The 922,746-nt window shown below is 40.3% G+C and carries 949 protein-coding genes, 17 tRNA genes, 2 other RNA genes, 4 pseudogenes, 8 riboswitches and 9 other annotated features (1 of these 989 running past the window's edge); of the genes and pseudogenes, 238 read left to right on the top strand and 734 right to left on the bottom strand.

Translation table 11 applies throughout. From position 1 onward, the window contains the following. Both ACXADT_RS13750 and ACXADT_RS13745 read left to right on the top strand, forming a co-directional pair. Window positions 1-820: the 3' portion of an aminopeptidase gene (locus ACXADT_RS13750; protein ID WP_474811846.1), read on the top strand. The gene continues 296 nt to the left of window position 1, outside the view; the window shows 820 of its 1,116 coding nt (coding positions 297-1,116); its start codon lies beyond the left edge, outside the window; its stop codon occupies window positions 818-820. A gap of 108 nt (window positions 821-928) precedes the next feature. Further along, window positions 929-1,135: a hypothetical protein gene (locus ACXADT_RS13745; protein WP_224882559.1), complete on the top strand. Its 207-nt coding sequence runs from the start codon at window positions 929-931 to the stop codon at window positions 1,133-1,135. A gap of 89 nt (window positions 1,136-1,224) precedes the next feature. On the opposite strand, the gene ACXADT_RS13740 is transcribed toward ACXADT_RS13745, so the two are convergent. After that, window positions 1,225-1,914 (bottom strand): Crp/Fnr family transcriptional regulator, encoded by a 690-nt coding sequence (locus ACXADT_RS13740; protein WP_270182120.1) that lies wholly within the window; start codon window positions 1,912-1,914, stop codon window positions 1,225-1,227. A 109-nt stretch (window positions 1,915-2,023) separates the two neighbouring features. Here ACXADT_RS13740 and ACXADT_RS13735 point away from each other — a divergent pair, with 109 nt between their 5' ends. From ACXADT_RS13735 to ACXADT_RS13725, 3 genes are all read left to right on the top strand, one after another. Further along, window positions 2,024-2,266 carry a glutaredoxin family protein gene (locus tag ACXADT_RS13735; RefSeq protein ID WP_270182366.1) on the top strand — a complete coding sequence of 81 codons (243 nt, stop codon included), beginning with the start codon at window positions 2,024-2,026 and terminating at the stop codon, window positions 2,264-2,266. A gap of 43 nt (window positions 2,267-2,309) precedes the next feature. Then, entirely contained in the window at window positions 2,310-2,924 is a 615-nt protein-coding gene (locus tag ACXADT_RS13730; protein ID WP_474831625.1) for an SGNH/GDSL hydrolase family protein, read from the top strand. Between the two features lie 82 nt (window positions 2,925-3,006). Next, window positions 3,007-3,321, top strand: a complete 315-nt coding sequence (locus ACXADT_RS13725; protein ID WP_474811842.1) for a thioredoxin family protein — start codon at window positions 3,007-3,009, stop codon at window positions 3,319-3,321. Between the two features lie 35 nt (window positions 3,322-3,356). Here the strand turns inward: ACXADT_RS13725 and ACXADT_RS13720 are convergent, their stop codons facing one another. Continuing rightward, window positions 3,357-3,587, bottom strand: coding sequence for a hypothetical protein (locus ACXADT_RS13720; RefSeq protein ID WP_270182123.1), 231 nt, complete (start codon window positions 3,585-3,587; stop codon window positions 3,357-3,359). A gap of 209 nt (window positions 3,588-3,796) precedes the next feature. Then, window positions 3,797-3,887: riboswitch (cyclic di-GMP riboswitch) on the top strand. Window positions 3,888-3,913: 26 nt separating this feature from the next. On the opposite strand from ACXADT_RS13720, the gene ACXADT_RS13715 reads away from it, so the two are divergent. From ACXADT_RS13715 to ACXADT_RS13700, 4 genes are all read left to right on the top strand, one after another. After that, window positions 3,914-4,075, top strand: a complete 162-nt coding sequence (locus ACXADT_RS13715; protein WP_270182124.1) for an anti-repressor SinI family protein — start codon at window positions 3,914-3,916, stop codon at window positions 4,073-4,075. A gap of 381 nt (window positions 4,076-4,456) precedes the next feature. Further along, entirely contained in the window at window positions 4,457-5,839 is a 1,383-nt protein-coding gene (locus ACXADT_RS13710) for a glycine--tRNA ligase (RefSeq protein WP_270182125.1), read from the top strand. 58 nt (window positions 5,840-5,897) lie between these two features. Then, a complete protein-coding gene (locus ACXADT_RS13705) occupies window positions 5,898-6,464 on the top strand; it encodes an HAD-IA family hydrolase (protein ID WP_474831624.1) in 567 nt (188 codons plus the stop codon). A 32-nt stretch (window positions 6,465-6,496) separates the two neighbouring features. Continuing rightward, window positions 6,497-7,891 (top strand): MFS transporter, encoded by a 1,395-nt coding sequence (locus tag ACXADT_RS13700; RefSeq protein WP_474831622.1) that lies wholly within the window; start codon window positions 6,497-6,499, stop codon window positions 7,889-7,891. 455 nt (window positions 7,892-8,346) lie between these two features. On the opposite strand, the gene gltC is transcribed toward ACXADT_RS13700, so the two are convergent. Beyond that, window positions 8,347-9,252, bottom strand: coding sequence for a glutamate biosynthesis transcriptional regulator GltC (gene gltC / locus ACXADT_RS13695; RefSeq protein ID WP_270182128.1), 906 nt, complete (start codon window positions 9,250-9,252; stop codon window positions 8,347-8,349). 176 nt (window positions 9,253-9,428) lie between these two features. On the opposite strand from gltC, the gene gltB reads away from it, so the two are divergent. Further along, window positions 9,429-14,021 (top strand): glutamate synthase large subunit, encoded by a 4,593-nt coding sequence (gene gltB, locus ACXADT_RS13690; RefSeq protein WP_270182129.1) that lies wholly within the window; start codon window positions 9,429-9,431, stop codon window positions 14,019-14,021. Between the two features lie 12 nt (window positions 14,022-14,033). Beyond that, window positions 14,034-15,518 carry a glutamate synthase subunit beta gene (locus tag ACXADT_RS13685; protein WP_270182130.1) on the top strand — a complete coding sequence of 495 codons (1,485 nt, stop codon included), beginning with the start codon at window positions 14,034-14,036 and terminating at the stop codon, window positions 15,516-15,518. Window positions 15,519-15,561: 43 nt separating this feature from the next. Here the strand turns inward: ACXADT_RS13685 and ACXADT_RS13680 are convergent, their stop codons facing one another. Continuing rightward, a complete protein-coding gene (locus ACXADT_RS13680) occupies window positions 15,562-15,651 on the bottom strand; it encodes a putative holin-like toxin (protein ID WP_270182131.1) in 90 nt (29 codons plus the stop codon). A 191-nt stretch (window positions 15,652-15,842) separates the two neighbouring features. On the opposite strand from ACXADT_RS13680, the gene ACXADT_RS13675 reads away from it, so the two are divergent. From ACXADT_RS13675 to mug, 4 genes are all read left to right on the top strand, one after another. Then, window positions 15,843-16,790, top strand: coding sequence for a ring-cleaving dioxygenase (locus tag ACXADT_RS13675; protein WP_474831620.1), 948 nt, complete (start codon window positions 15,843-15,845; stop codon window positions 16,788-16,790). After that, entirely contained in the window at window positions 16,787-17,386 is a 600-nt protein-coding gene (locus ACXADT_RS13670) for an alpha/beta hydrolase (protein WP_270182133.1), read from the top strand. The genes ACXADT_RS13675 and ACXADT_RS13670 overlap by 4 nt, the downstream gene beginning before the upstream one ends. A 110-nt stretch (window positions 17,387-17,496) precedes the next feature. Next, window positions 17,497-18,264 carry a class I SAM-dependent methyltransferase gene (locus ACXADT_RS13665; RefSeq protein WP_270182134.1) on the top strand — a complete coding sequence of 256 codons (768 nt, stop codon included), beginning with the start codon at window positions 17,497-17,499 and terminating at the stop codon, window positions 18,262-18,264. A gap of 10 nt (window positions 18,265-18,274) precedes the next feature. Then, a complete protein-coding gene (gene mug / locus ACXADT_RS13660; protein ID WP_270182135.1) occupies window positions 18,275-18,763 on the top strand; it encodes a G/U mismatch-specific DNA glycosylase in 489 nt (162 codons plus the stop codon). A 29-nt stretch (window positions 18,764-18,792) separates the two neighbouring features. Here the strand turns inward: mug and ACXADT_RS13655 are convergent, their stop codons facing one another. Continuing rightward, on the bottom strand, window positions 18,793-20,670 hold the full coding sequence (locus ACXADT_RS13655) for a vWA domain-containing protein (RefSeq protein ID WP_474831619.1): 1,878 nt from the start codon (window positions 20,668-20,670) through the stop codon (window positions 18,793-18,795). Further along, complete coding sequence (locus ACXADT_RS13650) at window positions 20,671-21,576, bottom strand: ATP-binding protein (RefSeq protein WP_270182137.1); 906 nt, start codon at window positions 21,574-21,576, stop codon at window positions 20,671-20,673. A gap of 179 nt (window positions 21,577-21,755) precedes the next feature. On the opposite strand from ACXADT_RS13650, the gene ACXADT_RS13645 reads away from it, so the two are divergent. The 3 genes from ACXADT_RS13645 (at window position 21,756) to ACXADT_RS13635 (ending at window position 24,478) form a co-directional block, all read left to right on the top strand. After that, on the top strand, window positions 21,756-22,100 hold the full coding sequence (locus ACXADT_RS13645; RefSeq protein WP_474831616.1) for a YojF family protein: 345 nt from the start codon (window positions 21,756-21,758) through the stop codon (window positions 22,098-22,100). A gap of 13 nt (window positions 22,101-22,113) precedes the next feature. Next, window positions 22,114-22,776 carry a bacillithiol biosynthesis deacetylase BshB2 gene (gene bshB2 / locus ACXADT_RS13640; RefSeq protein ID WP_270182139.1) on the top strand — a complete coding sequence of 221 codons (663 nt, stop codon included), beginning with the start codon at window positions 22,114-22,116 and terminating at the stop codon, window positions 22,774-22,776. A gap of 82 nt (window positions 22,777-22,858) precedes the next feature. After that, window positions 22,859-24,478, top strand: coding sequence for an ABC-F family ATP-binding cassette domain-containing protein (locus tag ACXADT_RS13635; RefSeq protein ID WP_270182140.1), 1,620 nt, complete (start codon window positions 22,859-22,861; stop codon window positions 24,476-24,478). 35 nt (window positions 24,479-24,513) lie between these two features. On the opposite strand, the gene ACXADT_RS13630 is transcribed toward ACXADT_RS13635, so the two are convergent. Further along, window positions 24,514-25,872, bottom strand: a complete 1,359-nt coding sequence (locus ACXADT_RS13630; RefSeq protein WP_474831614.1) for an MATE family efflux transporter — start codon at window positions 25,870-25,872, stop codon at window positions 24,514-24,516. Between the two features lie 121 nt (window positions 25,873-25,993). Here ACXADT_RS13630 and ACXADT_RS13625 point away from each other — a divergent pair, with 121 nt between their 5' ends. From ACXADT_RS13625 to dacB, 27 genes are all read left to right on the top strand, one after another. Continuing rightward, window positions 25,994-26,398 (top strand): thiol-disulfide oxidoreductase DCC family protein, encoded by a 405-nt coding sequence (locus ACXADT_RS13625; RefSeq protein WP_270182142.1) that lies wholly within the window; start codon window positions 25,994-25,996, stop codon window positions 26,396-26,398. Between the two features lie 159 nt (window positions 26,399-26,557). Continuing rightward, window positions 26,558-27,448, top strand: coding sequence for a nitrilase-related carbon-nitrogen hydrolase (locus ACXADT_RS13620; protein ID WP_270182143.1), 891 nt, complete (start codon window positions 26,558-26,560; stop codon window positions 27,446-27,448). A gap of 65 nt (window positions 27,449-27,513) precedes the next feature. Beyond that, window positions 27,514-28,875, top strand: coding sequence for an NAD(P)-dependent oxidoreductase (locus tag ACXADT_RS13615; protein ID WP_474831612.1), 1,362 nt, complete (start codon window positions 27,514-27,516; stop codon window positions 28,873-28,875). A 14-nt stretch (window positions 28,876-28,889) separates the two neighbouring features. Further along, window positions 28,890-30,170 (top strand): NAD-dependent dihydropyrimidine dehydrogenase subunit PreA, encoded by a 1,281-nt coding sequence (preA, locus tag ACXADT_RS13610; protein WP_474831610.1) that lies wholly within the window; start codon window positions 28,890-28,892, stop codon window positions 30,168-30,170. A 12-nt stretch (window positions 30,171-30,182) separates the two neighbouring features. Continuing rightward, entirely contained in the window at window positions 30,183-31,601 is a 1,419-nt protein-coding gene (hydA, locus tag ACXADT_RS13605) for a dihydropyrimidinase (protein WP_474831609.1), read from the top strand. Between the two features lie 23 nt (window positions 31,602-31,624). Next, entirely contained in the window at window positions 31,625-33,097 is a 1,473-nt protein-coding gene (locus ACXADT_RS13600; RefSeq protein WP_270182147.1) for an NCS1 family transporter, read from the top strand. A gap of 13 nt (window positions 33,098-33,110) precedes the next feature. Further along, on the top strand, window positions 33,111-33,338 hold the full coding sequence (locus tag ACXADT_RS13595; RefSeq protein WP_270182148.1) for a hypothetical protein: 228 nt from the start codon (window positions 33,111-33,113) through the stop codon (window positions 33,336-33,338). A gap of 12 nt (window positions 33,339-33,350) precedes the next feature. Further along, a complete protein-coding gene (locus tag ACXADT_RS13590) occupies window positions 33,351-33,593 on the top strand; it encodes a hypothetical protein (protein ID WP_270182149.1) in 243 nt (80 codons plus the stop codon). A 170-nt stretch (window positions 33,594-33,763) separates the two neighbouring features. Beyond that, window positions 33,764-35,353 (top strand): PucR family transcriptional regulator, encoded by a 1,590-nt coding sequence (locus tag ACXADT_RS13585; protein WP_474831607.1) that lies wholly within the window; start codon window positions 33,764-33,766, stop codon window positions 35,351-35,353. Between the two features lie 108 nt (window positions 35,354-35,461). Then, window positions 35,462-36,928 (top strand): CoA-acylating methylmalonate-semialdehyde dehydrogenase, encoded by a 1,467-nt coding sequence (locus ACXADT_RS13580; RefSeq protein WP_474831605.1) that lies wholly within the window; start codon window positions 35,462-35,464, stop codon window positions 36,926-36,928. Window positions 36,929-36,944: 16 nt separating this feature from the next. After that, on the top strand, window positions 36,945-38,282 hold the full coding sequence (locus ACXADT_RS13575) for an aminotransferase (protein WP_474831604.1): 1,338 nt from the start codon (window positions 36,945-36,947) through the stop codon (window positions 38,280-38,282). Between the two features lie 370 nt (window positions 38,283-38,652). Next, the gene (locus ACXADT_RS13570) at window positions 38,653-41,508 is read left to right on the top strand and encodes a 2-oxoglutarate dehydrogenase E1 component (protein ID WP_442865195.1); all 2,856 of its coding nucleotides are present in this window, start codon (window positions 38,653-38,655) and stop codon (window positions 41,506-41,508) included. Next, a complete protein-coding gene (gene odhB, locus ACXADT_RS13565) occupies window positions 41,505-42,818 on the top strand; it encodes a 2-oxoglutarate dehydrogenase complex dihydrolipoyllysine-residue succinyltransferase (protein ID WP_270182153.1) in 1,314 nt (437 codons plus the stop codon). Before ACXADT_RS13570 ends, odhB begins: the two co-directional genes overlap by 4 nt. A gap of 74 nt (window positions 42,819-42,892) precedes the next feature. Continuing rightward, the gene (locus ACXADT_RS13560; protein ID WP_474831602.1) at window positions 42,893-43,744 is read left to right on the top strand and encodes a GNAT family N-acetyltransferase; all 852 of its coding nucleotides are present in this window, start codon (window positions 42,893-42,895) and stop codon (window positions 43,742-43,744) included. A gap of 44 nt (window positions 43,745-43,788) precedes the next feature. Continuing rightward, window positions 43,789-43,995 carry a DUF6501 family protein gene (locus tag ACXADT_RS13555; RefSeq protein ID WP_270182155.1) on the top strand — a complete coding sequence of 69 codons (207 nt, stop codon included), beginning with the start codon at window positions 43,789-43,791 and terminating at the stop codon, window positions 43,993-43,995. Between the two features lie 178 nt (window positions 43,996-44,173). Then, entirely contained in the window at window positions 44,174-45,241 is a 1,068-nt protein-coding gene (locus tag ACXADT_RS13550; protein WP_474831600.1) for a nitric oxide synthase oxygenase, read from the top strand. A gap of 17 nt (window positions 45,242-45,258) precedes the next feature. Further along, window positions 45,259-45,552: an antibiotic biosynthesis monooxygenase family protein gene (locus ACXADT_RS13545; protein ID WP_270182156.1), complete on the top strand. Its 294-nt coding sequence runs from the start codon at window positions 45,259-45,261 to the stop codon at window positions 45,550-45,552. A gap of 105 nt (window positions 45,553-45,657) precedes the next feature. After that, window positions 45,658-46,071, top strand: a complete 414-nt coding sequence (locus ACXADT_RS13540; RefSeq protein ID WP_474831598.1) for a DUF4395 domain-containing protein — start codon at window positions 45,658-45,660, stop codon at window positions 46,069-46,071. 98 nt (window positions 46,072-46,169) lie between these two features. Next, the gene (locus tag ACXADT_RS13535) at window positions 46,170-47,480 is read left to right on the top strand and encodes a lysine N(6)-hydroxylase/L-ornithine N(5)-oxygenase family protein (protein ID WP_270182158.1); all 1,311 of its coding nucleotides are present in this window, start codon (window positions 46,170-46,172) and stop codon (window positions 47,478-47,480) included. 75 nt (window positions 47,481-47,555) lie between these two features. Continuing rightward, a complete protein-coding gene (locus ACXADT_RS13530; RefSeq protein ID WP_474831596.1) occupies window positions 47,556-48,176 on the top strand; it encodes a methanogen output domain 1-containing protein in 621 nt (206 codons plus the stop codon). A gap of 76 nt (window positions 48,177-48,252) precedes the next feature. Next, the gene (locus ACXADT_RS13525) at window positions 48,253-48,444 is read left to right on the top strand and encodes a hypothetical protein (RefSeq protein ID WP_474831595.1); all 192 of its coding nucleotides are present in this window, start codon (window positions 48,253-48,255) and stop codon (window positions 48,442-48,444) included. Window positions 48,445-48,535: 91 nt separating this feature from the next. Continuing rightward, entirely contained in the window at window positions 48,536-48,670 is a 135-nt protein-coding gene (locus ACXADT_RS13520) for a hypothetical protein (protein WP_270182161.1), read from the top strand. Window positions 48,671-48,788: 118 nt separating this feature from the next. Continuing rightward, window positions 48,789-49,424, top strand: a complete 636-nt coding sequence (locus ACXADT_RS13515; RefSeq protein ID WP_270182162.1) for a sterol desaturase family protein — start codon at window positions 48,789-48,791, stop codon at window positions 49,422-49,424. 87 nt (window positions 49,425-49,511) lie between these two features. Next, a complete protein-coding gene (locus tag ACXADT_RS13510) occupies window positions 49,512-50,054 on the top strand; it encodes a hypothetical protein (protein ID WP_474831593.1) in 543 nt (180 codons plus the stop codon). A gap of 90 nt (window positions 50,055-50,144) precedes the next feature. Continuing rightward, window positions 50,145-51,320, top strand: a complete 1,176-nt coding sequence (locus tag ACXADT_RS13505) for an acyl-CoA dehydrogenase family protein (RefSeq protein ID WP_474831592.1) — start codon at window positions 50,145-50,147, stop codon at window positions 51,318-51,320. 159 nt (window positions 51,321-51,479) lie between these two features. Further along, on the top strand, window positions 51,480-51,620 hold the full coding sequence (locus ACXADT_RS13500) for a hypothetical protein (RefSeq protein WP_270182165.1): 141 nt from the start codon (window positions 51,480-51,482) through the stop codon (window positions 51,618-51,620). 137 nt (window positions 51,621-51,757) lie between these two features. Beyond that, complete coding sequence (gene dacB / locus ACXADT_RS13495; RefSeq protein ID WP_474831590.1) at window positions 51,758-53,239, top strand: D-alanyl-D-alanine carboxypeptidase/D-alanyl-D-alanine endopeptidase; 1,482 nt, start codon at window positions 51,758-51,760, stop codon at window positions 53,237-53,239. A 49-nt stretch (window positions 53,240-53,288) separates the two neighbouring features. Here the strand turns inward: dacB and ACXADT_RS13490 are convergent, their stop codons facing one another. Further along, on the bottom strand, window positions 53,289-54,320 hold the full coding sequence (locus tag ACXADT_RS13490; RefSeq protein WP_474831588.1) for a YeiH family protein: 1,032 nt from the start codon (window positions 54,318-54,320) through the stop codon (window positions 53,289-53,291). 106 nt (window positions 54,321-54,426) lie between these two features. Between ACXADT_RS13490 and ACXADT_RS13485 the strand changes: the two genes are divergently transcribed. From ACXADT_RS13485 to kynA, 6 genes are all read left to right on the top strand, one after another. After that, window positions 54,427-55,296, top strand: coding sequence for a LysR substrate-binding domain-containing protein (locus ACXADT_RS13485; protein ID WP_474831586.1), 870 nt, complete (start codon window positions 54,427-54,429; stop codon window positions 55,294-55,296). 73 nt (window positions 55,297-55,369) lie between these two features. After that, window positions 55,370-57,601, top strand: coding sequence for an AAA domain-containing protein (locus ACXADT_RS13480; protein ID WP_474831584.1), 2,232 nt, complete (start codon window positions 55,370-55,372; stop codon window positions 57,599-57,601). A 91-nt stretch (window positions 57,602-57,692) separates the two neighbouring features. After that, window positions 57,693-58,880: an MFS transporter gene (locus tag ACXADT_RS13475; protein ID WP_474831583.1), complete on the top strand. Its 1,188-nt coding sequence runs from the start codon at window positions 57,693-57,695 to the stop codon at window positions 58,878-58,880. Window positions 58,881-59,018: 138 nt separating this feature from the next. Then, window positions 59,019-60,407, top strand: a complete 1,389-nt coding sequence (locus tag ACXADT_RS13470; RefSeq protein ID WP_474831581.1) for a bifunctional metallophosphatase/5'-nucleotidase — start codon at window positions 59,019-59,021, stop codon at window positions 60,405-60,407. Between the two features lie 123 nt (window positions 60,408-60,530). Continuing rightward, window positions 60,531-60,905, top strand: a complete 375-nt coding sequence (locus ACXADT_RS13465; protein ID WP_270182172.1) for a nuclear transport factor 2 family protein — start codon at window positions 60,531-60,533, stop codon at window positions 60,903-60,905. Window positions 60,906-61,034: 129 nt separating this feature from the next. Further along, a complete protein-coding gene (kynA, locus tag ACXADT_RS13460; RefSeq protein ID WP_270182173.1) occupies window positions 61,035-61,874 on the top strand; it encodes a tryptophan 2,3-dioxygenase in 840 nt (279 codons plus the stop codon). Window positions 61,875-61,970: 96 nt separating this feature from the next. Here kynA and ACXADT_RS13455 read toward each other — a convergent pair whose 3' ends face one another. Beyond that, the gene (locus ACXADT_RS13455) at window positions 61,971-62,621 is read right to left on the bottom strand and encodes an MtnX-like HAD-IB family phosphatase (RefSeq protein WP_474831579.1); all 651 of its coding nucleotides are present in this window, start codon (window positions 62,619-62,621) and stop codon (window positions 61,971-61,973) included. Between the two features lie 169 nt (window positions 62,622-62,790). Between ACXADT_RS13455 and ilvA the strand changes: the two genes are divergently transcribed. The 13 genes from ilvA (at window position 62,791) to ACXADT_RS13390 (ending at window position 79,982) form a co-directional block, all read left to right on the top strand. Next, the gene (gene ilvA / locus ACXADT_RS13450; RefSeq protein ID WP_474831577.1) at window positions 62,791-64,047 is read left to right on the top strand and encodes a threonine ammonia-lyase IlvA; all 1,257 of its coding nucleotides are present in this window, start codon (window positions 62,791-62,793) and stop codon (window positions 64,045-64,047) included. A 170-nt stretch (window positions 64,048-64,217) separates the two neighbouring features. Beyond that, window positions 64,218-66,143, top strand: coding sequence for an ATP-dependent DNA helicase (locus ACXADT_RS13445; protein WP_474831576.1), 1,926 nt, complete (start codon window positions 64,218-64,220; stop codon window positions 66,141-66,143). 63 nt (window positions 66,144-66,206) lie between these two features. Continuing rightward, on the top strand, window positions 66,207-67,157 hold the full coding sequence (locus tag ACXADT_RS13440; protein ID WP_474831574.1) for a phosphotransferase family protein: 951 nt from the start codon (window positions 66,207-66,209) through the stop codon (window positions 67,155-67,157). Window positions 67,158-67,245: 88 nt separating this feature from the next. Then, complete coding sequence (locus tag ACXADT_RS13435) at window positions 67,246-68,205, top strand: MBL fold metallo-hydrolase (RefSeq protein WP_474834545.1); 960 nt, start codon at window positions 67,246-67,248, stop codon at window positions 68,203-68,205. A gap of 94 nt (window positions 68,206-68,299) precedes the next feature. After that, complete coding sequence (locus ACXADT_RS13430) at window positions 68,300-69,613, top strand: TrkH family potassium uptake protein (RefSeq protein WP_474831572.1); 1,314 nt, start codon at window positions 68,300-68,302, stop codon at window positions 69,611-69,613. Between the two features lie 16 nt (window positions 69,614-69,629). Continuing rightward, window positions 69,630-70,289 (top strand): potassium channel family protein, encoded by a 660-nt coding sequence (locus ACXADT_RS13425; RefSeq protein ID WP_270182180.1) that lies wholly within the window; start codon window positions 69,630-69,632, stop codon window positions 70,287-70,289. A 226-nt stretch (window positions 70,290-70,515) separates the two neighbouring features. After that, window positions 70,516-73,269 carry a phosphoenolpyruvate carboxylase gene (gene ppc / locus ACXADT_RS13420; protein ID WP_474831571.1) on the top strand — a complete coding sequence of 918 codons (2,754 nt, stop codon included), beginning with the start codon at window positions 70,516-70,518 and terminating at the stop codon, window positions 73,267-73,269. Window positions 73,270-73,403: 134 nt separating this feature from the next. Then, on the top strand, window positions 73,404-74,216 hold the full coding sequence (locus ACXADT_RS13415; RefSeq protein ID WP_270182182.1) for a CAP domain-containing protein: 813 nt from the start codon (window positions 73,404-73,406) through the stop codon (window positions 74,214-74,216). A 149-nt stretch (window positions 74,217-74,365) separates the two neighbouring features. Next, a complete protein-coding gene (locus tag ACXADT_RS13410; RefSeq protein ID WP_474831569.1) occupies window positions 74,366-75,736 on the top strand; it encodes an FAD-binding oxidoreductase in 1,371 nt (456 codons plus the stop codon). Window positions 75,737-75,832: 96 nt separating this feature from the next. Then, window positions 75,833-76,684, top strand: a complete 852-nt coding sequence (locus ACXADT_RS13405) for a 3-hydroxyacyl-CoA dehydrogenase family protein (RefSeq protein ID WP_442865202.1) — start codon at window positions 75,833-75,835, stop codon at window positions 76,682-76,684. A gap of 29 nt (window positions 76,685-76,713) precedes the next feature. Further along, window positions 76,714-77,901, top strand: coding sequence for a thiolase family protein (locus ACXADT_RS13400; RefSeq protein WP_474831568.1), 1,188 nt, complete (start codon window positions 76,714-76,716; stop codon window positions 77,899-77,901). Window positions 77,902-77,980: 79 nt separating this feature from the next. Beyond that, window positions 77,981-78,451, top strand: a complete 471-nt coding sequence (locus ACXADT_RS13395) for a GNAT family N-acetyltransferase (protein WP_474831566.1) — start codon at window positions 77,981-77,983, stop codon at window positions 78,449-78,451. A gap of 49 nt (window positions 78,452-78,500) precedes the next feature. Continuing rightward, the gene (locus ACXADT_RS13390) at window positions 78,501-79,982 is read left to right on the top strand and encodes a flavin monoamine oxidase family protein (RefSeq protein ID WP_474831565.1); all 1,482 of its coding nucleotides are present in this window, start codon (window positions 78,501-78,503) and stop codon (window positions 79,980-79,982) included. 23 nt (window positions 79,983-80,005) lie between these two features. Here ACXADT_RS13390 and ACXADT_RS13385 read toward each other — a convergent pair whose 3' ends face one another. After that, window positions 80,006-80,458 carry an SRPBCC family protein gene (locus ACXADT_RS13385; RefSeq protein ID WP_474831564.1) on the bottom strand — a complete coding sequence of 151 codons (453 nt, stop codon included), beginning with the start codon at window positions 80,456-80,458 and terminating at the stop codon, window positions 80,006-80,008. Between the two features lie 142 nt (window positions 80,459-80,600). Here ACXADT_RS13385 and ACXADT_RS13380 point away from each other — a divergent pair, with 142 nt between their 5' ends. The 3 genes and pseudogenes from ACXADT_RS13380 (at window position 80,601) to ACXADT_RS13370 (ending at window position 81,874) form a co-directional block, all read left to right on the top strand. Continuing rightward, complete coding sequence (locus tag ACXADT_RS13380; protein ID WP_270182188.1) at window positions 80,601-80,795, top strand: hypothetical protein; 195 nt, start codon at window positions 80,601-80,603, stop codon at window positions 80,793-80,795. A gap of 21 nt (window positions 80,796-80,816) precedes the next feature. Further along, a pseudogene (locus ACXADT_RS13375) lies at window positions 80,817-81,065 on the top strand (OsmC family protein); the annotation flags it as partial. A 98-nt stretch (window positions 81,066-81,163) separates the two neighbouring features. Further along, window positions 81,164-81,874 carry a FadR/GntR family transcriptional regulator gene (locus tag ACXADT_RS13370; RefSeq protein ID WP_474831562.1) on the top strand — a complete coding sequence of 237 codons (711 nt, stop codon included), beginning with the start codon at window positions 81,164-81,166 and terminating at the stop codon, window positions 81,872-81,874. Window positions 81,875-82,023: 149 nt separating this feature from the next. On the opposite strand, the gene ACXADT_RS13365 is transcribed toward ACXADT_RS13370, so the two are convergent. Next, entirely contained in the window at window positions 82,024-82,896 is an 873-nt protein-coding gene (locus ACXADT_RS13365; protein ID WP_474831561.1) for a LysR family transcriptional regulator, read from the bottom strand. A 164-nt stretch (window positions 82,897-83,060) separates the two neighbouring features. Between ACXADT_RS13365 and ACXADT_RS13360 the strand changes: the two genes are divergently transcribed. The 10 genes from ACXADT_RS13360 (at window position 83,061) to ACXADT_RS13315 (ending at window position 94,502) form a co-directional block, all read left to right on the top strand. Continuing rightward, the gene (locus tag ACXADT_RS13360; RefSeq protein ID WP_474831560.1) at window positions 83,061-85,235 is read left to right on the top strand and encodes a malate synthase G; all 2,175 of its coding nucleotides are present in this window, start codon (window positions 83,061-83,063) and stop codon (window positions 85,233-85,235) included. A 98-nt stretch (window positions 85,236-85,333) separates the two neighbouring features. Continuing rightward, window positions 85,334-86,620, top strand: coding sequence for an FAD-binding oxidoreductase (locus ACXADT_RS13355; protein ID WP_474831558.1), 1,287 nt, complete (start codon window positions 85,334-85,336; stop codon window positions 86,618-86,620). Between the two features lies 1 nt (window position 86,621). Next, the gene (locus ACXADT_RS13350) at window positions 86,622-88,001 is read left to right on the top strand and encodes a (Fe-S)-binding protein (protein WP_474831557.1); all 1,380 of its coding nucleotides are present in this window, start codon (window positions 86,622-86,624) and stop codon (window positions 87,999-88,001) included. Between the two features lie 9 nt (window positions 88,002-88,010). Further along, window positions 88,011-89,471, top strand: a complete 1,461-nt coding sequence (locus ACXADT_RS13345; protein WP_474834543.1) for an FAD-linked oxidase C-terminal domain-containing protein — start codon at window positions 88,011-88,013, stop codon at window positions 89,469-89,471. A 20-nt stretch (window positions 89,472-89,491) separates the two neighbouring features. Next, window positions 89,492-90,268, top strand: coding sequence for a fumarylacetoacetate hydrolase family protein (locus tag ACXADT_RS13340; protein WP_474831555.1), 777 nt, complete (start codon window positions 89,492-89,494; stop codon window positions 90,266-90,268). 87 nt (window positions 90,269-90,355) lie between these two features. Continuing rightward, the gene (locus tag ACXADT_RS13335) at window positions 90,356-92,143 is read left to right on the top strand and encodes an L-lactate permease (RefSeq protein ID WP_474831553.1); all 1,788 of its coding nucleotides are present in this window, start codon (window positions 90,356-90,358) and stop codon (window positions 92,141-92,143) included. Between the two features lie 109 nt (window positions 92,144-92,252). After that, window positions 92,253-92,507, top strand: a complete 255-nt coding sequence (locus tag ACXADT_RS13330) for a hypothetical protein (protein WP_474831552.1) — start codon at window positions 92,253-92,255, stop codon at window positions 92,505-92,507. Between the two features lie 87 nt (window positions 92,508-92,594). Beyond that, window positions 92,595-92,828, top strand: coding sequence for a hypothetical protein (locus ACXADT_RS13325; RefSeq protein WP_270182197.1), 234 nt, complete (start codon window positions 92,595-92,597; stop codon window positions 92,826-92,828). A gap of 118 nt (window positions 92,829-92,946) precedes the next feature. Further along, window positions 92,947-94,014: a dual-specificity RNA methyltransferase RlmN gene (rlmN, locus tag ACXADT_RS13320; RefSeq protein ID WP_270182198.1), complete on the top strand. Its 1,068-nt coding sequence runs from the start codon at window positions 92,947-92,949 to the stop codon at window positions 94,012-94,014. A gap of 110 nt (window positions 94,015-94,124) precedes the next feature. Further along, complete coding sequence (locus ACXADT_RS13315; protein WP_474831551.1) at window positions 94,125-94,502, top strand: hypothetical protein; 378 nt, start codon at window positions 94,125-94,127, stop codon at window positions 94,500-94,502. Here ACXADT_RS13315 and ACXADT_RS13310 read toward each other — a convergent pair. The 4 genes from ACXADT_RS13310 to ACXADT_RS13295 are packed head-to-tail and all read right to left on the bottom strand — an operon-like array spanning window position 94,499 to window position 98,554. Further along, entirely contained in the window at window positions 94,499-95,581 is a 1,083-nt protein-coding gene (locus tag ACXADT_RS13310; protein ID WP_270182200.1) for a GerAB/ArcD/ProY family transporter, read from the bottom strand. The two genes, ACXADT_RS13315 and ACXADT_RS13310, sit on opposite strands and share 4 nt — an antisense overlap. Window positions 95,582-95,596: 15 nt before the next feature. After that, complete coding sequence (locus tag ACXADT_RS13305; protein ID WP_474811726.1) at window positions 95,597-95,833, bottom strand: hypothetical protein; 237 nt, start codon at window positions 95,831-95,833, stop codon at window positions 95,597-95,599. Between the two features lie 11 nt (window positions 95,834-95,844). Then, entirely contained in the window at window positions 95,845-97,005 is a 1,161-nt protein-coding gene (locus tag ACXADT_RS13300) for a Ger(x)C family spore germination protein (protein ID WP_474831549.1), read from the bottom strand. 1 nt (window position 97,006) lies between these two features. Continuing rightward, window positions 97,007-98,554, bottom strand: a complete 1,548-nt coding sequence (locus ACXADT_RS13295) for a spore germination protein (RefSeq protein WP_474831547.1) — start codon at window positions 98,552-98,554, stop codon at window positions 97,007-97,009. 153 nt (window positions 98,555-98,707) lie between these two features. Here ACXADT_RS13295 and ACXADT_RS13290 point away from each other — a divergent pair, with 153 nt between their 5' ends. From ACXADT_RS13290 to ACXADT_RS13280, 3 genes are read left to right on the top strand one after another with little or no spacing between them, the layout of a single operon-like run. Further along, the gene (locus tag ACXADT_RS13290) at window positions 98,708-100,177 is read left to right on the top strand and encodes a spore germination protein (protein WP_474831546.1); all 1,470 of its coding nucleotides are present in this window, start codon (window positions 98,708-98,710) and stop codon (window positions 100,175-100,177) included. 20 nt (window positions 100,178-100,197) lie between these two features. After that, window positions 100,198-101,301: a GerAB/ArcD/ProY family transporter gene (locus ACXADT_RS13285; protein ID WP_474831544.1), complete on the top strand. Its 1,104-nt coding sequence runs from the start codon at window positions 100,198-100,200 to the stop codon at window positions 101,299-101,301. Beyond that, on the top strand, window positions 101,298-102,404 hold the full coding sequence (locus tag ACXADT_RS13280; RefSeq protein ID WP_270182206.1) for a Ger(x)C family spore germination protein: 1,107 nt from the start codon (window positions 101,298-101,300) through the stop codon (window positions 102,402-102,404). Before ACXADT_RS13285 ends, ACXADT_RS13280 begins: the two co-directional genes overlap by 4 nt. A gap of 28 nt (window positions 102,405-102,432) precedes the next feature. On the opposite strand, the gene ACXADT_RS13275 is transcribed toward ACXADT_RS13280, so the two are convergent. Continuing rightward, the gene (locus tag ACXADT_RS13275; protein WP_474831542.1) at window positions 102,433-104,601 is read right to left on the bottom strand and encodes a GDYXXLXY domain-containing protein; all 2,169 of its coding nucleotides are present in this window, start codon (window positions 104,599-104,601) and stop codon (window positions 102,433-102,435) included. A gap of 382 nt (window positions 104,602-104,983) precedes the next feature. Between ACXADT_RS13275 and ACXADT_RS13270 the strand changes: the two genes are divergently transcribed. The 16 genes from ACXADT_RS13270 (at window position 104,984) to ACXADT_RS13195 (ending at window position 124,485) form a co-directional block, all read left to right on the top strand. Next, window positions 104,984-106,336: a diaminobutyrate--2-oxoglutarate transaminase gene (locus ACXADT_RS13270; protein WP_474831540.1), complete on the top strand. Its 1,353-nt coding sequence runs from the start codon at window positions 104,984-104,986 to the stop codon at window positions 106,334-106,336. After that, complete coding sequence (locus ACXADT_RS13265; protein ID WP_474831539.1) at window positions 106,333-107,820, top strand: pyridoxal phosphate-dependent decarboxylase family protein; 1,488 nt, start codon at window positions 106,333-106,335, stop codon at window positions 107,818-107,820. Before ACXADT_RS13270 ends, ACXADT_RS13265 begins: the two co-directional genes overlap by 4 nt. Window positions 107,821-107,852: 32 nt before the next feature. Continuing rightward, window positions 107,853-109,568, top strand: coding sequence for an IucA/IucC family protein (locus tag ACXADT_RS13260; RefSeq protein WP_474834541.1), 1,716 nt, complete (start codon window positions 107,853-107,855; stop codon window positions 109,566-109,568). Then, the gene (locus ACXADT_RS13255; protein WP_474831537.1) at window positions 109,558-110,103 is read left to right on the top strand and encodes a GNAT family N-acetyltransferase; all 546 of its coding nucleotides are present in this window, start codon (window positions 109,558-109,560) and stop codon (window positions 110,101-110,103) included. The genes ACXADT_RS13260 and ACXADT_RS13255 overlap by 11 nt, the downstream gene beginning before the upstream one ends. After that, window positions 110,096-111,409 carry a lysine N(6)-hydroxylase/L-ornithine N(5)-oxygenase family protein gene (locus tag ACXADT_RS13250; RefSeq protein WP_474831536.1) on the top strand — a complete coding sequence of 438 codons (1,314 nt, stop codon included), beginning with the start codon at window positions 110,096-110,098 and terminating at the stop codon, window positions 111,407-111,409. Before ACXADT_RS13255 ends, ACXADT_RS13250 begins: the two co-directional genes overlap by 8 nt. Window positions 111,410-111,424: 15 nt before the next feature. Then, window positions 111,425-113,233: an IucA/IucC family protein gene (locus ACXADT_RS13245; protein ID WP_474831534.1), complete on the top strand. Its 1,809-nt coding sequence runs from the start codon at window positions 111,425-111,427 to the stop codon at window positions 113,231-113,233. Between the two features lie 40 nt (window positions 113,234-113,273). Further along, on the top strand, window positions 113,274-113,921 hold the full coding sequence (locus tag ACXADT_RS13240; protein WP_474831533.1) for a GNAT family N-acetyltransferase: 648 nt from the start codon (window positions 113,274-113,276) through the stop codon (window positions 113,919-113,921). Continuing rightward, the gene (locus ACXADT_RS13235; RefSeq protein ID WP_474831531.1) at window positions 113,908-114,882 is read left to right on the top strand and encodes an alpha/beta hydrolase; all 975 of its coding nucleotides are present in this window, start codon (window positions 113,908-113,910) and stop codon (window positions 114,880-114,882) included. The genes ACXADT_RS13240 and ACXADT_RS13235 overlap by 14 nt, the downstream gene beginning before the upstream one ends. Before the next feature lie 167 nt (window positions 114,883-115,049). After that, entirely contained in the window at window positions 115,050-116,258 is a 1,209-nt protein-coding gene (locus ACXADT_RS13230; protein ID WP_474831530.1) for an acyl-CoA dehydrogenase family protein, read from the top strand. A gap of 17 nt (window positions 116,259-116,275) precedes the next feature. Next, window positions 116,276-117,049, top strand: coding sequence for an SDR family oxidoreductase (locus tag ACXADT_RS13225; RefSeq protein ID WP_474831529.1), 774 nt, complete (start codon window positions 116,276-116,278; stop codon window positions 117,047-117,049). 91 nt (window positions 117,050-117,140) lie between these two features. Next, on the top strand, window positions 117,141-117,710 hold the full coding sequence (locus ACXADT_RS13220; RefSeq protein WP_474831527.1) for a TetR/AcrR family transcriptional regulator: 570 nt from the start codon (window positions 117,141-117,143) through the stop codon (window positions 117,708-117,710). 29 nt (window positions 117,711-117,739) lie between these two features. Next, window positions 117,740-118,624, top strand: coding sequence for a 3-hydroxyacyl-CoA dehydrogenase family protein (locus ACXADT_RS13215; RefSeq protein ID WP_474831526.1), 885 nt, complete (start codon window positions 117,740-117,742; stop codon window positions 118,622-118,624). A 25-nt stretch (window positions 118,625-118,649) separates the two neighbouring features. Next, a complete protein-coding gene (locus tag ACXADT_RS13210) occupies window positions 118,650-119,714 on the top strand; it encodes a phosphotransferase family protein (RefSeq protein ID WP_474831524.1) in 1,065 nt (354 codons plus the stop codon). 28 nt (window positions 119,715-119,742) lie between these two features. Further along, window positions 119,743-121,476, top strand: coding sequence for an acyl-CoA dehydrogenase family protein (locus ACXADT_RS13205; RefSeq protein ID WP_474831523.1), 1,734 nt, complete (start codon window positions 119,743-119,745; stop codon window positions 121,474-121,476). Window positions 121,477-121,581: 105 nt separating this feature from the next. Next, window positions 121,582-122,373, top strand: a complete 792-nt coding sequence (locus ACXADT_RS13200) for an enoyl-CoA hydratase/isomerase family protein (RefSeq protein ID WP_474831521.1) — start codon at window positions 121,582-121,584, stop codon at window positions 122,371-122,373. 354 nt (window positions 122,374-122,727) lie between these two features. Beyond that, complete coding sequence (locus tag ACXADT_RS13195) at window positions 122,728-124,485, top strand: extracellular catalytic domain type 1 short-chain-length polyhydroxyalkanoate depolymerase (protein ID WP_474831520.1); 1,758 nt, start codon at window positions 122,728-122,730, stop codon at window positions 124,483-124,485. Window positions 124,486-124,812: 327 nt separating this feature from the next. Here the strand turns inward: ACXADT_RS13195 and ACXADT_RS13190 are convergent, their stop codons facing one another. Together ACXADT_RS13190 and ACXADT_RS13185 are read right to left on the bottom strand one after the other, a co-directional pair. Then, entirely contained in the window at window positions 124,813-125,304 is a 492-nt protein-coding gene (locus ACXADT_RS13190) for a hypothetical protein (protein WP_270182224.1), read from the bottom strand. Between the two features lie 189 nt (window positions 125,305-125,493). After that, on the bottom strand, window positions 125,494-126,663 hold the full coding sequence (locus ACXADT_RS13185) for a MalY/PatB family protein (protein ID WP_474831518.1): 1,170 nt from the start codon (window positions 126,661-126,663) through the stop codon (window positions 125,494-125,496). A 162-nt stretch (window positions 126,664-126,825) separates the two neighbouring features. Here ACXADT_RS13185 and ACXADT_RS13180 point away from each other — a divergent pair, with 162 nt between their 5' ends. After that, window positions 126,826-127,404, top strand: coding sequence for a hypothetical protein (locus ACXADT_RS13180; RefSeq protein WP_474831517.1), 579 nt, complete (start codon window positions 126,826-126,828; stop codon window positions 127,402-127,404). Window positions 127,405-127,439: 35 nt separating this feature from the next. On the opposite strand, the gene ACXADT_RS13175 is transcribed toward ACXADT_RS13180, so the two are convergent. The 5 genes from ACXADT_RS13175 to ACXADT_RS13155 form a co-directional block, all read right to left on the bottom strand. Further along, entirely contained in the window at window positions 127,440-128,099 is a 660-nt protein-coding gene (locus ACXADT_RS13175; protein ID WP_474811678.1) for a TVP38/TMEM64 family protein, read from the bottom strand. A gap of 99 nt (window positions 128,100-128,198) precedes the next feature. Then, window positions 128,199-128,696: a metal-dependent hydrolase gene (locus ACXADT_RS13170; protein WP_474831516.1), complete on the bottom strand. Its 498-nt coding sequence runs from the start codon at window positions 128,694-128,696 to the stop codon at window positions 128,199-128,201. Between the two features lie 146 nt (window positions 128,697-128,842). Continuing rightward, window positions 128,843-131,269 carry a DNA topoisomerase IV subunit A gene (gene parC / locus ACXADT_RS13165; RefSeq protein WP_474831514.1) on the bottom strand — a complete coding sequence of 809 codons (2,427 nt, stop codon included), beginning with the start codon at window positions 131,267-131,269 and terminating at the stop codon, window positions 128,843-128,845. Window positions 131,270-131,271: 2 nt separating this feature from the next. Then, entirely contained in the window at window positions 131,272-133,245 is a 1,974-nt protein-coding gene (gene parE, locus ACXADT_RS13160) for a DNA topoisomerase IV subunit B (RefSeq protein ID WP_270182230.1), read from the bottom strand. A 222-nt stretch (window positions 133,246-133,467) separates the two neighbouring features. Further along, window positions 133,468-133,821: a hypothetical protein gene (locus ACXADT_RS13155; protein WP_270182231.1), complete on the bottom strand. Its 354-nt coding sequence runs from the start codon at window positions 133,819-133,821 to the stop codon at window positions 133,468-133,470. Window positions 133,822-134,095: 274 nt separating this feature from the next. Here ACXADT_RS13155 and ACXADT_RS13150 point away from each other — a divergent pair, with 274 nt between their 5' ends. Beyond that, on the top strand, window positions 134,096-134,674 hold the full coding sequence (locus ACXADT_RS13150; RefSeq protein ID WP_474834539.1) for a biotin transporter BioY: 579 nt from the start codon (window positions 134,096-134,098) through the stop codon (window positions 134,672-134,674). 53 nt (window positions 134,675-134,727) lie between these two features. On the opposite strand, the gene ACXADT_RS13145 is transcribed toward ACXADT_RS13150, so the two are convergent. The 6 genes from ACXADT_RS13145 to ACXADT_RS13120 form a co-directional block, all read right to left on the bottom strand. Then, a complete protein-coding gene (locus tag ACXADT_RS13145; protein ID WP_474831513.1) occupies window positions 134,728-135,180 on the bottom strand; it encodes an SRPBCC family protein in 453 nt (150 codons plus the stop codon). Continuing rightward, a complete protein-coding gene (locus ACXADT_RS13140) occupies window positions 135,177-135,521 on the bottom strand; it encodes a MerR family transcriptional regulator (protein WP_474831511.1) in 345 nt (114 codons plus the stop codon). The genes ACXADT_RS13145 and ACXADT_RS13140 overlap by 4 nt, the downstream gene beginning before the upstream one ends. 226 nt (window positions 135,522-135,747) lie before the next feature. Further along, a complete protein-coding gene (locus ACXADT_RS13135; protein ID WP_270182234.1) occupies window positions 135,748-136,923 on the bottom strand; it encodes an MFS transporter in 1,176 nt (391 codons plus the stop codon). Between the two features lie 170 nt (window positions 136,924-137,093). Further along, on the bottom strand, window positions 137,094-138,083 hold the full coding sequence (locus ACXADT_RS13130; protein ID WP_270182235.1) for a sodium:calcium antiporter: 990 nt from the start codon (window positions 138,081-138,083) through the stop codon (window positions 137,094-137,096). A gap of 132 nt (window positions 138,084-138,215) precedes the next feature. Next, window positions 138,216-140,513, bottom strand: coding sequence for an ATP-dependent DNA helicase (locus ACXADT_RS13125; protein WP_474831509.1), 2,298 nt, complete (start codon window positions 140,511-140,513; stop codon window positions 138,216-138,218). 91 nt (window positions 140,514-140,604) lie between these two features. Then, window positions 140,605-141,843 carry an aminopeptidase gene (locus ACXADT_RS13120; protein ID WP_474831507.1) on the bottom strand — a complete coding sequence of 413 codons (1,239 nt, stop codon included), beginning with the start codon at window positions 141,841-141,843 and terminating at the stop codon, window positions 140,605-140,607. 86 nt (window positions 141,844-141,929) lie between these two features. Between ACXADT_RS13120 and ACXADT_RS13115 the strand changes: the two genes are divergently transcribed. Then, on the top strand, window positions 141,930-142,577 hold the full coding sequence (locus ACXADT_RS13115) for an SIMPL domain-containing protein (protein WP_270182238.1): 648 nt from the start codon (window positions 141,930-141,932) through the stop codon (window positions 142,575-142,577). Between the two features lie 26 nt (window positions 142,578-142,603). Here the strand turns inward: ACXADT_RS13115 and ACXADT_RS13110 are convergent, their stop codons facing one another. The 3 genes from ACXADT_RS13110 to ACXADT_RS13100 all read right to left on the bottom strand — a co-directional run bounded on the left by ACXADT_RS13110 (window position 142,604) and on the right by ACXADT_RS13100 (window position 144,348). After that, the gene (locus ACXADT_RS13110; RefSeq protein ID WP_270182239.1) at window positions 142,604-143,017 is read right to left on the bottom strand and encodes a CoA-binding protein; all 414 of its coding nucleotides are present in this window, start codon (window positions 143,015-143,017) and stop codon (window positions 142,604-142,606) included. 68 nt (window positions 143,018-143,085) lie between these two features. Beyond that, window positions 143,086-143,961: an alpha/beta fold hydrolase gene (locus ACXADT_RS13105; protein ID WP_474831505.1), complete on the bottom strand. Its 876-nt coding sequence runs from the start codon at window positions 143,959-143,961 to the stop codon at window positions 143,086-143,088. A gap of 42 nt (window positions 143,962-144,003) precedes the next feature. Continuing rightward, window positions 144,004-144,348, bottom strand: a complete 345-nt coding sequence (locus ACXADT_RS13100) for a carboxymuconolactone decarboxylase family protein (RefSeq protein ID WP_270182241.1) — start codon at window positions 144,346-144,348, stop codon at window positions 144,004-144,006. Between the two features lie 244 nt (window positions 144,349-144,592). Here ACXADT_RS13100 and ACXADT_RS13095 point away from each other — a divergent pair, with 244 nt between their 5' ends. Together ACXADT_RS13095 and cspD are read left to right on the top strand one after the other, a co-directional pair. Beyond that, a complete protein-coding gene (locus ACXADT_RS13095) occupies window positions 144,593-145,804 on the top strand; it encodes an MFS transporter (RefSeq protein ID WP_474831503.1) in 1,212 nt (403 codons plus the stop codon). Window positions 145,805-146,017: 213 nt separating this feature from the next. Continuing rightward, the gene (gene cspD / locus ACXADT_RS13090; RefSeq protein WP_270182243.1) at window positions 146,018-146,218 is read left to right on the top strand and encodes a cold-shock protein CspD; all 201 of its coding nucleotides are present in this window, start codon (window positions 146,018-146,020) and stop codon (window positions 146,216-146,218) included. A gap of 48 nt (window positions 146,219-146,266) precedes the next feature. On the opposite strand, the gene ACXADT_RS13085 is transcribed toward cspD, so the two are convergent. Together ACXADT_RS13085 and ACXADT_RS13080 are read right to left on the bottom strand one after the other, a co-directional pair. Next, entirely contained in the window at window positions 146,267-147,286 is a 1,020-nt protein-coding gene (locus tag ACXADT_RS13085; RefSeq protein ID WP_474831501.1) for a GNAT family N-acetyltransferase, read from the bottom strand. Further along, a complete protein-coding gene (locus ACXADT_RS13080; protein ID WP_474831500.1) occupies window positions 147,279-147,689 on the bottom strand; it encodes a hypothetical protein in 411 nt (136 codons plus the stop codon). The genes ACXADT_RS13085 and ACXADT_RS13080 overlap by 8 nt, the downstream gene beginning before the upstream one ends. Window positions 147,690-148,429: 740 nt before the next feature. On the opposite strand from ACXADT_RS13080, the gene ACXADT_RS13075 reads away from it, so the two are divergent. Further along, complete coding sequence (locus ACXADT_RS13075) at window positions 148,430-149,800, top strand: YjiH family protein (protein WP_474831499.1); 1,371 nt, start codon at window positions 148,430-148,432, stop codon at window positions 149,798-149,800. A 135-nt stretch (window positions 149,801-149,935) separates the two neighbouring features. On the opposite strand, the gene ACXADT_RS13070 is transcribed toward ACXADT_RS13075, so the two are convergent. From ACXADT_RS13070 to ACXADT_RS13055, 4 genes are all read right to left on the bottom strand, one after another. After that, a complete protein-coding gene (locus ACXADT_RS13070; protein WP_474831497.1) occupies window positions 149,936-150,874 on the bottom strand; it encodes an NADP-dependent oxidoreductase in 939 nt (312 codons plus the stop codon). 16 nt (window positions 150,875-150,890) lie between these two features. Next, window positions 150,891-151,784, bottom strand: a complete 894-nt coding sequence (locus tag ACXADT_RS13065) for a hypothetical protein (RefSeq protein WP_474831496.1) — start codon at window positions 151,782-151,784, stop codon at window positions 150,891-150,893. Between the two features lie 118 nt (window positions 151,785-151,902). Continuing rightward, window positions 151,903-152,307 carry an acyl-CoA thioesterase gene (locus ACXADT_RS13060; protein WP_270182249.1) on the bottom strand — a complete coding sequence of 135 codons (405 nt, stop codon included), beginning with the start codon at window positions 152,305-152,307 and terminating at the stop codon, window positions 151,903-151,905. 18 nt (window positions 152,308-152,325) lie between these two features. Further along, window positions 152,326-153,102 carry an enoyl-CoA hydratase gene (locus ACXADT_RS13055; protein WP_474831494.1) on the bottom strand — a complete coding sequence of 259 codons (777 nt, stop codon included), beginning with the start codon at window positions 153,100-153,102 and terminating at the stop codon, window positions 152,326-152,328. 160 nt (window positions 153,103-153,262) lie between these two features. Here ACXADT_RS13055 and ACXADT_RS13050 point away from each other — a divergent pair, with 160 nt between their 5' ends. Next, window positions 153,263-153,709 carry a hypothetical protein gene (locus tag ACXADT_RS13050; RefSeq protein WP_270182251.1) on the top strand — a complete coding sequence of 149 codons (447 nt, stop codon included), beginning with the start codon at window positions 153,263-153,265 and terminating at the stop codon, window positions 153,707-153,709. An 84-nt stretch (window positions 153,710-153,793) separates the two neighbouring features. On the opposite strand, the gene ACXADT_RS13045 is transcribed toward ACXADT_RS13050, so the two are convergent. Then, window positions 153,794-154,783: a Gfo/Idh/MocA family protein gene (locus ACXADT_RS13045; protein ID WP_270182252.1), complete on the bottom strand. Its 990-nt coding sequence runs from the start codon at window positions 154,781-154,783 to the stop codon at window positions 153,794-153,796. Window positions 154,784-154,984: 201 nt separating this feature from the next. Beyond that, complete coding sequence (locus tag ACXADT_RS13040; protein ID WP_474831492.1) at window positions 154,985-156,502, bottom strand: carboxypeptidase M32; 1,518 nt, start codon at window positions 156,500-156,502, stop codon at window positions 154,985-154,987. A gap of 173 nt (window positions 156,503-156,675) precedes the next feature. On the opposite strand from ACXADT_RS13040, the gene yppF reads away from it, so the two are divergent. Further along, a complete protein-coding gene (gene yppF / locus ACXADT_RS13035) occupies window positions 156,676-156,882 on the top strand; it encodes a YppF family protein (protein ID WP_474831491.1) in 207 nt (68 codons plus the stop codon). A gap of 260 nt (window positions 156,883-157,142) precedes the next feature. Here the strand turns inward: yppF and ACXADT_RS13030 are convergent, their stop codons facing one another. Together ACXADT_RS13030 and ACXADT_RS13025 are read right to left on the bottom strand one after the other, a co-directional pair. Then, window positions 157,143-157,412 (bottom strand): hypothetical protein, encoded by a 270-nt coding sequence (locus ACXADT_RS13030; RefSeq protein ID WP_270182255.1) that lies wholly within the window; start codon window positions 157,410-157,412, stop codon window positions 157,143-157,145. Between the two features lie 67 nt (window positions 157,413-157,479). Beyond that, window positions 157,480-157,764 carry a hypothetical protein gene (locus ACXADT_RS13025; protein ID WP_270182256.1) on the bottom strand — a complete coding sequence of 95 codons (285 nt, stop codon included), beginning with the start codon at window positions 157,762-157,764 and terminating at the stop codon, window positions 157,480-157,482. Window positions 157,765-157,879: 115 nt separating this feature from the next. Here ACXADT_RS13025 and ACXADT_RS13020 point away from each other — a divergent pair, with 115 nt between their 5' ends. After that, window positions 157,880-158,119 carry a hypothetical protein gene (locus ACXADT_RS13020; RefSeq protein ID WP_474831490.1) on the top strand — a complete coding sequence of 80 codons (240 nt, stop codon included), beginning with the start codon at window positions 157,880-157,882 and terminating at the stop codon, window positions 158,117-158,119. A gap of 34 nt (window positions 158,120-158,153) precedes the next feature. Here ACXADT_RS13020 and ACXADT_RS13015 read toward each other — a convergent pair whose 3' ends face one another. The 11 genes from ACXADT_RS13015 to ACXADT_RS12965 form a co-directional block, all read right to left on the bottom strand. Continuing rightward, entirely contained in the window at window positions 158,154-159,293 is a 1,140-nt protein-coding gene (locus ACXADT_RS13015) for a THUMP domain-containing class I SAM-dependent RNA methyltransferase (protein ID WP_270182257.1), read from the bottom strand. A gap of 130 nt (window positions 159,294-159,423) precedes the next feature. After that, window positions 159,424-159,816: RNase P RNA component class B (gene rnpB, locus ACXADT_RS13010), an RNA gene on the bottom strand. A 155-nt stretch (window positions 159,817-159,971) separates the two neighbouring features. Beyond that, window positions 159,972-160,295 carry a cell division regulator GpsB gene (gene gpsB, locus ACXADT_RS13005; protein ID WP_270182372.1) on the bottom strand — a complete coding sequence of 108 codons (324 nt, stop codon included), beginning with the start codon at window positions 160,293-160,295 and terminating at the stop codon, window positions 159,972-159,974. Between the two features lie 76 nt (window positions 160,296-160,371). Continuing rightward, complete coding sequence (locus ACXADT_RS13000) at window positions 160,372-160,947, bottom strand: SLOG family protein (protein ID WP_270182258.1); 576 nt, start codon at window positions 160,945-160,947, stop codon at window positions 160,372-160,374. 52 nt (window positions 160,948-160,999) lie between these two features. Next, window positions 161,000-161,536 carry a CotD family spore coat protein gene (locus ACXADT_RS12995; RefSeq protein ID WP_270182259.1) on the bottom strand — a complete coding sequence of 179 codons (537 nt, stop codon included), beginning with the start codon at window positions 161,534-161,536 and terminating at the stop codon, window positions 161,000-161,002. A 395-nt stretch (window positions 161,537-161,931) separates the two neighbouring features. After that, complete coding sequence (locus tag ACXADT_RS12990) at window positions 161,932-162,654, bottom strand: 3'-5' exonuclease (RefSeq protein WP_474831488.1); 723 nt, start codon at window positions 162,652-162,654, stop codon at window positions 161,932-161,934. 2 nt (window positions 162,655-162,656) lie between these two features. Then, on the bottom strand, window positions 162,657-164,561 hold the full coding sequence (locus ACXADT_RS12985) for a DUF294 nucleotidyltransferase-like domain-containing protein (RefSeq protein WP_474831486.1): 1,905 nt from the start codon (window positions 164,559-164,561) through the stop codon (window positions 162,657-162,659). Between the two features lie 9 nt (window positions 164,562-164,570). Beyond that, window positions 164,571-165,818, bottom strand: coding sequence for a ribonuclease H-like domain-containing protein (locus ACXADT_RS12980; protein ID WP_474811630.1), 1,248 nt, complete (start codon window positions 165,816-165,818; stop codon window positions 164,571-164,573). A 70-nt stretch (window positions 165,819-165,888) separates the two neighbouring features. Continuing rightward, window positions 165,889-168,150: a DEAD/DEAH box helicase gene (locus ACXADT_RS12975; protein WP_474831484.1), complete on the bottom strand. Its 2,262-nt coding sequence runs from the start codon at window positions 168,148-168,150 to the stop codon at window positions 165,889-165,891. 132 nt (window positions 168,151-168,282) lie between these two features. After that, window positions 168,283-169,008 (bottom strand): nucleotidyltransferase domain-containing protein, encoded by a 726-nt coding sequence (locus ACXADT_RS12970; protein WP_474831483.1) that lies wholly within the window; start codon window positions 169,006-169,008, stop codon window positions 168,283-168,285. Window positions 169,009-169,059: 51 nt separating this feature from the next. Beyond that, window positions 169,060-171,120: a thioredoxin domain-containing protein gene (locus ACXADT_RS12965; RefSeq protein WP_474831481.1), complete on the bottom strand. Its 2,061-nt coding sequence runs from the start codon at window positions 171,118-171,120 to the stop codon at window positions 169,060-169,062. Between the two features lie 141 nt (window positions 171,121-171,261). On the opposite strand from ACXADT_RS12965, the gene ACXADT_RS12960 reads away from it, so the two are divergent. Next, complete coding sequence (locus ACXADT_RS12960; protein ID WP_270182266.1) at window positions 171,262-171,519, top strand: hypothetical protein; 258 nt, start codon at window positions 171,262-171,264, stop codon at window positions 171,517-171,519. Between the two features lie 31 nt (window positions 171,520-171,550). Here ACXADT_RS12960 and ACXADT_RS12955 read toward each other — a convergent pair whose 3' ends face one another. From ACXADT_RS12955 to ACXADT_RS12935, 5 genes are all read right to left on the bottom strand, one after another. After that, on the bottom strand, window positions 171,551-172,102 hold the full coding sequence (locus tag ACXADT_RS12955) for a hypothetical protein (protein WP_270182267.1): 552 nt from the start codon (window positions 172,100-172,102) through the stop codon (window positions 171,551-171,553). 135 nt (window positions 172,103-172,237) lie between these two features. Continuing rightward, complete coding sequence (locus ACXADT_RS12950) at window positions 172,238-172,729, bottom strand: hypothetical protein (RefSeq protein ID WP_474831480.1); 492 nt, start codon at window positions 172,727-172,729, stop codon at window positions 172,238-172,240. A gap of 32 nt (window positions 172,730-172,761) precedes the next feature. Beyond that, window positions 172,762-173,574 (bottom strand): MerR family transcriptional regulator, encoded by an 813-nt coding sequence (locus ACXADT_RS12945; protein ID WP_474831478.1) that lies wholly within the window; start codon window positions 173,572-173,574, stop codon window positions 172,762-172,764. Between the two features lie 236 nt (window positions 173,575-173,810). Next, window positions 173,811-174,866, bottom strand: a complete 1,056-nt coding sequence (locus tag ACXADT_RS12940; protein WP_474831477.1) for a PQQ-dependent sugar dehydrogenase — start codon at window positions 174,864-174,866, stop codon at window positions 173,811-173,813. A 56-nt stretch (window positions 174,867-174,922) separates the two neighbouring features. Beyond that, window positions 174,923-176,044, bottom strand: coding sequence for an NAD(P)/FAD-dependent oxidoreductase (locus ACXADT_RS12935; RefSeq protein WP_474831475.1), 1,122 nt, complete (start codon window positions 176,042-176,044; stop codon window positions 174,923-174,925). Between the two features lie 143 nt (window positions 176,045-176,187). Between ACXADT_RS12935 and mce (ACXADT_RS12930) the strand changes: the two genes are divergently transcribed. Continuing rightward, window positions 176,188-176,607 (top strand): methylmalonyl-CoA epimerase, encoded by a 420-nt coding sequence (gene mce / locus ACXADT_RS12930; RefSeq protein ID WP_474831473.1) that lies wholly within the window; start codon window positions 176,188-176,190, stop codon window positions 176,605-176,607. Between the two features lie 141 nt (window positions 176,608-176,748). Here the strand turns inward: mce (ACXADT_RS12930) and ACXADT_RS12925 are convergent, their stop codons facing one another. The 5 genes from ACXADT_RS12925 to ACXADT_RS12905 all read right to left on the bottom strand — a co-directional run bounded on the left by ACXADT_RS12925 (window position 176,749) and on the right by ACXADT_RS12905 (window position 182,906). Further along, the gene (locus ACXADT_RS12925; protein WP_474831472.1) at window positions 176,749-177,963 is read right to left on the bottom strand and encodes a DUF4910 domain-containing protein; all 1,215 of its coding nucleotides are present in this window, start codon (window positions 177,961-177,963) and stop codon (window positions 176,749-176,751) included. A gap of 46 nt (window positions 177,964-178,009) precedes the next feature. Further along, a complete protein-coding gene (locus tag ACXADT_RS12920) occupies window positions 178,010-178,450 on the bottom strand; it encodes a WapI family immunity protein (RefSeq protein WP_270182274.1) in 441 nt (146 codons plus the stop codon). Between the two features lie 144 nt (window positions 178,451-178,594). Further along, window positions 178,595-179,512: a DUF6843 domain-containing protein gene (locus tag ACXADT_RS12915; RefSeq protein WP_474831470.1), complete on the bottom strand. Its 918-nt coding sequence runs from the start codon at window positions 179,510-179,512 to the stop codon at window positions 178,595-178,597. A 1,098-nt stretch (window positions 179,513-180,610) separates the two neighbouring features. Beyond that, the gene (locus ACXADT_RS12910) at window positions 180,611-181,843 is read right to left on the bottom strand and encodes an MFS transporter (protein WP_474831468.1); all 1,233 of its coding nucleotides are present in this window, start codon (window positions 181,841-181,843) and stop codon (window positions 180,611-180,613) included. Between the two features lie 13 nt (window positions 181,844-181,856). Then, on the bottom strand, window positions 181,857-182,906 hold the full coding sequence (locus tag ACXADT_RS12905) for an ArsR/SmtB family transcription factor (protein ID WP_474831466.1): 1,050 nt from the start codon (window positions 182,904-182,906) through the stop codon (window positions 181,857-181,859). 516 nt (window positions 182,907-183,422) lie between these two features. On the opposite strand from ACXADT_RS12905, the gene ACXADT_RS12900 reads away from it, so the two are divergent. Together ACXADT_RS12900 and ACXADT_RS12895 are read left to right on the top strand one after the other, a co-directional pair. Continuing rightward, window positions 183,423-184,571 (top strand): S8 family peptidase, encoded by a 1,149-nt coding sequence (locus ACXADT_RS12900; protein ID WP_474831465.1) that lies wholly within the window; start codon window positions 183,423-183,425, stop codon window positions 184,569-184,571. Between the two features lie 541 nt (window positions 184,572-185,112). Further along, window positions 185,113-186,252, top strand: coding sequence for a S8 family peptidase (locus tag ACXADT_RS12895; protein WP_270182280.1), 1,140 nt, complete (start codon window positions 185,113-185,115; stop codon window positions 186,250-186,252). Window positions 186,253-186,278: 26 nt separating this feature from the next. On the opposite strand, the gene ACXADT_RS12890 is transcribed toward ACXADT_RS12895, so the two are convergent. From ACXADT_RS12890 to ACXADT_RS12870, 5 genes are all read right to left on the bottom strand, one after another. Further along, window positions 186,279-186,815: a GrpB family protein gene (locus tag ACXADT_RS12890; RefSeq protein WP_474831463.1), complete on the bottom strand. Its 537-nt coding sequence runs from the start codon at window positions 186,813-186,815 to the stop codon at window positions 186,279-186,281. Between the two features lie 90 nt (window positions 186,816-186,905). Beyond that, a complete protein-coding gene (locus ACXADT_RS12885; protein WP_474831461.1) occupies window positions 186,906-187,370 on the bottom strand; it encodes a GNAT family N-acetyltransferase in 465 nt (154 codons plus the stop codon). 161 nt (window positions 187,371-187,531) lie between these two features. Next, window positions 187,532-188,401, bottom strand: coding sequence for an SDR family oxidoreductase (locus ACXADT_RS12880; protein ID WP_474831460.1), 870 nt, complete (start codon window positions 188,399-188,401; stop codon window positions 187,532-187,534). 71 nt (window positions 188,402-188,472) lie between these two features. Continuing rightward, window positions 188,473-188,964 (bottom strand): P-loop nucleotide/nucleoside kinase family protein, encoded by a 492-nt coding sequence (locus ACXADT_RS12875; protein WP_474831458.1) that lies wholly within the window; start codon window positions 188,962-188,964, stop codon window positions 188,473-188,475. Between the two features lie 44 nt (window positions 188,965-189,008). Then, the gene (locus tag ACXADT_RS12870) at window positions 189,009-189,440 is read right to left on the bottom strand and encodes an NUDIX hydrolase (protein ID WP_474831457.1); all 432 of its coding nucleotides are present in this window, start codon (window positions 189,438-189,440) and stop codon (window positions 189,009-189,011) included. An 85-nt stretch (window positions 189,441-189,525) separates the two neighbouring features. On the opposite strand from ACXADT_RS12870, the gene ACXADT_RS12865 reads away from it, so the two are divergent. Further along, complete coding sequence (locus ACXADT_RS12865; RefSeq protein ID WP_474831456.1) at window positions 189,526-190,359, top strand: DUF2935 domain-containing protein; 834 nt, start codon at window positions 189,526-189,528, stop codon at window positions 190,357-190,359. A 90-nt stretch (window positions 190,360-190,449) separates the two neighbouring features. Here the strand turns inward: ACXADT_RS12865 and ACXADT_RS12860 are convergent, their stop codons facing one another. From ACXADT_RS12860 to ACXADT_RS12810, 11 genes are all read right to left on the bottom strand, one after another. After that, the gene (locus ACXADT_RS12860; RefSeq protein ID WP_474834537.1) at window positions 190,450-190,770 is read right to left on the bottom strand and encodes a lysostaphin resistance A-like protein; all 321 of its coding nucleotides are present in this window, start codon (window positions 190,768-190,770) and stop codon (window positions 190,450-190,452) included. Window positions 190,771-191,395: 625 nt separating this feature from the next. Beyond that, complete coding sequence (locus ACXADT_RS12855) at window positions 191,396-192,418, bottom strand: serine hydrolase domain-containing protein (protein ID WP_474831455.1); 1,023 nt, start codon at window positions 192,416-192,418, stop codon at window positions 191,396-191,398. Between the two features lie 206 nt (window positions 192,419-192,624). Further along, the gene (locus ACXADT_RS12850; protein WP_474831453.1) at window positions 192,625-193,953 is read right to left on the bottom strand and encodes a 2-hydroxycarboxylate transporter family protein; all 1,329 of its coding nucleotides are present in this window, start codon (window positions 193,951-193,953) and stop codon (window positions 192,625-192,627) included. A 207-nt stretch (window positions 193,954-194,160) separates the two neighbouring features. Continuing rightward, a complete protein-coding gene (locus tag ACXADT_RS12845; protein WP_270182289.1) occupies window positions 194,161-194,871 on the bottom strand; it encodes a response regulator in 711 nt (236 codons plus the stop codon). Further along, complete coding sequence (gene dcuS / locus ACXADT_RS12840; RefSeq protein WP_474831451.1) at window positions 194,868-196,472, bottom strand: DcuS/MalK family sensor histidine kinase; 1,605 nt, start codon at window positions 196,470-196,472, stop codon at window positions 194,868-194,870. The genes ACXADT_RS12845 and dcuS overlap by 4 nt, the downstream gene beginning before the upstream one ends. Before the next feature lie 627 nt (window positions 196,473-197,099). Continuing rightward, window positions 197,100-197,771: a 5'-methylthioadenosine/S-adenosylhomocysteine nucleosidase family protein gene (locus ACXADT_RS12835; RefSeq protein ID WP_474831450.1), complete on the bottom strand. Its 672-nt coding sequence runs from the start codon at window positions 197,769-197,771 to the stop codon at window positions 197,100-197,102. A gap of 90 nt (window positions 197,772-197,861) precedes the next feature. Beyond that, window positions 197,862-198,518, bottom strand: coding sequence for a Type 1 glutamine amidotransferase-like domain-containing protein (locus ACXADT_RS12830; RefSeq protein ID WP_474831449.1), 657 nt, complete (start codon window positions 198,516-198,518; stop codon window positions 197,862-197,864). 106 nt (window positions 198,519-198,624) lie between these two features. Beyond that, entirely contained in the window at window positions 198,625-199,278 is a 654-nt protein-coding gene (locus tag ACXADT_RS12825; RefSeq protein ID WP_474831447.1) for a YdeI/OmpD-associated family protein, read from the bottom strand. Between the two features lie 28 nt (window positions 199,279-199,306). After that, complete coding sequence (locus ACXADT_RS12820) at window positions 199,307-199,681, bottom strand: VOC family protein (RefSeq protein ID WP_474831446.1); 375 nt, start codon at window positions 199,679-199,681, stop codon at window positions 199,307-199,309. A gap of 62 nt (window positions 199,682-199,743) precedes the next feature. Next, complete coding sequence (locus ACXADT_RS12815) at window positions 199,744-200,130, bottom strand: VOC family protein (protein WP_270182294.1); 387 nt, start codon at window positions 200,128-200,130, stop codon at window positions 199,744-199,746. Between the two features lie 151 nt (window positions 200,131-200,281). Beyond that, the gene (locus tag ACXADT_RS12810; protein WP_474831444.1) at window positions 200,282-200,488 is read right to left on the bottom strand and encodes a hypothetical protein; all 207 of its coding nucleotides are present in this window, start codon (window positions 200,486-200,488) and stop codon (window positions 200,282-200,284) included. A 301-nt stretch (window positions 200,489-200,789) separates the two neighbouring features. Between ACXADT_RS12810 and ltaE the strand changes: the two genes are divergently transcribed. Next, the gene (gene ltaE / locus ACXADT_RS12805; protein ID WP_474831443.1) at window positions 200,790-201,815 is read left to right on the top strand and encodes a low-specificity L-threonine aldolase; all 1,026 of its coding nucleotides are present in this window, start codon (window positions 200,790-200,792) and stop codon (window positions 201,813-201,815) included. 107 nt (window positions 201,816-201,922) lie between these two features. On the opposite strand, the gene ACXADT_RS12800 is transcribed toward ltaE, so the two are convergent. From ACXADT_RS12800 to ACXADT_RS12755, 10 genes are all read right to left on the bottom strand, one after another. After that, window positions 201,923-202,375, bottom strand: a complete 453-nt coding sequence (locus ACXADT_RS12800; protein ID WP_474831441.1) for a hypothetical protein — start codon at window positions 202,373-202,375, stop codon at window positions 201,923-201,925. 239 nt (window positions 202,376-202,614) lie between these two features. After that, complete coding sequence (locus ACXADT_RS12795) at window positions 202,615-203,376, bottom strand: class I SAM-dependent methyltransferase (protein WP_474831439.1); 762 nt, start codon at window positions 203,374-203,376, stop codon at window positions 202,615-202,617. Between the two features lie 85 nt (window positions 203,377-203,461). After that, a complete protein-coding gene (locus ACXADT_RS12790) occupies window positions 203,462-204,169 on the bottom strand; it encodes a DUF5694 domain-containing protein (RefSeq protein ID WP_474831438.1) in 708 nt (235 codons plus the stop codon). Window positions 204,170-204,313: 144 nt separating this feature from the next. Further along, window positions 204,314-204,769, bottom strand: coding sequence for a GNAT family N-acetyltransferase (locus tag ACXADT_RS12785; protein ID WP_270182300.1), 456 nt, complete (start codon window positions 204,767-204,769; stop codon window positions 204,314-204,316). A 391-nt stretch (window positions 204,770-205,160) separates the two neighbouring features. Beyond that, window positions 205,161-206,240, bottom strand: a complete 1,080-nt coding sequence (locus ACXADT_RS12780; RefSeq protein ID WP_474831437.1) for a polysaccharide deacetylase family protein — start codon at window positions 206,238-206,240, stop codon at window positions 205,161-205,163. Window positions 206,241-206,615: 375 nt separating this feature from the next. After that, entirely contained in the window at window positions 206,616-207,884 is a 1,269-nt protein-coding gene (locus ACXADT_RS12775; protein WP_474831435.1) for an L-lactate MFS transporter, read from the bottom strand. A gap of 568 nt (window positions 207,885-208,452) precedes the next feature. Continuing rightward, a complete protein-coding gene (locus tag ACXADT_RS12770; RefSeq protein WP_474831433.1) occupies window positions 208,453-208,923 on the bottom strand; it encodes a GNAT family N-acetyltransferase in 471 nt (156 codons plus the stop codon). A 207-nt stretch (window positions 208,924-209,130) separates the two neighbouring features. Further along, on the bottom strand, window positions 209,131-209,742 hold the full coding sequence (locus ACXADT_RS12765) for an FMN-binding negative transcriptional regulator (protein WP_474831432.1): 612 nt from the start codon (window positions 209,740-209,742) through the stop codon (window positions 209,131-209,133). 18 nt (window positions 209,743-209,760) lie between these two features. Beyond that, complete coding sequence (paiA, locus tag ACXADT_RS12760; RefSeq protein WP_474831430.1) at window positions 209,761-210,282, bottom strand: spermidine/spermine N(1)-acetyltransferase; 522 nt, start codon at window positions 210,280-210,282, stop codon at window positions 209,761-209,763. A 25-nt stretch (window positions 210,283-210,307) separates the two neighbouring features. Beyond that, entirely contained in the window at window positions 210,308-210,760 is a 453-nt protein-coding gene (locus ACXADT_RS12755; protein WP_474831429.1) for a MarR family winged helix-turn-helix transcriptional regulator, read from the bottom strand. A gap of 113 nt (window positions 210,761-210,873) precedes the next feature. Between ACXADT_RS12755 and ACXADT_RS12750 the strand changes: the two genes are divergently transcribed. Continuing rightward, window positions 210,874-211,467 carry a YczE/YyaS/YitT family protein gene (locus ACXADT_RS12750; protein WP_474831428.1) on the top strand — a complete coding sequence of 198 codons (594 nt, stop codon included), beginning with the start codon at window positions 210,874-210,876 and terminating at the stop codon, window positions 211,465-211,467. 206 nt (window positions 211,468-211,673) lie between these two features. On the opposite strand, the gene ACXADT_RS12745 is transcribed toward ACXADT_RS12750, so the two are convergent. The 5 genes from ACXADT_RS12745 to ACXADT_RS12725 form a co-directional block, all read right to left on the bottom strand. Next, entirely contained in the window at window positions 211,674-213,461 is a 1,788-nt protein-coding gene (locus ACXADT_RS12745; RefSeq protein WP_474831427.1) for a M3 family oligoendopeptidase, read from the bottom strand. A gap of 60 nt (window positions 213,462-213,521) precedes the next feature. After that, window positions 213,522-214,040, bottom strand: coding sequence for a phosphotransferase family protein (locus ACXADT_RS12740; protein ID WP_474831425.1), 519 nt, complete (start codon window positions 214,038-214,040; stop codon window positions 213,522-213,524). Further along, window positions 214,022-214,456, bottom strand: coding sequence for a hypothetical protein (locus ACXADT_RS12735; RefSeq protein ID WP_474831424.1), 435 nt, complete (start codon window positions 214,454-214,456; stop codon window positions 214,022-214,024). The genes ACXADT_RS12740 and ACXADT_RS12735 overlap by 19 nt, the downstream gene beginning before the upstream one ends. A gap of 56 nt (window positions 214,457-214,512) precedes the next feature. Beyond that, window positions 214,513-215,247, bottom strand: coding sequence for an alpha/beta fold hydrolase (locus ACXADT_RS12730; protein ID WP_474831423.1), 735 nt, complete (start codon window positions 215,245-215,247; stop codon window positions 214,513-214,515). Window positions 215,248-215,313: 66 nt separating this feature from the next. Next, the gene (locus ACXADT_RS12725) at window positions 215,314-215,853 is read right to left on the bottom strand and encodes a GNAT family N-acetyltransferase (RefSeq protein ID WP_474831421.1); all 540 of its coding nucleotides are present in this window, start codon (window positions 215,851-215,853) and stop codon (window positions 215,314-215,316) included. Between the two features lie 638 nt (window positions 215,854-216,491). Here ACXADT_RS12725 and ACXADT_RS12720 point away from each other — a divergent pair. Next, window positions 216,492-218,186, top strand: coding sequence for a choice-of-anchor I family protein (locus tag ACXADT_RS12720; protein WP_474831419.1), 1,695 nt, complete (start codon window positions 216,492-216,494; stop codon window positions 218,184-218,186). A gap of 153 nt (window positions 218,187-218,339) precedes the next feature. Here ACXADT_RS12720 and ACXADT_RS12715 read toward each other — a convergent pair whose 3' ends face one another. The 36 genes and pseudogenes from ACXADT_RS12715 to ACXADT_RS12540 all read right to left on the bottom strand — a co-directional run bounded on the left by ACXADT_RS12715 (window position 218,340) and on the right by ACXADT_RS12540 (window position 245,960). Continuing rightward, window positions 218,340-218,576, bottom strand: a complete 237-nt coding sequence (locus ACXADT_RS12715) for a hypothetical protein (protein ID WP_474831418.1) — start codon at window positions 218,574-218,576, stop codon at window positions 218,340-218,342. Between the two features lie 169 nt (window positions 218,577-218,745). Next, a complete protein-coding gene (locus ACXADT_RS12710; RefSeq protein ID WP_474831417.1) occupies window positions 218,746-219,267 on the bottom strand; it encodes a hypothetical protein in 522 nt (173 codons plus the stop codon). A gap of 91 nt (window positions 219,268-219,358) precedes the next feature. Next, window positions 219,359-219,832: a hypothetical protein gene (locus ACXADT_RS12705; RefSeq protein WP_474831415.1), complete on the bottom strand. Its 474-nt coding sequence runs from the start codon at window positions 219,830-219,832 to the stop codon at window positions 219,359-219,361. Between the two features lie 152 nt (window positions 219,833-219,984). Continuing rightward, window positions 219,985-220,443, bottom strand: a complete 459-nt coding sequence (locus tag ACXADT_RS12700; protein WP_474831413.1) for a hypothetical protein — start codon at window positions 220,441-220,443, stop codon at window positions 219,985-219,987. A 189-nt stretch (window positions 220,444-220,632) separates the two neighbouring features. Further along, window positions 220,633-221,292: an HAD family hydrolase gene (locus ACXADT_RS12695; protein ID WP_474831411.1), complete on the bottom strand. Its 660-nt coding sequence runs from the start codon at window positions 221,290-221,292 to the stop codon at window positions 220,633-220,635. 147 nt (window positions 221,293-221,439) lie between these two features. Beyond that, window positions 221,440-221,958, bottom strand: coding sequence for a hypothetical protein (locus ACXADT_RS12690; RefSeq protein WP_474831410.1), 519 nt, complete (start codon window positions 221,956-221,958; stop codon window positions 221,440-221,442). A 659-nt stretch (window positions 221,959-222,617) separates the two neighbouring features. Next, window positions 222,618-223,013, bottom strand: coding sequence for a hypothetical protein (locus tag ACXADT_RS12685; RefSeq protein ID WP_474831409.1), 396 nt, complete (start codon window positions 223,011-223,013; stop codon window positions 222,618-222,620). A gap of 169 nt (window positions 223,014-223,182) precedes the next feature. Next, entirely contained in the window at window positions 223,183-223,503 is a 321-nt protein-coding gene (locus tag ACXADT_RS12680; RefSeq protein WP_474831408.1) for a hypothetical protein, read from the bottom strand. Between the two features lie 69 nt (window positions 223,504-223,572). Then, window positions 223,573-223,857 (bottom strand): annotated as a pseudogene (locus tag ACXADT_RS12675) (NUDIX hydrolase); the annotation flags it as partial. 1,296 nt (window positions 223,858-225,153) lie between these two features. Next, window positions 225,154-226,674 (bottom strand): AbgT family transporter, encoded by a 1,521-nt coding sequence (locus tag ACXADT_RS12670; protein WP_474831406.1) that lies wholly within the window; start codon window positions 226,672-226,674, stop codon window positions 225,154-225,156. A gap of 745 nt (window positions 226,675-227,419) precedes the next feature. After that, window positions 227,420-227,569 carry a hypothetical protein gene (locus ACXADT_RS12665; protein WP_474831405.1) on the bottom strand — a complete coding sequence of 50 codons (150 nt, stop codon included), beginning with the start codon at window positions 227,567-227,569 and terminating at the stop codon, window positions 227,420-227,422. Between the two features lie 151 nt (window positions 227,570-227,720). Next, window positions 227,721-228,653, bottom strand: a complete 933-nt coding sequence (locus ACXADT_RS12660) for a zinc-binding dehydrogenase (protein WP_474831403.1) — start codon at window positions 228,651-228,653, stop codon at window positions 227,721-227,723. Between the two features lie 647 nt (window positions 228,654-229,300). Continuing rightward, on the bottom strand, window positions 229,301-230,185 hold the full coding sequence (locus tag ACXADT_RS12655) for an aminoglycoside 6-adenylyltransferase (protein ID WP_474831402.1): 885 nt from the start codon (window positions 230,183-230,185) through the stop codon (window positions 229,301-229,303). A gap of 279 nt (window positions 230,186-230,464) precedes the next feature. Continuing rightward, a pseudogene (locus tag ACXADT_RS12650) lies at window positions 230,465-230,762 on the bottom strand (DUF2750 domain-containing protein). 188 nt (window positions 230,763-230,950) lie between these two features. Next, entirely contained in the window at window positions 230,951-231,223 is a 273-nt protein-coding gene (locus ACXADT_RS12645) for a hypothetical protein (RefSeq protein ID WP_474831400.1), read from the bottom strand. Window positions 231,224-231,857: 634 nt separating this feature from the next. Continuing rightward, window positions 231,858-232,031, bottom strand: coding sequence for a hypothetical protein (locus ACXADT_RS12640; protein WP_474831398.1), 174 nt, complete (start codon window positions 232,029-232,031; stop codon window positions 231,858-231,860). A gap of 22 nt (window positions 232,032-232,053) precedes the next feature. Beyond that, window positions 232,054-232,230: a hypothetical protein gene (locus ACXADT_RS12635; RefSeq protein ID WP_474831397.1), complete on the bottom strand. Its 177-nt coding sequence runs from the start codon at window positions 232,228-232,230 to the stop codon at window positions 232,054-232,056. 65 nt (window positions 232,231-232,295) lie between these two features. Continuing rightward, window positions 232,296-232,460, bottom strand: a complete 165-nt coding sequence (locus ACXADT_RS12630) for a hypothetical protein (protein WP_474831395.1) — start codon at window positions 232,458-232,460, stop codon at window positions 232,296-232,298. 485 nt (window positions 232,461-232,945) lie between these two features. Then, window positions 232,946-233,707: a serine hydrolase gene (locus ACXADT_RS12625; protein ID WP_474834535.1), complete on the bottom strand. Its 762-nt coding sequence runs from the start codon at window positions 233,705-233,707 to the stop codon at window positions 232,946-232,948. 131 nt (window positions 233,708-233,838) lie between these two features. Continuing rightward, window positions 233,839-234,477, bottom strand: a complete 639-nt coding sequence (locus tag ACXADT_RS12620; RefSeq protein WP_474831394.1) for a class I SAM-dependent methyltransferase — start codon at window positions 234,475-234,477, stop codon at window positions 233,839-233,841. Window positions 234,478-234,574: 97 nt separating this feature from the next. After that, window positions 234,575-235,102, bottom strand: coding sequence for a GNAT family N-acetyltransferase (locus ACXADT_RS12615; RefSeq protein ID WP_474831392.1), 528 nt, complete (start codon window positions 235,100-235,102; stop codon window positions 234,575-234,577). A 71-nt stretch (window positions 235,103-235,173) separates the two neighbouring features. After that, window positions 235,174-235,593: a GNAT family N-acetyltransferase gene (locus ACXADT_RS12610; protein ID WP_474831390.1), complete on the bottom strand. Its 420-nt coding sequence runs from the start codon at window positions 235,591-235,593 to the stop codon at window positions 235,174-235,176. Between the two features lie 103 nt (window positions 235,594-235,696). Further along, window positions 235,697-236,260 (bottom strand): GNAT family N-acetyltransferase, encoded by a 564-nt coding sequence (locus ACXADT_RS12605; protein WP_474834533.1) that lies wholly within the window; start codon window positions 236,258-236,260, stop codon window positions 235,697-235,699. A gap of 190 nt (window positions 236,261-236,450) precedes the next feature. Continuing rightward, on the bottom strand, window positions 236,451-236,885 hold the full coding sequence (locus tag ACXADT_RS12600) for a YhfM domain-containing protein (protein WP_474831389.1): 435 nt from the start codon (window positions 236,883-236,885) through the stop codon (window positions 236,451-236,453). A gap of 50 nt (window positions 236,886-236,935) precedes the next feature. Beyond that, on the bottom strand, window positions 236,936-237,685 hold the full coding sequence (locus tag ACXADT_RS12595) for a VanZ family protein (protein ID WP_474831387.1): 750 nt from the start codon (window positions 237,683-237,685) through the stop codon (window positions 236,936-236,938). A gap of 5 nt (window positions 237,686-237,690) precedes the next feature. After that, window positions 237,691-238,698: a phosphotransferase gene (locus ACXADT_RS12590; protein ID WP_474831385.1), complete on the bottom strand. Its 1,008-nt coding sequence runs from the start codon at window positions 238,696-238,698 to the stop codon at window positions 237,691-237,693. A 563-nt stretch (window positions 238,699-239,261) separates the two neighbouring features. Further along, a complete protein-coding gene (locus ACXADT_RS12585; protein WP_474831384.1) occupies window positions 239,262-239,831 on the bottom strand; it encodes a non-canonical purine NTP pyrophosphatase in 570 nt (189 codons plus the stop codon). 65 nt (window positions 239,832-239,896) lie between these two features. Beyond that, the gene (locus ACXADT_RS12580; protein ID WP_474831382.1) at window positions 239,897-240,643 is read right to left on the bottom strand and encodes a creatininase family protein; all 747 of its coding nucleotides are present in this window, start codon (window positions 240,641-240,643) and stop codon (window positions 239,897-239,899) included. A gap of 127 nt (window positions 240,644-240,770) precedes the next feature. Then, a complete protein-coding gene (locus ACXADT_RS12575; RefSeq protein ID WP_474834531.1) occupies window positions 240,771-241,532 on the bottom strand; it encodes a serine hydrolase in 762 nt (253 codons plus the stop codon). Window positions 241,533-241,679: 147 nt separating this feature from the next. Beyond that, window positions 241,680-241,901, bottom strand: coding sequence for a hypothetical protein (locus ACXADT_RS12570; RefSeq protein WP_474831381.1), 222 nt, complete (start codon window positions 241,899-241,901; stop codon window positions 241,680-241,682). A gap of 67 nt (window positions 241,902-241,968) precedes the next feature. Beyond that, window positions 241,969-242,445, bottom strand: coding sequence for an HIT family protein (locus ACXADT_RS12565; RefSeq protein WP_474831379.1), 477 nt, complete (start codon window positions 242,443-242,445; stop codon window positions 241,969-241,971). A gap of 89 nt (window positions 242,446-242,534) precedes the next feature. After that, window positions 242,535-242,753: a hypothetical protein gene (locus ACXADT_RS12560; protein WP_474831377.1), complete on the bottom strand. Its 219-nt coding sequence runs from the start codon at window positions 242,751-242,753 to the stop codon at window positions 242,535-242,537. Window positions 242,754-242,889: 136 nt separating this feature from the next. Beyond that, entirely contained in the window at window positions 242,890-243,306 is a 417-nt protein-coding gene (locus ACXADT_RS12555) for an NUDIX hydrolase (protein WP_474831376.1), read from the bottom strand. A 126-nt stretch (window positions 243,307-243,432) separates the two neighbouring features. Continuing rightward, window positions 243,433-244,002 carry a GNAT family N-acetyltransferase gene (locus tag ACXADT_RS12550; RefSeq protein WP_474831374.1) on the bottom strand — a complete coding sequence of 190 codons (570 nt, stop codon included), beginning with the start codon at window positions 244,000-244,002 and terminating at the stop codon, window positions 243,433-243,435. Window positions 244,003-244,192: 190 nt separating this feature from the next. Next, window positions 244,193-244,951, bottom strand: a complete 759-nt coding sequence (locus ACXADT_RS12545) for a class I SAM-dependent methyltransferase (protein ID WP_474831373.1) — start codon at window positions 244,949-244,951, stop codon at window positions 244,193-244,195. 115 nt (window positions 244,952-245,066) lie between these two features. Continuing rightward, window positions 245,067-245,960 carry a LysR family transcriptional regulator gene (locus ACXADT_RS12540; RefSeq protein WP_474835848.1) on the bottom strand — a complete coding sequence of 298 codons (894 nt, stop codon included), beginning with the start codon at window positions 245,958-245,960 and terminating at the stop codon, window positions 245,067-245,069. 116 nt (window positions 245,961-246,076) lie between these two features. Here ACXADT_RS12540 and ACXADT_RS12535 point away from each other — a divergent pair, with 116 nt between their 5' ends. Next, window positions 246,077-246,970: a DMT family transporter gene (locus tag ACXADT_RS12535; RefSeq protein WP_474835846.1), complete on the top strand. Its 894-nt coding sequence runs from the start codon at window positions 246,077-246,079 to the stop codon at window positions 246,968-246,970. Window positions 246,971-247,066: 96 nt separating this feature from the next. Here ACXADT_RS12535 and ACXADT_RS12530 read toward each other — a convergent pair whose 3' ends face one another. Beyond that, window positions 247,067-247,417: a hypothetical protein gene (locus ACXADT_RS12530; RefSeq protein WP_270182336.1), complete on the bottom strand. Its 351-nt coding sequence runs from the start codon at window positions 247,415-247,417 to the stop codon at window positions 247,067-247,069. A gap of 704 nt (window positions 247,418-248,121) precedes the next feature. After that, window positions 248,122-248,550: a DUF4362 domain-containing protein gene (locus tag ACXADT_RS12525; RefSeq protein WP_474835498.1), complete on the bottom strand. Its 429-nt coding sequence runs from the start codon at window positions 248,548-248,550 to the stop codon at window positions 248,122-248,124. Between the two features lie 218 nt (window positions 248,551-248,768). Between ACXADT_RS12525 and ACXADT_RS12520 the strand changes: the two genes are divergently transcribed. Continuing rightward, complete coding sequence (locus ACXADT_RS12520) at window positions 248,769-249,572, top strand: DUF6597 domain-containing transcriptional factor (RefSeq protein WP_474835500.1); 804 nt, start codon at window positions 248,769-248,771, stop codon at window positions 249,570-249,572. Between the two features lie 72 nt (window positions 249,573-249,644). Next, complete coding sequence (locus ACXADT_RS12515) at window positions 249,645-250,013, top strand: VOC family protein (protein WP_474835502.1); 369 nt, start codon at window positions 249,645-249,647, stop codon at window positions 250,011-250,013. A gap of 49 nt (window positions 250,014-250,062) precedes the next feature. Here ACXADT_RS12515 and ACXADT_RS12510 read toward each other — a convergent pair whose 3' ends face one another. From ACXADT_RS12510 to ACXADT_RS12485, 6 genes are all read right to left on the bottom strand, one after another. After that, window positions 250,063-250,773, bottom strand: coding sequence for a DUF975 family protein (locus ACXADT_RS12510; protein WP_474835504.1), 711 nt, complete (start codon window positions 250,771-250,773; stop codon window positions 250,063-250,065). A 147-nt stretch (window positions 250,774-250,920) separates the two neighbouring features. After that, window positions 250,921-251,388 carry a GNAT family N-acetyltransferase gene (locus tag ACXADT_RS12505; RefSeq protein ID WP_474835844.1) on the bottom strand — a complete coding sequence of 156 codons (468 nt, stop codon included), beginning with the start codon at window positions 251,386-251,388 and terminating at the stop codon, window positions 250,921-250,923. Window positions 251,389-251,480: 92 nt separating this feature from the next. Next, window positions 251,481-252,041, bottom strand: a complete 561-nt coding sequence (locus ACXADT_RS12500) for a hypothetical protein (protein ID WP_474835484.1) — start codon at window positions 252,039-252,041, stop codon at window positions 251,481-251,483. 160 nt (window positions 252,042-252,201) lie between these two features. Beyond that, window positions 252,202-252,633 carry a hypothetical protein gene (locus ACXADT_RS12495; protein ID WP_474835486.1) on the bottom strand — a complete coding sequence of 144 codons (432 nt, stop codon included), beginning with the start codon at window positions 252,631-252,633 and terminating at the stop codon, window positions 252,202-252,204. A 217-nt stretch (window positions 252,634-252,850) separates the two neighbouring features. Next, complete coding sequence (locus ACXADT_RS12490; RefSeq protein WP_474835488.1) at window positions 252,851-253,255, bottom strand: hypothetical protein; 405 nt, start codon at window positions 253,253-253,255, stop codon at window positions 252,851-252,853. Window positions 253,256-253,387: 132 nt separating this feature from the next. Next, entirely contained in the window at window positions 253,388-254,596 is a 1,209-nt protein-coding gene (locus tag ACXADT_RS12485) for a translocation protein TolB (protein ID WP_474835490.1), read from the bottom strand. A gap of 240 nt (window positions 254,597-254,836) precedes the next feature. Between ACXADT_RS12485 and ACXADT_RS12480 the strand changes: the two genes are divergently transcribed. Continuing rightward, entirely contained in the window at window positions 254,837-255,331 is a 495-nt protein-coding gene (locus tag ACXADT_RS12480; protein ID WP_474835492.1) for a hypothetical protein, read from the top strand. Window positions 255,332-255,468: 137 nt separating this feature from the next. Here the strand turns inward: ACXADT_RS12480 and ACXADT_RS12475 are convergent, their stop codons facing one another. The 3 genes from ACXADT_RS12475 to ACXADT_RS12465 all read right to left on the bottom strand — a co-directional run bounded on the left by ACXADT_RS12475 (window position 255,469) and on the right by ACXADT_RS12465 (window position 256,924). Beyond that, on the bottom strand, window positions 255,469-255,645 hold the full coding sequence (locus ACXADT_RS12475; protein WP_474835494.1) for a hypothetical protein: 177 nt from the start codon (window positions 255,643-255,645) through the stop codon (window positions 255,469-255,471). A gap of 89 nt (window positions 255,646-255,734) precedes the next feature. Next, window positions 255,735-255,926 (bottom strand): hypothetical protein, encoded by a 192-nt coding sequence (locus ACXADT_RS12470; protein WP_474835496.1) that lies wholly within the window; start codon window positions 255,924-255,926, stop codon window positions 255,735-255,737. A 104-nt stretch (window positions 255,927-256,030) separates the two neighbouring features. Next, window positions 256,031-256,924: a LysR family transcriptional regulator gene (locus ACXADT_RS12465; protein ID WP_474835842.1), complete on the bottom strand. Its 894-nt coding sequence runs from the start codon at window positions 256,922-256,924 to the stop codon at window positions 256,031-256,033. 116 nt (window positions 256,925-257,040) lie between these two features. On the opposite strand from ACXADT_RS12465, the gene ACXADT_RS12460 reads away from it, so the two are divergent. Further along, a complete protein-coding gene (locus ACXADT_RS12460; RefSeq protein WP_474835840.1) occupies window positions 257,041-257,934 on the top strand; it encodes a DMT family transporter in 894 nt (297 codons plus the stop codon). A gap of 159 nt (window positions 257,935-258,093) precedes the next feature. Here the strand turns inward: ACXADT_RS12460 and ACXADT_RS12455 are convergent, their stop codons facing one another. From ACXADT_RS12455 to ACXADT_RS12440, 4 genes are all read right to left on the bottom strand, one after another. Then, the gene (locus tag ACXADT_RS12455; RefSeq protein ID WP_474835385.1) at window positions 258,094-258,495 is read right to left on the bottom strand and encodes a hypothetical protein; all 402 of its coding nucleotides are present in this window, start codon (window positions 258,493-258,495) and stop codon (window positions 258,094-258,096) included. 155 nt (window positions 258,496-258,650) lie between these two features. After that, window positions 258,651-259,142, bottom strand: coding sequence for a hypothetical protein (locus tag ACXADT_RS12450; protein WP_474835383.1), 492 nt, complete (start codon window positions 259,140-259,142; stop codon window positions 258,651-258,653). Between the two features lie 90 nt (window positions 259,143-259,232). Beyond that, complete coding sequence (locus tag ACXADT_RS12445; protein ID WP_474835381.1) at window positions 259,233-259,772, bottom strand: GNAT family N-acetyltransferase; 540 nt, start codon at window positions 259,770-259,772, stop codon at window positions 259,233-259,235. 239 nt (window positions 259,773-260,011) lie between these two features. Then, the gene (locus tag ACXADT_RS12440) at window positions 260,012-260,863 is read right to left on the bottom strand and encodes a bacteriochlorophyll 4-vinyl reductase (protein WP_474835379.1); all 852 of its coding nucleotides are present in this window, start codon (window positions 260,861-260,863) and stop codon (window positions 260,012-260,014) included. A 279-nt stretch (window positions 260,864-261,142) separates the two neighbouring features. On the opposite strand from ACXADT_RS12440, the gene ACXADT_RS12435 reads away from it, so the two are divergent. Further along, window positions 261,143-262,108 carry an SIR2 family protein gene (locus tag ACXADT_RS12435; protein WP_474835377.1) on the top strand — a complete coding sequence of 322 codons (966 nt, stop codon included), beginning with the start codon at window positions 261,143-261,145 and terminating at the stop codon, window positions 262,106-262,108. 37 nt (window positions 262,109-262,145) lie between these two features. On the opposite strand, the gene ACXADT_RS12430 is transcribed toward ACXADT_RS12435, so the two are convergent. The 4 genes from ACXADT_RS12430 to ACXADT_RS12415 all read right to left on the bottom strand — a co-directional run bounded on the left by ACXADT_RS12430 (window position 262,146) and on the right by ACXADT_RS12415 (window position 266,488). Next, window positions 262,146-262,352 carry a hypothetical protein gene (locus tag ACXADT_RS12430; RefSeq protein ID WP_474835375.1) on the bottom strand — a complete coding sequence of 69 codons (207 nt, stop codon included), beginning with the start codon at window positions 262,350-262,352 and terminating at the stop codon, window positions 262,146-262,148. Window positions 262,353-262,744: 392 nt separating this feature from the next. Beyond that, on the bottom strand, window positions 262,745-263,794 hold the full coding sequence (locus ACXADT_RS12425; RefSeq protein ID WP_474835373.1) for a hypothetical protein: 1,050 nt from the start codon (window positions 263,792-263,794) through the stop codon (window positions 262,745-262,747). A 500-nt stretch (window positions 263,795-264,294) separates the two neighbouring features. Next, window positions 264,295-264,897 (bottom strand): trimeric intracellular cation channel family protein, encoded by a 603-nt coding sequence (locus ACXADT_RS12420; RefSeq protein WP_474835371.1) that lies wholly within the window; start codon window positions 264,895-264,897, stop codon window positions 264,295-264,297. A gap of 103 nt (window positions 264,898-265,000) precedes the next feature. After that, window positions 265,001-266,488 (bottom strand): UDP-N-acetylmuramoyl-L-alanyl-D-glutamate--2,6-diaminopimelate ligase, encoded by a 1,488-nt coding sequence (locus ACXADT_RS12415; RefSeq protein ID WP_474835369.1) that lies wholly within the window; start codon window positions 266,486-266,488, stop codon window positions 265,001-265,003. Between the two features lie 221 nt (window positions 266,489-266,709). Here ACXADT_RS12415 and ACXADT_RS12410 point away from each other — a divergent pair, with 221 nt between their 5' ends. Further along, the gene (locus ACXADT_RS12410) at window positions 266,710-267,777 is read left to right on the top strand and encodes a DUF3900 domain-containing protein (protein WP_270182356.1); all 1,068 of its coding nucleotides are present in this window, start codon (window positions 266,710-266,712) and stop codon (window positions 267,775-267,777) included. A gap of 45 nt (window positions 267,778-267,822) precedes the next feature. Here ACXADT_RS12410 and ACXADT_RS12405 read toward each other — a convergent pair whose 3' ends face one another. The 10 genes from ACXADT_RS12405 to ACXADT_RS12360 all read right to left on the bottom strand — a co-directional run bounded on the left by ACXADT_RS12405 (window position 267,823) and on the right by ACXADT_RS12360 (window position 270,607). Further along, window positions 267,823-268,563 carry an SDR family oxidoreductase gene (locus ACXADT_RS12405; RefSeq protein WP_474814776.1) on the bottom strand — a complete coding sequence of 247 codons (741 nt, stop codon included), beginning with the start codon at window positions 268,561-268,563 and terminating at the stop codon, window positions 267,823-267,825. 126 nt (window positions 268,564-268,689) lie between these two features. After that, window positions 268,690-269,535: a bifunctional 5,10-methylenetetrahydrofolate dehydrogenase/5,10-methenyltetrahydrofolate cyclohydrolase gene (locus ACXADT_RS12400; RefSeq protein WP_474835367.1), complete on the bottom strand. Its 846-nt coding sequence runs from the start codon at window positions 269,533-269,535 to the stop codon at window positions 268,690-268,692. 39 nt (window positions 269,536-269,574) lie between these two features. Next, window positions 269,575-269,657, bottom strand: a riboswitch (ZMP/ZTP riboswitch). Window positions 269,658-269,838: 181 nt separating this feature from the next. Continuing rightward, a tRNA-Arg gene (locus ACXADT_RS12395) sits at window positions 269,839-269,912 on the bottom strand. A gap of 83 nt (window positions 269,913-269,995) precedes the next feature. Continuing rightward, window positions 269,996-270,069, bottom strand: a tRNA-Gly gene (locus ACXADT_RS12390). A 4-nt stretch (window positions 270,070-270,073) separates the two neighbouring features. Continuing rightward, window positions 270,074-270,148 (bottom strand) — tRNA-Gln (locus ACXADT_RS12385). Between the two features lie 3 nt (window positions 270,149-270,151). Then, a tRNA-Tyr gene (locus ACXADT_RS12380) sits at window positions 270,152-270,236 on the bottom strand. A gap of 14 nt (window positions 270,237-270,250) precedes the next feature. Continuing rightward, window positions 270,251-270,327: transfer RNA gene (locus tag ACXADT_RS12375), tRNA-Met, on the bottom strand. A gap of 11 nt (window positions 270,328-270,338) precedes the next feature. Further along, window positions 270,339-270,415: transfer RNA gene (locus tag ACXADT_RS12370), tRNA-Pro, on the bottom strand. 22 nt (window positions 270,416-270,437) lie between these two features. Then, window positions 270,438-270,514 (bottom strand) — tRNA-Arg (locus ACXADT_RS12365). Between the two features lie 8 nt (window positions 270,515-270,522). Continuing rightward, window positions 270,523-270,607: transfer RNA gene (locus ACXADT_RS12360), tRNA-Leu, on the bottom strand. Between the two features lie 143 nt (window positions 270,608-270,750). On the opposite strand from ACXADT_RS12360, the gene kynU reads away from it, so the two are divergent. From kynU to ACXADT_RS12325, 7 genes are all read left to right on the top strand, one after another. Continuing rightward, the gene (kynU, locus tag ACXADT_RS12355; protein ID WP_474835365.1) at window positions 270,751-272,052 is read left to right on the top strand and encodes a kynureninase; all 1,302 of its coding nucleotides are present in this window, start codon (window positions 270,751-270,753) and stop codon (window positions 272,050-272,052) included. Window positions 272,053-272,115: 63 nt separating this feature from the next. Continuing rightward, window positions 272,116-272,301 (top strand): hypothetical protein, encoded by a 186-nt coding sequence (locus tag ACXADT_RS12350; RefSeq protein WP_270179001.1) that lies wholly within the window; start codon window positions 272,116-272,118, stop codon window positions 272,299-272,301. Window positions 272,302-272,314: 13 nt separating this feature from the next. Then, window positions 272,315-272,572 (top strand): spore coat protein, encoded by a 258-nt coding sequence (locus ACXADT_RS12345; RefSeq protein WP_270179002.1) that lies wholly within the window; start codon window positions 272,315-272,317, stop codon window positions 272,570-272,572. Window positions 272,573-272,682: 110 nt separating this feature from the next. After that, window positions 272,683-274,062, top strand: a complete 1,380-nt coding sequence (locus tag ACXADT_RS12340) for an alanine/glycine:cation symporter family protein (RefSeq protein WP_474835363.1) — start codon at window positions 272,683-272,685, stop codon at window positions 274,060-274,062. A gap of 106 nt (window positions 274,063-274,168) precedes the next feature. Continuing rightward, the gene (locus ACXADT_RS12335; RefSeq protein ID WP_270179004.1) at window positions 274,169-274,327 is read left to right on the top strand and encodes a YjcZ family sporulation protein; all 159 of its coding nucleotides are present in this window, start codon (window positions 274,169-274,171) and stop codon (window positions 274,325-274,327) included. 455 nt (window positions 274,328-274,782) lie between these two features. Beyond that, on the top strand, window positions 274,783-275,325 hold the full coding sequence (locus ACXADT_RS12330; protein WP_474835361.1) for a 5' nucleotidase, NT5C type: 543 nt from the start codon (window positions 274,783-274,785) through the stop codon (window positions 275,323-275,325). A gap of 10 nt (window positions 275,326-275,335) precedes the next feature. Then, window positions 275,336-276,250 (top strand): NAD(P)/FAD-dependent oxidoreductase, encoded by a 915-nt coding sequence (locus ACXADT_RS12325; protein WP_474835359.1) that lies wholly within the window; start codon window positions 275,336-275,338, stop codon window positions 276,248-276,250. A 48-nt stretch (window positions 276,251-276,298) separates the two neighbouring features. Here the strand turns inward: ACXADT_RS12325 and ACXADT_RS12320 are convergent, their stop codons facing one another. Both ACXADT_RS12320 and ACXADT_RS12315 read right to left on the bottom strand, forming a co-directional pair. Next, window positions 276,299-277,501: a D-alanyl-D-alanine carboxypeptidase family protein gene (locus ACXADT_RS12320; RefSeq protein ID WP_474835357.1), complete on the bottom strand. Its 1,203-nt coding sequence runs from the start codon at window positions 277,499-277,501 to the stop codon at window positions 276,299-276,301. Between the two features lie 162 nt (window positions 277,502-277,663). Then, on the bottom strand, window positions 277,664-277,828 hold the full coding sequence (locus tag ACXADT_RS12315; protein ID WP_270179008.1) for a hypothetical protein: 165 nt from the start codon (window positions 277,826-277,828) through the stop codon (window positions 277,664-277,666). Window positions 277,829-278,000: 172 nt separating this feature from the next. Here ACXADT_RS12315 and ACXADT_RS12310 point away from each other — a divergent pair, with 172 nt between their 5' ends. Further along, on the top strand, window positions 278,001-278,204 hold the full coding sequence (locus ACXADT_RS12310; RefSeq protein WP_270179009.1) for an alpha/beta-type small acid-soluble spore protein: 204 nt from the start codon (window positions 278,001-278,003) through the stop codon (window positions 278,202-278,204). Window positions 278,205-278,253: 49 nt separating this feature from the next. Here ACXADT_RS12310 and ACXADT_RS12305 read toward each other — a convergent pair whose 3' ends face one another. From ACXADT_RS12305 to ACXADT_RS12285, 5 genes are all read right to left on the bottom strand, one after another. Further along, window positions 278,254-278,757, bottom strand: coding sequence for a hypothetical protein (locus ACXADT_RS12305; protein WP_474835355.1), 504 nt, complete (start codon window positions 278,755-278,757; stop codon window positions 278,254-278,256). A 54-nt stretch (window positions 278,758-278,811) separates the two neighbouring features. Then, window positions 278,812-279,060, bottom strand: coding sequence for a DNA alkylation repair protein (locus tag ACXADT_RS12300; RefSeq protein ID WP_270179011.1), 249 nt, complete (start codon window positions 279,058-279,060; stop codon window positions 278,812-278,814). A 91-nt stretch (window positions 279,061-279,151) separates the two neighbouring features. Further along, window positions 279,152-279,511, bottom strand: a complete 360-nt coding sequence (locus ACXADT_RS12295) for a YppE family protein (protein WP_474811461.1) — start codon at window positions 279,509-279,511, stop codon at window positions 279,152-279,154. Window positions 279,512-279,622: 111 nt separating this feature from the next. Then, a complete protein-coding gene (locus ACXADT_RS12290; protein WP_474811459.1) occupies window positions 279,623-280,129 on the bottom strand; it encodes a MerR family transcriptional regulator in 507 nt (168 codons plus the stop codon). Window positions 280,130-280,463: 334 nt separating this feature from the next. Beyond that, window positions 280,464-281,426, bottom strand: coding sequence for a DUF2515 family protein (locus ACXADT_RS12285; RefSeq protein ID WP_474835353.1), 963 nt, complete (start codon window positions 281,424-281,426; stop codon window positions 280,464-280,466). Between the two features lie 94 nt (window positions 281,427-281,520). On the opposite strand from ACXADT_RS12285, the gene recU reads away from it, so the two are divergent. Together recU and ACXADT_RS12275 are read left to right on the top strand one after the other, a co-directional pair. Beyond that, entirely contained in the window at window positions 281,521-282,129 is a 609-nt protein-coding gene (gene recU, locus ACXADT_RS12280; protein WP_474811456.1) for a Holliday junction resolvase RecU, read from the top strand. 75 nt (window positions 282,130-282,204) lie between these two features. Next, window positions 282,205-284,892: a PBP1A family penicillin-binding protein gene (locus tag ACXADT_RS12275; RefSeq protein ID WP_474835351.1), complete on the top strand. Its 2,688-nt coding sequence runs from the start codon at window positions 282,205-282,207 to the stop codon at window positions 284,890-284,892. A 19-nt stretch (window positions 284,893-284,911) separates the two neighbouring features. On the opposite strand, the gene ACXADT_RS12270 is transcribed toward ACXADT_RS12275, so the two are convergent. The 19 genes from ACXADT_RS12270 to ACXADT_RS12180 form a co-directional block, all read right to left on the bottom strand. Beyond that, on the bottom strand, window positions 284,912-285,418 hold the full coding sequence (locus ACXADT_RS12270; RefSeq protein WP_474835349.1) for a YpoC family protein: 507 nt from the start codon (window positions 285,416-285,418) through the stop codon (window positions 284,912-284,914). Continuing rightward, window positions 285,408-286,070, bottom strand: a complete 663-nt coding sequence (gene nth / locus ACXADT_RS12265) for an endonuclease III (protein ID WP_474835347.1) — start codon at window positions 286,068-286,070, stop codon at window positions 285,408-285,410. Before nth ends, ACXADT_RS12270 begins: the two co-directional genes overlap by 11 nt. 64 nt (window positions 286,071-286,134) lie before the next feature. Next, the gene (locus ACXADT_RS12260) at window positions 286,135-286,848 is read right to left on the bottom strand and encodes a DnaD domain-containing protein (RefSeq protein ID WP_474835345.1); all 714 of its coding nucleotides are present in this window, start codon (window positions 286,846-286,848) and stop codon (window positions 286,135-286,137) included. Between the two features lie 156 nt (window positions 286,849-287,004). Continuing rightward, window positions 287,005-288,297, bottom strand: coding sequence for an asparagine--tRNA ligase (asnS, locus tag ACXADT_RS12255; RefSeq protein WP_270179020.1), 1,293 nt, complete (start codon window positions 288,295-288,297; stop codon window positions 287,005-287,007). A gap of 114 nt (window positions 288,298-288,411) precedes the next feature. Further along, window positions 288,412-289,605: a pyridoxal phosphate-dependent aminotransferase gene (locus ACXADT_RS12250; RefSeq protein ID WP_474835343.1), complete on the bottom strand. Its 1,194-nt coding sequence runs from the start codon at window positions 289,603-289,605 to the stop codon at window positions 288,412-288,414. A gap of 24 nt (window positions 289,606-289,629) precedes the next feature. Then, on the bottom strand, window positions 289,630-290,115 hold the full coding sequence (locus ACXADT_RS12245) for a cell wall elongation regulator TseB-like domain-containing protein (protein WP_270179022.1): 486 nt from the start codon (window positions 290,113-290,115) through the stop codon (window positions 289,630-289,632). A gap of 13 nt (window positions 290,116-290,128) precedes the next feature. Beyond that, a complete protein-coding gene (locus ACXADT_RS12240) occupies window positions 290,129-290,299 on the bottom strand; it encodes a YpmA family protein (protein ID WP_224877917.1) in 171 nt (56 codons plus the stop codon). Window positions 290,300-290,529: 230 nt separating this feature from the next. Further along, window positions 290,530-291,363, bottom strand: coding sequence for a ComEC/Rec2 family competence protein (locus ACXADT_RS12235; RefSeq protein WP_474811444.1), 834 nt, complete (start codon window positions 291,361-291,363; stop codon window positions 290,530-290,532). Between the two features lie 40 nt (window positions 291,364-291,403). Then, complete coding sequence (gene dinG, locus ACXADT_RS12230) at window positions 291,404-294,199, bottom strand: ATP-dependent DNA helicase DinG (RefSeq protein WP_474835341.1); 2,796 nt, start codon at window positions 294,197-294,199, stop codon at window positions 291,404-291,406. Between the two features lie 121 nt (window positions 294,200-294,320). Beyond that, window positions 294,321-294,704, bottom strand: a complete 384-nt coding sequence (panD, locus tag ACXADT_RS12225) for an aspartate 1-decarboxylase (RefSeq protein ID WP_474835339.1) — start codon at window positions 294,702-294,704, stop codon at window positions 294,321-294,323. A gap of 5 nt (window positions 294,705-294,709) precedes the next feature. Continuing rightward, on the bottom strand, window positions 294,710-295,573 hold the full coding sequence (panC, locus tag ACXADT_RS12220) for a pantoate--beta-alanine ligase (protein ID WP_474835337.1): 864 nt from the start codon (window positions 295,571-295,573) through the stop codon (window positions 294,710-294,712). Continuing rightward, on the bottom strand, window positions 295,570-296,409 hold the full coding sequence (gene panB / locus ACXADT_RS12215) for a 3-methyl-2-oxobutanoate hydroxymethyltransferase (protein WP_474835335.1): 840 nt from the start codon (window positions 296,407-296,409) through the stop codon (window positions 295,570-295,572). The genes panC and panB overlap by 4 nt, the downstream gene beginning before the upstream one ends. 283 nt (window positions 296,410-296,692) lie before the next feature. Beyond that, entirely contained in the window at window positions 296,693-297,670 is a 978-nt protein-coding gene (locus ACXADT_RS12210; protein WP_270179028.1) for a biotin--[acetyl-CoA-carboxylase] ligase, read from the bottom strand. Then, window positions 297,655-298,842 carry a CCA tRNA nucleotidyltransferase gene (locus ACXADT_RS12205; protein WP_474835333.1) on the bottom strand — a complete coding sequence of 396 codons (1,188 nt, stop codon included), beginning with the start codon at window positions 298,840-298,842 and terminating at the stop codon, window positions 297,655-297,657. Before ACXADT_RS12205 ends, ACXADT_RS12210 begins: the two co-directional genes overlap by 16 nt. Continuing rightward, window positions 298,839-299,975, bottom strand: coding sequence for an N-acetyl-alpha-D-glucosaminyl L-malate synthase BshA (gene bshA / locus ACXADT_RS12200; RefSeq protein WP_270179030.1), 1,137 nt, complete (start codon window positions 299,973-299,975; stop codon window positions 298,839-298,841). The genes ACXADT_RS12205 and bshA overlap by 4 nt, the downstream gene beginning before the upstream one ends. Window positions 299,976-299,985: 10 nt before the next feature. Beyond that, window positions 299,986-300,693 carry a bacillithiol biosynthesis deacetylase BshB1 gene (gene bshB1, locus ACXADT_RS12195; RefSeq protein WP_474835331.1) on the bottom strand — a complete coding sequence of 236 codons (708 nt, stop codon included), beginning with the start codon at window positions 300,691-300,693 and terminating at the stop codon, window positions 299,986-299,988. Then, complete coding sequence (mgsA, locus tag ACXADT_RS12190) at window positions 300,671-301,084, bottom strand: methylglyoxal synthase (protein WP_474835329.1); 414 nt, start codon at window positions 301,082-301,084, stop codon at window positions 300,671-300,673. Before mgsA ends, bshB1 begins: the two co-directional genes overlap by 23 nt. 11 nt (window positions 301,085-301,095) lie before the next feature. Then, a complete protein-coding gene (gene dapB, locus ACXADT_RS12185; RefSeq protein WP_270179033.1) occupies window positions 301,096-301,896 on the bottom strand; it encodes a 4-hydroxy-tetrahydrodipicolinate reductase in 801 nt (266 codons plus the stop codon). A gap of 1 nt (window position 301,897) precedes the next feature. After that, window positions 301,898-302,260, bottom strand: a complete 363-nt coding sequence (locus ACXADT_RS12180; RefSeq protein WP_474835327.1) for a nucleotide pyrophosphohydrolase — start codon at window positions 302,258-302,260, stop codon at window positions 301,898-301,900. A gap of 152 nt (window positions 302,261-302,412) precedes the next feature. Between ACXADT_RS12180 and ACXADT_RS12175 the strand changes: the two genes are divergently transcribed. Continuing rightward, complete coding sequence (locus ACXADT_RS12175) at window positions 302,413-303,282, top strand: YitT family protein (RefSeq protein WP_474835325.1); 870 nt, start codon at window positions 302,413-302,415, stop codon at window positions 303,280-303,282. A 236-nt stretch (window positions 303,283-303,518) separates the two neighbouring features. Here the strand turns inward: ACXADT_RS12175 and ACXADT_RS12170 are convergent, their stop codons facing one another. The 23 genes from ACXADT_RS12170 to aroC all read right to left on the bottom strand — a co-directional run bounded on the left by ACXADT_RS12170 (window position 303,519) and on the right by aroC (window position 324,705). Further along, window positions 303,519-304,196, bottom strand: a complete 678-nt coding sequence (locus ACXADT_RS12170; protein WP_270179036.1) for a zinc metallopeptidase — start codon at window positions 304,194-304,196, stop codon at window positions 303,519-303,521. A gap of 96 nt (window positions 304,197-304,292) precedes the next feature. Then, window positions 304,293-305,066: a sporulation protein YpjB gene (locus ACXADT_RS12165; protein ID WP_474835323.1), complete on the bottom strand. Its 774-nt coding sequence runs from the start codon at window positions 305,064-305,066 to the stop codon at window positions 304,293-304,295. A gap of 62 nt (window positions 305,067-305,128) precedes the next feature. Beyond that, window positions 305,129-305,725, bottom strand: coding sequence for a lipoprotein heptaprenylglyceryl N-acetyltransferase LhaT (lhaT, locus tag ACXADT_RS12160; RefSeq protein ID WP_442865064.1), 597 nt, complete (start codon window positions 305,723-305,725; stop codon window positions 305,129-305,131). A gap of 59 nt (window positions 305,726-305,784) precedes the next feature. Beyond that, complete coding sequence (locus ACXADT_RS12155; RefSeq protein ID WP_270179038.1) at window positions 305,785-306,552, bottom strand: menaquinol-cytochrome c reductase cytochrome b/c subunit; 768 nt, start codon at window positions 306,550-306,552, stop codon at window positions 305,785-305,787. Window positions 306,553-306,609: 57 nt separating this feature from the next. Then, window positions 306,610-307,281, bottom strand: a complete 672-nt coding sequence (qcrB, locus tag ACXADT_RS12150) for a menaquinol-cytochrome c reductase cytochrome b subunit (protein ID WP_194221909.1) — start codon at window positions 307,279-307,281, stop codon at window positions 306,610-306,612. Between the two features lie 12 nt (window positions 307,282-307,293). Beyond that, window positions 307,294-307,791, bottom strand: coding sequence for a Rieske (2Fe-2S) protein (locus ACXADT_RS12145; RefSeq protein WP_270179039.1), 498 nt, complete (start codon window positions 307,789-307,791; stop codon window positions 307,294-307,296). Window positions 307,792-307,922: 131 nt separating this feature from the next. Continuing rightward, on the bottom strand, window positions 307,923-308,393 hold the full coding sequence (locus tag ACXADT_RS12140) for a YpiF family protein (RefSeq protein ID WP_270179040.1): 471 nt from the start codon (window positions 308,391-308,393) through the stop codon (window positions 307,923-307,925). After that, a complete protein-coding gene (locus tag ACXADT_RS12135; RefSeq protein ID WP_474835321.1) occupies window positions 308,390-309,214 on the bottom strand; it encodes a GNAT family N-acetyltransferase in 825 nt (274 codons plus the stop codon). The genes ACXADT_RS12140 and ACXADT_RS12135 overlap by 4 nt, the downstream gene beginning before the upstream one ends. 71 nt (window positions 309,215-309,285) lie before the next feature. Beyond that, window positions 309,286-309,822 carry a ReoY family proteolytic degradation factor gene (locus ACXADT_RS12130; protein ID WP_270179042.1) on the bottom strand — a complete coding sequence of 179 codons (537 nt, stop codon included), beginning with the start codon at window positions 309,820-309,822 and terminating at the stop codon, window positions 309,286-309,288. A gap of 71 nt (window positions 309,823-309,893) precedes the next feature. After that, window positions 309,894-311,168: a tetratricopeptide repeat protein gene (locus ACXADT_RS12125; protein ID WP_474811421.1), complete on the bottom strand. Its 1,275-nt coding sequence runs from the start codon at window positions 311,166-311,168 to the stop codon at window positions 309,894-309,896. Then, the gene (locus tag ACXADT_RS12120; RefSeq protein WP_474835319.1) at window positions 311,108-312,100 is read right to left on the bottom strand and encodes a hypothetical protein; all 993 of its coding nucleotides are present in this window, start codon (window positions 312,098-312,100) and stop codon (window positions 311,108-311,110) included. The genes ACXADT_RS12125 and ACXADT_RS12120 overlap by 61 nt, the downstream gene beginning before the upstream one ends. Window positions 312,101-312,358: 258 nt before the next feature. Continuing rightward, a complete protein-coding gene (aroA, locus tag ACXADT_RS12115; protein ID WP_474835317.1) occupies window positions 312,359-313,645 on the bottom strand; it encodes a 3-phosphoshikimate 1-carboxyvinyltransferase in 1,287 nt (428 codons plus the stop codon). 20 nt (window positions 313,646-313,665) lie between these two features. Next, on the bottom strand, window positions 313,666-314,769 hold the full coding sequence (locus tag ACXADT_RS12110; protein ID WP_270179046.1) for a prephenate dehydrogenase: 1,104 nt from the start codon (window positions 314,767-314,769) through the stop codon (window positions 313,666-313,668). Next, on the bottom strand, window positions 314,766-315,869 hold the full coding sequence (hisC, locus tag ACXADT_RS12105) for a histidinol-phosphate transaminase (RefSeq protein WP_474835315.1): 1,104 nt from the start codon (window positions 315,867-315,869) through the stop codon (window positions 314,766-314,768). Before hisC ends, ACXADT_RS12110 begins: the two co-directional genes overlap by 4 nt. A 9-nt stretch (window positions 315,870-315,878) precedes the next feature. After that, window positions 315,879-316,706, bottom strand: a complete 828-nt coding sequence (gene trpA / locus ACXADT_RS12100) for a tryptophan synthase subunit alpha (RefSeq protein WP_270179048.1) — start codon at window positions 316,704-316,706, stop codon at window positions 315,879-315,881. Then, the gene (trpB, locus tag ACXADT_RS12095; protein WP_474811414.1) at window positions 316,699-317,886 is read right to left on the bottom strand and encodes a tryptophan synthase subunit beta; all 1,188 of its coding nucleotides are present in this window, start codon (window positions 317,884-317,886) and stop codon (window positions 316,699-316,701) included. The genes trpA and trpB overlap by 8 nt, the downstream gene beginning before the upstream one ends. A 2-nt stretch (window positions 317,887-317,888) precedes the next feature. Then, window positions 317,889-318,521, bottom strand: a complete 633-nt coding sequence (locus ACXADT_RS12090) for a phosphoribosylanthranilate isomerase (protein ID WP_474835313.1) — start codon at window positions 318,519-318,521, stop codon at window positions 317,889-317,891. Further along, a complete protein-coding gene (gene trpC / locus ACXADT_RS12085) occupies window positions 318,511-319,278 on the bottom strand; it encodes an indole-3-glycerol phosphate synthase TrpC (protein WP_474835311.1) in 768 nt (255 codons plus the stop codon). The genes ACXADT_RS12090 and trpC overlap by 11 nt, the downstream gene beginning before the upstream one ends. Continuing rightward, the gene (trpD, locus tag ACXADT_RS12080) at window positions 319,271-320,293 is read right to left on the bottom strand and encodes an anthranilate phosphoribosyltransferase (RefSeq protein WP_474835309.1); all 1,023 of its coding nucleotides are present in this window, start codon (window positions 320,291-320,293) and stop codon (window positions 319,271-319,273) included. The genes trpC and trpD overlap by 8 nt, the downstream gene beginning before the upstream one ends. Further along, window positions 320,286-321,722, bottom strand: coding sequence for an anthranilate synthase component I (gene trpE, locus ACXADT_RS12075; protein ID WP_270179053.1), 1,437 nt, complete (start codon window positions 321,720-321,722; stop codon window positions 320,286-320,288). The genes trpD and trpE overlap by 8 nt, the downstream gene beginning before the upstream one ends. A 364-nt stretch (window positions 321,723-322,086) precedes the next feature. Continuing rightward, a complete protein-coding gene (aroH, locus tag ACXADT_RS12070) occupies window positions 322,087-322,449 on the bottom strand; it encodes a chorismate mutase (RefSeq protein WP_474835307.1) in 363 nt (120 codons plus the stop codon). Window positions 322,450-322,452: 3 nt separating this feature from the next. Beyond that, window positions 322,453-323,529 (bottom strand): 3-dehydroquinate synthase, encoded by a 1,077-nt coding sequence (aroB, locus tag ACXADT_RS12065; RefSeq protein ID WP_474835305.1) that lies wholly within the window; start codon window positions 323,527-323,529, stop codon window positions 322,453-322,455. Window positions 323,530-323,532: 3 nt separating this feature from the next. Then, window positions 323,533-324,705, bottom strand: a complete 1,173-nt coding sequence (aroC, locus tag ACXADT_RS12060) for a chorismate synthase (RefSeq protein WP_270179056.1) — start codon at window positions 324,703-324,705, stop codon at window positions 323,533-323,535. A gap of 287 nt (window positions 324,706-324,992) precedes the next feature. On the opposite strand from aroC, the gene ACXADT_RS12055 reads away from it, so the two are divergent. Further along, entirely contained in the window at window positions 324,993-326,408 is a 1,416-nt protein-coding gene (locus tag ACXADT_RS12055; RefSeq protein ID WP_474835303.1) for an amidase, read from the top strand. Window positions 326,409-326,474: 66 nt separating this feature from the next. Here the strand turns inward: ACXADT_RS12055 and ndk are convergent, their stop codons facing one another. From ndk to ACXADT_RS11970, 17 genes are all read right to left on the bottom strand, one after another. After that, a complete protein-coding gene (ndk, locus tag ACXADT_RS12050; protein WP_474835301.1) occupies window positions 326,475-326,918 on the bottom strand; it encodes a nucleoside-diphosphate kinase in 444 nt (147 codons plus the stop codon). A 99-nt stretch (window positions 326,919-327,017) separates the two neighbouring features. After that, complete coding sequence (gene hepT / locus ACXADT_RS12045) at window positions 327,018-327,989, bottom strand: heptaprenyl diphosphate synthase component II (protein ID WP_270179059.1); 972 nt, start codon at window positions 327,987-327,989, stop codon at window positions 327,018-327,020. Window positions 327,990-328,021: 32 nt separating this feature from the next. Next, the gene (locus tag ACXADT_RS12040) at window positions 328,022-328,741 is read right to left on the bottom strand and encodes a demethylmenaquinone methyltransferase (protein ID WP_270179060.1); all 720 of its coding nucleotides are present in this window, start codon (window positions 328,739-328,741) and stop codon (window positions 328,022-328,024) included. A gap of 4 nt (window positions 328,742-328,745) precedes the next feature. Continuing rightward, the gene (locus ACXADT_RS12035; RefSeq protein WP_270179061.1) at window positions 328,746-329,573 is read right to left on the bottom strand and encodes a heptaprenyl diphosphate synthase component 1; all 828 of its coding nucleotides are present in this window, start codon (window positions 329,571-329,573) and stop codon (window positions 328,746-328,748) included. A 126-nt stretch (window positions 329,574-329,699) separates the two neighbouring features. Then, window positions 329,700-329,921 (bottom strand): trp RNA-binding attenuation protein MtrB, encoded by a 222-nt coding sequence (mtrB, locus tag ACXADT_RS12030; protein ID WP_224877989.1) that lies wholly within the window; start codon window positions 329,919-329,921, stop codon window positions 329,700-329,702. A 21-nt stretch (window positions 329,922-329,942) separates the two neighbouring features. Beyond that, complete coding sequence (folE, locus tag ACXADT_RS12025) at window positions 329,943-330,509, bottom strand: GTP cyclohydrolase I FolE (RefSeq protein ID WP_474811392.1); 567 nt, start codon at window positions 330,507-330,509, stop codon at window positions 329,943-329,945. A 118-nt stretch (window positions 330,510-330,627) separates the two neighbouring features. Continuing rightward, window positions 330,628-330,900 (bottom strand): HU family DNA-binding protein, encoded by a 273-nt coding sequence (locus ACXADT_RS12020; RefSeq protein ID WP_224877993.1) that lies wholly within the window; start codon window positions 330,898-330,900, stop codon window positions 330,628-330,630. 297 nt (window positions 330,901-331,197) lie between these two features. Then, window positions 331,198-332,676, bottom strand: a complete 1,479-nt coding sequence (spoIVA, locus tag ACXADT_RS12015) for a stage IV sporulation protein A (RefSeq protein ID WP_270179063.1) — start codon at window positions 332,674-332,676, stop codon at window positions 331,198-331,200. 220 nt (window positions 332,677-332,896) lie between these two features. Next, entirely contained in the window at window positions 332,897-333,616 is a 720-nt protein-coding gene (locus ACXADT_RS12010; protein WP_270179064.1) for a hypothetical protein, read from the bottom strand. Between the two features lie 37 nt (window positions 333,617-333,653). Next, window positions 333,654-333,851 (bottom strand): DUF2768 domain-containing protein, encoded by a 198-nt coding sequence (locus ACXADT_RS12005; RefSeq protein ID WP_270179065.1) that lies wholly within the window; start codon window positions 333,849-333,851, stop codon window positions 333,654-333,656. Window positions 333,852-334,105: 254 nt separating this feature from the next. Next, the gene (locus tag ACXADT_RS12000) at window positions 334,106-334,357 is read right to left on the bottom strand and encodes a stage VI sporulation protein F (RefSeq protein ID WP_270179066.1); all 252 of its coding nucleotides are present in this window, start codon (window positions 334,355-334,357) and stop codon (window positions 334,106-334,108) included. A gap of 85 nt (window positions 334,358-334,442) precedes the next feature. Further along, a complete protein-coding gene (locus ACXADT_RS11995; protein WP_474835298.1) occupies window positions 334,443-335,495 on the bottom strand; it encodes an NAD(P)H-dependent glycerol-3-phosphate dehydrogenase in 1,053 nt (350 codons plus the stop codon). 13 nt (window positions 335,496-335,508) lie between these two features. Next, entirely contained in the window at window positions 335,509-336,108 is a 600-nt protein-coding gene (gene plsY, locus ACXADT_RS11990; RefSeq protein WP_270179068.1) for a glycerol-3-phosphate 1-O-acyltransferase PlsY, read from the bottom strand. A gap of 32 nt (window positions 336,109-336,140) precedes the next feature. After that, complete coding sequence (der, locus tag ACXADT_RS11985; protein WP_270179069.1) at window positions 336,141-337,454, bottom strand: ribosome biogenesis GTPase Der; 1,314 nt, start codon at window positions 337,452-337,454, stop codon at window positions 336,141-336,143. A gap of 173 nt (window positions 337,455-337,627) precedes the next feature. Next, a complete protein-coding gene (locus ACXADT_RS11980; protein ID WP_270179070.1) occupies window positions 337,628-337,813 on the bottom strand; it encodes a capping complex subunit for YIEGIA in 186 nt (61 codons plus the stop codon). Beyond that, window positions 337,810-338,700: a YIEGIA family protein gene (locus tag ACXADT_RS11975; protein WP_270179071.1), complete on the bottom strand. Its 891-nt coding sequence runs from the start codon at window positions 338,698-338,700 to the stop codon at window positions 337,810-337,812. The genes ACXADT_RS11980 and ACXADT_RS11975 overlap by 4 nt, the downstream gene beginning before the upstream one ends. Further along, complete coding sequence (locus tag ACXADT_RS11970) at window positions 338,697-339,299, bottom strand: YphA family membrane protein (RefSeq protein ID WP_474835296.1); 603 nt, start codon at window positions 339,297-339,299, stop codon at window positions 338,697-338,699. Before ACXADT_RS11970 ends, ACXADT_RS11975 begins: the two co-directional genes overlap by 4 nt. Window positions 339,300-339,418: 119 nt before the next feature. Here ACXADT_RS11970 and ACXADT_RS11965 point away from each other — a divergent pair, with 119 nt between their 5' ends. Continuing rightward, window positions 339,419-339,556, top strand: coding sequence for a YpzI family protein (locus ACXADT_RS11965; protein WP_270179073.1), 138 nt, complete (start codon window positions 339,419-339,421; stop codon window positions 339,554-339,556). A gap of 48 nt (window positions 339,557-339,604) precedes the next feature. On the opposite strand, the gene rpsA is transcribed toward ACXADT_RS11965, so the two are convergent. The 7 genes from rpsA to prsW form a co-directional block, all read right to left on the bottom strand. After that, window positions 339,605-340,720 (bottom strand): 30S ribosomal protein S1, encoded by a 1,116-nt coding sequence (rpsA, locus tag ACXADT_RS11960; protein WP_474835838.1) that lies wholly within the window; start codon window positions 340,718-340,720, stop codon window positions 339,605-339,607. Between the two features lie 188 nt (window positions 340,721-340,908). Then, a complete protein-coding gene (locus tag ACXADT_RS11955) occupies window positions 340,909-341,490 on the bottom strand; it encodes a lysophospholipid acyltransferase family protein (RefSeq protein WP_270179075.1) in 582 nt (193 codons plus the stop codon). Window positions 341,491-341,494: 4 nt separating this feature from the next. Beyond that, a complete protein-coding gene (gene cmk / locus ACXADT_RS11950; RefSeq protein WP_270179076.1) occupies window positions 341,495-342,166 on the bottom strand; it encodes a (d)CMP kinase in 672 nt (223 codons plus the stop codon). Window positions 342,167-342,299: 133 nt separating this feature from the next. Next, the gene (locus ACXADT_RS11945; RefSeq protein ID WP_270179077.1) at window positions 342,300-342,467 is read right to left on the bottom strand and encodes a DUF5359 family protein; all 168 of its coding nucleotides are present in this window, start codon (window positions 342,465-342,467) and stop codon (window positions 342,300-342,302) included. Between the two features lie 12 nt (window positions 342,468-342,479). Then, window positions 342,480-343,829: a germination protein YpeB gene (gene ypeB / locus ACXADT_RS11940; protein ID WP_474835294.1), complete on the bottom strand. Its 1,350-nt coding sequence runs from the start codon at window positions 343,827-343,829 to the stop codon at window positions 342,480-342,482. A gap of 16 nt (window positions 343,830-343,845) precedes the next feature. Further along, window positions 343,846-344,634, bottom strand: a complete 789-nt coding sequence (sleB, locus tag ACXADT_RS11935; RefSeq protein WP_270180572.1) for a spore cortex-lytic enzyme — start codon at window positions 344,632-344,634, stop codon at window positions 343,846-343,848. A 123-nt stretch (window positions 344,635-344,757) separates the two neighbouring features. Further along, window positions 344,758-345,444, bottom strand: coding sequence for a glutamic-type intramembrane protease PrsW (prsW, locus tag ACXADT_RS11930; protein WP_270179079.1), 687 nt, complete (start codon window positions 345,442-345,444; stop codon window positions 344,758-344,760). Window positions 345,445-345,568: 124 nt separating this feature from the next. On the opposite strand from prsW, the gene ACXADT_RS11925 reads away from it, so the two are divergent. Continuing rightward, window positions 345,569-346,540: an asparaginase gene (locus ACXADT_RS11925; RefSeq protein WP_474835292.1), complete on the top strand. Its 972-nt coding sequence runs from the start codon at window positions 345,569-345,571 to the stop codon at window positions 346,538-346,540. Window positions 346,541-347,247: 707 nt separating this feature from the next. Here ACXADT_RS11925 and ACXADT_RS11920 read toward each other — a convergent pair. The 3 genes from ACXADT_RS11920 to ACXADT_RS11910 form a co-directional block, all read right to left on the bottom strand. Then, window positions 347,248-348,240: a YpdA family putative bacillithiol disulfide reductase gene (locus ACXADT_RS11920; RefSeq protein ID WP_270179081.1), complete on the bottom strand. Its 993-nt coding sequence runs from the start codon at window positions 348,238-348,240 to the stop codon at window positions 347,248-347,250. Between the two features lie 117 nt (window positions 348,241-348,357). Then, window positions 348,358-349,638, bottom strand: a complete 1,281-nt coding sequence (locus ACXADT_RS11915; RefSeq protein ID WP_270179082.1) for a Glu/Leu/Phe/Val family dehydrogenase — start codon at window positions 349,636-349,638, stop codon at window positions 348,358-348,360. Window positions 349,639-349,932: 294 nt separating this feature from the next. Then, on the bottom strand, window positions 349,933-350,847 hold the full coding sequence (locus tag ACXADT_RS11910) for a D-alanine--D-alanine ligase (protein ID WP_270179083.1): 915 nt from the start codon (window positions 350,845-350,847) through the stop codon (window positions 349,933-349,935). 201 nt (window positions 350,848-351,048) lie between these two features. Here ACXADT_RS11910 and ACXADT_RS11905 point away from each other — a divergent pair, with 201 nt between their 5' ends. After that, window positions 351,049-351,762 carry a PIG-L deacetylase family protein gene (locus tag ACXADT_RS11905; RefSeq protein ID WP_474811371.1) on the top strand — a complete coding sequence of 238 codons (714 nt, stop codon included), beginning with the start codon at window positions 351,049-351,051 and terminating at the stop codon, window positions 351,760-351,762. A 45-nt stretch (window positions 351,763-351,807) separates the two neighbouring features. On the opposite strand, the gene ACXADT_RS11900 is transcribed toward ACXADT_RS11905, so the two are convergent. From ACXADT_RS11900 to ACXADT_RS11880, 5 genes are all read right to left on the bottom strand, one after another. After that, a complete protein-coding gene (locus tag ACXADT_RS11900; RefSeq protein ID WP_270179085.1) occupies window positions 351,808-352,398 on the bottom strand; it encodes a genetic competence negative regulator in 591 nt (196 codons plus the stop codon). A gap of 138 nt (window positions 352,399-352,536) precedes the next feature. Beyond that, window positions 352,537-353,448, bottom strand: coding sequence for a MerR family transcriptional regulator (locus tag ACXADT_RS11895; RefSeq protein WP_474835461.1), 912 nt, complete (start codon window positions 353,446-353,448; stop codon window positions 352,537-352,539). 77 nt (window positions 353,449-353,525) lie between these two features. Beyond that, the gene (locus tag ACXADT_RS11890; protein WP_474835459.1) at window positions 353,526-354,284 is read right to left on the bottom strand and encodes a metallophosphoesterase; all 759 of its coding nucleotides are present in this window, start codon (window positions 354,282-354,284) and stop codon (window positions 353,526-353,528) included. Continuing rightward, on the bottom strand, window positions 354,281-354,673 hold the full coding sequence (locus tag ACXADT_RS11885) for a hypothetical protein (protein WP_474811364.1): 393 nt from the start codon (window positions 354,671-354,673) through the stop codon (window positions 354,281-354,283). The genes ACXADT_RS11890 and ACXADT_RS11885 overlap by 4 nt, the downstream gene beginning before the upstream one ends. A 57-nt stretch (window positions 354,674-354,730) precedes the next feature. Next, window positions 354,731-355,366 (bottom strand): CBS domain-containing protein, encoded by a 636-nt coding sequence (locus tag ACXADT_RS11880; RefSeq protein ID WP_474835457.1) that lies wholly within the window; start codon window positions 355,364-355,366, stop codon window positions 354,731-354,733. A gap of 213 nt (window positions 355,367-355,579) precedes the next feature. Between ACXADT_RS11880 and ACXADT_RS11875 the strand changes: the two genes are divergently transcribed. Next, a complete protein-coding gene (locus ACXADT_RS11875; protein ID WP_270179090.1) occupies window positions 355,580-355,795 on the top strand; it encodes a hypothetical protein in 216 nt (71 codons plus the stop codon). 3 nt (window positions 355,796-355,798) lie between these two features. On the opposite strand, the gene ACXADT_RS11870 is transcribed toward ACXADT_RS11875, so the two are convergent. The 5 genes from ACXADT_RS11870 to ACXADT_RS11850 all read right to left on the bottom strand — a co-directional run bounded on the left by ACXADT_RS11870 (window position 355,799) and on the right by ACXADT_RS11850 (window position 359,673). Continuing rightward, complete coding sequence (locus ACXADT_RS11870; protein WP_474835455.1) at window positions 355,799-356,248, bottom strand: DUF2663 family protein; 450 nt, start codon at window positions 356,246-356,248, stop codon at window positions 355,799-355,801. Between the two features lie 81 nt (window positions 356,249-356,329). Beyond that, window positions 356,330-356,509, bottom strand: a complete 180-nt coding sequence (locus tag ACXADT_RS11865) for a hypothetical protein (RefSeq protein ID WP_270179092.1) — start codon at window positions 356,507-356,509, stop codon at window positions 356,330-356,332. A 23-nt stretch (window positions 356,510-356,532) separates the two neighbouring features. Continuing rightward, window positions 356,533-357,111, bottom strand: coding sequence for a CPBP family intramembrane glutamic endopeptidase (locus ACXADT_RS11860; protein ID WP_270179093.1), 579 nt, complete (start codon window positions 357,109-357,111; stop codon window positions 356,533-356,535). Then, window positions 357,101-358,621 carry a RecQ family ATP-dependent DNA helicase gene (locus ACXADT_RS11855; RefSeq protein WP_474835453.1) on the bottom strand — a complete coding sequence of 507 codons (1,521 nt, stop codon included), beginning with the start codon at window positions 358,619-358,621 and terminating at the stop codon, window positions 357,101-357,103. The genes ACXADT_RS11860 and ACXADT_RS11855 overlap by 11 nt, the downstream gene beginning before the upstream one ends. After that, window positions 358,621-359,673, bottom strand: a complete 1,053-nt coding sequence (locus tag ACXADT_RS11850; protein WP_474835450.1) for a YpbB family protein — start codon at window positions 359,671-359,673, stop codon at window positions 358,621-358,623. The genes ACXADT_RS11855 and ACXADT_RS11850 overlap by 1 nt, the downstream gene beginning before the upstream one ends. 212 nt (window positions 359,674-359,885) lie before the next feature. On the opposite strand from ACXADT_RS11850, the gene ACXADT_RS11845 reads away from it, so the two are divergent. After that, a complete protein-coding gene (locus ACXADT_RS11845) occupies window positions 359,886-360,134 on the top strand; it encodes a ferredoxin (RefSeq protein WP_270179096.1) in 249 nt (82 codons plus the stop codon). Window positions 360,135-360,284: 150 nt separating this feature from the next. After that, on the top strand, window positions 360,285-361,865 hold the full coding sequence (gene serA, locus ACXADT_RS11840) for a phosphoglycerate dehydrogenase (RefSeq protein ID WP_474835448.1): 1,581 nt from the start codon (window positions 360,285-360,287) through the stop codon (window positions 361,863-361,865). A 77-nt stretch (window positions 361,866-361,942) separates the two neighbouring features. Here serA and ACXADT_RS11835 read toward each other — a convergent pair whose 3' ends face one another. The 17 genes from ACXADT_RS11835 to ACXADT_RS11755 form a co-directional block, all read right to left on the bottom strand. After that, window positions 361,943-362,752: a histidinol-phosphatase gene (locus ACXADT_RS11835; protein WP_474835446.1), complete on the bottom strand. Its 810-nt coding sequence runs from the start codon at window positions 362,750-362,752 to the stop codon at window positions 361,943-361,945. 130 nt (window positions 362,753-362,882) lie between these two features. After that, complete coding sequence (locus ACXADT_RS11830) at window positions 362,883-363,239, bottom strand: hypothetical protein (RefSeq protein WP_474835444.1); 357 nt, start codon at window positions 363,237-363,239, stop codon at window positions 362,883-362,885. A 132-nt stretch (window positions 363,240-363,371) separates the two neighbouring features. Further along, window positions 363,372-365,141, bottom strand: coding sequence for an ATP-binding protein (locus ACXADT_RS11825; RefSeq protein ID WP_474835442.1), 1,770 nt, complete (start codon window positions 365,139-365,141; stop codon window positions 363,372-363,374). Beyond that, window positions 365,141-365,857 carry a response regulator gene (locus tag ACXADT_RS11820; RefSeq protein WP_270179101.1) on the bottom strand — a complete coding sequence of 239 codons (717 nt, stop codon included), beginning with the start codon at window positions 365,855-365,857 and terminating at the stop codon, window positions 365,141-365,143. Before ACXADT_RS11820 ends, ACXADT_RS11825 begins: the two co-directional genes overlap by 1 nt. A 182-nt stretch (window positions 365,858-366,039) precedes the next feature. Then, the gene (gene ccsB, locus ACXADT_RS11815) at window positions 366,040-367,239 is read right to left on the bottom strand and encodes a c-type cytochrome biogenesis protein CcsB (RefSeq protein ID WP_270179102.1); all 1,200 of its coding nucleotides are present in this window, start codon (window positions 367,237-367,239) and stop codon (window positions 366,040-366,042) included. Window positions 367,240-367,269: 30 nt separating this feature from the next. Further along, a complete protein-coding gene (resB, locus tag ACXADT_RS11810; protein ID WP_270179103.1) occupies window positions 367,270-368,892 on the bottom strand; it encodes a cytochrome c biogenesis protein ResB in 1,623 nt (540 codons plus the stop codon). A 12-nt stretch (window positions 368,893-368,904) separates the two neighbouring features. Next, the gene (resA, locus tag ACXADT_RS11805) at window positions 368,905-369,432 is read right to left on the bottom strand and encodes a thiol-disulfide oxidoreductase ResA (protein WP_270179104.1); all 528 of its coding nucleotides are present in this window, start codon (window positions 369,430-369,432) and stop codon (window positions 368,905-368,907) included. A gap of 69 nt (window positions 369,433-369,501) precedes the next feature. Next, on the bottom strand, window positions 369,502-370,236 hold the full coding sequence (locus ACXADT_RS11800; RefSeq protein WP_270179105.1) for a pseudouridine synthase: 735 nt from the start codon (window positions 370,234-370,236) through the stop codon (window positions 369,502-369,504). A gap of 571 nt (window positions 370,237-370,807) precedes the next feature. Then, window positions 370,808-371,326 carry a spore maturation protein gene (locus tag ACXADT_RS11795; RefSeq protein ID WP_270180573.1) on the bottom strand — a complete coding sequence of 173 codons (519 nt, stop codon included), beginning with the start codon at window positions 371,324-371,326 and terminating at the stop codon, window positions 370,808-370,810. A 12-nt stretch (window positions 371,327-371,338) separates the two neighbouring features. Further along, window positions 371,339-371,911, bottom strand: a complete 573-nt coding sequence (locus ACXADT_RS11790) for a nucleoside recognition domain-containing protein (RefSeq protein WP_270179106.1) — start codon at window positions 371,909-371,911, stop codon at window positions 371,339-371,341. Further along, a complete protein-coding gene (locus ACXADT_RS11785) occupies window positions 371,904-373,064 on the bottom strand; it encodes a D-alanyl-D-alanine carboxypeptidase family protein (RefSeq protein WP_474835439.1) in 1,161 nt (386 codons plus the stop codon). Before ACXADT_RS11785 ends, ACXADT_RS11790 begins: the two co-directional genes overlap by 8 nt. A gap of 65 nt (window positions 373,065-373,129) precedes the next feature. Next, window positions 373,130-373,666 (bottom strand): isoprenylcysteine carboxyl methyltransferase family protein, encoded by a 537-nt coding sequence (locus ACXADT_RS11780; RefSeq protein ID WP_474835437.1) that lies wholly within the window; start codon window positions 373,664-373,666, stop codon window positions 373,130-373,132. Next, a complete protein-coding gene (locus ACXADT_RS11775) occupies window positions 373,663-374,754 on the bottom strand; it encodes a type III polyketide synthase (RefSeq protein ID WP_474835435.1) in 1,092 nt (363 codons plus the stop codon). The genes ACXADT_RS11780 and ACXADT_RS11775 overlap by 4 nt, the downstream gene beginning before the upstream one ends. 113 nt (window positions 374,755-374,867) lie before the next feature. Beyond that, window positions 374,868-375,203 carry a hypothetical protein gene (locus tag ACXADT_RS11770; protein ID WP_474835433.1) on the bottom strand — a complete coding sequence of 112 codons (336 nt, stop codon included), beginning with the start codon at window positions 375,201-375,203 and terminating at the stop codon, window positions 374,868-374,870. 24 nt (window positions 375,204-375,227) lie between these two features. Continuing rightward, the gene (scpB, locus tag ACXADT_RS11765) at window positions 375,228-375,806 is read right to left on the bottom strand and encodes an SMC-Scp complex subunit ScpB (RefSeq protein WP_270179110.1); all 579 of its coding nucleotides are present in this window, start codon (window positions 375,804-375,806) and stop codon (window positions 375,228-375,230) included. Beyond that, complete coding sequence (locus ACXADT_RS11760) at window positions 375,806-376,552, bottom strand: segregation/condensation protein A (RefSeq protein ID WP_474811337.1); 747 nt, start codon at window positions 376,550-376,552, stop codon at window positions 375,806-375,808. Before ACXADT_RS11760 ends, scpB begins: the two co-directional genes overlap by 1 nt. 107 nt (window positions 376,553-376,659) lie before the next feature. Beyond that, window positions 376,660-376,812, bottom strand: coding sequence for a hypothetical protein (locus ACXADT_RS11755; protein ID WP_270179112.1), 153 nt, complete (start codon window positions 376,810-376,812; stop codon window positions 376,660-376,662). Between the two features lie 132 nt (window positions 376,813-376,944). On the opposite strand from ACXADT_RS11755, the gene ACXADT_RS11750 reads away from it, so the two are divergent. After that, the gene (locus ACXADT_RS11750; RefSeq protein WP_270179113.1) at window positions 376,945-377,472 is read left to right on the top strand and encodes a DUF309 domain-containing protein; all 528 of its coding nucleotides are present in this window, start codon (window positions 376,945-376,947) and stop codon (window positions 377,470-377,472) included. A gap of 328 nt (window positions 377,473-377,800) precedes the next feature. Here ACXADT_RS11750 and ACXADT_RS11745 read toward each other — a convergent pair whose 3' ends face one another. From ACXADT_RS11745 to ACXADT_RS11615, 27 genes are all read right to left on the bottom strand, one after another. Next, a complete protein-coding gene (locus ACXADT_RS11745) occupies window positions 377,801-378,172 on the bottom strand; it encodes a GNAT family N-acetyltransferase (protein ID WP_270180575.1) in 372 nt (123 codons plus the stop codon). Window positions 378,173-378,397: 225 nt separating this feature from the next. Continuing rightward, window positions 378,398-378,868 carry a 6,7-dimethyl-8-ribityllumazine synthase gene (gene ribH / locus ACXADT_RS11740; protein WP_270180576.1) on the bottom strand — a complete coding sequence of 157 codons (471 nt, stop codon included), beginning with the start codon at window positions 378,866-378,868 and terminating at the stop codon, window positions 378,398-378,400. Between the two features lie 34 nt (window positions 378,869-378,902). Next, a complete protein-coding gene (locus ACXADT_RS11735; protein WP_270179114.1) occupies window positions 378,903-380,096 on the bottom strand; it encodes a bifunctional 3,4-dihydroxy-2-butanone-4-phosphate synthase/GTP cyclohydrolase II in 1,194 nt (397 codons plus the stop codon). A gap of 21 nt (window positions 380,097-380,117) precedes the next feature. Next, on the bottom strand, window positions 380,118-380,768 hold the full coding sequence (gene ribE, locus ACXADT_RS11730; RefSeq protein ID WP_474835430.1) for a riboflavin synthase: 651 nt from the start codon (window positions 380,766-380,768) through the stop codon (window positions 380,118-380,120). Then, window positions 380,749-381,849, bottom strand: coding sequence for a bifunctional diaminohydroxyphosphoribosylaminopyrimidine deaminase/5-amino-6-(5-phosphoribosylamino)uracil reductase RibD (gene ribD, locus ACXADT_RS11725; RefSeq protein WP_474835428.1), 1,101 nt, complete (start codon window positions 381,847-381,849; stop codon window positions 380,749-380,751). Before ribD ends, ribE begins: the two co-directional genes overlap by 20 nt. Before the next feature lie 131 nt (window positions 381,850-381,980). Beyond that, a riboswitch (FMN riboswitch) is annotated at window positions 381,981-382,137 on the bottom strand. A gap of 73 nt (window positions 382,138-382,210) precedes the next feature. Next, window positions 382,211-382,645, bottom strand: coding sequence for a peptidylprolyl isomerase (locus ACXADT_RS11720; protein ID WP_270179117.1), 435 nt, complete (start codon window positions 382,643-382,645; stop codon window positions 382,211-382,213). 91 nt (window positions 382,646-382,736) lie between these two features. Further along, window positions 382,737-384,059 carry a diaminopimelate decarboxylase gene (gene lysA / locus ACXADT_RS11715; protein WP_474835426.1) on the bottom strand — a complete coding sequence of 441 codons (1,323 nt, stop codon included), beginning with the start codon at window positions 384,057-384,059 and terminating at the stop codon, window positions 382,737-382,739. Between the two features lie 104 nt (window positions 384,060-384,163). Beyond that, a riboswitch (Lysine riboswitch) is annotated at window positions 384,164-384,347 on the bottom strand. Between the two features lie 46 nt (window positions 384,348-384,393). Continuing rightward, a complete protein-coding gene (locus ACXADT_RS11710; RefSeq protein WP_474811325.1) occupies window positions 384,394-385,887 on the bottom strand; it encodes a spore germination protein in 1,494 nt (497 codons plus the stop codon). Further along, complete coding sequence (gene spoVAEA, locus ACXADT_RS11705) at window positions 385,865-386,449, bottom strand: stage V sporulation protein SpoVABEA (RefSeq protein WP_474835424.1); 585 nt, start codon at window positions 386,447-386,449, stop codon at window positions 385,865-385,867. The genes ACXADT_RS11710 and spoVAEA overlap by 23 nt, the downstream gene beginning before the upstream one ends. 4 nt (window positions 386,450-386,453) lie before the next feature. After that, window positions 386,454-386,804, bottom strand: a complete 351-nt coding sequence (gene spoVAE / locus ACXADT_RS11700) for a stage V sporulation protein AE (protein ID WP_270179121.1) — start codon at window positions 386,802-386,804, stop codon at window positions 386,454-386,456. Further along, complete coding sequence (gene spoVAD, locus ACXADT_RS11695) at window positions 386,804-387,817, bottom strand: stage V sporulation protein AD (protein ID WP_270179122.1); 1,014 nt, start codon at window positions 387,815-387,817, stop codon at window positions 386,804-386,806. Before spoVAD ends, spoVAE begins: the two co-directional genes overlap by 1 nt. A 16-nt stretch (window positions 387,818-387,833) precedes the next feature. Continuing rightward, the gene (spoVAC, locus tag ACXADT_RS11690; protein ID WP_270179123.1) at window positions 387,834-388,286 is read right to left on the bottom strand and encodes a stage V sporulation protein AC; all 453 of its coding nucleotides are present in this window, start codon (window positions 388,284-388,286) and stop codon (window positions 387,834-387,836) included. Beyond that, window positions 388,287-388,715, bottom strand: a complete 429-nt coding sequence (locus ACXADT_RS11685; RefSeq protein WP_270180577.1) for a stage V sporulation protein AB — start codon at window positions 388,713-388,715, stop codon at window positions 388,287-388,289. It lies immediately after the preceding gene. Then, window positions 388,715-389,314 carry a stage V sporulation protein AA gene (locus ACXADT_RS11680; RefSeq protein WP_270180578.1) on the bottom strand — a complete coding sequence of 200 codons (600 nt, stop codon included), beginning with the start codon at window positions 389,312-389,314 and terminating at the stop codon, window positions 388,715-388,717. The genes ACXADT_RS11685 and ACXADT_RS11680 overlap by 1 nt, the downstream gene beginning before the upstream one ends. A gap of 166 nt (window positions 389,315-389,480) precedes the next feature. Further along, complete coding sequence (gene sigF / locus ACXADT_RS11675; protein ID WP_270179124.1) at window positions 389,481-390,236, bottom strand: RNA polymerase sporulation sigma factor SigF; 756 nt, start codon at window positions 390,234-390,236, stop codon at window positions 389,481-389,483. Between the two features lie 12 nt (window positions 390,237-390,248). Continuing rightward, window positions 390,249-390,689 carry an anti-sigma F factor gene (gene spoIIAB, locus ACXADT_RS11670; protein WP_270179125.1) on the bottom strand — a complete coding sequence of 147 codons (441 nt, stop codon included), beginning with the start codon at window positions 390,687-390,689 and terminating at the stop codon, window positions 390,249-390,251. Next, entirely contained in the window at window positions 390,689-391,039 is a 351-nt protein-coding gene (spoIIAA, locus tag ACXADT_RS11665; RefSeq protein ID WP_270179126.1) for an anti-sigma F factor antagonist, read from the bottom strand. The genes spoIIAB and spoIIAA overlap by 1 nt, the downstream gene beginning before the upstream one ends. Before the next feature lie 101 nt (window positions 391,040-391,140). Next, a complete protein-coding gene (locus ACXADT_RS11660) occupies window positions 391,141-392,316 on the bottom strand; it encodes a D-alanyl-D-alanine carboxypeptidase family protein (RefSeq protein WP_474835420.1) in 1,176 nt (391 codons plus the stop codon). 131 nt (window positions 392,317-392,447) lie between these two features. Then, complete coding sequence (locus ACXADT_RS11655; RefSeq protein WP_474835418.1) at window positions 392,448-393,749, bottom strand: pyrimidine-nucleoside phosphorylase; 1,302 nt, start codon at window positions 393,747-393,749, stop codon at window positions 392,448-392,450. Window positions 393,750-393,766: 17 nt separating this feature from the next. After that, entirely contained in the window at window positions 393,767-394,594 is an 828-nt protein-coding gene (locus tag ACXADT_RS11650) for a purine-nucleoside phosphorylase (RefSeq protein WP_270179129.1), read from the bottom strand. A 21-nt stretch (window positions 394,595-394,615) separates the two neighbouring features. Next, window positions 394,616-395,794 (bottom strand): phosphopentomutase, encoded by a 1,179-nt coding sequence (gene deoB, locus ACXADT_RS11645; RefSeq protein ID WP_270179130.1) that lies wholly within the window; start codon window positions 395,792-395,794, stop codon window positions 394,616-394,618. A 139-nt stretch (window positions 395,795-395,933) separates the two neighbouring features. Continuing rightward, window positions 395,934-396,824 (bottom strand): site-specific tyrosine recombinase XerD, encoded by an 891-nt coding sequence (gene xerD / locus ACXADT_RS11640; protein WP_474811306.1) that lies wholly within the window; start codon window positions 396,822-396,824, stop codon window positions 395,934-395,936. 14 nt (window positions 396,825-396,838) lie between these two features. Continuing rightward, on the bottom strand, window positions 396,839-397,066 hold the full coding sequence (locus tag ACXADT_RS11635; protein WP_270180579.1) for a YqzK family protein: 228 nt from the start codon (window positions 397,064-397,066) through the stop codon (window positions 396,839-396,841). A 97-nt stretch (window positions 397,067-397,163) separates the two neighbouring features. Beyond that, window positions 397,164-397,646, bottom strand: a complete 483-nt coding sequence (fur, locus tag ACXADT_RS11630; RefSeq protein ID WP_270179132.1) for a ferric iron uptake transcriptional regulator — start codon at window positions 397,644-397,646, stop codon at window positions 397,164-397,166. Between the two features lie 111 nt (window positions 397,647-397,757). Next, window positions 397,758-398,399, bottom strand: a complete 642-nt coding sequence (gene spoIIM, locus ACXADT_RS11625; protein WP_474835415.1) for a stage II sporulation protein M — start codon at window positions 398,397-398,399, stop codon at window positions 397,758-397,760. A gap of 74 nt (window positions 398,400-398,473) precedes the next feature. Beyond that, entirely contained in the window at window positions 398,474-399,634 is a 1,161-nt protein-coding gene (locus tag ACXADT_RS11620) for an endonuclease Q family protein (RefSeq protein ID WP_474835413.1), read from the bottom strand. Between the two features lie 9 nt (window positions 399,635-399,643). Beyond that, window positions 399,644-400,183: an NUDIX hydrolase gene (locus ACXADT_RS11615; protein WP_270179135.1), complete on the bottom strand. Its 540-nt coding sequence runs from the start codon at window positions 400,181-400,183 to the stop codon at window positions 399,644-399,646. Window positions 400,184-400,298: 115 nt separating this feature from the next. Here ACXADT_RS11615 and mciZ point away from each other — a divergent pair, with 115 nt between their 5' ends. Next, window positions 400,299-400,457, top strand: coding sequence for a Z-ring formation inhibitor MciZ (mciZ, locus tag ACXADT_RS11610; RefSeq protein WP_270179136.1), 159 nt, complete (start codon window positions 400,299-400,301; stop codon window positions 400,455-400,457). Window positions 400,458-400,529: 72 nt separating this feature from the next. On the opposite strand, the gene ACXADT_RS11605 is transcribed toward mciZ, so the two are convergent. Next, complete coding sequence (locus ACXADT_RS11605; RefSeq protein ID WP_474835411.1) at window positions 400,530-401,072, bottom strand: cysteine hydrolase family protein; 543 nt, start codon at window positions 401,070-401,072, stop codon at window positions 400,530-400,532. Between the two features lie 129 nt (window positions 401,073-401,201). Here ACXADT_RS11605 and ACXADT_RS11600 point away from each other — a divergent pair, with 129 nt between their 5' ends. Beyond that, window positions 401,202-402,113, top strand: coding sequence for an aldo/keto reductase (locus ACXADT_RS11600; RefSeq protein ID WP_270179138.1), 912 nt, complete (start codon window positions 401,202-401,204; stop codon window positions 402,111-402,113). Window positions 402,114-402,149: 36 nt separating this feature from the next. On the opposite strand, the gene ACXADT_RS11595 is transcribed toward ACXADT_RS11600, so the two are convergent. From ACXADT_RS11595 to ACXADT_RS11585, 3 genes are read right to left on the bottom strand one after another with little or no spacing between them, the layout of a single operon-like run. Further along, window positions 402,150-402,818 carry a CoA transferase subunit B gene (locus ACXADT_RS11595; protein WP_270179139.1) on the bottom strand — a complete coding sequence of 223 codons (669 nt, stop codon included), beginning with the start codon at window positions 402,816-402,818 and terminating at the stop codon, window positions 402,150-402,152. A gap of 11 nt (window positions 402,819-402,829) precedes the next feature. Further along, the gene (locus ACXADT_RS11590; protein WP_270179140.1) at window positions 402,830-403,516 is read right to left on the bottom strand and encodes a CoA transferase subunit A; all 687 of its coding nucleotides are present in this window, start codon (window positions 403,514-403,516) and stop codon (window positions 402,830-402,832) included. Between the two features lie 22 nt (window positions 403,517-403,538). Further along, on the bottom strand, window positions 403,539-404,723 hold the full coding sequence (locus tag ACXADT_RS11585) for an acetyl-CoA C-acetyltransferase (protein ID WP_474835408.1): 1,185 nt from the start codon (window positions 404,721-404,723) through the stop codon (window positions 403,539-403,541). 157 nt (window positions 404,724-404,880) lie between these two features. Here ACXADT_RS11585 and ACXADT_RS11580 point away from each other — a divergent pair, with 157 nt between their 5' ends. Next, window positions 404,881-405,798, top strand: a complete 918-nt coding sequence (locus ACXADT_RS11580) for a hydroxymethylglutaryl-CoA lyase (protein WP_474835465.1) — start codon at window positions 404,881-404,883, stop codon at window positions 405,796-405,798. A gap of 49 nt (window positions 405,799-405,847) precedes the next feature. On the opposite strand, the gene ACXADT_RS11575 is transcribed toward ACXADT_RS11580, so the two are convergent. The 14 genes from ACXADT_RS11575 to ACXADT_RS11510 all read right to left on the bottom strand — a co-directional run bounded on the left by ACXADT_RS11575 (window position 405,848) and on the right by ACXADT_RS11510 (window position 417,915). Next, window positions 405,848-406,009 (bottom strand): hypothetical protein, encoded by a 162-nt coding sequence (locus tag ACXADT_RS11575; RefSeq protein ID WP_270179143.1) that lies wholly within the window; start codon window positions 406,007-406,009, stop codon window positions 405,848-405,850. Window positions 406,010-406,026: 17 nt separating this feature from the next. Then, window positions 406,027-406,344: an iron-sulfur cluster biosynthesis family protein gene (locus ACXADT_RS11570; RefSeq protein ID WP_474835406.1), complete on the bottom strand. Its 318-nt coding sequence runs from the start codon at window positions 406,342-406,344 to the stop codon at window positions 406,027-406,029. 219 nt (window positions 406,345-406,563) lie between these two features. Further along, window positions 406,564-407,643: an FAD-dependent oxidoreductase gene (locus ACXADT_RS11565; protein WP_474835404.1), complete on the bottom strand. Its 1,080-nt coding sequence runs from the start codon at window positions 407,641-407,643 to the stop codon at window positions 406,564-406,566. Between the two features lie 18 nt (window positions 407,644-407,661). Then, complete coding sequence (locus tag ACXADT_RS11560) at window positions 407,662-409,098, bottom strand: dihydrolipoyl dehydrogenase family protein (RefSeq protein ID WP_474835402.1); 1,437 nt, start codon at window positions 409,096-409,098, stop codon at window positions 407,662-407,664. A 4-nt stretch (window positions 409,099-409,102) separates the two neighbouring features. Then, on the bottom strand, window positions 409,103-409,684 hold the full coding sequence (locus ACXADT_RS11555; protein WP_270179147.1) for a CDP-alcohol phosphatidyltransferase family protein: 582 nt from the start codon (window positions 409,682-409,684) through the stop codon (window positions 409,103-409,105). 17 nt (window positions 409,685-409,701) lie between these two features. Next, window positions 409,702-410,355: a TVP38/TMEM64 family protein gene (locus tag ACXADT_RS11550; RefSeq protein ID WP_474835400.1), complete on the bottom strand. Its 654-nt coding sequence runs from the start codon at window positions 410,353-410,355 to the stop codon at window positions 409,702-409,704. Further along, window positions 410,352-411,341: an ABC transporter ATP-binding protein gene (locus ACXADT_RS11545; RefSeq protein WP_474835398.1), complete on the bottom strand. Its 990-nt coding sequence runs from the start codon at window positions 411,339-411,341 to the stop codon at window positions 410,352-410,354. The genes ACXADT_RS11550 and ACXADT_RS11545 overlap by 4 nt, the downstream gene beginning before the upstream one ends. A 16-nt stretch (window positions 411,342-411,357) precedes the next feature. Further along, window positions 411,358-412,179, bottom strand: coding sequence for an ABC transporter permease (locus ACXADT_RS11540; protein WP_270179150.1), 822 nt, complete (start codon window positions 412,177-412,179; stop codon window positions 411,358-411,360). Then, window positions 412,176-413,039, bottom strand: a complete 864-nt coding sequence (locus ACXADT_RS11535; RefSeq protein WP_474811283.1) for an ABC transporter permease — start codon at window positions 413,037-413,039, stop codon at window positions 412,176-412,178. Before ACXADT_RS11535 ends, ACXADT_RS11540 begins: the two co-directional genes overlap by 4 nt. Continuing rightward, window positions 413,029-414,267, bottom strand: coding sequence for an ABC transporter substrate-binding protein (locus tag ACXADT_RS11530; RefSeq protein ID WP_474835395.1), 1,239 nt, complete (start codon window positions 414,265-414,267; stop codon window positions 413,029-413,031). The genes ACXADT_RS11535 and ACXADT_RS11530 overlap by 11 nt, the downstream gene beginning before the upstream one ends. A gap of 196 nt (window positions 414,268-414,463) precedes the next feature. Further along, window positions 414,464-415,810, bottom strand: coding sequence for a copper amine oxidase (locus ACXADT_RS11525; RefSeq protein ID WP_270180580.1), 1,347 nt, complete (start codon window positions 415,808-415,810; stop codon window positions 414,464-414,466). A gap of 250 nt (window positions 415,811-416,060) precedes the next feature. Further along, window positions 416,061-416,492, bottom strand: coding sequence for a GNAT family N-acetyltransferase (locus ACXADT_RS11520; RefSeq protein ID WP_270179153.1), 432 nt, complete (start codon window positions 416,490-416,492; stop codon window positions 416,061-416,063). Window positions 416,493-416,579: 87 nt separating this feature from the next. Continuing rightward, a complete protein-coding gene (locus ACXADT_RS11515) occupies window positions 416,580-417,143 on the bottom strand; it encodes a GNAT family N-acetyltransferase (protein ID WP_474811278.1) in 564 nt (187 codons plus the stop codon). Between the two features lie 58 nt (window positions 417,144-417,201). Further along, window positions 417,202-417,915, bottom strand: coding sequence for a class I SAM-dependent methyltransferase (locus ACXADT_RS11510; RefSeq protein ID WP_474835463.1), 714 nt, complete (start codon window positions 417,913-417,915; stop codon window positions 417,202-417,204). A 156-nt stretch (window positions 417,916-418,071) separates the two neighbouring features. Here ACXADT_RS11510 and ACXADT_RS11505 point away from each other — a divergent pair, with 156 nt between their 5' ends. The 5 genes from ACXADT_RS11505 (at window position 418,072) to ACXADT_RS11485 (ending at window position 422,375) form a co-directional block, all read left to right on the top strand. Continuing rightward, the gene (locus ACXADT_RS11505; RefSeq protein ID WP_474835393.1) at window positions 418,072-418,695 is read left to right on the top strand and encodes a LysE family translocator; all 624 of its coding nucleotides are present in this window, start codon (window positions 418,072-418,074) and stop codon (window positions 418,693-418,695) included. 155 nt (window positions 418,696-418,850) lie between these two features. Further along, complete coding sequence (gene coxB / locus ACXADT_RS11500) at window positions 418,851-419,555, top strand: cytochrome c oxidase subunit II (protein WP_270179156.1); 705 nt, start codon at window positions 418,851-418,853, stop codon at window positions 419,553-419,555. Further along, a complete protein-coding gene (gene ctaD / locus ACXADT_RS11495; protein WP_474835391.1) occupies window positions 419,555-421,504 on the top strand; it encodes a cytochrome c oxidase subunit I in 1,950 nt (649 codons plus the stop codon). Before coxB ends, ctaD begins: the two co-directional genes overlap by 1 nt. Then, complete coding sequence (locus tag ACXADT_RS11490) at window positions 421,504-422,097, top strand: cytochrome c oxidase subunit 3 (protein ID WP_270179158.1); 594 nt, start codon at window positions 421,504-421,506, stop codon at window positions 422,095-422,097. Before ctaD ends, ACXADT_RS11490 begins: the two co-directional genes overlap by 1 nt. A gap of 5 nt (window positions 422,098-422,102) precedes the next feature. Then, a complete protein-coding gene (locus ACXADT_RS11485; protein WP_474811271.1) occupies window positions 422,103-422,375 on the top strand; it encodes a cytochrome C oxidase subunit IV family protein in 273 nt (90 codons plus the stop codon). 31 nt (window positions 422,376-422,406) lie between these two features. Here ACXADT_RS11485 and ACXADT_RS11480 read toward each other — a convergent pair whose 3' ends face one another. The 4 genes from ACXADT_RS11480 to ACXADT_RS11465 form a co-directional block, all read right to left on the bottom strand. After that, entirely contained in the window at window positions 422,407-424,569 is a 2,163-nt protein-coding gene (locus ACXADT_RS11480) for an FUSC family protein (RefSeq protein ID WP_474835389.1), read from the bottom strand. A 133-nt stretch (window positions 424,570-424,702) separates the two neighbouring features. Further along, window positions 424,703-426,235: a glycine betaine uptake BCCT transporter gene (locus tag ACXADT_RS11475; protein WP_474811267.1), complete on the bottom strand. Its 1,533-nt coding sequence runs from the start codon at window positions 426,233-426,235 to the stop codon at window positions 424,703-424,705. A gap of 224 nt (window positions 426,236-426,459) precedes the next feature. Further along, on the bottom strand, window positions 426,460-427,197 hold the full coding sequence (locus ACXADT_RS11470) for an anti-sigma factor (RefSeq protein WP_474835387.1): 738 nt from the start codon (window positions 427,195-427,197) through the stop codon (window positions 426,460-426,462). Then, window positions 427,181-427,753 carry an RNA polymerase sigma factor gene (locus ACXADT_RS11465; RefSeq protein ID WP_270179163.1) on the bottom strand — a complete coding sequence of 191 codons (573 nt, stop codon included), beginning with the start codon at window positions 427,751-427,753 and terminating at the stop codon, window positions 427,181-427,183. The genes ACXADT_RS11470 and ACXADT_RS11465 overlap by 17 nt, the downstream gene beginning before the upstream one ends. Before the next feature lie 330 nt (window positions 427,754-428,083). Between ACXADT_RS11465 and fabL the strand changes: the two genes are divergently transcribed. Beyond that, window positions 428,084-428,839, top strand: coding sequence for an enoyl-[acyl-carrier-protein] reductase FabL (fabL, locus tag ACXADT_RS11460; RefSeq protein WP_474811263.1), 756 nt, complete (start codon window positions 428,084-428,086; stop codon window positions 428,837-428,839). Window positions 428,840-429,229: 390 nt separating this feature from the next. Here fabL and ACXADT_RS11455 read toward each other — a convergent pair whose 3' ends face one another. Then, on the bottom strand, window positions 429,230-430,144 hold the full coding sequence (locus ACXADT_RS11455) for a phosphatidate cytidylyltransferase (RefSeq protein ID WP_474835480.1): 915 nt from the start codon (window positions 430,142-430,144) through the stop codon (window positions 429,230-429,232). A gap of 52 nt (window positions 430,145-430,196) precedes the next feature. Between ACXADT_RS11455 and ACXADT_RS11450 the strand changes: the two genes are divergently transcribed. Further along, window positions 430,197-430,751 (top strand): hypothetical protein, encoded by a 555-nt coding sequence (locus tag ACXADT_RS11450; protein ID WP_474835468.1) that lies wholly within the window; start codon window positions 430,197-430,199, stop codon window positions 430,749-430,751. Between the two features lie 74 nt (window positions 430,752-430,825). Here ACXADT_RS11450 and ACXADT_RS11445 read toward each other — a convergent pair whose 3' ends face one another. From ACXADT_RS11445 to ACXADT_RS11435, 3 genes are all read right to left on the bottom strand, one after another. Then, window positions 430,826-431,755, bottom strand: coding sequence for a manganese-dependent inorganic pyrophosphatase (locus ACXADT_RS11445; protein WP_474811260.1), 930 nt, complete (start codon window positions 431,753-431,755; stop codon window positions 430,826-430,828). Window positions 431,756-431,975: 220 nt separating this feature from the next. Further along, a complete protein-coding gene (locus tag ACXADT_RS11440; RefSeq protein ID WP_474835470.1) occupies window positions 431,976-432,620 on the bottom strand; it encodes an SDR family oxidoreductase in 645 nt (214 codons plus the stop codon). Window positions 432,621-432,679: 59 nt separating this feature from the next. Beyond that, window positions 432,680-433,855, bottom strand: a complete 1,176-nt coding sequence (locus ACXADT_RS11435; RefSeq protein ID WP_270179168.1) for an MFS transporter — start codon at window positions 433,853-433,855, stop codon at window positions 432,680-432,682. A 135-nt stretch (window positions 433,856-433,990) separates the two neighbouring features. On the opposite strand from ACXADT_RS11435, the gene ACXADT_RS11430 reads away from it, so the two are divergent. Beyond that, entirely contained in the window at window positions 433,991-434,749 is a 759-nt protein-coding gene (locus ACXADT_RS11430; RefSeq protein WP_270179169.1) for a TrmB family transcriptional regulator, read from the top strand. 54 nt (window positions 434,750-434,803) lie between these two features. On the opposite strand, the gene ACXADT_RS11425 is transcribed toward ACXADT_RS11430, so the two are convergent. Further along, window positions 434,804-435,088 carry an AbrB/MazE/SpoVT family DNA-binding domain-containing protein gene (locus tag ACXADT_RS11425; protein WP_270179170.1) on the bottom strand — a complete coding sequence of 95 codons (285 nt, stop codon included), beginning with the start codon at window positions 435,086-435,088 and terminating at the stop codon, window positions 434,804-434,806. Window positions 435,089-435,336: 248 nt separating this feature from the next. After that, window positions 435,337-436,050 (bottom strand): nucleotidyltransferase domain-containing protein, encoded by a 714-nt coding sequence (locus ACXADT_RS11420; protein ID WP_474835472.1) that lies wholly within the window; start codon window positions 436,048-436,050, stop codon window positions 435,337-435,339. A 171-nt stretch (window positions 436,051-436,221) separates the two neighbouring features. Here ACXADT_RS11420 and ACXADT_RS11415 point away from each other — a divergent pair, with 171 nt between their 5' ends. Then, complete coding sequence (locus ACXADT_RS11415; protein WP_270179172.1) at window positions 436,222-436,683, top strand: hypothetical protein; 462 nt, start codon at window positions 436,222-436,224, stop codon at window positions 436,681-436,683. A gap of 450 nt (window positions 436,684-437,133) precedes the next feature. Further along, complete coding sequence (locus tag ACXADT_RS11410; protein WP_270179174.1) at window positions 437,134-437,811, top strand: hypothetical protein; 678 nt, start codon at window positions 437,134-437,136, stop codon at window positions 437,809-437,811. 40 nt (window positions 437,812-437,851) lie between these two features. Here ACXADT_RS11410 and ACXADT_RS11405 read toward each other — a convergent pair whose 3' ends face one another. From ACXADT_RS11405 to ACXADT_RS11390, 4 genes are all read right to left on the bottom strand, one after another. Next, complete coding sequence (locus tag ACXADT_RS11405) at window positions 437,852-439,156, bottom strand: Na+/H+ antiporter NhaC family protein (protein ID WP_270179175.1); 1,305 nt, start codon at window positions 439,154-439,156, stop codon at window positions 437,852-437,854. Window positions 439,157-439,224: 68 nt separating this feature from the next. Beyond that, window positions 439,225-439,329: riboswitch (SAM riboswitch) on the bottom strand. 81 nt (window positions 439,330-439,410) lie between these two features. Next, window positions 439,411-440,250: an alpha/beta fold hydrolase gene (locus tag ACXADT_RS11400; protein ID WP_270179176.1), complete on the bottom strand. Its 840-nt coding sequence runs from the start codon at window positions 440,248-440,250 to the stop codon at window positions 439,411-439,413. Window positions 440,251-440,339: 89 nt separating this feature from the next. After that, window positions 440,340-440,672, bottom strand: coding sequence for a YolD-like family protein (locus tag ACXADT_RS11395; protein WP_270179177.1), 333 nt, complete (start codon window positions 440,670-440,672; stop codon window positions 440,340-440,342). Window positions 440,673-440,687: 15 nt separating this feature from the next. After that, the gene (locus ACXADT_RS11390) at window positions 440,688-441,899 is read right to left on the bottom strand and encodes a Y-family DNA polymerase (protein ID WP_474835482.1); all 1,212 of its coding nucleotides are present in this window, start codon (window positions 441,897-441,899) and stop codon (window positions 440,688-440,690) included. Between the two features lie 385 nt (window positions 441,900-442,284). Here ACXADT_RS11390 and ACXADT_RS11385 point away from each other — a divergent pair, with 385 nt between their 5' ends. Next, entirely contained in the window at window positions 442,285-443,925 is a 1,641-nt protein-coding gene (locus ACXADT_RS11385) for a M4 family metallopeptidase (protein ID WP_474835474.1), read from the top strand. Window positions 443,926-444,025: 100 nt separating this feature from the next. Beyond that, a complete protein-coding gene (locus ACXADT_RS11380; RefSeq protein WP_474835476.1) occupies window positions 444,026-444,829 on the top strand; it encodes an SDR family NAD(P)-dependent oxidoreductase in 804 nt (267 codons plus the stop codon). Window positions 444,830-444,942: 113 nt separating this feature from the next. On the opposite strand, the gene ACXADT_RS11375 is transcribed toward ACXADT_RS11380, so the two are convergent. From ACXADT_RS11375 to ACXADT_RS11365, 3 genes are all read right to left on the bottom strand, one after another. After that, window positions 444,943-446,517 carry an IS1182 family transposase gene (locus ACXADT_RS11375; RefSeq protein WP_474835836.1) on the bottom strand — a complete coding sequence of 525 codons (1,575 nt, stop codon included), beginning with the start codon at window positions 446,515-446,517 and terminating at the stop codon, window positions 444,943-444,945. Between the two features lie 168 nt (window positions 446,518-446,685). After that, window positions 446,686-447,477, bottom strand: a complete 792-nt coding sequence (locus ACXADT_RS11370; RefSeq protein WP_474811247.1) for an SDR family NAD(P)-dependent oxidoreductase — start codon at window positions 447,475-447,477, stop codon at window positions 446,686-446,688. A 16-nt stretch (window positions 447,478-447,493) separates the two neighbouring features. Continuing rightward, window positions 447,494-448,462 (bottom strand): MBL fold metallo-hydrolase, encoded by a 969-nt coding sequence (locus tag ACXADT_RS11365; RefSeq protein ID WP_474835147.1) that lies wholly within the window; start codon window positions 448,460-448,462, stop codon window positions 447,494-447,496. 146 nt (window positions 448,463-448,608) lie between these two features. Next, window positions 448,609-448,819 (top strand) — a binding site (T-box leader). A gap of 48 nt (window positions 448,820-448,867) precedes the next feature. Between ACXADT_RS11365 and proC (ACXADT_RS11360) the strand changes: the two genes are divergently transcribed. Further along, on the top strand, window positions 448,868-449,704 hold the full coding sequence (gene proC, locus ACXADT_RS11360) for a pyrroline-5-carboxylate reductase (protein ID WP_474811243.1): 837 nt from the start codon (window positions 448,868-448,870) through the stop codon (window positions 449,702-449,704). 14 nt (window positions 449,705-449,718) lie between these two features. Here the strand turns inward: proC (ACXADT_RS11360) and ACXADT_RS11355 are convergent, their stop codons facing one another. After that, window positions 449,719-449,982: an HPr family phosphocarrier protein gene (locus tag ACXADT_RS11355; protein WP_474835149.1), complete on the bottom strand. Its 264-nt coding sequence runs from the start codon at window positions 449,980-449,982 to the stop codon at window positions 449,719-449,721. 265 nt (window positions 449,983-450,247) lie between these two features. Here ACXADT_RS11355 and ACXADT_RS11350 point away from each other — a divergent pair, with 265 nt between their 5' ends. Further along, complete coding sequence (locus ACXADT_RS11350) at window positions 450,248-450,556, top strand: MerR family transcriptional regulator (RefSeq protein WP_270179183.1); 309 nt, start codon at window positions 450,248-450,250, stop codon at window positions 450,554-450,556. A gap of 107 nt (window positions 450,557-450,663) precedes the next feature. Then, complete coding sequence (locus ACXADT_RS11345) at window positions 450,664-451,050, top strand: DUF302 domain-containing protein (protein ID WP_270179184.1); 387 nt, start codon at window positions 450,664-450,666, stop codon at window positions 451,048-451,050. Between the two features lie 29 nt (window positions 451,051-451,079). Here ACXADT_RS11345 and ACXADT_RS11340 read toward each other — a convergent pair whose 3' ends face one another. Then, complete coding sequence (locus ACXADT_RS11340) at window positions 451,080-451,406, bottom strand: MGMT family protein (protein WP_474835151.1); 327 nt, start codon at window positions 451,404-451,406, stop codon at window positions 451,080-451,082. A 146-nt stretch (window positions 451,407-451,552) separates the two neighbouring features. Here ACXADT_RS11340 and ACXADT_RS11335 point away from each other — a divergent pair, with 146 nt between their 5' ends. After that, window positions 451,553-453,214, top strand: a complete 1,662-nt coding sequence (locus ACXADT_RS11335; protein ID WP_270179186.1) for a BCCT family transporter — start codon at window positions 451,553-451,555, stop codon at window positions 453,212-453,214. Between the two features lie 81 nt (window positions 453,215-453,295). Then, window positions 453,296-453,503: a binding site (T-box leader), on the top strand. A gap of 62 nt (window positions 453,504-453,565) precedes the next feature. Continuing rightward, complete coding sequence (locus ACXADT_RS11330; protein WP_270179187.1) at window positions 453,566-454,909, top strand: sodium-dependent transporter; 1,344 nt, start codon at window positions 453,566-453,568, stop codon at window positions 454,907-454,909. A 39-nt stretch (window positions 454,910-454,948) separates the two neighbouring features. Here ACXADT_RS11330 and ACXADT_RS11325 read toward each other — a convergent pair whose 3' ends face one another. From ACXADT_RS11325 to ACXADT_RS11310, 4 genes are all read right to left on the bottom strand, one after another. After that, window positions 454,949-456,979: a peptidoglycan D,D-transpeptidase FtsI family protein gene (locus ACXADT_RS11325; protein WP_474835153.1), complete on the bottom strand. Its 2,031-nt coding sequence runs from the start codon at window positions 456,977-456,979 to the stop codon at window positions 454,949-454,951. 155 nt (window positions 456,980-457,134) lie between these two features. Beyond that, entirely contained in the window at window positions 457,135-458,580 is a 1,446-nt protein-coding gene (cls, locus tag ACXADT_RS11320) for a cardiolipin synthase (protein ID WP_474811235.1), read from the bottom strand. 196 nt (window positions 458,581-458,776) lie between these two features. Further along, on the bottom strand, window positions 458,777-458,983 hold the full coding sequence (locus ACXADT_RS11315) for a heavy-metal-associated domain-containing protein (RefSeq protein ID WP_270179190.1): 207 nt from the start codon (window positions 458,981-458,983) through the stop codon (window positions 458,777-458,779). Window positions 458,984-459,068: 85 nt separating this feature from the next. Beyond that, a complete protein-coding gene (locus ACXADT_RS11310; protein WP_474835155.1) occupies window positions 459,069-460,685 on the bottom strand; it encodes a M20/M25/M40 family metallo-hydrolase in 1,617 nt (538 codons plus the stop codon). 153 nt (window positions 460,686-460,838) lie between these two features. Between ACXADT_RS11310 and ACXADT_RS11305 the strand changes: the two genes are divergently transcribed. Both ACXADT_RS11305 and namA read left to right on the top strand, forming a co-directional pair. After that, the gene (locus ACXADT_RS11305) at window positions 460,839-461,624 is read left to right on the top strand and encodes a glycerophosphodiester phosphodiesterase (RefSeq protein ID WP_474835157.1); all 786 of its coding nucleotides are present in this window, start codon (window positions 460,839-460,841) and stop codon (window positions 461,622-461,624) included. 67 nt (window positions 461,625-461,691) lie between these two features. Beyond that, a complete protein-coding gene (gene namA, locus ACXADT_RS11300; RefSeq protein WP_474835159.1) occupies window positions 461,692-462,711 on the top strand; it encodes an NADPH dehydrogenase NamA in 1,020 nt (339 codons plus the stop codon). Between the two features lie 86 nt (window positions 462,712-462,797). On the opposite strand, the gene rnz is transcribed toward namA, so the two are convergent. Continuing rightward, window positions 462,798-463,718 (bottom strand): ribonuclease Z, encoded by a 921-nt coding sequence (gene rnz / locus ACXADT_RS11295; protein ID WP_474835161.1) that lies wholly within the window; start codon window positions 463,716-463,718, stop codon window positions 462,798-462,800. Window positions 463,719-463,807: 89 nt separating this feature from the next. Between rnz and ACXADT_RS11290 the strand changes: the two genes are divergently transcribed. Then, the gene (locus ACXADT_RS11290; RefSeq protein ID WP_474835163.1) at window positions 463,808-464,407 is read left to right on the top strand and encodes a lysostaphin resistance A-like protein; all 600 of its coding nucleotides are present in this window, start codon (window positions 463,808-463,810) and stop codon (window positions 464,405-464,407) included. On the opposite strand, the gene ACXADT_RS11285 is transcribed toward ACXADT_RS11290, so the two are convergent. The 9 genes from ACXADT_RS11285 to ACXADT_RS11245 form a co-directional block, all read right to left on the bottom strand. Next, window positions 464,357-465,595, bottom strand: a complete 1,239-nt coding sequence (locus ACXADT_RS11285) for a DUF4129 domain-containing protein (protein WP_474835165.1) — start codon at window positions 465,593-465,595, stop codon at window positions 464,357-464,359. The two genes, ACXADT_RS11290 and ACXADT_RS11285, sit on opposite strands and share 51 nt — an antisense overlap. Beyond that, the gene (locus ACXADT_RS11280; RefSeq protein ID WP_474835167.1) at window positions 465,592-466,785 is read right to left on the bottom strand and encodes a DUF58 domain-containing protein; all 1,194 of its coding nucleotides are present in this window, start codon (window positions 466,783-466,785) and stop codon (window positions 465,592-465,594) included. Before ACXADT_RS11280 ends, ACXADT_RS11285 begins: the two co-directional genes overlap by 4 nt. Window positions 466,786-466,802: 17 nt before the next feature. Continuing rightward, window positions 466,803-467,759 carry an AAA family ATPase gene (locus tag ACXADT_RS11275; RefSeq protein ID WP_474811220.1) on the bottom strand — a complete coding sequence of 319 codons (957 nt, stop codon included), beginning with the start codon at window positions 467,757-467,759 and terminating at the stop codon, window positions 466,803-466,805. A gap of 19 nt (window positions 467,760-467,778) precedes the next feature. Then, entirely contained in the window at window positions 467,779-469,056 is a 1,278-nt protein-coding gene (locus ACXADT_RS11270; protein ID WP_474835169.1) for a DNA polymerase IV, read from the bottom strand. Between the two features lie 96 nt (window positions 469,057-469,152). Beyond that, entirely contained in the window at window positions 469,153-469,641 is a 489-nt protein-coding gene (locus ACXADT_RS11265) for a MarR family winged helix-turn-helix transcriptional regulator (protein WP_474811216.1), read from the bottom strand. A gap of 141 nt (window positions 469,642-469,782) precedes the next feature. Then, window positions 469,783-470,901, bottom strand: a complete 1,119-nt coding sequence (locus tag ACXADT_RS11260; RefSeq protein WP_474835171.1) for a M20/M25/M40 family metallo-hydrolase — start codon at window positions 470,899-470,901, stop codon at window positions 469,783-469,785. A gap of 25 nt (window positions 470,902-470,926) precedes the next feature. After that, the gene (locus ACXADT_RS11255; protein ID WP_474835173.1) at window positions 470,927-472,474 is read right to left on the bottom strand and encodes an acyl-CoA carboxylase subunit beta; all 1,548 of its coding nucleotides are present in this window, start codon (window positions 472,472-472,474) and stop codon (window positions 470,927-470,929) included. Further along, entirely contained in the window at window positions 472,474-473,310 is an 837-nt protein-coding gene (gene mce / locus ACXADT_RS11250) for a methylmalonyl-CoA epimerase (RefSeq protein ID WP_270179200.1), read from the bottom strand. The genes ACXADT_RS11255 and mce (ACXADT_RS11250) overlap by 1 nt, the downstream gene beginning before the upstream one ends. A 17-nt stretch (window positions 473,311-473,327) precedes the next feature. Next, window positions 473,328-474,986, bottom strand: coding sequence for an acyl-CoA mutase large subunit family protein (locus ACXADT_RS11245; RefSeq protein WP_270179201.1), 1,659 nt, complete (start codon window positions 474,984-474,986; stop codon window positions 473,328-473,330). 201 nt (window positions 474,987-475,187) lie between these two features. On the opposite strand from ACXADT_RS11245, the gene prli42 reads away from it, so the two are divergent. Then, window positions 475,188-475,280, top strand: coding sequence for a stressosome-associated protein Prli42 (prli42, locus tag ACXADT_RS11240; protein WP_270179202.1), 93 nt, complete (start codon window positions 475,188-475,190; stop codon window positions 475,278-475,280). 26 nt (window positions 475,281-475,306) lie between these two features. Here the strand turns inward: prli42 and ACXADT_RS11235 are convergent, their stop codons facing one another. From ACXADT_RS11235 to ACXADT_RS11185, 11 genes are all read right to left on the bottom strand, one after another. Beyond that, window positions 475,307-475,840 carry a L,D-transpeptidase gene (locus tag ACXADT_RS11235; RefSeq protein WP_474835176.1) on the bottom strand — a complete coding sequence of 178 codons (534 nt, stop codon included), beginning with the start codon at window positions 475,838-475,840 and terminating at the stop codon, window positions 475,307-475,309. 45 nt (window positions 475,841-475,885) lie between these two features. Beyond that, a complete protein-coding gene (locus ACXADT_RS11230) occupies window positions 475,886-476,854 on the bottom strand; it encodes an aromatic acid exporter family protein (protein WP_474811207.1) in 969 nt (322 codons plus the stop codon). Between the two features lie 122 nt (window positions 476,855-476,976). Next, window positions 476,977-477,405, bottom strand: coding sequence for a BrxA/BrxB family bacilliredoxin (locus ACXADT_RS11225; protein WP_270179204.1), 429 nt, complete (start codon window positions 477,403-477,405; stop codon window positions 476,977-476,979). 127 nt (window positions 477,406-477,532) lie between these two features. Beyond that, window positions 477,533-478,834, bottom strand: a complete 1,302-nt coding sequence (locus tag ACXADT_RS11220; protein WP_270179205.1) for a dihydrolipoamide acetyltransferase family protein — start codon at window positions 478,832-478,834, stop codon at window positions 477,533-477,535. Window positions 478,835-478,860: 26 nt separating this feature from the next. After that, the gene (locus ACXADT_RS11215) at window positions 478,861-479,844 is read right to left on the bottom strand and encodes an alpha-ketoacid dehydrogenase subunit beta (RefSeq protein WP_270179206.1); all 984 of its coding nucleotides are present in this window, start codon (window positions 479,842-479,844) and stop codon (window positions 478,861-478,863) included. A 12-nt stretch (window positions 479,845-479,856) separates the two neighbouring features. Next, the gene (locus ACXADT_RS11210; protein WP_270179207.1) at window positions 479,857-480,858 is read right to left on the bottom strand and encodes a thiamine pyrophosphate-dependent dehydrogenase E1 component subunit alpha; all 1,002 of its coding nucleotides are present in this window, start codon (window positions 480,856-480,858) and stop codon (window positions 479,857-479,859) included. Between the two features lie 27 nt (window positions 480,859-480,885). Further along, window positions 480,886-482,307, bottom strand: a complete 1,422-nt coding sequence (gene lpdA, locus ACXADT_RS11205) for a dihydrolipoyl dehydrogenase (RefSeq protein WP_270179208.1) — start codon at window positions 482,305-482,307, stop codon at window positions 480,886-480,888. 24 nt (window positions 482,308-482,331) lie between these two features. Then, window positions 482,332-483,441 carry a butyrate kinase gene (gene buk, locus ACXADT_RS11200; protein WP_270179209.1) on the bottom strand — a complete coding sequence of 370 codons (1,110 nt, stop codon included), beginning with the start codon at window positions 483,439-483,441 and terminating at the stop codon, window positions 482,332-482,334. A gap of 13 nt (window positions 483,442-483,454) precedes the next feature. Next, window positions 483,455-484,552 (bottom strand): branched-chain amino acid dehydrogenase, encoded by a 1,098-nt coding sequence (bcd, locus tag ACXADT_RS11195; RefSeq protein WP_270179210.1) that lies wholly within the window; start codon window positions 484,550-484,552, stop codon window positions 483,455-483,457. A 24-nt stretch (window positions 484,553-484,576) separates the two neighbouring features. Beyond that, window positions 484,577-485,476: a phosphate butyryltransferase gene (gene yqiS / locus ACXADT_RS11190; RefSeq protein ID WP_270179211.1), complete on the bottom strand. Its 900-nt coding sequence runs from the start codon at window positions 485,474-485,476 to the stop codon at window positions 484,577-484,579. Between the two features lie 135 nt (window positions 485,477-485,611). Further along, on the bottom strand, window positions 485,612-487,663 hold the full coding sequence (locus tag ACXADT_RS11185; RefSeq protein ID WP_270179212.1) for a sigma 54-interacting transcriptional regulator: 2,052 nt from the start codon (window positions 487,661-487,663) through the stop codon (window positions 485,612-485,614). 186 nt (window positions 487,664-487,849) lie between these two features. Here ACXADT_RS11185 and ACXADT_RS11180 point away from each other — a divergent pair, with 186 nt between their 5' ends. Continuing rightward, the gene (locus ACXADT_RS11180) at window positions 487,850-488,104 is read left to right on the top strand and encodes a DUF2627 domain-containing protein (protein WP_270179213.1); all 255 of its coding nucleotides are present in this window, start codon (window positions 487,850-487,852) and stop codon (window positions 488,102-488,104) included. Between the two features lie 23 nt (window positions 488,105-488,127). Here ACXADT_RS11180 and spo0A read toward each other — a convergent pair whose 3' ends face one another. From spo0A to ACXADT_RS11035, 29 genes are all read right to left on the bottom strand, one after another. Further along, entirely contained in the window at window positions 488,128-488,928 is an 801-nt protein-coding gene (gene spo0A, locus ACXADT_RS11175; protein ID WP_270179214.1) for a sporulation transcription factor Spo0A, read from the bottom strand. Between the two features lie 241 nt (window positions 488,929-489,169). Further along, window positions 489,170-490,465, bottom strand: coding sequence for a SpoIVB peptidase (gene spoIVB, locus ACXADT_RS11170; protein ID WP_270179215.1), 1,296 nt, complete (start codon window positions 490,463-490,465; stop codon window positions 489,170-489,172). Between the two features lie 124 nt (window positions 490,466-490,589). Then, window positions 490,590-492,278 carry a DNA repair protein RecN gene (gene recN / locus ACXADT_RS11165; protein ID WP_474835179.1) on the bottom strand — a complete coding sequence of 563 codons (1,689 nt, stop codon included), beginning with the start codon at window positions 492,276-492,278 and terminating at the stop codon, window positions 490,590-490,592. 27 nt (window positions 492,279-492,305) lie between these two features. Next, window positions 492,306-492,755 carry a transcriptional regulator AhrC/ArgR gene (ahrC, locus tag ACXADT_RS11160; RefSeq protein WP_270179217.1) on the bottom strand — a complete coding sequence of 150 codons (450 nt, stop codon included), beginning with the start codon at window positions 492,753-492,755 and terminating at the stop codon, window positions 492,306-492,308. A 151-nt stretch (window positions 492,756-492,906) separates the two neighbouring features. Beyond that, a complete protein-coding gene (locus tag ACXADT_RS11155; protein WP_474835181.1) occupies window positions 492,907-493,713 on the bottom strand; it encodes a TlyA family RNA methyltransferase in 807 nt (268 codons plus the stop codon). Between the two features lie 6 nt (window positions 493,714-493,719). Further along, a complete protein-coding gene (gene dxs / locus ACXADT_RS11150; RefSeq protein ID WP_270179219.1) occupies window positions 493,720-495,612 on the bottom strand; it encodes a 1-deoxy-D-xylulose-5-phosphate synthase in 1,893 nt (630 codons plus the stop codon). A 29-nt stretch (window positions 495,613-495,641) separates the two neighbouring features. Further along, entirely contained in the window at window positions 495,642-496,241 is a 600-nt protein-coding gene (locus ACXADT_RS11145; protein WP_270179220.1) for a CNNM metal transporter family protein, read from the bottom strand. A 756-nt stretch (window positions 496,242-496,997) separates the two neighbouring features. Next, complete coding sequence (locus ACXADT_RS11140) at window positions 496,998-497,879, bottom strand: polyprenyl synthetase family protein (RefSeq protein ID WP_474835183.1); 882 nt, start codon at window positions 497,877-497,879, stop codon at window positions 496,998-497,000. Then, window positions 497,876-498,124: an exodeoxyribonuclease VII small subunit gene (locus tag ACXADT_RS11135; protein WP_442865072.1), complete on the bottom strand. Its 249-nt coding sequence runs from the start codon at window positions 498,122-498,124 to the stop codon at window positions 497,876-497,878. The genes ACXADT_RS11140 and ACXADT_RS11135 overlap by 4 nt, the downstream gene beginning before the upstream one ends. Then, window positions 498,111-499,469, bottom strand: a complete 1,359-nt coding sequence (gene xseA, locus ACXADT_RS11130; RefSeq protein ID WP_270179223.1) for an exodeoxyribonuclease VII large subunit — start codon at window positions 499,467-499,469, stop codon at window positions 498,111-498,113. Before xseA ends, ACXADT_RS11135 begins: the two co-directional genes overlap by 14 nt. A gap of 28 nt (window positions 499,470-499,497) precedes the next feature. After that, window positions 499,498-499,884 carry a transcription antitermination factor NusB gene (nusB, locus tag ACXADT_RS11125; RefSeq protein WP_270179224.1) on the bottom strand — a complete coding sequence of 129 codons (387 nt, stop codon included), beginning with the start codon at window positions 499,882-499,884 and terminating at the stop codon, window positions 499,498-499,500. Between the two features lie 130 nt (window positions 499,885-500,014). Then, the gene (locus ACXADT_RS11120) at window positions 500,015-500,410 is read right to left on the bottom strand and encodes an Asp23/Gls24 family envelope stress response protein (RefSeq protein WP_270179225.1); all 396 of its coding nucleotides are present in this window, start codon (window positions 500,408-500,410) and stop codon (window positions 500,015-500,017) included. Between the two features lie 11 nt (window positions 500,411-500,421). Beyond that, a complete protein-coding gene (gene accC / locus ACXADT_RS11115) occupies window positions 500,422-501,789 on the bottom strand; it encodes an acetyl-CoA carboxylase biotin carboxylase subunit (RefSeq protein ID WP_270179226.1) in 1,368 nt (455 codons plus the stop codon). Between the two features lie 12 nt (window positions 501,790-501,801). Further along, entirely contained in the window at window positions 501,802-502,290 is a 489-nt protein-coding gene (gene accB / locus ACXADT_RS11110; RefSeq protein ID WP_270179227.1) for an acetyl-CoA carboxylase biotin carboxyl carrier protein, read from the bottom strand. 328 nt (window positions 502,291-502,618) lie between these two features. Continuing rightward, entirely contained in the window at window positions 502,619-503,170 is a 552-nt protein-coding gene (locus tag ACXADT_RS11105) for a SpoIIIAH-like family protein (protein WP_270179228.1), read from the bottom strand. Between the two features lies 1 nt (window position 503,171). Beyond that, a complete protein-coding gene (gene spoIIIAG, locus ACXADT_RS11100) occupies window positions 503,172-503,807 on the bottom strand; it encodes a stage III sporulation protein AG (protein WP_270179229.1) in 636 nt (211 codons plus the stop codon). 5 nt (window positions 503,808-503,812) lie between these two features. Then, complete coding sequence (gene spoIIIAF, locus ACXADT_RS11095; RefSeq protein WP_270179230.1) at window positions 503,813-504,412, bottom strand: stage III sporulation protein AF; 600 nt, start codon at window positions 504,410-504,412, stop codon at window positions 503,813-503,815. Window positions 504,413-504,423: 11 nt separating this feature from the next. Further along, window positions 504,424-505,608: a stage III sporulation protein AE gene (spoIIIAE, locus tag ACXADT_RS11090; RefSeq protein ID WP_270179231.1), complete on the bottom strand. Its 1,185-nt coding sequence runs from the start codon at window positions 505,606-505,608 to the stop codon at window positions 504,424-504,426. Between the two features lie 19 nt (window positions 505,609-505,627). Next, on the bottom strand, window positions 505,628-506,017 hold the full coding sequence (spoIIIAD, locus tag ACXADT_RS11085) for a stage III sporulation protein AD (protein ID WP_270180586.1): 390 nt from the start codon (window positions 506,015-506,017) through the stop codon (window positions 505,628-505,630). A gap of 12 nt (window positions 506,018-506,029) precedes the next feature. Then, window positions 506,030-506,236, bottom strand: a complete 207-nt coding sequence (gene spoIIIAC / locus ACXADT_RS11080; protein ID WP_224878330.1) for a stage III sporulation protein AC — start codon at window positions 506,234-506,236, stop codon at window positions 506,030-506,032. A gap of 19 nt (window positions 506,237-506,255) precedes the next feature. Continuing rightward, on the bottom strand, window positions 506,256-506,768 hold the full coding sequence (gene spoIIIAB / locus ACXADT_RS11075; protein WP_270179232.1) for a stage III sporulation protein SpoIIIAB: 513 nt from the start codon (window positions 506,766-506,768) through the stop codon (window positions 506,256-506,258). Between the two features lies 1 nt (window position 506,769). Further along, a complete protein-coding gene (spoIIIAA, locus tag ACXADT_RS11070; protein WP_270179233.1) occupies window positions 506,770-507,705 on the bottom strand; it encodes a stage III sporulation protein AA in 936 nt (311 codons plus the stop codon). A gap of 151 nt (window positions 507,706-507,856) precedes the next feature. After that, window positions 507,857-508,519, bottom strand: a complete 663-nt coding sequence (locus ACXADT_RS11065; RefSeq protein WP_474835186.1) for a TetR/AcrR family transcriptional regulator — start codon at window positions 508,517-508,519, stop codon at window positions 507,857-507,859. 12 nt (window positions 508,520-508,531) lie between these two features. Further along, window positions 508,532-509,551, bottom strand: a complete 1,020-nt coding sequence (locus tag ACXADT_RS11060; protein WP_474835188.1) for an ABC transporter permease — start codon at window positions 509,549-509,551, stop codon at window positions 508,532-508,534. A gap of 5 nt (window positions 509,552-509,556) precedes the next feature. Beyond that, the gene (locus ACXADT_RS11055; RefSeq protein ID WP_474835190.1) at window positions 509,557-510,270 is read right to left on the bottom strand and encodes an ABC transporter ATP-binding protein; all 714 of its coding nucleotides are present in this window, start codon (window positions 510,268-510,270) and stop codon (window positions 509,557-509,559) included. A gap of 115 nt (window positions 510,271-510,385) precedes the next feature. Next, on the bottom strand, window positions 510,386-510,943 hold the full coding sequence (gene efp / locus ACXADT_RS11050; protein ID WP_270179237.1) for an elongation factor P: 558 nt from the start codon (window positions 510,941-510,943) through the stop codon (window positions 510,386-510,388). A gap of 21 nt (window positions 510,944-510,964) precedes the next feature. After that, window positions 510,965-512,032 (bottom strand): M24 family metallopeptidase, encoded by a 1,068-nt coding sequence (locus ACXADT_RS11045; protein ID WP_474835192.1) that lies wholly within the window; start codon window positions 512,030-512,032, stop codon window positions 510,965-510,967. A gap of 22 nt (window positions 512,033-512,054) precedes the next feature. Then, the gene (gene aroQ / locus ACXADT_RS11040; protein ID WP_474835194.1) at window positions 512,055-512,474 is read right to left on the bottom strand and encodes a type II 3-dehydroquinate dehydratase; all 420 of its coding nucleotides are present in this window, start codon (window positions 512,472-512,474) and stop codon (window positions 512,055-512,057) included. A gap of 102 nt (window positions 512,475-512,576) precedes the next feature. Further along, complete coding sequence (locus ACXADT_RS11035) at window positions 512,577-513,098, bottom strand: YqhR family membrane protein (protein ID WP_270179240.1); 522 nt, start codon at window positions 513,096-513,098, stop codon at window positions 512,577-512,579. A 222-nt stretch (window positions 513,099-513,320) separates the two neighbouring features. Between ACXADT_RS11035 and ACXADT_RS11030 the strand changes: the two genes are divergently transcribed. Both ACXADT_RS11030 and ACXADT_RS11025 read left to right on the top strand, forming a co-directional pair. Next, the gene (locus tag ACXADT_RS11030) at window positions 513,321-514,268 is read left to right on the top strand and encodes a DUF1385 domain-containing protein (RefSeq protein ID WP_270179241.1); all 948 of its coding nucleotides are present in this window, start codon (window positions 513,321-513,323) and stop codon (window positions 514,266-514,268) included. Window positions 514,269-514,290: 22 nt separating this feature from the next. Further along, window positions 514,291-514,680, top strand: coding sequence for an SA1362 family protein (locus tag ACXADT_RS11025; protein ID WP_270179242.1), 390 nt, complete (start codon window positions 514,291-514,293; stop codon window positions 514,678-514,680). Between the two features lie 44 nt (window positions 514,681-514,724). Here ACXADT_RS11025 and ACXADT_RS11020 read toward each other — a convergent pair whose 3' ends face one another. From ACXADT_RS11020 to ACXADT_RS11005, 4 genes are all read right to left on the bottom strand, one after another. Continuing rightward, the gene (locus ACXADT_RS11020) at window positions 514,725-515,633 is read right to left on the bottom strand and encodes a patatin-like phospholipase family protein (protein ID WP_270179243.1); all 909 of its coding nucleotides are present in this window, start codon (window positions 515,631-515,633) and stop codon (window positions 514,725-514,727) included. A 75-nt stretch (window positions 515,634-515,708) separates the two neighbouring features. Beyond that, window positions 515,709-516,149: a transcriptional regulator MntR gene (mntR, locus tag ACXADT_RS11015; protein ID WP_270179244.1), complete on the bottom strand. Its 441-nt coding sequence runs from the start codon at window positions 516,147-516,149 to the stop codon at window positions 515,709-515,711. A gap of 186 nt (window positions 516,150-516,335) precedes the next feature. Continuing rightward, entirely contained in the window at window positions 516,336-518,834 is a 2,499-nt protein-coding gene (locus tag ACXADT_RS11010) for a vitamin B12-dependent ribonucleotide reductase (protein WP_442865118.1), read from the bottom strand. Window positions 518,835-519,277: 443 nt separating this feature from the next. After that, a complete protein-coding gene (locus ACXADT_RS11005) occupies window positions 519,278-520,108 on the bottom strand; it encodes a lipoate--protein ligase family protein (RefSeq protein ID WP_474835197.1) in 831 nt (276 codons plus the stop codon). A gap of 171 nt (window positions 520,109-520,279) precedes the next feature. Between ACXADT_RS11005 and ACXADT_RS11000 the strand changes: the two genes are divergently transcribed. Next, the gene (locus ACXADT_RS11000) at window positions 520,280-520,654 is read left to right on the top strand and encodes a rhodanese-like domain-containing protein (protein WP_270179247.1); all 375 of its coding nucleotides are present in this window, start codon (window positions 520,280-520,282) and stop codon (window positions 520,652-520,654) included. Window positions 520,655-520,685: 31 nt separating this feature from the next. On the opposite strand, the gene gcvPB is transcribed toward ACXADT_RS11000, so the two are convergent. Genes gcvPB through gcvT form a run of 3 tightly spaced genes read right to left on the bottom strand, consistent with a single transcriptional unit; the run spans window position 520,686 to window position 524,616 of the window. Next, a complete protein-coding gene (gene gcvPB, locus ACXADT_RS10995) occupies window positions 520,686-522,149 on the bottom strand; it encodes an aminomethyl-transferring glycine dehydrogenase subunit GcvPB (RefSeq protein WP_474811173.1) in 1,464 nt (487 codons plus the stop codon). Then, window positions 522,146-523,489, bottom strand: a complete 1,344-nt coding sequence (gene gcvPA / locus ACXADT_RS10990) for an aminomethyl-transferring glycine dehydrogenase subunit GcvPA (RefSeq protein ID WP_474835199.1) — start codon at window positions 523,487-523,489, stop codon at window positions 522,146-522,148. The genes gcvPB and gcvPA overlap by 4 nt, the downstream gene beginning before the upstream one ends. A 26-nt stretch (window positions 523,490-523,515) precedes the next feature. Beyond that, a complete protein-coding gene (gene gcvT, locus ACXADT_RS10985; protein ID WP_474835201.1) occupies window positions 523,516-524,616 on the bottom strand; it encodes a glycine cleavage system aminomethyltransferase GcvT in 1,101 nt (366 codons plus the stop codon). Window positions 524,617-524,815: 199 nt separating this feature from the next. Beyond that, window positions 524,816-524,905: riboswitch (glycine riboswitch) on the bottom strand. Between the two features lie 209 nt (window positions 524,906-525,114). Between gcvT and ACXADT_RS10980 the strand changes: the two genes are divergently transcribed. Beyond that, window positions 525,115-526,785 carry a DEAD/DEAH box helicase gene (locus ACXADT_RS10980; protein WP_270179250.1) on the top strand — a complete coding sequence of 557 codons (1,671 nt, stop codon included), beginning with the start codon at window positions 525,115-525,117 and terminating at the stop codon, window positions 526,783-526,785. Then, the gene (locus ACXADT_RS10975; RefSeq protein WP_474811170.1) at window positions 526,763-527,539 is read left to right on the top strand and encodes a YqhG family protein; all 777 of its coding nucleotides are present in this window, start codon (window positions 526,763-526,765) and stop codon (window positions 527,537-527,539) included. Before ACXADT_RS10980 ends, ACXADT_RS10975 begins: the two co-directional genes overlap by 23 nt. A 29-nt stretch (window positions 527,540-527,568) precedes the next feature. Here ACXADT_RS10975 and ACXADT_RS10970 read toward each other — a convergent pair whose 3' ends face one another. The 9 genes from ACXADT_RS10970 to ACXADT_RS10930 all read right to left on the bottom strand — a co-directional run bounded on the left by ACXADT_RS10970 (window position 527,569) and on the right by ACXADT_RS10930 (window position 533,179). Continuing rightward, window positions 527,569-527,748: a YqzE family protein gene (locus ACXADT_RS10970; RefSeq protein ID WP_474811168.1), complete on the bottom strand. Its 180-nt coding sequence runs from the start codon at window positions 527,746-527,748 to the stop codon at window positions 527,569-527,571. A gap of 55 nt (window positions 527,749-527,803) precedes the next feature. Then, complete coding sequence (locus ACXADT_RS10965) at window positions 527,804-528,301, bottom strand: shikimate kinase (protein WP_270179253.1); 498 nt, start codon at window positions 528,299-528,301, stop codon at window positions 527,804-527,806. Beyond that, window positions 528,298-528,660 (bottom strand): competence type IV pilus minor pilin ComGG, encoded by a 363-nt coding sequence (gene comGG, locus ACXADT_RS10960; protein ID WP_474811164.1) that lies wholly within the window; start codon window positions 528,658-528,660, stop codon window positions 528,298-528,300. Before comGG ends, ACXADT_RS10965 begins: the two co-directional genes overlap by 4 nt. Before the next feature lie 13 nt (window positions 528,661-528,673). Beyond that, window positions 528,674-529,099 carry a competence type IV pilus minor pilin ComGF gene (gene comGF, locus ACXADT_RS10955; protein WP_474835203.1) on the bottom strand — a complete coding sequence of 142 codons (426 nt, stop codon included), beginning with the start codon at window positions 529,097-529,099 and terminating at the stop codon, window positions 528,674-528,676. A 284-nt stretch (window positions 529,100-529,383) separates the two neighbouring features. Beyond that, complete coding sequence (gene comGD / locus ACXADT_RS10950) at window positions 529,384-529,836, bottom strand: competence type IV pilus minor pilin ComGD (RefSeq protein ID WP_270179256.1); 453 nt, start codon at window positions 529,834-529,836, stop codon at window positions 529,384-529,386. Beyond that, a complete protein-coding gene (gene comGC / locus ACXADT_RS10945; protein ID WP_474814758.1) occupies window positions 529,820-530,143 on the bottom strand; it encodes a competence type IV pilus major pilin ComGC in 324 nt (107 codons plus the stop codon). Before comGC ends, comGD begins: the two co-directional genes overlap by 17 nt. Window positions 530,144-530,160: 17 nt before the next feature. Further along, window positions 530,161-531,189, bottom strand: a complete 1,029-nt coding sequence (gene comGB / locus ACXADT_RS10940) for a competence type IV pilus assembly protein ComGB (protein WP_474835205.1) — start codon at window positions 531,187-531,189, stop codon at window positions 530,161-530,163. After that, on the bottom strand, window positions 531,164-532,297 hold the full coding sequence (comGA, locus tag ACXADT_RS10935; RefSeq protein ID WP_474835207.1) for a competence type IV pilus ATPase ComGA: 1,134 nt from the start codon (window positions 532,295-532,297) through the stop codon (window positions 531,164-531,166). Before comGA ends, comGB begins: the two co-directional genes overlap by 26 nt. 42 nt (window positions 532,298-532,339) lie before the next feature. Further along, entirely contained in the window at window positions 532,340-533,179 is an 840-nt protein-coding gene (locus tag ACXADT_RS10930) for an alpha/beta fold hydrolase (RefSeq protein WP_474811148.1), read from the bottom strand. A gap of 264 nt (window positions 533,180-533,443) precedes the next feature. On the opposite strand from ACXADT_RS10930, the gene ACXADT_RS10925 reads away from it, so the two are divergent. Next, window positions 533,444-533,518, top strand: a tRNA-Gln gene (locus tag ACXADT_RS10925). Window positions 533,519-533,521: 3 nt separating this feature from the next. On the opposite strand, the gene ACXADT_RS10920 is transcribed toward ACXADT_RS10925, so the two are convergent. Further along, window positions 533,522-533,905: a Spx/MgsR family RNA polymerase-binding regulatory protein gene (locus ACXADT_RS10920; protein WP_270179260.1), complete on the bottom strand. Its 384-nt coding sequence runs from the start codon at window positions 533,903-533,905 to the stop codon at window positions 533,522-533,524. A gap of 247 nt (window positions 533,906-534,152) precedes the next feature. Between ACXADT_RS10920 and ACXADT_RS10915 the strand changes: the two genes are divergently transcribed. Continuing rightward, the gene (locus tag ACXADT_RS10915) at window positions 534,153-534,398 is read left to right on the top strand and encodes a DUF2626 family protein (RefSeq protein ID WP_270179261.1); all 246 of its coding nucleotides are present in this window, start codon (window positions 534,153-534,155) and stop codon (window positions 534,396-534,398) included. 47 nt (window positions 534,399-534,445) lie between these two features. Here the strand turns inward: ACXADT_RS10915 and ACXADT_RS10910 are convergent, their stop codons facing one another. Next, window positions 534,446-535,519, bottom strand: coding sequence for an SAM-dependent methyltransferase (locus ACXADT_RS10910; protein ID WP_474811145.1), 1,074 nt, complete (start codon window positions 535,517-535,519; stop codon window positions 534,446-534,448). Window positions 535,520-535,522: 3 nt separating this feature from the next. Continuing rightward, window positions 535,523-536,164, bottom strand: a complete 642-nt coding sequence (locus tag ACXADT_RS10905) for an MBL fold metallo-hydrolase (RefSeq protein WP_474811143.1) — start codon at window positions 536,162-536,164, stop codon at window positions 535,523-535,525. A gap of 76 nt (window positions 536,165-536,240) precedes the next feature. Between ACXADT_RS10905 and ACXADT_RS10900 the strand changes: the two genes are divergently transcribed. Together ACXADT_RS10900 and ACXADT_RS10895 are read left to right on the top strand one after the other, a co-directional pair. Beyond that, a complete protein-coding gene (locus ACXADT_RS10900; RefSeq protein WP_474811141.1) occupies window positions 536,241-536,717 on the top strand; it encodes a hypothetical protein in 477 nt (158 codons plus the stop codon). A 151-nt stretch (window positions 536,718-536,868) separates the two neighbouring features. Then, window positions 536,869-537,054, top strand: coding sequence for a DUF2759 domain-containing protein (locus ACXADT_RS10895; RefSeq protein WP_224878389.1), 186 nt, complete (start codon window positions 536,869-536,871; stop codon window positions 537,052-537,054). Window positions 537,055-537,080: 26 nt separating this feature from the next. On the opposite strand, the gene ACXADT_RS10890 is transcribed toward ACXADT_RS10895, so the two are convergent. The 15 genes from ACXADT_RS10890 to ACXADT_RS10820 all read right to left on the bottom strand — a co-directional run bounded on the left by ACXADT_RS10890 (window position 537,081) and on the right by ACXADT_RS10820 (window position 550,876). Beyond that, the gene (locus ACXADT_RS10890; RefSeq protein WP_474811139.1) at window positions 537,081-537,386 is read right to left on the bottom strand and encodes an MTH1187 family thiamine-binding protein; all 306 of its coding nucleotides are present in this window, start codon (window positions 537,384-537,386) and stop codon (window positions 537,081-537,083) included. Between the two features lies 1 nt (window position 537,387). Continuing rightward, window positions 537,388-538,158, bottom strand: coding sequence for an ABC transporter permease (locus ACXADT_RS10885; protein WP_270179266.1), 771 nt, complete (start codon window positions 538,156-538,158; stop codon window positions 537,388-537,390). A 3-nt stretch (window positions 538,159-538,161) separates the two neighbouring features. After that, window positions 538,162-538,857 (bottom strand): ABC transporter ATP-binding protein, encoded by a 696-nt coding sequence (locus ACXADT_RS10880; protein WP_474811137.1) that lies wholly within the window; start codon window positions 538,855-538,857, stop codon window positions 538,162-538,164. A 93-nt stretch (window positions 538,858-538,950) separates the two neighbouring features. Continuing rightward, window positions 538,951-539,766 (bottom strand): bifunctional hydroxymethylpyrimidine kinase/phosphomethylpyrimidine kinase, encoded by an 816-nt coding sequence (gene thiD / locus ACXADT_RS10875; protein WP_474811135.1) that lies wholly within the window; start codon window positions 539,764-539,766, stop codon window positions 538,951-538,953. A 16-nt stretch (window positions 539,767-539,782) separates the two neighbouring features. Beyond that, the gene (gene thiO, locus ACXADT_RS10870) at window positions 539,783-540,883 is read right to left on the bottom strand and encodes a glycine oxidase ThiO (protein ID WP_474835209.1); all 1,101 of its coding nucleotides are present in this window, start codon (window positions 540,881-540,883) and stop codon (window positions 539,783-539,785) included. A gap of 14 nt (window positions 540,884-540,897) precedes the next feature. Continuing rightward, window positions 540,898-541,677: a thiazole synthase gene (locus tag ACXADT_RS10865; RefSeq protein WP_474835211.1), complete on the bottom strand. Its 780-nt coding sequence runs from the start codon at window positions 541,675-541,677 to the stop codon at window positions 540,898-540,900. Then, window positions 541,674-541,871 carry a sulfur carrier protein ThiS gene (thiS, locus tag ACXADT_RS10860; protein ID WP_270179271.1) on the bottom strand — a complete coding sequence of 66 codons (198 nt, stop codon included), beginning with the start codon at window positions 541,869-541,871 and terminating at the stop codon, window positions 541,674-541,676. Before thiS ends, ACXADT_RS10865 begins: the two co-directional genes overlap by 4 nt. Beyond that, complete coding sequence (thiE, locus tag ACXADT_RS10855; protein ID WP_270179272.1) at window positions 541,855-542,505, bottom strand: thiamine phosphate synthase; 651 nt, start codon at window positions 542,503-542,505, stop codon at window positions 541,855-541,857. The genes thiS and thiE overlap by 17 nt, the downstream gene beginning before the upstream one ends. A 73-nt stretch (window positions 542,506-542,578) precedes the next feature. Beyond that, a riboswitch (TPP riboswitch) is annotated at window positions 542,579-542,695 on the bottom strand. Window positions 542,696-542,745: 50 nt separating this feature from the next. Then, window positions 542,746-543,933, bottom strand: a complete 1,188-nt coding sequence (locus tag ACXADT_RS10850; protein ID WP_270179273.1) for a M14 family metallopeptidase — start codon at window positions 543,931-543,933, stop codon at window positions 542,746-542,748. 111 nt (window positions 543,934-544,044) lie between these two features. Beyond that, window positions 544,045-545,928: an LTA synthase family protein gene (locus tag ACXADT_RS10845; protein WP_474835213.1), complete on the bottom strand. Its 1,884-nt coding sequence runs from the start codon at window positions 545,926-545,928 to the stop codon at window positions 544,045-544,047. A 288-nt stretch (window positions 545,929-546,216) separates the two neighbouring features. Then, on the bottom strand, window positions 546,217-547,182 hold the full coding sequence (locus ACXADT_RS10840; protein WP_474835215.1) for an ROK family glucokinase: 966 nt from the start codon (window positions 547,180-547,182) through the stop codon (window positions 546,217-546,219). A gap of 28 nt (window positions 547,183-547,210) precedes the next feature. Next, the gene (gene nfsA, locus ACXADT_RS10835; RefSeq protein ID WP_474835217.1) at window positions 547,211-547,960 is read right to left on the bottom strand and encodes an oxygen-insensitive NADPH nitroreductase; all 750 of its coding nucleotides are present in this window, start codon (window positions 547,958-547,960) and stop codon (window positions 547,211-547,213) included. After that, window positions 547,944-548,159 (bottom strand): YqgQ family protein, encoded by a 216-nt coding sequence (locus tag ACXADT_RS10830; RefSeq protein WP_270179276.1) that lies wholly within the window; start codon window positions 548,157-548,159, stop codon window positions 547,944-547,946. The genes nfsA and ACXADT_RS10830 overlap by 17 nt, the downstream gene beginning before the upstream one ends. Window positions 548,160-548,253: 94 nt before the next feature. Then, a complete protein-coding gene (locus ACXADT_RS10825) occupies window positions 548,254-549,717 on the bottom strand; it encodes a spore germination protein (RefSeq protein WP_270179277.1) in 1,464 nt (487 codons plus the stop codon). A 106-nt stretch (window positions 549,718-549,823) separates the two neighbouring features. Beyond that, a complete protein-coding gene (locus tag ACXADT_RS10820; protein ID WP_474811126.1) occupies window positions 549,824-550,876 on the bottom strand; it encodes a M42 family metallopeptidase in 1,053 nt (350 codons plus the stop codon). A gap of 108 nt (window positions 550,877-550,984) precedes the next feature. Between ACXADT_RS10820 and ACXADT_RS10815 the strand changes: the two genes are divergently transcribed. After that, complete coding sequence (locus ACXADT_RS10815) at window positions 550,985-551,887, top strand: hypothetical protein (protein ID WP_474835219.1); 903 nt, start codon at window positions 550,985-550,987, stop codon at window positions 551,885-551,887. A gap of 1 nt (window position 551,888) precedes the next feature. On the opposite strand, the gene ACXADT_RS10810 is transcribed toward ACXADT_RS10815, so the two are convergent. From ACXADT_RS10810 to ACXADT_RS10735, 16 genes are all read right to left on the bottom strand, one after another. Continuing rightward, the gene (locus tag ACXADT_RS10810) at window positions 551,889-552,596 is read right to left on the bottom strand and encodes an HAD family hydrolase (protein WP_270179280.1); all 708 of its coding nucleotides are present in this window, start codon (window positions 552,594-552,596) and stop codon (window positions 551,889-551,891) included. A gap of 40 nt (window positions 552,597-552,636) precedes the next feature. After that, on the bottom strand, window positions 552,637-552,810 hold the full coding sequence (locus ACXADT_RS10805; protein WP_270179281.1) for a hypothetical protein: 174 nt from the start codon (window positions 552,808-552,810) through the stop codon (window positions 552,637-552,639). Between the two features lie 56 nt (window positions 552,811-552,866). Further along, window positions 552,867-554,252 carry a Na+/H+ antiporter NhaC gene (gene nhaC, locus ACXADT_RS10800; protein WP_270179282.1) on the bottom strand — a complete coding sequence of 462 codons (1,386 nt, stop codon included), beginning with the start codon at window positions 554,250-554,252 and terminating at the stop codon, window positions 552,867-552,869. An 84-nt stretch (window positions 554,253-554,336) separates the two neighbouring features. After that, window positions 554,337-554,540 (bottom strand) — a binding site (T-box leader). A gap of 101 nt (window positions 554,541-554,641) precedes the next feature. Beyond that, window positions 554,642-555,661, bottom strand: coding sequence for a ThiF family adenylyltransferase (locus ACXADT_RS10795; RefSeq protein ID WP_474835221.1), 1,020 nt, complete (start codon window positions 555,659-555,661; stop codon window positions 554,642-554,644). After that, window positions 555,658-556,254, bottom strand: a complete 597-nt coding sequence (locus ACXADT_RS10790; RefSeq protein WP_474835223.1) for a molybdenum cofactor guanylyltransferase — start codon at window positions 556,252-556,254, stop codon at window positions 555,658-555,660. Before ACXADT_RS10790 ends, ACXADT_RS10795 begins: the two co-directional genes overlap by 4 nt. Next, window positions 556,251-557,021: a DUF92 domain-containing protein gene (locus tag ACXADT_RS10785; protein ID WP_474835867.1), complete on the bottom strand. Its 771-nt coding sequence runs from the start codon at window positions 557,019-557,021 to the stop codon at window positions 556,251-556,253. Before ACXADT_RS10785 ends, ACXADT_RS10790 begins: the two co-directional genes overlap by 4 nt. Then, the gene (locus tag ACXADT_RS10780; RefSeq protein WP_474835227.1) at window positions 557,021-557,587 is read right to left on the bottom strand and encodes a 5-formyltetrahydrofolate cyclo-ligase; all 567 of its coding nucleotides are present in this window, start codon (window positions 557,585-557,587) and stop codon (window positions 557,021-557,023) included. The genes ACXADT_RS10785 and ACXADT_RS10780 overlap by 1 nt, the downstream gene beginning before the upstream one ends. An 81-nt stretch (window positions 557,588-557,668) precedes the next feature. Continuing rightward, window positions 557,669-557,818: a 50S ribosomal protein L33 gene (gene rpmG / locus ACXADT_RS10775; protein ID WP_136947542.1), complete on the bottom strand. Its 150-nt coding sequence runs from the start codon at window positions 557,816-557,818 to the stop codon at window positions 557,669-557,671. 76 nt (window positions 557,819-557,894) lie between these two features. Next, entirely contained in the window at window positions 557,895-559,877 is a 1,983-nt protein-coding gene (locus ACXADT_RS10770) for a glycoside hydrolase family 15 protein (protein ID WP_474835229.1), read from the bottom strand. Window positions 559,878-559,994: 117 nt separating this feature from the next. After that, window positions 559,995-560,654, bottom strand: coding sequence for a phosphate signaling complex protein PhoU (gene phoU / locus ACXADT_RS10765; protein ID WP_270179286.1), 660 nt, complete (start codon window positions 560,652-560,654; stop codon window positions 559,995-559,997). Window positions 560,655-560,675: 21 nt separating this feature from the next. Continuing rightward, window positions 560,676-561,491 carry a phosphate ABC transporter ATP-binding protein PstB gene (gene pstB / locus ACXADT_RS10760; RefSeq protein WP_442865119.1) on the bottom strand — a complete coding sequence of 272 codons (816 nt, stop codon included), beginning with the start codon at window positions 561,489-561,491 and terminating at the stop codon, window positions 560,676-560,678. A gap of 54 nt (window positions 561,492-561,545) precedes the next feature. Then, a complete protein-coding gene (gene pstA / locus ACXADT_RS10755) occupies window positions 561,546-562,424 on the bottom strand; it encodes a phosphate ABC transporter permease PstA (protein ID WP_270179287.1) in 879 nt (292 codons plus the stop codon). Further along, on the bottom strand, window positions 562,424-563,335 hold the full coding sequence (pstC, locus tag ACXADT_RS10750; RefSeq protein ID WP_474814753.1) for a phosphate ABC transporter permease subunit PstC: 912 nt from the start codon (window positions 563,333-563,335) through the stop codon (window positions 562,424-562,426). The genes pstA and pstC overlap by 1 nt, the downstream gene beginning before the upstream one ends. A gap of 102 nt (window positions 563,336-563,437) precedes the next feature. Then, a complete protein-coding gene (locus ACXADT_RS10745) occupies window positions 563,438-564,406 on the bottom strand; it encodes a PstS family phosphate ABC transporter substrate-binding protein (protein ID WP_474811110.1) in 969 nt (322 codons plus the stop codon). 261 nt (window positions 564,407-564,667) lie between these two features. Next, on the bottom strand, window positions 564,668-566,698 hold the full coding sequence (locus tag ACXADT_RS10740; RefSeq protein ID WP_474811108.1) for a peptidoglycan D,D-transpeptidase FtsI family protein: 2,031 nt from the start codon (window positions 566,696-566,698) through the stop codon (window positions 564,668-564,670). Between the two features lie 108 nt (window positions 566,699-566,806). Next, on the bottom strand, window positions 566,807-568,054 hold the full coding sequence (locus tag ACXADT_RS10735) for an MFS transporter (protein ID WP_474811106.1): 1,248 nt from the start codon (window positions 568,052-568,054) through the stop codon (window positions 566,807-566,809). 100 nt (window positions 568,055-568,154) lie between these two features. Here ACXADT_RS10735 and ACXADT_RS10730 point away from each other — a divergent pair, with 100 nt between their 5' ends. Beyond that, on the top strand, window positions 568,155-568,433 hold the full coding sequence (locus tag ACXADT_RS10730; RefSeq protein WP_474811104.1) for a hypothetical protein: 279 nt from the start codon (window positions 568,155-568,157) through the stop codon (window positions 568,431-568,433). A 34-nt stretch (window positions 568,434-568,467) separates the two neighbouring features. On the opposite strand, the gene ACXADT_RS10725 is transcribed toward ACXADT_RS10730, so the two are convergent. From ACXADT_RS10725 to ACXADT_RS10680, 10 genes are all read right to left on the bottom strand, one after another. Continuing rightward, a complete protein-coding gene (locus ACXADT_RS10725) occupies window positions 568,468-569,079 on the bottom strand; it encodes a superoxide dismutase (RefSeq protein WP_270179293.1) in 612 nt (203 codons plus the stop codon). Between the two features lie 209 nt (window positions 569,080-569,288). Next, window positions 569,289-569,364, bottom strand: a tRNA-Phe gene (locus tag ACXADT_RS10720). Between the two features lie 130 nt (window positions 569,365-569,494). Next, window positions 569,495-569,571 (bottom strand) — tRNA-Met (locus ACXADT_RS10715). 51 nt (window positions 569,572-569,622) lie between these two features. After that, window positions 569,623-569,715: transfer RNA gene (locus ACXADT_RS10710), tRNA-Ser, on the bottom strand. A gap of 5 nt (window positions 569,716-569,720) precedes the next feature. Beyond that, window positions 569,721-569,797: transfer RNA gene (locus tag ACXADT_RS10705), tRNA-Ile, on the bottom strand. A gap of 8 nt (window positions 569,798-569,805) precedes the next feature. Beyond that, window positions 569,806-569,881 (bottom strand) — tRNA-His (locus ACXADT_RS10700). 18 nt (window positions 569,882-569,899) lie between these two features. Continuing rightward, window positions 569,900-569,976 (bottom strand) — tRNA-Met (locus ACXADT_RS10695). A 3-nt stretch (window positions 569,977-569,979) separates the two neighbouring features. Then, window positions 569,980-570,054: transfer RNA gene (locus tag ACXADT_RS10690), tRNA-Asn, on the bottom strand. A gap of 133 nt (window positions 570,055-570,187) precedes the next feature. Further along, on the bottom strand, window positions 570,188-570,670 hold the full coding sequence (locus ACXADT_RS10685; RefSeq protein ID WP_474835231.1) for a DUF456 domain-containing protein: 483 nt from the start codon (window positions 570,668-570,670) through the stop codon (window positions 570,188-570,190). A 68-nt stretch (window positions 570,671-570,738) separates the two neighbouring features. After that, window positions 570,739-572,367 carry a Na/Pi cotransporter family protein gene (locus ACXADT_RS10680; RefSeq protein WP_270180593.1) on the bottom strand — a complete coding sequence of 543 codons (1,629 nt, stop codon included), beginning with the start codon at window positions 572,365-572,367 and terminating at the stop codon, window positions 570,739-570,741. A 222-nt stretch (window positions 572,368-572,589) separates the two neighbouring features. Here ACXADT_RS10680 and ACXADT_RS10675 point away from each other — a divergent pair, with 222 nt between their 5' ends. Then, entirely contained in the window at window positions 572,590-573,363 is a 774-nt protein-coding gene (locus tag ACXADT_RS10675) for a DUF1189 domain-containing protein (protein ID WP_474835233.1), read from the top strand. 45 nt (window positions 573,364-573,408) lie between these two features. On the opposite strand, the gene ACXADT_RS10670 is transcribed toward ACXADT_RS10675, so the two are convergent. Further along, a complete protein-coding gene (locus ACXADT_RS10670; RefSeq protein ID WP_474811101.1) occupies window positions 573,409-574,062 on the bottom strand; it encodes an NfeD family protein in 654 nt (217 codons plus the stop codon). Window positions 574,063-574,130: 68 nt separating this feature from the next. Continuing rightward, complete coding sequence (locus tag ACXADT_RS10665; protein WP_474811099.1) at window positions 574,131-575,006, bottom strand: DUF1002 domain-containing protein; 876 nt, start codon at window positions 575,004-575,006, stop codon at window positions 574,131-574,133. 165 nt (window positions 575,007-575,171) lie between these two features. Between ACXADT_RS10665 and ACXADT_RS10660 the strand changes: the two genes are divergently transcribed. Further along, the gene (locus ACXADT_RS10660) at window positions 575,172-575,501 is read left to right on the top strand and encodes a LysM peptidoglycan-binding domain-containing protein (RefSeq protein WP_474835235.1); all 330 of its coding nucleotides are present in this window, start codon (window positions 575,172-575,174) and stop codon (window positions 575,499-575,501) included. 140 nt (window positions 575,502-575,641) lie between these two features. Further along, window positions 575,642-576,760: a flavodoxin-dependent (E)-4-hydroxy-3-methylbut-2-enyl-diphosphate synthase gene (gene ispG, locus ACXADT_RS10655; protein ID WP_474835237.1), complete on the top strand. Its 1,119-nt coding sequence runs from the start codon at window positions 575,642-575,644 to the stop codon at window positions 576,758-576,760. Between the two features lie 45 nt (window positions 576,761-576,805). Here ispG and ACXADT_RS10650 read toward each other — a convergent pair whose 3' ends face one another. Then, window positions 576,806-577,213: a hypothetical protein gene (locus ACXADT_RS10650; RefSeq protein ID WP_270179300.1), complete on the bottom strand. Its 408-nt coding sequence runs from the start codon at window positions 577,211-577,213 to the stop codon at window positions 576,806-576,808. Window positions 577,214-577,371: 158 nt separating this feature from the next. Between ACXADT_RS10650 and ACXADT_RS10645 the strand changes: the two genes are divergently transcribed. Then, a complete protein-coding gene (locus ACXADT_RS10645) occupies window positions 577,372-577,944 on the top strand; it encodes a 5' nucleotidase, NT5C type (protein ID WP_474835240.1) in 573 nt (190 codons plus the stop codon). Between the two features lie 22 nt (window positions 577,945-577,966). Here the strand turns inward: ACXADT_RS10645 and ACXADT_RS10640 are convergent, their stop codons facing one another. The 5 genes from ACXADT_RS10640 to ACXADT_RS10620 all read right to left on the bottom strand — a co-directional run bounded on the left by ACXADT_RS10640 (window position 577,967) and on the right by ACXADT_RS10620 (window position 582,008). Next, window positions 577,967-578,377, bottom strand: a complete 411-nt coding sequence (locus tag ACXADT_RS10640; RefSeq protein ID WP_474835242.1) for a Fur family transcriptional regulator — start codon at window positions 578,375-578,377, stop codon at window positions 577,967-577,969. A gap of 17 nt (window positions 578,378-578,394) precedes the next feature. Continuing rightward, complete coding sequence (locus ACXADT_RS10635; RefSeq protein ID WP_474835244.1) at window positions 578,395-579,234, bottom strand: metal ABC transporter permease; 840 nt, start codon at window positions 579,232-579,234, stop codon at window positions 578,395-578,397. Continuing rightward, window positions 579,235-580,008: a metal ABC transporter ATP-binding protein gene (locus ACXADT_RS10630; RefSeq protein ID WP_270179304.1), complete on the bottom strand. Its 774-nt coding sequence runs from the start codon at window positions 580,006-580,008 to the stop codon at window positions 579,235-579,237. A 255-nt stretch (window positions 580,009-580,263) separates the two neighbouring features. Next, on the bottom strand, window positions 580,264-580,824 hold the full coding sequence (locus tag ACXADT_RS10625) for a transglycosylase SLT domain-containing protein (RefSeq protein WP_474835247.1): 561 nt from the start codon (window positions 580,822-580,824) through the stop codon (window positions 580,264-580,266). 317 nt (window positions 580,825-581,141) lie between these two features. Next, a complete protein-coding gene (locus ACXADT_RS10620) occupies window positions 581,142-582,008 on the bottom strand; it encodes a YitT family protein (protein WP_270179306.1) in 867 nt (288 codons plus the stop codon). A gap of 148 nt (window positions 582,009-582,156) precedes the next feature. On the opposite strand from ACXADT_RS10620, the gene ACXADT_RS10615 reads away from it, so the two are divergent. Next, complete coding sequence (locus ACXADT_RS10615) at window positions 582,157-582,417, top strand: DUF2624 family protein (protein WP_270179307.1); 261 nt, start codon at window positions 582,157-582,159, stop codon at window positions 582,415-582,417. Between the two features lie 34 nt (window positions 582,418-582,451). Here ACXADT_RS10615 and ACXADT_RS10610 read toward each other — a convergent pair whose 3' ends face one another. Continuing rightward, window positions 582,452-583,345, bottom strand: a complete 894-nt coding sequence (locus tag ACXADT_RS10610) for a deoxyribonuclease IV (protein WP_270179308.1) — start codon at window positions 583,343-583,345, stop codon at window positions 582,452-582,454. A 99-nt stretch (window positions 583,346-583,444) separates the two neighbouring features. After that, a complete protein-coding gene (locus ACXADT_RS10605) occupies window positions 583,445-584,722 on the bottom strand; it encodes a DEAD/DEAH box helicase (RefSeq protein ID WP_474835249.1) in 1,278 nt (425 codons plus the stop codon). Window positions 584,723-584,921: 199 nt separating this feature from the next. On the opposite strand from ACXADT_RS10605, the gene vrrA reads away from it, so the two are divergent. Beyond that, a complete protein-coding gene (vrrA, locus tag ACXADT_RS10600; protein ID WP_474835251.1) occupies window positions 584,922-585,518 on the top strand; it encodes a VrrA/YqfQ family protein in 597 nt (198 codons plus the stop codon). An 89-nt stretch (window positions 585,519-585,607) separates the two neighbouring features. Next, a complete protein-coding gene (locus ACXADT_RS10595) occupies window positions 585,608-586,552 on the top strand; it encodes a 4-hydroxy-3-methylbut-2-enyl diphosphate reductase (RefSeq protein WP_270179311.1) in 945 nt (314 codons plus the stop codon). A 34-nt stretch (window positions 586,553-586,586) separates the two neighbouring features. Here ACXADT_RS10595 and ACXADT_RS10590 read toward each other — a convergent pair whose 3' ends face one another. From ACXADT_RS10590 to rpsU, 25 genes are all read right to left on the bottom strand, one after another. Then, entirely contained in the window at window positions 586,587-587,708 is a 1,122-nt protein-coding gene (locus tag ACXADT_RS10590) for a Nif3-like dinuclear metal center hexameric protein (protein WP_474811074.1), read from the bottom strand. Next, a complete protein-coding gene (locus ACXADT_RS10585; RefSeq protein WP_474811072.1) occupies window positions 587,705-588,415 on the bottom strand; it encodes a tRNA (adenine(22)-N(1))-methyltransferase in 711 nt (236 codons plus the stop codon). Before ACXADT_RS10585 ends, ACXADT_RS10590 begins: the two co-directional genes overlap by 4 nt. 131 nt (window positions 588,416-588,546) lie before the next feature. Then, window positions 588,547-588,906: a cytochrome c550 gene (gene cccA, locus ACXADT_RS10580; RefSeq protein ID WP_270179314.1), complete on the bottom strand. Its 360-nt coding sequence runs from the start codon at window positions 588,904-588,906 to the stop codon at window positions 588,547-588,549. Between the two features lie 215 nt (window positions 588,907-589,121). After that, window positions 589,122-590,771, bottom strand: a complete 1,650-nt coding sequence (locus ACXADT_RS10575) for an AMP-binding protein (protein ID WP_474835253.1) — start codon at window positions 590,769-590,771, stop codon at window positions 589,122-589,124. Between the two features lie 43 nt (window positions 590,772-590,814). Continuing rightward, a complete protein-coding gene (locus ACXADT_RS10570; RefSeq protein ID WP_270179316.1) occupies window positions 590,815-591,954 on the bottom strand; it encodes an acyl-CoA dehydrogenase family protein in 1,140 nt (379 codons plus the stop codon). 303 nt (window positions 591,955-592,257) lie between these two features. Next, entirely contained in the window at window positions 592,258-593,373 is a 1,116-nt protein-coding gene (gene rpoD / locus ACXADT_RS10565; RefSeq protein ID WP_270179317.1) for an RNA polymerase sigma factor RpoD, read from the bottom strand. A 47-nt stretch (window positions 593,374-593,420) separates the two neighbouring features. Continuing rightward, on the bottom strand, window positions 593,421-595,241 hold the full coding sequence (gene dnaG, locus ACXADT_RS10560; RefSeq protein ID WP_474811068.1) for a DNA primase: 1,821 nt from the start codon (window positions 595,239-595,241) through the stop codon (window positions 593,421-593,423). Between the two features lie 20 nt (window positions 595,242-595,261). Beyond that, entirely contained in the window at window positions 595,262-595,753 is a 492-nt protein-coding gene (locus ACXADT_RS10555) for a YaiI/YqxD family protein (RefSeq protein ID WP_270179319.1), read from the bottom strand. A 236-nt stretch (window positions 595,754-595,989) separates the two neighbouring features. Then, window positions 595,990-596,814, bottom strand: a complete 825-nt coding sequence (locus ACXADT_RS10550) for a pyruvate, water dikinase regulatory protein (RefSeq protein ID WP_270179320.1) — start codon at window positions 596,812-596,814, stop codon at window positions 595,990-595,992. Between the two features lie 14 nt (window positions 596,815-596,828). Then, window positions 596,829-597,470, bottom strand: coding sequence for a transcriptional regulator CcpN (gene ccpN, locus ACXADT_RS10545; protein ID WP_270179321.1), 642 nt, complete (start codon window positions 597,468-597,470; stop codon window positions 596,829-596,831). Window positions 597,471-597,610: 140 nt separating this feature from the next. Next, complete coding sequence (gene recO, locus ACXADT_RS10540) at window positions 597,611-598,360, bottom strand: DNA repair protein RecO (protein ID WP_270179322.1); 750 nt, start codon at window positions 598,358-598,360, stop codon at window positions 597,611-597,613. A gap of 36 nt (window positions 598,361-598,396) precedes the next feature. After that, complete coding sequence (locus ACXADT_RS10535; RefSeq protein WP_474811065.1) at window positions 598,397-598,543, bottom strand: YqzL family protein; 147 nt, start codon at window positions 598,541-598,543, stop codon at window positions 598,397-598,399. 101 nt (window positions 598,544-598,644) lie between these two features. After that, entirely contained in the window at window positions 598,645-599,553 is a 909-nt protein-coding gene (era, locus tag ACXADT_RS10530; RefSeq protein ID WP_270179324.1) for a GTPase Era, read from the bottom strand. Beyond that, window positions 599,546-599,944: a cytidine deaminase gene (locus ACXADT_RS10525; RefSeq protein ID WP_474811062.1), complete on the bottom strand. Its 399-nt coding sequence runs from the start codon at window positions 599,942-599,944 to the stop codon at window positions 599,546-599,548. The genes era and ACXADT_RS10525 overlap by 8 nt, the downstream gene beginning before the upstream one ends. 14 nt (window positions 599,945-599,958) lie before the next feature. Then, complete coding sequence (locus tag ACXADT_RS10520) at window positions 599,959-600,309, bottom strand: diacylglycerol kinase family protein (protein WP_270179326.1); 351 nt, start codon at window positions 600,307-600,309, stop codon at window positions 599,959-599,961. A gap of 28 nt (window positions 600,310-600,337) precedes the next feature. Further along, window positions 600,338-600,802 (bottom strand): rRNA maturation RNase YbeY, encoded by a 465-nt coding sequence (gene ybeY, locus ACXADT_RS10515; RefSeq protein WP_474835256.1) that lies wholly within the window; start codon window positions 600,800-600,802, stop codon window positions 600,338-600,340. Next, window positions 600,799-602,925: an HD family phosphohydrolase gene (locus tag ACXADT_RS10510; protein WP_474835258.1), complete on the bottom strand. Its 2,127-nt coding sequence runs from the start codon at window positions 602,923-602,925 to the stop codon at window positions 600,799-600,801. Before ACXADT_RS10510 ends, ybeY begins: the two co-directional genes overlap by 4 nt. Window positions 602,926-603,091: 166 nt before the next feature. Next, window positions 603,092-604,054: a PhoH family protein gene (locus tag ACXADT_RS10505; protein WP_474835260.1), complete on the bottom strand. Its 963-nt coding sequence runs from the start codon at window positions 604,052-604,054 to the stop codon at window positions 603,092-603,094. A 6-nt stretch (window positions 604,055-604,060) separates the two neighbouring features. After that, window positions 604,061-605,248 carry a sporulation protein YqfD gene (gene yqfD / locus ACXADT_RS10500; RefSeq protein ID WP_474835262.1) on the bottom strand — a complete coding sequence of 396 codons (1,188 nt, stop codon included), beginning with the start codon at window positions 605,246-605,248 and terminating at the stop codon, window positions 604,061-604,063. Window positions 605,249-605,286: 38 nt separating this feature from the next. Next, window positions 605,287-605,580 (bottom strand): sporulation protein YqfC, encoded by a 294-nt coding sequence (yqfC, locus tag ACXADT_RS10495; RefSeq protein WP_270179330.1) that lies wholly within the window; start codon window positions 605,578-605,580, stop codon window positions 605,287-605,289. Window positions 605,581-605,722: 142 nt separating this feature from the next. After that, complete coding sequence (locus ACXADT_RS10490; protein ID WP_270179331.1) at window positions 605,723-606,163, bottom strand: hypothetical protein; 441 nt, start codon at window positions 606,161-606,163, stop codon at window positions 605,723-605,725. Between the two features lie 27 nt (window positions 606,164-606,190). Next, the gene (gene floA, locus ACXADT_RS10485) at window positions 606,191-607,180 is read right to left on the bottom strand and encodes a flotillin-like protein FloA (protein WP_270179332.1); all 990 of its coding nucleotides are present in this window, start codon (window positions 607,178-607,180) and stop codon (window positions 606,191-606,193) included. Between the two features lie 24 nt (window positions 607,181-607,204). Then, window positions 607,205-608,512, bottom strand: coding sequence for an NfeD family protein (locus ACXADT_RS10480; RefSeq protein WP_474835264.1), 1,308 nt, complete (start codon window positions 608,510-608,512; stop codon window positions 607,205-607,207). 201 nt (window positions 608,513-608,713) lie between these two features. Further along, on the bottom strand, window positions 608,714-609,157 hold the full coding sequence (locus ACXADT_RS10475; RefSeq protein ID WP_270179334.1) for a GatB/YqeY domain-containing protein: 444 nt from the start codon (window positions 609,155-609,157) through the stop codon (window positions 608,714-608,716). 17 nt (window positions 609,158-609,174) lie between these two features. After that, complete coding sequence (rpsU, locus tag ACXADT_RS10470) at window positions 609,175-609,351, bottom strand: 30S ribosomal protein S21 (RefSeq protein ID WP_224593651.1); 177 nt, start codon at window positions 609,349-609,351, stop codon at window positions 609,175-609,177. A gap of 191 nt (window positions 609,352-609,542) precedes the next feature. Between rpsU and ACXADT_RS10465 the strand changes: the two genes are divergently transcribed. Next, window positions 609,543-610,475, top strand: coding sequence for a Na/Pi symporter (locus tag ACXADT_RS10465; RefSeq protein ID WP_474835266.1), 933 nt, complete (start codon window positions 609,543-609,545; stop codon window positions 610,473-610,475). A gap of 36 nt (window positions 610,476-610,511) precedes the next feature. Here ACXADT_RS10465 and deoC read toward each other — a convergent pair whose 3' ends face one another. From deoC to gpr, 12 genes are all read right to left on the bottom strand, one after another. Continuing rightward, complete coding sequence (deoC, locus tag ACXADT_RS10460; RefSeq protein ID WP_270179336.1) at window positions 610,512-611,183, bottom strand: deoxyribose-phosphate aldolase; 672 nt, start codon at window positions 611,181-611,183, stop codon at window positions 610,512-610,514. A 61-nt stretch (window positions 611,184-611,244) separates the two neighbouring features. Continuing rightward, the gene (gene mtaB / locus ACXADT_RS10455) at window positions 611,245-612,600 is read right to left on the bottom strand and encodes a tRNA (N(6)-L-threonylcarbamoyladenosine(37)-C(2))-methylthiotransferase MtaB (RefSeq protein WP_474811048.1); all 1,356 of its coding nucleotides are present in this window, start codon (window positions 612,598-612,600) and stop codon (window positions 611,245-611,247) included. A gap of 4 nt (window positions 612,601-612,604) precedes the next feature. Then, window positions 612,605-613,357: a 16S rRNA (uracil(1498)-N(3))-methyltransferase gene (locus tag ACXADT_RS10450; protein WP_474835268.1), complete on the bottom strand. Its 753-nt coding sequence runs from the start codon at window positions 613,355-613,357 to the stop codon at window positions 612,605-612,607. Between the two features lie 8 nt (window positions 613,358-613,365). Beyond that, window positions 613,366-614,310, bottom strand: coding sequence for a 50S ribosomal protein L11 methyltransferase (prmA, locus tag ACXADT_RS10445; protein WP_270179339.1), 945 nt, complete (start codon window positions 614,308-614,310; stop codon window positions 613,366-613,368). Between the two features lie 94 nt (window positions 614,311-614,404). After that, window positions 614,405-615,514 carry a molecular chaperone DnaJ gene (dnaJ, locus tag ACXADT_RS10440; protein ID WP_474811044.1) on the bottom strand — a complete coding sequence of 370 codons (1,110 nt, stop codon included), beginning with the start codon at window positions 615,512-615,514 and terminating at the stop codon, window positions 614,405-614,407. 213 nt (window positions 615,515-615,727) lie between these two features. Next, window positions 615,728-617,566 (bottom strand): molecular chaperone DnaK, encoded by a 1,839-nt coding sequence (gene dnaK / locus ACXADT_RS10435; protein ID WP_474835270.1) that lies wholly within the window; start codon window positions 617,564-617,566, stop codon window positions 615,728-615,730. Between the two features lie 30 nt (window positions 617,567-617,596). Continuing rightward, window positions 617,597-618,202, bottom strand: coding sequence for a nucleotide exchange factor GrpE (grpE, locus tag ACXADT_RS10430; protein ID WP_270180595.1), 606 nt, complete (start codon window positions 618,200-618,202; stop codon window positions 617,597-617,599). 49 nt (window positions 618,203-618,251) lie between these two features. After that, window positions 618,252-619,292, bottom strand: coding sequence for a heat-inducible transcriptional repressor HrcA (hrcA, locus tag ACXADT_RS10425; RefSeq protein WP_270179342.1), 1,041 nt, complete (start codon window positions 619,290-619,292; stop codon window positions 618,252-618,254). Window positions 619,293-619,460: 168 nt separating this feature from the next. Next, a complete protein-coding gene (gene hemW / locus ACXADT_RS10420) occupies window positions 619,461-620,603 on the bottom strand; it encodes a radical SAM family heme chaperone HemW (RefSeq protein ID WP_270179343.1) in 1,143 nt (380 codons plus the stop codon). A 103-nt stretch (window positions 620,604-620,706) separates the two neighbouring features. Next, window positions 620,707-622,539, bottom strand: a complete 1,833-nt coding sequence (gene lepA, locus ACXADT_RS10415; RefSeq protein ID WP_270179344.1) for a translation elongation factor 4 — start codon at window positions 622,537-622,539, stop codon at window positions 620,707-620,709. A gap of 123 nt (window positions 622,540-622,662) precedes the next feature. Next, entirely contained in the window at window positions 622,663-623,010 is a 348-nt protein-coding gene (locus tag ACXADT_RS10410; protein ID WP_270179345.1) for a DUF3679 domain-containing protein, read from the bottom strand. A 70-nt stretch (window positions 623,011-623,080) separates the two neighbouring features. After that, entirely contained in the window at window positions 623,081-624,214 is a 1,134-nt protein-coding gene (gene gpr, locus ACXADT_RS10405) for a GPR endopeptidase (protein ID WP_270179346.1), read from the bottom strand. Window positions 624,215-624,350: 136 nt separating this feature from the next. On the opposite strand from gpr, the gene rpsT reads away from it, so the two are divergent. After that, a complete protein-coding gene (gene rpsT / locus ACXADT_RS10400) occupies window positions 624,351-624,617 on the top strand; it encodes a 30S ribosomal protein S20 (protein ID WP_270179347.1) in 267 nt (88 codons plus the stop codon). Between the two features lie 46 nt (window positions 624,618-624,663). Here rpsT and holA read toward each other — a convergent pair whose 3' ends face one another. Continuing rightward, window positions 624,664-625,686, bottom strand: a complete 1,023-nt coding sequence (gene holA / locus ACXADT_RS10395) for a DNA polymerase III subunit delta (RefSeq protein WP_270179348.1) — start codon at window positions 625,684-625,686, stop codon at window positions 624,664-624,666. A gap of 403 nt (window positions 625,687-626,089) precedes the next feature. Here holA and ACXADT_RS10390 point away from each other — a divergent pair, with 403 nt between their 5' ends. Beyond that, window positions 626,090-626,221, top strand: coding sequence for a YqzM family protein (locus ACXADT_RS10390; protein WP_224878506.1), 132 nt, complete (start codon window positions 626,090-626,092; stop codon window positions 626,219-626,221). Between the two features lie 20 nt (window positions 626,222-626,241). On the opposite strand, the gene ACXADT_RS10385 is transcribed toward ACXADT_RS10390, so the two are convergent. The 3 genes from ACXADT_RS10385 to ACXADT_RS10375 form a co-directional block, all read right to left on the bottom strand. Continuing rightward, entirely contained in the window at window positions 626,242-628,494 is a 2,253-nt protein-coding gene (locus tag ACXADT_RS10385) for a DNA internalization-related competence protein ComEC/Rec2 (RefSeq protein WP_270179349.1), read from the bottom strand. Between the two features lie 32 nt (window positions 628,495-628,526). Then, on the bottom strand, window positions 628,527-629,093 hold the full coding sequence (locus ACXADT_RS10380; RefSeq protein WP_270179350.1) for a ComE operon protein 2: 567 nt from the start codon (window positions 629,091-629,093) through the stop codon (window positions 628,527-628,529). A gap of 68 nt (window positions 629,094-629,161) precedes the next feature. Beyond that, complete coding sequence (locus ACXADT_RS10375; protein WP_270180596.1) at window positions 629,162-629,749, bottom strand: helix-hairpin-helix domain-containing protein; 588 nt, start codon at window positions 629,747-629,749, stop codon at window positions 629,162-629,164. 108 nt (window positions 629,750-629,857) lie between these two features. Here ACXADT_RS10375 and comER point away from each other — a divergent pair, with 108 nt between their 5' ends. Beyond that, window positions 629,858-630,694 (top strand): late competence protein ComER, encoded by an 837-nt coding sequence (gene comER, locus ACXADT_RS10370; RefSeq protein ID WP_270179351.1) that lies wholly within the window; start codon window positions 629,858-629,860, stop codon window positions 630,692-630,694. Between the two features lie 77 nt (window positions 630,695-630,771). On the opposite strand, the gene ACXADT_RS10365 is transcribed toward comER, so the two are convergent. From ACXADT_RS10365 to ACXADT_RS10330, 8 genes are read right to left on the bottom strand one after another with little or no spacing between them, the layout of a single operon-like run. After that, window positions 630,772-631,506 (bottom strand): class I SAM-dependent DNA methyltransferase, encoded by a 735-nt coding sequence (locus tag ACXADT_RS10365; protein WP_270179352.1) that lies wholly within the window; start codon window positions 631,504-631,506, stop codon window positions 630,772-630,774. Continuing rightward, on the bottom strand, window positions 631,507-631,860 hold the full coding sequence (gene rsfS / locus ACXADT_RS10360; protein WP_270179353.1) for a ribosome silencing factor: 354 nt from the start codon (window positions 631,858-631,860) through the stop codon (window positions 631,507-631,509). Then, a complete protein-coding gene (gene yqeK, locus ACXADT_RS10355) occupies window positions 631,847-632,434 on the bottom strand; it encodes a bis(5'-nucleosyl)-tetraphosphatase (symmetrical) YqeK (protein WP_474835289.1) in 588 nt (195 codons plus the stop codon). Before yqeK ends, rsfS begins: the two co-directional genes overlap by 14 nt. Continuing rightward, window positions 632,427-632,993 carry a nicotinate-nucleotide adenylyltransferase gene (locus ACXADT_RS10350; protein ID WP_270179354.1) on the bottom strand — a complete coding sequence of 189 codons (567 nt, stop codon included), beginning with the start codon at window positions 632,991-632,993 and terminating at the stop codon, window positions 632,427-632,429. The genes yqeK and ACXADT_RS10350 overlap by 8 nt, the downstream gene beginning before the upstream one ends. 14 nt (window positions 632,994-633,007) lie before the next feature. Further along, window positions 633,008-633,298 (bottom strand): ribosome assembly RNA-binding protein YhbY, encoded by a 291-nt coding sequence (yhbY, locus tag ACXADT_RS10345; RefSeq protein WP_474835273.1) that lies wholly within the window; start codon window positions 633,296-633,298, stop codon window positions 633,008-633,010. Continuing rightward, on the bottom strand, window positions 633,298-634,137 hold the full coding sequence (gene aroE / locus ACXADT_RS10340) for a shikimate dehydrogenase (RefSeq protein WP_474835275.1): 840 nt from the start codon (window positions 634,135-634,137) through the stop codon (window positions 633,298-633,300). The genes yhbY and aroE overlap by 1 nt, the downstream gene beginning before the upstream one ends. Window positions 634,138-634,147: 10 nt before the next feature. Then, entirely contained in the window at window positions 634,148-635,257 is a 1,110-nt protein-coding gene (yqeH, locus tag ACXADT_RS10335; protein WP_270179357.1) for a ribosome biogenesis GTPase YqeH, read from the bottom strand. A 2-nt stretch (window positions 635,258-635,259) separates the two neighbouring features. Further along, window positions 635,260-635,775 carry a YqeG family HAD IIIA-type phosphatase gene (locus tag ACXADT_RS10330; RefSeq protein WP_442865077.1) on the bottom strand — a complete coding sequence of 172 codons (516 nt, stop codon included), beginning with the start codon at window positions 635,773-635,775 and terminating at the stop codon, window positions 635,260-635,262. Window positions 635,776-636,123: 348 nt separating this feature from the next. Here ACXADT_RS10330 and sda point away from each other — a divergent pair, with 348 nt between their 5' ends. Beyond that, window positions 636,124-636,267 (top strand): sporulation histidine kinase inhibitor Sda, encoded by a 144-nt coding sequence (gene sda / locus ACXADT_RS10325; protein WP_270179359.1) that lies wholly within the window; start codon window positions 636,124-636,126, stop codon window positions 636,265-636,267. A gap of 39 nt (window positions 636,268-636,306) precedes the next feature. On the opposite strand, the gene ACXADT_RS10320 is transcribed toward sda, so the two are convergent. Then, window positions 636,307-636,759 carry a hypothetical protein gene (locus ACXADT_RS10320; protein ID WP_474835278.1) on the bottom strand — a complete coding sequence of 151 codons (453 nt, stop codon included), beginning with the start codon at window positions 636,757-636,759 and terminating at the stop codon, window positions 636,307-636,309. Between the two features lie 177 nt (window positions 636,760-636,936). Here ACXADT_RS10320 and ACXADT_RS10315 point away from each other — a divergent pair, with 177 nt between their 5' ends. Genes ACXADT_RS10315 through mnhG form a run of 6 tightly spaced genes read left to right on the top strand, consistent with a single transcriptional unit; the run spans window position 636,937 to window position 642,188 of the window. Next, on the top strand, window positions 636,937-639,279 hold the full coding sequence (locus ACXADT_RS10315) for a Na+/H+ antiporter subunit A (protein ID WP_474811025.1): 2,343 nt from the start codon (window positions 636,937-636,939) through the stop codon (window positions 639,277-639,279). After that, window positions 639,279-639,617: a Na(+)/H(+) antiporter subunit C gene (locus ACXADT_RS10310; RefSeq protein ID WP_474835280.1), complete on the top strand. Its 339-nt coding sequence runs from the start codon at window positions 639,279-639,281 to the stop codon at window positions 639,615-639,617. The genes ACXADT_RS10315 and ACXADT_RS10310 overlap by 1 nt, the downstream gene beginning before the upstream one ends. Further along, entirely contained in the window at window positions 639,610-641,088 is a 1,479-nt protein-coding gene (locus ACXADT_RS10305) for a Na+/H+ antiporter subunit D (protein WP_270179363.1), read from the top strand. The genes ACXADT_RS10310 and ACXADT_RS10305 overlap by 8 nt, the downstream gene beginning before the upstream one ends. Window positions 641,089-641,093: 5 nt before the next feature. Next, the gene (locus tag ACXADT_RS10300) at window positions 641,094-641,570 is read left to right on the top strand and encodes a Na+/H+ antiporter subunit E (protein ID WP_270179364.1); all 477 of its coding nucleotides are present in this window, start codon (window positions 641,094-641,096) and stop codon (window positions 641,568-641,570) included. Next, window positions 641,567-641,857, top strand: coding sequence for a Na(+)/H(+) antiporter subunit F1 (locus tag ACXADT_RS10295; protein WP_270179365.1), 291 nt, complete (start codon window positions 641,567-641,569; stop codon window positions 641,855-641,857). The genes ACXADT_RS10300 and ACXADT_RS10295 overlap by 4 nt, the downstream gene beginning before the upstream one ends. Further along, a complete protein-coding gene (gene mnhG / locus ACXADT_RS10290; RefSeq protein ID WP_270179366.1) occupies window positions 641,838-642,188 on the top strand; it encodes a monovalent cation/H(+) antiporter subunit G in 351 nt (116 codons plus the stop codon). The genes ACXADT_RS10295 and mnhG overlap by 20 nt, the downstream gene beginning before the upstream one ends. 50 nt (window positions 642,189-642,238) lie before the next feature. On the opposite strand, the gene ACXADT_RS10285 is transcribed toward mnhG, so the two are convergent. Continuing rightward, complete coding sequence (locus ACXADT_RS10285; RefSeq protein WP_270179367.1) at window positions 642,239-642,415, bottom strand: YjcZ family sporulation protein; 177 nt, start codon at window positions 642,413-642,415, stop codon at window positions 642,239-642,241. A 182-nt stretch (window positions 642,416-642,597) separates the two neighbouring features. On the opposite strand from ACXADT_RS10285, the gene yfkAB reads away from it, so the two are divergent. Both yfkAB and ACXADT_RS10275 read left to right on the top strand, forming a co-directional pair. Then, window positions 642,598-643,707 carry a radical SAM/CxCxxxxC motif protein YfkAB gene (yfkAB, locus tag ACXADT_RS10280; protein WP_474835283.1) on the top strand — a complete coding sequence of 370 codons (1,110 nt, stop codon included), beginning with the start codon at window positions 642,598-642,600 and terminating at the stop codon, window positions 643,705-643,707. Window positions 643,708-643,821: 114 nt separating this feature from the next. Then, complete coding sequence (locus tag ACXADT_RS10275) at window positions 643,822-644,568, top strand: GDSL-type esterase/lipase family protein (protein ID WP_474835285.1); 747 nt, start codon at window positions 643,822-643,824, stop codon at window positions 644,566-644,568. Between the two features lie 40 nt (window positions 644,569-644,608). Here the strand turns inward: ACXADT_RS10275 and ACXADT_RS10270 are convergent, their stop codons facing one another. The 9 genes from ACXADT_RS10270 to ACXADT_RS10230 all read right to left on the bottom strand — a co-directional run bounded on the left by ACXADT_RS10270 (window position 644,609) and on the right by ACXADT_RS10230 (window position 648,779). Further along, window positions 644,609-644,854 (bottom strand): WYL domain-containing protein, encoded by a 246-nt coding sequence (locus ACXADT_RS10270; RefSeq protein ID WP_474811020.1) that lies wholly within the window; start codon window positions 644,852-644,854, stop codon window positions 644,609-644,611. Between the two features lie 111 nt (window positions 644,855-644,965). Continuing rightward, window positions 644,966-645,679, bottom strand: coding sequence for an RNA polymerase sporulation sigma factor SigK (gene sigK, locus ACXADT_RS10265; protein ID WP_270179371.1), 714 nt, complete (start codon window positions 645,677-645,679; stop codon window positions 644,966-644,968). A gap of 124 nt (window positions 645,680-645,803) precedes the next feature. Further along, on the bottom strand, window positions 645,804-645,959 hold the full coding sequence (locus ACXADT_RS10260) for a hypothetical protein (RefSeq protein WP_270179372.1): 156 nt from the start codon (window positions 645,957-645,959) through the stop codon (window positions 645,804-645,806). A gap of 93 nt (window positions 645,960-646,052) precedes the next feature. Continuing rightward, window positions 646,053-646,499, bottom strand: a complete 447-nt coding sequence (locus ACXADT_RS10255; protein ID WP_474834529.1) for a hypothetical protein — start codon at window positions 646,497-646,499, stop codon at window positions 646,053-646,055. A gap of 94 nt (window positions 646,500-646,593) precedes the next feature. Beyond that, complete coding sequence (locus tag ACXADT_RS10250; RefSeq protein ID WP_474834527.1) at window positions 646,594-647,034, bottom strand: hypothetical protein; 441 nt, start codon at window positions 647,032-647,034, stop codon at window positions 646,594-646,596. Window positions 647,035-647,207: 173 nt separating this feature from the next. Beyond that, entirely contained in the window at window positions 647,208-648,059 is an 852-nt protein-coding gene (gene nadE / locus ACXADT_RS10245; RefSeq protein ID WP_270179375.1) for an ammonia-dependent NAD(+) synthetase, read from the bottom strand. A 158-nt stretch (window positions 648,060-648,217) separates the two neighbouring features. Then, window positions 648,218-648,349 (bottom strand): YrzI family small protein, encoded by a 132-nt coding sequence (locus ACXADT_RS10240; RefSeq protein ID WP_474811014.1) that lies wholly within the window; start codon window positions 648,347-648,349, stop codon window positions 648,218-648,220. A 108-nt stretch (window positions 648,350-648,457) separates the two neighbouring features. Beyond that, window positions 648,458-648,604: a hypothetical protein gene (locus ACXADT_RS10235; RefSeq protein ID WP_270179377.1), complete on the bottom strand. Its 147-nt coding sequence runs from the start codon at window positions 648,602-648,604 to the stop codon at window positions 648,458-648,460. Between the two features lie 28 nt (window positions 648,605-648,632). Continuing rightward, window positions 648,633-648,779 carry a hypothetical protein gene (locus tag ACXADT_RS10230; protein WP_474834524.1) on the bottom strand — a complete coding sequence of 49 codons (147 nt, stop codon included), beginning with the start codon at window positions 648,777-648,779 and terminating at the stop codon, window positions 648,633-648,635. Window positions 648,780-649,263: 484 nt separating this feature from the next. Between ACXADT_RS10230 and ACXADT_RS10225 the strand changes: the two genes are divergently transcribed. Together ACXADT_RS10225 and ACXADT_RS10220 are read left to right on the top strand one after the other, a co-directional pair. After that, entirely contained in the window at window positions 649,264-650,805 is a 1,542-nt protein-coding gene (locus ACXADT_RS10225) for a hypothetical protein (protein WP_270179379.1), read from the top strand. Beyond that, a complete protein-coding gene (locus tag ACXADT_RS10220; protein ID WP_270179380.1) occupies window positions 650,802-651,491 on the top strand; it encodes an OmpA/MotB family protein in 690 nt (229 codons plus the stop codon). The genes ACXADT_RS10225 and ACXADT_RS10220 overlap by 4 nt, the downstream gene beginning before the upstream one ends. 61 nt (window positions 651,492-651,552) lie before the next feature. On the opposite strand, the gene ACXADT_RS10215 is transcribed toward ACXADT_RS10220, so the two are convergent. The 6 genes from ACXADT_RS10215 to ACXADT_RS10190 form a co-directional block, all read right to left on the bottom strand. Next, a complete protein-coding gene (locus ACXADT_RS10215) occupies window positions 651,553-651,777 on the bottom strand; it encodes a YrhC family protein (protein WP_270179381.1) in 225 nt (74 codons plus the stop codon). A 107-nt stretch (window positions 651,778-651,884) separates the two neighbouring features. Continuing rightward, on the bottom strand, window positions 651,885-653,018 hold the full coding sequence (locus ACXADT_RS10210) for a bifunctional cystathionine gamma-lyase/homocysteine desulfhydrase (protein ID WP_270179382.1): 1,134 nt from the start codon (window positions 653,016-653,018) through the stop codon (window positions 651,885-651,887). Between the two features lie 2 nt (window positions 653,019-653,020). Beyond that, window positions 653,021-653,944, bottom strand: a complete 924-nt coding sequence (locus ACXADT_RS10205) for a PLP-dependent cysteine synthase family protein (RefSeq protein ID WP_474834522.1) — start codon at window positions 653,942-653,944, stop codon at window positions 653,021-653,023. 12 nt (window positions 653,945-653,956) lie between these two features. Next, complete coding sequence (locus ACXADT_RS10200; protein ID WP_474811009.1) at window positions 653,957-654,424, bottom strand: S-ribosylhomocysteine lyase; 468 nt, start codon at window positions 654,422-654,424, stop codon at window positions 653,957-653,959. Beyond that, window positions 654,417-655,121 carry a 5'-methylthioadenosine/S-adenosylhomocysteine nucleosidase gene (gene mtnN / locus ACXADT_RS10195; RefSeq protein ID WP_474811007.1) on the bottom strand — a complete coding sequence of 235 codons (705 nt, stop codon included), beginning with the start codon at window positions 655,119-655,121 and terminating at the stop codon, window positions 654,417-654,419. The genes ACXADT_RS10200 and mtnN overlap by 8 nt, the downstream gene beginning before the upstream one ends. 19 nt (window positions 655,122-655,140) lie before the next feature. After that, window positions 655,141-655,779, bottom strand: a complete 639-nt coding sequence (locus tag ACXADT_RS10190) for a class I SAM-dependent DNA methyltransferase (protein ID WP_270179386.1) — start codon at window positions 655,777-655,779, stop codon at window positions 655,141-655,143. A gap of 170 nt (window positions 655,780-655,949) precedes the next feature. Here ACXADT_RS10190 and ACXADT_RS10185 point away from each other — a divergent pair, with 170 nt between their 5' ends. Beyond that, the gene (locus tag ACXADT_RS10185) at window positions 655,950-656,156 is read left to right on the top strand and encodes a YrzA family protein (protein ID WP_270179387.1); all 207 of its coding nucleotides are present in this window, start codon (window positions 655,950-655,952) and stop codon (window positions 656,154-656,156) included. Window positions 656,157-656,203: 47 nt separating this feature from the next. Here ACXADT_RS10185 and ACXADT_RS10180 read toward each other — a convergent pair whose 3' ends face one another. The 18 genes from ACXADT_RS10180 to ACXADT_RS10095 form a co-directional block, all read right to left on the bottom strand. Next, window positions 656,204-656,860, bottom strand: coding sequence for a YrrS family protein (locus ACXADT_RS10180; protein ID WP_474834519.1), 657 nt, complete (start codon window positions 656,858-656,860; stop codon window positions 656,204-656,206). A gap of 95 nt (window positions 656,861-656,955) precedes the next feature. Further along, window positions 656,956-658,671 carry a peptidoglycan D,D-transpeptidase FtsI family protein gene (locus ACXADT_RS10175; protein WP_474834517.1) on the bottom strand — a complete coding sequence of 572 codons (1,716 nt, stop codon included), beginning with the start codon at window positions 658,669-658,671 and terminating at the stop codon, window positions 656,956-656,958. A 116-nt stretch (window positions 658,672-658,787) separates the two neighbouring features. Next, window positions 658,788-659,264, bottom strand: coding sequence for a transcription elongation factor GreA (gene greA / locus ACXADT_RS10170; RefSeq protein ID WP_270179390.1), 477 nt, complete (start codon window positions 659,262-659,264; stop codon window positions 658,788-658,790). A gap of 84 nt (window positions 659,265-659,348) precedes the next feature. Next, entirely contained in the window at window positions 659,349-659,984 is a 636-nt protein-coding gene (gene udk / locus ACXADT_RS10165) for a uridine kinase (protein ID WP_224878548.1), read from the bottom strand. 61 nt (window positions 659,985-660,045) lie between these two features. Further along, on the bottom strand, window positions 660,046-660,687 hold the full coding sequence (locus tag ACXADT_RS10160) for an O-methyltransferase (RefSeq protein WP_270179391.1): 642 nt from the start codon (window positions 660,685-660,687) through the stop codon (window positions 660,046-660,048). A gap of 82 nt (window positions 660,688-660,769) precedes the next feature. Next, window positions 660,770-661,927, bottom strand: coding sequence for an endolytic transglycosylase MltG (gene mltG, locus ACXADT_RS10155; protein ID WP_474834515.1), 1,158 nt, complete (start codon window positions 661,925-661,927; stop codon window positions 660,770-660,772). Window positions 661,928-662,116: 189 nt separating this feature from the next. Continuing rightward, entirely contained in the window at window positions 662,117-662,401 is a 285-nt protein-coding gene (locus ACXADT_RS10150; RefSeq protein WP_270179393.1) for a DUF1292 domain-containing protein, read from the bottom strand. A gap of 12 nt (window positions 662,402-662,413) precedes the next feature. Then, window positions 662,414-662,833, bottom strand: coding sequence for a Holliday junction resolvase RuvX (gene ruvX / locus ACXADT_RS10145; RefSeq protein WP_270179394.1), 420 nt, complete (start codon window positions 662,831-662,833; stop codon window positions 662,414-662,416). Between the two features lie 9 nt (window positions 662,834-662,842). Further along, entirely contained in the window at window positions 662,843-663,106 is a 264-nt protein-coding gene (locus tag ACXADT_RS10140; protein ID WP_270179395.1) for an IreB family regulatory phosphoprotein, read from the bottom strand. A gap of 77 nt (window positions 663,107-663,183) precedes the next feature. Beyond that, window positions 663,184-665,817, bottom strand: coding sequence for an alanine--tRNA ligase (gene alaS, locus ACXADT_RS10135; protein WP_474834513.1), 2,634 nt, complete (start codon window positions 665,815-665,817; stop codon window positions 663,184-663,186). A gap of 359 nt (window positions 665,818-666,176) precedes the next feature. Continuing rightward, window positions 666,177-667,241, bottom strand: a complete 1,065-nt coding sequence (locus ACXADT_RS10130; RefSeq protein ID WP_474834511.1) for an AI-2E family transporter — start codon at window positions 667,239-667,241, stop codon at window positions 666,177-666,179. A gap of 22 nt (window positions 667,242-667,263) precedes the next feature. Beyond that, window positions 667,264-667,452, bottom strand: coding sequence for a hypothetical protein (locus ACXADT_RS10125; protein WP_270179397.1), 189 nt, complete (start codon window positions 667,450-667,452; stop codon window positions 667,264-667,266). Window positions 667,453-667,581: 129 nt separating this feature from the next. After that, window positions 667,582-669,855 carry an SF1B family DNA helicase RecD2 gene (gene recD2, locus ACXADT_RS10120; protein WP_474834509.1) on the bottom strand — a complete coding sequence of 758 codons (2,274 nt, stop codon included), beginning with the start codon at window positions 669,853-669,855 and terminating at the stop codon, window positions 667,582-667,584. A 26-nt stretch (window positions 669,856-669,881) separates the two neighbouring features. Continuing rightward, on the bottom strand, window positions 669,882-670,550 hold the full coding sequence (locus tag ACXADT_RS10115) for a tetratricopeptide repeat protein (protein WP_270179399.1): 669 nt from the start codon (window positions 670,548-670,550) through the stop codon (window positions 669,882-669,884). 105 nt (window positions 670,551-670,655) lie between these two features. Continuing rightward, entirely contained in the window at window positions 670,656-671,771 is a 1,116-nt protein-coding gene (gene mnmA, locus ACXADT_RS10110) for a tRNA 2-thiouridine(34) synthase MnmA (protein WP_474834507.1), read from the bottom strand. A 46-nt stretch (window positions 671,772-671,817) separates the two neighbouring features. Next, on the bottom strand, window positions 671,818-672,960 hold the full coding sequence (locus tag ACXADT_RS10105; protein ID WP_474834505.1) for a cysteine desulfurase family protein: 1,143 nt from the start codon (window positions 672,958-672,960) through the stop codon (window positions 671,818-671,820). A 43-nt stretch (window positions 672,961-673,003) separates the two neighbouring features. Next, window positions 673,004-673,423 (bottom strand): cysteine metabolism transcriptional regulator CymR, encoded by a 420-nt coding sequence (gene cymR / locus ACXADT_RS10100; protein ID WP_270179402.1) that lies wholly within the window; start codon window positions 673,421-673,423, stop codon window positions 673,004-673,006. Beyond that, complete coding sequence (locus tag ACXADT_RS10095; RefSeq protein WP_270179403.1) at window positions 673,356-674,063, bottom strand: YczE/YyaS/YitT family protein; 708 nt, start codon at window positions 674,061-674,063, stop codon at window positions 673,356-673,358. The genes cymR and ACXADT_RS10095 overlap by 68 nt, the downstream gene beginning before the upstream one ends. A gap of 142 nt (window positions 674,064-674,205) precedes the next feature. On the opposite strand from ACXADT_RS10095, the gene ACXADT_RS10090 reads away from it, so the two are divergent. Continuing rightward, the gene (locus tag ACXADT_RS10090; protein ID WP_270179404.1) at window positions 674,206-675,549 is read left to right on the top strand and encodes an AAA family ATPase; all 1,344 of its coding nucleotides are present in this window, start codon (window positions 674,206-674,208) and stop codon (window positions 675,547-675,549) included. A 153-nt stretch (window positions 675,550-675,702) separates the two neighbouring features. Next, window positions 675,703-676,383 carry an RsfA family transcriptional regulator gene (locus tag ACXADT_RS10085; RefSeq protein WP_474834502.1) on the top strand — a complete coding sequence of 227 codons (681 nt, stop codon included), beginning with the start codon at window positions 675,703-675,705 and terminating at the stop codon, window positions 676,381-676,383. 61 nt (window positions 676,384-676,444) lie between these two features. Here ACXADT_RS10085 and ssrS read toward each other — a convergent pair. From ssrS to ACXADT_RS10065, 4 genes are all read right to left on the bottom strand, one after another. Next, a non-coding RNA gene (ssrS, locus tag ACXADT_RS10080) (6S RNA) lies at window positions 676,445-676,628 on the bottom strand. Window positions 676,629-676,706: 78 nt separating this feature from the next. Then, window positions 676,707-678,494, bottom strand: coding sequence for an aspartate--tRNA ligase (gene aspS / locus ACXADT_RS10075; RefSeq protein WP_270179406.1), 1,788 nt, complete (start codon window positions 678,492-678,494; stop codon window positions 676,707-676,709). Further along, window positions 678,491-679,777: a histidine--tRNA ligase gene (gene hisS, locus ACXADT_RS10070; protein WP_474834500.1), complete on the bottom strand. Its 1,287-nt coding sequence runs from the start codon at window positions 679,775-679,777 to the stop codon at window positions 678,491-678,493. The genes aspS and hisS overlap by 4 nt, the downstream gene beginning before the upstream one ends. 71 nt (window positions 679,778-679,848) lie before the next feature. Further along, window positions 679,849-680,071, bottom strand: a binding site (T-box leader). A 120-nt stretch (window positions 680,072-680,191) separates the two neighbouring features. Then, the gene (locus ACXADT_RS10065; protein ID WP_474834498.1) at window positions 680,192-680,365 is read right to left on the bottom strand and encodes an RNA polymerase subunit sigma-70; all 174 of its coding nucleotides are present in this window, start codon (window positions 680,363-680,365) and stop codon (window positions 680,192-680,194) included. Window positions 680,366-680,508: 143 nt separating this feature from the next. Between ACXADT_RS10065 and ACXADT_RS10060 the strand changes: the two genes are divergently transcribed. After that, on the top strand, window positions 680,509-681,945 hold the full coding sequence (locus ACXADT_RS10060) for an N-acetylmuramoyl-L-alanine amidase (protein WP_474834496.1): 1,437 nt from the start codon (window positions 680,509-680,511) through the stop codon (window positions 681,943-681,945). A gap of 38 nt (window positions 681,946-681,983) precedes the next feature. Here ACXADT_RS10060 and dtd read toward each other — a convergent pair whose 3' ends face one another. The 9 genes and pseudogenes from dtd to ACXADT_RS10015 form a co-directional block, all read right to left on the bottom strand. Then, window positions 681,984-682,427 carry a D-aminoacyl-tRNA deacylase gene (gene dtd, locus ACXADT_RS10055; protein ID WP_270179410.1) on the bottom strand — a complete coding sequence of 148 codons (444 nt, stop codon included), beginning with the start codon at window positions 682,425-682,427 and terminating at the stop codon, window positions 681,984-681,986. 20 nt (window positions 682,428-682,447) lie between these two features. Next, on the bottom strand, window positions 682,448-684,628 hold the full coding sequence (locus tag ACXADT_RS10050; protein ID WP_270179411.1) for a RelA/SpoT family protein: 2,181 nt from the start codon (window positions 684,626-684,628) through the stop codon (window positions 682,448-682,450). Between the two features lie 168 nt (window positions 684,629-684,796). Then, a complete protein-coding gene (locus ACXADT_RS10045; protein ID WP_270179412.1) occupies window positions 684,797-685,309 on the bottom strand; it encodes an adenine phosphoribosyltransferase in 513 nt (170 codons plus the stop codon). After that, entirely contained in the window at window positions 685,310-687,661 is a 2,352-nt protein-coding gene (gene recJ / locus ACXADT_RS10040) for a single-stranded-DNA-specific exonuclease RecJ (protein ID WP_474834493.1), read from the bottom strand. A 547-nt stretch (window positions 687,662-688,208) separates the two neighbouring features. Further along, on the bottom strand, window positions 688,209-688,553 hold the full coding sequence (locus ACXADT_RS10035; protein ID WP_474834491.1) for a LapA family protein: 345 nt from the start codon (window positions 688,551-688,553) through the stop codon (window positions 688,209-688,211). A gap of 39 nt (window positions 688,554-688,592) precedes the next feature. Continuing rightward, window positions 688,593-689,495 (bottom strand): cation diffusion facilitator family transporter, encoded by a 903-nt coding sequence (locus tag ACXADT_RS10030; protein WP_270179415.1) that lies wholly within the window; start codon window positions 689,493-689,495, stop codon window positions 688,593-688,595. Between the two features lie 100 nt (window positions 689,496-689,595). Continuing rightward, window positions 689,596-691,810 (bottom strand): annotated as a pseudogene (gene secDF, locus ACXADT_RS10025) (protein translocase subunit SecDF). A gap of 104 nt (window positions 691,811-691,914) precedes the next feature. Further along, window positions 691,915-692,181: a post-transcriptional regulator gene (locus tag ACXADT_RS10020; RefSeq protein ID WP_270179418.1), complete on the bottom strand. Its 267-nt coding sequence runs from the start codon at window positions 692,179-692,181 to the stop codon at window positions 691,915-691,917. A gap of 19 nt (window positions 692,182-692,200) precedes the next feature. After that, on the bottom strand, window positions 692,201-692,686 hold the full coding sequence (locus tag ACXADT_RS10015; protein ID WP_270179419.1) for a COG2426 family protein: 486 nt from the start codon (window positions 692,684-692,686) through the stop codon (window positions 692,201-692,203). Window positions 692,687-692,807: 121 nt separating this feature from the next. Between ACXADT_RS10015 and spoVB the strand changes: the two genes are divergently transcribed. After that, window positions 692,808-694,361: a stage V sporulation protein B gene (spoVB, locus tag ACXADT_RS10010; protein ID WP_474834489.1), complete on the top strand. Its 1,554-nt coding sequence runs from the start codon at window positions 692,808-692,810 to the stop codon at window positions 694,359-694,361. Window positions 694,362-694,418: 57 nt separating this feature from the next. On the opposite strand, the gene ACXADT_RS10005 is transcribed toward spoVB, so the two are convergent. Both ACXADT_RS10005 and ACXADT_RS10000 read right to left on the bottom strand, forming a co-directional pair. After that, the gene (locus ACXADT_RS10005; protein ID WP_270180599.1) at window positions 694,419-695,090 is read right to left on the bottom strand and encodes a DUF421 domain-containing protein; all 672 of its coding nucleotides are present in this window, start codon (window positions 695,088-695,090) and stop codon (window positions 694,419-694,421) included. A 93-nt stretch (window positions 695,091-695,183) separates the two neighbouring features. Beyond that, the gene (locus ACXADT_RS10000) at window positions 695,184-696,467 is read right to left on the bottom strand and encodes an ArsB/NhaD family transporter (RefSeq protein WP_474834487.1); all 1,284 of its coding nucleotides are present in this window, start codon (window positions 696,465-696,467) and stop codon (window positions 695,184-695,186) included. 135 nt (window positions 696,468-696,602) lie between these two features. Here ACXADT_RS10000 and ACXADT_RS09995 point away from each other — a divergent pair, with 135 nt between their 5' ends. Further along, complete coding sequence (locus ACXADT_RS09995; RefSeq protein ID WP_270179422.1) at window positions 696,603-696,989, top strand: TIGR04086 family membrane protein; 387 nt, start codon at window positions 696,603-696,605, stop codon at window positions 696,987-696,989. A gap of 42 nt (window positions 696,990-697,031) precedes the next feature. Here ACXADT_RS09995 and yajC read toward each other — a convergent pair whose 3' ends face one another. From yajC to safA, 11 genes are all read right to left on the bottom strand, one after another. Beyond that, window positions 697,032-697,295 carry a preprotein translocase subunit YajC gene (gene yajC / locus ACXADT_RS09990; RefSeq protein WP_270179423.1) on the bottom strand — a complete coding sequence of 88 codons (264 nt, stop codon included), beginning with the start codon at window positions 697,293-697,295 and terminating at the stop codon, window positions 697,032-697,034. 39 nt (window positions 697,296-697,334) lie between these two features. Further along, entirely contained in the window at window positions 697,335-698,477 is a 1,143-nt protein-coding gene (tgt, locus tag ACXADT_RS09985; protein ID WP_270179424.1) for a tRNA guanosine(34) transglycosylase Tgt, read from the bottom strand. Further along, window positions 698,474-699,520 carry a tRNA preQ1(34) S-adenosylmethionine ribosyltransferase-isomerase QueA gene (queA, locus tag ACXADT_RS09980; protein ID WP_270179425.1) on the bottom strand — a complete coding sequence of 349 codons (1,047 nt, stop codon included), beginning with the start codon at window positions 699,518-699,520 and terminating at the stop codon, window positions 698,474-698,476. Before queA ends, tgt begins: the two co-directional genes overlap by 4 nt. A gap of 64 nt (window positions 699,521-699,584) precedes the next feature. Next, complete coding sequence (locus tag ACXADT_RS09975; protein ID WP_474834484.1) at window positions 699,585-699,782, bottom strand: DUF2905 domain-containing protein; 198 nt, start codon at window positions 699,780-699,782, stop codon at window positions 699,585-699,587. Between the two features lies 1 nt (window position 699,783). Further along, on the bottom strand, window positions 699,784-700,782 hold the full coding sequence (gene ruvB, locus ACXADT_RS09970) for a Holliday junction branch migration DNA helicase RuvB (RefSeq protein ID WP_270179427.1): 999 nt from the start codon (window positions 700,780-700,782) through the stop codon (window positions 699,784-699,786). Window positions 700,783-700,794: 12 nt separating this feature from the next. Then, the gene (ruvA, locus tag ACXADT_RS09965) at window positions 700,795-701,397 is read right to left on the bottom strand and encodes a Holliday junction branch migration protein RuvA (RefSeq protein WP_270179428.1); all 603 of its coding nucleotides are present in this window, start codon (window positions 701,395-701,397) and stop codon (window positions 700,795-700,797) included. A gap of 468 nt (window positions 701,398-701,865) precedes the next feature. Further along, window positions 701,866-702,408, bottom strand: coding sequence for a BofC C-terminal domain-containing protein (locus ACXADT_RS09960; RefSeq protein ID WP_270179429.1), 543 nt, complete (start codon window positions 702,406-702,408; stop codon window positions 701,866-701,868). Window positions 702,409-702,500: 92 nt separating this feature from the next. Further along, complete coding sequence (locus ACXADT_RS09955) at window positions 702,501-703,250, bottom strand: YebC/PmpR family DNA-binding transcriptional regulator (protein ID WP_270179430.1); 750 nt, start codon at window positions 703,248-703,250, stop codon at window positions 702,501-702,503. Between the two features lie 113 nt (window positions 703,251-703,363). Beyond that, a complete protein-coding gene (locus tag ACXADT_RS09950; protein WP_270179431.1) occupies window positions 703,364-703,990 on the bottom strand; it encodes a YhcN/YlaJ family sporulation lipoprotein in 627 nt (208 codons plus the stop codon). Window positions 703,991-704,066: 76 nt separating this feature from the next. Further along, a complete protein-coding gene (locus tag ACXADT_RS09945; RefSeq protein WP_474834480.1) occupies window positions 704,067-704,765 on the bottom strand; it encodes a hypothetical protein in 699 nt (232 codons plus the stop codon). Between the two features lie 181 nt (window positions 704,766-704,946). Further along, the gene (safA, locus tag ACXADT_RS09940) at window positions 704,947-706,743 is read right to left on the bottom strand and encodes a SafA/ExsA family spore coat assembly protein (protein WP_474834478.1); all 1,797 of its coding nucleotides are present in this window, start codon (window positions 706,741-706,743) and stop codon (window positions 704,947-704,949) included. A gap of 262 nt (window positions 706,744-707,005) precedes the next feature. Here safA and ACXADT_RS09935 point away from each other — a divergent pair, with 262 nt between their 5' ends. Beyond that, window positions 707,006-707,545 carry a transcription repressor NadR gene (locus ACXADT_RS09935; RefSeq protein WP_270179434.1) on the top strand — a complete coding sequence of 180 codons (540 nt, stop codon included), beginning with the start codon at window positions 707,006-707,008 and terminating at the stop codon, window positions 707,543-707,545. A gap of 200 nt (window positions 707,546-707,745) precedes the next feature. Then, complete coding sequence (locus tag ACXADT_RS09930) at window positions 707,746-708,261, top strand: CBO0543 family protein (RefSeq protein WP_270179435.1); 516 nt, start codon at window positions 707,746-707,748, stop codon at window positions 708,259-708,261. Between the two features lie 3 nt (window positions 708,262-708,264). Here ACXADT_RS09930 and ACXADT_RS09925 read toward each other — a convergent pair whose 3' ends face one another. Next, complete coding sequence (locus ACXADT_RS09925) at window positions 708,265-709,497, bottom strand: threonine synthase (RefSeq protein ID WP_474834476.1); 1,233 nt, start codon at window positions 709,495-709,497, stop codon at window positions 708,265-708,267. A 336-nt stretch (window positions 709,498-709,833) separates the two neighbouring features. Between ACXADT_RS09925 and ACXADT_RS09920 the strand changes: the two genes are divergently transcribed. Together ACXADT_RS09920 and ppdK are read left to right on the top strand one after the other, a co-directional pair. Then, window positions 709,834-710,652, top strand: coding sequence for a pyruvate, water dikinase regulatory protein (locus ACXADT_RS09920; RefSeq protein WP_474834474.1), 819 nt, complete (start codon window positions 709,834-709,836; stop codon window positions 710,650-710,652). Then, window positions 710,652-713,318: a pyruvate, phosphate dikinase gene (gene ppdK, locus ACXADT_RS09915; RefSeq protein ID WP_474810942.1), complete on the top strand. Its 2,667-nt coding sequence runs from the start codon at window positions 710,652-710,654 to the stop codon at window positions 713,316-713,318. The genes ACXADT_RS09920 and ppdK overlap by 1 nt, the downstream gene beginning before the upstream one ends. A 73-nt stretch (window positions 713,319-713,391) precedes the next feature. Here ppdK and pheA read toward each other — a convergent pair whose 3' ends face one another. From pheA to ACXADT_RS09770, 29 genes are all read right to left on the bottom strand, one after another. Further along, window positions 713,392-714,255: a prephenate dehydratase gene (gene pheA, locus ACXADT_RS09910; protein WP_474810940.1), complete on the bottom strand. Its 864-nt coding sequence runs from the start codon at window positions 714,253-714,255 to the stop codon at window positions 713,392-713,394. A 9-nt stretch (window positions 714,256-714,264) separates the two neighbouring features. Continuing rightward, entirely contained in the window at window positions 714,265-714,714 is a 450-nt protein-coding gene (locus ACXADT_RS09905; RefSeq protein ID WP_270179440.1) for an ACT domain-containing protein, read from the bottom strand. A 76-nt stretch (window positions 714,715-714,790) separates the two neighbouring features. After that, the gene (gene obgE / locus ACXADT_RS09900) at window positions 714,791-716,074 is read right to left on the bottom strand and encodes a GTPase ObgE (RefSeq protein ID WP_270179441.1); all 1,284 of its coding nucleotides are present in this window, start codon (window positions 716,072-716,074) and stop codon (window positions 714,791-714,793) included. A 9-nt stretch (window positions 716,075-716,083) separates the two neighbouring features. Continuing rightward, entirely contained in the window at window positions 716,084-716,617 is a 534-nt protein-coding gene (locus ACXADT_RS09895; protein ID WP_270179442.1) for a Spo0B C-terminal domain-containing protein, read from the bottom strand. Window positions 716,618-716,797: 180 nt separating this feature from the next. Then, window positions 716,798-717,088 (bottom strand): 50S ribosomal protein L27, encoded by a 291-nt coding sequence (gene rpmA / locus ACXADT_RS09890; protein WP_224878597.1) that lies wholly within the window; start codon window positions 717,086-717,088, stop codon window positions 716,798-716,800. A 13-nt stretch (window positions 717,089-717,101) separates the two neighbouring features. Beyond that, the gene (locus ACXADT_RS09885; RefSeq protein WP_270179443.1) at window positions 717,102-717,434 is read right to left on the bottom strand and encodes a ribosomal-processing cysteine protease Prp; all 333 of its coding nucleotides are present in this window, start codon (window positions 717,432-717,434) and stop codon (window positions 717,102-717,104) included. An 11-nt stretch (window positions 717,435-717,445) separates the two neighbouring features. Beyond that, window positions 717,446-717,754 (bottom strand): 50S ribosomal protein L21, encoded by a 309-nt coding sequence (gene rplU, locus ACXADT_RS09880; RefSeq protein WP_224878599.1) that lies wholly within the window; start codon window positions 717,752-717,754, stop codon window positions 717,446-717,448. 12 nt (window positions 717,755-717,766) lie between these two features. Next, window positions 717,767-717,842: a sequence feature (ribosomal protein L21 leader region), on the bottom strand. 73 nt (window positions 717,843-717,915) lie between these two features. Further along, window positions 717,916-719,064 (bottom strand): ribonuclease E/G, encoded by a 1,149-nt coding sequence (locus ACXADT_RS09875; protein ID WP_474834472.1) that lies wholly within the window; start codon window positions 719,062-719,064, stop codon window positions 717,916-717,918. A gap of 33 nt (window positions 719,065-719,097) precedes the next feature. After that, entirely contained in the window at window positions 719,098-719,925 is an 828-nt protein-coding gene (locus ACXADT_RS09870; protein ID WP_474810933.1) for a M50 family metallopeptidase, read from the bottom strand. Beyond that, a complete protein-coding gene (locus ACXADT_RS09865; RefSeq protein WP_270179446.1) occupies window positions 719,925-720,659 on the bottom strand; it encodes a M23 family metallopeptidase in 735 nt (244 codons plus the stop codon). Before ACXADT_RS09865 ends, ACXADT_RS09870 begins: the two co-directional genes overlap by 1 nt. 113 nt (window positions 720,660-720,772) lie before the next feature. Then, window positions 720,773-721,573: a septum site-determining protein MinD gene (gene minD, locus ACXADT_RS09860; protein ID WP_270179447.1), complete on the bottom strand. Its 801-nt coding sequence runs from the start codon at window positions 721,571-721,573 to the stop codon at window positions 720,773-720,775. Between the two features lie 19 nt (window positions 721,574-721,592). Further along, entirely contained in the window at window positions 721,593-722,267 is a 675-nt protein-coding gene (minC, locus tag ACXADT_RS09855; protein WP_474814750.1) for a septum site-determining protein MinC, read from the bottom strand. A 65-nt stretch (window positions 722,268-722,332) separates the two neighbouring features. Continuing rightward, window positions 722,333-722,854, bottom strand: a complete 522-nt coding sequence (gene mreD / locus ACXADT_RS09850; protein WP_474834469.1) for a rod shape-determining protein MreD — start codon at window positions 722,852-722,854, stop codon at window positions 722,333-722,335. Further along, window positions 722,851-723,729 (bottom strand): rod shape-determining protein MreC, encoded by an 879-nt coding sequence (gene mreC, locus ACXADT_RS09845; protein ID WP_474834467.1) that lies wholly within the window; start codon window positions 723,727-723,729, stop codon window positions 722,851-722,853. The genes mreD and mreC overlap by 4 nt, the downstream gene beginning before the upstream one ends. Window positions 723,730-723,748: 19 nt before the next feature. Then, window positions 723,749-724,789 carry a rod shape-determining protein gene (locus ACXADT_RS09840; RefSeq protein WP_270179450.1) on the bottom strand — a complete coding sequence of 347 codons (1,041 nt, stop codon included), beginning with the start codon at window positions 724,787-724,789 and terminating at the stop codon, window positions 723,749-723,751. A gap of 101 nt (window positions 724,790-724,890) precedes the next feature. Continuing rightward, window positions 724,891-725,580 carry a RadC family protein gene (gene radC, locus ACXADT_RS09835; protein ID WP_270179451.1) on the bottom strand — a complete coding sequence of 230 codons (690 nt, stop codon included), beginning with the start codon at window positions 725,578-725,580 and terminating at the stop codon, window positions 724,891-724,893. 22 nt (window positions 725,581-725,602) lie between these two features. Continuing rightward, window positions 725,603-726,193: a Maf family protein gene (locus tag ACXADT_RS09830; RefSeq protein WP_474834465.1), complete on the bottom strand. Its 591-nt coding sequence runs from the start codon at window positions 726,191-726,193 to the stop codon at window positions 725,603-725,605. Between the two features lie 229 nt (window positions 726,194-726,422). After that, complete coding sequence (locus tag ACXADT_RS09825; protein WP_474834463.1) at window positions 726,423-727,421, bottom strand: hypothetical protein; 999 nt, start codon at window positions 727,419-727,421, stop codon at window positions 726,423-726,425. Between the two features lie 121 nt (window positions 727,422-727,542). Next, window positions 727,543-728,295 carry a hypothetical protein gene (locus ACXADT_RS09820; protein ID WP_474834461.1) on the bottom strand — a complete coding sequence of 251 codons (753 nt, stop codon included), beginning with the start codon at window positions 728,293-728,295 and terminating at the stop codon, window positions 727,543-727,545. Then, the gene (locus tag ACXADT_RS09815; protein WP_270179455.1) at window positions 728,288-728,872 is read right to left on the bottom strand and encodes a hypothetical protein; all 585 of its coding nucleotides are present in this window, start codon (window positions 728,870-728,872) and stop codon (window positions 728,288-728,290) included. The genes ACXADT_RS09820 and ACXADT_RS09815 overlap by 8 nt, the downstream gene beginning before the upstream one ends. Continuing rightward, window positions 728,856-729,863: a type IV pilus biogenesis protein PilM gene (pilM, locus tag ACXADT_RS09810; RefSeq protein ID WP_474834458.1), complete on the bottom strand. Its 1,008-nt coding sequence runs from the start codon at window positions 729,861-729,863 to the stop codon at window positions 728,856-728,858. Before pilM ends, ACXADT_RS09815 begins: the two co-directional genes overlap by 17 nt. Before the next feature lie 18 nt (window positions 729,864-729,881). Then, window positions 729,882-730,634: a prepilin peptidase gene (locus tag ACXADT_RS09805; protein ID WP_474834456.1), complete on the bottom strand. Its 753-nt coding sequence runs from the start codon at window positions 730,632-730,634 to the stop codon at window positions 729,882-729,884. 106 nt (window positions 730,635-730,740) lie between these two features. Next, window positions 730,741-731,193 carry a prepilin-type N-terminal cleavage/methylation domain-containing protein gene (locus ACXADT_RS09800; RefSeq protein ID WP_270179458.1) on the bottom strand — a complete coding sequence of 151 codons (453 nt, stop codon included), beginning with the start codon at window positions 731,191-731,193 and terminating at the stop codon, window positions 730,741-730,743. 69 nt (window positions 731,194-731,262) lie between these two features. Continuing rightward, a complete protein-coding gene (locus ACXADT_RS09795; RefSeq protein ID WP_474834454.1) occupies window positions 731,263-732,471 on the bottom strand; it encodes a type II secretion system F family protein in 1,209 nt (402 codons plus the stop codon). Window positions 732,472-732,476: 5 nt separating this feature from the next. Further along, window positions 732,477-733,511 carry a type IV pilus twitching motility protein PilT gene (locus ACXADT_RS09790; protein ID WP_474834452.1) on the bottom strand — a complete coding sequence of 345 codons (1,035 nt, stop codon included), beginning with the start codon at window positions 733,509-733,511 and terminating at the stop codon, window positions 732,477-732,479. A gap of 8 nt (window positions 733,512-733,519) precedes the next feature. Beyond that, a complete protein-coding gene (locus ACXADT_RS09785; protein WP_474834450.1) occupies window positions 733,520-735,178 on the bottom strand; it encodes a GspE/PulE family protein in 1,659 nt (552 codons plus the stop codon). Next, window positions 735,178-736,557, bottom strand: a complete 1,380-nt coding sequence (locus ACXADT_RS09780) for a VanW family protein (protein WP_474834448.1) — start codon at window positions 736,555-736,557, stop codon at window positions 735,178-735,180. Before ACXADT_RS09780 ends, ACXADT_RS09785 begins: the two co-directional genes overlap by 1 nt. Window positions 736,558-736,570: 13 nt before the next feature. Further along, on the bottom strand, window positions 736,571-737,344 hold the full coding sequence (locus ACXADT_RS09775; protein WP_270179463.1) for a PRC-barrel domain-containing protein: 774 nt from the start codon (window positions 737,342-737,344) through the stop codon (window positions 736,571-736,573). 19 nt (window positions 737,345-737,363) lie between these two features. Further along, window positions 737,364-738,686 (bottom strand): hypothetical protein, encoded by a 1,323-nt coding sequence (locus ACXADT_RS09770; protein WP_474834446.1) that lies wholly within the window; start codon window positions 738,684-738,686, stop codon window positions 737,364-737,366. 142 nt (window positions 738,687-738,828) lie between these two features. Here ACXADT_RS09770 and ACXADT_RS09765 point away from each other — a divergent pair, with 142 nt between their 5' ends. The 3 genes from ACXADT_RS09765 to ACXADT_RS09755 are packed head-to-tail and all read left to right on the top strand — an operon-like array spanning window position 738,829 to window position 741,503. Then, window positions 738,829-739,278: a type IV pilus modification PilV family protein gene (locus ACXADT_RS09765; protein ID WP_474834444.1), complete on the top strand. Its 450-nt coding sequence runs from the start codon at window positions 738,829-738,831 to the stop codon at window positions 739,276-739,278. After that, window positions 739,253-739,741: a prepilin-type N-terminal cleavage/methylation domain-containing protein gene (locus ACXADT_RS09760; RefSeq protein WP_270179466.1), complete on the top strand. Its 489-nt coding sequence runs from the start codon at window positions 739,253-739,255 to the stop codon at window positions 739,739-739,741. Before ACXADT_RS09765 ends, ACXADT_RS09760 begins: the two co-directional genes overlap by 26 nt. Next, window positions 739,731-741,503 (top strand): hypothetical protein, encoded by a 1,773-nt coding sequence (locus ACXADT_RS09755; RefSeq protein WP_474834442.1) that lies wholly within the window; start codon window positions 739,731-739,733, stop codon window positions 741,501-741,503. Before ACXADT_RS09760 ends, ACXADT_RS09755 begins: the two co-directional genes overlap by 11 nt. 47 nt (window positions 741,504-741,550) lie before the next feature. Here the strand turns inward: ACXADT_RS09755 and ACXADT_RS09750 are convergent, their stop codons facing one another. From ACXADT_RS09750 to ACXADT_RS09740, 3 genes are all read right to left on the bottom strand, one after another. Continuing rightward, the gene (locus ACXADT_RS09750) at window positions 741,551-743,263 is read right to left on the bottom strand and encodes a GGDEF domain-containing protein (RefSeq protein WP_270179468.1); all 1,713 of its coding nucleotides are present in this window, start codon (window positions 743,261-743,263) and stop codon (window positions 741,551-741,553) included. Between the two features lie 108 nt (window positions 743,264-743,371). Next, window positions 743,372-744,673: a bifunctional folylpolyglutamate synthase/dihydrofolate synthase gene (locus tag ACXADT_RS09745; protein ID WP_474834440.1), complete on the bottom strand. Its 1,302-nt coding sequence runs from the start codon at window positions 744,671-744,673 to the stop codon at window positions 743,372-743,374. Window positions 744,674-744,733: 60 nt separating this feature from the next. Beyond that, complete coding sequence (locus ACXADT_RS09740) at window positions 744,734-747,376, bottom strand: valine--tRNA ligase (protein WP_270179470.1); 2,643 nt, start codon at window positions 747,374-747,376, stop codon at window positions 744,734-744,736. Window positions 747,377-747,439: 63 nt separating this feature from the next. Continuing rightward, window positions 747,440-747,665: a binding site (T-box leader), on the bottom strand. Window positions 747,666-747,823: 158 nt separating this feature from the next. On the opposite strand from ACXADT_RS09740, the gene ACXADT_RS09735 reads away from it, so the two are divergent. Next, the gene (locus tag ACXADT_RS09735) at window positions 747,824-748,024 is read left to right on the top strand and encodes a hypothetical protein (RefSeq protein WP_270179471.1); all 201 of its coding nucleotides are present in this window, start codon (window positions 747,824-747,826) and stop codon (window positions 748,022-748,024) included. On the opposite strand, the gene ACXADT_RS09730 is transcribed toward ACXADT_RS09735, so the two are convergent. From ACXADT_RS09730 to hemA, 9 genes are all read right to left on the bottom strand, one after another. Continuing rightward, window positions 748,021-748,995 carry a hypothetical protein gene (locus ACXADT_RS09730; protein ID WP_474834437.1) on the bottom strand — a complete coding sequence of 325 codons (975 nt, stop codon included), beginning with the start codon at window positions 748,993-748,995 and terminating at the stop codon, window positions 748,021-748,023. The genes ACXADT_RS09735 and ACXADT_RS09730 overlap by 4 nt on opposite strands. Then, window positions 748,988-749,842: a hypothetical protein gene (locus ACXADT_RS09725; protein WP_474834435.1), complete on the bottom strand. Its 855-nt coding sequence runs from the start codon at window positions 749,840-749,842 to the stop codon at window positions 748,988-748,990. The genes ACXADT_RS09730 and ACXADT_RS09725 overlap by 8 nt, the downstream gene beginning before the upstream one ends. Window positions 749,843-749,866: 24 nt before the next feature. Next, complete coding sequence (gene spoVID, locus ACXADT_RS09720) at window positions 749,867-750,913, bottom strand: stage VI sporulation protein D (RefSeq protein WP_474834433.1); 1,047 nt, start codon at window positions 750,911-750,913, stop codon at window positions 749,867-749,869. Window positions 750,914-751,055: 142 nt separating this feature from the next. Then, complete coding sequence (hemL, locus tag ACXADT_RS09715; protein WP_474834431.1) at window positions 751,056-752,342, bottom strand: glutamate-1-semialdehyde 2,1-aminomutase; 1,287 nt, start codon at window positions 752,340-752,342, stop codon at window positions 751,056-751,058. 21 nt (window positions 752,343-752,363) lie between these two features. Further along, window positions 752,364-753,341, bottom strand: a complete 978-nt coding sequence (hemB, locus tag ACXADT_RS09710; protein WP_270179476.1) for a porphobilinogen synthase — start codon at window positions 753,339-753,341, stop codon at window positions 752,364-752,366. Beyond that, window positions 753,331-754,098 (bottom strand): uroporphyrinogen-III synthase, encoded by a 768-nt coding sequence (locus tag ACXADT_RS09705; protein WP_474834429.1) that lies wholly within the window; start codon window positions 754,096-754,098, stop codon window positions 753,331-753,333. Before ACXADT_RS09705 ends, hemB begins: the two co-directional genes overlap by 11 nt. Further along, window positions 754,095-755,024 (bottom strand): hydroxymethylbilane synthase, encoded by a 930-nt coding sequence (hemC, locus tag ACXADT_RS09700; RefSeq protein ID WP_474834427.1) that lies wholly within the window; start codon window positions 755,022-755,024, stop codon window positions 754,095-754,097. Before hemC ends, ACXADT_RS09705 begins: the two co-directional genes overlap by 4 nt. 33 nt (window positions 755,025-755,057) lie before the next feature. Continuing rightward, window positions 755,058-755,885: a cytochrome c biogenesis protein gene (locus ACXADT_RS09695; protein ID WP_270179479.1), complete on the bottom strand. Its 828-nt coding sequence runs from the start codon at window positions 755,883-755,885 to the stop codon at window positions 755,058-755,060. A 17-nt stretch (window positions 755,886-755,902) separates the two neighbouring features. Then, on the bottom strand, window positions 755,903-757,276 hold the full coding sequence (gene hemA / locus ACXADT_RS09690; protein WP_270179480.1) for a glutamyl-tRNA reductase: 1,374 nt from the start codon (window positions 757,274-757,276) through the stop codon (window positions 755,903-755,905). 238 nt (window positions 757,277-757,514) lie between these two features. On the opposite strand from hemA, the gene ACXADT_RS09685 reads away from it, so the two are divergent. After that, on the top strand, window positions 757,515-757,991 hold the full coding sequence (locus ACXADT_RS09685; protein ID WP_270179481.1) for a LiaI-LiaF-like domain-containing protein: 477 nt from the start codon (window positions 757,515-757,517) through the stop codon (window positions 757,989-757,991). 41 nt (window positions 757,992-758,032) lie between these two features. Here ACXADT_RS09685 and ACXADT_RS09680 read toward each other — a convergent pair whose 3' ends face one another. The 24 genes from ACXADT_RS09680 to ACXADT_RS09565 all read right to left on the bottom strand — a co-directional run bounded on the left by ACXADT_RS09680 (window position 758,033) and on the right by ACXADT_RS09565 (window position 783,921). After that, a complete protein-coding gene (locus tag ACXADT_RS09680; protein ID WP_270179482.1) occupies window positions 758,033-758,773 on the bottom strand; it encodes an amino acid ABC transporter ATP-binding protein in 741 nt (246 codons plus the stop codon). 18 nt (window positions 758,774-758,791) lie between these two features. After that, window positions 758,792-759,451 carry an amino acid ABC transporter permease gene (locus tag ACXADT_RS09675; RefSeq protein WP_270179483.1) on the bottom strand — a complete coding sequence of 220 codons (660 nt, stop codon included), beginning with the start codon at window positions 759,449-759,451 and terminating at the stop codon, window positions 758,792-758,794. 76 nt (window positions 759,452-759,527) lie between these two features. After that, on the bottom strand, window positions 759,528-760,355 hold the full coding sequence (locus ACXADT_RS09670; RefSeq protein WP_474810900.1) for a transporter substrate-binding domain-containing protein: 828 nt from the start codon (window positions 760,353-760,355) through the stop codon (window positions 759,528-759,530). Window positions 760,356-760,937: 582 nt separating this feature from the next. Continuing rightward, entirely contained in the window at window positions 760,938-761,519 is a 582-nt protein-coding gene (yihA, locus tag ACXADT_RS09665) for a ribosome biogenesis GTP-binding protein YihA/YsxC (protein WP_474834425.1), read from the bottom strand. Next, complete coding sequence (lon, locus tag ACXADT_RS09660) at window positions 761,516-763,837, bottom strand: endopeptidase La (protein WP_474810898.1); 2,322 nt, start codon at window positions 763,835-763,837, stop codon at window positions 761,516-761,518. The genes yihA and lon overlap by 4 nt, the downstream gene beginning before the upstream one ends. 163 nt (window positions 763,838-764,000) lie before the next feature. Beyond that, window positions 764,001-765,668, bottom strand: a complete 1,668-nt coding sequence (gene lonB / locus ACXADT_RS09655; protein ID WP_474810897.1) for an ATP-dependent protease LonB — start codon at window positions 765,666-765,668, stop codon at window positions 764,001-764,003. Between the two features lie 125 nt (window positions 765,669-765,793). Then, window positions 765,794-767,068 carry an ATP-dependent protease ATP-binding subunit ClpX gene (gene clpX, locus ACXADT_RS09650; RefSeq protein ID WP_270179488.1) on the bottom strand — a complete coding sequence of 425 codons (1,275 nt, stop codon included), beginning with the start codon at window positions 767,066-767,068 and terminating at the stop codon, window positions 765,794-765,796. Between the two features lie 318 nt (window positions 767,069-767,386). Further along, a complete protein-coding gene (gene tig, locus ACXADT_RS09645; protein ID WP_270179489.1) occupies window positions 767,387-768,679 on the bottom strand; it encodes a trigger factor in 1,293 nt (430 codons plus the stop codon). A gap of 262 nt (window positions 768,680-768,941) precedes the next feature. Next, window positions 768,942-769,970, bottom strand: coding sequence for a tetratricopeptide repeat protein (locus ACXADT_RS09640; RefSeq protein WP_270179490.1), 1,029 nt, complete (start codon window positions 769,968-769,970; stop codon window positions 768,942-768,944). 252 nt (window positions 769,971-770,222) lie between these two features. Continuing rightward, a tRNA-Arg gene (locus ACXADT_RS09635) sits at window positions 770,223-770,299 on the bottom strand. Between the two features lie 157 nt (window positions 770,300-770,456). Beyond that, window positions 770,457-770,975, bottom strand: coding sequence for a metallophosphoesterase (locus ACXADT_RS09630; RefSeq protein ID WP_474834423.1), 519 nt, complete (start codon window positions 770,973-770,975; stop codon window positions 770,457-770,459). A 16-nt stretch (window positions 770,976-770,991) separates the two neighbouring features. After that, on the bottom strand, window positions 770,992-771,585 hold the full coding sequence (locus ACXADT_RS09625) for an XTP/dITP diphosphatase (protein ID WP_474834684.1): 594 nt from the start codon (window positions 771,583-771,585) through the stop codon (window positions 770,992-770,994). Beyond that, window positions 771,578-772,336 (bottom strand): ribonuclease PH, encoded by a 759-nt coding sequence (gene rph / locus ACXADT_RS09620; protein ID WP_270179492.1) that lies wholly within the window; start codon window positions 772,334-772,336, stop codon window positions 771,578-771,580. The genes ACXADT_RS09625 and rph overlap by 8 nt, the downstream gene beginning before the upstream one ends. 104 nt (window positions 772,337-772,440) lie before the next feature. Then, a complete protein-coding gene (locus ACXADT_RS09615) occupies window positions 772,441-773,514 on the bottom strand; it encodes a GerMN domain-containing protein (protein ID WP_474834421.1) in 1,074 nt (357 codons plus the stop codon). 110 nt (window positions 773,515-773,624) lie between these two features. Next, a complete protein-coding gene (racE, locus tag ACXADT_RS09610) occupies window positions 773,625-774,428 on the bottom strand; it encodes a glutamate racemase (RefSeq protein WP_474834419.1) in 804 nt (267 codons plus the stop codon). A 29-nt stretch (window positions 774,429-774,457) separates the two neighbouring features. Beyond that, window positions 774,458-774,907 (bottom strand): MarR family winged helix-turn-helix transcriptional regulator, encoded by a 450-nt coding sequence (locus tag ACXADT_RS09605; RefSeq protein WP_270179495.1) that lies wholly within the window; start codon window positions 774,905-774,907, stop codon window positions 774,458-774,460. A gap of 125 nt (window positions 774,908-775,032) precedes the next feature. Beyond that, entirely contained in the window at window positions 775,033-776,760 is a 1,728-nt protein-coding gene (gene ptsP, locus ACXADT_RS09600) for a phosphoenolpyruvate--protein phosphotransferase (protein ID WP_474834417.1), read from the bottom strand. Next, window positions 776,760-777,026 (bottom strand): phosphocarrier protein HPr, encoded by a 267-nt coding sequence (locus tag ACXADT_RS09595; protein WP_270179497.1) that lies wholly within the window; start codon window positions 777,024-777,026, stop codon window positions 776,760-776,762. Before ACXADT_RS09595 ends, ptsP begins: the two co-directional genes overlap by 1 nt. Before the next feature lie 30 nt (window positions 777,027-777,056). After that, the gene (ptsG, locus tag ACXADT_RS09590) at window positions 777,057-779,087 is read right to left on the bottom strand and encodes a glucose-specific PTS transporter subunit IIBC (protein WP_270179498.1); all 2,031 of its coding nucleotides are present in this window, start codon (window positions 779,085-779,087) and stop codon (window positions 777,057-777,059) included. A 168-nt stretch (window positions 779,088-779,255) separates the two neighbouring features. Then, window positions 779,256-780,095: a glucose PTS transporter transcription antiterminator GlcT gene (glcT, locus tag ACXADT_RS09585; protein WP_270179499.1), complete on the bottom strand. Its 840-nt coding sequence runs from the start codon at window positions 780,093-780,095 to the stop codon at window positions 779,256-779,258. A 155-nt stretch (window positions 780,096-780,250) separates the two neighbouring features. After that, on the bottom strand, window positions 780,251-780,478 hold the full coding sequence (locus tag ACXADT_RS09580; protein WP_369810531.1) for a helix-turn-helix domain-containing protein: 228 nt from the start codon (window positions 780,476-780,478) through the stop codon (window positions 780,251-780,253). Between the two features lie 228 nt (window positions 780,479-780,706). Continuing rightward, the gene (sdhB, locus tag ACXADT_RS09575; protein ID WP_474834415.1) at window positions 780,707-781,465 is read right to left on the bottom strand and encodes a succinate dehydrogenase iron-sulfur subunit; all 759 of its coding nucleotides are present in this window, start codon (window positions 781,463-781,465) and stop codon (window positions 780,707-780,709) included. After that, on the bottom strand, window positions 781,465-783,228 hold the full coding sequence (gene sdhA, locus ACXADT_RS09570) for a succinate dehydrogenase flavoprotein subunit (protein WP_270179501.1): 1,764 nt from the start codon (window positions 783,226-783,228) through the stop codon (window positions 781,465-781,467). Before sdhA ends, sdhB begins: the two co-directional genes overlap by 1 nt. 84 nt (window positions 783,229-783,312) lie before the next feature. Then, a complete protein-coding gene (locus tag ACXADT_RS09565; protein ID WP_270179502.1) occupies window positions 783,313-783,921 on the bottom strand; it encodes a succinate dehydrogenase cytochrome b558 subunit in 609 nt (202 codons plus the stop codon). A gap of 280 nt (window positions 783,922-784,201) precedes the next feature. On the opposite strand from ACXADT_RS09565, the gene ACXADT_RS09560 reads away from it, so the two are divergent. Next, window positions 784,202-784,648, top strand: a complete 447-nt coding sequence (locus ACXADT_RS09560) for a YslB family protein (protein ID WP_270179503.1) — start codon at window positions 784,202-784,204, stop codon at window positions 784,646-784,648. A 37-nt stretch (window positions 784,649-784,685) separates the two neighbouring features. Here ACXADT_RS09560 and ACXADT_RS09555 read toward each other — a convergent pair whose 3' ends face one another. From ACXADT_RS09555 to zapA, 21 genes are all read right to left on the bottom strand, one after another. Then, window positions 784,686-785,921: an aspartate kinase gene (locus ACXADT_RS09555; protein WP_474834413.1), complete on the bottom strand. Its 1,236-nt coding sequence runs from the start codon at window positions 785,919-785,921 to the stop codon at window positions 784,686-784,688. A 141-nt stretch (window positions 785,922-786,062) separates the two neighbouring features. Next, window positions 786,063-786,250, bottom strand: a riboswitch (Lysine riboswitch). Between the two features lie 79 nt (window positions 786,251-786,329). Next, the gene (uvrC, locus tag ACXADT_RS09550) at window positions 786,330-788,051 is read right to left on the bottom strand and encodes an excinuclease ABC subunit UvrC (RefSeq protein ID WP_474834682.1); all 1,722 of its coding nucleotides are present in this window, start codon (window positions 788,049-788,051) and stop codon (window positions 786,330-786,332) included. A 120-nt stretch (window positions 788,052-788,171) separates the two neighbouring features. Next, a complete protein-coding gene (locus tag ACXADT_RS09545; protein ID WP_474834411.1) occupies window positions 788,172-789,668 on the bottom strand; it encodes a hypothetical protein in 1,497 nt (498 codons plus the stop codon). An 85-nt stretch (window positions 789,669-789,753) separates the two neighbouring features. Beyond that, entirely contained in the window at window positions 789,754-790,692 is a 939-nt protein-coding gene (locus ACXADT_RS09540; protein WP_270179507.1) for an FTR1 family iron permease, read from the bottom strand. Between the two features lie 24 nt (window positions 790,693-790,716). After that, entirely contained in the window at window positions 790,717-791,481 is a 765-nt protein-coding gene (locus ACXADT_RS09535; RefSeq protein ID WP_270179508.1) for a hypothetical protein, read from the bottom strand. Window positions 791,482-791,548: 67 nt separating this feature from the next. Beyond that, window positions 791,549-792,319 carry a glycosyltransferase family 2 protein gene (locus ACXADT_RS09530; RefSeq protein WP_474834409.1) on the bottom strand — a complete coding sequence of 257 codons (771 nt, stop codon included), beginning with the start codon at window positions 792,317-792,319 and terminating at the stop codon, window positions 791,549-791,551. Next, window positions 792,319-793,782, bottom strand: coding sequence for an alkaline phosphatase family protein (locus ACXADT_RS09525; RefSeq protein ID WP_474834407.1), 1,464 nt, complete (start codon window positions 793,780-793,782; stop codon window positions 792,319-792,321). The genes ACXADT_RS09530 and ACXADT_RS09525 overlap by 1 nt, the downstream gene beginning before the upstream one ends. Next, window positions 793,779-794,723, bottom strand: coding sequence for a lysylphosphatidylglycerol synthase transmembrane domain-containing protein (locus tag ACXADT_RS09520; RefSeq protein WP_474834405.1), 945 nt, complete (start codon window positions 794,721-794,723; stop codon window positions 793,779-793,781). The genes ACXADT_RS09525 and ACXADT_RS09520 overlap by 4 nt, the downstream gene beginning before the upstream one ends. Continuing rightward, complete coding sequence (locus tag ACXADT_RS09515; RefSeq protein WP_474834403.1) at window positions 794,699-795,646, bottom strand: NAD-dependent epimerase/dehydratase family protein; 948 nt, start codon at window positions 795,644-795,646, stop codon at window positions 794,699-794,701. Before ACXADT_RS09515 ends, ACXADT_RS09520 begins: the two co-directional genes overlap by 25 nt. Window positions 795,647-795,752: 106 nt before the next feature. Next, window positions 795,753-796,964 carry a hypothetical protein gene (locus ACXADT_RS09510; protein ID WP_270179513.1) on the bottom strand — a complete coding sequence of 404 codons (1,212 nt, stop codon included), beginning with the start codon at window positions 796,962-796,964 and terminating at the stop codon, window positions 795,753-795,755. A 142-nt stretch (window positions 796,965-797,106) separates the two neighbouring features. Then, window positions 797,107-797,418, bottom strand: coding sequence for a thioredoxin (gene trxA / locus ACXADT_RS09505; protein ID WP_270179514.1), 312 nt, complete (start codon window positions 797,416-797,418; stop codon window positions 797,107-797,109). 215 nt (window positions 797,419-797,633) lie between these two features. Next, window positions 797,634-798,611 (bottom strand): electron transfer flavoprotein subunit alpha/FixB family protein, encoded by a 978-nt coding sequence (locus ACXADT_RS09500; protein ID WP_270179515.1) that lies wholly within the window; start codon window positions 798,609-798,611, stop codon window positions 797,634-797,636. Window positions 798,612-798,623: 12 nt separating this feature from the next. Next, window positions 798,624-799,394 (bottom strand): electron transfer flavoprotein subunit beta/FixA family protein, encoded by a 771-nt coding sequence (locus ACXADT_RS09495; protein ID WP_474834401.1) that lies wholly within the window; start codon window positions 799,392-799,394, stop codon window positions 798,624-798,626. A gap of 30 nt (window positions 799,395-799,424) precedes the next feature. Next, window positions 799,425-800,198 carry an enoyl-CoA hydratase gene (locus tag ACXADT_RS09490; protein WP_474834399.1) on the bottom strand — a complete coding sequence of 258 codons (774 nt, stop codon included), beginning with the start codon at window positions 800,196-800,198 and terminating at the stop codon, window positions 799,425-799,427. Between the two features lie 46 nt (window positions 800,199-800,244). After that, entirely contained in the window at window positions 800,245-800,838 is a 594-nt protein-coding gene (locus ACXADT_RS09485; protein WP_270179518.1) for a TetR/AcrR family transcriptional regulator, read from the bottom strand. A gap of 242 nt (window positions 800,839-801,080) precedes the next feature. After that, a complete protein-coding gene (locus ACXADT_RS09480; protein ID WP_474834397.1) occupies window positions 801,081-802,772 on the bottom strand; it encodes a long-chain-fatty-acid--CoA ligase in 1,692 nt (563 codons plus the stop codon). A gap of 620 nt (window positions 802,773-803,392) precedes the next feature. Then, the gene (locus tag ACXADT_RS09475) at window positions 803,393-803,800 is read right to left on the bottom strand and encodes a DUF350 domain-containing protein (RefSeq protein ID WP_270179520.1); all 408 of its coding nucleotides are present in this window, start codon (window positions 803,798-803,800) and stop codon (window positions 803,393-803,395) included. A gap of 17 nt (window positions 803,801-803,817) precedes the next feature. Next, entirely contained in the window at window positions 803,818-806,163 is a 2,346-nt protein-coding gene (locus ACXADT_RS09470) for an endonuclease MutS2 (protein ID WP_474834395.1), read from the bottom strand. Window positions 806,164-806,191: 28 nt separating this feature from the next. Continuing rightward, window positions 806,192-807,907, bottom strand: a complete 1,716-nt coding sequence (gene polX / locus ACXADT_RS09465) for a DNA polymerase/3'-5' exonuclease PolX (RefSeq protein ID WP_474834393.1) — start codon at window positions 807,905-807,907, stop codon at window positions 806,192-806,194. Window positions 807,908-807,996: 89 nt separating this feature from the next. Beyond that, window positions 807,997-808,539: a CvpA family protein gene (locus tag ACXADT_RS09460; RefSeq protein WP_270179523.1), complete on the bottom strand. Its 543-nt coding sequence runs from the start codon at window positions 808,537-808,539 to the stop codon at window positions 807,997-807,999. A gap of 6 nt (window positions 808,540-808,545) precedes the next feature. Then, the gene (gene zapA / locus ACXADT_RS09455) at window positions 808,546-808,806 is read right to left on the bottom strand and encodes a cell division protein ZapA (protein ID WP_270179524.1); all 261 of its coding nucleotides are present in this window, start codon (window positions 808,804-808,806) and stop codon (window positions 808,546-808,548) included. Window positions 808,807-808,950: 144 nt separating this feature from the next. Between zapA and rnhC the strand changes: the two genes are divergently transcribed. Both rnhC and ACXADT_RS09445 read left to right on the top strand, forming a co-directional pair. After that, window positions 808,951-809,898 carry a ribonuclease HIII gene (gene rnhC / locus ACXADT_RS09450; RefSeq protein WP_474834391.1) on the top strand — a complete coding sequence of 316 codons (948 nt, stop codon included), beginning with the start codon at window positions 808,951-808,953 and terminating at the stop codon, window positions 809,896-809,898. A gap of 125 nt (window positions 809,899-810,023) precedes the next feature. Then, window positions 810,024-810,395: a cytochrome-c oxidase gene (locus tag ACXADT_RS09445; RefSeq protein ID WP_474810881.1), complete on the top strand. Its 372-nt coding sequence runs from the start codon at window positions 810,024-810,026 to the stop codon at window positions 810,393-810,395. Window positions 810,396-810,457: 62 nt separating this feature from the next. Here ACXADT_RS09445 and pheT read toward each other — a convergent pair whose 3' ends face one another. The 3 genes from pheT to ACXADT_RS09430 all read right to left on the bottom strand — a co-directional run bounded on the left by pheT (window position 810,458) and on the right by ACXADT_RS09430 (window position 815,051). Continuing rightward, window positions 810,458-812,869 (bottom strand): phenylalanine--tRNA ligase subunit beta, encoded by a 2,412-nt coding sequence (gene pheT / locus ACXADT_RS09440; RefSeq protein ID WP_474834389.1) that lies wholly within the window; start codon window positions 812,867-812,869, stop codon window positions 810,458-810,460. An 18-nt stretch (window positions 812,870-812,887) separates the two neighbouring features. Continuing rightward, window positions 812,888-813,922, bottom strand: a complete 1,035-nt coding sequence (gene pheS, locus ACXADT_RS09435) for a phenylalanine--tRNA ligase subunit alpha (protein WP_270179528.1) — start codon at window positions 813,920-813,922, stop codon at window positions 812,888-812,890. A gap of 107 nt (window positions 813,923-814,029) precedes the next feature. Further along, window positions 814,030-814,247, bottom strand: a binding site (T-box leader). A 54-nt stretch (window positions 814,248-814,301) separates the two neighbouring features. Next, window positions 814,302-815,051: a TrmH family RNA methyltransferase gene (locus ACXADT_RS09430; protein ID WP_474834387.1), complete on the bottom strand. Its 750-nt coding sequence runs from the start codon at window positions 815,049-815,051 to the stop codon at window positions 814,302-814,304. Window positions 815,052-815,191: 140 nt separating this feature from the next. On the opposite strand from ACXADT_RS09430, the gene sspI reads away from it, so the two are divergent. Next, complete coding sequence (gene sspI / locus ACXADT_RS09425; protein ID WP_270179530.1) at window positions 815,192-815,398, top strand: small acid-soluble spore protein SspI; 207 nt, start codon at window positions 815,192-815,194, stop codon at window positions 815,396-815,398. 398 nt (window positions 815,399-815,796) lie between these two features. On the opposite strand, the gene ACXADT_RS09420 is transcribed toward sspI, so the two are convergent. Next, on the bottom strand, window positions 815,797-816,882 hold the full coding sequence (locus ACXADT_RS09420) for a M42 family metallopeptidase (protein ID WP_474834385.1): 1,086 nt from the start codon (window positions 816,880-816,882) through the stop codon (window positions 815,797-815,799). Between the two features lie 82 nt (window positions 816,883-816,964). Beyond that, window positions 816,965-817,459 (bottom strand): dUTP diphosphatase, encoded by a 495-nt coding sequence (locus ACXADT_RS09415; protein ID WP_474834383.1) that lies wholly within the window; start codon window positions 817,457-817,459, stop codon window positions 816,965-816,967. A gap of 92 nt (window positions 817,460-817,551) precedes the next feature. On the opposite strand from ACXADT_RS09415, the gene ACXADT_RS09410 reads away from it, so the two are divergent. Continuing rightward, window positions 817,552-817,947 carry a sigma-w pathway protein ysdB gene (locus tag ACXADT_RS09410; RefSeq protein WP_270179533.1) on the top strand — a complete coding sequence of 132 codons (396 nt, stop codon included), beginning with the start codon at window positions 817,552-817,554 and terminating at the stop codon, window positions 817,945-817,947. Between the two features lie 37 nt (window positions 817,948-817,984). Here the strand turns inward: ACXADT_RS09410 and ACXADT_RS09405 are convergent, their stop codons facing one another. After that, on the bottom strand, window positions 817,985-818,557 hold the full coding sequence (locus tag ACXADT_RS09405; protein WP_270179534.1) for a TVP38/TMEM64 family protein: 573 nt from the start codon (window positions 818,555-818,557) through the stop codon (window positions 817,985-817,987). Window positions 818,558-818,700: 143 nt separating this feature from the next. Here ACXADT_RS09405 and ACXADT_RS09400 point away from each other — a divergent pair, with 143 nt between their 5' ends. Both ACXADT_RS09400 and ACXADT_RS09395 read left to right on the top strand, forming a co-directional pair. Then, on the top strand, window positions 818,701-820,023 hold the full coding sequence (locus ACXADT_RS09400; RefSeq protein WP_474834380.1) for a cytochrome ubiquinol oxidase subunit I: 1,323 nt from the start codon (window positions 818,701-818,703) through the stop codon (window positions 820,021-820,023). Between the two features lie 16 nt (window positions 820,024-820,039). Beyond that, complete coding sequence (locus ACXADT_RS09395; RefSeq protein WP_270180602.1) at window positions 820,040-821,077, top strand: cytochrome d ubiquinol oxidase subunit II; 1,038 nt, start codon at window positions 820,040-820,042, stop codon at window positions 821,075-821,077. Between the two features lie 18 nt (window positions 821,078-821,095). On the opposite strand, the gene ACXADT_RS09390 is transcribed toward ACXADT_RS09395, so the two are convergent. The 22 genes from ACXADT_RS09390 to citZ all read right to left on the bottom strand — a co-directional run bounded on the left by ACXADT_RS09390 (window position 821,096) and on the right by citZ (window position 843,274). Then, window positions 821,096-821,365: a DUF1294 domain-containing protein gene (locus tag ACXADT_RS09390; RefSeq protein ID WP_270179536.1), complete on the bottom strand. Its 270-nt coding sequence runs from the start codon at window positions 821,363-821,365 to the stop codon at window positions 821,096-821,098. A gap of 57 nt (window positions 821,366-821,422) precedes the next feature. Further along, window positions 821,423-821,779 carry a 50S ribosomal protein L20 gene (gene rplT, locus ACXADT_RS09385; protein ID WP_270179537.1) on the bottom strand — a complete coding sequence of 119 codons (357 nt, stop codon included), beginning with the start codon at window positions 821,777-821,779 and terminating at the stop codon, window positions 821,423-821,425. Window positions 821,780-821,821: 42 nt separating this feature from the next. Further along, complete coding sequence (gene rpmI, locus ACXADT_RS09380; RefSeq protein WP_224878695.1) at window positions 821,822-822,022, bottom strand: 50S ribosomal protein L35; 201 nt, start codon at window positions 822,020-822,022, stop codon at window positions 821,822-821,824. A 22-nt stretch (window positions 822,023-822,044) separates the two neighbouring features. Next, the gene (infC, locus tag ACXADT_RS09375; RefSeq protein WP_270179538.1) at window positions 822,045-822,548 is read right to left on the bottom strand and encodes a translation initiation factor IF-3; all 504 of its coding nucleotides are present in this window, start codon (window positions 822,546-822,548) and stop codon (window positions 822,045-822,047) included. 88 nt (window positions 822,549-822,636) lie between these two features. Then, window positions 822,637-822,761: a sequence feature (ribosomal protein L20 leader region), on the bottom strand. A 588-nt stretch (window positions 822,762-823,349) separates the two neighbouring features. Continuing rightward, window positions 823,350-825,287 carry a threonine--tRNA ligase gene (gene thrS / locus ACXADT_RS09370; protein ID WP_474834378.1) on the bottom strand — a complete coding sequence of 646 codons (1,938 nt, stop codon included), beginning with the start codon at window positions 825,285-825,287 and terminating at the stop codon, window positions 823,350-823,352. Window positions 825,288-825,602: 315 nt separating this feature from the next. Beyond that, complete coding sequence (ytxC, locus tag ACXADT_RS09365) at window positions 825,603-826,436, bottom strand: sporulation protein YtxC (protein WP_474834376.1); 834 nt, start codon at window positions 826,434-826,436, stop codon at window positions 825,603-825,605. Between the two features lie 125 nt (window positions 826,437-826,561). Continuing rightward, the gene (dnaI, locus tag ACXADT_RS09360; RefSeq protein WP_270179541.1) at window positions 826,562-827,491 is read right to left on the bottom strand and encodes a primosomal protein DnaI; all 930 of its coding nucleotides are present in this window, start codon (window positions 827,489-827,491) and stop codon (window positions 826,562-826,564) included. Window positions 827,492-827,519: 28 nt separating this feature from the next. Further along, window positions 827,520-828,869: a replication initiation and membrane attachment family protein gene (locus ACXADT_RS09355; RefSeq protein WP_474834374.1), complete on the bottom strand. Its 1,350-nt coding sequence runs from the start codon at window positions 828,867-828,869 to the stop codon at window positions 827,520-827,522. A 108-nt stretch (window positions 828,870-828,977) separates the two neighbouring features. After that, window positions 828,978-829,436, bottom strand: coding sequence for a transcriptional regulator NrdR (gene nrdR / locus ACXADT_RS09350; RefSeq protein ID WP_270179543.1), 459 nt, complete (start codon window positions 829,434-829,436; stop codon window positions 828,978-828,980). Between the two features lie 74 nt (window positions 829,437-829,510). Continuing rightward, window positions 829,511-829,897 (bottom strand): cytosolic protein, encoded by a 387-nt coding sequence (locus ACXADT_RS09345; protein WP_474834372.1) that lies wholly within the window; start codon window positions 829,895-829,897, stop codon window positions 829,511-829,513. A gap of 118 nt (window positions 829,898-830,015) precedes the next feature. Next, window positions 830,016-830,405, bottom strand: a complete 390-nt coding sequence (gene speD / locus ACXADT_RS09340) for an adenosylmethionine decarboxylase (RefSeq protein WP_270179545.1) — start codon at window positions 830,403-830,405, stop codon at window positions 830,016-830,018. A 274-nt stretch (window positions 830,406-830,679) separates the two neighbouring features. After that, complete coding sequence (locus ACXADT_RS09335) at window positions 830,680-831,708, bottom strand: glyceraldehyde-3-phosphate dehydrogenase (RefSeq protein WP_270179546.1); 1,029 nt, start codon at window positions 831,706-831,708, stop codon at window positions 830,680-830,682. A 196-nt stretch (window positions 831,709-831,904) separates the two neighbouring features. Beyond that, a complete protein-coding gene (gene coaE / locus ACXADT_RS09330) occupies window positions 831,905-832,498 on the bottom strand; it encodes a dephospho-CoA kinase (RefSeq protein ID WP_474834370.1) in 594 nt (197 codons plus the stop codon). A gap of 13 nt (window positions 832,499-832,511) precedes the next feature. Next, window positions 832,512-833,144 (bottom strand): sporulation membrane protein YtaF, encoded by a 633-nt coding sequence (gene ytaF / locus ACXADT_RS09325; protein ID WP_270179548.1) that lies wholly within the window; start codon window positions 833,142-833,144, stop codon window positions 832,512-832,514. 65 nt (window positions 833,145-833,209) lie between these two features. Next, the gene (gene mutM / locus ACXADT_RS09320) at window positions 833,210-834,040 is read right to left on the bottom strand and encodes a DNA-formamidopyrimidine glycosylase (protein ID WP_270179549.1); all 831 of its coding nucleotides are present in this window, start codon (window positions 834,038-834,040) and stop codon (window positions 833,210-833,212) included. Between the two features lie 23 nt (window positions 834,041-834,063). After that, entirely contained in the window at window positions 834,064-836,691 is a 2,628-nt protein-coding gene (polA, locus tag ACXADT_RS09315; protein WP_474834368.1) for a DNA polymerase I, read from the bottom strand. A gap of 249 nt (window positions 836,692-836,940) precedes the next feature. Then, on the bottom strand, window positions 836,941-838,359 hold the full coding sequence (pnpS, locus tag ACXADT_RS09310; RefSeq protein WP_270179551.1) for a two-component system histidine kinase PnpS: 1,419 nt from the start codon (window positions 838,357-838,359) through the stop codon (window positions 836,941-836,943). Next, the gene (locus ACXADT_RS09305) at window positions 838,359-839,069 is read right to left on the bottom strand and encodes a response regulator transcription factor (RefSeq protein ID WP_270179552.1); all 711 of its coding nucleotides are present in this window, start codon (window positions 839,067-839,069) and stop codon (window positions 838,359-838,361) included. The genes pnpS and ACXADT_RS09305 overlap by 1 nt, the downstream gene beginning before the upstream one ends. A 215-nt stretch (window positions 839,070-839,284) precedes the next feature. Beyond that, window positions 839,285-839,764, bottom strand: a complete 480-nt coding sequence (locus tag ACXADT_RS09300) for a MaoC family dehydratase (RefSeq protein ID WP_474810868.1) — start codon at window positions 839,762-839,764, stop codon at window positions 839,285-839,287. Between the two features lie 74 nt (window positions 839,765-839,838). Then, entirely contained in the window at window positions 839,839-840,777 is a 939-nt protein-coding gene (gene mdh / locus ACXADT_RS09295) for a malate dehydrogenase (RefSeq protein ID WP_270179554.1), read from the bottom strand. Window positions 840,778-840,820: 43 nt separating this feature from the next. Next, entirely contained in the window at window positions 840,821-842,092 is a 1,272-nt protein-coding gene (icd, locus tag ACXADT_RS09290) for an NADP-dependent isocitrate dehydrogenase (protein WP_270179555.1), read from the bottom strand. Between the two features lie 66 nt (window positions 842,093-842,158). Next, on the bottom strand, window positions 842,159-843,274 hold the full coding sequence (gene citZ / locus ACXADT_RS09285; protein ID WP_474810867.1) for a citrate synthase: 1,116 nt from the start codon (window positions 843,272-843,274) through the stop codon (window positions 842,159-842,161). Window positions 843,275-843,734: 460 nt separating this feature from the next. Here citZ and ytvI point away from each other — a divergent pair, with 460 nt between their 5' ends. Then, window positions 843,735-844,859, top strand: a complete 1,125-nt coding sequence (ytvI, locus tag ACXADT_RS09280) for a sporulation integral membrane protein YtvI (protein ID WP_270179557.1) — start codon at window positions 843,735-843,737, stop codon at window positions 844,857-844,859. 57 nt (window positions 844,860-844,916) lie between these two features. On the opposite strand, the gene ACXADT_RS09275 is transcribed toward ytvI, so the two are convergent. From ACXADT_RS09275 to ACXADT_RS09240, 8 genes are all read right to left on the bottom strand, one after another. Continuing rightward, on the bottom strand, window positions 844,917-845,309 hold the full coding sequence (locus ACXADT_RS09275; RefSeq protein WP_270179558.1) for an FxsA family protein: 393 nt from the start codon (window positions 845,307-845,309) through the stop codon (window positions 844,917-844,919). Between the two features lie 157 nt (window positions 845,310-845,466). Continuing rightward, a complete protein-coding gene (pyk, locus tag ACXADT_RS09270; RefSeq protein WP_474834366.1) occupies window positions 845,467-847,221 on the bottom strand; it encodes a pyruvate kinase in 1,755 nt (584 codons plus the stop codon). 114 nt (window positions 847,222-847,335) lie between these two features. Then, window positions 847,336-848,295 (bottom strand): 6-phosphofructokinase, encoded by a 960-nt coding sequence (gene pfkA / locus ACXADT_RS09265; RefSeq protein ID WP_270179560.1) that lies wholly within the window; start codon window positions 848,293-848,295, stop codon window positions 847,336-847,338. A 115-nt stretch (window positions 848,296-848,410) separates the two neighbouring features. Continuing rightward, on the bottom strand, window positions 848,411-849,388 hold the full coding sequence (gene accA / locus ACXADT_RS09260) for an acetyl-CoA carboxylase carboxyl transferase subunit alpha (RefSeq protein ID WP_270179561.1): 978 nt from the start codon (window positions 849,386-849,388) through the stop codon (window positions 848,411-848,413). Further along, a complete protein-coding gene (accD, locus tag ACXADT_RS09255) occupies window positions 849,378-850,244 on the bottom strand; it encodes an acetyl-CoA carboxylase, carboxyltransferase subunit beta (protein WP_270179562.1) in 867 nt (288 codons plus the stop codon). The genes accA and accD overlap by 11 nt, the downstream gene beginning before the upstream one ends. Continuing rightward, window positions 850,238-850,918, bottom strand: coding sequence for a FadR/GntR family transcriptional regulator (locus tag ACXADT_RS09250; RefSeq protein ID WP_270179563.1), 681 nt, complete (start codon window positions 850,916-850,918; stop codon window positions 850,238-850,240). Before ACXADT_RS09250 ends, accD begins: the two co-directional genes overlap by 7 nt. A 77-nt stretch (window positions 850,919-850,995) precedes the next feature. Next, the gene (gene ystJ, locus ACXADT_RS09245; RefSeq protein WP_474814745.1) at window positions 850,996-852,234 is read right to left on the bottom strand and encodes an NADP-dependent malic enzyme; all 1,239 of its coding nucleotides are present in this window, start codon (window positions 852,232-852,234) and stop codon (window positions 850,996-850,998) included. A 129-nt stretch (window positions 852,235-852,363) separates the two neighbouring features. Continuing rightward, window positions 852,364-855,732, bottom strand: a complete 3,369-nt coding sequence (locus tag ACXADT_RS09240) for a DNA polymerase III subunit alpha (protein WP_474834364.1) — start codon at window positions 855,730-855,732, stop codon at window positions 852,364-852,366. Window positions 855,733-855,926: 194 nt separating this feature from the next. Here ACXADT_RS09240 and ACXADT_RS09235 point away from each other — a divergent pair, with 194 nt between their 5' ends. From ACXADT_RS09235 to ACXADT_RS09225, 3 genes are all read left to right on the top strand, one after another. Then, a complete protein-coding gene (locus ACXADT_RS09235) occupies window positions 855,927-856,259 on the top strand; it encodes a YtrH family sporulation protein (protein ID WP_224878724.1) in 333 nt (110 codons plus the stop codon). Continuing rightward, window positions 856,259-856,765 carry a sporulation membrane protein YtrI gene (ytrI, locus tag ACXADT_RS09230; protein ID WP_474834362.1) on the top strand — a complete coding sequence of 169 codons (507 nt, stop codon included), beginning with the start codon at window positions 856,259-856,261 and terminating at the stop codon, window positions 856,763-856,765. Before ACXADT_RS09235 ends, ytrI begins: the two co-directional genes overlap by 1 nt. A 99-nt stretch (window positions 856,766-856,864) precedes the next feature. After that, on the top strand, window positions 856,865-857,050 hold the full coding sequence (locus ACXADT_RS09225; protein WP_270179567.1) for a YtzJ family protein: 186 nt from the start codon (window positions 856,865-856,867) through the stop codon (window positions 857,048-857,050). A gap of 55 nt (window positions 857,051-857,105) precedes the next feature. On the opposite strand, the gene ACXADT_RS09220 is transcribed toward ACXADT_RS09225, so the two are convergent. Further along, the gene (locus ACXADT_RS09220; protein ID WP_270179568.1) at window positions 857,106-858,044 is read right to left on the bottom strand and encodes a DHH family phosphoesterase; all 939 of its coding nucleotides are present in this window, start codon (window positions 858,042-858,044) and stop codon (window positions 857,106-857,108) included. A gap of 110 nt (window positions 858,045-858,154) precedes the next feature. On the opposite strand from ACXADT_RS09220, the gene ACXADT_RS09215 reads away from it, so the two are divergent. Continuing rightward, window positions 858,155-858,457 carry a YtpI family protein gene (locus ACXADT_RS09215; RefSeq protein ID WP_474834360.1) on the top strand — a complete coding sequence of 101 codons (303 nt, stop codon included), beginning with the start codon at window positions 858,155-858,157 and terminating at the stop codon, window positions 858,455-858,457. A gap of 38 nt (window positions 858,458-858,495) precedes the next feature. Here ACXADT_RS09215 and ACXADT_RS09210 read toward each other — a convergent pair whose 3' ends face one another. The 13 genes from ACXADT_RS09210 to ACXADT_RS09150 form a co-directional block, all read right to left on the bottom strand. After that, a complete protein-coding gene (locus ACXADT_RS09210) occupies window positions 858,496-859,806 on the bottom strand; it encodes a DRTGG domain-containing protein (protein WP_270179570.1) in 1,311 nt (436 codons plus the stop codon). 107 nt (window positions 859,807-859,913) lie between these two features. Beyond that, the gene (locus ACXADT_RS09205) at window positions 859,914-860,159 is read right to left on the bottom strand and encodes a hypothetical protein (protein ID WP_474834358.1); all 246 of its coding nucleotides are present in this window, start codon (window positions 860,157-860,159) and stop codon (window positions 859,914-859,916) included. 109 nt (window positions 860,160-860,268) lie between these two features. Further along, on the bottom strand, window positions 860,269-860,949 hold the full coding sequence (locus ACXADT_RS09200; RefSeq protein ID WP_474834356.1) for a metal-dependent hydrolase: 681 nt from the start codon (window positions 860,947-860,949) through the stop codon (window positions 860,269-860,271). A gap of 68 nt (window positions 860,950-861,017) precedes the next feature. Next, window positions 861,018-862,562: a polyamine aminopropyltransferase gene (locus ACXADT_RS09195; RefSeq protein WP_270179573.1), complete on the bottom strand. Its 1,545-nt coding sequence runs from the start codon at window positions 862,560-862,562 to the stop codon at window positions 861,018-861,020. Window positions 862,563-862,588: 26 nt separating this feature from the next. Continuing rightward, entirely contained in the window at window positions 862,589-862,984 is a 396-nt protein-coding gene (locus ACXADT_RS09190; RefSeq protein ID WP_270179574.1) for a DUF350 domain-containing protein, read from the bottom strand. A 19-nt stretch (window positions 862,985-863,003) separates the two neighbouring features. Continuing rightward, window positions 863,004-863,576, bottom strand: a complete 573-nt coding sequence (locus tag ACXADT_RS09185; RefSeq protein WP_270179575.1) for a DUF4247 domain-containing protein — start codon at window positions 863,574-863,576, stop codon at window positions 863,004-863,006. Between the two features lie 26 nt (window positions 863,577-863,602). After that, a complete protein-coding gene (locus ACXADT_RS09180) occupies window positions 863,603-864,274 on the bottom strand; it encodes a PspA/IM30 family protein (RefSeq protein ID WP_270179576.1) in 672 nt (223 codons plus the stop codon). Window positions 864,275-864,287: 13 nt separating this feature from the next. Further along, a complete protein-coding gene (locus ACXADT_RS09175) occupies window positions 864,288-864,800 on the bottom strand; it encodes a DUF4178 domain-containing protein (RefSeq protein ID WP_270179577.1) in 513 nt (170 codons plus the stop codon). Between the two features lie 51 nt (window positions 864,801-864,851). Then, window positions 864,852-865,322 carry a DUF3939 domain-containing protein gene (locus ACXADT_RS09170; RefSeq protein WP_474834353.1) on the bottom strand — a complete coding sequence of 157 codons (471 nt, stop codon included), beginning with the start codon at window positions 865,320-865,322 and terminating at the stop codon, window positions 864,852-864,854. Between the two features lie 81 nt (window positions 865,323-865,403). Further along, entirely contained in the window at window positions 865,404-866,525 is a 1,122-nt protein-coding gene (gene ald, locus ACXADT_RS09165; protein WP_270179579.1) for an alanine dehydrogenase, read from the bottom strand. A 130-nt stretch (window positions 866,526-866,655) separates the two neighbouring features. Next, on the bottom strand, window positions 866,656-866,997 hold the full coding sequence (crcB, locus tag ACXADT_RS09160; RefSeq protein ID WP_270179580.1) for a fluoride efflux transporter CrcB: 342 nt from the start codon (window positions 866,995-866,997) through the stop codon (window positions 866,656-866,658). 1 nt (window position 866,998) lies between these two features. Beyond that, window positions 866,999-867,364 carry a fluoride efflux transporter CrcB gene (crcB, locus tag ACXADT_RS09155; protein WP_270179581.1) on the bottom strand — a complete coding sequence of 122 codons (366 nt, stop codon included), beginning with the start codon at window positions 867,362-867,364 and terminating at the stop codon, window positions 866,999-867,001. Window positions 867,365-867,419: 55 nt separating this feature from the next. Then, complete coding sequence (locus ACXADT_RS09150; RefSeq protein ID WP_270179582.1) at window positions 867,420-867,791, bottom strand: hypothetical protein; 372 nt, start codon at window positions 867,789-867,791, stop codon at window positions 867,420-867,422. A gap of 116 nt (window positions 867,792-867,907) precedes the next feature. On the opposite strand from ACXADT_RS09150, the gene ACXADT_RS09145 reads away from it, so the two are divergent. Then, the gene (locus ACXADT_RS09145) at window positions 867,908-869,251 is read left to right on the top strand and encodes a purine-cytosine permease family protein (RefSeq protein WP_474834351.1); all 1,344 of its coding nucleotides are present in this window, start codon (window positions 867,908-867,910) and stop codon (window positions 869,249-869,251) included. Window positions 869,252-869,271: 20 nt separating this feature from the next. On the opposite strand, the gene ACXADT_RS09140 is transcribed toward ACXADT_RS09145, so the two are convergent. After that, window positions 869,272-869,439, bottom strand: a complete 168-nt coding sequence (locus ACXADT_RS09140; RefSeq protein WP_474834350.1) for a hypothetical protein — start codon at window positions 869,437-869,439, stop codon at window positions 869,272-869,274. Window positions 869,440-869,542: 103 nt separating this feature from the next. Between ACXADT_RS09140 and ACXADT_RS09135 the strand changes: the two genes are divergently transcribed. Further along, window positions 869,543-869,845 carry a hypothetical protein gene (locus tag ACXADT_RS09135; RefSeq protein ID WP_474834348.1) on the top strand — a complete coding sequence of 101 codons (303 nt, stop codon included), beginning with the start codon at window positions 869,543-869,545 and terminating at the stop codon, window positions 869,843-869,845. A gap of 64 nt (window positions 869,846-869,909) precedes the next feature. Here ACXADT_RS09135 and ACXADT_RS09130 read toward each other — a convergent pair whose 3' ends face one another. From ACXADT_RS09130 to sppA, 9 genes are all read right to left on the bottom strand, one after another. Next, window positions 869,910-870,416, bottom strand: a complete 507-nt coding sequence (locus tag ACXADT_RS09130; protein WP_270179586.1) for a MogA/MoaB family molybdenum cofactor biosynthesis protein — start codon at window positions 870,414-870,416, stop codon at window positions 869,910-869,912. A 1-nt stretch (window position 870,417) separates the two neighbouring features. After that, complete coding sequence (locus ACXADT_RS09125) at window positions 870,418-871,266, bottom strand: EcsC family protein (protein ID WP_474834346.1); 849 nt, start codon at window positions 871,264-871,266, stop codon at window positions 870,418-870,420. 110 nt (window positions 871,267-871,376) lie between these two features. Then, window positions 871,377-872,564, bottom strand: a complete 1,188-nt coding sequence (locus tag ACXADT_RS09120; protein WP_270179588.1) for an acetate kinase — start codon at window positions 872,562-872,564, stop codon at window positions 871,377-871,379. Between the two features lie 173 nt (window positions 872,565-872,737). Continuing rightward, window positions 872,738-873,730 carry a class I SAM-dependent methyltransferase gene (locus ACXADT_RS09115; protein WP_474834344.1) on the bottom strand — a complete coding sequence of 331 codons (993 nt, stop codon included), beginning with the start codon at window positions 873,728-873,730 and terminating at the stop codon, window positions 872,738-872,740. A gap of 134 nt (window positions 873,731-873,864) precedes the next feature. Further along, window positions 873,865-874,362, bottom strand: a complete 498-nt coding sequence (tpx, locus tag ACXADT_RS09110) for a thiol peroxidase (protein ID WP_270179590.1) — start codon at window positions 874,360-874,362, stop codon at window positions 873,865-873,867. A gap of 124 nt (window positions 874,363-874,486) precedes the next feature. After that, window positions 874,487-875,020, bottom strand: coding sequence for a GerW family sporulation protein (gene ytfJ / locus ACXADT_RS09105; protein WP_270179591.1), 534 nt, complete (start codon window positions 875,018-875,020; stop codon window positions 874,487-874,489). Between the two features lie 25 nt (window positions 875,021-875,045). Continuing rightward, window positions 875,046-875,651: a DUF2953 domain-containing protein gene (locus ACXADT_RS09100; RefSeq protein ID WP_270179592.1), complete on the bottom strand. Its 606-nt coding sequence runs from the start codon at window positions 875,649-875,651 to the stop codon at window positions 875,046-875,048. 84 nt (window positions 875,652-875,735) lie between these two features. Next, complete coding sequence (locus ACXADT_RS09095) at window positions 875,736-876,209, bottom strand: RDD family protein (protein WP_474810854.1); 474 nt, start codon at window positions 876,207-876,209, stop codon at window positions 875,736-875,738. Window positions 876,210-876,223: 14 nt separating this feature from the next. Next, window positions 876,224-877,219, bottom strand: a complete 996-nt coding sequence (gene sppA / locus ACXADT_RS09090; RefSeq protein ID WP_270179594.1) for a signal peptide peptidase SppA — start codon at window positions 877,217-877,219, stop codon at window positions 876,224-876,226. A gap of 230 nt (window positions 877,220-877,449) precedes the next feature. Between sppA and ACXADT_RS09085 the strand changes: the two genes are divergently transcribed. After that, complete coding sequence (locus ACXADT_RS09085; protein WP_270179595.1) at window positions 877,450-878,247, top strand: NAD kinase; 798 nt, start codon at window positions 877,450-877,452, stop codon at window positions 878,245-878,247. 726 nt (window positions 878,248-878,973) lie between these two features. Here the strand turns inward: ACXADT_RS09085 and ACXADT_RS09080 are convergent. Next, window positions 878,974-880,569: an amidohydrolase gene (locus ACXADT_RS09080; RefSeq protein ID WP_474834342.1), complete on the bottom strand. Its 1,596-nt coding sequence runs from the start codon at window positions 880,567-880,569 to the stop codon at window positions 878,974-878,976. Between the two features lie 168 nt (window positions 880,570-880,737). Here ACXADT_RS09080 and ACXADT_RS09075 point away from each other — a divergent pair, with 168 nt between their 5' ends. Then, window positions 880,738-881,811, top strand: a complete 1,074-nt coding sequence (locus ACXADT_RS09075) for an undecaprenyldiphospho-muramoylpentapeptide beta-N-acetylglucosaminyltransferase (RefSeq protein WP_474814743.1) — start codon at window positions 880,738-880,740, stop codon at window positions 881,809-881,811. 45 nt (window positions 881,812-881,856) lie between these two features. Here ACXADT_RS09075 and mbcS read toward each other — a convergent pair whose 3' ends face one another. From mbcS to ACXADT_RS09055, 4 genes are all read right to left on the bottom strand, one after another. After that, on the bottom strand, window positions 881,857-883,437 hold the full coding sequence (gene mbcS, locus ACXADT_RS09070) for an acyl-CoA synthetase MbcS (RefSeq protein WP_474834680.1): 1,581 nt from the start codon (window positions 883,435-883,437) through the stop codon (window positions 881,857-881,859). A 142-nt stretch (window positions 883,438-883,579) separates the two neighbouring features. Further along, window positions 883,580-883,768, bottom strand: a complete 189-nt coding sequence (locus ACXADT_RS09065) for an alpha/beta-type small acid-soluble spore protein (protein ID WP_442865086.1) — start codon at window positions 883,766-883,768, stop codon at window positions 883,580-883,582. An 88-nt stretch (window positions 883,769-883,856) separates the two neighbouring features. Further along, window positions 883,857-885,053 carry a tRNA uracil 4-sulfurtransferase ThiI gene (gene thiI, locus ACXADT_RS09060; RefSeq protein WP_474834340.1) on the bottom strand — a complete coding sequence of 399 codons (1,197 nt, stop codon included), beginning with the start codon at window positions 885,051-885,053 and terminating at the stop codon, window positions 883,857-883,859. A gap of 7 nt (window positions 885,054-885,060) precedes the next feature. After that, window positions 885,061-886,197, bottom strand: coding sequence for a cysteine desulfurase family protein (locus ACXADT_RS09055; protein WP_474834338.1), 1,137 nt, complete (start codon window positions 886,195-886,197; stop codon window positions 885,061-885,063). A 282-nt stretch (window positions 886,198-886,479) separates the two neighbouring features. Between ACXADT_RS09055 and brnQ the strand changes: the two genes are divergently transcribed. Beyond that, entirely contained in the window at window positions 886,480-887,802 is a 1,323-nt protein-coding gene (gene brnQ, locus ACXADT_RS09050; protein ID WP_474810849.1) for a branched-chain amino acid transport system II carrier protein, read from the top strand. 53 nt (window positions 887,803-887,855) lie between these two features. On the opposite strand, the gene ezrA is transcribed toward brnQ, so the two are convergent. Continuing rightward, complete coding sequence (ezrA, locus tag ACXADT_RS09045) at window positions 887,856-889,553, bottom strand: septation ring formation regulator EzrA (RefSeq protein WP_474810848.1); 1,698 nt, start codon at window positions 889,551-889,553, stop codon at window positions 887,856-887,858. 213 nt (window positions 889,554-889,766) lie between these two features. On the opposite strand from ezrA, the gene hisJ reads away from it, so the two are divergent. Next, a complete protein-coding gene (hisJ, locus tag ACXADT_RS09040) occupies window positions 889,767-890,594 on the top strand; it encodes a histidinol-phosphatase HisJ (protein WP_270179601.1) in 828 nt (275 codons plus the stop codon). Here hisJ and refZ read toward each other — a convergent pair. After that, window positions 890,581-891,234, bottom strand: coding sequence for a forespore capture DNA-binding protein RefZ (gene refZ, locus ACXADT_RS09035; RefSeq protein WP_270179602.1), 654 nt, complete (start codon window positions 891,232-891,234; stop codon window positions 890,581-890,583). The two genes, hisJ and refZ, sit on opposite strands and share 14 nt — an antisense overlap. Before the next feature lie 149 nt (window positions 891,235-891,383). On the opposite strand from refZ, the gene ACXADT_RS09030 reads away from it, so the two are divergent. Continuing rightward, window positions 891,384-891,869: a GAF domain-containing protein gene (locus ACXADT_RS09030; RefSeq protein WP_270179603.1), complete on the top strand. Its 486-nt coding sequence runs from the start codon at window positions 891,384-891,386 to the stop codon at window positions 891,867-891,869. A 55-nt stretch (window positions 891,870-891,924) separates the two neighbouring features. On the opposite strand, the gene megL is transcribed toward ACXADT_RS09030, so the two are convergent. Then, complete coding sequence (gene megL / locus ACXADT_RS09025; protein ID WP_270179604.1) at window positions 891,925-893,103, bottom strand: methionine gamma-lyase; 1,179 nt, start codon at window positions 893,101-893,103, stop codon at window positions 891,925-891,927. Between the two features lie 343 nt (window positions 893,104-893,446). On the opposite strand from megL, the gene rpsD reads away from it, so the two are divergent. Continuing rightward, on the top strand, window positions 893,447-894,049 hold the full coding sequence (rpsD, locus tag ACXADT_RS09020; RefSeq protein ID WP_377888149.1) for a 30S ribosomal protein S4: 603 nt from the start codon (window positions 893,447-893,449) through the stop codon (window positions 894,047-894,049). Between the two features lie 103 nt (window positions 894,050-894,152). Here rpsD and tyrS read toward each other — a convergent pair whose 3' ends face one another. Next, window positions 894,153-895,424, bottom strand: coding sequence for a tyrosine--tRNA ligase (gene tyrS / locus ACXADT_RS09015; RefSeq protein WP_474834335.1), 1,272 nt, complete (start codon window positions 895,422-895,424; stop codon window positions 894,153-894,155). A 50-nt stretch (window positions 895,425-895,474) separates the two neighbouring features. Beyond that, window positions 895,475-895,700 (bottom strand) — a binding site (T-box leader). A gap of 135 nt (window positions 895,701-895,835) precedes the next feature. On the opposite strand from tyrS, the gene ACXADT_RS09010 reads away from it, so the two are divergent. Further along, the gene (locus ACXADT_RS09010) at window positions 895,836-898,961 is read left to right on the top strand and encodes a transglycosylase domain-containing protein (protein ID WP_474834333.1); all 3,126 of its coding nucleotides are present in this window, start codon (window positions 895,836-895,838) and stop codon (window positions 898,959-898,961) included. Window positions 898,962-899,000: 39 nt separating this feature from the next. Here the strand turns inward: ACXADT_RS09010 and acsA are convergent, their stop codons facing one another. Next, window positions 899,001-900,710 (bottom strand): acetate--CoA ligase, encoded by a 1,710-nt coding sequence (gene acsA / locus ACXADT_RS09005; RefSeq protein ID WP_474834678.1) that lies wholly within the window; start codon window positions 900,708-900,710, stop codon window positions 899,001-899,003. 175 nt (window positions 900,711-900,885) lie between these two features. Here acsA and ACXADT_RS09000 point away from each other — a divergent pair, with 175 nt between their 5' ends. From ACXADT_RS09000 to ACXADT_RS08990, 3 genes are read left to right on the top strand one after another with little or no spacing between them, the layout of a single operon-like run. Then, window positions 900,886-901,518 carry a GNAT family N-acetyltransferase gene (locus ACXADT_RS09000; RefSeq protein WP_270179607.1) on the top strand — a complete coding sequence of 211 codons (633 nt, stop codon included), beginning with the start codon at window positions 900,886-900,888 and terminating at the stop codon, window positions 901,516-901,518. Between the two features lie 21 nt (window positions 901,519-901,539). Continuing rightward, window positions 901,540-902,187, top strand: a complete 648-nt coding sequence (locus tag ACXADT_RS08995; protein WP_270179608.1) for an acetoin utilization AcuB family protein — start codon at window positions 901,540-901,542, stop codon at window positions 902,185-902,187. After that, window positions 902,184-903,332 carry an acetoin utilization protein AcuC gene (locus ACXADT_RS08990; RefSeq protein ID WP_474834331.1) on the top strand — a complete coding sequence of 383 codons (1,149 nt, stop codon included), beginning with the start codon at window positions 902,184-902,186 and terminating at the stop codon, window positions 903,330-903,332. Before ACXADT_RS08995 ends, ACXADT_RS08990 begins: the two co-directional genes overlap by 4 nt. Before the next feature lie 41 nt (window positions 903,333-903,373). Here ACXADT_RS08990 and ccpA read toward each other — a convergent pair whose 3' ends face one another. The 12 genes from ccpA to ACXADT_RS08930 all read right to left on the bottom strand — a co-directional run bounded on the left by ccpA (window position 903,374) and on the right by ACXADT_RS08930 (window position 916,322). Then, entirely contained in the window at window positions 903,374-904,375 is a 1,002-nt protein-coding gene (gene ccpA, locus ACXADT_RS08985) for a catabolite control protein A (protein WP_270179610.1), read from the bottom strand. Between the two features lie 296 nt (window positions 904,376-904,671). Further along, the gene (locus tag ACXADT_RS08980) at window positions 904,672-905,769 is read right to left on the bottom strand and encodes a bifunctional 3-deoxy-7-phosphoheptulonate synthase/chorismate mutase (RefSeq protein WP_270179611.1); all 1,098 of its coding nucleotides are present in this window, start codon (window positions 905,767-905,769) and stop codon (window positions 904,672-904,674) included. Window positions 905,770-905,918: 149 nt separating this feature from the next. After that, window positions 905,919-906,248, bottom strand: a complete 330-nt coding sequence (gene ytxJ / locus ACXADT_RS08975; protein ID WP_270179612.1) for a bacillithiol system redox-active protein YtxJ — start codon at window positions 906,246-906,248, stop codon at window positions 905,919-905,921. Between the two features lie 90 nt (window positions 906,249-906,338). Then, window positions 906,339-906,779 carry a YtxH domain-containing protein gene (locus ACXADT_RS08970; protein WP_270179613.1) on the bottom strand — a complete coding sequence of 147 codons (441 nt, stop codon included), beginning with the start codon at window positions 906,777-906,779 and terminating at the stop codon, window positions 906,339-906,341. A gap of 12 nt (window positions 906,780-906,791) precedes the next feature. Then, a complete protein-coding gene (locus tag ACXADT_RS08965; protein ID WP_224878775.1) occupies window positions 906,792-907,235 on the bottom strand; it encodes a DUF948 domain-containing protein in 444 nt (147 codons plus the stop codon). A gap of 240 nt (window positions 907,236-907,475) precedes the next feature. Continuing rightward, a complete protein-coding gene (gene murC, locus ACXADT_RS08960; RefSeq protein ID WP_270179614.1) occupies window positions 907,476-908,780 on the bottom strand; it encodes a UDP-N-acetylmuramate--L-alanine ligase in 1,305 nt (434 codons plus the stop codon). Window positions 908,781-908,949: 169 nt separating this feature from the next. Next, entirely contained in the window at window positions 908,950-910,047 is a 1,098-nt protein-coding gene (locus tag ACXADT_RS08955) for a nicotinate phosphoribosyltransferase (protein ID WP_270179615.1), read from the bottom strand. Between the two features lie 148 nt (window positions 910,048-910,195). Next, window positions 910,196-913,024, bottom strand: a complete 2,829-nt coding sequence (locus ACXADT_RS08950) for a DNA translocase FtsK (RefSeq protein WP_474834329.1) — start codon at window positions 913,022-913,024, stop codon at window positions 910,196-910,198. Between the two features lie 188 nt (window positions 913,025-913,212). Continuing rightward, a complete protein-coding gene (ytpR, locus tag ACXADT_RS08945) occupies window positions 913,213-913,821 on the bottom strand; it encodes a YtpR family tRNA-binding protein (RefSeq protein WP_270179617.1) in 609 nt (202 codons plus the stop codon). A gap of 21 nt (window positions 913,822-913,842) precedes the next feature. Beyond that, window positions 913,843-914,643 carry a DUF1444 domain-containing protein gene (locus tag ACXADT_RS08940; protein ID WP_474810841.1) on the bottom strand — a complete coding sequence of 267 codons (801 nt, stop codon included), beginning with the start codon at window positions 914,641-914,643 and terminating at the stop codon, window positions 913,843-913,845. A 333-nt stretch (window positions 914,644-914,976) separates the two neighbouring features. Next, window positions 914,977-915,291, bottom strand: coding sequence for a thioredoxin family protein (locus tag ACXADT_RS08935; protein WP_474834327.1), 315 nt, complete (start codon window positions 915,289-915,291; stop codon window positions 914,977-914,979). Between the two features lie 17 nt (window positions 915,292-915,308). Further along, window positions 915,309-916,322 (bottom strand): PTS sugar transporter subunit IIC, encoded by a 1,014-nt coding sequence (locus ACXADT_RS08930; RefSeq protein WP_474834325.1) that lies wholly within the window; start codon window positions 916,320-916,322, stop codon window positions 915,309-915,311. Between the two features lie 155 nt (window positions 916,323-916,477). Here ACXADT_RS08930 and ACXADT_RS08925 point away from each other — a divergent pair, with 155 nt between their 5' ends. Further along, window positions 916,478-916,924 carry a YtoQ family protein gene (locus ACXADT_RS08925; RefSeq protein ID WP_270179621.1) on the top strand — a complete coding sequence of 149 codons (447 nt, stop codon included), beginning with the start codon at window positions 916,478-916,480 and terminating at the stop codon, window positions 916,922-916,924. On the opposite strand, the gene ACXADT_RS08920 is transcribed toward ACXADT_RS08925, so the two are convergent. Continuing rightward, window positions 916,921-917,424, bottom strand: coding sequence for a DUF84 family protein (locus ACXADT_RS08920; protein ID WP_474834323.1), 504 nt, complete (start codon window positions 917,422-917,424; stop codon window positions 916,921-916,923). The genes ACXADT_RS08925 and ACXADT_RS08920 overlap by 4 nt on opposite strands. A gap of 59 nt (window positions 917,425-917,483) precedes the next feature. Then, entirely contained in the window at window positions 917,484-918,557 is a 1,074-nt protein-coding gene (locus ACXADT_RS08915; protein ID WP_474834321.1) for a M42 family metallopeptidase, read from the bottom strand. A gap of 173 nt (window positions 918,558-918,730) precedes the next feature. On the opposite strand from ACXADT_RS08915, the gene ACXADT_RS08910 reads away from it, so the two are divergent. Next, complete coding sequence (locus ACXADT_RS08910; RefSeq protein ID WP_270180607.1) at window positions 918,731-919,039, top strand: PepSY domain-containing protein; 309 nt, start codon at window positions 918,731-918,733, stop codon at window positions 919,037-919,039. A gap of 106 nt (window positions 919,040-919,145) precedes the next feature. On the opposite strand, the gene ACXADT_RS08905 is transcribed toward ACXADT_RS08910, so the two are convergent. The 3 genes from ACXADT_RS08905 to proC (ACXADT_RS08895) form a co-directional block, all read right to left on the bottom strand. Beyond that, window positions 919,146-920,720, bottom strand: coding sequence for an IS1182 family transposase (locus tag ACXADT_RS08905; protein ID WP_474834319.1), 1,575 nt, complete (start codon window positions 920,718-920,720; stop codon window positions 919,146-919,148). A 182-nt stretch (window positions 920,721-920,902) separates the two neighbouring features. Next, window positions 920,903-921,442: a hypothetical protein gene (locus tag ACXADT_RS08900; protein WP_474810838.1), complete on the bottom strand. Its 540-nt coding sequence runs from the start codon at window positions 921,440-921,442 to the stop codon at window positions 920,903-920,905. Window positions 921,443-921,597: 155 nt separating this feature from the next. Beyond that, a complete protein-coding gene (gene proC, locus ACXADT_RS08895; RefSeq protein ID WP_270179625.1) occupies window positions 921,598-922,452 on the bottom strand; it encodes a pyrroline-5-carboxylate reductase in 855 nt (284 codons plus the stop codon). Window positions 922,453-922,746: the final 294 nt, after the last annotated feature.

Below are 922,746 nucleotides of genomic sequence, written 5' to 3'. Positions count from 1 at the left end.
CATCAATGAGTTTGCTGATGTACCTGAAGCAAAAATGGCATTGTTTAATCAGGTATATAAAACAAAGGTTCATAGTAATCAACGAGTCAAACATACGAAGTGGGTCGTAATGAGATATCCTAACCCATCTATGGCTCAGCTCTCTAGTATGAGTACAGAAGCATTTGAAGATTATTATTTTAATGTTTGTACGATGGATTACGCGAAGATGAATGAAGCGATGGATGCACTTGTGGACCGAATGAATCGTGCAGATTCTGTAAGAATCGTTTCACCTGATACGAATTTAAGCTTTTCCATCAAAGATATACCAGCAATTAAATGTGCAGGGCAACTGAATATCCCTGATGGAGAAGTATTTACCGCCCCTGTCGTGGATAGTGTTAATGGCGTGATCACGTACAATACACCATCTCCATACAATGGGTTCGTTTTCGAAAATGTTCAGCTAACGTTTGAAAATGGAAAGATTATCGATGCGACAGCGAACGATACAGAACGATTGAACAGCATACTCGATACTGATGAAGGTGCTAGGTATATCGGTGAATTCGCAATCGGAGTTAACCCGTATATTCGCGAGCCGATGAAAGATATCTTGTTCGATGAAAAGATCGACGGATCGTTCCACTTTACTCCAGGGCAATCTTATGACGAAGCACCAAACGGAAATGATTCAGCAGTTCACTGGGACATGGTGCTGATTCAAAGACCTGAATATGGTGGAGGAGAAATTTGGTTTGATGATGAATTGATAAGAAAAGATGGTAAGTTTGTACCAGACTATCTCAATGGATTAAATCCTGAAAATTTAAAGTAAGATAAGGAAGCGCATCTACGGATGCGCTTTTTTACGTACAAATGACCAATCACATTCCTGGTAGTTTGAATATAAATAAACAAATCTACTTAAGAGGAAGTGCCTTTAATGGAAATACATTGTGATGGATGTACAAAGGAGATGAGAGACTGGGAGACCATTCATATGGTGAAATTCGATAAGTGGTATGTTGGTCATTTTAACTGCTTATTGAATTTGAAAAAGAAACTTAATTTAAACAGACCGATTAAATGGGATAAATTAGAAGGAACAAAAGATAATCAAAAAGGAACGGATGGAAAAACGCAATCATAATGATTCGATTTGTATTTTATAGAGTATCATTATGACTAAAAAAGCTGTCGAGGATTCCTCGGCAGCTTAAGTTTGTAGATTTCTGATCTTTACTCTCCATTTTCACTTAAATAATTGTTAGCTTTTTCAGCATGTATGGCGAAAGTTAACGGGTTCTTCTTTATGTATCCAGCTTTTTTCAAGTCTCCTATTGTGGCACTGACAGTTTCTCTAGTAGAACCGATCATCGTAGCCATGTCGTAATGTGTAAGCTTGATCTCGATCGTTTGCCATTCGTTCTTACGCTTTCCAAATTTCTCACTAAGTTTTAATAGTAAAGACAACACCCGATATTTTACACTTCTGAGTGCAATGTTTTCACTCATTTCATAAATTTCTTTTAAGCGTGAAGACAGTATTTCAATGAATTTTATGGCGAGCTTGGGGTTTTCTGAGAGCAAAGTTTCAAATTGTTCTTTTCCGATAATACATAAATAAACGTCTGTCATCGCTTCAACATAAACAGAATCATCACTTAGTGAGAAACTAGAGGTTTCTCCAAAAATGTTGCCATCTCCAAGAATATCGACCGTTAATTGTTTTCCGCTATCATTGGAGCGATACAAACGTACATTTCCTTGTTTCAATAAAAATAACGCTTTCATCGGCTTTGTAGGTCCTACGATGATGGTTCCTTTTTTAACTGGCTTCATATCGCTAACACGATCGATCTGTACTAAATCATTCATTTCCATTTCATCAAATAAGTTTATCTGGGAAAGCATCGTCAATTTATCCATAAGATCACCTTCAGTTCTTAAATCAAGTCATTTTCACGAGTAAGATAGCTTACATTATCATAAATCGTATACCGTTATACTCTAATTGTTAGGAGGGTACTTGTCTAACATGGAACATATTCGATTATACACGATAACAAGTTGCATTGAATGTGAGAAAACAAAAAGACTCCTTAAGCAGTCAGGTATTTCCTTTGATGAAGTGAATGTCCTTGAACAGCCAGAAAGACAAGAAGATCTCTATCAATTGGCCGGAGAATTCCTTGTACCGCTGCTTGTCTATAACAATAAAGTCTGCTCTGAGTTCACTTTAATACAGAATCACTCGAATGTTGAGATGAACTTTTTATAGGTGCGATGAATATAGTAAATCATCTTTGGAAAGAGGTGATGGTTTGTCGCATCTTCTTTATTCGGCTATTGGAGATTCTATTACATTAGGTACAGGCACAATCCTTTTTTCACCGACTTTTCCAGATTACTATCGTTCGGCTATCTTTGATAAGTTAGAAGAAAATGTTCTCCTAACAAAATATGCAAGAAATGGAGCAACTACTCGCGACGTTAGAGACTGGCTAGAGCAATCGTTACCGATCGAACATGCCAATGTTATTACGATTACGGCCGGTGGAAATGATTTGATCGATGCAGCTGAAGAGTTTGCTATAAATAAGGAAGAAGCTGTTTTCCAGAAAGCGCTCGAAGAATGCTGTACAAACATGAATTGGATTGTAAGCCACCTATCGATGACAGTAAAGAAGCCTGCTATGATTCGAATCGTTAATTTGTATAATCCTTATCCTCATCTTTCATTCGCAAAAGATTGGGTCAATCGATTTAATCAAAATCTAGTAACATGTACAAAGAATAATGATGTAAAAGTGGCAGATGCTTATCGTTTGTTTGAGGGCAATGAAGAACGGCTTTTGTCCTTTGATGGCATACACCCTAATGAATGTGGCCACATGGTTATTTCTGGAGCACTCGTTAACACTGGTATCTCTTTATAGAAAACTGTAATCACAATTACAGACAAATGATCTTATTGTAAGTTATACTAGCCTATAGTAACGAGTAAAGGAGAAGATTTACATGCAACAAATCGAATCAAAACAATCTTATGATAATCTAATCAATGATTCTAAAGTGACGATATTAAAATACGAAGCGAATTGGTGCCCGGACTGTAAACGCCTTGACTTATTTATCGACGATATCATCAAAGAACATAGCGATAAACAATGGGCACAAATTGATATTGAGCAATTCCCTGAAATAACAGAGGAAAATGAAGTGATGGGTATTCCAAGTCTCCTCGTTTATAAAGATGGAAAAAAAGTTGGGCATCTTCATAGTGCCAACACAAAGAATCCAGATCAAGTAAAAGATTACTTATCTGACTTTTAATAAACAGCCTGTCGAGGCAATCTCGACGGGCTGTTTTAATTTTTTGTCAAGATATACTCGACCGTTCCGTCCTGTAATGAATGTACATGTGATATGACATAACCGATGCTGAGGTATGTCGATAATGCTTCACTGCAAAGATGACTTACAGGTTCTGTAGGTGCATGGAGACTAGGATAAAATCCTACAACTTTGTTTAAGGGAGTACACCTTAGTAAAACGACGTGAGTGCCTTGCCATGCGGTTCCAATCTGATTTCGTTCCATTCGATTCCCTCCCTGATCAAGCTTTAGCAAGATCATACATGATTAGTTTATGATGCAGAAGATAAAGTGTTAGAATCGATACAAAATATATTGAATTATTGCTAAAATATAGTATAATTGTATAAACTATTAAACTTTCTCATTTTTTAGTCCCTTTTACTATTGATTTAGCACTGCCGTTACATTGTAGTGCGTGTCTGTTCTAACTCTCCAGAAAAAGGCAAACCATTCTAAAGAATGGGACGCAAAGACACAGGTCTAATGTTGAGAACATTCAACGATGACGGCTGGTCCTCCTGGAAATATCAAAGGAGGAGAGGGTGGCCATGATTAAAACCAGGCCAGAACAAGCACTTGATCAAGAGTGGGTAATGCTGATGAAAGTTGCACGAGAAATCGGGTTGAAAAAAGATGAAATCCGAGCATTTCTCGACCGCAAAAAAGATCCAACACCTGTGCGTATACAAAAACGGAGGGCTATCGATTGATAGCTCTTTTTTTAGAAGTAAAGAATCTGATGTGTGTAAACAGTTAGGCAAGTGGGTAGTCTATGAATACTGAGTAGATTGCGCTTGACTTTAAGTGAAACTTTTTTGTATCATATGTGATATCAATTACATATATAAGCTAACAACTGTGAAGGACAGATAGTAGCTAGGTAACCCTTTTTATAGAGATTCGGGGACGGTGGAAGCCCGAAAAAGGTCTAGTGAAACGGCGGTCTGGAGTTGATACCGTAAAGTGGATGTGTTCTTTCACATCAACTGGGGTGGAACCGCGGGTGCATACGCTCTCGTCCCCGGACAAATTTTTGTCCGAGGACGGGAGCTTTTTATGTTGTTAGACAATGATAAAAAGGAGAGATTTAGATGAGTATTTCGATGGAACAAATCGTTGCCATTTCAAAGCACAGAGGATTTATTTTCGCTGGTTCCGATATTTACGGAGGTTTAGCGAACACTTGGGATTACGGTCCATTAGGTGTAGAACTTAAGAACAACATCAAAGCAGCGTGGTGGAAGAAGTTCGTACAGGAGTCTCCTCACAATAGCGGACTGGATGCGGCAATCTTGATGAACCCTAAAACTTGGGTTGCATCTGGTCACCTAGGAAATTTCAACGACCCATTGATTGATTGTAAGAGCTGTAAAACACGTCATCGTGCAGATAAGCTGATTGAAGATGCACTTTCTGAAGAAGGCAACGAAATGATTGCTGACGGATTATCGTTTGAAGAGATGGAGCGGTTGATTGAAAATCATAACATTAAGTGCCCAGAGTGTGACAGTCAAGACTTTACAGAGATTCGTCAATTTGACCTCATGTTTAAAACACAGCAAGGGGTAACGACTTCAAGTACAAGCGACATTTATCTTCGCCCTGAAACAGCACAAGGTATTTTCGTGAACTTTAAAAACGTGCAGCGTTCGATGAGAAAGAAAGTGCCATTCGGAATTGCACAAGTCGGAAAAAGCTTTAGAAATGAGATTACACCTGGTAACTTTACATTCCGTACGCGTGAATTTGAGCAAATGGAGTTAGAATTCTTCTGTAAACCTGGAGATGAACTAGAATGGCACCAGTATTGGAAAGATTTCTGTAAGAACTGGCTATTGAATCTTGGCGTTGATCAAGATAATATCCGCCTTCGTGAGCACGCTGAAGATGAGCTCTCTCATTATAGTAATGCAACTACAGATATCGAGTACAAATTCCCATTCGGTTGGGGTGAACTATGGGGAGTTGCTTCAAGAACAGATTATGATTTGAAAAAGCACATGGAACATTCGAACGAAGACTTTACGTACCACGATCAGCAAACAGGCGAGCGCTATGTTCCTTATTGCATCGAACCATCATTAGGGGCAGACCGCGTTACACTAGCATTCTTAATCGAAGCGTACGAAGAGCAAGAATTAGAAGATGGCACGTCTCGTAGTGTCATGCATTTTCATCCTGCTTTAGCACCGTTTAAAGCAGCAGTATTGCCACTTTCAAAGAAATTATCGGATGAAGCTAGGGAAGTTCACGCTGAACTTGCGAAGTATTTCATGGTGGATTACGATGAAGCTGGATCGATCGGTAAACGTTACCGCAGACACGATGAAGTAGGTACACCATTTGCGATTACGTTCGATTTTGATTCCCTTGAAGATAAGCAAGTAACTGTACGAGACCGAGATACAATGGAACAACAAAGAATGCCAATCTCTGAACTAAAGAACTTTTTAGAGGAAAAAACTCAGTTTTAATGAAAGAGCCGCTCGATCGAGCGGCTTTTCTTTAGGATTAACGTAAAGGAGTGAAGTCGTGAAGATTTTATGGGATTTTGATGGCACGTTATTCGATACGTATCCAGCTTTTGTTAGTATTATGAAACGGTTTGTTCCTGAACATGTTTCAAATGAAGAGATATTGAAAGAGTTAAAAGTTTCATTTCGGCATGCAACAAATGTATTTGGATTAACAATGGAACAAGTTGAAGAATTCAGAGTGTTAGATAACGCCCTTTCTCCTGATAAGAAGCCTCCTTTTGAAGGTGTTACGGAAATTCTGAACAAATCAGACCTTAATGTCATCATGACTCACAAACCAAGGGAAGAAGTCATCACCATTCTTCAGCATTTTAATATGGAGCATCTTTTTGCCGATCTTGTAGCAGGCGATGATGGATATCCAAGAAAACCAGACGCAGCTTCTTATCGTTATTTACATAACAAGCATGAAATAGATTTAGCAGTGGGTGACCGTTTATTAGATATCATTCCAGCGAAAGAAGTTGGGATGAAAACATGTTTATTTCAAAATACTGCAGATGGAGCAGACTTTTATGTAGAAGATTACAAACAACTCAAGCAATTATTGTGGTCTAAGTAGACCAAATATTGTTCTCAAGGGAGTGGACCATGATGGGTAAGCAACAACGTTTTCTCCTTCTAACATTCCTCCTAGGAGTATTCTTAGGCGCATTAGACTCAGGTGTGATTTCCCCTGCTTTAACCACATTGGTTAAAGAACTCGATATCGATTTGAAATTTACTGTATGGGTCGTTACGATCTACACCCTTGTTTACGCAGTCAGTATGCCGATTATCGGTAAACTGGCAGATCTTTATGGTAGGAAGCGAATATTCCTTGTTGGGATATTCCTGTTAGCTCTCGGTTCTCTTATTGCAGGTATAAGTGGGTCACTTCTACAGCTTTTAACAGGAAGAGCGATTCAAGCAGCAGGAGCTGGAGGTATTATTCCTATTGCAAACGCTGTTATCGGGAGTAGTTTTCCTAAAGAGAAGAGAGGAATGGCGCTTGGATTGATAGGAGCCATGTTCGGAATCGCTTCTATTCTCGGACCTGCTGTAGGAGGATTTTTAGTGGCTCACGTAAGCTGGCGATGGATTTTCTTCATGAATATCCCCATTGCTTTCATCATCTTTCTTATGGCATTAAAGCTGCCGTTAGAAGAACAAAAGGGGTACCGTTCGAGGCTTGATTGGAAAGGAGCTCTTTTCCTATCCGTCATTATTGTTTCGTTATTACTCGGATTGACAAATTTGGATACGAATAACCTTATCGGATCTTTTACAACGTTAACAGTATGGCCGTTATTACTCTTTAGTATTGTTTTAGTTTATCCTTTCTTAACGATAGAAGCTTCGCATAGTGATCCAATCATCAACATTTCATATTTCCGTAATCGAAATATTGTCTTAGCGTTGTTAATCTCAACGATTACCGGAATAGGGATCATAAGCATGATCTTTATCCCTTCTTTTTCAGAGCTGCTTTTGGGGCTTTCAACCGGAAGAGGGGGGTATGTCATGGTTATCCTAGCTCTTGCTTCTGGATTCGCTGCACCGATCGGAGGTGTTTTACTCGATAAATGGGGAGCGAAACAAGTTGTGCTCACTGGCTTTAGTTTGAGTTTAATAGGGGCACTCATTTTTAGTTTCCTAGCAAACGGATGGCTAATGCTTATCATAGGTATGATTTTTTCTGGGGTCGGCATAGGATTTACAATGGGTACTCCTCTTAACTACATTATGTTTGAGCTCACGTCAGAGAAAGAAGCAGGTGCAAGTCAATCTCTCGTTAGTTTGTTCCGTTCGATCGGAACATCGCTTGGTCCAGTGATATTAGCAGGGTTCATTGCAGTTTCAGCAAGTGATAAAACGATTGTTTCCATAGAAAAAAGTATAGTACTAGCCGGGTATGAGAGAATGTACCTAGCAAGCGTAGTAATATTTCTGCTTGGAATGATACTAGCGTTTTTCTTAACGTTACCGTCTAAGACTAGAGAGTATTAAAATCAATATAAAGGTGTTGTAAGATAAAAATCTGTAATTTGATTGCTAATAGATAAAAAGGGATGAGACCTCAAGTCTCATCCTTTTAGTGTAGAGAAAGCCTCGGTATTGTGATAAGAATAGACGATCATCTCCGTTTCAATTGTAGGTGAAGGATAAATGGAAGATAAGAATCCCCATATTCGTCTGTTAAACCATTGGTCGGGATATTCGTAGTGAATTAAATCTCATCAAGTAAGAGAGACGATCGCGGACTCCAGCGGTCGTACGGGCGGCCGAGACCGGGGTGTGGGTTTCACCTCGGGCTTGGACGTTCGTCCGCTGAAAGCGTGCAATCGACTACGGCATAGGGAGCACACCGATTATTGTCATAGGTTTCTCGATTACCAAAGGATGAGACTACATGGTCTCATCCTTTTTCTATTTGATGGTGCAATATGTATCCGATGTCCTATTTATTGGCCAAAGCGGTTAAGAACTTCATAAAAATGGGTAAGAAATTCAAAAAACTTCCTTTCGGATGGAGCGAGATCTCTTCCGACTGGAATAATTACCCCAACTGTTCTCGTTACATTGGGCTCGGATAGTTCAATCTTGACCGTTTCCGGGGGTAATTGTTCAGAAAGCGTGATTTCAGGCAGCAAGCTCACTCCGAGACCTGCCGCAACAAGGCCTTTAATCGTATCGATGTCTTCCCCTTCAAACGCGATACGTGGTTTAAAGCCCACTTGCTGACATGCTGAAGTAACGAGATGATGTAACGCATATCCAGAACGAAACAGTACAAAAGGATCGTTCTTCAGTTGGCCGAGCCTGACCATTGGATTGTCAGCTAACGGATGATTAAACGGAAGGAGGGCGAGAAGCTTCTCTGTAAAGAATATATGACCTTCTACATCTGTACGATCTTTCGGGACAGGAGAGACGAAAGCTAGATCGATTTCGCCTTTACTGACTGCCTCAGTTAATTCTTGTAAGGAACCTTGACGAAGTTGAAACCCAACGCTTGGATGCTCATTCCTAAATGCAGAAATTACAGTGGGGAGGGTTTTTGCTGCAAGACTGTTTGGAAATCCCACACGAATGGTTCCAGTTTCGGGGTTTAAATATTCATGAACAGCTTGTGTCGCTCTTTCAATTTCTGCAATAGCAGTCTCAGCATGATCTTTAAAAATGTGTCCTACTTGCGTCAACTTTACGTTTCTTCCTTCACGAAAGAACAGCTGAACACCAAGTTCTGATTCTAGGTTTGAAATCTGTCTACTTACAGCTGACTGTGCAACATGAAGTGAGGTAGCAGCTTCTGTTACATGTTCTCGTCTAGCCACTTCCATAAAGTAATATAGCTGCCGTAACTCCATATTATGCAACCCTTTCTTTAATTCATATCATTATTAGATTGATTATATCTAAATTATATATTGAAAGCATGAGTCCATGCAACGTACAATAAATGTAGAATATTTAAACAATTAAGACGTTATGGCGGTAAAGAGATAAACCATGGCGATTTGTGATAAGAGCGAGGAGTGGGATTATGGTTAGAAGTAACTTTCCGGAAAAGCAAGGATTGTACGATCCGATTCATGAACATGACGCATGTGGTATCGGACTCATTGCAGATATGAATAATGAGCCGGCGCACAGCATCATCGAAAAAGGAATTTATATGCTACGCCAGCTAGATCACCGCGGAGGGCAGGGAAGCGATCCTGACACGGGTGACGGTGCAGGTATCATGCTAGGAATTCCTCATGAATTTTTTGCAAGTGAAACGGATTTTGATTTACCGGAAAAAGGCGCTTACGGTGTAGGCATGATGTTCTTGCCAGTAGATAATCATCTTCGCCAACGAGCTATAAAGATTCTTGAGAATGAGATAAAAGATGCAGGCCAAGAGTTAATGGGTTGGAGAGAAGTTCCAATCGATGAATCAACGATTGGTGAAGCAGCACGGATTGCTCAACCAGTCATCAGACAGGTATTTATTAAAAAAGGTAATATTTCTGAAGAAGCGTTCGAACGAAAGCTTTATGTCATTCGCAAAAAAGCAGAAAAAGAAATTTCACGTGATCCACAGTTAGCGAAAACGAAATATTATGCGGCTAGTTTTTCAAAAGATACAATCGTTTATAAAGGAATGTTAACACCAGAACAGCTTGATCAGTTTTATCTCGACTTGAAAAATCCGAATTTTACATCTTCTTTTTCTATGGTGCATTCACGTTTTAGTACAAATACGTTTCCTAGCTGGGATCGTGCGCATCCAAACCGCTATTTGATTCACAACGGTGAAATAAATACGCTTCGAGGTAATGTAAATTGGATGAGAGCGCGTGAAGGCGCATTGAAATCAAATGTGTTCGGAGACGACATGAAAGAGATCGCACCGATTATTCGTCAAAATGGAAGTGACTCTTCCTCACTTGATAACTGCTTGGAGTTTTTAACTTTATCAGGAAGATCACTTCCACACGCAGCGATGATGATGATTCCTGAGCCTTGGGATAAAGACACGACGATGCAAGATCCGAAGAAGGCATTTTATGAATACCATAGTTGTTTGATGGAACCATGGGATGGTCCTACAGCAATTGCGTTCACGAATGGTCGTCAGATTGGAGCGATGCTGGATCGAAACGGATTACGTCCTGCTCGATATGTCGTTACTGATGATAATACGTTCATTCTTTCGTCAGAAGTTGGCGTCATCGAAATAGACGAAGAAAAAATCATTGAGAAAGGCCGCCTAAGCCCAGGAAAAATGCTGATGGTGGATTTTGAACAAAAGAGATTAGTCTACGATGAGGAAATCAAAGAAGAAATCGCAACTGAATACCCGTACCGTGATTGGCTGACTAATAATTTGATGAGTCTCACTTCTGAGGAAGTTGATCTAGAGTTAAGGAACGAAAAAGAACTTGTTCAGATACAACGAGCATTTGGATTCACGTATGAAGAATTAACGAAGAATATTGCACCGATGGTTACGGAAAAGAAAGATCCGATCGGTTCGATGGGGAATGACGTTCCACTTGCAGTGTTGTCGGATCGTCCACAGCTATTATTTAACTATTTCAAGCAACTGTTTGCACAAGTAACAAATCCACCGATCGATTCTATTCGTGAGGAATCCGTCACGTCAACGATGACGCTATTAGGACCAGAAGGGAACTTACTTGATACAGATAAAGAAAGCTGCAGAAGAATTCGCCTCGAAACACCAATTCTGACAAAGGGTAAATTTGATGCAGTCCAGAACCTTCATGATGATAGTATGCAGGCTGAAACACTTAACTTATTGTTTGATCCATCACGTGGAGAAACGGAAATGGAGCATGCACTTTTAGCACTTTTTAAAAAGGCTGATCGTGCGATACAAAATGGAAAGAGCATTCTCGTCTTATCTGATAGTGGCGTAGGTCAAGATATGACGGCAATCCCTTCGTTATTGGCAATAAGTGGGCTACACCATCACTTGATCAAGAAAGAAACTAGAACAAAAGTGAGTATTATTATCGAAACAGGCGAAGCAAGGGATGTTCACCAATTCGCTATGTTGATCGGTTATGGTGCTGATGCGATTTATCCTTATCTAGCATACGAATCCATCGCTCATATGCTGAGTGACGGCACGATTCAAGGATTCTCATTTAAAGATGCGATCGATAACTATATTGATGCTGCCACGTCAGGAATCGTTAAAGTGATGTCTAAAATGGGTATATCCACGATTCAAAGCTATAGAGGTGCTCAAATCTTCGAAGCGATCGGAATTAGTAATGAAGTCATCGACCGCTACTTTGCTGGCACAGCATCTCAAATCGATGGGATCCCGATCGATGTTATTGCTAAGGAAACTTTACTAAGACATCATTTCGCATATCACGACTCAGAGTATGAGGATGTGACGCTTGAAACAGGAAGTGACATGCAGTGGAGAAGGGGAGGAGAGCACCATTCTTTCAATCCAAAAACGATTCACACCCTTCAACATGCAGCAAGAAGCAATAATTATGAGCTCTACAAAACGTTCTCGTCGATGGCACATGAAGAAAACTTAACATATTTAAGGCAAGCTTTTGATTTTCAATCGAATGGCTCTGTTCCGATCGAGGAAGTTGAAAGTGTTGAATCGATCACTAGACGTTTCAAAACGGGCGCGATGAGCTATGGTGCACTTAGCGAAGAAGCACATGAAGCGCTTGCGATCGCGATGAACCGTATCGGAGGGAAAAGTAATAGTGGTGAGGGTGGAGAACATCCATCCCGTTTCAAAGCAGATGAAAATGGTGATCTTCGTAGAAGTGCGATCAAACAGGTTGCTTCTGGTCGATTCGGCGTTTCTAGTCACTATTTAACAAATGCGGATGAAATTCAAATCAAGATGGCACAAGGTGCTAAACCTGGTGAAGGTGGTCAACTACCAGGTAAGAAGGTATATCCATGGATCGCTGAAGTACGTGGATCGACTCCGGGTGTAGGATTGATCTCTCCACCTCCTCACCATGACATCTATTCGATTGAAGACTTAGCACAGTTAATTCATGATTTGAAGAATGCAAACCCTTCAGCTCGCATCAGTGTAAAACTCGTTGCGAAAGCGGGCGTTGGTACGATTGCCGCTGGAGTTGCTAAAGGATTGGCAGATTGCATTCTTATAAGTGGCTATGAAGGTGGTTCCGGTGCTTCTCCTCGAACAAGTATTAGGCACGCAGGATTACCATGGGAATTAGGATTAGCTGAAACACACCAAACGCTAGTGCTGAATGACCTACGTGATCGCGTCGTTTTAGAAGCAGACGGTAAGATGATGACTGGTCGAGACGTTGTCATGGCGGCGCTACTTGGCGCGGAAGAGTTCGGTTTTTCTACTGCACCTCTCGTTGTTCTTGGTTGTATTTTAATGAGAGCGTGTCACCTCGACACCTGTCCTGTAGGAGTCGCTACACAAAACCCAGAATTACGTAAGAAATTCATGGGAAGCCCTGATCATGTCGTTAACTATTTAACATTCATAGCTGAAGAAGTTCGTGAGATTATGGCTGAACTTGGATTCAGATCAATAGAAGAAATGATTGGAAAGACGAATGTACTCGAAGTGAGTCGTCGAACAAAGGAACACTGGAAAGCAGGCTTTTTAAACCTAGAACCATTGCTATATCGCCCTCACATGTCTGATGAAGTTGGTACGTTCCATCAACGAAACCAAGATCATAACCTTGATGCAGCACTCGACCGTACTTCTATTATTCCAGCTTGTTTAGGAGCGATTGAAGAGAAGAAGTCCTTCGAAGGAACGTTCAGTATACACAATACGAATCGCGTAGCGGGAGCAATGCTTGGTCATGAAATCACAAAACGCTATGGTGAAGAGGGGTTACCTGAAGAAACGATTAAGTTGAATTTCAATGGATCAGCTGGTCAAAGCTTTGGAGCTTTTGTTCCAAATGGCGTAACGATGAGACTCGAAGGAGACGCGAACGACTACGTTGGTAAAGGACTATCAGGTGGTAAACTGATCATCCATCCTTCAAAGCTCTCTACATTTGAACGAGATCAAAATACAATTATCGGAAACGTTGCCTTTTATGGTGCAACATCTGGTGAAGCATATATCAGTGGTCTTGCCGGCGAACGATTCTGTGTACGAAATAGTGGCGTGAAAGCTGTTGTTGAGGGCATTGGCGACAACGGTTGTGAATACATGACCGGCGGCCGTGTCGTAGTACTCGGATCAACTGGTAAGAACTTTGCAGCTGGAATGTCAGGTGGAGTCGCGTATGTACTGAGTGACAACAAAGACGCATTTCTCGAAAATGTTAATCCTGAATTAGTGCATATGGAATCCTTAACGAATTATGAAGAGATTCTTGAAGTGAAAAAGCTAGTACAGGAACATGCCTATAATACTGATAGTCCAAAAGCAATTCGGATCTTACAGAACTGGAATGAATTCGTAGGTCAATTTGTTAAAGTGATTCCGAAAGAATTTAAGAAGATTACAGCTTCACTAGAAGAGTTAAAAGAACAAGGATACAAAGATGATGATGCAGCACTGGAAGTGTTCCAGCAGGCTAAGAACGGTAATGTGAAGCCGACAAAAGTAAGCGATCTGGAACCGGTATAAGGAGGTATTTGTTTGGGTAAACCAACAGGATTCATAGACTATCCGAGAGAAAAGATTAGTGAACGAGATCCATTGACTAGATTGAAAGACTGGGGAGAGTACCAGCTACCTCAATCTGAAGAAAAACTGAAAGAACAGGGTGCTCGCTGCATGGACTGCGGCACTCCGTTCTGCCACTCTGGTATCGAATTAAACGGCAATGCCTCTGGATGCCCGCTCTATAACCTTATCCCAGAGTGGAACCACCTTGTTTACGAAGGAAAGTGGAAAGAGGCGCTTGATCGTCTTTTAAAAACGAATAACTTTCCTGAGTTTACAGGTAGAGTGTGTCCCGCTCCTTGTGAAGGTGCCTGTGTAGCAGCTATCCCTAGTGATGCAGTTGCGATCAAAAGTATTGAAAAAGAAATCATCGATCGTGGGTTCAAGGAAGGGTGGATGGTTCCGAAACCACCTAAGAAGAGAACAGGGAAGAAAATTGCAGTAGTTGGATCAGGACCAGCTGGTTTAGCAGCTGCAGACCAATTGAACAAAGCAGGACACTCAGTAACCATTTATGAACGTGATGATCGTATCGGTGGTTTGCTAATGTATGGAATTCCAAATATGAAACTAGACAAAGAATTAGTCGAACGTAGAGTGAAGCTCCTCGCTGAAGAAGGCGTGCGTTTTGTTACAAATACTGAAATCGGTGAAGATATTTCTCGAGAAGAGCTTAAGAAACAGCATGATGCTGTCATTCTATGTACAGGCGCTCAAAAACATCGCGATTTGCCAATACAAGGACGAAAGCTTGGTGGCATTCACTATGCGATGGATTACTTAAAGAAAAATACAAAGAGCTTACTAGACTCAAAGCTAGAAGATAAGCAGTACGTTTCAGCTGAAGATAAGCATGTCATCGTAATCGGTGGGGGAGATACTGGTGCAGACTGTGTTGCGACTTCTTTACGACACGGCTGTAAGAGTGTCCACCAATTCGGTAAGCACCCTCAGCTTACTGCTGATCGAATGATCGATAATCCATGGCCTGAATTTCCTAAGATTTTCACGCTTGACTATGCGTACGAGGAAGCTGCAGCAAACCACGGGGATGATCCTAGACAATATTCGATCATGACGAAGAAATTTGTTGGAGATGAAAATGGTAATGTAAAAGAACTTCATACCGTTACGATTGAAAAACACGTCGATAAGCGCGGTAACGTGTTTATGAAAGAGTTACCTGGTACTGAAAAAGTATGGCCAGTCGACCTTGTGTTGATCGCAATCGGATTTACTGGACCCGAAGAAGGGGTGCTTGAACATTTCGAGATCGAACAGGACGATAGAAAACTCGCAAAAGCTGAGTTTGACGATTATCGAACAAATATCGATGGCGTCTTTGCAGCCGGGGATGTTCGAAGAGGACAAAGCTTGATCGTTTGGGCGATCAATGAAGGCCGAGGAGCCGCTAGAGAAGTCGATCGCTACCTTATGAATAAAACAGTGTTACCGTAACAGTTTGAAAACCACTCCTTGTTAGGAGTGGTTTTCTGTTTTCTTAGGACGATCGATCTTTAGAGTGAACGATGGCGAGTACCAGGGCCGAAAAACTGATCATGATGGTTAAAGCCTCATATATACTTAGCATAACATCACTCCTTTACATCTAGCATGGTGTAATAGAGGGTTGTCCTATACACGGAATCCAAAACATTTGACAGTAGTGATAAAGTTTAATACACTTAAGTCGAATATCTCGAATTAAAGATAATTTGAAGATTAATTGATTCAAATAAAGGGAATCATTGCAACCATAACTAGTAAAGGAGAATGTTTACTATGAAGCATACAACTGGAATACATCATATAACGGCTATTGTAGGAAACCCTCAAGAAAATGTTGATTTCTATAGCGGCGTATTAGGTTTACGTTTAGTTAAAAAAACTGTAAACTTCGATGATCCTGGTACTTATCACTTGTATTTTGGTAATGAGGAAGGAGCACCTGGCACGATCATGACATTCTTCCCGTGGTCAAATGCGCACCAAGGCAGGATAGGGTCCGGGCAAGTAGGTGTTACGAGTTTTGTCATTCCAGAAGGAAGCTTAGCTTTCTGGAAACAGCGATTAGATAAATTTAATGTCACAAACAGTGAACGAATTAGATTTGGTGAGCGTGTATTAGAGTTTGATGATCCACATGGGTTACATCTTGAACTCGTTGAACGAGAAGAAGGTGAACGGAACACATGGAGCTTTGGAGGTGTCGATTCTTCACATGCAATAAAAGGATTTGGAGGTGCCACACTTCTTTCAGGTCACCCTGAAGCTACAAATAAGGTATTGGAAGAAGTACTCGGGTTTAAACGAGTGGCTGAAGAAGGAGACTTTGTTAGATTTAAATCGAGCGGCACGATAGGAAACACCGTAGATGTAAAGAAAACAAGGCTCCAAGCAGGGTCACTCGGTTCTGGTACAGTTCATCATATTGCTTGGCGAGCAAATGATTTTGAAGATCATGAATCTTGGAGAACACATATCGAAGAGAAAGGATACAAACCTACGCCTGTAATCGATCGACAATATTTCAATGCGATTTACTTTAGAGAGGAAGGCGGCATACTATTTGAAATCGCTACTGACCCTCCAGGTTTTGCAAGAGATGAAGACCCAACAGAAATGGGGAAAAACCTTCTCTTGCCTCCATGGTTAGAAGAGAAAAGGACGCAGATTGAACGTGTATTAGAACCAGCTGAAGCTAGAGTACTGGAAGGTGATGAAGTATGAAACACATCTTTAAACAAGGTGACTCAACGAAGCCAACACTGCTGCTCCTACATGGAACAGGTGGTACAGAAGAAGATCTTGTACCACTCGCAAACCTCATAGCACCAGAGAACTCCTATTTAAGTGTAAGAGGAAACGTGTCTGAGAACGGGATGCCAAGGTTTTTCAAAAGACTAGCTGAAGGCGTTTTTGACGAAAAAGACTTAGTAGAGCGTACAAAAGAATTAAACGATTTTATTACCGATGCTTCAAAGAAATACGGTTTTGATCGAGATAACGTGATCGCGATCGGATATTCAAACGGAGCGAATATTGCCGGAAGCTTACTACTTCATGATAGCAATTCTCTAAGAGCAGCGATCTTACATCACCCTATGGTTCCGATTCGTGGTTTGACATCCGATTTAACCAATACACCGATCTTTATCGGTGCAGGAGAAAATGATCCAATTTGTTCATCAGAAGAAACGGTCGAATTGAAGAACATTCTTACAGAGGCAGGAGCAGACGTAACCGTTCACTGGGAGAGAATGGGCCACCAGCTGACAAAACAAGAGGTCGAGGAAGCGGCTCGATGGTATAATTCTAAATTCTAAAAAAAGCAGTCTGCCGACTGCTTTTTTTAACTAACTACTTTTACCTCTTTTTGTCCTCTTCTATTTAGACATTTTATTGTATGATAGTTAGATAGAAAAGAGGTTAGAACATGATCTATACTACAGCAGGAAGACCTACCTCTTCCTCCATAGAAGAAGCAAAACGATTAGCACATACTTATAATGGTCATTACATAAATAGAAGAAAACGTTCCGTAAACGAACTTTTAAACGAGACTCAACAACCAATCCTCGTAGTTGGAAATAACAAGTTAGTTTTATATGTAGATAGCAGAGAGCCGATCTTCTTTCACCCAAACTCCGCTATGTTCCGCTGCAAGTCCCTTATGAAAGGAAATAGCGATCCATTTGTTGAAGCTTGTGGATTAAGAGAAGGAATGAGCTTACTGGACTGCACAGCAGGACTAGCTTCAGATAGTATCGTAGGGAGCTTAGCAACGGGCTCGAGTGGCATGGTAGATGCATGCGAGGGTTCATTACTTGGAATTTTACTCCAAGAAGGGTTGAAGAAGTGGAAGACGGGTAACGAACAAATAGACGCGGCGATGAGCAGAGTATCGATAACGTTAAAAAGATATGAAGAAGTATTGCCTACCATTCCAGATAACGCCTATGACGTGGTTTACTTTGACCCTATGTTTGAAGAGACGATCCTTCAGTCTGACGGTGTACAAGGCATTCGAAACGTAGCGATATACGATGATTTAACGATTGAGATGGTAAAAGAAGCGAAACGCGTAGCAAGGAAAAGGATCGTACTTAAAGATTTCTGGAAAAGCGACCGATTCGATCAACTAGGGTTTGACCAGCAAATCCGAAAAACTTCAAAGTTTCATTACGGAATTATAGAACTATAGGAGGGGTGCTATGCTTCCCGATCACCTTGATATGAACTTACAAATCATTTTCATAGGTTTTAACCCTGGGCTTAAATCAGAAGAAGTAGGGCATCATTATGCAAACCCTACGAATCGGTTTTACTCAGTATTATACCGTTCAGGATTAACAGACCGGCAGCTAAAGCCAGAAGAAGACGGTCGATTGCTTCGATACGGATATGGTTTGACAAACATTGTTGATCGGCCGACAAGAGGTGTTAAAGAATTAACGACTGAGGACTACAACCGAGGCAGAAAACAGCTCCTCAAAAAAATTAAGCTGTATCGACCAAGAATAAATTGTTTCGTTGGCAAAGGTGTATACCAAAAGTTTTCAGGAATTAAAAAAGTGAGTTGGGGGTTTCAACAGCATAATCAGGTTGAAGGCACAAGAGATTTCGTCGCTCCTTCAACAAGTGGTCTCGTCAGGATGAGTCTTGAAGAACTCGTTGATATTTATAAGCAGCTAAAGAAATAACGCGTCCAAATCGGACGCGTTTTTGATAACTATACAAATCGTAATAACAAGCGTTTTAACAGTGGTGTGAGGTAAGCAGGAATATCTTGAGCAGAAGGAATGACAAGGCTTTGCGTTCCATAGATGTTCTTCATCGTGTTTTTTTCTTTCTCCTGTGGTTCACCATTTGAAAGAAAGACACCGATCACTTCAATCCCTTGCTTCCTAGTGTTGTTAACTGCTTCATGCGTGTCGATAATTCCATTTTCACTATAATCATAAGCAGAAGGCTCGCCATCTGTGAAGACGATGAGAATCTTATGCTTTTCATGACGGCTCTGTAGTTCCTGAGCGGCTTTACGAATCGCATAGCCATCACGATTATCTTCCTCTGGTTCGAGCTGCATAATAGCAGGACCTACATTAGGAAGAGTAGAGCGGTTGTAGTCGATCACGTTAAAAAGAGTGTTCGGCTGCTGTTCATCATCTGCTTCAAACGCATCTTCATAAAATCCCGTAATCGAGTGTTTGATATCAAGCCCCTTCAGCGTCTCGTGAAACAGCGTGATGCCAAGCCGTGTTTCTTCCATTTTGTCATACATAGAAGCAGAACAATCGACTAGGAGAGAGAAAGTCACATCAAGCTTCGTGCTAGGTGCATTCTTCTTATAGAATAATCTTGGGTTCTTATCTGTGACTAGTCTAAGGAGTTTTCTGTTCAATCGCCCAAAGTGTAGATCACTTCGTGGAGCGATCTGTTTCTGTTCGATCGTTTTTTGAATAGCACTTCTTAGTGATTTCTCAGCATACTGGATTTCACCTTTAGCAGTACGATACGCTGCCTTTTCATCTTCAGTAGGTTTTTCTGATTCTCGTTGTTTTTCTTTGACGAATTTGTTTGCTTCTCCAAGCGGTGCTTCTTTTGAAGATGAGGCGGTATTATTGTTTTTCAAAATCTCTTCCTCATCAAACTGACTTCCTTCAGACTGTTTAGAAGCACCTTGTACACTAACAAAGGCTTGATCTCCAGACTCTTCTTTACGCTCACCTTCACCGATGAGATCTGATTTCGCACCTTCTTCTAGATCGAACTGAAGAAAATTAGAACCTTCTTGCTCTTGTTCTTCATGCCAAGTATTCAACTCTTCATCATGAGACTCTTTGTCTTCATTATCGCTCGTTTCTAGTGTGTCCTCATTTTTGAGCTCTGGAGCTTGCTCTTCCGTGACAATTTCAGGTTTAGAAGACTTTCCATACATCGTGAGGTACTCGGTTGTCATATCCTTCAAATCTCCGCTCAATTCATCAGAAAACAGTTCAGCGAGTTTAGCCACATCCGCAGTACTCCCTGCTTTGTTTATTTCAGTAATCATATGCCTGATATAAGGTTTATAAGGCGATAAGTGGTCGTTCAATGCGACTGGTTTGCCGATTGCTTGAAGGTAGATTGCACAGAAAAGCGCATCAAGATGCTGCTGCTGTCGAACGTGGACTTCCATTCTTCCTCTAAATCGCTTCTGAAATAAACGTTTTCTCGTTTCAAAAGCGTAAGCCGTTCCAGGTCTTCTATTAATACAAATCGCTTCTAGACGTATATCTTCTAGAAGAGAAAACAATTGCTTACGAAATAGCGGATATGATCGATTGTGTAGGTTGAAAAGATACTTGTCGACTTCCACATAATCGGTATTGTGTACATTACCGAGTGAGCGTAAGTATACATCGCTCTTCATTCCATCAAACTGCGAACCATCAAAAATATCGTTCCAGTAATGGCTCACTGTCACTAAGCTTTCTTCAGGCCTATAGTAAGAATGAAAGGCAAATTGCACATCAATTTCGCTGTTACTCAAGGTTTCTGCTAGGTCAGATAGTGAAAGATGCAGAAAAGGATCCGTCTGATTCTCAGCAAAATTTAAAAACTTCATTTATATTGTCTCCTGATAGCGACCAAAAATCGTTTCTGCAATGTTTTCAACTGCTGCTTTTTCCCGTTCATCCTCAAGTTTATCTGTAATCGCCCGTTTGATGGCTCTTCTTGGTTCCATGTAAGTCGTAAGATCACAAGCATCTAGTAAAGAACGGGTAGAAGCTGCTTCTTCTGAAATCTGACCATCGATTACTTTCGATTGAAGATCAGAAGATAGCGTAACGAAGTGATCGAGTAGGGTTGATTCAGAAAGTAACGATTGATCTTGTAGCATCTCTTTAAGGGCTTTACCTTCTAAGTATGGAACCTCGATGACGATGAAACGGTTTTTCAAAGCTTCATTTAGTGGTGCGGTTCCGATGTAACCTTCGTTGATCGCAGCGATAACGCCAAAGTTTTCTTTTGCTCTAACCGTTTCTCCTGTGAAAGGATTCAATACCATTCGTCTATAATCGAGTACTCCGTTCAGAATCGGTAGTGTTTCCGCTTTAGCTGTATTTATTTCATCGATATAGAGTAGCTGTCCTTTCTTCATCGCGTTTTCAACAGGTCCAGGCACAAACGTAATATGAGCATTGTTCTGATCGTCATAAGACAATGTCTTATATCCTAGGAGTGCTTCAGCATCTAAATCAACTGAACAGTTGATCGAATACATCGGTTGGTTGAACATGTAGCTGATGAGCTCTGCGAGTTTTGTTTTACCAGCACCAGTCGGACCTTTTAATAGAACATTTTTTCCTAGAATCAATGCTGTTACTGCGTCCTTTACGATTGATGAGTCAGGGGCTGTATAGCCTTTTGAACCTATTAAATAGGAGTCGGTATCGCTCGCTTCTTTTTGTCGTTTTTCAATTCTTTCTTTTATTTCATTCGGGATGTTATATTCTTCATTGATATTCATTGCTGTTCCCTCCGCATAAATCAATTTCGCATACATTCAACAGTTAACTATAACGGAATAAAACCTATCTTGTCTAATAACACCTTTTTGCAAACTGTCGATTGTGTATCGTTTTACCGTAAAGAAGAGATGAGCTATACTAGTTTTAGTTAATCTGCCTTAAAAAAGGAGCAAATGTCATGAAGGCAATACAAATAGAACATGTACAAGAACTACTTGAAAAATTTGAGAATCAACAAGTATATCTGCACCTTGAAACGACGAGTGGTGCCTATGCAGCACAAAATAAAGAAAAACTATCTGTCGGTGCATATATAAGGAACGGTTCTGTTCGATTTACAAACGTTAAGATCGCAGGAGCAGGTCCTTACAGAATCGGTTTTAAATTAGATGAAGGATGGATGTATGCTGAAGGGTTAACAGACTATCAACTCGATAATAAAGGAAGACTTCTGATGGCTGGTCACGATGATAGCGGACGATTAGCTATTGCTGTTCAACTCAGCCATACACCGTTCGAATAAGGGGGGAGAAAAAATGGAAAAGCAAGTATTAGTGATATTTCCTCATCCAGATGATGAAGCATTTGGGACAGCCGGGGTTATGACGAAATTTGTTCAAGATGGTGTACCTGTAACCTATGCATGTGCCACACTTGGAGAAATGGGTAGGAACATGGGGAATCCATTTTTCGCAACAAGAGAAACGCTTCCCGAAGTAAGAAAGGAAGAGCTTCTAAATGCTTGTAAAGCGATGGGTGTGAAAGACCTTCGTATGCTTGGTTTTAGAGACAAGACGCTAGAATTTGAAGATCCAGAACTTCTTGTCTCGTCGATAGGAAGGTTGATCGACGAACTACAACCTTCATTAATCATCACATTTTACCCAGGGCATGGCATCCATCCGGATCACGATGCATGCGGGCATGCTGTTGTGGAGGCTGTCAAACGTATACCACATGAAAAGCGACCAACGATTTATGGTTTACCCATCACTCCTGAAAGAGAAGAGGTACTAGGGAAACCCGATCGCGTATTCGATGTAACTGATGTTATGGAAACGAAAATAAAAACCATCGAAGCACACAGATCGCAAACGGAAGCGATGGTACCGAGGCTTAAGGATGGCACGCTCGATCTCAATTCTGAGATGTTAAAGTTCATTAAGCAAGAATCGTTCTGGATCTATCCGATCACATAATCTGTTGAGGTTCATATCTATTCGAGCTCGAACATGTTATAATACCCTGTATATTAATTATAGATGGAGGAATACGACCTAAATGATTAACGTTACTGATGTTAGCTTACGGTATGGTGATCGTAAGCTTTTTGAAGATGTAAATATTAAATTCACTCCGGGCAACTGCTATGGTTTGATCGGAGCGAACGGTGCTGGTAAATCAACTTTCCTTAAAATTCTTTCCGGTGAAGTTGAACCTCAAACTGGAGACGTAAGTATGGGGAAAGACGAGCGTCTTGCAGTCTTAAAGCAGAACCACTTTGAGTACGAAGAGTATGAAGTGCTTGATGCGGTTATTATGGGTCATGCTCGTTTATATGAAGTCATGAAGGAAAAAAATGAGATCTATATGAAAGAAGATTTCTCTGATGAAGATGGCATGAAAGCTGCTGAGCTTGAAGGAGAATTTGCTGAACTTAACGGTTGGGAAGCAGAATCTGACGCAGCAGTATTGCTAACTGGACTTGGAATTTCAGAAGACCTTCACCATAAGAAGCTCGCAGACTTACCTGGTTCTGAAAAGGTAAAAGTTTTGCTTGCTCAAGCGCTGTTCGGTTCTCCTGACATCCTTTTACTTGATGAGCCGACGAACAACCTTGATCTTAAAGCGATTCAGTGGCTTGAAGAGTTCTTGATCAACTTTGAAAACACGGTTATCGTCGTTTCCCACGACCGTCACTTCTTAAACAAAGTTTGTACGCATATGGCAGACCTTGACTTCGGTAAAATCCAGATTTACGTAGGTAACTATGATTTCTGGTATGAGTCTAGTCAGCTTGCTCGTAAGATGAAAGAGGACCAAAACAAGAAGAAGGAAGAAAAGATTAAAGAACTTCAAGCCTTCGTTGCAAGGTTTAGTGCGAACGCTTCTAAATCAAAGCAAGCAACATCTCGTAAGAAGTTGCTTGATAAGATCACGCTTGATGACATTAAACCTTCTTCTCGTAAGTATCCTTACGTCGCGTTTACACCAAACCGTGAGATCGGAAACGACCTTCTTGTTGTAGACGGGTTAACGAAGACGATCGACGGTGTGAAAGTACTAGATAATGTTAGCTTCCGTCTTAACAAGGATGACAAAGTGGCACTTGTTGGTAGAAACGAGATTGCGAACACAGTACTAATGAAGATTTTGATGGGTGAAATGGAAGCAGATAGCGGTACGTATAAGTGGGGAATCACGACGTCTCAAGCATACTTCCCGAAAGATAATTCCGATTACTTTGAAGGACAGGATCTGAACCTTGTAGAATGGTTGAGACAGTATTCTCCTGAAGATCAAACAGAGAGTTTCCTTCGTGGTTTCTTAGGAAGAATGCTATTCTCAGGTGAGGAAGTTCACAAGAAGGCAAGCGTCCTTTCCGGAGGAGAGAAGGTACGTTGTATGCTTTCTAAAATGATGCTTAGTGGTTCAAACGTCCTTCTACTTGACGATCCGACGAACCACCTTGATCTAGAATCGATCACGGCACTGAACAATGGTCTCATCAACTTTAAAGGCTCTCTTATCTTTACGAGTCATGACCATCAGTTCGTCCAAACGATTGCGAACAGAGTAATCGAAATTACTCCAAATGGTGTCATCGATAAAGAATCAACTTACGATGAATACCTAGAAGATGAAGCGTTACAAGCTAAAGCTGAGAAAATGTATAATTAAAACAGAAATGCGTCCCGAATTCGGGACGCATTTTTTTATGTGTATGCCTTTTGGGACATTCTATTTTGTAAGAAGCGTAATCGTAAAAACAATGTGATCGCAGCAACAAGGAGGCCCGAGCTTAATCCGATCCAATACCCATAAGGTCCGAATGAAGTGAATTTAGCCAGAACATACCCTGAAGGAAGTCCGACGATCCAGTATGAGATGAGGCTCATGAGAAGCGTGATGTTCACGTCTTTGTAACCGCGTAATGCCCCCTGTATAGGAGCAGCAATCGCATCTGAAAGTTGGAAGAATACAGCATAGATCAGGAACACCTTGATCAATTCGAAAACTTCCCTGTCACTCGTATACCAACCCGCTATGGCATCATTGAAGAAAAAGAGTATGAACGCTGATAACAATGCCATCCCAACAGCAAATCCAATACCTAGATACCCATACACTTTAGCATCACGAAACCGTTTTCCGCCAACTTCAAAACCAACAGCGATGGTTAATGCCATCGAAATACTTAATGGAATCATATATAAAAGCGAAGCAAAGTTGATAGCAGCCTGGTGAGCTGCTATCGTCTCTGTAGAGTATGCACTCATCAATAACGTAACTGCTGCAAAAATACTAACTTCAAAGAAGATTGAAAACCCTATTGGAACTCCTATTTTCAGTTGTTCGATCCAAGTGGATAGTGATACACCATACCAGCGTTTAAACAAGTCGAACGTTCGAAATGGGCGTACTTTTAAGATAAAGAATAAGCTGATTATTAAAATGAACCAATAGGTGATCGCAGAAGCATACCCTGCACCGATCCCACCGAGTTTTGGAAAGCCAAACTTACCGAAAATCAATACATAATTGAAGAATATGTTGATAGGAAGTGACAAGAGTGTAATGATCATCGTTGTTCTTGTTTGACCGAGTGCATCGATAAAACTTCTTAGGACTGAATAAATAAAAAGGGGAAGAATCCCGAAAGATAAACCAATTAGATACCCTTTCGCAACATATTGCACGTGGTCATTTAAGTCCATTAGCGATAGAAGAGGATTTAGAGCAATTCCTCCACCTATTAAGATGAGTACTGATAAGGCGATCGATAAATAGATCCCTTGTAAGACTGAAAATGAGACGCGATCTTCTTGATTTGCTCCTATATAGTGAGAAACGATAGGGGTAATAGCAAGCAAAATCCCACTCAATCCAGTGAATACAGGCACCCATAAACTTGATCCGATCGCTACACCAGCGAGATCACCGGCACCAGCTCTACCACTCATAAGTGTGTCGAAAAAATTCATCGAGTATAGTCCGAGTTGTGTGATGAGGATTGGATATAACACGGTTACTAATAATTTTAGTTTGTCTCTGAGTGATTGAGTAGGGTACATATGAGAACATCCTAACTGTATAGTTTCGTTACCAGAAAAATTATAGCATATCTATAGAGAAGAACTAGAAAGAAATGGTATGATAAGAATGTGAAGTATTGAACATGTAAGGAGGGTTTTGATGACTGATCGTAATAATCCCATCATCTTATTCGATGGTGTATGTAATCTATGTAATGGACTCGTTCAGTTTATGTTGAAGCATGACAAGCAAAGTGTTTTCAAATTCGCATCGCTTCAATCAGAAGTTGCTGCCGAATTGTTGAAGAATGCTGATGTAGAAGAGATACCAGATAGTATCATCGTCATTGCTGATGGACGCGTTTATTATAAATCTAGAGCTGTTCTCTACATATGTAAAAGACTAGGGGGCGTTTTTAACTTCATTAGAATCATTCGTATTCTTCCTGTCTTCATTAGAGATAAAATGTACGATGTGATCGCGAAAAAAAGATATGCATTGTTCGGTAAAAGAGATTCATGCATGCTTCCAAGTAAGAAATACAATGACAGGTTTATAGGTTAGGCTCACATCATGTGAGTCTTTTTTTTTACGACACTTTGAACGTTTTTTGAAGAAACGATTTTACATTATGTATAGTGCTTCATCTACAACAATCTTCTACACTTTTTATAGAAAGAAAATTCAGTCAATTACAAGGACGGTCAAAGGAGGATCGTACATATGTCTGATTCAGTAAAAATAGGCTTAATTCAGGCTAAAAACGATGTTGATGGAAATGAAGAAGTAGAAAAGCATAAAGAGGTAGCGATAGAAAAACACTTAAAGTTGGTGCAGGAAGCAAGTGAACGTGGCGCACAGATCGTCTGTTTACAGGAGATCTTCTATGGACCTTACTTTTGTGCTGAACAAAACAAAAAGTGGTATGACGCTGCAGAAGAAATTCCAGATGGACCGACTACGAAGCGATTTCAGGCTGTTGCACGAGATCTAGGAATCGTTATTGTTCTTCCTATTTATGAACGAGAGGGCATTTCAACCTACTACAATACAGCAGCAGTAATTGATGCAGATGGTTCATATCTCGGTAAATATCGTAAACAGCACATACCTCAGGTAGCGGTTGGTGATAACGGACACGGTTTTTGGGAGAAGTACTATTTTAAACCAGGAAACCTTGGTTATCCCGTATTTGATACCGCATTTGGGAAAGTAGGGGTTTATATTTGTTATGACAGGCACTTTCCTGAAGGCGCACGACTGCTAGGATTGAATGGTGCTGAGATCGTATTCAATCCTTCTGCTACAGTTGCAGGATTATCGGAGTATTTGTGGAAGCTCGAGCAGCCTGCACATGCTGTTGCAAACGGCTATTACCTCGGAGCAATCAATCGGGTAGGTATGGAAGGACCATGGAACATGGGGGAGTTCTATGGTCAATCGTACCTCGTTGATCCTAGGGGGAACTTTGTTGCGACAGGATCACGTGATCAAGACGAAGTCATCATCGGAGTAGTGGATAAGAAGTTGATTCGTGAAGTTCGTGATTTATGGCAGTTTTACCGTGATCGAAGACCGGAAACCTATAATGAAATGACGTCATTGTTACCGTAATAATGAGCAGCAGGTGTAGGCATGAAATACACCTGCTTTTTATTTTAATGAAGGGGGACACGTTCATGAGTACTGTTGAATCGCCTTTACCTGACAAGTTTACAGCTAATTTCAAAGAAGTTGAGTTGCCACTCTCTAATCAAGAGGCATTAAATGAAGCAAACAGGTGTCTTTATTGCTATGATGCTCCCTGTATAAACGCTTGTCCAACAGGAATCGATATTCCATCGTTTATTAAGAAAATCGCATCAGGTAACATGAAGGGTTCTGCTACAACAATTATGACAGCGAACCCTGTAGGAGCTAGTTGTTCGAGGGTCTGTCCTACTGAAGAGCTTTGTGAAGGGGCTTGTGTATTAAATCACTCTACGAAACCGATCTTGATAGGTAATTTACAGCGGTATGCGACAGACTGGGCAATTAAAAACGATCAAGTGTTATTTAAGAAAGGGGAACCTAACGGCAAAAAAGTAGGTATTGTAGGAGGTGGCCCCGGCGGCCTATCTGCTGCGAGAGAGCTAGCATTACTTGGTTATGATGTAACTGTTTATGAAGCGGAAAAAGAAGCTGGTGGTTTAGACACATTCGGAATCGTTTCTTTCAGGCTTCCTAAGAAGATCTCTCTATGGGAAGTAGAGCAGGTCGAACAGCTCGGCGTCACGATAAACACAGGAGTTAGAGTAGGGAAAGATATCGAATTTGATGAACTTCTTAAAACAAATGAAAGAGTTATTCTTGCGATCGGTATGGGGAATGTACCGAATCTTAACGTACCTGGTGAAACATTTAATGGAGTTCATGATGCGATCGAACTTGTGAGAAGTACAAAGTCTTCTCCATTTCCCACTCATCTAGAAGGCAAGAAGGTCGTCGTGATCGGTGCAGGTAATACCGCGATCGATGGTGCAACATGCTCTGTACGGCTTGGTGCAGAAAATGTGAAGATCATCTACAGACGTACAGAGAAAGAGATGACTGCATACGACTTTGAATATGAGTTTGCAAAACAAGACGGCGTAGAATTTCGTTGGCTAACACAGCCGATCGAAATAGTAGGTGACGCTGATGGTAACGTTAAAGGGTTAAAATGCGTCAAGATGCAGTTAGGCGAGGCATCAAGTGACGGTAGGAAAAGACCAGAGCCAGTGCCAGATTCTGAGTTTATCATCGAATGTGATGCTGTGGTTAAAGCGATTGGACAAAAGCGTCACACTGATTTTATTGAAAAGTTAGGCTTAGCTCATCATGATGGTGTCATTTTGATCAATAAAGATTCCATGCAAACGTCAAATTCACGGGTTTACGCTTGCGGTGACGTGATTTTCGGCAAGGGACAAGGAGAAGCGATGGTCGTATCAGCTGCTCAGCAAGGAAAAACAGCTGCGTACCATGTACACGAAAGTTTAAAAGAAATGTATTCCGCGTAGAAAGGAGAATGTATATGGCAGATTTAAGAACAAACCTTGCTGGAATAACATCACCAAATCCGTTTTGGTTAGCTTCAGCTCCACCCACAAATTCAGGATATCAAGTGCAGCGTGCATTTGAGGCAGGATGGGGAGGAGCCGTATGGAAAACGCTCGGTGACCCTATTCTAAACGTTTCATCAAGATATGCAGCAGTTTCCTTTAATGGTCAGAGAGTAGCTGGGTTTAATAACATCGAACTGATTACGGACCGGCCTCTTGAAGTGAATTTAAAAGAAATCTATGAAACGAAAAAACGCTTCCCTGAACATGCTGTAGTCGCATCGTTAATGGTAGAACCGAAACAGGAAGCATGGCATGAAATCGTAAAGAAAGTTGAAGCTGTAGGAGTAGACGGTCTAGAGTTAAACTTTGGATGTCCTCATGGTATGGCTGAACGTGGCATGGGCTCAGCATCAGGTCAAGTTCCAGACCTTGTAGAAAAGCAAACGGCCTGGGCGAAAGAAGCCGCAGGAACACCGGTTATCGTTAAGTTAACGCCGAACATAACAGATATCACTGCAACTGCAGAAGCAGCGGTAAGAGGTGGAGCAGACGCCGTAAGTATGATAAACACGATCAATAGTTTAGCAGGAGTTGATATCGATACATGGCTTCCGATTCCCAATGTAAGTGGGAAAGGAGCTCACGGTGGATATTGTGGACCTGCTGTTAAGCCGATCGCTTTAAATATGGTAAGTGAGTGTGCGAGAAGCAGCCGTATCAACGTGCCAATCTCTGGGATGGGTGGCGTTTCTAACTGGCAGAACGCCGTAGAATTTATGTTGATGGGAGCAAGTAACGTACAAATTTGCACGGCCGCTATGCATCACGGCTTTCGTATTATCGAAGACCTTGTTGAAGGATTATCAAACTACCTCGATGATAGAGGAATCTTATCGATTCAAGACATTATTGGAAAGTCAGTACCCACCTATTCAGATTGGGGAAATCTTGATCTAAATTATAATGTGGTAGCTCGGATCAATAATGATGTGTGTATCAATTGTAATAAGTGTCATATTGCTTGTGAGGATACTTCTCATCAATGCATCGATCGATTACAGGATGAGGGTGGAAACCCTATCCTCCGTGTAAGAGAAGAAGATTGTGTTGGGTGTAATCTATGTTCGATCGTTTGTCCAGTGGATGGTGCGATCGATATGATCGAAGTCCCCCATGAACTACCTGTGATGACATGGAACGATCGGCAGTCGCTTTTAGGTGCGTTAAAAGACAGTAAAATTACAAAGTAAAGGGGATTTATCATGAACAAAATAATTCGAAATGGCACGATCGTTACTGCAAGTGAAACCTACCAGGCGGATCTACTCATCAAAGACGGTAAAATTGCGATGATAGGCAGCTCATTGAATGAGGATGGAGCAGAGGAAATCGATGCCAAAGGTTGCTACGTATTTCCTGGTGGGATAGACCCTCATACACACCTCGAAATGCCGTTTGGCGGAACTGTTACAAAAGATGACTTTGAAACAGGAACGATCGCAGCAGCTTTTGGTGGGACAACCTCTATTATCGATTTCTGTTTGACTGAAAAAGGTAAACCGTTAGCAGACGCCGTAAAAACATGGCATGCCAAATCAAAAGATAAATCTGTGATCGATTATAGCTTCCATTTGATGATCAGTGAGATCAATGATTCAGTACTGAAGGAACTGCCTGAAATTATAAAAAATGAAGGCATTACATCTTTTAAAGTCTTCATGGCCTATAAAAATGTGTTTCAATCAGACGATGAAACCCTCTATCGAACGCTTCTAGCTGCTAAAGAGCTTGGAGCTCTAGTTATGGTGCACGCTGAAAACGGTGACGTCATCGAATATTTAACGAAAGATGCCCTTTCTAAAGGCAAGACTGAACCGATCTACCATGCACTTACAAGACCTCCTGAAGTCGAAGGGGAAGCCACCGGTCGTGCGGCACAACTAACAGGACTCGCAAACTCTCAGCTATATGTGGTTCACGTGAGCTGTAAAGAAGCCGCTGACAAAATCGCAGAAGCAAGAAAGAAAGGCTATGATATCTATGGTGAAACATGTCCACAATATTTAGTTCTTGATCAATCATATCTAGAGAAACCTAATTTTGAAGGTGCGAAGTATGTATGGAGTCCGCCACTTAGAGAAAAGTGGAATCAAGACGCGTTATGGAATGCGTTAAGAATAGGTGAACTTCAGACGATTGGATCCGACCAATGCTCATTTGATTTTAGGGGACAAAAAGATTTAGGTCGAGATGACTTTACAAAAATCCCGAATGGCGGACCGATGATCGAGGATCGATTTAGTATCTTATTCTCTGAAGGTGTTGTAAAAGGACGAATCTCTTTAAATCATTTCGTTGATGTTACGTCTACACGGTCTGCTAAGCTCTTTGGACTATTTCCAAATAAGGGTTCGATTGCCGTAGGAGCAGATGCAGATATCGTAATATTCGATCCTGAAATAAAGCGAACGTTATCAGCATCAACACACCATATGGCGGTTGATTATAATGCTTTCGAAGGAATGGAAGTAACGGGCGAGCCTATTTCTGTTCTTGTAAGAGGAGATTATGTCATCAAGAATAAACAATTCGTAGGCACACCGGGATCTGGACACTATATAAAGCGTGCAAAGTACGGACAGTTTAGCCAAAAGACAGACAAAACCATCACAATACAATAAGCAGTGTTAAAGGAGATAGCTGAATGAAAAAAGATGTAAGCTATTTGAAATCACCTGACTTATTGCCAATTGCTCATAAGGATAAGAAAATCGGAACGACTGGTTTTGCGATGATGTGGGTCGGTATGGCAGTGGTGTTAGCAGCGTTTGCGATCGGCGGGGCTGGTGTACAATCACTTTCCCTTACGTGGGTTGTGATCGCAACATTGATCGGTTCCGTTGCGATCGGGTTATTTATTACGATAATCGGAGATATCGGCATCGAACACGGTCTGTCATTTCCAGTATACATGAGAGCACCGTTTGGCACCCTTGGCACACATATCCCTTCGATTGTAAGGGGACTAGCTGCTTCGTTCTGGTTCGGAATCAACACGTATTTTGGTTCAACTGCCATGAATGCCATCTTAAATGTTTTGTTCGGTTTTGATAACTGGTTCGTATGTTTCCTTCTATTTGCGACAGTTCAATTAGTGAATACATCTCTTGGCATTAAAGCTGTCGAAAGGTTCGCAGATCTTGCTGCTCCAGTAATCATCCTTATTTCTGTTTGGATGTATATCTCACTCTCTGATCAAGCTCTTGCACAAGGTAGAGAAGTTTGGAGCTGGATTGAGAGTCCCGTAACCGGAGGAGCAGCTGTCTCAGCATTTTTAGTCGTGATCTTTAGCAACATGGGGTTTTGGGCGACGATTTCAGCAGATATTCCTTCTATCTCTCGATTTATTAAAGCTCCTCAGTTTGAAAGGAGCTGGCTTAAACGGAATAAAGGAACGTTGATCGGGAGTGTAATCGCATTGCCTCTAACACAAACGTTCATGGTAATCATCGGAGGAGTTTCTTATATAGCCGTTTCAAACTATGACCCAGTCGTTGCATTGCAAGAAGCTGCCACGGGACTTATCTTAGGCATCTTACTATTGATGATCGTATTAGCACAATGGTCGACAAATGTATCTGCTAACCTTGTGCCAGCAGCTACGATTTTCTCAAACGTAGGAGGACCAAAAGTTCCTTTTTGGGCAGGTGTATTCATCGCTGGTATCGTAGGGTCCGTCGTACAGCCGTGGAGCTTGTTCAATATTCTTATACCGATCTTACTTGTAGTCGGCGGTATTTTATCAGCGATTATCGGCATTTTGTATTGTGACTATTACGTATTGAGAAAAAGAAGGGTGAATGTGCCAGACCTTTATGAAGATCATGGACAATTCCGCTACGCTTATGGGGTTAATCTCGCTGGTTTGATCGCCTGGATTATTGGAGGAGTAGCAGCGTACTATCTATCTACTTATTCTTTCTTAGTTGGTTTTCTTGTTGGTGCTATCTCTTACTATCTACTTGCAAAGTTTTGGTGGTTTAAGAAGTACTCTCAAGCAGAGATCCTTGAGCCTAGTGACGAGAAATACTTAGGGATAACCGTAGGAAGAGATTGGATCATTGATACTGAGACCGAAAAGGAGTCAGTGAAAGAGGTCGGTAGTTCAATCGAATAAAGGAGGAAGTGCAATGAGTGAACATGAGGCGTATATAATCGAACGTGAAAAGATCGACTACTTTATTGATAGAGGCTATAAGATCAGCGGTGTGTTAGAAAATTTGGAAGGCGCATTTATAGAATTTAGCATGAATACAGATAATAAAGAAGACTCTAAAGAGACTCTCCAAATCAAAACTGCTAATGGGAGAAAGTACTTTTCTGCACTTTTATTAAAGCAAATTCAATCTGTATCCTAAAGGAGGATGGGGATGGAATACAATCTGTATTCTAAGGACAGCGCTTATCCTTGTGAAGTTACAATCGACGATGAGAATGGTCGCTATATGATTCGGAAAGCTGACACGAGTGGAGAAGTGTTTAATTCTGTTGAAGACTTAACAACCTGGATTAGAGGAAATTGGAAAGAGGAAGATTTCAGAAGTAGAAAACAATATCATTACTTACTAGAGGTTTTGGAGGAAATGGAGTCTCGTGCAGATACCGGACAATAGTCCGGTATTTTTGTTTCTCATATAAAAATTTCAATTACCGTACTATTTTGAATATTTTGAAGGAATTCAAAACAAAGAAGTATAACTATATTTAATAGACTAAAAAGATAAAAGCGTATCTCCTAACAATACCTTTCTCATTAGACGATTGAATGACAGGGGGAGAAAGAATGCTTCGGATGACGAGCTTAACGGTACAGGAAGTCCTTGAACGAGAACAATTTCAAAATGCAACCGTGATTGCTGGACGTGAAGGATTGAACCGTAGAATAAAATGGGTGCATGTTATGGAAGTAACATCAGTTAGACAATTGCTTAATGGGGACGAACTGATTTTATCAACAGGATTCGTATGGAAAGATAACCTCGATGTTTTTCTATCGATTGTCAAGCAGTTGATCCAGAGCAATGCTGCAGGGCTCTGTATAGAAATCGGTACATATATGGACTCAATCCCTGAAGAGATTATACAGCTTGCAGATGAATCCAAGTTCCCCATCATCATCTTCAATCAGGAAGTAAGGTTTGTCGATATTACCCAAGATTTACACTCTCTCCTTATCGCGCATCATTATCAATTGATTTCGGATCTTGAACAGTTTTCACAAGAATTGAATAGTTTACTGCTCCAGCCTCAATGTCTTCAAAACATTCTAGCACATCTTTCTAATAAAACAGGTATGCAAGTGATCTACCAACCAAAAGATGGTCAAGCACAATTTGTACCCGACGTGTCTAACGAAAAAAAAGAAACCTTTCTTCATTTCATTACATTGCAGCCTACGGGTAAGGGCCTCGTACTTCAAAACGTCCAGGCGATGGATTATTTATTTGCTAAGTTAATCCTAGTTCCAGCTCCGCATACTTCTGTATCGGATTACGACATGCTCTTATTAGATCGAAGCGCAACTGCCATCGCTCAATTTTTACTTCGCGAATTATATATCGAAGAGAAAAAGCGCGTCAAGGAAACAGAATGGTTATATGATTGGCTAGAAGGCAAACACACAGAAGAGAGAATCTTATCTTACCTAGTAGATATCGATGCAACATTGATTCCAAAAGGGCTATTAGTGTGCACATGCCGTTTTGTTAATAAGAAAAACGAGACATCGTCGCAGATCACTTACTTCATGCTTCTCGTTAGATCGCTCTTTGAGCAAGAAGGCTTTTTCGTTCTTTCATTAACCACAAGAAATAAACTAGTCATTATATTACTAAATCGACGTGAAGAATCGGATGTCATTCAAAGACTAAGGACTGCTTTCGATCGATTGATGGCAAACGATACACTGAAAAATCGGACAGTTCCTGAGATTGACCGGATTAGTATCGGGAAACATGTACGGTTATTGAAAGAAATGCACAAGAGTTATGAATCGTCATTAGAAGCTTTGACGATCAATGATAAGCTCTGTAACAAAAGTTCTAAAGTCATCTATCATCAAGACTTCCACATTTATCGTATGATTTTCCAGCTTACAAAAAACAAAGAATTGCAGGAATTTATGTTCGACTATTTATCTCCAGTGATTCATTATGATGAAAAGAATAATAGTAACCTACTAAATACACTTAAAGTATATATGTGTTGCAATGGTTCTAAAAAGGAAACGGCTGAACAACTCTATGTTGTAAGACAAACGCTTTATCATCGCCTTGAAAAACTTGAAGAATTATTAGGCAAAGATTTTATGAGTTCTCCGAAACGACAAGCGATCGAGTTTTCTCTTCACGCATATGATTACCTGCAGACATAAAGCACCGTGTAAAACAACTACAGAAACCATGTTACGTTTTGTCTAATGACCCTTTAATCACTAATAACCTACAATAATTGTAGGAGTTAGACTAAAGGAGGGCATTTCATGGCAGTTATTAAAAACGATACGGTAGTTTTGAAGAATTTCGTGAACGGTGAATGGGTCAGTGCAAGGAGTATCGATACACTAGATGTTGAAAACCCTGCAACTGAAGAGAGATTAGCTTGTGTACCTCTTTCATCCAAGGAAGATGTAAGTCTTGCTGTTCGTTCTGCTAAAGAGGCATTTAAAACTTGGAGAAATGTTCCTGTCCCGAAGCGTGCTAGGGTGCTGTTCACCTTTCATTCATTGCTAGTTCACCACCATGAAGAACTAGCAGAACTTGTGGTGAAAGAGAACGGTAAGAGTTATAAAGAGGCTTATGGGGAAGTGCAGCGAGGGATCGAATGCGTAGAATTTGCTGCAGGAGCTCCTACCCTTATGATGGGTGATAACCTTTCTACAATCGCTGAAGATATCGACTCTGAGATGTATCGGTATCCAGTGGGCGTCGTTGGAGGTATCACACCGTTTAACTTCCCTATGATGGTTCCACTTTGGATGTTCCCACTTGCGATCGCTTGTGGTAACACATTCGTATTGAAGCCTTCTGAACGCACTCCCATCTTAGCAAACCGACTTGCTGAACTTTTAACAGAAGCAGGACTTCCAAAAGGAGTCTTCAATATCGTTCACGGTGCCCATGATGTGGTGAACGGGATGCTCACAGATGAAGATGTGAAAGCGATTTCTTTCGTTGGATCACAGCCAGTTGCAAAATATGTGTATGAAAAAGCCGCTTTGAATGGTAAGCGAGTTCAAGCACTTTCTGGCGCGAAAAACCATCACATCATCATGCCTGATGCTGACATTGAAAAAGCCGTACAACAAGTCTTAAGCTCTACGTTCGGAAGTGCTGGCCAGCGATGTATGGCATGTAGTGCCGTTGTAGTCGTTGGAGATGGGGAAAAGTTTAAAACATCTTTAAAACTAAAAGCAGATGAGTTGAAGTTAGGAAATGGATTAGATGAAGATGTTTTACTTACACCAGTGATTCGTAAATCACATCGAGAGAAGGTTTTAGGATATATTCAAAAAGGATTGCAAGAAGGTGCTAGCTTAATTCGTGATGGAAGAAAAGAAATGGAAGAACAAGAGAACGGGAATTTTCTCGGTCCAACTATTTTTGATGAGGTAACGCCAGATATGACGATTGCAAAAGAGGAGATTTTTGCACCCGTTTTAAGTTTACTGCATGCTGATACGTTATCAGATGCACTAGGCATTATCGAAAAATCAAGATATGGGAATGGAGCAACGATCTATACAAAAGACGCTGCTGCCGTTCGTAAATTTCGTGAAGAAGCAGATGCAGGAATGCTTGGAGTAAATGTCGGTGTACCAGCACCGATGGCATTCTTTCCGTTTTCAGGTTGGAAGGATTCATTCTACGGTGACTTACATGCAAATGGGAAAGATGGCGTAAATTTCTATACGCGGCGTAAAATGATTACGACCCGTTTTGACTATTAGTAAGGGGGAGTGGAGAATGCATACAGCACACGAAAACCTTGCAGGTAAAGACGAAAAGTACGTTTGGCATGCCATGCGACCATTTGATCCAAAATCGACGATGGTGATCGAAAAAGCGAATGGTGCCTGGGTTACAGACTATGAGGGGAATAAGTATTTAGATGGCATGGCTGGACTATGGTGTGTAAATGTAGGATACGGAAGACAGGAGCTTGCTGAGGCTGCATATACTCAGCTAAAAGAACTTTCTTATTATCCACTCACGCATACACACTCACCAGCAGTTCGACTTGCTGAAAAGCTAAACAACATGCTTGGTGGAGGATATGTGATCTTTTTCTCTAATAGTGGTTCTGAAGCGAATGAGACGGCCTTTAAGATTGCGAGGCAGTACCACGAGCAAAAAGGAGACACTCATCGACACAAGTTCGTTTCTAGGTACAGAGCATATCACGGAAATACGATGGGCGCATTAGCCGCTACCGGCCAGGCACAAAGAAAATATAAGTATGAACCGTTAGGACAGGGATTTCTTCACGTACAACCGCCAGATTCATATCGAGATGTGGTGAATGAGGAACATACTCTCCCATCCGTTACAGCGGTCGACAACATGATGACCTGGGAACTGAGTGAAACGATCGCAGGGATGATCATGGAACCGATCATTACTGGTGGAGGTATCTTAATACCACAAGATCATTACATGAAACAAGTTAAAGAAGTGTGTGAAAAGCACGGTGCACTTCTCATCTGTGACGAAGTAATCTGTGGTTTCGGTAGAACTGGTAAACCATTTGGATTTATGAATTATGGAGTTAAACCAGATATCGTAACGATGGCAAAGGGACTGACTAGCGGCTATCTACCTCTATCAGCTACAGCGGTTAAAGAAGAGATCTATGAGGAATTTAAACGGAATAATCAATATGATCACTTCCGACACATCAACACGTTTGGAGGAAACCCAGCATCTTGTGCCGTCGCTTTAAAGAATCTAGAGATTATGGAGAAGGAAAAGTTGTTCGATCGATCTAAGGACCTAGGAGAAAAGCTAAGGACCGAGCTTCAAAGCAGGTTATCGAACCATCCATATGTAGGGGATGTTAGAGGTTTAGGATTGCTTGTAGGAATTGAACTCGTTGAAGATCGTCACACGAAGAAACCACTAGACGTCGCATCTCTCAACAAAGTGATCGGATACTGTAAGTCCCGTCACGTGTTGATCGGTAAAAATGGAGACACTGTTGCTGGCTATAATAACGTCCTTACCATGTCGCCACCCCTATCGATTGAAGAAGACGACCTCAACCTTCTTATTCAAACAATTGTGGAGGGGATACATCAGCTTTAAAGTGCGCCAAATCGGCGTACTTTTTATTTTTGCAAACAATACCAGTTTATTATCGATATATGTATTCACTATGGGAATACTTTATGGTAATTTAGTATTGCGCTGTGTAAATATTCGAAAAATATTTCCTCTTATACCATCATTTTTGAAATTTTTTTCGAAAAGTTGGTTAAGTGCTTTGTGACTATATATACACTGTGCTAAACTATCCATGTAAGCGTTTTTTTACAAATGAGGTTTTTAAACTTGTAAAAGAGTGAAAAGGACTAATAATGAAACCGCAGAACTTTTTATCGAGCGGTAATATGGGAGCTAATACAATTTATCATACAAACGTATTAGAACATTCCCAGTAGGGAGGTAGCGAGCTTTGAATACCAAACAGTCCAGAATGGAACATCCTTGGCAGGAATTCTATGGACCAAACCTTGGCTATGCCATTGAACTATATGAGAAATTTCAGGAAGACCCCGAATCAGTAGATCCTGATCTACGTGAAAAATTTGAACAGTGGGGGCCGCCACCAAGTTCTAATGACGCTGTTGAATCAAACGTTCAACCCGGAAATCTTAAGAAAGTCATTGCAGCGGTCAAGCTAGCTGATGACATTCGTACATATGGTCATTTAGCTGCAGCTATCAACCCACTTAAAGAAGAAAAATCGAATCATGATTTTATGAATCCTGAAAAGTATGATCTTACAAAAGAAGACTTGAAAGCGATTCCTGCAGAAGTGATCTGGAACAATGCCCCTTCTGATATCAATGATGGGTATGAAGCGATTCAGCGTTTGCAGGATCTCTATACAAGATCTCTATCTTATGAGTTCAGTCATGTTCACAACAGTGAAGAACGTAACTGGCTCGATCAGATGGTAGAGGGTGGATCAGTAACTAGTTCTTTAGACAAAGAAAAACAAGAGGCACTTCTAAGAAGGCTGACAGAGGTTGAGGGGTTCGAAAAATTCCTTCATAAAACGTTTGTAGGGCAAAAACGTTTCTCGATCGAAGGCGTTGATTCGATGGTGCCGATGCTTGATGAAGTCATTCGAGATGGTGCAAGCGACGGTGCTCGAAATGTCATGATCGGAATGGCACACAGAGGTCGTTTAAATGTTCTTGCACATGTTTTGAATAAACCTTATGAAAAGATCTTCTCTGAGTTTCATCATGCACCGAATAAGGAGCTTGTTCCATCAGAAGGTTCAATGGGAATCAACTACGGTTGGACAGGCGATGTGAAGTACCATATGGGTGCTGATCGTAAGTTTGAAGGTTCTGAAACTGCAGAAGCCACGATCACCTTAGCAAATAATCCAAGTCACTTGGAGTTCGTAGATCCAGTCGTTGAGGGCTATGCAAGAGCGGCACAGGAAACAAGGGACCAAAAAGGTGAACCGATCCAGGATATAAGAAAGTCATTTGCGATCCTTATTCATGGGGATGCTGCTTTTCCTGGTGAAGGTGTTGTAGCGGAAACGTTAAACCTTAGCCAACTACGTGGTTACCATACAGGTGGTACGATCCACATCATCGCTAACAACCAGCTTGGCTTCACGACTGAGAGCACTGATTCACGGTCAACGAGATATGCGAGTGACCTAGCAAAAGGATATGAAATACCGATTGTTCACGTTAACGCAGATGATCCTGAAGCATGCTTATCAGCAATGAACCTTGCTTATCAGTATAGAATGAAGTTCAATAAAGATTTTCTTATCGATCTAATTGGCTACAGAAGATTCGGACATAACGAAATGGACGATCCTGCTGTAACGCAGCCACATCTTTACGAGAAAATCAAAAACCATCCTACAGTGCGAGCACGTTATGCTAGCTACCTAGAAGAGCAAGGAATTCTTGAATCTGGATACGGTGAAAAGCTAGATGAAGAAGTATTGAATGAGCTTTCAGAGGATTATAACAAAGTGGCTAAGGATAATGAAGATGGTGGAGATGTTCAGGAAATACAGCCACCGAAAGAAATCGTTAAAGGAATACCTTCGATCGATACATCCGTGCCGCTAGATACATTAAAAGAAATTAATAACAATCTACTTACACGTCCGGATAATTTCAACGTTTACCCTAAACTTGAAAGAATTCTTAAGCGTAGATTAGATATGTTAGAAGAAGGCGGAAAAGTTGATTGGGCATTAGGTGAGACGCTTTCATTCGCTACTATTTTGAGCGAAGGTACACCTATCCGTATAACAGGGCAAGATTCACAGCGAGGAACCTTCGCGCAGCGTCATCTTGTTTTACACGACAAGGAAACAGGAGAAACGTTCTGTCCGTTACACGAATTACCAGAGGCTAAAGCTTCCTTTGCTATTCATAACAGTCCTTTATCTGAAGCTTCCGTTGTCGGTTTCGAATATGGATACAATGTATTCGCACCAGAATCCCTCGTGATTTGGGAAGCTCAGTACGGTGACTTTGCGAATGCTGCACAGGTCATCTTTGATCAGTTTGTATCCGCAGGAAGAGCGAAATGGGGTCAAAAATCTGGAATGGTACTCTTGCTTCCACACGGTTATGAAGGACAGGGTCCTGAGCACTCCAGCGGAAGAGTTGAGCGTTTCTTAACACTTGCTGCTGAGAACAACTGGACAGTTGCGAACTTGACGAGCGCAGCGCAATACTTCCATATTTTAAGAAGACAAGCGGCTATACTTGGAGAGCAAGAGGTTAGACCACTCGTTATCATGACTCCAAAGAGCTTACTGCGTAATCAACGTACTTCTTCACCAGGTTTTGAGTTCAGCCAAGGACAATTCTTAAGTGTGATTGAACAACAAGGACTCGGTGAAAAGAAAGATAAAGTTGAGCGTATCGTTCTTTCAACTGGTAAAGTCGCTGTAGATCTAGCAGCAGAAATCGAATCTTCAGATAAAGACATGGACTGGCTACATGTTCTACGTGTAGAGCAGCTGTACCCATTCCCTGAAGAAGAAATTAAGAAGATTTTCGAACGCTATTCTAACGTAAAAGAAATCGTTTGGTTACAAGAAGAACCAAAAAATATGGGATCATGGAATTACATTTCTCCACGAATTCGTGAAATTGCTCCTGAGGGAGTTTCGATCGATTATATCGGTCGTCCTGATCGATCTAGTCCAGCAGGTGGAGAGCCTAATATCCATAAGAGAGACCAAGAACGTATCATTCAAGAAGTCTTAGAGCCATCTAAAACAGTATCCCACCAAGGAGGTAAATCGTCGTGATCGAAGTTAAAGTACCTGAACTAGCAGAATCTATTACAGAAGGCACAATCTCCGAATGGTTAATTAAAGTAGGCGACAAAGTTGAAAAAGGTGATAACCTTGTTGAACTTGAAACTGATAAAGTAAATATCGAAGTAAGCGCTGAAAACAACGGAGTAATCAAGGAATTATTGAAAGAGCCTGGTGACAACGTAGAAGTTGGAGAAATCATTGCTTACCTTGGTGACGCAAGCGAGGAAGACTCTTCCTCTGAACAACCTTCTTCTGACAATAAAGAAGAGAAGGCTGAAGCGAAAAAACAGCAAAACGAAACGCCTGAAGAATCTAAGTCTGACGAGGAAGCTTCTGCACACGCTGCACCTGAAGCTTCAGAAGAAAAGTCAGGTAACGGACGTACAGTAGCATCTCCTTCTGCAAGAAAGCTTGCTCGTGAACTAGGTGTCGATCTAGATAAAGTTCAAACTCAAGATCCTTACGGCCGCGTTCGTCCAGACGATGTAAAAGCTCATGCTGACTCTAGTAAGAAAGAAAAAGAAGCTCCAAAGCAAGAGAAAAAGCAAGAGAAGCAACCTGAAAAAGCTGCGCAGGCTAAGGACGAATTTAACGGTAAACCAGTAGAAAGAGTGAAGATGTCTCGTCGTCGTCAAACGATTGCAAAACGCTTAGTAGAGGTGCAACACACTGCTGCTATGTTAACAACGTTTAATGAAGTAGACATGACTGCGATCATGGACTTGCGTAAGCGTCGTAAAGACAAATTCCTAGAAGATAATGATGTAAAACTTGGATTTATGTCCTTCTTTACAAAAGCGGTAGTTGGGGCATTGAAGAAATATCCTCGTCTAAACGCAGAAATTCAGGACAAAGAAATGGTTCTTAAGAAATTCTACGACATCGGTATTGCAGTAGGATCTGAGGAAGGACTAGTCGTTCCTGTTGTGCGTGACGCAGACAAACTATCATTTGCAGGAATCGAGAGCGAGATTAGTGAGCTAGCTAAGAAAGCTCGCGATAACAAGCTTTCACTAGATCAACTTCAAGGCGGATCCTTTACAATAACAAATGGCGGTATATTTGGTTCTATGCTTTCCACGCCAATTCTAAACGCTCCGCAAGTTGGAATTCTTGGAATGCATAAAATCCAGTGGCGCCCTGTAGCGATTGACCAAGATCGAATGGAAAATCGTCCTATGATGTATATTGCGCTTTCTTACGATCATCGAATTGTAGATGGTAGTGAAGCCGTTAGCTTCCTAGCGAAGATTAAAGATCTTCTTGAAGATCCAGAACAATTGCTTTTAGAAGGGTAATAATCGAGAACCTGAATCATAATGATTCAGGTTCTCTTTTAATAATAGTTGATTTGTAACCAGGGGGAATTTAAGTGGAATTACGTACATTTACTGATCCAAGTGAGTATCTAGGTTATGTCCAGGATTTTCTTGAGCAAAACGAAGCATTACATAGTCTCCCTTTAGGGCTTCTGGTTAGACTTGTAAAAAATCAAAAAAATGGTGAAGAACTAGAGAAGGTTCTCCTCGGTACAATAGAAGAGGCAGGGCGTATTACACTTTGCTTTATTCAAACACCGCCTCATAATCTTATACTTGCAGGTGAACAAGTATCACACGAAACATTAGATTTTGCAGTTAAAAAACTTCATCAAGATTATTTGTTTCCAGGTGTTCTAGGTGAGAAAACAATTGTAGAATATTTTTCAAAGAGGTACTGCGAGCTTACGAGCTGTAAGCGGAATCTAAAAATGAACCAGCGTATCTATCGATTAGATACCGTCATTCCTCCTAAACGTGTAGGTGGAAAATTAAGAAAAATCAGAAATGAGGATTTTACTCTGTTGAAAGAATGGGTTTATCTTTTTTCATGTGCGATGGGTGAACCATTCTCTGACGAAGATAGTCATGAAAGAGCGCAACAATTTATCGATGAAAAATCAGCCGTACTCTGGGAGGTTGATGGAGAAGTGGTTTCGATGGCAAATGAATCTAGACCGACCATGAGAGGAACAACGGTTAACTTTGTTTTTACACCTCCTGAGCATGAACGGAAAGGGTATGCCTCTGCATGCGTAGCAGCTTTTAGCCAATATTTATTAGATAAAGGGAACCGTTATTGCTGTCTATATACAGATCTTTCAAACCCAACTTCTAATTCGATCTATATGAAGATGGGATATAAACCTGTAGGAGATTCGATCGTGTATTCGTTTGAGGATTGAATCTAACTTGTAGTAGAATAAGAAATGGAAAGGGAGTGAACGTTATGATTCATGAAAATTGGAAAGATGGCCCAACTCTAAGAGAAGTAAAATGCGTGCACACTGACGCAAAAAAATACATGGTGAACCGTGTGTTGACTGAAGGGAAAACCTACGAAGTTAAAAATGAAACTGAAGAATTCTTATTTGTAGTTGATAACACAGGTAAGGTCGGAGGTTTCTACAAGGAGTACTTCGAGGAAGTAAAATAATGTAAACGTCCAGGTCACGATGACCTGGACGTTTCTGTTGTAGATCCATACCTTTTCCTCTCGTGAAACGTATTTATTATAGGATCAACGAACATTGTGGTATGATACTCTTGGACTCTTACATAAGAGCAATTAAACAGGCGATAAGACCGTCTCTAGCTGCAGGAGGGACATGAACGTGAACAATGCTACATTGCTAGAAGAAGCTTACTCTTTTTTAGAGCAAGCATATTACGAATTAAATCATACACCTGAACGTTTAAAAGAACGCAAACAAGAGGTTAAAGACCAAATTGAAAAAACAGGTGTGTATGAGCATACATTTGAAGAGTTACAGCACGGAGCAAAGATGGCATGGCGTAATAGTAATAAATGTATCGGAAGGCTGTTTTGGAATACTCTAACCGTAATTGACAAGCGCTCTGCAACAACAGTTGAAGAGATAGCGGACGCTTTACTCCATCATATTCACTCAGCTACAAACAATGGAAGAATTCGACCAACAATTACGATTTTCCAGCCTGGAAGAATTAGAATATGGAATCACCAACTCATTCGCTATGCTGGTTATGAGTTAGAAAACGGGACGATCGGTGATCCTGATTCGATAGAAATAACTAAGCAAGCTCTTAAACTCGGATGGAGAGGAAAGGGTACGCCACATGATGTGTTACCAATTATTTTCCAACTAGATGATAAGGAGCCTACCGTCATTACCATACCACCTGAAATCGTTCTTCAAGTGGAGCTTAGACACCCGGAAATTGATATCTCTTCCTTACATGCTCGTTGGTATGCGGTACCGATCATATCTGACATGAAGCTTGAAATTGGCGGTATCGATTACGTTGCAGCTCCATTTAATGGGTGGTATATGGGAACAGAGATCGGTGCACGAAACTTAGCGGACGAAACGCGCTACAATTTAATTCCAGAAATGGCTGAGATCATGAATTTAGACACTTCTTCAAATGCCTCGTTATGGAAAGATAGGGCCTTGATCGAGCTTAACAGAGCTGTATTATACTCATTTCAAGAAGATAACGTTAGTATCGTAGACCATCATACAGCTGCTCGACAGTTTCATAAGTTTGAGACAAATGAAGCGCGAGCTGAGCGGAAAGTAACAGGAAATTGGACGTGGTTAATTCCACCGATTTCTCCAGCAACAACTCATATTTTCCATAAACCGTATAAGAATACGATTGTATCTCCAAATTATTTTTATCAAGAAAAACCTTATTAAAGAAAGTGGGAACGTTCGTGGTCATTGAAAAAGCAGCTTTTATCGTAAATGAAGGAATGGAGAAAGACTTTGAAGAAACATTCATGAAGGCAGTTCAGTACATATCAGCTTCTCCAGGTTTTATAAGCCATCAATTAACAAAGTCTATCGAAACTGAAAGCAAATACGTAATTTTTGTGGAGTGGGACTCTCTCGCTGCCCACACCGAAGGCTTTATGAAGTCAGATCGGTTCAATGAGTTTGTATCGTTGATGGATCCTTTCTTAAAAAATGTTGAGATGGAGCATCTAGTTCCGATAACCACCGATTAATTTACCCGCTTAATGCGGGTTTTTTTATGGGCAAATAACTATACAATTCTTGAGCAAACGTTTAAAATAAAAGAAGTATATTCCTATAAGAAAGGTTGGATTTAAATGTCTGGTATTCCACGCCCTTTAGTTCGAATTAATCAATGGTTTATCTTTTTATTTGCTACTGCATTCATTTTCACACTTCACTATATATTTTTAGTCATCCCATTATTGATTGGTATTTCGAGTTTGTTGTTTGGTTTCAATCCGATCATGTCCGTTGGTAAATTGTTTATAGGTAAACCTCCTTATATTTTAGAAGACAAAGATCAACAAGCGTTCAACCAAAAAATCGCTGTTAGTTTACTCACAATAGCATTACTCGCTGTTCTTTCAAGCGTCAACTGGTTAGCCATCACTGCTTCTATCATGGTAGCCCTCGCCTCATTTATTGCGATCCTCGGATTTTGCATTGGATGCTTCGTACGTTTTCAGTGGAAAAAATATCAATATAAAAGAACGCAACATTCTATGTAAGACAGTCTAAGAGGGCTGTCTTTTTTTGTTTGAAAAATAAATCAGGCACATTTCTGCTATACTTATTCTTAGAGAGAAGATAGAAAGGATAGGATTATATGAGAGAGAAAGTATATGATGTCATCGGTATCGGAATTGGACCATTTAATCTAGGACTTGCTGCTTTATTAGACCCTATCAAGGAGATCGATTCACTGTTTTTTGAACAAAAAGAAGAATTTGATTGGCATCCTGGGATGCTTATTGAAGGGACGCGGCTACAAGTTCCATTTATGGCGGATCTTGTAACGATGGCTGACCCTACAAATGAATTTAGCTATTTAAATTATCTAAAACACCAAAACAGATTATACAACTTTTACTTCCTTCAAAGGCTTGAAATGCCTAGAAATGAATACAATCATTACTGTCAATGGGCGTCTGAACGATTGAAGAGCTGTCAGTTCAGTAGTAAAGTTACCTCGGTAACGCCTTTAGGAACGCCGATCGACCGCTATGAAGTTGAAATCGAAAATACGAAAACTGGAGAGACACATTCATACCTTACGAAAAACCTGATATTAGGTGTAGGAACGATTCCTTCTTTACCTAAATCACTACGAGGAATGTCTGAAGAAGATGTCTTCCATTCTTCAACGTATCTACAACATGAAGATCGTTGCAAGAAAGCGAAAAGTATAACGGTTATTGGTTCAGGGCAAAGTGCTGCTGAAATTTTCAGGGAGCTTTTGAAAGAGAGAACAGAACATGGATATTCGATCAATTGGATAACGAGGTCAAAAGGGTTTTTCCCGATGGAAGAAACAAAGTTAAGTCTTGAACATTTCTCACCTGAGTATATCGATTACTTTTATGAACTGCCTCAGGAACAAAAAGATGAGATCTTCAGTAACCAACAGCTTCTGTATAAGGGAATAAGTCCTCATACGATTACAGATATCTATAATCTTTTATATGAACAAACTGTTGGCGGTAAAGAAATGGATGTGACCTTAATGCCATTGACTGAAGTGAATGGCATATCTGAAAAGGAAGCGAAAAGTGGATATGAACTGAAATGTCGACAATGGGAAAAGGGCGAGTCATTTCTCATTGAAAGCGAAGTGGTTGTCGCTGCAACAGGATACCGTCCGTTCGTACCGAACTGCATTAGCGGATTGAGTAACTTGATTCAGTGGGATGACTTAGGAAGATACAATGTCTCAAAGGATTACAAGTTGATGTTAAACGAGGATACCACTGGAGAAATATTTGTGCATAGCGGCATGCAACATACTCATGGTGTTGGTTCTACGAATCTGGGCCTTTCAGTTAACCGAAATAAAATTATAATAAATCAAATTGCAGGTAAAGAAATCTATCCACCTTTAGAAGATAATATCTTTCAAAAATTTGAACTTAACAGTTAATTTTCTAAAAATTCTATTATTTTTGTCGGTTATGCATTATGATGAAAGAAACAGCATAAAGGACAGGTGGTGAGTATGACTGTTAACCAGTCTCTGTCAGCAAAAAAATTTCTCTGTAAGCTGATTACTCAGTATGCTCATATCCATCATCGAACAATTGGGTCTAAAGCTCAAGAATACATCAAACAGTTAGGTATCCGCACAGGAGAGTGGTTTGAATCTTACTATCAAATACATGATTGGACTCCTGATCACTATGCGGACGTCATCGTAGATATTAAAAATTCCATCGGAGGAGAATTTTATATCTCGGAAGTTACACCTCACTATGTCATTGTTAAAGCACATTCGTGCCCTTTTGGTGAGTTTGTAAAGGACGCCCCACACCTTTGTACGATGACGTCAAGCGTATTTGGTGGTATAGCAGCTAGACACTTTGACTACGGCGAAGTTAGTTTAAGGAAAAGAATTGCGCTCGGCGACGCAGGCTGTGAAGTGTTAATCGCTTTTGTACCTGGAATTGAAGAAGGAGAAAAGTACGAGCAGGTAAAGAAAATCCCTGACGACGGTGAACCGTTCACCTGGAAAGAAGATACGATCACCTTGTTGAATGAAGAGTTAAAGCAAAGTGACGAAATGGTTCTAACACTCCTAAAAGAACTTGAAGATCTCAAAGATCAAGTAGACGGATCTTGAAGACATGCACATAGCCTGTCTTTTTTTGAATGAAAAAATAACGTTATCTCCATACTACTATTAAAGGGGTGGGACGATGGAAAAGAATGCAAGAGGGTACGTACAGGATACATGCAGAGATTTAAAAGCAGCCGAAGCGAGTTTACAACAAGCATTACAAACTGTTGAAAAAGAGCATAACAAGCAACGAATTGAAGAATCTTTAAGTCAGTTGCAGGCTGTACAAACCTACTGTAGTGAAACAGAAAGCAAGCTTGAAGAGCATTAATAAATTTCCTATAAGAAATTTCCAAATTTAAGTTTTAACCGTCGATAAATCGGAAATTGGTGTGTAATGTTATTTTAAGGAGGATTCACCTATGAGCCTTTTATTTGGGAAAGGTATGGCAGCATTTGAACAGGACGCGAAGACGGAGAAGGAAAGGGTAAAAACTTCACCAGCCGCTCACCAAAATCGCAAGTCAAAGCTTAAACAAAAACCTACGAAAATTTAACCATCCTTTTTGGGTGGTTTTTTTTGAAGGTTTTTAATCATGAATCGAGAATAACCCTAATAAATATTATTTCACTATGTCGTATGTTTCATCAAAAAATAGGGGAAGAGGAATTCTATTGAAAAAAACAGGATTTCAAAAGTTTATTAGGATAAAGGATATTATGCTCATATTGGCGTTACTTTCCATATGCCTAATCTACCTATTCGTTAATGGACGATCACATTTCATTGCCCTTTCATTTATTGCTGGGTTGATTCTCTTTATCTTTAATGAATATATCACCCACAGATTTCTTTTTCATTTGAAGCCACCAAAAAACCTCTTTGCACTTAAACTATTAAAAAGACTGCATTATGACCATCACAAAGATCCCAACGACCTACATTTAATGTTTTTACCAGTATGGTATAGTATCCCTCAAATGCTTGTTATTTCTTTCGTATACTACCTTTTATTTCCTTCTATCGTGAATACGATTGCGTTTGCTTCAGGCTTGATGACGATGCTTCTCGTGTATGAGTGGAAACACTTTGTTGCACATCAGCCTCTTACTCCTAAAACCAAATTTGGAAAGTGGTTGAAACAAACTCATTTGTTACATCACTATAAAAATGAAAATTATTGGTATGGTGTCTCTAATCCGTTTATCGATATGCTTTTTGGTACACATAAGGATGGTAAAGAAGTCGATAAGAGTCAAACTGTACGTGATCTGGTTGGAGAAAATACAAATGAAGAAGTCAAGTTTTAAAGAAGACAGCCTTATTGAAAAGGCTGTTTTTTTAATTGCAACTTTTCTAACGTGCATTCGTCTATAAGGGTAGAGGGGGAATATTTGATGAGAGTGATCTTAGTTGGAATCACGATGGCACTTTTGATTACAGCTTTTTTTACAGGAGCCTGGTATACCATGATCAGAGATCCTGAAGCAGCTAGTAAAGTTGTTGAAGAAGAGCCGATTGTAAAAGAAGAAAAAATATATGAAGACGGCGAAAGCTTTGTTGAAGAAGATATGGATGATAATAAATTACTAACGTTACAAGTAACAAGGCTACAAGAGCCACCTGAAGATGCTGAATTGAATGAACTTCCTGCAAACAAAGAGTATGCCTTTTTTGAACTGTTCGTAGAAAATTTCGAAGAATATGGAAAGGCTTTTAAAGGCTACTATACTAAATTGAAAGTACAAGGTGAACAAGTAGAGCCTGTGGACTTTGTTGTTGTTGATAAGAAAGGGTGGAATAAGTTCAGGCTGGAATCTGAAGGGCACGTTAAAATGATTCTGATCTATGCTATTGAAAAAGATGTAAAAGAGATGGATCTCATCGTATCTCCTGAATTTTATTATAAAAATCTTGTGTATCGCTTTCAGAACAAGTAAGGCTTTCTATTTCCGATCAATTTACTAGAGATTATGTTCTTCGTTGTTGTATGATGATGGGAAGAACGGATTGGAAAGGAAGGCAGTGACATGCATTTATATGACCCATATGTAAAAAACCAGCGTCAACGAAACCTGTTAGAACTCGCAGACGATCTAGCTGATACGTTTTCGGAAAATGCGAATGATATAGACGAAGAAGGTCGCTTTCCTTTTGAGAATTTTAAGGCCATGAAAGAAAAAGGATATACTTCTCTTACCGTCCCGGAAAAGTTCGGGGGAAAAGGGATCGATCTATATGAGTTTGTCATGTTACAAGAAAGAATTGCATCAGGAGATGCTTCCACCGCTTTATCGGTCGGTTGGCATCTTGGTATCATGCTCGAGATGGTTGATGACCAAGAATGGTCTGACGAGTTGTTTGAACGTATGGCTAATTTGGTGGTCAATGAACAAGCGTTGTTGAATAGAGCGGCTACAGAGCCTGCGAGCGGTAGTCCTACACGAGGGGGAATGCCCGAAACGAAAGCCATCGAACATGAAAACGGATGGACCATTAGTGGAAGAAAAAGCTTCACTTCGATGGCACCAGCTCTTGATTACGCTCTAGTATCCGCTGAGATCAATGATTCCGGGAATAAAGGTTTCTTTCTAGTAAACATGAAGTCAAACGGAATTACCATTGAAGAAAAATGGAATACCATGTCGATGAGAGGGACAAGAAGCGATGATCTTGTGTTAACAAACGTTCAATTACCTAACGATGCACTCATCGAAGATTCGCTAAACTCTAAGGGAATGAAGCTACCAAAAGCGTGGTTACTCCATATACCCGCATGCTATCTAGGGGTTGCAATCGCTGCAAGAAATTATGCGGTGAAATTCGCGACTGTTTACAGTCCTAACAGCTTACCTGGTCCAATAAAAGATGTCGCTGAAGTACAACGTAAAATAGGGGAAATGGAGTTAGAACTCTTAAGAGCGAGAGAGATGATGTATAGTATAGCTTTTAGATGGGTGACTGAGCCAGAAAAGCGAAAGAACATGGGTGAAGAGCTTGCAGCAGTTAAACATGTCGCAACAAACGGAGCGGCTAATGTTGTGGATCTTGCAATGAGAATCGTAGGAGCTAGAGGTTTATTTAATGATAACCCGATGCAACGTTATTATCGCGATGTTCGGGCAGGGCTTCACAATCCACCGATGGATGATGCCGTCATTTCCCTACTAGCAAAGAAAGCATTGGAAGATCCCCAGGAGCCTTAATGGTTCCTGGCTTTTTTATTGATAAATAGTCAAACTTCACCAGCGGTATAGTACTTTAGACAAGGTTTTAGGTAAAAAGATATATTTTTGACTTATAAAGAGGAAAAAAACATTCGGTTGACGAAATACTATACAAATAATCGAAAAGGAGATGAGAAAATGCGTGAAAGAAGGACCGTATCGCTGAGCGGAAGCTTGCTTTTTCCTGACGGCTGGGGACTTCAGATGCAAGAAGAGTATAAGAAAGAAGAAAAAGTGTCACGAATGAAACCAGAACAGGAGCTGAAACATACTAAATGATAACGTTCATTCTAACTATATATAATTTGTAATGGAGTCATGCGACGTGAATATAATCGCTATGACTCCATTTTTTATTTTCCATCATAAGAAGGTAATCTGAAAATTAACAAAGAATATAGGGGAGAGATCAATTATTGAAATTTTCGATTAAGGTGGGCGTTGGCATCATGCTTAGTGCAATACTGTTACTCTCTAATCTATCATTCGGCAAAGGAAATCAATCTGAAGCAGAAAAGGAACAAGATTTATCAACAAGCCTCAATACGATTCTTTCAAGTGAAGGGCTCAAAGGATCGATTGCAGGCATAAGCGTGCGATCAGCGAATTCAGGAGAATTACTTTTCGATCATCATGGAGACACGAGGCTAACTCCTGCTTCGAACATGAAATTGATTACAGCAGCAGCATCGCTAGAAACACTTGGTCATGATTATCAATTTTCGACAGAAATCGCTACGAATGGAACGATAAAAGGGAATACGTTAAAGGGTGACCTTTTTCTTATCGGAAAGGGAGACCCAACATTACTACTAGAAGATTATCAACATTTTGCGAGAACGATAAGAGAAAAGGGAATTAAGAGTATCGAAGGAAACCTTATTGGAGACGAATCCTGGTATGATTCCATAAAGCTTTCTGAAGATATGATTTGGACGGATGAAAGTGAGTATTATGGTTCACAAGTTTCTGCGTTAACCTTATCTCCGAATACCGATTATGACGCAGGTACGATTATTATAGAAGTTTATCCGGGTAGTAAGGAAGGGGAGCGAGCTATAGTACGTACTTCTCCTGATACCGATTACGTATTGGTTCAAAATACGGCAACGACAACTAGCCAAGATGTAGAAACGGATTTAACGATAAACCGTAAACATGGCACGAATATTATTACCATCGAAGGTGTCATTTCACTGAACGACTCATTAGAAAAAAGTTGGATCTCTGTTTCAAACCCTGCAGCCTATGCACTTCACTTGTTTGAACGATCGCTAAAGGATGTTGGTATAGGGATTGAGGGAGACATAAGCGTCAGGAAGGCGCCTAAAGAAATGAATGGTTTGATCGAAAAAAAATCGATGCCCCTTCATGAATTACTCATTCCTTTTATGAAACTAAGCAACAATGGGCATGGGGAGATTTTAGTCAAAGAGATGGGTAAGTTAACGAAACACGAGGGAAGTTGGGAAGCAGGACTAGAGGTTGTGAATGAATACCTCACTGAAGAAGGTCTAAACCCCGAAGAGATGTTACTTCGTGATGGATCAGGAATATCTCACGTTACGTTGGTGCAGCCGAATCAGCTTAGTCTATTACTCTACAAGCTACAGGCTAAGGAATGGTTTGACTATTATTTAAAGTCATTACCGATCGCTGGAGCGAATGGCAGATTAGTTGGTGGAACGCTGAGAAACCGTATGAATGACACAGCAGCTGAAAACATCGTAATCGCTAAAACAGGTACATTACAAGGTGTATCTTCTTTATCGGGTTATGTGATGAAGAATGAGCCGCTTGTTTTCTCAATCATCATCAATCAATTTTTAGATGAAGACAAAATTGAAGATATCGAAAATCAAATTGCAATTGCGCTCGCAGAGTATGATTTCCAGTAAACAAGAAGAGGCATCGTCTATGACGTTGCCTCTTTTCAATATGGTCGAATTAATAAATGACCTTTACAAGTACATATGTGAGTGTTGATAAACTAGTCGACACGATCAAAAGGACGAAGACCGGTCTTAATGCTTTTGTTTTTAAATCTTTCAAGCTTACATTTAACCCCAGACCAACCATCGCAGCTGTTAGACACCAGGTTGTTACCGTGTTTACCATCTGCATGGCATCTTCAGTAAATGGAACGACTGGACCTAATACATACGTACCCACGAGGCTCATCACCACAAACCCAACTAAAAACCATGGAAAAGGAATCGTACTTGACTCTCCCTTATCTCGTTTTCTACTGATCAAATAGATAAGGATCAAGCAGACGGGGACCAGTAAGAATACACGGCCCAACTTTGCGAGAAGTGCCATCGCTAAAGCTTCTTCTCCAGCAGGGGCAGCGGCAAGAGCAACATGCGCTACCTCATGAAGAGAAATACCTGCCCATACACCATATTCACTCGGGCTAAACGAAAGTAAAGGACGAATCACTGTATATCCCACCGAGAAGATCGTTCCGAACAAAGCGATGATTCCTACACCAATTGCGGTATCTTCATCCTTTGATCGGAATATCGGTGCAACAGCTGCAATCGCAGCTGCTCCACATATACCAGTTCCAGCAGCGAGCAATGTTGTTATCGAACGATCCGCTTTCAATAGCTTTGATAGCCAGTGGCTTGCTATAAATGAAAACAGAATAACTCCTACTCCCATCAAGATGATCGATAAGCCATCATGTACAATAAAACCCACGTTAAGTTTGATGCCATAAAGAACGATGGCAAATCGCAGAATCTTTTTTGATGAAAACGTTATGCCTTCACGAACTAGTTCTGGATAGCCTGCTACTTGTCGATAAACAATGGCGATAAATATTGCAGATGCAAGCTGACCGGTTAGTTGGAACCCTGGTAATTTTGCTAGAAAATACCCTAGCGTCGCAATAACAAAAGTAAATAGTATTCCGGCAAACCAGCGTGTTCTATGTGACAGCTGTGCCTCATGTTTCATTGTATTTATGTTCATAACCGCACTCTCCATTCCTCTTCCATTTTATAACGTCATTTGTTATAAGTGAAATAAATAATTATAATGATGTATATAAGTTATTACTTATAATGGGGGTATAAAAATGGATCAGCAATTAAAAGTGTTTGTTTCGGTCGTAGAGAACAAAAATTTCTCTAAAGCTGCAAACGATTTACATATGACGCAACCTGCAGTTAGTCAATACATAAAGAATCTTGAACAGAAGCTTGGCACGAGGCTACTTGAACGGGATAATCGAACGATGTCGTTAAACAGAGCTGGTGAAATCGTCTATCATCATGCGAAGGAATTATTGAACGTATATTCTAAAATGACTGATCTAATCGATGAACTTACGAATCAAACAAGTGGGAAAATCAGTATCGGAGCGAGTTATACGTACGGGGAATATGTACTTCCTCACGTGTTAGCACATATTCATCAAAAATACCCTTTAATATCTCCAACCGTAACGATTGGAAATTCGAAAGAGATAGGAGATTTAGTTTACTCACATCAGTTGGATGTAGGCATTATTGAGGGAGATCATCCGTTAAAAGAACTCTCGGTAACAAATTTTACGGAAGATGAAATGGTCATCGTCTCTGAGCCAAATCATTCCCTAGTAACAGGGGAATTAAACACCTTATCATCAGAAACATGGATTGTGCGTGAAAGTGGATCTGGTACAAGAGAAGCGACTGAAAACATGTGGCATCAGTTAGATCTATCTCCTTCAAACAAAATGGAATTCGGAAGTACTCAGCTAATAAAGGAGTCTGTTGAAGCAGGCATCGGCATAAGCTTTCTTTCGAGATGGGCGATACGAAAAGAACTAAAACTTGGGACATTAGCGGTGGTGGAACTGCCAGGTTTTCTATATAAACGAATGTTCTCAATCGTCATGAGATCACCATTCCAAACAAAAGCGCTAGAAGTTTTTCTCCAACGTGTAAAAAATCACACGAACTAGTGGTAGAGAGAATGAACAGTCCGTGATATAGTGTTAAAGGCCATTAAGGCTTTTGAAAAGGAAGAGATGTAAGATGAAACAGATACTTGAAGAATGGCAGAAAGCACTGCAATCAGAGATACTCTATTTAAAGAAATTTGGAAGTAAACCACACCGGATCATTAATGGGCAACTGTTATCGAGTAATAATGGAGAATACAGATATTATTTTGAGACGACTAGTAGCGTTCAAATACCAACGGGTTCTAAAGTTCGGTTAGAAATAAAAGATATTAAAAGAGAAGGACGGATCTTGTCTTCAGAAGGCAGTAACGTGATCGTAAAACTAGAGGGCGGCTTTGGAACCGTCATTAAAGAAGCAAGGTTGTTCCACGACCCTTGGGAGTTGTTAGAGGAATTGATCCTAAGGTTGGATGAAATCAAAGAGAGTAAAGTAAGAACAGAACGAGTGAAGAGGTTAATGAACCCTTCTAAAACTACTAAACACCCAGAGAACAAAATAAAGAACAGCCTACACGAGCTGATTTTACGCTCCAAATACAATCCTGTGACGTATGTGTGGGGACCACCTGGTACAGGAAAAACGCATAAATTAGCCAGAACCGCAGCTAACCATTATTTTAAAGGGGCAAGGGTTCTTATTCTGTCACATAGTAATCAAGCTGTAGATGTTCTTATGAAAGAAACGGTTCAGTTCACAGATACTAAGGACAAGTTTGAAGAAGGCAAAATTATGAGGTATGGATCGCAACGAAATATCAGCTCTCATCTTCCCATATTTACGGACCAACTCTTACTGGAGAAACACCCTGGTTTAGCAGGAGAAAAAGAACGACTAGTTGAAGAGCGTAAGAACTTAAAGCAGGATTTATCGAAATCTTTCAGTCGACGTGATTCAGAGGAGTTAGTAAGGCTCGAATCAAAACTCGCAAACGTACTCGAAAAGATACGTGTAAAAGAAGCAAAATTTGTAAAAGAGGCAGCAGTTGTTGGTACAACACTTTCGAGAGCTGCCATTGATGAAACGATCTATAGGAAACGCTTTGACCTAGTGATTGTTGATGAGGCAAGCATGGCTTATGTGCCACAGGCGGCATTTGCCGCTTCTCTTGGTAAAAAAGTAATTATTTGCGGTGATTTTAAACAACTTCCCCCAATTGCTTCAGGAAGAAGTTCTTTGATAACAAAGTGGTTACGTGAAGACATCTTTTATTGTTCAGGAATTGTTAGAGGCGTCGATGAATCTAGCATCCACCCAAACTTATTCCTGTTGAATGAACAACGACGAACCCATCCAGCGATATCATCCTTTACAAATCATCACATCTACCATTCCCTTGTAAAGGACCATCCCTCCACACGTTCGTCGAGAGCAGAGATTGCTAGGAAGCACCCTTTTAAAGACCAACCCTCTGTTCTACTCGATACAAGCAATACAGGTCAGTTTTGTTTTATTGGTCATTCATCGAAATCAAGAATGAACATTTGGCAGCTATTGTTATCGTTTCAAGCAATCTATGAAGCAATCAAAGACGGAATGACATCGATCGGTTACGTCACCCCATACAGAGCTCAGGCAAATTTAATGAACTTTTTAATAGAAGATTTATTAGAAGTAGATAACCTAGATTTGTTAGCAGCAACTGTGCATCGTTTTCAAGGAAGCGAAAAAGATATGATGGTATTCGATACGGTTGACGGTGAACCTGAAGATCGAGCTGGTATGTTAATTACAGGTGCGAATAGTGAAAGGCTCATAAATGTTGCGATGACGAGAACAAAAGGTAAGTTTATTCACGTCTCAAATGTTGATTTTATTCAAAAGAAGCTATCGTCAACAAAAACACTTCGAAAACTTGTTTTTCACCAAATCGATCGAGGAGAATTAGTGAGTCCATCTCAGATTGGTAGTTGGATCAAACATCCACACCCTAAATTAACGTGGTTCCACGCGATTAAAACAGAGCAATTATTTAAAGAAATGAAATCAGCAGGTGAAGTTCACATCTCCATTCCGTATGGTACGAAACTAAACGAAGAGTGGAAACGAGTAATCAACCAACTAGAAGATAACGTCACAATCATCTCAACTTCAAAGATAGAAGGAGTAGAAGACAAAGAGTACATAAATTGTACTGTGTCCTTCCCGTTTGTGGTAATCGACCGTGAAAGAATGTGGATCGGTACGCCTTTTGAAGGGATGAGAAGAACGCTCCCACCAGCCGTAGCGGTTAAGTTAGAATCTCCAAAAGTCATACGAGAGTTTCTTAATCAAGTTTTGTTAAGTGATAGCTCACGCTCATAGAGCTACACTTTTTTTATGAGCATATTTCGGGAGTCGAAGCTTTTAATGAGGTATGATGTAGCCAAGAATGAATTGAGAAAGAAGGAATTTGATGAGTCGGCCGCACGCAGAAGAGAAGATATGGACAAAAGACTTTATCTTTATATGTTTTTCTAATTTCTTTATTTTTGCTGGTTTTCAAATGACCCTACCAACACTTCCTCTTTTTGTAAATGATCTAGGAGGAAGTGATCAGCTTATAGGACTCGTAGTCGGTGTCTTTACACTCTCTGCACTTCTCATAAGGCCATGGAGTGGTCATATGTTAGAGTCTTTAGGGAGAAGATTTGTTTACTTAATCGGTCTTTTTGTTTTTGTCGTTTCTGTTGGTTCCTATGCTTTCACTGGAAGTCTAGCCATACTGTTTTTGATGCGTATCGTCCAAGGATTAGGCTGGGGAATGTCTACTACAGCAGTTGGAACAATCGCTACAGATTTAATCCCACCTAAGCGAAGAGGAGAAGGAATGGGGTATTTTGGACTTGCAGGTAACTTAGCGATGGCATTTGGTCCTGCTCTCGGACTTTTTCTTATCCCTTTTATAGACTTTTCTGGTTTGTTTATGATAGCAGCATGCGGTGGATTAACTGCATTTCTCATTGCTGCAATCATCCACTACAAGCCTAGAGAAAAAACACTCGTTAAGAGGAAAAAGTGGGATCTCTTTGAAAAAACAGCTCTTATGCCTTCGATTCTCTTGTTTTTCATAACAATGGTATTCGGTGGAATCGCTACGTTCTTACCATTGTATACAACAAGCTTAAACATAGAAGGCATCGAACTGTATTTTGTTGTATTTGCCTTTTCACTAATGATCGTCAGAACATTCGCTGGAAAAATATATGATCGTAAAGGACATAAAGCGGTATTCCTTCCTGGGACAATGCTGGTTTTTATTGCAATGATTGATTTGACCTTGTTAAGTAATGAGTTTATGCTCTTACTTGCAGCAGTATTGTTTGGAACAGGTTTTGGCACGGTGTTACCAGCTCTTCAAGCATGGGCTGTTCAAGAAGCTCCATTAAATAGAAAAGGGATGGCAAACGCTACGTTCTTTTCATTTTTTGACCTAGGTGTTGGTTTAGGAGCAATATTATTCGGCTTAATCGCTTCTACGTTTAGTTATTCAGATATTTACTTAGCATCTGCTACGTCTGTTGCAATTGCGATGGTTATTTATGTGGTATACGTGAAGCGCCAAGCATCACATCATCAACATGAAGCAGTACAGATGAAATAAAACCTCGCATTTTATGCGGGGTTTTTTCTTTATCCTATAATAAGAAAATTGTAAGTAAGAGCAGGACTTTATCCGTTAGTTAAGAATACGTACTATTGGAAGAAAATAAGTGTTTTTTACATACTATTGGAGGCATTCATGAAGGTAAACATTATACACACAAACGATGTACATAGCCATTTTGAAAATTTCGTTAAAGCGGCTTCATTGATTCGACATTACATGGATGAAAACACCATATTACTGGATGGTGGAGACTTTGCTGATTTTAAAAGTATAGAACTACAGGGAACAAGAGGTTTAGCAGCGGTCAAGCTACTCGAAAGTGTAGGATATTCCGCTATCACGATCGGTAATAATGAATTGTTCAACGGAATCGAAACACTTGAACATATGGCAACAAACAGTTCTCTCCCTTTTATTAGCTGCAATTTACGTAAAGTCACCGGAGAACCGATCCAAGGTGTTAGAAGTAGCGTAATTATACAACATAATGAGATTAACATTTTAATAACGGGTGCTTCCCCTGATCTTCAAGAATTTAATGAACTGATGGGTTTTACAATTTCAGACTTCAAGCAGGCGATTAAAGATGAGATGAACAAACATCAGGGAAAGTATGATCTATGCATCGTTTTAAATCATGTTGGAACTGAAGCGGATATTGAACTCGCTGAAGCCATCGATGGGATCGACCTTATTCTATCCGCTCATGATCACGTTTTATATGACCAGGCAAGAGTTGTGAATGGTACGATTATTAATTCAGCAGGTAACTATGGTGAATATATTGGGATTGTAGAATTAGAAATAGCTGAAGAAGGCATCGAACTATTAGCTTCTTCAACAATCTCTACCTCCAAAGCACAACAAGATGAAGAAATCGTACGTATTTTAGAAAGTAGTAAAGAAGAGGCTGTTAAGAATTTAAGCACACCTCTGTACACAGTGGAAAAGCCGCTCTGGCATGATATCTTGGAAGAGAACCCACTATCTAATTTGATTGCGGATGGATTAAGAGATCGATTTAAATGTGAGATCGGTTTAATCAACAGCGGAATAGCGAATGCAGGAATCATTCAATTTGTTTCTGAGAAGAAGTTGATTGAAATCTGTCCATCTCCTTTAAACCCTACTTATTTCGAAATACAGGGGAAGTATTTGAAAGAAGCTTTTGAGCATTCTCTCGACAGTTCCGTTTGTATGGCTGACGGAAGGGGACCAGGATTCAGAGGTAAATATGTTGGAAGGTTGCATGTTTCCGGGGCAGAAATCCAATATGATGGTACAGAGGTCAATTCGATTACAATTAACGGAGAGCCAATAGACGAAGAAAGATGGTATAGCATAGCTTCATCCGATTACTTATTGAGAGGATCAGGTTATCCCGCATTAGCTAATAACCGGAATTTCACGTATCAACCCGATGAGATAAAAGACGTGATTAGAGAATACGCAAAGAAAAATGACTTTGTTGTACAAGCATACGATACACGGTGGAAAGACGTTAGTAACGTTTTATCATAATAAAGGGGGAGGGATAACCTCCCTTTAAAATTAATGCATTATTCTAAAATTTCAATTACCGTATTGATAATAAAATATAAAGTTACAAGTTATTTAAAAACCCATAAGGTGGTTGAAAAATCAATGAAAACAGAGAAAAAAATAGAAGTTTTAATTACTGAACTTGAGAATAAATTGTTACTGCCACAAATCAGAAAGTCCAAGAAAGCCTTAGACAAACTGATCGCAGATGAATTTGAAGAGTTTGGTAGTTCTGGAGTAAGATTGAGTAAGGCTGATATTCTAAAAGGGTTAGTAGAAGAGCAACCATCGGAATTAATTATGACGCACTCAAACGTAGTGAAATTATCAGATGACGTTATCCTGATTACGTACACATTGACAAGAAAAGAGAGTGAATCTAGAAGCCTAAGAAGCTCAATTTGGAAACAGAGCAGGGGAGCATGGCAATTATTTTTTCATCAAGGAACAAAAGCTAAGGGCATCAGTGAAACCTGATGCTTTTTCATTTTCTTTGGTAAATCCGGATTCACATTAAAGGGTAGAATGATATAATTTTGCAAGAGGGCTGCATCTAAACTTGCTTACAATTGAATACGCTTTCAAATTCAGTCAGGAGGTTATTACTTGGATAAAAAACACATTGATCCTACAGAGTCTTCGGTCCACACTGATTTCACAGAAAACATGACCTACGGTGAGTATTTAAGCCTTGATAAAATACTCTCCGGTCAAAATCGTCTTTCGGATCACCATGATGAGATGTTGTTCATCGTGATACATCAGGTGAGCGAACTGTGGATGAAGCTGATTTTGCATGAGTTAAAAGGGGCTATCAAAGCCATAGAAACTGACGAACTATCTACAGCTTTTAAAATGCTTGCTAGAGTGTCAAAAACCCAAACACAGATCATACAAGCGTGGGATGTGTTGTCTACACTCACTCCATCAGAATATATGGAATTTCGAGATTCATTAGGGCAAGCATCGGGTTTTCAATCCTACCAGTATCGGATGATCGAATTTGCACTTGGGTACAAAACACCTCACGTTCTGAAAATTTATGAAAAAGATCAATCGCTCCACAAAAAATTAAAGGAAGCATTCAGTGAAAGAAGCATTTATGATGCTGCTATTCGAGCACTTGATCGTGCAGGAATTACGATCGACAAAGAAGTGCTTGAGAGAGACGTAACAAACACATACGAAGGCAATGAATCTGTCAAAAACGCGTGGCTCACTGTTTATAAGAATACTGATCAATATTGGGATCTCTACGAACTTGCTGAAAAACTAGTAGATATTGAAGATTGGCTGCAACAATGGCGGTTTAGACATATGAAAACTGTTGAAAGAATAATAGGGTTTAAAAAAGGAACCGGAGGCTCTTCGGGAGTTGGATACTTAAAAAAAGTTCTCGATCACCGATTTTTTCCAGAACTGTGGGATATCCGTACAGAGATTTAATATAATTTTATTATGTTAACTAAACAAGGTAGAAGAAAGACTGTCGGAAACATTTCCGACAGTCTTTTTATACATTTCAGAAGGGTGAAGCGACGTTCATTTTAATACACTTCTGCTTTTCAGCTCATCTTCAATGTCGATGAATGAATCCACAGGAATGTATGCAACATTAAAATCTTTCAGGATGTCTTGAAGAACATCTTTAGCAAACGTTAAGTCTGCTTCCTTAGCACCATGTGAATCAGGCTCACTATCACCAGCAAAATACACGACTTCATAGCGTTCTTTCAATTCTTTAATCACGAGTGATTTATCGATGCCATATCTTTTTGAGAAGTGTCGATGAGTGGAATCGATTGAAAGGTGGACATTATTATCCTTAAAGTAGCCCGTGTTTGAGAAGACCTCAACATCACTTATCCCATAGTGACGAAGCAAGTGATTGATGTAGTAATCCGTTCCTGCGCTTAGGATAAAGAAGTCACCACCATTTTGCTGAACGGCCTTAATAAAGTCTGGGACATGAGGATCGATCGGCAGCGCTTTGATGTCCTCGATAATCTGTGCTTCTTCTTTGTTTATTGATTTGAAGACTTTGCTAAGAAATTCAATATCTCGTAACTTCTCAGATTTCCACTCTTTATATAGTGCTCTTCCTTCAGGAAAATAGTTTTCTATTATGAACCAGTAAAAATCTTTTTTTGAAATGGTACCATCAAAATCTGATACAAACGCCCATTTAGCCATTCTCGTTCCCTCCCTAACGTACCTCAGTTTCTCTTGAACGAATTGTAGCACGACATGAGGATGAAAAGAAATAAAACTCTTTTATTCAATAACGTAAAACTGTGCTAAACTATGTTAAAATGATTTCTAAAAAGTTAGATTATTCTTATTAAATAAAGGGAGAGCGAGAATGAGTAAAACAATTAGCAAAGTACAAGTAGAAGATATCATTATCGCAAATCAGGTGTTGAAGGACGTAGCAGAAAGAACACCACTTCAACGCAATGAAATCCTATCAGAGCGTTATCAATGCAACATATACTTAAAAAGGGAAGACCTACAAAACGTTAGGTCATTTAAGATTCGAGGTGCTTATAACCGCATTCATGGACTAAGCAACGAGGAAAAAGCACGCGGTATCGTATGCGCGAGTGCAGGAAACCATGCTCAAGGAGTGGCGTATTCATGTAAAACACTTGGCATTCAAGGGCATATTTTTATGCCGGCTACGACTCCTAGACAAAAGGTATCACAAGTTGAACTATTCGGTGGCTCTTCAGTTGAGGTCATCCTAACTGGAGATACGTTCGATGATTCGTTCACAACAGCGATTGATTTCTGCAATCATGAAGAGAAGACCTTCATCCATCCATTCGATGATTATCATACGATTGCAGGTCAAGGAACAGTTGGACTTGAAATCATGAACGATCTTGACCATGTTGATGTTGTGATGGCTCCTATCGGTGGAGGAGGACTTGCATCTGGTGTCGGCTCATTCGTAAAGAGTATTAACCCAGAGACGAAAGTGATCGGTGTTGAACCAGAAGGAGCTCCTGGAATGAAGAGTTCCATCGATCGTAATGAAATGGTTCCTCTTGAATACATCAACAAATTCGTCGATGGTGCTGCAGTGAAACAAGTAGGGAAACTGACACTTGAGATTTGCAAACAGCTTTTAGATGACGTCATCCTTGTACCAGAGGGGAAAATATGCACGACCATCCTTGAGTTGTACAATCAAAATGCGATTGTCGCTGAGCCAGCTGGAGCACTCTCGATCGCTGCTTTGGAGTTTTATAAAGATCAAATTAAAGGTAAGAATGTTGTTTGTATCATTAGCGGAGGGAATAATGATATCAATCGTATGCAAGAAATCCAGGAACGCTCATTGATCTATGAAGGATTAAAGCATTATTTTATTGTTCATTTCCCTCAGCGTGCTGGAGCTCTAAAAGAATTCATGGCGGATGTACTCGGACCTACCGATGATATCACACGTTTTGAATACACAAAGAAAAATAATAGAGATAAAGGTCCCGTTCTAGTCGGTATCGAATTGAACAAAGTGGAAGATTATCACCCTTTAATTGAACGAATGGAGATGAGCGGTTTCTCTTATATTGAGATCAATAAAGATCAGGATTTGTTTAACCTTTTGATTTAAAACGCCTAGTCAGGCGTTTTTTTCTGGTAACAATCGTTTCGATTCTTATCTACCAGAAAATTACGGCATACCAACGAGAGTTAATCACCACTTTTCCTAGGATATCTGTTATGATAAGGGTTGGTTTTCTTGAAAAAGAGGACGTACCAATCTAGAAGAGGAGACCGTACATGACTCAACCATTACCATTTGAAATAACAAAAGAAGATTCATTTTATGATGTGCTTGGAGACTACATTGGTGATGTCTTTTATGACATTCTTCCCGAGCACGGTTATGAGCTCCGAGATGAACAAATCTTTATGGCCTTTCAAATCGAACAGGCTTTTAAGAATAAAAGCGTTGTATTTGCTGAAGCTGGAGTAGGAACCGGGAAGACATTCGTCTACCTGCTTTATGCCATCTGTTATGCGAGATACTCGAGAAAGCCAGCGATCATTTCCTGTGCAGATGAAACGCTGATCGAACAGCTTGTTAAAAAAGGTGGAGACATCGAAAAGCTTGAGAAGGCACTTGGGTTAACTGTAGATGTGCGACTAGCAAAAGCAAGAGAACAATATGTATGTGTGAAAAAACTAGACTATCTTTCCCATCGCACAGATGACGAAGATATCTTAAGTGTTCATGACGAAATCCCTGAATTTGTCTATGAACCAGCTGCTTCTATGCAATCCTTTTATCGATACGGTGATCGAAAGGAATACCCTTGGGTTCCTAATGAAAAATGGGAAAAAATCGCATGGGATCCACTGCAGCAATGTTCTACTTGTGATTGGCGTCACCGCTGTGGGCAAACGCTGAACCGTAAGCATTATCGTCAAGCAAGCGATCTTATCATTTGCTCACATGACTTTTATATGGAACATATTTGGACGAAAGAATCACGTAAAAGAGAAGGACAGCTACCTCTTTTACCTGAAGCAAGTACTGTTGTATTTGACGAAGGCCATTTACTTGAGTTTTCGGCACAAAAAGGGCTAACTTATCGTTTTCATTCTGAAACACTCTCGAATGTCCTTACAGGATATATGGATCAGGACGTCAGAGAAGAATCACTCACGCTTGTAGAGGATATCCTTGAACTTCACGATGAGTGGTTCGCACAGTTAAGTCAAAACGCGAAATCCGTTGAAGGGTCCGTACGAAAAGATGTTTCAAGAACTGATTCGATCGTTTCGATAGCTGAGACCATCGTTCATAAAGTAGATGCACTACTAGAACAACTTGTATTCGATTCAGAGCTATATGTGATGGATGATTATCATGTAAAGATCATGGAAGAATATCTAGAGTTCTTCGCTTATGGGTTAAGAACCTTCCTTAAAGATGGTGAGGGAATTCATTGGCTAGAAGAAACAACTACTGATACGAGCCTCGTCATCATGCCAAGACTCGTTGAAGATATATTAAGAAAAGAAGTTTTCTCTCAGAAAATTCCATTCATTTTCTCTTCAGCAACGTTATCACAAGCAGGGGATTTTTCTTATATCTCTAACAGTTTAGGGATTGAAAAACACGCTTCATTTTCTGTGAACTCACCGTTTGACTACGAAGAGCAGATGGAGTTAAAAGGGAATATTGAAGGTGATGAAGAAGAAAAGTGGAGCGATATCGGAGATTCACTTACGAAGAATAATGGTCATTCATTGATCCTATTCTCATCATCAGAAGAAATGAACCGTTTTAAAACATGGGCAGGCAGGAAAGACTGGTCATTTAAAATGATTTACGAAGGCGATCGTGAAATAAGTGAAACGGTTAAAGAATTTCAAGATGATCCTTCTGCAGTATTGTGTTCGTATCACCTATGGGAAGGTTTAGATGTCCCCGGTGAGTCACTCTCACACGTCATCATTTCATCTCTTCCAATGCCACCGAACGACCCTGTTTTCCAAGCAAAGCGCAAGCATGCGGGGAATCCTGAAGGGGATGTGGACCTACCTTACATGCTTCTTAGACTCCGCCAGGGCGTGGGGCGATTGATTCGAACGAGTCAAGATAAGGGGTCAGTAAGTATTTGGATGAAAGAAAACGAGAGAACAAGCTATGAAAAAAACATCCAGGATGTTCTGCCATTACCAATAAGTTGGAATTAATCAAAGAGCTCTTTCTAAAAACGAAAGAGCTCTTTTTTTAGAAACAACAGTAGGAGGTGCTAGATGAAAACGAACTGGGAACGGAATAAGCCGATCATCGAACCAGACGAAAAGACTTTTTCTGCTATCGTAGAAAGCTATCGACCTGAATCATCCATCACGAACATTCACTTATTAAAAGGTGGATTGAGCCACTCCAATTACAAACTGGATTTCCAAGATGGATCATCTCTTGTTGCCAGGTTCACTACGAACAAGAAAACACTCACCCTTGAACAGAATCTTAATCAAATTCTACCTAAAGAAGTCAGAACCCCTAAATTCCTACACCTCTCTCATCGACCAGAATTTAGTGTTGCGCTCGTTGAATGGAAGGAAGGTAAATTATTAAGAGATCGGTTAACTTCTTCACCTAACGAAATGTATGCGATCGGTTATTCCGTTGGTGAACAACTCGCTTCGTTACGAAAGCTATCGTTTGATTCACAAGGCTTCTTAGATGCAAATGTAACAGTAAAAGAACCATTCCGTCTTACTCCAAAGTCCTTTATTGGAATAATTGAATCGTTTGTTCAAAACGGACCGATGACCTCAAGAATCTCACGGTCTTTAACGCACCGAATCCTTGCATATGCAAAAAAACATGCTGCACTTTTCTTAGAAGACGAAAGTGAAGCTAGGCTCGTTCACGGTGACTTTAACGGACTTAACCTCTTGATTGAAGGAACTGAAGTGAGTGCTGTATTAGACTGGGAATTCGCTTTTTCGGGGAGCATTTATTTAGATATTGGTAACATGATTCGCTACGATCACTTTCCGAATATGGAGTCGTTTGAAGAGGGGCTCCTAACTGGTTTAAAGAACAACAGTATTGTATTATCGCCCAACTGGAGGCAATTAGCGAAGCTAGCTGATCTCGTAGCATTGTGTAGTCTTCTCGATAGTCCATTTGGCGGGAAGAACAGGTTTAAGGACATTACTCGATTGATTGAAAATACACTGCAACCATACTAGCAATTCCCTAGATTTAGAGGAGTTTGTGGCCGTCTTGGAGAAGCCTTTCATGGTAAAAAGAAAAAGTTTGGATGAAAGGAAGATCAAAATGACCCAACCTGAAAAAATTGGTGAAGATTTATACCTTGTCGATCTAAATGATCTAAACCTAGAAAAAAGAACTGGTAGCTATATCCTAGCAGAAGAAGAAATCACGATTATTGAAACGAGTGCAAGTCCATCGATTCCTCATTTACTAAACGGTCTTGAAGAACGGAGCATCGACTTAAAGAAAGTACGTAACATCATCGTGACACATATTCATCTTGACCACGCTGGAGGGACTGGACTCTTCCTTGAAAAATGTCCTAATGCTAGAGTGATCGTCCATCAAAAAGGCTACCGACACCTTGAGAATCCTTCACGCTTAATTCAAGGAGCAAAAGCTGTATACGGTGAGAAATTTGATGAACTTTTTGATCCGATCATTCCGATTCCATCCGATCGTTTACTCACGATGGAAGATGGAGAAAAGTTGTCGGTTGGAGAGGATCGAGTTCTTACATTCATCGATACTCCTGGCCATGCGAAGCATCACTTTTCAATCCATGACTCTAAAACAAACGGTGTTTTTGTAGGTGATACGATAGGGGTTTATTATCCTCTATCAGATGTTGAGCTTTACCTACCATCAACATCTCCTAATCAGTTCAACCCCCATGATATGCTTGATTCGCTTGAGAAGATCATGGCTTTCAACCCTGATGCGATTTATTTTGGACACTACGGGAAATCGGATGCACCTGAACACGTAACCGAACAATTAACGTATTGGTTACCTGAATTCATTCGTTCAGCTGAAACAATCGTAAATGATGTTAACGAGGGTGCACCTGAATATGTTAGTAAACTGATTGCGGATGACTTATTTACAAAAGTGCAAACAACACTCAGTAATCAAGGAATCGCAAACGACCATCACATCTATCGCTACATAGAGCTAGACTTATCTGTATGTGCTATGGGATTATACGACTATATAATAAAACAGCAAGCAAAAACTCCTTAATAATAAGGAGTTTTTTCATGGCCTGTTTTTAATGTATGATATAGTGTATATGCTGTAAATAAATGTGAAGACACCCACTAGTTGGAGAGATGTTATGTATAAAAACAAATCAACCATTCAATCTTTTCGTTATATATTCATGATGTACGTGGGGACTATTTTACTGTTTAGCCTATTCTATGTCCTACCTTTTGCAAATGTCGGAGGCCTGCCATTTGTTGATGCTTTGTTTGTATCAACCAGTGCCCTTAGTGTGACTGGATTATCGGTTATCGATGTTTCTACAAAGCTAACGAGGATTGGTCAAGCAATCCTCATCATTGAAATGCAGCTTGGTGGAGTAGGAATACTCGTCCTAATCAGTTACCTATTCATGATGATGGGTAAGAAGCTTACCATGTCGAGTATGCTTCTCCTTTCAAAAGATCAGAATCAATCCAAACTAAAAACAATTAAATCGTTAAGTATATCAGTCCTTGTGATCGCGCTTATCGTGGAAGCAATAGGATTTGCATTAATGTTCAATGGAATACGAGACGAATTTGCTTCTTTGAAAGAAGCGATCTTCGTAACGGTATTTCACAGTGTCGCGAGCTTTACAAACGCTGGATTCGACCTCTTTGGCGATAGCCTTATGTCATTTCAAGAAAGTCGTTTGTTTTTATTAACGACCATGGTGATGATTTTCATCGGAAGTCTTGGGTTTCCCACGATCGTAGAATACATAAATCCGTTTCGCCGTAAAAGGAGTTTATTCTCACGAATCAACATACGGCTCCATACGTCATTATTTCTTTTAGCAGCAGTAATTTATTATACACTTGAACATAATGGAGCGTTCCATCACCTTTCGTTTACAGATAAATTGTTCAATGTGTTCTTTCTATCTGCAACAACTCGGAACGGTGGATTAACGACGATCGACATATCTACACTTCACATCACGACAGTCCTAATTCTTATGATTCTTATGTTCATTGGTGGCGCTTCGTCTAGTACAGGTGGAGGCTTACGCTTAACAACTTTCTCCGTTTTAATGGCTAAGATGGTATCTGTTGCAAAATCTCAAGAACATACAACACTAATGAAAAAGACGATTTCCCAAGACTCGATCAATAAAGCTTTTCTAATCTTTGTAAGCTTTGTATTTCTGTTTGGGTTATCGACTGTTGCACTTTCACTTTTCGAATTGCAGGAAATTGAATTGATCGCTTTTGAAGTACTCTCAGCCCTAACGAACACTGGACTGTCGATGGGGATTACAGGAGAACTAGCAACCTTCTCTAAGCTCCTGTTATGCATTTTGATGATCATCGGAAGAATAGGTATTTTTAGCTTTATTTATATTGTTTTTAAAATTGAAAAATCAAAAACTCGATACTTAAAAGAAGACCTAGCAGTGGGATAAGAAGGGGTTTGATCATGTGAGAAAACAATTTCTAGTATTAGGTGCAGGAAGATTCGCAAAGGGAATCATACAAGAACTGTATGAACAAAAATGCGATGTGATCGTTTGTGACAAAGACGAAGGTCCTCTCGAGGATGTTGAAAAATACGCCACCCATTCGATCGTAGGGGATCTTCGAGAGAATGGTGTGATGGACGATTTGAATGTCGACCAATTCGATGCAGTATTCGTTGCGATCGGGACAGATTCATACTCTGCCATTCTTATTACGAACAGGCTAAGAGAACGTAATGCAAAGGAAATTATCGTAAAGGCTACAAGTAAAGAAATCGGAGAAATCCTATCAAATTTAGGTGCAGATCGAGTGATTTATCCAGAGGAAGAAGCTGGAATGAAAGTAGCAAGACAGATTACGATGCCTAATGTGATCGAATACATCGAAATCACAAAAAACGTTTCAGCAGTCGAATTAAAAGTACCTGAAGAACTCGTCGGAAAAACACTTCTAGAATTAGACTTCTCAAGAAAGTATGATCTTAACGTTTCTCTGATCTTGAGGGATGATTCACCGATTCTAAGTCGGTATGCAGAAGTCGCATTTCAAAGTAATGATGTGATTCTTATCGTAGGGGAAAACAAAAAGATCGAGCAGTTCAGGAAAAAGTTCCACTTATAAAAAGTCGTTTAGAAACCCGCAAATATTGCGGGTTTTTCAATGGTTTCAGAGAAAAATTTAAAAATAATGTATCCGCTTCCATCCCTTTCTCACTAGTTACTATAGGGAATTCATCTATCTACAAACGCTTTCTTATTACGTGACAAAAATAAAATTTCTTGTATATAATAGAAATATTGAAATAATTTTAATTTTCGAATTTAAAATCAAGAAAGGATGGTCGCAGATGGCAAAACTCGATACAGCAACAACATCACAACAAAACCACCACGTTGCACTAAGGCGTGACATCAATATGTTAGGTAACTTACTCGGTGACGTTTTAGTGCAGCATGGCGGACCTGAACTTCTAGAAAAAGTGGAGTCGATTCGTGAAAAGACGAAGTCGATCAGACAAGATGCAACGGATGAAATGACGAAGGAGTTAGAAGAGACGATACAAAACCTACAATCTCCATTACGGAAACAGGTTATTCGTGCTTTTGCATTATATTTTCATCTTGTAAACATTGCTGAACAAAATCACAGAATTAGAAGAAGAAGAGATTATCAAATGCTTGAAGAAGACCAATCACAGCCTGGCTCTATTCCACATGCAATATCAACGCTTAAACAAAACAATGTGCCTGGAGAGTTGATTGAAGAAACACTCAAATCCCTTTCATTGGAATTGATTCTGACAGCTCACCCAACTGAGTCGACTCGTAGATCAGTGCTTGAAATTCATAAGCGAATCGCTAATGCTCTTCGAGAAATGGACAGCCCATTACTAACTTCTAGAGAGAAAAAGAGTATCAAGGACTCAATCTATAACGAAATTACAACACTTTGGCAAACAGACGAGCTCCGTCATAAGAAACCTACCGTTATGGATGAAGTGAATTTAGGGTTATTTTATTTTGAAGAGACGTTGTTTGATGTGCTTCCAGAAATCCATGAGGAACTTGATGAATGCTTAAAAGAACATTATCCAGAAGTCTCATGGAACATCCCAAACATCCTCAACTTTGGTTCGTGGATTGGTGGAGACCGAGATGGCAATCCATTTGTTACGCCTGAAGTAACTTGGAAGACGCTAGAAAAACAGCGTGAAGTCGTTATTTCTAAATATAAGCAATCCGTAAAAGAGCTCATGAAAAAATTAAGCCAGTCTTCTAATCGCGTTCCGATTTGCGGTGAACTTATCGCATCGATTGAACAGGATGAAGAGACGCTTCCACATGTTAAACGGTGGGGAGTGCCACATGAATCTTACCGTGTGAAGCTATCTTATGTTCTTGAGAAACTAAATAAGATCGGTACAAATATGGGATACCAAGATGCGGATGAGTTCATTGATGATTTAAGGCTAATCGAAAATAGCCTTCGTCAACATTATCCAGAAGGCTTCCATTTTGATGACCTTCACAAGCTTATCCGCCAGGTTACACTTTTCCGCTTCCACTTAGCAACACTAGATATTCGAAACCACAGTGGGAAACACGAAGGTGCGATCCATGAATTATTGCAGCGCGTCAAACTTTCTGATGATTATTCCTCATTATCCGAAAGTGAAAAGGTTAATCTACTTACAGAAGTCCTAGAAGATCCTCGACCGGTATTGTCGACATACGAAGATTATACGAGCGAGACTCAAGAAATTCTCGATATCTTCACGATGATCAAGAAAGCACACAATGAGTTTGGGAACGAGTCGATCTCAGTTTACTTAATCAGTATGACCCAAACAGCAAGTGATCTTCTAGAGGTTTTAGTACTTGCAAAAGAGGCAGGGATCTACCGCTTGCACTCCGATGGAAGTATCGAAAGTAATCTTAACGTAGCACCTCTCCTTGAGACGATCGATGATTTAAAAGCTGGTGGGAATACGATGAAAGTGCTCTTTGACCTAGACGTCTATCAAAAGCACCTTAACCAACTTGGGAACCGTCAAGAAATCATGCTAGGCTATTCTGACGGCAGTAAAGATGGCGGAACCCTTACTGCAAACTGGAAGCTTTACCAAGCCCAGCAAGAGATTAGCCAGATTGCACAAGAACGAAACCTTAAGCTTAAATTTTTCCACGGTAGAGGCGGAGCACTTGGACGTGGCGGCGGACCATTGAGAAGAAGTTTACTTTCTCAGCCACCAGAAACGTATAAAGCAGGTGTGAAAATCACTGAACAAGGAGAGGTACTATCTTCTCGCTACCTTCTCTACGATATTGCGTACAGAAGCCTTGAACAAGCAACTACTACATTACTTTCAGCAGCTGTAACGGGGATAGAAAAAGATCCAGATCAAAAAAAATGGCAGGAAGCGATGGAAAAGATGTCAGAGCTTTCACTTGAGAAGTATCAGTCTCTTGTGTTCAGAGATGAAGGATTTTTAACTTACTTCACAAACGGGACGCCTTTACCTGAATTAGGTGCACTAAACATCGGTTCTCGTCCGATGAGTAGAAAAGGTACGAATAGCTTTGATGATCTCCGTGCTATTCCATGGGTGTTTGCTTGGACACAAAGTCGCCAGCTTATGCCGGCGTGGTACGCATCTGGAACTGGACTCAATCAGTACGCATCGACTTCAGAAGGCTTGAACGAACTTAAGCAGATGTATGAAAAATGGCCGTTTTTTGCTTCATTAATCGATAACTTGCAGATGGGGCTAATGAAAGCAGATTTACCAACTGCTGAAAAGTATATGGCGTTGATTAAAGACGAAAATGTAGCAGCACGCATTTTCAACATGATCGTAGAAGAATATCATCTGACGAAAAATGTGATCCTTACGATTACAGGTCAAGAAGAACTATTGGATGGAACACCGAACATTAAAGATTCCATCCGCCTAAGAAATCCTTACGTAGATCCATTAAGCTCACTTCAAGTAGAGTTAATTTCAAAATACAGAGCCGACAATAGCTCTGATGATGAATTGTTAAAAGAAATTTTACTCACTATTAATGGAATAGCTGCCGGATTACGTAATACTGGCTGATAACACAAAGCCTCTCTGCAACAAATGCAGAGAGGCTTATTTTCATGGATGAATTCACGGTTTTTACCACAAATACTTTGCCCTTTTGATGAAAAACTAAGGATGTAAGAAAAATTACACAAGGAGGGCAAAGCATGTACAAAAAATTAATGCCGTTATTACTTCCCGGGTTAATCCTACTCGGAGCATGTAACGCAAACGGTGATAACGATAAAAACGAAGCAATGAATATGAATACAACAGCTCCAACCGAAGGCATTCAGCGAATCAATTCGGGTCAGATTACAATCGATCCGAACTCTTACAGCACCGAAACACCTAGTAGCAAATTCCCACATGGAGAAATTGTGAAAAAAGGGCAGTTTGAGTTCAAAGAAGCGATTCCTGGTATTGATCCTAGAGAGTACCTACCTGAAGGATTCCCTGAGCAGTATGGAATAGGTGGGGGAGATGAGCAGGCAAAGCAACGTGCTAGAGATGGTCAAAACAACAACGACAACAACCAGGGACAGAATAATCAGCAACCTGCTCAAGGGAATGACGAAAAGCAAGCAGAACCATCTGGAGAAATCAGCAAAGAAGTACAGCAAGTAATCGATCTAACGAACAAAGAGAGAAGAAAGCAAGGACTTTCTGATCTAAAAGCATTCACGAAATTAAGTGATGTAGCTCAAGAAAAATCACGAGATATGCAGAAGAACAATTACTTCTCACACACAAGTCCAACGTATGGATCACCATTTGATATGATGAGAGATTTTGGTGTTGACTTTAAGACTGCAGGTGAGAACATCGCCCAAGGACAACAAACACCAGAAGCTGTTGTAGATGCCTGGATGAAAAGTGAAGGGCACCGCAAGAACATCATGAACGGTAATTTCACCCATATTGGTGTCGGACTCGCTCAAGATGGTCATTACTGGACGCAAATGTTCATCGGAAAATAATGTGAATCGCCAGGTACATAATATGTACCTGGTTTTTTATATGTCGTGCACGACCATTGTCCTTTGACGACTTTTGGTTCATAATAAGAGTGACGATATTTGTCAGAATAATTATAATTTTACACAAAAGATTGGAAGGTGTATTCATCTTGAATAATATCCTTGAGATCCTCTCAGCTCTACTTGAACCAGACCAAATCAGTACGAACGAAACGATCATCGATCAACATAGTAGGGATGAGTCATATCATACTCCTCATAATCCAGATGTCGTCGTGTTTCCAAAGAATGCAGATGACATTCGTAACGTCATATCTGCAGCAAATAAACATGGAATACCAATCGTACCGTTCGGTCTTGGATCAAGCCTTGAAGGACATGTGATTCCTTACCAAGGCGGAATTTCGATCGATTTTCAACTTATGAACAAAATTATCGAAGTCCGTCCCGATGATTTTTTAGTTCGCGTACAGCCTGGTGTAACACGTTCACAATTGAATAAAGAACTTAAAAAATACGGCCTATTTTTCACCGTAGACCCAGGTGCAGATGCGACGATCGGTGGGATGGCTTCTACAAATGCAAGTGGCACAACATCCGTTCGCTACGGTGTGATGAGAGATGTCGTGCGAGATATGGAAGTAGTGCTTGCTGATGGACGCATCATACATACAGGGAGCTTAACTGCTAAATCATCCTCAGGTTATCACCTCAACAGTCTTTTTGTAGGATCGGAAGGTACACTTGGTACTTTTTCAGAACTTACATTAAAAGTTTACGGGATACCAGAAACAATTCTAGCTGGACGTATCGTTTTTCCAGAAATAGAAAATGCGGTATCGACTGTCACGAACATTCTTCATGCTGGCATACCTGTAGCGAGGATGGAACTTGTTGATGCGAGATCGATTCAACAAGTAAACAAAACAAATGAAACGGATTATTTAGAAAAACCTACCGTCTTTATTGAGTTTCACGGTAACGAAGCAGGGTTAAAACAAGACGTTGCATTTGCTGAAAGCATTGCGGAAGATAATAACTGCGATGAATTTATTTTTGAACATGATTCAAAAAAACGAGCTCAACTATGGGAAGCCCGTCATAACCTTGCCTATTCATTTAGCCATGCCTCTCCTGGTAAGAAAATGATGGTTACCGACGTTTGCGTTCCGATATCTGAATTAGCAGGCGCGATTATTGATGCAAGAAAAGCGATAGAAGCGTACGGGTTAGACGGCGCATTGCTTGGCCATGTTGGGGATGGTAATTATCATGCGATCGTCATGTTAGACCCTAATGACCCGACAGAACTCGATAAAGCAACTAAACTAAATCAGCACCTCGTGCACTATGCACTCGAAAAAGGCGGGACATGCACTGGAGAACACGGTGTTGGTACAGGGAAAATGAAATACCAGCAGATGGAACATGGCCCAGCATTCGAAGTGATGCGAGGAATAAAACATTCACTCGATCCAAATGGAATCATGAACCCTGGAAAGATCTTTGAGATCGACTAACAGGTAAGTTTATGGAAAAGGAAAAGTAATTTTCACTAGAGAATAGCATGTCCTTAATACAGATTGAAAGCGTTATCAAACGAGAGGTGGTTCTTAATGACGATTAAGAAAGTAGCAGTGATCGGATCAGGGACGATGGGACGAGGCATTGCGTATTCCGTAGCTATATCAGGCTTATCCGTTGTTCTTCAAGATATAAACGAATCCTCATTAGAAAAGGCCAAAGCTTACCATGAAAAAGAGTTTGAACGTGCAGTTGCGAAAGAAATCCTAACGAGGGAAGAAGCAGATTCGTCCTTGGGTTCGATCGAGTACACGACTGAGTTGAATGCAGCAGTGAACGATCGAGATCTTGTGATCGAAGCTGTGTTAGAGATTATGGAATTAAAGACGAGCATCTTTAAACAGCTTGATGAAATGACACCTGATCATACAATTCTTGCAACAAATACATCAACGATGTCACCAACAGAAATTGCTGCACAAACTAGCCGTCCAGAGAAATGCATTGCCCTTCACTTTTTTAACCCTGTCCCTAGAATGAAGCTAATTGAAGTTATTTGCGGACTTGAGACGTCAGATGACACGATCCAAAAAGCAATTGCATTTGGAGAATCGATTGGAAAAGAGTGTGTAAAGATCAATGAATTTCCAGGTTTTGCTGTAAGTCGAATGAACTGTTTGATAGGAAATGAAGCGATGAATATGGTGATGGAAGGTGTGGCGTCCCCTGAAGACATCGATAAGGCGATGAAGTTAGGGTTAAACCATCCCATGGGACCGCTTGAACTTGCAGATTTAGTTGGACTAGATACAAGACTCCGTAACATGCAGTATCTATACGAAACGCTTGGGGAGAAATATAGACCTTGCCCGATATTGACGAAGTACGTTAAAGCAGGGCATCTTGGCAAGAAGAGCGGAAAAGGGTTCTATACATATTCATAGCGAAGCTGAGAACATAGGGGGGAAGCAAGATGAAAGAACGGATCGTAATCGTTGAAGCAGTACGTACGCCAGTAGGAAGATATGGAGGAGCATTGAAGAGCATTAATTCTGGAGAGCTTGCCGCGATCGCTATAAAAGAATCGGTTAAGCGGGCAGGAATCTCACCAGAATCCGTTGATGAAGTCATCTTAGGAGAAGTAAGACAGACGACAGAATCGTCAAACGTAGCGAGGGTAGCAGGATTACGCGCTGGTATCTCAGAAACGGCGCCAGGCTTTACGATTAATAGACTTTGTGCATCTGGAATGCAGGCAGTTGCATCTGCTGTACAACAAGTACAATCTGGCCAAGCAGAAGTCGTCGTTGCAGGCGGGACCGAAAGCTTAAGTAATGCTCCCATCTATTTACGTAACAGTCGATTCGGAGGTGATAGGACACAATTGGTGGATTCCAACACAGAAGCTGGACAGCAGCCAATCGAACTTTTCGGTTCAAACCTTGGAATGGGGATAACTGCCGAAAATGTTGCTGATCGGTATGATATTTCAAGAGAAGATCAGGACCGCTTTGCAGCTGAAAGCCAAAGGAGAGCAGCTGTTGCTATTGAAAAAGGAACCTTCAATGAAGAAATCACGCCGGTAGAGATTAAATCGAAACGAGATTCTTATTTATTTGATACAGATGAACACCCGAGACCTGGCACAACATTTGAAAAGCTTTCAAAACTGAATCCCGTTTTTAAAGAGAATGGGACCGTAACAGCCGGGAATGCATGTGGAAGAAATGATGGTGCAGTAGCCATGCTTATCATGAGCGAAGAAAAAGCAAAAGCATTGAACGTAGAACCCCTCGCTCGTGTTGTGGATTGGACTACTTCAGGAGTGTCCCCAGAGATCATGGGAGTTGGTCCAGTGCCTGCTGTAAAAAAGTTACTAGAGAAAACGAATATGTCCCTTCAAGAAATCGGCTTGATCGAACTTAACGAAGCCTTCGCCGCGCAGGCACTCGCTGTTATAAGAGAACTAAACCTTGACGTTAGTAAAGTAAATGTTAATGGAGGTGCCATCGCGCTCGGGCACCCGCTCGGAGCTACAGGCGCTAGAATATTAACGTCATTGATGTATGAAATGAAGAGAAGAAATGAACGTTATGGAATCGCAACGCTGTGCGTAGGTGGAGGTCAGGGCATGGCCATGCTCGTTGAAAACATGAGGTGACCCTTGAAAGACAGTGCACTTTTGCACTGTCTTTCAAATTTCAACGCATGGTTAGCAAGTAGTAATAGGAGGGATTCATATGATGATTAGAAAGTTCCATGATGAAGATATCCAACCCATCATCGATTTATTTTATGATACTGTCCATTCGATTAACTCTCGAGATTATTCGTATGAACAAATAGATGCTTGGGCTAATCCTCACGAAAGAGAACAAAGAAAGATTGAATGGCTAAAATCGCTTCGTGATCATGATACATACGTCGCTCTCGAGGATGGTATTATTATTGGATTTTCTGATTTAACAGGAGAGGGAGTTTTAGACCTTCTTTATGTTCATAAAGATTATCAGCGTCAAGGTGTCGCTACCGCGCTTGTTAACAAGCTCTTAACAAAAGCGAAACAGCTCGGTTTACAACAAATGACTACTGAAGCAAGCATCACCGCGAAACCATTCTTTGAACGTCAAGGGTTTCAGGAAGTGAAAAAGCAGCAGGTCAAAAAGAATGGAGTCACTATGGTCAACTATAAGATGGTGTTGCAAGTATAAACATATAAATTCCTTCCTCTACATAGGGTGATAAAAAAGGAGGGAAACGATGAGTCAACCGATTGATCACTCACTGAGTTATCCAGATGATATGCTTACAATCATACGAAATGGTCTACCTAAACCAGATCGAACTTTGAATGTTATGATTATCGGTGCAGGAATGTCTGGGCTTGTATCAGCATCCCTTCTAAAAAGTGCGGGGCATAACGTAACGATTCTTGAAGGAAACACGCGTATTGGTGGAAGAATCTATACGATGAGAGAGCCTTTTACTGATGGTAAATACCTTGATGTCGGTGCTATGAGGATTCCTGTTACCCATAAATTAACATATGAATATATCTCACGTTTAAACCTACCAATAAATAAATTTATTAACAGCTCACCGAAAGATATCCTATATGCCAATGGCATTCAGGTAAGTAGGGAAGAGTATGAACGAAACCCAGATATCCTTAACTTCCCAGTAAGACCAGAAGAAAAGGGAAAAACAGCTGTCGAATTATTTTTAAGTGCGGTACAACCCTTTTATACGCTATATGAGAAGGGGGATCAAAGCCAAAAAGATTTCTTAAGAAGAAAGTTCGATCGCTATTCCATGGAAAATTTTTTGAGATACAACCCCATCGGACCATCTCTCTCACCAAATGCCGTTCGTATGATCAAGGTGTTATTAGGAATCGAGGGGTTCTCAGAACTATCCTTCGTTGATATTTTAACGGATATCGTTAATACAGTGTTTAATGCGGAGTTAGAATTTAATGAGATAACTGGCGGAAATGACCGCTTGCCAAAGTCCTTTCTTAAAGATCTAGAAGAAAACATTCTCTATAGCGAAAAAGTACACAGGTTGGTACAAAGACCGAGGAATATCGTGGTTCAAAGTAGGAATCAACAAACAGGAGAAATCAACACGTTTAAAAGTGATGTTGTCATCATGACCGTCCCATTTTCTGTGTTTCAATTTATTGAAGTGTACCCTTATCATTCGTTTTCTTTTGAAAAGTGGAAAGCAATTCGAGAGCTTCATTACGTGGCGTCTATGAAGATCGGCATTCAATTTAAAAAGAATTTTTGGGAGGAGGAAGGACTTGGCGGTGCGAACCTGATATCGGATTTTCCAAACCGGTATACATATACACCTAGTCGAACCGTCGATGAGTCAACTAGCGGGGTGTTACTCGCCAGTTATAGCTGGGAAGATAATGCAATGTTATGGAATAGTTTATCGCTAGAACAACAAATCACTCAGTCGCTTGAAGATCTTGCGAAGGTTCATGGAAAGCGGGTATTTGATGATTATTTGAATGGGGCTTCATTTAGTTGGAGTCAAAATGAATTTTCTGGTGGATGCTTCACTCTTTATAAGCCAAACCAGATAACAGAATTTGAAAAGGTTATCACTCAACCTGAAGGTCGAGTGCACTTTGCTGGCGAACATACTTCGTCATTCCATGGCTGGATCGAAGGGGCAATAGAGTCAGGTGTCAGAGCTGCTTTTGAAGTGAACAGTCGAAAAGATATATGAAAAAGCCAGACTTCATCTGGCTTCTATTCTCGATTTTCAGATACACGCTTCACTCTATCTAAAAATTCGTTAACCACTTTATCACTGGAAAAGAGCACGAACGGTTTGATGTACCATTTCAACGGTTTATTAAAGCCCGTATATCGAAGCTTCGTCGTATCCTCAGAAAGCTTAAATAGCTCATATGTTCCTTGAATATCAAACATTTCACCAAGATTAAAGGCGATCGTTAGCTTTTTCTCTTCTTCTTTACTCATATACTCTAGCGTATGTACATCATATTCCATCACACGTTTTCCTTCACGATACTTCTGCCTGGCTATACTCCCAACGCCCTCATCAGTCACTTTAACTGGTGTATTTTCCACTACATTAGGCATGATTTTCTGCATATTTTCTAATGAACCATCTAAATACCCCCACACTACCTCTATGGGTGCATGTATTTCGATCGATTGATCCCACGTTTTAGGCATTTATTATTCCCCCTTTTGATACTTTATTCTATCATTTTCTCGTTATCCCTTCTCTTAATATCGGCAGAAGGATTCAATACATTGTTTAACGAAATAGTTGCAGTGGAAAATGATTAATAACGAAGAATATAGGAGGGATTGTTTGAGTAAACCGATCGAAATATCGAATATACGAATCGAACAAGACAAAGGGAAGAAGCGACGCGCTTACATCGCAGATTTCCAAGAACCGATCGAATTTGGTGTTCACGGAGGCGTCAAAGATTTTTACGGTGTTTCTGTTGAAGAAGAACACCCATCCACACTAGACCATATCGTTGCTGCAGCTGGTGGCTGACTAACCGGTACCCTATCAGGTGCGCTGGAAGCGCGCCAAATACCAACTTATCCTAATAAACTGTCTGGACAATTTGAAGGGCTTATCGAAGCACCAGACGGCGTCTTAAAGATTACAAAAATCAAGTGTACGTATAACCTTGTGATTCCAGAAGGGAAGAGAGATGCTGCCGAGCGAGCGTTAGCAGTGTTTGAACGAGGTTGTCCTGTCGCCCAAACCCTAAAAGGGTGTGTGGAGTTTGAACACAAGTGGGAGATAACAGAGGAATAACGCACCCAAACCGATGAGAGAAAACTCATCGGTTTTCTATATGCCTTTAGGAAATCTGTTAAAATGAACAGTAAGATGAAAGGGAAGAGGTGTAAAATATGGCTTATGAACAAATCAGACGTCGAAAAATATATGAAGAAATTGCCGATCAACTATTAGATAGAATTAAAAGCGGAGAGCTGTCTCCAGGGGAAAAGCTAGATTCTGTCCATTTGTTAGCAGAACAATTTAATGTGGGGAGATCAGCTGTTAGAGAGGCATTAAGCGCACTTCGAGCGATGGGGCTGATCGAAATGAAGCAAGGAGAAGGTACGTACGTAAAACAATTTGACCCTTCAAGTATCAGCCAATCCCTGTCGGTCAATGGGATGTTAATGAAGAAAGAAGATATCGTTGAGTTATTAGAAGTTAGAAAAGTGATTGAGACTGGATGTGCAGCAAGTGCTGCTGCAAAACGGACTGATCAGGATTTAATGAATATGCAAGAAGCACTAAACGAAATGGAAAAAGCAGCGTTAAATCATGAACTTGGTGAGCAGGCTGACTTGAAATTTCACATGGCAATCACTTCAGCATCTCACAATAACATACTTTTAGAGCTAATGAATCATGTCTCTCAGTTAATGTATGATTCGATTCGAGAAACGAGGAAAATATCCTTTTATTCTGAGACCACCATGTTAGAAAAACTGTTTGATGAGCATCACCGCATTTTCTTGGCGATCAAAAGCCAAAATGCTTCGGAAGCTCAACATGCGATGCTTGATCACTTGAACACCGTAGAAAGTGTTCTCCTTAAATATGCCTAAGACGTAATACCTTTTTTTCAGAAAATTTTAAAAATAAGGTTGAGTTATGCAAAACATCTCCTTATAATGGGTAATAGAAACCAGGTCATCTGATGACCTGATAACAATTCAGATCCGCTCTATTAAAGCGGATCTGAACGGTTGCTCGCTTAGCACCTAGCAAGTTTAATAAATTCTCTTACTGCGAAGGATAAGTACTTATCTTTCTTCCAAATCAGTCCGAGTTCAAGGTTTACTTCAGAGTCAACAATACGAAGGGCGGTGATAGAAGGGTTCTGGATGTTGAGGGCAATCTTATCGGGTAGCAAAGCGATGCCAAGCTTTGCTTCAACCATCTCGATCATGAAATCTTTTTGGGAGCTTTGGCAAACGATATTAGGATAAAAACCTCGCTTTTCAAAAGCTTCAACGATTCGATCATAGAGTGTGAAATCATCCCGATACATGATAAATGGTTCCTTTTCTAAATCTGCAATCGTCACATTGTCCATTCCGTTAAAGGGATGATCAGTGGGTACAATTAACATTAACGGATCTTTTATCACAGGAAGGGTCTCAAACTTTTCTTTTTGAAGAGGTAGATTACAAACCATCCCTACATCTAAAGAACCATCTTCGACACCTTGTTTAATTCGTTTCGATCCAACCTCTGTTAATAGAATCGTGACGCTCGGACAAGTTTCCTTAAATCGACTAACCAGACTAGAGAAGAAAGCAGCTCCAATGATAGGTGGAATTCCAATCTTAATCTGGCCTTTCTTAATCGCAGTGAGATCTGATAGCTCTGCTGTCATCGCATCAAAGGCAAGAAGGACTTTTTTCGCATTTACCAGTACAGCTTCACCAGCATCCGTTAATTCTAACTGCTTCGATCTATAAAAAAGCGGCACACCAAGCTCATCTTCAATCTGCTTAATCGATTTACTAATTGAAGGTTGTGATACGTGCAGCGAGGCCGCTGCCTTTGTAAAGCTTAGCTGTTTCGCAACTTCTGTAAAGTGTTCAAGGTGACGAATTTCCATCGAATCACTCCTGTGATATGAGAATTATAGAGGGTGCGTTATAACTAGAAAGAATAGTCCATATTCCAAATATGTATTATATCATCGTTCGTTTCTATTATAAGATATTACATAACGATAAGACAGTTCTATTGAACTGCTAAACCATTGGAGGAGAATAGCGTATGAAAGATTATGTTCAAGAAGAATATCTACAGGTTGCGAATGAACTCTATGAATTTATTAATTCAGACGTACTTCCTGAAAGCGGTGTTTCAAAAGAACAATTCTGGACCGGCTTAGGAGAGATCATCCAAGATCTTGCTCCAAAAAACAAGGCGCTTCTTAAAACGCGTGACGAGATTCAAGAGCGTTTAGATAGCTGGCATCAAACGAACAAAACCTATGATCTTGATACGTACAAATCATATTTAAAAGAGCTAAACTATCTAGAAGAGGAAGTAAATGATTTTCAAATCACAACTCAAAATGTTGATGACGAGATCGCTAGGCAAGCTGGGCCTCAGTTAGTCGTACCTGTAAATAACGGAAGGTACGCGATCAATGCAGCCAATGCTCGATGGGGAAGCCTTTATGATGCATTATACGGAACTGATGTGATTAGTGAAGAAAATGGTGCTGAACGTAAAGGAGCATACAATCCTCGCCGAGGCGAAAAAGTGATTGATTATGCGAAGGATGTTCTTGATAGAACTGTTCCATTAGAAGGCAGTAGTCACCGTGACGTGACGAGCTATTATGTAGCGAACGGTCAATTGAAGGCTCGTTTGAATGAGAAAAATGAAAGCGTTTTATCTAATTCCGATCAATTCGTAGGTTACCAGGGGGATGAACCGAACCCTACTACCATTCTACTTCAGAACAACGGCATTCACCTTGAGATCCAAATTGATCGCGAGCATCCGATTGGCTCTAGCGATCAAGCTGGTGTGAAAGACGTATTTGTAGAATCCGCTCTTACAACAATCATGGACTTTGAAGACTCTGTCGCAGCTGTAGATGCAGAAGACAAGGTTGTTGTATACAAGAACTATCTTGGATTAATTAAAGGCGATATCGTTGCTTCCTTTAAGAAAGGAACGAAAGAAGTTTCGAGAACGTTGAATGCTGACAGAGATTATGTAAGTCCAGATGGAAAACAGTTCTCCTTACCAGGCCGCTCCCTCATGTTTGCACGAAATGTAGGTCACCTTATGACGACCAGTGCAGTACTTGATAAAGATGGGAATGAAATCCCTGAAGGTATATTAGATACGGTTATTACCGGTCTGATCGCAAAACATGATGTGTTACGTAATGGCAAATACCAAAATTCTAAAAAAGGCTCGATCTATATTGTAAAACCAAAAATGCACGGTTCAAAAGAAGTAGCTTTTGCTAATGAACTGTTTAACAGAACGGAAGATGTTCTAGGATTAGAACGCAATACGATGAAAATTGGAGTGATGGATGAAGAGCGTAGAACGACATTAAACCTTCGCAACTGTATAAAAGAGGTTAGTGAGCGTATCGTCTTTATCAATACAGGGTTCCTAGATCGAACTGGGGATGAAATCCACACATCGATGGAAGCAGGTCCAGTGATCCGCAAACAAGATATGAAGAATTCTGTATGGCTACAAAGCTACGAAAAGTCTAACGTTCAGCAAGGACTAAAAACAGGATTCACGGGTGTAGCGCAGATTGGTAAAGGAATGTGGGCAATGCCTGATATGATGGCAGATATGCTAGCGCAAAAAGGAGGTCAACTGAAGGCTGGGGCAAATACAGCCTGGGTTCCATCTCCTACTGCAGCAACCTTGCATGCTCTTCATTATCATGAAGTAAACGTACCAACTGTCCAAACGGAACTAGCAAAAAGCACTTCGAATTATCAAGATGATATTCTTCAAATTCCTGTTACAGAAGCAAATTGGACTGAAAAAGAAATCCAAGAAGAGCTTGATAACAATTCACAAGGTATTTTAGGTTACGTTGTACGCTGGGTAGAGCATGGCGTTGGTTGCTCAAAAGTACCAGACATTCACAATATCGACTTGATGGAAGATCGTGCAACACTACGAATTTCTAGCCAGCACATGGCCAACTGGTTACACCAGGGTGTATGTACGGAAGAACAGGTTATGGAAACGATGAAACGAATGGCTAAAGTAGTGGACCAACAAAATGCAGACGATCCAGAATATCGACCGATGGCTAGCGATTACGAGAACTCTATTGCATTCCAAGCTGCATGTGACCTTGTATTTAAGGGAATCGATCAGCCTAACGGGTATACCGAACCAATCTTGCACAAAAGAAGACAAGAAGCGAAAGCAAAGATTCGTGTAAATAACTAAAAAGTCTGTGCAAAAGCGGCTAACGTAGCTGCTTTTGCAACTTTTTTACCCATAGATTTCAGAATACTCTTTCAATGATACGATAGGAGGAATTAAGTTTGGACAAGCCTTTGCTTGATCGAAAGCTGCTTTCGATCGAGGAGTCTGCCGTTACTTTCAATAACTGGAGCAAGAACGTTCGATCTCCATCAACGGAAGTAGAAGTGGTTGAAATCATTCGTTCTGCTTATGAAAAGGGTCAACACGTTAGCCTCGTTAGCGGTGGAACAAAACTTGGATATGGAGGAGTGAAGTCAGAGTATGATCTTACTCTTTCCCTTAAAGACTTGAAAGGAATTGTCGAACATACGGTGGGTGACATGACCGTCACAGTAAAACCCGGAACGACGATGAAGGAGCTTCAAGATTATTTACAAAACCATAACCAAATGGTCGCTCTTGATCCTTCATGGCCTGAACAAGCAACGATCGGAGGAATTGTTGCCTCTAATGACAGTGGTCCTAAGCGTTTGAAGTATGGATCAGCACGAGATCACGTTATAGGGATGAGGGTCGTTTATCCAGATGGTAAAGTGATTCGAACCGGAGGAAAAGTTGTAAAAAACGTGGCAGGATACGATATGAATAAGCTGCTCGTTGGTTCAATGGGCACTCTTGGCATCATTACTGAAATCACGCTTAAGCTTAGACCGGTTCCAAAGAGTGAAAACCTTATCCGTTTATCCGTTCGAGAGGAAGCATTGGATGAATTAAAGGGCTATACAAAGCAGATACAAGATTCGATGTTAGAACCAGTATCACTTGAACTTGTTACTCCCTCTTTATCTCAGAGATTATTTCATGATGAAGGGTATTCTCTATTAATTGCTTTTGAAGATGTAGAGAAATCTGTGGATTTTCAAACAAATTGGGTTGAACAACATAAGCCTGCGGGCGTCAACTACACGACCATTTCAAATGTTAAGGAGTTCTGGAATGCCTTTTCAGAAATTCATCCGAACTCCCTCACTGACAGTAAAGCAACGCAAGCTTTATTAAAGGTAGGTACAAAAAACTTGGACGTATTCTCAATTCTCTCTGAGTGTGCTCGTATTCACCATGAAGGAAAGGTGACCATTGAAGCTCATGGAGGAGCAGGTCACGGACTAAGTACAGTTTTCCTAGAAGGTGATGACGCAGCTATTGTCAACACGATTAATCACCTTCAACACTATGCACACACTCTTAAAGGATATGGAGTAGTTAAGCATCTACCGTTCTCCTTAAGACAAAGCGTGAATGTATGGGGAGACGAACCTAGTTACTTTAAGATATTTGAAGGAATTAAACATAAACATGATCCGAAGAACATATTGAACGAAAAGCGGTACATAGGAGGGATATAGAGTGACTGTAACAGAAAAGGAATTGTCGAATGAATCTCCGCCATGTGCCACGAATAAGTTAAGCAACTACCTATGGGAAGATCACCCTGATGAAAACAAATGGGCAGATTGTGTCCATTGTGGCATGTGTCTCGAATCATGTCCCACTTATCTAGAAACAGGACAGGAACAGCATTCCCCACGTGGTCGAGTTCATCTCATCAAGTCTGTGGCAGAAGGAAAGCTTGAAGTGAATGAGCAATTTATGGACCCTGTCTTTCAATGCTTAGACTGCCGCGCCTGCACAACTGCTTGCCCAGCAGATGTAGATGTAGGCGGATTGATTGAAGAAGCTCGTGGACAAGTGAGACAAGCGATGCCACTAACCGGAATGAAAGGGGCCATTAGTACCTTTTTCTTAAAAGGCTTGTTTCCACATCCGAACAGATTGCAAGCGGCCGGCGGTTTATTAAAGTTTTACCAAAAAAGCGGCCTTCAAAAAGCAGTCCGTTCTACTGGAGCCCTTCGCGTAATGCCAAAGCACTTAGCAGAAATGGAAGCGATTATGCCGGAGATCACAACTTCCGTTCGTAAAAAATATAAAGACGTAGAGGTTATCCCTGCGAAAGGGACACCAAAGGCACAGGTTGCGATGCTAAAAGGCTGCATCATGGATGTGATGTTTGGTGACATCAATCAGTCTACAATCAACGTTCTGACTCACAATGGAAACGATGTTGAACTACCTAAAAACCAGACGTGCTGCGGTGCTCTTCACGTGCATGCAGGTGATCGGGAAACAGGTAAAAAGCTTGCGAAGCAAAACATCGAAGCATTTGAAAAATCCGATAAGGTCGTAGTTAACGCAGCAGGTTGCGGCTGTGCACTTAAAGAGTACCCAGAACTACTGAGAAACGAACCTGAATGGAAAGAAAGAGCCGAGGCGTTTTCTGAGAAAGTAGAAGATATTTCTAAGTATCTCTATGATACAGGTTATGAAAAGCCAACAAGCTCTATTAACAAGCGAATTACGTATCATGATGCTTGTCACTTGGCCCACGGGCAAGGTGTTCGACATGAACCAAGGCAACTACTGAAGGATATTCCAGGCGTTACCTTTATCGAACAGCCCAATGCAGATACGTGCTGCGGAAGTGCTGGGATTTATAACATCACAAACCCTGAAATGGCCACTGCCGTCCTTGAACGAAAGATGGAAAACGTGCCGGACGATGTAGATATGATTTCTATGGGAAATCCAGGCTGTATGCTTCAAATGGCAATGGGTGTACAGAAATATGGTCGTAGTGGTGAAATCGTGCACACTGTTCAACTTCTTGACTGGGCATATCAAAAAGATCAAAAAAAGCAGCCACAAACAACGGATGCAAGAAAGGAGTGAAACAGCTTGTTGTTTAAGAAGAAGAAAAAAGACATCGAGGATGAGCACCTGAAGAACCTTGCTAAAATCGTCGGGCAAAAATCAATTCTGCACCATAAAGAAGACTTGCTATCATACGATTGCGACGGCTTTACGATTCATAAATCACTACCGAAAGCAGTCATTTTTCCAAAAAATACAGAAGAAGTAGCTGCAGCAGTTACATACTGTTCAACACATAACATTCCGTTTTTAGCACGTGGAGCCGGTACAGGACTGAGCGGTGGTGCCATTCCCTTACATGAAGAGGTCGTTATTAGCTTAGTAAAAATGAAGAACTTACTAAGTGTCGATTACGAGAACAGACAAGCTGTCGTTCAACCTGGATACGTAAATTTGAAACTAACAAACTCCATCTCTGCAAAAGGATATTATTATGCACCCGATCCTTCGAGTCAATACGTATGCACGATCGGTGGTAATGTAGCTGAAAATGCTGGTGGCGCACACTGCCTTAAATACGGCGTGACAACGAATCACATTCTGGGACTAGAACTCGTTCTCCCAAATGGTGAAATTGTAGAGATTAGCGAAAACGGTGTTCCTGATATGCCAGGTTATGATCTACTTGGAATCTTAACAGGGTCAGAAGGTACGTTAGGAATCGTTACGAAAATCACAGTTCGCATTTTGAAAAATCCAGAAGGTAAGAAAACAGTGCTAGCCTATTTCGATCGTGTGGAAGACGGAAGCCATGCGGTATCGGATATTATTTCGGCTGGGATTGTGCCTGCCGCACTTGAAATGATGGACCATACAGCGATTGAAGGCGTAGAAGCCGGGGCATTTCCAGTGGGACACCCAAAAGGTATCGAAGCTCTGCTATTAATTGAAGTTGACGGTATTATAGAAGGAATCGATGAACAAATCGACCAGATCTTATCTGTTTGTCGCAACCACAATGTACGCGATGTGAAAGTAGCGAGAGACGAAGAAGAACGCGGGCGTTGGTGGGCGAATCGGAAAACTGGATTTGGTGCGATGGGAGCGATTTCTCCTGACTACTTAGTGCAGGATGGCGTGATTCCTCGAAGTACGTTACCGAAAGTCCTGAACAACATTAAGGAAATCAGCAATGAATATAACCTTAGAATTGCAAACATCTTTCATGCTGGAGATGGTAACCTTCACCCATTAATTCTATTTGATTCTAGAATTGAGGGCGAAACCGAGAAAGCACTAAAAGCAGGGACCGCGTGCTTAAAAGCATGTGCTGATGTTGGAGGATCTATTACAGGTGAACATGGTGTTGGAATAGAAAAAAAGGAAGAAATGCGATTTATTTTTACAGATGATGAACTCGAAGCCCAAATAGCGATTCGTGAAGTATTTAATCCAAATGATTTATTAAATAAAGGGAAGTTGTTCCCAACACCGAGTCGCTGTATGGATATCAAGAAAGTAATCAAAGAAACTGCCGCAGCACAATAATTTGATGAAGGAGTGTTACGATGAAATTTGCTAGATTTTCGTATCAAAACAAAACGTCGTTTGGAGTTGTAGAAAGAAATACCCTTAAAGTGATTGATGGTAACCCATTTTCTGATTGGAATTATTCGGGCGAACAAGTTCCACTAGATCATGCTGAACTGCTTTCTCCAGTTACCCCTCAAAAGGTCATCGGAATAGGAGCGAACTATGTAGAAAAGAAAGAAGCTCTTCCTGAAGAACTTCCTGAAATACCAGTCTTTTTCTTAAAGCCTACTTCTTCAATCATTGGACCTGAAGCACCAGTCTCCATACCAGAAGGGCTAGATGAAGTTAAGTTCGAATCAGAGCTTGCTGTCGTTATTGGAAAAGAAGCGAAAAATATAGAAAAAGAAGATGTTCTTGACCACATTTTTGGATATACAATCGGTAATGATGTTACTGCACCACAATTCTTCCATTCAGACGGCCATTGGACGCTTGGTAAAGCTTTTGACACCTTTACACCACTTGGTCCAGTGATTGAAACCGACCTTGATCCGTCAAAAGTGTTTGTTAAAGCTGAAGTAAATGGAGAGCAGAAACAAAACAGTCCAACTGAATGCATGATCGTACCATTAAAAGAAATGATATCGTATCTTTCTAAAGTCATGACCTTACATACGGGTGATGTCATTTTAACAGGTAGCCCACTAGGTGCACATTTTGTAAAACACGGAGATGTCGTCAAGTGTACGATCAATGAAATTGGAGACTTAACCAATAGCATCGCAAGCTCTAAGGTCGAAATTCCCCAGTAAAGCCCCAGCAAGTTAGTGAAGCGATAACATCTGAGAATAATCATTCTAACATTGGATTACCATTCATTTAGAAATGGAGGAAAAAGAATGAGTACAGGCTTACTAGCCATTCTCTCGCTACTACCTATTGCGGCGGTGGGAATCTTTCTTGTTGGTCTGCGGTGGCCTGCAAGTAAAGCGATGCCAGTCTCTTACATTGTCGCGGTTGTTCTTGCGTTATTTGTTTGGAAGGTACCAGGGGCTACTGTTGCGGGTGCATCAGTCAATGGATTAGTTGTTGCTGCTACACTTCTCTATATTATTTTTGGAGCAATACTTCTATTAAACACACTACAAGAAAGTGGTGGAATCAAAACAATCCGTGAAGGGTTTATCGGCATTTCACCAGATAGACGTGTCCAGGTCATTATTATTGCTTGGCTTTTCGGTTCCTTCATCGAAGGATCAGCAGGGTTCGGTACACCTGCTGCAGTTGCGGTTCCACTCTTAGTTGGACTTGGTTTTCCTGCAATGGCTGCTGTTGTTGCAGGCATGATTATTCAGAGTACACCCGTATCGTTTGGAGCAGTCGGTACTCCAATCCTGGTTGGTGTCCAAACAGGATTAGCAGCTGATGCGAGCATTGCCGATAACTTTCTTGCGTTAGTAACGATGGTCGGTGGACGTGTCGCGATCTTGCATGCGATTATAGGGACGCTCGTCCCGCTCTTCGTAGTTGCTCTAATGACACGATTTTTTGGGAAAAACAAATCGTTTAGCGAAGGAATAAAGATTTGGAAGTTTGCGCTCTTTGCAGCGTTTGCTATGACTATTCCTTATGTAATCGTAGCGAACCTTCTAGGTCCAGAGTTCCCATCTATGATTGGAGGGCTCGTTGGACTAGCAATCGTTGTCACCGCAGCTAAAAAAGGCTTTTTAATGCCTAGTAAAGAGGAATGCTGGGATTTCGATAAGAAAGAAAACTGGGATCCGAGCTGGACAGGTAGTATCGAAATCAAAGATATCGCTCATAAAAGCGGCAGCATGTCGATGGTAAGGGCATGGACCCCGTATATTCTTGTAGGGTTACTCTTAGTTCTCACAAGATTGAAAACGCTTCCGTTTCTCGAATGGGTAAAATCATGGAATGTTAGTTTCTCCAATCTATTTGGGACGGAAATTTCGTCAAGTTTTCAACCGCTTTATTTGCCTGGAACGATCTTTATCGTGGTATCCCTGATTACATTCTTCATCCATCAAATGAACTTGAATTCTTATAAACGTGCATGGGCACATTCTGGTAAAACTATGATCGCTGCATCGACGGCTCTTGTTTTTACTGTTCCAATGGTCCAGGTATTTTTGAATTCAGGAGGAGGCGCATCTGGTTTTGAAAAAATGCCGATCGTCCTTGCGGATGGCGTCGCATCCTTAACAGGTGACTTCTGGCCGCTTTTCTCCTCCTTCATAGGAGGGCTCGGAGCATTTATCGCTGGAAGTAATACAGTTAGTAATATGATGTTCTCACTATTCCAATACGATGTAGGTTCGAAAATCGGAGTAGATCCTTCTTGGATCGTATCTCTGCAAGCTGTTGGTGGTGCTGCAGGTAATATGATCTGTGTTCATAACGTTGTTGCAGCTTCTGCAGTAGTAGGGCTAGTTGGAAAAGAAGGGGATGTCATTCGTAAAACACTCATCCCATTCATTTACTATGCGACACTTGCAGGCGCACTTGGCTATTCAATCGTTTGGACGGCAGAGAAAGGGATCTTTAACCTCGGTACGATTATTGTAACCGTCATTGCAGCAGGAGCATTTTACATTATTGCTTCAAATCGATCTCGCACGTCAACACTAGAAATCAACTCACCTCCATATAAGTCTGCAAAATAAGGGAAAGCACCTGTTTCGACAGGTGCTTTTATTATTATTTTTGCAAAATTCGTTTAAACGAACGAACGTTCGTCAATACTTGTGCTATAAACACGAGGAGGGGAATGACATGAACGAACGATTCAGGATTATGTTTTCATATCGAATGAGAAGTGTCGGCTTCTTATGCCTGCATTGTTTCGATACGATTGAAAAACAAATCGTCACGGTACCGATCTATAGTAGTTATGATGGAATCGACTCAGGACATGAGTCATTTACGAAACTACCAGAAGATCTTCAAGCCACATTAATTTCTGAAAAAGACAAAATAAATAGCGGCTATTACGCGATACGCACTTGGGATGTTGAAAACTTAGGATGAATCGAGACAGCTGGTTAGCAGCTGTTTTTTTAATAGTGTAAACTATACTCAGATATCATGAAATTTTTAACGAAGGGGAGGACGAACATGATGTTAAACAAAGTTGATTATTACTTGTATAAGGTTGATGTGACACAACCAACAGGTGCAGAAGTTTCCTACTTTTGGGAGATTAGCGTAGCGGAATTTGATGATAAAATTTATGCTTATGCAAAAGCGGATGAATTCGGCAGAAAAATTCGATGGCATGAAGTTGATGAAACCGACAAAGAAAGTGCTCTAGCAGCGATAAAAGAAAGATGCAAATCACAAAGTAAATAAGTTATCAGGACGAACGACTCTTTATTAAGGTTTGGAAACTCGTCTTAACCCATTGCTTGTTGGGCATACTTCTAGTAGTATAGGAATGAATGGCTAAGAATTGAAAAGAGGGTTACAAATGAAACAATCTATATACGGACTGACTTTTGATCAGTTAACTGATTGGCTGATGGAACATGGTCATAAGAAATTCCGTGCTTCACAAGTGTGGGATTGGTTATATAAAAAGCGCGTAAAAGACTTTTCTGAAATGAACAACGTAAATAAAGAGTGTATCCAACTACTGAAAGAAAACTTTGTTATCCAAACGTTAGAGCAAGAAATAAAACAGGAATCTTCTGATGGTACGATTAAGTTCTTGTTTAAATTGCAAGATGGGAACGTTATTGAAACAGTACTCATGAGATTCCATTATGGCTTGTCAGTATGTGTAACAACTCAGGTAGGCTGTAATATCGGCTGTTCATTCTGTGCGAGTGGACTACTAAAGAAAAGTCGTGATCTAACAAGTGGCGAAATCGTTGAGCAAATCATGAACGTACAACACGCGTTAGATGATAAAGGACAAGACGAACGTGTTAGTCATATCGTTATAATGGGTATCGGAGAGCCTTTCGATAACTATCAAAACATGATGGACTTCCTTCACGTCGTTAACTCTCAAAAAGGACTTTCGATCGGTGCGAGACATATTACGGTTTCTACTAGTGGACTTGCTGATCAGATTTATGATTTCGCAAATGAGGACTTGCAAGTTAACCTTGCGATCTCTCTTCATGCTCCAAACGATGAGTTGCGTACAAGAATCATGAAGATCAATAAAGCTTATCCACTAAGTAAACTAATGCCAGCGATCGATTATTACCTTGAGAAAACCAACCGACGCATAACGTTTGAGTATATTATGCTACGAGATGTGAATGACCATAAGGAAGAAGCCGTGCAGCTCGCTCAGCTGTTGAAAGATAAGCGCAAACTTTCCTATGTGAACTTGATCCCTTATAATCCAGTCGATGATCATTCTTATCAGCGTAGTGAAAAAGAATCGATCCTTGGATTCTACGATACACTTAAGAAGCACGGCATCAACTGTGTAATCCGTCATGAGAACGGAACAGATATCGATGCTGCATGTGGTCAGCTAAGAAGTAAACAAGTGAAAAAGTTAGAAAAAACCGGGAAGTAAGTTTAAGCACACCTTTTGATAGGTGTGCTTTTTTGTGATGTGAAACTGCTTTTTTCACAGTTCTCCTTAGGATGAATACCCTGTATAAAACGAATGATGAGGGGAAGCAAGTGAAAGGGTTAATCATGACAGGAGTGCTCATCGTAGCACTTGTTTTTACAGGAATGATCAAACAGCATCACATCAACACGCCACCATATGTCAGTGACCATGATGATATTGGAGTAATGTCAGGCTATCATCATATTCATGTCGTTATGGATGATGGTCAATTTAACAGGTTAGATGTATACAACAAAGAGAAAGAACGAACAGCAAGCTATTCTTCAGAAGACATAGATGATCTTTTCCCAGCTGGCGAGTTCATTGAAATTGTTGAGGAAAAAGAAAGAGTATATGCGCGATATATAACAAGTGACAGAGATGCTATGAAAAAATTAGTTGTCGGCGCAAGAGGCAAGCTTCAATTCGCTCACAAACGAAACTAACGTTTGATGAGAGCTCGCGCAGCCACAATCAATAAAGGTAGAAAACCAAGAGAAAAAGCAAGAATCGTTTCCATGATCAAACCGCTTTCTCCAAGTTCAATTTCGTTGTTGAAGCTCGTAGTGGAAAAGAGATACACGAGCAGCCCCAACGGAAAGACGAATGCCCGTTTATTCGATAAGTCGAATAGCTGTGTTACGATCTCAACGATGATAAATAGCATTAAGGTTATTTTCATATAAGACCCAATGATGAGTGCGATTCCGAAAACCGATTCCACACGTTGAATGATTTCTCCTATTTCAATAATTCTTGCAAGCTGGAAGATCGGAAATTTTTCATAGGTAACCATTGGACCGAAAACCATAATCGATGCAATGATGGTTACAGCTAGTATGATGCCATTAAGGAGAAGACCTCCGTACATCCAGCGCTTAAAAGGCTTATCATCCCTCTTAAGATAAGGAAGGATCATGGCAAAATACATGATGTCTATGTAAGGAAATCCGATACCTACATATGCCGCGTGAAAAACAGGTTTCCACCCTATTGAGAGGACCGGATTAAGAAATTCTGGGTGATACTGAGTAACATTAAGTACTAAAATAGAAAAGATGATGAAAAAAAGAAAGTAGAGAATGCCATGGAACATCCGAGCCATGACTTCGATCCCTTGTCGAACGGTTAAGGAAGCTACCATAATGATTAAGAAATGAAAGATGTATAAAGGAGTTTCCTTCATCATTGAAGTGGTTAAAAATTGTCCCATTCCATACGTGATGTTAGCTGTAAAAAGAATAACAATCAATGCAAGAGAAATACCAAACAAGTAAGCGACCGGCTTCCACATCAAGACTTTCGTATATTGAATATACGATAAGGTTGGGTACTTTTCGTACATGTAAAGGACAACAACCATCACGAGTGCTCCAAATCCATTGGCGAGTAGAATAGAGATCCATGCTCCGTTTTCTGCAATCCCAATGAAAGGGCCCTGAATGTTGATGATGGTAGACCCTGTGATAAAAGCCTGAAACAATAGTACCATTTGTAGTTTATCGATCGTTTCTACTTGTTTCATTCATTCACGCCCTTTCTAGGAAGTAAAGTAGGTGAAAATCATGCGAGCAGGACGTTCAAACGGAATGTCTAATAGATCGTCTAAATTAAACATGGCTTTTCCACTTATAAAGATGAAGCTTAAGTAGCCTGAAATACCAACTAGACCCATATAGAAGAGAAAATCTTTTCGACTTTTTTTATCTCGATCAAGAAACCATGTATAAGCTAGCAGTAGATAGACAATGATGGTCACGATTATTCTTTCGTTCATACGACACGTCCTCACTCAAAGAATGCTCTCCCAACGTCTGACCCTGAATTACCGATATCCATTTCGACATTTACATTAAATGTAGCCTCGCTATAAATCTCAGGCCACTCAGCTTTTATCGCTTTCCACCTCTTTGGATGAGTACGATAAATTTCATTTCCTATCCCAACTAAATCAACCTTTTCTTTTTGCAATTTGGTAAGGGTTGATTCAACAGCTTTTTTTACAACACCCGCTACCTTTTTGTTATATTTGTTGATTTTTTCAGTTGTATCGATATTTGTACACTTCAACTCACCAATATCACCAAACATGTCCATGTCGACAGTGACATCTACGGAATTATCTTTTTTTAATGTCGGTTTGATCGCCGTTTCTACATGACTAATTTCAATAGACTCGTTTAAATTTGTTTTTGAACCCTCGCAAGGAACTTCGATAATACCCGACTCTGTTTCATTCATTAACTTAAGTAAAGACTCTGTTTTGCTCGCAGATAGATTTCCTTTTAACTTGCCATCTTGAAGGTAAGAAATGCCTGATACGATGGGTTCACCAGTTGATGCAAATTTATAATAAGGAAGCTTTGCAATCCCTGTTTCACTCTTAAGCTCTCTACCAAAGACTAGCAAGTTCATATCGACTGTTTTGCCGTTATACATATAAGACGAGTATTCAAGTTCCTTTAATTGCTGACTGATCGTATTCTCAATAAAAGGTTTATCCTCTAAATAATCTTTCGCTTTTCCTTCCATTATCGCAATACTGATCAGTAATCGCGGTTCGTGATCGCGGTAGAAAAACTCTAATATTTCACCAACATTCCGCTCTTTTGCTAATTCTTCACTAATCAATATGATTCTTGTATGACTCCACTGCGCCTTACGACCAAGGTGAGTCGCAATATCTCGAATCGCTTCGAACACGCTATCTCCAGTCGTCTCAATATTAAAAAAAGCTTTATCTCCACCGCCAGCTGCACTACCAATCTTAGGGGACGGCTTAATGAACTGTGTTGTAAGGTCGATTTTATTTTCTTCATCTTCAGCCAAATCAATCGCTACTGCTTGAACAAATCCAAATTCTGGTAACTCTTCATGATCCCAACACCCTGTTAATAGAAGGGAGGTTGTTACAAAACAAACGAGCACGATTACTTTCTTTCTTATCATCTCAGCCTCCTCCTTTATCGTTTGCTTCAGGGAGGACTTGACTTTGCCTATGTCTTCTTAATTGTTTAGAAAGAGGAGAACGGAAAATGAAGTCATAGAGTATCCCATTTCGTATCGGTCCTAGTGGTGCAAAGTACGGCTGACCTAGCGAGCGTAAACTGATCAGATGAAGGTAAATGAGTAGAAAACCAACCATTAGACCAAACCCTCCAAGGATTGCTGCTCCTATCATAAGAGGAACTCTTAAGATACGGGAAGAAGTTCCAAATTCATATTGAGGAATCGAGAATGAAGCGATCCCTGTTAAAGCGACAACTACAACCATCATAGGAGATGCAATACCCGCATTGATAGAGGCATCACCAATAACGAGCGCTCCTACAATACTTACTGCAGAACCGATTGGACGTGGAAGCCGCAAACTAGCTTCTTGTAAAAGTTCAAAGAAGAACAGCATGATAAGTGCTTCAACTAGAGCGGGAAAGGGCATGCCTTCTCGCGTATCTAGTATCGCAAGTAGTAACACAGATGGAATTAATTCAGTATGAAAAGTGGAGAGGGCGATATAGATACTCGGTAAACACAAGCTTATGATATACCCTGTAATCCTAAGCATTCTGATTAAGGAAGAAAACAATGTTCGCTGATAATAATCGGAAGGAGATTGAAAAAACTCTACGAATAATCCTGGACAAATGAGTATTGTCGGAGTTCCATCGACCAGCGCAATGATTTTACCTCCCAAAAGAGCAGAGACTGCAACGTCTGGCCGCTCCGTTGTTTTAAACTGTGGAAATGGAGAATACGTGGAATCCTCTAATAACTCAGCAAAATAAGACGTCTCCAGTATTTCTTCGTCTTTAAGTTCGTCGAAACGTTTTTCGAACTCTTTTAACGTATCTTCAGGGACCGTTCCATCCAGGAAGGCATATGCAACCTTTGACCTCGTTTTTTCACCTTTTTTCTGGATTTTTATTTTTAACTTATCTGATTTTAATCGAGAACGAATCAATCCTAAGTTCTTCGTTAAGTTTTCGATCGTGCCTTCTCGTGGGCCGATTACCGACACTTCGTTCTGTGGCTCACCAACAGAGCGTTTTTCCACTGCAAATGCTTCATATGCTAATGCCTTGTTCCAACCTTCGAAGAGCACAACGATATACCCGTCCAATACCTTCTCACTTACTTGTTGAACCTTATCGATCACCTTAACTGCTCGAGATGAAACACCTCGTTCAATAAAAAACTCCTTTACATCCTTTAACTCAACCTCCGTGGCATTACCAACTTCATGTGGAATAAGATCTTGCATGACTTCTTTCAGAAGATTCGCTTTTTCATTTTGAACGATGGTTTCACAAAGTAGCACCAGCGCTTTTTCATTGAAATAACTACTATACTGGTACGTGTTATAGGTAATATCTTCACAATCCTTAAAAATTTCTTTGATGGACGTCTCATTTTCATCTAGATTTCTTGATAATGGGGACTCGGATGAAGACTGATTTTGTTGTTCACCCTTCGAACGTCTTTGCCGTCTCACTTTCATCGTAAAAACTCCTCTACGACTCTTTGTAAGATAGTTTCTCAAAAAAACTTACTAATATTCATACTATGAACGATGACAACGGAAAGGCGATGTGAATAGAGGAATGGTGGGATGTACATAGTAAAAATGCGCAAGATTTGTGAGGTGACGAGAATGAGAAGAAAAAGGAGAAAAATTAAAGAACCAACGAAACAACTTTCTTTATCAAAAGAGGAAGTGATTTCGTCATACCTTGCTGAAAACAAGGAGTTTCTGATTCATTCACCGAGCCTGCCAGGACTATCGATTAGGGAAATTACGATTTTTGATGGACGGAGTGCACTTCTAACGTACATTGATCATCTATCCGACACAGCTTACATAAGCCAAAATGTGCTCAGTCCATTGTTTGGTGATCATTCACCTCAAAAATCTGTAAAAGATGTTATTCCCGTCCCAAACTTGAAAACAGTGCGTAAATGGACTGATATTATAACGAATCTACTGCACGGCTGTTGTATTCTCTTCATTGAAGGTGAGAACGACGCATTGCATATCAATGCTCAGAGTTTACAAAAGAGAAAGCCTGACGAGCCAGCAAATGAGCGAACGATCCGAGGGTCGCACATTGGTTTTGTGGAACCATTAGAAGATAACATTGCTATGCTTAGACAATTTTTAACAAGTGATCAATTAAGGATCAAATACACGTATGTGGGAAGTGAAAACAAGACCAAGATCGGCATTTTATACCTGGAAAACCTTGCAAACCCTGAAGTTCTCGAAGAATTAATGGATCGAATCGAAAAGGTAAACTATAAAACGATATTAGATTCCGGTGAATTAGAGCAGATGATCGAGGATAATCCTTATTCAATTTTTCCTCAGTCCCTTTCCTCTGAGAGACCAGATAGTGTAGCAGCTGATTTATTACAAGGAAGATATGCAATCATCGTCGATCGATCTCCGAGTGTCATCGTAGCACCGATTAATTTCAACTCATTTTTTCAAAGTATCGATGATTATAGTTCGAGGTGGATCTCATCTTCATTTATTAGGATCCTACGGTTTGTCAGTTTTGTCATCGCAATCTTTTTGCCTTCGATTTATATCGCGATTATTTCATTTCATTATGAAATTCTACCTCTTGAGCTGCTCTTGTCCATTGGACAATCAAGAAGAGAGGTACCCTTTCCACCTATAATCGAAGCATTTCTGATGGAATTTATCCTTGAGATGTTACGAGAGGCTGGGTTACGACTGCCAAAGTCAATCGGGCAAACGGTTGGTATCGTTGGAGGTATTATCATTGGACAATCCGCGGTTGAAGCAGGGATCGTGAGCAACATCATGGTTATCGTCGTTGCAATGACTGCGATCGCATCTTTCGTTATGCCTAACCCTGAAATGGCATTCGGCATACGGTTCATTCGCTTTCCAATGATGCTTGTTGCATCATTCTTTGGAATGGTTGGAATCGTCATTGGTTTTATGACGATCGTGATGCACTTAGTCAGTCTCGAATCTGTCGGTACACCATATGGCGTTCCATATGGACCACTAAAGTGGAAAGACTTAAAAGATTCAATCATCCGTTTTCCACTATGGACAATTAATAAAGTGAGAGTATCACGTCGCAATTAGATGCACATTAAACGGAGTTGGTGAGCGTGCCAAATTTTAAAAATAATACGTTAACCTTGACCCAGTTCTCCTTACTAATATACGGGACTCAATCTGGGATTGGGATTTTATCATTGCCTAGAGACTTAGCCGAAATTGGTGACACAAGCAGTTGGATCGCGCTATTTCTTGGGTATGCGTTAAGTGTGGTTGCGTCGATCATCATCATTCAAGTTATGAAAAAATATCCTGAAGATACGATCATACAGCTATTTAGACGTTTCTTTGGTAAATGGCTAGGTTCTGTGTTCTCAATTTGTTGGATCGCCTATACAGCATTAGGGATGTTTCTCATTACAGCTACTTCCGTCTTCATCATCAATACATGGGTGCTGCCAAAAACCGCTCCTTATCTCATTCTATTGATCATTACGATCCCTAGCTTTTATTTAGCTAGAAATGGGTTAAGGATTATTTCTCGCTTTAGTGTTCTCGTATTCTTTTTCACGTCTTGGATGGCCTTTTTATTTATGAGCCCAATGTTTACTGGTGATTTACTAAATTTATTACCGATCATAAAAGATGGGTTCATGCCAATTATAAAGTCCGTGCCTAGTATTACATTTTCGTTTTTAGGGTTAGAGCTGTTATTTATCTTTTATCCATTTTTAGAAGATAAAACGAAAGCGATAAAAGGAGTATTAATTGCCAACGGTATAACATTATTGAGTTATTTGGTCGTGACGTTCAGTTCTTTCATCTTCTATGGACCATATGAAGTACTTGAATATGTTTGGCCAACGCTAAACTTAGTAAAGCCGATCGAGTTTCCATTTCTAGAACGTTTCGAGATTATCTTTTTATCATTTTATTTACTAATATTGGCTACTACTGGGATTCCATATTATTTTGCTTCCTCATTTAGTATCGCACAGCTCTTAGGACGTAAAGATCATCAGATCATTCTGTTTCTCACACTTCCACTGCTTTATATTTGCTTCTATTTCTTCACGAACTCATTAACAAATTTAGATAAACTCGGAGGCATTTTTAATAAAATCGGCCTTGGCATCGCATTCTTCATGCCGCTATTGTTAGTGGTGTATGGATGGTTATTTCGAAAGGTCAGGAGGCATAAACCGTGAAGTATAGAAAATACATAACGATCGTTGTATTAGTACCACTCATTTTGTTAGTTGGATGCCGATCTGATCAACTTTCACTAGAGAGAACCTCGATTGCATTAGTCGTGGGAATTGATAAAAGTGATGAAGAAGGGGACATGGAGATCTATCAAACGAGTCCAGTATTCAGTAGAGAAGCGAAAGATACCGTAGCAACTCTTGAGACAATCGCCCATTCTCTTAGGCAAGCTAGAGATAACTTAGACTCTCAAAGTGCAGGGACTGTCGTTGGAGGAAAACTCCAAGTATTGTTGTTAGGAAAAGAGCTGATGACAGATCAACCAATATTCGACGAGTTAGATGTCTTTTATCGTGATCCAAAAAATTCACCCAATGCAAGGATTGCTTTGGTAGATGGATCTGTTAAAGAAATTATGAATTTTAAACCTAGTGATAAGCCACGTATAGCCGTTTACTTATCAGACTTAATCGACACCACCCACTTGAGAGAAAACGCCGTACTAACAACGTTACAAGAATATCACTATGCAAATTTCGAAAAAGGCATAACGCCTGCTGTAACGGAAATTAAATTGTTAGGTGAAGAAATTCAGGTACAAGGCACAGCTTTATTAGACAATAATGGCAAATACATCTTTTCAATCGGGCATTTAGATAGTTCGATCCTTCAAATGTTAAAAAAAGATGTACAGGAACCAATACCGATTTCTTTCGTTGTAGAAGATCCTAATAAAGTTTTGAGTGTAGGGGTTACGCGTATCAAAAGTAATATTGATGTAGCCTATAAAAATGATCAGCTCACGTTTGACGTGAAATTTAAATTAAAGGTAGCTATCACAGAAAACACATCTACAATCGATCTCGAAAAGGATCAGAAAAAGATAAAACGAATCATAGAAGAAGAAATCGACAAAAAAACAATTGCTCTTGTGAAAAAAGTACAAGAAGAGAAAATCGAACCGTTTGGGTTAGGGAAATATGTGCGAGCCTTCGAATACGATAAATGGAAAACATTCGAGGATAAGTGGCCTGAAGAATTTTCTGAAGCTGATTTCAATGTAAAAACAACCGTTGAGATCATTGAACATGGAGTCGTACAATGAAAAAAGCGCCGATACGGCGCTTTTTTGTTTATTTACCCAGCTCCGTCAGAATCGCATTTCCGTTAGAGCCAACCTTTACGATTGCATATTCCATCTCTTCGTATTTTGCTCCTGTCCCTTCTTGTATAAAAAAGCTTTCGATTCCATAGTGAACAGAGCCGTTTCCATTTAACACGCCATTGATGATCACATCAGAACTAGATGGTGTATACGCGTCGTTCCAGTTCCCTTCGACTCCATAGATCCCTGAATACTCGTGATATCCTTCATCATTCTTCTCCAAAACAACTGTTATTTTTTTCTGCCTATCGATTTTTACATTGTTTAAAGTAGAAATCTCATAGTTAAGATGGACATAATCACCCTGAAGCATCGACCTTGGATCGATTGGGGCTAACTTAAGCTTCATTTCAGTACCATTCCGTACGATCATTTCATTTTGAAACCCTTGATAAAAGATGAATGCTGTCATGACGATCACGATGAGAAGAAGGGGTTTCCATTTCGTCTTAACGAATGAAGGAGAGACTTTAACCTCCCGTTTATCCTTTTTCGATAAGTACCACGTAACCCCAAACATGATGAACGAAGCGATCAATAGGGTGATCGATTTATGAAAAAGTGCCCATGCAAAGTCATAATATTTGTAGACTAGAAACGCAAATAGAAAGGTGATCCCTACCCAATAGGAAAAAAGATGACGATTCGTTCTATAGAAAATCATCGTAAACACGATGACAAGAAACAAGCAGTTGTAAAACCAATATTCCCATTCGTCTTTATTCATAAATGTAAGTGCAAACAACAGGGATATCGTATAAACAATTGTATTAGAGCGAAGCCAATTTCTTTTAATGAGAAAAAAGAGACCTATATTGATTAGTGCCATCAACAGGAAATAATGATCGATTTCAATGCGATCGAATAATCCACGATTCTCACTAAATACAAAGAGGGAGAGAAGGAGAGACGCATTCAATAATAAATAGAGATACAGGTCAATCCATCGATGATTGAATACTTTTATGAAAAGCATAATAGCACCTATTGTGACGATTGTGTAATAAGGGACTTGTGTACCATCACTACTAAATACATAAGTGAAATAGTGAATCATTGAACTTCCAAACATGATGGTGATTCCAGCCAAAAGGAGGACGTGAGAAAGGAGTGGGACGCCTTTTTTAACCAACATCGATGGAAGTATGAGTAGTCCGACCGAAGCTAGAAACACAGTGAGAAAGGAAGATGTCCAAAGTGCTAGTAACCCAGTAAAGGAACTGATCAGCATAAGAGTACAGAAGACCGTAACAATAACAGATAAAGAGGACTTCATTCGTTGTTTCCACGGATCAGACACTTTGCTAGAAAGTTCTAAGCGGTTTAAATAGATGAGCGTGAACACGATGATCACAATAATTAAGGCAAGAAATATGAAGTATACTCCGATGCCAATCACATCATATACGACAGACACGCCTTTAAAGAATAGAAACAAAGAAAGACCTAATCCACTTACAATGAACCACACTCGATTTTCAGTTTTTTTCCATAAGTACAAACTAACGAGCATATACCCAATGTACATCCAGGCAGTGACTCCAGTGTGAAAACCGGATCCAAAGCTCTGAGTTAAAAATATGACATGCATGATCCCAAAACTTCCATATTCAATCCATCTCGAAGTTAGATAGGATGAACGTGAAAAAAAGAACCACATATGGCAAAACAGGAGGAACAGCAGCAGAAAAAAGAACTCCTGACCGTCTGTCCAACCAGGGTCATAAGAAGTAGGGAAGATGTAAAAGAAATAGATCGCAACTGATAACAGAAAACTCAGCACAAACAGCGGTTGATACCTCGTCAAAAACGAGAAGGCAATGACAGGAATGAACCAAACGAGATAGAGCATGTAAGAGTCAGCGTGTGAATTGTATGTTTGACCGATCACTGCCACACTCACCCCGAACGCAATTGCTCCCGCTAGCCATATCCACTCTTCTAAGAACGAATATGCAGTTTGAAAATTCGATAAAACAAACGAAAGGATAAAGAAAAACAACATAAGGATACCTGCTAGAAGAACTTTTTCCGTTCGCTCAAATAGCTGCCAGTTAGAAGCGAAGAAATAGATGATACTACTGATCAGTAACGATAGTCCGACAAGATAGCCTGTTGGGATTAATTTAGAATGCATGATAACCCACCTTTCATGTCGTCTTCAGCTTCTATAATGATATGTCCTGAACTTCATAAACTTGTTGAGCTGATCCATAAATAAATTATTACAGATTATTCGTTAAAAACCCTTCTTTCACAACAAAAGAAAAGAGCTTACCCACCATAATGATTCCTTCAATCTTCACCGTTTTATGGATAAACTTCCGTCAACAACTGAACATACACTATCAATTTGTAAATAATAGCAAGAATTCAGGTTATATGTACCCATGGGGAACTAAATAAAGATAATTGATAATAGTTCTCAAGTACTGTTGACTATGATAATCATTATCATTTATGCTTAGTGCTGTAGAAGTTATTGAAAATGATTATCAATTGAAAAAGGAGTTTTGATTATGATTACCAAGGAAAAAACCACCAACAATACACTGTTACAACAACAGGAGAATCGAGAGTCTAACGCGAGATCTTATCCGAGACGTATTCCTATCGCAATTGATCATGCAGAAGGTATCTTTGTAACAGACATGGATGGGAAGCGCTATTTGGATTGCCTGGCAGGTGCAGGTACACTCGCGCTTGGACATAATCATCCTGTTTCAGTTGAAGCGATGAAACAGGTTATAAACGATAAACGACCTTTACATACATTAGATATTACAACTCCAGTAAAAGAAGACTTTGTAAGCGAAGTATTCTCAAGCTTACCTGAAAATATGGCTGACAATGCCAAGATTCAATTCTGTGGACCTACTGGTGGAGATGGAATTGAAGCCGCTCTCAAACTAGTAAAAACCGCTACTGGTAGAAGCACGATCTTAACATTCCAGGGAGGGTATCACGGCTCCACACACGGAACGATGTCGATCAGCGGGAACCTTGCACCGAAAGAACGCGTTCCTGGTCTTATGCCGGATACGCATTTTCTACCTTATCCTTACGCATACCGTTGCCCTTATGGTGTAGGTGAAGAAGGACATAAACTTTCAAGCACCTATATTGAAAATCTTTTAGATGACCCAGAAAGCGGCATTCTTCCTCCTGCAGCAATGATTCTAGAAGTTGTACAGGGTGAAGGTGGATCTGTACCAGCTCCGATCGAATGGCTGCAAGAAATGCGCCGGATTACAAAAGAACGAGGCATTCCGTTGATCATTGACGAGATTCAAACAGGGATCGGTCGAACTGGTAAACTGTTTGCATTTGAACATGCGGGCATTACACCTGATGTAGTCGTTCTATCAAAAGCGATTGGTGGAAGTCTCCCTCTTTCAGTCGTGATTTATGATAAAGAACTCGATAAGTGGAACCCTGGCGCACATATTGGAACGTTCCGTGGAAATCAAATGGCGATGGCAGCTGGAACAGCTTCTCTTAAATACATTAAAGAAAACCGTCTTCATGAGCATGCGAATAGAATGGGTGAAAAATTCCTTTCCGCACTATCTACTTTCAAAGAAGACGTTCCAGAAATCGGAGATGTAAGAGGAAGAGGGTTAATGCTTGGCGTTGAAATGGTCGACCCATCCAAACCAGCAACAAAAACTGGCGGCCTACCTGCCAATCCAGCTTTGGCAAGTCTCGTTCAGCGAGAATGCTTCAATAGAGGATTAATCTTAGAAGTTGGCGGACGCCACGGCAGCGTCATCCGTATTCTTCCTCCGCTTATTATCACGGAAGAACAAGTAGAGGAAGTTATTACAATCCTACAAGATGCCGTTCAATCTGCAGTAGGAAAACTAGGATGAATACTCTTTTAGGAACGCATCCGTTTGATACGGCGATAGTAAATAAGGGACCTGGTGCAAAAGAACTTCAGCACCAGGTTCAACAAGCGACGGAAACACTGATTCATTCCCTGCAACAAGCTGAACGTCCTTATCAAGGAAAGTCGCCTGAAGATGTAAAGAAAGAAATTCGGGAGCTCATTTCTTTCCATGGTAATCATTCATTTTCAGACATCGTAAATGACCTACATAAAACCGTACTCTCTAACAGTTTGTTTGTCTCTCATGAGAAAAGCATTGCTCACTTACACTGCCCACCGGTCATCCCAGCCGTTGTGGGTGAGCTCATTATCGGAGCGATGAATCAATCGTTAGACTCTTGGGACCAAAGTCCTTCTGCTACGTTCATGGATCAAGAAATGATTCATTGGCTAACGAGTCAATTCGGGTACGACGAAGGTTCCGATGGTGTTTTTACAAGTGGTGGTACCCAGTCCAACTATATGTCGTTGCTCTTAGCACGAGACAACTATTGCAATAAGAAATGGAATCATGATGTAAAACGAGATGGTTTACCACAACAATTCAATCGCATGAGAATTCTTTGTTCGGAGAGTGCTCATTTTACAGTGAAAAAATCAGCAGGGCAGCTAGGCCTTGGTGAAAATGCAGTCATATCGGTCAGAACCGATGAGTCCCACCGCATGTGTACGGATTATCTCCGTTCGTTGATCGAAGAGATGAAGATGCAAGGGTTGTTTCCGTTCCTCATCGTAGGAACGTGTGGAACGACCGATTTTGGAAGCATCGATCCGTTAGAAGACCTTGCTGCCATTGCAACAGAAGAGAAGATGTGGCTTCACGTTGACGCAGCGTTTGGTGGTGCTCTTATTCTTTCGGATACTTACCAATGGAAACTTAATGGGATTGAACAAGCCGATTCGATTACCGTTGATTTTCACAAACAGTTTTACCAACCTATCTCATGCGGGGCTTTTCTATTAAAGAATGGCGAACACTTCAATCTCATGAATCATGTAGCAGATTACCTTAATCCAGAAGAAGATGATGAAGAAGGAATAATGAATCTTGTTGCAAAATCCACCCAAACAACGAGGCGCTTTGACTCATTAAAGCTGTATCTTTCTCTCAAAACAATCGGGTTGGACCTCTTTGCAGACATGATCGATTCTACATTCGAGCTCGCAATAGATGTAGCAGACTATCTTCGTGAGCAAGAGGACTTCGAGCTCCTAAATACGGAACCTGAATTAAACACGGTTGTATTCCGGTATGTGAGGGGAGAAGAAAAAAAGCTTAATCCGCTCAACCGAAAAATACAACAGGAACTTTATCATTCGTATGCAGCGATTGCTAAAACGACGATTGATGAAAAACAATATTTGAAATTCACGATGCTAAACCCGAGGACGACACTTCCTGATGTTGTAGAAATACTAAATCGCATTCGAGTTCTTGGTGAGAATTGGAGGAAACACGTTTGAAGCACGCAAAAGATTTCGCTGAACGCGCAACAATGCAGAGTTTTTTAAATTGCTATCTAAGAGAAACGTCGCATTTCTATAAAGTGGACGAGTTTTATGACGCATTGAGCACATACGATCATGTCATCTCGTGCCCACTTTCAAGTCAAGGGATCGAGCTTTTAATCCCAATTAACTACTGGTCTTTGACAGGAAGGCATTTGTTCCATTTTCCGATGTATTACAAAGTCGCAGATAGTCCGTTACTACCGCTTGATTATGTGACGTTAACGAGTCTGATCATAAAAGAAATTCTTCTCGATCAAAACAAATCTGGCTCAGAAGATGAACTTGTTATGCGCGTATTGTTAAGCAAGCAGTCCATCGAATCAACGTTAAACCAGCGCTATGAGGAACGAGAAGAATTAAGTGAAGAAGAATTTGAATTTATTGAGACGGAACAATCGTTGTTACTTGGTCATCTCTTACATCCTACGCCGAAAAGTAAACAGGGGCTAAGCGAGCGAGACAATGAAACCTACTCGCCTGAATGGAAAGGAAGCTTTCAACTTCATTACTTTAGCGCTCATCCGTCAATCGTCATAGAGGATTCTGCTCTAGATCGTGGCGCAAGTGAATTGATTAAAGAGGAACTTAGCGCTGATCAAGAATGGTTGGAGCAATTTGACCACCTGGTATTGATTCCAGTTCACCCGCTACAAGCGATGAAGCTACTCGAACAAGAAGATGTCCAAAACCTTCTGTTACGTGGAGACCTTCAGTATATCGGTCCTGCTGGAAAACCATTTTCCGCAACATCTTCGTTCCGGACGGTGTACAACAAAGATTCCGAGTTTATGTACAAGTTTTCAGTACCGGTTAAGATCACAAACTCTCTTCGCATCAATCAACAAAAAGAGCTAGATCGTGGTGTCGAAGTGTCTCGTTTGCTCTCGACTGCGTTTGGAAAAGAATTAAACACTCATTTTCCCTCCTTCGATATTATGCAAGACCCGGCCTACATCAACATTGAGGGTGTAAAAGGGTTCGAGACAGTCATAAGAGAGAATCCTTTCAAAGAAGTGAGTAGGCAGGCAACATGCATCGCTGCACTATGCCAAGATAACGCTTTTGGCGAAAAATCAAGACTTTCTACTATCATTCATGGGATTGCGCGTAGGGAAAAGCGCTCACTCGATTCTGTGAGCAGTGATTGGTTTAAGAAGTATCTTGATCTTTCACTTGAACCGATGCTTTGGCTCCATCATGAGTATGGACTGTCTCTAGAAGCACACCAGCAAAACTCTGTCGTAGTGTTAGAAGATGGCTATCCGAAGCATTTCTACTATCGCGATAATCAAGGGTACTATTTCAGTGAGTCAAAGGCACATGCGTTAAAAGCCCATCTTCCTTCATTAAATGACCGAAGTGATACGATTTGTTCAGATGAAGTAGCAGTAGAGCGCTTCACATACTATCTCTTTTTCAACCACCTTTTCGGCCTGATCAACGGCTTCGGAAGTAGTGGATTAATTCGAGAAACTGACTTAATCGATATGGTTCGTTCAAGACTAGCAAACAATGAACACAGTGATTCTTCACCATTAATCAAGAGTTTACTTAACGACCCTGTCATTTCATGCAAAGCGAATCTACTCACTCGTTTATATGACATGGACGAACTAGTTGGTTCACTTGCAACGCAATCTGTTTACACGATGGTCCAGAACCCTATCGCAAAGGAAGTAAAGGTAGCTCATGAAAACTAATTCATTAGAAAAGATCTCCTTTCAACGGGTGGCGTTTGATCGAGATGTGGAATTACTCCATAAATGGATGAATGAGGACCATGTTCATCCATTTTGGAATCTGAACGTCTCATTCGAATCCTACAAAGACCATCTCAAAAAAGCGCTAGCCGACTCCCACCATTCTCTTTATCTAGGGTTGTACGGAGGAAAACCGATCAGCTATTGGGAGACTTATTGGGTTAAAGGAGATGTAACAGAAGGGACCTATGAAAACGAACCATTCGACCAAGGCGTTCACCTCCTTATAGGTGAAAAAGATCACCTTGGGAGAGGACTTGCTCTTCCACTTCTCCGTGAAATGGTTAAGAAGCAATTTAAAGAAAAACAAACAAAACGGGTCATCGCTGAGCCTGATATTCGAAACAAAAAAATGATCCATGTATTTAAACAATGTGGGTTTGAACCTGCTTATCCAATCAACCTTCCAGACAAAACTGGACTATTGATGTTTTGTGAGCGGGAACGATTTGAAAGGATGTGGGGAAATGCCTAATGAGTTTTACGATGTCGTAGGAGTCGGGATCGGGCCATTCAACTTAGGACTAGCTGCGTTAGCGGAACCGCTTGATCTTGAGGTCGCGCTATTCGATCAGAAAGAATCGTTCGATTGGCATCCCGGTATGATGATCGATGGTACAACACTGCAAGTTCCGTTCTTTGCTGATCTCGTTACGATGGCTGACGTCAGAAGCAAGTACAGTTTCTTGCATTACCTTGAACAACATAACAGAATGTACCATTTTTATTTCTTAGAAAAATTTCATATTCCAAGAAAAGAATACAACCATTACTGCAAATGGGTGAGTGAAGAGCTTTCATCGTGCCATTTCGGGCATCGCGTCCAATCGGTAGAACCCATTAACCTGTCACACGAAGAGACGTGTTATGAGGTCATTGTTCAACACGTCCAAACTTCCGAAACAAAAGTAGTGTATGCAAAGAACGTGGTACTTGGCATCGGCTCTGTCCCTAGCATACCCGAACCGTTTCAACATGCACTTGGTGACTCTGTCTTTCATTCATCACAGTATTTGGATCATAAAAAATTCATCAAACCGAACCAATCGATCGCTGTGATCGGAAGTGGACAAAGTGCTGCAGAAATCTTTTATGACTTAGCGTCAGAACAAGAAGAAAAGGACTATTCACTAAGCTGGTATACACGCTCTAACGGCTTCTTCCCAATGGAGTATTCAAAGCTTGGCTTAGAGTATTTCTCACCTGATTACACAAAGTTCTTCTATCAACTCGATCAGGAAAAGAAGGATGAACTGCTAAAAGATCAAGGGCTGCTCTATAAAGGCATCAGTGCTGACACAATCTCAGACATTTATAATCTTCTCTATGAAAAGTCTGTTGGTGGTGTTGAACCTGATATTCATCTCCAAGCAATGACAAGCGTCAACAAAATTGTTCGTGACGGTAGACGTTGGAAGCTCTCTGGTAAACAAACCATCACGGATGAAGACGTGCTCATCGATGCAGACCATGTGATCTTTTGTACGGGCTATCAACAATCAACACCCTCATTCTTGCCAGATGCGGTTGTGATGAAAGATGAACAAGGACGACTGCAAATTTCAGAAGACTATCGAATCAAAACAATAGGTGGGAACCACGGTAGCCTGTTCGTACAGAATGGCGAGCTGCATACACACGGTGTCGGTGCTCCAGACCTCGGTTTAGGCGCACACCGTAATGCTGTTATCTTAAATAAAATTATGGGCTATGATGTCTATCAACTTCAAAATGAAAATGTGTTTCAATCATTCGGATCAAAAGTTCTTGCTACTACATAAAGGAGGCGGAATAATATGCTACACAAAAACGAACTCATGAACGTTTTAACAGAAGATAACTGGATTACTGTAAATAAAGCGCTTCTCGCTAAGATGATGTCTGAGTATATGTATGAAGGCATGATTAAACCTGAAGTTTCAGAGGATGGGAACGGGTGGTTAACATGTCAGTTGATCATCAATGATACAAAGCGATACATATATCGTTCAAAGCGTCGTTTATTCGATAGCTTCTATGTTGATCCTGGATCCATCATCATTCAACAATTAGAAAACACGGTAGAAGCAGCGAGCGCTATCGATTTTCTCCTTGATATTCAACCGATCATCGGCATGTCCAGTGAAACGGCAGGCCATCTCATTAAGGAATTGAATCAGACCCTTTTAGCAGACCTTCACCTTTTAACGAATCATGTTTCTTCAGATGATCTCGTCGACATGGATTATGCTCTCCTTGAAGGGTATATGACTGGTCACCCTTGGATTACATACAACAAAGGACGAATCGGATTCGGGTATGACGATTACCTTTCCTTTGCTCCTGAACAGCAAAACGAACTTTCATTATCATGGATCGCAGTTCATAAAGACAGCAGTTCGTTTCAAGCGGTTGAAGGGGAGTCATACGACCACCTGATCAACGACGTATTATCAGAGGAAGATCGCAAGCGTTTTTCTCAAGAGATGATAGACAAAAATGTGACGGTCGAAGATTACTACTTCATGCCGATTCATGAATGGCAGTGGAAAAACACGATTATTCAAAACTTCCCTGGTGAGATCGCGAACAAAGTGATCATTCCGCTCGGAGAATCGTCTGATCGCTATTTACCCCAACAATCGATTCGTACATTTGTTAATATGACAGATAAAAAAAAGCATCACGTTAAGCTACCCATGAGTATTTTAAACACGCTCGTGTATCGAGGGCTGCCAGCAGAGCGAACGTTGATCGCTCCGACGATCACAAGCTTTATTAAAGGTATCTATGAGAATGATGACTTTTTAAAAAACGAATGCCGTGTGATCCTACCGGGTGAGATCGCGAGTTTAAACGTTGATCAAAAGCATTATCTCGATCTACCGAACGCGCCTTATCAATACCTTGAAATGCTAGGGGTCATTTACCGTGAGAGCATCTACACGTATCTTGAAGATGGAGAGGAAGCGATCACTCTTGCAGCTCTTCATTACGAAGACCATGATGGAAAGCCATTTGTGAAAAGCTTAATTGAAAAGTCAGGGTTAAGTCCAGACGAGTGGATTACAGCATTCATGGATGTGACCTTGAAGCCACTTCTTCATTACTTGTACCGATATGGCGTCGTATTTTCACCACACGGCCAAAATACGATTCTTGTTCTGAAAGATTACAAGCCTCATCGACTAGCGGTAAAAGATTTCGTCGATGACGTCAACATTAGTGACCAGCCGTTTGAGGAGTTAAGTGTGCTAACAGATGACTTAAAGAAAGTCTTAAGGAGTGAACCGCCTGAAGGTCTCACGCAGTTCATCTTCACAGGTCTATTTATCTGTCACATGCGCTACATGTCGTCTGTTTTAGAACGCTCAGATCTTATGGATGAAACGTCATTCTGGAGTAAGTTAGCTGAAAGCATTGAATCCTATCAAAACAGGTGCCCGGAACTGTCAGAACGATTCAAGCTGTTTGATTTCTTCAAACCAGAGCTTACAAAGCTTACACTGAACCGAAACCGTATGGTGGACTACGGCTATGGTGACGGTGATGACCGTCCACACGCATCTGAATTTGGTAAGGTAAAAAACGCTTTACATCAGTTCGCTACAACCAAACAGGCTTAACATGGCGGGGATCTCCCCGCCTTTTTATAAGGGGGATAAGATGAAAAGAGAGATGATGAAAACAGAATGTCAATTTACTCACTTAGGAAGAACCATTTCGTTCCGTCCTATCGAAGTTGAAAGCGATTTACCAATTCTACACAACTGGATGCACCAAAAGCATATCAAACCCTTCTGGAAGCTCGATCTTCCAATGGAAGACCTTCACACTTGGTTAACGAATTCAACTCAAGCAAGTCATAAAGACGTCTATATGGGGTACGTCGATGACGAACAAGTATGTTATTTAATTGCGTACGACATAAAAGAAGATGCAATCAAGAACTATTACGATCCAGAGCCAGGCGATCTTGGCATGCACCTATTAATTGGTCCTCGTGAATACTTAAACCCAACTGATGGAGAAGCGATCATTCTTGCGATGGGATACTACCTCTTCAATAAATATGGTGCCAAACGGATCATAGGTGAACCTGATGTAAGGAACCGTATCATCCTTCCAATCATCAAGCGATTCGGCGCAAACATACTAAAGGAGATCGAACTTCCGAACAAGAAAGCAAAGTTAGTTGCAATGGAGCAAAAAACGTTACTAAACTACTCTTCCGAATTTAACACTAGCGCAACGTTGAACATTGGGGATGCAAAGAAGTTGTGTGAGGGGACCATAACGAATGACTCACATTGATGCAGCAACATTAACCCTCATTTCTCGCATTGGAGAGCGAATGAAGGAACTTGAGCATCCGGATTTAAGCGTTCTTTCTCCTGAACAATCCCGATACTACTATGAGGAAGCAAGAGCATTCTTTACGCCGATAAAAATTGATGAGCTTACGGTTTATCATACTGAGATTGGTGAGCACAATATACCAGTTAACATATATACGCCTCCACACTCAAATCCCTTACCAATCGTCATGTATTGCCATGGAGGTGGATGGGTATTCGGCTCGATTGAAAGCAGTGATAGCTTTTGCAGATATATGTGTCAATCACTTGGATGCATGATTGTATCCGTTGGCTACCGGTTATCACCAGAGCACCCATACCCTGCTGCACTTATTGATGTACTCGACACACTTAAGTGGTTGAAAGAAAACGGCGAACAATTTGGCGGTGATTCATCAAACATTTCCATTTCAGGAGAATCTTCAGGAGCAAACCTCGCAGCAGCTGCGAGTCTCGTTTGGAAGCGTGAGCTGAGCTCTCAACTGTTGATCACACCAGTATTGGATTACAACCTTTCAACAGCATCATATCTTGAAAATCACACGTATAACTTAACGAGTGAAAAAATGGACTGGTTTTGGAATCACTATTTAAAAGACAAAGACAGCGCGAGTGATCCGCTTGTTTCACCTTTACGCGCAGAAAAGTTGGATGACGTTGCTCCTGCATTCATCGTGACAGTTGAAAAAGATCCACTCCGTAGTGAAGGAGAAGCGTTCGCGAGTCGATTACATCACGCAGGTACACTTATTAAGCACGTTCACTATAAGTCACTTCTACATAGCTTTATCAATATGATCGGGAATAGCCAAGCAGCAAAGAAAGCTGTCGACGATTTGTTTGATGCTTATCGTGAGATTCTTCACGGAAAAGGATCGACTAAGGAATCGAACTCTACTTTTTACGAATATGTCTAGAGTCATTTTTAAAAAGGAAGATAAGGAAGCTACATATAAAGGTAAGAAAGGAAGCGGGTGAATCACCCGCTTTTTTATTATTGTGTTGAATATTCTGAAATTACATCTTATACTAATATCATAAACATACCAACCGGTTAGTTAGTATTATGAGGAGATGAATAACGATGAACTTTACCTATTCCGAGGTGTGTCAATCTTACCTCGAACGAGTATCAGCATTTATGGATACATACGTTTATCCGAACGAAAGCGTCTATGAAGACCAGCTTTCAAAACAAGAATCACGCTGGTCAGATGTTCCTCCAATTATGGAAGAGTTAAAGAAGAAGGCGAAGGAAGAAGGACTGTGGAACCTCTTCTTACCCGACAGCGAATATGGAAAAGGGCTATCTAACACTGATTATGCTCCGATATGCGAAGTGATGGGACGCTCCATGATTGGACCTGAGGTGTTCAACTGTGCAGCACCGGACACTGGGAACATGGAAGTTCTCGTCAGGTACGGCACTGATGAACAGAAAAAACAGTGGCTCGAACCGTTACTTTCAGGTGATATTCGTTCGTGCTTCTCAATGACGGAGCCTGATGTCGCTTCTTCAGATGCAACGAACATCCAAGCTCATATTGAGCGAGATGGTGATGAATATGTCATCAATGGGACGAAATGGTGGTCTTCTGGTGCAGGAGATCCTCGATGCAAAATCGCAATCGTGATGGGAAAAAGTGATCCTACTGCTGCGAAACATGAACAGCAATCGATGATTTTAGTACCTCTTGCTACAGAAGGTGTCACGATCAAACGAATGCTTCCCGTCTTCGGTTATGATCATGCTCCGCATGGTCATGCAGAAATTGATTATAGAAATGTTCGGGTACCCGCATCTAACATCGTTTGGGATGAAGGAAAAGGATTTCCGATCGCACAAGGGAGACTTGGACCTGGTCGAATCCATCACTGCATGCGGTTAATCGGAACAGCTGAGCGTGCGCTTGAGGATTTATGTAAGCGTGTACATAACCGTGAAGCATTCGGCAAGAAACTTTCAGAACAAGGGGTTGTAAGGGAATGGATCGCTGACTCTAGAATTGAAATCGAGCAAGCGAGACTTCTCACATTGAAGGCTGCCCACATGATGGATACCGTAGGAAATAAAGAAGCAAAAGCAGAAATTGCGATGATTAAAGTCGTTGCTCCTAATATGGCTCTAAACGTGATCGACAGAGCCATTCAAGCATGCGGTGGCGCTGGAGTAAGCGATGATTATACGCTTGCAGCACATTGGGCGAATGCTAGGACATTACGACTTGCTGATGGGCCGGATGAAGTTCATCGAAATGCTGTCGCGAAACATGAACTGAATAAGTATCGCTAAAAAGGGAGGAACACAGCATGAATGTGATGGAGTTATTTAGCTTATCAGGAAAAACAGCCATCGTGACTGGTGGCGGAAGAGGACTTGGAAAACAAATCGCAGAAGGATTCGCAGAAGCTGGTGCAAACGTCGTTGTTTGTTCAAGGAAATTGGAAGCATGTGAAGAAGTTCGAGATGAATTAGAAAAAATCGGCGTTAAATCCCTTGCATTCCAGTGTGACGTAACGAATCAGGAACACATCCAAAGAGTCGTCGATGAAACGATGAAACAGTTTGGGAGAATCGATATTCTAGTTAATAACAGTGGCGCAACGTGGGGAGAGTCTGTTATCGATATGCCTCTTCAAGCGTGGCATAAAGTGATGGAGGTGAACGTAACCGGCACATTCCTTTTTTCACAGACAGTAGGGAAAGAAATGATCAAGCAAAAAAGCGGTAAAATCATCAACATCGCATCTGTTGCAGGACTCGGTGGTGCTGATCCTCGTTTCATGAATGCGATCGGCTACAACACTAGTAAAGGAGCAGTCATCACATTTACAAAAGATTTAGCTGTGAAGTGGGGAGAACACAACATCAACGTTAATGCGATCGCTCCTGGTTTCTTTCCAACAAAAATGTCAAAGGGACTAATTGAAGCTGGTGGTGACAAAATACTAGATTCGACGCCTTTAAATCGATTTGGTTCTGACGACGATCTAAAGGGTGCAGCATTGTTTTTAGCTTCAAATGCATCCAACTATGTAACAGGAGATATTCTCGTCGTAGATGGTGGACAGCACGCCATGTGATTAGGAGTTACGTCAGTCACTAAGGGGATTTCAGATTAAGCTTCATAAGACTAGAATACGATGATACGCGATAGATAGAGAGGAACCTACTATGAAACACAAACTAACATTGAAAAGCATCGAGCTATTTGAGAAAAAAGGATTCAGTGAAACATCGATACAAGATATCGTAGACGCCGTCGGTGTGACGAAAGGAACCTTCTACTACTATTTTAAAAGTAAAGAAGCACTGTTGATGGACATTCATTCTTCTTACATCGACAGCATGATTCATCAGCAAAAAGAGATTTTAGAAGACGGCTCAAAGAATTGTCGAACAAAGCTCTATGACATGGTCTACATGCTCATTCATAACATTGAGCTCGAAGGAAAAAGTGCGCGCGTCTTCTTTCGTGAAATAAAGAATTTGAATGAAGGAAATTTATCAGAGATTTTACCGAAGCGGGACCAAATCCGCTTTCACTTTGAAGACCTGTTAAAACAAGGCGTTGAAAATGGAGAATTCCGAAGCAATCTTAATATCGGAATCGTCACTTTTGGTATTCTCGGCATGTCAAATTGGACTTACCAATGGTACCAGCCAGATGGACCTTTGCCTGATAAAGAAGTGGCAAAGATATTCGTTGACATGGTGTTAAATGGCATTGAGGAAAGCAATTAAATCTTCAGTATTCTTAGGGAGGAACGAAAATGAAGCATTCAGATATTAGGAACATCACAGTCCTTGGAGCAGGATCGATGGGGCATCAAATCGGCATGCTCTGTGCACTCGGAGGTTATAGCACAACCATTCAAGATATTAACGAAGAAGCTCTAAAGGGTGCACGAGAGAAGCTTGAAGACATCATGACAAACTGGGTTAAAAAAGGAAAGATTACAGAAGAAAATGTACAAGCTGCATTGGGTAGATTGCATTTTACTACAAGCTTAGAAGAAGCGGCTGTTCAAGCAGACTTCATCATCGAAGCCATCGTCGAGAAACTAGACGCAAAACGTGCAGTGTTTCAAAAGATCGATGAATACGCATCTCCTGATGTCATTCTTGCAACAAACAGTTCAACGATTGTTAATTCCCTCCTCGCTTCAGTTACGAATCGGAAGGATAAAGTCGTGAACATGCATTTCTTCTTCCCGCCGCTCGTAATGGACTGTGTCGAAGTTGTTATGAGTGAGGAGACCTCAGAAGAGACCGCTCGTGTCACAATGGAACTCTGTGAACGAATCAATCGCACAGGTGTCTTACTAAGAAAAGAAATTTCAGGATTCGTTGCAAACCGTATCCTAGGCGCATTACAAAAAGAAGCGATGAACTTATACGAAGAAGGAATCGCAGACTTTGAAGATATCGATCTAATCTGTAGAAAAGCACTCAAGCACCCGATTGGTCCATTTGAATTGATGGATCTATCAGGAATCGATGTCGGCTACTATGTAATGCAGCAGCGTTACAATGAAACTGGTAATCCTGAGGATAAACCTCCTAAGTTCATTGAGGAAAAGGTTAAGGCAGGGACACTTGGCCGTAAAACCGGTAAAGGCTTTTATGACTATTCAAAAAAACAAGTGAAGAACTAGCAAGCTACTATTCAGGAGGTGAACGATGTCTTATTCACACGATACGATTTCTGTTCGAGAAGGAGAAGAGCTCAATCAACGAAAGCTTGAAAACTTTTTAAGAGAAAACATCGAGGATTTGCCTGATGATTCGCTTACAATTCGTCAATTTGGTACCGGTAGTTCCAATTTAACGTATGAGCTATCGATGGGTGAGTGGGAAGCCGTTCTCAGAAGACCTCCCCTTGGACCTGTAGCACCGAAGGCTCATGATATGGAGCGGGAGTTTACGATTTTGAAGGAACTACATCCGATTTTTCCTTTAGCTCCTAAGCCGTATCTCTATCATGAAAACTTGCTAGGAGCTCCATTCTTTTTGATGGAAAGAAAGAGAGGTGTAGTGGTCGACACATCATTTCCTGATGGGTTTCAACCATCGGAAGCGTTATGCAGAAGCATGTCTGAGTCGATGGTAGACACACTCGTAGCGCTTCATAGCATTGACTATGAAACAACTAGATTGAAAGAAATTAGTCGTCCTGACGGATTTATGGAACGACAAGTTCACGGATGGATCAAACGTTATAACCGTTCGAAGACAGATGACATCAAAGGTGTTGAAGAGCTAACGCATTGGTTAGCAGACAATATTCCACACTCTCAACATCCTACAGTTATTCATTATGATTTCAAACTGAATAACGCGATGTTTGCTCATGATGACCTAAGCAAACTAGTTGGTTTGTTTGATTGGGAGATGACAACCGTTGGTGATCCTCTCGCAGATCTTGGAGCGGCAATGGGGTACTGGCTGCAAGAAGATGACCCAGAACCGCTTAAAAAAGGAATGGGAAAACCACCCGTTACAGTGATGAAAGGCTTTATGTCGAGAGAGGAATTTATCGAGTCTTATGCACGTAAATCCGGTAGAGACGTTTCTCAGATGAACTTCTATTTAACATTTGCTTATTTCAAACTCGCTGTTATTTGTCAGCAAATCTACTTTCGCTTTAAAAAGGGACAAACATCAGATGAACGTTTCCGCCACCTCAATCACTTCGTTGCAAGCCTAATCGCTCACGCGCGGAACAATGTGAGTGTAAAACGGTAAAAAAGCTTCACCTTTAAGGAGGTCTCACATGGCAGATACAAAGGCAAATCCCGCTGGCTCTGAGTTTCTTTTTCAAAGAGCAGACGACGTATTTACTCCTGAAGAATTTACAGATGAACACCGTATGATTGCAAAGACAGCTCGTCAGTTTGTAGAGAGGGAAGTGAATCTACATAGAGAGGCGATTGAACATCAGGATTTCGATCGAGTTGTTTCGCTATTGAGGAAAGCTGGCCAGCTTGGGTTACTTGCTCACAGCATTCCAGAAAAATACGGAGGACTTGGGCTTGATAAAATCGCTAAAGGGATCGTTGGAGAGGTGATTGGAGAAACGAGCGGTTATGGTGTTGCTCACTCCAACCATACATGCATCGCTACGTTACCGATCACTCACTTTGGTTCCGAGGAGCAAAAGAAGAAGTATTTACCCAAGCTTGCTTCAGGTGAATTTATCGGTGCGTATTGTTTAACAGAGCCGAATGCTGGATCCGATGCGCTAGCATCCCAAACGACGGCTGTACTGAATAAAGAAGGAACGCACTACCTCTTGAATGGAACAAAACTATATATTACGAATGCGGTATTTTCAGATACGTTTATCGTATATGCCAAGATCAATGGCGAACAGTTTTCAGCATTTATTGTAGAAAAGGATTTTCGGGGTCTATCACTCGGACCTGAGGAAAAGAAGATGGGGATTAAAGGCTCATCGACTCGATCGGTGATTTTCGAAGATTGCATGGTGCCAGTGGAGAACCTTCTCGGAGAGGCAGGGAAAGGGCACGTGATTGCCCTAAACGTACTGAACTTAGGTCGTTTCAACCTCGGGTCAGCATGTACTGGTGGAGCAAAGCACGCCTTCAAGTTAGCTCTTCAACATACAAATGAACGGAAACAGTTTGGACGAACCATCGCTGAATTTACGGCTACTCAAGATAAAGTAACGCGTATGATGGCTACAATCTATGCTTCCGAGTCTCTTCAATATCGAACAGCATCTTTGTTAGAGGGAGCCATGAAAGGACTTTATGACGAAACGGAACATACGATTATCGGCAAACAAATGATGCAGTACGCAGTCGAGTGTGCAATTTGTAAAGTCTTCAGTTCAGAAACGCTAGATGAAGTCGTCGATGAATCTCTTCAATTACATGGAGGAGCCGGTTTCATACAAGAGTACCAGATCGAGCAGATGTACCGTGATTCAAGGATTAACCGTATCTTTGAAGGTACGAATGAGGTGAATCGACTGTTGATCATCGGAACGCTCTTTAAGAAAGCAATGAAGGGTGCCATTCCGATTGAAGAGCTAGTCGAGAAAGCAAGACGAGATTTAGAAGACAATCGTCATGAATCTCTAAATGAAGAATCGGCTATCCAGAGCATCCGAAACATCTTTCTGTACTGTGTAGGAAGCGCATATGAGAAACACGGTCAGCGGTTGATGGAACATCAAGAAACAGTGATGAAGCTTTCAAATATCGCGATTACGTTATACGCTGCAGAGTCCGCTGTTCTTCGAGCAGTGAAACATCAGAGTGATATAAAACTCATGCTTGCGAGAACGTATTTAGAAGAAGCGCTTCAAACTACTGAGTCAACTGCTAGGATGCTGCTTATGAGTCTTTTACCGAAAGAAGAAAAACATCAAGCTGTTCAACTCGTTTTCAACGAACTTTCACCTTACGATTTTGGAAGTTCGATTGAACGGAATAGAAAAATTGCTAAACATAGTTACAAGAAACAGAAGTACGAGGTGTGAAAAGCGGGAAGGATCCGATGCTAGCTCTATCAAAAACTGCAATCGCTTTCTTATTATAAACATTCACGATGATTCGCTCATCGAACAATAAAAGGAGAGATTAGAATGGAAACTACAGTAAAAACAGATCATTTAAACGTAAATCTAGAGGGAGCAGTACTTCACCTTACGTTAAACCGTCCTGAAGCCTTGAACGCATTTAGTAAAGAGATGATCTTAGGACTTACAAAAGCCATTCAGGATGCAAAGGAGAACGATGAGGTTCGTGTTGTGATCCTTTCTGGAGCGGGTAGATCCTTCAGTGCTGGTGGAGACGTGAAGACGATGGGCGACACTTCCTCAACCGAAGTTTATGAGCATATTGGGAAATTGAATGAACTTATACTTGCGATGAAAGATCTTGAGAAGCCGATTGTTTCCGTCGTCCACGGATTTGCAGCAGGTGCTGGTTTCAACCTAGCGCTCGCAAGTGATATCATCCTAGCAGCAGAAGACAGCAGCTTCGTCTTAAGCTTTACTCAAGTAGGATTGATCTCAGATGGTGGAGGACTATCGTTCCTTCCGCGTTTAATCGGTCCATACAAAGCGAAAGAATTATTCTTCTCAGCACAGCCGATATCTGCAAAAGAGGCAAAAGAATTAAGGATCGTCAACCAAACGTACCCATTATCTCAGTTACAAGATGAAGCGATCGCTTATGCTGAAAAGCTTGCTAAAGGGCCTAGTAAAGCGTTTGGTTTTATAAAGAAAATTGCAGATGCATCCCTAACCGCATCGCTTCCAGACGTTTTAGAGCAGGAACGAATTACGCAGGCGATGATGGTAACGACGGAAGATCATAAAGAGGGGGCAGCTGCTTTTAAGGAAAAGCGCGCTCCACAATTTAAAGGGAAGTAATCTAAACGATCAACTATAGGTCACATTTATGGGAGTTGCTTTGCATTTCCCATTTTTTCTTTATGGGTTAAGGTTTTATCGAGTAGAGAACGTTTGTTCTGTTTCCGAATTTTGAACCTTTGAGATGGTTTCAATGTCTTTGAATCCTGAGATAGTATTAAACAGAATGATTAGGAGTAACGTTTTGAAACATCCAAAGTTAATCCTTTTGTACTGAAAGATAACCTGTGCTCGAAGTAAGTTTCCTAATCATAATAGGAGATTAGTTTCATTTAATAATCCTTCTGTAACCACGGTGTAACTCGAGCCCCTTATCATAGCGAAGCACACACAATGGAAAGGGGATGTTGTTATATGCGATTGAAAATGAGTTGGGTTATTGGTGTAATTCTTTTGTTAGTATGCTCTTCAGTCTTGTCACCTTCTTCCACATTAGCAGCAGGACAGTTCACTTCAGGATCCTACGGAGGAAAAACATATAAGCTGTATATTCCTGAACAATATGACCAAAATCAATCTTACCCATTGTACGTTATGCTTCACGGATGCACGCAAGATGCGAATCAATTTGCAACTGGTACACAAATGAATACGCTGGCTGACGAAAAGGGATTTCTTGTTTTATATCCTGAGCAAAACTCGAGTGCAAACTCAAGTAAATGCTGGAACTGGTTTGAGCCAAGTCATCAGTCTCGAGGTAGTGGAGAACCGAGAGTCATCGCTGGAATGGTTCAGGAAATCCAAACAAATTATACGATCCAACAAAATCAAGTTTACGTAGCAGGGCTATCAGCTGGTGCGGCGATGAGTGTGATCATGGGCGCTACTTATCCCGATATATTCTCAGGAATTGGGGTTGGTGCTGGCCTAGAATACAAAGCAGCTACAACTTCATCTTCTGCTTTTAGTGCAATGTCTAGTGGAGGACCTGACCCAACGTTACAAGGTCGTGCAGCATATAGCGCCATGGGTAGTCACACAAAACTGTTACCTGTCATCGTCTTTCATGGGACGTCTGACTACACGGTTAGACCGGTGAACGGTGATCAAGTAATTTCACAATGGGCAGTAACAAATGATTTATCAGCTACAGGTACCGAAGACGAATGGATTGATGATGTGCCTGAAAACACGGAAAACTTGCAGGTTCCAGGCGGAAGAAGTTACACCTTAAATGATTATCATGGACAAGATGGTAAAGTGTGGATGAAAAAAGTTATCGTGGAAAGCATGGGGCATGCATGGTCTGGTGGGAGCTCACAGGGAAGCTACACAGACCCTCAAGGACCAAATGCGAGCAGGATGATGTGGGAGTTCTTTAATGCTAACGAACCGACTGATCCATCTGATCCAAATGCGCCTGTTACAACTGCTTCTCCAAGTGGAGGAACTTATCAAGATTCAGTGAGCGTTGAACTAAGCTCTAATGAACTAGTAACGACATACTATACGATTGATGGAACGATTCCAACCCAATCATCACAAGTCTATAGCAGTCCGATTAAGATTACGAAAGATACGACACTGAAATTCTTTAGTGTTGATTCGAATGGAAACACTGAAAAGGTGAAAACAGAAAATTATCTCATTGAAACCAGTATTCCTAATGATCCGACTACGATTGTATCAATTGGGAATGAAGATGGGTTTGTTGGCCAATATACAGCTGATGGAAAAGGAACTAGTTCAGTAAAGGTCGGCGACAAAGGGATGTATAACACTGATACGTATCGTGGGCTGCTTTCGTTCGATACAAGTGGGATTGCAGAGACAATCCAATCCGCAAAAATCCGATTATACGTAAAATCAAAACAAGGGAACATAGCAAACCTGCAACTAGATGTAAAAAAAGGAACGTTTGGTAGCAATTCTTCAATTGAACAAGCAGATTACGGAAGTGCACCAACTCAATCCACAATAACAAGTTTTGCACCTCCGAGTGGTGATTATATCGATATAGAACTGCCAGCTAGCAGCTTATCTAGTATTAACTCGAATGGACTTACACAGTTCAGGTTAAAAGCGACGACAACAGCAGGATTCAATGCTAACGTAATTGAATTTTACGGTGGAGAAAATGTTGGATATGAACCGACGTTGATTCTAAATTAAAACGATGAGTGATTCCATATAATACAAATAAACTAATTATGCAAAGCTGATAGACTATTCGTGTAAACACGAGTAGTCTATAGTTTTTTAGCGAGATTTATAAAGAGCGATCTAGAATTTATTTGGTAGCTACGAACATGACAATTAATGAACGATCGTAAACGTAAAGTATGACGATGAAGCAGAAGTGAGAGAGCTTAAGAAGATCTACATGTCTTTCTAATTTTATCTTAGTTAACATAATATATATTATAGGAAGTCATAGTAAATAATGAAATTCCGTCTCAATCGTTAAGTAAACTTAAGATAGTGAGACGGAATTAAAAATTATTTACCTAATAAGCTTCTGACGTCTTCCGTTAATTTATTATCACTTATCAAATAGTTTTTAAACTTCTTGTTCTCATTGTCATTTCTCGAAATGACAATTGAATCATCATCTAAGTTGATACGCATTTCTTTTCCAGTTTTAAAGTAAACAATCAGATCAGCTTTATCAACGCTTACTCGGTGTGTTGGAACTTCTGTTATTTTGCTTTTGCCGAAGCTGTTGATCCACTTGATTAACGTTTCTTCATTTTCTTTCGATGTGACCACTTCGTTAGCATTCGTTGTTTTACTATGTAAGTGGATTTCATAAATGTTCTGTTCTTCGATTTTCTGGTGCAAACTGATATCGAGACTAATTGCACTCGCAGTGTTTTTATATTTATCGTTCTTATAGTCTACATAAATTTCAGCAAGTTTTAGATAACTAAATGCAAGAACAGAGAAAAGTAGGATGGTTAAGAGTCCTTTTGTGGCTTTTTTCACAATCATCACCCGCTTTCCTTATCTAGCGACTACTGTATAAATCCAACCTCTTCTATCATAACAAAAATTCTGATTCTTCGCGTGATTATGTAAGAACTTCTATAAATGACATTGTTTTGTTACAAAATTTCCTCATTAGGTACTACACTAATCGCAGAAAAAGGCGCCAGTTGTATAGCGCCCTGCCTCCAATTTCTATTTTCTAAACGCGTTTTCTAATTGTTTAAGACCTTTTTCAAGCGTGGAGCGAGGACAGGCGATGTTAATTCGCTCAAACCCCTTCCCTCCTTCTCCAAATATATATCCTTCATCAAGTGCTAACTTTGCCTCGTTTTGTATAAACGCCTCTAATTCTTCATGATTTAGTTGAAGAGATCGAAAGTCCAACCAGACCAGGTACGTTCCTTCAGGCTGAATCACACGAATTTCAGGCAAGTTTTCTTTAATGAATGACGTTAGATAGGATAAGTTATCTTCTAGATAAATAAGGAGTTCATCTAACCACTTTTCACCATGCGTGTAAGCCGCTTCTATCCCTAGAATTCCAAGCGCGTTTGGAGCAAACAATCCCAGCTTTTTCATATAATCTTCGTACTGCTCCCGCTTCTTTTCGTCCGGTATAACGATCGTCGATGCTTGTAAACCTGCAATGTTAAACGTCTTACTCGGTGATATACACGTAATGGTATGTTCAGCAATGTCCGATGAAAGCGTTGAAATAAGGGTGTGTTTGTACCCTTTAAAGATTAAATCAAAGTGTATATCATCCGATACGATCAACACGTCATGCTGAACACATAAATTCGCTAGAGTTGTTAATTCATCACGCGTCCATACGCGACCTACCGGATTATGAGGATTACAAAGTAGTAGCATTTTAACCGCTGGGTCTTTTACCTTTTGTTCTAAGTCCTCAAAGTCCATCTTATATGTACCTGACTCTAGAACAAGCGGATTGTCCACGACGATTCGATCATTCTTCTCAATCATATCCCGAAATGGATAATAAACCGGTGATTGGATTAGAACTTTATCATCTTTTGAGGTATACGTATTGATTGCTGCAGCGATCGCAGGGACAACACCAGACGTAAAAACGATCCAATCGTTATCGATCGACCAATCATGCCTTCGCTCTAACCAGTCTTTCACCACGTTTCTCGTATTCTGTGTCGGCATCGAATAGCCAAAAATCCCATGCTTCACCCGCTCCATAAGCACTTCTATCACTTTCTCAGGAGCTTTAAAATCCATATCCGCCACCCACATAGGAAGCAGAGCTTCTTTCTGAAAAATGTCATCTGTATGATCCCATTTTACTGAATGAGTATTGTGTCTATCTATTTCTTCATTAAATGAATTCATAAGATCCCTCCGTAAGGTAGTCGTCATCACTAACTTTATCAAAACGAGCTGAACGTGTCTGAAATAACGCTTATGAAAAGTAGATAGGCGTATTTATGAGCAAAACATTACAATGTAATGATAAAATAGGAGTCAATGTTAGGATTAAGCGAGGTAATTAACATGAATACATTGCATCATGCGTTTTGGAGCTACTTCTTCTTTCGGAAGAAGCAACGGAAAACGGTCAAGTCGATCGTGATCGGTGGAATCGCTCCTGATATCATCTATTATGTCATGTTCCTATACTTATTAGCTGAATACGGAGTCCAAAGATTATTTGGTTCACAAGAGGCGTTTTCGATGCATGGTTTCGTTCATGTCTTATTTGACCACCCTGTCGTAGATGTCTTGAGGAAACTCGGACATTCCTTCGTAATTTGGTTCATCGGGTTTATTGTCCTTATGTTATTGCATAAAGGGTTCAAACTAACGCCACTCTCTGGCTTTATTTGGGGATGGTTCCTCCATGTGTTCGTTGACTTTTTAACACATATGAATGACGCTGTTCCAATTTTTTATCCAATTAGTGATCGTGTTATTCCTGGTATTGTTTCCTATTGGCATTCGGATTACTACGGCACTGAATTTGGTGTGACGCACTCTATCTTACTAGTCTCCACCATTATCTATCTCGTGATTGAGAGGCGCAATACAAAGAAAGCTAAAAAGCGTTTAAGCGATGAAAAACTTGAACTATAAAAAAGATCCTGCCATCGCGGTAGGATCCTTTTTGTTTATTTCTTCTGTAGAGTTGGGTCTTTCTTAGCGTATTTATTTCGTATCAATATTGGGATAACAGACAAGATCAAGAAGACGATCACTGCACTAGCAATCACAAGCGGATCTCCTGATACAAGACTACTACCTAGAAAGTTATAAGCAAACGTGCCTGGGATTATTCCGATCAACGTACCGAATAGGAATGATGAAAACTTAACTTTTGATAATCCAGCTGAATAGCTAATCAGATCAAAATTAAACAAAGGTACAAAACGGAAAAATAGAACATAGAAAAAGCCATTCTTCTCAAGCTGCTCTTGTAATTTACGTCCTTTCCCTTGCCAGTCTTTATTTGCGATCGATTTTCCTAGCGTTCTCGCCACGACGAATGATAAGACGGCACCTGAGGTTGCACCTAAGACCGTATAAATTGTTCCAAATAAAGACCCGAAAGCGAGTCCTCCAGCGATCGATAAAACGGATGCTGGGAAGAAAATGAGCGGACGAATCGTATAGATCACGATATATACAATGGGAGCTAACACTCCGAATGATAAAATCCAATCTCGTATATCGTTCACTCGGAAATCTAAGTAGGTACGGCTAAACCAGATGAGTCCAATTACTACTAAGATGATGCCGCCCCACTTTAACCAGTTACTTGGTTTTTTCATAGTTCCATCCTTTCTACTTTAGCCTCTACTCTACCTTACTATACTGTAACGTTGATTGAATGTAATTAGGCTTACAAGAAAAGAAGTGCCGATTTTACGCTACGAGAACATTTGTTTGTATACAAAAAATAATGTTAGGAGCATCAAGCTACTCGATATGACTGATTCCCCTTTAGAAGCGGTTTTTAAGTAGAGTGGAAAGCGAACTCTGAGCGGAATTGGATAAAATAACTGTATTCCTCTCACCGTTAGTGCATCTAGAACTATGTGACTGATAATACCGACGAGCAAGCCGATTTGAACAGTCTCGTAGTACATAAATGTAAACGTAGATGTGAGCCAATAAACTAAGATTAGAAATAATAGACTATGTGTGATCGTTCGATGACCAAAGAACCGACTTATGTTTTTAGATAATATTTTCGCTTTTCTACCTGTCCACGAGCCCGGGTGACAGATATCGGGTAACAAAGCTCCGAACAAGCAGCTACCGTAAAATACGATGAGCTCTGGAACCGGTAAGACTTCCGTTATGTAATAGCTGTGAGCCGCTGCCCCCATACAAAGACCACCCATCAAGTGGGTTTTTCCTTCCATTCTTCTCAACTCCCTAGTTGTTTTATTCTTAGATGATTATGGTGCGATTTTTCCGGAGGGGCAATCATACGTTCGCATCCTTTAGTATAGCATACTTTTTTCCATAAAAAGAACCTGTTCACTAACTGAACAGGTTCACATTCGTTTTAATCAGTATTTGATTCTTTCTTTAATTCACATGCATTGCCGGTGTCAGCAACATCAACGATAAACGATCCGTTGCTATACCTGTCATTCGGTCGGTAGCTTGAAGGGTCAATTTGTACTGGTTCTCCTTTTTCAGTCCGAACTATAACAGTATCACCTTTTGTCACGGTTTTAACGCCTACCACTCGATGCGGGTTCGATTTCAACTCTCTTAGCATGACGACGCCTCGTTTTGCACGGGAGGCTAGATCGAATTCACTTAACGGCATTTTCTTAACCGCTCCCCGATGAGTCAAGAGGAATAAGTCAAACTTCGTTGTTGTATCAAACAAGATTCCGCTCACAACAAAGTCATCGTCTTTTAAGTTAATTCCTTTCACACCACTTGCACGCTGACCAACGACATTTACTTCTTCTTCTTTAAATCGTAATCCATAACCAAAATGAGTTGCAATAAACACTTCGTTCTTACCATTCGTCACATACACATCTACTAGTTCATCATCTTTTTTAAGCTTGAGTGCCATCAACGGTTTAGAATACCGCTGAGCTTTGTATTGAGATAGTTCCGTTTTCTTAATCATCCCTTGCTTCGTTACGAATACGAGGAACCGTTCATCTTCAAATTCATTGATCTCCATCGCTTCAATGATCCGCTCGTCTGAATCGATCGGACATAGATTCGCAACATGCTGACCTAGATCTTTCCACCTGATATCTGGTAGTGCGTGAACAGGTAAATAGATGTAGCTTCCTTTATTCGTAAAGAGCAGAATGGTATTGGTTGTATTGCTATCAAATTGGCGCAGTAAGAAGTCTGTTTCCTTCATTCCGAAGTCTTTTCCGTTCGAAGCAGCATAAGACCTTGGACTCGTACGCTTAACGTATCCATCTTCTGTGACAGTAACGATCACATCCTCTGAAGGGACCATCACTTCAAGGTTCACTTTGATTTCTTCGATTTCTTCTTCGATTCGAGTCATACGCGCATCTGCATATTTCTTACGGATTTCAAGAAGTTCTTTCTTAATAACCGAAACGAGTTTCTTCTCACTCCCGAGAATCGACTCGAGTTTTTTAATCAACTTATCCAGATCATTGGACTCTTTTTCAAGCGTCGTGATATCTGTATTCGTTAAACGATAAAGCTGCAACGTTACGATGGCTTCCGCTTGAGCCTCTGTAAAATCATATTCACTAATCAAGTTGTTTTTAGCGTCACGCTTATCTTTTGAAGAGCGGATCGTAGCGATCACTTCATCTAAAATCGAAACGGCGCGTATTAACCCTTCCACAACATGTTGACGAGCCTTTGCTTTTCGAAGGTCGTGTTCAGAACGGCGGGTTACGACTTCTTTTTGGTGTTCGATGTATGCTTTCAGGATTCGTTTCAATCCCATTTGCTTCGGTGTTTTATTATAAATGGCGACCATATTGTAGTTATACGTGATCTGTAGGTCAGTCGCTTTATACAAGAATTTAAGGATGCCTGATGCATCTGCCTCTTTCTTCAGTTCAATAACGAAGCGAAGTCCCGTCCGATCCGTTTCGTCACGTACTTCAGAAATGCCTTCAACTTTACGGTCGACCCGTAGTTCGTCGATTTTCTTTACAAGATTCGCTTTGTTTACTTCGTATGGAATCTCTGTTACGACGATTTGCTGGCGGCCACCTCGTAAATCTTCTATTTCGGCTTTTCCTCTAAGGATGAATTTTCCTTTACCAGTTTCAAAAGCTTTCTTAATTCCTTCCGTTCCTTGCGCTATTCCGCCAGTAGGGAAATCTGGCCCTTTGATGACCGTCATCAACTCTTCTACAGTGACATCCGGGTTTTCCATCTGCATAACAGCAGCATCAACGACTTCTCCAAGATTATGTGGTGGAATATCCGTCGCATAACCAGAAGAGATTCCCGTTGAGCCATTTACGAGTAGATTCGGAAAACGAGCAGGAAGAACAATCGGTTCCTCCTGCGTATCATCAAAGTTTGGTGCAAATTCAACTGTATCTTTTTCGATATCTCGTAATAGTTCTGAAGAAATCGCTGCAAGACGTGCTTCCGTATAACGCATCGCGGCAGGTGGATCTCCATCCACACTACCGTTGTTTCCATGCATTTCAACTAATACGTTTCGCACTTTCCAATCTTGACTCATACGTACCATCGCGTCATAGACGGATGTATCACCGTGCGGGTGATAGTTACCTATAACGTTACCGACTGTTTTAGCAGATTTACGGAACGGTTTATCTGCGATGTTTCCTTCATGATGCATCGCGTAAAGAATACGTCGCTGCACGGGTTTAAGTCCGTCTCTAGCATCAGGAAGTGCTCGATCTTGAATAATGTATTTACTATACTTACCAAATGCATCACCAAGGACGTCTTCTAGTGGTAAATCTAAGAATTTCTCTGCGTTAGCCAATGTTACGCCTCCTCAATGATGGAAATATTCTCGTTTTCGATGATGTTGGTATCTTCATTTAATCCAAAGGCCACATTTGATTCGATCCATTGTCTTCGGGGTTCAACTTTGTCCCCCATGAGAACCGAAACGCGTCGTTCAGCTCTTGCAATGTCTTCGATCTTCACACGGATCAACGTGCGGCTTTCTGGGTTCATCGTCGTTTCCCATAATTGATCGGCGTTCATTTCACCTAGACCTTTGTAACGTTGGATCGTATAGCCTTTCCCGACTTTTTTCATCGCTTCTTTCATGCCTTCTTCGTCCCAGGCATATTCTACGACTTCTTTCTTCCCTTTTCCTTTACTTACTTTATAAAGTGGAGGAAGAGCAATAAAGACTTTGCCATGTTCGACAAGCTGCTTCATATAGCGATAGAAAAACGTTAGTAGAAGAACTTGAATGTGAGCACCGTCCGTGTCAGCGTCTGTCATGATTACGACTTTGTCATAGTTCGTATCTTCGATGTCAAAGTCAGGACCTACCCCTGCACCAATCGCATGAATGATGGTATTGATCTCTTCATTTTTAAAGATGTCTTGAAGCTTGGCTTTCTCCGTATTGATGACCTTACCTCGTAACGGTAGAACAGCCTGAAAACGACGGTCTCGCCCTTGTTTAGCCGAACCTCCGGCTGAGTCACCCTCAACAAGATACAGTTCATTCTTCTTAGGGTTACGAGAGGTCGCTGGGGTTAGCTTCCCGCTCAAGATCGTTTCTTTACGTTTTCCTTTTTTCCCAGATCGCGCATCTTCACGTGCTTTCCTTGCTGCTTCTCTTGCTTGAGCCGCTTTTATCGATTTCTTAATAAGCATCTCACTCGTCGATGGATTTTCTTCTAAGAAGTAAGAAAATTGTCCAGAAACAACAGCATCAACTGCGGAACGCGCTTCACTTGTACCGAGTTTGCTTTTAGTTTGTCCTTCGAATTGAAGTAAGTGCTCTGGAATACGGACCGATACGATCGCAGTAAACCCTTCTCGAATATCGTTTCCTTCGAGGTTTTTGTCTTTTTCTTTCAATAAGTTCACTTTTCTAGCATAATCATTGATCACACGCGTGATTGCAGTCTTCATACCTGATTCATGCGTACCGCCATCTTTTGTTCGAACGTTGTTAACGAACGAAAGAACGTTTTCAGAAAAACCGTCGTTATATTGAAACGAGAAGTCGAGCTCGATTCCGTTGTTCTCACCTTCGAACGTTACGACGGGATGTAGCGTTTCTTTGTCTTCGTTTAAATAATCGATGAACGCTTCGATCCCTGTTTCAAAGTAAAATTGCTCGCTACGATCATGACGTTGGTCTTCTAGCGTAATCTTCAATCCTTTAAGAAGAAAAGCGGCTTCGCGAAGTCTCTCACTCAACGTGTCGTAGTTATAATTCAATGTGCTAAACATCGTTGTGTCTGGCTTAAAATGAATCAATGTACCCGTCTTACGTGTTTTTCCTTTGTTTTCAAGGGTTGTTACCGGTTTACCGCCGTTTTCAAAACGCTGCACGAACGTAAAGCCGTCACGGTGGATCGTCACTTCGAGCCATTCAGATAAGGCATTTACGACAGAAGCACCAACACCATGCAAGCCTCCACTCGTTTTGTATCCGCCCTGACCGAACTTACCACCTGCATGAAGGACCGTTAAGATGATTTCAGGAGTTGGTTTACCGAGCTTATGCATCCCAACGGGCATCCCACGGCCGTTATCCTGAATGCTCACACTGTTATCTTCATAGATCGTTACTTTGATTTCATCACCATGTCCAGCAAGGACTTCATCTACTGAGTTATCTACAATTTCATATACAAGGTGATGAAGACCTCTTGAATCCGTGCTCCCAATATACATACCAGGACGTTTCCTAACCGCTTCAAGACCTTCAAGCACCTGAATCGAATCATCACTATATTCGTTTGCTTGTTTTTGTTTCGTTGCCATGTTTTTCCCCTTTCAAAACTCTGTATAGAATAGCCTACCATATGAGAACATGTGTTTCTATCTCTTTTTCTCTCATTTTGTTCAGCATTGCCAGATAGAGGCTGTTTTTATAAGTTGTCGACCGATTATCGACGGATTACCGTTTCAATAAGGTTGCTGTATATAAAAAATCCTGCACAGTGGCAGGAGAGAAAAACATCGAACCGTATTGTACCTTATTGTCTATTCTTCATCAATTGTTTTTAATCTATGTACATTTCCAGGTTCATACCCGATCGTGACGTGATCTCCTTCATCGACCTTGTTCCATTTTGATTCATCGGCTAAATAGGGAGTTTTGTTTACAATAAGATAAAAATAAGGTTTTTCGACCGCATCGATCGTCTCTTCATCGTTCCCGCTCTTGTCATTTGTCTTTTCAGTTAGTTGGGGTTCTTCATATCGCACCATTTTCTTTTGTACTTCACCAGTAACAAAAACAAGTTCATCCTTTTGCTCATTTGCAAAGGCAGTTCCTATTGCAAGGACGATGCAAAGGGATAAAACGACTAGAATGGTTCCCCTCAGTAAGTTCATACAGAGGCTCCTCTCAACGTACTTTCGTAATAAGTTTACCATACATTGTGGATTTAAGTAGTAGTTTTCAAGGCAACGTCCTACAATTCCTTCTACGCCTATTGGGTTTCACGCTAACATAAATCATATACAATTTTAATAAATGTTCCTGACATCGAAGTGCTGTTAACCTCTTTTTTATTTGTTAACTTACACAAAAATTAAGTTGACACTATGACGGAAATCTTTTACGATTCTTTATAGAAACCGAAAGAGAGGGCTAACTATGAAAAAAATGAGAACGATTGATTTAGTATTCGCTGGAATGTTTGCTGCCTTGATGGCAGTCGGAGCAAATATCGCACAATTTTTAGTCGTAGGTGGCGTGCCGATTACGCTACAAACATTCTTTGCTATATTAGCAGGGCTATTACTAGGTAGCCGACTAGGCGCAATTTCAATGACTGTCTACGCGTTAGTTGGTTTCGTAGGTGCACCGGTCTTCGCTCAGTTTACAGGAGGTCCTGGTATTCTGTTCAAACCGACATTTGGATTTATCTTATCGTATATTTTAGTCGCTTATATCGCAGGAAAGATCATAGAATCAAAAGCAAAGCCTACTTTACGAACATTTATGATCGCTAGTTTCACAGCATTTATTCTTAACTACGTTCTAGGAACAAACTATATGTATTTTGCTTATAAATTCTGGGCGATGGCGCCTGAAGGATTCACGTATGGTATGGCTTGGATGTGGATGCTCGCTCCGCTACCCAAAGATATCATCATGTCAATCGTCGCTGCTGTTATGGCACCACGCATCTACAAAGCAGTGAATAAATCTTCTCAGCGTTCTGAGCGTAGAGTCGCATAGTATAATGACAAAGAGAGCTTATCCCGCTGATAAGCTCTCTTTTTGATGCTGTATTACCCTTTTAACGCTTCGGTCTTAACTCTTTCCATAAACTCGTGTACCACTTTATTGTTACTTTTCTCACTACCTAACTTCAACATAGCCCTTCCAACAAAGTTAACACCTTTGTTTTGACCTTCATATATAAATTTAGTGGTAGTCTCATCAAGTTTAAGTAACGTAAACGAAAGTGTGATCTCAAACGCTTTTCCCAATATAAAACTTTGTTCTTTGTGTTTTTTGTCCGGGACATCTTCATATGCTAGTGTTTCGACAATGTAGGTTTCAAGCCGCTTTCCTTCACGATACGTTTGCTTATGCTTTGCCCCTGCCTCATCCTCCTTCTTTTCGATCAAAATATGTTCCTCTACTTTCGGCATGATCCGTTTGATGTTTTCATCTAAAAACAATCTCCATACGTTCTCTATGTTCTTCTCAATAATCATTTCTTCTTTCCATTGAATCATTCATCGTTCTCCTTTCCAGATGCAAGAAACTCATCAATCTCCTCAAGCTGAAGATAAAGATCTTCTATCTGCATAGTAATCTTGTTTCTTTTTTGAAGTAATAATTGTTCTAAGTTAGCAAAAGACTCGTCCTCCATCACACCGATCATTTCTTTTATTGAAAAACCTAACCTTCTTAACTTCACTAGGAGGATTGCTAAGAAGTAGCTACCGTCATCGTAGTACCGATACTTGTTAACTGGATCAATGTAAGCGGGTTCGAGTAACTTTACTTCTGCGTAGTAACGTAATGTTTCTTTACTTAATCCCGTCATCTCGGAAAAATCACTAATCTTGTACATTCTCTCACTCCCACCTATATCATAAACTGTGGGGTACACCACAAGGTCAACGTTATTTTATTATTTTATCGAATTAGAAGCCAATATACGAAAACGTTCCATATCTCTCAATCTACACGATCGTTCAACTGATAGGTAGAAAACCTTCTCAAGAACTAGTATGCGGTCATTAGAAGCAAAAAAATCACACCAGTAGATAGGTGTGATTTCGGATATCCTTTCATGCTTACCCACTCTGTGTCTGGCTCGATTTTTTCGTGTTCAGTAGTAAAGAAGAAACAAACATAAGTCCTAGGAACACGATGATTAAGCTAAATCCTCCTTTGTTGCCGAATATCTCTGACACAATTCCGATCAAATACCCTGCAAGTCCTCCACCGATTCCAGCTGCTACATAGATTAGGCCAAGCGCAGAGCCTGGGTTTTTCGAAATGCTCGTTCCGAATGCTGTTGCGGTTGGAAATAGCGCTGAGAAAAACAAACCTGCCCCTGCAAATAGATAAGGCATTTGGTTTGCGAACAGAAAGCTAATGCCAACGATCAGCACTGAACCGAGTGAAAATGTGATCATGATCAATCTTTCATTTATTTTGTTCGCGAGATACGCGACCCCTAGTCTTCCAATCATAAAGAACACTGAGAAGAGCGATAGAATCGTTGCGACCATATCAGACTTCGCTTCTTGCGAGAGACCACCGAGATCTAACGACTTCAAATATGTTGGAAAGAAATTCGTAAACGAAACCTCTGCAGAGACTTCAAAGATAAGAAAGAACATGAGAAAGACCATCTGAGCGTCTTTTATCATTGGGATAAATGCTTTTAAGTTAACTTTTTGAGGCTTCCCTTCTGGAAACGCAACGGATGTGACATAGAAGATCACGATCACGTTAAGAGCGGCGATTCCTACATAAAAGTATCGCCATGACCCAAACTGGAATAAGAAATTTAAGACTTGAGGGAATAAGACCATTCCGAGTCCATAGATCCCCATAGCAAGGTTAAACATCTGATTTTGTTTATTCGGGTATGCAGCAGGAACGATCGCATTCGATGCAACACCTAGAGCTCCAAGCCCAAAGCCGATCAGCATATAGAATCCTAGAAAGAACGTGATGTTTGGTGCGAACCCCGTACCAAGGAATCCAAGCCCCATTAAAGCTGTTGCAAAGATCACCATTATGCGAAGTCCTTTTTTATCCGTTAAATAACCAAAGAGTAAACTCGCAAAGGTAAAACCTAGCTGGAAGATAAAGACCACCAGTCCAAATTGACTCATATCGAGCCCTATGTCGGTTTCTACCTGGTTCAGAACAATTCCTTTTGTATTCGTTACTCCTCCTGAAATAAACTGTGTAAATAATAGGATGATGAGAGCGTGAATGCTATTTCCTTTTGACATGTGTGTAACCTCCAAGATGTATTCTAACCGGGGGATTCCACCGTCTACACACGCGTAAACGTGTTTGAAAATTTATTACATTCTTGTAAAACGCTCTCATTCCTGCCATGCCCAAATTTTCGAATCAAAAAAAAAAAAAAAAAATGACAGAGGCATTCCGCCTCTATCATTTATCTCATTTGGTAGACTGTAAACGTAGCGATGAAGTAGATGATGACGATGGTGAGTGGTGGGAGCACGTAGTAAAACGTCGTTCTGTGATTCCTTCTCGTAATACTATATAAAATCACAAGGATGACAACGACTGACGAGACAGTCGTAATAATGTTCGACATACTAGCGTGTCTAAAAATATTCGTCTCGAGATACAACACATCCGTAAAAGAAAGCAGCATGATATTGAACGCGTTGCTTCCTAGTAATGAGCTTACTCCCATGTTATAGTTTCTCAATTTCAGCGCGGTCGCAACACTCACAGCATCAGGAAGCGACGTGCTAGCACCTACTAAGAACGAGCCGACAAACGAAGCCCCAAGACCCGTTTCGGTTGCGATTCGATCAGCCGTTAACGTCAGGACTGTTCCCACGATCATGATCCCTACTGCTGAAAGGATAAATCTCGTCAGGACCTTTTTGTACGTAAAATCATTGTACTGTTCATTTTTCCTGCTCTTTCGCTTCACTTTTTCTTCCGTTTTTTTGTTGATCAACTTGATTCCTACAAGATACACGAAGACAAGGATGACAGAGCTATATCCAATATGGAACACTGATGCAGGTAGCGTAAGAGATAGACCAGCTACTACAATCAATGTCATCACGATCACTAAGTAGATATAGAGTTTACTACCAATATCCGTTTTACCCATGATCTGCTCTTTCCGGTACACAATATCAAGTACTGCAAGCGCTAAAAGGTTAAATAAATTGCTTCCTAACAGATTTCCGATAGCAAGGTCAGGGCTATCGATCGCAATAGCCGTCACACTTGAAGTCAGTTCTGGCAAAGATATAGCAGCACCTATGATGATCCCCATAAACGCTGATGAGGTTTTTGTTTTCTCACTAAGGGCATCGCCGTACATAGCGAGCCGAGTCGCTACAAAGTATGTCGCGATTGCTGCAATGATAAATAAGACAAAGACAAGGAATAAGTTCATTGTGTGTGGGTCTCCTTCAAGTTTCATTCATCTTAATCTATTACCTGTTCCGTTAGGAGTTAAACTTAGAATAGAGGATATTATGAAGGAGAAGGAGAGACACAACAAAACCCGCATCGTAGCGGGTTTTGTTCACTGTATCTTTTTTTCAGGAGTAAGCAGTTCGAAGTTCCTCCATTCATAAGGTAACAACTGTTGATATCGCTTTTCTACGTAACGGCTGTCGATCAGCACTAGAATTCCTTTATCCGTTTCAGAACGAATCAATCGTCCGCCTGCTTGCTGAACTCGATTCATTCCTGGATAAACGTACGTATATTCAAATCCATTCTTCCCGTCAAGGTCAAACCGTTCTTTCATCAATTTGCGCTCAGTATCAAAGTTTGGTAATCCAACTCCTACAACGACTACGCCAGTCAGTCGATCTCCTTTAAGGTCGATTCCTTCAGAAAAGATCCCCCCGAGTACAGCAAAACCAGCGAGGCTTTTAGAACGTCCAGATGTGAATGTTTCTAAATACTGTTCCCGCTCTTCTTCAGTCATGTTTTGATGCTGAAGAATCGTGTCGGTGTCAATTCTTCTATCTTTATACGCTTCATAAACGCGTTCCATATACCCGTAGGAAGAAAAGAAGAACAAGTAGTTGCCTTTTCTTTTTGTCACAACATTTTCAAGTAGATCGATGAGTGGCTCCAAAGTTTCCTCGCGATCTCGGTATTTCGTAGACAACGGGGCGATATAAACACTCATATTCTCTTCCGGAAAGGGAGAAGGGACCGTTACTTGATAGTCATCATCCTCCCAACCAAGCATGTTTTGATAGTAGGACAGTGGTGAGAAGGTAGCTGAAAAGAAGACGGTCGACCTGAAACCGTTTCGCATTCTAGAAAGTTGATTTGAAGGGTCAAAACAGAATAATTTCATGCTAGCTTCAGATTTCCCCGCTTGAACGAGAGTGAAAAAATGATGGTCGTATAGTTTCGCAATCCTTATGAAATTTTGACATGTAAAATACACATCTAACAGTTCTTCATCATTCCCCTGAAGTAACAACTCCTTCTCGCACACTGAAACAAACGTATCGAGGTGAACGAGTAATTCTTCATCAACATCAGTTTGAACAACATAACCGCTCTGAGCGGATTTTTTATAATCGATAAATAATTTGTTGATAGAGGAAGCGGCATTCGAAATTTCTTGATTAGTCGATCGATAGGATCGTTTTAGTTGTAGGAACGCAGATTTATGCAATTCTGCAGAGAACATCCCCCTTGCTCGATCAACAAGGTTATGCGCTTCATCGATCAGCACCGTTGTTTGTTTCTTTTGCTCTTCAATCAACCGTTTCAACGATACGCGCGGATCGAATATGTAGTTATAATCACATATCACGGCATCTGCAACGTAGGCAGCATCTAGGGAAAGTTCAAAAGGACAGAGTCGATGCTTATGTGCATAGCCTTCAAGGACCTCTCTCGTAATTCTCGTTTCGTTCCTCAAGAGGTCTAATAGCCCCTCATTAATACGATCATAATACCCATCTGCATATTCACAATAATCCTTTTGGCAAATCGTTTTCTCTTTAAAACAAACTTTATCCTTCGCTGTAATGGTAACGGATGTAGCAATGAGACCTTTATCTTCCATCATTTTAAACGCTTCTTGTGCAGTTTCGCGTGTGATTGTCTTAGCGGTTAAGTAGAAGATCTTCTGTCCATGTCCTTCACCGATTGCTTTTATCGTCGGAAAAAGCGTGCTCATCGTTTTTCCGATTCCTGTAGGAGCGGAAGCAAAGAGTGTAGCACCTTCTTGGACGGTTTTATAAACAGATCCAGCAAACTTTCGTTGTCCTTCTCGATAGGTTTCAAACGGAAACGTCAATGAACGACTACTGTCTATCAACCGATGATGATGGTCAACTTTCCATCTTGCGAAAGGCGTATAGCGCTGTATGACTTCACTTATAAAGTGCGAAAGGTCTTCAAGTGAGTATGAATTGGTAAACGTTCGGACTTCCTTCGTTGCCGATTGGATGTATGTCAACTGAACGGAAATAGTAGCCTGGTCATACTTCATCATCGCCATGTAGGCATAGCACTTGGCTTGAGCCCAATGAACGGGATAAGAGTTTTCGTTTATTTCCTCAAGTGGAAGTGAAGTTGATTTAATTTCATCGACAACGTACGAATCATTTCTCTTTAATAGACCATCACATCGGCCTTCAATATAAAAAAGGAGGTCGTCGTATTCAAACTCCATCTCAAATGGAACTTCTTTTTGATCCTGTTCACCATACTGTTTTTGAACGTATTGATGTAGCTTTGTCCCTTCATGCATCGTAGTCGCCGTTCGAAAGCGTGCGTCTATGCTTCCACTTCGAAATGCATATTGAACGAGCGGTCGAACGGAAACCTTTATTGATTCGTGCATATCATCACCTGATCTATGTATTTACTACCTTTCATTATAACAGGTGCTGCAAAACAAAAAGAGCTCTGGCTATTAGCCAGAGCTCTAAATATTAGTTTACATCGATCGCCCAGTTTCCATTTCGGAAAATGGCTTCTGTCGTCCCATCTTCTTGAACGCCATCGATATCAAGTTCACCAGATCCCATCATAAAATCAACGTGCGTGATACTATTGTTCACGCCATTCTGATCTAGTGCTTCATCATCCATATCTGCTCCGCCTTTAATGCTGCTTGGGTATGCTTTACCAAGCGCGAGGTGACAAGAAGCATTCTCATCGTACAGGGTGTTAAAGAAAATGAGACCTGATTGAGAAATAGGCGATTCGTGTGGAACGATTGCAATCTCCCCTAGTCTTTTCGCACCCTCATCCATGTTCAACAAGCTCTTAAGCGTCTCGATTCCTTCTTCTGCTGAATAATCAACCACTTCACCATCCTTAAACGTGAGAGAGAAGTTATTGATTAAGTTACCACCGTAACTAAGAGGTTTTGTACTCGAAACCGTACCGTTCACGCCATATTTGTCTGGAAGTGTGAACACTTCTTCCGTAGGCATATTCGCATTGAATTCGATCCCTTTCTCAGAAAGAGATGAACCGCCTTTCCAGATGTGTCCTTTTGGCAATTCGATCTCAAGATCTGTACCCGGTGCTTTGTAAATGAGCTTTTTAAACTGGCGATCGTTTAATACATCTCTTGCTTTAGCAAGGGTAGCGTTATGGTCATTCCACGCTTCGATCGGATTATCCTTATCTACACGAGTAATCTTAAAGATTTGCTCCCATAGCTTTTCGACCGCTTCCTCACCGTCTGACTCAGGAAACACTTTTTTCGCCCATTCTTCATTGGGAACAGCGACGATTGACCATGTGATCTTGTCGTTCATCGTATATTTACGGAAGTTCTTCATCGCTTCTCCAGCTGCTTTGTTAGAAGCTGAGATGCGGGATGAGTCGATTCCTTTAAGTAGATCCGGGTTTGTAGAACGAATCGAGAGTAGTGCAGCGCTCTCTTCAGCAAAATGATCGAACATCTTCACACGCCATTCAGGGACGTTTTCTAGCACATCCTGGGCTGCATTTTCATACCATAAACGATCAAGAGTATCATCTGTCCAATTAATATGTACGGTTTTCGCTCCGATTTCATAAGCGTTCTTTGCTACCATCCTTGCGAAGTCAGCGCTTTCAACTGGCGCATTCACAACTAACATTTGATTTTCTTGTAGGTTAACTCCTCGTTTAAGCGCAAGCTCTGCATATTTTTGAAGCGTTTCTTGTTTTGACATGTACATTCCTCCTTGTTTGACAATTTAAGTTTAACAAAAGTAATCGGAATTGTCCTGCTGAGTAATAACCAGAAAGAGGTGCTACTATGACGGAAGAAAGAAAAGGCCATGAAGAGTGCCAATGCGATCATACGATAACGGTGATGGGGACGGGCACGATCGACGTCACACCAGACCGTGGAATCGCTGTTCTTGGGGTCGAAACGCTGTCTGCTTCAATCACCGAAGCACAACAAGAAAATGCCTCTACAACAACTAATATCGTTGCTTCGTTAAGAGGAATGGGAATACCGCCACATAACATCGGAACGGCTGTCTACAAAATAGAAGAAGAATATAAGTATGAGGATAATAAGAAGATTTTCCTCGGTTACAAGGTCACACATTTATTAAAAGTGGTGATCGATGACGTTGCATTAACCGGGAGAGTGGTCGATACAGCAGTGTCGGCTGGTGCCACGACCATCTCTAGCATTACGTTCGATGTGCGTAATAAAGAGCCGTATTACGAAAAAGCTCAAAGACTCGCCATACGCCAGGCAAAAGCAAAAGCAGAAAACATCTCAGAAGCGCTTGGACTTTCACTCCCCTCATCACCACACAAAGTGATTGAAGCAGGCGTTCCAGAGACGATTACTCCTAGAAATATCGCTTACTCATCTGCAACCCCTATCCAACCTGGCCAAATTGCAATTACGGCAGATATCACGCTCATTTATCTTCTAAACAAATAAAGACGTCCACTGTTGGACGTCTTTACTTATTTCGTCATCGCATGCTCAACTTTGATGCAGCGATCCATAACCATCGTCATGTTGTGCTCTTTGCCATATCGATAGGCTTCCTCATTGGCGACTCCAAGCTGTGACCAAAACACATCAGCACCAATGTCCACAGCATCTTTCATAATGTCAGGTAGAAACTCACTCCGTCTAAATACGTTTACGATATCAACGTGTCCTTCGATATCTTTTAATGAGTCAACTGCTTTCTTGCCAAGCGTCTCGTCGATCGTCGGATTAACGGGTATGATTTCATAACCGGCATCTTGCATCGCCTGTGATACCATATACGACGTACGAGAAGGGTTATTCGAAAGTCCTACAACGGCAATCCGTTTATTGTCCTTTAAGATTTTCTTAATCTCTTCTCGAGATGGGTTTTCAATCGCCATTTCATACACCCCTTTTTCTTAGTTACCACTATTATAAAGTTTTCCTCAATCAAGCCCTATTAAAACGCTCAACGATTAAGTAATTCCTTAAGAGAGTGTAGAATAAGGTCAGGGCGATTCAGAGGAACATGATGGCCTGATCCTTTTGCAACACGGTAAGTACTATTAGAAGCTAAGAGCCTTTGCTCTTGAATCAACTCACTCCAAACCGTTTCCATCTCTTCCGCTTCATCTTTTACAGTTCCAGCATCGATTTGCTCCCGGATACTATGTTTTTTATCTCTCGCTATGATTACGAGTGGAACTTGTGGAAACGATCGATTATGTAGCGATGCAGCATACTCCTTCCAAAGTGAGAGTTCTTTCCCAACTGTTTGATATAAACTTGGGTTGAGATCGTGATCATATAATGCCTGTTGAATAGTGTTGTTCCATTCTTTTTGTTTTGGATGGAGTTCAGGTGGTTGTTCGAGCTCTAGCTCTGTAGGAGTTAATGCAGACAACCTCGAGCACATCTTGAGCCAATACTCATCAGTGTTGGTTTCATCACTTGACTTCACTTCATCTAAGCGGTGCATGTTAATCGATGTTGAATCGATCAATAACACCCCTGCTACTTTCTCTGGATAATGCATCGCAAATCCTTGAGCGATCAATCCACCGTACGAAAAACCTGCAAGCATAACTGCTTCGTCGATAGAGAGCGCTTCTAATAAAGAATAAAGCTCTTCGTGAGGGGTTGCTAACGTGTGGTTCAATACAGGCTCTGACCTTCCATATCCGGTTCGGTTATAAGCTAGAAATGAAAAGTCAGAATCCATTAGTTCGTTCCACTCATAAAGTGATCCGCCCATTCCTGTTAACAAAACGATCGTCTTTCCAGTTCCTCTCCTATAGTAATACTCCTTGATACCATGTGATGTGGTAGTAAGAGACGTTTCCATCTAATCCCCCCCATTATCCAATTCATGGTAACACAGTTTTTGTTATCTTTGTCTAATCTCTTTAAGAATCTCTAAACCCTTCGTTACTCCTTGACTCATGGCTGATCCACCACCGTATGCAGCGGAGACCAACATCGTTTCATAGATTTCTTTGTCACTACATCCAAGTTCAACACATTGATCCATATGATAAGTCATACTCTCTTTATCCCCATCTTTCGTGCTGATAGCTAAAGCCATTAAATGCTTCGTACTCTTTTGGATGTCGCCTTCTTCAAAACATTCTGCGGTAAACCTATTGTACTGTTTTATAGCTTCAGGTAATGATTCGGTAAGCTGCTCGATCCCTGTACGATAGGATTCTAATCGTTCTTCTGCTTGCTTCATCACAATCTCTCCTTTTCGTTAACGTAGTAATACACTTTCCTTCTTTTTATCAAGAACGAAACAATTGAATGTGCAATATATCTTATCTGAAAAATTTGCTATAATTTTCTCATAACAATTGAGGAGGAAATCATATGTCAAAAATTCTACATTCAACTTTTACAAGCAGGAGAGGTGAAACGAACTAATCATTACCCCTCCTGCTTTCGATTTGTCGGAACATTTTTAAGAAAGTTGGAGGACAATGTACTCGATTTCTGAAAGGAACATTTCTGTTTTATTTTGGGTGAATTTTTTTGGGTCAATTAGCTTCTTGCAGCCTGTTCTAACACTGTTTTATTTAAGTAATGGCTTAACGGAAGCAACGATTTTAGTCGTATTGATGTGCTGGAGCGGTGCCGTATTGATTGGAGAAATACCTGCTGGGGTCTTTGCTGACCGGTTTGGTCCGAAACTCTCATTCTTAATCGGTTCCTTAATTAAACTACTGAGCATCATCGTACTATTGCTTTCAAACGATCTGTGGTTATTTATGCTATTTAGTTTTCTAAATGGCTTTTCTGTTACCTTTTTCTCTGGAGCGGATGAAGCATTAATCTACGAATCGTTAAAAGTCGATAAAAAGCAGAGCAAGATGGATGAAGCGATGGGAAAAATTCAATCCGCAGGTTTTATCTCGATGATTCTTGCCGTATTGATAGGGGCTTTTCTTGCAAACGATTTAAATCAGCAGCAATTCCAGCTGTTAATACTATTAAGCCTTGGCGTCTATCTGATTGAATTCATTCTACTATTCTTCATTCATGAACCAGCCGTTGAGATGACTGTATCCGATACGTCGATGAATAAAGTTGTAGAAGGATTACGTGTGATCAAACGAGCCCCGCAGCTTTTATTGATGTTTCTGAACCTTACACTCGTTTTCATCCCCACAGTGGCTGTGTTCGAGAGGTTTGATCAACCCCTGATGACCGAAGCGGGGTTACCTGTATTTTTAATCGGACCTGTTTATGCAATTGGAGCACTTCTCGCATTCTTTTCATCAAGAAGTATTACATTTCTTACAAAAAGAATTTCAAGAATAACCTTGATGTATGCTTCAGGCTTTCTGAGTGCAGGCGGGCTTCTTGTAGCAGCACTGTTTCAAGATACGCTTTGGTTGATTCTTGGTGTCATCCTTTTCTTAAGGTGGATCGGTACGATTCGTTATCCGATCTATTCTCAGCTCAGTAACGATATCATTCCTTCGCATGTGAGGGCTACGACGATTTCATTATTATCTATCTTAGATTCAATATTTGATCTAATCGTCTTTTTATCACTCTTACTGTTTGCTGGAGAAGGCGTATCCGGGATCTTAATCGGCGCTTCAATAATCGCACTATTTGGCTCAATCATACCGATTCAAAAACGACGAATAAGACTCACCGTTAAAATCCCAAAAGAATTCCAATAAAGGTTTGCATTCCGAATATGTGAGTGCTATTATGTAATTAAACCATTTTTACTTTTAATATATTTAGGATTTAAATTAGCTGTAACTTCTCGAGGGGGTAACAAAGTTAAATCCTCGCTACTGAAGTTACAGTTTTTTAATGTAAACGTATTACTTAGTGAAATGGTGAATTTTAAATTATGTACGATGTGGTACATTAGGAGGCAATTTTTTATGCAAAACGGTAAAGTAAAATGGTTCAACGCTGAAAAAGGTTTCGGTTTCATCGAAGTTGAAGGAGCAGACGACGTATTCGTACACTTCTCTGCAATCAACGGCGAAGGTTTCAAAACTCTAGACGAAGGCCAAGAAGTTAGCTTCGAAATCGTTGAAGGTAACCGTGGACCTCAAGCTGCTAACGTAACAAAAGCATAAATTGTAAATTCATAAGAGCCCGGTGATCACTCACCGGGCTCTTATTTTTTATTTTAAGTTTTTCGTTAAGAGCAGTTCATCATGCAGCGGAATATTGTAATACCCTGTTTTTGGTATTTCTTTCTTCACCTTACGTGCCTCCTCAACTGCACCACGGATTACGCTCGTAATACGATAGCCTCTCTTTTGATAAAAACGGAGTGCGTCCATATTGTCATTCGTAGTTAGAAGTTCTACCTTATGGATACCTTTTCGATAAGCAGCAAGCTCGACTTCAAGTAATAGCTTACTCCCTATGCCAGCCCCTTCATTAAAGCTATCGAGCGATATGATTTCACACGTCTCACCACGGAAAACATAAGTGATTAATCCTTCGACCTTACCCTCATGCTTCATATAAAAGCCGTCTAAGTCGTTGCTATGATAAACACCTGAAGAAACCACCATCATGTCACTTCCCCAGCTCTTTTTGAAAATGTCGTTTATGTACGATCTATCTTGATCTTGTACAGAATTCAGGTGGAGATAAGGTTCATACATCATTACCTGACAATCTCTCATCGCGCCTTCATGCCACTCGTGTTGTTTTAGAATACATTTCTTTTTAAACCCAACTTTTTCATAACAAGCAATTGCTCGATCGTTCCATACCTGCGGATCCATAACGATCAACGCTGCTTCTTTTTCTTTAACAAGAAACTCAACAACCATTTTGACAAGGGCAGTACCTATGCCTTTATTCCAGTATGAAGGCTCACCGATAAACTGGTCCATACCGTATGTCCCATCTGGAAGGGATACCCACGCAATAGAATAGGAGCGGTAGAACTGAATATAACCAATTGGAGCTTTATCATAGGACACGATACAACCGACGACATCATTTCGATCAAAATAGTCATCCTTGATACGATTTAACGTATAGGGACGATCTCTTCCTTCGTAATATTTCAAAACATGATCATTGGTCAGCAACTTTAATAAGAGGTCTTCATCACCTGGCTCGAGACTCCTTATTGCTAACGATCCAGACTGGATAAACACATTTTCATTCATTAAGTTATTCACCTCCCCCACCTCCATCGAATCCGCCGCCGCTATCGTACCCTCCTGAGCCACCATACGTATGGTCCGTTTCAACATAACTTGAATCGAATGAAGGCTCACTTTTTGTTGAGTGAAGTTGGTCTTTAATCGATGATTCATCATGACTAGATAACCACTCTCTAGCAACAGCAAATGCAAGGATACCTTCTACGTCAAGTTGTTCTAGTTCGCTTCGTTCTTCTAAGGAAATGTCTACTCGCTCTTCAATCGATGCGATAACAAACATACTTGCAGCTGAGCGGGACTCGAAAGAAGGTTTTGCATTCGAACTTACTCTCCTCTTTTTACGGTTATGATCGGAGTAAAATGCGAGGGAAATAATGCTAGTCATTACGATTAGAAAAAACAATTCGATTCCACTCATGATATTCCTCCTCATTTGTTTTACTTTTATTACGTAAAACACCCCTTAAGGTTTCAAGTTTGTGAATTTTTTTAGAAAATAGCGCATAAATAGTAATATTTCTTAACAAAATAGGGTATAATAAATAATTTATGCTGTATCAATATAAGTACCCATGTGTTACACTAAGAGTAATCTTCTTATAGATGGGAATTGATATAACGATATGGGAAAATACATGATTGACCACCAAAACCGAATTGTCCATAGGACAGCCTATGCTGGTGATGAGTGCCACTTGCCTGAAACACCACTTAAAGATCGGTCTGAGGTTAATCTTGACACAGAACTTGAGGTATTGACGGAGCAAAAAGGATACCAAAAATGTTCTTCCTGTTTTTTCGGTTCTACATTTGAAAATCATCTTGAATATAATCGGCAAACTAGACATGCTAAACATATATAGCTTTTACGTAGGCAAGGACTCAACAAATGAGTTCCTTGCCTTTATTTATGTATAATTGCCCTCTTCTCTAGGACGTTATCTTCCAAGTTAGATGGACACTTTGTCACAAAAACCTTTAAATACCTGTCTTTTATCGGTATAATAAATAATAGTTTCTGTTTTCAGAACAATGTCTATATTCTTGAACTTCATTTTATTGCTGTTACTTTAACAGCTTTGTGTTATATTTATAACATTGTTTTTATAAAGATACAGTTATTCATAAAATTATTATACATAACAGAGGTGACAGTCGATGCAAAGTAGTAATCATCAAGAAAACGTAACAGCTTCCAGTATCATGAAATTCGCTATACCATCATTGATCGGGATATTCTTATTCATGATTCCCATACCCGCAAAGGAAGGAATCACGATACCAATAGCGAAACTAGCTGATTGGCTTCAAGTATTTTTTGCTGAATCAGTTCCAGTAACGCTTCCCCAGGTAATGACACTTATCATTTCGATCACAGTGATACTCAGCTTCATTGCAGTGGTTGCAAAGCCAAAATGGGTAACAAATTCCCCATTCCTTGTAAACTTATTGCAAGTTTCACCGGTCTGGCTCATCGCTCGTACACTTGGTATGATTTTTGCTATTCTGACTTTATACCAAATAGGTCCAGAATGGATTTGGTCAGATGCAACGGGTGGTTTGCTGCTAAATAGCCTTATACCTATACTATTCTCTGTATTTTTATTTGCTGGTCTCTTCTTACCGCTATTATTAAACTTTGGTTTACTAGAACTGTGTGGCGCGCTTCTTACTAGGTTCATGAGGCCGCTCTTTACGCTTCCTGGTCGTTCATCAATCGATTGTCTCGCATCTTGGATGGGTGATGGCACGATCGGTGTTCTACTTACAAGTAAACAGTATGAAGAAGGATATTATACAAAAAGAGAAGCCGCGGTAATCGGAACTACCTTCTCTGTTGTATCCATTACGTTCAGTATCGTAGTGTTAGCTGAAATGAGACTTCAAGCATATTTCATACCTTACTATCTAACGATCGCACTAGCTGGTGTCATTGCAGCAATCATCATGCCTAGAATACCGCCTTTATCTAGAAAACCTGATGAAACACATGAAAATGTATCCGATAAGCGTAGTGATGCAATTCCAGACGGCTATACACCATTTCGATTCGGAATCGTCAAAGCGACTGAAACTGCAAGTAAAAACAAGATTTCATCCATCGCAAAAGGCGGCGTCCAAAACGTTTTAGATATGTGGATGGCCGTTATTCCAATCGTTATGGCAATCGGAACAATCGCATTGATTATTGCTGAGAACACCCCTCTATTCAGCTATTTGGGAGCACCATTCGTTCCGTTACTCAATTTGATGCAAGTGCCTGAAGCCGCAGAAGCTGCTCAAACGATGGTGATCGGATTTGCAGATATGTTTCTACCAGCTATCATAGGTTCAAGCATTGAAAGTGAATTAACTCGCTTCGTCATCGCTTGTCTATCTGTTTCCCAGTTGATCTACATGTCAGAAGTAGGTGGATTGTTACTTGGATCAAAAGTACCTGTTCGTTTCTTTGATCTTGTTATCATTTTCTTAGAACGTACACTGATTTCACTACCAGTGATCGTGATTATGGCGCATATTATCTTTTAATTTTTTGCCAGGATTGTATATCCTGGCTTTTTATTTTGGTATTGAGTTCTTGATGTATTGTTTTTAAAATTTTTATCTATAATACGGTGCGTGAAATTTTACACACACATAAAAAGAAGACAGCCGAAGCTGCCTTTATTTATCAAAAAGAATGACGATTTTGCCTCTAGCATGGTGCGATTCACTCACTCTATGCGCCTCTCTGATACCTTCTTCACTAAACGGAAACCGATGCCCGATAGTGGCTTTGATACGCCCCTCTCTTAAAAGTTCACCGATCTGATTTAGCTGTTCACCATTGGGTTCTAACCATACTGTTCCTGAGCGAACTCCTTTATCCTTCGCCTTTTCTTTATCTGGGATATCGACGATCGACACAATCCTTCCTCCCCCATTTAATACGAGGAAGCTTTTATCCAATACTTCTCCTCCGATCGTATCGATTACAACATCGTATTCTTCCACAACATTAGAAAAGTCTTCTTCTACATAATCGATAACACGATCTGCGCCTAACGCTTCAACGTACTCCTTGTTTTTCCCACTACACGTTGTTGCTACATAAGCACCATTCTCCTTAGCAAGTTGAATCGCAAAGCTCCCAACTCCACCAGAACCGCCATGAATCAGAACCTTATCCTCTCTTCTAACATCTGCAAAATTAATCAAGCACTGCCATGCGGTAAGACCGACTAACGGGATCGAGGCGGCTTCTTCATATGTTATATTATCTGGGATATGAGTGAGTAAATGAGAATCCACGACAACTTCTTCAGCGTAAGTACCTTGAGCTGTCGTTGCTGGTCTTGCAAAAACCCTGTCTCCAACTTCAAAGTCTGTTACGTTGCTACCTTTTTCCTTTACGATACCCGCAATGTCCCAGCCAAGTGTGATTGGAAAATTAAAAGGAAGCTTCTCTTTCAAGTAACCCTCTCTTACTTTCCAATCGATAGGGTTTACTGAAGTTGCATAGCTTTCAACAACGACCTGGTCGTCATTTGGCGTTAGCGAATCAAGTTCAACTTCTTTCAATTGCTCTCGTCCACCATAGGCTTCGATCACTACAGCTTTCATTAATTAGCCTCCTTCATCACTGTTCACGTTCGATTCGATCAAACTTGCAAAGTGTAATCAATTGCTGAACTGTAAGATGCCCACTCCATTCTTTCTTTGCTTTTTCCCAATCATCCTGGTACTGCCCCCACTCCCAAGTAGGTGCCCAGCTACCATCTTCCTGCTGTTTCTCTATTATGTAGTCAAGATTAACATGAACCTCCTGATTCAATTCATCTACAAATGGTGACTCTTCTGAATCGACGAGAACAACGGGTTGAACGCCATACGAATCCCATTTCTCGGGACGATCTACGATATATGGTAGCTGCTTTTGCACTTTCTCTAGTATGACATTTTGAATATCTCCTTGAGCTAAATCAGCTAGCCTCAAGTAACATTGAACTTCGTGGATTTCATATTCGTTCAAATCACTTAAATGATCCATCACTTTCATAAGCATTGCAGATTTAGGTTCCTTATCATCACTATACGCCATCAGGTAACCGACGATTTCGGCATCAGGGTTTGCCGAGTATTTCTGCTCTCCCTCCTGAACACTCCACCATGGTGCATGAGGAACATGGTTGACTGCCTCTGGCACAGCGTTCCAGCCTTCCTCCTTACATGTAGATTGAAAGTAACGTATTCCCTCTTGAATAAACGGATGGTCTTTAGATAATCCGAGCTTAATTAAAGATTGAAAAGCTACAGTGGTAGCCATCGGTGATGATTCTTTTAGTCTGAAATCTGGTTCTATACTATGACCAAACCCGCCATCATCATTTCGGTACTGTTCTAGCTGTTCTAAAACTTCCTCTTTACTTCCTGATCCATTCCAAAAATGAAAATATGCTCGATCGATTCCTCTCGCCTCGTTCTCTATGTATGAGCAGGCTTTATCATACTGTTGCTTCGATAGTTTTTTCATCAGAATCAGTCCTTTCGTTAGGTCTATACATTACACAATATCCATAAATCTCTTTTTCGAATCATTTTTCTCATAAAAAAGAAAGAGCGAGGTTTACCCACGCTCGCTCTGCAGCCCTTTAACTTACTTGAAAACTTTCCTCGAGCGCTTTTCGAAGCGCTTCAGGAATCGGCTCACTTTTTTGTTCTTTAAAATTAAAGTAAACAATCACGGATTCACCTTCAGCAACAAGCTTACCGTTCTCTGCATTCGTCATACGGTGACGCATGACGAAACTCTTCGTTCCAATCTTCTTGATATCCGTTTCAACCGTAAGCGTTTCACCGAAGTACAGTTGGGCATGGAAATCACAATTTGTAGATACTAAGATGAATTTCCAGTCATCAGTACCCGAACTTCCTCTATGCTGATTCAAAAACTCAACCCTTGCTTCTTCCATGTAAATGAAATAGCTCGTATTATTCACGTGCCCAAGGGCATCTGTTTCACAAAATCTAACCTTTACGTTCATTTCGTGGCTCATCTCATTCCCTCTTCCCTATCACCTGTGTGTAAACTGTGGTTTTCTTTTTTCAAAAAAGGCATTGACACCTTCTTTAATATCTTCAGTCTGAAAAACTTGGTCGAACAGATCTGCTTCAAGTTCAATCCCTTTTTCCAACTGCAGTTCAGTTCCTTTATTAACCGCTTGTTTTATTCTGGATAAAGACTGAAGAGATTTATCAGATATCTTAGACGCTAGACTCTGTGCGTATGTCATGCCTTGTCCAGTTGGCACAACGTGATTCACAAGTCCGTATTGTTCTGCTTCGTGCGCAGTGATCGGTTCACCAGTAAACATGATTTCTTTTGCTCTCGCTTCTCCCACTAAGCGAGGTAACCTCTGAGTACCTCCTCCACCTGGAAACAATCCTAGTTTAATCTCTGGCAAACCTAGCTGCGCCTGATCTTCAGCGACACGGATATCACAAGTCATGGCTAGTTCACAGCCTCCGCCGAATGTTAGTCCATTTAAGAGAGCGATCGTCGGTTTAGGAAAATCATCAATGTAGTTAAACATTCGATGGGTATCCATGACGATTTCCTTGAAATTGGCTTGTCCCATCCATTCAGGGAATTCCTTAATATCAGCACCTGCCACAAAAGCTTTGTCTCCAGCACCCGTTAAGATGACCGATACAGCTTCGTCATTCGTTTCAAGTTCTTGAAAGATGTCATAAATGCGGTTGATCACTTCTTTACTTAATACATTAAGAGGCGGGTTATTGATCGTGACGATTGCCGTTCTTTCTACAATTTCATACGTTACCTTTTCCATCCTAGATCACTCCTTTTTTATGTAGAACATTTTTCAACGATAATAAAGAGCTACATGTTAATCTTACATGTAAACGTTTGTAATTTTCAATATATTTAAACGGTTTTATTTTTTATTATCGGGGAATTAGGAGTTTACATTTTTAAAAGGAGTCGATCTTATGAATGAAAACTTATCTAGACTAATGCTTGATTATGAAAATGCTATCGATTGCTGTGAAGGTGAAACCGTCCCAGAATTCATTGAAAACTTCATTTATGGTTCTATGGACTACAACAAGGATAACTTCGATAAGATACAAGCTGAGATGAGTAAACAAGCACAAAACAAAGAACCTAAAGAATTTAAACGTGCTTTTGATGAAATGCTCCTCTACTTAAGAGACAAATTCATAGAACTAGATCCTCAAAAAGAGTATTGGGCACTTCATTACAGAGAAGGGGTCAGTGCTTTCGTTGCTATGATCGACGGCTTAGTCATCCAATATTTCTCTGGCCTTTACTCGGTTGACGATTTGAAAGAGAGGTCGAAGTTATTTTCAGATATTATTATAAGAGGGTTTGCAGGGGTAAAAGAACATCATACGAATGTGATGTCGGCCGATTGACTGACGGTTATGGCATTAGAAGATTAAAAAAGAGCTTGGGAAAGCACGCTGCTGATCCAAGCTCTTTCAATGTATCCTTGACCTTTATTTTTCGATGCCCAGATAATACTCTTCCACAAGCATATCCATTGCTTTGTTTGTCCTTAAAGCTGTGTTCCCAGTGCTTGGACATTTCCCATTCCCGAGTAATTCATCGACGATCGATTGAATATGTGGCTGTTGAATATGATGAGGATGCTCAATACGAAAAGATTCTTCAACTGAATCCGTTTTTAACAGAATGGGTTTATCATCAAACGTAGAAAATTGTATTTCTCCACGTGTCCCAACAATACGGTTATCATCTTCGTTTTTATAAGAAGAGAAATTCCAAACGCCAGTCCCAACAGCACCACTCTCAAACCTCCAGGCACCATTCACAGTATCTTCTGCTGGATAGGAACCAGCAAGGTTATAAGCTGAACCTTTGATATCTGAAATAGGACCAAGTAAATAATCCAACAAGTCTAATGTATGGGAACCAACATCATAAAACAATCCAGCACCACTCGTTTCAGGCTTCACTCTCCACGGCCAATTCCCTTCTTCATCTCTTTTAACGAGTTGTTGCATCTGCTGCACCGAGACGAATCGCACTTCTCCAATTGCGCCTTGTTCGATTAGTTCTTTCACTTTCAAAAATCTAGGTAGCGACCTTCTGTAATAGGCAACAAACAATGGTACTTCGTGTTTTTCACATGCACGGACCATTTCTAGGCAGTCTTCCGAACGACTCGCCATCGGTTTTTCCACGTATACAGGCTTTCCAGCTTCAGCAACCATCAAGGTATAATGTTTATGTGTAGAAGGTGGAGTGGCTATATAGACAGCATCCACATCTTCGTCATGTATCAGATCTTCTGCATCATCATACCACTTAGGGACGCCATGCCGTTCTGCATAATCTCTTGCTTTTTCTCCATTTCTTCTCATCACGGCTTCAAGTGAACTATGTTCAATCTTTTGAAAAGCTGGCCCACTTTTCTTTTCTGTCACATCACCGCATCCGATGATACCCCAACGGATCTTCTCCATAAAACGTCCCTCCTCTAATCTGCTTACATTTTCAACACTAATGGATGTACCCTTCTTTAAGAGTAGTTACACCAAGATGAACTGTGAGAGGTAGCTAGTCACAGGCGTTCATGCACGATGGAAACACAAATACATCTCTGTGCAGGCAGAGATGTATTTGGTGTTTTATTGGACGACTCTTGTGATAGCTAAAAGCTTCAATTAAGCATTTATGTGATAGACTTCACTGTACTTATTTTCTAGGTACTCGATTAAATAAGCAGCGTTTAGTCCTTCACCAGTAATATCTTTAATGATCTCAACAGGCTTTTTCATCTTTCCGTATTGATGAATATGCTCAGTGAGCCACTCTTTTATCGGAAGAAGATCGCCTGATTCTAAGAGTTCATCAAAATTAGGAAGGTCTTTCAAGATCGCATGCTTTATTTGTGCTGCGTAGATATAACCTAGTGCATAGGAAGGGAAGTACCCAAACGCACCGCCTGACCAGTGAACATCTTGCAGGACACCATTCGCATCATTGTCAGGAGTGATTCCTAGGTATTCTTCCATCTTTTCATTCCAAATAGACGGAAGGTCCTTTACTTCGATCTCCCCGTTGATCAACCCTTTTTCAATTTCATATCGAACCATGATATGAAGGGCATACGTCATTTCATCTGCTTCAATTCTAATGAGAGATGGTCCTGCAACGTTGATCGCACGGTAGTAATCGTCTAAACTCACGTCGTCGAACTGTCCTGAAGAATACGCTTTTAACGTCTCATAATTATTTTTCCAGAATGATTTATGACGACCGACGAAGTTTTCCCAGAATAAAGATTGAGACTCATGGATTCCCATAGAAGTGCCCGAACATAGTGGTGTCCCAATTAAATCCGTAGAGATATTTTGCTCGTACAGCGCATGCCCACCTTCATGGATGGTTCCAAATACAGCTGTGCGGAAATCACCTTCATCATACTTCGTTGTAACACGAACATCCCCAGGATTTAAGCCAGTAGCAAAAGGATGTACAGTCGTGTCAAGTCGTCCGGCATCAAAGTCATACCCCATCTTCTTAAGTATTTCTAAACTGAAATCTTGCTGCTTCTCTTTAGGAAAATGTTCGAATAAGAAATCAGTATGAGGTTTGTCACTCGATTCAACTACCTTTTTAACGAGTGGAACGATATGGTCACGCAGTTGTCCAAACACGCGGTCGATCATATCCACAGTAACCCCAGGTTCGTATAAATCTAGCAGCGTATTATACTTATTGTCTTCATAGCCCCAATACTCCACGAACTTTTGATTAAAAACTACCAACTTCTCAAGATATGGTCGGAATAATTCAAAGTCATTCTTATCTTTCGCTTCTTCCCACACGCTTTCAGCTTTAGAACTTAAAATAACGTACTCTGAATATTCCTCTGCAGGAATTTTAATGTTTCGGTCATATTCTTTTTGACATTCTTCGACAGCCTTAACTGTCTTCTCATCTAAATGGTCTTTTGCATCTGATAGGTTAGAGAGATAGTTTTTCATTTCGTCCGAGACGGACATATTAAACACCTCAGATGACATCATACCGATGACCTCAGAACGTTGCTCAGCTCCTTTTTTCGGCGCACCCGTTCTTAAATCCCAGTACATCAGCCCGATCGCTTCATTAAAGCCTGTCATCTTCTTCGTATAGTTCAAAAAATCTTGTTCAATTTTATTCAAATCGACTTGCATATTTCTCGCTCCCTTTCGTATAAGTGTTTGTTATGTAACGGCATGACGCATTCGACAACGCTCGTTAAAACATGTAACGTTTTGTCGGAAGTTAAAAAATTCAAAAACAATGGATTTTAAAAATCTCATGTTATCCTTTTTGTAAGGAAAACTAGTTCAAGGAGGGGTCTAGATTGTCTATCAATAGTCTGATCAAAACATTCGAACAAGTTAAAGGTAAAGAGCCATCTACTGCGGACGAGTTACTCGATTTCGCTCAGGTGAATTACTTAAATGGCAACATGTCACTGCATGAGTATCAATGCTGCTTTAAGGAATTACATTCACAAGGTGCTAAAAAGCCCGAATATTTCTCTGAGAAAGAACTGAGAACAACTTAATCCCTCTATGTAACTATCCTACCATAACCTGGTATACGATTAACTAAGAATATGAAAAAAGACATAGGATAAATCCTATGTCTTTTTTTAATGCTGTAATGTAATTTCGAGAGTAGTAAACCGGTCATTCAAGCACTCGGGGCACTCCTTTTCTGACCGCTTCAACAAAGAACAACATTGTATACAATACTTCATATCCATTCCTCCATATATCCAATGAGGTTCTTCTTCCCTATTTTACGAATTTCAAAACAGCTAGATTACATACCTGCGCTTCCGCTAGAGAAAATAGCGATCACCATGCCTATGAGTGCGATTGTACCGATGATCGAAAGAATCGATAGTACAACGAAAATCCAACCCGCTACTTTGCGATCCGTCTTAATCAAGTAGATCCCTAATGGTAGAAGTGTAAATAAAAATCCTAATATCCCCCAAAGCCATGGGTTTTTGCCATGTTTAGGTGCATCGATAGCAAGATACACAGCAACAATAATCGGAACTAGAAAACTAAAAATGCTTAACTCCATTTCCATATCCCCCTTTCTATTGAGTCCACTAAAAACGATACATGAAAATAACGTACACGTCCATCAATCATTTTTTAGAAATAACGATAAAGTTATTCACCACGCCCACCGTTGTAATGACAGTTCCATCTATATGTTTCGTTTTGTAAATCGAGAAAACAAACCAATCTGTCCGAGCAGTGTTTGCAGTAAGATACGGAACTACCGCAAGATCTACCCCGATCTCCACTAATTTATTTTGATCCTTTTTCAATTCATCAGCCGCCCACTGCACATAATCTTCAGACTGAGGATTCACCAAGAACAACCCTAGCACAATAAAAACAAAAAGATAAAACCCCGTTTTCTTCATACCTTCCCTCCCCCAAATAATTCTCAATACTAAATTTATACGTATTCGGTTGTTTACATGCAGGTTGTTCCCGGGTAGAGGATACTATAACGCAATTAGATAGGAGGAGTTAATCATGAGACAACACCGAATCAACACACTTAAACCTGGAGAACATTATACCGCAAAAGAACTTGATAGCTTCGTATCGACCAAGGACGTTGTACTACTAGCAAGTAATGCTTCCCAACTTTTTTCAGATCCTGAAAGAGAATATAAAGTAGTGAATGAATTGGAAGGTTTTTTTGAACATTCCTCTGATGACGGGGAAAAGTATTTCCGAGATAAACGAGCGTATATCGTAGAAAAAGTATAAACAAAACCCCCAGCACATGCTGGGGGTTTCTTCATTACTTCTTAGGCGGTCTAGGTCCAAAGAACTGATAATAGTGGGTTTTAATATCACCGTTATAAAGCTTACGGTTCTTTGTAGACTTCTTGCCGTATAACTCTTCAAATTTTGGATGAGATGTTAAGATATAGATCGACCACGTGTCGAGACGATCGCGGAACGCTCGTCCCATGTCTTTGTACATTTGTTCGACTTCTTCTCGATCTCCAAGTCTCTCACCGTATGGAGGGTTACCGATCAAACAACCGTATTCCATCTTAGAACTCACGTCAGAAACCTGCATCTGCTTGAACTGAAGCATATCACCGAAACCAGCTTCTAATGCATTGTTCTTTGAGAGTTCGACCATCTTCGGATCAAGGTCACTTCCAAAGATATGAAGCGGCTGATCATATTTAGCAAGGTCTTCTGTTTCAATCATCGCTTCTTCCCATCGCTTTTTCCCGATCCACGCCCAATCTTCTGAAGCAAACTCTCTGTTAAAGCCTGGGGCGATATTCTGCCCGATCATCGCCGCTTCGATTGGAAGCGTACCTGATCCACAAAAAGGATCCATGAAGGGCTTGTCAGCATTCCAGTTTGTGAGCATGATCATCGCTGCTGCCATCGTCTCTTTCAACGGAGCTGCACTGTGATGATAACGGTATCCCCTTCGATGTAAACCTTTACCACTCGTATCGATTGTAAGGGTTGCAGTATCTTTATGAATAGCAACCTCTATCTTAAAGAGCGGACCGTCTTCATCAAACCATGAAACGTTGTATTTCTCTTTCATACTCTCTACGATCGCTTTTTTTACGATAGCCTGGCAATCCGGCACACTATATAACGTTGATTTAACCGATTTACCCGAAACAGGGAACTCCGCATTTTCTGGCAAGAGATCGCCCCATGGTAAAGCTTTTGTTGCCTCAAATAGTTCATCAAAGGTTGTTACTTTAAATTCCCCGACCTTCAACTTGACGCGATCGGCTGTTCTTAGCCAATAGTTTGATCTGCAAATACCGAGCTCATCGCTTTCATATGTAACTTTTCCATTATCGACACGTACGTTTTCAAAACCTAAATCTTTTACTTCTCGACCTACAAGAGATTCAAGACCCATTGTAGCCGTTGCAATCAGTTCATATTTTGCCATTCTATTCAACTCCGATCGTATGACTGCATCTTTCTAAGATGTACCCCGTACATTTTTTCGACTTAATCATACAGGAATTCCTCTAAACATGCAAAAAAGCCCTTTGCGGGGCTTTTCAAAGTAGATAACGTTCTGTAAGCCATGTTCTGTTCCATTGTACTGCAAACGGGTCTCCCCTCGCACTCAGGTGGTAATCATCTATCTCCAGACGCGTCCTCCGTCTGGCTTTCTATCCGTTAAATTCCTTCAAGAAAGCTCCCCTACCATAATTTGGGTTTCTCGCTCGTGGGGTTTACCTCGTTCCACTCTTAATGTTTCCATTAAGACTTCGTCACTGTGGCACTTTCAGAGTATTCAGGCCGTATCTCGAAAGACTTAGGCCTTTTCCCCGCCGTTAGCCCGAATGGACTACCCTGACTTATTGTTTCATCAGGCACGAACACTACGATCATCTCAGATCGTGCGAGCATGGACTTTCCTCTACATAAGAGATAAGACTCCTATGCAGCGATTACCCGAACGTTATCTTTATTAGGACAACAAACTTCATTATAGCTTAATTCGATGGATTTTGCAAGAATACCTTACTATCTTGTTTTGGACTAATGTTTTTATACGTAAAGTACGGTAATTGAAATTTATCTACTTCTAAGAAAAAAAACCACCTGTTTTGGCGGTTTATTCGTATAGTTTGCTTCCAAATACGTGCTTCTCCAAGTTAGATAAACGTTTCAAAATATCATAGTTAGTATTGCCTGGTTGAGTTTGAGAACGCGTTTGTTGGCGTTTTTGTTGCTCAGACATGCGGTCCATTTCTCTTCTTAAACGCGTGTTTTCTTGGCGAAGATGATCGATTTCATTCTCGAAATTCTCGTAGTCTTTGATCACAACATCTAAAAACTTGTCTACATCATCTTGGTCATACCCACGAAAACCACTCTTAAAGTCTTTTTCAAGAATATCTTTAGCTGTTAATTGTAACGATTGCTGTTCTGCCATAATATCACCTCAGTATGTACACTGTTTTTTGTCTTTATTTTATTCTTCCAAAAGTCTTTCAACTTGTCAATTGGAATGTTTACTGACTGTAAAAATCTGGGTCGCTCTCCTGCAAGTCCTGCTGCAGCAAATCAAGATCGATAGGGGTTATCGTATAAACTTCGTATTCACTTTGCTGTTTCTTTCTGTTGTCCGCTTCTTTTAAATAAAAATCCGGTGATCCTGGCGTATCTTCATCATAAAGAATGAGCATAGCATCGCTTTTTTTAACCAAAAATTCGTTCTTTGCCTTCAGTTGGCCAGGATTTTCATAAGGTCGATTCGTGATCGACTCAACGAAATCAGCCTCTGACATTATCATTTGATAATACTCCTGAGTTGATTCTTTCCATTTCGTTTCCTGATCAAGAAACGGAGTTAATACAGCTAATTTAAGGTCTGGATATTCTTCTCGTAAATCGAGCGCTACTTCCCCCGCCCATAGCTCGACGCCAGTCTGGCCACTGATGAGTATCCATTCAAACTCCATGTCTTCGATCAGCTGAGAGATCCTGATCCGTAAAGCTTCCTTGATGATATGTAATCCGGGATGATCGTCATTAAAAATGCCTATCTCGTGAGCTTTATACCCTGTAACGAGCAATACGTTAGCCATCGTTTCCACTCCTATTAAAAAACGAACTGGGATCCAGTTCGTTTTGTTGTAATTATCTTCTTCTCTTTTGAGCCGGGCCGCCTGGACCTTGCATTGCTCCAGCCACTTGTGATGGGTCTTGCCCCATTCCAGCTGGCATAGCACCTGTAGGTCTTGGTGGTGGATAATTGTTCGTATGCGAAGCCAATACTTCGTCAGACTGAGTTAGTGGGTACACATGGTTGTGCTCATACATATGATGATGAACGTTCTTAATGTGTGTAGGATGAATGTGTTCTACTTGATGCTTGTAGCAGTAGTTCTTTACACATTGCTTTGTCGGATAGACAAATGGACCTGTTGGACAAGGACCTTGATTGGCTGGACTTACTTGCCCATTTCCACCTTTCATAGCGGGACTAACTTGATGTGGCATATTTGCATTTGGCCCCTGCATCGCCGGGCTCACTTGATTCGGCATATTTGCATTCGGACCTTGCATAGCAGGCATGACCTGGTTTGGCATGTTTGCGTTCGGACCATGCATACTAGGACTTACCTGATTAGGCATGTTACCGTTTGGACCCATGTGATCATTACGTCTAAACATTTAGTAGGTTCCCCCTTCTAGAATATAGATTTCCCTACTAATTTATGTAACCACATGCGTACATGTACTGTGTGTTTGTCCTTATTTGCCGTTTGAAACGCTCGGAAACCGCCTATTTTTGTTGGACGATTTCAGAATCATCGTATAATTGAGCAGACTCGCTGATTTCACTCATAACTACTACCGTTAATGCAATCACTACAAAAAACAAAACCATTATGACCTGTTTCACTTTCCATCTCTCCATTACGTTAATGCTAAACAAAATGTTTTTTCCTATTCAAAGTTACAACAAGTTACGACAAATGTAAACGCAGAAATGACAAGTTTTTACTTAGATTTCGTCGAATTGCACAATATTATGCGCTTACCCGGGAAATGATTAGTAAGAATGGTTATTTCCTGCCAAATACCAGATTTTCTCGCTGTATTCGAGCCTTTATTTCCTCATCTAGTGTTTTCTCGACATGAAGCTTTGAGAATAGCTTCAAACACAACTCCGCAGTCATCTTTGCATCGTTCAACGCATGATGTCGTTCATGCCGTTCGATATTTAACTTGCGGATCAACGAATCAAGCTGAGGATTTCCTGATGGAAATACTTCCTTCGCTAGTGCTTCAGAGTCTAAATAAGGTGGTAAATAATCTGGTAAATTCCACTTTTGAACGAGCGCTTGCAGAACATACACATCGAACTTTACGGGGTGCGCGATGAGCGTTGTGCCTTCACTAAAGGAAATGAATTCTTCAAGAGCTTCTAAAAATGACCAACCAGCTCTTATCTCTCCGATGGATAACCCTGTTAGTTGTCTAACGAACCTCGGCACTTTATTAAACGGTCGGACGAGTCGATAAAACGATTCCTCTAATATCCGACCTTCTACAAGATCAATTTTTACAGCTCCAATGGAAATAACTTCATCACCGATCGCAGGATAGAACCCCGTTGTCTCTAAGTCGAATACTGTAAAATACCTCACGCTCTCCTGCTGATATTCAGGCAGCTTTTCTTCAAGCCGTTTATAGACGGGCGAGTCGATTTCCTTTCGCATCTTCTTTTTCCATTTTCGTCGGTTGAACAATAAATATTTTATTAACTTGTATCCTATTGAAGGCATAACTAAATACTCCGATTCCTACGGAAGCTCAGTTCACTTACTTGCTGCATACGCTTTGCAACTAGGAGCGCTTCCCTCATTTTCCTTCTTTCTTCCTTATCCCATTCCATGGGCTTTACGCTGTTTGTGATCTCGATGCCTCTACTTAACTGGTGGAGGTTTTGCCTGATCCTGAAACTATAGAGATAATGAAGTGCTGTTTCGATGTTGATTACATCCCGATGGTGAAAGATTTCCTTTTTCTTCAATGCGTGTAATCGTTTGATGGTATTCACTTCTTCAACACCATACTTCATGGCAAAGATTCGAATTCCGTTTACGATCTGCATAATCGCTGATTTTTTCAGATCGAGCGTCTTTTCCTTTCCACGAAGCTGAAGCTTCCCAATCGGATTCAACGGTACACGGAACCGAATCGTATCTTTCATCAGAAGCATTTGAAGAGTTTGGGCACGTTTGATCTTGCTCGTTATCGCATGCCGTAAACTTCTTGATAAATCAAAATCACCATATACCGGTCTGAAGTCCATAAAGATTGTAAAGTTACGAATTTCTTCTGCATCAGTTTCCGTGATCCATCCATTTACCTCTTTTTTCCAATTCGTCAGCGATCTTCTCCATTTCTCATTTTGTGCCATTATCCCGCCAGAACACTCTGGTAATCCACATTCTGTTAATTTTCTATTGATCTTTGCAGATAACTTGCTAAAGTAAGAGTCAATTTCTTTTCTATGAGCAAGGTGCTCATAATCGTCAATGATCATGCCATTATCTTGATCGGTGCTGAACGCCTGTTCTTTTCTCCCTTCGCTTCCCATGACGATAAAGCAGTAATTGACGGGAGGTCGTCCATACCCTTCCTTGATCATTTCTTTTTCAGCGAGAAGAATCACTCTTCTATGGATCTCATCATTGTAATTGGACATCATCTCGCAGATTTCGTACCCCAGTGTGTTTGCTTCGAGCAGCTCTTCGATGAATGAATGAAATTCCTTGTGATTTGGCGGTGAAAGATCCACGATTTCCTGGAGTTCTTTCGCACGTGATAAGCGATAGGATAGGTCAAGATACGCCGATTCTTGAATGCCTAGGAACGATTTTGCAGATACCATCCCAACGAGCTTATCTCGCTTTACAACAGGTAGAAGAGATACTTTGTGAAATTTTAAATATGCGAGAGCCTCATAACTAAATGCATCTTCCTCAACAAGGTTGGGGTTTTGATACATCCACTTATGAATGGGATCTTGAAAATCCCCACGTGTGAACGCGTTAAATAACTCGAGAGGCGTAACCGTCCCCATTACACTTTCTCCATCTTCGCTCACGATCACGCCATCATAATTCTTCGTTCTAAATAATTCAGCGGTTTCTAGAACGCTGTAGGTAGGTGGGATCGTCACTTTCGAATCCATGATCGAGCTCACTCTTGTACGGTAGAGAGCAATGTTTTCCCCTTCTGTCTCACGGTCCCGCTCCTGCTTGATCTCATCATACAGGCTTCTCATCCGCTCACCGATCGTGTCGAGAACATTGTGTGAGAAAGTAGGATTCTCCGTCATGATCTTCAGCATAACTTCCTTCTTAATGCGGATGACTTCACAATCATCATTGGCTTGTACAGAGAACGTCATCGTTTCATCTGTCAGCATAATCATGAGCCCGATTAAGTCTCCTGGATAATAGAAGCGCATCGTGGCTTGTTGGCCGTTCGACTTATGAACGATGTTCTTTGCAATACCTGATACTAATAAATAAAGCGCATCTGCATCCTCATCTTCATGGTACAGAAATTGCCCTTTATGGTAGGTGGAGAAGCGAGCTGATGCGATCAATTCCTCAACTTCTGCGTCGCTAAGTGAGTGAAATGGTTCCTTTTTCTTTAATACGTCATAAAAGTCCTGCATAATAACCTCCTACCGTCTACGTGCTTCTTTCTGCTCTAATCGTTCGATTCGTTTCATGTACTGTATTCGTTCAGCCTCAGCTTTATCTTTTAGTATTCGTTTCTTACTCTTCCACTTTTGGTAGCCTAATAAAGCATGATGAAGCGCCTGTTCATAGTCTTTCTCTTTATGCTCATAATATTTGGCAAGCTCGATGTCACTTTCTTCATCGTTCGTGTCTTCCGATAACTCGATCCAAATTGGAAGTGACTTTGCTAGGTCGCCTTGCTTTTTATGAATTTTTGCAAGAGCTTTCTTTGCATCTCGATCATATTTCCCGTCGATCGAAAGCTGATAAAGTGATGCTGCATGATCGTCTTCACCTACAGCTTCCCACCATCTTGCAGATTGAAACTGCTCCATTGCAGATAAATGATGTCCTCTATTGTCCAATAATAAGTTGGACATATGAATATAGAGTGTAATCAATGAGAGAATGTCTTCCTCATTGTGTTTCATCACGCTCGAAATTAAGTCTGGATCAGGATCCTTTACGAACTCAAAGTAAAGCATAGGAGCTAAATATCCAGGTGTATCTTCCTTACGAATGAAGTCGAGCTTCTGCTGCTCCACGTTCGATAGCCTCACGGATTCCATTTCGTTCTTCCAAAATCTTCGTGCTCCGTGAAGAAGATCAAAGTGTCCGAACTGTGGAAGCTTCGGAACTTGTTCACGGATAAGTGTATGCCTTGTTTTCACCTGCGGCCAATCGAATGCTTTCCCGTTATACGTGACAAGGTTTTTCAAATGTTGAACATCATCGAGAAAGGCCTTATACATCGGCACTTCTCTACCTGGACCTGGTAGAAAGTATTGATTCATTGAAATTCCTTCATTCGTATACTGACAGTACCCTAGAAGAAAAATCGTATTTCCAACTCCGCCACCAAGGCCTGTCGTTTCAGTATCGAAAAATAAAAGATCACTTGGATTAAGGTTTTTTGATGAAAGTGGATGAGCTCTGTGAAAATTGTTCCACCTCTCGATCACACGTTCAAGCTCATTGAATACATAACGACCATGCTGATGGTCCTTCGGATAAGTCTTCTTTCTCACGATCGCATACTCATCGTCAAAAAAGAACGGCTCAGAATCAAGGCTCGTCCATTTCTCAAGGTGAGGCACAGTGAGTGTAGGTTCCACCGCTTTCACTTCTTCTTTCTTTTCATCGGTGTTGATATGCTTTTTCATTCTATTTAATTTTGCTTTAAGTGACATAAACGTTCACCTCTTACAAATTTAGAAGCAAGAGGCGCTAACCTACTCGCGCCCCTCTTGTGATGGAGGATCATCGCTCCTCCATCAGTCTTCTAAGTAGTCTCATACTCAATTCTTTCGCATTGCTCGCCTCATGTTCTGTTCCGATACATGCAGGACAACCGTCCTCGCATGGACAGTTTCGAATAAGGTTCTCAGCTGAAGTGACGAGTTCCTCAAATCGCTTATATAGTTCATCCGAGAGGCCGATTCCACCAGGATAACGATCGTACAGGAAGATTGTTGGCAAATTGTTGTGTGTTGCCTTGATCTGAGGAACAACGTGGACATCGTTTTGATCACACATCACGAGTACTGGAACAACGTGTTTAATCACGTTCGAAATGCCTGAGAGGATCTGTTCCATCGTTTTTGTACCGAGCTGATCTTTATCTTCTTTTAAGCTAACCCATGTCGATGTCGTGTGCAGCTCTTCCTCTGGCAAATGTATTGGCCCTGAACCGATATTCTCAAACGTACTTAACTTGATTTTCTTAAATATGGTAGGCATCGCATTCACTGTAACATCCCCGAACCCAACAGTAGTGGAATCGTGCTCAGAAAGTTTGTCTTCTTCTAATACTTTTAAGCTAACTGCAAGGTTCGCATCTGTAAAATATTCCACATCTACTTGGCGCACATAAGCTTTCTTCTCATCCCAGTCCAACTCTTCCACTTGATACTGTATACCCTGGTGCAAATAGATGGCTTCATCATGAAGAAGCGTCATAGCGCTGAACCGATCCATTTCACCGATGACGATATGATCCGCTACGTTCGACTGATCGATGATCACGACGTTTTCTTGTGAAGCAGACCTAAGGCTGATGTTGTGTGCTGGGAACGAGTCATTCATCCAGTAATACTTCTCTCCTTTATGATGCAACAAGTTCTCTTCAGCGAGGTATTCAAGTATATCTTCTATTTCCATCGATCCAAAACGGTCGTCTTGTTTAAACGGTAGTTCGTAAGCTGCACATTTCACATGGTCGACAAGAATGACTAAGTTGTCGGGATTGATCCTTGCCGATTCTGGCGGCCGTTCAAAAAAGTACTCTGGGTGCTGAACAATGTACTGATCGATTGGCGTTGACCCAGCGACCATGATGATCAACGACTCTTCTTGTCTTCTTCCGGCTCTACCCGCTTGCTGCCATGTGCTCGCAACACTTCCTGGGTACCCTGTCATCACGCAGACTTGCAGCTGCCCGATATCAACACCTAATTCTAGTGCATTCGTACTTACGACTCCCATGATATCGCCGCTACGAAGACCACGCTCGATCTCTCTCCTTTGTTTAGGAAGATACCCGCCTCGATAACCTCTTATCGACTTAGGTCCGATGTCTTTTTTAACTAGCTCCTGTAGATGACTTAAAATAATTTCAACTCTAACACGACTTTTTGCGAAGACGATCGTTTGAATCTTATTTTTCAAGAAGTCTTTTGCGATACGATTTACTTCGACGGTAGCGCTCTTTCTAATATTGAGTGGCTGGTTCACAATCGGCGGATTATAAAAAACAAAGTGTTTCCTGCCGCGAGGTGCACCGTTGTTTTCTATAAGAGACATCGGTTTCTCTGTCAATTGTTCTGCAAGCTCTTTTGGATTAGCAATCGTTGCGGACGTGCAAACGAAAATCGGGTCACTGCCATAGAAGTTGCAAATACGTTTTAAGCGTCTAATTACGTTTGCGACGTGACTTCCGAAAACGCCTTTATACGTGTGAAGTTCATCGATCACAATGTACTTTAGGTTCTCAAATAGAGACACCCACTTTGTGTGGTGAGGAAGAATTGCAGAATGCAGCATATCTGGGTTCGTGATCACGATATGACCCGCTTTCCTCACAACCTGCCTTATATTCGGGGACGTATCACCGTCGTACGTGTAGCTCTTAATATCGATTCCCATATCATCGATTATCTCCGTAAGCTCACTGCGCTGATCTTGCGCAAGAGCTTTCGTTGGAAACAAATATAGCGCACGGCTATTTTCATCTTCAGCGATCGATTGGAGCACGGGAAGGTTATAACAAAGCGTCTTACCAGATGCAGTTGGCGTAACGGCTACTATACTATTTCCATTTTGAACTTCATTGTAAGCATCATACTGGTGAGTATAAAGCTGTTCGATTCCCCTCTCACGAAGGGCACTTTGTATTCGATGATCAAGTGACTCAGGCATCTCTCTCATCTTGGCAGGTTCCGGTTCGATCTCATGCCAATGAGCGATGTTTTCATCTTGCTTTAAATCATGTATTAATGTTTCTAACGTTTGTTTTCTATTCATCGCTTTCACCTCAATGTTCTATGCCTATTGTAGCGAATGTCTGTTTGCAATTCTACCTATAAGCAATAGAAAAAGAGGCAGAACGCCTCTTTATTACACTTCCAATTCGCTTTGAACAGATGTAAAACCTTTTTAGTCGTTTTCGATGAGTTCTCGATACAGATGATCCACTTTTTCTCTATTGATCTCATGCATCGGTAGTTCATTTGCTTTCTCCTCATAAACGTTTAGCTGTTGTTCCAGAAAGTCTGAAACCAGATTATCATGTTGAATCACTTTTCGATCGAGAAGATCTGTACATGTAACCTTCATTCGATTTGGTATCGTCGACCATTGTAAGAGCTCTTGAACTTTTTTATCCGGTATACGTTTACGGTCATAGATCCATTCCGTAAACAGGACGGACTTAAGCGCATATAGCAGGTGTTTTTGTTTTCCTGACTCACGGTAATTTGTAAGGTTTTTCTTCCCCATCTTCGTGTAATGAAACATGACCGGCTTTAGCTGAATCATCTCACCCGCAAGTTCGCGTACACGGTGAAACGAATCACTTTCTCGATAGATGATCGGCGATTGAAGCCACTCCAATAATGTTGGATTCGATTTCGTTAAAAGACCTAGCGCTTTCTTTATATCCCAACCGTGCAACTCTACTTCATCAGCCGCCTTTTCAATCACATCACTTTTTTGAAAAAGAGTGAGATACCATTCTATCTCATGTACATATATGAACCTTACATCATAATCGCTCTCTGCCCTATCATATCCCCACGCGCGACTTCCCGCTGCACATGCAAACAAAATGTGCACGTTGTTCTCTTTTTCAATTAAAGCGAGCGCTTCTCTAATACGATTCATACATAGCCCACCTTAAGAAAAGCTACCGAGCGATAACCCGATAGCTTTACTCTATTTTAGCTTATTTATAATGTGATCAATTTCTGATGTCGGCATACTGCACGTAAAGTTCTCACAGAGATAAACCACTGTTTCTCTCTGCTTTTCAAACTCAGAAGCGAATGTTGCCGCTTCTCGTAATTTAGTAGGATTATCAGTTACAAGAACCGTAAGTTCAGGTAAGAATTCACGTTGGAAAAATGTCTGTACTTTCCTTGTCTTCTCATCCTCTTGTTCACCGATCACAACTGCTTCCTTCGGAGAAGAAACTGTGAGCAGCTTACTCATTAAGAAATAGGCATGTCCACTTGGATACGAGGATACATCTCCTGCGAATGCTGTGAACATTTTATTTCCCCATTCTTCATACTTCGTTTCACCTGTTAGCTTTGAGAGTCGTAGGAGTTGAAGAGCCGCAACGCTGTTTCCAGACGGCAACGCCCCATCATGGACGTCTTTTGGCCTTGCAATTAATTCATCTGCGTCATGGCCGTAAAGATAGAAGCCGCCTACTTCTTCATCCCAGAATAAACGGTTCATCTCATCTGCCATGTGCTTCGCTTTTACTAGATACGTCGTTTCGAAGCTTGCTTCATAAAGTTCATTAAGAGCCCAAAGTCCATACGCATAATCATCATGGAAAGCCTTATGTTTAATTTCCCCATCTCGATATCTAGCCATAAGGCGGCCTTCAACAACAAGTTTTTTTTCAATGAACGAATAGGCTCGTGCAGCATATTCTTTGTAATCATCGTTATCAAAAACTTTACCAGCTTTTGCGAATGCAGCGATCATCAGCATGTTCCAACTTGTTAAGATCTTATCATCCTTATAGGGATGAACACGCTTCTCTCGTTCAGTATACAGCTTCTTCCTAGCTTCACTTAAAATCGAGAGAAACTCCTCTTCTGAATAGCCGTGTGTCTCAGCCTGCTTTGTTATCGTAGTTTTTATCAAGTTCGGTATGTTTTTACCTTCAAAATTCCCTTTTTCAGTCACATCGTAAGTAGAAGCAACGAATTCTCCTACTTCCTCTCCAAGAACTTTTATGACTTCTTCTTTTGTCCAAACGTAAAATTTCCCCTCTTCACCTTCGGAGTCGGCATCTTCTGCAGAGTAGAATGCACCTTCGTTTGACGTCATATCCCTTTTTACATACTCGAGAACTTGTTGCGCAATTTCCTTATAACGTTCGTTTCCAGTCGCTTGATACCCTTCCGTATAGGTCATCGCGAGCATCGCATTGTCATAGAGCATCTTCTCAAAGTGTGGCACAAGCCATTCTTGATCGACGGCATAGCGAGCAAAACCATACCCAATGTGGTCATAAATGCCGCCGTTCGCCATCCCATCGAGCGTCCTCGTTACCATCGTCGTAGCCAATTCGTTATCAAATGTACGCGCATAGCGCAACAAGTACATCAGCATGTGTGGAGAAGGGAATTTAGGCGTCGTCCCAAACCCACCAAAAATTGTATCAAACATATTTTGCATCTGGTCAAAGGCTTTATGAAGCGGTTCTTCAGAAAGAGAAGATCCTTCTGACTTCATTCGTTCTTGAAGAGACTGCGTGATTTGATCACCGATTCTCGTAATCTTCTCTGGATTCGACTTGTACTGTTCAGAGAGCTGCATGATCGCATCCTTAAAACCAGGAATGTTATAGCGGCTTTCTTTAGGGAAATATGTTCCTGCATAAAATGGCTTTTGATCTGGAGTTACGAATACATTGAGCGGCCAGCCTCCCTGACCGGTTAATCCCTGACAAACTTTCATATAGATCGAATCGATATCTGGGCGTTCTTCCCGATCAACTTTGATCGCTACGAACCGCTCGTTTAAGAGTTTCGCTGTTTCAACATCTTCAAAACTTTCCCGCTCCATCACATGACACCAATGACACGTCGAATAACCGATCGACACCAACACTGGCTTATTCTCACGCTTCGCTTTTTCGAACGCTTCCTCTCCCCATGGATACCAATCGACGGGATTGTGTGCGTGCTGAAGTAAATACGGCGACTTTTCATCGATCAGCTTATTAACGAATTGATTCTTTCCATCTTCACTCATACCTTCACCTCTCACATTTTTATACTAAGTGTATCAATAAAACGAATGGATGATAAAGCCTGACTTGTCAACTTTTTCATTAAGAGTATTAGCATGTCCTCTTCCTCTTGCATACTCTAGTAACGTAAGGAGGTGGATTTTGTGAAGCATAGCAAACCTTATTTTAAGAGACTGCCTCAGCGTCCTCGCCTTGCGAGCGACCGTTCTTATAGCTCGAATACAGGTGGAGAATCGAGAGGGGACTGTTCAAGATTCTGTTCATCTGTCTGTCGTAGGTTATTTCCATTCAGCTTTAATCAATGTGTTAGAGATTGTCAATCATGTCAAACCGGGTTGCTCTTTGAAACTGACGAAGAGTACCTAGGTGAAGACGATGAAGATATGAAAGACGAAGATTAATAGAAAAAAGTCACCATGATGGTGACTTTTTTTATCTTCCTTTCCCGTAAAGCTCTGTCACGCCCCACACCTTGTCATGACCGTTGTACTGATTTAGGGCGATATCTAAATCATGAAAATAACGATGGAGTTTCTTAATGTGGTTTGCACCAGGTTTTTCAAGATAACGAAGTGCGTACGTTTTAATCTCTTTTAAATCTTTTACGAGATCTTTGTTTTCTGATTCTGTCTCTATGTAATGGTTTGCATGAATGATGACGTTGATTGCTTTTTCACTTTGTACGTTATCATCTAAATCTTTTATACCACCGTATCCAGCTGTTTCGTTATAAAACCCGTGCGTAAGAGAAATAAACTCTTTAATGTTATCAAACTGTGGTTCAGAAATCACTTTAGCTTCTAATTCTCTTAGCTCTTCAGTCGATAACCTCTCATCTTGCGCCACCGCTTCATTAGGGGTCGCTACAAAACTACCTTGCGTTGACTTCACTTCCTTATCCAAGGAAAAAATATAATATGCTGTTAACGCAAGCGTCAGAATCGATGCTACGCCAAGCCAGACAACCACCGTTTTTGTTTTCATAGATTCCCCTCTCATGTGCCTTTTTAACTAGTTTATCCAACAAAAGGAAATCGCACAAGGTGTTGACAGACAATTCGAAAAGCGATGTTTTATTACTTCATAAAACATCGCTTCTACGTCGCCATACCTATTACTTCATTCATGGTTGTACTCTCCACCGAACGTTTCCGTCACACCGAACGTATCAGGATGATCGTATCCGTTCATTGCTTTATCAAGATCATGAAAATATCGGTGAAGGAGCCTCACGTCTGCTTCATCCAGGTCACTGCTTGCGATCATTTTGATCGCTTGTAAATCTACTTTTAGATCATGATGCTCCACACCATTTTCAAGGAAGATATTGATGTAGGCAGTAACCGCCTCAGCATGTTTCTCTTGATCTTCCATTTCGACTCTCTCGATCATCCCATACCCTGTCGTTCTATTATAAAAAGCATGAAAATCTGAAACAAAATCTTCTACAAACTGATATTCAGTAGGAAATGATGCGGAAGACACCTCTGTTGCACTTGCCTTCGACCCTTCCATTTCTGTATGAAGTGAAAATATATAAATATATAGGGCAGCGAACGTGGCAGCGATGAGAAGACTAAGAATGGAAAACATGACTTTAGCATGTTCCATCGATTTTCCCCCTATCAAGTTTCTACTTCTCTCTACCTCACAAAGCCCAAGATGTGCTTAATCTTACCTACACCCCATTTCGAATCAGCTTCATTCCTCTTTACAGGCGTTTCTTCAGTTCGAAAACGATTTTGAACGATGGCCATCAAACGCTCTTCTCGCTCCGACATGTGTGCAGCAGCTACTTTCCGTTCCTTTTCAACTTCTTCCTGGTAGAACGCCCTCTCCTCCGCAGAAACATCCGTTAGATCATCGATCTTTTTGCCAATCGCGTTAAGTTCTAGTTGATTCATAGACGCATGAGCATCTGAAGCAGTCGCAATTTCTTCATGGACGATTTCATGAATCTGATGAACGATATCTTTTTCCATCTTCTTAACCGTCTTATCCATCTTCAGCAATTGCTTGACTTCTTCCGATTCAACAAACGAAACGATTTTTGATAATGATTCTTTTATTTCTTCTTGGTCTTCATACGTTGAGTAAACTACCGATTCTTCAACTTTCTCTACTTCTTCAACCTGTGCTTGCAGCTCTTTTTCCCTTTCGATCTCCTGTTGCTTGAGCTCTGCAGCTTGATTAAATTCATCGATTGCTTTTTGTTCTTGGAGTTCGATAATGTGCTGTTCGAGTGCTAACGAAATCGCATCATCATCTGTGTTACTCGCTTTCATGTTGGTGATCAAGTAAAGGATTTCTAGATCTCTATCCGTATAAGTACGAGAATTGTTTTCATCACGTGGAATTTCAAGGAATGCAGAGAATTGATTCTCCCACTGCTTCAATGTATGTTTGGTCACTTTAAACAGGTCAGCAACACCAGAAATCATCAGATGATTATTCATTACTGCCAGTCCTCCCCAAATGTATTACAGTTCTATTCAATGCCTTCATATGGAATTTCCTGCATGATGACAAAGGTTCTTAAAAACAGTCAGAGTTTATCAAATCTGCCAACGATGCTCCATATCAACACGGATTATGTAACTTTTTAGATCCAACATGAAGCCTGATGTTCTCTTTTCAACAAACTACATAAAAAATCGTCATCTCAAACGAATTGAGATGACGATATATGGCATTACTTATTTAGTTGGATCTCAATGAACCGATCATCTTTCTCGGACGCATTCCCTCTGCCGTCTGTATTGTTCGTGACTGCATAGAGGGAATCATCATAATACAATGACCGAAGTCTTCCAAAACCAGAAATAACCGTTTCACTGTTGTTTTCATCAAGAGCAAAGGAGCGGACTTCATTCCCCCTTAACGTTGCAGCATAGAGCGTTTGATCCTTTATTACGATTCCTGAAGGGGCCCAAGTATCCTTACCAGAGTGATACATTGGAGAGGTCATCCCCTCTTGTTCTTCGTCTCCTTCAATAACCGGCCACCCGTAATTCTCTCCTGGTGCGATCTTGTTGATTTCATCATGAGCTGAATCTCCGTGTTCTGAAGAATACAGCTGGCCACCATCATCCCACGCTAAACCTTGTGGGTTACGATGACCATATGAATAGACGTAGGAATTTGCAAAGGGATTATCATCTGGTATCGAACCATCTTGATTCATTCTAAGGATTTTTCCAGCAAGGCTCGTTTTATCTTGAGCTAGATCAGGGTTCGTAGCATCGCCAGTCGTGATATATACCTTCTCATCTGGACCAATCTTGATTCTACCTCCGTTATGATATAAAGACCCAGGTATCCCGCTTATCAATTCCTTCGTTTCTTTCCATCCGCTATCACTTTTGGTCACCTCTATCACTCTATTTACCGTTTGCCCATCCTCTTCATACGTATGGTAGACGAACGCTTTCCCTGATTCAGAAAAATCCGGATAGAGCTCTATACCAAGCAAGCCACCTTCTCCTTTCGTTAGTAAAGGCTTATCGAGCTCAATCTCCTCACGTTCTAGCTTGCCGGCTTCATACTTCGCGATCGTTCCTTCTCTTTCAGTCATATAGAATGTTTCACCTGACTTCACGATTTCCCATGGAATCTGCAGGTTTTCAACGATGACGTCGGCAGCTCCTTCATCTGGCGCAGTTGTCTGCTCATCTGATGAAGCGCATGCGGTTACCATAAGCAGCGTTAGTAACGCAAACCATCTAATCTTGACCACTCCTTTACTCACAAGGGCTAATTCCTTAACTCTTCTATACACGAGTTGAGAAACCTTCCTGTGCTACACTAATCCAACCGTGTTATGGCTTCTGAAAGATCATAATCGAGTGGAGATAATTCCGTTTCTTTTCCCATCGCCATTCTCGCAAGCTCTAGACCTAAGTATGGTCCAACCGTCAATCCTGATGCTCCTAGTCCGTTAGCAGCTAGTAGGCCACTTGTTTCTGGAACATGACCAAACACAGGGAGAAACCCTGGTGTAAATGGACGAAACCCTACTTTCGCCTCGACCATCGTACTATCGCTAAGACCAGGAGCTACTTGTAGTGCTTTACTAAAGATTTCATGTAACCCACCTGCTGTCACTCGTTTATCAAATCCTACATCGTTTTCGTGCGTTGCACCGACAACCACTCGACCATCATCAAAGCTCAGCAAGTATTGATCGTTCGGAGGCATTACGACCGGCCACTCATCAGTGTCTTCCTGCACATCAAGATGCACGATCTGAGCTTTTTGCGATGTTACCTGAAATGATAAACCGAGTGGTTCGAACAGCTCGTTCGCCCATGCTCCAGCAGTAACGATCACGTTATCTGCTTTTATCTCACGATCCGAAACCTTAACACCAGTCACATTACCCGCTGTATGCAGTAGTTCTGCGTTTCCTTCTACCATAGTTGCGCCGAACTTTTTAGCAACACGTAAAAGAGCCTTCCTAAGGGCTGCACCATTAATTCTTGCTGCACCGCTCACATACACAGACTGGTAATCCTCTGAAATCGGCGGAAACATTGCTTTCGTTTCTTCTGTGGTCAACTTTCTTATCTCACCAATTTCTGGCGCATCTTCACGTCTCTTCAGAGCGCGCTCGATCATCTTATCGAGCTTTTTCTCATCAGTGTGTAGGCTGATCGCTCCAACTTTTTTGTAGCCTGTTTCTGTTTCCCCTTCCGCTGTTAATTGTTCGATTAAATCTGAGTAATATTTCGCCCCGCCCTTTGCAAGCCTGTACCATACTTTATTGCGTCGTTGCGATAGCCAAGGACACACGATGCCGGCTGCAGCATCTGTTGCCTGACCCGAATCGGCTCGATCGACAATCGTAACGTCGGCACCTTCTTTCGCTAGATGATAGGCAGTAGATGCTCCTAGAATTCCAGCACCAATAACAACATATGATTTCATTTATGAACACCTTTTCGAATAAATTTAGTTTCATTAGCTATTGTACATAATGAAGACGCCGCTCACAATCAAACGCTGGCAATGCACTCCTTTAACAACCTTATGTTAAAATTGTGCCATTACCAATAAAGGAGTCATTCACAATGAACAAACAGCTTGATCATATAGGAATAGCCGTTCGACGCATCGATGAAAGCATCACGTTTTACACAAACGTTTTAGGCGGTACGCTTGTCGATCACTACCGGAGTGAGGCACAAGGGGTGGAGAGCGAGATCGCAGTGATCGATATTGACGATAGCCGCGTTGAACTCTTGATGCCTACGAATAACACGACTTCTCCAATCGCAAGATTTATGAAACAAAAAGGAAAAGGCGTCCACCATATCGCATATCGCGTTGATAACCTAGATGAGGCGTTAGAAGAACTAAAGAAACAAAACATACGAACCTTAGAGGATACGCTACGAATCAACAAGCATGGAAGAAGGTTGATCTATTTAAACCCTGCCGATACAGAAGGTACGATTATTGAGTACTGTGATTATCCAGAACAATCATAACCTGATTTTATTGGATTCTAATCAGCATCATGGCAAGAGAAAACAGCTTTAATCCTGTAATCTTTAAACGTTTCGGCATATAAAAACGGTCAGTGGTTGATACCCTCTGACCGTTCTCCGTATGTCTGCCAAGCATTCCTTTTATTGGGGTTTTGATGTCCATCCCCTCGTTTTTCCTTGCAAACTTTTTATAATCTCATTTGCAAGTGAGAATACTTCTGTCAATTTATCTTTACTGATCCACTTAATCGTATCGTCTACTGTATGTAATAGATTTGAAACGCCACAGTTACTGAACGGTATACTAGGCACACCATTTGAGAAAAAGGTATAATGGTTACTCTCATACCATGGTGCTGTCCATTGGACAGCTGGAAACTTTCCCTTGATCGCTTTTACATAACTTTCAAATTCATTTGATCCAGACATGAGTGTAACATTATTCGTGCCAAGCGATTGACCGATACCATCAAAGTTCATGGCGACTAGTGCTTGAGGAAGGTCGTTTAGGTATGCCTTCAAATAAACCTCGTCTCCTAGACCGAGAAATTCTTCTGAACTAAAAAAGATGAACTCGAAACTAGTGTGCCAATCACTTCTCTTAGAAAGCTCTTCAGCTAACGAGAGGACAACTGCCACTCCTGAAGCATTGTCGAAAGCTCCGTCAGTATTAAACACCGTATCATAGTGAGCAGTAAGAATGATTTTTTCAGTCCCATACCCATTTATTTTCCCAATGATATTCTTCGTTTTACCTTCTTTTCTTCTACTCTTTATCACGCATTTTACTGAGGAGGTTGAAGGGCTATTTTTTATGGTTAAACCTACTTCTGGGGAAACCGTTAAAGATGGAATGAAAAAGTCCCAATCGTTGATTAACGGTTGATTTATTTCTTTTTCCATTCTTACAAATAAGATGGCTGAAGGATTTTTCTCTTCAAGTAGTTGAATCACTCTTTGATGATGTTCAGGATTATAAATTGTAAACCCTTTAGGAACATAGTTTTCTTTTGATAATTCACCGTATAATAACGCGATCTTCCCTTGAAGGTTTTGTGATGCAGAGAGTTCTTCAATTGTGCAAAAAGAGACGATTGATCCCGAAACCTCGACTGACTCAGAAAAACCATTAGCTATAGCCTCTAAACGATACCCATCAACCTCAATAAAAGCTTCATTAAGCCGCCAGTTTGGTACTTCAAATTCTTGAATGTCTACGTTGATTTCAGCATTTCTTAAAACTTCTTCAATATAATGGGACGCCTCGTGATTTGCCTCTGATCCGACTGGACGGCATCCTATCTCTGTCGATAGTGTATGGAGATGATCCATATAAGTTCCCTGCAACATTTGCATTACTTCTCCCCCTGAAATCAATTTAAAATCTCTTCACCCATGGGTTTCACGGCTTCCCGATAACTGGAAACTTATCTACTACAACAATCAATTCTTCTATCAACTTCGTTAAATATGATTGATCCGATTCAAATGTAAAGTTCAATATAGCCCCAGTCCCCATTGGATAACAGGTTTCTCCAGACCACATCACGTTACCTAATGCATCCATTCTCCCCTCGAGTAGAATGAAGTCTTCCATATTCTCGAGCACTGCCTTTCCTTTTAACGTTTCATTCATCGTTTTCAGTTCTTCCAAAAAAGACAATAATTCATTCGTTCTTACATTCGCACGGAATTTAGCTGAGTATCCAGGGATTTTTAGTAAAACGTAAGAGTCAATCCAATTACCGTCCCAATAATCGGTAGAGTCAGGATATTTTCTTCCCAATACTTCAATTGCAATCTTTGATTTGTCTCCTAATAGTTGGAATTGAATGACGGCCACCCCCTCACCTTATTATTGACCTCTGGACTAATAAATCGACTAGCACGTATCGGAATAGCAGCAACTATCATTATACCAAAAAGGAAATTTATAGCAGTACGCCTTTTATACGTTTCCGCTATCAATGATAAAGATTTTCTTACACTATTTGTTTCGGTTGACTAACTCGTTTAAAACTTGATCAATCCGCTCATGGTAGTGATAACTTCCGTTTCTCTTAAAATCAAGCCCACAACCGCTATTTGTGACTTGGATGGTTTCATAGTTTACTTCACCTTCTCCATACAAATGAACACTTCCTGCATTTCCTCTATAGATACAATCTTTATTAATAACCGTACGCTCACCATCATCATGTTGATAAAAATACGTATCCTCGATCAAACCATGTGGCATTGCAAACGAAGTCTTTGCTTCGCCGTATTGTAGCTTGTCACCAACATATGTATAAACCACCTCTTCTATATAAACTGTGATAACCCTTTGGTTACTTTCCTCTTTAACTATTGAACTTCCATCGAGGTTGTATAAAAGTAATATAGGGCCTTCATAACCCTCTGGGATAAGATGAGTTATGTTTGTTTTTGCTTCATCTCCATTCGCCTTCTTCTCTATTGATACGTAAGAATCATAAACAAGCACCCCAATGACTACAGTTAGGATAATCATCGTATTCATGATCATCGATTTTAATTGAATCGTTCTCTGATTCATGTGCTGTAATTCCTCTACTATAAAGAAAAAGATGGATGCTACAATAGCGTAGTGAACATACTCCTCTTCAATGACAATAATTGTCGCATAAGCTAGCGAAACGTGAATGGACGCTGCTGTAATGAACCGAAATGTTGGCACTTTAGATGATAGCCAGTCAGATAAAAAAGACACTGGAATTCCGTAGATTACATTACCAATTCCTGCAAACAAGATCACAAACATAATGAAAAGAGACCCAGTGATTATAAACAGGGCATTAGTACTTAGAAAGCCCTCTATCAACCAGTAAACACATGTCAACGATGTGGAAAATAGAGCTGAAATTAATTTTGATTTTATCCTCATATTCTCCCCCCTTTTAAACCTTACTTATTATGATTCTGTGAAACATTTCACATATAATGTAACATAACTACCTGCCAGCGGTTAAACAAAGTTATTACTCAAACTATTTGAAGATACGATCTCTATTTTAAAATGAAGGATTTATAAAAGAGGTCAGAAAGCTCCCCCACTTGAAGGGGGTATTCACCCTTTTTTCATAATTCGCTTGATGTCCAATACAGTTATGAACACGACAAATACCGAAATCAAAGAGAACAAAATTGTAGTCCCTACACCATCCGGAATGTGTTGATTGTTGTAAATTATGTAAAGATAAATGAGCCATAAACCTACTATTCGGATTAAACTATTCATTTGCGATGACTTAAACATTGTATATTCACCGTCCAATCACGAAAGTTAGAAACAAGAGAAAGCTGTTAACCTATACTTTTTCCCTCTCAAAGGAAGTATGGAAGATATAAAATGACGGATGAGAGGATCCCGGTTATTCCAACGATTAAGGTTCCTATCACAAATGGGTGCTGTGATAACTTAAAGATTAAGACATTATTTGATTGATATCTTGAACTAAAATTACCAACAGTTCTACTAGCGTTCTCATGGAATGGTCTAAAGTAGCCCGGAAGCCATACGATCGCTATTAATAGTACGCTACATGTGAACCAGGAATCTAAGAAATTCCATTGAGTTTTCCAAGAAAAAAGAAAAACTAAAGCAATGTCGAACGAAATTGTTACGAATACAAGAAAGATATACTTAACCTTACTACTCAGCGTATTTTCTAAAACCTTACTGAATGTGGAAGATATTTTACTTAGTAAAAATGCAATTGCAAGTGTACTAAATAGAAACACCAAACCGAAAGCAAATTTATAAATCAAAGCGATGACTCCTTTCTATTATAGTTGTTTGATCAAATTTATTGCTGAATGACTTCGATGGATACTATTTAGTTTAATAATAGTGTAGAAATCTCCTACACCTTGTTAATCAATACGATTATAATTGGAAAAAGTTTCAAAAAAGGCATAAAAAAAAGCGTCATTCTTGTTAGAATAACGCTCCTTTTACTTATAGATAGTAGACACGACTAACCTATGCTTTTTTTAAAGATGGATGTAAATAAAGAAAGGAAGAAGCAGTAGCAACGACTCCACCAATTAATATCGTTAGGGTAGTACTGTATTGCTCAGCTATTAGCCCTGCAACTAAAGCCGCTACCTGCATTAGTAACCAAGTCATAAAACGACTAGAAGCTTGAACTCGTCCTAAGAGATTGTCTGGGCTTAGATGTTGACGTATCGTGACGATACAAGGTGTCATAATTGCCGCAGATACTGTGCCAACTGCATTCATGATTGCTAACCAAAGGAAAGAATCATACATTACAAAACCGATAATTGATAATCCACCTAAAGCTCCTGCTATGAAAAGGATCGATCTGTAACTGAAATGTTTCTTTAACCAATTCGTCGTTAATGCACCAACAATAGCCGCCACACCACCAATCGATAAAAGAAAACCAATTTCAATTGCATCAAACCGTGCTGTTGATTTTAGATGGATGACAAGCATCGTTAAGAAAAGAGTGGTTCCAAAGATTGAAAAGAGCATCGCTAAGTTTGAGTATAAAATTGGTTTTACATCAATAACAAATCGAAACCCTTCCTTAATTTCTGAAATGATTGTTGTTGTCGTCACTTTCTCTTTCTGTATATTACTATCAATACTTAGACTTAACGTCACGATAAAACCCACTAAAAAAGATAAGCTGTTGATGATTAATCCTATACCAGGATTAAAAATACTAATGATGATTCCACCTAAGCCAGGAGCAACAAACACAGCTGCTTGGAAAACACCTGTATTTATTGAGTTGACTAGTTGAAGGTCTTTCTTTTTGACGAGCTTTGGAACAGAAGCAAATTGACACGTATTATACACCTGGGTCAACAAACCAACAATCAACGCCCCACCGTATATCTCCCAAATCGTTAAGGAGTTTAATATGTATAAAAAACCTAAAAAGCCTACAGTTAAAAACCGTCCTAAATCACAAAACAAGAGTATCCTTCTGCGATTAAAATTATCAGCCAATACGCCAGTAAAGGGCTGGATAAGGATTGGTAGCCTTTCGAGAGCAGCTACGATTCCCATGCTAAGCGGTGAGCCGGTAATTGCTAGTACAATCAACGGCAGCGCTATCAAATAGATTTGATCTCCGAAGAAGGATACTAAGTTACCACCGATAAACCGAAATACTTGGAAATTCTTTTTGAACTCAGGAATTTTATCCTCTGATCCCATTCGTACAATAGAATTATTCATAGGCATCCCCTTCTTATTTACTATCCAGATACAGACTTAAATCGGCAGGTAAGAAGTCAATGGCACTTTGATTAATGTCGTATTTATGGTTTGAAACCTGAGATACTAGCTTTGCTGATTTCAAGATCTTCAAATGATGATGAACGGTTGTCTTACCTAGCTTCAGCTCGTGCGTTAACTCTTGTAAAGATAAGTGGTCATCTTTTATCATTTTCAGTATTCGTAAACGTGTTTCATCTCCTAACGCTTTATAGCGTTGTACCAATTGTTTATTAGGTATATATTTCTCATCTGAGATACTTTCATTGGCTACCGCATAATAAAATACTTTGACTCCTTCAAGGTCTGCTTCAACGTTCCAAGGTCGGTAAAAATAGTGTGGAATAAGAAGAACTTTTTGTACACCTGGTTCCTTTAAGTAAGTAACACCGTCAGTAGCCCACGTAATAAACTCCTCAGGATCTAGACGATTTAGCATGTTTTCTTTTGAAACCTTGTCCTTTAGAAGAATCTCATTCAACTTGTTTTTATCAGGTTCAATAACCGTTTCATACCACCCGGTCATAACTTCAATTAGATGTTTTTTCAGCTTTTCAGCAGAAACTTGATTTATAAATTCTAAATAGCTTGGAAGAAAAGGGTGATGCTTCGTGATCATCCGCAATTCACGAAGTGCGTCTTCTGATCCATTCAAAAGTTCATTGATCAAATCGTAATACTCTTGACCTAAATACGGAATTGAAATGGTCTTCAGCTGATGCGCTGATAGCCTCTCCACATAATTTGTAAAAGAGTCAAGATGATCAAACTCTTTCTGATGAAGAATCTGGAGAAGCGTTTTCCACGTATTATGTTTTTTTACAAATCGAAGCTGTTCAAGCATTCTTGTGGATAGAGATTGTTCGATTGCTTTTCGTTTTTGTTTAGAAATATCCAAGGTATCAACCAAAGAGTCGTTTGTTATCGCAGCGATACCTAAAGCAGATTCCCATAATAGAGAGCTTTCCAGTTGGATACTATACTTTCCATTTGATAATTTCGTGCTTACAGAAAACAATTCCATATTATCCCTCCCACTACCATTCTATATTTATAGAACAGAATATTCAATTTTATTTTAATTATGAAACAGCCACTCTAGTTTTAGAGTGGCTGTTTCAAAACATTTAGCTATGACATATTACTACTCTCACTTACCTACATGAGTTGACAGTATCAAATCCTCAAACTCTTTTAGATCTGCTTTTCCTCCAAATTAAATCATTAAAAAAGTTTTAAATAGATGATCCAGTCAAATTGATTCAAACCTGCTTTTCAAGCTCATTGTCAATTTCATTTAAAACTTTTATCATAACACTTTTTAGTTAGTTTGTAGATTGGGAAAACAATTGTTTAATAACCTCTTAATAGTCATTTAACAGCCACATATTTCCCAATATTATTATCCTTTGGCACATGTTACCATAGTATTTGTAATAGTCGAACTTTTCTGACATACATATCCGGGCCCGGGACGTTAACATCACGAGCACATGGTTTGATTGTTATTTGTAATAAAATCATGATCGGAGGAAAAGAAATGAAAGTTACATTAAGAGCATTAAGCGCTGTATTTAGCCTGGTTCTCGTTCTGTCTTTACTGGTTGGTAACTTACACTTTACAACCCCCTCAGCATCCGCTGCATCGGTGGACAAAGGGCCTAAAGACTTCCTCGTTGGTTTTAAATCAAACATTCAGACAGCTCAGATTAACAACATTAAGAAATTAGGCGGACAGGTGAAGCATCAGTATAAATTTATGGATACGATGCTAGTTTCGTTGCCAGATAAAGCAGCTGAAGCCCTTAAGAAAAATCCAAATGTATCTTATGTTGAAGAAGACCAAATGGCGTATGCAATTGGACAAACAACACCTTGGGGCATCCCTCATATCAAAGCAGATCAAGTTCATTCGACTGGAAACACTGGTTCTGGAGTTAAAGTTGCTGTCTTAGATACAGGTATTGACGCTAGCCACGAAGATCTGAACGTGAGCGGCGGCGCAAGCTTCGTTTCAAGTGAGCCTAATGCCTTTACAGATGGCAATGGTCATGGAACGCACGTTGCAGGTACGGTTGCTGGACTTAATAATACAGTAGGCGTCCTTGGAGTAGCGCATTCAGCTAGTCTCTATGCAGTAAAAGTGCTAGACAGCTCTGGAAGTGGGACCTATAGCGGCATCATTCAAGGAATTGAGTGGGCAGTCGATAACAATATGGATGTTATCAACATGAGTTTGGGCGGAAGTTCTGGTTCAACTGCTCTTCAAGATGCTAATGACAATGCATACAACTCAGGTGTATTAGTGATTGCAGCAGCTGGAAACGAAGGAACAAGAGGCAAAAAGAACACGATCGGCTATCCTGCGAAATATGCTTCTGTAATGGCAGTAGGAGCAGTAGATTCAAGCAACAACCGTGCATCTTTTTCAAGCGTAGGCTCTGAACTAGAAGTGATGGCTCCTGGTGTTAACATATTAAGCTCTGTTCCAGGAAACAGCTATGACAGCTATAATGGAACGTCGATGGCTTCTCCACACGTTGCGGGAGCAGCAGCACTTATTATGGCAGGCAACACTGGATTATCAAACGTACAGGTTCGTCAGAAGCTTGTTGATACAGCTATCCCTCTTGGAGATTCGTTCTATTATGGGAACGGCGTAATCGATGTGTACGAAGCTACCAGATAATACATTAGCAGGAATGCATGGATCATTACGATCCGTGCATTTTTTATCTTATTCCTTACACTTCCACAAACATATGTTTAAGCATGCATATTCTTGTTCTTTTCCTCTCTAATCTCCTTATATTCTTACTTACAATTTACTCACCTCTCTCAATCTCAATTTCAGTTTAACTGCCTACTTTTAAAATTAATTATAGTAAAATGCCTTCAATTAATGATCTCTTCATACCTATTAATTTCATGTAATTCATTTTTCTACTTTGATGATGGTCTTTTTATGCACGTCATTTGAAATTCAACTTAAAATTTTTGATATAACGTTATTCTGCGGAATGTAGGTTGGGAAATGAATTGGTTAACAACCTATTAAACCTCTCTTAGCGACCGTATATTTCCCAATACTATTATTTTCTAACTCATGATACGATAGTATTCGTAATAGTCGAACTTTTCTGACATACATATCCGGGCCCGGGATTTGTCCATCACGAGCACTTAGTTTGATTGTTATCGCATCTAAAATCACGATAGGAGGAAATGAAATGAAAGTTACATTAAGAAGACTAAGCATCATTCTCAGCGTGGCTCTTGTTCTATCCTTATTGGTCGGTTTCTCTTCACCTTCAGCATCAGCTGCACCGGCTGACAAAGGACCTAAAAACTTCCTCGTTGGTTTTAAAACAAACGTTAATCAAGCTCAAATAAAAAACATACAGAAATTAGGCGGACAGGTTAAGCATAAGTTTAAACATATGGATACGATGCTTGTATCATTGCCTGAGCCAGCGGCAAAAGCTCTTAAAAAGAACCCTAACGTGTCATATGTTGAAGAAGATCAAGTAGCACATGCGATTGGTCAAACAACACCTTGGGGCATCCCTCATATTAAAGCAGATCAAGTTCAAGCGACTGGAAACACTGGCTCTGGAGTTAAAGTTGCTATACTAGATACAGGAATTGACGCTAGCCACGAAGATCTGAACGTGAGCGGCGGTGCAAGTTTCGTTGCTGAGGAACCAGACGCAACTACAGACGGCAATGGACATGGTACTCATGTGGCAGGTACAGTTGCTGGACTAAATAATAGTGTTGGCGTACTTGGTGTAGCACCCTCTGCTAGTCTCTATGCTGTAAAAGTACTAGATAGCTCTGGTAGCGGTACTTACAGCGGCATCATTCAAGGAATTGAGTGGGCAGTGGACAATAATATGGATGTCATCAACATGAGTTTGGGTGGCAGCTCTGGTTCAACTGCACTTAAAAATGCGACTGACAATGCTTACAACTCAGGTGTGTTAGTTGTTGCGGCAGCTGGTAACAGTGGAACGTTCTTCGGCTTTAACACAATTGGATATCCGGCGAAATATTCTTCTGCAATGGCTGTCGGCGCAGTAGATTCTAACAATAAACGCGCATCGTTCTCAAGTGTAGGCTCAGAGCTTGAAGTAATGGCACCAGGCGTTAACATTTTAAGCTCTGTACCTGGTAATGGCTACGACAGCTTCAATGGAACGTCAATGGCTTCTCCTCACGTGGCTGGAGCAGCTGCACTTATCCTTGCAGGCAACCCTAGCTTAACAAATGCTGAAGTTCGTCAAAAGCTTAACGACACAGCGAAACCTCTTGGTGATTCTTTCTATTATGGGAACGGTGTGATCGACGTTCTTGAAGCGACAAAATAATAGAGTAGTAGAAAAGCATGGATCGATTATGATCCATGCTTTTTCATCTTTAAAATAGATTCTACAAACTTTTTCTTTTCATTCGTATAGGAGCGCTCATCATTTGGGTACTTTTCTGCTAAAAGTTTCTTGAGCTGCTCATATTCTTTAGCAGCCGTTCGGTTTTCTTTTAAGTAGTTTCTAAAAAACAGATGTTCTTCCCACCAATCCCCTCGGTACTCAACTACATGAACAACATGTGTTTTCGTTAGATTCTCAAGATCAGTGAACTTAGCAAAAACGGTTTTTCCTTCAATTCGTACTTTTGGTAAATGATAGTAGCCGACTTCTTTTAATTTTTCCATATTAAACTTATCAATATCTTCTAAAGAGTTTAATCCGACCATTATATCCATAATAGGCTTTGCCTCTATGCCTTCGATTGCTGTACTCCCAATCTGTTGAATATCAATTATATGTGTACCAATAACTGAGTGTAACAGAGATCTTTCCTCATCGAATAACTGCTTCCACTCATCTGAATGATTTACTAAGACAACTTCTCCTTTGTTAAGACCTAACATTTACAACCTCCTAATAGACTTTTAGGAATGATTAATTCATAACTCTATAAGTCCTTGGCCTGTAAAGTTCTTTCTTAATTCATGGATTCCTTACAGCACTTTCTCCATTGATATCCTTGTATTCGAGTACCCTAGTTTCTTATATAAGCGATAAGCTCCATCATTTTTCCCAAACACACTTAATCCGATTGACTTCACACCGCATTCTCTTAGCTGACCCTGAAGCTTTTCGATAGTCTTAGTTCCGAACCCTTTTCCTCTATGTTGTTCGTCTATTAAAATATGGTATAAGTATGCTGAATTAATCTCTGGAATAATGCTATACCAAAGAACTCCCACTTTTTCATTTGAATGCGCTTCCACAACATTGTACAAATATTGTCCCTCAGTGGCTAATCCATCCTTAAACATGTCAGTGATCATCATCTCTGATTCCTCTAAAGCTTGTTCCTTTGTTAAGTTGAAGTTTCTTGTGATTTCATCCGCATGATCAGGGATCATGAAATCCATATACCTTTTAAATTCTACTTCATCAAGTTTACTGAATTTAATCATGGGTTCTCTCCATTCTATAAAACTATCTGTTTCTTAATATTTAAGTTTTCTACCATCTCTATTTCAAAACTATTCTGATTTTATCATAAATCACCCTTCAGAAGGATGAGAAAAAAATGAGCGTGACCCCTTCAGGTAACGCTCACGCCTTATGAAAAATATTAATCTTTTACATGATCTCTGAAATAATTCCCCCAATGGGGTTGTGTTCCGTCAATGTCTTTAAAGCCATATTGCTCTGAAAGCTCCCATGTACTATATACTCCTCCAGTTTTCTTAGCTATTTCAGGATCAGAAGCTAAACATTTAATTGCTTCACCAATGTAATAAGGCGACTCAGATGCAATAAAATGTTGATCTACTTTCACTCCTTCTTTCCAATTTCCTTCCGTAACTCCCATCAATTCAAGCATCGCTTCTGACCTTAAAAATCCTGGTGTTACAGCGATGGAGGTGATTTCATCATCTATTAAGTCATCTGCCATTGCCTGAGCCATATGTATAGTTGATACTTTTGCTAAACTGTAATAAAAATTTCCCCGTGGCTTATAATCAACCCCATCGGTAATCTCTATTATTAATCCTCCATTATTTTCTTTAAACAACGGAATACTATGATGAGCTGTAATAATATGAGATTCTACAGCCTGCTTTTGCATTTGGAGTCCTTTTGATAAGCTATGTTCGCCTATCGGCTTCCCCCACTCTGTTAACGGATCCCCACCCCATACATCGTTGACTAAAATATCAAGTCGTCCACTTTCTCTTTTTACTAGATTCATCAATTCAACGACTTCAGATTCAACGGTATGATCGACTCTGACAGGTATCCCTAATCCACCAGATTTTGTAACCATTTCAGCTGTTTCTTCAATTGTCTCCTTACGCTTCATAGGGGATTGACTCTTTGAAGTTGTTCTTCCTGTTACATAAACTGTAGCTCCCGCTTCACCTAACTTAACTGAAATCCCCCTTCCAGCTCCTCTCGTTCCACCTGCGACGATTGCAATTTTCCCCTCTAAAGATTTCATTATATACCTCCATCTGTCTGACAAAGTCCTCTATAGATTAACGCTCCTATTTGCACTTGATGGACTGCTTACTAGCTACTCACTTCTACGATATTCAACCCCTCTGATGCTTCTGGCGCTTCAAAAAATGTAGTAACATGATGAAACACCTCTTCCGTATCAAAAGCTGCTCTTTCGGGTTGTTCGTTACGCCTTTGTGCGATTTGACGTAAACATTGATCGTTGTTTACGTTAAGGAAGATCAGTTGATGGCTTGTATCGACCTCTGACGCTATATCCAAAAACCACTTCCTTTGTTTTCGGGTGTTTGCTGCGAAATCCATTACTACCTCTGTACCGACATGTAACAAGTTTTGGACATGCTTTTTCAACAATGGCTTGATCTGCGCTGAGAATTTCACATAATCCTCAAATGATGTGATCTGATTGGGATAAAGAGAAGATAGCCATTCATCTTCAGATATCAAAACCGCTCGTTTATCTCTTGCTAGTTGTTTGGATTTTGTTGATTTTCCTGCGCCCATTTTTCCACAAAAAAAGTATAGCGTTCCCAATTGATTCATGTATTTGATCCTCCAAACATGTTTAAGTGGTGCATCTATTGAAACTATTTAAGTGAATCTTCTGCTGAAAACAGCTTTTCTTTTACACCGTTCACTTGCTGTATCATATGACCTATATTGCCTTCTCCTGCATATAAGGACATATCAAAAAAGTTTTGATCTAAACCAGACCAATAAAGAACGTTTTCATCTCCTGAGACCGCTACATCCCTTTCTAATCTGCCAACGTACACTTCAACGTAACAATCTTGATGATAGTAGGTAAAATCCATTAGATGATGAAGCGTAATATCTTCATTGGATATACTTGTTTCTTCGTGAAGCTCTCTATATGCAGCTTCTATCCCCCTTTCACCACTTTCAATTTTTCCACCTACTAAATTACTTAATCCTTTATAAGGATCTTTCAACCTTTCACACATCAATAATTTGTCCATCTCTTTGTTATAAATCATTAGAACATTATAGCCTTGCATTTCTTCACTTCCTTGTTAATTGGTATAACCTGAGCTACGCTTCATAGTTTTAATTAAAAGACTATGGCTAAAGGAGGAACATCACATGAACCAGACACTCCTTACCCCTTGGCAGGAACATCATTTCTGGATTGAAATTCTTTCTGATCACGCAGTCTTTGTACGTGATTACTTATCTCCTAGTGAACACACCTATGTGAATGAAGCAAATCAGTTTGCAGCAGCATTCGATGAGCTTCAGACCCAGCTTACTTCTATTAAACCGGATGAATCCGCAAGCTCAGATGCTATGATAACCTTCTCTCAAAAAGCATATAAATTAGCAAGAGCTTACTTTAATTTTGAAGGGAAGGTTCAGAGGCGTAGAATTCGAAATGAAATTAACATTAACCTTAGTCCCTCTTACTTTAATGGAACGTTAGATGAGAATCAGGAATACTTGCGTCAGCTTACTTTCTATATTGAAGGGAAGGTTCCTCCCCCTCTTTCGCTTTTAGACTTAATGGACCTATGGTTAACGGATCAAGTGGGTCATGCCGCGCTCTTAATCGATATTCTTGATCCAATTGAAGTTGAGTTTATAAGGAAAGCACAGAGTATTCAGAACCAATTTCAAGTGTATATTTCGAAAAACAGAGCAATGCGAGGGTTTCTTCGATTCACCCCCTCTGGCTTTCGAGCACAACAACGATTTGCAGATGAGGTCGCTCATTCGATACAAGCTTTAAACGCACTTGTGGAAGAGGTAATGTCTCTTTACCAAGTTGATGAAGTTCTAAACAACACGAATTTGAGATTTCTTGAACATCATTTTCCCGAAAGCTGTTATTTCCTAGTCCACCTTAGCCAATATGCTCCATCCATTCCATCGCCTTCATGTTCCCTAACGAAGCCTTCTTATTTCTCTTCAAAAAATTAAATTCCGTTTGCTCTTACCGAGAAAAAAGCCATTTATTAAGGGGGCAATACATAGACTTGCTAATTCAGTTGCCTCCTTAATAAACAAGCATTAAACAATCCAGCCATTAAAAACCATACCTAAATTAATAAGCATATGAAACACGATAGATGGGTAAATACTTCTTGATTTTATGACAACAATCGCATAAAAAAGCCCGCCAAAAGAGAATAGGATACTCATTATTACAGGTATTCCGATTGATATATGTAAGAGACCAAAACCAACACTTGTTATCAAAATAGCATATAAGGTCGAAACACTCCTCTTTAAGCTTGATAACATCACACCTCTCCAAATAACTTCTTCCAAAGTAGCGTTTATAAGGGCAAACAAAACCCCAAATAGGAGTAGTGATCGAATATAGCTCATCTCCTGAAAGAGAACAGGTAAAAATATCATGCTCGAACCAATCAATCCAAAAAGCAAGAAGTATCCTACCTTTATCTGATGGAATGGCATCATAATGTGATCTTTCCAATTCGGTAAACGTAAGTACAGGAGCAGTTTCTGTCTGGATACCTTTAGTGAAATAATGGTGCTTATTAGAATAAACAATAGGAAACTTCTATTTATTAAAACTTTCATTTCTTGAGAAATAGTTAGCTTTTGAACAAAGGTGCTTCCAACCTGATAGATGAGTAACCCTAACAAAAAGAATATAAACAAAGAAACTGAAGAACGATAATCCTTGTTTCGAAAGTATAATAGAAGCAAGCATGTGAGTGGAATAAGACCAAATACAAACATTTTAATCGAAGTAAGAATGATACCTGCGAAAAATAGAGCTGCTGACAATAAATAAAATAATGTCTTTTTTTTGTTGATTTAAAACCCTCCTTCCTTGCATTTTATTTATCTTTAAGTAAAACGCCTCCTGTAATTAATTTACACAAAAAGGAGCGTAATCCTCTATGGATGATCGCTCCTTTTCTTTAAGTATCATCTTTCACTACTTTAAAACCTCAGATTTCCCCATTCATTTAACAATACGCAGTTATTTTAACGATTTGATGATTTTCATCATCATCCTTGCTGCGACATTCTGGCCGTAAAATTGATTGGTTGTTCCTGTAAAGTACAGGTCACTTCTTGGATGGTAAAACGAAAAAGCTCCTGTCTGTCCCCAATGTCCGAGCATTCCATCTTTAATCTCTTTTAGAAATAGTGGCTGACTTGCAATTCCAACTCCATAAAAGAACACACCTGGACTGAAAAGGAGTTTCCAGTCTTTAAGCTCGTTCAAATCTTCTTTTGGAAAGAACTGCCCATTGAAAAAGGCCTTTAAGAAGATCATAGATTCCTTAGCGGTTGAAACAATACCCCCTTCTGGTCCTATCGATGACATATAATTGGGTAGATGAAGTTCCTTATCTTTGAAATAAAAAGGTGCAGGTCGATGATCATTCACATCTTCAAATAAATACGTTTCTTTTAACTCCAGTTCATCAAAAATAACTTCCTTAAAGACCGTGTTGATATCTTTCTTGGTAATCGTTTCAATAATTTTTCCTAAGAGCTGATAATTTGTATCCGAGTATTGAGCCTTTTTACCGGGAGTAAATTTCGGTTCCTTTTGTTTTGCACTCGCTAGTGTTCTCTCAAAACCCCAAGTTTGGTCTTTTCCCGTTGTTAATTCCCTAACCGCACCAGTTGAGAAATAATCAGGAATTCCAGATGTGTTTGACATTAACTGTTTGATTGTTATTTCTCTAGAGTAGTCTTTTCCTTTAAAAATGTGGAGTTCATGCATCGTTTCATCTTTCAAGTAGTCTGAGATTTTATCATGGAGGTTTAGACTATTTTTTGATCGTAAGTTTAGTAAGACTGCAGTAACATATAATTTCGTTACGCTTGCAATAAAATATGGCCTATCGATCGTTAGATTTCCAGCACCTTTTAAGAGCGACAGAGAATCATCCCCATTTTCAACACACATTAAAGCTCCATATATGTGCTTCTTTGATACCGCGGATGACACTAATTCAGAAACAAATGATGACTCATTTGTTTGAATCAACAATAATCTCCCCCTCTACATTCACACGTTTTTAACCTTTTCCTTCAACTTTTTATGATGGTTGTTTATCTTTATTCATGGTTGGAAACGAATAGAGCACTGTTCTAACTTAATAGCATTACAATCGTTTTTATTCTTATGTAACCACTGCTGTGTGTTGATGGCATACAAAAGGTCCACTCTCTTATAAGAGAGCGGACCTTTTTTCATACAAGAAATGGGATGATCAAACCAGCTAACAACAGAATGATCGCTCCACCTAAACGAGACGAAATTTGTGCAAATGGCATGAGCTCCATTCGTTTTGAAGATGAAAGGACTGCTACATCTCCTGTCCCTCCCATATTTGCCATACAAAGTCCTGCTGTAATGGCTGATTCAATCGGGTAGAAGCCAACGAGCTTACCTAAAAGACCTGCTCCGATCACCGCACCAACAACAACCCCGAGCACAGTAACAATGTATTGGATCGTTAATGCTTCAAGCACAGTACCTAAATCGGTATAAGCGATACCAATCCCAAACAAGAGCGCAAACGTCCAGTTTTTTGCAACAAACTTATACCATTGATTTGCTCCATTCAAAATGCTTTCTGGGATGATTCCAGCAACCTTCGTTATCGCGACAACAATAATCATAATTGCATATGCGTGAATTGGGATGAAACCAGCTAATAATGATCCTACAGAAAAGAACAATACTGCAGCCATTAGTCCGATTCCCATCTTTTGTATATCAAACGAGGGTTTTTCTTCTTTGTATTCAAACCCTTTTAATAACTGCCCTTTCCCAGACAAAGAAGGCATTTTCTTCCCAAGCATATTCAGCATACTAGCAATAATAATGGCAAATACGTTACCTAAAGCTAAAGCAGGAACGAGCATCGATATATAGTAACTTGGATCGTTCCCCATCAATTCACTATATATTTGACTCATAGGAACGGCACCTGCACCCATTCCACCTCCCATAATAGGCATTGTAATAACGAGTACTGCATCTCTTAATGTAAAACCAACCATTGCCCCAAGCAACCCACCTACCGCCATAGCACCTACTACGGCTCCGAAAATAGGGAGAAAATAGCGAAGACCAACTTTAATTAAAATGCTCTTATTCATACCCAATATACTACCTGTAATTAAAGCAGCAATATAAAAATTTAAGAAACCTCCATCTTTCATAAAGTCATTAATCAATGTTGCTGTACCATCTGGAATTAAACCAGCATATACCATATAAGCAGCACCAAAGATAGCTAATATTGCGCCTCCGCCTAAGTAGGTTTTTAAGATTGGTGTATGATCGCCAATCCATCCAAAAAGTTCACCAAGAACCATCATAATGAGTAGGCTTCCAATCATGCCTCCTGGTAAGTTCCCAGTGTACATGATGACAAGAGTAAGGGCAGTAATCACGAAAAACCAAGTAAGTGGAAGACCAAACAATGTAACCGCTTTCTTATTTTGGTTTAATAAAGTCACACCTTGCGTTGACGGTTGATTCGTTTGCACTCTTTCAGCTGAGCTTGACATAGTACCTCTCCTTTTCTAAATAATTTCTCGTGTACCTTACAAAATGGTTGTCCTAATACGTCATTCACCCCTTCGGACTTACCGTTCAACCATCTTGCAACCACGTCTTTTGTGAGTTTTATCTTACGTGCAAACGCTTTATTTTCCTACCATTTGAAAATAAATAACTTATTGTAATTAAAAAAAGCAGCCAATTCGGCTGCTTTTTTAATGGTAGAATTCAAGACTCATATTATATTCAGTTTTTATTTGATACTGATAAACAGGCCTCCCGATCCCATAGATCAAGGTTTCTTCAAGAAAGTCAATTTCCTTTAAAAACTTTAAATATTTTCTGATGGAGACCCTTGAAATATCTGCTTCTCGTGCAACCTCATCTGTTGAAAAGGTTTCGTTCTGCTTCGTGTGGATGATACCGATAATATGCTCTAGCGTCGTTTTAGTCAGCCCTTTCGGCACTTGGATACGTCTATCTTCAAAATGATGTTCCTTCTTTATAAAAATGTTGTCGATCTCGTCCTGGCTTACTTTCGGCTTATCTTTTAAAGGAAAGTGGTTTTCTTTATATTTGTTTAAAGCTCTTTTTAGACGATGAAAATCAAACGGTTTAATTAAGTAATCAACCGCACCAAGACGAAGCGATTGTTGAATTTGCTCTCTCTCTGAAGCAGCCGTAATCAGTATGACATCTACTTGCTCATCTTTTGCTCTGAGTTCTTTTAGAAACTGCAATCCGTCTCTTCCAGGCATGTATACATCGAGGAGAATCAAGTCTATTCGACACTCACTTAATGAGCGTAAAGCTTCTACTACATTAGAAGCTTCGGCCGCTACTTGATACCCTCCAACCTGCTCTATGTACTGTTTATTTAAGTTGGCGACCATCGGATCATCTTCTACAATCATCACCTGAATCATGCGTTGTCCACCTCCGCTTCATAAGGAATGATCACTGTGAATACTGTGCCTTGGTTTACGATCGAATCAAACTCAATAGATCCATCCAGTGCTCTTACACTTTCTTGTACAAGGTGTAGGCCGTATCCCCTGTTATTTCCTTTTGTCGAAACACCCTTTTGAAATATCTCTTGATGGTGTTCTTCTTTAATTCCTGGTCCAGTGTCTCGTACTTCAATTTCGATCAATTCATCAACATATGATAGGGTGAGAGACATCACTTTCTCGCTTCTTCCGTTAAGACTTTCGATAGAGTTGTCGAGCAAATTTCCAATAATCGTTACGATTTCATGGGTAACTCCTTCATCTTTTGCTGCTGCAATATCGGTTTCACATACTACGCTCAATTGGATATTTTGTTCTCGAGCATAGCTTAATTTTCCAATCATAAATCCTGCTAATACAGGATCTTTTATTTTATTGGTTATGATATCTGCTTCATAAACTTGATGATCGACGAGCTGTTTAATATACGCCTTCATGTCTTTGAAAGATTTCAGCTCAATCATACCTAGCAAAACATGGAGTTTGTTTTTAAATTCATGAGACTGGGCACGAAGCGACTCTGCATACAAACGCACACCTGTCAGCTGTTCGGCCAGCTGATTCACCTCGGTTTTATCCCGAAACGTTGATATCGCTCCGACCACTTCATTGTTCACAATAAGTGGGACACGGTTTACGATTATGGACGAGCCATTGATTAGCTGCTCTTCATCAAGCTCTGCCTCTCCTGTCATAAGTACTCTACCAAGCATTGAATGAGGAATGTATTCAGTAATCGGAAGACCTATAGGATCTTCTTCCTCAATACCTGCTTTATGAAAAATAGTTCTTGCTGATTTATTGACGAGCGTAATTCGAGATTCGGCATCTACAGCAATGATTCCTTCATGAACTGATTGCAGCATACCGTTTCGTTCCTCATGTATGCGAGCAATCGCTGCTGGTTCTAAACCAAATAAGCTTTTCTTAATAAATCGTGCTAACAAGAATGCTCCAATGACACCTACAAGTACACCGACAATAGAACCTATTAAAACATTAACATGGTTGCTTCTCAACGACGCTTCAACTGCATCTAAGGAAATTCCAACAGAAACAGCGCCAACCTGTTCCCCATTTTCAGCAATTACAGGAGTAAAGGCTCGTACAGATTGACCTAACGTTCCTTCAGATATCGATATGTACTCTTCTCCGTTCAACACTCTCTCCTCGTCACCACCGACAAATTCCTTACCAATCAAATCAGGATTGGGATGGGATCGACGAATTCCTTCCATATTCATAACTACAACAAATAAAACGTCTGACGCTTCTTGAATACTCATAGCGTAGTCCTGAACGGTTTGATTGTTCGTCTTAAGTTGTAGTTCTTTCTGTACAACAAATGATTCTGACACCGAACGGGAAACGATCAACGCCTTCTCTTCAAGCTGATTTCGAATATCCTCACTCGTACTCGTGGTAATCAAAAGATCAGTAATGACTAATGATAAGAAAACAACTAGAAGCACGAAGATAATGATGATCGTACTTAATTTAAAACGGGATTGTTTCATTTAACCTCTCCTTATGAGAAGCCCTCTAATTGTGGGGACTAATTGTTTATTGGAGAATTGATTAATGGATAAGTCGGGATTAATGATACAGAAGAAATGCTAAACAAATCAGAAATGGGCTAGAAACAAGTCTAGCTTTTTATTTTTATGAATGATAGATTGTGCAAACTATGAGGAAAATTACAAATAAATGATACATCTATATTTTACCATAGTAGTTCCAGCACCCAGATGTGAACACTCGCAGTTACCTATGGCTAAAAAGATTCCTTAATAACCTAATACAAAAAAACAGGAGACCATATATTGCGGCTCCTGTATCTCTAATACATCGTCTAACTCTTTGAAAGCTTCCTATTGAAGTAGGAGTTAAGGTCTACTATAAACCTACTTTTTCATGATTTGATATGTATGACTAAGATAAAACGATACTCATCATCAAGTAAAAATAGAAACTGCCTTTTATTAAATTCACTTAAATAATGTGGACGTGATCCTTTCTAAATTAACGCTCCCAAAACACAAAAATTATAGTGTACAGTTTCTTCAATAATTGCATACTTGTAACGAACTTCTTTTACATCTATTAAACAATTTGCAATAAGGTAATAATCAACCGCGTTTAATTTAAATAAACCTTTCTAAATACTCATCAAATATTTTATTCATCACTTTGGGTGTGTTCTCCAAATAAGCAGTGATTTGATCATTGTTCGATTTGTATTTATCTGAGTTTCTTTCATCTGTTGGAAAATTAGAAATCCCTTTTATTATAATGCACTCAACATTATTCTTCTTACAGATATAAGCAATTGCCCCCGCTTCTGTATCGGCTATTGTTATTTCGTTTTCTTTAAGAGTTAAATAGTCCTTCCACATCACTACCGCTTTATCGGCAGTGCCAATTGTTCCAGTATGAAAATCGCTACCATACTTCGATAGATTTAGTTCAACTACGAAAGATTGCTTAATAAGGGGCTCTATTTCTTTTACTGTACAATCATATTGAACTGCTTTATTGGGTACAAAAACATCTAAATTACTGAACGTATCATCTATCCCTGCACATGTACCGGCAACGATTACTTTAGTTAAATTAAAACGAGAGATCATATACTGATTACCACCAACACCATTCACTTTTCTTACGCCGGTACTATAAAAAACCAGTTCAGTATTATTGATTTTCCGTTTAAAATATTCGCCATAAGGATACCCGAAGCGTTCGTCATCTTTTATACCGTAGTATTCCACGGTCGCCTCATATTCCCATTTAGTCGCTATACTTATTCCAATCATCACTTATCACCTTACCAACCATCTCCAATGTTTTTAAACACTTGATATTACCTGCTCTTTTACATATTGAGCGATCGTAAGTCATTCAAATTAGAGCGTCTCTTTCAATCTCTGTATCTTCGAATTGGAAATTAAGAAAACAGTTCCAAAAACGTCGATCCTGTCTCCCTTTACGCGTACAGCGCAATCTTTGTTCGAAGCGTAAATAGTTATTTCTTCCGATAAGGGAGAGAGTTCGCTCTGAACCCTTTCAAAATTATTTTCAAGATCAAAATGAGATAAAACGGAGAAATTATCTAGACCGATTCCTTTGTAAACAGAGTTCTTTTCAACGTTAAATCCAAGGTTTTTCGAGCATAACCATTTAGTAGACATGTTGAATGCACCAGCACTTGCACCCAACACAATAGCGCTGCTTTTTTTAATGGAATCCATTAACTCATATTCTCTTAAAAAACCATTTTGTGTTAGTGGATCTCCACCCAACAAAAAAATAACTGAAGCATTTTGTATTATCGTTTGTGCTTCTTCCTTATGTACGCGAAAATTAATCAAATGATAGTCATCAAACAAAATACCAGCCTGATCAAGCCAGGAGCGTTCAGTAGCACCATCATCTTCAAGTTTAGATGGATTCGAGCTAATCATGGCAATCGATTTTCTATCAGTTATATCTTCTTGTAACAGCCTTCCCAGCCTCTCTGGAAAGAAATTGTTAAACCACCCTAAATAATAGTGAGTTTTCATAAATACCCCCGTTGCAAAACTTAATAAGGGAACCTCACCCATAAAGAAGTCCCCTTAGCTAATCAAAATTCTCCATAACTATTTGGTTTGTTTAGAAAACTAATCCTTATCTCTTTTTTCTCCTATAAAGATCAAGCGTTTTATACCCCTCTGATAAAACCTCAACCATTTGCTTTGTTCGTTTATCTCTAGTGGCTTGCTGCTTGGCCGAGAAAATTTGCCTCGCCCAGTCCCTTTGGTACCCGGGAGTTAAATCACGGAAGAATGCAAGCTCTGATGGATGTTCTCCCAAAAGAGTTTCTACATTGCTAATTTTATCTTCATAATCCGCAACACATTGACTGGCAGGAGCCGTTTTCGGAACTTTTCTCTTTTCTTTTTTCATTCCTACCACAGTAAATACATCATCCATGCTGACCATGCGTGAGAACTTTATATCGCTATTATCGACATAGCCATCTTCTCCTACATTCAACGCTGGAAACATGTCATCTCTATGAATGTATGAATCGTATTTTTTGTTACCTTTCTTCGGATATGCAAAGAACACATATCCCTTTGGCAAAAGCACTTCGTCATTAGCGATGATAACATTGAGGTTCTGAGTCATCTCTTCTATCGTTTTGACGAATATAAATATAGCATCGTGCTTCCCAGACAAAGACTTCGAGTATTCCTCAAAGAACTCATATCCTCCTGGGTTATGAAGAACAGCCATATTTTCGTATTTTGTTAACTTAAGTTTATCTACGATCGACATCTTATGTAACGCCCCCTAAAAAGTCGTATTACTCAAAAATAGCTAGCACTGCACCAGCGGGATCTTTAATAACACAGAAGAACATCTCACCCATGTACCTAGGACCATCAAGTATCTGCCCACCGTGTTCGATACAATTATCGGCACTTTCTTTGACACTTTCAACCTTTACATACATAAGCCATTGAGGAGGGAGCGAGGCATTGGTTCCTTTCGCATGGCAAATTCCTGTAACTGTCTCACCGGCTGGCGTTTTAATATCGAAATCATGATACGTTCCCATATCATGTTCACTGGCTTTCCACCCAACAACTTTAGTATAAAAATCTTTAATTTCCTCAGCATTCCCGACCGTTAAGTCTCGCCAATGAATTTGTCCAATATCATTCTTGTCATTACTCAAATACATTCTCCTTTCGCTTCAATCATTTGCTCCCTAAAGTAAATGAACCTTTCATTTTAGGTTTAATGCATTTGAGCAATCTGAATAAGGTTACCGCACGTATCGTCGAAAACAGCAATTGTAACCTCACCTATATTTGTTGGTTCCATCGTAAATTGAACACCGCGTTTCTTTAATTCCTCATACTCTTTTTGAACATCTTCCACACCAAACATTGTTGCTGGGATACCATCAGCGTATATCTTCTCTTGATACTCTTTGGCGGCGGAGTGAATATTAGGTTCAAGTACTAGTTCAGTACCTACTCGATTTTCGTCAGAAACAACAGTAATCCATCTATATTCACCAACCGGCTTATCTTCCTTTTTCACAAATCCGAGTGTATCAGTATAGAACTTTAAGGCTCTTTCTTGATCCTGCACAAATATACTTGTAACGATAATTCTCATAGTCGTTTCGCCTCCAATAAGTAACGTTTTTTATCAATCAAAATCATCTTATCAAGCACATTTATTATTCCTTTATCTTACAAAGAGTGTCCATACTACAACCGCTCCAACAACAAACGCGAACAGTAATTCCATCATTGCACCTTTCTTCCTACCAGCCCAAAAGTTCTTTAAGCATTTGACTAACTATTCCAACGGCCACGATTCCTAACGTAAAATAACTTCCTGTCATGTCATTTGTGTGGTCGGCATCAAAAGTAAATTGTATTGCGCCTATTGCGAAGATACCACCCATAATATAGAGCGTGATTAGTAGCCCCTTCTTATTCTTTGAGTATCCTTGTTTTCCGTTCTCCATTTCAAACATCCTTACTACACTAAAGCTTTTCATTTGCTACTTTTTTCTAACTCTACCACGCTCGTGTAGTTGTACTAACTACTTAATTAGCTAAACGGGCATGGCCAATACTCGTATTATGAAGCATTATGTAAAAACGGAAATCAACTTGTACTAATAGGTCCCGATGGAGTACGATACGTCCAAACTTTGTCACGACCTCACTTCCCCTTTTTCAACTTGATCACCTTGAAAATTACCCTTATACTTTTCGTGCAATCCATTATACACTTATACTTATTGTAACTGAGGAGGACGAATTGTGATAGATTTGCGCAGTGACACGGTCACGAAACCAGATGAGAGAATGAGAAAAGCAATGTATGAAGCTGAAGTTGGGGATGATGTGTACGGAGAAGATCCAACAGTAAATAAACTTGAAGAAATGGCAGCGGCTTTACTTGGCAAAGAAGATGCCCTATTTGTAACGAGTGGTACGCAGGGAAATCAGATTGCCGGATTGGTACACTGCCTTCCAGGACAGGAAGTTATCATGGAATCTCAGGCGCACATCTTTCTCTATGAAGCTGCTGCTCTATCAGCGTTTTCGGGAGTTCAAATTAAGACGATCGATGGTGAAAATGGGGCAATGAATCCAGCAGAGGTCGAAGCTGCTGTTCGTGGAGAAGATATCCACCAGCCTGAAACCGGGCTGATCTGCATTGAAAATACGCACAATAAAGCAGGTGGTGCTGTTGTGCCTCTTGAAAACATGGAGGCAATTTATCAAGTCGCGAAACAAAACGATATTCCTGTTCACTTAGACGGTGCACGGTTATTCAACGCTTCAGTTGCTTCTACGACGCCTATAAAAGAGTTCGCAAAGTATACTGATTCTGTGCAGTTTTGCTTATCAAAAGGGTTAGGTGCACCTGTTGGCTCTATTATTGCCGGCTCCTCTGACTTCATTTCCCATGCTCGAAAATGGCGTAAACGCTTAGGCGGCGGACTAAGGCAAGTTGGCGTACTCGCTGCACCCGGTATCATCGCACTCGAAGAAAATATAGTGCGTCTTCAGAATGATCACGCGAACGCAAAACACCTTGCCGAAGGGCTTCAAGCAATTGAAGGTTTAACTATTAAAAATAGTGTGGATACAAACATTATTTTAGTAGACATCTCTGATTGTGGATTAAGCACGGAGGCGTTCGTTCATCAATTAAAGAATCACGATATTTTAACAGGTGCATTTGGTCCTAACACGATCCGCTTCGTCACGAACAATGGGATCTGTGAAGAAGATATTGGTACTGTTGTCGCAAAGGTGAAGAAAATTGTTAAGGCTTAATACTTCGTTCTAGAGTGCTTACTGTTAGTTCAGTAAGCACTTCTTTTAAAACTAATCAAAAAAGTAAAACTTAAAAAGTCTTGCACTTTGAGGCAAGTCTTCTTTCATTAAATAGATGCTATATCCTCTATTACAACTTTTCGATCGTCTTCTTTAGCTATTTCATCACAAGCTTGATAAGCGAGTTCTTTATATTTGTTACTTTCTTCTTCTTGGTCCACAACCTTGTATGCCCGTGCTAAAGCTTCGTAAGCGAATGCAAGATCAAAACCTTTTATTTCTTCTTGTAAGCAAACATCCAAACTTTGTTGAGCATGATGAAGAGCTGGTTCGAACCGACCTAATACAGCATAAACTCGAGATATTTGCCAATCTCCTCTAGCCAAATTAATTGGCTCCCCAATAATTTCCCAGTGATAACGAGAAGCATGTGCCATATGTATCATCGTCTCGCTTTCACGATCCGTTCTTTCTTGTTTATCTAAGAAATCCCATGTTGAGTTAAATAGTGAGACGGCCATATGTTTATGGAATTCCTCTTTATTTAATCCTACCTGCATTTCCTCTCCTCCTTTATTAAACGGTATGCTTGATGTTTATCCATTATAAGAATGATTGGAGAACAGGGCTGACACCCTGAAGTCGAGCTGTTGATGCTCCTCGTTCGGTTAAGCTCACGTTAGTATCATCCACGACTAACTCCTTTACTTAATCATTGAGAGCGGACCTGTTGATATAACGATAAGAGATTTTTTGGGCTAACCATTGTAATACTTTACAATATGGTAAAAAAACTGCACTACACTTTCTTTGAAACACAAAACACCTCTGCAAAATCATTCGTGATTTTCTTGGAAGGGTCTAATTGCAAGTCACGTTTCATTCTCATTAATCCATCTTCATAATCTTTATCGCTAATTAAAGTAAGAACAGAAATATCTCTATTTTCAGCGTGATGAAAATAATCCTTTACTGCTATCTCTTCCATTCTATACTCCATTTTTAGATTAACTTTAAACCCTCTTTCAATGAGTTTTTGGTAGACCAATTCCTTTTTCCAAAACCGCTTTATATCTTCTTCATAGGCAGAAGGGAAGTAATAATAAACCCACCATTTCGGCATGTCATGAATAGCAATATTATGTAATTTATATATACCGTTTACCTTAAGTACCCTAGTTATTTCATCTAATGCCTTTTCCTTATCTTCATAATGATGAAAAGCATAGTTATTAGAAATAAAGTCAAAGACACCAGAATTATAAGGCAGCTTTTCAACATAACCGTGTACGAGATTAACATCTTCAACCTTTTCCTTGGCTTTATTTAACATCTCTTTTGATGCATCAAGGCCATACCAATTAATATTCTTCCCTTTGAAAAGTTGAATTTGCTTCTCAAGATATAGGCCTGTTCCACAAGAAAGATCGAGCATTTCAATGTTGTTTTGAGTATGCTGTTCAACATAGTCCATTAAGTCGTAATCTAGTTTTAATTCGTCGATTCTAAATTGATTATTATCATAGTTAGCAGCAATAGTAGAGTAGTTTGTTGTTTTCATGAAAAGCCCCCCCTCTCATAAACTCTAGTTTTGCCGATGAATATATTCTCTTAGAAGAATGATCACTATTGTTGATTAGCAGAAACTATTGCTTAAATTCTTGACCATGAAAAGGATTTATTACTTCCCATCCTTTCCCTTCGAACAATTTCCTTAGCATCCAAAGGTGATCACTCCCAATTACTAGCACAATCCGTTCATTCGTGTCTTCTGAGGTAATATTCACTAAATTTTTAAATATCATCAATTCTCGTTCAAACCATTTGTTTAAGATGTTAAAACCAACCATTTCACCTTGATCACTTTGAACTTCTACAAATGACAGATACATCTTTTCTAGATTTCTAATATATTCACTTTCATTTAATTTTTCATAAGAGCTAATTAAACTAAGTTCAGACGTAATTACTGGAGTATTTTCAGTCAGTGAAGTTATATTTTTATAAATTTCAGGATAAGAGCTTTGAACTACATGGTTAAAGTTCGCCATATCCTCTTTTGTAAGATGACCATCCCAATTAACTCCATAAACTCTATTGTGTTGCATCTTTTTAGCTAACCTAAATCCTAGTTGTTGTACTTCATCTATTTGGTAACTACTTTCTGAGTTATAGTATTCTTCGTTAAGTGTTTTATCTTGTGACCCGTCCCACTCTAATGCTATTTTCGTTGGCGAAAAGTCAAATAAATAACTAACCAACTCTTCAATTTCACTTTCTTTATGCTTTAGTTGTTCTGCATGTTGTTCAAAGTGAAAAGTTCCAACAAGAATAATTTCTTTCTTAAATGACATCGTATCCCCCTATGAACCGTTATTACATTTTCGGATAACTGCATATACCAAATATTTCAAAATAAAAATTTTAACTCAATTTTCATATAACAGGAGCCTTTCGTTTTATGGATGAGCTCCTGTTAATGAAATAGAATATAGGTTTTATATCTTTTTCTCCATAACGATATCTGTTTCTACATAACCTAATTTTTCGTACAAACCTCGAGCAATTTGATTGTGACCAAAGACATGAAGTTTTACAATTTTCAATCCTAATTTTTTTGCTTCAATTTCTATTTCTTTCATTGCTTTCTTCCCATAACCACGTCCTTGATACCCTTCCCGAATGTTTATGTCGAAAATAAATCCTTTTTCTGTTGTGCGCTGAGCAAGCCAGATCATCCCTACTTCTTTCTCTTCATCATGTATTGTAAATAGGTGATTATTTACCGTTTCTTCACCTTCTGGTAAAAGCCTTTCATATTCCTTGGTTGCCTTATCTATTGCTTCTTCTTCACTCCAATTCCCAGCCTTTACGTGTTCACCTGCATAGTTTTTAATAGCTTTTTTGAGATAACTTTGAAACTCACTTGCTTTCATTTTTTCTAATCTAATCATACTTTTCCCCTTTACTCTTTCAAAATGAATAAATTTTTATAATATAACTTCCCTCTTATTAATTTAAACAAAAAGGAGCATAATCCTTTTTAGATCTACGCTCCCTTTTATCTAGAATGATTCTATAATACATATTTTATCTTATTTGATCCGCTAAGTACCATCCCTTTCCACAATTATTATATTTAATAGATTTAAAGCTTTAAATGTATGTATGTATAGAGGAAATTATCGTATTAACCGTAAGCTGGAGTAAGATTACTACCATAATTGGAGCAACTAGAAGGCCTGACACCTATCTTATCCTTGGAAAGATGCGTAAAAAAACCCTCGTAACTACTTAGTCAACGAGGGTCTGTACTCATAATGCAATTATTTACAATCACATTTTTTATTTTAATAATCCGTCAATTGTTACAAACTCATAGCCTTCAGCTCTTAATTGATCAATCATTTGTGGCAGCGCATCGACGGTTCCTTGTAATTTGCTATTTTGGAAATTGTGTTGAAGGACAATTCCTCCTGGAGATTTATCTCTGTGAACAATGGAAAGGATTTCTTCCGCTGAATTACCACTCCAATCGATTGTATCGACTGACCACATGATGTTTTTAAATCCAAGTCTATCAAATACAATAGCATCTGCTAAAGTATAATCACCGTAAGGGGGTCTAAATAACGTAGCTTTTACTCCAGTTACTTTTTCAATAATTTCATTTGTTGACTTTATCTGTTGGACAACATCATCCGTATAGAGCTTGGATAATTGAGGATGATCCCATGTATGATTTGCAATGGTATGCCCTTCCTCTACCATTCTTTTAGATAACTGTGGAAAATAGGAAACTTGCTCTCCCACAACAAAAAATGTAGCAGGAACCTCTTTCTCTTTGAGGATATCAAGCAGTTGAGGTGTAATCAATTTGTCTGGACCATCATCAAAAGTTAAAGCGATCTTCTTTTCTGTAATATTAGCCTTTTCGTACGCAATTGGTTTTTCTGGTGTGTTTGTTTGAATAAAGGTCCTTCTAATTTTAGAGTCGTAGGTAACGTTCATCCCTAATTTTTTTGCTGTAACCACTAAAGGAATATAGGGACGATTATTGATAACAGTTGTCGTGGTAGCAAGGTACTCACGAACCCATTTGTTTTTATCTTTCACGTAATAGTCCATATAGGACTTCTCTAACGGAAGTGCTACAAAATTATTTCTTACAACAGCAATAGAATTGTATTTTGTATTTTTTTCAACAGTTGCTCCGGTGTGTTTAAAGAATAGATCTGGTACCATGACATGACCATTTTGCATATAGTAGTTCGACTTAATTAGTTCACCATCTACAGAAAAATAAGCAGTAGAAACGGTTGAAGCTTTTACCGGCACTGCACCAATAAATCCTGAAGTTATGAATACCATTAAAATAATTATTAAAAATAAACTCTTTTTCCCCGTTTTATATAATTTAGTCATTTTGACACTATTTCCCTCTCTCTTTTCTTTTATTACAGAATTATTACAGAGATAAGTTTATCAATAATTAATAGATAAGAATACAGTTAATTAGTGGTAAATATAAAGAGGCACTTTTCCTCTGGGAAATGTCGAAAACGTTGCGGAGATTCCTATTCTAGATTATCATTTGAGTATTCATCTTCTTTCAGCTGTAATTCTACATTCCACCTTGTTCATCTTTCTCTTATTACATTGATTGGATGCGATCTGGAAGACGCCTAAGGGCAGTGACTAGATTAAGATTCAATCGAGAATCCCATTCCTAAGAAAAAAGTTGAACCTCGTCGGTAAGACGCGATCCAACTTAACAATGCAAATGCTTTGGTTTGCTAATTAATAATTAACAGCTTCTTCTTGTTGGTGTTTTAAATCCTTCTCAGTCTTTTTAATGTCTAACTTCATAAGAATGGACACAACAAGCGCTAATAATATTAAAGCAAGAAAAACGTAAAATACAGGAGTGTAACTATCGGTTTTAGCCCGAATTTGAGAGACAATCATAGGTCCAAATACGCCACCTAGGGACCATGTTGTCAACAAATACCCATGAATGGCACCGAGTTGTTTCGTTCCAAACAAATCACCAATAAACGCAGGGAGATTAGAAAATCCTCCGCCGTAACAAGTAACAACGAGGAAAATTAAGAGTTGGAATATGATGATGTTTGATGTAATTGGAAGCATGAAAAAAGCAACAGTTTGTATTAAGAAAAAGATCAGAAAAACATTGGGGCGGCCAATATAGTCTGAAGCTGTTGCCCAGCCAAGACGACCTCCGCCATTAAATACACCCATAATTCCGACCATCGTGGCAGCTGCAGCGGCTGATAACCCTACAACTTCTTGGGCCATTGGTGAAGCAACTGAAATCATCATAATTCCTGCGGTAGTATTAATAAGCATCATTGTCCAAAGCAGCCAAAAACGCTTTGTTTTAACCGCTTCTTTTGAAGTCAATTGTTGTAAGTCCTTTTTATAAACTTTTTTCCCAGAGGCCATATTTTGTTTCATAGAAGCTGGCATCCAGCCTTCAGGGGGTGGGGCTATGTAAGAAGCACCTAATAGAATAAATACAAAGTAAGCTGCACCCAATATGTAAAATGTATTAGATATTCCAATTAAAGTTATTAAGTTAGCTGCAACCGGTGCTGTAATGAGTGCTCCTGTTCCGAAACCAAGTACCGCTAATCCGGTTGCTAACCCTCTTCGGTCAGGGAACCATTTCACTAGAGTTGATACGGGGGAAATATAGCCAATACCAAGTCCAAGTCCACTTGCTACCCCATAGGCCATTAGGAAAAGTGGAAGTGACTCAATCGCGATCGCAATCCCCGAACCTGCTTGTCCTAATCCAAACAAAACACCAGCCAGAGCTGCTGATTTTCTTGGTCCATTTTTTTCAACAAATTTTCCAAACAATGCTGCAGATGACCCAGCCAGTGCCATCATAATGGTAAATGCAATCGTTACTTGAGTTGGAGTCCAACCCATTTGTTCACTTACGGGGGTGGTATATACGCTATACGCATAGGCACCTCCGATGGAAAGGTGGATGGAAATAGCTGATAAAGCAATTAACCATCTGTTTTTCAATGCTTTCATATTCTGTACCTCCTTCACTCTCTTTGTAAACGGATTCATGAAGACAGGATACTACGAGTAACTAGAAAAATCAAACTATTTAAAATTATTTGAAACCATCACAAAGTCATGTAGTGGTATTGTAATTCAATATGTTAAGCTAAAAAAAGGAAACCCTCGTCAAAAGTGGGGTTCCCTTAGCTATTTGATTATATCTACTTAGTAAAACTCCATATTGTTGAAGAATACTTAATTACACTGTCGGGGTTAGCAAATGGGATAATTTTCATACTGCTCAAAACAATCTTGCCAAACATATTTGTTACAATACCGTTTTTCCTTATTGAAAATATTGTATTTTCTAATTGTAATATCGCTATCGATAACTTCTTCATATCGTGTCCTGGGTTTAATTCATGATCTGCAAATTTCAAAATAGTTCAGTAATAATCTAATTTCTATACAAAAAAAGGAACATATCTATTTAGAGATATTGCTCCCGTCAGTGGAATAAGCCTATTATTCACAACGACTAGCTACTCTTTCAAATTCACCATCTATTATTAGTTGTTCAATCACTTAAGGATGCTTATATTATACGAGAATAGTAAGCTACATCGGTAACTCTGCCGAGTAAATTCGATTCAGGCAACACCACTACCAAAGTAAATCCGAGTTTTTCAATTAACTTTCTTGACTTAGTATTTTTATTATCTATAGTAGCAGATAGGCGTTTAAGGTTTAATGTGCTTTTACTATGCTCAATGACCGCGGAAACCGCTTCATACGCAAAACCGCCTCCCCAATGCTCCCTCATGAAGCGATAACCAATTTCGCCAAGATAACCTTCTGCTATTTCTGGAATCATTACATCACCGATGAATTCATCAGTATCTTTTAATGCGACTGTCCATTTTGTTTCAGTACGATTCCTAACCATTTCTACCATTGACTGTTCATCACGAGGAGGATTAATTCCAAGAAATTCTCTTACTTCATCATTGTTAAACATTTTAAGCATATTGGGAATGTCTTTTTCCTCTCTCGGACGTAAAACCAATCGTTCTGTTTGAATTTTAGGTGCTTCTTTTTTGCCATGATTTATTCAGCCTTTCGTACATCGATTATTTGGCTTTCTTCTAAGTAACCTGCCCTGTTATTAACTTAAACAAAAAGGAGCGTAATCCTTTTAGATCAACACTCCCGTTAGTTGAAGACTGGAATTCAAGATAAAAACATCTTTCATAAAGGATATATAGAGAATGGATCACTTTCTTTTTCTATCGTTCATCACTTCAGCTAATTGTTGAGAGTTTAAATCGTTTTCCTTATCTAGTTTATCAATAATGTTATCATGGTCTTCTTCACTTCGGTTTTGACTCAATTTATAGGCTGCTTGAACTTCTAGCACTTTTACTTTAAATCCAACAATACCTTTAATTTGGTTTTTGGTTTTTTGAGAGAGCTTCTCCCATAACGCTCCACTTTCACGGTGTTTTTCATACTTTTGCAATAGAGCCTTCAGGTTTTCCTGCAATTCTTGTTCAGTCATAATACTAGCCGTTCCATATACATGGACTGCCTGATAATTCCATGTGGGCACATTTTCATCCTTGTACCAAGAGGATGAAATATAAGCATGAGGGCCTTGAAACATCACAAGAACAGGATCATTCCCGAAAGTTTTCCACTGTGGATTAGCAGAAGCGAAATGTCCAGTGAGATAGTAGTCATCCCCTTGTTTATGTAACTCCAAAGGTAAATGAGTTGCAATAGGTTTTCCTTCTTCTGTCGTTACGATCGTTCCAAAAGAGTTTCTCTGAATGAAGTCTTTGATTTCAACGAAGTCTGTTACTTTAAAATGCTTTGGAATATACATGCTCCTTCACCTCTTTAATTAATATTGGAGTCTTTTAACCATTATTAAGTCCGTTTGTTCTTCGTCCCCCATATAAAAAGAGTGCTCTCCCGTTTGAACAAAACCTAATTTCTTATAGAAAGAAATGGCATTTTCGTTTTTTTCCCATACGCCAAGCCAAATTTTCTTTTTATTCTGTTCTAAAGCAACATCGTTAGCTTTATTGAACAGGTACTTACCAAGTCCATTCTTTTGAAATTTATTAATAATATAAATCCGCTCGATCTCTAGGGAGTCATCATCCATCTCTTCAGACTGGGCATCCTCTGTATTAACCTTTAAATATCCAGCGATCTCATCATTTATCGAAACAAAATAGAAATGCGATGAAGGATTAGATAACTCGTTTTCTACTTGCTTTATGTTAAAAGCTACTTCCAAATAAGCCTTCATATTTTCTAAAGAATTCTGATCCTCAAACGTCTCCTTAAATGTTTGATAACCAATTTCCTGAAGTTTTCGTGAATCTCCTTTTGAACATCTGATCACCTTAACATTCATTTGAATCTTTCTCTCCTTTCTATATTCAATAACTTCTCTTGTTTCCTTTTTTAACAAATTCCCAGTCTTTTTCTACATTTCTCCTTACTCTTTGAAGAAGGTCGAAAAGGTTTTCTATGTCTTCTTCGGATAATCCCTCTAAGGCAACGGTATTGGAATGGTCATTTTCTCTTTTAATAAAAGGAAAAATCTTTTTTCCTTTCTCAGTTGGATAAAGCTTTTTAATTTTTTTGTTATGTTCGTCTTCTTTCTTTACAATAAAGCCATTCATTTCAAGTTTCTTAATCGAGCGGGCTGCTGTGGTACGATCTACTTTTATTAACTCAGCTACTTTCTCTTGAATGATGCCCGGACTTTCACAGATTCTAACAAGATAAAGATACTGTCCTCTGGTGAGGTCATACTCTTTAAATTCTATATTACTTATAGAATCTAACGCCCTGGCTATCATTCCAATTTCACGTAGGATTTCCTTCATATTAACCCCCTAGAAATTTTTGTTGCAAATGCAATATTTATCATCGTATACTTAATCTAACTTATTTTTGTTGTATTTGCAACAAAAAAATAATGATGAAGAGGTAGATTAATTTGAAACTGTTCTTTTATGTATTAGGAATCTTGCTATTAACTCTCGGCATTTCTTTCACAATACAATCTGACCTTGGTACTTCCCCTTTTGACGCCCTATTGGTAGGACTGTCTATCCACGTGGGTTTTACCGTAGGGACCTGGGAAATAATCATTGCTTTGATATTAATAGGATGCAATTCGCTTTTAAAAAGACAAAAACCTGAAGTTTTAGGGTTGTTAACAGCATTTATAACGGGGATTAGTATCGATATGTGGCTCTTTTTATTAGAAACTTTGCACACACCTGAGCTATTGTACAGCAAAGTTGTTTACTTTGGACTCGGCTTAATTGTTATAGGGTTGGGTACTGCCATATATCTACACACAAATTTTGCACCAATTCCGATTGACCGATTAACGTTAATCATACATGAATTAACTAGAACAAATATAACTTTTTCTAGATCAATTATTTACCTATTATTTTTAATACTGGCCATGATTTTTAAAGGACCAATCGGCATTGGAACTTTATTAATCGTTTGCTTAAGTGGTCTAATCCTGAACTACTTTATGACATTTACTAAAAAGGTACTGGTAAAAGTTCCTTAAATCCTAGTACGCCAACAAGCTTTGAGAAGAACAATGCATCAATATTAGATATGTAAAAAAGTGAGTCTCTCACAATCCTTCTCATCAGTTAGATATTAAACAAAAAGAGCGTTAATCCTTTTTTAGATCAACGCTCCATTTAACGGAATACTATAACTCTAGACTTTTGATTTACTGTAGTTCACAGTATTTAAGGCTCACTCTATTTAACTAGAAGTTAAGTCTAAAAACTCCTCTACATCTTTCACGCATAGCTCCATTCCTTTTTCCCAGAATTCCTTTGAAGTAATGTCTTCTCCTAGATGTTTCATAACTAAATCTTCCATAGACATCCGTCCAGAATCACGAAGCAAGTTCAGATAATCTTCTTCAAACTCTAGTCCTTTTTCTCTTGCCTTCGCATAAAAACCTAAGGCAAATAGATACCCAAAAGTATAAGGGAAATTGTAGAAAGCGGATTGAGTAATATAATAGTGAGGTGTCCAAACCCATGAATAGATAGATGGTTGATCTAAAGATCCCCCGTACGCTTCAGTTATAGATTCTTCCATTAATTGATTTAAACGTTTGGGTGAAATCATACCCGCTTTACGTTCCTTATAGAATCGCTGTTCAAATAAGAACCTCGAATGAATATTCATGAAGTTCATAATACTACGTTTCAATTTCTCGTCTAGTATAGCAATTTTTTCTTCCTTATTATTTGCCTTTCTCATTGACGCATCAAGTATAATCATTTCACAGAAAGTTGAAGCACTTTCAGCAATACTCATGGGATAGCTCTTATTCAAGCCATCAACAGACTTCATGGCGTAATTATGAAAACCATGTCCTAGTTCATGTCCAAGAGTTAACATATCCATAAAAGAACCACTATACGTCATGAAGATTCTAGATTCACCAGTAGCTGGAAAACTAGCACAGAAGGGAATAGGCGCTTTGTTAGGACGATCTTCAGCTTCTATCCAACCTTGATCAAAGGCTTCTTTAACAAAATTTCCTAATTCCGAACCAAACTGACTAAAATGGTCCGTGATGAATGTCACTGCTTCACCAAAGTGTACTTCTTGCTTAACGTTTGTAACAGGTGCCCAAAAGTTATAAGACTTCATACTAGAATCGCCCATCATTTCAGCTTTTCGATCTAAGTACTTGGAGAAAGATTGTTTATATGTATTAATAACTGACCACATTGTATTCAACGTTTCTTCTTTTATTCTGTTCTTCTTCAAAGGACTTTCTAGAGCATTTTTCGTCTCGCGCTTTTTATGTACTTGTATACGAAAGCCAGTAATGTGATTTAATACTTTAGCAAACAGTTCTTCCTTCTCTTTCCATATTGATTCCAGTGCATAATGAGCTTCCTTTCGAACTTCTTCACAATGATGTGAACGCAAATTAATGGCTTGTCCAACTGATAGGTTCTCTACTATTCCATCAATCCTTATCTTTACGATAATATTGCTTATTAAACCTTTATAAAAATCGCCCCAAGCATGGTACCCATCAACCATTAAGTCAGAAATTAAACTTGCTTCACCTTCTGATAAGTGCGAATCTGCGTTTTCTCTCCATTCGTCGAGAATAAATTTATACCCTTCTAACTCTTTCGTATCTAGCATTTCTCTCCATCGCTCTTCATCGATATTTGATAGTATCTTTTTCACTTTAGATAATACTTTTTCAAACCGAGCTTCTATTTGACCAATTTTTGCTCTTAAGCTAGCAGCGTCATAATCCTTTGGGTTTTGCGCAAGAAGACAAGTGATATATGAATTAGCTTGAGTATGATTCAAGCGAGTGTTCCCCATTTTTCCTACTAATTCAACTAATTTATTTGTTGTTTTATGATCAGTGAAAGAGTTAATAACACCTTCTAAATCATGGATAAGTGCTTCTAAATGCACAATATGTTCTAAAAGCTGACTCGATTTACTGCCACCACTAAAAATCTTATCCAAATTCCATACTTCTTGATAACTTAACTTCTCCATAAACTCCCCCTTACGTTCTTTACTATTTCTCATTTCTTGCCTTTTAGATCATCGCTCCCTTTAATTGAATAAACCTTTCTCCTCGTTGGCTATTCTTTTAATTTCTCCAATTTTAAATTCAATAATTTCTTTGAGATTATCTTCGTCTCCAAATCCTTTAAAATACTTGTGGATCTCCCAAGCTAGCATCATCGCTGTATGGTCAATATAAAGGATGTTAAAGTCTTTCCTATAATCTACGTCTTTAATTCTAAGTTTCTTTTTTAAGATCTCGCTGTATAAATCATAAACGAAATTAATTAATTCTGAGTCGTAAATATCTTGCAGTAAAATCATTATATTTCTCAGAGGTGAGCCCATTGCTGCCCATTCCCAATCAATAAACCATATCTCCTCTTTGTAATTAAATATATTTTCTAAATGAGGATCTCCGTGAGTTAAAACTAAAGGGCTTCTCACTTTATAGTCAATTAAAGATAATTGTTTATATGTATAATCAATTGCTTGTATCCATTCAGTTCTTACCCAATGATGGCGAGCACTCAATTTATGTAGTTCTTCTAAACACAATTGCGCCATTCAGAGTTTACTTGATGAGTTGGAAACTCAGTGGTTCTTAGGTTCAACCTTGTGGAATGTATGTCTGATAACCTCTGTAGAATGTCTAATAGTAATTTCTTTCTATCTTTCAAAGATAAATTGTGATAGGTTTCCTTTAAAGGTTTCACCATATCATGCATAAGAATAGCCTTGGGAGAAGTGTCCCAAACTTCTACTATTTTGCTAAACTTCTGTATAGGGTTTGTTAGCTTCTCATATATATCTATCTCATTATTTCTTTCAGCTACAAATTGTTTATAGATATACGACCCTTTTTGTTCTTTATGATTTAAAACATCAATTTTATATATTTTACCTGCATGAGCACCATGAATAACTTCACTACATAGTAGCTTCCACCCTTTTTCTATAATTCTTTCTTCTAAATGGGTCAAATAGAACTTCTCCTTTATTGTAATTAATACATGTATTCAAGAATTCTAGTAAGAACTTATTGTTTATGAGTAAGCGTATTAATCATTTGTTCAATGCCATTTATTACAGGTATCGGTCTGTCGATATGTACTGCGTGTCCAGCCTCTTTAACGACAATGTGTTTACTTTTTTTAGTTAAATTGGAAAGGTCCTTTTGGAATCTCATCCAAGCAGCCAAGGATTCCCTCGTATGATGGGGTTGCGTTCCTCCGGTAATCACTATAAGAGGTATGTTTTTGAGTTTTGTTCCACGAACTTGTTCTAGGCTTTCTTCAAATTCACTTAGAGATGATTCCACAGAAAATTGTCCTAAATATTCGTTCTTTACTTCCTTAGAAAATAAAGGTACCATTTCATCATTTTGATCTTCGTGAACTGAATCTATCAGAATTAATCCTGACACCTCATCAGGGTACTTGCTAGCGAAAAGTCGGACATTAGCTCCACCAAATGAGTGTCCTACTAATATGTAAGGAGGCTTGATGTTTGCAGTTCTAAGTAGGTTTCTAAGATTCTCTACAATTTGCATACTATGTTTGGGTTTATAACTATTACCACTTTTCCCTATGCCTTCTCTATCATAAAAAAACACCTTTGCAAATTTCGATACTTCTTTTCTAATGGATTGCCAATTGTCTAAAGACCACCCATAACCTGACTCAAAAACGATCGTTGGGCTGCATTCAGACATATCATCATACTCGAAGTAAAGCTCAGTTCCTTCAACATTTATCTTATGACCATCACTCATATCTCTCCCCCTAAATACTCTTTTAAATCAAGTTATTTTCAATCTCAAATAAAACAATTGCTCCTGTTAATTTAAGAACTCATTTTTCAAAATGCTCATTCTCAAACGATCAATAAACTTACCATTTCTTAATCGATCTTGTCTTAAGATACCTTCTTCAACATAACCCATTCTCTTATAAGACTTAATTGCCTTTTCATTATCAACTTCAACTCTAAGCCAAATCTTGTTAAGACTTAATTCGTTAAATCCCCACAAGAGCATTTGGTTCATTGCAGATAAACCATATCCTTTTCCCCAGTAGTTTTTGTTACCTATTGCTAAGCCTAATTCAGCATGTTTGTTGAGTTTATCGATGTTTTTCAAATCAATCCAACCAATATGTATACCTTCTTCGGAGACAATAGCTTTTTGTTCATATCCATTTGTTTTGTTAATACACATTTGAATCCAATTTTTAGTCTCTTCTTTACTAAATGGAGGATATTTCTCTGGCATATTCAAGTGTTTAGTCACTTCTTTATCAAAACACCATTGATAACGGTCTTCAACGTCATTTAGAGTCAATTCTCTTATATAGACTTTAGGTAATTCATTTGTTTTCATACCTTCTCTCTCCTCAAAATATTCGATTAAACTGTCGCCATCTTAATACCAATTATTTCAAATCACAATAACTAACTCAATCTTTATTTCATAGATAAGGGAGCTTATCCTAATTTTAGATAAGCCCCCGTTTGTGCATTACTCTATTTCGAGATATAACCTTAATTCTTTTCTGACTGCCTTCAAAGTGAGATGCCAAATACTTTGGAGATATGATTGTTTTTTAGATCATATGCCTAAAGGTTTCAACTATCCAATACTCAGGAAAATCGATGAAGGATCATTAGACTAAAAAAACATCCTGGATTTTGGATAAAAATAACTTTGGTAAAGGTGAGCTGATTTCAAACTACTTCCCAAACCTTTAAGCTCACCCTTCATCTTTGGAACAAAAGTGTGTATTACATAAAAGTGAGTAGATCCATTATAAGTAAAAGGAACTGAAAGACATGGAACTTCCCAAAATAGAGGTTCTTTAACTTTCTATTACATTATCCCAACCCCTCTACATTTTCTATCACTCCATATGCCATCAGAACTATTCTGATATTTACGACATTATTACCTCCTTTTAATATTGACTAAATAAGAACCCTATAGAATTTTAGTAGAATGAAGAACAAATGGGAGGAATAAAGATGTTTACATTTAGAAAAACGTTAGCTGCAGGTGCGGTGGCAGTGACCACATTTGCAACGCTGTCAATTGTAAACCCAGCTCTTGCTAAAGGATCAACAGAAGATTTAGAGATGCATTTACTGGGGAAGTATGACAGCGGGGCAGGACTCGATGAGGGAGGCGCTGAAATTGTAGCTTACCATGAAGGAGTGCAGCGTGCTTATTCTATAAATAGTGCGGCAAATGCTCTGGATATTCTGGACATGTCTAAATTACATAAAGGTAATGGAAAAAAGGTGCAGAAAATGCCGCTTTACAAGGAAGTTTCATTAGCAGACATAGCACGAGATATAGGGACCGTTGATGGACTGACAAGCGTAGCTGTAAGCCCAAATGGTAATTATCTCGCAGTGGCTGTAGTTGCAAAACCCAAAACAGAAGCTGGACATATTGTATTCTTGGATGTGGATGGGAACTACTTGAATCAAGTGAAAGTAGGTTCACTCCCTGATATGGTGACATTCACTCATGATGGGAACAAACTTCTAGTTGCAAACGAGGGAGAGCCAAACGAGGATGTTACCATAGATCCTGAAGGTTCGGTTTCTATTATCGATGTCACTAAAAATGTGAAAGATATAGACCAAGAGTCACTTACGACTGCTGCTTTCACTGATCAAGTTCAAATCGACGAAAACGTCCGCGTGGTCAAACCGAATGCCACCAAGGCAGAAGATTTTGAACCAGAGTATATATCAGTTTCCAAAGATAACAAATGGGCGTATGTAGCCCTTCAAGAAGCTAACGCGATTGCTAAGCTCAACCTTGAAACAGATAGGTTCACTCATGTCCACGGTCTTGGTTTCAAAGATCATTCCTTGCTGAATAATTCATTCGATGCTTCTGATAAAGATGGAGAAATCAATCTTGCTAATTGGCCGGTGCTCGGAATGTACATGCCTGATGGAATCGCTTATTACAATAAGGATGGGAAGAATTATATTTTGACTCCGAATGAAGGAGATGCTATGGATTATGATGAATTCAGCGAAGAGGTTCGTGTTGAAGATTTGAAGAATCAGTATGATCTAAATGCAGAAAATTACCAAGGGTACACCCAGGACCAATTGGATAAGCTGGTTGCCAATGGTTTATTCAAGGAAGAAAACCTTGGACGTCTAAAAACGACTACAGCTATGCCTGTAAATAATGAAGGCAAATACGAAGCGATCTATGGATATGGAGCACGCTCTTTCTCCATTTGGAAGGCCGAAGATATGTCCCTAGTTTATGATAGTGGCAGCGATTTTGAGCAAATTATCGCAGATCAATTACCTGATTATTTTAATACCACTAATGATGAAAATAAATTTGACTCCCGAAGTGACGACAAAGGTCCTGAGCCGGAAGCTGTAGTCACTGGAGAAATAGCTGGCAGTGATTATGCTTTCATCGGTTTAGAAAGAATGAGCGGGATCATGATCTATAATATTGATAATCCTGAACAGCCTGAGTTTGTGGAATACATTTATAGCTGTGATTTCTCAGGAGAAGTTCCCAGTGGAGATGTTGCTCCGGAGGGACTGAAATTCATCCCAGCCGAGAAAAGTCCGACAAAACTACCTATCCTATTGACCGGGAATGAAGTAAGTGGAACGGTAGCCGCTTACGAAGTGACCAAGAAATCTCTAATAGGTAGTAAAGGAAAGAACTAGGAATACTAAGAGATAGATAATCCAATTGAAAACCTAATTCGGTACGGAGAAGAACCCTAGAATTCTTCTCCGTCTTTTTTAGTTAACAGCAAGATATTAATGGTACAGAAAATCTAGTGAAACTGCCAGTTGAACGCGAAGCATCAAAAACTTTTATATAAACTCTGAATAGCCAGGCAGTAAAATAGGATCCCAAGTACCAGCAACATACATTCCAAACCCTACTAATTTACCTTTTGGAGTTATTACTCCTTTACATTCTAAAAGAGTATCCTCTGTAGATTTCTCTTCATACATTTTAAGGGTTTCTATATCTGGTAACTCCTCGCTTTGTTCAAGTACAATGTCAAAATAGTTATCAGAGTTCAAAGATAATATTTTCGAGTCCATTTGGCTAATGTACCCCTCTCCTCAACTTATCTTGCATTGAACTTACAGAAAATCGTTTACTAGGAATTATTAATACCAATTATTTCAAAATATAAGGTGGATCTCAATCTCTTTTATCATACAAACGGAGCTTATCCTAATTACTGACAAGCCCCCTTTAGTTAAAAAACTAATATTCTTCAATTAAACTTCCCTCTTCATCGTAATATCGATAATTTTGATACTCATAATTCTTAGCCTTGGTATTAGGCAAATCAACCAAAGAGACAGTAGCTTCACGAGGAGTAAAGTTTTGTTCTAATGTCTCCCCATTTATATCTACCTGCATTTTAGCGATTCTATTATCGTAATTCGTCACAAACATCATTTTTGAATTCTCCATCTGGAGTAAGAACATACTAAACGGACCCTCTCTTGATTCGATGTGCCTCCACTCGTAATTTCCCTTCCGATTTTTTTCGAACTCGATATAAGATGGATTATTATTGGATAAGAATCCTACAATTCTTAAGTCATTAAAGTCTCTTATCCCTAAGACCTTAATTTCTTTCTTCTTATAGTTATCAATAGAGTTAATTACCTTAACAATGGAAGCCTTATCATTTCCATACAGATCTTTTGTTTGATAGAAGTAAAAGGAAACCACAAAGATAAGAACAACTATTATTGCTGCCATTTTTCTCTTAGTCATTGCTTTTTACACCCCATTACTCGCCTCACCTATACTGAACAACCTATTCCACTTATTTCAACCTAACCATCTAGAATAACCAAATACATGATTAGTGATTTTCCATCCAACTAATCAGATTATTCACATTCGCTTCATCAGATTCTAATTTATATGCTTTATGGTCCTTTGTACCGATGTATATAGCTTTGTGCGGCTCTTTATCATCAGTTAATAAAAAATATTGAAATCCCGATCTATATTTAACGCTGATGTTCCCATCTTTTAAATGTCTCTCATAATCCTCTACTTCTTTTATTACTTTTAAGTTAGATAACACGTTGTTTGAGTATCTTATAATTTCATTTCTCTCTTCAGTAGTCCACTTCGTTTCGGCAGATCTATCTCCATCATTCAATTGGATATCAGGCATTGTGCCGTAACCATCTTCTATGTACTCTTTTAACTTAGGTTGATTCACTGAAACATTAATATTGTCTTTGTTAGCCCCATCATTATTCTGATCACTTTTGCATCCAATTAAAGCGATCACTACAAGCATTGTGATGAGAAGATTTTTTTTCATACAAACCCCTTTCTAACTTGAATTAACTTAGTTTATATACGTTTAGTTCTATAAAATGTTCCATCTGACTCAGTAACTTAACCACAGGGAAGAGCACTTAATCATTATTCAGTAAGTTCTCCCGATAATTGAACATAGACTATTAATTATTACTAAAATGAAATCATCAGTAGCTCTTTAACCTCTTCATACAACTTAGGATGGTTTTCAGTCGAAACATATTTAAGCTTGTTACCAGAAGGATCTTGGTAAATGAAAGAACCATCTTCAAACATATTAATAAAATAGGTTTTCCCCTGCAATTTTTCATTTTCTGATAAAGCAATTATGTAGTTACTAGTTTCATTTAATAACTTATTCTTCTCATTAAGTTTTTCTGGTTTTTGTTTAGTCACTTCGACACTTTCTAACTTTTGTATCAAAGTACTAATCTTCTCAATATCCTCTACCTCTTTTTTGGTTTCATTACTGGCAATCTCCTTACTATTTACACCTTGTATGAGGAGAAATCTATAATCCCCCTCAATTTTAATGGTCTCGGCTCCGTTCTCGCATCCACCTAAAATAGTTAAACTCATCATTAACACCATTACTAATTTCGTAATATTCATTTCATTACACCTAGCTCCCTACAACACTGTTCAACACCAATCATTTCAAAATGAAGGAAATTTTTCAATCATAATTTAAAAAACAAGAGCGTATCTGATGACAGATATGCTCCCGTTAGTATAAGACTCGATTTCAAGATACCTTGTAATAGATATATAACTAAACAAAGCACACTTTAGTTCAATAAGCTATTTGTTTAATTTAGTTAATATTGTTTGCAGCTCTGTTAAATCGTCAATGACCATATCAGCCTGAGAAAGTTCATCTTCTCGTGCAAAGTCAAAGTTGCATCCAATTGAAACTAAACCATTATCTTTGGCTGCATTTATATCTGAAAGTCGGTCTCCAACTACTGCTCCATTAGTGATACCGTATTCTTTTATAATACTTTGGACTAAGTCCGATTTATTCAACGATTCAATTTGTTGGATACTGAATGTTTCCGTAACCCATTTATCCAAATGATAATAACTGACAATCGCTTTTAAATATTCCGTTAAACCATTGCTTGCAATGTATATAGAAAAATCATTCCCTTTTAAGTAACTAAAAACTTCTTTTACGTTAGGATATAAAGCACCTTTACCCCTAATTATATTTTCAATTAGTCTATCTAGGAAATAAGTATCCATTTGTTCTTTTTCCTTAACGGAATGATCAGGTAACAAAGTCTCCCATACTTTTGGTAAAGGAATCCCCATAATTTCACGGTATTTATCAATAGGCGTTTCCTTATCCCATTTATCTAATGACCGTAAACGGCTAAAAGCATCATCCAGTGATAATTCAAGTATTTTATCTGTTTGAAATAGTGTTCCATCCATATCAAAGATTAGTGATTGTGCCATTATTTCCTCTCTCCTTCAACATTACTGCTCCTTAAACTTATTACACAAAAAGAAGCGTAATCCTTTTTAGACCAACGCTCCCGATTGTTGAAGACTTGATATCGTATGTAACGTGAATAATACCGAAACTTGTAAACTTCTTTCAAACTAAGAGACAATAGCTATTGAAAAAGTTAACAGTAATAAGTGAGCGAGTAATAGGGTCCACCTTTTCTCCCCTCTTCCTCCAAGGGCAATGACAAAACCAAATATGGGTAATAAGAAAATTCCATACAGCCACAGTCCACCTGGTATGACCTCAAAATATTGATTAAAGAAAGCACTCGATAACAACAATAAGTAGGCGATAACAAGAAAAAATGAAAACCTGTGATTAGTCCTGTGTAAATCTTGAACCCAGTCTTTTGCAACTTGAATATAAAAGCCCTCTTGGTTCCTATAATGACGCATTGATACAAATGAATGCACTAAATCTTGAATGATAGATTGGTGTGAAGAATTTGCACCTTTCGATAAGTCATCATTCAAGAATCCTTTGTCGACAAAGCGAGAATGAAATGTCCTCATTATGTTGTTGGGTTCTTTATACATTTTTCTTTTCAATAATAATCTTGTCATTAAACGTAAAATAACAAGTTGAGACACTTGAAGCACATTTTGAAACATACATCATACTCCCATTAAATAACGATCGAAAATTCTAGTTATATTTAGTCTGGCACAAACTATAAAAAAGGAACAAACCATTTGTCCAAGTTTGCTCCCTATGGCTGAAGATGGCTTAGTTTAATTAAGAACCTCATCAGTTCTAAAATTTGATAGAATAAAATCACAATAGTTAACTGATTTCAGAGAGGATAATTAATATTGATATTATATTAAGAATGATAGCAGCTTTTATTTCTTCTATTATTGTTGGGGTGTATTTTATAGGCAATCTTTTAACGGGCATTTTTATTTTTTTACCCTTTTTTCTTCTACTTGCAATACCAGTTTCACTCTTCGTTGATTGGTATAGTAATCAACGAAGAGTGAAGAGAATATATCTTATAAAACTCTCTTTTTACGGTTTATCAGGTATAACAATGAGCTGTATCGTAGTCATTACTTTTGGGATTACTGGCGACTTTGCAACTGTAAACATACCATCAGTCTTCTTAATCACTTTATTCTGTTCCTTAATATATTATCATTTTCTTTTACTACTTAAAATGTGGTTAAAGTGGTACGAGAGCGTCCCTTTATCTAAATCAAAATAAGTAATAGATTAAAGAGCTTATCTTAAATAAGATAAGCTCCGAAGTTTTAAAAAACTCCTTTTTCCACTACTCGGTTAAACCGAATCCCATAATATGATCAGTATAAAGAGCATAACTTTCATACTCTATGACGTTGTCAGGATTAGCAAATGGGACAATCTTAACATTACTCAGAACTAGCATCCCGTAAAAGTTTGTTACACTGCCCTCATTGATTAGAGGGAACATAGTATCTTCAGATTTTAATATCGCCTTATCAAGTAATGTCATCTTACTCTCATTTGGCTCTTCGGTATTGAGTTTGTCTGCAATTATCAAGGCATTTGATGTAGTGATTTGGATCTTTCTTTTCTCTTCAACTCCCTCTTGCATTTCTTCCACAAGACACTGTGCTAAAAAAATCGGTAGTTTTTTCATGTCGTGTACTGTGCTTAATTCATGACCTGTAATTTTCAGTTGCAAAGAATAGCCCTCCAAATAGTTATTTGACTATCATTCTCACAATAAGGTATGAGGAATTTAGTCTTCCTTTAACTTGCCCAACATCATTATACCAATTATTTCTAATTACATGACTAACTCAAACTTTAATTCACAAAAAAGATACTTACCCTATTTACGAATAAGCTCCCTATTCTCTAATAATTAAGATCGAGATAACCATAGCAAATCTATCTGAAATCCAATGGCATTTTCTTTCTGATTGTTGCTGCCTAACCTTGTTCTTGTTTCTCGTTTTTCCCACCGTTGTTTTTCTTTCTTTTATAGAGCACATAACCGCATTAGCAACAATCAATAACAAAGAACCTGTTAGATACCCATATATAGAAGGTAGATGGGGCACATGAGGGAGAAATACAAATTGACTTCCAATACTTCCACCGATGAATACCGCTAGAGCTAATACACTCAATCTCCATTCAGAATTAATGAGTTTCTTCTTTTTCTTCATTAATTAATACTCCTATCAGGAAAAAGCTCCCTTTTATTGAATGATGGCTTTCGTTTATTGCCTAGCTTGCTAGTTAACACTCCCCTGAAAAGTGTAAATTGCAGAAGATTTCATTAATTCTTCTACTCCATTTTTATGGTAGGGCATTAATTCGTTAGCAGTATTAATGTCTACCCACTGTATCTCAGAAATCTCATTCTTATCTTCCATTTGAACCTCTTCATCAATAACAGTAGCTTGAAATATAAACATTAAACCGTGATGTTGCTGCTTTGTGAAAAACGCTTCATTAACTGCTAGAATTGGTCCTGCTTTAATTTCTAAACCAGTCTCCTCTTTTGTTTCACGAATAGCTCCTTGTTCTACTGGCCGCTATTCACCTTGCAAATTAGGGTTCAGATTAATAAGCATTTTCTTAAGCAAAAAGCAGTTCAATCAAGGGTACAATTTGTGTTTCTATACTCCAAAACTGAACTACTTACCTTTTTGACTCTTTTTCCATCACTATCGCCTTACATAAAATCAGACAAATGTACGACCTAATTTCTATTAGTTTCTAATATGATGTACTCATTAAATACATTAAGATTAGGCTAGGAATTTGCTTTCTTTTTAAGAGGGTATTTCTTATTGATTACCGCGGTAACGATCATAGTAGTCGAACTTAATGCCACTGCCTTAATTATTAAATTATCCGGCAAGAATATATATTCAATACCCATTACAACCATTAAGATTAAACATGTAATAAGAAACCTTTTCCCGAAAGACATTTCTAAACCTCCTCGAAAGTTTATTCATTTGATGTGATTTCGAAATCAGACCCATTAGCTCCCATTACATACTCAATCTTAATATTTTTTGCGGATAATTAAGCTCAGAGAGAACCAGAGCCGCAGTAATCTCGGAAAGCATCCAAATTTCTGTTTCGAGTCCCAAAGTCGGAGTAACACAACCAAAGAACAACTATGAGCTCAATACAGGGACAACCACTTTAGATACGATTTTTGACTCAATTAAAAAAACACCAACTCCAATTTTTGTAAGTACAGTCAGTAACTACCCTTCAAATAAATGTATAAACGTTATGTAATTATCAATTTTATCTTTTTCATTATTAAATTTCTTTACTAGAACATCCCCAAGTCTATCACTACGCTTTGTTAACGTTTAATGTTGATAGTTATAGAAAAAAGAGGAGTTCCAAATATGGAATTCCTCTCTGTCATTATCGGTTTTTTAAACCAACTCTCCCTTTTCTATAAGACTCAATTTCAAGATAATCCTAGCCTTCTATTATCTTTGTCAGAAGCGCTTGAACCGTCCCCCTACCTACTCCTCAATACACCACGCAAATATAGCGACTCTATGGTCTAATTGTCATATGAAGATGCTTGATGAAGAGGACATTTTATTACTCAAGGAAAAGCTTCACATTGTTTTCCAAATTAAAAAAAGAGAGCTAAACATTTTAGCTCTCTTTCATAATTTCTCTTAGTTATTGCAAATATTCCACACTAATTCCTTAAAAAATGATGCCTGGCTTCAAACTTATAAAATGCTAAAAGAATGAGTTCAGATGCTTACATTTTGTTAAGCAAATGAATTAGCATAGACCGAATGATCGTTGATTAGTATTCGGTTGACTCATTAATAGTGGATAGGAGAGCCTGGTCCCAAATTAATACCAGTCATCATCCAGATAATTAACATGATTGTCCAAGACACAAGGAAAAAGATCGTATATGGGAACATAACAGAAATTAGAGTCCCAATTCCCATGTTTTTATCGTATTTTTGAGCGAATGCAATAATGATAGCAAAGTAAGTCATTAGAGGCGTAATGATATTTGTTGTAGAATCTGCCACACGGTAAGCCATCTGTGTTAATTCAGGTGAATAACCCAGCTGCATCATGATCGGTACAAATACCGGAGCCATCATTGCCCATTTTGCAGAAGCACTGCCAATAAACAAGTTAATGCTAGCGGCCACTAAAATAAAACCTAAGATTAATGGGATCCCTGATAGGTTGGCCGATTCTAAGAATTCCGCGCCATAAACACCGATGACCAGTCCCATATTTGTTTCTGAGAAGTAAGCTACAAATTGTCCGGCAGTAAAAGCAAGTACAATGAACATCCCCATGGAAGCCATCGTCTCAGAAAGCTGGTTTGCCACATCTTTGTCATTTTTAATACTTTTGACGGCGATGCCATAAAACAACCCAGGAATAAAGAATAGAATGGTGATAATTGGCACAAGGGAACTCATAAACGGAGATTGTATGATCCCTCCATCTTCTCCTCTTAAAGGCGCTCCAGCTGGCAGAATCAAAAGAGCAACAAGCACGGTTGCTACAGCGACAGAAATACCTGCCCATTTCAAACCTTTCTTTTCTGTAGCATCCAATCCCTTTAAATCTTCACGGAACTCGCCTTTGTATTGTCCCAAACGGGGTTCGACAATCTTTTCTGTGACCCATCCCCCTACAAATGTTAGCAAGAATACAGAAACAACGATGAAATAGTAGTTCATCGCTATGTTCATATTCGCCGCATAGGCAGGATCAATGATAGCAGCAGCATCAATCGTTAACTCTCCTAATAAGGGGTCCGTCGCTGATAAAAACAAGTTAGCGCTGAAGCCTGCAGAAACACCCGCAAATGCACCAGCAAGCCCCGCTAATGGGTGACGGCCAAGTGCTGCAAAAATGACAGCCCCTAGTGGAGGTAATACTACATAACCAGCGTCTGAAGCAACACTGGACATGACCCCTGCAAATACAAGTCCATAAGTGATCAATGATTTTGGAACAGACAGCACAAAACCACGTAAGCATGCACTAATCAGTCCGGTTCTTTCAGCTACTCCAATCCCAAGCATTGTCACTAGGACGACCCCTAAAGGAGCAAATCCAATAAAGTTATCGGTCATACTGGAGAAAATATACTCAATACCTTCTGCACTAAGGAGGTTGTTTACTTCAACAATTTTTCCTTCTTCCCCAGGGTGCTCTACACTCAGCCCAAAACTAGAAACGATAGCAGACAGTAGGACAACCAGTAGGGCTAATATAGCAAATAGTGTAATTGGATGGGGCAGCTTATTCCCTACATACTCAATACCATCCAATCCTTTTTGAAACATTCCTTTACTTTTTTTAAACAATAGAATTTCCTCCTCTCTTGTTGTAAAACAGCAATGAATATTCATACCGTAGCCGTTTTTGTCTATTGCTGTCGTTTTTAGTATAAAGCAAACTCGATACAAATGAAGACGTTCTCAAGAATATATAAAATTCCTATTATTACGAAAAAATACAAAGGAGGTATATTCAGGTTTAGAGGAACTGAGGAAGGTGCCTGACCCACAATCTTTTACAGGGATTTTGCCGTGGATTTCAAGCGCCATTATAGGAGAACATCCCCCTCAAACAGGTCTTTCAAATGATTCATATTCAATGATTTTTTTCTGAAGATTTCAGTGATTCTTGGTTAATTTTCTGTATTGTAAATCACAAGCGAAATGCGCTTGCGCCGGGATTGAAAGCAACATGATATAAATGCTCCCTTTCGTCAACTCTCTGTCAATTGCGTTACTTCCAAAAATAGTAATTACATTTTTAAGTACTTACACCGTAATGCAAGGTCAATCCGCCTAATTACTGCCAAAAAAGAGCCCAATCCCTTCATAGGGTGGACTCTCTTATTAATTCGGTTATTAACTCACTTTTCACAATATCGGCCCCTGATCCCTAATTTTTCACAGTTATATAGCAGCGGGACAGGCACTCTTAGCCAAAGCAGATTTATTGGCTTCTTGATCATTTGCTCCCGATTGCAAAAGATATTGATATAAAACATTTCATAATAAAACATAGGAAGAACTTAATCTTCCTATGTTATCCATCATATTATTTATCTGTCTGTTGTTGCTTCTTTTTTAAATACTCTGCACGCATTTTTTCAAGATGATTCTTTCTATCAAATTTGGTAGTCGTCTGTTTTTCATGAAATTTTGTCACAGCTACCTTACCTTTGTTATCTAATTGGTATCTTCCCACTTTGTTCACCACTTTTCTTCAATTACAAGAGAATCTATTTATTAATATACCTTATTTTACAGCAGTAATCTTTATTATGAACACTTATTTCACAAAAAAGTATTCTTCTACTTTCTAAAGAAATGCTCCCTTTAATTGGATACTAATGTTATTAAACTTGATAAGTAACCAACACTTTTATAGGACTTTCACTAGTTTCACTAAGATACGCGAAGTAATCAATTAATTCATTTGAATGTATATGGCTTTCAAAAATAGTATTTACATATTCTGATTTCTTAATATTCTCGAAAAACCACTGACTATGTTGTCGATAGTCCCATCCATCACTTGATCCCACGATTTTAAGTTCCTTCTGATAGAAGTCTTCATTTAAAAAGAAAAGGTCCTTGTTTCCGTCTGACAACACACAAACTTCCCCATTATGATTCAACGCTTTTAGTATTGCGTGAAATGCATTCTTACTTGAAGAGCACTCAAACCCATACTTATAATGCTCTCTGGGAACTTCATCTTCTGATATATAAACATTATTAGCTCCGAACGTTTTGGCTAGTTTACCTCTTGCTTTATTAGGTTCCAATACATCGACTTTCTCAACGTTTATGTACTCTTTCAAAAAATGAAGTGTCAGCAGCCCTATTGTTCCTGCCCCTGCTACTAAGACATGATCCCATTTGTTAGGTCCGAGCTTCATAACACCTTTCGCAGAGTCGCAAGAGAGAGTATTGAGTAAAGCATATGTATAATCAATCGTTTCAGGGACTTTAACAACCTTTTCAGCTTTTACTACCCCATAGTCTTTATGTCCATAAAAAGCTAGAACGTAATCTCCCACTTCGATGTCTAATACATGTTTTCCAGCTGCTATCACTTTTCCATAACTCTCATAACCTGTTTCTCTGGGGTATTTAGGATCGAGATCCGTAACATCGGATTCATTGTACTGAGGGAGTTCGGCACCTATACTTATTGCGCCTGCGATTGATTGAATTAATAATTCATCTTCTTCAATAGGATTTAATGCCTTTCGTTCCCATTCTAGTTTTCTTTTTCCTACAAGTACTAATGACTGTTGCATCATTTGAAAACACCCTTTTATACGTTAGATATAATCTTCATTTTTTATCCCTTTATTTCCTTTACCTATATGTGTAGCTATTAACTCTGTATTAGTCCCTTTTAATTGAAGAGTTCAATTGTATGATTAACCAAGTAAGAACAATTAAGTTATGATAAGGTAAATATGTAATTGCTAAAGTTAGGAGTAGAATATGAAAATACTAATAATAACCCTTATCCCAATTAGCATAATGGTAAGTTTACTCCTACATAAATTTAGGAAGCTATCAACGCTTAGAGAATCAATAGAATTTTTATACCTTATTGAAGCAAAGAATAGAGGTTTCAGCAATTTCTTCAAAGAGTTAAATTTTTGTTTATCATTTTCTATATTCTTTTTTGGACTTGTTACCCTATTTTGTTATTCTTATCTTCATCCAAATTCGAAATCCGCCTATATCTACTAAGTATAATAATGATCCTTGCTCCTATTATAGGAGGTCGGTTAGTTAGAGTGTTATCCCTCAAAAAATAACACTAAAAATTTATATTATTAATACGTAGATAATAGATAGGTGTTTCAAATGTCTATTTTCACAATACTCGCCCCAATTCTTGAAGACTTCAAACCAAGACAATAACCCTGCCAATTCAGCAGGGTTATTTAATTCATTTTAAAACTTCTTTAGCATCTTTCGGTAATACCCGTACTTGCTTTAAATACATAGTCATATTTTCATCCTCATGGGATGGGTAGTTAAACGACAGATAATATGCAATATCTTTGCCTAATTCTCTAAATAACTCCCCACAAATGATCAACGAATTCCATATGTTCTCGTAGTTGTCATCAGAGTAAGTAGCTTTGTACTTATTCCAGTGAGAGTCCGGAAGCTGTTTTCTAAAATAGTTTCCTACTTTTCCAGTTGATACTTCGAAATTAGTGGCAATCCCAATCCACCATTCAACCATCTTATTTAACTCCTGTCTAACCACACGTTCCATCATGAATTTTGCATAGGGTAACTCATCTCGCCACATGCTTTTAGCAATGTTTTGTTGGCACCACCAGAAGTTATTACAGCAGCTTAAATACATAGACTCAGTAGGTTTTTTTACATGGTAGTCACTATCGGACGGCTCTGGGATACTAGGTAAACAATTATCTTTATCTAACAAAGGAACCGTTAGTTTGTCTTTTAAATAATGCTCCCTCATATGCTCTTTCGTTTCAATATGAAGATCAATCCGATTGCCATCGTCGAAGAGCATTAAATACCCATAAGATTCACTAAAATTCGTTTCCATTCCGCTTTCCTGACTATTTTTATCTGGTTCTTGGAACATAAGTATATTTCCAAATCCATGTATCCAATCTTCACTCTTGATAAATGGCAAGGTTTCTTTTACTACATATACAATATCGTAATCTTGAAAGATATCTTTTGACACGTTCGGATTTGTCCTGGAACCATTCATATATACAGCACGAACTCTTTGATCTTCCTTACCTCTATTGATTATGAGGTCCATCATTTCTTGTTCACTTCTCATTTATTTTCCCTCCATAGATGTAATAGTTTAAATTAGTTGGTTGTTCCATCTTAAGGAGGATCTCGTGAATGATATCTCTCACTTCTTAATAATGATGTTTATACCTTATTAAATATTTTCTTCATATGTAAATTCCTTTCACTGAAAATATCTCTATTTAGCATGGTTCGATAGCCGAAAAGAAAAACCCTTCTTAGGTTAACTAATTATAATAAAGAGAGCATAATACACACTTATTGATAGCTCCCTATAATTGAATGTATATGTTGATGTATCTTTCTAATAATTCTCCAGTTCTCTCTCTAGATCTTTCCTAAGAACTTCAATTCTTACGACCGCTGTATCTTTTTCATAAGGAAAGATTGAAGGTCGTATTTCATCGTTCTCCATTCCAGTAAGCCATTTGTCTATAAATTCTTCTAATGGTATTGACCTAGCACTATAACCCGCCCATTCTTTTCTAGCACAGCTTTCAGCAAATTCTTTTTGGGAATAATGGTAATAGAATTTTCTTTTCCTCATCTTGAGATGTTGCCCAGCCATCGCTATACAATCCCCAAACTTCCTCGAAATCCACAACTTTTTTTATAAAATACTCGTATCTTACATTTGTAGATTGTTTGTTGACTGATATAAACTCCTTTTCATTCAAGCTTATCAACCCTCATCTTAGCGGAATTTACTTTTATGAAATACCTTTTCTCTGACTTAACCTTATTTAGCAAGTGCTCCCTTAAATGGATTAACTGTTAGCGACAAAACCCATCAACATATTGAGACTTCACCTTTTTTTATTTTTCCACTTTGATCATTTATATGTAGAGTACCTCTCTCACAATTTTCCACATTTTCGTATTCTATAATATACGTACCTTTTTGGTGTATTACTGATATTATTTCGACTCTGCCTATGTCTCCAGAGCCGTGGTCCATAACAATTGATTTTGCTTTTTCCTCTGAAACTTTAGGCTCTGAACCGATGCATCCACCCAACATTAATAGTAGAAAAAGAAGCAGCATAGAACTTAAGTATTTCATCTATTTTTTCTCCTATCCAAAATAAGATAGTATCACCTATTGATAAAACTGAACCTTTATTAAATTATAAGGATCCTAACCCTTTCTAGATTAACGCTCCCTGTTAGTGGAACAACATTTTTACAATACTCAACACTTTCATCTTTGTTACCATTTAGTATTCTCTTTGTCTCTCCTAAGCAAAATTTTGTTATATATCCCAAGAAGAATAAACATTGTACCTAGTAGAGGGAATATATGTTTAAACATAAAGAATACTTCATCAGGGAATATTTCTACTAAAACAGCCATTAATGACACACTTAAGAAAAGTAATATCGTTACAACTTTAAAAATTAGAATTCCTTTGACTTTTGTTCGAAATAAATATGTTAAATAGATGGTAGTAATAAGAGATATGATTCCTAAGACATAAAGTGGTGTATGTTCAATTACAGTATACAAATTCAATCTCCTTAACTGCTTTAGTGTTAAACTTTCTTCTCCAAACCACTACTTACGTAAAAATTATTTCAAACTCTAATTAATAACTCAATCTTTATTACATAGAAAAAGGAGCTTATCAAACATAGGTTAAGCTCCCTTTTGTTTAAAACTCAAAGTTGAGATACTACTAAACGAAAACGAAAGGTTTTTACGATTTGTCTTTACGCTCTAACTTTCCTGTTACTGGAAGAATAAAACCACTTATCGTTAATCCTAATACAATAGACCATTTTATTTCCCCGTATATGAAGTATAGGAAGAGAATAGAAGTGACTGCATAAGCTAGTGCAGAGATAATACGATCTTTAATTCTTTTGCTCATTTTGCAACTCTCCTCCTCTTACTTATAAAAAAAGTTCTTCTGGTGTTTCGAAGATTTGAGTTATAGACCCTTTAGCTTTTGTTAGATAACACTCATTAAGATTTCGACTTATCCAATATTCTTCATTTTTATAATAAAAGTTGAATTCTTCACCCAAATTAATCCGTTCTTGAAATTCTCTAAAGTCTTCCTCTGTCATTTCTTCCTCCAATTTAGAAAACTACTCTTATTTAACTCCTGCTCCCTTTTATTGAAGACGGAACACTACTTATTATCTTTCAAACTTTTAAGTTCTCTTTCAAGGTTTTGGACTTTTTCCTTTAATTCCTTATTCGGTTGAATAAACCTTCTACCTAAAATGATTAAAGTGCAAATAACAACAATAATTCCGCCAATAATAGCCACTGAGCCAAAGATCATAAAATCCAAGAAAGCACTCCTCCTAACTAATGGGAAAATCTCTTATTCTTTAGTTACCATATAGTTTTATCACTTTCGATCCTAAGTTTAATTTTGTTATATATACCTAAAACTATAAAGATGAGACCTAGAGAAGTCCAAATATACTTCATAATAAACAATGCTATATTGTTAAAAGGCTCAATTAAAAAGAATGTTATTGATAAGGAAAAAAACATCAAACTGGTAACAATTTTAAATGATAGCATCCCTTTCATTGCAAATGGCAAATAAATTGTCCCGAATAATGTCACTATTCCGTAAACATAAAATGGTGTATGTTCAATTACAGTATACAAACTCAATCTCCTCCACAGCTTTAGTGTTTAACTTTCTTCTCCAAACCTCTAACTTACGAAACAATTATTTCAAACCCTGATTACTAACTCAATCTTTATTTCATATAAATAGGAACTTATCAAACATATGATAAGCTCCCTATAACGGTACAAGGATTATTGTGCTGTCTTATATTCATCATAAATTAAATTTATTGCTTCAATGATTTTGATATCGGCAACCTGATTACTATTCCTATTAGGTAAATTAGTTGCTCCTAAAACAAATACGTAAGGATAATTATTGAAATCACCTATTATCCCTATATCCACAGCAACATTATCTAATCCACCTGTCATATGGTTTAGATGATGTGTAGGTATGCCCTCTATATCTCCCTTTTGTCTAATTAAACCATTAATAATTGGTGTCCATAACAGAGGGGACGTCTTGTACTCTTGAAAAACGTTAAGTATTAAATCAAACAATTGGTCGAGTTGGGCCTGGTTTTCGGTATTCCTTGGATCCTCAGTAACAGTTATCGATGGATAATAGGATTGTATTTGGTTGTTTATCTTTTCCCAACCACCACAAAAATCCACAATATTCTTAGCAACAAAACTATCGTGACAAGCAATCATAACTTCAACAGCTTCCCTTAAGGGTAGAGTTCTTCTTAATTGAAAGTGAGGATATAGTTCTTTGCTGTCTTCATTTGGGTTAAAGGAAATGTCTTCGATGCAATCATCCCACTCGATTAACCCATTTTCTATCCACTTTGCAACACAAAATCCTATTGCAACTTTTGCCGCTGATGCAAGCGGTACGATATGGTCACTATTATATGAAAGTTTATGTATCTCTTCCTTGGTAGAATATACTTGTATCCCAATGTCACCAATTTGTATTTCATTTAGCTTCTTCAAAACCGTTTCGATTTCCATTCACCCTCCTTAGTCTCTACAACTATATTTCCAATTAAATTATACCAATTATTTCAAAATCTTATAACTAACTCAATCTTTATTTCATCTAAAAAGGAGCTAATCCACAATGTTGGATAAGCTCCCTATAACAGAAGACAATTAGCATTCAATTTGCTGATGATAATCTTTCTGTACATACCATTAAACATTATTGGATTGTCTTCTTTAACATTAAGTTCATCTTTATTTGTCCTATACAACTTTTCAAAATCTACTCCTATATCAGTACCTAATATCTTTATTATCGGTCTTATTGCTTTTTTAAACAGAGACAGTCCTTTGTCTTTTGGTGCGAATTTATCAAAGATGATTATTTCCCCGTTAGGCTTTAAAACTCTCAACATCTCTTTAAGACACTTGTCAGCATCTGGAACAACTGATAATACAAGACTCCCTATCACTACATCAAAATGTCTATCACTAAAATTCATATCTTGAGCGTCCATTCTTAAAAATTGTATTGATGAACCATTGAATTTTGCCCTTGCTATTTTAAGCATATCATCGGAGTAGTCTATTGCTGTGATCTCTAATTCTTTATGCTCAATGAATTCTAAATCTGCCCCAGTTCCAACCCCAACAAGAAGTATCTTTTGCTTCTTAACAAAATTAGCTTCTCTAAAAATCTCTTTCCGTGCGTTGAGAAATTGTCCGGTGTTAAAAAACTTATCATAAAAAGGAGACCATATTTTATATATCAATTCATTCCAACGGTTGTTCATTATTCACCTCATTCTATATAAACCATATTCCATTAAACTGCTTTGAACTGTTTAAAGTTGTCCTGTGGATTAGGTAATCACTCCCTTTTTTAGAAGATCAATTAATATAGTCTTTTTGAAACACTGCCATCAAAATTATTCCGTACCACTTGCCATTCCTAAATAATTGTTCTTTTTGCTCTCCTTCTTTCTCAAAACCTAAACGTTCATATAATTTAATAGCTCTATCATTAAATGAGATCACTCTTAAAAAGACTTTATGAAAATTCAATTCCAAAAAGCAATAACCCAGTAACAATTTCATAGCCTCGGTACCATATCCCAGACCCCAGTAATCCTCATTACCGATATCTATGATACATTCAGCATTTCTATTTTTAAGGTCTATATTGACTAATAATACGATCCCTATAGGCTCATTGTCTTCTCTGTGTTGGATAATATAGCTTTTTGAAGCATCTGAATTAGTAATGTTTTGTATGAACCTTTCTGTATCTTCCATTGTGTAAGCATCCAATTCTAAGCTTGTACTTTCCATTACCTTGTCATTACTCCGCCATCTATGGTAAATAGCTGCATCATTCTTTGTGACTTTTCTTAATTGAATTCTATCACTAGTAAACATCCGCTTCCCCCTTATTCATTATTGTTTGTTGCTTTTACTATATCGCTCCCTATTGTTGAATACTAACTGATTTACTTCTTGTGCATTACATATTGAGATTCACTAAACTTGAAGTGATTATTTTCATAAAATGGTATTAACTCTTTTCCACAAAATAAGCTCACAACGTCAATGTGCGAAAGGTCCATTAACAATTGAGATACAAGCTCAGTTCCAACTTGTGATTTTCGATAGTCTTTAAGAACAACCACATCTTCTACATAGGCTCTGAAATTATTATCTGTTACAGCTCGTGCAAATCCTATAAGGCGGTCCTTATCCCATGCTCCAACTGAGATAGTCTGCTTTAGCATCTCTTTTATGTCGTGCTCTTTTATGTCGTGCTCTTTTATGTCGTGCTCTTTTCTCTCTTCCCACCAGCCTTCATGCCTATATAGTTCTATAAGTTCTATTGCATTTATTGCTTTATCGTCAGAATTCAAAACTTCCATACTCCATCAACCACTCCTGAATTTATTTACTAGCCTTGAAAATTCAAATATTTCATTATTATTTTTTCAACGATGCTCACAGAAATTCTTTTTGACAAATATGCTAGTCATTAATATGTAATGCTTGATATTCTTCTGCCAGGATTGAATAAAGCTTTAAATCTTGATATTTTCCTTTAGCAAACATTCCTTTTCTAATAATACCTTCAAACGTCATACAGGCCTTCTCCATTACTCTTTGAGATCCTATATTTTCAACAAAACATCTAGCTTGAATACGGATTAAGCCTAGTTCTGTAAATCCATATTCAATGATTCTCTTTGTAGCTTCTGTGGTAAACCCATTACCCCAAAAGTCCTCTGATAGTACATATCCAACTTCAGCACTCTTATGTTTGGGATTAATAGTTACAAAGTCAATAGTTCCGATAATGGTCCCGGTAGACTTCAATTCCATTCCCCAAAGAGCTTTATTATTTTGACTATAGCCCTCTAGTACATACTCAATAAATTGTTCAGTATCTGCTTCAGTATTGTGCGTCTCCCAGCTTACCTTTTGAGATACTGTGGGGTTAGAACCATAATAGAAAATATCCTTTATGTCATCCTTATTTATTTTCCTAAGAATTAAATGCTCCGTCTCTAATTTCGGCAACTTCTCTAACACATGCTGCAAACTTATCTCCTCCAGGTAATGACTTTCTGCTTACTTGATAATTTTAATGATTCCAAACCCTATCGAATAACTTGATACCAATTATTTCAAAACAGAATGAGTATCTCAATCTTTATTTCACAAAATTGGAGCATATCCTAAATTCGGATATGCTCCCTTTAAAGGAATACTTCAAATTAAATTAATCCTCGAACTCGATTTTTGTTAGAAGGGGAGCGTTCTCATGCTTTTCTAAAATGTTTGTTAGATCTTTTATCGTATCTTCTTCCAATCGGTAAGTTTGACTTTCTTTTGGAACAAGACTTTGTATGAACCCTTCTCCATCTTCAGTAATCCATAGATGAAATGATTTGTTATTGCTTCCTTCACCAATAAGATCATAGGTTAATAACGGAGGGGTTTTAATAAACTTTTGTTCATCCAATTGTTTTGCATTAGTGGTAGCATCAATGAATATTCCTACCTCTTGGTTCTTATCAAACTCTACTTCTCCTGGAGATTTTTCATTTCCAGTCCAATAGCTCGCTTTTACTGTTTCAACATTTTCTAATTCGTTAGTTGAACAGGCGCATAGAGCTATTAAAAGTAGCATCATAATCAATAGATTATTATTCATTAAATGCCCTCCTAGTTCTTCCACCACCCCTTTTAAATCAACGCTCCCTTTTAATGGAGTATATTAGGTTCACTCTCAGTTGAACCGAAAAATCGAGTAATCAACTTATAAACCTCAATGCCTATTACTCCACTCAAGGTATTTAAGATTAGATCGTCTATATCAGTGGCTCTTCCTTGTGAGTTAATAAATCCAGTTGAAAAATACGTTTGGATCAATTGAACAATTTCTATGCCTAGAGAAGTAAAGAACACTGCTATAATAGTCTCCTTATTATTTTTCAAAACCTTCAAAAACCTTAGTGAAAACGCTAAAGGAGTCAACAAAAGTAAATTACCTATTATTTGTATGTAATAAGATGGAATGAAATATGGTGCGGTTAAAGCTTCTATTATTGTGTGAAATGGAATCAAACTAATATGCGTAGAGAGATTATGATTTCCAATGTAATCTGTTGTTATAAACCATCCAATATTAATGTACGCAACATACTGATACAAGACGAATAGATAAAGAGTAAATATACCAAGCACCAAGTATTTCATAACATTATCTCGGCTGATTTTTGAGCTTATCCATAAAGCAACTAATAATACAATAATCCAATTCGGAAATACTGTTAGCCATTTGTATTCTGAATCCCAAAATACTTTTATAGGTAGGCTAATGTAGAGGGTTGCTACTACAATTACTACTAAATATGAATGCCTTATTGAATTAATAATTAGCCCCCTTGTATTAGATCCAATAGTTATTTCAAGGAATCGCTCCCTTTTGTTGCAGATGGATTTATGGTTCATTTGCTCTACATTTGAGAAAGTAATGACTTTAACTTCTCTCCACGCTTTATATAGAAACTAATATGTTGTTTTAAGGTAGTCTCATCTTGTAAATCTATGATTTCTATTGTTTTTTTCACAAAGTTCCAATTCATGCAGCCAGACAACCACAAAAGAGAATGTAAGCGATCCTTTTCTTTGAAAGAAAAGGCTTTTTCAAACATATAGGAATCAAACAATGTTTTAGCTAAATCTGGTGACATTTGAGTTGATCCTATTCCATCGATCCGGGAGTACCACTTGATTAACCAAGCTAACCCTTCAATCCGATCTGTGTAGCCTATTGATTCAAAATCAACAATACCTGCTAGTTCGTTTTTATTGTCCCATAGCATATTTAAAGGATTTAAATCCGACTGAACAATGAAATCCAACTCTGGTTTCGATGTAATGATATGGTTTTCAGCTATATGTAGATAAGAATTTAGTATTCTGGCTATATCAGGGGAGAGTTTTGTAGTATCACGTTTGTGTTTAATTTGAGATATAAACTTGGTATAACCCGTTAAATGTGATTCCTGTACAAAGACAGAACTGCTAAAATTCCGGGAAACAGTATGAATATTTCTGACTGTATTGCCTACAAGTTTAGTAAAACTATTTGTACATGCGGTTATATGTTTGCCTTCAACCCACTTGAATAACACTACGCGATAAATACTACCTTTCCATTCAACGGAAACAAATCGATCTCCAGCTATAGAAATGATATTTTCCATAAAAGGTATTCCCTGTTGATTTAGATAATCGGTGTATCTTATCTGCTCAGTTAGAATTTCATCGGTTATTTCTCCAAACACATTATTAAAGGAGCGATTATTACCAATAAACCTTATAGAATAATATTTGTTATTCACACTAATTTTATAGTGCAGATCTTTATTCCAACTTCCAATGTGCAGCTCGCCTTCAACTATCAGATCGTTATACTCTGGGAAGAAAGATTGGAGTGCTGTATTAATTAATTGGTGCATAACTCCCACCTTATTTTTCTCTTTTTGACATTTATCTATTACTGACACGCTCCCGTTATTGGAACAAGACTTCTAAAACTACCCAACTTCTTCGTTTTTTTACCATATAGTATTCTCTTTCTCTCTCCTAAGCAGAATTTTGTTATAAATCCCCAAAAGAATATACATTATTCCTAGTAGAGGAAGAATATATTTAAACATAAAGTATACTACATCAGGGAATATTTCTATTAGTAAAGCCATAACTGATAAACTTAAAAAAAGTAATATCGTTACAACCTTAAAAATTAGAATCCCTTTGACTTTTTTTCGAACGAAATATATTAAATAAAAGGTGCCAATTAGCATTAAAATTCCCCAAATATAAAATGGTGTATGTTCAATTAAAGTATACAAGGTCGACTCCCTCCGATCCCCTTATTTCTAACTTTCATCCTCAGCTAACCACAACTCAACCCTAATTATTACAAACCCCTATGACTAACTCAATCGTATTTTACATAAGAAAAGAGCTTATCCTTGATTTTGAATAAGCTCCCTATTGTTTAATAACCTATCCTCTTTTAAAACCTATTATTATACCACTTTCCGAATTTGATGATACTACTGTCTTCTTTAATGTTGTTATACTTAATAAAATCTTCATCATCAAATTCAGCTAATGTTTTCTCAAAGTGCTCTGGAATAAATATGTACCAAAGATCCGACCATTTCTTTTCATTGTCTGTGCCTTTAACATGAGTTGAAATGGTACCAGGAGATTTACTTTCAAAGAATTTCATTTCTTCACCATCGTAATAAGCTAAACATGCCCTAAACTCACTTTGTCGGTTCTCCTCATTTCCCAATAATTTTAAGACATCCTTAATACCAATGGTCTCAAGCATGTGATTCACATAGGCTTTTGGGAATCCGTTTAACTCTGAGATAAAAAAACCAGAATCTAAGGCTATGCATGGTCTTTGCACAATCTTATACGCTTGTAATACCTTATGTTTTGCAATCTCCCTAATATCTTCACTTCTTGGTTCAATTAATTCTGCATCAATAGGAAGAACTTTTATATTCCTTAAATCTTTCTGTGCAGAAGCAATCTTCCCTTTGTTGGTAGTAACAAATACTATCTCTTTCATTCACTAGTTCCTTTCCTGTTCTATTCTTTCAATAAGTGCTCCCGATTGTGGAAGAAAGTAATTTTTTAAGATTTCTTTAAACGATAAGCTTCTTCGAGAGTTCCCTTTAAATTCTCACCTCTTTTTGAAATAAAAGAAGTCCAAAAAGTTTCACCTATGCTTGCAAGTTGATCAAGAGAGTATTCATCTTTTTTAAATTCACCCCAACATCCATCCTTTGTGAGTTTGTCCCAAAAGACGTAATCAGCAAATTTGTTATTTTCTATAGGAACATCAGACCCCATAGGCTCTATCGTTACTAATTCAGGACATAACCACATTGCAGTACATACAGATAAAAAGCCCGCATGTCTTTCTTTTAATCCTTCAATACCAGCCTCTTTCAAAGCACCTTCCCAGGCTAGATGATGATATGTAGTAATTAAGATTATATCTGGATATTTGAAATTCATATGCTTAACAAATGAAGACTCCCAATATGCGCCGCCATGTCCGTTACATAGAACAAACTTTTTAAACCCTTGTCTAGTTAGATTTACAATAATCTCTTCTATCATTGATGTTAGAACATTAGGGCTCACCGTAACGGTACCCTTACAATTTGCATGTTCTTCTGAAGTGTTAAATGGAATCGTAGGTAACACGTAAGCATTTAAAATTTCACCAAAAGAAACAGCATATTTTTCGGCAATTAGAGTATCTAAGTGCATAGGTAGAAATGGTCCAAATTGTTCTGTTGCACCTACAGATAAAATTGCCGTATCTGTTCCACTCTCGGTAACCTTCTTTGTGGAATCTTTGAAACTTATCATAATAACCCCCATTGTTAATTCTTTATCACTGTTTTTTGTCTAATTAATTTAAAAACGCACTTTTATTACCATAGTTAGTATTATGCAGCTCTTCCTCTTAATCTCCCTATTTTATCGGAACAAAGACTTATTGTGCTGCCTTGTATGCATCATAAATTAAATTTATTGCTTCAATGATCTTGTTATCGGCAACCTGATTACTATTCCGATTAGGTAAATTAGTAGCACCTAAAACAAATACGTAGGGATAATTATTGAAATCACCTATTATCCCAATATTCACAGCAACATTTTCTAATCCACCTGTCATATGGTTTAGATGATGTGGGGGTATGCCCTCTATATCTTCCTTTTGTCTTATTAAACCATTAATGATTGGTGTCCATAACAGAGGATACCTCTTGTACTCTTGAAAAACGTTGAGCATTAAATCAAACATTTGGCCTAGTTGGACCTGGTTTTGAGCATCCCTTGGATCCTCAGTAACATTTATCGATGGATAATAGGATTGTAATTGGTTGTTCACTTTTTCCCAGCCACCACAAAATTCCACAATGCTCGCAGCCACAAAACTATCGTGACAAGCAATCATAACTTCAACAGCTTCCCTTAAAGGTAGAGTTCTTCTTGATTGAAAGTGAGGATATAGTTCTGTACTATTTTCATTCGGATTAAAGGAAATGTCTTTGACGCTGTCATCCCACGCAATTCCTCCATCTTTTATCCATTTTGCCACACAAAAGCCTATAGCAACTTTTGCTACAGATGCAAGCGGTACGATAAGATTACTATTAAATGAAAGTTTATGTATCTCTTCTTTGGTAGAATATATTTCTATTCCAACATCTCCTATTTCTATTTCATTTAGTTTCTTCAAAACTTTGTCGATTTCAACTCACCCACCTTAGTCGTTACAATCATAATTTCAAAAACCTTATACCAATTATTTCAAACCAATATGACTAACTCAATCTTTATTTCATTGAAAAGGAAGCTCATCCATAATTTTGGATAAGCTCCCGATTGTTTAATAAACTTATTTTTTTTTGATTATGTATACACCTATAAGAACGGTTATTAAGATTAATATTATTGAAATTAGAGGGACGCTTGGATCACTTGAACCAAGGGTGCCCCCAGCTTTAATAAAACCCGCAGATTCTTTAACTGCATTTGACATTTGATCGAAACCATATGCAATAACTGCTGTTAATAAAGAAAAACCTATGAGTAATAAACCTGTTACTCTATTATCCATTCATAATCACCTTTCATTCTAAAGAATATTCCTGTATATTTTTGCCGTATGCGCTCCCGATTGAGCACTAGTATAATTGTTTGGTTAGTTCATCTAACTTTTCTATTAGGTTTTCTTTTAAGGACAAATGTTCGACATCAGAGTACAGGTATCTACTATTAGTCCATTTCTCTTTAGGGTATTCCCAAACTGGTTTAGGGAGATTTTCGGCGGGTTCCCATTCGTATCTAGGGAAAATATGTGCGTGTAAGTAGGCATCGGTATTTCCATAAATCGAATAATTAACCCTCTTTGGATCGCATACAACGCTTATTGCGTCACCTATTATACTCATATCCAGTAGGTACTCACTTCTTTGTTTTATATCTAGATCATTTAGTGTATTAACTTCAATTGAAGGCAACAGAACACAGTATCCAGGTAAAAATTGAGTATCACCCATTACTGCGAATCCACTCTTCATTTTAGCTAAGACCATTGGGTTATCACCTGAGTTTGCAGCTAGTATCCTATCTTGTTTCCAAGCTACTTTATTTGTTGTCATATCTACTCACCTTCTTTTATAAATTCATTGAATAGCATTGGCTTTAGCTGTACCCGTCTTGATGTACAATGATCGCTCCCGATTGTTTATCAATCATCTGATATCTCGCTATTCCTTAAAGTATAAACAGTAATAGCCACCTGTATAATCAAAAATAAATAAACTAATAAGGGAATTTGGCTTAGATAACCCCCGTGATCTATGCCACCGTCCGCAACTTCATCCAATCGAACATTTATTGAGCCTAACATCAAGACTAAACAGATTGTAAATAAAGTAATGATAGCTAATAATAAGCTGTTCTTCATAAATTATACCCACCTTAAACTATTAGAATAAACCCAGTTTATCGGATAATAGCCATTAACTACAAACCGACCTATATTGTTTGTTCACAATCCTGCCATTTAGAAAAGAGAGTTAATCCTTTTATTCCCTAGCTTGCTAGTTAACACTCCCCTGAAAAGTGTAAGTTGAAGAAGATTTCATTAATTCTTCTACTCCATTTTTATGGTAGGGCAATAACTCGTTAGCAGTATTAATGACCCACTGTATCTCAGAAATCTCATTCTTATCTTCAATTTGAACCTCTCCATCAATAACAGTAGCTTGAAATGTAAACATTAAACCGTGATGTTGCTGCTTTGTGAATAACGCTTCATTAACTGCTAGAATTGGTCCTGCTTCAATTTCTAAACCAGTCTCCTCTTTTGTTTCACGAATAACTCCTTGTTCTAATGTTTCTCCTAATTCAACTGCTCCACCTGGCAAAGACCAAGTTGAATGCGCATTGTTCACCATTAATACTTTTTGTTTTAATGGATCAAAAATAAAAGCATAAACCACATCTACTCGCTTCATCTCTAAATCTCCTCTAATTGTCTAATAAATAATTTACTTGAAAGAGCGATTACCTAAGTATGTGGTAATCGCTCCCGATAGTTGAAGACTCGATATCTAGATAATTTAAAGATTGTTAATAGTTCTCTAAATCCTAATGAGATTGTCTGCCCTCAACCGATTCCACTCTTTACGTAAAACCCCCATCTTTACTGCATCAAAATATTTGGCATTTACTCTCCTTGCTTCTCTAATTCTTGCTTCTTCTTTCATTCCTAACTTTTCAGCAACTTTAATCATTCTTACATTCCCCGACCAAGTAGACATACCCAGGCGGTGTAATTTCGTATTTTGAAAAAGATAATCAATCCAAAGCTTATAGGCTTCACTACCATATCCACCATTCCAATAATCCTTATCATAAATCACGATACCTGTTTCTAACCAATCCGTATTTTTATCTACCCAATAAGAACCAACATAGCCAATCGTTTTGCCATCTACTACTATAGCTAGAGAAGCAGGCATACCCGGGTATATTTCTTGTGCCCACTCATTTCTGTATTCATCTTTAGATACTTTTTCTTCTGTTATGTATGGACCATTCCACTTTTTAGCTTCTTGTTCCTTTTCCTCATACTTCCAGAAATATAATTTATCAATATCTGTACCTTCTGCTTTCAGTAAAAGAACTTTCTTCCCATTAATCTGAACCAATTAAAACCCTCCATATGAATTTCTTCTCCTCAAATACTACAGCTTTGCTCCCTTTAATTAAAACCATAAATAACCAATTTCTTCTTCATCTAGAATAATGGCAAAACGCCAAAATTTAACACTTATAACAATATGTACCACGCCTCTAAGTCCTTACCGTATTAATCAGTCTAGACTTTCTTAACTTTCTTTACTTTCTTCCCACGATAGCAAAAGCCCTATATGGGATTTTGAAAGTTTTGCTTGCACGGCTTCTTAAAAGATTTTCAAGTTTGGTACTAAATACATCAACTTTTTCCGTGCTAAGCTCCCCTCCTATCTCAGGGCTAGCTTGAATACGTCCTATCCAACTTTTTATAGAATAAGGTACACAAGTGTCGAAAGAGAAGGTCTCAACCTCTGAAAAACCTGCATCGTATAAGTCTTCAACCCATTCCGGAAACATTTTAGTCTCGTTTGTTTTATACGTTTGAGGATTAAACTCTTCTATTAGGGCTTGAGTTTCTCTGGATATTTCATGTCTCGAAGGAACCCATTCGTAATTAATAATGGCTAAACGCCCCTCTTTTTCAAGTACACGATGAACTTCTTTTGCAACTTTAAATTTATTAAACCAATGCCAACAGTAAACAGCCGTGACAACCTTAAAGGATGAATTTTCCTGCGGAATATTTTCCACGTCTCCTTCATGATACTCAATAGGAAGTCGATCCTTTACGTTGATTTGCTGCGCCTGATTGATTAATTCAGAAGATATATCAATACCAGTTACCCTGCACCCTTGCCTTGCTATGTCTCTAGCAAACAAACCATTAGCGGTTCCAATGTCAAGTACATGCTGACCTTCTATACCTACATTGTATCGCTTCAATTTTTCTAATAATTCAGGTGGATAACCATGCCGATATTTTAAGTATTCTTCTTCTGTTCCATCTAAATTAAGAATCAATAACCACTCCATTACTGTGTTGTATTACTGAATTTTCTATCAAGTACCAATAAAAAAATTATAACGACTTTTATTGAAGAACCGCTCCCTTTAGCGGAATAACACTTCATCCTAATTAAACCTTAGTAAAATGATTCTGAGTTAATTTGATAAAAGCTTTCAGTGGTGGGGTCATCCATTTATCCTTATGCCATGCAATGTGAGTAAAAATTGGTGGAATGGCATGGTTCCAGCTCAACTCTACCATTCTTCCTGCTTCAATGTCTTTTTCTACAACCATCGTTGGGAGTGCTGTGATTCCTAATCCTGCCATAACACATTGCTTGATGGCCTCAATACTTACGAATTCAAACTTATTCAATGGATAGATGTTGGCAGCCGAACACGAATTTTCTAAAAGTGTCCGATAAGAGCATCCCATTTCTGTAAGCAGTAACGTTTCACCTTCAATATCTTTAGGATCAATCTCTTTCCTTTTCGCCAACGGATGATTGGGTGCTGCCACTAATTTGATCTCTTCTTGTATCAGAGGCTGTATTCGAAGTGACTCTTCAGGTTTTGTAACATCCATTATGAATGCAACATCTAGTAGTCCGTTCATTAATTCTTCTCGAGCTAATTCATCTGAATTAGCAGGTTTAAAGGTGAGTTTAACATCGGGATAAAGGTCTTTAAATTCCTTTAAGATAGGCGGCAATCGATACGTACATTGACTTTCTTGAGCTCCAATCACGAGTGTTCCAGACGACTCATTATTTCCACTGATTGCATTCTTCGCTTCCTCCCTCAACAGAATGAGTCTTTCTGCATAAACTTTAAACTCCTTTCCTGCCGCTGTTAGCGTTAGTCGCTTTCCTAACCGTTCAAACAAAGGACGCTCTAGCTCTTCTTCCAGTGATTTAATTTGCGCCGTTACACTAGACTGAGCAAAATTTAGCATGTTGGCTGCTTTTGTAAAGTTAAGCGTTTCAGCTGCAGTTACGAATGTCACAAGTTGCTTCGTATCCATCTTCCACCCCTTATAATCGGATATATCGATTGAATCTATCGAAATAATCTGTTTTTCTGATTGTTGGATTTAGTATATTGTATATTGTAATACTTGGCAAAAGGAGTGCAACCATTGTGAGCGGACAAAAAGCCAAAACATTCAATATCTTTTACTTAGCATACTTGTCCCTAGGAATCATCTGGGGAACCAATTTTCTATTCATGAAATGGGCTGCCGTTCATATTAGTCCATTGCAAATCGTGTTTTTAAGAGTAGTAGCTGGGTTCATCCCTGTGTTTCTCTATGCCCTCGTAAAGAAACAGTTGAAATTCAGTCACTTCTCCCATGTTCATCATTTCTTTGCGATGTCATTTCTTGCGACGATTGTATACTTTTATTGCTTCGCCAAAGGAACTGCTCTTTTAAATTCTGGGATTGCAGGCGCACTAAGTGGAGCCATTCCAATCTTTTCTACCATCTTGACCTTCTTTGCCTTAAAAGATGAACGGGTGACTGTGAAAAGCGTCCTTGGCGTAATCGTTGGGGTGGTTGGTGTGTTCATCATCGCGAGACCATGGGAAAGCGGAGCTAGTGCACTCGACGTATCAGGGGTGATATATATGCTGATTGGATCGCTTAGTGTTGGAGCATCTTTCGTTTACGCCAAAAAATTTTTATCAGGAACAAACATCGCTCCCGCTGCGATAACGAGCTATCAAATTCTAATCGCTATCATCATTCTTTGGATCTTTGGAGACCTTGAAGGAATAAGCGCGATTCAATCCGATTCTATCGCGTTGACGGGAATTCTCATAGGGCTTGGCGTGATTGGAACGGGACTTGCTTATATAATCTATTACGTTATTGTAAATCAACTAGGAGCTGTTATAGCATCTACTGTCACCTATATACCACCAGTTGTATCACTACTCATAGGCGCGCTCCTCGTAAATGAACTCATTTTGATCAGCGACTGGATTGCGATGCTAATCATATTAGCAGGCGTCACTATTATGAATAAAAAGTAGAGTTTAAAAAACTTGGAAGCAGGTATGGTGATCCAAGCTTTTAATTTTAAGTTAGGTTATTGCTTTTGGTGATTATCGCTCCCGATTGTTTAACGATTAGAATTCATCCATTAACCTAAACCTAGTATTAACGTGGTAACCATTTACTGATACTTCACCAACCCGTTTAGTGCCATTATAGTATGTGGCTTCTAGAGTATCTTCCCCATTTTTCAAAACCAGCATATAACTTGAACCTATGGCATCCCAGGTGTCTGTTCTCTTAGAAGTATTTATCTGGCGAATTATTTCTTCAACTCGATTTTGATTGTTAGTTTCATACAAAACCTCACCCGAATTAATGTTAACTACCTTAGCTTCAGTATATTGCTTTGTAATTAACGGATCTTTGCTACAAGAGGCTAGTATGATAGTAATAACCAAAAACAAAGGAATGAAGCTCTTCATTTTGTCAGCCCCTTACTACTTGTTCGAGAAGCTTGCACTAGCTATCCCGCGCTTACTCCCTTTAATTACATATGACCTTTATCTTACTTCTTGAATTTCTTTATTCTTTTATTTACACTTTCGTTTATTCTTGCATTTGAAGCATATGTAATAAGTGCAGAAATAAATTTCTTATTATTGTAGCCGACCAAAGTAGTTTGCTTATAACTATATACTGTTTCTCCTATGATGATCCACACAGGTATCAATTTCAGGTACTTTCGGGTATAGGTGATATAAGTTATTTCTCCCCATTTATATTGCAAATCTTTATCTAGTAGATTTCTTATTTTAAAGATTTCACTAGTAAATATTATTTTTTGCATTTTCCCTCTCAAATGGAAAATCCCTATTAACAGGAAAGATATAATTGACACTCCAAATGAAAACCACCCAAAGAGAGTCGTTTCAGAGTCTGTCATTGTTAGCATCAACCCTAAAAAAAGCAACCCTATCATACAGGGGATAAGCCCAACCCATTTGCTGGGATAGAATGTATTGTTTATGTTTTTTCACCCCCTTTTGTTATAGCCTATCAAAATTATAAATAGAGCGCTCGCTTCTTATCCAATACGCGCGCTCTTTAGTTTCTTTGATTGTTTTACTCCTTATTTAAAGAGATATAAAAAGGGAAAGATATTTATTATGGATTCGCTCCCGATTGCTTAATTAGATACTTCATAAACTGTTAGGAGATGTGACCATAAGTTCCCACCGGGTTGAGATGGTTCGCACTCATTTAAAAAATATTCCTCACTCTTTTCAGGAGTTACAGTTACTTTTGAGTCAATTGAATTACAGGATATCCTCTCAACTCTACTTGTTCCGAACTTATCCCTTGTTGTATCTGTCTCAGCATAAATGGAGCTACCGTCATAACTAACATCTTTAATTATTGGATCTCCTTCGTCTGTATAACTTACAATTCTTATCTTATCTTCGTTACCTTCTTTAACATTGTCCAGGAATAATTCAAAGGTAGTGAGGTTAGTGATTTCACTCCCCAAACCAACAACTATATCACTATCAGAAGGTGTGTAATTGCAACCCCCAAGTAGTAATGAAAATAATAATAGGAATAAGATCTTCCTCATTTTATCAACCCTTGCTTTTAAAATGTAATGCCTAGTAAGTTAATTAAACAAAAGGAAGAGCAATCCTTTTTAGATCATCGCTCCCGTTTCTGAAAAACGAAATATTATCATAGCATATTGTTGCTAATCGAATTTACGAAGGAAATGGTTTCTATTACTTGAATTAATATGAGTAGAGAAATTGTTGAGAGAAGGTGAACTAAATTTCACGATACGATTTGTACCAACCTACAATTATGCCTAGCCCATATACGCACTATCAAGAATACAAACCAAGCCCGTTGCTACGCCCATTTATTTGTTGTTATTGGAGTGCAACCCCGTTTGATTTGCAGGTAACTGAATATACATATGAAATCATTCCAGATGGATGCACGGATATTGTTATTGAGTACGATTCCTTAAGCAAAACAAGCTCTATGAGGTACTATGGGATATTTGAGAATCGATTTAAAATCACCGAACACTTTAACACAACGATACAAACTTTTGGAATTCGTTTTTATCCGGGGGCTTCTGCATATTTTGTGCTTGAAAAGGCAAAAGATACAGCGGGAAAAATATTGGAATTGGGGCAAATGCATTCCTCTATAATCAATCCTCTTCGAGACAAACACCAACATACACACGGAATTAGTGATTTGATCAGGTCATCAAATGAAATTTTTTCAAAAGTGTTATTGAACAATGAAGTACACGCTCAAGACCACCTACTTAATAACCTTCTCCATCAAATCACTGCTAGTAGTGGAACAGTAACAGTTGAAGAACTTAGCACACTAGAGGTAGTTGGAAAAAGGAAAATGAATCGCCTTTTTGAAGAACGAATTGGTTTAAGTCCGAAAAAATTTAGTCAGGTGATTCGCTTCCAAAAAGTATTAGCAGATATACTATATAAATGCTCAACCGAAGGAACTTTAGAGTATTATGATCAATCTCATTTAATTAAGGATTTTAAAAAACGCCTTGGCAAGAACCCTTCCACTATAACAATGTCCGATTTTTACAATACAAGCTTCTAGGTGTTCAGTACGATAGACAGGAAACAGCGTTAGAAATTAGAAATCACTTTAATATTATTAGGAGATGGTGTAATGACAGTTTTGACAGGCGTTACGTTTCAGGTACGTGTAAGTAGTTATGAAAAGGGGATTCAATGGTATGAAACATTATTTAAACGTAAGCCAGATTTCATTCCTCACGAGGATTTTGCTGAATGGGAAATGGTAAAAGGAACTTGGCTACAATTAGCGAAAGGTGAACCAACGGAGGGTAATGGACCTCTGAGGCTAGGTGTTGAAAACATACACAAAGAACGCAAACGATTAATAAATTTATTGAAGGTTGAAATAGAAGAAGTAAATACGCGTGATGGCGTACCAGCAGCTTGGTGCTCTTTTAGAGATCCATATGGTAATCGTATCGGATTATTTCAAGATTTAGAACGCAATCCATTACAGTAACTATGGGAGCTTACCTTATTAAGGGTAAGCTCCCTTTAATGAAAGTTCTTTATGATTTTATTGCTTCATAAAATTCAAACCTAGAAACTTTAAAATAGGCAATGCTCCACAATACTCCCACAATGAAAACTATTAAACCTAATGAAAACCAGCCAATGAAACTTATGTATAAGACTATAAGCTTAAATTTATTCCTTCTCATCATACTTATGCTCATAAAAAGACACTTCGAAAATCTTACAGTTGGGTTGTTATAAAGAATAAACATACATTGTGATAACCCTAAGTACAACCAACCAGACACTAACGATATTAACAGTAATACTCCTGCCCTGATAGGATCGACCATCAACGTCAAGTTTAAGAGAGTACCACCAATACATATTGCTACGATTAGTTGTAAGGTTCGATTGACAACTATGAATATGAACCCTTTAATAATAAGAGTTTTATTCTTAAAACCATATGAAAAAAATTTAACGTAACTCTTCTTCCTATTGTGTTTTAGATGGTAAATCATATCTACCATTGCAAAGAAGAGTATACTCCCCAAAAGTGATCCTAAAACAATACCCACTATGTTTACTGAACTTGAAAAGCTAAGTGGACTAAAACTTAACCCACCTTTTTGAAATGACAATCTAGAGAAGTCTGCTCCTGTTAGTGAGATAAGGAGATAAGTAATTAAAACCAAACTCACTACCTTCATCCAATTACCTTTCAAAATATGTAAAGCACTTGTTTTTGTTTCTAAAACCATCAATACCTCCAACATTTCTATTTATAGCTCTCTCAAAGTGATTTTACACGACTAGATTAACCAGTTAAAGTAAATACTTAAGTTCCTCTTGCATTTAAAAGGAGCCTATCTTATTTTAGATAAGCTCCCTTTTATTGAGTAAGAGGGTTATAAAAACCCCTTCATTCTAATTACTTTACCATCCAACTCTTGTCCTATCTCTTCCATACCTAGTTTTTGATAAAACTTCAAAGCAGAGGTATTAGTAGGTGACACTCTTAAATGAAACTCATTAAGGTTTTGACTTCTAAAAAAGCTGCATGCGTATTTGTGTAGTTCCTTTCCTATACCATTTCCGCGGATCTCTGGAACTAAGTAATAAAGATTTACATAACCGATTTTTCTATCTTTGTATTCTTTTATAGTTAATTCTAGTTGTCCAATTAGTCTATTATCCTTTTCTACCATAACGAACCCATTTGGAAAGTCTTTTACCATTATCTCTAACCAATTCAAGTATTTCTTTTCATCTCCAAAACCCGATGCATTCCCAAAACTAGCTGCAAAGGAGTCTTTACGAAAACCAATTGCAACTTCACTATGTTTATTTATATCGATGGTGATAAAGCGCAACAAATTGATTCACTCCTAATCCAAGAAAACTGTTATGTATTTAAGGTAAAGATGCGTAATCCTTTTTAGGTCAACGCTCCCGTTTCCTGAAGAAGCTACTTATAACCTTGAATATCATTACTTAGCACAAGCAATCCCAACTTTTTAGTGCTAGGGTGAATAGAATTTTGCTTAACAGCTTTCATTGACCTTGCAATTATCATCATTTCTTCTTTAGACTTCCTGCTGCTATCCATCTCTATATAAGTTCCATCTTGAACCCAGGAAAGTATACCTCCTGAGGCATTAATAAATGGCTTGAAATAACCTTTTTCCCCATTTATATCAACCTTTTCTCCATTATAAAATGAATAATTTAAAGACATATTTGATATCTTACTTTGTTCAATTCCAAATAATAAAACCTGATCAGCTTTGTTTATATAATGTAATCTGACTTGAGTGACATTATTAATATCCGATTTAGAGTAAGTTTTAATCTCCAATGTACTATCCTTGAGGATTTTGTCAGGAGAGAAAACTTCAAAATCAACCTTATTAGTGAGTTCTGCAATTTTAATATTCTTATTGATTTCTTTAGCCTGAATCCCCAATGACCCAAATGGAAATAATATAAGTAAAGTTAATACCATTAATAAACGCAAAAAATTCTTCATTCACACTACCTCTTTTCACAATACTGTCAGAGTAGTGTTCCCACAAGGTTTATTTCTTATAATACTCAAATGATTATTCAATAAAATTTCCTAAATCTACATAGAACCCCTACTTTTTTTAAGTAAACGCTCCCTATTGTTGAAGATTAGCTAGAAAATTTCAATTAGGCTTAAGTCTTTTCAAGATAAGACTTTCTTTATAATCTGTCCATTCACCTATAATGATTTTTATTTCATTTTCTTTATCTAAATATATACATCCTTCACAATTACTTCTCTTTTTTTTAAACACATTTGAATCGTTCAAAGAAAACACTCCTGCTAAAGTACTCTGTCCATCCTCAATTGAATAGTGTATATTAGACGAATTATTGATATTATCGTTATTCCCTTTGTATATTATTTTGATGTCATAATCAGTTTCAGTTCCTGTAAGATACATACGATACATAACTGTCCAATTTGAATTTTCTCCTTGAAAAGTTACAGAGTTTGGTCGTCCGAATAAACCTGTAAACTCAGCGTTGGCACTGGGAGTGCCCACAACAAAAAATATTATTATGAATAGAAAAACACAAAATTGATATTTCATAAGATCTCCACTTTTCCTTTTGGGATTTAATATTAGTCACTAATTTATCAACTATTCCTTAATTAATGAAATGGCATAAAAATGAGCGATCCCAAGTGGGTAATCGTCGGTCCTTACATTAAGAAAAAGCACAATTCTTGTTACAGAATCTTGCTCCCGATTCTTGAAGACTGGTTTCTCCCATTAAATCTATAACTACCCACCCGTTTGCTTCTTCTTAGCTTATCTTACCTTGTGCTTTTACAATAATTTCAAAAGCAAAATTTTCTGGTAGTATCGATGTATCTTTTGCTATCTGAACAATGTCATTAACCTCTGTTTCAACAATTGCGCGCTCTTCCTGAGTATAAGCCACAGAGTCAATATAAATCAGGAACTTTGGAGAAACCTCTATATCATTTTGAATAAGGACCAGTCTTCCATTTATACCTTTCTCCTTTAAACTGTCTGCAATAAATTCTGCTAACTCTTCAGTTATTATTCCTAAATTACCTTCGTTCGACTTTATAACGTTGGCAATTACTTTTCCTTCATTACTGGATGCGTCATCTAATAATGTAAATGAATCAATAAATACGAAGGATAATAATAAACCCACCCCTATAAAGTAGAATCTCTTCATCTTACACCACCTCTATATAAAGAAGATGTCCAAGAATGTTAAATTATTCTTATGTGTACACAATTTCTTACTTAAATAACCTTGCTCCGTTACCAAAGAATAATAAAGAATCAGTCTATATTAACCTTATTCTTATGAGAAAAGAACAGGAGCGGAGTCAACATTCCGAATCCATATATGTTCTGGACCATTTAATTTGTATTTAATCCATACATTTCCCTGATTATTATTTATACTTTTTCTAAACCAAATAATCTTTGTCTTTACAGCTTGAGGTTTGAGGTCTAGTTCATTTTCTTTTGGATAGGAAATTTGCTTTTGCACATTCGACTTTATATTTAAAGCGTATAGACTCGTAAACATTGTTGGAACCGGACCTTGCTTCCACTCCTTATTCTCTTTTGCTCGAGCAACAATAATAGTGTCTGAGGAAAACCAATCTAAATCAAGATCAACATATCCTCTTGGTGTATACTCCATCTGTTCGTTCAAAATTGGAATATCGGCAACGGCAGTGTTTTTATTCTTAACAAAAAACCTACCCTCTCCCGAGATGTATGCTAGTATATTTTTATTTGGAGCCCACTTTATCCAGTCTTTATACCAAAGCATCTTTCCTACATTCTGAAATTGTTCTCCTTTAGAAGAAAGTACACATAGAGTATTGCTGTCATTCGCCCAGGAAGCAGTTGGAGTTGCAAGAAAACTAACCCATTTTCCATCTGTGCTCCACTTAAAATACTCAGCATTGATGGCAAACAAGTCAGGTGTATTTGTTGGAATAGTATAAAACGGTTTTATTTTGTCGGAATTAAGATTAGCATCTACTGGTATTTTAAATAATTGAACAGGCTCCCACCCTGTAGGCAATAAATTTGATTGCGAAGAGACGATAAACTCGTTTTCATTCGGAAACCAAGCAAAATCACTAACGCCTAGCGAGACATTCTCAAATCCATATGGCCGTCCATTCCTGATTTTTGTTACGTTAAGCACACCAACAGAGATGTAGGCTAATTGATTTGATACAGGAGACCATTGAAAATTTCTAGTTTCAATGGTCTGGTACGGCTGATAACTTTCTTCTGTCTTTGAATCGTAAATAAACAAATTAGTATTCTCACCAAGAGCATCACCAACTAAATAAGCAATAAATCTGCCATCATATGACCACTTTGGAGTGTATATATGCTGATTTGTTGTAAGCTGTGATTCTTCATTTCCCTCTTTTATCCATAATTGATGGTCCCTTATAAAAGCTGCTTTGATTGGCGTTTCAGCAGAAGCGATTGATGTAATATGAAATAAAAATAATAAAGATAACATAATTTTGAATACCACTGAACATCCCTCCCTTTTATTAGGATGTCCTGAAGTAACTGTAAGATGCTACCTAAAAAAAGGACCCAACTTTTTAATGTAGCGCTCCCTATGCTGAAAATCTCGTTATATTAAAAAGCAACAATCTTTAAGTAAATAATTTCAGAACTAACGCTTTAATTATCTTTAATCCGCTAACAAGTTCTACATACATCCCTCGTTTTAGAGAATAATACCTGTATCTAAATCTTGGGGGTGGACGTGATTAAGAAGATCATACTTACCACAATGACAATATTTCTTTTCAGTAATCTTTCAACAAATACCGAAACGAAAGCTTTAACCTTTGATGAACTGCCTATAAAACAAACATCAAAGAATTGGTCTGTAAAAATAGAAGAAGATCTGCTAGGAGAAAAAGGACCGACTAAACCCAAAACAGGGGAATATAATGCTTATTCCTTAAAAGTTGAAAGCGTTGGGGATGACCTACATACAGTCAAAATTAATATGTATAGAGATGAACCTAATTCTACTGTTAAATACTCACTTTATTGGTGTCCTGATGACAACGATTGTAACAAAATAAATCATAATAGAGCGATTTCTTTAGCAAATCAGATGAAAAAAGGAAAACCTTATACATATCATTTCCCATTAGCAGAAAAAGCATCTGAACTAGAAATAGAGGTTATTTGGACAAAAGAGAAAAACGGTAGACCTATGAAAGAAACATTCATTTTTAATAATATGTAAAATAAAACTCGATAAGAGCTTTGTATTTTTGTTTTAGCTATGTCAAAGGTTATTGTTGATAAATTAACTAAAAATGGGAACCCCGCCCGTTGCTGGGGTTCCCGTTTTTTATAACTATCGCTCCCTTTACTTGAAGTTCAATCGGTATCGTTATGTGAATTCGACCGTTTTTTAAATTTATACACAACATAAATAACTACAGAAATTGTAAGTGCACCTAGCCCCATTGATATACCTATTGAAAATCCACTAGATAAATATCCTAAAAAGAAGATTACAATTCCTAAAATAAGCGGTGTATACCATTTATTCATTAAGACCTCCTAACAATTTATTTCGTAGAAAAGTTAGAATCGCTCCGAGATACTGGACGTTGGTAAAAAACAATCCTTCTGTCTTAAGGTTAAGACTTTTCTTCTTTTGATAATAGCCCAACAATGAACATGACAATAGCATATATAATAATCGTAGTTATTAATAAAGTTAATGCTTTAAAATGATCATGCAAAAATGGGGACAAAACTATTACTATCACAAGTAGTATTGCACCAGCTATTTTTTGGTTTTTCTTCTTTTTTGCAACTTCCATTTTCAATGATAACCTCCCTTTATTCCTGGGTTGCTCTTAAATAATGAAATAGCTGCAAGGAAACCTTACTTAACGTTCGCTCCCTTTTGCGGAATAACACTTCATCCTAATTAAACCTTAGTAAAATGATTCTGAGTTAATTTGATAAAAGCTTTCAGTGGTGGGGTCATCCATTTATCCTTATGCCATGCAATGTGGGTAAAAATTGGTGGAATGGCATGATTCCAGCTCAACTCTACCATTCTTCCTGCTTCAATGTCTTTTTCTACAACCATCGTTGGGAGTGCTGTGATACCTAATCCTGCCATAACACATTGCTTGATGGCCTCAATACTTACGAATTCAAACTTATTCAATGGATAGATGTTGGCAGCCGAACACGAATTTTCTAAAAGTGTCCGATAAGAGCATCCCATTTCTGTAAGCAGTAACGTTTCACCTTCAATATCTTTAGGATCAATCTCTTTCCTTTTCGCCAACGGATGATTGGGTGCTGCCACTAATTTGATCTCTTCTTGTATCAGAGGCTGTATTCGAAGTGACTCTTCAGGTTTTGTAACATCCATTATGAATGCAACATCAAGTAGTCCGTTCATTAATTCTTCTCGAGCTGACTCATCTGAATTAGCAGGTTTAAAGGTGAGTTTAACATCCGGATAAAGGTCTTTAAATTCCTTTAAGATAGGCGGCAATCGATACGTACATTGACTTTCTTGCGCTCCAATCACGAGTGTTCCAGACGACTCATTATTTCCACTGATTGCATTCTTCGCTTCCTCCCTCAACAGAATGAGTCTTTCTGCATAAACTTTAAACTCCTTTCCTGCCGCTGTTAGCGTTAGTCGCTTTCCTAACCGTTCAAACAAAGGACGCTCTAGCTCTTCTTCCAGTGATTTAATTTGCGCCGTTACACTAGACTGAGCAAAATTTAGCATGTTGGCTGCTTTTGTAAAGTTAAGCGTTTCAGCTGCAGTTACGAATGTCACAAGTTGCTTCGTATCCATCTTCCACCCCTTATAATCGGATATATCGATTGAATCTATCGAAATAATCTGTTTTTCTGATTGTTGGATTTAGTATATTGTATATTGTAATACTTGGCAAAAGGAGTGCAACCATTGTGAGCGGACAAAAAGCCAAAACATTCAATATCTTTTACTTAGCATACTTGTCCTTAGGAATCATCTGGGGAACCAATTTTCTATTCATGAAATGGGCTGCCGTTCATATTAGTCCATTGCAAATCGTGTTTTTAAGAGTAGTAGCTGGGTTCATCCCTGTGTTTCTCTATGCCCTCGTAAAGAAACAGTTGAAATTCAGTCACTTCTCCCATGTTCATCATTTCTTTGCGATGTCATTTCTTGCGACGATTGTATACTTTTATTGCTTCGCCAAAGGAACTGCTCTTTTAAATTCTGGGATTGCAGGCGCACTAAGTGGAGCCATTCCAATCTTTTCTACCATCTTGACCTTCTTTGCCTTAAAAGATGAACGGGTGACTGTGAAAAGCGTCCTTGGCGTAATCGTTGGGGTGGTTGGTGTGTTCATCATCGCGAGACCATGGGAAAGCGGAGCTAGTGCACTCGACGTATCAGGGGTGATATATATGCTGATTGGATCGCTTAGTGTTGGAGCATCTTTCGTTTACGCCAAAAAATTTTTATCAGGAACAAACATCGCTCCCGCTGCGATAACGAGCTATCAAATTCTAATCGCTATCATCATTCTTTGGATCTTTGGAGACCTTGAAGGAATAAGTGCTATTCTATCCGATTCTATCGCTTTGACGGGAACTCTCATAGGGCTTGGCGTGATTGGAACGGGACTTGCTTATATAATCTATTACGTTATTGTAAATCAACTAGGAGCTGTTATAGCATCTACTGTCACCTATATACCACCAGTTGTATCACTACTCATAGGTGCGCTCCTCGTAAATGAATTCATTTTGATCAGCGACTGGATTGCGATGCTAATCATATTAGCAGGCGTCACTATTATGAATAAAAAGTAGAGTTTGAAAAACTTGGAAGCAAGTATGATGATCCAAGCTTTTAATTTTAAGTTAGGTTATTGCTTTTGGTGATTATCGCTCCCTTTTGTTGAAGACTCGGTATGGAGAAATCTTCAATTGAAACTATAACGCACCGGATGGTTAAAAAATCCTTTTGTTTTAGCTTTTCTTACCTTGCTCTTTTACAATGATTTCAAAAGCAAAATTTTCTTGTAGTATCGATTTATCTTTTGCTAACAGAACAATGTCATTAACCTCTCTTTCAACAATATCGCGCTCTTTCTGGGTATTAGCCACAGTGTCAATATAAATCAATAACTTTGGAAAATTGTCTATATCATTTTGAATAAGGGTCAGTCTACCATTTATATCTTTCTCCTTTAAATTATCTGTAATAAAGTCGGCTAACCCTTCAGCCATCTGTCCTAAATTACCTTCTTCCAACTGTTTACCGTTGGCAGTTACTTTTCCTTCATCATTAGATGAATTAATTAATAATGTAATTGAACCAATAATTACGCAAGATAACAATAAACCTAATCCTATAAAATAGAGTTTCATGATCTTAACCACCCCCTATAAGAAGAAGATGTCCAATAGTGTTAAATTATTCCGGTTTGCATACAATTTCCTACTTGAACAACCCTGATCCGTTAGCACAATAAGCTTTAGCAACAGTGCAGCTATCAAGCTCACTATAGTTGAAGAATGGGATTTTAGAAGTCTACCTTTTCAATTTCCTTATTATGAACGTTACTATCATAAAAATCTTGGATGGTTTTAAATAATTCTGGAGAGGGTTCAGAAGTTTTGTAAAAGCCAACTCCTATATTCTCCTCAATTTCAATGACCATTAGCTGTCCACTTTCTAAGAGAGTAAAAGTTAGTCCGTTCATCCCAGGTTTTTCTGAGGTAAGAAGATCCCAGGATATAGAAGTAGCTCCAGAATTTCGTATTTTTTCATCTATACTTCTAAAGTCATTTTGGGCAATTTTGTCTAAAGGGATTGCACTTATTAAAGACTGAAAGTTTTTAATCTTACTCTCATCGTTTAATACTTTATTGCTATTCATTGACGTTCCAGATTTCTTCATTGAAAGTGATGCGAATTCTCCCTTCAGTAGTTTCTCCATTGAAATAAGGTCCTCATTACTACAACTAACTAAAAATGCAACTAATAGAATAATTAGAGCTTTACCAACCTTCATCAAAATAACCTCTTCCCTTAATAAACCCACCATTGATTAACTCATTGAATAAAATTACTTATCGAGTGCGATTTTTAGTTCTTGCTCCCTTTAATTGAAAAACTCATTTTTGAGAATGCTCATTCTCAAACGATCAACGAATTCACCATTCCTTAGTCGATCTTGCCTTAAAATCCCTTCTTCGACATAACCCATTCTCTTATAAGACTTGATTGCCTTTTCGTTATCAATTTCAACCCTAAGCCAAATCTTGTTGAGGTCTAATTCATTAAAGCCCCACAAAAGCATTTCGTACATTGCAGATAACCCGTAGCCTTTTCCCCAGTAGTTTTTGTTACCTATCGCTACGCCTAATTCAGCGTGTTTGTTGAGCTTATCGATGTTTTTCAGATCAATCCAACCAATATGTATTCCTTCTTCGGTGACAATAGCTTTTTGTTCATAACCATTTGCTTTGTTAATACACATTTGAATCCAATTTCGAGTCTCTTCTTTACTAAATGGCGGATATTTTTCGGGCATATTTAGGTGCTTTGTAACTTCTTTATCAAAACACCAAGAATAACGATCTTCAACATCATCAAGAGTTAAATCTCGAATCTGCACGTTCGGTAACTCATTTGTTTTCATATATCTTATCCTCGCTTCTTCCATTCACCTGCAGTGTTATTAACTTAAACAATAAGGATCGTAATCCTTTCTAGATCAACGCTCCCTATTCATGAAGACTCAATTTCGAGATAAAGTAAATAAATGATGGTGTTAGAACACTAAAATCCATATATAAAATTAATGAGTATCTAAAACTGTACTTTTACTTACCTGAGAAAACACGAGTAAAGGAAGTTGATACTTAGCGTTGTAAATTCTTATTTTCCTGACGCTACCCCTTCAGGATCATCATCATTATCTATGTCCGTAAAATCTATATCAATAATATCCGGGAAGTACTCTTTCATAGCCTTATATTCATCGTATAAGCCTTCTTCGGATAGCACTAATGCTTCAGATAATGCTTTATACAGCCTGTTGCCCATTGGGCGCATACTTATATAGGTTAAGGTTCCACCAACTGCTCCTCCTAGTATTGGTACCGCTTTTGCGACGCCCTTAGCAAATACATCTTTATTCACTTTTATCCCAATGTATAAAAGCGTTTTCTTAATTATAGGGTAGTAAAGCGTTTTTGTAAGAGCTTTTTGCGGTAACTTTTTTAGCAATTGTTTTGATAATCCATTTGAAATAAACTTTAAGGCATTTGCTGTTCCTGCAACGCTAAACATAACTCCTAAAAACATGATTATTTCATTACGAGCTTCTTCCATATCGGTATGTTCATCAAGCCATAAGTCATCATGCCCATATAAATAAGCCAATTCTTGGGCTAAAACCACCGAATTTCCGAAAAACTGATATAAGTCTGCCGGAATTGTCCCCGCCATTGCTAATCCACCTGGAACACCTGCAGCAAATCCAAGCCCAGCACTTTTTAATGATCTTTTATGAATTACAGCTTTTGCAACATTATCGAGCTCAGACCTATTAATCCCAGCTTTGTATGGTCCTACTGCTAAAATTTGATTCAACTGATCCTCAGATACTCCATTTGCAAATTTTTTCGTTAAAAATTCTTTTCTGTTAACTTTTACAGTCGGCACTTTTAAAGTTAGATCAATTAGTGAGGTTAAGTCAATATGCTTCTTTTTTAGTTTATTTGCCATATGTATACCCTCTCTCTTCAATTTGGAGGTAATAACATTTTTCCAAATTAATTATTTCATGTAATTTATTTCCTCTTTCTATATATCTTTTTAGCTTTTCCTTCAACTCTGTATTGCTCCGAGATTGTGGAAGATTCGATATAGAGATATTTTTAAGTGTTTCTATGAATAACGCACCTGTAACCAAAAAGCACCCCGCAAGACATTGAGATTTAGAGTTTAATATTTCTAAAAATCAAGGTATAATTGGAAAATACTGATAATCCAAGGGGTGTTATTTTGAAAAAGTTTGCTTTTCTAACTGGTAATGGATTTACTCTTGATTTTATAGAACAATTAGGATTACATTCATCGTTTCCACTAAGAAATTTTAATTCACTCAACATTAAATACAATAACGAATTTATGGATCACCTTCCGTATATCAAAGATAATCTATTAAATAGTGATTTACCCGATTTTTTTGCTATTAAAGAATATGTTGACTCATTTAAAGATATAGAAGAAGAAAATAAAGTCTTATCTAAGCTGGGAAGATATAGTGAAATTAGAGATCCTAAATACCAAATAGCTACGGATAAGCATGTACAACTTAGACGATTTTTGGCTATGGCTTATTCCGTCCTACAGCTTGAGGTCAATAAATATGATATGACTGAGTGGAAATGGTTCAAATGGTTGAAGGAAAATAGAAAAAATCTAACTATTGGAATCTCCCTTAACTATGATTTAATACTTGAGAAATCTTTGATACTAGCAGAAACTCCCTTTTTCAGAGTTGGAACGAACGAGCTTCTAAGTAGAGTTCCATTAATAAAACCACATGGATCAATTGATTTTGATTTACCATCTAATATAATTGTAACTGATAATCCTTGGAGTATATCTGCATCATTAAACGATGCTCAAAGTGTACACATAATACCTGAATCTAAATGGTTAACTCCTAGAATTGAAGCTGATATAATTTCTCCATCCTTACATAATATTCAACTACATTTATCTTGGATTACAAGAATGTATCACCTTTACTCGCAAATGGCTAAAGATATTGATGCACTAGTAATAGTAGGATGTTCCTACTGGGATGTGGACAGGCCAGAAATAGATGAATTATTAAGCAAATTAGAAAGAAGAACTAAGGTGTATGTTATAGATATAGATCCTAATATAGAATTAAAAAAGAAAATACAATCCTTAGGATTATCTTATAGAGAAGCTAACTCTGATGGATTACCATGGTAATAAAAAATACCTTCCAATAATTATATGGGAGGTATTTTTACTCATCTTTTAACAGTTCATAATGATCATTTAGAATAACTCCATTAGCACCTTCACAATAAGTAACTCCAAATGGTTTTAATTTCACTTCTTTAACAATCCAAATACTTCCCACGTTGTAAATCGTTTTCCCCCAGCCTTGTGAATAAAATTTTGTAACTCGAATTTTATCGCCTTTTTTTGCTATTGGAAGGTTTTCATTCAATTTAATCATCTCCATCCATATTATACTACTCATAGATATGAATTTAAAAGTCAAACATGACATCTCCCAAAAAAACAGTCGTTCTAAAAATCCCGTCATATTAAGGTTTTTAGACAGCCTATTAAGTCACTATAGCTCCGAGATACTGGAATAGCCCGATTTTTTTAGGGGTACTTGTTATATTGCGCGCTTTTAAGGAATACCAGTTAGCTATCCACTTTTGTCCCCCAAAGTGTTTTCAACAGCAATCACACACTCTCTAAGAACCCATCTTTCATAACCGACTTTTTCTTCTAATACATTGGTATTAACAATAACTTATCCCCCTATTCTGCTTGCTCGACAATACAATTTTATAGGCGCAGCCAGGAAAGTTATAAATATTAAGTTAGCTATTTCCTTGCTGGAAATAGCTGTCCTTTATATTTAGGATGTTTAATTCCAATACCAGGTATTGGAACTCCCATGTTGTCTAATAAATGAATATTGCCATTGTCTTTCATTAGAAAACTTGATACTGCATCAATATCTGGATAGTAAAGTTGCTCTATACCTATGTTAAAACGATGAAGTTGCCAAGCAAGCACATAACTGAATTCTTTAAAATTTGTTTCCCTAAAGTATTCTCCGGTAAAAGAATTAATATTTGATACTATGTGGAATTCATTTTTGCCATTGACAAGCATGTAGGTAGGAGCAAGTTGAAGCAGTACTCGTTGATAAAAAATCTTCGCTATTAGTTCATTAAATTGAATTGAATGTAATTTATGTTCTCTGAAAGGGTTTATATAATCATTTAAAGACTGAGCAATTATTCCGTCTTCCCCTATGCAACAGATAATCCCGATTTCTCCAATTTGTATAGCCAGTTGACTTCTCATATGGTCGTCTGTAAAAAAGAAATCCAATTTTTTATCATTATTTGGGTGTAAGTGGAGTTTAAAGATGAATAACGAAAATACTTCACCTGAAAATATAGTATTAACCCTAGTTGATTGTAGAAACTCATGTAACATTTTAAACTTTGATAATTGCTTAGGAGTTACTATAGTACCTTTTTCTCGGTCCTTAAAATCAACTACTAAAGAGAGGTTTTTAAAAAGTAATCCATAATATAATTTTACTAACCAGATAAAAACGGTCCACTTGTCTAATTTAATAAATTCCTCATAAGAAACTGCTCCCTTTTCAATTTCTTTCTCTATGTTACCGAGGGCTACATTATTACACTCTTGGCAGCAGGGGATTTTTAATTGTCTATATGGAATAGTAGTTCTGTTTAGCAATGTAAGCCTTTGGTTCCAAAGATCATGCCTATGTTGCAACCATGTAGGTATAACATGTTCATCTGTTTTATTATCTTTTGTCAATTCTATTCCACAAAGAAAGCAATGGTTATAATCGAATTTCATATTTTTGAATGCTTCGTGTTCAACTGTCAAAATTGAAACCCTCCTCTATAAAAATACTAAAGGAATCTTATCCCAAAGATATATTCAGAATGTCTATTAATAAAATTGTTACCGCTCCAAACCTTCCTATTTTCTATCACTTTTTAAGAGATATTCTTCATAAACTCTGATAGCTTAAGTACACACTTAAGAAACTCACTAAATATTGAAAGCAATAACTGCACAGGAAGGGGCTACTACGACTATATCAGTTGCTGAAAGCTCTGACCTTTTATGGATTAAATATAGGAATTCTTACTCCACAATCCTGCCCTTTAACTGAAGATCGACTTCTACATTTTACCATATATTTCACCCCTGAAACGTTCCTCTGTACTATACAAACTTTTAAAAATCACTGTTTTTTCATTCATGTTAAATATCCTACTTCTGCTAAACACCAAAAAAGAGCGCCGAATCGAATCGGCGCTCTTTTCTATATACGAGCTCTGTAGTTCTAGCTCACTTTCCGTATACAAGCTAACTTATCGTTACGAAAGCGTTCGGTAAGGTAACTTCCAACCGAGTCTTAAAGAAAGCATTCGTAAGAATACAATCATGCCGAACAAAATCATGAGAGGTGTTAAACCTTGTGGATAGCCAAGGCCGATCAAGAGCCCTGCCATCATAGCCCAAACGGCATATACTTCCTTTTGGAGGACAGTTGGTTTTCTTCTCGCAAGTAAGTCACGGATGATTCCTCCACCAGTTCCTGTCATTGCAGCTGCAACCATAGCCGCTATGAATGGTAAGCCCATGCTTTCTGCATAGAGTGCACCTTGAATGGCAAATGCAGCTAAGCCGATCGCATCAAAGAAACTTCCCCATTTTTCCCAATAATAATTAATCCAAGAAGCAGGAAGAATGAATAAGATGAGAATCGTTGCGATGGCTACTATGATGAGCCTATCCTGCTCCCATATCAATGGGACGGGAACGCCGATCAATAAGTTACGGATGATTCCTCCACCGAATGCAGTCGCAAGACCAAGTACGATCACACCAAGAAAATCAAATTCTTCTTCTAGTGCTACAAGGGCGCCACTCGCCGCAAATGCTATTGTTCCAATAATGTTTAGTATTTCCCAGGTCACTCCATTACGTCCCTTCTAACCAATCTCAAAGATAAAATTGTACGTTACCTTCATGATTATTTCAACTACATTTTTTTCACACAAAAACCCTCACGTAGGAGGGTTACGATGTCATGTATGAGTACGAGTGAATAATGTCTTCATCAGAATGGGGGATTTCCTTCCCTTTCACGATTTGAGCTCCATTGATACAACCGCTTGTAAGTAGAATAATGTCTCCTTCACCACCGAGTTCCAGTGATTTGAGTACGCCTTCTCTTCTTGTGTTTGTGCGGTGAATATGAGTTGCTCTAGGGTCACTAAAACCCGTCATCACTTTATCAACGATTATCGAAGGGTCATGGTGTCCTGGATGATCGACCGTCACGATGATCTCATCCGCTTTCCCATCGATTGCTTTTGCCATCTTAGGCATCTTTTCAAAGTCTCTGATTCCGATCCCTGCAATCATTACGATTAATCGGCTGTGCTTTAACTTACGAACTTCTTCCACGAGCCTCGTTAATGCAACAGGAGTATGAGCGTAATCTAAAATGACTTTTTGATTCGGTGGTACTTCGATAATTTGAAACCTTCCTTCAGGGCTTTCAAGCTTTGTCAGCACATGAAGAATCCGAGGTATATTATAGCCTAACAACATTGCAGTTCCGATCGCTGACAATACGTTAGCGACGTTATATTCTCCAAACACGGGTACATAAACCTCGTACGCCTTTTGATTGACCTGCAGTGTGAAGGTCGTACCTGCATCGCTATGCTTGATATCAACCGCTTTTAAATCTGCTTCTGTTTCAGGCATCAACGAATATGTCACGGTAGGACCGTTAAACAAATCTAAGAGATCTTGTCCCATGCCTTCATCATCCACATTGATGACTGCTGAATGCGCTTGACGAAACAGCTGAAGTTTACATTCCTTATAGTTCTCAAAGGTTTTATGATATTCGAGATGCTCTACAGATAAGTTCGTATGAATTGCTACATCGAAATAAACGCCTGCAACTCTCTTCTGATCCAAACCGATCGATGTAACTTCCATCGCAACCGCAGAATCATTCGCGTCGAGCAGATCATGGAAGATCTGATGAAGATCGACTGACTCTGGGGTAGTCGGGGTACTCTTCTTGTAAGGGATTTTATGTTTGGAAGTATAAATACCTGACGTACCGATCGAACCCGATGGCATACCTAGAAGAGTTAGCAGCGACCTTACGTATGCAGCAACTGTCGTCTTGCCGTTTGTTCCTGTAATGCCAACTGTCTTCAACAGTTCATCTGGACTGTTATGAAAGTGTTTTGAAAAATAAGCCATGGCGATGCGCACATCTTCAACATCAACAAACGTTATTTCAGGATATTCCTCCGTAAACCTTTTTAAAAGAGATGAATCGCTCCCTACTACAGCAACTGCTCCACTTTTTATTGCATCTTCAATATACAAGTGACCGTCATGATTTTCTCCTTTTATCGCAAAGAACAAAGAAGATTCAGTCGCATTTTTCGAATGAAAAGTAAGTTTTTGTATGTTCTGAGTGCTTGGTCCATATACGGTTTTTATCCGAGCGTTGATTAGGTCAAATTGTATATTCATCATGTAGCCTCACATTTCTGTCAAATATTGCTTTTAAAAATAAAATTTTATATTGCATATTTAAACGTTATTTCCCCTATTCCTTATAGGGTTAAACATTCTTATGCTTATGGTTTACAACTGACGAGCAGCCTATATCAAGAAATTACTGGATTCAGCAATTGACGTATGTATTTTCCTTGCCTATACTTGATTAACGTATTAAGAAAACAGGTGATAAAATGGAATTTTCAATGAACTATTTATCCTTTTACCTCGTAGAAGGTCCGAAGGAAAATGAAGAAGCACAGTATAAACATTTTCAAACACTAGATGAAGTTACATATACCGATAGCCCCCTTAAATCTTTTTTAGATGGAGAGCTTGCGAAAATCACAAAAAGAAAAGTTGATCGTCACGCAAAATCTGAAGGAGCTCCTACTAAGATCGGTCGTTTTATGGTTGAACCTGGTCATGAGTTGACATCTAATCCGAATTTTAATTTATTCCACAGAGCAAGATACTCTGAAACGGCTGATGATTTTGAATCAGAAGCAGATCAAATCGTACAAATGTATCTTGATACGAGCGCGATTCGAGGCGGCGTGTTGATCGTCGCATCCGCTAAGCTCACTAAACTATTCGACGACCCGTTCCTTTTTATAATGAAATGTGACTTCGAACCGAAAGTGGCAACAATTACTAACGAAGATACGCTAATAGAAAATATCGAGATGGCCATTACAACAAAAAACATGAAATCCGTCCAATACCCTTACATGCCAGAAGAGGGCATGATCGATAGCGCCGAAGTTAAAGTTCACCAGTCCTCACACGCAAGATACTTCGAAGACTTCTTGAAGTGGGTCGAATATGAAAAATCGATGCCTGAAATCGTGAAAACACAAACCATGGATATCGTTCAGGACCACATTCAAGAAACGTTCCAACCAGAAAGCGAAGAAAAAGAACAGTTCGAACAGGTGATGGAAGAATGGGCGGCGAGTCCTAAGAGAGAGTTACAAGAGCACTTTACCACAGAGCAAGTAGTGGAAGCTACTTCGCAGATCGTGGAACAATCTCCTGACGTAGAATGGAAGCTTAAGCTCGATCATGTATCTGTTAAGGCGATGCTGTCCGACTTTGGAGAAAGTATTCACTTAGCGAAAGTGAACGGAAAATACGTACTTGCGATCGAAGCCGATTCAATTACGTTTGAAAAAGGCTTCTCTCCAATCGAGTTTCATAAGCCCGATTCGCTTCAGGAAGTCGTGGAGCGAATCTATAAAAAGAGTGAGAATGAATCTTAAAAGCCAGCATTTGCTGGCTTTTTTTGTGTGGTAGCGCAACCTTTCCTATTGCATAGGTCGAACAACCACTTCATTAACGTTAACGTAATCAGGCTGTGTTAGTGCATAAACGACAGCACGTGCGATATCATCAGCTTGAAGCTTCTTCATCGTAGCTGCTCGATCTTTAAACATTTCTAGCACTTCGTCGTCAGTTATATGGTTTGTAAGTTCAGATTCCACTGCACCTGGAGAGATGTTTGTTACGCGGACTCCTGTTTTCGAAAGTTCTTTTTCGAGTCCCATCGATAATGCACGAACAGCGTATTTCGTTGCACTATAGACGCTGCTAGAAGGAAATACTTCGTGTCCAGCAACACTTGAAACATTGACGATGTGGCCGCTCTCCTGCTTCAGCATGTCTGGTAAGACTGCGTGAACACCGTGAAGAACACCGTTAATGTTTACGTCTACCATCTGAGTCCACTGATCCACTTCATCATTTTTCATGAACGAAAGTAGCATAACACCAGCATTGTTAATGATCATATCAACTTTGCCGTATGTATCTTTCGCCTCTTTAACCAAGTTTTCCATGTCTTCTTTTTTGGTTACATCCGTTTTCACTACGAGCGCTTTGCCGTTCGATTGATCATTTAAAGACTGAGCGAGATCAGTTAACTTCTCTTCTCGACGTGCAGCAAGTACCACGTTAGCTCCTTCATCAGCTATATGGCGTGCGATTGCTTCACCTATTCCGCTGCTTGCGCCTGTAACGAGTACAACTTTACCTTCTAGTTTCATTATTCATGCTCCCTTCACTAATGATCTTTCATTACGAGACTAACACAGTATTCCCAAACCAATTAGTAAAATGCTCATGAAATGTGCTTTCCTACATAAAAAAACTCGGGATCATACCCGAGTTTTTCGTTAGCTAATTACAGATTTTTCTGCAGCATCTACCGTATGTTTTAATAACATCGCGATCGTAACAGGTCCAACGCCTCCTGGAACAGGAGTAATTGCTGACGCCCTATCTTTTGCTGTTTCGTATTCGACATCACCGATATTGCCTTTGTTGTAACCAGCATCGAGGACGATCGCTCCTTCTTTGATCCATTCACCCTTGATGAACTCTGGCTTTCCTACAGCGGCAACTACGATGTCAGCTTGACTAACATGTTTTGCCAAGTTAACAGTTCTCGAATGACAAGTCGTGACTGTAGCATTTTCATTTAAAAGAAGTGCACCAACGGGCTTTCCAAGAATAGGACTTCTTCCTACAACGACCGCATGCTTACCTTCAGGATTAATGTCATAGTCTTCCATAATCTTCATAATTGCTGCAGGTGTACAAGATGGGTATGTACCAAACCCTAGAGCAGTCTGTCCGTACCCTTCACTTGTCACCCCATCGACGTCTTTCTCGATGGCGATCGTCTCAAATGCAAGGCGTTCGTCGATTTGAGACGGCACAGGATGCTGAAGCAAAATACCATGGACAGCATCATCGCGGTTCAGTCCTTCTATGGTTTCAAGCAACGTTTCGGTGGTTGTTTCCTCTGGCAGATGAATCTTCTTTGATACGATCCCTATACGTTCACATGCATTTCCCTTCATACGCACGTACGTTTCAGAGGAAGGATCATCTCCAACAAGAATCGTTGCGAGGCTGGGCGTAACACCTTGTGTTTTAAGTGCTTCCACTCTTTCTTTAAGCTGTTCTTTCACACGATTTGCAACTGCTTTTCCATCTAATAATTTGGATTCTGACATGAACTGATTCCTCCTAGACAGTGTTAAGAAATATCACTATTTCTTCGCCCAGACGACCGGCTTTATCCATTACAGCTCCCTTGTGGTTACTTCCACATTTGTCGTCAGTTACTGCAATAAGGTTTCTACGGATATAGTAGCACATTAAGCTGGAAAATCAAGAGATACGAGTGCGAATATACGTAAAAATTAATAATAAGTTCATTTTTTACGTGAATGTTCGCCTTTTTGAACTCCTCGTCATTATCTTCACTCACAAAATAAAACCTCCGAGTGGTGTAACCACTCAGAGGTTTTGAGATACGCGCCTTAGAGGATTCGAACCTCTGACCCACAGCTTAGAAGGCTGTTGCTCTATCCAGCTGAGCTAAAGGCGCATGGTAGTATGTGTGATACGATAACTGAAAGTTAGTATACCACGTTTTCCATTCTTGGAAAAGTCTTAATTAAAATTATGTAATGGAGCGGGTGATGGGAATCGAACCCACGACATCAGCTTGGAAGGCTGAGGTTTTACCACTAAACTACACCCGCAAAATGGCTGGGCTAGCTGGATTCGAACCAGCGCATGACGGAATCAAAATCCGTTGCCTTACCGCTTGGCTATAGCCCAAAATGGTGGAGGGGGACGGATTCGAACCGCCGAACCCTGAGGGAGCGGATTTACAGTCCGCCGCGTTTAGCCACTTCGCTACCCCTCCACTATTTAATTATATGGTAGCGGCGGAGGGGATCGAACCCCCGACCTCACGGGTATGAACCGTACGCTCTAGCCAGCTGAGCTACACCGCCACGCTATGTGATGGTCGGGAAGACAGGATTTGAACCTGCGACCCCTTGGTCCCAAACCAAGTGCTCTGCCAAGCTGAGCTACTTCCCGATTTCATCGCTATGTTATGTAATGGCGCGCCCGAGAGGAGTCGAACCCCTAACCTTCTGATCCGTAGTCAGACGCTCTATCCAATTGAGCTACGGGCGCATCTATTCTGGTGCGGGTGAAGGGACTCGAACCCCCACGTCGTAAGACACTAGATCCTAAGTCTAGCGCGTCTGCCAATTCCGCCACACCCGCATGTGGTTTGTTCCGTTTCAGCGACAATTAATATAATAACACCCTAAGCCAAAACACGTCAATCATTATTTCAAAAAAACATTTAGTTTTTTCATATCGGGCTATGTAAGCGTTGACAGCTTCTCATTCTTTACCATACGATTATGATACTAAAGGAGCTGAGTAAATTGAGTGTACCACAGTCCATTTATTATGCAAAAGAGCTAGACGAAAAAGACCCTCTACGCCACTTCAAAAATGAGTTTTATACTCCGGACCATTCCATTTACATGGATGGCAATTCACTTGGCCTTCTCTCAAAACGAGCTGAAGCTTCTCTACTCCAATCGATTGACGATTGGAAAACGCATGGAATCAATGGTTGGACAGACGCGGAGCAACCATGGTTTTATATGGCAGAAATGCTTGGCAAGATGACTGCGCCCCTTATCGGAGCAAAAGAAGACGAAACAATCACAACAGGTTCGATCACCACTAACCTCCATCAAATGCTAACAACTTTTTACAAGCCAAATGATAAGAAAACGAAGATCATCGCTGATTCACTCACTTTCCCTTCAGATATCTATGCAATAAAAGCACAGCTAGAGCTTCACGGATTATCACCAGACGAACATCTCATTCAGGTACAAAGTTCAGATGGTCGTACGATTTATGAAGACGACATTATTAAGGAGATGACAAGCGAAGTCGCACTAGTCCTCCTCCCTTCTGTCTTGTATCGTAGCGGTCAATTACTCGACATCAAAAAAATAACGCGAGCAGCAAATGATAAAGACATCATAATAGGGTTCGACCTTGCACATTCCGTCGGTGTCATCCCTCATCACTTACACGAATGGGGCGTTGACTTCGCGGTGTGGTGCACGTACAAATACTTAAACAGTGGCCCTGGTGGTGTCGGCGGTCTTTATGTCCATGAAAAACACCTAGGAAAGAAACCAGGCCTTGCAGGTTGGTTCAGCTCGAAGAAAGACGTTCAATTCGATATGAGTCATGACCTTGATCATGCACAAACCGCTGGAGCATTTCAAATCGGGACACCTCATATTTTCAGCATGGCTTCATTGATTGGTTCGTTAGAAATTTTTTCTGAAGCCGGCATTGAACAAATTCGAGAAAAATCGTTAAAGCTCACGAAGTACTTAATGGAGTTAACGGCTTTAAAACTGAATCGCTTTGGCTTCACTATAGCAAACCCTGCAGAGGACCATCGCCGTGGTGGCCATGTTTGTTTAGAACATAACGAAGCTGCTAGAATTTGCAAAGCGTTAAAAAACAAAGGCGTAATTCCTGACTTTCGAGCTCCAAACGTCATTCGTCTTGCACCGATCTCGTTATATACGTCGTTTGAAGATGTGTGGAACGTTGTACATATATTAGAAGAAATCATGGCTACTAAAGAGTATGAGCAATTCACAAACAATCGAAACATCATCGCGTAAACGCGTATAAAAAGTCCCTCAACATTCAATATTAAGATTGATTCAATAGAAGGAGGGACTTTTATGGAACAGTTGAATGAATTGGAGTTGCAAAACCTTCGCCACATGATCGGTGGTCACGACACGCTGGCAAATAAACTTGATACGTATGCCCAAACTTGTACTTGTCCTGAACTAAAGCAAATGCTGCAAAAAGATGCGCAAGATGCAAGAAATACAAAACAACAGCTTATGTCTTTTTTAGGTTAAGGAGGAGAAAGTAATGAATGAGAAGGATATGGTCAACGATTACTTGTCAGCTCTAAATGGAAGCCTGATCAACTATGGTAGTGTTATTTCACAATGTGATAACGAGCAACTGCGTCAGACGCTTCAACAAATAAGAAATACTGATGAACAAAGACAATATAACCTTTATCACTACGCAAAACAAAAAGGGTACTATCAGCCAGCAGCACCTGCGCAGATGCAAGAAGTACAGCACGTTAAGAATCAGCTTAACGGCCAACAGCCTCAATAATAAACAGCCGGGTCAAACCGGCTGTTTTTTTATTGTTCCTTAGACTAAGTTTCACATTCCCTATTTTTGGATATTAAAGTTATACACTATATTCGTAGGGAGCGATTAGAATGGAAACGATTCTTAATGCGATCTCGGAGTTCTCGGGATTCATATGGGGCTATCCGATGATGATTTTACTCTTAGGAGGAGGGCTTTTTTTAACCATCCGACTCGGCTTTTTTCAAATTATTTTCTTCCCCCACACCTTGAAACATACGATCGGTAAAATTTTCGAAAAAAACAAAGGCGATGGAACAATCTCACCATTTCAGGCTTTCACATCTGCTCTAGCATCTACTGCGGGAGCTACAAACATTGTTGGCGTACCGGTTGCGATTGCGTTCGGTGGACCAGGCGCGATCTTTTGGATGTGGGTCGTTGCCATCATCGGTATGTCGACGAAATACTCTGAGATCGTGTTGGGTATCAAGTATCGAGAAAAAAACAAAGATGGGGTTTATGTTGGTGGGCCAATGTATTACATACGTAAAGGACTTAACTGGAAATTCGCATCATGGCTCTTTGCATTCGGTCTGATGATTGAAATTATACCGGGTGTCATGGTTCAAACAAACTCGATCTCTACCTTAACCGAAGGATCATTCGGTCTCCCTACCTGGTTGACGGGTATCATTCTGATGATTCTTATTTCAATCGTAGTGTTTGGAGGAATTAAAAGAATAGGATCTGTTGCAGAGAAAATCGTACCATTTATGATCCTAACCTACATCGGAGGCGCTATCGGTGTGATGGTGATCAACATCGACCAGTTTCCTGAAGTGATGAAACTGATTTTTGTCCATGCATTCCAACCGATCTCTGCAGCAGGTGGCTTTGCAGGTGCTGGGTTTGCTGCAGCAGTCCGCTGGGGTCTTGCGAGAGGACTATATTCAAACGAAGCTGGAATGGGAACTGCTTCGATCGCACACTCCGCTGCTCACACGCCACATCCTAGCCGACAAGGTCTTTGGGGAATATTTAGTGTCTTCATTGATACGATCGTTCTTTGCACAATTACAGCTTTCACCGTTCTCTTATCTGGAGCGTGGAAGGATGTGAAACCTTCGAATGCATCGGATATGGTCTCTGACGCATTTGCTGGCTTGATGGGAGAAACGTGGGGCCCAATTTTCGTATCCTCCCTTCTTCTCATCTTTGTCATTAGTACCATCGGTGTCCTGATCTTCTATGGAGAGAAACAAGCAGAATACCTATACGGGTCTAAAGCTTCTAAGGTGATGAGGGTGGTTTATATTTGTGCCGTATTTGTCGGAGCAATCGGTGGCCTTCAGTTCGTATGGGAGCTAGTTGATCTCACGTTAGCACTCTTTGTTATCCCTAACGTCATCGCCATCTTATTCCTCAGTAAGGAAGTGAAAGAACTTACAGATGACTACCGAAACAACTTCTTACAGCAACGTAGTAAGGACAATACGTTCAGTGGCTAGTTGGGTACTTTTCTAAAAACTGCCTCTTCCCTCCGCTCTTGCCCACATCATTTATAGACGGATACATATAGTGATAGGGCAAGAGATACTAAGGGGGATCACAACTATGAATTATGGAAATGCACCATATCCAAATGAGCCATACAACCAGGTGGCAGGAGCAAGTATGCCTTACTATTGTTGTAACAACGGTAGCGGCTTTGCCTTAATCGTCGTACTGTTTATCTTACTCATCATCGTTGGCGCAGCTTTTGTGAAATATTAAGGAAGAAGACAGGATTCGCTCCTGTCTTCTTAGAGTGTAGCGAAAGTCTTAAGAGAAATTCGTTAAACGCTCCAAGACGCTCTCTTTCCGCATAAATAATTTATCCACTTGTAAATCAAAGAATGAACTGACTCAAAATGACAGTAGAAACATGTCATAGCATAATTGGTCGGAAAGTTTAACGTTTGTAAGAATGAATTCTAGTAGGAGTGAATCCCTCTTGACTCCAGTGGTCCAACGGGCGTTTGAGACTCAGAGCGGACCGTTCTTGTCCGATTTGAGGCTCAAGCGTTCGTCCACAGGAAAGCAAGAGGGATTCAAACTCCTACGTTATAGGGAGCGCAACTTTTTAAGCTTTCAACGATCTGGAAGACAGGATTACTTCCTGTCTTTTTTATATAAATTGTAAGGTATACAAAGGACTGATATGATAAATGAGAACGAGGTATAAGGAAGTGAAAAGTTTGAATACGTTATTGATCGATATGGATTCAGTTATATGCGATTTAATGACTGAATGGCATAAACGCTACAACCGTGACTACCAAGATAATTTAAATGTTGAAAAACTAAAATGCTGGAGATCAGAGGATTACGTTAAAGAAGAATGTGGTGTAAAGATATATGATTATCTGGACGAGCCAGGCTTGTTTCTTTCTTTGACTCCTCTCCCGAACGCAATCGAAGTGCTTGAGAGGTTATCTTCACGTTATGAGCTCTTGATCGTTACAAGTAGCCGTACATACGCATACACTGAAAAAGAATTATGGGTTGAAAAGCACCTTCCCTTTATCGGTAAGAGAAACCTAATCTTTACACATCGTAAAGAGATGATTCGCGGAGACTTGCTACTAGACGATGCCCCCCACAACCTTGAAGCATTTCGAAACACTGGTAGAACGGCGATCGCCATGGATTACCCGTACAACAAAGATGTTGACGTTCCGCGTGTAAAAAGTTGGCTTGAATTCGAGAATTGGCTTTCTGTTAGAAAGTGAGGAAAAAAAGTTGCTCCAAAAAAAAGATCTCATCATAATCGGAGGAGGACCTGCAGGCATTTCTGCAGCTATATGGGCAAAGCGCTTAGGACTGGATCATGTGTTGTTAGAATCCAATAAGGAACTAGGAGGGCAGCTCCTTTCGATCAACAATAAAATCATTGATTATCCAGCTGTCATGTTGGAAAGTGGTGTTGCACTACAAGAACAATTAGTCGACCATGTAAAAACTCTAGGCTGCGAGCTAAGTACGGATGTGGCGATCGAAAAGATTGATTTTATCAACAAATTATTGCACACAACTTCTCACACATACGCCTTTCAATCATTAGTTATCGCGACTGGTTCATCTCCAAAGAAACTCAGCATACCTGGCGAGCAGGAAATGATCGACAGAAATGAAGTGTATTCTGCGACGAGAGACCGAGATCGCTTTAAGGGAAAGAAAGTAGCAGTCATCGGAGGTGGCGATCGAGCTTTTGAAGGTGCTCTTCTTCTTGCAGAAGCAGGTGCGACTGTTCAATTGATTCATCGCTCCACTACGTTTAGGGCTAGAAATGAATTTCGGGATCCGGTATTAGCACACCCTTCGATCGACGTCTTAACAGATGCGGTGGTGACAAAGATCGATAGCTCGAATAAGCAATTGTTCTATGACAGGAAGGAACGATCGTATGAGAGTCAAGTAGACGGTGTTTTTATTAGAATTGGTGTAGAACCAAACACACACCTTTTCTTAGACAGTTTAGAATCAGATGAAGAAGGCTATCTTGTGTGCGATAAGACGGGTCAGACATCGTTACCTTTCGTTTATGCGGTAGGCGATGTTTGTACACGACCTCTATTGTCGAGTATATCGTCTGCTACAGGTCAGGGCATGACCGCTGTAAAAAGCTTATCTCTTTATTTAGAAAGTACAACGTGAACGATATGAAAAAGCCTGCAGGTAACACTGCAGGCTTATTCGATGCGATTAAGGAAACGATCGCGATCTTCTACGGTGAGAAGATTTCTTGCTCACGATCAAAGCAAGTAAGATAACCATAAACATCCCGATTCCGATGACTAGTATGGCAAGGTTCAGCCACTCATTACTTGTTGAATCCTCACCACTCGTTTTATTGACTGAAGTCTCGACATCAGCAACAGGCGTTGAGGAATCGTTAAGAGACTTCGCCGATAAGAGCGATGAATCTAATAACGAGGTGATCGAACCTATACTAGATTCCATGACACCATCGTCCGTAATCGTTAATTCGACTTCTTCATCGTTGTTTCTCAAAAGTGTTAATTCTTTCGATAGCATGTAATCTGTATCGCCGATCGTTCCGATTTTCTTTCCTTCTTCATACACCACTGGAGTAAATGCATTGAATCCGTAGTTGAGCAGCTTAAGTGTATCTTGGTAGGCTGTATTGCTACTATTCGCTTTCATCGTTACAGCGATCAATTCACGTTCATCTTGTTCAGCACTCGTTACGAGTGTGAATCCAGACTTTGAGACATAGCCATTTTTTCCACCTGTAACGTAATCATGATCTAACAGCAAGCGATGGTGATTGATAAGCGTCGTATCCCATTCTTCGCCACTCCATTCCATCTCTTTTAAGGAGGCGATCGAACGGTACTCATCGTTCTGCATCGCATATTGAGTAATTCTTGCCATATCTTTTGCTGTCGTTACGTGCTCTTCATTGAATAGTCCATGTGGATTCGTAAAATTCGTATCTTGAAGGTTTAACTCATCCTTAACGAATGCATTCATTTCTTCAGCAAATGCATCGACACTGCCACTTAAATGCTCCGCAATCGCCACAGCAGCATCGTTACCTGAGTTGACCATCATCCCTTTAACGAGCTTTTCTAAAGGAACCGTTTCTCCCTCAGCTAGGTACACTCTCGTTCCATCAACTTGCCGAGCCTCGCTGCTAACTTCTACAGAATCATTTAAGTTTCCAGACTCGATAGCAAGGATCGCTGTCACGATCTTAGTGATACTAGCTGGGTACATGACTTGACCGCTGTTTTTCTCATATAAAATTTGACCTGTTTTTCCATCGATAAGTATTGCTGTCTCACTTGTTATGTTTGGTTCTTCTGCTAAGGTAGTTTGTGGAAAAACACTAAATAGTAATGTTAAGGAAAATAGTATTAACCACCATTGTTTTGCGATCATAGGAGCTCCTCTTTCTTTAAAATGGTATTAAAAAGAGTTCGTACACTCGACTCATCCACTGTCTAGTACAATAGACTCACCTATACCATTATAAAAGAAACACTTGAACGCGAACAACAATCATTGTGTTAAAATTTTTAAATTAAAATCAGTTTTACCCTTTCAAGATACATTCGATAGCTTCCACTGCTCATAGATCTCTTGAGGAGCTGTCCAACATAGCCAGGAAACGAGAATCTTATTTTCTTCAGTCAATACGAGCCAATATTCCCACCTTCGTTTTTCAAGGTTTTGATAAATACCTGATTTTCGAATGAACCGATCCATGTTTTTCCCTCCAATATGCTGTTACCAAGCTAGTATGTACTATTCGACTCCAATTCGTTAAAATCCTTTGAATATTCAAAATATTATTCTTGTTACACCATTATCTACCATTTCTATTTTTGGATAACCTCAGGCCGCTAAGTACATGATAAGGTGCAAGGAGGTGTACAACATGGCAAATAACAATAGCTCAAATAACTTGGTAGTCCCTGGTGTACAACAAGCTTTAGATTCAATGAAGTATGAAATTGCAAGAGAATTTGGCGTACAGCTTGGTCCTGACTCCACTTCTCGTTCTAACGGTTCTGTTGGAGGAGAAATCACAAAGCGTCTTGTCCAAATGGCTGAACAACAGCTTGGCGGCGGAAAGTACTAACATCAACTGAAAAGTATGGATAGAAAAAGGCGGATGCTATCCGCCTTTTTCACTTTATAGTCGATAACTCTGCTGCAGTTCGAATGGTATAATCGACAATGGTAGTGAGATCACTTATTTGATCTTCGTTTATTTTTCGATTGAATTCTAATTCAACTCGGTTCGTAATCGTTGCTTCCTGACGATATTTATAAGATAGCGTTTGATTAACATATGGACGATCTCCCCATATTTCTTTGATTATCTTGTAAATCTCATCACACTTAGATTCTTTACTCATCGTTAGATCAAAACATAGCTTCAATTCACACCCAGGCATGATATGATCGAGCTCAAGCTGCTCTGCACTAAAACTTTCAAGGCTCGCATGAAGATTGATCGTACTCAAAACAGTTGAGTTTTCTTCGAAGCTTACGATATAAGTCCTTGATAGAGTTGCGAGATCGACAAGGTCACTACGATTCGTTATCGTGATTTCACCGTCTAAATCTCGATCGTATAACTCACCTTCAAGGACAACTTTTACGTTTTCATAAATTGTTGGATCGAACATATCCTAACCTCCCAGTCTACCTACTATACCATGATTTTGGGAGGCGTATCTCAATTACCCTCTTGGGTGCGATCGCGCAAATTGAACAAATGTTTCTTCGTCTCCAATTTCACCACACGTTGCACACTGAATACGATACTCGGGTCCTTTATATTCCATGTGAAAAGGGTCCATAGCTCCTTCTTCCATTACAGATACTACTTCTCCCGTTTCTGGGTCCATCTTGACTGACGTCACCTTTTGCTCTAGTTTGTTAAACCTCGAACGATTCGTTTTACATCTCGGACATAAGTAAGCTGTCATGCTGTCACTCCCTTTTTCATTAGTATCCATGAAATTAGGAATAATATACAATTAGAACAGTACGTGAAATTTTTATAACATACAGATGAAGTTACTCATCTGCTTGTTCGATCAGTTTCTCAAGAACATATTCGATCGATTGTACTCTCTCATTAAACTTCTTAGGACCTGTATCTTTTTGCCAGGCAATGACAGAAACCATTTCGAGGTTTTCATACGTATTTTTTATTTGAATCGGATAGAGGTATTTTGGCTTATTTTCCATTACCCATTCCCTTGCTAGTGGTTCCCACTCTTTCAATATAGCTAAGGCACGGTCAGCGAATGGCTTTACTTCTCCATAAAAATCCACTTCATACGTTTCAAGTTGAGTCCGATTGACGTATTGCAGCCTCGCTTCTTCAGTTATTTCCATCAATTGTTTTGTTAGAGAAATTAAATTCTGATTCATGACAGTCACTCCCATCTTATCTATCCTAACACACAAAGCCGCTTTCAATCACAAACAAAAAACCTTATATCCAAGATGGACATAAGGCCAGCATATTGATTTAGCTCCTTATTAGAAACTAAATAAACTCATGATCCAGGGACGCTTCACTTTTCCTGTCGACTGGCCTACTGCTTCCTGAATAGACGTATGTTCTTCAAGTTCCATCAACTTCTCTTCGATACGAGTCACTTTCTTAAGTAGTTCATCTAACTCTGCGCGGTGCTGAAGAACTTGTACGGTGATCACTTCGTTTGCTTTTTCTTCTAACTGCCTTTCAAGTTGTTCAAGGCGTACGGAGAATCGATCGAGCCGTTGCTCAAACTTTTCCTGAGATACCATTTTAGGAGCAGACTTCTTCGCACCATCTTCTGTATCTGTCATTTTGATCCCTTCCATCGATTGTCCGCTGCGCAGCTCCTCCTGAATATGCTTCAGCTTTTCAATCGTCTCCTCGCTAAATAAAAAGTGACCTAGCTCGTTTTTATCACACTCTAAATCAAAGTACTTAACCCATCTTTGAACAGTAGTAGGATTCACACCAAGTTGATCAGAAACCTGCTTTGTTTTTAACAACATGAAATCCCATCCCTTCTGTTAATGAAGGCTTCCGCCTGTTTTGTAATTGTATAATTCGTCCTATACTTGAAAACGCCTTCTTCAATGACAAAACTAGAAGCGTTTCGGCAAAGGTAGTGTTTTACTGATAAAGCGGAACTTTTTCGACACTCTGCAGAATGATTTTGTAACTTCTGCTCAAACTAAATGACAGGAGGTGTAGTGACATGACAAAAAAACGCAAGTTGCAAAAACCTGCAAGAAACGCACAGCCTTCACAAGAGGAAACAAGACCTGGATATGGCAACAAAAAATTAGAAGGACCCAACCGTCCTTCAACTTAAAACCTAGGGGATCATCCCCTAGGTTTTATGACATTTTCAAGCTCTACCACGATTTTGATCTGACTTCTTTTCTTTTCATACCAATCCGTAAGATCGAATGGGTTAAGCTCTACTTCTTTTCTCAACATCTTCGCGACGGTTCTTCTACTTGTAAACCATTCGACTTTTTCCCGCTGGTGATGTGTGATGATCGGTAAAACTTCTCTCAGCATGCGCCCTTCTTTCTCTTTTCCCATGTATTTCTCATAATCATAGCGATTACCTGTTGGAGGGGTGTGTGTCGAAAAGTCATAGAACAGGTGAAAATAATCAGGATGGAACAACAGTTTCGCTAATTTCTTGCCTAGTTCCACTCTATTTTTCGTATGTCGAAAACCCTTAACAGTCAGCCCGTATAATTGACCTCTTCTAGTGGGAAAAAGAACTGTACTGTAGTGGAACCATTCCTGGACGTTGAATAGAAACGAATGAAACACCTTTTTCTGAAGAGAGTGATGCAAAAGAACCGGTTTCTCTATAACATGCTGCTCGTTGATGATCAAAGCTCTCATCAAGCGTTCTTCGTCTCTAGTTGTAAAAAACGTCTCCCACTCTTGTTGCATAAAACGCGAAACATGAAATTCATTTAAATATGACATCATTGAGCATCGATACTGCTTGCTCAATGCATATAAAACTAACTGTGGAAAAGCGTCCTCGAAGATCGTCCAGTTCGCTCGTTCATATGTAAGCAAAAGAGCTGCTATCTTTTCCTGTGAGATGATTTTCTGAAACCATTCGCCTTTAAGATCAGCCATGCTCCACCCTGCATTTCTAGACACCATCGACGCCAAGAAAGCCCACTTTATCTCGGGATGACTTCTAAAAAATCTCTCGTAAAATACAGTACGTGAAATATTATCCGTATTTCCTTCCGCTACAAGTTTCTTAATTTCTAAGATTTCTTTTTCGTTTAACTCCCTCTTTGCTTTCAATCTTTTTTTCACCTGCTTGAAACATTTTAGTCGTGCAAGACGTTATAATTAGAGTAGAATAGTTGAAGTAGCTTCTACAGAAAGGATGGTTATGTTGCCGATTCGATATCCGAACGGAAAGCCGTATGTCCCTTCGGCTCAGAATCAGCTTGCGAGTCAGAAACAAAAGTCTTACAGCAATCGAGGAATGACCCTTGAAGAAGACATTAACAAGAGCAATACTTATTATCTCTCGGTCGGTAAGGCAGTTATTCATAAAAAGCCGACTCCTGTGCAAATTGTAAACGTTGATTATCCAAAACGGAGTGCTGCAGTTATCAAAGAAGCCTATTTTAAGCAGGCTTCCACGACGGATTATAATGGTGTCTACAAAGGAAGGTATATCGACTTTGAAGCGAAAGAAACGAAGAATAAAACCTCTTTCCCATTGAATAACTTTCACGAGCATCAAATTTCACACATGAAACAGGTGATCGAACAATCAGGAATCTGTTTCATTATTTTGCGTTTCTCAACATCTGATGAGGTATTCTTCTATGATGCCACACATTTGTTTCAACACTGGACCGAAATGAAAAATGGCGGTAGAAAATCGATTAAAAAAGAAGACATTGAGAAGGACGGGATCAAGATCCCCTATACGTTCCAACCACGCATTGACTATATGAAGATTATTGATAAAATGTATTTCAATCAAAGCTAGAATTTAGCGCATTCATAAAATACGGGATTGTATCGAATCCTATAAAGAGTATTGGTTTGAAAGGCAGGAATATGCATGAGTGAATATAACTCTCGTCAAGAAAGACGTAAAATGAAAAACCCAAAAGAAAGTAAAAAGAAAAAAGGAAAAAAAGGAACGTTCAAAAAAGTACTTCTATCACTCGTTGTGTTACTTCTCATCGGGATAACCATAGGAGGAATCACAGCGGTCGCATACATCAACAATGCACCGGAATTGGATCCAGAAGCGTTAGCCAACCCACAATCTTCTGTGATTCTAGACCGTAATGATGAAGAAGTGCAAACGCTCGCTGGAAGCAAATCTCGTGAAGTGGCGAAGATAGATGAAATTCCTGATATTCTAAAAAACGCATTTGTTTCTGTTGAAGATACGCGTTTTTATGACCACTTTGGTATCGATCCTCGTCGTATCGGGGGAGCAGTTCTCGCAAACGTTAAAGACGGATTTGGTGCAGAGGGTGCGAGTACGATCACACAGCAAGTGATCAAAAACTCCCTTTTAACTTCAGAGAAATCATTGGAACGAAAAGTTCAAGAAGCTTACTTATCCATCAAGTTGGAACAACAGTATACGAAAGATCAAATTCTTGAAATGTATTTGAACAAAATCTACTTTGGGAATGGCGCATGGGGCGTTGTTGATGCAGCAGAAACTTATTTTGATAAGAACATCACTCAAGATGAGCTGACTCCAGGAGAAGCAGCACTACTTGCTGGACTACCTCAGCGTCCGACAGCTTACGACCCGTTCGATCACCCTGAAGTCGCAGAAGAACGTCGTAACACTGTGCTTAGCTTGATGAAAAAGCAAGGTGTGATCACAGCAGAAGAAGCTAAGAAATATAGTGCGATGAAAGTAAGTGACATGGTCGTTCAAAGTAACAACGACAAATCCACTGAGCAGTATAAAGTGTTCATCGATCGTGTCGTGAAAGAATTGCAAGAAAGAGAAGATATATCTGAGAAAGATATTTATTCTGGCGGTTTAACGATTCATACTACGCTAGACACGAATGCGCAAGAAATTACGAATGATGTGATCGAAAACTACAACTATACGAACGAAAACATGAGATCAGGTCTTGTTCTGCTCGATACGAAGTCAGGCTCTGTTCGTGCGATCGGCGAAACGCGTAAAGACGAGAGCGTCATTCCTTACGCGACGACAGACAATCTGCAAACAGGATCTACAGCGAAACCGATCATTTCTTACGGTCCTGCAATCGACAACATGCAATGGTCGACTGGTCGATCGATTAAGGATGAGAAGCTAGAAATTAATGGCGCAAACATTCGAAACTGGGACCGTAAATATCGCGGTCAAGTATCGATGAGAAAAGCGTTGCAGTGGTCTTACAACGTCCCTGCAGTCAACACGTTTACTGAAGTTGGCGAAGGTCCTTCTCTAGAGTTCGCTAATAAACTTGGGCTAGGCCTTAAAGAATCTGACATGGTTCCAACTGCAGCGATTGGAACATTCGGTTCCTCCCCACTCGAAATGGCAGGAGCTTATGCTGCATTTGGAAACAACGGTAATTACAACAAACCGCACACAGTAAGAAAAGTTGTGTTCCCAGACGGTCGAGAAATTAACCTCGAGCCAGAATCCGTTAAAGCGATGAATGATTACACGGCATATATGATCACAGATATGCTGAAAACAGTTGTGAAAAGCGGAACGGGTACGGATGCAAACATTTCCGGTTTACCTTTAGCAGGAAAAACCGGTACGACGAACCATCCTCAAGACGTTGTCGAATCAAAAGGGTTCCCGACTTCAGGAATTACAAGGGACGCATGGTTTGCAGGATATACAACAGAGTACTCGATGGCCGTTTGGACTGGGTTTAACTCTCCTAATAGCCATTACCTCGATTCTGGCAAAGGAGAAGACGATACGTCCAAAATTCTCTTTAGAGAAATCATGCAACGAGTTTCTCAAGGTGTCGAGACTGCTGACTTTAAAAAACCTGATTCTGTTGTCGAAGTTGGTGTAGAAAAAGAAACGGGATTACTCCCTAGTGATTACACACCAAAAGACCAGATCGTTTATGAACTATTCGTAAAAGGTAATACACCAGAGAAAACGTCTGATAAATATCAACAGCCTGAAGGTGTAAAAGACTTATCTGCTCAATACGATGAAGCATCGAACAGCATTTCAGTTTCTTGGAAACCTGGCGGCGATAAAAACTACACGTACAAAGTAGAAATGAGCGTCGATGGCGGAGAGTATGCAACGATTTCAGAGTCGAGCAATACGGCCGTTTCAATCGACAACGTATCAGCTGGAAGCGAATTTACGTTTAAAGTAACGGCAATCGTTTCTGATACAGGTGTCACGTCTAAGCCTGCACAAACGTCAGTCACTGTTCCTGCTCAGGAAGAGCCTGAACCTGAAGAAGAAGAAAATGAAGAAAACGGCGAAGGTGAAGGTGAAAACGAAGGCGAAGGCGATGGCGATGGAGACGGTGAAGGCCAGGGCAACGAAGGCAATGGCTCTGGAAATGACTCTGGCAGCGAAGGTAATGAAGGTTCCAATGAAGGATCCAACGAAGGTTCCGGTAACGAACAAGGTAATGGGAACCAAGGCGGAAATGGCGGAGGTAACGGCAGCGGAAACAATGGTGGCCAAGGAAATGGTCAATCAGATGATAGTGAGAGCCGAAAGCCTGAAGACGATTCATCTTCCCTTTCTGACCTCATACCTGGAAATAACTAAAAAAGAAGCCAATCGGTTTTTAATCCGATTGGCTTTTCTTTATGGCTTCATTTTTCATCCACTTTTTATGAAGGTCATGAATAAGCTCTCGTAATTGTACAAAAGCCGTGTAATGATCATAGTGATCGATCACATATTTTAAGCGTTCTGCCCCATTGAGCGGTGAGATTTCAAGGGAACGAATCGTTGCTTGCCACTCCCCTGCCAACGCTCTTCTTCCATTCAGCCAAAATAAAGCTTCCATCAAGTAGCCGATTTGAAAAACCATCTCGATGCTCGCTTCTTTTTTCTTTCTGCTTGAGAAGAAAGCTCTTATCGTTTCTTCAACGTCTTTCCATTGCTCGAAATACTCCTTGAGATGCGATGTAGGGGAATCCCATGGTCGCTCGTCTTTCTGTTTGATAAACTCCTGCACTTCATAAAAGAAAGGGTTTCGTTTGGTGGTATGTTTTATCTCTTCATGCCAGTCAGAATCAGCAAAGAATAAAGGGTGATGAATGGCTTTAGGAAGACCTTTACTTTCCATTCCGTGCAACCTTTTTCATTCGTTTTTGCCCTTCTCTACATAAATCTAGTAAGGGACAAATTTCACATTTAGGTGATTGAGCTCTACAGTGATATCTTCCGAAGAAAATGAAACGGTGATGAGAGACGGACCATTCATCTATTGGTATTTTTCTCATCAACGTCTTTTCCACTTCAAGAACGGAATCTTTCCAGCGACAAATCCCAAGACGCTTACTAACTCTCTCAACATGAGTATCAACCGCTATCGCTGGCAGGTCAAAGGCAACTGAAGCGATGACATTTGCCGTTTTCCTGCCTACTCCTGGTAGCAACATTAGTTCATCTCGATCTTGTGGAAGCTGTCCACCATATTCCTCTATCACCATTCGAGCCAGCTTTTTGATATTTTTTGCTTTGTTCCTAAAAAGCCCTATTCTCCGAATATCACTTTCTAATTCCTCTAACTCGACATTCACGTAATCCTCAGGCTCTTTGTATTTCTCAAAAAGGCCTGGCGTTACTTTATTTACTAAAGCATCCGTACACTGTGCCGATAGTACGACCGCAATCGCAAGCTCAAACGGTGTCGTATGATGAAGCTCACAGTGTGCATCTGGAAACATTTCTCCCATGGAATCTAATACAGTACGAATCTGTGGCTTTGTTAACAACGATATCCATCCTTCCATTCATATAAAAAAACGGGAGGTTCGCTCCCGTTTCCCCACCTTATCTTTATTTTCCGAGCCAATTATATATCGGAGCACTTGTATTCGATCTATTGTCAGATTTCGGTGATGGTGTTTTCTTATCGTATTGATGCTTTCTGAACTTCTCTCCGTAGGCCCTTGCCTGATCGATCGTTTGAATGTTATTCCGTTTCCATTCGAACAAAATGCGATCGATGTATCTGAAGTTTAATTTTCCAGCAAGAACGGATTCTTTTAGAGCAGCTTTTATGAGTTCAGGATCATGCTTATCTCCATCAATCCACATCGAAAGTGTTTCACATTCGATAGGTGATAGAGGCCTCGCAAACTCACGTTCAAAAAGAGTATACAAACTTTCTTCGTTTTGAGCATTTTTTTCAGCTTTCGATTCCGCTTCTTGTTGCTCTAATTTCGTAAAAATTCGTTCCCATAATGGGAGCAGCGAATAGGCTTCAGAATAATAGCCTTTTTCTTTATCTCGATGTTCATCGATTGTTAAAACACCTTTTTGCATGAGTTGTTGAATCTTATCCATACACGTTTGTGGCGTATACGTCATTTCTGCTGAAAGTTCTTCAGGGGTAGGAAATGAATTACCATGTTCGATAAAGGCATGTAACTTGATCAAAAAGAAGCAGTCTTCTTCATGAAGTCCTACAGTTGAATAATGAGTTAATAAGAGCCTCGGTATGGATACATGTCCCCCGTTTAACAATTCAATAATGTGTTCTTTCTTCATCCCATCCACCTCTACCTTTCATTATAGCATGCCGGCATTTTGTGATGGGGTGAAAACCCTTGGTTTCGTTCCCTTAAAACGTTGAAAAAATTCGGCAACCACTTCATATAAAGACGCTCCTTTCAAATATGAAAGAAGCGTCCCTTTGCTAGTTTATCATGGATACAATCTGTTTAAAAGTCTAGGGAATGGAATCGTCTCACGAACATGCTCGACGCCTGAGAGCCAAGCTACTGTTCGCTCAAGACCTAGTCCAAAGCCTGAATGTGGAACAGATCCATATTTACGTAGTTCTAAATACCATTTGTAAGCATCGTCAGTTAAGCCATGCTCTTCATAACGCTTCTCCATAAGAGCAAGGTCATCGATTCGCTGACTTCCACCAATAATTTCTCCATACCCTTCAGGAGCGATCAAGTCAGCACAAAGCACAACTTCTTCGCGTTCTGGATCAGGTTTCATATAGAATGCTTTGATATCCTTTGGATAGTTCGTTATGAACACAGGTTTTTCAAAGCTTTCTGCGATTGCTGTCTCGTGTGGTGCACCGAAGTCTTCTCCCCACTCGATATCTGTAAATCCTTTTTCCTTCAATAGAGAAATCGCATCGTCATAAGAAATACGAGGGAATGGCGCTTGAATCGCTTCTAGCTTGGATACATCACGACCAAGTGTCTTTAGCTCGATCTGACAGTTTTCTAGAACAGACTTCACGAGGAAGCTCACATACTGTTCCTGTACTTCAAGACTTTCTTCGTGGTCCATAAATGCCATCTCAGGTTCAATCATCCAGAACTCGATCAAATGGCGACGTGTTTTTGATTTTTCTGCACGGAACGTAGGTCCGAATGAGAAAACTCGGCCGAACGCCATCGCAGCTGCTTCCATGTAGAGCTGACCGCTTTGCGAAAGATACGCATCCTCTTCAAAATATTTTGTGTGGAAGAGATCTGTTGTCCCTTCAGCTGAGCTACCTGTAAGAATTGGAGGATCGATTTTCACAAACCCATTCTCATTGTAAAATTGGTAAGTTGCTCGAATGATTTCGTTACGAATACGAAGAATCGCATTCTGACGCTGTGAACGAATCCAAAGATGACGGTTGTCCATTAGGAATTCTGTTCCATGCTCTTTCGGTGTGATCGGATAATCGACAGCTTCATGAATCAGTTCGATATCCGTTACTGTTAATTCATACCCGGATTGTGAACGATCGTCTTCTCTAACGATTCCAGTAACCCATACAGAAGATTCTTGCGTAAGTCCTTTAGCAGCTTCCCACGCTTCTTCTGAGACTTCTTTCTTTACCATAACGCCTTGAATAAATCCAGTTCCATCTCGAAGCTGTAAAAACTGAATCTTTCCACTAGAACGCTTGTTATGTAGCCAAGCTCCGATCGTAACTGTTTGTTCGACTTTTTTACTTACGTTTGAAATCGTCGTTTTCACTACTTATTTCCCTCCAACTTATATAAAAACGTGCGGGCTAAACACTTTGTTATTCCATAGCCTCTTTTTCATCATCACTTTGTATTATACCTGTCCTAAGCGTGTGGAACAACATTAGACAGCAGACGTTTGTTTTGACTTCACGAAGCGTTCGATACGCGTGATCGCTTCGAGGATAACATCCAATGACGTTGCGTACGAAAGACGCACATTATCTGGTGATCCGAACCCAGACCCAGGAACGAGCGCTACTTTTTCTTCTTCCAATAACCCTTTAACAAATGCATCGACTGAATCGAATCCAGTCATTCTAGCAGCTTCCTTTGCATTCGGGAAAAGATAAAATGCACCTTTTGGTTTGACACATGTGAACCCTGGGATGTCACTCAACCGTTCATGGACGATATTGAGTCGCTCTTCGAATGCTTTGTTCATCGTCTCAACAGGTTCTTGCGTTCCTTCATAAGCGGCAAGAGCTGCATACTGAGAAATAGACGTTGGATTAGAAGTAGAGTGACTAGCAAGGTTCGTCATCGCTTTGATAATCTGTTTGTTTCCTGTTGCATATCCAATTCTCCAACCTGTCATCGAATGAGATTTCGAAACACCGTTGATCACGACCGTTTGCTCTTTTAACTCGTCTGAAAGCTGAGCAATAGATGTATGTTTCGCACCTTCATATACAAGCTTTTCATAAATCTCATCAGAGATGATAAGAATATCATGTTCAAGGCAGAATGCACCGATCGCCTCTAGCTCTTCTCGTGAATAGATGGATCCAGTCGGGTTTGATGGCGAATTGATTACGATTGCCTGCGTATTTGAAGTCACGACTTCTTGTAGCTGTTCAACCGACACCTTGAATTCGTTCTCTTCTTTTCCTTTTACATAAACCGGCTTCCCACCAGCAAGTTTCACTTGCTCAGGGTAGCTTACCCAATATGGGGTCGGAATGATCACTTCATCCCCTTCATCTAGAATAACTTGAAACAATGTATACAAAGCGTGCTTTGCACCTGTACAGACGATGACTTCTTCTGGTGTGTACGATATGTCCTGATCTTTTTTAAATTTACTTATAATGCTTTTCTTAAGGGGAAGAATTCCACCTGAGGGCGTATACTTTGTAAGTCCATCATTCATTGCTTTCTCAGCAGCAGATAGAATATGTTCTGGTGTATTAAAATCAGGCTCACCAGCTCCAAGGCCAATCACATCATGACCTTCTTCTTTCAATGCTTTCGCTTTCGCGGTAATCTCTAGTGTGGCAGAAGGCGTCAATGCCGCCACTCTGTTAGATAGTTTCATCTCACTCTTCCTCCTTCAGGTTCATTAACTTTGTCTGATGCTCCTCGAGCGCCAGTATTCACCGTTACTGAAATAGTAGTATGCAAACGTATAGCGATCCTGATCGTCAACAAACGTCGCTTCCCAAACAAGCACTTCTTGACCATCCTGGTTCACTTCGATTCCAGGTTTGATACTTATTATCTCAGTCGGTGAAAATCGATCGTTCAGATTCGATTTTACAACGTTTGAAGCAACACCTTCATCTTCTTTCTTTGTGACAGGGGATCCCTTTTTCTCAGGTACCCATGTATAGACAGCCTCACCGTCTTCATTCTTGCCTTTAAAAACAACGTACGCGCCGTTCGTTCCATGATAATGGATCGTTTCGTCCACTTCGCTTAACCCTACAGCACCTTTGGCTTTTTCTTCAAGCTTATTAGGACTTTCCAAAATCGATTGATAAAAAGACACCCCTTGCCAGATCACTAAACCTAGAACTAAAACTAATATAATCCCCAAAATTCGCATACGAACACCCTATTTATGTACGATATATTGTAAATACCATCTTTTCCTGATCCTCTTCGTCGAGTGCCAGTCCGAACATTAGATCTCTCTCTTTTAATGTGCGATTCAACGCATCGACGATTTTATAAATATCAAGAGACTTTGTTACTTTTACTGTCGATAATACTTCGATATTACTCTCCACTCGTGTCATCTCCCTATATAGTTTGGATATTCCATCAACGCAAATATTTGCTACTTATAGTTTAGATTCTTCGTGACAAACTAAAAGTACCGCAAAAGCGGGAACGGTGCAAACCGTAATACACGCCCCACTATCCAACGATTGCCTGCGTTTTAACGCAGGCTTTTACGTTTTACAAACAACCTAACCTTATTTTTAAATAAGTTGATGATTTTTGCAATACTTATTCTTCAATGGCTCTGTGGAGTCGTCTTCGTAGGAATGGTGATCACATCATAACCATCGAGCTGCATCCGAATGGTCACACTCCCAATGCGATATGGATAATACACTTCTGTCCAATTTTCACTGAGTCGTTCGAGAATGGCTTCACTGATGTCGATTTTTTTATGACGAAAAATAACAGCCATCTGTGGGTTGATCGCATCTAGAAACTGAGAGGTCGTTCCGATATCACTTCCAAAATTCGCCACTTTTAATACTTCTGCAGTTCTTCCAGAAGCTACGATCTCTTCCTCAAGCTCGCGATTGGTTTCACCCATAAACAATAAGTCTTGACTACCTAAGGATAGCATAAATGTAGTAACTCCTGCCTTAGATATATCGATGATATCGATTGATGCACCTTCTACGATTTCTACCTTTTCCTCCACATTCAAGTTACCTACCTTCGTTTGAGAAGGAATTTCTTGAATCAATGAATCGACGAGGCGTTCAGGAGCAATGATTTTCTTTACATTAAAATACCTAAGTAAGGAATTGATATTGCCAGAATAGGCTTCGTCCGCATTCGTTAACCAGATCTCTTCTATTTCCTTCACTTGATACATTTGAAGACGGTCGATCAGCTCTTCTTCTGAAGCAGAACTTCCTGTATTGATCAGGACGGTCCCTCCGATCGGATCCTGAACGAGGATTGCTTCACCTACAGTTAAATCAAAGAACGTCACAGCGATTTCCTGGTTTTCTAAATTCAAATCTACTGATTGGATCGGTGCATTTGAACCAGCTGTATTTACAGATAGAACCAAGAATAAAAAGAGAAACATCATTGATCTTTTCATCACACTACCCCCTGAAAGTAGTGTGTGAAAAAATCATGATTTATAACCAGAGGTCGAGTTCGTTCACAAGCTCTTCTACACTCCCCTTTATCATCGGTACGTCAGGTAAAGATTTTACGAACAAGCGGCCATATCTTGTTGAGACGATCCTCTTATCGAAAACAAAAACCGCTCCTCTATCCTTTTGAGACCGCACTAGACGACCGAAACCCTGCTTAAATCGTATGATTGCTTCAGGTAAGGAAAGTTCCATGAAAGGATTTCCTCCAGAATGTTTTAGTTTCTCAGACCTTGCCTGAAATACAGGATTGTCTGGAGGCGAAAACGGCAACCGAACGATGATCAGGCAACTTAGATCTTCACCAGGAATATCGACACCTTCCCAGAAGCTGCTCGTTCCAAAAAGAATCGCATCGTCACTTTCTTTAAAGTTCTTCGTTAATCGAACGCGACTACCGCTATCTACGCCTTGACTGATCAACGTTAAGTCGTCATGCTGCATAAGCTCTTTCATCCTTAGGTGAGCTTTTCTGAGCATGTCGTATGAGGTGAATAGCACAAGCATCCTTCCTCTAGTGACTCTTGCTATTTTTAAAATCGCGGCTGTAATGTGATCCACGAATTCATAGTCAGAGACATCTTTAATCATTGGAAGGTTCGTTGGAATCATCAACCTTGCTTGCTCAGAATAATCGAACGGTGATTCGTAACGATACGTTTTAGGTCCATACTCATCCAGTCCAAGCCTCTTAATGATAAAGTCGAATGAATTTCGAACGGTTAGCGTTGCAGAAGTAAGAAGAATACTCTTCTTTTTCCCAAAGTATTCTTGTGATAACAGTTCGCCTACCTCGACAGGCCGACTGAATAGAAAAGCTGAGTTGATCGCACCTTTCGGATCGATCTCTACCCATTTAACGTCATTCGACTGATCTTGTAGCAATAAATAATCGATCTTCGCAAGCTCTTCTAATACGGAAGCGTGCAGGCCTTTGAAATCTGCAGCAGCATTGATTTGCTCTCGCGTTAAGTCGTCTTCATTAAGATCTAATTCTTTTTCGATCTTCACTAACAATTTATCGAGGTCTTTTAAGTAAAAGACGAGCCGATGTGCTGCTTCCTGGATCGCATCCCAGGCTGAGCCCTTTTCATCAGTAAGTCTATAACTTAAGCGACCGATTTCATTCGAACGGTTGATATTCTTCTGCACATACCGATGCAGCATTCTAAAGAGCTCATCTAAATCAGACAGTATCGTTTTAACGTATGCATCAATATCTGATGTGATCTCATCAAGTTCAACACCGATGTCTTTAAGGATACTCACCGTTTTTCCATAAAGACCATCTCCGTCTTTCAGACCCATTCTTACGAAGCCTTGTAGAATCGAAAAGTAATCGGTTTTCACTCCAAAGAACTCTGTAGCGATATCCTCAAGATGATGAGCTTCATCGATGATGGCTTGTTGATACGCTGGTAAGAGCTGATGATCATTGATCAAATCACTGAAGAGAAGAGCGTGGTTCGTGATGATAAGATCAGCATTCATGGCTAACCGTTTTCTGCGGTGATAAAAGTCTCTTGAAAACCATGGTGAACGGTGATTTGCTGATACAGTTGCATCGCTCCTTATTTGTTGCCAAAATAACTTTCCACCGCTCGAAAGGTTTAGTTCCTCTACATCTCCATAGTCCGTCTCAAGCAGCCAGACAAGTATTTGAGCTTTCGTTAAGATGGTGTCATAGTTATTCTCTTCGAATTGAAAAAGCTGTTGTTCAAACCTCGTCATATCAAGATAGTTGCTTCTGCCCTTTAAAACCGTTGCTTTAAAATCAAACGGTAAGATTTCTCTTAAGAACGGGATATCTCTTTGAAGCAATTGCTCCTGAAGTTGAATCGTATGCGTACTTACGACGACTGGTTTATTCGTGTTTTTCGCATGAGACACACCTGGCAAAAGGTAGCCAAGCGATTTGCCGATACCCGTTCCTGCTTCGATTAGTACATGGTGATTTGTATCAAAAGCATCTGCTACACTTCTCATCATGTCGTTCTGGCCATCACGTGTTTCATAACCAGGTATGATCGTTGCCATGGTCGTAGCTAGATTTTGTTGAATCTCATCAAATGGGATCGGTTCTTTTAATGGTTCGGCTTCTTGAACCTCTACTTGTCTCTTTAACGCAATATCGCGAAAGATTTCAAACTCCCCTTCAGGCTCAATCGCTTTCTCTTTCGTTTCTATTAATTCCTGAAGAATGGTTTCCATGTCACTTAAAAGTCTTGGACTAAGTTCAGCTAGCTGTTTTAACGTGACGACTGGAAGAGATTCGAGTTTATGAAATAAGTACTTCAGAAGTTCTCCCGTCACCTCTGCATCACTATCCGCCTGATGCGGGTTGTCGTGAACGATTTCAAGGTGGTCGGCTAACCACGACAATTTATAAGCTTCTGCTTGCGGAAGGAAGATTCTTGCGAGCTCTACAGTATCCAGAATCGGACCATCAAAAGGCTCGTATCCACTTTCATCAAGCTCTGCGTTCATAAAGTTCAAATCAAATCTAACATTGTGCGCAACAAAATAAGCCCCATCAAGTCGTTTTAGCAGCTCAGGAGCTACTTCATCAAAAAGTGGAGCGTCTTTAACATCTTCGTCAGAAATCCCAGTCAACTGCTGTATAAATGATGGAAGAGGCTGTTCTGGGTTCACATAGGACGAATATCGGTCCACGATGGTGCCATCTTCAATAACAACCAACCCGATCTGTATGATTCGATCTCCATTTTTCGGAGAATTTCCCGTAGTTTCAAAATCAATAACTGTATAGCGGTTCATTCTTTTCACTCCAGTTGCTTCAAACCTTACTCTCACCTGTATAACTTTATCACTTTTTAAGTCGAACGGAAAATAATTTTGAAAAAGAAAAGCTCTGGAACGTTTACCAGAGCTTTTTTACCTATAGGATGGTTGAAGCAGGTTCCGCACCGATCATATCTACGATTTCATTTCGATCGTTCATGATCGCTACACGAGGTGTGAACTGTTTAACTTCTTCTTCACTCATCATCGCATAGGCAACGATAATGATAACATCACCAGGTTGCACGAGTCGTGCTGCCGCTCCATTAAGGCATACGACGCCAGAACCTCTTTCCCCTGGGATAATGTACGTTTCGAGCCTTGCACCATTGTTATTATTTACAATTTGAACCTTTTCATTCGAGTACATCCCCACAGCATCGATGATATCCTCATCGATCGTTATACTCCCAACATAATTTAGGTTGGCTTCCGTTACGCGGGCTCTGTGAATCTTGCCCTTCATCATCGTCAAAAACATGCTGATTACACTCCTATCGGGATTTCACTTCTAGTTACGATCACATTATCGATCAGTCTTGCTGCAGAAAACTGAACAGCTACAGCTACGATGATATCTTCATCGATCGCTTCGATCGGCTTTAAACCTGGATAAGAAAGCACTTCTACATAATCGATCTCTCCAACGGTCTGTTGAAGCATCTCCTCAACTAATCGTTTGATTTTACTTGCGCTAGTTTCACCACTCCTGATCGCTTCTTTCGCTCTTACTAAACTATTTGAGAGCTCGGATGCATCCGTTCGCTCTGATGGTGTTAAATAGACGTTCCGTGAACTTTTTGCAAGACCATCCACTTCTCTTACGATGGGACAAGGGACGATTTCAACAGGTACATTGAAGTCTTCTACTAATCCTTTGATAACAGCGACTTGCTGTGCATCTTTTAATCCAAAATAAGCACGATCTGGTAAAACGATTTGGAATAACTTTAGTACGACTGTTGCTACACCATCAAAATGTCCTGGTCTTGATTCACCGCAGAGAGTATCAACTCGTTTATTCACAGTTAACGTTGTCGTCCGGTCCTCAGGGTACATCTCACGAACATGCGGATAAAATAATATGTCCACGCCAGCTTCTCTTGCTAGCTCTTCATCTCGTTTAATGTCCCTTGGATACCTGTCGAAGTCTTCGTTTGGTCCAAATTGAAGTGGATTAACAAATACGCTCATCACGACGATGTCGTCCTCTTCTCTAGCTCTTTTAACTAAACTCGTGTGACCTTCATGAAGAAACCCCATCGTAGGGACAAACCCGATCGTATTGCCGCGCTTCATTTGTTTTTTCGCTTCTACTTGCATGTCTTTTATTGAGGATATGATCTTCACGACTTCTCACCTCCATACATCGCAGCGAGCTGTTCTTCCTTCATGTTAAATGAGTGCTTTTGTTCTGGAAATGATTGCTTTTTAACATCATCTATATAGGACGTGATCGAATGCGATACGGTCTCACCTATCTCGGCGTACTGTTTCACAAACTTAGGCACGTGCCCACTTCCGTAACCGACTAAATCATGGTACACGAGCACTTGACCGTCTGCTTTGACACCTGCTCCTATTCCTATTACCGGAATCGTAAGCTCTGTCTTCACGATTTCTGTTAATTGCTGTGGTACGCATTCAAGGACGAGTGCAAATGCACCAGCACGTTCGATCGCCTTTGCATCATCGAGCAGCTTGGCTGCTTCCTCGCTTCCTCGCGCCTGTACTTTATAACCACCTAATACGCCAACAGATTGCGGCGTTAGTCCAAGATGACCCATTACCGGTACACCTGCTGTGGTAAGTTTCTCGATATGCGTGATAACATCTCCAGCGCCTTCGAGCTTTACGGCATGCGCTCCTGCTTCTTGCATCAATCTTCCTGCATGAGCTAACGTTTCACTAGGCGAACTATGGTACGTGAGAAACGGTAAATCGCTTACAATAAACGTATGACGGGCGCCTCTATTAACGGCCTTTGTATGGAGAACCATATCATCCATCGTTACAGGAACAGTAGAATCATAGCCAAGGACTACCATACCAACGGAGTCTCCTACTAATAAAAGGTCGATTCCAGCTTCCTCTGCAAGTTTTGCTGAAGGATAATCATACGCAGTCAGCATGGCGATCGGGTCATTGTTTTGCTTCATCTTTTTGAAATCACTCGTTGTTTTCAATTCTTTCTCCTCCTTTTCTAGAGGAAACTAAAACCGTACAAAAAAACTCCTGGAAGAGGTTAACGGTTGACAGGGGTACCCTAATCGGCCTGAGAATGCACACAGGCATACCGCAACACTCCAATATCCAGGAGGTTACATATCGGTTTCATCCCTCTGTCCCAGTCCGCTACGGATCAAGGCAGAATATTTTTTGTTCACTCATAAAACGGTGCGGTTCTTAAAGAAGATACCGCCCTTACACCTGTAGTATAGCAGATTATCTTACGTTTGTGGAAAGGAATCAGCAGATTTCAATATCAGCTGAATAGATGTGGTGCGTCTTGCCGTCACTCGATTCTAACAACAAAACGCCTTCTTCTGTAATCCCTTTCGCTAATCCTTCGATAACCCCGTTTAACGTTCTTGCTTTGATTTTTCTTCCAAGACTGATCGCATAGCTTTCCCATAAAAGCTTGATCATACGGAAGCCATTTTCCATATACTCGGTATAAAGTACTTCAAGTTCATTCAAAATCGCTGCGAGTAGTGCTGCACGATTAACATCTTCTCCGCTTTCGATTTTCAACGAAGTTGCTGTTGTCAAATCTGTTGGAAAATCTGTTTCATCTGCATTTACATTGATTCCCATTCCAATGATCACCGACTTGATTTGATCCGCTTCTGCCTGGAGTTCTGTTAGAATACCAACGATTTTCTTGCCATTTATCAATATATCGTTCGGCCACTTTATTTCAGCTTCCAAGCCGGTTTGTTTCTTGATTGCTTGAACAACACTTACCGCAGCAATCAAAGTAAATTGAGGTGCGCGCTGAGGCGGTAACTTCGGTCGCAAGATGATGCTTGTCCAAATGCCACTGCCTTTTGGGGAATGCCATGATCTTCCTAATCTTCCTTTGCCTTTTGTTTGCTCGTCAGCAACGACGATCGCTCCATCTTGTATCCCGCTATGTGCTAAGTTATGGGCAATAAACTGCGTCGTTTCAACAGAAGAATAGGCATGGATCTCTCTACCGATAAAGTCGGTAGAGAGTTTCAGGCTGATTTCTTCCTTAGAGAGCGAATTCGGACGCGTTACGATACGATATCCTTTCTTTTGAACAGCTTCAACTTCATACCCATTCTTTCTTAGTTCAGCAACATGTTTCCATATCGCTGTTCGTGAAACGTTTAACGAATCACTGATCATCTGTCCTGATACATATGTGTCGGTATGGTCTTCAAGCATTTGCAACAATCGCTGTCTTATTGAGTCTGCCAATATTCAAGCCACCTTTTAATGCTAGTTTTCTCATTCTTAATTTCTTCTTTAAGTACCCCTTTCTCAATTCGTTCAAGGGTTTCCCCTACCCATGGACCTGGTTTTTGTCCGGTCCATGATAAAAGATCTTCGCCTGTTACCGCTAGCTCATTAGAAGAAGTGATAGGAAGATCTAATGCGATCTGATCGATGTTTTCATATGTAGGAACACGATTTTGCACACAAGCTAAGACACGTTCACTTTCTTTCTCGTATGGAATGGCAAAATATACGGTCTCGCGATTCCATCCTTCGATCTTCACTTTCTCTATGGTACTAAGAATTTTATTAACCTTCTTTAGAACGTCGTTCGAGTGCCGCCACCCTTTCAAAAACGTAGTTGGATCATCATGATCATTTGCAAGCCATGCGAGTCTTTCTTCTTTAGACTCTAAAATACTTACATCCATTCCCTTTTCTAAGTACGCTTTCCGATCTGCCAATCCCGGCAAAAAAGCGTATACTCCGGTATCTACGATTAATTTTAGGGCTTTGACGACTGCAGGTCCCGCGAGAAGCTTGTTGAATTCTACTGTCATTCTTTCGACCGCGATATGTGATAACAAAGGAGCATTCTTCTTAATAGCCTCTAAGGTTTCTTCTTCAAAGCGAAATGAGAACACGCTCAAGAATCGTAATGCTCGTAACATTCTCAAAGGATCTTCTGAAAACCGCTCATCTGGATCACCTACTGTACGGATCACTCCGCGTTTTAAGTCTTCTCTTCCACCGAACGGATCCACAACTTCACCATTTTCTCCGATCGCCATACTGTTCATCGTGAAGTCTCTTCTCGCAAGGTCTTCATCAATACGATTCAAAAAAGTGACTTCTGAAGGATGGCGGAAATCATTGTAGTTATCCTCTGATCGGAACGTTGTTACTTCAAAAGGTTCACCTTCAAGGACGACCGTTACCGTTCCATGTTGAACGCCAGTTGGAATAACTTTTTCAAAAAGCTTCATCACCTCGTTTGGATGAGCAGAAGAAGCAATATCGAAATCTGAAACACGCAAACCTAATAAAAGATCTCGGACTGCTCCACCTACGATATAAGCGTCATATCCTGCGTTCTTCAATGTCCGCATCACTTTAAGAGACTTCTTAGCAGTATCACCTTCGAATTGGATCAAACTAGCTCCTCCTGAATGGTTTTATAGTAAAGCGACTCGTATTGCTCTAAGATTAACTCCGATGCAAATTTTCTTTGAACGGCTTTAAGAGACGCTTCGCTAAACTTCTGATGTAGTTCACGATCCGATAGTAGTCGGAGAGCATAAGATGCAATTTCGTCTATATTCCCTACCTCAGCAATGTATCCATTTACTTCATGATCAATGACTTCAGGAATTCCCCCTATGTTTGTTCCGATTGCAGGAACTCCACAAGCCATCGCTTCTAAAGCAACCAAGCCGAAGCTTTCTTTCTCAGAGAGGAGTAACTTTAAATCACTGATTGAAAGGATTTCAGCAACGTTTTCCTGCTTCCCAAGAAATTTCACTTTATCATTCAATCCAAGTTCACTTACTAGGCGACAGGCAACTTGTATTTCAGGACCATCGCCTATCAGCAGAAGTTTAGCTGGTAACTGCTTTTGAACACGATCGAAAACTTTTATGACGTCTGGTACTCGCTTCACACCTCTAAAGTTCGAAATGTGAACGATAACTTTCTCTTCCTCTTTAATACCATACCCTTTTCGTAAATCTTCGCGTCGCTTAGGATAGTAAACTCTTTCATCAACAAAGTTATAAACGGTTTCAATCGGTTTACTTGTCTCGAGCAGTTCTTGCGTTTGTCTAACTAGATCATCAGAAACCGCCGTAACACTATCCGATTTCTCGATTCCAAAGCGAATCAGCTGTGTAAGAGAAGGATCGTAGCCAAGCACTGTTATGTCTGTTCCGTGAAGCGTTGTCACAATCTTAACATCGCCCCCGACCATTTCTTTTGCAAGAAACGCACACACCGCATGTGGAACAGCATAATGAACGTGTAGGAGGTCTAGGTTCTCACGTTGGATGACTTCTGCCATTTTACTTGCTAGTGTCAGATCATAAGGTGGGTAACGGAATACGGCGTATTGATTAACTTCTACCTCATGAAAGAATATGTTTGGATGAAATGTATCGAGCCTAAACGGGACGCTGCTCGTAATAAAATGTACCTCGTGCCCCTTTTCAGCTAGCATTTTTCCGAGCTCAGTCGCGATTACTCCCGAACCACCAACCGTCGGATAACATGTGATGCCGATTTTTAACTTCATTCTCTTTCTCCTATTCTAACGGTATCTCTTTCAGACAAAGCATGTTCTTAGAAATAAATCCTTCTGCATAGTCAACGCCAGACTCTTTTCCATAAAGGTATTCTCGATGAATGACTTTTTGAACATACCCGTTTGTTAATGGTGTTTCCACACTATCTTCCCCTAGAACAAATTGACTTTCATAAGCTTCTAACGCTTGTTTCTTTGCATCGATTTGTTCTGAAACATCAATTGTGAACTGTGGTTTATGAAAACCGTTTATAAAATAATAGTAAACGTGCGTTACTTTGTGCGCCTTCCCAAGCTCAGGTTTGTAGTTTCGTATCCCTGCTGAAAAGACGGCTTCTTCGACCAATGTTGCAGCATGTCCATGATCAGGATGACGATCATCAAAGTATGGCATAAAGACAGCAGACGGCTTTACCGCTCGAATAAGTTCAACGCACTTTTCCATCGAGCCTTCATTAACACTAAGTCCCCGGTCAGGAAGACCGAGGTTATAGCGATTTGAAACTGTAAGAATGTCTGCTGCTGCTTTTGCTTCTACTTTTCTTTGTGCTACTGTCCCATTCGATGATAGTTCTGCTTCAGTTAAATCACAAATACCAGTTCGCTTACCGTCCTCTGCAAGCTTCTTTAATGTACCAGCCATACCGATTTCTACATCATCTGCATGTGCACCAAATGCTAATACATCAAGTTTCTGTGTTTCTTCCATGTACAATTTCTCTCCAATCTAGTTCTCCTCGACCCAACGCGTGTACAAGGATTTCAGCGCTTCCCATGTTTGTTGCGAGCGGGATGTTATACACATCACACAATCTGATCAATGCTGTTACATCTGGCTCGTGAGGCTGCGCTGTCAATGGATCACGGAAGAAGATGATGGCATCCATCGCATTGTCAGCGATCATCGCACCGATCTGTTGATCGCCACCTAAAGGACCAGACTGAAAGCGATGAATCGTCAGCCCTGTTTCATCGATAATGCGTTTTCCGGTCGTTCCAGTTGCATAAAGCGTGTGTGGATCTAATATTTGTTTATAGGCTAAAGCAAATCGAACGAGATCATCTTTCTTTTTATCGTGAGCAATCAAGGCGATATTCATGATACCATCCCCTATTCCATTATATTCTCAAGTCCATAAACCAACTGATCGATCTTTAAGACGGTTTCAACGGCAAGCTGCACGCCAGGCATAAACGAACCTCTGTGCATGGAATCATGACGTATCTTCAGAGTTTGTCCCTCACCGCCAAATAATACTTCCTGATGAGCGACGAGACCTGGAAGCCTTACGCTATGAATTCTCATACCTTCGTAATCGGCACCTCTAGCCCCTTGGAGCTCTTCGCTTTCATCTTCATGACCCTGAACTTTAGGTTCACGAACCTCAGAAATCATCTTGGCAGTTTTAACAGCTGTTCCGGATGGCGCATCGAGCTTTCGATCATGATGTTGCTCAATAATCTCAACATCAGGAAAATACTTCGCTGCCATCGAAGCAAACTTCATCATTAATACTGCACCGATCGCAAAGTTAGGAGCGATGATCGCGCCGATCCCTTTCTGCTCTGCTAACTCCGATAGTCTTTCAACATCTTCGTTCGAAAATCCGGTCGTACCTACTACAGGTCTTACATTATGTTGAAACGCGATCTCCATATGCTTTTTTCCGTACTCTGGGGTCGTTAAATCGATTAACACATCACACTCAACCTCAGATAGACACACGTCAAGATCGGTGTATACCGGGGAGTCTAACGACGGAAGATCCGGAATGTCTTTAACAGTCTCTCCAGATTGTCTTGAATCCACTACAGCTGATAACGAAAAGTGGTCTGTACGAGCCACAAGCTTAACTGCTTCGCTCCCCATCTTTCCTCTTGGTCCTGCAATAACGATTTTTACCGTATCCATATTATGATTCACTCTCCTCTTCTTTCTTCGTCCAACGGTCTTTATCTCTTGTATTAAACTTTGTCATCACTCGATCGAACGCTTCATCTAAATCGATATTAAGTGAATTTGCAAAGCATGTTAACACAAACAGAAGGTCACCCATTTCTTCTTCCATCGACCTTTGTGTTTCTTCACTTTTCTTTGGCTTCTCACCATAATAATGGTTAACTTCTCTAGCAAGCTCACCTAGTTCTTCCGTCATTCTTGCTAACATCGAAAGGGGGCTGAAATACCCTTCCTTGAATTGACCTATGTATTGATCCACTTCTTCTTGCATATCTTTAATCGTCTTTTCAGACACGAGTGCTCCCACCTTTCTCATCTGCTACTATGTTAGCTAAAAGACATGTGTTTGACAAATATTTAACCATCGCACCGCTCTGTAGAAAGTATACCAAAATCAAATTGCTGTTCGCTCAATATTTGATTATAATGAATGCTGTTGGCTGTATAGGACGGAAAGGATGTATGCATATGGAAGGAATTCGCATGAAGAATGTGATCTTCATTTTATTAGGTTCTGCAATTTTTGCTTTTGGACTCGTTCATTTTAATATGGAGAACAACTTAGCTGAAGGTGGTTTTACAGGTATAACCCTTCTACTCTATTTTCTCTTTGATATCGATCCAGCCATTTCAAACCTAGTATTAAACATACCGTTATTCTTTATTGGATGGCGTTTACTTGGCAGGAAATCATTTATCTATACTTTACTAGGAACTGTAGCGCTCTCGGTATTTCTATGGATATTTCAACGTTATTCAGCTCTTTCGATTCCTCTAAGAGACGACATGACGCTCGCTGCACTTTTCGCAGGTGTATTTATCGGTTTAGGTTTAGGTATTATCTTTAGATATGGAGGAACAACCGGGGGCGTAGACATCATCGCAAGACTTGGTTTTAAATATGCGGGCTGGAGCATGGGCAGGACGATGTTCGTATTCGATTTTTGTGTGATCGCGATTTCCCTCGTCTACTTAAACTACAAAGAAGCAATGTATACACTCGTCGCAGTATTTATAGCAGCACGTGTGATCGACTTTATCCAACAAGGCGCTTATTCCGCAAAAGCTGCCATGATTATATCAGAAAATTACAAAGAGATTGCTGATACCATCATGAAAGAGATGGATCGCGGCGCTACCGTTTTAAACGGAAAAGGAAGTTTTTCGGGGCTGCAGAAAGAAGTGCTCTATTGCGTAGTAGCAAGAAACGAACTCTCAAGACTGAAGAGCATCATTCGCCAGGTCGACCCGCACGCTTTCGTTGCTGTTAATGACGTGCACGATGTGCTTGGTGAAGGATTTACGTTAGACGAAAACAAAAATCCAATTGAAGATTAATTGAAATAAACCTCGCATAAAGGGCGAGGTTTTTGTAATTTCGAAACAGTCTTAAAGACTCGAATATGGTAGTGATTTTGAGTGTAACGGATTGAATACCTCTTCCTTTGTCCAACTCCAACGGACGTTCGTCCACACGAAATCAAGTAGGATTCAGACTCCTATGACAAATCGAACAAATTAATCAGATTTCTTTATAAATTAAAAACCTCGCCAACAATGGCGAGGTTTATTTATTAATCTTCGTTCATGCCGAGAAAGATGAACACGAAGCGTACAAGTTCAAGTAGTGCAACGACAGCAGCTGCTACATACGTGAGGGCTGCGGCATTCAATACTTTCTTCGTTTCACGTTCTTCGTCATTTCGGATGACTCCTGATGAAACAACTTGTTCCATCGCACGACTAGAAGCGTTAAACTCAACCGGCAGCGTGACTAATTGGAATAGAACGGCAGCACTCATGAAGATGATACCAAGCAAGATAAAGTTTGATGAAGACATCAAAATACCTGCTAGGATAACGAAATAACTGAAGTTAGAACCTAGGTTAGCTACAGGCACCAATGAATGTCTGAAGCGTAATGGAGCATAATCCTCTTGGTCCTGAATAGCGTGTCCTACTTCGTGAGCTGCAATTGCTGCTCCAGCTACAGAATGTCCGTGGAAATTACCAGATGACAATCTTACCGTTTTAGATCGCGGGTCATAATGATCTGATAAATGACCGCGAACTTCTTCTACTCCTACAGAGTATAAACCATTTTCATCAAGAATTTTTCGAGCAACTTCAGCACCCGTCATTCCAGATGAGTTAGGAACTTTTGAATATTTTTTGTATGCGCTCTTCACACGACTCTGAGCCCAAAGTGGGATGATTAGAAGAAGAGCAAAATAAATTAGAATACTAGCCATTTCCATTCCTCCATAGTAGTATATCTCTATCTATCTTAACGTCAATTTTAGTCAAATAACTAGTAAAAGTCAATCATTTTACTGTCATACCAAGGTTTAATCTTTCTCAAATTGTTTATATTTCTTCACATCCGTCTTTTCTCCACGGTACTTTCGGTAAAGAACGTATAGCAACGTGACCGTTATTATCCCACCTATAGAAATTATCATCCACACGATCGATGACTCGTTTTTCTCAACATGACCTTCATAGACTTCTTTGAAGTCTGACTTCATCGTTTCAAGCTGTTTAGACAGGTCTTTTTTATGAGAAGATCCGTAATTTTCAAAGAATGCAATGTGTGAATCGAGTCTTTGCTGCATTTCTGTCGAGAGATCGATGCCAAGTGCTGGTCGAATCACGCTATAAGATCCTAAAAACTGCTGGAGATCTCTTTCATAAACCTTATAATCCCTATGCGCTACGGCTGCTTTCATTTCATCGATCAAGCCGAGCATCTTATCGTCCGTTTGACGCCAAATAGGCTGTTCTTCTGTAACAAGTGCATCTACAGCGAGACGAAATTCTGTAAGTGCCTTCATCCGTTGTTCCGTTTCCTGATCGGTGGCTGTGACTGAATGGAGAGCTCTATTGTGAGTGTTCAAGACAATGCGCATCTCAGTGATCGTCAATTCTGTATTCTCTTCGCCTGGAAACACTTCTTCAAACTTCTCGAGCATTACTTTTGCCCTTTCAAACTCTTCTTGCTTACCAAACTCTAGAACTTTCGATGCGAAATCATCCCATGCTTGTCTCGTATCCGATTCAGCTGCAAAAGCGTTAATAGGAAGAATGAAAAGCAATAAAAGCAGGAGTAATCCTCTAACCATACCTGTCCCTCCTTCATCCTAATTCAATGTATGATAAAAGGGACAAGAGTAGACCATTAACTCTAGCGAAGATCTAACTTGAATCGTGAATTCCGAATCGTTAACAAGTAAACAAGGAGAATAGAAGCTAACGATAGCCAAAACGTAAAATAACCGATTTGAGATGTGTATTCATGAAGCATCGAATACCTAGGCATCTGCCCAAACACGTAATCGATCACATCATTATGTAGCGTCCAAATCGCAACGACAATCAAATGCCAGCTTTTTATTCTATAGAAAGGAGAGTAAAGCAGCCCTTCGACCGCCATCCCAAAATGGGAGATGATCAGCATGATTGCAATCGGAGATAGAACGCCCGTCACTTGCATCACCATCACGTTCATAACGACGGCCCATATTCCATATTTGAAAAGCGTTACAGCAGCTAACGCCTCAAGTAAAGGCCAATTTTTGCCGAGTAAAAATGCGATCAATACAAAACAAAAAAACAAGCTAGCTGTTGGACTATCCGGTACAAATAACAAGAAGATAGGTTCAGTATCTTCAAGCTGCCAGCCATACCAGTAATACCCGTAAGCTGTGCCTAATACATTGATGATCAACATGCTCCAAAGGAACGGTTTCGACCTAAGTATATAGAAAAGTTCGTATATCATCTGACTTCTCCTCTAAATGATTGAAAAAAAGCTGACCGTTACAGTCAGCTTTTTTCTAATTATTTATTCGCTTCAACAGTTTCAACGATAAAGGTAGCTAATTTATCAAGCTCTTCATCAGAACCTTTAAATGCGTTAGCTGGCATTCCGCCAATTCCATTTACAGCGATGTCTTTAATTTGTTCTTCTTTCAAACCGGTCTCAAGAAGTGATGGACCTGAGCCACCTTGTAAGCTGTCACCGTGACATCCGATACAGCTTTGAGAAGAATAAATCTGATAACCTTCTGACTCTTTGTCTACAGTTGCCTCAACAATTTCACCTTGCTTAGCTTGTTTTTCCCAGTCATGAGTAACAACAGATTCCCAAGTTAAGTAAACAGTCGAGATAAGACCAAGCAACATAAGAGCAGTGGCTACAGGACGCTTCGCAGGGCGTCTCTCAGGACCACGGTCTAGCCAAGGCGCTAACAATAGAGCACCGAAAGCAAGACCTGGCATGATGATCGTACCTACAAGCGTATAATCTCCTGCCGCATATTTATACTTCAAGAGCTGATACAAGAATAAGAAATACCAGTCTGGAAGTGGTGTATAAGTTGCATCCGTTGGATCCGCTACACGTTCGAGCGGAGACGGATGAGCAATCGTTAGTGCTAGGTAACCGATAAGGAATACAGCACCAACCATCCATTCTTTTAATAGAAAGTTCGGCCAAAACGCTTCTGTTTTGCCGGGGTACTCTGAATAATCTTTTGGAATGTTAGGCTTTCTCTGCGCAGGGATACGCGAGTCGCCCACAAACTTCATTCCTTTTCCGCGATGCATCTGTCCCCCTCCTTCGTAAAAAAATTATATGGTATTTACAAGTCGATCAGCCGTATCTTACAACGGTCCAGAAATACCCTGCTTTCGAATCATGATAAAGTGGGCACCAAGCAATCCAAGCAGCGCTGCTGGAAGGAAGAACACATGAATCGCAAAGAAACGAGCAAGTGTTTGAGCCCCGATGATTTCTCCCCCTGCGAGTAGCGTTTTCGCCCACTCACCGACTACTGGGATTGTAACCGCAATTTCCAGACCAACTTTTGTTGCGAAAAGTGCTTTCATATCCCAAGGAAGAAGGTATCCTGTAAATCCTAGACCAAGCATTACGAAGAAAATTAGTACACCGACAACCCAGTTAAGTTCACGAGGCTTCTTATATGAACCTGTAAAGAACACTCGTAGGGTATGTAGAAACATCATAACGATAACTAAACTAGCTCCCCAGTGGTGCATTCCTCGAACAATTTGTCCAAATGCTACTTCGTTCTGAAGGTAGTATACGGACTCCCAGGCGTTCACAATGTCCGGTACATAATACATTGTAAGGAACATCCCAGATAAAATTTGGATTACTGTAATAAAAAACGTTAATCCTCCAAAGCAATAAACAAACGCTGAAAAGTGGTGAGCAGGGTTAACGTGCTCAGGCACTTCGTGATCCGCAATATCGCGCCACATAGGCGTAATATCTAAGCGTTCATCTACCCAATCATAGATCTTGTTTAACATAGATTACGCCCCCTAACGTGGTTCAGGTTTTCCGAGGTAAAGTTTTCCATCTTCGACTTTCTTGTTGTAAACATCAAGTGGTGCAAGAGGCGGTGTGCCCGGAACGTTCACGCCGTCTTTCGTGTAACGACCTGCATGGCATGGGCAGAAAAACTGATCAGGATATGCAGGATTTGAAGCCCAGTCAACAGTACATCCAAGGTGTTTACATACAGGTGAAAGAGCGACTATTTCATCTTTTTCATCTTTGTAAACCCAAGCGGATTGCGTTACTTCTGATTCGTACCAACCATCAACCTGGTCGATTTTGAATTCTTTACGTACTGGCTCACTTGTAATCTCACTTGTTTCCATAACAGGAACGAAGTCCTGCGTCGATTTTTCCTTTAACAATGGGTCGATCGCAAATCGAACCATCGGCATAAGCATTCCAGCTGCCATAAAACCACCTACACCAGTCAGGCTGTAGTTTAGAAATTGGCGTCTTGTTACTTCCTTCTTCTTCGCCATTGGTTTCCCCCCTATCCTATGAAGTCAGTCCAGCCGGACGTATAATACACACATATAACTAGGACATTCCTATGATAGCGTAGTCACTCTTACGCTGTCAATATTCTGATTAGTCTTTAGCTTGCCTCAAATCAGCCTTTTATACTACTTTGCCACTTATTTGTTACAAATTGAAGTACTTGTTTGATTTGTGCTGAAACCGTTTCAACTTTATACTGCTCATCCATGTGTTCGAGTGGGATCGCAGGCATCCATAATAACCCGCTTGAGAGCTGATTTTCTGACTGCTTCCAATCAACGTCAGAAGTAAGGGTAATGATATGCTTCATCCCACCCTCCATCAGTTCAGCTTCTACTTGTTTCAGTCTAGCAGTACGAGATGCCTCATCTTCTGTCTGGAGGTACGTGAATGCAGGAACAAGCAAAAGGCGTCCTTTCAACTGCCTTTCGAGCTCATTTGCGATAATAGAAATATACTCTCCCATCGAAACGGTGCTCTTTACATTTGATGTAAGAGAAATTGGGATCAAAGGTATAACAGCAGTATCCACGTATTCTTTTTCTTTTACATAAACCCCTATATCCGATTCAGTCCATTTCATGTTCTCGTCTCCCTTCCTTGTCCAATTAAATGCCATAATGTTTTTTCAAATTTTTTGTTTAAAAGATGATCATGTTCTAAAGGTAAGTCGATCCAGATTCTTCGATCTTCTTCACTCGCAATATTATTCACGATCGTCCACATTGCTTTGCTATTAAGAAGCTTAGGGTTAAATAGCTTCAAGTGAAGATATGAATCACCTTTTTCTTCCCTTGAGAGAAAAAAGTCCCCAGCTTCACTACTATACAACTCTATTTTCTCAATGTATACATCACTTAAAACTGGAATGTAGGGAAGTGGATAGTAAATTTCATATGGAAAGAAAGAAAAACGACTGTCTTGAAAACTGTTAGAGAGTGCACTTCTTTTAGTAATAGGGTCTTGAGATTTATTGAAGCTTATTGAATCGACCTTTCCTCTGATCACTCCCGCTTTTATACGCGCTGAAACAACAGTCGAAGTCAACATCATATTCAGTTTCTTTGAGAGCTGATTAGCAGGGAGATTGCTTTTCTCCGTTGCATAGCCGATCCATTTGATCGATGAAGATGAATAAGCACTTTCCATAAGCGTTTTCATAAGCGAGGATGCGATTCCCCTCCCTCTGAAATCAACATCTGTACGTAACCTGCCGAGAATGCCAATCTCATTCTCAAATGTTGTTAGCCCTGCTATCCCTACTAAACGGTCGTCTTCAAAGTATCCTACCAATGAGTCATTTTCTACAAGTCTTGGAAAAATGCGAACGATATAATCATCTTGTATATTCGTCTTCATTCCCTTTAGTTGACCATAATCTGAATATGTTAAGTATCTGATCACCTTTGAACCTCCACATTTTCACCATGTAAACCTTTTAAAAGTATAAAAAAACCCTTGAAAAGTTTCAAGGGTTAAAGGTTATTCAACTGTTTGCTTAAATACTGAAAACGATCCATGTCTTTTTGATCAAGAGCATCGTCTATCTCTTTTAAAATCGACTCACGCTTAAATCGTGTAAACGATTCGTCCAGTACCATCTCAGCAAGGAAGGAATACTTCTTATCTGCTGCCATATTTTCGGGCAGAAAAGGATTTTCTTCTAGCACTGCTACATAGTGTGGAGACACATTCTTACTTTTGAAGTTAAGCTGAATATAAATAGGCTCGTCCTGATTCAACCTAATATCGTGAAACGACTTCTCAGGATCCGTTGTGATGATATTGTGCTTGTAAAATCTGAAAGGAGCGTTTTCCACACAGTGCGTAGAAATAACGAGAGCCTTCGGGCAAAATTCTGCATTCTCTACAAAATGAACATTTCCCATAAGCACTTCGTCGCTGATTAGATAATTCAAAAGCCAGACACATTCACGCTTCTTCACCTGATAATTTTTCAGGAACCATTTAAGAAAGTCCTTTTTTTCAACGACTGAAACGGAGCTGCTCATAGCGATTCCTCCCTGAGATTTTCCTAAATTAAGAATTCGTCATTGAAGAAGAATATCCTTCCAATCCAGGATTAATCCTCTTCAATTCTTTCTTCCTCGAATCGCATGATGTCTTCTTCGAGGTGAGTCAATGTAGGATCCTGTTTCAATGCATGTTTAAATAACTCGATCGCTTCTTTTCTACGGCCTTCTTCAATTAAGAATAATCCATATTCTTCAAGGAACAACGGATCGTTTTTGAAATAAGTATATGCATTTTCATAACGATTTATTGCCTCTTTATATTTCTCTTCGTGTTGAAGAGCTGTTGCTGCTGACCAATCTAGATAAGGATCGCTTTGTTCTCCTTCTTCAATATTTTGAAGAAGATCGAGGATGTCGTCATAACGCTCTTCTGTTCTAAAGAAAGTCGCAAGTGTTTTAGCCGCTTCGATATGTGAAGGATTGATCGCAAGAAGCTCTCTCAAATATCTCTCTCCACTTTCTTCGTCATGCGATTTAAAACTTAGTCGACTTGCTTGAAGATAGAGTTCTTCATTAAACTCATCGACCTTAATGCCTTGCGCTAATGTTTCGATAGCCTCAGTAACGGCACCTTCTTCTTCATACGCTTTAGCTAGATATGGATACAGTGTACTATACTGTGGATCCAAATCTTTAAGCTCTTTGAATGCATGGATGGCTTTTTTATACTCATTAATTTGAATAGCGGTAAATCCATAACCGAACAATGCATTGATCTCCCGTGCGTTTTCAAGACCTTTTTCGTAATACGTTAGTGCTTCTTCGAACTGTCCACTTCCACTGAGAGCTTCAGCAAGTCTAAGTTCTATATTTTCGTTGGCAAGCTCACTCTTCGTATTGATGACTGCTTCATAATAAGGAACCGCCTTTAGGTGATGACCTTGAGTTAAATAGAATTCACCTAGACCAAAGTCGATGATCGGTTCATCAGGAGATATACGCTTCGCTTCTAGTAGCTTTTGTTCTGCTACTTCTTCAAGACCTTCCGTTTGGTAAAGGTCTGCTAATAGCAGTAATGCTGGCGGATAGGCAGCGTCATTTTCATCTATTTTACTGAGTGCAGCGATCGCTTCTTGTTCTTGTTCAAGATCAACATAGCACTCTGCTGCTTGTACAAGTAGCTCACCTTCATTTGGATAATGCATCAAAAGTTCTTCAACAACATCTCGAGCATCTTCTATTAGTCCAAGGTTGTAATAAATGTTAGATAAGTCGTACAACCCTTCATGATCCGCTGTTTCACGAACTTTCGTTAATTCTTTTAATCCTTCTTCGAAATTACCTGCCTCAATGAGGGAGATAGCTTGTTTAAGACGCTCCACGACCCAAAACTCCTTCTTACTCTACTTATTTTATTTCCATGACTTGCGGTGAAGAATCCCGGTTTTCTTATGTCCAACCGCTCTCCAAATCCTCGCTTCAAGTGTAACTTCTTTTCCACTTTAAGGATTTCACCACGTAGCCCAATAATAGCTGGCTCTTCTCCATGATAATCAAGAATTTGCTCTTCATCAACTCGAGTGCTTTCATGATTAGAATAAAGGTTATAATCAAAGTGCGACCCTTGGGTCAATGACCCTTTTAATGGGAAGAGACCTGTACGCATTAAAAAGGAAGTCGATACGTGATGAGGTTCAATGATATCATACTCATATGGTTCGATTCCCTTATCACTAAGAAGGTCGTAACACACCTTTTTCTCTCGCATGCGTTTTGACTCAGGAATTTCTGACAAAAATGTGAAATCAACCATCATTGCTGCACGATATGGAAAATTAGCTTGATGAATCCATTCGAACACGAAGTTATTCCAAGATGATTCATGCTCAAATTCGATTATGATAAAAGGTAAGCGGTAACGACCGCACTTTCTCATCACCTCTGGCGTAACTCGTTCTGCAGCCATTCGTATTCCTAGTACATAATCGATAGGGGAGTCTTCAAAAGTGCGTAGGGCACTCTGCAATTCTTCTTCTAAGGTTCTTTCTGAAGCGATCGGTACACACGACATAATCGTCGTAATCCCCTGATAAACGTATCGTTCTATTTGAGTTAGAATCTCATCTTTTGAAAAGTGATACATCTCTTCATCAAAACCTACTTTTCCTGGCTCCATCCTATATCCATTCAGTGAACAGCAAATCCCTTTTTCTAGTCTGCCGGTATTCGTCTTAAATGTTATTTTCTCTCCAGCAACGATTTTATACTCATCACGCATGCCATCAATGGAAACCTTACTGTATAGCTGCTTCAAAAGGAATCCTCCCCTGCCATTCTTATAATGACAGGCTATGTGGCACACGTCTTGAATATGATAACCCACTCAATAAAAAAATTCCCTGCGCAGAAAGCGTTTGATAGCGCTTTCAAAACACAGGGACAAAGTTAAATATGGATAGGAGTGGAGAGAAACCATTACTATCCTTAGTATAACAGGGATTTCTATTAAATCAACAGATAATTTAGAAAAATTAGTAATATTTTTAAAAGTCATTAATAAAAGAGTAAATTCCTAAGAATTTACTCTCAATTGTTTCATGTGGTCAAAGAATCCTGGGTAAGATACTTTGATCGCTTCTGGCTTCTCTAAAGTGAGCTCACTTTCAGTGATACAACCTGCAACAGCTAACATCATACCGATCCGATGGTCGCCTAGGCTTGAGAGAGTAGCGCCTTTTAATCGATCAGTACCTTCAATGATCATTCCATCCTCAGTTCCTTTTATTGCAGCTCCTAACGCACTCAGTGCATCGACAACAGCATCGATGCGGTTCGTTTCTTTAACTTTCAGCTCTTCTGCGTCTTTGATAACGGTTTTCCCCTTCGCTTTTGTAGCTAACAGAGCAATAATAGGTATTTCATCGATCAGACGCGGGATCATTTCGCCTTCGATCGTAATCCCAGTAAGGTCACTCGTTTTGATCGTTAAATCAGCCACTTCTTCTTGGTTGATTACTCTTCTATTCTGAATCGTTAAATCTGCACCCATCTGCTCTAGTACGTCTATGATTCCAGAACGAGTATGATTGATTCCAACATTTAAAAGGGTTACCGTACTGTGCGGGACGATTGCTCCGGCCACAAGGAAGAAGGCAGCAGAGGAAATGTCACCAGGCACTTCTACATCGGTTGCCTTAAGCTCCTGTCCTCCTTCAACGCCTACTGTTAATCCATCTCTGTTCACTTTCACACCAAAGCTTTCGAGCATATTTTCAGTATGATTTCTCGAACGGTGCGTTTCAGTGACAGAAGTTGTTCCTTTAGCTTGAAGACCTGCTAGTAGGATCGCAGATTTCACCTGCGCACTGGCAACAGGGGAGGAATAGTTCATTCCTATTAATTGACCACCACGAATCGAGATCGGCGCATATGTACCATCATCACGACCATCGATCGTTGCTCCCATCTCCTTCAACGGGACGGAAACTCTATTCATCGGTCGCTTCGCTATCGAGTCATCTCCCGCAAGGACTGAATAAAACGGTCTTCCTGCGAGAACCCCCATCATCAATCGGAACGTTGTCCCTGAGTTTCCAACATTCAATAGTTCATTTGGTTCTTGTAACGCTTCGATTCCCCTACCATGCACGACAACGGATGTGCCCTCATGTTCAATAGAAACACCCATTTGTTCAAAACAAGAGATTGTGCTCAAACAGTCCTCTCCAGGTAAAAAGTTTGATATTCGACTCGTACCCTTTGCCATCGCCCCGAACATGACCGCTCGATGTGAAATCGATTTATCTCCTGGAATCGTAATACTTCCTTGTAAACGTGTAGCTTTCATGATGGTTTCCATATCGTTCTGCATCTCCTTACTCAGTCATCTATATACGTCGTAAAATATGTATCGAGAACCTGTTTAGCCCGGTCACGATCGCCTTCAGACCTGAAGCTAACTCTCAATACGCCCATGATATCTTCACGTGTTTCGATAATACGTATGTTCGTGATCGATATAGCCTCTTTTGCGAGGTTTTGTGTCACAGCAGCGATAACACCTGGCTCGTCTTCCACATCTAAGAACAAATCATAAAAGGCAGGGATCGCTCCTCTAGATCGAACGGGAAGTCCGTCTCTAAAATCCTTTGCATCAGAAAAATAACGGTAAATTTCATCTCCGTCCTCATGCTCGATATGTGAGTGAATACGACCTAGTTCTTCTTTTAGATCATCGATCATCTGAAGCAGGACGCGCTTATTCCTTAGTAATATATCACGCCACATCACTGGACTTGCCGATGCAATCCTTGTTATATCCCGAAACCCTCCTGCCGCGAACCTTGCAACATTGATGCGTTCATCATTATTGCTAGAGCTCACATAGTTCACAAGACTGGCTGCTAAAATATGCGGAAAATGACTGATTAAACCAACAAGGTAATCATGCTCCTGTGCATCTAGTTCTACAAAAGTAGCATTCGCGCCCTTTAACAGTTCCTTCAATTCTCGTAGTTTATCTGTATCCAAACCAACTTCTGGTGTTAAGATATAGAACGCATTTTCGAACAGATGTGACTTAGCTGCTGAAACACCCGTTTTATGAGAACCTGCCATAGGATGGCCGCCAATAAAGGTTACGTTCGAAGGCAGCGTTTGTTTTGCATGTTCAACGATCGACTGCTTCGTGCTTCCAACATCTGTTACGATTACGTTTTGATTTAGTTGGAGTTTGCTCAACTGATCGAGTATCATTTCCGTTTGAACAACTGGGGTAGAAATGATGATGACATCAGCTGATTCAACAGCTCCTTCAAGTGAAGAAGCTGTTTCATCAACGACTCGTAATGCTTTCGCAAGCTGGAGCTGATTTTCGTTAACATCGAATCCTTTAATCATTACGTTTTTATGTGCCTGCTTGATCGCTAGTGCGATTGAACCACCTATTAAACCAAGTCCAATAATTGCTACTTCTTTATTCATGAGTTCAAGTTTCTCCGATCTTCTACAAACTGAGTTAAATGTGAAATGATTTCTTTATTTTGTTCGTCGGATCCAACCGTAATGCGAAGAGAAGTAGGCAATCCAAGGGCACTACCTGAACGGACGATATAGCCTTTTTTAAGCAGGTGTTCAAAAACCTCATCAGAAGGTACTTCAAAATCGATCAACACGAAATTGCCTTGTGATGGATAAACGGTGAGTCCGAACTTGCGGCAAAACTCATAGTAACGTTCTCTACCTTTTTCATTTTCTTCTCGGCAGCGATCGATAAACTCTTGATCCTGAAGTGCAGCAATTGCAGCTGCTTGAGCGACTCTCGATGTATTGAATGGCTCTCTCGATGGTTCGATGGTCTGAATGACTTCAGGGTTTGCAACACCATATCCAACTCGTAAAGCTGCGATTCCATATGCCTTTGAGAAAGTCCTCAAGATAACAAGATTCTTGTAGCTTGGGAGTGCAGCTAGCGAATCGTGAAAATCATCCGCTGTTACATACTCTTTATACGCTTCGTCTAAAACGACGAGCACATGCTCAGGAACGCGATCTAAAAATTCGATGAGTTCCATTTCAGTAACGTGTTCTCCAGTCGGGTTATTCGGGGAGCACACCCAAACGATACGTGTTTCGTTATCGATTGCCTCAAGCATTTTTCCTAACTGATGCTTACCAGATTTTAACGGAACTTCTCGTATCTCCGCATCTTCAATAACGGCATTATGACGATATTGAGGAAACGTTGTTGATGCCATGACAGTATTTGTTCCTTTTTCAAGGTACGTTCTACAGATCATTTGAACGACTTCATCAGATCCATTCCCAAATACTAACTGATTCTGATCAACATCAAGAAAAGCTGCAACAGCATCCCGTAGTGAAGCTGCGTATCCATCTGGGTAGATATGAAGTTGAGATAGCTCTTTCTGTATAGCATCTTTTACAGATTGGGAAGAACCATACGGATTCTCATTTGAAGCTAGCTTTACCACTTCTTTTAAACCAAGCTCTTTCTTCACTTCTTCAATTGGCTTCCCTGGCTTGTAGGGAGTTAGCCCCTTAAGTTGACGTTTTGGAATCATAACTGCACCTCACGAATGTATTGTCGTTTTCTCAAAAGGAGCCACCAAATCCCTCACATATGCTCTGATCTGATCGATTGCTTCCTTTTGTGTCTCTGGATTCTGTAAAGCTTCTACTTGTGATTCTACTTGCCTAATAATCGCACTTCCAACGATGACACCGTCGCAATAATCTTTTAGCTCCTTTACATGTTCCGGTCGAGAAACACCAAATCCAACTGCTACCGGCACCTTACTTTGTTTTTTCACCCTCTCGACGAAAGTAAAGACTGAGCTCTGAAAATGAGAGCGAGTTCCTGTTACACCGAGTGAGGATACACAGTATAGGAAGCCAGTGGCTTCATCAGCAATTTTCTTTAGGCGTTCCTCTGAAGTAGTAGGAGCTACAAGAGAAATAAGAGCCGTTTCATTTTTAAGACAGCTCTCTTTCCATTCTCCACTTTCCTCAAACGGAAGGTCTGGAACTAAAAGTCCATCGACATCATTTTTACGCACTAAAGCGAAGAAGCGATCTTCTCCTAATTGTAACAAAAGATTATAATAAGTAAATATAATTACAGGGATTTCAAGTCCTTTTTCACGCATTTTCGGAACCAAGTCCATCGCTTTTTCGAGGCTCATTCCATTTTTCAACGCTCTTTCTGATGCACGTTGAATCACTGGTCCATCAGCAAGTGGGTCAGAATATGGTATTCCGAGCTCAATGGCATTAGCTCCTTCTTCTTGTAACATGAGTGCTAGTTCGATCGTCGTCTCGGGTTCAGGATCTCCCGCTGTAATGAATGGGATAAACAGATCGTTTTTATTCTCAACATGCTCTTTGAATCGTTTATTCATCTACATCACCTCCAAGGTGCTCCATGATCGTATGAACGTCTTTATCTCCTCTCCCTGATAAACAAACAAGGATTTCTTGAGATGCTGTTAATTCTGGCGCTTGTTTAATCGCTTCAGCAAGTGCGTGAGCGCTCTCGATCGCAGGGATGATCCCTTCTTCTTCAGAAAGAATCTTCAAAGCATCTAATGCTTCCTGATCTGTAATACCTTTATACGTGACACGTCCTGTTTCAGATAAATATGCATGTTCTGGTCCTATTCCAGGATAATCTAGTCCAGCTGAAATCGAGTATGGTTCTTGGATTTGCCCCGTTTCATTTTGAAGAAGATACGTAATCGAACCGTGGATCACCCCAAGCCTTCCTTCTGATAAAGTCGCGGCGTGTTTTCCAGTGTGAATCCCTTTTCCTGAGGCTTCCACCCCAATTAAATCAACTTGTTCTTCTAAATAAGGATAGAACATTCCCATCGCATTACTTCCGCCACCAACACAAGCAATGATCTTGTCCGGAGTTTTCTCTAGTTGAACACGTGATTCATCGCCTATGACACGTTGAAAATCTCGAACCATCTTCGGATAAGGATGCGGCCCAACTACGGAACCGATGAGATAAAAGGTATCCTCTACATTAGACACCCAGTATCGAATCGCTTCGTTCGTCGCATCTTTTAATGTTTTACTCCCAGAGGACACAGGGACGACTTCTGCCCCTAATAGTTTCATTCTGAATACATTCAATTCCTGCCGTCTAATGTCCTCCTCACCCATGAAGACTTTGCATTCAAGGCCATACCTAGCTGCTACCGTTGCAGCAGCTACCCCATGCTGACCAGCGCCTGTTTCTGCTACGATCTTTTGTTTGCCCATTCTTACAGCGAGTAATGCTTGTCCGATCGCATTATTCAATTTATGAGCACCAGTATGATTTAGGTCCTCACGTTTCAAATAAATTTGTGCTCCTCCAAGCCGTTTAGATAAATTCTCAGCATGAGTAATCGGTGTTGGTCTACCAGAATATTTTTTTAATTCTTCGTGATAGTGTTCGATAAATTCCTTAGAACTCATCGCTTCGTTCAAGGAACCTTCTAATTCTTCTAGCGCATACATTACCGTTTCCGGAACAAATTTCCCTCCGAATTGTCCGTATCTTCCACGTTGATCTGGTACGATCGTTGACATGATTAACACAGCCTTCCCTGAAGTTTTTCAATCTTATTGCGATCTTTTCCATCGTTATGCTCTATTCCGCTCGATAAATCAATTCCATCAGGCTGATACGAAAGAAGTTCAGTGACGTTGCTCTCATTGATGCCACCAGCAACAAACAAAGGAACACCTTGTTTATGTGCTTCTTTTTTGTAGGAAGGAATTGATTCCCAATCAAACTTCTTCCCAGTTCCACCCCACTGTCCAGGTAATTTCGTATCGATAACATAACCATCCGCTATCCCTGCAAAAAGCTCCATGTCTTCTATCGCTGATTGTCTATGATGGATTACTTTCCAAATCTCTTTCCCTGTCATCTGCTTGATCTTCGTAGCGAACGAAGCATTTTCACTTCCATGTAGTTGGACGATGTTGACCGGGACTGATCGCACGATATCAGCGATCTCCTCTAAATCAGGGTTAACAAAAACCGCTACGATTTTCTTACCATTCGGTGGGAAGTCCTTTAACCATTTTCCCACCGTCTCTCCTTCAACCCGTCTTGGACTGTTTGCAAAGATAAATCCTGCATGAGTCGCGTGACTTTCTCTTACAAGCTTCCAATCTTCAAGTGATCTGTTTCCGCATAGTTTTAATTTAGCTTTCATAGACAGTGCTCCTAAACAGATCGCTTATCCTTTCCTCAAACCTTCCGCCTCTCATGAGAGCTTCACCAACGAGCACGCCTGATGCACCTGCCTTGATTACATCTTGAATGTCATGATGATTTGAAATGCCACTCTCACTGATCATCAATGATTTAGAAGGTACGAACGTACTCATGTCTCTCGTATGTTTCGTAGACGTTTCAAAGGTGTCTAAGTTTCTGTTGTTAATTCCGATGATGTCTGGTTCGAATTCGTTCGTAAGTGCTTGTATCTCTTCACTTGAATGCACTTCCACAAGGCATTCTAAGTTGTATTCCTTAGCCAAGTCATAAAATTCTTTTGTTTTCTTAGCTCCAAGTACTTTAACGATCAGTAATATCGCATCAGCACCGATCAGCTTACTTTCTTCAATTTGTCTTTTATCGATGATAAAATCCTTACGTAGAACAGGAAGATTAACATGCTTCTTAACATCAGTTAGGAATGTGTTACTTCCTTTAAAAAACGTCTCATCAGTCAAGACAGAAATGGCATCCGCTCCAGCTCGTTCATAGGCCTTCGCTACTTCTACCGGATCAAAATTTTCATTGATCATTCCTTTTGAAGGTGAAGCTTTCTTAACTTCAGCAATCAATCCGATCGTATGATTAGCATTTATAATGCTGTCTTTAAGGGATACGTGATTCACTTCCACTCTTTCTGGCAAGGTAAAGTTCTTTAACTCTTCTTTCTTCACTTCGACAATCTTATCAAGCATGTACATTTAACTCCCTTCCGTTAAGCAAAGTTAGCTGTTTACTAGCTTCTCCATTTTCGATCGCTTTTCTCGCAATATGCACGCCTTCGGCAATGGACTCACTTACTCCTGCAAGGTAAAATGCAGCACCTGCATTAAACAGAACGACACCTCTACGTGCTTTGTTTGCTTTATTCTCAAAGATGTCTGATATGACTTGAGCACTCTCCTTCGCTGTTTCCACACGAAGCTCACTTGAATGCTGTGATTCTAAGCCGACGTCTTCAGGAGTTAATCGATACGTCGTTATCTCGCCTTCTCTTAATTCAACAAAGTCGGTATATGTGCTGATGGAGCATTCATCCATCCCTTCTCCTCCCGTGACGAGAAGCGCTCTCTTCGTACCTAATCGTTTTAATGATTCGGCCATCTTCAGCGCCTTCTCATGTGAGTATACACCGATCAGCTGGGATTGGCTTCCAGCAGGATTCGCTAATGGACCAAGGCTATTGAACACCGTTCGAAATCCGATCGCTTTTCTAGCATTCACAGCGTGTTTCATAGCTACGTGGTAGTTTGGGGCATAAAGAAAACACATGTTTCGGTCTTTTAACACTTCGACGGCCATCTCTCTTGAAGATTGTGTCGGAATGCCAAGTTCATCTAATACGTCCGCACTTCCACTCTTAGATGAAACTGCTCGATTTCCATGCTTCGCGACTTTCACTCCTTGGCTCGATACCAAAATTGCTGCAGCAGTCGAAATGTTGAACGTTGAATGACCATCTCCACCGGTTCCGCACGTATCGATCAATGGTAATCCTCCGTGATCCAGCTGTAGTACATGATTACGCAGTGACCTTACAAAGCCGGTTAGTTCATCTACGGTCTCACCTCTTACTTCTAATAACGTTAAAAAGCTTGCGATCTGTGCATCCTCTACTTGCCCTTCCATAATAGAATCCATCATCTTTTCCGCCTGTATTTCAGATAATGTACCGCCATTTAACATCTCTTTTAATTGCTGTTTAAACATTGAGCTCTTCTCCCCTTTTACCAAAAATGGATTCCGCTACCTGGATCGCTTTGATTAAAGCACTCGCTTTATTACGCGTCTCTTCCCATTCATTCTCCGGGATCGAATCTGCTACCACACCCGCTCCTGCTTGGATATAGGCTTTTCCACCTTTTAAAACCATCGTCCGGATTGCGATACAGGAATCGATATTGCCATCGAATCCAATGTATCCGATCGCACCAGAATAGATGGAGCGAGGTGTTGGTTCAAGTTCCCTTAAGATTTGCATCGCTCGTATCTTGGGTGCGCCTGAAACCGTTCCAGCGGGAAAAGATGCGATGACAGCATCGAGGCTTGTAACGGTTGGAGCCAATATCCCGGTGACCCTTGAGACGATATGCATCACATGTGAAAACCTGCCGATCTCCATCAATTGAGGGATAGAAATACTTCCATATTCAGAAACCCTGCCGACATCATTTCTCGCAAGATCGACAAGCATGTAATGCTCGGCTCGTTCTTTCTCATCTCGAAGGAGTTCCTGTTCAAGGGCAACGTCTTCCTCTTCTGTTCTCCCTCTTTTTCGTGTTCCAGCGATAGGATCGATTTCAACCGTTCCATTTCTCACTTGAACAAGTTTTTCTGGCGAGCTTCCGATGATCTCAACATCGTCCATTTTTAGATAAAACATATAAGGCGAAGGGTTAATAACTCGTAATACGCGGTAAAGGTCTAACCCTTCCACCATGATTTCTTTTTCAAAACGTTGAGAAAGAACCGCTTGAAACACGTCTCCTTCAAGGATATATTGCTTTATTTTTTCAACATCCGCCAAAAACTTATCTTTTGGATAATTTGAGGTTACTTGAGAAAAATCAACCTCATCCTCTATATTATTAGGAATATTTATTGCGTTCGTATGAACTGGTAAAGCAGCAAGCGTTGTTAGTTCGTCGATCACTTGAAGACCGTGTTCATACACGTTATCGATTTGCTCTCTTTCATCAACCCTTGCATTATGGCTAACGGTTAGTCGTTTCAAATGATGATCATATATCAAGAGATTCTCACACACATGTAAATGGTAAAGTGGTACACCCTTGTCTCTCTTTGGATGTTCAGGCACTTTATCGAATTGACTGATAGAATCATATCCGATATAGCCTACAGCACCACCATAGAAAGGGAAATCAGTATCAATCGTTTTAGGCTTCATCAACTGAAACAATGCGTCTACGCCTGATTGAAAAGAATGACTTGTCAGGACGGTCGCTCCATTATGATCGATTACAGAGAATTTCCCTTGCAGCTCGACCAATGAGTAGATCGGATCTGATCCAATAAAGGAATATCTGGACCACTTCGATTCCTGGTCACTACTCTCTAACAAGAAACTTGCGCGGTCACCAAGGTTTTGAAAAATTTGGATTGGGGTCGTCGTATCCATGAAATACGACCTCATTAATGGGATGGTCCTGTAATTCTCGGCATCCTTTTTAAAAGAAGAAAATTCTGTGGTCAACTTTCTCACTCCTCCATCGGTTGAAATGGAGAATGGAAAAGCTGAGTATTGATGAGGATTTATTATGGAGGTATACCAAATAACAGACAAATTGTCTGAATACTCACATACCTAAAAAGGGTATAAAAATCCCCCTGATTGTCTCAGGGGGTATATATAGACGTATCCCTCTAAGCTCTCCTCAACTCAACTATCCTATTCTCTACTATCTCAGCTCAAAATCTAATTCGTTCTAATTCTTTCATCTCTTCTAAACTTAAATACATACTAGTATGGTCGTGTTTATTTGTCAACTTACAAGATCAGGACGTAACGCGACCGCTTTCTCTAAATAAACATGCTGGATTTCATCTTGATTCATATCAGTATTAATCATCATCAAAATGCGAATACATGATGATAGAGCTCCATCAACTGGTATTTCAGAAGAACAGAGTAAAGGAACATGCATCCACCCATCAAGAGCGCGAACAGCCTCTGCAGGAAAAACAGCATTTAGATCGTTCGTCATCGTAAACTGAATCGATGCTACACGATCCGGTACGACGTTGTTTTGGTCGATCACCTCTTGTAATAACCTTTCTGTTGCCTCGAGTATCTCATCTTTATCGTTTTGTTCAACAGTAGTCGCACCTCTAACTCCTCTAAGCAACCTTTACTCTCCCCCTTCAAAACTTGTTTCAAGCAGCTTCAAAGCGGCGTTGTCATCGATCGTTACCCTTTGTGGCTCACCGATTTTCTTCAAAAGAACAAATGACAAGTTCTGATTTTCTGCTTTTTTGTCTTTTTTCATCCGTTTCACTAGTCGATTAGCGTTTAATGATTTAGGGACGGCGGTCGGAAGCTCCATTTGTGAAAACCACTTCTCTATATCATGAATACGAAGATCGACTGAATAATATGATTCGCTCAGCTTTAGTGCGTAGATCATACCGATCGCAACAGCTTCACCATGCGTGATAACGCCATAACCAAGCTCAGCCTCTATCGCATGACCAAGTGTATGACCAAAATTAAGGTGAGCCCTCACGCCCTTTTCTCGTTCATCTTCTTTTACGATCTTCCCTTTGATACTAATCCCTTTTTTGATGATATATTCTAATTCTTCGTCCGTATAAGACTCTACTCGTTTCCCACGACTCATAAGCCAATCTAGAAAGGCTTCATCTTGTATAAAGGCGTGTTTGATCACTTCACTAAAACCAGATCGCCACTCTTTGATCGGTAACGTACGGAGAAAATTCACATCATAGATAACAGCAGCAGGCTGATGAAACGCTCCGATCACGTTTTTTCCATAAGCATGATTGATACCTGTTTTTCCACCCACGCTAGAATCATGTGCGAGAAGGGTAGTCGGTACCTGAACAAAGTCGATGCCCCTCATATACGTTGCAGCTGCAAAGCCAGCTAAATCCCCTACGACGCCACCACCTAGCGCGATGACACAGGACTTCCTATCGAGACCTGCTTCTAACATCGCCGTTAAGCACGCTGCATATTGTTCCATCGATTTGGACGTCTCGCCAGAAGGGATAACATGCACAGTAATATCTTTATCTTCGTCTAAAAAAGAAGAAAGGTACTGTTCAGATACCGTTTCATCAGTAATTAAGAAGTACTTGGAATAAGGGTGAAGCTGATCGATAAGTTTCCGCCAATTCCTACTTATCCCTACCCCGATATAAACGGGGTAGCTTCTGTTAGTCGTATCGATCACCATTGATTCCATGACTTAAAACTCCTGACTGTAAGTTTTGTATTGACTGAGGTTGCTTGCGATCTCTTCAATACGATCATGCCCAAACTTTTCGAGTAATGAAGATGCGATCTCCCACGCGACAACATTCTCTGCTACCACACTAGCTGCCGGTACGGCGCAGCTATCCGATCGTTCGATGCTTGCATTGAACGGTTCTTTCGAATCGATATCGACACTCTGTAGCGGCTTGTACAAAGTTGGGATCGGCTTCATAACACCTTTCACAACGATAGGCATCCCAGTCGTCATGCCACCTTCAAAACCACCAAGACGATTCGTTTTTCGCGTGTACCCTTCATCATTCGACCATTGTATTTCATCATGCACTTCACTGCCTGGAAGTCTAGCAGCTTCAAAGCCAATTCCAAATTCAACACCTTTAAACGCATTGATGCTAACGATGGCGGCAGCTATTTTTGAATCGAGCTTTCGATCAAATTGAACGTGACTCCCTAACCCGATCGGTACTCCTTCTACGACTACTTCAACGATGCCTCCGATCGAATCTCCATTACTCTTTGCATCGTCGATCGCTTTCATCATCTTTTCACCAGCTACTTCATCAAGGCTCCGAACAGGTGATTCTTCTGAAACACGCTGCATCTCCTCTAGCGACATCTCTCCGCTATAATTGCTCTCGATACCACCGATCATACGAACGTGTCCTGCGACGTTGATTCCAAGCGTCTTTAATAGCTTTTTTGCTACCGCTCCTGCAGCGACTCGAACTGTCGTTTCACGTGCAGAAGATCGTTCAAGAACATTTCTCATATCACGATGGCCGTATTTTATCGCCCCATTAAGATCCGCATGTCCTGGCCTTGGGCGAGAGATCTGACGTTTCATATTCTTCTCTTGCGATTCTGTAAGAGGCTCAGCTCCCATGTAGTTTTTCCAATGTGTCCAGTCCTTGTTTTCAACAACAAGCGTAATAGGAGCACCTGTGGTTTTTCCATGGCGAACCCCACTCATAATCTGAACTCGGTCTTTTTCAATTTGCATTCTTCGTCCGCGTCCATATCCTAGCTGCCTTCTGGCTAATTCTGTATCTATGTCTTCTGCAAGAAGTTCTAGTCCTGCAGGTACCCCTTCTAAAATTGTTGTTAATTGTGGTCCATGCGATTCTCCTGCTGTTAAGTATCTCATCCTACTTCCTCCTCCAATACACTTTGGCGCTTTTACGTACTACTATATCATAATGAAAAACATCCGTGTAATGATTTTTTCGATTCTGACATTACGAATTCCTATTAAAATTTAAAAAACACCGTAGACGTCTTTGTTATTGCAGTTGGTGTGCCTTCATGTTAACCAAAATGATCGAATAGGAACACGAAGTATATTTTTACAAGTTCGCTTTTCTGTCTAAGAATTGCTCGCCGCCTTTTTTTTCGCTAAAGTTAAACTCATAGACCATTTTAGGAAGTGATACATTGAACATTATAGACTTGAGTGCCATAGAAATGGCGAGGCTGATCGCTCATAAAGAGATCTCCCCAGTCGATGTTGTTTCAGCACACTTAGATCGAATCGACAAGCTTAATGGGAAACTGAATATGTTTGTTTCTGTCTTTAGAAACGAAGCATTACAAGAAGCAAAATCAGCAGAAGACCGATTGATGGGAGGAGAAAGCCTCGGTCCACTTCACGGCGTTCCGATCGCACTAAAAGACCTTACACCCGTTCGAGGAAGACGTACAACGTTTGGCTCACAGCTCTTTAAAGACCATATTGCTACACATGAACCAACAATCGTCAAACGTATTAAACATTCAGGAGCGATCATCGTTGGAAAAACGAACACACCTGAATTTGGACATAAAGGTACAACGGATAACGAAATTGTAGGCCCTACTAAAAATCCCTGGAACCCCTCTATGACTGCAGGTGGGTCGAGCGGTGGTTCAGGGGCTGCCGTTGCAAGCAAATGTGTCCCGCTAGCAGAAGGAAGCGACGGAGGCGGTTCAATACGTATTCCAGCGAGCTTTAACGGAATTTTCGGGTTAAAGCCTACTTTCGGTCGAGTTCCATTCGATAGTTCACCTATTAATCGATTTGGTACGACGCAGCCATACGTTCATTTTGGACCTTTGAGTAGAAGGGTAGAAGATTCCGCTCTCCTTCTATCAATACTTGAAGGATATGAGCCCAACGACCCTTATTCAGTCCCTCTTGTAAAAGAAAATTTAAATGAAGAAGCGCTTAAAGGAATAAAAGGGATGACGTTTGCTTACACGAAAAATTTTGGATTATATGAGTGTGATTCTGAGGTAAGCAGTGTCATTGAGAGCGTTCTACCTATTTTGGAAGAGTACGGCGCAAAAATAGTAGAGGTACCAATTGACTTTGGGTTAGATCTCAGAGAATTAATATCTTTCTTTAATAGAATGTGGTATGCGGGTCTTGCTACAGCGTACGGCGATCTCTATGACCGAAACCCCGCATCATTTGGTTCTTCAGTAGCAACTATGATCGCTGAGGGAAGATCGATCAGTGCAGTCGAACTTCGTAGAACGGAGGAACTGCGAACTGTTATTTGGAATAAGTTACAGCATATTTACAGCGAATATGATGCATTACTATCCCCTGTCCTAGGCGTTACCGCTTTCCCATACGATATCGAAGGCCCTGACCGAATAAACGGTAAGGATGCAGCGCCCATCTCTGACTGGATGATGACACAGCTCTACAATTGTACAGGACATCCAGCTGCCTCGATCCCAGCAGGGTTTTCAGGTGGTTTGCCCGTTGGATTACAAGCTTCAGCAAGTAAATTTAATGACTCAATCCTTCTTCGCATTGCAAACGTAATCGAAACTGCAAACGGCACCAGTTCACCTAGCCTATAAAAAAACAACCGACCGGACAAATTGTCCGGTCGGTTGTATATAAGCGCTTTCATAAAACTTAAAAAATTAAACCCATTTAGAAATGGTCTTTGAATACTCATTCACTTCATTTTCGTTGAAGAACAATGATACTTCACGCTCAGCACTTTCAGGAGAATCTGAACCATGGATAACGTTCATGCTAACCTGAACACCGTAGTCCCCACGAATTGTACCTGGAGCAGCATCCTTCGGGTTTGTTGCACCCATCATCGTACGAGCTGTTGAGATTACGTTCTCACCTTCCCATACCATTGCAAAGACAGGTCCAGAAGTAATGAAATCAACGAGTTCTCCAAAGAAAGGACGCTCTTTATGTTCACCATAATGGTTTTCTGCTAGCTCTTTTGAAACCGTCATCAATTTAGCTCCCACCAAATTAAAACCTTTTTTCTCGAAACGAGATACGATTTCACCGATAAGGTTTCTTTGAACGCCGTCAGGCTTTACCATCAAAAACGTTTTCTCCATGTAAATCTCCTCACTTTCAACAAGTTATATGTATTGGGCAGAAAGCGTTTTCTGCCCTCCAAATTCTATCAAATTTTCGAAAAAATAACAACATTACTTTTAATGTTTTCTTTTCCCTATGTATTCTGCGATTTGCTTGAGTGAGGTTCTCGAAGAAGTTGATGGCAGATGCTCTAGCGCTTGAAATGCTTTTTGAAGGTAGCGATCACTAATCTCTCGAGCGAATTCTATTCCCCCAGAAGACTTTACGATAGAGAGAACCTGATCCACTTCACGTTGTGATACTGGTTTTCCATCGGAGAATACGTTCATGATGTCGTGTTTTGCATTCCCCTGATGCATCGCATAGAGAACGGGTAACGTGATGTTCCCTTGAAGAAGATCTCCACCAGCTGGCTTCCCTAGTTCCCTTACAGTACCTGTGTAATCTAAAATATCATCTGTGATCTGGTAGGCCATCCCTACGAAATAACCGAATTGCTTGAGGTGCCATTGTTCAGCTTTAGATGCCCCTGCAGCAACGGCTCCAAGTTCACATGAAATCGAAATCAGAAGCGCGGTTTTCCGTTTGATCCTTCTAAAGTAATCTCTTAAATTCTGATTCCAATTAAACTGATCTCTTATTTGCTCTATTTCACCGATACACATTTCTAGGATTGCATTCGACAGAATGCTGTTTGCTTCAGGATCTTCTAGTTCCGTAACTAATTCAAGGGCTCTGGCGAAGATGTAGTCCCCCGTATACATCGCTACACGGTTGTCCCACTGGGCTTTAATGGTTTTGGCTCCTCTTCTCATTTCAGCATCATCGATCACATCGTCATGAACGAGTGAGGCCATATGGATCAGCTCTAATGCAACCGCAACATTCTTCATTTTTAAAAGGTCATAATCTCCGAACTTCCCGGAAAGCAGTACAAAGACGGGACGTATCCTTTTCCCCCCTGCTTTAAGAAGGTGGTTAGATGCATCTCGCAAGACTGGGTGGTGAGCATTCACCGTCTGTTCGAGTTCTGACTCTATGAAAGTTAAATCTTTTTTTAATGAGGCATATATCGTTGTTAGTTTCATGAGATCCACCTAACTGATTTTCACAAATATCTTTAATGGTTGATTTTTTCTGGTTTAAAGCCCATATGCATTGCAGCAGCTCCGCCAGAGTATGGCTTCACATCTACCCGCTCGAAGCCATTCGAAAGAAAAAGCTTTCTTAATTCTTCCGCACCCGGGAAAGAACTGGCTGATTCCTGTAACCAGGAGTACTCGTTATAGCTTTTAGCAAACATCTTGCCGAGTAAAGGCATGACAAACTTAAAATACCCATAATACACTTGTCGGAAAACAGGTAACGTCGGTTGAGAGGTTTCAAGACAAACGACACGACCTCCTGGTTTCACAACTCTATACATTTCTTTAATCACTTGATCGTAATCCGGTACGTTTCGCAGTCCAAATCCAATCGTGACGTAATCAAAAGAATTATTATCAAAAGGAAGCTCCATCGCGTTTCCGTGGATGAGCGTCACATTCGACTTTTCTTGATTCTTTACTTTTTCTTTACCGACTTCGAGCATATTTTCACTAAAGTCTAGCCCGATTGCCTCTCCACTTTCACCTACTGCTTCTGCCATTGCAAGCGTCCAATCCGCTGTACCGCAACATACATCAAGCGCTCTTGCTCCTTCTTTTACTTCCATTCGTCTCATCGTATCTTTGCGCCAAGCTTTGTGACGCTGAAAGCTGATGACAGAATTCATCACGTCGTATCGTTTTGAAATGGATTGAAACACTTGATGAACGCGTTCTTCTTTGGTGGTAGCCATCTATTTATCCCTCTTCCGCCATTTTCTTCTCATGTACACCGTTCATTCCCCAGTAAAACTCATGCCTATTATAAAACCAGCGATGAAAATCAGAATACTGTTGAAATAGAAAATCGATGTCTTTCTTAGCATGTTCAACGTACGAATCTAGAACTGACCTTGCCTTTGCCGTTTGTTCGGTCGTCAATGTAGATCCTTTAACTGAAAGAAACGTGAAGGCGATTTTGTGAAGAAGGTTGGTCCCTGTCTGAATTAACTCTTGTTTTCTTTCAAAAAGCAGGCGATTCAAATAAAAATATTGGGTACCGAACGACTTCCATTCATCAAGATCGAAATGTTCTGCAACCTTTCGTATCAAGATGGATTCTATATCCTTCAAGTTTTTAAATAGATGATCAACAGACTGATCATCCGCATGGTAAAAAGCCATCTTTGATTCATTGATTTCTTGGATCGCTCCAGATAACGTACGAATCAAATCGTTGTCTTGCCATTTAGATAGGATATGGTAATACATGCTACTGAAATAGTCCCCCGCTAAGACAGTCAGCTGTCTCGTCTTACGCTCACCTTCATTTTGAATATCTTTCAGTGAGATACGTTCGTGAGTGTCTAATGCTATCTGAACAAGCATGATGGAGAGCAATGTATCCTGCTTTCTTTCCTTCTCTAAAGAGGTCTGCTCTAGCATCTCGTGGAACAGATACAGCTTCTCCTCATCGATAACTGGTATATCGATGAAACGAAGCAAGTAAGAATGTGCCAAACGAGCATGCAACATCTCCCGTACGACGTTTAGTTGTTGATGTTTATGATCCATAGAATTCTTCATATCCCTTACCCCTAACGTATCTTCCAGTAGAGTATGTATTTATACTTAGTATAGCACAAGAAGGCTTGTGCTAAAACGGAACTGAAGCGGTGCCAAATGAAGAAAAGCAGGCTTTAATACCCTGCTTTACTCATCGTTGTTAATCTCACCATGGCTAGTTTGAATAACGGCCTTCCCTCTAATTTTCACTGCAGAAGTATGCTCGGTAAACTGCGCGATCATGACCTCACCTTTATCGAGCTTCTCAGAATGATGGAATCTCGTATCAGACCCACGTGTTAATCCGATAACGTTCACACCATTCTCAAGAGCTTTAATAACAAAGAAATCATTGTTCTCTAATTTCATGATATCCCTCCTGAATCAGGATTAACCTTTAATTAAACCAAGTACTTCTGCTCTTGCAGCAGTATCAGTCTCAAAGATTCCTCTTACTGCAGAAGTAACTGTTGAAGAGCCTGGCTTCTTCACGCCTCTCATCGTCATACACATATGCTCAGCTTCTACAACGACCATCACCCCATGAGGTTCTAGTGTGTCGACCATCGTATTCGCAATAGTTGATGTGATACGTTCTTGAAGCTGTGGACGTTTCGTAACAGCTTCTACCGCTCTAGCAAGCTTACTCAGACCAGTAACCTTTCCGCCTTTTGGTATATATGCAACGTGAGCTTTCCCAAAGAAAGGAACTAGGTGATGCTCACACGTTGAATAGAATGGAATATCTTTAACAAGGACTAATTCTTCATGATCCTCTCCAAATATCGTTTGGAAATGTTCTTTTGGATCTTGATTAAGTCCTTGGAAAATCTCTTCATACATTCTTGCAACACGCTTTGGCGTATCTTGTAAGCCTTCGCGCTCAGGATCCTCGCCGATCGCTTCTAGGATCATTTTAACTGCTTCTTGTATTTTTCCATGATTAACTTCAAACATTGTTCTTTACTCCTCCATTCAGGACCTTACAATACATATGAAAATTTTAGCACACGGAGGATCAGTTAGCAAAAAAGAAGAGTCGCATAAGGTGCGACTCTTCTTTTGCCCTATGTATTTACTTAACTGCATCCTTAAGGGCTTTACCAGGTTTAAAAGCAGGTACCTTGCTTGCAGCGATTTCAATCTCTTCGCCAGTTTGAGGGTTGCGCCCTTTACGAGCAGAACGCTCACGGACTTCAAAGTTACCAAAACCAATTAGTTGAACTTTGTCACCTTCTTGCAAGGACTGCATAATGTTATCAAAAACTGCATCAACAGCTTTTGTAGCTTCTTTCTTAGAAAGCTCTGCAGATTCTGCAACAGAATTGATAAGATCTGTCTTGTTCATTCCGTTCACCTCCTCTCAAGAGAGATGCATACATACATTCATTCACAAAATATCCGATATTTATACGGAGCAATGCACGTTTAGTACGTTTGCAAGCCCTATAATATACGAAGACGCTGAAGAATTCAATATGTTTGTCCCGATTTGAGCCATTTTTAGGGGATTTTTTCTCTATTATCCGCTATTTCATCTAATTGTAAACGCTTTATATCAATCTTTTGGGAAGTAATGAAGATCATTTTGCAATCGTTTCGTTACCATGCGAAAAACCGACTCCAGCTATTGGAGTCGGTTCAATTATAGTATGATCGCAATTAATCCGCCTGAACCTTCGTTGATAATTCGCTCTAAGGTTTCTTTTAGCTTATATCGCGCATTTTCAGGCATAAGACCAAGCTTTGCTTGGATGCCTTCTCTTACGATTGAGTTCAAAGACCTTCCAAATATATCAGAATTCCAGATCGATAATGGATCTTCTTCAAAATCTTGCATCAAATACCTTACGAGCTCCTCACTTTGTTTCTCTGTCCCGATAATTGGAGCAAACTCTGACTCCACATCAACTTTTATCATATGGATCGATGGCGCAACAGCTTTTAGCCTTACCCCAAACCTTGATCCTTGACGGATGATTTCAGGCTCATCGAGGCTCATATCTTCAATGGATGGCGCTGCAATTCCGTAACCAGTTTGTCTCACCATTCGAAGGGCATCTGAAACCTGGTCATATTCAGCTTTCGCAAATGCAAATTCTTGCATCAACTGAAGTAAATGATCTTTCCCTCTTATCTCAACCCCAACAACTTCTTTTAATATTTGGTCATATAAGTCTTCAGGGGCATAGAGGTCGATTTCTGCAATTCCCTGACCCATTTCAATTCCTGCTAACCGAGCATTTTGAATGAACTCAAACTCTTCAAAATTGCCTACTACTCGATCAACATCCCGTAATCTTTTGATGTCTTTAACGGTTTCTCTAACGGATTCTTCGTAGTTCTGCCTTAGCCAGTGATCTTGATGGAGCACCATCACCCAGCTCGGTAAGTTCACATTCACTTCTAAAACTGGGAATTCATAAAGAACTTCTCTCATCACGTTGTTGATATCATGCTCTGTCATGCTCTCAACGCTGAGTGAGATAACAGGAATATCGTATTTATTGGATAAATCTCCTCTTAATGCTTCTGTCTGAGGATGGTGCGGATGAGCCGAATTGACGATCATAATAAACGGCTTTCCAACTTCTTTTAATTCTTCAACCACTCTTTCTTCTGACTCAAGATAATCATGACGAGGAATTTCACCGATAGAACCATCTGTTGTAATCACTACACCGAGAGTGGAATGCTCCTGGATGACTTTACGTGTACCGATCTCAGCTGCTTCTTGGAATGGGATCGGTTCTTCGTACCAAGGTGTATTGATCATTCTTGGTCCATCATCATCTTCATATCCCTTTGCCCCTGGAACAGCATACCCTACACAGTCTACAAGCCTTACATTAACATCTAGTCCATCCTCGACATGAATTTGAATCGCATGGTTAGGTACAAATTTTGGTTCAGTGGTCATAATCGTGCGTCCTGCAGCACTTTGTGGGAGTTCATCCTGTGCTCTTGCACGATCGGAGTCACTTTCCATATTCGGCAGTACAATTAACTCCATAAACTTTTTGATGAATGTTGATTTGCCTGTTCTAACAGAACCTACGACCCCCAGGTATATATCTCCTCCTGTACGCTCTGCGATATCTTTGAAGATATCCACTCTCTCCACGTGATCGCCTCCTGAATTCCACCTCATTGGATGGAATAATTCAATACTGACCGCAGACTTACTTGGACACTATCATTCTATGATGTTGTCCAATAAATATGACAAATCACAGTAAAAGCATTTGATTTACGAGAAACACCTTGCCTCCTCTATAAATCCTCCACATAAAAAAGTCCCTCCTCTTTTTAATAGTTGTATTGCTAAAGAGAAGGGAAAATACCTATTTTGCTAAAAAAACAGCTTTACCATTTTCAATTGTATAGGGTACGGACGAAACTGGAACGTAGAAAGAATTAAAAGCTAATAAGTCCCTAATATCATCTCCTTCTTCAAAGGAATGATCGGGATTATTCGTAATCGCCTTGTTTAGATCGCTCCGATAATCCACGTGAACGTTTCCTTTCTCATCGAGGAAAAAAGGAAGGTCATCGTTAGTGAAAGGGCTTTTAATCGTTGGTTCGGTGTCCAATCCTAGCTTTTCGTAATCGATAGAGTATCGATCTTTTGCCAAGATGTCTTTGAACGGTGGGTACTTATGGTTTCTTCGATAATCGTTGATTCTCATTTGTAAGTCTTTTACTTCTTCAACGATAATCAAATCCAATATTCGAACCATCGGATCTTCTTCTACATTTATCAGTACGTATTGAAAGACGCCCCCATTTTCAAAAGAGTTTCCTGGTGGCTCTTGTAAATAAGCTGGTACTAGCTTTTTAAAGTCGATCGGATATTTTTGATAGATAGGCGTACCTTGTTCCCTCGTTTTGATAGGAAGCACGGACTTATTATCTTGATATTGCTTGACAGCCGTCTGAACCGACTCGATTTGATCCGTATAGGGTATCCTATTTTCGCCTTTTCTACTTTCTGGATACAAACACCCAGAAAGAATAAGTAAAAGGCTTGTCCATAAAAGAAGATTTAGTCCAAGTTTTTTCATTTTTTTCAGTCCTTCAACGTAATATTTCGAGAACTCCTCAGTCTGTTGGACCTGTAAAAACAACGAGGAGCATGAGAACACCCGAAGTGAACATGCATAAATAAGCGAAGGTTGACACGAGTACTTTTAATACTCCATTTAATTTAGCTCTACTGAACATGATCGCGAGTACAGCGACGAACATCAACCCCATTGATGATAGCGCTACCCACATTTTTATTAATGCCGGTGACATATACGTTCCTCCAGTCTAATCTAACTGCTGCCCACCATTATATCAAAATTTAACCGATCAGTCCTAACCCCTTTCGATAAAATAGTGAACTCTTTATGTACCCACAAATAAAAAGCTGAAGAAAGGGGCTTTTCCTCAGCTTTGACTATATGAATTTCATTGAAGTGTGCTTCTGCTCAATAATCGTTCTGTATCAGTATATGATGTTTCATCCATCCGGTATCGTTTAAACGCCTAAATTTCGTTTACTTTTCCTATTTTTGGCTGAATAACTTTGCAATGGAAGCGAAATCCAAAGGTATGTTTTTATTCACGATGGCCTTTACGATCCGGTCTTCCTTTTCTTTAGATACCTGCACGTTGGCTACACGAGCAACGTTTGCAATTAGCCTTCGCACAGTTCGTTCATCTGAAAAGTCTGCGCCTTGGACCGAGTCAGCCAATTTAAATATGTCTTCTTTTTTTACATTGGTTTTCTTTTCAATATTATCAAACAAATCGCTCACACTGTTTCCTCCTTACCATTATGGTTCAACATAGTGTATGCAAGGAGGAATACTTCGTGCTTTCCCTATCTAAATTAATTGAAAGCTATTGTTTACGATTCAATTCGAATTTATCAGCCAGTAACGATGTGAGATCCTCTGTTTCATGAGTTCTTAATCTGCCCATAAGCTGATCTACGCCATCTTTTGGTTCAATATTATTGAAGAGCACTTCATATAAGACGGATGTGATCGGCATCTCTACCTGCTGTTCCTTTGCAAGATGATAAGCAGCCTTAGTCGTTCGAACCCCTTCTACGACCATCCCCATGTTCTCAAGAACTTCATCGAGGCTATTGCCTTTACCTAATAAATTTCCTGCACGCCAGTTCCTACTGTGGGCACTCGTACATGTCACCACAAGGTCGCCGATTCCTGTAAGACCCATAAATGTAAGTGGGTTCGCGCCCATCGAAGCTCCAAGTCTCGCAATTTCTGCTAAACCTCTTGTAATAAGAGCAGCTTTCGCATTGTCACCATAACCGAGTCCATCAGATAACCCAGCACCTAAAGCGATAATATTCTTAAGAGCTCCTCCTAGTTCAACACCAATGATGTCATCATTCGTGTAAACACGAAAATTCGAATTAATAAAGAGGTCCTGCGCATATTCAGCTTCCTTGATATCCTTAGAAGAAACCGTAACGGTCGTCGGATGACGAAGACTAACTTCTTCAGCATGACTTGGTCCAGATAGCACTACGACCGATTTTCTGAGATTCTCTGGAATTTCTTCTTCGATTACTTGTGATATACGCATGAGTGACCCTGGTTCAATACCTTTACTCGCATGGATAATCGAAACAGGATCTGCGATTAACCCCTTTAACTCAGGTAACACGTCTCTTAATGCCTTCGTAGGCGTAACGAGTAATATTGCTTCCGCGCCTTCTACACAATCAGCAAGGGACGTAGTAGCGTGTAGAGATGCAGGTAAAGTGATACCAGGCAAATATTTTTCATTCGTATGATTTTCATTAATCTCTTTTGCTAAATCCTCTCGTCTAGCCCACATTTTTACGTTGTGGTTGTTATCTGCAAGAACGATCGCAAGCGCTGTCCCCCAGCTTCCTGCACCTATTACTGAAATCGTCGCCATTCTATCTCACTCCTCACTGCTCTACTTTTTGTCCAATCTTACTCTCATTTCCTGATAGAAGTCTCTTCACGTTTGTACGATGTCTAAATAGTGATAAGATCGCTACAAAAAACCCTAGAAGTACATACGATGCAGGATTACCACCGAGTAAGAAGATAAATGCCGGTGTTAATACAACAAAAATAAGTGATCCAAGTGACACATATCTCGTAATAAAAATAGCTATGATTGCAAGGATACCTGCATACAGTGCTGGTAAAAAGGCGATCGTAGCGAATACTCCAATCGTAGTCGCAACTCCTTTACCACCTCTAAACCCGAAGAATACCGGCCAATTATGACCGATAATCGCAGCGATACCAGCTAGGAAAGGCACGATGGGTTCCGCTGAAAACCAATAGCCTAACCAAACAGCGATAACGCCTTTTAGTACATCGAGTAATAGAACCACGACCGCAGGTACAGTGCCCAAAACTCTGAGAGTGTTGGTAGCGCCTGCGTTCCCGCTTCCATGTTCTCTAATGTCTATCTTCTTCACAATTCGAGCGATTAAATAGCTGAAGCTAACTGATCCGAGAAGATAAGCAGCTACGCAAATCAGAATTGCGATCATCGAATTCCCCCCTCAAATGAGATGCTTAAACCTTATTCACTCTTCTTTCTCGCAAGAATGCGAAGCGGAGTTCCCTGGAAGCCAAACGTCTCTCGGATTCTATTTTCTAAAAAGCGTCGATATGAGAAATGAAGCAATTCAGGATCATTTACGAACAGTACGATGGTAGGTGGCTTTACCGCAACTTGAGTTGCGTAGTTGATCTTTAGCCTTCTCCCCTTATCTGTTGGCGTTGGGTTCATCGCTACAGAATCCATGATCAATTCGTTCAACACGTTTGTTTTTACTCGAAGCGTGTGATTCTCTGCAACGGTATTGATAACAGGTAGTAATGTATGAAGGCGCTGCTTCGTTTTTGCAGAAAGGAAAACGATCGGTGCATAGCTTAAATACAAGAAGTGATCTCGAATTTTTTGTTCAAAGTTACGCATCGTTTTATCGTCTTTTTCAACAGCATCCCATTTGTTCACTACGATTACGACAGCTTTACCTGCTTCATGTGCATAGCCTGCTACTTTCTTATCCTGTTCGATGATTCCTTCTTCTCCATCGATGACAACGAGAACAACGTCTGAACGTTCAATTCCTCTCATTGCGCGTAGCACACTGTATTTTTCTGTATTTTCGTAAATTTTTCCACGCTTTCGCATACCGGCTGTATCGATGATGACGTAATCCTGTCCTTCTCTTGTAAAGGAAGAATCGATTGCATCCCTAGTTGTACCAGCTACATTACTAACGATGACCCTTTCTTCACCCAAAATGGCGTTAACAAGTGACGATTTACCAACGTTTGGACGACCGATAACAGAAAACTTGATGGTGTTCTCATCATATTCAACTTCACCTTCGTCAGGGAAGAATTTAAATACTTCATCTAGTAAGTCCCCAAGTCCTAGTCCGTGGGATCCTGAAATCGGGAATGGAGCACCTACTCCTAGTGAATAAAAATCATGAATCAACGCTTGTTGTTCAGGGTTGTCAATTTTATTGACTGCTAGCACGACGGGTTTCTTTGAGCGGTAGAGGATTTTTGCTACTTCCTCATCCGCATTCGAGATGCCATCTCTACCATTTACCATAAAGATGATCACATCAGCTTCATCGATCGCGATTTCAGCTTGATATCGAATTTGTGAAAGAAATGGAGCATCTCCAATTTCAATACCGCCTGTATCAATAATATGAAAATCACGGTTCAACCATTCTGCTGAACTATAAATACGATCTCTTGTTACTCCTGGTGTATCTTCGACAATTGAAATTCTTTCTCCTACAATACGATTAAATATAGTCGATTTACCAACGTTTGGACGACCGACAATTGCGACAACTGGCTTGGCCAATATGTACACGCCCTTTCAAAATAAGTATCTATCTTAAGCTTACCTCTAGAAAGCCGTGGACAAACTTTCCAGTAGCTCATTGTAAAAAACCCTCCTTGACTAAGAAGGGTGTAGTCTCTTGATAGCTTTTATATCTTATCAAAAAAGCAACCAATGAACAACAGAGTATCTATCTAATGTTTGACGATAATATACACATCATTGCTCAACTTATGGGCAATTCCGTCCAGGATCGCTTCCAATTCCGCGGCAACTTTATCCATTTCAGCTTTCGTGTCGCAAACGAACACATTCGCACCTACCGGAACTTTATGTACAGAATCCGTAATAGCAGCCAGTATCGCTTTTTCCAAGATCACGACTGATCACTTCCCTTCTCTTTCGTTTCAGTAGGCATACGAATAGCGTTTTCAAGGGTAGGAACTTGCGAAATGATTTTTTTTGCAAGTTCCACATTATTATTCTGAGGAAGGATGAATACGCCAATCCGCCCATCATCAAGGTCACGTTTTATTAATGGAACAAGTGCTGGCGTACCTGAGTCACGATAAACTCCTAGAGAAATTGCTAGATCGTGAAGAATGGCTTGTCTCTGTCCAAGATTTCCGATCGTCATCCTAGCGTCAAAGTTTTTAGGACTAATTACAAATCCTAGTCCATGTTTCAAAATTTCTTCCTGTCTTTCAGGTATCCCAATGTTCATAATATAAATATTGTCTACATATAACCCTGCGCCTTCAAAAGAAAGTGTAGAATGTTCGATATATGCGATTTTTCCTAGTTTACTTCCAGTCATATATTTTCTTGCTACTAGAAATGAAAGTACCGCCGCTACAAGAGAGGCCCACACGTTTAAAGATAAATAAGCGAGCGACGTTACAAAAGAAATGAAGATCACTAAATAATTCCTACCTTCAAATGTAACGGCAATTCCTTCGATATATGATGCTCCTCTTGGTACCAACTCTAACGTATCCATTTCTGTTAACGTTTTTCTTTCCATATTCCTTACTTCTCTAAATTGCGAAGCCGCGAGCGTCAAGAAAGTGACCGCTGTAAATTCTTCTGACATGATTGAAGGCACTACTAATGCCCCTAGTGCAGCTGCAATAAACCCTAATGCAAGATGAATGATCATCCCATGAGGATAAGTAGGATACTGACGATAATCTGTACGAAACATATAGATTCGAGATAACGTACCGATGATTACACTAAACAAGATCGGAACCGTAAATTCATTCATGAATAACCACGTCTTTCTTGATGTTTTTTCATAACGTTCTCTAGGTGGCTCGTAAGCTGGACAAACCCTTCCCATATGAAGATGCCCGTAACAGATATCGCCATGATGTCTAAAGAGCTATACCTACCAATCACAGTTTGAATGCCCATCTGATAATAGATTACCGCCATAATAAGTTCTCCTTGTACGATCGCAAGCATCAAAAGCGCGCACCTTTGTCCTGCCCCTTGTACCGTCAAATGGACGATAACAAACAGTGCTAGAGCGATGGACCATGATGTGTATAGATAGCTAAACACTGGATCATATAGAGAAAAGAGTTCGATCGATGCGTAAGCTGCCATAAGCATCAATACGACTAGAGCAGCGTAAAACTTCTTACTATGTAGTGTTTTCATTAACATAAAATAGCCGATTAACCAGCATAGAATCAATGCGCCGTTCATGTTAAAAACCACGACCGAAATCTCCACATTTGCTGCACAAATCATGATCAAACATAAAACGACGATATTTTGGGTCGTTTGTGATGGTTTAACAAAGAAGACAAGAACGATGATAGCGATCCAACTTAACCAAATAAATAGTGCCCCATCCAAAGCAATCACTCCTTATTATGCTCAGTATGGGAAAAATTCTGCGTGATTAGACCAATAATTAAAAAATGTATAACGTTTTCCCTTTTATTTCATGATAATAAAGCAAAGGAGGGATGATCTTGGGAAGAGATAGGCAGGAGAAAAAACTAAAGAAATCGAAGCGTGTAGAGTCTGATCGTGATCAATCATTAGAATATAAAGGAGCTTCTACAATGGAAGGCCCTGATCACGCAAGAAGAAGAAACGGACAAAAATAATGTTCAACACAAAAAAAAAGCTCTCTGCTGCAGCAGAGAGCTTTATCATTATTTATACTTTTTCAGTTGATCACCGATCATATCTCCAAGAGAAAACGGGGAATTTCCATCTCCATCTTTTTGATATTCTTCAACCTGGCTCGTCACCTGTTCTGCTTCTAGTACTTTAATACTAAGTGAGATGCGCTTCTCATTTAGATTTACATCTAGTACTTTAACTCGAACTTGTTCCCCTTCTGATAGTGCTTCATGAGGGGTACCAATGTGTTTGTTTGAAATCTCAGAAATGTGAACGAGTCCTTCTACTCCAGGTGCAACTTCTACAAATGCACCGAAGCTTACAAGACGTTTAACCGTACCTTCGATTTCTTCCCAAGGTCCAGGCAGCGTTTCTTTAATGGATAGCGAGATACGTTCATTATCTCTATCCACTGATAGAATTTTAACGTTTACCTTTTGTCCTTCTGCAACAACTTCGGACGGGGTTTCAACACGGTGATGTGCCATCTGAGAGATATGCACAAGTCCATCTACTCCACCGATGTCTACAAAAGCACCAAAATCAGTAAGACGTTGAACAGTACCTTCAACGATCTGTCCTGCTTGAAGAGAAGCCAGCGTTTCCTGCTTCTTCACATCCGCTTCTTGTTCTAGCACAGCGCGGTGTGAAAGAATGACTTTTGATTTTTCAGGATCAAATTCAACGATCTTTACACTTAAGGTCTTGCCCTTATAATCTGCAAAATCTTCAACATAGTGGCGCTCGACAAGGGATGCAGGAATAAATCCACGCACTCCAAGGTCAACGACTAGTCCACCTTTAACAACGTCAGCAATCTCTACTTCGAAAGCCTCGCTGTTTTGATATTTTGCTTCGAGCTCATCCCAAGCTTTGTCAGCTTCTACTGCTTTCTTTGAAAGCACTAGCTCGTCCTCAGATAATTTAATCACTTTCACTTCTATTTCATCGCCTTCTGAGAGTGCGTCGCTGACTTTTTCGACGTGAAGGCTTGACAGTTCGCTGATAGGCAGCACTCCATCAATTTTAAAACCCACATCCACCGATGCGTGTTTCTCTTCGACTTTGGAGATCTTTCCAGTCACCACATCTCCAACTTCGAATGATTTGAACTCAGTCATTTCCTGATTCATCTCTTCAACCATTGACAAACTCCTCCTTCAATCCAAAAGAAATAGAACTTTTCAATAATATTTATAAAAGCCTTCCACTTACCATCAGCGAAAGAATTTTATGAAAAGTTAATCACCCTTTCCTTTAACTTTCACTAAAATCAGTCAATTTGTCAAGTGTCCTGCAACATTTATTTATTTTTTTTGAAAATAATGAAATGTTAACGGTTAGCATCGATTAGTTGTTGAATTTCTTTCATGATCGCCTGTGTAGCCTTCTTCGCTGCACCCTGTTCTTCACGGAGAGGTGATAGATCAACAGGTTTTCCATAGATGATCTTTAATTTCCCAAACGGCTTGTAAGACCCCATGATTGCACAAGGTACTACTCTAACCTCTGGGCGAAGTGCGAAAAAACCAGCACCAGATAACCCTTCTCCAAGCTGACCAGTTTTGCTTCTTGTTCCTTCAGGAAACAAACCTACTACTCCGCCATCTTTTAAGATGCCAATTCCACTTCGGAGAGCTTGTTTATCACTCATCCCTCTTTTCACCGGAAAAGCGCCAACCTTATCGATCAACTTACCTAGCACAGGGATCGTAAATAGTTCCGACTTCGCCATAAAACGTACCTGTCGTGGGCACATCGCTCCAACTAGCGGTGGATCAAGGTTGTTAATATGATTTGAACAGAGTAGTATCCCCTTATCAGAAGGGATGTTTTCTTCTCCTACAACGGTTACTCTGTTAAAAAGTTTAAAATAGACTCTGAACAATCCTCTTCCCACATCATATAAGCTCACTGGTTCAAGCCCTCTCTTTCGCTAATAGTAGAATATGATGTACCACTTCAGAAATCGTCATGGACGTTGTATCGATTTCAATCGCATCTTTTGCTTTTACAAGTGGTGCTACCTCACGTTCTGAATCACGTTTATCTCGAAGTGCAATTTCTTCTTTGATCTGATCGTAGTTAGCTTGTACTCCATTATCAACGAGCTCTTTGTAACGACGGGCAGCTCTTTCTTCTACAGATGCACTTAAGAACACCTTTAGTTCCGCTTTAGGAAGCACGTGAGTACCAATATCACGTCCATCCATCACCACACCGCCTTTTTCAGCTAATAGCTGCTGACGTTTCACCATTTCGCCTCTTACTTCACTTTGTCTCGCAACGAAAGAAACGTTGTTCGTAACTTCTAGAGAGCGGATGTCTTCTGTTACATCGATGCTATCGATCAAAACATGTTGGTCCTTCTCACCGAGTTGAAGATCTATGTCAGTTTTATCTAGGAGCTTCTTAAGAACAGGACCATCTTCAAGGTCCGCATTATTCTCGATTGCTTTATAAGTTAGAGCTCGATACATCGCACCAGTATCTATATATAGGAAAGAGAGCTTATCAGCTACTCTTCTTGCTACGGTACTTTTTCCGGCACCTGCTGGTCCATCTATTGCAATATTAATATTTCTTCTCATAAACATCTTTCCCCCATCGTTCATTGGTCACCAAATACGTTCTACAACGTACAAAAAAAGCAGGGATTCCTGCTTTTTTTGTACACTACGTTTCAAGTTAATCATAACACAATCAAAGTAGACGGTCTATTAACTATTGCCGTTTAGAAGGCATCTGTTCGCCGTTCACGACCCCTTCATAATACAATGTTTTGCTCAAATAGATACGAAAGGGTTCATGAGTAAGAAGTGTTTGAGCAATGAGGAGAAACGCGAACTGTATCACAACTAACTTGATCAACAAACGCTCGACTTTCCCCATTTCCTCACCTCACTATAGCTCATCATAATTTGTTTCTGTGCCATCCATCTTTTCAACCTTTTCTTCTCGTAAGTTTTCTGCGTTTATGAAAATGCGATACGTTTCATTATCAATCGTACCCATAAATTCATAACACAATACTTCTTCGTTAAGATCATTTCGGATAACGCCTAACCCTTCCTCCATGATCTGAACACTCTCGTTGATTTGTGCTAAAGCTTCTTCTCTTGACATTGCAGGCTTCGGTAATTCTCTTTTTTGGTGATTGGTTAAATATTCGATCGATTCATATCCAGCAATATCTCCATTATCGAGCGCTACTTTAACATGAACAGCGTCAGGATAGATGTTGATGTCATCCTGTTGATATACGAATGTGAAGACGCCCATCTTATCATACTGACTGCTTTCAGAGATCACCATATTCGTGATGTCATGTTCTTTTAGAAATGCCTCCGCTTTTGAAGCAGCTTCGTTCAAACTGATTTTTTGTTTCCCGATCTTACGGTCCATTAAGATCCAGATCGGATGAGCTCCTTTTTTCGTTACATCAAGATTTACACTAGATTTATTCTTCGAATTCTCGATCGAAAGGCTATATGCCTGATACCCTGCTTTCTCTCCCGTAGAGGTGATATCGATCTTCGCATCACTCTCGATATCCAAGTAGTCGATCACAGCTTTCTTTGCTTCATCTTCAGTAACCTTCTCACCTAGTACGTTATTCGAAAGGTTTTCTTTCTTCTCATTCAACTGGGTGACTTCCGGCCCCCAATTCACATCACTATATCCTTCTACTTGTTTATCAACTGTTTTGAATCCGTCGATGATCGTGTTATCTTGCGCCTGCTTTTCTGAAGCGAGCGCTAACTCGACATCCATCCAACGTAAGTTATGATTGATCACCATGGCCTGTACTTTTCTTAGTTCGTTTTTAATTTCAGTAGCGTGTTTATGCAGCTTTTTAAGCGTGTCATATTCATCATCAGACAAAGGCTTTTCATCAAGGTCTCTAACCGCTACGCGATAGCTAAACTGCCCTATATTTGAAAGAAACTCCTCAGTCTTATTAAAAGGCATCAGGGTCAACGGAAGCTGACCAACATCATTCTGAGCTTCTGAGGTCAATCTCCACACTTCTGCAAGTGCTGGTGATAACCTAGCTCGAGAACTCATCGCAAGAGTCGACCCGATCTTCTCTTCAAGAGCATCAACATGAAAATTCAGCTCATGAAACGCTCGTTGATAGTTGTTTTCGGCATTGATCAACACTGCATTTTTCTCCTGGTGTTCTTTATATCCCCAATAACTTGTCGACACGACGCCAATGGCGAGTGCTCCAATCAATATCGACCTAATCATTATTCAATCACCTCCACTATTCACAGAAAATATGTTTTCCGATTCGTTTGATCTGAGGACGGGTCCAAATCCAACCTGATGTTGCCGTGTTAGGGTTGAAGTAGTAAAGTGCTTCACCCGAAGGATCCCAGCCATTAACTGCATCTAATACTGCTTCTTTCGCCCTATCGTTAGGAGTCAGCCATATCTGTCCATCTGATACTGCAGTGAAAGCACGTGGTTCGAAGATAACGCCCGATACCGTATTCGGAAAAGAAGAGCTTTGCACTCGGTTTAAAATAACTGCAGCTACCGCCACTTGTCCTTCGTACGGCTCACCTCTTGCTTCTCCATAAACAGCGTTCGCCATAAGCTTAATGTCATTTTGTGAATATCCAGCAGGTGTATTCTTACCTTGCGTTGCCTTCGTGCCTCCGTCGCCACCAGAGGTTCCTCCGTAGTTCTTAGGACTTTCTCCCTTATTCACTTTTTGCTTTATCGAAGGATCATATTTCGTCGCTTTGTTTAATTTAGCCTTCATCTCAGAACCTACTAGTCCATCGACGGTCAAGCCAAATTCATGTTGGAAGTTTCGAACTGCCCAATACGTACCCCAACCAAAAACACCATCGATCTTTCCTTTGTAAAACCCGATGTACTGTAACCGTGCTTGTAGCTCGATCACATCATCACCTGTTGCCCCTTTTTGAATAACTTGATTTGAAAATGCGTCTGCTTCGTGATTATGGTCAAGCACCGTCATAAGCGGCACGCATAATAAACCGATTATCAGAGGGATTTTAAATATATTAAATAGCTTCCTCATCATTTGGACCTCCTGATCAATGTGTATTCATGGTTGTAGTTTTTGTATCAAAAGGTATTTTATACAAACCTTCTTTTTAAGATAAACAAAAAAAGATGCCTTTAAGGCACCTTTTATCAAAACTTATATACTTGCATCTTCTTTCGTCTGCATCAACTTGGCCTGATTAATATCTGCCACTTTTATTTTTCTAAGTCCGATCGACCATAATACTAGCATGAAAGGTATCATGATATAGATCATGTTGGTATTGAACTGAAGAATGAGGTAATTATACGTCCCGTGGAACAAAACAGGTATAAGAAGAGACAAGATGATCCACTTCAATACTTTGTTTTGCAGCGAAAACTTTCCTCTACCTAAATAAGATCCCATGATGACCCCAAACAAAGCGTGACTAGAAACAGGCAACAGAGCACGCCACCAGGCTTCTTGAATGCCATAAGCGAATAGAAAGAAAACATTCTCTACTGATGCAAAGCCTAGCGATATCGCGACACCGTAAACGATCCCGTCATAAAAGTCACTGAATTCAAGATGTATGTACACGGTAAAATAAAAGATAAACCATTTTAGAAACTCCTCAAGCAATCCTGACATGATATAAGATTGACTAAAAGGAGATTGCAGGAATTGTTCAACTTTAAAACCATGCTGGATAACCATCACTGGAAATACGAGCATAGCACCGAATACAAAGCTCCTGACTACTGGTCTGATGGGCTCAGACTCATACTGATGGTGTTTTAAATAAAAAAAACAAAGAAGCGCAATACCTGGAGCGATTCCAGCAGTTATAGCCGCTAACATAGGCTTTCCCCATTTCTACACGGTAGATGATGAAAAAGCAACTTTATCATACCTATACTTTTCTTATCGTACCATGTTACTTTATTTATGGAAACTAAATAAAATTTGGCCTGAGGTGAGATTTTTGAGCAAAATACTTGTGCTACACACTGGTGGAACAATCGCGATGGAGGAAAATGGAGAATCTGGAGCTGTCAGTCCAGGAGAAAGAAATCCTTTAAACGCAACATTAGGTGACCTCATCCACGATGTGGATCTTATCGTCGATGACTTTATTAACATTCCTTCCCCACATATGAACCCTGAGCTGATGTTTCAGATTGCTGAACGCATTGAAAACAAAATAAAAAAAGAACATATTAGCGGAGTAGTCGTCACTCATGGAACCGATACTCTAGAAGAAACTGCTTATTTACTTGATCTTATCTTACAAACTGACCTACCAGTCGTGATGACTGGAGCGATGAGGTCTAGCAATGAAATTGGGTCTGATGGCCCGTATAATCTGATTTCCTCTTTGAAGGTTGCATCCTGTCAGGAAGCGAAAGGAAAAGGCGTACTCGTTGTGTTGAACGATGAAATACATACGGCAAAAAACGTTACGAAAACGCACACGAGCAACGTTTCAACATTTCAAAGTCCACAATACGGCCCGATCGGAATCGTCACAAAGCAGCGTGTCCATTTCCATCATACTTTGACGAACCGTGATCGCTATCATATTTCGAAACTAAGCAAAACAGTCATGCTTCTAAAAGCGTATGCAGGAATGGACTCTCAACTCCTTCAAGCTGCTGGAGAGCTTGGAATCAACGGCATCGTCATCGAAGCATTGGGTCAAGGAAATCTTCCCCCACAGACAGTCGACGGGATAAAGCAATTACGAAAAAAAGGGATCGCTGTTGTGATGGTTTCGAGATGTTTCAATGGCATCGTGCAGGACGTCTATGGATATGAAGGTGGAGGGAAGCATTTGAAGGAACTCGGAGTTGTTTTCTCAAATGGACTCAATGGACAAAAAGCAAGGTTGAAGCTCTTAGTAGCCCTAGAAGCCACTGAAGATTTAAATGAGTTACAGCAACTATTCTTAAGATAATTAAAAAGAAATCAAGAGGAATTCGATCTCATACGTTAAAGAGACCCATTTTATTATTCGGTGCTCCCGATACCGTAGTCGATGACGATCGCATGCTTTCCGCGGACGAACGTCCAAGCCCGAGGTGAAATCCACACCCCGGTCTCGGCCGCCCGTACGACCGCAGGAGTCCGCGATCGTCTCTCCTACTTGATGAGAATTTATCCACAACAAACGTTCCGTCCAATGGTTAAACAGAAAACTATTTCACTATCCATCAACATTAATTAAATTGGAAAGAATCATCTACTTTTAAGAGTTTCTCTACACTCTGAGCCTATCTTTTTAGATAGGCTTTCAGCTTGTGGAGAAACCTATGTCATTATTCAGGGCTCCCTATGCCGTAGTCGATTGCTCGCTTTCTGCGGACGAACGTCCAACACCGAGTTGAAACCCACACCCCAGTCTCGGCCGCCGGTTCTACCGCAGGAGTCTGCGATCGTCTCTCCTACTGGAAGGAATAAATCCAAAATCAACACTCCGTCCCAATAATTTAACAGTCGAATATGGCAATTCTGACCTTCCTTTTATCCATCAACGTTATTTGAAAGGAAAGAATCAACTTCTCTTTTTGCAACACCAAGTACCCTCTAAAAAACACTCATCCTACGTGGATGAGTGTCAGCTTGTAGAATAACCCCGGTTCTACAAGCTAAAAGCCTATCTTTTTAGATAGGCTTTCTTGCTTTGTCGATAATATCGTTCGCTATTTGTGCGCCGTGGTGTCGGCCATTCTCAATAAATATTTCATTCGCGTTGTTTCCTGCAGCGATAACACCAGCAATGTAGCACCCTTCTACATTCGTTTCCATCGTTTCAGGGTCAAACGCAGGTCTGCCAGATGCTTCATCGATGTCGATGCCAATCTTCGTTAAGAACGAATGATCTGGATGATAACCTGTCATGGCAAAAACAAAATCATTCGCGATCGTTTGTTTTTCTCCATTCACAGTAATCACAACTTCTTTTTCACGAACTTCAACTAACTCAGCATTAAACGCCATCTGCACTTTTCCATTTCGCACTAATGCTTCAAACTCAGGTAAGATCCATGGTTTAATGCTTTTCGAATACTCTCCCTGTCGATAGAGAACGGTCACGCGCGCTCCAGCTTTTTCAAGCTCCAATGCAGCATCAACAGCGGAGTTTTTACCACCAACGACAACAACATCTTTATTGAAGTAAGGATGTGGCTCTTTAAAATAATGCATCACTTTATCAAGATCTTCTCCAGGAATACCCATATAGTTTGGGCTATCATAATACCCAGTCGCGATGACCACATGTTTTGCTCGATAAGTGATCTCCTTCGATTCATGTAGCTTCTCAGACTCAATGACAAATCCATCATTTTCTGTTTCGATCTTATTAACCTTTTCATATGAATGGATTCGAAGGTTTTTTCTTTTCGCAACATCTCTATAATATGCGAGCGCCTGGTTACGCTTCGGTTTTCTCTCTTCAATAATGAACGGTACTTCACCTATTTCAAGCTTTTCACTTGAGCTGAAAAACGTCTGGTGTGTGGGATAATGATAGATCGCATTTACGATATTCCCTTTTTCTATGATCAATGGATCAAACCCTTTGTTTTGAAGTTCAATCGCTGCTGACATACCACACGGACCAGCTCCAATAATGATTACCTGCTCTTCTCTCATATTCCCTCACTCCTGCAACAATCCATATAAACGGTTTATTTCTTTTTTATTGTACTCATTACAACCAAAAAATTCCCTACCTGAATGATAGGGAATTTCTGTCGCAATATCAACTATTTAAATCCAACCACGGAAGCGAGACGCTTCAGCCATTTTTCGAACACCGACCATATATGCTGAAAGCCTCATGTTTACACGTCTAGTTTCAGAAGTTCTATAGATCGAGTTGAATGCGTTTACCATGACCTTTTCAAGCTTTGCCTCAACTTCTTCTTCGGTCCAATAGTAACCCTGGTTATTCTGTACCCATTCGAAGTAAGATACCGTTACTCCACCAGAACTAGCAAGAACATCTGGTACTAGTAAGATGTCCCTTTCGGTTAAGATCTTAGTCGCCTCAATCGTTGTCGGTCCATTTGCAGCCTCAACGACGATGCTCGCTTTGATCTGATGGGCATTCTCTTCTGTGATCTGATTTTCAATCGCTGCAGGAACTAGAATATCACAGTCAAGTTCTAGAAGCTCTTTATTACTAATCGTTTCTTTGAAGAGTTTCGTTACTGTTCCAAAGCTGTCGCGACGATCTAATAAGTAATCGATATCAAGGCCTTCTGGATCGTGAAGCGCTCCATATGCATCTGAAATACCAACGATTTTTGCGCCAGCATCATGCATAAACTTCGCAAGGAAACTACCTGCGTTACCAAATCCTTGAATGACGACGCGAGCTCCTTCGATCTTAATGCCTTTCTTCTTAGCTGCTTCGCGTATGCAGATCGTTACACCTTTTGCTGTTGCTGATTCACGCCCATGCGAACCACCGAGCACAAGCGGTTTACCTGTGATAAAGCCAGGAGAATCAAACTCACGAATACGGCTGTACTCATCCATCATCCAGGCCATGATCTGTGAATTTGTAAACACGTCTGGAGCTGGAATATCTTTAGTAGGGCCAACGATTTGGCTGATTGCTCTTACGTAGCCGCGACTTAACCTTTCAAGCTCTCTGAAAGACATTTCTCGAGGGTCGCAGATGATTCCGCCTTTTCCTCCACCATATGGTAAATCAACAATTCCAGCTTTAAGGCTCATCCAAACAGAAAGTGCTTTCACTTCAGTTTCCGTTACATCCGGATGAAAGCGAACCCCACCTTTAGTAGGACCAACCGAATCGTTGTGCTGAGCACGATATCCAGTAAAGATTTTTATAGATCCGTCATCCATTCGCACAGGGATACGGACTGTCATCAACCTCATAGGTTCTTTTAGAAGTTCAAAAACCTCTTTTGGATAGCCCAACTTATCAAGTGCTTCATTTATGACCGATTGCGTCGACTCTAATACATCCCTTTTCTTTTTGTTACCTTGTCCGTTATCTGTTTCGTTTTTGTCGACCATTACTTAACCTCCCATAACTATGCCCTTACTGTGGTGTCTTCATAAAAGATCCGATTAGGTGACCTTTGACCCATTTACATCTAACATTGTTCAGTTTTTTGGTTTCATTAATATCTAGAATACTCTAATGTCTTGCTTTCAAAACATAGTATACACGTTTAGGTATCCTATGAGAAGGTATTCCGTCCACATTTTATGCAATTTGTTTCACAAATTTGCAAACGCTTACTAGGTGGGCCCATATTGCTATTCGAAAAAAACCTCACAGTGATGTGTGAGGTTTTATATAGCAATTTACTTTTTCAACCCGAGTTGAAGCAGCTGTTCGATCATCTCTTCATACGAATAGCCAATTTCCTTAGCCGCATCAGGGTAAAGACTCGTAGGTGTCATGCCTGGCAATGTATTTACTTCAAGAAAAACGGGCTTAGAGCCATCTTTAGGGATAATGTAATCCACCCTTGAGTATGTTTCACAACCTAGCAATTCATGTGCAAGAACAGACTCCTCCTGAATCATCGTTGTATACTCTTCTGTAATACGTGCAGGAACGATATGTTCACTGCCACCCTCTGCGTATTTCGATTCATAATCATAATATGCGTTACGAGGTACGATCTCAACGACAGGCAATGCTCGCACATTACCTTTCTCACCTAAAACAGCAACAGTGACCTCTGTCCCAGAAATGAACTCCTCAAGGATAACCTTTGTATCAAAACGGAAGGCTTCATCGATTCCTCTTACCAACTCATCTTCTGAATGAGCGATCGTTAACCCTATTGTAGACCCTTCACTGTTAGGCTTTACAACAACAGGAAAATCAAATGGAAGGTCGAGGTTTTCATAGCTGTCGCCTCTCTCCAACACAAGGTCTTTAGCAAGTCGAATACTCGTATCGTTTAGTACTTTTTTACTTTTTGCTTTATCCATGGCTACAGCTGAACCGAGTACACCAGAACCAACATATGGGATCTCTAGCATATCGAGTAACCCTTGAATTCTTCCATCTTCACCAAATCTACCATGAAGGCCGATGAAAACCATATCGACATCTAATTTTAAAATTTCGCTAATTTTATCTGGATGAAAATCAATTCCGATTACTTCATGACCATTATGTTCGAGTGCGGCTATGATTCCTTTCCCGCTCGATAGGGATACTTCTCTTTCGGCAGATGTTCCACCATATAGTACTGCAACTTTCATGATCAAATACCTCCTGGGCTACATTTATGTACATCATTATATTCGTTATTCACCTAATTGGAACAGTTAAAAACTTCTCTCATCATACCATGTTTTCTTGTAATGTGTGGCTGGTAATTCATCACCTCGAACAAAGAATTGGAAATCACGCCACCTGTTCCGTATACTTGCACTATCTTCAATAAGAAAGGATCTACCACTATGTCAAAGACAATTCTATTTGCATTCGCCCATCCTGATGATGAATCATTCACATGTGGGGGTACAATACTTGAGCTTTCTAAGCAGAAGGATACCAAAACAATTCTATATAGTGCTACTGCAGGTGATGCAGGGAAGTGTGGTGAACCTCCTTTGTGCACGCGTGACGACCTCGCAAACGTTCGTAGAAATGAACTACAAGAGGCGGCTGCTCATCTAGGGATCGATGAACTCGTTATCGATGACTATCCGGATGGAAAGTTAAGTGAACTTGCACCTCATACACTAAAAAACAGAATCATCACCCTACTAGACAATTATCAGCCTGACGCCGTCGTTACGTTCCCGCCACACGGGCTATCTGGGCACAGCGACCATACAGCGATACAGGAAGCATGTTTAGAAGCTGTTCAAGAATCACCAAACAGCGTAAAAGAACTATACTATGCTACGCTACCACAATCACTCGCAACTAAAACAGGAAACCCAGCGTTTGCTGATCCTGATGAAAACATCACGCTAATGAAATCCTTCACAGAGGAACATATGAAGAACGTACAGCTTGCTCTCCTTGCACATAAAACTCAGCACCTATCAGTGGAGCGAGTATTTCCATCTATCCACAATCAGAGTGGATTTACTAAATTTGAAAACAAAGAATACTTCATAAGAGCATGGGAGAGCGACTCAAAGACAGATCCCATTCTTTCATAGTTCATAAGAATAGCCTTCCGCGCGTTTTCTCCGGAAGGCTTATTTTTATTGAAAGTAGTGATTCAATTGTTTTACAGCTTCAGAGTGCATCAGTGTTTTTCCATATTCAATAACACGATAACTTGTGATTGTAGATGGATTACCGAATTCAGCTAATAGCGCGATGAGCGTATCTAACTCCATGTCACCGATTTCCTCTTCGTTAATCTTCAAATAGAATTGTTGTTGGTACGAATAAAGAATTCCACCTTCAACACCTACATCAAGTAAACGTTTCGAAAGACCGATCACATCTTCGAACGTATTAAATTCATAAAATACTTCATCGCTTTCATCAAGCGTAACCTGCATTTCGATGTATTCATCGTTGTAATCATCTTCAAAATCGGTTTCTTTCGAGCCTTTTGTAACGATTACGACCATACCTTGAGCAGGCAATGAAAACACTTCAACTGCGATAGGGCCATCTACTTTAAAGCCTAGTTCATCGTCTGCTTCCATAATCATTTCTCTGAATAACTTATGGACCTTTGGCACGTCCTGCCATAATTCTTCTTTCGTTATTCCTCGCTCGTTCAAATCGTCATAAGTGAGAAATATCTTAATTTTGTCGTATGTTAAACGTTCAAGACGCATCTAATTCCCCCCTACCGTCTGTCACCAGCATATCCTTTAACATAATATATGTGATATTACATAGATGGTTCTTGCTTGACGATATTCTTATAGTTTACACCGTATTGGGAATGTTAGACAAGTCCTGTACTTCCTATACTAAATTGAAAGTTTATGAAGCTTGTGTTTTATCCATACATCCCATTCATCTTTATTCTTTCCAACGAAATAGTGATCATAAGCTTGTCTCTTTTCTCCATGTAGATGTAGAAGTGCTCCTCCTCCAACACCGATTGTTAAATCCGGGAACTTATTATCGAGCCGATCGATCAAGTTCAAACATTTAGGTAGATTTGACATGAGGGTGCAGGATAAGAACAATATACTAGGTGCAGTGTCTTCCACTACGATTTCAATGTCTTTTTCAGGAATGCTAGGACCTAAGTAAATCACTTCAAAGCCTTTCCTTCTAAGGTATAACGTGAAGATTAAAAGTCCTAATTCATGGTACTCATCTGTTGAACATACCGCCATAACCTTAGGAAGGTATCCATCGATCGGCAAGGTATGAAAAATCATGCCTATTCTCGATCGTAAAAATGCAGTAGCGAAATGTTCATGTGCAACTGTGATCTTTTCACTTTCCCATAGTTCTCCTACTCGAACTTGAAGCTGCCCTAGGATATCTTGTACAACTTTATCAATACTAAAAAGTGAAAAGGCTTGATTTAACAATTCCTGTGCTTTGTTTTCTTCAAATGCAAGCAAGGCTTCCAAAATATCATCTGACAACACGTGAGCACGATCTCGACTTAACTCTGAAGCATCCGAGTGTGGCTCTGTATTTCCATCCTCAAGCAATTCTACTGCTTGACTGATCGTAAAGCCTTGTTCTGTCTTTTGGACTAACCATTTCAAAACCGATAAATGCTCATCTGAATAGAGGCGATGACCAGCATCATTTCTTATAGGAGAAATAATATTGTACCGTCTCTCCCATGCTCTTAACGTTCCAGGTTGTATACCTAGTTTTTTAGAGACTGCTTTAATATTATATTTACCATCCGACATAGCCCTCTACTCCTCTACTATTCATTCATCATACTCAGTATAAGGGATGGATGATGTTTGTGTAAACTTTGTATAAGTTATTTCCTCTTTAATGTAAAAACATGTGACTCAGCAGGTGCCATCAGTCTTAACGGAAGTGTGGTGGTACCGTATCCGTTACTGATCACAACAGTCGTTTCTCCAACTTGTTTTATTCCGCCTTTTTCACGTAATCCCCATCCTAAAAGTCTAATCTGACCACCATGCGTATGACCTGAAAGTAAAAGCTTAATATCTGAATCATTTGTAAGCTCATGTTTGATATCAGGGTTATGACTGATTAATATCTTCATCGGTGCTTTCGCTTTTGAACAAGCTTCTTGAAGAGAGTGGTTGTGTGTCGAGAGGTCGTCGATGCCTACTAGACTTATTTCATCTTCATTTTTCGTGATGGTTTCAGATGTGTTTTTTAAAATCGTAATATTACTTTTAACAAGTATCCGTTCTAGACGATCTGGATCTTCTTCGTAATCATTGTTCCCCCAAACGAAATAACATGGAGCAACCTTCCTTAGATCTTCTAAATTTTCCTGTACCTTTTCAAAAGAGACGCCCTTTTCCATCACATCTCCTCCGATGACAACAATATCTACTACTCCCTTAACCTCATCGATGATGCTTTCCGAAATCCTGCGGTTATGTAAATCTGATATGAAGAAGATGGTGAAGGACTCGAACTCATCAGGCAGCCCTTCAAGGAAAAGTTCTTTTCTCACAACCCTATTTAAATGTGCTTCGATCCACATATAGATCAACAGCAGCACAGAGGCTGCTGCAAAGAATAAGACCACCATCATATTTCAACGCCCCTCCTAAATTTCTTAGCTGCCCTTGCTGCTTCAATGTTGGCAGATAATACACCGTACATTGTAGCCATGATAAGAGAAGCAATTGATAACCAAACGTTTTTTTCAAACAATACCCAGTACATTGCTGACAATAAACCAAATTCCAAAAGAACTGCTCCTATTCGTGCCTTAATACCCTGAGAAATTACGTTTTCAAGTTGATTTCGAATGATACTTGCAACTGCTAAGAAACCGAATAAGAAACAAAGCGCACCAGCACCATAACGAAAACTATTCAACATTAAGTCTGTAAACGTAATGGACTTAAATACAAGCGTTTCTTCTGCAATATACAGTAAACCAAATGATGATAGTAAACGCAAAAAAGAAAGCAGCATAGAAAAAACCTCCCCCTCTATATCTATGATAGAGAAGGAGGTATTATAAATTTTATCTTACATTTCTTTAATATCTAATACTTTAAATCCGTTTTGCTCAAGTTTTGCAATGAACTGATCGATATTTTCATTCTTCTCAATCTTCATCACGATTCGTCTAACGTTCTGATTTGTTTCATCAAACGTCGATAAAGAAATAATGTTCTCATGAAAGCTTTTCGCGATTTTAGCAAGTCTTGCAATCCTACCTTCCGTTTCAGAAGAAGCGAATGCAATCCTAACACCGGTCTTTCTCATCCCGAAGGCACTTTGGAATTGATCCAATATATCTGCTCTTGTGATAATCCCGATGCACTGCTCTTTTTCATCCACGACAGCAACCAAAGGAGCATCGTTTACGAGCAATAGCGTCGTCTCGAAAACTGCCTCTTTATCTACCGTTACATCTTTTTGATAAGCGATATCTCCTGCTTTTGTTTCTTTTAAAAACTGAATTTTATCAGTCATATCGCTTTTAAAAAACGATTTATAAATTCTGTTAAAGGTTACGATCCCTTCATACCTTCCGTCTTGAATGACTGGTACGCCATCGATCTGACTCTTCTTGAGTCGCTCCAGTGTTTCTTCAAGACTCGTGTCATAATTCACAGAAATTGTTTCTCTTAGCGATTTCATAGCACTTCTTACAAACACGACTATCACCTCTTCTATAAGTTACTTCCCCCATATAATTAATACCATACTACCAATACAATGTCCTCCTTATCTACCATTAATTCAAAAATGGGTTGTACACTCGTAAAAATGGGCGATATCGTTTCTTGAAAATTCAGTCTTTTTAAGGTAAGATATTATCAAAGTAGACTTCTAAAGGACGTATATCAAACTAACGGAGATGATGGACCTATGATAAACAAACTGAAAACACAATCTTTGTTGGGTAACGATGACCTTGATTTCAACCGTCGACTCGGGATGCCTGTCGAAGTGTTCTGTCCAAAGATCAAGGATACTGTGGCATTTGGCAAAATCGAAATGTTCGATGAAAGCGCGTTACTTATCAACGGAAACTGTTTTCAAATCGAACAGTATTTATTTTTTGGCTGCCCCGAACATCGATAAGAGTTACTTGTAGAATAAATTAATATCGTATTCTTCTTTCATGTAAGAGAAGACATCATGACGCTTCTCCCATTGAGCTTCACTTTTCCATAGCTCCTCACTACGATCGATTACCTCTAGCCGCAACGAATCAAGCTCATCTTCCGCTTTCTTTAACTTCTTGGTCACTCTTTTTAACTGATAATAGACGAACCCGGTAAGGAGAAACATTAAAACGATGAAAGGTGCTTTGGACAACGAAAAAGCCTCCCAAAGAATCGAACTACTCACCTGTAGCTGGTATACTAAGAACCCACCACTCACAACCAATAAAATCATGAGTGCATAGCTATAAAACTCTGATTTAGCTTTATACTGCCTCTCTTCTCTTTTTCTATCGACCAGTTCACTCAATAACACAAGCGTCACATCAGATTGAGGTTGTGGGAGATTCCACTGCTTTAGAGCATCCATGGTTGTCCTCCTTTTTTGAAACTAGTTTATGCTTGAAACTGAGAACATAATACCATCGATGCTCCAACTTAAAATGATGGTTTAAGAATAAATCGAATACAGGAGAAAAATCGCAACCATCGATATAAAAAGCAGTGCTAAAATACGAACGAGCGTAAGAGAAGGCGTTGTTTCTTCTCTTTTTTTATTTGATCTCCCTTTCTTCTTGGCTTTATGCTTATGATATTCCTTTCTAGATGGTAAAGGGTTCTCTTTTTTCATTAAACTCACCTTTCAAGATGTGATCATTTTGGGGTTCGATATTTAATTAAACACCCCATAATGAAATCGATTAAGAAGTGCGCAGTAATCGTAACAGCTATGTTACCTGTTATCTCATATATGATTCCTAATAGAAAACTTATCCCCACAACAAGACTAAATAACACCGGCTTAGTCAAGTATCTCACATGGATGATTGCAAACAATAGACTTGCAATCACCAAGCCGAAATGCGTTTGAATCACACCACGGAACATTACTTCCTCGCTAATCGAAATTAATAACGAAAGTATGAAAATATGGAAGATCGATCTGTTCTTAAAGATGCGCTCATTAATGCCTCCATCATCGAATGCAGACTCTGGTAACAGCCTCATAAGAGCAATATCGATCAAGATGACAACTAACGCAACCCCGCCGCCGTACAAAACCATATCTGCCCATACTAGCTCGACTATTCGATCGAGAAACCACCCTTCTCGAAACAAAAAATAACCTACTATCCAAGAGATAAGTAATAAGGAAAGCTGCGTTAAATAAACATTTAAAAGTAATTCTCGATCAGAGAGGGCTTTGACAACTTCTGCTTGTTTATTCCTCACCCTTCTCCTCCACCCTCAGCATAAATTGTAACTCTTTATCCCAATCTATAGCGGTCACTTCTTTTAGAGTAGAGTCTCCCTGCTTCATATAAACCTCTTCGATTAGGCCACAGTGGTCACAGCATTGATCGATTTTAGGAACATTTTCATCGAAACGCTCTAAAAGCCCTTTGCGCCGACACTGGTTATCATAAAGCCATTTTTTAAAGTCGATCCACTTTAACAGTTTTCGTTTTCTTAACCTTTCTACCTCATTTGAAAGGTCTTCCAAAAGGCTTTGATAGTGGAATGTATTAACGATACCGTTCAATAAGATCCCTTTTTGATGCAGGTGATGAATAATGAAGCGCCATGCTGTTTCAGATAGCTTGTACCGAATGCCTTCTTTTTCATAGTCGAGTGAGATGTGCTCGCCAGCTCGTACACGCAATTCTTCTAGTATCATACTGATTTGCTGACGCTCAGGTAATTCTGTTTCAATAAACGAAATCGGTAACCGCTCATCAGCTTCAGTAAAAAGTTGAATAGCGATCGCAGGTTCTTGATCTCTACCAGCCCGACCAATTTCTTGTAAGTAGCTTTCAGTGTTCGAAGGTGGATGAAAATGAACGACGTATCTCACGTTGCTCTTATTGATTCCCATACCAAATGCATTTGTACTGCAAATTAGTGATAGTTCATCATTAATAAACTGCTGCTGAATAAGCAGACGAGATTCTGAGTCAAGACCAGCATGGTATGCAGCGACACCCTGAACACCTGATTCTGACAGTTTGATACTGACCTGTTCAGCTATCGCACGACTAGAAAAATAAATAATGCCTGGTCCTTGAAGTGTTTTTCCATATTCTAAGACCGAATTCATCTTAGAATCAAGAGTCGCATGTCTTTCTAATTTAATCGCAATATTTGGACGATCGACCGAATTGATATGTAGCGTAGGATCGACCATATTTAATTGAGCGATAATATCTTTTCGAACATCATCTGTAGCGGTAGCCGTTAATGCTAGAAGAGGCGGTTGACCGAGCTCTGCTCTAACATCACCTAGCTTTAAGTAATCGGTTCTAAAATCATGCCCCCATTGGGAAATGCAATGTGCCTCGTCTACTACCATCAAAGAAAACCGAACCTTTTTTAACGTTCGTTTTACATTATTGTTTTGTAATATCTCTGGTGATGCAAAGATAAAGGTGTATGACGATAAATTTTGCAGAGCGGTCAACCTTTTTTCGAAATCGAGAAAACTATTCAACGCAAGAACGCGTTTCTCCCCTTTCGTTTTTAATTGCTGAACCTGATCCTCCATGAGGGAAACTAGTGGAGAGACAATTAGGACTGGGGAATGACCTAAGTATGCAGGGAGCTGATAACAAAGTGATTTCCCTGCACCTGTAGGGAGCATCGCAAAGACATCTTTACCTTCCAAAACATCCCGAATGATTTCCTCTTGCCCCATTCGAAATTCTTCATAACCAAATTTATCAATTAACGTCCTCGTTAAATTCATTAAACCCCTACTTTACACAGTGTTAACCTAATTTCGAAATATCCATATCGATTCTCTAGGTGATCACGTATTGTTTTTAGCCGATGACTGTTGGTCGATCTGCTTGCCCTCAAAATGTCCTCCTGCGCTCGTTTAGAGACGAAAGGGTCGATCGAAAATGCTTCAACATTGATTGCGATCTCGACAATGTGGTCTTCTATCGTACTTTTCTTTAGTCTTCTGATCTCCATAATCTGTTGAAAGGACAATCCCTTCTGCAACATAGTGTACGTAGTACGAGTAGAAGCAGTTAAAGGGACTGGCAATGTTTTATTTTCTATAAAAGAAGTTATGATCGGATAAGATTTTGCATCATTTCGAGCATGCGTAATACATGCATGAATCACCCCATAAAAGACGATTATCCCTTCTTCAAATGAAAGATCAAGTGATGCACAGCTTTGTTCTACTGTTAATCCAGTCCTATGAAATCCGCTCAATCGAAGGACAAAGAAACGCGCATGATTCTCAGGCAATGCTTCTAACACTTGTCGAAGCTCTCGATAAAGCTGCTGAGCTGTTCTTTTCCTTTTATCAAGACTTGCTGGAAAATGCGTTCTAACCCACTTCTGTGCTTGTTCTTCACGTATTACTGGGTAAAAATTCATTGAACTATTTACAGAATGTGATAGAGCCTGCATGTACAAACTAATACGGTTCCAAAAGTCGTCTGAAACCTGGTGGTACTTCCACCCATTCAAATACTGAGGAAAAGAATGTTCTTTAAGAAATTCGTTAAGAACGTCTTGTCCTTTTTCATTGACCTTGTATGTATGTCGATCGATTTGTTCAAGTAAGCCGTCATCATAGAGCGTTGAAACGGTTTCCTCAATTTGACCACGAGCTAAATTCTTTTGCATACCAAATAAAAAAGATAAACCGAATAATTTCGCATCCTGAATCGTTTGAGATGACTTCTTCCCTTTCAACAAGTGGTAGGCACCTGAGATCGTCCTTTCACCTTTCATCTGATGTAAGACGAATAAGAGAAGTCCGTCTAAATATCTTATCATTGCATCACCCTGTTTCTTTCTACTTCTATTGTATCAAAATTTTTGTCCTGTTTAGTGAATTTCAAATCGGGTAACCTTTTAGTAAGCATAGTGAAGGATTTAGCTATTGAAAAGTCAAGGCATCACCTTTACAATAAAGTTATCAAAACATTCATTTGATGAATATTGTAGTGATGACAGACATATAGAAGTATTGAATAGGAGGTTAATACATGGCTAAGTATACTATTGTAGATAAAGATACTTGTATTGCTTGCGGTGCATGCGGCGCAGCTGCACCAGATATTTACGATTATGATGATGAAGGAATCGCTTTTGTAACGCTCGATGATAATGAAGGTATCGTAGAAATCCCTGAGGTGTTACACGAAGACATGATGGACGCGTTTGAAGGTTGCCCTACTGATTCCATCAAAATTGCTGAAGAGTCTTTTGATGGCGATCCATTGAAATTCGAATAGTACTACGAATCTCCGATATGATTATCGGAGATTTTTTTATGGTGATTTTTCAGGATATCAAATTGACACTTTAGTGCTTTCGTGGTAAAAAGTAATGTATTATCTTTTCTAAATATTATAACAAAGAAGAGAAAAAAGGAGTGGAGATTGTTGGCACATGTGCTAGTTACTGATTCTATTCAAGAGGATGGCTTACTACCATTACTAAATGACGATTCGATTCAATGTGATATAGGTTCGATTCAAAATTATGAGGAACACCTTTCAAAGTACGAAGCGCTTTTAGTTAGGAGCGCTACTAAAGTAACATCAGACCTCCTCGACAAGATGCCTAATTTAAAGATCGTCGCTAGAGCTGGAGTTGGGATCGACAACATCGATATAGAAGAAGCAACGAAGCGAGGCGTTATTGTTGTAAACGCTCCAGATGGTAATACAATCTCAACAACAGAGCATACTTTTGCTATGATGGCTTCTCTTGCCAGAAACATTCCTCAAGGAACAAATAGTTTAAAAAACGGAAAGTGGATGAGGAAACAATACGTCGGTACAGAATTAAATCGTAAAACACTCGGTATTATTGGATTAGGAAGAATCGGTACAGAGTTATCAAGGAGAGCGAGAGCATTCGGAATGCAGGTAATGGTATTCGATCCTTTTTTAACAAATGATCGTGCGGATAAGTTAGATGTGGCTTCAGTTGATATCGATGAGCTACTCGAACAGTCTGACTTCATTACTGTTCATACGCCTCTTACCGAAAACACACGAGGATTGATCAATGGGGAAACACTAGCGAAAACAAAAAAAGGTGTTTTTCTAATCAACTGCGCAAGAGGTGGAATCATTGATGAGGATTCACTCATCCCTTATCTTGACTCTGGACATATCGGCGGCGTCGCACTAGACGTATTTGAATCCGAACCTCCACGTGAGGATCACCCTCTTCTTAAATATGACCAAGTGATTGTTACCCCTCATCTAGGTGCTTCTACGAAAGAAGCTCAACTGAATGTAGCCGCACAAGTTGCGGATGAAGTACAACTGTATTTGAGCGGCAAACCAATTCGAAATACAATCAATCTACCTGCTTTCTCAAACGAAGAATATGAAAAGATTAAACCATACTACGAATTAACTCGTAAGATGGGAAGCATTCTTTCACAATGCATGAAAACAGCAGTTAACGTCGTAGATGTCACCTACGCTGGAACGTTAACAGAATTAGATACAGCGATCTTAACAAGAAGTTTAATGGCTTCATTCTTACGATATAGACTAGATACGACAGTAAACGAAGTGAATGCTCCTTCAATTGCAAAAGAACGCGGAATCACATACGGAGAAAAACATACATCTGAGACTCACGGATACTCCAATCTAATATCAGTGACGGTCGAAGGAGACAAAGGTTCTTTTTCCTTACAAGGAACGTACATCAAAGAATACGGCGAGAGGATCACCCAATTAAACGGATTCGACATCGACTTTCATCCACAAGGACACTTATTATATATTCAGCATAATGACAGACCAGGCGTTATCGGTAACGTAGGAAAAGTGTTAGGGGAACATGAAGTAAACATCGCTACGATGCAAGTAGGAAGAAAAGTGGCAGGTGGGGAAGCAATCATGATGTTATCATTTGATGAAGCACTCCCTTCCCATATCGAATCAACGATCAGTAGCGTACAAGACATTGTTAAGGTGGAGCAAATTAAAGGCGTGTAATAAAAAAGACCAAGAGCAGCTGCTCTTGGTCTTAATTGTGTAAAGGATATCCGGGGTGAATACACATGAAGCTGTTACTAAATCTTGATAGACTTACGCTCTCCCTTATTAAAGGTCATAAGCTGTGAATAACCGACAGACTTAGCGAGTGTTAGCGCCTGATCATAGTCTGCACCTACATCTTCAGGTACATGAGCATCAGAAGAGAGTACGATTGGAATGTCTTTTTCATAGCACATCTTCAATAGATCATAATCAGGATAAAGCTCACCAACAGGCTTTCTTAAGCCAGCAGTACTTATTTCCACACACGTCTTTGAATTCGCAAGGGCATTCGTCGCTCGATCATACTGCTCTAAAAGAAAGTCTTTATCATCTGGTTTATACTTGAAGATCTTGACGAGATCTAAATGCCCAACGATATCGAATAAGTTCGATTCTGCAAGTGTGACGACCTGATCGAAGTATTTTCTGTACGTATCGACAACATCTCTTTCATCCCACAAATGTCGATATTCCGCAAGATCGATACCGAAGTCATCGACCCAATGAATCGAGCCTATCACATAATCAAATTGGTAAGACGAAATGAATTTCTTCATCTCGGCATGTTTTCCAGGCGTGTAATCCATTTCAATGGACATTTTCACATCCATTCCATTGTCCTGTGCCTCATTAAATAAACGCACATAATCCTTCATACTGTACCATCTACGTTCATTCACCCAAGGATTTTTAAGAATATCTTCTGTTTCATAAAAATGATATGCATGTTCTGATATACCAAAGTGTTCAATATTCTTCTTTCTGGCTTCTTCTACGAATTTTTTTAAGTAATCTAGTGTTAGCGTCCCTTTTTCCAAATGGTTATGATAGTCAGTATACATGCCTTCATCCCCTTTATCGAACTAGTTTGACATTTCCACTATCATTGTAACGTACAAAAGCTTAACAGGATAGCAAATGCAGAAAATTGAAATGTCTCACTTATTCTTGGATTAGGGGCACATCCTAACACTATTGGTGATCATTTAGATCAAATTCCTCTGCAATTTCAGCCATTTTCGAGGGCATCTTTTCATCGTTAAACACATTTTGAGCATTTTTAAAGCGTGTTGGGTTTATTTTACGAACCTTCTGGTTAACACTACTCTTTCCATAGCCGATATATGAAGGATAGTTCGCTTGTTCAGCGTGCCCACCTTCCCGCACTTTCTTTTCACTTGAACCGGATGACTGAGCACTTAAGCTGCTGTACCCTTTTTTAATCGTATTACTCGTAGCTTTCCTTGCTCTTTTAGAGACTGATAGGATCAGCACGATTACAGACAAAAACCCTAAGGGACCCATTAATACTTTCATACTTTTTTTCAATGTCGTTTCCTCCTGTCCAACTGTTTATCCTACTTAACTATTGTGTAGCATTCACGATAGGATTATACGTGGGACAGGTTAAAAGGGAAGTAGAATAGAAAAAGAGCCTCCAAAATGAAGACTCTAGACTACTTAAGGTAAAAAGAAAGAGAATGTCGTTCCCTCACCATCTTTACTATGGACAGAAATTTGACCTTGGTGGGCTTCTACAATATTGCGTGCGATCGCAAGGCCGAGCCCGGTTCCTGAGCGTCCTCTCGTTCTAGCTTTATCTGCTTTGTAAAATCTTTCGAACACAAATGGAAGGTCCACTTCAGGAATACCTGATCCTGTATCTTTCACATCGAACTGTACACCGTTACGTTGAACCGTAATGATCAAGCTAACTTCTCCCTCTTTCGGTGTATGTCTCACTGCATTATCTAGTAAATTGGTTAAGACTTGTTCGATTCGGTCCGCGTCAATTGAAAGTGTATGATCGTGGTCTGATACATAATAATGCAAGCCAACCTCTCTCTCTCGGGCTGGACCTTGGAACTTCCTCAAAATCCGCTGACCAAAATCGTAAAGGTTGATCTCACTATAATGAAGCTCAGTATGGCCAGCTTCCATTCTAGCAAGGTCAAGAAGCTCATTAACAAGACGCCCCATCCTTAACGATTCATCATAGATGATTTGAGCAACTTCCTTCTTTTCCTCATCACTGCTTGCGATGTCATCGACAATCGCTTCACTGTATCCTTGAAGCATCGCGATAGGTGTTCTTAATTCATGAGAAACGTTCGCGATAAAATCCTTTCTAAGCTTATCCAAACGACGCTCTTCTGTCATATCTCGAAGGACAGCCACAGCGCCTCGGATTGCAGATTTATTATAGAGTGGTGTCATCACGATCACCCAGTTACGCCCCTGTAACTCTACTTCGGTGAGCTGTTCTCGTTCTTGCATCACCACGAGACTAAATAATTCATTGATATCTTCAGGGACTTCTTTTCCAGGCTCCTCTTGCATACCCTGCTCATAATACCACGCCTTCAAGAACCTCTCTGCAGGAGGATTGGTACTTAAGATCGCTCCTGTTTTATCGAATGTAATAACACCGTCAGCCATACTACTCAGTATACTAGACAGCTGTTCTTTTTCTTGATTTAAGGCCGTTACATAGTTGTTCAATTGCCTCCCCATACGGTTAAAGGCAACTGACAGTTCTCCTATTTCATCGTGAGTAACCATTGGAACTTTCGTATCGAACTTCCCCTTTGCAACCTGCGTTGCGGCTTCTCTCATCTTCCTAAGGGGTGCTGTAATACGGGTCGATAAGAAAAAGGCAAATATGGTTGTGAGAACAATAGCGATACCTGCTGAGATGTAGATCAAGTTTCTAGCTTGTCTCGTTGTTTCTGCTATAACATCTAGAGACTGATAAAGAAATACCGCTCCGTTTTCACTTCCAACTTGCATCGGAACGCCGACGATCAACAAATCATTTCTTGAAACAGAGTCAGCTGCCAACTCTCCTTGTTTCACGACGGTACGTTGGTTTGTAAATACATCCTCAAGGACTGGATCGTCTTTGAACACACGTAGTGGAAAGTTTGGTAGTCCGTGACTATTAGGTGAATATTGAATGGTAGAGCGATCCTCTATATCTTCAATCACCATTACTCCAGTTGGGTAGAAATCTGTAATTTCCCATGCCGTATCCATAGCTTTTTTTCTATCATCGTAATTTTCGATTACGGAAGACACTTTCGTCGCAAGTCTTTCCATCTCTTCTGCTTCTTTTTCAACATGAAAATCTTCGAAAAACTGAAGCAATAGAATGGTCAAGATAAATAAAACGGAAGCCACAAGAAGGATGATGGTCAACCATAGCTTCCCTACAACACTTCTCCAGATCATTAGTCTTTAGCTGCCTCGAACTTGTAACCCACTCCCCAAACGGTCGAAATCATTCCAGCTGCATTAGGGGATACCTTGTTTAATTTCTCTCTCAAACGTTTCACATGTGTGTCTACCGTTCTTAGATCACCAAAGAATTCATAGTTCCATACATCTTTTAATAAATCTTCTCGTGAAAAGACTTTATCAGGTGCTTTTGCTAGAAAATATAATAGCTCATATTCTTTTGGTGTAAGATTAATGATTTGATCTTCAGCTAAGACACGGTGTGCATCATGGTCGATCGTTAAATACGGAAAGACGATTACGTTTTTTGTTGTTGTTTCAGTTTGTAAAAATTTCGTTGTTGAAGACCTTCGTAAAAGGGCCTTCACACGTAAGACAACTTCTCTTGGACTAAAAGGTTTTGTGATATAATCATCAGCACCCACTTCAAATCCTTGCACACGATTGGCTTCCTCACCTTTTGCGGTTAACATGATCACTGGCGTAGCCTTATGTTCACGCAGCTGTTCACAAACTTCAATTCCATCTATTCCTGGTAGCATAAGATCCAGCAGAATAAGGTCAAAATCGTCTTCTGTTGCTATCTCTAAAGCAGCCTCTCCGTTCTCTGCTTCTTCAATTTCATAGTTTTCTCTTTCTAAGTACATTCGTAACAGTTTTCTAATACGGTCTTCATCATCTACAACTAATATTTTTGCGTCTTTTTCCAAGAAGATTCCCTCCTACTTGTACTACTCTATCTTATTTTATCACGCACACAGCTTTAGAGACCACTAATCAAGAAACCGCATACAACCCTTCAGCCATTGTGCTTCATTCTTTGCCTTCTCATACTAATCATTATTCCTAATTTAATGAAAGAAAACCTTCACATTCTGTGAAGGCTTTCAGATTATGCATAAGAATGAAGACCTGAGATGACAAGGTTAACAACGACTAGGTTAAGCATAATGATGATAAATCCTACTACTGCAAGCCAGGCTGACTTCTCTCCTTGCCAGCCTCTTGAGAGCCGAAGATGTAGATATGCTGCATAAAAAAGCCATGTAATGAGTGCCCATACTTCTTTAGGGTCCCAGCCCCAGAAACGCGTCCATGCGACTTGTGCCCAGATCATTGCAAAGATGAGCGCTCCTAATGTGAAAACAGGGAACCCAATCGCCACTGCACGATATTGAATTTCGTCCACAAGTTCTTCGTTTACATTTTTAACTGCAGGCTGTAAAGCGGCTCCGATCCGTTTTCTTAGAATTAGACGGATGATCCAATATAAAACGAAACCACCAAGCATCGACCAAACTAATGTATTGAGTTTTTGAGCAGCTTTTTCACCCTTCATCCAAGAAGGAGCATCAACGAGTGGTCCGAATTCATTTCCACTAACATATGTGGCATCTGTTGGACCAATAAGAGTTGGAATGGTGTACTCTACGGTAGCTGGTTGATCGTTGTTATCTACAAAATCATAAGTAGATGAATAACCCGCTGCTTCAAAACTAAGTGATATGATAACGAATGCAATTGTACTGATCAGCGTGTACATCACTGCTTCAAGCCAAAAGGTCGATTTACTTGCTTTTTCTTGGTTCACCTTTTTTACCAGGTAAACGAGCCCTGCAGCAAAACTGATCGCAAGAATTCCTTCCCCAAGTGCTGCAGTCGTAACATGAATCTTTAGCCAGTTACTTTGTAAAGCAGGTATGAGCGGCTGAATTTCAGAAGGAAATACACTCGCGTAAGCAATGATGATAAGAGCGACCGGCATGGCGAACACACCGATGACGTTACTTTTATAAATGACATAGATCATTAGGAAGGCAAATACCATCGTCATCCCAAAGAATGTCGTAAACTCAAAGAGGTTGCTGACTGGCGCGTGACCTGCCGCAATCCACCTTGTAATAAAATATCCTAGTTGAAATAGAAAGCCGACGGTCGAAAGGATGAATCCTCCACGTCCCCACTTCTTAGCGTGGGTCTCTTCATCTGACTTTCTCCATTTCTTTCCAAGCAGTGAAATGGCGAAAACAAGACTTGCTGCAAAATAAATAAAGAAAGATATATAAAGCAAGTTACTGCTGAGTTGTGCCATCTCATCATGCCTCCCTTCGTAATAGAGGTGCTATTTTTGTTCAGATTGATCTTGAGGCATCTCAATCCCCGTTTGTTCTGTAATTGATTCAAGTTCGCGTCTTAGCCCATACCAATTCTTATTCGTATGAGACGCAATCCACAGTTCATCATCTTTTCTACGCACCCAAATCCTGCGGTGATTCCAGTACATTCCTTGTACAACACCGATCATAAAGATTGCTCCACCGATACCAAGAATCCAGAGCGTGTTGTCTTTTCGGACAACGAGACCAGATACATTCTTCGTATCAACATTCTGGAAAGACATCTTATATTCATTCTCACCTAATGGCTCTAAGTTTTGACGGATCGCGACAAACGCAACCTCACCATCTGGATGTTCTGGAGAGATCATCCGAAGAATGAATGCTGGGTTATTAGGGATTTTTGATTTTGTAGTCGGCTCACCTTTATCGTTAAATTCAAAGTCTGGAAAATAATCCATTACTTCGACTCGATATCCCTCATCGAGTGCATACTCATCTTCAGGGTTGTATAAATCGATGGTTAGTTCGCCGAATGATTCACCCGTTTCTTTTTTATCTAACGTAAAGGTCATGCTTTGCAGTTCGTTAAGCTTATAGTCAACTTGATAGATTGCATAGTCATCAAACTTCAGTGGCCTGTTTACTTGAATTGGATGTTCCTTTATCTTCTCTAGTTCTGGCTCTGTTCCAGCAATTCTATCTCCAACCTGCTTATAAAGAACTGCATCTGTTTGATAGTTTTTAGCTACAACTTCCTGACCAGACTGTTCGATCGCATCTTTAAACTTCTCGTCATTATTATCATAGGTTTCTAGTATGAAGCCGTCGCTCTTTAAATAATAAGCTTCTTCTGTACCTTTGATTTTTCTCGTTTCGTCTTCTTTAATCCATAGAACTTCATCCACGTACATACCAGGGAAGAATCGAAGCATTCCTCCGATGAGAAAGATGATTAACCCGATGTGATTTACATAAGGACCCCATCGAGAGAATCTATTTTTCTCTGCAAAAAGGTGACCATCTTCTTCTCTAACATTGTACCTCTTGTTCTGAAGCACTTCCTTCACCTTAGAAAGACTCGGCTTATCACCTTCTATGTTGGTAATACCAAAGTACTTCTGACGCTTCATAAAGCTTTCGTGACGGATCGTCCGTTGTTTTCTCAACGAGCGATACAAAGGGACGAAACGGTCAAGACTTGCAACGATCAACGATAGACCTAAAGCAGCAATGAGGAGCATATACCACCAGGAACCATAAAGATTATGAAAGCCTAAATCATAAAACAATTGACCTGGGATGCCGTATTGGTCTCGATAGTACTCAGATGGGTCAGAAAGAGGAGGTATGTACATTTCTTGAGGGAATATCGTTCCAAGCGCTGAAGCAACTAACAGCAGCACGATGATCCATATCCCTACCTTAACAGAAGAAAAGAAGTTCCAAACCTTGTCGACAATGGTTGTTTTATAGGTTTGAGATCTTCTCGCACTTCCTTCATATCTCATATTTAGAAGTTTCTTTGATTCTAAGTCTCCTTGAAGCGGCTTCCCACATGCCTCACATATTTCAGTTCCATAAGGGTTCACGTGTCCGCATTCACAGGTAATCGTTTTGTTACTCATTCGAACACCCCGTTACGGTTGGATTCGCTTCATATACTCATCGATCACTTCTTCAGATAAACTGGCTTCTGTCTTCTGTATCACTTTACCGTCTTTATCGATTAAGAATGTAACCGGAATTGGTCCAACCCCATAATGATTTGTTACGTCGTTTCCTTTATCAAGAAGTACTGGAAAACTAAGCTTATAGCGATCAACAAAACTCTTTGCAGTAAGCTTCGGTTCTGAAACATTCACTGCCAGAATTTCTACTCCTTTTTCCTTGTATTCTTTATACTTCTTGTCCATCGCTGGCATTTCATCTTTACATGGCTCACAGTACGTTGCCCAGAAATTCAGGAAAACCCCTTTTCCTCTATAATCCTTCAACTCCACTTCATTTCCTTCTAAATCAGAAAGAATAAAGTTAGGAGCTTGATCGCCCGCTTGAACGACACCGCTATCATTCGCGAAAAAGTTCGTATAGAACGTATATCCGACTGCTAGTAATACAGCAGCCAGAATCACCGTTCGGACAACGAGCCGGTTTTTTTTCTTCATTTCACACCAACTCCAATCAAACAAAACAATACTACTTTTACTATAACGTGCTGTCTGGAATACGAATGACTATTTTTTTGACTTTTGTGTGACAGCCTCGTTACGAAGCTGCTTGACCTCGTATGGTTTAAGCTCACGGTATTCCCCAGAATTAAGCCCAGTTAATTCTAAAAAGCCATATCTTTCGCGCTTTAGCTTCTGAACAGGGAATCCTAACGCTTCAAACATTCTTCTCACCTGGCGATTTTTACCTTCATGAATCGTGATTTCTACGATTGATTTTTGTTTTTGCTTATCGATCGATAGAATTCTCGCTTGTGATTTAGAGGTTTTCCCATCTTCAAGATGTACACCGTTCTGTAGCTTTTGAATAACCTCTTTTGTGACGATTCCTTTCACTTTTACCACGTAGACTTTGTCGATTTTGTAACTTGGATGCATAAGCTTATTTGCAAAGTCTCCATCATTTGTTAAGAGTAGCGCACCTGAAGTGTCATAATCCAACCTGCCAACAGGGAAAACACGCTGCTCGATATGATGAAAATAATCCGTAACGGCTTTTCTTCCTTTGTCGTCTTCTACTGTAGAAATGACTCCAGTTGGTTTATAAAACAAAAAATAAACCGGCTGTTCACGATACACCGGAATTCCGTCCACTTCTATTTTGTCACTGTCTTTTACTTTCGTTCCTAGCTCTGTAACAAGCTTTCCGTTCACCTTCACTCTGCCTTCTTCAATCAATGTTTCTGCTTTTCGTCTAGATGTAACTCCAGCTTGTGCGATTACCTTCTGTAAACGTTCCATATCATTCACCTCACTAAAACATCATACTCTTGTGTTAACGAAACCTCAAGTACAGATTCATTCTATCATTCATTATAGGCAATTCGCATCTTAACCAACCATTTAAAATGCAAAAAGAGTCTCTTGATGAAAGAGACTCACAAACTGTCGAGAAAGCTTTAAGAGCTATTTACCATGAATATTGTGAGATTTCCGCTACAGGATGCTCGCTTTCCGCGGGGCGGGCGGTGAGCTTCCTCGTCGCTTACGCTCCTGTGGGATCTCACCTGTCCCGCTGATCCCGCAGGAGTCGAGCATCCTTCCGCTCCAATCCACGTAAGGATGTTCAAATTCATAGAAAAAATAACCTGATGTGACACCACACCAATAAATAATGGCATATAAGATTGGAAAGTACTAGTTGATATAAATGTAAACTAGTAGGAGTGACATCTCTCCCATGTTCTAACGTGCGCTGGAAGCTCGGACTATTTTGCAGGAGACCCTGACGTTCGTCCACAGGAAAGCAAGATGTGTTCCATTGCGTTTAGGATCCACAATATCCTAAAGGTATGTTTTATTTAAGAGACTCTTAACCAAAGACGATCGTGACGAAAACGATTGCTGCGATGATTCCGACTAAGTCTGCAAGCAATCCTACTTTTAAGGCATTCCCCATTCGTTTTATACCTACTGCACCAAAGTAAACGGTAAGGATGTATAGGGTTGTATCAGTACTTCCTTGCATCGTCGACGCTAACCTTCCAATAAATGAATCTGGTCCGTATGTTCTTATGATGTCTGTCGTCATCGCTAGAGCACCTGTCCCAGAAATCGGGCGAATGAGAGCTAGAGGGACGATTTCTGTTGGAACACCGATCATATCGAGGGGAGCTTTTAACATGTCGCTCACAAACGCCATGGCGCCAGACGCTCTAAAAACTGAGATTGCAACCATCATTCCGATTAGATAAGGGACGATGGAGATCGCAATCGAAAGCCCTTCTTTCCCACCTTCTACAAATGATTCGTAAGTAGGGACTCTTTTTAACGTTCCATAAACAAGAACAAACGCAATTAATATAGGGATAATCCAGATCGAGATATTCAGATCATCTCCCCCTTATCTCCTATTGAACATGCGATCGATGATAATTGCGCCTATCGTTGAACAAACGGTAGCCGCAATTGTCGTTCCTATTATTTCGGCAGGTGATATGGAGCCATACTTCATTCGAATCGCTATTACACTAGTAGGAATCAATGTAAGACTAGAAGTATTTAAGGCTAGTAACGTTACCATCGATCGAGAAGCGCTATCTCTCATGTGATTTAATTTCTTAAGCTCTTCCATCGCTTTGATGCCCATAGGTGTTGCAGCATTTCCAAGTCCGAACATGTTTGCGATCATATTCGATAAGATATAGCCCATAGCTGGGTGATCTGGAGGAACTTCCGGAAATAGCTTCGAAACGATCGGTTTGAAAACGTTCGATAAACTCACTAAGAGGCCAGCGTTTTGTGCGATCCTCATTAGCCCGAGCCAGAAAACCAGGACGCTTAACAATCCGATACAAACAGCTACAGCTTCTTCCGCACCGCTAAAAATGGCTTTGTTCACTTCTTCCATAGTGCCGTTAAACATCGCATAAAGAATACTAAGCACGAAAAGGCCCACCCATATCAAGTTAACCATATAGATCACGCTTAATATCTAGTGAAAACAGCTTTTTAAAGAAACCCCAAAACCCTTTGCTTTCCGTTTCACTTTCGTATGTTAGAGGTGCTTTGACGATTACTTTGTCATCTAAGCTTATTTTATAAATACCAACTGGATCTTGAAATGATTCAGGGTCATCCCAAGATTTCTTCTCTGGTGGTTTTGCCAGTAGGATACTTGATTCGATTTCTTTCCTCTCGTTCTTAGTCAATGGATAAACTAGATCACGGTGTAATTTAACCTTTCCTTTATACGGTTCCTTTTTCACTTCATCAAGGAAACCTTTTTCTGCTAATGTAGTGAGTTCATAATTCTGATAACCCCAGTTAAACATTCCGATATGATCGTTCCAATCGGATGGTGCATCGAGCGTAACCGCTATTAACGACATACCATCGCGCTCAGCCGTGGAAACGAGCGTCCGTTTCGCTCTTTTCGTATACCCCGTCTTCCCTCCGGTCGAGTCGCTATAGAGACCCGTTACTAACTTATTTTTGTTTCTCCAAACGTAATCCCAGCTTTCATTTTCATTCGGTGCTCTATGAACTTCTGTACTCGATATGATTCGATACATTTCATTGTTCATGGCATATTGGGTAAGAAGCGCCATATCATAAGCAGTTGAATAGTGCTCTTCATGGTCATCAAGGCCATGCGGATTGGCAAAGACTGTCTTCGTCATTCCGATTTCTTCTGCCTTGTAATTCATCAATCGCACAAACCCTTCAAGGCTCCCTCCCACTTCCTCAGCAATCGCCACAGCTGCATCGTTTCCAGAACGCAGCATCAATCCATATACAAGGTTCTCGAGGGATATTTTCTCTCCAGGTTTTAAATAAAGTGAAGACCCTTCTGTGCCTGATGCACGGGAACTAACCTCTACGTTCTCATTCATCTTTCCAGACTCTATCGCTAATATCGCAGTCATAATCTTGGTGATACTTGCAATCCTTCTCTGTGTATAGGCATCTTTCTCGTATAATATCCGTCCTGTATCTTGTTCCATTAATATTGCACTACGCGCTGACACGCTCACGCCTTTTGCAAAAACATTCTCAGGGATCAAAAGGAACAATAAGGTGATGATTAGTATAACGATGCTTACTTTCGAACGTAACAACTTGTTCATGACTTCCACGTCCCCTGACTCCGTATTTGTACAAGTCTATGAACGACAGAACGTGGATATGATTATCATTTATTATTTGAACGTCCGAAATCCGTGGCTTTCTTTAATGCAAATTCCTCAGCTGGTATCCTTATTTTAAGGAGTAAGAAGGCATTTAAAACTGTGAATAACAACGCTGTTATATAGGATGAAAAGATAAGGGGCAATGCGATGATTTCAATCACAACAATAAGATAATTTGGATGTCTAATAAACTTGTATGGCCCCTTTGTAACAACATTTGCGTCTGGAAGTACAATGATCTTAGTATTCCAAAATCTCCCTAGACTTTTTATCGTCCAAACTCTAAGTAATTGAGTGATGATAAAGATCGTGAGCATGACTGTCCACACAGAAGAAAGCTGAAACCCTCTTATCGCTCCCTCAACAAAAAACGCCGCTAGAAAAGCAACATGAAGCATAACGATGAATTTGTAGTGCTCCTTCCCAGCTTCGAAGGCTCCCTTATCTTTCATCCATCTTTCATTCCTCTTTGCAACCATCAGCTCTGCAAGCCGCTGCCCAACAATCAATAGAAAGAAAACAGTAAACACAATCGTCATGCCGAACGCACTTCCTCCCACTCCAATAGTAGTAATTCAGAACAAAAGCCTGGCCCCAATGCTGCCATCAACCCTGTCGCTCCAACTGTACATTCTTCACGTAAAAACAAATCTAATACGAAGATGACGGTTACTGAGCTCATGTTTCCAAATTCTCTTAATACGGACCTTGAATTAGCTGTTTTGGACCGGTCCATGCCTAAGGCCTCTTCATAAGCAGCTAAAACTTTCGTTCCTCCTGGATGCGCGATAAAATAATCGATGTTTTCAACATTGTTTAATGTAAGGAACTCTTTCACGTTCGGCTCAAGCCACTTAGAAACGATAGATGGGATCGATTTTGAAAAAACGACGTGCAATCCTTGATTACTCACGTCCCACCCCATCACGTCTTCAGAGTCTTTCATCAATGTAGAGTATGTTGTACGGATGACTGGTAGACAAGCTAATTTCGATCTTTTTAGAAGTGGAGAGTTATTCCCACATAGAAGTACACATGAGGTACCGTCTGCAAAAAGGGCTGTTCCAATCAAGTTACTTTTTGAATAGTCACCATGCTGAAACGTTAAACTACAAAGTTCCACGTTCACGACGATGACGGTCTCTTCTGGGTGAGCTAGACAGTAATCATGCGCTCTTGATAATCCCGCAGCACCACCTGCACATCCCAACCCCCATATCGGTATTCGTTTTGTATGAGAAGAAAAAGGAAGAACGTTCATCAATCTAGCTTCAATACTTGGAGTCGAAATCCCAGTGGTAGAAATGAAGAAAATAGCATCTACCTCACTACAGTCCACCTTCGATTCAAGGTAATACGAGTTTTCTAAACAGTCTAGGATCGCCTTAGAGGCATAATCAACAGAAAGGGTGATATACTTTTCATTCTTCTCCTCAAAAGTAGGCCCTCCCTTATACCACTCCACAGGCATCGCAAAATACCTCGAGTCGATCTCCGCGCTTTGAAAAGCAGGTAAGAGCCTGTCTATATCTTTAAAATGACTACCAAACTGATCTCTTGCAAATGTTATTGCTTCATCTTGACCTAAACGATTGGGAGGAAGGTGTCTTCCTATCGATAGAATCATCATACCGACTCCTTCAACGATCTTTTCGTTTATTTTGAGATTTATTGGTAGTTATTATTCTAAAAAGTTACACAAAAATGAGGTACTCATCATTGAGCACCTCATTCGTCTTATCAGTTCTGTTTTATACGATTTAGCGAAGATTGTATCCCTTCTAAATCACTACTTTTTATGACATCGATGAACTCATCGGCATCACTAATATAAAGTCGCTTTCGTTCTGGGTATCGCTCAAAAAAGCAAAGTGCGATCTTTTCTTTTAAAAAGGATTCTCCTCCTAAAATTTCTTCTTCGATCACTTTACTCTCAAATACAGTTGGGTACAAGACTGAGAAATTCTTTTCAGCTCCATTTGATTCATATGTAACCGTCATCCTCGAAAAAGCATCCTCTGGTGAATTTGAACGTTCCTTCTCTAACTCTCCACCTACAATTTGTTTAATTTGCATAGATACCCCCTCCGATTCGTATGGTCAGTCAGGAATTTCTTGAAACTTCTCGAAAAATAAATCTGCTTCATCATCTTCTCCCTGATCTTCCCCATCTGGTAATGGTGGAAGGTCTTCAATCGCGCTCAAACCAAAATGAAACAGAAACTCTCTTGTCGTCCCATAAAGAATTGCCCTACCTGTCTTTTCAGCTCGGCCAACTTCTTTAATCAGAAGTTTACTCATTAACGTTTGAAGAGGCTTATCGGTCTTTACCCCCCGTATTTCCTCTACCTCTACTCTTGTGATCGGCTGCTTATATGCGATGATAGCTAGCGTTTCAAGTGCTGCTTGCGATATGGATTGGTTCTTAGGATCCTCAACCATTTTTTCAATGTAAGAAGCATTCTTTGAGTTCGTAGTTAGCTGATAGCTTCCTCCAAGAAAAACGATTTGAAAACCTCTTTCCTTCTCAATATATTCTTCCTGCAATTCGTTTATTGCTTCTAACACATTCTTTTCATCGATCGAAATCGTTTCAGATAAGCTCTTCAGATCGATTCCTTCGTCTCCTACTACAAACAGGAGACTTTCGATGATACTTTTTATTTCTTCGTTCGACACTACATTGCCTTCCTTTCACACTCAAAAATCATAATTTCACCGAAGTTTCCTTCTTGTTCACAGCTCACATACCTTGTTTTCATAAGTTCTAATATAGCTAGAAACGTAACGATCATAGGACCCTTTTCCTGTTCGGTAAATAGATCCGTAAATCGCTTTCGTTTTCCACCTTTCAGCTGCTCCTTGATCTCGCTCATTCGGTCCTCTATTGGGATCTCTTCGGTTTTAATCGTCGTTCTTTTAGGCTTTTTCTCTTTCACTCTTCGCGACATTTTTTGAAAAGCTGCAAGCATATCATAAAGCGTAACATCTCCGATCGATGTGTTTGAATCTTCGCGGCTATATTCAGTCATATCAGCTGGTGGACGAGTATATAATAAGCTTCGACTGCTCTCTTTTTTCTTTAACTCATCTGCAGCTTCTTTATATTTCCGGTATTCGACAAGTCGCTGAACCAGCTCATCACGGGGATCTTCATCAAGTTCTGCATCTTCTTCAAAAAGCTCTTCTTCTCGTTGGGGTAAAAGCATTTTGCTTTTAATAGCGAGAAGAGTTGCGGCCATTACAAGATATTCACTCGCAATGTCGAGCTCTAGTTCTTGCATCGTATGTATATATGTTAAATATTGATCAGTGATTTCTGAAACGGGTATGTCATAAATATCTACTTCATACTTATTGATCAAATGTAACAATAAATCTAAGGGACCTTCGAAAGCATCCACCTTAACATTATAGTGTTTCATAAATTCATCTTCCTTTTATATACCATCTAATAAACCGATTATATCACACTGAATCCGTGTACCGGCTTAGGAAAATACAAATAAAGACCGGGCGAATGCCCGATCTATCATTGCTTTTGTTGACCGAGGACTGAGCTGATCATCGTTGAAACATCCTCTGTATTTCCTTTTTTGGGCTGGCGATTTTGGTACACACTGTACAATGCAGCCCCAACACTAACCGCTGTTAATAAAGGCATCATATTGCTTCTCTTGCCCATAATGGCCACTCCCGATTTCGTTTTAGTTCAATAAGATGAACCGGTCTTATTATGCTACATGTCCAGGTATCCCATTCACTTTTAAAGTGCTTTCATCATGTGCTAAACTACAAGGGAATTGGAGGAAATGACATGTATCCAAAAGCTTATATTGATTATTTAGTGCATTTTCACGGTTTGCGAGATTATTTTGAATGCCACGAAATATTAGAAGAACACTGGAAAGAAGATCCTCGTGGTGAGCGAAAACCCCACTGGGTCGGTCTTATTCAAATTGCGGTCGGTTTATATCATCATCGAAGGGGAAACGTTGCCGGAGCTAAACGCATGCTCACAAATGCAAAGAAAATTGCTTTAGAGGAAAGAAAAGCTCTCGAACAGCTTTCACTAGAAGTAGATGCCCTTATCGTTAAGCTGACAAAACAGATCGAACTCATTGAAAAAAACGCACCATACGAAAGTATAGACCTCCCGATAACAAGTCCAAAACTTCTCGAGCTTTGTGATGCACGCTGTACGGAAGTAGGCTGTGTATATGGATCTCCAAGTGATTTAACGAACGAATATATCGTCCATAAACACACGAAACGAGATCGAACAGAGGTACTCGAAGAACGAGATCAACAAATCCAAATTCGTAAAGAAAAAAGGAACGGCTGAGCCGTTCCTTTTTAGCTTGTGGAGAAACCTATGTCCTTAATCGGTGCTCCCGATGCCGTAGTCGATTGCACGCTTTCCGGGGACGAACGTCCAAGCCCGAGGTGAAGCCCACACCCCGGTCTCGGCCGCCCGTACGACCGCAGGAGTCCGCGAACGTCTCTCCTACTTGATAAGAATAAATCCAAAACGAACAGTCCGTCCCAATGGTTTAACAGTCGAATTTGGAGCTTCTGACCAACACTTTCTCAACATCAGGAGCCTGACTACTTTCATCGCAATACCGAGACTTTTTCGCCACTCTAAAAGGAACGGCTCCGCCGTTCCTTTTTTAATTAGATATATTGATATTTCCCTCAAGATGACATCTCTCAAAGAATGTTCCTGTAAACTCATTCCCTTTAATATCAACATCATCAGTTAGGATCTCACATAGAGCCTCAACCATTTGTTTACCGATTCCCTGGTGACGGTGAGAAGGGTTGACACTAATGTCTTTCAGTTCAACTTCGGTATCACTGATCCACTCAATACCCAATAGTCCGATGATATCTTCATCTTTCCACAGATAGAGCTGTCTTGAGTCCATATCTTCATAATCTTTGATGGACTGCTGAAGCTTCTTTATTTCTTTTTCATTTGGCATAAAGCTCAAAAGTCCCATTGCGATCTTTTCATGAGCTTTTTTATATCGAATTAACATCATTATCCCTCATTAAAGAAATTCTTGGCGTTCTGTTTATTACCATATTCAATCATACGATGAAGTGTTCATACAAGTCTTCGCACAAGCGCAAAGAGCATGATTACAGCGATCAGTACACACATACGGATCAGCCACTTCTCTTGTTTTTTACCCTTCACTTGCATGACTCCCTTGTCGGATTGTTAAACATCACCACAATCATAGCCAAAAATCTCCTATTAATCAACTTTCAAATGATTTTGATAAATTCGCCATCTCAATCGCAGCTGCAGCAGCTTCCCAACCCTTGTTACCAGCTTTCGTTCCTGCACGCTCTACAGCTTGTTCGATCGTGTTGGTAGTCAACACTCCAAAGATGACTGGCACGCCGCTCTGAAGCGTTAAATTTGAAACGCCTTTTGCAACTTCACTACAAACATAGTCGAAGTGAGGCGTTGCACCTCTGATCACCGTTCCAAGGGTGATCACAGCATCATACCGACCTGTATCGACCATCTTCTTAGCAGCAAATGGTATTTCAAATGCTCCGGGAACCCACGCTACATCGATATCATTTTCTGAAATGCCGTGCCTTTTTAAGGCATCCTCAGCTCCACCAAGCAACTTGCTCGTAATAAATTCGTTAAATCTTCCTACTACAATACCTACTTTTAAACCAGATGCAACTAAATTACCTTCATATAAATGACCCATCATTAATATCCTCCCTGTTTGGTTTTTTTTTGTTTTAGAAGTGCAGCATATGTCCAAGCTTACTATGCTTTGTTTTCAAATATCGTTCGTTCTCCATCCTCGATGCCATCTGAAGTGGAACACGATCTTGGACTTCGAGACCATATCCTTTTAAGCCTGCGATTTTTCGCGGATTGTTCGTTAGTAGCTTCATGTTAGAGATCCCTAAATCACGAAGTATCTGAGCACCGATCCCATAATCTCTCAAGTCTGGTTTGAAGCCGAGCTTCTCATTGGCTTCTACGGTGTCATACCCTTCTTCTTGAAGCTTGTACGCCTTCATTTTATTGAGAAGTCCTATTCCTCTTCCCTCTTGGCGCATATAGAGTAACACGCCATGCCCTTCTTTCTCGATCTGAGAGAGCGCAGCATGTAATTGCGGACCGCAATCACAACGAAATGAGCCGAACACGTCACCTGTTAAACATTCCGAGTGCACTCTTACTAAGGTAGCTTCATCAGGAAGAATCTCGCCTTTTACAAGTGCAACATGTTCTTTTTGGTCCAAAATATTGGAATAGCCGATTGCTCTAAATGAGCCGTATTCAGTAGGCATTTCTATCTCAACTTCTCGCTTGATGAGGTTATCTTTACGATTTCGATAGTGAATGAGATCTTTGATCGTAATCATTTTCATATCGTGTTCTTTTGATAACTTGGCTAAATCCGGCACACGTGCCATCTCACCATTCTCTTTAATGATTTCGCAAATCACCCCTGCAGGTTCTGATCCTGCTAACTTTGCAAGGTCGATCGCCGCTTCAGTATGCCCTGCACGTCTTAATACCCCGCCATCCTTTGCCACTAATGGGAAAATATGACCAGGTCGATTAAAGTCTGAAGGTTTAGATTGATCATCAATTAACGCTTTTATAGTTGCAGCTCTTTCCGATGCAGAAATACCAGTCGTTGTACTTACATGATCAACGCTTACTGTAAATGCAGTGCCATGAGAGTCTGTATTATGATCCACCATCGGATTCAGCTGTAGCTTTTTTGCCCTATCTTCTGTGATGGGTGTACAAACAAGCCCTCGTCCAACTGTAATCATAAAATTAATCGTTTCAGGTGTGACCTTATCTGCTAAAGCGATAAAATCCCCTTCGTTTTCACGGTCCTCATCATCACAAACGATTACCATTTTTCCTTGCATTAGATCATAAATCGCTTCTTCAATCGTATGAAACATACCAATCTCTCCCACTTCCGTCTACTTAAATCCGTGATCTTTGAAGAAATCATGATTAAGCGTGTTGTGTTCGTTTTTATCTTGACTTTTATTAAGGTACTTGAGTATATATTTCCCAAGCATATCGCATTCAATATTGACCGTATCGCCGACACGCTTATTGCCTAATACGGTAGCATCTACAGTATGGGGAATAAGAGAGATCGTTAATGTATCATCCGTTAGTTTAAACACAGTTAAACTTGTCCCATCTACGGAAACAGAACCCTTTTCAACAAAATAGTTCATAAGGTCTGCAGAAAGCTTTATTTCATAGTACAACGCATTATCAACTTGTTCGATCTTCACGATTTCTCCAATACCATCTACATGACCCGACACAAAGTGACCTCCAAACCTTCCGTTTGCAGCCATCGCTCGTTCTAAATTCACATCGTCGTTTGGACGAAGTTCTCTTAATCCTGTTGCACGAAACGTTTCAGGCATAATGTCTACAGAAAAGAAAGAATTTGTGAAGGTAGTAACGGTCAAACATACGCCATTTATCGATATGCTGTCACCCAAATGAACGTCTTCGAGAACTTTTGAAGCGCGAATGTCCATTACGATCGACTCACCCGATTGATGTACACTTTGTACTTTACCTATTTCTTCAACGATACCTGTAAACATCACTGCACCTCCGCTTCGATATGATCTTAATGTCGTCCCCTATTTGTTCAACGCTCTCGATCGTAAGTTCCAGTGTATCTTGCATTGTGGCAATTCCATTTCCTTCAAACGATGTCGGTGCACCTGTACCACCGATCAGCTTAGGGGCTACGTACGTGATCACTTTTTGAAAAGCTCCCGCTTCCAAAAAACTACCGTTGATCGTAGGTCCACCTTCTACAAAAACAGAAGTGACTCCACGATCACCTAGCATATGCAATACATCATCAATTGAAATAGAGTCACCTTCCACTGCAAGAACAGTTACGTGCTGAGAGAACATTCTTTTTGTTTCATTTTTAGCCTTTTTAGTCGTAATAATCCAAGTTTCCACAGAGTCATCTTGTAAAACAACAGCATCAGAAGGAAGCCTTAACGTTCGATCGAGAATAACTCTTATAGGACTTATCCCTTCACCATACCTTGTTGTAAGAGAGGGATCGTCCTTCTCCACGGTTCCGACACCTACGAGTATCGCATCGTGTTGATGACGTTCTGCATGAACATCTTGCCTGGCTTCGCTTCCAGTAATCCATTTGCTTTCTCCTGTTTTAGTGGCTACTTTACCATCTAATGAAACGGCCGATTTTAGTGTCACATAAGGACGGTTCGTCTCTATGTAGTGAAAGAACACGTCATTTAGAGAGTACGCTTCTTCTTCAAGTAAGCCTACATGAACTGTTATACCAGCGTCCTTCAACCGCTCTATCCCTCTTCCTCCTACGAGAGGATTTGGATCTTGCATTGCTACATGCACCTCTGTGATACCAGCATCTATTAATGCATTAGCACACGGAGGGGTTTTTCCATGGTGACTACAAGGTTCTAACGTCACATAAGCAGTTGCTCCCTTTGCTTTTTCGCCTGCCATTCTAAGTGCATAAACCTCAGCATGTGGCTCACCTGCTTTTAAATGGGCACCCATTCCAACTATTCTTCCTTCACTGACGATAACAGCCCCAACAGCTGGATTTGGAGCTGTTTGACCCACCGTATTTCTCGCGAGTTCAATCGCCATCTTCATATAATCTTTATTATTCACATGTATCATCTCCTAACGAATCAATTGGGGTTAAGAGATAAAAAAAGCCTCCCGATTAGATAGGGAGGCTTTAAAAAGAGTATACCAAATAAGCCTTTTGAACGTACTTCTTCAAAAGGATCGGCAAACTTTTACTCCTTCTCCCATCCAGACTATACTGTCGGTCCTGGTCTTTCACCAGATCCACCGTTTACAAAAAGCAAACGGGTCACGGACTTAGTTGATTACTCAATAGAGTGATCAAGCATTACCGCCGGTTGGGAATCTCACCCTACCCCGAAGGAAAGTTCTATACAATTGTCAATGTGATTGCTTTAAGGAAAGTGGTTAATCTCCTTACAACAACCTTAAAGTCTGTAACTTACTCTTCCCAGACTTTCACTTCTTTCATAACATCACCTTGCTTGATGCGAAGAACAGTATCCATTCCTTCTGTTACTTGACCGAATACTGTATGAACACCATCAAGGTGAGGCTGTGGTTCATGTACTAGGAAGAACTGACTACCGCCAGTGTTCTTACCAGCATGAGCCATAGAAAGGGATCCAGCTACATGTTTATGAGGATTACCTTCTGTTTCACAATCGATTGTATAGCCAGGGCCGCCCATACCAGTGCCTGTTGGGTCTCCACCTTGTGCAACGAATCCAGGAATGACACGGTGGAAGTTAACACCGTTATAGAAGCCTTCATTTGCTAGTTTTTCAAAGTTAGCTACAGTGTTTGGCGCTTCTTCTGGGAAGAATTCAATTTGAATTACTTCGCCATTTTCAAATGCGATTGAACCTTTTTTCATTAAAAATATCCTCCTGCGTAAACAATTTGCTTAAAAGCTCTTTCATTATAGCATAAGAGATGCATTTACCATATGAATTAACTTTAGGAAACTATTTTGATATAACCATTTTTTTTAAAGGTCTGTCATATTGAATTAAATCTTCATATGATTCTCTTTCAACTACAAGGCTTGATTCTCCATCTTCTACAAAAACAACAGCTGGCTTTGGTAGTCGATTGTAATTATTCGCCATCGAATACCCATATGCTCCGGTGGAAAAGACAATCATCACGTCCCCTGCGATCGCGCGCTGAAGCTGACAGTCCCAAATCAACATATCACCGGATTCGCAGCACTTTCCTGCGATTGAATACAGGTGATCTTTCGGTTCATTCATTCGATTTACGATCGATGCCTCATACTTTGCGTTATATAAAGCAGGACGAAGATTGTCACTCATCCCCCCATCAACAGCAAGGTAATTCCTTAGTTCCGGAACATTTTTATGAGAGCCAACGGTGTACAATGTAGACCCAGCTTCACCGACAAGAGAGCGGCCAGGTTCAATCCAGATTTCTGGCATCGACATGTTGCTATGCTCGATTTGCTTTTTTACAGCATCCGTCATGGCATCGATGTAGTTCTGAGGAGAGATCGGTTGATCTTCGTGGTTGTATCGAATACCAAACCCGCCACCTAAATTCAGCACCCGGGGCTCATACCCAAACGCTTCATTCCAGCGATGGAGGTAACTATAGATCTTGTCGATCGCCATCACAAATCCTGTCGTTTCAAATATTTGAGATCCGATATGGCAATGAAGGCCAAGCAGGTGAATGTTACTCATTTTTAACGCCGTATCGATCGCTTGCTCTACTTGACCACTCTGTAAATCGAATCCAAACTTTGAATCTTCTTGACCCGTAAGAATATAGTCATGTGTGTGTGCTTCGATCCCAGGCGTTATTCTTAAGAGCACATTCGTTGAAACCTCTTCTTCTGCTGCTAGCTGTTCGAGTAACGAAAGCTCATAAAAGTTATCGACCACAAAACAACCAATCCCAGCTTTTAGAGCCATCCTTATTTCTCTTTCGCTTTTATTGTTACCATGAAAGTGAATCCGGTCGACTGGAAACCCTGCTTGTAAAGCCGTATATAATTCTCCTCCAGAGACAACATCAAGACTCAACCCTTCTTCTTCCGCTAGTTGAATCATCGCAATACAAGAGAATGCTTTACTCGCATACGCAACCTGATAGTTTAATTGCTTTTTCTCGAAAGCCTCTTTAAAGGCTCTTGCTTTCTCTCGAATCAGTGCTACATCATAGACGTACAATGCTGTGCCGTACGTTTTCGCTAGTTCAAACGTATCGACCCCTCCGATTGTATAGTGACCGTTTTCTGAAATTTCTGCTGTGCCAAATAAGTGCACGATATTCTCCCCTCTCGCTTTATTCAGTAAGCGAGCTCCCACTACATAAAAAAACAAACAGCCAACTTATAGATACATTGGCTGTTTTGCTCCGTATCCCCACGAGTTGGATTAGCTCACCACTGCAGTATAGATAACAGTGACAGTCTGCAGCTTATTCAACTACAGCCCAGCAGAAAAAGGATGGACCTTCTTCCACTTCGGCAATTCGACCTTTCAGATACCATCATCGCAACCCATTATATGCTCAGATATCGTACTCATTCTCATTGCGCCTCTATCCCCATTACATTCAATGAGGTCTATTCTATTAAAAATTAAATTATCACACTTTTTAAGATTCAGCAAGTGGTTCGTCCTCTTGCTTCTTTTTATTTTGAGGCTGTGTAATACTCGGTCTAAGCTTCGTCAATGGCACTGAGACTCTGATTAGAATCTGTAAGAACGCCTTTGCGTTAAATGGGACGAACGGCCACAAATACGGTGTATTGAGCGGGCGTAAACTTATTAAAAACAATATCGTCAAAGTAACGCCGATCATGTAGCCTGGGACTCGGAAGAAATAGACGAGAAACAATAATAAGAGCCTGATCAATTTGTTTGCGATTGCAAGCTCATAGCTTGGGGTCGCATAAGAACCGATTGCCGCGATCGACACATAAAGAATGACCTCTGGTACGAATAGACCAACGTCGATGGCGATTTGTCCAATTAGAACCGCTGCGATTAAGCCCATAGCTGTTGAAAGTGGCGTAGGAGTATGGATGGCGGCCATCCTCAAAGTCTCTATACCGAGTTCGGCTAGTACGATTTGAACGAATATCGGAACATTGGTTTTCTCATTCGGTCCGATGAAATCGATCGTTTTTGGAAGTAGTTCCGGTTCATATACGAATAGTAGCCATAGTGGCAAAAGAAGCAATGCAGCAAGCATACCACCAAATCGTACCCATCTAAGAAACGCTCCCGCTAGAGGTGCTTCTCTGTATTCTTCCGCATGCTGAACGTGATGGAAAAATGTCGTAGGCGTGATGATGACACTCGGTGAAGTATCTACGATGATCAGCACATGACCTTCTAATAAATGAGACGCTGCAACGTCGGGTCTTTCCGTATACCTCACCAGAGGGAATGGATTCCCTGCTTGATGCACCAAAAATTCTTCTATCGCTTTATCAGCCATCGGTAGACCATCGATATTGATCTCTTTTAACTTTTTCGTTACGATTTCGACTAGGTTAGGATTTGCCACATCCTCTATATACGTTATGCAAATATCTGTTTTAGAACGTTCTCCAACTTGCATGATCACATTCCTAAGTTTTCCATCACGTATTCTACGACGTGTTAACGCTGTATTTTCAATGATATTCTCTGTGTACCCATCTCTCGAACCGCGGATGACCTTTTCTGTATCGGGCTCTTGTGGTGTTCTGCCAGGATACTTACGAACGTCAATAATGTATGCCTGTTCTTCGCCTTCCATAAAAACAGCGATTAACCCTGAGAGAACTTGATCTACGACTTCATCAAAGGTAGTTACTGTCGACACTTGCTGATGTGGCAAGTGATTATGAATCACTTTTTCAAACTGCGCAGTCAGACGATGATGTTCGTCTGTATACATCAATTCACGCATGATTTCTACTATGATAGATGTATCACAAAGTCCTGTACAGTAGTAAAAGTACACTTCTTTGTTTAATATTCTTATTTTCCGAACGCCTACGTCGAAACTCTTCCCAATACCAATCGACTTTTCCATGAACTTTTCATTTTCTTTTATCTTTTTAAAGATTTTTTGTTTATCCTTCGTTGTTGAACTCATCTATTCCACTCCTTTCTAGAAGAATTTGGACCGCTTTCCTCGTAATCGGTGACCCTTTTGACGGATCATCATAACCTGACATCTTACCAATATCACCAACTCCCACAACAATTGGAAGGTCCAATTTATCAAGGATAGATACCGTGTCTCCATCGATCCTCCCGATTTCCATATCAGGAAGCCCGTTTTTATCGACGCCAAAATGGGTAAGCTCCCCAAACCGGTCGATGGAAACATCCACTTTCGTCCATTCAGAAAAATGGGTTCTCGATGCCACAGCGATCGCTCCTAAAACCTCGATATCCGCATCAGAAGCTACATACTGCATCGCAAGTTCGCCGTATCCTTCACCTTGGTAGCCACTGTCATCAAACATGACAAACACTGGGTCATGAGGGGTTTCAGAAATGAGTGATACGATTTCGTATCCAGCAAGCGGGGTAGGGTTACCAGCCGATTGACTGATACATCTTCCGCCAAGTTCTGAGGCTACTGTTTCAATAGCCTGTTGCGCATATAGATCACCGTCAGTAACAAAAATAACCCTCCGCTTTGTATTCATATCTTCACCCCTTTGGTTTAAACAGTATGGCAACGATAAAACCGAATACGATCGCTGACGAAATACCAGCTGAAGTTAATTGAAAAATCCCCATCCCAATGCCGATAAAGCCGTGTTCTTCACCTTTTTGCATGGCTCCATGGAGCAAAGAATGACCAAAGCTTGTGATCGGAACGGTTGCTCCTGCCCCCGCAAATTCGATCAGCTTATCATAAATTCCAAATCCGTCTAATATCGCACCGGAGACGACGAAGGACGACATAACGTGTGCAGGTGTTAATTTAAAAATGTCTAATAAAAGTTGACCTATCACACAGATAGCTCCTCCGACAGCAAATGCAAGGAAATATTCCATTATTGACCACTTCCTATTCTTTCAAAAACTACAGCATGTGCAATGGCTGGCATGCTTTCTTTCTGTTGAACCATCACGGGACTATGAAGGCACCCTGTTGCAACGACTAAAATCTTGTTGTAGCGCCCTTTTTTCAATAGATCCATAAGATGCCCATACGTTACAACAGCAGAACACGCACATCCACTGCCTCCTGCAAACACTTCTTCTTGATCTGGGCGATAGACCATCAATCCACAGTCATTGTGGTTATTGGTGATGTCATATCCATCTTCTAACAGCAGGTCTCTGACGATTGGTGACCCGACAGCTGATAAGTCACCAGTAGCGATCAAATCGTATTCAGTCGGCTCAATATCAAGATCTTTAAAGTGTGTAGCGATCGTATCGGCTGCAGCAGGCGCCATCGCAGATCCCATATCGAATGGGTCTTTCACCCCCCAATCCACCACTCTTCCAACTGTCGCTGCAGTAATTCTGATATCAGAAGCATCAGTACTGATTAAAACGGCACCTGCACCTGTTACTGTCGCGGTTGCAGTTCCTGGCTTTTGGCCTCCATATTCAGTAGGGTACCGAAACTGCCTTTCAGCAGTCGCATTATGACTACTAACCCCAGCTACAGCAGATGTCGCAAAACCTCCCTCTACTAAAGAGGATGCTACTGCAAGGGATTCCATTGAGGTCGAGCATGCCCCGAATACACCTAGGAAGGGAATTTGTAGTGCCCTTGCAGAATAGGTCGCACTTACGATCTGATTTAAAAGATCTCCAGACACATAAATGTCTACATCTTCTTTAGAAAAACCTTTTTTGCTTAAACAGTTCGTAATCGAGTCTTCCAGAAGCTTTCTTTCGGCTAACTCCCAATTCTCCTCATTACAATGAAGATTGTCATAGGTCACATCGAAACATTCACCTAAAGGACCTTCAGCCTCCTTAGGACCAACTGCTGTGCCAACAGATTGTACATATACGTTAGAGAACTTCCACGTTTGTTTTCCAATTTTCATTCGACTCTCTCCTTACTTACAACAACGCTCTGAAAATTAGCCGGACAATTCCTACCAAATAAGCTGCAACAACCCCGAAAACGATGACAGACCCAGCGAGCTTAAACATGTTCGTTGCGACCCCTAAAACGATCCCTTCACTTTTATGTTCGAGAGCAGCACTTGTGATCGAATTCGCAAAACCTGTTACAGGAACAGCTGAACCCGCACCCGCAAACTGTCCTATCTTATCGTATACACCAAAACCAGTAAGTAAAGCTGAGATAAGGATAAGCGTAGCAACTGTTGGGTTTCCTGCATTTTTTTCAGAAAAATCGAATACACTCATGTAGAAATTCTGAATCCCTTGACCAAATGCACAAATTGCGCCTCCCACCAAAAAAGCTTTTAATGAATTCCAAACATAAGGTGTTTTAGGATGATAATTCTTAATATTTTTCGAATATTGTTCCTGGTCGTGTAACGACATTTAAAACCCTCCATCTACAAAGACTGTCCAATGAAATAGTGAACCGAAGATCTTTCCTAATACGATAGCCATCAATAATAAAAGGATTTTATCGATAAATCCAATTCGTTTCGTAAGAATTGGAAGCACGTTTAGGACTTCTGTTAGAGCTGCCGCAAGCATTCCTATAAAAATTCCTGCGAGAAGCCCAACCGGCACCATGAGGATCTTAGGTAACCCTAAGATTGGATTTCTTAATGATAGCCAGCTCGCTGTAACAGCCCCAACGATGATTGCCCACTCATAGAACTTGATCAGATGCCTTGTTTTTGTTATTTGAGTTAAACGAGGGATAATCCCTAGAACAGATAAAAATGCAACTAAACCAGCTCCTACAGCAATTCCTTCAGCAAAACCGATGATCATTACCAAAATGATCTGCGCATTCATCATTCGTTCTTTCCATTGTCTTCATTTTCATGAACGATGACATATCGATCGAGGTCTTGTTGATAATTGAACATCTCTACTTCAAGTGGACTAGGTTCTTCATTAAATCTTTTCTTAAACAAGTGGTTAAAGAATAGGATCATTCCAATCCCAAGCCCGAATGAATACGGAATCTGGAGGAGAAGAGGTTTAGGATTATCAATCCCAGTAACGATTTTGTAAATTTGTTGGTGTACTTCACGCATACTTACGTCTTCATGGAAGTTCATAATTGCTAGTGCAGCCCCAATAAATAGAAGAAGCCAAATGAACACAAAATAGACAGGTGCTAATTTTTTCTTTGAGATTTGCACTTCGATAATGGTTTGTGTCGGTCCGATAATTTGCACTTCAAGAGAGTTTGTACGTTGAATCGCTCTTATCACTTTCATCACATCGATTACAACGAGATTCTTATCTTCTTTCCTAATGCGATGAATGATGGTGGTCTCAAGTTTTCTACATATCTCGTCTTCTCCAATCAGCTGAGCGATATCACCGATCGTCAGATGTGCTCCGGGCCTCACTCTAATCTTTTGTTTCAATCGAAGGTAAATCATATCAGCTGTCACAGCTCTCCACCTCCTTATTCGAGAGGTACCTTATATAGGTAATAGTATGTTTCTGGTATATCGCTCTCATTCGAACTGCACCCATGTTCCATTAATTCCCTCGTAGAAAAACATGGTTCAAATTAAGAAAATATCCAACAAAAAAACAGCTGAACTATTTGTTCAGCTGCTCTTTTATTTCCTTTAATATTTTCTTTTCCAGCCTTGAGACCTGTACTTGGGAAATCCCTAACCGTTCAGCTACTTCTGATTGTGTTTGGTCTTTGTAATACCTCAGATATACGATTAACCTTTCCCTTGAATCTAACTGCTGTAGAGCATCTTGTAAGGCAATCTTATCGAACCACGATGTATCTGAATGATCTGCAATTTGATCCAATAGCGTAATTGGATCACCGTCATTTTCGTAAACCGTTTCATGGATCGAACTCGGTGCCCGAACAGCTTCCTGAGCCATTACCACTTCTTCTGGAGTGACGTCGATAAGCTCAGCAATTTCATTGATCGTTGGTGTTCGACCTAACGTTTTTGACAACTCATCTCTTGCTTTACGCACTTTGTTTCCTGTTTCTTTAAGAGATCTGCTAACCTTTACCGTACCATCATCTCGAATAAAGCGCTGGATTTCTCCGATAATCATTGGGACAGCGTAAGTGGAGAATTTAACATCATAACTTAAATCGAACTTGTCAACGGATTTTAACAGACCAATACACCCTATTTGGAATAAATCGTCGGCTTCATAGCCTCTATTAAGAAAGCGTTGTACCACAGACCAAACAAGTCTCATGTTTTTTTGTACAATTTGATCTCTTGCCTGCTGATCGCCATTTTGGCTCTGTTTGATTAATTCCTTGACTTCTTCATGCTTAAGCTGAGTATGTTTACCTTTTTTTACCTCCACGTCCATACGCAGGTCCCCTTAATTACATAACGCTTTATTTTTTGATAGGTACTTTACAACATGAATCGAAGTACCCTGGTTCTTAGCAGATTCAACCTTTACTTCATCCATAAAGTTCTCCATGATTGTAAAGCCCATCCCAGATCTTTCTAATTCTGGCTTCGTCGTAAACAGAGGTTGTCTAGCTTCATCCAAATCATCGATTCCGATTCCATTATCGCGAATAGTGAGGTGAACCGTATCATCATTGAGCTCAACAGATATATAGACTTTTCCATCTCCATTCTGTTCATACCCATGAATGATTGCATTTGTCACTGCTTCAGAGACAACTGTTTTAATTTCGGTTAGCTCATCGACTGTTGGGTCTAATTGCGCTATAAATGCTGCAACTGTAACTCGAGCAAAGGATTCATTCTGACTGAGAGCTGAAAATTCAATATCCATACGATTTCTCATTAAGCCACCCCCAGTGTCGCAAGAGCATGTTGCTCATCATCTTCGAGTCTCACGATCTTAAATAGACCTGACATCTCAAAAAGGCGTTTCACAGCTGGAGATATCGAGCATACAACCATCTCTCCACCAAAGCTTTTCACCTTGTTGTACCGGCCAAGAATCACACCAAGCCCAGAGCTATCCATAAATGACAGACCTTCCAAACTTAGAACGATATGCTCGATTTTTCTCTCCTCAAGAAGTTGATCGACTCTCTCCCGTAACTCTTCAGCGGTATGATGATCTAGTTCGCCTTCTAAACGTATTAATAAAACTGGATGCTTAACTTCAAGGTTAATCGTAAGACTCACAACGCACTCCTCCTCATGGTTTGCTTGTGAGTTTTTTCTCTGTTTATTACCTTAATTCCTTCTTCGTGACAAAACTAGTGATTGTTCGATGAAAGGGTTGCTTACTTGACACCATCTGACGCTTTGGCGAATTGCCCTACCGTCCTCTTCATCAACTGCCACCATGATGCTTGATCGATCGATTGTGATGACAATACAGGCGACGTTGCTGTTACTTTGCCATCTACCTTAACAGTAAGAACACCTACAGGATCACCCTCTTTAATCGGGGTCTGAAGATTTTCATTCATTTTGATCGAGGTCGTTATCTTCTCGTCTTTACTGCCTTTTTTCATGAGCACAGATACTTGCTCAGAAGTTACAACTTCCATCGTTGCTCGGTCACCTTTGTTAATTTCGACTTCTTTTACCACGTGATTTCTATCGAATAATTTGTTTGTCGTATATTGAGAGAAGGCATAATCGAATAGCTTCGTTACCTCAGCATTCCGCTTTTTGGGTGATGGTGCGCCCATTACAACAGCGACTACTCTCATATCATCGCGTTTCGCAGTAGCGGTTAGACAATATTTTGCTTCATTCGTAAAACCAGTCTTCAACCCGTCTACACCTTGGTAAAATTTCACTAATTTATTCGTATTCACTAACCAGAATTTTTTATCAGTATCTTCTCTTAAGTAATCTTCGTACTTTCCTGTGTATTTCGTAATCAAGTCATATTTTAATAATTCTCTCGCCATCATAGCCATATCATGTGAAGTTGAATAGTGATCCTTCGCTGGAAGGCCTGTAGGATTCACGAAGTTCGTATCTTTTAGGCCCATTTCTTTTGCTTTATCATTCATCATTTGAACAAAAGCTTTTTCTGAACCAGCAATCGCCTCTGCCATCGCAACCGATGCATCATTACCTGAAGCAATCGCGATGCCCTTCAGCATATCGTCGGCCGTCATCTCTTCCCCTGCTTCTAGGAAGATTTGAGATCCTCCCATAGATGCTGCGTAGTCACTCGTGCGGATTTTGTCATCAAGCTTCACTTTTCCACTTTCGATCGCTTCCATAATCAAAACCATCGTCATGATCTTTGTCATACTTGCTGGAGGAAGCTTTTTATCACTGTCTTTTTCATATAAAACTGCCCCTGTATCTCGTTCAATGAGTATTGCAGACGATGATTCTTCTACAATATCTGATTTTATTTCATTAGCGCTTGCAAATGTTGGAACGAATGTTGCTACTACGAGTAGCATGGCGAGTAAAGCTGCCGAAACTTTCATCTGGATCCCTCCATTCTTAGTAATAGAAGGATGCCCATCTTATTGGTAAAGTATACCTTTCTTTCATTACGATTGAATGAGAACGGATACCAATAAAAAAAAGCCCCCAAAATGGGGGCTTTCGTTTATATTTAGTTGATCACATCATAAATAAGCTTGTGTTTACCTGGAGATTCCTCAGAAAGTGTGTATGCTTCATTGATCTTTTTGATTGAATCTTGTGGATTCTCATCATCACTATGAAGTGTAACCAATGCTTCGCCTTTCTTCACGGCATCGCCTACTTTTTTGTTTAACGTGATCCCTACACCGTGATTGATCTGATCATCTTTCGTTGCTCTACCCGCTCCAAGGTACATAGCAGCAACACCGACTGATTCTGCATCGATCGCAGTTACGTAACCGTCTTGTTCAGCAGTTACTTCAATATGATACTTCGATTGCGGAAGTTTAGAAAGATCGTCGATTACGCTTACGTCTCCACCTTGAGCAGAAACAAGAGAACGGAACGCTTCAAACGCTTTACCGTTTTCAAGGTTTTCTTCAAGCGTTTTATATGCGGAATCAAAGTCATTAAATACTCCTGCAAGAACAGTCATATGTGAAGCTAATTCTAATGATAATAGACGAAGGTCTTCTACTTTTTTACCTTGAAGAACTTCACAAGCTTCACGTACTTCGTTCGCATTTCCAACTTCAAACCCTAGAGGTTGGTTCATATCACTGATTACTGCAACAGTGTTACGTCCAAGATTATTACCGATGTTCACCATTTCTCTTGCTAGAGCTTTAGAATCTTCTAGATCTTTCATGAAAGCTCCAGTGCCCGTCTTAACATCAAGAACAATGCTGTCAGCACCAGATGCTAATTTCTTACTCATGATTGAGCCAGCAATCAAAGGAATGGAGTCAACAGTAGCCGTAACATCTCTAAGAGCATATAGCTTCTTATCAGCCGGAGCTAGATTTCCTGTTTGACCAGCCACTGCAAGCTTGTGAGTGTTTACGTTGTTGATGAACTTCTCTTTCGTCATCTCAATGTTAAAGCCTTCGATCGATTCAAGCTTATCTAGAGTTCCACCCGTATGCCCTAGTCCACGACCAGACATTTTTGCAACAGGAACTCCAACAGAAGCAACAAGAGGTCCAACGATGAACGTTGTTTTATCGCCGACTCCACCTGTAGAATGCTTATCAACTTTGTGCCCTTCAATAGCAGATAGGTCGATCGTTTCTCCTGAATCAACCATCGCTTGCGTTAGCATTGCTGTTTCGTTTGATTCCATTCCGTTAAAGTAAACAGCCATCATAAGTGCAGAAGCTTGATAGTCGGGGATATCACCTGCTGTGTAGCCATTAATAAAAAATTCTATTTCTTCTTTAGTTAACGTTTTACCGTTACGTTTCTTTTGAATAACATCGACCATTCTCATGTGATGAATCTCCCTTCCTACGCCATCTTCTCTACAATATTTTTAACTAAAAGCAAGAAGTTTGCTTTTACTTTTTCAGTTGTTTCGATTACCTCACCATGGTGAAGTGGCTGATCAAGGATTCCTGCAGCCATGTTTGAGATACAAGATATTCCTAGTACTTCCATTCCAGCGTGTCTTGCAACGATTACTTCAGGAACCGTTGACATGCCGACTGCATCTCCACCAACTGTACGTAGCATACGTACTTCTGCTGGTGTTTCATATGTTGGACCCGTGTTCCCTACATACACACCAGACTGAAGCTTCATGCCAAGTTCTGTTGCAGTATCATGAGCAAGCTTTTGTAAGTCTTGGCTATATGCCGTAGACATATCAGGGAAGCGCGGACCAAACTCTTCGCTATTCGGGCCGATTAACGGGTTTGCGCCAAAGTTATTGATGTGATCTGAGATCACCATCAAATCACCAGGTTCAAACTCCTCATTAACGCCTCCAGCAGCGTTTGTTACGATGATTTTTTCGATGCCTAGCTCTTTCATTACTCGTACTGGGAACGTTACCTTATCCATCTCATACCCTTCATAGTAATGAAAGCGACCTTGCATCGCTGCTACGTTCTTGCCGTTAAGCTTTCCAAATACGAATTGACCTGCATGGCCTGACACTGTTGAGACAGGAAAGTTAGGAATATCACTATATGCGATTTTCACAGGGTTTTCGATTTCTTCTGCTAGTACGCCAAGTCCAGATCCTAAGATAAGACCTATTTCAGGCTTCACTTCTCCAGCGTTTTCTGTAATGTATGATGCTGCATCTTGAATTTCTTGTTTGATTACTGTCATTATCTGTTCCTCCTCTTATCTTTAAAGCTTCTCAAGAAAGCTTGTTCCGTACTTAGGCAAGTTTACCTCAAAATTATCCGCTACAGTAGCACCAATATCTGCAAATGTTTTGCGGATTCCAAGGTCTTCACCTTTTTCAATTCCTTTATGATAAGCAAGCAACGGCACATACTCACGAGTGTGATCCGTTCCATGATGTACTGGGTCGTTACCATGGTCTGCAGTAATTAGGAGGAGATCATCCTCTTGCATACCTTCTAAAAATTCACTCAGACGTGCATCGTATTCCTCAAGGGCTTCTCCGTACCCTTGTGGATCTCTTCTGTGTCCAAAGAGTGCGTCGAAATCAACAAGATTCAGGAAGCTCAACCCTTCGAATTCCATTTTTTGGGTATCGATAAGCTTGTCCATACCATCCATGTTCGATTTCGTTCTTAGAGATTCTGTGACACCTTCTTCATCATAGATGTCGGAAATTTTCCCGATAGCGATGACATCTTTTCCATTATCCTGAAGCTCGTTCATCACGGTATGGCCGAATGGTTTTAAAGCGTAGTCGTGACGATTGGAAGTGCGTTTGAATTCGCCTTCTTTACCAACAAATGGTCGAGCGATAACTCTTCCTACCATGTACTCTTCTGCTTTCGTCATCTCTCTTGCGATTTCACAAATATGATATAGCTCATCGAGTGGTACTACTTCTTCATGAGCTGCAATTTGCAGTACGGAATCTGCAGATGTATAGACGATCAAAGCACCTGTTTCCACATGTTCTTGCCCGAGCTCTTTAATGATCTCTGTTCCAGAAGCTGGCTTGTTACCGATGATTTTTCGACCTGTTCTTTCTTCTAATTCATTCAATAGCTTATCAGGAAATCCATCAGGGAATGTACGGAAAGGCTGTTCGATATGAAGGCCCATTATTTCCCAATGGCCAGTCATCGTATCTTTTCCATTTGATGCTTCCTGCATTTTTGTGAAGTGCGCCATCGGTTTCTCCACTTTGGAAATGCCTTTGACTTCTCTAATGTTACCGAGACCTAACTTTTCCATGTTTGGCATCTTTAGTCCACCCATGTGTTCAGCAATATGTCCAAGCGTATCTGCACCTTTATCATTAAATTGCTCAGCATCAGGAGCTTCACCGATACCAACAGAGTCCATTACTACTAAAAATACTCGTTTAAATTTATTTGACATTCCTAGTCCTCCTTGTATGAATAACACTCATATTTTACTATTCCCTTCAGAAAATATAAAAACACACTTATGTACAATCGGTCCAATAAAACAAAAAAGAAACCTGGTCAACGACCAGATTGATCTCTGGAAAAGCGAATTAAGCTCTTGGGTGGTATGTTGAGTAAATATCTTTCAACCTGGCCTTCGTTACATGTGTGTATATCTGTGTTGTCGAAATATCAGCATGACCTAACAATTCCTGAACCGCTCTTAAATCTGCTCCGTTTTCAAGTAGATGTGTAGCGAAAGAATGCCTTAGTGTATGCGGAGTAAGAGGCTTTACAATATTCGAATGCAGCGCAAGCTTTTTGAGGATTTTCCAGAATCCTTGCCTAGAAAGTCTCTCACCATGATGATTGAGGAAAAGCGCATCTGATTTTTTTCGTTTTAATAGCGCACTTCTTCCCTCATCTAAATAGAGCTGCAATGCATCACGTGCCATCTTACCTAAAGGAACGATCCTCTCCTTATTGCCTTTGCCTATCGTGCGTATAAATCCCATCGTTAAGTGGATATCCTCCAAGTTTAAATCCACTAACTCAGAAACACGAAGTCCTGTAGCGTAGAGTACTTCAAGCATCGCACGGTCCCGTTTACCGAACGGAGTTGAATGATCAGGTGCTTCAAGCAGCTGTTCGACTTCTGATGTAGAAAGGATTTTCGGTAATTTTCTTTCAGCTTTCGGCGTTTCAATATGTACGGAAGGATCTTGATCGGTCTCTTTTTCTCTTAAGAGAAATTGATGAAAGGATCGTATCGAAGCAATGTTACGCGCTATGGTCGTTGAGGCTCTACCGTTATCCTTTAATTCGTATAAGTAATTGACGATGTGCACACGCCTTACATCCTGCAATGAAGTAAGTGATTCTTGTTCTGTTAAGTGCTTTGTATATTGAGCCAGATCTCGCCTATAAGCATCGAGAGTATTTTTTGATAGGCTCCGCTCAACGATTAAATAATGTAAAAAATCCTGTACCTGGTCCTCCATAAGCGAAAACTCCCTTATTCACCAGTTTGGAAAAACAAACCGAGCCTCTCAAGGAAAATCTGCTGAGGTACTGACTCCATCTGCACCACTTTGACTGCCTTTCCCTCTGGCTCATCATACCGGTGGTAATTTTGATACTCTTGATTTACCCAGAGAATTCCAAAGTAAAACAGCAGCGTGCAGCCTGTGAATAACAAGAATACCTTCATAGTATCTAAAACAAGCAATAGACCCCTAACCATCATATGCACCTCCATCTCTAGTAAAAGATATGCCAGATAAGGAGATTTTTATACATAGCATGTTTGATAAGGGGCTCTTTTGCGTTCATTATAATTGTTAGGAACGATTCGCTGTTTCCTCTTCAGGCTGCTCAGCTTGTTCTTGGCTTTGACAGCGGTAGCAAATCCCATGAAATGTTAAACGATGATCTTTGATTTTGAAGTTCCAATCTTTCTCGACAACTTCTTCTACGTCTCCAAGTAGATCTTCTTGTATTTCGTCTACTGCTCCACACTCAATACATACGAGGTGATGATGAAAATGGGCAGCGCCTTCTTGTCTTAGATCAAATCTGGATACGCCATCACCGAAATTAATTTTGTCAACGATTTTCAATTCTGCCAGTAACTCTAGCGTTCTGTATACTGTAGCCAGTCCAATTTCTGGAGACTTTTCTTTAACGAGAAGGTAAACGTCTTCAGCACTCAAATGATCTTCCTCATTCTCAAGAAGTACTCTAACGGTTGCTTCACGTTGAGGTGTCAGCTTATAGCTTTGAGAATGAAGCTGTTTCTTAATTCGATCGATTCTGCTTTCCATATCCCTTATTCCCTCCCTCGATCGATGCCAATTTCATTATAAGCAGTAGAAAAAAAGGTGTCAAACTAAAATAATTATCAATAGCACTTTATAATCATTATTATATAATAATTACTGAATATCAACTACAGCTTTAATTAATGAAGGGGATAAGTAAGCTTCAAACCATGATGCTAGAAAAAGCACGCACAGGGAACCGAGAACTAATAAAGAAAACCGAATGAATGGGGGAAAGATCAACTCTGTTTTCCGTTTCATGAACAGCTGTCTAACAAGTCGAAGAGAAAATGTTAGAGAAGCTGTTCCGATCACGATAAATACAGGAACTGCCAATACATTCTGAGGAAAAACGGATACAAACGCCAATAGAAAACCTTTCCAACTCATTTGATTCACTAGAAAACCTACTGTGAAACCGACTACGATCCCCTTTAAAAACAACATTACTAAAATAATCGGTAGACCGATCACTGTCAATCCTAGTAGCCACATCAATCCGATATATTTCACATAATGTGTAAAGCTTTGCTGAAACATCTCTGAGGAAGTCGCAAACTGTCCCTCTGACACTTGTCCAAAAAATCGGCTTAAATAGAGAGCGAGGTCTTCTTTTTGGGTTAGACTTAAGCTGTTAACAATGACTGCCCCGAAAACGATCCCCATGAGAAATAACACAGCGATGAATGTATAAATCGAAAGATGGTCAGTAATATGTGTCGAAATGATCTGCTTCAACTGTCGACTCCGATTCATAAGAACTCCCCCTCCAAACTGCTCTTGGTAAAGTCTATGAATCGAATACTAGGCGTATGACAGTTGCTAGATTGTCACTCTTCTGTTCTTACTTTGCCGTATTTTCCTCCCCCACCTTTTTCGATCGTGAGTTCTCCGTTTCTTGCAAGGTTAATAAGTCTCGCTATCTTAGAAGACACTACTGTCGCAAGTTCCTTTTCCTTAGCTCGGTGTAAAATATTCATTTCATTTCCAAAATGATCTAACAGTCGACTTAACGTCTTTGGTCCGATACCAGGTATATATTCAAGAGGAACATGATGGATATATTCTGGCCCCATGGGCTTAGTAGTTGTAGAACGTAATTCTTTAATTCGATTCGAGACACCCTTGATCAATTTCGTGCCCTTACAGGTTTGACATTCTCTCCCGTGAACGCTTGTTTCACACTTTGCACAAACTGTTTCGAAATACTTACCTAGTTCAGGGTCTAACCCATAGTTTCTAACAATGTGTCTCTCGTCCACGTTCATTAATGCTTTCTTCCATTCCTGAAAACTAGGAGTTTTCACCTTCAATTGCTGATACTCTCGTGCGATTTTTGGCGTCGAATGGGCATCAGAATTCGTAAGAAATGGTAAAGCATGGAGTTCTGCTATCTCATCTGCCATCATTGTGTTCGATGATAATCCCAATTCTACAGCATCGATTAAACTGATATCGAACACTTCTTTTAACGAGTATGAAACGCCTCTACCAAACAAACTTTTAAAAGGAGTAAAAATATGAGCGGGGATAAACAATCCGCCGAGTTCTTTAACTTTACGCTGCAACGTTTGTGCATCTTCATAAATTCGTTGCGAGCTCAAATGAATATTAGTCATCCGGCCTATCAACCACTCTGAAAAATGTTTCATAGTAATCAAATCAGGCAAATAAACTAATACGTGAATAGGACCTTTGCAATTTTCGTCATAGATCTCGATCTCACTACCTAGAATTAACGTAAGATCTCCAAACCTAATACCACCGTCATCCAATTCATAACCATTCCCTACTCTGACCTCATTTTCTAAATCAGCGATCACTTCAGGAACATGACAATCAATTATACCGATCATGTCCAATCCTTTACGATTTGAAGCTTCATCTAAGATCGAAGAAAGTGTTAGAGAGTCAGATGCAGTGATTTTCACCGGTTTATAAGAAGAAGTTCTTCCAATATGTATGTGAAAATCTGCATAACAATCAATCATAGCGCAACGTCACCTTTGGTTCATTTTCAAATAAAGCAAAGCATAAGCCGTTTTTGCATCATGCACTTCTTTTGTGTTGACCATTTCTTCTAATTCATCTAACGATAGATAAAGGACATCAAGGAACTCATCTTCATCGGCAGACTGTTCTCCCTTTTTCACTAGCCCCTCTGCAACATAAAGATGAACTAATTCGTTCGCAAATCCAGGGGAAGTATAAAATGATATGACTTCTTTTAACGATTGACATGTATAGCCCGTTTCTTCTTCAAGCTCTCTAACAGCAGTAATTTCAGGCTCTTCTCCAACTTCTAATTTTCCTGCTGGAATTTCAACGATCGATTTGCCTAGCGCCTTCCTATATTGCCTTACAGCAAGAATTTTATTATCAGGCGTTATTGCGATAACTGCAACAGCTCCAGGATGGTCGATGAGTTCTCGCTTACTCTTCTTTCCGTTCGGGAGTTCTACATCTTCAACTCTTAAATTGATTATTCGACCCTCATAGAGTGTTTCTGAACGAAGGGTCTTTTCATATAGATGATCCATGTCCTCTCATCTCCTGGTTCTAAAATTTCTATCCGATACATAAAGTCTATCACAACAGACAGATAATAGGGGCAGATCAGATGATTATGTATCGATCAAGTAGGAGGGTAAACGAGTGAAAATTTATATACAATCTAACGGAGTTACAATGGTAGGGAAACCGAAGCAGATCCAATTAATGATCAAGCACTATATGAAACACTACGACACGATTGAAGAGTGGATCCAAGCACCTCCATCAAAATCAAAATCACATTTAAAATTGATTCAATAAAAAGCTGCCCGATATAGGGCAGCTTCTTTAGTCGTTGTTTGAAATAAATAGCCATTGCGTCTAACGAGTTTATCAATCCCTTATTTCTGTATGAAAGATGGTTTTCATCTGTTCGAGAAAAACGTCATGATGATCTGTGAATGTGGCCATCGCACGTTTGTGTGCAACGGTTTTGAAGCCTCTTGCATAAGCGCCATAAGCGGTAAGAAAATCACATATGTCTGTACAAACACCTGTTAAATGAACAGTTTCTACTCCTTTTGACCGCAATAGCTCTTCGAGGTTCGTGTTGTAGAAAGCATCATATTCTGGCTTTGGTACATACTCTACACACCTATGGTCTTGATGCTCCTCATACCAGTCTTGGAGCTCTCCATACAATTCTTGTCCCCAAGATCCTATAACATTATGGACAGGCCATAGTTCAAAATGTGAATCTTGTTCACTATGTGCGTCCATACAGATGATCACTTCATTCCCTTCTGCTATAAACGAGCTAGCAATCGAGAGGATATGAGGTACGATTTCTTGACCCTTTAATCCTACTGTTAAATTCCCTTTGTCGTGAATAAAATCATTACTCATATCGATTATTAAAAGAGCTTCTTTCCCCATCAAAACGCCTCCTCAACCATTAACTATACCAGTCGATTTGACAAGTGACAAGACACTCATATCATTAGCGTTAAGTGCTCTTGTCACGATACACTAGTGGTAGTTATTTTAATGGGAGGTAGGTATAAGATGAAGAAGAATCAATTAGGCAAATCCAACCTTCAAGTGAGTGAAATCGGATTCGGCACGATGTCTATCGGCACGGATCGCGAAAAAGGGATCTCACTCATTCGTGAAGCGATCGATAACGGCGTTAACTTTATTGATACTGCCGATCTTTATGATTTTGGGTTGAACGAAGAAATTGTTGGGGAAGCACTTCAAGGCAGAAGAGAATCCGTCATCCTCTCGACAAAAGGTGGAAATCACTGGGAGGAAGGAAAAGAAGGTTGGTATTGGGACCCTTCAAAAGAACATATCAAAAATGCATGTAAGCAAAGTTTAAAACGGTTGAAGACCGACTATATCGATCTTTACCAACTGCATGGTGGTACGATTGACGACCCGATTGATGAGACGATCGAGGCTTTTGAAGAATTAAAACAAGAAGGTCTCATCCGTGAATATGGAATCTCGAGTATTCGCCCGAATGTGATTCGAGAGTATGTTAATCGCTCATCTATTGCATCCGTCATGATGCAGTACAGCATTCTTGATCGCCGCCCTGAAGAAGAAATACTAGATTTGCTACACAAGAATAACATCAGTGTGATTGCAAGAGGACCACTCGCTAAAGGCATGCTAACAGACCGATTCGAACATAAAGTAAAAGACGACGGATTTCTAACGCATTCTAAAGATGACGTACTTGAAATAGCGAGAAAACTATCCGATATGCAAGGAAACGAACGGAATATGACGCAAACTGCTTTACGATATACCCTTGCTCATCCAGCAGTAGCAACTGCAATACCTGGAGCAAGTAAGAGCGAACAGCTGCTTTCTAACCTCACAGCGCAAAATGCGCCTGAATTAACCCAAAATGAGATTAACGAGATACGATCGATCTCAACAGCCAATACTTATGATAAGCACCGGTAAGTAAAAACGCAGTCTCACGGAGACTGCGTTTCTCTATTAATATGCGTCCATTATGACGTCTTTCACAATAATTTCTGGCTCAGTAGAGGCTTTAATTTCATCAACAGTATATCCTTCAGCAACTTCCCTGAGGACCAACCCTTCATCGGCTACATCGAATACAGCTCGGTCTGTGATGATTCGATTGACCACACCTTTCCCAGTTAAAGGTAATGAACATTCATTTAGTATTTTCGGATCACCGCTCTTATTAACGTGATCCATGATTACGACGATACGTTTAGCACCATGTACTAAATCCATTGCACCGCCCATACCTTTAATCATCTTACCTGGAATCATCCAATTCGCAAGGTCACCATTCTTCGAAACTTCCATACCTCCAAGAATTGCAACGTCTATATGACCTCCACGAATCATAGCGAACGATTCAGCACTATCAAAGTAAGCTGCTCCTTGCATCGCTGTTACCGTTTCCTTACCAGCGTTGATCAAGTCTGGATCCACTTCACCTTCCGATGGATAAGGTCCAATACCTAGAAGACCGTTTTCGGATTGAAGTACGATCTTTTTGCCATCAGGGATATGGTTCGCAACCATCGTTGGCATTCCGATTCCTAGATTCACATAAAAGCCATCGCTGATTTCTTTTTCTGCACGTCTCGCAATTTTCTCTCTAACTGCTGCTTTATCCACTTTTGTCATAGTTAGCCTCCTTACCTAGTCGTTAGTCTTTCGATTCTCTTTTCTTGTTCACCAACAATCACTTTTTGAACATAGATACTAGGGGTATGAATTTGATCAGGCTCAAGCGCTCCGTTTTCAACGAGCTCTTCAACTTCTGCAATCGTCACCTCACCTGCTGCTGCAATCATAGGGTTAAAGTTTCTAGCCGTTTTGTTGTAGATAAGGTTTCCCATCAAGTCTGCTTTGGCAGCTCGAACGAGTGAAAAGTCTGCTTTAATCGCAGGTTCAAGCAAGTATTCCTTTCCATCAAAACTCCTTACCTCTTTTCCTTCAGCAATCGGAGTGCCTACTCCTGCTGGTGTATAGAATGCTGGAATACCGGCTCCTCCAGCACGAATTCGTTCAGCTAGTGTACCTTGAGGAATCAATTCTACTTCTAATTCACCTGATAGAACTTGCCTTTCAAACTCTTTGTTTTCACCTACGTAGGAACCTACCATCTTCTTAATCTGCTTATTCTTCAACAAAAGACCAAGACCCCAGTCGTCTACACCACAATTGTTTGATATGACGGTCAGATCTTTCACACCTTTGTCTCGGATAGCCATAATTAAATTTTCAGGAATACCAACAAGACCAAATCCACCTACTAAGAGCGTTGCACCATCTTGAATATCCTTCACTGCTTCGTCGAATGAGTTAAGTATCGGTTTCATATCGAATATGCCTCCTTCATTTTTACGGTCTTTCTACGATTGTCGCTACTCCTTGTCCGCCTCCAATACAGAGGGTAGCAAGTCCATAGCGATTGTTTCTTCGCTTCATTTCGTGAAGTAGTGTTACGAAGACCCTCGTTCCACTTGCTCCGATTGGGTGTCCAAGTGCGATCGCACCACCATTTACATTAAGAATCTCACGATTAAAGTCTAAATCTCTTCCGACAGCGAGCGACTGTGCAGCAAATGCCTCGTTTGCTTCTACTAAGTCCATATCGCTCATGGATAGATTTGCTCTCTCAAGAACTTTCTTCGTTGCAGGAACAGGACCAAGTCCCATTACACTAGGATCTACTCCACCACTCGCGTTCGCTTTTATAATCGCCAGATATTCAACACCTAGTTCTTCTGCTTTCTTACGACTCATCAAAACAACAGCTGCTGCTCCATCATTTATTCCTGAGGCATTACCTGCTGTTACGCGTCCGTCTTTTCTAAAAGCTGGTTTTAATTTCCCAAGCTTTTCAGCAGTTGTACCCGGTTTTACATATTCATCTGTATCAAAGACTACTGGATCACCTTTTCGCTTTGGAATCGAAACGGGTATGATCTCGTCTGTAAAACGTCCTGCTTCAATTGCAGCCTGTGCTTTTTGCTGACTTTGAGCTGCGAATTCATCCATTTCTTCTCGGCTGAGGTTGTAATGGTCACATAAATTTTCTGCTGTTACACCCATATGGTAATCATTGAACGCACACCATAGGCCATCATGAACCATGCTGTCGATCATCTTTTGATCACCCATTCTTAAGCCGTCCCTAGCTCCATTCAAGAGATAAGGTGCCTGGCTCATGTTTTCCATTCCACCAGCAACGACGATGTCCTGTTCACCAAGCATGATCGATTGCGCACCAAGGTGAACAGTTTTCAAGCCTGAGCCGCACACTTTATTAATCGTCATCGCAGGAGTAGTGACTGGAATCTCAGCTTTTATAGCTGCTTGTCTAGCTGGATTTTGACCTAGCCCTGCTTGAAGTACATTTCCCATGATGACTTCTTGTATTTGATCAGGCGTTATGCCGGCTCGTCGTATCGATTCTTGAATCGCTAGTGCCCCAAGCTCTGGTGCTGAAACACTCTTTAGGGCACCATTAAAAGATCCGATCGGCGTTCTGACAGCGCTTACAATTACTACATCTTGATTCATGTCATTTTCCTCCTTAAAGTGACTCTCTTCTACATAATTCTTAATTTAATCAGAAAACTCCTTCAAACAAAAAGAATTCCCATTATTCTAACGATTTCCTTGCAACTGTCAATAAGCTCTGTTTTAATGAAAAAGATAACGCTTACAAATAAAGGGGCTGATCGTAATGATACCAAATCAAGCTACGATAATCGAAGTAGGTCCAAGAGATGGACTTCAAAATGAAGCAAATTACGTTCCTACAGAAAATAAAATATCATTCATAAAAGCATTGAAAGATTCGGGCGTGCGTGAGATGGAGCTTACTTCTTTTGTTTCCCCAAAATGGGTTCCACAAATGAAAGATGCAAAAGAAATTGTCAACTCATGTCTAGATGAGTCAAGAAATTTTGTGCTTGCCCCAAATAGAAAAGGAATTGAACGAGTAAAAGAAACTTCTGTTTCAGCCGTTGCGCTGTTCGCAGGTGTAAGTAATTCATTCAATAAAAAGAACAGCAACAAAGAGACGGTTCAATTATTAGAAGAATTGGTTGCGTTAGTAGATGAACTAAAGCGTGACGGTTTCTTTGTCCGAGCCTGTATCTCAACAGCTTTCTACTGCCCGTATGAGGGAAAGATGACCTTAAAGGATACGTTAGGTGTTTGTAGAACATTCGTTGAAGCAGGGGTCGACGAGCTTAGTGTAGCAGATACGATTGGCATGGCAACCCCAGAGGAGTCCTACAACCTCTTTCATACACTAAAAAGTGAATTTCCAAACACTCTTTTAACAGCACATTTTCATGATACGAGAGGAATGGCGCTTGCAAACATTTACGCTTGCCTTACTGCAGGCATATCAAGGTTTGACACGTCAGCAGGCGGGCTAGGCGGGTGTCCTTTTGCGAAAGGAGCAACGGGTAATGTCGCAACAGAGAGTGTCGTTTATATGCTAGAACGAATGGGGGTCGAAACTGGTATCGACTTAGAAAAACTTATGAAAGCGATCGATGAAATCGAACCGCACCTCTCTCGTTCCATTCACACACCATACCGCTCTCTCCATCAAAAAGAAGCGTCTGCTGAACTAAACTAACATATTACGATTTTGGTAAATTAAAAAGGAGCACTTTTTTGTGCTCCTTTTATCCTTTGAAAATCGTAAGGATCGTGCTATAGATTAAAGCTAAAATAATTCCTCCAATGAATGAAATCCGATCCATTTTCTTTTCTTTAATAAAATTTGAGATTCCTTTCACAATCATATAAACAACAAAAAACATAAGAAAATACATAAAAAATGACACGTTACATGCCTCCTAAATTATGAAATGCGATTGATGTATCGCATTCTTGGGTTCAATATCTCATTGTCGCTTTTAAGCATGAAACAATGGTATTTTGGTAAATAGTCCAGCTTCATGTTTTCATCAAAAAACACCTTATATTGTTTCTGCACAAGAACAGGTCTGAAATTCGTTTCTAGCTCTAGATCATAATCCCCAACCTCTGAATCTAATACTAGTTGTGTTACACCGTTGACGACACATCCACAATCCTCAATATCATAGTTCAATTTAAGAAAACCGTTTTGTTCTTTTTCTAGTCTTTCAATCGCTCTATCTGTAAAATTTAAATTCATCTTTTCACTCCTTTTCTCCTCACAATCGCAAGGCAAAAATTAACCTCACGAAACTCACTTAATACGCTTGGCTTAAGATATATCGCTTAACTAAATTGTTCAAGCCTCAATTTAGCTACTAAGCTTTCACTTCTATTATAAACGCGAACGCCATGAAATTGCACATCCTGTGATGAAGTGAACCTAAGAAAGCAGGCTTCGCAGCCTGCTTTCTTAGGTTTATTTGTAAATTTCAACAAACTTCCGATCGATTTTATTTTTTAACTTCCATGAAAGATGGTGGTGAAAACTTAAGTTACTATATAATAATAGACCTTCACGGTTTCCCGTGGAAAGGATAGAGAGATAACTTTGCTTCGGTTGAAAACGGGTTCCGTCTTCTCCTTTTATAAAGGCTTTAATGTTATCCCAAAGCACTTTTGACTGCCTAACAGCGATGACTCCTGACTTTGGAAGTTTCGGAAACCCTTTTATTGAAGCGCAATCTCCCGCAGCAAAAATAGCAGGGTATTCCCTTACTTGTAGTGTATCTTCGACTAGCAAATAACCTTGAGGATCAACTGGCAATTTTGACGTTTGAAAAATGCCAGGCGCTTTAGGACCCGTCAACCATAATAGTTCATCATAAGCGATTTGCTTACCTCCGGCAGTGACAACATGGGAGGAAGTAACGTTCGATACTTTTTCATGTTCATATACTTTTAACCCTTTTTCCTTTGCAATCTCTTGAATCTTAGACGTTGCCTTTTCAGTTTCTCCTGCTAAAAGCGTAGATTGGGTTACTAACGTTACTGGAGCATCTTCCGAACGTCTTTTTGCATGTAAAGAGAGCGCCATTTCGATTCCTGCTGCACCTCCACCTACAACAACCGGCTCATCTGCGTCCCACAACTTACTTACTACTTCTTCAATTCGATAAGTAGGTTTAATTCGTAACGCATGTTGCCTTACACCAGGCACATCGATCCCACCCGTGTAGGATCCGATATCAATTGATAAAACATCGTAAGGAACAATATCACCCTTTTCAGTCAGCACCACTTTCGCTTCTGCATCGATCGACAATGCTGCGCCTTTAATAAAAGTGACATTTGCTTTTTTAGCGAGGGTCGGTATGTGAATACGAATCTTTTCGAATTCATATAACCCCTCCATAAATCCTGAAAACATTCCTGAATAATACTGGTGCTCAGACGGTGAAATGACTGATACCTCGGCATCTATTGCTTCTTCTTGTAGTTTTTTTATCACATAAAGGTGAGCATGACCTCCACCGATCAACAATAATTTCTTTTTCAATCAAATCATCCTTTTCTCTTACCGAACCCACTTAATGTACTTTTCAGCAACCTTTGGAATGACACCATCGAAGAGTTTTTCACGCCAATATAAATCTGAAGCTTGATTCAGAATTGCTCCTTTGGTCGGGTACGGATGTATAACCGTCGATAGATCTCCTAGCTTATGTCCATGTTCTTTTGCAAACACGATTTCCTGCATCCAGCTCGAAGCATCTTCGCCTACGGCATGGGCCCCTAACACTTTCCCTTTCGAATCAGTGATTACCTTCACAAGACCGTCTTTCTTACGTTCTGCTATAAAACGGTCGACATCGCTAATATCAACTTTAAATATACGCACATCCTCACCGTGTTTTTCTCTTGCCTCGCTCTCAGTTAATCCAAGATGAAAGATTTCAGGATCAGTGTACGTCACCCATGGTACATTATCATACTTCACTTTTCTTCTTAAACCGAACACAGCATTTTGTACGATCAATTTCCCTTCCATTCCGGCTCCATGCGTGAATGGAAAAGCTCCATTGACGTCACCGATCGCATAAATATGAGACTTCGATGTTTGAAGCTGCTCATTTACTGTAATGTAGCCTTTGTTGGATTCCACACCAGCCGCTTCAAGGTTTAACTTGTCGGTATTAGGCTTTCGTCCTGTCGACATCATAATCTCATGAACGACGAGCTCTTCTTCTTTGCCATCAACTTTATATGTGACAACTTTTCTTCCTTCACGTGTGAATACTCCTGTTACCTCTGCATTATAGATAAAGGACAGTTCTTTTTCTAGAATCTCTCGAGCTACTGGAATAATGTCACTATCTTCTTTTTTTAAGATAGTATCTGACGTTTCGATGACAGTAACATTCGATCCAAACCTTGCTAATGATTGAGCAAGTTCGAGACCAACGACTCCCCCACCTATAAATACAATACTCTCAGGTAGGTGATCTAAATTGAAGATGGATTCATTCGTTAAGAAAGAGACGTTATCTACTCCTTCAAGAGGAGGAACGTTCGGGCTGGACCCTGTTGAAATGACGATCCGCTTACCTGAAATGGAGGTTTGTCCATCAATCGACACAGTATGTTCATCGACAAAAGATCCTTTTCCCCGATAGATTGTTACGCCTAGTTCCTCAAAACGTTCATCGCTATCTACTTCTTGTATTTCTTCGATCGCTTCATGAACGCGTTCGATCGCGCGTTGGAATCGAACCTCTCCATTTACTGTTAAGCCAAATTCTTTAGCACCTTTATAGACAGCATGAACCTCTTTTGCTGCAGTAATAAAGGCTTTTGAAGGTACGCATCCAAAATGCAAACAATCTCCGCCAAGTCCTGGCTGGTCATCAATCAACGCTACACTCGCACCCATGTTAGCGGCACCTGCTGCAGCAGTTAACCCTCCTGAACCTCCTCCTATTACGATCAGATCATATTTTTCCAATCTAAACACCTCTCTATCCGAGTATTCTTTTTGCTTCAGTAAGTCTTTGTATGCTTGTAAATAGTTCGATTGCTAAGAACAATAGGGTAAGTAGCGTTAAGTACCCAGGAAAGAGAATCATAGCAGTAAACAATAAAAAACCTTCTGTCCGTTCAGCTGCACCTGCTTGGTAATAAAATGATTTGATTCCTTGTTTTTCTGAAACAGCTCCTACCGTTAAGAAGATCGTCATTGCGAATATGATCGAGGTACTCAATAATAACAATGCCCACATCGATTCAGGGAATGCAAAGGCAAGTCCTAAAATCACACTTATCTCTACAACTCGATCAAAACTTACGTCTAATACTGTTCCAAATGCTGAGGGCTTCGTTTTCCTTGCCATCGTCCCATCCACAGCATCTAAATATCCAGAAACCCATAATACAATGATCGCTAGAACAGGATGATCTAGATAAATAAACAACCCGGATGTGACCCCGATAATAAACGATATGATCGTTACCTGGTTCGCACTAAGACCTATCTTAAGTAACCAGCCTGCGGTTCTATCCATAACAGGCTGTACATATTTCCTGCCATGAGTATCGAGCACAGTACACCATCCTTCGATTAAATTTCTTCTTCTAATTCTGATCCGAATGCCTTTTTACGTATATACAACGTGATTAATAGGAGAACCAATAAAATAACCGATACAATTGCAACCGATTTGATATTGTTTGATAAAAAACTCGCACCTAAAAAGTTCAGAACAAGCGCACCAGGAAGCATACCTACTAACGTTGCAAAATAATATTTCTTCTTATCAACATTAGAAACACCGCACACGTAACTGACGAGGTCAAAATGCAGAAAGGGGACCAACCTTAATAGCAACACGTATGCGAATCCTTGCTCTGAGAGCCCTTTTTCTAATTTCTCTCCTCGCTTGCGCAAAGCTTCTGGTAGAGCCTTGAAGCCTAGTTTTCGAGCAGCAAGAAAGAAAAGAAGTGCTCCAGTCGATCCCCCTACTACAGCTAAGAGCGTTCCAATATACGGACCAAAAACCAAGCCACCCGCTATAGAAAGTACCGATGTTGGAAATAAAATGAACGGCCTGCCTATACAAGCTATAAGGAAGATCACAGGCGCATAAAGTCCAAAAGACGAAATCCACGAACGAATTTGGGAAGGGCGCAGGTTGAACACATTCTCATTTAGCAAGTAAATGCCTATCACAAGACATATCACAACGATCCCTTTTACTAGCGCTCTAATCGTCATGGGGTATTGCTCCATTCACGTCCGTTTCGATCATACGGGTATACGTGCGCTGCTTTTAACACAACATCTTGACCAGGTTCTAATTTGTCTTCAGAAGGAACGAGAATGGTTCCACCCTCCCAAGATACACGGTAACAAACTGAATTGTTCTTCACTGTAAGCGCGGTTACCTTTCCAGGAATAGAAACCAGCTCCTGATCATTTTGAACTCTATTATGTGGATCTATAGCAGTTATATGATGTTGAGGCACAAATCCTTTTTCTAAAGGAAGACCTTCCCCTATGATTCTTGCACTTTCTGTAGAGGAAGGGTACGTTACAACATCATAAGGAGTCCCCTGTTGTATCAATCGACCCTCATTCATGACCGCAAGCATGTCTGCCAACTCGATCGCTTCATCCCTGTCGTGCGTAATAAATAAAGATGTAATGTTTTCCTCCCGTAATATTTCCTTTACTTCACCCCTTAAAGATTCTCGAAGCGAAGCGTCTAAAGAACTGAATGGTTCGTCAAGTAATAGTAAATCTGGCTTTAACACAAGTGCTCTTGCTAGAGAAACCCGCTGCTTCTGGCCACCAGAAAGTTCATGCGGATAGGCATCCTTCCAAGGTGAAAGCTTAACCTTTTGTATCATGTCTAGTGCTTCTGAGATCCGCTCTTTTTTAGGAACCTTTTTCCTTTTCAATCCATACGTGATGTTCTCGAGCACGGATAGATGGGGAAATAATAAGGAATCTTGGAACATCAGAACGATCGAACGTTTTTCAGGTTTGGTTTTTTTCACCGACTTTCCATTGAGCATAATATCTCCACTGTCGATCGACTCAAGTCCTGCTAGGCAGCGTAGTAACGTTGATTTTCCACATCCTGAAGGTCCAACAATCGTTGCATGTTCTCCCTTTTTCAGAGAAAAAGATACACCTTTTAAGATCGGCTCTCCCGAATAGTTTTTGGTTAACTGGTTACATTGAATAAGGTCATTCATACCTATAAACTTCCTTTCAAATTCGATTGACTACCCGAATGACCGCTCTTAATGCTATTTCTGCAACTCCTACAAATAGGAGTGGAAGTAAAGCAAATAATAATGAGAATCCAGCGATAACTGCTTCATTGGAGCTTGAAAAATAAGGATAGTATAGCAAAGGCAGTGTTGTTACAACCCCTCCACCGATAATTGCTGTTAGGGCATATTGCCCAAGAGATATCACAAATGTTAATAGCATTAAGCTTCTAATGCTTGGAATCAGTAAAGGTAGAGAAACTGTAAAAAAACGTGCGACTGCCCCTGAACCGAGCACTGCCGCTTGTTCAATCAAGCCTTTTCCAAGTCGTTCATACCCTGCCCTCATGATACGAATCGAGTACGGCAAGGTTGGTATTAAATGAACGAGTAATACCCCGCTTAGACGATCTGCCAATCCAAACTGAATCAAGGTATACTGTAAGCCCATTGCTAATAAGATGCCTGGAATCAAAATAGGTGACAATAGGAATGCCTCGATAAGGAACTTTCCTTTAAACGAATACATCGCTAATGCTCTTGCTGCCGGCATCGCTATGATTAAATTTAACAGTACTACCATTATTCCCAGTTTTAACGTTGTAATGAGAGAATCTACCAGTGCGGGATCACTAAAAATAACCTCCCACCCATCAAGGCCAAGTTCTCTTGGGAACAGAATCGGCCACTTCCAATCAGAAGCAAAACTTTTTACTACGATCGTAATGAGAGGAAGAATGAACAACATCATAAAAACAAACAACGTGATAAGAACGATCACCTTTCTTCTCTTCCCTGAAATAATTTCATTTAACCTCATCGCACTCTCCCTTTAATTAAGCGTAGCCTATGCTTTTGTATAAGTTTGAATGAGATTCCCGCTAAGAGGAGTGAAACGCCCCCAGGTATGATCATTGCTGCAAAAGCTAAAGGACGATTGCTCCAATCTCCGCTATAGAACCAATCGAATGCATGAACAGGCAACATTTCAGGCCTTGTTACTCCTAACAAATAGGGAACCTCAAAAGCAGTCGAAACAAAAGCGATCAAAATGATGGCAACTTCTAATAATATCGGGAGAAGCCATGGCCATTCAACAGTTTTAAACTCATCCCATTTGCTCCCCCCTAACGTTCTAACCACCTCTGAATAACGATGATCGATTTCGTAATAAACTGGGAGAAGCATAAGAATAACAAACGGAACTTCTTTCCAGACATATGTGAGGATGATTCCCACTCCTCGTGTATCCTGGACGAGTATCGGAAACATCGATCTGTCGTTTATTAATCCAATTTGAAAAAGCAAGGAAGAAAGTAATCCGCTCTGTGAAAGAAATAGGAAAACGAGATATCCTGCTACAAAGTGAGGAATCAAGATTGGAATCCATACGAGTCCCTTTACAAAAGAGTGCTGAAATAAACGATACAGTATTCTAGTCAGCACAAGGCCAATAACTAGCGAGAGAATGGTAGAGATGAGGGTAATCCAAAATGTAAACTTTAAGGATCTTAAAAAGGAATCGCTTCTAAAAAGTTCCTCGTAAAACTCAAACGTCCACTTTCCCCCTATTGTTTGCATGCTTTGAATTACAGCAGACCACATCCCATAACCTACTAGGAATAAGATGATGATCACTGCAGGCGTTAAGTAAAACCATGCTTTATGCTTATTCTTCAAAAACCTTGTTTCCCCAATCATTCATAATCCACTCCGTATAACCTGTATCTAAATCTGGAAGCTTGTACGTATTCAACCTTTCGGAAGAAATTACACTTTCACCGCGATTTAGTGAGTCAACTTTATTCTTTTCTTCTTCCTCGAGCTTATCATAGTTTAGTACCATCCCTTCTCCCCACATCTTTGGATCCATCTTAGCAATTTGAGCTTTAGGAGACTCTAAGAAGTTAATGACCGTCATCGCTCCGGAGGGGTTAGGGCTATTAAATGGGATGCTTAAATAATGATTGTTAGAAATAGAGCCAGGTGATTCAAGAACAAACGATTTTGTGCTTTTAGGGAACGTACCATCTTTAATTAAACTTTCCGCTCTCGCTTCATTGAAACCCATCGTCATCCAGACTTCCCCTTGGCTGTACAACGTATCTAACTTCGTCAATGACTCAGGATACGTTTCGCCATTTCGCCATAGGTTTGGTTTAATTTCATTTAGGTATGACCACACATACTCTCCGTTCTTCTCAACTAAATCTTGATCAAACTCTTTTGCCATCGTATCAACACGATCTGGCGCACTAGCTACCAGCAGATGCTTTACGAACGTGTTCCCAGTGAAATCAGAAACGTTAGGATAAGTGAATTTCCCTGGGTTCTCAGAAATCCAAGCTTTCAATTCATCCAACGTTTTAGGTGGTGTTTCAATTTTATTCGAGTCATAATTAAATACAAATTGAACGCTCCCCCATGGTGCTTCTAAACCATCTACTTTCGTTCCTTGATCAAAAGCTGCTGATGGATCATCATTTCCGATATATTTCTTGAAGTTAGGCAATTTATTTGTAAAAGAGCCTAGAAGCAAATTAGCGTTTTTTGCATTCTTAAAATTTGCACCGTTGATCCAAATAATATCGATCGTTCCTTTATTCTTACCTGCTTTCTTTTCTGTTAATAGCTTTTGCATGAACTCTTCTGTATTCATCGGTTGTCTGTTCAATGTAATATTATGTTTCTCTTTTAGCTCAGGAGCAGCCCAATCATCGATGTATCGATTGATCCCTTCATCTCCTCCCCACATGAACAGATTAACTTCTGTTCCTTCTGCATCTTTTTCAATTTCCGTCCAATCTTTTGAAAGTACTTCTTCGTTACTAGCCTCGCCTTCTGTACTATTGCCACAAGCTGTCAACATAATCAAACCGGCTATAAAGATAAATAATTTCCATTTCATTCTAAAACCTCCATTTCGTGAAAGTGCGCGCACAAGTTTACCATAATTACTTTATGTTTATAAAAATAAACTCCTATCTTAATTATATCTTGTTCAAACAAATTTTGTTGTAATACACCTTACAGAGTATGTTTTTAGATAAAAAAACAGCAATAGCGCGTGGGCTATTGCTGTTCGATGAAGAGTATTAGCTGTATTAGCTATCTTTTTGCAATTTTCTTCTAACCACTACACCTGTCGCTGCCATCGTAGCTAGAACAGCTGCCAATATCCACTCGATCGGCATCTGCTGTTCAGCAGTACCTCCCATACCTGTTTTTGGCATGTCCGTTGGCATACTCATTGCAAACTTGTCTGGGAACTGGTCAGTAAACGCTCCTGAAAGTCCTTTAGCAGGCTTGTACATATGAGCATAAGCTTCTCTTACAGAATCATAAGCAGCATCATAATCTTCGTTTGTGTAGCTATCAAATGCTCCGACTAATTGGTTCACGTGCATTTGGAGACCTTCAGCTAATGCATCCGACTTGAGACGGCCTTCTGTCGCTGTTTCTAAGAAGCTAGAGAAGTCAGCACGGTAGTTATCTAGAGCCTCTAATGCTTTTTCCTTCGCTGCTTCGTCTTCCGCACCTGTTGCTTGTACATATTCTACGAAGTTACCGATATGACCAGACCACATTTCATTAAACTTCATGCCAGCCTCTTCACCGTAAACTGATGAAATTGCTGCAGTGAGAGCTTCTGTATTTTTATTTAGAGCTTGCGCTGACGCTTCAAAGTCGTCTGAACCATCGATACCGTTCTGCATCGTCATCATTGCCAAACCAGCATGCTCTGAAAGCAGGTGACCAAGAGTTGCACGGAGGTCTGATGCAGGTGTTACGGCTTTAGTCTCATCGAACTTCTCAGGGAATTGATCGGTAATCGCACTTGAGAAACCTTTTGCTACTCCATGCATGTGAGCAATCGCTTCACGTTCTTGTGCATAAGCTTTCTCGTAATCTCCTGCAACATAGCTATCGAATGAACCGATTAACTGGTCGATGTGCATCTGAAGACCTTTTGTTAAAGATTCTGCTTCTAGACGTTCACCAGTTGCTGTTTCAAGGAATTTTGAAAACTCTTCTTTATAACCTTCAAGATTGTTAAGCGCTTCTTGCTTTGCTTCTTCATCTTCACTTCCTGTTGCTTTAACATAATCTACGAAGAATCCGATGTGGTCACTCCAGATTTGGTTGAACTGATTCCCAGCTTCTTCACCGTATACTGAAGAAATCGCTCCCGTTAGCGCTTCTGTATTTTCGCTAAGTGCTCCAGCTGATGCTTCAAAATCATCCGCACCTTCTGCTCCTTTTCTCATCGTTTCAACTGCAAGATATGCGTGCTCACTAAGTAGATGTCCTAGTGTAGCTCTAAGATCTGCAGCCGGCGTTTCAACTGTAGGCTTGTCCGCATGGTTACCGTGATCATCTGCAAATGCGCCTGTCGGCATCAATAGAGAAAAACTTAGTGGGACGATCATGAGTCCTTTCTTCCAGTCGATTACTCTTTTCTTCAAATTATTTTCCGTATTCATGTTACATCCACTCCCCTTAAATTTTTATACATCTAGCTAACGGAATGGATTAGAAGTTGGATCATCTTTTTTATGATTTTTTTTAAAAACACTCGTGATAATCCTCTAGAACCCTTGATAATAATGGATTTAGAACGGTTATAGAATTTGGGGTAATTAGTCGTAAAATAAAAAAGACCCCTTATGCTACTCAAGCAAAGGGGCCTTTCAGTTCTGATTATTTGTAGACCATAATGGTTTGCATTTCTTTGAATCCAATATCTTTATAGATATATTTCGCAAAATTAGATGAGTAAACATTTAAACGTATTTCCTCAAAACCTTGTTCTTTAAGATCACGAATACTTGCTTGTACTAATTTTTTTGAATAGCCTTTTCCTCGAAACTCTGGAAATACAAATACATCATAGATGAATCCGTGTTTGATACCCGTAAAGTAATCCGTGTTTTCTCCAATCAATACCCAACCCGCGATTTGATCGCCATCTCGATATACAAGATGATATCCCCCGCGTTCAAGGATTGAAGTAACGATTTCGATCGCTTTGTCTTCTTTTATAATTCCAGGGTTTGTCGTCCCCTCATTTACCGACTGAATTGAATTCGATAAGATGTATTCTTTTTCTTCGGCACTTGCACGTTCAATCAACTATGTCCCCTCCTTGCAGTTCTTTTATGGTATTTCTTTATAATGAAGCTTTGTTCCTGCTAGTTTATCGAATTGGGTAACTTTACCTCACTGCCTTACCTTTGCATAGATTGATGTGTCCCTCAATTGTTCTCCATCTATCGAAACGTCTTCATTCTGTAAAATTCCTTCTAGTGAAAATCCTAGTCGCTCTATGATTCTCATACTACGATTATTTTTCGTGTCACACCTTACTTCCACTCTTCTCGCATGTAATTCCTTGAACGCAAATTCTGTTATTGCTCGAACAGCTTCAGTCATATATCCATTACCAGAATGTCGAGTGTCAATCCAATACCCTACTTCAAATTTTCTAACGTTCCAATCAATTCTATGTAAGCCGGATGACCCTATAAAATCCCCAGTATCTTTATGATAGATGTGTAACCTTAAATCTTCTCTTTTAAGGAAGGCGGCATGAGCTTCTCTTACGTTTTCTTCTACCTCTTCCTTAGATTGGTCGTTTTTCGCAAAGGGCATCCATAGCTTTAATTCAGCTCTTGATGCTTGAATCGATTCATGCACGACAAGGCCATCTCCAGGGAGAGGACATCGTATATACAACCGTTCAGTATGAATCTCGTGAGGAAAATCTATTAAAATCGGTTTCATTTAGCAGCCTCCAAAACGTTATAAATGTCAGAATTATACCACTAAACCAAATGATTTGTCATTTATAGCCCAGCAACACTTTCACTCTGATCTCTTCTTTAAATTTGCCTTCTGAATGAATACTTAATAACTCACGTTTTACTTCAGCTTCAAAATCATCAACATTACTTCCCAGGTAGCTCTTCAATCCGTATGAAGTGGAATAATGATGACCTAATAACGTTTCGATTGTCCAATAATGCTCATAAGGTTCACATTCTACTTTTTCTATAGAAAATGGAGACTTCTCAATCACTTCTTCATGACTTAATGTAGGATGGGAATATGTACCGCTACCTGCTCGACGCTCCTCGCCATACCACTTCTTAGCAACCTTAGAGAATGCAATCTGCCAATCCTCTAAAACGTTATCTGGTTGATAATCGTCAATAACCGCTATTCCCCCAGCTTTCTGGATTGTAGGATAAAGCTTTTCTAAAAAATGGGAACGATTCAGCCAGTGAAAAGACTTCCCCATTGTTACTAACTTAAATGATTCATGATGTTGAAGGTTAATAAATTTTTCCACATCTGCTAACTTCCACTCGATATTCGAAATTTTTAATAGGTTTGCCATTTGACTTGCTTCCTGTAACATTCCTTCATCAACATCTACACCTACGATATGTTTTGACCAATCTGCTAACCTGATCGCAAGCTGACCTGGTCCACAACCTACATCCAACACTCGATCTTGAGACGACAGATGAAAACGGTCCACTACTAACCGAATGACTTCGGAAGGATAACGTAGCCTATACGCTGCATAAAATGGTGCCGCACCTTTAAATAGATCTGTGTAAATTTGAAACTCCTCCCAGAATCCCTTTTTGAAAGACGGTTTCTCTTATATACTTAAACAATACCATACTAGAAAGGAAAGAATCTCATGGATCTATCCGTATTACTATCATTCTTATTTGCTGCGGTAGTATTAACCCTCATGCCTGGCCCTGACAACTTGTTCGTGCTTGCTCAGAGCATTTCTCAGGATAAGCGGGCTGGTATCGCTACTTCTCTCGGTTTATGCTCAGGACTTGTTGTACATATAAGTGCTGCCGCAATTGGAATATCTGCAATTCTGTACCAATCATCACTTGCCTTTTCAATCGTAAAATATTTGGGAGCCGCTTACTTACTATACCTTGCATTTCAAGCATTTCGCGAAAGGAAGCAATCTACACTCCTAAAAAACCAACGAAACCAATCTTATATGGCTCTTTATCGAAAAGGGATTATTATGAATATACTTAACCCCAAGGTTTCCTTATTTTTCCTGGCTCTTCTTCCTCAGTTTGTTAATCAACATTCAGGATATGCTTCTTTACAAATGGTGTTGTTAGGAATGATATTTATCGTTCAAGCTTTTCTTATCTTCACCTCAATCAGCTTGTTCGCTAGCAGTATCAAAGGACTTCTTCTAAAAAATTCAGCGGTCCTTGGGAAAATAAATGTAATCAAAGGTGTCTTGCTTGGGATTATCGGTATCCAAATTGCATTTAGCAGCAAGTAACATTTTCTGTTTAAGAAGTGCACATGACTAAAGCTAATAATGTCGAGTAAAGCCACGCGAATCCAATTCGTGTGGCTTTTTGAGTGCGCTGTTTCAAATAAATGGGTATTGGGTAATGGAGATTGTTAGTCACTTATATAGAGAGGAGAGCCTTCATGAGAAGTTTATACATTATCGGTACCGCTTTCTTTCTGTCAGGTTGTTCTTCCATCGCTGTATTAAATCCAAAAGGAACAGCGGGCGAAAAGCAATTGGACCTTCTCTTATTAAGTCTTTTACTGATGAGTATCGTACTAGCAGTTGTTTTTACTCTTTTTGTGAGATTTTTAGTAAAGTACCGCGAAAAGCCTGGACAGGAAGATGACTTCCCAACTCAAAAAGCTGGCAATAAAAAGCTCGAAATAAGTTGGATCGTCATCCCTTTTATTATCATCATCGTTCTTGCTGTACCTACTTTTGCAACAACTTATCAGCTTGATGAGCCTTTTAACAATGATCAAGATCCTTTAACGATTAAAGTGACAGGAGAACAGTTTCAGTGGTCGTTTTACTATCCTGAATATAACATTACCTCAAGAGACGAATTACGCATCCCTGTAGATCGCCCCATTACATTCAAGCTCTCATCAAAAGATGTTATCCATTCATTTTGGATTCCGCAACTAGGCGGAAAAAGGGATGCTCTTCCTGGAAAGGAAAACACTTTACGGATGACCGCCATCGAAACAGGTACATATAGCGGGAAGTGTGCTGAACTCTGTGGAGCGGAGCATGCTTTGATGACGTTTGATACGATCGTTTTAGACAAAGATGACTTTTCAACTTGGATAGAGAAAATGAAGGACGGTGAGAACAACTGATGAATAGCATCTATCATTATTTTCGTACATTACCATCAGACATCATTTTAGCTGACATATCTTTTGTGATCATCATCATCGCAACGACCTTCTTACTTACGAGATACCATAAATGGAAGTGGCTCTGGAGTTGGATCACGTCAACAGATCATAAGAAGATTGGCATCATGTATTTGGTTGTATCTTTCTTATTTTTTCTTAGAGCAGGGTTAGAAGCTTTATTGATCCGAATGCAACTTGCTTTTCCTGAAAATGAATTCTGGGTATTTCAAGGAGAACGATTCAACCAACTTACAAGTACACACGGAACAGTCATGATCTTTCTTGTTGCTACGCCGCTATTAATCGGATTGATGAATGTGATCGTACCATTGCAAATCGGTGCAAGAGACGTTGCTTTTCCATTCATGAACTCATTGAGCCTCTGGCTGTTTATTTCAGGGGGAATCTTAATAAACGTCAGCTTTATAGCTGGAGGTTCACCAAATGCTGGCTGGACTACATACGCTCCTCTATCACTCAACGAATTTACCCCGGGACCTTCGAACAGCTATTATCCGATCGGACTACAAGTCGCAGGACTCGGAACAATTATGGGTGCAATCAACTTTATCGTAACGATTATAAAAATGAGGGCACCTGGGATGAAGTTTATGAGGATGCCGCTATCAACTTGGTCGATGCTCATTACTTCGGTACTCATCGTGTATGCATTTTCCGCTCTTGCGGTAGCTTTGCTGTTATTAACGTTCGAACGACTTTTCGGAACAATCATCTTATCAGGATCTGAAGGAAATCCACTGATCTGGCAACATTTGTTCTGGATTTTCGGTCACCCTGAAGTGTATATCATCGCGCTACCTGCTTTTGGGATATTCTCAGATGTTATCAGTACTTTTTCGAAGAAGAAATTATTCGGGTATACTTCAATGGTGTTTGCAATCATTTTGATCGGATTCTTAGGGTTTATGGTTTGGGTCCACCACATGTTTACAGTTGGACTAAGTGCAAATATCAACGTTTTCTTCGCCTTGACTACAATGTTGATCGCGATCCCTACTGGTATCAAAATCTTCAATTGGTTGTTTACGATGCGTGGTGGACGAATAAGATTCGATACCCCTATGCTTTATGCTCTCGGCTTTATCGTAACGTTCGTAATGGGCGGTGTTACTGGCGTCATGCTTGGCTCAGTTCCAGCAGATTATCAATATCATGACAGCTATTTTGTTGTTGCACACCTCCACTATGTCATTATAGGCGCGACGATTTTCGGAGTGCTATCAGGGGTTTATTATTGGTGGCCAAAGATGTTCGGTAAGATGTTAAACGAAAAACTTGGTAAATGGAATTTTTGGACGTTTGTGATCGGATTTCATTTCACTTTCTTTCCGATGCATATTTTAGGATTGATGGGGATGCCGAGGCGAGTCTTTACATATCCAGAAGGAGAAGGACTTGGTTGGCTTAATTTTGTGAGTACTTGCGGTGCATTTTTAATGGGAATAGGCGTATTGTTTTTTATGCTAAACATCTATCTCACGACTCGGTACGGAAAATTTGTTCAGCAACACGACCCGTGGATGAAGCGTGGACGAACGTTAGAGTGGACGGTTCCTAGTCCTCCCCCACCCTATAACTTCGCACGAATTCCAGTCGTAACTTCCGGTGAGCCGTTATGGACTGCCTATGAAGCACAGAAACACAACATCGATTTCGAAGGCGATTATGATGAGATCCACATGCCTTCTTCAAGTTCATTGCCGTTCTTTATGGGAATGGCATTTCTAATCGCTTCCTTTGGCTTTGTTTTCGAAATTTGGTCTGTAGCAATTCTAGGTATGGCTGGTGTCTTCACTACTATGACAATTCGGTCTTTCCAGAATAAGAATGGCTATTTCATACCGAAAAACAAAGTGATCTATAACGACAAGGGAGTGGGTTACTAATGCCATCTCTAGCTGAAAAAAACCTATTTAGCGACCACCATGCGCAAATGAATATTTTAGCTTTCTGGTTCTTGATCGGTGCAGAGGTAGTGGTATTTGGTTGCTTATTCGGTATTTATGTATCAGTACAGGAGTTAACCAACAACGGACCAGGAGCAAAGGAACTCTTCAACCTTTCTGAGATTATCGTAAGTACAATCGTGCTGTTGTCTAGTAGCTTTACATGTGCACTAGGTGTTTATACGTTAAAACTTGGTAAAAAAACGATGACCTTAGTTTGGTTTCTTCTTACAATCAGTTTGGGATTAGGATTCGTCATTCTTGAAGGAATTGAATTTATGGCTTATGTCGCGGAAGGCGCAACAATTAGTAGTAGTCCTTTCCTCGGTGCTTTTTATATGCTTTTAGGTACTCATGGAGCACATGTCCTCTTTGGGATCGTATGGATCTTTATGTTGCTCATTCAATTGATGATGTATGGGATCACTAAAGAAACTGCACCAAAGCTGTTTATTGCTAGCTTATACTGGCACTTTATAGATGTAGTCTGGGTCTTTATCTTTACAGTAGTCTATCTACTCGGAAAGGTGTGAGTGAAATGAAGAAAGAGAACGACCACCTTATAAAAATTTCGGTTATGTTCGTTACGATGATTCTTCTAACGCTTATTGCTTTCTACATCGTATACAGTGAATGGATCTCTAATGAATTTCTACCATATGTACTTATCTTCTTAGCGATGATTCAAGTGGTCATTCAATTGGTCTTATTTATGGATATTAAAGAAAAGGAGGGAAGGTATCGAATTACATCTGTTGCGGCAGGTGGGTTCATCGCAGTTCTAACGATTTTCTTTCTAGCTATATTATAAAAAGAACCAGGGGTGAAGTCCCCTGGTTCTCCTATTTTTCTCGCATACCGAAACTCTTACTTAGTAACAACAAAGACTCGTTAATCTTCCAAACATAATAGAGATCATTGATTCGACCTTTGAGTTCTTTATTATCTTTCCCCGCATCAAACTTTTCTACTTTGTCACGAATCGAATCCAAACTATACATGACGGTTTTCGTATTCCCGTTTATGCCCTTCGATAACGCTTCGATATTGTAATTGATAATATGATAAGTTTTCTTTAGCTCTTCTTCCAACTCCGGTACAGAGAGTATCGCTTTGTTTCGATTTGAAGAAGCAAGGAGGTGCTTAGCGTAGTAATTTATTGCAGTAACAACTGTAATCCACTGCTCAATGTTTGATTTCTGCATGATGGATACTTTATTTCTTAAGGGCTTCGCATCGTTTAGAACATTCTGGTATTTCTCATCTAACTCAAACGCCATGTTAATAAACTGGTGATGGGAGTTCGTTTCCGTATAAGAATGGAGGTAATCCGATACATACGTTCTTAATTTCACAAAGAATTCAGTTGCTGCGACAGCTACTTTTTCTTTTGTTTTTCTAGGATAGATTATAGCTGCAGCAAGGGAACCGATCGCCGCACCAACTAACGTATCGATAACACGCGACATAATAAGTTCACCCGTTATCCCACCCATTATGAAGTCATACATAATTGCAATGAGCGTAGTCATCCAGAACATCATGATTCCATATGATATAGGCATCAAATAAAAGGCAAGAAACACACAGCAAAACAATGTGATCAACTCAAATACCGGTTGTCCAGATAAGGAAAGCGCAATTCCAAAGCCTGCTATAGCCCCAAAAATTGTACCGATGGATCTCTCGGTTGCTTTCTGAAAAGTCATACCAACCGTATCTGTTCCTAACAATACGATAAAGGTTGATAAAAGCACCCAGTATTGATGTGCAGGCGATAAGAAATAGCCGACTACAATCGCCACACTACCAGCCACGATTGCTTGTAACGCTTTGTTCTTTGCTAGCCTTGCATCTTCTGATGTGTTGTCAGCTACCTCATCTGCCTGAACTTTCTTAACTGATTCCAGATTTACATCCCTTCGCTTCCCTAATTGCCTGGAGCTCTCTACTAAGTGATTCGATATCGCTTCGATTCTCCTAATTAACCAAAGCCAGTCCTTATCGACCTCATGATTTTTTTGCATGGCTTTTATCATTGAACTAAGTTCGCTAATAACCGATTCAGTTTTTTTTAGATTACCAACCACGTCATGAGTACGCAGTACTTCGGCATCACGTATCGATTCTACAACTTTGTACAACAGTACTCTTATGTTCGTATGTTGTAATACGTGCAGATCCTTTAAACGGTCTACAACATAATAAAGAGACTGTATTAGCATTTCTGCATCAAATATATAGAACCTCAATTGCTCAGCATCGATACCAGGCCAAATTTCCTCAGGCTCTGTGTTATTAAGAGAGCTTGAAATGACTTGAGAATAAGAATTGATCTTTTTAATATCTTTTCGAAGCTGAGAAGGTACAGACTGATTAGTAGTAGGGTTTGCAATCGCCTCTAACACCAGATCAAGGGTCATATTCGTTTGAGTGTGAAATGAGCGGACGCTATTAATCAACTCAACTTTCGGTCGGTTTTTTATGAGGTAAAACCGATATACATATGAATAGCCTCCTCCAATCACAATACCAAGAAGATACCACCCAATATCTTCTATCTTCAATTGTAGTAAAGTAGAAAAATATGTTGATAAAAATGCAACGGTGAACATTGCGAAATAACGGAACCCAAATTGCTGTAAATAATATGCTAGAAAAATGACGATTAAGAATAAGAAATCTATCGCAAATGGAATAATGCTTAAGTATGTGCTCACCGTTAACGCAACTGCACTTGAAACAACTAAAATCAGCGTAGAGAATTTCTTCTTTTTCTCTGTATCATCATTCACTAAAAATAATGTCAGTAAGCTAACGACTCCAGCTAATATAGAAGCAGGAAATGAAGCACCTAATGTAAAGGCAAAGATGAGCATAGTGAGTGACGAGGACAGAACGCTAATCGTAATACGTAAAGCCTGGTGTAATCTCGATCTTCCTGGATCTGCAGGAGTTACGCGAATAAGTGAATGAAGAAGCGACCTATGCATTGTTTTTTTCATAATTCTATTTTAGCTAAATTAACTTGTATGTTCCACACGTCGATTCGCTCCCCTTCTTTAGCACTTCCGGTGTTGTTTTTCTAATGAAATAAAAAGCCTTTGAAGACTATTATCTTCAAAGGCTGAATAGCTATTAAACCGTTTTTGGATCTTTTGGTGCTTTTGTCTTCTTCTCTGTACTACGTTGTTTTCTAGGCACTTCCTCACTGAAAGACTTAATCATTCCCCAACATGTAAACAATAGAATGATCGTTAGTGGGAACGCACTCACGATGATGGCAGTCTGCATGCTTTGTAGACCACCTGTAATCATCAGAACAACTGCAGATGCAGCCAACACAAAGCCCCAGCTGAACTTAACGAAGTTCGGTGGGTTTAAGCTACCGTTTGTTGTTTGCATACCGAGAACAAATGTAGCAGAGTCAGCTGATGTAATAAAGAAAGTAGAGATTAATAAGAGAGTCACGACCGTTAGGATACCTCCAAGAGGAACCTGCTCATAGAGATAAAACAATGCTGTTTCAAGTCCCTGTCCTGCAATATCTGTACCTTGGTTAAAGTCGAAGAAAATAGCTGAACCGCCAAACACTCCGAACCAGAATGCACAAACGACTGTAGGTACTACGGTAACAGCAATCATAAACTCTCTGATCGTTCTCCCCCTAGAAACTCGGGCGATAAACGTTCCTACGAACGGAGACCAAGCGATCCACCAAGCCCAATAGAAAATTGTCCAACCTTGAACCCATGACTCATTTTCTGGATTCATAGGTGCAAGACGCATCCCCATTCCGAAAATATTTTGTACATATTCACCAAAAGTAGTTACGAATAGGTCCAGAATAAATTTCGTCGGACCTAGGAAGATAAATAGTCCAAGCAAAAGAACAGCTAGAATCATATTCGTGTTACTTAAATATTTGATACCTTTTTTAATTCCCGTTCCAGCGGAAATTGTAAACAGCACTGTGATGACAGCGATGATGATCAACTGCACCGTGAAGTTGTTAGGTATATCCGTGAGGTAAGCTAAGCCACCATTAATCTGCTGAGCACCAAGACCAAGGGATGCTGCAACACCAAAGATCGTTGCAAATACTGCAATGATATCGATAGTGATCCCAATCGGTCCTTTCACACGATCTCCAAGCAACGGATATAGCGTTGCACTGATAAGACCTGGTGCCCCTTTTCTAAATTTATAGTAAGCAAGAGCAAGAGCAATAGTAGCGTAGATTGCCCACGCATGAAATCCCCAGTGAAGATATGTATATCTTAAAGACTGGTGAGCTGCATCAACAGTTCCACCTTCTCCTCCAAGTGGGGGCGTAGAAAAGTGAGACATCGGTTCTGATACTCCAAAGAATAAGAGCCCAATTCCCATTCCTGCACTGAATAGCATTGCAAACCAAGTTAACCTGTTATACTCAGGCTTGTCTGAGTCTTTACCTAGCTTAATATTACCAAATCTACTAAAAATCAAATAAATGGCAAAAATCAGGAAAAATGTTGCTGCTAATTGATAGAACCATCCAAACTGATTTAAAAAGAAACTTTTCGATGTGGTCATAACCTGGTCAAGATTCCCAGGCATAATCACGCCCCATCCTACGAAGACGATCGCGATTGCGAGGCCTATCCAGAATACTTTTGTTACTTTATCCATTCCATCCACTCCTCATTTTATTATGCAGCTAACGAAAATATCTAGTAAATAGTAACCACATAGTTACTAATCATAATAAATTTTCTTAAATTATTCAAATCCGTTTTTATGTTTAGTACAATATACCCCGTTCTTATCGACTAGAAACCACTGCTGATTCTCCTAAAATTCACCATAAATAAAAGCAGGGAACTCTTATCGTAGCCCTGCTTTTATCATCGCTTTTACAATCCTGAACTCATGACGATTTCACCTTTAGGAGTTTTACTCTTCGCATTCGGTTCTAGAGTGATTGCCACTGCGGTCCAATCATGATCTCCTTCGTATTTAACTTCGAAGGAAACGGCACCTTTTCCGTTTTCACTTGGTACAAATGAACCTGCTCTATACGGCTTTTCACCTTCTAGCAACCAAACTTGATACACCTGATCATCCTCTACACCTTCAAGATCATCTGCTTGAACAACTAGATTCGTTTTACCATTGTCAGATACTAAGGCGGCTGCTCCTTTAGATCCAGAAGCTCCCGAAGGTTCTAACTGAACTGCTTTTAACAATGACGATACTTCTGTTTCAGGGGTTGTCCCTTCATTTGTAATATACGTATAGGCATTTCCAGCAAGTGATAAAAATAATGCAGCAGCTAGGGCTGGAGCTAACCATTTCGGAGATCGTTTGGTCTCATTCATATGAGTTACATTGGAACTCTTTTCTTTCGTGTTTGTCTCGCCCATATCCTCAGACGCACTTTCAAAAACATTCTGAAGGACTCGCTCTTTCATTCCTGAAGGAGGCTCTTCTGGTGTCGATAGATAAGGAAGGTCACTAGTTAAATCTTCCAGCTCTTGCAACTCCTCTCTACAGTCTGAGCAAGATTCAAGGTGAGCCTCGAACTTTTTCTTTTCTTCATCGGTTAATGTTCCATTGAAATAGTCAAGTAGCTGATCACAATTGTTTTTCATCTGAGACCCCTCCTTTCTCTGCCAGATTAGTTTTTAGATGTTTGAGTGCGAGTCGAATCCGGCCTTTTACAGTACCGAGTGGGAGGTCAAATTCCTGAGAAATTTTTTTATGCGTCATTCCTTTAAAATAAAACATCTCGATAATCCTTTTTTGTTCCTCTTTCAATTTAGAAACGGCCGCTCTTAGTACGACGCCTCTTTCTTTCCACTCGACTTGGTCTTCTACAGAAGCTTCATCACTATGAAGAGCATCTCGCTCATCTAGTTCAAAATCTGGCTCTCTCGATTGTTTACGAAGATGATCGATAGCAGTATGACGTGTCATGGTCAATATCCAGGAAGAGAACTTCCCCTTTTCTTCACTATATTGAGCTCGACCTTTCCAGAGTTTTATGAACACTTCTTGTAGTACTTCTTCTGACAGCCCTCCGTCCTTTACGATGCGATAAGAAAATGAATACAGTAATTTTTCATACCGATCATAAAGGATTTCTAAGGCTTCCTTGTCCTTTGCCTGCACCCTCTCGTAAAGGGCAGCATCGCTCAATTCTCTCATACCATTCTCCTTTATTCTCACAAGTGATCTCCACCAGAAGAGTAGAATGTCTACATCAAGCTAACGTCTACCTCTCCTATTTGGATGTGTTTTTCAATGAAAATATATGGTTTTAACGAAAGAGAGCCCTTAATTAAACAGGACGCACTCTACGAAAAGCGACTGACATCGTCAGTCTAATAAGCTTCTTGTTTTCTGTCGTTTAGTATATCATACTGTTTTCACTGATACCGCAATCGACCTTAGCACTCATGGAATGCCTATAGAACTTTTCACACACCTTTTGTTCATGTATGATTAAGAGTGATTAGAATAGAAGAGGTGACATCAATGGCTCAAAAAGTAGCATTAATTACTGGCGGTACGCGAGGAATTGGAAAAGCAATCGCTAGGAAATTCGCATCTGAAGGATACAACCTTGTTTTGAACTTCATGCGTAAAAAACGCGATGCAGAAGAAACAAAAAATGAACTTGAAAATGAATATGGCATCTCCGTACATATCGTTAAAGCAAACGTCGGTGAAGTGGCACAGATCACAACACTTTTTGAAGAAGCGGAAAACAAGTTTGGCAGGCTAGATGTTTTTGTAAACAATGCTGCATCCGGCGTTCTACGACCTATTATGGAAATCGAAGAAAGTCATTGGGATTGGACTCAGAATATCAACGCGAAAGCGTATTTGTTCGCCGCTCAAGAAGCCGCAAAAATTATGGAAAAGAATGGCGGAGGTGCTATCGTAGCCCTTTCTAGCCTAGGATCTATTCGCGCTCTTCCAAATTATGTAGCGGTTGGTGTCTCAAAAGCATCCGTAGAAGCAATCACACGCTATCTTGCGGTCGAACTATCTCCAAAAGGAATCGTTGTTAACGCAGTTTCAGGTGGAGCTGTTGATACAGACGCACTGAAGCATTTTCCAAATCGAGAAGAATTGCTCGAATCTGCTAAAAAGCGAAACCCTGCAGGACGACTCGTTGAACCAACAGATATGGCAGATACAACATACTTCTTAACAACACCAGCAGCCAAGATGATCCGTGGTCAAACGATCATCGTCGATGGAGGACTGTCACTTTTAGGAGAATAACGCAGACGCTGCAATCTTCTTATTAAATACAAAAAAAGAGACAGCAACCTTGCTGTCTATGCTTGTAGAGAAAATCTCGGTGTTGCAAAAAGAGGAATCTATTATTTCAGTTCTAATTTATGTTATTGGGTGATCAAAGGTTATAACCCTCATTTCGTCTGTTTATCCATTGGGACGGTGTTGTTCTGGATTAATTCTCATCAAGTAGGAGAGACGATCGCGGACTCCTGCGGTAGAACGGGCGGCCGAGACCGGGGTGTGGGTTTCACCTCGGGCTTGGACGTTCGTCCGCGGAAAGCATGCGATCGTCATCGACTACGGCATCGGGAGCACTGAATTATGACATAGAATTATCTACAATCTGAGACAGCAACCTTGCTGTCTTTTTTCTTACATAAAATCAAAAAAGTATCTGATCACATGGAGGTAGACTGGTGAGGTATAAGCCAAGCTATCTACACGACTTAGGTAGCTTTTATTATGATCATACTGTACTCCCCCATCTCCAAGAAGCAAATCACGCTTTAACACCGATATAGTCAAACTCCCTAATCCACCGGCAACACTGATTAAGATGCCTGATAATATGCCAAAAGTTGAGACGAATGGCGTTAAGTAAGAATACGTAAAGAAGGCTGTTCCTGCCGTTATTAGTAGCGCACCTAGCACACCTTCAACGGTAATGTATGGGTTTGAAGAGGGTACGATCTTTCTTTTACCCACATATGCCGAAATTAAAAATTGGGCGACATCGTTCACTTGAGTAAGCAGAACAAGAAAGAGGACTAAATTCGCTCCATACGTCGGACTTGCGACCTGGAAATAAGCAAGATGACTCAAACCGAACACCATCAGCATCAACCCCCATTGTGTTGAGCTAACGGATCTTAAAAAGCCTAAAGTACCTTTTCCTATTATTCTAGGTAAAGGGAGGAGCAGAAAGACATAAACAGGTATAAAAACAATAAACATACCGTACCACTCGATAAATATCCAATAAAATTGTATGGGTATCACGAGATACGCCCATAGGAAGATTCTTCGATCCGCCCTTCTCGTCTTCATCATGGAAAAGTACTCCTTTAAAGCAAAGAAGCATAAAAACATCAATGAGAGTAAAGATACGATTGGATTGAATAAGGTCGCGAAGCAAAACACTCCAAACATACCCCACCACGTTTTAATCCGCACTGACAATACAGAATAATCCTTGTATGGATACTTTCTTTTAATAACTAGGAATAGCGAGTGTGTTATGGTAAGAATTACTAGTATAATAGATAAGGTCCAAATTGTGTTTTGCAGGGAAAACCACCCTTTCTGTAACACGCAAATTATATGTTGATCGGGGGACAGTATGGATCATACAGTCTATATCCTTTTATCTGATACCGGAACGTTATTTACTAAATCTATAAAAAGATACACCAAAGCTCCTTATAATCACGCTTCTTTAGCGTTTGATATCGAACTGAGAGATATGTATAGCTTTGGTCGCAAAAACCCTAACAATCCTCTACATGGAGGCTTTGTAAAAGAGGATGTGTTGACAGGTACTTACAGCAAATATCCCCAGACGACGTGCGTCATCTACGGTCTACAAGTAACGGAAAGAGAGGTTACTAAAATGAAGCGCGTGCTGGAGATTTTCATTAGAAATAAACAAAAGTTTCTATATAATATTCTTGGAGTACTTGGTGTATCGATTAACGAACCAGTCGAGTTCAGTAACTCCTATTTCTGTTCTCAATTTGTTGCTGAAGTGTTAGAACGCTCGGGCATCACCCTTTGGGATAAACTCCCCGCCTTAATCACTCCAGAAGATTTCAGAACGTGTGACAAATTGAACCTGGTATATGAAGGCAAGCTCACTGAATATCCACCGATTAAAGAACGAAAAACTCGTCCCTAATCGATTGTTACCGTGCATTTCTTATGTATAGAAAACCCGAACGCGAATAGAAGATTCGGTTCGGGTTCGTCACTCTATGAAGTGAACGTTTCCTGTAAAGCTGGAACGATTTGTTTCTTTCTAGAAACGACACCTTCGAGAACTGCTAGTCTGTTGATCAGTTCTACATCAAATGCTTTCTCAACGTTTTCAGCATCCTTACCTAGTGCTAAGACGGTTGAGTTGTTGTTTAAGATGTCCGTTACAACAAGTACGAATAGATCAAGGTTTTTCTCTTCTATTGTCTTATTGATTTCTTCTTCAACAGTATCCTGACGAGATAGTACATCAAGCGGATCTACAACGTTGACCTGAGCAACCTCAACTTTAGATGATCCCATACCAAATTCCTTGGCATCTAGGCTGATTAGCTCAGACGGAGTCTTGCTACTCATATCTGCTCCTGCTTTCAGCATTTCAAGTCCGTATGTTTCTGCGTCCACACCTGCGATCTCTGCTAATTCACGTGCGGCTGCAATATCTTCTTCTGTACACGTCGGAGATTTAAAAAGTAACGAATCAGAAATGATTGCGGACAACATCAAGCCAGCTATCGGCTTATCGATCTGTACGTTATTTTCTTTATAAAGCTTCTTTAGAATCGTAGCTGTACAGCCTACAGGCTCAGCTCTATAGTAAACAGGATCAGCTGTTTCAAAGTTTGCGATTCGATGATGGTCGATGACTTCAAGAACGCGTACCTTTTCAATATCCTCTACACTTTGCTGGCGTTCGTTATGGTCAACGAGGATGACATGATTCGTTTCGTTCGCAACCGTTTGGACCATTCTTGGTGCTTCAACATTGAATTTATCTAATGCATATTGTGTTTCAGCATTAACAGCTCCAAGGCGAACAGGTTCAACATCCTTGCCGAGCTTTCTCTTCAAATCTGCATAAACGAGCGCAGATGTAATCGTGTCTGTATCTGGGTTTTTATGTCCAAAAATCAATACTTTTTCCATTGTTCGACTCCTTTAATAAGAGAATTTATGTACACATTACATATTGTAAAGATGTAGACTCCTAAACTCAACATCAATTTCATATTTAGAATACCTTGATTAGGCTACCATTAAACATACTTCAATAAAAGCAATCATCCTTTCTATCTTTTTTATCTCACCGTCCTCAAAAAAAGACTGTCGATAGATCTCGACAGTCTGTTCCTTATAAGCTTCTCGTTTATAAACTTTGCAACGCCTCTTTAATAGAAGTATCTCCAGATGTTAAATCAAACGCACGTTTCTTTAAGTTTGGGTTCGTTAATGCCTCAACAACTACTCGCGCAACGTCTTCACGAGGCACAGATCCTCGTTCAAGTTGTTCTCCAACCGCTACATTGCCAGTTCCATTTTCATTCAGAAGCCCACCCGGTCTTACAATCGTATAAGATAAGGAACTTGCTTCTAACGCTTTGTCTGCATAATGCTTTGCTGCATAATATGGGAGAAGAGCGTCGTTCCAGTTTTCACGATTATTAGCTTGGAACGCACTTACCATCACGTAGCGTTCGATACCGTTTCGCTCTGCAGCTTCAACCGATTTGACAGCTCCGTCCAGGTCTACTAACAGCGTTTTATCAGCACCTGTTTTTCCGCCAGATCCCGCAGTAAAAATGACCGCATCCGTTCCACTCATCGCTTTTTCGATTTCATCAACTGAATCTTCTAAGCTCGCTACGACTGCTTTTACACCTTTATCCGCTAGAGTTTCCGCCTGTTCTTCTTTACGAACCATCGCTTTCACCGTGTGTTCTTCACTACTATGAAGTAAATCCACAACTTTTTGACCGATTTGACCATTAGCTCCGATAACTAGTACGTGCATTGTGATGCTCCTTTCACGTTTAATATGGACATTATTCCATATTTATGAATGAGCTTCAATTAACCTGCTTTTCTATTTGATAGAGAAGAAATACTCGAATCTTTCCCTTTCATCGAAACGACAGAACTAACGAGAGCGAGAATGATGAACATCCCTCCAACCGTCGCATTCATTTCAACTGTGCCTTTCTCGATCACGAAAGCTCCGACAGTTGAGCCAAGTGCGATACCTAGATGCAATGCTGAATTATTTAAACTTTGCTGTATATCAGATGATTCTGGCGCAATTTCAATCAAATAACTTTGTTGTGCTGGCGTAATCCCCCAGCTAAGCATGCTCCACACGACCATTACGACTAGGAATAACGGAAAGGCAAACGTTGTATATGGAATAAGGAACATCGAAACTCCAAAAACAACGATAATAGAGATTATAGTTGGCTTTGTTCCGAATCGATCAGAAGCGACACCACCTAATCCCCCTCCTGCTACAGCAGCGACTCCAAAGATCAAATATACAATGCTCACCCATGTTCCTGATAACCCGAGTGAGGATTTCAAAAACGGAGTTAAATATCCATAAAGTGTAAGGTGTCCTGTTAAAAATAGAAATGAGGTCAACTGTGCTGAAAAGACCTTGCTATTCTTTAGCGTCAGCAATTGCTTTCTCATCGGAATCGCGGGCTTCGGTTGAATACTCTCCATGAAAAAGTGAACGCCTGCAATTGACAAAATCGTTAATACGATGATGAGTACAAATGGTGCCTTCCAACCGAAAGCATTTCCTAGCATAAGACCTATCGGTACTCCAAGAACAAGTGACGCACTTATTCCCATAAACACGACGCCGATCGCGCGAGCTCGGTATTTACTTTCTACGATGTTTGATGCGATCGTGACGCAAAGCACAACGAGAAGTGATCCACTAGCTGCTGATATCACCCTCGCCGCCATTAGAACTGCGAAAGTATTGCTGAGAACGGCCAAAGCATTCCCAAGCAAAAATACGATTAGCGAGAGTATCGTAAGTTTCTTTCGCTCTACTTTTGCTGTCAAGGATAATAAAATGGGTGCAGCGAGTGCAAATACGATTGAAAATACGCTGATCAATAGACCTGTCTTCCCTAGACTAGCACCTAAATCTTCCGCTACAAGATCAAGAATACCTCCGATAATCAGTTCTACCATCCCGACAACGAACGAAACGATTGTCAGTAAATATACTTTTTTATTCATTATAATCCGCCTTTTCTCATTAAGTTACCACTAAAAGGGTAACTCCCATCCAACAAAAAGGCAATAGTTAATTTCAGGAACGTTAGTTGTTATGCTAAGATGTAGGAAAGTGCGAAAAGCAAGGAGAGCATAGTGATGTTGCAGCAGTTTGGATTCACACAGTATGAAAGTCAAATTTATGAAGCGTTGATTACGACAGAGGAAGCGCTTGACGCATCTGCGATCGTAAAACAATCTGGCGTCCCTCGCTCGAAAGTATATGAAGTCCTTTATAAAATGGGAGAAAAAGGAATGGTTTTGGAATCAACAGTTGAAAAAAAGAGATTATATAGACCACTTCCGCTAAACTCAGCCATCGAAAAATTACAACGTGATTTTAATCGAAATATCGACCAATTAAAATCGTATGAAGCTAGGAAAAAACCTTTGGATGACCGCGTTTGGAGTCTTAAAGATAACCAATCGATCGACTCACTTGTAGCTGACCTTCTGAAACAGGCAACCTCTTCGATCGTCTATTCTGGTTGGTCAGACGATCTCTCACAGCACATTTCAACTATTGAAGAAAAGCAAATGAATGGAATTTCAGTTGAACTTCATTCGATCGGGGAGCTCGATACAAAAATAGATACGATCACAACTTTGATACCTGATGTTCAACATGAAGCGCTGCAGCGAAGCCGCATCCTCATTGTTGATAATAAGGAACTCGTATTTGCTGGTTACGAAGAAACAGGCTGGCAAGCGATTCATACGAGCTCTCGTCCCCTAGTGACGTTCTTTACTGAGTTCTTCTATCATGATGTAGCTTTGACTGAAATCACTCGCAAATTCGGAGCATTAATGATGGAGGATGAGGATATTAAAAACGTCCTGTTAAAATTACGATACTGAGGAAATGAAAAAAAAGCATGCCGCACCAGGCATGCTTTTCTCTCCTTCATCACTCTATGCTTTTACTTCTAGTGTCTTCTCTATTTCTTCTCTTAAAATAGCCATTCCCTCTGGACTCAATATGATGTTTCCATTGCCAAAGTACTTATTCTCATTTAAGACTTCTCCAGTAATCATACACGCCATCTCCGGTTGGTACTTTTTTAAAACAATTCGATCTTCACTCGTAAAGATCTCCATTGGGTCTTTCACCTGGATATCAAGTGTGCGGCGCAGTTCTTTTGGAATGACGATACGGCCCAGTTCATCAATTTTTCTAACGACACCTGTGCTCTTCATGCTTATCACTCCTTCTTTTTAGCGAACGAAAACGTTCTTTATTTAATTTTAATAGTTTACTTGTCTACTAGCAAGCAAAAATGCTAATTTTTTTATAATTTTCCAAAATTATTCTAATTGCTTCTAACTATTGATACCCGCTTAGATCAAAAAAAACCGCCCGGTTAAACCGGACGGAAAAAAGGGGGAATTTTTAAGCTAGTTTAAAGTTACCCCCTTATAATCAAAACTAAACCACTTTTTTAAAATTAATTTTTCCCCATTGAAAACCCCTCAAACAAGCGCCCTCCATATGGTACCATCTGATCATCTACGAACTTGATCACATCGCCCTTTCTTCCGATTTTGAAATAATTATCAAAAACCTCTTCAAATTCACTAGCTAGCTCACTATCAAATTGTTTGAGCGCTCTCATAATCCATTTCGAAGAACCTGTCCAGTGGTTATTCATTCTAAGGATAAACTCATGCAGCTGCTCTAAGAGTGCTAGAGCGCAGCACAATTCTTCTCCCCTCTCTGTTGCACCAATAAAATCTTCTAGCACATCTGTCAAAAAATATCGCTTCAAACGAATTGTATCTTCATCCCAACTTTTAGGCCCCGCCTCTAAAATTCGCTTCGCTTCTTCTTTTAATTCTTTACAGCTTCCTTCATCAATCAGAATGATTCCTTCTGCAACCATTCGAGGCATCGAAGGTTTACCACGCTCACAGTCGCTATTATAAAAGGATTGATAGGTATTAAAATTATGTACGTATAATTCTACCGGCCACTTTTTGTAATATAAGTTTTCCCTGTAAGAATTCGTAACCGATGGATCGAAAACAACAAGATCAAGATCTGACGTTTTCGTACCTTCTCCTCTAACAATACTTCCAGCTAAAAGTGCTACATTACAGTGAGGAAAGTGACTCTTTACAAGTTCCTTCGCATCACGTTTGGCAAGCTCTAATCGTTTCATGGTCTTCCCCTCGGCTTTTTATTTTATTTTACATTGAGAAGACGAAGAATCATACCTTCCACATTGATTAACATTTTGATACACTCTTATAGTACAAGATGAAGAAGAGTTGAATACACGTTTGGTCGTAAGCACAGACTTACTATACAAATGTTATTAACAGGAGGCACTATGCTAACTTTTGAAGAAAAGCTACACATTATAGAATCTACTTTCCCTGAATTAACGCGTAAAGATGTATCGATGGGAAGAGTTAACTTTCATTTTGAAGAAAGTGTTATGGATAAAAAGAACGTCGTCTATCATCTGCACCCGAATGGGAACGGATTTGTCTATGGCGAGCTACTTGAAGAGTACCCAGTAGACGATAGAGGAATGGTGAACATTCGTGACTTCTCAAGTAATGATCTTCGAAAAATAATCGGAGAAGCGATTCACTCTCTTTCTGTTTTGCCAGGAGAAGATATTGAAGAAGAAATCTGGATGAACGAAGAAGATCAAACGCTGCACCTCGCGTATGAGCCTGAGCTAGAGCTTTGGAATGTGTATGCCGGTGACATGCTTGATGGCACTTTCCCTTCTTATAACGAAGCGATCCAGTACCTTGATGAAGAAGGCTTCATCCGTCAATAAAAATACCCCCAGCAACCTTTTGTTGCTGGGGGTATTTTCTATCTGAAGCGATTCAGATAAAATAACATTAACGATAGTATAACAAGAAGGAATGAGTGTTCTAGCGTATGAGCGTTTTTCTCTTGAATTAGCAGGGATTGCAGGTTGATGTGAAGAAGCGAATGTTAATCGTACTTTTGCTCTTCGGTGTTTTAACCATACTTGTTCACAGGCTTGATTTGTTGTCAATTTTGTTTTAGAAAACAGGATTACATAGAGGCTTTTGTCTCGAATCAACACAAATCTTTTATTCTCCACAATGCGCCCCCTTAAATTACCAATCGGGGCGAATAATGTAAGTTGATAAGATAAAATGTTATAATATTCTTACTACTACATCCACCTTATTCTCAACACCCGTATCAATAAGAGATCAAAGATTAAGCTCAAAATCGATTCAGGGGGTATTAGATGAGAAAAATACAACAAACGACAATTAATTCTGTTGTAAAATACGGACAAACAAAACTACCAAAGTCCGCCAATACAGAATGTCCAGAGTGCGGAAACACCGCTTCTTTTCATTTGAAATTCGATTACCAGATCAACCAAACGGTCTTTTCAACCTTTTCAAGATGTTCGGTATGTAAAGAATCCATACTCTTTGTATTGATTAAAACGTCTACAAGCGATCAAGGTGAAGAAGTAGAGCTCTTTGTTCACCAAACTTCTTTCACTAGAGAACCTCTTGGCAGATTGGTTGGCACTGCGAGGCTGCCAGATGACCTCGAGCGGGTCTATCGTTCAGCAGTTAACGTACATAATATGAAAGACTGGACTGCTACTGCCGTTATGGCAAACCGCGTTTTAGAGAGCATCACTAGAAGCTTTTTAGCTGAAAATGAACTTTCTCAACCTCTATCAAAACAGCTCGAAAGCCTGGCCAAACAAGTTGATCTTGAAGAGCCAATCGTACGACTCGGGCAGCTGTTAGGAAAAGGAAGTAACCTCCACAACCTTTTATGCCTTGAAAATTCTGCAAGTGAAGAAACAGCTAATTTAATTATTGATTTATTGGACTCATTGATTGAATTTCTTTATATATTGCCTCAAAAAATTGTAAACCTACAAAAGCAGATCGAAGAATAAACAAAACCAGGCCGTCATTTTGACAGGCCTGGTTGTTTCGTTATTCTACTGCTTCTTCTTTTCGAAATGAAGGATAATTGATGGTAATTGCCACAATACCAGCGACCGCTGTAAGAATTGGATAGATTGAATATGGTATGAGTGCTAAAGGCGAGATCGAAGCTAGTCCAGCCGCTGCTAACAACTGTGCGCCGTATGGCAGCATGCCCTGAACACTTCCAGAAAATATATCAAGAATACTTGCGGACTTTCGAGCATCAACTTGATACTCTTCTGATATGTTCTTCGCGAGTGGTCCACCCATTATGATTGATATCGTGTTATTTGCCGTTGATAAGTCTAAAACCGTAGCGAGCCCAGCGATACCAAACTCTGCCCCTCTTCTCGATCTCACTCGATGAAGAATTTTATCGAGAACGTACTGAACGCCTCCATTATATCGGATAACCTCGATCATCCCACCAATAATCAATGCGATCATGGCGAGATCTTCCATCCCTTTAATGCCATCCGTTACCGTAGAAACGAGCCCACTTAAACCAAACGTCCCGTTAAATAAGCCCACAGCACCTGCGAACAATGTCCCACTAACGAGTACGATCAGTACATTCACGCCTGCAATCGCTGCGATCAATACGCCAAGGTATGGGAGTACTGTGATAAAATCAAATGATTTACCTCCACTTACTGTCGCGCTTTCCCCTACCGTTAAGAATCCATATATAATGGCAGTAATAATTGCAGCCGGTAAAACGATGAAAAAGTTCACTTTGAACTTATCTTTCATTTTCGTGTTTTGCGTCCGAACCGCTGCAATCGTCGTATCCGAAATCATCGAGAGGTTATCTCCAAACATCGCTCCTCCGATGACCGCTGACAATGTCAAAGCTACAGGAATCCCTGATTGCTCTGCAATTCCAATTCCAATCGGAGCCAATGCTACGATCGTTCCCATCGACGTCCCCATCGATATCGAAATAAAGCATCCGATTAAAAATAAACCAACAACGAGAAGGCTTGCTGGTAATATCGAGATGCCGAGATTAACAATCGAATCTACTGCACCTATCTTCTTGGCTGTTTCAGCGAATGCTCCCGCTAATAAAAAAACAAGAATCATTAAGATGATATTGGAGTTCCCTGCTCCTCTACAAAACACCTCGACCTTTGTCATGAAGCTTTCTTTCCTATTCATCGCAAGTGCAACGCCTGCAGCGATCAGTGAAGCAAGCACAACAGGCATGCTATAAAAATCTTTTGTTACAACTGCCGTTCCAATAAAAAGTAAAATAAATATACCGAGTGGAAGCAGCGCAAAGCCGTTCCCTTTTATGTCTTTGTCCATGATGTTTCTCCTTGTTCGTAAAGTTTGTAGCAATCAAAAAAGCCCACTTCAAGAGAAGAGGGCTTTCACTCTTATCTCTCAAGATCTCTCTTGCTGGAAGCAGCACCTTTCTGACATATCAGAGGTTGCTGAAGCTTCTCAGGGCCAGTTCCCTCCACTTCTCTTGATAAGAACTATTCGATTTAGTGTTATGAAGTTTATCACGCATTATTCTTTTTCGTCAAGAAAAAAGTCGAATCGTGTCGCTCTTCGACTTATGCCTGAATAAATTTCTGAATGTCTCTTAAAATCGAACGAGGCTGCTCTTCCGGAAGAAGATGACCCGTCTTTTCGTATACGATCAGCTCTGAATTCGGCAGATCTTCTGCCAACCGTTTTCCAATTTGAAGCGGTACAACTCGATCATGCTCCCCCCATATCAGTAAACTCGGCGTATGAATTCTTCTCAATTCTTCTTGTGATAAATCCCCTTCACGATCTCGAATCATTCGTACGAGAGAACGGAAAATCCCTTCATGAAAGAAAGGCTGAACATACCCATCCACCATCTCTTCATCGATTAAATTCGGATCGTAAACGCAGTTCACCAAATTCCCTTTTGCTCCTTTTCGCGAAAGCCAGCGCTTTAAATACATTGAGAAAAAGGGCAAATAAGAGGAATACACTAAACTCTGCCTCGCTTTTTCAAGGTAGCCTGAACTACTGAGCAAAATGTTTTTCTTAACTAGGTCTTCATCGATACTTGCGGCTCTTAATGCCACTTGCCCTCCCATCGAATGACCGATCATAACGGTTTCGTCAATACTTAGCCGCTCGAGTAGTTCGATCACGACTTCCGCAAAGTTTTGATAAGAATGAACAAACCGACTCGATTTTTCACTTCTTCCAAACGGCGGGAGATCAACGGCTACAATCGTGTAATGCTTTGAAAGCAAGGGAATCAACCGTCGATAACTAAAAGTCGAAGATAAAAACCCATGCAGTAATGTTAGTACAGGACGGTCGGACGTCACTTCGTTCTCATGATATTCATAGTGAATATCGATTCCTTTTATGTTTTCCTTATAATGTTTGAGACTCTCTACAGATAGCATCTGACAGTTCACTCCGTATACTAGTTTGTACGTATTTTACCCCTTTTCGCCGAGGAAAAACGTCTTCAGTTGTGGGGAGTGTTACCATCTTAGTCGCCTTCACCGATATGCACGAGGCTTGCAAACGGAATGTTCTGCCTCTTCTCATCTAGGTCAACAATTCGCAATTCTTTATTGAGCTGGTCGATATAATGAACATATCCTGTCAACACATTCTTCGTACCGTTCTTGAAGTAGTGAAATGTAAGCGGCTGGTGAAAGGCCATCGCTTCGCAAATGGTGTCGTTCATCTCCTCCATCTTCTGCTCATCAAGCTCAGGCTGTTCTCTTCTCCGATCTTCTTCTTTCCATTCTCTTAACTCTTTAACATGCTCTGGTAACATCATCGATGTCCATTTGATATTTCCTCGGTCACGAATCATCTTATCAACCCCTTTCTATGCTTTGTGACCTCCGACAAGCTTACTTCGATGCAATGCTGTACCGGCTTTCGTATAGGAAACAGCGCGAAGCAGAGAATCGGATCCGTATTTCTCCCGTATCGAATCCATTACGTATCCAAGGTCTCGTTGCTTCGGCCGTTTCATATTGAAAAGGTCGAGCTGCACTTCCTCGTCATCACAAATATTTGAAAGAGCGATTGAAATTTTCCGAACCGTTTGCCCTCTATAAAATTCCTGAAAAAGCTGCAAGCACACGTTATAGATTTCAAGTGTGATGGAAGTGGGGCTATCGATGCTTTTCGACCTGTGAAAACCACCGCCTCCTTCGTCTTTACTATAGCCGATCCCGAGGCTGATCGTACGCCCCGCTTTCCCGGCTCTCCTCGCACGCCTCGCTACTTCTTCACTCATTTCCAAAATAACGTGTTTGATTTCTTTTTGTTCGTGATAATCCCGCAGTAGAATCTGACTTTTACCAAAGCTAATCTGTCCCTGCATAATCGGAGCTCCAATGTCGGAAAGGTCTACTCCCCATGCATGGTGATAGAGCTGATTACCCATCACTCCGAATTTTTGTTCAAGAAGATGTAGCGGGTATTTTGCGAGCTGCTCAACATTCATAATTCCCATCCGATTTAAAGTGTGCTCGAGACGCGGACCGATCCCCCACATCTTACTTAGAGGCGAAATGGACCAGAGCTTCTCAGGAATATCCTCATACGTCCATTCAGCAACGCCATACTTCTTGGCCTCTAAATCCAGACAAAGCTTCGCCATCAGCATATTAGGACCTATACCGATCGCACATGGTAAACCGAACGTTTCACTGATTTCTTTCCTGATTTTATTAGCCGTCTCAAAGCGTCCTCCCCAAAGACGCTCAGTCCCGTCGATTTGAAGAAAAGATTCATCCACGCTGTACGTATGGATACACTCTTTTGGAACATACCGATGAAATAACCTTGTGATCTCCATCGATTGCTTCAAATAGGATGACATTCTTGCATTCACGATATGAATACGGGGATCATCAGGAATTTCAAAAAGCCTGTTTCCTGTTCGGATATTAAAATCTTCTTTTAGTGCAGGCGAGGCCGCTAAAACAACACTACCCTGACGCTCCGTATCTCCCACGACAGCAAGATGACACGTTAAGGGATCGAGCCCCATCTCGACCGCAGAACAGCTCGCATAAAAACTTTTCATATCAACACACAAAATGGTTTTCTTTTTTAACGTTGAATAATCCACCTTCACCACTCCTTTCAAATAATCGAAAATAAGAACACTAGTTCTGTATATCTATACCCGTATTTTACCCGAATATACGTTCGTATATCAATAAGTACTTTCTTCCAACCAAAAGATGTAGAGGTGACCAACCCAAGAGAATTAGCGATTTCTTCCGATTCGCATCATCCCTGCCTAACATCAAGGACTGATACATTAGTCCTAAAAGCTTCATTGCCTAGGTCTATAGATTCACAACCAATTAACTTAAAGTAGGTAATAATTATCAAAATTATCTAATTTATTTGAATATTTAGTTTTATATGCTATGGTTTTCTCATCTGATAAAAGGAGGATTCAAATGAGAAAGAAAAAACTTTTAGCATTAGGATTATCTGCAGGGCTTGTAGGAAGCATGCTTGCACCACCCTCATCGTTAGCAACTAACGTACATAACAAAAAAGAAACACCATCGTTTGTATCAGGCCAGTTAACAAAGGCCTCCGCAAAAAATCCAAACGAGGTGCTGTTCGATTACTTAAACGAAAACAAAGATTACTACAACTTCAGCGGAAAGACAGCCGAGCAATCCTTTGAAATTTTATCGCGTGAGAAAGATGATCTCGGGTTTACCGTATTTCGTCTCCAACAGTTACATGAGGGGACGCCAGTTTACGGCTCTACCCAAACGGTTCACGTAAATAAAGATGGCGTATTAACAGCTGTCTCAGGGCAAGTCATTTCAGATCTAGAATCAAAGAAAGAACTAAAGAAAGCAGCTAAATTTAAAAAGCAGGATGCAATTAAAAAAGCGGAGGAAGCTCTTGGTTTCACGCCTGATTACGAACAAAAACCAGAGTCAGACCTTGTCGTATATCCACAGGGGCATACTGCTAGTTACGCCTATCATGTAACACTTAACTTCCTATCCCCTGAGCCAGGAAATTGGAATTATCTTATCGATGCTGTGACAGGAGAAGTGCTAACAAGCTTCAACGCGATTCACGAAGCCAAAAAACAAGGTGTCGGCAAGCCTGGCGGTGGTGATATCACTGGCACGACAACAACCGGGACAGGCACTGGAGTCCTTGGTGATACGAAGTCATTCAACACACTCCTCTCTTCATCAACCTATTACTTAAAAGATACGACGAGAGGTGGAGGCGTCTTTACCTATGATGCATCGAATCGAACAAAACTACCTGGGTCCCTTTGGTCAGATTCAGATAATCAGTACCATGCGAGCTATGATGCCGCTGCAGTAGATGCACATTACTACGCAGGAGCAACGTATGATTATTTCAAACAAGTCTTTAATAGAGACAGTTATGATGGTAACGGCGCACCGCTAAAATCGACTGTACACTACGGCAGAAACTACAATAACGCTTTCTGGAATGGTAGTCAGATGGTTTATGGAGACGGTGACGGCTCTACATTCGTTTCTCTATCAGGCGGAGAGGACGTCGTGGCGCACGAACTAACTCACGCGGTTACGGACACTACTGCCGATTTGATCTATCAAAATGAGTCTGGAGCTTTGAACGAATCGATGTCTGATGTATTCGGAACGCTTGTTGAATTTCATGATAACAATAACCCCGATTGGCTAATCGGAGAAGATATTTATACCCCTGGGACATCTGGTGATGCGCTTCGATCTATGGCAGATCCTACTCAATTCGGAGATCCAGCTCATTACTCAGAACGCTATACGGGGACACAGGATAATGGTGGTGTACACATCAACAGCGGAATCATGAACAAAGCCGCTTACCTACTGAGCGAAGGTGGAACATTTTATGGCGTGACCGTATCAGGTATCGGTAAGGACAAGCTCGGTGACATCTATTACCGCACGTTAACGCAATATTTAACAGCTTCTTCCGACTTCAGTCATATGCGTTCTTCAGCAGTACAAGCTGCTACAGATTTGTACGGTGCAAGTAGTTCAGAAGTACAATCCGTTAAACAAGCATTCGACGCTGTCGGCGTACAGTAAGGCATTTTCAGGTAGCTTTTCTTAAAGCTACCTGTTTTCATGTTTTAGTAAAGAGATAGCGGGAATGATGACGTTAAATTATTTGCAAGGAGGATAACACATGCAGCTATTCAAGGAAGACGCTTTAAATAACCAACATATCTTGATCACTGGAGCTACCGGTGGAATCGGATATGTGACAGCGAAAGTAGCGGTACAAACAGGTGCAGCCGTAACGATTACAGGACGTAATGAAAAAAAGCTTTCAGAATTACAAAAAGAATGCGAGGAACTAGTGGAGAGTGCAAACGTCACGAGTATTGTTGCTGACCTAACGAACGCAGAAGATCGTTCGCATCTTATCAAGAAAGCTGCAAAGGAAAACGGACCGATCACTGGACTCGTAAATTCAGCAGGTATTGGCGGTGGAGATACGCTAGATCACTTACAGGAAGAAGATTTACGTAACGTGATGGAGCTGAACTACACTGCTACAGTGCTTCTTACGCAGCTCGTTTATAACCACATGCGTAACGAGGGTAAAAAAGGTGGAATCGTGAACCTCTCTTCACTTTCAGGATTAAGAGGTACATACGGAAACACAGCATACAGCGCATCAAAATTCGCAATAACTGGATTCACACAATCATTTGCCCACGAAGCGATCAAGCACGGCATTCGCGTTAACGCCGTATGCCCTGGATTTGTCGACACCGAAATGGGAAGAAATGCAATAGAAGCTAAAGGAAAGCGGGAAGGTAAAAGTTACGAAGAAGAATTACAAGCGGTTGAAGAAGGATTACCTTCTGGACGAATCACGCAGCCAGAAGAAGTAGCAAACAGCATCATCTACCTCTTATCGAGCGCATCCGAAAACATTATTGGAGAGTCATTAAAGATCTCTGGTGGTAGTGTGATGAGATAAAACAAAACAAGAGGCTGGGACATAACTAGCCTGAAATAAGGAAAAAAGGTTCCGTTCATCGTTTTTTGATGAACGGAACCTTTTTTTGTATGGGTCTCCCTAAAATTATTTGATCATTCTGCCCTCGTGGTGGTGTACTTTCTTAAGTTTACCGCCATGAGCGCAAACCCCATTTCATTTTTGACCTTGTTGTTACCTCTTACAGACATCCGATTGAAACCCAAAATAGCCTTCAGAAATCCAAAAACTGGCTCTACATCAATTTTTCTTTGTCCGTAGATTTCACCTGTTTTTTCGTCTGAAAGCAGCTTTTTAACCTTATTCTTTTGTTGTTCCCACTTAGTATTGTAATAGATTCTTCGATTCGTGCCTTCTTTAGTCTTTGTACATTGTTGACGTAAGGGACAATCCGTACAATCTTCGCATTCATAAACCTTAAACTCTCGAGTGAAACCATTGCGATCGGTACGGTGGGAGGTAAAACGGAATGGCACTTGTTTTCCGTTCGGACATATGAATAAATCTCCCTTTTCATTGTAATCCCAGTTGGATACGTGAAACGCATCCTTCTTAAAGCTTTTCTTTTTCTCTTTTCGATAAGTGTTATATGTGATGAGAGGCGTTCGCTTGCGATTTTTCAAGACATCTATGTAGTTTTCTTCGCTGCCATAACCGGCATCCGCGACGATATATGTTGGGAGTTCTAAGAAGTCCTTTTCCACACGATCTAGAAACGGAAGAAATGTGCGCGTGTCTGTTGGATTCGGGAAGATATCGTAAGCGAGCGTATATTGCCCCTCCGTCGCAATCTGGAGATTGTACCCGGCTTTGAGTTGCCCATTTTTCATATAATCATCTTTCATGCGCATGAAGGTGGCATCGTGATCGGTTTTTGAATAACTGTTCCGTTCTTTGAAGATGGTCATATCGTTTTCATATTTTGTTTTGCGCAATACGAAACCCTTCATTTGTTTAAGGAATTGCTTTGGGCCTTTTCGCTCTGAACGAAGCTTTTTTCGTTCGGTTATATCAGCACTGGATTCAATCTTTTCGTTATATTCTTCGACTTTTTCTTCTAGCTTTTCTTCTATTTTAGAAAGTTCTTTGATGGAAAGTTGTTCTGGACTTTCTCGTTCGATTTCGGGAATGACTTGTTTTTCGATCAACTCATCGTACATCTCATTCGACTTTTCGATCAGACTCTCGCTGTACCTTTCAACAGCCTTGCGCCACACAAATGTAAACTTATTGGCATTCGCTTCGATTTTTGTACCATCAATAAAGATCGCTTCATTATCAATGAGGTCTTTTTGAACGAGCTGACAACGAAACTGCACGAACCCCTGACGAAGAAGTTCTTTGACTTCAGGGTGGACGCGAAACCGATTGATTGTGCGGTAACTGGGTTCATACCCTTGCGCCAACCACATCATCCGAACACTATCTTTGAGGAGGCCTTCGATCTTTCTTCCTGAAAAACCCGATTGCGTGTACGCACACAAAATGACTTTCATCATCATGCGAGGATGATAAGCTGGACATCCTGTATCACGCAAGAATCCAGTAAAAGCTTCATCTGGAATCTGTTCGACCAACTCATGGACGGCATAGGCGATATCACTTTCTTGTAATTTCATTTCTAAATCCAGGGGCAAAATCACTTGATTCATGTTATAATCTTTAAACATAAGGGCACCTCCGATGGTTATTGTGTGGTAACTCTAATTTTATCAGAGGCTGTCCTTATTTTAATGTTAAATTAAGATGAAAAAATAGAAAGAGTGGCCCCTCGGACAATAAAATTGTCCGAGGGCCACTCTTATTTTAATTTACTGGGTTTTGTCCCAGCCTCTTGTTTATTTCTGATTAAAAAATCGTCCGCCCACTTTTTCAATTAGACCAGGGGCTGCGTGATAAATCTTCGCTCCGGCATTCATCCACCCAGGAAGGTTCACTTCTCGTTTGCCTTTTTCAATAGCTGATAAGATCTCACCCGAAACCTTTTCAGGAGTCAGCATCATTTTTTCTACGTTCTTTGTATAATTGCCACTGCTGTCAGCCACTTCAAAGAAATTAGTCTTAATCGGCCCAGGATTGACGGTCATTACGTTGATTCCATAAGGCTTCATCTCTAACCTTAAGCTATTTGAAAACCCAAGGACCGCATGCTTTGTAGCGGAGTAAGCAGCTGATTTAGGTGTCGCGATTTTTCCAGCTTGTGAAGCAACATTGATGACTAGGCCTTTTTTCGCTTCTACCATGCCTGGTAAAACATTCGCGCAAAATCTCATCAATCCTATGACGTTCACATCGAACATCGTCTCGATTTCTTTCATATCGGCATCGACGAAATTGTCAAACTTACCGAAGCCAGCGTTATTGATCAGAATGTCGATCGGAGGCATTTCTTTTAATAATCGAGGAAGGAGTTGATCAACTCTCTCCCCATCTCCAACATCCATCGGCCATACGGCAGGAGGATAGCCACCTTCCGATTCAATTTGCTCTTTCAACCTAAGCAACGTTTCCTCGGTTCGCGCGACGAGGATAAGTCTTGCGCCTTCTTTAGCTAAATCCAGAGCTAACTGGCGGCCTATTCCACTTGAAGCCCCGGTTATAAGTATAACTTTGTTCTTAATATTCTTCATGACTCTCTCCCAACGATTATTGATGTATATAGAGATCGACTTCTCCACTTTTAACTTGAGTTATCATCCCTTCAGATTGTAAGTAATCTAACTGACCGATGGTCTCAGAAAGAGTAAGACCAATCTGCTTCTTATAAATACCTGGAAACAGCTTTTGACAAACTTGAAAAGCGGTTAGCGGCTCTTGTTTTAATAACGCTCCAACTTTCTTGGCTCGTTCTTCCTGCTGTCGCAGACGATCCTTGATTAACACCTCGACATCTTCAATCGGATCACCGTGGCCTGTATAAACAAAAGACGGTGCTAATTCTAGCGTTTTGTAATACGATTCGCGCTGTTGCAGCAGTGGCTTCGGACGATTTGGCTCCCCGTTGTACGGAGGCTCCAGTATAGGATTCGATGAGATATTCTTAATGAGGTGATCCCCTGCTATCATCGTTCCAGTCTGTTCATGGAGAAGAGAAATATGACTCTGTGCATGACCAGGAGTTTCGATTACCTTCCATCCCTTACAGCCAGGAACCTCATCGCCTTCAGTAAGGTGGACATCACACGTAGCCCGATCTGTAAAGGAGAGATATTCTTTTACATCATGGACATGATGTAAAAAACGATCATGGACGCCCGCACTTTGATAGATGCCTCTCATAAACATCTCGTGCTCTTGCAAAAAGCTATCTTTCATTTCAAGCCAACGATCATTTTTCCAGTGACCAAGCACGTTCTTACCCATCTCTCTCATCAATCCCGCTAACCCGATATGATCAGGGTGATGATGTGTTAAAATCACTTGATCAACGTCTTCCAAAGAAAACCCATGGTCCTTCAGCTGCGATACAAGGACTTCTTTCGCTCGTGATGTTCTGGGACCTGTATCAACCAGTGTTACCGCATCACCCTTGATTAAAAAACAATTCACAGGGCCGACTAAAAATGGCGTCGGTACTGTGAAGGAGAGTATTTCATCTGCCATCGTCGCATTCATCGCTCCACCGCCTATCCTTGATTTCCTAACTCCATTCTACTCTTCATCCTACTTTTTGTCATTATATCAGTATAATTAAGTCAGAAAATTATAAAAACTAATTGACAATTTTTTTAATTCGTAGCATACTATGTAAAACTAAACGACCTTTAGCTACGAACGGGAATAGTAGAAGTAAAAGCATAGTTCAGAGAGAGGAATCCAAGGGCTGAAAGATTCCTTACTACCTGCAAACTTTGAACCTACCCATGAGCTAGCTGTGGAAACACGGCCGTCCCCCCACGTTATAGGGGTTTTGAGGATATCTTAGATATCAAATGAAGGTGGTACCACGGATTACGCCCATTCGTCCTTTAACTATAGGATGAGTGGGCGTTTTAGATTGAAAGGAGAGGAAAGGGTATCATGAACTCGCTGCACATAGGTTTTCTCGGAGCCGGATCGATGGCCGAATCGATGATCGAAGGTATGATTGCAAAAACATTCATTACGCCAGAGCAAATCATACTGCTAAACCGCATCGATATCAAAAGACTTGAAGATTTACAAGTCAAATATAACGTTGAGACGACGCAGGACTATGAAAAAATCGTAACGAAGTCGGACGTTATCATTCTGGCTATGAAACCAAAAGATGCCGAGAATGCACTTATGAGCTTAAAGCCTTATGTTACGGAAAATCACCTGATCATATCTGTTATTGCCGGGATTACAACAACCTATATTGAAGCGTGCATTGGACCGAACATACCAGTGATAAGAGCGATGCCAAATACATCTGCAGCAATCGGCCTTTCTGCTACAGCTATTTCATCTGGACACTATAGCAACACTGAACAGGAGAGTTTTGCTGCGAGTCTATTCGAAACGATCGGCACCATCGTTCATGTGTCAGAAGATCAACTAGACACGGTGACAGGTTTATCTGGAAGCGGCCCTGCATATTTTTACTACATGGTCGAATGTATGGAGAGAGCAGCGAACCTGAATGGATTAGATAAAGAAACCGCTCGTGACTTAATTATCCAAACGATGACAGGTGCTGCAATGATGTTGAGCCAAACGAAGCAATCCCCTTCTCTTCTTAGGGAGAAAGTGACCAGCCCTGGTGGAACTACTCATGCCGGACTGTCGATTTTAAAAAACTATAAGTTCGACGAAGCCGTTCTAGAAAGCATCACAGGTGCTAGAAAACGTTCAGAAGAACTCGGTCACTCACTCATTAAAGAAAAGAGAGTGTAAGCACGACTGCCATGTTATATCGTTCTTTTTTGAAGTTCTAAGAAATAATTACTTAACGTCTCTAATGCCTCTTTACTATCTGTACCGACAGCGATAACAACTAGTGATCCTCTGTAACCATTCAAAGCACTCATGCTCAATAAGCTCTTAACATTTAAAGTGGTATTAGAGATTTCAACAACGATGTAGCTTGAAAAAAGGTTTGCAGTCTTTACCACATGCATCAAAAAGGCTGTCGTTATCTTTCCAGTTAATAGAAAGGTTTGTTGAGACTTCAATTAGCCACCTCCTAATAAAAATCCGTACAACCGTTTGCACACTTTTATTCTCCCACCTTTGTGACTGTTTCTCAAGGTGCATGACACCTTTTCTGACACACTCTTTCAAACCAACTCATACAATATGTTAGATATTCTAACACCCTTCTGACGAATCGTTGTCGTGTATGCTATACTAAATAGAAGATTATTAGTTTGATAGATGAATTTTATAGTATATGAAACCATTACAACAATATGAACGAGAGCGTGGGAGTGAATAATAATGTCTTACAAAGAGAAAAAAGTTCTTCCGATCGGATCAGTCAGTGAATTAACAGGTTTATCACTCCGCAAAATCCGGTATTACGAAGAAAGAGGATTAATTCTTCCTGAACGATCAGGCGGAGGCACGAGAAAGTTTTCATTTAACGATGTGGAAAAACTCATGGACATCGCAAACCAAATTGAAGATGGGATGCAAACGTTCGAAATAAAGAAAATGTACAAAAAAGATAAGCAAAAGGATAAAGGTAAGATTAGAGATGAGATGATTCGCGGACAGCTTAACGCTGCGTTTAAAATGTCTAAATAAGTTCATTTAAGTAGTCGTGTCATTTCTTTTAATATTGTCCGTTTAATCTATACGTTACAGGGTATAGAACGAGTAGATGCAAAACGTACAAGAAGGGAGATTTCATAGTGAGTTTTCATTACACAATTGACACGACGAAGACGATTGATAAAGCAGTGGAGGATTTAAGTGCTTCATTACAAGAAGAAAGTTTCGGGGTGCTTTGGGACTTTGATTTAACTTCAAAGCTCCAGGAAAAAGGAATGGAATTCAATACACCTTTTCGCGTATTAGAGGTATGTAACCCGAAGGAAGCTGATCGTGTTCTTAAAGAAAATAAAACCGTAGGGTATTTTCTTCCATGTAAAATCGTCGTTTATGAAGATAATGGCTTAACAAAAATAGGCATGCCGAAACCAACCACCTTGCTCGATCTAACTGAAGATGATCGACTTAAAGGCATCGGTCTAGACATTGAAGACCGATTGATCTCTTGTATCGAAAACAGTAAATAGCTAATAGAAATGACTCCCTACCAAGGGAGTCATTTTTCATGTGCTTCTTCATCCGGGTGATGCTGGTATTTATTCAAGCTCACCTTATTATTCTCAGAAAACGTTATTCCTTCGTCTTCTAAAGCTACTCGTTGTATGAACACGCCTTCTTCTTCACGTAAACCGATTTCCCCTTTTGCATTGATCACTCGATGCCATGGTAACCCATGCTTCTTACTCATAGAATGTAGGATCCGAACGACTTGTCTTGCACCTCTCGGACTCCCCGCTATCCTGGCGATTTGACCGTATGTCATCACACGTCCTAGCGGAATTTCTTTTATAATGCGAACTGCGTTTTCAGTAAACCTTTCCACAAAGCTCCCTCACTTTAACCTAACGATTTCTTCTCCATCATAACAAATATCTCTTCATTTCACCGCTCTCCCACTCACCTGCGAATAAAATGCACAAGTTAACTAAAACTAAAACGGCACAAGTTCTCGTAAAGGAGTTAAAGTTGATGAACAAACGGTTAATCGATTGGCCTACGTTTTTCGGAGCGCTATTCTTGTTGTTACTAGTAACTGTTCCACTCGTTCTTTTTCCTGAAGCTGGTAAAGTGGTCGTTGATAAAGCAAATACATTTATGACGACAAGGTTTGGTGTCCTCTATTTACTTGTTGGACTCGGAATATTTTTATTCTTGATATATGTGGCATTTAGTGAGAATGGCCGGGTACGACTAGGAGACGAAGGTGAACGCCCGGAATTTAATAACTTTTCATGGGCGGGGATGCTTTTTTGTGCAGGTATAGGTTCGAGTATTCTTTACTGGGCAACGATTGAATGGGCTTATTACTTTCAAGGGCCACCATTTGGACTTGAACCAGGTACGAAGGACGCCATACTGTGGGCTAGTACATACGGTATCTTTCACTGGGGACCGATCGCATGGGCAATCTATACATTACCAGCTCTACCCATCGCGTATTTCTATTACGTTAGAAAAAAGCCTGTCCTTAAAATAAGCGAGGCGACGAGACCTTTAATCGGAAATCTTGCTGACGGACCTTTAGGTACAATCATCGATGTATTATTCATGTTTGGACTACTAGGTGGTGCGGGAACTACTCTCGCTCTTGGGACGCCGATGATTGCTGAAGGAATCAATATGTTGACAGGACTCCCTGTAAACATGGTCTTAAAGACAATGATACTCGTTCTCGTCACTTTAATCTTTGCAATAAGCGCCTATTCCGGCCTTAGAAAAGGAATAAAAGTTCTTTCTGACTTGAACCTCGTTTTAGCCATATTCCTATTGCTATTCGTATTGATCTTCGGACCAACACGATTTCTCGTTGAGACAACAACGAATAGTATCGGTCTCTTGATGGATAACTTCTTTCATATGAGTACGTGGACAGAGCCGTACAATACTCTTGGTCCATATGAAAAGACCGGTTTCCCTGAAAGCTGGACAGTATTTTACTGGGCATGGTGGCTCGTTTACGCTCCGTTTGTTGGGCTTTTCGTAGCTAAGATCTCTAGAGGACGTTCAATTAAACAGATGATTCTTGGAACGATTTCATACGGAACTTTCGGAAGCTTGTTGTTTTTCGGTATCCTTGGAAACTACGGGCTTCACATGCAACTTACAGGTAAATTCGATGTGATCAGCGTATTGAACGATGAAGGAGCACCAAGAGCAATCCTAGAAACGATTGGACAGCTCCCATTACCGTGGCTGATGATCTTTGTATTTACGGTGCTAGCGATTATCTTTCTTGCGACAACATTTGATTCGAGTTCCTATATTCTCGCTTCGGTAGTACAAAAAGAAGTGGAAGATGAGCCGATACGTTGGAACAGACTATTCTGGGCATTCGCATTATGTTTGATGCCACTCACGTTAATGTTCATAGGCGGCCTCGGTACACTTCAAACCGCAAGTATCGTTGGAGGGTTTCCACTACTCTTTATCATGATTATGCTCGGCTGGTCATTTATGAGAGCATCTTCTCAAGACATTAGAGCTTCTGAGCACTATGAGCCAAAAGTGTATTCATTAAATTACAAAAAAATATTACAAACGCTAAGAAGAAAAAAGAAAGACAGAAAGCAAAAAGGACCTGTGGACGCTCATTTCGAGGAAGAAGATCACAACAAGGATGAACAGGATTAAGCGAAATAAAAGAGATTTAAGAAAAAACATGATTGACACTCCATCTTGTTCATGATAAAAATTGTATAACCAACTACACATGAAATTGCTTTGAAGGAAACTTAGTAGCCTCCCTTTCCCTGGAAAAGAGAGCCGATGGTCGCTGCGAATCGGTGCATAAAGGAACGGTGAATTTCATTTCTGGAGCTTCTTTTGCTTCGGCAAAAGACGGTGAAGATCGTTAAACATACAAAGTGGTGAGATTTTTCTCACAACCAGGGTGGTACCGCGATATTCAATCGTCCCTACGGATTCCGTAGGGACGATTTTTTATTGCAGCGAGTCTTTACCCATGAATGAAAGGAGAAAAGTATGAGTCAGAAAGAACAATGGTCATCAAGACTGAGCTTTATTTTAGCTGCTGCAGGATCCGCAATCGGCCTCGGCGCAATTTGGAAATTCCCTTATACAGCTGGACAAAACGGAGGAGGCGCATTTTTCCTCATCTTTATTTTATTTACTTTAATACTAGGACTACCTCTTCTTCTTGCTGAGTTCTCGATTGGTCGAACCGCTCAAAGCAATGCGGTAGATTCCTACAAGACGATCGCCCCTCAGTCAAAATGGTATCGCGTCGGTATTCTAGGTATGGTTACTTCGTTTATTTTGCTTTCTTTCTATAGCGTTGTTGGCGGATGGATCATCGTTTATCTCTATAAGGCGATAACCGGGCAAATGTATGGACTATCCTCTGATGAATACATGCAGATTTTTGGATCAACGATCGCAAATCCACTTATCAGTGTTGGTGTCCAGCTCCTCTTTATTTTGATGACGATATTCGTCGTTTCAAGAGGAGTAGAGAAAGGGATTGAAAAGGCAAGCAAAATCATGATGCCAGCACTTTTCATTCTTTTTATCATTTTAGTGCTAAGAGCTGTCACACTCGATGGAGCAATGGAAGGCATACAATTTTTACTACAGCCTGACTTCACGAAAGTAACGTCTCAAACCATCCTAGAAGCAATGGGACAATCGTTCTTTACACTGAGCGTCGGCGTCTCTGTTATGGTGACGTACAGCTCTTATTTACCAAAAACTCAAAGTTTACCACGTTCAGCGATGTCGATCGTGTCTTTGAATATTCTTATCGTGCTACTAGCCGGGCTCGCAATTTTCCCAGCAGTCTTTTCGTTTGGACTTGAACCAGGTGCTGGTCCCGTACTGTTGTTCAATGTATTACCGACTGTCTTCAGTCAACTGCCGTTCGGCATGCTGTTTTTCATTGCGTTTTTAGTACTTTTCTTATTTGCAGCACTGACATCTGCATTTTCAATGCTTGAAATTATCGTATCTGTTATTTCAAAAGGAGATTTAGAAAAGCGTAAAAAATGGGCGTGGATCATCGGTCTTGCTATCTTTGTTGTAGGAGTTCCTTCCGCCCTCTCATACGGTGTCCTAGGAGATGTAACGCTATTTGGAAAAACGATTTTTGACCTTGCTGATTATACAGTCAGCAACATCTTACTCCCTCTAGGCTCATTATTGATCGCAATTTTCGTTCCACTAAAAATGAAAAAGACGGATTTATATGAGGAGCTTAAACGTGGAGGAGGACTAAAAAAAGGACTGTTCGAAACGTGGTATTATCTTATCCGCTTCGGTGCGCCACTCTTAATCCTTGCCGTTATGCTTGATGCATTAGGACTTATTTAACAAACAACCCCTCACCACGTTGGTGAGGGGTTGTTAATTTCACTCTTCCTCTTCAGCATTACTTTCAGGGGCTGAAGGCTTAGGCTTATCTTTCAAATCAAAATATGCGTCAAAAAGTTGTCTTCCGATACGTGTATTCACATGATTACCATCATCGTTCATGTTCGGAACGATGACAGAGATGGCGATCTCAGGATTATCGTATGGCGCAAAACCAACAAATGAGAGATTATAGCGATCATCCTTCACCTGTGCAGTCCCAGTTTTCCCCGCATGTGAATAACTTGTACCACTAAATTCATTTCTTGCCGTTCCTCTGTTCCCATTCGTTACAAGCCGTAAGCCATTTCGGACTCTATCGATATCGCTGTTGCTCATCTGTATGGTGTTTAACACATTCGTATCGAACTGCTCAACAACAATGTTTGAAAGTCCACTCACGTTTGATGGCTCATGAACTTCTTTTAGAAAGTGTGGCTGAATTCGGTTTCCACCATTGGCGATTGTGGAAATGTATTGAGCCATTTGCAAAGGCGTATACGTATCGAACTGTCCAATCATCAAGTCCATAAGTTTACCAAGAACATTATATCCACCGTTGATTCCAGACGTTTCGATCGGCATATCGATTCCTGTTTTCTTTCCAAGCCCAAACTGATTAAAGTTGTACCTGACCGTGTCATAAGCATTGGGATTCCATGGAATTCCACCCGTATTTGGCTGATAGTCGTAGCCCGCAATCATCATCGCGATCCGGAACATGTACACGTTAGAAGAGCGTTCAAGTGCGGTTAAATCGTTAACGTATCCCATGTTCGTGTAAGAAGCTTTTGTTGGTGTCATAGGGATTTGGATGGGTGTATCGTATAGAACCGTTCCATGCCCGATAACTCCAGTCTCATACCCCGTTAAAACAGATGCACCTTTGACAGCAGACCCCATTTCGTACGCTTCTGAAAGCGTGCCATAGGAATACTCGGTATAGTCATTTTCACTCGAGTCGTATTTCGTTCCACCAAATGCTAAGATGTCGCCTGTCATCGGGTCCATCGCTATGGCATAAGCGCGATCAGCGCTAGGATTGCCACTCGCTCTCGCCCCTCGTAGCTCGTTTGCAAGAATAGATTCAAGCTCCTTCTGCAAATCAATATCCACCGTTAGTACAAGATCGTTTCCTCGCTTACCAGGTGTTACGACCGGTTCGCCAATCGGTTTACCAGATTTGTCGGTAATATATTTTTTCTTTGCTTTTTGACCTTTTAATAATTCTTCATATTCTTTTTCAAGGTAACTGACCCCTACAAGATCGTTATGATCGTAACCTCTCATTTTATAGGTATCGATATTTTCTTGAGGAATCTGTCCAAGGTTTCCGAACATCGTTTCAAGGGTGTTGCCATAAGGATAAATACGCTCCGCGTCCGCTTGAATGTCTACACCTGGAAGGATATCTAGATTCTCACTCACAGTCGCGATTTCTTCCCGAGTCAGACCCTTTTTTATCGATTGAGAAGACAGCGCATAGCCTGTGTCCATCTCACGTTTAATCGCAGCAACCTTCATTTCTTCTGGATCTTCGGTTATTTCCTTCAAATCTTTCTCATCGATACGATCGATTTGTAGCTGGTAGGCGTCTTTTGGTTGGAGCTCGCCCCATTCCTTGTCAGAGAGCTTTGCCTTCGCTTTGTCAGGTTGCGTTAAAATCCAGTAGTCTTTCAGGTCTCGTTCCGTAACGTTGTCCGTTTCTACTTCAATAAAGTTCGCTAGCTTTCTGGCTACCTCTAACCTTTCGTTCGATTTGGTATTCTGAGTACGAATATATGTAAGGGTAAATGTAGGTTCATTATCTACAAGGACTCTACCATAACGATCAAACATCTTCCCTCTTGGCGCAGATGATTTCGCCGTCACGTTCTCTGTTTGTTCCGTCAGTCGCTCAAAATCTTCACCCTGTACGATTTGAATGACACCTAACCGCAACACAAGAGCAGAAAACAAAAGAAAAACACAGAGGAATAGTATATTTAATCGAAAAGGCACATGTGTTTTTTTTATGTTTTTCTTTATCAATTCGTGCCTCTCCCTTCAATATTTTCCTTATCTTCCCAATCATTTTAACACATCATCTTGTCATGTTGTTCTACAAAGTTTGAATTATTTAAATTTTTCATGAACATTTTTGTATAAAAAAGAGGCACCATAAATGGTACCTCTCATACGGCTTACTATAGAATTGGAGAAAGCAATCTTGATATAGATTCTTTAAACCTTATCCACGTTGAGCGATCGTAATATCCTTCCGCTGTCAATTCATCACTTTTACTCATATCTTCTAAGAACGTTTTTTCTAGCTGCTTGGCGATATGTTCATTATAAATAAAGGCGTTCACTTCAAAATTCAGCTTAAAGCTTCTTACGTCGATATTCGCTGTCCCTACGGATGATATTTCACCATCTACCGAAATGGTCTTTGCATGGATAAATCCGTTTTGGTAAATGTAGATCCTTGCTCCTGCTTTTAAGAGCTCACCAACATAAGAATACGTTGCCCAGTAAACAAACATATGATCAGGCTTATTCGGTATCATGAGTCTGACATCAACTCCACTTAGAGCCGCAATCCGAAGCGCATCGAGCAAACTTGCATCAGGAATAAAATACGGTGTCTGAATGTAAACTGTTCTTTTGGCTGAGGAGATTAATTTGATATAGCCGTTTTTGATCTGCTCCCATTCTGAGTCTGGACCACAGCTTACGATCTGTACGCCAGCGTCTCCAATCGTCGGTAAAACAGGAAAGTAATTTGCTTCGTATCCCACTTTATTACGCGCTGCATGGTTCCAATCAAGAAGGAACCTCGTCTGCATGGCATGAGTTGCACTTCCTTCCATTCGAAGATGCGTGTCTCTCCAATAGCCAAACTTCTTGTTAAGGCCAAGGTATTCATCACCAACGTTAAACCCACCTACATAGCCGATACGGCCATCTATAATAACAAGTTTTCTATGATTGCGATAGTTCAAACGTGGGTTTACATATGGTATTCGTGAAGGGAAGAACACTTCGACTTCTCCGCCAGCCTCAATCAGCTCTCGGAAAAAACGTTTCCTTGTTCTTCTTGAGCCCATCTCATCGTAAAGAACCCTGACTTTAACACCTTCTCGTGCTTTTTCGGTTAGCTTTTGAGCAATTTTTCTTCCAAGATTATCTTTGCGAAAGATATAATACTGAAAATGGATATGATCTTTCGCATTCTCAATATCATGTAAGACAGCTTCAAACTTTTCTTCACCATCCGTAAACACTTTTATATCGTTATCTTGCGTAAGCACAGCATCATCGTTAACAAGGTGCATGTAGATAATGTCCTTGTGCCTCGCAATTTCTTCGTGGCGAAAAGGGTAGATGCCTTCTTTAATCTCACTGACCTGTTCTTGGATAAGGTCTTCGATGCCTACTTTTTTAATGTTCTCCCAATCAAAGAGCCTCCGTCTACTTAAGTTTTGTCCAAAAATTAAGTACATGATAAAGCCTAGGAGAGGGATAAAAAGTAATACCATCAACCAGGCCCATGTTGCACCAGCATCTTTTCGCTCAAGAAAAATAACGACGGCTGCTAACACTAAGTTAAGAACAAACAGAATTCCAAGTAAAATAGATATGATATTCATAACGGTATCTCCTTTGAACAACCACTTAACGAAAGGCGGTTGGAAACATCATCTTACAGTTTACATGAATTACCTGTTTATTTTAAGACGTATTCCACATTTATAAATAAACCGGAACCATCCAGCTTAGATAGATGACGTCTCAAAAAAACCAGCCAAACCTCAGCTGGTCGATCGACACTATTGAGTTGGAGCTTTAATTCACTTCGTACCCTCTCTTTTTGATGGTAGAAGTGAGCTCATTTACGCTTACTTCCTTTTCATCATATGCTACGACGCCTTTCCCTTCATCAAGGTAAACTTCAACAGCAACCACGCCGGTTAAGTCGAGTAAAGCACTTCGAATAGAAGACTTACATTGATGACTGGTCATTCCCTTAATGACAAATGTCGTTTCCTTCACCCTCTTCACACCTCTCTTATTTAAACGATACTCCCTTTTCATTAAAGTATACCCATACGTTTGTTAATAAGACAGTCGTGCGACATTACCGCAGCAATTGTTTAATCGTGAATGGAAGCATATCTAATAGTGTTTCGAATGAGTATGTTAATTCTAACCTTTCAGTCCATTTGTGTGCATCTTTCCCTTTAGGTCCAAGGTTCATGACAGGCACTTTTAATTGCTCGAGTGCTTCCAATGGAAGGTTATATGATTGTCCAAACAACGGCATGTTATCACTCAATGGTTTAATTGTTTCTTTTGTCCTTTCAAGGCCAACGAAGCTAAGATCAGATAGTCCCGGGAAATAGTTCTGATGCTTCAATACAACATTGTGCTTGTTTGCGCTATATGAGATGACCTCTTTGATCGTTTCTTGGATAAACGTATCATTACGCGAAGAGACTGCAGGATAGAAAGGCGGATTGTAAAATAGGATGATCATCGGCCCATCCTCCTTGCATAGAGAAGCGAGGTCAAACACCATTCTCGTTGATAAATCTCGGTCACCTAGATCTTTATAGTTCGCCATGATATAGTCCTGTCGCCTTTTAATTTCAGGCTCTCCGAAAAGTTCTACTGCTCTATTAAGCAATTGATGGTAGGAGAGGACGCGTACGTGGAATGGTTCAGGTCGAAAGGACTGAAGCTTTGAGAATGAACGAGCTCGATCTAAATAGTGGGTCTCGATTCGCTTAGCTGCTTTTTCCGCAGACTTAAATAATTTATCGGTTATCTCCTGAATACTGCTCTCCATTCCAAGCACATTAAAAAGCGTGACACCTACATGGGGAATCTGTACAGAATACTCTTCCTTCAAATCTTTTTGCATCAAATTTGTAGGAGGCGGCGTGACTTCCCCTTCAACAATTTCACAAAAATCCTGATTTAGCTCGAGCTCCCTTGTAACTTCTGCAGCCATATAATTTGCATTCAATCCAGAAAATGGTTCACCTACATGCGTTTCTTGCCCAAAACAGAAGAATCCCGGAAGCAATTTTCCGATCGATCCTGAGTAGACATACATATTCTGGTCGCCCGGATATTTAGTGAACACCGGCTCTGAGTTTAAGCAGGCTGTATACTTCAAATCATATTGTTCTGCAAGTTCGACAAGAATAGGAACAGCTTCGATCATACCAATCGAATTCGCTTCTTCATCTGGTACAGTCAAGAGTAGAATATTGCCATCGAATTCTCCAAGGCTGGCTTTTTCTAACATACTCATTTGTAGAGCTAAACCAGATTTCATATCCATGACTCCACGTCCAAACAACCATTCTCCATGATTGAGGTCTTGTTGGACATCAAGTGGCAGCTTATCGCTATTTTTATAAAATTCTTCAGTTAGATCATACGGGCTGAACGCAAGGTTCTTCCACTGTCCATAATCTTCAACGTCGACAACATCAAAGTGGCTGATCAAGATAACAGTTTTCCTCGATGTTCCATTCTTTACCAGACCAGTTACAAAAAAACGGCCATCACTTGTTGGGTGAAGAGCAAGCTGCTCGGGATTTTTCTTAAAGTAAGGGAGGTCTTGCAGCTGTAGATGGATATATTCGGCAAGTGCTATTTCAGGATAAGATCCTGTGACGCTTTGGTGATCAACTAGTCTTGTTAACAAGTAAAGTAGCGTCTCTTTTGTTTGCCATTTTCCCATGAGAATGCCCTCCTTCATCTCTCTATCGTTTTGCAAATGAAACCCGTTTTTGGTAGGTTATATGAGAATCGAAAGACTTTTTAAAACATTTAAACTGTATATAATATTTTATACATACTGCTCTCGAAAAGACCAGCAAGAATGGAGGAAAACATGACGATTATCTTTGCACACCGAGGCGCAAGTAAACAGTGTCCGGAGAATACGATGAGTGCATTTAAACGAGCTGTTGAGCTAGGTGCCGGAGGGATTGAACTTGACGTCCAGCTTTCTAGTGACCACGTGCCTGTCGTCATCCATGACAGGACGTTAAAACGTACAGCTTCCGGTCGAAGCATCGTTACCGAAACATCGTTTTCAGACTTAAGAAAGCACGATGCTGGAAGCTGGTTTTCACCATCGTTCAAAGGAGAAGTAATCCCTTCACTCGAAGAAGTACTGATTTTCGCAAACGAGTTCCCTGACCTGTGGTTAAACATTGAGCTAAAGTATTATAGTGATACGAATACGGAGCTCGTAGAAAAAAGCGTACCACTCATTAAGAAACATCGTTCAGAAAAAAACACCGTCATATCAAGCTTTGCACACAACCGGCTCGTCGATGTTCATAAGCTATGGTCGAAAGTGGAAACGGCTCCGATCTATAAGGCAAGCTTAGAGGAACCGTGGGACTACGCAAAACAAATAAAAGCAAAAGCAATTCACCCTCAATTCCGTGCTGTTAATCGAGCACTCACGAAAACATCACAGGCTCATGGAATTAACGTAAGACCCTATACCATTAACGATGAACGGCTCATCAAACAGTTCTTGGAATGGGAAGCGGATGGCATCATTACAGACGTTCCAGATGTTGCACTAAAAATCATGAAGAACGAGCATATCCCTCAAGAAAGACGTAAGTGGTGGAAGGTGCTCTGGCAATACATTATAAGGTAAGATCTCAGATTTATTAATTGATCCGTGCTATACTTCAACTATTGGAATGAAAAGGAGCGAAAATGAAATGACAGCAGCACTATTTACCCCTTATTCGATCAAAAACGTTACATTTGCAAACCGAATCGTTATGAGTCCTATGTGTATGTATTCCTGCGAAGCGCAGGATGGGAAGGCTACGGATTTTCATTATACGCATTATACATCACGAGCGATGGGGAAAGTAGGACTCATCTTCACTGAAGCCGCTGCAGTTACGAAGCAAGGGCGTATTTCACCTGAAGACTTAGGAATCTGGAGCGATGAGCATATCGAAGGTCTCAAGAAAATTGTTCACCTCTCACAAGAACATGGAGCAAAGGTAGGTATTCAGATTGCACATGCAGGACGAAAAGCGAGGGTCGATGGCCCCATTCTTGCTCCATCGGCAATTCCATTCGACGATGGCATGAAAACCCCTGAAGAAATGACCAAGCAGCAGATTAATGAAACGATCGATGCCTTCAGGGAAGGTGCTAGACGTGCGAAAGAAGCTGGCTTCGATGTCATTGAGCTACACGGCGCTCACGGTTATTTAATAAGTGAATTCCTATCCCCTCTTACGAATAACCGAAATGACGAATATGGCGGCTCACGTGAAAACCGTTATACGTTCCTACAGAGAACCATCGATTCAGTTAAAGAAGTGTGGGACGGCCCGTTGTTTGTTCGTATTTCTGCAGATGATTATAACGAAGAAGGAAATAAGATCGACGACTTTATTTATTTTGCATCTGAAATGAAGAAGCAAGGCGTGGATCTCGTCGACTGTAGCACTGGTGGAATCGTGCCTGCAAAGATCAATCCGTATCCTGGATACCAAGTTACGCATTCTGAACAAATTCGTCATGGCGCTAAGATCGCTACTGGCGCAGTTGGATTGATCACTCACCCGCTTCAAGCTGAAGAAATCATTCAAAACGGACGAGCAGACCTCGTGTTTTTAGCGAGAGAGCTACTACGTGACCCATACTGGCCAAGAAAAGCTTCAGTTGAACTGAATGCCGAACTTGAACCACCTAAGCAATATGAACGCGGTTGGAATTAATTTCAGTAACGATATACAAAAGACCCTAAGAAGCAGTGATTTCACCTGCTATTTAGGGTCTTTTACTAAAAGGAAACTTCTTCCACTCACTTGTTACGCTGTTTGATGGTTATCGAGCTATGGTCCATCACGATCTGAGTGTTCGGAAATATTTCTTTCGCTTCCTCTACCATTCGATCGAGATCTTCTTCTTGATACCGTGAACTAATGTGAGTAAGTGCGAGCTGACTAACTTCTGCATCGCGCGCAATTTTTGCTGCTTCTACAGTAGTAGAATGAAAATAATCGTAAGCAAGTGTTTCTTTCTCATTCGAGAACGTTGCTTCATGTACGAGTAAATCTGCTCTGCGCGCTAACGTAATCGTTTTTTGACTATACCGAGTATCTCCACATATGACGATACAACGACCACTTATAGGCGGCCCCGTAACCTCTTCTGGTGTTATCGTTTTTCCATCATGTTCGATCTGACCACCTGCTTTTAATATTCGATAAGATGGCCCTGGTTGAACGCCTAGCTTTTTAAGTTTCCTTACATCTAATCGTCCTGGTTTGTTGGATTCTTGAATTCTATACCCGAAACTAGTTATGCCGTGCTCTAGTAGAGCTACTTGGATTGTATAGTCGTCAATATGAATTTCAGTATCCTCATTAACCTCGATGACGGTAAGAGGGTAACGAAGGTATGTACCACTTACTTTTAAGGAAGCTTGTATAAATTCTTCTAGCCCTGCTGGTCCATAGATCGTTAGTTCGGATTCTCCGCTCTGGAAGGAGCGACTCCCAAGTAGACCTGGCAAGCCGAAAATGTGATCCCCATGTAAATGCGTAATAAAAATCTTTGTAATTTTTCTCAACGTGATAGTTGAGGTCAATATTTGATGCTGTGTAGCCTCACCACAGTCGAAAAGCCATATCTCTCCGCTTTCAAGACGCAGAGCCGATGAGCTCACGTTTCGTTTCGTGGATGGTACGCCAGCACCGGTACCAAGAAATAGAAGCTCCACTTAACTCTCTCCTTTCGAACACCTTTTGTCGCAAATCGATGTTTTATCCTTTAAACTAGTTAGTATACTACAAACCTAGGAGTACACTCATGCTTAGAAATAGAAAGGTTATTATTTCGATCATCATTGCTCATTTGCTGCTTTTCTCAAGTTTCTTCCTGCTTTCTGACTTGTTCTTTTGGCAAGCTTTCACTTTATCCTTATTCCTATTGATCTTGTACTCATATCGATCTGCATCATGGAAAAAGGTCACATATAATCACGTTCTCATCGGTGTTGGAAGTGGTGTCCTTCTCTATCTTACCTTTTATATAGGGAAGCAAATAATGCTCATGTTGTTCCCTGATATGATCGCAAGTTTGCAATCGTTGTATAACCTGATTTCACCAAAAGAAACGTGGCATTACATAAGTCTTATTCTAATCATAATCCCTGGAGAAGAGTTATTTTGGCGAGGGTTTGTACAAGGTAAAATGGATAAAACTCAAAGTACTTCTTCAATTCTATTGGCTACTGTACTGTATGCGAGTGCACACATCTATGCAGGCACGTTTTTATTGATAGTCGCTGCTCTACTAGCAGGCTTTACTTGGGGATACCTCTATAATCGAACGAGAACGATGACTGTTCCGATTTTGTCACACCTCGTATTTGACTTGATGCTTCTCGTTTTCTTTCCTCTTCTTTGACCGTTTCATCTCATGCATGAGGTTCTTCAGGCAAGCTTTATAGTGAAGAACCTCTTCTTCTGTGACTGACTTGTTCGAATATCGTACTTTTTCATACACTTGAACGATTTGCTTATGTTCATCAGCATATCCAGGTAATCGTTTGTACCATTCCAACAACGTCTCACTCTTTTCTCTTTGATATCCATATTTCATTGCTTTTAATTCTAACTGATACGTTAATCTCCTAACCTCATTCTCTGGAGGCTTCCTTTTTATTCGAGTGCTCCTTTTGAGTTCATTAGTGGACCGCTCTATAAACGTAGAAGTAACTGATGGAGTGAAGTGTGATAGGACCACCTTTTTTCTAGCTATCCAAATGATTAAAATGGCGATGATCACTGCTATTACCACATAAAGAAACGGCTCATAATCAAAAGGTGAGGTTTTACTAAGCTGTTCAATCTCATTATCTTTTAGTGGTTCTCCATTCGCTGCCTTTTGAAAAGAAGCTAAATCTTCTTCGCTAGAGTTAAACGTAATCAATAATGTCAGCCAGTATATTGGTAGGCCTAAAATATAGCTTATTGCACCAAAAACTGTCGAAATAACACTCAATATGAAAGGTCTTAATGTAATGGAAATGACAGCACCGATAGCAACTAATACAAACAAGACTGTTATCGTGTTATAAGACCAAAACGAACTCCTTCTCGTCTCACCTTCATTTCTCAACTGATAACTTAATCTATTTCCTAATAAGAAAAGAAGTTGAACAAACGGTATGATGAAAACGAAATGCTTAAACTCACTAACAGGAGCGATCATATAGTAGATCATCGTTCCTATGAAGCATAAAAACACTGAGAAAATGCTCATAGTACGTTCATCATCTTTTAAACTTAAATAAATCGCAAAACTTACACCGATCGTTAATAGAAGCGCTTTCCATAGTTGCAAACCAGTTATCCATCCATCAAGTAAAAGGAGCGTCGCACCTAGAATGAGTTTCACTCCAGACAATTGGTACACTTTCTTTTGTGTAGACCAAAAGACGAGGAGCAATCCTCCAATCAAAGTCATCGTAATGAATGGAAGGAGAGGTGGATACGAAACGTCAAACAAATAAACGAACATGGTAAAAAGATAAACGAGCATGATTAGTGATAAATAATGGAACAATCTCACTGTAGAGAATGGTTTTCTCAAAGGACTCGCCCCTTTGCTAGCTTTCTAAGAAATGCACCATGTTCTGAGCTTTCCACTTCAAAACACCTGCTTCCTTTCTTATCAAGCTCTCTATAAAAAGAAGACTCAGCTTTACTTAATCCGTTTTCACCCACTTTAATGATTACTGAATCTTTACTATATAATTTCCTCTTAAGCATGGCTACCATACGAACTTGCGATATAATCGGCATGCCTCTATCGATTCGAGAAAGGAATTCCAATGCCTTATTAAGGTGGACGCTTCCTTCTCCAGAATGGAGCATCATATAAGGAGATGAGCCTCCGGGATCTAAATTAATATGAATTTCAAAAGCGTAGCCCAATTTTGTTGCTTTCACACATAGATATGCTAACTGACTTATGTACTTTTCGAGGTGTTTGGTCACTTGTGCAGGGATATTATACCGTTTTACTGACACATCTAAAATAAACACCCATTTCATTTCGATCGAACGCTCAAAAATTTTCGTTTTCAATTCTGACGTCTTAGCTGACGCTTTCCAATGAATACGGTTGAAAGAGTCCGAACTAACATACTCTCTTGCTCCAGAGGGAGCTGCTAGATTTTCATATAATGAGTAATCAGCTGGTGTCGTACCGACTGTCAAAATCGAAAATTGTTCTCCACCCTTCACTTCTCCTAATTTTGGGTAAATGAGAATTTCGCTTGCAATGAAATCGTTGAACTTGCACCTCGTTGAACCAAAACCAAACAAATCTTCCACAACAAGTTCTACACGTCTCACTTTCGTCGTTCCTCTCTGTTTTGCATGGATAGGGATAGAAAGTGTTTTGGTTGTTCCTGGCGGGAGTGAAAGTGGAATACTATAAGTAATGAACGTAGCAGAATCTTCGTTTGTTTTTAATTCGGCTACTACGATGGAATCTAAAGAAAATCTAAGTTTACCATTCCAAATAGGGAGCTTCCCAGTGTTCGCTATTTGAAAGGTTAACTCCGTTTTCTCCTCCTGAAAAAGTTTAATTGTAGTTTGTTCGTTCTTCACATTTACAGAAGTTGTAACCTTTTTTAAATACCAATTAGTAAACATATTAAGAAAGATGAATGAAATAGCTATCAATAGAAGTGGCGTGTTTTGCGAGTATAGGCCAACAAAGAGAACAATCCAACTTAGAGCTGAAGGAATTTGCAGAGAATTAGATACCGACACGTGATTACCATCCATCATCAAACATTCATTCCACTGGAACTCACTTCAACTGGAACATCGACTTCTTTTAAAACCGCTTCTAAAGCCTGCATCTTTGTCATCCTCATTGAACTTTCTAGCGATAATACGAGGCGGTGACTTAACACAAAAGGTGCCACGAATTGAATATCTTCTGGTATAACAAAACGCCTTCCCTGGATAAATGCTTTTCCTTTTGCGGCTTTCATAAATGCAATCGTTGCCCTAGGACTTATCCCTACCTCAATCATTTCAGACGTGCGGGTTGCTTGAACGATTGATAATAAATAATTCTCTAAAACATCTTCTAGATGCACATCATTTACCTGTTGCTGCAATCCAATCATTTCTTCAGTGGTAAAAACAGCACAAAGATCGTCGATTGGAATACCGTTCTTCATCATAGTAAGCATTTTTTTCTCTTGATCAAAGGTTGGGTATCCGCTCTTCATCTGCATAAAAAAACGATCGAGCTGTGCTTCTGGCAAAGGAAACGTGCCTTGAGATTCAAGCTGGTTTTGGGTTGCGATCACGATGAAAGGCTGTGGAAGTTTTAATGTTCTTCCTTCTATCGTAACTTGTTTTTCTTCCATCACTTCAAGTAAGCTTGATTGAGTACGTGGGGTCGCACGGTTGATCTCATCTGCTAATAACACGTTCGTCATAACTGGACCTGGACGCATTTCGAACTCTTGATTTTTAGGATTAAAAAACTCGATGCCTGTAACATCACTCGGTAGAACGTCAGGAGTAAATTGAATTCTTCTAAAGCTGCCTCCGAGCAGCGTTGCAACCGATTTTGCTAAGAGCGTTTTCCCTGTACCTGGTACATCTTCTAGAAGGATATTACCGTTATTCAATAGCGAAATCATCACTAGCTCAACTAATTCTTCTTTCCCTACAAGCACTTTTTTTATCTCATTTTGTACTTGCTCCATCTTTAGTGAAATCGACATTAAGTATGCTCCTTCATGATTATTTCTTATTCTTATATTTCCAAAGAAAATCTCGATCTAGACTTGTTCCTCTTCTTTTTTCATCACGTAGTTTGTGACTTCCGTCTTTCTGAAGCTGATTTCCCTTTAGCAATGAACTCTCACCGAATTTCTTTCGTATCGAACCGATCGTGTCATATAGGTCAGCACGTTTAGAGTCTTCCTCAAAGGAAAATAAATCAAGCTGTACTGTGGCTTCATCACGGTCGACAAGCTGTTGACCAGTTATCCCTAGCAAGCGGATCGGTTGACCAGACCAGTTCTTTGAAAAAAGGTATTTTGCTGCCTCTAAGATGTCTGCTGATTTCGAGATTGGGTTTTGTAATTTCCTGCTTCTCGTAATCGTTGTCCTGTCACTATAGCGAATGGTTAACTGCACATTGAAACTTAAAACGCCTTTTTGCTCCATCCGTTTTGCGACTGAGTCAGAAAGGTTCGTGAGCGCAGTAAACACCCTTTGGCGATCCACTAAGTCTTCTGGGAAAGTAGAAGAATTGCCTACGCTTTTAAAATCGTCGATCGCATCGGGGTCTACTGGTCGATCGTCGATACCATTTGCGCGCTCGTGCAACCTTTTCCCATTAATCCCGAGCTTGATTTCGAGTTGCACCGGGTTTGCTTTCGCGAGCTCCCCTATCGTCGTGATGTTTAATTCTTTAAGTTTCTCTTTGGTTTTCTTACCAACTCCATGCATTTCTCCAACATCAAGCGGCCAAAGGATTTCGTCGATCTGTCTTTTACGTAATATAGTGATACCAAGCGGCTTTTTCATATCGGAAGCCATCTTTGCTAAGAATTTATTAGGTGCAATGCCGATGCTGCATGGAATGCCAATTTCTTTAAAAATCCGTCTTTGAATCTCCTCTGCAATCGACACCGGATTGGTTCCCTTGCAGTCGTCTGTGATATCTAGATACCCTTCATCGATCGAGACGGGTTGAACAAGTGGCGTATACGATTCTAGAAGCTCGAAAATTTGCAGGGAAGTTTGCCGATATAGCGGAAAGTTTGGTGGCATTACTAAAAGCTCTGGGCAGTGCTTCCTCGCCTCCCATAGTGGCATTGTCGTCTTGACCCCCATTTTTCGAGCTTCATAGCTACTCGTTACAACGATTCCCTTTCTTTCTTCAACATTACCCGCGATAGCAAGCGGCTTTCCTCGAAGGTCTGGGTTATGAGCCGCTTCAACAGAAGCATAGAAACTGTTCATATCGACATGAAAAATAATTCTCCCACCGCTTTTATTGTATTGATTCATTAACACCAGCCTCCTTCCTCTTTAGGATGATCTGAAAACCATAAGCTATCACGAGCGATAAACCTCTGCAAAAAAAAGACAGGAAAAGTTCCCGTCTTACAAATCACGCTCTTTCTGCTTTTCGATCCAATTGACGAACTCACTACCATGAAAGTGTTTGTTAAATTCAAGCTGAAATTGATAAAGATCATCTAGAAATGCTGCATGTTCAGCAGAACGTCTACGATATTCATCTATGTATTCTCCAACAGAATACGAGTATTTCGTACTTGCGTCAATCTTCGTTAAGCCTGATTCTGTTAATTTAACATAAGAGATTCTTCGATCGCTAGCTTTCTTTTCTATTGCGACGAACCCTTTATTTTTTAAGCGTTTTAAAACTTGCATCACAGTAGAAACGTCCCAAAGCCCTACTTCAGATATTCTCGTTATCGTTACCTCTGTTTCGGTGAATACGATCCACATCACATGCTGTTCTGCCTGTGTAAGACCAATTTCTCTTGCGTTTTTTTGCCATTCATTTTCGAGTACTTTGTATGTTCCTCTCATGTAGTTTAATAGTTTGTGAGTTCGAATAGAGTCCATGATTAACACCACTTCCAATATATTGTTAAATTATCACGAATATAGTTTAACATATTTTAACTTTACATTTTCCAATTTAATAGTAAAAAGGCTGCCTAGACTAGCTAGACAACCTTAAACCGTAACTAAATTGTGAAGAATTTACCCTTTTGCAACTTCTTTAATGATCGCAACAACTGCTTCAGAGACTTTTATCAATTCTTTCACAGGCATACGCTCATTTGTCGTGTGGATCTCTTCATATCCTACTGCAAGATTAACTGTAGGTATACCATGACCCGCAATGATATTCGCGTCACTTCCACCACCACTCGTTAATAGTTCAGGCGAGCGACCAATCTCGTTCATCGCTCTCTTCGCAACTTCAACTACATGGTCTCCCTCACCAAATTTAAAGCCTGGGTACATGACTTGGATATCAAGGTCCACCGATCCACCCATTTCTTCTGCAGTTGATTCGAATGCTTTTTTCATTTTCTCCACTTGAGCTTCCATTTTTTCTGGCACGAGTGAACGGGCTTCGGCTAACACTTCAACGTAGTCACATACGATGTTTGTTTGGGAGCCACCTTCAAAACGACCAATATTTGCAGTGGTTTCATCATCAAGTCGACCAAGTGGCATTTTGGCAACAGACTTAGAAGCAATCGTAATTGCAGAAACACCTTTTTCTGGCGCAACACCAGCGTGCGCAGTCTTACCGTGAATTTTTGCTAGGATCTTTGCTTGAGTTGGAGCAGCTGTAATGATTTTACCAACTTCTCCGTCACTGTCTAACGCATAGCCATATTTGGCAATAAGCTTTTCGGGATCAAGTACTTTTGCACCTTGCAGTCCAGATTCTTCTCCTACAGTGATGATGAATTGGATTGTCCCGTGCTGGATGTTTTGCTCTTTTAAAACACGGATTGCTTCAAACATAGCTGCTAATCCCGTCTTATCATCCGCTCCTAGGATCGTCGTTCCATCAGTACGAACATATCCATCTTCTACAGTTGGTTTAACTCCTTGTCCTGGAACAACAGTATCCATATGAGAAGTGAAGTATATACTATCGGCTTCCACGTTACCCTTCAGTGTACAAATAAGGTTACCCGCTTCGTGTTCTGTTTTTTCAGCAGCATCATCTTCTTCTACTTCGACACCTAGAGAAGTGAATTTTTCTTTTAAAATGGCTGCGATGCGCTTTTCTTTTTTTGTTTCTGAATCAATTTGTACAAGTTCTAAAAACTCATCGAGTAAACGTTGCTCATTAATCATGGTGTATGCCTCCTATATCACTTGATTATAATGGAATATTTCCATGTTTCTTCTTAGGACGCTCGTCTTTTTTATTCCGCATTAATTCCAATGCTTCAAGAAGCTTGATTCGAGTTTCTCTAGGGTCGATCACGTCGTCTACCATGCCACGAGAAGCAGCTATGTACGGGTTTGCAAACTTTTCGCGATACTCTTGAATCTTTGCAGCTCTCGTTTCTTCTGGGTTATCACTTTCATTGATTTCCCTTGAGAAGATGACGTTCGCCGCTCCCTCAGGACCCATGACTGCAATTTCTGCATTTGGCCAAGCGTAAACTAAGTCTGCACCTATCGATTTAGAATTCAATGCTACATACGCTCCACCATATGCTTTTCTAAGAATCACAGTGATCTTCGGAACCGTTGCTTCTGAATAAGAATAAAGAATCTTCGCTCCGTGGCGAATAATCCCGCCGTGCTCCTGTTTGATTCCTGGGAAAAAGCCCGTTACGTCCTCAAATGTAATGAGAGGAATATTGAAAGAATCACAAAAGCGTATGAAGCGTGATAATTTATCTGAAGAATCAATGTCGAGACCGCCAGCCATCACTTTAGGCTGGTTACAAATCATACCGACTGTTTCACCTTTCAGTCTTGCGAATCCAATTACGATATTCTTAGCGAAATGCTGTTGAACCTCAAAAAATGAACCAGGATCAACAACCTCTTCGATAACAGTACGAACATCATAAGGTCGCGTTGAGTCAAAAGGCACGATATCTGCTAAGTCTCCACAGAAATCCTCTCGTTCTGACTCCACCTTAACAGGCGCCTTTTCTTCATTATTTAAAGGAAGGTAGCTGATTAAACGACGCACATCTGAAAGAACTTCTTCTTCGGTTTTACCCGTGAAGTGAGCATTACCACTTTTAGATCTGTGGACTTTTGCACCACCTAAATCTTCCGCGCTTATCTTCTCTCTCGTCACTGTTTCGATTACCTTAGGCCCAGTAATAAACATTTGGCTCGTATCCTCAACCATAAATACGAAATCTGTTATAGCAGGAGAATAGACGGCACCACCTGCACAAGGACCCATGATTACTGAAATTTGTGGGATAACACCGGAATAGATTGAATTACGGTAAAAGATCTGTCCATACCCGTCTAATGATACCACACCCTCTTGAATCCTCGCACCACCTGAGTCGTTTAAGCCGATAATGGGGGCTCCGTTTCTTGCCGCTAAATCCATTACGTTCGCTATTTTCATGGCATGCATTTCTCCGAGAGCGCCACCGAATACTGTAAAGTCTTGCGCAAATACATAGATCGGGCGACCGTCAACTTTTCCGTAGCCTGTCACAACTCCTTCACCAGGAGCCTTTTGATCAGACATACCAAAATCCAACGAACGGTGTTCAATGAATGAATTAAGTTCTACAAAAGAACCTTTGTCAACGAGTAGATCGATTCGTTCTCTAGCCGTTAATTTTCCTTTATCATGTTGCTTCCTTATTCGTTCATCTCCCCCACCCATCTCTACTTCTCTTCGACGATCGTACAGTTCATTAATTTTATCGTACATATCCATTATTCCGCCTCCTTTGTATCCTTCTCACATAGTTCGTATAATACTCCCCCAGCTGACTTAGGATGCAAAAAGGCAATATTTGCGCCCCCTGCGCCTTTAACAGGCTTTTCGTGAATAAGCTTGATTCCCCGCTCTGAAAGTTCCTGGAGTCGATCCTCAATGTTGTCAGAAGAAAGTGCGATATGGTGTATGCCTTCACCTCGCTTCTCGATAAAGGAAGCGATAGGACTTTCATCATTTAACGGTTCTAGAAGCTCGATCTTAGATTCACCAATCTTCAAAAAAGCAATCTTAACTTTTTCAGACGGCACTTCCTCAATGGCTTCAAGCTGAAGATGAAGTGAATCAACGTAAAACGGCAGCGCTTGTTCAAGGGAAGAAACTGCGATACCTATGTGATCGATTTTCTTAGGAGGTGTATAGACCTCTTCACTTAGTCCATCTCGTTCCCTAACTGCTTTCTCAATAAAAATAGCCGTTTCTTTTGTGGGAGTTCCTGGGGTAAACACTTTTTGAACTCCTTTTGATTCGAGGAAAGGAATATCTTCCCACGGAATCACCCCTCCTCCGACTACGATTATATCTTCAGCCTCACGATCTTTAAGCATCGATACAATTTCAGGAAACAACTCATTATGAGCTCCTGATAAACAAGAAAGTCCGATCGCATCTACGTCTTCTTGGATGGCAGCAGCTACGATTTGTTGAGGTGTTTGTCTTAGTCCTGTATAGATGACCTCCATCCCATAATCCCGAAGAGCTTGAGCTACCACGAGTGCTCCTCTGTCATGACCGTCTAGTCCTGGTTTTGCAATCAATACACGTATTTTTTTCATAGCATCCCACTCCCCAGTTAAACTCCTGTATATTCTCCAAATTCTTCTCTAAGTACGCCACAAATTTCTCCCACTGTGCAGTAATCTTTCACACACTCTAAAATAAGCGGCATTAAATTGGCATCACCTTTCGCGCCTTCTTTTAATTCTGCTAACCGAGCGCTCACTCGACTAGAATCTCTACGACTTCTAAGTTCTGTTAGTTTTTCGATTTGTTTTCGTTGAAGCTCTGGATCGATACGGTGTAATTCAGGCTTCGGTTCATCTTCTAATGTATATTTGTTCATGCCTACAACGATTTCTTCCCCAGATTCAATCTTCTTCTGCGTTTCATACGCTGCCTGATGTATTTCACGCTGCATATAGCCCTGTTCAACTGCGGACACTGCACCACCCATGTCATCGATCTTCTCGATATAATTGAATACATATTCTTCTAGCTCATCTGTTAACTTTTCAATATAATAAGAGCCGCCTAATGGGTCAACTGTGTCGGTCACGCCACTCTCATTTGCAATAATCTGCTGAGTACGAAGCGCAATACGAGCAGAGTCCTCAGTAGGAAGAGCAAGTGCTTCGTCCTTGGCATTTGTATGAAGGCTCTGCGTCCCACCTAGAACGGCAGCTAAAGCCTGAATCGTAACCCTTACTATATTGTTATCAGGCTGCTGTGCGGTCAGCGTTGAACCAGCAACTTGTGTATGGAAGCGCAGCTGCAAGCTCTTAGCCTTCTTAGCCCCATAGCGTTCCTTCATGATTTTTGACCAAATTCTTCGTGCTGCTCTAAACTTTGCAACCTCTTCTAAAAATTGATTATGCCCGTTGAAAAAGAACGCAAGGCGAGGAGCAAAATCATCAACTGCTAGCCCAGCTTCAATCGCAGCATCTACATAAGCGATACCGTTCGCAATCGTAAACGCAAGCTCCTGAGAAGCTGTAGAACCCGCTTCACGAATATGGTAGCCAGAAATACTGATCGTGTTCCAACGCGGCACATGTTCTGCACAATATGCGAATATATCCGTGATTAACCTCATCGATGGTTTAGGTGGAAAGATGTAAGTTCCTCTTGCAATATACTCCTTCAATATATCGTTCTGTATCGTACCTGAAATTTCGCTTTGAGAAACACCCTGCTTTTCAGCTACAGCAATATACATAGCAAGTAATACAGCAGCAGGGGCATTGATGGTCATGGAAGTACTAACTTTGTCTAACGGTATATCTTTTAAAAGCGCTTCCATGTCATCGAGCGAATCGATCGCTACTCCTACTTTCCCTACTTCACCTTTTGCCATCATATCATCAGAGTCATAACCGATTTGCGTTGGTAGATCGAACGCTACTGATAAGCCGGTTTGACCTTGATCTAGTAGATACCTAAAACGAGAATTCGTTTCTTCAGCAGATCCAAATCCTGCGTACTGCCTCATCGTCCACGTTCGCCCTCTGTACATCGTCGGTTGAATACCACGTGTATAAGGGTACTGACCAGGAAAACCAAGTTTCTTCATATATGTTTCATCTAGCACATTTGGGTGAGCAAGACGATCTATTTCGATTCCTGAACTCGTAACAAACTCTTCCTTCTTCTCAGGAAATTTGTTTAATAACTTCTCAGTTAACGCTTTCCATTCTTCGAATTGCTTTTGAAAATCCTTCTGATCTGTTGTCATCCCCATTCCTCCCTGTCTAGTCGCATTATGCCGAAATAAGATGTCTAACTTATATACTATTCTTCATAAAGAAAGCGTTTTCCTTCCTGGATACGAAAAAATTGTAGAATCAGCTCAGAAGTTGTTCGTTTATTAAGCTTGTACCTTCATACAAATACATGTAAAATAACGATAGAATGTTCAATTGAGGGAGGGACTTTCATGCCCCGAAAAACAACGAAGGTCGTTGTATACATCATGATCATCTCGATGCTACTAAGCTTATTTGCTGGAGCTACAGCGATGTTATTTTAAAAAATATAAAAACAGAAGGTGCTGTCTTAGTGTAAGACAGCACCTTCTGTTTTTTGTTTCGAAAGAGCACCAACTTTTATTGCTAACGTTTCAAAGGATTCAGGGCTCGTTGTGATCAAAACTTTTGTTCCGATCGGTACCTCATCGAACAGCTTTTCAATCTCTTCATTATGCAGTCTCACGCAGCCTGCTGTTACATACTTACCGATCGATGAAGGTTTATTCGTACCGTGTAATCCATATATTCTTCCATCTGTATCCTCCGCATCAAAACCGATCCATCTCGTTCCTAACGGGTTTTGTTTATCACCGCCGGCAATGTTTTTCTTTCGATAATAAGGATTTACAGCCTTTACAACGATGGTGAATGTGCCTTCTGGGGTCAACTCATTACTTTTACCGGTAGCTACAGGTAAAACTTTCTCGATTCTTCCTTGTTGAATGAATGCGACTTGATTTGTCTTCTTATTTACAATAATATATGGATCCCCAACTATGGTGTCACCAAGCGGGAAGATGACCGACATCGTAAGCAACATCGTGAAAAAGAACGATCCCAAGAAAAATCCCCCTTTTTCTTCTTAGGATGCATCGTTGCAATGAAATCATTCGTCCTTTGAAAAAGCTCCTGGCTTTAAGTACCGCTTTAATAATAGATACTGTTCGATCTCGTTCAAAAAATGGTGAAGGGCAGAACGTGTTTCAAACTCTGATCGATCTGATGGTAACGCTGAATTTCTAAACTCTTCTCTCATTTCGTATAGCTCATCAAGAAAGACGCTTGCCGTATTTTGCGGCTTTACAGCATGACTTAATTTCTCCATAAACTCAGCCATCTTCTGTCCTTGTATGTAGGTTTGATCAAGAGAAGAAATGATCGGAAGTAACCTTTCTAGTATGAAAAATTGCTTTTCACGCATTTTAAAGTACTTATAATATTTATCATCATCACGCAGCATATGGTTCTCGATATCTTTGAGCGCAATGCTTTTCGCTTCTTGTAGAGCATCTCCAACTTCAAGCATCTCTTTACCATCCCAGGAACTTTCCCCATGTCTAAGATAGACGGCATATTCCATCAAGATCACCGAAAACTTTTCTTCAATCTGTACCCTGTACTTCAACAAATCTTTTTCTAAATTAGGCATATAAAGATTAAATAGCAGCGCCACCCCTATTCCAATCACAATAATGGCTACTTCATTGAAGACGATATCCCAACTTATCGTACCAAAATTATAAATATGAAGAATGATAACTGAACTTGTAATGACGCCTTCCGTCGCTTTTATTGCAACTACTGCTGGAATAAACATAAGTAGCAATAGGGATATACTTAACGGATTGTACCCGATCCCCTCAAAAAATACTGCACTAAACAAAATTCCAAGCAAACAGGCAAGAAACCTTTGCCACGAACTAAGAAACGACCGTTTCGTCGTAGGTTTGATACAGAGTATCGTAAGGATTCCCGCTGAAACATAGTTATCTAGTGAGAAAATTTGTGCGATCGTGATCGCTGTTCCTGTACCTATTGCGGTTTTTAATGTTCGATAACCGATTTTCAGTTTCAATTCCTATTCTTCCTTCCACCTCGTTATACTTCCTTAATATCCTACAAAGTCTCATCCTTAAACGGAAACCTTCTAAAATAACAGAAAAAAGGCAACAGGTCCAAGCCTGCCGCCTTCTGTTATTAGCAATATTTATTGAAAAGGTATTGAAGCATTCCCACTACTTCTTCCGGGTCGCTTCCTTCGATCTCGTGACGCTCTACCATGTTGATGATCTCTCCATCTTTGAGAAGTGCAAATGAAGGAGAAGATGGTGCGAATCCAGTAAAGTAAGAACGTGCTTTTGCAGTAGCTTCTTTATCTTGGCCTGCGAAAACGGTTACGAGATGATCAGGTGTTTTCTCGTTAGAAACAGCTACTTTGGCTGCAGGACGTGCAACGCCCCCAGCACAGCCGCACACTGAGTTGACCATTACAAGAGTCGTTCCTTTTTTCGCCATAACTTCTTCAACTTCTTCAGAAGTCGTTAGTTCTTGATAGCCAGCAGCTTTAATCTCTTCTCTTGCTGTAGCGACCACATCATTCATAAATAGATTAAAATCCATAGACATTCCATAATTCCTCCCTTAACTCGGTACATCTTACATTATATTGTATCGCGAATGCGTTGAAAATTCCAAGAAACCTTTTTGATTATTAAAGAAAATGGCCGTCTCATCGTTGAGACGGCCGATTTTATTAGTAAACAGAAGTATTTTCTTTAGAAATATTCTCGAGGTTTTGTTTCACACGCGCAAGGAATTTACCACAGATCATACCATCCAACACACGGTGATCTAAAGATAAACATAAGTTGACCATGTGACGAGCGCCAAACATTCCATTATCCATAATAACTGGACGCTGAACGATACTCTCAACTTGAAGAATAGCAGCTTGAGGGTAGTTAATAATCCCCATTGACTGAACAGAACCAAATGATCCTGTGTTATTTACCGTAAAGGTTCCACCTTGCATTTCATCGCCTTTAAGCTTACCTGTTTTTGCTTTTTTAGCAAGCTCTGTTACTTCACGAGCAATGCCTTTGATGGATTTTTCATCAGCGTTTTTAATAACCGGAACAAATAGAGAGTCGTCAGTACCAACTGCAATCGAGATGTTGATGTCTTTCTTCTGAATGATTTTGTCACCAGCCCACATCGAATTCATTTGAGGGAATTCCTTTAAAGCTTCGACAACAGCTTTCACGAAGAAAGCAAAGAATGTTAAGCTATAGCCTTCTTTTTTCTTAAAGTCATCTTTAATACTGTTTCTATATTCAACTAAGTTCGTCACATCGACTTCTACCATCGTCCACGCATGAGGAGCTTCATGCTTACTGCGAAGCATATTGTTAGCGATCGCACGACGAACACCGGTTACAGGAATCTCAATATCACCTTCACCAACAGGAACTTCTGCTGCTTCCTTCTCAGGCGCTGCTTGAGGAGCTTTTGGAGCACTCGGTGCTTCTTGAGGTGCTGCTTGCTTCGGCGCTTCCTTCTCGGCTTTAGGTGAAGGAATTTCACCAGAATCTATAATCTTCTGAAGATCTTTTCTAGTAATTCGTCCACCTTTACCTGTACCGCTTACTTGATCAAGGTCGATGTCGTGCTCTTGTGACATGCGTAATACTGCAGGAGAGTAACGCTTCTTCATCGGTTGATCTTCCTGCTCTTGTTCTTTCTTATCTTCTGAAATATTCTCTATCGCTTTTTGTCCAGTAGAGTCTTCTTGCGTCTCTTCAGCAGAACCTCCACCTTCAATTTCAATATAGCAAACAAGTTCACCGACTTCTAACGTGTCACCTTCATTAGCTACAAGTTCTTTAATCTTGCCTGTAAAAGAAGATGGCACTTCAGCATTTACTTTGTCTGTATTGACTTCCGCGATTGGATCATACTTATTAACAGTATCGCCAACTTCAACTAGCCATTTTTCTATCGTACCTTCAGTGACACTTTCTCCCAACTGAGGCATCAATATTTTCTCAACTGCCATGCTATAACCTCCCTCGAAATACGCTTTTAGTATTCAGCAAGCTCTCGCATTGCTTTTTCAACTTTATCAGGATTGATCATGAAGTACTTCTCCATCGGTGGTGAATAAGGCATTGCCGGAACATCTGGACCTGCAAGGCGCTGTATTGGAGAATCTAAATCGAATAGACACTCTTCAGCGATGATGGCAGATACTTCACTCATGATACTACCTTCTTTATTGTCTTCTGTTACGAGCAGTACTTTTCCAGTTTTCTTAGCTGCTTCAACGATCGCTTCACGATCTAACGGATATACTGTGCGAAGATCGAGAATATGAGCTGAGATGCCGTCCTTCTCGAGTTTTTCAGCTGCTTGCAAAGCAAAGTGAACACATAGACCATATGTAATAACGGTAATATCTTCACCCTCACGCTTCACGTCTGCTTTACCGATTGGAAGGGTGTAATCTTCTTCAGGCACTTGGCCTTTTATTAAACGGTAAGCACGTTTATGTTCAAAGAATAAGACTGGATCTTCATCTCTGATAGCTGCCTTTAGTAAGCCCTTCGCATCATATGGAGTAGAAGGCATTACAATTTTCAATCCTGGAACATTTGCAAACAATGCTTCAACAGATTGTGAATGGTACAATGCACCATGGACGCCGCCACCGTAAGGAGCTCTTATCGTGATCGGGCAGCTCCAATCGTTGTTGGAACGGTAACGAATCTTCGCAGCTTCTGAAACGATTTGGTTAACAGCTGGCATAATAAAGTCAGCAAACTGCATCTCAGCAACAGGTCTCATACCGTACATCGCTGCACCGATTCCAACTCCAGCAATCGCAGATTCTGCTAGTGGTGTATCGATCACGCGATGCTCTCCAAACTCATCATAAAGGCCATCTGTCGCTCTGAAAACGCCACCTCTTACACCAACATCTTCTCCAAGTACAAATACCTTCTCATCACGCTGCATTTCTTCTCTTAGTGCTTGTGTGATTGACTGAATATATGAAATGACTGGCATTATTACTCCCCCTTACTCTGCATATACATGCTTCATAGCATCTTCAGCAGGTGCATAATCCGCATTTTCTGCGTATTCCGTAGCTTCATCAACTTCCTTTTTCACACGTTCGTTGATTTCATTTTCAATCTCATCTGTTAGAACACCAGACTCCTTCAAATAAGCAGCAAACGTGATAACAGCGTCTTTCTTCTTAGCTTCTTCAACTTCTTCTCTCGTACGATAAGCGCGATCATCATCATCACTTGAGTGAGGAGTCAAACGATAGGAAACCGTTTCAATAAGTGTTGGTCCTTCTCCACGACGACCTCTTTCAACAGCTTCTTTTGCAGCTTCATATACCGCTAATGGATCGTTTCCATCAACTGTTACACCTGGCATACCATAGCCTATTGCACGATCAGACACTTTTTCACAAGCTAACTGTTTTGAAACAGGAACAGAAATCGCATACTTGTTGTTCTCACATACAAAGAGTACTGGAAGCTTGTGCACACCTGCGAAGTTTGCAGCTTCATGGAAATCACCCTGGTTTGATGAACCTTCACCAAATGAACAGAACGTTACCAAATCTTTTCCTTCCATGCGTCCAGCTAGTGCAAATCCTACAGCATGTGGGACCTGTGTGGTTACAGGTGATGAACCAGTAATAATATTGTTCTTTTTCTGACCAAAATGTCCTGGCATCTGCTTTCCTCCAGAGTTTGGATCCTCTGCTTTAGCAAAACCTGATAGCATTAGGTCTTTTGCAGTCATTCCGAATGTTAAGACAACACCCATATCACGGTAGTACGGTGCTACAAAATCCTTTTCTGGATCCATTGCAAATGCTGTACCTACCTGAGCCGCTTCTTGTCCTTGACATGAAATAACAAAAGGAATCTTTCCTGCGCGGTTTAAAAGCCACATCCGTTCATCAATTTTTCGAGCTAATAACATCGTTTCGTACATTTCTAGTACACGCTCATCAGTTAGCCCTAGAGCTTCGTGACGCTTTTCTGTCTTGTTAGCCATTATTTCTACCTCCTCATTCGAGTTTTATTAAGAATGAATCGCTTTACCATCAACTGCTAATGCTGCTTCACCGATCGCTTCAGAAAGGGTTGGGTGAGGGTGGATCGTATGACCGATCTCCCAAGGTGTTGCATCTAGTACCTTCGCAAGTCCTGCCTCAGAAATCATGTCAGTAACATGAGGACCGATCATATGTACACCTAGAAGGTCATCATTATCTGCATCTGCAACTAATTTTACAAACCCATCTGATTCACCGAAGACAAGCGCTTTACCGATAGCTTTAAAGAGAAACTTACCAGTTTTAACGTTATGACCCTGCTCTTTTGCAGCTTCTTCCGTTAATCCTACGCTAGCCATTTCAGGACTACTGTAGATACAGCTTGGTACTTTTGAATAATCCATTGGTGCAGGATCTTGATCTGCCAAATGTTCAACCGCAGTAATTCCTTCGTGAGACGCAACGTGTGCTAGCTGCATTCCTCCGATCACATCACCGATCGCATAGATGTGAGATTCAGCTGTTTGGAAAAACTCATTCGTTTCAATAACGCCTTTTTCAACTTTAATCGACGTATTTTCAAGTCCGATGTTCTTTACGTTCGCTTCTCTACCTACAGATACGAGCATTTTTTCAGCGTTAAACGTTTTCATTTCACCTTTGTGTTCTGCTTGTACGGAAACACCTTCGCCTTTTTCAAGTGTGTCGCCCATAACCTTAGCACCAGTGAAAAGCTTGATGCCCTTTTTCTTCATCAAACGAGCTGCTTCTTTTGATACTTCATGATCTTCTGTCGGTACGATGCGATCAGCATATTCAAGTACGGTTACTTCAACACCGAAGTCTGATAGCATGGAAGCCCACTCGATACCGATAACACCACCTCCAACGATGATGATCGATGAAGGAAGAGATTCCATACGGAGTGCTTCATCAGAAGTCATGACATATTCTTCATCCACTTCAAGTCCTGGCAATGTTCTAGGCTTTGATCCCGTCGCAACGATGACGTTCTTTGGAATCAACATTGGGTTTTCCTCCCCGTTGTTCATTTCAACGGAAACGGTTCCAGGCATCGGTGAGAAAATAGATGGTCCTAAAATTCTTCCAAACCCTTCGTAAACGTCGATTTTTCCTTGCTTCATGAGATGTTTCACACCATTATGAAGCTGATCTACGATGCTTTGTTTACGTTCTTGAACTTTTTCAAAATCAAGCGCAACTTCTTTTGCCGTCACACCAAATTTTTCACCGTGTTTTGCTGTCGCAAAAACTTCAGCACTTCTTAGCAACGCCTTACTTGGAATACACCCGCGATGAAGACATGTACCTCCAAGCTCGCGTTTTTCTACAATCGCTGTTTTTAAACCGAGTTGAGAGGCACGGATCGCGGCAACATAACCGCCCGTACCTCCACCAATTATGACGAGATCGTACTCTTCAGCCATCCAAATTCTCCTTTTGCGAAAAAATTATTTTAAAACCATCGTACTAACCGTTGTGTTCGGGTACTCTTTCGCATCCTCTTCATTTCTTAGTACGCGCAAGCCACCTTCTGCGAGAGCTTGAAGTTCATTCTCTCCTGGGTGTACCATGACATCTGCAATCCATTTAACATGGTCTGTGATCTGTTTTACGAATTGTTTGCCATAAGCCATTCCACCAGTTAACACGATCGCATCTACTTCACCGCATAAAACCGCACTTGCAGCACCGATTTCCTTGCCGATCTGATATGCCATCGCATCGTAGACAAGCTTAGCTTTTTCGTCACCAGCTTCGATTAATTCTTCTACTTTCACAGCATCATTTGTCCCTAAGTAGCCAACGAAACCTGCTTGTCCTACTAGTTTTTTCATGATTTCTTCAGCGTAGTACTCTCCTGAGAAGCACATTGAAACTAAATCACCCACGGGAACTGTGCCCGCTCGTTCAGGTGAAAAAGGCCCCTCTCCATGTAGACCATTGTTAACATCGATCACTTTCCCGTTTTTATGAACGCCAACAGTAATTCCGCCGCCCATATGAGTAACGATCAAATTAAGGTCTTCATATTTCTTGTCTAGCTGTCCAGCAACCCTTCTAGCTACTGCTTTTTGGTTCAACGCGTGAAAGATACTTTTACGCTCGATTTCTGGGACCCCAGAAAGTCTAGCCACGTCCTGTAGTTCATCAACCACAACAGGATCAACAATAAATGATGGAATGTTAAGTTGTTCTGCAATCTCAAAGGCGATGATTCCGCCAAGGTTGGAAGCATGCTCACCAGAAAATCCATTTCTTAAATCTTCAAGCATTTGCTCATTAACAGAATAAGTTCCACCTTCTATCGGACGAAGAAGGCCTCCGCGACCTACCACGGCAGCAAGTCGCGAAATGTTTATCGCTTCTTCATCTAGTGCTTCTAGAATCGTGCTCTTTCTAAATTCATACTGATCAATGATTGTTTCAAATTGATTGATTTCTTCTGCATCATGACGGAGTGTTTTCTCAAACACTGCTCGCTCATTATCAAAAATACCAATCTTTGTTGACGTTGAACCTGGGTTGATTACCAGTAGTCGATATTCTTTATCAGTCACTTGAAACCCTCCGTTACTTACGATGACTTAAAATGTGTTGAGAGTTCATCAAGAATTGGCTTCTTGATTGTTTCATTGCTTCGATTCTTTCTTCAGCAAGTCGATCTGCTGCTGCATAAGTAGGAATACCGTCTCGTTTAGAGATTTCGATGACCTTAGCGATATTGTCGTAGATTCCTTCAACACGCTTCATCGCGCGATCGCGGTTATAACCATACAATTCATCAGCAACGTTGATAACTCCACCTGCATTAATCACATAGTCAGGAGCGTATACGATACCCATTTCATGGATTTGGTCCCCGTGTGTCGTTTCACGAAGCTGGTTGTTTGCGGCACCTGCGATTACTTTTGCTTTAATCTTCCCAATCGTATCATCGTTAATGACTGCACCAAGGGCACAAGGAGCAAAAATATCGCAATCCACTGTGTAAATATCATCAATATCTACAGCTTTTGCTCCAAAGTCAGAAACTGCACGATCTACAGATTCTTTGTTGATATCTGTAACAACGAGTTTCGCGCCCTCTTCATGAAGATGTTTACAAAGGTTGTAAGCTACGTTACCGACTCCTTGAACAGCTACAGTCTTACCTTCAAGTGAATCCGTACCGAAAGCTTCTTTCGCTGCAGCTTTCATACCAACATAAACACCATAAGCAGTTACAGGAGATGGGTTACCTGAAGAACCGAAAGCAGGAGAAATTCCTGTTACGTATTCCGTTTCCTCATGAATCGTATCCATGTCATGAACCGTTGTACCAACGTCTTCAGCGGTGATGTAACGACCATTCAAGCCTTGGATATAACGTCCGAATGCTCTAAACATTGCTTCGTTCTTATCTTTTCTAGGGTCACCGATGATAACTGTCTTTCCTCCACCTAAGTTCAAACCTGCTGCTGCGTTTTTGTAGGTCATCCCTTTCGCTAATCGAAGAGCATCTTCAAAAGCATCTGCTTCTGAATCATATGTCCACATTCTTGTTCCACCTAGTGCTGGTCCAAGAGTCGTATCATGGATAGCAATAATCGCTTTTAAACCTGATGCTTTATCCTGACACACAACAACCTGCTCATAATCATAAGTTTCCATATATTTGAATAGTTCCATTTAAATCTTCCTCCCTGATCGTTCTTATTTATTGGTAGAGCTTACTGCTAGAGCGATACTATAAACTTTACTTTCTGCATCATCAGATCGTGAAGTTAATACGATTGGAGCTTTAGCTCCTGCGATGATACCCCCGACCTTCGCATTAGCGAAATAGACAAGAGATTTATATAGTGCATTGCCTACTTCGATGGAAGGCACTAGCAAGATATCAGCAAATCCAGCTACTTCACTCTTTATCCCTTTATGACTTGCGGATTTAGCTGAAATAGCATTATCCAAAGCAAGTGGGCCATCGACCACACAGTTCTTTATTTGACCTCTAACGCTCATCTGACTTAAAGCGGCAGCGTCGAGGGTTGCTTGCATCGATGGGTTAATGACTTCAACCGCTGCAAGAGGTGCAACTTTCGGTGTTTTTATACCGATCGAAGTAGCTACTTCTACTGCATTGTTTACGATATCAACCTTCTGCTGAAGGTCAGGTGCTATATTCATGCCAGAATCAGTAACAAAAATCATTCTGTCATATCCAGGCACATCAAACGCCGCAAGATGCGAAAGACTTTTGCCTTTTCTAAGGCCATACTCTTTGTTTAACACTTCTTTTAAAATGGTTGAAGTCGAAACCATCCCTTTCATCAGGACATCGGCTTCACCATTTCTGACAGCGGTTACAGCTGATTTGCATGAGTCCTTATCATCTGAGGAATGCACGACGCGTACATCTTCAGAATGAGTGAGATCTTTCTTTTCTAATATGGACATGATTTGTTTTTCATCGCCATAGAGAATAAACGAAGCCAGCTTTTGATTCACAGCCATTCTCACAGCTTCGATCACTTCTTCATCTGCAGCTGCTGCTAAAGCCACTACTTTGTTCGTTTGCTCAGTAGCTTCCTTCAATAAGTTGTTTAGGTTCATGATGTCTCTCCCTTCGTGTGCACCACATTATATAATGCAATTTTCATGCCAAGTTTAAATAGGTATTAGATCGCGCATTTCCCCCACCATCACCATGCAACCTTTTGCAAAGTGCGCAAATCCTTGCATGCCACTTTATTCAACCCCATGTTTCTCCATCTTATAATAGAGGTTTCTTAAAGAGACTCCTAGTGCTTTGGCAGTAGCCGTTTTGTTTCCGCCATAATATTGAAGGGTTTGGTCAATCGTTTTCCTTTCAAACTCATCCACTAGTTGTGACAGAGACTTCTCAGGAGTTCTTTCAACCGAGAGAAGATCAGCGTTTTTCGTCTCACTTAATAACGATGGGATATGAGACAGTTGGATAACTGACTCAGCTGCATCCATATGGATGACAACTCTTCCTAATACATTTTCAAGCTCTCTCACATTCCCCGGCCATTCATATTGCTTGAGATACTCTAACGCTTTAGGAGTAATGCCTTCAACGTTTCTCCCGTAGTCCTGATTAATCTTGGCTATCAAATGGTCTGATAGAAAGCCTATATCTTCTTTCCGTTGCCTAAGTGGTGGTATTTGTATCGGCATGCGATTCAATCGATAATATAAATCTTCCCTAAATGAACCATCCATTATTCTCTTTTCAAGTTTTGCATTCGTAGCAGCGATTATTCTGACATTGATCGATATCGGATTCGTACCACCTACTCGAACGATTTCTTTCTCTTGTAGAACACGCAACAGTTTTACTTGTGTACTTAGAGATAGTTCACCGATTTCGTCGAGAAAAATGCTCCCGCCGTTCGCTTCTTCAAACAGACCTCTTCTTCCGCCCTGTCTTGCTCCTGAAAAAGCACCATCTTCATAACCGAAAAGCTCACTTTCAAGCAAGGATTCAGCGATTGCAGCACAATTAACTCTTACAAACTTGTTGAACTTTCGATCGCTTGCATTATGTATCGCGTGCGCGAATAATTCTTTGCCTGTCCCAGATTCCCCCCTCAGCAACACAGTTGCTGGCGTTGAGGCGGCGAGCTTTGCTTGTTGTATAGAGAACGACATTTCTTCAGAGCTTCCAATAATGTCTTCAAACGAATATTTCGCTTCAAGGGTTCGAATGATTTGTCTTGCTCTTTGAAGTTGATTGTTTAACGAGTGCAGTTCAGATACGTCATGGATGACTCCCACACTTCCTTTTAACCGCCCATCAACGATTACTGGGGAAACATTAACAACCACATCACGCTTCTTTGGACCGACTTTCATTTGAACGCCACGGACAGGTTTTCTAGAGCTCAATACACGCATGTGCATGCTTTCACCTTCAGATATGTCTGTTGTTGCTGGCTTTCCGATCACTTCGTCTTCATCTAATCCGGTCAATCTCGAGTAAGCAGGATTGATCATCAACCCTCTTCCATTTTCATCAACAACAGATATCGCTTCATCAGATGATTGGATAATTGCCTTTAACATAGACTGAATGCTTTTTAAGTTCGTAACTTCTTGAGCCATTTCTTCGATTGCAGTCATATCTCGAAAGACTGCCATCGCTCCAACACGAGACCCATTGCTGTCTAATAATGGTATCCTTGTTGTTATAATTTTCTTTCCGTTTGGTAAAAGCTGTTCCTGATTCACTTCGGAGTGTCCACTGGCCAGGACCCTAGGGAGTCGACTCGTCGCCATCAACGAGCCTACTGGCTTACCAATAGCTTCTTCTTTACTAATACCGGTTACTTTTTCTGCGCTCCTATTAAACAGCGTCACACATTCATCTTTATCTATCGCGATCATTCCATCATGTGTGGAATCGAGTATGATTTCTTGTAATTTCGATTGATGCCGGAGCGTATCGATCAACAATTCTTTTTCTTCGATCAGGTGCAATACGACGTTTGCAACTGCTCCTGGAATGAGTACAGTTTTCTTACTGCGTTTTTCACGTATTTCTTTAAAAACACTGTCTCTCCCTGTTGCTTCAATAATGACATCGATTTCAAAATGGGATAATGGAATCGTCCAGTCATTATAAACCTTTATTCCTGCCTCTTTAGCTGTAATCATACCAGGTGCGTTTTCATTAAGGTCCACAACCGCTACGACATTCATCATCTTTGTTTCTCGAAGGATATTTAGTAACGCGTTACCACCGTTCCCAGCTCCAACGATCATACATTTGCGCAATTATTCATCACCTGCATTTCTCACATGCAATATATTTCATACTTATCATACAACTAAATATCAGTTTTGACAAATCATGCATGGTTCGTTTCGAAAATTTGTCAAAAAGCGTTTACAACTGTCATAGACACGAACTGTTTACTTCGCTACAATGTCAATAGTATTTGTAGAAAGGATGCGCACCATATGCGATTATTAGCTCTCCTTATTGTGCTGATCCCCGGATTAATTGGGGTTTATGGAATTAAATTAATGAGAGATGTTGTATTCGGGATAACGATTCCTCCCTTTACTTCGCTCATTTTACAATTTATTTTAGGTTTAGTGTTTTTTCTAGCTGGACTAGCGTTCGTAGGAGGTTTTATCTTCTATCGAGATCGAAAGCGGAATAAAGTTCAACAGCGATTTTCTTCAAATAGACATAAAAAAACAAAGTCCTGATCGACTTTGTTTTTTTATGCTTATTATCTTGTGTGTGAATAGTTTTCCGAATTATGTTCGATTCTGAGTTTATCTGCAACCATTGCGATAAATTCACTGTTCGTTGGTTTTGCCTTTGACATGCTGACCGTATAACCAAACAGGTTGGATATCGATTCAACGTTCCCTCTACTCCAAGCGACTTCGATCGCGTGACGGATTGCACGCTCAACCCTAGAAGAAGTCGTATTAAACTTTTTCGCAATATCAGGATATAGAACTTTTGTGATCGACCCGAGCAATTCAATGTCATTGTATACCATCGTAATTGCTTCTCTTAAGTACATATAACCTTTGATATGTGCAGGTACCCCAATCTCATGGATGATACTCGTAATGCTCGCATCTAGGTTTCTAGGCTTGTTTTCTCTAGCTGGACGTTTATAAGATTGTGTGCTGTTCGTAAATGTCGTTTTCTTACCGCTTACCTGCCTCACATGACTAGCAAGGTTATCCATATCGAACGGTTTAAGTATAAAATACGAAGCTCCAAGATCGACCGCCTTCTTCGTTACATCTTCTTGTCCAAATGCCGTCAACATGATTACGCTGCACGTATAATTCATTTCTCGTAAACGTTCAAGAACAGCTAGTCCGTCGAGGTGGGGCATAATGATATCAAGAACTAACACATCAGGCTCTTCTTCTTCGAGTACCTCAAGACATTCTTGGCCATTGAACGCAGTCCCTACAACTTCAATATCCTCCTGTCGAGACATATATTCCTCAATTAAGTTAACTAATTCCCGATTATCATCTGCTAGGCAAACTTTAATTTTTTGCACGGCTCCGTCTCTCCTTCCCAAGTTTGGTTACCGTTATATAGAAATTCAACGGGCCACATAATTTTCCTCTAAAATTTCTAAAAACATTTAAATTTAATACAAATCCTGCATTTATCTCTTTAATTCTTCAGCTTACTTCATTATTCTACATTTTCTGAATACTCTATTACTTTTGTCGAATTTTCTTCATACAAAGTATATCATGCTTATATAACGAAAGAAAGCGAACATTGAGCTTTTTTTAGCTCGCTGTTCGCTGACCATTACGATCTTCTTTATAAATATTGATGCCTGCTTCTTCAAGCATCCATTCTATGTGAACCCCATAACCAGATGTTGAGTCATTTACAAACACGTGCGTTACTGCTCCGATAACTTTCCCGTCTTGAATAATCGGGCTTCCACTCATTCCTTGTACAATGCCACCGGTTTCCTTTAACAATTCAGGATCAGTAACTTTTATGACCATTCCTTTAGTAGCAGGAAACTTCTGTGGAATAGAGCTAACCACTTCAACATCGTATGCTTTTACTTCGCTACCTTTCACAACAGTCAGGATTTTAGCCGGTCCTTCTTTCACCTGATGTGATAATGCGATCGGCATCGGTCTATCGTACATGCCATTCTTAACTTGATTGTTCATTTCACCAAAGATACCGAATGGACTGTTACGAGTTATCGTTCCTAACTTATGATCGGTATTTGAAAATCTGGCTAGTTTTTCACCAGGATGCCCATTGCTCCCTTTTTCAATCGAAGTAACTGAAGAGCTATAGATCTCACCATGATGCACAACGATCGGTTTCTTTGTGTCCATGTCCGATATTACATGACCTAGAGCACCGTATTTCTTACTGTCTGGATGATAGAACGTTAAGGTACCTACTCCTGCAGCAGAATCTCTAATATAAAGTCCGATTCGATACTTTGAGTCCGATTTGTCCTTAACAGGAACCAATTTTTTGTTTAGTTCCTTATTTTCACGTACAATCGTTACTTTTAAAGCATTACCATCTTGTCCAACTTTTTTTACAATCGTTCCTATGTCACTCATTTTTTGGACGGATTGACCATTGATTTTCGTAATGATATCTCCCACTTGAATATCAGCTACTTCGCCGGGGGAACGGTCTCCTTTAGTTGTATGAATAAGGTGATGCCCTACAACGAGTACACCACGGGTATTCAGCTTCACACCTATCGATTGTCCACCAGGTATTACTTTAAAATCAGGAAGGACTTTAACACCTACTTGCTTGATAGGAAACGTACCTACTGTAAAATCAAGTATATCTGAACCACTGCTTACACCTTTAACTGTAATCTGATCTGAATTTTTGTTAACACTAATCACGTCAGGATTTTTTACAGTTGAAGCGGTGGTCATAACAGATGAGATGTCAGTTTGATCTCCTTCAAACAAAACGATTTCATCTGGAATCGAAAGAAATAATTGAACTGGATTTGAAAATCCAAAAGCAATTATTAAACCAAGGAGAACTGCACCAATCACTTTTCTAATTATCTGTGTCTTCAAACCTTCACTCTCCTCGCTCTTGCCCACACCTCCAACATGGCTGTACTTATAATTTTGCCTTACCAGACGGTTATTATAACCGATAAAAATGAAAATGCTATCCTTAGTTGGATAGCATTTCATCTTATGTTTTTATTTGATCAGCCTGCAATAATAATTCTTTTGCATGCTTCTTCGTTAATTCAGTCATCTCAGCACCTGAAATCATTCTTCCAAGTTCTTCTACCTTTTCATCAGTGCTTAATTTTCCAACGCTCGTTTTCGTTCTACCTTCTCCTGTTTCCTCTTTAGAAATATATAAGTGATGATCAGCCATCGCTGCTACTTGAGGAAGGTGCGTGATGACTAAAACTTGAGAACCTGAAGAAAGACGTTGGATTTTTTCCGCCATCGCCTGAGCAACTCGTCCACTTACACCAGTATCGACTTCATCAAATATGATGGATGTGATTCCCTGATGTTTTGAAAAAATCGATTTGAGAGCTAGCATGATCCTCGATAATTCTCCACCTGAAGCGGTCTTCGAAAGTTGTTTTAAAGGCTCACCTGGGTTCGTTGATATCATGAAGTCGATGTCATCTTTACCAGACATGTGGAACTCCTGTTTTCCAGTCACATTAAAGTTGATAGCAAATTCTGTCTTCTCCATATATAGATCTTGTAATTCTTCATGAATAGCGCTAACAAGTTTGTCGGCAATTTGCTTCCGAAGCTTTGTTAAGTTATCAGCCTCAACCCTTAAATCCGCCGTTATGTCAGCTAAACCATTTTCAAGCTCTACAATTCGGTCTTCACTGTGAGTTAATTTATCGACTTCATCTTCGATCGAAGCAGCGTACTCTAGGATTTCTTCGACAGACTCACCGTACTTTCTCTTTAACCCTTGTATTTCGTTTAAACGTTCTTCAACGAAATTTAGTCTCGTCGGGTCATATTCGAGTTGATCTCTATATGAATTAATTTTGCCTAACGTTTCTTCTAAAAGGTAAAATTGATTTGCCACTTCTTCATGGTACTCTTTTAACTCTTCATCAAGATCTGAGACCGTTTCGAGTTGGGACATTGCTAAGCCTAACCAGTCTAGACCTTTGTTATCCCCCTGGAGTGAATGATAAACATCCTGAAGTGCACCAAACAACTTTTCAAAATTCCCTAAACGGAGCTTTTCCTCCATGAGATCTTCATCTTCATTCGGGATTAATTCCGCTTTTGTAATCTCTTCAAGCTGATATTGAATCAAATCAAGTCTCTGTGCCATTTGCTGTTCGTTTTCAGTCAAATGCTTCAGCTGTTCTCGAACTTTTTTGTAGCGGTTGTATATCCCTCGATATTCTTCCAAGGCTGGACCAATCGAACGTTCTCCAAAATTATCAAGCAAAGAAAGATACTTATCAGGTTGCATAAGGTCTTGGTGTTCATGTTGACCATGGATATCGATCAATGATTGACCAATCTCTCGCAAGATTCCAAGCGTAACGAGCTTGCCATTCACTCGACAGATACTCTTCCCTGCACTGGATATATCTCTTCTCAACACCACCATATCATCCAATACTTCGATTCCGACATCTTCTAGCTTTTGTATCGATGGGTGGTTTTCGTCAATATGAAACAAACCCTCAATTTCTGCTTTTTTTGTGCCATATCTTACGAATTCAGCAGATCCTCGACCACCAACCAGTAAGCCGATCGCATCGATAATAATGGATTTTCCTGCTCCGGTTTCTCCAGTAAGCACAGTTAGGCCACGGTCAAACGATACAGTTACCGCTTCAATGATCGCGAAATTGCGAATAGATAATTCGGCTAACATATTCTCCCACCTTCAAAGATCATCATATTACAACATATCGATAAAGCGTTGAGAAATCAGAGGGGCATGTTCAGGCTTCTTACAAATAATTAAGATTGTATCATCCCCACTGATATTTCCCATTATTTCTTCCCAATCTAAATTGTCGATCAATGCTCCTATAGCGTTCGCATTTCCTGGTAACGTCTTCATAACGATTAAATGATCAGCATCATCAATACTAATGAAAGCATCAGTTAACGTTCTTTTTAGTTTTTGCAGAGGATTAAATCGCTGATCGGCTGGAAGACTGTACTTATACCTACCATCAATCGTAGGTACTTTTACGAGATGGAGTTCTTTTATATCTCTTGAAACAGTCGCCTGTGTAACATTAAACCCTGCACTTTTTAAACAATAAACAAGCTCGTCCTGAGTTTCTACGTCCTGATTGGCTATTAGCTCTCGGATTTTTATATGGCGTTGACCTTTATTCATTTAAAACCCTCCAAAAAAATACACATATGTAACGTCAGCCTTATTATATAGCCCTATCCTCTTTTTGTATAGGCATACATAAATATTCATTTGAAACGCACGCTATTTTCGTAACCAGATCGATTAAAAAAAGGATACACGTATGTATCCTTCAAAGTTGATTGTGTGCCCGATCGACTACTTCAACTACATTTACTTCTTCTAAACCTTCATGAACCTGTTTCCATCCAAGGTGCAAAAGAAACTCAATATTCCCTTCCCCACCTGTAATAGGAGAGAACGAAAGCCCTTTGACTTGATAACCAGATTCAGTCACAAATTCGACCATATCTTCTAATACTCTTTGGTGTACTTTTTTGTCTCGGACGATTCCTTTTTTTCCTACGTCGTCTCTTCCAGCTTCAAACTGTGGTTTGACAAGTGCGACAACTTCCCCACTCGTTTCAAAGATCGTCTTCAAGACAGGAAGGATAATTTTAAGAGAAATAAACGAGACATCGATGGAAGCAAATTCAGGTAATCCACTTGTAAAGTCATCTTTCGTACAATATCGAAAGTTTGTTCTTTCCATGACTACCACTCTGTCATCTACACGAAGTTTCCATGCCAGCTGATTGTATCCAACGTCGAGTGCATAAACTGTTGAAGCCCCGTTTTGTAAGGCACAATCTGTAAAACCGCCTGTTGAAGAACCGATATCAAGGACGACCTTATTCCTTAAATCAAGCTCAAATGTCTCGATTGCTTTCTCTAACTTGAGACCGCCTCGCCCAACATAACGGAGTGTGTCGCCTTTGACATGGAGAACAATATCATCGTTAACTTTGACTCCTGGCTTATCTAATCGCTCGGATTCAGAATACACCAAACCCGCCATAATCGCTCTCTTTGCTTTTTCTCTTGTATCGATCAGCCCTCGATTAACAAGGAGCACATCTAGTCTTTCTTTTTTTGCCATGTTACTCTATGCCCTCTTTTGCTTTGCTGGTAATATTTTCTTTGCCTTTTCAGCAATATCTTCCGCAGTCAAACCAATTTCTTTCAACAGTTCTCCTACACTTCCGTGCTCAATATACGTATCAGGAATACCCATTCTCTCAATCGTTCCATGCTGGTACCCACTGTCATTTACATACTCTAAAACAGCACTTCCGAAACCACCTTGCAAAATCGATTCCTCAACAGTAAGCATCGGGATACCTTCTTGGATAAGCTCTGACATCATTTTCTCATCAAGCGGTTTGATGAAGCGCGCATTGATGACTCTTGCTGAAATGCCTTCCTTTTCCAATTGCTCGGCTGCTTTTAATAAATCTTGTAGGGTAGGACCGAATGAAAGAAGTGCAATATCAGATCCTTCTCTTAACACTTCCCAAGAACCGATCGGTATTTCTTTTAGTTCTTTATCCATTGAAACCCCGATGCCATTTCCACGAGGGTAGCGAATTGCAATAGGACCACTATTATATTTGTATCCTGTGTAGACCATGTTCTGTAGCTCATTCTCGTCTTTCGCCATCATTAAGACCATGTTTGGTAGGTGACGAAGGAATGAGATGTCGAATACACCTTGATGAGTTTCACCGTCAGCACCGACTAGGCCAGATCTGTCTATAGCGATCAATACATTCAGGTTTTGACGGCAAACATCATGAACTAATTGGTCATATGCACGTTGTAAAAACGTAGAGTAAATAGACAGTACAGGTTTTAATTCTTGAGTAGCAAGTCCCGCAGCCATTGTTGTTGCATGCTGCTCTGCGATCCCTACATCAAACAATCTGTCTGGAAATTGATTCTCGAATGCTTCCCACTTAGACCCAACTGTCATAGCAGGGGTAATAACTGAGATCCGATCATCTTTTTCAGCTAGTTTTCGAACCGTTTCACTAACTACCTTGCTGTAACCAGGGGCAGCAGCTTTAGGCTTGATTTGCTCTCCAGCTTCGATTTTGTATGGACTCACACCGTGCCACGTCCCAATTTGATCGTTTTCAGCGGGGTGATAGCCTTTTCCTTTTTTAGTCAGAACGTGAACGATCACTGGTCCTTTTGTTTTCTTGGCATAGTTAATATTTTCCATAAGAGCGTCCACGTCATGACCATCCACCGGACCGAGATACGTAAAACCTAGCTCTTCAAAAAAGATTCCAGAAACTAAAAGGTATTTCATTGCATCCTTCACACGCTCAGCTGTGGAAGCTAATGCGCCACCGAACGCGGGAATTCTCTTCAATAAGTATTCAAGTTCCTCTTTTGCTTTATGATATTTACCAGCAGTCCTCATTTTCCCAAGAACATTGTGGAGTGCACCAACGTTAGGGGCAATGGACATTTCATTATCATTCAATATGACGAGCATATCTTTTTGTTCGTGACCAATATGGTTGAGTGCTTCTAGAGCCATTCCACCCGTTAATGCACCATCACCGATGATCGCCACGACATTTTCGTCTGTTCCTTTAATATCGCGGGCAGCCGCCATTCCCATAGCTGCAGAGAGAGAAGTCGAACTATGACCAGTTTCCCATACATCATGTTCACTTTCATTCCGTTTTGGAAACCCACAGAGTCCTTTATATTTTCTGAGAGTATCGAATTGCGTACTTCTACCTGTCAAAATCTTATGGACGTACGCTTGATGTCCTACATCCCAAAGAAACTTATCTTTCGGACTATCAAAGATTTTGTGTAACACGATCGTGAGCTCTACGACACCAAGATTCGGTCCTAAGTGTCCCCCTGTTACGGAAAGTTTGTTAATCAAGAACTCCCTAATATCTTCTGCTAACTCTGTCATTTGTTCAACGTTATATTTTTTTAAAAATTTCGGATTCTCGATTTTTTCCAAATCCATGGGAATGTCCTCCCCTTCTATATTTCGATTTACGCTTGCTTCTTTTTCTTCTTGGACTGTTTTGCAACCATCTTGATTTTGAACGTTTTTTCAATTAAGTATAAGAATCGACCTACTTGAAAGATGATTTGTGTAGAAAAATGAATTGCAAACGTTTTACCGAGGGCTTTTCCCCCTACAGTCAAGGCAGCGACAACACTGGTAAATACTACTGATACTATATATTGAAACAGAGATCCTTCGTCATGTCCAAGTTGAAGTGTCAACTGAACGACAACGGCAGCTGCTGCAGTACCACTTATGATACCCGAAATGTCCCCGATCACGTCATTACAGAAACTTGCCACGCGGTCTGCGTTTCGTGTAATGAAGATAGCATGCTTTGCTCCAGTCAGTCGTTCCGCTGCCATCGCATGGAACGGCACTTCATTGGCAGCAGTGGAAGCTACTCCTATTGTATCAAAAAATATTCCTATAAGAACGATCAGTAAAACGACGACCATTCCGAGTGCCCAGGTTACGCCACTCAAAACAGCTGTTGATATGATTGAAAAAATAGCCGCTAACACAAGTGTGATAACGGCAATCGCTAAACTCCAGTTTATGGACTTTGATATCGAAGCTTTCATCTTTACTCCTTGTGAATATGAAATAAAAAGAGGTGTTCAGCATAACAGGTGAAACATGAGGAAGTTCAATTCCCTCATCCTGTCAAGTGAACAACCTCGTCGTTATGTATCGCAGAGTGGTCACTTAAAGAGTAAAGACTGCGGCTTAGGTCCAGTAGGTTTTCCCAAACGGATACCCGAACGTCGCCGTCCAGGCGGTTTCCCTTTACATCCGTCTTAGCGTGTCACCATTGGCTAGACTGGATTACCACTTAGTCCGCACTATAATCCCCTTTAAGTGTCACTCGGAACAGTCTAGGAGTTTTCCTCAACAGTCCTGGTCAATTCCTAGCCTCTTTTGCAGAGCAGATTTCATATGGGTGGTAGAAAAAGCATGCTGGCCTAGCAACGCCTTTCCAATAAACCATAATCCCCTCTAGCTCCACTCAAGGCAGGCTACGCTGTTCAGCCGCATCCCTGGCGACTGAAACAGGTTCATACCCCATTTCATAGCTGGCGGCGTTAACCGCGCAAGCTACAAGAATAGGCCTCCGCGGAAGCAGGGTCAACGCCCACATGCCTTTGTGGATCGCCCTGCGACCTTAACTCCCAGCATCGACCCAAGTCTGGGCGACTCAAGCCAACACCAGGAACTTCATCGATGTGCCCTATGGCGGATTTTTAGGCCCGCCTTCAGAATAGCCGGACTGACTAGAATACTGCACCACTCAGTCTATTTGTATTATACCACAATACTTATATATTCTCAATTTTGTTCTAATGATCTCTTTCTATAATAAATTTAGCAAGAGAACGCAACCGATCTGTACCTACCCCAACTTGTGCTAAATGCAGTAGCGCCTCATCATAGTGAGAGGCTAGTTTATTTTTTGCACCTTCCAAAGTAAGAAGCTTTGGATATGTACTCTTTTTATTCGTTTCATCGCTTCCAGGTAACTTCCCAATCTTTTCCTGGTCACCCTCAACGTCTAAAATGTCATCGCTAATTTGAAAAGCGAGTCCTAAATGTTCTCCAAATTGTTTTAAATGAGACATTTGTTCATCAGTTGCATCTCCGATTACCGCACCCGCAAGAATCGAGTATACAAGCAGTTTTCCTGTCTTATGATGGTGGATGTATTCAAGCTCTTCAAGAGTGAGTTCTTGTTCTTCACCAGAAAGATCGGCTATCTGTCCGCCAACCATCCCGCTAGGACCAGCAGCACGTGCCATAAGCGTTATTAACTTCACTTTCTGATCGTCTCGTAACAATGAATCGCTAATAACCTCAAAGCTCTGTGTAAGTAATGCATCTCCTGCAAGGATTGCAACAGCCTCACCAAACACTTTGTGATTCGTTGGCTTTCCCCGTCTCAAGTCATCATCATCCATAGCAGGGAGGTCATCATGAATCAGCGAATACGTATGAATCATTTCTACGGCGCTCGCAGCATGAAATGCTTTTTCTTTGGATGCGCCAAACGCTTCTGCTGTTGCCAACATAAGAATAGGTCGAATCCGCTTCCCTCCTGCATCTACAGAGTATAGCATCGCTTCTTTCAACTCACTCGGCATTTCTAGTCGTGAGATGAACCCATTCAACTCTCCATCGATTAATTTCTTACATTCTTTCATGTAAGTAGTCAGATCTGACGTCACGCCTCATCCTCCTGAACCGAGAAGCGTTTAATCTCTCCATTCTCACCAACGATCTGATCCATTTTCCCTTCGATCGACTGTAACTTATCATGACAAAGGTTCGATAAGTTCATCCCTTCTTGAAAGAGTGAAATTGCTTTTTCGAGTGGAACATTCCCTTCTTCAAGAGAGCCAACGATTTCTTCAAGTTTCTGCATCGCTTCTTCAAACGTAACGTTTTCGTATTTTTCTTCATTCTTCTCCATGTGAATCATTCTCCTCCAATCCCCATACGTGAGCATCTATCTTTCCATCAGTCATCTGAACCTTTATGACATCACCAGGCTCAACTTGCTTAACTGACTTCACTAACTTGTCTTCTTTGTATGCAAGGCTATAGCCACGCTTCATGATTTTCAACGGGCTGAGTGCATCCAGCTTACCCGTTGCATGTGCGAAATCCCTTTGCTTGCCTTGAACAACCCTAGACATCTCTTTATATAACGATGAACGTAGGTCTTCAAGTCCCTTCGCAGATTCTCTTACCAATTGCTCTGGGTGCTTTTTAAGAAGCTGTGTATGATTTCGTTCAACACGCTCTTTCGTGTAGTCGATCTGGCGTTTCATCGTCTTACGAAGCCGCTCGACTTGTAAATCAAGCTCCTGCTCTTTTTGACTTAACAATTGGTTCGGATAGCGAAAGGCATACGATCTTTGAAGGCGTAAAAGTCGTTCTTGTTCACTTTGCTTCTTTTCTTTCATGACTCTAATGAGTCTATGTACCCTCTGTTCCAGACGTTCTTCCAGCTCTACCATGCTAGGAACTGCTAGCTCAGCTGCGCCAGTAGGAGTAGGTGCTCTTAAGTCTGAAACAAAATCTGAAATGGTGTAATCCGTTTCATGTCCAACAGCAGAAATAACAGGGATTTTCGAAAGAGAGATGCTTCTAGCAACGTCTTCTTCATTAAAAGCCCATAGCTCTTCGATCGATCCGCCACCTCGCCCCACAATTAATACGTCGATCATTTCCATCGAGTTTGCCATCTCTATCGCTCTGACGATAGAGTCTTTGGCATTTACACCTTGAACGAGAACAGGAAAAACAGTGATTCGTGCAGAGGGATAACGACGCTTAATCGTTGTGAAGATATCTCTGATTGCAGCTCCAGTAGGAGAAGTGATGACACCTATTTCAGAAGGATATCGAGGTATCGGTTTTTTTCGATCAACTGAGAATAAACCTTCAAACTCTAACTTCTTCTTCAGTTCTTCATAAGCTAGATAAAGGTTTCCTATGCCATCAGGTTGCATCTCCCTAGCATACAATTGATACTGTCCGTATGGTTCAAAGACTGAAATCTCACCTCTGATCAATACCTTCATACCATTCTCAGGTTTAAATTTCATATGACGGTTATTGCCAGCGAACATAACGGACTGCACTCTAGATTTGTCATCTTTAACAGTAAAATATAAATGCCCTCTACTATGCAGCTTCACATTAGAAAGTTCTCCTCTAAGCCATACATCCTGTAGTGCAGGCTCATTGTCGATCATTCTTTTCACATGCCTTGTTAGAGCAGTTACTGTAATATATCGATCTGTTACCAATCTTCCCCCTCCTTCCACCGCAAACTTGTTAAGCTTTTTGAATCATTTTAGACAAAACGCCATTAACGAATCGTCCAGACTCATCTCCACCAAACATCTTAGCAAGTTCTACAGCTTCATTCAGACTTACATTAACTGGAATATCTTCTCTTGCAGTCATTTCATAGCAGGCCATCCTTAATACGGATCGATCCACGTTTCCAATTCTGTTAAAGTTCCAGTTAACGAGATTGGCTTTTATTTTTTCATCTATTTCCTCTAGGTTTTCAAGCGTTCCAAAGACAAGCTCAGATAAAAACTCGTCACCTTCTCCATCGCTTAATACGTGTTCCAGCGCCTCTTTCGGATCGGTGTCTGTCACATCTATTTGAAACAACGCCTGTATGGCCTTTTCTCTTGCATGTCTTCTTTTCATTGCTATACCCCTTTTACGCTAATATTGCTATACCAATAGATGATAGCATATTGTAATAGACAAATACAGGTTTTCCAATTGTGAATCTCTCTAAAAACAAAAAAGCAGAGGGGATCAGATCCCCCTCTGCTTATTCTTCATCTTCTGTTTCTTTTTTATCAAATGTGATACCGACTACACTTACATTGACTGCACTGATTTCTAGAGCAGTCATCGTAAGAAGAGCTTGTCGAATGTTTTCTTGAATTTGCTGACATACTTCAGGGATTGAGAGTCCATAGCTCACAACTACGAAAGCATCAAGAATGATGCCATCTTCGCCAAGCTCAACTCTTACTCCTTTGCGATGGTCTTTTCTACCAAAGCGCTCAACGACACCAGAGGCAAAGTTCCCTCTCATCTCAGCTACACCATCTACTTCCGATGCGGCGATACTTCCGATGACCTCGATGACTTCCGGAGATATTTCGACTTTTCCAAGCCCTGTATCGTGCTCTTCCATTTCAAAAGATTGAACTTCATTCATTTATGAACACCTCACTTAGAATTAGTAGTTTTTTCAGTTAGATCATATTTCTCGAGAAACTTTGTGTTAAAGTCGCCGCTTACAAATTTCTCGTGGTTCATGAGTCGCATATGGAAAGGTATCGTGGTCTTAACACCATCTACCACAAATTCACCAAGTGCACGCTTCATTCTCGAGATCGCTTCTTCTCTAGTTTCTCCATACGTAATCAGTTTAGCAACCATGGAGTCATAAAACGGCAGAATATCATAGCCCGGATATACCGCTGAATCAACGCGTACACCGAAGCCGCCTGGCGGTAAATACATATGCACGTTACCAGGAGAAGGCATGAAGTTCTTGTCAGGATCTTCTGCATTAATTCTACATTCGATCGAGAAGCCTTTAAAGGTAACATCCTCTTGTTTAAAGCTCAATTCTTCGTTTGAAGCTACTTTAATCTGTTCTTTAATCAAGTCAACTCCGGTAACCATTTCTGTTACAGGGTGTTCAACTTGAATTCTAGTATTCATTTCCATGAAGTAAAAGTTCCCTGTTGGTTCGAAAATAAACTCAACGGTTCCAGCTCCAGAATAATTAACAGCTTTTGCAGCTTTAACGGCTGCATCCCCCATTTTTTCTCTGATCTTACTATCGAGACCTGGAGATGGTGTTTCTTCTACTAGCTTTTGAAGACGTCTTTGGATCGAACAGTCTCTCTCACCTAAGTGGATCGCGTTTCCATGATTATCTGCTAATACTTGGATCTCCACATGGCGAAAGTCCTCGATGAATTTTTCAATATAAACCCCAGGGTTTCCAAATGCAGTGGAAGCTTCCTGTTGCGTAATATTGATTCCTTTGACTAGGTCTTTTTCATCTTTCGCGATACGAATTCCCTTTCCTCCACCACCAGCAGTAGCTTTGATGATGACAGGGTATCCCATTTCATTAGCCAAAGCGACACCTTCATCTGCGTCCTTGATGACACCTTCAGAACCAGGAACGATCGGTACTCCCGCTTCCTTCATCGTTGTACGTGCAACATCTTTTGTGCCCATACGACTGATTGCTTCAGGGCTTGGTCCGATGAACGTAATATTGCATTCACGGCACAGTTCAGCAAAGTCTGCATTTTCAGCAAGGAAACCATATCCTGGATGGATTGCATCTACACCTGTTACAGTTGCGATGCTCATAATGTTCGTGAAGTTCAAATAGCTATCTTTGGCTGCAGTTGGTCCAATACAATAAGCTTCATCAGCAAGTCTTACGTGCAATGCTTCCTTATCGGCCTGGGAATATACTGCTACTGTTTCAATGTCCATCTCTTCACAAGCACGAATAATTCGTACAGCAATTTCTCCTCGGTTAGCAACGAGTATCTTTTTAATAGTCATATGCGTACCGCCTTATTCTTTCACTAGGAACAGAGGCTGTCCGTATTCAACCAGCTGTCCGTCCTCTACTAGTACTTCAACGATTTCCCCTTTAACTTCTGCTTCGATTTCATTAAAGAGCTTCATAGCTTCAATAATGCATACGATGCTTTCTTCAGACACTTTTTCCCCAACATTTACGTACGCATCTGAATCGGGATTAGGACGAGCATAGAACGTACCAACCATCGGAGATTCAATCTTATGTAATGAGTCGTCAACTTGCTGATCTGCTGATTCTTCTTTTGCTTGCTCTTTAACAGGAGCTTTCGCTTCTGGTTGAGGTGCTGCTACAGGTGCTTCCTGCATAACAGGCTGTTGAACTGCTTGCGGCGCTTGAGCATATTGAACGTCGTTCTTCTTTAAAACTACCTTAGAACCTTCATTTTCATATTCAAATTCATCAATACTCGACTCATCAATTAATTTGATCAATTCGCGGATTTCTTGAACTTTTAACAAAATCTACACTCCCTATCATTTACAATTGTTTTTTATAATGAGGCGTTTTTGAACCATGCCTCGTTTACTACTGATTATACCATAGATATTCTGCTCAATAGTATTTCCTACTAATAGCAGAAAGAATACACCCCATGATTTAAGACCATTATATATGAGCAGGTCATAAGCCCATTTATCATAACATATCCTATTGGTCGATGGTAGTTTAGCTAAATCAGTCTTCTATTTAGCGTAACAAATTACGTAATCGTTTTCATTAAGGAAACTAAAAAACGATATAAATGTAACCAAAATAAAAAAGGTGGAGTCTCCTCCACCTTTCACGTTACTTTACTGGCTGGAATTCAACTGCGATTCGCTGCTGATTTCCTAGCTGTTCTTGAGCCAAAACCATGATGTTGTTGGCTTCTTCATTCGATAGCTGCTCGGCTTTAACGATGACCCTCACTTTGTTATCAGCCAGTGTATATACAATCGCATCGCTGTACCCTTCTGATTTTATTAAATTTTCGAGGACAGATTCTTTTTGTGATAAAGCTAGTAATTCTTGACGTTGTTCATGAGCTTCGTTCCTTAAATCCGTTGAAGCTTCGCTTGCAATCACTGCAGTATACTCCTCAATTGCGGCGTCTCGTTCTTCCTGAATATCTAACCTAAGTGCTGCAAACGTTTCATCGCTTGAGACGCTCGATGTTACCATATCTTCATCTGCATTTGTTTCTTTCGCATCTTCTTTCTTAGATTCCTCCTGGCTCTGTTCTTGATCATCTACAAAAGCCACGTTTTCAGAATTAGGTGTCATGATATAATAAGCCGATAGAACGATAATCAAACTAAGCATTGTAAGAAGCCAGACAGTTTGCTTTTTCAAGACCATATTATGAATCCCCCTTTTCGGTTTTCGGAAGTACCATAACCCTATGACTCTTCACATCTAACAACCTTGTTACTGCATCTACAATCATCTTTTTCGTTTGAGCACTTTCTGCACCTTCAGCCACAACGACCACACCACGTACGACTGGCTTTCTAGTTGAAACAACGATAGGACCTTGACCCTGATCATTTTGTATTACGACCACTTGCTCCTCGCTGGATTGTTCCTCGATTTTCCTAGATCCACCTTCGTTCGGTGTTTCATAAGTATATTTATCTGTAGAAGTGCGATTCTTCTCTACTATTTTTTCTTCGGTGGAATCCAAGTTTACGATTACAGTAGCGTTCGATACTCCTTTCACCTCATCCAGCGCTTCTTTCAACTGTGTTTCATAATGGTTTTCATATTCTGCAATCGTTGATGGATTTGAAGCTTTCTGACCAAATGCAGGTTCACTTTCATTCGAAGCAGTTTTATCTGACGTAACCACCTGTGCTGGACCTGGCGATGCGAAGAAGTTTTCGGTAAACATGAAGAGTATCCCTACCCCCACTGCTATAACAAGATATAAAAGCGGCATTCCTTTTTTCTTCTTCGGCTTTTTTAATTGATCGAGCCAACTTGACTTACTTTCCATGGCACCTACTCACCCCCCTCCACCTCAACTCCAACTTGATTCGGATAAAGCTGCCATTCATCTGCTAAAAAATAAGCTACTTTCTTGGCATCTGCATTCAATTCTTCCTCTTCGCTCTCAGAAAACGATATCGATACCGCTTCAATATCATTCACCGCTGTCTCTTCACTGTATTCTTTAACTTTGACTGCTATTTGATCGATATTTTTCTCGCCTTCAACTTCCCCTAAAGCTAACGCAAGATCGCTAATCTCTAAATTAAATTGTTCCCTCAACTCCTTTTCAACTTGACTTTTCAATTGGACAGCCATTTGTTCTTCAATATATGCAGAGTTTGAAGCTTGTATTTCACTTTTCTTTGTTTCGATGCTATTTTCCATCTGGATGCTCGTATTTGAATCCCTGATCGTAACCGATCTAAGCATTGCGTCAAAGTCTTCCGTAAATATCTTAAGCAAAGGTGAAAGGATAACTGCCATCAACATGAGTCCAATCACCATCTTCACGTACCGTTGCATATTAGAATTCGGTAACAGCAGTTCAAGAACAGTTGCAATCAGGATAAGCAAGATAATGTTTGTTACCCACCCTGTAATAATATCCATCCAATCCCCCCTCAACGAACCATTAAAGTAATATTTCCTGAAGCAATAATGATCGTTACGGCTAAGAAAAACATGAGAGATACAATTGATAGTGCTGCAAAAATAAATAGTACACTTTTTGAAATAACGTTTAGAGATTGAATCATAGGACCGCCACCTAAAGGCTGGATGACTGCTGCAGCGATATTATAGATCAGCGCTAGAGCAAGTACTTTTAATGCCGGAAAAGCACAAAGCATGAGCAGAATAACAACCCCTGCTAGTCCAACAGTATTTTTTAATAGAACCGATGCACTTAGGACTGTATCTGTTGCATCTGTAAACATCCTACCGACAACTGGGATGAAGTTTCCTGTAACGAATTTTGCAGTCCTAATCGTGATTCCGTCAGCAACAGCTGTCGTTGCTCCTTGAACAGATATCACGCCTAGAAATATAGCAAAAAACACTCCCAGTGTTCCGATCGCTATATTTCGAAGTAAATTAGATAACTGTGTAACTTTATAATGTTCGCTAATCGTACTAACGATAGCCAACACCGCCGATAGAAATAATAAAGGTAGAACAAACTTCTGAATTAACAAGCCTCCAGTGTTCACTAAAAACAAAACGATCGGATGGAAGAAAGCTACGGATGCTATTCCACCCACGGATGCCATGAGAGCTAGCAAGAGTGGAATCAGCGCAAGGAGAAAACTCATCATATTCGTAATCGCTGTCTCTGTATATTGAATCGCTACATGAAAACTGTTCAAAGCTAGAATGATCAACACCATATAGGTAATAGAGTAGGCAACTGTACTTACTGCCTTATGTTCAAATGCATTCTGCATGTTCTGGAGTAATATGCTAAAAATAGTAAGCAAAATTAAACTTCCTAGTAACTTTCCATGTACTAATAGTTCATGGAAAAGGAATTTCACAAATCCTATGAAATAAGCTTTCAAAGATAGCTGCTTTTCTCCTTTTACAAACTCCAAAAACGTACCTTTTTGACTTTCTGGTAAGAAGCCCCCATACTCATCAAGCACTTGATTCCAATATGCTTGAATTTCTTGTAAGCCGAGCGAATTTAACTGCTTGTCTACAAATTGATCAGTCATCGTTTCCTTGCTTTCACCATCATCAGCTAAAGCCTCAGAAGGATAAAAGATAAAGAGGAAAAACAGCAAGAGCATCAGTTTCTTAAGAGGCATGTCCCATTCCTCCTCTCACTCATGTCGGTAACAATCTCAAAACTGTTTCAATGATTAATTTAAGGATAGGAATTGCCATTGCCATAATCAGTAACTTACCGGCAAGTTCAATCTTTGAAGCGATCGCGCCCTGACCGGCATCTCGCGTTATCTGTGCACCAAACTCAGCAATATAAGCAATCCCTATTATTTTCAACACAGTTTCTACGTAGATGATCTCTATATTTGCCTTTGAAGCTAGGCCTTCCAACATCTGAATAATATGCTGGATTTCCCCTATGAGATATAGAAAGATTATTGCTCCTGTGAACACGGTAATTGTAAATGCGAAGACCGGCTTTTGTTCTTTAACGACAATGGCTAGGAATGTTGCGATCAACCCTATTCCAACTATTTGTACAATATCAATCGCCGACACCCCCTAACCCTGGAAAAGAAAGACTCCCCGGATTTTCTGAAATAGGTCATCGATTATCGTGATCACCATATACAAAACGACGATAAAACCTATTAATGTGACCCACTGAGCGTATTCTTCCTTCCCCATCTGTTTTAAAATCGTGTGTAGCATCGCTACGATGATTCCGATCCCAGCAATCTGAAATATTTTGTTCACATCATGATTCATCCGCTTATCCTCCCAGTGACTAAATCAATAGAATGACGAGAAGAATACCTCCTAGGAACCCGAGACTTTTGAACATCTTTTCATATTTCATTTGATTATTTCTCGCTTCTTGCTCTTCTCTCTCTAAATGGATCAAAGCAAGCTGCAACTGCTTTTGCTCATGCTCACGATCCTGTTGGCCGATCGTTGCACCAAGCTGTTTCATAATTTCTTTCTCTTCCTGTCTGAAAGCAGTATACTTCCAAACTTCATCCATGCTTTTCATCCAGGCATCATATGCCGTCGTATGGCCTTCTTCTAGCTTCTTTCTGAAAGAGTCGAAAAACCATGAGACAGGATGACCTACTTGTCTACAAATATGACTACAAGCTACGCTTAAAGGCGTCATGCCATAAACGATTTCAGCTTCTAGAGACTGAAGGGCTGACTTTAGCATTCGGAGTTGCCTAGACCGCTCACTTACCGTCCTAGACCATTCGACACCTGCCCAGGTACTTGCTAATACAATTAAAATTGCACCGAGTAGCTTCATGCTAGATCACCTTCGAACGACGTATTTCATTTCCTTTATGGTCTTTCACCGATTTCACAGTACCTGGCCCTCTGGTTCTCGAAAGTTCAACGAAGCGCTTAAACATTCCGGATCTTATCAATTCTTGAATGCTCGGTCGCCTATATAAATCTTCTATCGTATTTCCATGCACCGTCACAACAAGTCTGATGCCTGCGTTAACGGCTTCGATAATGGCTTCACTCTCTTTAAGTCCACCTATTTCATCCACGATCAGAATGTCAGGACTCATCGAGCGAATCATCATCATCATTCCTTCAGCTTTTGGACACGCGTCAAGAATATCGACCCTTTTTCCTAATTGATGCTGAGGTATGCCTTTTACACACCCTGCAATTTCAGATCGTTCATCAATAATGCCCACTTTTGAAGAGGCGATCCGTCTTCCTTTATCTCCTTCAGCCATCAATCTTGTAAGATCACGCAACAATGTTGTCTTCCCTGAATTTGGAGGACCAAGGATAACTGTATTCATCCAACCATCTGAATATAGGTATGATAATAGCGGGGTAGCGATCCCGATCTTTTGCTTAGCAATTCTTACATTGAATGAGGCGATATCTCGAATCGCTTTAACACTCCCGTTGGATGTAATCACCTTCCCAGCGAGCCCCACCCTATGGCCACCCTGAATGGTGACAAAGCCTTTTTTCAACTCTTCCTCTAACGCATACAAAGAATATTGGCTTAATTTATTCGTCATTTGAGAAGCATCTTCTCTTGAAACGTAGTACTCTCTACCATTAAGACGAGGAAACTGTGGGCTGCCGTTAATAATCACTTCTAGAGGCCGGTTAATTCGTAATCTAATCTCTTCGATCCCACCTCTTTCCTGTTTTGAATACTGTTTGATAATCTCCTTTACTCCTTCGGGCAGGACACGTAGAACTTCTTCCATAAATGTCCCCCTTTCCTAGCATGTACTCCTTACACTAGTATTCCGGTGCTATATGAATTATGTCTTACCTGAAAGGTACTAATTTCACTAACAACCTTTGTTTTACTCAAGATAGATGGAATAGAAAAACACCTAGCATAAGTGCTAGGTGTTATCTTGCTTTCATTCCATTCATAATAAAATGGATCGTATGTTTTAGCTCTTCCTCGTCGTTCCAATCGTGCTCTGGAAGGAGGATGTACCTTGCAAAGAGGAAACCACCTATTGATGAGGCGGTTAATCTTATCGCTGTTTGAGTAGGCATTTCAACCAGCTCGCCTTTAGCTTGAAAATGCGACACGATTGCTTCTAATCGCGTATAAACTTCTTTTCCAATTCGGTCGATAAACTGGCTGCGAAGTTCATCATGAAAAGGGATCTCTTGAATTAAAATTTTCACTATAGATATATGCTTTTCAATGAATTCCTTCCGATTTTTCACGATTGCAATGAGGAAGTCTTCATAGCTTTTATAGTTTTTCTTAAGAACCTTATCTAAGTCTCTAATAATGAAGGGTGCTAGCAGATTACTCATAACAGGCGTCACAATTGCTAACAGTAACTCTTTTTTAGTTTTATAATGCCTAAAAATCGTTCCCTCTGCTACTTCTGCTCGCTTCGCAATCTCACTCGTCGAAGAAGACGAGTACCCTTTCTCAGAAAACATTTGGATTGCCGCTTCAAGAATACGTTTCTGCTTCGGAGTTAACCCTTCACCATAGACATCACTTTCACTTGACTTAAATAATTCATTTATATCTTCTTGCTTACCCATTACACCCTCTCCTTATATGCTACGGTGTTTCTTCAGAGCAAATATATTTATTATGATAAAAACGATTGAAAAACCTCCTAGCACTACTAAGTTCGTCCAGATTTCATTCAATCCTTGTCCTCTAATCATCACGTCTCGAAGTGCATCTGCACCGTAATAGAGAGGTGTTAACGGACCTAGCCAACTCAGGTAATCCGAAATCGTTTCTAATTTAAACAACCCTGCAAAAAAGAATTGAGGTACGACTACTAGAGGAATGAATTGAATCATCTGAAGTTCATTCTTTGCGAAGGCTGATAACAGTATTCCAAGCGTCAGCGCACTTAATGCAATCATGACAGTAATGATTAACACATAGAAAAAGCTACCTTCCATCATTAAGTCGATGACATAAATGCTATAAAGGGCGATAATGGACGATTGAATCGTCGTGAAGATTCCAAAGCCGATGACATATCCCATCACCAGTTCCCATCTTTTGATAGGACTAGCAAGTAATCTTTCCAACGTTCCTTGCGTTCTTTCTCTTAAAAACGAAACTCCAGCAATTAAAAATACAAAAAAGAATATGAAGAAGCCTACCAAAACCGGTCCAATGTTATCAAAGGTTGTTAGATCCTGAGAGCCATACAAATGCTCTACCGATAGTGAGACGGGTGTTGTATTTGGGCTAATCTCATTTTTAATGTTATCTATGATCACATTATTTATAGATGGATCGCTACCCTCTAGTATTAGTTTACTTTCCCCTTGTTCAAAAGTTAAGATCGCGTCATACCCCTCTTGCTCCAGCATTTCATTAACATCTGTGTCAGAATCTAATTTAACAAATGCGACATTCTCTTGCTCCATATTAGTATAAACAGTGCTTGGGACATCGATTAAGCCAATCTTTAATTCCAACTCTTCTCCATTAAAGACGAGAGATAACATAGTTAGGACAAGGATGGGAGCTAGGATCATCAATGCCATCGTCCGCTTATCATGCAAAAATTGCTTTAGGATGCGATTTACGACTGCTAACACTCTCATGATACTCATCCTCCATATGATAAAAAAGCTTGTTCGATTGTTGATGCTTCGGTATCGGTCTTTATTTCATCAGGTGTTCCAATCGCGATAAGCTGTCCATCCCGAACCATTCCAAGTCTAGAACAACGTTCAGCTTCATCCATTACGTGAGTCGTTACGACGATTAACACACCGCTCTCTTTTAATGTTTCAAAGGTATCCCAAATTTTATTTCGTAATGCAGGATCAATTCCAACAGTCGGTTCATCTAAAACGAGAATGTCCGGCTCGTGCAACAAGGCAATAGCAAGTGACAGTCGCCTTTTCATTCCACCCGAAAATGTCTCTACTTTAGTATTGAGGTCACTTTCTAAATCAACTAGCTTCATGACCTGTTGAATTCGCTCTGTCCTTTTATTACGTTTTACCCCACTAATACTTGCAAAAAAAACCAAGTTCTCCTTTGCTGTCAATTCATGATATAGCGCATCAGCCTGGGCCATATATCCAATTCGCTTAATCAATTCTAAATCAGGCATCTTTTTACCAAACACGGATACATGTCCTTCAGTAGGCACATCAATACCGCATAGAATTTTAACTAGTGTCGTTTTCCCTGATCCAGATGGACCAAGAAGTCCGAAAATTTCATTGTTAGTGAGAGTTAACGTCACATCTTCAAGTACTTTCTTCTTCCCAAAACGCTTTGTCACATTCGCATCGATAATCGTAGTGGTCACGAAACTCCCCCCTCAAAATGAGTGATTACTCACTTTTATTATACGATAACTAAAGTGAGTAATCACTCATTTTTTATTAACAAAAAAACCGCTCCTTTCAAGAGCGGTTCATTTGTTACGCGCGAGATACGTATTCTGCTTTTCCTGTATCGATAACAAGCACATCTCCCTGGTTTACGAAGAAAGGTACTTGTACTGTAAGACCTGTTTCAACGGTTGCAGGCTTCGTGCCACCTGATGCTGTGTCACCTTTAATACCAGGCTCAGTTTCAGTTACTTCTAATTCAACGGTGTTTGGAAGCTCGATTCCAATCGTTTCATCACCATACATACGAATTGAGATCTCCATATTTTCTTTCAAGAACTTTAGTTCGTACTTGATTTGATCAGCAGGAAGCTCAACTTGTTCAAACGAGTTTGTATCCATGAACGTATGCATTTCGCCACTTGCATATAAGTACTGCATCTTACGGTTTTCGATGTGCGCTTTCGCTACTTTCTCACCAGCGCGAAACGTTTTTTCTTGAATTGCGCCACTACGTAAGTTTCTTAGCTTAGAGCGTACGAAGGCAGCTCCTTTACCTGGTTTAACATGTTGGAAATCTACAACTTGCCAGATTCCGTTATCTACTTCAATCGTAAGACCTGTTTTAAAATCGTTTACCGAAATCATGTCTTGTCCTCCTCAAGTTTATTATTCACCAAGAATTAATAGTTCTTTAGTAGAATGAGATAGCTTTTCGTTGCCTTTTTCAGTGATGACCGTATCATCCTCGATGCGTACGCCACCTTTGCCCGAGAGATAAATTCCTGGTTCAACCGTTACAACCATTCCCGGCTCTAGGACGGCATCTGATTTAAATGAAAGGCCAGGACCTTCATGAACTTCAAGGCCAATACCGTGACCAAGAGAATGTCCGAAGAATTCACCGTATCCCTTAGAAGCGATATAGTCACGAGAAATCGCATCTGCTTCTTTACCAGTTAGCCCTGGTTTAATTTGGTCCATGGCTTTCATCTGCGCTTCAAGGACTGTGTGGTAAACATTTTTCAATTCTTCACCAGGGTCCCCAATCGCAACTGTACGAGTTATATCTGAACAATACCCTTTGTAATATGCCCCGAAATCAAGAGTAATAAGTTCGTTCTTCTGGATCACCTTGTCAGATGCAACCCCATGAGGGAGCGCTGAACGCTTTCCTGACGCAACGATAATATCAAAAGAAGAAGATGTAGCGCCATTTTTTCTCATGAAGAATTCTAACTCATTAGATACGTCAAGTTCTGTTATACCTGTACGAATGTATCCTGTGATGTGTTGAAATGCTGCATCTGCAATCTCTGTAGCTTCTTTTAAGACTTGTAATTCATTCGCATCTTTGATCATGCGATGCTTCTCAAGAAGGCCACTGATCGGTACAAGAGTTCCCTCTACCTTTTGTTCATAAGCTTTAAATACGTTGTATGTAAGTTGTGTTTCTTCAAAGCCTAGCTTTTTAACGCCTAGCTCATTTGCCACTTTTGCAACTTCATCAATAATCGGACCTTTGTGTTGAACAATGTCATAACCTTTTGCTTGTTCGTTAGCTTGATCAACGTAACGAAAATCTGTAACAAACTTCGCATCTTTTTCCGTGATTAATACGACGCCAGAACTTCCAGTGAAATGAGAAAAATATCTTCGGTTGCTAGCTGAAGTAATCAACATTGCATCAATTTCATATTCTTTAAATGACTCTCTTAGTTTCGCTATACGTTCCATCTACTTAGTCCTCCTTATTTGTTTACAGAAATGACAATAAAGCTAGCTCATAGCCCTTCATTCCAAAACCTACAATTTGACCTTCTGAAACTGGTGAAACAACAGACTGGTGACGAAATGGTTCACGTTTATGTACATTTGACAGATGCACTTCGACCACCGGTACATCTACGCTAGCGATCGCGTCTCGAATCGCGTAGCTATAGTGTGTAAAAGCTCCTGGGTTTAGGATAATACCTGCAGCATTCTCTGCTTCATGAATCCAATCGATTAAATCCCCTTCGTGATTCGATTGCTTAAAAGTTAGAGAAACCCCATGCTTCCGAGCTAAGTCATTTAAGCGCACTTCAAGCGTCTCCAATGTCTCGTTACCATAAATCCCTGGTTCTCTTTTGCCTAATCGATTTAAGTTCGGCCCGTTTAGTACGTAGAAATGATTCATTTTAAGCCCCTTTACGATCTATGAGATTTAGAAGTCTCGGTATCCTTTGACGGAATTGAATGCAAAAAAAGAAGAATGTTCCATGAACATTCTACCATAGCTTCATTTGTTTGAATAGGACGCGCCGTTTTGCTGATTTTCGTGATACTCAAACGATATGGAATACCCGATAAATACACCATAAAGAACGTAGAGGCATATCGTAGTAACAATAGTATTCTTATCTAGCTTCATAACTGATGGAAGGTCAGGAAACATTGGGTTAAGTAAATAGAACACGATGATCCAAAGCAGAATGCCGTATGCTAGTCCAGCAAGCATGTTATTTATTTTCACCATCGTAGCTCGATAAAGAAAAGCGACGCCTATTGATACGATTGCAATGGCGATGATTCCAATCCACTGTCCGAGCTGATCGTTTTTCCATTCTCCTAGCGCCCACGGGGAGAGGATAAGAGATGGAGGAACCTTTGTGAACTTGAATAAATATGTCACGTATCCGATCAATCCCCATATTAACCCTCCAGCTAGCCCTATATTAAGGACCTTTGCCGTAAAACTGAGAGGCTGTTCTTTCTTATCTTGTTCTAATTCTTTTTCATCGTTTTGGCTCTCTTTTTCCATGTCTACACCTCCGATAGTAGTCTATCCCAGAATAGAATGGATTATTTATCTATAATTCACCTATTGAGGCGATTAAAAAAAAGTTTGTTGGGGAAAATGAATATTAACATCGCTTACCTAGAGGTTTTTCCATGTTTCTTGTAGAATGTAAGAAAGACATTTACAAGGTAGTGAGATGATTAAATTCATTCCACTTAAACAAAATTAGGTTGGTGAGAGACATTGTCAGACACAAAAAAACCCGCATACGGTGGGCAAGCGGTTGTAGAAGGTGTGATGTTTCAAGGTAAACACACATCTGTAACTGCAATTCGACGGAAAGATGATTCGATCGATTATCTTGAGATACCTAAGAAACCAAAGCCACTTTTAACTAAACTGAAAAAGGTTCCTTTTATACGAGGAGTCGTAGCCATTATTGATGCAAGCGGAAACGGTACGAAGCATCTGAACTTTTCATCTGAGCGGTATGATGTTGATCCGGCTGATGATGAAGAAGCTCTAAAAAAAGAAGAACCTTCTAAAATGACGTTCTTGCTTGGAGCTGCAGCACTTGGAGTCATTTCATTTGCTTTCGTGAAAACGATTTTCACCATCTTACCTGCACTTGCAGCTGCTTCGCTAGAATTTATATTTCCAGGTCACGTTATCCAAAATATCATTGAAGGTATGATTAAACTCGTATTATTACTTGGATATATATATTTTATATCCTTAACACCTATCGTCAAACGAGTCTTTCAATACCACGGGGCTGAACATAAAGTGATCAATGCCTATGAAGCTGGACTTCCAATCACGATCGAGAATGTTCAGAAGCAGTCAAGACTACATTTTCGTTGTGGTAGTAGCTTCATACTCTTTACAGTTGTAATCGGGGTTTTCATCTACTTAATGGTTCCCTCTGATCCGCTCCTAGTAAGACTCATCTATCGTGTATTATTGATTCCAGTAGTACTTGGTGTTTCTTTTGAAGTACTACAATTAACGAATAAATTCCGAAATATCCCTGTTTTACGCGTGTTAGGTTATCCAGGATTATGGGTTCAACTCTTAACTACAAAGAACCCAGATGATAAGCAAGTTGAAGTTGCGATTTGTTCATTTAAGGAATTACTTGCCCGTGATAAAAAGCACGAAGAAGGCTTAACAAGCACTCAAGTTGTTTAATGACGAACAGGAGGTGAATCATTTGTCACACCGTGTTGTTCAACCTCTTATTTATACAATAATCGGTCTTGCCGCTCTCGGATTTATTTGGAGGCTATTTACTGATCCTATGGGTCTCTTAAAGTATCTTCTCATCACAGCTGCTATCGCTGCTCTAGTGATATTCATCGTCCGTAAGGTTATGGCTAAAAGGATGGGCAAAGTTAATTCTGCATACCAGAAAGCTGCCAAGCAATCTTCTAAGTTGCAGAAGAAACGAGGGGCAACTCGTAAAAGCGCATCTCACCTTCGTGTCATTCCATCCAAACGGTTAGTTCCGAAAAAACGTCCATTAAATGACGATAAAAAACCTAATCCATTTACTGTGATTGAAGGTAGAAAAGGTAAAAAGAAAAACCGCGCACTCTTTTAAAACATAGTAAAGCAGGCTGAGAACTTCTCAGCCTGCTTTTGTTATTAAGTCCTAAAAGATTCCGGTAGCTTTCTCCATCTTCTTAAAAACTGCTCAGTACGCTCCCTCCCGAATGAGATAAGCTTCTTTTGCTCTTGTCTCTCTAGTGAAAAGTCAGTCGCTATTCCTTGTTTCACCGGTATAAACACAATGTTTTGAGCTTTTTGCTTTTCGATATAACGTGCGTCATGTGCCTCTTTCATCGTTTCAAACAAAGCCTGATACAGCTCAATCGCATTTTTTATTTTATGACCAGGAATTTTGTCAAAGCTAGCACTCAACTGGAAACCTAACACAGGACGTAGTTGCTTATTCGATTCATCTGGCTTGAAGACCCATAACGGAAAGTTACTCAATATTCCCCCATCTACAACTAAATGTTTTTTTCCATCGATTGTATAAAGCGGATGAGGTTTAAAAAAGAATGGAAGGCCAGCACTCATTCGTACCGCTTTCGCAATTGAAAATTGCTCGGGTACGAACCCATACTGCTCCAAGTCATCAGGAATGACGATCAACCTGCCTCTTGTGATATCAGACGCGATTATCTTAAGCGACCCTTCTTCAATATCCCCGAACGTTTCGATCCCTTTATTTTTAAGTAGTCCCTGCACCCACTTTTCTAGATCTTTTCCTGAATACAGACCTAGTTTCCAATACAGCATCAACCATCTCATTAACGGAAAGGTAAAGCCCTGCTTCCGGTCGAGTAGTGCATTTAAGTTTGTATCGAGAAGGATTTTTTCTATTTCGTCACCTGTGTAACCTGCTATGATCAAAGCCGCAATCAGTGCACCTGCGCTTGTTCCTGCAGTGCGTTTAAACTGGAGCCCTTTATCTTCAACAGCTTGCAAAGCACCAACTAAAGCAATTCCCTTAACTCCACCACCAGAAAATACTCCATCGATATACACGCACTACCACCCCTTCTCCTTATTAAATCGTAATCTTATATGAGACGATTTAGTACAAAAAAAAGAACAATCCGATTATACTTCGGATTGCTCATCTTCTTCATTCTTACGTTGCACTTCACGCAAAGCTCCAACGCGGTCTTCTGTTTCTTCAAAATATTGAACAAGATCTCCAATTCTGTCGATTGCATCCCAGCTAAGATGATGTTCAATACCTTCTACATCTTCGTATATGTTTTCTTCATTCACGCCGATTACACTAAGGAATTGTTCTAATAACGCATGACGGTCCACTAGTCTCTTCCCTAGTTTTTTCCCTTTGGGAGTTAGCATAAAGCCACGATACTTCTCATAAACCACATATTTACCTTTATCTAATTTTTGAATCATTTTGGTTACCGAGGAGGGATGTACCTCTAAAGCTTCTGCAATATCAGAAACACGTGCATAACCTTTGTCGTCAATTAGTGAATAAATACGTTCTATATAATCTTCCATACTTGGAGTAGTGGCCATTGGATTCCCTCCATCTTTTATTCCATTTAAGCCAATCAATAAAAGCATACACCATAGTATGGGCTGAGACAAGGAAAGGTTCCTCTTCATGAGGAGCAATTTAATTGGTCTACACTTTCATCGATCTTGTTTTCATAAAAACAAGGAATAAGCATATCGCCTATTCCTTGTGTAACGAGATTTTTATTAAAGTCCACATTTAAGCTGAGCATTACAATTATCGCACGTGTTACATCCGCCAATTTCTTTAACTTGACCTTGTCTACATACGGGACACGTGTTCCCTACTTCTGAGCCTATCGTAACGTCAGTTGATCTTAAATCTGTAATGGTATCTACCAAAACAACCTGTTTCTTCTCTTCCATACCATCCTCAAATTGAAGCTGCTCAAATGAATTCTCTTCAGCCTTCAACGTTAAAACTTGTGAGTCACGGCTTCCATCTACGTATACTGTTCCGCCTTTCGCTCCACCATGATATAGGCGCTCGTACACTTCTTCTACCTGTTTTACTGTATAGCCTTTCGGCGCATTCACCGTTTTAGAGATTGAACTATCGACCCATCTCTGAATAACACACTGTGTATCAGCATGTTCTTCAGGAGCCAGTTCCATAGCTGATACAAACCATTCAGGTAACTTTTCAGGATCAGCTTCAGGATTTCGTGAGTAGTATTCTTCAACAATATCTGCTTTAACTTCGATAAACTTACCAAGACGTCCACTTCTGTAGTATGAGAAGGAGAAATACGGCTCAAGACCAGTAGAAACACCTACCATCGTTCCTGTGCTTCCCGTTGGTGCAACGGTAAGTAAATGAGAGTTCCTGATTCCATAATCAAGAATGCTATCTCTGATATCATTCGGCATCTGCTGCATGTAGCCAGTGTTCACAAACGCTTCACGAAGGCGATTCGTTTCACTTTCAGTTTTGCCTTCTAGGAAAGGAAAACTTCCTTTTTCTTTAGCAAGCTCAACGGATGCGCGATACGCAGTGGTTGCGATCGTCTCAAAGATTTGGTCTGTCAGTTTATTTCCTTCTTCGGATCCATATACAGTCTCACAATAAATGAGAAGATCATGTAATCCCATTACACCGAGACCAACACGTCTTTCACCTAAAGCCTGTGTTTCGTTTTCTTCTAAGAAATATGGTGTTGCATTAATTACGTTATCTTGCATACGAACGCCAACTTCAACCGTTTCTCTCAATTTATCAAAATCAACTGATTTTGAATCTTTGTCTGCCATTTCAGCAAGGTTGACTGCAGCTAGATTACATACGCTGTATGGAGCTAAAGGCTGTTCACCACATGGGTTTGTAGCTACAACTTTTTGTCCATAAGAAGTTGCATTTGTTTTTTCATTCGCATTATCGATAAAGAAGATACCAGGTTCTGCTGAATATGTTGCACAAATATTGATCAAATCCCAAAGTTCTTTCGCCTTCACTTTTCGATAAGTACGTATAGGAAATCCTTGCGCTTCCCAATCTCGTACATCTCCACTTTCATGCCACTTCTGGTTATAGATTTCCATCTGCTCTTTTGTGTAGTTTTCTACGTCAGGGAACTTGAGAGCGTAGTCGTCATCATTTTCAACCGCATCCATAAAGTCTTTTGTCAAACATACTGAAATGTTCGCGCCGGTAAGAAAATCTGGATTATGAACAGAATATGTCCCTCCGGTTTGGATCTTTTCGTGTGCATTCTGAATTACTTTTTCTTCGAAGCCTCCATAACCTTGAATACTTCGGTAGTTTAGAATGCTTTGATACATGGAACGTTCGGTTTCTGTCAGAGGTGTAAACTTCAACTTATCCTCTGCGAGTTTCTTAATCTGCTCATCTTTTGTATTTTCTACTAGGTATCGCAAAATTCTTGGGTTTTGCATTTTAGAGATGATGAATTCAATAATGTCAGGATGCCAATCTGCTAACATGATCATTTGCGCGCCGCGTCTTGATCCACCTTGCTCAACAAGATGTGTTAATTTTGCAATATCGTCTAACCAGGAAACAGATCCTGAAGATTTTCCATTCACACCTCTTGCAAGTGCATTTCGAGGGCGTAGACTTGAGCCGTTCGTGCCAACTCCTCCGCCTCTACTCATAATTTCCATCACCTGTTTTCGGTGCTCAGAAATCCCTTCACGTGAATCTTGAGGATAAGGCATTACGTAGCAGTTAAAGTAGGTAACCTCTGTTTCGGCACCAGCACCATAAAGAACTCGTCCAGCTGGTACAAAGTTCATCGAAGATAGCTCTTTATAAAACCGCTCTTCCCAATATTCTTTTTCACCACTCGTTGTTTCTACCTCAGCAAGACCACGTGCATTTCGTCGTGCGATCTGCTCATAATAAACTTCCAGCGGCTTCTCTATAACATCAAGAGACCTTACGATCATTCCTGTTTCTCGTTCTTCTTCAGAATCTAATACAGCTACATAATCTTCGTGAACCGCAACATGTGCTTTCTTTGTGGCGTGATCGACTTCTTCGATAAAGCCAAGTCCTCGTGCAGGAAACTTCGGGTCTTCCTTAATCGTTAGTACGACGAAGTCTCCTTTTTTCAGGGTTCTTTTCTCTGTATCTTTAAAAGCATATCGATCCAACATCACCAGTCGACTTACACCATCGTGACTTAAGTGCATGTCATCCGTAACGGGATGAACTTGGGAAAACATTTCGATATCTTTGTTTAACTGCTCAATGTTGATTGACCGTCTTCTTTCTCCAGTCTTAATGGTCAATTGAACCCCTCCGTTTCAAAATCTTTTATCTCTTACAACAGCGATGTAAAAACTCTTAAGTATCATCTGGATTAATAGTAGCACATGTCCATTCACGAGACAATCATTTTAAACTACATATAGTACTTTAATTTATTTATCAAACACTATATATAGTGATTCGCCATGATTCAACTAAATTTGTCAACTTTCAAATCGAGCGATTTTCATTGAAAACAATCGATTATGATAGCAGGACAGCTCATAACCCTATAAAAAGAGAAATTTCGTTAATTGCTTTTTTTACCATCGTGTTTTTAATAGTTATATGTACCTTTCTTTAGAATAGAACACTTGTTCTCATGAAGTCAATATGAAAAAGCATCCAGTTCGGATGCTCATTTTTTATAATTCCACTCATCGCTCATATAGCGCTCTTCAGCAAGGTTATTCACATAAGCTTCCTGCTCATCTGAGAGCTCATACGGCACGAGTTCAATTCCAAGACCTTCTTCGAATCCATTATAGAATGCCTGGATCGCATCATTTGTTGACACTGGTTCACTTCTTAAAGCATTTATCGCTACTGCTTTCTTTCTAAAGCCGCGTTGCATTCTTTCACGTATCCGCTCATTTTTAAATTTGAAACAATCGAATAGTTTGTCCTCATCAATATCTAGTAGGATAGAGCCGTGCTGAAGAATAACACCCTTTTGCCTCGTCTGTGCACTCCCTGCGACCTTCCTCCCTTCAACGACTAGTTCATAATAAGAAGGGGAATCGAAGCAAACGCCAGACCTTGGCGAGCGGAGTTCAGCTTTCTCCTCTTCAGATTGTGGAATGGCAAAGTACGCATCTAGTCCTAACTCAACAAAGCCCAACCTCAGTCCTTCAGAGATCACCCTATAGGCTTCAGTAACGGTTTTTGGCATGTTTGGATAATCTTCATTTACGATTACACTATATGTAACTTCTTTATCGTGCAGTACAGCACGTCCACCGGTAGGTCTTCTTACAAAACCCATATTGTATCTTTCAACTGCTGTAAGGTCAATATCTCGATCTACTTGCTGGAAATAGCCAACTGATAGAGTAGCTGGGTCCCATCCATAAAACCGGATAACGGGAGGGATCAACCCTTCGCTATGCCATTTTAATAATGCTTCATCAAGTGCCATATTATAGGCAGGAGAACGATCTCCTGAATTAATAAATGCCCATTGCCTCATACAAATACTCCTTTATCTTTCCATATTTCCACCATACTCGTTTAGTTTAGCAAAGCTATAACGAGATAACCAATAAACTTTCCTCCTAATTTGTTATTTTCTTTTTGCGGAAAAACGAAAAGACGTGTAAACTTAGTATTGTCGATTTTAGTTGAAAGGGTGTACGGAATAATGGAATGGATTATCGCGTTACTAGTTGCAATCATTGTATATGTAGTCATTTCGAGATTTCTACAAAAAAAGAACTTGAAAACGCTAACCGAGGAAGAGTTTAGGGCAGGTTATCGAAAAGCCCAGTTAATCGATATTCGGGAACCAAAAGATTTCGAAAATGGTCATATCCTCGGTGCAAGAAATATTCCAGTTAGTCAGCTTAAGATGAGAATGAAAGAAATCCGTAAAGATCAACCTGTTTATATGTATGATCATAATGGAATCATCACTGCGCGTGCTGCAAGCATGCTTAAGAAAAACGGTATTCGTGATCTTTATCAATTAAAAGGCGGCTTCAAAAAATGGGGCGGCAAAGTTAAGAAGAAAAAGTAAAAAGCAGCTGCTTGTGTGCAGCTGCTTTTTGTTATGCTTTTTGGTAGCGTAAGATTGGTTTTCTTGCTGCAGTCGTTTCATCGAGCCTTTTGATTACTGTTGTATGTGGAGCTTCCTGGACGATTTCTGGATTCTCTTCTGCTTCTTTTGCAATTTGGAGGAGGCGATCACAGAATTCATCTAACGTTTCTTTCGATTCCGTTTCTGTTGGCTCAATCATCATACATTCTTCAACGTTGATTGGGAAATAGATCGTCGGAGGATGATAGCCAAAGTCTAGCAGCCTCTTCGCCATATCTAACGTTCTAACCCCGAGTTTCTTTTGCTTCTTGCCTGAAATGACAAACTCATGCTTACAATGCTGAGTATAAGGGAGCACGAATGCATCCTGTAAGCGTCTCATCATATAATTAGCATTCAAAACAGCATTTTCTGACACTTGTTTTAATCCTTCAGGACCCATCGTACGAATATACGTATATGCGCGAACATTAATTCCGAAATTGCCGTAGTACGGTTTTACGCGTCCGATCGAATCAGGACGATCATAATCGAATCTGTACGCATCTTCTTCTTTTACTAAAACTGGCTTTGGTAGATAAGGAACTAAGTCTGCTTTAACTCCAACAGGGCCTGAACCAGGACCTCCACCTCCGTGAGGGCCAGTAAACGTCTTATGAAGGTTTAAATGAACCACATCGAAGCCCATATCTCCTGGACGAGCAGCTCCCATGATGGCATTCATGTTCGCACCATCATAATATAACTTCCCGCCGGCTGAATGAATAATCTGAGCCATTTCGATGATATCCTCTTCAAACAATCCAAGAGTATTAGGGTTTGTAAGCATCAAAGCTGCAGTATCCTCATCGACTACTCGCTTAAGGTCTTCAAGGTCTACAATACCTTTTTCATTCGATTTCACTGTAACAGCTTCAAATCCAGCAACTGTTGCTGAAGCTGGGTTGGTTCCATGAGCGGAGTCAGGAACGATTACCTTCGTACGATTAAAATCTCCGTTTGCTTCATGATACGCACGGATCATCATCAGACCAGTCCATTCCCCATGAGCACCTGCAGCTGGCTGTAGAGTCACCTCATCCATTCCTGTAACAGCTACCAAGTTTTGCTGGAGATTGTACATCATCTCAAGCGCACCTTGGACTGTGTCCTCCTCTTGAAGTGGATGAATGAACGCAAATCCTGGGTATCTTGCTACGTCTTCATTAATTTTTGGGTTGTACTTCATCGTACATGAACCAAGCGGATAAAAACCAGAATCCACACCGTGATTGCGTTTTGATAGTGCAGTGTAATGACGCATCAATTGAAGTTCAGATACTTCAGGGAGCTCTGGTTCATTTTGACGGTTAAATTCTTCAGGTAGCCACTCGTTTAAATCTAATTCAGGGACATCAAGCTCCGGAAGACTATAAGAAATTCGCCCAGGTTCACTAAGTTCAAATATTAATGATTGGTCTTGGTTCGTATTCATTGCGCTCCCCCCACTTCTTTTACAAACGTATCGATTTCTTCTTTCGTACGGTTTTCTGTAACCGCTACAAGCATATGGTTCTCGTATTCAGGATAATCACGTCCTAAGTCGTATCCGCCAATGATGCCTTTAGTCAGCAATTTTTTGTTCAATTCCTTAACAGAACCGTTCAGTTTCACAACAAACTCATTGAAGTAAACACCATCAAATACAGTAGCAACTCCTGCTTTTTCTAACTGTGTTTTTGCATAATGAGCTTTTTTGATATTTTGTTCTGCCATTTTTCGAACACCCTCTTTACCGAGAGCACTCATTGCTACAGATGAAGCTAGCGCGTTCAAAGCTTGATTGGAACAAATATTAGAAGTAGCTTTATCTCTGCGGATATGCTGTTCGCGCGCTTGTAACGTTAGTACAAATCCTCGCTGACCTTCTTCATCCTTTGTTTCACCTACCAAGCGTCCCGGCACTTTTCTCATCAATTTTTTCGTTACTGCGAAATACCCGCAGTGCGGTCCCCCAAATTGTGCAGGAATTCCAAATGGCTGACAGTCACCTACAACGATATCGGCACCTAATTCTCCTGGAGGTGTCAAACGCCCGAGCGACAATGGATTACTTGATACCACGAACATCGATTTGTACTCGTGAACGATCTTTTCAAGTTCTGGAAGAGGTTCCAACTGGCCAAAGAAATTAGGATATTGAACCATCACACATGCCGTTTCATCATCCATTTCTTCTTTCAACTTTTCAAGGTCCGTTACTCCATTAACCGAATCTACTTCAACTACATGTAGATGCTGCCCTTTTGAATAAGTGTCGATAACAGCTCTAGCTTCTGGATGAACGGATTTTGATACGATGATCTTTTTCTTCTTTGTTTGTCCTGCACTCAATAATCCAGCTTCAGCAAGCGCAGTTGGACCATCATACATAGAAGAGTTCGCTACATCCATTCCAGTTAGTTCACAGATCATCGTTTGGAATTCGAAGATGGCCTGAAGTTCACCCTGTGAAATCTCAGGTTGATATGGCGTATATGCAGTATAAAATTCAGATCTCCTGATCACGTGATCTACCACGGAAGGGATCGCATGATCATAGACGCCAGCTCCTAGAAACGAGGCATTTTCAATCGTGTTCACATTTTTTGAAGCGAGCTTAGACATATAGCGGATCAGTTCTGGCTCATAAAGCTGCTTTTCTACTTGTAGATCTCCTTTAAATCGAACAGATTCAGGAATATCTGCAAATAATTCTTCTATTGAATTCACACCGATTGTTTCGAGCATCTCTTTTTTGTCTTGTTCCGTTGTAGGCAGATAGCGATGTTTCATGTATTCTCCTCCTCGTTGTTTCCCATTTATTTCTGTCTTTTATAAAATGGTGTTGAAACTACCTTTGCTTTTAACCGCTTCTTTCTTACTTCAACTTCTACTACCGTACCAAGTTCTGTATATTCTTTCTTCAATAATGCTAGTCCAACGTTCTTCTGTAGCGTAGGCGATTGAGTACCTGTTGTTACCTCTCCAATAAGCTCCTCACCAATATAAACCTTGTAATGCGTACGAGGAATACCTCGATCGATCATTTCTATACCTATTAGCTTACGCTCAAGACCATTCTCACGCTGTGAAACAAGAGCTTCTTTACCAATAAAGTCCTCTTCTTTCTTCGTCTTAACAGCAAATCCGATTCCAGCTTCTAATGGAGAAATATCCTTCGTTAATTCTTGACCATACAGGGCGAGCTTCGCTTCGAAACGAAGCGTATCTCTTGCTCCAAGCCCACAAGGTAAGATCCCTTCTGATTCTCCTTCTTTTAGGATTAGGTTCCATAGCTTAGGAGCATCTGCAGAAGCACAATAGATTTCGAAACCATCTTCTCCTGTATAACCCGTTCTCGAAACTAAAGACTTTACACCTGATAGATCGACTTCATCCCTAAATTTAAAGAATCCAATTTCACTTAAATCAGCCTCAGTCAAACGCTGTAAAATTTTCTCCGCTTCTGGTCCTTGAATCGCAAGCTGAGCCATCTCTTCGGATTTGTTTTCAAGTGAAACGTTTCCATCGACATGCTTGTTCAACCAGTCATAATCTTTTTCAATATTCGCTGCGTTCACGACTAATAAGTAATGAGTATCAGAAAACTTGTATACAAGGAGATCATCGACTGTTCCACCATCTTCATAACACATCGCTGTGTATTGAGCACCGTTTACTTTAAGCTTACTCACATCGTTGGTCATCATTTTCTGAAGGTAGCTTAATGCACCTTCACCTCTTACTTCGATTTCACCCATGTGAGAAACATCGAATAGTCCTGCTTTATTTCTTACAGCATGGTGCTCTTCTTTTATACTCGAGAATTGAACTGGCAGAGCCCATCCTCCAAAGTCAATCGTCTTCGCTCCCATAGCTTTATAGGTATCATATAACGGTGTTTTCAATAACGTTTCCATCATTACCCTCCTTGATTTTTACCTCAGTGCTTTCTTTCTACAAAAGAGAGACTTCATAAAACCATCTTACCAAGCACAAAAAAAAGACAGAAAAACCCGCTGTTTGCAGCATAGTTTCTCTGTCCTGTTGACCTGAAAGTTTCTTCCCAAGATAAGGGAATTACATCTTTGGCGGCTAAAATAGCTCTCTCCAGAGGTGCGTCTAGCAAGAGTCTTTTTGCCTGAGAGATTCACATAATCGCTTGCTCCTTCGGCGCTGTCCTGCGACAGTCTCTCCTCTTGCTTTCATTCGCCAATTTTCAGTTTTAAGGTATTGGATGATACTGTTTGTTTCATACTAATAGTGCTTTCGATTTCAATCCTACCACTACCATTAATGCATTGGCAACAATATTTTTAAGAATAAGAGTATTATCACAAGTGGATAAATCACGAACAATAAGCAACCATTTCCTTTTAAGATTCGTGAATAACAATTATTAAGAGAGGGTTTTCATAATGAGGATGGAACTAGCCTTTAACGAGGAATGGAAATCTGATTTTCTAAAACACATAGAAGATGATGGCCCATGGACAAACTGGGAACTTTTTAAACTAGCGATAGAAGCAGAAAGACATACGACGATCCCCTCATTTACGGGATTACAGGCTCCAGCTCACCTTCCTCATTTGACGCCTCATCCATATCAACTTGAAGCCGCAAGAAGAGTAGTAGAAGACATGAACGGCAAAGCAATCCTTGCAGATGAGGTAGGGTTAGGAAAAACGATTGAAGCTGGACTCATCATCAAAGAATACATGATAAGAGGACTTGTAAAAAAAGTACTCATCCTTGTACCTGCGTCACTTGTCTCACAATGGGCGATGGAATTGAATCAAAAGTTTTACATACCTGCTGTCGTTCAAAGAAAAAGTTATGTTTGGGATCAATGCGATGTTGTTGTTTCATCAATCGATACGGCAAAACGAGAACCACACCGTTCGATCGTCTATGAACAAGACTACGATATGGTAATTATCGATGAGGCTCACCGACTGAAGAATAGCCGTACTAAAAACTATGAATTTGTCCAACACCTACAAAAGAAATTCTGTCTTCTCCTTACTGCAACACCTGTTCAAAATCGGTTGGAGGAAGTTTTTAACCTCGTATCATTATTAAAACCAGGGCACCTTGGAAGCTATGAACATTTTGAGAAGGATTATAAGGGGAAAGAAAAAAGCATCGAGGACGAAGAACGCTTACGTACGTTGATCCAAAAGGTTATGGTTCGTAATAGAAGACAAGATACTGAGATGGACTGGCCAGAACGCATTGTAAAAACTGTACCGATCCACTTAAGCGATGAAGAAGAATCCCTATATAGAGCTGTGGAAAGTTTAAAACAACATCCAGTTGCTACAAGAAGCCAGTTTTCTATCATTACGTTGCTTCGTGAAATATGTTCTAGCCGTGAAGCGGCTTACATGACGCTTAAGAAGATGCTTGAAAAAGAGACGATAGAAGACAACACAGAGTCCATCATTTTAGAACTTATGAAGAAGATCGAAACGATTCCTTCAAACTCGAAAGCCGAAAAAGCGCTTGAAATCATTCAATCAATCGATGGGAAAGTAATCATCTTTACAGAGTATCGTGCTACTCAGCTTTATCTGCAGTGGTTTCTTCAACAGCATGGTATTTCATCTGTTCCGTTTCGAGGAGGGTTCAAGCGCAGCAAAAAAGACTGGATGAAAGAACTTTTTAAAAATCACGCCAAAGTATTGATTGCGACAGAAGCAGGTGGTGAAGGAATAAACCTACAGTTCTGCCAGCACATCATTAACTATGACCTTCCTTGGAACCCAATGAGAATCGAACAACGTATTGGGCGAATTCACCGATTGGGACAAGAAGGAGACGTTCATATTTATAATTTTGCTACGAAAAATACCGTCGAAGAACACATCCTTTCACTTCTTTATGAAAAGATCCAGTTATTTGAAAGCGTCATAGGACAATTGGATGAAATCCTGACCCGTTTGGGTATGCGTGATATCGAAAAACATATTTCTGATATCTTACTTCATTCTGAAAGTGAGGGTGAAATCCGCATTAAAATGGACAACATAAAAGAATTGATCAATTATCACAAGGAGGAAAGTGATGCAACAAGAAAATATTCATAACTATTTACGCTCATACTTTCTTGCGAACGATTGTCCAATCATACAAGAAAAACAAGGAGTCCTTTCTGTTCAACTGACGGTCGATTTAGACAAAGAATTGATGAACCGCCCTTTTTATTGGCATTATCTAGAAAAGACAGGTGGAACACCTAATCCAATGTCGTTAACGTTGATCACGAACCAGGATGAGGATGAGATTAAAGGAGAGTTCGTCCACTTCGGAGCACCAAGGCTTCATCAAATCTTTTCATCAACAAAAAAACTAGCATCGTTCATACGGCTTTATGAAAACATTCAATCCACGTCACAGCAGCACTCTCCTCTTCACCCATGGCTATGTTTGAACGTTAAAGTTTCTTATCGGTGTGATCGAAAAAAAGACCGTCTCCTGTCACTCGGTCTACACCTTGTTAGTGGAACAGTAGTAGATGATTTTCATGACAAACTTAATGAAAAGAACTTAACTCCAAAAATTCCTGACTACACGTTCACAATCAGTCCGATCATTAAACCAGCAAGCGGAATCGCACGGCTCGAGAAAGTTGTTGAAATGGTAATCGCCAAAGAAGATCATTCATGGTCTGAAGAGGCGAAAAAAAGGTGGGCTGCAGATCAGATACTACTCGATCAATTTTATGAAGATAATGTTGATGCTGAAAGCTATGCTGTTGAAAAAGAAGCACTACGAAAACAATATGAGCCAGTCATTACAGCGGAGGTTATTAACGGAGGTATCTTTTATCTTTCCCCATAATAAAAATGCTCGGACAATGGGTCCGAGCATTATTTCTTCCTTCTTATAAACATGCCGATCGCCATCGGAATAACGCCAAACCATCGAAATAGAAAAGGCTGCTTGGCCGCTTTTCGTTTCTCCCTCTGGTTTACTCTTTCTTCTTTTGGCTGATCTATATAAGAAACAACTTGCTGCGTCATAAATTTCACTAAATCATTCGAGGACATATCAGGATCACCCTTTACGTTATTCTAGCTTTAGGATGTCCACTTCTTGCTACATTTAACCGATTAAACGCTTTATTTGTTCAACGACTTCCTCTACTGTTAAGTTAGTTGTATCAATCGTTTCATGCGCATCTTCGTAAAATGAAATCCGCTCAGAAAAAATCTTTTCAATCTGCTCGCTTCGATTCTTAACATCGAGCAACGGTCTTGAAGAATCACCTTCAAGTCGTTTTACGATTTCGCGCGGTTCGCAGTGTAAATAGATCACCTTTCCATTTTGTTTCATAAGATTCCGATTTTCTTCTTTTAATATGATGCCACCACCCGTACTAACGATGACATTTTCTACTGGTAATTTTTTAAGGGTAGCTGTCTCATACTCCCTAAAGGCTTCCTCACCTTCATTTTCGAAGATCGAAGAAATCTCTTTCCCCGTTTCAGAAACGATCGTTTCATCTGTATCAACAAGAGGCATCGATAGTTCTTTTGCCAACTGATAAGCTACAGATGTTTTACCAGATCCCATGAACCCTGTTAAGTATACTGCTCTCATCCTAACTCGTCTCCCCACTTCAACACTTTGTTATTTAATCGATCATAGTAGAACGTTACGGATGTTTGCTGACCTGAAGCGGTTACGCCAGTCAAAATAATTTGTTGATCACTATCTGAGATCGAGGTAATTTTGGCAATCAACGTACCTTCTTTATAGGCAAAGCTTTTTTCTCCATAAATCGTTCCACTTTTTTGTATATATAAAATTGTATCTTTCATACCAAGAACTAGCAAGGCTACCTTGTTAAGGTGCAATTCCTTTTGTTCAACAAATGCTCGTTCACTTGCTGTAATCGTACTAAGGTGAAGCATGTATCCAATCAGTAGCGTGCTTACTAACATCATGGTTGCCGTCATGTATCCTCTCTCGTTAAGACGCTCCTCCCATTTGATAATACATTTCCTCCTTTTTAGATCCGTTAGAAAATTCGAAGGTAACGATAACACGCTGACCCTGCACTAAAACTTTTATCGTCTTCACTTTTTGTAGTACAACTTCGTGACCTGCTCCATTCACACGCCGCCTTATTACATTTCCGTACTGTTCATATAAAATGGTGTCTCCCATTGCGCTAGTAAGGGTGAGCTGCTTCCCATTCGTTACCACAGCGGTTGCTCCTCTAACCTCTCTTGATAGCAACGAATGAAAGAGCTGTTCTTCTTCAAGGTGATAATCCAAACCTGTTGGTCTTACAGATGCTACCATCAAGGATGGAAGTAGCCCAATCAAAACAAGTACTACCATAAGCGTGATCAATACTTCGATCAAAGTAAACCCTTTCTCGCTACGAACCATGAGGTAAACTCCGACAGACACCCTTACCGTTTTGCGACTTAACGCACAACCGATTATGCTCCAAATCAACCATATAAATTTCTGTTTCTTTTTCAATCATAGTAGGGGGCGGTAAATGTAGTAGAACATAGTCAGTCCAGACTCCATCCAAAATCGTTAGACTCTCTACTCGTTGTGATGTAATGATGCGCTTCTCATATAGGAGGGTGTATAGAGGTAAGATACTTATGGAGAGTGTGGTCAGGATCGTCAAACCAACCAGCGCATCCATCAGTGTGTACCCATTATTTTTTCTCAATATAAAAACGACCCGCTCCAAGCTGAACGACAAGTTTATATTCCTCCTTGCCATCACTGATCAATAGTGTTCCTGCTTTTTGTATATTCCCACTCCCGACATAAATGATTTGATGTCCTAATGTGCCCTGATGAATTGTAATATTCTCTGGGAGTTTAACTGATTTCACTACGTTCGCTGCATTATTGATGATGGTATATGTGTGTGAGGATGGAGCGATAGACAAACGATGAGGTTTACCTGTGCTATACGCTAATTGCTGTGTATACCGTATATCAGATTGTAATTTTTCGAGGAATTGCCGTGTGGAAGAGGCTGTCTGAGTGGGTGTGATTTGCAAAATCACCATTCCAAGCAAAATAGAGAACACGGATAAAACGATCAAGATTTCGATTAATGTATAACCAGAACAAGACAGCTGATCACGATGTACTCTCAACAGATACAACCCCACTACCATCTATTGTAATCGCTTCTCCACTCGGACATACCGTTGCTCCTTCTTCTAAATAGCCCTCACTCGTTAACGTACTGATCGAAGTAGGCAAACTGTCGTTGTCAGCTTTATAGGCTGCAACTTGAGCCTTAACCACTTTGACTGTTGCATCACAGCTTTTTTCACCAACCACTTCGTTATTCTTCGTTAAACTTGGCACAGCAATTAATAATAGCATCGAAATGATCATGATCACGATCATCATTTCGATCAGTGTAAAACCCGCTTCGTTTTTTATAAGTATTCTCATCGACACATGTTCCTCTCCTAGATAGATTGCAAATAATAAAACATCGGTAATAATATCGACATAAACATCAGCATAACTACTACACCTACTCCAACAAAACTAATAGGCTGCAATACCAAAAATCCTTTTCTTACAAGCTCTTCAAACCTTTCCCCCATCACCTCCCCATAAAGTATTAACTCCTTGCCCAAATTACCGCTCGCTTGTCCATGCATGAAAATTTCTTTTACTTCTTGAACATAGAGGCTTTTACATTCGAACAAACCTTCTAGCTTCTCCCCTTTCAAAAGTGAAATCGAAATCCGGTGTGCTTCTTCTTGTAAAAGGATGAAGTGAGATTGTCTTCGTAGTAGCTCGAACGCAGCTGAAATTGATAATCCACTATTCAATAACAAACCTAGATGAAGAGTAAGATGATGAGTGATGTATATTGGAAGGAAGGTTTTTACGAATGGGAGCTTACAATACATTTGGATTTTTGCAACAGCAGACGACTGTCTTTGTTTCATGACGAAAAAAAGATAGCTTACGATCATCGTGCAAACTAATAAAGTTAAAAATAGTGGGGTTAGTTGGATAAGATACATGAAGAGACGTGAAACGATAGGAAGAGGAACATCGAGGGACTGGTAGAGAACATTGAACTTCGGTAATAAGTAGTGGCCTACAATGAACAGCATAACAGCTGTCATCCAGAATAAGATGATGGGATATGCAAGGGTACTTCTCAGTCGCTTCTGCCATTCACTCCTCTTCTTCATCAATTCTCCTGAAGCAACAATGCCATTAGCGAAATCACGCTGTTCAGACATACACAGATAAGAGAGGATATCATCTGGAAATTGAAACTCGGATAGTACATCGTGGAATGCGTTTCCCTCTTTTAGACGAATGATCATCGTTTGGATGTTCTTCTTAATATGATCTTTTTGATAAATCGAATAAACTTCGAGGGCATTCCCTAATGTGTACCCTTCTCTTAGCATCTTACCTGTGCGACAAAGAAAATCAGCTTTCTGCTCAAGCCTCCATTTGGATCGATACACGGTTCCATAACCCCAATTCTCTTTCAACAGTTTCTTTATCGATAAATCCGAGGGCATACGCTCTGAGAACATAATCCTTAATCGTCGTTTGACCTTGTATTGAAAGGAGCGTCGGATCATGAAGTGCTTTTTGGAGATGTAAACCGGCAAGTATTTCAACGACCGCGAGTTTTCGGTGCTTTCTTCTCTTTAAGCATTCAAGTGAACAAACTTCACAAAAAGGGCATTTAATAGGGACGAGTCTTTGTGTCACTACTCCTCTAAGGGTTTGTGCGATATAGCTAAGGGGGATGCCAAACTCAAGAAGGCGGGGGATGCACTCAAGCGTACTGCCTGTATGGAGGGTAGATACAACTAAGTGCCCTGTCATGCTTGCTCTTATCGCAAGCTGCGCTGTCTTCTCATCTCTAATTTCACCAACGACTAGTATGTCTGGATCATGTCGTAGTCCTGCTTTAAACCCCTCATAGAAAGACAGCCCTGCTTTTTCATTCACTTCCATTTGTATAAAGTCAGGGTTTCGTTTCTCAATAGGATCCTCGATCGTTAATACACGACGCTGGCGTTTTACACTGAGGGTTTGCAGAAGAGAATAAAGCGTAGTAGTTTTTCCAGAGCCTGTTGGGCCCGTAATCATGAAAAGCCCACTATTGTAGCTGACAATTTGAAGGAGACGGTTTGCTATTGTAGGAAATAAGAAGAGTTCTTTAAAGGCATGTGTTTCATCTTGTGGGAGAATGCGGAGTACGAGACTTTCGTGATATGGCGTAGGGATTGTAGATAAACGAAGGTGAAAACGATGGGGATAAAGAACAATGTCCATCGCTCCGTTTTGTGGACGACGTTTCTCTCCAATATCCATTCCACTAAGGAATTTAAAATGTGATAACACCTTTTGACTTATTGAAGATGAGAGCCACATTGCATCATAAAGCTTATTATCCACTCGAAATTGGATCAACGTTCCCTTTTCTTTAGGATGAAAATGAACGTCTGATGCTCCCACCTCCACTGCTTGTTTGATAATTTCTTGGCCTTTTGCTTCGATGTTCAGATAAAATACACCTTCTTCCGCTTCGATATGACGGCAGAAAACGACACTTTTCAAACCGTAAGAAGAAGTATTCGTTACCTGATTCTTTATTCCTTCTTACCTTTCAAGAAAATCTTGTATGACTTTTTGAAACTTTTTCCGCTCTTCAAGGAATGGATAATGATTACTTTCATGAAAAACAACGAACTCTGAGTTTTGAATACTGTCAGCCATTTCTTGTGAAAAAGGTAATGGACACTGCACATCATGCTTACCACATAGGATCATCGCAGGCGCGGTTATCTTCTTGAGCTGTCTCGTGACATCGAAGTGCATGATTTCTCTAGCAAAAAAATTCATCCTTACTGCCGAAAGCCCCTTATGTATTCCCTTAGAAAATAATTCTTCATACTGATCTGGGTTATAAAGAGAAAGTTTTGTACGATTCATTGAGATCGTTTGACGCTCATCTGGAGATAAGGCAGGATTTTTCAATTGTTCAATATAACGCTGCATGTCATCATATTCTGGATGTTCACGATGATAGATACAGTTTCTAGACGAAGAAGCATATTCACGTGCAGCTGCACCTGCAAGAATTAGTTTAGAAAGCCCTTCTGTAGCATAGATCCCATACACACAGCCTAGCATTCCTCCCGTTGAATGCCCTGCGAATGACCAGCTTTCGTAGCCTAGCTCTTTTCGGATCGATTCTAGATCAAACACTGTGTCGAGCATAAAATACTCATGAGGTTCATCCGCTGCAGAAGATTTTCCGGCACCTTTTAAGTTAACGAGATAAACAGTGTGATGATCTGTAAATGTATCTGCAAAATAATCCCCTGACGCATTAAATTCTGAATATAGGTGCGTCACACATATTGGAGAGCCACTCCCCTTTACAAACACTTCAAAATATCCTCTATCTGTCACAACGTTTTTAATTTCCCACTCCATTATTATTACCTCCCTCTACCATATTAGCTTCATCGTGGAGGTAAATAACCCTTCTCAATTCACAATTATGTAACAAACCAATAAAAAGCGATACGCGGAAAAACTTCCTGCATATCGCTGTGACATAGATTATGTTTCATCGTATTCAAGAAACTGGTTGGACATTACCGTTTTTTCTATTTTTGGTCCAAGTAATTAAAATAACTCCAAAATAAATGTATAAGTTTTTACTATAGGCTCATACTAACATTTGTAAACAGGCATTGGGCTATAGCCAAGCGGTAAGGCAACGGACTTTGACTCCGTCATGCGTTGGTTCGAATCCAGCTAGCCCAGCCAATTTTATGATACTACTGCGAAACTTTTCTTTCGCTGGTTTAAATTCTGTAATTCAGATTTATTGTATCCAACAATAAGTTTTTTTCCATTTGTTACGATTGGTCTTCTTAGTAATTTTGGTTCATTATGCATCAATTCGAGCATCTCAGTCACAGTTAGGTCTTCGATGTTCATATCGAGCTTTTTGAATGATGTGCTTCTTTTTGCTAGGATTTCTTCTATGCCTTCTGTTGACATCGTGATAATTTGCTTCAACTCGTCAATAGTAGGTGTATCCTTAAATAAATGTCTTTCTTCGAAATCAACATGATTTTCCTTTAGCCAAGCTTTCGTTTTCCTACATGATGTACAGCTTGGATACGTATAAAATAATAATTTATCTTCCATTTTATTTCTCCCCTTTTCATTTTTTCGCGTTAAGTAACTCTACCCAAATTATACAACTATTAAACAAATATTGTACAAGAAAATGATTTGTAATTTTAATAACGATTTGGGATAATAAATTGGAACCCTTTACAAGGGTAGGATGTACTCGACACAAATTTGCCATGAGGCTAGCATTTACTTTTTATCAACAACTCATATATAATACGATATGTATGGGAATGAACGAGCAAGGGAGGAACTTCTTATGCCTAGAATGTACAAAGTATTGGCTTTCTGGACAGGTATCTTCTCACTGATGGGTTTTGTCGGTGGTATGCCTGTAGTCGGACTGCTTTTCCTTGGTCAGGCCGGCATGTTTTTTGCGTTAAGTCTTTTGAACTTAACTGAACGTACTTATCTTTATATTTTCGGTGTATACTTAACGTTATTTATGGTCGGTTTTTCCTACTGGTCAGTGTTTATGATGACACCAGGCTCTGGCGGTCATTAATTAAAGCAACGAAAAAGACGATGCATGTGCATCGTCTTTTTCGTTGCTTACTTTTGCTGCACGACAACCTGAAATTGATTCATTTGTGACAGCCAGTTTACAGCTCTATTTTTTTTGTGTACAGGGGAAAATGGATCATTCTCTCGGTTATCTTCAACGAAATCCAGCAGGCCATGATTAACGAGAAAGCGCCCCTGTACCTCACATTCAAGACATCTAAAATGATGTTCTTCACCGATCCTCCTCAAAGCATCTAACGGTATGTGAGTCGTTAAATCCATTTCACCTATATTTTCTAGAGGGTTTTGAACGAGCTGATGTTTATAATAACCTCTTAAGCTCCCTGAGCTTCTTGCTGGATGATTCCACTCGTCATCTGTGTAGCCGTAATCGATCGTATAGATTCGCCCTTTCTTCATCCAATTAGCAATGGAGATAAACCAACTCATCATATAAAGAGGGACCTCTATTCTTTGCCCTTCGTTCATTAGGAAGCCATAGTTTTCTATCCAAATTAAGATAGCTGAATCTGTACAAGGTTTGTATACCTCGATTAACTTTCCATCAATCTCGGATAGCCCAATTAGAACTTCGTACAACATCCCGTTCTTTTTCTCAACCACTCTGACTGGAAAAGCATCTAGTAACTCATTTGAAAAGATGATGCCTTCGAATGATTTGAGTGCGCTCTTTAACTCTTCGATCGAGCTGTAAACCATAACTTTATCGAGGTTCTTCGTTTTATTCTCAATGATTTTTCTATGATATGGACTTGTCTCGACTACATAGTACGTAAGACGTTTGTACAGTTCCTTATCGAACGATTGTATCTCATCAAGGCATGAGAGCAGAAATTCACCTTCTCCTGCTCCAATCTCAACGATTGAGGGATGTAGTACATCTGTTTCAATCGCTGTTGCAAGAGCTCTTCCCATAACACGACTAAATACCTCATGTACCCCAGGAGAAGTGTAGAAATCTCCTGCTTTACCAGTCTTTTTACGGTTAGTTCCATAATACCCTTCTTCGTCGTACAAGCTTATTTCCATAAACCGTTCATAAGAGATTGCTTTTTCAGTAGAGTTAGCTATTTCTGACTTAATCTTAGTTAAAATTGACATATCTCATAGGGTAAAACCATTTAAAAACGGATTATTCATCATTTCGTCCTCGATTGTCGTAGCAGGACCATGACCTGACGCTACAATCGTACTCTCAGGCAACTTTAGAAGACGGCTATGTATACTCTCGATCAACTGCTCATGGTTTCCTAATGGAAGATCCGTACGGCCGATACTTCCCTGGAAAAGTGCGTCTCCTGAAAACACAACGCCAAGCTCTTTGAAATGAAAAGATACACTCCCTGGAGAATGTCCCGGTGTTTCATATATATCAGTACTAAACGATCCGACAGTTAACGATTGTTCTTGCTGAATAAGATTGTCAGCTGGTTTCGCGACGATATCTTCTACCATTGGGAACAGTGAAGAACCATTCAATTTCGGATCTTCAAGCCACTTCGCTTCCGCTTTGTGTAAATAGACCGGAATACGATATTGGTTGCGAATAAAATCAACTGCTCCGATATGATCGAAATGAGCATGCGTGAGTAACACTGCAATAGGCTTCAGTCCTAGAGATTCAATTTCTCCTGAAATCTTACGCCCTTCTGCTCCTGGGTCGATGATGAGAGCTTCTTTCTTTTCGTTCCATACTATTGCTGCGTTAGCCTGTACAGGACCAACCGCTATCTGTTTCCAATTCATTCAAATCGCCTCCATTGAAAGTTTATGTTACTTATTCTACACTATAAAAAACTCGATTTAAAAGGAGATGTACGAGATGTCTATCGTTTATGGAGTCGAATTGATCCCTCCTTCTGGTGCTTTGCCAGGTCTCATTTCTCAGCTTGTAAAAAAAACAGGTGAACTCGTTCATGCGATCGACCGTGATGGAAAGCTCGTCATTGTATCTCATGAAGAAGAAGCTAGCTTGCTAGCAGAATTCTATGACTCAAAACATGCATTTGGTGAAACATATACGCTCATCAGGTTATCCGAATCATGTAGAACGACCCCTCAACTACCTGACTATGGATTTACTTCTCAAAACAACAGGCATTATTTATACGAAGATATGGTAACAGCATTTTCTATTGAAAGAGGGGATGAAGAACAAATTGAAATGGCGCTTCTCCAAATTGAAGAACATCTCATTGCTTCTGACAACAATGTGTTTTATGTAGACGTTATGCAAAAAGAGTTGATGGAAGGCATCGCAAGGGCTTACCAAATCGAGCTAACATTTTTGAAGGAATGACGCCTCGACAAATCATAAGAAAACGGTTAAAATAATAAAGGACTTATGTACATATCCATTAAAGTTAAAATTTGTTCAGATTTAACCATGCCATATCATCCTAAATTAAGGGTATACTGATAATGATTGCATGGATAAGGAGGTATTCCGGATGGGTTTAGCAATTATTTTTGCATTCGTCACGTTATTTTCTGTTTGGGGCTTATTACGTTCCTTTCGTGAAAAAAACTTTATGGGCCTTGCCTTTGCAGGTTTAACTGTTCTAGTTTTTGGCGCATTTACCGTTGCTACAATGATCGATGTTCTCTTCGGATCTGGAGGCGGCGGAGGCCACTAAAAAAACAGCCATTTGGCTGTTTTTTTTTAGTTTCTATGTCTATTTACTGACGCTAGTTTATCTTCCATCTTAACCTTCTTATCTCTTCGATCGTCTATTCGAATATTTGTTGCTACTCTTTCGATCCCTTGTTGAAATGGTGATTCATGGATCGCTTGAATGACCTCTAATAGATCTGACAACTCACCTTCGATCAGTGTACTCATAGGTGTCAAACGGTAACTAATCCGATCTGTATAAGAATCTAGGATATTTTGGACCTCAGCCACATATTTGCTAACACTTGGCTCTTTGGTTCCAATTGGAATAACTGTTACATCTACAATTGCCACATCAATCTCCTCCTCCAAGAGTTTGTAATTGCATATCATTGTTAAAGAAAAATCTATATGTAACAAGCGATATAATCATTGCACATATTGAAACACACGAAAAGATACTTATGGATACAACGATTTGATACCTAATCGCATCTATTGGAGAAGCTCCACCTAAAATAAGTCCAGTCATCATTCCGGGGAGCTGAACCAACCCGATTGTTTTCAGTGTATCTACGTTCGGAATCATTGATGCTCTGATTGTTTTTCGTATAATCATTTTGGACGCCTCTGCTGGCTTAGCTCCTAATGATAATGCTGCGAGGATTTTACCCCTGCCGTCATTGAATTCATTTTTCATTCTCTCAAATGCAAGCCCTGTAGCTACCATACTGTTCCCAATGATCATACCACTCATCGGAATAACCTGTTCTGATTTGAATGGGATAATATCGAATACAATCCAAACGGAAAGGACGAAAACCTCAATAATCAATAGAGAAACAAACGATAGCGTAAAGGCAAAAGGAACACCCTTACCTCGCTTAGCTGCCTGCAACGAGGCAATCACAAGCATGACGGTTACCCATAAGCCTACACCTTGCCAGTCTTCTAATGAGAACAATAAAGTAAGAACATAACCGATCAGAAATAATTGAACGACCCCTCGAAAAGATGACCATATCGCTGATTTACTTATTCCGAGCGAGAAATAATATGACATTGAGACAGGTATCATTACAAAAATAATCATGGTGAGAAGGGACAAATTTGATATCTCTGTCATACCTTAACCCTCAAGAAATCTCATAAGAGCTTCAGAAGTCGGATTATTAAATAACTCTTTAGAGTTCCCTTTTTCCTCAAGACTTCCCTCATTCATAAAGAGGGTGTACGTCCCAATTCTTTTCGCCTGTTTCAAATCATGCGTGATCATTACGATTGTCTTCCCTTCTTCAGTTACGAGGCAATCTAATAATTCTTCTATTAGTTCGACTGTTCTCATATCTAGCGCACTCGTTGCTTCATCGAGTAATAGCACATCAGGATCATTAGCAAGCGTCCTAGCTAACGCTACTCTTTGTTGTTCCCCACCAGAAAGATGTTCAACATCTTTCGTTAGCATGTCCTCAGGTAGATGGACTTTTTGTAATAGAGAAACGCCAAGTTTGGAATCCCAATCCTTTTTTAGTGAAGGACCGAACTTCAAATTATCCTCAACGGTACCATCGAATAAGTTAGCTTGCTGAAACACCATCCCCACTTTTCTTCTTAATTCGTCAATCGGATAGTCAGCCATCGGCCTCCCTTTGTAGGAAATTTCACCTTCTTCAGGATCCGTTAGGCGATTCAATAGCATGAGTAAACTACTCTTCCCAGAACCTGAAGGTCCAATAACCGTAGTTAACGTTCCTTCCATCAGTTCAAAATCAACATTCTTCACACGTTCATTTCTCACATTCTTTGCAGCGATTATTGGTTTCATTACTTGACCTTTCTTCAATAGAGTTATCATTATCGTTTATAACATATCCAGTTTCTATTCACCAGTTATAAGGGTTCAATAAAAATACCCACTTCAATAGGAGTGGGTATCAACGCTTTGATTTATTCGATAAGCAGCATGATTAGTAGGACCGATTCCACTACCTAGAGGAAGGGAATGCTGTATCGCAGAAGTAATAAATTCTTTCGCAACGGATACAGACTCAGAAATGGACTTTCCTTTTGCAAGTTCTGCTGCGATACAAGCCGAAAAGGTACAGCCGGTACCATGAGTGTGTTTCGTGTCGATCCTTTTAGATTCGTAGTAATAGTATTTTTGATCTACGTAAAGAACATCTACAGAATCCTTCCCATTCATATGGCCACCTTTGACTAACACTCCTTGACATCCGTAGTTAGTCAGTTCCATTGCCGCTTTTTCCATGTCTTCGATCGTTTGAATTTCCATACCGTTCAGTAACACCGAAGCTTCAGGAATATTTGGAGTAATAACGGAGGCTAACGGCAATAGGTCTGTTTTTAATGACTCAACTGCTTCTTTTTCTAAAAGCGTCGAACCTCCTTTTGCAATCATGACAGGGTCGATCACGAGGTTCGTTATGTTGTACTCTTTCAATTTCAAAGCAATGGTTTGGATGATTTCTGCAGAAAAGAGCATCCCTGTTTTGATCGCATCCGCTCCGATGTCCGATAATACTGCGTCGATTTGTTTCGATATCGCTTCTAAAGATTGTGGATAGATGCCATGAACACCTAGAGAGTTTTGGGCAGTTAGTGCAGTTATAACGCTCATCCCGTAGACATCTCTCTCTTGAAACGTCTTTAGATCAGCCTGAATCCCAGCTCCCCCTCCGCTATCAGACCCTGCAATCGTAAGTACTTTATACATTTCCTTTCATTCCTTTCTAAACGAACTGAAACCGTTCCGGTCTAAAGCTCTCGATTGGAATTTCTTGAGGCATTTCTTCGATTTCATTTGCGATGATTTCAGCCGTTACTGGACTGAGTAATATTCCATTACGGTAATGTCCTGATGCTATGAGGATTGATGGTTTTTCAATAACCTTTCCTATGATCGGAAAACCGTCCTGTGAGGCTGGCCTTAACCCTGCCCATTTATGAAACGGTCGTTCTTCCCTTAGATCAGGTAACACTTTTTTACTCCAAGATTCTAAACGGTTTATCCCATGCTCCGTAACACTAGTGTCAAAACCGGCAATATCTTCAGAAGCACCTGCAATTAGCGTTCCGTTCTCTTTTCCAACAAAATAACCTTGACTGGTAAACACGATATGACTTAATGATGGGCCATCATATGCACAAATCTGTCCTCTGATCGGAAAAACAGGTAATGAGCAATTTAGTCCTTTTTCCCAGTTCTGTGACCATGCTCCGGTTGCAAGCACAATAAAGTCACCTTTTATCAAACCTTTATCTGTGCTAACGAGGTGAGGCTCACCATCTACTAACTCTGCCTCGCCAGCATGTTCTATGATGCTAACACCAGCATTTCTGCATGCTTGAATCAATGCTTTTACATATCCCGGTGCATAGATATGACTTTCAGCAGGGCACCAAAGTGCAGCGTATACTTCGTCAGAGAGTAAAGGCTCCTTTTCTCTAGCTTCATCTCCTGATAACAAGTAGGATTGTATTCCATATTCACTTTGCCACCGTTTCTTTGCTTCTAGCGAAAGGAGTTCGGCTTCATGAAAAATAGCATAAAGGCTTCCACAATTGCTAAATTCAAATGATTCATTCGATGATTGCATGATATGCTCGACCCAATCAGGGTATAGATTAAGACTTCTTTGGCATAATTTAAAGAAATCATCAGGGTCTTCAGTTATCTCGGAATAAGGAGCAAGCATCCCAGCAGCAGCACCAGATGCTTGTCCACCACATACTCCCGATTCAATTACGGTAACTTCAAATCCTCGTTTCCTGCACTCATAAGCGATCGACAGGCCGATGACACCTCCACCAACTATTGAAACGCTAGCCATGTTACAACACCCTTCTACTTCGAAATATAGTCTATCGTACTACTCGCAGTGGCATACTTTTTCTTAGGTATTCGACCTGATAAATAAGAAAGTCTTCCCGCCTTAATCGCGTGTTTTACTGCTTCAGCCATCTTGACCGGATTTCTTGCTTTTGCTATTGCCGTGTTTAACAGCACACCGTCGGCACCAAGCTCCATCGCCTTTGTTACATCTGCTGCGCTACCTAGTCCCGCATCAACGATGACAGGAACCGTCAACTCCTCTGTAATGAGTTCGATATTATATGGATTCAATATTCCTAGCCCAGTTCCGATGGGAGACCCGCCGGGCATGACTGCAGCTGCTCCAGCTTCCTGTAACCTGTAGCACAATGCTGGGTCATCCGATGTATATGGTAAGACTACAAATCCATCGTTCGCTAAGATCTCTGTCGCTTTTACTGTTTCGATTGGATCTGGCAATAGCGTCTTATCATTTCTGCTCACTTCAATCTTTATCCAGTTGCTCAACCCTGAAGATCTAGCTAATTTAGCGATTCTTACCGCTTCCTCAGCAGATGTAGCACCAGATGTATTGGGCAAGTATTGAAACGTTTTGTCACCCAAGTGCTGAAGAATCGCGTCCTCGTCAGGAGAGTTCAAATTGACTCTCCTGATTGCAAAGGTTAATACTTCAGCCTCTGAAGCTTCGATTGCCTGATTTTGTACGAAGGGATTTGGATACCTCCCTGTTCCTAGGAACAATCTAGAGTCGAATTGTTTTCCACCGATTGTTAGTACATCGTTCATATTCATCCACCTCCCACAAATTGAACAAGTTCAATTTTCATGCCATCTCTTAGCTCCGTATCGTCCCAACGGTCACGGTCTATAATCGTTCCATCTAATTCAGTCGCTACCAAACCTTTTTGTAACTGGAAGTGATGAACCACATCCGCCATAGTCGCTACTTCAAGGTCATACGTTTCGCCATTAATATGCAGTCTCATGATTCACCTCCTTTGAACGAATAATCTTATCAATGAATGCTTCACTAGTACCTTGAACGTTAGAGCTACCTACAACCTCACTAATTACACATATTCGGGACGCACCAGCACTCAAAACTTCCTCCACGTTATGGAGCTTGATCCCACCTATTGCAACAAACGGTATGGTAATTTCTGATGCAACGGCTTTAATGTAAGCTGTAGTCACTGGATCGACCACATCGCTTTTACTATTCGTTTTATAAACAGGTCCAGCTCCTATATAATCCGCACCCTCTTTTTCTGCAAGGCGCGCTTCCTCTATCTTGTGGGTAGAGATTCCTATGATTTTATCCGTACCTATAATTTGTCTTGCTACGCTTATCGGTAGATCATCCTGTCCTAGATGAACACCATCTGCATCTACAGCCAGTGCAACATCAATATGATCATTAACGATAAACGTTACATTGTGCTTACTTGTCAATTCACGGAGTATCCTGGCTTTTTCCAAAATCACCTTCTTGCTACTGTGCTTATCACGAAGTTGGATAATCTCAGCTCCGCCTAACATTGCCTCCTCCATCACATCATATAAACTTCTATCAGGATGAAATTCTTCACCGGTTATAACATATAGGTTAAAATCTTTCATTTTTATCCTTCCTTTCTCAGAAAAATATAAAAAGCCCTCATTCCGCGTATGGAATGAGGGCAGTTATCATATTAAATACCTCTACCGACTTCCCTACGCTGGTATAAACCAGATCAGGTTCAAGGGTATAGAAAGTATTGGTTTCCTATTCTCAGCCTACCCGAATACGTAGGCACCCCTAGTCAACAACTATTCAGTTCTCTTTCATTATGGCAAACAATCATAATGATGACAAGTAAATTACATATAGAGAGAGGATAGAAATATCCCTATCGTATCGTTATAAATCTTACCAAATTGACTTATAGGAAGCGGGTTTTCTCCCTTTCCTATCTCTACTGTAAAGCCTGGTCTTCTAAAATCTTGAATAAACCAATCTTTATAGCCTGCAAAACTATCAACATAGCGAATCGGGCGATAGCCACTCAACCTTGAATATTCAGTTACTAAAACTTCAGATTCAGGCGGCTCAAGACCTTCATATCCCCAAAAGATGACCTCTCCTTGAGAATGGAATGCAAGTGCTCGGTCAAAATTCCTACGTTGTGAGAGTTCTGCAATTGCAATTGCTTCAGGCTCACTTAAAGGTTCATAACCAGGAAAATTTCTCGGTGATGGTTTCTTCGGCTTCCGTTCTGCCTCTATTTCCCATTTAGCAGGATACTGATTATTTAAATCTACACCTCGTATGTTCGCTTTCCAGCGATTAAAGTCTCCACTCCCATTATTTAGATCGTTCGCTAACGTGCGATATGGCTCTTCTTCTGGCAAGCCATCAATGACCAAGTTTACTCCATCAGGGTTTACCATCGGAACAATTGAAAGGGACGTAGAATCGTAAAGAGGTGGCAAGTAAACACCACTTAGCACCTGAGTGTTCGTAAGTGCCATTAAGTAATCGTTTAATAACTTCATCAATAGGGCTGTTGTCAGCCATTCATTTGCATGAAAGGCCCCATTCATATGGACTTTCTTGGAACCCACGCCTACTCGTAATTCCGGAATAGGCTTCCCCATAACAGACTCACCGATAACAGACCGTTTTATAAACGGATAAACAGCTAACAGCTTTTGTATATCTTTTACCATCGTTTCATAAGTATAATTTTGCTCTGGATTCACAAGAGGCCAAATCATTCGAATGGGGACGTTTACTTTCTCTCCAACTTGTAACGCGAAAGGATTGGCATCATTAATGAGTAAGATTCCATCCAGAGGCGCGTCATACCACAAAGCTATACTCCAGAGCGTATCTCCCTTTCGTATCGTATAGCTTTTCGTTACGTAGCCAGGTATATTGATCATATCTCCTATGACTAGCCGATTTGGATCAACGCTTTCATTGCTATCGATGATAAGCTGCATTGGTATTTGAAATACTCTGCTATACTTCCACATTGTATCTCCACTCTTCACTCTTACTCTCATATCCAATCCCTCCACCCTAGAAGCCTTCATACTATGCTATGTAGAGAGCTCATCGTAGTATGCTAATAAACCAAAACAAAAGAACCATGCCCTGTGGGCATGGTTCTTTACTTACTGTTCTGTTTTTTCGCTTTCATCAGTGGGTTGTTCGTTGTTTTCACCAAAGAAACGAAGCAGATCGCCGTAGACGATTTTATCGGAATAGGCAAGATCCGTTTTAGCTTTCTCCATGTATGGTTCACAGGCAGCTTTATCCGTTTCCTCTCCAGTTTCTTTGTCATAACAAACGTTATTGGTATAAAGGTGGTCTTCGGTGATAAAGCTTCCGTCACGAAGAATTGTAAAGTTATCTTGCTTTTCTGCGAATAAATCGTTACCGAACTTAATCATATCTTTGGTTTCGATTCCGAGAAGGTGCATAATAGTTGGTTTCAGGTCAATTTGACCGCTTACCTGTTCCATCACTTCCCCTTCTTGACCAGGAATATGAACGACTAATGGTACTCGTTGTAATTGAGTGGTCTCAAATGGCGTGATTTCTTTACCAAGGAATTCTCCCATTGCCTTGTTGTGGTTCTGAGAAATTCCATAGTGGTCTCCATACAATACGAAGATTGAGTCTTCATATAGCCCTTCTTCTTTCATGCGTTCGAAAAACTTCTTAAGAGCTTCATCCTGATATCTTACAGTCGTGAAGAAACGATTCACTGTTCCATCATCAGAAGTCCACTCTGGAATGTACTCATCTTCTTTTTCAAGTGTAAAAGGAAAATGGTTTGTGAGCGTGATGTACTTTGCATAGTAAGGTTCAGGCATTGTCTTCAAATATTTAATCGACTGATCAAAGAAGTACTCATCTTTCAGTCCCCACCCGATCGAGTTTTCAGGAGTTACAGAAAAATCATTGATGTCATAGAACTTGTCATATTTAAGAGCATCATACATAACATCACGGTTCCAGAAACTCTTGTTGTTTGCGTGGAACACTGAACTGTAGTAACCTTCTTCACTTAAAACCTCAGGGCTAGCATTGTATTCATTTCCAGAATGTGTAAAGAAAACCGCTCCACTTGGAAGTCCGTACAAGGAGTTTTCAACAATAAATTCTGAATCAGATGTTTTCCCCTGTGCTGTTTGGTGATAAAAGTTAGGGAAATAATAGCTATCTTCAATTAGATCATTAAGGAAAGGTGTGATTTCCTTACCATCTACTTCTTCGTTAACAACGAAGGTTTGTGTAGATTCGAGTGAAACGAGGATAACGTTTTTACCTTCTGCTTTTCCAAACATTTCTGGGTTTGGTTCGACGTGATTGGCTTTGACATAGTTTTCAATATCCACAATCTCACTGCCATCTGCAAAAGCACGCTGCGCTTTTGCTTTAGACTGGAGAACAGCATCGTAAACATGGTAGTTAAATGTTCCGATATATTTAATAAGCATTTCACGGTCAAATGTACGTGTTAACAGCTGTGGACGTTCTGTCTCTGCAAGACCTACGTTGACTGCGAAAAGCGCAATTGCACTTGCGAAAACAATAGCGATTTCTTTCTTCTTCACTTCAAATTTTTTTGTCTTACGTACCATGAGGTAAACAGCTAACACAATGATATCAAGGAAGAGGAAGAAGTCATATCCTCTTACGAGCTCCGTAATACTGTTTCCAAGTTCACCCATGTTATTTGTTTGGAATAACAATGGGATCGTGATGAAGTCTGTAAACTCACGATAATAAACGACGTTAGCGAATAATATGAAAGAACCAATGAAATCGATTATTAGTAGAACTCTGTTTCTATACTTAGGAGATGCGAATAAAGCAAAACCTAGGAACAATAGAATAGAGCTTAATGGATTCAGAAAGAGGATAATCCCTTCCATTTTATTCTCTGTTTCAATGTTAAAAGCAAATTCATATACAAAATACGTTTTAATCCAAAGCATAATTGCTACAATAAAGAAAAATGAATATTTGTTTTGTAGCTTTTTCATCATTTACTTAGTACCTCCTTAGTTGGCTATAAGGAAAGAGCTACCATCTGTTTCGTTATCAACCATACATAAACGATATGATAGTACGTTTTTGGAAATAATTCAACTACCTTTTCTCCTTATTTTCCTCCAAAATCTGCGTTTTCATTTAAAAACTTGTCTTTTCCCTACTAATAATAACGATTCATCCGAATAAAAAGTTTCAATTTGGGTTATTTTACATAAAAAAAAGAGGTCTTATTGTTCAGACCTCATTAATTCCCGGTAATGTTAAGGATTAAACATGTTTTATCAGGACTTTTGCATAAGCTTCGTCTTGACTAACCAAGCGCCACCAATGACGCCAGCATCATTTCCTAACGTTGCGATCGCAAAATCAGCACCTGCTTTTACACGTGGAAGTGCAAATTTATCGAATTCTTCTTTTAATGGTAAAAGCAATGTATCTCCTGCTTTAGACACGCCTCCGCCTATCACGATCTTCGACGGATTTAAAGCATTCGCAAGGTTAGCGATCGCCAGTCCTAGATGAGATGTAGTGAAGGTTACGACTTCTGTTGCATGAGCATCACCTGCTCGATACGCGTCAAAAACGTCACGTGCCGTAATTTCTCCGCTTATTTTATGTAAGGATCCTTCTGGATGTTCATCCATCGTTTCGAGCGCTGTTCTGACAACACCGGTAGCAGATGCAATCGTTTCTAGACACCCTTTCTTTCCACAGTTACACTGAACGCCACCATCAACGATCGATGTAATATGACCAATCTCTCCAGCCATACCATTCGTTCCATGAATAATTTCTCCACCAGAGATAATTCCTCCACCTACCCCAGTCCCAAGGGTTACACATAAGAGATCTCTTGCTCCATCTCCTGCTCCTCGCCACATTTCACCAAGAGCAGCTATGTTGGCATCATTATCAATGATTACTGGTAGCCCCGTTTCCATCTCAAGCTTGTCTTTCAAAGGAAAATCTCTCCAGCCGATGTTCACCGCATGATAAATAAATCCAGTTTCCATTTCAATAAAGCCAGGGGCTCCCATACCGATTCCGATAAAATGACTATTCGGTAAGCCCAATTCTTCCATCTTATCATCCAAAGCTCTAGCGATATGTGTCGTTATATGACGCCCTTCTTCACTTTTATCAGTAGGAATCTCCCATTTATGCTGTATTTCCCCATAATAATTAATAAATGCTAATTTTATTGTTGTGCCTCCAAGGTCCACTCCGATAAACCATTTCTTTTCCACCATCATCATCCACCTTTTTCTCTCTGTCTTATTTTAACGGAAAACCTTTTTTCTGTAGAAACTCTTTCATATAAGTTCGAACGGGATTTGCTAACTTATTTGCCATGAGAGAAGTCCACCCAGCCTTACGCTGCCCCTGTGTTCTCTCTTCATAATAAGAAGAAATTGTTTCATCATATTCCTTCAATCCATTTATGAACGCTTGTTTGTTAGGTTCGTATTCGTCAACGTGATAAACATTTCGCAAGGGCAATCGCGGCTTTTTATCTGGTGTTTGTTCTGGAAAACCTACGCAAAGACCAAATAAAGGAATCACTTTGGAAGGAAGGTTTAGAAGCTCACTTACTTCACTTAGTGAATTTCGAAGCCCGCCGATATAGCATATGCCTAGACCCATAGATTCAGCAGCGATCGTGGCATTTTGAGCAGCCAATGACGCATCGATCAAGCCAACCATAAATTTCTCGGTTGATTCAGTTGTTTCTGTTACATCTATGTTATGAAGATTCGCTGCTTCATGGTGGCGATTGTAGTCAGCACAGAAGACAAAGAAATGACCATTCTTTTCAACATAACTCTGATTACCCGCTAATTCTGCTAGCTTTTTCTTCTTCATCTCATCTTTGACCCCAATGATTGAATACGCTTGAATATAGCTAGAAGTCGAGGCAGCTTGAGCCGATCGTACAATGGTGTAGATCTGTTCTTCTGTTAAAGGTTTGTTTTCAAATGCTCTGATAGAACGGTGTTCTAGTAGTGTTTCAATTGTTTGATTCATATTTGTCCCTCTCTTTAGTCATTTCAGCTTTAAGTATCATTCTTGCTTCGAGATACAAATCTTGATCAATCATTTTCATGTCATATAACTCGTGTAATTCTTCCTCCATCAGTTCAAGATCTCCTAGTCTGTTCCCAGTATAGACGAACATTCCGAACCTTTTTAGGAGCTGTTGTACTTCAAAGACTGTTTTTTTCATTTTACTCACCAGTTTTATTATAGCAATCCACACCCTCAAGTAAAATGATTCCGCACAAATAAAAGGCATTCTCTCTTAAGAGAATGCCTAATTATCACCGATCTGGGTCTTTCGGATGCAGTACGGTTGGTCTTCTGTTCTTAATCGGCATTGGAGAACGTAGGATAACATCTCGAAATGCACGGTAAGAAAACGGAATGAACGGCCATAGATAGGGAATATGGAATGATTTTGTGCGAATGAGCAGCAGAATCCATAGCGTGATTCCAATCGAAAATCCAACTACTCCAAAAGCGGCAGTCAAAATCAACAATCCAATTCGGACGATACGGTTCGCAAGACTCAATTCATAAGAAGGTGTAGCGAATGTACCCATCGCAGCTAATGCTAAGTATAGAATGACTTCATTGATAAATAAACCAACTTCAACCGCAACCTGTCCGATAAGGATGGCAGCTACAAGACCAAGGGCTGTAGCAAGTGAAGAAGGGGTGTGAATCGTAGCCATCCTTAAAATATCGAGTCCGATCTCAATCATTAAGAATTGTAGGAAGATCGGTATGGTACCTGTATCTTCAGTTCCAATAAACTGCAAGTTTTCACCGAGTAATTCAGGGTTCGATGCAAACAAATACCATAACGGCAAGATAAAAATACCTAGCCAAACAGCAAAAAAGCGAATCAGTCTTAGGTACGCACCCACTAACGGCTTTTGTCTGTATTCCTCCGAGTGTTGAAGGTGATGCCAAAACGTAGTTGGTGTGATCAATACACTAGGAGAACCATCTACGAAAATCAAAACATGTCCTTCATAAAGATGTACAGCTGCAGTGTCTGGGCGTTCTGTATACCTTACGAGAGGGTAGGGATTCAATGGACGACCACAGATAAACTCCTCAATGGTCTTCTCAGCCATCGGAATGCCATCTGTATCAATTTTTTCTAAAGAATCTTTAATTCGTTTCACAATTGAAGGATCCGCGATATCTTCTATATAACTGATACAGACATCTGTTTTAGAACGCCTTCCAACCTGCATATACTCCATCCTGAGCGTTTTGTCTCTCACTCTTCTTCTTGTTAGCGAAGTATTGAATACGATTGTTTCAACAAACCCATCTCTTGCGCCTCTTGTTACTCTTTCTAAGTCTGGTTCCTGAGGACCCCTTATTGGGTAAGTTCTAGCATCAATCATAATGATTTCATCGATCCCATCTACTACTAGAGCAGTAGGGCCTGATAACACCTGATCGATTACCGCATCAAGATCATTCTGTTTATCAATTTCTACGTAGGGTAAGTGAACCTGCATCAACTTTTCTAGTGGATCTGGCTCAAGCTGATCTGGATCTAACTGCGAAAGTAATTTCATCAAGTAATGTAGAATATCATCCTTCACAAAGCCATCTATTAAAAACATCGCCATGCTTCTACCTGCGTATTGTAAGTCAAGCTGAATAACATCAAAGCTTTTTCCGACACCGAGCTCTTTATGTAAATAGTTCACGTTATCTGCAAATGACTTCGTTACTGGGTTTTTAATTTTATCCTCAGACATACGTCCCCCTCCTCATATCCATATATCCATCATTAACCAATACCATATTGTGCATACATGGAGAATAATTGGGCACAAAAAAAATCAGCCGAAAGGGCTGATTTTCTTAATCGATCATCGAAGACTGGATGTATCGATATATTAATTCTGCTGTGTGAAGCATGGATGATTTGTGGGTGCGCTCATATGCGTGGGACGCATCGATTCCTGGACCGATAAGAGCATGTCGAATATCTGCTCCTGCACGTATAGCCGCGGATGCGTCTGATCCGTAATATGGATAGATATCTACTTTATAGTCAATATCGAAAGACTCTGCTAAATTCACTAATTGATTTCTAAGGCGATAATGATAGGGACCGCTTGAATCTTTTGCGCAAATGGAAACCGTATATTCATCTGACGATTGTCCATCACCCAAAGCCCCCATATCCACTGCTATGTATTCAATCGTCTCATGAGGAATGTTTGAGTTTCCACCGTAGCCTATTTCTTCATTGTTAGAGATAAGAAAATGTGTCGTATAAGGTAGGGTTATCTCTTCTTCTTTAACCTTCTTAATCGTTGCTAGAAGCAAAGCAACGCTCGCTTTGTCATCTAGGTGCCTTGATTTAATGAATCCACTTTCTGTTATTTGAACGCGAGGGTCAAACGATGTGAAGTCTCCTACGCTGATTCCGAGATTCAATACATCCTCTTTAGAGTGTACTTGCTCATCCAATCTAACTTCCATGTTTTTCTCGTCTCTTTTAATTTCACCGTTATTTTTATACACATGGACAGATGTTTGATGAAGTAAGATCGTTCCAGTATACCTCTTACCAGAGGACGTAATGATTTCACAATATTCCCCTTCGATGGCATTCCAACGAAAACCTCCGATTAAAGATAATTGGAGTCGACCATCGCTCTTAATATCTTTTACCATCGCCCCCAAAGTATCAACATGAGCAGTTAGCATCCGATGTTTCGTCGTGTCTTTTCCTTCAATCGTTGTGAGAAGGCCACCTTTATTATTTCTCCTGCAGGACATCCCTAATTCTTGCAGTCTTCCTTCAACCCAGCTGATCACTTCATCTGTATATCCTGATGGACTAGGGATACTGACTAGTTCCTCTGTCGTTTTCAATAATTCATCTGCATTAAATTGATTACCCATTTCGAATACTCCCTTTCCTATCCCAATAATCGTCATGCTTTTTACTCTACTAAAAATCAACATTCCATCATAGTATGATGACAAGCTTATTAATTTTGGAGGTTCAGGATGATTAAGAAAATACATTATATCATCATGCTTAGTATGATAGGTTTTTTTGCACTCATCCTCGTAAACACAAACAGTAATCCAGTGAGGGAAACATTCACTTATTTTCCTCCTGATCCAAACACAACGTTTGAGTCATCACAAACCTCTCTTTCCATCTTAACGCAGGAAGATGAAGATGAATACACGCTAAGCTTGAAAACAGAATCAAATTTGAGTGAAACAGCATACCTCAGGCAGGACATCACATTACTGTATGAAGAAGGACGCTTATTAGAAACGATGTCCAAGTGGGAAGAAAATGCCAAAAAGCTTACCAATCGAAAAAAAGTTAAGAGTGAAGATAGCGGTCATTACGAAGCGATCTCGTACCATTATGGTGAGATTCATTACCCTAATGATGTTATTAAAAGCGCACAAGCGATGAGCTATGATCAACTCTATGTGATTGATTCTCCGATGACACCACTCGAATCCTTCACAGTTCCAACCAGCAGCGAGGAGGAAGAGTGGAAGAAACTCTTAGATCACGCCACTTCACAACAGGCACAGATCGTATTTAAATCATTACTCAATCAGTTTCAGGTGAATCCAAGTGATTATTATATAATTCCATTAACAAAATTGCACAACTATCAAGATTCTCCTCTACCTGGTCTAACAAAGGCACAGTCGGTAGATGCGATCGGAGGAATATGGGAGGGGTTATATAAATACTATTTTCTTGGGATTCAACCAGAAGAAGGTGAATTTGAAACTCCTATAGGAAGTACGATTCCATATATCCTCCTTCACAAAGAATCACCATATTTATTAGTGCTTTATCAAACGAAAAGTGGTAAAAATGTTCAGCTCATACAATATCTTAATAAACCTATCATTAGAGAGCCTGATAAGAATTAGCTTAATATTTCTTTATCACAGTTGAAAGTTCTTGAAAGCTAATCACCTCAGGTACAGCTTTGTCTATTGATTTTGAAGCCGTTTGTCTTGAATTAAAGTAGATGACATCAAATCCAGCTTCTATAGCGGGATTGATGTCCTGACTCATGGAGTCTCCAATATATAAGTAGTTTCCTTTCGTTTCTTTAGCATAGTAGAAGAGTTGAAGATCTGGTTTTGCAATACCAACTTGTTCAGAAATATAAATATTTTCATCTTTGAACCATGTATCTAATCGTAACTCTTTGATTTTTGAACGCTGAACCTCATTAGAACCGTTCGTTATGATACCTAAGCGTACATGTTGATCTGAGAGTTCATTTAGAAGTCTTTCTGCACCTGGAAATAATTCTGCGAATGCTGCTACGTTGGCTTCATATTGATCTTGAAAGATGAGTGCTTCCTCATTAAATGTTGAGATATCGAATGTCTTATTAGCAGCTTGGAAGCGATTGATCTGATACGTTTCTCTCGTCCACTGTCCAGATTCATAGTACTCCCAATATTCATCACAGTAATGTTTAAAAACATCAAACCACTTATCAGGAGAAACAGATGCGTTTTTTCTAGTAAGCATTTCATCAGCACAATGCAGTATTGTTTTACGAAAAGCTTTCTCGTGATCATAGAGGGTATTATCTAAATCAAAATAAATATGTGTCCAATACATGTTTCCACCACCTAAAAAACCTCCGCCAGATGGCAGAGATTTAAGATAAAAACGAAGAGAACAGCTTTTTGCGAACACCTGGTATCTTCAAAGAGTTTCCTACTACGAAACGTCTTACCATCGCAATGCCAAGTAAGCTGTTTACTATTCTATAACGGTATTCATAAATAACGATTACAAACGATAGCAACAAGATCAATCTAGATAGTTTCATGGTATATCCTCCTGTAAACAGTATGTTACTAATACTGTTTACAGGAGGGTGTTGTTTTATCCATTTTGGAGCGTATTAGACTTTTGAAAGCGCATATCGTTTACGTATCCTAACACGATCGTAAATATCGGAGAGAGCCATAAGAAAATAGCGAACGGTAAATAGCTCAGTACAGAAACACCTAGTGTTTCTGCGAAGAATGCGCCAGAAACTCCCCAAGGAATGAGGGGGTTCACAAGTGTTCCAGCATCTTCTAGCGTTCTCGATAAGTACTTTCGATCGATACCAGCCTTATCAAAGAACGGCTCAAAGGTTTGGCCTGGTAACAAGATTGATAAATATTGTTCTCCCGTTAATAAGTTGACCCCGATAGAAGAACCAGCAGTTGCTGAGATCAAATGTCCTTTGCGATTCAATAATTTTGTAAGCCCCGTCATGAGCGCTTGAATAATTCCTAATACTTGCAGTACACCACCTAGTGCAAGAGCAAGTAAAATTAAGGAAACACTCCACATCATCGATTGTAAGCCACCTCTGTTAATAATTCCATTAACTAGCTCACTCGATGTTTCAAGTACAAATCCATTTTGCATCGTGTTCAAGATCGCTGTTGCAGAAAAGACTCCTTGTGCTCCAATCGCAACTAGAATCCCTGCAATCAAACCAGAAATTAACGTTAATAATACAGGAACACGTCTAAGAGCTAGAATGAGAACTACCAATGGAGGTAATAATGTCCAAAACGTAAGGTTAAACTCACTCGATAGCACGGAAAGAGATTTCGATAAATCTTCTGGATCAACAGAAGCGGAAAATTGATTGCTCATGATGAAGAAAAAGATAATCGTCACGATGATGGCAGGAATAGTCGTATTCATCATATGTCTTATATGCGTAAATAGATTGACACCAGACACAGCAGGAGCGAAGTTTGTCGTATCTGATAATGGAGACATCTTATCTCCAAAACAAGCACCAGATATAACGGCTCCTGCTGCTAGAGCTGGATTGACTCCCATCGCTGTTCCAATTCCCATCATAGCAATACCTATCGTACCGATTGTTGTAAATGAACTACCCGTGAAGCTCGAAACAATAATTGTAATTAATAAAGCACTAATTAAAAACCATTCAGGTTGTATAAACTTCAGTCCTCCATAGAGCAGTGCAGGAACTGTCCCGCTTTGCATCCAGATTGCAATCATCATTCCCACAATAAATAAGATCAAAACAGGTTTTAATCCAGTTGTAATACTTTCTAGCAGGCCTTTCTCAATGGATTCCCACTTGATTCCCCTTAAAAGACCAAAAAGACTAGTCCCTACAATTCCAACTAAAAGAGGCATGTGTGGTTCTACCTTCATAATGATAATACTGAAAAGCATCCAGCCCATAAGTAATGAAATGACGATGAGCGCAGATGAAAATGATAATTTTTTCACAGTTTAACTCTCCCTTTTTCTTAGATGACTATTAATAAGTTTGTCCTATCTCTATTTTTCCATAAAAAAATCCCTTCTCTATAAAGAAGGGACGAATTGTCTCGCGGTACCACCCTAATTAACAGCATATGCTGTCCTCTTAAGCTCCATAATATCGACTGGAATGCCGGGTATTACTACCTAGTTCCTCAGCTGTAAGTTCACTTTCTGACTGCCCCGATTCACACCTTCCACCGGGTCTCTGATGCTGCTATTTCACAAGCTACTCGACTGATTCATAACTTTTCCACTTTTATGCTTTTGTGCGTTTAAGTAATACCGTTATTTTATACCTAATTCTTTAGTCTGTCAAGACATATAAAAAAGCACCAGTGAGAACTGGTGCTGTGTTACATGCCGATATACCTAGAATAAAGAGCTTTAGCCCGCCCACTATCGCTTGTTCCTTGAACGAGCACTCGCCCATCAGGAAATATGACCAACCGCTCACCTTCTTCTAGCTCTGCTTTGAGTAAGAACGGCGTTTTCTTTACTTTAGCAACTTTTTCGAGTTTAAGAGACCACTCTTTCAGATCAAACGCCTTCTCAAGATTGATCTGTATCGTTTCTCTACCACATAAGGAAGCAACCTCACTGGCTGCACCATGTTGTAATGCTGGAAACTCTTTCTTTTGGCAAGCAGGGCAGTCTGTTTTCGGCGAAGAATACTTCATGGAATACGTGTGATTATTCCATATATCTACTGTCAGTAAACAACGATTTAATTTCTCATAAGCACCTACAATGTATTTCATCGCCTCTGTCACTTGATAAGAAGCGATAATATCTACAATTGGCGAGATAACACCAATCGTATCGCATGTTTCACCAGTAGTCCCTCCGGCGTCTTGAATAAAGCATCTCAAGCAAGGGGTTTCACCAGGTATGAAGAGAGCGGTCATTCCACGAGAACTAACAGCACCTCCATAAACATAAGGAATTCCTTGTTTGAATGCGGCATCATTGAGTAAGAAGCGCGTAGAGAAATTATCCGTTCCATCCATCACCATATCGATCTCTTCCATTAGTTCAAGAATATTTGACGCGTTTACATCAGCCGTAATGGCTTCGATCGTCACCTCAGAGTTCATTTTTTCAAGCTTTCGTTTCGCTGCAACAGCTTTTGGCAAAGTAGCTTCAACATCATCCTCGTCAAATAACATCTGACGTTGTAAGTTGCTCTTCTCTACATAATCACGGTCAACGATTCGAACTTTGCCAATGCCTGCTCTTACCATATGATTAGCTATAGCAGTTCCTAACGCGCCCATTCCAACTATGAGAATACTTGTGTCCCCAAATTTCTTCTGTCCTTCTTCTCCAATTTGTGAAAATAACATCTGACGTGAATAACGCTGGTACTGACTCATTGATTCGGCCCCTTTCGGATTAACATATATTCTTCTATGGTATTCACGTTCGTAAAGGATTCAAGGTATTTATCTTCAATCATCACATGTCGTACTTTAAGCTGTTTAAGTGCAGCCATCACTCGTTTATCGCCTAGTAGTAATTCATTTTCGATGCTGTCCTTACAAGTGTATTTGTACAATGCACAAAGCGGCTGTATACGACCATTAGCAATAGGGATAATGGCATCAGCTTCCGGATGGTGTTTTGCCTCTTGTATAAGTTTAGAAAAAAGATCTGCAGTAACGAGTGGCATGTCACAAGCAACCACAACATAGTAGTCTGCATTTATTACACCCATCGCAGAAATAAGACCTGCTAGTGGGCCCATCCCTTTAAATCTCCGATCATCCACAATAATATCTGCATGCTCTTCCGATTCGAATCTCGCCATAAGCTCTGGCTTTGTAACGATGAGACATTTATGCACATGTTTCGTTAACTCATTGACGATTGTCTTATAGAAAGGTGAACCTTGGTATTGGACAAAAGCTTTATCGTGACCAAACCTTCGTGATTCTCCTCCTGCTAACAATACACCACATGCTTTCATAGGAACCACACTCCACAAGCTATGCCTCCACATAGAGAGGAAACCATGTTAACGACATCGTTATTTATTCCACTAATTCCTTTTATCTTTGTGGTGCCAACCCCACAGTGTACGGTGCGTTCAGTTTTGAGAGAACATGTCTCACAATAGAACTCTTCCTGAATGGTTGCACCGATTATGGTGTCGATCATACTACCCAGCACTCCAGCACCAGTGATCACAAGAAAAAGTGTGAATGGTAGATCAAAAAGAAAGAAGCCGACTCCCGCTACTAGTAGTGAAGCAAGAAATGATGCTAGTAAACCAGGCATACTCACTGCCCCAGAGGTGCCTCTAGGTACAGTACGTAACTTGAGGATATGGTATGGGTCTCTCTTTCCGAGTACGCCGAGCTCTGATGCCCACGTATCTGCATTTGATGCAGCAAGAGCTGAAATAAAAAAAGCAATCCACCATAGAGAAGGAAACATTGCCATCATAACACCTGCAAATGCTGCTGCTCCTCCGTTAGCTAACACTTGGTACTCATCTCTCGCTGAACCCTTTACAACGATTCGTTCTGTTTCTTGCTTTCGATCTTGTTTATACTTACTCCATAGTGTAGAAGTTCCAAAAAAAACCCCTAGTAACACTAACCCTTTCCAACCAAAACCATATGCGATGGCATTTCCGGTGAATATAGCGGCAACAGTACCTTTTCTAGTCAATGCTCCCATCTTCAAGCCAACGACACCTGTCAAAAGAATAACGATGAAATAAAGGAGCATCATGTGAAGCGTAAAATCTTTTTATCTGTAATGAGTGTTTCAACTGGAAGATCGAAAGGCTCGACAGGTAATTTCTCGACTAATTGAATGCTATATGCTAATGACACGGTTTGATTATCATATTGCTGCAAAAACCTGTCATAATAGCCTCCTCCGAATCCAATCCTGTAACCGCTCTCATCAAACAATAATCCCGGTATGACCAATAGCTGAATGTTCTTTGGCTCACAAGCTTTTGTAAGCTCGGGTTTAGGCTCTTTCAAACCAAAATACACTGTTTCTAATTCATCCCAACTGTTTAAGTAGCGGAATGTCATCGACTTATCCTCTGGATGGCATTTCGGTACAGCAACTTTCTTCCCAACTGACCACGCATGTTCAATAACTTTCTTCGTATTCACTTCATTTTTCATTGCAACTGTTAGTCCGATTGTCTCTGCTTCTTTATAGGGATCATATGTAAAAAGGTTTTCGAGGATCCGGTCATCAAGTTCTACTTTTTCCTTGTTTGTCATTTCCTTTAGACGGCTTTTCATATTGGTTCGCAACATTTGCTTTGTTTGCATCATTACCTCTCCTCTATATGATCGTTACTATCAGTGTAAGGGAAAGAAGACAAATAAAAAAGCAGTAGGATAACCTACTGCTTACTTTGTTTCGCGATGTAACGTGTGTTTCTTTAGTCTTGGGCTATATTTTTTAAGTTCAAGACGATCTGGGTTTGTACGTTTGTTCTTTGTTGTAATGTAGTTACGATCGCCAGTTTCAGTGCAAGCCAATGTAATTTGTACGCGCATGAATATCCCTCCAAATCCTATCAAACTGTTCATTTAACAACATACTTTATTATGATAACAAACAAATATGGTTCTATCAAGTTGTTTTTAGTGCTGAGAGAACTTTATATTTTTCTATATAATCCTTGACTACATCAACATACGTAGCGTGTGACCACGTAAGCGGAGCAACCGAGAGCGGCTTTCCTGTATAGGGATTGACTTGTTCAGGCAATATGCCACTTGATAAGGAGTGCTGGTGTGCCCATTCAAGGTGTACCTTTGCTTGGGCTAACTCCTCGACCGAATTTGCTTTTGCGATTTTCCACTTCGCCATCCATAATGTGCAAATGATCCAAGGGTTTCCCGGTACCTCTTCTACGTTTTGTGATTGTTGAAAGTAATAATCACTTACGTAGCGAGCTATTCCACCGACGGATGTTTTTACAGAAAGGCGCTCTTCTATTAATTCCATTGTTCTAACAATCCTCGGATCATCAGGCGGTAGTACTCCAAATGCAAATAATCCAAATACACTACTCTCGATCGTATAATCTTTCGTTATCTCCCCTGTTTCACTATTTGTATAAATCCCCCTAATAAAACACGAGCGGTCTTCATCGTAAAAATGTTTTTCGATTCCTTTTTTAATTTTCTCTGCACCTGCAAAATAACTCTCTGCACGATCGTCTTCACCAAATAGTGTCGCAAATGAATATGCGGCCATTAACCCACCATACGTTGCTGCTGCAGTGAAACTAAACACACCTAGACGCTCTTCCCATAGATCGTAGGAAGGGTGAGGTAAACTGAGCGATTCATCCATATAATCGAGCAGAAATCTAGCACCAGGCCGAATAAGGTATTTATAAAGTGATTGAGCAAACTCGATATCTCCCGTTGATTGATAATGCTCCCAAAAGGCCCACAGAACAAGAGCCGTCTCATCTTCTTGAATAGGAAGCTGCGGAGATCCTTTTAGATCGATATAAGGATGCCAGCTCGAACCAACCGATCCATCTGGATTATACTTATGATGAAGGTAGCCATCAACGGACAACAGCTCAGCACAACATCTATAAAAATTTGAGACCATGCCGTGATAACCTGCTTTAGATAATGAAGCGGCTATCAATGCCCCATCCCTCGGCCACATATAGCTGTAGTGATCGCGATTATAATGAAGGATATCAGAATCATTAGCAGCGATGATTGTTCCGTTCTGGTTAGTTTGAGTACGAACGATAAGAAGACTTCTCTTATATAGAGATAATAGATGAGGACTTAGATCAGATTCAGGAATAACTGATTTGTTTACCCATCTGTTCCAATACATTCGGATTTTCTCAACCGTTAAACGAGTTCCGATTTCACTCACATACGCATGTAGGTTGTTAACTTCTTCCTTCGTTCTGCCGACTGTCATCCAATAATAGGCAGTCGTTTCAGAGTTAGCAGCAATTTTCGTTTCAAGCGAAAATGTACTATCAACAGATCCTTGTGCGATCGGATTCACATGGAGGTGACCATCTTCTGCATCGCGCCACGTACCTTCTGCAGATTGAAATCGTTTGACCCCTGTTGTATATTGCTCGATACCTCCACCATCTACCTCTCCATTAAACAAGAAATATCGATACCGCTTGTAATGAATAATGGATTTAGTGTCTGGACAAAAGTAAGCCGTGTCTCCTACTTCAGTTTCATATATGTTTAAATCTTGATGAAAGAACAAACGGACTTCCTTTTCTTTTTCTTCTAAGTTTTGAATCGTGATCTTACGTATCATCAACATTTCCCTCTGATGGACACCTTCTTCAAATATTAATTTCAATCCAAGATGAGGATGGTATGCTGAACTGTACGTAACAAGAGTATCTTCGTCATAATCAGGGTTTATTTCCCATTCGGATGAATGTAACCATGAAAAATTCCCATCTACCCATACTCCAATCCTGTTTGCATGTCCTTGAACATGATTTTGCTGACCTACATAAGGGTAATAGATATCTCTGATCTGCAAGAACTGATCCATATTGATCAAGAGTTGTCCGTTTCCAATCACTAAGTGTCTAGGCATCTTGTCCCTCCTCGTCCACATCTATTTTAGTGTATTTCACAAACCTTCGAGAGATTACTTGTACGAGAGATAAACATAAAAAAAGCCGCCTTCCTATATAGGAAGGCGGCTTACATATTAAGCGTTCAAATCGTATCGTTTACCTTTTACAACATAAATCACACTTTCAGAGATATTCGTGCAGTGATCACCAATTCTCTCAATGTAACGACAGATAAATGCGAGTTGCTGAATCTGACTAATACTATCAGGGTATTTTGTCATGAGTTCGAGTAGTTCTTTTACCAATCGACCATACATCGTATCGATTTCGTCATCAGCATCCGCAACAGCTTTCGCTTGATTCACATCTTCTTCATAGAAGGATGACAATACTTCTCTTAGCATGTTGTTTGCTTTTTCAGCAAGAGCAGGTATCTCTTCGATTGGCTTTACGAAAGGTTTATCACCGATTCGGATGATCGACTTCGCGATGTTAACAGCCAGATCGCCTACTCTTTCAACATCAGTAGAAATTTTAAGCGCTGAAATCAAACGACGTAAGTCTGAAGCAAGTGGTTGCTCTTTTGCAATAAGCCAGATTACTTTTTCGTTGATCTCTTCTTCGAGTTCATTAATTTCGTGATCATTATCGATGATTTCAAGAGCTTTCTCTACATCCTGGTTTTTCAATGCTTTAATTGATTCGTCAACAGCGAGCTGAGCAAGAGAACCTAGCTCTAACAGTTGAGCTTTGATTTCATCTAATTGTTCTTGGAAATTTTCTCTAACTACCATAAACAGTCACCCCCGAAATTTTTAACCGAAACGGCCAGTAATATAGTCTTCTGTACGCTTATCTGATGGATTAGAAAACAGCTTGTTCGTATCAGAGAATTCAACCACTTCACCATTTAGGAAAAAGGCTGTTTTATCGGAGATTCGAGCTGCCTGCTGCATGTTATGCGTAACGATGATGATACTGAATTCTTTCTTCAATTCTTGAACGAGTTCCTCAACTTTAAGTGTAGAGATCGGATCAAGTGCGGATGTTGGCTCATCCATCAAGATAACGTCTGGTTCGATTGCAAGACAGCGCGCAATACAAAGACGCTGTTGCTGTCCACCCGAAAGACCGTATGCATTTTCATTCAATCGATCTTTCACTTCTTCCCATAGAGCTGCGCCTTTTAAGCTTTTCTCTACGATTTCATCGAGTACTTTTTTATTCTTGATTCCGTGGATTTTAGGGCCGTATACCACATTCTCATAGATAGATTTCGGGAATGGGTTTGGCTTCTGGAATACCATTCCTACTTTTGTACGAAGATCTTCAACTTTATATTTGCTATCGAAGATATTATTGTCACGGTATTTAATATCACCAGACATTTTTACGATCGGCACCATTTCAACCATTCTGTTTAGGGCTTTGATAAATGTAGACTTTCCGCAACCTGAAGGTCCGATAATTGCAGTGACCTTATGTTCAGGAATTTCAAAGTTAATATCCGTTAACGCTTGATCTTTCCCATACCATAAGTTGAAGTTCTCAATTTTGTATACTGATTGACCATCTGCTTTTTGTTCAGCTTCAGCACGTTGAGGTTTTTGGATCTTTTTTTCATCCATAATTGTTTTCATGATAACATTCCCCTTTTCATGTTGATGAGTAGAGCACGACTTTTCTTATAAACGTTTTGAAAATTTATTACGAATTAACACAGCGATAGAATTCATGATTAAAAGCATAGCGAGTAAAACAATAATTCCAGCTGCCGCTACGTCATGGAATTCTGTTTGTGGACGACTTGTCCAGTTAAAGATCTGAATCGGCATAACAGTAAAACCAGAAAGAAGGTTCTCAGGTAAATATGCAACGAACGTAAGAGCTCCAATCATTAGGAGTGGTGCTGTTTCACCAATTGCTCTTGATAGTGCCAAAATTCCCCCAGTCAAAATTCCTGGAATTGCTGCTGGTAGTACGACTCTGCGAATGGTTTGCCACTTCGTCGCTCCCATTGCGTAAGATGCTTCCCTTAATTCTTTCGGCACAGAACGAACGGATTCCTGTGAAGCTACAACGATGATCGGCAAGATCAATAAGCTCATCGTTAAACCACCGGCAAGAACACTACGTCCCATCTCAAGCATACGAACGAATACTGTCAGACCGAGTAAACCAAATACAATAGATGGCACACCCGCAAGATTTGAAATGTTCAATTGAATGAACGTCGTAAATCGGTTTTTCTTTGCGTATTCTTCAAGGTAAATCGCTGTACCAACTCCTAGAATCAATGAAACAGGTGCAATGACTCCCATAACCCACAAGGAACCATAAAATGCAGCCTTTATTCCTGCTTTTTCAGGGAAACGTGATGCGAAGTTTTGAAAGAATTCTAAGTCTAAATACCCAATTCCTTGAGTGAATATCCGATAAAGGAGGATAACGAGAACAACAAGCGCGAACATAGTAGCCCCAAAAAAGACTCCTTTTAGAACGTTGTTCTTCATCAACCTCGTTTGCATTTTACTTTTAACTTTTGATTGATCGATTAATTGCATTAGTATTCCTCCCTGAATCTTCGAGAAATATATTGAGCGATGAGGTTCATGATCAGAGTGAATAAGAACAGCGTCATCCCTACTGCATAGATACTATAGTAGATCGTTGTACCAAATCCAGCATCTCCAAGACTCACCTGAACGATATACGAAGTCATCGTTTGAATCGACTCGGTTACGTCCATTGTTAGCTTAGGTGTAGCACCACCAGCTACCGTTACGATCATTGTTTCTCCGATCGCTCTTGAAATAGCTAGAACAAATGAAGCGATGATACCAGAGAGAGCTGCAGGTAGAACAACTTTCACCGCAACTTCAAAACGAGTTGCACCTAGTCCGAGAGCACCTTCTCTAATTGCATTTGGAACAGAACTCATAGCATCCTCAGATAGGGAAGCGACCATTGGTATGATCATAATCCCAACCACAATTCCTGGGCTCAAAGCATTAAATACAGGAAGATTTGGAATAACGTTCTGCAATACCGGAGTTACAAATGTTAGCGCGAAGAATCCGTAAACAATCGTTGGAATTCCTGCTAGTACTTCCAATATCGGTTTAATAAATCGTCTTACACGATCACTTGCATATTCACTCAAATAAATGGCAGCAGCTAATCCGAATGGGATTGCTACAAGCATAGCAATAACTGTAATCATAAGAGTTCCTGAAATAAGCGGCCAAATACCATAGTCAGGATCCCCTTCAAAGAAAGGATACCAATCTTTATTTGTAAAGAACTCCACTATTGAAACGCGGCTAAAGAACGTAATGGTTTCAACAATAAGTGTAAACACGATTCCTAGCGTCGTTAGAACTGAAAGAATAGCACATACAAGCAATAAACCAGGAACCAATTTCTCCATAAAATTTAATCTTGTTTTTTGCTTATCTTTTCTATCTTTAATCATCTGACGAATTGATCTTTCCATAATAGTACTCCCCCTCACACTAGAGCAAAACAGGTTAAAGTGAGGAGTAAGTTCACTCCTCACCAAACTGTTTTCAATTCATTATTTTCCAGCGATCTCGTTAAGCTTATCCATAGCTTCTGTATACTTCTCATCAGGTAGAGCTACATAACCAACAGCTTCAGCCATCTCACCAGCATTTTCAATCATAAACTTATTGAAGTCATATACTGCAGGGTTGTCTTTTACAGCAGAATGCTTAACATAAGTGAATAGTGGACGAGAAAGTGGCTCGTACGTTCCATCTTGAATTGTTTCAGCGTTTGGCTCAATTGCTTCGCCTTCACCATTTACAATTGGAACAACATTTAAATTATCTTTGTTTTCAAGGTAGTAAGCATATCCGAAGAATGCCATACCGTTTTTAGATCCAGTTACACCGTTAACAAGAACGTTGTCATCTTCAGAAAGTGTAGCTTCTTTATTCATTTGCTCTTCTTCTAGAACAACTTCATTGAAATAGTCATACGTACCAGAGTCAGTACCTGGGCTAAATAGTTCGATCTTTTCTTCAGGCCATTCAGAGTTGATTTCACTCCACATTGAAACTTCGCCAGTCCAGATTTTCTTGAGATCTTCAATTGTAAGCTGATCTACCCAATCATTCTCAGCGTTTACAACGATAGAAAGTCCATCTTTTGCAACTTCGAATTCAGTAAATTCAATTCCAGCTTCTTCTAGTGCAGCGACTTCCTCTTCTTTGATCGGACGAGATGCGTTACTCATGTCAGTCTCACCGTTAGAGAATTTTTCAAATCCACCGCCAGAACCGGAAACACCTACACTAACTTGAACCTTAGGTTGAGCAGCTGCATATTCTTCAGCTAGAGCTTCAAAGATCGGGAATACAGTAGAAGATCCGTCAACCATTACTTCTCCTGATACTTCTTCTCCGTTTCCAGACTCACCGCCAGCGTTGTTTCCTGCGTTTTCTGAGTTGTTTCCACAAGCTGCTGCGAAAACCAAAATCAATGACATTACTAGCATTAGTGCGATGCCTTTAAACTTCATGTGTTTTTCCCCCTAAATGGATGTGTTTTTTTGTATGGGTCATTAGGACTGCTACTGACCTCTCAACCACAATTACAAGAATACAGCTTGTTTATTAATTGCATATAAACCGATTGTAAAGATAGTGTAAATGCTTGTAGAAATGCTGATTTTCTTGCATATAATTGTGAATTGTTGTCGAAATCGCAGGACTTTAGACCTGATTAATCCTTACTCTTCCCAAACCAAAAAGAAAAAACCGCATTTCTGCGGTTTTTTATCTCATTCTTTATCCTTATTTTCAATTTCACTTCCACTAGGTACTTTCGCCTTGTTTTTGAGGTCGAAATAGGCATCTAATATTCTTCCGCCTATTTTCTTATTAACAAAGCCAGAGCTCGAATCGTTTACTTCCGGTATGACAACAGAAAAGGCAACCTCAGGATCGTTATAAGGAGCAAATCCTACAAGGGTCAAATTGTACTCCTCTCCGATCTGAGCCGTTCCTGTCTTTCCAGCTGCAACATAGTCATCACTCTGAAAGAAGTTATAATTCGTTCCTGCAGTTCCTTCTTTCGTATTCATAACCATCCACATTCCCCTTTGAATGTGTTCTACTTCATCTTTGCTCATTTTTACTTTATTCAATACTTCAGGAGTATGTTGAAAAAGAACAGTATTGGACAGTGTATCGCTTTCTGATGGTTCATGTACTTCTTTTAATAGATGAGGTTTAATGCGATAGCCTCCATTTGCAATCGTAGAAACGTATTGCGCCATTTGCATTGGCGTATACGTATCATACTGTCCGATCGACAAATCAAGTAAATTACCGAACACCCCAATTCCTCCATTAAGACCTGCACTTTCACCAGGGAGATCGATTCCAGTTGGAACACCTAATCCAAATTGAGAGAATGCTTCTCTCATTTGATTGTACGCTTCAGGATTATAGCTACTCCTCTTATTAGGTTCGTAGTCATACCCTGCCATCATCATTGCGATTTTAAACATATAGACGTTTGAAGACTTTTGTATTGCCACTAAATCCGATATTCTGCCCATCGCTCTAGAGGTATAAGAAGATTTGGTTTGACCATTCGAAAATCGAAGCACCTCATCTACTAGCATATCGTTGGGATTAATGACATCATATTGATACCCAGTTAATACTGTAGCTCCCTTAATCGTAGAGCCCATCGCATATGAATCTCCGATCACACCAAAGGTTCTGCCCGTATACTTCCCATTATTATAAGCTTTACCTGCTATTGATAGAACTTCACCAGTAGCAGGGTCCATCATCACAACATACCCTCTAGTCGCACCATATTTTCTGGCATCACGTAATTCTTCTTCTAAAATTTCCTCTACTTGTTGTTGTAGATCGATATCGATCGATAAAACAAGATCATTTCCGCGTTGTCCCTCTATTACTTCTGGCTCACCAATCGGCTCACCGGATTTATCCGTTACAAATTTTTGTTTTTCTTTTTGTCCTTTGAGAAATTCTTCATATTGCTTCTCAAGATAGCTAATACCTACTTGGTCATTCCTATCATAATCTCTAATTCGGTAATAAGTAAGGCTTTCACGAGGAATGTGTCCTACATTTCCAAAGATTGTTTGAAGCGTCTCACCATATGGATATTCCCTTGTCGCGTCAGCTTGAATATCAACTCCAGGTAATTCACCGAGGTTTTCACTAATGCGTGCGATCTCATCTTCCGTTAACCCCATCTTAATCGTTTGAGAAGAAAGAGCGTACCCATTATCCATCGCTCTCTTTATGGCTGCTACTTCTAGTTCAGTCTCATCAGCTTTTATTTCAGCTAAATCTTTATCATCGATGCGCTCTATTTGGAGCTTGTAAGCCTCTGTTGAATCTAAATTCTCCCACTCTTGTTCTGAGAGCTTCTGTTTCGCTTCTTCTGGGCGAGTCACGATCCAATAATCCTTTAAATCCCGATCTGTAACTTCTTCAGAATCTTTCTCGATTAGTTCGGCGAGTTTTCTTGCAAGATCTAATCGTTCTGATTGATTCGTATTTTGTGTTCTTATGTAAGTAAGAGCGAACTCGGGATTATTATCTACAAGAACTCTTCCGTAACGGTCATACATCTTTCCCCTAGGCGCACTTGATTCTGCCGTTACATTTTCAGTCTGCTCTGATACCCGTTCATATTCTTCACCGTCCACAATTTGAATGACGCCAAGACGCAATACAAGAACTGAAAATAAAATAAAAACGGACAAGAATAATATATTTAACCTTATCGGCACGTGGTTCTTTTTCTTTCTATTAGGATTCACGTTATTCTTCCTTTCAACAAACAATTAGGCACCTGTAGAGTACAGGTGCCCTATCCCATATTTATTTACTATACTTAGTGATACACCAATTGTAAAGGGTATAATGAGCTATTGAACTGGCTCTACCGACTTTTCACTAAAAGCCCTAACAATCTTGAGTTTTCTATAGAAGAAGAAAATAATGGAATGACCAATTCCTAGGATCATCAATAGTGTAGGTACGATTTGAACATCGTTTGAAATCGAGATCGCTATTAGAAACACTGTAATCGATACAACCCTTCCAAAGTTTAAATACACCTCTCTTACTACAATGTACTCAATCCTCATTTCCGCAGCATTCCAAGCTTTTCCGATCACATCGTATGTTAGTGATACATATGGAACAAACAAAACGGGATAAGCGATTGAAATACAAATGCCGTAAAGCAGCAAGCGCGGGAACGTTAATTCAAATAAAAGAATAACCACTGAGACATATAGCATAATTCCTGCATAAAGAATTGCTTTTATACGAAAACGTGGTTTTATTAATCTTGTCGCAAGGTAATAAACCAGGAACGAAACAGCGGAATTCACCAAACCAAATGTTCCTATCGCAAGCTCACTGCCAGTCGTAATAAATACGAGAACAGCAATGACAAAAATAAATGTTCCCTCTCTTAACCCTTGGAAGAAGTGAGCATGAAGAACATTTAGCCAATCGCTGTTCGATTTACGTTCGTTGAAAACTCGCATGAATGAAAAGTTGCCTTTCGCTGATCGCCTCTTTAAGAAAAAACTCAAGATAACCGCAGCTGAGAAAAGCACCAGTGAGACTCCAAATATGATTTTGTACCCCGTGTATGATTCAAGACTTGAAATGACTACTCCTGCGAAAATAGGACCGATCATTCCAGCAAAAGAAGTTAGAAGTCCTAGAAAACCATTAAAAAAATCTCTCGTATCAGGCTCAGTTATTTCAAATGTTAATACATTAAACGCAAGCCAATAAAACCCAAACCCAATTCCAAGCAGTGCTCCCAATAAGACGAGTAACTGGCCAGCATTTTGCCCTAGTAGTAAAACCGTAATATAAAATAGCGCCAAAAAGATTACGCCGATTCTCAATACAATCACTCGATCCATCTTTTTAGCCCATCGTCCAGCTAAAATAAATGTAAGCGGTTGACTGATGACAACTGAAAGGTTGTAAATCGCAATATCTGCAAATTCACCTGTTTGTTTCCATAAATAAACGTTTACAAACGTATTTGAAAGAGCAATGCTCAAAGCATACAATCCGCCGATCGTTAATAATAAGAGTAGATCTTTTGTAACAGCTATATCACCCATTACGTGTTTAAGTACTTTCATGGCAAACTCCCCTTTTTTCCTCCTCCCTTATTTTGTATTAATTCTGTCTCCTTATGCGAAAGATTAGAAATGGGTAAGATGTTTTTGAAAGGAGAGTTCGATGTATTATTTTATCTATACAGGGGACGTCATTTCTCATCAAATTAAGAATACTCTTTTATCACAACTGATTTCTTTTGCGACAAAACTTGAGCAGCCACATACATATAATGAAGAAAAAAATTCATTAACGCTGCCTACATTCTTCATATCGATCAGGGAAAATCAAATTTTTTCCTATAGCAAGTACGATTTCAATGATGGCTGTGCAATTACAGACCTTGTTATTGGCTATCTATTAGAACATCTGGGAAGCGTCTATACAAGAATAGAACCATAAAAAAGCCCCGACAATACTGTCGGGGTTTTGGCTATTATTTTGCAGCTTCGTAACGCTTAGCTACTTCATCCCAGTTAACAACATTCCAGAATGCACTGATGTAATCTGGGCGCTTGTTTTGATACTTAAGATAGTAAGCATGCTCCCAAACGTCAAGGCCAAGAATTGGAGTAATGCCTTCCATTACAGGAGTATCTTGGTTTGGAGTACTAGTGATTTCTAGTTCTCCACCTTTAACGATAAGCCATGCCCAGCCAGAACCAAAGCGTCCTGCAGCAGCACTAGCGAACTCGTCTTTGAAGCTTTCAAAGCTTCCAAATTTCTTTTTGATTGCTTCGCTCAAGTCACCTGATGGTTCGCCGCCACCGTTTGGACTAAGTACTTGCCAGAAAAGTGTGTGGTTAGCATGTCCGCCACCATTATTTCTTACTGCAGTACGAATTCCTTCAGGTACAGCATCCAGGTTGCCAAGAAGATCTTCAAGGCTTTTGTCAGCTAAGTTTTCATGACCCTCAAGTGCACCGTTTAGCTTTGTAACATAAGCATTGTGGTGTTTGCCGTGGTGAATCTTCATTGTTTCTTCGTCGATATGTGGCTCTAGAGCGTTAAAATCGTAAGGTAGTTGTGGTAGTTCAAATTTAGCCATTGTAAATCTCCTCCTTTAAAAGTATGTAACCCTTGTGACTATTGCGTCACAAGTCATGATCACAATGTATCACATTTTTACAGTAGCAGATTTATCCTTTGTTTTCAAATGTTTAACATCGTGATATCGTCACCACTTTTTATAATTCCACACATAAAGAATCGTAAACATAAAAAAACCACCTACAAGGTGGTGAATCGATGTTAATATGGTGGCTCCGGACGGAATCGAACCGCCGACACGTGGATTTTCAGTCCACTGCTCTACCGACTGAGCTACAGAGCCATGATTGTTAATTTTATGTACTATTATGTTTGAAAGAGTGAACTCAAATTATGAGTTTAGGTTACCCCTAGAGGGACTACGATTAAAAATTAATAAGGAAGATAAATCGACGTAGTTAATTTTTTTAAATTGGTTGCGGGAGCAGGATTTGAACCTGCGACCTTCGGATTATGAGCCCGACGAGCTACCGAACTGCTCCATCCCGCGACGATAAAATCATACGATTATTAACTTACTTTTCCATACTTAGAAGAAAGATGGCGGAGGAAGAGGGATTCGAACCCCCGCGGGCCGTTAAGCCCCTGTCGGTTTTCAAGACCGATCCCTTCAGCCAGACTTGGGTATTCCTCCGCGTATGGTGGACCCTGCAGGACTCGAACCTGCGACCGGACGGTTATGAGCCGTCAGCTCTAACCAGCTGAGCTAAGGGTCCAATGTAAATGGGGCGACTGATGGGAATCGAACCCACGAATGCCGGAACCACAATCCGGTGCGTTAACCACTTCGCCACAATCGCCATTGTGTTAAGTTAATATGGTAGCGGCGGAGGGGATCGAACCCCCGACCTCACGGGTATGAACCGTACGCTCTAGCCAGCTGAGCTACACCGCCATATGGCTCCACAGGTAGGATTCGAACCTACGACCGATCGGTTAACAGCCGATAGCTCTACCACTGAGCTACTGTGGAATATCTCTTAACGACAAGAATAACTATACCATATAGTTTAAAAAGAAGTCAATAACTTTTGTGATATAATTTTTATTGCTGAAAATCAGCGATGAAATTACTATAGCATGGTTTTGTCCCTTCATCAAGATTACTAAAGAACATAAACAAGAAAGATAACAATCATTATTGCCTGAATAGCACCTTTCATTAACGCTCCCCCAAGAAAACCAAGTAAAGATCCGACTCCTACATTAATCGACTCTCTTAATGGTTTTCGATGAAAGATTAATTCCGCTCCCACTGCCCCAATGAAAGGACCAAGAATAATTCCTAGAAAAGGGATAACGAAAGGTCCGACCAATAACCCTATAGTACTTCCCCATATGGCGGCTTTCGATCCTCCATATTTCTTGACTCCAAATAAGTTGCTAGCATAATCAGCAAGAAATAGTAGCGCGGTAAATAGAATTTGAATAATCCAAAAAGAAATTGTCATTGAACTAAATTCGAAAAATACACCGTACACAATATATCCTATGTAAATAAAAAGAACCGATGGAATGATTGGATAGATGAGTCCTACAAACGCCACTATAAACGATGCTATTATGAGTACCCAGTATAAGATATCCATGTTGCCCCCCTTTTTCTTCTATTATATAGAATAAAAAAAGTCAGGGCTAGCTAAGCCCCGACTTTTTATTACTCTTCTCCGATAACTGCTTCTGCAATATTAACAGCGTGATCACCTATACGTTCTAGGTTACTGATCATATCTACAAAGACGATTCCTGCACTTCCTGTACATTCGCCTTCATTTAACCTCATGATATGCTGCTTACGAAGAGATCTTTCCATTTTATCGATCTTATTCTCTAATTTCACAACTTCTCGAGCCTTCTCAACATCCCAATTATCCAATGCATCAAATGCCTGTTGAAGAGTCGTAAGCGTAAGATCAAACATTTGATCGAGATCTTTCATAGCTACATCAGTCATCTTCACTTTGTTGCTGATCTGATAATCAACGAGCTCGACGATATTTTCCATATGATCTCCAACTCGCTCAATATCACGAACTGAGTCCATCAACATACCATGTCGAGTTGACTCCTCAGCTGAAAGAGAGGTTGCAGATAGCTGAATTAAATAATCTGTGATCTTTGTGTCTAAGTTATTGATCGCGTCTTCATATTGAGCAGTTTTCTCTGCACTTTTTTGCTCTTTTGAAGTGACATATTTCGAAGCTTCTTTTACACCTTTATAAGCAAATTCGCTCATACGAATAACTTCTTCTTTTGCTTGTCCAAGCGCGACAGATGGAGAACGTTCGATAAATACCGGATCAAGGTGCTTTGGCTTATACTCGATCGCAGTATCATCACCAGGAATAATTTTTGTTACTAATACAGCAAGTAATGCAATGAATGGGAACTGAATGATTGTATTAGAAACATTAAAAATACCGTGTGCAAATGCAATAGTCATTTCTGCATTTAAATTAAGTGCATCTTGGATATATGCAATGAAAGGTGTGTACAGTGATAATATAATCAAGAACACTGTAGTACCAATTAAGTTAAATATTACATGTGTAAGTGCTGCCCTTCTTGCTGCAACTGAGGCACCAATCGATGCTAAAACAGCAGTTACTGTCGTTCCTATGTTATCTCCGAATAGAACTGGCATAGCAGCTTGTAGGGACATAGCATCCTGAGAGAATAAACTTTGCAGAACGCCAATCGTAGCACTTGAACTCTGTACGATGACAGTAAATACGGTACCGATGACTACTCCCAATATTGGGTTTTCACTCATACTAACCGTAAGATCTTGGAATACCTGAAGAGTTCTTAAAGGTTTCATACCGTTACTCATCAGTTCTAAACCATAGAATAAACCACCAAAACCAAAGATGATCTGTCCAAGATACGTTATCTTTTTGTTTTTAACAAAGAAGATCAATGCTGCACCAATAAATAGGATAGGTAGTGCGTAATCTTTGATAGGTATACCAATTATGAATGCTGTTACAGTTGTTCCTATATTTGCTCCCATTATAACTCCGATAGCCTGCTTAAGAGTCATAAATCCTGCATTTACTAGTCCTACTGTAAGAACTGTAGTGCCTGAACTGGTTTGTAACAAGATAGTAACGACTATACCTGCTAACACACCCATGAATGGGTTCGTTGTGAAGCGATCTAATATATCTCTTAACCGATCGCCCGCTGATCTTTGAAGGCCATCACCCATATACTTAAGTCCAAACAGGAAAATACCTAGACCTCCCACAAACTGAAAGATCATCTCCTGAACGTTGAGTTCCATCATTTCAACCCCTTGCACCATTTTATTTTTTTCGACAATACTCAACAAAGTCCCTTGTCTATTATCTACATCACCCTTTCTTTTGTAAAGACTAAATATAGATTTTGTAATGATTTATTCACAAAGGGAATGAAAAACTTTAACCGAGTTTATTGTTCCCTAAGTGGAATATAAGCTAAACTAGTTTATGGGTTTGTGTAATTAATGGAAGGAGATTTGAATTTGAACATATTTAAACAACTATTTTACAGCCTTTATTCTCCAAAGATGATGGCGCGCTTTCGTTTTCAAAAGCTTGGAAAACCGATCTTATATGTTTTTCTTTTAATGCTTCTTGCATCCGTACCAGTTGGAATTCTAACCACCGTTACATTTACGAATGCTTACGATGAATTGAAATCCCATATAAGTGACGTTCCTGAATTTAAACTTGTAGATGGAACGTTATCTGCTGATCAAGATGAGCCGTATATCACGAAGGAAGACGGAGAAACATTTATCTTTGACGCTACTGGTGAAACAAAACCTGATGATGTAGAAGGATATCAGACTGTCATCGCATTTTTAGAAGACAGAATAATGATTAAAGACTCTGGTACATTACAGGAATTTGATTATAGTAACTTCAGTACGATGAGTTTCACAAAAAGTGATGTGATTGAACTGTCACAAACACTCGATGATTTGCTTCCTATCTTTATACCCCTTGTCATTTTCGTCGTGTATCTTTTACAAACAGGTCTTAAATTTATAGGTGTGACGGTCCTTGCTACAATTGGTTTGACCTTGAAAAATATGATCAAGAGAAGAGTTTCCTATAAGCAGCTTTGGATACTTTCTGCCTATTCTGTAACGATACCGACGTTATTTTTCACTATTATGAGCCTGTTACGTACGCAAGTTCCATTTGGCTTTTTAGTATACTGGTTCGTAGCGATCTTGCTATTGTATATGGTACTGAAAGAAATTCCACTCCCCAAAAAGAGGCAAGAATAATCGTTAGAACAAAAGAAGTCCTCCCGGTGTGCCGGGAGGACTTCTTTACACTTGCAGGGTTTCATCAGCTACTTTTTCTTCTATCAAGATTCTTGTTCCATCCACATCTGTTATCGTTACAGTAGTACCTTCATCGATCCATCTTCCAACTGAAATAGCGCTATACTTCTTATTATTCACTTCGATCGTTCCACTTGGCCTAAATGGTGTGATCGCTTTTGCTGTATGACCTACCAGGTCTTTGTATTCACTATTCATCGAGTTATAACCCATATCACCACTTAATCGATCTTTTAAGGTCATTTTCGTCCACATCTTCCTCGCAGTAAATACCTTCAAGAATAAGAATGATGCAGCTGCTCCTAATAGAAAACCACTAGATACGAGAAGTCCGTATATGAAAGAAGGTGAAGGTAACGCGACAGCAGTAATCATGATAAGGATACCAATTAATCCAAAGGTACCATCGTTTAGTAACTTTCCGTCAAGCACCACTAAACCAAGACCTACTGCAAAGACCAATCCCATCCAGAGGATTGAAACTGTCGACGTAAGGTGGAAACTGAAATAAAGCGTTAAAATCAATATCCCAATCAGTCCAAAAATACCTTTTGTGCGCACTAGAATTTCCCCGAATAAGAATAAGACCCCTAATAAGACGACGATGAATCCAATCGCAGGTACAGCTAAAATATCCATCCAAAACCGCCTCCCTATTTATTCCTCTATCCTATATACGAATGAAGATCAAAAAAGTTTCTCGGTTTTTATGATTGAAACGCCCCAGCGATGCTATCGATGATCGATTTAATAAAATCAATAAACTTGCTAATAAAATTCTTTGTTTCTTCCTTGTTTAGAAATTCATTCAAGTTTTCTTTTGCATTCTCTAATTGGCTTCTAACTTGGTCCCAATCAATATTTAAATTCTTCATTCGTTCAAATAACGCAACAAGGCCGTCTAACTCCTCATTTGTTAATTCAATACCTGAGTCTTTTGCGATTTGTTGAATTAGACTTCTAAGCTCTTCTTCTGTTTCAGGTGGATTCGATGCTATCTCATCTTTTATCTTTGTCATTAATTCTGTAGCTTTTTCAGCTCCAATGCTTTCACTTAGCTTAGCTGTCTTTACAAGCTCTTCATTTGCGACTTGTTTTTGCTCTTCTGGTATCACTTTGTCCATACTGACTTCATACGCTTTTATCAAACCAGTGAGTGCAGCCGTTCCAGACACTTCAATGGGTGCAGTGACATAAACGGCAGCATCCTTAACACCAGCCGTTATCAAAGCGTTTGTATACATCTCATCGGTTACCCAATTGATGTTGTTGGTTTCTACACTCAACCCTTCATCCTTTTTGCCTATCGTGATCGATGATGATGAAAGAGCACGTGTTCCGATCAAGCCTTTACTTATATAATCACCAAGGTATTTATGTTCTTCTTCATTCGATACCGTAACGGTTAATGCTTCTTCTGGAGCATTCATTTCTTTCAATAATTCCTGTTGTTGACTCTCTGATAAATCTTCACCAAGCGTAATGATGACGTCCCCTTCACTGGCATCAGCCAATGCATCTATAGGTAATACGAACACAAGCAAACTAACTGTTAATAAGTATGGTAAAAGTTTTTTGATCATCATTCATTCTCCTTTATTTTAGAAGTAAGGAAAGTAATACACCTATATGCATGTTATTTTACTGCAGTCCTTCCTCAAAGAAAAGAAAATTCGAAAAACAGAGGAATAACCTCGTGGGACAAGCATAAGGTAAAAGTAAAAACAGTTAAGAAAGCGGGGTTTGCAATGCGTAAACTACTAACTGCTTTTATAATAATTCTCGTCCTTCACACCACCTATTACGATTTAACTACCGGAACTCTTGCAACGTATAATCCTCCTGCAGTACAAGTTGTTTCCGAATCCAACGAGCAGGGAGAAAAGCCTTATGTCCTCTACAAAGTAGCTGCGGGAGATACGGTTCTTTCAATTGTTGAAAAGACGAACGGTTCGATTCCAGTTTCTATAGATACTGTGGTAGATGATTTTAAACAGTTAAACGGAATTTCCCCTACACATATCCAAATAGGAGAACAATATAAAGTTCCATCTTACATGGATGTGGAAACCCAGTGATTATTTCTTGTCAATCGTATTCATAAGTTGCTACAATGAGATAGTATTATTAATGAGTCTAAATCCTTATGCAGGAAAGAAATAATCCAAGCTATCTAATCATGAGGTATGATCCTACATGTAAAAGGAGCGATTTTCGCATGAATGAAATTACTCACCGTACAAAGACAAGACCTGTAAAAGTTGGTCCTTTGACTATAGGTGGAAACAATGAAGTCGTCATTCAAAGTATGACAACGACTAAAACACACGACGTCGAAGCCACTGTGGCTGAGATCGAGCGTTTAGAAGAAGCTGGATGTCAGGTTGTTCGTGTTGCTTGTCCTGATGAGCGCGCAGCAAATGCCATTCCAGAAATAAAGAAGCGAATCAACATTCCGCTTGTAGTAGATATCCATTTTGATTATAAGCTCGCTCTCAAAGCTATCGAAGGTGGAGCTGATAAGATCCGTATCAACCCAGGTAATATCGGACGAAGAGAGAAAGTCGAAGCAGTTGTTAAAGCAGCAAAAGCAAAAGGCATTCCTATTCGTATCGGAGTAAACGCTGGTTCACTTGAACGAAAGATCTTGGAGAAGTATGGTTATCCAACAGCACAAGGAATGTTAGAGAGTGCACTTCATCACATTAAGATTCTAGAAGACCTTGATTTCTATGACATCATTGTGTCTATGAAGGCTTCCGATGTAAACCTTGCAACAGAAGCATACGAACTTGCTGCGAAAGCTTTTGACTACCCGCTGCATCTAGGAATTACAGAATCAGGTACTCTTTTTGCAGGGACTGTAAAAAGCGCAGCAGGTCTCGGAGTCATTCTTTCAAAAGGGATCGGGAATACTGCACGTATCTCTCTAAGTGCTGACCCTGTAGAAGAGGTCAAAGTCGCAAGAGAACTTCTTAAATCGTTTGGACTTGCTGCTAATGCAGCAACGTTGATTTCTTGCCCAACTTGCGGAAGGATCGAGATCGATCTGATCAGTATCGCCAACGAAGTTGAAGAATACATCTCCACGATTAAGGCTCCAATCAAAGTTGCAGTGTTAGGTTGCGCAGTAAATGGACCAGGAGAAGCACGTGAAGCGGATATCGGTATCGCAGGTGCACGTGGTGAAGGGCTACTTTTCCGTCATGGTGAAATCATAAGAAAAGTCCCGGAAGAAATTATGGTTGACGAACTGAAAAAAGAAGTCGATAAGATTGCTGAAGAGCATTACAAGAAGATGGAAGAAGAAAAAGCAAAAGCTGAATCAAACGCATAAAGAAAGAGCCTGTTCAAATGAACAGGCTCTTTTTACATTTATCCACTAAAAGAACGGTGCGAAGAATAACGAAATGATCATTGAGGCTACCCCGACACCGATAGCCCAGCTACCTAGAGTCGTAAGTCCTCTCCTTCTCGCTATAAACCCTACTACGATACCCGCTGCTCCAAATATGACGGGTAAAATGAACAGGGAGATGACCGAAAGAGCTAGTGCGGCTATACCGACACCGACTCCTGTTTTCTCTTGCTCCTGTCTTTTAGCTTCAAAATGTTCTTCGCGCTCCTCAGCTCTTGGACGTTCATTTTCAGGCGACTGTAAATAAGGACGATCAAGAACTCCAGAAGGTGCTACTTCTGCAGCTGATTCTTCGAGATAATCTTCTTCCGATTGTAGATCAACTCTTTCTTCCTCCAGAAGTTCCAAATCCTCACGTCTGTCTTCTGTCATATACATCCCTCACCTTTAATCTGTAGTGGAGCATGTTTAGTATTCGCAAAGATACGGAAGGTTATTTGCTATTATGAAGTAAGTTACTACCAATTCCTCAATTGAGATCCACTGAATATGATATGATTGAAGGAGAGTGAATGAAAAGGAGTTTTTTTATGCCACTACAAAGACTAGGGCTTGATATCGACGGAACTATTACAAGCCCAAAAACCTTTTTACCTTATTTGAATTCGTCCTTCAACAAACAATTAGTACTCGAAGATATCACACAATATGATCTTGCAGGACTATTAAATGTTTCTAAAGATGATTTTATAAATTGGTTAAAAGCAAATGAAGAAAGAATTTATTCCAACGCGTTTATGGCAGAACACGCTCACCCCACTTTACATGGATGGAAAGATGATTATGAGCTTGTTTACATTAGCGCAAGAGGGAATCACCTGTTTGAAACGACGAAAGAATGGTTTACCACTAACGATGTACCGTATCATCATATTGAATTAATCGGTAAACACAACAAGATCGAATCCATAAAGCGTCATCAAGTTGACGTTTTCTTCGAAGATAAACACGATAATGCGTGTGCGATCGCTGAAGACTGCAACATTCCCGTCATCCTTTTTAATACACCGTATAACCAAGGTACAGTTCCCTCGGGAGTGATTCGGATGAACAGTTGGATCGAAGCAAAAAAATGGCTCTATCATTACGAAAGCGGAAGGTAGCCCCTTCCGCTTCTTTCATTCCTTATTGACATTCTCCGCATTTACCGTAAATCTCGAATTTATGCCCTACTACTTCAAAATCTGCATCGTAAACAGGAATATTGTCCATTGGACAAGCCTCGATTTGCCGTGTTCTTCCGCAATCAAGGCAGATGAGATGATGATGATGAGCATCAGTCGCACAGCTTAGGCGATAGCGTTTTTCACCATTCCATTCTGTTTCCTCAAGGATACCCAAATCTCGAAAAAGAGTAAGGTTTCGGTAAATTGTATCCACACTCATGCCAGGATATGTTTTCTGCATATACGTCAGTACTTCCCTTGCAGAAAGATATCTTTTTTCTTTGGCAAAGAATACCACAAGGTCCTCTCGTTTTTCAGTATATTTATATCCTTCGTTTTTTAGGATTTCTAGTGCACTAGATACATTCATCTTTCCACCTCTTCACATTAAGATTTCCCTTGTTGCCAGCGTTTTAAGATGAGAATTATGACTAATATGATTGCAGATAAAAGTACGATTGTTCCGCCAGGTGCTATATCGAGATAGTAGGCAAGAATCAATCCACCGATCACTGAAGCTTCTCCGATGAGGATGGAGAGGAAGATCGTTTGTTTAAATCCTTTCGCAATACGAATACTTGCAGCGACAGGAAGGGTCATTAGTGCTGAAACCAATAGGACTCCAACAATCTGCATCGATACAGCTATCACAAATGCTACGATCAGTATAAAGACGATATGAATCCATTTCCCTCTTATTCCTGAAACCACAGCCTGCTCCTCATCGAACGATAGGAAGAAAAGCTCTTTATATAATAAGATCACAACAGCTAAGACAATGATCGTAATAACAGTAACTGCTAACAAATCACTTCTACTTATTGCAATTACACTTCCAAACAAATAATTAAAAAGATCCGAATTAAATCCATCCGCTAAGGATATGAAAACAACGCCTAATCCAATTCCACCTGAGAGCGTAATCGGAATAGCAAGCTCTTCGAAATGCTTATAAACTTTTCGAAGTTGTTCGATAAACAAAGAGCCTACTGCAGAAAAGCCCATCCCCATATAAACAGGGTTAACGAACTGCCAACTTGTTACATATTTCCCCATAAGAAGACTAGCGGCAATACCTGCTAAGGTGATATGAGAAAGTGCATCAGCAATCAACGCCTGTCTTCTAACGACAAGAAACACTCCTAGAAGCGGAGCGATCACACCGATTAATATTCCCGCTAAGAATGCATTCTGTAAAAATTCAAATTTCAATAATGCTTGAATCATCTAGACTCCTCCATGACCATGGTCGTGATTTAAAACATGTACATGGTGTCCATAAAAGTCAGAGAGGTCACTTTCGTTAAACTGTTCAAATTCTTCCGTTTCACCATGAAAATGCAAGGTTCGATTTAAGCAAGCCACATGCGTGACCTTATCGGTGATCGTCCCGATATCATGCGTAACGAGCAGCAGTGTGATGCCATTCTCTTTGTTTAATCTTCCGAGCAAATTATAAAATTCACTTGTAGAACCAGCATCAACGCCCACAGTAGGTTCATCTAGTATGAGAAAGTCTGGGTCACTCACTAATGCTCTAGCGATAAAGACTCTTTGTTGCTGCCCACCTGATAGTTCCCCTATATTACGGTCGGAATAGGCTTCCATTCCAACAAGTGCGAGTGCGTCATATACCGCTTTTTTATGCTTAGCGTTCATGAACTTAAACAAGCCAAGTTTGCTAGTAAGCCCCATGGATACGACTTCAAATACTGAAGCAGGAAAGCCTGAGTTAAAACTGTTTGCTTTTTGAGAAACGTACCCTACCTTGCTCCACTGTTGAAATTTATTAACCTGATTTCCAAGCAAATGTACTTGACCCTTTTGTGGCTTTAATAAACCAAGTATAATCTTAATTAGTGTTGATTTACCTGATCCGTTCGGCCCTACTAATCCTACGAAGGCACCTTTTGGAACAGTAAAGGACACATCTTCTAGAACATAACGATCTCCATAATGAAACGAAACGTTCGTTGCATCCACCATATTTGTATTTGTCATTATTTAAAACCTGCCATTTTATTTTTATAAGAATGATTACGATTTACATTAGTAGTATACCTTTATTAAGTGGTTTTGTAAATTTCATTTGCTTAATCTCTCGTATTACTTAACTCCTTATAAAAAAACCCTTCCGCTGCAAATGAAATTGTAGCATGCAAAGCCAATGAACGCTACCACATAAAAAAGGACCCAAACCGGGTCCCTTTTCACGTTTCACGCCTATGAAACGCAGGTGCTATTCCAATGTCGGTATTAACTTTCATGGAGACTTGCTTTCTCTTGTATTTCTTCAGAATAACCGCTCTTCGGCGTTCCTTTTTCTAATACGTAAGTCTCCAAACCAGCTATGCCACGGTTATAAGCCGTCAGGGCTTCATCCCAATTATCATATTTTTGATAAAGGTACTCTAAATACGTGACCGATAACGTCATGGAATAATAGGGATCAAATAGCTTTTCTTCAGAATAATCGATACCGGCCATATCTGCTATCCATGGGGCAGTGTTTTTCATGAACTGTGCCATTCCATATGCCCGTCCATACTTTGTTTGTGGACCTGTGAGTTCAGGATCGAACTTATCACCAGTTTCCACTTTCAATAACTCATAAACAATGGCTGGATCGATATCAGACTTAATCGCTTGAAAAGCTAGGAACAATCCCCATTTCTCTTTAAATTTTCCGTCGCTGTCTTCATAAAAATTCTTTGAGTATTCTTTTGCCTGTTTCCATTCTTCGATACTAATTGAGCTAGCATCCAAAGAATAACCTGTTTCTTTTTCCAGTTTCAAAAGCTCCGTTTGAGCTTTCATTGAATCGTTCTGGGATGTTGATTTCTTATCTAGAACCCCGACTGTTGTTTCAGCGTCAGCAACTTGTTCTTTTAGTAGATGAGAATTAATGAGAACTAGTACTAGTACGATTGTAAGAACAACTGCAGTGATAACTGATACTTTCGTTCTGGAATTTCGTTGAGAAAAATTGATAGTCTTGCACTCCTTTACAACTGGTATTTAATTCTGGAGAGCACCAGTTAAGGTTATACCCTATCACGTTAATCTCAAACATTTCTACTATAGTGCTTCTGAACGTCCCTTCACATAACAAAAAAGACTTCCACATAGGAAGTCTAATGAATAGGAGATTTGAACTTTGCTCCTCGTGTTTCTTGAGTATTCATAATCGTGATGAATGCATGGTCATCGATATCGTATATGACACCTTTTAACTTCGTTACTTCGAGCCTCGTAATAACAACGTAAATGACCTCTTTTTCTTCATCCGTATATCCGCCTTTACCAACAAGCTTAGTTGTCCCTCTACCTAATCGGTCAAGAATAGCATTTGAGATTTCTTCATATGCATCCGATACGATAAGGACAGCTTTCGTCTCATCTAACCCCTGAATTACGGTATCGATCGTTTTAAACGCAATATAGTAGGCCATTACTGAATACATCGCGTTTTCCCAGCTGAAGACAAATCCTGCCCAGGTGAAGATGAAAATATTGACGAACATGACAAATTCACCTATAGAAAACGGAACTTTTTTCGTAAGTAAGATACCCAAGATTTCAGTGCCGTCCATTGATCCACCGTGACGGATGACAAGTCCCACGCCTACTCCTAGTGTAAGTCCTCCAAAAACTGTTCCTAATATCGGTTCAGTCGTGAAAGGTTCTGTATGATGGAGGAGTGTCTCAAATGCTGCGAGGCCAATAATACCGAACAAAGTGGAAAAAGCAAACGTCTTTCCTATCTGTTTGTACCCATAATACATGAACGGAATATTTAAGATGATGACCAACACGGCAAAATTGAACGGAGTGATGTGATCTAGAATCAGCGAAACACCGATGATTCCACCATCAATCAATTGGTTAGGAACTAGAAATAATTCAATTGCTGCTGCGGCAAGAAAAGCGCCTATCGAAATCATCAACAACCGATAGACAAGGTGCGTTTTACTTTCTTTTCGATGTTGTTTTTTTTGCATTGTGCCCTCCTAGGCATAGTAAATATGTAGATACTATTATATAAAACATTTCACAAATTAGTATACCATTCCATGGATCATCCTTGCATTTTGTTAACACCTCGAACGACTACATGCATAGTATGTGATAGTCAAAGGAGGAATCGTGATGAATCCAATTCAGCTTCAACTTGTTAACTTCAAACTTAACAGGATCACCACTGATGAGTTACTTCAGCTCTCTTCGCAATATAATCTAACGCTTTCAAGAAAAGATGCTGAGAAAATCGTTCAGATACTAAAACAAGAAAACATCGATATATCAAACAAAGCTCAGAGAAAAAGAATTTTGATGAAAATTAGTCGTGAAGTGAATCCTGGAGTAGCATCACAAGTTAATAAGCTGATAAAATCCTTCCTCAACGAGTAATAAAAAACCGCTTTTTCAGCGGTTTTTTTAATTGTTACTTCGTCATTAGCTTCTCTTTTAGATGATCATCGAACTTCTGTGCTCGAAGCATTTCGATTTCTAGCTTATATGGAGCTTTTTTGTTTTTCTTATCTTCCCCTACATAAGGTGTCTCTAATATCTTTGGCACGTCTTTAAGCTGCTCGTGATGAATGATTTTATTTAAAGCATCGAAGCCAATATGGCCGAAGCCGATGTTTTCATGTCGATCTTTGTGAGAACCACGCTCATTCTTACTATCATTAACGTGCAGTACTTTTAGACGGTCAATTCCCACAATCTTATCAAATTCATCTAGAACATCATCGAAATTATTAACGATATCATACCCAGCATCATGGGTGTGGCACGTATCGAAACATACTGAAAGCTTTTCGTTATGTGTGACACCATCGATGATTTTTGCAAGTTCATCAAACGTTCTTCCACACTCTGAGCCTTTTCCTGCCATCGTCTCAAGAGCAATTTGTACTTCTTGATCCGCAGTAAGAACTTCGTTTAACCCTTCAATAATTTTGTCGATGCCTTTTTCTGCTCCCGCTCCTACATGTGCACCAGGATGTAGAACGATTTGACGAGCTCCAAGTGCATGAGTACGTTCGATTTCCGATCTAAGAAAATCTACGCCTAGTTGAAACGTTTCAGGCTTGGTCGTATTTCCTATATTAATAATGTATGGGGCATGTACAACGATGTTTCCGATGCCGTGCTCCTTCATATGTGCTGTTCCTTTTTCGATGTTAAGTTTTTCAATTGCTTTTCTTCTTGTATTCTGTGGAGCTCCCGTATAGATCATAAACGTAGTAGCTCCATACGATGCTGCTTCTTCACTTGCAGCTAAGAGCATCTTGTCACCACTCATAGAGACATGGGATCCAATCTTAAGCATATATCTTCATCCTTTCTTAACACAACTTTTATGATAGCACAGCTGCTTTTACCAGGTAAAGTAAACAAAAGCCCTCTCATGTTAAGAGGGCTTTTGTGGTTATTTTCTGCGCTTATGTTGAAGACGCTCGCGTTCGCGCTCCATCTTCTTCTTATAACCCGGCTTGACCTTTTTAGGCTTTGGTACGAATACATCTGGCTTAGAAGAGGTAGGTTTTTTCCTTGGTGTTAATGGTTTTGTTTCAACCCATTCCCCATTCTTCACTTCTTTATAGATAACGTCGATTCCTTTATCGATCAATTTTTGAATCGCCTGCTGATCAGAAGGTTCTGCTAGCGTATACGCGATACCATCTAGTCCTGCTCTTGCAGTTCGACCAACTCGGTGAATATAGAAATCCAAATCTTTCGGTAGCTCGTAGTTAATAACATGAGAGACACCTTTGATATCGATTCCTCGTGATGCCAGATCAGTAGCCACTACGTACTGACATTCAGCACGTTGAATTTTCTTCATGATCTGTTTACGTTGACGAGGTTGTACATCACCATGAAGCCTTTCAACATCGTAACCACTTTCAATAAGGAAATCAGCTACTTCATCTGCTGTTTGTTTCGTATTTGTAAATACTAGCGCAAGATAAGGGTTGATTGCTTTCGTTACATTTAGAAGAACATCATTCTTTTCTCGGTATTTTGCAGGTACAAAAATATTCTCTACCTTGTCGGCAGTCACCTTTTCAGCATTTACCTGAACAAACTTCGGGTTGTTCATATATTTCTTCAAGAAAGGCTGTAAGCTTTGCGGCACTGTAGCTGAGAATACTAGCATCTGTAGCTTCTGGGCCATCCTAGCAGCGATGTAGTCGACATCTTCGATAAAGCCCATATCGAGCATTTGATCTGCTTCGTCTACAACGAGCATCGAGGCCGTATACACATTCAATGCCTGCTCTTCTACGAGGTCCTTAATTCTTCCTGGCGTTCCGATCACGATATGAGGTGTGTTTTTCATCTTTGTGATCATTCGTTTACGATCTGTTCCACCGACTGCTTGTTTGATCGAAATCGCTTCTTCTTCAGGAAGTGTCGCCACAAGCTTTACTGCTTCATCATAAATTTGATTAGCAAGCTCGCGTGTCGGTGCCGTAATAACCGCCTGACACTCATTATTTGTTTGATCGATCCTATGAATTAAAGGCAATAAGAAAGCAAGAGTCTTTCCAGATCCTGTTTGGGATTGTCCTATAGCACTCTCTCCGTTACGAATCGCAGGGATAAGACGCTCTTGAATTTCTGTTGGCCTTGTGAAATTTTGTTGTTCGAGTGATTTGATTAAAAACGGTTTAAGTTCTAATCTATTAAAAAGTTGTTTCATTATCTTTCCTCCATCCATTAATCCACCTTGTATTATAGACCAGATTAGACAAATACGCCATACATACTACTGGTGTATACAAACCTTCTTACTTCTGTCATGCCCATTATCTCAAGTTCCCACACCTTCAAATTTTATCAGCATATCTTATTATTAATCAGAATATACAATGGTCACCTTATGGAAAGGAGGACAACATATGAATCAATTCCCTCCCTCCCCTCCAGGTGGTTTAGGTTCGGGGATGGGTTTTCCATTCTCCGGTGGATTTGGAGGAGCACCAGGTCCTACCGTTCCTCAACCTACTCAATCCGGAGTGGGCGGGCTCCTATCTAGACTGTTAGGCGGAGGCGGAGGTTCAACTCAATCACTTCCAATGCCTCCTGGATCTTTTCAAGGTATGCAAGCCGGCGGTTTTGGAGGAGCAGAACGAGCTGGTGGTATGCTTACGAACTTATTACAGGGAAGCTCGCAGGGCGGAATGGACATGATGGGCATGGTACAAAATGTCCAAAAGGTCATGCAAGCTGCAGATACGATCAAACCGATGGTCCAACAATATGGTCCGATGGTAAAACAACTGCCCGAAATGATTGCTTTATTTAAAGAATATAAAAACTCTTCTAATACAGAAGATGAAGAAACCGACGTTAGTGAAGAAACAGAATCGAATGAAGAAGTTAGCAATGTAACTAAGAAGGCACCACCCCCAAAAGCTAAGAAAAAGAGTACGAAAAGCAGTTCAAAAGCGAATATAAATCATACAAGCAAATCAAAGCCAAAACTATACGTTTAACGTCAATTCATTGAGATATGCCTCAATCTGCTTTATAATTAACCAAAGATAGGTTATACGACAATCCATCTGGATTGAGGAGGTACTCGATGAACGTAAAGAAAATTTCACCTAGAGGATACTGCTATGGTGTAGTCGATGCTATGGTCATCGCTCGCAACGCAGCAATGGATAAAACATTACCAAGGCCAATTTTCATTCTCGGCATGATTGTTCATAATAAACACGTTACAGATGCGTTTGAAGATGAAGGAATCATCACGCTCGATGGTCCTAACCGCATGGAGATTCTTAAACAGGTCGATAAAGGAACTGTTATTTTCACTGCGCACGGTGTGTCTCCACAAGTAAGAGAGCTTGCTGAAGAAAAGGGGCTTACCGTACTTGATGCTACATGCCCTGACGTCACAGTAACTCATGATTTAATCCGTGAGAAAAAAGAAGAAGGCTATCATGTCATTTATATAGGTAAAAAAGGACACCCTGAGCCTGAAGGTGCTATGGGAATCGCTCCTGATATCGTTCACCTGGTCGAGAAACCAGAAGAAGTGGATGATCTTAACATCGACTCAGAACGCATCATCATTACAAACCAAACGACAATGAGTCAATGGGATGTTCAAGAAATCATGGAAAGATCCATGGAAAAATATCCTCATGCTGTTATTCATAATGAGATATGCAACGCAACACAGGTTCGACAGGAAGCGGTAGCTGAACAAGCTGGTGACACAGACCTATTGCTTGTAGTCGGAGATCCAAAGAGTAACAACTCTAATCGATTAGCACAGGTTTCTATCGAAGTTGCCGGCACACCAGCATACAGAATTGCTGATGTAACTGAAATACAGTTAGAGTGGCTCGATGGCGTTGAAACAGTAGGAGTTACTGCTGGTGCATCTACTCCGACACCTATTACTAAAGAAGTCATTCGTTTCTTAGATCAATACGATGCAGAGAACCCAGAAACTTGGGGAAGAGAACGAAATGTTCCGTCTTCAAAGATTCTTCCAAAAGTAAAAGTAAAGAAATAAACAAAAAAGATTCCGTCATGGACGGAATCTTTTTTTATCTAAATTTGAATGGGTCCGTATCTACTGCTGATCCGATTACTTCAGTCGAATACTTTTTATCATCCATAAACGATTGAAGCTTCTTCCTAACTCCTTCGATCATAATTTTCTCGATATTATGACCTGCATCGACGATCTGCAGTCCTTCCATCATCGCATCATGTGCGACATGGTAATAAATATCTCCAGAAACAAACACATCCGCTCCACTAAATCGTGCTGCACTGATAAACTTATTGCCATCACCGCCGAGCACGGCAACTTTTTTCACCGTTGAAGAAAGGTCGCCTACTATCCTCACACCTTTAGAACCTAACTGGTCTTTGGTCATTTGAGCAAAGGCTTCAAGTGTCATTTCATCTTCCAAATAACCAACACGCCCTAGGCCATATGATTTTGCTTCATTCTCGATTGGGTAAATATCATACGCTACTTCTTCATAAGGGTGTGCCTTTAAAACTGCTCTCAAAACCTTTGTCTGTTCACCAGCAGGAAAGATGCTTTCCACCTTCACTTCATTTACAGACTCGATCTTGCCCTGTTCACCTATATATGGGTTCGTACCTTCCGTTGGTTTGAACCTGCCAGTCCCTTCAGAACTGAATGTGCAGTTGCTATACCCACCGATAAACCCTGCACCCGCTTGACCAAGGGCTTCTCGAACTTCTGCTTCATGTGTTGCCGGCACAAAAACTGCGATTTTCTTATAAGGCTCTTTGAACGTGTTTACAAGTACTTGTGTATTTATTAGCCCTAGCGCTTCCGCTAGCATATCGTTCACTCCACCTGGTGCAACATCTAAGTTTGTATGAGCTGCATAAACGGTAATATCATGTTTGATAAGCTGTTCAATCATCTTTCCTTGTTCAGTATCCAAGTTGATTTTCTTAAGCGGTTTATAGAGGATAGGATGATGGGCGATGATTAAGTCTACCTCTTCACGAATCGCTTCTTCAACTACTGTTGGCAGTACATCAAGCGTCGTCATGACCTTATTAATCTTTTTATTAAGACGGCCGACCTGCAGGCCTATCGGATCACCGTCTTCCGCATATTTCTTTTTTGACCAAGATTCGAATTCTTGGATGATCGCTTGTCCTGAAGCTTGTTTACTCATGAAATGACCTCCTTAATTAATTGGATTTCATCTTTCACTTGCGCTTCTTTTTCAGATGTAGCATCAGAGTTTTCCATAGAACGTAGAATTCGTTCTCTTTTCTCTAGTTCATGGCTCCATTTTTTTACGAACGCCTGATTCCTCTCTAGAGTAAGCATCGGTCCGAATAGCAGTGCTTTTGCACGTTCACGCTCACTTAAATCTTGATATGGTTTGTTACCGTCACCGCGGTCAAAAACGAGAACTTCATAGATCTTCTTATCTTCTTCGAGAATACGTTCGTCTACTAATTCCCATCCCAAATCTGCAAGTCGTTCTCTTAAAAGGTGAGCAGCAACATTTGGCTGCAAAATAAGTCGAGAAACACCCTCTAACTTTTCTATTCCCTCAAGAAGAATATTTCGAATCAGTTGCCCTCCCATACCTGCAATCGTAATAACATCTACTTCACGCGGTTCTAAAACTTCTAGCCCATTTCCTTTTCTTACTGATATCGTTTCTGTAAAGCCACTTCGTTTCACTTGATTAACAGCAGATTGAAAAGGACCTTCATTCACTTCCCCAGCTATCGCATGGGAAATTCTTCGTTGATTCATTAAATAACAAGGCAAGTATGCATGATCTGAGCCTATATCTGCAACTGAACTAGCCTCTGGTACAAAACTCGCTACCATTTTCAAACGCTCTGATAATAGTTTATCGTTCATTATGTCACCACTACTTATTAGATTTTCACTATATGTTTCCCTTAAGAGTCATCAGCTTACACCTTCATACCAATTTCGCTCTTAACAAATAGAAAAGCCTTCTGTTTGCACAGAAAGCTTCAATACACATCTTATTTCTTCTCAGAAAGCCACTGGGCTACAGCTTCTGCTTGTTCTCCTTGAATTAGACCGGCAGGCATACCAGAGCCTTTACCATTGTTGATAATATCAAGGATTTCATCCTTGGATAATTTACTACCCACTGCATTTAATGCTGGGCCAACTTGTCCTCCAAGGTCTCCACCATGACAGGATGCACAGTTCTGAGAATAGATCTCTTCAGGAGCGGCTGCTTCAGCTTTCTGTCCTTCTTTTCCTCCAGAAGCTTCTTCTTCGCCTCCCTGTTGCATTGCCCAAAAAGAAACGCCAATAATGAGAATAAATCCGATGACTGCTGTCCATGCAAATGGAATAAGCGGATTCTTTTTCATTTTTTTTCCTCCTTGTACCGATTCGCTGATGTAGTTTTCCCCAAATATGTAAGAGTAAACAAATCATTATATATTTTACTTGAAAACGCTATGAAAGAAAAGGGGAACGGTGGCAAATCACATATTTGTCAATCTTTGTTTAACCTTGTTCTATCATAGCAAATATTCTTCATAAAACAAAATACACCAGCAATTGAGCTGGTGCATCAAGTGGGTTATACTCCAGTGTTTTGCTCTACCCATTTCACTGCCGTCTCACGAAGGCGATATTTTTGAATTTTCCCAGATGCCGTCATCGGATAGTGATCGATAAAGAAAACATGTGCTGGCGTTTTATATCTCGCTATCTTATTCTGACAATACTCCAGAATATCGGCTTCTGTTAGGTCGTGCCCTTCTTTTTTCTGAATACATGCAACGACCTTCTCACCATACTTCTCATCAGGTATCCCGATTACTTGAACATCCAGAACGGCTGGATGTGTGTATAAAAACTCTTCGATTTCACGAGGATAAACATTTTCTCCACCGCGGATAATCATGTCTTTTAAACGGCCTGTGATTTTCACATATCCTTCCTCGTCCATTTCAGCTAGGTCTCCTGTATGTAACCAACCTTCATTATCAACGGCTTCTCGAGTTTCATCAGGCATTTTGTAATAGCCTTTCATGACGTGATACCCTCTTGTACACAGTTCGCCCGTTACATTTGTTCCTACGTCATTTCCTGTAACCGGATCAACAATCTTAACTTCCACTTCCGGTAGAGCTTTACCAACTGAATTCACTCGATAATCCACTGGATCGTTCGTTCTAGTTTGAGTAATAACAGGAGATGCTTCTGTCTGCCCATATGCAATCGTAATTTCAGTCATATTCATTTCATCCATGACCTTCTTCATGACTTCGATCGGACATGGACTACCTGCCATTATTCCCGTTCTTAACGTTTTCAGATCATATTTACTAAACGATGGAAGGTTCAATTCAGATATAAACATCGTAGGTACTCCATGAAGGGCAGTGCATTTTTCTTTCTCCACCGTTTCAAGTACTTGTTCAGGGTCAAATTCTACTATTGGGAAAATTGATGCTCCTGAAGAGAATGCTGCTAAGGTGCCTAGTACGCAGCCGAAACAATGAAAGAAAGGAACAGGAATGCACAAGCGATCTTTTTCTGAAAGCTCCATGCATTGTCCTATATGATAGCCATTGTTCAGGATGTTGGCGTGCGTGAGCATAACACCTTTCGGAAACCCAGTCGTACCAGATGTATATTGCATATTGATCACTTCATCAGGAGTAAGGCTCTCTTTTCGTTCTTGCAGCTGATTTTCCGGAATGTTTTTATATCCGTCCACAAAAGCATGCCAAGATTTGAATTGCTCATAACGGTCAGATCCAATGTATACCACATCTGTTAGATGGGGCAGTGCTCCTATTGCACAACTACCATTCACTATCTTGTCGTCACGTTTCAAAAGACTAAGGAATGCTTCAGGGTAGGACGTGCCTTTAAACCCGTTTATCAAGAATAGCCTCGTAGCATCGGACTGCTTTAACACATACTCCAATTCGGTACTCTGGTAGTTTGTATTGACTGTTACAAGGACTGCACCAACCTTTGCCGTCGCGAATTGAAGTAGAAGCCATTCCGGAACATTTGTCGCCCATACTGCCACATGCTCACCTTTCTCAACGCCAAGGTTCATGAGAGCCTTGGCAATGCGGTCAACTTCCTCATTAAATTCTTTAAACGTATAGCGTAATCCCTCTTTTGAATAAACCACAGCTTCCCTGCTGTGATAACGTTCAACTTGGCGTTCAAGCATTTCACCAATCGTTTCATGAAGCAGTTCCGACATACACTCACTCCTATCGTTTATTCTAACCGAGCGCTCGTTCAGTTTAACAGCCAATTTCTCGAGCAATAATCGTACGTTGAATCTCGGAAGTTCCCTCACCAATTTCTAGAAGCTTAGCATCTCTAAAGTACCTTTCAACATGATAATCTCTCATGTATCCATTACCACCGTGTATTTGAACAGCTTGATCGCAGACCTCCATACAAATTTCAGATGCGTAAAGCTTACATATCGATGCCTCTTTTGTAAATCGCTTGCCTTGGTCTTTTAACCATGCAGCTTTGTGTACCATGTTTCTGGCAAGTTCAATCTTCATCGCCATATCAGCTAGCTTAAATTGAATCGCTTGAAACTTAGAGATTGGACGTCCAAATTGTTTTCTCTCGTTCGCATACTGCAACGCCTTCTCGTATGCCGCCTGAGCTATCCCTACAGCCATCGCGCCGATGCCGATACGTCCACCATCTAATGTAATTAAAAACTGCTTAAAACCGTCCCCACGCTTTCCTAAAAGGTTTTCTTCAGGCACTCTCACATCTTCCATAACTAATTCTGTTGTGTTTGAAGAATGAAGACCGAGCTTTTCATAATTATCGATTACTCTAAACCCTTTAGCATCAGTTGGCGAGATTATTGCACTAATCTCCTTCTGTCCATCTTTACGATCTGTGATTGCTGTTAAAGCGAGATGCTTCGCATATGATGCGTTGGTGATATAACATTTGCTGCCGTTGATCACCCATTCACCATTCTCGAGATAGGCCTCTGTCTCTGTTCCCCCAGCATCAGACCCTGCGTTAGGTTCTGTTAAACCGAAAGCTCCTAAAGATTCACCTGAACAGATCGGTGCAAGATACTTCTGTTTTTGTTCCTCAGTTCCAAAAAGGTTTAATGGAGCGCCACCTAGAGACACATGAGCTGAATAAGTGATACCCGTTGATCCGCAAGCACGGCTTAATTCTTCTACAACGATCGCAAAGCTAATCGTATCTGCTCCTCCACCGCCATACTCTTCAGGGAACGGCAAGCCCATGATTCCAAGGTCACCCAGTTGCTTAAAAATTTCTAAAGGAAACTTTTTCTCTTTGTCACGCTTTTCTGCATCTGGAGCAACCACTTCATCTGCAAATTCACGAATCATTTTTTGAATCATCTTCTGTTCTTCTGTTAAGTCAAAATGCATGCTAAAGAACCTCCTGTTAAAACACTATTTGAATACGCTTACATTTTATTATCTCGTTTATGTTTTGTTTTTTCAACATTTAAAAAAATAAAATAATTATACAATGTTAATTTTTCGTTAATTCCTTAGGTTTTTTGTTGCTACAGAAGGTTCCATAATTTTTTAACCGAAATGTGGATTTGCAAATCGAATGAAAAATCAGTAAAATAAATGACAAGAAATGTATCTTTAGCTAGGAGAATTTAGCTAGAATAAAAAAACTCCCTGCTGTAGTTCAACAGCCAGAGAGTTTTACTGATTATTCTATTCTAAGAAATCCTTTAGGCGCTTACTTCTGCTAGGATGGCGAAGCTTACGTAGCGCTTTTGCTTCAATTTGACGAATTCTTTCACGTGTAACGCCGAAAACGCGTCCTACTTCTTCTAACGTTCTTGTTCGGCCATCGTCTAGTCCAAAGCGAAGTCGAAGTACGTTTTCTTCACGATCAGTAAGAGTATCTAATACGTCTTCAAGCTGCTCTTTTAATAGTTCATAAGCAGCGGCATCTGATGGCGCTAAAGCATCCTGGTCTTCGATAAAGTCACCGAGATGAGAGTCGTCCTCTTCTCCGATCGGTGTCTCAAGAGATACTGGCTCTTGAGCAATCTTTAAGATTTCGCGAACTTTGTCAGGTGAAAGCTCCATTTCTTTACCGATCTCTTCAGGGGATGGTTCTCTACCGAGATCCTGTAGAAGTTGACGTTGTACTCGAATCAGTTTGTTGATCGTTTCAACCATGTGAACCGGGATACGTATCGTTCTAGCCTGATCGGCAATCGCACGAGTGATGGCCTGACGAATCCACCAAGTTGCATACGTACTAAATTTATAACCCTTACGATAGTCAAACTTTTCAACGGCTTTGATTAGTCCCATGTTTCCTTCTTGAATTAAATCAAGGAACAGCATACCTCTTCCGACATATCGCTTGGCGATACTTACCACAAGTCGAAGGTTTGCTTCAGCTAGACGACGTTTCGCTTCCTCATCGCCTTCCTCAATACGTTGAGCAAGGTTGATCTCCTCATCTGCTGATAGCAAGTCTACACGACCGATTTCCTTAAGGTACATACGTACTGGGTCATTTATCTTAACACCCGGTGGTACACTCAGGTCGTTTAAATCGAACTCTTCTTCTTTTTGAACTTCTTGCGGAGAAGGGTTATCTGTATTGTCTTCAATAACTTCAATACCCTGTTCCTCCAAGTACTCAAAAAATTCATCCATTTGGTCTGAATCTTGCTCAAACGGCGATAACCGTTCAACGATCGTAGAGTAAGTAATCAAGCTTGTCTTCTTTCCAAGCTCTACTAACTGCTCTTTTACTTGATCGATGGTTAATTCACCTTCCGCCGGCTGGCGTGTAGGTTTCTCAGCCATTCGATCCCCTCCTTCCATACATCTCAACACATCAATTATTCGTAAGCTTAAGATGAATTTTTAAGGTTCTTTTTCATCTCAAGAATTTCCATAGCGATTTTTGCTGCCTGTACAAAATCTTGTTTGGATTCAGCTTCTTTTTTCTCTTTTTCTTTCTCTTCTATCTTTATCCATTCTGGATAAATTAACACCTGTCGAATGTAATCTTGTAACTCTTTATCCGACACGTCGTCATTTAAATCCATCATAGCAAGCTCAGAAGCAATCTTTACAAGGTTTGAATCAGTGAGCTGTTCCATAAAGTGACTGATATCTGCCTCATGGCCTGCAGCATAGAAGCTATATAAATACGCTGCAATCGCACTATGCTCGTCAATATTGAACGAACCGCCAACTTCTTCCTGAACTTTTTCAGCTACATCCAGATCACGCATCATGTAAGCAAGTAAGATACGTTCTGCATTATGAAACGCGGGCAGAAGTTTTTTCTTCACATAGAAATTTTTCCTAGCATTATTATCCCTTTTAGGAGGGGCATTATCCTTCTTATTCTTCCTCTCCTTATAAAATTGGGCCGCTTGCTGTTTTAAAGCATCAAGCGAAAGCGAGAACTCTTGTGATAGCTGTCTAAGATAGTGATCCCGTTCAACAGCTTTTGTCAGTCCGCTTATTTCTCTGAGTACTTCTTCGATATAGCGGATTCGTTCTCCTTCATCCGATAGGTTTTTTCCAGTTCTGAAAAACTCCATTTTAAAAGCCATTACAGTTGGCGCTGCCCCTATTACATCCTTTTCAAAACGATCTCCACCGTATTTCTGGATATAGTCATCGGGATCAAGACCATCAGGCATTTTGGCAATCCTTACGTAACAGCCAGCTTCTTGAAGCTCTTCGGCTGCTCTTAACGCTGCACTTATACCCGCTTTATCTGAATCGTAGCAGATGATTGCTGAATCAGTTTGCCTACGAATCAAACGTGCTTGTTCTTTTGTTAAAGCAGTACCAAGACTCGCTACAACATTTTCTACCCCATTCCCGTAAGCACTAATCACGTCAACATAACCTTCGAGAAGGATTGCTTGATCTTTCATACGAATTGAAGAACGTGACAGATGGAAACCATAAAGCATCTTTCCCTTTTGAAAAATAGGAGTCTCTGGGCTATTAAGATACTTTGGCTCACCACTTCCAACGATTCTCCCTCCGAATGCGACCGTTCTACCTTTCGCATCCCAAATTGGAAACATGATTCGATTTCGAAAACGGTCAAAGTATTTTCCATCAAACTCCCTTCTTGAGAGAAGACCTGCATCCGCGACCTTCGAAAGAGGGTAATTTCTTTTGGTTAAATAATTCGTAGCGTAGTCCCACGATTCAGGTGCATACCCTAGTTGAAATTTCTCAATCATTTCTTTTGTAAAACCACGCTTCTCAAGGTACTCTTTAGCCTGATTCCCTTCCGAAGTGTTAAGCATGCAATAATTATACAGTTTACCTAGAAAATCATGTGCTTTTAACATGACATCTTTATCGGATGAAGCCTTGGAGTTCGATTGATGATCACTATTGATTTCAGGTAGCTCGATACCAGCTCTTTGTCCTAAAATTTGAACAGCTTCTATGAAATTGTATCCTTCGATCTCCATTAGGAATGAGAAGGCATTTCCACCTGTTCCACATCCAAAGCAATGATAGATTTGTTTATCAGGAGCTACCGAAAAAGAAGGTGTACTTTCTCCATGAAATGGACAAAGTCCAAAAAAGCTTCTGCCTTGCTTCTTCAGTTGGACATAATCACTTACTACATCCACAATATCTGTGGAACGGCGAATCGCTTCAATTTTTTCTTCTGGGATTCTGCCACTCATCATTTATCACCAACAGGCTTTTATAGTTTCGATAAACAGAAATAATCTCCTTCATATTTCGACAAAATTTTAATAAATTCTTTACGAAAGTTTTCACGATCCTCGTTCGTAAACTTCCTTGGTCCTTTCGTATGTTTGCCAGCACGTCTACTTTTTGAAGCTAGATACCGCGTATGTAGAAGAGTGGAAATGTTCTCTTCTGTGTACGTTTTCCCTCTTGGGGACAGAATAAAAACGCCTTTTGGTAAAAGAAGACTTGCCAGTCCATAATCCTGCGTAATGGCGATATCTCCCTTTGTAACATGGCGATGAATGTAAAGATCTGCTTCTTCTTTTTCTGAGTCTACCATAACCCACCTTGCACTTTGGAACGTTGTGCTCATATGAGCATATGAAGCTACAAAAACAATTTCAGCATTCATAAGTGCTGGTTGAAAAGATACGATCTCTTCTTTAATTGGAACAGGACATGCGTCTGCATCGACAAAAAGCGTCAGTTTCTTTTTCGTCATAATTCTCTATTCTACATCTCCCTGAGTTATCCTTCTTTTAGCATTTATGTTTTAACTTTCAGAATTTTAACCGCTTCTGCAATGGTGTAGCGGTCGGTAAAGTTATTATTATGATTATAGACAAATTTTATTGACAATATTTGATTATATACTAAATTATTTAAATTGAACAGATATTTATCGCAAAAAAACATACTACCAGAACATTTTCTTGGTAGTATGTTTTTCATATAGAATTAAGACGAATGCTTCCCTCTGTACAAGCTTAGAATTAAATTAGCTGTTTCCTCAACTGCACGATTGGAAACATCAATTACCTGACAATTCATTTTATGGATAACTTTATCGAAATATTCTAGTTCCTCTTTAATACGAGACATGTTTGCATAACTTGCTTCTGCATTTAGACCTAATGCTTTCAAACGTTCTTTTCGTATATCATTTAATTTTTCTGGACTTATTTTTAACGCGTAGCACTTGCCTTCAGATACTTTAAACAATTCTTCTGGAGGCTCCACTTCAGGGACGATAGGAACATTCGCAACTTTAAGCCGTTTGTGCGCTAAATATTGAGAAAGGGGCGTCTTAGACGTTCTAGATACTCCGACGAGGACGATGTCCGCTAGCCCAATTCCCCTAGGATCTCTTCCGTCATCATATTTTACTGCAAACTCGATTGCCTCAACTCTTCTAAAGTAATCTTCATCAAGCTTATGTACTAGCCCTGGCTCGTTTCGGGGCTCTTTACCAATCGCCTCTTGGATGTGGTCGATCATCGGTCCGATGATATCAACCACTTGAACACGTTCTTTTGCTGCCACATCTAATAGAAACTCTCGCAGCTGTGGTACAACAAGAGTAAAAGCAACGATCGCGTTCATTTCTTTTGCTAGTGTCATTACTTCTTGTATCGTCGCAGTATCTTCAACATATGGCACCCTTCTGACATCAAAGTCAGTAGGATCAAATTGGCTTGTAGCAGCTTTTACGACTAACTCAGCAGTCTCACCCACGGAGTCAGAAATAACATAAACGACCGCACGATTTGTTGTATTTGTCATATGTACCTCCTATACTAAATAATTTCATTCTTTGCTAAGTCGACCATCGCTTTTGTGATATTGGTTTTCGTTATCCTTCCGATTACCTCCATACCCTCAGACACTTCCTTGACGATGGGTAGTGCATCAATTTGCTTTTCAATCAATCGATTCGCTACGTCAATAAGCATATCATCTTGAAAGCAAACTGTAATATTAGGCATTCTTGTCATAATAATCGTTACCGGGATACTCTGTAAATCCTGTTTACCGAGAGCAGCTCTTAGCAAATCTTTTCTTGATAGGACCCCAACGAGGTGAGCTTGTTTGTTAACCACGAATAATGTTCCTACATCTTCCAAAAACATCGAGCAAATCGCGTCATACACACTCGTGTTTTCCTGCACAACAACCGGAATCGACTTATAATCGTCTACCTTAATCTTCTTAACTTTTTCGGTAAGTAACTGAGAACCAGTTTTACCAGTATAAAAATACCCTACTCTTGGCCTCGCATCAAGATAACCAGCCATCGTTAAAATGGCAAGGTCTGGCCGAAGCGTAGCCCGTGTTAGACTAAGTTTCTCAGCAATATGTTCACCCGTTATTGGACCTTCATTCTTTACGATCTGAAGGATTGTTTCTTGACGGTTATTCAGTTCGATTTGGCTCACCACCTTACTAAAATGTTATACTTTATTTTCATTATTATATACTATTAATGACTTTTCGTAAAAGTGTTCGATTTTATCCGTAAGCTTTCTGCATAAAATTAACATTAAATAGCAAAAACCCTGGAAACGTGCCAGGGTTTTTGCTATTCAAGCTTAAAACGATCCAACTGCTCAAGAAATCTCTTTGATTTTAAAAAAAGTCCTGAATATGCATCAAAGTACTGGTTTAATACTTCTCTGATTTCTTTCTTTGTTTCTGTCTTTAGAGAAATATTGCCGAGTCGTCCAAGATCCATGTGTGAAAACAGGTGTAGAAGTTCAGCCGTCTTTTTCTTGAGTGGAATATGGTAAGGGTCAATAGACAAACAACGATGGCATAGAAAACCGCCTTCTCGTATAGAGAATTCAAACTTCCCATTGTCTAACCCGCAATTTACGCAAGAACTTAGCTGAGGATTGATTCCTGCAACACGCAACATTTTAAGTTCGAAAATAAACAGCACAACTTCTGGATCCTTCTCTTCATCTAGCGCATGCATGACCTGATAAAGCATTTCAAACAAGTACGGATTTGGTTTGTTATCTTCCGTTAATTTATCAACGAGCTCGACAGCGTAAGCTGCATAGGATGTTAAAAACAAATCATTACGTATTGAACGGAAGGAGTCGATTGGTTCACCTTGATTTAACCCACCAAGTCCTGATGTGTGGTGATATAAGTAATGTCCATATACAAATAGTTGAGAAACGGAAGAAAGACGGCTTTTTGGTTTTTTTGCGCCTCTTGCCATGACGCCAACCTTACCCGTCTCTCTTGTATAAAGAGTAATTATTTTGTTGGTTTCTCCATAATCAACCGTTCTTATCACAATACCTTCTACTTTTTTCAACAAGGAGCTTCACCAACCCATTCCTTGTCTCTAATTCCATCACAATGTCAAGTGTGTACGAGGCACCTCTTCATGTTCTATCAGTGGCTCAGCATCTTCTGTATCCAGGAATTCCATTTCCTTTAAAAGAAGATAAGTATCGATGTTTCCTGTTTCACAAAACACTTTCCAGGTAAATTCCAACATCTCAGATCCCACCTTTCAATTTGTAAAAAGTTTTCCTCTTACTAAGTAGCTTGACCTTTGTTATGTTGGTTTATGTGATGGAATATTTGACAAATTTTTTCTTAATAATCGTCTTCTTTATAGCCGTAGTCTCTGAGTGAAGTCATTTTGTTTCTCCAATCCTTCACTACTTTTACCCAGATTTCCATGTAAACCCTTGATCCTAACAACGATTCGATATCTTTTCTTGCTCTCTTTCCAATCTCTTTAAGCATCTTTCCTTGTTTTCCAATGATGATACCTTTTTGAGAAGACCGCTCTACAACGACGGTTACGTGGATATCGATCACATCTGATCCTTCTCGCTGTTTCATTTGTTCGGTTACAACAGTTACGGAATGAGGAATTTCTTCTCTCGTTAAATGAAGGACTTTCTCCCTAACAAGTTCAGAAACAATAAACCGTTCTGGATGGTCTGTAACATGGTCACTCGGGTAGTATTGAGGACCTTCTTCCATATAACTAATAACCTGTTCGAGTAAGGTATTCACATTGTTTCCTTGCAAAGCAGAAATAGGAACGACTTCTGCAAATGAATATTTATCTTTATAAAAATCAATCAATGGAAATAGTTCATCTGGATGAACTTGGTCAATTTTATTAATGACTAGGAAAACAGGACTATCAACGTTTTGTAAACGTTCGATGATGTATTGATCTCCTGCTCCATATCCTTCTTCAGCGTTGATCACAAATAGGATAAGATCAACTTCATTCAGCGAGCTCTGGGCCATTTTTATCATAAAATCGCCTAATTTATGCTTAGGTTTATGGATTCCTGGAGTATCGATGAAGACAACTTGTGCATCGTTCGATGTATAAACTCCTTGTACTTTGTTTCGTGTTGTTTGTGCTTTATCACTCATAATGGCGATTTTTTGGCCAATCACGTGGTTCAACAACGTCGATTTACCAACATTTGGCCTGCCGATTATGGAAACAAAGCCAGATTTAAACGCTTCTTTACTCATTTAAGTCCTCCGGTGAAAATGCGCCAGGAAGCAATTCACTGACTGTTAATTCTTGAATTTGTCCATCTAGATTAGTAAGGATCACTTGCATAGCTGGGTCACATAGTTCAGAGATAACCTGTCGACACGCTCCACACGGAGGTACTGGTCGGTTCGTATCTGCAATGACTGCAATCGCGCTATATTTCGTGTGACCTTCTGAATATGCTTTAAATAGAGCGGTTCGTTCAGCACAATTACACATACTGTACGCAGCATTCTCAATGTTACACCCGCCAAATACAGTACCATCTTCTGATAGTAATGCTGCTCCTACTTTGAATTTCGAATATGGCACATATGCCATTTCTCTTGCTTTTCTTGCCTCTTCTATCAACATTTTTTTATCCATGTTTTGTAGCCTCCTTATGACTGTAACAAACGTGTGATTGGTTCAAAAAATAGAAGGAATCCGATTATAACCGAAATAATCGCAAAAAGAAAGACTGCTGCTGCTGATACATCTTTTGCTACCTTAGCTATAGGATGCTCTTCTTCCGTAACCAAATCAACCACTCTTTCGATGCCTGTATTTAGGGCTTCAATACTTAACATGATTCCGATTACACATAGTAGGATACTCATTTTCACTAATGATAAGTTTAGAATGAGTCCCATGATTAGTACGATCATCCCTACGATAAGGTGAAATAGAAAGTTTTGCTCATTTCGAATTAAATAGTTGAACCCTTGTGACGCGTATTTGAAGCTATTCAAAAATCGTGTAAGCCTGGATTTTGAGTTCCTATCGTGTAAGTCCATATTGCTCCAGAATGTCCTTCTGTTTATCAAACATTTCCTTTTCGTCTTCTTCAGTCATATGGTCGTAACCTAGTAGATGAAGAAACCCATGAACAGTAAGGAAGCCTAGCTCTCTTTCGAAACTATGGTTATATTCATTTGCTTGTTCTGAAATTTTCTCTACACAAATCACAATTTCACCGAGTAAGTGAGGGAAATCTTCACCGAAAATAACCGGATCTTCTTCACCGTCATCAAGTGCAAATGAGATAACATCTGTAGCATAATCCTTGCCGCGGTATTCTCGGTTGATCTCAGTAATTCTATCTGCATCAACGAATGTAATGGACAGTTCACTACCCTTTACTTCTTCTTTTTCTGCTGCATAACTAAGTAAATCATTGATCAGCTTAAAATGTTCCTCTGTTATCTTCTTTGTTTCATCAAAAAATTCTATTTCTATGCTCATGATGTCACCTTCTTTTTTATTTCTGTTGGATACTCGATTCTACTATGAAAGATGCCGTTTAAGGTTTCGAGTATCGTTTTGGCTACAATATCGAGCTCCCTCAGTGATAGATCACACTCATCGAATTGTCCATCTTCGAGCCTTTCTGTGATGATCTTCTTAACGAGCGTCTCAATTTTGTCAGGATTCGGCTTCGGCATAGACCTTACAGCAGCCTCAATACAATCTGCGATTCCTACAACAGCAGCTTCCTTTGTTTGTGCTTTAGGACCTGGGTAACGGAAATCTGATTCTGGAATTCCATGGTCTGTATGCTCGAGTGCTTTGTAATAAAAATATTTCAACAAACTTGTACCATGATGTTGTTCAGCGATATCCACGATTTCCTTCGGAAGGCGATGTTTCCTTAACATATCTGCTCCATCCGTAGCATGAGAGATTATGATTGTTTTACTCAACTGCGGAGCAATCTTATCATGTGGATTTTCCATGTTCATTTGGTTTTCAATAAAAAAGTGAGGTCTCTTCGTTTTCCCAATATCGTGATAATACGCTCCAACTCTAGCTAAAAGTCCGTTCGCTCCAATCGCCTCACAAGCAGCTTCAGATAAATTTGCGACCATGACACTATGATGATACGTTCCTGGCGTTTCAACGAGTATTTTTCTTAAAAGAGGATGATTCGGACTTGATAGCTCGATTAACCTGGTAGTCGATACAATTCGAAACCCAGCTTCAAAAAATGGCATCAACCCTAATGTAAGAACAGATGATAGAAACCCGGATAGGAAAGCGAATATCATATGGTATCCGATTTCAACACCACCATATTGACCATTCTTCAACATTAATAATATTGCCACAGATAAAATGTTTATCAATGAAACGAGCAAACCAGCCTTAAGAATATTCGAGCGGAGGTTTCTTCTACCGAGAAAAAACACACCGGACAACGAACTCATGAGTACATAAAAGGAAAGTGAAGCGTTCATAGGTCCAGTAATTTCTCCATTAAAAAACACACCTGCACATACAGCGAACAATAGACTGGAAGCGATTGCAATCTGCTCATTAAACAACATCTTTATAAGCATAGATCCTACAGCCGCTGGTACGATATATGTAATACCAGGAAACTCGACCGTACCGAGTAGACTAGAAAGTTTCAATACGAGCAAGGTACTAAAAAACACTAGTACAATAATTAAAAGATTCGTGTTTTTCGTACGCACCCGATCTTCAATATCTTGAACGAAATAATATAAATAGCCTGTTAGCAACAGGACGAGTAATGCTAAACCGATATATGGGATAGGATCGAAGCCGTCATCTAACAGCCCTGCTAGTCTAAGATTGTCCATCACTTCTCGATTGATGATCATACCTTCTTGAACGATGATCTGACCCTCTCGAATCATAACAGGTTGAACGGATTCAATCGCTTCCTGCCGACTTTGCTCAGTTAATTCAGGGTCTAAAAAATAGTTAGGAACGATTGCCTGTTGAGCAACTGTTATCATAGCTTGTTTTTGATCCTTTGGCAAAGAAGTTAACGATAAGCTCGTTTCAACATCGCTTTGTGCTTGTTCTAGGTTGTCGATCGAAACTTTATCTGTCATTACTTCCATCACTTCAGAAAGCGTAAGTTCCTTAATTAAGCTGATCTGAGTACGTTCTGCTTCTAATAATGGTTTCAGCGTATCATTGCTAATATCTTCAGCCATAGAAGATGATAAAAGTGTTCTTAATTCTGTTAGTTGTTCTGTGACCGTTTTATCGCCTTCTTCAGTCATCTTTACTTTCTCGATTCCTGTGAACAAGTCATTGAGATTGTCTACTTGACCTTGCAGCACTTCATCTCTATAAACATATTTGCCTTCGATTTGAGCGGCTTTGGAACGTGCTTCTTCAGTTGCTTTTCTATTTTCGATCGTAATCGGTGAAGCAATATCATGATTGGCTCTTGAATACAAAGAAATATTTAAAGACTCTGGTATTACATTTGAAAGCATGGTTACGTACATAACGATTGCAGCTACAGCATATAACGACCACTTGGTTATTTGACCACCTTCAAGATGACGGAGATTATGCTGGATAAAGCTCTTAATCCTCGTAAACATCAATTGCTTCACCTCACAGATTTAACCCTTAACACGAATACCCTTCTAATATTTTATCAGAATTCTCTTCAAAAAGGATGAGAATAGACAAAATAAGCACATCAAACAGCTTTTCAAAACAAAAACTACCCAAGCTCTATTTGTGTAGAACTCAGGTAGTTTATGATTACTTATCGGTATGTTCGTACGCGTCAATAATCCTTTGAACGAGAGGATGACGTACAACATCCGTTTGCTGAAGATAGATGAACGAAACATCTTTCACTCGATTCAATATTTTTTCGGCTGCAGCGAGTCCAGACTCTTTGCCTTTTGGTAAGTCGATCTGTGTGATATCACCAGTGATAACCATCTTAGAACCGAACCCTAATCTTGTTAAGAACATTTTCATTTGCTGAGATGTGGTATTCTGAGCTTCGTCTAGAATAACGTAGCTATCATCAAGTGTTCTACCTCTCATATATGCTAACGGGGCAATTTCAATCGTCCCACGTTCAATTAAGCGTGAGGTTTGTTCGACTCCTAACACATCGTGCAAAGCGTCATATAAAGGGCGTAAATAAGGATCGACCTTCTCTTTTAAATCACCCGGCAGGAAGCCTAAGCTCTCCCCAGCTTCCACAGCAGGACGAGTTAACACAATCTTCTTTACTTGATTATATTTTAATGCTGCTACCGCCATTACGACAGCTAGATAGGTTTTCCCTGTACCTGCGGGCCCTATTCCAAATACTAAGTCGTTCTTCTTCATAGCAGACACATAGTGACGTTGCCCTAAAGTTTTGACTTTAATAGGTTTACCTTTTGCGTTCGTAGTGATTTCTTCTTGATAGAGCTCAAGGAGCTGATCGATCATGCCTTGTTGAACAAGTTGACATGCATATACAACATCTCTACCAGAGATGCTAGCTCCTCGTTTAATAAGTGACTGAAGGGTGGACATAACGTCCTTCACCATATCAACAGCCTCTTCGCTGCCTTTTACAGTTATCCCTTCACCACGCGTAACCAGTGAAACCTCTAGTGCTTCTTCGATTATTTTGAGATGCTCATCTCCTGGACCAAATAGAGTCTGAGCTTCGTTAGAATTTTCTAATTGTAATGATAAGTCAACAACTCGTTCTGTCAATAGACCTCAATCTCCTTGAACAATAGGTATATTTTTTCCAATTTCCTCTATCACTTCAAAGTGTATCTTTACGTTTACTTTACCATTCTCTACCTTCTCGTGCAAAATCTTTTCTGTTTTAATTTCAGCATCTTCCGCTGTTTTATCCTTAATGTCTTCACGAGCAACAGTCAGTGCTGCATCAACCGCTTCTTTATTTGTATATGTTCGCTCGACCTCTTTCGTTTCTAACATATGCTTGAATGAGATCGAAATTGGCAATTGCCATTTAAGAAAGCGGAAATTTGTTTCGCGCTCGTTCACTTCGTAATGCTTAAAATCGGGTGCTTTAAATCCCCAAATAGGAATATTGAACCCATAAACTCGTAAAGAATAATTCGTTTTGCTCTCACCCGTGTGCGTCACAAATGAAGAGTTTAGTGGAATATCAACAGATGAGACGTACCATGTTCTACCGTAAACTTTTCCTCTAGCAGGAACGAGTTGGCTTTTTTCTTCTTTCCCAATAAACCCTGATATTAATAACTGACCTGGTTTTACATATGCATTTTCCTTCACTTTAGCTTGACCCTCTTCAACGTACATTTTCGTAATCACAGCTTTCTTTTTTGCAACGATATGTCTAGGATCTGCGGCAGGCTCTTTTTCAGGAAGTTGTTTCTGAACAACCTGAAAATGATATGAGGTTCCATTTCGTTTAACACCGATCCATGTCACTTCTTTCAAACTTTCTGAGAGCTCCTGCTGGATTTCCTGGTTGGTAGGAAGCTGGAAAATGAACTTCCCTTTTTTGATACCAAGTTCATACGCAGCTTTTCTAAGCTTGTGCTCTACTTCAGGTGATGCACCATTAACGGAGATTGCCCAGACCATATTGGATAAAATCAAGATCAATAAAATAGAACCGATTACTCCAGCAAGAAACCCTCTAGATGTAACAATTCTTTGAACCATAAACGGAAATCCTTTTCGCTCATGGATTCTAACCTTACATCTCGTCCTTTTTAAATGTGGTCTTATCCTCCTAATATCAGAAATATATAAGGATAATACGATTGTTTGTTCATCTATGCGTTTGATATTCCAGATGGGAATGCCGTATTCGATACAGCGGTTAATAAACAATTCAGTATAACTTCCCACGACTTTAATCCGAACGTATCCTGAAAAGAGTTCTCGAATATATTCTTTCATCATTGACCCCCTGTATTCAGTTCGGGTCTTGAAAGCCCCTACAAGTCTTCAGGTCTCTCAAGGTAGGAAACGTGTTCGATTTTTCCCTCGAGCAAAATTTCCTCTGGCAGTATCGTTTTTAGCATGAAGTCTTTTCCTTTTATCAACAACTGACCCTGTTTTAGGAGGAGTCGTACTTCTTCATTAGAAAATTTTAATACACCCTGGTGGTTTTCTATGTAAATATGAAGCTGTCCCACCATTGTGATACGCGGTAAGTCCATGACTGCATCTGCAGGAAGCTTTAATCTACTCGTTAACCATCCCTTTAGGCCATGCCTCCATTTTGCCATGGATACTCCCCCTTTCATCTCATCTTTATGATATTCAAAGCCAAACTATCACTTTTTCATCAAAGTACTCTAAACCATTTTCCATACAAAAAAGCCGCCGAGTTTTTCTCGACGGCTTAATAAGATGAATGAGACCTATATATTACCTTCTGGAATTCTTCATCTTCATCATTGAAGGATGCGGGTTTTTTGACCGTGGAGGTCCGAGGATCTCTGACCAGATAACCCCTTTCTTAACATCCTTCTTCTTTATAGAAATTCCACCAAACTCACGGTGCTTTGAAGAATTTGGCTTATACACCTTAAGTTCTTCAGACGCATTATCTCTAGATGAGATACGTTCTAAAGCCTCTTCGTAAGCATCATACTGCTCCGGTTTTAAATCAAAGCTCTGCTCTGAAGAGTTGTCCTCGTATGAATAGGGATTCTCCTGATTTGGCCCTATGCTTCGTCTAGGACCAGAAGGAGGCTTTGTTTCCTCTTCCTCCGAGCCCATTCGCTTGAAGAAACTTAAGATCCCTCCGATTGCAATAATTACGAAAACGATGTTATTTAACAGTAATTCAATAATACCCTCCAACATCGTCACCTCCATCTGCTGAGAGGATTATTAACGATCATCCTCATCTTCTTCTTGATCTGATTTTCCAATCATATCGCGCATATCAGTATCGGCTTCAATGTTTTTTAGGTTCATATAATCCATTACACCAATATTCCCTGAACGCAGTGCCTCTGCCATAGCCATTGGTACTTCGGCTTCAGCTTCCACAACTTTCGCTCTCATTTCTTCAACTCTTGCTCTCATCTCTTGCTCTTGAGCAACAGCCATCGCACGGCGCTCTTCTGCCTTCGCTTGTGCAATATTCTTGTCTGCTTCTGCCTGATCAGTTTGAAGTACAGCTCCAATGTTTTTACCGATATCGATATCTGCAATATCGATCGACAAAATTTCAAATGCTGTTCCTGCATCCAAACCTTTTGATAGAACGGTTTGAGAAATCATATCTGGATTTTCCAGTACCTTCTTATGATCGTGAGAAGAACCGATTGTACTTACGATCCCTTCTCCAACCCTAGCAATAACAGTCTCTTCACCAGCACCACCCACAAGGCGGTCGATGTTTGCACGTACTGTAATTCTTGCTTTCGCTTTTACTTCGATCCCATCCATCGCAACACCAGCGATAAACGGAGTTTCGATAACTTTTGGATTAACACTCATTTGAACTGCATCAAGCACATCACGACCTGCAAGGTCAATTGCTGCACAACGCTCGAAGCTAAGTTCGATGTTAGCACGGTGGGCAGCGATCAACGCGTTTACAACTCGGTCAACGTTACCACCCGCTAAGTAATGACTCTCTAATTGGTTCGTACTCAGATCAAGACCTGCTTTAACAGCCTTGATAAGAGGGTTAATAACACGTGATGGAATAACACGTCTTAATCTCATTCCTACAAGATTAAAAATACTTACCCTTACACCAGCTGCGAGAGCTGAAATCCATAGCATTACCGGTACAAATGTGAATAAGATCGCAAGACCAATAATCACAAGACCGACTATAATGATCAAACCTAATGAACCTGTATCCATTGTTTTCCTCCCTATAATTCCTTTTTATTTGTTAACGGTTCGAACAACAATGCGCGATCCGTTGACTTTCGTAATCGTAATAGTGGTACCTACTGGTATATAATCACCTTCTGTAACAACGTCCAATCGTTCATCACCGAAATCTGCTATTCCAGCAGGCCGTAATGGCGTCACCGTAGTACCTTCATTTCCAATCAGCTCATTTCGAGAGACGTTCGATACATACCCTTGCTCTGACTTGGTAGAATCAGATAGAACAATCTTTTTGAAAAAACCTCGATAGCCAAATAATTTGATAAAGAGGTAAGAGCCGCCGATTGTTATTGCCACTGCTAACAGAACTGCAATCAATACATACTGTAATGACTGACCTGAGCCAAGCACGATGCTCCCCACAATTCCTAATGCTCCCAATACACCGAATATACCAAAGCCCGGCATAAAGATTTCCACAAGAATTAGGACGATACCAGTTATTAACAACAAGATAGATTCCCACCCTGCAAAACCGGCTATCATATGTCCAAAAAAGAATAGCAATAGTGCACCTGCACCCATGAATCCAGGGATCCCAAAACCTGGAGAATAGAGCTCCAATACGAGACCTAAACTCCCAATAGAAAGTAAGATGGGTATGATGATTGGATTTGTAACGAACCTAGCTATCTTTTCAGCTATGGTGACTTCAGCATCCATCATTTTTGCATCAGAAAGATTAAGTATTTGCACTAACTCTGTCCTGTCCTCAGCAGTACCTTCGGAGTACCCCACTTCACTAGCTTCCACATCATTAAGGGTCAATAATTCCCCTTTTGGTGCGTTGTACTTAGGTAGATCAACGTCTGGATCAGCCATTGCAAGCGCGATTTCTGGGTCACGATCGTTCAATTCAGCTGCTGATTTCATCGCTGCATGCCAAAACGACTCAGCTTTCTTACCAGCAGTATTACCTGATTGATCGATTATAGCCGCTGATCCTATCAATGCACCTGGCTCCATTATGATTTGATCTGTATTGAGAGCTATATAAGCACCGGCAGATAAAGCTCTATCAGCGATATACGCAGTGATCGGTACGTCTGTTGCTTTGATTATTTCACCAATATTATCCGCAGCGTTTACTGCACCACCAGGCGTATCTATTTCTAGAACAATATGGTCTGCACCAGCTTCTTCAGCATCCTCGATCGATCGCTTCAAAAATGCCTCTAGACCACGTTCAACTTCCTGCTCAACAGGTATAAAATAAACGACCTGTCCTTCTCCTTGCCCGTTTGCACTTTGTCCAAAGAACGAGAATCCAATAGCCATTAAGACCGCGATGATTCCCATTAGCTTGATGGCGTCATTTCTGATGTCAATCCCTCCTTTCAAGCTTTCTATATATACGGATCAACTCACAAACAGGTTTCAAAAATGTATGTAATTTACTATAAGTATGACAAATTGAATAAGGAAAAGCTAGCAAGAATTGTGACACAATACATAAAAACACGCCCTGCTTACACAGGGCGTGATTTAGCTTGATCATATTTATGATAAGTTCTTTTGTACAAGGCGATTTACAAGTCCGCCGTCCGCTTTGCCTTTTACTTTAGGCATAAGCGCACCCATTACCTTACCCATTTCCTGTTTGGAAGTAGCACCAGTTTCTGCAATCACTTGCTGAACTAGTGTTTCGACTTCCTCTTCAGACAATTGTTTCGGCAGGTAGGCAGTTAAAATCGACAGCTCTTCATCGAGATTCTGCACAAGATCACTTCGACCAGCTTTGTCAAATTCTTGGAGGGAGTCTTTGCGTTGCTTAACTTCGCGAGTGAGAACGGTAAGTTCTTCCTCTTCCGTCAGGTCATGACCCAATTTAATGGACTCATTCTGAAGTGAAGATTTCACCATACGAATAACAGATAGTTTCTGCTTTTCCTTGTTCTTCATCGCTACTTTCATATCTGCTGTTAAACGGTCATTTAGACTCACTGACCTAACACCCTCTCTTAGAACTTACGCTTTTTCCTTGCTGCCTCAGATTTCTTTTTACGCTTTACACTTGGCTTTTCATAGTGCTTGCGCTTCTTAACTTCAGCCAAAGTGCCTTCTTTAGAAACCGTTCTCTTGAAGCGACGCAGAGCATCATCGATCGACTCGTTCTTACGCACGCGAGTTTCCGCCATCTCTATCCCTCCCTCCAAAACATACACAATCATAACACATGACTTTCTAACAAAGACATGTCACCTGCAATTATAATACATGCCGAACGGTTTATCAACATTTCTTTATTTGATTTTTTTATGTTGATAAAAAACAAGCATGTGTTCCCGGTCCTGTCCATACACTTTCTATGGAGAGGAGATGGCGAGATATGAGTCCCTACGTGGCATCGTTTATCGTTTTTATCAGTATCTTTCTATTTGGTATGGCGATTCTTCGCATCGGCCTCCAAACGTTTTCTCAAGCTAAGGTTGAGAGATTGTTAACCTCGATGACAGCAACTCCTTTTCGAGGTCTCATCATGGGGATGCTCGTGACTGCCCTCATCCAGAGCAGTTCAGCTGTCATGGTTATAACTGTAGGGCTGATCGCCACAAAGCTGTTAACATTTAGACAATCAATCGGTATTATACTCGGTGCTAACATCGGTACTACGATTACAACAGAACTAATGACATTGAATCCTGATCAGTTTACGATACCTTTATTGATTGTAGGCTTCATCTTCTTACAGATTAGAAAACAAATCCTTTTTAGTATCGGAACAGTTTTGTTTGGACTAGGATGTATCTTTGTCTCGATGCACGGGCTTGAAGCAATGTCCATTCCGCTATCATCTTTATCTTTTTTCGATCACATTATTAACGAAACGAACACGAGTTTACTCTACGGGATAGGAATTGGAACGATCCTTACTGCGCTTATTCAATCGAGCTCAGCTACGACTGGAATTACAATGAGCTTCATCAATCAAGATTTGCTCACACTTCCTTCTGCAATCGCGATTCTATATGGAGCTAACATTGGCACATGTGTAACTGCATGGCTCGCAAGTATCGGAAGTTCGAGAGAAGCTAAATTATCAGCTTATGCACACATTTGGATCAATGTTCTTGGTGTATTGTTGTTTTATCCTTTAATCGACGTGTTCAGTAGAATGGTGGAATACGTTACCACATTACCAGATGTGCAACTCGCTCACGTCTCAATCATATTCAATGTGTTTTCATCCCTGCTTTTCTTACCTTTAGCCGGCATCCTTGCTACTATGATTGAACGCCTACATGGCGGCAAGGCAATATAAAAAACCAACCCCTAGGGGTTGGTTTTTTAGTTACTCTTAATAATCTGTGTCAGCAGTTTCGCCTTGTACGATTTTTACTCCTGCGCTTGCACCGATACGAGTAGCTCCAGCATCGATCATTGCTTGTGCTCCTGCAAGGTCACGTACGCCACCTGAAGCTTTAACGCCGATTTCAGGTCCAACAGTTTCTCTCATAAGCTTAATATCTTCAGGAGTTGCACCACCAGTAGAGAATCCAGTAGAAGTTTTCACGTAATCTGTTCCAGCTTTAACAGCTAGTTCACAAGCACGCTTCTTCTCTTCGTCAGTTAGAAGGCACGTTTCGATGATAACTTTTACAAGTGCTTTGCCTTTTGCTGCTTCTACAACTGCGTTGATGTCGTTAACGATATAGTCATCGTTACCCGCTTTTAACTCAGCGATATTGATTACCATATCCACTTCAGTTGCACCTTTTTCGATCGCATCTTTCGTTTCAAATGCTTTTGTTTCTGTAGTCGTAGCTCCAAGAGGGAAACCGATTACTGTACATACTTTCGCTTCTGCACCCTTAAGCATGTCAGCTGCTAATGTAATCCATGTAGGGTTTACACATACAGATGCAAAATTAAACTCTCTTGCTTCTTGACAAAGCTTTTCTACTTGCTCACGAGTAGTATCAGGTTTAAGTGCAGTGTGATCGATCATGTTTGCTAGTTCTTGGTTCATTTCATATCATCCTTCCAAATCTTATGTATGCCGAAACTTAAGGAGTTCGGCAGTCCTTAATTTATAATGATGCAACAGCTGAAGCTGGTTCCTCTTCGTTCATCACTCTAACAAACTGTCCTTCGTTATAAGGATATCCAGCTTTCGTGATCTTTACTTTAACGATCTTACCAATCATTTCTTCAGAAGCTTCAACAATTACCTTCATATAGTTAGCAGTATACCCTACATATAAGTTAGATTCAGGTGAATCTTTGAATTTTTCTTCGGGAATTACTTCCAGTACTTCACCTTCATATTGAGAAGCATATTCTTTTGCAAGCTGATTCGAAAGCTCAATTAATTGATGAACACGTTTATTCTTCACTTCTTCATCAACCTGATCATCCATTCTTGCAGCAGGTGTTCCTGTACGTTTAGAAAATGGGAAAACGTGCAGTTCTGAGAATTTGTGTTTCGAAATAAAATCATATGTTTCCTTAAACTCTTCGTCAGTTTCACCAGGGAAGCCAACGATCACATCAGACGTAATCGCGAGTCCAGGTAGAGCCTTTTTCAAACGTTCAAGACGTTCTCCGAACATTTCCATCGAATATTTTCTTCTCATTCTTTGAAGAACCGTATTCGATCCAGACTGAAGTGGAATATGGAGGTGTGGCACAACTTTGTCCGAAGCATTCAATACTTCTATAACTTCGTCAGTAACTTGGCTAGCTTCGATAGAAGAGATCCTTATACGCTTCAAACCATCCACTTTTGCGTCCAAATCACGTAAAAGTTGAGCAAAGTTGTAATCTTTAAGGTCTTCTCCATATCCTGCTGTATGGATGCCTGTAAGAACGATCTCCTTGTATCCAGCTTGAACAAGCTGTTGCGCCTGTTCGATAACTGCTTCTGGTTCTCTAGAGCGTAAGAGGCCTCTAGCCCATGGGATTATACAGAACGTACAGAAATTATTACAACCTTCTTGAATCTTCAAGGATGCACGAGTCCTGTCAGTAAAGGCAGGTACCTCTAGTTCTTCATATACTCGAGCCTTCATAATATTGCTTACGCCGTTTACAGGCTCTCTTTCTCGTTTATATTGTTCGATATAATCGAGCATTTTAACTCTGTCTTGTGTACCAACTACAACGTCTACCCCTGGTATAGCCATTATTTCTGCAGGGGACGTTTGTGCGTAGCAGCCCGTAACACAGATGACTGCATCTGGGTTCTTTCTGATCGCACGCCTAATAACCTGGCGACTCTTCTTGTCACCAGTATTCGTAACCGTACACGTATTGATTACATATACGTCCGAAGCATGATCGAACTCGACTCTTTCATAGTCTTGTTCTTTAAATAACTGCCATATCGCTTCCGTTTCATAATGATTAACTTTACAACCTAATGTATGGAAAGCAACTGAAGGCATAGGATCACCTCATTAATTCAAAATGATATGAGATTGCTGCAAGTACATATAAAGCAGCCGTCTCAGTTCGCAAAATTCGTGGACCCAGACCACAGGAAGTAAAACCTGACTCTTCAAGTTTTCTTACTTCATTGTCTGAGAGACCACCCTCAGGACCAAATACAACTAGGAAACGGTCATTCTCATTCGCTTGTTGAAGCGTTTGAGCAAGTTTTGAAGATTCTCCAGCTTTTGCTTCTTCTTCAAAAGCAATGATCTTATGGTCATAAGACTCGCTTAATGCGATAAGCTGTGAGAGCGTACAAGGCTCATCGATTGCGGGAATCGTCGTTCGGTGAGATTGTTCAGCGGCTTCTTTTGCAATCTTATTTAACCTTTGTAGTTTTTTGTCGCTTTTTTGCTTATCCCATTTTACAATAGAACGCTCTGCTTTAAAAGGAACAAACTGATCTGCTCCAAGCTCTGTGCCTTTTTGGATGACCAACTCCAGTTTATCCCCTTTTGGTAAACCTTGAACGATGGTCACACATAGAGGCAGTTGCTTGTCTTCATCTAACCATCGAACAGGCTTTGCTAACACCTGGCCCTGTTCCACACTTGTTAATTCGCATACAGCTGATTGTCCAGAAGAAGAACAAACGATGATTTCATCGCCCGCCTCCATCCTCATGACTTTAGCTATATGCTTGACATCTTCACCGTCTATCTTAATCGTCTCATCATTTATGGTAGCATCTGGAATGAAATATCTTTGCATTGAATTCCCTACTCGACGGGCTTTCTAGCTATGAAAGCAACCCAGTCTTCCATTTGGAGAGTTTCCTCTATTACAAGACCTTGTTCCATAATCGACTGCTTAACTTCTTGCTTTTTCGCGGTAATAATACCTGAAGTAATGAACGCTCCACCAGGCTTAAGTACTCTCGCTACATCATCAGTAAAACGCACTATGATTTCCGATAGAAGGTTTGCAACGACCACGTCATACGTATCCTCTACATTATCAAGTAAGTTGTTCTGTCTGACATCTATCTTATTATGAATCTTATTAAGTTTTGCGTTTAAGTACGCACTCTTAACAGCGATATCATCAAGATCTAACGCCTCAACAGTCTCAGCTCCGAGGCTTGCAGCGGCAATACTTAATACTCCAGAGCCAGTTCCAACATCAATCACCTTTTGACCAGGTTCGATAATCCTTTCAAGCGCTTGAACGCACATGACAGTAGTCGGATGAGTTCCTGTACCAAACGCCATTCCTGGATCAAGTTCAATAATGATCTCATCTGTATTAACCGGCGTGTACTCTTCCCAAGTTGGAGTGATGGTTATTCGCTCAGATATTTTGACTGGCTTATAGTATTTCTTCCAAGCTGTTGCCCACTCTTCTTCGTTTACTTCACTAATCTGAACTGTGTTTCGTCCAAGGTCGATATCATACACAAGCAACCCATTGATCGCTTCCTTTATTTGTTCAACGGTTTCACCAAGAAAACTATTCACAGGTAAGTATGCTTTAAGAACAACCCCTTCTTCAGGGTAATCATCTGGATTAAGCTGGTAGACTTCTCCGAACGAGGTATCCCAAACTTTAACAAGGTCCATAGGGTCTTCTATAACCACCCCACTTGCACCGGCTTCATGCAATATATTCGATATTGCTTCTATCGCTTCATTTGTTGTATGAATGCTAATCTCAGACCATTTCATTCATTTCCACTCCTCTTTGGATCCTTTTTTCTCGGAAAGGAAACAGGCAGGTCTAATCACTAGACCTGCTTCCTGTTACCAGCTTTCTCCTTTGTTATTCCCCTTTAAACGCTTTTTTCACTTTAGCGAAAAAATTCTCATGCTGTTCCTCAGGTACTTGCCCAGATATCTCACCAAATTCACGTAAAAGTTCTTTCTGGCGATCAGTTAAATGTTTCGGAGTTACAACTTGGATCTTCACGTGTTGATCACCTTGACCGTAACCACGTACATTTTGTATCCCTTTGCCCTTTAATCTGAAGTTTGTGCCGCTTTGCGTTCCAGCTGGAACTTTCAGCATGACTTTACCATGAAGGGTTGGTACTTCAATTTCATCGCCAAGACCAGCTTGAGCAAATGTAATCGGCATTTCACAATGCACGTCGTCTCCGTTTCTCTCATAAAACTCATGCGGCTTAACATAGACGACAACGAAAAGATCTCCTGGAGGTCCACCGTTAACGCCTTCTTCACCTTTTCCAGTGATTCGAATCTGTTGACCCTCGTCAATTCCAGCAGGCATCTTAACATGAATTTTCTTCTTAACTTCAACTTTACCTTTTCCACGGCATGTTTTACATTTGTCTTTAACAAGTTTGCCTGTACCTTCACAGTGATGGCATACTCTTCGGTTTACAACACGACCAAATGGTGTGTTCTGCTCCACGTTAAGCTGACCATTACCTCCACAGTGGTGGCACGTCTCAGGTGTAGTTCCAGGCTTAGCACCCGAACCTTCACATGTAGAACAATCTTCTTCTTTTGGAATATAAATATCCGTTTCTTTTCCGAAAGCCGCTTCTTCAAAAGTAAGTGTCATCGCATATTGGAGATCAGCACCTTGTCTCGGTGCGTTTGGATTTCTTCGACCTCCGCCGCCAAAGAACATATCGAAAATATCACCAAAGCCGCCAAAGTCGCCACCTGCGCCTCCAAATCCTTGGTTAGGATCAGTATGACCAAATTGATCGTATTGTGCCTTTTTCTGCGGATCCTTCAGCACTTCATATGCTTCAGTTATTTCCTTAAACTTTTCATCTGCCCCCGGTTCCTGGTTGATATCCGGGTGGTATTGTTTAGCAAGCTTTCGATAAGCTTTTTTCATCTCAGCTTCTGAGGCATCTTTGCTTACGCCAAGCACCTCATAATAGTCTCGTTTACTCATCGTATCCACTCCCGATTCTCTTCACATAACCTTTATCTTACCATTGATTTATTACGAACTGCAATACTATATTGCAAGACCCGCAGGCCGGCATCGTCATATTAAAACGAAAGATAGAATGGCCGCGCCACCTTTTATTAAGAACGTGCTTACACTAAGAAAAAAGTCAAAGCCGAGATACGCTTGACTTTGACTTTTTCTTTATCTTATTTATTACTTTTTGTCGTCTTCATTAACTTCTTCGTATTCAGCATCAACGACGTTGTCATCTTGCTTCGCTTCAGAACCAGCGCCTTCAGCTTGCTGAGCCTGTTGAGCTTGAGCTGCTTGCTCATACATCTTAGTCGTTAGAGCTTGAACAACTTCTTGAAGTTCATCTTTTGCTGAACGAATCGCTTCAATGTCATCATTCTCTAGAGCAGCTTTAACTTTGTCTTTCGCTTCATTAGCTTTGTTCACTTCTTCTTCCTCTACTTGACCTTCGAGGTCTTTAAGAGTTTTCTCAGTAGTGAAGACAAGCTGATCTGCTTCGTTACGAGTTTCTACGTCTTCACGACGCTTCTTATCTTCTTCTGCGTTCGCTTCAGCATCCTTCACCATGTTCTCAATTTCTTCATCAGAAAGACCGCTTGATGATTTGATTGTGATAGATTGCTCTTTGTTTGTACCAAGATCCTTCGCACGAACGTTCACGATACCGTTTTTGTCGATATCAAATGATACTTCGATTTGAGGAGTTCCTCTTGGAGCTGGAGGAATATCAGTCAACTGGAAGCGACCGAGTGTCTTGTTGTACTGAGCCATCTCACGCTCACCTTGAAGCACATGGATATCTACTGAAGGCTGGTTATCAGCTGCAGTCGAGAATGTTTGTGATTTACTTGTTGGGATCGTTGTATTACGCTCGATAAGCTTTGTAAATACGCCGCCCATTGTTTCGATACCAAGTGAAAGTGGTGTTACGTCTAGAAGAACAACGTCCTTCACATCACCAGCGATAACACCAGCCTGGATTGCTGCACCAAGTGCAACTACTTCATCAGGGTTAACGCCTTTATGTGGATCTTGACCAGTTTCTTTCTTGATCGCATCTTGTACTGCAGGAATACGAGTAGAACCACCTACAAGGATAACCTTGTCAATTTCAGAAGGTGACATGCCAGCATCTTTAAGAGCCTGACGAGTAGGTCCCATTGTACGTTCTACAAGGTTTGCAGAAAGTTCTTCGAATTTAGCACGAGTCAAGTTAAGCTCAAGGTGTTTAGGACCAGAAGCATCAGCCGTAATAAATGGAAGTGAAATCTGAGTTTGAGCTACTCCAGAAAGGTCTTTCTTCGCTTTCTCAGCAGCATCTTTCAAACGCTGAAGTGCCATCTTATCTTGAGAAAGGTCTACACCGTTCTCCTTCTTGAATTCAGCAACAAGGTGATCGATGATCACTTGGTCAAAGTCATCTCCACCTAGACGGTTGTCACCAGCTGTTGATTTAACTTCGAATACGCCTCCGCCTAATTCTAGGATAGATACGTCGAATGTACCACCACCAAGGTCAAAGACAAGGATAGTTTGATCTTCGTCTTCTTTATCTAGACCATAAGCAAGCGCCGCAGCCGTTGGCTCGTTTACAATACGCTCAACTTCTAGACCAGCAACTTTACCAGCATCTTTTGTTGCTTGACGCTCAGCATCGTTAAAGTATGCAGGTACTGTGATAACAGCTTTTTCTACGCCTTCACCAAGATAGTCTTCTGCGTAAGACTTAAGTTTTTGAAGGATAATCGCTGAGATTTCCTGTGGAGAATAAGACTTACCTTCTACATCGACTTTGTAGTCTGTACCCATATGACGCTTGATTGACTGAATCGTGTTTGGGTTCGTGATCGCTTGACGCTTTGCAACCTCACCCACTAGTCTTTCATCATCTTTGAATGCTACTACTGAAGGTGTCGTACGGTTACCTTCTGGGTTAGGAATTACCGTCGCTTCGCCGCCTTCCATAACAGCAATACAAGAGTTTGTTGTACCAAGATCAATACCAATAATCTTACTCATTGTTTCTACCTCCTATATCTTCATATGTAATTATGAACTTACTTTTACCATTGCAGGTCTAAGGACACGTTCGTTCAACTTGTACCCTTTTTGCAACACTTCTACAATGACATCTGAATCATACTCATCTGATTCGACTTGCATAACTGCCTGATGCAGGTGAGGGTTAAATTCTTCCCCTTGTGCTCCTACTTCTTCAATACCTTCTTTTGCAAGAGCATCTTTTAGCTGACGATAGACCATCTCCATGCCAGTTAGTAGAGAATTCACTTCTTCATGATCGCTTTGAACAGCAAGCGCTCGCTCAAAATTATCGATTGCCGGTAGAAGTTCTTCAGCAAGTTTTTGAGAACGATATTTCGCATCAGCACTGCGCTCTTCACGCGTTCTACGACGGAAGTTATCATACTCCGCCTGTGTACGCAAATATTTATTTTCAAGCTCATCAACTTGCTTCTGCAAGCTTTCAAGCTCTGATTCCTCATTCATTTCAGGTTCGATAACCTCAGATTCCTGATTTTCTTCAACTTCTTGTTCAAGATTTTCAGCTTCTTCAGTTACGATCTCTTCCTCATGATGACTGTTCTGCTTTTCCACGAATTTCACCTCCCCAACGTAATCTACATGTATATTCATAGAAATAGATGGAAGATATCGATCTCCCACCCTTTTCACTATTACCAAATTACCAGTGTTTGAAACTTCGATATCGCTCAGTTAATGTACTCGTAAGGTCATTCGCCAGAAAGCCTAAAAGACTCATCGAACGGTGATATTCCATTCTCGTTGGTCCAAGTAAAGCGAGAGACCCCATACGTTTCCCTTCGATAAAGTAGTCTGCTGTCACGATACTACATTCCTGCATCGCCTCAAGATCATTCTCCTGACCGATTCTAACTTCGATCCCTTTCTTCTCAGGACGAAGGATGTTGTACATCAAATCATCCTGCTCAAAGGTGTTTAATAATAGTCTTACTTTCTCAACATCTTTGAATTCGGGCTGAGCTAGAATGTTCGTCTTACCGCCGTAGTACACTTTTTCTGCATTGGTATAGAGAAAAAGATTATCAAGCATCGTATTCACTTGATTATAGTTTTCTATGTGTTTTTTCAAAACTGTAGCCATCTCTTGCATCATGGTCGATTTAAGTGATACTAATGGAACATCTTTAAGACGTTCGTTCATAATGTTAACGACCTTTTCGATATCAGACATGCTTACAGATGGTGGAATCTTAATGGTTTGATTCTCCACGTGGCCACTGTCAGCTACCAGAATTACGACGGCCGTCTCTTTCGAGAGTGGTATGATTTGCACCTGGCGAAGCTTTGTTTCGAAAACCTCAGGACCAAGAATAATCGATGTATACTGTGTTAGTTCAGAAAGGATCTTAGCAGATTGCTGGATAACTTTCTCAACCTCGACCATTTTTTCTGCAAAAAGCGAGTGAATATCTTTCACATCACTGTTAGATAAGACTGGCGGTGATAGAAGATTGTCTACATAGAAGCGATAGCCTTTTTCTGAAGGAACACGACCTGAAGAACTGTGAGTTTTCTCAATAAACCCCATATCTTCTAAATCTGCAAGCTCATTACGAATTGTAGCTGAACTAAACGTTACTTCTTTTCGCTTTGAGAGCGTGCGTGATCCTACAGCTTCAGCAGTTCGAATGTAATCCTCGATCAAAATCTGTAAAATAAACAGTTGACGTTCAGTTAACATCCTCTCATCACCTCTGTTAGCACTCTGTTTCCTCGAGTGCTAAATCTAATAATAAGGTAACAGAAAATTATTTTAGTTGTCAATGATTACGTTACGTGTTGTGGTCGTTGCTTTTAGACCCGCTTCTGAAACGCTGAACGGGCGATACTTTTGACCGATACGAAACGGTTACACTGCAAGAAATTCCTGAAATACTTCATTTCCTAGGAAAAACCCTCGTTCTGTTAAAGCGATATGACTTCCTGTATCCTTAAGCAGTTCCTTATCGATTAGATTTGTTAGCTGCTTACCGAAAACGGATTCGATTGACTGATTGTATTTTATCTCAAACGTTTGTTTTGATACGCCTTCTCTCATGCGAAGACCCATGAACATCTCTTCTTCCATCATCTCGCCCTTTGTAAGTTCATTTTCATCCATATAAGGGAAACCATGTTCATCGATCTTAGTCATATATTGTTTTAGAGGACCTGCGTTCGCACGTCTCACCCCATCAACATAACTATGCGCTCCAGCACCGATTCCGTAATATTCATTGTTCTTCCAATACGTGATGTTATGTTGACTCTCATAACCAGGTAACGCGAAGTTGCTAATTTCATATTGATTGAACCCTTTTTCTTCCAAACGTCTAATCAGCTCAGCATACATCTCAGCTTCAGTTTCTTCAGTCGGTAGAGGTAGCTCACCTTTCCTCCATTGATTATAAAACACGGTTTTCTTTTCAACTTGAAGCGAATAAGAAGAAATATGAGTGATACCAAGTTTGACCGCTTCATCAATGGAACTTGAAAGCTGCTCTACCGTTTGTTCTGGCAGTCCAAACATTAGATCTAGAGAGAGATTGTCAAACCCTGCATGCTTGGCCATCGTTACGATCTCCCCGATCTCATCTACATTATGACCTCTTCCAAGACGTTTTAATAAAGAATCTTGAAACGCCTGCGCCCCAATACTAAGCCTGTTCACACCGTACTTTTTCATGATTTCTAGTTTACTTGGTGTAACACTACCTGGATTCGCTTCCATCGTGAACTCTAACCCATCTTCTACGTATGGCTGGAATCTGCTAGTCACTGAGTGCAGAAATTGTTCTAGCTGCTGATCGTTTAGAGCGGTAGGGGTACCTCCCCCAACGAAAATAGTATTGATGGAAGATGTAGGAAAGCGATTGAGCGTCTTTTCCATCTCGATATCCATGTGGTCTAGATACTCCACCACAGGCTGCCCCTGCATAAACACTTTATTAAAATCACAATAATGACATATATAATCACAAAATGGAATGTGTAAATAAACAGCGTTGACCATTTTAATCACTGCTTTCTAATCATAATCTAAAGACCGCAGAAAATTCTGCGGTCTCCTTAACCTAATACTATAAAAATAACATGTCTTCTTCAAATAGAACGGGTTAGTTCTTCTTAGTATTATCTTGACGAAGAACTGCCATGAAGGCTTCTTGTGGAACTTCGACTTTACCGACCGTCTTCATTCGTTTTTTACCTTCTTTTTGTTTCTCAAGCAATTTACGCTTTCGAGAGATGTCTCCCCCGTAACATTTTGCCAACACGTTCTTTCTAATTGCTTTAATGGTTGAGCGAGCAATAACTTTCTGTCCGATCGTCGCTTGAACCGGCACTTCAAACTGCTGCCTAGGTATCAATTCTTTTAGCGTTTCAGTAATATCTTTACCACGTTCGTAAGCGAAATCTCTGTGGACGATGATGGAAAGTGCATCGATCGTTTCTCCATTAAGCAGAATATCCATCTTAACGAGGTTGGATGGCTTATAACCCATCATCTCATAATCGAACGAGGCGTACCCTTTTGTACTTGATTTTAGCTGATCAAAGAAATCATATACGATTTCAGAAAGTGGAATGTGATAAACGATGTTTACCCGCGTCTCGTCAAGGTACTGCATGTCGATGAATTCTCCACGTTTTCCCTGACATAGTTCCATAATTGCACCAACGTAATCGTTAGGCGCCATGATCGTAGCCTTTACAAACGGCTCTTGAACTTCAGTAATCGATTGGGCGTCAGGCATCAAGGCTGGATTATCGATAATCTTCTCTTCACCATCAGTCAACTTAACTTGATAAATAACACTTGGTGCTGTAGTGATGAGGTCGATGTTAAATTCACGCTCTATACGTTCCTGGATGATCTCCATATGCAATAGACCTAAGAATCCGCAACGGAAGCCAAATCCTAAAGCTTGAGATGTTTCTGCTTCATATTGAAGAGAAGAATCGTTTAACTCTAGACGTTCGAGTGCCTCTCTTAAATCGTTATATTCAGCAGAATCTACTGGATAAAGCCCACAGTATACCATTGGATTCATACGGCGATAACCTGGTAGTGGTTTATCAGCAGGATTCTTTACGGATGTAATCGTATCACCCACACGGGAGTCTCCAACATTTTTAATCGCTGCAGTAAGGAAACCTACATCTCCAACTGTTAGCTCATCCTTTGACTGAGGCTTTGGCGTAAATACACCTAGCTCAGTAACTTCAAACTCTTTTCCAGTAGCCATCATGCGAATTTTCTCGCCGACCTTAACGGAACCTTCTGTAATTCGTATGTAAGCAACTACACCACGATATGGATCATAGAGCGAATCAAAGATCAGTGCTTGAAGAGGGCCTTCCGGATCACCTTGAGGTGCAGGAACCTTCTCAACAACTTGCTCTAAGATTTCTTCGATTCCAATGCCGTTTTTAGCCGAAGCTAATACAGCGTCTGAAGTATCGAGACCGATTACATCTTCAACTTCTTGAGCAACACGTTCAGGCTCTGCACTCGGTAAATCGATCTTATTGATAACAGGTAAGATTTCAAGATCATTGTCTAGAGCAAGGTACACATTCGCTAGTGTTTGAGCTTCAATGCCTTGCGCTGCGTCAATAATCAACAACGCACCTTCACAAGCTGCAAGACTTCTTGAAACTTCATATGTGAAGTCTACGTGTCCAGGTGTGTCTATGAGATGAAAGATGTACTCTTCGCCATCTTTCGCTGTATAAGTTAGCTGAACGGAATTCAGTTTGATTGTAATTCCTCTTTCACGTTCCAGATCCATTGCATCGAGCGTCTGGTCTTTCATTTCTCGTGCAGTGAGGGCGCCGGTTTTTTCTAATATCCGATCGGCTAACGTAGATTTTCCATGGTCAATATGTGCAATGATGGAAAAGTTACGAATCCTCGACTGTCTTTCTAATTTCTGTTCACGGTTCATCTATAATCACTCCTAAAGGCGAAACTGCGCTAGTATAGATTATAGCAATACCGCTGTCCATAATCAATTAGCAATCCTGCTGAACTCTTCATCAAAAAAAATAAGCCACTTCTGTGACTTATTTTATTTAAAAAGAGAAAGAACTTCAGTAACAAGTGTCAGTATAAAAGTGAGCAATGTTTGAATCATAGAGGAAATTACTCCACTGATCTTCGTCCCCAAATCACCCAATACATTAAATTCATTGGCATTCTCAAGGATCTTTTGCTTTTCTTCTATATCTTCATTGGTGATGGAAGTCCCAAGAATCTCAGCTTCCACTCCTTCTGATGCTTTCGTCAGCTGAAACGCGCCTGTCTCATCGCTTCCTTGCATTGTATTCATATTTTTTGAAGCTTGTTCCATTCCAAGTAAAACACCGAACAACAATAAAGAGATCAGCAGAAAGCACTTTAGAAAAAAGGCTACCATAGCCATACCCCTTCCGTATTAAATGCCTGTCCTATTCATTATGCGTATGCAAATTGTTACTCTTTATGACTTAATGCGTGTACATGCCACTATTATTTTGATCGACTTCACTATGAAGAGCACTATTTAGTCCTCCAGAAATAACATTCGCCATATCTTCAATAAAAACATCGACTTCCTTTGGAGTAACCATAAGATTGTGCCCCATAGGAGCTAGCACTTCTTTGATTAAATTTCGCTTTTCATGGTCTTCTAACGTGCCGACCATACCTAAGAACGTCTGACGCTTTTCTGCATCAGGAAGATCTTCTTCTGTATATGTCTTTTTCTCTCCAAAGGTCATCCCAGCAGGAGCAAGAGATTTAGATGGCTTATCTTTTTCCTTAAGTTCACGTCCAAAATGTTTCAAGATATAATCGATCGTATCACTCGTAATCGATACAGCATCGACTACGGTTGGAATTCCGATCGCAATGACTGGAATACCGAGTGTTTTAAAGCTTAGCTCTTTCCTTTTGTTACCTACACCTGACCCCGGGTGGATTCCAGTATCGGAAACTTGAATAGTCGTATTTACACGCTCGATCGAACGAGAAGCTAATGCATCTACTGCAATAACAAAATCAGGCTTCGTTTTTTCAATAACGCCGTGAATGATGTCACTCGTTTCAATTCCTGTGATCCCCATCACTCCAGGAGTAATAGCACTCACAGGTCTAAAGCCTTCTGAAACTGTCTCTGGCTGTAATTCAAATAGATGCTTTGTGATCAATAAGTTCGAAACAACATTGGGTCCGAGTGCATCAGGCGTTACTTGTCTATTCCCAAGCCCAACAATTAAACAACTCGCGTCTTTTTTTATGCCCTGTTGATCAATAAATGCAGCGAATTCTTTTGCAAATACTTTCTGAACCGTTTCCTGAAGAGCTGAATCTTTTCTACGGATTCCTTGCACTTCAAACGTGATATAATGGCCAGCTTTTTTCCCTATTTCTTTCTCCCCTGCTTCTGTCACTTCAACCGTGGTGATCTTTACCCCTTCTTGGTCTCTTTCCTTTACGATTACACCTTGTAGCTCATCTGGTTTTTCAGATTTCATTTCCTTTGCTTTTTTCTCTTTCACCATTTCCTGAGCTTCAACCGCTAAATCTGTTCTCACTTGGTACATATCTAAATCAACCATAGGCTCACCTCTAATTTCCATCTTTTAAATGTTAGCCTTTCCTTTGTATTAGCTTTTCATTCTCTATTGCATTTAGCCGATCTATTTGATAGAATGTTTTTTGTTCTATGCACGGATATGACATGGAATTGTGAAGCCTTGCAAGGAGGTGAAAGGTATGCCAAATATTAAATCTGCGGTTAAACGCGTTAAGACTTCTTCAGATCGTCGCGCTCATAACATTGCGATCAAATCTGCAATGCGTTCTGCTATCAAAGACTTTGAAAACAAAGCTGAAGCAAAAGACGTTGATGCTGCTCAAACAGCTCTACGTGAAGCTTCTAAGCGCATTGATAAAGCTGCTGATAAAGGAATCATCCATAAGAATTCAGTAGCACGTAAAAAATCTCGTCTTGCTAAAATGTATAACGAGATCTCCGCTTAATTTCTAAAAATGTTAAAAGCTGTTGGGGGCAACCCCAACAGCTTTTTTAAATACTTTTTATTTTCGTTAGAAGCAGCTCTAACAGTAATTTTTTCTCCATCTTTCCTGTTTTCATCTCATAGTCAGTCTCTGCAATTTGATCCAAAATAAATAAAAGCTGAGCTTCATTGAACGCTTTACTTTGCTGATGTGCAATCTTTACCGCATAAGGATGCAGCTTCAGCTGTGAAGCCATCTGTTTTTGACCATACCCTCGTTTAGCAAGCTCACTGACTTGATAGATGATACGAAATTGCCGTCCTATTAAAGATAAGATTTTAATCGGTTCTTCATTAATCTTCAGCAAATCATAAAGAATACGAAAGGCTGTATTTAGATCCTTTCTCACGATACGATCGATTAGCGCAAAAATATCGTTCTCTAACGTCCTAGCGACTAATAGGTCGACGATGTCCTCGCTTACGGTTCCACCTTCGCCAACGTAAAGAGCCATCTTGTCAATTTCCTGTTGTAACAACATCAGGTGGCTACCGATGAGCTGTACGAGACGCTCTTCCCCTTCTTTATCCAAAGTCACGTTGAGCTCCTTCGCTCTTAGTTGAAGCCAATCTCCCAGGTGATGATCTTGTAGAGCTTCGGCTTTTACAAAAGCTCCTGACTTTTTTAAGGATTTGACTAATTTTTTTCGCTCGTCCAATTTTTCATAAGGAGCTTCTATAATGAGAATAGTAAACGGTGAAGGATTCTCTGCATACTTTACAAGCACATCGATGTTATGTTCGACTTTGCTTTTATCTTTTACCGCAGTTAAGAAAGTAGGGTTTTTCAAAATGACAATTCTCTTTTCTCCTAAAAACGGCATCGTTTCTGCTTCTTCGATCGCTTCTTGAACTGGCGTCTCGTTCAAATCATATGTAGCTAAGCTAAATTCTCTTTCTTCCTCAGGAAGTCCTTTCTCAATAATTAACTTCACTAAATCATGAATTAAGAATGCTTCTGTACCCGTCAAAAGATAAACGGGGTCAAGATTGCCTTGTTTTATCTTCTTTTTAATTTCCGAAACGGACATAATCCTACACCTCAATTTTCGTTTGTCCATTTCTATCCTAATTGGAGACATCGTTATTGGCAAGCATAAAAGGGAAGCCGGCTACAGACACCAGCCTCCCATTTATAGTAAACGCTGATGAGAGGGGCCTAGGACTCCCGCCCACCAACGATATTCTGTTGTAGTAGATAGGATATCCTATGCAAAGATAAAGTATAGGTGACAACTCTTTACAGGAAAGGGAGCGAATTCATTGTTAATCCAATATTCTTCAAAATGACAAATCTCCCACACCACAATAAAGACAACTCATATAAAACATGTTACAATATGGAATGAAATGCACCTGTATGATACCTTCTTACATAATGACTACGAAGGTAGTTGATTGTTCATACTAACAGGGAAGCAGGAGGGAAGACTAATGAACGAGTTCGAAAAAGATGTTCAGCATAAGTCCAATGATGCAGTTGAATCAGCTGTTGGATTTGTTGTACCATTTCTATTCTTTTCCATCATTTTTTTCACAGCTGTGGCAATTAAAGCAATCAGCTAAATAGACTGCCTTCAGGCAGTCTATTTTTCGTTTCTTTGACCGTGCCATGTCCCCCGTTTACCTAAGAGAAATTTGTAAGTGATCGTACCACTCTCATCCGTTCTCATCATCTTCACACCTAGTTCTTTAAAGCGTGCAATCACATCGGGATGTGGATGTCCATAGCGATTATCTTTTCCTGCTGAGACTACCGCGATCTTTGGATCGACTCCACGAATCAATTCTTCCGAACTCGATGAATCACTTCCATGATGCCCAACCTTAAGGATGTCAGCTTTTATGTTGTCATTCGAACTAAGCAACTCTTTTTCACCCACTTCTTCTATATCGCCTAAAAATAGCCAGCGATACTTTCCTAGCTCCGCATAAAGAACGATACTACCATCGTTTTCTTCTTTAACCTGTAAAGCTTGAACAATCGAAAAGAACGCTCCACCAGAATTCCATTTTAATTCTTCACTTGCTTTTAACATTTTACTCCCCTTCTTATTCGCTAGTTGCATGATCTCTTTTTCAGTATTCGTCTGTTCATCACTTCGATCCAACATTATATGCTTAACACTAATCTCATTCAAAATTGCTATCGTCCCACCCACATGATCAAAATCACCGTGAGTTAAAAGCAAAAGATCGATAGAACGTATGCCTTTTGATTTTAAATACGGTACGACTATGTCAGCGCCTACATCAAATTGGCTTTGTGGTTGCTCCCACCTTTCCTTCTCACCAAATACTGGTGTTCCACCAGTATCGATGACAATGGTTTGCCTTTGAAAAGGCAGTGTGATGATGATGCAATCACCTTGTCCAACATCTAAAAACGCAACTGTACCATAGGGGTTCATATACGGCAGCATATAGATTACGAAAATAACAGAAACCCACGCGATCATTCCCTTAATCACAGTCTTCTTTTCCCATATCAAGAGAACCAGATAGGTACTGATAAACACTAAGATGAGCACAATCATGGGAGGACTTCCAAAGATCAATGAGAAGTTGAACTGATTCAACCATACGAATACACGATGAATGATCTCCACAAAGAAAGATAGGACGGCAGAACAAACTTGAAAGATTGAAGTAAGATGGAACAACCTTAAAATAGCCAATCCAAATACAGCAGGAAGGATTACGACTGAGATTACGGGTACGTATAATATATTTAAAGGTAAGCTGAGGAGGGATATCTCATAAAAATGAAATAAAATAAGGGGAAGGGAAACAACTTGAGCCAACAGTGAAACGATAAACAATTGAGTGAATGGCGTTTGATACCTGTGGAAAATACTTTTTGAAGAGATGATCAAAGCAAATGTTATGAGAAAAGAAAGTTGAAACCCGATATGGTAAACAACAAAGGGATCGTAGATCAAAAGGAGTACACAAGCACTAGAAATGGCATCAAGCGGGTTAGGGGATCGTTTCATTCTTAAAATCATGGAGATAAACATCATCATGATCGAAGCTCTAACTACAGAAGGAGCAGCACCGGCAATAACCATGTAAATAGGACACAAAAAGAACAGTAGCTCATATACACGCTCTCTTGTAAAACCTATACGAATAAGCACCCAAAACACCAGACCACACACGATTCCAACGTGCAAACCCGACACGGCTAATACATGGCTTAATCCTAGTTCTCGATACGCTTTTTCTACATCAGGGTCCATTAAACCTCTTTCCCCAATCAGCAGGGAAGCTGATATGCCTTTTAATTCATCAGGATAGTGTTTCTCAATATCTACAAGTATTTCCTGTCTTATATTCTGAAAAAGGGTCCCTAGGGATTTAGGCGAGGGGTTACATTGAGGAAATTGATCAAGCTCATAAATCCAATGAATATGCTGATGTTGGAGATGTTTTTTATAATTAAATTGTGATGAAACACCCGGTGCCAGAGGGGCTTCTAATGCTCCTGAAAGTGTACAGGATGAACCTACCTTAAGACTTTTTAGGTTTTCCTTTTCGCGTTTTGAACTTATATAGTACACCACCATTAACTTCTCGTTAGATATCGTTTTATATTCAAAAGAAAGCTTGGATCCATCGATAGTTGGGATCGAATGAACGTTTCCCATTATGCTCGATTCTTTTCCAGATAGATGCGTATTATTTCGAGCATCACTAACACCGGCATAAGTATAAAAAGAGATAAAGGTAAGTAATACAAAAATGGATAAGCGAGGAGCTTTCCTCGCACACCATATAAGAAGGAAGGATAAGAACAAGATCGGATAAAGTGATTCGTTACTTGTGATGCCAGTCATTGCTGAGGCTGGTATTAACCATAGGTTACCTCTCACATCTTACTATAGAGATTTGACGCTTTTTCGTATAAAGGCCTTACCTCTTCAGAACTTAAACCTGCGTCCGTTAATTTCCCTAGTAGTTCAGCCGTTAGATCTAACTTTTCTTGACTATTCTGCTCTAAAATCATCTCTTCAAGTTCAACCTGTCGAACTTGTACGTTAGCTTCTTTAAACAATTCAATCGCATAAGGGTGGTTCTTATAGTCTGTAGCGTAAACGACAGATTTTATACCAGCTTGAATGATTGCTTTGCAACAGTGTATACAAGGAAAATGGGTAACATAGATTTCTGCCCCGGTTGTTGGAACACCGAATTTAGCACATTGAATGATTGCATTCATTTCTGCATGAATGGTTCTCACGCAATGGTTATCTATCACATAACAGCCCTCATCGATACAATGAACCCCACCTGATACAGATCCATTGTAGCCGCCTGCGATCATCCGCTTATCTCGAACGATCGTAGCCCCTACTGTCAATCGAGTACACGTACTCCGTAATGCAAGCAAATGACTTTGGGCCATGAAATACTGGTCCCACGAAATTCGATTCATGTTATACCCCCTAAGTTCTTTATTCTACCGTTTAGTTTGAGCGATTTGTGCTCTATCGTCAATCACACTTATTTTACAGTTATTAAATCCTTTAATTTCTCAAAGGTCTTCTCACCAATACCACTGATTTGTTTGAGGTCTTCTATTACAGTAAAGCTTTGTTCTTCTCTAAATGCAATAATAGCTTCCGCTTTTGCTGGACCTATTCCAGGTAGTTCCTGCAGTTCTTCTAAACTAGCAGAATTAATCGATATTAACTTGTTCTCATCATTTTGGGATGGTATTTGCGCACTTACCTCTCCCTTTACCGGTACATAAATCATCATTTCATCTACCACTTTTCCAGCTAAATTTAACTGATTTTGATCTGCATCCTTCAAAAACCCCCCTGCATGAGTGATGATATCTTTGATCCTCGCATCATTCTTAACCTCGTATACACCTGGTTTAACGACCGCTCCTTTCACATCTACCATTATGTAGGGAAGTTCCTCAACTTGAGGTTCCGCTTCGACCTTCTCTTCTTTGATCTCTGTCTCTTCAAAATAGGATTCATTCTCTGTAGACGTTGACCTATAGATAAGAAACAGGCTGATAAGTACCACAACGATCGCTATCCCGATTATACCTTTTTCACGATGAGAAAGACTTTTCACAAATTCCAACGAATGCTCATTCCTTTCTAATTAATGTTCAACAAACATAAAATGCGTGGAGCCATCATATCTATTTAGGAGAAATGCGTGTGGAAGGAGGGGAAGTAATTGAAAATCGGGGTGATTGGTACCGGGAATATGGGCACGATCCTAATATCTTCCTTTATTGACTCATGCGCAGTAAAGCCTTCACAACTTATGATCATCAACCGCACAAGTAAAAAAGCGCATTCTTTAAAGAAACAGTACAAAGGAATCCACGTAGCTCAAAACAATGAAGAGATCATTCGAAATTCAGAAATTATCTTTATTTGTGTTAAACCGCATGAATATTTCCCATTACTAAAAAGTATCCGAAATGAGTTGAAAGAAGATCAGCTTGTCGTCTCCATAACGAGCCCCATCCAAGTGAGGGAATTAGAAACCTTTGTTTCATGTGATGTTGCAAGAGCGATTCCAAGCATTACAAATAGAGCTCTTAGCGGAGCTTCACTTGTTACGTTTAGTAATCGATGCTCTGAGGCGAACAAAGAAAAGCTCATGTATCTTATGTCACAAATCTCGACCCCTATCGAGACCGAAGAGGAAGTCACAAGAGTATCTTCAGATCTCGCAAGCTGTGGCCCGGCATTCTTAAGTTACTTACTTAAAAAATTCATTGATGGTGCTGTCTCAGAAACAGAAATATCCAGAGAACAGGCTACGATTTTAACGACTGAAATGCTGATTGGAATGGGAAAGCTTCTCGAAAAGGACTATTACTCATTGGAAACACTGCAGAAGAAGGTGACTGTTAAAGGAGGAGTTACTGGGGAAGGGTTAAAAGTGCTTGAAAATGAAACCGGTGAAATGTTCAATCATGTGATTCAAAGTACGCATAAAAAGTTCGATGAAGATCGCAAAGTGATTAAAACGCAGTTTAAAGAGGAGACGAGGCAAAACTAAGTACAGCAACCATTTATATTCGACTTCTATAAATGAAGTCCTTCTACAAGTACAAAAAAGGTTGATTTCATTTGAAATCAACCTTTTTTACATGCTTTAAAAAATATTCTCTCAGAGGTATCTGTAGGAGTGTGATTTAAAAAATCAGCGGTGACCTTTATATCACTAAATCCAGACTCTTCTAGCCATCTAGTGTATTCCTCAAGATGAAACGTTCGTTGTACGTGCAATTCATCAAAACGCTCGTATAAACCTTCATCGGTTTCCAAAAAGAAACTAAGATCGTGCTCGACTGAGCCTGTTTCCCCTCCAGAAAAACTATTCCATATAAATGAGATGTCCTCGTCATTGCTTGCGAACGTCTGACCCACAAAAAGATCGTTGATCTTATGCAACGAGTGTACATCAAACAATAAGATTCCATCTTGTTTTAAATGATTATAGATTCTCTGGAAAGTGGATTTCACCCCGTCTTCTTCAACAACATAGTTTAATGAGTCACAAAAGATCGTGATCACATCGTACTGTTCATTTGTCTCTAGTTCCCGCATATCTTGTTGAATCAGATGAACGTTCACATTGTTCCTCATGGCTTTATCATGAGCAACAGATAGCATTTGTTCTGAGAGGTCTACAGCTGTAACATCATACCCTTTTTCTGCAAGCCGTATTGAGCATTCACCTGTCCCACAACCAAGGTCCAAGACTTTTCCTCTAGACCGCTCGTTCATAACTAATTCAAGCCACTTGTCATAAGGAGCGTCTTCCATTAGTCGATCATAAACATATGAAAATTGTTCGTACGAAACCATTTACGCTAAAATTTCATTTAAAGGTAGATGTGGTGCATCTCCCCAGAGTTTTTCTAGATTGTAATAATTTCGCTCATCTTTATGGAAGATATGGACGATAACGGATCCTAGGTCGACAAGCACCCAGCGTGCTTGCTCATATCCTTCAAGTCGCTTCACTTCCAGTCCCTGTTCAAGAGCTTGATCCTTCACTTCTTTTGCGATTGCTTGTACTTGCTTTTCAGAATTTCCGTGGCAGATTAAGAAATAATCTGCAATCAATGAAATACCGTTCATATTTAAAGCGATAATATCTTCTGCACGTTTGTCATCTACTGCTTTTGCAGCCAACGTAATCATGTTATTTTCTTCCATTTGCTTCTCCCTTCTCTCTTGGCCTGACAAGATCATTATACGTCTCGAACGTCGCAGGATAAACTGGTTGATTTTTCTTCATCAAAAAGTTTACCGTGTTTTTAATGGATTGTACGATCGCTTGATCAAGATCAACTGTTGCTAACTCTCTCACTTCTTCCACCCCAGGAAATTTCCGCCCCGGTTCTATATAATCGGCTAGAAAAACGCACTTCTCAATCAACGTCATGTTTGGACGTCCTGAAGTGTGATAGTGAATGGCATCTAGGATTTCTCCATCTTTAATCCCTATTTCCTTTTTCACTAAGATAGCACCAACTGGGGCATGTAAGAGTTCAGTCGAGTAATCAAGAAGATCTTTAGGCAAGCCAAAATCTACCACCATCTGCCTCATTTCATCTTTTGGACGAAACTTGGCATAGTCATGGAATATTGCAGCGGTTTCTGTTTTTCTTACATCTGCACCATACTTCTCTGCTAGCTCGACCGCTGTATTCGTAACACCTATCGTATGTTCATACCGATGTTCAGTTAGGTGAGGTTTTACAAGCTTATATGCTTCTTCTCTATTCATCATATAATCCCATCCTAACGATATAATTCCGTACTGATTCAGTCAGCATATACCGTCCACTTCTACCAGATATGATTGCACTTCTAATCAAACTAGAGGAAACGTCAATCTGAGGAACATCGATCAACCTTACGTTCTTCATCTCGTTACCAGGCTCATAACCAGGACGGTTGACACCAATAAAAGAAATCATTTGAGATAGATCATCAATCCGGTGCCAATTCGGCAAATCTTCTATCATATCGCCACCGACGATAAAGTGAAAGTCGATGTCAGGGTAGCTGTCTTTTAAAATCTCGATTGTATCGACTGTGTACGAACGGCCGCTTCTTTCAAACTCGACCAACGAGATTTTAAAAGAAGGATTACCTTCGATTGCTCTCTGCACCATTTCAGCTCTATGGTGATTATCACTCACTTTTCCATCCTTATGAGGTGGGAGGTGTGTAGGCATGAACCACACTTCATCTAACTGACATTCTTCAAGAACTCCTTGAGCAAGTGTCAAATGCCCAATATGTGGCGGATCGAACGTTCCTCCGAAGAGACCAACTCTCATTTTCTTGTCCTCCATTATGGAAGAATGATTTCTTTGTTCTCTGATGATTCTTTATAAAGTACGATCGTATTTCCGATGATCTGAACAAGCTCAGCATCAGTTTGACGAGAAAGTTCATGACCTACAGTATCACGATCTTCATCGCAATTCTGAAGGATGCTTACTTTAATAAGTTCTCTAGCCTCAAGGGCTTCCTCTATTTGCTGCACCATATTCTCGTTCACTCCACTTTTACCAACTTGAAAAATTGGATTTAAATGATGCGCTTTTGAACGTAAAAATCGTTTTTGCTTTCCTGTTAACATTATAGTCCTCCTAACTTTCTTAAAACGGTTTCCTGCATTCTGTATCGATCTGGTTTGATTCCTAACCATTTTTCAAATGCTAGTGCACCTTGCTCAACAAACATCGAAATGCCATTTGCAGTAATAGCACCTTGTTCTCTTCCTTGAGTGAGCCAGAGCGTTTCGAGTGGATTATAGATTAGATCACTCATAACGGTCTCATCTTTAATACCTTTAACAGGCAACGGAACGCGATCCGTTTCTGGACTCATGCCAATCGACGTCGTGTTGATGATGATATCGTAAGTTTCTAAAGATGAGCTCGCAGTGTCGAGCGGTATGGCGTTCACATCTGCATAGGTACTACAAACCCTACATAACTCTTCAGCCTTTTCTAACGTCCTATTAGCGATCGTTAACGATCCTACACCGGATCTTGAAATGGATACTGCAACCGCTCTAGCAGCTCCACCCGCGCCAACCACTAATATTTTTTTATCTATGAGACTATCTTCTCCTATAAGCTTTAGCAAGGATTGAAGGTAGCCCTGACCATCTGTGTTTGCTCCAATCAGAAGGTCGCCTTTCCGATAAACCGTGTTGACCGCTCCAATTTCCATCGCTTCTTGTTCGACTTCATCTAACAAAGGAATGATCGACACTTTATGAGGGATTGTTACATTAAATCCCTCGATTCCAAGTAACCTCAATGCTTTAATACCTTCTTCAAGCTCTTCCTTTTTCAGATCAAACGGTTGATAGTGATGCGGCAACCCGAGCTCTTTAAATTCAGTATTATGCATGAGAGGAGACATAGAATGGCCAAGAGGATGGCCGACTAGTCCAAATAGTTTCCCCATAGCGATCCTCCTATATTAGTGAATTTCGAATCGAGATCCCTACTCCTTCAGGCGCATATGCTTTTACAGTCGATCCTTTTCCTGAAACGGTAACCCATCCAAGACCTGAAAAGACGATATCCATCTTATCTTCTTTGATCTTTAATTCATGACCAACAAGTGCAGGGAGCTCATGCTTCGTTTTTTCACCAGGGGGATACAATAACTCTCCAAGGTGGTCGCGATACAATTCATCTGCTTTCTCTGTCTTAGTGCGGTGGATATAAAGATCGTTCGAGACATGACAAATAAAGGACTGACGTCCGCCTTCAACGAAATCTAGTCGGGAAAGCCCACCAAAGAATAATGTTTGTCCTTCGTTTAACTGAAACACCTTTGGCTTGATTTCTTTTTTCGGACTGATCAGCTTTAATTCCTCAGCATCGACAAAATGGGCCATCTGATGATGATTGATGATTCCAGGAGTATCGTATAACGTATTTCCATCATCAAGAGGAATATCGATAAGATCAAGTGTTGTACCAGGGAACTGGCTCGTCGTAATCATTTGTTCAGTGTCGCCGCCAAATTCCTGAATCAGTTTATTCACAAATGTTGATTTACCTACGTTCGTACACCCTATGATATAGACGTCTCTACCTTCACGTAAACGGTCTATTTCAGTAGCAACATCCATTACCCCTTCACCTTTAGCAGCACTCATCAACTTCACTTCGGAAGGCTTTAAACCATTTTCTTTCGCACTGCCCTGCATCCATTTAATCAACTTCGTCTTGTTTGTTGATTTTGGTAATAGATCTACTTTGTTCCCTACGAGCAATACCGGGTTGTTACCCGCAAAGCGCTGGATACCTGGTAACCAACTTCCATTAAAGTCAAAGATGTCTACGATTTTTACAATCAATGCATCGGTTTGACTAATTTCGTTCAGTATCTTCAAGAAATCATCATCTGTAAGGGATACATCTTGAATCTCATTATAGTGTTTCAGACGAAAACAACGCTGACATATCACAACGTCACGTTGTAAAGCTGATGGAGGTGCATATCCCAATGCCTCTTTATCTTCAGTTTGTATAGTAACACCGCATCCGGCACAAATAATTCCTTCGTTTTCCAACCTTATTCCTCCCACTTTATCTTCCCTTTGCGTTTCATCCAAGAAAGGAATGCACTTTCCATTTTTCTGTTGAACCTTGTTAAAACTCCATCAGTTTTAGCTACTGGAACAACAAGTATAGTATGAAGTCCCATCCTATTACCACCAAGTACATCAGTAAATATTTGGTCTCCTACGACCACAGCATCATCAGGGGCAATCTTCATATCCTTTAAGGCTTTTCGGAAAGCCTTCGTCATTGGTTTCTTCGCTTCATAAATAAACGGAATCTCAGTTGGAGAAGCAAACTTCTCTACACGACTCTTGTTATTATTTGAAACGATTGTAACCATGATGCCTTCATCACTCATCTGTCTGAACCACTTTAATAACTCTGGAGTAGCATCGGGCCTGTCCCATTCCACAAGCGTGTTATCCAGATCAGTAATGATCCCCTTAACCCCTCGTTTTTTAAGAGCCTCAGGTTTGATTTGGTATATATCTTCTACATGTTCATCAGGTAACAAAGAATTAAACAATTGCAACACTCCTAGTATTTATGACATTCCTATTGTATCAATAATTTCAAGAGGTACAACAACCTTCTATTCCGGCTATACTAAATCTTGAATGATCACTAAAACTTTTCGACAAATTTTGTAAAAATGGCAGCCTGTGGATAACCTTATACACATAATCCACCATCATTTTATTGAATATTTGAAGTATATAAACAATATACCCACAATTTATCCACGATTAACTGTGGATAACGGAACGGTTGTTCTGATTGTGCATACGTGGTAAGCTAACTGCAAATAAAAGATCCACATACACTATATGCGGAATGAACGGTTAAAATAACCAGATTATTAGGAGGTGCCTTGTTGGAAAAATTATCTGATGATCTGTTGATCGAATCCTATGTAAAAGCTAGAGAGCTTAAACTAAGCAGTGACTTCATTAAATTAATCCAAAAAGAGATCGAGAGAAGAAGTCTTAATGAAAAGGTCACATTATTAAGAGTTTAACTGTTCCAGCCTTGAGCTTATAAGGTTGGTTTTTTGTTTTTAACGAAAGAATTCTCCCCACTCAGATTCCCAGATCTCGCTATCGATCTCTTCTGACCTCATCATTTTTTTTGCTTTACGATAGTGGTTCGGAGCTGTAAGTAACGCAACATTCATCCCCTGATCCTTAAACACCCCGTCATACTTAGAAAGCAAATCTCCTATCTTGCCCCTATCATACGCATAAGGTTTAAGCGCTACAACGACCTGTTCATTATGCGTCAAAACAACGACATCTTTAACTGTTGTTTCGTTTTTTATCTGATGTTTGATCGATGCTAATGCATTAGATAGATTCATTTCCTCCCAAATTGCTGCACCGATTGGCTCAATGTCAACAACTCGATAATATTCTCTCGAACCATAGGGAGTCGGATCACTACTTTCATATATTGATTCACACCCTACTACGCCGATAAAAATGAGTGTAAGAATAAATATGGATTTTATCATTAGATGTCTCCTTTCGCAAATAGAATCGGCGAAGTTTGGAAAACTTATACGGTAAAGTTATTTTTCGAGCATGAAAAGTTGAAAAATGAGTCGATTTTTGATTACAATTGAGGTATTGCAAAATAAGTTCATTTGAACTTTTTCATAGTGAGCTTTAATTAGGGAGGGTTTTATAGAATGCTTCATGCAGCTGTCTTGCTTCCTTTTTTGGCAGCGTTTTTCATCCCGTTTATTTATCGGGGCGTTAAACAAGTCCACTTAGGATGGTTTGTTTTAGCAGTGCCGATTTTACTATTCGGGTATTTTTTAACTTTTATCAAAAATGTATTACAAGGTGTACATACTCTAAAAACGTTTGAGTGGATTCCTTCACTAGGTGTAAACGTCACACTTTATATCGACGGTCTTGGCCTATTTTTCGCGCTTCTGATTACCGGAATCGGATCGCTCGTTGTTCTGTATTCCATCTATTACTTAAATAAAGCGGAAAAACTTGGCCATTTTTATGTTTACCTTCTATTATTTATGGGAGCAATGCTTGGCGTCGTTCTATCAGATAATCTGTTCGTACTTTACACGTTCTGGGAACTAACTAGTATTTCATCTTTCTTATTGATCGGCTATTGGTACCAGCGTGAAAAGTCAACTGCTGGTGCATTGAAATCAATGGTTATTACGGTCTTTGGTGGTCTTGCAATGCTCGGTGGGTTCTTGCTCATGTCTGATCTTACAGGGACAACTAGCATTAGAGGAATCATTGAAAATGCTGATCTCATCGTTGAGTCACCATTATTCTCATTCATCTTAATATTAGTTCTGTTAGGAGCTTTTACGAAGTCAGCGCAATTCCCATTTCATACCTGGCTACCAGATGCGATGGAAGCTCCAACACCGGTAAGTGCTTTCCTACACTCCGCTACGATGGTAAAAGCAGGGATCTATCTTGTAGCAAGGTTGAGCCTTGTCTTTGCGGGTACTGACCTTTTCTTTCTAATCGTTAGTGGCTTTGGACTTCTGACTTTATGTTGGGGTTCCTATATGGCTGTTAGAAAAACAGACCTTAAAGCCATTCTTGCTTACTCAACCATCAGTCAGTTAGGAATGATCATGGCTATGCTTGGGTTTGGGACAAAAGCAGCCATCTTAGCAGCGGTGTTCCATATCCTTAACCATGCAACGTTCAAAGGAAGTCTCTTTATGGTTGCAGGAATCGTTGATCATGAAACAGGGACAAGAGATATACGTAGGCTAGGTGGGCTATTTACGTTTATGCCGATCACAGCTACTCTTGCATTCTTTGGAGCTTTTTCAATGGCTGGATTCCCTTTACCAATATTCAATGGTTTTCTAAGTAAGGAAATGTTTTTCGAAGCATCTCTCTTTAAACATTCTTCTCCAATCGTAGAATCGGTTGCACCGTTCTTCCCTTATCTTGCAGTTGGAGGAAGTATATTTACGTTTATCTATTCTGTAATGCTGTTCTTCCGTACATTCACTGGAAAACAGAGAGATACACTTGAAAAGCAGCCTCATGAAGCTCCAATCGGTATGCTGATCTCTCCGATGATATTAGTAGCACTTGTCGTTATCATCGCAATCGTACCAGATGTTTTTGGTAAATCATTACTAGCACCTATGGTTGACTCGATCACAGGGAAAGCGGTCGACCCCCATATTAAATTTTGGCATGGAATTAATAACACTGCACTGTATATGAGTTTAGCTGTTCTTGTTTTTGGAACAATATTGTACTTAACACGAACAAAATGGGAAAAAGTATACGATATTCTCCCTGGTAAAATGTCTGCAGCAAAAGTGTTTGACGCATTTATGAATGGATTAGAGACGGGTTCTAAAAAGGTAACGAATCGATATATGACCGGATCGCTAAGACATTACCTTGTTTATATTCTTACTTTCTCAGTAGTATTGTTAGCAGTCACAATGAGCGTAACAGGTGGTTTTAACTTATCAACTGATGACCTCGCACCTATTGCCGTGCCTGAAGTAATGATTGCCGTCGTAATGGCGGTTGCAGCTTTTGGAACAATCTTTATGAATAACAGAATAGCAGCAATTCTAGTTCTAGGTATCGTAGGTTATGGGTTATCGTTACTGTTTGTGTTCTTCAGAGCACCCGATCTAGCTTTAACTCAGCTTATCGTAGAAACCGTAACAGTAGCACTATTCTTACTTTGTTTCTATCACCTTCCTGATCTTAATAAGGAGAAAACTCCGTCAAGAACGAAGGTTGTAAACTGGGTGATCTCTATTTCAGTTGGTGTGATCGTAACATTGATCGGAATTGCTTCTCATAGCACGAAAATGTTTGAACCGATCTCTGAATACTTCATCAAAAATTCTTACAAACTCGGTGGAGGAGACAACATTGTAAACGTCATTCTTGTTGATTTCCGTGGTCTCGATACATTGCTTGAAATTCTTGTACTAGGTCTCGCTGCGATCGGTATCTTCACGATGATCAAACTACGTCCGAACAAGAAGGGGGGAAATGAATAATGGAAATTATTATGTCCGTGCTGGCTGGATTACTTTTTACAGCAGGGGTCTATATGATGCTTCAAAAGCAAATATTAAAGATCGTTATTGGAACTGCTTTATTGTCGCACGGTGCTCACCTTTTCATTATTACGATGGGGAAACTTAACCGTGGAAATCCCCCCATATTAACTGAAGACGTAACGAAATATGCCGACCCGCTACCACAGGCGTTGATCTTAACTTCTATCGTAATCAGTTTCGGCGTAACTTCATTTCTTCTCGTGCTAGCGTATCGTGCGTATCAAACTAACGGAACGGATAATATGGAGGAATTAAGGGGAAACGAACATGAGTAACTTAGTCATATTGCCAATATTACTTCCACTTTTGACCGGAATTTTTCTTGTGTTTTTCAACAGTAAACTTGCTATCGTAAGAATGATTACGAAGGTCATGGTAATCGTAAACTTGATTGCTGTTTCAGCGGTCGCCTACGAAGTTGTGCAAAATGGCACACTCGTATTAAAAGCAGGAGATTGGACTGTACCTTATGGAATCGTCCTTGTAGCAGATCCACTTGCAATGGTACTTGTCGTAACTGCTAATATCGTTGCGACAGCCTGCGCCTTCTATGCGTTTCATTCACTTGATGAGCAAAGAGAAAGGTTTTATTTCTATCCACTCTTTCAGCTTTTGATCGCTGGTGTGAGTGGTGCCTTTCTTACAGGGGATTTGTTTAACCTGTTCGTATTCTTTGAAGTTCTGCTGATTGCATCATACGGATTGATTGTTCTTGGGGGAACGAAAGAGCAGTTTAGAGAGTCATTTAAATACATCATTGTCAATTTGTTATCATCGATTTTGTTTGTAACGACAGTATCCTTCATCTATGCAGTTGCAGGTACCGTAAACATGGCTCAGTTAGCAGAACGTGTTGGGGAAGTTGAGCAAGGTGGCATTCTTACGACCATTGCTATTCTGCTGTTTCTTGTGTTTGCCACTAAAGGGGCATTATTTCCTTTATATTTCTGGCTACCAAAATCATATACCGTCCCTCCAACTGTGATCTCAGCTCTATTTGGAGCTTTGTTAACAAAAGTAGGGGTATATTCAATACTAAGAGTGTTTTCACTGATCTTCGTTTACGAGCTTACGTTTACCCATCAGCTATTCATCATTTTAGCTGCATTCACATTGGTATTCGGTGTGATCGGTGCGTTGTCAACAAACAATATTCAATTGATCGTAGCCTATAACATCATACCGGCAGTAGGATATATGATTCTTGGTATTGGCGTGTTTTCCACTACTGCCTTAGCGGGATCTATTTACTACCTTGTCCACGACATGATTATTAAAGCAGCATTATTTTTACTTGTAGGTGCCATGGCTGCTTACAGCGGCACATCCGACTTACGAAAAATGGGCGGGTTGATCAGACACCAACCTGTGCTCGGCTGGTTGTTCTTCATTGCAGCACTTGCGCTAGCAGGACTACCTCCTTTTAGTGGATTCGTAGGAAAGCTACTGATTCTAAGAGGTGCTTTTGAAGAAGGACATTACGTTGTTGCAGTCATCGGTCTCTTGACTAGCCTGCTCATCCTTATTTCAATCATCAAAATCTTTATCAAAGGATTTTGGGGAGAAGACAAACTTGAAAGCGTTCCGAGCATATCGATTCGCAAAAAAGTAGCACCCGCTGCATTTCTATTGTTCTTTACTGTACTGCTTGGGATTGGTGCAGAATTCTTTTACCCAACCGTTCAAACGATTGGAGATCAATTGATAGATCCAATCAACTACATTGATTCGGTGATGAAGGAGTAGATGGCATGCCAATTCAAATTATTATTAACTTGATCATCGCTGTTTTGTGGATGTTTTTGTTTGAAAGTTATTCATTCAGCACATTCTTTATTGGGTATTTATCAGGAATCGTTCTACTGCTACTCATGGAGCGCTTCATTCCCGATCGTTTCTATTTCTACAGACTATGGTCAATCGTCAAGCTGTTGTTCTTATTTATCAAAGAGCTTATTATGGCTAACATACAAGTTGTGAAGCTTGTATATAGTCCTAAGCTAAAGATGGAACCTGGAATTATCGCTGTCCCGATCGAAGTAAGAACAAATTGGGAGATCACGATGCTAGCGAATTTAATTACGTTAACACCTGGAACGCTTTCTGTTTCAGTTTCTCCTGACAACATGTTTATCTATGTACATGCAATGGACGCGCCTGATGCTGACGAAGTGATTAAAGAAATTAAAGGAACCTTCGAAAAAGCAATCATGGAGGTGACAAGATGACCTCACTTTTATCAACAGTGTCAACGCTATGTATAGTGGTTATCGCAATCTCAACACTCTTTCTTTTATATAGAGCGATCAAAGGGCCTTCAAATCCAGATCGTGCTGTAGCACTTGATACGATCGGCATTAACCTTATGGCGATCGCAGGTATTCTTGCTATTAAGCTTGAGACCCAGTATTTTAATGACATTATCCTTCTAATAGGGATACTTGCTTTCATAGGTACTGTAGCGATTGCTAAATTCTTAGAAAAGGGTGTTATTATTGAAAGAAATCGTGATTAGTATCATCTTGATCATCGGAACGTTTTTTCTTTTCTCTGGAGCCCTAGGTGTCTTTCGTTTACCTGACGTATACACGCGCCTTCATGCAGCTTCAAAAAGTGCTACCTTAGGCGTCGCCGGAATTTTGATCGCTGCCTTTCTATTTTTCTGGATTGAACAAAATATGGTCAGTGGGAAACTGGTTCTTGGGATTATCTTTATCCTCATGACAGCTCCTGTTTCTGGTCATATGATTTCTAGAGCAGCTTACCAAAAAGGGGTCCCTCTTTGGGAAAAGACAACGAGAGATGATTTAAAGTCATCCTCCAACAAAACAAACACAAGAGGGTAACCTCGAGTGTTTGTTTTTTTTATAAAAAAAAATAGATAGGTGGTCACCTATCAATACTTTCTTCCGTAAAAATTCGCATAGTAGTAATATCCTCCACCAATAACCAGTAGCAATACTAGAAGAACAACAATTAATGCAAAGTAACCGCCGTAGCCTGGATAAGGATACGGTGGATATGGGTAACCGTACCCTGGGTATCCGCAACCATAACCGTAACCGTAACTCATGCTCCCCCTCCTTCACTCTTTAATACCTACTCCACCCTAGATATGATAGCTTATGTAGAGTTTGTCATTATTGTATAGGGATTAGCGGAGTTTTCTGAATTCCTTGAAGTGGCTATTTTTATATTGCATATTGTTCTACAATGAAGGAAACAGCAATTTAATGAAAAAAGGGGTCGAATCCAATGAGAACAACCATAACCCCCACAAATGACCCGTGGGAAGCTTATATGGACGTAGAAGAACACGGGACGCAGGTCCTTTCTAACATTGAATTAACAACAACCACACTTTGCAATATGAGGTGTGAACATTGTGCAGTGGGTTATACATTGCAACCGAAAGATCCAGATCCACTCCCACTACAGCTCTTAACAGATCGTTTGGATGAAGTGGAACAACTTCGGGCGCTAAGTATTACCGGTGGAGAACCTATGCTATCGATGAAGTCCGTAAATAATTATGTGGTCCCTCTTCTGAAGTATGCACATGACAGAGGAGCGAAGACGCAAATCAACTCAAACTTAACGCTAGATCGTAAACGATATGATAAAATTTTACCGTATCTTGATGTCTTACATATCTCTCATAACTATGGAAGCATAGATGATTTTACAGACATAGGCTTTGCAGTTATGGATAAGAAGCCGACCATAGCACAACGTGAAGCGTATTTTCATCGGATGGTTGAGAACGCCAAAGATTTAACGTCAAATGGCGTGTTGGTTTCTGCTGAAACGATGATCAATCGTAGAACCTTACCTAATATTGAAGCGATTCACAAGCAAATTGCTGATATGGGTTGTCAAAGGCATGAGGTTCATCCTATGTACCCATCAGATTTCGCTTCAGACCTTGATATTGCCTCCTTAGAAGAAATTCGAGAAGGCATTCACAGACTACTGGACCATAGAGATCCAAATGTATGGTTATTGTTCGGTACACTGCCATTTTATCCATGTAGTTCGAATCCAGAGGATTTAAAGCTTTTGGAGCGCTTATACGCTGAACCTAATGTTACGGTCCGAAATGATCCTGATGGTCGGTCACGCCTTAACATGAATATATTCGATGGAGATATAATCGTAACAGACTTTGGAGACACGCCTCCTTTAGGGAATATTAAACATACAAACTTAAATGATGCTTATCAGAAATGGCAAGATAGTAAGATTGCTAAGTCCGTTAGCTGTCATTGCCCTGCAGTAAAGTGTCTCGGTCCTAACCTACTCGTGAAAGATTCCTATTACAAAGACGTCGACTTTCTAACAAGAGAGTCACACATTGCATTATAACCCCCTATCCAGGGGGGTTTTTTTACTATTTTCATAAAAAAAGTCTTCTTTTTCCTTTCAGTTGGATGAAGAAAGGGTATAATGGCTATCGTACTCTATAGGAGCGTGATTATATTGAAGAAAAGATTATTCATCCTTACATTTATTACTTGTGCATTAGCTCTTCTGCTTTTGATTGCTGAGAATCAATCAAATTTCATTCGTACGAATGCGAATGAGATGCCTGAAAATGATTCTGAATCTAAAAAGAAAAATATTACTTATTACACAAAATATTATCAAACGAAGAAAAGCATCTATGATTCGTATAAGCATGAAGAAAGTGAAACGATTTTTCTAGGAGATAGCCTGACGGATTATTATGAATGGGGGGAGGCGCTAAGTGACCATCAGGTATTAAACAGAGGCATAGCAGGTGATACGACGACAGGAGTGATCAACCGAATCGATGAGATCACAAAAGCTAACCCTGAACGTTTGTATATCATGATCGGAATCAATGATATGATCGCTGGGCAATCGATAGAAAAAATTGAAGCCAATTATAAATACATTCTAGATCTATTAAAAAAACAATCTCCAAACACTACTGTATACGTGCAAAGTATTCTTCCTATCAATAGGAACCTAACGAAGCACAACGTTCGAAACAAAGATATAACGACGTTGAACGAGCAAATAAAGAACCTTACACGTTTGTATGACTATCACTATCTAGACTTACACCCTGATTTTCTAAAGTATGGTCAACTAAACAAAGAGTACACCTTTGATGGATTACACCTTAACGGTGAGGGTTATAAGGTTTGGACGAGGAAAGTATTGAGCACATACAATACGAATGAGAAAGCAGTCGAGTAAAAGTAAACGAGTTAGTATGATTTGACAAGTCTCAGGTACTTTACCTGAGACTTGTCTTTTGTATGCCGTACTTTTTTGTGATCCGTGCCATAGTTGGATATACAGCTAGAACGCGATCCACTTTGAAAGTGCGAATGCTTCGCCTTAAGTGACAGTACCCTTTAATTTCATTTTGGGATAGTTTATATAGTGTAACCGTGCGCTTTGTGATCATTTGTTCTGAAGTCATATAGATCATGTCGACTGAGAGGTGACGTTGAAGACAGTTCTGTAATACCTTGAACATGACACTTCCCCCTTCTTTTCCTATGTTCATATTATATTCAGAACACTTGTTCTTATCAACAGTTTTCACTTTCCAATTTTTACTTCATAAAAAAACCTGCCAAATGGCAGGCTATGCACCGTTTCCTTTTTCTTTTCGGTTGCGATAAAATTCATGAAACAGTTTCATCAACGCACGCTTTTCTATTCTAGATACATAGCTTCTTGATATCCCTAACTTCTTTGCGATCTCTCTTTGGGTCAACTCTTTTTCTAGATTTAAACCAAACCTACCTACGATTACTTCTTTCTCTCTTTCATCCAATATATGAATGTAATCATATATTTTTTGTTTTTCCATATTTAGCTGTATGAGGTCAACGATATCTTCTGTTTCTGCCTTTAAAACATCGATTAACGAAATTTCATTTCCTTCTTTATCCTGACCAATCGGATCATGAAGGGAGACATCTTTTTTTGTTTTCTTAAGAGCGCGTAGATGCATTAGGATTTCATTCTCAATACATCTAGCTGCATAGGTAGCAAGCTTCGTTCCTTTATCGGTCGAATAACTCTCGATTGCTTTGATCAAACCGATTGTTCCGATGGAGATGAGATCTTCCGGATCTTCTCCGGTATTCTCGAACTTTTTTACAATATGGGCTACAAGACGTAAATTGTGCTCGATCAATCGATTTCTAGCATCTTCATCTCCTTGGGCCATTAATTCTAAATACTTTCTTTCATCCTTTTTTGACAAGGGTTGTGGGAAAGCGTTGTTTTTAACAAATGAGACGAAGAAAAGGACTTCCTTACACAAGTAAGCAAGTGCTGCCAGTAACGACACATACTCACCTCCCATATGGTGGGCTTACACCTTATCTTAAGCTTATGTATAGGTCGAGGCTGCTGTGTCTGTCCATTTTCAATTCCTTAAAAAGTAAAAAGCTCACCGGATTAGCATACTTTCACTAATCTCGATGAGCTTTTCTTTCTCTTGACCATTTTTCCGACATATACTCTTCCCTTAAATAGCGGTAATGCCTTGAATTACGACCATATTTTAAACGAATAAACGTTAAACCTGTCACAACAGAAGCAACACCAACAATCTCAAACCATTCCACCAGTGCCCCACCTCGCTTATGGCAGTCTATTCTTTAAGGTAAGAACATGTTACCGAATGTCGAGATTATAACAAAAAACGCCCATATGGACGTTTACATAGCAATGATCGCTTTCTTATTCTTCTGTTTGATATAAGAGACGATTTCATCCCAATCTTGTTCAAATGGAATATACGGGACGTAAGTGGTTTTCCTATCAAAATGTTTCTCGATTGCTATGACAAGTGAGCCATTCACTTTTCCAAACGTCACTCTTTTCACAGAAGAAAAGGCGACGACCCTTCGATTTAAACCGAATAATTTGTGGTGCATTCCGTTCTCTGTCAGTTCAATTCGCTGCGTACGGATACAGACGCTCAACAATACACAGAATGCGATATAAATAAATCCAATCATGATAAACGTTTGCCATCTTTCAACAGTTAAATCACCTTTGACCCACAGGAGTGCAGTGCCAAATAAAACAACGATCACATAAACAAGGAACATAAACACTTCGATTGTCTTAACTCTAGGGTAGTATGTCTTGATTACTTTCATGCCCTTCACACCTTTACGCACTAGGCTATGGCAACGGTATGTTGTTTTATTTTATCAGCTTCTCAACGCTTTGTACACAGAATTTTCTGTCAAATTAACTGGATTTCTTGTAGATTAACATGGAGTGATCCATGATTATCTCTATAAGAGGTAAAAGCTCTGGAAACACCTTTTTCGCAAAGTTCCATGCATTGTCTTCAATTTTTATCGCTAACTGGTGCTTTTCATAATTACTTTTGGCTACTTGCTTACGTTTGGCGAGTTGTTCTAAGTCTTTATCTTCCGAATGACCGATTTCATGAGCCAAGATAATTTTAAAATAATCGACCATCCTCTCATCCGTTCCTAGCACACGAATACATTGAAGTTTGATTTCTTCAAGGTATAGCGTGATCGCTCCTGATTTCAACGAAAACTTACCACCTATATTTCTGTTCCCTGGGAAATGTTCTTCAATCGTAACGGTAGTTGTTAAAGAAAGCATCTGTAGAATACTCTTTACAAGATTGTTATAGTACTCTTTTGAATGAGCCAATTTCATTGCCCCTTTATATAATCTTTGCGCTCAAGCACTAATGTGGTCAACCTTATTTGAAACCTATGTAGCAGAAAGATTTTTATGAACATGCTTTCCAATCAAATTAAGCTTTATGCCCCCAATTTAAATTACACAAAAAAAAGAGACCCTATTCGGGTCATCTTTACTGATTACTTCCACCAGTTATCAAAAATGGTTGGAGGTAAATTTCGCTTATGTTTCGTTTTTAAGTAATGGCTTTCTAACGTTTTCGCAGCATCCTCCGGAATCTCTTTTCCTTCTAAGTATTCATCGATATGGTTATAGCTAATTCCTAGGGCCTCTTCATCAGGAAGAGCGGGACGATCATCTTCTAAATCTGCCGTTGGTACTTTATCGACGAGGTGCTCTGGCATTCCAAGATGTTCAAGAATGGCTCGTCCTTGTCGTTTGTTAAGACCAAACAGTGGCGCGATATCGCAAGCACCATCCCCAAACTTCGTATAAAAGCCAGTAACTGCTTCAGCTGCATGATCCGTTCCAATGACCAGCTTGTTTTCATCACCTGCGATGTTATACTGAGAAATCATCCGTTCACGGGCCTTGTTATTACCCTTTGTAAAATCAGTTAGCTCATTTCTAGTAGCTTCAAGATAAGCGGATACTGAAGCATCGACAGCAGGTTTGATATTGATCGTCACCGTTTGATCAGGCTGTATAAACTTAAGAGCCGCTTGTGCATCGTCTTCATCTTTCTGCTCACCATACGGGAGACGAACTGCGATGAAGGATGCGTCTGTCCCCTCTTCTCTCAACTGTTCAACGGCCATTTGTGCGAGACGCCCCGCTAGTGACGAATCTTGTCCCCCGGATATACCAAGAACAAAACCTGTCGTACCACTTTTCTTAACGTAATCTTTCAAAAAGGTAATTCGTTTTTCCATTTCTTCTTTAACATCGATGGAAGGCTGTACACCTAATTCATCTACAATCTGTTTCTGAAGTTCTCTCAAGTTCCTCACTCCTAATGTTGATAAATTCATTGGCGAAAAAGATCATGTTTTTCATCCAGTAATACTATTCTTATACAATGTCTTATTGTTATCAATACCCACAACCTTATTTTCAAAACGAAGTTGCTCTATATTCCTTAATATACTCAAAAAGGCAGAACTGAACCGTTCTGCCTTTTGACCAGTGTTTAGATGTAAAAACTCTTCTTATATTCAATACTCTCGATGAGTTCACGCTTTCTTCTCTCATCTAACTCTTGACTTAATGTTCTATGATTCTTTGTTATCGTAACGGTTATGAATAATAATTGTAAGGTCATGATAAATCCTCCTCGAACTGTTAGGTTAAGCCTTTCTCTACTGCCATCCATTTTAAAATTGTCTGTCCTAAACCATTCACCACAAACATTCAGTCCTTTCTCAACGTATTAGAATAGCCATGGCTGCTTTCCCAAGACATGGGTTTCACGATTATTTCTGTCTTCTTTTAGTTGTTGATAATGAATCTCTTCTTGGATCGTTTTCTCTTGAATTGTAATTCCAACTTTTATAAACAATAAATTTATCGTTAACATGATCATTTCTCCTTAATGTGTTTTTTAATTACAGCCATATTGAACCAGTTCGACTTGCTTTCATCTCATTTTCAGTTACTTGGCGTTGAATTTCACGCTTATGAAGTTCTGAACTGAGACTTGGTTCAATGAAATTCTTTACTCTAGTAATGATCAATAAATGGAATGGTACCATGCTAACGACCTCCTTTCACATAAAAATTCAGGGGACCCACTTTTTCCTTTTCTTTGCTGCTAAACACTTCATCATCGCTTTTCCTCCTCTCAAATTTTGGACACAAAAAGGCCGCAGGCTTTTACCTGCGGCACATATACTCATACCACAGGAGATCGACCTGCGGCTTTATATCCAATTCATAAAAAGGATGCCTACTTGATAGGCGCCGGTCGAACTTTTTTGAAAGATGCATATTTAGTTCCTGCGATTGCTTTTGTCATTTCCATCATTTTGTTCGACCTCCTTTTTTTGTAATGATTTCAAGGGTTAGTATATCGATGTCTTATGGTTTTGTAAACCTTTTTTACTAAATTACCTGATTATTTCGCAAAAATATTATTTTACGACAATATATACTTATTTTCGACAATGAATCTGAAAGAAGAAACCATGAAAGTTCTATTAACACGGACATACACTTATACAAAGCGGAGGTGAGTACATGCTTAACGTGACAACTGTTGTCCTCGCTATTATCGGTTTCTTGGCTGTTCTTGGCGTGACAGCAACCGTTCAAATCGCCATTCAGATGAAAAAATGGTTACGAGATATTGAAAATTCTGAGATGCAGATCGATTCGAATACGTATGCAGCACCGTGGATTCAAAAGGTGATCGAAGAGTATAAAGCATACCACCTTGCAGGAATATCCCCCATCAATACACAGGCTTTAATTGAAAAGCATTTTTACAAGGAATCTGTTGCAATTTTTGGCTTAGTCAGAGTACCTGCAGGTGGAATGATGAGATTCATGCAGCAGCTGCCCCCAACTTCTATTATCATTGGAATTCTAGGAACATTTATTGGATTAACGATCGCGATCGCTTCCATGCAAGAAACACTTCTCTTCTTATCACAGAAACCTGAAGATGCGAACTTAGACCTCGCATCTGTTATCGCTGCGATTTCAAGTCCGTTCCAAGGTATGAGCGTAGCTTTTGTAACGAGTATCGCAGGAATTGGGAATGCGCTGTTTCTTACCCTGATTCAAAATGGCGTTCTTACTGGTGGAAGAACGACTGCTTATTACCTTGATAAAATTATTTCAGACTGTGAAGCTCTCCTCGACCATAACTTACATGCTAGCTTAAGCAAGGAAAAGCCTCATGATGAAATGGAACGTATCCTAGATAGGCTTGCAGGGCGAATTGAGGATAGTTTCCAAGAAACGCTAGGAGACTTCTCCTCTAGCATGATTCACTTTACAGCTGGATTAGAAAAAGCGATGCAGGATGTTCATGCTATCCTTACCTCACAGCGAAAATACACAGATCAATTTGCAGAAAGTACATCTACTTTAGAATCGTTTTCTGATAAATTACAAGGGTCATTCACCCAACTAGATGGTGTACAGGAAAAAGCAAACAAGGGGATTTTAGAATTATCTAGTCAGCTGAAAACGCTAGACTCTCAGCTTCAATCTCTTTCAAGACATCATGAAAACGGTCAGAGAAAGTTTGAACAGCTCGTTCAGCGATCTGATCATTTAATAAAAGAAACGCAGAAAAAATCTGAAGAAACTGGACAACATTTTTTACGTGGATTAGATGAACAGATGCAACGTTACCAATCTTCACAGGAAGATTTAGAGCGAAGGGTCCACCAGGCACAAGACGAGTGGTATTATCGCTATCAAGAAAAACAAAACCAGTATGGCAGAGCATCTCAAGATTTTGCGGAATCTGTCTCCCAGCTTGAAAAAGCTTGGTATACTGCAATCGATAAAATAAAGCGTGAAGCGCTCGAACCGATTATGTATAAGATGGAGAGAGATCAAAAAGATCAGCCGCTACAACATGAACTAAGATCTCTTTCAAACAGTATGGATTCTCTCTACCAAGGACTTGCAAGAGAATTAAAAGATATTCAACATCACCTATCTGAATCGTATCAGCTCCAGCTTCGGGCCTATGAAGATCAACTTCGAAGGCAATCAGCAGCTCAACAACAAATTCACTCTCGAATGATCGGTGATAACCGATGAAAGGTAGAAAGAGGCGGTTTCAATCTGAAAACGGAGAAGAGCATTATTGGCCCAGTTTCGCTGATATGATGGCGATGATTGTGCTTGTCATGCTATTCGTTGCGATCATAGCGTTCGTTCAAATGATTTATGATGCTTATGACCAAACCGTTATGAAGCAGGAACTTGCGAAAGTAGCTGACGTTAAAAAGCATATCAGCGACCTTATTGAGCAGCAGTTAGAAGAGAACGTTGGGAAAGATAAGATCGTAAGGGGCCCTAACAATACGATTTCCGTTGAAGGGGACATTCTTTTTGATACGGGGAGTGCAGAAGTTAGTCCAGAAGGTAAAGTAGTATTAAACGAACTCGCAGATGTTTTCGCAAGTTTAATAGAAGAGGAAGACATCAGTCAGTACCTGTACATCATCTTAATCGAAGGTCATACGGATAAAGTTCCTTATGATAATTGGACGCTATCAGCAGATCGATCGGTTGCAGTCGTGAAAGAGCTCATGAAGGCTAATCCGAAGCTTGCGAGGACGGATTATGCAAAATATCTAGGTGCAACTGGCTATTCTGAATTTAAACCGATCGTAGAAGGAACAACAGCTGATGCATTTCAAAAGAACAGGCGAATATCCTTTCAAATCATTCTTGATGACGAGAAATGGCAAGGGCGCTTAAAAGATATCATGACCTATTAATAGAATATAAGAAATAAAAAAAGGCCAGTTTAAATAAACTTGGCCTTTTTGACGTTTCGTTTCAAGTATCTAGATCGTTTATTTTTTTCTGTATGGCAATCGCACGCGAATAGAAAAACAGCGCGATACCTACTAGTAGAAATCCTCCACCAGTCAAGATCAAGACTTTTTCATCTGTTTTCCCTTCCATAGGAAGAAAAGAACCGATATACAGAAACACACTTAAACTCAATAAAATAAATGCATAACGTTTGTAGTCTGTCATCTTATTTTGAAGTTCTTTCATGATGCGATCACCTCTCACACTATTAGTCTAGCATAGAAGTGTGCACTACGAGGTATGTAACTATTTCCAAATAAAAGGAAATCCCCTTAGTTAAGGGGATTTCAACGTTAACTTAGTGCATTCTTAAGATCTTCAATCAAGTCTTCTGCATCTTCAAGACCTACAGAAATACGGACGAGTCCTTCTGTAATGCCTAGTTCATCACGACGGTCTTTAGGAATGGATGCATGCGTCATTCGCGCTGGAACTGATATTAAACTTTCGACAGCACCTAAACTTTCTGCGAGCGTAAAGTACTTTACTTTACTAAGAAGTTCATCAGCTTTTTCCGCACTTCCAATGTCAAAGGAAACCATACCACCGAAACCTCTTGATTGGTTAACAGCAATGTTGTTTCCAGGGTGTGTGCTCAATCCTGGGTAGTAGATTTTCTCTACATCTGGATGCTCGCTAAGGAATTGAACGATCTTCGCAGTATTTTTCTCGTGCTCTTCCATCCGTACGCCAAGTGTTTTCAAACCTCTGATCAATAACCATGAATCTTGAGGTCCAAGAATTCCACCCGCAGAGTTTTGAACAAAGTGGAGCTCTTCAGCGAGGCTTTGTGAATTTACAACGACCAATCCAGCAACGACGTCGCTGTGTCCACCTAAATACTTAGTAGCAGAATGAAGCACAATGTCAGCACCATGGTCGATTGGATTCTGCCAGTATGGTGTATTAAACGTATTATCTACAATCGTAAGGAGATTGTGTTCCTTAGCCTTATTTGACACTTTACGAATATCTGTTACTTTCAACAACGGATTCGTAGGAGTTTCAATGAAAACGGCTTTCGTGTTTGGTTTGATCGCCTCTTCAACAGCAGAAAGATCTGTTGTATCTACAAACGTGGAGTCGATGCCTAGACGATTTAATACTTTCGTCATCACACGGTATGTTCCACCGTAAACATCGTCTGTCATTACAACATGATCGCCTGAGTTAAACAGCATCATGACTGATGTAATAGCCGCCATACCTGAGCCGAATGCAAAGCCAGCATGACCGTTCTCAAGGTCTTTGATGAGCTCTTCTAGAGCGTGACGAGTTGGGTTTCCTGTACGAGAATACTCGTAGCCATTGAATTTACCAACGGCTTCTTGCTTATACGTACTTACTTGATAAATTGGTACAGACACTGCACCAGTTTGGGGATCACCTGTAATCCCACCATGTATTAGTTTCGTTTTCGGCTTCATACCTAAATGCCTCCCTGGTAAATCTTTTTACTTAAGTATCGTTCACTACTATCCGGAAAAATTGTTGCAATGTTTGTTCCAGGTTCTGCTTTACTCGCCTCGATAAGGGCTGCTTCTAGAGCTGCTCCAGAAGAGCTACCTACGAGCAATCCTTCTTTCTCTGCAAGTTCTTTAACTCGTCGAAATGCAACTTCGTCTGTAATTGTATGAATGCTATCAAAGTAGGAATCATCCATATATGCAGGAAGAAATTCCATTCCGATCCCCTCTGTTTTATGAGGCCCTGATTCTCCGCCATTAAGAATCGATCCTTCAGGTTCTACGATCACAGTCTTGACGTGTGGATTTTTTTCTTTTAAATAGCGGGCCGTACCCATGAATGTACCGCCGGTTCCTGCTCCCGCTACAAATACGTCAAGCTCACAGTCAAGCTGTTTCCAAAGTTCAGGACCAAGGGTTTTGTAATACGTTTCAGGATTAGCAGGGTTGCCGAACTGCTGCGGCATATATGAGTTTGGTATTTCTTCATGCAACTCTTTCGCCTTTGCAATTGCCCCCTTCATCCCTAACTCAGTCGGTGTATGAACGATCTGAGCACCAAGAGCACTCATTAAATCTTGTTTCTCGATACTAAACTTTTTAGGTACGACGAACATCACTGTATACCCTCTGTTCACAGCTGCTAGCGCAAGTCCGATTCCTGTGTTTCCAGCTGTAGGTTCAATAAATGTTCCACCTGGCTGAATTCTATTGTTTTCAACTGCATCTTGTAAGAGTTCCTGTCCGAGGCGGTCTTTAATGCTTCCTCCTGGATTATAGAACTCTAGCTTTGCAAATAATCGAACACCTTTTGGAATATCAAAATGATGGAGCTCGATGACCGGGGTACGGCCTATGAGCTCATGAACATTATTATAAATATCCATCAAAAAGTCTCACTATTCTGCGAAAACGACATGCCATTCATCACGATGTGAAAGCATTTCGTTTGCAATTTCTTTAGCACCTTCAAGGCTATGGTTTGCAGCCCATCCACACTGTACCTCATTACAAGCTGGGACTTCTTCCGCTGCTAAAACGTCATTCAACGTTTTTTCAAGTACACTAAGAATCTCATCATAGTCAGAGTGATTTAGAACAGCAAGGTAGAAGCCTGTTTGGCATCCCATCGGTCCTATATCAACAACATTATCTAAGTGATTACGAATGTTTTCTGCCATCAAGTGCTCGATTGAGTGAAGACCCGCCATCTCCATGTGAGCTTTATTCGGTTGTTTGAATCGAATATCGTATTTATAGATCTCATCACCTTTAGGACCTTTTGTGACGCCTACTAGTCTCACATATGGTGCTGCCACTTTCGTATGATCAAGGTTGAAACTTTCTACGTTCATTTTGTTAGCCAATATTCTTCAACTCCTCTACAAGATTTAATACCAAGTTAGCTGAGTTAATCGATGCTGTCTCAAGGAACTGTTCGAAGGAAATATTCGATTCTTTTCCAGCGATGTCTGAGAGAGAACGGATCACAACGAATGGCGTGTTAAACTGATAGCACACTTGAGCGATTGCACCCGCCTCCATCTCAGCTGCATCGAGATTCTTAAGACGTGATCTTACGTAATCAACTCTTACTGCATCGTTCATGAAGGAATCGCCGGTTGCGATTAATCCTTTCACGACTTGATGCTCTGTGACTTTTTCTGCGCTTCTCTCTGCTGCTTCAACAAGCATTTTTTCTGGTTCATAAAGAGCCGGCATTTGCGGAACTTGCCCATATTCATAGCCAAATATGGTCGCATCCACATCATGGTAGCGAACTTCACTTGAAATTACGATATCGCCAACCTTTAAATCAGGATTAAAGCCCCCAGCTGACCCTGTGTTTATGATGTAATCTGGTTCGAATAGCTGGTTCAATAACGTTGTACCGATAGCTGCGTTCACTTTACCGATTCCTGATTTTAAGAGAACAACTTCTTGCCCATCGATTTCACCAGTTGTGAATTCAGATTTTGCAATGGTATGTTCCTTCCTGTTCTCAAGGCGATCTCGTAAAATTCTAACTTCCTCTTCCATAGCTCCAATAATACCGATCTTCATGACGTACTCCTTTACAGTTTCATTTTTTGACCGCTTCTATCAGCCAAACAAAATCGTTCAACTGAGTAAAAGCTACCTCAAATCCATTTTTCTTAAATAATTCTTCTAGCACCGGAATAGTCGTATAATATTCCGTCTGTAAGTCTTGAAGTAAATTCAAATACCCCTGTGACTTTACTTTTTCATGCATTTTTGTCCTAGCATCCTCATTTTGGAATGCCGTGTCTGCAAATACAATTTTATCATTCTCACTCAGTAGTTGGCTATATTTGTGAATAGCTTCTTCCTTTTCAGTGTCGGTCAAATGATGGAACGCGTACGTACTCACAATCGTTTGAACCGAATGTTCAAGCTCTGGATAATCTAGAAAATCCCCATCTAAAAGCGTTAACTTCGGGAACCTTTCCTTAGCTTTGTCTCTCATCGCTTTGGACGGCTCCACACCAGTCACACTTAACCCTTTATCCAATAGAATAGCAGTGAGATTACCTGTTCCTACCCCAAACTCAAGCACATTACCCACAGATGCGTGAGCTACAGAAGCGAGTATTTGAGTGTATCCTTTGAATACATCACGATACTCTTCGTCCTGACCTGATACCGTCGTATCATAAGAGTCAGCCCACCGCTCAAACAAATCAATGAATTCTCTCCCCATTATATCTTCACATCGCTTTCATAATTTAATTCATAGTATTAAGGTATGAATAATATGCTTTTATGGTTCTAATTTAACACAAACCTTTTTACATATCAATTTGTCAGTTTTCTTCTTAAGGTGTAAAATTATAAATTGCGAAGGATGGATTAAGAAAAGGAGAGACAAAGATGGAATTTTCTCTTGAACGAATTGATGACAAAGTGGAATTTTTCGAGTCGTTTTCCCTTGAAGATCTCGAGAAGAAAATCCAAGTTCAAATCGATAACAACCGGGCTTTGATGCTACACGTTCACCATGTTCAGCACCAGGTGTTAACAAACGAAAAAACAGGCAGACCCTATTATTCAGCCGTAGTACATTTTAAAGCAAAATAAAAAAGGGAGCGGACCTCAATCATGAGATCTGCTCCCTTTCTTCATATTCATTTTACTTTAGCGCTGACAGGTTTCCAGCCTTTTTCATCGACCCATTCTAGTTCAACGACATACTGCGTCCCATCGCCGCCTTTTTTTGTCACGGTGGCTTTAGATTTTTGTGGACTCCCGTTGTTCTCCATCCAAATGACGACCATTTCTTCCTTAGGATAGCCGACTACTGTCTCAACAGCATCTAGCTTTTCGTTCCAGTCAACGCTACCTTTGTCATAGCTTGATACGTGATTACTACTGTCTTGAGATGTTCCTACAGGTTGCCATGGTCCTTCTAGATTGACCTCACCGGACTCGTTAGAAGCTTCCTCTTCTTCAGAAGCGTTTTCGTCATTTTGTTCTTTGTCATCTTGAGACTCTTCTTCGTTCTTAGTTTCTTCATTACTAGCGTCATCGTTAGTTTCTTCATCTGTTGCTGAATCGCTTGCCTCATCAGAAGTAACTGCATCTTCCGTGTTGCTATTGTTAGATTCGGATTGAGTTGCTTCAGTAGAGGCTGTTTCCTCCCCAGCAGTTGGTTCGGTATTATCGCCATTAAAAAAGATATTTACAATAAGAATAAGGATGACTACTCCTACTATTCCAATAAGACTGTTTAAAATGATATTTTGTTTTCTTTTTGAATGACGAGCATTATATCGTGATTTCACGTTCATCCACTCCTCTATTTAACTGTTGCTCATATTCTACCATCTCTAGAGGATTCGTTTAAGGCTTGACTTTTCCTTCTATAACCAAAAATTTTCTAGTATAAGGTGTTTACAATCTTTCCAAACGCTTCATATGCCTTGTACTCCTTATCTTTTCTTTCGAAATCTACGACTGCTAATGCGTACCGTGGTTCATCATATGGGAAATAACCAACAAACCATTGATAATCATAGTCCGCATTTCCGCCTGGTTCTGCAGTACCTGATTTACCAGCAACCTCTACTGGAAGGTCAGCGAGAAATGATCTTCCTGTTCCGCTCACAACTACTTCTCTTAAAGCATTTTGAAGATCATCAACGACGTCAGATGAAAGGGTTTTGCTGGTAAGCTTCTTTTCCTGAAAGCTTAAAAAAGTAGTGTTATTTTGATAGAGAATATCCGAAACAGCTCTAACCTGCTTTGCATCGCCGCCCCTCGCAATCGTAGCCATCATGTTTGCTAATGATAAAGGGCTTACTTTTACGTTTAACTGTCCGATCGCCGTTTGATCTATTGCCTTTCTGATGCGCTTATCCTTTTCATTCGCAAAGAAAACGGGCTTTGATTCATCAGGAAACTGCTGAAAATCCTCATAGTGATAGAGCGTATTGTTCCATCCTACAGATGTTGAAATACCGAGTTTTTCAGCGGTTTTCTCGATGACGTCAGGATCCTTATCAAGTAATTCTTCAGCGAGTATGGCAAACGTTGCATTGCAGCTAGCTGCGAAACTACTTTTGAGATCTAGTACGCCAAGTTCTCGTTTTTCAGGACCATCTCGATAAACATTTCGATCACAGTCGAACGTCCTTTCATTAGAAATACCATTTTCATAGGCTGCAGCGAGAATGACTGTTTTAAAGACGGATCCAGGGAAGAAGCCTTTCACCATTTTGTTTGTAGCACCATCCCCTAAAGGATCATCTTCGTTAAAGTTTGGTCTACTCGCCATGCTAAGGACATTACTATTCTTGATATCGAGTAATACAGCTCCCCCATTCGTAATTTTTGTTTGATCTAGAGCATTTTCTACCTTCTGTTGAAGATCTGTATCTACCGTTGTTTTCACTTGTAGAGGATAGAAAGAGTCAGCATTTGTAAACATTTTTACATCTAGGCCAAGCAATGGATTACCTTTACGGTCTGCGTGATACAAGAGCTTGGACTCCCCTTCAGAGATTAGAAAAGGATCAAAAGCTAACTGCAAACCAGAAATTCCGAGCCTTGTATGCTGATTCACTAACCCTTCGTTCCATTTTTCAGGGTATTTAGACTTTATTAATTCTGGATTCGTCCGGACACTTCCGATTAAATGACTAGCTAATCGATCCTTCGATTCTGGTTGATAGACTGCGTAAACCCCTGGTATTCTAAGATCATTTATGCTCACCATTTCACTCTTCGTGAGTGTTTTATCTAATCTGAAAGGCTGTGTTTTACCTTGCAAAGCTTTGTTTAGTTCACTTGGAGGAACATCAATTATTTCGGAAACTTGATCGATCGGCCATTCTCTTTCACTTAAGAAAGGAAAAAGAATCAATGATGGAATTGAACCTCTCATAGGCTCACCATTACGGTCGAGTAGAGTCCCTCTCCCATCACTTAAAATAAACGACTGCGTACGTTGATTTATACTTGCTTCTACAAGATTAACTTCATGATTTGAAAAAGAATTCGTATCGATAAGTTGAATCTGAACTAAGCGTCCTATAAGTAATCCAAAACATAAAAGGAAAAGAATTGCGACAATCGTTATTCTTCGAACCCCCATACACTTCACCTCAGTAAGAGTCTCGCCTCTTCTAAGGCATTTCAAACCCAAGGAGCTTTGAACTAAGCAGAAACAAAAAGAAAAGGACGACCGGTCGGCCGTCCTTTTCAGGTTCCTTATTTCACTTCTAAAATTTCAACGCGGATTTCTCCACCTGGTGTTTGTACGTTAACCTTTTCACCGATCTGACGGCCAAGAAGGCTCTTAGCCATAGGAGAATCATTTGAGATCTTACCTTCGAACGGATCTGCTTCAGCACTTCCTACGATGACATATTCCTCTTCATCTCCATCAGGAATTTCCGCGAATTTCACTCGCTTACCGATCGTTACAACATTGGAAGCACTTTGATCTTCCTCAATAATTTCAGCGTTACGAATCATATTTTCTACAGTAGTGATTCGCGCTTCAACGAATGCTTGTTCATCTTTTGCTGCGTCGTACTCAGAGTTCTCAGAAAGATCTCCAAAACTACGAGCAACTTTGATACGCTCTACTACTTCTTTTCTTTTCTCTGTCTTTAGATGCTCAAGTTCTTGCTCGAGCTTTTCTTTACCATCTTTGGTCATATAATACTTTTTGTCGTCTGCCATTTTGTTCACTCCTTCATCAATTAAGGGCAATCAGTCGTAATAAACTGTATGAAAAAAAGAGGTATTTATTACCTCATTAATTCGTTATAGCATTGCTTTGTCCTCTAAAATGGTATGAATCTTGGTCGTCATAAGATCGATCGCGACACGATTCTGACCACCTTCTGGGATTATAATATCTGCATAGCGTTTAGTAGGCTCGATAAATTGTAAATGCATCGGTCGTACAACAGAAGTGTACTGTTCAACAACCGAATCAAGGGTACGACCTCGGTCCCTTATATCTCGAACCATTCTTCTTAAAATACGGATATCTGCATCTGTATCAACGAACAGCTTGATATCCATCAAGTCTCTAAGACGCTCATCTTCTAAAATCAAAATACCTTCTAAAATAATGACATCTTTTGGTTCAACAGGAATAATTTTATCAGATCTTGTGTGAACTGTATAGTCATAGACAGGTTTTTCAATGGAATTATAAGACATTAGTTCCTTTACATGTTGAATAAGTAAATCATTGTCAAAAGCGAGTGGGTGATCATAGTTGGTATCAAGTCGTTCATCCATAGATTTCTCACTTTGATCTTTATAATAAGAATCTTGTTCGATTACTAATACCGATTGATCAGCAAACTGCTTAAAAATTTCTCTCGTTACGGTAGTTTTGCCTGAACCTGAACCCCCGGCAACACCAATTACAACAGGTCTATTAACCATAATCCTTCCCTTTCTATTATAGAAAAACCGTTCGTACAGCCGTACGCCGGTTTCTCCTTCATCATGAGTTTTTCTTACTTACTGCTAATCCATCACCGATTGGATAAATCGTCGTATCCAAAGATGGATGCGACATTAGAAATTCGTTATATTCACGAAGCTTTTTAACCATAGAACGAAATCGTTTTTCTTCAATTTCTTCTTCAGCGACCATTCCTCTGAACAGAATATTATCTGAGAAAATGACTCCTTGAGGCTGCAAGCTACCATAGAACTCATCAAAGAAACGTTTGTACTGTCCTTTTGCAGCATCTATGAAAAGTGATTGATATGGCCCATGCGATTTTAACTCTTGCGATAGCTCAAACGCATCTCCAAACAAAATCTTAATTCTATGAGCGTAACCTGCTTTTTCAACGTTGGAAACTGCTTCATGATAGCGGGCTTCATCGCGCTCCACCGTTACAATTTCCGTCTCTGGCATCATTTCAGCCATACGGATTGCAGAATAACCTATCGCAGTACCAATTTCAAGAATGCGGTCAGGGTTTAGAAAAGACATCACCTGAAGCATAACAGCAAGACTCGTCTGTTCCATGATCGGAATGTGATGATCTCGTGCATATCGCTCCATCTCTTCTATCAATTCTGCCCTTTTTGGTCGTAAAGATTCCAAATATTGTTCAACATGATCGGATATCATCCACGTTCCTCCTTCATGTAGCCCGAACTATTTTATCACAAAATAAAGGGGAATGGTAGTCGTACTTACCATTCCCTGAAACTTATTCTGAATTAGCTTCCTCTTCTTCTTTCTTTCTGTAATACTCATCCCATTCCTCGTCATATTTCGCTCGAACTTTATTGTGCTCAGCATTCGTCTCAGAAAAGATGGTTTCCCCATTAGGGCGAGCGTAGAAATAGAGATCATCAGTCTGATCAGGTTCAATTGCTGCAATAATCGAAGATTGACCTGGATTTGCGATCGGACCTACTGGAAGTCCTTTCTGTTGATACGTATTATATGGCGAATTCGCATCAAGTTCACTCTGTGTGATTTCACCGGACTGTTCTCCTCTAGCATAAATGACGGTAGGGTCTGTTTGGAGTAGCATGCCTTGCTCCATACGATTTCTAAACACAGCAGAAATCTTCTCTCTGTCGGCTTTCGCTGATGCTTCTTCCTCTATCAGTGATGCCATCGTCATAAATTCATGAATTGAAAGTTCGCCACTTTCGACATCGCTTCGATAGGATGCTAACACAGCTTCTGTTTTCTCTAGCATCTTCTTAACAGCAAGTTCTACAGTTGGTTCTTCTTCAAAATCATAGGTAGCCGGGAATAAATAGCCTTCTAGCGGATGTCTGATGTCTTCATTTAAGATTTCATCAGTCAGGAACCAATATTCATTGATCAGGGCCTTTAAATACTCTTCGTCATCTAGTTTTTTGATAACCTCTTCAGGCTTCATATCGAGCTCTTTACCGATACGAGCGGCAATATCCTCAATCCAAATTCCTTCAGGTAGAGTGATTTTAGCAACTGATTCTTTCATCACTTTTCCACTTTTTAGCTTTGAAATAACCTCATCCATCGTCATAGATGGGGAAAGCTCATAATCACCAGCTTGAAACCCGCTTTCGTTCTTATATTTCACATAATAGCGAAATGCTGTTCCATCTTTGATGATCCCTTTTTCCTCAAGAATTTCACCAATCGATGAAGTTGATGATCCAATTGGAATCGAGACAGCTTTTTGCTTTTCGCTATCGGGATCAACTGGCTGTAACGTATTCTTTATGTAGAAATAACCACCTGTAATAACAGCTGCCATCGTAATCGTAAGTAGTAACAAAATGATAAATACAACTTTTCTTACAGTTCTATTCTCATTTTGGCGTTTTAATAAATTCTCTTTGTATTGTTCTTTATAATCTGACAACGCCTCTGCCCCCTTCACTCGTTCCCATTATACTATAGATCGACTCGCCCTACCGCTCCTCAAAAAAATTTCCAATTTGTATTATACTAGGTAACCGTTACACTTTGTAGCCTTTTGTCTATTTATGCTATAAAAACTTCCCAATAATGTAAAAGGCCGCCGATTCATTCATCGGCGGCCTTTGGTATGTTACTCGTTGTCCTCTTCTTCAGAGAACGTGTTCAACATTTCTTCAACCATTTCCCATTCTTTATCAGACTCGATTGGGAATAGTTTGTAGTCACGATCTTCATTGTCTTCTTCTTCATAACGGAACGCGTAAACTTCAACTTCATCTTCGCTATCAGCTTGATCAGCTGGAACGACTGTTAAGTAAGAGTTTCCGTTCTCTTCCACATCAAATGTGAATAGTACCTGGAATAAATGCTCGTCTCCGTTTTCATCTGGAATGATAATTCTTTCTTTTTCCTCCATGTTTTCACCTCATTAAATTTGCTTGCTGTCTAAATATCCTTGAAGGATCATAACAGCAGCCATTTTGTCGATAACTTTTTTTCGCTTTTTACGGCTCACATCGGCACTGATCAACATTCGCTCAGCAGCAACTGTCGTTAACCTCTCGTCCCACATTTCTACAGGAAGATCTGTGCTTTCTTTTAAACGATCAGCAAACTCCATACAAGCTTCACCGCTAGGGCCAATCGAACCATTCATATTTTTGGGAAGGCCAACAATAATTTTGCTAACCTCATTCCCGTTTATGATATCCATTAACCGTTCAGGTATTACATCTGGCTGATCCGGATCACGCTTTACCGTTTCTAGACCCTGCGCAGTCCACCCCATCAGATCGCTTACTGCAACGCCAATCGTTTTCGTGCCAACATCTAAACCAAGTGTTTTCATGCTGTCTCCTTATCTCTGGTTGTGTGTAAGATACGACTTGACGAGCTCTTCGATCAACTCATCGCGCTCAAGCTTACGAATTAAGCTTCTCGCATCATTATGTCTAGGAATGTAAGCCGGATCCCCAGAAAGGAGGTACCCCACGATCTGGTTGATCGGATTGTAACCTTTTTCTTGAAGAGCGCCGTAAACGGTGAGTAAAACTTCCTGGACATCATGATTATCTGCATCATCTGGAAAGTTGAATTTCATTGTTTTGTCCATTGAACTCATTCCTTACACCTCTTTCCACGATCCCACTAGAATCGTAACTGTTCCTCTAAATCTCATTGTACACTACTGAAACCTAATTAGGAAATGGATTTCACCCATTCTGTTGTGTAAGCCAACGCTTCATCGAGCTTTTCCGGATCTTTTCCTCCAGCTTGTGCCATGTCAGGGCGTCCACCGCCGCCACCACCGCAACGAGTCGCTAGTTCCTTGATTAGTTTTCCTGCATGATATCCTTCTTTTACAAGATCATCTGTAATCCCTGCAGCTAGTTGAACTTTTCCATCAGCACCACTACCAAGTACTACGATAACACTACCAAGCTGAGATTTCATATCATCTACAATCGTTCTCAAGTTATTCATGTCAGTATCAATACGTTTAGCTACCACTTTTACTCCATCGACTTCCTGTACTTCAGTAGACATCTGTTTCGCTTCTACATTAGCTAGCTTCGAAGTGAGTGATTCGTTTTGACGCTGAAGATCTCGAATTTGGGATAGTAACGACTCGGTACGAGACGGTACATCTTTCAAGTTTGACTTTAACAGATTAGCTGTTTCTTTAAGGATGCCAACTTGTGAATTGAGGGCTTGGTATGCACCTTCACCTGTAACTGCTTCGATACGACGCGTACCTGCACCGATTCCCGCTTCAGAAACGATTTTAAACAGGCCGATTTCAGCAGTGTTCTGAACATGTGTACCACCACATAGTTCTAAGCTGTAGTCTCCTACACGTACAACTCGGACAGTATCACCATACTTCTCTCCAAACAACGCAGTTGCACCCATTGCTTTTGCTTCGTCTATCGGTTTCACCATCGTTTGTACTGGGATGTTTGCCCAGATCTGATCGTTTACTCTCTTTTCGATTTCCTCTAATTCACTAGCTGAAATTTGTCCAAAGTGAGAGAAGTCAAAGCGCAGTCGCTCGTATCCAACAAGAGATCCTGCCTGATTAACGTGTTCACCAAGTACATCTTTTAAAGCCTGGTGAAGAAGATGGGTAGCTGTATGGTTCTTAACGATCGAAGCTCTGCTCGTTGGATTTATTTCAGCAGTTACTTTAGAACCTGTCTTGATTGAACCTGACTCAACAACAGCTGTATGAACGTGTTGTCCGTTAGGAGCTTTTTGCACGTCTTTAACACGTAAGAGTACTCCCTCTCCGCGGATGACACCTGGATCTGCAACCTGACCACCGCTCTCAGCGTAGAATGGTGTCTTCCTGAGGATGAGTTGAATTTCGTCTCCTTCTGTTGCTTCCTCCGTTACTTCTTTGTCTTTGATCAACGTTGCAACTTCTGTTTCAGCTGTTCGTTCATCATATCCCACAAAGTCACTTGCTACTGAAAGATCACCAAGTGCTCCACCTTGAACTTGCATAGAGCCAACGTCTTGACGCGCTTCACGTGCACGTTTTCGCTGCATCTCCATTTCCTTCTCAAACCCAGTACGGTCGATTTCCATTCCTTCTTCTTCTGCATACTCTTCCGTAAGTTCAACAGGGAAGCCGTACGTATCATACAGACGGAATACATCACTTCCAGAAATAACGGTAGTTCCACTCTCTTTCCCTTTTTTAATAATTTGAGAAAGAATCGCAAGTCCTTCATTCAACGTTTCGTAGAATCTTTCTTCTTCATTTTTAATGACCTTTTGAATGAAGTCTTGCTTTTCATTAACTTCTGGATAAAACTCAACCATGATATCCCCAACCACAGGGACAAGCTCATACATGAAAGGACGGTTGATGCCGATTTGCTTCGCAAAACGAACCGCACGACGAAGAAGTCGTCTTAACACATACCCTCTTCCTTCGTTTGAAGGGAGTGCTCCGTCTCCAATTGCGAATGTTACAGTACGAATGTGATCTGCGATGACTTTAAATGCTGTGTCAGACTCTTTAGCTTCACCATAGCTGACATCTGCCATTCGTTCAGTTTCACGAATCGTTGGAATGAAAAGATCGGTATCATAGTTCGTCTTTGCGTCCTGAATAACGGACACCATTCTTTCAAGCCCCATCCCTGTATCGATGTTTTTCTTAGGAAGAGGTGTATATGTTCCGTCAGGATTGTGATTGAACTGTGAAAATACAAGGTTCCAAATTTCTAAGTAACGTTCGTTTTCGCCCCCAGGATATAGCTCTTCCTCTGGATCGTCTTCACCATAACTTTCTCCACGATCATAAAAGATTTCAGTGTTTGGACCACTCGGACCTTCACCGATATCCCAGAAGTTCCCTTCGATTCTTATGATGCGTTCTTCTGGTAAACCAATCTTCTCTTTCCAAATCGTGAATGCCTCATCATCTTCTGGATGAATGGTTACGGATAGCTTTTCTGGATCAAAACCGATCCAATCTTTACTCGTTAAAAATTCCCAACCCCATTCGATTGCCTCTTCTTTAAAATACTCTCCAATCGAAAAGTTACCGAGCATTTCAAAGAATGTATGGTGACGGGCAGTTTTCCCTACGTTTTCGATATCATTCGTACGGATCGACTTTTGTGCGTTGACGATCCTTGGATTATCAGGAGTAACGCGACCATCAAAATATTTCTTTAGTGTTGCTACTCCACTGTTAATCCAAAGCAGCGTTGGATCTTCGTGCGGAACGAGGGAAGCGCTTGGCTCGACGGAATGACTCTTTTCTTTGAAAAAGTCTATGAACATTTGTCTTACATCAGCTGAAGTTAAATTCTTCATCATGAAATCCTCCTTTTTTCTTAAGCAACTGTTCGTGATCGTTAATCATGGGCAGAACCATACAAAAAGCTCCCGCCCCTGATATAAATCAGGGACGAGAGCTATCATATACTCACGCGGTACCACCCTGGTTATAGGCTATGCCTATCACCTCAAGCAACCGTAACGTGGTTGAGACGGCGGAGATTAAACCGCACTCAGGATTAGCGTTCTGCTGTCTCACTTTGAAGCTCTTCCAGCCTTGGAGCTTCTCTCTGATGGATATCTTCATACCCGTAAAGCGATAATCAGCATACTCGGTCCGTCATTGTGTTTGCATCATGTTCTGCGGTTATTATAGTCAAAGAAAGAATCGTTTGTCAATGCTTTGCTTCGCGTTCATTTTTATATAGGATTAAAGCTTTTAATACAGCCAGTACAGGTACTGCTAGAATCAGCCCTATTATGCCTGCGATTTCACCACCAGCGAGCAGTCCGAAGATAATAATGACCGGATGAATATGAAGGCTTCTACCTACGATATATGGAGATAGAATATTGCTTTCGATAAATTGCAGGACAAGAATTACGACTAGCGTAATGATCGCCATTTTCATCGACACTGTAGATGCGATGAGAAGAGCCGGTGCTGCTCCAAGAAACGGACCGAAGTATGGAATGATATCTGTGATACCAACGATGATTCCGAGCAAGATCGCGTATGGTAACTTGATTAGCCAGAAACCAATAACGGCAAGCACACCAAGTACAGTGATAACGAAAAATTGTCCTCGAATATAGTTACCAAGCGATTCGTCGATTCGAATTACTAGCTCTTTACCCGGCTCCCTCCATTTCAAAGGCATGATTTTCCACATCGTTTTTTTTAATGTTTCGAAGTCTTTTAGCAAGTAAAATACGATGAAAGGAATGATCATGATCACAAAAAAGGAACTCAAAAGCTTCTTCGCTAGTTTAATTCCAAGTGAGAGTGTTTGGTTTACCGCTTCTTCAGCATCCCTGAAAGCTTGGTCCACTTTATCTTGAAGTGCGGGTGGTAGGGATGAGGTGTAGTCATAGATGCGATGCACCGCCTCACGATACATCTCCATGAAAACCGGCACGTTTTCCATCAGCTCCTGTGACTGCTTCACAATATGAGGTAGACCTTTGAAGATTGCGAAACCAGTCCCTCCAAAGAACAAAAGATAGATTAAGAGGACCGCTAGTGACCTAGGAAGACCTTCTTTATGGATCTTTTCAATGATTGGATGCAGCAGATAGGTGATGAGTGATGCAATGAGAAACGGCACTAAAAGGACCGCGATCACATCAAGAATCGGCTTCCAAATCGGCGCAATTTTTAAAAACACATAAATGCACAAAAAAGCGAGCAGGAGAGTAGTTAAATAGATGACCCAATTAAAGTTCCATTCTTTCTTCATATCCACTCCCTCCTGCTTTTACTTACATTTCTATTCGCATATCATAGTCTTCGAACAGATCATCTAATGACGTTAAAGACCCATCTTCCTCAACCTGATGAAGAGAAAGCATTCCTTTCACGACCGACATTTCAACAAAACAATTCCAACAGTAAAACTGGTTTGCACCGATCTTACCTATGTTTTTACTTTTACAATTCGGACATTCCAAAGGTTTCAACCTCCTATATAACAATTCATAGAGATACCTACCATATTGTCCACTTCAACATGGTTCTATACAGGCAGTAGGAATTTCGAAAAACAAAAAAAGCCAGATGGCGATCACCATCGGCTTCTCTTATGTTTCATTCATCTCCATCGGAGGAATAAGCGTCTCTTGTAGTTTTTCAGTCAGTCGTGTGTTTCTTATTTGATCATCTTCTGTTTGAATCGCGAGCTTGATCGCCTGCTCTTCACCACAAACGATCAAGTAATCTTTGCTTCGCGTTACAGCAGTATAGATGAGGTTCTTTCTGAGCATACGGTAATACCCTTTAACGACAGGCAATACGACAATCGGAAATTCACTCCCCTGTGACTTATGAATGGAACAACAGTAAGCATGTGTTAGTTGATTAAAATCCCCGCGTTCATAAACAACTTCTTGTCCATCAAAAGCAACGACGAGTTGATCTTGCTTTTCTGTATTTTCTCTTGCAAAGAACACCGATACGATTTCACCCATATCGCCGTTATATACATGCTCTTCTGGATTATTGACAAGTTGAAGCACTTTATCACCAACACGATAAACAAGATCTCCATGCGGAAGCTCTCGGCGTTGATCTGACGGCGGATTGAACAGCTTCTGAAGCTCTTTGTTCAACCGATCTACCCCAGCTGTGCCACGGTACATCGGCGCTAGAACTTGAATATCTTTAGGAGAATATCCTTTTTTCAGAGCATTCCCACACACTTGTGATACAACCTCGATAATCTGCTGTTGATTACAAGGGAAGAACCTCCTGTCGGGTGTAGGCGTACTAAACTTCTCTGGTAGAACGCCATCTTTTATAGAATGAGCAAGTTGAATGATAGAAGAACCTTCTGCTTGACGATAAATATCCGTAAGCTTACAGACTGGTACCGCTTCAGAATGAATCAAATCCTTCAATACTTGCCCTGGGCCGACGGAAGGAAGCTGATCCTCATCACCTACTATAACGACTTGAATGTGTTCAGGCAGCGATTTAAAAAGTTGGTTAGCAAGCCATACGTCGACCATCGATACTTCATCGACTATTAAGAGCCGGCCTTCAACCGGATTCGTTTCGTCATGTTCGAACCCCGCTTCACCTTTCCAACCTAAAAGTCTATGGATTGTGAAAGCAGGGAGACCTGTCGCTTCACTCATTCGTTTCGCCGCCCTTCCGGTTGGAGCGACTAACAATACAGGAAATGGTTTTTCTTTCGAGTAATCTTTAAGCTCCAACGAAAGCCCATTAAGTTCTGCGTAGATTTCAACAATTCCTTTAATAACAGTCGTTTTCCCTGTACCAGGACCTCCGGTTAGGATCATAAAAGGGGAAGAAATTGCTCTTTGAACAGCCTCTCTTTGAGAAGGTGCGTACTGTATACCGAGACGCTCTTCAAAATCGCCAAGCGCTCGATAGAATTCGGATTCAGGAAAAGCATCTTCGTACTCCGTTTGAGTCATAAGTTTATTAATTCCGGAAACCAAACCTTTTTCTGCATAGTAGAGGGAATGGAGATAGATTCTCTCACGATCTAGGATTAGCTTATCCTCCTCATAAAGTGAAATAAGCTCTCTAGAGACATCCGCTTCGTCTATCTTTTCACCTAAAAGCATATCTACAGACTTGATTAAAGCATCGTATTCAAGGTACACGTGTCCTTCCTGAAGTGTTTGCTCATTGAGCGTATGAAGGCAAGCTGCTCGAATTCGTTCCGGATGCTTTCCTTCGATTCCAATCGACCGACCTAGTTCATCCGCTCTTCTAAAACCGATTCCTTCCACATCCTGTATCAGCTGATAGGGGTTTTTCTCAACGATTTCAAGGGTTTCCTGCTTATATTCTTTGAAGATCTTCATAGAAAGTTTTGCACCAAAACCAAGCTCAGTAAGCCTGATCATAATTTGATCGAGTCCCTGATGCTCCATGAGAGATTCATAGAGGGTTTTTGCTTTCTCCTCTGACAGCTTCGGAACTTTACTTAGGATGGATGAATCTCTCATTATTTTTGAGATCGCCTGATCGCCAAGCGTATCGACAATAGCCTCAGCCGTTTTTTCCCCTATCCCGTTGAATAAATCGCTCGATAAATATTGTACGAGCCCCGACCTCGACTCTGGAAGCTTACGTTCAAAAGAATCGATCGCGTACTGCTTGCCATAGCGTGGGTGGTCAGTAAAACGACCATAAAAGACATAGGTTTCGTCTTCTAATAGCCTAGGAATCATGCCGTTGACAACGACTTCTCTTTCGTCGTAATTTTCGTTCGTAGCATCGATCCGGAGTCTCGCAACTCCATACAAACTATCTTCATTAAAAAAGATCATCTGTATGAGTCTACCTTTTATGAATCCTTTCTCTTCCTGCACCTGAACCATGTAAACTTCTCCCCAATAACCTGAATTTATTCGTTATTGTTTAGCACTGCTTCCATCTGCTTCTTACCGTTTCCTGCCAAAAGGTGATCCGGCTGAATTTCTAGAGCACGGTCAAAGCATTTCAAAGCTTCATTCGCATCATCTTGATAGGCATGGCTAACACCTAGGTTGAACCACGCATCTGCATGTTCTGGTTCTTCCTTCACAACCTTTTCAAACTGAGGTAGCGCCGTTTCAACCGCTCCTTCTTGTGCTAAGCACATTGCATATTGAAATCGAGCTTCCGTATCAGCTTCATTTAGCTCTGTCGCTCGTTGGAAAAATGGAAGTGCAAGGCGCATGGCATCCTGCATCATAAAGCACTGACCGATCATAAAATGCACATCGCTTTGATCGAGACCCTTTTGAATTGCACTTTGGTACATATCTGCAGCATCTTTATATTGTTCGAGTTGGAAAAAAGCATTTCCTGCTCCGTAGTAAGCTGTCGCTTGGGTATCATCTAGTTCGATCGCTTTTTCAAAGAACTTAACGGATTGTTCAAGCTCACCAGCTTGTGCCAACAGATTTCCTACATTTGTATAAGCTACTGGATCATTTGGACTTTCTTCGATCGCTTCATAAAGAAGTGTTACAGCTTTCTCTAGTTCACCATCATTCATTGCTTTGATCGCTTGTTCATTTTTATTACTCATGACAAAAACTCCTTATATTTAACCTTAATTTCTAGTGTAGCATATCTTTGCGCATCTATCGCACCTATAAAACAGCCTCATTTCACAATGGAAATGAGGCTGTGATTACACGTATGTGAGTTCAGATTCGTTCTTGAACACTTGGTCAATCGTTGCTCCACCTAGACATTCATCACCATCATAGAAAACGACGGCTTGTCCTGGCGTTATCGCACGAACTGGCTCATCAAACGTTACCTTCAATCGATCATCGTCCAACATTGTGACGGTGACGCCTGAATCCTGTTGACGATACCTGAATTTAGCTGTGCATTTCAGAGGTTCATCGATCTTGTGGTTTGATACCCAGCTCGAATTTACAGCGATTAAAGAATCGGAATAAAGCTTCTCATTATGGAAACCTTGATCAACATACAACACGTTGTCTTCTAGGTTTTTACCTACAACAAACCATGGCTCGCCTTCACCACCGATTCCAAGACCATGCCTTTGACCAATCGTGTAGTACATGAGACCATCATGCTTCCCTTTGACCTCGCCTTGCAGAGTCTCCATCTTACCTGGTTGAGCAGGTAAGTATTGGCTCAAGAATTCTTTGAAGTTTCTCTCACCAATAAAACAAATTCCTGTGCTGTCTTTTTTCTTGGCTGTCGCAAGACCTGCTCGCTCAGCAATTTCGCGAACTTCTTTCTTTTCGATTCCACCTAGTGGAAACATCACTTTAGAAAGTTGTTCTTGTGTTAACTGATTTAAGAAGTACGTTTGGTCCTTATTGTTATCGATGCCACGAAGCATCTTCACTTCGCCATCGCGTTCTACTACTTGAGCATAATGACCTGTTGCAAGGTAGTCTGCACCTAACGTCATCGCATGTTCAAGGAACGCTTTGAACTTGATTTCTTTATTACACATCACATCAGGATTTGGTGTACGGCCACCTTTATATTCATCTAGGAAATAAGTAAATACTTTATCCCAGTACTGCTTCTCAAAATTTACTGCGTAGTAAGGAATGCCAATCTGGTTGCATACACGGATAACATCGTTATAATCTTCCGTAGCTGTGCAAACTCCGTTCTCGTCGGTGTCGTCCCAGTTCTTCATGAAAATGCCGATTACATCGTAGCCCTGTTCTTTTAATAGAAGCGCAGCAACAGATGAATCAACACCTCCGGACATCCCAACCACGACTCGCGTATCTTCTGGCTTTTTTGCTGTCATGGTTGCACCTCCTTTTTACTAACACAAACGTTGTGTCGAAACTATTTTATAACTTCTTTAATCGATTGACAATCTTTACGACTTCTTCCGCCGCTCTTACTGCATCTTCAACCGTATTACCATACCCAAAGCTAAAGCGAATTGCCGTTTGAGCACGTTCTTCATCATGAAACATCGCTTTTAAAACATGAGATGGTTCATGGGAGCCTGCTGTACATGCAGAACCACTTGAGACTGCGATTCCAGCTAAATCAAGATTCATCAACATCGGCTCCACACTAGCACCCTTAAAGCTGATATTTACAACATGAGGAAGTTTATGCACTTGATCACCATTGAGCTCGTATTCGATCGAGTTTTCTTCAAAAATAGCAATCATCGTTTCTTTCATCTTATGGTAAAGAGCGATTCTTTCTTCACGATCAGAACGTATTAAATCAGCTGCTTTTTGCAAACCTACGATTCCTGGAACATTCTCTGTTCCTGCCCGCCTTTTGCGCTCTTGTTCTCCTCCATGTGAGTACGGAGCGATGGAAATACCTTCTTTAATGTAAAGAAACCCGACACCTTTAGGCCCGTTAATTTTGTGAGAAGAAACCGAAAGCATATCGATTCCAATCTCTTTGACGTCGAGGTCGATCAGACCATAAGCTTGTACAGCGTCTGTATGGAATGGGATGCTGTGGTCTTTTGATACTTGTACGATCTCTTTTATTGGTTGGATCGTACCCGTTTCATTATTTCCATACATAATGGTGATTAAAATCGTTTCATCTCGAATTGCATTTTTTAACTCTTCGATCGAGATACGTCCATCTTCACCGACTGATAAGTATGTGACGTCGAATCCTTCTTTTTCAAGAGACTCACATGCGTGAAGTGCAGCATGGTGTTCGATTGCTGATGTAATGATATGATTTCCTTTGTTCGCGTTCGCTTTTGCAGTACCGATGATCGCTAAGTTATCTGCCTCGGTCCCACCACTTGTAAATACGATTTCATTCGGATGTGCATTGATACTTTTTGCAATACTACTTCTTGCTTCATCAAGAGCATGTCTCGTCTTCCGCCCAAACTGATGAATACTAGAAGGATTCCCGAAATCGTTGTGAAGAGAAGCCGTCATGGCTTCAATCACATCAGGGTGAACCGGCGATGTTGCAGCGTGATCCATATAAATTGATTGCATGTAACCTTCACCTCTATAAACGGTAGTTAACCCGTATTCTTCATTAGATGTAGAACATGTAACTGTCCTGCTCTCCCTCACCTTCATATGTCGCAAGATCTTGGAGTGTTGTGGAGTCTAATACATCTTTAACGGCATCTCGAATCTTAAGCCAAAGATCTCTTTTCGCTGGTTCTTCATCATCCATGACTTCTACAGGACTGATTGGACCTTCAAGAACGCGAATGATATCGCCAGCTGTAATCGTTGAAGCATCTTTCGATAAAATATAGCCTCCGTATGCACCGCGCACACTTTTCACAAGTCCTGCGTTACGTAACGGTGCAATAAGCTGCTCAAGATAATGTTCTGAAAGATTGTTGCTTCTAGCGATTGATTTCAATGAAGTTGGCCCTTCACCGTGCTTTTTTGCCAACTCCATCATAATAGTCAACCCGTACCTTCCCTTTGTTGAAATCTTCATTTCTAATCCCTCTTTCCGTCAATCGAGCTACTAGGTACTTGCATTGTGGTAGTGAATAACCCACGATTGGACCAATCGAGATACAAAAGAGAAGTGTCCCTATCGAAACTGGTCCTTTCATTAACCATCCGAGCGCAAGTACGATAATTTCCATTGATAGTCTAATATGTTGTACCTTCCAGCCAGTTCTTTTTGTTAATACGAGCATTAAACTGTCTCTTGGACCCGCACCTTTGTCTGCTGCTATATAGAGACCGATGCCATATCCCATCACTACGATTCCAAATGCTAACATAATGAGCTGACCTAGAAGATGGTCTGGTGTTTTTAATATAGGAAGCCATAAGTAAAAATCAAGAAAGATTCCGACTAAGAGCATATTAAGAAATGCGCCTGCTTTTGGCCACTCTTTTTCCATAAAAGCAGTTGTTGCTATGATTAAGAATCCTACGATGATCGACCATGTTCCGATAGAAAGACCGACCTGGTGGTACAATCCGATGTGAAATACATCCCATGGAGCACTCCCAGCTTCCGCTTTAATCATGAGTGCGATACCAAAAGTCATAACGAGCAAGCCGGCTACGAAAACGCTCCAACTCATCCAGAATTCAGCCAACACTTGTTTATACGTCTTCATTTTATCCCTCTTAACCTGCTTTTTAGTCATTAATGGCCGATTCTGTTAGTAAACCTTCGCTATTATAGCACGAAAGGGTTTTTCTTGCATTTCCAAAAACCATGTAGTATGTTTCAACTATCTATGAAAGGGCGGATGTACGATGGATTTATTCGATTATTCTTCTAAACAGAAAAACACGCTATCAGGTCCTCTAGCTAGCAGAATGCGCCCACGGACGATTGAGGAATTTATTGGTCAAGATCATATAATAGGTGAAGGAAAACTCTTGAGAAGAGCCATTCAAGCTGATCAGCTAACCCCGATGATTTTCTTTGGTCCACCTGGAACTGGGAAAACGACTCTTGCTCGCATTATCGCGAACACGACTGCTGCACACTTCGAGCAATTGAACGCCGTTACTTCTGGGGTTTCCGATATTAGAAGACTATCAACCGAGGCGAAAGAGCGCGTTAAGCTCGATGACAAACGAACGGTCCTGTTCATCGATGAAATTCACAGATTCAATAAATCACAACAAGACGCACTCCTTCCATATGTTGAGGATGGAACTGTCGTTCTAATTGGCGCGACGACTGAGAGTCCGATGTTTGAAATCAATCCAGCTTTGCTGTCTAGATCAAGACTTTTCCGTTTTGAACACTTAACGGATGAAACGATAAAACGTGTTCTTCTTCAGGCGATCAACGATGACGTCAGAGGATATGGCAAGTATTCGCTTCATATAGAAGATGAAGCACTCGAACATATCGTGGATGTAGCGAACGGGGATGCAAGAACTGCATTAAATGCATTAGAACTCGCCGTATTGACAACTTCGCCTAACGAAGATGGAAAACTTGTTATCACGCTTGCAATCGCGGAAGAATCGATTCAACAAAGAGTTCTTCAATATGACAAAGATAGTGATAACCACTACGACACGATTTCGGCATTTATTAAAAGTATACGAGGTTCAGATCCAGATGCTACTCTATACTGGCTAGCAAAAATGATTTATGCAGGTGAAGATCCCCGCTTCATTGCTCGCAGGCTCTATGTTCATGCAGCAGAAGATATCGGATTAGCAGATCCTAACGCACTTCTCGTTGCACATGCAGCCAGCTATTCCGTTGAGTTCTTAGGGATGCCAGAAGCCAGAATTCCGTTAGCTGAAGCTGCCCTTTACCTAGCAACCGCTCCAAAAAGCAATGCGGTCATCAAAGGTATCGACTCTGCTTTAGAAGCTGTAAAGAAAGAAAAGACAGGGACAGTTCCTGTGCATTTAAGAGATTCCCATTATAAAGGCGCGAAAGAACTCGGCCATGGAATCGACTACAAATATCCTCATGATTTCCCTGGCGGATATGTTCCACAACAGTATCTTCCGGATCACATGAGAAGAAAAACGTTCTATAAACCTACCGAGCGCGGCCACGAAAGAACCGTCCAGAAAAGGTTAGACTATTTTAATGAGCGTATCAAATCAGAGAGTAAGAAACCGTAACAGCAGTGCACCGCACTGCTGTTTTCTTTCTACCTTTTATCAATCTACCTTAAATTTACAAGTCTTCTGTATAAATTCTTTCATACTGGCAAAGCTATGATTACTTTCAAAAAATGCTATGAAGTTTACAGAATATAAAGGGGTTGAGCCAATATGAAAGTTAGACAAGATGCCTGGTCACATGAAGACGATTTAATGCTAGCTGAAACAGTACTACGTCATGTTCGTGAAGGAAGCACACAGTTAAACGCATTCGAAGAAGTAGGAGATCGCCTAAGTCGTACCTCAGCAGCAGTCGGCTTCAGATGGAACGCAATCGTTCGTCAACGCTATGAGCAAGCATTAAAGCTTGCGAAAAAGCAAAGGAAAGAAATGAAGCGCGCTGAGCGTAGACAGCCAGCTGAATACAAAGCTGATTATACTGTAAGAGAGAAAACAACTCAGGTTCCACAATACAGTGAAGTCATCCAACCTACTAAGGTTCCAAACGAAAGACCTAGTGCAACAGAAAAACCTACTGAGCTTACGATGCGTGACATTATTACTTACCTTACAAATATGGAGCATTCTCAGTATTCGACTAGCAGACTTCAATCTGAAATGCAAAAACTAGAATTAGAAAATAAGGATCTCGTAGAAGAAAACGCTCTTCTTCACCAAAAGGTAAAAAGGCTTGAGAATGAGCAGCAGGTAATGAAGGAAGATTATCAGTCTCTGATTCAAATTATGGATCGAGCAAGAAGAATGGTAGTTCTCAATGAATCCGAAGAGCTTGCAGCAGGTCCTGCATTCAAGATGGATAAAAACGGAAACCTTGAAAAACTTGCTAGATAAATGAATTAAAAAAGCAGCAGTTCATGATGAACTGCTGCTTTGTTTTTTGGCATAAAAAATGAAGAGCCCCAACTGTGCCGTCCTTTCCATAAATTTTGAACCTGCATTGGCAGGTGGGTGCCTTATTCTATTCTTTGTAAGTCCTCAGCTTACGAGGCATTTACTCGGAATAGAAAGAATCAGGCTCCCGTTGTAAAAGTGTTGGCTCAAATTATTATGGAAGTAAACGTACACTTCAGGACCCTTCGTTAACTTGTAATTGAATTATAGCAAACCTTATAACTGATTTCAATAAAGGACTACTAGGTAATTATTAGTGTTTCTTAATCCTTTTCAACCGTTACTGGTTTTTTCTTAAGTTCAAGGTTCAGTTCGTTTAGCTGTTCTTCACTAACTGGTGATGGCGCTTCAGTTAAGAGACAGCTCGCACTTGCCGTTTTAGGAAATGCAATGGTATCTCTAAGGTTGTTTCTTCCAGCTAGAAGCATCACGAGACGATCTAATCCAAATGCAATTCCACCGTGTGGAGGTGTACCGTATTCAAACGCTTCAAGTAAGAAACCAAATTCTTTCTTAGCTTCTTCTTTCGTAAAGCCAAGAGCACGGAACATCTTCTCTTGAATATCTCTTTGGTAAATACGCTGAGATCCACCACCAAGTTCATACCCATTCAATACAAGGTCATAAGCATCAGCACGAACGTTACCAGGCTCCTCTTCTAGAAGGTGCAGATCCTCTTGAAGTGGCATTGTGAACGGGTGATGCTCTGCAAAGTAACGATCTAATTCTTCGTCATAACTCATTAGAGGGAAATCCATGACCCAAAGGAAGTTGAATTTAGATTCATCGATCAATCCAAGCTCTCTTCCTAACTTTAATCGTAATGAACCAAGGGAGTCTGCAACGACAGTTTTACTGTCAGCTACAAATAGTAAGAGGTCTCCCTCTTCAGCTTCAAAAGCTTCAATCAGTTTACTAGACATATCTTCATCAAAGAATTTAGAAATAGGTCCTTTCAAACCTTCTTCTTCAACCTTCAACCATGCAAGTCCTTTGGCTTTGTATGTTTTTACATATTCAGTCAATGCATCGATGTCTTTACGTGAATAATTACTTGCAGCACCCTTAGCATTGATTCCTTTCACTGCACCACCGGAAGCTACTGCTCCAGAGAACACCTTAAATGACGAGTCTTTGACAAGTTCTGAAACATCCACGAATTCCATTCCAAAGCGCGTGTCCGGTTTATCTGAACCGTATCGGCGCATTGCTTCAGCATGAGTCATTCGAGGGAACGGAGTAGGAAGCTCTACACCCTTCGTTTCTTTAAGCACAAGAGCCATCATCTCTTCCATCATAGAAATCAAATCTTCTTTTGGTAGGAACGACGTCTCAATATCCACCTGTGTGAATTCCGGTTGACGGTCAGCACGAAGGTCTTCATCACGGAAGCAACGAACGATTTGATAATAACGTTCAAAACCTGAAACCATCAAAAGCTGTTTGAACAACTGTGGTGACTGTGGAAGGGCGTAGAATTCCCCGTCATGAACACGGCTCGGTACAAGATAATCACGTGCACCCTCAGGTGTGCTCTTCGTAAGCATCGGTGTCTCAATTTCTAAGAACTCATTGTGATCGAGAAAATCTCTGATTGCTTTTGTTGTACGATGACGAAGCTTAAACGTTTCTTGCATTACTGGACGTCTGAGATCAAGGTAACGATACTTTAATCGAATATCTTCTCCAACTTCAACGTCATCTGAAACAGCGATCGGTGGGTTCTTTGCAGCATTTAATATTTCTAGCTTTTCAGCATGAACCTCAACTGCACCAGTCGGAATATTCGGGTTTACTGTTTCCTTTGCACGCTCTACGACTGTACCTGTAATGGCAAGAACATATTCACTTCTCACCTTTTCAGCTAACTCAAGTGCTTCTTTCGAAACTTCAGGATTAAAAACAACCTGGACGATTCCGGAACGATCTCTGAAATCGATAAAGATTAACCCACCGAGGTCACGACGTTTTTGCACCCATCCTTTTATCTCAACTTTCTCGCCTACATGGCTCTCACGGACTTTGCCGCAATCATGGCTTCTTCCAATCATTCTCCCGTTTCCTCCTTCAATTTCTTTGTTAGGTAAGAAGTTATCTCAGATAAGCGCACTGCTTCCTGATCTCCCGTTTCCATTTCTTTAATGTTGATTTCATCTTTCTGAATCTCTTCATCACCAAGGATCGCCACATACTTTGCATTCGATCGGTTAGCTGCTTTGAACTGACCTTTCATTTTCCGGTTGAGGTAGTCGCGTTCAGCAGATAGTCCAGCACCTCGTAATTCATGAAGAAGACCATTTGAAATTGCCTGTGCTTCTTCTCCCATCGTGACAACATAGCAATCGATCGTTTTTTCGACAGGAAGTTCTACCCCTTCTGCTTCTAGTGCCATCAACAAGCGTTCGATACTCATCGCAAACCCAATTCCTGGCGTTGTAGGTCCTCCCACTTCTTCAACAAGGCCGTTATAACGTCCACCGCCGCTAAGTGTCGTGATCGCTCCAAAGCCTTCTGCCTCACTCATAATTTCAAATGCAGTGTGGTTATAGTAATCGAGCCCTCTTACAAGACGCTCATCAATAACGTAATCGATTTTCATATGATCTAATGCTTTCTTCACATTCTTGAAATACTGTTCTGATTCTTCGTTTAAGTAGTCAAGAATTGAAGGCGCAGTTGCCATTAGTTCATGATCACGGTCCTTTTTACAATCTAAAATTCGAAGAGGATTCTTTTCTAGACGATTTTGGCAATCGCTACAAAATTCACCGATGCGAGGTTCAAAGTGAGCCATCAAAGCATTACGGTGTGCCTCACGACTTTCTGTGTCACCAAGACTATTCAAGTTTAGCTTGAGGTTTTTCAATCCTAGCTCTTTATAAAAATCGATCGCTAATGCGATCACTTCAGCATCGATTGAAGGATCGTTACTCCCCATCGCCTCTATTCCGAACTGAACAAACTGTCTCATTCTTCCTGACTGAGGACGCTCATAGCGAAACATCGGTCCGATGTAATAAAGCTTGACTGGCTGTTCTGCTATCCCGAACATCTTATTGTTCACAAACGCTCGAACAGCTGATGCAGTACCTTCAGGACGAAGGGTAAGACTTCTTCCACCTCGATCTTCAAATGTGTACATTTCTTTTTGTACGATATCCGTTGAATCTCCTACACCACGCTGAAACAATTCAGTGTGCTCAAAGATCGGTGTACGTAACTCATGATAATTATATCTACGACAAATATCTCTTGCCTTTTCTTCTATATATTGCCAAAGCTCAGATGTACCAGGTAGTATGTCCTGTGTACCTCTTGGAATGTGAAAACCCATTTTTTCTCCTCCTTAAATCGTAACTAGCCCAAAATTTGGGACTAAAAAAAACCCCCATCCCTGAATATACATTCAGGGACGAGAGTTACCCGCGGTGCCACCCTAATAGAAGGAGTTAATTCCTTCCGCTTTAACAGTTAACGCCTGTAAACGTTGTTCCCTACTAAGCAATCTGTTCGGAAACAATCCCAGGAAGTGTCTTTCAAAAATGTGGAATCAAGAATGTTCTCAGCCTACGACATTCTTTCTCTGAAGATCCTATCATTTTTTACTTTTCTCCCTCATTGGAGCAACGTATCTAATTACTGAATTGTTTTCTATCATACGAGTCCATGATTTTTTTGTCAAGCCTATTTTTTAGTGTCATCAGTTAACCAGTACGCTCGACTGTATTTCCTTTCGGAGAATCATCTACTAGCGCTTCATTTTTTGTTTCATGATTTTAATACTTTTAAGAGATAGTCCGAATTCTTCTGCTAATTCCATATTTGACAAACATTGTTCTTTCTGTAGAAAATCATGTAAATCAACGCCAAATTCTGGTTGAGGATTCGTAACGTTCATCATTTCTTTATTCGTTGATCTCAACAGGTATCATCCTTTTTTTATGAAGTGTTATACTAGTTTCACCAAAAAATATGATATTTACAACTTCACGAAGGATTCTTTTTGACCGATAAAGAAATATCGCAATATGTGAAAATTGTAGAGGCAAGGAAAGGAGTTGCAAGTTGAAATATTTCGTTTATGTATTTTTGTTAGCACTGCTAGTATTCCAACTCCCTGCTCACGTATCAGCTGAAAAGAAAGCTGAAATAACAAAAACAATCAATGTTCGTTCTGGTCCATCGCTTTCTTCTCCCGTTCTTAAACAGGTACATAGCGGTGATGCGCTACCGATAACAGGGAGTTCAGGTGAATGGTTACAAGTAGAGTTAGATACTGGTGAAGGTTGGATTGCTGCATGGTTGATCGATACCGCTCAGCTTAATGAATCTATAGCGATGATTGAGTCTACTGTATCTGATCTACAAATAAGATCAGGTCCAGGTGAAGACCACAGTGTGATCGGTAGTACAAAACCGGGGGAAAAATGGCGTGTATCAGAAACAGAAGGTAATTGGACAGCCATTCACTTTGGTGACCGAATTGGGTGGGTGGCTACATGGCTAATCGAAGGCTCTTCTGATACAGAAGCATCTTCCACACCTTTAAAAAAAGAAGTAGCTGCTTCAATCTTAAATGTACGTAATCAACCAGGTTTAGAAAATAGCATTCTGACTCAGCTACCAGAGGGTACCGTCGTTTCTGAGCTGAAACGATCAGGAGACTGGAGCTTGATTCAATACAGCAACGGTGAGTCTGGTTGGGTCGATTCTACGTATTTAATCAACACGTCCAAAAGCATTGCATCTAGCTATCTTACGTTACTTTATCATTCTACAAACATTAGAAGTGGTCCCGGAATCGACTTTCCCGTTGTTTTACAAGGTTCTAAAGATGAGAGATACAAAATTGTAGGAAAAGAAAAGGAATGGTATGAAATCTCATTACAGGACGGGACCACTGCCTTTGTCGCCGATTGGATCGTCTCAACAGGGTCCTCCCTCGGTCTGCGTACGAACCATTCTCGTGGAAAAACTGTCGTATTAGATGCGGGCCACGGCGGCCATGATAGTGGAGCACTAGGACTTTTCACATATGAAAAATTAATAACGCTTCGAACGACTAAAACGATTGCTGAAAAGCTTAAAGATGCTGGCATTCGCGTTATCTTAACAAGAGATGGCGATCGTTACGTGCCGCTTTCTGAACGTACTGAGCTTTCTGAACGCTACCAGGCAGATGCATTCGTTAGCGTTCATTACGACAGCACTGTGGATCCTACAGCAAGTGGTGTTACGACGTATTACTATCATGAGCATCATCAGTCACTCGCTACAAGTATTCATGAGGAAATCGCTGATACAAACAGCCTTAGAGACAGAGGCGTGCGATTTGGAAATTACTATGTACTACGTAATAATTCGTCACCTTCTGTTCTACTAGAACTAGGCTTCTTGTCAAATCCATTTGAAGAACAGCAGATCAACAAAAACGATTATCAAGCAACGATGACCTCTAACGTTGCGAACGGTATCATCACTTATCTTAATAAAAACCGATAATACAAAAATAAGCAGCAGGGACTAGCCCTGCTGCTTTATTATTCCTTACTATCGATGATAAGAGTAACCGGTCCATCGTTCGTTAACTGAACGTCCATCATCGCTCCAAACACACCGGATTGTACCTCTACTCCCTTTTCAACGACAAGCTCATTAAACTTCTCGTATAGAACGTTTGCTTCATCAGGTTTTGCAGCCTTCATGAAGTTAGGTCTTCTTCCTTTTCTGCAATCCCCATAAAGCGTGAATTGAGAAATCGATAGAAGTGAACCACTAGTGTCTTTAAGAGAGAGGTTCATCTTGTCATTTTCATCTTCAAATATACGAAGGTTAACTATTTTGTCAGCCAAGTAAGCAGCGTCTTTTTCCGTATCTTCTTGCGTCACACCGAGCAGAACAACAAGTCCTGATTCGATTTCACCAACAACTTCTTCATTCACTGTAACCGACGCATACTTTGACCTTTGTACGACAGCTTTCATTATGAACTCCCTTTCTTACGCTATTGCATGATTCTTCTAACAGCATAAATATCCGGAATACGCTTCACACGTTCAACAACCTTTTGAAGGTGTGCGGTATTTCGAATCGATACCGTCATGCTGATCGTAGCCATCTTATTGTTATCAGAACGTCCTGAAACAGACGTCATATCTGTCTTTGTTTCTGCAACAGCTTGTAGAACTTCATTCAGCAACCCTCTTCGGTCATACCCACTGATCTCGATATCTACATTGTAACTTTTTGGTGAATGACTTTCCCATTCAACTTCTAAAAGTCGCTCCTTCGCGTTATCTTCGTTCACGTTGGGACAATCTTTTCTATGAATGGATACACCTCTCCCCTTCGTGATATATCCTACGATATCGTCTCCAGGGACGGGATTACAGCATCGAGATAGACGAATCAATAAGTTATCGATCCCTTTAACCCTTACGCCAGACTCCGCACGCTTTGGTGCTTGAGAAGGAGAGTGCGTTTTCCCTTCGATAATGGAACGCGCAAGTTCTTCTTCTTGCTCTTTCGTCTTTTCTTTTCTCGCTTTTTCCGTAAGTCTTGTAGCGATTTGAGCTGCAGTGATGCCACCATAGCCTACAGCTGCATACATATCTTCTTCACTTGTAAAATTAAATTTATTTGAGACATTGGCAATGTTTTCTGAAGTTAATACTTCTTTAAGTTCAAAACCGTGCCCCTTGATTTCCTTTTCTACAAGCTCTCGGCCTTTATCAACATTTTCTTCACGTTTTTCTTTCTTAAACCATTGCTTAATCTTGTTTTTAGCATGAGAACTCTGACTGATCTTCAACCAATCTTTACTAGGTCCGTACGAATGCTTAGACGTAAGAACTTCTACGATATCACCAGTCTTTAGTTTGTAATCGAGCGGAACCATCTTTCCATTCACTTTAGCACCGATACACTGGTTTCCTATCTCAGTGTGAATGCGATAAGCAAAATCAAGTGGGACGGAACCTGTTGGAAGCTCGATCACATCACCCTTTGGTGTGAATACGAACACCATATCACTAAAAAGATCGATCTTAAGAGACTCCATAAATTCTTCAGCATTCGAAACATCATTTTGCCATTCAAGAATTTGTCTGAACCAAGATAGCTTCTTCTCAAAAGAACTATTTACTGCACTATCGTTATCTTCTTTGTATGCCCAGTGTGCAGCGATACCGTACTCCGCCACCTTGTGCATATCTGATGTTCTGATCTGTACCTCAAGAGGATCACCTTTCGGACCGATAACCGTTGTGTGAAGAGACTGGTACATGTTCGCTTTAGGCATTGCGATATAATCTTTGAATCGACCAGGCATAGGTTTCCAACACGTGTGAATGATTCCAAGAACCGCATAACAGTCTTTAATACTATTTACGATGATTCGAACAGCTAGTAGATCATAGATCTCGTTGAATTGCTTGTGCTGTTTCGTCATTTTTCGGTAGATGCTGTAAATATGCTTTGGACGTCCAGAAATCTCAGCATCGATTGAAACTTCTTGAACACGATCTTGTATTTCCCCAACTACCTCATGAACGAAGCCTTCTCGTTCTTCTCGTTTCTTTTGCATGAGATTGACAATACGATAATACTGTTGAGGATTTAAATAACGTAAAGCCGTATCTTCAAGCTCCCATTTGATCGTCGAAATACCCAATCGATGGGCTAGAGGAGCAAAAATTTCAAGCGTCTCGTTTGCTTTTTGTAATTGCTTTTCTTTCGGCATATGCTTAAGCGTTCGCATATTATGCAGACGGTCAGCAAGCTTGATCAAAATACACCTGATATCTTGAGCCATCGCGATCATCATCTTACGGTGATTTTCAGCCTGCTGCTCTCGTTTTGATTTATATTTAATTTTCTTAAGTTTTGTTACTCCGTCAACGAGCATAGCAAGTTCTGGACTGAACTCGTTAGAAATTTCTTCAAGGGTTACATCTGTATCTTCAACCACATCATGAAGAAACCCGCCAGCTACTGTTACGGGGTCAACCTCAAGATTCACAAGAATGCCAGCCACCTCGACCGGGTGAATGATATAGGGTTCACCTGATTTACGGTATTGGCCTTCATGTGAGTCACGTGCGTATTCGTAAGCTCTTTGTACAAAGGACAAATCTTCCTCCGACAAATACTGCTTCGCTCTTTGCATTACCTCTTCTATGGTCATGAAATCACCTTAATTACTGTTGGTATATAGCTTCTATTATCGTTAAAAATAGCCTGCATGTAAAGTAATAAAGAAAAATATGTCGCTTTTCATTGATGGAAACAAGTGGACACACATGTTTTTAAAGAGAAAGAGTGCCCGAAAGATGTTTCGGACACTCTATGGTGATCAATAAGTCATTAGTGTAAAGATGTCATGGCGATCTAGGTTCTTACGTCCTTCTAGGTAAGAAAGTTCAATCATAAACGCAAGCCCAACAACAACTCCACCTAGCTTTTCAACAAGTTCAATCGTAGCGTTGATCGTACCGCCAGTAGCGAGTAGATCGTCAGTGATTAGAACTCTCTGACCAGGTTTGATCGCATCTTTATGAATCGTTAGTACGTCTTTTCCGTATTCTAGTCCATAGTCCACTTTAACAACTTCTCGAGGAAGCTTACCTTCTTTACGTACAGGAACAAATCCAATACCTAGAATATAAGCAACAGGACATCCGACGATGAACCCACGTGCTTCTGGTCCAACGATAACGTCTACGTTCTTATCCTTTGCAAAATCAGCGATGTCGTTAACAACGCCTCTGTACGCCTCACCATTTTGCATGAGTGGGGTAATATCTTTAAAGCGGATCCCTTCTTTAGGGTAATCTTCAACTACTGCAATATAGTCTTTGTAATTCATTTATTTAATGGCCTCCTCAGTGCTACTGAAACAATTTACTGATCGATCGAACCAACTTTTCAAAGCGTGATAAGATGAATAGCAAAAATCGTTTTCGAGCTTAGCTTGTTCAAGTTTGCTCTTATACGTTTTAGAAGAAGTAAGTTCGCTTTTTACAGATTGTGGATTTATTGAAATAAGTCCGTCTTCCATTCTAACAAAGTTCAACTCAAAAAACACCTGTGACATAAAGTTGACCGTTTCCTTTGACCACCCTTTATGCTTTGCAAGCTTTTCGGCATCTTTCAAATGGAAGCTTCCCCGTTTCATTAAAAATCCATAATACCATTTAAAATCATCTCGTGATGGAAGTGTTGAAAAGAAATGATCTTCCTCATGCTCAAATACAGCATACGTTCTCTCTGGAATACCACCTTTACGAAAAAGCTCGATAAGATCTTCTTCAACATAAGGTAGGTCTAGCAACATCACATAGTTATTCTCGAAGGATAACTCTTCTTCAAGAGGGTTCTGCACCACATAATCTTCCCATTGTTGAATTCCTAGTTTACTAACGGTGGACTCTCTAAAAGCAATCATCGTAAGTTTCTCAAGCGGGAGGTTTTCTAACCTTTTACTGAGATCTCGTATCCCTCGATAATCAAAAAGCTGCCATTCGTCTACAGCTAAATCATGAACGAAAATTTGAGGCTTCTTTAATCCGTTCCATTCATTTATAGAGAGCTGACCAATAACGGAAAGTGCTGCACGGGAAGCGATCTCTTCAAATACATAACCAAAGTTGAAACCAACCCCATCAAGTGTCGATTCTCCTTCTTTCAAGGAAACCTTCAAATGATTTTCTTGACTACCGATTCTTCTGATCTGAGCCAAATTCACGTCTTTTAGCATGACGACTGGTTTCGGATTACTTACTCCGAACGGAGCTAATAAATTCATCTCCTCAATCGTCTCAAGGGAAATATCATCGATCCCGCAATGCAGATCGATTTTCGTGAGTGGCGTTAAGTCAGCCTCTGTTAGGCTATCGTTTGCTTGTATGTTCAGTCTGCTTCTTAACTCGTTTAGATATTCTAAGTCGATGGTCATGCCTGCAGCCATCGGATGTCCGCCGAAATGTGGAAGAATATCTCGACATTCGGATAGATTCATGAACATATCGAATCCTTCGATACTTCGGGCAGAGCCTTTCGCTACTCCTTTTTCACGATCGATACTCATCACGATGGTAGGACGATAATATTTCTCGACTAGACGGGAAGCGACAATTCCGATAACGCCAGGGTTCCACCCTTCACGAGCAATGATCAGCACGCGATTGTCATCTAGTGGGTAATTCATCTCCACTTCTTCTATCGCTTCTTTTGTCATTGTATTCACAAGTTCTTGACGTGCTTTATTTAATGAATCGATCTCTTCAGCAAGCTGCTTAGCATATTCATAGTCTTCGGTCGTTAATAATTCAACCGCCGGTCCAGCATGCTCGAGTCTACCCACCGCATTTAATCTAGGACCGATTCCAAAGCCAAGGTGTTCTTCATTAAGCTCCTGACCCTTCAAACCGCATACTTCTAGTAAAGCTTTTATTCCCGCTTTATCAGAATGCTGAAGGGCACTGATTCCTTCGCTCGCTATCAATCGGTTCTCATCTTGTAGGGGAACCAAATCGGCAATCGTACCCATCGCCGCAATTTCGAGCAAGTGACCTGGTATTCGACCAAGAAGCGCCTGTGCTAACTTGAACGCAACACCAACACCAGCAAGGCCTTTAAACGGATAACTGCACTCAGGTTTCTTCGGATTGATAATCGCTAGGGCATCTGGAAGAACGGGGGGTGGTTCATGGTGATCTGTGATGAGCAGATCGATTCCGATTTCTTTAGCAACCTCAGCTTCATGTACACCTGAAATGCCTGTATCAACCGTTACGATTAAGTCATAACCCTCTTCTTTTGCTCTTCGGAATGCAGCTTCGTTAGGACCATATCCTTCTGTGAACCGATTCGGAATATAGTAGTCGAAGTCCGCTCCAAGTTCTTTGAAGGTATAGATAAGAACAGAAGTACTACTTACTCCATCAGCGTCATAGTCGCCGAAGATGAGGATCTTTTCTTGATTTGTAATGGCTTCTCTAATTCGTTGAACCGTTTCCTTCATTCCATCCATCAAAAAAGGATCATGGTATGATAAATTTTCTTTATATAAAAATTTCCGGGCTTTCTCAACACTTTGAATCCCTCTATTCACTAATAGAGAGGCAGCAAGTCGTGATATCCCTAACTCATTCTGGAGCTGATCGATGCTAGATTCATCCGATTCAGCTAGCTTCCAGCGTGTTTTAGACTTTAACATCGAATCACCTCTTAACCAGTCTATTATATATAGTTATCGTAAATTTGACCATAGGTTTAGGGAATGAATCTTTTATATCAACAAAAAACCTCTGCATATGCAGAGGTTCAAGTCTTTATAGAAATTTATGTCATGATTCAGTGCTCCCTATGCCGTAGTCGATGACAATCGCATGCTTTCCGCGGACGAACGTCCAAGTCCAAGCCCGAGGTGAAACCTACACCCCGGTCTCGGCCGTCCGTACGACCGCAGGAGTCCGCGATCGTCTCTCCTACTTGAGTAGAATAAGTCCAAAATGAACTTTCCGTCCATTTGCTTAACAAACGAATGTGGGAATTCTACCCAACCTTTTTACAACACGAAATAAAGCTAAAGGATGATGGACTCCGGGACTCTTGCCCAACATGCGACATGTACGGAACATCGTGCGAAGAGAAAGCTACCACTCTGTGAAAAACAAGCAGCCACATATCACCACTACTTCGTTAACAGATCCCTTGAGAGTTTTCAACATTCTGCAAAACCCCTGCATATTTAGGAGTCTTTACTATTTGCTCTCAGATTCAGTCTTAGAATGAGTGTCTACAGGCTCCACTTCTTCAGCAGGAGGCGTCTCCTCTGGCTGAGGTGTTTGTGTAGGTTGCTCTGAGTGAGCAAGATTTTCTTTACGAAGCCTTTTCACTTCTCTACTGAGTTTGTAGTACTTCACCATTCCAAACCCCAGTACAAGAATTGCTCCCATTAAAACGGAACCAAGAATGACAAGCACGAGCGGCCATTCAGACGTACCGAAAACATAATTTACTTGAACCGGATCAACGTTTACCACCGAAAATACAGCTATAATCAATGCGAAAATAAGAGCAACAACCAGTCCCCATTGTCCCTTCATCGTTTCAACCTCCCCATATTAAAAGTCTATTCTTTTCAATTAACTTTTTTCCTTTGGTTCATATGGATTTATATGAACCAGCACATCATGGACTTCTTCTTGTTCTAACAGATGATCTTTGACAGCTTTTCCTATATCATGACCTTCTTTTACAGTGATGTTAGGATCTACTCCGAGCTTGATATCAATAATGACATAGTGACCGTGCTCTCTAGCATAAAACTCATCAAGGTTAAGAACCCCCGGCATCTCTTTGATCGCTTTTATATAGTGAGTCGTATCTTCATCATGTAAGACGTGGTCGAGAGTCGTATGGATCGACTCAAAACCTAGCTTAACTGCCATTTTTCCAATCAGTATGGAGACGAATATACCCGCTACAGGATCCGCATAAACAAGCCAAGGCATATTGAAAAAACTGCCAAGAAGTGCCCCTGTTATCCCTATCAGAACGGCGATCGAAGAATAGACATCCGAACGGTGCTCGTATGCATTCACAATAAGCGCATCACTGTTTATCTTCTTGCCTAACCTGTATTTATAGCGAAAAAGGACTTCTTTTGTGACGATTGAAATGATTGCAGCATAAAGCGCTAGTTGACCTGGGGCTTCGATAGGTGCAAATAAAGCTCTCCCTGAGCTTATACCGATTTCAACTCCAACTAGGAGAAGCAATACTGCGACGATAATTGCGGCAATAGATTCAGCTTTACCGTGACCATAAGGATGATCTCGGTCAGGAGGAAGTTTTGCAGCCCTTAATCCGATTAAAACAGCGAACGAACCTGCAACATCAGAAGCAGAGTGGGCAGCATCGGCAATTAACGCTCGACTATTCGATATGTATCCGATCACTCCCTTTAGAACAGCTAGAATTATATTTGCCACTATTCCAATAAGAGCTGCTACCTCGGCTTTTTGAAAACGTTCTTCTTTATTCATACCTTCACCCCTATTATGCCTATTCACTATAGCCTTTCCATAGAATTCAATCCAAAACAAACGATTGTAAAAGCCATGGCTATGCCATGGCTTTTACTCTCTAAGCTTCATTTGTAGCCGTTGAGAACTTCTTCTTCTTCAATTGTTTCCCTTTCCAAACTGCCCAAAGTTGAGAGGCGATGAATAGAGAGGAATACGTTCCAGCAACAAGTCCGATCAGCAATGCGATCGCAAACGGACGGATCGCTTCTCCTCCAAAAATCGTTAGTGCTGCTGCTGCAAAGATGACGGTCAATACTGTATTGATCGAGCGAGCTAGTGTTTGAACGAGACTTTTGTTTACTACCCTAGCGACATCTTCAAACGTTTTTACTTTCTTCTCTAACTTCATATTCTCTCTAATCCGATCGAACGTGACGATCGTATCGTTGATCGAATAACCCACTATGGTTAGAACAGCTGCAATAAATGTAATGTTAACCTCGATCTGCAGCAAGCTGAAGATCGCGATAATAAAGAACGCATCGTGAAAAAGTGCTACGATCGCCGCAACACCTTGCAGCCATTCAAATCGGATCGCAACATAAATAATGATCCCTACAGAAGCAATCGCAACTGCGATGAATGCGTTCTTCGCTAGATCGACCGCCACATCAGGAGAAACGGTGCTTACGTTTGGTTCCGCACCGTACAATTCAGTAAAGTGATTTTTCAACTCACCGATTTCTTCCTTCTCTAGTTCATTTTTGAAAGCCGCAACAGCCATATCTCCTCCACCAGCAAGCGTTACGGACTCAGGATCAAACCCTAGACTATCCAACTCAGAGGTGACTTCTTCAGTAGTTAGCGTCTCGTTGGACATGATGTCGACACGAGAGCCACTGGAAAAATCAATACCAAGATTCAGACCAAAAATCGCAAGCACGAGACCTCCAAGTACAATGAGGGCAAGTGAAATCATAAAGAATTTATTACGGTGTTTCACAAAATCAAAATCAATATTTCTTATTTTAGAGCTCATCGATCTCACTCTCCTTCACGCCAAAAAGTCCGGGCTTCTTATTCAACGCCCTGCTCTTGACCCACAGTCCGAGTAGGATTCGTGAACCCCAAACAGCAGTCAAAAAGCTTACGATAATACTTGTGATCAACATAACAGCAAACCCTTTTACAGAGCTAGTACCGTACGCGAACAATACGCCAGCAGCGATCAATGTCGTGATATTCGCATCGAATATCGTAGTGAACGATCGTCTTCCACCAGCTTTAAATGCAGACATCATTGATTTACCTGCGCGAATTTCTTCTTTTATTCGTTCATACGTGATGATATTTGCATCAACGGCCATCCCCACTCCAAGAATTAATGCAGCGATTCCAGGAAGTGTTAAAACAGCTCCCATCCAGTTGAACACGACAAGGATTAGATAAATGTAGACACTCAGCGTGATCACCGCGATCATGCCTGGGAAACGGTAATAGAAAAGCATGAATAAGAAGATTAAACCGACTCCAATGAAACCAGCAATTACGGTTTTATCGAGTGACTGTTCTCCAAACTGTGCTCCTACTGAAGTTGAATAAATCTCATCAAGCTTTACAGGAAGCGATCCAGCATTCAATAGTTCCTTTAAATTCTCAGCTTCTTCAATTGTAAAAGGTGGTCCAGAAATAATCACTGTACTCTGAGACAGCACTTCATTTACGGAAGGATCGGAAATAAACTTTTGCTCATCAGAAGGCTTTTGCGCTTCTTCTTTGTATGAGTCACCTTCTTGGTAATCCAACCAGATGACTAATCTGTTATCCGGAAAAGGCTTCTGCATGATTTCTCGTGTAATCTCTGCGAATTGTTGTGGATCCTTTAAAGCCACCTGAACGACAGGCTGATTTTCTTGAAAGACTACTTTCGCAGCTCCTTCTTTAAGATCCGCTCCGCCCATTTTCTCCTCATCTTCTACAGTTCTGAACGTTAGCTCAGCCTGTGTAGAGAGAAGCTCACGCGCCTGGTTTTGATCTTTTACACCAGCTAACTGAACTCGTATGCGATCTTCACCTTCAATTGTGATTCGAGGCTCTGATACACCAAGAACGTTAATCCTTTTATAAAGTGCGCTTACAGTACTATTCAACAAGTCTTTATCAAGCTCTTGTCCATCGTCAGCAGGCTCTACCTTATATAGAACTTCAAAGCCCCCTTGAAGATCAAGACCAAGCTTAATGTCTTTAGTCACTCCTAGGACCGTCGTTCCAATCAGTCCTCCTAGCAGAAGGACAATTAAAAAGAACATAACTATCCGGCCTTTTTTTACCATGGAATAAAAACTCCTCTCTAAGCCACCAGCAATAACGTATGTAGGTTAAAATGCCATAATACTACATATTATACCGAAATATAGATTTTTCTGTCAATTTTCGATTAATTATGCGCTTCTTCTTCACCAATCCAGCCTGTCCCTTTGTAGGCGTGAATAGTCAACCAGTTCATATACTCGTTGGGAGACAGCCTCATTATGTCATTGACTAATTGGTGAACCTTAATTTCTTCATTGTCATTGTTACGTTCTAATCGTGCAAGGAGACAACTCCAGATCTCATCAATCGTGGCCCTATCATAGCCTAATAGGTGAAACTCGTCTCTCTTACTTTCAAGTGCAGGATATACTTCGTTCTTCCACTCTTCCATCCTTCAGTCTCCTCTCCTATTAAAAAATTGAATAAATCGCTGCACCTACACCGAGGCCAGCAATGATTACACCAGTTAAGATTGAAATAAAAGCATATTTAAACCGTATCGCAAATAAAGAAGCCGCCACACAAGCACTATAAGCACCTGTAGTAGGCAAAGGTACGGCAGTAAATAAAATAAGTCCTATCGCTCCATATTTCTCAACATTTTTACTCTTATTTAACGTACGTTGATATAACCACTCATAAAATCGCTTGTACCATCCAAACCTCATCAACCAATTACTGAGCGGCTTGAATAAAAGTAGTAGCGGAATGATTGGCAATGCATTCCCGAATAAGCTGAGAAAAAACGCTTCCCAGAACGGGATATCAAATGTATACGCCAGTGGTATTCCGCCTCTAAGTTCAAGGATTGGAAGGGCTGAAACCACTACCACGATCGCTTCTTGAGGAAGGAAATCGAGGTTCTCTACTACAAATTGTTTAATTTCGTCTTTCATTAAAACACTCCCATATGCCTGTCATGCTTTGTCCCCTACTAAGCATATACATAGTGATAAAAAATATCTAGGCTTTTCTATAATTTCGCAAGGATACTAAGCATGGAAAGTAGGTTTACTTATGTCGAAGCAAACCTTTTTACGAGGCACACTTTTACTCATATTCGCCGGGTTGATCACCAAGATTCTCGGGTTCATCAATCGTATTGTTATGTATAGAGTCATGGGGGATGAAGGAGTAGGATTATACATGATGGCGGTTCCTACCCTCATCCTCACGATTACTCTAACAAGACTTGGACTCCCTGTAGCCATTTCGAAAATGGTAGCAGAAGCAGATGCGGAAGGTGACAGGCAAAAGATCAAGCGCATCTTAATCGTATCTTTATCTGTAACTGCCGTATTAAGTATCGTGTTCACCACGATTATGGTACTAGCCGCACCTGTTCTATCAAAGGTATTCTTCACAGATGAACGTACATTCTATCCACTGATTGCGATCGCACCAGTCGTTTCGATCGTTGCGATGTCATCTGTGCTTCGTGGCTATTTCCAGGGCTTACAAAACATGCGTCCTTCAGCATACTCGCAAGTGATCGAACAAATCGTTCGAATCTGTTTAGTCGCCATACTTACCGGGGCATTCTTGCCTTATGGTGTTGAGTTTGCTGCTGCAGGTGCGATGATCTCAGTCGTTTTAGGGGAACTAGCGTCACTTCTCTATATGTTCTCCATGTTTAAGATGAAGAAGAGGATCAAAATAAGAAATAATTTCTTTTCCTACTTGAAAGGTGGAAGAAAAACATTCAAGGACCTCATGGCCATTTCTCTTCCGACAACAGGCAGTCAGCTCATAGGATCTCTCTCATATTTCTTTGAACCGATCATCGTAGTGCGCAGTCTTGCAATAGCCGGTTTAGCAACAACAATCGCTACAAAACAATACGGAAACTTAGCAGGGCTCGCCATTCCACTCCTCTTTCTTCCGACTTTTATAACGTTCTCTCTACAAGTCTCCCTAGTCCCTGCCATCAGTGAAGCCTACGCTCAGAAACAATATAAGCAAATTCAGCACCGCTTAAGTCAGGCGATACGGCTCTCGATGGTCGCAGGAGGGCTATCAGTCGTTATTATGTATATCTTTGCGAAACCACTACTTGAAATAATGTACGATGCCCCACACGTTGCGATCTATGTACAAGTGATGGCGCCATTCTTCTTCTTTTTCTATTTTCAAGGACCACTCGCTGCCGCATTACAAGCACTTGATTTAGCCAAGGCTGCTATGATTAACAGTTTTATCGGTGCTGCGGTGAAATTAGCTGCTATCTTCTTCTTAGCAAGCAGACCGGAACTAGGAATAATGGGTGCTGCACTTGGGATTGTAATCGGAATTTTACTCGTAACGCTTCTTCATTTTGCAACACTTGTAAAAGCAATCGGGTTTTCAATTGTTGTCAGTGATGTTTTGAAAGGCGTCGCGAGCATCATTCTTGCAAGTTATGCAGGTCACCTCTTCTACAAAGTGTTGATCGATGCCCCTTCAGATATACCTGGATCGATCTTTGCGATCATTTCTACAACGATTGTTTACGCCCTGTTATTATTACTACTAGGTCTTATCAACAGAAATGACCTTAGACGTCTGCCAGTCATAGGAAAATACGTTCATTAACACCCCTGCCACTTACAAATGATATCAAACCTCCAAATAAAAAAGTAACCTCTGTGGTTACTTTTTCTCGTTTTTCATATCGATAAAAAAATTTCCGTTCTTATGAAGAGAACAAAACGAAATTTCTTTTAGATTCCTCTGACCTACTTTCCTCAACTCCTGACGAAGCCATAATTCCGTCTTCCCTAAACGCTCTAGATGCTCGCCCTGAATCTTTCCATCAAGTATTAAAGGGAGTGGCAGAAGCGAACTGAATGAGTCCTCATCACCAGTGTCCTGTTGGTCTTTTTTGATAACTGAGAGTTTTCCAGTCGGTTCTAAAATGGCAAATTCAACATCTGATACGGAACTAATATTATTTTCTCTAAGCTGGACGAGGAGATCGTCAAAATTATAGCGCTGCTTCTTCATTTCATGCTCATCGATCTTCCCCTTTTCGATTAGGACCGTAGGCTTTCCATCTACAATCTCTCGTATCTTTTCACTCTTCAAAGAAACAAGTGCCATAATCAATTGAATAATAACTAACACACTGATTGGAATGAAAGTACTGATCATAGGCGTACTCGGATCCTCTATCGACATCACAGCAAGCTCAGCGATCATGATGGAGATCACAAAATCTAGAACACTCAGTTGGCCGATTTCTCGCTTACCCATTATCCTAAAAACGAGTATGATAACAAAATACAAAACCAGTGTTCTAAGGATCATCGTTGAATACTCCATCATAGATCGCCTCCTTTCACTTTCTTATACTTAGTGTGACCAGTGGATCCACACGACATAAAGGAAGGTAATGGAAACAAAAAAAACTCCCCTTTAGTAAAAGGGAAGTAAGTATCTGAAATAAATGTAAACAGTTGAAATGAGTAGTGACACAACCACAACTGGAAGGCCTATCAATAAAAAGTGTACAAACTTGATCTCATGGTTTTCTTTCATTGCAAGTCCCGCAACCACAACATTCGCTGAAGCACCAATCAACGTACCATTCCCGCCAAGACAAGAACCAAGTGCAAGCGACCACCAGAGCGGATCTAGATTCGTCATCCCATATCCAGAGAACTCTGTTATGACGGGAATCATCGCTGCTACAAATGGGATATTATCGAGAAATGCAGATAAGATTCCCGATCCCCATAAAATGATGATCGATGTCTTAGGCATGTCACCTTCTGTATAAAGCAAGATGGCTCTCGCAATTTCATCAATGATACCTACTTCTTCTAACCCACCGATGAGAATGAACAACCCAATAAAAAAAAACAGAGTGACCCATTCGATCGATGAAAATACTTCTTCTACCTTATGGTCATTTTGAGTAATGAGAAGGAGTAGTACTGCTCCAGCCATTGCAATGTTCGTAAGGTCTGTGTGAAGGATCGGATGAAGCAAAAATCCCACAATGGTCATGATTAGTACGACACAAGATTTTACAAGCAGTGGTCCTTTTTTCAAGTAATCCTCAGGGTTCACCTTCATTAATGCTTTACGGTGAGCCTCATCAACGACAAGCCGCTTTCTGTAGAAAAGCAAAAGACCAGAAATAATGACTACGTAGATGACTCCTACGATAGGAGCGAGGTTAAAGAGAAAATCATTGAAATCTAGATGTTTTACAGCCTGACCGATCATGATGTTCGGCGGATCACCGATCAATGTAGCAGTTCCTCCTATGTTTGAGGAAAGTATGACTGTGATCAAAAATGGCATAGAGGTTACTTTCAATATTCGTGTAAGCGTTAAAATAATTGGAACGAGCAGAAGAACTGTTGTTACGTTATCGAGAAGCGCTGAACCAACTGCAGTTAAAATCCCTACAACTGCTAATAGGGGAAGAGGATGACCCTTTACCTTTTGAGCCATTTGAATCGCAATGTATTCGAAAATTCCATTTTGGCTTGTGATCGAAACGAGAATCATCATCGAGAATAAAAGCGCGATCGTGTTCCAATCTATATGCTTCATAAATGCTTCATCAGCCGTTGATATCCCTGCTAGGAGCATCAACAATCCGCCTCCGCAGGCAACCAGGGCTCTGTTTATTTTCTCAGTGATGATCCCTATATAAGCAAGAACAAAAATAATCAGTGCTACACTCATATCCAATCCCTGCTGCCCCTTTCCTAGCTACTTTCTATAATCGTATGACGGGCTGTCCTAAATCATGATTGACTTCTAAATGAAGAACGTGTGAATAGAATGTACAAACCATTCATATAAAAAAGGGGGATTATGATGAGGTCAAAACACGCATTCAGCGCGATGGGATCAGGGATGATCACAATTGTAACGATGGTTCTCGCGACAAGCGTACTGCTTTCTCTTATTCTTCGTTTTACTTCAGTATCCGAACAAGGCATCGCTCCTATCGTGATTACAGCAACAGTCATTGCATTCTTTATCGGAGGTTTTATTTCAGGAGGAAAAGGCGGAGAGCGTGGGTGGATGCTTGGTCTAGGAACTGCACTTATGTATATGGTGCTATTATTTCTTGTTCAGTATCTAGGATATCGATCTACAATGGACACAGAACAACTCGTCTTTCATGCAGGATATCTCGGTGTATGTACCCTCGGTGGAATCATTGGAGTAAACGTGCGAGGCAGCCGGGCACAATCGTAATAAAAAATAGCGTCCACAATGGGACGCTATTTTTTGATGCTATTATTCAGTAATGGCCTCACGTACGGCTGCACGATCAAAGACTACCTTTGTTCCATCAGTAGTGCGGATTGTAATCGTACCTTCATCCATTGCATCGATGATTCCATGCATACCACCGATTGTAATAACCTTTTGCCCTCTTTCAAGGCTCGCTTGCATTTCTCTAGTCTTCTTCTGTCTCTTCTGTTGAGGACGAATTAATAGGAAATAGAAAATTGCAAACATCAAAATTAGCGGAATTAAATTCGTTAAAGTTGATCCCAAAACATTTCACCCCTTTCTAGCAATGATGCAATCTATGGATTAAAAGTTTTTTGCACCAGGCAAGTTAAATCCGTACTGTTCAAAAAACTCATCCTTAAAGTCTAGGAGACGGTCATCCATAATCGCCTGCCTAACTTGCTTCATCAAGTTTAACAGAAAATAAAGATTATGGTAAGTCGTTAATCGGAAGCCAAACGTTTCATTCGCCTTTATGAGATGGCGAATATACGCTCTAGAGTAGTTCCTGCAAACATTACAGTCGCAATTCTCATCTAGAGGACGGAAATCTCTAGCATACTTAGCATTTCGGACTACGAGACGACCGTTGCTCGTCATCAATGTACCATTCCTCGCAATACGAGTTGGCAGCACACAGTCAAACATATCGATTCCTCTGATCGCTCCATCGATCAAGGAGTCAGGAGAACCAACACCCATTAAGTATCTTGGCTTATTGTTTGGCAAATGAGGCGTCGTAAAATCAAGCACTCTATTCATGACATCCTTCGGTTCACCAACAGATAAACCTCCGACTGCATAGCCTGGGAAGTCGAGTGACACAAGGTCTTCTGCACTTTGCTTTCGAAGATCCTCGTATTCTCCACCTTGAACGATACCGAATAAGCCCTGAACATCTTTTCTTTGATGAGCAGCGATACATCTTTCTGCCCAACGGCTTGTCCGTTCTACAGAGCTCTTCATGTAGTCATATTCAGCAGGATATGGAGGGCATTCATCAAAAGCCATCATGATATCAGATCCTAGCGCGTTTTGAATCTCCATCGCTCCTTCTGGGGAAAGGAAAAGCTTTTCTCCGCTAAGATGATTTCTAAAATGAACGCCTTTTTCTTCAATCTGTCTTAAATCGCTTAAACTGAACACTTGGAAGCCACCTGAATCGGTAAGAATCGGTCCGTCCCAATTCATAAACTTATGCAGACCACCAGCTTCTTTCACAATATCATGTCCTGGGCGTAGCCAAAGGTGATATGTATTGCTCAAAATAACCCCAGCGCCCATTTCTTTTAATTCTTCCGGACTCATTGTTTTAACAGTCGCAAGTGTGCCGACTGGCATAAACATCGGTGTTTCAAATGTTCCATGAGGTGTGTGGAGCTTCCCTAAGCGGGCACCACTTTGTTTACATGTTTTTATTAATTCGTAGCGGATTGGTTCCGTCATTCTTTCAAACTCCCTTCCAAAATCAGCATGGCGTCACCGAAACTAAAGAAACGGTACTGTTCTTCGACCGCTTCTTTATAAGCAGACAAAACAAACTGTCTTCCTGCAAGTGCGCTGACGAGCATGATCAACGTGGATTGCGGCAGATGAAAGTTTGTGATCAATCCATCGATGGCTTTGAATTCATACCCTGGATAAATGAAGATATCTGTCCATCCAGAAGATTCTTCAAAAACACCGTTATGATTAGAAGCAACTGTTTCAAGCGTTCTAGTCGAAGTTGTTCCAACAGAAATGATACGACCGCCTTGCTCTTTCACTCGGTTCAATAGATCGGCCGTTCCTTTTGTTAGTTGATAAAACTCACCGTGCATTTCATGCTCATAAATATTATCAACAGAGACTGGTCGGAACGTACCTAACCCAACATGAAGCGTTAGAAAGGCAATGTGAACACCCTTCTCTTCAAGCATCGATAACATCTCTTCAGTAAAATGAAGGCCGGCAGTAGGAGCTGCGGCGGAACCACGATGCTTGGCAAAAACAGTTTGGTAGCGATCCTGGTCATCCAATGTTTCTGTAATATACGGCGGAAGCGGCATTTCGCCAAGCTGGTCTAACACTTCATAGAAAACACCATCATAATCGAATTCGAAGACACGTCCTCCGTGCTCCAATGTTTCCACACACTCAGCCGTTAACCTGCCATCACCAAACGTAAGCTTTGTTCCAAGCTTCACCCTCTTTGCAGGCTTTACAAGTGTTTCCCATCGGTCTCCTTCAATTTGCTTTAGAAGAAGAACTTCCATCTTAGCTCCTGTCTCTTCCTTCATACCATATAACCTTGCAGGCATAACTCTCGTATCGTTTAATACTAGACAGTCACCTGGCTTAATATATTCTTCTAGATTTAAAAACTCACGGTGGGCCATCTTTTCAGCTGCAGGATCAAGCACCATCAAACGTGATTTAGCACGCTCTTTCAATGGAGTCTGAGCGATAAGATGTTCAGGGAGTTCAAAATCAAAATCTTTAACGTCCATTTATTTCACCACTGTTCTTCAAAAATATCTATTCCACCAATCGATCTTACCATAGCTTCATCCATTATCGAAATCTGCCGATTATAAAAAAGAGAAGTGAAAGCAAGACACTCACGACAATCGACGTGACGATCGGAAAGAAAAACGTTGTATTTCCTTTCTTAATCACGATATCGCCTGGCATCTTCCCAATGAATGACCATAGCATTCCAATAACAAGAAAGACGATTCCTAGCGTAATAAAAAGCTTTGAAATCTCCATGTCATTCAGGCTCCTTCAAACCAAAATGGTCATATACGCGATGCGTGACCATGCGTCCCCTTGGCGTACGCTGCAAGAAACCGATCTGCATTAGATACGGCTCGTAAACGTCTTCGATCGTATGACTTTCTTCTCCGATCGTAGCAGCGATCGTATCGACACCAACGGGTCCACCCCGGAATTTTTCAATGATAGCCAGTAGAAGCTTATGATCGATATGATCAAGTCCTAGAGGGTCGACCTGCATCATCTCTAATGCTTGAGTAGAAAGGGAAAGCGAGATAACCCCATCTCCTTTTACTTGGGCAAAGTCTCTTACCCGCTTCAAAAGACGATTGGCGATACGAGGAGTACCGCGTGATCTTCTAGCGAGCTCTACAGCTGCTTCCTCATCCATTTCAACTTCAAAGATATCAGCAGTACGCATGAGTATTGTTTGCAATTCATCCTCTTGATAGTACTCCAATCTACTGAGTACTCCAAATCTGTCACGAAGAGGGGCAGTTAAGAGTCCAGCTCTCGTCGTTGCCCCAACTAATGTGAAAGGCGGGAGATCAAGACGCACCGATCTTGCAGTCTCACCCTTTCCTATAACAATATCAAGACAATAATCCTCCATAGCAGGGTACAGTACTTCTTCAACACTTCGTGGCAAGCGATGAATCTCATCGATAAAAAGAACGTCTCCAGGTTCAAGTGCCGTTAAAATGGCAGCAAGATCTCCTGGTCGCTCAATCGCTGGACCAGACGTCGTCCGGAGATTCACTTCCATTTCAGTTGCTATAATTGCAGAAAGAGTCGTCTTCCCAAGTCCTGGTGGACCATATAACAATACGTGATCTAGTGGCTCCTCTCGCATTTTCGCCGCTTCAATAAACACCTCTAGATTACGCTTCACCTTCTCCTGACCTATGTACTGACTTAATCGCTGCGGACGGAGGCTATATTCTACGGATGAGTCATCACCGACCTGCTCACCTGATAGAATGCGTTCTTCCACTATGACCCCTCCTTAACGATTCAGCATAAGCTGAAGCGCTTTTTTAATATATTGATCTGTCGAAAGCACTTCTTCCTGAAGCCCAGGCTTTATTTTCTTAATTTCTCGTTCAGCATAGCCAAGTGCCTTCAAAGCTTCGATGGCTTCTTCAAGTTCATGCGTACCATCTTCTTCTGTCTCTTCCACAGCGAAAAGACCTTCCTGCGGCTCACCGAATCCTTTTAATTTTCCTTTCAGATCAAGTATGATCTGACGAGCTGTTTTCTTCCCGACACCTGGAAACTTCGTCAAGAACTTCTCATCCTCTAACTCGATCGCACTAACTACTTTATCAGGCTCGCCTGTAGCTAAAATCGCAAGCGCTCCCTTAGGACCGATACCTGAAACATTCAAAAGCTTCTCAAACAAAAGACGCTCTTCTCTCGTCGGAAAACCATAAAGCGCAATAAGATCCTCCCTCACATAATGATGCGTAAAAATCTGAATAGACTGACCTCTATACCTCTGAAACGTAAACGGATTCCCACAAAAAACTTTATACCCAATCGAATTCGATTCGATAACAATATACTCAGTATCTATATATTCAACATTACCTTTAATATACTCAATCAAAAAACTCTCTCCCCATCGCATACGAACATGCATTTCTATATCTTTTTATTTTATCATATTATAAGAAAAGCGGAAGAGGCCGTTTAAATACGCAGGGAGTTGGAGGAATGTAGAATGAGACGCTTTTTGTCTCAATCTACATTTCGAAACTACCGGAGTATTTGGCCTCTGCAGCTGGATCATACGAAAAGCGGAAGAGGGCGATTAGGCTCGACAAGCGCTGGAGCCTTATCAAATGAACACGCCCTTTGTGTTCAATTGATAAGGTGAAGCGATCGAGAGCCTGCCCTCTGCAGCTGGATCACACGAAAAGCGGAAGAGGGCGTTTAGGCATGAAAAGTGTAGGTGAGCGTTTAGAAACGGAGATATTGGAACTCTTGAAATAGAACACTTGCGTTCTGTTGAAAGAGAGAATTATCGGAGTTTCTGCGAGTCTCACATTTTACTCTAAAAATCAAACAACCCATCCTAACGGACAGGTTGTGATTTCTTTATTTTATAAAACGTATGGAGCATGTCTTCAAAGTTATACCAGGACTCTATCGGAATACCTTCAGCAAGCTCCTTAAGTCTGGAGCTTTCTACTTTACCAACGTCGATTTGAAAGAACGTTTGTATGACTTTCTGTTCATCTGGCTTTCCTTCAAAAATCGTGAGAACGCCATCATCTGTAAGTCCGAAATGACCATTCTCCTTCATAGCCGGGGAAATATCTTCAATTTTGCGTTCAAAGACCATTTTACCGTGATCTTGGTTAACAAGCTGCCATCCCGCATACTCACTCCAGAAATCTTCCATAGACCAGACGGTTTTTTGAATGGATTGCTCCGTGGAAACTCCATCTGCATAGTTAGTTCTTAGGATTACTTCAATAACCATAGGTCCATCCATATGATAATGCTTTTCATCAAATTCACGCTCACTCTGGGCATTTTCAACCGCCAGTACATGTGCTGGCAAAGAACCCATAATCAGAATAAGCACTACTAAAAAGCCGAATAGGTTTTTCACAATTTTTAGCACCTTTCTTTTAGATTCTGTTAGCGTGCCCAGCAGTGAAGATAATATGTACAAAAAAAAGAACTACATCACCATGTAGCTCTTCAAAACTTCTCATATACCTCGTCACTTATCTCAGCATTATGATATACCTCTTGAACATCGTCATTATCCTCGAGCATGTCGATCAGTTTTAACATATCGACTCCATCTTCTTCCCCAAGAGGAGCGTATGTTTGAGGAATCATCGTAATTTCTGCAGACGAAAAGATAATATTTCTCTTCTCAAGCTCTTCCTTTACTGCTTGATATTCCTGTGCATCCGTATAGATTTCGAATGAATCTTCATGGGTCTCCATTTCCTCTGCTCCTGCATCGATTACTTCTAACATCAACTCATCAGCATCTGCATCATTTTCAGCTCGATCGATAACAAACAGCCCTTTACGATCGAATAAAAAAGCTACGCATCCGTTCTCGCCCATGTTGCCTTTGTTCTTACTAAACGCATGACGAATTTCTGCAGCTGTTCGATTTTTATTGTCTGTTAAGAGTTCGACCATTACAGCAGCACCGCCAGGACCGTACCCTTCATAGACGATCTCTTCATAATTAACACCATCTAAATCGCCAGTAGCCTTTTTTATCGCACGATCGATATTGTCATTTGGCATGTTCGAGGATTTTGCTTTATCAACAGCTAATCTAAGGGCTGGGTTTGTCTCAGGGTCCCCACCACCTTGTTTGGCTGCAACAAAAATCTCTTTCGCAAGCTTCATAAATACTTTACCACGTTTTGCATCCTGAGCATTTTTTCTTCGTTGTATATTTTTCCACTTCGAATGTCCTGCCATCGTCAATATCCCCTTCCAACTGATTTCGTCCATATACTATAACACATGAAATCAGGTGGATAAACTAAACGGAATCATACAAAAAGAACAGGGAGAACCCTGTTCTTCTTATATTATCTATTGTTTTGAAACGGACGTTGAACTGCACTCGAAATGTCATTTAAAATGCCATTCACATCTGCTTGAACTTCTTCGAACCCATCGCCATTTTCGAGGCGATCATCAACACGGCCCATTCTGTTTACAACGTCTTTATCAGTCGAGATCGAAACATTTTTTTGTTTCGCGAGCTTTGCTACTTCACTGCGAACTTGATCTTTTACAGCTTCTCGGTCGTCTCTGTTCGTTTCAACACCGATCATGATTTGATCTCCATACACGATGACACGTGCATCTTCAACAGTCTTAAGCTTCTCGATGCGATCTGAGAGTCTCTGCGAAAGATTGTTATCATATCCAGAATAATCCTCGCCGTTACGCATATACCCAGGACCATTCATACCATGACGCTTATCGATCTGCTTCTCATCGGGAGCTTTTACACCATTGGCATAATCTCTGTCAATCATATCTGTAAATGCGCCTTCTCGATAATCGTTATTATTATCTTCACTCGTATAATAACCGATTGGTCGACCCGAATCGTTATAGCGCGTGTCCATAGCTTCGTTATCTGCTGTACACCCTATTAGACCTCCAGCAAGCATCAATGTGGAGAGTGTCACTACTGTTTTTTTCATATGAAATACCTCCTTTCATTATTAGCATGGCAGGAGGTGTTCCAAATTAATCTGTTATGTCTTGGCAAGAAAGGGACTAACTCAAAAGGCGTAGCATAGCTGGATATCTCTTATCATGTTCAACGAGTGTTTTTCGTAGAAGTTCATCTCTTCCTTCAGGATCGATAAGCCACTCACGATAAAAATCTGCAGGAAAAGCGAGCAGTTTTGTATAAGTTGGGTTGTTCAAGATATTTTCGATACTAGGGATGTTATAAGAAAACCACTCATCAAGAGACCACTCGCTAAATGGAAGCATTCTAATCATCAATTGCAAATAATCGTATTCTCTAGGTGCGTATGATACGAGGTCACCGTCGATCAGCATCAATTTCGTTCGGTTATAGATAAAATTATGATGTGCAGGATCTCCATGAACGATGCAGCCCTCTTCAAACGCCTTATGCTCTAAGTTAGTCAATTCGTCATCCATTTCTTCAAGAACGTGATGTCCAATGTTCGTATAGAGCTTAATCAGTTTATTTTCACCTTGTACACTTTCTTCAAACTTCATCAATCTGTTCATCCATTTTCTCTTCAAAGAAACGAGAAATAAACCGTCTCCCCTTAAACCATATGATTCTGTGTGAAAGTGATTGAGCTTTTCAACAGCAAGCTTTCTTTCCTCAACTCTTGAATAATCAAGGCTGTTTCCATCTTCAGCTAACGTACAAATCCAATACAGACCCTCGCTAGCTTTTATCCATTCACCATCCTCAAAAGGAACAATTTTCATGAACGAAAATGGACACTTTTGTGAAAGCAAAACCTGCTTCAATACAGTTTGATATCTTTTAGCTCCTTTTATGAAGACATTCTTTCCATTATGAGTTTTACCACGGCAAACATTTGATTTAACACAGGTTATCGAATGAAAAAAAGGACGTATCCCTTGCAGGATACGCTCCTCGTGATGATTATCGTGACTCAGCATAGCTACTTTCCATATCCATATAATCCATCATGGGTGCTTTGTTTGCTCCTTGCACCATGTTCGCGTTCCCATAGTAAGGGTTTGCGTAAGGCATTTGCTGGTATGGAGAAACCTGGGATCCACACCCACAGTCATGCTGTTGATAAGGGGAAACCATCGGTTGATTTGGATAAGGGGACATCATTCCAGCTACGTTTTGATTAGGATATCCTCCTTGTGCGCCCATAACTGCTTCTGGATATTCTTCATTCGCTTTATTAGCATATGGAGATTGTGCCCCAGCTACTGCTCCTGGATACTGGTGGTTGCCAGAGTTGTACGCCCCTGCAACAGAGCCTGGATAGCCCTGATTCCCCATCTGTGCTCCAGCTACGGAAGGATAACCAGGCATATTCGCATTCGGACCTTGGTGTGCACCAGCTACCGCTCCAGGATAACCGTTATTTCCGTAGGCACCTCCTACTGAGCCTGGATAGCCATTGTTTCCATAAGCCCCTGCTACATCCATTCCGTTACTACTTTCCATGTCTCCGGAGTAATTTTCTTTATTGCTACCCATATGCGCACCAGCTACAGAACCAGGGTAACCGTTGTTTCCATAAGCTCCTGCCAATTGCTGATTAGGTGAATGCGCCCCCGCTACAGAGCCTGGATAGCCGTTATTGCCCATGTGCGCTCCGGCTACTGGATACCCATTATTCCCTTGATATGCGCCAGCAACTGAGCCTGGATAACCGTTATTGCCCTCATATGCCCCTGCGACGTCTGAACCATCACTTTCCATGTCGTCATAATAGTTCCCTTTTTGAGCTCCAGCTACGGACCCTGGATAGCCTTGATTCCCGTGATTCATATACGCTCCTGCCACGGATCCTGGATAACCCTGGTTTCCATGACCCATTTGTGCTCCAGCTACCGATCCTGGATAGCCTTGATTCCCGTGGTTCATATACGCTCCTGCCACAGATCCTGGATAACCTTCGTTTCCATGACCCATTTGTGCCCCGGCTACGGATCCCGGATAACCTTGATTTCCGTGATTCATATATGCGCCAGCCACTGAATTCGGATAGCCCTGGTTCCCTTGCCCCATCTGTGCTCCCGCTACAGATCCTGGATAACCTTGATTTCCATGATTCATATACGCTCCTGCCACTGAATTCGGATAGCCCTGGTTTCCTTGCCCCATTTGTGCTCCGGCTACGGATCCTGGATAGCCTCCATTACCCTTTTGAGCACCTGCTACATTTCCGAGGTTGGCATTTGGAGGTGCAGGCATCCCCATTCCTGAGGAAGATTCAAATTCACTCAACACTTCTTCGTCACTCATTGGATAAAATAAGTTCTCAGCTTTTCCTTTTGCTGCCTTTTCATTTGCTTTTTTCTCAGGCTTTGCTGCAGGCTTTTTCGCTTCTGGTTTTTTCGCTTCTGGTTTCTTCATTTCAGGCTTTACTTGTTTAGGTTTTTCTTTCTCAGGCATGATATTCATATTAAGACCCATATTTAATTCATTATTGATCGGCATATTAATAGATGGTTTTTCTTTTGGTTTCACCTGTTTAGGTGCTTCTTTCTTCTTGAACATCTCTTTTTTCTTCATTTGCATTTCTTTCTTTTTAACAGGAACTGTTCCTGAAGGTATTTTAATTTTCATACCTGGCATAATCATATCAGGATTGTTCAGCTGCGTATTTACAGCTTTTAGCTCTTCAAAATTTACGCCGTATTTCTTAGCGATCTTCCATAACGTATCGCCTTTTTGAACGACATGTATTTTCAAAATGAAAACTCCCTCCTGTACAAAGTCAGTACATTGAAATTCAGTACAGTGTATGCACTACTAGGCAGATTGCTACCTTTTTTTTAGGCATAGGTCATGACATAAATATGCCGTGAGGGCTTTTCATATGTATCGTGTATAAAAAAATAAGCACTTTCCTCTTCGAAATAAGTTATCTATAATAGTATCATCAATTTTTTATTCAAGTTAATGATGGTGGAAGCTATAATAAAGGTGAACTAGATAGAAAGGGGTATTCGTTTTGCCAAAAGATGGAGAAAAGATATTAGGAGAAGATAGGCGCTCACTGATTAAAAAGTGGTTACAAGAGGCTGATCGACCGCTTACTGGGAGCGATTTATCACAAAAGACAAATGTGAGTCGTCAAGTAATCGTTCAGGATATATCCCTTTTAAAAGCTAGAAATGAACCGATCATAGCAACATCACAAGGCTATGTGATGTTTGAAAACAATAAACAAAACGAACGAACAAAACGTATTGTAGCATGCAAACATTCTCATGAAGAAACGAAAGAAGAACTCTATACAATCGTAGATAATGGCGGTACGGTTAAGGACGTAACGGTTGAACACCCTTTATATGGGGATTTACAGGCTTCACTGTTTGTAAGCAATCGACTTGAGGCTGATCAATTCATCGCAAGATTATCTGCTACAAATGCTTCTTTACTTTCTGAACTAACTTCAGGTATCCACCTTCACACGATCGAAGCAAATTCCGAAGCACAAATTGAAGCTGTTTGTAACGCATTGCGTAAAAAGGGTTTCCTTTTGGAGTAAGAGCAAAAATATTTTTATGAGGGGCACCCTGTTGTAGAAGGGTGCCCCGAGCTATTTCAATACAAATCGTAATACTCCAAATCCTTAAATACCTATCCGATGATCAGCCTCTTTTGCACGCAGCTTATTTGTAAATAATTTACTATCGATTCTATTTTCGAGCATACTAAAAGCAACGACGAGTTTAAGAGGCGAAGATCATGATATCAATTTTTGTTTCGGCACTCTTTCTTCTAGCTTCCATCCGCTACGGAGACTGGAAGAACTGGCAGCGGTACTACCCAACAATGCTTTATATGGTCATCAATGCGGTGCTTTATAACGTCATTACATACGAGTACCCGACATGGGAGTGGGAAGATGTGACGGGTGTTTTTCCTAATCACACACTTCTTGATTTCTGGATCATTTTCACTCAGTTTCCTGTTGTCGTCCTAATTTATTTAACAAACTACCCAACTTCCTTCAAAAAGCGATTGATCCGTTTTCTCGTGTGGGTGGGCATCTTCTCAGGTCTTGAAGCGATCGTTCTACAGGTAGATTATATTGTATACAATAACGATTGGTCATTATGGTGGTCGATTTTGTTTAACGTGACGACGTTTACCTTTATCCCGCTGCACCAGCGTCACCCGATCTTCACTTGGGTGCTTTCCTTCGTTTTTATCGCAATGTTATGTATGATTTTTGAAGTGCCGCTTGTAAAAATGAGATAGCTTTTAACGAGATACATCCTTGTCCATTACTAAGGCCTCTTCAGGATGCAACACATTACTATCTCCTAGAATCGTATTAGGATATTTAATTCCAGCTCCTGTATTAAGTATGACAACCTTGTCATTCTCCTTAATCCAATTTTGCTCACGAAGGGCTCTCGCTGCTGCGAACGCCGCCGCACCTTCAGGACATACGAATGCGCCCTCAAAAGATGAAACCGTCCTCAACTCACTCATGATAGAATCTTCACTAACCGATATCGCACACCCTTCCGTCTGTCTAATCGCATCAAGAATTAGAAAATCTCCTAGCGCTTTCGCAACGTTAATTCCAAAGGCTATAGTTGAGGCATCCTGCCACGGTTCTGCATAAGATTGTCCTTCCTCCCAGGCTTTCACGATTGGAGCACACCCTTCGCTTTGAACAGCGACGAGTCTCGGCATTTTCATTTCATCGATCCACCCTAGCTCTTGCAACTCCCTAAGCGCCTTGTATATACCGATCAACCCCACACCGCCACCTGTAGGATAAAGAATGACATCCGGCACTTCCCAATGAAACTGCTCAGCAATCTCGAGCCCCATCGTTTTTTTCCCTTCTATCCGATACGGCTCCTTAAGGGTTGAAGCATCGAACATTCCATACTCTTTTACAGCGTTTGCAACGATTTTCCCAGCATCACCGATTAGTCCATCGACAAGAAAAAGGTTCGCACCCGCCGCAAGGCACTCCTTTCTTGTTACTTCTGGCGCGTTAACTGGCATGACGATCGTAGATGAAATACCTGCTCTTGCACAGTAAAGCGACCAGGCTGCCCCAGCATTTCCGTTCGTTGGCATCGCAAGCTCCGTCACACCCACTTCTTTTGCTTTTGAGACACCCACCGCTGCCCCCCTTGCCTTGAAAGAACCGGTTGGCACAAGGCCTTCATCTTTCATATAAAGATTTGGAATGTTCATGTCTTTTCCTATGACATCCATCTTAATGATAGGAGTCATGCCTTCACCTAGTGATACGACGTTCTCCTCCCTTTTGACAGGAAGTAGCTCATGATAACGCCATAAATCAGGGCGACGTTCATTAAGGTGCTCAGGACGCAACACTTTCTTAAGCTCTTCCATATGATACGCAACAAGTAACGGCGATCCGCATTTACATAGCTGATTTTGATCCTCTGTGTCATAGTTCTTACCACACTTTGGACAGTACAAATGAGAAACAAAACTGTATTTCATCGATTATCCTCCAGTAATTTTATTTGAATTTTCTGAACATAAGTAGTATAACCAAGTATAACAGAACGATTTTTACAGTTCTATTGAACAATTTTTTTATAAGGAAATATATTAGCCCCTACATTTATTACGCATAAATGATTGAACATTAAATTTTATTGAAAACCAATTGACTTTTAGGATACACAAAACTATTAATAGTGTTATACTATATAATAATTATTACACTATATTTAAATCTTTTATAATTATATAGTGACACATTAGTTTGTTATTTTCTATACATAGAACTCTAGTCCATACGAATTTAAATTCTAAGAGATAAGGAGATTGATAGTGACGAATAAGGAAACGGTCTATGTTGTATCTGATTCCGTAGGTGAAACCGCCGAAATAATGGTGAAAGCTGTAGCTAGCCAATTTTTTGGCCGAGAAGTCAATATTAAACACTTTTCTTATGTAGAGAACACACAGGACATTAACAATGTTATTACTGCGTCCAAGTACAGTAATTCCATCATCGCTTACACGATCGTTTTAGAGGATTTAAAGCACCATCTAGACGCAAAAGCACATCAAGAAGAAGTGGTCGTTGTTGATTTGATGCAACCTTTGTTAGACGCCTTCACAAAGAAATTTAATATAGAGCCACGTCGTCAACCTGGACAAATGCGGAAGCTAGACGAGGACTATTTTAAGCGAGTGGAAGCGATTGAGTTTGCTGTAAAATACGATGATGGTCAGGAAGTTTGGGGACTAAAGCATGCAGACATCGTGTTAGTAGGGGTGTCTAGAACATCGAAGACCCCACTTTCAATGTACTTAGCCAACAAGCAATATAAGGTAGCGAATATACCGCTCATTCCAGAAGTTCCTCCTCCTCAAGAATTATTTAATGTACCAAGAAAGAAATGCATCGGGTTGATGATTTCACCTGAGAAACTATATGAGATCAGAAAAGAACGATTAAAAAGTCTTGGTTTAACAAACTCAGCCAACTATGCATCACTCGATCGAATCTTCGATGAAATGACAAGCGCTGAAAACATTATGAAACGAATAGGATGTCCAGTGATCGATGTTTCTAATAAAGCGATTGAAGAGACAGCTGATATTATCTTATCCATCATTAATAAAAGGGAGAGCTTTAAATAATGGACAACAAATTTGTATTCTTATTTGATCATTCCAAAAATGGCGGCAAGGAACTACTCGGCGGTAAGGGAGCAAATTTAGCAGAGATGACGCGTATCGGATTGCCCGTACCGTACGGTTTTACAATATCTACTGCCGCTTGCAGAGCCTACTATGATGCCGAACAAACGATTTCTCCTAAAGTCAAATCACAAGTATTAGAAGCATTAAAAACACTTGAAAACAAGACTGATAAACAATTTGGGAATCCGATCAATCCTCTCCTCGTATCGGTACGATCAGGAGCTGTTCATTCGATGCCAGGGATGATGGACACTGTACTCAATCTCGGAATGAACGATGATACAGTAAGAGGCATGGCAGAACTTACAAATAATCCTCGTTTCGCTTATGATTCTTACCGTCGCTTTATTCAAATGTTCAGCAACGTAGTGCTAGATGTTGATCACTACCATTTTGAGCATCTGCTAGAAGACTTTAGAGAAAAACAAGAATACCAATCTGATACGGAACTAACAGCCGAAGATTGGAAAGTAGTGATCGAAGAATTCAAAACAATTGTACGTCAACAAGCGAACAGAAGCTTTCCTGAAGATCCAAAGGACCAACTTTTCCTTACGATCGATGCCGTGTTTGATTCATGGAACAATCAGCGTGCAGTCCTTTATCGCCGCCTCCACGACATACCGGGTCATCTTGGGACAGCTGTTAATATTCAAAGCATGGTATTTGGAAATATGGGAGAAGATTCTGGAACTGGCGTTGCTTTTACCCGCAACCCATCCACTGGAGAGTCAAAGCTTTATGGAGAATATTTAATCAATGCGCAAGGCGAGGATGTCGTTGCAGGGATCCGTACTCCACGCCCGATCTCCACCCTAAAAGATGAAATGCCTGATGTGTTTAAGCAATTGGTAGATACGTGCAACCTATTAGAAGATCACTACAAAGATATGCAGGACATTGAGTTTACTGTTGAACGTGGAAAACTATTTATCCTTCAAACGCGAACAGGAAAAAGAACTGCTCAAGCAGCGATTCGAATTGCTGTAGAAATGGTAAAGGAAAAGATTATGGATCAACGGACAGCACTGTTACGTGTCGATCCTGAACAGCTAAGTCAGCTTCTGCACCACCGCCTCGATCCTAACCATAAGAGTAGCCAGTTAACGACCGGCTTGCCTGCTTCCCCAGGCGCAGCCACAGGAATCGTCGTTTTTGATGCGGATGAAGCTGAGGTTCGATCAAAGAATAAAGAAAGAGTCATCCTCGTTCGTCCTGAAACGACACCTGATGATATTCATGGAATCGTGGCTGCTCAAGCTACTGTTACGAGCAGAGGTGGCATGACGAGCCATGCAGCTGTCGTAGCTCGAGGGATGGGAAAAGCCTGTATATGCGGATGTGATTCATTAAAAATAAATCTTGAGGCGAAGCAATTTATGGTAGGCTCCACAACCGTTCATGAAGGAGATACCATTACGATCGATGGCTCAACAGGTCACATCTTTCTCGGTGAAATTCCGATGATCGAACCTGAGCTATCTGACGATTTCCTATTACTGCTTCGTTGGGCCGATGAAGAAGCAAATATGGAAGTACGAGCGAATGCAGATAATCCAATCGATGCAAAGAAAGCACTCGATTTTGGAGCGAAAGGCATTGGACTTTGCCGTACAGAGCACATGTTCATGGATGCTTCACGCATTCCTACTGTAAGAAGTATGATTCTCTCTGAAACAACTGAGGAACGGAAGGAAGCACTTGAAAAGCTCCTCCCTATGCAGCAAGAGGATTTCGAAGGAATTTTTGAAACGATGCAGGGCCACCCCATTACAGTACGGTTATTAGACCCACCGCTGCATGAGTTTTTACCAGACAAAGAAGAGCTTCTTGTTGCGGTGACTAAGCTACAACTTACGGATCCAGACTCAAACGAGTTACGAGAGAAACAAAATCTCCTCCGAAAAGTGAAAGTATTGGAGGAATCTAACCCGATGTTAGGACATCGTGGTTGTCGTTTAGGAATGATCCACCCTGAAATCTATGAAATGCAAGTTATCGCTATTTTTAACGCGATGGCAAACGTGATAAAAAAGGGAATAAGTGTGAAACCTGAAATCATGATTCCACTAGTGAGCCATGTGAACGAACTAAAAGAGATGCGTCAGCTCGTGGTCACGATTGGGAATAAGCTGCAGGAAGAAACAGGTCAAGAATTTAACTATCTTGTTGGCACGATGATCGAAACCCCTCGTGCTGCACTAACAGCCGACCAGGTTGCAGAAGAAGCTGACTTTTTCTCTTTCGGAACGAATGACCTCACACAAACAACCTATGGTTTTAGTCGAGATGATGCAGAAGGCAAGTTTCTCCAACATTATGTGGAAAGCGACATCCTCCCTAAAAATCCGTTCGTCTCACTAGACAAGGACGGCGTTGGAAAATTAGTAGAAAACGGTGTCAAACTAGGAAGGAAAACAAAACCTACTTTAAAAACGGGAATTTGCGGAGAACATGGCGGAGAAAAGGAGTCGATCGATTTCTGTTTCCAAAAGGGATTGGATTATGTAAGCTGCTCACCTTTCCGCGTTCCTTCCGCAAGGCTTGCGGCCGCACAGGCTACCATCCGCAAGGAGAATAATAAGAGTCTTCAATACAATTAACTAGTACAGTATTGAAAACTTCACCGAAATCTTAAGAAAAACAAAAGGCAAGAGGGGCTCCCCTCTTGCCTTTTTATTTCCCATTGACTACAAAACAAGGATATTCACCTAGCACTGAGATTCCGATTCCTAATGCCTTAATCTCTTCCATTACGCCTTTTAACAAGATTTCTTTGTTCGGTCTTTCGACATCGATAATGAAGAAGTAGTTCCCAAGGCCCGTTTTCATCGGACGGGACTCAATTTTCGTTAAGTTGAGGTTTCTCCATGCGAATGCAGAAAGCACTTGATGAAGAGCACCTGGATAATCGGACGGCAGAATAATCTTATACGTGACCCGATCTTCTCTAAAAAGGGACGTCCTCGGTAATGGTTCAGGTGTTTTATGTACGACTAAAAAACGAGTATCATTATCTTCTGTATCGTGAATGTTCGACCTCGCTATCTTTAATCCGTATTTTTCGGCAGCAAGATCATTTCCGATGGCAGCTTCACGAGTATCACCTGAATCCCTTACAAACTCAGCCGCTGCACTCGTGGAAGCAACATTCTTCAATTCAACTTCAGGAAGTGCGTGTTGAAGAAAATGATGACATTGAGCAATGGCGTGAGGATGGGATTGAACCGTCTTGATATCACTCAAATTCTCTAGTTCTGGTAAGACGAGTAAATGCTGACGAATCGGTAGTACAAGCTCTCCTACTATAGGAAGTGAAACTTGTTGAGACAGTAGATCGAGGGTCATATTGACGGAGCCTTCAATCGTGTTTTCTAATGGCACGACTCCATAATCGATACGACCTTCTTCAACCGCTTCAAGACAAGTCTTGATCGTAGGAAACGGTATTCTATCTTCTTTTTCGAACAAAGTTTTAGCAGCGATTTCAGTAAAGGTCCCCTCAGGACCTAAAAAACCAATTTTCGATTGACTTTTCATGTCTTCCCCCTATGCTCCTGAGCCAATAATTTCTGCATTGTTCACAGCTTCAATCTGTTTGATTCTATCGATTAAGCTATTCAATTGCAAGTCTGATTCTCCTATTTCCATCGTTAAGATAACTGTCGCGTATCCTTGAAGAGGTATCGTCTGGTTGATTGTAAGGATATTGCACCCAAGTGATGCAACGGTGCTCAAAACGTTAGATAGAGCTCCTGAGCGATCTTCTAGGTGAATCGAGAGCGTGAAGATCTGTTCGATGATCATCGTATGGAATGGAAGGATCGTATCCCGATATTTATAAAAAGCACTTCGGCTCACCCCTACTTGATCGATCGCTTCTCTAACAGAATCTGCAGCGCCACTTTCGAGCAGCAGCTTAGCCTTAAGTGTTTTTAGCATGGAATCGGATAAGACGTCTTCACGTACTAAGAAAAAGTTTTTCTCGCCATTACTCATTACTTCTTTCACCTCTCTCCTAATCACAAGTAGATTTGCAAAAAAGACCGCCCACTTGGACAGTCTTCTGCTTAGATCAATCTACAAACTCAAATTCAAACTCAAGGATCCGAACAGCGTCTCCATCTTCCGCTCCTCGTTCACGCAATGCCTCATCAATGCCCAAGCTACGCATTTGTTGAGCAAATCTGCGAACGTTGTCTTCACGATCAAAGTCTGTCATCTTGAAGAGTCGTTCAATACGAGGACCGTTCACAATAAATGTACCGTCGTCATCACGCGTTATATAGAAATCAGGCGCTTCTTTCTCATGACGGTAAACGACTCTGCTTTCTTCTTCCTTCTCCTCGTCGAGCGGGAATTCAGGCGTCGTTTCTAGCTTATCTGCAATTTCAAATAGGAGTTCTTGTAACCCCTGTCTTGTAACTGCTGAGATCGGATAGATCGGATAGTCTTCTTGAAGCTTCTCTTTAAAGATCTTCAGATTCTCTTCAGAATCAGGCAAGTCCATTTTGTTCGCAACGATAATCTGAGGACGTTCCATAAGACGCATCTTATACTGTTTTAGTTCCTCGTTAATTTTTTCATAATCTTCGAATGGATCTCTGCCTTCCATCCCTGACATATCGATGACATGAACGATAACGCGCGTACGCTCGATGTGTCTTAGGAACTGATGTCCTAAGCCAACACCTTCATGTGCACCTTCAATAAGTCCAGGAAGATCAGCCATTACAAAACTACGTCCATCTTTCGTATCGACAACACCTAGGTTCGGTGCGATCGTTGTAAAATGATAAGCAGCGATTTTCGGTTTTGCTGCGGAAACAACTGATAATAACGTCGATTTCCCTACACTTGGGAATCCTACTAAACCAACGTCTGCGAGGACCTTCAATTCAAGAGTAACTTCTCTCTCTTCTCCCGGCTCTCCATTCTCTGATAGCTCTGGAGCAGGATTTGATGGAGAAGCGAACCTTGTATTTCCTCTGCCTCCACGACCACCTCTTGCAATTGTAGCGCGTTGACCGTGCTCAGTTAAGTCAGCAATTCGTTCACCAGTATCTGCATAGGAAACGACCGTTCCAGGTGGAACTTTAACGACCATATCTTCAGCACCACGGCCATGCTGGTTCTTCGAACGACCATGTTCACCAGTCTTTGCCTTAAAGTGACGGTTATAACGGAAGTCCATCAGAGTACGGAGACCTTCCTCAACTTCGAAGATGACGCTTGCGCCTTTTCCTCCATCTCCTCCGGCAGGTCCACCGTCTGGTACATATTTCTCTCTACGAAAAGCTACCATGCCGTTTCCGCCATCGCCAGCTTTTACAAATATTTTGACCTGATCTACAAACATTCTTTCACCTCATTTAATCAAAAACGTGCTTACAAGCTCATTTTCTGAGTGTTCAAATCGAGTCAGATGAGCACTTTTGATTTCAAAATTCTCGAATTCATCTTTGAGCTTTTGTGAATTAGCATACTCACCTTGAAAATCAAAAACTAGATGAATTTCTTCATGATACAGCTGAAGCGTCAACAGTAAGTGATGATCTGCAGGATAGGTCACCTGTCCTTCGATCGCTTCTGTACACCGAGCAACTAATTCAATCAGTTCTGTTTCATAGCTAGATATATCGTATTCATCCCCGATGACTTCAAAATCCAACTGAAATAAATGGTTACACCAGTTAAACGTCAGTATATATTCTGTAAGTTTTGGGGCATTTAAATTCGATAATTTTGCTTCTTGTCTTGACTGGATAATAATCTCTTCGATAATTTCCTTAGCTCGGTCTATGTGATCGAGGGCCAGGTTCCCTTTGATTAACTGCAGACGATTCAACCAATCATGTCGAGAATGGCGCAGTACTTCAAAGGTATTCCAATTTTTAGACATATTTGCACTCCCAATACTCTATCCATTTCCTTCATTATAACAATAATTGCATTTCATATTGTTTTCAAAAGAAATCGATCCCTAGTTGTTTTTCATCGTGCATCGTCACTCGACTGTTCGTTATTAAAGTCTATCGTATCAAAAAACTCTAACCGAACGGTTAGAGTTTTTCTTAGCTGCTTACGCTTCTTTCGCAACTGGATATACACTTACTTGTTTACGGTCACGTCCAAGGCGCTCAAACTTAACAACGCCATCGATTTTCGCGTATAGAGTGTCGTCTCCACCGCGGCCAACGTTTGTACCAGGATAAATCTTAGTTCCACGCTGACGGAAAAGGATAGAGCCACCGGATACGATTTGGCCATCTGCGCTCTTAGCTCCAAGACGCTTGGAGATTGAGTCACGACCGTTCTTCGTACTACCTACACCTTTTTTGGATGCGAAAAACTGAAGGTTCATTTTCAACATAATGTCCCACCTCCTATGTGTGAGTGATTTGAATATGATTACCGTATTCTTCGGCAATTGAGGAAATAGAAACTTCCATTCCTCGAAGAAGAAGTTGAACATTCTCATCTGTACGCTGCTCTAAACGAGCAGGAACTGTACAACTGAGATAGCCCCCTTCATCTTCCATGTCAATTATGAGTTCTACATCACAAAGGGATTCAATTGCATTAACCGCCCCGAACGTTACAGCAGATACGCCAGCACACACAATATCATAACCATGTGGTCCAGCATCTGCATGTCCAGAGAGAGAAAATGAAATGATTCTGTCATGAGAATCGCGTTTCACTTTGAAACGAATCATGTCAGTAACCCTTATGCGTTGATTTTGTCAATGACTACTTTTGTGTAAGGCTGACGATGGCCTTGCTTACGACGGTAATTTTTCTTTGGCTTATATTTATAAACCGTGATTTTCTTACCTTTACCATGCTTGTCAACTTTACCAGTTACAGTAGCGCCTTCTACGATAGGAGAACCAACTTTAACGTCATCTCCACCTACCATTAGCACACGGTCAAAAGTAACAGTTTCACCTGCTTCTGTGTTAAGAAGCTCGATGTAAACTTCCTGACCTTCAGTAACTTTGATTTGTTTACCACCAGTTTCAATAATTGCGTACATACGTGCACCTCCTCTAATACTCAGACTCGCCATTACAGGTGCTAGAACACTAGCTTAGAAACCTGATTTTGAGCGGTTGTAGCTCTTTGGGTGCTTCCAAACGAACTAACCACTAAATCATACCATAGCTGAAAATACCGTGTCAATGCGATTATTTCGAGTTAATCAAGCTCTAACAAAAGCTTATGAAACGGCAAACCATCCTTCTTTCTCTGAAGCTCGATCAAACCAAATTTCGTAAAGCCTCCTACCACCATTCTCGAGTCCGTTTTGGCGGCTTCTTTTAGAAGTTGTAACAGCTCATTCTTGTCACTTTCTACCATGGGGAGCGGATCGATCAGGATCGTACCAGAGATATTCCTTAATCTAATTTGTTCCAAGATCTTAAGGATAGCAGCTTCGTTTACACTTTTATGCGTTTCTTCAATAGATTGAAAAGCCGCTCCCCCGCTGTCGATGTCGATTGCAGTAAGGGCGCTAGTCGACTCGATATGAACGAACGCTTTTCCTACCTTCACGGTTGATCGTGAAAGTTCAGCTACCTTTTCCTTCAGTAGTCTTATGTTAGTGTGACTTTCATCAACCTCAATAAGACTTGGATTGAACCCAAGTTGTTTGAACTCATCAGCAGCGTTTGAGGAATTTGTCACCACTTGATCTATCCGATCGAGCGGGTACAGCTTTTCAAGTCTGTCATTCGATTTCACAATTCTTGCTGGCGGATTCCTACTAGATGCTTTCTCTAAAATTGTTTTCCATTCATTCCTTTTATATGTAAGCTCTTCGACCAATTGATCAGCACTCAACTCTTTTGCTTTCGTACGGAAGATGACGCCTTCCTCACCAACGCAATGGTCTGTTGCGATCGATAACAATTCATCTCTATCTTTGATAGACTTTGCCACAGCAGAGTAGCCTGCATAAGGCATATAAACCAATGTATCACTCGCTAAATGAATGAGCTCGGTGACGAGAGGACCTTTCCGATCATACCCTTCATGCTTTACTTGAACTAAAAGAGCCTGTCCGACTTCTAAAAAATCAGAAACAGCCGGAGGTGTCTCGCCGACTGTCTTGTTCCTCTGCGCTTTTATCGTTTCACTTCCGTTCAATAAGCCTGGCTTTCCTCCTCCAAGCGAAACAAAAGCTGCGTTCTTTCCCTTTACCACATTATTGACGACACCAAGAATAATATCGCCCTGCGATGGTTTGAAACGATTATGCTTCTCAATCCATAGGTCGATGAAGTCGCCTTCCTTTTGAATAGCGACTACTCTCGAATCGTCTTTCTCAAGAACAAGTAACTGCATTCCTTTTTACACCCTTTGATCGTTTTCTTTAGTTTATCTGAAAAGTGTACCGACTGCACATCTTAGCTGATTTTTTTGGAAATAGGCTTCTAGCAGCATTTTTTCATCTGCACACACATCGAGTTCTTTTATTGTGATCGTGTACCGTCTCCCTCTGTATAGCTTCGAGAGAACTTCACTCAATCTCATATTCGGCATCACAGAAAGCGTTGCTTCTTTTCCCTCATACACCCTAGTATACCGATCGAGTAAAAACCGGAAATAAATATAAGGGTGGTGCTTCCACTCTTTTATATGTGCAGCGACTAAAAAGCTCATCACGATCCACAAACTCAGCTGTTCAGGAAACCAGAGACTTGTAATAAGGATAAGAACGAGTAAAAACAGTGCAGATGAGTAGATCATCGATCGATGAGCAACCTTAAACGGATAGAGGATCGTGTAAAGTAAAAACAATAATTTTCCACCGTCCAGTGGCCATATAGGCAGCAAGTTAAATAATAAAACGATCATATTGTGAAACAAAAAAAGGTCGAACAGAGATTCGGTGATCATTCCAGCCTCAAAGATGAGAAATCCTGCACCAATCATCCATACATGCTGCAATGGTCCTGCAAGGATCACGAGAAACTCTTCATAGATGGGTCGATTACCGTGCTCATCTACAACAGCTACACCACCGAACGGGAGGAGGACAATCTTGTTTATTCGCCAACGAAAATAATTCGCAGTCACTGCATGACCCATTTCGTGTATGAATACGATGCTAAAGAGTAAAATGACCTCCCTGAATCTGCCCGTTATGATCGCTAATCCTATTGTGACCCAAAACAACGGATGAATAGTCAGCTTTCGAAGCATTATTCGATTGGGACAACTTGAAGAGGGTCAACGAAAGCCTCGTTCTGTTTTATTGCAAAATAGAACGTACCTGTTTTACCATCTTCCGAGTTCGTCACATTTCCTAATTTATCTTTTGTTTTCACAAAATCATATAATGAGACATCGACTGACTCTAACATGCCATACCAAGATTCACTTCCGTCAGCATGTTGGATGACAACCGTATTGCCGATTCCTTCTTTTTCACCAGCATAGGTGATCACACCCGCATTGATGGCTTCTACTTCTGTACTTAAGACCGTTTCTACCATGATGCCTTTACCAGTGGACTGGAAATCTTCAAGAACCTTCCCATTTGCAGGTAATGCAAAAACAGGTGTTTCGCCCGCCGTCGTCGTATCCTTCCCGTCTGGGATCAAAGCAACAGGATTACCGAACTTCCCTTCATACCAATCTCTCACCATTGCAAACTGAAATTCAGTCTCCATCATATTCGTTACATATCCCTTAACTGGTAGAAGCTTTTCACTTTCGGATTTAAATAATATGCCTGCACCTAAAAACAAACAAGCAGCAATCATAGCTCGTATGAGAAACGCCTGCTTATTAAATAACGGATGAAAGGTCACCTCTGTTTGATGGAAATGCGGTTGCTCCCCTTTTCTTTCGCTATGCGATGTCGACCTCACCGGATGACGATGTTTCTTCCTTGCATTTAGTCGCTTTCTGACCTCATTTATATCCCTTCCCATCGCTCACCCCTCCCTCCTAGCCGTAGTATTCAGTCTATGACTTGTCCGGAGGGGTTATGTCATTGGATTTATACAGAGACACCAACAAAAAAACCGGCACGATGGCCGGTTTCTTATGAACGCATTCCGAAGAATTTCTTTACTTTTGTAAGCACACCTTTCTCTTCTTGAAGAGAAAGAAGGGGCACAGATTCACCAAGAATTCTTCGAGCGATATTACGATATGCGATAGAAGCTTTCGAACTTGGGTCGAGTGCGATGGGCTCACCTTTGTTGGAGGCACGGATAACGGTATCATCATCACCGACAATTCCTAAAAGATCGATTGCGAGGATCGAAACGATCTCATCCACATCGAGCATCTCACCACTCTGCATCATATGGTTTCGAATGCGGTTAACAACAAGCTTTGGTGCCTCGATGCCTTCCTCTTTTTCAAGAAGTCCGATAATACGGTCAGCATCGCGAACCGCAGATGTTTCAGGTGTTGTTACTACAACAGACTTATCTGCTCCAGCAATCGCATTTTGAAATCCTTGTTCGATTCCCGCAGGACAATCGATAAGAACGTAATCGTAATCTTGCTTCAACTCTTCGATGATCTTCTTCATTTCCTTCGGCTGCACAGCCGACTTATCCTTCGTCTGAGCGGCAGGCAGCATATACAGCGCTTCAAAACGCTTGTCTTTGATCAAAGCTTGGTGAAGTCGGCATCTGCCCTCAGCGACGTCGACGAGATCATAGATAATTCTATTTTCAAGCCCCATCACTACATCTAAATTTCGAAGGCCGATATCCGTATCAACTAGACATACCTTTTTGCCCATTAGTGCAAGAGCTGTTCCGATGTTTGCTGTAGTCGTGGTTTTCCCCACGCCGCCTTTTCCGGAAGTGATTACTATAGCGTCTCCCACACAACATTCCCCTTTCTGTCTACAACCTTGTCAAATTCGGTCTAATTTTAGTTAGTATTTGAACGCGATCTACGCTTATTTCAGTACCCTCTTTAATGTATGCGCATTCTGCTTCTGCATCTGTAATGCCTGATTGATCAGGTGGTCTGCTAATTAAATCTGCTATTCGTAGTTGGGAAGGTTTTAATAAAGACGCCGTGATAACTGCATCCGTATTACCGTATGCTCCAGCATGAGCGATTCCTCGAAGTGTTCCCATCACGAAGATATTCCCCCCAGCCATCACAGTACCGCCCGGATTAACATCTCCTATTAAAAGTAAATCTCCTTCTACTTCTAAAATTTGACCCGAACGTACAGTTCTTGCGACGGACTTAACAGTCGTCCGCTTCCTTTCTTCTTCCGCCTCATCACGAGAAATAACATTGGAATCGATTCGATCAACTTCAAGATTTTGTTTGGATTGAATAAGATCTCGTAGCGTTTCTTCCTGTTCAGCCGTCAAGTATCGATTTCCTACTTTGATGGTAACAGTAATCGTATGTCCTTCCGTTTGTTGTATATGACGAGCGGAAAGTTTGTCATCAAGATCATTTATGACATCACGAAAGGCGCAAGAATCATCCAATATTAAATTCAAGCCATCTTTCGTACCTTTTATCGTGACATAATGCTGTGATTGTTTTTGTGCCATAGCCAATTTCATTCACCTCAACATAGAATATTTCAACGTAGCTAGAGGAAAATCCTCTTTTCGGCCTAATTTTCTTGTCTACGGCTTTCCGACAATTCTTCCAGCAAACGCTTCACAGGAAAGTAAACAATGAGCATAAAAATACCATTCAAGATCAAAGAGGGCAAATAACGGTCATGGATGAAAGAGTTAAATGAAAGGTTCGTAATGTTAATCAACGAAAACAGCTCATAAACATAGAACTCCAACATAGTAAAGCCAAGTAAAACAAGTACAAGCGAAATAAACCAATTTAAATGGAACACCTTCGCAAGATATCCAATTATGTATGCACTGACTGCGATTCCAAACATATACACACCGACAAGATCAGTGTAAATCAAATCATGTAGTAACCCGAAGATCACCCCAAAGATTACTCCGAACATAGGAGATAAATACATACCTACCAAAAGCACAACAACTGCTACAAATCTCGGTATCAGCTGAAACTCTAAATCATACTGCTCTGGTGCAAAGACTTGAAATACGGTTCCCTCGATGAGGAAAAGAACGAAGAGCGTTCCAGATAGAAGAAGCTGCTTCATTCTTCATCACCTTCTTCAGATGAAGGTGTAACCGTTTGTGCTCCTCTGTCGATGACCATCACGTTGTTGATATCGTACAAATCAGCTGCAGGTTTAACGTAAGCAGTCTGAGTTGTTCCTACGTTATCCGTTTCTACATCCATGATCTCACCGATCACGATTCCTCTTGGGAAGATCCCACCATTTCCTGCAGTGATCACCGTTTGGCCCTTTTTCACTTTTGTATCGACCGGAATCTTAGCAAAGATCAACATGTCTCTTTCGGAGTCATACCCTTCGATCGTACCAAATACATTGTTATCTTCCTGCGTCATCGCAGCGATTCGGTTTGTTCGGTCGACATCACTTACAAGCTGAACAGTGGAAGAAAACGGCTGAACGTTTTTGATCTTGCCGATCAAGCCCTTTGGTGTCGTAACAGCCATATTCGCTTCTACACCATCTTGTTTACCCTTATCGATCGTCAATAAATCATTCCACCGATCTGGTGAACGCGCGATCATGTTCGCATGAAATGTCTGATAGTTAGATATCCCTGTTGAGGGATCGATATTCAACTCATTTTTGAGCTCAGCATTTTCCTGCTTTACTTCTTTCAGCTCTTCAGAAAGTGCAACAAATTCATTCAATCTAGATTTCAAGAGTTTGTTTTCTTCATACATATCTTTCATTTCTCCAACACTCTCAAATAAACCCGCTACTGAATTAGCGGGTTTATAGAAGACGGATTGAAGCCAACCAACTGAATCTTTGAAGAATTGTTCTGGAATCGTCAAAGCATCTCTTTCTTTCATTGAGGTACCGATAAGTGCCACAAGAACGATAATACTGACAAGTAGAACAATTAGTCTTTTATTCGAAAAAAATTGCGGCATGCCTTACAACACCTTCTAACTACTTCTGTTTTGATGATCGGGAAGTAATCCCAGCTCTTGATTTGAACAGATGAATATTTTCAAGTGCACGACCCGTTCCAATCGCTACACACTCTAGTGGGTTTTCAGCTACGATGACTGGCATCTTCGTTTCATCACTGATCACCTGATCAAGGTTTCGAAGCAATGCGCCTCCACCTGTTAGAACGATGCCACGATCCATAATGTCAGCTGCAAGCTCTGGCGGCGTTTTTTCAAGGGTTACTTTTACAGCTTCGATGATGCTGTTGACCGTATCGTTAAGTGCTCCAGACACCTCTTCTGCTGAAACGCTGATCGTTTTAGGTAAACCTGTCACAAGGTCACGTCCGCGGATATCCATCGCTTCGATTCCCTCTGTTGAACCAGCAGATCCGATTTCAAGTTTCAATTGCTCTGCAGTTCTCTCACCGATCATAAGGTTATACGTCTTTTTGATGTATTGAATGATGGACTCGTCCATCTCATCTCCAGCGATGCGGATCGATTCGCTCGTAACGATTCCACCAAGAGAAATAATCGCAACTTCTGTTGTTCCTCCACCAATATCTACGACCATGCTTCCTGTAGGTTCCCACACAGGAAGATCAGCACCGATCGCGGCTGCGAATGGTTCTTCGATTGTGTATGGCTCGCGTGCTCCCGCTTGACGAGTCGCATCTTCAACTGCACGTTTTTCAACCGCAGTGATTCCAGAAGGTACGCATACCATCACATTCGGTTTACGTGCAAACACAGAACGATTCTTCTGAGCTTGTTTAATAAAATATTTAAGCATCGTCGCTGTTGTTTCGAAATCTGCGATAACGCCATCCTTCATTGGTCTTAGGGCTACGATATTTCCAGGCGTACGTCCGATCATATTCTTTGCATCATTACCGACAGCTTCGATTGAACCTGTATCCGTACGAAGCGCTACTACAGACGGCTCACGTACAACTACTCCCTTGCCTTTCACATAAGCCAGCGTATTCGCTGTACCTAAATCTATACCCATATCTCTTGAAAATCCACCAAACATTTATGTTAAATCTCCCTTCAGTTCAAGCAAAACTCATAAATATGATTATACTGCATCAGTATTGAAAACGGTAGTGGGAAAACGTGTCATAATGAGATGTTTTACACATACCCTTTTTCTTTTAAACTAATAAACTTTTGATCCCCAATAATAATATGATCGAGCACATCGATGCCGATCATCTTTCCACATTCAGCTAGCCTTTTCGTGACTTCGATATCTTCACGACTAGGTGTCGGATCACCGCTCGGATGATTGTGAAAACAGATGAGCGATGCAGCTGATCGACGAAACGCTTCTCTAAACACTTCCCTAGGATGAACGATTGAAGCATTCAAGCTGCCAACGAAGACTGTTTTTCTATGTAAAACTTGGTTCTTCGTATTTAAATAAAGGCAAACAAAATGCTCCTGTGATAAGAATCGCATATCTTCCATCACGTAGTTCGCACCATCTTCAGGTGAGCGCACTGTGTAGCGTTCCTCTTGCTGTAGACGACTTACACGCCTTCCAAGTTCGATTGCAGCCATAAGTTGAACTGCTTTTGCTGGTCCTACACCGTTTAAAGAAGTCAATTCCTCAATGCTCGCATCCTTCAAAAGGCGCAACCCCTCGAAATGTTGAATGATGCGATGAGATAATTCAAGGACGGACTCCTGCTTCGTTCCTGTTCTAAGAACAATAGCAAGGAGTTCCTGATTTGATAATACCTCTGAACCACCCTTGATCAGACGCTCTCTCGGGCGTTCGTCTTCTGGGTAGTCACGAATTAATAGTGGTGTTTTTAACAACACGCTTCCTCCCTGGATTCATCTATCTGTCTGACTTATGCTGAATCTCTGGAACAATTCCAAAAGCCGCGAGTTCACGCAGCGTTCTAGAAATAGGAAGCCCAACCACGCTATAGTAGTCTCCTTGAATGCATTTAACAAAGGCGGCACCGAAGCCCTGAATCCCATAAGCTCCCGCTTTATCGTAAGGCTCGTCTGTATCAAGATACTGAGAGATTTCACTATCAGTTAATTCCCAGAATGTAACGTCAGTGGCAACAGAAAAGCTGGACTGCTGACCTTCTGATAAGATTGACACACCTGAATAAACCGTGTGTGTACGGCCTGAAAGAGCCGTAAGCATCTGCCTCGCATGCTCGCGGTTATCCGGCTTTACCAACACGTCACCATCTAGCGTGACGACTGTATCAGATCCTAATACCACTGCATCCTGGGTTCTGTTAAACACTTCACTCGCTTTACCATAAGCAAGTTGTTCTACGAGTTCAGCCGGTGTAACAGAAAGTGAGATGTGCTCTTCAAAACGACTTACGATTATATCAAAAGTGAGGTTCATTTGCTCAAGAAGTTCTTTTCTTCGAGGAGAGCCTGAGGCTAAAACGAGGTGCTTCATATATACCACCCTTTTTTGTAAATGATTCACAAGTGGGAAAAGGGCTTGATAACAGCTTATCAAATCCCTTTTCTTTCCACAATTTAAAATTTGACGTTCCTTTACAATTTTCGTGTGTTTCCGTCATTGTATGTGCATAAGAAAGCATTTTATTTCCAATATCGTTAACTTTATATGACTAGCTACCCCTTTATCCTACATTTAAATCCTTTACTCCGCAAACACGTGCTTATTTAAGGCTATCAACCAATTCCTGATAAGACACAAGTGCATCTAGTAAATGCTGTTGGGCTAACCAAAGAGATGAGATCGTTTCATTAGAGGTGTACGCTTTCATCTCATTAAGAGCACCGTTCAATGAGGTGACTAGCTCCTCTCCTCCTCCTTTTGTCCACCCGTCTATGTCTGGGGTCTTCTCACTCCATTTGGTTAACCTGCCTTCTGCGTTCTTTATCATCTCATCCGTTAACTCTTCATCAGTTAACCCATTTAGATCCATCGCCACCAACTGTTCAATAAATTCTTTTCCTTCTTTTAAATGAGAAGCACCTTCCTCTGTTACATTTACGGCTTCCGCATTGATGTTCCATTCTTTTGCGTAAACGTCTTCCCCTTTATTCTCAAAATAACCAGCGAGAGCGTTCTGACCTTCCGTCGTTTGAGATACGCCGATCAGTAAATAATAGTTATCACTATTAATAATTGCTGCCGGAAACCCATTATCCTTAAGTCTCTGCTGGAATTCTAGCGCAGATTCTTCTGTACTGTAAACGCCTGACTGAACAACTTTAAGATTTAGTGACAGCTCTTCTGTATTTACATTTGTCGCTTTGGGAGGAACCTCTGTCGTACTCCCACTTACCGGTGCAGCATTCTCATTTCCTGAGAACACCATCAATAAGATGAACCCGAACATCACACCTAAAAATACTGCTGAGGCAACTGAAATCATGACATTCTTGTGTATGACCATTGGTTTTGAGACTATTCTTTGCTTCTTCTTTTTCCTTCGTAGTGGCAGCATATGCTTTTGTTTTTTCCCGCTAGGTTTCTTCTTTTGAAGCTGAAGCTTCTTTAAGTCGACCACCTTCTTCGAATCTCTTCGCTCAGGAAGAATCCACTCAAATTCCTTTTCCTCAGCAGCTGCGCTTTCTTCTTTATGCAGTTCAGGATTGCAATCCTTGTTCTCACCATCAAAACGAATCGAAATGGTTCTACCATCTTTCATATCGTTACCCCCTCATTAGCGGCTTGTACTATAGTCTATGAAATAGGGAGATTTGCTAGAACAGGACTTACTAGATTTGTTTCAAAGCATAAAAAAGAGCCACCAGTTCGGCAGCTTACTTTTATTCTGAAGCGGATTCTTGCTCATCTTCTTCCTCTTCAACCGTTTCATACAATGGATTATCTTTATCGGAAGGCTCTGGATAATCGATGGACGGAGTTTGTTCAGCAAGATCCGTTAATGTAGGGATGTAAAAAGTTGCGACATTCGCGATATAGGCAACATCTAAGTTCTCTTCATCTGCTGCAGGAAGGACTGACTCAGATCTTCCAGAAAACGTTAATCCGCTAATAAGAGCCATACGAGGCAATTCTTCGATCGAGAGAAGAAACTTTCTTAAAGAAGGGTAGTTGTCAGAAGTCATCTCCATACTTACGTCAACCGCTTGAATACCTTCTGGAAGAGCTACAGCTGGTTCCTCTGGAATATCATTTTCTTCTGTGCTTTCTTCAGCAGCTTCTTCTTCATCTTCCTCCGAAAATTCTTCAGTGTTCAGTACATCATCAACGAAGTCCAATTGATGGATGCTGCTTTTCGATACGAGCTCAGCGCGATTCAAGTCAAGAATAAATTGATCGACCAACGGTTTAACGGGAACTTTACGCTGTAATAGCGTCGTGTCGAACGCATCGACCTTTTGTTCTTCTTTCGCCTGAAGAAGTTCTATAAGTTCCTCGTTCTGTTCAACCTGCCTTTCCAACCTATTCACTTCCTGCTTTTTAGGGGCAACACTATAGAAGTAAAACATTGTTACACCGAGGACAAGGATCAGTAGACCGACTAATGTTAAGAGATTACGTGTGCGATTATCCATCGGTCTCCTCCTCTTCTGCTCTTAGGTTTTCTTTGTTAATAACGATTTCATAATCCGTTACGTACCTCGGTAAAATTCTGCTGTCTTCTTCCGTTTCTTCGGTTAGCTGAGCCGTTTGCACGGTAAGAACACTAGCTGACGTAACATTCACAGATTCGTTCAAAGCATTTAGGTATTGAGAAACTTCCTTCATCTGATCGAATTGAACGGTCACTGTCACCGTTTCATCACCATCAAAAGCATATTCCATGAAAAATCCACGTTCAGGAAGTCTAGCTACTAGATCATCTAAGAGTTTCACCGTAGAAAACTCAATCGAATCTAGCCAAGTAACATACTGTTGTAACGTATCCGCAGAGCTAACGATTTCAGAATCGTTCCCTTGCATGACAGATAATAGCTCGTTCGAACGTTCAAGCTTTTGTTCCAGCTCAGCTTGCTCATTGTTAAGTTGATTCGCGTTGACTAAAAAAATAATAAAGGTAATTAGTAACACCATTGCAACAGATATAGGAATATAAATGAAAGAAAAAGATCGTCTTGTTTTCTTAGGGAGTAAATTAATCTCGATCAGCATCACTGCACCCCTTCAAAGCAAGACCCATCGCGGTATAATATTTCAACGGCAACACGAGTCCATCTTCATCTTTGATTTCACTTTTCGTTTCGCCCTTAACTGGAATCGCTAACGTTTCTTCTAACCGTAAGTTAAGAAGATCGATTTCAGGAAAATCGCCTGATAAGAAAACCGATTGTATCGTTTTTCCGCTCCGATTCATCGAATAGTAGTAGAAGTTGATGACCCGCTCGATCTCTGCAATGCTTTCTTCTATTTTTTCCTGTAAGTCATCTCGTTCTCCAGACCATTTTAAACTTTCAGATCTTCTTGAAGTCGAATGAACCTCCCACATCGAGTATGGAGTATCCATTAAGATTTGTCGGATGAATGCAGGTTGATGATTATAGAAAACGCTAACATTCATCGCCTGAATACCTGCATGGATAACGAGGGTAGGTTCATACTGATCGATGAGTCCATGGTGATAATAGAGTCGATATAAAGATAAAGCCGTCACATCTGCAGCCTCTGGACGTAGGGATATTGATTCTAATAGAGTTGATATGTCAGTTACGATACTCTCTGGAGCGGCAAACAATAAAATCTCTTTATGTTCATCTGTTGTTCGTACGAGCTCATAATCAAAAACCGCTTCGCTAAATGGAAGTTTGATACTCGAACCCATTTCTAAATAAAGGTGTCCCTTTATTTCATCATCTGAGACCGTAAGCGGAATCTTTTCATTTCGAAGCACCATATAGGTATCAGGAACGAGGAACTGTACTTTTTTCTTTTTTATCCCCCACTCTTCCACACATTCTATGAGGATATCTTTTAGCGTATCTCTTTCGATGATCTTCCCGTTTTTAATAATGTCTTCAGGTAAGAACCGTTCATGATATGTACGAAGTGACATGTCACCTTTATTGACCTCAACCATACGGATTACGTGATCATACAGGGCAAGGCTAATTTGTTTTGTTTGAGGCTTCAATCCCAAAAAGTTCATTTATCTTTCCCCCTGTCACTACAGAAAACTAATATACCAATCTATGATTTTTTCTGAGTAAAAATATGTGAGTAGAGCACCGAGCGCGATCGACGGACCGAACGGAATCGGCTGCTTTCGCTTCGCTTTACCCGTAGCGATAGCTCCAATTCCTAAAATCGTCCCAAATAAGGTAGAGAAAAAGAAAACGATCAACAGATCTTGATAACCAAAAACGAGTCCAAGTACGGCGAAAAGCTTAATGTCTCCGCCTCCCATCCCACCTTTACTCACGATGGCGATGAGGAGCAATAGACAAAAACCAAGCGCAGCGCCTACAAACGGACTGTACCATGGCGTCATCGGTACAAAAATTCGTGTCAGAATAAAGTAAGCGCCAAAGAAAAGCAGCACTTTATCAGGTATCAGCATGTATGTGAGATCCGAAACAAAGATGATGATTAAAAGTGATATGAGTCCATATGAGATAAGCAACTCTTTTGACCATCCCACTAGGAGCGGTGCGATCGTAAAAAGACATGCCGTTGTGAGTTCAACACCGGCATATAGTGGAGAAACCTTAGCTGAACAACCTCTGCATCTCCCTTTTTGTATAAGATAAGAAAAAACCGGTATTAACTCGATCGGTGTAAGCACGCGCTGACAAGATGGACATGACGAGCGAGGAGTAACGATCGAACGCTTCACAGGTATCCTTAGTCCCACAACATTAAAAAATGACCCCAGTACAAGGCCAACTATGAATAAATAACTATGTAATACGACCCCCATACGTTCCATCCTCTATCGAAATAGTTTATTAACTGTTAATGAATCGGTTCTAATAAGGAGATAACCCTCCGAGGGAGGGTTATCAAGATAAATTTATTAACCTCATTTATGGTGTACTTGTTGTGCTCTCAAGCGTAACACTATCTCTATCTAAATCGGAAACTGCTTCACTATCAATGTATGTCCCTGTTTCTCCAACTAATGTAACGGTATAAACTTGGGCATTTGAAGTTGAATCTACAGAATAAACTACTTTAGAGTCACTTTGTTTGTAAGCCCCCATATTTCCAGGAGACTCAGGAACTCCTTCTAGATATCCTTTAGTAATTAAAGTTTCCATAGTAAATGTCTTCGTTCCATCTCCATCTTGAGCAATTGCCATTCTTGCCGCACTTGCCATTTGCTCAGCATTCGCAATATGAGCATCTGTCTTAGAGTTATCGATCAAAGAACCAATCGCTGGAATTGCAATCGCAGCAATAATACCAAGAATAACGATAACAACTAAAAGCTCGATCAACGTTAAACCTTTTTCATTTTTTAAAAAGCGTTTTAACATCCAATTTCCCCCTAAAAATTATAATAATTATGTATAAGAACAATGATGTCTAAAACTAGTAAACTTCTTCTACCCCACATTGTTGTAGATCTCAAACATCGGAACGATGATAGACAGTACGATCACACCTACGATCGCTGCTAGAAACACAATCATCAGAGGTTCGATCAATGCTTTCAACCGATCTGTCGCGTTTTCTACCTCATCTTCATAAAAGTCTGCTACTTTGGCAAGCATCGCGTCTAGTGAACCTGATTCTTCTCCGATCGCAATCATTTGCGTTACGAGAGGCGGGAAGATCCAGTGCTGCTTGAACGGCTCTGTTAAGCGCTTCCCTTGTTCAAGCGATGTTCTAGATTCACGCAATACTCTGACCACCACCTCATTCCCTACAACTTTTTCCACAATCGAGATCGACTGCAGAATGGGGACCGAGCTCGAGAATAGCGAGCTTAATGTTCGCGTCATCTGCGCCATCGTCGCTTTCTGTAAAATCTTCCCGAATATCGGTGTTTTAAGTATAGCATAATCAAAATAATACTTACTAGATGGTTTGTTACGAATTATAGAAATAAATCCTAATATTAACAATATAACCAAAATTATCAACAACCAGAAAACTTGAACAAATTCACTGGCACCGAGTACTACTTTAGTAATGGCAGGCAATTCTCCTCCTAGATCGTTCAACATAGACGCAAATGAAGGAACGACTGAAGCTAACAAGAAAATGACTACTCCGACTGCTATCAAACCAACAATCACTGGATATGTCATTGCAGAAATAACCTTTTGCCTCGTCTTATGTTGCTTCTCATAATACACCGCAAGACGGTCCAACACGTTATCCAGACTTCCACTCACTTCTCCTGCATAGATCATGTTAATGAACATCGGCGGAAAAACTTTTTTGTGTTTTGCTGCAGATTGAGAGAATGGGTTTCCTCCCCTGAGCTCGATCTCCACGTCTTGAAGCGCGTGTTTTAACGCTTTACTCTCCGTTTGCTGAGCTAGTATACTTGTTGAGTCTACGATTGAAACCCCGGCTCGTAGCAAAGTTGCGAACTGACGCAGATAAACGACAAAATCCCTAAGCTTTACAGGATTGCCTATCGTGATGTCTTTCGCTAGAAGAGACGGCTCAACTTCTTGAATCTCCATCACCGCAATACCTTTATCTTTTAGCTGCAGAATGACGTCCCGTTTCGATGCTCCTGTTAAATTGCCTTTCTTTACTCTGCCGTTCATTGTTTTACCAACATATTGAAATTGGCTCATTGCCATTATTCCCCCTGTAAATAAGGATCAGCAGCTTCTTTTGATATCACACCGTTTTTGATCAGGGTTCTGATCGAACTCGATAACTCTACCATTCCTGTCGATTTGCTAGTTTGTAATACATTCGGAATTTGATAGACTTTGCTATCACGAATCAAGTTTGCGATCGCTGGATTGTTTACAAGCACTTCAAAAGCAGGCCTTCGTGATTTTTTATCAACTGTCGGAAACAACCGTTGAGAGATAATCCCGACGAGCACCGAAGCGAGCTGAATGCGAATCTGCGGCTGCTGGCTAGGAGGAAAGACGTCGATGATTCGATCCACCGTCGCGCCAGCGTTACTTGTATGAAGCGTACCAAACACAAGGTGACCCGTTTCTGCAGCTGTTACTGCTGTTTGAATTGTTTCAAGATCACGAAGCTCTCCTACAAGAACAACGTCAGGGTCCTGACGGAGCGCTGCCCGTAGGCCGCTTGCAAAACTTTTAACATCAGCCCCGATCTCCCGTTGATCAATGACACAGTTGCGATGCCTATGAAGGTATTCGATCGGATCTTCCAGAGTGATAACATGCTTTTGAACAGTGTGATTCAAAAAGTTAATCGCTGAAGCAAGTGTCGTTGACTTCCCTGACCCTGTAGGTCCAGTTACTAAGATCAACCCTTGAGGTTTAAGCGAGAGCTTCTTAATAATTTCTGGAGCATGGATGCTCTCTAGAGAAGGAATGACTGATGGAACGACACGAATGGCGAGACTGATGCTTGTCCTTTGATGGAAAGCATTGATCCTGAACCTCGAAACGCCTTTTAAACTATAAGAAAAATCTAAATCACCATTTTCTTTAAACGTTGCCCATTGATCTTTTGGTATCAAGAGCCTCGCCATCTCTTCAGTTGTGCTAGGCTCAAGCGGTTCACTTCCATAACGCTTCAAATCACCATGAATCCTTAGGATAGGAGGAACTCCGATCGTTAAGTGGACATCGGAGGCCCCTAACTTACATGCTGCCCGTAATAGCTTATCCATTTGCTCTTTCATACCATCACCTACTCTTTAAAAGCAACGCGTAGTATTTCTTCAGTTGTTGTTAACCCTTGCTTCACTTTTAATAATCCATCGTCGATCAAAAATATTGTTCCTTTCTTAATCGCATATTGACGAATACTGCTCATGTCTTCATTGTTCATGATTTTCTTACGGATGATATCATCCATCACGAGCACCTCTTGAAGAGCGATCCTTCCTTTGTAACCGGTCATATTACAGTTTCCGCAGCCCTGTCCACGGGATATTTCTGAGATTGTGATGCCTCTTTTTCTGAATATCTCTTTCTCTCGCTCAGTTGCTGCTTCACGTTGAAGACAGTCTTTACATACACGTCGAACGAGACGCTGTGAAACGATTCCAGAGAGAGAAGCAGCTACAAGGAACGGCTCGACACCCATATCGATCAATCTTGCAATCGTTGCGATCGAATCGTTCGTATGAAGCGTGCTCAAGACGAGGTGACCAGTAAGCGATGCTCGAACGGAGATTTCAGCCGTTTCAGCATCTCTAATTTCGCCGACCATCACGATGTCAGGGTCTTGCCTCAAGATCGACCTCAGTCCTTTAGCAAACGTCAGCCCAACGGCACCGTTCACTTGAACCTGATTAATTCCTTCTAACCGATATTCGACCGGATCTTCCACAGTGATGATGTTCGTCTCTTCCTGATTCAAATGGTTTAACGTTGCATATAGTGTCGATGATTTACCTGAACCAGTAGGGCCTGTGATTAAGATAATGCCATTTGGTTGCTCGATCATCTTTCGAAACCGCTTTTCGTTAATCGGATGAAAATCTAGCTTCCCCAATTGATTTAACGTACTACTCATATCAAGAACACGTAGAACGATCTTTTCTCCATAAACGGTTGGCAATGTGGATACACGGAGGTCGATCGGTTTATGGTTGATGTTGATTTTGATACGACCGTCCTGTGGCACTCTTGATTCCGTAATGTTGAGGTTTGCAATGATCTTTACCCTGGCAGTAAGAACATTTTGCATATGCTTTGGAAGGCTTCTTTCGGTTCGGAGGTGACCATCCACTCGATAGCGAATGAGCAATTTTGTTTCCTGTGGATCGAAGTGAATATCGCTTGCTCTATTTTGTACTGCGAACTGGATGATTTGATTTACTAGACGTACGACTGGAGAATCTTCGTCAGTTATTTGATCTTCTTCTCGTTCAGCTCGAGGCAAGTCACTCAACAATTCATCCATCGAGTCATCGATCTCATAATATTTGCTTATCGCTCGGTTGATATCGTCTTTTGTTGCGATCGTTCGCTCAATCAAAAAGCCTGTAGAAAGTCTAAGATCGTCTACCGCGAAGAAATCCATCGGATCAGTCATCGCCACATACAGTTTATCGTCTTCAATTTTTAGTGGGATAAGGTTATATTTCTTAACGATATCCTTTGGAACGATATCGATCACATTTGCTTCGATCGGATAATTGTATAAACTCACGTGTGGGACGCCAAGTTGAAGCTCGAGCACCTCGATGAGCTGCTGCTCTGTAAGGATTCCCTGTTCAATGAGTGCGTCACCTAGTTTCATACCTTTAGGCTTTTGAGAGAGAACCTCATCGACCTTCTCTCTCGTGATGAAGCGGGAATCAACAAGGAGATCACCTAGTCTTTTCTTTGTTTGTCTCATCAATCTCCCTCCCTCTTGTATTCTAATCCCTTAATTACTTCACCCTTTTCTTCATCCTCCTCTCCACTATTTTCTCCTGATGAACCATTGGTATCCGATGACTCTGAACCGCTATCACTTCCACCATCATTTCCACTACTCGGTTCACCGCTCGGCTCCCCATTACTAGGCTCGCCACTTCCGTCCTGATCTCCACTATCAGAAGGGTCAGTGCCAGAAGGCGTAGGAGGTTCAGGATATGCTCTGTTCTCAACTCGATGGACAGGAGGATAAAAATCTTCCAGTATCTTTTCTGATTTGATAACGCGATCATCCTGATCAAGCGTTTCTCGATACGTTTTAATTAAGAGACCATCTTCTCCTTCTTCAACGATCGTTTTATTATTGCCACTTAAAGAAGCAGAGTATTGTATGATCGTATCAGGTGATAGAATGTCTTCTTCCACTTTTGGTCTAAACTGCAGTGGAAACGTAGGACCAGTTAATGTTGCGATCAGCGTATCTGTTTCCCAATCGAACCGAAGCGTGTAGCTTGTTGGATTAGGGTTATAAAAAACAAGATCTCGATTCGATACATTCACAGCCGCATTCATGCCTGGTTTCCCGTAGGTAGGAATGTCGAGAGTCGTATGCCTTTCTAGGACTTCAAAATTCGTATGAAGGATAACTTCAAAAATTGCTGAAGCAAACAGGTTGAGACTTTCAGTTGCTTTATCCGTCACACCTACATTCGCTAACACTTGTTGTACTGAAAAGTTTTCTTCAGGTTTTATCGTCACTGAGCCAATATCTTCTACGATATTTGGAACAAGAATTAATTCAGATGTGCCTTTAACCTCACTTCGGAAAATTTCCTCAACCTCACTCGTTACTGAATAAAAGTTCGATAGATCGATCGGAATGTCATCACTTTCAAGTGTAGATGCATAGCCAATCAGCACTTCCGTCAGCAGTTCCATACTAAAATCCGCGGGATCTACTGCAAGCTCTTCCATCTTGGATTGTAGCAACTCTTGATTGATAGAGACGTAAAGGGGTACATCACTAGATTCCGTTTGAGCAACCTCTTGTACGGTCTGATCGATTTGAAAATCCCAAATATCTCCTGTAAGTGAAACTGATTGGTCGTCATAGCGTAAAGAGAGTAATTGAGATGCTTTCCAATCCTCTGTCAATTCGGTCAATTTTGCACTTGCTTCTTGTGGTTCTAGTCCTGATACTGACACACTACCGATCAATGCGTTCGGTGGTAACGTATCTTCTCCTAAGGCTGCGTCATACGTATACGAGCCTAACAATGAAAATGACGTAACAAATAGAGTTGAAAAGACGATTAGACCGGCAGTTTTTATCAAACCCTTCTTTGTTTCAGAACTCATTTACTTCGCCCCTCTATCCTGATACATGCATCGACATTTCCACCACAACACCTACACCTGTTTCCTGCGCTTTTTCAATTTCCCCTCTCGAAAGAATGCTGCCTTCTTCAAACAAGAGTTCACCTGAAGGAGTATAGATATCTTTCAGCAGCTTCTTTCCTTCAAGAATTGCGATTTGCTTTTCTTTAAAGCCGTTGTCTTCTGCAGTAGGTAGCTGTTCCTTCTCTCTTGGAAGCTCTTCTTTAGGTTGCGCTGAATGATCCTCAGGTGGGTCCGTCTTCTTCCCGTCGAGTAGTTCTTCAGGCTCTTTCACAATATGATCGATCGCCTCTTCTGCAACGATCACAAGATCTTTTCCTAACGTAATCACGTGCTCTGTTGACAAAAACTGTTCTGAATCGTTTGAATTGAACTGAAGACTCACGATTCTCCCTGTATTGTCATCTAACAAATACTCGCTAACTTCGCCGTGGAACTGACCCTTCCTATTGATGATCTTCGTTCCAATAATACTGATTTTTTTCTTAACTAGTTCGTTTGCGATTGGTATTTCAGACAGATCAAAAATCGACTTCTCTTCTTCGATCATAACTGCGTACTCTCCAACTCCAATCACTTTGCGGAAAGGTACAGCTTTAACACTAACGTCCCAGTCTGGGTGGTCAACTGTTAAGAAATCGATTGATTTATCAGCCGCATTTACGACGAGAGATTTAACATGCCCGATTTCCGAGCCACTTTCGATACTAATGATTGGGAGTCCTACGATTTGATTGCTTTTCTTCATCCTTCATCACACACCTGTTTCATTTTTGTTTGTATAACGATTGTAAGTAATTGATTTCTTCAAGCAAGAGTGGGTATTCACATCGTTGCTTCATATCATCTAAAAGCTTATTTAGTTTCATCCATTCGTTTTCTTCAATAAGAAAATCTCTATATTCTGCCGCGACAGCAAAATAGATATCATCTGTTAAATGTGAACTTAGAAGCTGTTCCGTTACATCGATATAGCCCTCTTTGTTTCCGCTGTCTTTTAGAAATCTCGCTTGCTCTCGTAATATTGTTACGATTTGCCCAGCAATTTCTTCAGAAGGGTCTTCGGCCACTTCAGCCACAGTATCAGCTTCTTCAAAACCATTTACTGAATCCTCGTAGTCTAGAATGCTTTCTTCTTCAGCATGAACATGTTCAATTGCTTCGTCTAAAGGCTCTTCATCGCCTTCAAACGTCTCTGTATTTAATGTCTCTTGAAAGTCATCGACCGGAGAGTCTTGCACGTTATCATCTTCTCCAACATGCTCTTCCTTTGTATCAAATTCTAAGAGAGGTGCTCTATCTGAAACTTCAGAATAATCACCGGAAGCTTCCTCTTCTGATTCACCTTGCAACCTTTCAGTTGTCGACTCATTCTCCTCAATGTCTAATGTTGATTCGAGTCTAAGAGAGAAATCGATCCCTTCAATCTCTTCTTCATCCTCGTCGTTTTCTACTTCTTCACCATCCATAAGTACATGTGATTCATCTTCTATGTCTTTCAATGGTTCTTTGTCTGCAGAGCGTGCCTCATCGTCTGCAAAACTTTCTTCTGCTTCAAAGTCCTGCCATGCATCAGTTTCTAATTCTAATTCACGATCCACAATATTAGAGCGATCTAAGCTTTCTTCCTCTAATAATTCACTCTCTTCTAGTACATGCTCTGATTCAGCACCTTCTAATTCCTCAGGGTCTTCAGATGTAGCAAAATCGATTTCTTCTAGAAAAAGGTCATCACTTTGTTTATCGACAACTTCTGACTCACCGTTTACTGGCTCTGTATCAGAATCTTTCTCTTCTACTACATCCAAGCGGCTATAGTAGTCTTCTAATACTTCTTTATTTCCACCTGAAGAGATCAACAGATGATGCGCTTTCTTCCATAAGCCATACATGATGACCATCGCTACAAGAATAACTAGTAATATTGCAATTGGAAGTGGATAAATCGATTTAAACACAAGTAAAAGTAGGCTTAATAGCGAGCCCATTCCCGCAACAACGTATCGTTGCGTACGAGTGATTCCAAGTGGTGTAACCATCAAAAGTAGTAAAAGCAAGCCTCCCCCAACTAAAGCCAACAAATAATCCACTGGCTCACCTCCTAAAAATAAAAATATTATCAAAATCTAACATTAAAAAGAAATTTATGTAGTTTATTGTATAATAGTATTAAAGAATTGGAAACATTACTCTGATTAATTAATCATTTCTTTTATTGGGGGTTTTTGGAAATTGTTCAAAAACGATAACGGATTTACGTTAATAGAAGTTTTGGTTTCTCTTACATTGTTAACATCTGTCGTACTAGTTGCTTCGTCTTTTTTTAACCAATCGAACACCATTTCCTCCTATAACAATCAAAAACTAGTAGCTGTAAATCTTGCACGAGCTACACTCGAAAGAATTCAGCTATCCCCCGACACATACATAACTGATGGGCTAGCGGGTGGTCCTTATAATTATAAAAAGTGTATAAACCGTTCAAAACCATCGTGTGAAAACTATCAAGTTAAGATAAATAACCATGAATATGCGATTAATGTTTCTGTTTCACAGGATAAAAATGAACAAGAAATAGATTTAGTTGACGTCCGCGTCGATGTTACGTTGGTTAAGAAGCCAACGATTGAAACTTCAGTAGAAGGGTACGTTAAACATGCTGCGATATCTCCGAAACACTAAAGGACTAACTCTCCCAGAAGTTCTCATCACACTCGTTCTTGTATCCATCGTTTCGTTAGCAATTTATGCTTTTTTGTTTAATGGCCTTCATTCATATCAAAAGATCAGTGCCGAAGCCGCATTCCGAGATGAAGCAGATGTCGTGATGACTTCATTCATCAATACGCTCTACCCAATAAAAGAAAATGAAATTACATCAAGAAACTTTGATTCAGATAAAGATACGTATCTCCTTACGATCAACAAATCCACTACGATAGGTTTTAAGAATGGGAACGCGTTATTGAACGGAACTGCTTTAAACGGTTCTTCGTTTGATCTAGCTGGATCCTCTATTGAAGAAACCTCTTCAGGTAATTTCCAAATCAGGATTACGATTAAAGATAAAACAACTGATCATGCAAAACCATTAACGCTCATAAGCGAAATAGGTCTTATTACGGAGGGTGCAGATGAACCTTAAACAATTGTCAGAAGAACGTGGGTCAAGTCTTGTCCTAGTATTACTCGTCACATTGATTTTCACTGTTCTCGGTTTATCTCTACTTAGTGCAACTGTAAGCGGAACAAAACGGACTGAACTTCGGGAAGACGATGTACAGGCAACGTTCGTAGCAGAGAAAGGAGTCGACGAACTCGTTCAATCAATACAAGCTGATTTGAGAAAAGGTCTCGGAAATAATGGCCTTCAAAAAGACGACTTTACTAGATTGATTGATCGCACCGTAAATAATTACAAGGCCCCTACCTTATTAACTCACGACACGGGTGAATCCTCAGCGAAAATTATTAATGTATCTACTACGTCAAACACATTAAGACGACTCATCGAAGTCGAAAGCATCGGTACAGTAAATAATGAAGTCAAAACCGTCACGAAATCATTAGAAATTGGCCCTGACTCGTTTCCAGAAGTTCTTAAGTACGCAATCGGAGCTTATCAGCTTTGTCCAAAAGACCCGAGCTGTGATGTGAAAGGGGAAGGAAACCTGTTTTTGCATGGAGCGGTAGACATTAAAGGAGATTTACTCGTGGACGGCGATCTCGTCACAACGGATCAAGGGGTTGCGATCTATGGGAGTAAAGATTATTGGATCGATACATTCCTACCTACGATCAAGAGTGTTGCAGGCCCTCCCCAAAAAGCGAAGATGGTTTTAGGTGGCTCGATTTATAACTTCATAAACGAACCCCAATATAAAAACCATATTAAAAGAATGAACTTTAACGATAGTAAATATCTAGAAGTTGCAGCTAACAAAGCATTTTTAGGAGACGATTATCCTCTGATCGAGCAGCGTGAGCCTGTTCGAGATCCGATCGATATAGATGAGAGACAAAGCACGTTTAAATATAGCTTACAAGATCAACTTATTAACGGAGAATCTGTTACTAAAATAGCCTATACGGAATTTGATGACGATGCAGCATATATTCAAAATCAGAACTTTCCAAGCGAAAATATTTATCCATATTTTATTTCTAATCGAAAGCAAAAAGATTTCGAACGTATTTATTTATCCAATAACAATACTTTTAAAAGGTTTAGCACTATTGGGGACCTATACTTAACAGGCAATACAACTTCTTATAGCTCTACCTCTATTAGGAATGGTGCCTATATTGGAGAGGATTTCACAATTGGCAACTACGAGTCCACTCGAGGAGAAGATAAACATAAGTTAAGAATTAGCGGAACCTATTTCGTAGAGGAAAATTTATATATTGAGAATGCTGAAGTAGAATTTAATGCGATTATCTATGTGAAAGGTGATGTAAACATTCAGTATTCAACTTTAAAAGCGTTAAAAGAAAACGGAAATGACGGCTCCCTCATTGTTTTTGCAGAAGGAGATATCCATATAAGCAATAACTCCGTTTTCGAAGATACACCGAGTTACATTCGTGGTTTCTTCTACTCAGAAGGTGAATTCGAAATGTTTGGTGTAGGATCTAACGTTCATATTGACGGGGGAATCTCAGCAAGAAGGATTGTACTAAATGCAATTAAAGGTAAGTCTAGAGATTCATTTCCATTCAGCTGGCAATATGTAAAATATGGAGATGATTATTATCAGCTTCCCATCTACCAACAAAACCAGCCTTCAAGACTTCAAATCTCATATAACCCTGATATCATTAAAACCTACTCAGACTTAAAGACGGAGGAACCGTATATCAAAGTTGTGAATGAACCAGTACCTATCGATCGTTCCAAAGACTGATAAGCAGTCGAAAAGCCCGCAGCTTCAAATGAAGCTGCGGGCTTTTTCTATCCTACGACATAGCTTGCAACACGATTTCGTCCCTGTTGCTTCGCTCCCGTGTACATCGCACGGTCTGCGTTTCTAATTAGTGTTTGACCATCTTCTCCTTGATCTGGAGCTGTCGCGACGCCAATACTAGCAGTAATGTAGATGACCTGGCGATTCCCATTTTCCAAATCATTAAAAATTTCAAAAGGTTGATCGGCGATGACGAACCTTAAATCTTCAGCAATCTGAAAGCTTTGTTCGTGTGAAGCATGATCGAGAAGAATGATAAATTCTTCTCCTCCAAATCGAGCCACCGTCCCTCTATTCCCTATTTCTTCGACAAGTCGATTCGCAAGGCCACACAAAACTTCATTGCCACTGTGATGTCCAAACGTATCGTTTACTTTTTTGAAGTGATCGATATCTAAAAGGATGATGGAGAACGGACTATGATTTTTTTCATAGGCTAGATACCTCTCATCTAGCAACTCTTCAAAGAACCGATAGTTGTACAAATTCGTTAACGGACACGTTTCACTTTTTCGCTTCGTTTCCTCATAGTTCTTTGCATTATCGATGGCAACAGCTAAATAGTTCGCTAGAATTTGCAATACGAGAATATGCTGCTTTTCATAGGATCGTACTTTATTAGACGTGAGGGTAATGATGCCTACTACTTTTTTATTTCGCTTCATCGGCACTGAGATAATTGAGTTTGTTGAAAGAGGTATTACACCAGTCGTTAAACTCTTCCATTGAGATCGCTTGCTATACAAGCGACTTCTACCACTGCGCCATACGATTGAGCTTATTCCTTCTTGAGGTGATCTATCCCCCGGGCCCTCTATGACCCCTACTCCACGCTCGTATGTCTTGATGAGAGAAAGTCTTCTTACATTTTCAGCATCCATTACATAGGCGTGATCGACTTCGAACATGTCAGTCGTTTTTTCAAGAAATAAGTTCAATATGTCATCCGTATCGAGTCGCTGTGTAATTTGCTGACCAATTTCACTTGTTTTATGAAGGAGGTCATTTACTTTTCGACTAGAGTAATACAACCTTAACATTAAAGAGATAAGGATGAATGGCACACCTACGAATAAAATGGCGATTGCACCAAGATATGTATGAAGCATATAAAGCAAGAAGCCAATTGGGAGCGTGACCGCAGTTGTGATCGCTTCCCAAACCATATCTTTTCCGAAAAAGGTCGTGTCTGCTTCTTTATACACAAACACTTTCAAGAAATGAAGCAAGATTTGATTAACGAAGATTAAAGAGAACGTATACGCTAATGCAGGTAGTACCTGAAACATCGCATTACCAGAAAATTCTCCCACAGTCCCACCAAGGGCATAGAACAAACCACCCGAAATAAGTGAGATCATCATAAACATGAGCATATTGACAGGGTAACGATGGCTTTCTTTCTTCGTTATTCGCAAATTAAGCAGAAAGACCAGGATAGAAAGTTGAGTTAAAATCATTTCTACGAATAGACCATATCTTAGAAATACGGTGAGCGATATGCCCTGAATAAAGAAGATGTCGATCCCTTTTACATTGATCGGCATCATGGAGACAACTGCAAGGAGTGCGAACAGCGCTAGAATATCTAACACGTTTCCTGATAAATCAGGGGGAAAGAAGGTATAGGTTGCAAAGATAAGTGTGGGCCAAAAGATTAACCAAGTGATCCACACTTTGACAGTCATACTTGCATTCAATTTCTTCCCCCTTCCATCTTCCGTCCTTTTGAAGAATAATTTTCCAATTTTGAAATTGTTTAAGTTTATAATAGCAAAAAATGAAGGAAAAGTCCTAGTATTTTGTATTTATTTCAAACTTTTTAGAAAACTTCTCACTTCTGAAATAAAATAAAGAGATCCTGTTATTAAGACGAGATCGTTTTTATCAGCTTTCGTCATGATAGCCTGTACCGCTGAGGTCCAGTTCTCATCATACGTTTTTCTCGTAAACGAACACCTTTCATATAGCTGCCTTGCACTAACCGCTCGAGGGAAGTCGAACGTCGTAAACGTAATATCCTTCACAATAGGATAGAGGGGTTCCAACATCGATTCGATATCTTTGTCACCCACCGCACTAAACACTACATATATTGAACCACCTTGATACCGCGTTTTAATCGTTTCAGCCAAACTAGCTACCCCTTCGGGGTTATGTGCTCCGTCGATCACAACGTCTGGGTCTTTAAGCATAAGCTCGAACCTTCCTGGCCATGCTGCTTTACTTAACCCTTGTTTGATCATCTCTTCTTCGATATGAAGGCCATAAAACACTCTTAAATATTCTATCGTCATCAGTGCGGCTGATGCATTCTTTACCTGATGGGATCCTTTCATCTCAATCTGGATATCTTCTAACGTTCGATATGGAGAATGAAATGTGAAGTGCTCTCCTTCATCTGTAGATGAAATCGCACTTACCTTAAACTCTTCGCCTAATTTATAGCTTTTGGAACTTTTCTTTTTCGCCGTTTCGACTAGTATCGATCGAACAAGCTCATTCTCAGCAGTAGTAATAAGAGGGACTCCTGGTTTGATGATTCCCGCTTTCTCAAACGTAATTTGTTCCAAGTCACCTCCAAGGATATGCATGTGATCGAATCCGACGTTCGTTATCACTGATACTAACGGGTGAATGACATTTGTTGAATCTAAACGACCACCTAGTCCAACTTCCATCAACACGATATCAGGATATGAAACGCTACCAAAGTACACTAAACTAATAAGAGTAATTACTTCAAATTCTGTAGGAGAACCGAGTGTAGTGTTCGATGTTTCCTCTACAATCGGATATACACGATTACATACCTCTACCAAATCACGTTCTGGAATAGGTGTTCCGTTCAAAGCAATACGTTCTGTGAACGATTCGATGTAAGGTGAAGTAAACGTGCCTACTTCATACCCTGATTCCTGCAAGATATGCCTCATGTACGTAACCGTTGAGCCTTTACCATTGGTGCCTCCGACATGAACAAACTTCAATCTCCTTTCAGGATGACCTAACTGTTCAAGCATCCATTCCATTCGTTCGAGCCCAGGTTTGATTCCGTGATTTAATAAGCTGTGAATCCAGCTCACAGCTTCATCATATGTAGTGAACATCCTTTCTCTCACCTTTCTTCAAAAGAAGGCGAATCTCCTTTTGAGAGATTCGCCATACCTTTATTTTTTCAATTCGTTTATACGTGCTTCGACATTACTTCTTCTTTCTAAATAGTCCTTCTCTTTCGCACGCTCTTCATCAACAACTTTTTCAGGTGCTTTACTGATGAACTTCTCGTTAGCAAGTTTCTTTTGAACTCGCTCTACTTCCGAATCAAGCTTTTTCAACTCGCCTTTAAGACGCTCGATCTCTTCATCGATGTTGATCAAACCTTCTAACGGTAGGAATAACTCTGCTCCTGAAACGACTGCTGTCATCGACTTGTCAGGTGCTTGTAGATCTGCAGAAATTGTTAGTGCTTCTGGGTTACAGAAACGTTCGATATACTGCTTATTCTTCTCAAGCTGTGCTTCAGCTTCAGCCGTTTTTGGCTTGATCTGCAGTTCGATCGGTTTACTTGGTGCAACGTTCATTTCCGCACGGATGTTACGAACAGATCGAATGATCTCTGTAAGTAAAGCCATGTCTGCTGCTGCATCCGGGAAGTGAAGGGCATCCTGTTTCTCTGGCCAGCTAGCGACAGTGATTGATTCTCCTTTATGAGGAAGGTGCTGCCAAATTTCCTCAGTAAGGTAAGGCATAAATGGATGAAGCATACGCATCGTTTGATCTAACACGTAAGCTAAAACAGAACGAGTCGTCTTCTTCGCGGCTTCATCTTCACCATACAATGGCAGCTTCGCCATTTCGATATACCAGTCACATAGATCATCCCAGATAAAGTTGTAAAGGTATCTTCCAACTTCACCGAATTCATAGTTGTTGATCAATCTTGTTACTTGGTCGACAGTGTCGTTCAGTCGAGTTAAAATCCATTTATCAGCGGTTGATTTTTCGCCAGTAAGATCGAGCTCATCGTATTCCATGCCATCCATATTCATTAGGGCAAAACGAGAAGCGTTCCAAATCTTATTCGCAAAGTTCCAAGTCGACTCAACTTTTTCCCAGTAGAACCTTAGGTCATTCCCTGGTGAAGAACCAGTTGCAAGGAAGTAGCGAAGAGAGTCAGCACCATACTTCTCGATAACATCCATCGGATCTACTCCGTTACCAAGAGACTTACTCATCTTTCGTCCTTCAGAATCTCTTACAAGACCGTGAATCAATACATCGTTGAACGGACGCTGTTCAGTAAATTCGATGCCTTGGAAGATCATGCGAGCTACCCAGAAGTAGATGATATCGTAACCTGTTACGAGTACATTCGTAGGGTAATAGCGCTTGAAGTCTTCTGCTTCTTCATCAGGCCATCCCATTGTAGAGAAAGGCCATAGAGCTGAACTAAACCATGTATCAAGAACGTCTTCATCTTGATTCCAGTTCTCGATGTCTTTTGGTGCTTCATCACCAACATAGATTTCGCCTGTTTCTTTATGGTACCAAGCCGGGATACGATGTCCCCACCACAGTTGACGTGAAATACACCAGTCACGAATGTTTTCGATCCAATGAAGATACGTCTTCTCAAATCGTTCAGGTACGAAGTTTACTTTGTCCTCAGATTTCTGAAGGTCGATCGCTTGTTTTGCAAGAGGTCCCATTTTAACGAACCATTGCGTTGAAAGATAAGGTTCTACAACTGCACCGCTTCGCTCAGAGTGCCCTACAGAATGAACATGCTCTTCAATCTCAAAGAGTGTGCCTGCTTCTTGAAGGTCCTTAACGAGCTGCTTACGACATTCGAAGCGATCCATCCCTTTATATTTACCAGCATTATCGTTCATCGTACCGTCTTCGTTCATCACAAGAACACGCTCTAAGTCATGACGATTTCCGATTTCAAAGTCGTTAGGATCATGTGCCGGAGTGATTTTTACTGCACCAGATCCAAACTCCATATCAACATAATCATCAGCTACGATTTCAATTTCTCGTCCTACGATCGGAAGGATCGCTTTCTTACCAATAAGGTGCTTATATCGCTCATCTTCAGGGTGTACAGCAATCCCTGTATCTCCGAGCATCGTTTCTGGACGCGTCGTCGCAATTTCGATATGCCCTGAGCCATCTGAGAGTGGATAACGCATGTGATAAAAGTGTCCTGTTACTTCATGATGGATAACTTCAATATCAGAAAGAGCTGTTTTCGTCTGAGGATCCCAGTTGATAATGTATTCGCCTCTGTAGATGAGACCCTTCTCATATAATTTAACGAAGACTTCACGAACGGCGTTTGAAAGGCCGTTATCAAGCGTGAAACGCTCACGAGAATAATCGAGAGATAAGCCAAGCTTCGCCCATTGACTTCTGATAAAGTCTGCATATTCTTCTTTCCATTCCCATGACTTTTCAAGAAATTTTTCTCTTCCTAAATCATAGCGAGAAGTCCCTTCTTCGCGTAGTTTTCCTTCTACTTTTGCCTGAGTGGCAATACCAGCGTGGTCCATCCCCGGTAACCAAAGTACATCATAACCCTGCATTCGTTTAAAACGAGAGAGGATATCTTGAAGCGTTGTATCCCATGCATGCCCGAGGTGCAGCTTACCTGTTACGTTCGGTGGTGGAATAACAATCGTGTAAGGCGTTTTGTCCTTATCACCTGTTGCTTCAAAAAACTTCCCATCTACCCAATACGGGTACCATTTCTGTTCAGTTGCCTGTGGATCATACTTTGTCGGCATCGTTAGCTCTTTATTAGCCATTACCATCCATCCTTTCCAATCAATAAGTCGATAGCAAACAAAAAAACTTCTCCCATCCTTAGTGAAAAGGACGAAAGAAGTTTCGCGGTACCACCTTTATTTACAGCTCCAGAAAAAAGAGAGAAGCTGTACGCTTCATTGAATAACGGATTCACCGGTCTCTCCTACTACGATTTCAGAGAAACAGCTCCAGGGCGACTTCAAATGTTACGTTCCTAAGAAATCTCGCAGCGAATGATTTCTCTCTCTGAAGGGTTCACATTTTACTACTCCCTATCGTTGCCTGTCGACTATTTGTATTCATAAGTTTACCTGTTGTATAAAAAACCGTCAAGATACTATTAGCCCTTTTTACTATCATAACCACTTTCTTTTTTACTTAATCACCCAAACTACTGTCCAAACATAACCTGATTGTATCGAGAGTACTATGAAGGGGACCTATACATGAAAAAGCGATTTGGAGGACTCAACCGCTATCAGCTTCCACCGGCTTTTTACAAATTCAGAGACATACTGGCGCAATTCGTACCGCCTTTTATCTTCTTTCAGGCGATAAGAACGATTCTCTTTCCAACTTCAGTGGATGTGCTTATCTTGATTATCCTCGTAGCATTAGAAGTGTGTTTTTATTTTGAATGGATTTAAGCACGCATATTTTGTAGTGTCGTCGTAATTCCATTCATCACTTCTATTTTTTTGGTGAAATGACGGACATGCTTCATGTGTGACCAATCTCTCTGATTCGATAGAAAATGTGTCACACTGTTAAACAACGATTCAGGAAAATACAAATAACTTGCGAGCAAATCCTTTTCTTCTTCATGCAGAGCAAACTGACTTTCATAGTGAGAAATGTTTGAGACTAACGTATCTGGGTTGAATTGAAACGGTGGTACCGAAGCACGAATCATGTACGTAAGATCTCTCACCGGAGAGTCTACTACGGATTTTTCGAAGTTAAGGAAATATCCTTTTTCTCTTCCTACAACAAAATGAGAAGCTGAACACTTCCCATGACAGAGCACAGTTCTGTATCGTTTCGTTTCATTCGTTTGTTCAAACCAATAGTCTAGTCGTGACTTTGATAGGTCACAATTTTTCATGAGTTGATGAAAATGGGTCGCAACAGCCAATTCAAATGGAGAGAGATAGATGCGTTTTTCAATATCGTTAACGTACTTTTCCATTTCGAACTGACGACTTTCTCTGAGTACGACCATCTTTTCATAGAAATGCTTGATGGATTCTTCAGAAAAGGCATGATCCTTTACGGAATACCCATGTAATTCTGCTAGCCTTTGAATCATCTGAGACTCTTTTAATGACGGATTAACACTTCCTTCTTCGATCCAATGAGATAAATACAGCACACGATCTTCTACCACTACAAACGTATCGCCATACTTTGTGTTGATCAACGGTACATATCCATTAAACTTTAATTCCCTGAAGTAGTTCTCTAGATACAGCATCCAATCCATTCGATCTCTTGTTAATCTTGTTTCTTTAAGTGCAAAAGTTCCTTGATTCGTTGTAACTTTCAATACTTTTCCATATCTTTCGTAGTGTTCAAGAGTCATGTCATATTGAAATAAAATTGCATTAAGATTATTCATAGGAGATTGTCCTCCTAGTAGAGAGCTTTAGAACTTCATATAGTTCCATCATCGTGTCCCATTCTTTCTTAAATCGGTTATAAACCTCTTCTTCATCCTCACAATCCTGCATCTCTCTAAGGCAGTCAGTCCATTCCCATGGTGCTAGAAGTGTATGTTTCACACGATCAACTAAATCACCTGAGATCGCATTTTGTAAACTTGCCCAACACGCTTTTCTATCTTCTTCCGTATAGGAGTCGGTAAGGAGCGCACGTCGGATTACTTGATGAGCAGGCTTTGGAAGGCTGTTACTCAAATCATAGAAGTATTGTCCCATGACCATTTTCAACGCATTCCCGTCATAACATGTTGGATTCATGAGGAGTGATGACTTTCTTTGTTTCACTTTTGGAATATAGCGAACTAAAGAAGAATAAACTTCCTGGTTCTTATGTTTCAACTGTTGTAAGTTCTTAAGAGCCTCCTTATAAGGAAACTCTCCAAGGTCTACCTCATTGTAATAAGGAACCTCGCTTCCAACTTCAAGTAATGAGGCGATCAAAAAGCCAAGGAACTCTGGATCGTTGATTATTTCCGTTGACTCAACAACATCATGTATCGTAATAAATGAGCCTCCAAGTTGAACAAATGGAGCACCATCACGTGTACGTATCATCCGATTGCACATGATTCCTGATTTAGAAAAAAGACGGTCACGGAAGTTGAGATGATACTCAAGCAATTTCCGATCCCGCCAATAAGTTACTCTCTTCAACCCAACATGTGTATGAAATTCAGATTCTTTATGATTCCAGTGCAAACCCTTAAATTCATACTGCTTTTTAACCACAGTCGTTATGTCCATGTGTACTACCCCTTTTCACACCTATTACCGGTTAACGGGGATGTATAGGATCTGTCCTTCTGTCACTTCTTCTTCATCAAGTCGATTCACTCGTGCTAGGTGACTCGGCAAAACTCTGTAACGCTCCGCAATCTCTGTTAGGGAGTCGCCTGGTTGAATGATGCACATCTTCATCTTCGAAAAATTTTCTTCATCTTTAGTTAGCATATTCGTTAAATACAAAGCATTTTCTTCACGAACTGGCTCTCTTTCTTCTACGGTTTCTTCTGAAGCCTCAGCATATTCACTATACTCATCATACTCAGCTTCATAGTTGCCCCTCTGTGCACTTTCCTCGTTATGATTATAGTAACTGGATTCTGCATTTTGACCTGCCATCCTTGTTAATAGATCATAGTTTGTTTCATTGTTCATAGCTTCGTACTGCACTTCTGCAGGCTCTTCATCTGTCTGTGAAGCTTTCGCCCTCATATCAACTTGAGGCGTCCGTTTGCTTTGTGGAAACATAACAGGTTCTTCTGCCTCATCACTCACATATTTCACATCATTTTCCCAAACAGATTCGTCTGATGAACGTTCTTCTTCAAGTTCTACCTCATCATCGTATTCAACCTCTGAGTCATTTTCATAATTTGGATATCCTGCGTCTCCTTGGATACCGCTAATCGAAATATCTGCATTTAGCTGTAAACAATTCGTTTCGCACAGCGTGTAGTCGAACGTATCGACCGTTACAAAAATATCTTCTAACTTACTGATCCTGCTCGATGGAATTGTAATATCTACCGGAAAACGATGTCCGATCGTAGCAGTTCCATCCTCTCGAGTTTCTACTTCATGAACAGAACGATAGACGGACGACTCATCTTCGTGATCCTCGTAATCTTCATACTCTCTTTGCAAATACTCACCTGATAAATACAAACACCCTTTAACTGCTACGTAATCCTCATATTCTTCAATGGAAATTTCAGGGTCTAGAGAAATCGATAAAACCTCTTCAACTTCCTGTCCTTTCTTTAACCATACCTGCTCCTCAACGGAGAAATGCAAATGTGAATCATTCTGCATGCTTTCTCCTCCTTTCGAACATTATCCATACATTACACGTTTATGAATTGGATTTAAGAATATGTCTAAAACATCGAAAATCCACGCTATCTGTACAAGAACATAAAAAAACCTGTTAGGGATGCCCCTAACAGGTTTGGTATTATTTTAGTTTAGAGAAAGCTACTTCTGCAGCTGCAATCGTTTGATCGATGTCGCTATCTGTATGTGCTGTAGAAAGGAAGAGACCTTCAAATTGAGATGGAGGAATCGACACGCCTTGGTCAAGCATCTCTTTAAAATACTTAGTAAAGTAATCTAGGTTTGAAGATGAAGCAGTTTCAAAGTTCACAACATCTTCATCTGTGAAGAAAAATCCAACCATCGATCCAGCACGGTTTACAGTATGAGGGATGTTGTACTTCTCAGCCGCTTTTGAAAGTCCTTCTCCTAGTCGTTCAGCTTTTCGTTCAAACTCTTTGTAGCTATCAGGTGTTAGCTGCGATAGCGTTTCATAGCCGGCTGTCATCGCAAGTGGGTTACCGCTCAATGTACCAGCCTGGTAAATCGGTCCACTCGGAGCAATCTGATCCATAATTTCTTTCTTACCACCATAAGCTCCTACAGGAAGTCCTCCACCGATCACTTTTCCAAGGCAAGTGAGATCAGGTGTAACTCCGTAATAACCTTGTGCACAATTATATCCAACACGGAATCCAGTCATAACTTCATCAAAGATAAGAACAGTACCGTTTTCTTCTGTAATCGTACGAAGTTCTTCTAAAAATCCAGCATGAGGGGGAACAACACCCATGTTACCTGCAACTGGCTCAATGATTACTCCCGCAATATCATCACCAAATTCTTTAAATGCATAGCGGACACTTTCAAGATCATTGTATGGAACAGTAATCGTGTTCTTTGCGATTCCTTCAGGAACTCCTGGGCTATCTGGAAGTCCGAGTGTCGCAACACCAGAACCAGCTTTGATCAATAGGGAATCGCCATGTCCATGGTAGCACCCTTCAAACTTAAGAATTTTATTACGTCCTGTATATCCTCTAGCAAGTCGAAGCGCACTCATAGTTGCTTCAGTTCCAGAGTTCACCATACGAACGCTTTCGATTGAAGGAACGCGCTCTACTACTAACTCTGCTAACTTTGTTTCATACGTGCTCGGAGCACCAAAGCTAGTACCAAGCTCCGTTACTTCCTTCAAGCTATTCACTACCTTTTCATCGGCATGTCCAAGGATGAGAGGGCCATAAGATAAGACGTAATCGATGTATTCATTTTTATCGATATCATAAATCTTCGACCCTTTTCCTTTCTCCATAAAAATAGGATCAAGTCCAACTGATTTGAATGCTCTCACAGGGCTGTTCACCCCGCCCGGCATTACTTTAGTAGCTTCCTGAAACGCTTCTTTGGAACGATCATAATTTCCCATAAAAGATACTCCTCTCTCTTCTTATTTATCTAACCAGCGTGCTGCGTCTTTTGCGAAATAAGTAATGATAAGGTCTGCGCCCGCTCGCTTCATACTCGTTAATTTTTCTAAGACAACTTCTTCTTCGTTCAACCACCCATTTTGGCTGGCTGCTTTTATCATTGAATATTCCCCACTTACGTTATAAGCAACCATTGGAAGAGGGAATCGATCCTTTAATTCTCGGATGATATCAAGATATGAAAGGGCTGGTTTTACCATCAAGAAATCAGCGCCTTCTTCGATGTCACTCTCAGCTTCTCTGATTGCATCCAGTCGGTTTGCAGGATCCATTTGATATGTCTTTCGATCACCAAACTGTGGTGAGCTGTGTGCAGCGTCGCGGAAAGGTCCGTAAAACGCAGAAGAAAACTTCACCGCATAGCTCATTACTGGAACATCAACGTACCCAGCTTCATCTAGTCCTTTACGAATCGCTCCTACAAACCCATCCATCATGTTAGAAGGTGCGATGATATCTGCGCCAGCTTCAGCTTGAGAAACAGCAGTCTTCGTTAATAGTTCTAGTGATTGATCGTTTAGGACATATCCATCTTCGATCACGCCACAGTGACCATGGTCTGTATACTGACATAAGCAAGTATCTGCAATAACCGTGAGCTCCGGAAACTCTTCTTTAATTTGCTTGATCGCGCGTTGTACGATCCCCGTTTCACAGTAAGCTTCAGATCCAACGGCATCTTTATGGTTTGGTACACCAAACACAATGACAGATTGAATACCTAACTCGACTACTTCTTTAATCTCCGCATTCAGGTGGTCTAAAGAATAATGAAACACACCTGGCATCGAAGGCACTTCTCTCTTCACATCATTTTCTTCAACAGCGAAGATAGGATAAATTAAATCTTCTTTATGTAAAAACGTTTCTCGAACCATGGCTCTCATCGATTCAGATCTTCTTAAGCGACGATGACGTCGAAAATTATCAGCGTTCATTAGTATCCTCCCTATTTTCAAAGTAATGCTCTAAACTTTGTAGCAATCCTTCGATCGTATATTCATCTGGAACAACATCTGCTTTCAATCCGTATGATCGAAGCGTTTTATCTGTTATAGGTCCAATTACTCCTATCGTGATCCCTTTCAAACTCTCTTGCAAATCTTTTGTTTGAAGCAGTTCAACAAAATGATGAACAGTGGAAGATGATGTGAACGTTATGACATCGACCTCCCTCTTACTAATAGCCTCTACTAATGGGGCTTGAGAATCCTCAGGAACAACCGTTTCATAAATCGTGAGATCGGTTACATTGAATCCGAGCTTCTCTAATTGCTGAGGCAAGACCTTTCGACTCAAGTTCCCTCTTGGTAACAGGATTGTCTCTTCAGGTTTTCCCTCTCTTGAAAGCGCTGAGATCAATCCTTCTGCCGTATAATCTTCTGGAAGTAGGTCGATCGCAACATGATGTTTTTTAAGTTCTTTTGCTGTCTTACTGCCGACTGCAGCCACTTTACTTTTTGTTGGTAGGGAAGCTTCTTGAAAAAAGAAGCGAACTCCATTTGAACTTGTAAAAACCACCCACTCATAGCCTGAGACATTCAATGTTTGTAGCGCGTGTAAGCGTGGTTTAAACGCAATGAGGGGAATTTCTACAGAAACTCCCCCATGCTTCTCAACTAACCTCGAAAATGTAGCTGCCTGCCCCCGAGCTCTCGTGACTAATACACGTTTCCCTGAGAGCGGTGAAATCATTGATCGAGTTCTTCCTTCACACGATCTAATATCTCTTTAGCACCTTGCTCCTTCATCCTATTCGCAAGTGTGACTCCTACTTGTTTGAAATCAGAACCTGTTTCCATTTCTTTGATGACTACAGAACCATCAGGCTCGCCTACAAGTCCAGTTAATGAAATGGTTCCATCTTTTAATACCGCATGGCCAGCGATAGGTACTTGACAGCCGCCTTCTAACGTATGAAGGTAAGCTCTCTCAGCCAATACAGTTTGCGTTGTGTGCTCATCGTTAAGTTTTTCGAGAAGACTTAGTAACTCATCATCACTTTCTCTGCATTCGATCGAAAGTGCGCCTTGTCCCACTGCAGGTACACATAGATCAGCATCTAGGTATTCAGTGACGATCTCTTTTGACCACCCCATACGATGAAGGCCTGCTGCCGCTAAGACAATCGCATCGTAATCTTCTTCTTCAAGTTTACGTAAGCGAGTGTCGATGTTTCCTCGGATCCACTTGATTTCTACATCAGGTCGAATCGCTTTTAATTGTGCGCCACGTCTAAGGCTACTCGTACCAATTATAGCTCCTTCAGGAAGCTCTCGGAACAATTGCTTCGATTGAGAGATAAGAACATCTCGGAAATCTTCACGCTCAGGTATACACCCGATCGTTAATCCTTCTGGCAGGACGGACGGCATGTCTTTCATGCTGTGCACGGCCATGTCGATTTCTCCCTTTAACATCGCATCCTCGATTTCTTTTACGAAGAGGCCCTTTCCACCAACTTTGGATAAGGTAACATCGAGGATTTTATCTCCTTTAGTAACGATCTCTTTTATTTCAAAATCAACTTCAGGATTGATTTCTTTTAATTTGCTAATCACCCATTTTGTCTGTGTGATCGCTAGCTTACTCCTACGTGATCCAACAATTATCTTCCTCATGTTTTATCCCCCAAACTTTGGTTGTGTTACTCATTAGCTATACCAGAAATGAAATTGTGAAAATGCCCCTGATAAGAATACGTTGATCAGGACGACTACAAATGCGCCAACGTTCCAAAGTGCAAGTGACTTTCCCTCAATGTCTCTGGCGACCTTTTGATATAAATACATGCTGTATGCAATAAGTACGATGAATGAAACGATCACCTTCGTATCCAATAAACTAAACTGATCTACTTTCAGATTCGCCCAAACGATACCTAAGATCAAACTCAATAATAATAGCGGTACACCTAGAACAGTACATAAATACGAAAGCTTTTCTAACTGTGATAAATCACCAAAACGCCATAGTCTTTTACTCAACTTCTTCTCTTTCAACATTTGATAGAGAATTAAGTACATGACTGAGAAAATAAATGAAAGAGAAAAAGCGCCATAAGAAATAAATGCCATGGTGATATGTATGACAGAGAGCTCAGACATGAGCTGTTCTGTTAGCATACTTGAAGCTTGTTCCCTCGTCGCAAATAGGTTGATGGTCATCAAGATGAAACCGAGTACATTTGCAAAGAACACAAAAAAGTCGACTCGGAAAAACCAATTGATCAATAAGGATAATGAAACAATCACCCAAGTATAAAAAAATAACCCCTCAAAAGGTGTCAAAATTGGAAAACCGCCGATTGCAATGATTTGCGTTACGAGAAAAGTTGATTGCAAAATCCACACAATAGAAAGCAACCAGAAGGCAATATGATTTGCCTTCCGGTTGTTTTGCAAGAAGTCAATAAAATACCCCAATACACTTAGTGCGTAAAGAGAAATGGTTAAATCATAAAGCCAGCTGACGTTCGTCACAACTCATGTCTCCTCTCCTAGGAGCGCACTTCTGATGCTCTTAATAAGGCTGAGTAATCAAAGGTTTCTTGCTTTCTTTTTTCTTCGTTTTCTTGTACGCGCTGCTTATGAAGTTCCCGTTCGATTTCTTCTTCAATCGCAAAGATCTTAGTGAAGATCTCGAGAGACTCTTCTGCGTTTGGTTCTCCAGCCATCTCTTTCACTCGAACGATAGGATCTCGTAAAAGTTGGTTAACAATACTCTTCGTATGCTTACTGAGAACTTTCTTTTCACGATCGGAAAGATCCGGAAGCTTCCGTTCAATACTCTTCATCGTTTCAGCTTGAATTGAGAGCGCCTTTGAGCGTAGCGCTGAAATCATCGGCACAACTCCAAGTGTGTTCAACCACTCTCTAAACTGTACAAGATCTTCTTCGATCATCAGTTCAATCTTTTCAGCTTCTTTCTCTCTTTCAGCAATATTCGACTCGACGATCCCTTCAAGGTCATCGATGTCATACAAGAATACTGAATCCATGCTGTTCAATGCAGGGTCAAGATCTCGTGGAACCGCGATATCTACCATGAACAGAGGACGCCCTCTTCTCTTTTTCAATACAGGTTTTACGTTGTCTTCAGTTAACACGTAATTCGAAGATCCTGTTGAACTGATCAGAATATCTGCATCAGATAAAGCTGTATGAATATCATCCATCGAACGTGCTTGTCCCATGAATTGTGAAGCAAGCTCAGATGCTTTCTCAAGAGTACGGTTTACGACGGTTACTTGACTTACGCCGTTACTCTTTAAATGCTTGGCTGTCAATTCACCCATCTTACCGGCGCCCAGAATAACTACATGCTTGTTATCGAGCCCACCGAAGATCTTTTTAGCAAGTTCAACTGCTGCGTAACTGACAGAAACAGCATTTTCCCCAATTTCTGTTTCAGAGTGAGCGCGTTTTGCTAGTGTGATGGCTTGCTTGAAAAGCTGATTGAATATCGTGCCAGTAGTTTGTGATTCCTGTGCAAGTAGGAAAGCATTCCTCACTTGGCCAAGAATCTGTGTTTCTCCTACAACAAGTGAATCAAGACCTGCCGCAACGCGATAAAGATGCTCTGTCGCTGCATCGTTTTCTCGAATTTCTAGATAAGGTCTAAATTCATCTTTTTCAATACCGAACCATTCGGATAGAAAAGCTTTAGAATAATATCTCCCTGTGTGAAGCTGATCAGCTACTACGTAAAGCTCGGTACGGTTACACGTAGAAAGAATGACGGCTTCTAGAATACTTTTAGAGTGACGCAACTTATTTAACGCCTCAGGTAATGTCTCTTCCTGAAACGAAAGTTTCTCTCGTATTTCAACAGGGGCTGTTTTGTGGTTCAACCCTACGACCAGGATGTGCATCGTTCCACCCCCAAATATTGTTAACCCGGAACATGTTCTTATAGTATCAGTTACTATTATTTTAACATGTGACAAAAATCACAGAGTTTCAAATTGTGAACAGACTTTGAAACAAGATGTGATATGATGTAAAAAAAGTATCTAAGCGTTATTATAAGTAGTCATACCACTAATAATGTACCAGAAAACGCAAAGTTTAGCAAAGAACGTGCAATTCTGACAATAGGAGGCTCATTTCTTGAAACGACAAAGTGTTTTTCCAGGCGTTCTGTTTATTGGAATCGGACTATATTTTCTTGTCCAAACTCTAAGTTTGCCCATCTCTGAACAAATCACAAGCTGGCAAATCATCCTGATTCTAATCGGTGTTGCGATGATCATACAGGGTTTGATATCAAAAGAAGGAGCGTTGTTATTCCCTGGTGTGCTCATATTGGGTCTCGGCGTTCACTTCTACTTCGTGAATAAACTCGCACTGTGGCCTAATACGTGGGGGATGTACTCATTAATATTAAGTGTGGCTTACCTTGCTACTTACTACAAAACTAAAAAATCCGGTTTGATACCAGGGTTATTACTATTAGCCCTATCTATTATCGAGCTGCTTTACACAGGTTTTCAACTCTGGCTCGCATCGACCTTTTCGTTTGTTGGGCAATTCTGGCCTTTAGCCTTAATCCTTATAGGAGTTTACTTAGTAGTCAAAAAGAAGTGAGGGTCCAAGCATGTGCTTGGATCCTCACTTCTTTATTATGCTTATAATATCGAGCTCAAAAAGTCTTGCGTTCTTTGTTCTTTTGGATCGTTAAATATATCTGCCGGTTTTCCTTTTTCGACTATTTTTCCATCGTGCATGTAAACGACCCAGTCAGCTACTTCACGGGCGAAGCCCATTTCGTGCGTAACGACTACCATCGTCATGCCTTCTTTGGCAAGTTCCTTCATCGTTGAAAGAACCTCTCCGACCAATTCTGGGTCTAGAGCAGATGTTGGCTCATCAAACAACATGATTTCAGGCTTCATAGCAAGTGATCTCGCTATAGCTACTCGCTGTTTTTGGCCTCCTGATAATTTATTTGGGTACACATCCGCTTTATCAGCTAGACCAACTTTTGCGAGGAGCTCTCTGCCTTCTTTTTCTGCTTGAGCTCTCTTCATTTTTTTCACCTGTAAAGGGGCTTCTATTACATTATTCAATACCGTCTTGTGAGGAAATAGGTTGAAATGCTGGAACACCATTCCGACCTTTTGACGAACTTTGTTTAAATTGTCTTTATTTGGTTCGATCGTTTGTCCTTCTATAATGACTTTCCCGCTATTTTTTATCTCAAGGAAGTTCATACAACGCAGAAGTGTACTCTTACCGGATCCACTCGCACCGATCAATACGACCACGTCACTCTCTTTCACTTCCATATCGATATCTTTCAATACATGAAGATCTCCAAACGACTTGTTCAGTTTCTCTACTCGAATCATTTCACCTTTTTCTGCCATTATACTGCACCTCTCTTCTTAATCACTCGCGGACAATCGTTTCTCAAGCAGGTTAACCAGTAGTGTAAAGATGAGAACGAGTACTAGATAGTAAACTGCTACGATCAATAGATAAGTCATTTCATCAAATGTCCTTGCTCCCTGTGTAGTTGCTACACTGAACAACTCAGGAAGGGCTATAAATGCTGCTAGAGACGAGTCTTTTAATCCAATGATGAACTGGTTTCCAAGTGGAGGCAGTGCGCGTCTGAATGCCTGAGGTAAAATAATCCGTCTCATTGCAAGCGTATGACTCATACCAAGTGAACGCCCTGCTTCCATTTGTCCTTTATCAATGGATTGAATCGAACCACGAAAGATCTCTGCGATATAGGCACCATTATGAAGAGCTAATCCAATAGATGCAGCCCAAAATTTCGGGATATTAAATTCCGTTAAACCAAAATAGAAAATAAAGATTTGAACGATTAGAGGGGTTCCTCGAATTACAGCTATGTACACATTGGCGATCCAATTCAATACTTTAACTTTGGATATTTTAAATAAAGCAAAAAGTAAACCGATAAATACGGCAATTAAAATGGATACTGCAGTTACCCGAATGGTTAGCCAGAGACCTTCAAAAAAGACAGGATAACTACTTAATAGTGTTTCAAAAAAATGAGAGAATGTAGGCAAGAACAATCAGCTCCTTCGATTTCAATAAACGCTTACTGGTAAAAAAGAATGTGTGCGCTAGCACACATTCCTTTCCTTACTCATTGTCAGGGTTCTGGGTGATGTCTACTCCGATGTATTCCTCACTAAGTTGTTTCAGCGTTCCATCTTCTTTAAGCTCCATGATCGCTTTGTTAACAGCTTCAAGTAAGTTCTTATTTTCTTGCTTGATCGCTACTGCTTGTTCACTTGTGCCGAGTTGCTCAACTTTTTCAACTTTAAATCCTTCTTCGATCGCTTGCTTACCAGTAATATCATCTGTGATAACAGCGTCATGCTTTCCTTCACTCAACGCACGTAGTGCTGTTTGGTCACTATCGTAGTTAGAGATCTTATCTGTATATTCCTGAGCTGACTTTTCGTAAGTGGACCCTTTGGAAACTGCTACATCTTTACCAGCTAGATCTTCTACGCTCTTAATATCGCTACCAGGTTGAACATAAAGTACTGGACCAGAATAATAGTATGGTTCACTAAAGTTAACTGCTTTCTTTCGCTCTTCAGTAATCGTATGACTCGCTACAGCTGCATCATATCGACCAGATTTAATCGCTGATACCATACCACTAAACTTAAACTTTTCTACTTCGGGCTCAAGACCAATTTTCTCAGCAATCGCTTTTCCTACTGCTACATCATAGCCTGAAAGGTCTCCATTCTCGTCCACTGTACTGAATGGAGGGAATTCACCAGAAACAACATAGCGGAATTTCCCGTCTTCGGTTAGTTCTAAGTTACTACCTTCTTCTCCAGACCCTTCTGAACCGCCATTATTACTATTTCCTTCGTTTCCTCCTCCACATGCTGCAAGAATTAAAACGAGAGATAGTAACACAGCTGTTAAAAAACTCCACTTTCTTTTCATTAAACTTGTCCCCCTTAACGACTATTCGAATAGCAGTTAATGTTATGTAAACTGCGGTATTGCAATCATACCAATATTTAGATATTTCATTCAATTGTCACTTTTTACTCACATCCCTTCTAAGAGCCCAAATATCACCAAAGTATTAACTGAGTGGACTCATACTGATGTTTGCTCTCATTTGTTCCTATTCCCAACATAATGGTAATACAAACCTTGTTTTTTCAATTTTTAGAAAAATAGACCGATAAAAAAGACCTGGCTTTACGCCAAGTCTCCAGCTTGTCGAGAAACCGAAGTCATTATTCGGTGCTCCCGATGCCGTAGTCGATGACGATCGCAGGCTTTCCGCGGACGAACGTCCAAGCCCGAGGTGAAATCCACACCCCGGACTCGGCCGCCCGTTCTACCGCAGGAGTCCGCGATCGTCTCTCCTACTTAATTTGAATTAATCCAAAAAGAACGTTCCGTCCCAATGGTTTAAAAGAGATCATGACAACCCCTTTGCCATCAACGACTATTCTAATCCAACACCGTACTTCCCTACATACTAAAGACCTGGCATTTACGCCAGGTCCATCATTAAATATATGATTTAATTGCACTCCAGACATCTTCTTTACCTTGTCCTGTTTGAGAAGAAAACGTAACGAGCTTATCTGTCGGCTCTAATTTTAAGGTTTGGTTCACAACCTTAAGATGCTTTGCCCACTTCCCCTTAGGGATCTTATCAGATTTAGTAGCCACAACGATGACAGGAATCTCATAATGTTTTAACCAATCGTACATCATCACATCATCATTGGAAGGCGCATGTCTTAGGTCTACGATTAGAATGACTGCTTTTAAGTCTTCACGATCCGTTAGATACGTTTCGATCATGCGGCCCCATGCATCTCTTTCTTTTTTTGAGACCTTAGCAAATCCATAGCCTGGGACATCGACAAAATAGAGCAGTTCGTTAATAAGGTAAAAGTTAAGCGTCTGTGTTTTACCAGGTTTACCTGACGTTCTCGCAAGGTTCTTACGATTGATCAACGTATTGATCAATGAAGATTTCCCTACGTTCGATCTACCTGCAAGACCGATTTCAGGTAAGTGATCATCAGGGTATTGTTCAGGCTTAACAGCACTAATAATAAAATCAGATTTCGTTACTTTCATTTCTTTTCCCCCACAAGTGCGGTTTTTAACACTTCATCTAGATGACTCACCGGTAGGAATGTAAGGTCATTTCTTATACTCTCAGGGATATCTTCTAGATCTTTCTCATTTTCTTTTGGCATGATAATTGTCGTAAGACCTGCACGGTGAGCACTCAATGACTTTTCTTTCAAGCCACCGATAGGCAGCACTCTCCCACGCAAGGTGATTTCCCCTGTCATACCGACATCTCTTCGAACGGCTTTACCAGTTAGCGCAGAAACAAGTGCCGTTGCGATGGTAATACCTGCTGAAGGACCGTCTTTTGGAGTAGCTCCTTCAGGGACATGAATATGAATATCATTGTTTTCATGGAAAGCAGGATCAATGGAAAGCTCCTTAGAGCGAGAACGAATATAGCTAAATGCTGCCTGTGCAGACTCTTTCATAACGTCTCCAAGCTTACCTGTTAGAATCAACTTTCCTTTACCAGGTGACAGGGACACTTCGATCGCTAATGTATCGCCACCCGCTGTCGTATACGCAAGTCCCGTTGCAGTCCCTACTTGGTCTTCTGCTTCTGCTTCTCCATAGCGGAACTTAGGATGTCCTAATAACTCTTCTAACATTTTCTCTGTTACCACGACACGCTTCTTTTCACCAGATACGATGAGTTTAGCCGCTTTACGGCAGACCGTAGCAATCTGGCGTTCTAAGTTACGAACCCCAGCTTCTCTCGTATAATGGCGAACTAACTTAGTGAGGCTTTCATCTCTTATTTGAAGGTTACTTTTCTTTAGACCATGTTCTTTCAACTGTCTAGGTAAAAGGTAACTTTTTGCGATGTTAACCTTTTCGATTTCTGTATAACCTGCAATCTGAATCACTTCCATACGATCCAGTAACGGAGCAGGGACTGTAGCAAGATTGTTAGCTGTAGTCACAAACATGACTTTAGAAAGGTCATACGGCTCTTCAATATAGTGGTCACTAAATGAATTGTTTTGTTGAGGGTCTAATACTTCAAGCATCGCAGCAGAAGGATCGCCTCTAAAATCATTCGACATCTTATCGATTTCATCTAGAAGAAAAACAGGATTGATCGTTCCAGCTTTCTTCATCCCTCTGATAATTCGACCCGGCATCGCGCCAACGTACGTTCTACGATGACCTCTAATTTCAGCTTCATCCCTAACGCCGCCTAGAGAAATGCGAACAAATTCACGTCCAATCGACCTTGCAACAGACTTAGCTAAGGAAGTTTTTCCGACTCCAGGAGGTCCTACAAGACATAGGATAGGTCCTTTTAGTGAGTTCGTTAGCTGTTGAACTGCAAGGTATTCAAGTACTCGTTCTTTCACTTTTTCAAGTCCATAATGATCTTCATTCAAAATCTTTTCTGCATGGTGAATATCAAGGTTATCCGTCGTTTCCTTTGACCATGGCAATTGAATTAACCAATCGATATAATTGCGAATAACAGAACTTTCAGCTGAACTTTGAGGAATCTTTTCATAGCGATCCAATTCTTTGTAAGCCATTTCCTGAACGTTTTCTGGCATGTTCGCTTCTTCAATCTTTTCTTTTAATGTAGCGATCTCACCAGTCTTTCCTTCTTTTTCGCCAAGCTCATTCTGTATTGCCTTCATTTGCTCACGCAAGTAATATTCTTTTTGTGTTTTCTCCATAGAACGCTTTACACGCTGTCCAATTTTCTTTTCTAAGTCGATGACATCTTTCTCATTTTGAAGGATTTCAATCAGCTTATTCAAGCGATCATGGGTACTATACGTTTCAAGAATTTCTTGCTTTTGTCTGATTTTAAGAGAGAGATGTGATGCGATGATGTCCGCTAACCTACCCGGCTCTTCGATATCGTTTACAGAAGCAAACGTTTCAGCTGTAACTTTTTTTGATACTTTAATATATTGTTCGAATAAATCGAGCGCCGTTCTCATCAAAGCTTTATCTTCGATTGTTGAATCGATCGCTTCTTCAATCCGCTCAATTTGTACTTCATAATAATTCTCATTTTCTTTGAAATCAACAATTTTCCCACGCTGTATTCCTTCCACAAGGACACGGATCGTCCCATTTGGAAGCTTCAGCATTTGTTTTACGGTAGCGAGCGTTCCGACCTGGTATATATCATCTTCTTCAGGAGTTTCTATCTCTACTTCTTTCTGCGTTGAAAGAAATATTTGTTGATCATCCATCATAACCTGTTCTAGTGCTTGTACTGACTTATCACGGCCAACATCTAAATGAAGAACCATTGATGGATAAACAAGCAATCCTCTTAAAGGAAGTAATGGCAATGTTTTATGTTCATTATTCAATCTAAGGCACCTCCACACAACAAACTATTACGTTATTTATACTCTATTTCCGAGTCCACATTGTTGATAAGTTGTACTTCATTGTATCCTAACTTTCTTATACTTGTCTAATCTTCCCTGCTCAAACGGATAAAAAACTTATGAGCATGTAGAAAAGCCCGACTTAGCTGCCGGGCTGAGTTTTTCCTATAGAAAAAGATGGAAACTCTTCTGCTTTTTCTAACAAAAACGCTACATCGAATACTTGTGAAAGATGGGTGACTGGCATTACGGTAATACCTTCTATTGTTTTAAGCATCTCTTCGTTGTTCTCCTCAGGGATAATCGCGATCTTAGCTCCAGCATCCCGTGCAGCTGAGACTTTTGCGAACACACCTCCGACAGGTTTAACTGCTCCGTGAATACTAATTTCACCTGTCATGGCAATTCTGTTATTGATCGGACTCCCTTTGATCGCAGAGTAAATTCCTGTCGCGATCGCGACACCAGCTGATGGACCATCTACAGGTGCACCACCAGGGAAATTAATATGAAGGTGGTAAAGGGTTGATGGGACTCCCATCGACTTTAACACCGTTAACACGTTTTCCACTGAAGATTTAGCGAGACTTTTTCTTCTTATGGATTTGCTCTGATTGCCAATGCTCTCTTCTTCAACAATGCCCGTTATAGTGACACTACCGTCTTTGCCTTGATCCGACTTAACGGCCGTCACTTCGATCTCAAGGAGGGCCCCAGTGTTTGGGCCATAAACTGCTAACCCATTGACCAATCCTACTTGCGAACGATTCGGTACTTTTCTTTCTGGCCTAGGAGTTAATCTGCTCGCATGAATGACCCACTCCATATCACCCGCAGTGATCTTATTTCTGTTTTCGGTAATCGCTAGACCAGCCGCGATTTGCATAAGATTCACGGCTTCCCGTCCATTTCTAGCATACCGGCTTATTCGGTCGATGCCTTCTTCTACAATCGTTAGATTCAGCTTCTTTGCAGAGCGAGCAGCTATCTTCGAAATTTCATCTTGTGTCAACTCTCTGAAAAACACCTCCATGCATCGTGAACGAATAGCTGGAGGAATATCATCAGGAGATCTCGTTGTAGCCCCAATCATTCTGAAATCAGCAGGCAATCCATTTTGAAAGATGTCGTGGATATGAGCAGGAATGTTCGAGTTTTCTTCACTATAATACGCACTTTCTAAGAAAACTTTTCGGTCCTCTAAGACTTTTAACAGCTTATTGATCTGAATAGGATGAAGTTCTCCTATTTCATCAATAAACAGAATCCCGCCATGCGCATTCGTGACCGCTCCTTGTTTTGGTTGTGGGATGCCAGCTTGTCCCATCGCACCAGCACCCTGGTAGATAGGATCATGGACAGAACCAATCAGCGGATCTGCAATTCCTCTCTCATCGAACCGTGCAGTCGTTGCATCGAGTTCAACAAAAATCGCAGAGGGTTTGAACGGTGTCATTCTGTTTCGCTTGGCTTCTTCTAGCACAAGCCTTGCTGCTGCCGTTTTTCCTACACCAGGCGGTCCATAAATAATGACGTGCTGGGGGTTAGGCCCACAGATGGCTGCCTTAAGAGTTCGTATCCCTTCTTCTTGACCAACAATCTCAGAAAAACCAGAAGGCCTTATTCTCTCTGATAACGGTTCACTCAACGAAATATTTCGAAGTCTTCTCAACTGCTCCATTTCTTTTCGAGCTTCCTTATCTATCGAAACTTTCTGGGTTCTTTGATTCCTTAGTAGATTCCAGAAATATAAACCAATTACAATCCCAAAAAACAATTGTATAGCGAGTGCAACACCTGTCCAATTCATAACAAGTACCTCCTGGAGAATAATCAATAGCATTAGTATCTCCTGAGGTAGTGTTCCATAAACCGGAAACTTGGAAAGGATTATCCAAAAAGAAAAACCAACCACATTCGTGGTTGGTTGATTCTTTATGCGCTCTCTTTAGGGGATTCTTTGCCCTCTTCAATTACTGATCCGTCCTCTAAAACGAGGCGAGGAGAAGTTTTCTCACTTACAGTCGATGCAGTAAGAACGCACTTTTTAATTTCTTCACGAGAAGGAAGATCGTACATCACATCGAGCATAATCCCTTCGATGATTGAACGTAATCCACGAGCACCAGTTTTTCTTTCAATCGCTTGCTTAGCGATTTCAACTAGCGCATCATCCTCGAATTCAAGCTCAACATCATCTAACTCGAGAAGTTTTTGATATTGTTTTACAAGAGCATTCTTTGGCTTAGTAAGAATCTCAACAAGAGCTTCTTCATCAAGTGGTTCTAAGCTTCCAATAACAGGTAGACGTCCGATGAATTCTGGAATCAATCCAAAGCGAAGTAAATCTTCTGGAAGTACCTTGCTTAAGTATTCACCTGGCTTCAAGTCATCTTGCTTAGCTTCACCACTAAACCCAATTACTTTCTTACCGAGACGACGCTTGATGATTTGCTCGATGCCATCAAACGCTCCTCCGCAAATAAAGAGAATGTTCGTTGTGTCGATTTGAATAAATTCTTGATGAGGATGCTTACGTCCACCTTGTGGAGGAACACTTGCAGTTGTTCCTTCAAGAATTTTAAGTAGTGCTTGCTGTACCCCTTCACCAGATACATCTCGTGTAATCGATGGGTTCTCAGACTTACGAGCAACTTTATCGATTTCATCGATATAGATGATCCCTTTTTCAGCTTTTTCAACATCATAGTCAGCAGCTTGAATTAGTTTGAGCAAGATGTTCTCAACATCTTCCCCAACATAACCAGCTTCAGTTAGTGATGTTGCATCAGCAATCGCGAATGGAACATTCAAGATTCTCGCAAGAGTCTGTGCTAAAAGTGTTTTACCACTACCAGTAGGACCGATCAGAGCAATGTTACTCTTAGAAAGTTCTACTTCATCAGACTTTGAAGTAGCGTTGATACGCTTATAGTGGTTGTATACAGCTACAGAAAGTGATTTCTTAGCTTTTTCCTGGCCAATTACGTAATCATCAAGAATTTGGCAGATTTCATGAGGTTTTGGAACCTCTTTAAAATCAACCTCTTCTTCAGTTCCAAGCTCTTCTTCTACGATTTCAGTACATAGCTCAATACATTCGTCGCAAATATATACACCTGGACCCGCAACAAGTTTTCGAACTTGATCCTGTGTTTTACCACAGAAGGAACATTTAAGTTGCCCTTTTTCATCGTTAAATTTAAACATGAAATCACCCCTAACCGTTGATCTCGATGAAATCCGAATAGTGAAATTGCAAAGGTCTCTGCTATTTCGTCTTTAGAAACGCTGATCACTAATAAGCAATTCTAACGGGCATTCACCAATGGTTTTTCAACCCTGATTATGTATTGAAATTGTATCATATAACGCAAAAGGTTATGAAGCAAAACGACTCTTAGGAGACTTAATATGTATTGAGTAATTGTCCTACTACTATGTTTATCTAAAATATATGTTTTCATTACAACATATTTGTGTAATAAACAAGGCGCATAATGCGCCTTGTTTATCTATGATGATCTATTAAGCTTTTTTGCTGTTGTCTACTAATACATCGATTGCTTTACGAACGCGGAGGTCACCTTTAAGTGCAGCGTCGCCGCCTTGCATCGCTAGCATTTGACGAATTTGTTCTTCTTCCATGTTATACATAGCTGCCATCTTAGCAAGCTCTTCGTTAACTTCTTCCTCAGAAACTTCGATGTTTTCTGCATCAGCGATCGCTTCAAGAGTAAGGTTTGTGCGTACACGCTTTTCGCCATCCTCTTGCATTTGCTCACGAAGTGCTTTCTCATCTTGACCAGAGAACTGATAGTACATCTCAAGGTTCATGCCCTGCTGCTGTAGACGTTGTTCAAATTCTTGAAGCATACGATCAACTTCAGAGTCAACCATTGCAGATGGAAGATCGATTTCGCTGTTTTCAGTTGCTTTTTCGATCAACGTATCTTTCTTCTTCATATCAGCATCTTCAGCTTTTTGCTTCTCAAGATTTTCTTTTGTAGTCTTTTTAAGCTCATCAAGAGATGCTACTTCTTCGTTAACATCTTTAGCGAACTCATCATCTAGCTCAGGAAGCTCTTTACGCTTGATGTCGTGAACTTTTACTTTGAAAGTAGCTTCTTGTCCAGCAAGGTTTTCAGCATGGTACTCTTCAGGGAAAGTAACTTTTACTTCCTTCTCAGCTCCAGCTTTTTCACCTACTAGCTGCTCTTCGAAACCAGGGATAAATGTGTTAGATCCTACTTCTAGAGAGTAGTTTTCACCTTTTCCGCCTTCAAATGGTTCTTCGCCAAGGAAGCCTTCGAAATCGATGATTGCTGTATCTCCCTCTTGGATCTCGCCATCTTCAACGACTACTAGCTCAGCATGCTTTTCTTGAAGCCCTTTAAGCTCAGCTTCAACATCTTCATCTGTTACTGTAGTGTCTTCTTCTTCAACTTCAAGTCCTTTGTACTCGCCAAGCTTTACTTCAGGCTTAACTGTAACAGTAGCTTTGAAGATAAGGTTTTTACCTTTTTCAATTTGCTCGATGTCAACTTCTGGGCGATCGACAGGGTCGATTCCAGCTTCTTCTACAGCTTCTGAATAAGCTTTAGGAAGGATGATATCAAGAGCATCTTGATAAAGAGATTCTACGCCAAAGCGCTTTTCAAATAGTGAACGAGGTACCTTTCCTTTACGGAATCCAGGTACATTAACCTGTTTTACAACTTTTTTGAACGCCTCGTCTAGTGCTGTATTTACCTCACCAGCATCAACTTCTACTGTAAGGACGCCTTGATTACCTTCAAGCTTTTCCCAATTTGCAGTCATTTACACATTCCCTCCAACAATAAATATATTTCCACTAATCGAGCGTTTAAAAAAAGATGACGCTTTTTGGAGTATAAAAGCGCCAGAAGGCTTTTTTAAACGATCTCTTTTACTAGTAAATATGGGTTTGCAACCATTTTATTATAACATAGTGCAGGTGCTTTTCAATACATACAGTATGATTCACACTGCCTTTACCATTGTTCAGCTTACCTATTTTTGCTTCGATTCGCAAGTGAAAAGGATCTGTTTCCAGCTATTTCTAATCGAATGGTCGATAAAAGGGTTGATTCTCGATTCGCTTGATTCGATCAGCTGGCACCTCAAACTCCGAAGGCTTAACGCCATAAATACTTCCGATTTCTTGACGAGTATAGCTTTCTCCATTTATTTCAGAAGCTACGATATGTACTGCGGCAGCCCAAACAGAACTATTCTTTGGATCAGCTTCGAATGGAGAAATAGCAAAGAGATAGTGCCACCAGATCTGCATGCACATTTCAAACAGCACTGGATTTTCCTGTTCAACATGATCAGATAATTTCTTCTTTACATCTAACGAAAATTCTTGAATAAAAATGTCTGTCAACTCAGACGGATTGACAGAAATCTCTCTTCCAAACTTATGTATGGTCACTTCTTGATCTAGTTTCTTTTCTCTTAACACTTGCAGAACAAGACTTTTTAGAAGTGGGTCTTTCCCTGTTGCGTTTATGTATGCTAAATATGCAGGTATAGCCTTCTCTTCGCTGATATTACTCAGTTTTTGAATCGCTAACCATTGTTTTTCCGTCTTTTCACTTTCGAGATAGCTTATCAACATGTCTGCTTCTTCTTCCGGAACGTCTTCATACTGTTCATCAGAAGTGATGTCGTAGCCAGTCATTTTTCTACTAAAATGTAAAAGCTGATAGAGCGACTCCGCAATGTTCGACGGAAGCTGGTTTTCTTGAAGAACCGCTTCGATCATCGTAACTACTTTTTGATACTTTCCAAGCTGAACCAGTATCGATATGTATACTTGAAAAATGTCGTAATAATCTCCGATCCCCTGTTGCATCATCTTTTCGCAACGTTCAGAGGCTTCTGTCAACTCTCCTAGTTCTACAAGACTGAGTACTAACCCAAAATGGCCCTGTGGGTGGTCAGGATCTATCTCTAATAGTTGACGAAAATGTTCATGTGCCTGATCGATCTTCTTTTCTTTAAGGGCTGCCATTCCTTTTTCGGCAAGCTTGCCTGCCACATTTGGAAAATAAACGATTTTCCTTTCATGTTTTTCTTTGTCCATAGACGTATTCGCTCCACTCTCTTATATTCTCTATTAAAAGAGTTTTCAGCAGGAAAGGCGCAGCTACGATTAGCTTACAGTTTATCAGTATAAAGAAGTAAACTCAAGTTACAGTACTCCCTTGCTTTCTTCCTCCAGTCATTACTAACGTACCCTAACTACGAGTATTAAAAACAGGGAGCTCTCCAAACTACGGTTTCAAATAAAAAAAGCCTTCTATCTAAAAGATAAAAGACTTTGAGAATATGTATATGGCGTCCCAGGAGAGATTCGAACTCCCGACCCACAGCTTAGAAGGCTGTTGCTCTATCCAGCTGAGCTACTGGGACATCGTTTGCCGGCTAGCGACAAATATAAATATACCTAAGTAACATAATAAAGTCAATACCAATTCTTAAGAAAAACTGGATGATTTTACTGTCAGTGATGGGCAAGCATTTTGGCCAATTGCTCAATCATCTGACAGTAAACTCTCACAGTATTGTTCTAGGAACTTAGCTTATACGTCTTTGTAAGTTCATCTACCCGTTCTCCTTGATGATCATAAAAAACAACCTGCACTTCATCATGTACCCATTCTACTATTGCGTATGTTTTTATCGTTGGCTTTCTAGGTAAGCTGATGCTTCCTGGGTTAAGGAATAAAATATTTGAATCAAAATGAACAGTCGCTTCATGAGAATGTCCGAAGCAAACAAGGTCCGCTCCCGTCTCTTCTGCTTTATAAGCTAAATTCATCAAGTTCATCTTAACACCGTACAAGTGACCATGTGTTGCAAAAACTGTTTTTCCGCCCACTGTCTCAGCAACATTCTCAGGGTATCGTGTATCAAAATCACAATTTCCCCTAACTCGTAGCTGAAAAGAGGTCATTCGGGAATCATCGTAGTCAAACTCGGAATCACCGCAATGTACCATACATACAACTTCTTCTTGATGCCTCCGAACGAGATTCTGGAGCTCTTCAGATGAGCTATGGTTGTCACTTACAACGAGTATCTTCATATTTTATCACCTCATTTTATAGTAGTTCTTGAAATGCTTCTTCCAATCGATCAAGAGCTTCCCCTCTATGTGAAATAGAATCTTTTTCTTCCGGGGAAAGTTCAGCCATTGTCTTTTGATAAGATGGAACGAAAAAGATTGGGTCGTAGCCAAAGCCCTCATAACCTGATCGTTTATGAGCAATTCTACCTTCACACGATCCTGAAAAGATTTCAGTCTTTTTACCAGGGCTCGCAACAGCTAACACGCATTGAAACGAAGCTGTTCTCTTGTCATCTGGTACGCCTTTTAATTCTGTTAACACTTTATCAATGTTAGCTTCATCATCTTTCTCTGGACCTGCATACCTTGCAGAATAAACACCAGGTTCACCATCTAAGGCGTCGATGACTAATCCAGAATCATCAGCAATCACGATCTGATTCGTCATACGCATGATCGTTTCAGCTTTTAAAACGGCATTTTCGGCAAAAGTAGTACCTGTTTCTTCCACATCCGGTGCTTCTTCCATGTCTAAGAGTGAGATTACTTGTAACTGTTCCGTTTCAAAGCGACGTTTAAACTCTTTAACTTTCCCGCTATTCTTCGTGGCTACAAGAAGCTTACGCATTTTCACTCGTACCTCCTTTGATTTTCTCCGAAAACTCACCGATTACGTCCGCTTGTTTGATGATCAGTTCTTCTATTCCTGACTGTGCGAGTGAAAGCATTTCGTTCATTTGGTTCATGGTAAACGTTGCTTCTTCCCCGGTACCCTGAACTTCCACAAACTCACTTTTCCCTGTCATCACAATGTTCATATCTACCTGGGCTGTCGAATCTTCTTTATAACAGAGGTCAAGGATAGCCTCACCGTCTTTATTGATCCCTACAGATGTAGCAGCCAGAAAATCCGTTATCGGCATCTTCTTGATCTGTTTATTTGCTAGGGCTTTTTCTATAGCAAGTGCCATCGCCACAAATGCTCCAGTGATCGATGCGGTGCGTGTTCCACCGTCTGCCTGGATAACGTCACAATCGATCCAGATCGTCCGTTCACCTAGTGCTTCAAGGTCAATGACAGTACGAAGGGCACGTCCGATGAGGCGCTGGATTTCCATCGTGCGTCCTCCCACTTTACCTTTACTAGACTCTCGAATATTTCGCTGTTCCGTAGCTCTCGGCAGCATCGCGTACTCTGCAGCTACCCAGCCTTTTCCTTGCCCCCTCATAAAAGGTGGAACCCTTTCTTCAATTGAAGCATTACAAATCACTTTCGTATCCCCAACTGAGATTAATACAGAACCTTCAGGGTGCTTAACGTAATCTTTCTCAATATGTATAGTTCGTATTTCATTATGTTCACGTCCATCGACTCTCATAATCTTCCTCCTGTTCATCGGTGCCTGTGGAACCTGTGCCTTTCTTTCATTTACAAAATAAAAAAGGGCAGTATTCCTGCCCTTTCATCCTATCATATTCTATTTTAAAAACCTACTTTGTTAACCTCTACAGGCCTTGTAACCGGTTCAGAGACAACGTTTCCTGAATCGTCTATGACCTCTTCATGTCCATCGACTGTAATGGCAACTTCTTTGACATCAGCATTTTCAGTAAGAGAAAGAACGAGGCTATTTAGAAGCTCCTGCTCCAATACCTTCTCCTCAGCTCCTGTTAAGATCGCTTCATTAAAATCAAGAGTAAGCAAGCCATCCTTATTTACTGAATCAAGTAGTTTTAAGTCTTTTGAGAACTGACTAAATAATCCTGAGTGTACAGGAGGTCCCTCTAAGAGACCTGTAATCACACCATTCACATCGTTCTTAACGCCTTCCATCCGCTTTGTTACTGGTACATAGTACGTATAGTCATCATTTTGAGCCATAAAGTATACCGTAACCGCAGTACTATTTGATACATCGACTACGTTGCCCATTTCATGATTAATTCCATCTGCTCTGCTTACGTTTTCACCGATCGGCGTTCCATTCACAGGCATTTCTGTTTGGTCAAATCCGTTTATTTGAATCTTAACATTTTTGACGCCTTCAAATTGAGTAAGCGTCCACGTAACAGCTTCTAATATTTGCTTTTCATATGCAGCAGAATAGTCCTTGAATTCTTCTGAAAAGTCCACTACGAGCGTATCATCGACCTGATTGATTCCATTCACAACCGTTCCTGCTGGCAAAACTGCTTGAAACCCGTTTGGCAGCATTTCTGTAATCGGTCCATCGATCACTAAGTATTCCAATGCCTGTTTTGCAGCTCCTTCAACCGCAGGAAGTTGAACCGTTTGCGGAACGACCATCCCATTCGAATCTAACAAGTATAGTTCACGAGTCGACATATTTGCCGATGCTTCAGAATCTCCCTCTGTAGATTCAGACGTATCTGGAGCTTCTGCATTACTGTCATCTACTTGTTCACCTTCTTCAGCGTAGTCAACCTTTGGTGGATCAATTTCTTTCAACGTTTTGTCAAACCCAAATCCGCAACCAGATATTATTATCATACATAAAAGCAACAGACCCGTGATTATAGCCCCACGTAAACGCATAGCTATCCCTCCTCAGATGGTTTGTACTATCATTTATACGAGCTACAATCCAATTTAGACCACGGGAATGAAAACTTATGAACAAGCAAAACAAAAACCTCCATTCATCTTTAAGAATGGAGGTCAATTTGTTTTACGGTTTCAACTGGATATTCGAGCCAATGATTGGCTATCTTAGTAAAATTCCCTATTGAATCTGTTGTTAAAAATGTATGAGATGGTTTGTCATCCCCTGTATACAACAATGAGCTGTACTCTAGAATTCCGCTTATTTCATAAGCCGTTTCATCACCAGAACAAATGATTGAGATCTCATCACCCATAACGGATTGGATGACTTTTTCGAGTAATGGGTAATGGGTGCACCCTAAAATAATTGAGTCGATCCCTTTATCCTTAAGCGGCTTTAATGTTGTACTGACGATTTCATATGTTTCATCGCTATCAAGGTTCCCTGATTCTACAAGCGGCACAAACGGTGGACAAGCAAGGCTCTCTACCTTTATATCATTATTGATCGACTTTAATGCATCTTCATATGCACCGCTCGCAATCGTACCCGCTGTACCGATGACCCCTATGTGCGAATTTGTAGTTACTTTAATAGCACTACGAGCTCCAGGGTTTATCACACCACGTACTGGAATCGCAAGCTGCTCCTGTAACTCTTTAAGAACGACCGCTGTCGCCGTGTTGCATGCAATAATCAGCATTTTTATTTGATACTTTTCAAGTAAATAGTTCGTCATTTCCCATGTGTACTGCCTTACTTCTTCTGATGGTCTTGGTCCATAAGGACATCTTGCTGTATCGCCTAAATACACGATTTCCTCTTTTGGCAGCTGCCTCATTACTTCTTTCGCAACGGTCAAACCGCCAACACCAGAATCAATAATACCTATCGGTTTGTTCAATGTATTTCGCCTCTCAAATCTGCACTACGTTATTTTTTCTCCATCTCGCTATAGAGCAAGGCAAGACTCTCTTCAAGAGCTTTCATTTGATCATCAGAAAATTTCATCGTTTTTTCTTCTAAATATGCTTGCCTTTTCTGGATAACTCTTCTAATGATGTCTTGGCCTTTTTCTAATATATGAATTCGCACGACTCTTCTATCATGTGGGTCCTTCACTCGTTTTACAAGATCAGTTTTCTCCATTCGGTCAACGAGATCAGTCGTTGTACTACATGCTAGGTACATTTTATTTGATAGTTCTCCAATTGTTAGATCTCCATTATCTGAAAGCCACTGCAACGCAAGGAATTGTGGTGGAGTTAGTGAGAATTCGCCTAATAATTCACGTCCATGCTGCTTAATAATTCCTGCTACCATACGGAGTGACTTTTCTATATCAACGATTGATGCTGGTGTTTTCGTTAGTTCTTCAGGCATCGTGATCCCCCTATCTATTTCATACATCTATTTTGATTGTAACCCTCCACAAATGCAAGAGGAGAGCATTACCGTTTATTTATGCAATTAGGCAATCGATTCAAAAAAAGAAGAGCTATAGGGATCTATAGCTCTTCAGTAGCGAAATGTTCTTGCACATAGTCAACAACTTCCTGATTTGTTGCAAGAGAAAGTATATGATCGATATGAGAAGAAATTTCTTCTTTTGATAACTTAGTCATCTGACTTCTAGCAGGTAGGATAGAGGTAGCACTCATGCTAAATTCATCTAGTCCAAGTCCGAGTAGAATTGGAATAGCGATTTGGTCGCCTGCCATCTCACCGCACATACCAGCCCACTTACCTTCTTTATGAGCTGCGTCGATTACCATTTTAACTAAACGTAGAATAGCTGGGTTGTATGGCTGATAAAGGTAAGAAACCTTTTCGTTCATACGGTCAGCAGCCATCGTGTATTGAATGAGGTCATTCGTTCCAACACTAAAGAAGTCTACTTCCTTAGCAAATACATCTGCCATCGCAGCAGTTGCAGGAATTTCAACCATCATACCGATTTCAATGCTATCTGAAACGTCAACGCCTTCTCCAGTAAGCTCCTCTTTCACGTCTAGCAGCATTGTTTTCGCTTGACGGAATTCATCTACTGAAGCGATCATTGGGAACATTACCTTCAGATTTCCGTATACACTTGCACGAAGCAGCGCACGAAGCTGCGTACGGAAGATCTCAGTTTCTTCAAGGCAAAGACGAATTGCACGGAAACCTAGGAAAGGATTCATTTCCTTTGGTAGATTAAGATATGGAAGCTCTTTGTCTCCTCCGATATCAAGAGTACGGATTACGACTGGCTTACCGTCCATTTTTTCGAGCACTTCTTTATAAGCATTAAACTGTTCTTCTTCTGTTGGAAGCTCGTTTCTACCCATGTAAAGAAACTCTGTACGGTAAAGCCCAACACCTTCACCACCGTTTTCAAGAACGCCTTTTACATCTTCAGGAGTCCCGATGTTCGCCGCAAGCTCAACATGCTTCCCATCTTTGGTAGTTGTAGCGTCATTTACAAGCTTCGCCCATTCTTGTTTCTTAGTTTCGTATTCTTCTTGTTTCTTTGTATATGAGGCAACCTCTTCATCTGTTGCTCCGATGATTACTTTGCCATCGATGCCATCGATAATAACAGTCTTGCCTTCGATTTCTTCAGAAGTAACTGTTTTTGTACCAACGACAGCTGGAATCTCCATCGAACGTGCCATAATCGCTGAGTGAGACGTTCTACCACCGATATCAGTAGCAAAACCTTTCACGTACTGCTTGTTCAGCTGTGCAGTATCTGAAGGAGTTAAATCTTCAGCAAGCACGATGACTTCTTCAGTAATACTTGCTGGAGTTGTAAATGTAACACCAAGCAAGTGAGCGAGTACACGCTTAGAAACGTCGCGAATATCCGCAGCACGTTCTTTCATATATTCATTATCCATGTTCTCAAACATCGAAATAAACATATTCGATACTTCATTCATAGCACTTTCAGCGTTAACTTTTTCATTTGTTACTTTGTCTTTAACAGCATTCAACAACTCAGGATCAGATAAAACGAGAAGATGAGCAGCAAAGATTGCTGCCTTATCTTCTCCAAGTTGTTCATTGGCATGGTTTTTAATTGCTTCAAGCTCTTCTTTCGCAATGCTAACAGCACCGTTAAAGCGATCGAGCTCAGCATCAACATCATTGATTGATTTCTCTTCAATTTCCAGTGCAGGATTTTCAAGTACGAATGCTTTAGCAATCGCAATCCCTGCTGATGCGCCAATACCAGTTAATTGTTTAGACATTAGTTGCCCAGACCTTCAGAGTCCATAACTTCAGTCAATCCAGAAATCGCTTCGTCAGCATCTGATCCTTCTGCTTTGATTGTGATTTCTGAGTTTTGCTGGATTCCAAGGCTCATTACGCCCATGATGGACTTAAGGTTTACTGATTTCCCGTTATACTCAAGAGTTACATCTGAGCTATATTGACCAGCTTTGTTAACTAGAGCTGTTGCTGGACGAGCATGGATTCCTGATTCACTTGTTACTGTAAAATTTTTCTCTGCCATAATAAATCCCTCTTTCAAATTAATAGTATGTTATTTAGAAATTGTGATGATCTCTTTATCTTCACGAGAAACGGTTCCTTCTTTTGCAAGGTCGATTTTTTCTCCCTCTTCAAGGTTCGTGAAGACAATCGGTGTAATCGTTGATGTCGCATGTTCTTTAATATAACCAAGATCTACTTTCATAAGCTTTTGACCTTGCTTAATCTCATCACCTTCGCTAACGAATACCTCGAATCCTTCTCCTTTTAGATTAACAGTATCTATTCCTACGTGGATTAAAATTTCACGACCGTTAGTCGATTCGATTCCAATCGCATGTTTCGTTGGGAATACATTGATAATCTTACCATCAACAGGAGCAACAATTAATCCATCAGTCGGTTCGATTGCGAATCCATCACCCATCATTTTACCAGAGAATACCTGGTCAGGAACCTCAGTGATCGGCAAGATTTTACCCTCGATCGGAGCAATTAGATGATCTTCACCAGTTTTTTCTGTCTGAGGTTTTTCTTCTTTTTGTTCTTCCTTAATAGGTTTCGGAGTCTTTCCACTAATAATATCTTGAATCTGCCCTTTCAGTCCATCAGACTGTGTGCCAAAGATAGCTTGGATGTTGTTTCCTACTTCCATGACACCAGAAGCTCCAAGACGTTTCAGGCGATTTTTATCAACTTCACCCTTATCCGCAACCGATACACGAAGACGAGTGATGCATGCATCAAGATTTGTAATATTGCTTTCTCCGCCAAGAGCAGTTAGCACGTTATAAGCAAGTGCTGTATCCTCTTGACCGTCATCAGCAACTTCATCTTCCTCATCTTCTTCGCGACCAGGCGTCATAAGGTTAAACTTACGAATCGCAAATCTGAAACCAAAGTAATAAATAACCGCAAAGACTAGGCCTACAGGAATTACAAGCCACCATGCCGTTCTACCTTGTATTACACCAAATAGAAGGTAATCGATAACACCTCCTGAGAAGGTCATACCAATTTTAACATTTAGCAACTCCATTGTCATAAAAGAAAGTCCTGCAAAAATCGCATGAATTCCAAATAGTACTGGTGCTACGAATAAGAATGAAAACTCGATAGGTTCAGTAATACCTGTAAGGAATGATGTTAGTGCTGCTGATCCCATGATCCCAGCTACAACCGCTTTCTTTTCTGGACGTGCTTCATGGTAAATTGCAAGTGCAGCAGCCGGTAGACCAAACATCATGAACGGGAACTTACCAGTCATAAATGTACCTGCAGTTAGTTCTGCTCCGTCCTTAAGTTGTTCGAAGAAAATCTTTTGGTCACCGCGAATAATTTCACCAGCATCGTTTATATATTGACCAAACTCAAACCAGAATGGTGAATAGAAGATATGGTGCAATCCGAATGGAATGAGTGAACGCTCGATAACACCGAAAACAAATGCAGCAAGAGCAGGGTTAGCATCAAGCATGTTATGTGAAAACGCATTTAACCCTGATTGAATCGGTGGCCAAACAAACAGCATGATGATTCCTAGAATTAAGGATGATACAGCCGTAGCAATCGGAACGAATCGTTTGCCGGCAAAGAAACCAAGGTATTGCGGAAGTTGAATATTATAATACCTTTTATACATAAATGAGGCAAGAATACCGACGATGATACCTCCAAACACACCGGTTTGTAGAGTAGGTATCCCAAGAACATTCGCATAGGATGCGCTATCTGCAACCTGATCCGGAGAAACTCCCTCTAGAACTCCCATCGTAATATTCATGACCAAGAAACCAACGATCGCAGCTAGTCCTGCAACCCCGTCTCCATCTGATAATCCAATCGCTACTCCTACAGCAAACAGTAGTGCAAGGTTCGCAAAAACAATTCCTCCAGCTTCTTCCATTACTGTAGCAAGGAGCTGGAACCACTCTGCTGAAAGGAATGGCAGCTTTTCAAGCAACGTAGGGTTTTGGAATGCGTTACCAAAACCAAGTAACAAACCAGCAGCAGGTAAAATTGCAACCGGTAACATAAGTGCTTTACCAACTCGCTGTAAAACACCAAACGCTTGTTTAAACATTTTTTATCCTCCTTTTTTTAATCCCCAAATAAATCATATATGAAACAAAAAAGGCATGAGTAGAAGGTATAACAAGCCAATCAGGATATACTATACCCCAATCAGTTGTAGTCATACCGGTTCCACTCATGCCTGATCGTATCAGTAACACGTGTACCGTTTATTCATTTATTTCGGAGAAAGCCTTTGCAAGTGCATCGTTAAGTATACAGCTTCTGCGTCAGGAAAAGATGTGTTCAATTCCCGTTGCATGATTTTAATCAACTTCCAAGCAATATTGTAACACAGCGGATATTCTTCCTTCAACACTTTTTCTAGTCTTTCATGTGCTTCAACAGGAAGATCTTGTTCACTGCGATCGATCGCATGCCTAAGATGTCGAACTAGCCGCAAATAATCGATTCCAGTTCTACTGATTTGTAGTGAGAGGGAATCTTCTATTACGGAAACGAGCAAGTTGATAAGTGCTGAGTATTTATTCAAAGTAGAAAGGCTTCTATTTGTAATCGCGCTATGGATGTGCAGGGCAACGAATCCTACCTCACCTTCAGGTAGATCAATGTTAAGTTTACTCTTTAATAGCTGAATCACTTTTTCTGCAACTGAGTATTCTTTCGGATACATCGTTTGTGTTTCAACTAAGAAAGGGTTCTTCACATCTAATCCTTGACGAAGTCTTTTAATCGCAAAAGATAGGTGATCGGTTAACGCAACATGTATGTGCTCATCTAAGTCTGCACCTAGGTTCTCTTCAATAAGTGAAATCGCATCATTCATAACACCAATGAAGGCTTCTGGCACATCAGATAAAAGGAGCTTGTACTGCTCCTGTTCATTTTTGTTAGCAAGCACAAAAAACTTGTCTACTTTCGTATCATCAAGTTTTTCGCCATGCTTCTGATTGAAGCCAATTCCTTTACCAGTGAGCACAACCTCTTCATTTTGCTCTGTTATCGCAATGACAACATTATTATTCAAAACCTTTTTTATTTCAAATGGACCCCTCATGTTCAAGTTCCCCTCATTAAACCGGTTTCATTTATAACTATGAACGTATTAATAATAGTAAATAACTGAAGGAACGTCAATGAGAAAACCTTCCACGAGGGCTTTATTTTCACGATCTGTCAATAAAAAGACCGGCTCATTACAAGCCGGAATTTCTATATCTCTAATTCTCCCAGACGGAGTAATTCGACTACTGCCTGGGAACGCCCCTTAACCCCAAGCTTTTGCATCGTGTTGGAAATATGGTTCCGAACTGTTTTCTCACTTATAAACAATTCTTCTGCAATTTCCCTCGTTGTTTTGTCTTGAACAAGCAGTTCAAATACTTCTCTTTCTCGTTTAGTTAAAAGCGGCTTCGGTCGGTAGTGGTTCCCTTTCAACATTCCACCCTCCTCGATAGGGCAACAAAGCAACTTCATCAAAATTAATATAGTCCATACACTATATGTTTTTTTGACAGACGTGTTACATAATTTAGAACACTTTCTTGATGTGAAGTACAGAAATTCTACCGACAGACTTCTTCATTCTTAGTCATTTCCTGAGAAATATTTCGTTTTAGAACGACTGAAATAAAAAGGATCCCATTCTTGGGATCCTTTTACACATATTTATCGGTCACTACCGAAGAAGTTTTTGAAAGTTTGAAGAGAAGTGGCTCTATTCATTGCAGCAATTGAGGTTGTTAATGGAATGCCTTTAGGACAAGATTGCACACAGTTCTGTGAGTTTCCACAGTTCGCTAATCCGCCTTCATCCATTAATCCTTCAAGACGCTCTTCTTTGTTCATTTCACCAGTAGGATGGGAATTGAACAAGCGCACTTGAGAAACCGCAGCTGGTCCAATAAATTCTGAGCGGCTGTTCACGTTCGGACATGCTTCTAGACAAACGCCGCAAGTCATACACTTGGAAAGTTCATATGCCCACTGCCTTTTGTTCTCAGGCATACGTGGACCAGGACCAAGATCATGAGTACCATCGATTGGAATCCAAGCCTTCACTTTCTTAAGCGCATCGAACATTCTACTACGATCAACAGCTAAGTCTCTGATGACTGGGAATGTCGTCATAGGCTCTAGGCGAATCGGCTGTTCTAAACGATCCACAAGAGCAGTACATGATTGACGAGGTTTTCCGTTGATGACCATTGAGCATGCTCCACAAACTTCTTCAAGACAGCCCATTTCCCAAACAACTGGAGTAGTGTTCTCGCCCTTTGCATTAACAGGGTTTCGTCTAATCTCCATTAACGCTGAGATAACGTTCATGTTTTGACGGTAAGGAATCGTAAACGTTTCCTCATATGGTGCGGACTCAGGTCCATCTTGTCTTTTTATTTTGAGAGTAATCTGACGTTCTTCACTCATTATTTAGCCCCCGCTTTCTTCTTCGAATAATCGCGTTTACGAGGTGTAATTAATGATGTATCAACTTCTTCATAATAAAATTCTGGTTTGTTATTAGCTGCATCGTATTTCGCCATCGTAGTCTTCAGCCACTCTTCATCATTACGATCTGGGAATTCTGGTTTATAATGCGCTCCACGGCTCTCATTACGGTTATATGCACCTTGAGTAATGACACGTGCAAGCTGAAGCATGTTTGAAAGCTGACGAGTGAAAGAAGCTCCCTGGTTACTCCACTTGGATGTATCATTAATATTGATGTTCTCGTAACGCTCCATCAATTCTTGGATCTTGTTATCTGTCTCTAACAGCTTCTCATTATCTCTAACTACCGTTACGTTTGCAGTCATCCATTCACCAAGTTCTTTATGAATCTGGTAAGCATTCTCAGTTCCATCCATCTTCAAGATCGCATCTTGCTTCGACTGTTCTTCTTGTTGATGACTTTCAAATAGAGAAGAAGGCATATCTTCAACTGTGTTTTCAAGACCATTGATATATTCAACTGCATTCGGTCCAGCTACCATTCCTCCGTAAATAGAAGAAAGCAACGAGTTAGCACCAAGACGGTTTCCGCCATGCTGTGAATAATCACATTCACCTGCAGCAAACAGACCTGGAATATTCGTTTGTTGATTGAAGTCTACCCATAGCCCACCCATTGAATAGTGAACTGCAGGGAAAATTTTCATAGGGACTTTTCTAGGGTCATCCCCCATGAACTTTTCATAGATCTCGATAATTCCACCGAGTTTGATATCAAGCTCTTTGGAGTCTTTATGTGAGAGATCTAGATATACCATGTTCTCCCCATTGATTCCTAGTTTCTGACGTACACATACGTCAAAGATCTCCCTCGTTGCAATGTCTCGAGGTACCAGGTTTCCGTATGCAGGATACTTCTCTTCAAGGAAGTACCATGGTTTACCATCTTTGTATGTCCATACTCGTCCACCCTCACCACGAGCAGACTCACTCATAAGACGGAGTTTATCGTCTCCTGGGATTGCTGTTGGATGGATTTGAATAAATTCACCATTCGAGTAGATCGCACCCTGCTGATAAAGAGCTCCAGCAGCAGAACCAGTATTGATGACAGAGTTTGTACTCTTACCAAAAATGATTCCCGGACCACCAGTAGCCATGATGACTGCATCAGCTTTAAAACTTCTAATTTCGGAAGTTGTTAGGTTTTCACCAACCATTCCGCGACACACTCCGCTGTCATCGATAATAGCGGATAAGAATTCCCAGCCTTCGTATTTATTAACAAGGCCGGCTACTTCATGGCGACGCACCTGCTCATCAAGCGCATAAAGCAGTTGTTGACCTGTCGTTGCACCCGCAAAAGCAGTACGGTGATGCTGTGTACCACCAAAGCGACGAAAGTCAAGAAGTCCTTCAGGCGTTCTGTTGAACATAACACCCATGCGGTCCATCAAGTGGATGATTCCAGGCGCTGCATCACACATCGCCTTAACAGGAGGTTGATTCGCTAGGAAATCTCCTCCGTAGACAGTATCGTCGAAATGTTCCCAAGGAGAGTCTCCCTCTCCTTTTGTATTAACAGCTCCGTTAATTCCCCCCTGTGCACAAACAGAGTGAGAACGCTTAACCGGAACGATCGAAATGAGATCGACACTAACTCCAGCTTCAGCGGCTTTAATAGTAGCCATTAAACCGGCTAATCCGCCTCCGACTACAATAATTTTACCATTACTCATAAGAACGGTTCCCCCTTAATTGCTAGCTCTTACTGAAGGATATGTACCCTTTCAGTATGGTGGTGAAGACAGTTCGTTTGTTGCTTAAACAAATGCGAAAAGCGCGCGTATACCAACGACTGAAAGAGCAAGAAAAATAGCCATTGTTACATATGTCATTGCACGCTGAGATTTCGGTGTTACTGTAAAGCCCCAGCTTACGAAGAAGGACCATAGACCATTCGCAAAGTGGAATACTGTACCAATTACTCCAACGATGTAGAAGATCATCATCCAAGGATTAGCTAGTATGTCCACCATCATCTGATAGTTAACTTCTGCACCCATCGCAGCCTGAATTCTAGTTTGCCATACATGCCAGGTTACGAAAATTAAAACAATTATCCCTGAGATCCGCTGCATATAAAACATCCAATTTCGTAGATAGCCATATCTACTTACGTTATTCTTGGATTGAAATGCGATATAAACACCATAAATCGCATGGAATAATAGCGGTAAGAAAATAACAAAGATTTCAAGGAGATACCTGAATGGTAAAGATTCCATGAAATGAGCAGCTTCGTTAAATGCCTCTGGACCTCTCGTTGCGAAGTGGTTTACTGTTAGATGCTGCGTAACATAGAGTCCCAGCGGAATTACTCCTAGAAGCGAATGCAATTTTCGGCTGACAAAGTCTCGACTTGCGGCCATGTTTTGTGTGTCCCCCTTTTAAGTTGTTAAGCTACCATCTGCCACTGCATATTCTACTATAAAAGCCTTTGCATGCACAGAAATCATCGCTTTCTGTCGATTTATATGTGACATATTCATTGTACTCCCATCATTTAGGAGCGTCAAGAAAACGCGTACATTTTGAGTTTTCTAAATTCCTAGATGAAATTTGCTAGGATATTATTCCTCTCTTTTCCTGTATGTATGGAGGAATCGCTTCCAAACCGTTATAATGATATGAGACGAATTGGAGGAGTTTATGTTTAAAAAGCGCACGAATACCATCGATTATAGTCATGAAGTAACCACAACAGCTTTTGGATATGAGCTTTTTAGAGAAGTTCTTCTTCCTGAGCTATTAGGGACTGAACAAGCGAACATTCTTTATTGGACTGGTAAAGATATCGCGAGAAAATTCCCTCTATCTACGAGAGAAGAAATCGAGCAATTTTTTAAAGATGCAGGATGGGGTGCTCTAACCATCGCACAAGAAAAAAAGAATGAGGTCTCTTACTTACTTCAGTCACCATTAATAGAAGAAAGAAAAAAAACTAGTCGAAATGATTGTTATCAGTTAGAAGCTGGTTTTCTTGCTGAACAATTTCAATACATGCTGCAGTGCATAACGGAAGCTTATGAAACGAGCAAGAAAAACGAAATCCAAATCACAATCAAATGGGATCCGAAAGATAAAATCGAATCATGATTGTAAAAAGGGAGGCCAAGGTGGCCTCCTTATTTTTTTATAACTGCTTAACTGGTGTTCTTTCATCCAACTGGAATTGATCGTGTAATGTCTCGATCGCATAGATCATTTTATCCTCAGGTACGATTGTAGATACCTTAATTTCAGATGTGCTTACCATTTTGATCTCAACATCATGTTCAGCAAGAACTTCAAACATCTGTGCAGCTACACCGGGATTTGAGATCATACCTGATCCAACGATGGATACTTTCGAAAGTCCAGACTCATAGAAAATGTTTTCATATGGTAGTTTGACTTCAAGGCGACGCAGAACATCTAGCGTTAACTCAAGTGAAGCTGTTTCGATTGAGAACGATATACTCGTCGTATTCTTCTCACTCGTACTCTGAATGATGATATCTACATTAATTCCATTCGATGCAAGGGATGAAAACAACGATGGAAGTGTCGTGATTTCATTCGGAAGACCAGATATCGTTATTTTTGTCACATTGCTTTCGAACGCAAGCCCTCTCACTACCAAATTCTGTTCCATGGATGCGACCTCCTCAATTATGGTTCCTACTTCGTTTGTAAAACTTGAGCGTACCTCGAGTGGAATATTATAATTCTTCGCGAACTCCACCGCTCTAGGATGAAGAACCCCCGCACCAAGGTTTGCCAATTCGAGCATTTCATCATAAGAAATCGTTGACAGTTTACGGGCGCCTTTTACGTATCTAGGATCAGTTGTATAGACCCCATCTACATCTGTGTATATTTCACATCGCTCTGCTTTCAGTGCAGCCCCGATCGCAACAGCAGTAGTATCAGATCCTCCTCTACCCAATGTCGCGATGTCATCTGTGTCAGAAAGACCCTGGAAGCCAGCAACGATGACGATCTTTCCTTCTGCAAGATGCTGATTCATCCTTTTGGCATCAATATCCAAAATCCTCGCGTTTCCATGGACAGATTCTGTTTTAAGTCCTGCTTGCCACCCTGTAAGTGAGACGGCTTCGTAACCCTTCTCATGAAGCGCCATTGCAAGAAGAGCGGTTGTTACTTGCTCTCCGGTTGTAAGCAGCATGTCTAGTTCTCTTTTGGAGGGATTATTTGTGATGCTTTTTGATAAACCCACTAGTTCATCTGTGGTTTTCCCCATAGCAGAAACAACTGCTACAACTTCATCCCCTGCATCAACTGCTTCAGCAAGCCTCGATGCGACGTTCTTTACTTTTTCGACATCTCCAACAGATGTTCCACCAAATTTCATTACTCGAAGTCCCACTCTCTCCATCCTTTCCACTCTATAACTGTATTTCTCACTCACAACTAGTTTCTTGAATAAGTAATTTAGGCTCTCTATATAGAAAAAAACAACAATGAGAAAAACCTCACTGTTGTTTTCATAATTCAAGAAAACGTCCCTGTGTGAGATAGTCCTCCATTCAACCCCCGGGAAGGAATTGAATGACAGCTCTGCACTTCTTCAATGCAGGTCCAGCTTAAGGTGTATAAGCACCTGTTCGCTTCGGCAAATTCCCCTTTCCACCCACGTCAACAAGTCTTATCACTCTCATTGGGTATACTGATGGTTTTTGCGCCTCTACCATCACTTCAATTTATCGAAGTGTGGAACTATTAAATTTTCACTATTATAACGAACTATGAGTTACGCCGCAATACAATTTCGTAATTAATTTTCTTTTTGTTTGAAACGAGCCATCAATTCTTCAGCAACATTCTTCGGTAAACCAGCCTCTTGTAGACCATCTACGCCAGCTTCCTTCATTTTCTTGATCGATCCAAAATAATTTAAGAGTTTCTTTTTACGCTTCTGTCCGATACCTGGGACTTCATCCAAACTAGATTTCAGCATGGATTTTCCACGGAGCTGACGATGGAACGATATCGCAAAACGGTGGACTTCATCTTGAATTCGCTGAAGTAAATAGAACTCCTGACTATTTCTAGGAAGGTACACATCCTCTGGAGGGTCTCCGATCAATAAGTGGGATGTTCGGTGCTTCTCATCTTTCGTTAACGAACAAACCGGAATATCTAGACCAAGCTCATTTTCTAGAACGTCTTTTGATGCTTGAATCTGAGCGATGCCGCCATCGATAATAATTAAATCTGGGAGTGGTCCATCTTCTTTAAGTAACCTTGTGTATCTTCTCCTAACGACCTCTTTCATCGAGCCAACATCGTTTGGACCCTCTACTGTTTTTATCTTGTATTTTCGATATTCATTCTTCTTCGGTTTACCATCTAAAAACACAACCATCGCTGAAACCGGGTTTGTTCCTTGAATATTCGAATTATCGAATGCCTCTATTCGAAGAGGTGCTTCTATTCCTAATTGTTCACCAAGGTTCTCAACCGCATTGATCGTTCTTTTCTCATCTCGCTCAATCAGAGAAAACTTTTCATTGAGTGCGATGTTAGCATTCTTTATCGTCAATTCAACTAGCTCTTTCTTCTTTCCTCTTTTCGGCTGTTGTACTGGGATGTGAAGAAGATCTTCTGCTAATTGAGCATCGATTGTATTAGGTAAAAGGATCTCCTTAGGCTTAGGGTGGTTCTTCTGTAGATAAAACTGACCAAGGTATGTTAAAAAGTCCTCCTCAGGCTCATTATAGAACGGGAAGAGCGAGACATCTCGTTCTATGAGTTTCCCCTGACGGACAAAGAAGACCTGAACACACATCCAGCCTTTATCAAAACTATATCCAAAGATATCACGATCGAGGCCATCGTTTGTTTGAATCGTTTGAGCTTCCATCACTTTTTCAATATGGTACATGAGATCACGGTATTCCTTCGCACGCTCAAAGTCCAGGTTTTCAGAAGCGCTCACCATCTTACGTTCTAAATCCTGTTTGACCTCATGGTGACCACCATTTAAAAACTTCGTGATCCCGTCGATCATTTCTTTGTTCTGCTCTTTCGTAACTTCTTTTACACAAGGCGCAAGACACTGGCCGATGTGGTAATACAAACAGACTCGATCTGGCATCTTTCGGCACTTTCTGAGCGGATAGATACGATCGAGCAATTTCTTTGTAGCACTCGCAGCATAAGCATTCGGATATGGACCAAAGTACTTACCTTTGTCTTTTTTTATTTTTCTTGTTGTGATGAGTCGAGGTTGTTCTTCAGCCGTAATCTTGATATATGGATAGCTCTTATCATCTTTCAGCATCACATTATATTTTGGATCATGTTTCTTTATTAGATTTAGTTCAAGGATAAGTGCTTCTAAATCAGTTGAAGTAACGATATATTCGAAGTCGCGGATCTCTCCAACTAGCCTCTGCGTCTTACCATCATGTGCTCCTGAAAAATAGGAACGCACTCGGTTCTTAAGTACCTTTGCCTTTCCAACATAAATAATCGTCCCTTGACGATCTTTCATCAAATAACAGCCAGGCTGATCGGGTAGAACAGCTAGCTTATTTTTCAAAAATTGTTCCACGCTATCTCACCTCTCTACCCATTCAAGGCGCATCTATGTTCCCCTATTGTATCATAATGCCTATCGCTTATACTCGTACAAAACAATTTCGTGATAGACAGGATCGTACATCTTATCGGAATAATACGCTCCGACCTTTGTGACCGATTTTCTTATCGGTGCCCCTTGCTGTTCAAACCCCTTCACGACACGATCCGTTAAAAATATTCTTCTCTCATCGTAATAAGGTATTTCTGACAAGAAGGTTTCATATGTGAATACACGGTCATGTTCATACTGAACGTCCAGATAATCCATTACCCTTGTTTCCTCCCAGGTATACACCATGATAGGCTCTTCTATTTCCGAGAGAAAACTACTCAACTGATGGACAGCGGCGGGGTGCTGAGCTTCTCTCATCATTGTGAACGTTCCAAAAGATTGAAAGAGTAGCAACATCACCAAACCAAGCTTCACTAGATGTGCCCTGAAACCTTCTGAATACTTAGTAGTGAATAATAATACCGCAAACAAAACCATTCCAGGTAATGGAAGGATGTGTCTTGGTTTATCAATATTCTGCGCAAACAACGCCCACAAGAAGTATAGAGCAAACATGATTCCATATGTCCATTGAAACGGGGTGATGCTTTGTCTGCTAACTTTGTTCAATAATAAAATAAAACCAATTATCATAATAGTAATCATTGCTGCAATGTAGAGCCTTTGTCCTGCAAGTCCAACCCAGCCTATATTGGTTACGACGAGTTCGTAGCTTCTTATCCATAGTGGAGAAGTTGTCGATACAGCACTACCTCCCCATTCTTGAAAATGTCCGGAGGAAAATCCAAGTGCTAGTTCTAAGAATGCAGTGATTCCTCCTTCTGAAGCAGCTAGTCCTACAACCCAAATAAGCTGAAAACAAATCGCAATAAAAAGATGAACACTGATAAACAAAGCATATGTTTTGTTAGAAGTGTAGCTAGATCTCCTACTTATTAGGAGAAGGATTAACCCGATTCCAAATGGTAGATATGATAATCGAATTCCTAGCAGAATGCTTAATAAAAATGAGGGTAATAACAAAACAAATGAAGACGCTTTACGTTGGAAGGCAACATGTAAACCCCAGATGTACCACCATAGAATCCCAACCGCGGCTGCTTCACTCATAGGCTGAATGGACATTACGTTCAAGAAAACCATCGACTGAAGTACACCAACGATCAGTACGCTGATCGTTTTTGAAAGGATATTGCGGCTTAAGAAATAGAGAGGGATCGAACTAGACAATAAAATTAGACTATTAAATGTTGATAAAGCTAACGAGGGATTGCCAATCCACTTGTGGATGACCATTCCCCCTAAAACAAAATAGGGATAACCCGGGAAATGTGGCTGCATGGCATATAAGTCGAATCTGCTTAAAGCTAGAGCAAAGTCTACTTGATCCCAAGATCGTGGAAGGTCGATCGCATAATGAAACCTCCACAAACTAATGAGAATTATGCTAGTGATACTTACTAATAAGATTAACGTTTTAAATAATGCGTTTAGCGATAGCTTTTTCATATTCAACATGATCATCCTTTAGAAACCTGTCCCGGTCATTCTCACGTACAAAAAATACAAGGCGACTCATCGCCTTGTATTCCTTAATTGTTTATTTTACAGCAGTTTCATTCATTTTGTTTGCCTTGAACATAGCGGATTTTTCTTCTTTAGCTGATTCAGCTTTTGAAGGAGCTTTCTTTGTCGTAACAAGAAGATATATAACAGCAAAGTAACCGATGTACGCTACGATTTCTTCTATTGAAGGCATGGAAGAATATCCAAACAGCGCCTTGAAGAAAATACCGATGTCGCCAGATAATAGAGGGGCAACGCCGTTATCACGTACATAATGAGCATAATCGATCGGATGTTCAGGCAAGAACCATGTTAAGTCATAGACGTGAGGCATGACACTTCCAATCATTCTAATATCCTGCATCATGGAGATACCTTGAACAAGTAACCCTCCAGCGATGAGGACGATGAAGATTCCTGTTACCTTAAAGAAAGATTTGAGCGGGATACGCATCGTACCTTTGAAGAAAAGATACGATACAACAGCAGCAATTAACACTCCCGTAATGGCTCCCCAACCTTCGAAACCTTTCCCAATATCGCCGCCTGTAATCGCAGCGAAGAAGAAGACCGTTTCGATGCCTTCTCGTAAAACAACGAGGAACGAATGAATAACCATACCAATTATATTTCCTGTCGTTATATACTTCGTCATTTTTCCTTCAGTCTTGCCTTTGATGTCCCGGCTATGTTCAGCCATCCAAAACACCATTTGTGTCAGTAATACTGAGGAGATCAGCATAATGGCGATCTTCAGGTACATTTCACTTCCCATTGCAGCAAATCCAGTGAAGACTACCTGAAACAACATGGCGACACCTATGCTTGCAACAACTGCAAGTCCTGCGCCTAGCCAAACAAATTTGTTGTATTGACGTTGTCCCATTCGTTTCATATACGTTGTGATGATTCCTATGATGAGAAGGGCTTCAAGTACTTCTCTGAACATGATCAGCAATGCCTGAATTTCCATTTACCTTTCCCCTTTCTACGTTCTTTACGAACGGCGACGCATTCTAGTTGTGTAGATCACAACGCCTGCAATGACGATTACAATCAATACGATCGGTAACCAATTCGATAGTTGACCAAGATCGGTCCACTCAGTTTTACCATTATCATTCGTATCGTCGGTAGCGCTTTTACCAAAATGACCAATCTCGACTGACTCCATGTTAAATTGATCTTGTAGCGCTGTAAGAATTTTATCTTTACTCTCAATAAATTGATCTTTATCTGATTCTTTTTCTCCTACTCCGAACAAACCAGGATTACCAAGCGAATTTAAGATGGTTTCAAAATCGCTCTTAATCTCGCTATCCACTTCTTCGTTTTTTTGCTTTACGACAGGAGAAAGCTTTTTGTAAGTTGCATCAGCCTTCCCTACTAGCTTTCGAGTCGTATCATATTCTTCGAAGTTGTCCTCCACGTTCTCAAGACGCCTAGAGATATTGAGGACGAGTATTTTCTGCATGTTCGTAATAACTTCTTCTTTATCTTCATTTTCGAGGGCGGACTTAATCACGCTAACTGCGTCGTCACCCATATGTAATTGAATTTCTTCTTCTACAGTAGCAAATATCTCACTTGCTTTATCATAGTTTGGAGGAGATTCATTAAGCTTTGCTACCATCTCACTATACGCTTCAGCTACTTTTTCTTCAGTGGGGTCACCGTATGAATACGCAAAAGCTTTTAGTGGAGTGGTTACCATAGATGTAATCATGATGATGAGTGCTACGAGCGCGATGTGTTTTTTCATTGAGAATCCTCCTCATTGATAATGATAATGATTATCAGAATTGAAGTCAATATCAGATATGCATTTGTTATGGCTTTTCTGTGTGTAATTGAGACCAATCGATCGGTTTGATCTGATGGGCATGATAATCAATAGGTACTCGTTTAACAGGTCTTGACATCTCCTTCGCAATCGCCGGAAGTACTGAAGTCATATACGCTTTAAACTTTATATAGGACTGACCGGTCGATCGAACTTGATAGGTGATCGGTATTTCGATTACGCGGAACCCTTTTCTTACAAGATTCAGTGTTAATACTTGTGCATAGTTATAGTCATGAATAATCTCTGCTTCTTCCATTGCCTGTCTTGAGAATGCCCTCATCCCTGACTGCCCATCATAAATCCATTTTCGTAATAAAATGGATTGGAGAAATGTGAAAAAGTAATTCCCGAGCCTCCTATGAAGTTGCATCCCATCTATCGTTCCCTTAAATCTCGACCCCATCACATAGTCTGATTCACCTTCGAGCAGGGGTGCCAATAACTCCGGCAACTGCCAGGCAGGGTATTCATTATCAGCATCTAACATGACGCCAATATCAGCACCAAGAGCAACAGATTGTTGAAGTCCCGTCCGTACCGCTGCTCCTAGACCTTTGTTATGGTCTTTCGAAAAAATATGATCAGCACCAGCTTCTTTTGCTACTTCTACCGTTCGATCTGTTGATCCATCATCAATGACAAGAATACTCACCTTAACGTCTTTATGAAAGTCTCTTGGTATTTTGCGAATGACTTCACCTATAGCCTGTTCCTCGTTATGAGCTGGCAAGAAAACAATAACATGTTGTTTCATTAATCTTTCTCTTCCTTCCTGTGGTTGAACGCTTCAGTTAGAATTTCACCTCTACTATGTGATGGAATAGGCGCACCAAGAAGGTGTGCAACAGTCGGGGCTACCGATGTTAGACTGTGCTTGTCTTCAACTATTTTCCCTGCATTAATGGAAGGGCCATTCATAAAGAAAGGAACGAATCGCTCTCCTTCGTCAAGATGTCCGTGCCCTCCTATTCCATCAGCCTGCCCATGATCGGCACATATGATCAATGTGGTATTTTCCATATAACCATTCTCATCCAACCAATTTACGTATTCTTCAACAAGGCGATCAGCTTCTTCTATCTTTTGGATATATTCATCGTAAAGAACACCTCTTGAGTGTCCGGTTTGGTCTGTTCCAATAAGCTGGACAGTAAAAAAGTCTGGATCCTTCTCTTTCATAACCTCTCTAGCTCTACCCATAATATTAGAATCGGCTACATCATTATGCATCACAGCCGTTACTGTATCTACGTCATCTCCCATCGCATCAACAAGATGGGCAATTCCAAGGAGTCTACCGCTCTTATTCACCTTTCGCAACGAATCATAGATCGTCTCGACTTTTACGCCACGACCCCAAACCATATTTGAATTGATTCCATGTTCAAAAGGATACGTTCCAGTCATCATGGATGAAAAACATACTACTGTCCTTGCTGGATAAACTGTTTCCATCTGGCTATATTCAGTACCACTCTTTTTCAGCGAATCCAAAAAAGGGGTTTGTGCCTCTTGGAACCGTTCCTTTCTCATTCCATCGATGACGATCATGATTACTTTTTCATTCTTATTGTTAGAAGACTTTACATCTTCTGTATAGGTCGGTTTGATTGTTGGTTTCCAGTCAAATAAATATTTGTGTAAAATGTAGCTAAACAGAAAGATGGCACCATACAACATGAGCAACTTGTCCCACTCGATGGACAATGAAGAACCGATATATGAATCTGTCACCATAGTCCAAATGCCTATGATCAGCAATACTTTAGGTAGCTGCTCCTGAGCATTTCCGCTCGTTGAATCACTATTCTTTAATACGAGTTTCCAAAATCGAGTGAAGTTCGTCCAACTCGTTCCAATTCTCAGATGATAATATAGCGTTCCCCAGAAAAACACCGTAAAAAAGAAATAGAGTGCTATTGCAAACAATGATGCTGTTAGAGAAAAGTGGTCAAAGATTATTAAAAAACCTATCAAGGGAAGCCATAAATAATTTCTCAAGAAAAGCGGAAAATCATAATGATAGTAAAGAACTAGAAGAGGGAGAACCGCTCCTAATCCGAATAAAAACCCACTCCAAAATGAAACTGAAAACCACTCTGATATGTAAAATAACAATAAAGTTCCCGTAACAAAAATAGGAGTGAAGGGCTTTCCTTCGTTCAAAAGATTCCAGCACCTTGCTGCAACCTTCTCAAAACCTGAAGCTTGTTTCATTCTGTTTCTCCTTTCGACTTTACAAACGATTTCAATTTATTCATTTTAAGAGGATACATGTAAAATGCTGCCGCACCGGCAGCAAAGGAGTATAAATACTTAAATCCATGAGTAATGATCGCAATCATAAACGCATCTTCTAGCTGGAATCCAGAGCGATACAAAGACAGGCTCATCACACTTTCATAAGTTGCGAGTCCTCCAGGTGCAAGTTGTAAAACACCAGAACCGACGGACAGTGCTGTCACCCACATTGCGTTAAGATAGCTAAACGATGCCATATCGACAATCGCAACAGCATACACGACGATTCCCTCAAAGATCCAGCTGATGCCTGATAACGAAATAATGACCAAACCCGATCTAGATTTCACAAGAGAGGTAAAGTCATTCCATTGTGTTGATACGAAAGCAGGTAGTTTGTTGTGTTTTTCCAAGAGATAAAGAAAGACAGTTCCTACTCCTATCGCTACAAGTGCACTAAGAAAGAAAACGGAATTCAGCTGAATTCCAATAGCACTCGCTCCAAACATTGCGAATAAACCAAGCCACAAAAGATCCAAAGCTCTTAACGACACTACGGAAGATAACGATTTCGTCCATTTTATATCCTGATGTTGTGCCAAGGCTCCCACTCTTACAGCATCTCCACCTTTAAAAGGTAATAGGTGGTTAAAAAACAAACTATAGAATATTCCTGATAGGTAGACGACGAATGGCACATTCGGATTCACAAGAATTCTCCAACACCAAGCACGTAACAAAAACGCAATTGTATATCCTACAACCATGAGTACTAGGAGAATAGGATGGCTGAAAAGAGCCAAGATGGTTTGCCTTAAATCTTCAAATGTAAACACTTTAACGAATAGAAAAACAAACAAAACAACGAGCGATAAGCTAGTTAACCATTTAATTATCTGTAGTAGTTTTTTGCCCATTCCACCGTTCTCCGTATTCCTTCATTTATTCCTATATCAGGAGTGTAACCGAGCATCTCTTGCGCTTTCGATATGTTGCTCCACGTATGCTTCACATCACCCGCTCGATGAGGGCGTTCGAACAGTTTACCTTCTGGGAAATACTCTTGTAATATCGTGATCAACTCATCTAATGATACGGGTGTTCCGCTTCCAAGGTTAAATATCTCGGATTGACTTGATTGTCTTTTCAAGGTCAGCGAGATACCTTTCACAATATCATCGATAAATGAGAAATCACGAGACTGTTCTCTTCCAAAGATCTCGATAGGTTGATCGTTTAAAAACTTTTTAATAAATAGAGGAATGGCCATATCCGGTCTGCCCCAAGGTCCATACACAGTAAAGAATCGTAGTATAGAAAGCTTGTATCCATAGAGTGATTGATAAGCATGACAAAAGGATTCAGCTCCGTATTTCGCAGCGGCATATGGAGAACAAACCTTTCCGTTAGCATCTTCTTCTTTCACCGGACCGCTGTCAGCATTGCCATAGACGGATGAGGATGACGCAAATAGAAAGTGGGATACGCCTGTTTCACCGGACGCTTTTAAAACATTTACCGTCGTTTTTATATCTTGATCAATATATTCGTGTGGGTTTAAAAGCGAATATTGTACTCCAGGAAGGGCTGCTAAATGAATGACTGCATCATAGGAATGCTCCTTAAAATGCTTCATTGTTTTCTCTTCATTTAGTAAATCGAATTGATGTAGTGTAAAGTCTCCCAACTTTTTCACTTGGTCTATATGATCTGCCTTCCTTTTTACGTCATAATAGGAAGTCATATTGTCGATGACCGTAACGCTGTGTTTTTCTTTGATGAGATATTTGGCTAAGTGGCTTCCAATGAAACCTGCTCCACCAGTAATCAATACGTTCATATTCTGCACTCCTACTACTCAACTAAAAAAGAAACTTCCTCTTAAGCATTCCTAACTTTCATGTACAATAGAAAAGGCCGCTTTAAGCGGCCAATTTCGTCTTTCTTTATTCTACTACACTTTTTAGCGTAGACACAATTTCATCGCTTAATTTTGCTGCTTCATCAGCTTTATCGTTGCTAATGGCTTCAAACCACTCTTGCCCTTTTGTATAAAGACCTTTCGTTTCTTCTTCACCTAGCGTTTCCATCAATGGCTTCTCGATTGCTTTCATGAAGACATTTGCTTCCATTGCAGCTTCTCGTCCATCTGTCAGTTTGCCTTCATCTGCCATAGCAGCAACCTTTTCATGATAGCTCATGATTTTGCCCATGAATGCTTTCGTGAACAAAGTAGAAACTTCGTCTGATTTAATCGTACTTGGATCAGTTTCACTAATATTGAATAGTTCGCTTAACTTATTCGCCGCTTCTTCATCTCCACCAGATAGAGAACCTTGAATTGCCTGGTAGAATCCAAGAGCTTCTGCCTGCATGATCTTCAGATCTTCTGTTTCACCATCTTGGACTGCTTGATCAATCTTTTCTGCGTAAGAGTTAGCTGCTAAGTAGTAGCTCTTATATGTGGATTTGTCAGTAACTTGCTTGTACACTGCAAAGTTATCCATTTCTCCATTATTTAAAGCTTCTTCTTGAGCGTCTAAGCCGTTATTAATATTTTGTACGATGCTTGAATCACCCTCAAGCTCGTAATAAGAATCACGTTTCTCTGCTGTAGGAATGAAAACATTCTCAGCTAGCTTTTTAATTTCGTTAAAGTGAAGCATCGCTTTTTCATCTTCACCAGCATCTTTTGCTTCGATAACAGCTGCATGAAGTGATTTTTGCTTTTGATAGAAATAGGATTGTGTTCCTTTATCAATCATTTGACGAGCAACGTTCATATCTAGTTCGCCAGATTTACCTGCTTCAATTCCTGTGGTAATAAACTGATCGATTTCATTACTCGTTTCATTTACTGCACTTTTCAGTTCATCAGAATAAGTAGCGTCGACCATTTCCCAATCTACTTCTTTGTCTTCTTTCATCTTATTTAGTTCTTCCGTTATAGCTTTGTAAGCCTCAATTTGTTTTACGGAGTCAGATTCTTCGACTGACATGTCGCTTGAAGCATTCTCTTCCGTGTTATTGTTAGAGTTGCTTGATTCCTCTTGAGTTTGCTCATTTGTGTTTGAAGCATTTTCTGAGTCGTTGCCGCATGCTACAAGCACAGTTCCTGCAAGTGTAATAGAAGCAAATAGCATCATTGATCTTTTCATTATGTAATCCCCTTTTCATCGTTGTCTGTTCTTATGATATCCATCAAGATTATATCGAGAACGATTATCAGTGTCAATACTGTTGTAATTTAAAAATAAAAAAGACCCCAATCTCAAGGATTGAGGTCTTGATGTTTATCGTTTATTGATGCTTAGAAAGTGTTTGTGCTAGTGCTTCTTTCGGTTGGAAACCAACGACTTGGTCAACAACTTCTCCGTTTTTGAAAACTAGAAGTGTTGGGATGCTCATTACACCAAACTTGCTTGCTGTTTCTTGGTTCTCATCTACGTCGATTTTAACCACTTTCACATCAGTCATCTCAGCATCTAGTTCTTCAAGAACTGGTGCGATCATCTTACAAGGTCCACACCATGGTGCCCAAAAGTCTGCAAGAACAAGACCTTCGCTTGTTTCTTGGTTAAAGTTTTGATCTGTCGCATGTACGATAGCCATTCTATATCTTCCTCCTTAAACAAATATCACTTGAGAATACCAGGTTAAAGGCCGGTTGCCTCAATGTGCTCTGCCATATTGACATTCGTCAATTGGCTCAGATTGAGTATATCATTAATACTCATGGTGTTTCCATTTTTTTGACTCACACTCATTCTTCCCTATTTACTGAAGAAAAAACGTGTAAAAAAGCGAGCTCGCGGCTCGCTTTTTGTTTAGTTCGTTTGGAGAACTTTTTTGAATTCTTGTGTTAATAGTGGAACAACTTCAAACAGGTCTCCAACGATTCCATAATCTGCTACATTAAAAATATTCGCTTCTGGATCTTTATTGATCGCAACGATTACTTTTGAGTTAGACATACCAGCGAGGTGTTGGATTGCCCCTGATATACCGCACGCGATGTAGAGATCTGGAGTAACGACCTTACCAGTTTGCCCGATCTGTAGCGAGTAATCGCAATAATCTGCGTCACACGCTCCTCGAGATGCTCCTACAGCAGCACCGAGTACGTCAGCAAGTTCTTGTAGTGGTTCGAAACCGTCTTCACTCTTCACACCACGGCCACCTGCAACAATCACTTTTGCCTCTGATAGATCTACTCCAGAAGTAGACTTGCGAACGACTTCTTTCACGATCGTACGAAGATCTTTAATCTCTACCTCTTCAGAGAAAACTTCGCCTGAACGTGACTCATCTTTCTCAAGAGCAGAAATGTTATTCGGACGAATCGTTGCAAGGATAACACCTGATTTTACCTTCTTCTTCTCAAATGCTTTACCAGAATAGATCGGACGTGTGAATACGATATCCTCACCATCTAATTCGATTGCAGTAGCATCTGAGATTAAGCCAGCATCTAATTTACTAGCAAGTTTTGGTGCCACATCTTTTCCCATCGATGTATGTGGGAAGAGGATCGCATCAGGTTCGATAGAGTTGATGATCTGCAAGAACACTTGCCCGTACCCATCGCTTGTATAAGTTGAAAGCTTTTCATTCTCTGCTTTAATGACACGATCTGCTCCATAATGGAACAACGAATCTGTTAATGCGCTTACATTTTCGCCCGCTATCGCTGCGATTACTTCTCCACCCGCTGCGATTTCTTTCCCAGCTGCGATTGCCTCAAACGATACATTACGAAGTTCATTCTCACGACTTTCTGCAATTACGAGTACTTTTTTGGCCATTGTAAACCCCTCCTATATAACTTTCGCTTCCTGACGAAGTAATTTCACTAGTTCTTGTACTTGATCGTCCACTTCACCTTCAAGTACTTTTCCAGCTTCTTTTTTAGGTGGTAAATAACGCTCTAGAGTTTCTGTTTTTGCTCCAATTTCATCTTCATCGATGTCTAGTTCATCATAATCTATTTCTTCAAGTGGCTTTTTCTTTGCCTTCATGATTCCAGGAAGTGATGGATAACGTGGTTCATTAAGTCCCTGCTGAGCTGTTACAAGCAGTGGAAGCTGCGCTTCAACGATTTCCACATCCCCCTCGACATCTCTTTCGATTGTAACTGTGCTACCATCGATATCTAGCTTCGTGATCGTCGTTACATAAGGAATACCCATCTTCTCTGCTAAGCGAGGGCCAATCTGTCCAGTGCTATTATCATTCGAGACGTTTCCACCAAGGATGATGTCGTACTCTTTATCTTCGAAATAAGCGGCTAATAGCGCAGTTGTGGTATATTGGTCGCTCTCATCAAGCTCTTCATTATTAATTAGAACCGCTTTATCTGCACCCATTGCGAGAGCAGTTCGAAGCTCCTTCTCCACTTCTTCACTACCGATACTAACGACTGTAACTTCACCGCCGTGGTCGTCACGAAGTTGAATTGCTTCTTCAATCGCATACTCGTCGTAAGGGTTGATAATAAACTCAACGCCTTCTTCACTGATCTTGCCATTCTCAATAACAATTTTTTCTTCAGTATCAAATGTTCTCTTCATAATTACGAATATGTTCATTTCTTTTTACCCTCCCTGAGATAATTATCTTTATTTATCAGTAAAGTTCGGCTTTCGCTTCTCAATGAAAGCACGAATACCTTCTTGCCCATCTTCAGATACGAAGGCTTTACCGAAGTACTCTTTTTCTTTCGCTACTCCTTCATTGAACTTAGCTGGTTTAGAGTAAGTTAATAACTCTAGTGCATACCTCATCGTTACAGCACTCTTTTGAGCGATCTTCTCAGCCAATTCTTTCGCTTTAGGAAGGAGTTCATCTTCAGAATAAACTTGATTTACCAAGCCTAAGTTTGCAGCTTCTTGTCCTGTGATTGGTTCACTCGTTAGAAGCATTTCAGCAGCTTTCGCCTTGCCTACAAGTTCAGGCAAGCGCTGTGATCCTGCAAAGCCTGGTACAAGCCCTAATTGTAGTTCTGGCAATCCAAGTTTTGCACTTTCCGTTGCGAGGCGAATGTGGCAAGCCATCGCAAGCTCAAGCCCTCCTCCGAGCGCAGCTCCATGAATGGCAGCGATGATCGGTTTTGGGAACGCTTCCATTTTATCGAAAAGCGTTTGACCAATGCCTCCGAGCTCTCCAAAACCTTCTTCGGTATCAACAGTTGTAAATTCTTTTATGTCTGCTCCAGCAGAGAAAAACCTGCCTTCACCAGTCAACAAGATAACTTTTGCTTCTGAATCATTCTCTAAATCATTAAGTATTTGCGTCAGTTCTTTAAGTACGTCTGTAGCAACAGCATTCGCTGGTGGTCTTTCTAAGGAAATGTTCGCTAGCTTGTTTTCTTTCGATAATTTTAAAAATTCCACTTTCCCACTCCTTCCTAAGCAGTCCCGGAATTTCCGGGACACATATCTATTTGCTTAAGCCATTGATCAGTAAATGATGTATAGGCTTTGCAAGTGCTTCTAAATCAAACTTGTGATCCTTCATAACCCAATTGGTCACTGTTTCATCAAGCGTTCCAAATATCATTTGCCTAGCGAGTCGGACATCAAGCTCTTCCATGAATAGGCCTGCCTTTACGCCATCGATCAAAATCTGATCAACTAAGGTTAAGTATTTCTTAAGTACTTCACCGATTTGAGCACGAAGCTCTTTGTTCGTTTGCCTTAATTCTAACTGGGTGACGATTGCAAGCTCGTAATCGGAAGAAAGATGCCTGAAGTGCATATCGATCAGCGTTAACAGCTTTTCTTCTGCATTGCTCTTCTCAGCTATCTGCGCTTCGATCTTATCGATGAAGCTTCCCATCTTTTTTTGAAACAGTGAGATAAGCAGATCTTCTTTATTCTTGAAGTATAAGTAGATCGTACCGTCTGCTACACCGGCTTCACGCGCTATTTTTGAAACCTGCGCTTGATGGTAACCATTTTGTGCAATCACGACTACAGCAGCATCAATGATTTTGTCATACTTTGGGCCACGCTTTTTCCCTTTTTCCACCATAGCAAGTTCTCCTTTATTCTTAATCCGACACCTCATTCACCAGAAATGAATGAGCATTCATTCATATTTATATTGTAGCGGTACACAACAGGTACTGTCAATATCGGATTTCTGAGCGAGCGCTCAATTTGAATACAAGGATATTTGCAAGTTCATCATATCATAATAAGCTGAAATGTGCGAATTTTTCTAATTAATTTTCCAATCATCTTCACTAGTTTCTTAAAGAAGAAAACCAATCGCTAAAGCGATTGGCTTTTTTCTTTTTCTTCATCAACGAGTACTCGGCGAAGGATTTTCCCAACCGTAGTCTTTGGAAGCTCATCTCGAAATTCATACAAATGAGGAACCTTGTACGCTGCAAGAAAGCGCCTACAATGTTGATTTAACTCTTCCTCAGTACAATTGCTATTACTCTTCAGGACAACGAATGCTTTTACGGTTTCTCCACGATATGGATCCGGAACGCCTATTATAACCGCTTCTTGAACAGCTTCATGTTCATATAACACTTCTTCTACTTCTCGAGGATATATATTGAATCCACCTGCAATGATCATATCTTTCTTACGATCGACAATATAAAAGTATCCCTTCTCGTCTTGATAAGCCATATCTCCCGTATAAAGCCAGCCGTCTTTTAGGACAGCTTCCGTTTCATCAGGACGATTCCAGTATCCCTTCATCACTTGAGGGCCCTTTACGATAAGTTCACCAATTTCTTTAACTTCAGCTTCCTCACCGTCAGGCTTCACAACCTTAGCATCGGTATCCGGCCAAGGCATCCCGACACTTCCGATGACATTACCATCTGAAATAGGATTCGCGTGTGTAACAGGCGAAGATTCTGTTAAACCGTAGCCTTCCACGAGCCTTCCACTGATTTTTTGCTGAAACTTCTGTTGTACTTCGATCGGCAGTGGTGCTGATCCACTAATACATGATTTGATCGAAGAGAGGTCATAGCTGTCGAAGTCAGGCTCGTTCAGTAGTGAGATATAAATTGTTGGGGCACCTGGAAACAAGGTTGGTTTCTGTTTGTCAATCGTCTTCAACGTGTCTCTCGGTTCGAATTTAGGCAAGATAATCATCTTAGAGGCATACATTATCGAAAAGTTCATAACACACGTCATACCATATACGTGGAAGAAAGGTAGTACTCCCATTATTCTTTCTTCGCCATAAGTAATATCTCGATTCCATACAATCATTTGCATTGTATTCACTACGAGGTTGTAGTGAGTCAACATGACTCCTTTTGCTAGACCTGTTGTCCCACCTGTATATTGAAGCAAAGCCAAGTCCTCTTTAGGATCGATGTCTAGATCGATTTCATTCAACTTTCCATTTTTCACCCAGCTGTGAAAGGTGTGGATGCTTTCGTTCAATGGTATTTCGACGATAGGACCTTGCTTATTCTTCTTTTGAACGAGAGGATAAAGCAAGTTCTTAGGAAAAGGCAAGTACTCATTGATCTTTGTGACAACTACATGTTCTAACGATGTTTTATCTCTTACTTTTAACACTTTTGGTAATACAAGGTCTAAGCAGATAATAATCGTTGCTTGTGAATCTGTTAATTGATGCTCGAGCTCTCGTTCCATGTAAAGCGGATTCGTTTGAACAACAATTCCACCTGCCATAAGTACTGCATAATAACTTATAACAGCTTGAGGACAGTTCGGCAGCATGATCGATACTCGCTCGCCCTTCTCAAGCCCATGCGCCTTTAAAGAATTTGCTAATCGATTCGCACGATCGAAAAGCTCCTGATACGTTAGTTCTTTTCCTAAAAAATGAACTGCCTTCTTATTTGGATAGTTCTGAGCAGCATCTTTTAGGTACTGATGAAGAGGCTTATTATCGTACTCCATCACGGGCGGTACACCTTCATCATAATGCGAGAACCACGGTTTTTCGCTAATATTCTCCATTATTTTTTCAACCTCCCTTTCAACTCTCCTTTCAAACCCTATTCTCTCTATAAAATAATTATAATGAAAAACAAGAAAATATCCTATCTTTTTTTGATTTTTTTGAATAGATTGGCAATTTTCGTCACAACTTGTCTTATTTAAATAAAAAAAGACAGGTTTGCACCTGTCTATCTAGACTGTTGAGAAAACATTAAGAGTTATCTCTCAATAATATAGCGAGATTTCCGCTCCAGGATGCTCGCTTTCCGCGGGGCGGGCGGTGAGCTTCCTCGTCGCTTACACTCCTGTGGGATCTCACCTGTCCCGCTGATCCCGCAGGAGTCGAGCATCCTTCCGCTTCAATCAGCGTTATATGAAGGTTTATATAATTAGAAATTATAACGATATATAGAGCCAAGAAAGATTGGATAGCACTCATTGGAAAGTTAAATTGATTTGAATGTATTTATTAGCAGTTATCCGGTCAATAATATTCAATTTTTTTCAAACAAAGCTAAAAGACAGGTTTTCACCTGTCTTCTCTACACAAAATAAAGTAAGTAAACGATACCTGCGATAAAAAAGATCCCTGCAACTACCATTAATACTTTCCATAACGTCTCCATTACATTCTCCCCTTAACTGATCCCTGCTCCAATGACGAATGAAAGTCCAACTGAAATGACCATCGAAATGAATCCTACAGCACGGTTATCTTGTTTTATTTCTTCGTCGATTCGAAATTTAGGAGTTAAAAATTCAAAAGTAAAGTATCCGATCAATAATAAAACAAAGCCGAATATCCCCCACCCCATCATGGTAACTAGCGAATCGTTGTGTTCGATCGAGAATCGAAAGATATTCGCGATCCCAAAGATCTTACCACCTGTTGCTAGAGCAACGGCTAAATTGCCATTCTTGACCTCATCCCAGTTACGATAAGAGGTAACAAATTCAAAAGCCGAGAGAAATACAATCATACACACGATGACGACACTATAGTTGGCTGCCGTTTGAAAAGCTACACTATCCCAAAGTTGATCCATCTCTGAGCTTCCTTTCCTTATTTCAGTTCGACGACGGTTACGCCGCCACCGCCTTCATTCATTCCACCCATTCTAAGTGTCTTCACACGAGAGTGACGTTTCAACCATTCATGAACGCCTTTCCTTAGAGCGCCAGTGCCTTTACCATGTATGATCGAAACTTGATGATACCCAGCTAGAAGCGCATCATCAATATACCGCTCTACTTCCACCTGAGCGTCTTCGTATCGTTTTCCTCTTAAGTCTAACTCAGTCTTAACACTGCTATCACGGCCACGTACTGAAACGAGCGGCTTTCTCTCTACTACGGGTTTCGATTTTACCTTTTCAAGGTCATTCGCTTTCACATTCATTTTCATTATACCAAGCTGTACTTGATACTCGTTTTTACCAACTTGCTCAACGATATGTCCTTTCTGGTTAAAACTAATGACATTTACTTCATCACCTGGTTTGTAGGATTTCACCTGCGCCTTATTAGATGGCTGTTTTGTTTTCTTAAGTTCTGGCTTAGTTTCGTCAAGCTGCTTTTGGGCATCGATCAACTGATGTTCTTTTACAGAACCTTTCTGGAATGTGCGAAGGTCGTTTATGATTTTTTTCGCTTTCTCTTTTGCTTTATCAACCTCTTCGGCTGCTTGTCTTTCAGCTTCTTCTAACATTCGTTCTCGTTGATTTTCGAACTTTTCAAGCTGCGCTTCAAGGTCTTTTTTCAAAGCTTCTGCTTCTTTACGAATCACTTCAGCGCTTTCGCGATCAGATTCTGCTTTCTTCTGACTGTCTTCAAGTGAAGAAATCATTTTATCTACTTTATTACTTTCACTTGATATTTGAGATCTAGCATCATCTATAATGACTTCCATTAGTCCAAGTCTTCTTGAAATTTCAAAGGCATTACTTCTTCCAGGAACACCAATTAGCAACCGATATGTAGGACGTAGCGTTTCAACGTCAAATTCTACACTCGCATTCATAACCCCTTCACGGTTGTAGGCATAGGCTTTTAGTTCACTATAGTGAGTAGTAGCGATAACTTTTGCTCCACTATTGTAAACATAATCTAAAATTGAAATCGCCAGTGCTGCACCTTCTTGAGGGTCCGTACCTGCACCAAGCTCATCAAACAACACGAGGCTATTGTGATCGAGGTTTTCAAGAATACCAACGATATTTGTCATGTGAGAAGAAAACGTACTTAAGCTTTGTTCAATCGACTGTTCATCACCAATATCTGCGAATATATGTTGGAAGACAGACATAGAAGAATTCTCTTCAGCAGGAATATGAAGACCTGATTGAGCCATAAGCGTTAACAGACCAGCTGTTTTTAACGTAACGGTTTTCCCGCCTGTATTAGGTCCTGTAATAACAAGAGATGAGTAATCGTCTCCAAGCTTTATTGAGATCGGTACAACATCATCTTGTGGAAGAAGCGGGTGTCGACCTTTGCGAATTTCAAATGCTCCTTCATCATTCATAGTAGGCTTAGTTGCTTTCAGCTCGTTCGCATATAGTGCTCTAGCAAATATAAAATCGATCTCTGCTAACATGTCGACATTATGTCTTAGAGTTTCTGCTGATTCAGCCACTTTTACAGTTAACTCAGTAAGGATACGTTCAATTTCTTGTTTTTCTTTTACCTTCACTTCTTTGAGCTGATTATTGATCGACACTACTGACTGAGGTTCGATGAAGAGTGTCGCACCTGAAGATGATTGATCATGAACCATTCCACCGAAAGAGCTTCTGTACTCCTGCTTAACAGGTATGACGTACCGTTCATTTCTGATCGTCACGAGTGCATCAGACAACATCTTTCTTGTATTCGAAGAGCGTATTAAGCTTTCCAATTTCTCTCTTACTCTTGATTCATAGCTTCTCAACTGCGTGCGCAGCCTTCTTAACGCATCACTTGCAGAATCCAGCAAATCACCATCTTGATCAATACATGCATTGATTTCATGCTCTAGTTCTGTCTCGTTCATAATTTGGCTGACGAGGCTTCCTAAGAGAGGGAGCTCTATTCCGTCCTCAATCATATTTTCCAAAAAGGTTTTAAATCGCTTCCCACCGTAAATCGTACTCGAAATGTCTAAAAGCTCTGAAGGGTTCAAGACTCCCCCAATTTCAGCTCTCTTCAAGCTCGAGCGTATATCTCTGATTCCACCTAGAGGAGCTTGGCCACGCAAACGAAGAACGGTTCTTCCTTCATCCGTTTCATCAAGATGACTGTTCACTTCTGCTAAGTCATAGAATGGGACTAATTGTTCTGTTTTTTGCTTTCCTAAAGAAGAGGACACGTGCTTTCCGAGTCTTTCTTTCACTTTTTCAAATTCAAGCAGTCGCAACACTCTACTGTTCACTGATTCGTTCCTCCTATAAAGCAGTAATTTATTTATGACGGTCGAAGAATGCCTCGAGCTCTTCTACCGTATACGTATTTAGTACACTGTCTTTTCTTAACCAACCTCTTCTGCCTGCCGAGACTCCAATTTCCATATGCTCGAGCATGTCCATGTGGTGGGCATCTGTGTTGATCATTATTTTCACATTTTCTTCCTGCGCTTTCCTAAGCCATGATGCAGCTAAATCGAGGCGATTCGGGTTTGCATTCAATTCTAACGCGGTATTTGTTTCTTTAGCTAGTTCAATCAGTCTTTCATGATTAAGTGCATAACCTTTTCTTCTCCCCAATAATCTACCAGAAGGATGGGCGATCAAATCAACATGGTGACTCCTTAATGCGGTCTCGAGCCTTGCCATAATCGTCTCTTCATCCTGAGTAAATGATGAATGAATGGAAGCAATAACAAAATCCATCTCTTCTAATAATTCATCGTCATAATCTAGCGTACCATCAGGAAGGATGTCCATCTCTACACCAGCAAAGATCTTGAAATCGCTCCATTTTTCATTCAATCGGTTGATCTCCGCTCTTTGTTGACGTAACCGTTCTGGTGTTAACCCATTTGCCACTCTAAGATACTGAGAATGGTCTGTTATCGCTATATACGAATAGCCTTTTTCTCTTGCTCTTTCTGCCATTTCCTCAATTGTGTAGGCACCGTCACTCCATGTAGAGTGCATATGAAGATCGCCCTTAATATCGCTCAATGAAACGAGTTCGAACTCTGACTCCTGAGCAGCCTCAATTTCTCCACTATCTTCTCTAATCTCTGGTGGTATATACGACAATCCAAAATGGTTATAAAATTCCGTTTCATCCTTAAACGTTAACACTTCACCTGTTTCAATCGATTCTACGCCGTATTCACTTATTTTCTCGCCCTTATTTTTGGCAATTTGACGCATCTTGACGTTATGGTTTTTCGATCCAGTAAAGTGATGGAGGGTGGATGCGAATTCTTCAGGTTTTACGAGTCTAAAATCAACTGAAACAGAAAACTCGTCATCCATTTCAAGCGTTATCTTCGTATCTCCTTTGACCACTATTTTCGACACACCTTCTAATGAAACAAGCTGTTCTGAAACGTCTGCAGCTTGGGTCGTGGCGATAATGAAATCAAGGTCTTTGATCGTTTCTCGAATTCTTCTTAAGCTTCCCGCTCTAGCAAATCGATCGATTCCCTCTAATGTTTCTAACTGACGTTCTATTTTTTCTGCGATAGGTAACATATATGCGATCGATAACCTCTCGGGTCTCTTGCCAGCTTCATCGATTGCGGCTAAGATCTTTTCTTCACTCTTCTTACCGAAACCAGGCAACTCTTGAATCTTTTCCTCTTTACATGCATCTTCAAGAGTTTTCATATCTACGACGCCCAGCTCATGATAGAGCTTTGCAATCTTCTTACCACCGAGCCCCGGCAGCTTGAGGAGTGGCACTAACCCTGAAGGCACTTCCTTTTTCAACGATTCTAGGGTTTCTGATTCTCCGTTTTCTATGATTTCATTAATAACCGCAGCTGTCCCTTTTCCAATTCCATTTAGCTCTGCAGGATCACTGATTTGGTCCATACTCCGGTCATCCGTTTCAAGTGCACGAGCAGCTTTTCTAAAGGCAGAAATCTTAAATGGGTTTTCACCCTTTAATTCCATATAGACAGCTATTTCTTCTAAGTATTTTATAACGCTCTTTTTATTCATGTTCGATCTCACCCTTCATAAGAATCGTTAACCAAAGGTTTTTTCTCATTTCATTCTATCACAAACAAATAACCCTTCATGCTGAAGGGTTATGCGACGTGTGTGCTCCATAAATCTTTAATTTGCTCTGTTAACACTGGTGTATGCTTCACGATGCTCTCAGCGATCACCGAATCTGAAATTGCTGTTTGTACAGTTTCATTTGGGAAAAGAGCTGCAAGAAAAAGGAAGAGAAATACAACGATATAGACTTCCACAAATCCAAGCAAACCTCCTAGCCAGCCATTAACTGTTTTTAATATTGGAAGTTCAGCCAGGAAGTCCAGCATCGATCCAATAATTTGCATCACGATTTTGGTAGCAAAGAACAAGAGCGCGAAAGCTATTCCACTGTAATATGTAGCTTCCAAATTTATTGCGTCGAACACCATTGCTGAAGCAGACGCTTCGCCGCCTAGTGATGGATAAGGTATCCAGAGCTTAAGATGAGGTGCAAGGTCACGGAAGTATGCATACGCAACGATAAACGATACAATAAAACCAGTTAAGTGGACCACTTGTAGGATCAACCCTCTACGCAAGCCAACTAAAAATCCACTCACTAGTATTATCAAAAGAATTAGATCAACCATCTTACGTTATTCCTCTTCTCTAAGTTTTTTCTTCAAATCTTCAAGTTCCTTTTTAATCATCACATATTCGTTAACTATATTTACTGCAGTCAATACCGCTAGTCGTTTTGTATCGAGATAGGGATTCATGCCCTTTATTTCACGCATCTTCTCATCGACTATAGTAGAGACTTCTTGAATATGTTGATGACTTTTATCGCCAACTATTTTATATTGTTCACCATAGATATCCACTGTAGTGCGAACTTTATCATGACTATCTGTCACCAAATAAGCCTCCTATCATGAGAAAGAATCCTAACTTGTATCATATCACGAAAATAAGTTGTTGAAAAATAAATTGGATAATTCTTGTTGTAGGTACAGTCTGCTATAATAGGTTGCAGTATAGCTAGAAAAGGGAGTTTTTATATGTCACAGGTAGTAATAACTGTATTACCATCCATTATGACGGAAATGAAAAATAAATACAACAGCATGTTAACCGATAAACAACCGCCAGGAAGCGTTTTTGTAGCTAAGTTGCCTTCCTGTACTATTACAGCATACCGATCAGGTAAAGTTCTGTTTCAAGGTGCGGGGGCTGAAACAGAAGCAAAACCATGGCAGTCTGCAGAGGCTCCTTCACCTAAGAAGAAATCAGCTAAGAAAGTCGGTGACCATCAATACGCACCACCCTCTACCATCTCATCGTTATCTGCGATCGGAAGTGATGAAGTTGGCACAGGAGATTTCTTTGGACCGATGACGGTCGTGGCAGCATTTGTAGATAAAAAGCAAATGCCTCTATTAAAAGAATTAGGGGTACGAGACTCAAAAGGAATGAAAGATCCAGAGATTATCGAAATTGCTAAAAATCTGATTAAGACGATTCCATATAGCCTGCTTATTCTCCCTAACGAAAAATACAATGCAATGCAGAGAAAAGGGATGAACCAGGGTAAAATGAAGGCTTTACTACATAATCAAGCCATTCAAAACGTTCAGAAAAAAGTCCCTTCATATGATGCGATTCTCGTCGATCAATTTGCTAAACCAGAAGTATACTTCAATTACTTAAAAGGACAGCCTACGATCGTTAAAGATTCGGTATATTTTGCCACAAAAGCCGAAGAACTTCATCTAGCGGTTGCGGCAGCATCGATCATAGCAAGGTACTCCTTCGTTATGGAAATGAATCGCCTTGGCAAAGAAAACAATGTGGAACTTCCAAAAGGAGCTGGTCCAGTCGTGGATCAGGCAGCAGCGAAATTAATTCAAAAGCACGGTGAAGATGTTCTAAATAAAGTTGCAAAAGTACATTTCGCTAATAGTCAGAAAGCTATAAAGCTAGTTGAAAAGGCAAAGAGATCTAAATAAGACAAAAGAGCTGAAATCTATTTTCAGCTCTTTTTTTATTCTATCTACAGTATCCACAGAGAAGTAATACCCATCTCATTTTACAATATACTGGAAGTAGTGCAAAAAGACTGGAGGAGGATATGATGGGAATTACGTTCATTAAATTAGCAGCTGTGTACCTATTGATCGGTGTTGGGATAGGGATATTTATGGAGATGGCACATGACCATACCCTAGCAGGTTTACATGCGCATGTTAATTTAGTTGGTTGGGCAACAATGGCTGCCTTCGGCTTGATCTACCACCAATTCGATATTTCCAACAACCTTATGGCAAAGCTTCATTTTTGGCTGTTCAACCTATCCCTTCCTTTATTCATGCTAGGTCTTGGTTTCCTGCTCTATGGAAACGATTCTCTAATCCTACTCGTTATGATCGGGAGCTTTGTTTTGTTTCTATCGATCGTCTTTTTTGTAATCAATGTTCTTAAAAACCTTAAAGCATCTTCTACCTGATACTATGAAAAGGGCTGTCGAGAATTACTCGACAGCCCTTGAGTTTCAAAGAGATGAAGTATTTAGCTACGTAACACCGCTCCAAACTGCTCTTCGACAGCTTGTAGTACGCGATCGTGTGCACTCTTCACTTCTTCTTCAGTTAGCGTTTGTTCTGGGTTGTAGTATCTTAATGAGAAGGCAAGCGACTTCTTACCTTCCTCTAAATGCTCACCTTGATACACATCGAATAAATTGATATCGACTAGCTTGCTTCCACCAGCGCCTTGAATAACATTTTTTACTTCGGACGCTTCGAGCATCTCATCAACAACTAATGCAACATCACGTGTTACCGATGGAAAACGAGGAAGTTTCGCGTATTTAAGATGCTCCACGTTTGCAGTTAACATCTTCTCAAGGTTTACTTCAAACACAAACGTTTCTTTCAAATCTAGTTCCTTTTCAACTTCTGGATGAAGTTGACCAAGATAGCCGATTGCCTCACCGTCGAGATGAACAGCTGCCGTTCTTCCAGGATGTAGCTTAGGCTCTTGAGCACGAACAAAAGAAAGACGATCTTGAAGTCCGAGGTCAACCGCTAGTTCTTCCACTACTCCTTTCATTACAAAGAAGTCCGCAGGCTTTTTCTCTTTCTGCCAAGGATGCTCTTGCCATAAACCAGTCATTACCCCCGCAAGATGTTCTTCCTCTTTCGGAAGCTCTGATCCTGATGGTAAGAAGACTGATGCCGTTTCATATAGTGCAATATTCTCAAGCTGGCGATTGATATTATATTGAGCAGCTTCAAGAAGATGTGGTAATAAGCTCGTTCTTAGCTCACTACGCTCCTCACTCATTGGCATAGCTAAACGAATTGCTTCAGGTGATTCGTCTGAGAAGAAAACACGTTTTGCTGGAGATGTTAAGGAATAGGTTACTGCTTGATAAAGTCCAGCTCCTTCAAGCATGCGACGAACACGACGTCTTTTTACTTGATAATCCGTTAACTGTCCAGGTGTGCTTTCTGTAATTGGAAGGGTAGCTGGTACATTGTCATACCCATATAAACGACCAACTTCCTCGATCAAGTCTTCCGTAATCGTAATATCTGGACGACGTGGAGGAACTTGAACGGTAAACATTCCACCGAAATTTTTATAAGAAAATTGCAGGCGATCGAAAATAGCCGCAACTTCTGATTCCGAAATTTCAGTCCCTAATACTTGATTGATTCTAGCTACTTCAACACTTACATCTTTCGCTTCAACGTGACGAGCTCCTTGCTCAGCAACACCTCTTAAAACCGTTCCGCCTGCAAGGTCCTGTATTAGCTGTGCTGCTCGTTCGCTTGCTGGAACAACGCGATTGCGGTCGATGCCTTTTTCAAAACGAGAACTTGAATCACTCCGCAACCCTAGATCTTTTGAAGACTTACGTACGAGCTTGCTATTAAAATAAGCAGCCTCAAGCAAAACAGTCGTAGTATCTCCTTGAACTTCAGAATCAGCTCCGCCCATCACACCTGCAACTGCTACAGGAGTATGACCGTTCGTAATAACGAGATGATCACTCGATAACGTCCGCTCTGTATCATCGAGCGTTACGATTTTCTCTTCTTGTTTCGCACGTCGAATCATGACTTCTTTTGATCCAAAACGGTCATAGTCAAAAGCATGAAGCGGTTGACCATATTCGAGTAATACGAAGTTTGTGATATCCACCACATTGTTGATCGGTCTGATTCCAGCAGAAACAAGTCTGTTTACAAGCCACTGCGGGGAAGGTTGTACGGTAACATCTTTGATGATCGTCGCGCCATAGTATGGAGCGTCCTCTTCATCTTCAATCCGGACTGACACATGATTCTCAGCACTTTCTTCTGAACGAACAAGTTCAGGTGATGGCAGTGAGATCGGACGGTTCAATACTGCGCCTACTTCATACGCTACACCGATCATATTCATTGCGTCTGCACGGTTTGGCGTTAATCCTAGCTCAAGGATCGTGTCGTTAAGGTTTAAGTATTCTAGAGCATCTTCACCTGGTGTTACCTCGTCACTGAATACAAAGATTCCTTCAGCATATTCTTTTTGAACGAGCTTACTTTCTACACCAAGTTCCTGTAGAGAGCAGATCATTCCGTGCGAAGGTTCTCCACGAAGTTTCGCCTTTTTGATTTTGAAGTTTCCTGGGAGAACAGCCCCCACTTTTGCGACAGCAACATACTGATCTTTCGCCACATTTGGTGCACCACAAATAATTTGGACAGGCTCTTCTTCTCCGATATCCACTTTACAAACAGAAAGTTTATCAGCATCAGGATGTGAAGCGCACTCAAGTACATGACCGATCACTACGCCTTTGATCCCTTTGTTCAAACTTTCAACTGTTTCAACTTCAATACCGCCTTTGGTAATCAGTTCAGCTAATTCATCAGCTGAATATCCTTCAATGTCTACATACTGACTTAGCCAATTTAATGATACGAGCATTGTTTCTCCTCCTTACGCTTATATATGATTGAACTGCTTGATAAATCTGCTGTCATTTGTATAGAAGTGACGAATATCATCGATGCCATATTTGAGCATCGCAATTCTTTCAGGCCCCATACCAAAAGCAAAGCCGGTCACTTTCTCAGGGTCAAATCCAGACATACGGAGCACATTTGGATGTACCATTCCGCCACCTAAAATTTCAATCCATCCAGTCCCCTTACAAACTGAACATCCGCTTCCACCACAGTTGAAGCATGAAATATCCATCTCTACAGATGGTTCAGTGAACGGGAAGAAGCTCGGACGCAGACGAATTTCTCTTTCTTCACCAAACATCTTTTTAGCAAAAGCTTGAAGTACCCCTTTAAGGTCACTCATGCGAACGTCTTCCCCGACCATAAGTCCTTCGATTTGCATGAATTGATGAGAGTGAGTCGCATCATCCGTGTCTCGTCGATAAACTTTACCTGGAACGATAATTTTTACCGGTCCTTCTCCGTTTAACTTCTCCATTGTTCTTGCCTGCATCGGTGAAGTATGCGTACGAAGTAACGTTTCTTCTGTCACATAGAAAGAGTCTTGCATGTCACGAGCTGGGTGATCTTTAGGCAAGTTCAACGCTTCAAAGTTATAATAATCTGTTTCCACTTCAGGACCTTCTGCAATAGAGAAGCCCATACCGAGGAAGAGATCCTCAATCTCCTCGATCACTCTCGTTAACGGGTGATGGTTTCCTTTATTGACAGGACGACCTGGTAATGTAATATCGATGGTCTCTTGCTTTAACTTTTCCTCAACAGCTGCTTTTTCCATCACCTGTGTTTTCTCATCAAGTTTTTCAGAGATCGCTGCGCGAATTTCGTTAGCCAGCTGTCCCATCTTCGGACGTTCTTCAGCAGAAAGTTTTCCCATACCTCTTAAAATTTCTGTGATCGGTCCTTTTTTTCCAAGGTATGCTACACGAATATCTTGCAATTCCTTCATTGAAGAAGCAGATTCAATTTGAGACAATGCTTCTTCTTTAAGTGTTTGTAACCGTTCTTCCATCATTTTTACCTCCATTTCAATCTTTGTAAAAAATACCTACTTCAGTTTGTACAACACAATTGTGACAACCTTACTCGTTTAAAAAACAAAAAAATCCTCGCCCCACGGAAAGGGGCGAAGATTTGAGTTCGCGGTACCACCCTAATTCACTGATATGTAACATCAGCCTTGGTAAACGATAACGGTTCATAACCGGTCCGCTTTTGGGTATCAAGCGGCAACTCCAGAGTGAATTCAAAAGCGTTCCTATAGAAATGCTCTCAGTCAAGGCATTTCCTCCCTTAATAGGAAGAGGCAATTTACTACTCTCTATCATTGTTTTTAATATAATGAAGTTCTTTATAATTATAGAAAAAAAACGCTCAGTCTGCAAGCATGATTATGAAGGCATCAACCCGTAAATAAGGATTCCGGCAGCAACAGCTACATTCAATGATTCAGCCCCACCGTAGATTGGAATATACACCTTGTCATGAGCAAGTTCTTGGAGTTCTTTTGAAACGCCGTTCGCTTCATTCCCCATAATCACAGCAAACTGCTCTGGACCCTGTAACTGATGATAAGGAGTTCCACCGCTAACTTCCGTTGCGTAAACCGAAACACCAGCATCCTTTAAGTCTTTCACGGCGTGGCGCAGATCTACTTTTTTTATAGGGATGTGAAAAAGCGATCCTTGAGTAGAACGCAGTACCTTACTGTTATAAAGGTCCACTGTTCCATGACCAAGCAACACACCATCATATCCTGCGCTATGTGCTGTACGAATGATCGTACCTAAATTACCTGGATCTTGAATTGCATCTAAGAGAATAAACTTTCCGGTTTCTGCTAAACTTGATTCAGACATTTTACAAACAGCCAAAATGCCCTGTGGTGTTTCAGTTGCAGTTAATTCTTTCATCACTTTATCAGTAACAGTATAGACGGCTGGTCGATCTTTAAACAGATCAATCTCGAAATCAGTGCTTTCTGAAATTATGATTTCTTGCACGAGCGCATTTGCTCTCGCTGCTTCTTCGATAATATGAGGTCCCTCGATTAGAAACGAAGATGCTTTCTCTCGTCCTTTTTTCGTCTGTAGCTTTTTCCAGTCTTTCACTTTTTGATTTTTCACAGATTCAATAAGCATAGTGCTCTCCTTCATTTTTCAATGATTCCATTATAGACGCAAGATCGAGAAGATTCCAATGCAATTCATGAAATTCCATTCTTTCGTTCATACTAAGATTGCTTGGTATACAAGCGAAAGAGAAAGGTGAGGTGGAAAGCATGGACCTTAACTTAAGAAAAGCCATCCTTGCTAACGTATCTGGTAACAATGAGGATCAGATAGAGGCAACGATTCTCGATGCGATCCAAAGCGGTGAAGAAAAAATGTTACCAGGTCTTGGTGTCCTTTTCGAAGTCCTTTGGAAAGAAGCCCCTGAAGACGAGCGTCAGCAAATGCTCTCTTACATGGCTCAAGGCGTACAATAAGCAAAATCCGGTGGCAAAAGCCACCGGATTTTGTTTAAGAAATAATTAAAAAGAACCAAATACGCTAAATACGATACTCTGTTTTTCTATGACTAGCTGCAGTGACCAGGCTCTCGAGACGCTTCACCTTTACGATTGAACACAAAAAGCGTGTTCATTCGTAAAGCTTCCAGCGCTTGTCGAGCCTAAACGGTCACTTTCGCTTTTCTTTATAAAAAACGTGTTCTTTTGGGATTGCTCCAATGATTCCGTGTCTAAACGCGAAACTCCGCTTTTCTTTTTGTCTAGCTGCACCTCGCAGAAACTACGATATTTCACTCTTTCAACAGAACACAAATAACGTGTTCTGTTGAAAGAGTTCCAATATCTCCGTTTCTAAACGCGAGGTTTCGCTTTTCTTAATTAAACGTAATTGCCTTCACCTTTTCATCATCTAATTTCTTAATGACTTCTACGATGAGGTTTACAGCGTTTTCGAAGTCGTCGCGGTGCAGGATTGCTGCGTGCGTGTGGATGTAGCGTGTTGCGATGGTGATGGAAAGTGCCGGTACACCGTTCGCAGTAAGGTGAATTTTACCAGAGTCCGTTCCGCCACCTGCAATTGCATCGAATTGGTAAGGAATGTTGTTCTCGTCAGCAGTATCGGTTACGAAGTCACGAAGTCCTTTGTGACCAACCATAGAAGCATCATACATGATGATTTGAGGACCTTTACCCATCTTCGATTGAGCATCTTTGTCTGATACCCCAGGTGTATCTCCAGCAATTCCTACATCAACAGCAAAACCGATATCAGGCTTGATCATGTTTGCTGCAGTTGTTGCTCCGCGGAGCCCAACTTCTTCTTGAACTGTTCCAACACCGTATACCGTGTTTGGATGATCTTCTCCTTTTAGTTTACGAAGCACTTCGATTGCAATGGCACAGCCAATGCGGTTGTCCCAAGCTTTTGCCATCAGCATCTTTTCGTTGTTCATCACTGTGAATTCACAAACAGGGACGACAGAATCTCCAGGTTTAACCCCCCACTCCATCGCTTCTTCTTTGCTTGATGCGCCGATATCGATGAACATGTCTTTTTTGTCGATCGATTTCTTACGCTGTTCTGCAGGAAGAATGTGAGGTGGCTTTGAGCCGATAACACCCATGATGTTACCTTTTCTTGTCATAACATTTACGCGCTGTGCAAGCATAACTTGCTCCCACCAGCCTCCAACTGTTTGGAACCATAGGAAACCTTTATCATCGATACGAGTCACCATGAACCCTATCTCATCAAGGTGACCAGCTACCATAATTTTAGGACCTTGCGCACTTCCCTTTTTCATTGCGATCAAGCTGCCGAGGTTATCAGTCATCATCTCGTCAGCAAGTGGCTCAATATGTTTTCTCATAACGTCACGAGGTTCACGTTCGTTACCGGGTACGCCATTCGCATCAGTTAATTCTTTCAGCATCTGCAACGTTTCGTCTAGCTTCGTCATATGTAGTTCCTCCTTATATGTATCCATTCATTGTTCATTATAACGTTTTTAGAAATGTTACACAATTGAGAACGCTTTAGTTCTAATAGCCTTCATTTTGTCTTTGGTGGTTTATTTCGTTTTTCTTCAGGTAAGCATCTTCCATTTCATTAACACTTAAATCGAGTGTAGCCCCAAGCTGTAAATATTTTTCAAACAACTTTTTAAAATACTCCTCGGTTTGATTTTGCCCAAGAGCATCGATCGCATGATATACTTTTTGAAACGCATCTACAGGCGAGCCGCTAGAATCCAGCTGTTCATAATCTGTAATTTCGGAGATGCCAAGTTCAAGACCTAACGATAGTATAAAGTGAATACCGTCTACATATTCCTCTACTATCACATCTCTAGGAGCAGGCGATTTCGTACTCCAATACTTGAAACACCTCGTTTCATTAGCAAGCTCTCCCACTTCTACTTGTAAAGCGAGTAGCTTTCTATGAAACAATAGGTCATTCTGTAGCTGATGTTCTTCTATGATTCGTTCGTCCAATGCTTTTTGAAGTTCAAACAAACGTTTAACGTTCAATCTCATCGTCCTCTCGTTAAATTAATTATTTTTTTGAAACCTTTCTTTATCATAAACGTAAACAGTAGTGAAGCATAGTGAAAACGAGGTGCTGCCAAATGATTATTGTTCTGTTTCGATTAGTTATTCTTGCTGCAATGGTACTTATCGCGTACTCAGTTATCCGTTTTTTAGCCGACCCTAAAAGAAAACTTGAAAAAGCCTACGATCATAAACAATACTATTTTTTAGATGACACGTCGAACGTACGAAAGAATTTTCTCGTCACGTACAAAGGAGCCCTGTTTGAAGGAGAGAAGTACCTTGGTACGACCGATAACTCCTTCGATATCATTACCATTTCTGTGAGCGTTAAGAATGCTTCTGAGTTATATTTGCTAGAGAAAGAAGATTTTTATTTCCTGGAAAAAGAAATGGACTTGCGGTATCCATGTGCTGAAATCGAATGGAAAAGTCCAGTTAAAGAGTTTCTTCGTCATAGAGAAAATTCATAATAAAAGACGACCTTGCCGCGTGGCAAGGTCGTCTTTTTTATCGAACAGGCTGAAAAAATTCATCCCACTTCATGATCCATTCTCGTCTTCTTAATAAGTGAAATAAAATAACCAATCCCATCATGATCAAAACAATCAACATGGGTTCTAACCCTTTGATTGCTGTTCCAAAAAATGAGTACATCAAAGCGAGCGGGATATTTGTAAGAAAAGATGATCGTAAATATTCCTTAAAATTTCTTGAAACTTCGATCAAGCAAAGTGAAATGAAATGAAAGTGCACAAATGGTATTAACCTTAAAATTGCGATTTGTCCAACCGACATGGGCATCCTTTTTTTCATCCATTTTTTCTTTAATGTAGTGACCTTATTAAATAACAAAGGAGAGCGCTTGATCAAAAAATAAAACACAATGCTTACGACCGTAATTCCTATAACGGAATAGATTGTTCCATATACTGCGCCAAACAATACTCCCCCTGCCATACAAATGACACTGACGGGCACAAAGATAAACTGACGTAAGAAGTGCAATACAATAAAATAGAGCGGGGCATAGACTCCACTGTTAGAAACAACTTCGATGAGAGGCAGGACAAGCTCATTCATGATGTTCCCCCCTTCTCCTTTACGTTTATGACATGAGACGAGCAGTTATGTCAAAACCTGCGGTTAGGTGAAAGAATATTTTTTTGGAAATAGGTGGACAATAAGTGAGCATTTCACCAATACGGTATGAGGAGGCTGTTTAAATGGATGAGCTTGTAATAGCCCGTTCACTTTTTGGAATGACGATGGGCGTACATATTATCTATGCCACCTTAGGTGTAGGTCTACCGCTGATGGTTCTTGTAGCTGAGCTGATGTACCAAAAGACCAAAGACAAAGATTACGCTATTATGGCAACACGTTGGACAAAGGGGTTTGCAGTTCTTCTTGGAGTCGCCATTCCGACTGGAACAATTGCAGGGGTCCAACTTTCCCTCCTATGGCCTGGATTCATGGAAGCCGTCGGCCGTGTCATCGCGCTTCCGTTCCAAATTGAAATCTATGCTTTCTTTCTAGAAGCTCTGTTTATGTCAATCTATGTTTACGCTGCTGATCGACTATCTCCTCTTATGAGAATCGTAAGCGTAACGCTAGTTGCTATTGGCGCAAGTGCTTCTGCCATTCTGATTACGAATGTTCATGCTTTCGAAGGCACTCCAGCTGGTTTCGATTTCATAGATGGCAAATTCGTTAATGTAGATCCATGGGAAGCTTTTTTCAACCCTTCGTTCATCGTAACGGCTGGTCATGTTACTGTTTCAGCATTGATGACCGGTGCATTCGTTATCGCTTCAATTGCGGCCTACAAAATGATTCGTCTCAAAGGGAATTCAAGAGAATATAAATTTCACCATAAAGCATTGATGATGGGGTTAGCGATCGGAGGAATCTTCTCGCTATTAACATCGCTCAATGGACATGAATCAGCCCAGCAGCTGCATGCATATCAACCTGAAAAGCTTGCTGCAGCTGAAGGATTATTCGAAACACAAACGCATGCACCGCTAGCAATTGGTGGTTTTACAGATAAAGAGGAACGTGAAGTAAAGTGGGCGATCGAAATACCATGGGCTTTAAGTTATCTAGCAGATGACTCTTTTGAAACTGAAGTTCTTGGACTTGAAGAGTTTCCAGAGGATGAGTGGCCGCCCCTTTTCGTCCATACGTTGTTTAATGCGATGGTAGGAATCGGCTCACTGTTAATCTTCCTTTCAATCGCCGGATTCACTTGGTATAGACTGCTCAAAAAACGAAGCTTCCCACGTTGGCTTATGTGGGCCTTTATCGCAGCTGGTCCCCTGGCCATGACGGCAATTGAATTCGGGTGGATCTTTGCTTGTACAGGGAGACAGCCATGGGTTATTTACCGTGTTATGAAAACAGAAGATGCTGTAACGACCTCTGGCAATATCGGACTCTTATTTGTGCTATTTTTAATCATCTATATCATTCTAATGATTTCTACGGTTCTAGTCTTACGTTATTACTTCAAAAAGAACCCGGTAGCACAAGAGCTAGATCACTAATTAAAAATGAGGTGTTATTGACATGTCAGAGGCACTATATGCCATCACACTAATATGGGGGATTGTTTTTATTTACGCGGTTATGGCAACGATTGACTTCGGGGCAGGCTTTTGGGCAATGGTCTATCTAAACAAGAAAAATACGAAAGCTACCTCCATTGCAAACAGATACTTATCTCCTTCATGGGAAGTAACAAACGTATTTATTGTTGCAATTGTCGTTGCGCTGTTCAGCTTTTTTCCAGGTGCTACGTTCACACTCGGAACGGTTTTACTCATACCAGGAAGCCTCATCATTCTTTTCCTTGCAATACGAAGTGCCTTTCTTGTTTTTTCACACTCGGCAAATGAGCAGTACAAAAAATTCTTAACTCTCGTTTCAGGAATTACAGGCTTTCTCATTCCTGCTCTATTGATAGCAGTATTACCCATCACACAAGGAGGATTTATCACACCATCGGATGGGGCTGGTCGTCTTGATATGATCGCACTCTTTTCTAGTTTTAACGTTTATGCGTTTATGGGTTTCGCCATCTCTAGCACATTGTTTCTATCTTCTCTGTTGTTAGCGGACTACTCAAACGTTGCTGGGGATTCAGAAGCATATGAAATCTATAGAAGAGACGCGATCCTAGTAGGTCCTCTCTCCCTTGCGATGGCTGCTCTCATCGTGCTGACGATCCGGTTTGAAGCGAACTGGCTTTATGAGAACTTATTAGAATTCACCCCTTGGTTAGTAGGATCGATCATCACGTTTTTTATTGGATACATCGCCTTGTTTATTCCTAGAAAAAACGGAAAAGGCATCCCACGTTTGGCAATGGTAAGCGTCGTTATTCAATATCTACTTGCTAGCTATGCGTATGGATCAGCACACTTGCCTTACATTGTCTATCCAGATGTGACGATCGAAACAGGTTTTACAAACCCTGCAACATTTCGTGCGTTAATTATCACCTACATCGTTGCATTCTTCATATTGACTCCTGGTTTTATCTATTTCTGGCGCCTCTTTCTAAAAGATAAACGGTATTTAAAACAGAACGAATCTTGAGTATGTGCTAGTAATGCTTCATTTGATTAAGTAAAAAATTCCTGCAACGCACGCAACGTTTAGAATGACTGCTAGTGGCAGTCCATACTGAAACGAAGCGTGCTTTGTTTTATGTCTGAATTGCTTCATTCCGAGATAACCGCCGATCGCTCCTCCTAGTATGTACGAAGTCCATAATGTTTTCTCAGATATACGCGACTTACGTTTTCTGGCCTTACGTTTATCGACTCCCATCAACAGGTAACTACACACATTTATGCACACGAGGTAAAGCACTATAGCTGTCATCAATTCATTCTCCTTATATAAAAAGCCACCCTCATATCATGAGGGTGGCTTATCTAATTACTTCAAGTTTTCTTTTGCTTTAGATGCAAGTTGTGCGAATGCTTTTTCGTCACTGATAGCAAGCTCAGCAAGCATTTTACGGTTTACTTCGATTCCAGCAGTCTTAAGACCGAACATTAGACGGCTGTAAGAAAGTCCGTTCATGCGAGCAGCAGCGTTGATACGAGTGATCCAAAGCTTACGGAAGTCACGCTTTTTCTGACGACGGTCACGATAAGCGTACATGTTTGATTTCATAACTTGCTGATTAGCAACTTTGAAAAGTAAAGACTTAGATCCGAAATATCCTTTTGCAAGTTTTAACGTTCTTTTACGTCTGCGACGTGTTACGTAGCCACCTTTTACTCTTGGCATACTAAACCCCTCCTAATTGTGTATCAATGTATGATTTTACGATTACTTTTTGTTGTAGATTAGCGCTTTGATACGCTTGAAGTCACCAGCAGACACTAGAGAAGCTTTACGAAGTTTACGCTTCTGCTTTTGAGTCTTATGACCGAACATATGGCTAGTGAAAGCACGGCTGCGCTTAAGTTTACCTGATCCAGTTTTCTTGAAACGCTTTGATGCTCCACTGTGAGATTTCATTTTTGGCATGAGAGAGTTCCTCCTTAAAGAATTACTTTTCGCTGACTGGTGCTAAGATAAGGAACATGCTGCGTCCTTCCATTTTTGGTTTGGACTCAACCGTTGCAATATCTTTGCAATCTTCTGCAAGGCGCTCAAGCACCTTTTTACCGATATCAGAATGCGTGATCATACGACCGCGGAAACGGATCGATGCCTTCACTTTATCGCCTTTATCAAGAAACTTACGAGCATTACGAAGTTTCGTATTGAAGTCATGCTCCTCGATATTCGGGCTCAAGCGAACTTCTTTAACGGTAATAACTTTTTGTTTCTTACGCGCTTCTTTTTCCTTCTTTTGCTGCTCATAGCGAAACTTTCCGTAGTCCATAATACGACATACTGGAGGTTTTGCATTTGGAGCAACCATAACCAGGTCAAGATTTGCGTTTCGAGCCATATCTAATGCCTCATTTTTTGATTTCACACCAATTTGGTTTCCGTCTGCACCAACGAGACGTACTTCCCGGGCACGAATGCCCTCATTGACGTTCATGTCTCTACTAATAATCAGCCACCTCCATGGTTAATTGTTCGATGTGATCATCTAACAAGATGTCCTTAAATTATTTATCCGGTTCAAAGCATTAAAAAAAGCGTCGGCGCATACGACACCCACACATTCTCTACATAGTACATAAACAATGATACCTGCAAACTGCCATAACGGCGTCAATCAGGTGAGAAGCGGGCGCTTCTGCTTGCTTTGTTTCCGATATTTAATTTACCTAAGACAGTATACCATGCTGTTTCAAACTATGTCAAGGCGACATGAAAGAATTCATTTGAAGCGCACTTGATTATCATATCTGATTTTCCTGACGCTGACAAGTGTTTTTTATAAAATTGTTGAGCAATTACTCAATCGCCTTTTCGATCTTAACATAAAAAGCTGGCATAAGACATCTGTTGAAAAGATCTTAAGAACTATCCGCTAATGTGATAGTGGTGATTTACGCTCCAGGATGCTCGCTTTCCGCGGGGCGGGCGGTGAGCTTCCTCGTCGCTTACGCTCCTGTGGGATCTTCACCTGTCCCGCGTGTCCCGCAGGAGTCGAGCATCCCTCCGCTCCAATCCGCGTTATACAAAGGTTTAATCAAAGAATAAACCACCCAAAGTGATGGCAAGAAAGTTTAACTTTGACTGTATTCTAGTAGGAGGGCATACTTCTTGCCTCCCATGGTCCAACAGGGAGTTTGGCCACGGGAAGGAGGTATTCATGCTCCTACGGTGTAGAAACCATAAGAATCTAGGTTTCCCAACAAACTGAAAAAGCCGGCATTTAGCCGGCTTCTCATTACTTTTTATTCTTGATTTCATTTTCAATGTTAGCAGTAAAGTCACTAAGAGCAACTGTCTCAGAATCTTGCTGACCATAGCGGCGCACGTTGACTGCGTCCCCTTCAACTTCCTTATCACCTACAACTAGCATGTAAGGAATCTTTTGCATCTGAGCTTCGCGAATCTTGTAACCGATCTTCTCATTTCGCTCATCCACTTCCACGCGAATGCCTTCACGTTGAAGCTTCTCTTGAACTTTCTTCGCATAATCAAGATGAACTTCAGAAACCGGAATGATTTCTGCCTGTACAGGTGCTAACCAAGTAGGGAATGCTCCTTTGTATTCTTCAATTAAGAATGCAACAAAGCGTTCCATAGTGGAAACGACACCACGGTGAATAACAACTGGGCGGTGCTGGCCACCATCTTCACCGATATAAGATAGGTCAAAGCGCTCAGGAAGATGGAAGTCAAGCTGAACAGTCGATAATGTTTCATCTTTACCAAGGGCAGTTTTCACCTGCACATCTAGCTTCGGACCGTAGAATGCAGCTTCGCCTTCTGCTTCTACATATTCTACATCAAGGTCATCCATTGCTTCTTTCAGCATCGCCTGTGCTTTATCCCACATCTCATCATTATCAACGTATTTCTTCTTATCTTCTGGATCTCGATAAGATAGACGGAAATAGTAGTCATTGATCTGGAAGTCTTCGTAAACTTCTTGTACGAGCTTAACGACGCGGATGAATTCTTCCTTAATTTGATCCGGGCGGCAGAAGATATGTGCATCATTCAATGTCATCGAGCGTACACGTTGAAGACCCGCAAGTGCTCCAGACATTTCATAACGATGCATTGTACCAAGTTCAGCCACACGATAAGGTAAGCCACGGTAGCTCTTCAAATCGTTTTTGTAAATCATCATGTGGTGAGGGCAGTTCATCGGACGAAGAACTAGCTCCTCAGTTTCATCCATTTTCATCGCTGGGTACATATCTTCTTGATAATGATCCCAGTGTCCACTTGTTTTATACAGTTCAACGTTGGCAAGGTGTGGTGTATAAACGTGGTTGTACCCTAAGCGCTCTTCTAGGTCTACGATGTATCTTTCAATTGTACGACGAATTGTAGCACCCCTAGGAAGCCAGATCGGAAGACCTTGTCCTACTTCTTGAGAAATTGTAAAGAGCTTCAATTCTTTTCCTAGTTTACGGTGATCACGCTCTTTCGCTTCTTCTAACAACTGTAGGTATTCTTCAACCTGTGATTGTTTTGGAAAAGCTGTACCATAGATACGCTGAAGCATCTGGTTATCACTATCGCCTCTCCAATAAGCTCCTGCAATCGAAAGCAACTTAAAGGCTTTGATCTTACTAGTTGAAGGTACGTGTGGTCCACGGCAAAGATCAAAGAACTCACCTTGCTCATAGATCGTAACGTCCTCATCAGCAGGAATAGCCTCTAATAGCTCAAGCTTCAGGTCATCTCCGATTTCTTCATACATCTTTTTAGCTTCGTCACGAGAGACTACCTTACGTTTCACTTCAAGGTTTTCGTTGACGATCTTCTTCATTTCCTTTTCAATCTTCGGAAGATCTTCTGGTGTAATGGAAACAGGACAATCGATATCGTAATAAAAACCGCTGTCAATAACAGGACCTACACCAAGTTTTACATCTTTAAAAAGACGTTTGATCGCTTGTGCCATTAAATGAGCTGTACTGTGGCGAAGAACTTCTAACCCATCTTCACTTTCTGGAGTGACGATTTCAATCGCTCCATCTTCCTCAATTTCGCGTCGTAAATCAATTGTTTCACCGTTTAGTTTACCTGCCACGGCTTTCTTTTTTAGACCCGGACTAATTGAGCTTGCAATTTCTTCTGTTGTCGTACCTTTATTAAACTCCTTAACAGAACCATCAGGAAATGTAATATTTACTAATTCAGTCATGTTCCTCACTCCTTTTTTTATGCATATAAAAAACACCCATCCCAAAAGGGACGAGTGTTGATCTCGTGGTTCCACCCTGCTTCCCGCTAAGATATCATCCTAGGCGGCTCAGACTGCTGTAACGTAGCACAAACGCCGCACTATTTCCTGAGCGGTGTTCAAAGGTGGTAAGTATACTTCTCACACTAGGATGATCGCACCATTTCATCCCTCTCTGAAAGCTGACAAAGCATCTCATATCCTTATCATAACGATTCTCAATATACGTTTATGTAGGTATTATAAGTAGTTGACTACATAAAATCAAGCCTATTTCTAATGATTTCCCGAAAAAAATATTTTAGACATGTGAAATGGGAAAAAGCGTAATCGCTCTTGAAAAACATTACGAATCGTCTGAGTCAGTCCCTCTTCGATATCATCTGTAAATACATTTATTTCTTCGGGTGCTAAATATAAAAGCGGTAACAAAATATCCGGGTCGATTTCATCAGTTGTTAATTCATTCGGAAGCTCTTCAAAATACATGTCCATTGAATCAACAACAAGCTTGACCCCCTTCTCATCTACAAGGTGATACTCCCCATCGAAAAGAAGGTTCACCTCCTTCTGTTTCGGATTCCTAAGCTGCAGCAGCTGCCTAAGTGCTTCAATGAAGTTCTGATACTCTTGCTCGAGTTTGTATTCATCAATTGCTTCAGCAACTAAAGCAGAGAGAAGCTTTTGATAGGGTCTCGTCCTAAAAACAAGAAATGAGTCAAACGAAATCGTACCTCCTTGCTCGATACAACCAAATGCTGCATCTCGAAGAATAGTAAACCTCTCACGATATCCCTCAGTTCTTGGGACGTCGATGCGATCCCCATCGCCTATGCTTCTTGCTAAACCGCAGATCTCATCAATTTCCTCACGATCTTTAAAATAATAGCTAGTCCTTAAAATATTTTGCATCCATACCTTTTCATAGGTGGTCTTAACACAGTGGGCGAGGCAATCGGCAATTTCAAAACACGTTCTTGAATCGTATGGCTCAATCGGTATGGAAAGAACCATTTCTGCTTCATTTTCAAGTGTCTCTTTCCCTCTCAGGCATAGAGCTGCATGTACAACGTCATAGTCTGCTTTGTTTTTGAACGTAAGTGAAACCAACTTTTCCCCCTCCTGTCCACCTTCTTATTAGCATCTATATGGCCGAACTACAGGAAAGATGAATGAAACAATAAAAAAGCCACCCACAACTAGTGGATGGCTTCAACGCAAGAAGAGATCGTGCCTTATTTCCGCCTGTTCTTCCCTTCAAGAAAGATGGGCGTCGTATAATGTTTGATTCGTTCCATAATTCGTTTTGCTTTCGTTAACTCGACCCCTGCTTTATTTGAATAAGCAAGGTGTTCTTCAAGCAAATCATAATCAAGGTTTGAAGAATAAAGTGTAGGGAGTCCCTCCGTCATCCGGTATTGAAGCAGTGTTCCTAAAATATCATCACGAACCCATGTAGAGATATTCTCTGCCCCAATATCATCCAAAATAAGAAGAGGGGTCTCTTTTAGGAAGTTTAGTTTTTCATCGATCGACTGATCTTGAATCGCACTCTTCATTTGTCTAAAGAAGTCAGGTGTATAGATGAACTGAGATTGAACCCCTTTTTCTTTTGCAAGCTGATTCGCAATCGCACCGAGGAGAAAAGTCTTCCCGACCCCAAAGCCGCCATGTACGTACAGTCCCTTAGACGTTTCACCAGGGACAAAATCTTCAACGTATTGATCAGCAGCTTGAAACGCTTCGATTCTGCCCCCGTCATCATCGATATCAGCAAAAGATGCGTTCAGGATTTCTTTAGGAATGTAATAGCTTTTTACCATCTCATTGCGTTTCTTATTATCTTCTTCTTGAATCCTAGTAGGGCATCGGTTGTATCGAATATCGATCACGGTTCTATTGATAAATAGCTCAGGTTCATACCCGTCCATCATGTTGACACAATTAGATAGTCCGTCGCACCCTTCACAGCCCTTCGTTTGCGTTGTGTATTCGTATAGTCTGGCGAGACTTCGGTCGATCATTTTTTCATCGACTTCTTCGTTCTCTGCACAAAATGCACGAATATGTGGATCAGACAAAATTGCTTTTTTCATTTCCTTATATTTCTGTTGAAATTTATTATTTGCAGGCATTTTATTAAAAGATTCTTGAATGGATTCCATCTATTTTCACCCGCTCTCATTACTTATATTAGTCTTTTTTATATTTGCTTAGAAACTTTTGCAGCTGCTTTTGCTTTTCAGCGCGTTCGTCCTCAGACATTTCCGGTTCTTTTGGATTCGAAATCCATTCCGGTACTTTGTCTTTCCTTGCTGAAGTCTTGTTACGGTTAGAAGTTTTATTCGCTTTCTTAGGTGATGGTTGTTCTAATTCTTTAATCGCCAAGTCCATCGCTTCTCTCACTGTCTTCACATTCGCTCTAGCCCAATGACTTGCAAACTTCTCTACGTAGTTTTTCGATAGCTTCTTATCCTGCGTTTCTAGAATAAAGTCTAACAGTACGTTCATCACACCAGGAGTTAAATTCTGCTCGTCCATAATTCGTTCAACCATTCGCATATCTGCTTGTGAAGGCTTACCACCTCCAGCAGCCCTTTGCAAGATGTCATATGGTGTCATCTGTTCGTATCGTTGGGCAGCTTTTTCTTCCTGGGTTGATGGCTCTTTCTTATGAAATTCTTGTAATTCCTCAGGCTGCTTTCTCAGTTGAAGCGCAGGAACTTTCCCTTTGTTTTCTAATGCAAACCAGCTGCTAACCTCTTTACGCAGTAAATCTTCAGTCAACATATCATGATGAATAGCAGCTTGTTCAACAATTCGAGCCATCTCATATGGCTCGATTTTATACACGAAAGCTAAACGCTCGATCGTCTGTTTAACAGACTTATTAAGCATTTGATTTGATACAATCATATCAGAAATATGCTGCTTCATCACTTCAAAATCAAAACGGGGAGAACTGAACACAAGCCCTTTGTTTTCACTTCTGCCAACCGCTGGAACCTGTGGCTCATCATTTTCATCAGCCATAACCATTTCGGAAGGATGTAAGGAATCATAGACATCATTGAACGAAGCAGTAACGTTTTCGTATTTATCTCTATCGATCAACTTACTTGAGAAATGTTTTTTCAGTTCATTGTATCGGTTTCTGCCTAGTCTATTAAATAAGTAAATATTTAAAACACCATCATTGAAAAAGCGCTCTGGCGTTAGAGGTGGATGTAATTCATACGCAAAATGTCTCGGATCCTGGTCCGTTTTCAAATACGTATTCAATAGACCGATTCCTTCTAATTTCTTTCTTTCTTCTAAAACCTTCTTCAAATCCCACCTCAGCATAACCTTTAGGCTGTGATGCGTCATTGATCCATGATCTTGATGTTCATACATACTCCACAACGTCATATACAAACTATATGCCTCTGCACCGATTAAGGGCTGATATAAGAGAGTTAGGATCTTTCTATCATACTCATGAAGAAGGCCAGCAGCCTCCACTCGAAGGGTATCAACAGGTAGTAGTTCTTTCCAATGCATATGCTTCACCTTTATCTTCTATCTTATTATTGTACTTCACTACTAAATTTAGTCTTTATTAGGTCGTCTTAACGTACAAAAAAAGAGCTTAATCTAAGCTCTCTTTCTTTACTCCGCTCTGTTTATCAACTCTTTTAGTTCTTTAATGAATACATTGATATCTTTGAATTGACGATAAACTGAAGCAAACCTTACATAGGCAACTTCATCCACTCTGGCAAGTTGATCCATTACAAGCTCACCGATAACATCACTGCTAATCTCAGAAGCTCCCTGATTACGTAAGTCACGTTCAATTTCATTTACAACTTTTTCAAGAGTTTCTAGAGGAACAGGTCTTTTTTCACACGCTTTTATTAATCCTCGAAGAATTTTATCTCTGCTAAATTCCTCTCTTGTTCCTTCTTTTTTCACAACGATAAGCGGAATTTCTTCTACCGTTTCGAACGTTGTAAAACGGTATGTACAGGATTCACATTCACGGCGTCTCCGAATAGACCTGCCATCGTGAACAGGTCTTGAATCCAGTACTCGTGTTCCATTTATATTACAGTTGGGACAACGCATCAGATCATCTCCACCAAACGCACAAGATTTCTATATCTTATTTTAGCATAAATTAAAGAAGTGCACTAATCCTATTAAGAATTTGAATATCCTGTTCCTAAAAATGTGAGTTGCTTTTGTAGAGCTTGATATGCTGTCTCGATAACGCGTTTACTATAGCCGAAATCAACAGGCAATGGCGTCTCTGTCGATACAGAGAAATCTATTGCCGTTCTGTAAGGTCTTACGGACACGACAGTTACAACGATAAGAGCTTTCTTTCCACCATTTATTTGGAACACAAATTCTCCTCGATCGAGAGAATCTGTTACGATTTCTCCTTTAAAGTGTTTCAGAAGTACTTCCTTAGCTGCTTTATAACCTTGTTCCTTCGTTGTTTTAAAGTAATGTGTTTTTAATGCTTCATTCGGGTGATTTTCCCCTGTTTCTGCTCTATTCGTAAAAAAATCTTTTATCCCCACCGTGTTCCTCCTTTATTTTTTTTTAGAATAGCAAGAAACGGTAAAGAAATCAATTCACTAAGCAATGTGTGCATAAGAAAAAGGAGTGCATTCGCACTCCTTGATTTTTTCGTATAGTTTATGAAGTAAACGCTGATTCCTGTTCTCTAAGTCTAGGTTTAACTGGGCCCATTCCACGAGGTAATTCAATGTTTTCTCTCGTATCAGCACCAAGCGCATCTGCAATATGGTTCGCAGCAACATTTGGATCAAGATCGCCACAGGTATACACATCGATACTTGCATAACCGTGCTCAGGAAAACTGTGAATCGTCAAATGTGATTCAGAAATAATGACAACTCCACTCACACCTTGAGGTGCAAACTTGTGAAATGCAACTTCTCTAACTTCAGCTCCAGACTTAAGTGCCGCTTCTACAAACGTTTCTTCGATTAGTTTCATATCGTTAAGCTTATCTACGTCACAGCCCCATAACTCAGCAATAACGTGTCGTCCAATTGTTTCCATTTAAATATCCCCCTTTAATTTTTACTCATGCGGTTAGCATGCGGTATTGAAAATCCACCACGGGGGAAAGTTAGTCCGATGAGGTCCTAACCCTTTAAGTAGTTTTCAACGCCAAATTGCTATAAAAGAAGTTCACGAAAAATAGTATAATGCTTTTAAAATAGATTTGCAACTACAAAATTTTTCGGGATTAAAGGAATACGATTCGCTTCTCTTTAATAGCATTATCGATACAAAATAAAAAGAAGCAGGGTGTCTAGCCCCTGCTTCTTTCTTAAACGCTTACTTCGGATTTGCTGGGAATTTTCTCGCCAACATACTTTGCCATATCCACTACTCGACATGAGTAGCCCCATTCATTGTCATACCATGCAAGTACTTTTACTTTGTTCTTTTCTACAACCATCGTGGATAACCCATCAACGATCGATGAATTAGAATCACCATTGTAATCGATGGAAACAAGCGGCTCATCGGAGTAGCCTAGAATTCCACGAAGAGGTCCTTCTGAAGCAGCTTTTAATGCGTCGTTCACTTCTTCGACAGTTACGTCTTTCTTAAGATCAACCACTAAATCCACAAGCGAAACATTCGGTGTTGGTACACGAAGTGACATACCATTAAGTTTTCCTTCTAGATGTGGCAACACTTTTGAAATTGCTTTTGCAGCACCTGTCGTTGTCGGAATGATGGATTGACCACACGCTCTCGCTCTTCTTAAGTCTTTATGAGGGTTGTCAATATTTTTCTGATCATTCGTATAGGCATGAACCGTAGTCATCATTCCTGTCACGATGCCGAATGATTTGTCTAGTACTTTGACTACTGGAGCAAGACAGTTTGTAGTACATGAAGCGTTTGAAATAACGTGATGCTTTTCATGTTTGTATTCGCTTTCATTTATCCCCATAACAACTGTCAGATCTTCATTTTTACCTGGCGCTGTGATAATAACTTTCTTTGCACCGGCATCCAAATGAAGGCCTGCACCATCTCTAGAATTAAATTTACCTGTTGCCTCGATTACGATATCTATATTTAAATCTTTCCATGGGAGATTACTAGGATCACGATCACTAATGACTTTGATTTCTTTACCGTTTATTTTAATCCCGTTTTCAACAGGGGTAACCTCTCCATCGAACGTACCGTGAATACTGTCATATTTAATAAGGTGACTTAATGTTGCAGGTGGATAACTGGCGTTAATTGCTATTACATCTAAACTCTCTTCTGTAATCGCCTTTCTAAATACCATACGCCCAATTCGTCCAAAACCATTAATCGCTACTCTTGATTTCATCCAGCGTTCCTCCCACCATTTATGTGTTATACTCTTTTTTGTTTTTCTCAGGATTAGTATAACATATAATATGCGTTTTAAAAGATTTATTTACACCATTTATGCAAAAAGGGGAGATATGGGTGTATGACACCTAATTAGCTATAATTAAAATTTCACTTAAAACAAAAAACACGTCATTTCGACGTGTTTTGACTCAAACGACCTTCCATTCCTTCAGAATGTTCCTTAGCTGTTTCTCTGTTGCCTCTCTCGTTCCTGTATTATCGATTACTTTATCAGCTAACTGCCTTTTTTCTTCGATCGGAATCTGTGACCGGATTCGCTGTACTGCTTCTTCTTTAGAGCTCTTGTCACGTTCGATGAGTCGCTCCAACTGTGTTTTTGAATCTACATAGACGACCAGCGTCCGGTCGACAAGATAGGAAAGCTTACTTTCAAACAGAAGAGGGATATCCAACACAACATGCTTATGGCCGCTTTCTTCATATGCTTTCGCTTCCGCTAACATTCGCTTACGAATAGCAGGATGCATGATCTCATTAAGAAGCGAACGTTTTTCGTTATTGCTAAAAATAACCGAACCTAACCTTTTTCGATCAAGGTACCCATCATCCGTTCTTACCTCTTCACCAAAGACCCGAACGATCTCTTCTAATGCTGGCTCACCGGGCTCAACAACTTCTCTAGCTATGACATCTGCATCAATTACTGGTATGGATAGGGTTCTAAGCATTTCTGCAACTGTGCTCTTTCCACTTGCAATTCCACCGGTAAGTCCTATCTTCATACATTCCCTCCTTTTACATCTTCATAAATCCTATAATGATCAGCAAGCAGCCCGGAAGATAAGAAAGTTTATCTACCCATTTGATCCCTGAGGCGAGATTTCCACATTTCAACCCTAAGAAAACAAATAGGGAGCTCATACATGCGATCAACAAAGCCGTTTGAAGAGGGGCATATCCAATCATGGATGCACCAATACCTGCACCAAACGCATCAAGCGAAAGAGCAGCACCTAACATGACCGCCTCGATCCCTGTTATCGTTCCAGAATCGTCAAAATCAGCGGTTGTCGGCTTTCGTAATATGCTGATGACAACACCTAAAGACCTTATCTCAAAGTGAAGTAACGTCCGTTCCGTTACGGATTTCTCGGCATCGGACCCTCCTCGAAACATTTGATACAAAACCCATCCGCCAAGAGCAATTAGAATGCCTCCTCCAATTCTCTGAGCGAGTGTATCGGATATCCATAATTGAAGGATTGAGCCCAAGCCCATCGCAACAAGCATTGATACCGCTGAACAAATCGTCAAAATAATAATTGATTTAAACGGAATCTTCATCTTACGCAATCCGTATGTTAAGCCAGCTCCAAATCCATCGACACTTACAGCAAATGCGAGAAAAAACAGTGAAACCCAGTGCATTGGCGAGCTCCTTCCATACTAAAATCTTTGATAGTATATGAACAGAGCCCTTCCAACGCTACGATTCACCTTTTCTCTTGACAGCGAGGACAATAGGTCGTCCCTCTCCCACCAACAACTTTCTTCTCTAGTAAACCATCACATTTCTTACATGATAATCCTACTCTTCCGTATACAAAGAGGCTTTCTTGATACGTACCGACCTTGCCTTGACTATTCACATAAGATCTTATCGTGCTTCCACCTTTTTCAACAGCATCTTTTAGTGTAGAAACAATTTCTCCGTGTAGTTTGACCAACTCTTCAAAGGTTAGAGAAGATGCCACTCGCTCAGGATGTATGCCAGCTTTAAATAGCGCTTCATCTACATAAATATTCCCTAGACCCACTACGATTGTTTGATCGAGCAATACCGTTTTCACATGACGTCGTGTTTTTTTAAATCCACTTCGTAACACTTCAGGTGTAAATTGCTCAGAAAAAGGTTCGAGTCCTAACTGTGAAAGAGGCAATACATCTTCTTCTGTATTTAAAGGAAAAAGATGCATCGTACCAAATTTACGCACATCGTGATAACGAAGCTCCGTTCCATCCTCGAATGTGAAGAACACATGGGTATGATGATCAAATTCTTCATCACTTCTTGACACCCTATACTTCCCCTCCATTCGAAGGTGGGAAACGATCACATCGTCCGATAATATGAGCTTTAAAAACTTCCCTCTTCTCTGAACCCCTGTAAACGTTTGGCCAATAACCTTCATCTTAAACTCTTCTATATCATCTGGTGCTTTAATAATCTTTGGCCACTTGATTACAACGTCTTTTATTTTCTTCCCTACAATGAGATCCTGTAGTGTTTGTTTAACCGTTTCTACTTCCGGTAACTCCGGCATAATTCTCTCTCCTTTGATGCGAATTACTTAGCATCATACCAGGTGGAGCCATACTCATAATCAACCTTCAAAGGAACGACCAATTCAATAGCAGTTTCCATCACCTCAGGTACAATGCGTTTTAATGTCTCGATCTCTTCTTCAGGTGCCTCGAATATTAATTCATCGTGTACCTGGAGCAACATTCTTGTTTCGAGTTTTTCATCCTTCAATCGCTTATCCATCTCTACCATTGCTTTTTTGATAATATCTGCGGCAGACCCCTGTATCGGTGTATTCATAGCCGTTCTTTCTGCAAAACTTCTTTGGTTAAAATTCCGTGAATTAATTTCTGGTAAGTACCTTCTTCTATTCATAAGCGTTGAAACAAAACCGTCCTCTTTTGCTTGTGTGACGACATCATCCATATAACGCTTTACACCCGGGAAGCTTTCGAGGTACTTCTCAATAAATTCAGACGCTTCTTTCCTTGTAATTCCTAAGCTCTGTGAAAGTCCGTAATCGCTAATTCCATACACGATACCGAAGTTTACTGCTTTTGCATGCCTTCTCATTTCTGATGTAACATCTTCCTTCGTTACGCCAAAGACATTCATTGCGGTTTTCGTATGGATATCTTCTCCCTTTTGGAAAGCTTCGATTAAATTTTCGTCTTCTGCGATGTGTGCAAGAACCCTAAGCTCAATTTGGGAATAATCCGCAGCAAACATCACCCAACTTTTCGTCGTTGGAATAAATGCCTGCCTGATCTTTCTGCCTTCTTCCAAACGAATCGGGATGTTCTGTAGGTTAGGGTCTGTAGAACTGAGTCTTCCTGTTTGGGTAAGAGCCTGATTAAAACGGGTATGGATTTTTCCAGTCTCTCTAAATGTAACTTTAAGCAACCCCTCTATATAAGTGGAGTTTAGCTTTCCTAATTGCCTGTATAATAATATTTCTGGGATAATCTCATGCTTACTTTCTAATTTTTCTAGAATATCCGCAGAGGTAGAGTATCCTGTCTTTGTCTTCTTGATCACCGGTAACTCTAACTTCTCAAACAATACCTCTCCAAGTTGTTTTGGTGAGTTAATATTAAATTCAGTACCAGCAAGCCCAAAAATACGTCCTTCAATTTCTTTCAACTTGTTATTGAGTTCCTTGCCCATTTTTTCTAAGCGTTCAACATCTACGCTTACGCCCTGGGTTTCCATCTCTCCTAATACCAACGTAAGAGGCATTTCAAGATTATGAAAAAGATCGATCTGGTTATTTTTATCTAACTGCTCCTCAAGTGTTTCTTTAAGCTGATAGACTGCATATCCTTTTCTCACCAAATGGTCTGCAAGCTCTTGTTCATCTGGCACTGCACGCTTCGCACCTTTCCCATAGATCGCTTCATCAGAAGAAACCACAGAGAAGCCTTCCCGCTTTGATATGGCTGAAAGATCATGCGTCGATTCAGATGGATTTAGAAGGTAAGAAGCGATAACCAAATCAAATGTTATCCCTTTTAGGTGTATTCCTTTCCAACCAAGTGCGACGACAGCTCTCTTGGCATCAAACACCCACTTCTTCTTTGTTTCATCTTGAAGATAAGACTGAAATCGTTCAGACTTAAGCGCAACGTCACTAGGAATATAGAAATTCCCTTTTTTATTTACAAGAGAAAATCCTTGTATCTCAGCATTATGATAATTCTCTTCCATTACTTCAACAATTAAAGCAGATGGGTTTAAGAGATGATCATCATTTACTTCATCCAAGAACTCAACCTTAAGGTCATCCATTTCCTCTTCTACTTCACTCTCTCCTCCGATGCGTTCGAGAAGCGTTTTAAAACCCAAATCATGAAAGAGGGTACTCACCTCTTCTGTTTTGAAACCTTCATATACCATATCGTTAATCTCAATCGTGAGAGGCGTTTCCTTAAAGATGGTGACGAGCTCTTTACTCATCATCGCCTTATCTTTATTATCCTCTAACTTTTCTTTTAACTTCTTTCCGGAAACGCTATCGATAGAATCATATACGCCTTCAAGTGTTTCAAATTGCTTTAAGAGCTTTAGCGCTGTTTTTTCTCCAACACCAGGAACGCCAGGAATATTATCAGAGTTGTCTCCCATTAATGCCTTCATATCGATGATTTGTTCAGGCTTTATTCCATATTTTTCATCCAAAAATTGAGGATCGTATGTATCGATATCCGTTATGCCTTTTCGAGTTAACGCTACATGAACATTATTCGATACGAGCTGAAGGAGGTCCTTATCACCAGAATAAATTTTCACATCCCAGTTTTCTTTACTCGCCATGTCAGCAACTGTGCCAATAATATCATCTGCTTCATAATTCTCAATTTCAAACCGCTTGATATTAAATGCGTCTAGCATCTCTCGAATAACAGGAAATTGCTCACTTAATTCTGATGGCGTTTTTTGCCTTCCGCCTTTATATTCTGTATACGTCTTATGTCTAAATGTTGTTTTTCCAGCATCAAATGCAACTAGCATATGAGTTGGTGCTTCGTTTTCTATAATTTTCAAAAGCATCGTTGTAAAGCCATAGACCGCATTCGTATAAACACCTTTATCGTTGTTTAATAAGGGCAGTGCGAAAAACGCTCTATAAGCGATACTATTTCCATCTATCAATACAAGTTTATTCTTCAAAGATAAACCTCCTATATCATTTGAATTTAAGTATCCATCACAAAAACACCTGTCTTATCCATTTTACCACGGTGGCATGTAGAATGAAAAAACAGGTGTCGTTTATTGTATTGAATGAAAATTTCAAAAAAAAGAAGACGAGTAAAAACTCGTCTTAAATCATGCTCTAGTCATGATGAAGGGGTCAAGTATCACTTTACAGATATAATTTTAAGGGCATATAAACGAAGTGTAAAAATTCCGTAAATCTTAATAAATTCGTTTTTTTAGTAAAGTTATCGTAAAAGTAGATCCTTCACCCAGTTCACTCTCGACAGAAATTTTCCCATTATGAGCTTCAACAAGATGTTTTACAATCGCTAGACCAAGTCCAGTTCCACCTAAGTTTCGGCTCCTAGCTTTATCGACACGATAGAAACGTTCAAATATTCTCGGCAGCTCTTCTTTCTTAATCCCTATTCCAGTATCAGAGATTGTAAATTCAACCGAATCAGTTTGCTCTTTTACATTGATCATAATTCTTCCATTTTCAGGTGTGTACGTAATGCTATTCGAGATTAGATTTAGGAAAACTTGCTTCAGTCGATGAACGTCTCCTTTAATTTTGGTTTCCCCTTCATATGCAGTCGTAACTTCAATTGCCTTTTTATCAGCTTTATTCTTTGTCATTAAAACGCAGTCGTCAACAATTTCTTTGAGGTTCGCATCCTGCCAATTTAAAGCGAAATGAGCCTGTTCCATTTTGGATAAATCGAGCAAATCTTGTATCAACGTTTGAAGCCGTTCACTTTCGTCATGAATGATTGTAAGAAACCTCGTACGAAATTCCTTATTTTCCATAGCACCATCTAATAGTGTTTCAGCAAACCCTTTTAGAGAGGTAACAGGTGTCTTCAATTCATGAGATACATTCGCGACAAAGTCTTTTCTCATTTGCTCGAGTTTTTTTAAATCGGTTATATCATGAAAGACTAGTACTACGCCTTTCATCTGATCATCCTGTGAAAGGATAGGGGCACCGGAAACATCAAAGTGACGGTACTCTAATCCAACTGGGAGCTCTAATTGTTTCCGAACTGTTCCTTCTACCAATAATGTTTCTTCTACAAGTTGAACGATTTTTGTATATGGAATGGCTTCATAATACAGTTCATCTATGTAATCACTGGTATTGATACCGAACGTATCTTTATAAAATCGATTCACCAGATTGATATTCCCTTTCACATCGATCAATATCAAACCACTATTCATATTTTCAATCAGTGTCATCAGCCGATTTTGCTGAATTTCATAGGAATTCGTCATGTTTTCCATGTTTCTTGCAAGGATGTTCAATGAGTGGCTAAACTGTCCAGTTTCGTCTAATTTATATTCATACGTTCGCGCTTTAAAATTTCCTGAAGCAAGTTCATTCGCAACTTTAAGCGCACCTTCGAGCGGCTTTGTTAATCTACTCGAAATGCTGATACTAATATAAACAAAAAGGAAATACGCTACGGCAAAAGAAATGCTAAGAATGAACCACATATTCTTAAGTTCTTCACCTGAAGCATCAGCAAACAAAATTCCTTCAAAAATATTGCCGATGATTACGACCATCATGATAAATAAGAAAAATAGAACAATAAATTGCCCGTTTAAAAATCGAGATCGGAACCGTCTCATCAGGACGACGGTCCTTCTAACTTATATCCAAGCCCACGTATAGTTTTAATATATTCCGGTTTGCGGGTATTTTCTTCGATTTTCTCTCTTAAATGACTTACATGAACATCAACAATTCGAGTATCTCCTACAAAGTCATAATTCCAGACTGCACTCAATAGTTGTTCTCGTGTAAGTACTCGTCCTTTGTGTCGCACTAGATAAACTAGAAGCTCAAACTCTTTCGGAGTTACTTCCATCAATTCCCCTTTAAAATAAGCTTCGTAATTATTAGGATAAACATCCAATTCGCCAACCTGGATTCTTTCCGCTTCTTCTGGTGCACCTTTCATGCCTTCCATTTGTTTGATCCTTCTTAGAATCGCCTTTACACGTGCCACTACTTCTCGAGGACTAAACGGCTTCGTCATATAATCGTCTGCACCTAGCTCAAGACCCAACACTTTATCGAATTCATCATCCTTAGCAGTCAGCATGAGAACCGGTGTGTAAATATGTCTGCTTCTCATCTCTTTGCAAACCTCTAGACCGTCCATCTCTGGAAGCATCAAGTCGAGTATGATACAGTTTGGCTTTTCTACCTCAATCTTTTGAAGAGCTTCAGCCCCATCTTCTGCTGTTACTACTTCATATCCTGCTTGTTCAAGATTAAATTGAAGCAATGTCATGATCGACATTTCATCTTCTACTACAAGTATCTTCTGAGCCATTGGATTACCCCCTAAGCGTTTTCCCCGTTTCATCTATGTTAGAGCCGATCATCAGGCATATTTATTTTTTCCTGAATACCTACATAATACTATTCTTTATGCAATTGAAAAAGGGATACTTGTCGAGGAGCGCTTACATAGGGGATTCTAAGACCAAATAAATTCGTGAGATTCTATCGATTCTCGTTAAAATAAAAAAAGAGCCTTAGTGGCTCTTAGAAATTCTCAAATGCTGTTGTCTTTGTTAAAGACTTTGTAGGGTACGGTGGGCAAACAACGAATTCTCCGTTTAGAACGATCTTTCCTTCTTCATTCTTCCCTTCAACTTTAACAGTAATAACATGATCATCTTTGTTTACATCGATTACTTCAAAACCAAAATGAAGAGCTTCATAATGATAGACTGGATTATCAAATGTAACTTCTTGTTTCTTTATACTACTACCAGGTCCAGGCAGATACTTTGAGATAGCACCTGAAACGATAGCTAGAAGCATAATCTGTGGCACGATCGGCTTTTTGAACGGTGTTAAAGATGCGTAATCATGCTGTATGAAAAGAGGGTTATTGTCATTGGAAATTCCAAGATACAATAACAGTTCACGATCATCTATCTTTTCCGTAACTTCTAATTTTTCACCAACTGAAATTTCTTCAATCATTCTACCGATTTTTCGTTTTTTTCCTAAAAGCATCATCCATCCCCCTTTTTAAGAAAGCGCTTTCTTTATTTTAGTAAAAGAGATCCGGCTTGAACCGGATCATCTTTTTAATTTAGTACAGTCATTACTTTACGAACAGAGTCTGCAGATTTATCTAATTGCTGCTTTTCTTCATCCGTAAGCTCTAGCTCAATTATTTCCTCAATTCCACTTCCACCGATGATTGTTGGAACACCTAGATACAAACCATCATAACCATACTCGCCTTCAAGATAAGCAATTGTCGGAAGAACACGACGTTGGTCTTTTAGTATGGCTTCTACCATTTCAACAAGGGAAGCAGCAGGAGCATAATACGCACTTCCGTTACCTAGCAGACTTACGATTTCTCCTCCACCTTTACGAGTACGCTCTACAATTTCTTCGAGTCGCTCTTCCGAGATGAGGTTACTCAACGGAATTCCACCAGCAAATGAGTAACGGACTAAAGGCACCATATCATCACCATGGCCGCCTAATACGAAACCAGTGATGTCTTTTACGGATATGTTCAGCTCTTCTGCGATAAAAGAACGGAAGCGAGCAGTGTCGAGGATACCTGATTGACCGATCACGCGGTTTTTAGGTAAACCTGATTCTTTAAATACGGTGTATGTCATCGCATCAACAGGGTTTGTTAGAACAACAATAAGAGTATTTGGAGAGTGTTTTACAACTTCATGTGTCACACTCTTCATGATCTTAGCGTTCGTATTAACAAGGTCGTCTCGACTCATGCCTGGCTTCCTTGCAATCCCAGCTGTAATTACTACGATGTCAGAATCAGCTGTATCTTCATAATTGGACGTCCCAGTTATTTTGGAATCAAACCCTTGAACAGGACTCGCTTCAAACATATCAAGCGCTTTTCCTTTCGTAGGACCTTCCTGATTTGGAATATCTACGAGCACTACATCAGAAAGCTCTTTCTGAGCTAGCAAGAAAGCTGTCGTAGCACCTGTAAAACCTGCTCCAATAACGGATACTTTTTTGCGTTTTATCGTCATACGGACGCCACCCCTTTAAAGGAAAATAAGTTCTAACGTTTAATTAATTCATGTTCTTGATTAGTTCGTCGCCAAATTCAGAAGTCTTCACTTCAGTCGCACCTTCCATTAAACGAGCGAAGTCATACGTTACTACCTTGCTTGCGATTGTTTTTTCCATAGAATCTAAAACAAGTTTAGCAGCCTCGTTCCAACCGATGTGCTCAAGCATCAATACTCCAGAAAGAAGAACTGAAGAAGGGTTAACTTTGTCAAGACCAGCATATTTCGGTGCAGTACCGTGAGTTGCTTCAAAGATTGCATGACCACTCTCATAGTTAATGTTCGCTCCAGGAGCAATTCCTATCCCACCAACTTGAGCAGCAAGCGCGTCAGATACATAGTCTCCGTTCAAGTTCATCGTAGCCACTACATCAAATTCTGCAGGACGTGTTAAGATTTGCTGAAGGAAGATGTCCGCAATTGCGTCTTTTACGATCAACTTGCCTTCTGCTTCAGCTTTTGATTGAGCTTCGTTAGCTGCATCTCTGCCTTTTTCTTCTACGATTTGGTCGTATTCAGCCCACGTGAACACTTTATCACCAAATTCTTGTTCAGCCACTTCATAACCCCAGTTCTTGAAAGCTCCTTCAGTAAACTTCATGATGTTTCCTTTGTGAACGAGCGTTACGTTTCGACGTCCTTCATCAAGCGCATATTGAATCGCAGCTCTAACAAGACGTTTCGTCCCTTCTTCAGAAACTGGCTTGATACCGATACCAGATGTTTCTGGGAAACGGATGTTTTTAGCGCCCATTTCTTCACGTAGGAAAGAAATTACTTTCTTAACTTCGTCAGAACCTTTTTGGAACTCGATACCAGCGTAGATATCTTCAGTATTCTCACGGAAGATAACCATATCAGTGTCTTCAGGTCGTTTTACAGGAGAAGGAACTCCCTTGAAATAACGAACTGGACGAAGACAAGTAAATAAGTCTAGCTCTTGTCTAAGAGCAACGTTAAGAGAGCGGATCCCCCCGCCTACTGGAGTCGTCAGAGGCCCCTTAATCGCAATTATGTATTCACGAATTGCTTCAAGTGTTTCAGCAGGAAGCCATTCTCCTGTCTTATCATGTGCCTTCGCACCTGCATAAATTTCTTTCCAAGTAATACTCTTTTCACCAGAGTATGCCTTATCAACCGCAGCTTCAAGTACACGAGATGCTGCTGCCCAAATATCTGGACCTGTTCCATCGCCTTCAATATATGGAATAATTGCATGATTTGGAACGTTTAGTACCCCATTATTTACGGTAATTTTTTCTCCATTAGCCATTTGATATTCCTCCTATTGAAATCTACATTTTTTTAGAGGGAAGGAATGCTCCTTCCCTTAGTGGTCTTATCGGTTTTCTACATTAACGTATGTTTGATTTGTTGCGCCTACGTACTCTGCACGAGGACGGATCAAGCGGTTATTGCTATATTGCTCTAGGATATGAGCGATCCAACCAGATACTCGGCTTACAGCGAATAGCGGTGTGAATAAGTCATGGTCGATACCAAGACTGTGATAAACAGAAGCAGAATAGAAGTCTACGTTTGGCGGTAATCCTTTTTCGGATGTCACAATCTGTTCCATCTTTGCAGACATCTCATACCACTTTGTCTCTCCAGTCAACTCAGTAAGCTTACGGGACATCTCTTTAAGATGTTTCGCACGAGGATCTCCAGTTTTGTACACACGGTGACCAAAGCCCATGATCTTCTCTTTTTTCTCAAACGCGTTATGAAGATAAGACTCTACGTTCTCTTCGCTGCCGATTTCAGTCAGCATCTTCATGACTCTTTCGTTAGCGCCACCGTGAAGTGGTCCTTTAAGAGCGCCGATCGCGGAAGTCACACCTGAATAAATATCAGAAAGTGTGGCTACACATACACGGCCAGTAAATGTAGATGCATTCAACTCATGATCGGCATGAAGCACGAGTGCTTTATTGATTGCAGTCACTGCTACGTCTTCTGGCATTTCGCCATTCAACGTGTAAAGGAAATTAGCCGCAAAGCTCAAATCTTTCTTAGGACTGATCGGTTCTTTCCCTTCACGAATACGTGAAAAGCTAGTCACGATTGTAGGCAATTTCGCCTGAAGACGAATCGCTTTACGATAGTTCGCTTCTTCACTCATATCATCTGCTTCTTCATCATAGAGTGCAAGAGTAGAAACTGCTGTACGAAGCGCAGCCATAGGAGACACCTTATCACTTGGATAAGATTTAATTTGATTGATGATTTCTTCTGGAATAGCCGCTTCTTCTGCAAGCTTAGAAGAAAACTGTTTCAATTCTTCCTTATTTGGTAGTTTATCATTCCATAACAAATAGATTACTTCTTCAAAACTAGCATTTTCTGCAAGATCATCAATGTTGTAACCTCTGTATGTTAAGACATCGTTTACAATTGAACTGATAGATGACGTCGTTGCAACAACGCCTTCTAATCCGCGAGTAGTCGTCATACTTTCCCTCTCCTTTTCCATATTAACATTCTTTTTTTCTAAAAATTCTGCTTTGATAACGCTTTACAAACACTCCAAAAAAAAGGAATCTTATGTACAAAGAAGGTGCGTCCGTCTCCATTATAAACAAAAATCTGACATTTGTGAATGAATATGCAAAATTTGGCGACTTCCTTTTTTTTCTTAAAAACCTTTTGAATACGTGTTCTAGAGGCAAGAAACCTAGTCTGAACGGTAGTTCAGTTTATAGCCTCGACAAAAAAACACACCCATACTCTTTCCTCACAAAACGACAGGTTTGATGTACTTTAAAAGGAAGATTCCTAGTGAATAAACAGAACGCTTCTTTAAGCATAACAAACATTTTAAAATTTTTCACGAATTCAGCTAAAATGAATTTGATTGCATGAATCGAACAAGTGTATTATTAAAGTAGAATGTTATAGGAGGGGGCGCTTTATTGAACTGGCATTATATACACAGCATTCTCCGATTTTTAATCGTTATAGCAGCTGTTGTGTTAGGATTATTTTTACTATATTATATATGGCACTTTGCTTATCCCTTCGTAATCGCCTTGCTCCTAGCCTTTTTGATCAACCCACTTGTCGATCTACTAGAACGTAAAGTAAAGATGCCAAGACCAGCTTCAGTTGCACTATCGATCGTTTTTTTAATCGGCGTTCTCGCAGCTTTTTTAACCCTGCTTGTGAACGAAATCGTGCAAGGAGTCGTTTACTTAGCTGACGTTCTTCCCGAGAACTTTAGAGAAATCGTTACGTTTATTGAAGAACTATTTGTTTCACACGTTTTGCCTTTGTATAACCAGCTTGAAGACCTATTCAAAGACTTGAATAAAGATCAGCAAACAACGATCATGGATAACATACAATCGATCGGTACCACTGTAACGACGGCTGTTACAGATATCCTTCAAGCACTCGTCGAAGGGATTCGTTCCATCATCATCAGCTTACCAACGATCATTACAGTGTTGATCTTTTCTTTGCTAGCTACTTTCTTCATCAGCAAAGACTGGTATAAATTTATTAGTTGGGTAAAGAAAAAAACACCGGGTGACATCCAAACAAGTATTGGGTCCGTTTATAAAGATCTCAGAAAAGCGCTCTTTGGATTCATTAAAGCACAACTTACATTGATATCGATGACGGCTGCTATCGTTCTCATAGGTTTGCTCATTCTCCGGGTAGAGTATGCAGTAACTATCTCGATCATCATAGGACTTGTTGACCTTCTCCCGTACCTCGGTACTGGAGCAGTATTCGTTCCATGGATGATCTATTCATTCCTTACTGGTAATTACGGTTTAACGATTGGACTAGCCATCCTTTATGGAGTCGTTGTCATTCAACGACAACTAGTCGAACCAAAAGTATTATCTTCTAACATTGGTCTTGATCCACTCGCAACGTTAATCGCATTGTTTGTTGGGTTTCAAATTTTTGGTTTTATCGGCTTAATCATTGGTCCTGTATTTCTAGTTGTACTTAAGACGTTGTATCATGCTAATGTATTTAAAGATGTATGGCATTTTATAATAGGAGAAAACAAAAGAAAAAGCTGAAGGGAATACGCCTTCAGCTTCACGCTGTCGAGATGAGTTCCGACAGCTTTTTTGTTTTTATCTTCTGATGAAAACGAATTGACCATTATTCATTCGTTTCTCTAGAAACTTTCGCAGCCAGCGCTTGAAAGGCTTTCTAGTTGCAGGTACTAAAAGTAAGAAACCGATCGCATCCGTAATAAAGCCTGGCGTTAACAACACGACCCCACCGACTAATATACACAAGCCATCAAGAATCGCATCACCAGGCATCTGACCAGTTTGCATTTGACGGTTTACCTTTTGTATTGCTTCAGAGCCTTCTTTTCTTGCGAGCCAGGCTCCAAGTACTCCTGTTCCTATTATTAATAATATAGTGGGAATCAAGCCTAACGTCCGCCCTGATAGGAGCAACAAACCTATTTCAAGTGCCGGAACAATGATGATAAAAAGTAGCATGATACGAAACATGTCTTAGGGCCCCTTTAATTAAATTCGAGATGTACGATCCCGTTAACTCTTATTATAAATGATTTCTGTATTTATTCGTAATATACCGATTCTTAAACGTTCATTCAAGAAACATAAGAAAAGACTGCCGAATTTCATCGACAGTCTTTGTTAGGCTTTATAGAATGCTTGCTTTTCCTTTGTAAATAATTCCTGTAGTTGCATCAAGAGTAATCTCTTGACCATCCTCAAACAGGTTCGTCGCATCTTCAAGACCAACGACTACTGGAAGACCAAGACTTAGCCCCACAACAGCTGCATGACTCGTCAGACCACCTTCTTCTGTGATCAAACCAGCAGCCTTTTCTAGAGCAGGAACCATCTCTTTGTCAGAACCGATCGCTACGATGATTGTGTTTTCGTCAGCTTTACTGATCGCTTCATCAGCGTTCTTAGCAATCGCCACTCGACCTGATACAGATGTTTTACCGATACCTTGTGCTTTTGCAAGAATATCTCCGATAACATGAACTTTCATCAAGTTCGTAGTTCCAGATTCACCTACTGGTACACCAGCTGTAATGACTACTGTATCGCCATGACTAACGATTTCTGAACGAATTGAAGCTTCAACTGCAACTTCTAGCATTTCGTCAGTGGTTTTAACTTTACGCCCTTCTTGTGCATGTACCCCCCATACAAGCGCGAGCTTACGGCATACACTTGCAGTGTTTGTTACAGCAACGATCGGCGCTTTCGGACGATACTTAGAAATCATACGTGCCGTGTGTCCACTCTCTGTAGCTGTTAAAATCGCAGGTACATTCAAGTTATATGCAGTATGTCCAACAGATTCACTGATAGCATTCGTCGTATTCGTCTCGATCTCTTTACTTCTCATTGAAAGAAGCTCGCGATAGTTAAGAGACTTTTCTGTGTAAGAAGCGATGTTATGCATCGTTTGCACTGCTTCTACTGGGTATGATCCTGCTGCAGTCTCTCCTGAAAGCATGATCGCGTCTGTACCATCAATAATCGCATTGGCAACATCACTTGCTTCTGCACGAGTTGGACGAGGGTTACGCTGCATAGAATCAAGCATCTGAGTTGCAGTAATAACAGGTTTACCTAGTGCATTACACTTTTTGATAAGTTGCTTTTGTACGAGTGGTACTTCCTCAGCAGGGATCTCTACGCCAAGATCACCACGAGCTACCATCAAACCGTCAGATACTTCAAGGATAGAATCGATGTTATCGACACCTTCACGGTTTTCAATTTTTGGAACGATTTGGATATCAGTTGCATCATGCTTCTCAAGAAGCTTTCGGATATCTAACACATCAGATACACGACGAACAAATGAAGCAGCAATAAAATCGACGCCTTGTTCAATTCCAAATTCAATATCAGCTGCATCCTTATCAGTAATACCAGGCAGCTTCACACTTACGTTCGGAACGTTAACACCCTTTTTATTCTTAAGGGTACCGTTGTTCAATACTTCTGTGTAAAGCTCATTGTTTCCGATGCTTTTCACTTCAAGTTCGATAAGACCGTCGTCAAGAAGGATCTTTGAACCTTCGTGAACATCATTGACAAGGTCAGGATATGTTACTGAAATCTTCTCAGTTGTACCCGCAACTTCTTCCATCGATACGATAAGCTGTTGTCCTGCTTCAAGATCAATCGCACCATTTTCCATGTTGTGCGTACGAATCTCAGGACCTTTCGTATCGAGTAGAATCGCAACATTCTTGCCAATTCTTTCTGATACTTCACGAATATTTTTAATACGGTTGCCGTGTTCTTCAAAATCTCCATGAGAAAAGTTAAGACGTGCAACATTCATTCCAGCCTGCATCAATTTTTCTAACGTTTGTTGGTCCTCACTTGCAGGTCCAATTGTACAGACGATTTTGGTTTTACGCATAGGTATCCTCCTAAAAGCTCTTCTTTAATAATTTTATCCAACTCTGGGTGGTATTTATCCAGCAAACACCATTATTCACCCACAGTTTTGTGGATGAATACAAAAGTGTATCATTTAGATTGAAAGTTCTCTCGCAAGCTGGACCATCTTCTGATCCACTTTATGAGGCATCTTAAGTGCTTCATTAATATCTAAATCGATGATTTGGTTATTGTGAATCCCAACTGTTCTATCTTGAGCACCTTCAAGCAAGAGTTCTACTGCACGAGCACCGAGACGACTTGCTAGCACACGGTCGGTTGCAGTTGGTGAACCACCTCGCTGTACGTGACCAAGAACAGTAACACGAGTTTCCATATTCATTGCTTCCTGTATTTCTTTTCCGATTTCAACTCCACTTCCAACGCCCTCTGCAACTACAATGATGCTATGACGTTTTCCGCGATCGTGACCTCGTTTTAAACGAGCGAGAATATCGGACATTTCGTAATTCTCTTCAGGAATAAGGATAGATTCTGCACCGTCAGCAAGCCCCGACCAGAGAGCGATATCTCCAGCGTCACGACCCATTACTTCGATCACGTATGTACGTTCGTGAGAAGTTGCTGTATCACGAATCTTATCAATAGCCTGAATAACAGTATTTAGCGCCGTATCAAACCCGATCGTAAAATCAGTTCCAGGAATATCGTTATCGATGGTTCCAGGAATACCAATCGTAGGGAACCCGTGGCCAGTGAGCTTTTGAGCTCCTCGGTAAGAACCATCTCCTCCAATGACGACAAGGCCTTCAATTCCATGTTTCTTAAGGTTCTCTACCCCTTTTAATTGCCCTTCAACCGTTTTGAACTCAGGACAACGTGAAGAATATAGCATTGTGCCGCCTCTATGAATAATATCAGCTACAGAGCCGATTTCCATCTTTTTTATTTCGTCATTCATCAATCCGGTATATCCGTGGTAAATTCCGAAGACCTCAATATCATGATAGATCGCTTTACGGACTACAGCACGAATTGCGGCATTCATTCCAGGTGAGTCTCCTCCGCTGGTCAATACACCAATACGCTTCATACGTGTTCACCTCATTAATTCTTTGTGTTATTAAAATATCAAATACGTCCGTTGAACACAATAGCAAAGAGCGCCCATGAAAAAGTGCTTTCCCCTAAGCGGGAAAGCACTTTCCTTATTTTAAGCCAATGGTATCGGTTACAAACGTATATTGTCCAATATTTCTGTATTTTTCATAGCGTTGCTCGACAAGCTCCTCTTTGGAAAGTTTAGAGAGGTCTTCCAAAGATTTCTTTAGTACTTTATGGATGGATTCAGCTTGTTCTTCAACATTTCGATGAGCGCCACCTTTTGCTTCAGGGACGATTTCATCTATTACATTTAGCTCTTTCAGGTCTGGTGCCGTAATTTTCATTGTATCTGCAGCCTGTTGAGCAAGACTAGAATCCTTCCAAAGAAGTGCAGCAGCACCTTCAGGTGAAATGACAGAGTACCAGGAGTTTTCTAGCATATGCACATGATTTCCTACACCAATCGCTAGCGCTCCCCCACTTGCACCTTCACCGATTACAATACACACGATCGGAACAGTCAAACCAGCCATTTCAATTAGATTTCGAGCGATCGCTTCACTTTGACCTCTCTCCTCTGCTGCTTTACCTGGAAATGCACCTTTTGTATCTAGTAAAAATACAACAGGTCTATTGAACTTTTCTGCTTGCTTCATTAAACGAAGGGCTTTACGGTACCCTTCTGGATGTGGCATACCAAAGTTTCTTCTCAAGTTCTCTTTTGTATCTTTCCCTCGCTGATGACCAACTACTGTGACAGGATTACCTTCAAATGTAGCGATTCCTCCGACAACTGCTTCGTCATCACCAAAAACGCGATCACCATGTAACTCGATAAAGTCATCAAAGATGCGACCAATATAATCAAGTGTGGTCGGGCGTTCAGGGTGACGAGCAAGTTGAACTCTGTTCCAAGCTGTCATATTTCCATAAATTTCTTCTTCCATAGATGCCAAACGCTTTTGAAGACGAGAAATTTCATCTGAAAGGTCAATGTTCTTTTCATCCATAAATGATCTTAACTCTTCGATCTTATCTTCTAATTCTTGAACAGGTCGTTCAAAATCAAGTCTATTTGCCACTATTGGTCACCTCCTTACTATGGATCATGAGTACTGTTGAAAGGGTCTTTTTCATGTCAGCACGATGAATGACTGAATCGAGTTGCCCATGATTGAGTAGAAATTCTGATGTTTGGAAATCTTCCGGTAAATCTTCTCTTATGGTTTGTTCAATGATCCTTCTACCCGCGAATCCGATCAGTGCTTTTGGCTCAGCAAAGTTATAGTCTCCAACCGAAGCAAAGCTTGCAGAAACTCCTCCAGTAGTAGGATGGGTCATAACTGAAATGAATAAACCTCCGTTATCACCAAAGCGCTTCAATGCTACGCTCGATTTTGCCATCTGCATTAAACTAAGTACACCTTCTTGCATTCTTGCTCCACCTGAAGCAGTGAAGATAATAAACGGGATCTTCTCTTTATCAGCATGTTCGATGGCTCTAGTTATTTTTTCCCCAACAACAGAACCCATACTTCCCATCCGGAATCGAGCGTCCATAACGGCAATCGCCGTACGATGACCATCGATTGTACCTTCACCTGTAACAACTGCTTCGTTAAGGGAAGTTTTTTTGCGATCTTTCTCGAGCCTTTCGACATAGTCAGGGAACGCTAGAGGGTTTTCAGAAATCATCCCTGCATTGAACTCTTCGAAGCTGCCCTCATCTAGCGTATTCTTTATACGTTCATATGAGCTCATCTGGTGATGATAACCACATTTCACACATACTTTATTTGACTTCTCTAGTTCCTTTGAATAAATAATACTTTTGCATCCAGGACATTTCGTCATTATCCCTTCCGGCACATCTTGTTTTATTTTCTCAGAAGGAACAGTTGCATACTTTTTCTTCTTATTAAAGATATCTTTTAACAATTGTGACCATTCCTTTCACCATAAATATCTTGCTGCTTATAATCTTTGTCATACTCGGACAACAGACGAATGGCCTTCTCTTGATTACGTGCCGTCAAGGCTTCGATCAATTCTTCGTAATAAGTAACTGGGCGGTACGTTAAGTGGTGCCAGATCGTCTGATGATAGTCTGAAAGCTCAGCCCATAATCTCATGAGCAGATGGTTCTTTGTTGCGGATGTAATAATTCGGAAGAATGCTATGTCAAACTCTGTTGAGTAAATATCCTCTTTTGAAGCAGGGTCACGATTATGAAGCATCGACTTTAATTGGTCTAGTTCCTCATCTGAAATACGTTCACAAGCCAAACGCAATATGTCCATCTCAATAAGGTGACGAGTCTCTAATAAATCGTGCCTTGACTTCGTATCTTTAAGTATGAAAGAAGCGATTACTTCGACTAAACGGTGGTTTTTTACATTTGATATAAACGTACCCTCTCCACGTCTCGTTTCGATGAGTCCTAGCATCTCCATCGACCTTAAAGCTTCTCTTACTGATGATCTTCCTGCATTTAACCGCTCAGAAAGCTCCCTTTCAGAAGGGAGCTTATCACCGGTTTGCAAACCATCGTTATAAATGATCGCTTTTATTTTATCTAAGATATTCTGGTAGACTTTCCCTTGTTGTTCCATATCGGAAAATCAACACCCTTTCTTCACTGGCCATCGTCCTATTCAAGAAAAAAGCGAGAAAGTAACGTCTTCCCCACTTACTTTTCTTCTTCAGAAATGATTGCAAGAGAACGCGTCTTCTCTTTAACGACCTCAGGATCTACATTAATACGTGCTACTCCTGTTTCCATCGCGGCCTTTGCAACGCTCGCTGCTACAGCAGGGGCCACTCTTGGGTCAAATGGTGCAGGAATAACATAGTCAGCATTCAAGTCTTCGCTGCTCACAAGCTCTGCAATCGCCTGAACGGCAGCTACTTTCATATCTTCATTAATATGTGTAGCACGGACATCAAGGGCACCTCGGAAAATACCAGGGAAAGCTAACACATTATTAATTTGGTTAGGGAAATCTGAACGACCTGTCCCAATTACGCTTGCGCCTGCATCTCTAGCATCGTCTGGCATAATTTCTGGAACCGGATTCGCCATCGCAAAAATTATTGGGTCTTCGTTCATAGAGGACACCATTTCCTTTGTTAGTGCTCCTTCAACTGAAACACCAATGAATACGTCTGTATTCGAAATAACTTCTTTGAGTGAACCTTCCGCTTGATCTCGGTTCGTATATTTCGCAACTGACGCTTTAACGTCGTTCATACCGTAAGGACGTCCTTCATAAATTGCTCCTTTTGAGTCACACATGATGATATCTTTCACACCGAAACGGTTTAATAGCTTGATAATAGCGATTCCAGCTGCACCCGCACCGTTGATCACCACTTTGATCTCACTCATCGACTTACCGGATAGTTTCAATGCATTGACGAGTCCTGCGACAGTTACGATTGCTGTACCATGTTGGTCATCATGAAAGATCGGAATGTTCGTTTCCTTTTTAAGTCTTTCTTCGATCACAAAACAATTTGGAGCAGCGATGTCTTCAAGGTTGATCCCGCCAAAAGTGGGTTCCATCAGTTTAACAGTCTGTACAATTTGATCCACGTCCGTCGTATCTAAACAAATCGGGAACGCGTCAACTCCTGCGAAACTTTTGAACAGCACTGCCTTTCCTTCCATAACAGGTAACGATGCTTCAGGCCCGATATTTCCAAGACCGAGCACAGCAGTACCGTCAGAAACGACAGCTACCATATTTCCTTTCATAGTGTACTCATAAACTTTATTCTTATCATCATAGATTTCCTTACAAGGTTCAGCAACACCTGGTGAATAGGCAAGACTTAAATCAGTTGCATTCCTCACTGGTACTTTGGATTTAGATTCTAGTTTTCCCTGGTTAACTCTGTGAATATGTAGTGCTTCTTCTCTTGTGATAGACAATTAACCCACTCTCCTTCTTCAGAAGCTATATGCTCTAATATCTTCATTTCCTCGTTTGTATAGAAAGTGGTCAGACCACTCTATTTTCACCATTATAACAAATCACCAATTGCTGTAAAGAATTTATCGAGTCTTTTTAACTACATTGTTCTCACCTAATAAATTTTTTAACCGATCGATACAAGTCGTGGATAGTTGAACAAACCACTCTTTACCTAGTTTAACTGTTTTCTCTGATTGGCTATAGTAGAGCACTACAGCAGAATCACCCTTATTTTCTCTCAATACACTCTTTACTTTATCTAACGTATCGTCTTTTTGATGATGCTCTTCGATTTTCAAGAATAATATATCAGAGGTTTTTTTAGGAGTAATGTCTTCTAGCCTCTTTGCTCTAGAAACAACAATATTTGTACTTTCTCCTCTTTTTTGCACAACCCCATCTATATAAACAAACTCTCCCTTTTGAAGAATTGTTGACGTTTCTTCCCATGTATCTGGAAAAACGACACCTTCCATTTCAGAAGTTTCATCTTCAAGCGTAATAAATGCCATCATCTGTCCTTTTTTTGTACGGATACTTCTCGACTTTATCACTTCTGCTGCTATTCGAAGAGGCTGTCGATCAGAAAACATTAATCCTTCAGAAATGACCGTTCTTTGATAGCCTTGGATGTTCTTCAAATAAGGATCGATTGGATTTGCAGATAAATAAAATCCTATCGCTTCTTTCTCAAACGCGAGTAATTCCTTTTCTTCAAAAGGAGGGACACTTTCGTAAGGAGGTTCTGACTCGGAACTACTGAATAAACCAGGTTGATCCGGGTCGCCTTGTTCAGAAGCGAAGTTCATAGCAGATTCGAGCGTTGCTAGAATAGATGAACGCCCCACCTGAAAATCATCCATCGCGCCAGCAAAAACCATGGATTCAATCGCTCGTTTGTTTACGATTCTTAGTGACACTCTCGAACAGAAATCGAATAAGCTTTTGTAAGCCTCGTTTCCTCTTTTCATTACAATTTCCTCGATAGCATTTTTTCCAACGTTTTTAATTGGTAATAAACCAAATCGGATAGCTTCCTCTTCTACAGTAAACGTACTGTTACTCTTATTGATTGAGGGGGGAAGGATCTGCAAGTCTTTCTGATGACACTCTGACAAATAGCTAGATAACCGATCCTGATTTCCAATTGCGGATGTTAATAAACTCGCAAAGAAATACCTTGGATAGTTAGCTTTTAAATACGCAAGGTGGTAAGCAATGATACTGTATGCAACAGCATGACTACGATTAAATCCATAGTTTGCAAACCGTACGATATACTCGTATATTTCTTCAGCCGTTGCTTTCGTATATCCTTTTGCTAAGCAGCCCTTTATGAAATGCTCTCGTTCAGATTCGAGCACATCTCGCTTCTTTTTTGAAACGGCTCTTCTTAATAAGTCAGCTTCTCCTAAAGAAAATCCAGCTAGCTTAGATGCAATCTGCATAATTTGCTCTTGGTACACGATCACACCGTAAGTTGGTTGAAGAATCGACTTTAGATCAGAATGTGGATAGTGGACGGGTCGTTCATTATGCTTACCCGAAATAAATAATGGAATATTCTCCATTGGACCTGGTCGATATAGAGCATTTACTGCAACAATATCTTCAAACTCAGTAGGTTTCAGCTTTCGAAGCACTTGCCTCATACCATCAGATTCAAGTTGAAACACCCCTGTTGTATCTCCAGCTTTAAGCAAAGAAAATGTCCCGTCATCATCCATTGGGATCGATGAGAGCGATACACGTTCACCTGTATTACGTTCGATATCCTTTAAAATCCCCTCGATCAGTGTTAGATTACGTAACCCAAGAAAGTCCATTTTCAATAATCCTATTTCTTCTAGGTCATTCATCGGAAACTGAGTTAAGCTAATATGATGACCTTCTTGTAAAGGAACATAATCGGTTAAAGGAGCAGCAGAAATAACGACGCCAGCTGCATGTGTTGAAGTATGTCTAGGCAGACCTTCGATCGTGCTCGCGATTTCAAAGACTCTCGCGCATTCTTCTGAATTCGAAAGCACCTTGCGAAGCTCTGAAGATGCCTCTCTCGCTTCGTGTAACGTTATGCCAGGTTGAGAAGGAATTGCTTTTGACATCGCATCGAGCAGTTTCGTATCTACTTCCAACACTTTTCCCACATCACGTATCGCAGCCTTAGCTGCAAGCGTTCCAAAAGTTACGATCTGAGCAACATGATCGTGCCCATATTTCTCGTGTACGTAGTCGATTACTTCGTCACGACGTACATCAGGAAAATCAATATCGATATCAGGCATCGTGACTCGCTCAGGATTTAGGAACCGTTCGAAAAGGAGATTATGCTCAATCGGGTCAACATTTGTGATGTTTAATAAATAAGCGACTAATGATCCTGCTGCAGATCCCCTTCCTGGTCCTGTGATCATCCCATTCTCGTGAGCGTACTTCATAAAATCCCATACAATTAAGAAGTAATCGCTAAACCCCATCTTACTAATGATCGAAAGCTCATAATGTAAGCGATCATCGATCGTTTGATTTGCTGATCCATAGCGAGCTTTCACTCCTTCACGACATAAGGTCTCAAGGTACTCATCAGCATTTTGTCTATTAGGAACTGGGTATTCAGGAAGGTGTGTTTGATCGAAGGATAAGTTCACGTTGCACTTGTCTGCAATGTGGATGGTTGATTCGATCGCATCATGATACCCTTCAAAACGTTCGATCATCTCTTTTTTGCTCGTTAAATAAAACTCATGGTTAGGAAGACTTACATGGTCTTTCTCTTCATAGCGCACTCCGCTATCAATGCACTTAAGACAATCATGCGCTTCTCCATCACCTTTTGATATGTAATGCACCGCATTCGTTGCGGTAAGGTGTAAGTGTGCTTTTTTAGCAAACCTGTAAATCAGCTGATTCAGCTGCCTTTCTTCGCGTAAATAATGATCTTGCATCTCTAAATAAAAGCCCGATGAGAAAGCTCTCTTGTACTCAACCGCGTACTGTAATGCAGCCGTTTCTTCGCCTTTTAATAGTAAGTCTCCGATCACAGACCCTCTTGCTCCAGTCAACGCGATGATTCCCTCTGAAAGATTTAACAGTTCTTCTTTTTCAATGGAAGGTTTTTTCTTTCTAGAGTGCTTTATGATCGTAGAGATTTTCAATAAATTATGGTAACCTTCATTCGATTCTGCAAGAAGCACTAAGTTATCGTAACGTCTAGGCTCAGTTGAAGTCATATTCGAAGAAAGTACTTCAACCTCTAGACCGATTATCGGTTTAATTCCGTTTTCAACGCATGCTTTATAGAATGGAATCGTTCCGTACATTGTCCCCTTATCCGTTAAAGCAAGTGACGTATATCCTTGTTCTTTTGCTGCTTTCACAAGCTCTCTTACTCTGCTCGGACTATCTAAAAGACTATATTCGCTATAAACACGCAGATGTACAAACTCCATATGAAATCCCACTTTCACTTTACTGTTACTTCCATTATAGATACTCTTACCTTCTCAAACAAACATTATCAAGCATAACCCACCTTCCTTTTCGCATAGTCTTTATTAAAGGTGGACTAGATGATATGTGCTAGTTTTCGATACTCACTATAAGCGCGCTCAATATTCTTAAACTACGAAAGAAGGAGTTTCCAATGGAGAGAGTAACACTCGTCACATTGATCATAGCTTTTTTTGTTGCTTTTGGAGTGATTGTTGGTGGGTCTATCATTGGTGGAATCGGAGCATTTCTTTCAGGAGAACCACCTCTGCACTGGATATATGTTGTGGCTCAACGGCTAAAAATTTGGGCGATTGCAGCTGCAATCGGTGGGACGTTCGATACGATCAACAATATGGAGAGGAGCTTCCTCAGTGGATCTCCAGATGAAATCATGCGGCAATTTTTATGGATATTCTGTGCTTTAGGAGGAGCGCAAGCAGGAATGGAAGTCATTAACTGGTTTACACAGGAACGATCACACTGATGAGAGTACCACAAGTCTATACAAGAAAAGGGTGGCAGAAATTCCTTGCAGGTCTATCCGTAGGAGTTATTTTTGGATGGTTATTCTTCTTAATGCTTTTTGGAATCATGTATGAGAAGCAAATTACTACGATAAAGGAGCAAAAGATAAAGATTTCTGATCTTAAAACGCAAAATAGAACATTGTTAGATGATCAAGAGAACTACGATAATGAAGATATTGAAAAAAACCTTCACATTAAAGGAATCGTCGTCACGTTCGAAAAGGACCAAAATCTATCTCTAAACTCTCTTACGAAGCACGAATTGAAAAAGGCTGTCCAAGACGAACTGAATGATTTATTAAATAAGGACCTTGGTTCGGTAGCGCACACGAGGTCATTTATTATTAAATCACTCGAGAATAAATCATTACTGATAAACGATATAGAATATGGGTTTGAAGTCAAGCAAATGATCGTGTATACAACTGTTGAAGTTGTTCTTTCTATTCGCTTGATTCAATAAAAAGATTATACGATTTTGTGACATTTTGTCAGAAAAGTCGCATTTCTATATCTTGTAGTATATGATAAGAGTACAATAAGTTTATATGGAGGTGCAGCGATGGTTATCAATCGCAAAGAGCTAGCGAAATCAAAGGTAGCTGATTTAATGAACGGACGCTCAGCATACGCTGAAACCAAGGAATTAGCAACAATGATAAAAAAAGAACTGCAATCGCTCAATATCGACGTACATGAGGACGTGACAAACTTTGGTTCTTGGTTCATTCCTATTCCACAAGCCTAATTAGTAAAGACCGACTATCTCATTTTGAGGATGCCGGTCTTTATTTGTGTACAAATTAATAGTCTTTACAGGCTTTATCAAGCTCATCTAACACCTGATCTGCCTCTTCCCATGTATAGACAGTTGCTCCAGCGGCCATTGGGTGACCACCTCCGTTATACCTTGCTGCAATACTATTCACCACTGGTCCTTTTGAACGAAGGCGTACTCTGATCTGATCTTCTTCTTCAATGAAAAAGACCCACGCTTTTAATCCTGCAACGTTTGAGAACGAATTCACGAGCTGTGACGCTTCACTCGCAGTGACACCATAGGAGGAAATCGTATCATTCGTTAATTTAATCCAACCTGCTCCCCCATGATTCATTTCAAAATGTTGAAGAACATGTCCATTTAGCCTTGCTATATGCTGTTCTGTTTTATAAAGTTCGTTATAAAGAGCACCAGTATCGATCCCATGTTTAAGAAGCTCTCCTGCATATTCAAATGTTCGCTTAGTCGTATTTGAGAACATGAACCTTCCAGTATCTCCAACGATTCCTGCATATAGAAGAAACGCACCTTCATCTGAAAGCATGTATCCACGGTCTTTAGCATGTATGTATAGATCAACGATCATTTCACTCACAGAACTTGAAGACGTATCTACCCATAGAATATCGCCGTAGGGATCCTCATTTGGGTGATGATCGATCTTAATCAACAACTTCCCTTTATTGTAGCGATCATCACTAATCCTAGGCTGATTTGCCGTATCACAAACAATTACAAGAGCATCTTCATATTCCTCATCTGAAACCTCATTCATTCTGTTTAAAAACATAAGAGAAGGTTCCTCTTCTCCTACTACAAGTACTTTCTTCTTTGGAAACGTTGCTTTGATTAACGAAGCTAACCCACCTTGTGAGCCAAGGGCATCTGGATCAGGTCTTACATGGCGGTGTATAATGATCGTTTCATAACTTTCAATTGCATCTAAAATTTGTTCCTTCATTTCATTACTCCTTTCATATCCTTTACTATTTGTTAGGGAATCGTCATAGATTTTTAACCATAAGTTCTATACAATAGAGACGAGCCTTTAACATATGGAGGAAAGCATACATGCCAATCTTTTTTATACTAATTATATTCTCAATAGTATTTTATCTGTTTTACCGCGTGAAGTCATTCCGATCTCACGGAGTTGCAACCAAAGAGTGGTTAAATTCGAAAGCTGGCATTGCACTTGGGCTATTTCTCATTTTCTTTGCTATCAATTCGTTCACTATTTACATCACGACGGTTACATATATCGTTGGTGCGGTATTCATTTTACTCGGACTTGTTAATGTCGTCGTAGGTTATAAGAAATATAAACATTACCAGCCTTTCGCTATTCAAGAATACGAAAGCATGAACAAATAACGCTGAAGCGCCATGAGTTTTCTCATGGCGCTTTTGATTTACCGGTCGATTAATTGCGCCATCATTAGCGCCTTGCCTACGACAGTTCCTTCATGGTAAATTTCAACATCTACCTTTCCAAACTTACGTGAGACTTCAAGGACCTTCGGAATAATTTCAATCGTATTATCGATTTGAACAGGTTTAATAAAATATAACGTGATGTTTTCTACAACAAGATCACCTTTTTTATACTTCTTCAAGACCCTGCTTCCCGCTTCAGTTACAAGGGTCGTGAATACGCCATAGGAAAGTGTTCCAAGAAGACTCGTCATTTGTGGAGTCACCTCACAAATGTATCGACTCTCAGTATTTGTAGACACATCATTAAACCTACTTGTGATCAAATCATCAAAGGTTTCCCCGATCTGCGGCTGTTGCTGAATGAGCTGCAGCGCTTTTAGAACATCTTGTCTGCTAACGATTCCGATTAAGCGCTGGTACTGATCAAGCACTGGGAGCATCTCGATTCCTTCCCAAATCATCGTGTGAGCTGCTGAAGCCACGGACGTTTGCTCATTCACAGTTAATGGGTGTTTTGTCATCACCTTCGTAATAGGAGTCTCATATTGTTCCCCTAAAACGTCTTTGGAAGTAACGATTCCTTGAACTTTCATGTTTGGATCTACAACAGGGTATCGACTATGAAGGGTGGCTTCGTTTAATTCATGCCACCGCCCTACATTCTCTGTCGTAACGAGGAAGCTCGTCTTGGTTAATGGCGTTAAAATGTCACTTACTAGAACGATTTCTTTTTTAATCAACTGATCATAAATCGCTCGATTGATCATCGTCGCAACAGTAAAGGAATCGTAAGAGGTCGAAATGATTGGAAGTTCATATGCGTCCGCCATTGCTTTCACTTCATCTTCTGCATCAAATCCCCCTGTTATCAAAACAGCTGCACCTGCTTCAAGAGCGATCTTATGGACATTATCACGGTTTCCTACAATAAGAAGGCTTCCTGGGTCTACATAACGCATCATCGCTTCAAGTTTCATTGCCCCGATCACAAATTTATGCAATGTTTTATGAAGTCCGTTCTTACCACCGAGCACTTGTCCATCCACTATGTTAACGACTTCTGCATAAGTAAGTTTTTCGATGTTTTCTTTTTCTTTCTTAGTAATTCGAATCGTACCTACACGCTCAATCGTACTAACAGTCCCCTTATTTTCAGCATCTTTAATCGCTCTGTAGGCTGTACCTTCGCTTACTTTAAGCTCTCTTGCAATCTGCCGAACGGAAATCTTACTTCCTACCTCTAGCGTCTCGATATAATCCAGTATCTGTTCGTGTTTTGTTGTCAATTACTTTCACCATGCTTTCTATGGTCACATCTGTATCACTATCTAAACTTCTTCTGTTATAGTGGTGTTTGAATTGACTTCATTATACATAACTAATGTGTGCAACTTCAACGGCTGTACTGCTTTTTTCTCGTTTCTACTTTAGAATCTGCCAATGGACGCGAAATATTTGGGTTTTTCTCTTTTCTCCCAAAGTACAAGCCAACGAAGTTTCCTCCCAATGCCATTAAAGCAAGCACTAACCACAAGCCAAAAAACGCCCCTTCTAATGTTAGATCAAACTGAAAACGCGGCACTGCATCATATACTAAAAAAAGAATACACAGAACGGATAAAAAAAGTCGTTGCTTCACTTTCATTCCTCCCTAAACATTCTTATAAAAGGATATGAAAGAGCATGACCATTTAACACGTTAAAAAAGAACCGATGATAAAACCATCGGTTCTTTAAAGTAACGTCAACTATAACTTAATTGTATCCCTGGGCTTCATTACTTTGCCCTTATTTCCTTTTAACTTATCTACAAAAGCTTCTGGGTTTTGTTCGATGACAGGAAACGTATTGTAGTGAACTGGTACAGTTAAGTCTGCATTAATCCATTCTGTAGCGATAGCCGCATCATCAGGTCCCATCGTAAAGTTATCACCGATTGGGATAAAGGCGAGGTCGATCTTCACGTCTGAAAGCAGCTTCATATCAGAATACAACGCGGTATCACCAGCATGGTAAACTGTCTTACCTTCAGCAGTAAACAGAATTCCAGCAGGCATACCTGTGTAAATAATCTGTTTACTTTCCTCATCCATATAGCTTGAACCATGGAAAGCTTGCGTCAGCTTGACCGTTCCAAAATCAAATTCGTGTGCTCCACCTATGTGCATCGGATGTGTATTTAATTCTTTCCAGCCTAAGTATGTCGCAAGTTCGAAAGGTGCGACAACGAGCGCATCATTTCGCTTTGCAATTTCAACAGTGTCACCAACGTGGTCGTTGTGACCATGTGTAAGTAAGATAACATCACACGTTACCTCGTTAGCATCAAGGTCGCATTGTTCGTTACCAGTAATAAACGGGTCGATAAGAATCTTTGCTTTGTCAGTTACGATCTCAACTACTGAATGCCCATGAAATGTTACTTGCATCAAAACCGCTCCTTTACATGCTTAATAATGGATTCACCTGTTTTTTTCCCTTAGAACAATTTACTAAACTAATATTGTTGCCAAGCTCTCTCATATTTTTCGATAAGATTCGGCCGAATCAAAGTGTTTGGCTCGATGGTTACTTCATTTCCGTCCTCTATTATTGTAGAATCCTCGTCTTTACCAAATGCAGTTAAAGATGGAACAATTTCTGTCGTTAAATATTCGGTTTTGACCTTGATTCTTAAATCTTCACTGTTAACCTTTGTCCTCGTACCTAAAACGAATCCCCAATTCCCAAAACTCGGAACGTCTACATGAAGGTTTGTTGTATGTAACCCTGTCTCCTGAATGGTCTTTGAAATCGTCCAATAAGCTTCTGTTGCAAATACAGGGCTAGTTGCCTGCACCATCATGGCTCCTTCAGGCTTTAAGTGGTTTCTTACCAATGAGTAGAATTCCCAAGTATATAGTTTGTTCAAAGATTCATTATTTGGATCAGGAAGGTCACTTATGATCACATCGAATAGCTCAGTTTCATTCTCCAAGTATTTAAACGCATCAGCATTCACTACCTTGACACGGTCGTCATCAAACGCTTGTTGATTCAACTCTTCTAACATGTGATTGGCACGCGCGAGTTCGACCATGCGCGGATCAAGATCAACAACCGTGATCGAATCGACTTCATCATATTTAAGCAGCTCACGAACAGCAAGTCCATCCCCACCTCCTAAGAGTAGGATGTTACTTTTCTCCACACTTGCAGCCATCGGTACGTGAACGAGAGTTTCATGGTAGCGATGCTCATCACTTGAACTAAACTGCAGCTGTCCGTTTAAATATAGCCTGAGATCACCCTGTTCCTTTGTTAGAACGATTCTTTGATAAGCTGTTTCTTCAGAGTGTATGATAGGATCTTTATAGAGACGTTGCTCAAATGAAAAAGCGATTTCCTCACCGAACAATACTCCTGCAATCATTGTGACTAGTGCAACTGATGCAGCAAAGATATATATCCCTTTTCTCACAATTTCTTTTCTAAATGATATGATCATCCAGAACGCAACTAATATATTGATCAATGCAACGAGAAATGCTGACTTAACTAGTCCAAATTCTGGTCTAAGATAAAAGGCAAACAACAGTCCACCTACAAGTCCACCTGCATAATCTGAAAAAAGTACCCGCGCGGTACTTTTGTTCATCTCTACGCCTATTTCATTCGCTTTTCTAATTAAAATAGGTAATTCAAGACCAGTTAATCCACCTACTATGAGAATAATGCTATAAAGGAAAATTGCGGTTGACTCTTCACCTGCGATAGAAGTAATTCCAAAAACAGCAAAGCTTGAAATACCACCTATGATTCCAATCATAAGTTCGATGACAATAAACCTAGTTATAAGGTGTTTGACTACCTTTTCACTCAAAGAAGCTCCGATTCCCATGCCTGTAAGAAACAAAGAAATCGTAATCGTATACTGCTTTACACCATCCCCTAAAATGTAAGAGCCTAATGCACCAAAAAGCACTTCAAAGATGATGCCGCAAATTGAAACGATCCCTGAAGCCCAATACAGCTGACTGCTCTTATTTGTTACCCTACTCATGTCTTTCACCTTCAGCTGTCATATTCTTATGTAATGGATGCCCCCACTACAAATCCAAGTCCGATCGACACACACATCGATACGATCCCTACTGCTACCACACCTTCATGTAGCTTTTGTTCCACTGAAAAACGTCTTGTGAGAAAGTCAAAGATGTAATAAGCGACTAATTGTAAAACAACACCATATCCACCCCAAATGACAGTGTCTAAAACATCTGAACTGTGATAGATCGAGAAAGCTAAGATTAAACATATACCGATTATTTTTCCACCTATTGATAGTGCGACAGCTGTATTTCCTTTTTCGATCTCTTGCCAATCCTTATATTTAGTGGTAATCAATTCAAAGATGATTAACCCCGCTGCAACGACTACGATTGCTGCAATAAAATAGACGAACGTTAACAAAAATGGCCCCATTTTAATAACTCTCCTTTACTTATTTTCCTGTTCCTGGTCCTCCGCCACGGCTTCCAGAACCTCTAAATGAGGGGATTGTTGAAGGTCCTTTGTAATTTCCTCCAGTTGATAGATAGCCTCCATAACAATTCCCAAGGCTATTAGAACAACGTTTTTTTTGCTTCTTCCCCCAATCGTCAACGTCGAGAATCTCATCAAGTATGTAATAAGCTAATAAGCCATCGAAGAAACTTGGCTGATAATTGTCTCTAACGAATCCGATCGTTGCTACTTCTACAAGTGTGTTCGAATCACTTTCACCTTCTGTCAACGATACAATATAATCGTCATACACAAGAACTTGTTTACCATCTTTTAATTCGCTGACTTCATTCGGTTTAATTTGTTCTTGAAGATAGGAGGAGACAGCTGGAATATCTTTACCACCTGCTGTGTAAATCCTAGAAACATCACCAGTGTCCACGCTACTCTCCACAACATCTTCAAGTTGGTATTGATCCTCTACGACTTCCTGAATATCTTTCGTGATACCGCAAGCCGATATGAGTAGAACGAATGCTGTCAACAGAATTAATCCTGTCAGCCTTTTCATCCTTCCACCCCTTGAAGGGGAAAGAGTTATTCTTTCCCCATTTTTTTCTTAAGTTCTGCTAACTCATCGTCGATTCCATTGTTCTTATCGAGGGCATCTAGTTCATCATCTAAAGAGCGATCAGCAGAGCGCATATCTTCGCTCGTTTCAGCTTCAGCTTCATATTGAAGAACCTTTTCTTCCATTCTTTCAAAACCTCGTTTGGAATCGTCGCTACCGACTGAAGACATTGCACGGTTGATCTTTGTTTTTGTTTTTGCAGATTCCGCACGTGCTTTCAGACTATCTTTCTTCAATTTCATTTGGCGGTGTTCTTCTTTCATCTCATCAAGCTTGCTTCTTAATGAATCTGCATCAGCCTTTGCTCGTTCGTACGATTCTTTCATCGTTTCAGCTTTTGCTTGATGGTCTTTTTTATCTTCTAATGCTCTTTTAGCAAGCTCATCATTATCGGCTTCGAGTGCCTTCACAGCTTGCTCCTGACGCTTTTCTACCATCGCATTAGCGTCATCCCATTTTTTCTTGAGCATCTTTTCGTTAGCAATCTGCTTTGCTACAGCTGTTTCAGCTTCACGGATATCCGCTTCCATATCTCTCATAAACTGTTCTAGCATTTTGACCGGATCTTCTGCCTTATCTAGCGCAGCATTCAATTCTGATGACATGAGTGTTTTTACTCGTTTAAACATTTTAAACATTTATTTCATCCTCTCATTTGCTTCCTGCAAGTATTTTAATTTCGTATTCCTCAATCTCATACCCTTTGCTCACTTCTACTTCTGTACCCCAAACTTCAACTGACAGAAATTCATCTTCATTCTTATCAGAGAAGTCATAGTATTCTACTTGTTGTCCATTAAGGTTACTACCTCTACCTGTACCCGACACAAGCGCTTTACCACTTTCATCAAGGTGGAATGTTGTACCATCGACCTTCACTTCTTGAGGTATGGGCTTAGAGAGTTTCTCTTTTACTGCTTTGTATATTCCAAGCTCCAGCTCATCGTCCATCTCAGCACTCAACCAAATGGAAGATGACCCAGCTTGCAGTTGATAGGCATACCACTTGTATCCTTGGTTGTTATACGTTAGTGTCCCAACAACTTCGTAATCTTCAAGGTCATACGTGATGATATCCCCCACTTGAATGTTAAAAACATTCCTGTCTTCTATCTTAGGCTGTTCTTTGTCTTTTTTGCCAAATAACTTTGAAAGAAAACTCATATTCACACCCCCTATCCTATACTCTATTTACGGATTCACTCGCGAAAAGTTTCACGTTTTTTTAAAACGACTTACCATATGTTCTTCCATCGTGATATAGAAATCAAATGGTGGTTTTTCATCGATCAACGATTTCTTTTGTAACTTATAGATGCTTACTTTATGATAGGGGTCTCCTTCTATTATAGGAAGTTCATCTTCTAATCTTACATATGAATCTACAGCATTTTGCACTTTATCGATCCACCGAGGTATTTCACGATCCTGTTCTGTGAAAAGTTCAAAGGTTTCCCTAGACATATAGAACGGATTTGACGGAATGCCTTTTAAAAACGGAGCAAGAAGCGTCATATCTATTCTATTATCTTCAAGTACGAGAACTTTAAGTGATATTCCTTCCCGCTTCTGGTCTGCAAATTCACTAACAGCTCGACGGATATCTTCAAGTGAAGCGTCGATCACTTTATATGATTCAGAAGGAACAATGCCTTTCTCTTTTTTTCTCCAAAATTTAATGACCATTCCCCTCCTTCTATTTCGCTCAATGCTTTCCCTTTCATTATAGAAGAAAAAAGCAGCTGATCTCAGCTGCTTAACAAAGTATTAATTACTTCCTAACATTTTATTTGCACTGTTGTATTCTAAACCGTGAGCGTCTGCCACTGCTTCATACGTTACGAATCCGTCCATTGTATTGATTCCTTTTAGAAGTGGTTCGTTCTCTAGACAAGCAGTCTTGTATCCTTTATTTGCAAGTTGAATCGCATATGGTACTGTTACGTTCGTCAAAGCGATCGTTGACGTACGTGGAACAGCTCCAGGCATATTCGCTACTGCATAATGCACGACATCGTGTTTTGTATAAGTCGGATTATCGTGAGTTGTAATTTTGTCTGTTGTTTCAAAAATCCCACCCTGATCAATCGCAACATCCACGATTACAGATCCAGGCTTCATGTCTTTAATCATATCTTCTGTTACAAGCTTTGGTGCTTTTGCACCTGGTATCAAAACAGCACCGATAACGAGATCGGACTCTTTTACAGCTTCAGCGATGTTAAGAGGGTTAGACATCATCGTGTTGATTTCAGTACCGAAGATATCATCTAATTGACGCATACGTTCAGGACTAAGATCCATAATCGTAACGTCAGCACCTAGACCCATAGCGATTTTAGCTGCGTTCGTACCTACAACCCCGCCACCTATTACGGTAACTTTTCCTCGTTTAACTCCAGGGACTCCGCCGAGAAGGATACCTAGACCGCCTTTTGGCTTTTCTAGGAACTGCGCACCGATTTGGGCTGACATCCTACCAGCTACTTCACTCATAGGTGTTAGAAGAGGTAACGAGCCATTCGGTGCTTGAACGGTCTCATATGCGATTCCGATCACCTTATTTTCAACTAGAGCTCGAGTTAGCTCTGGTTCTGCTGCTAAGTGTAAATATGTAAATAAAATAAGTCCTTCACGGAAATAACCGTACTCTTCTGGTAATGGTTCTTTAACTTTCATAACCATTTCCATACTCCACGCTTCACTTGCAGTATCCACAAGGTGAGCACCAGCTTCAATATATTGTTCATCAGTAAAACCTGATCCAATACCTGCTCCCTTTTCAATATGCACTTCATGACCAAAATTAGTAAGACTTAAGACGCCAGCGGGTGTCATAGCCACTCTATTTTCGTTATTTTTTATTTCTACCGGTACTCCGATACGCATATATAATCCTCCTTCGACTTTCAAACTATAAATGGAAGGGTTTTTCTCAAAACCTCTATCATCATAACATTCCGATTACCAATTAGGAACCTTTCCTCCAAAAAATTTTGAAACCCTTTTCAAAGCTTCTTTATACAACAAGGATATAACCTAAAGCTGCCATAAACAACCCACCGCAAGTACTGATCACCAGATAAATAATAGCGAGGTACTTATGGTTAGAGGATAGATCGATTGTTTCGTAAATAAAAGTAGAAAATGTCGTTAACGCACCAAGAAAACCAGTCGAGACTGCTGGCCCAAATTCACTTGATCCGTAACCGACGCCTAATAGAAAGCTTCCTACCAGATTAACTATTAATGTGGCTAACGGGAATCCTTGCATGAAGCTCATTTTATTAAACAATAGAGTAACGATATACCTTAATAGCGCTCCTGCAGCCCCACCAACCGCGATCAACAACCATTGCAAGCTACTCCCCCCTAACACGCTTCGCAAGGAACACACCGATTACAGCGGCCAAAAGTCCTAAGACAACACTACCCATTCCATAAAGAAAAGCAGTCATGAACTGACCTGCTTTTAAATAAACGAATAGATCTAAAGAATACGTAGAAAACGTCGTAAAAGAACCGATCAGCCCCGTTGCGATCAGCTTTTTCTTCCATTCAGAAAGGGTATTATTTTGAATAAAACGGTAAAAGAAACCTAATAAAAGCGAGCCGATGATATTGACGAGAAAAGTTGAGAAAGGGACACCGTTCATCATTGTGCCGACCGTACTTCGTAGGAGAGCCCCAACCGCTCCACCAACTGCAACAGCGAAACTATATCTCATTTCTTAACTCCTTTGATCAATCTTTTCTCATCTTATCGGATCCAAACTCTAAAGTCTACTCACTATCCTCTTTATCCCAAACCCACGTATAGAGTCTCCCATTAGCATCCATCCATTTCATTTCGAACCGGTCTGCGTCATAGCCATACTTTTTTATTCTCGTTACCAGTTCATCAACCTGAGAAAGCTCTGAAACGTTCAGGTGTTCATAGAGTGATGTTACATCTTCCTTCGCATCAGCACCTTTTCTAACTAAGCTCCCCTTTTCCACCTCGTATTCGTTTGGGCTTGAAAATTCCCATTCATTTTCAACACCTTGAGAGATGACAGTACATTTGAACAAGAAACTATTTTGTAAGGAAGATGCTTCTACCCGAAAAGGGACGCTCACCATAAGAATTGCTAGGATTACACTTAGCTTTTTCATAAGATCACCTCTTCTTTATGCTGAGAAAAAACTTTGATAATTATTCCTCTACTTCTAGATTGCAACATTCTCTTTACCAAACTAAAATAGAAGTAAGCACACAAAAAGGAGTCTCCATGAATTCAACTAACAAACAGCAACTGAAAATTGAACGATTCGGTCTAGAATCTGTGCCACAAAACTTACGTACAACATCTTGGTACGAATACGCGATGATTCAAATGACGATTTCAGTAAATGCCGGTAATTTCTTAGTTCCAGCTCTTGCTGTTCTAGAAGGTGGATTGTCTTTTACCTGGGCAGTGCTTTCTACTGTATTTGGAGCGATGCTCGCTTTTATATTCGTCTCTTTCCTTTCCTTTCCAGGTGCGAGGAAAGGAATTCCTTCACAATATGCAGTACGTTCCTTCCTAGGACATAAAGGCGCGCAATATTTTGCGTCACCTGTACGAACCATTACGTCACTTTACTGGTTTGCAGTACAAACTATAGGGGGAACCTACATGGCTGTCGAATTGGTCGATCGCGTCCTTTCGATCAAGCTGCCCTTCCTCCCAGTCACTCTCCTTTTAGCAACGATTATGGCTACACTTGCATTAGTAGGGTTTAATGCAGTTAAGAAAGCAACCGTCTTCATCCTCCCATTGTTGTTTGCGGGGACTGTTTCGATGATCATTGTCTTCATTACCTCGGATGTTGGAGGAAAACCATTTTCTTCCATCTTATCGAGTCATGAAGCTCCTGAGTATTCCACTGTGTTTTTCTATTCAAGTCTAGCGTTCGTACAGTATGTATCAGGTGTGAGTAGTTCATCTGACATGACGAGGTATGCTCGTACAGCAAAACATGCTTTTATTGGATTGTTTGTAGGCAATTCTATAGGATTTTTATTTACCGCTGTTTTAGCTGCGTATACAGCCTCTGCTTCAGAATCATGGAATCCGTTTCTCATTACAAGTCGTTATACTGACTCAGGAATATTATTAACCTTTATCTTTGTAGCCGCACTATGCTCGATGTTTACGATTAATATCAGCAATGCGTATACAGGTGGTTATAGCCTCTTAAACACCTTCCCGACTTTAGGAAGGGTGAAAAGCGCTATTGTACTTGGGATATGTGCAATTGCATTGAGTGCATTTCCAGCGCTTGTCGATGAAGCTGAACAGTTCATCTCATTATTAGGTGCATTCGTTATTCCTCTGTCTGCTATTATCATTACCGACTTTCTCATCATAAAAAAAGCTCGTTTTACAACCGAATTGCTTTCATCGATGAATAATAAAGAGAATGTAATCAACCTAGCAGGGTTTAGCGCTATTGCACTCGGAATGTGCACTTACTTACTGCTCCCCACTTCATTATCTCCAGGATTTTTATCGTTTTTACTAACCTCTCTCCTATACGTTGGCATTAAGAAATGGGGCTGTAATAGAAAAAGCAAGAAAGTTCATGTGTAACACATGAACTTTCTAACAACCTAATAATAGCTTTTTCTATCTTGTTTTGGAGGAAACTTATTGTTTTTTCCTTGCTTAACGGCTTCATCTTGATCAATGACGCCGCTTTGGTATGATTCACTTAACTGCTGATGCACAGTCATTTCACCGCTTTGATCATAGATCAATTCATCTTTATTTTTATTCACCAAAAAAACCTCCCTTTGATTCAGTCTTGCTTCTTTAGTGTTCCCCGCCCACTTTTAAATATCAAAGGAAGGACACGTTATCATCTAGTAAGGAGGGAAGAAAATGTTTACATTTTATCGAGACGAGCGATTACAAATCGATGTCCCAATCCTTGATCTGTTTTGGGAGGAGCTTGCCCTAGACGAACAGGAAGAGATCTTACTCAGATGGGAACAAATTAGAAGTACGATTCCAGATCGAATCATTGAACTTGAAGGAAAGATTATGGAAAAACAATCACAGCTAAGTAATGAAGAAAATTTTGAAACCTCGTGCAGTTTGAACACGCAAATTGCTGATCTTGCTTCGATTATTAATGATTTATGGTTGTGGTACAGAAAGACCTTTTTGATCACAACAAAATAAACTCTCGATGTATAGTAAAAGGCTGCCATAGTTGAACGGCAGCCCTTTTGATCAATCACCTTATTCACTTATTTATTTCTCTTACTACATGAGGCAATTCAGGTACGATTAATTTCGACATACCCAATTTAACCGCTCCCGAGGATCCAGGTAATGCGAAAATAGCCGTTTCACTTAATACGCCTCCGATGGCCCGTGATAACATAGCGGGAGATCCGATATCTTCTGTATAACTTAGCATTCGAAACAGCTCTCCAAACCCAGTGAGCTCTTTCTCAAGCATATTGGCAATCACATCATATGTAACATCTCTTTTTGAGATGCCTGTACCACCATTCAGCAAAATCGCATCAACTTCTTTGTTAGTTACACCACGCTCCACTGCGTTTTCAATCGCTTCTTTATCATCTTTAATAACAACTCGATCAATAATGTGGTGATTTTTCTCCTCGAGCATTTGGGACATGAGCACACCGCTTTTATCGGTTTCAAGTGTCCTCGTATCACTGACTGTTACAATAAGTACACGTATAGACGAGGGTGCATTTGCCTTATGTTCTTTCACGCTCAATTCATACACCTCGCTCCATTTGTAGCTCCATTAAAAATCGTTTTTGATAAAACTTATGAGCAGACTCACTTACCGATCGGGTGAATCGATAATTTAAGCTAGCTCCAATCGCAATTCCAAACAGCGGGATACCTTGAATAACTTTTTTCCTCAGTATCATCAAAACAGTACCCTTTACCATTTGCTTCATAGGACCTTGTAGCCAGTTCAAATCAGCTACCTCCTCACTTCCTTCATAAAAGTAAGGATGCTCATGTCCCTGCGAAATTTCTTCTTCTAGAGCAACCCAGCCTTGTTTCTGAAGGCCCTTTGGCAGCGTTGCCATATGAAACACTTTTAAAGCGATCATCATTTCGGCTGGATAGCTAACCGGATAACCGTACGTCATCGCAATCAGTTGCACTGTACGTAAGTTTATTGCCAGAACAGCCGGTATATCTAGACCTAACAATAATAAACTTCCTGTACCTGAAAGTCCCCCTTGAGCAAGGGAAACCATTTTCTGTCGGGCAATCTGTTGATCCGCTATGTAAGCAAGTTGGTCGACGGAAAGCTTCTTCATATCTTGGATTTGTTCTATTTCAGGGTTAAATAACCGTGCATCGGTTAATAAACGATTGCTTGCATCAACTTGAGACTGGGAATTTTGGATGAAAGCATGCATGTGGAACAATACTGAATCAATGACCGAATACATCTTATTTCTTGTGGTTGAATCAACTGTCTTAAGCTGATATTCATACCACTTCTGAAACGTTCGTTCAATATCAGTAGCATGCTGAGCGAAATGCTCTTTTTCCCATTGCTTAATTTCTTCCAACCTTCTCTCTTCTCTTTCAGTCCATACCAATCACAACCGCTCCCTTCATGTAATACTATGTTTATATTGTATCTTTTTCAGAGTAAAACTTCCAATCGCCATAAAAAAAAGAGCACCTGCTAAGCAGATGCTCTTACCTATTATTGAGAAAGACGAACTGTGTCTCTTGCAATAACCACTTCTTCGTTTGTTGGAATGATAATAACTTTCACTGGAGAGTGAGGATAGCTGATGAATGCTTCTTTTCCTCTTACTTTGTTGAGAGCAGGATCCCAATAAACACCCATAAACTCTAGTCCACGTAATACTCTCGCACGAACTGTATCACTGTTTTCACCGATACCAGCTGTGAAGATAATCGCATCAAGACCTGACATACGCGCAGCATACGAACCGATGTATTTGTGGATTCTTGATGTGAACACTTCTAGTGCAAGCTCAGCACGTTCGTTACCTGCTTCCGCTTCAGAAGTAATGTCACGAAGGTCACTAGAGAATCCTGATACACCTAGGAGACCACTTTTCTTATTCAACGTATTAAGCACTTCTTCAGCAGTTTGTCCTGTTTTCTCCATAATGAATGGAATTAAAGCAGGGTCAATGTTTCCAGAACGAGTACCCATTGTTACACCAGCTAGTGGAGTGAAGCCCATCGACGTATCGATTGAGTTTCCGCCTTCGATCGCAGCGATTGAAGCCCCGTTTCCAAGGTGACACGAAAGAAGACGTAGTTCTTCTAGTGGACGACCTAGTAATTCCGCTGCACGTTCAGACACATATTTGTGTGATGTCCCGTGGAATCCATATTTACGAATCCCGAAATCTTCATAGTACTCATAAGGAAGACTATATAGGTAAGATTGTTCAGGCATAGATTGGTGGAACGCAGTATCAAAAACTGCAACAGCAGGAACATCAGGGAGAATTTCTTGGAAAGCACGTATTCCGACCAAGTTTGCAGGGTTATGCAATGGTGCTAGTTCCGATACTTCTTCAATTCCTTTCATTACTTCATCCGTAATGAGGGCGGAGTCATTAAATTTCTCTCCACCATGTACGACTCTGTGACCAACACCTTCGATTTCATCATATGATGAAATAATTGAGTGTTCGAACAGCTTCTCTAGTAACATTTTCACAGCAACTGCATGATCAGGGATCTCAGTTACACTCTTATCTTTTTCACCGTTTACTTCAATTGTAAAAATGGCGTCATCAAGACCGATACGTTCTACAATTCCTTTAGTGATAACAGTTTCTTCCGGCATATTTAAAAGTTGAAATTTTAAAGAAGAACTACCGGCGTTGATTGCTATTACTTTCGCCATATGTGACAGCTCCTTTTATACTGTGATTAACGACACGAAAATAGAAGGGGTATACCCTTCTATCTTTTCACACCTTACTTATTTAAACACCCAAAATGACTTTATTCAAGATGAAAACCGCTTACATAAAAGTATTCCGCCAATTCTGATTTGTAAACGTTTCATAACGGATGTTAGGTAAGCTGTTGAAACCATCCGTTTATTTGTTGCATCATATTCACCATCGCTTCTCTGTTGGAGAAAGAAGGGAGCTTTGCCATCATCACTTGCTTCGGTTTTAGAGCCCTATCGCCTTTTTTCTGAACGACAAGAATGCTTTTAGCTTGCGCTTCGTTAGCAAAGAGGCTCGTTGGAAGTTGAATGATTCCGTGAATGTTCGATCGTTCATTGATTAGGTTTTGAATGTGATGACCTCTTTCATCATTGAACAAGAAGTTAGGAATCATAAAGAAGAGCATTCCGGATTCTTCTGTCATATTTAAACTTTGCTCGATTAACAGGTGATGAACATAAGACATCCCTTCATCAGCTTTTAACGTATAGTTCAGAGCAACTTCCTCATGCGGATAATACCCAACAGGTAAATCTGTAACGATCGTATTTACTTGTGGCACATAAAGGTCTTTTACGCTATCCTGATGTAAAAACTCAACTTGATGCTTTTGCAGGTTTGCATTAATAAATCCAATGTGCAGCAATAAATCATCAGCATCTGCCCCATAAGACAAGACCTTTTGTGTTTTAAGCTGATTTAAGACAGCAGTCAGTAAATTTCCGGTACCTACTGCTGGGTCGAGAAGCTTCACTTCTTCAAGATTTAATACTTCTGTGTATTTGTTTACGAGGAAACCAATCAGATGCGCAACACTATCCGGTGTCATAGCATGATGAGGTTGAACACCTTTTTTCATACCTTTTAATATCGCAAGCTGAATTCCTTTCCGAATCGTTTCTTTTTCTGCACCTTCTAGAGTAAGTGGTTCATATAGCTTCTTAAGACGTTCGATCGTCTCATCGTCTAATTCTTCTTGAAGCACAGATTCTTCAAACAAGTTTAAACCCGTTTCAACAAGTGCTTCTAAATAAGTCATATCTAATTTATTTTGAATAACCAATGTCGATTCATCGAGTATGTTGAATAAGTTTTCTACAGTTAATTCGTTCATTTTTTTGGCCTCCTGCCTATTAGTTCGCCGATTCTATTGTAAACAGTAAGGAACCGTTTCGCAAATAACATCGTTTATGAGGCGAAGACGATTTAAAAAAGGACTTCGATGTACACCATCGAAGTCCTTTCCTGTTAGTCAGCTTGTTTTGCAGCTTCTAATGCTTTTTCATAGTCAGGGTGATCTGTTGCTTCACTGAGATACTCTGTGTAAACAACCTCATCTTTACTGTTCACAACGAAAACTGCTCTCGTAAGTAAGCGAAGTTCCTCAATCGCAACACCATATCCTTTACCGAATGATAAGTCACGATGATCTGAAAGTGTGATTGCATTTTCAATTCCAGCAGCTCCGCACCAGCGTTTTTGAGCAAATGGGAGGTCGGCACTGATCGTTAGGACTGATACATTATCAAGCTTAGCACCTTCTTCATTGAATCTACGCGTTTGAGCATCGCAAACCCCAGTATCAAGTGACGGAACAACGCTGATCAGACGAACTCCAGAATAATCTGAGAGCTTCTTTTCCGACAAGTCGTTCGCAAGCACAGTAAATTCAGGCGCAGTGTCACCTTTCTTAACTTCTTCTCCAAGAAGAGTCATAGGCGTACCTTTAAATGTAATATTTGCCATGTTAAAACCTCCTTTATGAGTTGGTCGTATGTACGACTATCCTCATCATATCGGTGACTCGTTATTATTTCAAGAAAAGTGATGTGTTGTCATACATAAAAAAAACCCGGTATCTTAACCGGGTTTAGAATCCTAAATCCTGTTTTTCGTCATTTTGTTGTTGACCTCTTTGCTGAGAGCGATACTTGCCTTGAGATTGCCTAGACTGAGAATGATCCGATTGACCATTTTGACTACTCTTATGGTTGTCTTTTCCCTGGCTGCCCATGCTTTGAAGCATGCCTTGTATTTTCTCGATCGCCTGTGGAGCAAGGTCTAAAAGCCTTTCATAAAGGTGAGTCGTATTATCGAGATGAATCATTTTGATGTCGCTACCACTTACGATTAAGAAAGCAATCGGAGTAATCGATACACCGCCACCACTTCCACCACCAAAAGGCTCTCCTTTACTTTGATCCTTTTGCGAAGACTGAGATTGTGATTTAAGCATGAATTCGCTACCGCCCGCAGCAAACCCAAAACCTACTTTCGATACGGTTAAAATCACACTTCCGTCCGGCGTTTCTACCGGATCGCCAATGATCGTATTAACATCGATCATATCTTTCAAGTTTTCCATCGCTGTCTGCATGAGTCCTTCTATCGGATGCCCACCCATATGAATGCCTCCTTCACTTATACCGTTAAGCCTCCTGAAGCTTTTTCTGAGACTTCAATAATTTAATCACCGCGATCATAGCATGCCCCAGTTTGAAAGTTATCATGCATCTTATATAAGTCTGAATTGTTTTTACTTCATACATCGGCGTAACGATCAGCTGAGGAACGGCTAGTAAATTTGTGTAGTGGGAGAGAACAGCAAATAAAGCTATTTTAGTATTCAGCAATAAATCAGCTCCTACTGCTGTCGTCGCTGCATTCCCTATTCCAATATTAGTTTCCCATTGAACAGTTCTTATGTTTGTCTTTCGTAGCATGAATGAAGCTGCTTTCCTACTTTCCATCCCCCTACTAAACCATATCTTTGACTTTTTTATTCCTTCTAGTGGCGAAAAACGTTTCTGTTCTCTCACTTTTTCCTTTAACTCTTCTTCTTTTTGTTCAAGCAGATCATTTAAAGGAATCGTCGTAGAGTGAGAAATGAGACCAAACAACGCTGTAATTTCAACTGCCACTTCCTCAACTGCTTTAGAATGCTCCACCATCAATGTGAGTTTGACTGTTGAGAACAATATAAGCAAAGTTACTAATAGAAGTAGTATGAATATGATGCCGACTGCGATATACATGTTTGCCCTCCACCTCCCACCACTCAATAAAACAATTATGTATAGAATAAACCTGCCCAATAGAGGCAGGTTTATTCAAAAATATTATTTTTCTTCATGAACGACGATTGTATCTGCAAAGATATCATGGAGCCCTTTTTTCTGCTTAGTGAACCCCACCATGATATATCCTACAAATAAAATTGTTTTACTAATAAATCTTCCGATCCCTTCTCTAAAAATGACAGTTCCCCACGTGAGATCTTCCTTTTTTTCTCTCCTAACAGTTAATCCAAACAACATCTTGCCTAATGTTTGAGAAAGGAATTTTGTCATCAAGATGAAGTAAGCATAGAAGACGATTCCTGTCAGTACACCTTGTATAGGTAAGAATCCCGGCTCGCCCGGAGGAATTTCAAGCCATTTCACAAAAGGTGTAATCAGAATTCCGTTCAAGCTTGCAATTACGATAACGTCAACGATATATGCCCAAAACCGCATCCAGAAACCCGCATATCTAACACTGGATTCCTCTACAGATGCAGGAGGGGCAGTATGCACGTTCATTGTCTCATCCATTTCTGCCTACCTCCTTATTCAGAATATAAATACATGAGTTTCGGTGATGGCGGAGTTGATAAGAGCTGCTGGATTCCGAGCAGATCTTTTTCTGATCCCATCAGCTTAGCTGCCGTCATTTCGAACAGAGATTCGAAGCCAAAACTCTGCTTATACTGAACGACTCTAAGCTTGCTGTCACCAAGTTCTCCTCTCATATCGTTTATCGTATCTTCAAGATTACCTAACCCATCAACAAGGTTAACATCTTTTGCTTGACGGCCATCATAGATTCTCCCATCTGCAAGCTCTTTAACTTGGCTTTCATCCATTCCTCTTCCTTCGCTAATCACTCGAACGAATGCTTCATAGGAGTTATCGATCATCGATTGAAGAATTTCACGCTCTTCTTCACTCATTTCCCGATTCGGAGACATGATATCTTTATAAGGACCGCTCTTAATCGTTTCCCATTTCACGCCAACTTTTTCAGCAAGCTCAGAATAATTCATCGACTGCATGATGACGCCAATCGATCCAGTAATGGTTGATGGACTCGCATAGATTTTATCTGTAGGAGCGGAAATGTAATAACCTGCAGAAGCAGCCATACTACCCATTGAAACGTATATCGGTTTATCCGTTTTCTCTTTTAATTCGAGAATCTTGTCATGAATTTCTTCACTTTCAACCACTCCACCGCCAGGAGTGTTGAGCCTGAGTATAATCCCTTTTACGCTATTATCTTCACCAGCGTGCTCTAAGCGTTTCAAGAACACGTCATGGTTATAACCTGCCTGAGGTAAAAAGCTCGAGCCCTGTGCTGTGTCTTGAATAACACCTTCTACATTTAAAACGACGATCTTATTGAGGCTCTTCCCCTCTTCGATAACCGTTTCTGCAAATTCATCGGATGAATTCAATTCTTCTTGCCAGTTTCCAAAGGCAAGGCTTGAAACAACATTGAATCCAATCGAAACAATAATTAATACCACTGCAATTCCAAGCGCTAGCCATCGTTTTCCATTCATAATAGACCTCCTCTACATTCTACCTTATGTACGTCTTTGCTCGGTTATTGGTTTCATAATTTCGAGAATACCATACAGATTAACGAACTGCACCATTTTTGAAATGTAAGGAATGAATTTAAGGTGTAAAGATAAACTAAGGACGCACTGATAAAATAGCTAATTTTTTCTTTTTTCTAAATTCAGAGAATGGTACAGTTAAGAAGACAATCGTTGGAGGAGGAATTCACATGCCAAATCGTCGTAATTTATTTTTCTTCTATAAAGAGACTGAAGAACTTCGAGAAAAAGTTGAACCTTTAAAAGAACTTGCAAGTAAATATGATTTTCATGTTGTAGACGATCCGAAAGACGCGAGTATTATCGCGAGTATTGGAGGGGATGGATCTTTTCTACAAGCAGTAAGAAAAACTGGTTTCCGTGAAGACTGCCTTTACGTTGGAATCTCTACAGGAGAGTTAGGGTTTTATTGTGATTTTCACATCGATAACTTGCCTGAAATGGTCGAGAATATTCTATCAGAAGGAATTGAAGTAAGACGTTACCCAACGATCGAGGTTAATGTTAACGATGAATCTTCTTTCTTTTGTTTAAATGAATGCACGATTAGATCGTCGATCATCAAAACATTAGTGATGAATGTTCATGTAGAAGACTTCCATTTCGAAACATTCAGAGGAGACGGATTGATCGTTTCGACTCCTACGGGTAGTACTGCTTATAGCAAGTCTGTTAGCGGAGCTGTCGTGGATCCGAAATTAGCATGTATGCAGGTTAGCGAAATTGCTTCACTCAATAACAATCATTACAGAACGCTCGGCTCTCCGTTTTTATTGAGCGACGAGAGAACGCTCTCGCTTGAAGTCGTACAAGATGGAAACGATTATCCAATCATCGGAATCGACAACGAAGCACTAAGTATCCAACACGCAAAGAAACTTACGATCCGTATCCCAGATAAGCGAATCAAGACAGTCAAGCTGAAAGACAACTCTTTTTGGCACAAAGTGCAGCGCAGTTTTCTTTAATAAAAAGAGGCTGGGACTTAAGCATATAACCATGAGAAAGACCCGAACAATTCATTTGAATTAGATCGGGTCTTTTGTAATTTAAATATAGGAAACCGCCGCTTCGCCAACATACTTCGCTTTCCGCGGGCACGGCCTCAGTCTCCTCAGAAAGCAAAAAACGCTTTCCTGCGGGGCCTTCGGACTCGTGCTGTTCCCGCAGGAGTCTACGTATGTTGGCTACGCTAAGGTCTTACTCTTTAACATTCAACATTCGCGATTTCCTTCATGTATGTTGGTTTTGTCCCAGCCTCTTTTCTTTTTGGAAAATCTAAACTATTGTGCTCCCTATGCCGCATGAGTTTGATTTCCTGGTTGCTTTTCTGTGGACGACGCCTGGGCATCAAAGTGAACAAAACCGTCCATTCCGAGTGTCAAATGCCCGTTGGACCACAAGGGTTAAGCGATATCCACTCCTACTAGAGTCATGCAATCCATGTTAATCATTCCGATTTATTATGCTAACAACTTTTATTCCGTAAATCTGAGAAATTTATTACTCGATATAAAAACATAGTAAATTGCGGATTGGAGCGGAAGGATACTCGACTCCTGTGGGATGAGCGGGACAGGTGAGACCCCACAGGCGAAGCCGAGGAGGCTCACCGCCCGCCCCGCGGAAAGCGAGTATCCTGGAGCGTAAATCTCAGTATATTATTGGGAGACAGTTCTTAAAGCTCTCTCACATTAATCAAAGTCTTGATATTGAATGGTTTCATCGATGACAGTCATAACGGCTTTTGTGTCTAACATCAAGTCAGGATCACAAGTAAAGATATCACGGTTTAACACTGTAAAATCAGCATCCATACCTTCCTTAATGATTCCTCGCTCCTTTTCTTTACCTATCGCATATGCGCTTCCCTTTGTGAACAAGCATACTGCTTCATACACAGAAAGCTTTTGATCAGGATAATACCCATCATGAGTGTCGTTCGGCCGCTTCCGAGTCACAGCCGCATGTATCCCTAAAAGCGGATCAACTGGTTCGATTGGTGCATCTGACCCACCTGCAATCGGAATTCTGTTATCGAGTAACGTTTTCCATGCGAACGACCATTTCATCCGTTCTTCACCTAAACGCTCCATCACCCAAGGGAAATCAGAGGCAACGAATCTTGGCTGGATATCTAATATAACCGGCAGTTGTTTTAGCCTATCGATTAAATCCTGGTTAACGACTTGAGTATGAATCAAACGATCTCTGAGACCATGATGTGGTGGATGTTTTTCGATCGCATCGATCGCATACTCTAACGCTAGGTCACCGATTACATGGATTGCAACTGGCATATGATGAGCCCTTGCTTTTTGCACAAGTTTTTCTAACCCTTCTACACTGTGGATCGCGACTCCAGAAGTATTTGGTGAATCATTATATGGAACGCTTAACAAAGCAGTACGTCCGCCAAGAGCTCCATCTGCGAATAGCTTCATCGCACCTAATTCAACATATTCTGTGCCATCCCCAAAACCTAGACCCTGCATCCTCATCTCTTCGATCACTTCGTGGTGGACAAGCAAATTAGCTCTAAACTTTCGGGTACCATTGATTACATTTAGAAACGTTTTGTATGTCCGAGTAAATCCTCCATAGTAATTAAGATCTTCCGTATGACCACCTGTAACACCTTTTGAAATGAGGTCGTCAACAGAAGAAGTCAGTGCTTTCTCAAGAAAAGAAAGACTTACTTCTGGCATCGCGTCTTTCACTAATTCTTGAGCTTTATCAAGAAGGTATCCAGTGGCCCTTCCGTCGTTATCCCTCATGATGACACCACCTTCAGGATCGGTAGTGCTATCTGTTATGCCTGCTAGGTCCATGGCGATCGAATTCGCAAGAATGGCGTGTCTACAAACTCTTGTGAGCATCATTGGATTATTAGGAGCAATTCGATCGAGTTCATCTCGATGGAATATTTTTCGATCGGGAAAATTATTTTCATTCCAACCTTCACCAATGATCCATTCATTAGGAGAAGATTCATTAACTTTTTCAACTAACAAGCGTTTCATCTCTTCAGCTGAATCTACTAGAGACAAATCGAGTCGAAGAAGCTTCTCACCGTGACCTATCATATGAAGGTGACTATCAACAAAACCTGGAATCATGACATTCCCTTTTAGATCATGCCAGGATTGTATATGATTTCCAAATTCATCGGTTAGCTCTGAAAACGTACCTGTTTTCACAACCTGACCACCTTCTGTATAAACGGCTTCCACTGTGCGTCCCTCATCGACGAGGGTGTAGATTTTTCCACCATACCAAAGCTTCCCCACTGAAATTCTCTCCTTCTCTATGTAAAATATCAAAATGTAGATATATTGTATCATTACACTCCTGTACTGTGAATCTTCTGGATTTTCACACACGACTCTTTGTACAAATTTAACTCATGATACAATAAGGAGTACGCTATGAACATTTGTGAAAGTGAGGGCAATACGTTGAAGAAGAAAATACTATTTACTGGTGGGGGCTCTGCTGGCCACGTTACGGTAAACTTGGCATTAATACCCCGTTTTCTTAAAGAAAATTGGGATGTTCATTATATTGGCTCAATAAATGGAATTGAGCGCGAGCTGGTTGAACCAGTTTCCGGCGTGACTTATCATCATGTGGCCACAGGCAAATTACGACGTTACTTTGACTGGAAGAACTTTAAAGATCCATTTAAAGTAGTAAAAGGCGTGGGGGAAGCGTTCGCCATCATTAAGCGAGAAAAGCCCTCTGTTATATTCTCAAAAGGTGGGTTCGTTTCAGTTCCGGTTGTTATTGCAGCTAAATTAAACAAAGTTCCGGTTATCATACACGAATCAGACCTAACGCCAGGACTCGCAAACAAAATAGCGATTCCATTTGCGTCTAAAGTATGCACAACTTTTCCCGAAACCGTTAAGCACCTTCCTGAAAGTAAAGCAGAATATATAGGTGCAGTCGTTCGAGATGAGCTGAAGCAAGGTAAAAGGGATGCTGGCTTATCGTTTACTGGTTTTGATGGGAGGAAGCCTGTGATGTTAATCATGGGAGGTAGCCTTGGAGCGAAGAAAATTAATGAAGCGGTAAGAAACAAGCTTGATGAGCTACTCCAAACGTTCGATATCATTCATTTAACAGGAAAAGGTCAATTAGATAACTCTCTCAATCAAAAGGGTTATAAGCAATATGAGTATGTTTCCGAAGAACTTCCTGATCTATTGAAGATGGCTGATTTAATTGTTTCTCGTGCTGGTTCAAATTCTATCTTTGAGTTCCTAGCTCTTAAAAAACCAATGTTGCTCATTCCACTTTCGAGGGCTGCCAGCAGAGGTGATCAGATCTTAAATGCACAATCCTTTAAAAAATCCGGGTATGCGAATGTACTCCTTGAAGAAGATCTTAATCCAGCTTCTTTCATCACAGCAGTTGAAGAAACATACACCAACAAAGATCGATACATCATTTCGATGGAAGAAGATAACGCAGGCGATCAAGCAAGCAAAATTGAGCAATTGATTAAAACGACAGCAAAGAAAAAATAAGAACGACCAAAAATAAAGAGGACCGTGGAGGTCCTCTTTATTACGTTATACACTTTGTTTTTCTTTTTGACGTAATTCAATTCTACGAATCTTCCCAGACGTGGTTTTTGGAAGTTCCTCTATAAATTCAATCTTACGAGGGTACTTGTAAGGTGCTGTTAAATCCTTTACATGCTTTTGAAGCGTTTGAACAAGCTCCTCACCTGCTTGTGAAGGATCTTTTAACACGATATATGCCTTAACGATGTTACCTCTGATTTCGTCTGGACTTGCGACTACAGCGCATTCTCGTACCGCTGGATGTTTCACAAGAGCGTCTTCTACTTCAAAAGGTCCGATCGTATACCCAGAACTTATGATGATGTCGTCGCCTCTTCCCTCAAACCAGAAGTAGCCATCTTCATCTTTTGAAGCTTTATCTCCAGTTAAGTAATAGTCTCCTCTAAACGCCATTTGCGTACGCTCTTCGTCTTTGTAATAGCGCTTGAATAATGCTGGTACGTCTTTATGAACAGCGATATCTCCAACTTCTCCAACTTGAACGGGCTCCCCCTCCTCATTAATGATTTCTACTTGATTACCTGGGGTCGGTTTGCCCATAGAACCTGCTTTTACTTCCATACCTTTAAGGATACCAACTAGAAGCGTGTTCTCTGTTTGACCATAGCCATCACGTACATCGATGTTAAAGCATCTTCTAAACGTGTCGATCACTTCTCTGTTAAGTGGCTCTCCAGCAGACACTGCACTCCTTAATGCAGGTAGATCGTACTTCTCTAAGTCGTCTACTTTAGCCATCAAACGGTACTCAGTTGGCGTACAGCATAGAACATTGATATCATACTCACCTAAAAAGCTTAAATATGTCTCTGGTTCAAATTTGCCACTGTATAAGAATCCAGTAGCCCCACTACACAATGTCGCTACAAACGGGCTCCAAATCCACTTTTGCCACCCTGGTCCTGCAGTTGCCCAAACGTTATCACCCTCTTGAATGTCGAGCCAAGATTGTGAGGATGTTCTAAGATGGGCATATGCCCAACCATGACTATGTACGACTCCCTTAGGATTCCCAGTCGTTCCAGACGTGTAAGACAAAAACGCCATATCGTCTCGTGCTGTTTCCGCAGCTTCAAAAAAAGCGCTCTCATTTTGTGATGCATCAAGAAGGGAAATCCATCCGTTCACTTCTCTGCCAACTGTAAATTTCAGCTGAAGAGACGGAGCTTCTTCCTCCACGCCATCGAAAGCTTCAAATAAAGCAGAATCACAAATAACAGCTTTGGCTTCAGCATGATTGATACGGTACACTAGATCTTTTTTACGCAGCATCTCAGACGATGGAATGACGACAAGCCCTGCTTTTAAACAAGCAATATATACAGCATATGTATCGATTTGTCTTGGCATCATGATTAATACTCTGTCTCCCATAGAGAGGCCATTTGTGGTTAATGCACTAGCTATTCGATTCGCCTGTTCAATTAGGCCTGTATATGTAATTTCCTGATATCCACCTTCATCATTTCTCCACTTTAGGGCAAGCTTTGATTCGTCACTAGTGAACTTTTCAATCTCACTCGTGAGATTGTACGTTTCGGGTGCGATTAAATTTTGCAAGTTGATTCCTCCTTTAAGTTCAATAGTTTTATTATACACAAAAGTTTAAAGGTTTTGAATATTTACAGAAAGCTTTCTCTCTCACTCGCGTTACTGCACCAAAAAACGGAAGAAGCATCAGCTTCTTCCGCTATCCACGTTTATGAAATTATTTACCGCTGTATTGCTGTTCAGACTGCTGCACAAGACGCTTCGTAATCTCTCCGCCAACAGATCCGTTGTCGCGAGCTGAGCAATCCGGTCCAAGATTCACACCGAATTCAGAAGCGATTTCATACTTCATTTGGTCAAGTGCCTGCTGTACACCAGGTACTACAAGTTTGTTTGATCTAGCCAAGGTAATTCACCTCCTTGACACTATCGTTTGATAGAAAAGGAAGTGCTATCCTAATTAAGTTATGGCAGTAACTCTAAAACTTGGAAATCTAGAGTAGATCGGCGAAATCATCCTCATTTTCTTTTATAACGATTGTTTCAACACCTGATACCGCTTCTTCAACTAGCTCATCGATAGGCAAGTATTGCTCGAACTTATTGGCATGTTCACGTTTAGGTCTTGTCTTTGGAGCCTCTGGTAAAAATACCGTACAGCAATCTTCATAAGGTCTAATTGAGATATCATACGTATTGATTTCTCTTGAGATATTCATAATATCTACTTTGTCCATCGAGATCAACGGACGGAGAACAGGATAGTTCGTTACCTCATTGATCGTGTTCATACTTTGAATGGTTTGACTTGCTACTTGTCCCAAGCTCTCACCAGTCGTAATCGCTAATGCCCCAGTCTGTTCAGCGATCCTTTCAGTAATTCGCATCATCATTCTTCTCATAATCGTCATGCTATAGTTATCTGGCATCTCGTTATGAATGGTTTTCTGCGTGTTTGTAAACGGTACGATATGAAGGCGGATATCCCCACCATATCGTGCCAGCACTCTTGTCAGGTCTTCTACCTTTTGTCTTGAGCGCTCACTTGTAAAGGGAGGGCTATGGAAATGAACAGCCTCAATTTTCACGCCTCTCTTCATCGTTAAATATCCCGCTACAGGACTATCGATTCCTCCTGATAGCATGAGCATCACTTTATTATCTTGATTCGTTGGTAAGCCACCAGCACCTTCTGAGTGATCACAGCTAATAAATGCACCATCATTTTTCACTTCAACTCTCAGTTCACGATCGGGATGGTGTACATCTACCGTCAAGTTCTCGGTATTACGAAGTACATATCCACCGATCTCTCTATTCATATCTTGAGAGCGGTGTGGAAACTGCTTGTTAGGACGCTTAACCGTTACTTTGAAAGTCTTGATTCCTTCAGTTTGTTGATTACGCATAAGTGTTAATGACTTTTCTTTAATGTCTTCAAGATCTAACTCTGCTTTAACTGCGACACTCAGCTTATGAATACCAAAAACTGTCTTGAGTTTTACTAAAATGGGCTCAGGATCTTGACCATTCAGTTTGATTACCATCCGATCAAAGGATTGCGTTACGATGATATTTTCAAACTCTGACGTCACTTTCTTCACTCGTCTTTTGAGTGAATTTATGAACCCTTTTCGATTTTTTCCCTTTAGTGCAATTTCACCATATCGGACTATTATATGATCATACATTGTGTTATTACCTCATTACTTCTTTTAGTTTATGAATTGCTTTTGTTAATTCTAACAGAAACACATCAAGTTCTTTCTCAGTTGTTTCGTAAGATAAACTAACCCTAATCGCTGCGCTAGCTCTAGAATTAGAAACACCTAATGCTGTCAGTACATGACTTGGTTCAGCTGTTCTAGAAGAACAAGCAGAACGTGTTGATACATAAATGTCTTTTTCTTCTAAAGCGTGGATCAATACTTCTGGTTTTATGCCTGGTACAGAGAAATTGATGATATGAGGAGCGCTCTTCGTTGGTGTATTCATAACAACTTCTTTAATTTCTTCTAACTTCTCTATATACTTTATCTTTAAATCATTCAATTTTTTAACATTAGATTGTGACTTCTGCATATACAGCCTAAGTGCTTTAGCAGTAGAAACGATACCTGGAACATTTTCTGTACCTGATCGGAATTCATTCTCCTGCCCTCCGCCTGAAAGCAGCGGAAATAGTGACACATTTTTTCGCTTAACTAATAGTCCGCTCCCTTTTAGGCCATGAAACTTATGAGCTGAATAGGAGACGAGATCGGCTACTGAATGAACATCACTTGCTACCTTTCCTACTCCTTGAACATCATCAACATGAAACAAAGCGCGAGACTTTTCTTTTATTATACTACCTAGTTCATTTATCGGTTGAATGGAACCAACCTCATTATTAACGTGCAAAAGGGAGACAAGGATTGTATCTTTCGTAAGTGCTTCAACAAGATCATCTTTTGAAACCTGTCCTTCTCCATCAACAGGGAGGTAAGTAACGTCAAATCCCATCTTTTCTAGCTGTCGGAACGACTCCATACTCGATGCATGCTCGGTTTGTGACGTAATTAGGTGTTTTCCACGCTTCATATGTTCGAATGCGGTTCCCTTTATCGCTAGATTGTTACTTTCAGTTCCGCCTGATGTGAAGATCACCTCTTCCTCTTCAACACCTAACAAAGAAGCAATACTTCTCCGCGCCTGTCTCACTAATCGCTCTACCTCTCCACCTTTTCGATGCAGAGAAGAAGGATTCGCAAAATAATCGAGTGCTGTTTTCTTAAAAGCCGCGATGACTTCATCATAGGGCTGGGTAGTGGCACTATTATCCAGATAAATCATTTTATGACACCCTCAGTCGTTATTAATTTCCAACTAATAATCTTACCATAGGGTTTACAGATAGCCAAACATAATCCTCACAATTCCTAAAAGTTTTTTTCTATATAATCTACCAAAACCTATTGGTCCATTTTTCCAATTAACGACAAACCTTATCAACAGTGGCTTATTATTATTTGAATTTTAAAACATTTACGACTTTGTTATGTTTTGTCGATAAATTGTGTTAATATGAAGTCCGAAAATTACGACACGCGTTTGAATGGATCGGGAGGACAACTGATGGAAGCGAAATTAACAAAAAAGGAAACGTTTACAATTGGATTGATGCTCTTTGCACTTTTTCTTGGTGCTGGTAATATGATTTTCCCTCCTGCGCTTGGTCAAGGAGCAGGAGAAAATATTGGTGAAGCGATTATCGGGTTTCTAATTACTGGTGTTGGTTTACCTTTGCTAGGTGTAACGGCTATTGGATTGACTGGTGGAAGCTTGAAGGATATCGCTTCAAAAGTAAATCCTACATTCGGGTTTCTTTTCACTGCAATTCTTTATTTAGCGATCGGCCCATTCTTTGGGATTCCACGAACAGGTACCGTAGCTTTTGAAATAGGGGTAGTCCCTTTTTTAAGTGAAACGGCGAATACAACGGGTATGCCGCTTCTCATTTATACGTTGATATTCTTTGGACTAACCTTTTGGTTTGCTCTTAACCCTACTCAACTTGTAGATCGAATTGGGAATATCTTAACCCCTATATTAATCGTAGTTCTTGGAAGCTTGATTGTTGGAGCATTCGTTAATCTACCAGATGAACTATCAACTCCAAGAGAGGGTTATCAGAATGGCGTATTCTTTAAAGGGTTCTTAGACGGTTACCTCACTATGGATGCAATAGCCGCACTTGTTTTTGGAATCGTCATCATAAAAGCGGTCAATGACAAGGGAGTCACCAATAAAAAAGTCGTCGCCTTTTCTGTTCTAAAAGCCGGCTTACTTGCAGCGGTTGGATTAACGATCATTTATTTGTCTCTCGCATATATTGGTGCCACAAATCTTGATATCGTAGTCTCTGCTGATAACGGTGGCGCAATCCTATCGAGTGTTGCGAACTATCTATATGGAACATTTGGTACGATCCTTCTCGGAGCTGCAATCACTTTTGCGTGTTTAACAACATCCATTGGTCTTGTGACAGCTTGTGGGGAATATTTTTCAAAAGCTTATCCAAAACTTTCATATAAAACTGTTATTCTTATCGTTACGGCTTTTAGTGCTTTTGTAGCGAACCTCGGACTGTCCCAGCTTATTGCATTTACGGTACCAGTCTTAATCGCTATCTATCCGATTGCGATAATATTGATCTTCTTAACTTTCATTAATTTTGTAGTTCCACTGCATCGTTCTATATACAAATGGGCGATTACATTTACGATCATAGTCAGTATACCTAAAGCCTTAGAAGGAAATATTCTTCCAAAATTAGAATTCATGAATTTCTTACCGCTCTACAGCGAAGGAATCGGCTGGCTGTTACCGGCGATTTTAGGAATCATCATAGGATTGATAATATCTCAATCACAAAAACCAACTAAAGCAAGTAGTTAGTTGGAAAATACCATAAAGAGAGCCTTCCTCTAATGAGGAAGGCTCTCTTTTCTTTATTGATTTACAGGTTCTCGAACATCCTCTTTCAACGATTCCAGCACTTGTGGATCTACCTTCTCAATAGCTGCTTCTGCAGTTGAGAGGGCTTCTTCGTATTCGTAATTTCTGAAATGTTCTTCTGCCTTCAATAGGAGATCATCTACGCTTCTGTACTTACCTCTGTAGCGATTCCCGTATTGAATAAGTTTCTCTGTTAATACAGAATCTTCAACAAGCTTCTGTGTAGATTCACAGCTTTCAGCTACGACTCTTTCAGCTTCAGAAAGCACCTGATTAATCTGGTAAATATCTAGCGGGACATCAGATAATCGATCATTTAACTCCACGATCATATCTTCAGCACGCTCATATCCTTCTAGATAAGACTCAGGGATACCAGGTATATTACTTAGCTTCATCAATCGCTTCGATTCGATCAGCTTTCGCTTTAATTCTTTTATCGTTTCTAATGCTCTTAACTCGTCTTTTCGGAGCATGTGAAGATTTTCTTTTTGAATCTTCAATTCTTCATCTACAGCCGCTAAATCTTCTTTTAGTTTGATTGCATTCTCAGCAAGCAAAGAATATGCCTGTTGGTTGTTATCGACAGCATCTTGCACTGCTTGGAATCTCACATAAAGATCAGATAGCTTCATCTCAAGTTCTTTTATCGCCTTAAGCTCTTGTTCTTCTAATCTGTAACTCAATTGAACAACATTACTTTCTTCCTGGAGCTCTTGAAGGTGATTGTTCGTTTTCATCAATTCATGTTCTAGCTCTTCTACTTTTAGAGTAACGAAGTGTCTAGCTTCCACTTCATTTTCTAACTGGTCATACAACCCTTCAATCTTCACGCGTACATCATCAATCTCGGTTTTGATCGATTGAACTTCTGTCGTTTCAATCGCCGTCTTCCATTGCTCAAGCTCAGAAGAAATTTCCTCGATTTTCGTATCGATTTCTAAATGGTCTAGAACATAGCCTTCTGATTCCATTGCAGAAGTGCCATCCTCAAGCTCCTTAAGCTGCGAAGGAATCTGGTTATTCACAAGTACGATCACTTCAGGTGTAATTGAAATTTTCTCTTGAACAACGTCTAACCGCTCTTGTACTTGGACTAACACATCTCTAGCTTCAAGATAATTTCCTTCTTCTGTTAACTGCTCATATTTTTTGAGCATATCGCGGAGGGCTTCAACCTCGCTATCGAGCACAGGAAACGCTTCCCCTAGCGAGCGATTTTGAGATAATAAACGTTGCTTGGCTTCTCTGAAGTCCTCTTGTACTGAAGAGATCTCGGTTCGGTTTTGTTCTTCACTTGAAACAAGTTCATCGATATCTTTCAGTAACAGTTCGATTCTCTTTTCAGCATGTTCTAAACGATTTTGTGTTTCTTCTAGTTTAGCTCTTGCTTTTCTGAAGCGATATCTTTCAGCGGCTTCTTCTGTATCCATGAGCTGCTCCTCTAAATTGGGAAGCTTCACAGCGACGATTTCGTCCCACTCTTCACGCCATTTTTCAAACTTTTCTTCAGTTTGACCAGACATAACGAGTCCCTTAACTTTTGAAATTTCATCAGTTACAGGCCTATTCAGAATATCGATCTTCCACTCTTCAAGGCGATCTATTTCATTAAATATTTTTCTTCTCGCATAAGCACCGTAAATAAAAACGGCTATCATCAGTATAATGGCAATGACAATATACTCCAACGGAAGCACCCCTTCTTCCACATCATCAATTTATGTAAATGAAAACGTAAAAACTCATTTATATGTACAGAATTAATTATATGTGTTTGAAATTTGGTAACGGTATTATGATACCATGTAATTACCTGTTTGACTAAATAAATTCAATATTCGACAGCCAAATTCCTTGATAATGTTATAATTTTTTTGAATTCTTGAAAGAGGTGCTTATATATGAGAAAAAAGTACGATGGCCACGTCCATTCTCCATTTTGTCCACACGGATCTACTGATCCTCTCGAAAGCTATGTTGAAGAAGCAATAAAACGAGGCTTTACTGGATTAACGTTTACCGAGCATGCACCTCTTCCCCCAAGATTCATAGACCCAGTACCATCAAAAGACAGCGGAATGTCACATCAAACATTAGAAGAATACCTTTTAGCAGTCGAAGAAATCAAAGATGTATACCGCGATAAAATAGAAATCAATTGTGGGCTAGAAGTTGACTACATAGAAGGGTATGAAGAAGAAACGAAGAACTTTTTAAATGAGTTCGGACCAAAATTAGATGATTCAATCTTATCTGTTCATTTTATTAAACATAATAACGAGTACACGTGCCTCGACTATAGTCCAGAGTCATTTGAGGAACTAGTGAGATCGTTAGGCTCAGTCGAGAATGTCCATAAAAAATACTATGAAACAGTCTACTCTTCGTTAACTTCAGATTTAGGAGTTAATAAGCCAAAGCGAATCGGCCACATTAGCTTAGTGAATAAGTTTCAAAAACAGTTTCCATGTGACACGCTCTCACCTAATTATGTGACCTCCATTTTAGATGAAGTAAAAAGACAGGGGCTATCACTTGACTACAATGGGGCAGGAACAGTGAAGCCTCTTTGTAAAGAACCTTATCCCCCTGCTTGGGTCGTGAATGAAGCGATAAGCAGAAAAATCCCTCTTGTCTATGGATCAGACGCCCATAGTTACAAAGGGATTGGTCAAGGTTTAGAGCAGTTAGAACCTATATCTTTTTCTTATCCACTTAGCCGTTCATAGCGAACGGCTTTTGTTTTACCGAGGTCTCTCGACATACATATAACTCAACCCACTGTAATAACTGCTTCGTATATCGTTCAATAAAATAGGCTTCATTAGGCTGAATATGATGAACTTCTAATATATATTGGGGCTGCAGAAAAGGCATCGACAACATCCCTCTTAACTGCATGACGACATAATCGACTGACTGAGGGCGAAACTCCTTATTTGAAAAGCCGGCCTCAAAAATTTTCGATAAATAAAATTTTTCTCTTGATAAATAGGTGGTCATGATTTCTCGGACAAGGACTGAATCGAACGTAATTTCTCTATGAACAAATCTCGCTAACTGTCTATTTTGATGTTGATAGATCATAATCGATCGTAGTGCTTCGACTAAACAAACCTTTGCAGATTTATTATCTAACATTTTATGAACGTTCTCTAACTCTTTGACATAGCCTTCTAGAAAAGTCGTCATCAAAAACTCAGCTAGTCCCTTCTTCCCATTAAAGTAATAAGAGATCAACGAGACGTTCACGCCTGCTTTATTGGCAATATCACGGACTGAAGTTCCATTGTATCCTTTGGTATTGAAGAGTTGAATGGCGGCCTGTATGACGTTTCGCTTCGATACTGTATCTCGCTCCTGCTTCACTTTGGAACCACCTCCATTTCTTTCGTACTATTACTTTTTCGTTGAACACCCAAACTATCCTTTATTAATCGTGCGACAAAATATGTGTAATAACCTCCAAGTTTTGATATGATTAGCATAATTTCGATACAAAGTTGAGGTGAATAAACTTGTTTGAAGTCGAATCCTACTCAGGCAAGAGAGAAAAAGATTATGAAATGGTCATCAAGCAGCTACAAGCGCTGATTGAAGATGAAACAAACCAAATTGCAAATTTAGCAAATGCTTCTGCATTATTGAATCAGTTTCTGAACGATGTTAACTGGGTTGGCTTTTATTTATATGAAAAAGAAAGCGACCAGCTCGTACTTGGACCTTTCCAGGGCTTACCAGCATGTGTCCGTATTCCGAACGGTCGCGGCGTATGCGGAACTTCTTTGAAAGAAGGTAAAACCATGAGAATTGAGAACGTTCATGAGTTCCCAGGACATATTGCCTGTGATGCCGCTTCTCAATCAGAGATTGTCATTCCAATTCGTTCCTCTAACGACATTATTGGCGTTCTTGATATCGATAGCCCAAGCGTTGGACGATTTGATGAAACGGATGAAAAATATTTAAAGAAGTTTATCACTACATTAGAAAAGAATCTATAAATGAACCAAAAACAGCCGCGAGATTCCGCGGCTGTTTTTATTGACTTAATCGGAGTTACATTTCTAACGCTTGCTCTATATCAGCCCAAATATCTTCCCAAGCTTCTAGACCGATTGAAATTCGAATAAGTGAATCATTGATTCCCATCCTCACTCTTTCTTCTTCTGGTACAACCGCATGTGTCATCGTAGCAGGATGTTGTATCAGTGTTTCTGCATCACCTAAACTTACAGCAATTTTAATCATTTCGAGTCTATTCATGAAGGCCTGTGCCTCTGCTTTCCCGCCCTCTAGCTCGAAACATATGAGCCCGCCAGGCTTTTTCATTTGCTTCTTTGCGATCGAATATGACGGAGACTCTTCCAAACCAGGGTACATGACTTTCTTAATTTTAGGATGTTCCTTCAATTTGTGAACGATTGATTGCGAGTTCTCACAATGGCGGTCCATGCGAAGAGGCAGTGTTTTCAACCCTCTTAATAAAAGCCAAGCATCGAATGGTGATAAGATACCTCCAATGTCCTTTTGTGTCGATTTTGCAATTGAAGAAATCATCTCATGATCACCAACGACTAGACCAGCTACAACGTCACCATGTCCACCAATGTATTTCGTTGCACTATGCAAGACGATGTCGCAATCAAATTCCAAAGGTCTTTGGAGATATGGCGTAGAAAAGGTATTATCGACTACGACGGTGATTCCTCTTTCCTTGGCAATTGAAGAGATCATCTTTAAATCGATCAATTTCAAAGTGGGGTTGATCGGTGTTTCAATGTAGATGACACTCGTGTTTGGTTGAATTGCTTGCAAGATCTGCTCTCTTGAATCAAGAGGTAGTAAGTCATGCTCTACTGAAAACTTTTCTTTCATTAATTGCAATAATCCGAATGTGCACCCATAAACACCTTCTGAACACAAAATATGATCACCTGAACGAACTAGGTGGAATAGGACTGCTGAAACAGCAGCCATTCCTGATCCAAACGCTAAACCAGCCTCTGCTCCTTCTAGTGAAGCGATCCGTTCTTCTAACATCTTCACAGTAGGATTTCCTAATCTAGAATAGATATATCCCGGCTCTTCCCCTGCAAACCTTTTTTCGCCTGCCTCGGCAGTTTCAAACGTAAACGTAGAAGTTTGATATATAGGCGATGCAAGACTGTTATGATGTGTATGAGAATCATAACCTTCATGAATCGTTCTAGTTTCAAATCGACTTTCTTTTCTCAATGTAGCTCCCCCTCTATCTCCAATCTATGTATCATACAATTACATTGTAAGCGCTTTCTTAAATAAGGTGAAGAGGATTTTCAGTTTTTGTAGAAATACCTGACTAGCGAGGAAACGAAGCAAGTTGACACGGGTCGATAGAAAAGGTACAATGACAGTTGTGTAAAATAGAAATGGCAGCATCGTGACGGCTTATGATTTCATTATGTTCCTATTAATAGGTGCGCCGCGTAACCTCCGGCTGCAAGGTGAAGGCGTGTGAAAACATAATGTGCATAATCTGGAATCGCGACACTGTTTTTATTTTATACCAATAAAAATAGTGATAAAGGAGGAGCTAATTATGGCTCGTTATACAGGACCAAGTTGGAAAATCTCTCGTCGTCTTGGTATTTCTCTAAGTGGAACAGGTAAAGAATTGGAAAAGCGTCCTTACGCTCCAGGTCAACATGGACCTAACCAGCGTAGAAAGCTTTCTGAATATGGACTTCAGCTTCAAGAAAAGCAAAAGCTTCGTCACATGTACGGCATGACTGAGCGTCAATTCCGTCGTCTTTTCGATGATGCTGGTAAAATGAAAGGTGTTCATGGTGAGAACTTCATGATTCTTCTTGAATCTCGTCTTGATAACCTAGTTTACCGTATGGGTCTAGCTCGTACTCGCCGCCAGGCTCGTCAGCTAGTTAACCACGGCCACATCACAGTTGATGGCAAGCGTGTTGATATTCCTTCTTACCGCGTAGCAACTGGTCAAGTACTAAGTGTTCGTGAGAAGTCTAACAACCTTGACATCATCAAAGAAGCTATTGAAGTGAACAACTTTGTTCCAGAATACCTTACTTTTGATGCAGATAAGCTTGAAGGTACGTACTCTCGCCTTCCTGAGCGTTCTGAACTTCCTGCAGAAATCACTGAAGCTCTTATCGTTGAGTACTACTCTCGTTAAGCTGTTTCTTAAAAGCCTCGGACTTTTTGTCCGAGGTTTTTTTATTTTTTTATCCTGATAGCAAAAGGCCGGTAATCACATTATGATTACCGGCCTTGCAAGATTAGAATGTAAGAAGGAAATATTTTTTCTTTCCTCTTCTAATAATAACGTATTGTCCTTCAATCCGATCTGAAGAAGAAATGACCTTATCCATTTCTTGACTACGGTCACCGTTAATATAGATCGCACCATTCTTAACATCTTCTCTAGCCTGTCGTTTTGAAGATGAGATACCAGCTTCTACAAGCAAATCGATCAAGCCTTTTTCTTCCTCTTCAACATGGTAAGAAGGTACATCTTTAAAACCTTGACGAATTTCATCTGCAGTCAACTCTTTTATGTCACCGCTGAACAGAGCTTTTGAAATGTTGATCGCTTGCTGAAGCTTCTCATCACCATGAACAAGTTTCGTTACTTCTTCAGCTAATTTACGATGAGCCTCTCTCTTTTCAGGAGCTTCGTTATTAGAAGCTTCAAGTTCTTTAATTTCTTCGACGCTTAAGAAAGTAAAGTAATAAAGGAATTTTACTACATCTCGATCATCTGTATTGATCCAGAATTGGTAGAATTCATAAGGAGACGTTTTGTCTGCATCAAGCCAAATTGCGCCGCCTTCTGATTTACCAAATTTAGATCCATCACTCTTTGTAACGAGTGGAAACGTTGCGCCAAACGCTTTAGGACGTTCCCCTTCTTCTGATCCTTCTTCTTTACGAATCAATTCTAGTCCAGCAGTAATGTTCCCCCACTGATCGCTACCGCCGATTTGCAGACGGCAGTTCTCATTACGATACAATTCAAGAAAATCATAAGACTGAAGGATCATGTACGTGAACTCAGTGAAAGAAATTCCTGCATCGAGACGGGATGAAACAGAATCTTTTGCTAGCATGTAGTTCAACCCAAAGTTCTTTCCAATATCACGTAGAAATGGAATGATGTTTAACCCACCGATCCAATCAAAGTTGTTCACAGCTTTTGCTGGGTTTTCACTAGTCTCAAAATCAAGAAAGCGAGCGAGCTGTCCTTGTAGCTTGTTCGTCCATTCTTGAACGATATCCTCAGAATTTAGTGTCCTCTCATTCGCACGTCCACTCGGATCTCCAATAAGTCCCGTCGCACCTCCAACTAATGCGATCGGTGTATGACCAGCAAGCTGAAACCTTCTAAGAGCAAGTACTGGAAGAAGGTGTCCTATATGCAGACTATCTGCAGTCGGATCAAAACCAGAATAGATTCCAATGCTGTTTTCGGAAAGCTCTTTCTTAAGACCCTCTTCATCAGTTACCTGATTGATTAACCCTCTAGCTTCTAGTTCATCTAAAATATGCATTATACTGACTCCTTTTAAAGTAAATTTCAACATAAAAAAACCCGCCCCTGGTAAGGGACGAGTTTGATCGCGGTACCACCCTTGTTGAAGGAAATAACCTTCCTCCCACTTCATCAGGATAACGGCCTGGTCCGTCTTGATGCTACACAGGCATTTCGCCCTTCACACCAGATGCTCATGGAAGTAATTCACATTTCCCTTTATATTGGTTCACACCAGCCACCAACTCTCTGAAATAGGGAGAAAAACGCTACTTCGTCCACTCTTCGCATACCCGTTTAAAAATCTAACTAAATTAATATCATACTTTGTACCTCAATGTCAATTCTAGCCCCTGTTCCTTAAGGAAGCTTTATACAAATATCGACTAGATATGCTATAATATATAGGATTAATTGAGGAGGTATAGGAATGCGAGAGCTTTTTTCTTCTATCAGGTCGAAGTGGAACGCGTTCATCGATAGATTGCAAGAGTACAACATCTTAACTGGCTCAAGGATCGCTTATAAAGTTGTTTGGAATTTATTCTTAATTTTTCTAGTACTTGGGCTTATGGGCGGCTTGTTTGCCGGAGGTGTTGGTGCAGGTTACTTTGCATCTCTAGTAAAAGATGAACCGATTCGCTCCTATGATGAGATGAAGAGAGACGTCTATAACTATGAAGAAACAAGTGAGATATACTTTGCTGACGATGTTCTTCTCGGTAACTTTCGATCTGATATAGAGCGAAAGGAAGTCGATTTAAAAGACGTGTCCCCTTTAGTACAAAAGGCAGTCATTTCAACTGAAGACGAATATTTTTATGACCACGAAGGCATTGTTCCAAAAGCAATAGGACGAGCGATTCTTCAAGAGCTCACGAACTCTGAAGATCGTACCGGTGGTAGTACGTTGACTCAACAGCTTGTGAAAAACCAAATATTAACGAGAGAAGTATCGTTTGAACGTAAAGCGAAGGAAATGCTTTTAGCTTTGCGCCTTGAAAACTTCTTTGAAAAAGAAGAAATTCTTGAAGCATACCTTAATGTCGTACCGTTCGGTCGAAATGCTTCTGGCAGAAACATTGCAGGTATTCAATCTGCAGCACAAGGAATCTTTGGTGTGAGCGCTAGTGAATTAAACCTACCACAAGCAGCTTTCATTGCAGGACTACCGAAAAACCCGTATACATACACTCCTTTTACAAACTCAGGAGTCGTGAAAGATGATCTTACACCTGGTATCGACCGGATGAATTTTGTCCTCTACCGCATGTATACAGAAGGGTCGATAACTGAGGAAGAATACACTAAAGCAAAAGAATACGATATCGAAGGAAATCTAGCAAAGTCCTCTCCTTCACCGTTTGAGAAGTATCCATACTTGACGTTTGAAATAGAAGATCGCGCTAAAACTGTTCTCGCCGAGCAAATTGCCAACGAAGAGGGCTACGACGGAAAGAAACTAGCAGAAAGCGTCAATCAATACAATAGGATTACGTATGATGCAAACGTTACATCAAGAACAGTAGAACAAAGTGCTGAGAAAATGGGACTTAAATGGGCTGAAGTAGAAAAAGATTCGAAGATTTTCATTGAGTTTATGAATAATGCTGAAAAAGAGCTTAGAAAGAATGGTTATAAGATTCACACAACGATCGATAAGAACGTATACGAATCGATGAATGCTGCTAGAGATAAAGTTCTTGATAACGGCAGCTATTTCCAAAGCCCTAAAACAGTATCCGTACAGGACCCTGAGACGGGTGAGATGGTTAACAAAGAATATCCAATGCAAGTCGGCGGAATTCTAATCGAGAATAAATCAGGAAAGATCCTATCATTTGTCGGGGGGAGAGACTTTAGCCAAGAAGCTCTTAACCATGCGACAAACGCATACCGGTCAAACGGATCAACGATGAAACCATTACTAGATTATGCGCCAGCTATGGAGATTGGAAAGGTTCAGCCAGGCTACATTATTCCTGACCTTCCGATTAAAGGGAAAAATGCGTTTAACCCAAACAACTACTCTTCAAACTATCATGGTCTAGTAACTGCAAGAAAGGCTCTTGAACGATCTTATAACGTTCCAGCTGCTCGTATTTACTCTAAGCTAAACCCAGTAGAAGCTACCGAATACCTAGTGAAAATGGGCTTTAGCACACTGACATTAGATGATCGAACCAATCCATCGATGTCCATCGGTGCATTACAACGAGGTGTAAGTGTTGAAGAAAACACCAATGCCTTCGGAACATTTGCAAATGGCGGTAAATTCGTCGATGCCTATATGATCGATAAAATTGTAGATCGAGATGGGAATGTTGTTTACCAGCATAAAGCAGATCCTGTTCAAGTCTTTAGTCCTCAGACGTCTTATCTTACGATCGATATGATGAGAGACGTAGTTAGACAGGGTACAGCACAAGATGTACCTGGTAAATTGAAATTCTCAGCTGATTGGGCAGGTAAAACAGGTACCGGGCAGGATTATCGAGATGCTTGGTTCGTTGCTGTCAATCCTAATGTTTCTCTTGGCGTATGGACCGGTTACGATAAGCAAATGAGGATGGATTCTAACTATGCTGTTAGAAATAAGAATTTATGGGCACTGTTTGCCAACGCAGCATATGATCAGAAACCTGAAATAATGGATCCACAAAAACGATTCGATATGCCTACTGGTATTGTTAGAAGGTCGTTCTGTGGAATATCTGGAAAACTCGCATCTGATCTGTGTCAGCAAGCTGGACTTGTTCAAACTGATTTGTTTAATGCTAAATACGTACCAACAGAAGTCGATGACAGTTTGACACAAGGACGATATGTGGTCATTAAAGGGAAAACTTATGAAGCACTTTCTTCAACACCAGCAGAATTTGTCACAAGCGGCGTTATGATTAAAGAAGATTACTTTGAAGGTATCGACCTTAGTACACTTCTTCCATCTAAATTCGAAAACTTGAACATCGTTTCCGAGGGAACTGTCGCTAAAGAAAATGGCAAGAAGCCAGGCGCAATCGGGAACGTATCGATAAACGGCTCTACTCTTAACTGGAACGAATCAGGAGAAAGTGATATTGTGGGTTATCGCATTTACCGTGCAGGAAATGGTAGTAATTCATTTACTAAGCTAGGTAGTGTGAAAGCATCTGATGGAAGTTCATTCAATATTCCTTCAGGTTCTTATGCTTACTATGTTACAGCAGTAGATGTTGCCGGGAATGAATCATCTCCTTCTGCAAAAGTTACATCTGGAGATTGGTCTGATAAGCCAGAAGAAGAAGAAAAACCAGATCCTCCTAAAGAAGATGAAGATGATGGTTCCGGTGAAGATAACAATGATGATTCAAGTGACGGTAACAGCGATGACTCAAACGATGGGAATGAAGAGACGAACGGTGAAAGCTCAGGAAACGATTCTGGAGAAGGGAACAATAGTAGCTCCGGTTCAAATTCCAATGATTCAAGTTCCAATAATTCAAGTTCCAATAATTCCAACACTAATCAAAGCAACAGCTCGAATAGTAATGGAGAGTCATCCAGCAATGGATAGCAAAATCCCCGCAGCAGTAGCTGCGGGGATTACTTTTTATTAATCTTCCATGGTAGATAGATCACCAGTTGGTAGATCGAGCTCCCATGCCTTTAATACTCGACGCATAATCTTACCACTTCTTGTTTTAGGTAACTTATCTCGGAATTCGATTTCACGAGGTGCTGCATGTGCAGCAAGACCTTTCTTTACGTGATTACGAATTTCTTCCATCAGTTCATCAGACGGATCGTAACCATCTCGAAGTGCAATAAATGCTTTAATAATCTCACCACGGACTGGATCTGGTTTTCCGATCACACCTGCCTCAGCAACTGCCGAATGCTCGACAAGCTTACTCTCAACTTCAAATGGACCGACTCGTTCACCTGAAGTCATGATCACATCATCAACTCGACCCTGGAACCAAAAGTATCCATCCTCATCTTTATATGCAGAATCTCCTGACACGTACCAATCGCCCTTCATAAAGTAACTTTCATACTTTTCTTGACGATTCCAGATCGCACGCATCATGGAAGGCCATCCTTTTTTGATAGCCAGGTTGCCCATACGGTTAGCTGGCAGCTCATTACCTTGATCATCCACGATTGCTGCATGAACACCAGGAATAGGTTTACCCATAGAACCTGGCTTAATTTCCATAGAAGGATAATTACTGATGAGCTGTGCACCAGTCTCCGTCATCCACCAATTATCATGGATACGTTGATCTAACACTTTGTTGCCCCACTTGATAACCTCAGGGTTTAGAGGTTCACCTACACTGAGTACGTGACGAAGTGTAGAGAGGTCATAATTTTTTACGATTTCATCACCCGCACCCATAAGCATACGGAATGCAGTAGGTGCACTATACCAGACGGTCACACCATATTTTTCAATGGTAGAATACCAATCTTCTGGGCTAAAACGTCCTCCGCGAATAACATTGGATGTACCTGCTAGCCAAGGTGCGAAAATTCCATAAGATGTACCTGTAACCCAACCCGGGTCTGCAGTACACCAGTATACATCATCTTCTTTAAGATCCAGCACCCATTGTGCTGTTTGGTAATGTTGAATCATAGCATTATGAACATGAAGGACACCTTTTGGTTTCCCGGTTGAACCTGACGTATAATGAAGAATCATTCCATCTTCACGATCCACCCATTCGATTTTCAGGTTTTTATCAGCCGTTTCAAAATGATGGTGAAAATCAATATAAGGTCCTTCTTCTTTCACATTATCCCCAACAAGCACGACGCTCTCTAGATGAGAAAGCTCATCTACAGGTACACGATCGAGCAACTCAGGTGTAGTAACAAGTACTTTTGCTTCGCTATCTTCAAGGCGATCACGCACTGCCCCTTCCATAAACGCTTCAAATAACGGTCCAGCAATCGCACCAAGCTTCAAAGATCCAAGCAAAATAAAATATAGTTCAGGAGAACGAGGCATAAAGATGAAAACTCGATCACCTTTTTCAACATTAACCTTCTTCAACACGTTTCCAGCTTTGTTACTTAAGGTTTTCATTTCACTATACGTATACTTTTCATCTCTTTTTGAATCAGAGAAATAGAGGGCTACTTTATTTTTCCTATCGGATTCAGCGTGCTTATCGATTGCTTCATAAGCCATATTCACTTTCCCAGTTTCATTCCAGGAAAATGCTTTTTCTGCTTCTTTCCATTCAAAATTCTCATAAGTAGCTTCATAATCCTGTAGATTGTGATTTCCACGAGTTGCGGAAAGCGATTTCATTTCCAAGTAATTCTCCTCCTTCTTCTACATCTTTCAATGATTTCACTGATAGTATAACATAAATTCGTAATATTTTAACAAATAACAAAAGTTAATAAAATCATTCTGAAACCCCTTACATTTACGTGTAATCATGTATAATAAGAGCTGAGATCGTTATTAAGGTGGTGACTAGATGGAACATCAAAAGACATATAATGCAATCGAATGGAACACTCCACATGGAAAATTAATTATCGAGGGACCAATTACTCCCGACCGCCTGGCCTCCTATCATTTACATAAAGATCTGGTAGCATTTCGCCCACCCGAGCAGCAACATAAGGCGTTAATAGAAATTGCTGGACTTCCAGAAGGAAGAATCATCGTAGCAAGAGAACGTGAAACCATTGTTGGTTACGTGACATATTTGTACCCAGATCCTATGGAACGATGGTCAGAAGGAAATATGGAAAACTTACTTGAGCTTGGAGCCATTGAAGTTATTCCTAAATATCGCAACGCTAAAGTTGGGAAAAGCTTGCTAAGAACATCCTTTATGGATGATGCGATGAATGATTATATCGTAATCACTACTGAGTATTATTGGCATTGGGACCTTAGAGGAACTGGCTTGTCAGTATGGGATTACCGAAAAGTGATGGAAAAAATGATGAACGCTGGTGGATTAGAATGGTATGCCACTGATGACCCAGAAATAAGCTCTCACCCTGCCAATTGTTTAATGGCTAAGATTGGATCAAGGGTAGACCGAGAGTCCATACAAGCTTTTGACGCGTTACGCTTTCAAAACCGTTTCATGTATTGAGACTTAAAGGAGTGAGAGGACTTGATCATTGAGGAAATAATGAATAGAAACGTGTATTCTCTGAACGAATCGCAAACGATTGCTAGTGGCATTAAAGTGATGAGAGAAAAGAATATACGTCATCTTCCAATTGTTAATAATGATGGAGAATTAGTAGGAATCGTTTCAGATCGGGATGTAAAAGAAGCTAGTCCCTCAATCCTCGATATGGACCCTAACAGAGAAGTATTACAGTCTTCTCTTTCTTCTATTATGAAAAAAGATGTGATCACCGCCCATCCGCTTGATTTCGTAGAAGAAATCTCAACTGTCTTCTATGAACATCGAATTAGCTGTATCCCAATCATAGAGAATAGAAAAGTGGTTGGCATCGTTACCGAAACAGATATGCTTCACACGTTAATCCTGCTTACAGGAGCACATCAACCAAGTTCACATATCGAGGTTCAAGTAGAAAACGTCTCTGGAAAGCTCGCAGATATCACACAGATTATCAGGAAACGTAACGTGAACATCATAAGTGTGCTAGTTTATCCTTGTAGCCATAACGAAGGTTTTAAAAACATCGTGTTTAGAGTTCAAACGATGAATCCAACAGCTGTTGTAGATGATATTAAGGCTGAGGGATATGAGGTGCTTTGGCCAAGTTTGCCGGGTGTTAAGAGATGAAGTGTGATTCATTATTCGTCTACTCCTCAGATTACTTAAACTACAAATTCAGTGACAACCATCCCTTCAACCATATCAGGGTTCAATTAACCCATGATCTATTAACAGAAGTTAACGTATTATCAAAGGATGATATTATATCGCCTCGCATTGCGACTGACGATGAGATAGCATTGATTCACGATCCAGCTTATATACAAGCAGTAAAAGATGCTGGAAAAGGAACGCTTGCCTCCTCTGTTGCTTCTAACTACGGTTTAGGAACCGAGGATACACCGATTTTTTCAAATATGCACGAAGCAAGTGCTCTACTTGTAGGGGGAACGTTAACTGCAGTCGATGCTGTGATGGATGGAAAAGCAAACCATGCTCTAAATATTGGTGGCGGACTACACCATGGATTTCGCGGAAAAGCCTCTGGTTTTTGCATATATAATGACAGTTCCATCGCAATCGAGTATATGAAGAAAAAATATAACGCGAAAGTTCTTTACGTCGATACTGACGCTCATCATGGAGATGGCGTACAGTGGGCTTTCTATGATGATCCGAATGTGTGCACCCTTTCAATTCATGAAACCGGTCGTTACTTGTTTCCTGGTACTGGAAATATTAATGAAAAAGGTCATGGCAAAGGCTATGGCTTCTCTTTTAACGTTCCGATCGATGCGTTTACTGAAGATGAATCTTTTCAGGAAGTCTATGAGACCTCTTTTCGAAAAGTAATCGAGTTTTTCAAGCCTGACGTTATTCTTACTCAGAATGGTGCAGATGCGCATTATTACGATCCTCTCACCCATCTTTCCGTTTCAATGAAGAGCTTTGAATTTATCCCTAGACTAGCACATGAGCTTGCGCATGAATATTGCGGAGGCAAATGGATTGCTGTCGGTGGCGGGGGATACGATGTATGGAGAGTCGTTCCAAGAGCATGGTCTAGAATTTGGCTCGAGATGAAGAACAAGAATGCTTCAGGTACTCTTCCAGAAAAATGGATTGAACGGTGGCAGTCTTTAGCACCGTTCGAACTACCGAAAACTTGGCATGATCCTAAAGACCTTTATGAACCTATTCCTAGAAAGAGTGAGATTACAGAAAAGAATAAGCTTACGTTAGAAAGATCGCTCTATCAGATCAGCCAATAAAAAAACGAACCTGAATTCCAGGTTCGTTTTTTATGCAAAATTTACTTCTTAGTTGAGTTTCTATGCTGAATACGGTGAGGAAGGACAACGGTTTGTTCTTCCACTGTTTCTTTGTTCATGAACTTCGTTAAGAGTCGCATTGCTACAGCTCCAATATCGTACATAGGTTGTACGACTGTAGATAGCGTTGGTCGAACCATCGTTGCAAGTCTTGTGTTATCAAAGCCAACAACTTCGAGGTCTTCAGGAACCTTGTAGCCATTATCCTGAGCACCATGAATGATTCCGAGTGCCATCTCATCAGTACCTCCAAAAATGGCAGTCGGCATGTTGTCTTTTTCAATAAATCCAGTCATCGCTTCGATTCCAGAATCGTATGTGTAATCACCAATAGCAACCATGTCTTCATCCACTTTTAACCCAGCATCTTCAAGTGCTCTGCGGTAACCTAGGAACTTTTCTTCACCATTGATAGGATCTTCAAGAGGGCCACTTACTAGTCCAATCTTCTTATGACCTTTCTCAATGAACTCCGATACTAAGTCATAAGCTGCCTGTTGATAATCGATGTTAACAGATGGTACCTCATTTGTTTTCTCAAGTGTAGCAGCTAAAACGATCGGTACAGGTGAGCGTTTAAACTCTTCAACGTGTTCTTCAGTAATTTCCCCGCCCATAAAGACGATTCCATCTACTTGCTTACCAAGCATCGTGTTAAGAAGATGGATTTCTTTTTCTTTGTTCTGATCTGAATTACTGAGGATGATATTGTAATTATACATCGTTGCAATATCCTCAATACCTCTAGCAAGCTCAGCAAAGAAAATACTGGATATATCAGGGATGATTACACCAACAGTCGTCGTTTTCTTACTAGCAAGACCACGTGCTACTGCGTTAGGTCGATAGCCTAAACGTTCGATTGCTTCGTGGACCTTTTTCCTTGTAGCAGGTTTAACATTAGGGTTTCCATTTACAACCCTCGATACCGTCGCCATGGAGACTCCTGCTTCTTTTGCTACATCATAAATCGTTGTATTCACGATAATCCTCCTTCATGCTCTTTCGGACTTTGATTTAGTTAATGATACGATACTATCCTTCTGACTGCAAATTTCCCGCAGTCGCTCCTACCTATAAGTTTCGGTATTATTCTATCACCCTATACGGTATATGCGTATGTATTTTATTTCACAAGAAAGTAACTGTATTAAAGATAGCACATTTATAACTTTTTTGCTTTAATATAAAGAAATTTTCACAAGTTAGATAGAAATCCATTATAACGCAAAAAAACAGACCGTCGAAAGGGATATCTCGACAGTCTGTTTTTGGTTTACTACGTAGTAGGTGCAGCTTTCGCTGGGTTGAAAAGCCCGCTCAATTTTAAATCATCTACGAATTTCTCGTATTGAGGAATATCAAGCTGTTGTGCCGCATCTGAAAGCGCTACTGCTGGGTCAGGGTGAACTTCTACCATGATTCCATCTGCTCCAATAGCAAGTCCAGCCTTTGCTGCAGGCAGTAGAAGATCTCTTCGACCTGTTGAATGTGTAACGTCTACAAATACAGGTAAGTGAGTTTCTTGCTTTAAGATCGGTACTGCAGTGATGTCTAGCGTGTTTCGTGTTGCTTTCTCGTAAGTTCGAATACCACGCTCACAAAGCATTACTTGTGTATTTCCTTTTGAGACAATGTATTCAGCGGCGTTGATAAACTCCTGAATCGTTGCTGAAAGACCTCGCTTGAGAAGTACAGGCTTATCGACTGAACCAGCTGCCTTTAACAATTCAAAGTTCTGCATGTTTCGTGCTCCGATTTGAATAACATCCACATATTTCTCAGCAATTTTGATATCTGCTGGGTTTACGATTTCACTTACAACTGCTAGATCATATTCATCCGCAACCCGTTTTAAGATCTTAAGACCTTCTTCACCAAGACCTTGGAAATCATATGGTGAAGTACGAGGTTTAAAAGCACCTCCGCGAAGCATTTTAAAGCCTTGCTTCTTAACAGCCTTTGCAACTTCCGCAACTTGTTCGTAGCTTTCAACTGCACACGGACCTGAGATCAATACTTGACCACCAGCTCCAATCTTTTCACCTTTGATGTCGATCACTGTGTTGTCAGGCTGACGCTTACGTGAAACCAATAGAGCTTTTCGATGGTCATCTTCTTGTAACTCAAGACTCGCTTTGAAAATCTCTTTAAAGATATGCTGCAGAGTGGACGTTTCAAACGGCCCATCATTCTTCTCTGCTAGCAGATCAAGCATTTTGCGTTCTCGTACTGGATCAAAACGATTGATCCCCTGAGATTTCTTAATTCTGCCTATTTCCTGTGCTATTTCTGCACGCTCGTTAATTAAATCGAGCAACTGCAAGTTAATCTCGTCTAGTTTTTCTCTCAACTCGTCAATCTGAATGTTAGCCATAATGTTTCCACTCCCTATCTATATAAGTGATTAGGGATATTATATACGAAGAAAAATAAAATGTCACTACTTTTAGTTTAATTCTTAGACGCTTTTAAGCATTAAATCGTGTAAGTGAATAAAAAACGGCTTCATAGAGCCGTTTTCCCTCAATTTTTTTTCACAGCATCATTTAAAGAAGTATATGTGATTCTCCAATGTGAATCATTCCATACCACATTTTCACCATCGATCAGTAACGCCTGTGGCGATTGATGTTTCACTCCATAAGATTCAGCAATATCGTTTGATAGGGGTCTTGCTTCCTGTACATTTAAGTAATAGACGTCCTGATCATAATCTTCAGCGAACTTCTCAAACTCCTCAAAAGCCTGAGCACTGATTGGACAAGTCGTGCTATTTTTGAATACTAGAATCTTGTTGTTTTCGTTCTTTATTTTTGAAAAGTCGTCTAGTGTTGAAAGTTTGTTAATTGCCATATGATCATCATCCTTTCCTTCTTAATCCCCATTATAAAGGAAAAGAGAGCATACAAAAAGGAGAAGCACTTATTGCTCCTCCTTCGTTCATTAGTCTTGCTGATACTGGTGTCTAGTTGGGTTTTCGTTTGTAGCTGGCTCATCCTCAACAAAATGATCGTTCAAGTCACGCTGAAAGCTTTCAACATCTTCGTCCGCTTGTGCACGCACTTCAGGATCTTCAGAGTTAGCTTTTCGCTCTTTGATCTTTGAAACGATATTGTTTGATTGATCAGATACCTGCTTGTAAATTGTGTTTGATTTCTCTTTCGCACGGTTCGCAAAGTCCGTTCCACGCTCAACAGCTGTATCGCGGAATTGAGACGTTCTTTCTTTTACTACACCAGCTTGCTGGTTCAAGTCACTGCGAAGCTCTTTACCTGATTTTGGAGCAGATAGTAGGGCTGCAGCTGCACCTACGATTCCACCGATTAATGATCCGATGATAAAATCTTTTGTGTTAATATTATTGTTATTGTTCTCGTTTGACATGTGATCAACCTCCTAAGATTTTGAATCGATATATTGATCTGTCGCTTTTTTCTTTACTTGCCATTTCTGCCAGATCTGCATCGCAGCATTACCCCATTGAACAACTTTGGTTACTTGTTCTGATTGGCGCTCTGCTTCATCAGTTACTTTCTCTGAAATGTTCTTCAATGAACTGTTCATCTTACCTAGTGACGTTCCAACCTCTCTCACTTGAACGAAGACCGTATCCAGAGCTTCTGATTTCCCCTGAATATCCTCTGCAAGAAGGTTAGTCTTATGTAACAATGCTGTTGTTTCTGTAGTAAGACCATTCATTTGTTTTTCAAGACTATCAAGAGTTTTTGCTGTGTTACTAAGCGTGTCTTTTAACGATTTCAATGTTTGTGCAACGAAATATACAAGTACTGCAAATGCAATGGCAATAATAGCTACACTCAAATAAAGAATAATCTCCATCTCCTGGCACCTCCTTTTCTAACTGTGTTCCCTTGATTGGTCTCTTATAAACACTAGTTTGGCATTTCACAAAAAGTAACAAAATGAGCCAACCTTACTACTACTATTCGTTAGAATATCCATTATTCCTTTTTTACAAACTTTCTTTTCAGAGAAGAAATTGGATAAATTGTGACTTTCTTCTATGAAAGGCTTTTCATTAAAAAATAAAAACAAGAAAAGGCTCTTGGCCTTTCCTTGCTATAGTGACGCTTTCTCCGTTTCATAAGCAGCTTGATATTTTTGTATATCACCAGCACCCATGAATAGGAGTACGCCTTTATTATGATCATTCAGTTTCTGAATCGACTCCTCAGTAATAAGATGCGAGTTCGGAATCTTTTCCATCAGATGATCAATCGTTAATTGACCTGATTCTTCTCTAGCTGATCCAAAAATGTCACAAAGATAAACGACATCTGCTTCTTTTAAGCTATCAGCAAAGTCATCTAAGAACGTTTTCGTACGCGTAAAAGTATGAGGTTGGAAAATAGCGACCACTTCACGGTTCGGATACTTTTGTTGAGCAGATTCAATCGTTGCTTTAATCTCAGTAGGATGATGAGCATAATCATCGATCAACACCTGATCGTCCACAGTTTTTTCGGTGAACCTACGCTTTACACCCTTGAAATTTTGAAGCTGCTTTTGTACAGCATCACCCGGAAGGTTTTCATAATGGCATAACGCAACTACGGAAAGTGCGTTTAGGACGTTGTGCTTCCCATAGGTAGGGATCTGGAACGTTCTATAATAATCATCACGAACATGTACATCAAACGTTGTGCCATTTTCGTCTACTTTAATATTCGTAGCTTGAAAATCATTCTGCTCATCGAAACCGTAGAAGACTACGGGCACTTTTGTTTGAATTTGCTGAAGGTAAACATCGTCACCAAATGCGATGATTCCTTTTTTAACAAGCATAGCCATCTCTTGAAACGCTGAAAAAACATCTTCGACATCTGAAAAATAATCCGGATGGTCAAAATCGATGTTTGTCATGATCGCATAATCAGGCTGGTATGATAAAAAATGACGGCGATATTCACATGCTTCAAATACAAAATACTGGCTATCTTTAACCCCTTTTCCGGTACCATCTCCGATTAAAAAGGATGTTGGTTCTGCTTCGCCGATTACGTGAGCGAGCAGCCCAGTGGTTGATGTTTTGCCATGTGAACCTGTCACTGCAATACTGGTGAACTTTTGAATAAAGTCACCAAGGAATTTATGATAACGATAGACAGGAAGGTTCATCTCTCGAGCGCGAACTAACTCCTCGTGTTCATCATCAAACGCATTGCCGGCGATTATAATCATGTTCTCATCAATATTTTCTTCTGAGAACGGAAGAATGGTAATACCTTTTTGCTCAAGGGCTTCCTGGGTAAAAAAGCGTTTCTCAACATCAGAACCTTGAACGTTGTAACCCATGTCGTTCAAGATCTGCGCAAGTGCGCTCATTCCGGAGCCCTTAATGCCAACAAAGTGATATATAGTCATTTCAGAACCTCCACACTTTCATTTCTACACCGAATATCTTCTTTATTATATGAAATCTTTACAATCATGCTCCCTAATTCTGTACAATAACGCATTATAGCATAAATAAGGGGATGCTCCAATAATCGATAAACACTGGCTAAAAAAGACAGGATTTTCCCCTGTCTCCTTACTCTACTCGTTCTAGCCTAGGGTTCGGACGATATTTCCTACCTGCTTTCGCTTCTGGCTCCTCGTCGATAATAACATTATCTCCGGTAAACCCGATGTTTACTTTCAGCAGGCTGCTCCCAACTCCATAAATATCTACCGGTACGTTCTGACCCTCGAATTCTCGAATTCTTTCTTCTGTGAATCCTCCGCTTACAACGATTTTAACATGATCGAAACCTTCTTGATTTAGAGCTTCTCTTAACGCGAATATTAATTCAGCATTTACGCCTCGAGGGTCAAATGTTCCAAGCACATCTGGATTTCTCCAGAAATATTGATCGACCATCGTTCTAGACGTGTCGACTCGAACACCTTTTAATGTATCACCGAACTCTCTAGCTACTCTGAGAGAATCTGTAATCACGTCGTTATTATAATCTACTAAGGCGATCAAATCATCTTCAGGATATTTAGAATGGTACGCTTTTGATGCTTCGACCACATCTCCTTTGAACAATTGGATCAAAGCATGCGGCATCGTGCCCATCCCTCTTTTTCCCCACCATTCATTCATAGCGTGTGTTGCTTGCGCTGTAGATCCACCAATGTATGAGGCATAACCATCTCCTGCTTGTTGTGTATAATGATCGTCACGATCACCCATAAAGATAACTGGTTTTTGAATACCTGAAGATCTCGCTGCTTTAACAACATGATATACATTCGTAGCAACTGACGTTCTTCTGCCTAGTATTCCATCAATTATCCCTTCAAGAAAACCAAAGTTTTGATATGGTCCCTTAATTTTCAGCACCGTTTCGAACGGTGATATTTTATCTCCATCCTTTAATGAATGGATTTCAAGTGAGTCAGGATCTTTTGCGAACGTTTTAATCAAAGCAATTGCTTCGTCTGACCCACAAAGGACAGCATCATTCTTTTGGAAGAACTGCATCGTCACGATATTATCCGGTTTATACTCTTCTACGATCTCACACGTTTTCAAAAAGTAGACTGCTGAAAACCAGCCCTCTTTCACTCGTTCGTCAAATTTAAACGTGCGATTTGTTAAACGTTTTATTTCACCTTGCATTTTCAGTTCAATTTCTTTCATTCTGGGGCTCCTTCAAGTAGTTTCGTCATTCGAATGTGAGCTCTATAGTTACTAGTATTCTTAATTATTAAGATAAAAAAACATATCTTTTTACACACTCTATATCATATAGAACAACCCTGGATAAAACAAGTAGAAAAGATATGCACTATACGTGCATATCTTTTAGGAACGTCTCTTCAAAATCAGCCTTACTCATAAGAATGCTCCTTGGCTTACTTCCCATTGCTTCAGAGACTAACCCTCTTTCTTCCATCATTTCGATCAATCTCGCAGCTCTATTGAAGCCTATGCGGAATCGTCTTTGGAGAGCGGAGGATGATGCTTGACCTTGATCGATCGCCCACATACACGCTTCCTCAAACAAATCATCTTCTTGTTCGTTATATTGTTGCTTCTTTGCAAGGTCTTCTTTTGCAATCAAGTAATTAGGCTTACGTTGCTTTCTCACAAAGGATGTGACACGCTCGATTTCTTCATCAGACACGAAGTTCCCTTGCAAACGCACTGGTTTAGACGATCCATTCTCTAAACAGAGCATATCCCCTTTTCCAAGTAGTTTTTCTGCTCCACTCGAATCAAGGATCGTTCTAGAGTCGATCTGGGATGAAACAGAAAAGGCAATACGTGTAGGGATGTTTGCTTTTATTAAGCCAGTAATAACGTCAACAGAAGGTCTCTGTGTAGCTACAAGCAAATGAATGCCGCATGCTCTAGCCTTCTGAGCAATTCTGCATATCGCATCTTCAACATCTTGTGGAGAAACCATCATAAGGTCAGCCAATTCATCGATGACTACAACGATATAAGGTAACTTATGCTGTGGTTCACCATGTTCGATCGCTCTGTCATTATAGCGTTTGATATCCCTTACACCAGCAGCTGCAAATTTTTCATATCGCTCTTCCATCTCATCCACTGCCCATTTCAATGCTGTAGTCGCTTCCTTTACATCATTGATAACAGGTGTGACAAGGTGTGGTAGACCATTATACGGAGCTAACTCTACCATCTTCGGGTCGATTAGGAGCATTTTCACATCTGCAGGATTTGAATTTAGTAACAAGCTTACGAGAATTGAATTGATACACACACTTTTTCCAGACCCTGTTGCACCTGCAATCAAACCGTGTGGCATTTTTTGAATATCTGTTACTTTAGCATTTCCGCCAATGTCAAAACCTAACGCTGCATTCAGTAGAGAGTCTTTCGATTGAAAAACACCGCTCCGTACGACTTCCCGTATAAAGACAGGGCGACTTCTTGGGTTAGGAACTTCGATACCAATTGCATTCCGACCAGGAATCGGTGCTTCCATCCGAATATCTCTTGCTGCAAGGCTCAGTTTAATATCGTCACTAAGATTTGTGATTTTGTTCACTTTAACACCAGGGCTCGGCTGTACTTCAAAGCGAGTAACGGTTGGTCCCATCGTAGCTCCGATCACGCTTGCCTGCACATTAAAGTTCTTCAAGGTAGATTCCAGCAGTTCACGCTGATCTTTGAGCCACTGTTCATCATTACCTTCGTCACGCGGTGGAATATCCAAGAGGGAAATAGGAGGGAGCTTATATTCTCCGTTTGACGTCGGCTTTTTCACAAGATGTCTTCTATCGCTTGCAAGCATCATTACGTTATATGGAACTTGTGGCTTCGGCCGGCCCTCTTCTCTCTTTTTCTCCACTTTGTTTTCTTTATGTTTTTGCGTCACTCCACTCTCTTCAACTGTTTCTGCTTGAGACTCTTTTGATTCATCCGTAATAGCAGAAACTTCACTTACGTTTTGTAATGTCTCTTTATCGTCTACCTCTGTAAGTGAGTGGGTTCCTATATCTTTCTCAGAAGCTTCTTCATGTCCATCTTCTAGTACTTCCTCTTGTGTTTCCTCTGGCGTATCCTCTTGTCCATCTTCTTGTTCTTTCCCTAGTACTTCTTCTATAAGTTCTTCCTGTACATCCTCTTGTTCCTCTGTTACTTCTTCATGTATTTCCACTTCATCTTCTATTTCGACTGGTGATTCACTAGCTTGAATCGCTCTCTCAATGTATGAGCCGCTGGATTCTCCCTGGTCGTTTAACGGCTCTAAATCTTTCTGATCATCATTCTCGAGCTCTTTACGTAAAGGTGACTCATCAAACTCTCTCTCGCTATCTCGATCAGATTGGGGAGCATCGTTTTCAATCCCCTCAGTTGTATCCTCCGCCTGGTTATCTTCTTCATAATTTGAAACTAACACTTCTTCAATATGGTTTGCTTCATCTGTATGATCAAAGCCTTTGTTAGGCTCTGTAGAAGATAAAGGTTTATCCTCTTTCACTTCTTCTGTATGTTCATTTTTTAGATCATAACTTCTTATTTCTGATTCCTCAGATCGATAATCAGTTGGTTTGTGTATGAGTTGATCGATAACTTTATGTTCGTTTAGAGGTGTATATTTATGCCTGTATTCACTTTCTTTAATCGCTCTTTCAACTTTCTCCACTACAGGACGCTTACTGAAGCCATAAATCGGTGATGGAATATCAGTAGGCTTAAAGTTAACACCGCTAAACTTCTTTGGAGTATCTCCTTTTATTTGTTCACTCGATGTCTTCGCTTTATTTTGGTTTGAACTTGAACTCGAATTTGAAACGGCCCTAACATTCGAATTTTCATTTTTGGTTTTATGAGATCGGTCGCTCGAATCAGCAGGCTTAGGCTGTTGTGTAGTTTTTTTACTTTCCGCTCTTCTACCGCTTTTATAAGACTCATCAGGAATTAAAGGAAATCGAAAATTTCCTTCTCTAGGATATTGATGAACGATTCTCGCTTCATTCTTTCTCGTTCCACTTTCGATTCTCCCAATTGAGTTTTTCCGGTCTATTTTTGGGTACTCTTTAGACTGCCTCGCCCCCTCATCAGCACGATCATCCATTTCTTTCTCTTCATTCACATCAAATAATTTATTCAGTGCTTTTTTAAACCAGTTATTGCCCAATTAAAATCACCTTTTCTAGTTAAGCCTTTTAGCTTTTGTTATTCTATTTTATCGGAAATTCCCCTGTCATTGTAAGGCTCTTTCTAAAATCTTTCGTTATTTTAGATGCTTCTTAGTCTAAATTAGTAAAATCGGTCCAATATCCCTACACAAAAACAGTAAAAAGAAAAAACCTACTAGATAAAATCCTAGTAGGTCTTAAATTCTGATCCAATTTCATAGTCTTCTGAAAGGACCAAAATACCTTTTTCTTTTGGTGCATCAGGAAGATCAAGCTCTTTTGCTGAGCAAATCATCCCAGAAGATTCAATACCACGTAGACTTGCATCTTTAATAACCATACCAGAAGGCATTACCGCACCAACCTTTGCCACAACTACTTTTTGGCCTTGATCAACGTTTGGCGCACCGCAAACGATCTGCAATCGAGCGTCACCTACGTTAACTTGACAAATATTAAGTTTGTCAGCATTTGGGTGTTTGGTCATCTCTTCAACCAGTCCAACAACAAATTTTGGTGATGCATCGTATACTAATTCATCCTCAAAACCGTTTTCTTTAAGGATACGATTCACTTCAGAAATCAACTCTTCACTTTCTTCTACAACACCCGTTGCATCGATGTTATAGCTCTTAGAAATATCAAAGATATTGTATCCTACAGTTTGATTTGACTCTTGGCTGAATACACGCGCAACGCTACCCTTTCGTTCTACAGATCGGTCTTCTCGATCTGTACTTCCAAGCGTTACGATCAATGTGTCACCAATACCTTCTTTGTTATAAAACAAGTTCATATTTCGTGTTCTCCTTTAATGTTAATCTTCTTTTGGTTTATTTTTAGCAAGGATAAAGACAGGTTCTAATTTGCCATCTTCGTAAATGAAGGGTAGTCCAGTAACAGGTACTAGTCCGTTTGAGAAGAAATGCATCGTTAGCTGTGCAAGTGCATCATAGCCACGTTCGTTCACAATATCAGCAAAGATCAATACATCTTGATGAGGAATTGCTACGGCTAATTCCCCTTTTGCTTTAGATGCCATCTCCTCTAATAAAGATTGATTCAGCACTCGACTCGCATCATAGCCATCATTGGTATTTAAAAAGTAGAAGGTGCACCCCGCCACTGTATCTGTTTTCATTTCAGTCGACAGACCTCGAACATTAAACCTCGATACTTCTTGAAGCGTTTCTTTGGTCATGCCCTCTTTCTCCAGCCAATTCTTGTCGATTAAGCGGTACGATTTACCAAGGTCGAGGGCATAGTAGATCCTTGTTTCTCCAGTGTGCTCATCGAAAACGAGCGGTACGCCAGATTCAGTTTCTGAAGGAAATGAACCAGATCGAATAACAGGGAAGATGTTGCTTTCGCTTCCGCTTAGTTCCTGGTTATCATTCATCGCTTTCAACGTTTCTTCAACATGATGCACGATTTCATCAAGAAGGGATTCTTTACGTTCTTCATATTTTGCAGCAAGTCCTTTTAAAGAGAGACTCATCCCTTTTCCTGAACGCTTTGTTTCGATTCGAAGTTTCTCTTCTTTCTTATTATATGTAAGTTCACGGTCTTCACTTTGCAGCCGTTCTTCTAACAGTTTTCGCAAATCTTTCGGTTCCATTTTTTCACCACCCTGTACATTCAATTAGAGTTGTCACTTTATGATACCATGAAAGTTCTATAGACAAAAACAAAGCTATGTTAGACATAGCTCAGGTTGTTAATGACCTTAAAATGTTGTACTCCCTATAACGGAGGAGTTTGGATCCCTCATACTTTCCTGTGGACGCACGCCCGTTGGACCACGGTAGTCAAGAGGGATCCACTCCTACTAGCATACTACAAACCAACTTTCCGACCTACAATGCTTACGAATATTTACGCTCATGTTGATTTATTCTTCATTCGTAAGACTTTATCAACAGCCTGAAGCTAAGTTAGACATTTGTTTTTCTTATTTAACACTTGATAAAAAGTCTTCGATTTCTTCACGTGTTTTTCTATTCTTGCTTACAAAACGTCCAGTCTCTTCTCCTTCGTTGAATGCAACAAAGCTTGGGATTCCAAAAACATTTAATTCCTGACAAAGTTCAATATGTTGATCTCTGTCCACATAGTAGAAAGTCAGTTCCTTATACTCTTGTTCCAGTTCTGGTAGAAATGGCTCGATTACGCGGCAATCGGGGCACCAATCTGCTGAGAATAAAAAGACAGATTTCCCTTCGTTCATCGCTTGGATGTAGTCTTCGTGCTTATCAAAAGTTTTCATTGTATATCCTCCTATGATTACTCAGTTGATATCTTCATATCCCCTGACTTAATAAGACCTTTTTTCCTCATTACCTCGGATATTATCAAACTTATCAATGCTGGTCCAACGATATGCAATAGAAGGATTGCAATCCACACATTGTAGCTAGCGCCCATTACATTGATAGTCATAATCTGACCTACAAAACCACTCGTGCCCATCCCTGCACCAGGAGGATTATTTAGCATTCCGATCCAGCCGCTTCCGAACGGTGCCAGTATTGCACCTGCTAATGTTGGAGGTAGTAATATCCATGGATTTTTTACGATGTTTGCTACTTGGAGCATCGATGTTCCTAATCCTTGAGCAATAAAGCCCCCGAACCCATTTTCCCTATAGCTGCTAACTCCAAAACCAATCATTTGCGCAGCGCATCCGATCGTTGCTGCACCAGCAGCAATTCCTTCTAACCCAAGCATAATTGCAATCGCGGCACTAGAAATGGGCGCAGTCAATGCTAAGCCCATCAAAACGGCAACGATGATTCCCATAACGATTGGTCGTTGCTCTGTTGCCCACATGATAAGTGAACCAAAATTTTGCATGAGAGCATTAATCCCAGGACCCGCTATTGTTGCTGTTCCAAAACCAGCGAATATAGTGACCATCGGAGTAATAATGATATCAAGCTTGGTTGATTTTGATACGAGCTTTCCACATTCAGCAGCGATGATTGCTGAAGCGTAGCTTCCAGCTGGACCACCAAGCTCCGCTCCCGCCGCACCTGCTAATAAAGAAGCGAACAGTACGAGGGGTGGAGCTCCTAAACCATAAGCAACAGCTACACCGATCGCAGGCCCCATCAGGCTCATTGCTAATTCTCCTATCGGAATAAGGAAGCTAGCCCATGAAAGCTGTTCCCCAATCGTTTTTAAGATTAGACCAATAATAAGCGAAGAAAACAAGCCGAGTGCCATGTAACTAAGTGCCTTTACGAAATATGTATGGGGTGATAAAGACACACCTTTTCTTTTCAATAAATCTCTCATCTGTTTCTCCCTCCAATAAACTTCACACATTAGTATACACAATTTATAAGGAATAACGCTGAAGAAGCATAATCGTTTCTCAATTCAAATAATTGGGAACAATGAAGGGATTGTGCTACAATGACAGCGTTACTATCTATAGGAGGCGTTATATCTTGGAACTTACCGTATACTTGGCTGGACAAATACATGATGACTGGCGTAACGAACTTAAAGAAAAAGCGAAGCAAATGGATCTTCCTCTTTTATTTGTAGGGCCGATGGAAAACCACGACCGCTCAGATAACATAGGAGAGGAAGTTAAAGGTGAACAACCGAACGCCATATTTAAAGACGAAGCAGCCTCAGAAATCAACAACCTTAGAACACAAGTACTACTAGGAAAGTCAGATGTTGTGGTCGCTTTGTTCGGTGAAAAATACAAGCAATGGAATAGTGCGATGGACGCTGCTACGGCCATCACACTTCAGAAACCTCTTATTTTGATTAGACCCGAATCTCTCCATCACCCGCTAAAAGAGTTAGCAAATAAAGCACAGGTGGTAGTAGAAACTCCTGAACAAGCGCTTCGAGCACTTTCATATATTTTCGAAAGTAATTAATCCGAATAGTATTCATACTGACCAAAAAGCATTTTTACAATATGCTCATACATCGTAGTCCTTGTGATGGCGCCCTTCGTAACGATTCCGATGGCGCCTTCTTTTTTGTTTACATTGGCTCGACTCGCAAACTCCGACATAACCGGCCCTAGTTCATCTCCATTTTCCAACCTTTGCTTAACTTCATCCGGTAAAGGAAATCGAGCTCCTCCTGCCACAATCTCCTTCCCGTTACGATCAACAAGTACACCCCAATTACAAACGTACAATAAATGACCGATCTGGTGTACGCCACCTTCTAACCCTATGCCGATATCACTCTGACCTTCTTCAAGTGCCGCGAATGCTCGCTGCTTTGCACCTAAAATAGTTTCTTCATCCCCCCATGGTTGTTCTGAGACTCCTGATGAGACATCATACCCTTTCACTTCATATGTGGTTAATGTTCTAACTGAATCGAGTTTTACTGGGTTAAGAGAACCTACAGCAACTTTTTTCATGATTACGCCTCCTTTAATGAGAATTACATTGAAAAAGGAGCCGATCGGCTCCTTTCCTTCTAGACTCTACTCTTTATCTGGTCAACCGCATTTTGATCTGTTGTTCTTACCAACTTAAACAGAAGTTCTTTTGCCGCTGCATAATCATCAACATGGATGATTGATGAAGAAGTATGAATATATCGTGAGCAAATGCCAACCACTGCTGATGGTACTCCATTATTCGAAAGATGAACCCTTCCTGCATCCGTTCCACCTTGAGAAATAAAATACTGATACGGAATATCATTACTTTCAGCAGTATCGAGAACGAAGTCTCTTAAACCTTGGTGTGTAACCATAGAGCGGTCGTATATGCGAAGGAGGGCTCCTTTACCAAGTTGACCAAACTCACTCTTATCACCCGTCATATCATTTGCTGGGCTTGCATCTAAAGCATAAAACAAATCTGGATTGATTAAATTTGATGCAGTTTGTGCGCCTCGAAGCCCAACTTCCTCTTGTACAGTAGCTCCAGAATAAAGTTCGTTCGGTAGTTCCTCATTCTGCATTTCTTTCATAAGCTCGATAGCAAGTCCCACCCCGTAGCGGTTATCCCAAGCCTTGGCCATAATCTTCTTATTGTTAGCCATCGGTGTAAATGGACAAGTAGGAACGATTTGCTGACCAGGACGCACTCCAATTTTTTCAGCATCTTCTTTGTTATCTGCACCAATATCGATAAGCATATCTTTGATCGCCATCGGTTTTTGACGTTTTGCTTCATCTAAAAGATGTGGAGGGATGGAACCGATTACTCCTGGTATCGGTCCGTCAGCGGTAATGACTTGAACACGTTGTGCAAGTAGGACCTGACTCCACCATCCGCCTAACGTTTGGAAACGGAGCATGCCGTTGTCTGTAATAGAAGTTACCATAAATCCTACCTCATCCATGTGACCAGCAACCATAATTTTAGGACCTTTGTTCTCACTGCGTTTTACCCCAAAAACACTTCCTAAGTTATCCTGTATTAACTCGTCTGTGTATTTGCTAAGTTCACCCTTAACAAATTTCCTTACGTCATGCTCAAATCCAGGAGCACCTTGAAGCTCAGTCAACGTTTTGAATAGTGACAGCGTTTCTTTATTCATATATGTATCCCCTCTCTTCAATATATACCTCTTTCATTGTATCGAATTCCATTATGCGTTGCTAGTCGTTTGAATTTTCAGCTTAAGTAGTTGGTACATGAATCAACTTCAGATATACTAAAAGAGGAAACAACAATAGAGGTGAATAGAAGGGAGAAGTGAACACCGTGAAGATGAAAGACTTGCTGTTAGGTGCACTTATCGGAGCAGGGGCTGCTTTGGCAGCAACTTCTTTGGCAACGTGCAAAAAATCGACGATTCCGCCTGAAAAGGCTCTTAAATCTGTTAAAGAAGCAGTTAAACACTCATACGCAGTAAAAGGATCATGGATTCATATGAAAACGGATTCAATCAAGAAGTTCGACGTGCCTTTCACCGTTTATTCTGGTGGTTTAACATGTGAAAAAGCAGGACGATTGGAACAGATGGATTTCGTGGTCGACGCAAATACAGGTACAATTGTAGAACTTCAAAAACAATAAAAACGAGGCTGGGACATAACTAGCCTGGAATAACGAAAAAAGGTTCCGTTCATCGTTTTTTGATGAACGGAACCTTTTTTCTTTGGTCCTGCCCAAGATTATTGAGTCATTCTGCACTCACGGTAGTGTACTTTCTTAAGTTTACCGCCATTAGCGCAAACCCCATCTCATTTTTGACTTGATTATTACCTCTTACAGACATACGATTGAAACCCAAAATAGCCTTCAGAAATCCAAAAACTGGCTCTACATCGATTTTCCGTTGACCGTAGATTTCACCTGTTTTTTCATCCGAAAGCAGCTGTTGAATCCTATTCTTTTGTTTTTCCCAATTGGCGTTATAGAAGATTTTTCGATTGGTCCCGTCTTTTGCTTTTGTACATTGAGAACGGAACGGGCAACCGGTACAGTTTTCACTTTCATATACTTTAAATTCACGGGTGAAGCCACTTCTGTCAGTACGATGAGAAACGAATCGGAAAGGCAACTGTTTTCCGTTCGGGCATATGAATGAATCTCCTTTTTCACTGTAATCCCAGTTGGATACGTGAAACGCATCCTTCTTAAAGCTTTTCTTTTTCTCTTTTCGATAAGTGTTATAGGTGATGAGAGGCGTACGCTTGCGATTTTCCAAGACATCTATGTAGTTTTCTTCGCTTCCATAACCGGCATCCGCGACGATGTACGTTGGGAGTTCAAAGAAATCCTTTTCCACGCGATCTAGAAACGGAAGAAATGTGCGCGTGTCCGTTGGATTCGGGAAGATATCATAAGCGAGCGTATATTGCCCCTCCGTCGCAATCTGTAGATTGTACCCGGCTTTGAGTTGCCCATTTTTCATATAGTCATCTTTCATGCGCATGAAGGTGGCATCGTGATCGGTCTTTGAATAACTGTTCCGTTCTTTGAAGATGGCCTTATCATTTTCATATTTTGTTTTGCGCAACACAAAATCCTGTATCTGTTTGAGGAACTGTTTTGGCATTTTTCGCTCCGAACGAAGCCGTTTTCGTTCGGCTACATCCTTACCGTCGTTAATCTTCTCAGTATATTCCTCTACTTTTTCTTCTAGCTTTTCTTCTATTTTAGTAAGTTCTTTAGTGGAAAGGTGTTCTGGACTTTCTCTTTCAATTTCGGGGATTACTTCTTTTTCAATCAACTCATCGTACATCGCATTCGACTTTTCAATCAGACTCTGGCTGTACCTTTCGACAGCCTTACGCCACACAAACGTAAACTTGTTGGCATTCGCTTCAATTTTCGTGCCATCAATAAAGATCGCTTCATTATCAATGAGGTCTTTTTGAACGAGCTGACAACGAAACTGCACGAAACTCTGACGCAGAAGTTCTTTGACTTCGGGATGCACCCGGAACCGGTTTATGGTCCGATAACTCGGTTCATATCCTTGTGCCAACCACATCATCCGTACGCTATCTTTGAGGAGACCTTCAATCTTTCTTCCTGAAAAAGCAGATTGTGTGTACGCACATAAAATAACTTTCATCATCATACGTGGGTGATAAGCTGGGCATCCCGTATCACGTAGGAACGCGGAAAAAGCCTCATCCGGAATTTGTTCGACCAACTCATGGACGGTATAAGCGATATCATTTTCTTGTAATTTCATTTCTAAATCGAGGGGCAAAATCACTTGATTCATGTTATAATCTTTAAACATAAGGACACCTCCGATGGTTATTGTGTGGTAACTCTAATTTTATCAGAGGCTGTCCTTATTTTATTGTTAAATTAAGATGAAAAATAGAAAGAGTGACCCTGCGAACAAATTCTTGTCCGCAGGGCCACTCTTATTTTAATTTACTGGGTTTTGTCCCAGCCTCGTTTTTATTTCATAGCAGTTTAGAACGTTGCGTTCGTCTTATATACGTTGTTCTTTAACTTAAAGCCAAGAGTCGTATACCAGCCTTTAATAAACACATAAATAATAATTGCTGGAACTATGATCATAAGAAAGTGAAGGAACAATACAACTCCCATATGAAGATGAGAACCAGTTTCTTCAGCATGACTGTCCTTAAATTCTTTTGCTTGATCTAGGTCAAGTACCTTTGTATCAGGAAGTACTGCATTTGCATCAGCATCATAGAAGATTACCTGTTTGTGATCTTCAAAGAAGATATTATCACGAACAGTTTGGAATTCTACAACCATCATCGTTACTTGACTAAATTCTTTATCCGCTGAACTACTTACTTCAAAACTCTCAGATTCCTCAATAGAAAGAGACCCTTTGTCATAGTCATAGTGCTCTTCTCCAATATAGCTAGCGACACCCTTCTTAACTTCATCGCTGACATCTGCTTCAGCATGAACAGCTGTACCTGCAAACGGAAATGCGACTAAAAGAGCTAAAATAAGAGCAAAAATCCCTTTTTTCATCATTATTTCCTCCTTCCAACTACAAATCATCCAATTATTATCATATCATATTTTGTCTATTATTCTACTAACATTTTTTAGAAATGAACATTCTGTAACATCTCCCTTAAATTAGCATCAATAAAAAAAGAACCGGAAGACCGGTTCTTTATAACTTATTGCATTACTGGCTTTTTCTCGTTTTCTTCATCGAACTGACTGCTGATTTCTTTTGAACGGACTGCAGCGTTTCTTACGGCTTCAACAAATGCATCTCCACCGCCGTTTTCATAAAGTGCCTCTAGTCCAGCTTGGGTGGTACCGTTCGGTGAAGTGACTTTCTTTCTAAGTTCTGAAGGAGAATCCTCAGACTGTTCTGCCATCATTCCAGCTCCGAGTACTGTTTGCACAGCCATCTTACGAGCTGTTTCTTCTTCAAGCCCACCTTCAACAGCGGCTTTCTCTAAGCTCTCGATCACGTAATAGATATATGCTGGTCCGCTACCTGCAACACCAGTGAACACATCCATTTGTTCTTCATCGATTACTACTGTATCTCCAATAGAACGGATAAGCGCTCTTGCAATTGTAATTTGCTCTTCATCTACATACTTTCCTGCTGCAAGTGCAGAAATTGATTTTCCAATCATGCTTGAAGTGTTCGGCATCACACGAATCACTGGCTGCTCACCTTCTAGGCTTTCTTCGATGAAAGCAGATGGAACGCCAGCTAGAACGGATAATAATAGCTGTTCATTCGTAATATATTCTTCAATTCCCTTAAGAGCTTTTTCAATATCTTTAGGTTTCATTGCTAAAATTACAACATCCGCTTCACGCACAGCGAATTCTATACTTTGCGTTGCAAGAACTCCGTGATTTTCCATTAGTTCTTGACGTCTTTCTTCATTACTTCTATTCGTCATAATAATACGTTCAGGTTCAATTGTACCCGATTCGATCATTCCTGCTGCCATTGCTTCTGCCATTGAACCCGCTCCGATAAACGTTACGGTTTTATTCTGTAGCATGATTTCCTCCTTTGAATTTCCGACAAATCATCTGACATTTCGTCTACGGTCATTTATACTAACACTGCTTCTTATACGCATCAACCGTTATAGAGGAAATAAAAAGCATTTGTACAAGATAGGTAGTGAAAACGCTATCATTTAAACCTGGGATGCATTTGCATGAACGAGATGCTGATATATGCAATCTCACGCCTTCTCACACCATCTCATCACAACTCACTTTTTTACAACAATTGTATAAAACGCAATGAAATGAGCTAAAGAACTTTAAAGCGCGCCTTTTATGATGGT

The sequence above is a fragment of the Anaerobacillus sp. ABR4_321 genome (assembly GCF_056158505.1).
This window is presented reverse-complemented; position numbering and strand designations above follow the sequence as displayed.

Excerpts from the sequence above, each read along its gene's own strand:
- ACXADT_RS13745 (WP_224882559.1), top strand. The coding sequence starts at position 929 with ATGGAAATACATTGTGATGGATGTACAAAGGAGATGAGAGACTGGGAG.
- ACXADT_RS13740 (WP_270182120.1), bottom strand. The coding sequence starts at position 1,914 with ATGGATAAATTGACGATGCTTTCCCAGATAAACTTATTTGATGAAATG.
- ACXADT_RS13735 (WP_270182366.1), top strand. The coding sequence starts at position 2,024 with ATGGAACATATTCGATTATACACGATAACAAGTTGCATTGAATGTGAG.
- ACXADT_RS13725 (WP_474811842.1), top strand. The coding sequence starts at position 3,007 with ATGCAACAAATCGAATCAAAACAATCTTATGATAATCTAATCAATGAT.
- ACXADT_RS13720 (WP_270182123.1), bottom strand. The coding sequence starts at position 3,587 with ATGGAACGAAATCAGATTGGAACCGCATGGCAAGGCACTCACGTCGTT.
- ACXADT_RS13715 (WP_270182124.1), top strand. The coding sequence starts at position 3,914 with ATGATTAAAACCAGGCCAGAACAAGCACTTGATCAAGAGTGGGTAATG.
- ACXADT_RS13710 (WP_270182125.1), top strand. The coding sequence starts at position 4,457 with ATGAGTATTTCGATGGAACAAATCGTTGCCATTTCAAAGCACAGAGGA.
- ACXADT_RS13700 (WP_474831622.1), top strand. The coding sequence starts at position 6,497 with ATGGGTAAGCAACAACGTTTTCTCCTTCTAACATTCCTCCTAGGAGTA.
- gltC (WP_270182128.1), bottom strand. The coding sequence starts at position 9,252 with ATGGAGTTACGGCAGCTATATTACTTTATGGAAGTGGCTAGACGAGAA.
- gltB (WP_270182129.1), top strand. The coding sequence starts at position 9,429 with ATGGTTAGAAGTAACTTTCCGGAAAAGCAAGGATTGTACGATCCGATT.
- ACXADT_RS13680 (WP_270182131.1), bottom strand. The coding sequence starts at position 15,651 with ATGCTAAGTATATATGAGGCTTTAACCATCATGATCAGTTTTTCGGCC.
- ACXADT_RS13675 (WP_474831620.1), top strand. The coding sequence starts at position 15,843 with ATGAAGCATACAACTGGAATACATCATATAACGGCTATTGTAGGAAAC.
- ACXADT_RS13670 (WP_270182133.1), top strand. The coding sequence starts at position 16,787 with ATGAAACACATCTTTAAACAAGGTGACTCAACGAAGCCAACACTGCTG.
- ACXADT_RS13665 (WP_270182134.1), top strand. The coding sequence starts at position 17,497 with ATGATCTATACTACAGCAGGAAGACCTACCTCTTCCTCCATAGAAGAA.
- mug (WP_270182135.1), top strand. The coding sequence starts at position 18,275 with ATGCTTCCCGATCACCTTGATATGAACTTACAAATCATTTTCATAGGT.
- ACXADT_RS13655 (WP_474831619.1), bottom strand. The coding sequence starts at position 20,670 with ATGAAGTTTTTAAATTTTGCTGAGAATCAGACGGATCCTTTTCTGCAT.
- ACXADT_RS13650 (WP_270182137.1), bottom strand. The coding sequence starts at position 21,576 with ATGAATATCAATGAAGAATATAACATCCCGAATGAAATAAAAGAAAGA.
- ACXADT_RS13645 (WP_474831616.1), top strand. The coding sequence starts at position 21,756 with ATGAAGGCAATACAAATAGAACATGTACAAGAACTACTTGAAAAATTT.
- bshB2 (WP_270182139.1), top strand. The coding sequence starts at position 22,114 with ATGGAAAAGCAAGTATTAGTGATATTTCCTCATCCAGATGATGAAGCA.
- ACXADT_RS13635 (WP_270182140.1), top strand. The coding sequence starts at position 22,859 with ATGATTAACGTTACTGATGTTAGCTTACGGTATGGTGATCGTAAGCTT.
- ACXADT_RS13630 (WP_474831614.1), bottom strand. The coding sequence starts at position 25,872 with ATGTACCCTACTCAATCACTCAGAGACAAACTAAAATTATTAGTAACC.
- ACXADT_RS13625 (WP_270182142.1), top strand. The coding sequence starts at position 25,994 with ATGACTGATCGTAATAATCCCATCATCTTATTCGATGGTGTATGTAAT.
- ACXADT_RS13620 (WP_270182143.1), top strand. The coding sequence starts at position 26,558 with ATGTCTGATTCAGTAAAAATAGGCTTAATTCAGGCTAAAAACGATGTT.
- ACXADT_RS13615 (WP_474831612.1), top strand. The coding sequence starts at position 27,514 with ATGAGTACTGTTGAATCGCCTTTACCTGACAAGTTTACAGCTAATTTC.
- preA (WP_474831610.1), top strand. The coding sequence starts at position 28,890 with ATGGCAGATTTAAGAACAAACCTTGCTGGAATAACATCACCAAATCCG.
- hydA (WP_474831609.1), top strand. The coding sequence starts at position 30,183 with ATGAACAAAATAATTCGAAATGGCACGATCGTTACTGCAAGTGAAACC.
- ACXADT_RS13600 (WP_270182147.1), top strand. The coding sequence starts at position 31,625 with ATGAAAAAAGATGTAAGCTATTTGAAATCACCTGACTTATTGCCAATT.
- ACXADT_RS13595 (WP_270182148.1), top strand. The coding sequence starts at position 33,111 with ATGAGTGAACATGAGGCGTATATAATCGAACGTGAAAAGATCGACTAC.
- ACXADT_RS13590 (WP_270182149.1), top strand. The coding sequence starts at position 33,351 with ATGGAATACAATCTGTATTCTAAGGACAGCGCTTATCCTTGTGAAGTT.
- ACXADT_RS13585 (WP_474831607.1), top strand. The coding sequence starts at position 33,764 with ATGCTTCGGATGACGAGCTTAACGGTACAGGAAGTCCTTGAACGAGAA.
- ACXADT_RS13580 (WP_474831605.1), top strand. The coding sequence starts at position 35,462 with ATGGCAGTTATTAAAAACGATACGGTAGTTTTGAAGAATTTCGTGAAC.
- ACXADT_RS13575 (WP_474831604.1), top strand. The coding sequence starts at position 36,945 with ATGCATACAGCACACGAAAACCTTGCAGGTAAAGACGAAAAGTACGTT.
- ACXADT_RS13555 (WP_270182155.1), top strand. The coding sequence starts at position 43,789 with ATGATTCATGAAAATTGGAAAGATGGCCCAACTCTAAGAGAAGTAAAA.
- ACXADT_RS13540 (WP_474831598.1), top strand. The coding sequence starts at position 45,658 with ATGTCTGGTATTCCACGCCCTTTAGTTCGAATTAATCAATGGTTTATC.
- ACXADT_RS13535 (WP_270182158.1), top strand. The coding sequence starts at position 46,170 with ATGAGAGAGAAAGTATATGATGTCATCGGTATCGGAATTGGACCATTT.
- ACXADT_RS13530 (WP_474831596.1), top strand. The coding sequence starts at position 47,556 with ATGACTGTTAACCAGTCTCTGTCAGCAAAAAAATTTCTCTGTAAGCTG.
- ACXADT_RS13525 (WP_474831595.1), top strand. The coding sequence starts at position 48,253 with ATGGAAAAGAATGCAAGAGGGTACGTACAGGATACATGCAGAGATTTA.
- ACXADT_RS13520 (WP_270182161.1), top strand. The coding sequence starts at position 48,536 with ATGAGCCTTTTATTTGGGAAAGGTATGGCAGCATTTGAACAGGACGCG.
- ACXADT_RS13510 (WP_474831593.1), top strand. The coding sequence starts at position 49,512 with ATGAGAGTGATCTTAGTTGGAATCACGATGGCACTTTTGATTACAGCT.
- ACXADT_RS13505 (WP_474831592.1), top strand. The coding sequence starts at position 50,145 with ATGCATTTATATGACCCATATGTAAAAAACCAGCGTCAACGAAACCTG.
- ACXADT_RS13500 (WP_270182165.1), top strand. The coding sequence starts at position 51,480 with ATGCGTGAAAGAAGGACCGTATCGCTGAGCGGAAGCTTGCTTTTTCCT.
- ACXADT_RS13490 (WP_474831588.1), bottom strand. The coding sequence starts at position 54,320 with ATGAACATAAATACAATGAAACATGAGGCACAGCTGTCACATAGAACA.
- ACXADT_RS13485 (WP_474831586.1), top strand. The coding sequence starts at position 54,427 with ATGGATCAGCAATTAAAAGTGTTTGTTTCGGTCGTAGAGAACAAAAAT.
- ACXADT_RS13480 (WP_474831584.1), top strand. The coding sequence starts at position 55,370 with ATGAAACAGATACTTGAAGAATGGCAGAAAGCACTGCAATCAGAGATA.
- ACXADT_RS13475 (WP_474831583.1), top strand. The coding sequence starts at position 57,693 with ATGAGTCGGCCGCACGCAGAAGAGAAGATATGGACAAAAGACTTTATC.
- ACXADT_RS13470 (WP_474831581.1), top strand. The coding sequence starts at position 59,019 with ATGAAGGTAAACATTATACACACAAACGATGTACATAGCCATTTTGAA.
- ACXADT_RS13465 (WP_270182172.1), top strand. The coding sequence starts at position 60,531 with ATGAAAACAGAGAAAAAAATAGAAGTTTTAATTACTGAACTTGAGAAT.
- ACXADT_RS13455 (WP_474831579.1), bottom strand. The coding sequence starts at position 62,621 with ATGGCTAAATGGGCGTTTGTATCAGATTTTGATGGTACCATTTCAAAA.
- ilvA (WP_474831577.1), top strand. The coding sequence starts at position 62,791 with ATGAGTAAAACAATTAGCAAAGTACAAGTAGAAGATATCATTATCGCA.
- ACXADT_RS13445 (WP_474831576.1), top strand. The coding sequence starts at position 64,218 with ATGACTCAACCATTACCATTTGAAATAACAAAAGAAGATTCATTTTAT.
- ACXADT_RS13440 (WP_474831574.1), top strand. The coding sequence starts at position 66,207 with ATGAAAACGAACTGGGAACGGAATAAGCCGATCATCGAACCAGACGAA.
- ACXADT_RS13435 (WP_474834545.1), top strand. The coding sequence starts at position 67,246 with ATGACCCAACCTGAAAAAATTGGTGAAGATTTATACCTTGTCGATCTA.
- ACXADT_RS13430 (WP_474831572.1), top strand. The coding sequence starts at position 68,300 with ATGTATAAAAACAAATCAACCATTCAATCTTTTCGTTATATATTCATG.
- ppc (WP_474831571.1), top strand. The coding sequence starts at position 70,516 with ATGGCAAAACTCGATACAGCAACAACATCACAACAAAACCACCACGTT.
- ACXADT_RS13415 (WP_270182182.1), top strand. The coding sequence starts at position 73,404 with ATGTACAAAAAATTAATGCCGTTATTACTTCCCGGGTTAATCCTACTC.
- ACXADT_RS13405 (WP_442865202.1), top strand. The coding sequence starts at position 75,833 with ATGACGATTAAGAAAGTAGCAGTGATCGGATCAGGGACGATGGGACGA.
- ACXADT_RS13400 (WP_474831568.1), top strand. The coding sequence starts at position 76,714 with ATGAAAGAACGGATCGTAATCGTTGAAGCAGTACGTACGCCAGTAGGA.
- ACXADT_RS13395 (WP_474831566.1), top strand. The coding sequence starts at position 77,981 with ATGATGATTAGAAAGTTCCATGATGAAGATATCCAACCCATCATCGAT.
- ACXADT_RS13390 (WP_474831565.1), top strand. The coding sequence starts at position 78,501 with ATGAGTCAACCGATTGATCACTCACTGAGTTATCCAGATGATATGCTT.
- ACXADT_RS13385 (WP_474831564.1), bottom strand. The coding sequence starts at position 80,458 with ATGCCTAAAACGTGGGATCAATCGATCGAAATACATGCACCCATAGAG.
- ACXADT_RS13370 (WP_474831562.1), top strand. The coding sequence starts at position 81,164 with ATGGCTTATGAACAAATCAGACGTCGAAAAATATATGAAGAAATTGCC.
- ACXADT_RS13365 (WP_474831561.1), bottom strand. The coding sequence starts at position 82,896 with ATGGAAATTCGTCACCTTGAACACTTTACAGAAGTTGCGAAACAGCTA.
- ACXADT_RS13360 (WP_474831560.1), top strand. The coding sequence starts at position 83,061 with ATGAAAGATTATGTTCAAGAAGAATATCTACAGGTTGCGAATGAACTC.
- ACXADT_RS13340 (WP_474831555.1), top strand. The coding sequence starts at position 89,492 with ATGAAATTTGCTAGATTTTCGTATCAAAACAAAACGTCGTTTGGAGTT.
- ACXADT_RS13335 (WP_474831553.1), top strand. The coding sequence starts at position 90,356 with ATGAGTACAGGCTTACTAGCCATTCTCTCGCTACTACCTATTGCGGCG.
- ACXADT_RS13330 (WP_474831552.1), top strand. The coding sequence starts at position 92,253 with ATGAACGAACGATTCAGGATTATGTTTTCATATCGAATGAGAAGTGTC.
- ACXADT_RS13325 (WP_270182197.1), top strand. The coding sequence starts at position 92,595 with ATGATGTTAAACAAAGTTGATTATTACTTGTATAAGGTTGATGTGACA.
- rlmN (WP_270182198.1), top strand. The coding sequence starts at position 92,947 with ATGAAACAATCTATATACGGACTGACTTTTGATCAGTTAACTGATTGG.
- ACXADT_RS13310 (WP_270182200.1), bottom strand. The coding sequence starts at position 95,581 with ATGAAACAAGTAGAAACGATCGATAAACTACAAATGGTACTATTGTTT.
- ACXADT_RS13305 (WP_474811726.1), bottom strand. The coding sequence starts at position 95,833 with ATGAACGAAAGAATAATCGTGACCATCATTGTCTATCTACTGCTAGCT.
- ACXADT_RS13300 (WP_474831549.1), bottom strand. The coding sequence starts at position 97,005 with ATGATAAGAAAGAAAGTAATCGTGCTCGTTTGTTTTGTAACAACCTCC.
- ACXADT_RS13295 (WP_474831547.1), bottom strand. The coding sequence starts at position 98,554 with ATGAAAGTGAGACGGCAAAGACGTTCGAAGGGTGAACAACAAAATCAG.
- ACXADT_RS13290 (WP_474831546.1), top strand. The coding sequence starts at position 98,708 with ATGAGAAGAAAAAGGAGAAAAATTAAAGAACCAACGAAACAACTTTCT.
- ACXADT_RS13275 (WP_474831542.1), bottom strand. The coding sequence starts at position 104,601 with ATGCATTCTAAATTAATCCCAACAGGCTATCTTGTCGGACTATCGTTA.
- ACXADT_RS13270 (WP_474831540.1), top strand. The coding sequence starts at position 104,984 with ATGATTACCAAGGAAAAAACCACCAACAATACACTGTTACAACAACAG.
- ACXADT_RS13265 (WP_474831539.1), top strand. The coding sequence starts at position 106,333 with ATGAATACTCTTTTAGGAACGCATCCGTTTGATACGGCGATAGTAAAT.
- ACXADT_RS13260 (WP_474834541.1), top strand. The coding sequence starts at position 107,853 with ATGCAGAGTTTTTTAAATTGCTATCTAAGAGAAACGTCGCATTTCTAT.
- ACXADT_RS13255 (WP_474831537.1), top strand. The coding sequence starts at position 109,558 with ATGAAAACTAATTCATTAGAAAAGATCTCCTTTCAACGGGTGGCGTTT.
- ACXADT_RS13250 (WP_474831536.1), top strand. The coding sequence starts at position 110,096 with ATGCCTAATGAGTTTTACGATGTCGTAGGAGTCGGGATCGGGCCATTC.
- ACXADT_RS13245 (WP_474831534.1), top strand. The coding sequence starts at position 111,425 with ATGCTACACAAAAACGAACTCATGAACGTTTTAACAGAAGATAACTGG.
- ACXADT_RS13240 (WP_474831533.1), top strand. The coding sequence starts at position 113,274 with ATGAAAAGAGAGATGATGAAAACAGAATGTCAATTTACTCACTTAGGA.
- ACXADT_RS13235 (WP_474831531.1), top strand. The coding sequence starts at position 113,908 with ATGACTCACATTGATGCAGCAACATTAACCCTCATTTCTCGCATTGGA.
- ACXADT_RS13230 (WP_474831530.1), top strand. The coding sequence starts at position 115,050 with ATGAACTTTACCTATTCCGAGGTGTGTCAATCTTACCTCGAACGAGTA.
- ACXADT_RS13225 (WP_474831529.1), top strand. The coding sequence starts at position 116,276 with ATGAATGTGATGGAGTTATTTAGCTTATCAGGAAAAACAGCCATCGTG.
- ACXADT_RS13220 (WP_474831527.1), top strand. The coding sequence starts at position 117,141 with ATGAAACACAAACTAACATTGAAAAGCATCGAGCTATTTGAGAAAAAA.
- ACXADT_RS13215 (WP_474831526.1), top strand. The coding sequence starts at position 117,740 with ATGAAGCATTCAGATATTAGGAACATCACAGTCCTTGGAGCAGGATCG.
- ACXADT_RS13210 (WP_474831524.1), top strand. The coding sequence starts at position 118,650 with ATGTCTTATTCACACGATACGATTTCTGTTCGAGAAGGAGAAGAGCTC.
- ACXADT_RS13205 (WP_474831523.1), top strand. The coding sequence starts at position 119,743 with ATGGCAGATACAAAGGCAAATCCCGCTGGCTCTGAGTTTCTTTTTCAA.
- ACXADT_RS13200 (WP_474831521.1), top strand. The coding sequence starts at position 121,582 with ATGGAAACTACAGTAAAAACAGATCATTTAAACGTAAATCTAGAGGGA.
- ACXADT_RS13195 (WP_474831520.1), top strand. The coding sequence starts at position 122,728 with ATGCGATTGAAAATGAGTTGGGTTATTGGTGTAATTCTTTTGTTAGTA.
- ACXADT_RS13190 (WP_270182224.1), bottom strand. The coding sequence starts at position 125,304 with ATGATTGTGAAAAAAGCCACAAAAGGACTCTTAACCATCCTACTTTTC.
- ACXADT_RS13185 (WP_474831518.1), bottom strand. The coding sequence starts at position 126,663 with ATGAATTCATTTAATGAAGAAATAGATAGACACAATACTCATTCAGTA.
- ACXADT_RS13180 (WP_474831517.1), top strand. The coding sequence starts at position 126,826 with ATGAATACATTGCATCATGCGTTTTGGAGCTACTTCTTCTTTCGGAAG.
- ACXADT_RS13175 (WP_474811678.1), bottom strand. The coding sequence starts at position 128,099 with ATGAAAAAACCAAGTAACTGGTTAAAGTGGGGCGGCATCATCTTAGTA.
- ACXADT_RS13170 (WP_474831516.1), bottom strand. The coding sequence starts at position 128,696 with ATGGAAGGAAAAACCCACTTGATGGGTGGTCTTTGTATGGGGGCAGCG.
- parE (WP_270182230.1), bottom strand. The coding sequence starts at position 133,245 with ATGGCAACGAAACAAAAACAAGCAAACGAATATAGTGATGATTCGATT.
- ACXADT_RS13155 (WP_270182231.1), bottom strand. The coding sequence starts at position 133,821 with ATGAACTTACTGAGGGGAACCATTCTAGTCGTTTTATCCCTTTGCATC.
- ACXADT_RS13150 (WP_474834539.1), top strand. The coding sequence starts at position 134,096 with ATGAGAACGATTGATTTAGTATTCGCTGGAATGTTTGCTGCCTTGATG.
- ACXADT_RS13145 (WP_474831513.1), bottom strand. The coding sequence starts at position 135,180 with ATGATTCAATGGAAAGAAGAAATGATTATTGAGAAGAACATAGAGAAC.
- ACXADT_RS13140 (WP_474831511.1), bottom strand. The coding sequence starts at position 135,521 with ATGTACAAGATTAGTGATTTTTCCGAGATGACGGGATTAAGTAAAGAA.
- ACXADT_RS13135 (WP_270182234.1), bottom strand. The coding sequence starts at position 136,923 with ATGTCAAAAGGAAATAGCATTCACGCTCTCATCATCCTATTATTTACA.
- ACXADT_RS13130 (WP_270182235.1), bottom strand. The coding sequence starts at position 138,083 with ATGAACTTATTCCTTGTCTTTGTCTTATTTATCATTGCAGCAATCGCG.
- ACXADT_RS13125 (WP_474831509.1), bottom strand. The coding sequence starts at position 140,513 with ATGCACGAATCAATAAAGGTTTCCGTTCGACCGCTCGTTCAATATGCA.
- ACXADT_RS13120 (WP_474831507.1), bottom strand. The coding sequence starts at position 141,843 with ATGTCAAAACAAGAAACGCTTCAAAAATATGCAGAGCTTGCGCTTAAA.
- ACXADT_RS13115 (WP_270182238.1), top strand. The coding sequence starts at position 141,930 with ATGACGGAAGAAAGAAAAGGCCATGAAGAGTGCCAATGCGATCATACG.
- ACXADT_RS13110 (WP_270182239.1), bottom strand. The coding sequence starts at position 143,017 with ATGGCGATTGAAAACCCATCTCGAGAAGAGATTAAGAAAATCTTAAAG.
- ACXADT_RS13105 (WP_474831505.1), bottom strand. The coding sequence starts at position 143,961 with ATGGAAACGTCTCTTACTACCACATCACATGGTATCAAGGAGTATTAC.
- ACXADT_RS13100 (WP_270182241.1), bottom strand. The coding sequence starts at position 144,348 with ATGAAGCAAGCAGAAGAACGATTAGAATCCTATCGTACAGGGATCGAG.
- ACXADT_RS13095 (WP_474831503.1), top strand. The coding sequence starts at position 144,593 with ATGTACTCGATTTCTGAAAGGAACATTTCTGTTTTATTTTGGGTGAAT.
- cspD (WP_270182243.1), top strand. The coding sequence starts at position 146,018 with ATGCAAAACGGTAAAGTAAAATGGTTCAACGCTGAAAAAGGTTTCGGT.
- ACXADT_RS13080 (WP_474831500.1), bottom strand. The coding sequence starts at position 147,689 with ATGAGTGGAATCGAATTGTTTTTTCTAATCGTAATGACTAGCATTATT.
- ACXADT_RS13075 (WP_474831499.1), top strand. The coding sequence starts at position 148,430 with ATGCAAAGTAGTAATCATCAAGAAAACGTAACAGCTTCCAGTATCATG.
- ACXADT_RS13070 (WP_474831497.1), bottom strand. The coding sequence starts at position 150,874 with ATGAAAGCTGTAGTGATCGAAGCCTATGGTGGACGAGAGCAATTGAAA.
- ACXADT_RS13065 (WP_474831496.1), bottom strand. The coding sequence starts at position 151,784 with ATGAAAAAACTATCGAAGCAACAGTATGATAAAGCCTGCTCATACATA.
- ACXADT_RS13060 (WP_270182249.1), bottom strand. The coding sequence starts at position 152,307 with ATGAGCCACGAAATGAACGTAAAGGTTAGATTTTGTGAAACAGATGCC.
- ACXADT_RS13055 (WP_474831494.1), bottom strand. The coding sequence starts at position 153,102 with ATGGAAAAGGTAACGTATGAAATTGTAGAAAGAACGGCAATCGTCACG.
- ACXADT_RS13050 (WP_270182251.1), top strand. The coding sequence starts at position 153,263 with ATGAATGAAAACTTATCTAGACTAATGCTTGATTATGAAAATGCTATC.
- ACXADT_RS13045 (WP_270182252.1), bottom strand. The coding sequence starts at position 154,783 with ATGGAGAAGATCCGTTGGGGTATCATCGGATGCGGTGATGTGACAGAA.
- ACXADT_RS13040 (WP_474831492.1), bottom strand. The coding sequence starts at position 156,502 with ATGCAAGTCGATTTGAATAAAATTGAACAAGATTTTTTGAACTATACG.
- ACXADT_RS13030 (WP_270182255.1), bottom strand. The coding sequence starts at position 157,412 with ATGGAGTTAAGCATTTTTAGTTTTCTAGTTCCGATTATTGTTGCTGTG.
- ACXADT_RS13025 (WP_270182256.1), bottom strand. The coding sequence starts at position 157,764 with ATGAAGAAAACGGGGTTTTATCTTTTTGTTTTTATTGTGCTAGGGTTG.
- ACXADT_RS13020 (WP_474831490.1), top strand. The coding sequence starts at position 157,880 with ATGAGACAACACCGAATCAACACACTTAAACCTGGAGAACATTATACC.
- ACXADT_RS13015 (WP_270182257.1), bottom strand. The coding sequence starts at position 159,293 with ATGGCAAAATATGAACTGATTGCAACGGCTACAATGGGTCTTGAATCT.
- ACXADT_RS13000 (WP_270182258.1), bottom strand. The coding sequence starts at position 160,947 with ATGGCTAACGTATTGCTCGTTACAGGGTATAAAGCTCACGAGATAGGC.
- ACXADT_RS12995 (WP_270182259.1), bottom strand. The coding sequence starts at position 161,536 with ATGTTTAGACGTAATGATCACATGGGTCCAAACGGTAACATGCCTAAT.
- ACXADT_RS12990 (WP_474831488.1), bottom strand. The coding sequence starts at position 162,654 with ATGCCTTCAATAGGATACAAGTTAATAAAATATTTATTGTTCAACCGA.
- ACXADT_RS12985 (WP_474831486.1), bottom strand. The coding sequence starts at position 164,561 with ATGCAGGACTTTTATGACGTATTAAAGAAAAAGGAACCATTTCACTCA.
- ACXADT_RS12980 (WP_474811630.1), bottom strand. The coding sequence starts at position 165,818 with ATGTCACTTAAAGCAAAATTAAATAGAATGAAAAAGCATATCAACACC.
- ACXADT_RS12975 (WP_474831484.1), bottom strand. The coding sequence starts at position 168,150 with ATGAATAGAAAACAAACGTTAGAAACATTAATACATGATTTAAAGCAA.
- ACXADT_RS12970 (WP_474831483.1), bottom strand. The coding sequence starts at position 169,008 with ATGAATCGTATTAGAGAAGCGCTCGCTTTAATTGAAAAAGAGAACAAC.
- ACXADT_RS12965 (WP_474831481.1), bottom strand. The coding sequence starts at position 171,120 with ATGAGTGAAGATGGAAAGAATCAATTCGTTAATAAGCTGATCGATGAA.
- ACXADT_RS12955 (WP_270182267.1), bottom strand. The coding sequence starts at position 172,102 with ATGAAAACAAAAACGGTGGTTGTCTGGCTTGGCGTAGCATCGATTCTG.
- ACXADT_RS12950 (WP_474831480.1), bottom strand. The coding sequence starts at position 172,729 with ATGGAACATGCTAAAGTCATGTTTTCCATTCTTAGTCTTCTCATCGCT.
- ACXADT_RS12945 (WP_474831478.1), bottom strand. The coding sequence starts at position 173,574 with ATGAATAATCATCTGATGATTTCTGGTGTTGCTGACCTGTTTAAAGTG.
- ACXADT_RS12935 (WP_474831475.1), bottom strand. The coding sequence starts at position 176,044 with ATGAAATCATATGTTGTTATTGGTGCTGGAATTCTAGGAGCATCTACT.
- mce (WP_474831473.1), top strand. The coding sequence starts at position 176,188 with ATGAACAAACAGCTTGATCATATAGGAATAGCCGTTCGACGCATCGAT.
- ACXADT_RS12925 (WP_474831472.1), bottom strand. The coding sequence starts at position 177,963 with ATGCAAATGTTGCAGGGAACTTATATGGATCATCTCCATACACTATCG.
- ACXADT_RS12915 (WP_474831470.1), bottom strand. The coding sequence starts at position 179,512 with ATGAGGATAAAATCAAAATTAATTTCAGCTCTATTTTCCACATCGTTG.
- ACXADT_RS12910 (WP_474831468.1), bottom strand. The coding sequence starts at position 181,843 with ATGAATAATTCTATTGTACGAATGGGATCAGAGGATAAAATTCCTGAG.
- ACXADT_RS12905 (WP_474831466.1), bottom strand. The coding sequence starts at position 182,906 with ATGGAATTGTTTTCTGTAAGCACGAAATTATCAAATGGAAAGTATAGT.
- ACXADT_RS12900 (WP_474831465.1), top strand. The coding sequence starts at position 183,423 with ATGAAAGTTACATTAAGAGCATTAAGCGCTGTATTTAGCCTGGTTCTC.
- ACXADT_RS12895 (WP_270182280.1), top strand. The coding sequence starts at position 185,113 with ATGAAAGTTACATTAAGAAGACTAAGCATCATTCTCAGCGTGGCTCTT.
- ACXADT_RS12890 (WP_474831463.1), bottom strand. The coding sequence starts at position 186,815 with ATGTTAGGTCTTAACAAAGGAGAAGTTGTCTTAGTAAATCATTCAGAT.
- ACXADT_RS12885 (WP_474831461.1), bottom strand. The coding sequence starts at position 187,370 with ATGATTAAATTCAGTAAACTTGATGAAGTAGAATTTAAAAGGTATATG.
- ACXADT_RS12880 (WP_474831460.1), bottom strand. The coding sequence starts at position 188,401 with ATGAAATCTTTAGAGGGGAAAATTGCAATCGTCGCAGGTGGAACGAGA.
- ACXADT_RS12875 (WP_474831458.1), bottom strand. The coding sequence starts at position 188,964 with ATGAATCAATTGGGAACGCTATACTTTTTTTGTGGAAAAATGGGCGCA.
- ACXADT_RS12870 (WP_474831457.1), bottom strand. The coding sequence starts at position 189,440 with ATGCAAGGCTATAATGTTCTAATGATTTATAACAAAGAGATGGACAAA.
- ACXADT_RS12865 (WP_474831456.1), top strand. The coding sequence starts at position 189,526 with ATGAACCAGACACTCCTTACCCCTTGGCAGGAACATCATTTCTGGATT.
- ACXADT_RS12860 (WP_474834537.1), bottom strand. The coding sequence starts at position 190,770 with ATGAGCTATATTCGATCACTACTCCTATTTGGGGTTTTGTTTGCCCTT.
- ACXADT_RS12850 (WP_474831453.1), bottom strand. The coding sequence starts at position 193,953 with ATGTCAAGCTCAGCTGAAAGAGTGCAAACGAATCAACCGTCAACGCAA.
- ACXADT_RS12845 (WP_270182289.1), bottom strand. The coding sequence starts at position 194,871 with ATGATTCAGGTGATGATTGTAGAAGATGATCCGATGGTCGCCAACTTA.
- dcuS (WP_474831451.1), bottom strand. The coding sequence starts at position 196,472 with ATGAAACAATCCCGTTTTAAATTAAGTACGATCATCATTATCTTCGTG.
- ACXADT_RS12835 (WP_474831450.1), bottom strand. The coding sequence starts at position 197,771 with ATGATTGGAATAAGTATAGCGACTAAATGGGAATATGAGGCGACCGTG.
- ACXADT_RS12830 (WP_474831449.1), bottom strand. The coding sequence starts at position 198,518 with ATGAAAACTCACTATTATTTAGGGTGGTTTAACAATTTCTTTCCAGAG.
- ACXADT_RS12825 (WP_474831447.1), bottom strand. The coding sequence starts at position 199,278 with ATGTCGATCGTAGATAAACTTAAGTTAACAAAATACGAAAATATGGCT.
- ACXADT_RS12815 (WP_270182294.1), bottom strand. The coding sequence starts at position 200,130 with ATGAGAATTATCGTTACAAGTATATTTGTGCAGGATCAAGAAAGAGCC.
- ACXADT_RS12810 (WP_474831444.1), bottom strand. The coding sequence starts at position 200,488 with ATGGAGAACGGAAAACAAGGATACTCAAAGAATAAGAAGGGGCTACTA.
- ACXADT_RS12800 (WP_474831441.1), bottom strand. The coding sequence starts at position 202,375 with ATGCAGGTAGGATTAAATAAAGAGGAATTCCATAAACATATGGCCGTC.
- ACXADT_RS12795 (WP_474831439.1), bottom strand. The coding sequence starts at position 203,376 with ATGAAAACAACAAACTACTCTACTATTGCTGCTAACTATGATAATAAT.
- ACXADT_RS12790 (WP_474831438.1), bottom strand. The coding sequence starts at position 204,169 with ATGTCATTTAAGAAAGAAATTATTCTTGTTGGAACTTTTCACTTTGAA.
- ACXADT_RS12785 (WP_270182300.1), bottom strand. The coding sequence starts at position 204,769 with ATGATTAGATTAGAAAAAATGAAAGCAAGTGAGTTTCAAAGTTATCTC.
- ACXADT_RS12780 (WP_474831437.1), bottom strand. The coding sequence starts at position 206,240 with ATGACTAAATTATATAAAACGGGGAAAAAGAGTTTATTTTTAATAATT.
- ACXADT_RS12775 (WP_474831435.1), bottom strand. The coding sequence starts at position 207,884 with ATGAAAGCATTGAAAAACAGATGGTTAATTGCTTTATCAGCTATTTCC.
- ACXADT_RS12765 (WP_474831432.1), bottom strand. The coding sequence starts at position 209,742 with ATGTATATTCCAAAGCATTTTAAAGTAACAGACTTCGTTGAAATCAAA.
- paiA (WP_474831430.1), bottom strand. The coding sequence starts at position 210,282 with ATGAATGTTAAGGTGATCAGATGTTCAAAAGGAGATTCACGAAAACTT.
- ACXADT_RS12755 (WP_474831429.1), bottom strand. The coding sequence starts at position 210,760 with ATGAAGGAAATCCTACGTGAAATTGGAATGATAGCCAGGGCGTTAGAT.
- ACXADT_RS12745 (WP_474831427.1), bottom strand. The coding sequence starts at position 213,461 with ATGGAGAAGTTAAGTTATCAAGAAGTATGGAATTTGGATAAGATTTTT.
- ACXADT_RS12740 (WP_474831425.1), bottom strand. The coding sequence starts at position 214,040 with ATGGCGCAATTGTGTTTAGAAGAACTACATAAATTGAGTGCTCGCCAT.
- ACXADT_RS12730 (WP_474831423.1), bottom strand. The coding sequence starts at position 215,247 with ATGAGTGATGGTCATAAGATAAATGTTGAAGGAACTGAGCTTTACTTC.
- ACXADT_RS12725 (WP_474831421.1), bottom strand. The coding sequence starts at position 215,853 with ATGAAAACAAATGAATTACCTAAAGTCTATATAAGAGAATTGACTCTA.
- ACXADT_RS12720 (WP_474831419.1), top strand. The coding sequence starts at position 216,492 with ATGTTTACATTTAGAAAAACGTTAGCTGCAGGTGCGGTGGCAGTGACC.
- ACXADT_RS12715 (WP_474831418.1), bottom strand. The coding sequence starts at position 218,576 with ATGGACTCGAAAATATTATCTTTGAACTCTGATAACTATTTTGACATT.
- ACXADT_RS12710 (WP_474831417.1), bottom strand. The coding sequence starts at position 219,267 with ATGACTAAGAGAAAAATGGCAGCAATAATAGTTGTTCTTATCTTTGTG.
- ACXADT_RS12705 (WP_474831415.1), bottom strand. The coding sequence starts at position 219,832 with ATGAAAAAAAATCTTCTCATCACAATGCTTGTAGTGATCGCTTTAATT.
- ACXADT_RS12700 (WP_474831413.1), bottom strand. The coding sequence starts at position 220,443 with ATGAATATTACGAAATTAGTAATGGTGTTAATGATGAGTTTAACTATT.
- ACXADT_RS12695 (WP_474831411.1), bottom strand. The coding sequence starts at position 221,292 with ATGGCACAATCACTAATCTTTGATATGGATGGAACACTATTTCAAACA.
- ACXADT_RS12690 (WP_474831410.1), bottom strand. The coding sequence starts at position 221,958 with ATGTTTCAAAATGTGCTTCAAGTGTCTCAACTTGTTATTTTACGTTTA.
- ACXADT_RS12680 (WP_474831408.1), bottom strand. The coding sequence starts at position 223,503 with ATGAAGAAAAAGAAGAAACTCATTAATTCTGAATGGAGATTGAGTGTA.
- ACXADT_RS12660 (WP_474831403.1), bottom strand. The coding sequence starts at position 228,653 with ATGATGCAACAGTCATTAGTACTTGTAGGAAAAAGAAAACTAGAATGG.
- ACXADT_RS12655 (WP_474831402.1), bottom strand. The coding sequence starts at position 230,185 with ATGAGAAGTGAACAAGAAATGATGGACCTCATAATCAATAGAGGTAAG.
- ACXADT_RS12645 (WP_474831400.1), bottom strand. The coding sequence starts at position 231,223 with ATGAAATACTTAAGTTCTATGCTGCTTCTTTTTCTACTATTAATGTTG.
- ACXADT_RS12640 (WP_474831398.1), bottom strand. The coding sequence starts at position 232,031 with ATGAGCAAAAGAATTAAAGATCGTATTATCTCTGCACTAGCTTATGCA.
- ACXADT_RS12635 (WP_474831397.1), bottom strand. The coding sequence starts at position 232,230 with ATGACAGAGGAAGACTTTAGAGAATTTCAAGAACGGATTAATTTGGGT.
- ACXADT_RS12620 (WP_474831394.1), bottom strand. The coding sequence starts at position 234,477 with ATGAACAACCGTTGGAATGAATTGATATATAAAATATGGTCTCCTTTT.
- ACXADT_RS12615 (WP_474831392.1), bottom strand. The coding sequence starts at position 235,102 with ATGTTTACTAGTGATAGAATTCAATTAAGAAAAGTCACAAAGAATGAT.
- ACXADT_RS12610 (WP_474831390.1), bottom strand. The coding sequence starts at position 235,593 with ATGGAAGTTTTGAATTCTGACGATAAAGCAATAAATGCAATAGAACTT.
- ACXADT_RS12600 (WP_474831389.1), bottom strand. The coding sequence starts at position 236,885 with ATGAATAATAATCTATTGATTATGATGCTACTTTTAATAGCTCTATGC.
- ACXADT_RS12595 (WP_474831387.1), bottom strand. The coding sequence starts at position 237,685 with ATGAACCATAAATCCATCTGCAACAAAAGGGAGCGATTCCTTGAAATA.
- ACXADT_RS12590 (WP_474831385.1), bottom strand. The coding sequence starts at position 238,698 with ATGCACCAATTAATTAATACAGCACTCCAATCTTTCTTCCCAGAGTAT.
- ACXADT_RS12585 (WP_474831384.1), bottom strand. The coding sequence starts at position 239,831 with ATGAAAGAGATAGTATTTGTTACTACCAACAAAGGGAAGATTGCTTCT.
- ACXADT_RS12580 (WP_474831382.1), bottom strand. The coding sequence starts at position 240,643 with ATGATAAGTTTCAAAGATTCCACAAAGAAGGTTACCGAGAGTGGAACA.
- ACXADT_RS12570 (WP_474831381.1), bottom strand. The coding sequence starts at position 241,901 with ATGGATAATAGAGTAACAGGTTTATTACTCATAGGTTTTTCTTTATTA.
- ACXADT_RS12565 (WP_474831379.1), bottom strand. The coding sequence starts at position 242,445 with ATGACAACAAATAAAGTAGCTTGGAAACAAGATAGGATACTAGCTGCA.
- ACXADT_RS12560 (WP_474831377.1), bottom strand. The coding sequence starts at position 242,753 with ATGAAGAACAGCTTATTATTAGCTATCATTACTTTATTTACAATCTGT.
- ACXADT_RS12555 (WP_474831376.1), bottom strand. The coding sequence starts at position 243,306 with ATGAAGCGAGTAGATGTGGTTTATGCTTTTATTTTTGATCCATTAAAA.
- ACXADT_RS12540 (WP_474835848.1), bottom strand. The coding sequence starts at position 245,960 with ATGGATACGAAGCAACTTGTGACATTCGTAACTGCAGCTGAAACGCTT.
- ACXADT_RS12530 (WP_270182336.1), bottom strand. The coding sequence starts at position 247,417 with ATGAAGAGCTTCATTCCTTTGTTTTTGGTTATTACTATCATACTAGCC.
- ACXADT_RS12525 (WP_474835498.1), bottom strand. The coding sequence starts at position 248,550 with ATGAGGAAGATCTTATTCCTATTATTATTTTCATTACTACTTGGGGGT.
- ACXADT_RS12515 (WP_474835502.1), top strand. The coding sequence starts at position 249,645 with ATGACAGTTTTGACAGGCGTTACGTTTCAGGTACGTGTAAGTAGTTAT.
- ACXADT_RS12510 (WP_474835504.1), bottom strand. The coding sequence starts at position 250,773 with ATGGTTTTAGAAACAAAAACAAGTGCTTTACATATTTTGAAAGGTAAT.
- ACXADT_RS12500 (WP_474835484.1), bottom strand. The coding sequence starts at position 252,041 with ATGAAGAATTTTTTGCGTTTATTAATGGTATTAACTTTACTTATATTA.
- ACXADT_RS12495 (WP_474835486.1), bottom strand. The coding sequence starts at position 252,633 with ATGAAATATCAATTTTGTGTTTTTCTATTCATAATAATATTTTTTGTT.
- ACXADT_RS12490 (WP_474835488.1), bottom strand. The coding sequence starts at position 253,255 with ATGAAGAGATTCTACTTTATAGGGGTGGGTTTATTATTATCCTTCGTA.
- ACXADT_RS12475 (WP_474835494.1), bottom strand. The coding sequence starts at position 255,645 with ATGAATAAATGGTATACACCGCTTATTTTAGGAATTGTAATCTTCTTT.
- ACXADT_RS12465 (WP_474835842.1), bottom strand. The coding sequence starts at position 256,924 with ATGGATACGAAGCAACTTGTGACATTCGTAACTGCAGCTGAAACGCTT.
- ACXADT_RS12455 (WP_474835385.1), bottom strand. The coding sequence starts at position 258,495 with ATGAAACTCTATTTTATAGGATTAGGTTTATTGTTATCTTGCGTAATT.
- ACXADT_RS12450 (WP_474835383.1), bottom strand. The coding sequence starts at position 259,142 with ATGAAGGTTGGTAAAGCTCTAATTATTCTATTAGTTGCATTTTTAGTT.
- ACXADT_RS12445 (WP_474835381.1), bottom strand. The coding sequence starts at position 259,772 with ATGAAAACAAATGAGTTACCGAACGTGCAGATTCGAGATTTAACTCTT.
- ACXADT_RS12440 (WP_474835379.1), bottom strand. The coding sequence starts at position 260,863 with ATGGCAAATAAACTAAAAAAGAAGCATATTGACTTAACCTCACTAATT.
- ACXADT_RS12415 (WP_474835369.1), bottom strand. The coding sequence starts at position 266,488 with ATGAATATACAATTTGACCTAATCAACGCTCGGATAAAAACCGTATAT.
- ACXADT_RS12410 (WP_270182356.1), top strand. The coding sequence starts at position 266,710 with ATGGAATTTTCAATGAACTATTTATCCTTTTACCTCGTAGAAGGTCCG.
- ACXADT_RS12400 (WP_474835367.1), bottom strand. The coding sequence starts at position 269,535 with ATGTCAGAATCCAAATTATTAGATGGAAAAGCAGTTGCAAATCGTGTG.
- kynU (WP_474835365.1), top strand. The coding sequence starts at position 270,751 with ATGATACTAAAGGAGCTGAGTAAATTGAGTGTACCACAGTCCATTTAT.
- ACXADT_RS12350 (WP_270179001.1), top strand. The coding sequence starts at position 272,116 with ATGGAACAGTTGAATGAATTGGAGTTGCAAAACCTTCGCCACATGATC.
- ACXADT_RS12345 (WP_270179002.1), top strand. The coding sequence starts at position 272,315 with ATGAATGAGAAGGATATGGTCAACGATTACTTGTCAGCTCTAAATGGA.
- ACXADT_RS12340 (WP_474835363.1), top strand. The coding sequence starts at position 272,683 with ATGGAAACGATTCTTAATGCGATCTCGGAGTTCTCGGGATTCATATGG.
- ACXADT_RS12335 (WP_270179004.1), top strand. The coding sequence starts at position 274,169 with ATGAATTATGGAAATGCACCATATCCAAATGAGCCATACAACCAGGTG.
- ACXADT_RS12320 (WP_474835357.1), bottom strand. The coding sequence starts at position 277,501 with ATGATCGCAAAACAATGGTGGTTAATACTATTTTCCTTAACATTACTA.
- ACXADT_RS12315 (WP_270179008.1), bottom strand. The coding sequence starts at position 277,828 with ATGGATCGGTTCATTCGAAAATCAGGTATTTATCAAAACCTTGAAAAA.
- ACXADT_RS12310 (WP_270179009.1), top strand. The coding sequence starts at position 278,001 with ATGGCAAATAACAATAGCTCAAATAACTTGGTAGTCCCTGGTGTACAA.
- ACXADT_RS12305 (WP_474835355.1), bottom strand. The coding sequence starts at position 278,757 with ATGTTCGATCCAACAATTTATGAAAACGTAAAAGTTGTCCTTGAAGGT.
- ACXADT_RS12300 (WP_270179011.1), bottom strand. The coding sequence starts at position 279,060 with ATGACAGCTTACTTATGTCCGAGATGTAAAACGAATCGTTCGAGGTTT.
- ACXADT_RS12295 (WP_474811461.1), bottom strand. The coding sequence starts at position 279,511 with ATGAATCAGAATTTAATTTCTCTAACAAAACAATTGATGGAAATAACT.
- ACXADT_RS12290 (WP_474811459.1), bottom strand. The coding sequence starts at position 280,129 with ATGTTGTTAAAAACAAAGCAGGTTTCTGATCAACTTGGTGTGAATCCT.
- ACXADT_RS12275 (WP_474835351.1), top strand. The coding sequence starts at position 282,205 with ATGAGTGAATATAACTCTCGTCAAGAAAGACGTAAAATGAAAAACCCA.
- ACXADT_RS12270 (WP_474835349.1), bottom strand. The coding sequence starts at position 285,418 with ATGGAAAGTAAAGGTCTTCCTAAAGCCATTCATCACCCTTTATTCTTT.
- ACXADT_RS12260 (WP_474835345.1), bottom strand. The coding sequence starts at position 286,848 with ATGAAGAAAGAACACATTATTGAATTGTTAAACGGGGGACATGTATCC.
- ACXADT_RS12250 (WP_474835343.1), bottom strand. The coding sequence starts at position 289,605 with ATGAAACTATCTAACAGAGTGGCGGCATTGACGCCTTCTGCCACACTA.
- ACXADT_RS12245 (WP_270179022.1), bottom strand. The coding sequence starts at position 290,115 with ATGCGAATTTTGGGGATTATATTAGTTTTAGTTCTAGGTTTAGTGATC.
- ACXADT_RS12235 (WP_474811444.1), bottom strand. The coding sequence starts at position 291,363 with ATGAAAAGATCAATGATGTTTCTCTTTTTATTCTTGGTTCTATCTGTA.
- dinG (WP_474835341.1), bottom strand. The coding sequence starts at position 294,199 with ATGAACCGCTATACAGTTATTGATTTTGAAACTACGGGAAATTCTCCG.
- panD (WP_474835339.1), bottom strand. The coding sequence starts at position 294,704 with ATGTTTTTGACGATGATGAAGGGCAAGATTCACAGAGCCCGCGTAACG.
- bshA (WP_270179030.1), bottom strand. The coding sequence starts at position 299,975 with ATGAAGTTAAAAATCGGCATCACATGTTATCCGACGGTTGGTGGTTCG.
- bshB1 (WP_474835331.1), bottom strand. The coding sequence starts at position 300,693 with ATGGAAGAAACACAGAAACTTGATGTATTAGCATTTGGTGCACATGCA.
- mgsA (WP_474835329.1), bottom strand. The coding sequence starts at position 301,084 with ATGAATATCGCCTTGATTGCTCACGATAAAAAGAAAGATGATCTCGTT.
- dapB (WP_270179033.1), bottom strand. The coding sequence starts at position 301,896 with ATGGATACGGTAAAAATCGTTATTGCAGGACCAAGAGGAAAGATGGGG.
- ACXADT_RS12180 (WP_474835327.1), bottom strand. The coding sequence starts at position 302,260 with ATGAGAAAGGTGGGAGCACTCGTGTCTGAAAAGACGATTAAAGATATG.
- ACXADT_RS12175 (WP_474835325.1), top strand. The coding sequence starts at position 302,413 with ATGGAAGGAATTCGCATGAAGAATGTGATCTTCATTTTATTAGGTTCT.
- ACXADT_RS12170 (WP_270179036.1), bottom strand. The coding sequence starts at position 304,196 with ATGGCTAGTATTCTAATTTATTTTGCTCTTCTTCTAATCATCCCACTT.
- ACXADT_RS12165 (WP_474835323.1), bottom strand. The coding sequence starts at position 305,066 with ATGGTTAGAGGATTACTCCTGCTTTTATTGCTTTTCATTCTTCCTATT.
- lhaT (WP_442865064.1), bottom strand. The coding sequence starts at position 305,725 with ATGATATACGAACTTTTCTATATACTTAGGTCGAAACCGTTCCTTTGG.
- ACXADT_RS12155 (WP_270179038.1), bottom strand. The coding sequence starts at position 306,552 with ATGCATCGCGGAAAAGGAATGAAGTTTGTGGGCGACTCGCGTATCCCT.
- qcrB (WP_194221909.1), bottom strand. The coding sequence starts at position 307,281 with ATGTTAAACAAGATCTATGATTGGGTAGATGAACGCTTAGATATTACG.
- ACXADT_RS12145 (WP_270179039.1), bottom strand. The coding sequence starts at position 307,791 with ATGGCGAAGAAGAAGGAAGTAACAAGACGCCAATTTCTAAACTACAGC.
- ACXADT_RS12140 (WP_270179040.1), bottom strand. The coding sequence starts at position 308,393 with ATGAAATGGACTGAATCGGATATAGGGGTTTATGTAAAAGAAAAAGAA.
- ACXADT_RS12130 (WP_270179042.1), bottom strand. The coding sequence starts at position 309,822 with ATGAGCAGCTCCGTTTCAGTCGTTGAAAAAAAGGACTTTCTTAAATGG.
- aroA (WP_474835317.1), bottom strand. The coding sequence starts at position 313,645 with ATGGAAACCATCATGAAAGCTACACGTTTACAAGGAAGTATTACGATT.
- ACXADT_RS12110 (WP_270179046.1), bottom strand. The coding sequence starts at position 314,769 with ATGAATAAAGAAGTAGCAATTATTGGACTTGGTTTAATAGGTGGTTCA.
- hisC (WP_474835315.1), bottom strand. The coding sequence starts at position 315,869 with ATGATTCCAAAACGTCAACTTAAGGGGCTAACTCCCTACAAGCCAGGG.
- trpA (WP_270179048.1), bottom strand. The coding sequence starts at position 316,706 with ATGAATAAACGATTCAAAGAGCATGTTGAGAATAAAAACGATCTGTTT.
- trpB (WP_474811414.1), bottom strand. The coding sequence starts at position 317,886 with ATGTCAACGATCGTACCAGATCAACGTGGAAGATACGGACAATTCGGA.
- ACXADT_RS12090 (WP_474835313.1), bottom strand. The coding sequence starts at position 318,521 with ATGAAAGCTAAATTAAAACTATGCGGAAACAGATCACTTGAAGATTGG.
- trpC (WP_474835311.1), bottom strand. The coding sequence starts at position 319,278 with ATGCTTGATAAGATTGTCGAAGTGAAGAAAGAAGAGTTAAAGAACTTT.
- trpD (WP_474835309.1), bottom strand. The coding sequence starts at position 320,293 with ATGTTTAAACAGCAATTAAAAGAGATGTTAAATGGCGGTACATTATCT.
- trpE (WP_270179053.1), bottom strand. The coding sequence starts at position 321,722 with ATGGATACGACGACCCCAATCCAAATTTTTCAAAACCTTGGTGACCGC.
- aroB (WP_474835305.1), bottom strand. The coding sequence starts at position 323,529 with ATGGAATCAATGGTGATCGATACGACTAACAGAAGCTACCCCGTTTAT.
- aroC (WP_270179056.1), bottom strand. The coding sequence starts at position 324,705 with ATGAGATACTTAACAGCAGGAGAATCGCATGGACCACAATTAACAACA.
- ndk (WP_474835301.1), bottom strand. The coding sequence starts at position 326,918 with ATGGAGAAAACGTTTTTGATGGTAAAGCCTGACGGCGTTCAAAGAAAC.
- hepT (WP_270179059.1), bottom strand. The coding sequence starts at position 327,989 with ATGAAACTAACAACGATATATGCCTCATTAAAAAAAGATTTAACTTTC.
- ACXADT_RS12040 (WP_270179060.1), bottom strand. The coding sequence starts at position 328,741 with ATGGCTACCACCAAAGAAGAACGCGTTCATCAAGTGTTTCAATCCATT.
- ACXADT_RS12035 (WP_270179061.1), bottom strand. The coding sequence starts at position 329,573 with ATGAAGAATTCTATGGATCATAAACATCAACAACTAAACGTCGTACGG.
- mtrB (WP_224877989.1), bottom strand. The coding sequence starts at position 329,921 with ATGAAATTAGAGAACAATGATTTCTTTGTTATTAAAGCTCTTGAGAAT.
- folE (WP_474811392.1), bottom strand. The coding sequence starts at position 330,509 with ATGTTTGAAGTTAATCATGGAAAAATACAAGAAGCAGTTAAAATGATC.
- ACXADT_RS12020 (WP_224877993.1), bottom strand. The coding sequence starts at position 330,900 with ATGAACAAGACAGATCTTATCAATTCTGTTGCAGAATCTGCAGAGCTT.
- ACXADT_RS12010 (WP_270179064.1), bottom strand. The coding sequence starts at position 333,616 with ATGAAAAAACTTGGACTAAATCTTCTTTTATGGACAAGCCTTTTACTT.
- ACXADT_RS12005 (WP_270179065.1), bottom strand. The coding sequence starts at position 333,851 with ATGTCACCGGCATTAATAAAAATGTGGGTAGCGCTATCATCAATGGGG.
- ACXADT_RS11995 (WP_474835298.1), bottom strand. The coding sequence starts at position 335,495 with ATGGCGACGATTTCAGTAATAGGTGCAGGAAGCTGGGGGACAGCGCTT.
- plsY (WP_270179068.1), bottom strand. The coding sequence starts at position 336,108 with ATGATCGCAATTCTGATTTGCGTAGCTGCTTATCTTCTCGGATCAGTT.
- ACXADT_RS11975 (WP_270179071.1), bottom strand. The coding sequence starts at position 338,700 with ATGAATGAATTTACGGTTCCGATCTTGTTTAGTGTAATCATCGGTACG.
- rpsA (WP_474835838.1), bottom strand. The coding sequence starts at position 340,720 with ATGGTTGAAGAGATGAATCAGGAAATGACTGAGTTCAAATCATTCGAA.
- cmk (WP_270179076.1), bottom strand. The coding sequence starts at position 342,166 with ATGAGAAGAAATATTAATATTGCAATAGATGGACCAGCAGGTGCCGGA.
- ACXADT_RS11945 (WP_270179077.1), bottom strand. The coding sequence starts at position 342,467 with ATGGGGAAAGTCGAGCGTTTGTTGATCAAGTTAGTTGTGATACAGTTC.
- ypeB (WP_474835294.1), bottom strand. The coding sequence starts at position 343,829 with ATGATTAGGTCGATATTGATTGGAGCACTCGCCATTGGCGTCGTGTCG.
- sleB (WP_270180572.1), bottom strand. The coding sequence starts at position 344,634 with ATGAGGAAGCTATTTAATATATTTAAAATCCCTCTGATAATCGGTTTA.
- prsW (WP_270179079.1), bottom strand. The coding sequence starts at position 345,444 with ATGTTAGCGGCTATAACTGCTGGAATCGCTCCAGGTATTGCGCTTCTT.
- ACXADT_RS11920 (WP_270179081.1), bottom strand. The coding sequence starts at position 348,240 with ATGAGAGAAGAGCAGGTAATCATTATTGGAGCTGGTCCGTGTGGTATG.
- ACXADT_RS11915 (WP_270179082.1), bottom strand. The coding sequence starts at position 349,638 with ATGGTCGACAAAAACGAAACAGATAACGGACAAGGTAACAAAAAGAAA.
- ACXADT_RS11910 (WP_270179083.1), bottom strand. The coding sequence starts at position 350,847 with ATGAAAGTTGCAGTACTATATGGTGGAACATCTGCCGAAAGAGAAGTA.
- ACXADT_RS11905 (WP_474811371.1), top strand. The coding sequence starts at position 351,049 with ATGTCAAAGACAATTCTATTTGCATTCGCCCATCCTGATGATGAATCA.
- ACXADT_RS11900 (WP_270179085.1), bottom strand. The coding sequence starts at position 352,398 with ATGCGTCTTGAACGTTTAACATACGACAAAATTAAGATATTTCTCACT.
- ACXADT_RS11895 (WP_474835461.1), bottom strand. The coding sequence starts at position 353,448 with ATGTCGGATGGTAAATATAATATTAAAGCAGTCTCTAAAAAACTAGGT.
- ACXADT_RS11890 (WP_474835459.1), bottom strand. The coding sequence starts at position 354,284 with ATGATGGTGGTCTTATTCTTTGCAGCAGCCTCTGTGCTGCTGTTGATC.
- ACXADT_RS11885 (WP_474811364.1), bottom strand. The coding sequence starts at position 354,673 with ATGCTGCTTTCTTTTTTGCGTTTACTATCATCATTTGGTTTACTGTAT.
- ACXADT_RS11875 (WP_270179090.1), top strand. The coding sequence starts at position 355,580 with ATGATAAACAAACTGAAAACACAATCTTTGTTGGGTAACGATGACCTT.
- ACXADT_RS11870 (WP_474835455.1), bottom strand. The coding sequence starts at position 356,248 with ATGGATGCTCTAAAGCAGTGGAATCTCCCACAACCTCAATCTGATGTG.
- ACXADT_RS11865 (WP_270179092.1), bottom strand. The coding sequence starts at position 356,509 with ATGAAAAAAGAGAACCCTTTACCATCTAGAAAGGAATATCATAAGCAT.
- ACXADT_RS11855 (WP_474835453.1), bottom strand. The coding sequence starts at position 358,621 with ATGAATTTAACGAGGACGTTAATTGATAAATTTGGTTATGAAGAATTT.
- ACXADT_RS11850 (WP_474835450.1), bottom strand. The coding sequence starts at position 359,673 with ATGATAAGATATTTAGACGGACTTCTCTTATTCGTCTTACATCAGATG.
- ACXADT_RS11845 (WP_270179096.1), top strand. The coding sequence starts at position 359,886 with ATGGCTAAGTATACTATTGTAGATAAAGATACTTGTATTGCTTGCGGT.
- ACXADT_RS11835 (WP_474835446.1), bottom strand. The coding sequence starts at position 362,752 with ATGTATACTGACTATCATAACCATTTGGAAAAAGGGACGCTAACACTA.
- ACXADT_RS11825 (WP_474835442.1), bottom strand. The coding sequence starts at position 365,141 with ATGATCTGGAGAAGTGTTGTAGGGAAGCTATGGTTGACCATCATCCTT.
- ccsB (WP_270179102.1), bottom strand. The coding sequence starts at position 367,239 with ATGGCACAACTCAGCAGTAACTTGCTTTATATATCTTTCTTTATTTAT.
- resB (WP_270179103.1), bottom strand. The coding sequence starts at position 368,892 with ATGAGTAACAAAACGATTACCTGTGAATGCGGACACGTGAACCCTTAT.
- resA (WP_270179104.1), bottom strand. The coding sequence starts at position 369,432 with ATGAAGAAAAAAAACCGGCTCGTTGTCCGAACGGTGATTCTGGCTGCT.
- ACXADT_RS11800 (WP_270179105.1), bottom strand. The coding sequence starts at position 370,236 with ATGGAACGTTTACAGAAGGTAATCGCACAAGCTGGAGTTACATCTAGA.
- ACXADT_RS11790 (WP_270179106.1), bottom strand. The coding sequence starts at position 371,911 with ATGGTTAACTTGATATGGGTGGGCCTTTTCGTGCTTAGTATTCTTTAT.
- ACXADT_RS11785 (WP_474835439.1), bottom strand. The coding sequence starts at position 373,064 with ATGAACAAGTTGTTACGTTCGAAAGTAAGCATCGTTATACTAATCATC.
- ACXADT_RS11780 (WP_474835437.1), bottom strand. The coding sequence starts at position 373,666 with ATGACGATTGTGTTTACTGTTTTCTTTCTATTGATTGTTGGGCAGCGG.
- ACXADT_RS11775 (WP_474835435.1), bottom strand. The coding sequence starts at position 374,754 with ATGATTCTATCGATAGGAAGACACCTTCCTCCCAATCGTTTAGGTCAA.
- ACXADT_RS11770 (WP_474835433.1), bottom strand. The coding sequence starts at position 375,203 with ATGCAAATTAAACAAATTGTAGGTGGAGAGTTAGAGAAGGAACGTTCA.
- ACXADT_RS11760 (WP_474811337.1), bottom strand. The coding sequence starts at position 376,552 with ATGAAACACTATAATGTTAAGGTGGATGCTTTCGAAGGTCCCTTAGAT.
- ACXADT_RS11755 (WP_270179112.1), bottom strand. The coding sequence starts at position 376,812 with ATGGGCAAGAGAAGCAATATGATGCCTTTATTAACAGCGGTTAGTGTT.
- ACXADT_RS11750 (WP_270179113.1), top strand. The coding sequence starts at position 376,945 with ATGTATCCAAAAGCTTATATTGATTATTTAGTGCATTTTCACGGTTTG.
- ACXADT_RS11745 (WP_270180575.1), bottom strand. The coding sequence starts at position 378,172 with ATGTTAATTCGATATAAAAAAGCTCATGAAAAGATCGCAATGGGACTT.
- ribH (WP_270180576.1), bottom strand. The coding sequence starts at position 378,868 with ATGGGTCATTTATATGAAGGTAATTTAGTTGCATCTGGTTTAAAAGTA.
- ACXADT_RS11735 (WP_270179114.1), bottom strand. The coding sequence starts at position 380,096 with ATGTTTCATACGATTGAAGAAGCGATTTATGATCTAATGCAAGGAAAA.
- ribE (WP_474835430.1), bottom strand. The coding sequence starts at position 380,768 with ATGTTTACAGGTATCGTTGAAGAAATAGGTAAAGTACAAAGTGTACAT.
- ACXADT_RS11720 (WP_270179117.1), bottom strand. The coding sequence starts at position 382,645 with ATGAAAAAAGGTTCAATCGCATTTGAAAATGGCGAAGTAATTCAAATT.
- ACXADT_RS11710 (WP_474811325.1), bottom strand. The coding sequence starts at position 385,887 with ATGAGTTCAACAACGAAGGATAAACAAAAAATCTTTAAAAAGATAAAA.
- spoVAEA (WP_474835424.1), bottom strand. The coding sequence starts at position 386,449 with ATGAATACAAAGCGGAGGGTTATTTTTGTTACTGACGGTGATCTATAT.
- spoVAE (WP_270179121.1), bottom strand. The coding sequence starts at position 386,804 with ATGGAATATTTCCTTGCATTTGCTGTCGGAGGAGCTATCTGTGTGATA.
- spoVAD (WP_270179122.1), bottom strand. The coding sequence starts at position 387,817 with ATGAAAATTGGAAAACAAACGTGGAAGTTCTCTAACGTATATGTACAA.
- spoVAC (WP_270179123.1), bottom strand. The coding sequence starts at position 388,286 with ATGTCGTTACACGACCAGGAACAATATTCGAAAAATATTAAGAATTAT.
- ACXADT_RS11685 (WP_270180577.1), bottom strand. The coding sequence starts at position 388,715 with ATGAATGCGCAGATCATTTTGGTAATGATCATCGGTTTTGCTGAAGGA.
- ACXADT_RS11680 (WP_270180578.1), bottom strand. The coding sequence starts at position 389,314 with ATGATTTACCTTCGATTGAAACAAAAGATTAGAGTGAGGCCCGGAGCA.
- sigF (WP_270179124.1), bottom strand. The coding sequence starts at position 390,236 with ATGGACGTGGAGGTAAAAAAAGGTAAACATACTCAGCTTAAGCATGAA.
- spoIIAB (WP_270179125.1), bottom strand. The coding sequence starts at position 390,689 with ATGAGAAATCGTATGGATATTGAATTTTCAGCTCTCAGTCAGAATGAA.
- ACXADT_RS11660 (WP_474835420.1), bottom strand. The coding sequence starts at position 392,316 with ATGAAAGTTTCGGCAGCTTTACTCGCCATGCTACTCGTAGTAGCAACA.
- ACXADT_RS11655 (WP_474835418.1), bottom strand. The coding sequence starts at position 393,749 with ATGAGAATGGTCGATGTTATTCAAAAGAAACGTAACGGTAAAACGTTA.
- ACXADT_RS11650 (WP_270179129.1), bottom strand. The coding sequence starts at position 394,594 with ATGACAGTAATCAAACAAGAAATTCAAGATGCAGCATCATACATTACA.
- deoB (WP_270179130.1), bottom strand. The coding sequence starts at position 395,794 with ATGTCAAATAAATTTAAACGAGTATTTTTAGTAGTAATGGACTCTGTT.
- xerD (WP_474811306.1), bottom strand. The coding sequence starts at position 396,824 with ATGGAGGACCAGGTACAGGATTTTTTACATTATTTAATCGTTGAGCGG.
- ACXADT_RS11635 (WP_270180579.1), bottom strand. The coding sequence starts at position 397,066 with ATGGTTAGGGGTCTATTGCTTGTTTTAGATACTATGAAGGTATTCTTG.
- fur (WP_270179132.1), bottom strand. The coding sequence starts at position 397,646 with ATGGAAAGCAGAATCGATCGAATTAAGAAACAGCTTCATTCTCAAAGC.
- spoIIM (WP_474835415.1), bottom strand. The coding sequence starts at position 398,399 with ATGAATCGGAGTCGACAGTTGAAGCAGATCATTTCGACACATATTACT.
- ACXADT_RS11620 (WP_474835413.1), bottom strand. The coding sequence starts at position 399,634 with ATGATTGATTGTTATGCAGATTTTCACATACATATTGGAAGAACTTCT.
- ACXADT_RS11615 (WP_270179135.1), bottom strand. The coding sequence starts at position 400,183 with ATGGATCATCTATATGAAAAGACCCTTCGTTCAGAAACACTCTATGAG.
- ACXADT_RS11605 (WP_474835411.1), bottom strand. The coding sequence starts at position 401,072 with ATGGGGAAAGAAGCTCTTTTAATAATCGATATGAGTAATGATTTTATT.
- ACXADT_RS11600 (WP_270179138.1), top strand. The coding sequence starts at position 401,202 with ATGAAGAAGAATCAATTAGGCAAATCCAACCTTCAAGTGAGTGAAATC.
- ACXADT_RS11595 (WP_270179139.1), bottom strand. The coding sequence starts at position 402,818 with ATGACAAAAGTGGATAAAGCAGCAGTTAGAGAGAAAATTGCGAGACGT.
- ACXADT_RS11590 (WP_270179140.1), bottom strand. The coding sequence starts at position 403,516 with ATGAAACCGATACTTAACTCATTCGACGAAGCAGTGAAGGATATTCAA.
- ACXADT_RS11585 (WP_474835408.1), bottom strand. The coding sequence starts at position 404,723 with ATGAATCAAGATGTAGTAATTGTAAGCGCTGTCAGAACGCCGATCGGA.
- ACXADT_RS11570 (WP_474835406.1), bottom strand. The coding sequence starts at position 406,344 with ATGAATTTAAATTTTACAGATAGAGCGATTGAAAGACTAGAAAAAGAA.
- ACXADT_RS11550 (WP_474835400.1), bottom strand. The coding sequence starts at position 410,355 with ATGACGATTAGAGCGCTAGTAAAAGGGATCGTTGTGATATGTCTTGTG.
- ACXADT_RS11545 (WP_474835398.1), bottom strand. The coding sequence starts at position 411,341 with ATGAATGACCTTATTCAATGTAACCAGTTAACCAAAAACTATTCGGGA.
- ACXADT_RS11540 (WP_270179150.1), bottom strand. The coding sequence starts at position 412,179 with ATGAGGTTAAATGAAATTATTTCAGGGAAGAGAAGAAAGGTGATCGTT.
- ACXADT_RS11530 (WP_474835395.1), bottom strand. The coding sequence starts at position 414,267 with ATGAAATGGAAATTATTTATCTTTATAGCCGGTTTGATTATGTTGACA.
- ACXADT_RS11515 (WP_474811278.1), bottom strand. The coding sequence starts at position 417,143 with ATGAAACCGATTTTAATAGATTTTCCTCACGAGATTCATACTGAACGG.
- ACXADT_RS11505 (WP_474835393.1), top strand. The coding sequence starts at position 418,072 with ATGGATCTATCCGTATTACTATCATTCTTATTTGCTGCGGTAGTATTA.
- coxB (WP_270179156.1), top strand. The coding sequence starts at position 418,851 with ATGAGAAGTTTATACATTATCGGTACCGCTTTCTTTCTGTCAGGTTGT.
- ctaD (WP_474835391.1), top strand. The coding sequence starts at position 419,555 with ATGAATAGCATCTATCATTATTTTCGTACATTACCATCAGACATCATT.
- ACXADT_RS11490 (WP_270179158.1), top strand. The coding sequence starts at position 421,504 with ATGCCATCTCTAGCTGAAAAAAACCTATTTAGCGACCACCATGCGCAA.
- ACXADT_RS11485 (WP_474811271.1), top strand. The coding sequence starts at position 422,103 with ATGAAGAAAGAGAACGACCACCTTATAAAAATTTCGGTTATGTTCGTT.
- ACXADT_RS11480 (WP_474835389.1), bottom strand. The coding sequence starts at position 424,569 with ATGAAAAAAACAATGCATAGGTCGCTTCTTCATTCACTTATTCGCGTA.
- ACXADT_RS11475 (WP_474811267.1), bottom strand. The coding sequence starts at position 426,235 with ATGGATAAAGTAACAAAAGTATTCTGGATAGGCCTCGCAATCGCGATC.
- ACXADT_RS11470 (WP_474835387.1), bottom strand. The coding sequence starts at position 427,197 with ATGAAAAACAATTGTGATCAGCTACTTGACTATTTCAATGGAACATTA.
- ACXADT_RS11465 (WP_270179163.1), bottom strand. The coding sequence starts at position 427,753 with ATGAGAGAATTGAGCGATGCTGCCCTTTACGAGAGGGTGCAGGCAAAG.
- fabL (WP_474811263.1), top strand. The coding sequence starts at position 428,084 with ATGGCTCAAAAAGTAGCATTAATTACTGGCGGTACGCGAGGAATTGGA.
- ACXADT_RS11450 (WP_474835468.1), top strand. The coding sequence starts at position 430,197 with ATGGATCATACAGTCTATATCCTTTTATCTGATACCGGAACGTTATTT.
- ACXADT_RS11445 (WP_474811260.1), bottom strand. The coding sequence starts at position 431,755 with ATGGAAAAAGTATTGATTTTTGGACATAAAAACCCAGATACAGACACG.
- ACXADT_RS11440 (WP_474835470.1), bottom strand. The coding sequence starts at position 432,620 with ATGCACGTACTAGTTATCGGAGCTAATGGTCAAATCGGTCAAAAAGTT.
- ACXADT_RS11435 (WP_270179168.1), bottom strand. The coding sequence starts at position 433,855 with ATGAATAAAAAAGTATATTTACTGACAATCGTTTCGTTCGTTGTCGGG.
- ACXADT_RS11430 (WP_270179169.1), top strand. The coding sequence starts at position 433,991 with ATGTTGCAGCAGTTTGGATTCACACAGTATGAAAGTCAAATTTATGAA.
- ACXADT_RS11425 (WP_270179170.1), bottom strand. The coding sequence starts at position 435,088 with ATGAAGAGCACAGGTGTCGTTAGAAAAATTGATGAACTGGGCCGTATC.
- ACXADT_RS11420 (WP_474835472.1), bottom strand. The coding sequence starts at position 436,050 with ATGAAACGATTAGAGCTTGCCAAACGTGATGCGAAGGAACTTGTAAAG.
- ACXADT_RS11415 (WP_270179172.1), top strand. The coding sequence starts at position 436,222 with ATGCTAACTTTTGAAGAAAAGCTACACATTATAGAATCTACTTTCCCT.
- ACXADT_RS11410 (WP_270179174.1), top strand. The coding sequence starts at position 437,134 with ATGAGAAAAATACAACAAACGACAATTAATTCTGTTGTAAAATACGGA.
- ACXADT_RS11405 (WP_270179175.1), bottom strand. The coding sequence starts at position 439,156 with ATGGACAAAGACATAAAAGGGAACGGCTTTGCGCTGCTTCCACTCGGT.
- ACXADT_RS11400 (WP_270179176.1), bottom strand. The coding sequence starts at position 440,250 with ATGCTATCTGTAGAGAGTCTCAAACATTATAAGGAAAACATAAAAGGA.
- ACXADT_RS11395 (WP_270179177.1), bottom strand. The coding sequence starts at position 440,672 with ATGATTCGTGACCGAGGAAATATCAAATGGACATCGATGATGTTACCA.
- ACXADT_RS11390 (WP_474835482.1), bottom strand. The coding sequence starts at position 441,899 with ATGAAAAGTTTTTATGCGAGCTGTTCTGCGGTCGAGATGGGGCTCGAT.
- ACXADT_RS11385 (WP_474835474.1), top strand. The coding sequence starts at position 442,285 with ATGAGAAAGAAAAAACTTTTAGCATTAGGATTATCTGCAGGGCTTGTA.
- ACXADT_RS11380 (WP_474835476.1), top strand. The coding sequence starts at position 444,026 with ATGCAGCTATTCAAGGAAGACGCTTTAAATAACCAACATATCTTGATC.
- ACXADT_RS11375 (WP_474835836.1), bottom strand. The coding sequence starts at position 446,517 with ATGTTTAAAGATTATAACATGAATCAAGTGATTTTGCCCCTGGATTTA.
- ACXADT_RS11370 (WP_474811247.1), bottom strand. The coding sequence starts at position 447,477 with ATGAAGAATATTAAGAACAAAGTTATACTTATAACCGGGGCTTCAAGT.
- ACXADT_RS11365 (WP_474835147.1), bottom strand. The coding sequence starts at position 448,462 with ATGAATGCGACGATGGCAGATGAAATACTCTCCTTCACAGTACCGACG.
- proC (WP_474811243.1), top strand. The coding sequence starts at position 448,868 with ATGAACTCGCTGCACATAGGTTTTCTCGGAGCCGGATCGATGGCCGAA.
- ACXADT_RS11350 (WP_270179183.1), top strand. The coding sequence starts at position 450,248 with ATGTCTTACAAAGAGAAAAAAGTTCTTCCGATCGGATCAGTCAGTGAA.
- ACXADT_RS11335 (WP_270179186.1), top strand. The coding sequence starts at position 451,553 with ATGAACAAACGGTTAATCGATTGGCCTACGTTTTTCGGAGCGCTATTC.
- ACXADT_RS11330 (WP_270179187.1), top strand. The coding sequence starts at position 453,566 with ATGAGTCAGAAAGAACAATGGTCATCAAGACTGAGCTTTATTTTAGCT.
- cls (WP_474811235.1), bottom strand. The coding sequence starts at position 458,580 with ATGAATATCATATCTATTTTACTTGGAATTCTGTTTGTTCTTAACTTA.
- ACXADT_RS11310 (WP_474835155.1), bottom strand. The coding sequence starts at position 460,685 with ATGGGAAAATGGCAAACAAAAGAGACGCTACTTTACTTGTTAACAAGA.
- ACXADT_RS11305 (WP_474835157.1), top strand. The coding sequence starts at position 460,839 with ATGACGATTATCTTTGCACACCGAGGCGCAAGTAAACAGTGTCCGGAG.
- namA (WP_474835159.1), top strand. The coding sequence starts at position 461,692 with ATGACAGCAGCACTATTTACCCCTTATTCGATCAAAAACGTTACATTT.
- ACXADT_RS11290 (WP_474835163.1), top strand. The coding sequence starts at position 463,808 with ATGCTTAGAAATAGAAAGGTTATTATTTCGATCATCATTGCTCATTTG.
- ACXADT_RS11275 (WP_474811220.1), bottom strand. The coding sequence starts at position 467,759 with ATGTCGATTTCACTAAAGATGGAGCAAGTACAAAATGAGATAAAAAAA.
- ACXADT_RS11270 (WP_474835169.1), bottom strand. The coding sequence starts at position 469,056 with ATGAATCAATACAATAAAAGCGGTGGGAGAATTATTTTTCATGTCGAT.
- ACXADT_RS11265 (WP_474811216.1), bottom strand. The coding sequence starts at position 469,641 with ATGGACTCTATTCGAACTCACAAACTATTAAACTACATGAGAGGAACA.
- ACXADT_RS11260 (WP_474835171.1), bottom strand. The coding sequence starts at position 470,901 with ATGATTAATGAGCAACGTTTACTCGATGAGTTTTTAGAACTTGTACAA.
- ACXADT_RS11255 (WP_474835173.1), bottom strand. The coding sequence starts at position 472,474 with ATGGATATGTACGATAAAATTAATGAACTGTACGATCGTCGAAGAGAA.
- mce (WP_270179200.1), bottom strand. The coding sequence starts at position 473,310 with ATGAAAAAAATACGTGTATTGATTGCAAAACCAGGACTAGACGGTCAT.
- ACXADT_RS11245 (WP_270179201.1), bottom strand. The coding sequence starts at position 474,986 with ATGACAACAGATCAGAAGGATTTTCAAAAGCAATTCGAAGAATGGAAA.
- prli42 (WP_270179202.1), top strand. The coding sequence starts at position 475,188 with ATGCCCCGAAAAACAACGAAGGTCGTTGTATACATCATGATCATCTCG.
- ACXADT_RS11225 (WP_270179204.1), bottom strand. The coding sequence starts at position 477,405 with ATGTCTATGGATTTTAATCTATTTATGAATGATGTGGTCGCTACAGCA.
- ACXADT_RS11220 (WP_270179205.1), bottom strand. The coding sequence starts at position 478,834 with ATGGCAGTTGAGAAAATATTGATGCCTCAGTTGGGAGAAAGTGTCACT.
- ACXADT_RS11215 (WP_270179206.1), bottom strand. The coding sequence starts at position 479,844 with ATGCCAGTCATTTCATATATTCAGTCAATCACACAAGCACTAAGAGAA.
- ACXADT_RS11210 (WP_270179207.1), bottom strand. The coding sequence starts at position 480,858 with ATGGCTAACAAGACAGAAAAGCGTCACGAAGCTCTAGGGCTAACTGAT.
- lpdA (WP_270179208.1), bottom strand. The coding sequence starts at position 482,307 with ATGGCTGAAGAGTACGATCTCGTCATAATTGGTGGAGGTACGGGCGGT.
- bcd (WP_270179210.1), bottom strand. The coding sequence starts at position 484,552 with ATGGAACTATTCAAATATATGGAAACTTATGATTATGAGCAGGTTGTT.
- yqiS (WP_270179211.1), bottom strand. The coding sequence starts at position 485,476 with ATGAACCTAAACAACTTATTGAAGGAAGCTACTGAGCAAACGAACAAA.
- ACXADT_RS11180 (WP_270179213.1), top strand. The coding sequence starts at position 487,850 with ATGCGATTATTAGCTCTCCTTATTGTGCTGATCCCCGGATTAATTGGG.
- recN (WP_474835179.1), bottom strand. The coding sequence starts at position 492,278 with ATGTTAGCCGAATTATCTATTCGCAATTTCGCGATCATTGAAGCGGTA.
- ahrC (WP_270179217.1), bottom strand. The coding sequence starts at position 492,755 with ATGAATAAAGGTCAACGCCATATAAAAATCCGAGAGCTAATAGCCAAT.
- ACXADT_RS11155 (WP_474835181.1), bottom strand. The coding sequence starts at position 493,713 with ATGGCAAAAAAAGAAAGACTAGATGTGCTCCTTGTTAATCGAGGGCTG.
- dxs (WP_270179219.1), bottom strand. The coding sequence starts at position 495,612 with ATGGATTTGGAAAAAATCGAGAATCCGAAATTTTTAAAAAAATATAAC.
- ACXADT_RS11145 (WP_270179220.1), bottom strand. The coding sequence starts at position 496,241 with ATGAAAGCTTCGATATCAAAGTCCATAAACTGGAGTTTAGCGATTGCC.
- ACXADT_RS11135 (WP_442865072.1), bottom strand. The coding sequence starts at position 498,124 with ATGGAGAAGAATGAAGAAAAATACGAAAACGTTACGTTTGAAGAAGCG.
- nusB (WP_270179224.1), bottom strand. The coding sequence starts at position 499,884 with ATGAAAAGAAGACATGCAAGAGAAAAGGCCATACAGGCGTTGTTTCAA.
- ACXADT_RS11120 (WP_270179225.1), bottom strand. The coding sequence starts at position 500,410 with ATGAATGAAGTTCAATCTTTTGAAATGGAAGAGCACGATACAGGGCTT.
- accC (WP_270179226.1), bottom strand. The coding sequence starts at position 501,789 with ATGACTATTAAAAAGATACTCGTTGCTAACCGAGGAGAAATTGCTGTA.
- ACXADT_RS11105 (WP_270179228.1), bottom strand. The coding sequence starts at position 503,170 with ATGGTCTTGAAAAAGCAAACTGTCTGGCTTCTTACAATGCTTAGTTTG.
- spoIIIAG (WP_270179229.1), bottom strand. The coding sequence starts at position 503,807 with ATGGAAAGTAAGTCAAGTTGGCTCGATCAATTAAAAAAGCCGAAGAAG.
- spoIIIAF (WP_270179230.1), bottom strand. The coding sequence starts at position 504,412 with ATGGATATTATTACAGGGTGGGTAACAAACATTATCTTGCTTATCCTG.
- spoIIIAE (WP_270179231.1), bottom strand. The coding sequence starts at position 505,608 with ATGCCTCTTAAGAAACTGATGCTCTTGCTGTTTTTCCTCTTTATCTTT.
- spoIIIAC (WP_224878330.1), bottom strand. The coding sequence starts at position 506,236 with ATGAATCATGATGTGAACAAAATATTTCAGATTGCTGGGATCGGAATC.
- spoIIIAB (WP_270179232.1), bottom strand. The coding sequence starts at position 506,768 with ATGAAGCTACTCGGTGCAATTTTAATTGTATTAGCAAGTACCTGGGCA.
- spoIIIAA (WP_270179233.1), bottom strand. The coding sequence starts at position 507,705 with ATGGAAGAAGTTCTACGTGTCCTGCCCGAAGGAGTAAAGGAGATTATC.
- ACXADT_RS11065 (WP_474835186.1), bottom strand. The coding sequence starts at position 508,519 with ATGGGTAAGCAAGAAGATATAAATGAATTATTTAAGTCAAGTGAAAGT.
- ACXADT_RS11060 (WP_474835188.1), bottom strand. The coding sequence starts at position 509,551 with ATGAGAGTGTTAGCAGTCGTAAATCGCATCCTAAAGCAATTTTTGCAT.
- efp (WP_270179237.1), bottom strand. The coding sequence starts at position 510,943 with ATGATTTCGGTAAACGATTTTAAAACAGGTCTTACGATTGAAGTAGAT.
- ACXADT_RS11045 (WP_474835192.1), bottom strand. The coding sequence starts at position 512,032 with ATGGAACGTATAGCGAAACTAAGAGAGTCATTTAAAGAATATGAAATT.
- aroQ (WP_474835194.1), bottom strand. The coding sequence starts at position 512,474 with ATGAATCATTTCTACGTACTAAACGGGCCGAACTTAAATCGATTAGGC.
- ACXADT_RS11035 (WP_270179240.1), bottom strand. The coding sequence starts at position 513,098 with ATGGAAAAAGAGAGCCAAAACGATGAAAAAGAATTAGAACAAGATAAG.
- mntR (WP_270179244.1), bottom strand. The coding sequence starts at position 516,149 with ATGGCCACTACTCCAAGTATGGAAGATTATATAGAACGTATTTATTCA.
- ACXADT_RS11010 (WP_442865118.1), bottom strand. The coding sequence starts at position 518,834 with ATGTTTTCCCAAGTTCATCCCGTTACGGATGACATGCACTTAAGTCAC.
- ACXADT_RS11005 (WP_474835197.1), bottom strand. The coding sequence starts at position 520,108 with ATGAGGCAATGGGCATTTATTAATTCAGGAGATCGTTCTCCTGCCTAT.
- ACXADT_RS11000 (WP_270179247.1), top strand. The coding sequence starts at position 520,280 with ATGGAATGGATTATCGCGTTACTAGTTGCAATCATTGTATATGTAGTC.
- gcvPB (WP_474811173.1), bottom strand. The coding sequence starts at position 522,149 with ATGAATACGAACCAAGACCAATCATTAATATTTGAACTTAGTGAACCT.
- gcvPA (WP_474835199.1), bottom strand. The coding sequence starts at position 523,489 with ATGAAACATCGCTATCTGCCTACAACGGAACAAGACAAAAAAGAGATG.
- gcvT (WP_474835201.1), bottom strand. The coding sequence starts at position 524,616 with ATGGAAACGTTATTGAAAACACCGTTATATGATACCTATAAAGCTATG.
- ACXADT_RS10980 (WP_270179250.1), top strand. The coding sequence starts at position 525,115 with ATGAGGATGGAACTAGCCTTTAACGAGGAATGGAAATCTGATTTTCTA.
- ACXADT_RS10975 (WP_474811170.1), top strand. The coding sequence starts at position 526,763 with ATGCAACAAGAAAATATTCATAACTATTTACGCTCATACTTTCTTGCG.
- ACXADT_RS10970 (WP_474811168.1), bottom strand. The coding sequence starts at position 527,748 with ATGTCCTCGAATGATTTAGTGAAATTTATGACGCAGCAAGTTGTTTCT.
- ACXADT_RS10965 (WP_270179253.1), bottom strand. The coding sequence starts at position 528,301 with ATGAGAGCAGTATACTTAACAGGGTTCATGGGATCTGGTAAAACATCT.
- comGG (WP_474811164.1), bottom strand. The coding sequence starts at position 528,660 with ATGACGGCAACCATGATGTTAGTAAGCACGCTACTGATTGGATACATG.
- comGF (WP_474835203.1), bottom strand. The coding sequence starts at position 529,099 with ATGGTTCGTAGCGAGAAAGGGTTTACTTTGATCGAAGTATTGATCACG.
- comGC (WP_474814758.1), bottom strand. The coding sequence starts at position 530,143 with ATGAGAATACTTATAAAAAACGAAGCGGGTTTTACACTGATCGAAATG.
- ACXADT_RS10930 (WP_474811148.1), bottom strand. The coding sequence starts at position 533,179 with ATGGAGTGGGAAATTAAAAACGTTGTGACAGATAGAGGATATTTTGAA.
- ACXADT_RS10920 (WP_270179260.1), bottom strand. The coding sequence starts at position 533,905 with ATGGAAGATAAATTATTATTTTATACGTATCCAAGCTGTACATCATGT.
- ACXADT_RS10915 (WP_270179261.1), top strand. The coding sequence starts at position 534,153 with ATGCCTAGAATGTACAAAGTATTGGCTTTCTGGACAGGTATCTTCTCA.
- ACXADT_RS10910 (WP_474811145.1), bottom strand. The coding sequence starts at position 535,519 with ATGTCAATTTTAACTAAGATTAAGTCAGAAATAGCTAACTCTACTGAA.
- ACXADT_RS10905 (WP_474811143.1), bottom strand. The coding sequence starts at position 536,164 with ATGAATTGGAAACAGATAGCGGTTGGTCCTGTACAGGCTAACGCAGCA.
- ACXADT_RS10900 (WP_474811141.1), top strand. The coding sequence starts at position 536,241 with ATGTCTATCGTTTATGGAGTCGAATTGATCCCTCCTTCTGGTGCTTTG.
- ACXADT_RS10895 (WP_224878389.1), top strand. The coding sequence starts at position 536,869 with ATGGGTTTAGCAATTATTTTTGCATTCGTCACGTTATTTTCTGTTTGG.
- ACXADT_RS10885 (WP_270179266.1), bottom strand. The coding sequence starts at position 538,158 with ATGACAGAGATATCAAATTTGTCCCTTCTCACCATGATTATTTTTGTA.
- ACXADT_RS10880 (WP_474811137.1), bottom strand. The coding sequence starts at position 538,857 with ATGAAACCAATAATCGCTGCAAAGAATGTGAGAAATGAACGTGTGAAG.
- thiD (WP_474811135.1), bottom strand. The coding sequence starts at position 539,766 with ATGTATAAAGTACTTACGATTGCAGGGTCTGATAGCGGAGGGGGAGCT.
- thiO (WP_474835209.1), bottom strand. The coding sequence starts at position 540,883 with ATGGCTAGCGTTTCAATAGTTGGTGGAGGTGTCATCGGCCTGTCGATC.
- ACXADT_RS10865 (WP_474835211.1), bottom strand. The coding sequence starts at position 541,677 with ATGAATATGAACGATGTACTAACAATCGGTGGAAAACAATTCGACTCT.
- thiS (WP_270179271.1), bottom strand. The coding sequence starts at position 541,871 with ATGAGACTGCATATTAATGGCGAAACGTATGACCTTGAAGTAGCGACT.
- thiE (WP_270179272.1), bottom strand. The coding sequence starts at position 542,505 with ATGAAAGATTTTAACCTATATGTTATAACCGGTGAAGAATTTCATCCT.
- ACXADT_RS10850 (WP_270179273.1), bottom strand. The coding sequence starts at position 543,933 with ATGAGAGTAAGAGTGAAGAGTGGAGATACAATGTGGAAGTATAGCAGA.
- ACXADT_RS10845 (WP_474835213.1), bottom strand. The coding sequence starts at position 545,928 with ATGATGAAAAAGCTACAAAACAAATATTCATTTTTCTTTATTGTAGCA.
- nfsA (WP_474835217.1), bottom strand. The coding sequence starts at position 547,960 with ATGAATCAAACAATTGAAACACTACTAGAACACCGTTCTATCAGAGCA.
- ACXADT_RS10830 (WP_270179276.1), bottom strand. The coding sequence starts at position 548,159 with ATGAAAAAAACAGTCTTTGAAGTACAACAGCTCCTAAAAAGGTTCGGA.
- ACXADT_RS10825 (WP_270179277.1), bottom strand. The coding sequence starts at position 549,717 with ATGTCTGAGGATAAAATTAAAAACCCAGTAACGAAGTCATTTGCAGAT.
- ACXADT_RS10820 (WP_474811126.1), bottom strand. The coding sequence starts at position 550,876 with ATGGGTAATCAATTTAATGCAGATGAATTATTGAAAACGACAGAGGAA.
- ACXADT_RS10815 (WP_474835219.1), top strand. The coding sequence starts at position 550,985 with ATGATTAAGAAAATACATTATATCATCATGCTTAGTATGATAGGTTTT.
- ACXADT_RS10810 (WP_270179280.1), bottom strand. The coding sequence starts at position 552,596 with ATGTATTGGACACATATTTATTTTGATTTAGATAATACCCTCTATGAT.
- ACXADT_RS10805 (WP_270179281.1), bottom strand. The coding sequence starts at position 552,810 with ATGAAACTATCTAGATTGATCTTGTTGCTATCGTTTGTAATCGTTATT.
- ACXADT_RS10795 (WP_474835221.1), bottom strand. The coding sequence starts at position 555,661 with ATGAGTCAGTACCAGCGTTATTCACGTCAGATGTTATTTTCACAAATT.
- ACXADT_RS10790 (WP_474835223.1), bottom strand. The coding sequence starts at position 556,254 with ATGAAAGCATGTGGTGTATTGTTAGCAGGAGGAGAATCACGAAGGTTT.
- ACXADT_RS10785 (WP_474835867.1), bottom strand. The coding sequence starts at position 557,021 with ATGCTCCTTTATTTCATCGTTATTCTTTTGACAGGTGTCGTTGGCTTG.
- ACXADT_RS10780 (WP_474835227.1), bottom strand. The coding sequence starts at position 557,587 with ATGCAAACAAAGCAAATGTTGCGAACCAATATGAAAAGCCGTCTAAAG.
- rpmG (WP_136947542.1), bottom strand. The coding sequence starts at position 557,818 with ATGCGCGTACAAATTACATTGGCTTGCACTGAAACTGGCGATCGTAAC.
- ACXADT_RS10770 (WP_474835229.1), bottom strand. The coding sequence starts at position 559,877 with ATGCCTAGACACTTAGTGATTGGAAACGGACAACTCTTGATCAATATG.
- phoU (WP_270179286.1), bottom strand. The coding sequence starts at position 560,654 with ATGGTAGTTAGAGAAAATTTCCAAGAACAATTAGATGAAATCAAAGCT.
- pstA (WP_270179287.1), bottom strand. The coding sequence starts at position 562,424 with ATGCAATTAATCGATCAATCAAAAGTTAAAAGTAAAATGCAAACGAGG.
- pstC (WP_474814753.1), bottom strand. The coding sequence starts at position 563,335 with ATGATTAAAGATAGAAAAGATAAGCAAAAAACAAGATTAAATTTTATG.
- ACXADT_RS10745 (WP_474811110.1), bottom strand. The coding sequence starts at position 564,406 with ATGAAGTTTAAAGGCATCGCACTAATGCTAGTAATGTCATTGATTTTG.
- ACXADT_RS10735 (WP_474811106.1), bottom strand. The coding sequence starts at position 568,054 with ATGAAAGTACTTAAACACGTAATGGGTGATATAGCTGTTACAAAAGAT.
- ACXADT_RS10730 (WP_474811104.1), top strand. The coding sequence starts at position 568,155 with ATGTATTATTTTATCTATACAGGGGACGTCATTTCTCATCAAATTAAG.
- ACXADT_RS10725 (WP_270179293.1), bottom strand. The coding sequence starts at position 569,079 with ATGGCTAAATTTGAACTACCACAACTACCTTACGATTTTAACGCTCTA.
- ACXADT_RS10685 (WP_474835231.1), bottom strand. The coding sequence starts at position 570,670 with ATGGATATCTTATACTGGGTACTCATAATAGCATCGTTTATAGTGGCG.
- ACXADT_RS10680 (WP_270180593.1), bottom strand. The coding sequence starts at position 572,367 with ATGGAACTCAACGTTCAGGAGATGATCTTTCAGTTTGTGGGAGGTCTA.
- ACXADT_RS10670 (WP_474811101.1), bottom strand. The coding sequence starts at position 574,062 with ATGGATATTTTAGCTGTACCTGCGATTGGATTCATCGTCGTCTTATTA.
- ACXADT_RS10665 (WP_474811099.1), bottom strand. The coding sequence starts at position 575,006 with ATGATCAAAAAACTTTTACCATACTTATTAACAGTTAGTTTGCTTGTG.
- ACXADT_RS10660 (WP_474835235.1), top strand. The coding sequence starts at position 575,172 with ATGCGTAAACTACTAACTGCTTTTATAATAATTCTCGTCCTTCACACC.
- ispG (WP_474835237.1), top strand. The coding sequence starts at position 575,642 with ATGAATGAAATTACTCACCGTACAAAGACAAGACCTGTAAAAGTTGGT.
- ACXADT_RS10650 (WP_270179300.1), bottom strand. The coding sequence starts at position 577,213 with ATGACAGAAGACAGACGTGAGGATTTGGAACTTCTGGAGGAAGAAAGA.
- ACXADT_RS10645 (WP_474835240.1), top strand. The coding sequence starts at position 577,372 with ATGCCACTACAAAGACTAGGGCTTGATATCGACGGAACTATTACAAGC.
- ACXADT_RS10640 (WP_474835242.1), bottom strand. The coding sequence starts at position 578,377 with ATGAATGTATCTAGTGCACTAGAAATCCTAAAAAACGAAGGATATAAA.
- ACXADT_RS10635 (WP_474835244.1), bottom strand. The coding sequence starts at position 579,234 with ATGATTCAAGCATTATTGAAATTTGAATTTTTACAGAATGCATTCTTA.
- ACXADT_RS10630 (WP_270179304.1), bottom strand. The coding sequence starts at position 580,008 with ATGACAAATACAAATATGGTGGATGCAACGAACGTTTCGTTTCATTAT.
- ACXADT_RS10625 (WP_474835247.1), bottom strand. The coding sequence starts at position 580,824 with ATGAAAGCTCAAACGGAGCTTTTGAAACTGGAAAAAGAAACAGGTTAT.
- ACXADT_RS10620 (WP_270179306.1), bottom strand. The coding sequence starts at position 582,008 with ATGCAAAAAAAACAACATCGAAAAGAAAGTAAAACGCACCTTGTCTAT.
- ACXADT_RS10615 (WP_270179307.1), top strand. The coding sequence starts at position 582,157 with ATGAATCCAATTCAGCTTCAACTTGTTAACTTCAAACTTAACAGGATC.
- ACXADT_RS10610 (WP_270179308.1), bottom strand. The coding sequence starts at position 583,345 with ATGCTTAAGATTGGATCCCATGTCTCTATGAGTGGTGACAAGATGCTC.
- ACXADT_RS10605 (WP_474835249.1), bottom strand. The coding sequence starts at position 584,722 with ATGAAACAACTTTTTAATAGATTAGAACTTAAACCGTTTTTAATCAAA.
- vrrA (WP_474835251.1), top strand. The coding sequence starts at position 584,922 with ATGAATCAATTCCCTCCCTCCCCTCCAGGTGGTTTAGGTTCGGGGATG.
- ACXADT_RS10595 (WP_270179311.1), top strand. The coding sequence starts at position 585,608 with ATGAACGTAAAGAAAATTTCACCTAGAGGATACTGCTATGGTGTAGTC.
- ACXADT_RS10590 (WP_474811074.1), bottom strand. The coding sequence starts at position 587,708 with ATGAGTAAACAAGCTTCAGGACAAGCGATCATCCAAGAATTCGAATCT.
- ACXADT_RS10585 (WP_474811072.1), bottom strand. The coding sequence starts at position 588,415 with ATGAACGATAAACTATTATCAGAGCGTTTGAAAATGGTAGCGAGTTTT.
- cccA (WP_270179314.1), bottom strand. The coding sequence starts at position 588,906 with ATGAAAAAGAATCCGCTTATTCCATTTGCATGGACAGCAGTCATCGGA.
- ACXADT_RS10575 (WP_474835253.1), bottom strand. The coding sequence starts at position 590,771 with ATGTCGGAACTGCTTCATGAAACGATTGGTGAAATGCTTGAACGCCAA.
- ACXADT_RS10570 (WP_270179316.1), bottom strand. The coding sequence starts at position 591,954 with ATGCATTTTGACTTAACAGAAGAACAGAAGATGATTCAAAAAATGATT.
- rpoD (WP_270179317.1), bottom strand. The coding sequence starts at position 593,373 with ATGGCTGAGAAACCTACACGCCAGCCGGCGGAAGGTGAATTAACCATC.
- dnaG (WP_474811068.1), bottom strand. The coding sequence starts at position 595,241 with ATGAGTGGCAGAATCCCAGAAGAAAAAATTGAAGCGATTCGCCGTTCC.
- ACXADT_RS10555 (WP_270179319.1), bottom strand. The coding sequence starts at position 595,753 with ATGACGAAAAAGAAACTGACGCTTTTTGTCGATGCAGACGCATGTCCT.
- ACXADT_RS10550 (WP_270179320.1), bottom strand. The coding sequence starts at position 596,814 with ATGACAAATACAACAAATCGTGCGGTCGTTTATGTTATTTCTGACTCC.
- ACXADT_RS10535 (WP_474811065.1), bottom strand. The coding sequence starts at position 598,543 with ATGTTGGAATTTACCTGGAAAGTGTTTTGTGAAACAGGAAACATCGAT.
- era (WP_270179324.1), bottom strand. The coding sequence starts at position 599,553 with ATGAGTAAAGAAGCGTTTAAATCTGGCTTTGTTTCCATAATCGGCAGG.
- ACXADT_RS10525 (WP_474811062.1), bottom strand. The coding sequence starts at position 599,944 with ATGGATAAAAAAATGTTGATAGAAGAGGCAAGAAAAGCAAGAGAAATG.
- ybeY (WP_474835256.1), bottom strand. The coding sequence starts at position 600,802 with ATGAGCATAGAAATAGAATTTTTTGATGAAACAAAGAAGATAACAGAG.
- ACXADT_RS10510 (WP_474835258.1), bottom strand. The coding sequence starts at position 602,925 with ATGTTTACGAGGATTAAGAGCTTTATCCAGCATAATCTCCGTCATCTT.
- yqfD (WP_474835262.1), bottom strand. The coding sequence starts at position 605,248 with ATGAAAGAATATATTCGAGAACTCTTTTCAGGATACGTTCGGATTAAA.
- yqfC (WP_270179330.1), bottom strand. The coding sequence starts at position 605,580 with ATGGCAAAATGGAGGCATGGCCTAAAGGGATGGTTAACGAGTAGATTA.
- ACXADT_RS10490 (WP_270179331.1), bottom strand. The coding sequence starts at position 606,163 with ATGTTGGAGGGTATTATTGAATTACTGTTAAATAACATCGTTTTCGTA.
- floA (WP_270179332.1), bottom strand. The coding sequence starts at position 607,180 with ATGGATACAGGTTCATTAGGTTTGATCATTATAGTCGGTCTTGTGATT.
- ACXADT_RS10480 (WP_474835264.1), bottom strand. The coding sequence starts at position 608,512 with ATGGGAATCATCGCGGTCTTAATGGCTATTGGATTCTCGTTCTTTGGA.
- rpsU (WP_224593651.1), bottom strand. The coding sequence starts at position 609,351 with ATGGCGGAAACTCGCGTGCGTAAGAACGAGTCGATCGATGATGCTCTG.
- ACXADT_RS10465 (WP_474835266.1), top strand. The coding sequence starts at position 609,543 with ATGAGTCCCTACGTGGCATCGTTTATCGTTTTTATCAGTATCTTTCTA.
- deoC (WP_270179336.1), bottom strand. The coding sequence starts at position 611,183 with ATGAACCAAGAACTAGCAAACATGATCGATCACACTGCACTTAAACCT.
- mtaB (WP_474811048.1), bottom strand. The coding sequence starts at position 612,600 with ATGCCTTCAGTTGCTTTCCATACATTAGGTTGTAAAGTTAATCATTAT.
- ACXADT_RS10450 (WP_474835268.1), bottom strand. The coding sequence starts at position 613,357 with ATGCAAAGATATTTCATTCCAGATGCTACCATAAATGATGAGACGATT.
- prmA (WP_270179339.1), bottom strand. The coding sequence starts at position 614,310 with ATGAAATGGTCTGAGATTAGCATTCATACAACAAATGAAGCGATAGAA.
- dnaJ (WP_474811044.1), bottom strand. The coding sequence starts at position 615,514 with ATGAGTAAACGAGACTATTATGAGGTGCTTGGCGTAAGCAAAGATGCC.
- dnaK (WP_474835270.1), bottom strand. The coding sequence starts at position 617,566 with ATGAGTAAGATTATTGGTATTGATCTTGGTACAACAAACTCTTGTATT.
- grpE (WP_270180595.1), bottom strand. The coding sequence starts at position 618,202 with ATGAATATACATGTAGATTACGTTGGGGAGGTGAAATTCGTGGAAAAG.
- hrcA (WP_270179342.1), bottom strand. The coding sequence starts at position 619,292 with ATGTTAACTGAACGTCAACTGTTTATTTTACAGATTTTGATCGAGGAT.
- hemW (WP_270179343.1), bottom strand. The coding sequence starts at position 620,603 with ATGGTCAACGCTGTTTATTTACACATTCCATTTTGTGATTATATATGT.
- lepA (WP_270179344.1), bottom strand. The coding sequence starts at position 622,539 with ATGAACCGTGAACAGAAATTAGAAAGACAGTCGAGGATTCGTAACTTT.
- ACXADT_RS10410 (WP_270179345.1), bottom strand. The coding sequence starts at position 623,010 with ATGGTAGCCTTTTTTCTAAAGTGCTTTCTGCTGATCTCTTTATTGTTG.
- gpr (WP_270179346.1), bottom strand. The coding sequence starts at position 624,214 with ATGGAAATTAGAGGTGAGCCTATGGTTGATTTAGATATGTACCAAGTG.
- rpsT (WP_270179347.1), top strand. The coding sequence starts at position 624,351 with ATGCCAAATATTAAATCTGCGGTTAAACGCGTTAAGACTTCTTCAGAT.
- holA (WP_270179348.1), bottom strand. The coding sequence starts at position 625,686 with ATGTCCGTTTCGGAAATTAAAAAGAAGATAAAACAAGGCAATCTTGAC.
- ACXADT_RS10390 (WP_224878506.1), top strand. The coding sequence starts at position 626,090 with ATGAACGAGTTCGAAAAAGATGTTCAGCATAAGTCCAATGATGCAGTT.
- ACXADT_RS10385 (WP_270179349.1), bottom strand. The coding sequence starts at position 628,494 with ATGACTGGCATCACAAGTAACGAATCACTTTATCCGATCTTGTTCTTA.
- ACXADT_RS10380 (WP_270179350.1), bottom strand. The coding sequence starts at position 629,093 with ATGAATCGAATTTCGTGGGACCAGTATTTCATGGCCCAAAGTCATTTG.
- ACXADT_RS10365 (WP_270179352.1), bottom strand. The coding sequence starts at position 631,506 with ATGGTTTCGTACGAACAATTTTCATATGTTTATGATCGACTAATGGAA.
- rsfS (WP_270179353.1), bottom strand. The coding sequence starts at position 631,860 with ATGGAAGAAAATAACATGATTACGTTGGCTGCAAAAGCAGTAGATGAC.
- yqeK (WP_474835289.1), bottom strand. The coding sequence starts at position 632,434 with ATGAATAGAGAAGAAGCATATAAGCTTGTAAAACCTCACCTAACTGAA.
- ACXADT_RS10350 (WP_270179354.1), bottom strand. The coding sequence starts at position 632,993 with ATGAGAGTTGGTCTCTTCGGAGGAACGTTCGATCCGCCACATATTGGG.
- yhbY (WP_474835273.1), bottom strand. The coding sequence starts at position 633,298 with ATGTTAACAGGAAAGCAAAAACGATTTTTACGTTCAAAAGCGCATCAT.
- aroE (WP_474835275.1), bottom strand. The coding sequence starts at position 634,137 with ATGGGGAAACTATTTGGACTAGTCGGCCATCCTCTTGGCCATTCTATG.
- ACXADT_RS10320 (WP_474835278.1), bottom strand. The coding sequence starts at position 636,759 with ATGATAAAATCCATATTTATTCTTACACTCATTTTTATCGGCGTAGTA.
- ACXADT_RS10315 (WP_474811025.1), top strand. The coding sequence starts at position 636,937 with ATGCTTCATGCAGCTGTCTTGCTTCCTTTTTTGGCAGCGTTTTTCATC.
- ACXADT_RS10310 (WP_474835280.1), top strand. The coding sequence starts at position 639,279 with ATGGAAATTATTATGTCCGTGCTGGCTGGATTACTTTTTACAGCAGGG.
- ACXADT_RS10305 (WP_270179363.1), top strand. The coding sequence starts at position 639,610 with ATGAGTAACTTAGTCATATTGCCAATATTACTTCCACTTTTGACCGGA.
- ACXADT_RS10300 (WP_270179364.1), top strand. The coding sequence starts at position 641,094 with ATGCCAATTCAAATTATTATTAACTTGATCATCGCTGTTTTGTGGATG.
- ACXADT_RS10295 (WP_270179365.1), top strand. The coding sequence starts at position 641,567 with ATGACCTCACTTTTATCAACAGTGTCAACGCTATGTATAGTGGTTATC.
- ACXADT_RS10285 (WP_270179367.1), bottom strand. The coding sequence starts at position 642,415 with ATGAGTTACGGTTACGGTTATGGTTGCGGATACCCAGGGTACGGTTAC.
- yfkAB (WP_474835283.1), top strand. The coding sequence starts at position 642,598 with ATGAGAACAACCATAACCCCCACAAATGACCCGTGGGAAGCTTATATG.
- ACXADT_RS10270 (WP_474811020.1), bottom strand. The coding sequence starts at position 644,854 with ATGTTCAAGGTATTACAGAACTGTCTTCAACGTCACCTCTCAGTCGAC.
- ACXADT_RS10255 (WP_474834529.1), bottom strand. The coding sequence starts at position 646,499 with ATGAAAGTAATCAAGACATACTACCCTAGAGTTAAGACAATCGAAGTG.
- nadE (WP_270179375.1), bottom strand. The coding sequence starts at position 648,059 with ATGAATTTATCAACATTAGGAGTGAGGAACTTGAGAGAACTTCAGAAA.
- ACXADT_RS10240 (WP_474811014.1), bottom strand. The coding sequence starts at position 648,349 with ATGACCTTACAATTATTATTCATAACCGTTACGATAACAAAGAATCAT.
- ACXADT_RS10235 (WP_270179377.1), bottom strand. The coding sequence starts at position 648,604 with ATGTTAACGATAAATTTATTGTTTATAAAAGTTGGAATTACAATTCAA.
- ACXADT_RS10230 (WP_474834524.1), bottom strand. The coding sequence starts at position 648,779 with ATGGTACCATTCCATTTATTGATCATTACTAGAGTAAAGAATTTCATT.
- ACXADT_RS10225 (WP_270179379.1), top strand. The coding sequence starts at position 649,264 with ATGCTTAACGTGACAACTGTTGTCCTCGCTATTATCGGTTTCTTGGCT.
- ACXADT_RS10220 (WP_270179380.1), top strand. The coding sequence starts at position 650,802 with ATGAAAGGTAGAAAGAGGCGGTTTCAATCTGAAAACGGAGAAGAGCAT.
- ACXADT_RS10215 (WP_270179381.1), bottom strand. The coding sequence starts at position 651,777 with ATGAAAGAACTTCAAAATAAGATGACAGACTACAAACGTTATGCATTT.
- ACXADT_RS10210 (WP_270179382.1), bottom strand. The coding sequence starts at position 653,018 with ATGAAGCCGAAAACGAAACTAATACATGGTGGGATTACAGGTGATCCC.
- ACXADT_RS10205 (WP_474834522.1), bottom strand. The coding sequence starts at position 653,944 with ATGGATATTTATAATAATGTTCATGAGCTCATAGGCCGTACCCCGGTC.
- mtnN (WP_474811007.1), bottom strand. The coding sequence starts at position 655,121 with ATGAAGATCGGTATTATTGGAGCTATGGAAGAGGAAGTTAGAATTTTA.
- ACXADT_RS10190 (WP_270179386.1), bottom strand. The coding sequence starts at position 655,779 with ATGGGGAGAGAATTCATTGATTTGTTTGAGCGGTGGGCTGACTCTTAT.
- ACXADT_RS10185 (WP_270179387.1), top strand. The coding sequence starts at position 655,950 with ATGGAATTTTCTCTTGAACGAATTGATGACAAAGTGGAATTTTTCGAG.
- ACXADT_RS10175 (WP_474834517.1), bottom strand. The coding sequence starts at position 658,671 with ATGGGGGTTCGAAGAATAACGATTGTCGCAATTCTTTTCCTTTTATGT.
- greA (WP_270179390.1), bottom strand. The coding sequence starts at position 659,264 with ATGGCAGACGACAAAAAGTATTATATGACCAAAGATGGTAAAGAAAAG.
- udk (WP_224878548.1), bottom strand. The coding sequence starts at position 659,984 with ATGGTTAATAGACCTGTTGTAATTGGTGTTGCCGGGGGTTCAGGTTCA.
- ACXADT_RS10160 (WP_270179391.1), bottom strand. The coding sequence starts at position 660,687 with ATGATATCCGATCATGTTGAACAATATTTGGAATCTTTACGACCAAAA.
- ACXADT_RS10150 (WP_270179393.1), bottom strand. The coding sequence starts at position 662,401 with ATGGAGGAAAAAGAAAGAATTATCATTCCAGATGAAAACGGAGACGAG.
- ruvX (WP_270179394.1), bottom strand. The coding sequence starts at position 662,833 with ATGAAAACACTTGGTTTAGATGTTGGCACGAAAACGATTGGCGTTGCA.
- ACXADT_RS10140 (WP_270179395.1), bottom strand. The coding sequence starts at position 663,106 with ATGAGTTCAATGGACAAAACAATGAAATTCAACTTTCCAGATGATGCA.
- alaS (WP_474834513.1), bottom strand. The coding sequence starts at position 665,817 with ATGAAGAATTTAACTTCAGCTGATGTAAGACAAATGTTCATAGACTTT.
- ACXADT_RS10130 (WP_474834511.1), bottom strand. The coding sequence starts at position 667,241 with ATGAAGAAAGAATGGAACTTTAATTGGGTCATCTATTTAACTACTCTC.
- recD2 (WP_474834509.1), bottom strand. The coding sequence starts at position 669,855 with ATGGTTCAGGTGCAGGAAGAGAAAGGATTCATAAAAGGTAGACTCATA.
- ACXADT_RS10115 (WP_270179399.1), bottom strand. The coding sequence starts at position 670,550 with ATGAGTAATAAAAATGAACAAGCGATCAAAGCAATGAATGATGGTGAA.
- mnmA (WP_474834507.1), bottom strand. The coding sequence starts at position 671,771 with ATGACAGCAAAAAAGCCAGAAGATACGCGAGTCGTGGTTGGGATGTCC.
- ACXADT_RS10105 (WP_474834505.1), bottom strand. The coding sequence starts at position 672,960 with ATGCAATCAATTTATATGGATCACGCTGCAACATCGCCGGTTCACCCT.
- cymR (WP_270179402.1), bottom strand. The coding sequence starts at position 673,423 with ATGAAGATTTCAACAAAGGGAAGGTACGGGTTGACTATTATGATGGAG.
- ACXADT_RS10095 (WP_270179403.1), bottom strand. The coding sequence starts at position 674,063 with ATGAAGACGTATAAACAAGTGTTGGCTGAATTCTGGATGAGTTGGAGC.
- ACXADT_RS10090 (WP_270179404.1), top strand. The coding sequence starts at position 674,206 with ATGGATTTATTCGATTATTCTTCTAAACAGAAAAACACGCTATCAGGT.
- ACXADT_RS10085 (WP_474834502.1), top strand. The coding sequence starts at position 675,703 with ATGAAAGTTAGACAAGATGCCTGGTCACATGAAGACGATTTAATGCTA.
- aspS (WP_270179406.1), bottom strand. The coding sequence starts at position 678,494 with ATGATTGGAAGAAGCCATGATTGCGGCAAAGTCCGTGAGAGCCATGTA.
- hisS (WP_474834500.1), bottom strand. The coding sequence starts at position 679,777 with ATGGGTTTTCACATTCCAAGAGGTACACAGGACATACTACCTGGTACA.
- dtd (WP_270179410.1), bottom strand. The coding sequence starts at position 682,427 with ATGAAAGCTGTCGTACAAAGGTCAAAGTATGCGTCGGTTACAGTGAAT.
- ACXADT_RS10050 (WP_270179411.1), bottom strand. The coding sequence starts at position 684,628 with ATGACCATAGAAGAGGTAATGCAAAGAGCGAAGCAGTATTTGTCGGAG.
- ACXADT_RS10045 (WP_270179412.1), bottom strand. The coding sequence starts at position 685,309 with ATGAATTACAAAGACTATATTGCAGTAGTTGAAGATTACCCTAAAGAA.
- recJ (WP_474834493.1), bottom strand. The coding sequence starts at position 687,661 with ATGTTAAAGTCTAAAACACGCTGGAAGCTAGCTGAATCGGATGAATCT.
- ACXADT_RS10035 (WP_474834491.1), bottom strand. The coding sequence starts at position 688,553 with ATGAAGGGACAATGGGGACTGGTTGTTGCTCTTATTTTCGCATTGATT.
- ACXADT_RS10030 (WP_270179415.1), bottom strand. The coding sequence starts at position 689,495 with ATGAATAAAGAAGAACGTTTTCAAAAAGCCGAGGTAGCAGCTCTTATT.
- ACXADT_RS10020 (WP_270179418.1), bottom strand. The coding sequence starts at position 692,181 with ATGGAAGAGTGGAAGAACGAAGTATATCCTGCACTTGAAAGTAAGAGA.
- ACXADT_RS10015 (WP_270179419.1), bottom strand. The coding sequence starts at position 692,686 with ATGAAAGACGAAATTAAACAATTTGTAGTAGAGAACCTCGATTTCCTT.
- spoVB (WP_474834489.1), top strand. The coding sequence starts at position 692,808 with ATGTCGAAGCAAACCTTTTTACGAGGCACACTTTTACTCATATTCGCC.
- ACXADT_RS10005 (WP_270180599.1), bottom strand. The coding sequence starts at position 695,090 with ATGGAGTATTCAACGATGATCCTTAGAACACTGGTTTTGTATTTTGTT.
- ACXADT_RS10000 (WP_474834487.1), bottom strand. The coding sequence starts at position 696,467 with ATGAGTGTAGCACTGATTATTTTTGTTCTTGCTTATATAGGGATCATC.
- ACXADT_RS09995 (WP_270179422.1), top strand. The coding sequence starts at position 696,603 with ATGAGGTCAAAACACGCATTCAGCGCGATGGGATCAGGGATGATCACA.
- tgt (WP_270179424.1), bottom strand. The coding sequence starts at position 698,477 with ATGACGGAACCAATCCGCTACGAATTAATAAAAACATGTAAACAAAGT.
- queA (WP_270179425.1), bottom strand. The coding sequence starts at position 699,520 with ATGGACGTTAAAGATTTTGATTTTGAACTCCCTGAACATCTTATCGCT.
- ACXADT_RS09975 (WP_474834484.1), bottom strand. The coding sequence starts at position 699,782 with ATGGAGATTTCAAAGCTTTTTATTACGCTAGGAATCGTCTTTCTTGTT.
- ACXADT_RS09955 (WP_270179430.1), bottom strand. The coding sequence starts at position 703,250 with ATGGCAGGACATTCGAAGTGGAAAAATATACAACGAAGAAAAAATGCT.
- ACXADT_RS09950 (WP_270179431.1), bottom strand. The coding sequence starts at position 703,990 with ATGAAAAAAACAGTAGTGACACTCTCCACATTGATGCTTGCTGGAGGT.
- ACXADT_RS09945 (WP_474834480.1), bottom strand. The coding sequence starts at position 704,765 with ATGAAAATTGTTCCTTTTGAGGATGGTGAATGGATAAAAGCTAGCGAG.
- ACXADT_RS09930 (WP_270179435.1), top strand. The coding sequence starts at position 707,746 with ATGATATCAATTTTTGTTTCGGCACTCTTTCTTCTAGCTTCCATCCGC.
- ACXADT_RS09925 (WP_474834476.1), bottom strand. The coding sequence starts at position 709,497 with ATGAAATACAGTTTTGTTTCTCATTTGTACTGTCCAAAGTGTGGTAAG.
- ppdK (WP_474810942.1), top strand. The coding sequence starts at position 710,652 with ATGGACAACAAATTTGTATTCTTATTTGATCATTCCAAAAATGGCGGC.
- pheA (WP_474810940.1), bottom strand. The coding sequence starts at position 714,255 with ATGAAAAGTCAATCGAAAATTGGTTTTTTAGGTCCTGAGGGGACCTTT.
- ACXADT_RS09905 (WP_270179440.1), bottom strand. The coding sequence starts at position 714,714 with ATGAGTAATGGCGAGAAAAACTTTTTCTTAGTACGTGAAGACGTCTTA.
- obgE (WP_270179441.1), bottom strand. The coding sequence starts at position 716,074 with ATGTTTGTAGATCAGGTCAAAATATTTGTAAAAGCTGGCGATGGCGGA.
- ACXADT_RS09895 (WP_270179442.1), bottom strand. The coding sequence starts at position 716,617 with ATGTCTAAAAATTGGAATACCTTTGAAGTACTGCGCCATTCTCGACAT.
- rpmA (WP_224878597.1), bottom strand. The coding sequence starts at position 717,088 with ATGTTGAAAATGAACCTTCAGTTTTTCGCATCCAAAAAAGGTGTAGGT.
- ACXADT_RS09885 (WP_270179443.1), bottom strand. The coding sequence starts at position 717,434 with ATGATTCGTTTCAAAGTGAAACGCGATTCTCATGACAGAATCATTTCA.
- rplU (WP_224878599.1), bottom strand. The coding sequence starts at position 717,754 with ATGTACGCAATTATTGAAACTGGTGGTAAACAAATCAAAGTTACTGAA.
- ACXADT_RS09875 (WP_474834472.1), bottom strand. The coding sequence starts at position 719,064 with ATGCAGTTACTTGTTCTTGAGAAAGACGATTCGAGAGTAGTCGCTATT.
- ACXADT_RS09870 (WP_474810933.1), bottom strand. The coding sequence starts at position 719,925 with ATGCTTCGAAAGCTGACTATTCATCCGTTGTTTTGGGTCACAATAGGA.
- ACXADT_RS09865 (WP_270179446.1), bottom strand. The coding sequence starts at position 720,659 with ATGGGAAGGGATATAAATGAGGTCAGAAAGCGACTAAATGCAAGGAAG.
- minC (WP_474814750.1), bottom strand. The coding sequence starts at position 722,267 with ATGGCACAAAAACAATCACAGCATTATGTCACGATAAAAGGTACGAAA.
- mreD (WP_474834469.1), bottom strand. The coding sequence starts at position 722,854 with ATGAAGCAGCTTCTTCTATCTGGAACGCTCTTCGTTCTTTTCCTCATC.
- mreC (WP_474834467.1), bottom strand. The coding sequence starts at position 723,729 with ATGCCGCAATTTTTTTCGAATAAAAGACTAATTGTTCTACTTGTCAGT.
- ACXADT_RS09840 (WP_270179450.1), bottom strand. The coding sequence starts at position 724,789 with ATGTTTGGTGGATTTTCAAGAGATATGGGTATAGATTTAGGTACAGCG.
- ACXADT_RS09830 (WP_474834465.1), bottom strand. The coding sequence starts at position 726,193 with ATGAAGCACCTCGTTTTAGCCTCAGGCTCTCCTCGAAGAAAAGAACTT.
- ACXADT_RS09825 (WP_474834463.1), bottom strand. The coding sequence starts at position 727,421 with ATGAAAGATGGTAGAACCATTTCGATTCGTTTTGATGGTGAGAACAAG.
- ACXADT_RS09820 (WP_474834461.1), bottom strand. The coding sequence starts at position 728,295 with ATGGATAATCGCACACGTAATCTCTTAACATTAGTCGGTCTACTGATC.
- ACXADT_RS09815 (WP_270179455.1), bottom strand. The coding sequence starts at position 728,872 with ATGCTGATCGAGATTAATTTACTCCCTAAGAAAACAAGACGATCTTTT.
- pilM (WP_474834458.1), bottom strand. The coding sequence starts at position 729,863 with ATGAACTTTTTGGGATTGAAGCCTCAAACAAAACAAATTAGCCTTGCC.
- ACXADT_RS09805 (WP_474834456.1), bottom strand. The coding sequence starts at position 730,634 with ATGGGGGTCGTATTACATAGTTATTTATTCATAGTTGGCCTTGTACTG.
- ACXADT_RS09800 (WP_270179458.1), bottom strand. The coding sequence starts at position 731,193 with ATGTTAAAACGCTTTTTAAAAAATGAAAAAGGTTTAACGTTGATCGAG.
- ACXADT_RS09795 (WP_474834454.1), bottom strand. The coding sequence starts at position 732,471 with ATGAGCCAATTTCAATATGTTGGTAAAACAATGAACGGCAGAGTAAAG.
- ACXADT_RS09790 (WP_474834452.1), bottom strand. The coding sequence starts at position 733,511 with ATGAAAGAGCAAATGGATAAGCTATTACGGGCAGCATGTAAGTTAGGG.
- ACXADT_RS09785 (WP_474834450.1), bottom strand. The coding sequence starts at position 735,178 with ATGAGACAAACAAAGAAAAGACTAGGTGATCTCCTTGTTGATTCCCGC.
- ACXADT_RS09780 (WP_474834448.1), bottom strand. The coding sequence starts at position 736,557 with ATGAGTTCTGAAACAAAGAAGGGTTTGATAAAAACTGCCGGTCTAATC.
- ACXADT_RS09775 (WP_270179463.1), bottom strand. The coding sequence starts at position 737,344 with ATGAAGAAAAGCAATCAAATCGTAGGACTCCCAATCATTAGTATCGAA.
- ACXADT_RS09760 (WP_270179466.1), top strand. The coding sequence starts at position 739,253 with ATGCTGCGATATCTCCGAAACACTAAAGGACTAACTCTCCCAGAAGTT.
- ACXADT_RS09755 (WP_474834442.1), top strand. The coding sequence starts at position 739,731 with ATGAACCTTAAACAATTGTCAGAAGAACGTGGGTCAAGTCTTGTCCTA.
- ACXADT_RS09745 (WP_474834440.1), bottom strand. The coding sequence starts at position 744,673 with ATGTTCACTACATATGATGAAGCTGTGAGCTGGATTCACAGCTTATTA.
- ACXADT_RS09740 (WP_270179470.1), bottom strand. The coding sequence starts at position 747,376 with ATGGCTAATAAAGAGCTAACGATGCCGACAAAGTATGATCCACAGGCA.
- ACXADT_RS09735 (WP_270179471.1), top strand. The coding sequence starts at position 747,824 with ATGAAAAAGCGATTTGGAGGACTCAACCGCTATCAGCTTCCACCGGCT.
- ACXADT_RS09730 (WP_474834437.1), bottom strand. The coding sequence starts at position 748,995 with ATGAATAATCTTAATGCAATTTTATTTCAATATGACATGACTCTTGAA.
- ACXADT_RS09725 (WP_474834435.1), bottom strand. The coding sequence starts at position 749,842 with ATGGACATAACGACTGTGGTTAAAAAGCAGTATGAATTTAAGGGTTTG.
- spoVID (WP_474834433.1), bottom strand. The coding sequence starts at position 750,913 with ATGCAGAATGATTCACATTTGCATTTCTCCGTTGAGGAGCAGGTATGG.
- hemL (WP_474834431.1), bottom strand. The coding sequence starts at position 752,342 with ATGGGAAATTATGATCGTTCCAAAGAAGCGTTTCAGGAAGCTACTAAA.
- hemB (WP_270179476.1), bottom strand. The coding sequence starts at position 753,341 with ATGAACGCTGATAATTTTCGACGTCATCGTCGCTTAAGAAGATCTGAA.
- ACXADT_RS09705 (WP_474834429.1), bottom strand. The coding sequence starts at position 754,098 with ATGATTTCACCGCTCTCAGGGAAACGTGTATTAGTCACGAGAGCTCGG.
- hemC (WP_474834427.1), bottom strand. The coding sequence starts at position 755,024 with ATGAGGAAGATAATTGTTGGATCACGTAGGAGTAAGCTAGCGATCACA.
- hemA (WP_270179480.1), bottom strand. The coding sequence starts at position 757,276 with ATGCACATCCTGGTCGTAGGGTTGAACCACAAAACAGCCCCTGTTGAA.
- ACXADT_RS09680 (WP_270179482.1), bottom strand. The coding sequence starts at position 758,773 with ATGGCAGAAAAAGGTGAAATGATTCGAGTAGAGAAACTGAACAAGTCG.
- ACXADT_RS09670 (WP_474810900.1), bottom strand. The coding sequence starts at position 760,355 with ATGAAAAGAAAGTGGAGTTTTTTAACAGCTGTGTTACTATCTCTCGTT.
- yihA (WP_474834425.1), bottom strand. The coding sequence starts at position 761,519 with ATGAAAGTAACGAAATCTGATTTTATTATTAGTGCTGTTAAGCCTGAA.
- lonB (WP_474810897.1), bottom strand. The coding sequence starts at position 765,668 with ATGAATTGGACAGGTGTTGCACTCGCTATACAATTGTTTTTTGGGATT.
- clpX (WP_270179488.1), bottom strand. The coding sequence starts at position 767,068 with ATGTTTAAATTTAACGATGAAAAAGGGCAACTTAAATGTTCCTTCTGT.
- tig (WP_270179489.1), bottom strand. The coding sequence starts at position 768,679 with ATGACTGCAAATTGGGAAAAGCTTGAAGGTAATCAAGGCGTCCTTACA.
- ACXADT_RS09640 (WP_270179490.1), bottom strand. The coding sequence starts at position 769,970 with ATGGACAAAGAAAAACATGAAAGGAAAATCGTTTATTTTCCAAATGTG.
- ACXADT_RS09630 (WP_474834423.1), bottom strand. The coding sequence starts at position 770,975 with ATGAAGATACTCGTTGTAAGTGACAACCATAGCTCATCTGAAGAGCTC.
- ACXADT_RS09625 (WP_474834684.1), bottom strand. The coding sequence starts at position 771,585 with ATGCGTAAGCTTCTTGTAGCCACGAAGAATAGCGGGAAAGTTAAAGAG.
- rph (WP_270179492.1), bottom strand. The coding sequence starts at position 772,336 with ATGAGAGTCGATGGACGTGAACATAATGAAATACGAACTATACATATT.
- ACXADT_RS09615 (WP_474834421.1), bottom strand. The coding sequence starts at position 773,514 with ATGCGTTTACGTGGGGCTATAATCACGGGTCTGTTGCTTTTATGTATG.
- ACXADT_RS09605 (WP_270179495.1), bottom strand. The coding sequence starts at position 774,907 with ATGCCTGAAGAACTAACGAAAACACCAGCATCAATCGTTGATATAGAA.
- ptsP (WP_474834417.1), bottom strand. The coding sequence starts at position 776,760 with ATGTCTAAACAATTAACTGGTATTGGCGCATCAGCAGGGATTGCGATT.
- ACXADT_RS09595 (WP_270179497.1), bottom strand. The coding sequence starts at position 777,026 with ATGGCAGAGAAAAATTTTACAGTAACAAGTGAATCAGGAATCCATGCT.
- ptsG (WP_270179498.1), bottom strand. The coding sequence starts at position 779,087 with ATGTTTAAACAAGCGTTTGGTGTTTTACAGCGAGTTGGTAAAGCACTT.
- glcT (WP_270179499.1), bottom strand. The coding sequence starts at position 780,095 with ATGAGGGGTCCATTTGAAATAAAAAAGGTTTTGAATAATAATGTTGTC.
- ACXADT_RS09580 (WP_369810531.1), bottom strand. The coding sequence starts at position 780,478 with ATGTTGAAAGGGAACCACTACCGACCGAAGCCGCTTTTAACTAAACGA.
- sdhB (WP_474834415.1), bottom strand. The coding sequence starts at position 781,465 with ATGAGTGAAGAACGTCAGATTACTCTCAAAATAAAAAGACAAGATGGA.
- sdhA (WP_270179501.1), bottom strand. The coding sequence starts at position 783,228 with ATGAGTAATGGTAAAATTATTGTAGTCGGAGGCGGATTAGCCGGTTTA.
- ACXADT_RS09565 (WP_270179502.1), bottom strand. The coding sequence starts at position 783,921 with ATGGCCGCAAGTCGAGACTTTGTCAGCCGAAAATTGCATTCGCTTCTA.
- ACXADT_RS09560 (WP_270179503.1), top strand. The coding sequence starts at position 784,202 with ATGTTTAAAAAGCGCACGAATACCATCGATTATAGTCATGAAGTAACC.
- uvrC (WP_474834682.1), bottom strand. The coding sequence starts at position 788,051 with ATGAAAGATCGTCAAGGGACGATTATTTATGTTGGAAAGGCAAAGGTA.
- ACXADT_RS09540 (WP_270179507.1), bottom strand. The coding sequence starts at position 790,692 with ATGGAAATTCAGGCATTGCTGATCATGTTCAGAGAAGTACTTGAAGCC.
- ACXADT_RS09535 (WP_270179508.1), bottom strand. The coding sequence starts at position 791,481 with ATGAAAAAACACATCGCGCTCGTAGCACTCATCATCATGATTACATCT.
- ACXADT_RS09530 (WP_474834409.1), bottom strand. The coding sequence starts at position 792,319 with ATGAAACAACATGTTATTGTTTTCTTGCCAGCTCATAACGAGGAACAG.
- ACXADT_RS09525 (WP_474834407.1), bottom strand. The coding sequence starts at position 793,782 with ATGAAACAAGCTTCAGGTTTTGAGAAGGTTGCAGCAAGGTGCTGGAAT.
- ACXADT_RS09520 (WP_474834405.1), bottom strand. The coding sequence starts at position 794,723 with ATGGGCAAAAAACTACTACAGATAATTAAATGGTTAACTAGCTTATCG.
- ACXADT_RS09515 (WP_474834403.1), bottom strand. The coding sequence starts at position 795,646 with ATGAACGTATTGATTACTGGTGGAGCAGGTTTCATTGGAAGCCACTTA.
- ACXADT_RS09510 (WP_270179513.1), bottom strand. The coding sequence starts at position 796,964 with ATGAAAAGATCAATGATGCTATTTGCTTCTATTACACTTGCAGGAACT.
- trxA (WP_270179514.1), bottom strand. The coding sequence starts at position 797,418 with ATGGCTATCGTACATGCGACAGATCAAAACTTTAACCAAGAAACAAGC.
- ACXADT_RS09500 (WP_270179515.1), bottom strand. The coding sequence starts at position 798,611 with ATGGCCAAAAAAGTACTCGTAATTGCAGAAAGTCGTGAGAATGAACTT.
- ACXADT_RS09495 (WP_474834401.1), bottom strand. The coding sequence starts at position 799,394 with ATGAACATATTCGTAATTATGAAGAGAACATTTGATACTGAAGAAAAA.
- ACXADT_RS09485 (WP_270179518.1), bottom strand. The coding sequence starts at position 800,838 with ATGGTGGAAAAAGGGAAAAAGCGTGGCCCAAAGTATGACAAAATCATT.
- ACXADT_RS09480 (WP_474834397.1), bottom strand. The coding sequence starts at position 802,772 with ATGGAGAATATTAGCGAAAAACCGTGGTTCTCGCATTATGATGAAGGT.
- ACXADT_RS09475 (WP_270179520.1), bottom strand. The coding sequence starts at position 803,800 with ATGGATCAACTTTGGGATAGTGTAGCTTTTCAAACGGCAGCCAACTAT.
- polX (WP_474834393.1), bottom strand. The coding sequence starts at position 807,907 with ATGAATAAAAAGAGCGTTATAAAATACTTAGAAGAAATAGCTGTCTAT.
- ACXADT_RS09460 (WP_270179523.1), bottom strand. The coding sequence starts at position 808,539 with ATGGTTGATCTAATTCTTTTGATAATACTAGTGAGTGGATTTTTAGTT.
- rnhC (WP_474834391.1), top strand. The coding sequence starts at position 808,951 with ATGTCACAGGTAGTAATAACTGTATTACCATCCATTATGACGGAAATG.
- ACXADT_RS09445 (WP_474810881.1), top strand. The coding sequence starts at position 810,024 with ATGGGAATTACGTTCATTAAATTAGCAGCTGTGTACCTATTGATCGGT.
- pheT (WP_474834389.1), bottom strand. The coding sequence starts at position 812,869 with ATGCTCGTATCATTAAATTGGCTAAGTCAGTATGTAGACATTGAAGGA.
- pheS (WP_270179528.1), bottom strand. The coding sequence starts at position 813,922 with ATGGAAGAACGGTTACAAACACTTAAAGAAGAAGCATTGTCTCAAATT.
- ACXADT_RS09430 (WP_474834387.1), bottom strand. The coding sequence starts at position 815,051 with ATGCTTATTGAATCTGTGAAAAATCAAAAAGTGAAAGACTGGAAAAAG.
- sspI (WP_270179530.1), top strand. The coding sequence starts at position 815,192 with ATGGACCTTAACTTAAGAAAAGCCATCCTTGCTAACGTATCTGGTAAC.
- ACXADT_RS09420 (WP_474834385.1), bottom strand. The coding sequence starts at position 816,882 with ATGACGAAGCTAGACGAAACGTTGCAGATGCTGAAAGAATTAACTGAT.
- ACXADT_RS09415 (WP_474834383.1), bottom strand. The coding sequence starts at position 817,459 with ATGAGATTGAACGTTAAACGTTTGTTTGAACTTCAAAAAGCATTGGAC.
- ACXADT_RS09410 (WP_270179533.1), top strand. The coding sequence starts at position 817,552 with ATGATTATTGTTCTGTTTCGATTAGTTATTCTTGCTGCAATGGTACTT.
- ACXADT_RS09405 (WP_270179534.1), bottom strand. The coding sequence starts at position 818,557 with ATGAATGAGCTTGTCCTGCCTCTCATCGAAGTTGTTTCTAACAGTGGA.
- ACXADT_RS09400 (WP_474834380.1), top strand. The coding sequence starts at position 818,701 with ATGGATGAGCTTGTAATAGCCCGTTCACTTTTTGGAATGACGATGGGC.
- ACXADT_RS09390 (WP_270179536.1), bottom strand. The coding sequence starts at position 821,365 with ATGACAGCTATAGTGCTTTACCTCGTGTGCATAAATGTGTGTAGTTAC.
- rplT (WP_270179537.1), bottom strand. The coding sequence starts at position 821,779 with ATGCCAAGAGTAAAAGGTGGCTACGTAACACGTCGCAGACGTAAAAGA.
- rpmI (WP_224878695.1), bottom strand. The coding sequence starts at position 822,022 with ATGCCAAAAATGAAATCTCACAGTGGAGCATCAAAGCGTTTCAAGAAA.
- infC (WP_270179538.1), bottom strand. The coding sequence starts at position 822,548 with ATGAACGTCAATGAGGGCATTCGTGCCCGGGAAGTACGTCTCGTTGGT.
- thrS (WP_474834378.1), bottom strand. The coding sequence starts at position 825,287 with ATGACTGAATTAGTAAATATTACATTTCCTGATGGTTCTGTTAAGGAG.
- dnaI (WP_270179541.1), bottom strand. The coding sequence starts at position 827,491 with ATGGAATCCATTCAAGAATCTTTTAATAAAATGCCTGCAAATAATAAA.
- ACXADT_RS09355 (WP_474834374.1), bottom strand. The coding sequence starts at position 828,869 with ATGCATTGGAAAGAACTACTACCTGTTGATACCCTTCGAGTGGAGGCT.
- nrdR (WP_270179543.1), bottom strand. The coding sequence starts at position 829,436 with ATGCGTTGTCCCAACTGTAATATAAATGGAACACGAGTACTGGATTCA.
- speD (WP_270179545.1), bottom strand. The coding sequence starts at position 830,405 with ATGGAAACAATTGGACGACACGTTATTGCTGAGTTATGGGGCTGTGAC.
- ACXADT_RS09335 (WP_270179546.1), bottom strand. The coding sequence starts at position 831,708 with ATGAAATCAAGAGTAGCGATTAATGGTTTTGGACGAATTGGGCGTATG.
- coaE (WP_474834370.1), bottom strand. The coding sequence starts at position 832,498 with ATGAAGATAGGACTTACCGGTGGAATTGCAAGTGGAAAGAGCACAGTT.
- ytaF (WP_270179548.1), bottom strand. The coding sequence starts at position 833,144 with ATGCACTGGGTTTCACTGTTTTTTCTCGCATTTGCTGTAAGTGTCGAT.
- mutM (WP_270179549.1), bottom strand. The coding sequence starts at position 834,040 with ATGCCGGAGTTACCGGAAGTAGAAACGGTTAAACAAACACTACAGGAT.
- pnpS (WP_270179551.1), bottom strand. The coding sequence starts at position 838,359 with ATGAGACGGTTCCGATCTCGATTTTTAAACGGGCAATTTATTGTTCTA.
- ACXADT_RS09305 (WP_270179552.1), bottom strand. The coding sequence starts at position 839,069 with ATGGCTCAGAAGATACTTGTAGTAGAAGATGAAATGTCGATCATGACA.
- ACXADT_RS09300 (WP_474810868.1), bottom strand. The coding sequence starts at position 839,764 with ATGCTTTTAGGAAAAAAACGAAAAATCGGTAGAATGATTGAAGAAATT.
- mdh (WP_270179554.1), bottom strand. The coding sequence starts at position 840,777 with ATGACGATAAAACGCAAAAAAGTATCCGTTATTGGAGCAGGTTTTACA.
- icd (WP_270179555.1), bottom strand. The coding sequence starts at position 842,092 with ATGGCTAATGGAGAAAAAATTACCGTAAATAATGGGGTACTAAACGTT.
- citZ (WP_474810867.1), bottom strand. The coding sequence starts at position 843,274 with ATGACGACTACTCGCGGATTAGAAGGCGTTGTTGCAACGACGTCATCT.
- ACXADT_RS09275 (WP_270179558.1), bottom strand. The coding sequence starts at position 845,309 with ATGTTTCGTATCATGCTACTTTTTATCATCATTGTTCCGGCACTTGAA.
- pyk (WP_474834366.1), bottom strand. The coding sequence starts at position 847,221 with ATGCGTAAAACCAAAATCGTCTGTACAATTGGACCTGCAAGTGAGGAC.
- pfkA (WP_270179560.1), bottom strand. The coding sequence starts at position 848,295 with ATGAAGCGTATTGGTGTATTGACCAGCGGAGGAGACTCACCTGGAATG.
- ACXADT_RS09250 (WP_270179563.1), bottom strand. The coding sequence starts at position 850,918 with ATGGAACAACAAGGGAAAGTCTACCAGAATATCTTAGATAAAATAAAA.
- ACXADT_RS09240 (WP_474834364.1), bottom strand. The coding sequence starts at position 855,732 with ATGGAGTTTGTACATCTGCGTGTTTATAGCGAATATAGTCTTTTAGAT.
- ACXADT_RS09235 (WP_224878724.1), top strand. The coding sequence starts at position 855,927 with ATGGAGAGAGTAACACTCGTCACATTGATCATAGCTTTTTTTGTTGCT.
- ytrI (WP_474834362.1), top strand. The coding sequence starts at position 856,259 with ATGAGAGTACCACAAGTCTATACAAGAAAAGGGTGGCAGAAATTCCTT.
- ACXADT_RS09225 (WP_270179567.1), top strand. The coding sequence starts at position 856,865 with ATGGTTATCAATCGCAAAGAGCTAGCGAAATCAAAGGTAGCTGATTTA.
- ACXADT_RS09220 (WP_270179568.1), bottom strand. The coding sequence starts at position 858,044 with ATGAAGGAACAAATTTTAGATGCAATTGAAAGTTATGAAACGATCATT.
- ACXADT_RS09215 (WP_474834360.1), top strand. The coding sequence starts at position 858,155 with ATGCCAATCTTTTTTATACTAATTATATTCTCAATAGTATTTTATCTG.
- ACXADT_RS09200 (WP_474834356.1), bottom strand. The coding sequence starts at position 860,949 with ATGCAAGTAACATTTCATGGGCATTCAGTAGTTGAGATCGTAACTGAC.
- ACXADT_RS09195 (WP_270179573.1), bottom strand. The coding sequence starts at position 862,562 with ATGAGTAGGGTAACAAATAAGAGCAGTCAGCTGTATTGGGCTTCAGGG.
- ACXADT_RS09190 (WP_270179574.1), bottom strand. The coding sequence starts at position 862,984 with ATGGGGCCATTTTTGTTAACGTTCGTCTATTTTATTGCAGCAATCGTA.
- ACXADT_RS09185 (WP_270179575.1), bottom strand. The coding sequence starts at position 863,576 with ATGAAAAGGCTGACAGGATTAATTCTGTTGACAGCATTCGTTCTACTC.
- ACXADT_RS09180 (WP_270179576.1), bottom strand. The coding sequence starts at position 864,274 with ATGTTTAAAATGTTTAAACGAGTAAAAACACTCATGTCATCAGAATTG.
- ACXADT_RS09175 (WP_270179577.1), bottom strand. The coding sequence starts at position 864,800 with ATGAGTTTTCTTTCAAAGTTATTTGGCAAAAAAGACAAAGAACAGCCT.
- ACXADT_RS09170 (WP_474834353.1), bottom strand. The coding sequence starts at position 865,322 with ATGGTCATTAAATTTTGGAGAAAAAAAGAGAAAGGCATTGTTCCTTCT.
- ald (WP_270179579.1), bottom strand. The coding sequence starts at position 866,525 with ATGCGTATCGGAGTACCGGTAGAAATAAAAAATAACGAAAATAGAGTG.
- crcB (WP_270179581.1), bottom strand. The coding sequence starts at position 867,364 with ATGAGATATAGTTTCGCTGTTGCAGTTGGTGGAGCGGTTGGGGCTCTC.
- ACXADT_RS09150 (WP_270179582.1), bottom strand. The coding sequence starts at position 867,791 with ATGAAAAAGCTAAGTGTAATCCTAGCAATTCTTATGGTGAGCGTCCCT.
- ACXADT_RS09145 (WP_474834351.1), top strand. The coding sequence starts at position 867,908 with ATGAATTCAACTAACAAACAGCAACTGAAAATTGAACGATTCGGTCTA.
- ACXADT_RS09135 (WP_474834348.1), top strand. The coding sequence starts at position 869,543 with ATGTTTACATTTTATCGAGACGAGCGATTACAAATCGATGTCCCAATC.
- ACXADT_RS09120 (WP_270179588.1), bottom strand. The coding sequence starts at position 872,564 with ATGGCGAAAGTAATAGCAATCAACGCCGGTAGTTCTTCTTTAAAATTT.
- ACXADT_RS09115 (WP_474834344.1), bottom strand. The coding sequence starts at position 873,730 with ATGAACGAATTAACTGTAGAAAACTTATTCAACATACTCGATGAATCG.
- tpx (WP_270179590.1), bottom strand. The coding sequence starts at position 874,362 with ATGGCAAATATTACATTTAAAGGTACGCCTATGACTCTTCTTGGAGAA.
- ytfJ (WP_270179591.1), bottom strand. The coding sequence starts at position 875,020 with ATGGGTGGGCATCCGATAGAAGGACTCATGCAGACAGCGATGGAAAAC.
- ACXADT_RS09100 (WP_270179592.1), bottom strand. The coding sequence starts at position 875,651 with ATGTATATCGCAGTCGGCATCATATTCATACTACTTCTATTAGTAACT.
- ACXADT_RS09095 (WP_474810854.1), bottom strand. The coding sequence starts at position 876,209 with ATGGATGAGACAATGAACGTGCATACTGCCCCTCCTGCATCTGTAGAG.
- sppA (WP_270179594.1), bottom strand. The coding sequence starts at position 877,219 with ATGAATGGAAAACGATGGCTAGCGCTTGGAATTGCAGTGGTATTAATT.
- ACXADT_RS09085 (WP_270179595.1), top strand. The coding sequence starts at position 877,450 with ATGCCAAATCGTCGTAATTTATTTTTCTTCTATAAAGAGACTGAAGAA.
- thiI (WP_474834340.1), bottom strand. The coding sequence starts at position 885,053 with ATGTATGATCATATAATAGTCCGATATGGTGAAATTGCACTAAAGGGA.
- ACXADT_RS09055 (WP_474834338.1), bottom strand. The coding sequence starts at position 886,197 with ATGATTTATCTGGATAATAGTGCCACTACCCAGCCCTATGATGAAGTC.
- brnQ (WP_474810849.1), top strand. The coding sequence starts at position 886,480 with ATGGAAGCGAAATTAACAAAAAAGGAAACGTTTACAATTGGATTGATG.
- hisJ (WP_270179601.1), top strand. The coding sequence starts at position 889,767 with ATGAGAAAAAAGTACGATGGCCACGTCCATTCTCCATTTTGTCCACAC.
- rpsD (WP_377888149.1), top strand. The coding sequence starts at position 893,447 with ATGGCTCGTTATACAGGACCAAGTTGGAAAATCTCTCGTCGTCTTGGT.
- tyrS (WP_474834335.1), bottom strand. The coding sequence starts at position 895,424 with ATGCATATTTTAGATGAACTAGAAGCTAGAGGGTTAATCAATCAGGTA.
- ACXADT_RS09010 (WP_474834333.1), top strand. The coding sequence starts at position 895,836 with ATGCGAGAGCTTTTTTCTTCTATCAGGTCGAAGTGGAACGCGTTCATC.
- acsA (WP_474834678.1), bottom strand. The coding sequence starts at position 900,710 with ATGAAATCGCTTTCCGCAACTCGTGGAAATCACAATCTACAGGATTAT.
- ACXADT_RS09000 (WP_270179607.1), top strand. The coding sequence starts at position 900,886 with ATGGAACATCAAAAGACATATAATGCAATCGAATGGAACACTCCACAT.
- ACXADT_RS08990 (WP_474834331.1), top strand. The coding sequence starts at position 902,184 with ATGAAGTGTGATTCATTATTCGTCTACTCCTCAGATTACTTAAACTAC.
- ACXADT_RS08980 (WP_270179611.1), bottom strand. The coding sequence starts at position 905,769 with ATGGCTAACATTCAGATTGACGAGTTGAGAGAAAAACTAGACGAGATT.
- ytxJ (WP_270179612.1), bottom strand. The coding sequence starts at position 906,248 with ATGGCAATTAACAAACTTTCAACACTAGACGACTTTTCAAAAATAAAG.
- ACXADT_RS08970 (WP_270179613.1), bottom strand. The coding sequence starts at position 906,779 with ATGTCAAACGAGAACAATAACAATAATATTAACACAAAAGATTTTATC.
- ACXADT_RS08965 (WP_224878775.1), bottom strand. The coding sequence starts at position 907,235 with ATGGAGATTATTCTTTATTTGAGTGTAGCTATTATTGCCATTGCATTT.
- murC (WP_270179614.1), bottom strand. The coding sequence starts at position 908,780 with ATGACTATATATCACTTTGTTGGCATTAAGGGCTCCGGAATGAGCGCA.
- ACXADT_RS08955 (WP_270179615.1), bottom strand. The coding sequence starts at position 910,047 with ATGAAAGAAATTGAACTGAAAATGCAAGGTGAAATAAAACGTTTAACA.
- ytpR (WP_270179617.1), bottom strand. The coding sequence starts at position 913,821 with ATGAACTTGTTTTATAACAAAGAAGGTATTGGTGACACATTGATCGTA.
- ACXADT_RS08940 (WP_474810841.1), bottom strand. The coding sequence starts at position 914,643 with ATGGAACCGAAAGATTTGCGAAAACTGTTAGAAGAACGGCTGCAAAGT.
- ACXADT_RS08935 (WP_474834327.1), bottom strand. The coding sequence starts at position 915,291 with ATGAAAACTTTTGATAAGCACGAAGACTACATCCAAGCGATGAACGAA.
- ACXADT_RS08930 (WP_474834325.1), bottom strand. The coding sequence starts at position 916,322 with ATGAGAGATTTATTGAAAAGAAAAGGTGTGTCTTTATCACCCCATACA.
- ACXADT_RS08920 (WP_474834323.1), bottom strand. The coding sequence starts at position 917,424 with ATGAAAAAAGTTGCTGTAGGTTCTCTTAACCCAGTAAAACTCGATTCA.
- ACXADT_RS08915 (WP_474834321.1), bottom strand. The coding sequence starts at position 918,557 with ATGAATAAAGAAACGCTGTCACTATTCAAAACGTTGACTGAGCTTCAA.
- ACXADT_RS08910 (WP_270180607.1), top strand. The coding sequence starts at position 918,731 with ATGAAAGACTTGCTGTTAGGTGCACTTATCGGAGCAGGGGCTGCTTTG.
- ACXADT_RS08905 (WP_474834319.1), bottom strand. The coding sequence starts at position 920,720 with ATGTTTAAAGATTATAACATGAATCAAGTGATTTTGCCCCTCGATTTA.
- ACXADT_RS08900 (WP_474810838.1), bottom strand. The coding sequence starts at position 921,442 with ATGAAAAAAGGGATTTTTGCTCTTATTTTAGCTCTTTTAGTCGCATTT.
- proC (WP_270179625.1), bottom strand. The coding sequence starts at position 922,452 with ATGCTACAGAATAAAACCGTAACGTTTATCGGAGCGGGTTCAATGGCA.